Annotated in this window: 793 protein-coding genes, 7 tRNA genes, 1 other RNA gene, 5 pseudogenes and 1 riboswitch (2 of these 807 running past the window's edge); of the genes and pseudogenes, 425 read left to right on the top strand and 381 right to left on the bottom strand. The window is 68.5% G+C overall.

Annotation, left to right across the window (positions count from 1 at the left end):
* The 6 genes from RAH40_RS20550 to RAH40_RS20525 all read right to left on the bottom strand — a co-directional run.
* Positions 1-224, bottom strand: the start of a protein-coding gene (locus RAH40_RS20550) for a chemotaxis response regulator protein-glutamate methylesterase (RefSeq protein ID WP_306599502.1). Its footprint begins 871 nt before the window's first position; 224 of the gene's 1095 nt are visible here — the first part of the coding sequence; its start codon is at positions 222-224; its stop codon lies off the left edge, out of view.
* A 5-nt stretch (positions 225-229) separates the two neighbouring features.
* The gene (locus RAH40_RS20545; protein WP_306599501.1) at positions 230-1048 is read right to left on the bottom strand and encodes an HDOD domain-containing protein; all 819 of its coding nucleotides are present in this window, start codon (positions 1046-1048) and stop codon (positions 230-232) included.
* A gap of 32 nt (positions 1049-1080) precedes the next feature.
* On the bottom strand, positions 1081-1929 hold the full coding sequence (locus RAH40_RS20540; protein ID WP_306599500.1) for an HDOD domain-containing protein: 849 nt from the start codon (positions 1927-1929) through the stop codon (positions 1081-1083).
* 18 nt (positions 1930-1947) lie between these two features.
* Positions 1948-2802 (bottom strand): protein-glutamate O-methyltransferase CheR, encoded by an 855-nt coding sequence (locus RAH40_RS20535; RefSeq protein ID WP_306599499.1) that lies wholly within the window; start codon positions 2800-2802, stop codon positions 1948-1950.
* Between the two features lie 67 nt (positions 2803-2869).
* The gene (locus tag RAH40_RS20530) at positions 2870-3250 is read right to left on the bottom strand and encodes a holo-ACP synthase (RefSeq protein ID WP_306599498.1); all 381 of its coding nucleotides are present in this window, start codon (positions 3248-3250) and stop codon (positions 2870-2872) included.
* Entirely contained in the window at positions 3247-3747 is a 501-nt protein-coding gene (locus RAH40_RS20525; RefSeq protein WP_306599497.1) for a GNAT family N-acetyltransferase, read from the bottom strand. Before RAH40_RS20525 ends, RAH40_RS20530 begins: the two co-directional genes overlap by 4 nt.
* Positions 3748-3886: 139 nt before the next feature.
* On the opposite strand from RAH40_RS20525, the gene vorB reads away from it, so the two are divergent.
* From vorB to RAH40_RS20495, 6 genes are all read left to right on the top strand, one after another.
* On the top strand, positions 3887-5287 hold the full coding sequence (vorB, locus tag RAH40_RS20520; protein WP_306599496.1) for a 3-methyl-2-oxobutanoate dehydrogenase subunit VorB: 1401 nt from the start codon (positions 3887-3889) through the stop codon (positions 5285-5287).
* Positions 5287-6711, top strand: coding sequence for a 2-oxoacid:acceptor oxidoreductase family protein (locus RAH40_RS20515; RefSeq protein ID WP_306599495.1), 1425 nt, complete (start codon positions 5287-5289; stop codon positions 6709-6711). The genes vorB and RAH40_RS20515 overlap by 1 nt, the downstream gene beginning before the upstream one ends.
* 70 nt (positions 6712-6781) lie before the next feature.
* Positions 6782-7033, top strand: coding sequence for a hypothetical protein (locus RAH40_RS20510; protein WP_306599494.1), 252 nt, complete (start codon positions 6782-6784; stop codon positions 7031-7033).
* A complete protein-coding gene (locus RAH40_RS20505; RefSeq protein ID WP_306599493.1) occupies positions 7030-8130 on the top strand; it encodes a triacylglycerol lipase in 1101 nt (366 codons plus the stop codon). The genes RAH40_RS20510 and RAH40_RS20505 overlap by 4 nt, the downstream gene beginning before the upstream one ends.
* Positions 8131-8191: 61 nt before the next feature.
* Entirely contained in the window at positions 8192-9250 is a 1059-nt protein-coding gene (locus RAH40_RS20500; protein ID WP_306599492.1) for a sensor histidine kinase, read from the top strand.
* Between the two features lie 21 nt (positions 9251-9271).
* Positions 9272-10012 (top strand): LytTR family DNA-binding domain-containing protein, encoded by a 741-nt coding sequence (locus tag RAH40_RS20495; RefSeq protein ID WP_306599491.1) that lies wholly within the window; start codon positions 9272-9274, stop codon positions 10010-10012.
* A gap of 449 nt (positions 10013-10461) precedes the next feature.
* Here RAH40_RS20495 and RAH40_RS20490 read toward each other — a convergent pair whose 3' ends face one another.
* Positions 10462-11031 (bottom strand): hypothetical protein, encoded by a 570-nt coding sequence (locus RAH40_RS20490; RefSeq protein ID WP_306599490.1) that lies wholly within the window; start codon positions 11029-11031, stop codon positions 10462-10464.
* Between the two features lie 114 nt (positions 11032-11145).
* A complete protein-coding gene (gene metK / locus RAH40_RS20485; protein WP_306599489.1) occupies positions 11146-12288 on the bottom strand; it encodes a methionine adenosyltransferase in 1143 nt (380 codons plus the stop codon).
* A 129-nt stretch (positions 12289-12417) separates the two neighbouring features.
* Between metK (RAH40_RS20485) and RAH40_RS20480 the strand changes: the two genes are divergently transcribed.
* Together RAH40_RS20480 and RAH40_RS20475 are read left to right on the top strand one after the other, a co-directional pair.
* Positions 12418-13557 (top strand): hypothetical protein, encoded by a 1140-nt coding sequence (locus RAH40_RS20480; protein WP_306599488.1) that lies wholly within the window; start codon positions 12418-12420, stop codon positions 13555-13557.
* 130 nt (positions 13558-13687) lie between these two features.
* A complete protein-coding gene (locus RAH40_RS20475) occupies positions 13688-14443 on the top strand; it encodes a CsgG/HfaB family protein (protein ID WP_306599487.1) in 756 nt (251 codons plus the stop codon).
* Here the strand turns inward: RAH40_RS20475 and RAH40_RS20470 are convergent, their stop codons facing one another.
* Entirely contained in the window at positions 14444-14848 is a 405-nt protein-coding gene (locus RAH40_RS20470) for a phage holin family protein (RefSeq protein WP_306599486.1), read from the bottom strand.
* 81 nt (positions 14849-14929) lie between these two features.
* On the bottom strand, positions 14930-15541 hold the full coding sequence (locus RAH40_RS20465) for an LPP20 family lipoprotein (RefSeq protein ID WP_306599485.1): 612 nt from the start codon (positions 15539-15541) through the stop codon (positions 14930-14932).
* Positions 15542-15726: 185 nt separating this feature from the next.
* On the opposite strand from RAH40_RS20465, the gene RAH40_RS20460 reads away from it, so the two are divergent.
* Positions 15727-16830: a hypothetical protein gene (locus tag RAH40_RS20460; protein WP_306599484.1), complete on the top strand. Its 1104-nt coding sequence runs from the start codon at positions 15727-15729 to the stop codon at positions 16828-16830.
* Here the strand turns inward: RAH40_RS20460 and RAH40_RS20455 are convergent, their stop codons facing one another.
* On the bottom strand, positions 16831-18534 hold the full coding sequence (locus RAH40_RS20455; protein ID WP_306599483.1) for a serine/threonine-protein kinase: 1704 nt from the start codon (positions 18532-18534) through the stop codon (positions 16831-16833).
* Between the two features lie 110 nt (positions 18535-18644).
* On the opposite strand from RAH40_RS20455, the gene RAH40_RS20450 reads away from it, so the two are divergent.
* Positions 18645-19106, top strand: coding sequence for a hypothetical protein (locus tag RAH40_RS20450; protein ID WP_306599482.1), 462 nt, complete (start codon positions 18645-18647; stop codon positions 19104-19106).
* A gap of 6 nt (positions 19107-19112) precedes the next feature.
* Here RAH40_RS20450 and RAH40_RS20445 read toward each other — a convergent pair whose 3' ends face one another.
* The 14 genes from RAH40_RS20445 to RAH40_RS20380 form a co-directional block, all read right to left on the bottom strand.
* Positions 19113-20405 (bottom strand): NAD(P)/FAD-dependent oxidoreductase, encoded by a 1293-nt coding sequence (locus RAH40_RS20445; RefSeq protein WP_306599481.1) that lies wholly within the window; start codon positions 20403-20405, stop codon positions 19113-19115.
* A 13-nt stretch (positions 20406-20418) separates the two neighbouring features.
* Positions 20419-21366 (bottom strand): ferrochelatase, encoded by a 948-nt coding sequence (gene hemH, locus RAH40_RS20440; protein WP_306599480.1) that lies wholly within the window; start codon positions 21364-21366, stop codon positions 20419-20421.
* Entirely contained in the window at positions 21363-22733 is a 1371-nt protein-coding gene (gene hemN / locus RAH40_RS20435; RefSeq protein WP_306599479.1) for an oxygen-independent coproporphyrinogen III oxidase, read from the bottom strand. Before hemN ends, hemH begins: the two co-directional genes overlap by 4 nt.
* A gap of 53 nt (positions 22734-22786) precedes the next feature.
* A complete protein-coding gene (hemE, locus tag RAH40_RS20430) occupies positions 22787-23773 on the bottom strand; it encodes a uroporphyrinogen decarboxylase (protein ID WP_306599478.1) in 987 nt (328 codons plus the stop codon).
* A gap of 12 nt (positions 23774-23785) precedes the next feature.
* Entirely contained in the window at positions 23786-25051 is a 1266-nt protein-coding gene (locus tag RAH40_RS20425) for a glutamate-1-semialdehyde 2,1-aminomutase (RefSeq protein ID WP_306599477.1), read from the bottom strand.
* 2 nt (positions 25052-25053) lie between these two features.
* The gene (gene hemB, locus RAH40_RS20420; RefSeq protein WP_306599476.1) at positions 25054-26025 is read right to left on the bottom strand and encodes a porphobilinogen synthase; all 972 of its coding nucleotides are present in this window, start codon (positions 26023-26025) and stop codon (positions 25054-25056) included.
* 2 nt (positions 26026-26027) lie between these two features.
* Entirely contained in the window at positions 26028-26663 is a 636-nt protein-coding gene (locus tag RAH40_RS20415; RefSeq protein WP_306599475.1) for a uroporphyrinogen-III synthase, read from the bottom strand.
* On the bottom strand, positions 26660-27529 hold the full coding sequence (gene hemC, locus RAH40_RS20410) for a hydroxymethylbilane synthase (RefSeq protein WP_306599474.1): 870 nt from the start codon (positions 27527-27529) through the stop codon (positions 26660-26662). The genes RAH40_RS20415 and hemC overlap by 4 nt, the downstream gene beginning before the upstream one ends.
* A complete protein-coding gene (locus RAH40_RS20405; RefSeq protein WP_306599473.1) occupies positions 27526-28599 on the bottom strand; it encodes a hypothetical protein in 1074 nt (357 codons plus the stop codon). The genes hemC and RAH40_RS20405 overlap by 4 nt, the downstream gene beginning before the upstream one ends.
* A 270-nt stretch (positions 28600-28869) precedes the next feature.
* Positions 28870-30273 (bottom strand): M20/M25/M40 family metallo-hydrolase, encoded by a 1404-nt coding sequence (locus RAH40_RS20400; RefSeq protein ID WP_306599472.1) that lies wholly within the window; start codon positions 30271-30273, stop codon positions 28870-28872.
* A gap of 46 nt (positions 30274-30319) precedes the next feature.
* Entirely contained in the window at positions 30320-31915 is a 1596-nt protein-coding gene (locus tag RAH40_RS20395) for a DUF748 domain-containing protein (RefSeq protein ID WP_306599471.1), read from the bottom strand.
* 277 nt (positions 31916-32192) lie between these two features.
* The gene (gene ltrA / locus RAH40_RS20390; RefSeq protein ID WP_306597942.1) at positions 32193-33512 is read right to left on the bottom strand and encodes a group II intron reverse transcriptase/maturase; all 1320 of its coding nucleotides are present in this window, start codon (positions 33510-33512) and stop codon (positions 32193-32195) included.
* Positions 33513-34194: 682 nt separating this feature from the next.
* Positions 34195-34533, bottom strand: a complete 339-nt coding sequence (locus RAH40_RS20385) for a hypothetical protein (protein WP_306599470.1) — start codon at positions 34531-34533, stop codon at positions 34195-34197.
* Positions 34526-35083: an RNA polymerase sigma factor gene (locus tag RAH40_RS20380; RefSeq protein ID WP_306599469.1), complete on the bottom strand. Its 558-nt coding sequence runs from the start codon at positions 35081-35083 to the stop codon at positions 34526-34528. Before RAH40_RS20380 ends, RAH40_RS20385 begins: the two co-directional genes overlap by 8 nt.
* Positions 35084-35247: 164 nt before the next feature.
* Between RAH40_RS20380 and RAH40_RS20375 the strand changes: the two genes are divergently transcribed.
* Entirely contained in the window at positions 35248-36312 is a 1065-nt protein-coding gene (locus RAH40_RS20375; RefSeq protein WP_306599468.1) for a nitrogen regulation protein NR(II), read from the top strand.
* Here the strand turns inward: RAH40_RS20375 and RAH40_RS20370 are convergent.
* On the bottom strand, positions 36305-37771 hold the full coding sequence (locus RAH40_RS20370; RefSeq protein WP_306599467.1) for a carboxypeptidase-like regulatory domain-containing protein: 1467 nt from the start codon (positions 37769-37771) through the stop codon (positions 36305-36307). The two genes, RAH40_RS20375 and RAH40_RS20370, sit on opposite strands and share 8 nt — an antisense overlap.
* 62 nt (positions 37772-37833) lie before the next feature.
* On the opposite strand from RAH40_RS20370, the gene lepA reads away from it, so the two are divergent.
* Genes lepA through RAH40_RS20355 form a run of 3 tightly spaced genes read left to right on the top strand, consistent with a single transcriptional unit; the run spans position 37834 to position 40818 of the window.
* A complete protein-coding gene (gene lepA / locus RAH40_RS20365) occupies positions 37834-39651 on the top strand; it encodes a translation elongation factor 4 (RefSeq protein ID WP_306599466.1) in 1818 nt (605 codons plus the stop codon).
* Positions 39652-39654: 3 nt separating this feature from the next.
* The gene (locus RAH40_RS20360; RefSeq protein ID WP_306599465.1) at positions 39655-39897 is read left to right on the top strand and encodes a hypothetical protein; all 243 of its coding nucleotides are present in this window, start codon (positions 39655-39657) and stop codon (positions 39895-39897) included.
* 27 nt (positions 39898-39924) lie between these two features.
* Positions 39925-40818, top strand: coding sequence for a response regulator (locus RAH40_RS20355; RefSeq protein WP_306599464.1), 894 nt, complete (start codon positions 39925-39927; stop codon positions 40816-40818).
* Here the strand turns inward: RAH40_RS20355 and RAH40_RS20350 are convergent.
* Genes RAH40_RS20350 through RAH40_RS20320 form a run of 7 tightly spaced genes read right to left on the bottom strand, consistent with a single transcriptional unit; the run spans position 40815 to position 47080 of the window.
* Complete coding sequence (locus tag RAH40_RS20350; RefSeq protein ID WP_306599463.1) at positions 40815-41159, bottom strand: DUF86 domain-containing protein; 345 nt, start codon at positions 41157-41159, stop codon at positions 40815-40817. The genes RAH40_RS20355 and RAH40_RS20350 overlap by 4 nt on opposite strands.
* A complete protein-coding gene (locus RAH40_RS20345; RefSeq protein ID WP_306599462.1) occupies positions 41149-41442 on the bottom strand; it encodes a nucleotidyltransferase family protein in 294 nt (97 codons plus the stop codon). Before RAH40_RS20345 ends, RAH40_RS20350 begins: the two co-directional genes overlap by 11 nt.
* Before the next feature lie 56 nt (positions 41443-41498).
* Positions 41499-42371: a hypothetical protein gene (locus RAH40_RS20340; protein ID WP_306599461.1), complete on the bottom strand. Its 873-nt coding sequence runs from the start codon at positions 42369-42371 to the stop codon at positions 41499-41501.
* Positions 42361-42711 (bottom strand): VOC family protein, encoded by a 351-nt coding sequence (locus tag RAH40_RS20335; protein WP_306599460.1) that lies wholly within the window; start codon positions 42709-42711, stop codon positions 42361-42363. The genes RAH40_RS20340 and RAH40_RS20335 overlap by 11 nt, the downstream gene beginning before the upstream one ends.
* Positions 42712-42730: 19 nt before the next feature.
* Positions 42731-44410: a LytS/YhcK type 5TM receptor domain-containing protein gene (locus RAH40_RS20330; protein ID WP_306599459.1), complete on the bottom strand. Its 1680-nt coding sequence runs from the start codon at positions 44408-44410 to the stop codon at positions 42731-42733.
* Positions 44411-44426: 16 nt separating this feature from the next.
* Entirely contained in the window at positions 44427-46559 is a 2133-nt protein-coding gene (gene ldhH, locus RAH40_RS20325; protein ID WP_306599458.1) for an L-lactate dehydrogenase (quinone) large subunit LdhH, read from the bottom strand.
* Positions 46556-47080, bottom strand: coding sequence for a lactate utilization protein (locus tag RAH40_RS20320; protein WP_306599457.1), 525 nt, complete (start codon positions 47078-47080; stop codon positions 46556-46558). The genes ldhH and RAH40_RS20320 overlap by 4 nt, the downstream gene beginning before the upstream one ends.
* A 202-nt stretch (positions 47081-47282) precedes the next feature.
* Between RAH40_RS20320 and btsR the strand changes: the two genes are divergently transcribed.
* On the top strand, positions 47283-47996 hold the full coding sequence (gene btsR, locus RAH40_RS20315) for a two-component system response regulator BtsR (RefSeq protein ID WP_306599456.1): 714 nt from the start codon (positions 47283-47285) through the stop codon (positions 47994-47996).
* A 148-nt stretch (positions 47997-48144) separates the two neighbouring features.
* Here the strand turns inward: btsR and RAH40_RS20310 are convergent, their stop codons facing one another.
* Complete coding sequence (locus tag RAH40_RS20310; RefSeq protein ID WP_306599455.1) at positions 48145-49866, bottom strand: M56 family metallopeptidase; 1722 nt, start codon at positions 49864-49866, stop codon at positions 48145-48147.
* A complete protein-coding gene (locus tag RAH40_RS20305) occupies positions 49856-50248 on the bottom strand; it encodes a BlaI/MecI/CopY family transcriptional regulator (RefSeq protein WP_306599454.1) in 393 nt (130 codons plus the stop codon). The genes RAH40_RS20310 and RAH40_RS20305 overlap by 11 nt, the downstream gene beginning before the upstream one ends.
* 209 nt (positions 50249-50457) lie before the next feature.
* Here RAH40_RS20305 and RAH40_RS20300 point away from each other — a divergent pair, with 209 nt between their 5' ends.
* Positions 50458-50760: a hypothetical protein gene (locus RAH40_RS20300; protein WP_306599453.1), complete on the top strand. Its 303-nt coding sequence runs from the start codon at positions 50458-50460 to the stop codon at positions 50758-50760.
* Between the two features lie 2 nt (positions 50761-50762).
* On the opposite strand, the gene RAH40_RS20295 is transcribed toward RAH40_RS20300, so the two are convergent.
* The 3 genes from RAH40_RS20295 to RAH40_RS20285 are packed head-to-tail and all read right to left on the bottom strand — an operon-like array spanning position 50763 to position 54649.
* A complete protein-coding gene (locus tag RAH40_RS20295) occupies positions 50763-51917 on the bottom strand; it encodes a cysteine desulfurase family protein (protein WP_306599452.1) in 1155 nt (384 codons plus the stop codon).
* A gap of 9 nt (positions 51918-51926) precedes the next feature.
* Positions 51927-53600, bottom strand: coding sequence for a glycosyltransferase family 39 protein (locus RAH40_RS20290; RefSeq protein ID WP_306599451.1), 1674 nt, complete (start codon positions 53598-53600; stop codon positions 51927-51929).
* Positions 53597-54649: a bifunctional UDP-4-keto-pentose/UDP-xylose synthase gene (locus tag RAH40_RS20285; protein WP_306599450.1), complete on the bottom strand. Its 1053-nt coding sequence runs from the start codon at positions 54647-54649 to the stop codon at positions 53597-53599. The genes RAH40_RS20290 and RAH40_RS20285 overlap by 4 nt, the downstream gene beginning before the upstream one ends.
* 54 nt (positions 54650-54703) lie before the next feature.
* Between RAH40_RS20285 and RAH40_RS20280 the strand changes: the two genes are divergently transcribed.
* Together RAH40_RS20280 and uraA are read left to right on the top strand one after the other, a co-directional pair.
* Positions 54704-55408, top strand: a complete 705-nt coding sequence (locus RAH40_RS20280) for a 16S rRNA (uracil(1498)-N(3))-methyltransferase (RefSeq protein WP_306599449.1) — start codon at positions 54704-54706, stop codon at positions 55406-55408.
* 59 nt (positions 55409-55467) lie between these two features.
* Complete coding sequence (uraA, locus tag RAH40_RS20275; RefSeq protein ID WP_306599448.1) at positions 55468-56769, top strand: uracil permease; 1302 nt, start codon at positions 55468-55470, stop codon at positions 56767-56769.
* Positions 56770-56772: 3 nt separating this feature from the next.
* Here uraA and RAH40_RS20270 read toward each other — a convergent pair whose 3' ends face one another.
* Complete coding sequence (locus tag RAH40_RS20270) at positions 56773-58359, bottom strand: hypothetical protein (RefSeq protein ID WP_306599447.1); 1587 nt, start codon at positions 58357-58359, stop codon at positions 56773-56775.
* 287 nt (positions 58360-58646) lie between these two features.
* Here RAH40_RS20270 and RAH40_RS20265 point away from each other — a divergent pair, with 287 nt between their 5' ends.
* From RAH40_RS20265 to RAH40_RS20255, 3 genes are read left to right on the top strand one after another with little or no spacing between them, the layout of a single operon-like run.
* Positions 58647-59972 carry a hypothetical protein gene (locus RAH40_RS20265; protein ID WP_306599446.1) on the top strand — a complete coding sequence of 442 codons (1326 nt, stop codon included), beginning with the start codon at positions 58647-58649 and terminating at the stop codon, positions 59970-59972.
* Between the two features lie 24 nt (positions 59973-59996).
* Positions 59997-61232 (top strand): hypothetical protein, encoded by a 1236-nt coding sequence (locus RAH40_RS20260; protein ID WP_306599445.1) that lies wholly within the window; start codon positions 59997-59999, stop codon positions 61230-61232.
* Positions 61233-61243: 11 nt separating this feature from the next.
* Complete coding sequence (locus tag RAH40_RS20255; RefSeq protein ID WP_306599444.1) at positions 61244-62725, top strand: type II secretion system protein GspD; 1482 nt, start codon at positions 61244-61246, stop codon at positions 62723-62725.
* A 6-nt stretch (positions 62726-62731) separates the two neighbouring features.
* Here the strand turns inward: RAH40_RS20255 and RAH40_RS20250 are convergent, their stop codons facing one another.
* Positions 62732-63214 (bottom strand): hypothetical protein, encoded by a 483-nt coding sequence (locus tag RAH40_RS20250; protein WP_306599443.1) that lies wholly within the window; start codon positions 63212-63214, stop codon positions 62732-62734.
* 17 nt (positions 63215-63231) lie between these two features.
* Positions 63232-64059, bottom strand: a complete 828-nt coding sequence (locus tag RAH40_RS20245) for an AraC family transcriptional regulator (protein ID WP_306599442.1) — start codon at positions 64057-64059, stop codon at positions 63232-63234.
* Positions 64060-64162: 103 nt separating this feature from the next.
* Here RAH40_RS20245 and RAH40_RS20240 point away from each other — a divergent pair, with 103 nt between their 5' ends.
* The 7 genes from RAH40_RS20240 (at position 64163) to RAH40_RS20210 (ending at position 72824) form a co-directional block, all read left to right on the top strand.
* Positions 64163-65191 (top strand): PTS fructose transporter subunit IIC, encoded by a 1029-nt coding sequence (locus RAH40_RS20240; protein ID WP_306599441.1) that lies wholly within the window; start codon positions 64163-64165, stop codon positions 65189-65191.
* A complete protein-coding gene (locus RAH40_RS20235) occupies positions 65188-65487 on the top strand; it encodes a PTS fructose transporter subunit IIB (protein ID WP_306599440.1) in 300 nt (99 codons plus the stop codon). The genes RAH40_RS20240 and RAH40_RS20235 overlap by 4 nt, the downstream gene beginning before the upstream one ends.
* On the top strand, positions 65484-67931 hold the full coding sequence (ptsP, locus tag RAH40_RS20230; RefSeq protein ID WP_306599439.1) for a phosphoenolpyruvate--protein phosphotransferase: 2448 nt from the start codon (positions 65484-65486) through the stop codon (positions 67929-67931). Before RAH40_RS20235 ends, ptsP begins: the two co-directional genes overlap by 4 nt.
* Before the next feature lie 12 nt (positions 67932-67943).
* Positions 67944-71168 carry a glycoside hydrolase family 38 C-terminal domain-containing protein gene (locus RAH40_RS20225; RefSeq protein ID WP_306599438.1) on the top strand — a complete coding sequence of 1075 codons (3225 nt, stop codon included), beginning with the start codon at positions 67944-67946 and terminating at the stop codon, positions 71166-71168.
* A 30-nt stretch (positions 71169-71198) separates the two neighbouring features.
* Positions 71199-71567: a cupin domain-containing protein gene (locus RAH40_RS20220; RefSeq protein WP_306599437.1), complete on the top strand. Its 369-nt coding sequence runs from the start codon at positions 71199-71201 to the stop codon at positions 71565-71567.
* A 218-nt stretch (positions 71568-71785) separates the two neighbouring features.
* On the top strand, positions 71786-72340 hold the full coding sequence (locus tag RAH40_RS20215; protein ID WP_306599436.1) for a hypothetical protein: 555 nt from the start codon (positions 71786-71788) through the stop codon (positions 72338-72340).
* A 139-nt stretch (positions 72341-72479) separates the two neighbouring features.
* Complete coding sequence (locus tag RAH40_RS20210; RefSeq protein ID WP_306599435.1) at positions 72480-72824, top strand: hypothetical protein; 345 nt, start codon at positions 72480-72482, stop codon at positions 72822-72824.
* Positions 72825-72834: 10 nt separating this feature from the next.
* Here the strand turns inward: RAH40_RS20210 and RAH40_RS20205 are convergent, their stop codons facing one another.
* The 4 genes from RAH40_RS20205 to RAH40_RS20190 all read right to left on the bottom strand — a co-directional run bounded on the left by RAH40_RS20205 (position 72835) and on the right by RAH40_RS20190 (position 79525).
* Positions 72835-74874, bottom strand: coding sequence for a 3-hydroxyacyl-CoA dehydrogenase NAD-binding domain-containing protein (locus tag RAH40_RS20205; RefSeq protein ID WP_306599434.1), 2040 nt, complete (start codon positions 74872-74874; stop codon positions 72835-72837).
* A complete protein-coding gene (locus tag RAH40_RS20200; protein ID WP_306599433.1) occupies positions 74874-76172 on the bottom strand; it encodes an acetyl-CoA C-acetyltransferase in 1299 nt (432 codons plus the stop codon). Before RAH40_RS20200 ends, RAH40_RS20205 begins: the two co-directional genes overlap by 1 nt.
* A gap of 2 nt (positions 76173-76174) precedes the next feature.
* Positions 76175-78580 (bottom strand): acyl-CoA dehydrogenase, encoded by a 2406-nt coding sequence (locus RAH40_RS20195; protein WP_306599432.1) that lies wholly within the window; start codon positions 78578-78580, stop codon positions 76175-76177.
* 177 nt (positions 78581-78757) lie between these two features.
* Positions 78758-79525: a dienelactone hydrolase family protein gene (locus tag RAH40_RS20190; protein WP_306599431.1), complete on the bottom strand. Its 768-nt coding sequence runs from the start codon at positions 79523-79525 to the stop codon at positions 78758-78760.
* 223 nt (positions 79526-79748) lie between these two features.
* Here RAH40_RS20190 and RAH40_RS20185 point away from each other — a divergent pair, with 223 nt between their 5' ends.
* Positions 79749-81137 (top strand): lipase family protein, encoded by a 1389-nt coding sequence (locus RAH40_RS20185; protein WP_306599430.1) that lies wholly within the window; start codon positions 79749-79751, stop codon positions 81135-81137.
* 86 nt (positions 81138-81223) lie between these two features.
* Positions 81224-82831 carry a cache domain-containing protein gene (locus RAH40_RS20180; protein WP_306599429.1) on the top strand — a complete coding sequence of 536 codons (1608 nt, stop codon included), beginning with the start codon at positions 81224-81226 and terminating at the stop codon, positions 82829-82831.
* On the opposite strand, the gene RAH40_RS20175 is transcribed toward RAH40_RS20180, so the two are convergent.
* Positions 82800-83951: a sugar MFS transporter gene (locus tag RAH40_RS20175; RefSeq protein WP_306599428.1), complete on the bottom strand. Its 1152-nt coding sequence runs from the start codon at positions 83949-83951 to the stop codon at positions 82800-82802. The two genes, RAH40_RS20180 and RAH40_RS20175, sit on opposite strands and share 32 nt — an antisense overlap.
* 70 nt (positions 83952-84021) lie before the next feature.
* Here RAH40_RS20175 and RAH40_RS20170 point away from each other — a divergent pair, with 70 nt between their 5' ends.
* The gene (locus RAH40_RS20170; protein ID WP_306599427.1) at positions 84022-85431 is read left to right on the top strand and encodes an aminotransferase class I/II-fold pyridoxal phosphate-dependent enzyme; all 1410 of its coding nucleotides are present in this window, start codon (positions 84022-84024) and stop codon (positions 85429-85431) included.
* Here RAH40_RS20170 and RAH40_RS20165 read toward each other — a convergent pair.
* On the bottom strand, positions 85388-88477 hold the full coding sequence (locus RAH40_RS20165; protein WP_306599426.1) for a sensor histidine kinase: 3090 nt from the start codon (positions 88475-88477) through the stop codon (positions 85388-85390). The genes RAH40_RS20170 and RAH40_RS20165 overlap by 44 nt on opposite strands.
* Positions 88478-88512: 35 nt before the next feature.
* Positions 88513-90642, bottom strand: coding sequence for a serine/threonine-protein kinase (locus RAH40_RS20160; protein ID WP_306599425.1), 2130 nt, complete (start codon positions 90640-90642; stop codon positions 88513-88515).
* Between the two features lie 71 nt (positions 90643-90713).
* Here RAH40_RS20160 and RAH40_RS20155 point away from each other — a divergent pair, with 71 nt between their 5' ends.
* Positions 90714-91385, top strand: coding sequence for a hypothetical protein (locus RAH40_RS20155; protein WP_306599424.1), 672 nt, complete (start codon positions 90714-90716; stop codon positions 91383-91385).
* Here the strand turns inward: RAH40_RS20155 and RAH40_RS20150 are convergent.
* Positions 91382-92443 carry a hypothetical protein gene (locus RAH40_RS20150; RefSeq protein WP_306599423.1) on the bottom strand — a complete coding sequence of 354 codons (1062 nt, stop codon included), beginning with the start codon at positions 92441-92443 and terminating at the stop codon, positions 91382-91384. The genes RAH40_RS20155 and RAH40_RS20150 overlap by 4 nt on opposite strands.
* 175 nt (positions 92444-92618) lie before the next feature.
* On the opposite strand from RAH40_RS20150, the gene RAH40_RS20145 reads away from it, so the two are divergent.
* Positions 92619-94088 (top strand): PLP-dependent aminotransferase family protein, encoded by a 1470-nt coding sequence (locus RAH40_RS20145; RefSeq protein ID WP_306599422.1) that lies wholly within the window; start codon positions 92619-92621, stop codon positions 94086-94088.
* A 4-nt stretch (positions 94089-94092) separates the two neighbouring features.
* Here the strand turns inward: RAH40_RS20145 and RAH40_RS20140 are convergent, their stop codons facing one another.
* From RAH40_RS20140 to RAH40_RS20110, 7 genes are all read right to left on the bottom strand, one after another.
* Positions 94093-94968 (bottom strand): xanthine dehydrogenase family protein subunit M, encoded by an 876-nt coding sequence (locus RAH40_RS20140; protein WP_306599421.1) that lies wholly within the window; start codon positions 94966-94968, stop codon positions 94093-94095.
* Positions 94965-95444, bottom strand: coding sequence for a (2Fe-2S)-binding protein (locus RAH40_RS20135; RefSeq protein WP_306599420.1), 480 nt, complete (start codon positions 95442-95444; stop codon positions 94965-94967). Before RAH40_RS20135 ends, RAH40_RS20140 begins: the two co-directional genes overlap by 4 nt.
* Positions 95437-97677 (bottom strand): xanthine dehydrogenase family protein molybdopterin-binding subunit, encoded by a 2241-nt coding sequence (locus RAH40_RS20130; protein ID WP_306599419.1) that lies wholly within the window; start codon positions 97675-97677, stop codon positions 95437-95439. The genes RAH40_RS20135 and RAH40_RS20130 overlap by 8 nt, the downstream gene beginning before the upstream one ends.
* 113 nt (positions 97678-97790) lie before the next feature.
* Positions 97791-98891: a BMP family ABC transporter substrate-binding protein gene (locus RAH40_RS20125; RefSeq protein ID WP_306599418.1), complete on the bottom strand. Its 1101-nt coding sequence runs from the start codon at positions 98889-98891 to the stop codon at positions 97791-97793.
* 41 nt (positions 98892-98932) lie between these two features.
* Positions 98933-99865, bottom strand: coding sequence for an ABC transporter permease (locus RAH40_RS20120; protein WP_306599417.1), 933 nt, complete (start codon positions 99863-99865; stop codon positions 98933-98935).
* 9 nt (positions 99866-99874) lie between these two features.
* Positions 99875-100933, bottom strand: a complete 1059-nt coding sequence (locus RAH40_RS20115; protein ID WP_306599416.1) for an ABC transporter permease — start codon at positions 100931-100933, stop codon at positions 99875-99877.
* Positions 100923-102479: an ABC transporter ATP-binding protein gene (locus RAH40_RS20110; protein ID WP_306599415.1), complete on the bottom strand. Its 1557-nt coding sequence runs from the start codon at positions 102477-102479 to the stop codon at positions 100923-100925. The genes RAH40_RS20115 and RAH40_RS20110 overlap by 11 nt, the downstream gene beginning before the upstream one ends.
* A gap of 351 nt (positions 102480-102830) precedes the next feature.
* Between RAH40_RS20110 and RAH40_RS20105 the strand changes: the two genes are divergently transcribed.
* The 6 genes from RAH40_RS20105 (at position 102831) to RAH40_RS20080 (ending at position 112259) form a co-directional block, all read left to right on the top strand.
* A complete protein-coding gene (locus RAH40_RS20105; protein ID WP_306599414.1) occupies positions 102831-104321 on the top strand; it encodes an amidohydrolase family protein in 1491 nt (496 codons plus the stop codon).
* Between the two features lie 265 nt (positions 104322-104586).
* Entirely contained in the window at positions 104587-107337 is a 2751-nt protein-coding gene (locus RAH40_RS20100) for a TonB-dependent receptor (protein WP_306599413.1), read from the top strand.
* A 72-nt stretch (positions 107338-107409) separates the two neighbouring features.
* Complete coding sequence (locus RAH40_RS20095; protein ID WP_306599412.1) at positions 107410-108231, top strand: cyanophycinase; 822 nt, start codon at positions 107410-107412, stop codon at positions 108229-108231.
* Position 108232: 1 nt separating this feature from the next.
* Positions 108233-109696, top strand: coding sequence for a M14 family zinc carboxypeptidase (locus RAH40_RS20090; RefSeq protein WP_306599411.1), 1464 nt, complete (start codon positions 108233-108235; stop codon positions 109694-109696).
* 20 nt (positions 109697-109716) lie between these two features.
* The gene (gene iadA, locus RAH40_RS20085; protein WP_306599410.1) at positions 109717-110880 is read left to right on the top strand and encodes a beta-aspartyl-peptidase; all 1164 of its coding nucleotides are present in this window, start codon (positions 109717-109719) and stop codon (positions 110878-110880) included.
* Positions 110877-112259: a hypothetical protein gene (locus RAH40_RS20080; RefSeq protein WP_306599409.1), complete on the top strand. Its 1383-nt coding sequence runs from the start codon at positions 110877-110879 to the stop codon at positions 112257-112259. Before iadA ends, RAH40_RS20080 begins: the two co-directional genes overlap by 4 nt.
* 20 nt (positions 112260-112279) lie before the next feature.
* On the opposite strand, the gene RAH40_RS20075 is transcribed toward RAH40_RS20080, so the two are convergent.
* From RAH40_RS20075 to RAH40_RS20065, 3 genes and pseudogenes are all read right to left on the bottom strand, one after another.
* A complete protein-coding gene (locus RAH40_RS20075) occupies positions 112280-112915 on the bottom strand; it encodes a DUF4143 domain-containing protein (RefSeq protein WP_306599408.1) in 636 nt (211 codons plus the stop codon).
* Positions 112916-113101: 186 nt separating this feature from the next.
* A pseudogene (locus RAH40_RS23100) lies at positions 113102-113347 on the bottom strand (AAA family ATPase); the annotation flags it as partial.
* Between the two features lie 185 nt (positions 113348-113532).
* Positions 113533-114147 carry a flavodoxin family protein gene (locus tag RAH40_RS20065; RefSeq protein ID WP_306599406.1) on the bottom strand — a complete coding sequence of 205 codons (615 nt, stop codon included), beginning with the start codon at positions 114145-114147 and terminating at the stop codon, positions 113533-113535.
* Between the two features lie 98 nt (positions 114148-114245).
* On the opposite strand from RAH40_RS20065, the gene RAH40_RS20060 reads away from it, so the two are divergent.
* Genes RAH40_RS20060 through RAH40_RS20045 form a run of 4 tightly spaced genes read left to right on the top strand, consistent with a single transcriptional unit; the run spans position 114246 to position 118766 of the window.
* Complete coding sequence (locus tag RAH40_RS20060) at positions 114246-114866, top strand: TetR/AcrR family transcriptional regulator (protein WP_306599405.1); 621 nt, start codon at positions 114246-114248, stop codon at positions 114864-114866.
* On the top strand, positions 114863-116215 hold the full coding sequence (locus RAH40_RS20055) for a TolC family protein (RefSeq protein ID WP_306599404.1): 1353 nt from the start codon (positions 114863-114865) through the stop codon (positions 116213-116215). Before RAH40_RS20060 ends, RAH40_RS20055 begins: the two co-directional genes overlap by 4 nt.
* 2 nt (positions 116216-116217) lie before the next feature.
* Entirely contained in the window at positions 116218-117213 is a 996-nt protein-coding gene (locus RAH40_RS20050; RefSeq protein ID WP_306599403.1) for an HlyD family secretion protein, read from the top strand.
* Positions 117210-118766, top strand: coding sequence for a DHA2 family efflux MFS transporter permease subunit (locus RAH40_RS20045; RefSeq protein ID WP_306599402.1), 1557 nt, complete (start codon positions 117210-117212; stop codon positions 118764-118766). The genes RAH40_RS20050 and RAH40_RS20045 overlap by 4 nt, the downstream gene beginning before the upstream one ends.
* On the opposite strand, the gene RAH40_RS20040 is transcribed toward RAH40_RS20045, so the two are convergent.
* The 3 genes from RAH40_RS20040 to RAH40_RS20030 are packed head-to-tail and all read right to left on the bottom strand — an operon-like array spanning position 118767 to position 122982.
* Positions 118767-120665, bottom strand: a complete 1899-nt coding sequence (locus RAH40_RS20040) for a response regulator (RefSeq protein WP_306599401.1) — start codon at positions 120663-120665, stop codon at positions 118767-118769.
* A 2-nt stretch (positions 120666-120667) separates the two neighbouring features.
* Positions 120668-121114: a response regulator gene (locus tag RAH40_RS20035; protein WP_306599400.1), complete on the bottom strand. Its 447-nt coding sequence runs from the start codon at positions 121112-121114 to the stop codon at positions 120668-120670.
* Positions 121111-122982, bottom strand: coding sequence for a PAS domain-containing sensor histidine kinase (locus RAH40_RS20030; RefSeq protein WP_306599399.1), 1872 nt, complete (start codon positions 122980-122982; stop codon positions 121111-121113). Before RAH40_RS20030 ends, RAH40_RS20035 begins: the two co-directional genes overlap by 4 nt.
* Positions 122983-123166: 184 nt before the next feature.
* Here RAH40_RS20030 and RAH40_RS20025 point away from each other — a divergent pair, with 184 nt between their 5' ends.
* The 4 genes from RAH40_RS20025 (at position 123167) to RAH40_RS20010 (ending at position 129553) form a co-directional block, all read left to right on the top strand.
* Positions 123167-123562, top strand: a complete 396-nt coding sequence (locus RAH40_RS20025; RefSeq protein ID WP_306599398.1) for a hypothetical protein — start codon at positions 123167-123169, stop codon at positions 123560-123562.
* Between the two features lie 61 nt (positions 123563-123623).
* Complete coding sequence (locus RAH40_RS20020) at positions 123624-124997, top strand: TolC family protein (protein ID WP_306599397.1); 1374 nt, start codon at positions 123624-123626, stop codon at positions 124995-124997.
* A 10-nt stretch (positions 124998-125007) separates the two neighbouring features.
* The gene (locus RAH40_RS20015) at positions 125008-126276 is read left to right on the top strand and encodes an efflux RND transporter periplasmic adaptor subunit (protein ID WP_306599396.1); all 1269 of its coding nucleotides are present in this window, start codon (positions 125008-125010) and stop codon (positions 126274-126276) included.
* A gap of 7 nt (positions 126277-126283) precedes the next feature.
* Positions 126284-129553, top strand: coding sequence for an efflux RND transporter permease subunit (locus RAH40_RS20010; RefSeq protein ID WP_306599395.1), 3270 nt, complete (start codon positions 126284-126286; stop codon positions 129551-129553).
* A 120-nt stretch (positions 129554-129673) separates the two neighbouring features.
* On the opposite strand, the gene ltrA (RAH40_RS20005) is transcribed toward RAH40_RS20010, so the two are convergent.
* The 5 genes from ltrA (RAH40_RS20005) to RAH40_RS19985 all read right to left on the bottom strand — a co-directional run bounded on the left by ltrA (RAH40_RS20005) (position 129674) and on the right by RAH40_RS19985 (position 135490).
* A complete protein-coding gene (ltrA, locus tag RAH40_RS20005) occupies positions 129674-130993 on the bottom strand; it encodes a group II intron reverse transcriptase/maturase (protein ID WP_306597942.1) in 1320 nt (439 codons plus the stop codon).
* Between the two features lie 706 nt (positions 130994-131699).
* Positions 131700-132851, bottom strand: coding sequence for an HD domain-containing phosphohydrolase (locus RAH40_RS20000; protein WP_306599394.1), 1152 nt, complete (start codon positions 132849-132851; stop codon positions 131700-131702).
* Positions 132841-133200, bottom strand: coding sequence for a hypothetical protein (locus tag RAH40_RS19995; RefSeq protein WP_306599393.1), 360 nt, complete (start codon positions 133198-133200; stop codon positions 132841-132843). Before RAH40_RS19995 ends, RAH40_RS20000 begins: the two co-directional genes overlap by 11 nt.
* An 85-nt stretch (positions 133201-133285) precedes the next feature.
* On the bottom strand, positions 133286-133900 hold the full coding sequence (locus tag RAH40_RS19990) for a response regulator transcription factor (protein ID WP_306599392.1): 615 nt from the start codon (positions 133898-133900) through the stop codon (positions 133286-133288).
* Between the two features lie 63 nt (positions 133901-133963).
* Positions 133964-135490 carry an aldehyde dehydrogenase family protein gene (locus tag RAH40_RS19985; RefSeq protein WP_306599391.1) on the bottom strand — a complete coding sequence of 509 codons (1527 nt, stop codon included), beginning with the start codon at positions 135488-135490 and terminating at the stop codon, positions 133964-133966.
* 91 nt (positions 135491-135581) lie between these two features.
* Between RAH40_RS19985 and RAH40_RS19980 the strand changes: the two genes are divergently transcribed.
* Positions 135582-136475: a LysR family transcriptional regulator gene (locus tag RAH40_RS19980; RefSeq protein ID WP_306599390.1), complete on the top strand. Its 894-nt coding sequence runs from the start codon at positions 135582-135584 to the stop codon at positions 136473-136475.
* Between the two features lie 52 nt (positions 136476-136527).
* Positions 136528-137532, top strand: a complete 1005-nt coding sequence (locus RAH40_RS19975; protein ID WP_306599389.1) for a GAF domain-containing protein — start codon at positions 136528-136530, stop codon at positions 137530-137532.
* Between the two features lie 147 nt (positions 137533-137679).
* On the opposite strand, the gene RAH40_RS19970 is transcribed toward RAH40_RS19975, so the two are convergent.
* The 4 genes from RAH40_RS19970 to RAH40_RS19955 are packed head-to-tail and all read right to left on the bottom strand — an operon-like array spanning position 137680 to position 141092.
* The gene (locus RAH40_RS19970) at positions 137680-138897 is read right to left on the bottom strand and encodes an aminotransferase class V-fold PLP-dependent enzyme (RefSeq protein ID WP_306599388.1); all 1218 of its coding nucleotides are present in this window, start codon (positions 138895-138897) and stop codon (positions 137680-137682) included.
* Entirely contained in the window at positions 138894-140192 is a 1299-nt protein-coding gene (locus RAH40_RS19965; RefSeq protein ID WP_306599387.1) for a (Fe-S)-binding protein, read from the bottom strand. The genes RAH40_RS19970 and RAH40_RS19965 overlap by 4 nt, the downstream gene beginning before the upstream one ends.
* Positions 140185-140769 (bottom strand): hypothetical protein, encoded by a 585-nt coding sequence (locus RAH40_RS19960; RefSeq protein WP_306599386.1) that lies wholly within the window; start codon positions 140767-140769, stop codon positions 140185-140187. Before RAH40_RS19960 ends, RAH40_RS19965 begins: the two co-directional genes overlap by 8 nt.
* A 2-nt stretch (positions 140770-140771) precedes the next feature.
* Entirely contained in the window at positions 140772-141092 is a 321-nt protein-coding gene (locus tag RAH40_RS19955) for a TusE/DsrC/DsvC family sulfur relay protein (protein WP_306599385.1), read from the bottom strand.
* A gap of 51 nt (positions 141093-141143) precedes the next feature.
* On the opposite strand from RAH40_RS19955, the gene RAH40_RS19950 reads away from it, so the two are divergent.
* The 6 genes from RAH40_RS19950 to RAH40_RS19925 all read left to right on the top strand — a co-directional run bounded on the left by RAH40_RS19950 (position 141144) and on the right by RAH40_RS19925 (position 145379).
* Complete coding sequence (locus tag RAH40_RS19950) at positions 141144-142493, top strand: PLP-dependent aminotransferase family protein (protein WP_306599384.1); 1350 nt, start codon at positions 141144-141146, stop codon at positions 142491-142493.
* Positions 142494-142625: 132 nt separating this feature from the next.
* Positions 142626-142958, top strand: a complete 333-nt coding sequence (locus RAH40_RS19945; protein WP_306599383.1) for a hypothetical protein — start codon at positions 142626-142628, stop codon at positions 142956-142958.
* Between the two features lie 7 nt (positions 142959-142965).
* Entirely contained in the window at positions 142966-143808 is an 843-nt protein-coding gene (locus RAH40_RS19940; protein WP_306599382.1) for a DUF692 domain-containing protein, read from the top strand.
* Positions 143801-144532 carry a putative DNA-binding domain-containing protein gene (locus RAH40_RS19935; protein WP_306599381.1) on the top strand — a complete coding sequence of 244 codons (732 nt, stop codon included), beginning with the start codon at positions 143801-143803 and terminating at the stop codon, positions 144530-144532. The genes RAH40_RS19940 and RAH40_RS19935 overlap by 8 nt, the downstream gene beginning before the upstream one ends.
* Positions 144529-145137 carry an RNA polymerase sigma factor gene (locus RAH40_RS19930; RefSeq protein ID WP_306599380.1) on the top strand — a complete coding sequence of 203 codons (609 nt, stop codon included), beginning with the start codon at positions 144529-144531 and terminating at the stop codon, positions 145135-145137. The genes RAH40_RS19935 and RAH40_RS19930 overlap by 4 nt, the downstream gene beginning before the upstream one ends.
* A complete protein-coding gene (locus RAH40_RS19925; RefSeq protein WP_306599379.1) occupies positions 145134-145379 on the top strand; it encodes a hypothetical protein in 246 nt (81 codons plus the stop codon). The genes RAH40_RS19930 and RAH40_RS19925 overlap by 4 nt, the downstream gene beginning before the upstream one ends.
* Here the strand turns inward: RAH40_RS19925 and RAH40_RS19920 are convergent, their stop codons facing one another.
* The 7 genes from RAH40_RS19920 to RAH40_RS19890 form a co-directional block, all read right to left on the bottom strand.
* Positions 145380-146606, bottom strand: coding sequence for an ABC transporter permease (locus RAH40_RS19920; protein ID WP_306599378.1), 1227 nt, complete (start codon positions 146604-146606; stop codon positions 145380-145382).
* 7 nt (positions 146607-146613) lie between these two features.
* Positions 146614-147822, bottom strand: a complete 1209-nt coding sequence (locus RAH40_RS19915) for an efflux RND transporter periplasmic adaptor subunit (protein ID WP_306599377.1) — start codon at positions 147820-147822, stop codon at positions 146614-146616.
* A 162-nt stretch (positions 147823-147984) separates the two neighbouring features.
* Positions 147985-149649, bottom strand: a complete 1665-nt coding sequence (locus RAH40_RS19910; protein ID WP_306599376.1) for a methyl-accepting chemotaxis protein — start codon at positions 149647-149649, stop codon at positions 147985-147987.
* Between the two features lie 132 nt (positions 149650-149781).
* Positions 149782-151470, bottom strand: a complete 1689-nt coding sequence (asnB, locus tag RAH40_RS19905; RefSeq protein ID WP_306599375.1) for an asparagine synthase B — start codon at positions 151468-151470, stop codon at positions 149782-149784.
* Positions 151471-151636: 166 nt separating this feature from the next.
* Complete coding sequence (gene ilvA / locus RAH40_RS19900; RefSeq protein ID WP_306599374.1) at positions 151637-153160, bottom strand: threonine ammonia-lyase, biosynthetic; 1524 nt, start codon at positions 153158-153160, stop codon at positions 151637-151639.
* Positions 153145-154041, bottom strand: a complete 897-nt coding sequence (locus RAH40_RS19895; RefSeq protein WP_306599373.1) for a LysR family transcriptional regulator — start codon at positions 154039-154041, stop codon at positions 153145-153147. Before RAH40_RS19895 ends, ilvA begins: the two co-directional genes overlap by 16 nt.
* Before the next feature lie 72 nt (positions 154042-154113).
* A complete protein-coding gene (locus RAH40_RS19890) occupies positions 154114-154248 on the bottom strand; it encodes a hypothetical protein (RefSeq protein ID WP_306599372.1) in 135 nt (44 codons plus the stop codon).
* A 107-nt stretch (positions 154249-154355) separates the two neighbouring features.
* Between RAH40_RS19890 and RAH40_RS19885 the strand changes: the two genes are divergently transcribed.
* The 4 genes from RAH40_RS19885 to hypD are packed head-to-tail and all read left to right on the top strand — an operon-like array spanning position 154356 to position 159557.
* Positions 154356-155726: an aminopeptidase P family protein gene (locus tag RAH40_RS19885; RefSeq protein WP_306599371.1), complete on the top strand. Its 1371-nt coding sequence runs from the start codon at positions 154356-154358 to the stop codon at positions 155724-155726.
* A gap of 2 nt (positions 155727-155728) precedes the next feature.
* Positions 155729-156394, top strand: coding sequence for a GntR family transcriptional regulator (locus RAH40_RS19880; RefSeq protein ID WP_306599370.1), 666 nt, complete (start codon positions 155729-155731; stop codon positions 156392-156394).
* A complete protein-coding gene (locus RAH40_RS19875; protein ID WP_306599369.1) occupies positions 156391-157224 on the top strand; it encodes a glycyl-radical enzyme activating protein in 834 nt (277 codons plus the stop codon). The genes RAH40_RS19880 and RAH40_RS19875 overlap by 4 nt, the downstream gene beginning before the upstream one ends.
* Positions 157221-159557: a trans-4-hydroxy-L-proline dehydratase gene (gene hypD / locus RAH40_RS19870; protein ID WP_306599368.1), complete on the top strand. Its 2337-nt coding sequence runs from the start codon at positions 157221-157223 to the stop codon at positions 159555-159557. Before RAH40_RS19875 ends, hypD begins: the two co-directional genes overlap by 4 nt.
* On the opposite strand, the gene RAH40_RS19865 is transcribed toward hypD, so the two are convergent.
* Positions 159554-160771, bottom strand: coding sequence for a glycosyltransferase family 4 protein (locus RAH40_RS19865; RefSeq protein ID WP_306599367.1), 1218 nt, complete (start codon positions 160769-160771; stop codon positions 159554-159556). The genes hypD and RAH40_RS19865 overlap by 4 nt on opposite strands.
* A gap of 220 nt (positions 160772-160991) precedes the next feature.
* Positions 160992-162671, bottom strand: coding sequence for a dihydroxy-acid dehydratase (ilvD, locus tag RAH40_RS19860; protein ID WP_306599366.1), 1680 nt, complete (start codon positions 162669-162671; stop codon positions 160992-160994).
* A 180-nt stretch (positions 162672-162851) separates the two neighbouring features.
* Here ilvD and RAH40_RS19855 point away from each other — a divergent pair, with 180 nt between their 5' ends.
* Together RAH40_RS19855 and RAH40_RS19850 are read left to right on the top strand one after the other, a co-directional pair.
* A complete protein-coding gene (locus RAH40_RS19855) occupies positions 162852-163286 on the top strand; it encodes a nucleotidyltransferase domain-containing protein (protein WP_306599365.1) in 435 nt (144 codons plus the stop codon).
* 28 nt (positions 163287-163314) lie between these two features.
* A complete protein-coding gene (locus RAH40_RS19850; RefSeq protein ID WP_306599364.1) occupies positions 163315-163725 on the top strand; it encodes a HEPN domain-containing protein in 411 nt (136 codons plus the stop codon).
* Here the strand turns inward: RAH40_RS19850 and argC are convergent.
* From argC to RAH40_RS19810, 8 genes are read right to left on the bottom strand one after another with little or no spacing between them, the layout of a single operon-like run.
* Complete coding sequence (gene argC, locus RAH40_RS19845) at positions 163713-164714, bottom strand: N-acetyl-gamma-glutamyl-phosphate reductase (protein WP_306599363.1); 1002 nt, start codon at positions 164712-164714, stop codon at positions 163713-163715. The genes RAH40_RS19850 and argC overlap by 13 nt on opposite strands.
* A complete protein-coding gene (locus RAH40_RS19840) occupies positions 164711-165763 on the bottom strand; it encodes a hypothetical protein (protein WP_306599362.1) in 1053 nt (350 codons plus the stop codon). Before RAH40_RS19840 ends, argC begins: the two co-directional genes overlap by 4 nt.
* 11 nt (positions 165764-165774) lie before the next feature.
* Positions 165775-166962 carry an argininosuccinate synthase gene (gene argG / locus RAH40_RS19835; RefSeq protein ID WP_306599361.1) on the bottom strand — a complete coding sequence of 396 codons (1188 nt, stop codon included), beginning with the start codon at positions 166960-166962 and terminating at the stop codon, positions 165775-165777.
* On the bottom strand, positions 166959-168293 hold the full coding sequence (locus RAH40_RS19830) for a lyase family protein (RefSeq protein WP_306599360.1): 1335 nt from the start codon (positions 168291-168293) through the stop codon (positions 166959-166961). The genes argG and RAH40_RS19830 overlap by 4 nt, the downstream gene beginning before the upstream one ends.
* Positions 168286-169335: a M20/M25/M40 family metallo-hydrolase gene (locus RAH40_RS19825; protein ID WP_373432586.1), complete on the bottom strand. Its 1050-nt coding sequence runs from the start codon at positions 169333-169335 to the stop codon at positions 168286-168288. Before RAH40_RS19825 ends, RAH40_RS19830 begins: the two co-directional genes overlap by 8 nt.
* Positions 169335-170210 (bottom strand): acetylglutamate kinase, encoded by an 876-nt coding sequence (argB, locus tag RAH40_RS19820; protein WP_306599358.1) that lies wholly within the window; start codon positions 170208-170210, stop codon positions 169335-169337. Before argB ends, RAH40_RS19825 begins: the two co-directional genes overlap by 1 nt.
* A 3-nt stretch (positions 170211-170213) precedes the next feature.
* A complete protein-coding gene (locus RAH40_RS19815; RefSeq protein WP_306599357.1) occupies positions 170214-171206 on the bottom strand; it encodes an N-acetylornithine carbamoyltransferase in 993 nt (330 codons plus the stop codon).
* A complete protein-coding gene (locus RAH40_RS19810; protein ID WP_306599356.1) occupies positions 171203-172363 on the bottom strand; it encodes an aspartate aminotransferase family protein in 1161 nt (386 codons plus the stop codon). Before RAH40_RS19810 ends, RAH40_RS19815 begins: the two co-directional genes overlap by 4 nt.
* 170 nt (positions 172364-172533) lie before the next feature.
* On the opposite strand from RAH40_RS19810, the gene RAH40_RS19805 reads away from it, so the two are divergent.
* From RAH40_RS19805 to RAH40_RS19770, 8 genes are all read left to right on the top strand, one after another.
* Positions 172534-172944, top strand: coding sequence for a hypothetical protein (locus tag RAH40_RS19805; RefSeq protein WP_306599355.1), 411 nt, complete (start codon positions 172534-172536; stop codon positions 172942-172944).
* 39 nt (positions 172945-172983) lie between these two features.
* Positions 172984-173376: a large conductance mechanosensitive channel protein MscL gene (gene mscL, locus RAH40_RS19800; RefSeq protein ID WP_306599354.1), complete on the top strand. Its 393-nt coding sequence runs from the start codon at positions 172984-172986 to the stop codon at positions 173374-173376.
* Between the two features lie 93 nt (positions 173377-173469).
* Positions 173470-174453, top strand: a complete 984-nt coding sequence (locus tag RAH40_RS19795) for a [citrate (pro-3S)-lyase] ligase (protein ID WP_306599353.1) — start codon at positions 173470-173472, stop codon at positions 174451-174453.
* 3 nt (positions 174454-174456) lie between these two features.
* Positions 174457-174720: a citrate lyase acyl carrier protein gene (gene citD, locus RAH40_RS19790; RefSeq protein WP_306599352.1), complete on the top strand. Its 264-nt coding sequence runs from the start codon at positions 174457-174459 to the stop codon at positions 174718-174720.
* Between the two features lie 2 nt (positions 174721-174722).
* Entirely contained in the window at positions 174723-175193 is a 471-nt protein-coding gene (locus RAH40_RS19785) for a PPC domain-containing DNA-binding protein (RefSeq protein ID WP_306599351.1), read from the top strand.
* 7 nt (positions 175194-175200) lie between these two features.
* Positions 175201-176112, top strand: a complete 912-nt coding sequence (locus RAH40_RS19780) for a CoA ester lyase (RefSeq protein WP_306599350.1) — start codon at positions 175201-175203, stop codon at positions 176110-176112.
* Entirely contained in the window at positions 176099-177637 is a 1539-nt protein-coding gene (gene citF / locus RAH40_RS19775) for a citrate lyase subunit alpha (RefSeq protein WP_306599349.1), read from the top strand. Before RAH40_RS19780 ends, citF begins: the two co-directional genes overlap by 14 nt.
* Positions 177630-178904, top strand: a complete 1275-nt coding sequence (locus tag RAH40_RS19770) for a triphosphoribosyl-dephospho-CoA synthase (RefSeq protein WP_306599348.1) — start codon at positions 177630-177632, stop codon at positions 178902-178904. Before citF ends, RAH40_RS19770 begins: the two co-directional genes overlap by 8 nt.
* Before the next feature lie 7 nt (positions 178905-178911).
* Here the strand turns inward: RAH40_RS19770 and RAH40_RS23095 are convergent, their stop codons facing one another.
* Positions 178912-179046: a family 20 glycosylhydrolase gene (locus RAH40_RS23095; protein WP_373432535.1), complete on the bottom strand. Its 135-nt coding sequence runs from the start codon at positions 179044-179046 to the stop codon at positions 178912-178914.
* Between the two features lie 561 nt (positions 179047-179607).
* Here RAH40_RS23095 and RAH40_RS19765 point away from each other — a divergent pair.
* Positions 179608-180111: a protease complex subunit PrcB family protein gene (locus RAH40_RS19765; RefSeq protein ID WP_306599347.1), complete on the top strand. Its 504-nt coding sequence runs from the start codon at positions 179608-179610 to the stop codon at positions 180109-180111.
* A 327-nt stretch (positions 180112-180438) separates the two neighbouring features.
* On the opposite strand, the gene RAH40_RS19760 is transcribed toward RAH40_RS19765, so the two are convergent.
* Together RAH40_RS19760 and RAH40_RS19755 are read right to left on the bottom strand one after the other, a co-directional pair.
* Positions 180439-182730 carry an ankyrin repeat domain-containing protein gene (locus RAH40_RS19760; RefSeq protein ID WP_306599346.1) on the bottom strand — a complete coding sequence of 764 codons (2292 nt, stop codon included), beginning with the start codon at positions 182728-182730 and terminating at the stop codon, positions 180439-180441.
* 158 nt (positions 182731-182888) lie between these two features.
* Positions 182889-183758 carry a 1,4-dihydroxy-2-naphthoate polyprenyltransferase gene (locus tag RAH40_RS19755; RefSeq protein ID WP_306599345.1) on the bottom strand — a complete coding sequence of 290 codons (870 nt, stop codon included), beginning with the start codon at positions 183756-183758 and terminating at the stop codon, positions 182889-182891.
* Positions 183759-183837: 79 nt separating this feature from the next.
* Here RAH40_RS19755 and RAH40_RS19750 point away from each other — a divergent pair, with 79 nt between their 5' ends.
* From RAH40_RS19750 to RAH40_RS19740, 3 genes are all read left to right on the top strand, one after another.
* On the top strand, positions 183838-185208 hold the full coding sequence (locus RAH40_RS19750; protein ID WP_306599344.1) for an aminopeptidase C: 1371 nt from the start codon (positions 183838-183840) through the stop codon (positions 185206-185208).
* A gap of 125 nt (positions 185209-185333) precedes the next feature.
* Positions 185334-186500 carry a cytochrome-c peroxidase gene (locus RAH40_RS19745; RefSeq protein WP_306599343.1) on the top strand — a complete coding sequence of 389 codons (1167 nt, stop codon included), beginning with the start codon at positions 185334-185336 and terminating at the stop codon, positions 186498-186500.
* Between the two features lie 9 nt (positions 186501-186509).
* Positions 186510-187709: a hypothetical protein gene (locus RAH40_RS19740; RefSeq protein ID WP_306599342.1), complete on the top strand. Its 1200-nt coding sequence runs from the start codon at positions 186510-186512 to the stop codon at positions 187707-187709.
* On the opposite strand, the gene RAH40_RS19735 is transcribed toward RAH40_RS19740, so the two are convergent.
* Together RAH40_RS19735 and RAH40_RS19730 are read right to left on the bottom strand one after the other, a co-directional pair.
* Positions 187706-188176 (bottom strand): thioredoxin family protein, encoded by a 471-nt coding sequence (locus RAH40_RS19735; RefSeq protein WP_306599341.1) that lies wholly within the window; start codon positions 188174-188176, stop codon positions 187706-187708. The two genes, RAH40_RS19740 and RAH40_RS19735, sit on opposite strands and share 4 nt — an antisense overlap.
* Positions 188177-188262: 86 nt before the next feature.
* Positions 188263-188715 (bottom strand): cupin domain-containing protein, encoded by a 453-nt coding sequence (locus RAH40_RS19730; RefSeq protein ID WP_306599340.1) that lies wholly within the window; start codon positions 188713-188715, stop codon positions 188263-188265.
* A gap of 156 nt (positions 188716-188871) precedes the next feature.
* Here RAH40_RS19730 and RAH40_RS19725 point away from each other — a divergent pair, with 156 nt between their 5' ends.
* Positions 188872-189453 (top strand): TetR/AcrR family transcriptional regulator, encoded by a 582-nt coding sequence (locus RAH40_RS19725; protein WP_306599339.1) that lies wholly within the window; start codon positions 188872-188874, stop codon positions 189451-189453.
* Between the two features lie 3 nt (positions 189454-189456).
* On the opposite strand, the gene RAH40_RS19720 is transcribed toward RAH40_RS19725, so the two are convergent.
* From RAH40_RS19720 to RAH40_RS19710, 3 genes are all read right to left on the bottom strand, one after another.
* Positions 189457-189921, bottom strand: a complete 465-nt coding sequence (locus tag RAH40_RS19720) for a biopolymer transporter ExbD (protein WP_306599338.1) — start codon at positions 189919-189921, stop codon at positions 189457-189459.
* 107 nt (positions 189922-190028) lie between these two features.
* On the bottom strand, positions 190029-190343 hold the full coding sequence (locus RAH40_RS19715) for an MTH1187 family thiamine-binding protein (RefSeq protein ID WP_306599337.1): 315 nt from the start codon (positions 190341-190343) through the stop codon (positions 190029-190031).
* A gap of 97 nt (positions 190344-190440) precedes the next feature.
* Positions 190441-192471, bottom strand: coding sequence for a M13 family metallopeptidase (locus RAH40_RS19710; RefSeq protein ID WP_306599336.1), 2031 nt, complete (start codon positions 192469-192471; stop codon positions 190441-190443).
* A 162-nt stretch (positions 192472-192633) separates the two neighbouring features.
* Between RAH40_RS19710 and RAH40_RS19705 the strand changes: the two genes are divergently transcribed.
* Entirely contained in the window at positions 192634-193716 is a 1083-nt protein-coding gene (locus tag RAH40_RS19705; protein ID WP_306599335.1) for a 3-oxoacyl-ACP synthase III family protein, read from the top strand.
* Here the strand turns inward: RAH40_RS19705 and RAH40_RS19700 are convergent.
* The 6 genes from RAH40_RS19700 to RAH40_RS19675 are packed head-to-tail and all read right to left on the bottom strand — an operon-like array spanning position 193706 to position 200208.
* Entirely contained in the window at positions 193706-194542 is an 837-nt protein-coding gene (locus tag RAH40_RS19700; RefSeq protein WP_306599334.1) for a class I SAM-dependent methyltransferase, read from the bottom strand. The two genes, RAH40_RS19705 and RAH40_RS19700, sit on opposite strands and share 11 nt — an antisense overlap.
* A gap of 9 nt (positions 194543-194551) precedes the next feature.
* On the bottom strand, positions 194552-195427 hold the full coding sequence (locus tag RAH40_RS19695) for a hypothetical protein (protein WP_306599333.1): 876 nt from the start codon (positions 195425-195427) through the stop codon (positions 194552-194554).
* A gap of 8 nt (positions 195428-195435) precedes the next feature.
* Positions 195436-196434, bottom strand: coding sequence for an NAD(+) synthase (gene nadE / locus RAH40_RS19690; protein ID WP_306599332.1), 999 nt, complete (start codon positions 196432-196434; stop codon positions 195436-195438).
* A 2-nt stretch (positions 196435-196436) separates the two neighbouring features.
* Positions 196437-198410, bottom strand: a complete 1974-nt coding sequence (gene asnB / locus RAH40_RS19685) for an asparagine synthase (glutamine-hydrolyzing) (protein ID WP_306599331.1) — start codon at positions 198408-198410, stop codon at positions 196437-196439.
* Positions 198411-199925, bottom strand: a complete 1515-nt coding sequence (locus tag RAH40_RS19680) for a class I adenylate-forming enzyme family protein (RefSeq protein ID WP_306599330.1) — start codon at positions 199923-199925, stop codon at positions 198411-198413.
* A gap of 13 nt (positions 199926-199938) precedes the next feature.
* Complete coding sequence (locus RAH40_RS19675; protein ID WP_306599329.1) at positions 199939-200208, bottom strand: acyl carrier protein; 270 nt, start codon at positions 200206-200208, stop codon at positions 199939-199941.
* 209 nt (positions 200209-200417) lie between these two features.
* On the opposite strand from RAH40_RS19675, the gene rlmF reads away from it, so the two are divergent.
* The gene (gene rlmF, locus RAH40_RS19670; protein ID WP_306599328.1) at positions 200418-201326 is read left to right on the top strand and encodes a 23S rRNA (adenine(1618)-N(6))-methyltransferase RlmF; all 909 of its coding nucleotides are present in this window, start codon (positions 200418-200420) and stop codon (positions 201324-201326) included.
* Positions 201327-201329: 3 nt separating this feature from the next.
* Here the strand turns inward: rlmF and RAH40_RS19665 are convergent, their stop codons facing one another.
* Positions 201330-201542, bottom strand: coding sequence for a hypothetical protein (locus RAH40_RS19665; RefSeq protein WP_306599327.1), 213 nt, complete (start codon positions 201540-201542; stop codon positions 201330-201332).
* 250 nt (positions 201543-201792) lie between these two features.
* Here RAH40_RS19665 and RAH40_RS19660 point away from each other — a divergent pair, with 250 nt between their 5' ends.
* From RAH40_RS19660 to RAH40_RS19650, 3 genes are all read left to right on the top strand, one after another.
* Positions 201793-201996, top strand: a complete 204-nt coding sequence (locus tag RAH40_RS19660) for a cold-shock protein (protein WP_306599326.1) — start codon at positions 201793-201795, stop codon at positions 201994-201996.
* A 67-nt stretch (positions 201997-202063) separates the two neighbouring features.
* Positions 202064-202228: a hypothetical protein gene (locus tag RAH40_RS19655; RefSeq protein WP_306599325.1), complete on the top strand. Its 165-nt coding sequence runs from the start codon at positions 202064-202066 to the stop codon at positions 202226-202228.
* A 92-nt stretch (positions 202229-202320) separates the two neighbouring features.
* Positions 202321-202764: an isoprenylcysteine carboxylmethyltransferase family protein gene (locus RAH40_RS19650; protein ID WP_306599324.1), complete on the top strand. Its 444-nt coding sequence runs from the start codon at positions 202321-202323 to the stop codon at positions 202762-202764.
* 76 nt (positions 202765-202840) lie between these two features.
* Here the strand turns inward: RAH40_RS19650 and RAH40_RS19645 are convergent, their stop codons facing one another.
* Positions 202841-203767: an aldo/keto reductase gene (locus RAH40_RS19645; RefSeq protein WP_306599323.1), complete on the bottom strand. Its 927-nt coding sequence runs from the start codon at positions 203765-203767 to the stop codon at positions 202841-202843.
* 101 nt (positions 203768-203868) lie between these two features.
* On the opposite strand from RAH40_RS19645, the gene RAH40_RS19640 reads away from it, so the two are divergent.
* The 3 genes and pseudogenes from RAH40_RS19640 to RAH40_RS19635 all read left to right on the top strand — a co-directional run bounded on the left by RAH40_RS19640 (position 203869) and on the right by RAH40_RS19635 (position 206326).
* Positions 203869-204765, top strand: a complete 897-nt coding sequence (locus RAH40_RS19640) for a DUF362 domain-containing protein (RefSeq protein WP_306599322.1) — start codon at positions 203869-203871, stop codon at positions 204763-204765.
* Positions 204766-204928: 163 nt separating this feature from the next.
* A pseudogene (locus RAH40_RS23090) lies at positions 204929-205126 on the top strand (4Fe-4S binding protein); the annotation flags it as partial.
* Between the two features lie 108 nt (positions 205127-205234).
* On the top strand, positions 205235-206326 hold the full coding sequence (locus RAH40_RS19635; RefSeq protein WP_373432585.1) for a 4Fe-4S binding protein: 1092 nt from the start codon (positions 205235-205237) through the stop codon (positions 206324-206326).
* Positions 206327-206449: 123 nt separating this feature from the next.
* On the opposite strand, the gene RAH40_RS19630 is transcribed toward RAH40_RS19635, so the two are convergent.
* Positions 206450-207751 carry an IS701 family transposase gene (locus tag RAH40_RS19630; RefSeq protein WP_306598195.1) on the bottom strand — a complete coding sequence of 434 codons (1302 nt, stop codon included), beginning with the start codon at positions 207749-207751 and terminating at the stop codon, positions 206450-206452.
* A gap of 336 nt (positions 207752-208087) precedes the next feature.
* Positions 208088-209791: a serine hydrolase domain-containing protein gene (locus tag RAH40_RS19625; protein ID WP_306599320.1), complete on the bottom strand. Its 1704-nt coding sequence runs from the start codon at positions 209789-209791 to the stop codon at positions 208088-208090.
* 109 nt (positions 209792-209900) lie between these two features.
* On the opposite strand from RAH40_RS19625, the gene RAH40_RS19620 reads away from it, so the two are divergent.
* The gene (locus tag RAH40_RS19620; RefSeq protein ID WP_306599319.1) at positions 209901-211226 is read left to right on the top strand and encodes an OmpP1/FadL family transporter; all 1326 of its coding nucleotides are present in this window, start codon (positions 209901-209903) and stop codon (positions 211224-211226) included.
* A 4-nt stretch (positions 211227-211230) separates the two neighbouring features.
* Here the strand turns inward: RAH40_RS19620 and RAH40_RS19615 are convergent, their stop codons facing one another.
* Both RAH40_RS19615 and panE read right to left on the bottom strand, forming a co-directional pair.
* Positions 211231-211863 carry a PAS domain S-box protein gene (locus RAH40_RS19615; protein WP_306599318.1) on the bottom strand — a complete coding sequence of 211 codons (633 nt, stop codon included), beginning with the start codon at positions 211861-211863 and terminating at the stop codon, positions 211231-211233.
* Positions 211864-211913: 50 nt separating this feature from the next.
* The gene (panE, locus tag RAH40_RS19610; protein WP_306599317.1) at positions 211914-212831 is read right to left on the bottom strand and encodes a 2-dehydropantoate 2-reductase; all 918 of its coding nucleotides are present in this window, start codon (positions 212829-212831) and stop codon (positions 211914-211916) included.
* A gap of 75 nt (positions 212832-212906) precedes the next feature.
* On the opposite strand from panE, the gene RAH40_RS19605 reads away from it, so the two are divergent.
* The 3 genes from RAH40_RS19605 to RAH40_RS19595 all read left to right on the top strand — a co-directional run bounded on the left by RAH40_RS19605 (position 212907) and on the right by RAH40_RS19595 (position 216964).
* A complete protein-coding gene (locus RAH40_RS19605; protein WP_306599316.1) occupies positions 212907-214685 on the top strand; it encodes a M14 family metallopeptidase in 1779 nt (592 codons plus the stop codon).
* A gap of 112 nt (positions 214686-214797) precedes the next feature.
* Positions 214798-216237, top strand: a complete 1440-nt coding sequence (locus RAH40_RS19600) for a PLP-dependent aminotransferase family protein (RefSeq protein ID WP_306599315.1) — start codon at positions 214798-214800, stop codon at positions 216235-216237.
* The gene (locus RAH40_RS19595) at positions 216230-216964 is read left to right on the top strand and encodes a class I SAM-dependent methyltransferase (RefSeq protein ID WP_306599314.1); all 735 of its coding nucleotides are present in this window, start codon (positions 216230-216232) and stop codon (positions 216962-216964) included. Before RAH40_RS19600 ends, RAH40_RS19595 begins: the two co-directional genes overlap by 8 nt.
* 63 nt (positions 216965-217027) lie before the next feature.
* Here RAH40_RS19595 and RAH40_RS19590 read toward each other — a convergent pair whose 3' ends face one another.
* From RAH40_RS19590 to RAH40_RS19560, 7 genes are all read right to left on the bottom strand, one after another.
* Positions 217028-220198: an immunoglobulin domain-containing protein gene (locus tag RAH40_RS19590; protein WP_306599313.1), complete on the bottom strand. Its 3171-nt coding sequence runs from the start codon at positions 220196-220198 to the stop codon at positions 217028-217030.
* 147 nt (positions 220199-220345) lie between these two features.
* Positions 220346-221488 carry a PP2C family protein-serine/threonine phosphatase gene (locus tag RAH40_RS19585; RefSeq protein WP_306599312.1) on the bottom strand — a complete coding sequence of 381 codons (1143 nt, stop codon included), beginning with the start codon at positions 221486-221488 and terminating at the stop codon, positions 220346-220348.
* Positions 221485-222348, bottom strand: a complete 864-nt coding sequence (locus RAH40_RS19580; RefSeq protein WP_306599311.1) for a patatin-like phospholipase family protein — start codon at positions 222346-222348, stop codon at positions 221485-221487. The genes RAH40_RS19585 and RAH40_RS19580 overlap by 4 nt, the downstream gene beginning before the upstream one ends.
* A gap of 4 nt (positions 222349-222352) precedes the next feature.
* A complete protein-coding gene (locus RAH40_RS19575; protein WP_306599310.1) occupies positions 222353-222691 on the bottom strand; it encodes an STAS domain-containing protein in 339 nt (112 codons plus the stop codon).
* Positions 222691-223128, bottom strand: a complete 438-nt coding sequence (locus RAH40_RS19570; protein ID WP_306599309.1) for an ATP-binding protein — start codon at positions 223126-223128, stop codon at positions 222691-222693. The genes RAH40_RS19575 and RAH40_RS19570 overlap by 1 nt, the downstream gene beginning before the upstream one ends.
* Positions 223129-223253: 125 nt before the next feature.
* Positions 223254-223628 carry a response regulator gene (locus RAH40_RS19565; protein ID WP_306599308.1) on the bottom strand — a complete coding sequence of 125 codons (375 nt, stop codon included), beginning with the start codon at positions 223626-223628 and terminating at the stop codon, positions 223254-223256.
* Positions 223625-225247 carry an ATP-binding protein gene (locus tag RAH40_RS19560; protein ID WP_306599307.1) on the bottom strand — a complete coding sequence of 541 codons (1623 nt, stop codon included), beginning with the start codon at positions 225245-225247 and terminating at the stop codon, positions 223625-223627. Before RAH40_RS19560 ends, RAH40_RS19565 begins: the two co-directional genes overlap by 4 nt.
* 129 nt (positions 225248-225376) lie before the next feature.
* Between RAH40_RS19560 and RAH40_RS19555 the strand changes: the two genes are divergently transcribed.
* Positions 225377-227587, top strand: a complete 2211-nt coding sequence (locus tag RAH40_RS19555; protein ID WP_306599306.1) for a CHAT domain-containing protein — start codon at positions 225377-225379, stop codon at positions 227585-227587.
* A 3-nt stretch (positions 227588-227590) separates the two neighbouring features.
* Here the strand turns inward: RAH40_RS19555 and RAH40_RS19550 are convergent, their stop codons facing one another.
* The 3 genes from RAH40_RS19550 to RAH40_RS19540 all read right to left on the bottom strand — a co-directional run bounded on the left by RAH40_RS19550 (position 227591) and on the right by RAH40_RS19540 (position 231660).
* Complete coding sequence (locus RAH40_RS19550) at positions 227591-229357, bottom strand: hypothetical protein (protein WP_306599305.1); 1767 nt, start codon at positions 229355-229357, stop codon at positions 227591-227593.
* A 95-nt stretch (positions 229358-229452) separates the two neighbouring features.
* A complete protein-coding gene (locus tag RAH40_RS19545; RefSeq protein ID WP_306599304.1) occupies positions 229453-230373 on the bottom strand; it encodes a matrixin family metalloprotease in 921 nt (306 codons plus the stop codon).
* Positions 230374-230391: 18 nt separating this feature from the next.
* On the bottom strand, positions 230392-231660 hold the full coding sequence (locus RAH40_RS19540; RefSeq protein WP_306599303.1) for a CHRD domain-containing protein: 1269 nt from the start codon (positions 231658-231660) through the stop codon (positions 230392-230394).
* Between the two features lie 204 nt (positions 231661-231864).
* On the opposite strand from RAH40_RS19540, the gene RAH40_RS19535 reads away from it, so the two are divergent.
* Entirely contained in the window at positions 231865-233361 is a 1497-nt protein-coding gene (locus tag RAH40_RS19535) for a M64 family metallopeptidase (RefSeq protein WP_306599302.1), read from the top strand.
* Here the strand turns inward: RAH40_RS19535 and RAH40_RS19530 are convergent.
* A complete protein-coding gene (locus RAH40_RS19530; protein ID WP_306599301.1) occupies positions 233348-233887 on the bottom strand; it encodes a carboxymuconolactone decarboxylase family protein in 540 nt (179 codons plus the stop codon). The two genes, RAH40_RS19535 and RAH40_RS19530, sit on opposite strands and share 14 nt — an antisense overlap.
* A 2-nt stretch (positions 233888-233889) precedes the next feature.
* Positions 233890-234417 carry a peroxiredoxin gene (locus tag RAH40_RS19525; RefSeq protein ID WP_306599300.1) on the bottom strand — a complete coding sequence of 176 codons (528 nt, stop codon included), beginning with the start codon at positions 234415-234417 and terminating at the stop codon, positions 233890-233892.
* Between the two features lie 108 nt (positions 234418-234525).
* On the opposite strand from RAH40_RS19525, the gene RAH40_RS19520 reads away from it, so the two are divergent.
* Together RAH40_RS19520 and RAH40_RS19515 are read left to right on the top strand one after the other, a co-directional pair.
* Positions 234526-235452, top strand: coding sequence for a hydrogen peroxide-inducible genes activator (locus RAH40_RS19520; RefSeq protein ID WP_306599298.1), 927 nt, complete (start codon positions 234526-234528; stop codon positions 235450-235452).
* A gap of 124 nt (positions 235453-235576) precedes the next feature.
* Complete coding sequence (locus RAH40_RS19515; RefSeq protein WP_306599297.1) at positions 235577-236845, top strand: Nramp family divalent metal transporter; 1269 nt, start codon at positions 235577-235579, stop codon at positions 236843-236845.
* Positions 236846-236854: 9 nt separating this feature from the next.
* Here the strand turns inward: RAH40_RS19515 and RAH40_RS19510 are convergent, their stop codons facing one another.
* Positions 236855-238564 (bottom strand): beta-propeller fold lactonase family protein, encoded by a 1710-nt coding sequence (locus RAH40_RS19510; protein ID WP_306599296.1) that lies wholly within the window; start codon positions 238562-238564, stop codon positions 236855-236857.
* Positions 238565-238652: 88 nt separating this feature from the next.
* On the opposite strand from RAH40_RS19510, the gene RAH40_RS19505 reads away from it, so the two are divergent.
* On the top strand, positions 238653-239948 hold the full coding sequence (locus tag RAH40_RS19505) for a hypothetical protein (RefSeq protein ID WP_306599295.1): 1296 nt from the start codon (positions 238653-238655) through the stop codon (positions 239946-239948).
* Positions 239949-240013: 65 nt separating this feature from the next.
* On the opposite strand, the gene RAH40_RS19500 is transcribed toward RAH40_RS19505, so the two are convergent.
* The 3 genes from RAH40_RS19500 to RAH40_RS19490 all read right to left on the bottom strand — a co-directional run bounded on the left by RAH40_RS19500 (position 240014) and on the right by RAH40_RS19490 (position 243257).
* Positions 240014-241168, bottom strand: coding sequence for an outer membrane beta-barrel protein (locus RAH40_RS19500; RefSeq protein WP_306599294.1), 1155 nt, complete (start codon positions 241166-241168; stop codon positions 240014-240016).
* Positions 241169-241236: 68 nt separating this feature from the next.
* Entirely contained in the window at positions 241237-241590 is a 354-nt protein-coding gene (locus RAH40_RS19495) for a P-II family nitrogen regulator (RefSeq protein ID WP_306599293.1), read from the bottom strand.
* A gap of 41 nt (positions 241591-241631) precedes the next feature.
* Positions 241632-243257: an ammonium transporter gene (locus RAH40_RS19490; protein ID WP_306599292.1), complete on the bottom strand. Its 1626-nt coding sequence runs from the start codon at positions 243255-243257 to the stop codon at positions 241632-241634.
* Positions 243258-243826: 569 nt separating this feature from the next.
* Between RAH40_RS19490 and RAH40_RS23085 the strand changes: the two genes are divergently transcribed.
* Positions 243827-244309: a caspase family protein gene (locus RAH40_RS23085; RefSeq protein WP_373432534.1), complete on the top strand. Its 483-nt coding sequence runs from the start codon at positions 243827-243829 to the stop codon at positions 244307-244309.
* Positions 244310-244658: 349 nt separating this feature from the next.
* Here RAH40_RS23085 and RAH40_RS19485 read toward each other — a convergent pair.
* Positions 244659-244748, bottom strand: a tRNA-Ser gene (locus tag RAH40_RS19485).
* A gap of 104 nt (positions 244749-244852) precedes the next feature.
* On the opposite strand from RAH40_RS19485, the gene RAH40_RS19480 reads away from it, so the two are divergent.
* Positions 244853-245923: a DUF2891 domain-containing protein gene (locus tag RAH40_RS19480; RefSeq protein ID WP_306599291.1), complete on the top strand. Its 1071-nt coding sequence runs from the start codon at positions 244853-244855 to the stop codon at positions 245921-245923.
* Between the two features lie 15 nt (positions 245924-245938).
* Here RAH40_RS19480 and RAH40_RS19475 read toward each other — a convergent pair whose 3' ends face one another.
* The 6 genes from RAH40_RS19475 to RAH40_RS19450 form a co-directional block, all read right to left on the bottom strand.
* Positions 245939-247885, bottom strand: a complete 1947-nt coding sequence (locus tag RAH40_RS19475) for a peptidase domain-containing ABC transporter (protein WP_306599290.1) — start codon at positions 247883-247885, stop codon at positions 245939-245941.
* Positions 247878-250037 (bottom strand): peptidase domain-containing ABC transporter, encoded by a 2160-nt coding sequence (locus RAH40_RS19470; protein WP_306599289.1) that lies wholly within the window; start codon positions 250035-250037, stop codon positions 247878-247880. The genes RAH40_RS19475 and RAH40_RS19470 overlap by 8 nt, the downstream gene beginning before the upstream one ends.
* On the bottom strand, positions 250025-251236 hold the full coding sequence (locus RAH40_RS19465) for an HlyD family secretion protein (protein WP_306599288.1): 1212 nt from the start codon (positions 251234-251236) through the stop codon (positions 250025-250027). Before RAH40_RS19465 ends, RAH40_RS19470 begins: the two co-directional genes overlap by 13 nt.
* Before the next feature lie 100 nt (positions 251237-251336).
* Positions 251337-251789 carry a tRNA adenosine(34) deaminase TadA gene (tadA, locus tag RAH40_RS19460; RefSeq protein WP_306599287.1) on the bottom strand — a complete coding sequence of 151 codons (453 nt, stop codon included), beginning with the start codon at positions 251787-251789 and terminating at the stop codon, positions 251337-251339.
* Positions 251790-253967: a hypothetical protein gene (locus tag RAH40_RS19455; RefSeq protein WP_306599286.1), complete on the bottom strand. Its 2178-nt coding sequence runs from the start codon at positions 253965-253967 to the stop codon at positions 251790-251792.
* Positions 253968-253973: 6 nt separating this feature from the next.
* On the bottom strand, positions 253974-255044 hold the full coding sequence (locus tag RAH40_RS19450) for an FAD-binding oxidoreductase (protein ID WP_306599285.1): 1071 nt from the start codon (positions 255042-255044) through the stop codon (positions 253974-253976).
* A gap of 99 nt (positions 255045-255143) precedes the next feature.
* On the opposite strand from RAH40_RS19450, the gene RAH40_RS19445 reads away from it, so the two are divergent.
* The 4 genes from RAH40_RS19445 to RAH40_RS19430 are packed head-to-tail and all read left to right on the top strand — an operon-like array spanning position 255144 to position 257989.
* Positions 255144-255347, top strand: a complete 204-nt coding sequence (locus RAH40_RS19445; protein ID WP_306599284.1) for a heavy-metal-associated domain-containing protein — start codon at positions 255144-255146, stop codon at positions 255345-255347.
* A gap of 7 nt (positions 255348-255354) precedes the next feature.
* The gene (locus RAH40_RS19440; protein WP_306599283.1) at positions 255355-255651 is read left to right on the top strand and encodes a metal-sensitive transcriptional regulator; all 297 of its coding nucleotides are present in this window, start codon (positions 255355-255357) and stop codon (positions 255649-255651) included.
* An 8-nt stretch (positions 255652-255659) separates the two neighbouring features.
* Positions 255660-257729 carry a cation-translocating P-type ATPase gene (locus RAH40_RS19435; RefSeq protein ID WP_306599281.1) on the top strand — a complete coding sequence of 690 codons (2070 nt, stop codon included), beginning with the start codon at positions 255660-255662 and terminating at the stop codon, positions 257727-257729.
* A 26-nt stretch (positions 257730-257755) separates the two neighbouring features.
* Positions 257756-257989, top strand: a complete 234-nt coding sequence (locus RAH40_RS19430; protein WP_306599279.1) for a hypothetical protein — start codon at positions 257756-257758, stop codon at positions 257987-257989.
* Here the strand turns inward: RAH40_RS19430 and RAH40_RS19425 are convergent, their stop codons facing one another.
* Entirely contained in the window at positions 257990-260056 is a 2067-nt protein-coding gene (locus RAH40_RS19425; RefSeq protein WP_306599278.1) for a PAS domain-containing sensor histidine kinase, read from the bottom strand.
* A gap of 44 nt (positions 260057-260100) precedes the next feature.
* On the opposite strand from RAH40_RS19425, the gene RAH40_RS19420 reads away from it, so the two are divergent.
* Both RAH40_RS19420 and RAH40_RS19415 read left to right on the top strand, forming a co-directional pair.
* Positions 260101-261294, top strand: coding sequence for a DNA methyltransferase (locus RAH40_RS19420; RefSeq protein WP_306599276.1), 1194 nt, complete (start codon positions 260101-260103; stop codon positions 261292-261294).
* Positions 261295-261346: 52 nt separating this feature from the next.
* Positions 261347-261817 carry a hypothetical protein gene (locus RAH40_RS19415; protein WP_306599274.1) on the top strand — a complete coding sequence of 157 codons (471 nt, stop codon included), beginning with the start codon at positions 261347-261349 and terminating at the stop codon, positions 261815-261817.
* Between the two features lie 132 nt (positions 261818-261949).
* On the opposite strand, the gene RAH40_RS19410 is transcribed toward RAH40_RS19415, so the two are convergent.
* Positions 261950-263320 carry a PQQ-binding-like beta-propeller repeat protein gene (locus tag RAH40_RS19410; protein ID WP_306599271.1) on the bottom strand — a complete coding sequence of 457 codons (1371 nt, stop codon included), beginning with the start codon at positions 263318-263320 and terminating at the stop codon, positions 261950-261952.
* 141 nt (positions 263321-263461) lie between these two features.
* Here RAH40_RS19410 and RAH40_RS19405 point away from each other — a divergent pair, with 141 nt between their 5' ends.
* Genes RAH40_RS19405 through RAH40_RS19395 form a run of 3 tightly spaced genes read left to right on the top strand, consistent with a single transcriptional unit; the run spans position 263462 to position 266227 of the window.
* Complete coding sequence (locus RAH40_RS19405) at positions 263462-263962, top strand: MarR family winged helix-turn-helix transcriptional regulator (protein WP_306599269.1); 501 nt, start codon at positions 263462-263464, stop codon at positions 263960-263962.
* Entirely contained in the window at positions 263959-265722 is a 1764-nt protein-coding gene (locus RAH40_RS19400) for a chloride channel protein (RefSeq protein WP_306599267.1), read from the top strand. Before RAH40_RS19405 ends, RAH40_RS19400 begins: the two co-directional genes overlap by 4 nt.
* Before the next feature lie 31 nt (positions 265723-265753).
* On the top strand, positions 265754-266227 hold the full coding sequence (locus tag RAH40_RS19395) for an N-acetyltransferase (RefSeq protein WP_306599266.1): 474 nt from the start codon (positions 265754-265756) through the stop codon (positions 266225-266227).
* Positions 266228-266261: 34 nt separating this feature from the next.
* On the opposite strand, the gene RAH40_RS19390 is transcribed toward RAH40_RS19395, so the two are convergent.
* The 3 genes from RAH40_RS19390 to rpmB all read right to left on the bottom strand — a co-directional run bounded on the left by RAH40_RS19390 (position 266262) and on the right by rpmB (position 267631).
* Positions 266262-266681: a GNAT family N-acetyltransferase gene (locus tag RAH40_RS19390; RefSeq protein WP_306599264.1), complete on the bottom strand. Its 420-nt coding sequence runs from the start codon at positions 266679-266681 to the stop codon at positions 266262-266264.
* Entirely contained in the window at positions 266678-267373 is a 696-nt protein-coding gene (gene tsaB / locus RAH40_RS19385; protein WP_306599262.1) for a tRNA (adenosine(37)-N6)-threonylcarbamoyltransferase complex dimerization subunit type 1 TsaB, read from the bottom strand. Before tsaB ends, RAH40_RS19390 begins: the two co-directional genes overlap by 4 nt.
* A gap of 66 nt (positions 267374-267439) precedes the next feature.
* The gene (gene rpmB, locus RAH40_RS19380) at positions 267440-267631 is read right to left on the bottom strand and encodes a 50S ribosomal protein L28 (RefSeq protein ID WP_306599260.1); all 192 of its coding nucleotides are present in this window, start codon (positions 267629-267631) and stop codon (positions 267440-267442) included.
* 140 nt (positions 267632-267771) lie between these two features.
* Here rpmB and RAH40_RS19375 point away from each other — a divergent pair, with 140 nt between their 5' ends.
* The 11 genes from RAH40_RS19375 to RAH40_RS19325 all read left to right on the top strand — a co-directional run bounded on the left by RAH40_RS19375 (position 267772) and on the right by RAH40_RS19325 (position 289916).
* Entirely contained in the window at positions 267772-268611 is an 840-nt protein-coding gene (locus tag RAH40_RS19375; protein ID WP_306599259.1) for a DNA-processing protein DprA, read from the top strand.
* Positions 268612-268642: 31 nt separating this feature from the next.
* On the top strand, positions 268643-271081 hold the full coding sequence (gene topA / locus RAH40_RS19370) for a type I DNA topoisomerase (RefSeq protein WP_306599258.1): 2439 nt from the start codon (positions 268643-268645) through the stop codon (positions 271079-271081).
* A gap of 38 nt (positions 271082-271119) precedes the next feature.
* Positions 271120-271518, top strand: a complete 399-nt coding sequence (locus RAH40_RS19365; RefSeq protein WP_306599256.1) for a bacteriohemerythrin — start codon at positions 271120-271122, stop codon at positions 271516-271518.
* Between the two features lie 174 nt (positions 271519-271692).
* Positions 271693-272235: a hypothetical protein gene (locus RAH40_RS19360; protein WP_306599254.1), complete on the top strand. Its 543-nt coding sequence runs from the start codon at positions 271693-271695 to the stop codon at positions 272233-272235.
* A gap of 70 nt (positions 272236-272305) precedes the next feature.
* Positions 272306-274354, top strand: a complete 2049-nt coding sequence (locus tag RAH40_RS19355; RefSeq protein WP_306599253.1) for a hypothetical protein — start codon at positions 272306-272308, stop codon at positions 274352-274354.
* Between the two features lie 103 nt (positions 274355-274457).
* Positions 274458-276269: a hypothetical protein gene (locus RAH40_RS19350; RefSeq protein ID WP_306599252.1), complete on the top strand. Its 1812-nt coding sequence runs from the start codon at positions 274458-274460 to the stop codon at positions 276267-276269.
* Between the two features lies 1 nt (position 276270).
* Positions 276271-278595 carry a VIT domain-containing protein gene (locus RAH40_RS19345; RefSeq protein WP_306599250.1) on the top strand — a complete coding sequence of 775 codons (2325 nt, stop codon included), beginning with the start codon at positions 276271-276273 and terminating at the stop codon, positions 278593-278595.
* Positions 278592-286178 carry a hypothetical protein gene (locus RAH40_RS19340; RefSeq protein WP_306599249.1) on the top strand — a complete coding sequence of 2529 codons (7587 nt, stop codon included), beginning with the start codon at positions 278592-278594 and terminating at the stop codon, positions 286176-286178. Before RAH40_RS19345 ends, RAH40_RS19340 begins: the two co-directional genes overlap by 4 nt.
* Positions 286175-287692: a hypothetical protein gene (locus tag RAH40_RS19335; protein WP_306599248.1), complete on the top strand. Its 1518-nt coding sequence runs from the start codon at positions 286175-286177 to the stop codon at positions 287690-287692. The genes RAH40_RS19340 and RAH40_RS19335 overlap by 4 nt, the downstream gene beginning before the upstream one ends.
* Positions 287689-289362 carry a hypothetical protein gene (locus RAH40_RS19330; RefSeq protein ID WP_306599247.1) on the top strand — a complete coding sequence of 558 codons (1674 nt, stop codon included), beginning with the start codon at positions 287689-287691 and terminating at the stop codon, positions 289360-289362. Before RAH40_RS19335 ends, RAH40_RS19330 begins: the two co-directional genes overlap by 4 nt.
* Before the next feature lie 98 nt (positions 289363-289460).
* Complete coding sequence (locus RAH40_RS19325) at positions 289461-289916, top strand: hypothetical protein (protein ID WP_306599246.1); 456 nt, start codon at positions 289461-289463, stop codon at positions 289914-289916.
* On the opposite strand, the gene RAH40_RS19320 is transcribed toward RAH40_RS19325, so the two are convergent.
* Entirely contained in the window at positions 289799-291118 is a 1320-nt protein-coding gene (locus RAH40_RS19320; RefSeq protein WP_306599245.1) for a DmsC/YnfH family molybdoenzyme membrane anchor subunit, read from the bottom strand. The two genes, RAH40_RS19325 and RAH40_RS19320, sit on opposite strands and share 118 nt — an antisense overlap.
* Positions 291115-293127, bottom strand: a complete 2013-nt coding sequence (locus RAH40_RS19315) for a molybdopterin-dependent oxidoreductase (RefSeq protein ID WP_306599244.1) — start codon at positions 293125-293127, stop codon at positions 291115-291117. The genes RAH40_RS19320 and RAH40_RS19315 overlap by 4 nt, the downstream gene beginning before the upstream one ends.
* A gap of 124 nt (positions 293128-293251) precedes the next feature.
* On the opposite strand from RAH40_RS19315, the gene RAH40_RS19310 reads away from it, so the two are divergent.
* From RAH40_RS19310 to RAH40_RS19300, 3 genes are read left to right on the top strand one after another with little or no spacing between them, the layout of a single operon-like run.
* Entirely contained in the window at positions 293252-293602 is a 351-nt protein-coding gene (locus RAH40_RS19310) for a hypothetical protein (RefSeq protein ID WP_306599243.1), read from the top strand.
* Between the two features lie 38 nt (positions 293603-293640).
* The gene (locus tag RAH40_RS19305; protein WP_306599242.1) at positions 293641-293919 is read left to right on the top strand and encodes a BrnT family toxin; all 279 of its coding nucleotides are present in this window, start codon (positions 293641-293643) and stop codon (positions 293917-293919) included.
* Positions 293894-294220, top strand: coding sequence for a BrnA antitoxin family protein (locus RAH40_RS19300; RefSeq protein WP_373432533.1), 327 nt, complete (start codon positions 293894-293896; stop codon positions 294218-294220). The genes RAH40_RS19305 and RAH40_RS19300 overlap by 26 nt, the downstream gene beginning before the upstream one ends.
* A gap of 53 nt (positions 294221-294273) precedes the next feature.
* Here RAH40_RS19300 and RAH40_RS19295 read toward each other — a convergent pair whose 3' ends face one another.
* The 3 genes from RAH40_RS19295 to surE are packed head-to-tail and all read right to left on the bottom strand — an operon-like array spanning position 294274 to position 295824.
* Positions 294274-294786: an adenine phosphoribosyltransferase gene (locus tag RAH40_RS19295; RefSeq protein WP_306599240.1), complete on the bottom strand. Its 513-nt coding sequence runs from the start codon at positions 294784-294786 to the stop codon at positions 294274-294276.
* Positions 294787-294796: 10 nt separating this feature from the next.
* Complete coding sequence (locus tag RAH40_RS19290; RefSeq protein ID WP_306599239.1) at positions 294797-295069, bottom strand: acylphosphatase; 273 nt, start codon at positions 295067-295069, stop codon at positions 294797-294799.
* Positions 295066-295824, bottom strand: coding sequence for a 5'/3'-nucleotidase SurE (gene surE / locus RAH40_RS19285; RefSeq protein WP_306599238.1), 759 nt, complete (start codon positions 295822-295824; stop codon positions 295066-295068). Before surE ends, RAH40_RS19290 begins: the two co-directional genes overlap by 4 nt.
* Before the next feature lie 68 nt (positions 295825-295892).
* Between surE and RAH40_RS19280 the strand changes: the two genes are divergently transcribed.
* Positions 295893-295969: transfer RNA gene (locus RAH40_RS19280), tRNA-Pro, on the top strand.
* A gap of 276 nt (positions 295970-296245) precedes the next feature.
* Here the strand turns inward: RAH40_RS19280 and RAH40_RS19275 are convergent.
* The 3 genes from RAH40_RS19275 to RAH40_RS19265 form a co-directional block, all read right to left on the bottom strand.
* Complete coding sequence (locus RAH40_RS19275) at positions 296246-297388, bottom strand: hypothetical protein (protein ID WP_306599237.1); 1143 nt, start codon at positions 297386-297388, stop codon at positions 296246-296248.
* A 546-nt stretch (positions 297389-297934) separates the two neighbouring features.
* The gene (locus tag RAH40_RS19270; RefSeq protein ID WP_306599236.1) at positions 297935-298345 is read right to left on the bottom strand and encodes a MerR family transcriptional regulator; all 411 of its coding nucleotides are present in this window, start codon (positions 298343-298345) and stop codon (positions 297935-297937) included.
* Positions 298345-299724: a sigma-54 dependent transcriptional regulator gene (locus tag RAH40_RS19265; protein ID WP_306599235.1), complete on the bottom strand. Its 1380-nt coding sequence runs from the start codon at positions 299722-299724 to the stop codon at positions 298345-298347. Before RAH40_RS19265 ends, RAH40_RS19270 begins: the two co-directional genes overlap by 1 nt.
* A gap of 63 nt (positions 299725-299787) precedes the next feature.
* Between RAH40_RS19265 and RAH40_RS19260 the strand changes: the two genes are divergently transcribed.
* The 3 genes from RAH40_RS19260 to RAH40_RS19250 all read left to right on the top strand — a co-directional run bounded on the left by RAH40_RS19260 (position 299788) and on the right by RAH40_RS19250 (position 303267).
* The gene (locus RAH40_RS19260) at positions 299788-300561 is read left to right on the top strand and encodes a TatD family hydrolase (protein ID WP_306599234.1); all 774 of its coding nucleotides are present in this window, start codon (positions 299788-299790) and stop codon (positions 300559-300561) included.
* Complete coding sequence (locus tag RAH40_RS19255; RefSeq protein ID WP_306599233.1) at positions 300537-301193, top strand: hypothetical protein; 657 nt, start codon at positions 300537-300539, stop codon at positions 301191-301193. Before RAH40_RS19260 ends, RAH40_RS19255 begins: the two co-directional genes overlap by 25 nt.
* A 100-nt stretch (positions 301194-301293) precedes the next feature.
* Positions 301294-303267, top strand: coding sequence for a DUF6600 domain-containing protein (locus RAH40_RS19250; RefSeq protein ID WP_306599232.1), 1974 nt, complete (start codon positions 301294-301296; stop codon positions 303265-303267).
* A 203-nt stretch (positions 303268-303470) separates the two neighbouring features.
* Here RAH40_RS19250 and RAH40_RS19245 read toward each other — a convergent pair whose 3' ends face one another.
* Positions 303471-303896 carry a hypothetical protein gene (locus tag RAH40_RS19245; RefSeq protein ID WP_306599231.1) on the bottom strand — a complete coding sequence of 142 codons (426 nt, stop codon included), beginning with the start codon at positions 303894-303896 and terminating at the stop codon, positions 303471-303473.
* 32 nt (positions 303897-303928) lie between these two features.
* Positions 303929-305011: an OmpA family protein gene (locus RAH40_RS19240; protein WP_306599230.1), complete on the bottom strand. Its 1083-nt coding sequence runs from the start codon at positions 305009-305011 to the stop codon at positions 303929-303931.
* Between the two features lie 105 nt (positions 305012-305116).
* On the opposite strand from RAH40_RS19240, the gene RAH40_RS19235 reads away from it, so the two are divergent.
* Positions 305117-305821, top strand: a complete 705-nt coding sequence (locus RAH40_RS19235) for a response regulator transcription factor (protein ID WP_306599228.1) — start codon at positions 305117-305119, stop codon at positions 305819-305821.
* On the opposite strand, the gene RAH40_RS19230 is transcribed toward RAH40_RS19235, so the two are convergent.
* Together RAH40_RS19230 and RAH40_RS19225 are read right to left on the bottom strand one after the other, a co-directional pair.
* Positions 305815-306486, bottom strand: coding sequence for an OmpA family protein (locus tag RAH40_RS19230; RefSeq protein ID WP_306599226.1), 672 nt, complete (start codon positions 306484-306486; stop codon positions 305815-305817). The two genes, RAH40_RS19235 and RAH40_RS19230, sit on opposite strands and share 7 nt — an antisense overlap.
* Complete coding sequence (locus tag RAH40_RS19225) at positions 306483-307880, bottom strand: protein kinase (RefSeq protein WP_306599225.1); 1398 nt, start codon at positions 307878-307880, stop codon at positions 306483-306485. Before RAH40_RS19225 ends, RAH40_RS19230 begins: the two co-directional genes overlap by 4 nt.
* A gap of 41 nt (positions 307881-307921) precedes the next feature.
* Between RAH40_RS19225 and RAH40_RS19220 the strand changes: the two genes are divergently transcribed.
* Both RAH40_RS19220 and RAH40_RS19215 read left to right on the top strand, forming a co-directional pair.
* Entirely contained in the window at positions 307922-310213 is a 2292-nt protein-coding gene (locus RAH40_RS19220; RefSeq protein ID WP_306599224.1) for an ATP-binding protein, read from the top strand.
* Complete coding sequence (locus RAH40_RS19215) at positions 310210-310554, top strand: DMT family protein (protein ID WP_306599223.1); 345 nt, start codon at positions 310210-310212, stop codon at positions 310552-310554. The genes RAH40_RS19220 and RAH40_RS19215 overlap by 4 nt, the downstream gene beginning before the upstream one ends.
* Here the strand turns inward: RAH40_RS19215 and RAH40_RS19210 are convergent.
* Positions 310538-311017, bottom strand: a complete 480-nt coding sequence (locus RAH40_RS19210; RefSeq protein ID WP_306599222.1) for a carbohydrate-binding protein — start codon at positions 311015-311017, stop codon at positions 310538-310540. The two genes, RAH40_RS19215 and RAH40_RS19210, sit on opposite strands and share 17 nt — an antisense overlap.
* Positions 311018-311498: 481 nt before the next feature.
* Here RAH40_RS19210 and RAH40_RS19205 point away from each other — a divergent pair, with 481 nt between their 5' ends.
* Complete coding sequence (locus RAH40_RS19205; protein WP_306602314.1) at positions 311499-313397, top strand: erythromycin esterase family protein; 1899 nt, start codon at positions 311499-311501, stop codon at positions 313395-313397.
* Here the strand turns inward: RAH40_RS19205 and RAH40_RS19200 are convergent.
* A complete protein-coding gene (locus tag RAH40_RS19200; protein WP_306599221.1) occupies positions 313376-315133 on the bottom strand; it encodes an acyl-CoA dehydrogenase family protein in 1758 nt (585 codons plus the stop codon). The two genes, RAH40_RS19205 and RAH40_RS19200, sit on opposite strands and share 22 nt — an antisense overlap.
* A 112-nt stretch (positions 315134-315245) precedes the next feature.
* On the opposite strand from RAH40_RS19200, the gene ubiE reads away from it, so the two are divergent.
* The 3 genes from ubiE to RAH40_RS19185 all read left to right on the top strand — a co-directional run bounded on the left by ubiE (position 315246) and on the right by RAH40_RS19185 (position 316920).
* The gene (gene ubiE, locus RAH40_RS19195) at positions 315246-315938 is read left to right on the top strand and encodes a bifunctional demethylmenaquinone methyltransferase/2-methoxy-6-polyprenyl-1,4-benzoquinol methylase UbiE (RefSeq protein WP_306599220.1); all 693 of its coding nucleotides are present in this window, start codon (positions 315246-315248) and stop codon (positions 315936-315938) included.
* A gap of 75 nt (positions 315939-316013) precedes the next feature.
* Positions 316014-316214, top strand: a complete 201-nt coding sequence (locus RAH40_RS19190; protein ID WP_306599219.1) for a hypothetical protein — start codon at positions 316014-316016, stop codon at positions 316212-316214.
* Between the two features lie 64 nt (positions 316215-316278).
* Entirely contained in the window at positions 316279-316920 is a 642-nt protein-coding gene (locus RAH40_RS19185; protein WP_306599218.1) for a MarC family protein, read from the top strand.
* 4 nt (positions 316921-316924) lie between these two features.
* Here RAH40_RS19185 and RAH40_RS19180 read toward each other — a convergent pair whose 3' ends face one another.
* The 6 genes from RAH40_RS19180 to RAH40_RS19155 all read right to left on the bottom strand — a co-directional run bounded on the left by RAH40_RS19180 (position 316925) and on the right by RAH40_RS19155 (position 327603).
* The gene (locus tag RAH40_RS19180) at positions 316925-320542 is read right to left on the bottom strand and encodes a PAS domain S-box protein (RefSeq protein WP_306599217.1); all 3618 of its coding nucleotides are present in this window, start codon (positions 320540-320542) and stop codon (positions 316925-316927) included.
* A gap of 66 nt (positions 320543-320608) precedes the next feature.
* Positions 320609-321877 (bottom strand): threonine synthase, encoded by a 1269-nt coding sequence (gene thrC, locus RAH40_RS19175; RefSeq protein WP_306599216.1) that lies wholly within the window; start codon positions 321875-321877, stop codon positions 320609-320611.
* A gap of 1 nt (position 321878) precedes the next feature.
* Positions 321879-322820 (bottom strand): homoserine kinase, encoded by a 942-nt coding sequence (locus tag RAH40_RS19170; protein WP_306599215.1) that lies wholly within the window; start codon positions 322818-322820, stop codon positions 321879-321881.
* Positions 322817-325213 carry a bifunctional aspartate kinase/homoserine dehydrogenase I gene (gene thrA / locus RAH40_RS19165; protein ID WP_306599214.1) on the bottom strand — a complete coding sequence of 799 codons (2397 nt, stop codon included), beginning with the start codon at positions 325211-325213 and terminating at the stop codon, positions 322817-322819. The genes RAH40_RS19170 and thrA overlap by 4 nt, the downstream gene beginning before the upstream one ends.
* A gap of 279 nt (positions 325214-325492) precedes the next feature.
* Positions 325493-327220 (bottom strand): NAD(P)-binding domain-containing protein, encoded by a 1728-nt coding sequence (locus RAH40_RS19160; protein ID WP_306599213.1) that lies wholly within the window; start codon positions 327218-327220, stop codon positions 325493-325495.
* A gap of 26 nt (positions 327221-327246) precedes the next feature.
* Positions 327247-327603 (bottom strand): cytochrome c3 family protein, encoded by a 357-nt coding sequence (locus tag RAH40_RS19155; protein ID WP_306599211.1) that lies wholly within the window; start codon positions 327601-327603, stop codon positions 327247-327249.
* Between the two features lie 148 nt (positions 327604-327751).
* Here RAH40_RS19155 and RAH40_RS19150 point away from each other — a divergent pair, with 148 nt between their 5' ends.
* Positions 327752-328741, top strand: a complete 990-nt coding sequence (locus tag RAH40_RS19150) for a PstS family phosphate ABC transporter substrate-binding protein (RefSeq protein WP_306599210.1) — start codon at positions 327752-327754, stop codon at positions 328739-328741.
* 64 nt (positions 328742-328805) lie between these two features.
* A complete protein-coding gene (locus tag RAH40_RS19145) occupies positions 328806-330950 on the top strand; it encodes a PAS domain-containing hybrid sensor histidine kinase/response regulator (RefSeq protein ID WP_306599209.1) in 2145 nt (714 codons plus the stop codon).
* Here the strand turns inward: RAH40_RS19145 and RAH40_RS19140 are convergent.
* Positions 330947-331795, bottom strand: coding sequence for a GGDEF domain-containing protein (locus RAH40_RS19140; RefSeq protein WP_306599208.1), 849 nt, complete (start codon positions 331793-331795; stop codon positions 330947-330949). The two genes, RAH40_RS19145 and RAH40_RS19140, sit on opposite strands and share 4 nt — an antisense overlap.
* A gap of 266 nt (positions 331796-332061) precedes the next feature.
* On the opposite strand from RAH40_RS19140, the gene RAH40_RS19135 reads away from it, so the two are divergent.
* On the top strand, positions 332062-334443 hold the full coding sequence (locus tag RAH40_RS19135; RefSeq protein WP_306599207.1) for a caspase family protein: 2382 nt from the start codon (positions 332062-332064) through the stop codon (positions 334441-334443).
* A gap of 27 nt (positions 334444-334470) precedes the next feature.
* Positions 334471-335262 carry an SHOCT domain-containing protein gene (locus tag RAH40_RS19130; RefSeq protein ID WP_306599206.1) on the top strand — a complete coding sequence of 264 codons (792 nt, stop codon included), beginning with the start codon at positions 334471-334473 and terminating at the stop codon, positions 335260-335262.
* A 153-nt stretch (positions 335263-335415) separates the two neighbouring features.
* Here RAH40_RS19130 and RAH40_RS19125 read toward each other — a convergent pair whose 3' ends face one another.
* Complete coding sequence (locus tag RAH40_RS19125) at positions 335416-336210, bottom strand: M23 family metallopeptidase (RefSeq protein WP_306599205.1); 795 nt, start codon at positions 336208-336210, stop codon at positions 335416-335418.
* A gap of 35 nt (positions 336211-336245) precedes the next feature.
* Here RAH40_RS19125 and RAH40_RS19120 point away from each other — a divergent pair, with 35 nt between their 5' ends.
* From RAH40_RS19120 to RAH40_RS19100, 5 genes are read left to right on the top strand one after another with little or no spacing between them, the layout of a single operon-like run.
* Positions 336246-337934: an ABC transporter substrate-binding protein gene (locus RAH40_RS19120; RefSeq protein WP_306599204.1), complete on the top strand. Its 1689-nt coding sequence runs from the start codon at positions 336246-336248 to the stop codon at positions 337932-337934.
* Complete coding sequence (locus RAH40_RS19115; protein WP_306599203.1) at positions 337931-338800, top strand: ABC transporter permease subunit; 870 nt, start codon at positions 337931-337933, stop codon at positions 338798-338800. The genes RAH40_RS19120 and RAH40_RS19115 overlap by 4 nt, the downstream gene beginning before the upstream one ends.
* Positions 338797-339579, top strand: coding sequence for an ABC transporter permease subunit (locus RAH40_RS19110; RefSeq protein ID WP_306599202.1), 783 nt, complete (start codon positions 338797-338799; stop codon positions 339577-339579). Before RAH40_RS19115 ends, RAH40_RS19110 begins: the two co-directional genes overlap by 4 nt.
* Positions 339576-340511 (top strand): ABC transporter ATP-binding protein, encoded by a 936-nt coding sequence (locus RAH40_RS19105; RefSeq protein ID WP_306599201.1) that lies wholly within the window; start codon positions 339576-339578, stop codon positions 340509-340511. Before RAH40_RS19110 ends, RAH40_RS19105 begins: the two co-directional genes overlap by 4 nt.
* Entirely contained in the window at positions 340508-341257 is a 750-nt protein-coding gene (locus RAH40_RS19100) for an ABC transporter ATP-binding protein (protein WP_306599200.1), read from the top strand. Before RAH40_RS19105 ends, RAH40_RS19100 begins: the two co-directional genes overlap by 4 nt.
* 74 nt (positions 341258-341331) lie before the next feature.
* On the opposite strand, the gene RAH40_RS19095 is transcribed toward RAH40_RS19100, so the two are convergent.
* From RAH40_RS19095 to RAH40_RS19080, 4 genes are all read right to left on the bottom strand, one after another.
* A complete protein-coding gene (locus RAH40_RS19095; RefSeq protein ID WP_306599199.1) occupies positions 341332-341700 on the bottom strand; it encodes a response regulator in 369 nt (122 codons plus the stop codon).
* A 120-nt stretch (positions 341701-341820) separates the two neighbouring features.
* Positions 341821-342090: a hypothetical protein gene (locus tag RAH40_RS19090; protein WP_306599197.1), complete on the bottom strand. Its 270-nt coding sequence runs from the start codon at positions 342088-342090 to the stop codon at positions 341821-341823.
* A 416-nt stretch (positions 342091-342506) separates the two neighbouring features.
* Positions 342507-343256 carry an SDR family oxidoreductase gene (locus RAH40_RS19085; protein WP_306599196.1) on the bottom strand — a complete coding sequence of 250 codons (750 nt, stop codon included), beginning with the start codon at positions 343254-343256 and terminating at the stop codon, positions 342507-342509.
* A 49-nt stretch (positions 343257-343305) separates the two neighbouring features.
* The gene (locus RAH40_RS19080; protein ID WP_306599195.1) at positions 343306-343884 is read right to left on the bottom strand and encodes a TetR/AcrR family transcriptional regulator; all 579 of its coding nucleotides are present in this window, start codon (positions 343882-343884) and stop codon (positions 343306-343308) included.
* Between the two features lie 204 nt (positions 343885-344088).
* Between RAH40_RS19080 and RAH40_RS19075 the strand changes: the two genes are divergently transcribed.
* Together RAH40_RS19075 and RAH40_RS19070 are read left to right on the top strand one after the other, a co-directional pair.
* The gene (locus RAH40_RS19075; protein WP_306599194.1) at positions 344089-344364 is read left to right on the top strand and encodes a hypothetical protein; all 276 of its coding nucleotides are present in this window, start codon (positions 344089-344091) and stop codon (positions 344362-344364) included.
* Positions 344361-344639: a hypothetical protein gene (locus RAH40_RS19070; RefSeq protein WP_306599192.1), complete on the top strand. Its 279-nt coding sequence runs from the start codon at positions 344361-344363 to the stop codon at positions 344637-344639. The genes RAH40_RS19075 and RAH40_RS19070 overlap by 4 nt, the downstream gene beginning before the upstream one ends.
* Before the next feature lie 105 nt (positions 344640-344744).
* Here the strand turns inward: RAH40_RS19070 and RAH40_RS19065 are convergent.
* Positions 344745-344820: transfer RNA gene (locus tag RAH40_RS19065), tRNA-Arg, on the bottom strand.
* Positions 344821-344920: 100 nt separating this feature from the next.
* On the opposite strand from RAH40_RS19065, the gene RAH40_RS19060 reads away from it, so the two are divergent.
* From RAH40_RS19060 to RAH40_RS19045, 4 genes are all read left to right on the top strand, one after another.
* Positions 344921-345961 carry a tyrosine-type recombinase/integrase gene (locus RAH40_RS19060; protein ID WP_306599191.1) on the top strand — a complete coding sequence of 347 codons (1041 nt, stop codon included), beginning with the start codon at positions 344921-344923 and terminating at the stop codon, positions 345959-345961.
* Positions 345962-346088: 127 nt separating this feature from the next.
* Complete coding sequence (locus tag RAH40_RS19055; protein ID WP_306599190.1) at positions 346089-346631, top strand: hypothetical protein; 543 nt, start codon at positions 346089-346091, stop codon at positions 346629-346631.
* A 215-nt stretch (positions 346632-346846) separates the two neighbouring features.
* Complete coding sequence (locus RAH40_RS19050) at positions 346847-347389, top strand: hypothetical protein (RefSeq protein ID WP_306599189.1); 543 nt, start codon at positions 346847-346849, stop codon at positions 347387-347389.
* A gap of 351 nt (positions 347390-347740) precedes the next feature.
* Positions 347741-347983: a hypothetical protein gene (locus tag RAH40_RS19045; protein ID WP_306599188.1), complete on the top strand. Its 243-nt coding sequence runs from the start codon at positions 347741-347743 to the stop codon at positions 347981-347983.
* A gap of 205 nt (positions 347984-348188) precedes the next feature.
* Here the strand turns inward: RAH40_RS19045 and drt2 are convergent, their stop codons facing one another.
* The 5 genes and pseudogenes from drt2 to RAH40_RS23075 all read right to left on the bottom strand — a co-directional run.
* The gene (gene drt2 / locus RAH40_RS19040) at positions 348189-349520 is read right to left on the bottom strand and encodes an antiviral reverse transcriptase Drt2 (RefSeq protein ID WP_306599187.1); all 1332 of its coding nucleotides are present in this window, start codon (positions 349518-349520) and stop codon (positions 348189-348191) included.
* A gap of 342 nt (positions 349521-349862) precedes the next feature.
* The gene (locus RAH40_RS19035) at positions 349863-350645 is read right to left on the bottom strand and encodes a hypothetical protein (protein WP_306599186.1); all 783 of its coding nucleotides are present in this window, start codon (positions 350643-350645) and stop codon (positions 349863-349865) included.
* Between the two features lie 12 nt (positions 350646-350657).
* Entirely contained in the window at positions 350658-351263 is a 606-nt protein-coding gene (locus tag RAH40_RS19030) for a type I restriction enzyme endonuclease domain-containing protein (protein ID WP_306599185.1), read from the bottom strand.
* Positions 351251-352195 (bottom strand): CBS domain-containing protein, encoded by a 945-nt coding sequence (locus RAH40_RS23080; RefSeq protein WP_373432584.1) that lies wholly within the window; start codon positions 352193-352195, stop codon positions 351251-351253. The genes RAH40_RS19030 and RAH40_RS23080 overlap by 13 nt, the downstream gene beginning before the upstream one ends.
* A 164-nt stretch (positions 352196-352359) precedes the next feature.
* Positions 352360-353782 (bottom strand): annotated as a pseudogene (locus RAH40_RS23075) (N-6 DNA methylase); the annotation flags it as partial.
* 465 nt (positions 353783-354247) lie between these two features.
* Between RAH40_RS23075 and RAH40_RS19020 the strand changes: the two are divergent.
* Entirely contained in the window at positions 354248-354991 is a 744-nt protein-coding gene (locus RAH40_RS19020; protein ID WP_306599183.1) for a hypothetical protein, read from the top strand.
* Between the two features lie 110 nt (positions 354992-355101).
* Here the strand turns inward: RAH40_RS19020 and tnpA are convergent.
* A pseudogene (gene tnpA / locus RAH40_RS19015) lies at positions 355102-355533 on the bottom strand (IS200/IS605 family transposase).
* A gap of 226 nt (positions 355534-355759) precedes the next feature.
* On the opposite strand from tnpA, the gene RAH40_RS19010 reads away from it, so the two are divergent.
* The 4 genes from RAH40_RS19010 to RAH40_RS18995 all read left to right on the top strand — a co-directional run bounded on the left by RAH40_RS19010 (position 355760) and on the right by RAH40_RS18995 (position 359924).
* Positions 355760-356953 carry an ImmA/IrrE family metallo-endopeptidase gene (locus tag RAH40_RS19010; protein WP_306599182.1) on the top strand — a complete coding sequence of 398 codons (1194 nt, stop codon included), beginning with the start codon at positions 355760-355762 and terminating at the stop codon, positions 356951-356953.
* Positions 356954-356968: 15 nt separating this feature from the next.
* The gene (locus RAH40_RS19005; RefSeq protein WP_306599181.1) at positions 356969-357430 is read left to right on the top strand and encodes a hypothetical protein; all 462 of its coding nucleotides are present in this window, start codon (positions 356969-356971) and stop codon (positions 357428-357430) included.
* Positions 357427-358236 carry an FRG domain-containing protein gene (locus RAH40_RS19000; RefSeq protein WP_306599180.1) on the top strand — a complete coding sequence of 270 codons (810 nt, stop codon included), beginning with the start codon at positions 357427-357429 and terminating at the stop codon, positions 358234-358236. Before RAH40_RS19005 ends, RAH40_RS19000 begins: the two co-directional genes overlap by 4 nt.
* A gap of 1103 nt (positions 358237-359339) precedes the next feature.
* Positions 359340-359924 (top strand): hypothetical protein, encoded by a 585-nt coding sequence (locus tag RAH40_RS18995; RefSeq protein ID WP_306599179.1) that lies wholly within the window; start codon positions 359340-359342, stop codon positions 359922-359924.
* A gap of 424 nt (positions 359925-360348) precedes the next feature.
* On the opposite strand, the gene RAH40_RS18990 is transcribed toward RAH40_RS18995, so the two are convergent.
* The 10 genes from RAH40_RS18990 to RAH40_RS18945 all read right to left on the bottom strand — a co-directional run bounded on the left by RAH40_RS18990 (position 360349) and on the right by RAH40_RS18945 (position 369329).
* Entirely contained in the window at positions 360349-360759 is a 411-nt protein-coding gene (locus tag RAH40_RS18990) for a hypothetical protein (protein WP_306599178.1), read from the bottom strand.
* Between the two features lie 217 nt (positions 360760-360976).
* The gene (locus tag RAH40_RS18985) at positions 360977-362230 is read right to left on the bottom strand and encodes a bifunctional DNA primase/polymerase (protein WP_306599177.1); all 1254 of its coding nucleotides are present in this window, start codon (positions 362228-362230) and stop codon (positions 360977-360979) included.
* Positions 362231-362315: 85 nt separating this feature from the next.
* Complete coding sequence (locus tag RAH40_RS18980) at positions 362316-362675, bottom strand: hypothetical protein (RefSeq protein WP_306599176.1); 360 nt, start codon at positions 362673-362675, stop codon at positions 362316-362318.
* Positions 362672-362899, bottom strand: coding sequence for a hypothetical protein (locus RAH40_RS18975; protein ID WP_306599175.1), 228 nt, complete (start codon positions 362897-362899; stop codon positions 362672-362674). Before RAH40_RS18975 ends, RAH40_RS18980 begins: the two co-directional genes overlap by 4 nt.
* Positions 362900-363930: 1031 nt before the next feature.
* Positions 363931-364395, bottom strand: a complete 465-nt coding sequence (locus RAH40_RS18970) for a hypothetical protein (protein WP_306599174.1) — start codon at positions 364393-364395, stop codon at positions 363931-363933.
* Positions 364396-365535: 1140 nt separating this feature from the next.
* Positions 365536-365808, bottom strand: coding sequence for a hypothetical protein (locus tag RAH40_RS18965; RefSeq protein WP_306599173.1), 273 nt, complete (start codon positions 365806-365808; stop codon positions 365536-365538).
* Positions 365809-366434: 626 nt separating this feature from the next.
* A tRNA-Arg gene (locus RAH40_RS18960) sits at positions 366435-366510 on the bottom strand.
* A 55-nt stretch (positions 366511-366565) separates the two neighbouring features.
* The gene (gene nagB / locus RAH40_RS18955) at positions 366566-367360 is read right to left on the bottom strand and encodes a glucosamine-6-phosphate deaminase (protein ID WP_306599172.1); all 795 of its coding nucleotides are present in this window, start codon (positions 367358-367360) and stop codon (positions 366566-366568) included.
* Between the two features lie 7 nt (positions 367361-367367).
* Entirely contained in the window at positions 367368-368771 is a 1404-nt protein-coding gene (locus RAH40_RS18950; protein ID WP_306599171.1) for a hypothetical protein, read from the bottom strand.
* A 72-nt stretch (positions 368772-368843) separates the two neighbouring features.
* Positions 368844-369329, bottom strand: a complete 486-nt coding sequence (locus tag RAH40_RS18945) for a ferritin (RefSeq protein ID WP_306599170.1) — start codon at positions 369327-369329, stop codon at positions 368844-368846.
* Here RAH40_RS18945 and RAH40_RS18940 point away from each other — a divergent pair.
* Positions 369328-369939: pseudogene (locus tag RAH40_RS18940) on the top strand (pyridoxamine 5'-phosphate oxidase family protein); the annotation flags it as partial. The gene RAH40_RS18945 and the pseudogene RAH40_RS18940 overlap by 2 nt on opposite strands.
* 31 nt (positions 369940-369970) lie before the next feature.
* Here the strand turns inward: RAH40_RS18940 and RAH40_RS18935 are convergent.
* Positions 369971-372169: a PAS domain S-box protein gene (locus RAH40_RS18935; RefSeq protein WP_306599169.1), complete on the bottom strand. Its 2199-nt coding sequence runs from the start codon at positions 372167-372169 to the stop codon at positions 369971-369973.
* A gap of 76 nt (positions 372170-372245) precedes the next feature.
* Here RAH40_RS18935 and RAH40_RS18930 point away from each other — a divergent pair, with 76 nt between their 5' ends.
* The 6 genes from RAH40_RS18930 (at position 372246) to RAH40_RS18905 (ending at position 380128) form a co-directional block, all read left to right on the top strand.
* Positions 372246-374252, top strand: coding sequence for a molybdopterin oxidoreductase family protein (locus RAH40_RS18930; RefSeq protein ID WP_373432583.1), 2007 nt, complete (start codon positions 372246-372248; stop codon positions 374250-374252).
* A 146-nt stretch (positions 374253-374398) separates the two neighbouring features.
* Positions 374399-376321: a PrkA family serine protein kinase gene (locus tag RAH40_RS18925; protein WP_306599167.1), complete on the top strand. Its 1923-nt coding sequence runs from the start codon at positions 374399-374401 to the stop codon at positions 376319-376321.
* On the top strand, positions 376318-377556 hold the full coding sequence (locus RAH40_RS18920; RefSeq protein ID WP_306599166.1) for a YeaH/YhbH family protein: 1239 nt from the start codon (positions 376318-376320) through the stop codon (positions 377554-377556). Before RAH40_RS18925 ends, RAH40_RS18920 begins: the two co-directional genes overlap by 4 nt.
* Entirely contained in the window at positions 377553-379058 is a 1506-nt protein-coding gene (locus tag RAH40_RS18915; protein WP_306599165.1) for a SpoVR family protein, read from the top strand. Before RAH40_RS18920 ends, RAH40_RS18915 begins: the two co-directional genes overlap by 4 nt.
* 30 nt (positions 379059-379088) lie before the next feature.
* Positions 379089-379619 (top strand): hypothetical protein, encoded by a 531-nt coding sequence (locus tag RAH40_RS18910; RefSeq protein WP_306599164.1) that lies wholly within the window; start codon positions 379089-379091, stop codon positions 379617-379619.
* An 11-nt stretch (positions 379620-379630) separates the two neighbouring features.
* Complete coding sequence (locus tag RAH40_RS18905; RefSeq protein WP_306599163.1) at positions 379631-380128, top strand: hypothetical protein; 498 nt, start codon at positions 379631-379633, stop codon at positions 380126-380128.
* A gap of 20 nt (positions 380129-380148) precedes the next feature.
* Here RAH40_RS18905 and RAH40_RS18900 read toward each other — a convergent pair whose 3' ends face one another.
* From RAH40_RS18900 to RAH40_RS18855, 10 genes are all read right to left on the bottom strand, one after another.
* Positions 380149-380742 (bottom strand): hypothetical protein, encoded by a 594-nt coding sequence (locus tag RAH40_RS18900; protein ID WP_306599162.1) that lies wholly within the window; start codon positions 380740-380742, stop codon positions 380149-380151.
* Positions 380743-380848: 106 nt separating this feature from the next.
* Entirely contained in the window at positions 380849-382174 is a 1326-nt protein-coding gene (locus tag RAH40_RS18895) for a PAS domain-containing sensor histidine kinase (protein ID WP_306599161.1), read from the bottom strand.
* Positions 382171-383532, bottom strand: coding sequence for a sigma-54 dependent transcriptional regulator (locus RAH40_RS18890; protein ID WP_306599160.1), 1362 nt, complete (start codon positions 383530-383532; stop codon positions 382171-382173). Before RAH40_RS18890 ends, RAH40_RS18895 begins: the two co-directional genes overlap by 4 nt.
* 26 nt (positions 383533-383558) lie before the next feature.
* A complete protein-coding gene (locus RAH40_RS18885) occupies positions 383559-385952 on the bottom strand; it encodes an ABC transporter permease (protein ID WP_306599159.1) in 2394 nt (797 codons plus the stop codon).
* A gap of 2 nt (positions 385953-385954) precedes the next feature.
* The gene (locus RAH40_RS18880; protein ID WP_306599158.1) at positions 385955-388363 is read right to left on the bottom strand and encodes an ABC transporter permease; all 2409 of its coding nucleotides are present in this window, start codon (positions 388361-388363) and stop codon (positions 385955-385957) included.
* Positions 388364-388374: 11 nt separating this feature from the next.
* The gene (locus RAH40_RS18875; RefSeq protein WP_306599157.1) at positions 388375-389070 is read right to left on the bottom strand and encodes an ABC transporter ATP-binding protein; all 696 of its coding nucleotides are present in this window, start codon (positions 389068-389070) and stop codon (positions 388375-388377) included.
* Between the two features lie 18 nt (positions 389071-389088).
* Positions 389089-390333, bottom strand: coding sequence for an efflux RND transporter periplasmic adaptor subunit (locus tag RAH40_RS18870; protein ID WP_306599156.1), 1245 nt, complete (start codon positions 390331-390333; stop codon positions 389089-389091).
* Between the two features lie 155 nt (positions 390334-390488).
* A complete protein-coding gene (locus tag RAH40_RS18865) occupies positions 390489-391613 on the bottom strand; it encodes a fatty acid desaturase (RefSeq protein WP_306599155.1) in 1125 nt (374 codons plus the stop codon).
* 197 nt (positions 391614-391810) lie between these two features.
* Positions 391811-394312 carry a zinc-dependent metalloprotease gene (locus RAH40_RS18860; RefSeq protein ID WP_306599154.1) on the bottom strand — a complete coding sequence of 834 codons (2502 nt, stop codon included), beginning with the start codon at positions 394310-394312 and terminating at the stop codon, positions 391811-391813.
* Between the two features lie 141 nt (positions 394313-394453).
* A complete protein-coding gene (locus RAH40_RS18855; RefSeq protein ID WP_306599153.1) occupies positions 394454-395917 on the bottom strand; it encodes a PLP-dependent aminotransferase family protein in 1464 nt (487 codons plus the stop codon).
* Between the two features lie 402 nt (positions 395918-396319).
* Here RAH40_RS18855 and RAH40_RS18850 point away from each other — a divergent pair, with 402 nt between their 5' ends.
* Complete coding sequence (locus RAH40_RS18850; protein ID WP_306599152.1) at positions 396320-399283, top strand: serine/threonine-protein kinase; 2964 nt, start codon at positions 396320-396322, stop codon at positions 399281-399283.
* Positions 399284-399373: 90 nt separating this feature from the next.
* Here RAH40_RS18850 and RAH40_RS18845 read toward each other — a convergent pair whose 3' ends face one another.
* From RAH40_RS18845 to RAH40_RS18795, 11 genes are all read right to left on the bottom strand, one after another.
* Positions 399374-400429: a TlpA disulfide reductase family protein gene (locus RAH40_RS18845; RefSeq protein ID WP_306599150.1), complete on the bottom strand. Its 1056-nt coding sequence runs from the start codon at positions 400427-400429 to the stop codon at positions 399374-399376.
* A gap of 8 nt (positions 400430-400437) precedes the next feature.
* Complete coding sequence (locus tag RAH40_RS18840; protein ID WP_306599149.1) at positions 400438-401553, bottom strand: TlpA disulfide reductase family protein; 1116 nt, start codon at positions 401551-401553, stop codon at positions 400438-400440.
* A gap of 82 nt (positions 401554-401635) precedes the next feature.
* Positions 401636-402727: a TlpA disulfide reductase family protein gene (locus RAH40_RS18835; RefSeq protein WP_306599148.1), complete on the bottom strand. Its 1092-nt coding sequence runs from the start codon at positions 402725-402727 to the stop codon at positions 401636-401638.
* Positions 402728-402888: 161 nt separating this feature from the next.
* Positions 402889-403362 (bottom strand): hypothetical protein, encoded by a 474-nt coding sequence (locus RAH40_RS18830; protein WP_306599146.1) that lies wholly within the window; start codon positions 403360-403362, stop codon positions 402889-402891.
* An 89-nt stretch (positions 403363-403451) separates the two neighbouring features.
* Positions 403452-404120, bottom strand: coding sequence for a hypothetical protein (locus RAH40_RS18825; RefSeq protein WP_306599145.1), 669 nt, complete (start codon positions 404118-404120; stop codon positions 403452-403454).
* A gap of 15 nt (positions 404121-404135) precedes the next feature.
* Positions 404136-407378 carry a carboxypeptidase-like regulatory domain-containing protein gene (locus RAH40_RS18820; RefSeq protein WP_306599144.1) on the bottom strand — a complete coding sequence of 1081 codons (3243 nt, stop codon included), beginning with the start codon at positions 407376-407378 and terminating at the stop codon, positions 404136-404138.
* A 16-nt stretch (positions 407379-407394) separates the two neighbouring features.
* Positions 407395-408198: a hypothetical protein gene (locus tag RAH40_RS18815; RefSeq protein WP_306599142.1), complete on the bottom strand. Its 804-nt coding sequence runs from the start codon at positions 408196-408198 to the stop codon at positions 407395-407397.
* A 296-nt stretch (positions 408199-408494) separates the two neighbouring features.
* On the bottom strand, positions 408495-410075 hold the full coding sequence (locus RAH40_RS18810) for a diguanylate cyclase (RefSeq protein WP_306599141.1): 1581 nt from the start codon (positions 410073-410075) through the stop codon (positions 408495-408497).
* A 96-nt stretch (positions 410076-410171) separates the two neighbouring features.
* Positions 410172-413282, bottom strand: coding sequence for a multidrug efflux RND transporter permease subunit (locus tag RAH40_RS18805; protein WP_306599140.1), 3111 nt, complete (start codon positions 413280-413282; stop codon positions 410172-410174).
* Positions 413279-416380, bottom strand: a complete 3102-nt coding sequence (locus RAH40_RS18800) for a multidrug efflux RND transporter permease subunit (RefSeq protein WP_306599139.1) — start codon at positions 416378-416380, stop codon at positions 413279-413281. The genes RAH40_RS18805 and RAH40_RS18800 overlap by 4 nt, the downstream gene beginning before the upstream one ends.
* Positions 416377-417564 (bottom strand): MdtA/MuxA family multidrug efflux RND transporter periplasmic adaptor subunit, encoded by a 1188-nt coding sequence (locus RAH40_RS18795; protein WP_306599138.1) that lies wholly within the window; start codon positions 417562-417564, stop codon positions 416377-416379. The genes RAH40_RS18800 and RAH40_RS18795 overlap by 4 nt, the downstream gene beginning before the upstream one ends.
* A gap of 258 nt (positions 417565-417822) precedes the next feature.
* On the opposite strand from RAH40_RS18795, the gene RAH40_RS18790 reads away from it, so the two are divergent.
* Positions 417823-418290: a nuclear transport factor 2 family protein gene (locus tag RAH40_RS18790; RefSeq protein ID WP_306599137.1), complete on the top strand. Its 468-nt coding sequence runs from the start codon at positions 417823-417825 to the stop codon at positions 418288-418290.
* Between the two features lie 200 nt (positions 418291-418490).
* The gene (locus RAH40_RS18785) at positions 418491-419930 is read left to right on the top strand and encodes an SDR family oxidoreductase (RefSeq protein WP_306599136.1); all 1440 of its coding nucleotides are present in this window, start codon (positions 418491-418493) and stop codon (positions 419928-419930) included.
* Between the two features lie 39 nt (positions 419931-419969).
* On the opposite strand, the gene RAH40_RS18780 is transcribed toward RAH40_RS18785, so the two are convergent.
* Complete coding sequence (locus RAH40_RS18780; protein ID WP_306599135.1) at positions 419970-421079, bottom strand: 6-phosphofructokinase; 1110 nt, start codon at positions 421077-421079, stop codon at positions 419970-419972.
* 77 nt (positions 421080-421156) lie between these two features.
* Here RAH40_RS18780 and RAH40_RS18775 point away from each other — a divergent pair, with 77 nt between their 5' ends.
* Positions 421157-422347, top strand: a complete 1191-nt coding sequence (locus tag RAH40_RS18775; protein WP_306599134.1) for an acyl-CoA dehydrogenase family protein — start codon at positions 421157-421159, stop codon at positions 422345-422347.
* Here the strand turns inward: RAH40_RS18775 and RAH40_RS18770 are convergent, their stop codons facing one another.
* Together RAH40_RS18770 and RAH40_RS18765 are read right to left on the bottom strand one after the other, a co-directional pair.
* Complete coding sequence (locus RAH40_RS18770) at positions 422348-423328, bottom strand: hypothetical protein (protein ID WP_306599133.1); 981 nt, start codon at positions 423326-423328, stop codon at positions 422348-422350. It lies immediately after the preceding gene.
* A 34-nt stretch (positions 423329-423362) separates the two neighbouring features.
* Entirely contained in the window at positions 423363-423854 is a 492-nt protein-coding gene (locus tag RAH40_RS18765) for a DUF4442 domain-containing protein (protein ID WP_306599132.1), read from the bottom strand.
* Positions 423855-423911: 57 nt separating this feature from the next.
* Here RAH40_RS18765 and RAH40_RS18760 point away from each other — a divergent pair, with 57 nt between their 5' ends.
* The 3 genes from RAH40_RS18760 (at position 423912) to RAH40_RS18750 (ending at position 429453) form a co-directional block, all read left to right on the top strand.
* A complete protein-coding gene (locus RAH40_RS18760; protein ID WP_306599131.1) occupies positions 423912-426032 on the top strand; it encodes a TIM-barrel domain-containing protein in 2121 nt (706 codons plus the stop codon).
* A 245-nt stretch (positions 426033-426277) separates the two neighbouring features.
* The gene (aroF, locus tag RAH40_RS18755; protein ID WP_306599130.1) at positions 426278-428305 is read left to right on the top strand and encodes a 3-deoxy-7-phosphoheptulonate synthase; all 2028 of its coding nucleotides are present in this window, start codon (positions 426278-426280) and stop codon (positions 428303-428305) included.
* Positions 428299-429453, top strand: a complete 1155-nt coding sequence (locus tag RAH40_RS18750) for an aminotransferase class I/II-fold pyridoxal phosphate-dependent enzyme (RefSeq protein WP_306599129.1) — start codon at positions 428299-428301, stop codon at positions 429451-429453. Before aroF ends, RAH40_RS18750 begins: the two co-directional genes overlap by 7 nt.
* A gap of 374 nt (positions 429454-429827) precedes the next feature.
* Here the strand turns inward: RAH40_RS18750 and metK (RAH40_RS18745) are convergent, their stop codons facing one another.
* The 4 genes from metK (RAH40_RS18745) to RAH40_RS18730 all read right to left on the bottom strand — a co-directional run bounded on the left by metK (RAH40_RS18745) (position 429828) and on the right by RAH40_RS18730 (position 436039).
* The gene (metK, locus tag RAH40_RS18745) at positions 429828-431000 is read right to left on the bottom strand and encodes a methionine adenosyltransferase (protein WP_306599128.1); all 1173 of its coding nucleotides are present in this window, start codon (positions 430998-431000) and stop codon (positions 429828-429830) included.
* Between the two features lies 1 nt (position 431001).
* A riboswitch (SAM-I-IV-variant riboswitch) is annotated at positions 431002-431113 on the bottom strand.
* Positions 431114-431169: 56 nt separating this feature from the next.
* Entirely contained in the window at positions 431170-431730 is a 561-nt protein-coding gene (locus tag RAH40_RS18740) for a DinB family protein (protein WP_306599127.1), read from the bottom strand.
* Positions 431731-431748: 18 nt separating this feature from the next.
* On the bottom strand, positions 431749-433464 hold the full coding sequence (locus RAH40_RS18735; RefSeq protein WP_306599125.1) for a sodium:solute symporter: 1716 nt from the start codon (positions 433462-433464) through the stop codon (positions 431749-431751).
* A 106-nt stretch (positions 433465-433570) separates the two neighbouring features.
* Positions 433571-436039, bottom strand: coding sequence for a PIG-L family deacetylase (locus RAH40_RS18730; protein ID WP_306599124.1), 2469 nt, complete (start codon positions 436037-436039; stop codon positions 433571-433573).
* A gap of 255 nt (positions 436040-436294) precedes the next feature.
* Between RAH40_RS18730 and RAH40_RS18725 the strand changes: the two genes are divergently transcribed.
* Entirely contained in the window at positions 436295-437299 is a 1005-nt protein-coding gene (locus tag RAH40_RS18725; protein WP_306599123.1) for a manganese-dependent inorganic pyrophosphatase, read from the top strand.
* A 9-nt stretch (positions 437300-437308) separates the two neighbouring features.
* On the opposite strand, the gene RAH40_RS18720 is transcribed toward RAH40_RS18725, so the two are convergent.
* Positions 437309-438265 carry an MBL fold metallo-hydrolase gene (locus RAH40_RS18720; protein ID WP_306599122.1) on the bottom strand — a complete coding sequence of 319 codons (957 nt, stop codon included), beginning with the start codon at positions 438263-438265 and terminating at the stop codon, positions 437309-437311.
* A gap of 27 nt (positions 438266-438292) precedes the next feature.
* Here RAH40_RS18720 and RAH40_RS18715 point away from each other — a divergent pair, with 27 nt between their 5' ends.
* From RAH40_RS18715 to RAH40_RS18705, 3 genes are read left to right on the top strand one after another with little or no spacing between them, the layout of a single operon-like run.
* Positions 438293-439897: a VRR-NUC domain-containing protein gene (locus RAH40_RS18715; protein ID WP_306599121.1), complete on the top strand. Its 1605-nt coding sequence runs from the start codon at positions 438293-438295 to the stop codon at positions 439895-439897.
* Positions 439894-440541, top strand: coding sequence for an HD domain-containing protein (locus tag RAH40_RS18710; RefSeq protein WP_306599120.1), 648 nt, complete (start codon positions 439894-439896; stop codon positions 440539-440541). Before RAH40_RS18715 ends, RAH40_RS18710 begins: the two co-directional genes overlap by 4 nt.
* Before the next feature lie 38 nt (positions 440542-440579).
* Positions 440580-440966: a hypothetical protein gene (locus tag RAH40_RS18705; protein ID WP_306599119.1), complete on the top strand. Its 387-nt coding sequence runs from the start codon at positions 440580-440582 to the stop codon at positions 440964-440966.
* Here RAH40_RS18705 and RAH40_RS18700 read toward each other — a convergent pair.
* Entirely contained in the window at positions 440953-442086 is a 1134-nt protein-coding gene (locus RAH40_RS18700; RefSeq protein ID WP_306599118.1) for an aminotransferase class V-fold PLP-dependent enzyme, read from the bottom strand. The genes RAH40_RS18705 and RAH40_RS18700 overlap by 14 nt on opposite strands.
* Positions 442087-442148: 62 nt before the next feature.
* Here RAH40_RS18700 and RAH40_RS18695 point away from each other — a divergent pair, with 62 nt between their 5' ends.
* Positions 442149-442742, top strand: coding sequence for an exopolysaccharide biosynthesis protein (locus RAH40_RS18695; protein ID WP_306599117.1), 594 nt, complete (start codon positions 442149-442151; stop codon positions 442740-442742).
* Here RAH40_RS18695 and RAH40_RS18690 read toward each other — a convergent pair.
* Both RAH40_RS18690 and RAH40_RS18685 read right to left on the bottom strand, forming a co-directional pair.
* Entirely contained in the window at positions 442714-443148 is a 435-nt protein-coding gene (locus RAH40_RS18690; protein WP_306599116.1) for a nucleoside 2-deoxyribosyltransferase, read from the bottom strand. The two genes, RAH40_RS18695 and RAH40_RS18690, sit on opposite strands and share 29 nt — an antisense overlap.
* A 10-nt stretch (positions 443149-443158) precedes the next feature.
* Positions 443159-443518: a helix-turn-helix domain-containing protein gene (locus tag RAH40_RS18685; RefSeq protein WP_306599115.1), complete on the bottom strand. Its 360-nt coding sequence runs from the start codon at positions 443516-443518 to the stop codon at positions 443159-443161.
* A 151-nt stretch (positions 443519-443669) separates the two neighbouring features.
* Between RAH40_RS18685 and RAH40_RS18680 the strand changes: the two genes are divergently transcribed.
* From RAH40_RS18680 to RAH40_RS18655, 6 genes are all read left to right on the top strand, one after another.
* Positions 443670-444329, top strand: a complete 660-nt coding sequence (locus RAH40_RS18680) for an NAD(P)H-dependent oxidoreductase (protein WP_306599114.1) — start codon at positions 443670-443672, stop codon at positions 444327-444329.
* A 150-nt stretch (positions 444330-444479) separates the two neighbouring features.
* The gene (locus RAH40_RS18675; RefSeq protein WP_306599113.1) at positions 444480-446402 is read left to right on the top strand and encodes a PrkA family serine protein kinase; all 1923 of its coding nucleotides are present in this window, start codon (positions 444480-444482) and stop codon (positions 446400-446402) included.
* A complete protein-coding gene (locus tag RAH40_RS18670; RefSeq protein ID WP_306599112.1) occupies positions 446399-447661 on the top strand; it encodes a YeaH/YhbH family protein in 1263 nt (420 codons plus the stop codon). Before RAH40_RS18675 ends, RAH40_RS18670 begins: the two co-directional genes overlap by 4 nt.
* 2 nt (positions 447662-447663) lie before the next feature.
* Complete coding sequence (locus tag RAH40_RS18665; RefSeq protein WP_306599111.1) at positions 447664-449163, top strand: SpoVR family protein; 1500 nt, start codon at positions 447664-447666, stop codon at positions 449161-449163.
* Positions 449164-449262: 99 nt separating this feature from the next.
* The gene (locus RAH40_RS18660) at positions 449263-449718 is read left to right on the top strand and encodes a cache domain-containing protein (protein ID WP_306599110.1); all 456 of its coding nucleotides are present in this window, start codon (positions 449263-449265) and stop codon (positions 449716-449718) included.
* Between the two features lie 171 nt (positions 449719-449889).
* Positions 449890-450792, top strand: a complete 903-nt coding sequence (locus tag RAH40_RS18655; RefSeq protein WP_306599109.1) for a hypothetical protein — start codon at positions 449890-449892, stop codon at positions 450790-450792.
* On the opposite strand, the gene RAH40_RS18650 is transcribed toward RAH40_RS18655, so the two are convergent.
* The 4 genes from RAH40_RS18650 to RAH40_RS18635 form a co-directional block, all read right to left on the bottom strand.
* Positions 450793-452049, bottom strand: coding sequence for a Fic family protein (locus RAH40_RS18650; RefSeq protein WP_306599108.1), 1257 nt, complete (start codon positions 452047-452049; stop codon positions 450793-450795).
* 119 nt (positions 452050-452168) lie between these two features.
* On the bottom strand, positions 452169-453320 hold the full coding sequence (locus tag RAH40_RS18645) for an aminotransferase class V-fold PLP-dependent enzyme (protein ID WP_306599107.1): 1152 nt from the start codon (positions 453318-453320) through the stop codon (positions 452169-452171).
* 17 nt (positions 453321-453337) lie between these two features.
* A complete protein-coding gene (locus tag RAH40_RS18640) occupies positions 453338-453751 on the bottom strand; it encodes a cupin domain-containing protein (protein WP_306599106.1) in 414 nt (137 codons plus the stop codon).
* A 39-nt stretch (positions 453752-453790) separates the two neighbouring features.
* Positions 453791-455455, bottom strand: a complete 1665-nt coding sequence (locus tag RAH40_RS18635) for an L-lactate permease (protein WP_306599105.1) — start codon at positions 455453-455455, stop codon at positions 453791-453793.
* Positions 455456-455753: 298 nt separating this feature from the next.
* Here RAH40_RS18635 and RAH40_RS18630 point away from each other — a divergent pair, with 298 nt between their 5' ends.
* From RAH40_RS18630 to RAH40_RS18610, 5 genes are all read left to right on the top strand, one after another.
* Positions 455754-457193 (top strand): MFS transporter, encoded by a 1440-nt coding sequence (locus RAH40_RS18630; protein ID WP_306599104.1) that lies wholly within the window; start codon positions 455754-455756, stop codon positions 457191-457193.
* Between the two features lie 90 nt (positions 457194-457283).
* The gene (locus RAH40_RS18625; protein ID WP_306599103.1) at positions 457284-458480 is read left to right on the top strand and encodes a CaiB/BaiF CoA-transferase family protein; all 1197 of its coding nucleotides are present in this window, start codon (positions 457284-457286) and stop codon (positions 458478-458480) included.
* A complete protein-coding gene (locus tag RAH40_RS18620) occupies positions 458477-459448 on the top strand; it encodes a hydroxymethylglutaryl-CoA lyase (RefSeq protein WP_306599102.1) in 972 nt (323 codons plus the stop codon). Before RAH40_RS18625 ends, RAH40_RS18620 begins: the two co-directional genes overlap by 4 nt.
* Positions 459449-459470: 22 nt before the next feature.
* Positions 459471-460439, top strand: coding sequence for a D-glycerate dehydrogenase (locus tag RAH40_RS18615; RefSeq protein ID WP_306599101.1), 969 nt, complete (start codon positions 459471-459473; stop codon positions 460437-460439).
* A 13-nt stretch (positions 460440-460452) separates the two neighbouring features.
* Positions 460453-461346, top strand: a complete 894-nt coding sequence (locus RAH40_RS18610; RefSeq protein WP_306599100.1) for a LysR family transcriptional regulator — start codon at positions 460453-460455, stop codon at positions 461344-461346.
* On the opposite strand, the gene RAH40_RS18605 is transcribed toward RAH40_RS18610, so the two are convergent.
* Entirely contained in the window at positions 461333-461662 is a 330-nt protein-coding gene (locus RAH40_RS18605; RefSeq protein ID WP_306599099.1) for a DHCW motif cupin fold protein, read from the bottom strand. The two genes, RAH40_RS18610 and RAH40_RS18605, sit on opposite strands and share 14 nt — an antisense overlap.
* 43 nt (positions 461663-461705) lie before the next feature.
* Between RAH40_RS18605 and RAH40_RS18600 the strand changes: the two genes are divergently transcribed.
* Genes RAH40_RS18600 through RAH40_RS18590 form a run of 3 tightly spaced genes read left to right on the top strand, consistent with a single transcriptional unit; the run spans position 461706 to position 463829 of the window.
* Positions 461706-462299 (top strand): NAD(P)H-dependent oxidoreductase, encoded by a 594-nt coding sequence (locus tag RAH40_RS18600; protein ID WP_306599097.1) that lies wholly within the window; start codon positions 461706-461708, stop codon positions 462297-462299.
* 40 nt (positions 462300-462339) lie between these two features.
* Complete coding sequence (locus RAH40_RS18595; RefSeq protein WP_306599096.1) at positions 462340-462768, top strand: radical SAM-associated putative lipoprotein; 429 nt, start codon at positions 462340-462342, stop codon at positions 462766-462768.
* Positions 462765-463829, top strand: a complete 1065-nt coding sequence (locus RAH40_RS18590) for a radical SAM protein (protein ID WP_306599095.1) — start codon at positions 462765-462767, stop codon at positions 463827-463829. The genes RAH40_RS18595 and RAH40_RS18590 overlap by 4 nt, the downstream gene beginning before the upstream one ends.
* Here RAH40_RS18590 and RAH40_RS18585 read toward each other — a convergent pair whose 3' ends face one another.
* Entirely contained in the window at positions 463830-464720 is an 891-nt protein-coding gene (locus RAH40_RS18585; protein WP_306599094.1) for a response regulator, read from the bottom strand.
* 147 nt (positions 464721-464867) lie between these two features.
* On the opposite strand from RAH40_RS18585, the gene RAH40_RS18580 reads away from it, so the two are divergent.
* Both RAH40_RS18580 and RAH40_RS18575 read left to right on the top strand, forming a co-directional pair.
* Complete coding sequence (locus RAH40_RS18580) at positions 464868-466184, top strand: DNA repair exonuclease (RefSeq protein ID WP_306599093.1); 1317 nt, start codon at positions 464868-464870, stop codon at positions 466182-466184.
* Positions 466177-469695, top strand: coding sequence for an AAA family ATPase (locus tag RAH40_RS18575; RefSeq protein ID WP_306599092.1), 3519 nt, complete (start codon positions 466177-466179; stop codon positions 469693-469695). Before RAH40_RS18580 ends, RAH40_RS18575 begins: the two co-directional genes overlap by 8 nt.
* 108 nt (positions 469696-469803) lie before the next feature.
* On the opposite strand, the gene RAH40_RS18570 is transcribed toward RAH40_RS18575, so the two are convergent.
* Positions 469804-471087, bottom strand: coding sequence for a carbohydrate porin (locus tag RAH40_RS18570; protein ID WP_306599091.1), 1284 nt, complete (start codon positions 471085-471087; stop codon positions 469804-469806).
* Positions 471088-471357: 270 nt separating this feature from the next.
* Here RAH40_RS18570 and RAH40_RS18565 point away from each other — a divergent pair, with 270 nt between their 5' ends.
* Positions 471358-472146, top strand: coding sequence for a hypothetical protein (locus tag RAH40_RS18565; RefSeq protein WP_306599090.1), 789 nt, complete (start codon positions 471358-471360; stop codon positions 472144-472146).
* A gap of 217 nt (positions 472147-472363) precedes the next feature.
* Here the strand turns inward: RAH40_RS18565 and RAH40_RS18560 are convergent.
* Positions 472364-472454 (bottom strand) — tRNA-Ser (locus RAH40_RS18560).
* A gap of 212 nt (positions 472455-472666) precedes the next feature.
* Here RAH40_RS18560 and RAH40_RS18555 point away from each other — a divergent pair.
* From RAH40_RS18555 to RAH40_RS18525, 7 genes are all read left to right on the top strand, one after another.
* Positions 472667-473164, top strand: coding sequence for a roadblock/LC7 domain-containing protein (locus RAH40_RS18555; protein ID WP_306599089.1), 498 nt, complete (start codon positions 472667-472669; stop codon positions 473162-473164).
* A gap of 24 nt (positions 473165-473188) precedes the next feature.
* On the top strand, positions 473189-473773 hold the full coding sequence (locus RAH40_RS18550; protein WP_306599088.1) for an ATP/GTP-binding protein: 585 nt from the start codon (positions 473189-473191) through the stop codon (positions 473771-473773).
* A 38-nt stretch (positions 473774-473811) separates the two neighbouring features.
* Positions 473812-473886 (top strand) — tRNA-Asn (locus RAH40_RS18545).
* Positions 473887-474546: 660 nt separating this feature from the next.
* A complete protein-coding gene (locus RAH40_RS18540; protein WP_306599087.1) occupies positions 474547-475968 on the top strand; it encodes a hypothetical protein in 1422 nt (473 codons plus the stop codon).
* Positions 475965-476741: an IS21-like element helper ATPase IstB gene (istB, locus tag RAH40_RS18535; RefSeq protein ID WP_306599086.1), complete on the top strand. Its 777-nt coding sequence runs from the start codon at positions 475965-475967 to the stop codon at positions 476739-476741. Before RAH40_RS18540 ends, istB begins: the two co-directional genes overlap by 4 nt.
* Positions 476742-477453: 712 nt before the next feature.
* A complete protein-coding gene (locus RAH40_RS18530) occupies positions 477454-477864 on the top strand; it encodes a hypothetical protein (protein WP_306599085.1) in 411 nt (136 codons plus the stop codon).
* Between the two features lie 100 nt (positions 477865-477964).
* On the top strand, positions 477965-479374 hold the full coding sequence (locus RAH40_RS18525) for a hypothetical protein (protein ID WP_306599084.1): 1410 nt from the start codon (positions 477965-477967) through the stop codon (positions 479372-479374).
* Here RAH40_RS18525 and RAH40_RS18520 read toward each other — a convergent pair.
* Both RAH40_RS18520 and RAH40_RS18515 read right to left on the bottom strand, forming a co-directional pair.
* Positions 479371-481032, bottom strand: a complete 1662-nt coding sequence (locus tag RAH40_RS18520) for a methyl-accepting chemotaxis protein (RefSeq protein WP_306599083.1) — start codon at positions 481030-481032, stop codon at positions 479371-479373. The two genes, RAH40_RS18525 and RAH40_RS18520, sit on opposite strands and share 4 nt — an antisense overlap.
* A 171-nt stretch (positions 481033-481203) precedes the next feature.
* On the bottom strand, positions 481204-482460 hold the full coding sequence (locus tag RAH40_RS18515) for a class II D-tagatose-bisphosphate aldolase non-catalytic subunit (RefSeq protein ID WP_306599082.1): 1257 nt from the start codon (positions 482458-482460) through the stop codon (positions 481204-481206).
* 137 nt (positions 482461-482597) lie between these two features.
* On the opposite strand from RAH40_RS18515, the gene RAH40_RS18510 reads away from it, so the two are divergent.
* Positions 482598-483173, top strand: a complete 576-nt coding sequence (locus tag RAH40_RS18510) for a hypothetical protein (RefSeq protein WP_306599080.1) — start codon at positions 482598-482600, stop codon at positions 483171-483173.
* Positions 483174-483328: 155 nt separating this feature from the next.
* The gene (locus tag RAH40_RS18505) at positions 483329-484768 is read left to right on the top strand and encodes a bifunctional diguanylate cyclase/phosphodiesterase (protein ID WP_306599079.1); all 1440 of its coding nucleotides are present in this window, start codon (positions 483329-483331) and stop codon (positions 484766-484768) included.
* Here the strand turns inward: RAH40_RS18505 and RAH40_RS18500 are convergent.
* Complete coding sequence (locus tag RAH40_RS18500) at positions 484765-485289, bottom strand: DUF4337 domain-containing protein (protein ID WP_306599078.1); 525 nt, start codon at positions 485287-485289, stop codon at positions 484765-484767. The genes RAH40_RS18505 and RAH40_RS18500 overlap by 4 nt on opposite strands.
* A gap of 40 nt (positions 485290-485329) precedes the next feature.
* Complete coding sequence (locus RAH40_RS18495) at positions 485330-487012, bottom strand: mucoidy inhibitor MuiA family protein (RefSeq protein WP_306599077.1); 1683 nt, start codon at positions 487010-487012, stop codon at positions 485330-485332.
* Between the two features lie 78 nt (positions 487013-487090).
* On the opposite strand from RAH40_RS18495, the gene RAH40_RS18490 reads away from it, so the two are divergent.
* A complete protein-coding gene (locus RAH40_RS18490) occupies positions 487091-487837 on the top strand; it encodes a hypothetical protein (RefSeq protein WP_306599076.1) in 747 nt (248 codons plus the stop codon).
* Here RAH40_RS18490 and RAH40_RS18485 read toward each other — a convergent pair.
* Together RAH40_RS18485 and RAH40_RS18480 are read right to left on the bottom strand one after the other, a co-directional pair.
* Positions 487824-489419 (bottom strand): M28 family peptidase, encoded by a 1596-nt coding sequence (locus tag RAH40_RS18485; protein ID WP_306599075.1) that lies wholly within the window; start codon positions 489417-489419, stop codon positions 487824-487826. The two genes, RAH40_RS18490 and RAH40_RS18485, sit on opposite strands and share 14 nt — an antisense overlap.
* Positions 489416-490192, bottom strand: a complete 777-nt coding sequence (locus RAH40_RS18480) for a DNA/RNA non-specific endonuclease (RefSeq protein WP_306599074.1) — start codon at positions 490190-490192, stop codon at positions 489416-489418. The genes RAH40_RS18485 and RAH40_RS18480 overlap by 4 nt, the downstream gene beginning before the upstream one ends.
* A gap of 78 nt (positions 490193-490270) precedes the next feature.
* Here RAH40_RS18480 and RAH40_RS18475 point away from each other — a divergent pair, with 78 nt between their 5' ends.
* Positions 490271-491437, top strand: coding sequence for an MFS transporter (locus RAH40_RS18475; protein WP_306599073.1), 1167 nt, complete (start codon positions 490271-490273; stop codon positions 491435-491437).
* A 441-nt stretch (positions 491438-491878) separates the two neighbouring features.
* Here the strand turns inward: RAH40_RS18475 and RAH40_RS18470 are convergent, their stop codons facing one another.
* A complete protein-coding gene (locus tag RAH40_RS18470) occupies positions 491879-492505 on the bottom strand; it encodes a cyclase family protein (protein ID WP_306599072.1) in 627 nt (208 codons plus the stop codon).
* A 215-nt stretch (positions 492506-492720) separates the two neighbouring features.
* Here RAH40_RS18470 and RAH40_RS18465 point away from each other — a divergent pair, with 215 nt between their 5' ends.
* Positions 492721-493365, top strand: coding sequence for a DUF4339 domain-containing protein (locus RAH40_RS18465; RefSeq protein ID WP_306599071.1), 645 nt, complete (start codon positions 492721-492723; stop codon positions 493363-493365).
* A gap of 140 nt (positions 493366-493505) precedes the next feature.
* Here the strand turns inward: RAH40_RS18465 and RAH40_RS18460 are convergent, their stop codons facing one another.
* Positions 493506-493919: a bacteriohemerythrin gene (locus tag RAH40_RS18460; protein ID WP_306599070.1), complete on the bottom strand. Its 414-nt coding sequence runs from the start codon at positions 493917-493919 to the stop codon at positions 493506-493508.
* A gap of 146 nt (positions 493920-494065) precedes the next feature.
* Here RAH40_RS18460 and RAH40_RS18455 point away from each other — a divergent pair, with 146 nt between their 5' ends.
* The gene (locus tag RAH40_RS18455) at positions 494066-495505 is read left to right on the top strand and encodes a glyceraldehyde-3-phosphate dehydrogenase (protein ID WP_306599069.1); all 1440 of its coding nucleotides are present in this window, start codon (positions 494066-494068) and stop codon (positions 495503-495505) included.
* 55 nt (positions 495506-495560) lie between these two features.
* Positions 495561-496688, top strand: a complete 1128-nt coding sequence (locus RAH40_RS18450; RefSeq protein WP_306599068.1) for a sugar-transfer associated ATP-grasp domain-containing protein — start codon at positions 495561-495563, stop codon at positions 496686-496688.
* On the opposite strand, the gene RAH40_RS18445 is transcribed toward RAH40_RS18450, so the two are convergent.
* Positions 496621-497502 (bottom strand): YihY/virulence factor BrkB family protein, encoded by an 882-nt coding sequence (locus RAH40_RS18445; protein ID WP_306602313.1) that lies wholly within the window; start codon positions 497500-497502, stop codon positions 496621-496623. The genes RAH40_RS18450 and RAH40_RS18445 overlap by 68 nt on opposite strands.
* A gap of 73 nt (positions 497503-497575) precedes the next feature.
* Positions 497576-498007 carry a hypothetical protein gene (locus RAH40_RS18440; RefSeq protein ID WP_306599067.1) on the bottom strand — a complete coding sequence of 144 codons (432 nt, stop codon included), beginning with the start codon at positions 498005-498007 and terminating at the stop codon, positions 497576-497578.
* Between the two features lie 377 nt (positions 498008-498384).
* Here RAH40_RS18440 and RAH40_RS18435 point away from each other — a divergent pair, with 377 nt between their 5' ends.
* The 4 genes from RAH40_RS18435 (at position 498385) to RAH40_RS18420 (ending at position 501740) form a co-directional block, all read left to right on the top strand.
* On the top strand, positions 498385-498972 hold the full coding sequence (locus RAH40_RS18435) for a hypothetical protein (protein ID WP_306599066.1): 588 nt from the start codon (positions 498385-498387) through the stop codon (positions 498970-498972).
* A gap of 315 nt (positions 498973-499287) precedes the next feature.
* The gene (locus tag RAH40_RS18430; protein ID WP_306599065.1) at positions 499288-499455 is read left to right on the top strand and encodes a hypothetical protein; all 168 of its coding nucleotides are present in this window, start codon (positions 499288-499290) and stop codon (positions 499453-499455) included.
* 98 nt (positions 499456-499553) lie between these two features.
* The gene (locus tag RAH40_RS18425) at positions 499554-500159 is read left to right on the top strand and encodes a response regulator transcription factor (RefSeq protein ID WP_306599064.1); all 606 of its coding nucleotides are present in this window, start codon (positions 499554-499556) and stop codon (positions 500157-500159) included.
* 141 nt (positions 500160-500300) lie between these two features.
* On the top strand, positions 500301-501740 hold the full coding sequence (locus RAH40_RS18420; protein WP_306599063.1) for a hypothetical protein: 1440 nt from the start codon (positions 500301-500303) through the stop codon (positions 501738-501740).
* Positions 501741-501757: 17 nt separating this feature from the next.
* Here RAH40_RS18420 and RAH40_RS18415 read toward each other — a convergent pair whose 3' ends face one another.
* Together RAH40_RS18415 and RAH40_RS18410 are read right to left on the bottom strand one after the other, a co-directional pair.
* Positions 501758-502366: a redoxin domain-containing protein gene (locus RAH40_RS18415; RefSeq protein WP_306599062.1), complete on the bottom strand. Its 609-nt coding sequence runs from the start codon at positions 502364-502366 to the stop codon at positions 501758-501760.
* 72 nt (positions 502367-502438) lie between these two features.
* The gene (locus RAH40_RS18410; RefSeq protein WP_306599061.1) at positions 502439-503248 is read right to left on the bottom strand and encodes a protein-disulfide reductase DsbD domain-containing protein; all 810 of its coding nucleotides are present in this window, start codon (positions 503246-503248) and stop codon (positions 502439-502441) included.
* 156 nt (positions 503249-503404) lie between these two features.
* Between RAH40_RS18410 and RAH40_RS18405 the strand changes: the two genes are divergently transcribed.
* The 4 genes from RAH40_RS18405 to RAH40_RS18390 all read left to right on the top strand — a co-directional run bounded on the left by RAH40_RS18405 (position 503405) and on the right by RAH40_RS18390 (position 507004).
* Positions 503405-504097: a YafY family protein gene (locus RAH40_RS18405; RefSeq protein ID WP_306599060.1), complete on the top strand. Its 693-nt coding sequence runs from the start codon at positions 503405-503407 to the stop codon at positions 504095-504097.
* Positions 504098-504219: 122 nt separating this feature from the next.
* A complete protein-coding gene (locus tag RAH40_RS18400) occupies positions 504220-504735 on the top strand; it encodes a DinB family protein (protein ID WP_306599059.1) in 516 nt (171 codons plus the stop codon).
* A gap of 86 nt (positions 504736-504821) precedes the next feature.
* Positions 504822-506825 (top strand): M13 family metallopeptidase, encoded by a 2004-nt coding sequence (locus RAH40_RS18395; RefSeq protein WP_306599058.1) that lies wholly within the window; start codon positions 504822-504824, stop codon positions 506823-506825.
* Between the two features lie 20 nt (positions 506826-506845).
* Positions 506846-507004: a hypothetical protein gene (locus RAH40_RS18390; RefSeq protein ID WP_306599057.1), complete on the top strand. Its 159-nt coding sequence runs from the start codon at positions 506846-506848 to the stop codon at positions 507002-507004.
* 53 nt (positions 507005-507057) lie between these two features.
* Here the strand turns inward: RAH40_RS18390 and RAH40_RS18385 are convergent, their stop codons facing one another.
* On the bottom strand, positions 507058-508209 hold the full coding sequence (locus RAH40_RS18385) for an HD domain-containing phosphohydrolase (protein ID WP_306599056.1): 1152 nt from the start codon (positions 508207-508209) through the stop codon (positions 507058-507060).
* A 3-nt stretch (positions 508210-508212) separates the two neighbouring features.
* Entirely contained in the window at positions 508213-509316 is a 1104-nt protein-coding gene (locus RAH40_RS18380) for a response regulator (RefSeq protein ID WP_306599055.1), read from the bottom strand.
* 162 nt (positions 509317-509478) lie between these two features.
* On the opposite strand from RAH40_RS18380, the gene RAH40_RS18375 reads away from it, so the two are divergent.
* From RAH40_RS18375 to RAH40_RS18360, 4 genes are all read left to right on the top strand, one after another.
* Positions 509479-510693: an HDOD domain-containing protein gene (locus RAH40_RS18375; protein ID WP_306599054.1), complete on the top strand. Its 1215-nt coding sequence runs from the start codon at positions 509479-509481 to the stop codon at positions 510691-510693.
* A complete protein-coding gene (locus RAH40_RS18370; RefSeq protein WP_306599053.1) occupies positions 510686-511636 on the top strand; it encodes an HD domain-containing phosphohydrolase in 951 nt (316 codons plus the stop codon). Before RAH40_RS18375 ends, RAH40_RS18370 begins: the two co-directional genes overlap by 8 nt.
* Before the next feature lie 84 nt (positions 511637-511720).
* Positions 511721-512842: an FIST N-terminal domain-containing protein gene (locus tag RAH40_RS18365; protein ID WP_306599052.1), complete on the top strand. Its 1122-nt coding sequence runs from the start codon at positions 511721-511723 to the stop codon at positions 512840-512842.
* Positions 512839-513903 carry a sensor histidine kinase gene (locus RAH40_RS18360; RefSeq protein WP_306599051.1) on the top strand — a complete coding sequence of 355 codons (1065 nt, stop codon included), beginning with the start codon at positions 512839-512841 and terminating at the stop codon, positions 513901-513903. Before RAH40_RS18365 ends, RAH40_RS18360 begins: the two co-directional genes overlap by 4 nt.
* A 137-nt stretch (positions 513904-514040) precedes the next feature.
* On the opposite strand, the gene RAH40_RS18355 is transcribed toward RAH40_RS18360, so the two are convergent.
* From RAH40_RS18355 to RAH40_RS18345, 3 genes are all read right to left on the bottom strand, one after another.
* A complete protein-coding gene (locus RAH40_RS18355) occupies positions 514041-514436 on the bottom strand; it encodes an L-serine ammonia-lyase, iron-sulfur-dependent, subunit alpha (RefSeq protein ID WP_306599050.1) in 396 nt (131 codons plus the stop codon).
* A 3-nt stretch (positions 514437-514439) separates the two neighbouring features.
* Positions 514440-515132: a hypothetical protein gene (locus RAH40_RS18350; protein WP_306599049.1), complete on the bottom strand. Its 693-nt coding sequence runs from the start codon at positions 515130-515132 to the stop codon at positions 514440-514442.
* Positions 515133-515399: 267 nt separating this feature from the next.
* On the bottom strand, positions 515400-516080 hold the full coding sequence (locus RAH40_RS18345; RefSeq protein ID WP_306599048.1) for a TetR/AcrR family transcriptional regulator: 681 nt from the start codon (positions 516078-516080) through the stop codon (positions 515400-515402).
* 481 nt (positions 516081-516561) lie between these two features.
* Between RAH40_RS18345 and RAH40_RS18340 the strand changes: the two genes are divergently transcribed.
* The 3 genes from RAH40_RS18340 to RAH40_RS18330 all read left to right on the top strand — a co-directional run bounded on the left by RAH40_RS18340 (position 516562) and on the right by RAH40_RS18330 (position 520213).
* Positions 516562-517149, top strand: coding sequence for a hypothetical protein (locus tag RAH40_RS18340; protein ID WP_306599047.1), 588 nt, complete (start codon positions 516562-516564; stop codon positions 517147-517149).
* A 131-nt stretch (positions 517150-517280) separates the two neighbouring features.
* Positions 517281-518294, top strand: a complete 1014-nt coding sequence (locus tag RAH40_RS18335) for a hypothetical protein (protein ID WP_306599046.1) — start codon at positions 517281-517283, stop codon at positions 518292-518294.
* 794 nt (positions 518295-519088) lie between these two features.
* The gene (locus RAH40_RS18330; protein WP_306599045.1) at positions 519089-520213 is read left to right on the top strand and encodes a Fic family protein; all 1125 of its coding nucleotides are present in this window, start codon (positions 519089-519091) and stop codon (positions 520211-520213) included.
* A 131-nt stretch (positions 520214-520344) separates the two neighbouring features.
* Here the strand turns inward: RAH40_RS18330 and ssrA are convergent.
* Positions 520345-520730, bottom strand: a transfer-messenger RNA (tmRNA) gene (gene ssrA, locus RAH40_RS18325).
* Positions 520731-520823: 93 nt separating this feature from the next.
* Between ssrA and gmk the strand changes: the two genes are divergently transcribed.
* From gmk to RAH40_RS18290, 7 genes are all read left to right on the top strand, one after another.
* Positions 520824-521459, top strand: coding sequence for a guanylate kinase (gene gmk, locus RAH40_RS18320; RefSeq protein ID WP_306599044.1), 636 nt, complete (start codon positions 520824-520826; stop codon positions 521457-521459).
* 12 nt (positions 521460-521471) lie between these two features.
* Positions 521472-523064, top strand: coding sequence for a S41 family peptidase (locus RAH40_RS18315; protein ID WP_306599043.1), 1593 nt, complete (start codon positions 521472-521474; stop codon positions 523062-523064).
* Positions 523064-523363, top strand: a complete 300-nt coding sequence (locus RAH40_RS18310; RefSeq protein ID WP_306599042.1) for a hypothetical protein — start codon at positions 523064-523066, stop codon at positions 523361-523363. The genes RAH40_RS18315 and RAH40_RS18310 overlap by 1 nt, the downstream gene beginning before the upstream one ends.
* Positions 523360-524595, top strand: a complete 1236-nt coding sequence (locus tag RAH40_RS18305; protein WP_306599041.1) for an ABC transporter permease — start codon at positions 523360-523362, stop codon at positions 524593-524595. Before RAH40_RS18310 ends, RAH40_RS18305 begins: the two co-directional genes overlap by 4 nt.
* 6 nt (positions 524596-524601) lie before the next feature.
* The gene (locus tag RAH40_RS18300) at positions 524602-525168 is read left to right on the top strand and encodes a 3'-5' exonuclease (protein ID WP_306599040.1); all 567 of its coding nucleotides are present in this window, start codon (positions 524602-524604) and stop codon (positions 525166-525168) included.
* Complete coding sequence (locus RAH40_RS18295; protein ID WP_306599039.1) at positions 525165-525842, top strand: ABC transporter ATP-binding protein; 678 nt, start codon at positions 525165-525167, stop codon at positions 525840-525842. The genes RAH40_RS18300 and RAH40_RS18295 overlap by 4 nt, the downstream gene beginning before the upstream one ends.
* Before the next feature lie 78 nt (positions 525843-525920).
* Positions 525921-526802 carry a hypothetical protein gene (locus RAH40_RS18290; protein WP_306599038.1) on the top strand — a complete coding sequence of 294 codons (882 nt, stop codon included), beginning with the start codon at positions 525921-525923 and terminating at the stop codon, positions 526800-526802.
* A gap of 76 nt (positions 526803-526878) precedes the next feature.
* On the opposite strand, the gene ruvX is transcribed toward RAH40_RS18290, so the two are convergent.
* Positions 526879-527319: a Holliday junction resolvase RuvX gene (gene ruvX, locus RAH40_RS18285; protein WP_306599037.1), complete on the bottom strand. Its 441-nt coding sequence runs from the start codon at positions 527317-527319 to the stop codon at positions 526879-526881.
* Between the two features lie 18 nt (positions 527320-527337).
* Here ruvX and RAH40_RS18280 point away from each other — a divergent pair, with 18 nt between their 5' ends.
* The 6 genes from RAH40_RS18280 (at position 527338) to RAH40_RS18255 (ending at position 532716) form a co-directional block, all read left to right on the top strand.
* Positions 527338-527814: a methylated-DNA--[protein]-cysteine S-methyltransferase gene (locus tag RAH40_RS18280; protein WP_306599036.1), complete on the top strand. Its 477-nt coding sequence runs from the start codon at positions 527338-527340 to the stop codon at positions 527812-527814.
* A 3-nt stretch (positions 527815-527817) separates the two neighbouring features.
* Positions 527818-528702: a UDP-N-acetylmuramate dehydrogenase gene (gene murB, locus RAH40_RS18275; protein WP_306599035.1), complete on the top strand. Its 885-nt coding sequence runs from the start codon at positions 527818-527820 to the stop codon at positions 528700-528702.
* A gap of 5 nt (positions 528703-528707) precedes the next feature.
* Positions 528708-529502 carry a cell division protein FtsQ/DivIB gene (locus tag RAH40_RS18270; RefSeq protein WP_306599034.1) on the top strand — a complete coding sequence of 265 codons (795 nt, stop codon included), beginning with the start codon at positions 528708-528710 and terminating at the stop codon, positions 529500-529502.
* 65 nt (positions 529503-529567) lie between these two features.
* Positions 529568-530782: a cell division protein FtsA gene (gene ftsA, locus RAH40_RS18265; protein ID WP_306599033.1), complete on the top strand. Its 1215-nt coding sequence runs from the start codon at positions 529568-529570 to the stop codon at positions 530780-530782.
* Positions 530773-532017, top strand: coding sequence for a cell division protein FtsZ (gene ftsZ / locus RAH40_RS18260; protein WP_306599032.1), 1245 nt, complete (start codon positions 530773-530775; stop codon positions 532015-532017). Before ftsA ends, ftsZ begins: the two co-directional genes overlap by 10 nt.
* A gap of 156 nt (positions 532018-532173) precedes the next feature.
* Positions 532174-532716: an outer membrane beta-barrel protein gene (locus RAH40_RS18255; RefSeq protein ID WP_306599031.1), complete on the top strand. Its 543-nt coding sequence runs from the start codon at positions 532174-532176 to the stop codon at positions 532714-532716.
* Here the strand turns inward: RAH40_RS18255 and RAH40_RS18250 are convergent.
* The 6 genes from RAH40_RS18250 to RAH40_RS18225 form a co-directional block, all read right to left on the bottom strand.
* Positions 532713-533474, bottom strand: coding sequence for a diguanylate cyclase (locus RAH40_RS18250; protein ID WP_306599030.1), 762 nt, complete (start codon positions 533472-533474; stop codon positions 532713-532715). The genes RAH40_RS18255 and RAH40_RS18250 overlap by 4 nt on opposite strands.
* Before the next feature lie 5 nt (positions 533475-533479).
* Positions 533480-533872 (bottom strand): biofilm regulation phosphoprotein SiaC, encoded by a 393-nt coding sequence (gene siaC / locus RAH40_RS18245; RefSeq protein ID WP_306599029.1) that lies wholly within the window; start codon positions 533870-533872, stop codon positions 533480-533482.
* Positions 533869-534411, bottom strand: a complete 543-nt coding sequence (locus tag RAH40_RS18240; protein WP_306599028.1) for a SiaB family protein kinase — start codon at positions 534409-534411, stop codon at positions 533869-533871. Before RAH40_RS18240 ends, siaC begins: the two co-directional genes overlap by 4 nt.
* 3 nt (positions 534412-534414) lie before the next feature.
* Positions 534415-536409 (bottom strand): SpoIIE family protein phosphatase, encoded by a 1995-nt coding sequence (locus RAH40_RS18235; protein WP_306599027.1) that lies wholly within the window; start codon positions 536407-536409, stop codon positions 534415-534417.
* 7 nt (positions 536410-536416) lie between these two features.
* A complete protein-coding gene (locus RAH40_RS18230) occupies positions 536417-536743 on the bottom strand; it encodes a PqqD family protein (RefSeq protein WP_306599026.1) in 327 nt (108 codons plus the stop codon).
* A 72-nt stretch (positions 536744-536815) separates the two neighbouring features.
* Positions 536816-538936: an OPT family oligopeptide transporter gene (locus RAH40_RS18225; protein ID WP_306599025.1), complete on the bottom strand. Its 2121-nt coding sequence runs from the start codon at positions 538934-538936 to the stop codon at positions 536816-536818.
* Positions 538937-539063: 127 nt separating this feature from the next.
* Between RAH40_RS18225 and RAH40_RS18220 the strand changes: the two genes are divergently transcribed.
* The 4 genes from RAH40_RS18220 to RAH40_RS18205 all read left to right on the top strand — a co-directional run bounded on the left by RAH40_RS18220 (position 539064) and on the right by RAH40_RS18205 (position 542477).
* The gene (locus tag RAH40_RS18220; protein WP_306599024.1) at positions 539064-539834 is read left to right on the top strand and encodes an RNA methyltransferase; all 771 of its coding nucleotides are present in this window, start codon (positions 539064-539066) and stop codon (positions 539832-539834) included.
* Positions 539831-541318: a nitrilase-related carbon-nitrogen hydrolase gene (locus RAH40_RS18215; RefSeq protein ID WP_306599023.1), complete on the top strand. Its 1488-nt coding sequence runs from the start codon at positions 539831-539833 to the stop codon at positions 541316-541318. Before RAH40_RS18220 ends, RAH40_RS18215 begins: the two co-directional genes overlap by 4 nt.
* Before the next feature lie 22 nt (positions 541319-541340).
* The gene (locus RAH40_RS18210; RefSeq protein ID WP_306599021.1) at positions 541341-541967 is read left to right on the top strand and encodes a Crp/Fnr family transcriptional regulator; all 627 of its coding nucleotides are present in this window, start codon (positions 541341-541343) and stop codon (positions 541965-541967) included.
* Between the two features lie 72 nt (positions 541968-542039).
* The gene (locus RAH40_RS18205) at positions 542040-542477 is read left to right on the top strand and encodes an Rrf2 family transcriptional regulator (RefSeq protein WP_306599020.1); all 438 of its coding nucleotides are present in this window, start codon (positions 542040-542042) and stop codon (positions 542475-542477) included.
* Between the two features lie 36 nt (positions 542478-542513).
* On the opposite strand, the gene RAH40_RS18200 is transcribed toward RAH40_RS18205, so the two are convergent.
* From RAH40_RS18200 to RAH40_RS18175, 6 genes are all read right to left on the bottom strand, one after another.
* Positions 542514-542879, bottom strand: a complete 366-nt coding sequence (locus RAH40_RS18200) for a helix-hairpin-helix domain-containing protein (RefSeq protein WP_306599019.1) — start codon at positions 542877-542879, stop codon at positions 542514-542516.
* 109 nt (positions 542880-542988) lie between these two features.
* On the bottom strand, positions 542989-545850 hold the full coding sequence (locus RAH40_RS18195; RefSeq protein WP_306599018.1) for an OmcA/MtrC family decaheme c-type cytochrome: 2862 nt from the start codon (positions 545848-545850) through the stop codon (positions 542989-542991).
* Between the two features lie 152 nt (positions 545851-546002).
* Complete coding sequence (locus RAH40_RS18190) at positions 546003-546650, bottom strand: hypothetical protein (RefSeq protein WP_306599017.1); 648 nt, start codon at positions 546648-546650, stop codon at positions 546003-546005.
* A gap of 10 nt (positions 546651-546660) precedes the next feature.
* Positions 546661-547128 carry a hypothetical protein gene (locus RAH40_RS18185; protein WP_306599016.1) on the bottom strand — a complete coding sequence of 156 codons (468 nt, stop codon included), beginning with the start codon at positions 547126-547128 and terminating at the stop codon, positions 546661-546663.
* Positions 547128-548510 (bottom strand): hypothetical protein, encoded by a 1383-nt coding sequence (locus RAH40_RS18180; protein ID WP_306599015.1) that lies wholly within the window; start codon positions 548508-548510, stop codon positions 547128-547130. The genes RAH40_RS18185 and RAH40_RS18180 overlap by 1 nt, the downstream gene beginning before the upstream one ends.
* Positions 548511-549056: 546 nt before the next feature.
* Positions 549057-549581 (bottom strand): 23S rRNA (pseudouridine(1915)-N(3))-methyltransferase RlmH, encoded by a 525-nt coding sequence (locus RAH40_RS18175; RefSeq protein ID WP_306602312.1) that lies wholly within the window; start codon positions 549579-549581, stop codon positions 549057-549059.
* Between RAH40_RS18175 and RAH40_RS18170 the strand changes: the two genes are divergently transcribed.
* The 17 genes from RAH40_RS18170 to serS all read left to right on the top strand — a co-directional run bounded on the left by RAH40_RS18170 (position 549580) and on the right by serS (position 570440).
* Positions 549580-550323, top strand: coding sequence for a hypothetical protein (locus RAH40_RS18170; RefSeq protein WP_306602325.1), 744 nt, complete (start codon positions 549580-549582; stop codon positions 550321-550323). The genes RAH40_RS18175 and RAH40_RS18170 overlap by 2 nt on opposite strands.
* Before the next feature lie 220 nt (positions 550324-550543).
* A complete protein-coding gene (locus RAH40_RS18165; RefSeq protein ID WP_306599014.1) occupies positions 550544-551830 on the top strand; it encodes a Glu/Leu/Phe/Val dehydrogenase in 1287 nt (428 codons plus the stop codon).
* Between the two features lie 112 nt (positions 551831-551942).
* Positions 551943-554684, top strand: a complete 2742-nt coding sequence (locus RAH40_RS18160; protein ID WP_306599013.1) for a PEP/pyruvate-binding domain-containing protein — start codon at positions 551943-551945, stop codon at positions 554682-554684.
* Positions 554685-554797: 113 nt separating this feature from the next.
* Entirely contained in the window at positions 554798-556168 is a 1371-nt protein-coding gene (gene guaD / locus RAH40_RS18155; RefSeq protein WP_306599012.1) for a guanine deaminase, read from the top strand.
* The gene (locus RAH40_RS18150) at positions 556147-556746 is read left to right on the top strand and encodes a DNA-3-methyladenine glycosylase (protein WP_306599011.1); all 600 of its coding nucleotides are present in this window, start codon (positions 556147-556149) and stop codon (positions 556744-556746) included. The genes guaD and RAH40_RS18150 overlap by 22 nt, the downstream gene beginning before the upstream one ends.
* Positions 556747-556859: 113 nt before the next feature.
* A complete protein-coding gene (locus tag RAH40_RS18145) occupies positions 556860-557948 on the top strand; it encodes an efflux RND transporter periplasmic adaptor subunit (RefSeq protein ID WP_306599009.1) in 1089 nt (362 codons plus the stop codon).
* A 1-nt stretch (position 557949) separates the two neighbouring features.
* Positions 557950-558672: an ABC transporter ATP-binding protein gene (locus tag RAH40_RS18140; RefSeq protein WP_306599008.1), complete on the top strand. Its 723-nt coding sequence runs from the start codon at positions 557950-557952 to the stop codon at positions 558670-558672.
* Complete coding sequence (locus RAH40_RS18135; RefSeq protein ID WP_306599007.1) at positions 558669-559832, top strand: FtsX-like permease family protein; 1164 nt, start codon at positions 558669-558671, stop codon at positions 559830-559832. Before RAH40_RS18140 ends, RAH40_RS18135 begins: the two co-directional genes overlap by 4 nt.
* Positions 559829-561055: an ABC transporter permease gene (locus RAH40_RS18130; RefSeq protein ID WP_306599006.1), complete on the top strand. Its 1227-nt coding sequence runs from the start codon at positions 559829-559831 to the stop codon at positions 561053-561055. The genes RAH40_RS18135 and RAH40_RS18130 overlap by 4 nt, the downstream gene beginning before the upstream one ends.
* Before the next feature lie 89 nt (positions 561056-561144).
* The gene (locus RAH40_RS18125) at positions 561145-561471 is read left to right on the top strand and encodes a PadR family transcriptional regulator (protein ID WP_306599005.1); all 327 of its coding nucleotides are present in this window, start codon (positions 561145-561147) and stop codon (positions 561469-561471) included.
* The gene (locus tag RAH40_RS18120) at positions 561468-562214 is read left to right on the top strand and encodes a hypothetical protein (RefSeq protein ID WP_306599004.1); all 747 of its coding nucleotides are present in this window, start codon (positions 561468-561470) and stop codon (positions 562212-562214) included. Before RAH40_RS18125 ends, RAH40_RS18120 begins: the two co-directional genes overlap by 4 nt.
* A 100-nt stretch (positions 562215-562314) precedes the next feature.
* Positions 562315-562578, top strand: a complete 264-nt coding sequence (rpmE, locus tag RAH40_RS18115) for a 50S ribosomal protein L31 (RefSeq protein ID WP_373432532.1) — start codon at positions 562315-562317, stop codon at positions 562576-562578.
* A gap of 64 nt (positions 562579-562642) precedes the next feature.
* Positions 562643-563716 (top strand): peptide chain release factor 1, encoded by a 1074-nt coding sequence (prfA, locus tag RAH40_RS18110; protein ID WP_306599003.1) that lies wholly within the window; start codon positions 562643-562645, stop codon positions 563714-563716.
* Between the two features lie 223 nt (positions 563717-563939).
* The gene (locus tag RAH40_RS18105) at positions 563940-564896 is read left to right on the top strand and encodes a MoxR family ATPase (protein ID WP_306599002.1); all 957 of its coding nucleotides are present in this window, start codon (positions 563940-563942) and stop codon (positions 564894-564896) included.
* A gap of 275 nt (positions 564897-565171) precedes the next feature.
* Positions 565172-568084: a TonB-dependent receptor gene (locus RAH40_RS18100; protein ID WP_306599000.1), complete on the top strand. Its 2913-nt coding sequence runs from the start codon at positions 565172-565174 to the stop codon at positions 568082-568084.
* A gap of 71 nt (positions 568085-568155) precedes the next feature.
* Positions 568156-569142 (top strand): asparaginase, encoded by a 987-nt coding sequence (locus tag RAH40_RS18095; protein ID WP_306598999.1) that lies wholly within the window; start codon positions 568156-568158, stop codon positions 569140-569142.
* A 32-nt stretch (positions 569143-569174) separates the two neighbouring features.
* Positions 569175-570440: a serine--tRNA ligase gene (gene serS, locus RAH40_RS18090; RefSeq protein ID WP_306598998.1), complete on the top strand. Its 1266-nt coding sequence runs from the start codon at positions 569175-569177 to the stop codon at positions 570438-570440.
* 124 nt (positions 570441-570564) lie between these two features.
* On the opposite strand, the gene RAH40_RS18085 is transcribed toward serS, so the two are convergent.
* Together RAH40_RS18085 and RAH40_RS18080 are read right to left on the bottom strand one after the other, a co-directional pair.
* A complete protein-coding gene (locus RAH40_RS18085) occupies positions 570565-571431 on the bottom strand; it encodes an NAD(P)-dependent oxidoreductase (RefSeq protein WP_306598997.1) in 867 nt (288 codons plus the stop codon).
* A gap of 52 nt (positions 571432-571483) precedes the next feature.
* Complete coding sequence (locus RAH40_RS18080) at positions 571484-573409, bottom strand: peptidylprolyl isomerase (protein WP_306598996.1); 1926 nt, start codon at positions 573407-573409, stop codon at positions 571484-571486.
* 87 nt (positions 573410-573496) lie between these two features.
* Here RAH40_RS18080 and def point away from each other — a divergent pair, with 87 nt between their 5' ends.
* Positions 573497-573997 (top strand): peptide deformylase, encoded by a 501-nt coding sequence (def, locus tag RAH40_RS18075; protein WP_306598995.1) that lies wholly within the window; start codon positions 573497-573499, stop codon positions 573995-573997.
* A 3-nt stretch (positions 573998-574000) separates the two neighbouring features.
* Positions 574001-574933 (top strand): methionyl-tRNA formyltransferase, encoded by a 933-nt coding sequence (locus RAH40_RS18070; protein ID WP_306598994.1) that lies wholly within the window; start codon positions 574001-574003, stop codon positions 574931-574933.
* Here RAH40_RS18070 and RAH40_RS18065 read toward each other — a convergent pair.
* From RAH40_RS18065 to RAH40_RS18045, 5 genes are read right to left on the bottom strand one after another with little or no spacing between them, the layout of a single operon-like run.
* Positions 574914-575159, bottom strand: a complete 246-nt coding sequence (locus RAH40_RS18065; RefSeq protein WP_306598993.1) for a 4a-hydroxytetrahydrobiopterin dehydratase — start codon at positions 575157-575159, stop codon at positions 574914-574916. The genes RAH40_RS18070 and RAH40_RS18065 overlap by 20 nt on opposite strands.
* A complete protein-coding gene (locus RAH40_RS18060; RefSeq protein ID WP_306598992.1) occupies positions 575156-576706 on the bottom strand; it encodes an aromatic amino acid hydroxylase in 1551 nt (516 codons plus the stop codon). The genes RAH40_RS18065 and RAH40_RS18060 overlap by 4 nt, the downstream gene beginning before the upstream one ends.
* Before the next feature lie 56 nt (positions 576707-576762).
* Positions 576763-579426, bottom strand: a complete 2664-nt coding sequence (locus RAH40_RS18055; protein WP_306598991.1) for a tetratricopeptide repeat protein — start codon at positions 579424-579426, stop codon at positions 576763-576765.
* Positions 579427-579479: 53 nt separating this feature from the next.
* Entirely contained in the window at positions 579480-579926 is a 447-nt protein-coding gene (locus RAH40_RS18050; RefSeq protein WP_306598990.1) for a cytidine deaminase, read from the bottom strand.
* 6 nt (positions 579927-579932) lie between these two features.
* Positions 579933-580859 carry a DUF58 domain-containing protein gene (locus RAH40_RS18045; RefSeq protein WP_306598989.1) on the bottom strand — a complete coding sequence of 309 codons (927 nt, stop codon included), beginning with the start codon at positions 580857-580859 and terminating at the stop codon, positions 579933-579935.
* Positions 580860-580944: 85 nt separating this feature from the next.
* Here RAH40_RS18045 and RAH40_RS18040 point away from each other — a divergent pair, with 85 nt between their 5' ends.
* Genes RAH40_RS18040 through RAH40_RS18025 form a run of 4 tightly spaced genes read left to right on the top strand, consistent with a single transcriptional unit; the run spans position 580945 to position 586079 of the window.
* Positions 580945-582522, top strand: a complete 1578-nt coding sequence (locus tag RAH40_RS18040; RefSeq protein ID WP_306598988.1) for an amino acid permease — start codon at positions 580945-580947, stop codon at positions 582520-582522.
* 2 nt (positions 582523-582524) lie between these two features.
* Positions 582525-583157 (top strand): riboflavin synthase, encoded by a 633-nt coding sequence (locus tag RAH40_RS18035; RefSeq protein ID WP_306598987.1) that lies wholly within the window; start codon positions 582525-582527, stop codon positions 583155-583157.
* 7 nt (positions 583158-583164) lie between these two features.
* Entirely contained in the window at positions 583165-584169 is a 1005-nt protein-coding gene (locus tag RAH40_RS18030; protein WP_306598986.1) for a TrkA family potassium uptake protein, read from the top strand.
* A 32-nt stretch (positions 584170-584201) separates the two neighbouring features.
* Entirely contained in the window at positions 584202-586079 is a 1878-nt protein-coding gene (locus tag RAH40_RS18025; protein WP_306598985.1) for a cation:proton antiporter, read from the top strand.
* A 45-nt stretch (positions 586080-586124) separates the two neighbouring features.
* On the opposite strand, the gene RAH40_RS18020 is transcribed toward RAH40_RS18025, so the two are convergent.
* From RAH40_RS18020 to RAH40_RS18010, 3 genes are read right to left on the bottom strand one after another with little or no spacing between them, the layout of a single operon-like run.
* Positions 586125-587054, bottom strand: a complete 930-nt coding sequence (locus RAH40_RS18020; protein WP_306598983.1) for an ABC transporter permease — start codon at positions 587052-587054, stop codon at positions 586125-586127.
* A 1-nt stretch (position 587055) separates the two neighbouring features.
* Positions 587056-588198 carry a hypothetical protein gene (locus RAH40_RS18015; RefSeq protein WP_306598982.1) on the bottom strand — a complete coding sequence of 381 codons (1143 nt, stop codon included), beginning with the start codon at positions 588196-588198 and terminating at the stop codon, positions 587056-587058.
* A gap of 16 nt (positions 588199-588214) precedes the next feature.
* Entirely contained in the window at positions 588215-589219 is a 1005-nt protein-coding gene (locus RAH40_RS18010; protein WP_306598981.1) for a DUF4388 domain-containing protein, read from the bottom strand.
* A gap of 180 nt (positions 589220-589399) precedes the next feature.
* Between RAH40_RS18010 and ribB the strand changes: the two genes are divergently transcribed.
* The 3 genes from ribB to trxA are packed head-to-tail and all read left to right on the top strand — an operon-like array spanning position 589400 to position 591330.
* A complete protein-coding gene (gene ribB, locus RAH40_RS18005; protein ID WP_306598979.1) occupies positions 589400-590473 on the top strand; it encodes a 3,4-dihydroxy-2-butanone-4-phosphate synthase in 1074 nt (357 codons plus the stop codon).
* 29 nt (positions 590474-590502) lie between these two features.
* Complete coding sequence (locus tag RAH40_RS18000) at positions 590503-590967, top strand: Crp/Fnr family transcriptional regulator (RefSeq protein ID WP_306598978.1); 465 nt, start codon at positions 590503-590505, stop codon at positions 590965-590967.
* Positions 590968-591009: 42 nt separating this feature from the next.
* On the top strand, positions 591010-591330 hold the full coding sequence (trxA, locus tag RAH40_RS17995) for a thioredoxin (protein WP_306598977.1): 321 nt from the start codon (positions 591010-591012) through the stop codon (positions 591328-591330).
* A gap of 29 nt (positions 591331-591359) precedes the next feature.
* Here trxA and RAH40_RS17990 read toward each other — a convergent pair whose 3' ends face one another.
* Both RAH40_RS17990 and RAH40_RS17985 read right to left on the bottom strand, forming a co-directional pair.
* Positions 591360-592277, bottom strand: coding sequence for a response regulator (locus RAH40_RS17990; RefSeq protein WP_306598976.1), 918 nt, complete (start codon positions 592275-592277; stop codon positions 591360-591362).
* A gap of 30 nt (positions 592278-592307) precedes the next feature.
* Positions 592308-593564, bottom strand: a complete 1257-nt coding sequence (locus RAH40_RS17985; RefSeq protein ID WP_306598975.1) for a 3-deoxy-D-manno-octulosonic acid transferase — start codon at positions 593562-593564, stop codon at positions 592308-592310.
* Positions 593565-593609: 45 nt separating this feature from the next.
* On the opposite strand from RAH40_RS17985, the gene RAH40_RS17980 reads away from it, so the two are divergent.
* The 5 genes from RAH40_RS17980 (at position 593610) to RAH40_RS17960 (ending at position 599854) form a co-directional block, all read left to right on the top strand.
* Positions 593610-594593, top strand: coding sequence for a GTP-binding protein (locus tag RAH40_RS17980; protein WP_306598974.1), 984 nt, complete (start codon positions 593610-593612; stop codon positions 594591-594593).
* Positions 594594-594712: 119 nt separating this feature from the next.
* The gene (locus RAH40_RS17975; RefSeq protein ID WP_306598973.1) at positions 594713-595306 is read left to right on the top strand and encodes a rhodanese-like domain-containing protein; all 594 of its coding nucleotides are present in this window, start codon (positions 594713-594715) and stop codon (positions 595304-595306) included.
* Positions 595303-595761, top strand: coding sequence for a MauE/DoxX family redox-associated membrane protein (locus RAH40_RS17970; protein ID WP_306598972.1), 459 nt, complete (start codon positions 595303-595305; stop codon positions 595759-595761). The genes RAH40_RS17975 and RAH40_RS17970 overlap by 4 nt, the downstream gene beginning before the upstream one ends.
* Before the next feature lie 42 nt (positions 595762-595803).
* Positions 595804-597414: an ABC-F family ATP-binding cassette domain-containing protein gene (locus RAH40_RS17965; RefSeq protein WP_306598971.1), complete on the top strand. Its 1611-nt coding sequence runs from the start codon at positions 595804-595806 to the stop codon at positions 597412-597414.
* Positions 597415-597433: 19 nt separating this feature from the next.
* Complete coding sequence (locus RAH40_RS17960; protein WP_306598970.1) at positions 597434-599854, top strand: SIS domain-containing protein; 2421 nt, start codon at positions 597434-597436, stop codon at positions 599852-599854.
* Between the two features lie 173 nt (positions 599855-600027).
* On the opposite strand, the gene RAH40_RS17955 is transcribed toward RAH40_RS17960, so the two are convergent.
* Entirely contained in the window at positions 600028-600231 is a 204-nt protein-coding gene (locus RAH40_RS17955; protein WP_306598969.1) for a hypothetical protein, read from the bottom strand.
* 210 nt (positions 600232-600441) lie between these two features.
* Between RAH40_RS17955 and gatE the strand changes: the two genes are divergently transcribed.
* Entirely contained in the window at positions 600442-602364 is a 1923-nt protein-coding gene (gatE, locus tag RAH40_RS17950; protein ID WP_306598968.1) for a Glu-tRNA(Gln) amidotransferase subunit GatE, read from the top strand.
* Positions 602361-603779 (top strand): Glu-tRNA(Gln) amidotransferase subunit GatD, encoded by a 1419-nt coding sequence (gene gatD / locus RAH40_RS17945; protein WP_306598967.1) that lies wholly within the window; start codon positions 602361-602363, stop codon positions 603777-603779. The genes gatE and gatD overlap by 4 nt, the downstream gene beginning before the upstream one ends.
* 3 nt (positions 603780-603782) lie before the next feature.
* Here the strand turns inward: gatD and RAH40_RS17940 are convergent, their stop codons facing one another.
* Both RAH40_RS17940 and RAH40_RS17935 read right to left on the bottom strand, forming a co-directional pair.
* Positions 603783-604196: a hypothetical protein gene (locus RAH40_RS17940; protein WP_306598966.1), complete on the bottom strand. Its 414-nt coding sequence runs from the start codon at positions 604194-604196 to the stop codon at positions 603783-603785.
* Positions 604197-604329: 133 nt separating this feature from the next.
* Positions 604330-604932, bottom strand: coding sequence for a hypothetical protein (locus tag RAH40_RS17935; RefSeq protein ID WP_306598965.1), 603 nt, complete (start codon positions 604930-604932; stop codon positions 604330-604332).
* Between the two features lie 95 nt (positions 604933-605027).
* On the opposite strand from RAH40_RS17935, the gene RAH40_RS17930 reads away from it, so the two are divergent.
* From RAH40_RS17930 to RAH40_RS17895, 8 genes are read left to right on the top strand one after another with little or no spacing between them, the layout of a single operon-like run.
* The gene (locus tag RAH40_RS17930) at positions 605028-605297 is read left to right on the top strand and encodes a glutaredoxin family protein (protein ID WP_306598964.1); all 270 of its coding nucleotides are present in this window, start codon (positions 605028-605030) and stop codon (positions 605295-605297) included.
* Positions 605298-605335: 38 nt separating this feature from the next.
* Complete coding sequence (locus RAH40_RS17925) at positions 605336-606379, top strand: rod shape-determining protein (protein WP_306598963.1); 1044 nt, start codon at positions 605336-605338, stop codon at positions 606377-606379.
* 1 nt (position 606380) lies between these two features.
* Entirely contained in the window at positions 606381-607268 is an 888-nt protein-coding gene (mreC, locus tag RAH40_RS17920; protein WP_306598962.1) for a rod shape-determining protein MreC, read from the top strand.
* Positions 607265-607744 carry a hypothetical protein gene (locus RAH40_RS17915; protein ID WP_306598961.1) on the top strand — a complete coding sequence of 160 codons (480 nt, stop codon included), beginning with the start codon at positions 607265-607267 and terminating at the stop codon, positions 607742-607744. The genes mreC and RAH40_RS17915 overlap by 4 nt, the downstream gene beginning before the upstream one ends.
* Positions 607745-607747: 3 nt before the next feature.
* Positions 607748-609619: a penicillin-binding protein 2 gene (gene mrdA / locus RAH40_RS17910; protein ID WP_306598960.1), complete on the top strand. Its 1872-nt coding sequence runs from the start codon at positions 607748-607750 to the stop codon at positions 609617-609619.
* A complete protein-coding gene (rodA, locus tag RAH40_RS17905; protein ID WP_306598959.1) occupies positions 609616-610701 on the top strand; it encodes a rod shape-determining protein RodA in 1086 nt (361 codons plus the stop codon). The genes mrdA and rodA overlap by 4 nt, the downstream gene beginning before the upstream one ends.
* Positions 610702-610715: 14 nt before the next feature.
* Positions 610716-612713 (top strand): NAD-dependent DNA ligase LigA, encoded by a 1998-nt coding sequence (gene ligA / locus RAH40_RS17900; RefSeq protein ID WP_306598958.1) that lies wholly within the window; start codon positions 610716-610718, stop codon positions 612711-612713.
* 9 nt (positions 612714-612722) lie between these two features.
* On the top strand, positions 612723-614234 hold the full coding sequence (locus RAH40_RS17895) for a serine/threonine-protein kinase (protein WP_306598957.1): 1512 nt from the start codon (positions 612723-612725) through the stop codon (positions 614232-614234).
* On the opposite strand, the gene RAH40_RS17890 is transcribed toward RAH40_RS17895, so the two are convergent.
* The gene (locus tag RAH40_RS17890; RefSeq protein ID WP_306598956.1) at positions 614228-614641 is read right to left on the bottom strand and encodes a hypothetical protein; all 414 of its coding nucleotides are present in this window, start codon (positions 614639-614641) and stop codon (positions 614228-614230) included. The genes RAH40_RS17895 and RAH40_RS17890 overlap by 7 nt on opposite strands.
* Positions 614638-615156 (bottom strand): class IV adenylate cyclase, encoded by a 519-nt coding sequence (locus RAH40_RS17885; RefSeq protein ID WP_306598955.1) that lies wholly within the window; start codon positions 615154-615156, stop codon positions 614638-614640. The genes RAH40_RS17890 and RAH40_RS17885 overlap by 4 nt, the downstream gene beginning before the upstream one ends.
* Positions 615157-615208: 52 nt before the next feature.
* Between RAH40_RS17885 and RAH40_RS17880 the strand changes: the two genes are divergently transcribed.
* From RAH40_RS17880 to RAH40_RS17870, 3 genes are all read left to right on the top strand, one after another.
* Positions 615209-616519, top strand: a complete 1311-nt coding sequence (locus tag RAH40_RS17880) for a hypothetical protein (protein ID WP_306598954.1) — start codon at positions 615209-615211, stop codon at positions 616517-616519.
* 72 nt (positions 616520-616591) lie between these two features.
* Complete coding sequence (locus RAH40_RS17875; RefSeq protein WP_306598953.1) at positions 616592-618076, top strand: response regulator; 1485 nt, start codon at positions 616592-616594, stop codon at positions 618074-618076.
* Between the two features lie 4 nt (positions 618077-618080).
* Positions 618081-618728 (top strand): hypothetical protein, encoded by a 648-nt coding sequence (locus tag RAH40_RS17870; RefSeq protein ID WP_306598952.1) that lies wholly within the window; start codon positions 618081-618083, stop codon positions 618726-618728.
* 45 nt (positions 618729-618773) lie between these two features.
* On the opposite strand, the gene RAH40_RS17865 is transcribed toward RAH40_RS17870, so the two are convergent.
* On the bottom strand, positions 618774-620252 hold the full coding sequence (locus RAH40_RS17865; protein ID WP_306598951.1) for an aminoacyl-histidine dipeptidase: 1479 nt from the start codon (positions 620250-620252) through the stop codon (positions 618774-618776).
* 183 nt (positions 620253-620435) lie between these two features.
* On the opposite strand from RAH40_RS17865, the gene pyrR reads away from it, so the two are divergent.
* Genes pyrR through gpmI form a run of 3 tightly spaced genes read left to right on the top strand, consistent with a single transcriptional unit; the run spans position 620436 to position 623476 of the window.
* A complete protein-coding gene (pyrR, locus tag RAH40_RS17860) occupies positions 620436-620981 on the top strand; it encodes a bifunctional pyr operon transcriptional regulator/uracil phosphoribosyltransferase PyrR (protein WP_306598950.1) in 546 nt (181 codons plus the stop codon).
* A 2-nt stretch (positions 620982-620983) separates the two neighbouring features.
* The gene (locus RAH40_RS17855; protein WP_306598949.1) at positions 620984-621940 is read left to right on the top strand and encodes an aspartate carbamoyltransferase catalytic subunit; all 957 of its coding nucleotides are present in this window, start codon (positions 620984-620986) and stop codon (positions 621938-621940) included.
* Between the two features lie 12 nt (positions 621941-621952).
* On the top strand, positions 621953-623476 hold the full coding sequence (gpmI, locus tag RAH40_RS17850; RefSeq protein WP_306598948.1) for a 2,3-bisphosphoglycerate-independent phosphoglycerate mutase: 1524 nt from the start codon (positions 621953-621955) through the stop codon (positions 623474-623476).
* On the opposite strand, the gene RAH40_RS17845 is transcribed toward gpmI, so the two are convergent.
* Entirely contained in the window at positions 623473-624456 is a 984-nt protein-coding gene (locus RAH40_RS17845; protein ID WP_306598947.1) for an integron integrase, read from the bottom strand. The two genes, gpmI and RAH40_RS17845, sit on opposite strands and share 4 nt — an antisense overlap.
* A 337-nt stretch (positions 624457-624793) precedes the next feature.
* Here RAH40_RS17845 and RAH40_RS17840 point away from each other — a divergent pair, with 337 nt between their 5' ends.
* Positions 624794-625390 carry a hypothetical protein gene (locus tag RAH40_RS17840; protein ID WP_306598946.1) on the top strand — a complete coding sequence of 199 codons (597 nt, stop codon included), beginning with the start codon at positions 624794-624796 and terminating at the stop codon, positions 625388-625390.
* Between the two features lie 902 nt (positions 625391-626292).
* On the top strand, positions 626293-626610 hold the full coding sequence (locus tag RAH40_RS17835; RefSeq protein ID WP_306598945.1) for a hypothetical protein: 318 nt from the start codon (positions 626293-626295) through the stop codon (positions 626608-626610).
* Between the two features lie 2015 nt (positions 626611-628625).
* On the opposite strand, the gene RAH40_RS17830 is transcribed toward RAH40_RS17835, so the two are convergent.
* The 3 genes from RAH40_RS17830 to RAH40_RS17820 form a co-directional block, all read right to left on the bottom strand.
* Positions 628626-629615, bottom strand: a complete 990-nt coding sequence (locus RAH40_RS17830; RefSeq protein ID WP_306598848.1) for an IS3 family transposase — start codon at positions 629613-629615, stop codon at positions 628626-628628.
* Positions 629609-629878, bottom strand: a complete 270-nt coding sequence (locus RAH40_RS17825; protein ID WP_306598849.1) for a transposase — start codon at positions 629876-629878, stop codon at positions 629609-629611. Before RAH40_RS17825 ends, RAH40_RS17830 begins: the two co-directional genes overlap by 7 nt.
* A 424-nt stretch (positions 629879-630302) precedes the next feature.
* Positions 630303-630704 (bottom strand): hypothetical protein, encoded by a 402-nt coding sequence (locus RAH40_RS17820; RefSeq protein ID WP_306598944.1) that lies wholly within the window; start codon positions 630702-630704, stop codon positions 630303-630305.
* A gap of 297 nt (positions 630705-631001) precedes the next feature.
* Here RAH40_RS17820 and RAH40_RS17815 point away from each other — a divergent pair, with 297 nt between their 5' ends.
* The 4 genes from RAH40_RS17815 (at position 631002) to RAH40_RS17800 (ending at position 634216) form a co-directional block, all read left to right on the top strand.
* Positions 631002-632162 carry a hypothetical protein gene (locus RAH40_RS17815; RefSeq protein ID WP_306598943.1) on the top strand — a complete coding sequence of 387 codons (1161 nt, stop codon included), beginning with the start codon at positions 631002-631004 and terminating at the stop codon, positions 632160-632162.
* A 66-nt stretch (positions 632163-632228) separates the two neighbouring features.
* The gene (locus RAH40_RS17810; protein ID WP_306598942.1) at positions 632229-632615 is read left to right on the top strand and encodes an SgcJ/EcaC family oxidoreductase; all 387 of its coding nucleotides are present in this window, start codon (positions 632229-632231) and stop codon (positions 632613-632615) included.
* A gap of 694 nt (positions 632616-633309) precedes the next feature.
* Positions 633310-633774: a RidA family protein gene (locus RAH40_RS17805; RefSeq protein WP_306598941.1), complete on the top strand. Its 465-nt coding sequence runs from the start codon at positions 633310-633312 to the stop codon at positions 633772-633774.
* Between the two features lie 52 nt (positions 633775-633826).
* Positions 633827-634216: a hypothetical protein gene (locus tag RAH40_RS17800; RefSeq protein WP_306598940.1), complete on the top strand. Its 390-nt coding sequence runs from the start codon at positions 633827-633829 to the stop codon at positions 634214-634216.
* 8 nt (positions 634217-634224) lie between these two features.
* On the opposite strand, the gene RAH40_RS17795 is transcribed toward RAH40_RS17800, so the two are convergent.
* Positions 634225-634737, bottom strand: a complete 513-nt coding sequence (locus RAH40_RS17795) for a VOC family protein (RefSeq protein WP_306598939.1) — start codon at positions 634735-634737, stop codon at positions 634225-634227.
* 190 nt (positions 634738-634927) lie between these two features.
* On the opposite strand from RAH40_RS17795, the gene RAH40_RS17790 reads away from it, so the two are divergent.
* From RAH40_RS17790 to RAH40_RS17780, 3 genes are read left to right on the top strand one after another with little or no spacing between them, the layout of a single operon-like run.
* A complete protein-coding gene (locus RAH40_RS17790; protein ID WP_306598938.1) occupies positions 634928-635314 on the top strand; it encodes a VOC family protein in 387 nt (128 codons plus the stop codon).
* 26 nt (positions 635315-635340) lie between these two features.
* Complete coding sequence (locus tag RAH40_RS17785; protein WP_306598937.1) at positions 635341-635925, top strand: TOPRIM nucleotidyl transferase/hydrolase domain-containing protein; 585 nt, start codon at positions 635341-635343, stop codon at positions 635923-635925.
* Positions 635926-635953: 28 nt separating this feature from the next.
* Positions 635954-636844, top strand: coding sequence for an S-methyl-5'-thioadenosine phosphorylase (locus RAH40_RS17780; RefSeq protein WP_306598935.1), 891 nt, complete (start codon positions 635954-635956; stop codon positions 636842-636844).
* 7 nt (positions 636845-636851) lie between these two features.
* Here the strand turns inward: RAH40_RS17780 and RAH40_RS17775 are convergent, their stop codons facing one another.
* From RAH40_RS17775 to RAH40_RS17765, 3 genes are all read right to left on the bottom strand, one after another.
* Complete coding sequence (locus RAH40_RS17775; RefSeq protein ID WP_306598934.1) at positions 636852-637595, bottom strand: hypothetical protein; 744 nt, start codon at positions 637593-637595, stop codon at positions 636852-636854.
* A 66-nt stretch (positions 637596-637661) separates the two neighbouring features.
* Positions 637662-638240 (bottom strand): hypothetical protein, encoded by a 579-nt coding sequence (locus RAH40_RS17770; protein ID WP_306598933.1) that lies wholly within the window; start codon positions 638238-638240, stop codon positions 637662-637664.
* Positions 638241-638256: 16 nt separating this feature from the next.
* Positions 638257-638985 carry a phosphatase PAP2-related protein gene (locus tag RAH40_RS17765; RefSeq protein WP_306598932.1) on the bottom strand — a complete coding sequence of 243 codons (729 nt, stop codon included), beginning with the start codon at positions 638983-638985 and terminating at the stop codon, positions 638257-638259.
* A gap of 202 nt (positions 638986-639187) precedes the next feature.
* Here RAH40_RS17765 and RAH40_RS17760 point away from each other — a divergent pair, with 202 nt between their 5' ends.
* Positions 639188-639643, top strand: a complete 456-nt coding sequence (locus RAH40_RS17760; RefSeq protein ID WP_306598931.1) for a hypothetical protein — start codon at positions 639188-639190, stop codon at positions 639641-639643.
* Between the two features lie 23 nt (positions 639644-639666).
* On the opposite strand, the gene RAH40_RS17755 is transcribed toward RAH40_RS17760, so the two are convergent.
* On the bottom strand, positions 639667-640704 hold the full coding sequence (locus tag RAH40_RS17755; protein WP_306598930.1) for a WD40 repeat domain-containing protein: 1038 nt from the start codon (positions 640702-640704) through the stop codon (positions 639667-639669).
* A gap of 199 nt (positions 640705-640903) precedes the next feature.
* Here RAH40_RS17755 and RAH40_RS17750 point away from each other — a divergent pair, with 199 nt between their 5' ends.
* Together RAH40_RS17750 and RAH40_RS17745 are read left to right on the top strand one after the other, a co-directional pair.
* A complete protein-coding gene (locus tag RAH40_RS17750) occupies positions 640904-641437 on the top strand; it encodes a hypothetical protein (protein ID WP_373432531.1) in 534 nt (177 codons plus the stop codon).
* The gene (locus tag RAH40_RS17745) at positions 641434-642246 is read left to right on the top strand and encodes an arylamine N-acetyltransferase (protein ID WP_306598929.1); all 813 of its coding nucleotides are present in this window, start codon (positions 641434-641436) and stop codon (positions 642244-642246) included. Before RAH40_RS17750 ends, RAH40_RS17745 begins: the two co-directional genes overlap by 4 nt.
* Here RAH40_RS17745 and RAH40_RS17740 read toward each other — a convergent pair.
* Positions 642193-642381 carry a hypothetical protein gene (locus tag RAH40_RS17740; RefSeq protein ID WP_306598928.1) on the bottom strand — a complete coding sequence of 63 codons (189 nt, stop codon included), beginning with the start codon at positions 642379-642381 and terminating at the stop codon, positions 642193-642195. The genes RAH40_RS17745 and RAH40_RS17740 overlap by 54 nt on opposite strands.
* An 83-nt stretch (positions 642382-642464) precedes the next feature.
* Positions 642465-643631, bottom strand: coding sequence for a PLP-dependent aspartate aminotransferase family protein (locus RAH40_RS17735; RefSeq protein WP_306602310.1), 1167 nt, complete (start codon positions 643629-643631; stop codon positions 642465-642467).
* 280 nt (positions 643632-643911) lie between these two features.
* On the opposite strand from RAH40_RS17735, the gene RAH40_RS17730 reads away from it, so the two are divergent.
* Together RAH40_RS17730 and RAH40_RS17725 are read left to right on the top strand one after the other, a co-directional pair.
* A complete protein-coding gene (locus RAH40_RS17730) occupies positions 643912-645654 on the top strand; it encodes an ABC transporter permease subunit (protein WP_306598927.1) in 1743 nt (580 codons plus the stop codon).
* 8 nt (positions 645655-645662) lie between these two features.
* Positions 645663-646958 carry a nitrate/sulfonate/bicarbonate ABC transporter ATP-binding protein gene (locus RAH40_RS17725; RefSeq protein WP_306598924.1) on the top strand — a complete coding sequence of 432 codons (1296 nt, stop codon included), beginning with the start codon at positions 645663-645665 and terminating at the stop codon, positions 646956-646958.
* Here the strand turns inward: RAH40_RS17725 and RAH40_RS17720 are convergent.
* Positions 646945-647322 (bottom strand): response regulator, encoded by a 378-nt coding sequence (locus tag RAH40_RS17720; RefSeq protein WP_306598923.1) that lies wholly within the window; start codon positions 647320-647322, stop codon positions 646945-646947. The genes RAH40_RS17725 and RAH40_RS17720 overlap by 14 nt on opposite strands.
* A 64-nt stretch (positions 647323-647386) precedes the next feature.
* Here RAH40_RS17720 and RAH40_RS17715 point away from each other — a divergent pair, with 64 nt between their 5' ends.
* Complete coding sequence (locus RAH40_RS17715; protein ID WP_306598922.1) at positions 647387-648493, top strand: NADH:flavin oxidoreductase/NADH oxidase; 1107 nt, start codon at positions 647387-647389, stop codon at positions 648491-648493.
* Here the strand turns inward: RAH40_RS17715 and RAH40_RS17710 are convergent.
* The 3 genes from RAH40_RS17710 to RAH40_RS17700 are packed head-to-tail and all read right to left on the bottom strand — an operon-like array spanning position 648453 to position 650861.
* Positions 648453-649004, bottom strand: a complete 552-nt coding sequence (locus tag RAH40_RS17710) for a DUF3501 family protein (protein ID WP_306598921.1) — start codon at positions 649002-649004, stop codon at positions 648453-648455. The genes RAH40_RS17715 and RAH40_RS17710 overlap by 41 nt on opposite strands.
* Positions 649001-650386 carry a heterodisulfide reductase-related iron-sulfur binding cluster gene (locus RAH40_RS17705; RefSeq protein WP_306598920.1) on the bottom strand — a complete coding sequence of 462 codons (1386 nt, stop codon included), beginning with the start codon at positions 650384-650386 and terminating at the stop codon, positions 649001-649003. Before RAH40_RS17705 ends, RAH40_RS17710 begins: the two co-directional genes overlap by 4 nt.
* 55 nt (positions 650387-650441) lie before the next feature.
* Positions 650442-650861, bottom strand: a complete 420-nt coding sequence (locus tag RAH40_RS17700; protein ID WP_306598919.1) for a rubrerythrin family protein — start codon at positions 650859-650861, stop codon at positions 650442-650444.
* A gap of 195 nt (positions 650862-651056) precedes the next feature.
* On the opposite strand from RAH40_RS17700, the gene RAH40_RS17695 reads away from it, so the two are divergent.
* On the top strand, positions 651057-652583 hold the full coding sequence (locus RAH40_RS17695) for a sigma 54-interacting transcriptional regulator (protein ID WP_306598918.1): 1527 nt from the start codon (positions 651057-651059) through the stop codon (positions 652581-652583).
* On the opposite strand, the gene RAH40_RS17690 is transcribed toward RAH40_RS17695, so the two are convergent.
* Positions 652573-654681, bottom strand: a complete 2109-nt coding sequence (locus RAH40_RS17690; protein WP_306598917.1) for a S9 family peptidase — start codon at positions 654679-654681, stop codon at positions 652573-652575. The two genes, RAH40_RS17695 and RAH40_RS17690, sit on opposite strands and share 11 nt — an antisense overlap.
* 208 nt (positions 654682-654889) lie before the next feature.
* Between RAH40_RS17690 and RAH40_RS17685 the strand changes: the two genes are divergently transcribed.
* Positions 654890-656941 carry a hypothetical protein gene (locus tag RAH40_RS17685; protein ID WP_306598916.1) on the top strand — a complete coding sequence of 684 codons (2052 nt, stop codon included), beginning with the start codon at positions 654890-654892 and terminating at the stop codon, positions 656939-656941.
* Between the two features lie 30 nt (positions 656942-656971).
* Here RAH40_RS17685 and RAH40_RS17680 read toward each other — a convergent pair whose 3' ends face one another.
* Positions 656972-657439, bottom strand: a complete 468-nt coding sequence (locus tag RAH40_RS17680; protein ID WP_306598915.1) for a hypothetical protein — start codon at positions 657437-657439, stop codon at positions 656972-656974.
* A gap of 93 nt (positions 657440-657532) precedes the next feature.
* Here RAH40_RS17680 and acs (RAH40_RS17675) point away from each other — a divergent pair, with 93 nt between their 5' ends.
* Positions 657533-659503 (top strand): acetate--CoA ligase, encoded by a 1971-nt coding sequence (gene acs / locus RAH40_RS17675; protein ID WP_306598914.1) that lies wholly within the window; start codon positions 657533-657535, stop codon positions 659501-659503.
* Positions 659504-659506: 3 nt separating this feature from the next.
* Positions 659507-660976, top strand: a complete 1470-nt coding sequence (glpK, locus tag RAH40_RS17670) for a glycerol kinase GlpK (protein WP_306598913.1) — start codon at positions 659507-659509, stop codon at positions 660974-660976.
* 136 nt (positions 660977-661112) lie between these two features.
* On the opposite strand, the gene ltrA (RAH40_RS17665) is transcribed toward glpK, so the two are convergent.
* Positions 661113-662432 carry a group II intron reverse transcriptase/maturase gene (gene ltrA / locus RAH40_RS17665; protein WP_306597942.1) on the bottom strand — a complete coding sequence of 440 codons (1320 nt, stop codon included), beginning with the start codon at positions 662430-662432 and terminating at the stop codon, positions 661113-661115.
* A gap of 900 nt (positions 662433-663332) precedes the next feature.
* Here ltrA (RAH40_RS17665) and RAH40_RS17660 point away from each other — a divergent pair.
* Positions 663333-663551: a hypothetical protein gene (locus RAH40_RS17660; RefSeq protein ID WP_306598912.1), complete on the top strand. Its 219-nt coding sequence runs from the start codon at positions 663333-663335 to the stop codon at positions 663549-663551.
* Positions 663552-663643: 92 nt separating this feature from the next.
* Positions 663644-664405 carry a dioxygenase gene (locus RAH40_RS17655; protein ID WP_306598910.1) on the top strand — a complete coding sequence of 254 codons (762 nt, stop codon included), beginning with the start codon at positions 663644-663646 and terminating at the stop codon, positions 664403-664405.
* On the opposite strand, the gene cobB is transcribed toward RAH40_RS17655, so the two are convergent.
* Complete coding sequence (cobB, locus tag RAH40_RS17650) at positions 664402-665106, bottom strand: Sir2 family NAD+-dependent deacetylase (RefSeq protein WP_306598909.1); 705 nt, start codon at positions 665104-665106, stop codon at positions 664402-664404. The two genes, RAH40_RS17655 and cobB, sit on opposite strands and share 4 nt — an antisense overlap.
* A gap of 75 nt (positions 665107-665181) precedes the next feature.
* On the opposite strand from cobB, the gene RAH40_RS17645 reads away from it, so the two are divergent.
* A complete protein-coding gene (locus RAH40_RS17645; protein ID WP_306598908.1) occupies positions 665182-665619 on the top strand; it encodes a thioredoxin family protein in 438 nt (145 codons plus the stop codon).
* 1 nt (position 665620) lies between these two features.
* Here RAH40_RS17645 and RAH40_RS17640 read toward each other — a convergent pair whose 3' ends face one another.
* The gene (locus tag RAH40_RS17640; RefSeq protein ID WP_306598907.1) at positions 665621-666733 is read right to left on the bottom strand and encodes an NADH:flavin oxidoreductase; all 1113 of its coding nucleotides are present in this window, start codon (positions 666731-666733) and stop codon (positions 665621-665623) included.
* Positions 666734-666861: 128 nt separating this feature from the next.
* On the opposite strand from RAH40_RS17640, the gene acs (RAH40_RS17635) reads away from it, so the two are divergent.
* On the top strand, positions 666862-668826 hold the full coding sequence (acs, locus tag RAH40_RS17635) for an acetate--CoA ligase (protein WP_306598906.1): 1965 nt from the start codon (positions 666862-666864) through the stop codon (positions 668824-668826).
* A gap of 61 nt (positions 668827-668887) precedes the next feature.
* Positions 668888-672154: a S41 family peptidase gene (locus tag RAH40_RS17630; RefSeq protein ID WP_306598905.1), complete on the top strand. Its 3267-nt coding sequence runs from the start codon at positions 668888-668890 to the stop codon at positions 672152-672154.
* A gap of 62 nt (positions 672155-672216) precedes the next feature.
* On the opposite strand, the gene RAH40_RS17625 is transcribed toward RAH40_RS17630, so the two are convergent.
* The 5 genes from RAH40_RS17625 to RAH40_RS17605 all read right to left on the bottom strand — a co-directional run bounded on the left by RAH40_RS17625 (position 672217) and on the right by RAH40_RS17605 (position 677650).
* The gene (locus tag RAH40_RS17625) at positions 672217-672954 is read right to left on the bottom strand and encodes a transporter substrate-binding domain-containing protein (RefSeq protein ID WP_306598904.1); all 738 of its coding nucleotides are present in this window, start codon (positions 672952-672954) and stop codon (positions 672217-672219) included.
* Between the two features lie 128 nt (positions 672955-673082).
* Positions 673083-674183, bottom strand: coding sequence for a response regulator (locus RAH40_RS17620; RefSeq protein WP_306598903.1), 1101 nt, complete (start codon positions 674181-674183; stop codon positions 673083-673085).
* A gap of 14 nt (positions 674184-674197) precedes the next feature.
* Positions 674198-675709, bottom strand: a complete 1512-nt coding sequence (locus tag RAH40_RS17615) for a sensor histidine kinase (RefSeq protein ID WP_306598902.1) — start codon at positions 675707-675709, stop codon at positions 674198-674200.
* Between the two features lies 1 nt (position 675710).
* Complete coding sequence (gene nrfD / locus RAH40_RS17610) at positions 675711-676883, bottom strand: NrfD/PsrC family molybdoenzyme membrane anchor subunit (RefSeq protein ID WP_306598901.1); 1173 nt, start codon at positions 676881-676883, stop codon at positions 675711-675713.
* A 2-nt stretch (positions 676884-676885) separates the two neighbouring features.
* Complete coding sequence (locus tag RAH40_RS17605) at positions 676886-677650, bottom strand: 4Fe-4S dicluster domain-containing protein (protein ID WP_306598900.1); 765 nt, start codon at positions 677648-677650, stop codon at positions 676886-676888.
* 235 nt (positions 677651-677885) lie between these two features.
* Between RAH40_RS17605 and RAH40_RS17600 the strand changes: the two genes are divergently transcribed.
* On the top strand, positions 677886-679598 hold the full coding sequence (locus tag RAH40_RS17600; RefSeq protein WP_306598899.1) for an NAD-dependent malic enzyme: 1713 nt from the start codon (positions 677886-677888) through the stop codon (positions 679596-679598).
* A 166-nt stretch (positions 679599-679764) separates the two neighbouring features.
* Here the strand turns inward: RAH40_RS17600 and RAH40_RS17595 are convergent, their stop codons facing one another.
* The 4 genes from RAH40_RS17595 to RAH40_RS17580 are packed head-to-tail and all read right to left on the bottom strand — an operon-like array spanning position 679765 to position 685875.
* Positions 679765-680643, bottom strand: coding sequence for a hypothetical protein (locus RAH40_RS17595; protein ID WP_306598898.1), 879 nt, complete (start codon positions 680641-680643; stop codon positions 679765-679767).
* Positions 680643-681641, bottom strand: coding sequence for a UDP-3-O-(3-hydroxymyristoyl)glucosamine N-acyltransferase (gene lpxD, locus RAH40_RS17590; RefSeq protein WP_306598897.1), 999 nt, complete (start codon positions 681639-681641; stop codon positions 680643-680645). Before lpxD ends, RAH40_RS17595 begins: the two co-directional genes overlap by 1 nt.
* A gap of 51 nt (positions 681642-681692) precedes the next feature.
* A complete protein-coding gene (locus RAH40_RS17585) occupies positions 681693-684716 on the bottom strand; it encodes an efflux RND transporter permease subunit (protein ID WP_306598896.1) in 3024 nt (1007 codons plus the stop codon).
* Between the two features lie 10 nt (positions 684717-684726).
* The gene (locus RAH40_RS17580) at positions 684727-685875 is read right to left on the bottom strand and encodes an efflux RND transporter periplasmic adaptor subunit (protein WP_306598895.1); all 1149 of its coding nucleotides are present in this window, start codon (positions 685873-685875) and stop codon (positions 684727-684729) included.
* 254 nt (positions 685876-686129) lie between these two features.
* On the opposite strand from RAH40_RS17580, the gene ilvB reads away from it, so the two are divergent.
* The 5 genes from ilvB to RAH40_RS17555 are packed head-to-tail and all read left to right on the top strand — an operon-like array spanning position 686130 to position 692592.
* Complete coding sequence (ilvB, locus tag RAH40_RS17575) at positions 686130-687863, top strand: biosynthetic-type acetolactate synthase large subunit (protein ID WP_306598894.1); 1734 nt, start codon at positions 686130-686132, stop codon at positions 687861-687863.
* Positions 687864-687871: 8 nt separating this feature from the next.
* The gene (gene ilvN, locus RAH40_RS17570; protein ID WP_306598893.1) at positions 687872-688387 is read left to right on the top strand and encodes an acetolactate synthase small subunit; all 516 of its coding nucleotides are present in this window, start codon (positions 687872-687874) and stop codon (positions 688385-688387) included.
* Between the two features lie 12 nt (positions 688388-688399).
* A complete protein-coding gene (gene ilvC, locus RAH40_RS17565; protein ID WP_306598892.1) occupies positions 688400-689425 on the top strand; it encodes a ketol-acid reductoisomerase in 1026 nt (341 codons plus the stop codon).
* A 31-nt stretch (positions 689426-689456) separates the two neighbouring features.
* A complete protein-coding gene (locus RAH40_RS17560; protein WP_306598891.1) occupies positions 689457-690353 on the top strand; it encodes a LysR family transcriptional regulator in 897 nt (298 codons plus the stop codon).
* A gap of 52 nt (positions 690354-690405) precedes the next feature.
* Positions 690406-692592 (top strand): carbohydrate binding family 9 domain-containing protein, encoded by a 2187-nt coding sequence (locus RAH40_RS17555; protein ID WP_306598890.1) that lies wholly within the window; start codon positions 690406-690408, stop codon positions 692590-692592.
* Here the strand turns inward: RAH40_RS17555 and RAH40_RS17550 are convergent.
* The 6 genes from RAH40_RS17550 to RAH40_RS17525 all read right to left on the bottom strand — a co-directional run bounded on the left by RAH40_RS17550 (position 692570) and on the right by RAH40_RS17525 (position 698952).
* Positions 692570-693301: a bifunctional 2-polyprenyl-6-hydroxyphenol methylase/3-demethylubiquinol 3-O-methyltransferase UbiG gene (locus RAH40_RS17550; protein WP_306598889.1), complete on the bottom strand. Its 732-nt coding sequence runs from the start codon at positions 693299-693301 to the stop codon at positions 692570-692572. The two genes, RAH40_RS17555 and RAH40_RS17550, sit on opposite strands and share 23 nt — an antisense overlap.
* Before the next feature lie 15 nt (positions 693302-693316).
* On the bottom strand, positions 693317-693904 hold the full coding sequence (gene leuD / locus RAH40_RS17545; protein WP_306598888.1) for a 3-isopropylmalate dehydratase small subunit: 588 nt from the start codon (positions 693902-693904) through the stop codon (positions 693317-693319).
* A 7-nt stretch (positions 693905-693911) separates the two neighbouring features.
* Positions 693912-695318 carry a 3-isopropylmalate dehydratase large subunit gene (gene leuC, locus RAH40_RS17540; RefSeq protein WP_306598887.1) on the bottom strand — a complete coding sequence of 469 codons (1407 nt, stop codon included), beginning with the start codon at positions 695316-695318 and terminating at the stop codon, positions 693912-693914.
* Positions 695315-696394: a 3-isopropylmalate dehydrogenase gene (gene leuB / locus RAH40_RS17535; RefSeq protein ID WP_306598886.1), complete on the bottom strand. Its 1080-nt coding sequence runs from the start codon at positions 696392-696394 to the stop codon at positions 695315-695317. The genes leuC and leuB overlap by 4 nt, the downstream gene beginning before the upstream one ends.
* Before the next feature lie 12 nt (positions 696395-696406).
* Positions 696407-697951: a 2-isopropylmalate synthase gene (locus RAH40_RS17530; protein ID WP_306598884.1), complete on the bottom strand. Its 1545-nt coding sequence runs from the start codon at positions 697949-697951 to the stop codon at positions 696407-696409.
* Between the two features lie 92 nt (positions 697952-698043).
* A complete protein-coding gene (locus RAH40_RS17525; RefSeq protein WP_306598883.1) occupies positions 698044-698952 on the bottom strand; it encodes a hypothetical protein in 909 nt (302 codons plus the stop codon).
* Positions 698953-699050: 98 nt separating this feature from the next.
* Here RAH40_RS17525 and RAH40_RS17520 point away from each other — a divergent pair, with 98 nt between their 5' ends.
* The 5 genes from RAH40_RS17520 to RAH40_RS17500 all read left to right on the top strand — a co-directional run bounded on the left by RAH40_RS17520 (position 699051) and on the right by RAH40_RS17500 (position 703105).
* Positions 699051-699605, top strand: coding sequence for a plasmid pRiA4b ORF-3 family protein (locus tag RAH40_RS17520; RefSeq protein ID WP_306598882.1), 555 nt, complete (start codon positions 699051-699053; stop codon positions 699603-699605).
* Between the two features lie 53 nt (positions 699606-699658).
* A complete protein-coding gene (locus RAH40_RS17515) occupies positions 699659-700252 on the top strand; it encodes an RNA polymerase sigma factor (RefSeq protein ID WP_306598881.1) in 594 nt (197 codons plus the stop codon).
* Positions 700249-701049: an anti-sigma factor gene (locus tag RAH40_RS17510; protein WP_306598880.1), complete on the top strand. Its 801-nt coding sequence runs from the start codon at positions 700249-700251 to the stop codon at positions 701047-701049. The genes RAH40_RS17515 and RAH40_RS17510 overlap by 4 nt, the downstream gene beginning before the upstream one ends.
* Before the next feature lie 59 nt (positions 701050-701108).
* On the top strand, positions 701109-701840 hold the full coding sequence (locus RAH40_RS17505) for a hypothetical protein (RefSeq protein ID WP_306598879.1): 732 nt from the start codon (positions 701109-701111) through the stop codon (positions 701838-701840).
* A 95-nt stretch (positions 701841-701935) separates the two neighbouring features.
* Positions 701936-703105, top strand: a complete 1170-nt coding sequence (locus RAH40_RS17500) for a phospholipase D-like domain-containing protein (RefSeq protein WP_306598878.1) — start codon at positions 701936-701938, stop codon at positions 703103-703105.
* Here the strand turns inward: RAH40_RS17500 and RAH40_RS17495 are convergent, their stop codons facing one another.
* Together RAH40_RS17495 and RAH40_RS17490 are read right to left on the bottom strand one after the other, a co-directional pair.
* Complete coding sequence (locus RAH40_RS17495) at positions 703106-703585, bottom strand: DinB family protein (protein ID WP_306598877.1); 480 nt, start codon at positions 703583-703585, stop codon at positions 703106-703108. It abuts the gene before it with no gap.
* Positions 703586-703609: 24 nt separating this feature from the next.
* Positions 703610-705205, bottom strand: a complete 1596-nt coding sequence (locus RAH40_RS17490; protein ID WP_306598876.1) for a methyl-accepting chemotaxis protein — start codon at positions 705203-705205, stop codon at positions 703610-703612.
* A gap of 87 nt (positions 705206-705292) precedes the next feature.
* Here RAH40_RS17490 and RAH40_RS17485 point away from each other — a divergent pair, with 87 nt between their 5' ends.
* Positions 705293-707026: a protein kinase gene (locus RAH40_RS17485; RefSeq protein WP_306598875.1), complete on the top strand. Its 1734-nt coding sequence runs from the start codon at positions 705293-705295 to the stop codon at positions 707024-707026.
* On the opposite strand, the gene RAH40_RS17480 is transcribed toward RAH40_RS17485, so the two are convergent.
* The 8 genes from RAH40_RS17480 to RAH40_RS17445 all read right to left on the bottom strand — a co-directional run bounded on the left by RAH40_RS17480 (position 707018) and on the right by RAH40_RS17445 (position 715859).
* Entirely contained in the window at positions 707018-708220 is a 1203-nt protein-coding gene (locus RAH40_RS17480; RefSeq protein ID WP_306598874.1) for a PilZ domain-containing protein, read from the bottom strand. The genes RAH40_RS17485 and RAH40_RS17480 overlap by 9 nt on opposite strands.
* 90 nt (positions 708221-708310) lie before the next feature.
* Positions 708311-708901, bottom strand: coding sequence for a 1-acyl-sn-glycerol-3-phosphate acyltransferase (locus tag RAH40_RS17475; protein WP_306598873.1), 591 nt, complete (start codon positions 708899-708901; stop codon positions 708311-708313).
* Between the two features lie 13 nt (positions 708902-708914).
* On the bottom strand, positions 708915-709670 hold the full coding sequence (locus RAH40_RS17470; protein WP_306598872.1) for a hypothetical protein: 756 nt from the start codon (positions 709668-709670) through the stop codon (positions 708915-708917).
* Between the two features lie 37 nt (positions 709671-709707).
* Positions 709708-710919, bottom strand: coding sequence for a (Fe-S)-binding protein (locus tag RAH40_RS17465; RefSeq protein WP_306598871.1), 1212 nt, complete (start codon positions 710917-710919; stop codon positions 709708-709710).
* On the bottom strand, positions 710916-712304 hold the full coding sequence (locus RAH40_RS17460) for an FAD-binding oxidoreductase (RefSeq protein WP_306598870.1): 1389 nt from the start codon (positions 712302-712304) through the stop codon (positions 710916-710918). Before RAH40_RS17460 ends, RAH40_RS17465 begins: the two co-directional genes overlap by 4 nt.
* Positions 712305-712313: 9 nt before the next feature.
* Positions 712314-713717: a DASS family sodium-coupled anion symporter gene (locus tag RAH40_RS17455; RefSeq protein WP_306598869.1), complete on the bottom strand. Its 1404-nt coding sequence runs from the start codon at positions 713715-713717 to the stop codon at positions 712314-712316.
* Positions 713718-713835: 118 nt separating this feature from the next.
* Positions 713836-714573, bottom strand: coding sequence for a LytTR family DNA-binding domain-containing protein (locus RAH40_RS17450; RefSeq protein ID WP_306598868.1), 738 nt, complete (start codon positions 714571-714573; stop codon positions 713836-713838).
* A complete protein-coding gene (locus RAH40_RS17445) occupies positions 714570-715859 on the bottom strand; it encodes a LytS/YhcK type 5TM receptor domain-containing protein (protein ID WP_306598867.1) in 1290 nt (429 codons plus the stop codon). The genes RAH40_RS17450 and RAH40_RS17445 overlap by 4 nt, the downstream gene beginning before the upstream one ends.
* 188 nt (positions 715860-716047) lie before the next feature.
* On the opposite strand from RAH40_RS17445, the gene RAH40_RS17440 reads away from it, so the two are divergent.
* Positions 716048-717217: a Fic family protein gene (locus RAH40_RS17440; protein WP_306598866.1), complete on the top strand. Its 1170-nt coding sequence runs from the start codon at positions 716048-716050 to the stop codon at positions 717215-717217.
* On the opposite strand, the gene RAH40_RS17435 is transcribed toward RAH40_RS17440, so the two are convergent.
* Both RAH40_RS17435 and RAH40_RS17430 read right to left on the bottom strand, forming a co-directional pair.
* A complete protein-coding gene (locus tag RAH40_RS17435; RefSeq protein WP_306598865.1) occupies positions 717218-717400 on the bottom strand; it encodes a hypothetical protein in 183 nt (60 codons plus the stop codon).
* Between the two features lie 318 nt (positions 717401-717718).
* Positions 717719-718675 (bottom strand): DUF3187 family protein, encoded by a 957-nt coding sequence (locus RAH40_RS17430; RefSeq protein WP_306598864.1) that lies wholly within the window; start codon positions 718673-718675, stop codon positions 717719-717721.
* A gap of 232 nt (positions 718676-718907) precedes the next feature.
* Between RAH40_RS17430 and RAH40_RS17425 the strand changes: the two genes are divergently transcribed.
* The 8 genes from RAH40_RS17425 (at position 718908) to RAH40_RS17390 (ending at position 728105) form a co-directional block, all read left to right on the top strand.
* Complete coding sequence (locus RAH40_RS17425) at positions 718908-719687, top strand: transporter (RefSeq protein ID WP_306598863.1); 780 nt, start codon at positions 718908-718910, stop codon at positions 719685-719687.
* Positions 719688-719715: 28 nt separating this feature from the next.
* A complete protein-coding gene (locus RAH40_RS17420) occupies positions 719716-719943 on the top strand; it encodes a FeoA family protein (RefSeq protein WP_306598862.1) in 228 nt (75 codons plus the stop codon).
* 4 nt (positions 719944-719947) lie between these two features.
* Positions 719948-722131, top strand: coding sequence for a ferrous iron transport protein B (gene feoB, locus RAH40_RS17415; RefSeq protein ID WP_306598861.1), 2184 nt, complete (start codon positions 719948-719950; stop codon positions 722129-722131).
* Complete coding sequence (locus RAH40_RS17410) at positions 722128-722262, top strand: hypothetical protein (protein ID WP_306598860.1); 135 nt, start codon at positions 722128-722130, stop codon at positions 722260-722262. Before feoB ends, RAH40_RS17410 begins: the two co-directional genes overlap by 4 nt.
* A 106-nt stretch (positions 722263-722368) precedes the next feature.
* Positions 722369-722638, top strand: a complete 270-nt coding sequence (locus RAH40_RS17405) for a hypothetical protein (RefSeq protein ID WP_306598859.1) — start codon at positions 722369-722371, stop codon at positions 722636-722638.
* A gap of 73 nt (positions 722639-722711) precedes the next feature.
* Positions 722712-723887 (top strand): TolC family protein, encoded by a 1176-nt coding sequence (locus tag RAH40_RS17400; protein ID WP_306598858.1) that lies wholly within the window; start codon positions 722712-722714, stop codon positions 723885-723887.
* Positions 723884-725008, top strand: coding sequence for an efflux RND transporter periplasmic adaptor subunit (locus RAH40_RS17395; protein ID WP_306598857.1), 1125 nt, complete (start codon positions 723884-723886; stop codon positions 725006-725008). The genes RAH40_RS17400 and RAH40_RS17395 overlap by 4 nt, the downstream gene beginning before the upstream one ends.
* Positions 724998-728105: an efflux RND transporter permease subunit gene (locus tag RAH40_RS17390; protein ID WP_306598856.1), complete on the top strand. Its 3108-nt coding sequence runs from the start codon at positions 724998-725000 to the stop codon at positions 728103-728105. Before RAH40_RS17395 ends, RAH40_RS17390 begins: the two co-directional genes overlap by 11 nt.
* 187 nt (positions 728106-728292) lie before the next feature.
* Here RAH40_RS17390 and RAH40_RS17385 read toward each other — a convergent pair whose 3' ends face one another.
* Entirely contained in the window at positions 728293-729249 is a 957-nt protein-coding gene (locus RAH40_RS17385) for an alpha/beta hydrolase (RefSeq protein WP_306598855.1), read from the bottom strand.
* Positions 729250-729489: 240 nt separating this feature from the next.
* Here RAH40_RS17385 and RAH40_RS17380 point away from each other — a divergent pair, with 240 nt between their 5' ends.
* Positions 729490-731355, top strand: a complete 1866-nt coding sequence (locus RAH40_RS17380) for a biosynthetic peptidoglycan transglycosylase (RefSeq protein WP_306598854.1) — start codon at positions 729490-729492, stop codon at positions 731353-731355.
* Between the two features lie 11 nt (positions 731356-731366).
* On the opposite strand, the gene RAH40_RS17375 is transcribed toward RAH40_RS17380, so the two are convergent.
* The 4 genes from RAH40_RS17375 to RAH40_RS17360 all read right to left on the bottom strand — a co-directional run bounded on the left by RAH40_RS17375 (position 731367) and on the right by RAH40_RS17360 (position 735536).
* The gene (locus RAH40_RS17375; protein ID WP_306598853.1) at positions 731367-732656 is read right to left on the bottom strand and encodes an ABC transporter permease; all 1290 of its coding nucleotides are present in this window, start codon (positions 732654-732656) and stop codon (positions 731367-731369) included.
* The gene (locus RAH40_RS17370; protein WP_306598852.1) at positions 732653-733588 is read right to left on the bottom strand and encodes an ABC transporter ATP-binding protein; all 936 of its coding nucleotides are present in this window, start codon (positions 733586-733588) and stop codon (positions 732653-732655) included. The genes RAH40_RS17375 and RAH40_RS17370 overlap by 4 nt, the downstream gene beginning before the upstream one ends.
* 174 nt (positions 733589-733762) lie before the next feature.
* Positions 733763-734356 (bottom strand): hypothetical protein, encoded by a 594-nt coding sequence (locus tag RAH40_RS17365; protein ID WP_306598851.1) that lies wholly within the window; start codon positions 734354-734356, stop codon positions 733763-733765.
* Positions 734357-734366: 10 nt separating this feature from the next.
* A complete protein-coding gene (locus RAH40_RS17360; protein WP_306598850.1) occupies positions 734367-735536 on the bottom strand; it encodes an immunoglobulin domain-containing protein in 1170 nt (389 codons plus the stop codon).
* A 40-nt stretch (positions 735537-735576) separates the two neighbouring features.
* On the opposite strand from RAH40_RS17360, the gene RAH40_RS17355 reads away from it, so the two are divergent.
* The 5 genes from RAH40_RS17355 (at position 735577) to RAH40_RS17335 (ending at position 740167) form a co-directional block, all read left to right on the top strand.
* Positions 735577-735846 (top strand): transposase, encoded by a 270-nt coding sequence (locus RAH40_RS17355; RefSeq protein ID WP_306598849.1) that lies wholly within the window; start codon positions 735577-735579, stop codon positions 735844-735846.
* Positions 735840-736829, top strand: coding sequence for an IS3 family transposase (locus tag RAH40_RS17350; RefSeq protein ID WP_306598848.1), 990 nt, complete (start codon positions 735840-735842; stop codon positions 736827-736829). Before RAH40_RS17355 ends, RAH40_RS17350 begins: the two co-directional genes overlap by 7 nt.
* Positions 736830-737401: 572 nt before the next feature.
* Positions 737402-738943 carry a hypothetical protein gene (locus RAH40_RS17345; RefSeq protein WP_306598847.1) on the top strand — a complete coding sequence of 514 codons (1542 nt, stop codon included), beginning with the start codon at positions 737402-737404 and terminating at the stop codon, positions 738941-738943.
* A gap of 75 nt (positions 738944-739018) precedes the next feature.
* Entirely contained in the window at positions 739019-739627 is a 609-nt protein-coding gene (locus tag RAH40_RS17340; RefSeq protein WP_306598846.1) for a DNA-binding protein, read from the top strand.
* An 81-nt stretch (positions 739628-739708) separates the two neighbouring features.
* Positions 739709-740167 (top strand): transposase, encoded by a 459-nt coding sequence (locus RAH40_RS17335; RefSeq protein ID WP_306598845.1) that lies wholly within the window; start codon positions 739709-739711, stop codon positions 740165-740167.
* A gap of 376 nt (positions 740168-740543) precedes the next feature.
* Here the strand turns inward: RAH40_RS17335 and RAH40_RS17330 are convergent, their stop codons facing one another.
* The 3 genes from RAH40_RS17330 to RAH40_RS17320 form a co-directional block, all read right to left on the bottom strand.
* Positions 740544-742082, bottom strand: a complete 1539-nt coding sequence (locus tag RAH40_RS17330) for a hypothetical protein (protein WP_306598844.1) — start codon at positions 742080-742082, stop codon at positions 740544-740546.
* A 477-nt stretch (positions 742083-742559) separates the two neighbouring features.
* Positions 742560-743288: a hypothetical protein gene (locus tag RAH40_RS17325; RefSeq protein WP_306598843.1), complete on the bottom strand. Its 729-nt coding sequence runs from the start codon at positions 743286-743288 to the stop codon at positions 742560-742562.
* Positions 743281-744471, bottom strand: a complete 1191-nt coding sequence (locus RAH40_RS17320; RefSeq protein WP_306598842.1) for an AAA family ATPase — start codon at positions 744469-744471, stop codon at positions 743281-743283. The genes RAH40_RS17325 and RAH40_RS17320 overlap by 8 nt, the downstream gene beginning before the upstream one ends.
* 429 nt (positions 744472-744900) lie before the next feature.
* Between RAH40_RS17320 and RAH40_RS17315 the strand changes: the two genes are divergently transcribed.
* Both RAH40_RS17315 and RAH40_RS17310 read left to right on the top strand, forming a co-directional pair.
* Positions 744901-745128, top strand: a complete 228-nt coding sequence (locus RAH40_RS17315; RefSeq protein ID WP_306598841.1) for a hypothetical protein — start codon at positions 744901-744903, stop codon at positions 745126-745128.
* A 14-nt stretch (positions 745129-745142) separates the two neighbouring features.
* On the top strand, positions 745143-745697 hold the full coding sequence (locus tag RAH40_RS17310; RefSeq protein WP_306598840.1) for a recombinase family protein: 555 nt from the start codon (positions 745143-745145) through the stop codon (positions 745695-745697).
* Between the two features lie 661 nt (positions 745698-746358).
* On the opposite strand, the gene RAH40_RS17305 is transcribed toward RAH40_RS17310, so the two are convergent.
* On the bottom strand, positions 746359-746691 hold the full coding sequence (locus tag RAH40_RS17305) for a hypothetical protein (RefSeq protein ID WP_306598839.1): 333 nt from the start codon (positions 746689-746691) through the stop codon (positions 746359-746361).
* 858 nt (positions 746692-747549) lie between these two features.
* Between RAH40_RS17305 and RAH40_RS17300 the strand changes: the two genes are divergently transcribed.
* The 3 genes from RAH40_RS17300 to RAH40_RS17290 all read left to right on the top strand — a co-directional run bounded on the left by RAH40_RS17300 (position 747550) and on the right by RAH40_RS17290 (position 749976).
* A complete protein-coding gene (locus RAH40_RS17300; RefSeq protein ID WP_306598838.1) occupies positions 747550-747912 on the top strand; it encodes a hypothetical protein in 363 nt (120 codons plus the stop codon).
* Complete coding sequence (locus tag RAH40_RS17295) at positions 747909-748985, top strand: relaxase/mobilization nuclease domain-containing protein (RefSeq protein ID WP_306598837.1); 1077 nt, start codon at positions 747909-747911, stop codon at positions 748983-748985. Before RAH40_RS17300 ends, RAH40_RS17295 begins: the two co-directional genes overlap by 4 nt.
* A 319-nt stretch (positions 748986-749304) precedes the next feature.
* Positions 749305-749976, top strand: coding sequence for a hypothetical protein (locus RAH40_RS17290; protein WP_306598836.1), 672 nt, complete (start codon positions 749305-749307; stop codon positions 749974-749976).
* 27 nt (positions 749977-750003) lie between these two features.
* Here the strand turns inward: RAH40_RS17290 and RAH40_RS23070 are convergent, their stop codons facing one another.
* Positions 750004-750714 (bottom strand): helix-turn-helix domain-containing protein, encoded by a 711-nt coding sequence (locus RAH40_RS23070; RefSeq protein WP_373432582.1) that lies wholly within the window; start codon positions 750712-750714, stop codon positions 750004-750006.
* A 155-nt stretch (positions 750715-750869) separates the two neighbouring features.
* Between RAH40_RS23070 and RAH40_RS17280 the strand changes: the two genes are divergently transcribed.
* The 3 genes from RAH40_RS17280 (at position 750870) to RAH40_RS17270 (ending at position 753830) form a co-directional block, all read left to right on the top strand.
* Entirely contained in the window at positions 750870-751613 is a 744-nt protein-coding gene (locus tag RAH40_RS17280) for a hypothetical protein (RefSeq protein ID WP_306598834.1), read from the top strand.
* Between the two features lie 207 nt (positions 751614-751820).
* Positions 751821-752258 carry a hypothetical protein gene (locus RAH40_RS17275; RefSeq protein WP_306598833.1) on the top strand — a complete coding sequence of 146 codons (438 nt, stop codon included), beginning with the start codon at positions 751821-751823 and terminating at the stop codon, positions 752256-752258.
* Positions 752259-752660: 402 nt separating this feature from the next.
* Positions 752661-753830 carry a DNA cytosine methyltransferase gene (locus RAH40_RS17270; protein ID WP_306598832.1) on the top strand — a complete coding sequence of 390 codons (1170 nt, stop codon included), beginning with the start codon at positions 752661-752663 and terminating at the stop codon, positions 753828-753830.
* Between the two features lie 10 nt (positions 753831-753840).
* Here RAH40_RS17270 and RAH40_RS17265 read toward each other — a convergent pair whose 3' ends face one another.
* Positions 753841-754674 carry an Eco29kI family restriction endonuclease gene (locus RAH40_RS17265; protein WP_306598831.1) on the bottom strand — a complete coding sequence of 278 codons (834 nt, stop codon included), beginning with the start codon at positions 754672-754674 and terminating at the stop codon, positions 753841-753843.
* Positions 754675-754755: 81 nt separating this feature from the next.
* Between RAH40_RS17265 and RAH40_RS23065 the strand changes: the two genes are divergently transcribed.
* The 8 genes from RAH40_RS23065 to RAH40_RS17235 all read left to right on the top strand — a co-directional run bounded on the left by RAH40_RS23065 (position 754756) and on the right by RAH40_RS17235 (position 761564).
* Complete coding sequence (locus tag RAH40_RS23065) at positions 754756-755214, top strand: very short patch repair endonuclease (protein WP_373432581.1); 459 nt, start codon at positions 754756-754758, stop codon at positions 755212-755214.
* A gap of 68 nt (positions 755215-755282) precedes the next feature.
* Positions 755283-757145 (top strand): DUF262 domain-containing protein, encoded by a 1863-nt coding sequence (locus RAH40_RS17260; protein ID WP_306598830.1) that lies wholly within the window; start codon positions 755283-755285, stop codon positions 757143-757145.
* Between the two features lie 78 nt (positions 757146-757223).
* Entirely contained in the window at positions 757224-757583 is a 360-nt protein-coding gene (locus RAH40_RS17255) for a helix-turn-helix domain-containing protein (RefSeq protein ID WP_306598829.1), read from the top strand.
* Positions 757580-758269, top strand: a complete 690-nt coding sequence (locus tag RAH40_RS17250; RefSeq protein ID WP_306598828.1) for an ImmA/IrrE family metallo-endopeptidase — start codon at positions 757580-757582, stop codon at positions 758267-758269. The genes RAH40_RS17255 and RAH40_RS17250 overlap by 4 nt, the downstream gene beginning before the upstream one ends.
* A gap of 137 nt (positions 758270-758406) precedes the next feature.
* On the top strand, positions 758407-758886 hold the full coding sequence (locus RAH40_RS17245) for a multiubiquitin domain-containing protein (RefSeq protein WP_306598827.1): 480 nt from the start codon (positions 758407-758409) through the stop codon (positions 758884-758886).
* Entirely contained in the window at positions 758861-760045 is a 1185-nt protein-coding gene (locus RAH40_RS17240) for a ThiF family adenylyltransferase (RefSeq protein WP_306598826.1), read from the top strand. Before RAH40_RS17245 ends, RAH40_RS17240 begins: the two co-directional genes overlap by 26 nt.
* A 77-nt stretch (positions 760046-760122) precedes the next feature.
* On the top strand, positions 760123-760479 hold the full coding sequence (locus tag RAH40_RS23060; RefSeq protein ID WP_373432580.1) for a DUF6527 family protein: 357 nt from the start codon (positions 760123-760125) through the stop codon (positions 760477-760479).
* A gap of 305 nt (positions 760480-760784) precedes the next feature.
* Positions 760785-761564, top strand: coding sequence for a GIY-YIG nuclease family protein (locus tag RAH40_RS17235; RefSeq protein ID WP_306598825.1), 780 nt, complete (start codon positions 760785-760787; stop codon positions 761562-761564).
* Between the two features lie 79 nt (positions 761565-761643).
* Here RAH40_RS17235 and RAH40_RS17230 read toward each other — a convergent pair whose 3' ends face one another.
* Positions 761644-762111 (bottom strand): hypothetical protein, encoded by a 468-nt coding sequence (locus tag RAH40_RS17230; protein ID WP_306598824.1) that lies wholly within the window; start codon positions 762109-762111, stop codon positions 761644-761646.
* 277 nt (positions 762112-762388) lie between these two features.
* On the opposite strand from RAH40_RS17230, the gene RAH40_RS17225 reads away from it, so the two are divergent.
* Complete coding sequence (locus RAH40_RS17225; protein WP_306598823.1) at positions 762389-763858, top strand: HEAT repeat domain-containing protein; 1470 nt, start codon at positions 762389-762391, stop codon at positions 763856-763858.
* Positions 763859-764372: 514 nt separating this feature from the next.
* Here RAH40_RS17225 and RAH40_RS17220 read toward each other — a convergent pair.
* Positions 764373-764449, bottom strand: a tRNA-Met gene (locus tag RAH40_RS17220).
* A gap of 81 nt (positions 764450-764530) precedes the next feature.
* On the opposite strand from RAH40_RS17220, the gene RAH40_RS17215 reads away from it, so the two are divergent.
* The 6 genes from RAH40_RS17215 to RAH40_RS17190 are packed head-to-tail and all read left to right on the top strand — an operon-like array spanning position 764531 to position 770313.
* The gene (locus RAH40_RS17215; RefSeq protein WP_306598822.1) at positions 764531-766477 is read left to right on the top strand and encodes a M1 family metallopeptidase; all 1947 of its coding nucleotides are present in this window, start codon (positions 764531-764533) and stop codon (positions 766475-766477) included.
* Positions 766478-766525: 48 nt separating this feature from the next.
* Positions 766526-767245, top strand: coding sequence for an orotidine-5'-phosphate decarboxylase (pyrF, locus tag RAH40_RS17210; RefSeq protein ID WP_306598821.1), 720 nt, complete (start codon positions 766526-766528; stop codon positions 767243-767245).
* A 3-nt stretch (positions 767246-767248) separates the two neighbouring features.
* Complete coding sequence (locus RAH40_RS17205; protein WP_306598820.1) at positions 767249-767809, top strand: hypothetical protein; 561 nt, start codon at positions 767249-767251, stop codon at positions 767807-767809.
* Between the two features lie 3 nt (positions 767810-767812).
* Positions 767813-768322: a hypothetical protein gene (locus RAH40_RS17200; protein WP_306598819.1), complete on the top strand. Its 510-nt coding sequence runs from the start codon at positions 767813-767815 to the stop codon at positions 768320-768322.
* Between the two features lie 24 nt (positions 768323-768346).
* Positions 768347-769441: a hypothetical protein gene (locus tag RAH40_RS17195; protein ID WP_306598818.1), complete on the top strand. Its 1095-nt coding sequence runs from the start codon at positions 768347-768349 to the stop codon at positions 769439-769441.
* Positions 769441-770313: a hypothetical protein gene (locus RAH40_RS17190; RefSeq protein WP_306598817.1), complete on the top strand. Its 873-nt coding sequence runs from the start codon at positions 769441-769443 to the stop codon at positions 770311-770313. The genes RAH40_RS17195 and RAH40_RS17190 overlap by 1 nt, the downstream gene beginning before the upstream one ends.
* Positions 770314-770315: 2 nt before the next feature.
* Here RAH40_RS17190 and RAH40_RS17185 read toward each other — a convergent pair whose 3' ends face one another.
* Positions 770316-770936, bottom strand: a complete 621-nt coding sequence (locus tag RAH40_RS17185; protein WP_306598816.1) for an outer membrane beta-barrel protein — start codon at positions 770934-770936, stop codon at positions 770316-770318.
* 162 nt (positions 770937-771098) lie between these two features.
* Here RAH40_RS17185 and RAH40_RS17180 point away from each other — a divergent pair, with 162 nt between their 5' ends.
* Both RAH40_RS17180 and RAH40_RS17175 read left to right on the top strand, forming a co-directional pair.
* Complete coding sequence (locus RAH40_RS17180; protein WP_306598815.1) at positions 771099-771821, top strand: Smr/MutS family protein; 723 nt, start codon at positions 771099-771101, stop codon at positions 771819-771821.
* A gap of 110 nt (positions 771822-771931) precedes the next feature.
* Positions 771932-773110, top strand: coding sequence for a LysM peptidoglycan-binding domain-containing protein (locus tag RAH40_RS17175; protein ID WP_306598814.1), 1179 nt, complete (start codon positions 771932-771934; stop codon positions 773108-773110).
* Here RAH40_RS17175 and RAH40_RS17170 read toward each other — a convergent pair.
* Positions 773100-773654 (bottom strand): 16S rRNA (guanine(527)-N(7))-methyltransferase RsmG, encoded by a 555-nt coding sequence (locus tag RAH40_RS17170; protein WP_306602309.1) that lies wholly within the window; start codon positions 773652-773654, stop codon positions 773100-773102. The two genes, RAH40_RS17175 and RAH40_RS17170, sit on opposite strands and share 11 nt — an antisense overlap.
* A 350-nt stretch (positions 773655-774004) precedes the next feature.
* Here RAH40_RS17170 and ybeY point away from each other — a divergent pair, with 350 nt between their 5' ends.
* The 3 genes from ybeY to RAH40_RS17155 all read left to right on the top strand — a co-directional run bounded on the left by ybeY (position 774005) and on the right by RAH40_RS17155 (position 776203).
* A complete protein-coding gene (gene ybeY / locus RAH40_RS17165; protein WP_306598813.1) occupies positions 774005-774649 on the top strand; it encodes an rRNA maturation RNase YbeY in 645 nt (214 codons plus the stop codon).
* Between the two features lie 78 nt (positions 774650-774727).
* Complete coding sequence (locus tag RAH40_RS17160; protein ID WP_306598812.1) at positions 774728-775447, top strand: hypothetical protein; 720 nt, start codon at positions 774728-774730, stop codon at positions 775445-775447.
* 24 nt (positions 775448-775471) lie between these two features.
* Positions 775472-776203 carry a YebC/PmpR family DNA-binding transcriptional regulator gene (locus tag RAH40_RS17155; RefSeq protein ID WP_306598811.1) on the top strand — a complete coding sequence of 244 codons (732 nt, stop codon included), beginning with the start codon at positions 775472-775474 and terminating at the stop codon, positions 776201-776203.
* 67 nt (positions 776204-776270) lie between these two features.
* Here RAH40_RS17155 and RAH40_RS17150 read toward each other — a convergent pair whose 3' ends face one another.
* Genes RAH40_RS17150 through asd form a run of 5 tightly spaced genes read right to left on the bottom strand, consistent with a single transcriptional unit; the run spans position 776271 to position 780115 of the window.
* On the bottom strand, positions 776271-776936 hold the full coding sequence (locus RAH40_RS17150) for a flagellar motor protein MotB (protein WP_306598810.1): 666 nt from the start codon (positions 776934-776936) through the stop codon (positions 776271-776273).
* On the bottom strand, positions 776929-777699 hold the full coding sequence (locus RAH40_RS17145; protein WP_306598809.1) for a motility protein A: 771 nt from the start codon (positions 777697-777699) through the stop codon (positions 776929-776931). The genes RAH40_RS17150 and RAH40_RS17145 overlap by 8 nt, the downstream gene beginning before the upstream one ends.
* Positions 777700-777757: 58 nt before the next feature.
* A complete protein-coding gene (locus RAH40_RS17140; protein WP_306598808.1) occupies positions 777758-778606 on the bottom strand; it encodes a tRNA1(Val) (adenine(37)-N6)-methyltransferase in 849 nt (282 codons plus the stop codon).
* Positions 778599-779261 (bottom strand): SMC-Scp complex subunit ScpB, encoded by a 663-nt coding sequence (gene scpB, locus RAH40_RS17135; RefSeq protein ID WP_306598807.1) that lies wholly within the window; start codon positions 779259-779261, stop codon positions 778599-778601. Before scpB ends, RAH40_RS17140 begins: the two co-directional genes overlap by 8 nt.
* The gene (asd, locus tag RAH40_RS17130) at positions 779258-780115 is read right to left on the bottom strand and encodes an archaetidylserine decarboxylase (RefSeq protein ID WP_306598806.1); all 858 of its coding nucleotides are present in this window, start codon (positions 780113-780115) and stop codon (positions 779258-779260) included. Before asd ends, scpB begins: the two co-directional genes overlap by 4 nt.
* Before the next feature lie 286 nt (positions 780116-780401).
* Here asd and RAH40_RS17125 point away from each other — a divergent pair, with 286 nt between their 5' ends.
* The 8 genes from RAH40_RS17125 (at position 780402) to RAH40_RS17090 (ending at position 787518) form a co-directional block, all read left to right on the top strand.
* Positions 780402-780974 (top strand): 4Fe-4S dicluster domain-containing protein, encoded by a 573-nt coding sequence (locus tag RAH40_RS17125; protein ID WP_306598805.1) that lies wholly within the window; start codon positions 780402-780404, stop codon positions 780972-780974.
* A gap of 4 nt (positions 780975-780978) precedes the next feature.
* Positions 780979-781833, top strand: a complete 855-nt coding sequence (locus RAH40_RS17120) for a CoB--CoM heterodisulfide reductase iron-sulfur subunit B family protein (protein WP_306598804.1) — start codon at positions 780979-780981, stop codon at positions 781831-781833.
* Between the two features lie 10 nt (positions 781834-781843).
* Complete coding sequence (locus RAH40_RS17115) at positions 781844-783835, top strand: CoB--CoM heterodisulfide reductase iron-sulfur subunit A family protein (protein ID WP_306598803.1); 1992 nt, start codon at positions 781844-781846, stop codon at positions 783833-783835.
* A 10-nt stretch (positions 783836-783845) separates the two neighbouring features.
* Positions 783846-784283 (top strand): hydrogenase iron-sulfur subunit, encoded by a 438-nt coding sequence (locus RAH40_RS17110; protein WP_306598802.1) that lies wholly within the window; start codon positions 783846-783848, stop codon positions 784281-784283.
* Positions 784284-784285: 2 nt separating this feature from the next.
* Positions 784286-785077 (top strand): 4Fe-4S dicluster domain-containing protein, encoded by a 792-nt coding sequence (locus tag RAH40_RS17105; protein WP_306598801.1) that lies wholly within the window; start codon positions 784286-784288, stop codon positions 785075-785077.
* 6 nt (positions 785078-785083) lie between these two features.
* A complete protein-coding gene (locus tag RAH40_RS17100; protein ID WP_306598800.1) occupies positions 785084-786085 on the top strand; it encodes a 4Fe-4S dicluster domain-containing protein in 1002 nt (333 codons plus the stop codon).
* Positions 786086-786098: 13 nt separating this feature from the next.
* The gene (locus RAH40_RS17095) at positions 786099-786938 is read left to right on the top strand and encodes an FAD/NAD(P)-binding protein (RefSeq protein WP_306598799.1); all 840 of its coding nucleotides are present in this window, start codon (positions 786099-786101) and stop codon (positions 786936-786938) included.
* 76 nt (positions 786939-787014) lie between these two features.
* Complete coding sequence (locus tag RAH40_RS17090) at positions 787015-787518, top strand: GNAT family N-acetyltransferase (protein ID WP_306598798.1); 504 nt, start codon at positions 787015-787017, stop codon at positions 787516-787518.
* 190 nt (positions 787519-787708) lie between these two features.
* Here RAH40_RS17090 and RAH40_RS17085 read toward each other — a convergent pair whose 3' ends face one another.
* Positions 787709-789817, bottom strand: coding sequence for a prolyl oligopeptidase family protein (locus RAH40_RS17085; protein WP_306598797.1), 2109 nt, complete (start codon positions 789815-789817; stop codon positions 787709-787711).
* Between the two features lie 102 nt (positions 789818-789919).
* On the opposite strand from RAH40_RS17085, the gene RAH40_RS17080 reads away from it, so the two are divergent.
* The 4 genes from RAH40_RS17080 to RAH40_RS17065 all read left to right on the top strand — a co-directional run bounded on the left by RAH40_RS17080 (position 789920) and on the right by RAH40_RS17065 (position 795873).
* Complete coding sequence (locus RAH40_RS17080; RefSeq protein ID WP_306598796.1) at positions 789920-791968, top strand: S9 family peptidase; 2049 nt, start codon at positions 789920-789922, stop codon at positions 791966-791968.
* 176 nt (positions 791969-792144) lie between these two features.
* Complete coding sequence (locus tag RAH40_RS17075) at positions 792145-792534, top strand: PilZ domain-containing protein (protein WP_306598794.1); 390 nt, start codon at positions 792145-792147, stop codon at positions 792532-792534.
* Positions 792535-792665: 131 nt separating this feature from the next.
* Positions 792666-794534, top strand: a complete 1869-nt coding sequence (gene htpG, locus RAH40_RS17070; RefSeq protein ID WP_306598793.1) for a molecular chaperone HtpG — start codon at positions 792666-792668, stop codon at positions 794532-794534.
* A 1-nt stretch (position 794535) separates the two neighbouring features.
* Complete coding sequence (locus RAH40_RS17065; RefSeq protein WP_306598792.1) at positions 794536-795873, top strand: alpha-amylase family glycosyl hydrolase; 1338 nt, start codon at positions 794536-794538, stop codon at positions 795871-795873.
* A gap of 3 nt (positions 795874-795876) precedes the next feature.
* Here RAH40_RS17065 and RAH40_RS17060 read toward each other — a convergent pair whose 3' ends face one another.
* From RAH40_RS17060 to RAH40_RS17040, 5 genes are read right to left on the bottom strand one after another with little or no spacing between them, the layout of a single operon-like run.
* On the bottom strand, positions 795877-797412 hold the full coding sequence (locus RAH40_RS17060) for a response regulator (protein WP_306598791.1): 1536 nt from the start codon (positions 797410-797412) through the stop codon (positions 795877-795879).
* Positions 797409-797840, bottom strand: a complete 432-nt coding sequence (locus RAH40_RS17055) for a response regulator (protein WP_306598790.1) — start codon at positions 797838-797840, stop codon at positions 797409-797411. The genes RAH40_RS17060 and RAH40_RS17055 overlap by 4 nt, the downstream gene beginning before the upstream one ends.
* Before the next feature lie 4 nt (positions 797841-797844).
* Positions 797845-799806: a PAS domain-containing sensor histidine kinase gene (locus tag RAH40_RS17050; protein WP_306598789.1), complete on the bottom strand. Its 1962-nt coding sequence runs from the start codon at positions 799804-799806 to the stop codon at positions 797845-797847.
* A 30-nt stretch (positions 799807-799836) separates the two neighbouring features.
* The gene (locus tag RAH40_RS17045) at positions 799837-800469 is read right to left on the bottom strand and encodes a CAP domain-containing protein (RefSeq protein ID WP_306598788.1); all 633 of its coding nucleotides are present in this window, start codon (positions 800467-800469) and stop codon (positions 799837-799839) included.
* A gap of 21 nt (positions 800470-800490) precedes the next feature.
* Complete coding sequence (locus RAH40_RS17040) at positions 800491-801210, bottom strand: response regulator transcription factor (protein WP_306598787.1); 720 nt, start codon at positions 801208-801210, stop codon at positions 800491-800493.
* 59 nt (positions 801211-801269) lie between these two features.
* Between RAH40_RS17040 and RAH40_RS17035 the strand changes: the two genes are divergently transcribed.
* The 4 genes from RAH40_RS17035 to RAH40_RS17020 all read left to right on the top strand — a co-directional run bounded on the left by RAH40_RS17035 (position 801270) and on the right by RAH40_RS17020 (position 805532).
* On the top strand, positions 801270-802232 hold the full coding sequence (locus tag RAH40_RS17035) for a glycosyltransferase (protein WP_306598786.1): 963 nt from the start codon (positions 801270-801272) through the stop codon (positions 802230-802232).
* Positions 802233-802273: 41 nt separating this feature from the next.
* Positions 802274-803497 carry a response regulator gene (locus RAH40_RS17030; protein ID WP_306598785.1) on the top strand — a complete coding sequence of 408 codons (1224 nt, stop codon included), beginning with the start codon at positions 802274-802276 and terminating at the stop codon, positions 803495-803497.
* A 145-nt stretch (positions 803498-803642) separates the two neighbouring features.
* Positions 803643-804692, top strand: a complete 1050-nt coding sequence (locus tag RAH40_RS17025; RefSeq protein WP_306602308.1) for a hypothetical protein — start codon at positions 803643-803645, stop codon at positions 804690-804692.
* A gap of 63 nt (positions 804693-804755) precedes the next feature.
* Positions 804756-805532, top strand: a complete 777-nt coding sequence (locus RAH40_RS17020; protein WP_306598784.1) for a BON domain-containing protein — start codon at positions 804756-804758, stop codon at positions 805530-805532.
* Between the two features lie 42 nt (positions 805533-805574).
* On the opposite strand, the gene RAH40_RS17015 is transcribed toward RAH40_RS17020, so the two are convergent.
* Together RAH40_RS17015 and ppk1 are read right to left on the bottom strand one after the other, a co-directional pair.
* Positions 805575-806603 carry an Mrp/NBP35 family ATP-binding protein gene (locus RAH40_RS17015; protein ID WP_306598783.1) on the bottom strand — a complete coding sequence of 343 codons (1029 nt, stop codon included), beginning with the start codon at positions 806601-806603 and terminating at the stop codon, positions 805575-805577.
* A gap of 51 nt (positions 806604-806654) precedes the next feature.
* A complete protein-coding gene (ppk1, locus tag RAH40_RS17010) occupies positions 806655-808790 on the bottom strand; it encodes a polyphosphate kinase 1 (RefSeq protein WP_306598782.1) in 2136 nt (711 codons plus the stop codon).
* A 188-nt stretch (positions 808791-808978) separates the two neighbouring features.
* Here ppk1 and RAH40_RS17005 point away from each other — a divergent pair, with 188 nt between their 5' ends.
* The 10 genes from RAH40_RS17005 (at position 808979) to RAH40_RS16960 (ending at position 817459) form a co-directional block, all read left to right on the top strand.
* Positions 808979-809614 carry a 50S ribosomal protein L25 gene (locus tag RAH40_RS17005; RefSeq protein WP_306598781.1) on the top strand — a complete coding sequence of 212 codons (636 nt, stop codon included), beginning with the start codon at positions 808979-808981 and terminating at the stop codon, positions 809612-809614.
* Between the two features lies 1 nt (position 809615).
* The gene (gene pth, locus RAH40_RS17000; RefSeq protein ID WP_306598780.1) at positions 809616-810179 is read left to right on the top strand and encodes an aminoacyl-tRNA hydrolase; all 564 of its coding nucleotides are present in this window, start codon (positions 809616-809618) and stop codon (positions 810177-810179) included.
* Positions 810180-810279: 100 nt separating this feature from the next.
* Entirely contained in the window at positions 810280-810669 is a 390-nt protein-coding gene (gene rpsF, locus RAH40_RS16995; RefSeq protein WP_306598779.1) for a 30S ribosomal protein S6, read from the top strand.
* Positions 810666-810929: a 30S ribosomal protein S18 gene (gene rpsR, locus RAH40_RS16990; protein ID WP_243329043.1), complete on the top strand. Its 264-nt coding sequence runs from the start codon at positions 810666-810668 to the stop codon at positions 810927-810929. Before rpsF ends, rpsR begins: the two co-directional genes overlap by 4 nt.
* An 83-nt stretch (positions 810930-811012) precedes the next feature.
* Positions 811013-811534: a DUF6677 family protein gene (locus RAH40_RS16985; protein WP_306598778.1), complete on the top strand. Its 522-nt coding sequence runs from the start codon at positions 811013-811015 to the stop codon at positions 811532-811534.
* Positions 811531-812721: an MFS transporter gene (locus RAH40_RS16980; protein ID WP_306598777.1), complete on the top strand. Its 1191-nt coding sequence runs from the start codon at positions 811531-811533 to the stop codon at positions 812719-812721. Before RAH40_RS16985 ends, RAH40_RS16980 begins: the two co-directional genes overlap by 4 nt.
* A 30-nt stretch (positions 812722-812751) precedes the next feature.
* On the top strand, positions 812752-814923 hold the full coding sequence (locus tag RAH40_RS16975; RefSeq protein WP_306598776.1) for an LTA synthase family protein: 2172 nt from the start codon (positions 812752-812754) through the stop codon (positions 814921-814923).
* Positions 814920-816284, top strand: coding sequence for a metallophosphoesterase (locus tag RAH40_RS16970; protein WP_306598774.1), 1365 nt, complete (start codon positions 814920-814922; stop codon positions 816282-816284). The genes RAH40_RS16975 and RAH40_RS16970 overlap by 4 nt, the downstream gene beginning before the upstream one ends.
* The gene (locus tag RAH40_RS16965; RefSeq protein WP_306598773.1) at positions 816281-817162 is read left to right on the top strand and encodes a hypothetical protein; all 882 of its coding nucleotides are present in this window, start codon (positions 816281-816283) and stop codon (positions 817160-817162) included. Before RAH40_RS16970 ends, RAH40_RS16965 begins: the two co-directional genes overlap by 4 nt.
* 75 nt (positions 817163-817237) lie before the next feature.
* A complete protein-coding gene (locus tag RAH40_RS16960; protein WP_306598772.1) occupies positions 817238-817459 on the top strand; it encodes a hypothetical protein in 222 nt (73 codons plus the stop codon).
* Between the two features lie 22 nt (positions 817460-817481).
* On the opposite strand, the gene RAH40_RS16955 is transcribed toward RAH40_RS16960, so the two are convergent.
* Positions 817482-818018 (bottom strand): hypothetical protein, encoded by a 537-nt coding sequence (locus tag RAH40_RS16955; protein ID WP_306598771.1) that lies wholly within the window; start codon positions 818016-818018, stop codon positions 817482-817484.
* A 138-nt stretch (positions 818019-818156) separates the two neighbouring features.
* The gene (locus RAH40_RS16950) at positions 818157-818930 is read right to left on the bottom strand and encodes an SDR family NAD(P)-dependent oxidoreductase (RefSeq protein WP_306598770.1); all 774 of its coding nucleotides are present in this window, start codon (positions 818928-818930) and stop codon (positions 818157-818159) included.
* A 289-nt stretch (positions 818931-819219) separates the two neighbouring features.
* On the opposite strand from RAH40_RS16950, the gene RAH40_RS16945 reads away from it, so the two are divergent.
* The 6 genes from RAH40_RS16945 (at position 819220) to RAH40_RS16920 (ending at position 823607) form a co-directional block, all read left to right on the top strand.
* Positions 819220-819423, top strand: a complete 204-nt coding sequence (locus RAH40_RS16945) for a cold-shock protein (protein ID WP_306598769.1) — start codon at positions 819220-819222, stop codon at positions 819421-819423.
* Positions 819424-819648: 225 nt separating this feature from the next.
* On the top strand, positions 819649-819852 hold the full coding sequence (locus tag RAH40_RS16940; RefSeq protein WP_306598768.1) for a cold-shock protein: 204 nt from the start codon (positions 819649-819651) through the stop codon (positions 819850-819852).
* Positions 819853-819981: 129 nt separating this feature from the next.
* Positions 819982-820185, top strand: a complete 204-nt coding sequence (locus RAH40_RS16935) for a cold-shock protein (protein ID WP_306598767.1) — start codon at positions 819982-819984, stop codon at positions 820183-820185.
* Between the two features lie 85 nt (positions 820186-820270).
* Positions 820271-821869, top strand: coding sequence for an HD domain-containing phosphohydrolase (locus RAH40_RS16930; protein WP_306598766.1), 1599 nt, complete (start codon positions 820271-820273; stop codon positions 821867-821869).
* Between the two features lie 47 nt (positions 821870-821916).
* Entirely contained in the window at positions 821917-822474 is a 558-nt protein-coding gene (locus RAH40_RS16925; protein WP_306598765.1) for a type II secretion system protein, read from the top strand.
* Between the two features lie 5 nt (positions 822475-822479).
* On the top strand, positions 822480-823607 hold the full coding sequence (locus tag RAH40_RS16920) for a D-alanyl-D-alanine carboxypeptidase/D-alanyl-D-alanine-endopeptidase (RefSeq protein WP_306598764.1): 1128 nt from the start codon (positions 822480-822482) through the stop codon (positions 823605-823607).
* A gap of 4 nt (positions 823608-823611) precedes the next feature.
* On the opposite strand, the gene RAH40_RS16915 is transcribed toward RAH40_RS16920, so the two are convergent.
* Positions 823612-825969, bottom strand: a complete 2358-nt coding sequence (locus RAH40_RS16915) for a PAS domain S-box protein (protein WP_306598763.1) — start codon at positions 825967-825969, stop codon at positions 823612-823614.
* Positions 825970-826298: 329 nt separating this feature from the next.
* On the opposite strand from RAH40_RS16915, the gene uppS reads away from it, so the two are divergent.
* Genes uppS through RAH40_RS16895 form a run of 4 tightly spaced genes read left to right on the top strand, consistent with a single transcriptional unit; the run spans position 826299 to position 830196 of the window.
* Entirely contained in the window at positions 826299-826985 is a 687-nt protein-coding gene (gene uppS / locus RAH40_RS16910; protein WP_306598762.1) for a polyprenyl diphosphate synthase, read from the top strand.
* A gap of 11 nt (positions 826986-826996) precedes the next feature.
* Positions 826997-827902, top strand: coding sequence for a phosphatidate cytidylyltransferase (locus RAH40_RS16905; protein WP_306598761.1), 906 nt, complete (start codon positions 826997-826999; stop codon positions 827900-827902).
* A gap of 3 nt (positions 827903-827905) precedes the next feature.
* Positions 827906-829075: a 1-deoxy-D-xylulose-5-phosphate reductoisomerase gene (dxr, locus tag RAH40_RS16900; RefSeq protein ID WP_306598760.1), complete on the top strand. Its 1170-nt coding sequence runs from the start codon at positions 827906-827908 to the stop codon at positions 829073-829075.
* On the top strand, positions 829072-830196 hold the full coding sequence (locus RAH40_RS16895; RefSeq protein WP_306598759.1) for an RIP metalloprotease: 1125 nt from the start codon (positions 829072-829074) through the stop codon (positions 830194-830196). Before dxr ends, RAH40_RS16895 begins: the two co-directional genes overlap by 4 nt.
* On the opposite strand, the gene RAH40_RS16890 is transcribed toward RAH40_RS16895, so the two are convergent.
* Positions 830193-830513, bottom strand: a complete 321-nt coding sequence (locus tag RAH40_RS16890; RefSeq protein ID WP_306598758.1) for a putative signal transducing protein — start codon at positions 830511-830513, stop codon at positions 830193-830195. The two genes, RAH40_RS16895 and RAH40_RS16890, sit on opposite strands and share 4 nt — an antisense overlap.
* Positions 830510-830965, bottom strand: a complete 456-nt coding sequence (gene smpB, locus RAH40_RS16885) for an SsrA-binding protein SmpB (protein WP_306598756.1) — start codon at positions 830963-830965, stop codon at positions 830510-830512. The genes RAH40_RS16890 and smpB overlap by 4 nt, the downstream gene beginning before the upstream one ends.
* 45 nt (positions 830966-831010) lie before the next feature.
* Here smpB and RAH40_RS16880 point away from each other — a divergent pair, with 45 nt between their 5' ends.
* Genes RAH40_RS16880 through rlmN form a run of 4 tightly spaced genes read left to right on the top strand, consistent with a single transcriptional unit; the run spans position 831011 to position 834494 of the window.
* Complete coding sequence (locus RAH40_RS16880; RefSeq protein ID WP_306598754.1) at positions 831011-831658, top strand: DedA family protein; 648 nt, start codon at positions 831011-831013, stop codon at positions 831656-831658.
* A 10-nt stretch (positions 831659-831668) separates the two neighbouring features.
* Positions 831669-833084: a mechanosensitive ion channel family protein gene (locus RAH40_RS16875; RefSeq protein ID WP_306598753.1), complete on the top strand. Its 1416-nt coding sequence runs from the start codon at positions 831669-831671 to the stop codon at positions 833082-833084.
* 43 nt (positions 833085-833127) lie between these two features.
* Positions 833128-833409 (top strand): hypothetical protein, encoded by a 282-nt coding sequence (locus tag RAH40_RS16870; RefSeq protein ID WP_306598751.1) that lies wholly within the window; start codon positions 833128-833130, stop codon positions 833407-833409.
* Positions 833406-834494: a 23S rRNA (adenine(2503)-C(2))-methyltransferase RlmN gene (gene rlmN / locus RAH40_RS16865; RefSeq protein WP_306598749.1), complete on the top strand. Its 1089-nt coding sequence runs from the start codon at positions 833406-833408 to the stop codon at positions 834492-834494. The genes RAH40_RS16870 and rlmN overlap by 4 nt, the downstream gene beginning before the upstream one ends.
* Before the next feature lie 94 nt (positions 834495-834588).
* Here the strand turns inward: rlmN and RAH40_RS16860 are convergent, their stop codons facing one another.
* Both RAH40_RS16860 and RAH40_RS16855 read right to left on the bottom strand, forming a co-directional pair.
* Positions 834589-835155, bottom strand: coding sequence for a reverse transcriptase domain-containing protein (locus tag RAH40_RS16860; RefSeq protein ID WP_306598748.1), 567 nt, complete (start codon positions 835153-835155; stop codon positions 834589-834591).
* Positions 835131-835910, bottom strand: a complete 780-nt coding sequence (locus RAH40_RS16855) for a reverse transcriptase domain-containing protein (protein WP_306598747.1) — start codon at positions 835908-835910, stop codon at positions 835131-835133. The genes RAH40_RS16860 and RAH40_RS16855 overlap by 25 nt, the downstream gene beginning before the upstream one ends.
* A gap of 778 nt (positions 835911-836688) precedes the next feature.
* Here RAH40_RS16855 and RAH40_RS16850 point away from each other — a divergent pair.
* The 5 genes from RAH40_RS16850 to RAH40_RS16830 all read left to right on the top strand — a co-directional run bounded on the left by RAH40_RS16850 (position 836689) and on the right by RAH40_RS16830 (position 842531).
* Positions 836689-837447, top strand: a complete 759-nt coding sequence (locus RAH40_RS16850) for a hypothetical protein (protein ID WP_306598746.1) — start codon at positions 836689-836691, stop codon at positions 837445-837447.
* Positions 837448-838045: 598 nt separating this feature from the next.
* Positions 838046-840469: a leucine--tRNA ligase gene (leuS, locus tag RAH40_RS16845; RefSeq protein ID WP_306598745.1), complete on the top strand. Its 2424-nt coding sequence runs from the start codon at positions 838046-838048 to the stop codon at positions 840467-840469.
* Positions 840470-840478: 9 nt separating this feature from the next.
* Entirely contained in the window at positions 840479-841102 is a 624-nt protein-coding gene (gene pyrE / locus RAH40_RS16840) for an orotate phosphoribosyltransferase (RefSeq protein WP_306598744.1), read from the top strand.
* 7 nt (positions 841103-841109) lie between these two features.
* Positions 841110-841667, top strand: a complete 558-nt coding sequence (locus tag RAH40_RS16835; RefSeq protein WP_306598742.1) for a cob(I)yrinic acid a,c-diamide adenosyltransferase — start codon at positions 841110-841112, stop codon at positions 841665-841667.
* A 24-nt stretch (positions 841668-841691) separates the two neighbouring features.
* A complete protein-coding gene (locus RAH40_RS16830) occupies positions 841692-842531 on the top strand; it encodes a transglycosylase SLT domain-containing protein (RefSeq protein WP_306598741.1) in 840 nt (279 codons plus the stop codon).
* A gap of 4 nt (positions 842532-842535) precedes the next feature.
* On the opposite strand, the gene RAH40_RS16825 is transcribed toward RAH40_RS16830, so the two are convergent.
* Together RAH40_RS16825 and RAH40_RS16820 are read right to left on the bottom strand one after the other, a co-directional pair.
* On the bottom strand, positions 842536-843390 hold the full coding sequence (locus RAH40_RS16825; protein ID WP_306598740.1) for a DinB family protein: 855 nt from the start codon (positions 843388-843390) through the stop codon (positions 842536-842538).
* 14 nt (positions 843391-843404) lie between these two features.
* Positions 843405-843812 (bottom strand): Hpt domain-containing protein, encoded by a 408-nt coding sequence (locus RAH40_RS16820; protein ID WP_306598739.1) that lies wholly within the window; start codon positions 843810-843812, stop codon positions 843405-843407.
* Between the two features lie 84 nt (positions 843813-843896).
* Here RAH40_RS16820 and gmhA point away from each other — a divergent pair, with 84 nt between their 5' ends.
* On the top strand, positions 843897-844463 hold the full coding sequence (gene gmhA, locus RAH40_RS16815; protein WP_306598738.1) for a D-sedoheptulose 7-phosphate isomerase: 567 nt from the start codon (positions 843897-843899) through the stop codon (positions 844461-844463).
* Complete coding sequence (locus RAH40_RS16810) at positions 844444-845610, top strand: coproporphyrinogen-III oxidase family protein (RefSeq protein ID WP_306598737.1); 1167 nt, start codon at positions 844444-844446, stop codon at positions 845608-845610. The genes gmhA and RAH40_RS16810 overlap by 20 nt, the downstream gene beginning before the upstream one ends.
* A gap of 592 nt (positions 845611-846202) precedes the next feature.
* Here the strand turns inward: RAH40_RS16810 and RAH40_RS16805 are convergent.
* From RAH40_RS16805 to RAH40_RS16770, 8 genes are all read right to left on the bottom strand, one after another.
* Positions 846203-846658, bottom strand: a complete 456-nt coding sequence (locus RAH40_RS16805) for a hypothetical protein (RefSeq protein ID WP_306598735.1) — start codon at positions 846656-846658, stop codon at positions 846203-846205.
* A 526-nt stretch (positions 846659-847184) separates the two neighbouring features.
* On the bottom strand, positions 847185-847637 hold the full coding sequence (locus RAH40_RS16800) for a hypothetical protein (RefSeq protein ID WP_306598734.1): 453 nt from the start codon (positions 847635-847637) through the stop codon (positions 847185-847187).
* Positions 847638-847809: 172 nt separating this feature from the next.
* Positions 847810-848229 carry a hypothetical protein gene (locus RAH40_RS16795; RefSeq protein WP_306598732.1) on the bottom strand — a complete coding sequence of 140 codons (420 nt, stop codon included), beginning with the start codon at positions 848227-848229 and terminating at the stop codon, positions 847810-847812.
* The gene (locus RAH40_RS16790) at positions 848230-848559 is read right to left on the bottom strand and encodes a hypothetical protein (protein ID WP_306598731.1); all 330 of its coding nucleotides are present in this window, start codon (positions 848557-848559) and stop codon (positions 848230-848232) included.
* Positions 848559-853994, bottom strand: a complete 5436-nt coding sequence (locus tag RAH40_RS16785; RefSeq protein WP_306598730.1) for an RHS repeat domain-containing protein — start codon at positions 853992-853994, stop codon at positions 848559-848561. The genes RAH40_RS16790 and RAH40_RS16785 overlap by 1 nt, the downstream gene beginning before the upstream one ends.
* Positions 853995-854046: 52 nt before the next feature.
* Positions 854047-854346, bottom strand: a complete 300-nt coding sequence (locus RAH40_RS16780) for a hypothetical protein (protein WP_306598729.1) — start codon at positions 854344-854346, stop codon at positions 854047-854049.
* A 126-nt stretch (positions 854347-854472) separates the two neighbouring features.
* Positions 854473-856353 carry a DUF3999 family protein gene (locus tag RAH40_RS16775; protein WP_306598728.1) on the bottom strand — a complete coding sequence of 627 codons (1881 nt, stop codon included), beginning with the start codon at positions 856351-856353 and terminating at the stop codon, positions 854473-854475.
* Positions 856350-859943 (bottom strand): DUF2339 domain-containing protein, encoded by a 3594-nt coding sequence (locus RAH40_RS16770; RefSeq protein ID WP_306598727.1) that lies wholly within the window; start codon positions 859941-859943, stop codon positions 856350-856352. The genes RAH40_RS16775 and RAH40_RS16770 overlap by 4 nt, the downstream gene beginning before the upstream one ends.
* 114 nt (positions 859944-860057) lie before the next feature.
* Here RAH40_RS16770 and pip point away from each other — a divergent pair, with 114 nt between their 5' ends.
* Positions 860058-861032, top strand: a complete 975-nt coding sequence (gene pip / locus RAH40_RS16765) for a prolyl aminopeptidase (RefSeq protein ID WP_306598726.1) — start codon at positions 860058-860060, stop codon at positions 861030-861032.
* Positions 861033-861173: 141 nt separating this feature from the next.
* On the opposite strand, the gene RAH40_RS16760 is transcribed toward pip, so the two are convergent.
* Genes RAH40_RS16760 through RAH40_RS16750 form a run of 3 tightly spaced genes read right to left on the bottom strand, consistent with a single transcriptional unit; the run spans position 861174 to position 864370 of the window.
* The gene (locus RAH40_RS16760; RefSeq protein WP_306598725.1) at positions 861174-861737 is read right to left on the bottom strand and encodes a thiamine phosphate synthase; all 564 of its coding nucleotides are present in this window, start codon (positions 861735-861737) and stop codon (positions 861174-861176) included.
* Between the two features lie 7 nt (positions 861738-861744).
* Positions 861745-862722: an aldo/keto reductase gene (locus tag RAH40_RS16755; protein ID WP_306598724.1), complete on the bottom strand. Its 978-nt coding sequence runs from the start codon at positions 862720-862722 to the stop codon at positions 861745-861747.
* Positions 862723-862759: 37 nt separating this feature from the next.
* Positions 862760-864370, bottom strand: coding sequence for a bifunctional UDP-sugar hydrolase/5'-nucleotidase (locus RAH40_RS16750; RefSeq protein ID WP_306598723.1), 1611 nt, complete (start codon positions 864368-864370; stop codon positions 862760-862762).
* A 113-nt stretch (positions 864371-864483) separates the two neighbouring features.
* Between RAH40_RS16750 and RAH40_RS16745 the strand changes: the two genes are divergently transcribed.
* The 5 genes from RAH40_RS16745 to yihA all read left to right on the top strand — a co-directional run bounded on the left by RAH40_RS16745 (position 864484) and on the right by yihA (position 867972).
* Positions 864484-864951 (top strand): hypothetical protein, encoded by a 468-nt coding sequence (locus RAH40_RS16745; RefSeq protein ID WP_306598721.1) that lies wholly within the window; start codon positions 864484-864486, stop codon positions 864949-864951.
* A gap of 65 nt (positions 864952-865016) precedes the next feature.
* Positions 865017-866018, top strand: a complete 1002-nt coding sequence (locus tag RAH40_RS16740) for a ThiF family adenylyltransferase (protein WP_306598720.1) — start codon at positions 865017-865019, stop codon at positions 866016-866018.
* Between the two features lie 4 nt (positions 866019-866022).
* Positions 866023-866754, top strand: a complete 732-nt coding sequence (gene ftsE, locus RAH40_RS16735; RefSeq protein WP_306598719.1) for a cell division ATP-binding protein FtsE — start codon at positions 866023-866025, stop codon at positions 866752-866754.
* 272 nt (positions 866755-867026) lie between these two features.
* Positions 867027-867323, top strand: coding sequence for a 2-amino-4-oxopentanoate thiolase subunit OrtA (gene ortA / locus RAH40_RS16730; protein ID WP_306598718.1), 297 nt, complete (start codon positions 867027-867029; stop codon positions 867321-867323).
* Between the two features lie 58 nt (positions 867324-867381).
* Positions 867382-867972, top strand: coding sequence for a ribosome biogenesis GTP-binding protein YihA/YsxC (yihA, locus tag RAH40_RS16725; RefSeq protein WP_306598717.1), 591 nt, complete (start codon positions 867382-867384; stop codon positions 867970-867972).
* Here yihA and RAH40_RS16720 read toward each other — a convergent pair whose 3' ends face one another.
* Positions 867973-870039, bottom strand: a complete 2067-nt coding sequence (locus tag RAH40_RS16720; protein WP_306598716.1) for an ATP-dependent DNA helicase — start codon at positions 870037-870039, stop codon at positions 867973-867975. It lies immediately after the preceding gene.
* Positions 870040-870195: 156 nt separating this feature from the next.
* Here RAH40_RS16720 and RAH40_RS16715 point away from each other — a divergent pair, with 156 nt between their 5' ends.
* Positions 870196-871635 carry a glutamine synthetase family protein gene (locus RAH40_RS16715; RefSeq protein WP_306598715.1) on the top strand — a complete coding sequence of 480 codons (1440 nt, stop codon included), beginning with the start codon at positions 870196-870198 and terminating at the stop codon, positions 871633-871635.
* 109 nt (positions 871636-871744) lie between these two features.
* Here RAH40_RS16715 and RAH40_RS16710 read toward each other — a convergent pair whose 3' ends face one another.
* From RAH40_RS16710 to RAH40_RS16660, 11 genes are all read right to left on the bottom strand, one after another.
* Positions 871745-872953 (bottom strand): hypothetical protein, encoded by a 1209-nt coding sequence (locus RAH40_RS16710; RefSeq protein WP_306598714.1) that lies wholly within the window; start codon positions 872951-872953, stop codon positions 871745-871747.
* Between the two features lie 46 nt (positions 872954-872999).
* Positions 873000-874133 (bottom strand): methyl-accepting chemotaxis protein, encoded by a 1134-nt coding sequence (locus RAH40_RS16705; RefSeq protein WP_306598713.1) that lies wholly within the window; start codon positions 874131-874133, stop codon positions 873000-873002.
* 216 nt (positions 874134-874349) lie between these two features.
* Positions 874350-874685 carry an SCP2 sterol-binding domain-containing protein gene (locus RAH40_RS16700; protein ID WP_306598712.1) on the bottom strand — a complete coding sequence of 112 codons (336 nt, stop codon included), beginning with the start codon at positions 874683-874685 and terminating at the stop codon, positions 874350-874352.
* Complete coding sequence (locus tag RAH40_RS16695) at positions 874682-876427, bottom strand: FAD-binding protein (RefSeq protein ID WP_306598711.1); 1746 nt, start codon at positions 876425-876427, stop codon at positions 874682-874684. Before RAH40_RS16695 ends, RAH40_RS16700 begins: the two co-directional genes overlap by 4 nt.
* Positions 876428-876440: 13 nt before the next feature.
* Positions 876441-876674, bottom strand: a complete 234-nt coding sequence (locus RAH40_RS16690; protein WP_306598710.1) for a ferredoxin family protein — start codon at positions 876672-876674, stop codon at positions 876441-876443.
* Positions 876671-877378, bottom strand: coding sequence for a Crp/Fnr family transcriptional regulator (locus RAH40_RS16685; RefSeq protein ID WP_306598709.1), 708 nt, complete (start codon positions 877376-877378; stop codon positions 876671-876673). The genes RAH40_RS16690 and RAH40_RS16685 overlap by 4 nt, the downstream gene beginning before the upstream one ends.
* A gap of 7 nt (positions 877379-877385) precedes the next feature.
* Positions 877386-878006 carry a hypothetical protein gene (locus tag RAH40_RS16680; protein WP_306598708.1) on the bottom strand — a complete coding sequence of 207 codons (621 nt, stop codon included), beginning with the start codon at positions 878004-878006 and terminating at the stop codon, positions 877386-877388.
* A gap of 68 nt (positions 878007-878074) precedes the next feature.
* On the bottom strand, positions 878075-878569 hold the full coding sequence (locus RAH40_RS16675; protein ID WP_306598707.1) for a MarR family winged helix-turn-helix transcriptional regulator: 495 nt from the start codon (positions 878567-878569) through the stop codon (positions 878075-878077).
* A 79-nt stretch (positions 878570-878648) separates the two neighbouring features.
* Positions 878649-879548 carry a phosphate acyltransferase gene (locus tag RAH40_RS16670; protein ID WP_306598706.1) on the bottom strand — a complete coding sequence of 300 codons (900 nt, stop codon included), beginning with the start codon at positions 879546-879548 and terminating at the stop codon, positions 878649-878651.
* A 10-nt stretch (positions 879549-879558) separates the two neighbouring features.
* Positions 879559-880617 carry a butyrate kinase gene (gene buk, locus RAH40_RS16665; RefSeq protein WP_306598705.1) on the bottom strand — a complete coding sequence of 353 codons (1059 nt, stop codon included), beginning with the start codon at positions 880615-880617 and terminating at the stop codon, positions 879559-879561.
* 3 nt (positions 880618-880620) lie between these two features.
* On the bottom strand, positions 880621-883128 hold the full coding sequence (locus tag RAH40_RS16660; RefSeq protein ID WP_306598704.1) for a 2-oxoacid:acceptor oxidoreductase family protein: 2508 nt from the start codon (positions 883126-883128) through the stop codon (positions 880621-880623).
* Positions 883129-883474: 346 nt separating this feature from the next.
* Between RAH40_RS16660 and RAH40_RS16655 the strand changes: the two genes are divergently transcribed.
* The 3 genes from RAH40_RS16655 to RAH40_RS16645 are packed head-to-tail and all read left to right on the top strand — an operon-like array spanning position 883475 to position 886710.
* Complete coding sequence (locus RAH40_RS16655; RefSeq protein WP_306598703.1) at positions 883475-885280, top strand: 2-oxoacid:acceptor oxidoreductase subunit alpha; 1806 nt, start codon at positions 883475-883477, stop codon at positions 885278-885280.
* Positions 885281-885288: 8 nt separating this feature from the next.
* Complete coding sequence (locus tag RAH40_RS16650) at positions 885289-886170, top strand: 2-oxoacid:ferredoxin oxidoreductase subunit beta (protein WP_306598702.1); 882 nt, start codon at positions 885289-885291, stop codon at positions 886168-886170.
* 12 nt (positions 886171-886182) lie between these two features.
* Positions 886183-886710 carry a ferritin family protein gene (locus RAH40_RS16645; RefSeq protein WP_306598701.1) on the top strand — a complete coding sequence of 176 codons (528 nt, stop codon included), beginning with the start codon at positions 886183-886185 and terminating at the stop codon, positions 886708-886710.
* On the opposite strand, the gene RAH40_RS16640 is transcribed toward RAH40_RS16645, so the two are convergent.
* Complete coding sequence (locus RAH40_RS16640; protein WP_306598700.1) at positions 886707-887321, bottom strand: MarC family protein; 615 nt, start codon at positions 887319-887321, stop codon at positions 886707-886709. The two genes, RAH40_RS16645 and RAH40_RS16640, sit on opposite strands and share 4 nt — an antisense overlap.
* An 11-nt stretch (positions 887322-887332) precedes the next feature.
* Complete coding sequence (locus RAH40_RS16635) at positions 887333-888223, bottom strand: LysR substrate-binding domain-containing protein (RefSeq protein ID WP_306598699.1); 891 nt, start codon at positions 888221-888223, stop codon at positions 887333-887335.
* Positions 888224-888317: 94 nt separating this feature from the next.
* On the opposite strand from RAH40_RS16635, the gene ttdA reads away from it, so the two are divergent.
* Both ttdA and ttdB read left to right on the top strand, forming a co-directional pair.
* Complete coding sequence (gene ttdA / locus RAH40_RS16630; RefSeq protein ID WP_306598698.1) at positions 888318-889217, top strand: L(+)-tartrate dehydratase subunit alpha; 900 nt, start codon at positions 888318-888320, stop codon at positions 889215-889217.
* Complete coding sequence (gene ttdB / locus RAH40_RS16625) at positions 889214-889819, top strand: L(+)-tartrate dehydratase subunit beta (RefSeq protein WP_306598697.1); 606 nt, start codon at positions 889214-889216, stop codon at positions 889817-889819. The genes ttdA and ttdB overlap by 4 nt, the downstream gene beginning before the upstream one ends.
* Here the strand turns inward: ttdB and RAH40_RS16620 are convergent, their stop codons facing one another.
* Together RAH40_RS16620 and RAH40_RS16615 are read right to left on the bottom strand one after the other, a co-directional pair.
* A complete protein-coding gene (locus RAH40_RS16620) occupies positions 889820-891277 on the bottom strand; it encodes a glycoside hydrolase family 130 protein (RefSeq protein ID WP_306598696.1) in 1458 nt (485 codons plus the stop codon). It abuts the gene before it with no gap.
* Positions 891274-893559 (bottom strand): glycosyltransferase family 4 protein, encoded by a 2286-nt coding sequence (locus tag RAH40_RS16615; protein ID WP_306598695.1) that lies wholly within the window; start codon positions 893557-893559, stop codon positions 891274-891276. The genes RAH40_RS16620 and RAH40_RS16615 overlap by 4 nt, the downstream gene beginning before the upstream one ends.
* Before the next feature lie 347 nt (positions 893560-893906).
* Between RAH40_RS16615 and RAH40_RS16610 the strand changes: the two genes are divergently transcribed.
* The 7 genes from RAH40_RS16610 (at position 893907) to RAH40_RS16580 (ending at position 901640) form a co-directional block, all read left to right on the top strand.
* Entirely contained in the window at positions 893907-894410 is a 504-nt protein-coding gene (locus RAH40_RS16610) for an outer membrane beta-barrel protein (protein WP_306598694.1), read from the top strand.
* Between the two features lie 156 nt (positions 894411-894566).
* Positions 894567-896669, top strand: coding sequence for a PAS domain-containing sensor histidine kinase (locus tag RAH40_RS16605; protein ID WP_306598693.1), 2103 nt, complete (start codon positions 894567-894569; stop codon positions 896667-896669).
* Positions 896666-897466: a response regulator gene (locus RAH40_RS16600; protein ID WP_306598692.1), complete on the top strand. Its 801-nt coding sequence runs from the start codon at positions 896666-896668 to the stop codon at positions 897464-897466. The genes RAH40_RS16605 and RAH40_RS16600 overlap by 4 nt, the downstream gene beginning before the upstream one ends.
* 173 nt (positions 897467-897639) lie before the next feature.
* The gene (locus RAH40_RS16595; protein WP_306598691.1) at positions 897640-898098 is read left to right on the top strand and encodes a hypothetical protein; all 459 of its coding nucleotides are present in this window, start codon (positions 897640-897642) and stop codon (positions 898096-898098) included.
* Between the two features lie 9 nt (positions 898099-898107).
* Positions 898108-900108 (top strand): PAS domain-containing sensor histidine kinase, encoded by a 2001-nt coding sequence (locus tag RAH40_RS16590; protein WP_306598690.1) that lies wholly within the window; start codon positions 898108-898110, stop codon positions 900106-900108.
* A gap of 143 nt (positions 900109-900251) precedes the next feature.
* Positions 900252-900731 carry an Rrf2 family transcriptional regulator gene (locus tag RAH40_RS16585; protein ID WP_306598689.1) on the top strand — a complete coding sequence of 160 codons (480 nt, stop codon included), beginning with the start codon at positions 900252-900254 and terminating at the stop codon, positions 900729-900731.
* Between the two features lie 3 nt (positions 900732-900734).
* Positions 900735-901640: a DMT family transporter gene (locus tag RAH40_RS16580; RefSeq protein ID WP_306598688.1), complete on the top strand. Its 906-nt coding sequence runs from the start codon at positions 900735-900737 to the stop codon at positions 901638-901640.
* Here the strand turns inward: RAH40_RS16580 and RAH40_RS16575 are convergent.
* Positions 901637-903031, bottom strand: coding sequence for a sigma-54-dependent Fis family transcriptional regulator (locus RAH40_RS16575; RefSeq protein WP_306598687.1), 1395 nt, complete (start codon positions 903029-903031; stop codon positions 901637-901639). The genes RAH40_RS16580 and RAH40_RS16575 overlap by 4 nt on opposite strands.
* Positions 903032-903321: 290 nt before the next feature.
* On the opposite strand from RAH40_RS16575, the gene RAH40_RS16570 reads away from it, so the two are divergent.
* The 4 genes in view from RAH40_RS16570 to RAH40_RS16555 are tightly spaced (at most 36 nt apart) and all read left to right on the top strand, a layout consistent with a single transcriptional unit that may run on beyond the window.
* Positions 903322-903981 carry a CoA transferase subunit A gene (locus RAH40_RS16570; RefSeq protein WP_306598686.1) on the top strand — a complete coding sequence of 220 codons (660 nt, stop codon included), beginning with the start codon at positions 903322-903324 and terminating at the stop codon, positions 903979-903981.
* The gene (locus RAH40_RS16565) at positions 903978-904625 is read left to right on the top strand and encodes a 3-oxoacid CoA-transferase subunit B (protein WP_306598685.1); all 648 of its coding nucleotides are present in this window, start codon (positions 903978-903980) and stop codon (positions 904623-904625) included. Before RAH40_RS16570 ends, RAH40_RS16565 begins: the two co-directional genes overlap by 4 nt.
* A gap of 36 nt (positions 904626-904661) precedes the next feature.
* Positions 904662-905003, top strand: coding sequence for a cupin domain-containing protein (locus RAH40_RS16560; RefSeq protein WP_306598684.1), 342 nt, complete (start codon positions 904662-904664; stop codon positions 905001-905003).
* A gap of 16 nt (positions 905004-905019) precedes the next feature.
* Positions 905020-905787: the 5' portion of an SDR family NAD(P)-dependent oxidoreductase gene (locus RAH40_RS16555; RefSeq protein ID WP_306598683.1), read on the top strand. 21 nt of this gene lie beyond the right edge of the window; only the first 768 of its 789 coding nucleotides appear in the window; it begins with the start codon at positions 905020-905022; its stop codon lies off the right edge, out of view.

Genomic DNA, 905787 nt, shown 5'->3' with positions numbered 1-905787 from the left:
GGCATCTCCGCCATGATCCGCTTGAGGCAGCCCAGGCCGTCCAGGCGGGGCATCTCCACGTCCAGGGTGACGATGTCGGGGTTGAGCTGGGGGATCTTCTCCAGGGCGTCCAGGCCGTCCCGGGCCGAGCCCACCACGGCGATGTCGGGCGCCTGGAGCATGCGCTCGAGGGCCTTCCGCATGAAGGGGCTGTCGTCCACGATCAGGACGCGGATGGGGTCCATGGCATTCAATCCTGGAAGGCTAGTTTCACGAAGGTGACGGCGTGCTCGAGCTCGTCGTCGATGCTGAAGGTGAGGCGCTCGGCGTCGAAGTCCCCGCCGCCGAAGACCACGGGGTAGGCGGGCTGCTCCTCCAGGGCGAACATCAAGGTCTCGTCGGCGGGACCGTTGGGGATGCGGGTGCGCACCAGGAGATCGGCGATCTGCACCAGCGCGGGAAGGAACTCCTTCGGGTGGTCCTGGTGGTGGTCGCGGATGGCGGTGACCATGGGCGCGGGGAAGCTCCAGTGCTCGGCGACCATGGCCCCCACCTCGGCGTGGGTGATGCCCAGGTTGCCGAACTCCGCGTCGAGGCAGGCGTCGCCGCGCTCGATGGCCAGGACCACGGGGCCGTATTCCTCAGTGAAGCAGCGGTCCAGGGCGATCTTGCCGATGTCGTGCAGGAGGCCCGCGAGGTAGGCGGACTCGTCCATGTGGTTCATCTTGATGAGCCGGCAGATGCCCTTGGACACCAGGCCCACCGCCACGGAGTGCTGCCAGAGCCGGAAGGGGTCCATGTGGTTGGAGCCCCGGAAGCTGCGGATGATGGCGGCGGTGCGGCCCAGGTTCAGCAGGGCCTCGAAGCCCAGGCGCATCACGGCGGTGCGCAGGTCCATGACCCGCTGGTCGCCGGCGTACATGACCGAGTTGGCCAGGCGCAGCATGGTGGCCGACAGGGCCGGGTCCTTGGCCAGGATGTTCAGGATCCGGTCCACGCTGCACCGGTCGTCCGCGACCGCCTGGCCCAGCGACACCACCGTGGTGGGGAGGCTGGGGAGGGTTCTCACCCTCGTGCGGACGAGCTCGGAAGTGATCATGGTCAGAAGTCCCGGATGAGGTTCTTGTCGGTCTCGAGGGCCTCCACGACCTGCAGCTGGTAGCCCTCCAGGTCCTCGGGGGCGATGCCCAGGAGTTCGACGGCCTGACGGGTGCTGCGGGCGAGGGATTCGGGGCGTCCGAGGCCGACCTTGCGGTCCAGGGCCATCTGGTTGCCCAGGGCGACGAAGGCCGTGAGGGCCTGGTCCTCGGCCGGCGCATGGCCGGGATCGTGGTGCCAGCGCACCGCGTGCACCATGCTCGCGGGCAGGTTCCAGGAGATCAGGAGGGCCTCGCCCACCATGGTGTGGTCGAAGCCGAAGAGGTCGAGCTCGGATTCCAGGCAGTCCGCCTCGCCGTTGTAGATGCTCCGCACGAGCGCGGAGTAGCGGTCGGTGAACTTGATGCCCATGACGGACTTGCCGATGTCGTGCATGAGCCCGCCCAGGAAGACCTCCTCCACCCGGGGGCTCCGGAAGGCCTTGGCGTAGGCGCGTCCCGAGAGGGCCGTGACCAGCGCGTGCTCCCACAGCACCCGCTCCTGGAGGCCCGTGCCCCCGCGGCTGTAGAGGTTCTTGGCGCTGGAGGCGATGACGACGCTCTTGATGGTGGAAAATCCCAGGGTCATGATCGCCTGGGTGAGGGTCTTGACCTCGCGCACCATGCCGAACATGGCGGAGTTGGCGATCTTCAGGATCTGCGTCGTGAGGGCCACGTCGGAGGAGATGACCCGCCGGAGCTCATCCGTGGTTGAATCCGGATCCGCGGCCAGGCGAAGAACCTGGGCCGCCACCTGCGGAAGCGGGGGCAGGTCGCCGAGGTTCGAGATCAGTTCCTGGGGTGTGATGGGCATCTGGTTGAACCCTCCTGGTCAGCGCTTCCGGTAGCCCATGGCCTTGCTGAAGTGAAGCAGCTCGAAGCCGACGTTGAAAGAGTGGATGGATTCGCTGTGCCCCACAAGGAGAAAAGACTTGGGCTGCAGGACCTCGTGGAACCCCTTGATCACCTTGCCCTTGACCGCCTCGTCGAAGTAGATGAGGACGTTCCGGCAGAAGATGATGTCGAACGAGCCCAGGCTCTTGTAGTTGGCGTAGTCCACCAGGTTGAAGTTCCGGAAGCTGATGAGCTGCTGGAGCTCGGGCTTGACGAGGAAGCTGTCCGGCCCCTGCTGGTTGAAGTGCTGCTTGATCTGGACGGGCGTGAGGTTGCGCAGGGTGTAGCTGCCGTAGTTCCCCTCCCGGGCCATGGCCAGCACCTTCTCGGAGATGTCCGTGGCGACGATCTCCACCTGCATGCCCCGCAGGAGCGTGTCCCTGGCCTCGGCGCAGATCATGGCCAGGGTGTAAGGCTCTTCCCCCGAGGAGCAGGCCGCGGACCAGAGCCGGAGCCGGTTGGCCCCGCGCGCCTTGGCCAGCGACACCGCGTCGGGCAGGACGATCTTCTGGAAGGCCTCGATCTGGGGGGGGTTCCGCCAGAAGCTGGTCTCGTTGGTGGTGATCTCGTTGAAGAGCTGCTTGAGCTCCTCCCGGCCGGCGTGCCCCTGCAGGTGCCCCAGGTAGTCCCGGTGGCTGCTCATGTTCAGTTCCTGGATCCGCCGGTTCAGCCGGTTCTCCAGGAAATACTGCTTGGATTCGTTGAAGAAGATTCCCGTCTTGGCGTAGATGAACTCCCGGATCGCCAGGAAGTCCTGGACGCTCATCTGCTGATTGGTGGGGAGAGCGGTCATCTACGCGTTCCGGGTGGGGGTTGGACGGTCTCTTATCATGCGGGATCGGCGGGATTGGCAAAAGGCATTAATCGCGGTCACCTTTCTTCTCGAGGATGACCACGGCGAACGAGATTCCCCCGTCATGGGTGACGCTGCCGTGCATGGGGCCCACCCCCCTGTCCTGGATCATCCGGGCCAATTCTCCCTCAGCCCACAGCTTCCCGTCCAGGAACCTGAGCTGCTTCCAGGACCAGCCGTCCAGGCCGATCCCCAGGGCCTTGCCGAAGGCCTCCCGCAGGGCCCACCTGCCGGCGGCCCGCTCCGGAAGCCGCTGGCGGTTCCCCCCCAGGAGGTAATCGGCCTCCTCCTGGCAGAGGACCCGCCGGAGGGCCTTCTCCCCGAAGCGGTCCAGGAGGTGGGCCCACCGGGCGGCAGGGCAGATGTCGGTGCCCATCCCCAGGATCATGGGGTCGCCTCCAGATCAAGCATAAACCACTTATCACACCCATGGTGCCCCGTGGCCCCCATGGGGGCGCAGATGGGCCGGAACCCGACGCGGGAATAGAGCCTCATGGCCGCGTCCATGCCCGTGAGGGTCTCCAGGTAGCAGGAGCGGAACCCCAGCTCCCGGGCCCTGTCCAGGCAGGTCCGCATCATGCGCTCCCCCTGGCCCCGGCCCCGTGCCGAGGGCAGGAAATACATCTTCCGGAGTTCGCAGATGTCCGGGGGACCGGCTTCCAGGGGGGCCACCCCGGCCCCGCCGACGACCGTTCCGCCCTCCTCCAGGACGAAGTAGGCCGCCCGGGGCCCGCCGTAGGCGGCGGACATGTGATCGACTTCCGGATCGTGGATGGCGAAACCGGGGCCGTCTGCGCCGAATTCGGGCATCACGGCGCGGATGATGGCCGCCACGGCCCCGTCGTCGGCCGCGCAGATGGGTCGGATCACGGAATTCGAATTCATGGCGGCTCCGGTCTACATCATGACAAAGGTGGCGTCCAAATGTGACCCCCTGCACTGGGACGCCGCTTGATACTTCAGCGTCGAGTTGGCTAGACCCCTTAATTTTCAATACGTCCACCCTGCCCTGAGGAGAGTGCAAATGGCTCAGCTGAAGGAAAGACCCAAACCGTTCCTCTTGCCGGACTACTGCAAGGGCTGCGGCAGGTGCATCAGCGCCTGCGCCAAGCACTGCATCACGTTCGACAAGGAGATCGACGCCGCCACGGGCTACGTGCCGGTCGTCATCGACCTGGACGCGTGCAACGCCTGCGGCCTCTGCATGGACGCGTGCCCCGAGCCCTACGGCCTGCGCGAGACCCCCCAGGACGTGGACTTCGAGCTGCAGGACCCCGCCAAGCTCTTCGGCAGCAAGACCCCCCGCCCCGAGCCCAAGGTCGTCCCCAACACCCTGATCCCCCTGCCGAAGACCGAGCCCCTGGTCATCAAGGGCAACTACGCCTCGGCCCTGGGCGCCCTGCTCGCGGGCTGCCGCCACGTCTTCGGCTACCCCATCACCCCCTCCACCGAAGGCGCCGAACTGATGGCCAAGCTCCTGCCCAAGCTGGACGGCACCTTCCTGCAGGCCGTGAGCGAAGTGGCCGCCGTCAACCACATGTACGGCTCCGGCGGCGCGGGCTACCCCTGCATGACCTTCACCTCGTCCCCGGGCTTCAGCCTCATGCTCGAGGGCGTCTCCTACATGATCGGCGCGGAGGTCCCCGGGGTCTTCGTGAACATCATGCGCGGCGGCCCGGGCCTGGGCAACATCGCCCCCGAGCAGTCCGACGTGAAGCTGGCCTGCCGCGGCCTCGGCCACGGCAACACCCACGCCATCACCCTCATGCCCAGCACCCCCCAGGAGATGCTCGACCTGACCATGCTGGCCTTCGAGCTCACCTTCAAGTACCGCAACCCCGTGGTCATCCTGGGCGACGGCTACCTGGGCCAGATGACCGGCAAGGTCAACCTGCCCGCCGCCATGATCAAGCCCGGCATCCCCACCTGGGCCGTGAACGGCGACGCGGACCACCGCGGCAACCTGATCAGCTCCATCTACCTCAGCGAGCACGATCTGGAGATGCACAACATCTACCTGAACGACAAGTACCGGCAGATGGAGGAGAACGAGACCCGCAGCGAGTCCTTCATGACCGCCGACGCCGAGATCCTCATCGTCGCCACCAACACCCCCGCCCGCGCCTCCAAGGGCGCCGTGCAGGACCTGCGCCGGCAGGGGATCAAGGCCGGCCTCTTCAGGCCCATCACCGTGTGGCCCTTCCCGGTCAACCAGCTCATGAAGGACCTGGCCCACGTCAAGCACATGGTCGTCGTGGAGGCCAGCAACGGCCAGCTCGAGGACGAGATCCGCCTGGCGCTCTCCAAGGCCGGCGTCACCCAGCTCCCCGTCATGTCCCACGTCCGGCACTTCGGGGGCATGCTGCCCCAGCAGACCGAGGTCCTTGCCCACGTCAAAGCCATCCTGGCGAAGGAGGTCCGCTGATGTCCGTCTTCTATGACAAGTTCGAGCGCCATTCCCAGGGCGCGGGCCTCAAGGGCAACTCCACCCACTACTGCCCCGGCTGCGGCCACGGGCTGGCCCACAAGTATCTCGCAGAAGCCATCGAGGAGCTGGGCATCCAGGAGAACACCGTGCTGGTGTCGCCCGTGGGGTGCTCGGTGTTCGCCTACTACTACTTCGACGTGGGCAACACCCAGGCCGCCCACGGGCGCGCCGCCGCGGTGGCCCTGGGCCACAAGCTCAGCAACCCCGAGGCCAACGTCATCAGCTACCAGGGCGACGGCGACCTGGCCTCCATCGGCCTGGCCGAGACGGTCTCGGCCGCGCAGCTCGGGGCCCCGATCACCGTCATCTTCATCAACAACGCCATCTACGGCATGACCGGCGGCCAGATGGCCCCCACGAGCCTCATGGGCCAGTCCACCGCCACCAGCCCCGACGGGCGGAGCATGTACAACGGCCAGCCCATGCGCATGGCCGAAGTCATCGCGGGCCTGGACGGCCCGGTGTACGTGGAGCGCGTGGCCCTGTTCGACGCCAAGAACCGGCGGCTGGCCAAGAAGGCCATCAAGAAGGCCGTTCAGTGCCAGGTCGAGGGCCGCGGCTACGCCTTCGTGGAAGTGCTGGCCGAGTGCCCCACCCACCTCAAGATGAGCCCCGAGGACACCGAGAAGTGGGTCAAGGAGTGCATGGTCCCCATCTACCCCCTGGGCGTGAAGAAGGACCTGGCCACCGAATCCTGGTGGAAGCGCCCCGCCCCGAACTTCGAGGCCGACCACTTCCTCCACGCCGTGGGCGCCTCCAGCGACACCACCGTGCGCCACTGCGACGCCTTCCCCGTCCACCTGAACCCCGCCGACATCTCCCTGAAGCTGGCCGGTTCCGGCGGCGACGGCGCCCAGACCGCGGCCATGCTCATCGCCCGCGCCGCCATCAACGAGGGCTACGACGCCACCCACATCCCCAGCTACGGCCCCGAGAGCCGAGGCGGCACGTCCTACGCCGACGTGCACGTGGCCAAGGACGAGGTGCTCAACCCCGCCAGCCCGCACCCCGACGTCCTGATCGCCTTCAACGCCCCCAGCCTGGCCAAGTTCGGCCCGACCGTCGTCAAGGGCGGCACCATCATCTACGACAGCTCGATCGTCAAGGACGTCCCCCCGGGCATCGACCCCGGCGTCAGGGTGGTGGGCGTGCCCTTCACCGAGATCGCCGTGGACCTGGGCAAGGCCGTGGTCAAGAACATCGTGGCCCTGGGCGCCCTCCAGGCGGCCACCGGCATCTTCCCCAAGGCCACCCTCACGGCCGCCATCGGGCAGATGCTCAAGGACAAGTGCGCCCTCATCCCCCTCAACGAGGAGGCCTTCGCCTGGGGCGTCAAGGCCGTGGAAGAACTGGGCAAATAGCCCTTCAGCACCTCCGGGGGGCGCGGCCGGAATCCCCGCCCGCGCCCCCCGTCCCTTTCCGGAGAGCCCCGTGTTCGAACCCATCAGCCTCACCGCCTCCGAACTCCGCATGATCACCACCCTCCGGGACATGCCCGAGAGCCCCCTGCGCACTCGGGTGGAGAAGCTCCTGGAGGACCTCCTGGCCTTCGCCCGGAACCCCAGGTGCCACGAGATGCAGTCCGACGGGGTCCCCTGCGAGGATCCCGGAGCCGACTGCGACCAGTGCAAGGTCGTACTGGATATGCTGGAAGCCATGGGGAAGAGGCTCCCAAGGGAATGATCCGCCGCGCGCCCATCGTCCTGGTGGGAGGCTTCACCGTGTGGGGCCGCGAGGAGGCCTTCGGCATCAAGTACTGGGGCGGTCCCGGCCGGGACATCCAGGACGACCTGCGCGCCAAGGGCCACCCCGCGGTCACCGCCGCGCCGGGCCCCTTCTCCAGCAACTGGGACCGGGCCGCCGAGGTCTACGCGCAGCTGCGGGGGGGCACGGTCGACTACGGCAGGGCCCACGCGGAGCGCTTCGGCCACGCCCGGTTCGGCCGCACCTACCCGGGCCTCCTTCCGGACTGGGAGCTGGGCGTCCATTTCATCGGCCACAGCATGGGGGGCCAGACCATCCGGGTCCTGGCCCACCTCCTGGCCGAGGGTTCCGAAGAGGAGCGCCAGGCCACGCCGGAGGGCGACCTGAGCCCCCTGTTCCGGGGCGGCCACCCCGGCGTGCTGAGCCTGACCACCCTCGCCACGCCCCACCTGGGCACCACCCTCACCCGCAAGCGCGAGGCCCTGGAAGGAGTCGCCCAGCGCATCCTGGCCCTGGCGGGGGGCCTCGCCAGCTCCGTGTACGACCTCAAGCTCGACCAGTGGGGCCTGCAGCGGCTCCCCCTCGAAAGCTGGAAGGCCTACCGGGACCGGATCCTGGCCACGCCGCTGTGGGCGGGCACGGCGGACTTCAGCGCCCGGGAGCTGAGCCCGGAGGGCGCCCGGGACCTCAACGCCTGGGTCCGGCTCCCCGCGGACGTCTACGCCTTCTCCTGGTCCACCGCCAAGACCGAGCCCGGCCCCGGCGGCTTCCACGTCCCCGCCCCGCACATGAACCTCCTCTGGCGCTCCGGCGCGCGGTACATCGGAAGGGCCCCGGGCGCCGGCCCCGACTGGTTCCGCAGCGACGGCGTGGTGAACACCGTCAGCATGGCCGGACCCGGCGGCGACCCCGTGGAACCCTACGGCGGCACCCCCCGCCCCGGCGTCTGGAGCCACATGGGGGTCCTGGACGGGTGGGACCACAGCGAGATCCTGGGCATGGGCCCCGAGCACGGGGACGAGGTCCTGCCCCTCTACCGGGCCTGGGCCGGATTCCTGGATGGAATCCGCCCCTGAAATCGGCTCCTTCGCCCCACGGGGGCTTGTGGGCGCGCGGGTTGGCCACCACCATGGAGGCATGTTCAAGAAGCCTGTGCACTGGATCATGTACGGCGGGATCTGGGTCCTCATGGGCCTCTACTACACCACCTGGGACATGGTGGCCTACCGCATGCCCTTCCTGTCGGTCCTGCCCATGAACCTCCTGCAGAACGCGGTGTGGGCCCTGGAAGGCCTCGTCATCCTCCGCGTCGCCCAGCGCTTCCCCATCCAGTCCTTCTCCCTGAAGGGGCTGCCGGCCTGGATCATCAACCTGGGGACCGGCTTCGTCCTGGCCTGCCTGGGGCTGGGCATCGCCTGGCTCATCTCCCTGGCCTTCCAGGAGCCGGAGATGCGCGCCAAGATCCTCCAGTGGCCCTGGAAGAACCTGCTGCGGTTCTTCTTCACCTACCTCCACTCCACCCTCATCCTCATGTGGGCCGTCCTGGGCGGCTTCCACGGGTTCCTCCTCTACAAGGGGATGAAGGCGCGGGAGCTGGAGGCGGCCCAGCTCGAGGCGTCGCTCACCCTGGCCCGGAACCAGATGCTCCTGGCCCAGTTCCAGCCCCACTTCCTCTTCAACGCCCTCAACTCCATCTCCGCCCTCATCCACACCGACCCCCAGGCCGCGGATCGCATGGTGGCCAGGCTCGGCGACCTGCTGCGCCTCAACCTGGACGCCGAGGCCTCCCAGGAGCTCCCCCTGGAAAAGGAGATGGCCCTGGTGGACGCCTTCCTGGCCATCGAGAAGGTGCGCTTCCAGGACCGGCTGGAGGTGGAGGTGGACATCCCCCCCGGGCTGGCCCGGGCCCCCGTGCCGAAGTTCCTCCTGCAGCCCCTGGTGGAGAACGCCCTGAAGCACGGCCTGGCTCCCCGGGCCCGGCCCGGCAAGCTGCTCATCCGCGCCACCCGTGAGGCTCCCTGGCTCACCCTCGAGGTCCAGGACAACGGCGCGGGCTTCGAAGGCAGCCGGGAGGGGGTCGGCCTCCGGAATACCCGGGCCAGGCTATTGATGCTTTATCACGAAAATCATCGATTGGAGATATTCTCCGTTCCGGATAAGGGGACCCGCGTCGTCGTGCGTATACCCCTTCATTGAACCCGAAGGGCGGCCCCCACGATGATCCGGTCCCTGATAGTCGATGACGAGGTGCTGGCCCGCCAGCGTCTGCGCCGGCTGCTGGGGGACCATCCGGACCTGGAGGTGGCGGGGGAATGCTCCAACGGCCTGGAGGCGGTGCGGGACATCGAGGCCCTGCGCCCGGACCTGGTCTTCCTGGACATCCAGATGCCCGAGCTGGACGGCTTCGGGGTCATCGAGGAGGTGGGCCCGGACCGGATGCCCCCCACCCTCTTCGTCACCGCCTACGACCAGTTCGCCCTGAAGGCCTTCGAGGTCCACGCCCTGGACTACCTGCTCAAGCCCTTCGACCCCGAGCGGTTCGCCGCCGCCCTGGCCCGGGTGCGCACCTGGATCCAGGGCAGCCCGCGCCCGTCCCTGGAGCCCATGCTCAAGCAGGTGCAAGCCGACCGCCCCCCTCCCGAGCGCCTCCTCATCAAGGAGGGCACCCGCTACGCCTTCGTGCGCCCCGCCGCCATCCAGTGGGTGGAGGCCGAGGACAACTACGTCCGGCTCCACGTGGAGGGCACCAGCCACCTGGTGCGCCAGACCATGAGCGGCATGCTGGACAAGCTCAGCCCCTCCCGCTTCCGGCGCATCCACCGCTCGGCCATCGTGAACCTGGACTTCATCCGCCACCTGGAGCCGTGGACCGGGGGGGACTACCTGGTGACGATGAAGGACGGGAGCCAGCTGACCATGAGCCGGACCTACCGGAATCAGCTGGGGGAGTGGCTCTGAGGCAGGGAAGGTCAGGAGTTGCCGCGGCCGGCAAGCCAGGCGCGTCCGCGGGATCCTTCCGGGCCGGATCAGGTTCAGGCGGGAGGCGGTTCGGCAAGTCGATGGGGGTCGAGTCGAAGTCCAGGAGGAAGGCGCCCTTTCTGGCGCGGGGCTTTCGGGCCTGGTTGGGTGTCGAATGACGTCCCAATGTCTTTTCGCGGCCTGGATCGCGAAGATCGGCACCACCCTTGTAAAAGCCTTTCGCCGAGGCGCCGGGGAGCCGAGGATCGCCGGGAAGGGAAACTGCATTTCTCGGCGATCCTCGGCTCCTCGGCGATAGGTTCTTCTCCTGAACCTGACGGATCGCAGGGATAAAGGGTTGGCAACAGCGGAATTCAGTAATCTTGGGTCTGCTCGTGCCCAACGGAAAAGGACCCCCGGAGGGGTCCTTTCCATCGCCTGGATTCGGTTCAGCGGGACGCCACCACCGAAACCGTGGCCATCCCCTTTCCATAGTTGGACATGCTGTTGACGAAGTTCGCCCGCTGCGGCAGGATCACGCCCACGGTCCCGATCACCTTGTCGGTGACCAGCAGGTTCATTCCCGTGGCCTCGCCGATGGCGAAGACGGCGCCCTGGGAGATGGCCTTGGGGGTCGTGGCGATCGAGGGAATGCCCTTGTAGGCCAGGCGGTTCACCACCTGGGTGGCGGCGAAGGAGCCGTCCCATACCAGGCGGTCCTTGGGCAGGAGGACCAGGTAGTCGGGGCGCACCCGGTCCGTGATGAGGCCGTAGGCCTTCTCGACGTCGATCTGGTTCCGGGTGTCCAGAACGGTGATGCGGTTGCCTTCCCCGGCGGCCATGGCGAGGTTCTGGACCTCGTCCTGGGACCGGCCGTAGTCGGCCACCACGGCGATGTGGGTCTTGGCGGGCCACGTGGAGTGGGCGACGTCCATGAGGGGGCCGAAATCGGTCGCCTGGGCGGCGGAACCCGCCAGGGCCATGGCCGCGATGCCGGATAGTTGGACCAAGGTGCGCATGCTACCTCCTCCTGGTGGGGCCGGGATCGTTCCCGTGCGAACCAAGATTCGGGCATCGGCGCCGGCGTCCCAGGGAACTGGGGCGAACCCGGCGGGCGCGGGGGCGAAACCCCCCTAGCGCGCGGCGGACCGAAGGGCGTCCGCCTTGTCGGTGCGCTCCCAGCTGAAGCCGTCCCGGCCGAAGTGGCCGTAGGCGGCGGTGGGGAGGTAGATGGGCCGGCGCAGGTCCAGGGTCTCGATCATGGCCCTGGGCGTGCAGCTGAACACCTCCCGCACGGCCCGGACGATGGCGGCGTCGCTGACGGTCCCGGTGCCGAAGGTCTCCACGGCGATGGACACCGGCTCGGCCACGCCGATGGCGTACGCCAGCTGGATCTCGCAGGTGCGCGCCAGGCCCGCGGCCACGATGTTCTTGGCGATATAGCGCCCCATGTAGGCCGCGGAGCGGTCCACCTTGGAGGGATCCTTGCCGGAGAAGGCCCCGCCGCCGTGGTGGCCGGTGCCGCCGTAGGAATCCACGATGATCTTGCGGCCCGTGAGGCCCGTGTCGCCCATGGGGCCGCCGATGACGAACCGGCCGGTGGGATTCACGTGGTAGATGGTGTCGGCGTCCAGATACTCGGGCGGGAGGGCGGCCTGGATGACCTCCTGGATGACCCGCTCCCGGATCTCCTTGTTCCCCGCGGACTCGGCGTGCTGCGTGGAGATCACCACGGTGTGGATGCGGGCCACCCGGTGGCCGTCGTATTCCACCGTCACCTGGGACTTGCCGTCGGGCTGCAGCCAGGGGATCTGCTGGCTCTTGCGCACCTCGGCGAGCTTGCGGGTCAGGGCGTGGGCGAAGTGGATGGGGGCCGGCATGAGCTCGGGCGTCTCGTCCGTGGCGTACCCGAACATGAGGCCCTGATCCCCGGCGCCCCCGGTGTCCACGCCCATGGCGATATCGGGGCTCTGCTGGTCGAGGGTGACCATCACAGCACACGTGTTGCAATCAAAGCCCTTGATACTGTGGTCGTAGCCGATGCCCTTCACGGTGTCCCGGGCCAGCTGCGCCACGGGGATGTAGCACTCGGTGGTGATCTCCCCGGCCACCAGGATCAGGCCCGTGGTGACGAGGGTTTCGCAGGCCACGCGGCTGCGCGGGTCGCCTCGCAGCGCCGCGTCCAGGACGGCGTCGGAGATCTGGTCGGCGATCTTGTCGGGATGGCCTTCCGTGACGCTTTCTGAGGTGAAAAGAGCCCTGGAATCAGCTGACATGACGCCTCCGCCGGATTGGGAGAATAATGGTAGCAGCAAATGCCGGGTCCCCTTTCTTGCCACCCGGACCAAGGATGGCTATTCTGACGGGGCAAAGCCTCCCCCAGTCAACTCAACCATGGAGTATTTATGAACGTCTCGCGAATAGCACGATACCTGTTCGGAGCCCTGGCCGTCGCGATGCTGACGATTTCGCCAGCCTGCAAGAAGACGGGCGAGGACAAGGAGATCCACGAACTCTCCCAGAAGGCCGCCGAACTGGACAAGATGAGCCAGAAGGCCAACGTCGCCGGCTCGGAACAGACCCGCAACCTGAAGGCCGCGGGCGTCAACGACATCCGCCCCAACGCCGAGACCCTCCAGCTGACGCCCGAGCAGAAGAGCGCCCTGGAAGAGCGCATCAAGGCCGAGAAGAACAGCTCCTACCAGGCCCTCCTCCAGGAGGTGCTGGACAAGGACAAGGAGATCAAGGACCTCAACGAGAAGATCGCCAAGCTCCGCGCCGTGCTGCCCAAGCCCGACATCGCCAAGGAGAACGACAGCCACTACGGCATGGCCATGCGCTTCCTGAAGCGCAAGGGCGTGAACGAGGAGAAGGCCAAGCAGCTCGTCAGCCGCGTCCTGATCATGGACAAGATGGCCGCCGGGTTCGAGGTCTACCACTTCTACAACAACGGCGTCTACGGCAGCTGGGTCTCCCAGGGCAAGGCCCACATCTCCCCCACCGAGCTCCAGGCCGAAGAGAAGGCCAAGATCGAAGGCGAGCGTGACGTGGCCCAGGCCGATTCCGCCAAGAAGACCGAGGAGCTCACGGACCTGACCGCCCAGAAGGCCAAGCTCATGGCCGACATCGAGGGCCTGCAGGCCGAGAAGACCAACATGATCAAGGAGCTGGAGAGCCTGAACGCCAGCAACGAGGCCGCCAAGGCCAAGCTCAACTCCCTCCACTACGTGGTGGGCGACCGCAAGGCCCTGGAGAAGGACGGCGTCGTGGTCGTCCCCGTCTTCGCCAAGGACCGCGCCGGCTCCAACTGGGCCGACGGCGTGTTCACCAAGGCCCTGGACCTGCGCTCCACGGACACCATCACCATCACGGCCTCCGAAGTGGGCCTGAAGAAGATCGGCAAGGTCAGCGTCATCCCCGGCTCCATCGAGAGGGACAAGCACTACACCCTCACCATCGCCGAGGACAAGGCCACCGCCGTCGTCAAGCTCATCAACAAGGAACGCTTCAAGAACGAGAAGGTCGTCTTCGCCGTCACCGACTAGGACCTCCGGGTTCCATGTAAAAAGCCCCCGGAAGGGGGCTTTTTACATGGAACATTCCCTTCGCCGAAAGGTGGGTTTTTTCCGGGCCGTGTGTATACTCGGTTTGGTAAACCCCAGAATGGAGGATTCCGTGGTGACACGCCGAATGTTCGCGCTTTGCGCACTTTGCCTGCTCGCTTTGGCGCCCGCAGTCGCGGTGGTTCCCAAGAAGGACCGTCCCCGCGTCATCGTCGCGCCCTTCCCCGTCGCCAAGGGCGCCTACGAAGGCTGGGGCGGCTGGGGCTACGGCTACGTCGGCGGGGAGACCCGCATCAGCGACGTGCTCCAGGACCTCTGCGTCACCACCCTCATCGAAGAGGGCAGCGACAAGGTCCGGGTGATGGACCGCGCCCGCCTGGACGAGGTGCTGGCCGAACAGAAGCTCAATGCCAGCGGTCTGGTGGAGGAATCCGACGATCCCGCCGAGCAGAGGAAGGTCGCCAAGATGGGCAAGCTCCTGGGCGTGCGGTGGATGGTCACCGGCAAGGTGACCCGCTTCGCCTACAAGAAGAGCGGATTCGGCACGGGCTGGGGCGCCGGCGCCCTGGTGGGCAAGCTCACCGGCAGCGGCATCGCCGGGGGCGTGGCCGGCGACATCCACGTGCAGAAGGCCACCCTCACGGGCCGCCTGGACATGAAGCTCATCGACGTGCAGACCGCCGAGATCGTGGCCGTGGCCCACGACGAGGCCACCGTCAAGGACATGGGCGTCAAGGTCGCCGGCACCGGCAGCCAGCTCCAGTTCGACCAGAGCATGGTGAACCAGATCTTCGAGCCGATCATCCAGAAGCTGGCCAAGCAGATGCTGGGCAAGATCACCCGCGCCAGCGCGGAAGCGGACGACTAGTCACTCGTTGATGATCTTGATGCGCCGGGGGGCCTCCTCCCGGCGTTTCTGTTCCTTGCCGATGAGCAGCGTCTCCAGGAACGTGGCGCACACGCTGGAGACCAGCGCCCCGAAGAACCCCGCCCAGAACCCCGACACCCGGAAGTCCAGGCCGAGCCGCACGGCCACCCAGCTCGCGGCCCAGAACACCAGCCCGTTGATGAACAGGCCCAGGCACCCCAGGCTGCAGGCCAGGGGCACGAAGGCCACGAACCGCAGCAGCATCCCCAGGGTCGCGTTGAGGGCCCCCAGGATGACGGCCACGGCCACCAGGTCGATGAAGGCGCCGTGGTGGATGCCCGGCACGAAGTATGACGCGATGAGCAGCCCCACCGCGGAAAACAGGAACCGAAGCAGCGTTCTCACAATCCGTCTCCGTTCCCCATTCTAGACCCCGGCCGCCGTCCCGCGGTAGGCGGATGCGGCGGCCGGGGTCCGGGGCGGGGCTCAGTGCCGGGTGGGATCGCTGGCGGCGATGGCGGCGTCCAGCTTGTCCAGGGCCGCGTTGAGGCTCTGCTCGCCCTGGGCGATCTCCTTGCGGATCTGGCTCTGGGCGGCGCCGGCCAGGGCGCGGTCCATGGTCTCCTTGGTCATGACCACGAAGACGTAGAGGCTGCCGTCGGAGGGGTCGTTCCAGAAGTTGCGGGTGGTGGTGCCGGCCAGTTCCTGGTCCACCAGCTGCCGGGTGACGTTCTCGATGACGCGGTTCATGACGTCGGTCTTGATGGGCTTCTTGGTGTTGTCGGCGGCGGCGGTGGTCACCTGCTGGTTGAGCTGGCTGAACATGTTCTGCACGCGGACCTTGAGCTTCCCGGCCAGCTTGGTGCGGGCGTCGGCGATGGCCACGGTGCGCATCATGGACTTGTCGCCCATGGGGTTGGGCTGGGCGATGCCCACGGCGGCGAGGCCGTCGGGGATCTCCTCGTTGTCGATCCAGCTGGGGGCGTTCTTGGTCGCGGTGGTGGTCACGGCCACCTTGTTGGGCTCCGTCTTGGGGCCGCCGCAGGCCACCAGTCCGGCCATGGCCAGACCCACGGGGAGGTAGAGGGAAAGACGCATGTCGACTCCTTGATTGGGGGTTGGGGTGGACTTCCGTTTGAAGGAGCATCCCAGGCTTTTCCGGAATGCGCGAAACATTCGTCCTTCGATCGCGTTGTGCTGCAACTCCAAAGCTGGCATATTTGCGGCATCAATCCTAGCATCAATTCCGTTCCGGATAATCCCAAGCCCGAGGAGAAATCGCCATGAAGATCGCAAGCATTCTTCTTGCAGCCCTGCTCTCCGGCGCCGCATGGGGACAGACGCCCACGATCCGGCAGGGCCTCGTCAAGCCCATGTGGATCACCGCCCTCCCCGCCCAGGCCGGCCGGGTCTACGCCATGGGCCTCGCCCCGGTGTCGCCCAGCGAAGCCCAGGCCATCACCCAGGCCTCCCAGAACGCCCGGGGCGAAGTGCTCAGCCGCCTCCGGGCCAACGTCAAGTCCGAGACCAGCGTCTCCAGCCGGGCCACCGTGACCCAGCAGACCGGAGGCAGGGCCACGGGCACCTCGGAGCAGCAGGTGGGCCAGAACACCAACATCCAGGCCTCGGCCACCGAACTCCCCGGACTTTCGGTGGAGGAGACCTGGGTCGACGTGAAGGGGGCCACGGCCTACGCCCTGGCGTACCTGGACGTGCCCATCGCCGAGCGGGAGCTGCGGGCCCGGTTCACGGCCCAGAAGAACGACCTGTTCCAGGAGTCGGACACCCCCACCGCACCCCGGGAGCGCATGCGCCAGCTCAACCGCCTCAAGAACGCCCAGGTGGAGCTGGCCAAGCTGGACGACATGGCGGCGCTGCTGGCCGCCGGCGGCGGCGACCCCCAGCTCCGCAAGGACATCCGCGCCGGGAAGCTGTCCGTGGACCGCCAGATGGACCAGCTCAGGGGCTCGCTCACCCTGTCCCTGGAAGGGGGCTCCGGCGCCAGCCAGATCGCGGCGATCCTGCGCAACGCCGCCCTCAAGACCGGCCTCGGCTGGGCCGAGCGCGACGGCGAGTTCCAGCTGGTGCTGGACTACCGCTCCGACGCGAAGACCGCCAAGGTCGACGCGAGCCAGAAGCAGTGGAACGGCTGGTGGCGGGGCGGCTGGGTCAGCCATTCCACCACCAAGGACACCGGCATCATCGTGGCGCGGGGCGTCCTCTCCATCACCCTCCGGGACCGCGCCGGCACGGAGTACGAGTCGGTGGAGATCGAGGCCAAGGGCCTGGGCGTCTCGGACTTCCAGGCCGAGAACCGCCTGAAGCAGGACTTCCGCGAGAAGGTCGAGAAGACCTTCACGAAGTGGCTGGAGAACCTGGTGAAGTAGCTACAGCCCGGCGCTGATCTTCTTCATGACGTCTCCCGGCAGGATGCCCGCGGGAGGGTTGGCCTTCTGGAGGCGGATCTCCTGCGCCAGGGCCTTCTTGAATGCGGGGGCGGCCTGGAGCATCTGCCCGACCGTGAGGCCCGAGGCCATGGCGCGGTTGAGGCCGCGCTCGAAGTCCCAGGCGTTCCGGCTCTGGTACAGCGCCGCGAGGTAGAGGCCCTGGACCTCGGCGTTGCCGGGGTCGGCCGCGGCCATGGCCTTGGCCTGGGCCGCGGCCTGGCGGGGATCGGTGTCCAGGAGGGCCAGGACGGCCTTGGTGCCGGTGGGCTCGGCCTTGGGAGGCGCCGCCTTGGGGGGTTCTGCCTTGGGAGGTTCCGGCTTCGGGGGCTCCGGCCTGGGCGGGGCGGGCTTGGCGGTCTCGGTTCTGGCAGGCTCGGCCTTGGCGGGCCCGGCCTTGACGGGCTCGGGCCTGGGCGGCTCGGCCTGGGGCGCGGGAGCCGTCCCGGGGGACCCGGCCTGCGCGGCGGGGGCGGGTTCAGGCCGCTGCGGGGCGGCGGCGGGGGCCGGAGGCTGGACGTCGGGGAGGGGCGCGGGCGGGGTCCTGGGGCGCAGGGCCAGGTAGCCGCCGCCGGCGACGGCCGCCAGGGCCACGGCGCCCACGGCCGCGAAGAGGCCGGTGCGGCTGCCGCCGGCCTTGGCCGGGGCCGGAACGGAAGGCATGAGGGCGGTGCCCTCGGCCGGCGCGACCCGGCCCATGACGGTGGGCGGGGACGGGAGCGGCTGCCGGATGACCTCGGTTTCGTCCGGATGGGCCGGCGGCGTCGCGGCCAGCGCCTCCTGGTGGCGGGTGATCATGGCGGTGGCCTCGTCCAGGGTCCCGGTCCAGCTGGGGTCCTTGCAGGCCCGCAGGGCCTTGCCGAAGTCGTCCGCGGTCTGGAAGCGGTCCCCGGGCTCCTTGGAGAGGGCCTTGTCCAGGACGTTCCGGATGCTGTGGCTGATGCCGTGGATGGTGCTCAGGTCGATGGGGGGCGCCGTCTCGGAGACGATCTTGAACAGGATGGTGGTGGTGTTGTCCCCGGCGAAGGGCTTGCGGCCCGTGAGGCACTCGTAGAGCATCACGCCCACCGCGAAGAGGTCGGACTGGGTCGTGGCGTGGCCGTTCCGGATGTACTCGGGCGCCATGTAGCTGACGGTGCCCATGACGATGCCGGTGGCCGTCATGTTGCTGTCCTCCACCCGGGCGATGCCGAAGTCCATGACCTTGGCCTGGAGGTTCTTGCCGTCCCGGATCACCCGCACGTTGGCGGGCTTGATGTCCCGGTGGATGATGCCGTTGCGGTGGGCGTGGCTGAGGCCGTCGCACACCTGGGCCAGCACCTCCAGGAACTGGGAATGGGACAGGGCCTGGTGCTTGATGACGTCCTCGAGGTCGTCGCCCTTCACGAACTCCATGACCAGGAAGAACGTGTCCCCGTCCTTGTCGAAATCGAAGATGGTGACGATGTTGGGGTGGCTCAGCTTGCCCGCGGCCTCCGCCTCGCGCCGGAACCGGCCCTCGGCCTCCTCGCCCTTGGCCACGTTGGGGAGGATGGTCTTGATGGCCACTTCCCGCCCGATGGCGGCCTGCCTGGCAAGGTACACCTCACCCATGGCGCCTGAACCAAGGGAGCGGATTATTTCATACTTGCCGATGGTCTTTGCCATGTTCAGCCCACTCGAGGATCGATCTCATCATACATGGGTCCGCGCCTTTCACCTTGGGCGTTAATGTAGGACAATCGGGTTTTCAAGCCCACCCATTCGCGAGGTCGGAAATGCCCCATTTCGATACGTTCAATCTCCTCAGGAGTCTCCATGTCATCGCCTTCGCCCTGGCTGGAGGCTCGGCCGCAGTGGTCCTGCTCCTGGTGGGTTTCGAGGAGACCCGCGAGGACCTCCAGGGCCTGACCTCCGTCCTGTGGAAGCGCACCGCCGCCTGGGGATTCCGCATCGCCCTCCTGCTGGGCATCGTGCTCCTGGTGATGAAGTTCCGGGCCGGCGCCGAGCCCTTCCAGGCCCTCTACCTCCACTGGAAGCTGGTCCTGGTGCTCCTGGTGATGATGTTCTCCGAGATGAGCCCCAAGGCCCTGGCGGCCCGCAAGCGCGGCGCGCCGATGCTCGCGTTCCTGCTGTTCCTGCTCACGGTGTTCGTGAGCGTGAACCACGACGCCTTCGGCTTCAGGACCCCCAAGGCGCACCTGGGGACCTACACCGGCAGCATGGAGAAGGGGAAGTAGGTCAGGTCAGAGCGTATCCAGCCAGGGCTCCAGCCCTTCGATGACGTCCCGCACGCCCGGGCCGAACCGTGCGTTGGAGAGCCAGTGGATGCCCTGGGGCAGGCCCTCCACGGCCCTGCGCACGCGGCCGCGGTGGCCCTTCTCGGCGCGGGGGATGGCGTTGGGGCTGATCTCCTCGCGGGTCTGGTACGCGTCGGAAAGCGCGGGCACCCAGTTCCGGAGGCGGCCCAGGGTCCAGGCCCAGTCCTTGGCCGCGCCGGGGTCGGGATCGCGCCACAGGTCCGAGTCGCCGATGAAGCTGCGCAGCTGCATGCGGTCCCCGGGGGCGCACCCGGCGTCGATCCAGCTGGGCACCAGGGAGCCCAGGTAGGGGCGGCCCTCCTTGGGGTGGATGAGGAAGCCGAAGCCGTCCTTGAAGGGGGCCAGGGGCGCGTGGCGGCTGTGCCAGAGCTTGACGGAGGTGTAGGGGATCTCGGCCAGGGCCTTGGCGGAGGCCTCGGCGTGGGGCGCCAGGAGGCGCGCGGCGTCGAAGGCGGGCAGCGCGAGCAGGACCCGGTCGGCGACGCGCTCCAGGCCGTCGCCCTTGACGAGCCACCTGCCGTCGGCGGTGCGCTCCAGGGACTCGGCCCTGAGGCCGGTCTTCACCGCGGCCAGGCGCGAGGCGACGCGCACGGGGAGGCTTCCCATGCCGCCCTCGGGCACCTGCAGGTGGCTGACTCCGGACTTCATGATGCCCTGCAGGAGGCTGCCGTACGCCTCCCACTGGCGCAGCTTGGGGATGGCGTCCACGCTGAGCAGCTCGGCGGGGGAGGCCAGGATGCCGGCCACCATGGGCGGCAGCAGCTCGGTGGCGATGCCCTGGCCGGCCCTCCGGGCCATGAACTCGGACAGGCCCTCCTCGGGCTCCGCGGGCCTCACGGGCATGAAGGGCTCGAAGCACATGCGGAACTTGGTGGACCAGGACATGAGGGCGGTGCCGAAGAGACCCACGGGATGCGCGGGCACGGGCACCAGGCGGCCCCCGGTGCCCACCCAGCGGGCGCCCTTGCCGGGGCTCTTGAGCTGGAGGTCCAGGGCCCTGAAGAGCGTGTCGGTGCGGCTGCCGGGCGTGACCAGGACGCCCTGGGGGCCCTTCTCGATGCGCCCGGGGCGGCCGTCCTCCGTGGCCCAGGGGAGGGTCTTCACCCAGCCGCCCACGGCCTCCTCGGCCTCCCAGACCTCGGTGGCCTCGCCCCGCTCCTGCAGGTAGTAGGCCGCCAGCAGTCCGGTGATGCCTCCGCCGAGAATCAAGGTGGTCATGGGAGCCTCGCTTTCAGATTGCCGACAGGGTGCGCCGCGCAAGACAGCGGATGTACGCGGGGTCGGCGGCCGGGGCGGGGAGGCGCCGGTAGCTGCGGACGCCCGCCTTGAGCGCCACGTCCCTGAAAAGGATATCAAGCTCGTGGAGGGTCTCGATGTGCTCGGTGACGAAGCTCACGGGGAGGACGATGATGTCCTTCCCGCCCAGGGTCCTCAGCACCGAACCCAGCTCGGGCTCCAGCCACTTGATGGGGCCCACCTTGCTCTGGTAGGCCAGCCGGAACCCGCCGGGGATGTCGCCCACACGGGCCTTGAGGGCCTCCACCGTGGCCTCGATCTCCCGCTGGTAGGCGTCGCCCTGCTCGATCTGCCTTGCCGGCAGGCTGTGGGCTGAGAAGACCACGGTGGCGCCGGGCACTTCGCGCAGCGCGGCCTCCAGGGGCCCCGCGAGGCTCTCCAGGTAGTCGGCGTCGGTGGCGTAGTGCAGGACGCCGGGCAGGACCTCCATGCCCAGGGCCCTGGCCTCGCGCTCCAGCTCCACGAGGCTGGAGCCCGTGGTGGCCTTGCAGTCGTGCGGATAGAGGGTGACGGGCACGATGCGCCGGATGCCCTGCCCCTTCAGCGAGCGCAGCACGCCCGCGGCCCGGGGCGAGGTGTAGCGGAAGGCGATCTTCACGGGCTCGGGGCGTCCGGCTTCGCGCAGCGCGGTGCGCAGCGCCGCGGCCTGGCGCGCGGTCTCCCGCAGGATGGGGCTGCCGCCGCCGATCTCGTCGTAGCGGCCTTCCACTTCCTTCCTGCGCCCCTTGGACAGCAGGGTGGCGAACAGCGGCTGCAGGAACGCGGGGCCCGGGAACTTGATGATGTCCCGGTCGGAGAAGAGGCGGTAGAGGAAGCCCTCCACGTCCCGGGAGCGCAGGGGGCCGCCCAGGTTCAGCAGGACGACGGCGGTGTCAGGCTTCACACCGTTCTCGAGAACGGGGTGCTGGCGGCCAGCTTCTTCAGGTAGGCGTCGAAGGGCTGCACGATGTTGCGCACGAAGCGCCGGCCCAGGGGCGTGATGAAGACGCCCTCGTCGCGCACCTCGACGGTGCCGAAGGGCACCTCGGCCCTGAGCTCCTCGATGGCGCCGGCGAAGTGGACCGGGCCGTCCACGCCGAAGCGCTGGCGGAGGTCGTCCCAGCGCAGCTCGAAGGTGCCCATGAGCTCGTGGATGAGCCAGCGGCGCATGAGGTCCTCCCCGTCGAGGCGGTGGCCCTTGTGCACGGAGAAGCGGCCTTCGGCGATGTCCCGCTCCCACTTGGTGAGGATCTTCTCGTTCTGGGAGTAGACGCCGGCCACGTTGGAGATGGCGCTGGGGCCGAAGCCCAGGAGGTCGGAACCCGCGGCCACGGCGTAGCCCATGAAGTTGCGGATGAGGCGGCCTTCCTTGACGGCCTTGGCCATCTCGTCGCCGGGGCGGGCGAAGTGGTCCATGCCGATGGCCACGTAGCCGTGCTTCTCCAGGATGTCCACGGCCAGGAGCAGGAGGTCCAGCCGCAATTCGGGGCTGGGCAGGGTCTCGGCGGGGATGCTGCGCTGGTAGGGCATGACCGAGGGCAGGTAGGCGAAGCCGTAGATGGCCATGCGGTCGGGGTTCAGCTCCAGGGTGCTCTCCAGGGTGCGCCGGAAGGTGGCCATGGTCTGGCCGGGCAGGCCGTAGACCAGGTCCAGGTTCACGCCGGGAAAGCCCAGTTCGCGGGCCTGCTTGACGGTGGTCAGCGTCTGCTCCCAGGTCTGGCCCCGGGTGATCAGCTCCTGCACGTGCTCGTCCAGGTCCTGCACGCCGAAGGACACCCGGTTGAAGCCCATCTCGCGCAGGGCGGGAAGCTGGTCGGGCTCCAGGAAGGTGGGGTCCACCTCGATGGAGACCTCGGCCCCGGGCAGCAGCGGGAAGCGGTCGGTGATGAGCTTGAAGGTGCGCTTGAGGTCGGCCACGTTCAGGTAGGTGGGCGTGCCGCCCCCCCAGTGGAGCTGGATGGCGCCGCGGCGGGTGGGCAGGTGTGAGGCCCACATCTCCACTTCGGTCTCCAGGGACTTCAGGAAGCCGTCCACGGGCGAGTAGTGGGGGCTCACCACCACGTTGCAGCCGCAGTAGGAGCAGCGGCGCTTGCAGAAGGGGAGGTGGGCGTAGAGGGAGAGCGGCTCGGGGTCGGCGTCGGCGCGCGCCAGGGCCTGGGCCACCTCCTCCTGGGGGAACCCCTCGGACCACACCGGCGGCATGGGGTAGCCGGTGTAGCGGGGTCCGGGGCGGTCGTAGTGCTTGATCAGGTCGGAGAGGGACAGGGCCATCTTCGGAACCTCCAGAGTCCATTTTCGCAGATAAAGGGGATGATTCCGGTCAACTATCCCTTGACCGCGTCGATCACCGCACCCACCACCGCCGGGTCCGTCTCGGGCAGCAGCCCGTGGCCGAGGTTGAACACGTGGGGGGCGCCCTTCATCACCTGCACGATGGCCTTGGCCTTGCGGACGGCCGTCTCTTCGCCAGCCAGCAGGGAGGTGGGGTCCAGGTTGCCCTGGAGCACCTTGCCGGGGAACTGGGCCCGGGCCTGGGCCATGGGGACCTGCCAGGACACCGCGAAGCCCTCGCACGGAAGGGTCCCGAGGCTGGCGGGGAGGATGCCCCGGGGGAAGTAGAGCCGGGGGGCGCCTTCCACCTGCGCGAGGGCCCGGTGGGCGGCGGGCAGGGCGAAGGCCTCGAAGTCCTCCCGGTCCAGTTCCCCGGCCCAGGTGTCGAAGAGCTGCACGCCCTGGGCGCCGGCGCCGATGTGGAGGTTGAGCAGGCGCGCCGAGGCGTCCGCGAGGCGGTCCAGCCACTTGCGGGCCTTCTCGGGCTCCTGGTGGAGGTAGGACTTGGCCCGCACCCAGTTCTTGCTGCCCTTGCCCTCCATGCCGTAGGCCAGGAGGGTCCAGGGGGCGCCGGCGAAGCCCAGCAGGGCCTTGTCCTCGGGCAGGGCGGCGCGCACCTTGCGCAGCGCGGCCTGCACGGACTCGAACACCTTCTCGTCCAGGAGGATGTCCGGGTCGATCTGGTCCAGGGTCTTCGTGAGGCGGGGGCCCCCCTCGGGGATCACCACGCCGCAGCCCAGGGCGTCCAGGATCACCAGGATGTCCGAGAAGATGATGGCGCCGTCGAGCTTGGGGAAGCGGCGCACCGGCTGGAGGGTGACCTCGGCGGCCAGGTCGGAGTCGTAGAGCAGGTCCTCGAAGGTGGCCTTCTCGCGGATCTTCCGGTACTCGGGCAGGAACCGCCCCGCCTGGCGCATGAACCAGATGGGGGGCGTGGGCAGAACTTCACCCCGGAGGGCGCGGACGAGCTGAGGAGTCATGGCGGTTCCGTTCTAGGCTTCGTTCTTGAGGGCGGCGGCGACCACGCCGATGGCGCGTTCGACGTGGGCCAGCTCCTCCTCGCCGTGGGCGGCGGAGAGGAAGGCCACTTCGTAGCCGGAGGGGGGGAGGTAGACGCCCTCCTTCAGCAGAAGGCCGTGCATCCTGTTGAACCGGTCGATGGCGCCGGACTCCACGCGGTCGGCGCGCTTGACGCCGGGCTGGAAGAGCGGCCACAGGAGGCTGCCCACGCGGGGCACGTGCAGGCCGGGCATCTTCTCGAAGGCGGCGGCCCACTGGGCCCCCTTCTGGTCGAGGTCGCGGTAGAGGTTGGGCGTGAGGCGCTCGAGGGTGGCCAGGCCCGCGGCCATGGCCACGGGGTTGCCGCTGAGCGTGCCGGCCTGGTAGACGGGGCCGTCGGGGGAGATGACGGCCATGATGTCCTTGCGCCCGCCGTAGAGCCCCACCGGCATGCCGCCGCCGATGATCTTGCCGTAGGTGACCAGGTCGGGGGTGATGCCCAGGAGCTCGGCGGCGCCGCCGGGGGCCACGCGGAAGCCGCTGATGACCTCGTCGAAGATCAGGACCACGCCGTAGGCGGTGCACAGCTCGCGCAGGCGCCGGAGGAAGGCCGTGTCCTGCACCAGGAGGCCGTTGTTGGCGGGGATGGGCTCGATGATGGCCGCGGCCAGCTCGTGGCCGAGCTTGTCGAAGGTGGCCTCGAGGGCCTCCAGGTCGTCCAGGCTGATGACGGTGGTCAGGTCGGCGAAGCCCCGGGGCACACCCGCGCTGCTGGGCTCGCCGAAGGTGACGAGTCCGGAGCCCGCCTTCACGAGCATCGCGTCGCTGTGGCCGTGGTAGCAGCCGTCGAACTTCAGGATGCGGTCGCGCTTCGTGAAGCCGCGGGCGGCGCGCAGGGCGCTCATCACGGCCTCCGTGCCCGAGGACACGAAGCGCATCTTCTCCACGAAGGGGACCATCGACTTGATCCGCCGGGCCAGGGCGATCTCGCGCCGGCTGGGGGCGCCGAAGGTGAGGCCCTCCTGCATGGCCTCCACGGCGGCGGAGATGATCTCGGGCACGGCGTGGCCGAGGATCAGCGGGCCCCAGGACATGCAGAGGTCCACGTAGCGGCGGCCCTCCTCGTCCTCGAAGCGGCTGCCCCAGGCCTTGCGGAAGAACTTCGGGGTCCCGCCCACGGCGCGGAAGGCGCGCACGGGACTGGAGACGCCGCCAGGAAAGTGGGTGAGGGCTTCCTGGAACAGGGTGTCGTTGCTCATGGTCAGATCCACTTCTTCTCAAGGGCCTCGCGGGCCACGTAGGTGACGATCCAGTCGGCGCCCGCGCGGCGGATGGCCAGCAGGTGCTCCCTGAAGAGGTTGGCCTCGTCCAGCCAGCCCATGCGGGCCCCGGCCTTGACGCTGCTGAATTCGGAGGAGACGTGGTAGGCGGCGATGGGGCAGAGGGTCTTCTCCCGCAGGCGCCAGATCAGGTCCAGGTTGGGCATGGCGGGCTTGACCATGAGGGCGTCGGCGCCCTCCTCCAGGTCCAGCAGGGCGTCGCGCAGGCCCTCCCTCGCGTTCCTGGGATCCATCTGGTAGCTGCGGCGGTCGCCGAACTTCGGGGAGGAGTCCGCGGCCTCGCGGAAGGGGCCGTAGTAGGCGCCGGCGTGCTTGATGGCGTAGCTGAGGATGCCGGTCTGGGTGAAGCCCTGGGCGTCCATGGCCTCGCGCATGGCGCGGATGCGGCCGTCCATCATGTCGGAGGGGGCCACCATGTCGGCGCCGGCCTCGGCGTGGGCCACGGCCATGCGGGCCAGGATCTCCACCGACTTGTCGTTGACGATCACGGGGCCGTCGTTGACGCCGCAGTGGCCGGTGTCGGTGTAGGCGCACAGGCACACGTCGGTCATGACGATGACGTCCGAGCCGAACTCCTTCTTCAGGCGGCGCACGGTCACGGGCACGATGCCCTCGTGGTCGTGGGCGGCGTGGGCGTCGGAGGCCTTGTCGGAAGGGTCGGGGACGCCGAAGAAGAGGTGGCTGCGCAGGCCCAGCTTCAGGTCGGACTCCACCTGGCGGACGGTGGCCTCCACGCTGTTGCGGGAGATGCCGGGGAGGCTGGAGATCTCGGTGGAGTCGTTGCCGGGCTGCACGAAGTGGCCCTGGATGAGGTTCCGGGCCTGGACGGTGGTCTCGGCCACGAGGTCCCTCATGGCGTTGGTGGTGCGAAGGCGGCGGGATCGGATCAGCATGGTCAACCTCGTGAAGACAGGAGTTGCTGCAGGGCGGACAGGTGGGGCTCGCACCAGCCATGGGAAGGATATCCCACTTGGGCGAAGGCCCGGTCCGTTCGTTCACCCCAGGCCAGGCGCAGGCGGTCCCCGGAGAGGGGGCCCAGCACTTCGGCCTGGAGGGGGCTGAGGGCCAGCATGGCGTCCAGATCCGGAAGCTCCGGCGGGGGGTCCAGGGGCACTTCCCGGTGGGTGATCCAGGGGAGGACGGTCCACGGGGTGCCCCTCAGGGCCTCCTCCAGGTGCTCCCGGCTGCGCTCGGCCCGGGCCAGGAGGAAGGTCCCGCCCCCGGGGAAGCGGTCCTTGAGCAGCTGCACGAGGCCCTCGGCCTGGGGGATCGCGCTGGTGACCACCTGCCGGCCCTCCAGGGCCCGCGCGGTGGCCGCGCCCTGGGCCAGGCAGGGCACGCCCGGAGGGATCTGGGCGAGCCGGGCAGCGGCCGGGCTGAGGACGATGACGCCGTCGGGGCGCGGATGCGGAGCCGGGGCGCCGGTCGCCTCGAGCGTGGTGACCCGGAAGGTGACGGGTTCCCAGCCCGCGGCCGAGACGGCCCGGCTCATCGCGTCATCCTGGGCGCGGGCGAGGCCCACGCGTTTCACAGCCCCAGCCCCCGGAGGACCTCGGTGACGAGGACATCCTCATCTTTGCTGCGGGACTGGCCCCACCGGATTCCGTCCGGCCCCGCGTAGGCGGCCTGGAGATGGAAGCCGCCGGCCTCCTCCACGCAGAGGGCGCCCAGCGGCTGCTGGCAGCCGCCGCCGATGCCCCGCAGGACTTCCCGCTCGAGCGTCACGCACTTCAGGGTCGGGGCGTGGTGGAAGCCCTTGAGGGCTTCGATGATGGCGACGTCTTCCGCCCGGCATTCCGCCAGGAGGGCGCCCTGGGCCGGGGCCGGGAGCAGCTCCCGGGGCCCGAAGGGCCGCACGTCCAGGCCGGCGAGGTCCAGGCCCAGGCGGCGCAGGCCCGCGGCCGCCAGCACGGTGCCGTGGAGGGGCTCGTCGCGCAGCAGGCCGTCCTTGACCCGCTGGAGCCGGGTGGGGACGTTGCCGCGGATCCAGGTGAAGGAGGCCTTGGGAAGGGCCTGGGAAAGGAACCGCAGGCGCCGTTCGGAGCTGGTGCCGATGACGGGGTTCTCCGGGGCGTCGGGGCGCATGACGAGCCAATCGGCCGAGTCCTCCCGCTCCGGGACGCAGGCGGTGACGATCCCGGCGGGGCGGTCCAGGGCCACGTCCTTGAAGGAGTGGATGAGGAGGTCCACGTCCTTGCACAGGAGGGCGTCCTCCAGTTCCTTGGTGAAGAAGCCCGCGCCCTCCTCCTTGCCCAGGGGGCCGGCGAGCCACTGGTCGCCGTGGGTGGTGAACCGCTTCCAGAGGACTTCATGCCCGGCCGCACGCAGGTGGGCCACCAGGTCTTCCGATTGCTGCACGGCGAGGAGGGAACCCCGCGTGCCCAGTATTATTTTCATCGTCCTTCCAGGGCTGGCTCACGGTGGAGGTTGAGGGCCCGGAAGGCGAGCGTGCGCCCCCGCTTGAGGAGGGCCTCCAGGGCTTCCATCTGGACGGGGTCGAGACCGGCGAGCACACTACCGGGCGCGACGGCTTCCGCCTCCAGGGCCTCCCAGGCTTCCGTGAGGCGATCCTGGGCGGTGCGGTTGGCGTGCTTCTGGATCCGGGCGTCCGCGCGGCGCCGAAGGCGCTCCACGGCGCCGACGATGTAGGGCTCGGCGTGCACCGCGGCTTCCCGCCGCTTCATGCGCCCGCCCTCGGTCTCCGCCAGGAAGGTGGACAGGTCCACGCGGGTGACCCAGGGGATCTCGTCCATCTCGGGTTCGGTGTCGTAGGGGAGGGCCAGGTCCACCAGCCTCACGGGGGGCCGGTCCAGGCGCTCCCAGTTGCCCTTGGTGAAGATGGGGGCCGAGCTGGCGGTGGCCGTGACCACCGCGTCGAACCCCTCGGGATCCATCTGGAGCTGGGCCAGGGGCACCAGCGGCAGGCCGAAGGCCTCGGCCTTGGACAGGGTCCGGTTGCTCATGGTGATCTGGAAGCCGCGCTCGGGCAGGCGCTGGGCCAGGTACCGGCTCATGGGGCCGACGCCCACGATGGCGACCTTGGCGCCCGGGGCCAGGGTCGTCTCCAGGTGGCGCAGGGCGGCGGTGGCCACGCTGGCGCTGCCGTCGTCCAGGCCGATGCGGGTACGCAGGCGCTGGGCCTCGCGGAGGATGTCCTCGAAGGCCGCCTGGGCCTCGTGGCCCGCGGTGCGGGTCTCCTTGGCCGTCTGCAGGGCCTGCTTCATCTGGCCCACGATCTCCCGGTCGCCCAGGTTGGCGCTGTTGAGGCCGGTGGCCACCTCCAGCAGGTGCCGCCAGGCGGCCTCCCCCTGGAAGCACTCGATGTCGGGGTCGAAGCCCAGCGTGGTGCCGTCCCCGCCCCAGAACATGAAGATGACCCGCTGGCAGGTGGCGAGGTAGACCAGCTCGCAGGCGTCGGAGATGCGCCGCCACATGAGCAGGTGATCGGCCAGATGCGCACGGACCACGTTCCTGGCCACAACCTCTGGGTCATGCCTCGGTATGTAGTAGGAGTAGAGAACAGGATCCATGGGCCGCCATTTAGTCTGTCTAAGGGATCAGGGTATCTTAAATTATTGAATCGACCGAACCGGAAAGTTCACGTTCCGGCGGGAGTCCCGGCGGGTCAAGAGCAGGGTAGGCAGGTAAATTCCCTTTCGCCATATTGTTTTCCCATCGACCGGAGGAAAGGATGAGGAAAGGCGAAAAAAAAGGGTATTGATGGCCATCACAGGGGTCTAGGGTTCCAGGAGCCGTCCGGGCATGTCCGCCAGACCGTACACCGCCACCGCGAGGATGGCCGAGTTCCGGGCCAGGTCCTCCTTGTTGATCTTGTCGAAGGTGTCGGCCTTGGAGTGGTGGACCTCCCAGTACTTGGACGTATCGTGGTTCATGCCCAGGCCGGGGACGCCCACCATGACCGAGGGCTCGATGTCCACGCCGCCGTGGCCCAGCACCAGCCGCCCCGCCTCCAGGGGCTCCAGCATGGGCCGGAGGCCCCCCAGCACCGCCAGGGCCTTCTGGGCGTCCGGGGCCCTGCCGCCCTCCGGGGCGTGCAGTTCCAGGGAGAAGCCCCGGGCCGGGCCGTTGCCCGAATCCGTCTCGATGGCCGCGACGTGGTCCTTCAGTTCGGCGCGGTGCAGGGCCAGGTAGCCCTCCCCGCCCCGGTTCCCGTTCTCCTCGTTGGCGAAGAACACCACCCGCACGGTGCGGGCGGGCTTCAGGCCCTGCTCGCGGATGAGGCTCGCGGCGGCCAGCGACAGGATGCAGCCCACCCCGTCGTCCTGGGCCCCCTGCCCCACGTCCCAGGAATCCAGGTGGCCCCCGACCAGGACGATCTCGCCCGGCCGGGTCGCTCCGGGAAGCTCGCCCACCACGTTGGCGGCCTCGGCGTCGGGAAGCGTCTCGCAGCCCATCTCCAGGTGGACCATGATGCGCTGCCCGCGGTCCCACATCCGCCTCATCATCATGGCGTCCTCCACCGAGACCGCGGCGGCGGGAATGGCCGGCGCGTCGGCGTCGTAGTGGAGGGTCCCGGTGTGGGGCGTGTCGTAGCTCAGGGAGGCCACGGACCTCAGCAGCATGCCCACCGCCCCTTTCCGGGCCGCGGCGGAGGCGCCGGAGAAGCGCATGCGCGCGCCGGGGCCGTAGCCCCTGAAGGGGGACTCGAACAGGACGATGCGGCCTCTCACCTGGTCGTCCTTGAGCCCGGCCAGCTCCTCGAGGGAGGCGACCACCACCACGTCGGCCGTGATGCCGCCCTTGGGCGTGGGGACGCTCATCCCCAGGCCCAGGATGGACACCTCCTTCAGGTTGGGAAGCACCATCCAGGCCGACTCCTGGTTCCGCACCCAGTGGGGCACCATGACCTTCTCGGCGTGCACGTTCTGGAGTCCCGCGTCCCGCATGGCCTGGAGGCCCCAAAGGACGGCCTTGTCGTAGTTGGCGGAACCGCTGAGGCGGTGGCCCACGTCGTCGCAGAGCGAGGCCAGGTTCCGGTAGGCCCTGTCCGAGGCCAGCGCCCGCGCCGCCAGGGCCGAGGCCTGGGCCCGGACCTTCGCCAGGGGGTCCTCCGGCGTCGTGCCCAGCAGGGCGGACGCACCGAAACCCAGGGCGAGAAGCAGGGAGAGGGAACCGCGCATGAAGCCTCCGTCGATGCCTCATTATGTGCGGTATCCACCCCCCTGCCTACCGTTTGGGCGGCGGCGGCTCCCCCTTGTCCTGGAACCCCGGGAGGATCGCCCGGAAAAGCCCGTTCCCGATGAGTCTCCGGATGACCTGCCACTCGCTGGTCTCCGGCGCCCGGGTGGAGCCCGAGATGTGGACGACCGTGGCCACCGAGCGGGAGGACCGGTTCTTGAAGAGCTTCCCGAGGAACTGGAGCACGTGCATCTCCACGCGCTTCCCGAAGCGCTTGTCCTTGTCCTTCGCCTTGTCGTAGACCTGGAGGTTCTTGATGAGCGGCTTCACGTAACCCTCCACCCGGCCATCCTTGACGGTGAGTTCGGTGAAGAGGGAGAAGGATCCCGCGGCCACGTCCACCCCCGCGTGGGCCATGAGCATGTCGTTGAGGCTGGGCAACGGGGCGTCGTCCAGCTTGAAGTGGACATCAAAATCCGCCGTTTTCGCGGAGCCCTGGAATTTCCCGGAGAGGGAGGTCGGGCCGCTACCCATGAATGTGCCATGCGCTTGAAAGGGCGATGGACCGTGGCCGACTTGGTTGTTCAGGTTTTCCAGTTTCAGGTTCACCTTTGTCATGAATACCCGGTAGTGCGGCTGGGTCGCCTCGTTCAGGAACCCCACCTGGCTGTTGGTGAGTTTCAGGGTGTCCAGCCGGAGCTTGAGCTGGGGGGCGTTCCGGAGCTTCCGGGCCAGCTTCACCGCCTGTTTCCCATGCTCCTTCTCGACGGCCACGGTGGCCAGGCTGTGCACGTAGTCCACCCGCAGGTCCTCGAGGTGCATCTCCGTGAGGTGGGCCGTCTGGCCTTCCGGGGTGCTCTCCACGTCCCCGTCCAGGGAGAGGAAGCCGCCCGTGGTCTTGATCTGGTAGGCCTGGGCCAGGGGATTCAGCCGGTCCAGGGGCACCCGCTCCAGGTGGATCCTCCCCTGGGCGGCCACGTAGGGCTCCCGCAGGAAATCCGCCGATCCCTGGAAGCGCAGCTTGCCGGTGTCGAACATCAGGCCTTCCAGGCTGACGGGGGAGGGGTAGGTGCCCCTGGCCGCCGCGATGTTGCGGATGTTCAGGGCCAGCAGGGAGATCCGGGTGAGCTGCAGGGGCTTGCTGGCCGTGTCCGCGGAAAGGTAGAGCAGGGAGCCGTTCCGGACTTCGACCCGGTCGAGCTTGAACGGGAAGACCGACTCCACGGCCCGCTGCCAGCCCCGTTCCTTGAGGCTCACCCGGCTCCGCACCTCCTCGGTGGCCTGCGCCAGGTCGATGTGAAGCGCGGGGCTCTCCAGGGTGAGGTTCCCGGCCACCTTGAACCGGAGCAGCTCCCTGAGGAGCAGCGAGAAGCGGAGCGAGCCGAAATCCGCCACGGGGGGGACCGGATGGGTGTTCTGGGCCACCACCACCTGGTCCAGGTCGAAGGCCAGGCGCCAGAGGTGGGGGTGGGCCCGGGCGATGTGGACCGTGTAGCCCTTGAGCTGCTGGTTCATGGTCCGCTCGGCCCAAGCCTGCATGGGCCGCGCGAGCAGCCGGTCCACGAAGCCGAGCGTCAGGACCAGGGCGAGGCCCAGGGCGCCAAGGGCCGTGCGAACGGGATGGGCCCGGCACCGGGCCTTCATCCTGGCCAGGAGAGGACCCCAGCCTGGGACTCCCGGGAGAGGATCCGATTCGGTGTCCATGGGAGGCCTGGTTTTCATGGGGCACAACAGGAGAAATCAAGAATTGTAAAAAAAAGGCATGAAAAATCAGCCCGGATCCATGATCTCACACATGCGGAATTCCCGCGGGAAATGCACGGATCTGCTTTTTATCTTTTCCAGTCGGGTAGGCCGGGGAGCTTGCGCCCCCGGCCCCCCTCAGATCCGGACGTGCGGGACTACCGCATCCGGCTCCTCGTCACGGTCGCTGAGGACGTAGTTTCGATGCGTAACTGATGGCTGGGGCCAGTGGGAACCGAGCCAGAAGCTTGTTCATGCGATCCCAGGTCATGCGGGCCCGCTGGGACCTCCGGTTGAGCCATCCACGCCACCTTCGCCCAACTTCATAGCGGAAGTGCGCCAGGGCCCTGGAGTTCCCCGTGATCCCGTAATACCTGAAGTGACCGACCAGTTTCTGGTTGATCGTCCGCCATTGCTCGCGCACCGGGAGGTGGCGGTGTTTGGCCATCCACTCCCCGATCTTCGTGAGCGCCCGACTCATCCGGCTCTTCGCGGTCTTCCGCTTCACCACCCACCGGCCGTTCTTGGCCGTGGCCCAGTAGTGGGTGAATCCCAGGAAGTCGAAGTGGCCTGGTCCCCCATTGGGGTCCCTGGGCTCCCTCGGCTTCCAGAACTCCACCAGCCGGGTCTTATCCGGGTGGATCGTCAGGCCATACCGCTCGAACCGCTTGGGCAGGACTTCCATAACCCGCTTGGCATCCTCCTCCTGGGCAAAGCCCATCACGAAGTCGTCCGCGTAGCGCACCAGGAAGGCCCGACCCCGGAGTCGGGGCTTGACCTCCCTTTCAAACCACACGTCCAGCACCTCGTGGAGGTAGATGTTGGCGAGCATCGGACTGACCACCCCGCCCTGGGGCGAGCCGGTTTCCGGGTGCGTGATGCATCCTTTCTCCAGCACGCCCGCGTTGAGCCATTTGCCGATCAGGCGCCTCAGAACGCCGTCCTTCATCCGCAGGTCAAGGATTTCCCGCAGCTTCCCGTGGTCCAAAGTATCGAAATACTTACGGATATCCACGTCAAGCACCCAGCCTCCCCCCATGTCCATCAACCCCTGCCAAATCGCCTCCAGCGCCATGTGCGCGGAGCGCCCGGGCCTGAACCCGTAGGAGCAGTCCAGGAAGTCCTGCTCATAGAGCGGTTCCATCACCATCACCACGGCCCTTTGCAGGACCTTGTCTTCGAAGGCGGGAATGCCCAGGGGGCGTTGGCTGCCATCCCCTTTCGGGATGTAGGTTCTCCGGACTGGAGGGGCCTTGTAGGTGTCGCCGTTCTTAGCCCGGTTCAGGAGGCTCTGGAGGTTGGACTCCAGGTTTTCCCCGTATTCCTTGCCCGTCACGCCGTCCACCCCGGTCGCCCCATCCTTGCGGGTGCGCCCGAAGGCTTCCTTCATCCAGTCCAGGTCCATGTGGTAGGCCAAGGAGGTGAAAGCCACCTCCGGGTGGATCCTGGCCAGTTCTGCGATCCGTTGTTGTTTCGTGGAGACGCTGTTGGATGTCATTGCACCCATTATCTTTCCCTTCAACGGTTCCGTGATCCGGCAGCTCCTTGGCTCCAGCGGGTCCCGGCGGCCCGGTTCCCCGCGATCATCGCTACTATGAGCTGCTCCGACTTCCGGCCACCCCTCCCGCGCTCCTTCGTTTCCTTCAGTTTGCGGTACCGCCCTGTGCCGGCTGTTCGCTCCCGCCGGGGGCGGCACCCCCCGGCGAGCCTGGGTTCGTTTTACGTGGCTTCCCTCACCACTGGGTTGTTGGCGGAGATGGCTGGATCTCCCAGGTTCCTGGGGAACCCCTGTGCACGTGCCCTGCTCTATGACCCCGGTGGGACCCTACGGTCAGGCCCTTGCGACCTTCGGGTGCTGTCTTCCGATCGGAGAACGGCGTCGACTCCCACGGTTGGATGCTTTCGGGGCTCCATCACACGGCCCATGCACTCCCTGTCTACGCTTCACGAGGTCGGTCGCCCTTCCCCACGCAAGACTCGGTTCCGGCTGCTGGCCAGCTTTGCCGGGCGGGGCTTGCTGCCTCCCCGCTGGGCTCCATTGCGAGGTTTCAGTCTGTCTTAGGTCATCCATCCTCCTCGCCCAGGCTTGGCCTGGCGCACTCCCCGTCCATCCCCGGCAATTTAAACGCTGAATTTGCAGGGGATGAACGGGGATGGCAACAGGATGAAAAAATCCCCGCCTACACCTGCCCCGTTTCGCCGCAGCCGCAGTGCCGGCCCCGGAGGCCCTGCCGGAACTTCTCCCGCTCCTCCGGGGTCATGCCCTCCCAGCGCCGCATCATGTGATGGCGCCGGTGCCAGCCGCCGCCGTGGGACCTGTGGAAGCCCCCGAACAGGATCCGGCTCAGCACCAGGAGGCCCACGGCCTGCCAGAAGTGGATGGCCCGCAGCCCGAAGATCGCCGGCATCAGTCCGTTCCACAGCCCCATCACGACGTACCCCAGCACCGCCACCGCCGCCACGCCCAGGACGGCGATGCCGATCCCCTTGCGGACGGTCATTCCCTTGTGCCTAAACATCGACGTACTCCTCGTAGATCGCCCGCAGGCGCTTGCGCAGATGCACTACCGCGTAGTGTTTCCTCGACAGCAGCGTGTTCACGGGGAGCCCCGTGGCCGCCGCCAGTTCCTTGAAGCTCCGCCCTTCCAGCTCGTGGGCCACGAACACCGCCCGCTGCTCCTCGGGCAGTTCCTCCAGAGCCGCGTCCAGCTCCTCCAGCAGCACCCGCCTCGCGAAGGCGGCCTCGGGCCCCGCGTCCCGGGAGGGCAGCAAGTCCTCCAGGGCCCGCTCCTCGCCCTCCGGGTCCTTTTCGAAGGGGGCCTGCCGCCGGAGCTCGTTCCCCCGGCGCCGGAAGAGGTCGGTGATGCGGTTGCGGGCCACCCGGAACATCCACGCCCCCGCTTCCTGCAGCGGCGTCATCAGGCGCTGGGCTTCCACCAGCTCGAAGAACACCTCCTGGAGGACGTCCTCCGCGTCGGCTTCCTCGGGCACCCATTTCCGGATGAAGTTCCGGAGTCTGGACGCCTCGCGCGCGACGGCTTCGGTGATCTGACGATCCTGCTCGGACATCCAGGCGGCTTCCAGGGGTTCCTCCTTCTATACCTGAAGACGGCGGAACCCGGGGAATATTGTGGGTTTCCTTCCCTTTCCCGGGAAGGGAGACCGAACACCTTTCATTCCAGAATTTCCTGCATCATGATGAGGACCCGGGATGGACCCGGCCGAGGTTTCCGATGGGCATCGAGGCGTCCCTTGATTTCGCGACGTTGGAGCTGCTGCCCCTGGGCGTGATCGTGGTGAACGACCAGGGCGAGATCCTCTACTACAACCAGCGGGAGGAGCAGATCTCCGGCCGGCGGCGGGAGGAGGTGGTCGGGAGGAACTTCTTCCGGGACGTGGCGCCCTGCACCGAGGTCCGGGAGTTCCACGGCCGGTTCAAGGACCTCATGGAGCGCGGCGAGGACCAGGTCGAATTCGACTTCACGTTCCCCTTCGCCCTGGGGGCGCGCCAGGTGCGGATCCACCTCCACCCTTTCCGGAAGGGCGAGGAGTACCTCTGCGTCATCTTCGTGGCCGACGTGACGGAACGGGAGCTGCTCAGGGAGCGCATCCTGCAGAGCCAGCGCTTCAGCGAGCTGGGCTCGGTGGCCGCCAAGGTGGCCCACAACTTCAACAACCTCCTCACCGTCGTCCAGATGAGCGCCGAGGCCGCCCGGGAGCGGGCGGATCCGGAGGTGGACCGGCACCTGGCCAGGGTCCTCCAGGCGGTGGGGGACGGCACCTCCCTGGTGACCCGCTGCCTGGAGATCGCCAAGCCCGACCTCCCCCGCAGTCCGGGGCGGCTGGACCTGAACGAGGCCCTCCGCACGGCGGTGGAGTTCGCGCGCTCCTTCGCGGACAGGGCCGCCCTGGACGAAGGGCGCGGCATCCGGTTCCGCACCGACCTCGTCCCCGGGAGCCTGCCGGTCGCGGGGGACGGCCCCGAGCTCCGCGACGCCCTGCTGAACCTGCTGCGCAACGCCGTCGACGCCATCCAGGGCCAGGGCACCGTGCGGGTCCGCTCGCTCAGGGAGACTGGAGGGGCGGTGGTGGAGATCGCCGACGACGGGGTGGGCATGACCAATGAGGTGCAGCGCCAGCTCTTCACCCCCATGTTCACCACCAAGGGCGAGCGCGGCACGGGCCTGGGGCTCGCCAGCGTCCATTCGACCCTGCGCCGCCACGGCGGCAGCATCCAGGTCACGAGCGCTCCCGGAAGGGGCAGCCGGTTCCGCATCACCCTGCCGGAAGCTACCTGACCCTCACCCGCACCCGCAGCCGGCCCGAGGCGTCCGCCTCCAGGACCTCCCAGGACAGGGGGCCGTCCCTGCCCGCGGGCGCCTCGCCGGGGCCCACGTTGAAGGCCGCGTCGTCCAGCTGCCACCGGCCCCCGGGGTAGCTGGGCGCGGGCGGCCCGGGGGTGCGGGGGTGGGCGTCGACGATCCGCACGGGGCCCCTGGGCTCGCCCCGGGTGAGAAGGCCGGGATCCACCCGGGCCACGACCAGGCCTTCGTAACCCGGGCCCCAGCGGTCCCCCACCCGGCCCCGGTCGAAGCCCAGCGGGCGGCGCACGTTCAGCTCCCAGAACCGGCCCCGGCGGCGGGGGTCGGGGATCACCAGGCGCTGGGGGAGGTCCCGGGGGGCCCGCTCCAGGGGATCCAGCCAGCCCTCCCAGGCCCGGCGCACCTGCAGGGTGCTCACGGTGTCCTTGAAGGCGCCGTGGTACCAGAGGCGGTCGCGCACCCAGCCCATGGGCTGGGAGGGGCTGTAGGCCGTGTCCTCCTGCCAGGGGCCGGCCTCGGGGTGGAAGCGGTCCCACCCCCGGAACATGCCGGCGTCCATGACGTCCCAGGCGCCGGCGGTGAGCGGGTGCCTGGAATCCAGGTAGAAGTCGTCCACGCGGTTCTCGCCCATGGCGTGGAGGGCCTCGTGGACGATGAAGCCCAGGGGGGTCTCGTCCGTGAAGAAGACCGCGGGCCACTGGACGTAGCGGTTCCACGGGAGGGGCTCCAGGAGGCAGATGGCGGTGAGTTCCTTCACGCTCCGGGTGACCGTGCCCGGGGGGCCGGGCGGGACGACCCACAGGTGGTCGGGCTTGCCGTCCGGACGCAAGGCGCCGGTGCGGTTGTCCACTTGGTCGTAGGCCTTAAGGTCCATGGACTTGATCCGCTCCAGGACCCAGGCGACCAGGGTTCCCCGCTGGGCGTCGGTGCGGGGGGCGGGATGGACGGCGTCGGCCAGGTGGAGGAAGGCCCCCTCCTCCAGCTCCAGGCTCCCCTTGGAGATCTCGTAGAAGTAGTTGGCGGCGCTGGCCTCCCCCGCGCCCCGCCCGAAGAAGAGGGCCCGCAGCTCGGCGTCGGTGCGCAACGGGGCCTGGTCCGGGAAGTCCAGGCGCACCACCAGCACCCGCTCCTTCCGGAAGCCCGGGGCCCGGCCCAGCACCACCGGGGCCGCCAGCTCCCCCACCGGGACCAGGTCCCGCTGGAACCCGGATTTCTCGACCACCACATGGGTTTCGGCCGGGTCCAGGTCCAGGGAGAAGGCCCCCTGGGCGTCGGTATAGGCCACCGGGGGCTGGACCCGCGGCCGCACCCGCACCCCGCGGTCGGGGTGGACCCGGACCCCTTCCAGGCCCCGGGCGCCGTCCGTGACCCGGCCCGTCACGGGCACGGCGAGGGCCGGAAGGCTCAGGAGGAGGGTCAATAGCAGACGTACCATGGATTCAACGATACAATGGACGGTTCTAGGAAACCCCCGGACTGATCCTCAAAAGGCCACGCGTGACCGAATCCAACCTCATCCGCAACTTCTCCATCATCGCCCACATCGACCACGGGAAGTCCACCCTGGCCGACCGGCTCCTGGAGCTCACCAACACCATCGCCCGGCGGGACATGCAGGCCCAGATACTCGACGACATGGAGCTGGAGCGGGAGCGTGGCATCACCATCAAGGCCCACGCGGTGACCCTCAAGTACCCCGCGCTGGACGGCAACATCTACACCCTCAACCTCATCGACACCCCCGGGCACGTGGACTTCACCTACGAGGTGAGCCGGAGCCTGGCCGCGTGCGAGGGGGCCATCCTGGTGGTGGACTCCACCCAGGGCGTGGAGGCCCAGACCCTGGCCAACACCTACCTGGCCCTGGAGAACGAGCTGGAGATCTTCCCGGTCCTGAACAAGACCGACCTGCCCAGCTCGGAGCCCGAGCGCGTGCTGGAGGAGATCAACACCGTCATCGGCCTCGTGGACACGGCGCACGCCATCAACGTCTCCGCCAAGACCGGCGAGAACTGCCTGGCGGTGCTGGAGCAGATCGTCAAGTGCGTCCCGCCCCCCAAGGGCGACCCCAAGGCGCCCCTCCAGGCCCTGGTGTTCGACTGCCACTACGACCAGTACCGGGGCGTGGTGTGCCTCGTGCGCATCTTCAACGGCACCCTCAAGGCCGGGGAGACCATGCACTTCATGGCCACCGGCAGCGACCACCGGGTGGACGAGGTGGGGGTCTTCAACCCCAAGATGAGCAAGGTGGACGAACTGACCGTGGGCGAGGTGGGCTACGTCACCGGCAGCATCAAGACGCTGGCCGACATCAAGGTGGGCGACACCCTCACCCACGCCCTCTCCAACACCACCCGCCCCTCCACGGAGATGCTCAAGGGCTTCAAGGAGCTCCAGCCCGTGGTGTTCGCGGGGATCTTCCCCACCAACAGCGAGGACTACGAGGACCTCCGGGACGCCATGGACAAGCTGCGGCTCAACGACAGCTCGTTCAAGTACGAGCCCGAGACCAGCCAGGCCCTGGGCTTCGGCTTCCGGTGCGGGTTCCTGGGCCTCCTGCACATGGAGATCGTCCAGGAGCGCCTGGAGCGTGAATTCGACCTGGACCTCATCACCACCGCCCCCTCCGTGCGCTACCACGTGTTCCTCACGGACGACACCGAGGTGGACGTGGACAACCCCTCCAAGCTGCCCCCCCTGCCCCGCATCAACCGCATCGAGGAGCCGCTGATCGAGGCCACCATCCTCACCCGCCCCGACTTCGTGGGCGGCCTCCTGAAGCTCTGCGAGGACCGCCGCGGCCTCCAGCAGCGCCTGGAGTACGTGGGCAAGGACCGGGTCATGCTCGTCTACGAGCTGCCCCTGAACGAGGTGGTGCTGGACTTCTACGACAAGCTCAAGTCCATTTCCAAGGGCTACGCCAGCTTCGACTACCACATGAAGGGCTACCGGGAGTCCGACCTGGTGAAGATGGACATCCTCGTCAACGGCGAGCCCGTGGACGCCCTCTCCATCCTCGTGCACCGCTCCAAGAGCCAGGCCATGGGCCACGGCCTGACGGTGCGCATGAAGGAGGTCATCCCCCAGCAGATGTTCGACGTGGCCATCCAGGCCGCCATCGGCGCCAAGATCGTGGCCCGCACCAACGTCAAGGCCCGGCGCAAGGACGTGCTGGCCAAGTGCTACGGCGGCGACATCTCCCGCAAGAAGAAGCTCCTGGCCAAGCAGAAGGAAGGCAAGAAGCGCATGAAGTCCATCGGCAGCGTCGACATCCCCCAGGAAGCCTTCCTGGCCATCCTCAAAGTGGAGAGCTGAGCCATGGCCCAGCCGTCCATGGAGGTCACCCAGCAGGCGCCGAAGGCCGGCGTGAAGAGCCTCACCGGCTTCGTCCTCACCGGACCCGAGAAGGGCGTGATCCTCTGCGTGCTGCTGGGGCTCATGTACCTCCGCCTCTACCGCCGGAAGCGGTCGCAGGACAAGATCTGCTCCCACTGCGGCACCCGGAACCCCCCGCACCAGACCAACTGCAGGCAGTGCTCGGCCCCCCTGTTCCATAAATAGCGGCTATCATCTCCCCCAGGTGGGCCCATGAGCAAGATCCGAGTCCTGGTCGCCGACGATGATTCCACGAATCTCGCGCTCCTGGTCCGGGTGCTCAGCAAGGCGGGCATGGAGACCGTGGCCGCGGAGGACGGGGCGGAGGTCCTGGCCTACCTGCGCAAGGCGCCGGAGTCCTTCGACGTCCTCCTCATGGACCTGGTGATGCCCCGCATGAACGGCTTCCAGGTCCTCAAGCGCATGAAGGCCAACGCCCACCTCAAGGACCTCCCCGTCATCCTCCAGACCGCCTCCAACTCCCCCGAGGACATCCAGCGGGGCATGGAGGCCGGCGCCTACTACTACCTCACCAAGCCCTTCACCCAGCGGGTGGTCCTGGGCATCGTCAGGACCGCCGCCCAGGACATCGCCCGCATCCGCGTGCTCCACGCCGAGGTGGAGCGCCTGGGCACGCCGCTCTCCATGATGATGAACGGCCGTTTCCGCTTCCGCACCCTTCTGGAGTGCCACGAGCTCGCCAACCTCCTGGCCAAGGCCTGCCCCGACCCCACCCGGATCGTCACCGGCCTCTCGGAGCTCCTCATCAACGCCCTGGAGCACGGCAACCTGGGCATCACCTACACGGAGAAGGGCGAACTCCTGGAGAAGAACGGCTGGAAGGCCGAGATCAACCGCCGCCAGGCCCTCCCCGAGAACCAGGACAAGTGGGTGGAGGTGGAGGTCACCCGCCACCCGGACCGCATCGCCTTCGAGGTGCGGGACCAGGGCAAGGGCTTCGACTGGAAGACCTACGTGGTGCCCAATCCGTCCAGGCTGTTCGACAACCACGGACGGGGGATCTTCATGGCGAAGATGGACAGCTTCGACCGCCTGGAATACCTGGGGGCGGGGAACCATGTGCGGGCGGAGGTCCGCCTGGCCTAGGCGTCCAGCTGATCCAGGATTCTTCGGACGGTCTCCTGGAGAGGTCCAATATGGTTGGCGACAACGTCCCAGACGATAGCGTCATCCAGTGAGAAATAGGCATGGGCAAGCACGTCCCTGAAGCCGGCGATACGCTTCCACGGGATTTCGGGACAGGCAGCAATGATTTCTGCCGGTAATCGTTTTACGGCCTCGCCCGCCACCTCCAGGTTGTGGAGAACGGCGTCCCGAGTTCGCCAATCATCTGAAAATCCCTCGAGGTCCAGACCTTCGGCAAGGATCAGAATCTTTGAACAGGCAGCCAGGATGTCCTGGAGATACAACCCCGGATCACGCGACACGGTGCATTTCCGCCAGGACGGCTTCCCGGATCCTGGGCCTCAAGCCGGTCGAAGTGACAAGGTCGACATCCCGCAGCAACAAAGCTTCCAGATCCTCCTTCAGGCCCATGAACCGACTAAAAGTAGGGTCGCCTACGAACGTCACGATGAAGTCCACATCGCTATCCGGTTTCGCATCGCCCCGGGCGAAGCTGCCGAAGAGATCCAGATGGAGAACACCATACCGCTCCATGAGTTCAGGGATCGCGGGCTGGAGCGTGGCTATGATTTCCTGCCGGTCCATGGGTAGGTTCCTTCCGCTACAGGATAATGCCGTCAGGCACTTTCCGGTTGTCGTCATCACATCTGTTGAATTGACAACACCTTCTTCGACGCCATGTGCGCCCATACCACCTGGCAGAACCACAGCGTCGACCGGAACCGCTCCATGTAGTTCACCCTCGCCATCAGCCTGAGGGCCTTCAGGCCGGGGTCGTCCGTGGGCGGCGCCGTCCGGTCCAGGTCCAGGAGCGCGGCGGCGTCGTTCTTCAGGTGGAGGGTCAGGGGCTTCCAGGCCTCGGCCAGGAGCGCGGCCTGGGCGTCGGCGTAGTCCGTGGCCAGCTTCCCGAAGTCGGTGTTCGCGCCGTACTCCATGCGGTCCACGGCCATGACCTCCACCCACCTGACGTTGGGGGGGAGGCGCAGCACCGTCCGGCCCTGGCCGGCGGGGTCCTCGCAGAGGACCTCCAGGGTGCTGCCGGCGGGCGGGACCCGGCCCGTGACCTCCGCCTTGCTCGAGGACAGCAGCCGCATGCCGTCGGCCATGCGCTGGGCCTCGGCGGGACGGTCCAGGCCCTGGCGGAGCAGGGTGGTCTGCCACGCGTTCCAGCGCTGGAGGAGCGGATCCTCCAGGGCCAGGAACGCTCCGTCGAACAGGAACCCGGAAAGGGTCCTGGCCTCCCCGGCCAGGGTGGCGGGAAGGGTGAACTGGGCGCCGGCCTGGCCCAGGGCGGCCAGTTCCCGGGTGCACGCCGCCAGGTAGCGCTCGGCCTCCCGGTAGGAGGCGTCCAGGTCCTTGCGGGTCCGGGCGTAGCCCTTCCGGGCCTCCGCGACGCTGGCGGGCAGGGGCGGGATCCCGGTGGTTGCGGCCTCCAGGACCACCACCTTCCCCGGGGCCTGCCCGTACAGGGCCCCGGCGAGAAGTGCCGTCAGCGCGGCGGGCCTATTCCACATCGGTGCATACGGCGAGCACGTTCCCGCTGGGGTCGGCGAAGTGGAAGCGCCTGCCGCCCGGGAAGCCGAAGATCTCCTTCACGATCCGCCCCCCTCCCTTGGCCACCCGCTCCCTTGCGGCCTCCAGGTCCTTGTTGAAGATCACCGCGAGGGGGGCGCCGCCCGGGCCCGGTTCGTCCCGGGTGAAGCCCCCGGACATGTGGCCGTCCTCGAAGGATGCGTAGTCGGGGCCGTAGTCCGTGAAGGTCCACCCGAACACGGAGCTGTAGAAGGCCTTGGTCGCGGCCAGGTCCGTGGCGGGGAATTCGAGGTAGAAGATGGCGTTCTCGGGGTTGCCCATGGTCGAGCCTCCGCCTCCATCATTCCACCATGGCGCCCTCCAGGGGCACCCGGATGGTCATGCGGGTGAGGCTGCCGGGTTCGCAGTGGATCTCGGGGCCGGCCCCGGGGCCGAAGAGGCTCGCCAGACGCTTCTGGACGATGCGCAGGCCCAGGCCCTCCCTGGAGCGCCGGCCCTCGTCGAAGGCGCCGGCGTCGTCCTCCACGTCGATCCTCAGGGCTCCCCCCTCGGCGAAGGCGAGGATACGCACCGTGCCCTGCCCCGGCACGCGGGAGACGCCGTGGCGGATGGCGTTCTCCAGGAGGGGCTGCAGGGTGAAGGTCGGGACCTTCACGGCCCGGAAGGCCGGGGCCACGTCGATCTCCACCCGGAGCCCCTCGAAGCGGGCCTTCTCGATCTCCAGGTAGGCCCGGATGTGCTCCAATTCCTCCTCCAGGGTGCTGAGCTCCCCGTGGCGCTGGAGGTTCTTGCGGAAGTAGCCCGAGAGGTGGCCCACCAGCTCCCGGCCGCGGACCGCGTCGTTGCGGAGGATGGCCATGATGGTGTTCAGGGAGTTGAAGAGGAAGTGGGGGTTCACCTGGGCCCGCAGGAGCCTGAGTTCGCTGAGAACCAGGAGGTTCTTCTGCTCCTCGTACTTGGCGATGAGCAGCTGACTGGAGAGGAGGGCCCCGATGCCCTCCCCGAGGCGGCGGTTCATGTGGAGGAACCGGCGGTTCTTGGGCTCGAAGAGCTGCACGGTGCCCAGCACCGTCCCGTCCACTTCCAGGGGCACCACCAGGGCGGAGTGGAGGGGGCAGTCGCCCGAGACCCCGCACTCGAAGACCTGGTGGATGCCGTCGGCGAAGACCACGGCCCGGTCCTGGATGGCCTGCCGCGTGATGGCCGAGGAGATCGCGCTCCCGGGACGGTGGTGGTCCGAACCCAGCCCCACGAAGCCCAGCACCTTCTCGTTGTCGGTCACCGCCACGGCCCCGACGCCCGTTTCCTCCTTGACGATGGCTGCCATCTCCCCAGCCGTGTCCGGACCGAAGCCGCGACCCAGGAGGCCCAGCGCGCGCTCCGCCACCCTCAGGGCGGCGGCGGAGGAGGCCGCGGCCACCCGGTCGAGGTCCCGCTGCCGGTGCATCAGCACCGCCATGAGCAGGGCGGCCCCCACGGGATTCAGGAAGACCATGGGCGGGGCGATGACCTTGACGATCTCCACCGCCGCCGGGAAGGGCCGGGTCAGGAGCAGCACGATGCCCATGTGCAGCACCTCCCCGGCGAAGGTGGCCAGGAGCGCGGTCCGCATGGTGATGAGCACTTCGGGCCGGTCCCGCAGCCTGCGGTTCAGGAATCCGGCCAGCACGCCCTCCAGGGTGGTGGCCACGGCGCCGGACAGGGCGGCGATGCCCCCCAGGCTCATGCGGTGGACGCCCGCGGTGGCGCCCACGAGGCCCCCCAGGACGGGTCCCCCGAGGAGGCCCGCAAGGACCGAGCCCACCGCCCGGGCGTTGATGATCGCCCCGCCTTTCAGCACCGGCGTGCCCAGGTAGTTCCCCAGGATGGTGATGCCGGTGAACACCAGGAACAGGCGCACCCTCCCCCGCGGCCGGGCCCAGTCCGAGGACAGGGGCTGGAACGCGGGGGATTCGCAGTAGAGGTAGAACAGAACCAGGAAGGCCGAGATGGTCTGGAAGAGCGTCACCAGAGATCGCACGGGCCCCCTGCTCAGGTCACTTCAGACGTTTCGCGAGCCTCACGGCGGTGTGCTCGACCTTGATGCCGGACCCCAGCTTATCCAGTCCGCCCCGGATCTGCATCACGCACCCCGGACAGTCCATGGCCACGGAGGTGGCCCCGGTGTCCTTGATGTTCTCGAGCTTGCGCTCGAGGATGGGGGCGCTCAGCTCGGGCAGCTTGAGGGAGTAGGACCCCGCCATGCCGCAGCAGATGTCGCACTCCTTCATCTCGGTGACCGTGAAGCCGGCCTTCTTCAGGAGGTCCCGGGGGGCCTGCTGGGCGTGGAGGGTCCGCTTCAGGTGGCAGGAGTCGTGGTAGGTGACGGTCTCGGCCTGCTGGCCGTCCTTGAACTCCAGCCGGCCTTCGTCCACAAGCTTCTTCACCAGGGTGGCGAAGTCCAGGGTCTTGGCGGCGAGCTTGCGCGCGTCCCCGATGGCGTCCTCCATCCCCAGGCTCTCGAAGGTGGCGATGAAGTCGTCCTTGAGGGCCACCGTGCAGGTGGGGCAGGCGGAGACCACGTAGGTCACGTCCTCCTCCAGCAGGGCCTTGATGTTGTCCTTGGCGTTGCCCGCGGCGGTCTCGTAGGCGCCGTTGTAGCGCGCGGGGGCCCCGCAGCACGTCTGGCCCTCGGGGAAGACGACCTGGATGCCGGCCTTGTTCAGCACGCGCACCACGGACTCGCCCATCTCCGGGTAGGAGAAGTCGATGAGGCAGCCCGCGTAGATGGCGGCCTTCTCCTTGCACTCCGGCTGCACGATCTCCTTGAAGGTGTCCCGGAAGGGCCGGGGCGCGATGGCCGGCAGGCTCCGGAAGTCCGTGAGGTCCGACAGGAACAGCGGAAGGTGGCGGATGAACCCGCCCTTGGCGAAGGGCTTCTGGGCCACGGAGGCCGCCCTCAGCAGGGAGTGGAAGAGCCGCCGGTTGTTGACCACCGCGAAGATGGCCTTCTGGACCAGGGGCATGCCCTTCTCCACCGCCAGGCGCCTGCGCAGCTCGAGGATGAGCTCGGGGATGTCGATGCGGCCGGGGCACACGTCCTTGCAGGCCCCGCACTGGATGCACAGGCCCTGGATGTCGTCGGACTGCTTGAGCTCGTCGAACCAGGCGGTGAGGATCGTCCCGATGCCGCCCGTGTACACCTTTCCGAAGACGTGCCCGCCCACGAGCCGGAACACGGGGCACACGTTGAGGCAGGAGGCGCAGCGGATGCACTGGAGGGCCTGGCGGAACTTGGGGTCCGCCGCCATCTCCGAGCGCTTGTTGTCCATGAGGATGATGTGCAGCTGCTTGGGGCTGCCGTCGGTGTTGGGCACCTGGCCGGTGATGACCGACACGTAGCTGGTGAGCAGCTGGCTGGTGGCGTTGCGCGGCAGGGCCTGGAGGATGGGCTGGACGTCCTGGAAGGTGGCCACCAGCTTCTCGATGCCGACGACCGCCACGTGGATTCGCGGCAGCGTGGTCACGAGCCGGGCGTTGCCCTCGTTGGTGATCAGCACGAGACTGCCGGTCTCGGCCACCGCGATGTTGGCGCCGGAGATGCCCATGTCCGCGCCCAGGAACCGGTTCCGCAGCTTGCCGCGGGCGAACTTCACGAGCTTGGGGATGTCGGGCTGCTGGCCCTCCTCCACCTTGGTGGAGAAGACCTCGGCCACCTCCTCCTTGGTCATGTGGATGGCGGGCATCACCATGTGGGAGGGAGTCTGGTGGCACAGCTGGATGATCCACTCGCCCAGGTCGGTCTCATAGACCTCGATGCCCTCGGCCTCCAGGTGCTTGTTGAGGTGGATCTCCTCCGTGGCCATGGACTTGGATTTGACGATGGACCGCACGCCGTTCTCCTTGGCCAGGGCCAGGATGTAGGCCTTCACCTCGGCGGGGTCGGAGGCGCGGTAGACCTTGGCGCCCGCGGCCTCGGCCTTGGCCTTGAAGGCCTCGGCCAGCTCCTCGAGATGCGAGGCGCCGTACGCCTTCACGTCGCGCACGGCGTCCCGCACGGCCTCGAAGTCCATGCCCGCGTACGCCTTTTCCCGGCTGATCTTGTAGGCTTCGGAGAAGCGCCCCAGGGCGCCCCTCAGATTGGGGTTGGCCAGGGCGTCCTGGATGGATTCCTTGAACGTGGTGGTCATGCCGCGCTCCCTTCGACGAAGACGATCACGAGGCGCTCAGGCCCGTGGACGCCGATGGTCAGTACCCGCTCGATGTCCGCGGTGCGGCTGGGGCCCGTGATCATGGACAGGTAGCCGGCCTTGGACGGCTTGATGCGCCCCAGGACGGAAGCCATGTCGGGCAGGAGCCGGTCCGCCCCGATGAGGGCCACGTGGATCTGAGGCAGGGTCGACACCAGGCGCCCCTCCACCCCCGTGGCGTCCACGACCAGCGTGCCGGTGTCGGCCAGGGCCCAGTCCATCTGGCTGATGCCCACCTTGGCCTCGGCCGCGCGTTCCCGGGTCACGTCGTAGGAGAGGCCCGGGAAGGCCGGCCGGCCCTCGGCCTCCAGGAAGGCGCAAGGGGCCCAGAGGGCGGTGCCGCCCACCTCCTTGAGGAGGCCCTGGACGAAGTCCCGGGCCTCGGCGGCCGTGCCGCAGCGGTGCACTTCGGCGCTCACGGCCTCGGCGCGTTCCTTGAAAGAAGCGAACAGGTTGTCCATGGTTCACCCTGCCTTATGGCTGGAGGTTGAATGAAATGCGGTAGGACGATGATAGGGAAGGCCGGGGCGGGGTCCGCGGTGGAATTTTGCCTATCGGTTTCAATTCGGACCCAAGCGGTCCAAAACCCGCCCCGACCGGAGGCGGGAAACCCGGGAAATGCTATAGTCAACTGCAATTGTCATGTTTGTCGGAGGTCGCGGAATGCTGCGGGCGGTGCTGGTGGACGACGAGCTCCACGCCAGGGAGGAACTGGAGGCCCTGCTGGCCGAGACCGGCGAGGTCACCGTGGTGGGCACGTGTCCCGGCGCCATGCAGGGGCTGCGAACCCTGCGGGAAACGCGCCCGGACGTGCTCTTCCTGGACATTTCCATGCCCGGCGTCGACGGCATGCAGATGCTCAGCATGATCGAGCCCGAGCTGATGCCCTGCGTGATCTTCGTGACCGCGTACGACGAATACGCCCTGAAGGCCTTCGACCGCAACGCCATCGACTACCTCCTCAAGCCCGTGGAGCCCGCCCGCCTCGCCCAGGCCCTGGAACGCGCCAAGCGCTTCCTGGGAGAAGGCCGCCGCCCCGCACCCGCCGGCCCCCCCATCGACCGCATCCCCTGCATCGCCGGCCCCAACATCAAGCTCGTGGACACCGCCGAGGTGGAGAGCGTGCGTTCCTCCGAAGCCGGCGTCTACGTGGTCACGCCCCGGGGCGAGTTCCTGACGGAACTCACCCTCACGGTCCTCGAGGCCAAGGGCGCCAACCTGGTGCGCTGCCACAAGCAGTACCTGGTGAACCTGGCCTGCATCGACGAGATCGACCGCCGGGACCCCGCCGCGGCCTTCATCCGCACGCGCACGGGGAGGACCGTGCCGGTGAGCCGGCGGTTCCTTGCGCCGCTGAAGGAGCGGCTGGGAATTTAGTCGTGGTATCAAAACCTGACGATCGGGCCTGCCGATGGGGGAGCCGGGGGCTCCCATGGCGGCGTGAATGGAACTGGAGGTCAAGGACGTCGAGTAATCATCATCCGGCACGCGGCAAGGAATGCTCGCCGGGGATGGACGGGGTCGCCTATATTGCCCGACGCAGAACGTAGTATTGGGGCCGCTGGGCGCGGAACGTGTAGTCGCCGCTCTTCCATTCGAAGAAGAGATAGGTTGCTCCGTCCATTCGCCGGATCTGGTAGGCGGAGGCGGTCTTGTCGGCGGCGCTCAGAACGAGGCCCCGGGTCCACGTGGACTTCTCGCTGATCCGGTTCTCCCGGAAGCCGAAACGGGTCTTCCCCCCGTCCAGGAACTCGATCCGGCTCAGGAAGAAGTCCCCCGCCGGCCCGATCCGGGCGGGATCGAACGCCTCCGGCGTCCTCACGAAGTCCACGGCGACCCATGCTCCGTGCACCTCGGGATCGTCCACGAAGGGGTAGTCGACCCTGTCCTCCACGCGCGTCTCGGGGGTCACGAGGCGCTCGTCCCGGACCAGGACGTACCACCTGGGCTTGCGGTGCAGGTGGACGTAGTCGCCGCTCTTCCACTGGAAAAACAGATAGTCCTTTCCGGCCAGGTTGCGCACTTCGTAGGCGGACGCGGTGTGCTCCCCCGGATGGAGGAACAGGCCCTTGGTCCACGACCAGGCCCAGTTGGTTTTCCCGCCGGGGCGAACGAAAAGCTCCTTGAGGAAGAGATCCTGCTTCCACTGGCGGGCCGCGGGGTCGAAATCCGCGGGCTCCGCCACGAAATCCACCGAGCGCCAGCCTCCCAGCACCTGGGGATCCGTCACGAAGGGGTAGTCGATCCGGTCGACGATGGGCTTGCCGGGGGCGTCCTCCGCGTGCATCCGCACGCCCAGGGCGCACAGGGCGACGGCGGCGAAGGCAAGGGACGGGGCCAGGGTCCAGTGGCGGCGGGGGGCGGCTGCGATCATCTGGATTCTCCTCTTGAAGTGGGCGGCGTTCTCGGAGACGCCGGCGAGACTGGGCAGAAGGGTGGGCGGGACGGGTTCCAGGAGCTTGATGAGGGTGCGGCCGTACCGCGGGCTTTCCGGCGAGGAGAGCCGCGCGAGCACCTCCTCGTCGCAGGCCAGTTCCCGGTCCCCGCGCATCTGGTGGAAGGCGATCCACACCAGCGGGTTGAACCAGTGGAGGAGCTGCAGCGCTGCGCATAGCCAGCCGACGTGGATGTCCAGGCGCTTGAGATGGGCCAGTTCGTGAAGGAGGACGAACCGCAGCTCCTCGTCGGAAAGGCCCTCCACCAGTGCGGGCGGCAGCAGCAGGCGCGGGCGGATGAACCCGAACAGCGCCGGCCCCGGCACCCGGTCCGTGAGCACGATGCCCACCAGGGTCCGCACGCCCATGGCCTCCTTGCAGACCTCCAGCAGGTCCAGCACCCGCTGGGAGGTGAGGACCCGCCCGCGGCGCACGGCCATCCAGAGCCGGAGGTTCACCTGGGCCAGGCGCAGCGCCAGGATCAGCATTCCCGCCAGCCACACGGTCCGCGGCGACGGAAGGGGCATCCTGGGCCTGGCGGCCTTGGGCTCCCCGGCGGCGTCCACGGCGGCGCGGGGAACCTCCCCGGCGACCGGGTGCCGGCTGAGCGCCGCGGGCACCGCCACGACGAGGGTGCGGCTCGCTGGAGGCCGCCACGGCACAATCATGGACGCGAGCAGCACCACCCAGAGGGAGGCCTGCCACCGCGCCGACCAGCGGTTGCGCACCAGGGCCCGCACGCCGAGGATCAGGAGGATGAGGGCGCTGGCCTGAAGGGACTGGGACAGGATCCCTGGGAGCTCAACGGCCATCATGGGAACCTCCCTTCCTGTCCAGCAGCTCCTTCAGCCGGGCGATCTCCTCCGGACCCAGGTCCTCCCGCTCCAGGAAGGCCGCCAGCATGGGGGTTAGCGCGCCGTCGAAGACCCGGCGCAGGAAGGAGGAGCTCTCCGCCCGCACGCAATCCGCCTCCGAGGCGATGGGGCTGTAGAGGTATTCCCTCCCCTGCTTGACGAAGGCCAGGGCCTTCTTGGTGACGAGGCGGTTGATGAGGGTCTTGATGGTGGCCGGTCCCCAGGACGTCTTCCCGGTCAGGCTTTCGACCACCTGGCCCGCGGTCTGGGGGTGGGAACGCCAGAGTTCCTTCATCACCACCCATTCGGAATCGGAGATTTTCGGTACGTTCGGTTTCATGGGGTCTCCCGCATGATTACAAACGTAATCTGATTACAAATGTAGTCAAGCCCCTTTTCCGCGCACCGCGCCCCGGGGGGTCTTGAGATATTGACTCGATTTCACGCCGCACCATACTTTGACGTCCGCACCGGGGGCCAGGGCGAACCCCCTCCCCGGCCAGGACCACAGCCAAGGCGCCCCCGGGGCGCCGTTCAGCAGGAGGTCCCATGTACACGGTCATGCGTCACTACCAGGGCCAGAAGGAACTCGCCGCCGAGCTCACGAAGCACGGCAAGGAGGTGGAGAAGATCATCAGCGCGGTGCCGGGCTTCCTCGCCTACTTTCTTGTCAACGGTTCGGACGGCGTCACGACCATCACCATCTGCGAGAACCGCAAGGGGTGTGAGGAATCGACGAAGATCGCGGCGGACTGGCTCAAGAAGAACCTCCCGAACCTGAGGATAACGGCTCCGCACGTGGCCTCGGGCGAGGTGCCGCTGGCCTTCGACCGGATCCACGCCCACGCGTAGGTTCAGCGCCTTCCGAGGGGCCCCTGGCTCCTGAGTTCCGACAGGATCCCCGGCAGGACGGCCTCCACCCGGGCCACCTCGTCCTCCGTGGTGTACCGGCTCAGGGAGAACCGCACGGCGCCCATCGCGTCCGGGGCTCCCATGGCCCGCAGCACGTGGCTGGGCTCCTTCTGGCCGGTGGTGCAGGCGCTGCCGGTGGACACGCAGACCCCGGCCTCGTCCAGGCGCAGGAGCACGGCCTCGCCCTCCACCTCCCCGAAGCTGATCATCGAGGTGTTGGGCACCCGGGGCGCCTGGGCGCCGTTCACGGCCGAGCCCGGGATGCGGTCCAGGATGAAGGCCTCCAGGCGGTCCCGCAGGGTCCGCACCCGGGAGTCCCCGGCCAGGTGGGTGCGGGCGAGGTCCGCGGCCACGCCAAGGCCCACGATTCCCGGCACGTTCTCGGTGCCGCCGCGCCTGCCGCGCTCCTGGCCGCCGCCGATCATGAAGGGGCGCAGGCGCAGGCCGCGCCTCAGGAAGAGGCCGCCGGCGCCCTTGGGGCCGTGGAACTTGTGGCCGCTGAAATTGAAGAGGTCCACAGGGATCCGGGCGAGGTCCACGGGCACCTTGCCCAGGGCCTGGGTGCCGTCCACGTGGAGGAGGACGCCCCGGGCCTTCACGATGCGGGCGATGTCCTCCAGGGGGAAGAGGACGCCGGTCTCGTTGTTGGCGGCCATGACCGACACCAGGGCGGTGGCGGGGGTTAGGGCGGCCTCCAGCTCCGCCAGGTCCAGGCGGCCCTGGGCGTCCACGCCCAGGACGGTCACCTCGGCGCCCTGCTTGCGCAGCCAGTCGGCGCAGGCCAGGACGGCGCTGTGTTCCACGGCGGTGGTGATGAAGTGGCGCCTGGCGGGCAGGGCCTCGAAGACCCCCCGGAAGGCGTGGTTGATGCCCTCGGTGCCGCCGCTGTTGAAGACCAGTTCGGCAGGAGCGCAGCCCAGGAGCGCGGCCACGCGTTCCCGGGCCACGACCACGGCGCCTTCGGAGAGCCTTCCCAGCCCGTGGGCGCTCCCGGCGTTGCCGAACTGGTCCCCCAGGAAGGGCAGCATGGCCTCCAGGGCCTCGGGGGCGAGGCGGGTGGTGGCGTTGTTGTCAAGGTAGACTGGGGCTTCCGGCATCCGCCTATGCTACCTCAGAACCGCCAGGAGGTTCTTGTCGGTGCGGACGGTGACCTGGAAGGCCGCCTTCTGGTCCTCGGGCAGGTCGCGCCAGGCCCAGCGGTCGATGAGGGCGGCCACGGGGCGGGAGGGATCCTCGGCGCGCAGGCGCTGCGCCATGGGGAGGAGCTGGTCCAGATCCTCCTGGAACCAGCGCGCGCGGGTGCCGGGATCCAGGTGGTCCCGGCCGTAGGCGAGCTCGCCGGTGCCCGCCACCACCACCACCCGCTCCCCGGTGAGGAAGGGCAGCACCTGGTAGTAGTCGCCGCAGCTGATCCACTGGGCCCCCGCCGGGGCCTTGCGGATCAGGGAGCTGGCGTCCTTGGTGGGCGGGGCCACCCGGCTGGCGGCGAAGGTGAGCAGCAGCAGGGCCGCGCCCAGGCCCGCCATGAACCTGGGTCCGGTGAGCGCCCTGGGCCGCAGGCCCCAGCAGCCCATGGCCAGGAAGGCCACGCCGAGGGCCAGGATCCAGGCGGGTCCCGTGAGGTCCTTGACGATGAAGGGCGCCGCCAGGAACAGCACGCCGAGCACCAGGAGCTCCCTTCCGGCGCGGGCCAGGGCGGTCCATTCCTCCCCCTCCTTCTCCAGCGCGCAGGCCAGGGCCAGGAGCGGGACGATGGCGGGATGGATGTAGGGGGGCAGCTTGGAGCCCGAGAGGCTATAGAAGAGCAGCGGGACGGCGGCGCCCAGGATGACGGTGGCCACGGTCCACCGGATGAGGGGCGCGCCTTCGGAGACGGGGCCCGACGTCCGGCGCAGGAAGGCCACGCCCCGGCGCAGGCCCGTCACGCAGGCGCCGAGCCAGGGCAGGACGCCCACCGCCAGGAAGGCCGTGAAGTAGAACTTGTCGAGGACGGGGTTCTTGGAACCGGCGCGGTCGTGGACGTGGCTGGTGTACCTGGCGAAGTGCTCGTGGATGAAGAAGAAATTCGCGTGGCCCGGATTGGCCCGCTCCACCAGGACGAACCACGGCGCCGCGACGGCGGCGAAGAGGAGCCAGCCCAGGGGGTCCAGGAGGGTCCTCAGCAGGGCCGAGCGCATGCGGGGCGCGGACCAGGCGAAGGGCAGCGAGCAGATGAGGATCCCCCCCACCAGCACCGGCGCCGCCAGCCCCTTGGTGAGCATGGCCAGGGCCATGGACCCGAAGGCCAGGAGGCTCCAGCCGGTGGCGGGGCGCTCCTCGAAACGCGCGGCCACCGCCTCGATGCCGGCCACCAGGGCCAGCACCTGGAAGGCGGAGAAGAGCGCGTCCAGGGTGAGCACCTGGGCGCAGACGTAGGCCAGCACGGCCGTGGCGGCCATGAAGGCCGCCCAGGTGGCCTGGCGCGCCCCCAGGCGCGTGGCCAGCTTCCACGCGCACCACAGGGTGATGAGCGTGGCCAGGGCCAGGGGCAGGCGCGCCGCGAAGGCGTGCAGGCCGAAGGCCTTCATGGAAAGGGCGGAAAGCCAGTACTGGAGGGGCGGCTTCTCGAAGTAGAGGACCTGGTTGAGCCGGGGCGTGAGCCAGTCCGCGCTCGCGAGCATCTCCCGGGGGATCTCGGCGTAGCGGGCCTCGTCAGGTTCCCACAGGGGGCGCATGAAGAGCGGGACCAGGCCGAGGAAGAGCCAGATCCAGAGGAGGGTGCCCCGTTCCTTTTTCGTCAACCCTCGGTCTCCACGATCTTCTCCATGGCCTTGTGCTCTTCCACGAAGAAGTCGATGGCCTTGCGCAGGGCCTCCTTGATGCCGATCTTCGGATCGAAGCCGAAGGTCTCGCGCATGCGCCGGATGCTGGGGGTGCGCACCAGGACGTCCTGGTAGCCCTTGCCGTAGAAGGCGCCGCTGGTCTCCTGCACGATGTGCGACAGGGGGATGTTGCGCTCCAGGCGGAAGGGGTGGTCCTTCCAGATCTCCAGCATGCGCTCGGCGATGTCCTGCACGCTATGGTCGTTGGCGGGGTTGCCGATGTTGAAGATCTTGCCGTCGGCCTTGCCGCCCTCGTTGCGCAGCACGCTCATGAGGCCGTCCATGGCGTCCTCGACGTCGCAGAAGCAGCGGCGCTGGGCGCCGCCGTCCACCAGCTTGAGGGGCTCGCCGTTGAACAGGTTCCAGGCGAACTGGGTCACCAGGCGGCTGGAGCCCTCCTTGGCGGTGTTGAGGCTGTCGAGCTTGGGTCCCATCCAGTTGAAGGGGCGGAACAGGGTGAACTGGAGGTTGTCCCGGAACCCGTAGCCCCAGATGACGCGGTCGAGAAGCTGCTTGGAGGTGGAGTAGATCCACCGCTGCATGGGGATGGGGCCGGTGACCAGGGCCGAGGTCTCCTCGTCGAACTCCGCGTCCGGGCACATGCCGTAGACCTCGGAGGTGCTGGGGAAGACGACCCGCTTCTTGTACTTGACGCACTGGCGGACGATGCGGAGGTTCTCCTCGAAGTCCAGCTCGAACACCCGCAGGGGGTCGGTGACGTAGACCTTGGGGGTGGCGATGGCCACCAGGGGCAGCACCACGTCGCAGTTCTTCACGTGGTACTCGATCCACTCCTTGCTGATGCTGATGTCGCCCTCGCGGAAGTGGAAGCGGGGGTTGTCCAGGTACTCGGCGACCTTGTGGTTGCCGAGATCCATGCCATAGACTTCCCAGGTGGTGTCGCGCAGGATGCGGCCAACGAGATGCGACCCGATGAATCCGTTCACGCCAAGGATGAGGATTTTCACAATGAGCTCCGTTCACAAAAACAGTCCAGTCTATCAGGTCGCCATGGGACGGTCATGAACCTCGTGCTCCTCCGGGAGGAGGACTTCACGGCTCCGGGCCGGGTCCGGCTCCATGGGCGCAGGGAGCGGCACGTCCTGGAGGTGCACCGGGCGGCCGTGGGAGACGAGCTGGTGGTGGGCCTCCTGGGCGGATCCGTGGGCCGGGGCCGGGTGGCCTCGCTGGAGGACGGCCTCCACCTGGAGGTGGTCCTGGACCGGCCGCCGCCCCAGAAGCTGCCCCTGACCCTGGTGCTGGCCCTGCCCCGGCCCAAGGTGCTCAACCGCACCCTGGCGGCCGCCACGAGCCTGGGGGCGGCCCGCATCTTCCTGGTCAACGCCTGGAAGGTGGAAAAAAGCTACTGGAAGAGCCCGCGCCTTTCGGAGGAGAACCTTCTCGAGCAGCGGATCCTGGGCCTGGAGCAGGCCCGGGACACCATCCTCCCGGAGCTGCACCTCCGCCGCCTCCTGAGGCCCTTCGCCGAGGGCGAGCTCCCCGGAATTCTCCAGGGCACCCTCCCGCTCCTGGCGCATCCGGGCGTGCCCGGGCCCTGCCCCCGCGACGCCGGGGGCCCCGTGACCCTGGTGATCGGCCCCGAGGGCGGGTTCATCCCCGCCGAGGTGGAGATGCTCACCCGGAGCGGGTGCAGGCCGGTGAACCTCGGGGAGCGGATCCTCAGGGTGGAGACCGCGGTCGCCGCCCTCACGGGCCGCCTTTTCTGAGGGACCGGGCAGGGATCCGATGAGAAGATGAAGGTTAATCAACATTCATAGGAGACCTCATGGCCACAGGCACGGGACCGCGCATCATCCAGGTCGAGGAGAAGCTCCCCTTCCTCGAAACGATCCCCCTCAGCCTCCAGCATCTCTTCGCGATGTTCGGCGCGACGGTGCTGGTGCCCTTCCTCCTCCACGTGGATCCCGCCACCTCGCTGCTCATGAACGGCGTGGGCACCCTGGTCTACCTGATCGTGACCCGCGGGAGGATCCCGGCCTACCTGGGCTCCAGCTTCGCCTTCATCGCGCCGGTGCTGGCCGTGCTGGCCGTGCCGGCCCTGGGGGGCTACGCCGCCGCGCAGGGCGGCTTCATCGTCTTCGGCCTCTTCTTCATCCTGATATCTTTCATCGTGCAGCAGGTGGGCACGCGCTGGCTGGAGGTGGTGTTCCCGCCCGCCGCCATGGGCGCCGTGGTGGCCATCATCGGCCTCGAGCTGGCCCCCACCGCCGCGCAGATGGCCGGCCTCGTGCAGGGTCCCGCCACCTCGCCCCTGCCCCACGGCCTGAGCCTCGTGGTGTCCCTGTCCACCCTGGCCATCGTCATCCTGGTCTCGCTCTTCGCACGGGGATTCTTCACCATCATCCCGATCCTCATCGGCGTGGTGGCCGGCTACTGCATCTCCCTCTACCTGGGCCTGGTGGACCTCGCCGCCATCCACAACGCCCCGTGGTTCGCCGTGCCCCACCTCTACAAGCCCGTCTACAACCTCCAGGCCATCATGATGATCTTCCCGGCCTGCTTCGTGGTGCTGGCCGAGCACATCGGCCACCTGGTGGTCACCGGCAACATCGTCGACCGCGACCTCATGAAGGACCCCGGACTCCACCGCTCCCTCCTGGGCGACGGCCTCTCCAACGTCCTCTCCGGCCTCACGGGCGCCACCCCCAACACCACCTACGGCGAGAACATCGGCGTCATGGCCATCACCCGCGTGTTCAGCGTCTGGGTCATCGGCGGCGCGGCCTGCATCGCCATCGTCATCTCCTTCGTGGGCAAGATCGGCGCCGTCATCCGCAGCATCCCCGGCCCCGTCATGGGCGGCGTGTGCCTCCTGCTCTTCGGCGTCATCGCCGCCGCGGGCATCCGCATGATCATCGAGAAGAAGGTGGACTACACCAGGCCCGCCAACCTGATCCTGACCGCCGTCACCTTCGTGGTGGGCATCAGCGGCGCGAAGATCACCCTGGGCCACGTGGCGCTGCAGGGCATGGCCCTGGCCACCGTGGTGGCCATCCTGCTCGGGCTGGTGGTGTGGGTGGGCGAGATGTGCGCCCCCGCCCCGGCGGCGGCCCCCGAGCCCGAATAGCCGTCAGGGGGCCGTGGCGCGCACCTTCAGGCCCATCTTCAGGTCCAGCTTGTAGACCCGGTACTTCAGGTCCATGGCCGAACCCAGCTTCCTGAAGGCCAGGAGGGTCTGGGCCACATAGAAGTCATTGTTGTCGAAGGAGGGGTCCTCCACCAGGTCGGAGGCCAGGTTTCCCGCGTAGGCCTGGGCCCGCAGCCGTTCCTCGTAGAAGGAGGACTTGGGGGCCGCGTAGTCGTACCCGTAGATGAACACCGCCCCGCCCTTGCCCATTCCGGCGTCCCCCCCTTCGCCGCCCAGGGCGCGGTTGTCCTTGAAGGTGCAGCCGCGGAGGTCGAGGTCGCCCCACCGGAGGAAGACCGCGCCGCCCATGGCGCCGCCCGCGCCGCCCCGGCCCCCGGTGACCCCGTCGCCAGGCACGCCGTCGCCGCCGAAGACGCCCCCGGCGCCGCCCGCGGCCCCGGGCAGGAACAGCCCCGAGGCGCTGCCTCCGCTGCTGCCGCCGCCCCCGCCGAAGCCGCCGTCGCCGCCCCCGCCCAGGGGCCCCACGCTGAACCCGCCGCCTCCGCCGAACGTGGCGGGGCCTCCGGGCAGGTTGTCCGCCCAGAGGGACACCGGATCCGTCAGCAGGCCGCCCCGGGCCGCGCCGCCTCCGGCGCCATCGCCGTCCACGGCCGGGCCGCCGCCGCTGTCCGTGGTGGCCACGCCGTCCAGGCAGCCTTCGCCCCCGACGCCCAGGAGCCACCCGCCGTCGGCACCCTTGCCGCCCAGGGGCGGACTGTCGCCGCCGAAGCCGGCTCCGCCGCCGTTCTCGCCGTCACTGCCGGGGCCGCTGTTCCCGCCCACGGCGCGGTTGCCGGAGAAGGTCATGCGGCGCAGGAGCACGTTGCCGTCGTTGATGAACAGGCCTCCCCCCATGCCCGCGGCCCCGCCTCCTCCGCCCGGGGCGTCCCCGCCCTTGGCCAGGCCGTTGGCCACCGTGAACCCGTCGAGCACCACGTCGCCCCCGTCCACGGCGAAGGGACGGTGGGCCCCGCCCCCGTCCACCGTCAAGGTCCGGCGGGCGGGGCCCAGGATGCGGACCTTGGCCGCGATGGGGGGAAGGCCGCTCTGGAGGTGGATGGTCCACGGCTCGTCCTGCGGCAGGCCGAACTGGATGCCGACGACGCCGTCGAACCCTTCGGCCGCCTGCAGGACCTCCCGGAGGGTGCCGGGCCCGTCGTCCGCGGCGCTGGTGACGATCCAGGCGTGATCGGCCGGGAGGAGGTCGTAGGGCTCGGACACGAGATCCTCGCCCCCCCCGTCCACGCGCACCTGGTAGGACCCGGCGTCCTCCAGGGCCACGGGGTCCAGCAGGAGGACCTGACCCGTGGCCCCTGCAAGCACCTCGCCGTCCTTCAGCCATTCGAAGGTGTGCTCCCCGGACGCAGCGCCGTGGCCGTCCAGCTTCGCTTCCAGGCGCACAGCCGCGCCCGGGCTGGGCATCGGGTCCACGGGACCCCGGAGCGTGACCGCAAGGGTCGCGGGGTCCCCGCCGCAGGCCAGCAGGGCAAGGAGGGCAAGGCCAGACAGCCAGCGGAGGAGGGAATGCATGGTCGTAACCCGGATCAGGGCCCCGGGGGGGGCGGCATGGATCGAAAGTCAATTTATAATTTATCCGATGTAGAACGCCGGGCAAGATACTAATTCAATCACAGCGGGCATTAAGTAATAAAAACACCCGATTGGCGATTTCAAATTATCAATGATTCATTGACAAACCGCGCCGCTTTCCTACCTTGGGTATCAACTTGCCAACCTTCAACGGGCAACCGCACCTCCCACCCCAGGCCCCTCGCTTCCAGGTCCAGGGCCGCAAACCCCCATCAATGGAGTTCTCCGTGATCCGAAAGGTCCTGACCCCCCTTGTCATCTGCCTGCTCGCCGCAGGCTCCCAGGCCGATGCGCAGTCCAAGCCAGCCTCCAGGAAGGCCGAAGACGGGATGACCAAGCTCTACATGCAGATGAACAACCTGCTGTTCGGCGCCAACAATTCCAAGAGCATGCTCATCCTGCAGCGCCCCGGGACCATGCTGCCCGACGACTTCTCGGAGATGAGCCGGGACCAGAAGGTGATGCTCAACGACATCGTGGACGTGGTGCCCATGGCCAACCCCAACTACGTGGCCAATGGCAACATGCGGTACTCCACGATCTTCAGGGCCATCGCCCAGAACGCCCAGCCCACCGAAAAGGTCAGCCTCACCGCGGCGGAAGAGGCCCAGCTGAAGGCCGCGAAGGCCTACGTCAACGACAAGGCCAAGGTCGGCAAGTACGAGGCCTTGCGGGACGCCTACTGGGAGGCCCTCGCGAATGAGGAGGCCGCGGCCCAGAACGGCAAGGAGGCCCCCTTCATCTACAAGCAGAAGAAGGCCGCCGCCATGACGAAATGGGAGAACGAAGGCGGCAAGATCGAGTACGACAGGCAGACCCAGATCCTCCGGAGCCTGGGGGCCAAGAGCGGCGACGCCTACTGGCAGGCGCTGAACGAGCGGTTGCAGATGGCCACCGTGGATCACAACTTCAACACCTTTTTCTACCCCCAGCCCAAGGACTGGAAGACGAACGACGGCTGGACCGAAATCAGCTTCGACTACGCCAAGAAGGTCGACGAGAACAAGATGAGCCGTGAGGCCATCAATGCCAGCGTCAAGGGCTCCCATTCCTGGTTCAGCCTCGACGGCGCCTTCTCCAAGACGGACTACAGCGCTTCGGCCCTGATGGACCACGAGGACCTCAAGATCACCTTCAAGGTCAAGCGCGTGAACATCTACCGGAGCTGGTTCGACGACCTGGTCCTGAAGAACGACCGCTGGAAGCTCCCGGCGACGGTGAATTTCAAGGAGATCTCCTTCGGCAATCTGGTGACCAACCGGGACAGGACCTGCGCCATGCCCGTGCTCACGACCGCGCTGCTTCTCGTGAAGGACCTCAGGCTGGACACCACCCTGAGCGCGGCCGAGATGAGCGAATACCAGAACAAGATGTCCGTGAAGGCCAGGATCGGCCTCGGCCCCTTCACCCTCGCGGGCGGCTACGACAAGACCCAGGCAGGCAGGAAGTCCTCGACCACCTTCACGGCCACCGGCGTGAGCGCTCCGGACGTGCAGATCCTGGGCCTCATCGGCACCGCTCCCGACCGCTCTCCCGCATCCTGGGTCAAGTAGCCTCTCGCGCCCCGGACCCAACCCATGAAGCGCCTCGCCGCCACCTTCCTCGCCGCCGCGCCGGTCCTGCTGGCCGGCCCTGACACCGCCCTCGTGGAGAAGGTCTACGCCAAGCTGGCGGAATCCTTTTCCGCGGGCGAGGCCCTGGGCCAGAAGGGGGACTTCCTCCTCCTGGCCCACCCCGGCGTGGCCGTCACCGACGACTTCCTCTCCGATCCCTTCCACGTGGCCAGCCTGGCCGACAGGATCCCCCTTCCCGCCCGCTACTACACCACCGGAAGCCGGACGCTCTCCTCCACCTACCGGACCATCCTGGCTTCGGCTGAAATCACCAACTTCGTGGACCAGGCCAGGAAGCAGAAAGCACTGGAGGCCCGCCGCCTCATCTACGACAGGAGGGCCCCCGGCAAGCCCACCCCGGCCTTTGCGGCCTACCTGGCCTGCAAGGCCGCCTGGGCCTCCGCCATGGACGCCCTCACCCTGGCCCGGACCGAACAGAAGGCCACCGGCAAGGCCGTGCCCGCCGACCTCCAGCGAGCGGTTGACAAGGCCGCCCGGGACCTGGAGGAAAAGGGCCACCGCAAGCTCATCGAGGACGCCCAGAAGGACCTGGAGACCCACTACAACGCCAACGTCAAGGCCCTGTTCAGCAACCTCACCTCCGAACTGGCCGCCTGGTCGAACCATGGCCATGGTGAGGAGTGGTTCTCCGTCACCTGCTCCCCGCCCGCGGAATCCTGGCTGAAGGCGGAAGGCTGGAATCCCTTCAGCCTGACCCAGACGGAAAAGAGCCTGGCCCCCGCGAACCTGGCCGTACCGCTCGAGAAGACGGCGGGCGCGGCCCCGGCCCTGCCTCCCGACTTCCTCGGTTCCGTCACGCTGACCATGGACACCAAGCGGGTGAACTTCGCCCGCCCCTGGCTGGACGCGGGCATCTTCAAGAGCTCCGGCTGGCGCCTCTGGAAGAGCAGCGGGTTCACCATGGTCTCCACCGGCAACCCCGCCGACCGGGATCCCGGCATCATGCCCCTTCTGGTCACCGGCATCCTGCTGTCGCGAAACCTCGCCCTGACGGGCGCCTGGTCCGGCGGAAGCCCCGCTCCCATCAAGGCCCTGGGACCGTTCTCGGTGGAAAAGGCGGTCGTGCGGAACGGCAGGCTCTCCCTCACCGCCAGCGGCGCCCAGATCCTCGGCTTCTTCTGCACGACCGTTCCGAAATCTCCGAACCCCGATCCCGCCAAGGATTTCAGGGCTCCCTGAGGCGTTTCGCCATGCCGCTGCGCACCCCCCTGCCCCGCGCGATCCTGCTGACCGGGCTCGCCTTCGGACGCCTCGCGTCCCAGGATCCCCAGGCCGCGCCCCTCGCCAGGTCCATCTTCGACCCGGGACAGAACCCGCCCTTCGCGGTGGTGAACCCCAGCGGGCCTTCCCCTGCCGCCGGCCCGGGCCCGCGGTACTCGCTGGACGCCAACCGCCAGGAGGTGACGGTCCTGCTCAAGGCCCTCGCGCTCAAGAGCGGAAGGCCCATGGTCATCCTGGAGATGCCCGGGCAGCTGGTGAACGTGAGCTTCAGGGATCTGCCCTTCGAGAAGGCCCTGGCCCAGATCCTGGCCGCGGGGGGCCTGGATTTCCGCAAAGTGGACGACGGCTTTGCCGTGGGCATGTCCATGGACCTGCGCCTGAGGTATCCCCAGGCCGGGGAGGCCGAGCTGGACGCCACCTACCGCTGCCGGCGGGTGAAGGCCAGCGACATGGCCGGAACCCTCGCCGGCCTCCTGCCCGGGATCAAGGCCGTCGCCGGCCCCGTGTTCCTGTCGCCGGAGCTCAAGGAGGGCTCCAGCGGCGAATCCCAGGCGGGGCAGGTCAAGGCCCTGGGCGCCACGGACAAGGACTACCGCACCCACGACGTGGTCATCACCGGCCCCGCGGACCTGGTGCGCCGGGCCCTGACCCTGGCCCAGAAGCTCGACCGGCCCAGGAAGATGGTGCGCCTCAGCGTGAAGGTCATCACCCTCTCGGAAAGCGCCTCCCTCAACCTCGGCGTGGACTGGATGAACTCCGTCGACCTCAAGGCCACGGAGCGGGTCAACGTCGACGCCGCCGGCGCGGCGCCTTCCACCAGCACCGCAACGCTGGTGGACGGGCTCCGGATGGGGAAATTCGCCCACTCGCCGCTGGTGGTCAACGCAACGCTCAACGCCCTGGAGCAGAAGGGCATCGCCAGGACCATCTCCAACCCCACCCTCACGATCCTGGACGGCGAGCGCAGCTTCCTCCTCGACGGCAGGAAGTACGCCTACCCGGAGTTCAAGGGCAGGGAAGGCAGCAACGGTACCGCCATCTATGGGGTCCAGGAGGCCAAGGTCGGCGTGTATCTCCAGGTGGGCGTGCAGGTGGGCCTGGACAACGACATGGTCCTGAGCCTCTACCCGCAGGTCACCGCCGTCGCCGGTTTCACCACCGTCAACGGCGCCCAGGTCCCCAACGTCATCACCTCGGAGGCGCAGACCACGGTGAAGGCCGTCAGCGGCGAAGTCCTCGTGCTGGGAGGACTGACCCGCGAGAACACGGATTCAGGCCGCAACGGGGTGCCCTTCCTTTCCCGGATCCCCCTTCTGGGGCACCTGTTCGCAAGCACCCTGAAGGAGTCCTCCAAATCGGAACTGATGATCATCCTCACGCCCGAACTGGTGGAGGACGCGCCGCCCAGGACCGATGTGAACCTCACCGTCACCGAGGCCCCCGGGGCGTAGATCCGGCTACTGGTAGTAGCCGTACAGGTTCACGTCCATCACCACCGGGGTCCCCCCGGCTTCGAGCTCCGACAGCTCCCCCTGCACCTCGGCGCCCGCGGGCACCAGGAGGCCCGGCGAGAAGCGCTTGCCCACGATGTTGGCGGTGAGGCGGGACTCCAGGCGGGTGGTGATCCCGGCCAGGTCGTAGCTGGTGTTGCCCTGCTTCAGGATGATGCCCAGCCGCAGGGCCCGGGCGGACCTGTTCACCTTCCCGCGCAGGGTGAAGGCGACCTCGGTGATCACGAGGGTCCGGCCCTGAGGCACCCGGAAGAACTCCCCTTCCCTGGGCAGGGAGAAGAGTCCGTTCTCGCTCAAGGACCAGGCCTTGACCCGGGCGGAATTCCGAACGGCCTTGCCCTGCACGAGCACCAGCGTCCGCTCCGCGCCGAACGCCGCAGCCGCGGCGAGGGCAGCCACCGCTGCGATCCTCAACACCTTCGAACCCATGGGGAACTCCTTGCCATTCAGATGCCGGAATCCCCTCCCAGGTTCACGCGTTTCGAGCGCCAGACCGTCGGGGAGAGCCCCGTCTCCCGGCGGAACATGCGAGCGAAGTACGCCTGCGAACTGAAGCCCAGCGCCTCGGCCACGGCGCCCACGGTGAGGCTGGAATCCGCCAGCATCCGGCAGGCCCGGTCCAGGCGCAGGAGGAGGCGGTAGCGCTGGGGAGCCAGGCCCGTCTGGGCGCGGAAGCTGCGCCGGAACCACGAGTAGCTCACCCCCAGCTCGGCGGCGGCGGCCTCCAGGTTGAGGCGGTCCCCGGCGGGGTCGGCCAGGATGCGCCGGGCGTCGCGCACCAGGCGCCCCCGGCGGCCCTCGGCCCCCCCCTGGCGCCCGGCGATCTCCAGCCTCGCCAGGAGGTCCCCCAGGACTCCCGCCATGAGGAGCCCCGCCCCGGGGGGCGGGTTGCGGGCCAGCTCCCTCAGCTTGACGATGGCCCCCAGGAGGCCCTCGTCGAACCCGGCCCGCACCACCCGGGGAGGGGTTCCGAAAAGGTCAAGTCCCGCCCACCGCTCCATCCATGCGCCGCCGAAATCCACGTGGTGGAAGGTGCAGCCCCGCACGGGATCGGGGACCAGGTCGCAGGCCTCCCGGCCGTCCAGGAGCACCACCTCCCCCGCCTCCACCCGAAGGCGGTGCCGTCCCAGCAGCGCCTCCCCGCGCACGAGGTAGAGCAGCCGCCAGCCTCCGGAGGGCGCTCCCATGACCCCCTCCATGGAACCCACGGCCGTGGCGTAGAGGCCCCAGGCTTCCTCGAGGGCGGTGGGCGCGAAGGTGGTGAGTTCGGGCATGAGTCCGGTCCAGTGTCAGAAAGTGCTAACAGTCTGCCAGAAGTGCGGCTATCCGGAGTGTCCGGGGACCCCCTATGCTCTCCATGTCCCCCCTGGAGCGGTCATGCGCGAAGTCCTGAAGCACCTCAAGCAGTACCTGCTGTGCGGGGTCTCCCACGTCATCCCCTTCGTGGCCTGCGGGGGCATCCTCATCGCCTTCTCCATCGCCTTCGCGCCCATGCGGCCCGGTCTGGGGCCCGACTTCAGCCACGCCCCCCTCCTCAAGCTGCTCCTGGACATCGGCTCGGCGGCCTTCACCCTGGTGGTGCCGGTGCTGGCGGGCTACATCGCCTTCGGAATGGCGGACCGGCCCGGCCTCGTCCCGGGCTTCGTGGGGGGCTTCGTGGCCAACACCGTGGGCGCCGGGTTCCTGGGCGGCATCATCGCGGGGCTCCTGGCCGGGGGCGCCGTGATGCTCCTGAAGCGGATTCCCGTGAACCGCCTGCTGCGGCCCATCATGCCCATCCTCGTGATCCCGGTGCTCTCCTCGGTGGCGGTGGGCCTGCTGATGTACGGCCTCCTGGGCGCGCCCATCCGGGATCTCATGGTCTTCATGGGCCACGCGCTGCGGAGCCTGGGCAGCGGCAACCAGGTCCTCCTGGGCCTGGTGCTGGGCGCCATGATCGCCTTCGACATGGGCGGCCCCGTGAACAAGACCGCCTTCTTCTTCGGGGTGGCCATGATCAAGGAGGGCAACGTGGCCGTCATGGGCGCCTGCGCCGCGGCCATCTGCATCCCGCCGCTGGGCCTGGGCCTGGCCACGCTGCTGGCCCCCTCCCGCTGGAGCGCCCAGGAGCGGGAGTCGGGACTGGCCGCCCTGGCCATGGGCACCATCGGCATCACCGAGGGCGCCATCCCCTTCGCGGCCGCCGACCCCCTGCGGGTCATCCCCGTCATCATGGGCGGCTCCGCCCTGGGCGCGGTCCTGGCCATGCTGGGCGGGGTGGGCGACCACGCCCCCCACGGCGGCCTCATCGTCATGCCGGTGGTGGACCACCGCCTGTGGTACCTCGCGTCCATCCTGGCGGGCACCCTCGCCGTTGCCGTCGCCATGAATCTCGTCCGGGCCGGAAAGCCCAAGGAGGCCATGTGAAGATCATCGCCATCACGGCCTGCCCCACGGGCATCGCCCACACCTACATGGCCGCCGAGTGCCTGGAGCGCGCCGGAACCGCGCTGGGGCACCAGGTCAAGGTGGAGACCCAGGGCGCCATGGGCGTGGAGAACCGCCTCACGGAAAGTGACATCGAGGGCGCCGAGGTCCTCATCCTGGCCGCGGACATCCCCGTGACCGGCCGGGAGCGTTTCGCAGCCGTCCCGCGGATCCTGGAAGTGCCGGTGCAGCAGGCCATCCGGAACCCCGCCGAGATCTTCAGCCGCCTCCAATGACCCGGGAAGCCGCGTTCCCCTTCCCCCTCCCCGGAGGGCTCCACGCGCGGCCCGCGGCCGTGCTGCGGGACCGGGCCCTGGCCTTCGAGGCCCACTGCATGTTCATCAACGACCGCACCGGGGCCCGCGCGCCCCTGGGCAACCTCCTGGGCCTGCTGGCCACCGACACCCGCCACCAGGACCCCTGCCGCATCCTGGCCGAGGGCCCCGAGGGGGAGAAGGCGCTGGCGGACCTGGCCGAATTCATCCACGGCGCCTTCCTGGCCTGCGACACGCCGGGCGAGGCCGCCCAGCCCGGAGCCCGGGCCGGCATCGCCATCCACCGCATCCTCGCCCGGGCCGGCTGCGCCTTCCGGGAGGGCGTCCCGGTGGCCCCCGGCGTGGGTTCGGGCCCGGCCGTGCTGGCCCACGCCCCCAAGGCCGAGATCGCCCAGGGGCCCTGCCTGGACCCCGTGGGGGCCTCCCTGGCCCTGCACGCCGCCCTGGCCAAGGTGCTCGGGGCCCTGCGGGCCGCCGCGGCCCAGCCCGGCGATCCCGCCCGCACCGCGGTGCTGGAGGCCCAGGCCGCCATGCTCCAGGACGAGGAGTGGATCGGCGTGATGGAGGAGGGCCTCGCCCACGGGGCCCCCGCGGCCGTGGACTGGGGCGTGCGGTGGGCCCGGGCCCGGCTCCTGGCCTCCAGCAGCGCCTACCTGCAGGAGCGGGCCCTGGACGTCCAGGACCTGGGCGAACGGCTCCTGGCCGAACTCACCGGCGCCGCGCCGGACGTCCTGGACCTGCCCGGCCCCTGCGTGGTCGTGGCCCACGACCTGACCCCCTCCCGGCTCCTGGCGCTGGACCGCAGCCTCGTCCGCGGCCTGGTGCTCGCCGAGGGCGCCGCCACCTCCCACACGGCGATCCTGGCCCGCAATTTCGGCATCCCCTGCGTGGCCGGGGCCGAAGGACCCGCCTTCCCGCCTGGGCAGCGGATCACGGTCGACGGGGACCGGGGCCTCCTGATCCCGGATCCCCCCCCGGCCCTGGACGCCTACTACGCCATCGAGGCCCGCGAACGGTCCCGCCGGCCGGCCCCCCAGTCCGGCCTCACCTCCGACGGCGTGCGCATCGAACTCCAGGCCAACATCCTGGGCGCCCCGGAGGCCGGCCCGGCCTTCGCGTGCGGCGCCGAGGGCATCGGGCTCTTCCGCTCCGAGATGCTCTTCCTGGACCGGGAGTCCGCCCCCGGCGAGGAGGAGCAGTACCAGGCCTACCGCCAGGTCCTGGAGGCCGCCGAAGGCAGGCCCGTGGTGCTCCGGCTCCTGGACGTGGGCGGCGACAAGCCCCTGCCCTACCTGCCCCTGCCCCCGGAGGTCAACCCCTACCTGGGGCGCCGCGGCGTGCGCTGGTACGCGGTCCACCCGGAGCTGGTGCGGACGCAGCTGCGCGCGGCTTCGCGGGCGGCGGCCCACGGGGACCTGCGCCTCATGATCCCCATGGTCGCCGAGGCCGTGGAGATCCGCGCGGTGCGCGCGCTGATGGCCGAGGTGATGCGGGCGCCCCTGCCCCTGGGCATCATGGTGGAAGTGCCCGCCGCGGCCCTGAACCTGGCCTCCCTGGCCCGGGAGGCCGACTTCCTTTGCGTCGGGACCAACGACCTGGTGCAGTACCTCTTCGCGGCGGACCGCGGGGACGCGCGGGTCGCCAAGGCCTCCCACGACTGGCACCCGGCGACGCTCCGGGTGCTGGATCGCATCGTGGCGGAGGCCTCCGGGCGCCCCGTCAGCCTCTGCGGCGAGATGGCGGGCCGGCCCTGGCTTCTGCCCCTCCTGGTCGGACTCGGCTTCCGCACGCTGAGCATGGCCCCGGCCCTCCTGCCGGAGGCGCGGAGGACCCTGGCGCACCTGGATTCCGGGCAGTGCCGGGCCCTGGCCGTGCGCGCCCTCGACTCGGACGACGCGGACGGAGTGGAGACCCTCTTGCGCGAGCGCGCCGGGAACCCGCAGGCCGCCGAGCTGGTCACCCTGGACCTCATCGAGGCCCGCGCATCCTGCGCCACCAAGGAGGAGGCCATCAAGCTCCTGGCGGAGCGCATGGCGGCCCTGGGCCGGGCCCGGGACCCGCTGGCCCTGGAGGAGGCCGCCTGGGAGCGCGAGCTCACCTACGCCACGGGCGTCGGCTTCGGCTTCGCGGTGCCCCACTGCAAGTCCTTCGCCGTGGAGACCCCGTCCCTGGCCGTCCTGCGCCTGGCGGAACCCGTCGAGTGGGGCTCCCTGGACGGGCTCCCCGTGGACTGCCTCCTGTTCCTGGCCACCCCGGCCGACGACGGCGGCCAGGAGCACCTCCGCATCTTCGCGCGCCTCGCCCGCAAGCTCATGGACGAGGCCTTCCGCGACGCCCTTCGCAGCGCGCCCACATCCCAGGCCATCCTCTCCCACCTCTTGAGCCAGGTCATCACCCCCGTCTGACAGGAAAAACCCATGCGCAGAACCCTCCTCGCCGCCTCCCTCACCACGTCCCTGGCTTCGCTGATCGCCGCGGCGCCGGACCTCGAAAAGGGCCGGACCCTCTTCGTCGCCAACTACTCCCACCTGGACACCCAGTGGCGGTGGGCCTACCCCCTGGTGGTCCGGGAGATGCTCCGGAACACACTCTACGACAACTTCCGCATCATGGAGGAGCATCCGGAATACGTCTTCAACTGGTCCGGCGCCGGGCGCTACCAGCTGATCAAGGAGTACTACCCGGCCGAGTACGCGCGCCTCAAGGGCTACGTGGCCAAGGGCCAGTGGTGGCCCTCCTCCAACGCCTGGGAGGAATCGGACGTGAACGTGCCCGCCTCGGAGTCCGTCATCCGCCAGCTGCTGGTGGGCCACACCTTCTTCAAGCGGGAATTCGGCACCGAGAGCTCGGACTTCATGCTGCCGGACTGCTTCGGGTTCCCCGCCTCCCTGCCCTCCATCCTCGCCCACTGCGGCCTCAAGGGCTTCTCCACCCAGAAGCTCACGTGGCACTCCGCCGCGGGCATCCCCTTCAACGTGGGGCGGTGGGAAGGTCCCGACGGGAACTCCGTGGTCGCCGCCCTCAACGCGGGAACCTACGACGCCCACCTCACCGCGCCCCTTGACGGGGAGGCCTGGGTGAAGCGCCTGGACGCCAACGGCGCCGCCTCGGGCCTGAAGGTGGACTACCTCTACAACGGCAACGGGGACGAGGGCGGATCGCCCTTCCCGGATTCCCTGGCCACCCTCTGGGCCGGGCTCAAGGCCAAGGGCCCCGTGAACATCGTCGCGGGCCGGGCGGACCTCATGTTCAACGCCATCACGGACGCCCAGAAGGCGAAGCTCCCGTCCTACCGCGGGGACCTCCTCCTCATCGAGCACTCCGCAGGTTCGCTCTCCTCGCAGGCCTTCATGAAGCACCTGAACCGGCGCAACGAACTCTTGGCGGACGCGGCGGAAAAGGCCAGCACCGCGGCCCACCTCCTGGGCGCCGCCCCCTATCCCGCCGCCACGCTGGAGAAGGCCTGGGGCCTGATGCTCCGCAACGAGTTCCACGACATCCTGCCCGGCACCTGCCTGCCCAAGAGCTACGAATACGCCTGGAACGACGAGCTCCTGGCGGCCAAGGCCTTCCAGGGGAGCCTGGAGGACGGAGTCGCCGCCGTCACGCGCGGACTGGACACGCGGGTGGCGGGCGTGCCCCTGGTGGTCTTCAATCCCCTGGGCATCGCCCGGGAGGACGTGGTGGACGCCCTGGTCCCCGCGGCCCTGGCCGGGGCCGGGAACCTCGTCGCAACCGACGGGGCCGGCCGCAAGCTGCCCACCCAGCTCACGGTGGGCGCCGACGGAAAGCGCCACGTGATCTTCCGGGCCAAGGTGCCTTCCGTGGGCTTCGCGGTCTTCGGCCTCCAGGCCGGTCCGGCCGCCGAAGGCAGGGAACTCTCCGTCACGGCCCGGGTGCTGGAGAACGCCCGCTACCGCGTCACGGTCCTGGACTCCGGCGATCTCGGCGGCATCTACGACAAGGTGAACCGCCGCGAGCTCCTGTCGGGGCCGGGGCGCCTGGCCTTCCAGCACGAGAAGCCCTCCCGGTGGCCGGCCTGGAACATGGACTGGACCGACCGCCAGAAACCCGCCCGGGCCTTCGTTTCGGGCCCCGCGCGCATCACGGTCCTGGAGAACGGCCCCGTGCGCGTCTCGCTGCAGGTGGAGCGGGAGTCGGAGGACTCGCGCTTCCAGCAGACCTTCAGCCTCACCCAGGGCGGCGACCGCGTGGAAGTGGCCAACCTCGTGGACTGGAAGTCCTCCCAGAGCTCCCTCAAGGCCGACCTGCCCCTGGCCGTGTCCAACCCCCAGGCCACCTACAACTGGGACCTGGGCACCATCCAGCGGGGCAACAACGACCCGAAGAAGTACGAGGTGCCCACCCACGGCTGGATGGACCTCACCGACGCCAAGGGCGACTACGGCGTCACCGTCCTCACGGGCGCCAAGTACGGCTCCGACAAGCCCGATGACCACACCCTGCGCCTGACCCTCCTCTACACGCCCGGCGTGGACAAGGACTACCGGGAGCAGCGCTGGCAGGACTGGGGCCGGCACGCCTTCACCTACGGCATCGCCGGGCACAAGGGCGACTGGCGCAAGGCCGGCAGCCCCTGGCTGGCCCAGCGCCAGGACCGGCCCCTGGAGGCCTTCCAGGCCACCCCGCACGCGGGGCCCCTGGGCCGGGCCTTCAGCCTCCTGCAGGTCTCGGGGGCCCAGGTGGCCATCCAGGCCGTGAAGCGCGCCGAGGACGGCGAGGGCATCGTGGTGCGGCTCCAGGAACTGGACGGCGCCGCCGCGTCCGTGGCCCTGAAGGCCGCCGGCCCCGTCCTTGCGGCCCGCGAACTGGACGGCCTGGAGCGCCCCCTGGGCTCCGTGGCCGTGAAGGACGGCTCCCTCCAGCTGGCCTTCAAGCCCTACCAGCTGCGCACCCTCGGGCTGCGCCTGGACGCGCCGGCGGCCCTGGCGGCCCCGGCCTCCACGCCCCTGGACCTGCCCTTCAACCTGCAGGCCTTCACCACCGACGGCCACCGCGAGGACGGCGCCATGGACGGGGCCTTCACGGGCTACCCCGCCGAGATGATCGAGGATTCGGTCCAGGCCGCGGGCGTCACCTTCCGGATGGGCCCCCGCGCCCCCCGCAGCCCCAATGCCGTCGCCTGCGACGGCCAGACCCTGGCCCTGCCCGCGGGCGCGCGCCGGGTGCACCTGCTGATGGCCGCCTCCGCGGGCAACACCACCGCCGTGTTCACCGCGGGCCCCTCCGCCGTGACGGTGCCCGTGCCGGCCTGGACCGGCTACGTGGGGTCCTGGGACAACCGGGTCTTCGACGGCGAGGTCTCCGACAAGACCTACAGCGTGGACAACGCCCTGGTGCGCCTGGATCCCGCGTTCCTGGCTCCCGGCAGGCCGGCATGGTGGGCCTCGCACCTCCACGCCAAGGGCGAGGACCGGGTGTACGAGTACAGCTACATGTTCTCCGTTCCCGTGGAGATCCCGGAAGGCGTGGCCACCCTGACCCTGCCCCGGGACCGCAACGTGAAGGTCTTCGCCGCCACCGCCGCCACGGTGGACAACGCCGGCGGCGCCTCCCTCCGTCCCTTCCTCCCGGAGCTCCTGCGGGACGCGGCCTTCCAGGCGAGGTTCTCCAGGCCCTGACGGCCGTATACTTGTGGATCTGGAGAACGCATGATCCGCAGATGTTCCGACCTGCCCATGGAACCCAAGCTGGCCATCCGGGGCGGGACGGGACCCGCGCTGAGCGGCGACTACTTCGGCCAGGGCGCCATGGACGGCGTCCTGGCCGCGGGGCGCACCGTGCTGGAGCCCGGCTCCAGCATCGGCGAGCATCCCCATCCCAACACGGACGAACTCTACCTGATCATGGAGGGCCGCGGCACGGGGATCCTGGACGGGGAACGGTTCCCCGTGGGCCCGGGCGATCTCTTCATCCTGAAGGCGGGGCACTCCCACGGGCTGGTGAACGACTCCGGGGAGCGGCTCGTGCTGTTCGGCCTCCTCACCCGGCAGGACGCCAAATCCCCCTTGTGCAAATAAATTAATAATACATATTGTGGGGTATGCCAGGCAGCGGGGCGCTCCCGGGCGACGCCGTGCTGGATCCCTGCCCCACGGCCGGTCATGGAGCCCTGGCGACCTCGCCCACCCATCCGGAGCCGTGCCGAAACAGCATGAACGCCTCGCCCTCACACCTTCGGCTTCTCATGCCATTGCGGGACAAGCATTCCAGGTCATCCGCGCGCACGGGTCCACGCATGCCGCCTTCGATCCGCATTTTTCCGCTCGTTATCGGCCTGGCAACCGGGCTTTGGGGGCAGGATCGCACGGAGCTCGTGAACCGGTCGGGCCAGCCCTGGACCCTCGCCCTCGCGGAGGGGGCGAAGCCCGGCAGGGGGTCCCTGACCCTCCTGGACAAGTTCACGGGAAAGGTCCAGGCCGAACTGGCGAAGGTCGGGGAGAGCGTCACCCTGCCTCCCCAGGGGCGGTTCCTGGTGATCTTCAACCGCAGCGGGGGCTACCTCTTCCGGGATTTCCTGCTCAAGGACGCGTTCGGCTTCTATGCGGAATATGTGGCAAGCGTCGAGTTCCTGTCGGCGCCGAACATCTCGATCCAGCTTGTGGACCACCACGTGGGGCCCCCCATGGACCGATCGGATGATGGAGCCATCAAACAATACGTCATGGATGCCATCACGCTTGGAAGTGGGAACATCATTATTCATCACGCATCTCTCAAAGGAATAAAAGCGTTCGGGCAGTCGTATTCCTTTTTACCTTCATTTGAACCTGTTGAATTACCAACGAACTAATTTATAGATCTATTGACAAGATCAATGAAGTCCCCCAAACTTGAAGTGCGGATTGAGTCGCAGGCTCGATTCGCGTTGGAAATAAATTAAATATTCCTGATCGCCGCAACGACGGCCCCGCCTTTCTTGGAGCACCCCCGTGAACCCATCCGTTCTCGCAGCCATCCTATGCCCCGTCCTCTCCCTTTCCGCCCAGTCCCCGGCCCGGCCTGCCGATGGGCCCGGCGACGTCCTCCGGGTGGGGGACTACCGGCCCACCCCCGTCGACCAACCCCAGGTCCTGGAAGCCAAAGGTTTTCTCCAGCGAAAGCTCCCCAACCTGACCCTTCTGGACGTGACCCGGGCCTACACCCAGGTGGTGGCCGGAATCAACGTCAAGCTGGTGGCCAAGGTGCTGGACGAGGAGGGGACCATGGACTGGGAGTTCGTGGCGTACCAGAGCCTGGACGGGAAATGGCATCTTACTTCGGCGAACCGCATCTGATCGGCGCGCCTCAATCCGGGAGGCTCCGCCAGCCGGGGTCCGGAGCGAAGCGGCTGCCGAGGCGATGCTCCAGGCCCTCGAGGCGGGCCCGCTGGACCTCGGCCCCTTCGTTCCGGTTGTGGTTCATGGGGCCCCCCGTGAAGGGGGCGAAGCCGGTGCCGAAGATCATGCCGGCATCCAGGAGGTCCGCGTCCAGGGTGACCCGTTCCCGGTGGCAGGCCACCGCCTCGTTCAGGAGGCGCAGGACCAGCCGCTGCTCCACGGGGCCCCCCGGCGTGGGCAGGGAGGCCTTGGGAATCCGGGGCCGGTCGCCGCGGTAGTCATAGAAGCCCCGTCCGGTCTTGCGGCCCAGGCGGCCTGCGGCCACCAGCTCCTCCAGGCGCCGGGGAACCGCGCACCCGAAGCTGGCCCCCAGGATCCGGGCCACGGAAAGGCACACGTCCAGCCCCACGGTGTCGGCCAGGAGCACCGGGCCCATGGGCATGCCGAAGGCCAGGGCCGCGCGGTCGATCTCGTGGGCCGGCACGCCCTCCCCCTCCAGGGCCACCGCCTCCAGGAGGTAGGACATGAGGATGCGGTTCACCAGGAAGCCCGGGGTGCTCCGTACGGGCAGGGGCAGGCGGCGGATGGCGCCCACGAAGGCCATGGCCCGCTCCGAGACGCCCGCGGGCGTGGAGGCCATGGACACCACCTCCACCAGCTGCATGCGGGCCACGGGGTTGAAGAAATGGAGGCCCACGAACCGCTCCGGATGCTCCAGGGCTCCGGCCAGTTCCTCCAGGGGGATGCTGGAGGTGTTGGTGGCCAGGAGGGCCTCCGGCCTCATGCGCGGTTCCAGGGTCCGGTACAGGGCCCGCTTGGCGTCGGCGTCCTCGAAGATGGCCTCGATGACAACATCCGCCCGGGCGGCGCCCTCGCCGGCGAGGTCCCCGCCGATGCGGTCCAGGGCCGCGGCCACCAGGCGGGGGTCCTTGAGTTTCCGGCGGAAGAGTTCGGCGGCGCGCTTCATGACCTGGGCCAGACGCGGGCCGTCCACGTCCTGGATGGTCACCTGGAGGCCCTGGAGGGCGCACCAGGCGGCGATGTCGCCGCCCATCGCCCCGGCGCCCGCCACGTGCACGAACCGCGCCGGGGGATGGCCGCCACGGGCGAGGTCCTTGAGCCGCTCCTGCAGCTGGAAGACCCGCACCAGGTTCCTTGAGGCGGGACCGGTGACGAGCTGGGCGACGGACCGCGCCTCGGCCGGATAGGCCGCCTCCGGGGCCCTCGCCTGGGCCTCCCAGAGGGCGATGAGGGCGGAAGGCGCCGGGTAGTGGGCCGGGGGGGCCAGCCGTGCCGCGCGGCCCCGGAGGAAGCGGGCCAGGAGTGGCCTCAGCGGCCAGATCCCGGGAAGCCGCCGGGCCCAGGAAGCCCGCCGGGGCGGCGCGGCCCGCAGCAGGGCGGCCCGCCCGGCCCTGGGGAGCTGGCGCTCCGGAACCACCTCGTCCACGAGCCCCAGTTCGTGCGCCTTGCGGGCGGAAACCGACCGCCCCGTGAGCATCAGATCCAGGGCCGCCACGGGTCCGAGAAGGCGCACCAGGCGGACGGTCCCTCCGAAGCCCGGGTGGATGCCCAGAAGGACCTCCGGCAGGCCCAGCCGCGTCCCGGGGTCGTCGCTGGCGACCCGGTACCGGCAGGCCAGGGCCAGTTCCAGGCCTCCCCCCAGGCAGTAGCCGTGGACCAGGGCCACCGTCGGCAGGGGAAGGGCCTCCAGTTTGGCGAAGACGCCCTGGCCGCGGCCGATCCGCGCGGAGGCCTCCCCCGCCTCCGCCAGGCCCCCGAATTCGGACACGTCGGCGCCCGCGATGAACCCGCCGGCCTTGCCCGAGCGCAGTACCAGACCCTTCCACGCGCCCGCGGCCACCCGGTCCAGCACCCGGTCCAGCTCCTCCAGGACCTCGGCGGAGAGGGTGTTGGCGCTGGCGTGCGCCCGGTCCAGGACCAGGTCCAGGATCCCGTCCTCCCCCGCCTCCCCCCGCCAGTGGCGGAACCCGTCGAAGGCCGTGGACATCAGGCGCCCTCCCGTTCCAGGAGCATGGCCCCGCCCTGCCCGCCTCCGATGCACTGGCTGGCCAGGCCCCGCCGGGCGCCGTTCCGCCGGAGCACGTGGAGGAGGTGCAGGACGATGCGGGCTCCGCTGCAGCCCACGGGGTGGCCCAGGGCGATGCCGCCCCCGTCCACGTTCAGGCGCTCGGGGTCGATGGCGTCGAAGGCGGGGGCGTCCAGTTCGTCCCGGCAGTAGGCGCGGTCCGCCCAGGCTTCCTGGCAGGCCAGGACCTGGGCGGCGAAGGCCTCGTTGATCTCCCAGTAGTCGACGTCCCCGGTGCGCAGGCCGTTCCGCAGGAGGATGGGGCCCATGGCATGCACGGGGCCCAGGCCCATCTGGCTGGGCTCCAGGCCCGCCCACTGGCAGTCCGCCACCCGGCCCAGGCTGGTGAGCCCGTGCCGGCGCATGGCCTCCTCGCTGGCCAGGAGGAGGCAGGCGGCGCCGTCCGTGATCTGGGCGCTGTTGCCGGCGGTGACCCGGCCGTGGGGGGGATCGAAGGCGGGCCTGAGGCGCCCCAGTCCCGCAAGGTCCGCCTCCCGGCGCAGGCCCTCGTCCCGGTCGTAGAAGGTCCCGTCGTCGCCGTAGAGGGGGGCCAGCTCCTCCAGGCGGCCTTCGTCCTGGGCCCGGGCGAGGCGCTGATGGCTGGCCAGGGCGTAGGCGTCCATGCGCTCCCGCGTGAGCCCGAAGCGGTTGGCCAGCAGCTCAGCGGTCTGGCCCATGTTCAGACCGGTGAGGGGATCGGTGAGGCCCCTGGCCAGGCTGATGACGGGCCTGAGGTGCGCCGGCCGGAACCGGGCTGCCGCCCTCACCTTCGCCCACAGGGTCCGGGCGCGGCCCAGGTCCGCCAGCACCCGCACCATCCCGTCGCTGAACAGCACCGGGGAGTGGCTCATGGCCTCCGTGCCCCCTGCGAGCACCAGCTCGGCCCTGCCGCAGGCGATGTCCAGGGCGGCGGCATCGATGGCCTGCATGCCCGATCCGCAGTTCCGCTGCACGGTCCAGGCGGGCACCGCCTTCCCGCACCCCAGGCGCAGGGCGAGCAGGCGCGCGATGTTGGCCTCGTCGGGGCCGGGGACGATGCAACCCAGGATGACCTCGTCCAGGGCCTCCGGCCGGAAGGGCTGCCGTGCGAGAAGGGCCTTGCCCGCCGCCACGGCCAGGTCCGAAGCGCGGAAGGGGCCCGGGGCGCCCCGTGCCTTGAGGAAGGGCGTGCGGGCCCCGTCGACGATGTGGACGGGCCTCCCTCCGGCATAGGCGCCCATGGTCACTCCTTGGGTTGGCCGATCCTGGGGAAGTCATCCACGCGGATGGCCTCGCGGCGGGCTTCCAGGGCCCTGCGAAGGGTCTCCCCCTCGGGTCCCGTGAGGATGCCGGCCTTGATCCCGTCCGCCAGCATGGCGTCATCGGGACCCGCGGCCAGCGCGCCCTTGGCGGCGGCGGACCAGAGCTTCTTCTCCACCGGTTCCGCGGCGATGACCTTGCGCAGGGCGTCCTCGAGGCGGCCCACCGGCTCCCGGGGGTCCATGGGCACGAAGGCGCCGGCGGTGAGGCGGTCCCGCACGGCCGACGGCTCCAGCAGGATCTCCGCCAGTTGATGGCCAAGCTGGTCGCTGGGCCCCGCGCAGTGGCGCCCGGTGGGGAAGGTGAGCCAGCGGAGCATCCAGGCCGCGGGGCGGTTGGGCAGGTTCCTGAACAGCCCGTCGAAGGCCTCCTCGATCTTCTGGAATCCGTCCTCGCAGGCCCAGCGCAGGAGCGGCCATTCCCCCGCCGGCCGGCCCCGGTCCTCGAACTGCTTGAGGCAGGCGGAGATCAGGTACAGGTTGCTGAGGATGTCGGCGCACCGGCCCGAGAGCTTCTCCTTGCGCTTCAGCCCGCCGCCCAGGGAGAGGAGGGCGATGTCGGACGCGAAGGCGAAGGCGGCGGAATAGCGGGTCGCCCGCTGGTAGTAGCGCCGGGCGGGGCCTCCGGGGGCATCGGCCAGCAGGCCGCCCGTGAGCCCGTGGACCAGGGACCGCGTCGCGACGGAGAGGGTGAAGGCCACGTGGGCCCCCATGTGCCGGTCGAATTCGCCCAGGGCGTCCGGGTGGCGCAGGGACCGCATCTCGTTCAGCACATGCGGGTGGCACCGGATGACCCCCTGTCCGAAGATGATGAGGGTTCGCGTGAGGATGTTCGCCCCCTCCACCGTGATGCTGATGGGGATGGCCTGGTGGGCCCGCCCCAGGAGGTTGCGGGGCCCGAGGCAGATGCCGCTGCCTCCCAGCACGTCCATGCCGTCGCAGATGAGCCGGCGGCTCCGCTCCGTGCACTGGTACTTCACGATGGCCGAGATGACCGAGGGGCGCTCGCCCTGGTCCAGGGCGCCGCAGGTCATGGTGCGGGCCGCGTCCATGACGTAGGTGTTGGCGGCGATGCGGGCCAGGGGCTCCTCGATGCCCTCGAACTTCCCGATGGGCAGGCGGAACTGCTTGCGCACCCGCGCGTAGGCGCCCACCACCAGGGCGACGATCTTGCCGCCGCCGGTGGACAGGGCGGGCAGCGAAAGGGAGCGGCCCGCGGCCAGGCACTCCATGAGCATCTTCCAGCCCCGGCCGGCCTGGGCGGCGCCCCCGATGATCCAGTCGGTGGGGATGAAGACGTCCCTGCCCCAGTTGGGCCCCACCTGGAAGGGGATCCCCATGGCGTCGTGGCGGGTGCCGATGACCACGCCCGGGGTGGAGGTGGGGATGAGGGCCAGGGTGATGCCCTCGCTGCCCTCGGCCAGGAGATGGCCGGGGTCGGTGAGCCGGAAGGCCAGCCCCAGGAGCGTGGCCACGGGGCCCAGCGTGATGTAGCGCTTGTCCCAGTTCAGGCGGATGCCCACGACCTCCCGGCCCTCGAAGACGCCCCGGCAGACCACGCCGGTGTCGGGGATGGAGGCGGCGTCGCTGCCCGCCTCGGGGGAGGTGAGGGCGAAGCACGGGAGGTCGATCCCCCGGGCCAGGCGGGGCAGGAAATGGTTCTTCTGCTCCTCGGTGCCGTAGTGGTTCAGGAGCTCCGCGGGCCCCAGGGAATTGGGCACCATGACCGTCACCACCGCCGCGGCGCTGCGTCCGGCCAGCTTGATGATCACCTGGGAATGGGCCAGGGCCGAGAAGCCCAGGCCGCCGTACTGGCGCGGGATGATCATCCCGAAGAAGCCCTTCTCCTTCAGGAAGGCCCACACTTCGGGGGGCAGGTCCTTCAGGTCCTCCACGATCCGCCAGTCGTCCAGCATCCCGCAGAGCTCCTCCACCGGCCCGTCCAGGAAGGCCTGCTCCTCGGCGGTGAGGACGGGGGCGGGCTGGGCCAGCAGCTTCCTCCAGGCTGGCCGGCCGCTGAACAGCTCGCCGTCCCACCAGACGGTCCCGGCCTCCAGGGCCTCCTGCTCCGTGCGGGACAGGGGGGGCAGCTTGCCCTTGAAGACGGCCAGGAGGGGCCGCATGACCAGGGCCCGGCGCAAGGGGGGCAGGTTCAGGACGAGGGCCGCCGCGCCGAAGGCGGCCCATGCTGCCGGCGGGACGCCGGCGCGGATCTGGAACGCCGCGAGCGCCAGGCCCGCCAGGGCTGTCCAGAAGGCCAGCCCGGCCCGGAAATAGGCCAGGGTGAAGGCGATCACGATTAATGTTGCCGCCGAGTAGAACTGGATCATCGCAATTCCCTTGAAGGTGGGTGGGGATCGGGTGAAGCCAGTCTACTCAGAAAGGGCTCTCCGGCAAGCCGCATATTCCATCGACTTTGATTCATTTTTTTTAATGAATGGCAAGGCCTTTTGATGGATTTTGTAGCTTATTAACGATATGCATATCCAGATAGTATTTTCAATTTTTCAAGGACGAGCGAACAACTCGCCAAAAAAGTCCTTCATATGTTGCCAGCTCCGGCGGGCCGCAGCCTCCTGGTAGGCCGCGCCCTTGGACGGGTCGTCCCCGGCCTCCTTCTGGGTGAAGGAATGGACGGCTCCCCCGTAGGCGACGAAGGTATAGTCCGCCTTCGCCTTGCGCATCTCGTCGTGGAAGGCCGCCACGTCCTTGGCCGGCACGAAGGGGTCGTCGGCGCCATGGCAGACGAGGACCTTGGCCGCGATGGGCCCCACGGGACGGTCGGCGGGGACGTCCAGGCCCCCGTGGAACGAGACGACGCCCCTCACGGGCATTCCGGCGCGGGCGGCCTCCAGGGCGCCGGTTCCCCCGAAGCAGAAGCCGATGACCGCGAGGCGTCCCGGGTCCACCGAACCCTGCGCCTTCAGCGTGTCGAGCGCCGCCCGGATCCGCCGCTGGTACAGGGGGCGGTCCCCCTTGAACTTGCCGGCCAGGGCCCCGGCCTCCTTGGTGTCCCTGGGCGTGACCCCCTCCCCGTAGATGTCGGCCGCCAGGGCCACGTAGCCCAGCTTCGCCAGCTCGTCGGCGGTGCGGCGCTCGTGGTCCGTAGGACCCATCCACTGGTGGACGATGACGATGCCGGGCGCCTTCCCCTTCCCGGCGGCGGGCGTGGCCAGGTAGCCGGCGAGACGGGTGGTCCCGTCCTGGTAGACGAGAGGCTGGCCGGCCAGCATGGGGAGGGCGGCCAGGGCGAGGGAGAGATGGGCGCGGCGCATGGGCACCTCCGGAAGTTTGAGGAAGCCTACTCCTGTTTGGGTTGACCCTCACGCGTATTTTTCCGGCAAGGGCCCTCCCGGACGAAATGAATGATAAGTGCAATTATTCGCAACTTGGGGATCGACAGCCCGGGATCCGGGTGGTAACAATCGTGGCCGGGCCCCCATGGGTCCGGTCCCCGCAGCGCCCATTCAAAACCCTATCCAACGGAGCCTTCCGCAGATGAAACGCCTCTTCCGGGCCATGGGCGCAGCCCTGGCCATCCTTGCCAGTCCCCTGGGCGCCCAGCCGTCCCCGACCCTCCTTCCCACCCGCCCGGGCGACCCGGCCTGCTGGGGCACCTTCATCGCCTGCGCCCAGTTCGTCGAACAATGGGCGGGCCCCAGGATGCCGGACTGGGTCGTCCACTCCTCCCTGCTCAGCTACTCGGCCCGCAAACCCCTCTACGGCGACCTGGGCCGCCCCCTCCTGGACGACCGGGGCGTGCAGCGCACCGCGTCCATCCACCAGAGCGGCCGGGTCTTCTTCCCACCGGCCTGGCGGCTGGGCGGGCACCGTCGCATGCCCATCGTCATCTACACCCACGGCACGTCCCTCCTCAAGGAGGGGGTGGCCTCGCAGTTCGGGGGCCACGAATGGATCCTGGGCGCCGCGGCGGCCGCCTACTACGGCTTCGCCGTGGCCATGCCCGACCAGCCGGGGATGGGAGGGGACGGGACCTCCTTCCACCCCTACTGCCACGGGAAGTCCCTGGCCTACGCCATCGTGGACGGGATCCAGGCCATACGGGACCGGTTCACCGAGGACCCGTACGTGGCGGGGAACGACTACGCGTGGGACGGGAGGATCTTCCTCATGGGCTATTCGGAGGGCGGCTACGCCTCCCTGGCGGCGGCGCGGGAGATGGAGACCCACCGGGCCCTGTACGGAGGGGAGGCGGCCTTCCAGCTTGCGGGTTCGGCCTGCATGGCGGGGCCCTTCGACATCTCGGGCACCACGCGCCGGCAGATCCTGGCCCGGAACCAGCCTTTCAGGCATCCGTTCTTCATCCCCTACGTGCTCCTGGGGTACAACGCAATTTATGGGAGAATCATGGACCCCCTGGAAACCCTGACCCCGCGGCTGCTCGCCACCGGGGAGGACGGGAACATCCTTCAGTGGATCAACGGTTTCACGGACGGGACCCTGGTGGACGGCCGGATCGCCGCCCGCATGGGACGCGCCCCGGGGACCGTCGTCCTCCGGGATCTGCTCAACCCGGACTGGGTGGCCCGGGACCTGGAGGATCCGGCCTTCGCCACGAGTCCGATGAAGGGGATCCTGGAGGAGAACGACGTGGCGGAGGGCTGGACCCCCACCCGTCCCATCCTCTTCTGCCAGAGCCCCGACGACCGGGACGTGCCGCTCGCGAACACCCTCACCGCCCGGTGGCTCCTGGAGGGCGCCGTGCGCAAGGAGGGCGCGGACCCCACGGGGCTGTTCACCTTCCTGCCCCTGGGCAGGCCCGGGGGCGGGATCACCCACGTGGAGGGCGCCCTCCTGGCCATCCCCACGGCCTTCGACTGGATCTACCGGATGGGCGGGGCCTCGCCGGACCGGCCGGCAGAATGAATTTCAAATATTGATCCTCATGGGGTTTCCATCGAAATTAATCAAAAGGCGGGTTTCTGCCGTTGTTCCTGGGGACCGGAGCCCCCATGGCCACGAAATCCAAACGAAGGCTCAACCTGTTCGGCCAGACCGTGATGGTGGTGACCTTGTCCCTCCTGCCACTCGTCCTGGTGACCGTCCTGCTGGTCCTCCCCACCGTGGAGAAGCAGGTGACCGAGGACCGGGAGAACGCCACCCGGGTGGCGGTGGAGAGCGTCTTCGGGATCCTCCAGGATTTCGACGCCCGGGCCGGCCGGGGGGAACTCACCCAGGCCCAGGCCAGGACCCAGGCCATGTCCATCATCAAGTCCCTGCGCTACAACAAGAACGAGTATTTCTGGATCAACGACCTGACCCCCCGGATGATCATGCACCCCTACAAGCCGGAGCTGGACGGGACGGACCTGAGCCAGAGCAAGGATCCGTCGGGCCGGTTCCTCTTCAACGAGATGGTGGCGGTTTGCCGGGCCAAGGGGGGCGGGTTCGTCCCCTACCTGTGGCCCCGGCAGGGGGAGAACCTCCCCGTTCCCAAGATCTCCTACGTGAAGGCCTTCCTGCCCTGGGGCTGGATGGTGGGGAACGGGGTCTACATCGACGACGTGCAGCGCGAGTACGCGGGGATCCGCAACCGCATCGCCCTGTTCACGGCCATCGCCACCCTCGTCGCCCTGGCCAACGGGGTGATTTTCGCCAAGCGTGTGCTCAGCCCCGTGACCTCCCTGGCCGGGAACCTGACGGAGCAGATGGAGGGGCTTTCCAGGGGGGACCTGCGGGTCAGCGCCGCCGAGACGTCCACGGGCGACCTGAGCCGCGTGGCCACGGCCTTCAACCAGGCCGTGGGCGCCTTCGGCGGGCTGGTCAGGGACCTGGGCGCCGTGGCGGCCCGGCTGGACGAGGAGGCGGCCACGCTCCAGGCCAGCGCGGGGTCCATGGCCCGGGAGACCCAGCAACTCTCCCTGGAGATGAACGCGGGGCGCCGGGATGCCGAGGAGGTCTCGGCGGCCATCGGAGGCCTCTCCACCGCCCTGGAGGGCATGGCCGCCAGCCTCGAGGAGGCCCGCGGCCAGGCCCGGGCCACGCTGGAGGCCGCTGCCCAGGGGTCCCGGCACGGCCACGACACCTCCGGGGCCATGGCGGGCATCCGGAGCAGCTTCGGCAAGATGGCCTCGGCGGTCCGCATCATCCAGGACATCGCCCGGCAGACCAACCTCCTGAGCCTCAACGCGGCCATCGAGGCGGCGAAGGCGGGGGCCCAGGGCAAGGGCTTCGCCGTGGTGGCCGAGGAGGTGCGCAAGCTGGCCGAGCGCTCCAGCACCGCGGCCAAGGAGATCTCCGCCCTCATCCAGGAGAGCGACACCACCGTGACCGAGGGCGAGTCCACCGTGGCCGGGATCGTCGAGGCCCTGGGGCGCATCGGGGACCAGACGGAGACCATGGCCGGACGGATCCAGGACCTGGACGCGGCCCTCAAGACCCAGGCCGAGGCCAGCCGGCAGGTGGCGGGCCGGACCCTGGGGGTCGTCGAGCGTCTGGCCCGGGACACCCGGGCCGCCGAGGCCCTCAGCGGGACCGTGGCCGTGGTGGCGCAGACCGCGCAGAACCAGTCCGAATCCGCCGACGGCCTCATGGAGCGCATCCGGAAGTTCCGCACCTGACCCGGGCCAGGCCCGCCACGTAGGCCAAGGCCGCCAGGGGGACCAGGAAGGCAAAGCGCACCGAGCTGAGGTCCGTCACCCAGCCCATGAGGAGCGGCAGGACGGCCCCCCCCACATTGGCCATGACGGCCAGGCCCCCGATCTCCGAGGACCGCTCGGGCCGGGCCTCCAGGGAAAGGGCGAACAGGCAGGGCCAGATGTTCGAGAAGCCCATGCCGCAAAGCGCCACGGAGGCGATGGCCACCCCCCGGGTACCCAGGATCAGGCCGCATAGGCCGACCAGGCACGCGACCGCGCAAGTCAGCATGAACCTCCGGGTCGGCACGCGGGCCAGGACCAGCGCCCCGACGAGCCGGCCCGCCCCCTGGCTCACCCAGAAGAGGCCCTGCCCCAGGGTGATGGCCTCCTTCTGGATATCCATGCCGAAGGTGAGCCCCATGTGGCTGGCCAGGAAATTGTTCATACCCATTTCGGAACCCGAGAGGAGGAAGATGCCCAGGACCTTCCAGCGCAGCGGCGGCGCCCCCAGCAGGCCGAGCATGCCCTTCAGGGTGGCGGGGCGCTCCGCGGGGGTCACGGGGAAGGGCACCCAGGTGATGACCGCCCACACGGCAAGCGAGGCCAGGGCGAAGACCGGAAAGACGCCCTTCCAGGTGAGCCCGAGGGCCACGACCGGGGGCAGCAGGCAGGGTCCCGCGATGGAGCCCAGGCTCTTGAAGAACTGGGCGAAGGTGAGGTTCCGGGAATAGCGGGCGGGTTCGGTCACATCCCGCAGCAGCGGATTGCCCGCCACCAGCAGGAACGTCATCCCCACGCCGATGAGGAAGATGGCGGCCAGAAGGTGCTCATAGCGGGACAGCACGACCCAGGGAAGGGCATGGGCGGCGGCGGTAAGCAGCAGGCCGGCCTGGAGGACGAAGCGCTTGCCCTTCCGGGTGGCAAGGAGCCCCACGGGCAGCGCACACAGGGCGAAGGCCGAGGCGCCGGCCAGGGGGATCAGGGCCCCCTGGGCCGCGGAGATGCCGAAGACCTCCCGGGCGATTCCCAGGAAGCTGCCCCTCAGGTCCCCGAAGCCCATCACCAGGAAGGCCATGAGCAGCGCCGCCATCCGCAGGTTCAAGCGCACCCCCTCCGCCCTGAGTGGCCCGAGGGGCCTGTCGGTTCGATCCTGGAGGTGGCAGGATGGACCCATGCCCGACAACGCCTACGATCCGGAAACCTTTCGCGCGCTCGGCCACCGCGCCGTGGATGCCCTGGCCGACCACCTCGCCCAGGTCCAGGGAGGGACGCCGCCGGTGCTGCCCTGGCGGGAGCCCCCGGAGTCCCTCCGGGCCTGGCCCGCGGACTTCACCCGCGGAGGCGGGGCCGATCCCATGCACCTCATCGCCCGGGTGCTGGAGGGCTCCCACCATCTGCAGCATCCTCGCTACGTGGGCCATCAGTGCTCGGCCCCCCTGCCCCTCACCGCCCTCCTGGGCATGGTCGCGGACCTCCTGAACAACGGCACCGCGGTGTACGAAATGGGACCGGTCTCGACCGCCATGGAGCGGAGCCTCGTCCAGTGGTTCTCGGGCCTCGCGGGCTACGATCCGGCCCGGGCCGGGGGCGTCCTCACCCACGGCGGCAGCGCGGGCAACCTCACGGCGCTGCTCGCGGCGCGCCAGGCCTCCACGCCCTACGACGTGTGGGAGGAGGGCTACCGGGCCCCCATGGACCTGTGCCTGCTGGCCTCGGACCAGACCCACTATTCCGTGCGCCGCTCGGCCCAGGTGCTGGGCCTGGGCGGGAGGAACGTCATCGCGGTGCCCACCGACGAACGCTTCCGCATGCGCCCCGAAGCCCTGGAGGCGGCCCTGGACGAGGCCGAAGCCCGGGGCCGGAGGGTGCTGGCGGTCGTGGGCAGCGCGGGATCCACCGCCACCGGGGCCATCGACCCGCTGGAGGACATCGCGGCCATCTGCGAGGCGCGGGGCGTCTGGTTCCATGTGGACGGCGCCCACAGCGGCGCCTTCCTGGTATCGGACCGCCTTCGTCCGCGGCTCGCGGGCATCGGGCGCGCCCACAGCCTGGTCATCGACGCCCACAAGATGCTGATGATGCCTTCCCTGGCCACGGCCGTGCTGTTCCGGGACGAGGGCCACTCGTTCGAGACCTTCAGCCAGCAGGCCTCGTACCTCTTCGACCGCAGCGCCCGCCAGGAGTGGTACAACCTCGCCCACCGCACCCTCGAGTGCACCAAGCGCTTCCTGAGCCTGGACCTCTACGTGGCCCTGCAGGTGCTCGGCACCGACTACTTCGCCCGGTACCTCGAATCCCGGGTGGACCTGGCCTCCTGGTTCGCCGATGCCATCGAGGCGCGGCCCGGCTGGGAACTTGCGGTGCGCCCCGAGGGCAACATCGTCTGCTTCCGGGCCGGGGGCGGAGGCGACGCCTTCCAGTCCGCCGCACGGGAGGCCATCGTCCGCGAGGGCTCCTTCCATCTGGTGAAGACCCAGCTGCGGGGCCGCACCTGGCTGCGCACGACCCTCATCAACCCGCTCACCACGCGGGACGACCTCACGGCCCTGATGGACCGGCTGGACCGGCCAGGTACACCCTGAAGGTCGCCCCCTGGCCCGGGGCGGTCTCGAGCTCCAGCCGGGCCCCCATGGCGTCGGCCATGTGCTTGACGATGGAGAGCCCCAGGCCCGAGGAGTGCTCCCCTCCGGTGGGGCGCGCGCTGAGCCGGGTGAAGCGGTGGAAGGCCTTCTCCAGGTCCTCCGGGGTGAATCCAGGGCCCTGGTCGCCCACGGTCAGCAGCGCGCCCTCGCCGTCGGCCTCGGCCCGCATGGTCACGGTGGTGCCGGGCCGGGAGAACTTGATGGCATTGGACAGGAGGTTGTCCAGGATCCCCTTGGTGAACCGCAGGTCCGCATGGGCTTCATGGTCGGCGGGCGGATCCACCCGGAGGACGATGCCCTTGCGGCCCGCCACCGGACCGAACCGCGCGGCCACGTGCGCCGAGAGCAGGGCCAGGGGGAACCTCTCGGGCTCGGGCCTCACGGTGCCGGCCTCGATGGCCGCGTAGTCCAGGAACCGGCCCAGGAGTTCGCTCATGCGCATGCCCTCGGCCCGGATCCGGCGCGAGATCTCCCTCACCTGGCCCGGGTCCATCTCCTCCTCCAGGAGCTCCGAGGAGAGCACGATGGAATTGAGCGGATTGCGCAGGTCGTGGGAGGCGATGCCGAAGAGCTGGTTCTTCTGCTCGTTCAGATCGCTCAGCTGGGCGTTCAGGCCGTGGAGCTCCTGGTTGCGCAGCACCAGCTCCGCCGTGGCGGCGTCCACGCGCAGGGACAGGGCCTGGTTCTGCCGGAGCAGGAAACGGGTGCGTGCGCGCAACGCCAGGTACAACGCCAGGGACGCGGAGCCCAGGAAGCCGGCGTAGGCCCACCAGGTCCGGAACCACGGGGGCAGCACCTGGAACCGGAAGGTCTCCTCGGGGCCCACCATCCCGTAGACGTCCCGGGCCCGCACCCGGAACCGGTAGCCGCCCTCGGCGAGATTCGTGTACTCCTTGAACGGGGCCGCGCTCCAGGGGGACCAGTCCCGGTCGTAGCCCTCCAGGCGCACCTGGTAGCGGTTGGCGGACTCCCGGTCGAAGCTGGGCAGGGCGAAGGTGAAGCGAAGGGACCGGTTCCGGTAGGGGACCCGGGGGGCGGTTCCGGCCAGGGTCCCGCCGTCGCCCCCCTGCACCTGGCGCAGGCGCACCCGCAGGCCCTCACGGGAACCGGTGGCCACGCCGGGGTCGTACCGGAGGAGGCCGTCGGGCCCCGAGAACCACACCACGCCGTCGGCGCCGGGGTGGATCTCGGCCAGGTCGGTCCCCGCGAAGCGCCGGAAGGGGGCCGCCTCCCAGGAGTAGCCGCCGCGGCCGTCCGGAACGGCGGCGCCGGCCTCCTTGACGTTGCGCTCCCGGTCCGTGGTCTGCATCCAGATGCGGCCGCCGGGTCCGGGGCGCAGGAATTCGACGGAACGGGGCCCTTCGGGGAAGAGGGCGCCCAGGGCGGGTTCCGGCACGAACCGCGCCTGGGCCCCGTCGAGGGCGAAGACGCCCGCGGAGGTGCCCACCAGGAGCCGTCCCCCCACGTCCGAAAGCCAGAGGAACCGGTCCACCGGAAGCCCCTGGGCGGTGCCGAACCGGGCCAGTGCCGGGGGGCCCCCGCCGGGCGGGAACGTCATCCGGAGCAGCCCCCGGGACCGGCTCGAGGCCCAGACGACGCCCGGCTCGGGCTCCGCCATGGCGAAGATGTCCTCCTGCGTGCCCGGGACCAGGCCCTCCTCCGTCCAGGCGCCGCCGGCCTTCCTCCGGATGGAGGCGACGCCCGCCGGGCCGCCTATGAAGACCCGCGAGGGATCGGCCCTGGACGCCAGGAGGCACGCCGGGAACGGGATCCCCCGGGCGATGACCTTCGCGCGGCCCTCCCGCACCTCCAGGACCCCCTGCTGGCTGCAGACCGCCAGGAGGTCGTCGCCCGCCGCGGCCAACGCGAGGCACTGGCCCTCCACGCCCGCGACGTCCCTGAACCGCGGCGCCAGCCCGCGGGGGTCGAGGTACGAGATCCCCTGCCCCGTGGCGGCGTAGAGGACGCCCTTGTGGCGCACCATGGACCACGGGAAGCTCCGGAGACCGGCGCGCTCGTCGAAGCGGGTCAGGACCGGCCACTCCATGCGGGCCAGGCCGTTGTTAAGCCCCAGCCAGATCCCCCACTGGGTGTCCTGGAAGGCCTGGTAGACCGTATCGTCCCGCAGGCCCGAGGCCTGGTCCAGATGGAAGCGCAGCCTGCCCGAGGGGTCCAGGATGAAGGCCCCGGCCTTCACGGTGGCCACGGCGAGACCGCCGTCGGCCAGGCGCGTGCCGCTGTAGACCTGCCCGGGCCTCAGCAGGGCGTCGACCTCGGTCATGAAGGGCCTCGGGACCCGGCCGTCGAACCGGAAGAGCCCGTGGTCCCGGGTGCCCACGAGAAGGTCCGGGCCTTCGAGGGGCAGCATGAAGGCGATGCGGAAGGCCTTCAGGGCGCCGGCGCCGGGCACGGGCCGGAGCCCCTCTCCGCTCCACAGGAACAGGTCCCCGGCCAGGTCCTGGAGGTAGAGCCGCCCCGCGACGGAAAAGGTCTTCCAGACGCCGCCGGGCACCACGAGGCTCGAGGTCCGGCCTCCCTCGCGGCGCAGGAGCCCCTCCCGGGTGGCGAAGAACAGGCCCTGGGGGAGCAGGTGGATGCCGCGGACCGCGGAGAACGCCCCCTCGGGCTTGCCGAAGGAGACGTAGCGGCTTCCGGTGACGCCGGGCTCCATGCACCCGGTCTCGCCGCCTTCCCCGCCCACGTAGAGTTTCCCGTCCGGGCCCCAGGCCAGGGCGCGTACCGTGCCGCCCGCCTCCAGGAGCCGCCACTTCACGCCGTCGTACTCCAGCACCCCCAGGCCGTTCCCCACGTAGATGAGCCCTCCGGGGCCCTGCGCGAAGGCCCAGTTCTGGGGATGGGAACCCCCGGCCTCGCCGGGGGAGAAGGAACGCAGGAAGGGCGTGCCCGCCTCCCTGGGAACGTCCGCGCCGAGCCCGCCCAGGGCGAGCGCGAAGGTCATGCAGGCTGCCAGGAGGGATCGCGTCATGGGGGAGGGGTCCGGTCCCTCAAGCCTACCAGGGCTCAGCGGCCGCTGCGCTGGAGGCTGGCGTTGGCCCCCGCGGAGATGAGCTTCAGGATCTCCACCACCTCCGCGGCGGTCTGGGGGCGGTCCTCGCTGCGCTTGGCCATGAGCCTCGCCGCCAGGGCGGACAGCTCCTCCGGGGCCTCGGGGCAGACGGCGGACAGCAGGGGCACCGGGGCCTCCAGGTGCTGGTTCAGGAGGTCCGGAACCCGGGTTTCGCCGTAGGGCGGGAAGCCCGCGCACAGCTCGAACAGCATGACGCCCAGGGAATACAGGTCGCAGCGGGCATCGACCCGCTCGCCCCGGATCTGTTCGGGCGACATGTAGCGCGGCGTGCCCACGGTCTGGCCCCCCTGGGCGGCGCCGCCCCGGGCCGGCGCGGCCAGTCCGAAATCCATGATCTTGGCGTCGCCCCGCACGTCGAAGAGCACGTTCATGGGCTTGATGTCCCGGTGGACGACCTGGGCGGCGTGGGCGGCCTCGAGGCCCTCCGCCACCTGGCGCGCGATGCGCAGCACCAGGGGCATCGGGAGGCGCCCCCGGCCGTCCATGAGGCCCTGGAGGGTCACGCCCTTCAGGTATTCCATGGTGACGTAGGGCACCCCGCCGCTCTCCCCGAAGTCGTGGGTCCGCATCACGAACCGGTGGGTGATCCGCCGGGCCAGGCGGATCTCCTGCTTGAGCTGGTCCAGGAACCCCGGGTCCGCGGCCAGCGTCCCGCGCACCACCTTGAGGGCCACGTCCTCCTCCAGGTGCAGGTCCCACACCTTCAGGACCACGCCCATGCTGCCCCGGCCGAGCACGCCGTCCACCCGGTAGCGGCCGGCGAAGATCCCTCCCACCCGGAGCGCGGGCGGCAGGGGCTCGTCGTCGTCCCGGGGAGGGATCACCAGGGCCCGGGTCTCCTCCGCCGCCGGCGCCCCCGGAAAGGCGGTGTCCGCGGCCTGGCCCGCCGAGGCCAGGAGCCCCAGCAGGTCGTCCTTGGCCCTCAGCTCGGCGAGCATGGACCGGAACGTGCGGGTCAGGACGCCCACTTCGTCCGGGGACGGCACCAGGGGCAGCATGTCGGGCATGTGGCCCTCCGCCAGCGCCCCCGCGGCCGAGGCCAGGGCCTGGAGCGGCGCGGTGACGCTGCGGGCGGAGCGCAGGCCCAGCCACAGGGCCAGGAGGATGCCGGCCACCCCCCCGACCAGGATGGCCCGCTGCAGGGTCCGGAAGGGCGCCAGCAGCGGCTCCGTGGGCAGGAGCAGGGCCGAGGCCATCTCCAGGTCCAGGGCGTTGACGCCCCGGATGGGGGAGATCATCCCCAGGTAGCTGCGCCCGTCCAGGACCAGCGGCAGCACCGGGGACCGCCGGGCGTCGAGGATGCCCGCGCGCGCCGAGAGGAAGGAGGGTTCCCGCGCCAGGAGGCGGTCCAGGGGATCGGCCTGCGCCAGCGTGGAACCGAGGGTCCGGAAATGGCTGAGCAGGGCCACCTGGGCCGCGGGCACGCCCTTCCGGGGCGCCGCGATCGTCTCGGCGCGGATCTCGGTGGCGGCCTGGGCGTCCAGGGGGTTGCCCACCAGCATGGCCCCCAGCAGGGCGCCCCCCGGGGACCGCAGGGTGCGGGCCACGACGTGGTAGACGCCGGGCCGGGGCCCCCAGGGCACGTCCAGGAAGCCGCGGTAGGAGGGGCCGGGGTGCCCGGCATTGCGCGCCTCGTCCGGGTTCAGGGCCATCTGGAGGACGCCCACGTCCTGGAATTCCGTGGGGGCCCCGGTTGCGGTGGAGACCAGCAGGGTGCCGCCGGGCCTCACCACGATCGCGAGGCTGGCGCCCAGGCGCGGCAGGTTGTCCACCAGCGTGTCCCCGAGGCTCCCCGTCTCGCCGGTCTTGAGCACCGTCTCGATGATGGAGACGTTGCCCGAGTACTGGGTGAACACTTCCAGCCCCGCGTCCAGGACCCTGCCCTGCTGGGCCAGGAACCGCTCCAGGACCTGGCTGTAGGCCACGAGGCTGGCGCTGGCGGAATCCCGCGCGGAACGTCCCGCCTGGTAGTAGGCGACCCAGAGCATCGCCGAGACCAGCACGAGGATCGTCGCGGCCTGGCGCAGGAAGAACTTCCAGGCCAGCGTCTGATACCATCGCATCGTCGAACGCATCGTGGGGGTTCCTCGGACCTCAAGATATACTTGGATCCATGGACGGAAGGAACCGATAAATGAAGCCGTTCCTCATCAAGGCGGTGCTGGCGGCGGCGGGTCCGGTCCTCGCGGCGGGGAGCCTGCAGGGCCCGGTGCGGATCCTGGACAGGGACGGCAGGCCCCGGCCCACGCTGAAGGACTGCGTGGCCATCCTGGAGCCCCTGGACGCCGCGGTGCGCGCTCCCGGACCCTCGCGGCCCCTGGTGATCCGCACGGCCAACAAGGAGTTCTCCCCCCGCGTCTCCATCGCCACGCCGGGAACGGAGGTGAGCTTCCCCAACATGGACTCCATCCTGCACAACGTCTTCAGCCTGACCCCCGGCAACCGGTTCGACACGGGCCACTACCTGCCCGGGGACTCCCCCAGGGTGCGGCTCTCCGGCCCCGGCCTGGTGCGGCTCTACTGCAACGTGCACCACCAGATGAACGCCTTCGTCTGGGTGGTGGAGACCCCCTTCGCCCAGGTGCTGGAGCACCGGAAGGACCTCCGCTTCGACAACGTCCCCCCCGGGTCGTACCGCCTCCGCCTCTGGCATCCGGAGGCCGGGGAGCGCACCTGGGCCCTCAGGATCGACGGCGCGGCCACCCGCGGCTCGTGGGACCTGGAGGCCACGCTTCCCGCCACGCCCCCCCACAAGAACAAGTTCGGCAAGGACTATCCTCCGCCCCCGGACGAGACGGGATACTAGAAGCGCTTGAGGACGGTGAAGATCGTCTTTTCGGCCACCTTGGGCGACCTGCGGATGCTCTGCCGGAGGTGCACGAGCGAGACGCTCCAGAGCCCCCGCAGGGGCAGGACCAGTTCCGCCCGGGGCCCCCTGGCGCCGCGGTAGTACCACCACTGGTCGCTGTTGAGGACGTAGAGCTCGCCCGTGGAGGATAGGCGCTGCCAGGTGTAGGAGACCTGGGGCCTGAAGGGCCGCGAGCGGCTGCCGGCGAGCACCTGGAATTCCTCGCTGGTGTCCCGGGTGGAACGCTCCCGGTTGCCGTTCCACCGCACCTCCAGCGGCACGGGGCCCTCCCACTTCGCTGCCGCGCCCACCCCGTCGAGCGACAAGCGCTGCCGCCCCCTGCCGCGGAAGTCGGGGGCGTTGAAGCGGCCCTCGTCCTCGTCCCAGGCGAGGTTCCAGCGATCGGCGTGGAAGGTCCCGGAGAATGCCCCCAGGCCGAGCTTGAGCACCGCCTGGAAGGCGGCGAGGTCCACGTCGTTGCGGGGGTAGACCGTCCGCACCCGGCCCAGGGCGGTGCGCATCGAGGCCTCCTGCACAAGCCCCCCGCGGATCCCGCCGGAGGCCCCCGCGCCCAGGAAGCGCAGGTCCGGGTCCCACATGGCCTGGGAGGCGATGAGGCCCAGCTCCTGGAAGCCGAGGGCCGCCTTCCCGAAAAGGCGCTCGGTGACTCCGGCCAGCTCCACCCTCGCCACGTCCAGCTGGGTGCCGTTGGAGGGCTGCTGGTCCCACCGGGGCCGGTTGTTGCTGTTGCCGTCGGACCCCACCGCCGAACGCAGCCCGGCCGTCCAGTCCAGGCCGCCCCATTCCGCGTACCACCGCAGGCGCACCTGTACGCCCTCCCTGCGGATGTCCCCCAGGGGGACCAGCCCGTCGCCGAAGATCCCCCGGATGCTCTCGGTCCGGGCCGTGAGTTCCCAGGCCGGCACCCAGGGCGCGCGCGCCTCCTCGGCGAACGGGACGTCCTGGGCGAGGGCCAGGGTGCACGCCAGGATGGGGATCCAGCGGAGGATGGGCATTCGGGTTCCGGAGTTACGCGGACCATCATGCCATCAACCCTCCGGATGGGTTCGCATTTTCAAACCGGATCTGCCGCCGGGCGCCCCTTCCGCGGACACTGGTGGCGGGACGGCGGGTAGTTGTTGACGGACGCCGGGACCCATACGAACCTTGAGTCCCTTCCGGAGCCCGCCCTTGGTCGACTGGGATCTAGCCATAACACTTGACCGCAGCAAGGACGAGCCCCTCTACCTCCAGGTGGTGGGGTCCGTCGTGGAAGGCATCCGCAAGGGCCGGTTCCGGCCGGGCCAGGCCCTGCCCGGCACCCGGGCCCTGGCGGACCAGCTCGGGGTGAACCGCAACACGGCGCTGGCCGCATACCGCGAGCTGGAAGCCGAGGGGTGGATCGAGGTCTCCCCCGACAAGGGGACCTTCGTGGCCATGGAGTTCCCCGTGGACCTGGAGGGGGAGCCCGGCATCTCGGCGGTGGATTCGGCCTCCTGGAAGCGGCGCTCCACCCCCGGGGACGCGTTCTTCCAGCCCGGCGCCCCCGAGCGGGACACCTTCCGCCTCATCCCCGACCAGCCCGACCTGCGCAACGCGCCCACCGCGGCCATCCACCGCGCCTATGGAAGGGTGCTCAAGCTCCACCCGGGCCGGCTCCTGCAGCCCGCCTGGGACCCCCGGGGCCTCCTGGATCTTCGGCTCTCGCTCTGCAAGATGCTCCGGGACATGCGCGGGCTTTCCGTGGACCCCGGCAACCTCGTGCTCACCCGCGGCCTCATGGCCACCCTGAACCTGGTGGCCCGCACCCTCTTCGGCCCCGGCGATGCGGTGGCCGTCGAGGACCCCGGGTTCTTCCGCGTGGCCGAGGCCCTGCGGGCCGCGGGGGCCCGGCTCCATCCCGTGCCCGTGGGGCCCCGGGGACTGGACCTGGACGCCCTGGAGGAGCTCCTGGGCCGGGAGCCCATCCGGCTCCTGTGCCTGTCCTCCAACCCGCAGCACCCCACCCAGGCGTGCCTGGACGCCGCGGGGCGCGCGCGGCTCCTGGAGCTTTCCAGGACCCGGGGCTTCCGCATCCTGGAGGCCGACCCCTGGCTGGGCTTCCACCGGGAGAAGAACCCCAGCCTGCCCCTGGCCAGCGAGGACCGCGAGGGTCGCGTCGTCTACTACAGCGGCCTGGAGCAGATCCTGGCACCGGGGCTCCAGGTGGGCTTCCTGGCGGGCTCGGCCGACCTCATCAAGGAGATGGCCCGGCAGCGCCAGCTGGTGGACTGGCCCGGGAACCAGGTGCAGGAGGCCACCATCGAGGAGATCCTGCGGGACGGCGAGGTCCTCCGCCACCTGCGCCGCACCCGCAAGCTCGCCGACGAGCGCCGCGAGACCATGGTGGACCGCCTCCTCCTGCATCTCCACCCCGCCCTGCAGGTGCGGGACCCCAAGGAGGGCCTGGCCCTCTGGGCCCGGGTGGACGACAGCGTCCCCCTGGCGAAGTGGACCGAGCGCTGCGTGGCCCGGGGCGTGGTCTTCTACCCCGGCTCCCTCTACGACTTCCACCGCCGGGAGATCCCCTGGATCTGCCTGGGCTTCGCCGCCCACGACGTGGACGAGCAGAACGAGGCCTGCGCGCGCATGGCGCTCGCCCTGAAGGACGTGCGGGGTTGAGGGATCAGACCGTCCTGGCCCGGCCCAGCTCCGTCAGCATCTGCGCCAGCACGTTGCCCGTGACCACCTGCCGGTAGTGGGCGGAGGCGCGGATGTCGTCGATGGGGGAGATGTCCTCCAGCACCGCGCGGCGGGCCTCCTCGATGGGCAGCGCGTCCAGCGCGCGGCCCGCCACGACCGCCTCGGCGTGCCGCGCCCGCAGGGGCACGGGGGCCACGGAGCCCAGCCCCACCCGCAGCTCGGTCACCACGCGGCCCTCGATGCGGGCGTAGGCGGCGAGGCAGACCTTCGAGATGGCCTGGGCCTGGCGCGTGCCCACCTTGCGGTAGAAGTGGAAGCCCCGGCCCTGGGGCTTGGGAAGGCGGATGCGCGCCACCAGCTCGTCGGGGGCCAGGTCCATCTTCTTGTAGTCCAGGTGGAAGGCGTCGTAGGCCACCCAGCGCGAGCCCCGCACCGAGACCAGCTGCACCTCGGCGCCGTAGGCCAGGAGGCTCGGGGGGGTGTCGGCGGCGGGGCTGGCGTTGACGATGTTGCCCCCCAGGGTGCCGCGGTTCTGGATGGCCAGGGCGCCCGTGGCACGGGCGCTCTTCACCAGGTTGGGGAAGAACTGGTGAACGGCGCGCTGCTCGAGCAGCTCGGTGTAGGTGATCAGGGACCCGAGGGAGAGCCGAGCGGGGTCGTCCTCGATGCCGCGCAGCTCGTAGATCCGGGAAAGGTCCAGGAGCCTGCGGCCCTGGAGCCGGCCCGCGTTGAACAGCACCATGAGGTCGGTGCCGCCGGCGATGGGGGTCCACGCGCCGGGCTCGGCGGCCATCAGGCGCAGGGCCTCGGCCAGGGTTCCGGGCGCCTGGATGGCGTAGTCGGGAAGGAAGGATCTCATCGGCCCTCCCCCTGCCGGGCCACGGACCGCACCGCGTCCACGATCTTGGAGTAGCCGGTGCACCGGCAGAGGTTCCCGGCCAGGCCCTCCTGGACCTGCTCCTTGTCCGGGTTCGGGCAGCGGCGCAGCAGGTCGTCGGCGGCCATCAGCATCCCCGGCGTGCAGAAGCCGCACTGGGCGGCGTTGTGGGTGAGGAAGGCGTCCTGGATGGGCGAGAGGTCGTCCCCCTCGGCCAGGCCCTCGACGGTCACCACCACCCCGTCCTGGGCCTGCAGGGCCGGAATGAGGCAGCTGTTCACGACGCGGCCGTTGAGCAGGACCGTGCAGGCCCCGCACTCGCCCTCGCCGCAGCCCTCCTTGGTGCCGGTGAGGCGCAGGCCGTCGCGGAGCACGTCCAGGAGCCGCGCCATGGGATGGGTGTCGACCGTGCGGCGCACGCCGTTGACCTGGAGGGTGAGCAGGATGGTGTCAGGCATGGCGGGCCTCCTCCAGGCGGTTCAGGATCCGTTCCGGGGTCATGGGAACCTCGTCCAGGCGCAGGTCGCCCAGGGCGTCCCGCAGGGCGTTGAGGAGGGCTGGGCCCGGGCCGTCCATGGGCAGTTCCCCGATGCCCTTGGCCCCGCCCGGGCCGAAGGGGCTCCCCCCCTCCACGAAGGCCACCCGGATGTGGGGCAGGTCGGCGGACGTGGGGATGATGTAGTTGGTGAGCTGGTTGTTGGCCATGCGGCCTTCCCGGAAGGTGACCTCCTCCCAGAGCCCCCAGCCGATGCCCTGGGCCACGCCGCCCTGGATCTGCCCGGTGGCCAGCGTCGGGTTCACCACGCGGCCCACCTCCTGGACCGTGGCGAAGTCCTCCACCTTGACCTCGAAGGTGACCAGGTCGACGGCCACCGCGGCCGCATAGCAGGCCCAGGAGAAGTTGGGGTAGGCGTCGCCCTGGTAGGTCTTGTCGTCCCAGGCGAAGCCGGGGTTGGCGCGGTACTGGCCGTAGGTCTTCAGGGACCCGAGCCTGCCGTGGGCGGTCCGCATGGCCTCGCGGAACCCAGCCGGCGTGTAGGGCTCGGCGAGGAACCCGCCCTGCACCAGCGCCAGGCGCAGGCCCCGGGCCGCGTCCTCCAGGATGCGCCCGACCACCATGGTGCTGCGGGAGGCGACGGTGGGGCCGCTGTTGGGCACGAACTTCGTGTCCACCTCGGCCATGTCCACCATGTCCACCGGCAGGCCCAGGGTCTCGGCCACGATCTGGCAGAACACGGTGTTCTTGCCCTGGCCCATCTCGGTGGAGGCCGCCAGGATGGCGACGGTGCCGTCCTTCTTCCCCTCGACCCCGGCCACGGAGGCCATGGTGGCCTCGCCGCTGCCGGTGAAGCCGCAGCCGTGCATGAACACGGAGAGCCCCACGCCCCGCTTGACGGGGTCGTCCCAGGCGTTGCGGACGGCGTAGGCCTTCTGCAGCTCCCGGTAGTGGATCTCCTCCATGGCGCGGTCCATGAGGCCGTCCAGGCCCGGCTCGTCCCGCATGAGCTGGCCCGTGGCCATGGTGTCGCCCTGGTGCAGGAAGTTCAGGCGCCGGAGGTCCACGGGATCCATCCCCATGCGGAGCGCGCAGACGTCCATGTGGCGTTCGATGGCGAACAGGCTCTGGGGGGCGCCGAAGCCCCGGAAGGCGCCGCAGGGCGGCGTGTTGGTGGCCACGGCGCGGGCCAGGATCCGCACGTGGGGGCAGCGGTAGACGCCCGCGGCGTGCAGGGCGCCCCGGCTCAGCACCACGGGGGACAGGGTGGTGAAGGCGCCGCCGTCCAGGGCGAAGTCGATGTCCAGCGCCAGGAGGCGGCCCTGGGCGTCGAAGGCCGAACGGATGCGGGTGCGCGAGGGATGGCGCTTGGTGGTGGCGGCCATGTCCTCCTCGCGGTCGTAGGCGATCTTCACGGGGCGGCCGCTCTTGAGGGCCAGCAGCGCGGCGTGGCCGGCGATGACGGAGGGGTAGTCCTCCTTGCCCCCGAAGGCGCCGCCCATCTCCAGGGCCACCACCCGCACCTGCTCGCCGGGGATCCCGAAGAGCTGCTTCATGGCGTCGTGCACGTAGTAGGGGCACTGCAGCGAACCCGACACGGTGACCTCGAGGCCCCCGGGTCCCCGCTCCACGGTGCCGATCATGACGTTGGGCTCCAGGTAGAGCTGCTCCTGGGCCCCGGTGCGGTAGACCCCCTCGATGACGTGGGCGGCCCCCGCCCAGACCGGCTCCGGGTCGCCCTTGGCGATGCGGATCTCCTTGAGGACGTTGCGCTCGCCGTGGATGACCCGGGCGCAGGCCAGGGCCTCCTCGATGTCGAGCAGCGGGGGGAGCTCCTCGACCTCCAGCTTCACCAGCCGCCGGGCCTTCTCGGCCACGGACCGGTCCGCGTGGGCCAGGAGGAGCACGGGCTGCTCGGCGTGGGCGATCACGCCGCCCACCGGCACCAGGAAGGGCTGGTCGTCCACATGGCCCGCGACGAAGTTCTTCCCGGGGATGTCCGCGGCGGTCACCACCGTGATCTCGTCCCAGTGGACCCCTTCGAGGAAGGTGATGCCCTTGAGCACGCCCCGGGCGCAGCGGGAGCGGACGGTCATGCCTAGCAAGCAGCCGGGCAGCTCCACGTCATCCGTGTATCTGGCGGAGCCCATGACCTTGCCCCGGCCCTCCTTGCGAATGGTAGAAGCCCCGATCACGTCCACCTCCCAGGAACCTGCGCCTGAAACTCATCTTCAGGGTCCAGTATGACTCAGCGGGCGCCGAGAGGCCAATCCCCTCGGCGCCCGCCGGGCCATTCAGCTTGTTGCGGCTACTTCTTGGGGAGGGTGGAAGCCACGCCCTGGACGTAGTAGTCCATGGCGCCCAGCTCCGCGTCGGTCATGTTCTTGCCCTTGGCGACCTTCTCCTTGCCGTCCTGCGCGACCACGGGGCCGGCGAAGGGATGCAGCTTGCCGGCGGCGATGGCCTTCTCCTCCTTCTCGACCAGGGCCTTCACGTCGGCCGGGATGGCCTTGTTGAGGGGGGCCAGCTTGATCATGCCCTCCTTGAAGCCGCCCCAGACGTTGGTGCCCTTCCAGGTGCCGGCCAGGACCTCCTTGACGGTCTTGGTGTAGAAGGCGCCCCAGTGGTGCGTGGTGCCGGAGAGCTGGGCGGTGGGGCCGTACTTGCTCATGTCGGAGTGGTAGGAGAAGGCGTAGAGGTTCTTGTTCTCCTTGTGCTTCTCCTCGGCGGCCTGGACGATGGCGGTGGAGTCGGTGTGGTGCGTGATCATGTCGGCGCCCTGGGAGATCAGGGTGAGGGCGGCTTCGCGCTCCTTGCCGGGATCGAACCAGGAGTTGACCCAGATGACGCGGACTTCGGCCTTGGGGTTGACGCTGCGCATGCCCTGGGTGAAGGCGTTGATGCCCTGCATGACCTCGGGGATGGGGAACGCCGCGACGTAGCCCGCGATGTTCGACTTGGTCATCTTGCCGGCGATGACGCCGTTCAGGTAGCGGCCTTCATAGAAGCGGGCGTTGTAGATGCCCATGTTGGGGCCGGTCTTGTAGCCGGTGGCGTGGAAGAAGAACTTGTCGGGGAAGGCCTTGGCGACCTTCTCGGTGGGGTTCATGTAGCCGAAGGAGGTCGTGAAGACGATCTTGGCGCCGCCGGTGATGAGGCCGCGGACCACGCGCTCGGCATCGGCGCCTTCGGGGACGTTCTCGACGAACTTGGTGGTGACCTGGCCGGCCAGGGCCTTCTCCATCTCCTTGCGGCCGATGTCGTGCTGGTAGGTCCAGCCCGCGTCCCCGACCGGGCTGACGTAGACGAAGCCTACCTGGGTGGGCGCGGCGGCGGGGGGCGCGGCGGCGAGGACGGAGGCTGCGATCAGGCCGCCCAGGGTGGTCACGACGGTTTTCCGGGAATTCATGTGATTCCTCCAGAAGGATTGAGGTGGGGGGGGGAAATAATTCAGGCTTCGGGACTGAAGGGCTGGCCCAGCGAAGCGGGGGAATTGAGCCGGATGGTGTTCTTGTTGTGGGAGATGATGACCAGGACAATGATAGTGGCCGCGTAGGGCAGGGCCGAAAGGAATTGGGACGGGATGTTCAGCTGGATCCCGGAGCCCTGCACGAACATCTGGGTGATCATGCAGCCACCGAACAGGTAGGCGCCCACCATCACCCGCGCGGGCCGCCAGGTGGCGAAAACCACCAGGGCCAATGCGATCCAGCCGCGGCCGGCCACCATTCCCTCCACCCACAGCGGGGTGTAGAAGACGGACAGGAAGGCGCCGCCGATGCCGGCCATGGCGCCGCCGAAGATGACAGCCACGTATCGGATCCGCACCACGTTGTAGCCGACCGAATGAGCGGCCACGGGGGCCTCGCCCACCGCCCTCAGCACGAGGCCAAGGCGGCTGCGGTACAGGAACCACGCCACCGCGCCCAGGAGGGCCCAGGAGAAGTACACCAGCCCCTGGTGCTCGAAGAACGCGTGGCCCAGCAGGGGGATCTTGTGCAGGCCCGGGACGTTCCAGGCGGCGACGCTGGGCAGGGTCTGGGACTCGTAGGGCTTGCCGATGAAGGCGGAAAGGCCCACCCCGAAGATGGACAGCGCCAGGCCGGAGGCGACCTGGTTGGCCATGAAGGTCAGCGCCGCGACGGCGAAGATGAGGCCCATGCCCATGCCCGCGACCATGCCGGCCAGGATGCCCAGGATGGGATTGCCCGTATGGACGGTGACGGCGAAGGCGGCCACGGCCCCCATGGACATGATGCCCTCGGCGCCCAGGTTCAGGACGCCGGACTTCTCCGTGACGAGCTCGCCCACGGCGGTGATGATCAGCGGGGTGCCGGCCACGATGGTGGCGAACAGGATGGAGGAAAGGAGACTTGGCTGCATCACGATCTCCTATTTCTTCCAGCGGATGCGATGGGTGATGAAGACGTCCGAACAGAGCAGGAAGAACAGCAGCAGGCCCTGGAACACCTTCGAGATGGAGTAGGGGAGGGCCAGGTACTGCTGGGCCTGCTCCCCGCCCAGGTAGAGGAGGGCCATCAGGAGCCCGGAGAAGAAGATGCCGATGGGGTCCAGGCGGCCCACGAAGGCCACGATCATGGCCGCGAAGCCGTACCCCGGCGAGATGTGCTCGGTGATCTGCCCCACGGGACCGGCGATCTCGGCCACGCCCGCGATGCCGGCCATGGCCCCGCCCACCAGCATGCCGATCCACACGGTGCGCCGCGCCGAGAAGCCCGCGTAGCGCCCGGCGTTCTCCGCCTGGCCCGCGACCTTCATCTGGTAGCCCATGAAGCTGCGGTTCATGAAGATCCAGCCCGCGATGAGCGCGCCGATGGCGATGAGGAGTCCGGCGTTCACGCGGGTGCCCGCCACCAGGATGGGCATGGTGGCCTTGGCCTGGAACAGCCGGGTCTGGGGGAAGTTGAACCCGTCGGGGTCCATCCAGGGGCCGTGCACCAGCCAGGACACGATCAGCTCGGCGATGTAGACCAGCATCAGGCTCGTGAGGATCTCGTTGGCGTTGAACCGCGTCTTCAGCCAGGCCGGGATGGCGGCCCAGAACATGCCGCCCAGGGCCCCGGCGATGATCATGGCCGGCAGCAGGAGAAGGCTGCTGGTGTCGTGGAAGTGGAGGGCCAGGCCTCCCCCGGCCAGGGCGCCGATGAGCAGCTGGCCCTCGGCGCCGATGTTCCAGATGTTGCCCCGGAAGCCCACCGCCAGGCCCACCGCGCAGAGGATGAGGGGCGTGGCCTTCAGGAACAGCTCGGCGATGCCGTACTTGTCCTGGATGGGGTTCAGGAAGAAGACCTTGAACCCCTCGACCGGGCTCTTGCCCAGGAGGTGGAAGAGGAGCATGCCCGAGGCCACCATCAGGCCCACCGCGAGGAGCGGGGACAGGTAGCGCATGAGCCGGGAGGGTTCGGGACGCTGTTCGAACTTAAGCCACATGAGGCGCCTCATCCTTGGCGGGTTCCGCGTCCGGCCACATTCCGCTCATCCAGACGCCCACTTCCTCCACGCCCGTGTCCGAGGTGGCCTTGGAAGGCGAAAGGCGGCCCTTGGCGATCACCACGAGGCGGTCGCAGATCTCGAACAGTTCGTCCAGCTCCTCGGAGATCACCAGGACGGCGGTGCCGGTCTCCCGGAGGCCGAGCAGCTGCTGCCGGATGAAGGAGGCCGCGCCCACGTCCACGCCCCAGGTGGGCTGGGCCAGCACCAGGACCTTGGGCTCCTGGAGGATCTCCCGGCCCACGATGAACTTCTGGAGGTTGCCGCCGGACAGGGACTTGGCCTCGCTCCCCGCCCCGCCGCACTTGACGTCGAACAGCCGGATGCAGTCGTCGGCGAAGCTCTTGGCCGCCTTGCGGCGGATCATGCCGAAGCGCACCATCTTCCGGCGGAAGGCGGTGAGCAGCACGTTGTCCGTCAGGGAGAGGCGCGGCACCGCGCCCCGGCCCAGGCGCTCCTCGGGCACGAAGCACATGCCCAGGGCCCGGCGCCTGGAGGCGTTCATGCGGCCCGCGGGCACGCCGCAGACGTGGATCCAGCGCTTGTCCAGCACCGGCTCCTCGCCGGAGATGGCCCGGAGCAGCTCCTGCTGGCCGTTGCCCGAGACGCCGGCGATGCCCACGATTTCGCCGCTGTGGACTTCCAGGCGGATGTCCTTGAGGTCCACGCCGAAGGGGTCGTCGGACTTGACGGTGAGGCCGTCGATGCGCAGGCGCACCTCCCGGCCCTCCTCGGGCTCCCCGTGCCGGAAGGTGGGCAGGTCCTCGCCGATCATCAGGCGGGCCATGGTCTTCGGGGTCTCCTGGGAGGGGGTGCAGTGGCCCGTCACCCGGCCGTTGCGCAGCACCGTGGCGGTGTGGCACAGCTCCTGGATCTCGTCCAGCTTGTGGCTGATGTAGAGGATGCTGACCCCTTCCGAGGCCAGCTGGCGCAGCGTCTCGAAGAGCTTGCGCACCGCCTGGGGCGTCAGCACGGAAGTGGGCTCGTCCAGGATGAGCAGGCGGGGGTTCTGCAGCAGGCAGCGGATGATCTCCACCCGCTGGCGCTCGCCGACGCTAAGGGCGTGCACCAGCCTGCGCGGGTCCACCGGCAGCCCGTACTTCTCCGAGATCTCCTCGATCCGCCTGGAGAGCCCGGCCAGGTCGAGCCTGCCGGGGACGGCCAGGGCCACGTTCTGGGCCACCGTGAGGGTCTCGAAGAGGGAGAAGTGCTGGAACACCATCCCGATGCCCAGTTCCCGGGCATGGGCGGGGTTCTGCACCGACACCGGCCTGCCCTCCCAGAGGATCTCGCCCTTGTCCGGGCGGGTGACGCCATAGATGATCTTCATCAGGGTCGACTTGCCCGCCCCGTTCTCGCCCAGGACGGCCCGGATCTCCCCGGGCATGATCGTCAGGTCGACGTTGTCGTTGGCGATGACCGAGGGGTAGATCTTGCTGACCCCCTTGATGACTAGCCGCGGTGTCTCGGATTGCGCGTTCGGCATTGGTGATCCCACACAGGCTGACGTTCGGTCCGGCAACTTCCGGGCGAGTCCCGAGCTGCGGGAGGATCGCCGTATTAATTGATTATTTCACCAACCCAATGGCGTTGCCTTAAATTATGACCGAGAGGTCGTTTCAAGGCAGGGCAGGAAGAGAAAGAGTCACTGGACGCGGTATGGAAGTGAGGATAAACAAAAAAGAGACCATCGTGTCAAAATATTTTCAGTCATGAACCGCCCAGGTTTCCCCAGCCGTCGCACCGTGTCTATAACCTTATCATTACCAATATTAAAATCAACACGCCCACCCGGAAAATGACAGCAGTCACACCCCTTCCGCCGCCAGGAGCCCCCATGAACGAGCCCAACCTCCTCGTCTGCCGCTGCCGCTTCATGCTCCCCCTGGCCGCACCGGACCGGTCCCTCCGGATCCACGACGGCTACGTCCTCGCCCGGAACGGGGAGATCCTCGAGGCCGGCCCCTACGACCCGGCCGTGGGCAGGCGCCTGGCCGATACCTGGGGCACCCGCCTGCGCGTCCTGCACACCCGGCGGGAGGTGCCCTCCGGCGACCCGGTGCCCATGCAGGACATGGTCCTGCTCCCCGCCTTCGTGAAGGCCCACGGCCACGACCACGAGCAGCCCCTCATCGGGATCGCCCGGGACGAGCCCCTCACCGCCTGGCTTGACCACGCCGTGAACCCCTTCACGGGCTTCCTCAACGCCCGGAGGGAGGAGCTCCGCGAGCGCCTGGGCTGCACCCCCCAGGCGGCCACCTACCGCATGGCGCGCCTGTGCGACATCCACTACGGCATCACCGCCTCCATGGTCCACCACTGCAACTGGAACAAGTACCACCTGGAGGACATCGCCCAGGCCAACGAGGCCGCGGGCACCACCATGATCGTGGCGGTGGGCGGCCAGGACCGGTTCTACGCCAGGGAGCTCCTGGACCGGCCCGGCGACGCCGTCGCGCGCCTGGAGAAGGCCCTGGAGATCCAGGCCGGGTGCGAGCGCACCCGCTTCGTGCCCGGGCCCGACCAGTGCTTCTCCAACAGCCGGGCCGTGCTCGTGCCCCAGAAGGCCTGGGCCCGGGACCACGGGACCCTCTTCCACATCCACAGTTCCGAGGAGCCGCGCACCACGAAGTGGTTCACGGAATCCATCGAGCCCGGCCTCACGCCGGTGGAGTACTTCCAGGAGATCGGCATCCTGGACGAAGGCACCGTCCTGGCCCATCAGGTGAACTGCGGCCCGCGGGACATCGAGCTCATCGCCCGCAGCGGCGCCGCGGTGGTGCACAACCCGCTGGCCAACACCATCCTCGGCTCGGGCATGCCCCCCCTCATCGACATGCTCAAGGCCGGCGTGCGCGTCGCCATCTCCACGGACGGTTCCGGCTCCGCCGACAACCAGAACATCCTCGCCGCGGCGCGCCTGGCCTCCCAGTACCAGAAGGCCCTGCACCAGGACGCCACCCTCCTGCCCTCCCAGCAGCTGATGGAGATGATCACGGTCGCCCCCAACCAGATCCTGCGCCTCAACCAGGGCGAGCTGGCCCCGGGGCGGCAGGCGGACTGGGTGCTCGTCGATCTGGCCCGGCCCAACATGGTCCCCACCCGCCTGGACAACGTCACGGAGAACCTCATCTGGGCCGCGGACGGCTCGGAGGTGGATACGGTGGTGGCCCACGGCGCGGTGCTGAAGCTGGACGGGCAGCTCCTCCCGTGGCGGGACGGCACCCGTCCGGAGGCCATCCTCGCCCAGGTCCAGGCCCTCTCGGAGTGGTTCGCGGACTACCGGGACGGGGCGCCGGAAGTGACGGGAACCGGCGCCCACGGCTGACGGGGCGCCGGAAATGAAGTTTTTTTTACATGTCTGTCGCTTGTTGAAAACCGTGACCCGAAAGCAACAAAATACAGAGTCTCAATCTCATTGCTAAAAGCTGAAAATAGATGACTTGAAAAATAGTTTCTCGATTTTGAAATCATGTAACTTTTTTTCTTGATTTCACGTGAATGGAAATTATTCTTTCAGTCACCAATCAACAGCCAAAGGAGGCTCTGTGCCGAGATCTCGTGGGTCCCTTACCCTTTTTGCATTCGCACTCGTGGCTGTCCCCACCGCCCTGGTGGCGCAGACCAGCTCCACGTCGGCCCTCAGCGGCGTGATCAAGGACGCCTCCGGCAAGCCCGTGGCCGGCGCCCTGGTCCGCATCAATTCCGCCACCATGATCGGCGGCGAGAGGTCCACGGTCAGCGCCGAGAACGGCCTCTACCGCTTCGCGGCCCTTCCTCCCGGCACCTTCAGGATCGCCGTGTCGGCCAAGGGCCTGATGACCCAGACCCAGACCGCCCTCCTGGAGCTGGGCCGCACCGCCACGGTGAACTGGCGGCTGCCGGCCGCCAACGCCGGCGCCACGGTGGAGGTGGTGGCCACCTCCGCCCGCGTCGACGACGCCGCGGTGGGCCAGACCCAGAACTTCGACACCGCGGCCCTGGCCACCCTGCCCGTGGACCGCACGATCACCGCCATCATGGACCTGACCCCCGGCGTCAACGGGAACAGGGCCTGGGGCGGCTACTCGGGCGAGAACGCCTACATGATGGACGGCGTGAACATCAGCGATCCCTCCGGCGGCACGGTGTGGATCTACCCCAACATCGACTGGTTCTCCGAAGTGCAGGTGGCCGGCCTGGGCGCCAACGCCGAATTCGGCGGCTACATGGGCGGCTTCGTCAACGGCCTGGTCAAGCGCGGCGGCAACACCTTCGAAGGCACGGTAAGCGCCTACTACGCAGATTCCAAATGGCAGGCCCGAATCAACGCCAACCACCCCGACCTGCCGCCCGAGGACAAGAACATCCTCCCCTCCAAGAACTGGGACGTGGCCGCCAGCGTGGGCGGCCCCATCATCAAGGACAAGCTGTGGTTCTTCGTCTCCGCCGAGCGGTCCGAGATCCAGAGCACCCCCACGGGCGCCGAGCTTCCCGAACGCGACCAGAAGGTCATGGCCCTGGCCAAGCTCACCTGGGCCCCCACGACCAGCACCACCATCGAGTTCCTGGCCGAGCACGACTACGTGGGCCGGGACCGGCGCTACATCGACAAGTACACCATGCCCATCGCCACCCAGAAGGAATCCGCCCCGAACCGCTCCTTCAGCCTCACCTGGACCCAGACCATGGGCTCGGACAAGGTCCTGACCGTCAAGGCCTTCGGCTACTCCGGCCGCTACGACATGCCCGGCTACGGCGGCAACGCGCTCAGCCTGGACACCGCCGACCTCTGGAAGTACGACCCCAACAAGCCGGCCCGGGAGTTCTTCAACAACTCCACCTACGAGGACTTCAACTACCGGTCCAGGGCCACGGTGCAGGCCACCTTCGACTGGTTCAAGACCGGCCTGTTCACCCCCGGCGACAGCCACGCCTTCCGCTTCGGCATCGAGCGCGAACAGGCGTCGGACGAGGAGCTGGAGCGCTTCCCCGGCAACTTGAACCTCAACGCGACGATCTACGAGTATAACGACGGCACCCTGGAACTGGACGGCGACTATCTCATCCAGGGCGGGGGCTGGAACGTGCGCCAGCGCGTGGACCGCCTCGCCGCCTTCGCCCAGGACACCTGGCACGTCAACGACCGCCTCACCATCAGCCCCGGCGTGCGCTTCGAGCAGTTCAAAGCCCGCTTCTACGGCGGCGAGACCCTCTGGAACAAGAACACCTACGCTCCGCGCCTGGGCCTGGCCTACGCCGTCACGGCGGACCAGAAGACCATGCTGAAGGCCCACTGGGGCAAGTACTACGCGGGCTACTCCACCTACTTCATCGACCGCGCCATCCAGTCCGCCATCCCCATGAAGCGGTACTACAGCTGGGGCAACTACCCGGTCATCGACAGCGTCCTCGACCCCAAGAACTGGCCCGACTACACCCCAGGCACCGCGGACAACTACGAGTACCGGCGCGTGAACGACATCACCGCGGTGGACCCCAACGCCCGCCAGCCCTACACGATCGAGACCACGGTCTCCCTCGACCAGAAGCTCGGCACCCTCTGGAGCGCCAGCGCCTCCTATGTGTCGCGCGACTTCAAGGACAGCCTGGTCCGCACCGACCAGGGCGTCGACCCCAAGGGCGCCTACAACGTCTTCGTGAACCCCCTGAACCACCAGAACATCAACATCTGGAAGCCCGGCACCTACTACGACGCCGCCCTGGACTTCAGCCTCGAGAGCCACAACTACGTCACCAAGAACGACGACAGTGCCAAGCGCAAGTACGAGGCCGTCACCGTCACCCTGGACCGGATCCTGGCGAATGCCTGGAGCGTGAACATGAGCTACACCCACGCTTCCCTCAAGGGCAACATCCAGCGCGCGGACAGCTACGACAAGGTCTACTACAACCCCAACCTCCAGACCAACTCCTACGGGAACCTGCCGGGCGTCAACGACAACGAGTTCAAGGCCCGGGGGATGTACGAGCTTCCGTGGAACATGCGCGTTTCCGGCACGTTCACCTACCTGAGCGGCACCCACTGGACGCCCACCTACCGCACCGACTCCTACAACGGCACCCGCTACGCCGTGAACCTCGAGCCCCTGGGCAGCCAGACCTATCCCAGCCGCACCCTCCTGGACCTGCGCGTCACCCAGATGTTCAACTTCACCAAGAAGGCCCGCATGGAGGTCTTCGTCGAGGTCCTCAACGTGCTGAACCGCCAGTCCGCCACCAGCTACATCACCCGGGCGAACTCCAGCACCAGCGACACCTCCGGAGTCTACGTCGACTACAAGTATCCCTCCACCCTCGATGCGGGCCGACGCCTCCAGCTGGGTGCCCGCTATAATTTCTAGTCCGATCCGAAGAACGGGCGCGGCGCGGCGGGTCTCCGGACCCCCCGCCCGCGGCCTCGCCGAAAGGAAGTCATGCTCCGCAGTCTCTGCCTCCTCCTCCTGACGTGCCTCCTGGGCGCGGCCGCTCCCAAGGGAACCCTGGTCATCGTGGGCGGCCACGGCACCACGCCCGACATCATGGACGCCTTCCTGAAGGGCGCCGGCGGGCGGGGAGGAATCATCGGAATCATCCCCACCGCCACCTCGGACCCCGAGGGGGAACTCAAGGACTGGAAGGAGACCCTTCCCCCCCACGGCATCACCCTGGTGCCCCTGGACGTGCGCAAGCGCGAGGATTCCTCCACCCCGGCCATGCTCGAGGCCGCCGCGCGCTGCACGGGGTTCTGGTTCTCCGGCGGGGACCAGGCCCTGGTGGGCGACAAGATCGTTGGGACGCCGCTCCACAAGCTCATCAAGGACAAGTACCAGGACGGCGCCGTCGTGGGCGGCACCAGCGCGGGCGCCGCCATCATGTCGAAGATCATGCTCGTGGGCGAGGACATCTTCGGAAAACTGGAACTTCGCGAGATGGGGCCCAAGGCCTACATCACCCGCGAAGGCATGGGTTTCCTGCCCCCCGACGTGGTCATCGACCAGCACTTCATCAAGCGGGGCCGCGAGAACCGCCTGCTCAGCATCGGCATGACCTTCCCCGGCGTCCTGGCCATCGGCGTGGACGAGACCACCGCGCTGGTGGTGCGCAAGGGCGTGGGCACGGTGCACGGCGCCAGCGGCGTCCTGGTCTTCGACTCCAGGGGCATGCAGCTGAAGAACGGCGGCTTCACCGGCCTGACGCTCCACTTCCTCCGCAAGGGCGGCACGATCGATCTGGCCACCCGGAAGGTGAAGCCCTGACATGCGCCTCCTCCCCTTCCTCCTCGCCTCGACCCTGATGGCCGCCCCCGGGGAGCAGCGCGTCCCCGCCGATCCCCTCCGCCTGAAGGCCTCCATCTCCTACGCGGACATGGAGGCCTTCCTGGCGGAGGTGGCGAAGCCGGGCCTCATCACGGTCACCGAGGAGGGCCGCAGCGTCGAAGGCCGCGCCATCCGCCTGGTGCGCCTGAACCGGGGCGGCGCCAAGGCCCGCTTCAAGGTCCTCTTCTACGCCCAGCAGCACGGCAACGAGATCTCCGGCAAGGATGCCCAGCTCTGCCTGATCCGGGCCATCGCGGAAAAGCCCGCCCTCCTGCCGGAGGACGTGGACCTCTACCTCATGCCCATGATGAACCCCGACGGGGCCGAGGCCGGGCGGCGCACCAACGGCGCCGGGGCCGACCTGAACCGGGACCACATCCGCCTCCTGCAGCCGGAGACCCGCGCCCTCCACGCCGTGGCCCGGCGCATCCTCCCCCACCTGGCCGTGGACAGCCACGAGTTCACCCGGGACGGCAAGGACTGGGACGCCAAGGGCTGGGACTGCTGGCCGCTGATCACCATGGACGGCCTGAACGTCCCCTGGATCCCCGCGGCGCTGCGCAGGGAGGCCCTGGCCCGGGTGGAATCCGCCCGGCCCGTCATGGCGAAGGCCGGCTACGCCTACACGCGCTACACCGTGGGCGGCCTGCCCCCCCTGGACGAGATCCGCCCTTCCACCACCGAGGTGGACGACGGCCGCAACAGCCTGGGCTGCATGGGCACCCTCTCCTTCATCATCGAGGCCGGCACCCGGCGCCAGCCCGGCGCGCCCCAGGACCTCCCGGCCCGCGCCGACGCCTACACCCGGCTCTACCGGCACCTGCTGGGCACCGCCGCCTCCCGGCGGAAGGTGGAGGCCCTGTGCGAAGCCGCCCGCAGGGAGCCCCTCCCGGCCTACCTGCCCACGAACTTCTTCTGGGCCAGCCTGGATGGACGGGCTCCCGTCGTGAAGGTGACGGAGCGCGCCACGGGCAAGGTGCTGGACATCCCCTCCCCCGGCCTCATGACCGACCTGGTGGTGAAGGGAAGCGTCCCCACCCCCAGGGCCTACGTCATCGACGCCGCGGCCGCAGAAACCTTCAAGGCCCTCCTGGACCGCCACGGGATCCGCTACGCCAGGACCGGCGCCGCCCCCATCCAGGCCGAGCGGTGCCGCCTCCTCCGGGTGGAGGCCGGCTACGACGATCTCTACGGCCGCTATGAGAACCGCCAGATCGTGGCCCGGGACCCCGTCTCCGGCCACGCCTTCCCGGAGGGCTCCCTCGTGGTGCCCCTCGACCAGCCCCTGGCGCGCTGCGCCATCGGCATCCTCGAACCCTGCCTCCTGTACGGGCTCTACAGCTACCGGGATTTCAGCACCCTGGCCCTGCCCGATGGTACCCTTCCGGTCTGGCGAGCCTTCTAGCCGGACCCTGGAGTCGCACGATGCTCCTCATCAAGAACGCCGAAATCCATTCCCCTTCCCCCGAAGGCCGGTGCGACCTGCTCGCCGGCGGGGGAAAGATCCTGCGCATGCATCCGGACATCCGGATCCCCCGCCGCTACTGCGACGTCATCGACGCCCGGAACCTCATCGCCGTGCCCGGCTTCATCGACGGCCACGTCCACATCATGGGCGGCGGCGGCGAGGGAGGTCCGGCCACGCGAACGCCGGAACTGGTCCTGTCCGACGCCGTCATGGGCGGCGTGACCACCATCGTGGGCTGCCTGGGCACCGACGGGGTCACCCGCACGATGGCGGGCCTGCTGGCCAAGGCCCAGGGACTCGAAGCCGAAGGCATCACCACCTTCGCCCTCACCGGCCACTATGCGGTGCCGGTGCGCACCCTCACGGGCACCATCGAGGGGGACCTCCTGTGCATCGAGAAGATCCTGGGCGTGGGCGAGGTCGCCCTGAGCGACCACCGCTCCTCCCAGCCCACCTTCGAGGCCTTCGCCCAGCTCGCCGGGGAGACCCGCCGCGGCGGCATCCTCTCCGGCAAGGCCGGGGTGGTGAACATCCACCTGGGCGACGGCCGGCGCGGCCTGGAGTACCTGAGGCGGCTGCTCCTGGAGACCGAGATCCCGGCCCGCCAGTTCCTGCCCACCCACATCAACCGCAACCCCTCCCTCTTCGAGGAGGGCACCGCCTACGCCCTCTCGGGGGGCTTCGTGGACTTCACCACCTCCACCGTCCCCGCCTTCGTCGAGGCCGGCGAGATCAAGCCCTCGGAGGGCCTCCGGCGCATGCTGGACGCCGGCGTGGACCCCGGCCACATCACCTTCACCTCCGACGGCCAGGGCAGCCTGCCCGACTTCGACGCCAACGGGCGCATCCAGGGCGTGGGCGTGGGCCGGGTCACGAGCCTGTTCCCGGAGGTGCGCGACGCGGTCCTGAAGGAGGACATCCCCCTGGCCACCGCGCTGCGGGTCATAACCTCCAACCCCGCGCGCATCTTCAAGCTCCAGGGCAAGGGCCAGCTGGCCCCGGGCATGGACGCCGACATCGTGCTCCTGGACCCCCGGGACCTCACCATCCACACCATGATCGCCAAGGGCCGCGTCCTCATGAAGGCGCGCAAGGTCCTGGTCAAGGGAACCTTCGAGTGACCGAACTGCTGGGCCGGCCCGCCGGCGACTGGATCGCCGAATACGGCCTGCCCCTCCACTTGACCTGGCTGCCCCGGGTCCGCGAGAACGTGCGGGCCTTCGCCCGGGTCTTCCGGGACCTCTATCCCCGGGGCGCCCTGCGGTACGCCGTGAAGGCCTCCGCCCACCCCGTCCTGCTCGCCGCCATCCGCGCCGAGGGGGCCGGGGCGGACGTGGCCTCCCCCTTCGAGACCCGCATGGCCCTGCAGGCCGGCATGGACCCGCGCACCCTGGACCTCAACGGCAACTGCAAGGAGGACGAACTCATCCGGGAGGCCATCGGCTCGAGGATGCTCATCGTGGCCGACTCCGCAGAGGAACTGGCCCTGGTGGAGGCCACGGCCCGGGGCATGGACCGGCGCGCGAGGGTCCTCCTACGACTCTCCGGCTTCGACCTGGGCCGGGTGACGGGGGACGACATCTTCACGGCCGGCCTCTGGTCCAAGTTCGGCATCCCCCTGGGGGAGGTCCCGCTCGTCCTGGAGAGCCTGGGCAGCTTCCCATCGGTGCGCTTCCTGGGCTTCCACACCCACATCGGCTCCCAGATCACCCGGCCCGAGCCCTACCTGGCCGTCCTGGGACGCATGGTGGAACTGGGCCGGGTGCTCAAGGACCGCACCGGCGCCTGCCCCATCCTGAACCTGGGCGGTGGCTTTCCCGTCAACTACCTGGAGGAGGCGGCCTGGGACGAGCTGCGCCGGCGCACCGCCGCCCGGGACGGGTTCAGCTGGAACCTGGGCACGGCCGGCATGGACGCTGGCGGCGCCTGGCACGGCGAGGCCTATTTCTCCCCCTGGCCCAAGGAGCGGATGCTCGAAGCCGTCCTGAAGGGCGAGGTCACCGTGGACGGCGAGACCCTGGGCACCCTGAAGGCCCTGGAGTCCCTGGACGCCCCCGAACTCCTGGTGGAACCGGGCCGCGCCATCGCCGAGGACGCCGGGGTCACCCTCTGCCGCGTCGCCCACGTGCGCAGGGCCGCGGGCGCCCACAACCTGGTCACCGTGGAGATGGGCGTCCTGAACCACGCCGACGCGATGCTGGAGGGCCTCCCAAACCGCTGGGACGTGCTGGAGGGCGCCGACGACCCGGAGCCCTTCGAGACGTTCGTGGCCGGCAACCTCTGCTTCTCGGGCGACCTGCTGGCGAGGTTCCAGACCCGCCTGAGGCGGCGCCCCCGGCGCGGCGACACGCTGCTGATCCGCGACACCGGCGCCTACACGGCCCACTTCTTGGCGAGCAACGCGAACGCCTATCCGCGGCCGCCTCGGGTGTTGGTGCATGGGGACGGGGACGTGACGGTGATGACGCGGCGGGACCGGTACGAGGATCTGTTCGCCTGACCGCGAGCCGAAAGGCCGGCTCAGGCTCCTGTCCCCTTCTCCCGCAGGAGACGCATCATGGCGCGAAGCCCCAAGGCATGGATGTTCCCCCGCATGGGAAAGGGATCCTCTCCGGGGTAGACGACGAGGGCCTGTTCCGGCCGGAGGTCGTCGATCGCTTCATGGAATCCCCGTTCCACCTTGGGGGCGAGGCCCCGCTTGATCTCGATGACCCAGACGTTCCCTCCTGGCCATTCCAGCACCAGATCCACCTCCGCGCCTCGGGCAGTCCGGTAGAAATAAGGCCTGACGGTATCGGGCGCCGCGGAGATCAGGTTTTCCACCACGAACCCCTCCCAGCTCGCCCCCAGGACCGGATGGGACAGAAGCGTCTCGAGGTCCTGGATCCCCAGCAGGGCGTGGACCAGACCGCTGTCCCGGATATAGACCTTTGGCGCCTTCACCAGACGCTTGCCCACGTTCGCATGCCATGGAGCCAGCCTGCGCACCAGGAGCAGGTCCTCCAGGAGATCCAGGTACCGGGCCGCAGTCCGCTGGTCGATCCCGAGATTGCGGGCAAACAGGGCTGCGTTGTGGAGCCCTCCCTGGCTGTGGGCGAGCATGGTCCAGTAGCGCCGCAGGGGGTCCCCGCCCATCCTGGGATGGAAGAGGGGCACGTCGCGTTCCAGGTAGGTGCGAATGAAATCCTGTCGCCAGCGGAGGCTCCATCGGGCGTCCTCCGCCAGCAGACTGTCCGGAAAACCGCCCCTGAGCCAAAGGGTCTCCAGGGGATGTTGCGAAGCCTCGAGGGCGCTGAGGGGTCCGAGTTCCTGATAGGAGATCCGCCCGGCCAGGGATTCTCCGGACTGATGGAGGATGTCCAGGGAAGCGGAACCAAGGAGGAGATACAAACCTGATCGTTGCCCCGCGTGCCGGGCCTGGTCGATGAGGCCCCGCAGGATGGGGAACAGCGCCGGAGTTCGATGAACCTCATCAAGGATCACCAAGCGGCCGGACAAACTCGGCAGAAACGATTCCGCGTCCGCAAGCTTGATCCGGTCCGCCTCGGATTCCAGATCAAGGTAGACGGCGCCCCGCATAGCCTGGATTTCCCGGGCGAGGGTGGTTTTCCCGGATTGCCGGGGCCCGAGCAGAGCCACTGCCGGCATGTGGTCCAACGCCGCGAGGAGGGTTGGCTTGAGGTCCCGGTCAATCATTGTCGCAATCGTGACATCGTGATGCCACAGATGCAACATTGATATTTAAGTAACTTTATTGCAACCAGAAACGCACGCTAGGCTTCCCCGGAACGCCGCACGGGATAGGGCGCAGGGCTCGCCGCCAAGGCCTTCCCCAGCCAGTCCACGGCCTCGCCAAGGTGCCCCATGTTCCGCAGGGCCTCGGCGTCCGCGGCCACGTCGCCGGGTTCCAGGCCGTAGCCCATGTTCCAGTAGGTGGACCCGGGGACCACCATCTGGGAGATGAAGAAGAGGTGGTTGATGGTGTCGAACACGTGGATGGCCCCGCCCCGGCGCGCGACGACCACCGCGGCGCCGATCTTGCCGGCCAGGCCGCAGCCGTTGGCCATGGCCACGAACCCGGCCCGGTCGATGAGGGCCTTCAGGTCGCTGGTGACGCCCGCGAAGTAGGTGGGCGAACCCAGGAGGATGGCGTCGGCCGCCAGCATCCTCTCGAAGATCCCGTTGAACTCGTCCTTCCCGTAGGAGCAGTGGTTGTCCCGCTTCTCCCAGCACTGGCCGCAGGCGAGGCAGCCGTGGAGGTTCCTGCCGCCCACCTGGACGACCTCGGTCTCCCAGCCGGCCTTGGCGAGGGGCGCCAGGGCGGCCTCCAGCATCTGCCGCGTGTTGCCGTTCTTCCTGGGACTGCCGTTGAGGGCGAGGACTTTCATGGCGGATCTCCTTATTCAAACCTAGCAGACCGAAGGCTTGTAAATTCCTCCTTGAGAATTCAGAATCCATATTCTAAATTTAGATTTGAGGTTCCATCATGAACGCACGCCGCGAAAAGGAACGCCACCAGCGCCGGGGATTGCTCCTCGAGGCCGCCGGCCGGGTCTTCGGGCGCAAGCCCTTCGACGAGGCCACCATGCAGGAGGTCGCCGCGGAAGCGGAGATCGGCATGCAGGGCCTCTACGAGCATTTCGCCTCCAAGCAGGAGCTGTACGAGCAGGTGGTGCAGGAACGGGCCGAGAGCTTCCACCGGAGGGCGAACGCGGCCCTGGCGGAACGCGGGGGCTCGCCCATGGACCGCATCGAGGCGCTGGCCCAGGTGTACGCGGAGACCTTCCAGGACCGTCCCTTCTCCCTGCCCACCTTTGTGCGGGACCGGGTGCAGTTCGACTGGGGCTTCGACTCGCGGTTCATGCCCAGCCTGGGGGAGATCTACCGGGTGGAGCGGGCCCGCCTGAAGGGCCTGGTGCAGGAGGCGCTGGACCAGGGGCTCCTGCGGCCCCTGGATCCTGAGTTCCTCACCCAGCTGGCCATGGAGGTGATCCAGGCCTCCCTGCACTTCGCGCACAGCCGCGTGCCCAGGGAGGAGGCCGGGGCCACCGTGGCCCGGGCCATGGAGTGCCTGCTGCGGGGCGTGGCCCGGGAGGTGCGGTCATGATCCGGCCCGCCCTCCTCCTGCTCCTGGCCTCCGGCGCCCTGGCGGCGCAGGCGCCCCTCACCCTGGCCGCGGCCCTGCGGCAGGCCGGGGCCACCTCCGTGCAGGCCGACCTGGCCGCGCTGTCCCTTCGGGGCGCCCAGGGCGACCGGGACGAGGTGAAGGCCGCCTTCCTCCCCGAGATCGAGCTCAAGGGCGGGCACCTGAACCTGGACCGCGACGCGGCCCTGCGCACGGAGTCCTTCACCGTGGGGCCCATCCCGGTCCTGGGCTCCATCACGGTCCCCTCCCTGGAGCAGCCGGTGGCCCAGAAATCCTCGTGGCGCTACCACCTCACCGCCAGCTACCTGGTCTACGACTTCGGCCGGCGCAGCAGCGCCCTCGCCGCCACGCGGGCCAAGGAACGGGCCGTGGACCTGGGCGGGAGGGACGCCATCAATCGCGCCCAGGCCGACGTGGCGGCCCGGTACATGACGACCGTCAACATCCGGGCCCGGCGCCTCGTGGTGGAGCAGCGGCGCCAGGCGCTGGGGGACCACCTCCGCGACGCGCGGTCCCTGTTCGAGCAGGGCGTGGTGGCGCGCAACGACCTCCTGCGCACGGAAGTGGCCCTGCGGGCCGTGGACGACGCGGGACGGACCCTGGACAACGCCCTGGTCTCCGCCCGGGAGAGCCTGAACATCGCCATGGGCCAGGCCCCGGGCGCCCCCCTTGCCCTGCCGGAGACCCTGCCCCCCCCGCCCGCCATGCCCTGGAACGAGGCGGCGGTGCGGGCCCGGGCCCCCCAGGCCAATGCGGGAGTCAAGGCCCTGGAGGCCAAGGTCCAGGCCGCGGAGGGCCAGGTGGCCTTCCGCAGCCGCGACTTCGCCCCCAGCGTGGTGGCCCAGGTGGGCCACTCCTACGAGGAGAACCGGTTCCTGGCCCATCCCCAGCAGACCACCCTCTACCTCGGGCTCACCTGGAAGCTCTGGGAGGGCGGCGCGCGCTCCGCCCGCGTGAGCCGGTCCAGGGCCGAGGAAGGCTCGGCGCGCCGCGAGCTGATGGAGGCCCGGCGCCAGGTGGAGAACGCCGCGGCCGCGGCCCTGCGGGACTACGGCCAGGCCCTCAACGAGATGGAGACGGCCCGCGCGAACGTCGAGGCCGCCCTCGAGAACCTGCGCATCGTGAGCGAGCAGTACCAGCAGGCCTACGCCAAGAGCGCCGACGTGCTCGACGCCGAGACGGTGCTGGCCGAGAGCCGCTTCAGCCTGTCGGACCGGCTCTGCCGCGCCTACGCCATCCAGGCAGGACTCCTGTCCCTCCTGGGCGAGGACCTGGAAACCTTCTACGCGACCCGTTCGCTGGAGCATTGAACATGGAAAAGCGCACCCGAATGTGGGTCTCCCTGGCCGTGATCCTGGCGCTGGCGGCCGCCGCCGGCGTCTGGGGCTTCCTCAGCTGGCGGCACAACGAGGTCTTCGTGGCCACCGACGACGCGTACGTGAAGGGCCCCGTGGTCGCCGTGGCCTCCCGGGTGCCGGGGGCCATCCTCACCCTCGGGGTGAAGGAGAACGACCCCGTGAAGGCCGGGCAGGTGCTCGCCACCCTGGATCCCAAGGACTTCGAGGCCGCCGAGGCCAAGGCCCAGGGCTCCCTGGCCGAAGCCCGGGCCTCCATGGCCCTCAACCGGTCCCAGATCGCCCAGGCCCAGGCCCAGGTGCGCGCCGCGGAAAGCCAGGAGGGCCTGGCCGCCCTGGAGCGCCAGCGCCTGGAGATCCTGGTGGAGCGGCAGTCCATTCCGCGCCAGAAGCTGGACCAGGCCCGCACGGCCCACCAGGTCGCCACCGCCCAGCTCGACGCGGCCCGCAAGCAGGTCGCCGCCATCCAGGGCGGACTTCAGGTGAGCGGGAGCAAGGAGGCACAGGCCCTGGCCTCCATCGAGCAGGTGCGGCTCCAGAAGGGCTACTGCACCATCGCCGCCCCCTGCGACGGCTACGTCACCCGCAAGCTGGCCGAGGCCGGCATGGTGGTGGCCGCGGGCCAGCCGCTCCTGGCGGTGGTCCCCCTGGGCCGCGACGACCTCTGGGTGGAGGCCAACTTCAAGGAGACCCAGCTCCGGCGCGTGCGCCCGGGCCAGAAGGTCACCCTGCGCGCCGACATCGACGACCGGGACTTCCCGGGCGTCGTGGAGAGCCTCGCGGCGGGCACCGGATCCGCCTTCAGCCTGCTGCCGGCCGAGAACGCCACGGGGAACTGGGTGAAGGTCGTCCAGCGGGTCCCGGTGCGCATCCGCCTGGCTCCCGGCGGCGACCCCGCCCACAAGCTGCGCCTGGGCCTCAGCGTCTCCGCCGTCATCGATACCCGCGAATGAGCGGGACGGACCGGGGCGCGCCCTTCAAGTGGGTCATCGCCCTCGCCCTGATGCTGGGCACGTTCATGGAGGTGCTGGACACCTCGGTGGCCAACGTGGCCCTGCCCCACATGAAGGGCACCTACGCCGCGGGCACGGACGAGATCACCTGGGTGCTCACCAGCTACCTGGTGGCCAACGCCATCGTCCTGCCCATCACGGGGTGGCTGGGCAACCGGTTCGGCCGCAAGCGGCTCTACCTGTTCTGCCTCACGGGCTTCACCCTGGCCTCCCTGGCGGCGGGGGCCGCGCCCACGCTGGGCCTGCTCATCGCGGCCCGGGTGATCCAGGGCCTCACGGGCGGCGCCATGGTGCCCATGTCCCAGGCCATCACCATGGAGGCCTTCCCCCGCTCCGAGCAGGGCATCGCCACGGCGGTCTTCGGCATCGGCGTCATCTGCGGCCCCATCGTGGGGCCGCTGGTGGGCGGCTGGGTCACGGACAACTGGAGCTGGCCCTGGATCTTCTGGATCAACATCCCCGTGGGGATCCTCTCCTACGCCCTGGCTTCGGCCTTCGTGGACGAGGCGCCGGACCGCAAGCCCGAGGGCGCCATGGACTACTGGAGCCTGATCTTCATCGCCGTGGGGCTGGGGTGCCTGGAGCTCTTCCTGAACCGGGGCGAGCGCCTGGACTGGTTCGAGAGCCGGACCGTCACGCTCTACGCGGCCTGCTCGGCCCTGGGCATCATCCTTTTCCTGTGGCGGTCCTTCACCGCCGAACGGCCCCTGGTCGACCTGCGGATGTTCAAGCTGCCGGAGTACGCGTCGGGGATGTTCCTGATCTTCGGGGCGAGCTTCGGGATGTACGCGGCCTTCGTCATGCTGCCGCTGTTCGTGCAGACCTTCCTGGGCTGGACCCCCACCTGGGCGGGGATCATGCTGAGCCCGGGCGGCGTCGCCAGCGTGGTGGCCATGATGGTGGCCGGGCTGATCATGGGCAAGGTCGACGTGAGGTACACCGTGGCGGCGGGCTTCCTCGCCCAGATCTATTCCAGCTGGCTGCTCACGTCGATCAACCTGCATTCCGGCATGGGCTACCTGGTCTACGCCTGGTGCTTCCGGGGCCTGGGACTGGGGTTCGTCTTCGTGCCCATCGCCACGGTGGCCATGCGCCGGATCCCGCGGGAGGCCATGGGCGTGGCCGCGGGATTCTTCAACCTCATGCGCAACGAGGGGGGCAGCGTGGGCATCGCCGTGGCCGCCACCCTCCTGCAGACCCGCAGCCAGTTCCACCACGCCCGCCTCGCCGAGCACATGACGCCCTACAGCGGCGCTCTCCAGCAGGGCGCCCACCGGCTCCACCTGGCCCTGGGCGCCTCCTCCGGCCTGGACCCGCAGAGCAGCGGGAGGCTGGCCCAGGGCATGCTGGGCTTCGAGGTGCTCCGCCAGTCGTACGTCATGGCCTTCGTGGACGTCTTCGCCTTCCTGGTGCTGGTGTACATCGTGTGTCTGCCGTTCGTGATGCTCCTCAAGGACCCCGGCAGCGGGTCGGGCGGGATGCAGATCCACTGATCAGCCTGGAGGGACCAGCGCCTCCAGCTTCCGGTGCAGCTCTTCCAGGGAGAAGGGCTTGGACAGGCTCGCGGCCCTGTCGTCCCCCTGGAGCAGGAGGACCGTGGAAGGGTCCATGAAGCCCGTGGCCACCAGCACCGGAAGCTTCGGCCGCAGCCTGCGCAGGCGCAGGTAGGCGGCCTCGCCGCCCATGCCGGGCATGTTCAGGTCCAGGATCACCGCGTCGGCCTCCAGGCCCTTCTCCAGCAGGTCCAGGGCCTCCTCTCCGCTCATGGCGGCCACGGGCGTGTGGCCGAGGTGGTGGAGCAGGAGCGGGACGGTCGCCTGGATCAGCTCGTCGTCGTCGACCACCAGGATCCTCAGCGCCCGGCGCCGGGCGCCTGCGACCCCGTGGCCGTGCTCTTCCAGGGCGGCCCCGGCCACGGCGGGAAGGCGGACGTGGATCCGGGTGCCCCGGCCCACCGCGCTGCGGATCTCCACGGTGCCGCCGTGCGCCTTTATGGTGCCGTGGACCATGGCCAGGCCGAGCCCCGTGCCCTTCCCGGCCTCCTTGGTGGTGAAGAAGGGCTCCAGGGCGCGCTTGACGACCTCGGGAGGCATGCCGGTGCCCGAGTCCTCCACGATCAGCTCCATCCACCCCGGCTCGGCGTCCCGGGTGCGCAGGGCCAGGACGCCGCCATCGGGCATGGCGTCCACCGCGTTCACACAGAGGTTCATGAGGGCGCTCCCGAAGTTGCCGGCCTCGCCCAGGAAGGGCGGCAGGGGCTCGTGCAGGTCCACCTCCAGGCGGATCTTATGGCGGAGGGTGCGTTCCAGGAGGGCCGCCTCGTCCTTGACGAGGCGGTTGAGGTCCAGGGGTTCGGCCGCACGCAGGTCCTTGCGGGCGAAGTTGGTGAGGCCCCGCACCAGGTCCCGGCCCCGGTTGGCGGCCTTGATGATGGTGTCCAGGGCCGAGGCCATCCCCGGGTCCTCCTCGGATTTGAGCTGCAGGACCTGGCCGACGGCGAGGATCGCGGCCAGGACGTTGTTCATGTCGTGGGCCACGCCGGTGGCGAGGCTGCCCAGGCTCTCCAGCTTCTCGGTGTGCCGGATCTGCTCTTCCAGGACCCGGCGCGCGGTCTCCTCCGTCTTGCGCTGGGTGATGTTGTCGAAGACCACCACGAATTCGTCCCGGGCCGGGCTGTAGATGGAGTTGGAATACCAGGTGTCCGTCGTCTGAACGAACAGCTCGAGCCGCTCGGGAACGCCCGTCGCGGCGACCCTGGCGAAGGCCTCCATGAAGTTCGGCTCGGCCTCGAGGATTCCGGGAATGACGTCGGTCAGCCTCTTCCCCACCACGTCCCTGAACCCCGTGAGCCGCTCGAAGGCGGGGTTCACGTCCACGTAGACCCAGTCCACGGCCTCGCCGCGCTCCCGGATGATCCGGGCGTGGGCGTAGCCGTCCAGCATGTTCTCGAACAGCGACCGGTAGCGGCTTTCGCTGGCCCGCAGGGCCCGCTCGGCCTCGAGGCGGATGGAGCGGCCGCGCGCCTCCTCCAGGCAGTGGACGAGGGCCTGGCTGAGCCGGGCCGGGCGGTCCTTCCAAACGAAATCCCAGACCCCCTGCCGGAGGAGCTCCACCGCGGCCTCCTCGCCGATGCTGCCGGAGACCAGGATGAAGGGGACGTCGGGCAGCTTCCTGCGGACCAGGGCCAGGACCTGGGTGAACTCCAGCTGGGGCAGGCTGTAGTCGGAGATGACGGCGTCCCACGCATGGTCCTGCAGGGCCGTCTCCAGGGCGGCCAGGGTGTCCACCCTGTGGAAGTCGGCCACCGTGCCGTGCTTCGTGAGGTTGCGGACGTGGAGGGAGAAGTCCGCCTCGGAGTCCTCCACCACCAGGAGCTTCAGCCGGGGCCGCACCGTCAGCTCCATGAGCGCGGCGCCTCGTTCACCGCCACCCAGTAGACCCCCAGCCTGCCCACCTTCTCGGCGAATTCGGCGAAGTCCACGGGCTTGCGGACGAAGCTGTTGGCGCCTCCGAGCAGGCTCGCGAGGCGGTCCTCCTCCTCGCTGGAGGAGGTGAAGATCACCACCGGCAGGGCCCGGGTGCGCTCGTCCTTGCGGATCCGGGCCAGCACCTCCAGGCCCCCCAGGCGGGGGAGCCCCAGGTCCAGGAGCACCAGGGCCGGGAGGTCCGGCCCGGGCCTGCCGGCGAACTCCCCCTCCCGGAACAGGAAGTCCACGGCCTGCTGGCCGTCCCGGACCACCTCCACCAGGTTCCCCAGGTTCACCTTGCGCAGGGAGCGCAGCGTGAGCATCTCGTCCTGGGGGTTGTCCTCGACCATGAGGATCACGGGCACGTTGTTCATGGCGACTCCTGGGGTGCGGCGGAAGGAAGGGAGACCAGGAAGGCGGCCCCCTGGCCGGGGGCGGACTCGGCGCGCAGGCGCCCTCCGTGGCGGCTCACGATGCGCTGGGTCGTGGCGAGCCCGATGCCCAGGCCCGGGTACTCGTCCTGGCGGTGCAGGCGCTGGAACGGCTTCCAGAGCTTGTCCGCGAAGGCCATGTCGAAGCCGCAGCCGTTGTCCCGGATGCGGATCCAGGCCGACCCGCCCTCCTGGACGCGGTCCACTTCGATGAGGGGATCGGGCGACCTTCCGGTGTACTTCCAGGCGTTGCCCAGGAGGTTGGTGAAGGCCGCCCTCAGCATCCGGGGATCCCCCTCGGCCAGGATCCCGGGTTCCACCCGCCAGCGGGGGGGGCGCTCCCCGTCGGCCTTCCGGAGTCCCTCGAGCACGCCTTCGGCCAGGGCGGAGATGTCCACCGGCACCCGCTCCAGGTCCCCCCGGGTGGCCCTGGAGAGGAGCAGGATCCCGTCGATGAGGCCGCTCATGGCGTGGCTGGCCTTGATGATCTGGTCCAGGTAGCCCCGGCCTTCGGCGTCGAGGGACGGGGCGCAGTCCTCCAGGAGGGCGTTGCTGAAGCCGTCCATGGCCCGGAGCGGGGCCCGCAGGTCGTGGGACACGGCGTAGGCGAAGCTCTCCAGCTCCTGGTTGGCGGCCTGGAGCTCCAGGGTGCGCTCGGCCACGCGCCGCTCCAGGGTCGCGTTCAGGGTCCGCACCTCGGCCTCGGCCCGCTTGCGGGCGGAGATGTCCTCGATGATGCTCACGAAGTGCATGGCCTCCTGCCCGGGCCCGGTCAGGGGTCTCACGGTGAGCGCGGCCCACACGGTGGCTCCGTCCTTGCGCAGGTAGCGCTTTTCGGAGGCGAAGCCCTGGATCTCACCCCTGGCCAGGCGTTGGGTCTCGGTCACGTTCCGGTCCAGGTCGCCGGGGTGGGTCACCTCCTGGAACCGCATCCCCAGGAGTTCCGCCTCGCCGTAGCCGAGGATCTCGCAGAACCGGCCGTTGACCCGCACGAACCTGCCGCTGGCCGCGTCCACCTCCACGACCCCCACCCCGGCCTGCTCGAACAGGGCCCGGAACCGCGCCTCGCTGTCGCGCAGGGCCAGCTCCATGGCCTTGCGGTCGGAGATGTCCTGCATGGCGCCCTGCACCTTCACCACCCGGCCGCCCTCCACCACGGGCTGGCCCGTGGTGCGCACCCATTTGCGGTTGCCCGCGGCGCTCACGAGCTCCAGCTCGAGCGCGTAGGGGATCCCCTCCTCCACGGCGCGGCGCACGGCCTCGGCGATGGCCGGGCGGTCCCGCTCCAGATAGTAGGCCAGGCCCATCTCCACGTTCGGCTGGGTGGAGGGGTCCAGGTCGTGGATCCGGGCGACCTCCGCCGTCCAGGAACCCGCATGGGTGGCCGCGTCGAACTCCCACCCGCCCACCTTGGCCGTGCGGCTCGTGCGCTCCAGCAGCCCGTCCCGTTCCCGGAGCCGGGCCTCGGCGGCCTCGAGCTTGGCCTTGCGCAGGCGTTCGTGGAACGAGGAGAAGAGCAGGCCCATGCCGATGAAGGCGACCGAATTGACGTAGGCGCCCGGCCGCGCCTTGAGGAGCGTGTGGACGGGCTCCATGAAGAACCACCACACGAGCCCGGTGGAAAGGAAGGTGGCCGCCAGGCCCGAAGCGAAGCCCCCGAGCCAGGAGCTGAGGAAGACCGTCGGATAGAACAGGAACCACACGAAGGGGACGATCACCGGCCAGCACAGCCATTGCATGAAGCAGGCCGCCACGGGGAGGAGTGCGGCAGCGATGCGGCGCGGGGCGGAGAGGGATGCGGGAACGCTCATGGGTGGGTGCAACCTAGCATTTGTGGGGGGTTGCGATGAATGATAGACCCTTTGAATTTTTCAAGTGAACTGAATTTCCAAATCCCCAATGACCGGTTTATGCATATTCCTCATTCATGCAATTCGATGAAAAATCCACGATTGCGTTCCTTTCGGATGGCCCTATCCTGAATCTCTGGTGCCCATGGTCCGCCATCTCCTCAACCTCATCGCCCTGCTCGCCCTCGTCCTTTCGGGGCCGGCCCAGGGCCTGCTGGTTGCCGGCGCGCCGCCCGCCGCCTGTTGCTGCTGCGGCGGAGAAGCCCAGGACCCGAGTCCCTGCGGCATGCCCAAGGTCCCCTGCGCCCCCCGCTGCCCCACCGGGGCCTCCCAGTCCACCGTGGCGCCCGCCGCCCTGGTGTCCCGGGTCCGCACCGCGCAGATCCGGAAGGCCGCGCCCCGCAAGGAACCCGCGCCCTGGCCCGCCGTCGCCGCCCGCCCCGAAGGCCGGACCGCCTTCCTGGAGGCGGCGCCCGCCCACGCCCCGCCCCTTCCCACCCGCCGGGATCCCCAGGCACAACTCAGCCAATTCCGTATCTGAGACGCGTTCGCTTGTCGTAGGCTTCATCACGAGCACGCAGTCCCAGCATACGGAGTTCTCCATGCGCATGGCGCCCATTCTGGCCCTAGGCCTCCTCCCCGCGGCGTGCCTGGCCCAGGCACCCGAAGACCCCCAGCTCTCGGCCCTCGTCCAGGAGGCCCTCGCCCGCAACCCTGACGCGGCCCGCTCCCGGGCCATGGCCCAGGCCGAAGCGGAACGCATCCCCCAGGCGGGGGCCCTTCCCGACCCGGTCCTCTCCCTCGGCATCCAGAACGACGGGTTCAAGAAGATCCAGGTCGGCCAGATGGAGAGCAGCTACTACTCGATCATGGTCACCCAGCCCCTGCTCTGGCCCGGCAAGCGGGGCCTGCGCGGGGACATCGCCCGCATGGGCTCCCAGGCGGCCATGGAGTCCTCGAGCCGCGTGCGGCTCACCCTGGAGGCCGACGTGCGCCGGGGCTACGTGGCCCTGCTCCTCGCCCGGAGCCAGCTCCGGCTCCTGGACGAACAGGCCCTCTTCCTCCGCCAGGCCGAGGCCACGGCCCGGTCGCGCTACGAGGTGGGCCAGGGGTCCCAGGCGGACCTGCTGCGGGCCCAGCTGGAGCGCACGCGGCTGGAACAGTCCCGGCTCGACCTCCAGTCCGAGGAGCGCGGCACCCTGGCCTCCCTGAACCGGCTGCGCGCCCTGCCCCCCGACGCTCCGCTGCCCACGGAGCGCACCCTGGAGCAGCTGCCCGAGCCCCCCGCGATCGACGTACCGGAGGCCGCGGCCAGCGCCCGGAACCTCAGCCCCGAGCTGAAGGCGGCGCGCATCGGCGTGACCCAGGCCGGGAAGTCCCTGGAGCTGGCCCACCTGGACCGGCGCCCGGACTTCGCCTTGAGCGCGGGCTACATGCCCAGGGGCGGCCTCGATCCCATGTGGACCGCCAGCGTCTCCATCTCCCTCCCCGTGTGGCAGAAGCGCAAGCAGTCCCAGGCCATCGCCGAGCAGGAGCACCGCCGGAAGGCTTCGGGCTCCGAGGTGGAGAGCCTCGAGGCCCTGCTGGGCCAGCGCGTCCAGGAGCGGGCCGCCCAGATGGACGCGGCCCTGGGCGTCATCCGGCTCTACCGGAGCGGACTCCTGGTGCAGAGCGAGACCAGCTTTCGCGCGACCCTCTCCCAGTACGAGGTGGGCAAGGTGCCCTTCCTGTCGGTGCTGGAGGCCCTCAACGGCTGGATCGCCGACCAGAGCGGGCTCCTCCAGGCCCAGGCCCGGGCCCAGGCCATCCACATCGCCCACCGCGAACTGAACCTGGGCTCCGCTCCCCCCATCGGCGCCACGTCCCTGGGCGGCACGGCCCTGGGCGGCGGCGGGGGGGCTTCCGCGTCCGCAGGCGCCCGGAAGGGCGCTGCGGCGGGGACCCCGAGCGAATCGTCATCCATGAAATCCATGTAGAGAGAACGCCATGAGCCCCACCACCTCCTCCCTTCCCCGCACCGCAGCCCTCATGCTCCTGGCCCTGGCCGCGGGCGTGGGCGGCACGCTCCTCCTCCGGCCCCACCCCAAGGAGGCCGCCCGCCAGGAACCCAAGAAGGTCATGTACCAGTGCCCCATGCATCCCCAGATCATCCAGGACCACCCGGGGGACTGCCCCCTGTGCGGCATGGCCCTGGTGGCCATGGACGGTTCCGGCGCCTCCGGCCATGACGGCCCCGAAGGCCATTCCACCGTCACCATCGACCTGGAGCGCCAGCAGCTCATCGGACTCACGACCACCCCCGTGACGGAAGGCGCGGTGGGCGGCGAGATCCGCACCACCGCGCGCATCGCCCCGGACGAGACGCGGATCCGCCACATGCACGTCAAGGTGGACGGCTACGTGGAAAAGCTGTTCGTGGACTTCGTGGGCATGCCGGTGGCCAAGGGCCAGCCGCTGTTCACCTTCTACAGCCCCGACTTCGTCTCGGCCCAGAAGGAGTATCTCCTGGCCCTGCGCACGCGCAAGGCCCTCAAGGGCGGTGAGCGCGAGGACAGCGGCCAGGATCTCCTGGATTCCGCCCGGCGCCGCATGGCCCTTTGGGACGTGGCCCCGGCCGAGCTGGACGAGCTGGAGCGCTCCGGCGAGGCCAGGAAGTCCCTCACCCTGCGCTCCCCCATCGCCGGCGTGGTCACCGCCAAGACGGCGGTGGAGGGCAATCGCCTGACCCCCGCGGACATCCCGTTCGAGATCACCGACCTGGGCCACCTGTGGGCCATCGCCGACGTCTACGAGCCCGAGCTGCCGCGCCTCAAGGTGGGCATGGCCGCCGCGCTCACCCTCGGAGCCTTCCCCGGGAAGACCTTCACGGGCCGCGTCGCCTTCATCGATCCCCAGGTGGACCCGAAGACGCGCACCACCAAGGCCCGCGTGGAGATCGCCAACCCCTCCGGCCTCCTGAAGCCCGAGATGTACGGCGAGATGGTGATCCGCAGCCAGGCCCGCAAGGGCCTGGTGGTGCCCGTGGACGCGGTGCTGGACGCCGGCACCCGCAAGATCGTCTTCGTGGCCATGGGCGACGGCCGGTTCGAGCCCCGGGAGGTGCAGACGGGGGCGAACCTGGGCGAGTCGGTGGAGGTGCTCTCGGGCGTCAAGGCCGGCGAGAGCGTGGTCAACCGCGCGAACTTCCTCGTGGATTCCGAGTCCCGCCTGAAGGCGGCCCTCTCTCACATGGCGCACGGCGCCGGAAAGAGCTGAGGCGGCCATGATCCAGCGAATCATCCGGTTCTCCGCGGAGAACAAGTTCCTGGTGCTGGCGGCGGGCCTCGTCGCCCTCGTCCTGTCCTTCTGGGCCATGCGCACCATCCCCCTGGACGCCCTGCCGGACCTCTCCGACACCCAGGTGATCGTGTACTCCAAGTGGGACCGCAGTCCCGACCAGGTGGAGGACCAGGTCACCTACCCCATCGTCACCAGCCTTCTGGGGGCCCCCAAGGTCAAGGCCGTGCGCGGGCTCTCGGATTTCGGCTTCAGCTACGTGTACGTCATCTTCGAGGACGGCACCGACATCTACTGGGCGCGCTCGCGCGTCCTGGAATACCTCAGCAAGATCACCGCCAGCCTGCCCCAGGGCGTCAAGACCGAGCTGGGCCCGGACGCCACGGCCGTGGGGTGGGTGTACCAGTACGCCCTCGTGGACAAGAGCGGCCGGCACAGCACCGACGAACTGCGGTCCACGCAGGACTGGTTCATCCGGTACGCCCTGCAGGCCGTCCCCGGCGTGGCCGAAGTGGCCACCGTGGGCGGCCAGGCCCGCCAGTTCCAGGTGAGCCTCAATCCCAACAAGATGGCCACCTACCGCATCACCATCGACAAGGTCATCGCGGCGGTGAAGGCCGCCAACAACGAGGGCGGCGGGCGCCTGGTGGAGTTCAGCGGCCGGGAGTACATGGTGCGCGGACGGGGCTACGCCCGCACCACCAGGGACCTGGAGAGCGCCGTGCTCAAGGTCGAGGGGGGCACACCCGTGCGCCTCTCGGACGTGGCCACCGTCAGCCTGGGTCCCGAGATGCGCCGCGGCCTGGCGGACCTGGACGGCCAGGGCGACGTGGTGGGCGGCATCGTCGTCATGCGCCAGGGCGAGAACGCCCTGGCCGTCATCGGCAGGGTGAAGGACAAGCTCAAGGAGCTCAAGTCCTCGCTGCCCGCGGGCGTGGAGGTCCTGCCCGTGTACGACCGCTCCACCCTCATCGAGAAGGCCATCGCCACGGTGAAGGACAAGCTGGTGGAGGAGATGATCGTCGTCTCCATCATCATCCTCATCTTCCTCTGGCACATCCCCTCGGCCATCGTGCCCATCGTCACCATCCCCCTGAGCGTGGCCCTGGCCTTCATCCCCATGCTGTTCATGGGCCAGAACGCCAACCTCATGTCCCTGGCCGGCATCGCCATCTCCATCGGCGTGCTGGTGGACGGGGCCATCGTGGAGGTGGAGAACGCCTACAAGAAGCTGGAGCACTGGGTGAGCGGCGGCCGCGTGGGCGACTTCCACAAGGTGCGCCTGGAGGCCCTGCTGGAGGTGGGACCCAGCGTCTTCTTTTCGCTGCTGGTCATCGCCATCGCCTTCATGCCCGTGTTCACCCTGGTGGACCAGGAGGGGCGCCTCTTCCGGCCCCTGGCGTACTCCAAGAACCTGGCCATGGCCATCGCGGCCATCCTGGCCCTGACGGTGGACCCCGCCCTGCGCATGCTCTTCGCCCGCATGGACCCCTTCACCTTCAAGCCGAAGTGGCTGGCCTGGACCGCCACCCAGGCCCTCGTGGGCACCTACTACCCCGAGGAGAAGCACCCCGTCAGCCGCTTCCTCCACCGCATCTACGAGCGGCCCTGCCGCTTCGTGCTGCGCCACGCCAAGGCCACCATCGCCGTGGCCGTGCTCATGGTGGTGGCCACGATCCCCGTGTTCATGCGCCTGGGATCCGAGTTCATGCCCCGCCTGGGGGAGGGCACCCTCCTCTACATGCCCTCCACCCTGCCGGGACTCAGCCAGACCGAGGCCCAGCGCATCCTCCAGGTGCAGGACCGCCTCATCCGCACCGTGCCCGAGGTGGAGCGCGTCTTCGGGAAGGCGGGCAGGGCCGACACCGCCACGGACCCCGCGCCCTTCTCCATGATGGAGACGGTGATCCAGCTCAAGCCCGAGGAGCAGTGGCGGGAGACGAAGCGCTGGTACTCCTCCTGGGCGCCCAACTGGGCCAAGTCCGTCCTGCGGTCCTTCTGGCGCGACCGCATCACCGAGGAGGACATCGTGGCCGACCTGGACCGCGCCGTGCGGCTCCCGGCCATCCCCAACGCCTGGACCATGCCCATCAAGGCCCGCATCGACATGCTCTCCACGGGCATCCGCACCCCGGTGGGCCTGAAGGTCAACGGCGCCGACCTGAAGGTGATCCAGCAGATCGCCGTGGAGGCCGAGGGCATCCTGCGCAACGTGCCGGGCACCCGCAGCGCCCTGGCCGAGCGCACCGCGGAAGGCTACTTCCTGGACTTCGAGCTCAAGCGGGAGGAGCTGGCCCGCTACGGCCTGAGCGTCGAGGAGGCCAACATGATGGTCATGACCGCCATCGGCGGCGACAACCAGACCACCATCTTCGACGGCCGCGCCCGCTACCCCGTGAACGTGCGGTACGCCCGGGACTACCGGGAGAATCCCGCCGCCCTGGGCCGCGTCCTGGTGCCCCTGCCCAACGGTTCCGCGGTGCCCATGGAAGCCATCGCCGACCTCAAGCTGGTGCTGGGCCCCGGCATGATCCGGGACGAGAACGCCATGCTCAACGGCTACGTGCTGGTGGACTTCGACACCTCGAAGACCGACGTGGGCACCTACGTGAAGAACGCCAAGGCCGCCATCGAGAAGGAGCTCAAGCTCCCGGCCGGCTACAGCCTGGACTGGAGCGGCCAGTTCGAGAACATGATCCGGGTGAAGGAGCGCCTGAAGCTCATCGTCCCCATCACGCTCGTCCTCATCTTCGGCCTGCTCTACGCCAACACCAGGAGCGCCTTCAAGGCCTCCCTGGTGATGATGGCCGTGCCGTTCTCCGCCATCGGGGCCTTCTGGCTCATGTGGATCCTGGGCTACAACACGTCGATCGCCGTGTGGGTGGGCCTCATCGCCCTCCTGGGCCTGGACGCCGAGACCGGGGTCTTCATGCTGCTCTTCCTCGACCTCTCCCATGAGGAAGCGAGGAAGGCCGGGCGCCTGAACACCACCGGCGACCTGGTGGAGGCCATCATCCACGGCGCCGTCAAGCGCGTGCGCCCCAAGGCCATGACCGTCTTCGCCGCCTTCATCGGCCTCTTGCCCATCATGTGGTCCACGGGCACCGGCGCCGACGTGATGAAGCGGATCGCGGCGCCGATGGTGGGAGGCCTGGCGACGAGCTTCCTTCTCGAACTGCTGGTATACCCCGCCGTCTACTACCTGTGGAAGAAGAAGGAAGTGTCCGAAGGCCCCGAATCTCCACTGGCAGTCTAGAGCGGGGATTACCTGTTCTTCATCCTTCCTTCATCCCCGTCCAGTCGGGTAGGCCGGGGAGCTTGCGCCCCCGGCCCCCCTCAGATCCGGACGTGCGGGACTACCGCATCCGGCTCCTCGTCACGGTCGCTGAGGACGTAGTTTCGATGCGTAACTGATGGCTGGGGCCAGTGGGAACCGAGCCAGAAGCTTGTTCATGCGATCCCAGGTCATGCGGGCCCGCTGGGACCTCCGGTTGAGCCATCCACGCCACCTTCGCCCAACTTCATAGCGGAAGTGCGCCAGGGCCCTGGAGTTCCCCGTGATCCCGTAATACCTGAAGTGACCGACCAGTTTCTGGTTGATCGTCCGCCATTGCTCGCGCACCGGGAGGTGGCGGTGTTTGGCCATCCACTCCCCGATCTTCGTGAGCGCCCGACTCATCCGGCTCTTCGCGGTCTTCCGCTTCACCACCCACCGGCCGTTCTTGGCCGTGGCCCAGTAGTGGGTGAATCCCAGGAAGTCGAAGTGGCCTGGTCCCCCATTGGGGTCCCTGGGCTCCCTCGGCTTCCAGAACTCCACCAGCCGGGTCTTATCCGGGTGGATCGTCAGGCCATACCGCTCGAACCGCTTGGGCAGGACTTCCATAACCCGCTTGGCATCCTCCTCCTGGGCAAAGCCCATCACGAAGTCGTCCGCGTAGCGCACCAGGAAGGCCCGACCCCGGAGTCGGGGCTTGACCTCCCTTTCAAACCACACGTCCAGCACCTCGTGGAGGTAGATGTTGGCGAGCATCGGACTGACCACCCCGCCCTGGGGCGAGCCGGTTTCCGGGTGCGTGATGCATCCTTTCTCCAGCACGCCCGCGTTGAGCCATTTGCCGATCAGGCGCCTCAGAACGCCGTCCTTCATCCGCAGGTCAAGGATTTCCCGCAGCTTCCCGTGGTCCAAAGTATCGAAATACTTACGGATATCCACGTCAAGCACCCAGCCTCCCCCCATGTCCATCAACCCCTGCCAAATCGCCTCCAGCGCCATGTGCGCGGAGCGCCCGGGCCTGAACCCGTAGGAGCAGTCCAGGAAGTCCTGCTCATAGAGCGGTTCCATCACCATCACCACGGCCCTTTGCAGGACCTTGTCTTCGAAGGCGGGAATGCCCAGGGGGCGTTGGCTGCCATCCCCTTTCGGGATGTAGGTTCTCCGGACTGGAGGGGCCTTGTAGGTGTCGCCGTTCTTAGCCCGGTTCAGGAGGCTCTGGAGGTTGGACTCCAGGTTTTCCCCGTATTCCTTGCCCGTCACGCCGTCCACCCCGGTCGCCCCATCCTTGCGGGTGCGCCCGAAGGCTTCCTTCATCCAGTCCAGGTCCATGTGGTAGGCCAAGGAGGTGAAAGCCACCTCCGGGTGGATCCTGGCCAGTTCTGCGATCCGTTGTTGTTTCGTGGAGACGCTGTTGGATGTCATTGCACCCATTATCTTTCCCTTCAACGGTTCCGTGATCCGGCAGCTCCTTGGCTCCAGCGGGTCCCGGCGGCCCGGTTCCCCGCGATCATCGCTACTATGAGCTGCTCCGACTTCCGGCCACCCCTCCCGCGCTCCTTCGTTTCCTTCAGTTTGCGGTACCGCCCTGTGCCGGCTGTTCGCTCCCGCCGGGGGCGGCACCCCCCGGCGAGCCTGGGTTCGTTTTACGTGGCTTCCCTCACCACTGGGTTGTTGGCGGAGATGGCTGGATCTCCCAGGTTCCTGGGGAACCCCTGTGCACGTGCCCTGCTCTATGACCCCGGTGGGACCCTACGGTCAGGCCCTTGCGACCTTCGGGTGCTGTCTTCCGATCGGAGAACGGCGTCGACTCCCACGGTTGGATGCTTTCGGGGCTCCATCACACGGCCCATGCACTCCCTGTCTACGCTTCACGAGGTCGGTCGCCCTTCCCCACGCAAGACTCGGTTCCGGCTGCTGGCCAGCTTTGCCGGGCGGGGCTTGCTGCCTCCCCGCTGGGCTCCATTGCGAGGTTTCAGTCTGTCTTAGGTCATCCATCCTCCTCGCCCAGGCTTGGCCTGGCGCACTCCCCGTTCATCCCCGGCAAATCAAGCGCTTGTTTCGCCGGGGATGAACGGGGATGGACGGGGATGAAAGCAGGATGAAAAGCAGTCATCCTCGACTTCTCCGGCTACTGCTCCACCAGGATCGCCTCCACCAGCCTCGCGATGGAGGCCACGCTGCGCAGGCGCTCCAGGTGGATCTGGGCCAGCCGCGTGCCCGCGGCCAGGACCAGGGCCCCCTCGGGGGTGCAGAGGTCCTCGACCAGGCACATGCCGGGCGTCAGCTCCCGGATGGCCACGAGCCTGCGGCCGGGGTCCGCGCCCTCGGCGGCCGGCGGCTGAACCTGCAGGAGCTCCTCCAGCACGCCCAGGACCCGCGGGTCGTAGGCGCCCTTGGCCAGCTTGAGCTGCTCCAGCACGACCGTCTTCGACCGGCGCAGGCGGAGGCCCTCCAGGAAGTCCGTCAGCACGCGCAGGATCCGCGACTCCAGCGGGATCTCCTCGCCGCGGACCCCGTCCTCGGGGTAGCCGGCGCCGTCGAAGTTCTTGGTCGCGTACCGGATGATCCGGGCCACGGGCTGCAGGCGGGGGATGTTCCCCACGATGCGGGCCCCGCTCTCGGGTATCCGCACGAATACGGCCTGTTCGGCCGGGGTGAGGGGCTCCGACCAGTTCAGCTTGGACTGGATCGGCAGGGGCAGGGCCATGCGCCCCACCGGCGCGAGCAGGGCCGCCAGGCCCAGGTCCCAGGGGGACGGGATGCCCAGCTTCCCGGCGATCCTCAGGGCGTACTCGCGGGTCTCCTGGGCCTGGCCGAAGGCCTTGGGATCGAACACCGACAGCAGGTCCACCAGCACCTGCACGCTGCCGGCGAGGGTCTCCTCGAGGAGGACCCGGCTGGAGCAGAGCAGGTCGTACTGGCGCACGCCGGCCTCCAGCACCGCGGCCACGGCCCGGTTGTCGCAGGGCTTGGTGAGGAAGCGGAAGACGTTGCCGCTGTTCAGGGCCTCCACGGCGGTCAGCTGGTCCTCCTGGCCCGTGAGCATGATCCGGGTGGAGTCGGGGGACAGGGACTGGACCTCCTGCAGAAGCTCGACGCCGTCCATCCCGGGCATCCGCATGTCGCAGACGATGGCCGCGAAGGGGGGGGAATCCATGATGAGGTCCAGGGCCTCGTGGCCGGACCCGGCCACGGTCACCTCGTACAGGTCCCGGAAGGTCCTTTCCATGGCCTTCAGGTGGAGAAGGTTGTCGTCCACGAACAGGACCCTAGCTGGCATGGGATTCCCCTTTTTCGGCATTCGCGTGGTGCATGGCCGCAAGGATGCGGGAGACCGTGGCCAGGCCCTCCATGGACTCGGCCAGGACCTTCGGGAGCTCGTCATGCAGGAAGGGCAGGTCCAGTTCGCCCTCCACCCGGAGCAGGTGCTCGGCGACCTCCCGGGGATAGGCCCCCATGGCCGCATGGTGGGCCTCCAGGATCCGGGAGAGCCGGCGGCACCCGTGTTGAAGGAAGCTCAGATTGAGGGCCAGGTACTGGATGGGCGTGTTCATCTCGTGGAGGAACTCCCCCAGCTGGGAGTCGGCCTCGCTGGTGTCCGGGGGGGTCGTTCGTTCCTGCTCGGCCATGTGCCTCCGGGTTCCGGACCCTTCGGGTCCCGTCCCTGGAGAAAACCTACGCCCACGGCCGAATGATGACCATAGGGTAGATTACCTACACCAGCTGGGCCTTGATCGCGAGCCGCGCCAGGGCGGTGGCGTTGTGCAGGTCCAGCTTGCGCATCAGGTTGGTGCGGTGGACATCCACGGTGCGGGGGCTGATGCCCAGCTCGGCGGCGATCTCCTTGGTGACCAGGCCGCGGCCGATGTTGACGAGCACCTCGGTCTCGCGCTCGGTCAGGAGCCCCGCCAGCTGCTCCCGGGAAACCTGGGCCTCCCGCGTCAGGAGGGGAACCATCTCCTTCCGGCGGAGCCGCCCGCCGATGGCCGCCAAAAGCTCGGACGGCGTGAAGGGCTTGGTGAGGTAGTCATCGGCCCCGGCAATCATTCCTGCCCGCATGCTCTCCCGGTCGTCCAGGGAGGTCATGAAGATCACCGTCGTGTCCGTCAGGAGGGGGTCGGCCCGCACCTCGCCCAGCAGGGCCATCCCGTCCATGCCCGGCATGCGGATATCCGTGACCAGCACGTCGAAGGCCTGGAGCCTCAGCTGCTCGAGGGCCTCCGAAGCCGACCGGGCCATGACCACTTCCCACTCCGGCTGCTCCAGCCTGAAGGAGCGCTGGAGGGCCAGGAGGAGGATGGGCTCATCATCGACAATCAGGATTCGCATGGGGCTCAGGGGAGAATTGAATAACCCAATGATACGCCCGAACCTTCGTCACTCACCAGGGATTCAGAGTTCGAGGGTGATGCCCTGGGCCAACTCGACCTTCCCGCTGAAGTTGATCGCGCTCGTCTGCCTGCGCATGTAGGCCTTCCACGCGTCGGAGCCGCTTTCGCGCCCACCGCCGGTCTCCTTCTCCCCGCCGAAGGCGCCCCCGATCTCGGCGCCGCTGGTGCCGGTGTTCACGTTGGCGATGCCGCAGTCGCTGCCGGCGGCGGACAGGAAGAGCTCGGACTCCCGCATGTCGTTGGTGATGATGGCGCTGGACAGGCCCTGGGGGACGTCGTTCTGGATGGCGATGGCCTCCTCGATGGTCGAGTACCGGGTGAGGTAGAGCACCGGGGCGAAGGTCTCCTCCCGGGTCATGGGCAGTTCCGCGGGCACCTCGGCGAGGCAGGGGGTGATGTAGCACCCGCCGGGGAGGGGCAGGCGCTCGCCGCCGGCCAGGATGGTGCCGCCCTGGGCCTTGATGGTCCCGATGGCCTCCAGCATGGTGGCCACCGCGCCGCCGTCCACCAGGGGGCCCATGAGGTTGTTGGCGTCCCTCGGGTCGCCGATGCGGGTCTTGGCGTACATGTCCTTGAGCCTGGCCACGAACCCGTCGTAGATGGACTCGTGGACGATCACGCGCCGGGTGGAGGTGCAGCGCTGGCCCGAGGTGCCGATGGCGCCGAAGTAGACCGAGGTCAGGGCCGTCTCCAGATCCCCCTTCTCGCTGACGATCACGGCGCCGTTGCCGCCCAGTTCGAGGATGTGGCGGCCGAAGCGCTCCTGCACCAGCCTGCCCACGTGGCGCCCGCCGGGAACCGAGCCCGTGTAGGACACCAGGGCCACCCGGGGGTCGGTGTTGATGAGGTCGCCGATGTCGCTGCCCCTGCCGATGGCCAGGCTGCAGATGGCGGGATCGTAGCCGAACTTGCGCAGGACGCGCTCGGCGATGCGGGTGCAGGCGATGGCGGTCAGGGGCGTCTTGCTGGAGGGCTTCCACAGCACCGTGTCGCCGCACACCAGGGCGATGGCGGTGTTCCAGCTCCACACGGCCACGGGGAAGTTGAAGGCGGTGATCACGCCCACGACGCCCAGGGGGAGCCACTGCTCCTGCAGGCGGTGCATGCGGCGCTCGCTGGGCATGGTCAGGCCGTAGAGCTGCCGGGACAGGCCCACCGCCAGGTCGCAGATGTCGATCATCTCCTGGACCTCGCCCAGGCCCTCCCGCAGCGTCTTGCCCATCTCCAGGGTGACCAGCTCGGCCAGGGCCTCCTTGTTGCGGCGCAGCTCGTCGCCCAGCTCCTTGACCACCTCGCCCCGCTTGGGGGCGGGCACCAGGCGCCAGGACTTCCAGGCCTCGTGGGTCCGGGCCAGCACGGCGTCGAACTCCTCCTTGGTGATGTTGGCCACGGTGGCCAGCGTGGCGCCGTCCACCGGGGAGACGACGTCCTGGTTGCGGCCGCTGCCGATCCATTCCCCGTTGAACCCGCCCAGGTTGTGCTCCGCGATTCCGAGTTTCGCCAGGACCTTCTCCATGACTGCCTGCATGTCGTTCACCTCTGGCCTAGATATATACGCCCATTGAAACTGACACTCAAAATCGTTCTTTTCACGCCAACTATGAGTACAATTCATGGATATGGCCAACCAACTAGACCTGTACCAATTGCGAGCCTTCCACGCCCTGGGCACCACCGGGAGCTTCACCCGGGCCGCCCGGAAGCTGAACCTCACGCAGTCCGCCATCAGCCACGCGGTGGCCAAGCTGGAGGCCGGCGCCGGCACCCTCCTGGTGGACCGCCGGAACCGGGAGCCGCGCCTGACCGAGGATGGGCGGCACCTCTTCCAGGCCTGCGAGGAGGTCTTCGCGACCCTGGAGGCCGCCGCCGAGGGCCTGGGGCTGGCCACGGCGGGGGGGCGCCTGCGCCTGGGGGCCACGGTCGAATTCGGCAGCAGCATCCTCATGCGCCACATGGGCCCCTTCCTTGCGGAGCACCCGGACCTGGAGATCGACTTCACCCTCGCCCACGACCTGCTCACGCCCCTCCTGCGGGACGACCTGGACATCATCATCGACTGCCGGGAGCACCTCCTGCCCGACCTGCAGAAGCTCCCCTGGTTCATCGAGACCTACGTGGTGGCCGCCGCGCCGTCCTTCCTGGCCACCGGCGGGATCGCCTCCCCCGGGGACCTGGGCTCCCGGCCGGTGCTCTCCCTGGACAAGGCGGGCGCCTGGTGGCATCGATTCCTCCTGGCCCTTCCCGAGGAGGGCCGGCCCGACTTCCACCGGATCATCGAGGTCAACCACATCCGGGCCATGATCAACGCCGCCGTGGAGGGCCTCGGGGTCCTGCTGGCCCCCACCTACAGCGTGCTGGGCGAACTGGAGCGGGGGGCGCTCACCGCGGTTCTGCCGGGTGTCCGGCCCCGGGAGGACCGGTTCTTCATCTACCAGAAGAAGCGCCGGGCGGCTCTGGGCCGTCACCGGCTGCTCACCGACTACCTGCGGACCCTCACGCCGCCGGAGTTCTAGTCTTTTTTGCGCAGGAAGGTGGACCCGACCCCCGGTTGGATATAATCACGGCATGAACAAGTCGAGGAAGAACGCCTCCGCCGCCAAAGCAGGAGCCAAATCCCGGCGTCCCATGCACCTGGATGCCCTCCGGGAGCTGGTGGAGCCCGGCTTCCCGGACGCCACGGAGCTCTTCGAGAAGGGCCTCAAGCTGCTGGTGTCCCAGCTGATGGTGGACCGGGCCGTCATCGTCCGGATCACCGACCTGGGCTACGAGACCCTCTGGTGGGCGACCCTGGACGGCTCCGACCTGGACCTCTCCACCTTCGACCCCAACAAGAACTTCTGCCCCCAGGTGCTGGAGCACTCGCCGCGGACGCTGGTGATCCGGGACGCCAAGGAGGACACGGACCTCAAGGGCCACAGCGCCTTCCAGGACATGGCCGTGCGCTCCTACATCGGGGTGCCCCTGCGAAAGGGCGACAAGGTCATCGGCGTGCTGAGCGTCCAGAGCTCCACCCCCCAGAAATACTCCCGCGCCGACATCGTCTTCGTGAGCATGGTGGCCAACCTCCTGGGCAGCGCCATGGAGATCGAGCTCCTCAAGCAGGAGCTCCACATGACGCGGGAGGCCCTGGACCTCACCATGTCCGTGGTGGAGGACAGCGCCCTGGAGGCCCAGGCCACGCGCCTCCCCAGCCGGCGCTACCTCGATATCTGGCTCAAGGCCTACCTCTTCATGGCCCGCAGGCGCTCCGAGCCCATGGCCCTGGTGGCCTGGAAGACCTCGCTGAACCGGGACACACGCAAGGCCCTGCGCGAGATCTCCGACCAGGCCCGCGGCGAGGACCTGCTGGTGGACATGGGCAAGGAGACCTTCCTGCTCCTCCTGCCCCGCACCTCGCTGGACGGCGCGGAATTCCTGGTGCAGCGGGTGCGCGCGAAGTTCGGTCCCATCGCCGTGGGCATCGCCCTGTGGGACCCCGCGGACCCCGCGGACCGCGACGACTTCACGATCCGCGAGGCCCTGCGAAGGGCCATGGATGGCCTCAACCCGGCCCCGGGAGCGCTTGCCTAGATTTTTTTCTCGGCGAACCTCGGCCGCCTCGGCGATGCATTCATTTTCCATGCTCTTGCGGCGCAAAGAATCAATGCGCCGGAGCGTCTTGAAACGGAATGCATCGCCGAGGCGGCCGAGGTTCGCCGAGAAAGGAATGAAAAACGTTCAGTGCTTGCGCTTGCGCTGCATCTCCGCGATCTCGCCCACGGCCGAAACCGCCGCAGCGATGTGCGCGGACGTGTTGAAGGGGCCGATGCCGAAGCGCGCGGCGCCGTGGAGCCTGTCCGTGCCCAGGTGCTCGTGGACCATGGGGGTGCAGTGCAGGCCGGTGCGGCAGGCGATGTTGTAGTCCACGTCCAGCATGGTGCCGGTGTCGGCGGCCTCCAGGCCGTCCACGTTGAAGGTCAGGACGCTGATGCGCTCCTTGCCGGCGTCCTCCTGGCAGTAGAGCGTGACGCCCTCGATGGCCTTCAGGCCGTCCCGCAGCTGGCGCCACAGCTCCATCTCGTGGTGGTGGATGGCCCCGAGGCCGTGGCGGTTCACCCAGTTGACGCCGGCGTTGAGGCCCGCGATGCCGGGGAGGTTGGGGGTGCCGTACTCCATGCGGTAGGGATACTCGTCCAGGTGGTTGCGCTGGGCGCTGCGCACGCCGGTGCCGCCGGCGCGGGTGTGCCGGATCTCCACGCCCTCCCGCACGTACATCCCGCCGATGCCCATGGGGCCCATGAGGCTCTTGTGGCCGGTGAAGCAGACGATGTCCGCCCCCAGCTCGTCCATCTTCACGGGCACCATGCCCGCGGTCTGGCTCACGTCCAGGATGAAGAGGATTCCGCGTTCCCTGCATGCGCGTCCCACCGCCGCGGCGTCCTGCACCGTGCCCAGCACGTTGCTTCCGTGGTTCATGACCACGGCGCGGGTGCCCTTCATCATGCGGGCGATGATCTTCGCGGGATCCACGTAGCCGTCGTCCTCGAAGTCCACCCAGTCCACCTGGGTGCCGGCCTCCTGGAGGTGCCAGAGGGGGCGCAGCGTGGCGTTGTGCTCCAGGTGGGTGGTGATGACGTGGTCCCCTTCGGCGAGGGTGCCGAAGATGGCCAGGTTCAGGGCGTCGGTGGAGTTGTAGCCGAAGACGAGGCGGTTGGGGTCCGTGCCTCCGAAGAAGGCGGTGAGCAGCTTGCGGGTGGTGTCGAGCAGCGTGCCCGCCTCGATGCAGAGGTCGAAACCGCTGCGGCCCGGGTTCACGCCGTAGGTGCGGTAGAAGGTGTCCATGAACTCGTAGACTTCCGGCGGCTTGGGGAAGGACGTCGCCCCGTTGTCGAGGTACGTCAGCCCCCCCGCGGGGGAATGGGCCTGGAAGGGGGAAAGGGTTCCGGTCTGGGTCATGGCTCACCTGTGGGGGGTTCGGTCACCAGTGCGTCGGCCACCATCTCGGCGACCGTCTTGATCTGGACGTTCAGCTTGTATTCCTTGTTCAGTTCCGAGAGCTGGTCGATGCAGTTGTGGCAGGGCGCCACCACGACCTTGGCGCCCGAGTCGCGTATCTGCTGCGCCTTCATGCCGCCCGAGCGCATGCGGCGCTCCTTGTAGGCGCCCATGGCCAGCTGGCCCCCGCCGCCGCCGCAGCAGAAGTTCTCCGCGCGGTTGGGGGTCATTTCGCGGAAACAGGAGACCGTCTTCGCCAGGATGCGCCGCTGCGGCTCGGTGACGCCGCCGTGGCGCACCAGGTTGCAGGGGTCGTGGAGCGTGACGGCCTTGGTGTTCATGCCCGGGTCCACCCGGATGCGGCCCTGCTCCAGGTACTCGTCCATGACCTCTAGGAAGCTGCGCACCTTGAAGGGATAGGCCGCCTGGAGCCACTCGGGCCCCTCCCAGCGGGCGCTGGCGAAGCCGTGGCCGCACTCCCCGATCACCAGGGTCTCGCAGCCCAGGCGCTCCATGGCGTCGACCAGGCTCTGCGTGATCGTCCCGGCTTCCTTGTCGTTGCAGTTGAAGAGGCCGTAATTGGTGAGGTCCCACCCCTCCGAGGCCAGGGTCCAGTCCTCCCCGGCGGCCCAGAACACCTTGGCGCTGGCCTGGAGGGAGAGGGGGAAGAACTTGGGCTCGCGGGGGTTGACGGTGAACAGGATCTTCGCGCCGTGGCGGTCCATGGGCATCTCGGCCAGGGGGTCTCCGGTCTCCGCCCGGAGCTCGTCCTGCAGCCAGTCCACGGTCTCCACCCAGTCCTCCCGGGTGATGGCCATGTTGTTGCCGTGGCGCAGCGAGTTGTCCACGGTGGCCTGCAGGTCCGCGGGCGCCAGGCCCATGGCCGTCAGGGCGGCCCGGGCGGCCTTGAAGACCCGCGGCAGGTTGATGCCCACGGTGCAGTTCAGGGAGCATCGCCCGCACAGGGAGCATCGCCCGTACACCGCGTCCAGCCAGGCCTTGGCCATGGCGTCGTCCAGGGCCGCACCCTGGAGGCCCAGCCTGCCCAGGACCGTGAAGTGCCGGCGGAAGACCTGCGCGACGAGGTCCAGCTTGCGGGCGGGGACGTTCTCCAGCTGCGGGTCCATGCGGTAGTAGTGGCAGCTCTGGGCGCAGAGGCCGCAGTGCACGCAGGCGTTGAGGTGGGCGGCGTCCGCCTCCCCGAGCCGGGCCCGGAAGGCCTGGAGGCCCTTCTCGAGATCGATGGTTTCAACCATGGAGGCGCTCCTGGGCCGCGGGGGGGAAGGTGCCCCGGCGCCCGAAGAAGGCCCCGAGGTGGTAGCGGCTGAGGAAGAAGAAGGCGCAGTGGCGGATCTTGCCCAGGGGGATGTACACCAGCAGGGCCGCGCAGGCCCAGGGCAGGATGCGCGACGTGGCCGGGCCGGCCGCGGCGATGCCGGCGAAGGCCGTCGCCAGGGCATTGGACACGAAGTCGTCGGCGTTGGAGAGCCCGCGCAGGTGGGGCATCACGATCCGCTTCGCCAGCAGCGAGCAGCCCGCAAGCGCCCCCAGGAGGGCCAGGGCCGCCAGGGCCCGGGAGGGGACGAACACCAGGGCGAAGGCCGCCGCGATGCCCAGGTGGTAGGCGATGCCGGCGGCGTACGAACCTGGATTCAGGCGCACGCTCTCCTTCGCCCAGGGCAGCATGGCCCCGGTGAAGGCGTAGCGCACGCCGGCTGCGGGATCGCCCGCGGCAGGGGCGAAGAGCGGCCTGCGTCCGAGGGCCCGGGCCCGCAGCAGCTGGGCCCCCAGCAGGAGGCCGCACCACAGTCCGGCGGGGAGCGCGGGATTCACGGCTACACGCAGCCGTCGGGCTTGGGCAGGCCCGCGAGCTTGCAGGCCCCCCGGGCCGGGCCGCCGGGGAAGAGATCGTAGATCTGCTTGAGGGGCACGCCGGAGCCCTTGCACACCTGGCGCACCATGGGGGCGGCCTCGTGCTCCAGGAAGTGGCCCCGGATGAACCGGATCACGGACCAGTGCTGCTCGTTGAGCGCCTCGAGGCCCTCCTCCTGCCTTGCGAGGGCCAGGGCCAGCTCCTCGTCCCAGACCCCGGGATCCACCAGGAAGCCCTCTTCATTCAGTTCCACCGCGGTTCCCCTGCACGTCACACTGGGCATGGCCTGTCCTCCGGGTTCCATTTTGTGTGCACGTGTCGCATGATTGTATGCATGACAATGTGGGTACCTCATCTCCCGGCCTCGGACCAGCCCGCCTACCTCGCCATCGCCGACGCCATCGGCGACGCGATCCGGCTGGGCCGCCTCAGGCCCGGGGACCAGCTCCCCACCCACCGGCTCCTGGCCGATCTCCTGGGCGTGAACGTGAGCACCGTGAGCCGCGCCTACCGCGAGGCCGCCCGCAGGCGCTACCTGGGGGGCGAGGTGGGCCGGGGCACCTACGTGCTGGGAGTGGCCTCCGAGGCCGCGCTGTTCGCCCTGCAGCAGAAGCCCCTGGGCGGGGTCATCGACCTTTCCGCCAACATCCCCCCCGTGGCCGCGAGCGACCCGGACCTGGCCGCGGCCCTGCGCCGCCTGGACGCGGGGGCCGCGGCGCGGCTCCTGCACTACCCCGGGGCCGGGGACACCCTGGCGCACCTGGACGCCGTCTGCCGGTGGCTGAAACGCCGGTCCGTGGAGACCGCGCCGGGGGACCTCCTGGTGTGCGCCGGCGCCCAGCACGCCATGGACACCGCCATCTCCCTCTTCCCCGACGCCGAGGAGATCGCCTGCGAGAGCCTGGTCTACCCCGGCCTCAAGGCCGCGGCCCGGCACTGGAAGCGGCGCCTGCACGCCCTGGCCATGGACGCCGAGGGCATCCTCCCCAGCGCCTTCGAGGGCGCGTGCCGGGCCGGGATCCGGCTCGCGGTGTTCTCCCCCACGCTCCAGAACCCCACCACCGCCACCCTGGGCCTGGACCGGCGGCGCACCCTGGTGGCCATAGCCAGGAAGTGGGACGTCCTGATCATCGAGGAGGACGTCTACGGGCTGCTCAGCGAGGACGCCCCCCCGGCCCTGGCGGCCCTGGCCCCGGAGCGGGTGGTCTACCTCACGGGGCTCTCCAAGACCGTCGCCCCGGGCCTGCGCCTGGGCTACCTCGCCTTCCCCCGGGACCAGAGGGCCCGCGCCCGGGACGCCGAGCACCACACCAGCTGGTACGTCTCGCCCCTGGCCATGGCCCTGGCCACCCGGTGGATGGAGGACGGCACCGCCTGGCGGCGCCTCGTGGCCCAGCGCAAGGAGCTGGCGGCCCGCCACCGCATCGCCCGGGACCAGCTGGAAGGCCTGGCCTGGCGGGGGGAGCCGCACTGCCCCCACCTCTGGCTCACGGCCCCTCCCGGCGGGTCCGCGGCCTTCGCCCAGGCCGCCGCCGCGGCCGGGGTGGTGGTCGTGCCCGCGGGCGTCTTCGCCTCGGGGCGCCAGAACCCCGACGGGGTGCGCATCTCCCTGGGGGCGGCCACGGACCGGGCGGCGCTGGCCGATGCCCTCGGAAGGCTGGCGGCCCTGGGCGGTCGCCCCTGATCCGGCGGGCTCCGAAGTTCCTTGTCACAGGGCGGCCCCTGGGCGCACCCTAATCCCTAGCGACTGAATCCGCGTATCAAAATAGCCGCATCCCGCGGTTCCGGATACCGGATCCACCTGCAAGGAGACAACATGATCACCAAGCTCATCGGGGCAGCCACCCTCTTCAGCGCAGGCGCCGTCCTCCTCACGGGCACCCCCACCATCGCCGCCACCCGGGTCGCCACCCAGGGGCAGGGCGCCGCGCTCACCGCCGCCGGGTCCTGCGGCGCCGACGCCAAGAAGGACGATGCCGCCAAGGGGAAGAAGGAGGAAGGCGCCAAGGCCAAGAAGGACGGCTCCTGCGGCAAGGACAAGAAGGCCAAGAAGGACGGCTCCTGCGGCAAGGACGGCTCCTGCGGCAAGGACGGTTCCTGCGGCAAGGACAAGAAGGAGAAGAAGGACCCCGCCCCGGCGAAGCCCTAGGCCCGCCATGGAGCCGACCCCCTTCACCGGCATCGGCCTGGGCCTGCGGCGTCCCCACATGGAGGCCGTGGCCCGGGATCCGGGGCTGGGGGTCCCGTTCTGGGAGACCTGCCCCGAGAACCTCATCGGGGAAGGGGGCCGCCACCACCGGTGGGCCATGGCGGTGCTGGAACGGGACGCGGTCCTCACCCACGGCCTCGCGATCTCCCTGGGGGGCTTCGATACCTGGGACAAGGACTACCTGTTGGAACTGGGCAAGTTCCTGACGCGGACCGGCACCCCCTGGCATTCCGAGCACCTGTGTTTCACCAGCGTTGACGGCAGCTGCCTTCACGACCTGCTCCCCCTGCCCTTCACCCGGGAGGCGGCGCGGCACACCATCCGCCGGGCCCGGGACCTGCAGGCGCGCCTGCCGGTGCCCCTGATCCTCGAGAACATCACCTACTACGCCCCCCTGGGCCGGGGGGAGATGGACGAGGCCCAGTTCATCGCCGAGGTGCTGGAAGGCGCTGACGCGGGCTGGCTCCTGGACATCAACAACGTCTACGTCAACGCCCTGAACTTCGGGTTCGACCCCCGGGAATGGCTGGCCTCCATGCCCCTGCACCGGGTGGTCCAGATGCACATCGCCGGGCACCGGAAGATCGGGGACCTGACGGTGGACACCCACGGCGCCCCGGTCATCGGGCCGGTGGCCGAGCTCATGCGCTGGACCCTCCAGCGCATCGGCAGGCGGGTCCCCGTGCTGCTGGAACGGGACAGCCACATCCCGGAGCTGGCCGAGCTCCTGGCGGAGCGCGAGGCGCTCCAGGCCGTCTACGACGAGGCCCTGGGGCCGGTCCATGCCTGAGTCCCGGACCCTGCACCTCCAGCGTTCCCTGGCGGCCCTCGTGCTGGACGCCGTCCCCCCCTCCGGCGAGCCCTTCGACGGCCTGCGGGAGGGGCTCCTGGCCTACCGGGACCTGGCCCGGCCGAGCCTGGTGGACCCCCTGGAGACCATGTTCCCCGTCACCCTGGCCCTGCTCGAGGAGGAGCACGCATGGACACCCTGCGTGGACGCCTTCCTCGAGGCCCGCTGCGTCCCCAGCCAGCACCACCGGGACATCGCGCCGGCCTTCCTGGGCTGGCTGGCGCGCACCGGCTGGGGCCTGGACCGCTGGCCCTTCCTGCAGGAGCTCGTCCACTGGGAGCTCCTGGAGACCCTCGTGTACCGCTTCGAGGACCTGCCCGCCCCGGAGGGCCTCGCCCCCTCGCCCGGACCCGGGTCCCGGGTGGTGCTGGATGCAGCCACGCGGCTGGTGTCGTACGCCCACGCCGTGCACCTCGCCTCGGAGGCGGCTCCCCGCCCGGAGCCGGGAACCGTCCACCTCCTCGCCTATCGCGACCGCGAGGGCCTCTTCGAGACCCTGGAACTGACCCCGGCCACGGCCTACCTGCTCACGGAGGGCGCCTCCCGGCCCCTGGGGGAGGTGCTCGAGGAGCTGGGCATCGCGGACACCGGGCCTTCCGTGGCGTTCCTGGAGGATTTGCGCGAGACGGGCGCCATCGCGGGGTTTACCCTAGCGGGACGATGACAGGGACTCCCCCGACCGAAGCGCAGCTCATCCGACTGGCCTCCCAGGGCGATTCGGACGCCTTCGGCGACCTCGTGCGGCCCCACCTGAGCCTCTTCCACAACGGCATCAACCGCATCCTGGGCAACGTCTCGGACACCCAGGACGCCCTGCAGGACGCGCTCATCGGCATCTTCCGGGACCTGCCCGGCTTCGAGGGCCGCAGCCGATTCTCCAGCTGGGCCTACAAGGTGTGCATCAATTCCGCCCTCATGCACCGCCGCACCCGGAGCCGGAACCCCGAACCCGCCGACTTCCCCGGCCTGGGTCCTTTCGACCGGGACGGCCACCACCAGGAGCGGCACGGCCCGGAGTGGCACGTGGAGGCCGAGGCCCACGGCCTGGTGGAGAAGCGGGAGCTCCGCGAATGCCTCCTGGCCGCCCTGGACGACCTCCCCGACGGCCACCGGGACGTCTTCGTCCTCAAGGACCTCGAGGACTGGGAGACCTCCGACATCGCCCGCCACCTCGGGCTGGAACCCGCCGCGGTGCGCCAGCGCCTGCACCGCGCCCGCGTCCTGGTCCAGTCCCGCCTTCGAACCTTCGTCCAGGGAGGCCGCCCGTGAAGCTCATGCCCACCTGCCGCGAGGTCCAGACCCTGGCCACCGAGTACCGGGAAGGATCCCTTCCCTTCACCCAGCGCCTGGGCATCGCCGTCCATCTGGCCCTGTGCTGGGCCTGCAGGGCTTTCCTGAGAGGCTTGGAGGCCTTGCCGGGCATCGCGAGGAAGGCCCTGAAGCCGGAGCCCGACGCGCCGCCGGAGGCCCTGGACGCGCTGGCGGGGGCGCTGAAGGAGATCAGGCGTTAGCTATTCGTACCTCAGCGCATCGATCACATCCAGCCGTGAGGCCTTCAGCGCCGGGAGAAATCCCGCCAGCACCCCCACCGTCCCGCTGAAGCCCAGGCCCAGCGCCACGGCCCAGGTCTCCATCACCGCGGGGGTCGTGGTCGCGCTGCGCAGGATCCAGAGGGTCGCGCCGGCCAGGGCGATGCCGATGGCCCCGCCCAGGATGGACATCACCACGGCCTCCGTGAGGAACTGCAGCAGGATCGTGCGCCGCAGGGCCCCGATGGCGCGCCGGACGCCGATCTCCCGGGTGCGCTCGGTGACCGACACCAGCATGATGTTGGAGATGCCGATGCCGCCCACCACCAGGGAGATGGCGGCCGCCAGGGCCAGGAAGAGGGTCAGCACATCGGCCTGCTGGCTCATCATCTTCACCAGGTCGTCCTGCTTGCGGATCGTGAAGGGGGACTCGTCCTTCTCGGCCACGCGCAGGCGCTGCCGGAGCAGGGCCCTGATCTCGTTCTCGGCGAGCTGGGCCCGGCCCTCCTGCGCGCTCACCAGGAGGTTGGAGATCCGGTCCCGGCCCATGAGTTTGTGCATCACGGTGGAATAGGGTGCGACGATGACGTCGTCCTGGTCCCCCATCATGCCGGCGCCCTTGGACTCCAGGAGGCCGACGATCTCGAAGGGGAGCTTGCCGATGCGGATGACCTGGCCGATGGGATCCTCCCCGCCGGGGAAGAGGTTCTTGACGACGGTGGTGCCCACCACGCACACCTTGGCCTGGCTCTTCACCTCGCCCTTCGTGAAGACCCGGCCGTCCCGGACCGTCCAGCCCTGGATGCGCGCGAAGCCTTCCCCTGCGCCCTGGATGCTGGTGAGGTAGTTGAAGCTCTGGAAGACCGCGGCCTGGGAGGTCCTCACCTGCGGGGTGGCGGCCACCACGCTGGTGGCGCAGAGCTCCTGCTCGATGAGGGCGGCGTCCTCCTCCCGGAGCACCTCCACGCCCCCCGCGGCCATGGGCCCCATGCGGCTGTTGGCGGAACTCCCGCCGTTGAAGATGATGAGCGTGTTGGATCCCATGTTCTGGATGACGGCCAGGGTGGCCTCCTTGGAGCCCGTGCCGATGCCGATCATCACGATGACGGACCCCACGCCGATGATGATCCCCAGCATGGTGAGGATGGCCCGGGAAAGGTTGCGGGTGAGGGATGCCAGGGCCAGGCGGAAGAGCTCGCGGATGTCCATGACGGCCTCAGCGGGGAGGAGGGCCGCCCGGGCCGCCCAGGGGCGAGGCCTTGGCGGGCGTGGCGGCGGCGGTCTCGGTGCCGGCGAGGATCGTCAGCCCCTCCCGGACGCCCTCCCCGGACACTTCGGAGAACTGGCTGCCGCTGGTGCCGACCTTCACGGGGATCGCCCTGGGGGCGCCGTTCTCCAGCACCCAGACCTTGTCTCCCCTGGGCGCGGGCTGCCCTCCCGGATTGAAGCGCAGGGCCGCGTTGGGCACCCGCAGCACGTTCCTGCGGTCCGCGGTGAGGATGGACACGTTGGCCGTCATGCCCGGGAATAGCGCCATCTCGCCGCGGTAGACGGGGCTTCCGGCGGGGGCGTAGCGCGCCGTGGCGGAGGCCTTCGAGGTCTGTCCCGCGGCGGCGGGGCGGGGCACGTTGGCCACCTCCATCACCACGGAGTAGGTGACCACGTTGCTCGATACCGTGGGGTTGAGCTGCACTTCGCTCACGGAGCCCCGGAAGGCCATGCCCGGGTAGCTGTCCACGGTGAAGGTCGCCTCCTGCCCCGTCCGGATCGACCCGATGTCGGCCTCGTCGATGGCCGCGGTCACCTTCATGCGGGAGAGGTCGTTGGCGATGGAGAAGAGGCTGGGCGTGCTGAAGCTGGCCGCCACCGTCTGCCCCACGTCCACCACGCGGGACACCACCACCCCGTCCACCGGCGCCGTGATGGTGCAGTAGGCGAGGTTGATGCGCGCCTTGCGCACCGAGGCCTGGGCGGACTCCAGGTTGCCCAGGGCGGTCTCATAGGCGTTGACCTTGGCGTCCAGGTCGGCGGTGGACAGGAGCTTCTCCGCGGCCAGGCGCCTGTTCCGCTCCAGGTCGTCCTTCGCCAGGACGCAGGCGGACTTCGCCTTGCGCAGGCTCGCCAGGGCGTCGGCCACCAGGGTCTCGTTCACGGTGGCGTCGATGCGGGCCACGACCTGGCCCTTCTTCACGATGCTGTTGAAGTCCGCGTAGAGGCTGGTCACCACGCCCGACACCTGGGTGCCCACGGACACCTGGGTCAGGGCGTTCACGGTACCCGTGGCCGTCACCTTCCGGCTCACGTCCCCCACTTCCACCTTGGCGAACCGCCACTGCGCCTGGGGCTTGGGCCTGATGGCCACCCAGGCGGCGCAGCCCGCCAGGGCGAAGGCGACGGGGATTCCCAGAAGGACGGCAGGTCTCATGGCGGATTCCAAGGAGCAGGCGGGTCAAGATCCAGCTTCCTGAGGATAGACGGGCCAGGCCCGCCGCCGTTCAGACCTGCCGCCGGATCGAAGGCATTCGCCGCCGGGCGTCGATCCTGCGCCGGTGAATGCCCGCCCTTCCGGAATGCGGGGACCGTCCGCTCAGAACTTGGCGAATTCCGGATCCTCCTTGAGGGGGAGGCGAGGCGCTACGTGGGCGTTCCTGGGCGGAGGCGGGGTGCGCACCGGGGCCTTCCGGGGCCGCGGGGCGTCCTCGAGATGGAAGAAGGCGATGGTCGACTGCATTTCCAGGGCCTGGGCGTTCACCTCCTCGGAGGTGGACGCCAGCTCCTCGGAGGCCGCGGCATTCTGCGCCACGGCCGTACTGATCTGACCGATGGCCTGGCTGATCTGGGTTATGGCGCCGTTGATCTGGACGACCCCCGTGTTCTGTTCCGACGAGGCGGCGGCGATCTCCAGCACCAGGTCGGAGGTCTTCTGGATGGACGGCACGATGGTCGCCAGGAGGGCTCCGGCCCGCTCCGCCAGGACCACGCTCCCGGAGGCCAGTTCGCCGATCTCCGCGGCGGCCTCCTGGCTGCGCTCCGCCAGCTTGCGCACCTCCGCCGCCACCACCGCGAAGCCCTTGCCGTGCTCACCCGCGCGGCCCGCCTCGATGGCCGCGTTCAAGGCCAGCAGGTTCGTCTGGTAGGCGATGTCGTCGATGATGGCGATCTTCTTGGCGATGAGTTTCATGGCCCCAACGGTCTCCTGGACGGCCTGGCCCCCTTCGACCGTTTCCCGGGAGGTCCGGATGGCGATATCCCCGGTCACCTTGGCGTTTTCATTGTTCTGGGAAATGGAGGCGCTCATTTCCTCCATGGAGGCGCTGGTCTGCTCCAAGGACGAGCTGGTTTCCTCCACGCTGGAGGCCTGTTCGCTGGCTCCCTGGCTCAGCGACTGCGCGGTGGCGCTCAGCTGGTCCGAGGCCCCCACCATGGACGCGGAGGCTTCCTGGATCCGGGCCACGACCTCCGAAAGCTTCTTCACCATGTCCCGGATGGAGGCCATCATGCTGTCCCCATCCCCGGGTACGGTCGCCACCTCCATGGTCAGATCCCCGATGGCGACCCGCCGGGCAATGGCCGCGGCGTCTGCCGGTTCCCCGCCCACTTGCTTCTTGATGTGCCGGGCCACGAGGAACCCGATGCCCAACGCGGCCGCGAAACCCGCCAGGACGATCAGGCCGGTCTGGATCCGGAGGCTGGAGACCACCGCGGCGCTCTGCTGGTGGGTGCTTTCCGCATCCCGGATGTTGAGGTCCTGGATCCGGGTCAGGGCGGCGTCCAGGGCATGGGTCTTGGGCCGGACCTCCGCGAAAAGGTACTGCCGCGCGTCCTCGAGCCTGCCGGAATCGACCATGGCGAGGTAGCGCCCCACCCCGTCCTCGTACGCCGGCCAGGCCGCGTCAAAGGCGCTCCAGAGGGCCACCTCCTCGGGCACCATCCGGGTGGCCCTTTCCTTGGCCACCATGTCGAACAGCTCCTTCCGGGCCTTCTCCATGGAGGCCCTCGCCTCCCGCCGCCGTTCCGCGTCCGGCGCGACGAAATAGATGTTCGCCACCCGGGCGAACATGATGAAGGAGCTTCGCGCTTCGCCCACGTATTTCAGGGACATGAGGTTGTTGTCGAACATGTCCTTCATCATCCCGTCCACCTTGCCGGTGTTGGACATGCCCAGGAGGCCCACCGTGACGGAAACCAGAGCGACCAACGAAAAGGCGAGCATCAGCTGTGTAGCCAGTTTCAATGATTTATACCATTCCATGGCTCAGCCCTCCCGAGGCGCCTTCAGGTACAGACCCACGCCACGCCCGCACGCAAAAAGCGTGCAGGCAGTCCTTGGCACCGGGCTCTGATTAGATGCCCAGGGCGGCTCCTTGTGCCATCGCCTCCCTCCTTAATAGGCCTTGTCGTGCACCCCCGCCACGGCCCGCCCCGACGGGTCGGCCCGGTCCTTGAACGAGGGGTCCCACGCCAGGGCCGCCGCTGTGGAGCAGGCCACGCTGGCCTCGAAGGGCACGCAGTTCACGGCGGTGGCCATGGGGAAGTGGGACTCGAAGAGCTGGCGGTAGAGGTAGGCCTCCTTGGTGAGCGGTGTCTTCACGGGGAAGCGCTCCCCGGCCCCGCGCATCATGCCGTCGGTGATCTCGGCCTCGGCATGGGCCTTGAGGGCGTTGATCCAGCCGTAGCCCACCCCGTCGGAGAACTGCTCCTTCTGGCGCCACAGCACCTCGTCGGGGAGCCAGCCGTCGAAGGCCTCGCGCAGGAGGTGCTTCTCGATGTTGCGGGGGGTGTTGCGGGGGATCTTGAGGGAGGGGTCGAGGTTCATGGCCACGTCCAGGAACTCCCGGTCCAGGAAGGGGACCCGGGCCTCCACGCTCCAGGCGGCGGCGGACTTGTTGGCCCGGAGGCAGTCGTAGAGGTGGAGCTTCGAGAGCTTGTTCACCGTCTCCTCGTGCAGGGCGGGCCCCGAGGGGGCCTTGTGGAAGTAGAGGTAGCCCCCGAAGATCTCGTCGGCGCCCTCCCCGCTCAGGACCATCTTGATGCCCATGGCGCGGATCTTCCGCATCATGAGGAACATGGGGGTGGAGGCCCGGATGGTGGTGATGTCGAAGGTCTCCAGGTGGTAGACGACGTCCGACAGCGCGTCGATGCCCTCCTGGATGGTGAAGTGGATCTCGTGGTGGATGGCGCCGATGTGCTCGGCGACCTTGCGCGCGGGCGCCAGGTCCGGGGCGTCCTTGAGGCCCACCGCGAAGGAGTGGATGCGGGGCCACCAGGCCGGGCCGCGGTCGTCCTCCTCGACCCGGTTCTCCCGGTAGCGCGCGGCGATGGCCGCGATGATGGAGGAGTCCACGCCGCCCGAGATGAGGAGGCCGTAGGGCACGTCGCACATGAGCTGCCGGTGCACGGCGTCGGTGAGGGCCTTGCGCAGCGCCAGGGCGTCGTAGGGCCTGGACGGGACGAAGCCGGGCTCCGCCCACTTCGGCTCGTAGTACCGCTGGAACCCCTTCTCCTTCTCGTGCCCCTGGTAGAAGCACCCCGCCGGGAACTCCTGGATGCGCTCGCAGTGGCCCGTCAGGGCCTTGAGTTCGGAGGCCACGTAGAGGTTCTCCTGGCGGTCCCAGCCCAGGTAGAGGGGCACGACGCCGATGGGGTCCCGGGCGATGAGGTAGCTGCCGTTGCGGGGATCGTAGAGCACGAACGCGAAGATCCCGTTCATGGCGTTGAGGAACTTCTTCGGGGATTCCTCGTCGTAGAGGTAGAGGATCACCTCGCAGTCGGACTTCGTCTGGAAGTCGTGGCGCTCCCGGAGCCCCCTCTGGAGGTCCTTGTGGTTGTAGATCTCCCCGTTGACCGTGAGGAGGTTGCCGGTGAGCGTGTCCACCAGGGGCTGGGCGCCGTGCTCCACGTCCACGATGGAGAGCCGCTCATGGGCGAGGATGGCGTGGTCGTCGCTGTAGATGCCGCTCCAGTCGGGCCCCCGGTGTCTGAGCTTCCGGGCCATGGAGAGGGCCTGCCTGCGGAGCTCGCCGGAATTGGAACGGGTCGGGTCGATGTCGAGAATGGCCAGGATGCCGCACATGGGAGGTCCTTTCGGGGAGATAAAAAAAAGCCCCACGCGTGAACGTGGGGCGGAAGCGAGGACGATCCGGTCAGATCACCAACTCCACCCCGGGGGCGGATTGATATTGGCGAAGTTGACGGACGCGAAAGTCATGGTGGAAGTATTGGGCATGGGGCATCCCGGGTCAAGCCAGGAAGAAGCGGTAGGCCGGATTGTCCTTCTCGTCCGTCCATTCGTACCCCAGCTCCCCCAGGAAGGTCCAGAAGGCGCCCTCGTCCTCCCGCGGCACCTCCATGCCCGCGAGCACCCGGCCCACGTCGGCGCCGTGGTTGCGGTAGTGGAAGAGCGTGATGTTCCAGCCCTGGCTCATGCGCGTCAGGAAGCGCAGCAGAGCGCCGGGGCGCTCGGGGAACTCGAACCGGTACACCCGCTCCAGCTCCGGGTTGGGCGTGAAGCCCCAGGCCAGGTGGCGCAGGTGGAGCTTGGCCAGCTCGTTGTCGGTGAGGTCCACCGCCACGAGTCCGTTGGCGTGGAAGAGCGCCATGAGCGCGTCCACCTCCCCGCGGCCCGACACCTGGATCCCCACGAAGATCCGCGCGCTGGACGCGTCCGAGTAGCGGTAGTTGAACTCCGTGATGGAGCGGTTCCCGATGAGCTCGCAGAAGGCCCGGAAGCTGCCGGGGCGCTCGGGGATGACCACCGCGAACAGGGCCTCCCGCTGTTCCCCGGACCCCGCCCGTTCCGCCACGAAGCGGAGCCGGTCGAAGTTGAGGTTCGCCCCGCTGAGGATGGCCGCCAGGTCCAGGCCCTTCCTGCCCTCCGACCACTTCCGCAGGCCCGCCACCGACAGGGCGCCGCTGGGTTCCAGCACGGTGCGGTTCTCGGAGAAGACGTCCTTGATGGCCGCGCAGATCTCGTCCGTGCCCACCCGCACCACCTCGTCGACGGTGTTGCGGCACAGGCGGAAGGGGAGCTCCCCCACCTGGCGCACCGCCACGCCGTCCGCGAAGATCCCGGCGTGGTCGAGCTTCACGGGCCGGCCCGCGGCCAGGGCCCGGGCCAGGCAGTCGGAGTCCGCGGGCTCGACGCCGATGACGCGGATGGCGGGCATGAGCCGCTTGATGCAGGTGGCCACGCCGGCGATGAGCCCGCCCCCGCCCACCGGGACGAACACCGCGTCCAGGCCCCGGGGCCGCTGGCGGAGCAGTTCCAGACCGACCGTGCCCTGCCCGGCGATGACGTCCGGGTCGTCGTAGGGGTGGATGGGCGTCAGCCCCTCCTCCGCCAGGCGCCGGGCCTCGGCGGCGGCCTCGTCGAAGGAGTCGCCGTGGAGCCGCACCTCCCCGCCCAGGCGCCGCACCGCGTCCACCTTGATGGCAGGGGTCGTCAGGGGCATGACGATGACCGCCCTGCAGCCCAGCCTCTTCGCCGCCAGGGCCACGCCCTGGGCGTGGTTCCCCGCCGAGGCCGCCACCACGCCCCGGGCGAGCTCGTCCGTCCCGAGCTTCGCCATCTTGGCGTAGGCTCCCCGCAGCTTGAAGGAGAAGACGGGCTGCAGGTCCTCGCGCTTGAACCAGACCCGGTTGCCCAGGGCGGCGGAAAGGAGCGGGGCGGCCTCCAGGGGGGACTCCACGGCCACGTCGTACACGGGCGCGGTGAGCATGCCGTTGAAGACCGCCAGACCCTCCGGATCTAGGCTGCCCTGCATTTGAACCTCCGGGCCGTCTGGTCGAGGAAGTCGCCGGCCAGGGGCGAGGCGCCCCGGGTGCGGCGCCAGGCCACCCGGATGTCACGGCCGATGGACTGGGACTTCATGCGCGGCGCGACGAGGCTGCCGTCCTTCAGCTCCCGCTCAAGACAGAGCCGGGGCAGGATGGCGATGCCGGCGCCGGCGGCGACGAAGCGCTTGATGGACTCGAGGCTGGGCAGCTCCATGGCGACCCGGAGCGCGACCCCTTCCTGTCCGAACTGGTAGTCCAGGCGCTTGCGGCTGGGCGAGGCGGCCGAGTGGGCCAGGAAGGCCTCCCCCGCCATCTGCTGGAAGCTCACCTGGCTGAAGCGCGCGAAGGGGTGCTGCGGGGGCACCGCCAGCACCAGGTCGTCCCGGAAGAGGGCCTGGGTCTCCAGGTCCCGGTGGCTGGGCGCATAGGAGAGGAAGCCGAAATCCAGGTCCTGGTCCAGGAGGGCCGTGGGGATCCCGGAGGCCGGACACTGCACCAGCTCGATCTTGGCGTGCGGGTGGTCCAGACGGAAGCCCTCGATGAGGGACGGCAGGAGGTAGTCGCACAGGAGCCCGTTGGCCGCAAGGCGGAGCACCCCGCGCTTGCCGTTGCGGCGCTCCGCCATGGTCTTGACCGCCCCGTCCCACAGGTGGAGCATGCGCCCGGCGTAGGACACCAGCGCCGAGCCGGCCCCCGTGAGCACCGCGCGCCGGGAGGTGCGGTCCAGGAGCTGCACCTCGAAGGTCTCCTCCAGGCGCCGGATGGCCTGGCTCACGGCGGGCTGGGAGCGGTTGAGCTTCTCGGCGACGCGGGAGAAGCTCCCCTCCTCGGCGAGGCACACCAGGATCTCGAGATCGGACAGGTTCATGGAGGACTCCAGAACGAAAAAGCCCCGCGACCTTTGGGGTGCGGGGCGGAAGGGGTGAACTGGTTCTGCTGGCTAGATGGCCCCCGCCCCGTGGTCAATAATTACGACCACCGACAGGTTGCTAAGGGCGAGGACGGTCCCGAGCGCGCGGACGCCGGCCAAACCGGCGTGGCCGGCGGCGGGGGCGAAGGTGCGGGACATGGTCATCATTGATTTCAACTAGAAACAGGGTGCAATGGCGATGTCAAGGGTTCCGTGCAGGGAGCGATTTGAAATCTGATATATTAGATATCAGCTTTCCTCTGGAGTCCCCCATGCCCGGTTCCCTTCCCTGCGCGGAGCGCCGCAACCGCCTCAAGGCGCAGATTCCCTCGGGCATCCTGCTCCTCCTCGGCAACGAGGAGAGCCCCATGAACTACGCCGACAACGCCTTCCCGTTCCGGCAGGACAGCACCTTCCTCTATTTCACGGGCGTGGACCGCCCGGGCTTCGCGGCCATCCTGGACCTGGACGAGGACCGCGCCACCCTGTTCGGGGACGACTGCACCCTGGACGACATCGTGTGGATGGGGCCCCAACCCCTGGTGCGGGACCTCGCCGACGCCGCCGGCATCGCCTTCACCGCCCCCGCAGCGGCCCTGAAGGAGCACCTCTGCCGGGCCCAGGCCTCCGGGCGTCCCGTGCACATCCTGCCTCCCTACCGGGCCGAACACCACCTGCGCCTCCTCGAGGGCCTGGGCCCCCGCGCCCCCCAGCCCTCGGCGGCCTTCATCCGCGCCGTGGCGGAACTGCGCATCCGGAAGTCCCCCGCCGAGGTCGAGGAGATCGAACGCGCCGTGGACACCTCGGTGCGCATGCACCTGGAGGCCATGGCCATGGCCCGCCCCGGCATGCGGGAGGCCGAGATCATGGGCCGCGTCACCGACATCGCCCTGGCCGCCGGCGGCGGGCTCTCCTTCCCCGTCATCGCCACCGTCCGGGGCGGCGTGCTGCACAACCACCACTACGGCAACACCCTGGAGAGCGGCCAGCTCTTCCTCCTGGACGCGGGCGCGGAGACGGCGGGCCACTACGCCGGGGACCTGTCCAGCACCTTCCCCGTGGACCGCGCGTTCACCGCGCGCCAGCGGGACATCCACGACCTGGTCCTCGGGGCCTTCCTGGCCGCGGAGGGGGCGCTGCGCCCGGGCATCGACTTCAGGGAGGTCCATCTCCTGGCCTGCCGGACCCTCGCGGCCGGCCTCAAGGACCTGGGACTGATGAAGGGAGACGTCGAGGACGCCGTGGACCAGGGGGCCCACGCCCTCTTCTTCCCCTGCGGGCTGGGGCACCTCATGGGCCTGGACGTGCACGACATGGAGAATCTGGGCGAAACCCTGGTGGGCTACGAGGGCCGGCCCCGCAGCACCCAGTTCGGCCTGAAGTCCCTGCGCCTGGCCCGGGAGCTCCAGGAGGGCTTCGTCCTCACGGTGGAGCCCGGCATCTACTTCATGCCCGAGCTGACGGAGCGCTGGCGCGCCGAGGGCCGCTTCAGGGACTTCATCGACTACGGCGCCCTGGAGGCCTACGCGGGCTTCGGCGGCCTGCGCATCGAGGAGGACTTCCTGGTGACCGCCACCGGAGCCCGCCGCCTGGGCCCGCCCAAGCCCCGCACCGCCCTCGAGATCGAAGCGGCCCGGGGGTGACCATGGCCATCGTCGCGAAGTCCCTGCGGGAACAGGTCTACGACCACCTGAAGGCCGAGCTCAAGTCGGGCGCGCTGACCAGCTCGGCCTTCCTGGACCTCAACCGCCTCGCCGCGGAACTGGGGGTGAGCCGGACCCCGCTGCGGGACGCCCTTATCCAGCTCGAGGCCGAGGAGTTCGTCACCATCTCCCCCCGCCGGGGGGTATCGGTGCGGGCCCTGGACGCCACGGACATCAAGGAGATCTACCAGCTGGTGGGGGCCCTGGAAGCCAGCGCCGTGCTGGCCTCGGCGCCCCTGGGCCCCGGGGACCTCGCCCGGCTCCGGGAGCTGGACCGGCTGGCCACCGCGGCCGTGGAAGCCGGGGACTGGCACGCCTACTACGCCCACAACTACGCGTTCCACGACTTCTTCCTGGAGCGCCAGGGGAACCGGCGCATCACCGCCCTGGTCCACCTGAAGAAGCAGCAGCTCTACGACTGGAGCCGGAAGTTCGAGCGGATCCACACCAGCTGGGAGAACAGCGGCCTGCGGGAGCACGAGGAGATGGTCGACCTCCTGGAAAAGGGCCGGTTCGAGGACGCGGCGGCCTACCTCCGGGACGTGCACTGGGGCTTCAAGGTGCAGGAGGCCTTCGTCAACCAGGTCTACTTCCAGGAGCGCGCGTGAAGGGACGGGTCTTCAACATCCAGCGTTTCTCCCTCCACGACGGCCCGGGCCTGCGCACCACCGTGTTCATGAAAGGCTGCCCCCTGGACTGCGCCTGGTGCCACAACCCCGAGAGCCAGTCCCCCTGCCGGGAGGCGGTGCTCCAGGAGGGCCTGTGCATCCGGTGCGGCACCTGCGGCCCCTTCCCGGAGGACGCCAAGGCCGAAGCCTGCCCCACCGGCGCGCGCCGCATGCTGGGCCGGGACGTGGAGGTGGAGGAGCTGGTGGAGGAGGTGCTGCGGGACCGCATCTTCTTCGACGAGTCCGGCGGGGGCGTCACATTCTCGGGCGGCGAGCCCCTGCTCCAGGCCGCGTTCGTGGGGGCGGCCCTGGCCGCGCTGCGGGCCCGGGGCGTGCATACGGCCCTGGACACCTGCGGCCTGCCCGCAGGGCGCCTGCAGGAGACCGCCGCGCTGGCCGACCTCGTCCTCTTCGACCTCAAGCACATGGACGGCCCGCGCCACCTGCACTGGACGGGCGTGGACAACGCGGAGATCCTCACGGCGCTCGAGGCCCTGGGCAGGACCCACCCGAACCTCCGGGTCCGCGTGCCGGTGGTCCCGGGGGTCAACGACGACGACGCGAACATGGACGCCACGGCCCGCTTCGTGGCCACCCTTCCCGGCGCGCAGGTGGACCTCCTGCCCTACCACGCCACCGGTTCGGCGAAGTTCGCGCGCCTGGGCAGGCACTACGCCCTGGACGGCCTCCGGCCCCCCGCGCCGGAGCGCATGGAGGAGCTGGCGCAGCGCTTCAGGAACCATGGAATCAAGGTCGGAGGTCAGTCATGAACGAACGCACCGCCCGTCTCCGCCAGGAAAGCCTGGAGGCCGTCCCCTCCCTGAGCCCCGAACGGGCGCAGCTGGTCACCGCCTTCTACCGTGAGCACCTGGGCAAGCACGCCGTCCCGGTCATGCGGGCCCTGGCCTTCCAGCACCTCTGCCGGCACAAGACGGTGTGGATCGGCGACGGGGAACTGATCGTGGGCGAGCGCGGACCGCGCCCCAAGGCCGTGCCCACCTTCCCCGAACTCACCTGCCATTCCGTGGAGGACCTGCGAATCCTGGACTCCCGGCCCATGACCCGCTACCGCGTGGACGCGGCCATGGTCGAGGCCTACGAGCGGGACGTCATCCCCTACTGGCGGGACCGGAGCCTGCGGGACCAGATCTGGGCCCTGCTGCCGCCGGAGTGGCTCGAGGCCTACGACGCGGGGGTCTTCACGGAGTTCATGGAGCAGCGGGCGCCGGGGCACACCGTCCTGGACGGCAAGATCTACACCCGGGGCCTGCGGGATTTCCAGGAGGACATCCGGCGCAGCGACGCGGCCCTGGATTTCGAAAGGGACCCCGAGGCCGGCGACAAGCGCGCCGAGCTGGAGGCCATGCGCATCTCCTGCGACGCCCTGATCCTCCTTGCGGAGCGTCACGCGCAGGAAGCGGAACGCCAGGCCCTGGCGTGCGGCCCGGCTCGACGGGAGGAGCTGCTGCGCATCGCCGCGGTGTGCCGGCGGGTGCCGGCCCAGGCGCCGCGGGATTTCCAGGAGGCGCTGCAGTACTACTGGTTCTGCCACCAGGGCGTCATCACCGAGCTCAACGGCTGGGACGCCTTCAGCCCCGGGCACCTGGACCAGCACCTCCTGCCCTTCTACCGGGCCGGACTGAAGGACGCCACCCTCACCCGGGAGGCGGCGCGGGAGCTGCTGGAGTGCTTCTTCGTGAAGTTCAACAACCACACCGCGCCCCCCAAGGTGGGCGTCACGGCGGCCGAGAGCGGCACCTACACCGATTTCGCCAACCTGAACCTTGCCGGGCTCCTGCCGGACGGCAGCGACGGCAGCAACGAGCTCACGGAGCTCCTGCTGGAGATCGTCGAGGAGATGCACCTCCTCCAGCCCAGCAGCAACGTGCAGGTCTCCCGCAAGACCCCCGACGCCGTGCTCAGGCGCGCGCTGCGGGTGATCCGCAACGGCTACGGATTCCCTTCGCTGTTCAACGCGGACGCGGTGGTGGAGGAGCAGCTGCGCCAGGGCAAGTCCCTGGAGGACGCCCGGGAGGGCGGGTGCTCCGGGTGCGTGGAGGTGGGCGCCTTCGGCAAGGAGGCCTACATCCTCACCGGCTACTTCAACCTGCCCAAGATGCTCGAGCTGGCCCTCCACGACGGCGTGGACGCCCGCACCGGAAAGCCCCTGGGGCCGCGCACGGGAACGCCCGCCACCTTCGAGGAGGCCATGGCCGCCTTCGAGGCCCAGACCCGCCATTTCCTGGACATCAAGATCCGCGGCAACCAGCTCATCGAGCGCCTCTACGCCACGCGCATGCCCGCGCCCTTCCTGTCCGTGCTCACCGACGACTGCATCAAGCGGGGCCAGGACTACAACGCGGGCGGCGCCCGGTACAACAACACCTTCATCCAGGCCGTGGGCATCGGCACCGTCACCGACAGCCTTGCCGCCATCAAGGCCCTGGGCCCGTCCGCGCTGCCGGAACTCGTCGCGGCCCTGGACGCGGATTTCGCCGGCAGCGAGGTCCTGCGCCAGCGCCTCCTCCACAAGGCCCCGAAGTACGGCAACGACGACCCGGCGGCGGACGACGTCATGGTGCGGGTCTTCCGGTTCCTCTTCCACGCCGTGGACGGCCGCCCCAACGGCAAGGGCGGCGCCTACCGCCTGGAGATGCTGCCCACCACCTGCCACGTGTACTTCGGCCAGGTGTGCCAGGCGTCGGCCGACGGCAGGAAGGCCGGGAAGCCCGTCTCCGAGGGCATCTCCCCCGTGCAGGGCGCGGACCGGTCCGGCCCCACCGCCGTCCTGCGCTCCGCCGGGAAGATGGACCACGTGAAGACCGGCGGCACCCTCCTCAACATGAAGTTCACGCCGGGCCTCCTGGCCGGGGAGGACGGCATCGACCGCCTCCTCCATCTGGTGCGCGGCTACTTCAAGATGGACGGCCACCACGTCCAGTTCAACGTGGTCACCGCCGCCACCCTGAAGGAGGCCCAGGCCGACCCGGGCGGCCACCGGGACCTCATCGTGCGGGTGGCGGGATACTCGGACTACTTCTGCGACCTGTCACGGGAACTGCAGAACGAGATCATCCACCGGACTGAGCACCAGGAATTCTAGCCCGTCACCCATTTCCGGAACCTTGGCAGCACCACGTCCGGCGCGAACCGGGCCTGGCAGGCGTTCAGCGCCCTAAGGCGCATCTGGTCGGCCTCGGCGTCGCTGCTGCGGAACACGGTGCACAGGGTCTCGGCCAGCGCCACCGGGGCGTGGGGCGGGACGCACCAGCCGTAGCGGCCGCCTCCCAGGATCTCCTCGGGACCGCCGTGGTCGGGGCCGATGAGGAGGAGGCCCGCCGCGGCGGCCTCAGGGTAGACCATGCCGAACGGCTCGTCCCAGGGCACCAGGGCGAAGACGTCGCAGGACTGGCGGAGCGCCCTCAGTTCGGCGTCGGAGAGGAAGCCGTGGAAGGTCACCGCGTCGTCCAGTTCCAGCTCCTTCACCAGGGCCTGGAGGCTCTCCAGGGCCTCGCCCTTGCCCACCACGTGGAGCCTGGCCTGGGAGCCCAGGTGGGGCCTGGCCAGCCGGAAGCCGCGGATCACGGTGTCGACGTTCTTCATGAGCTCGAGGCGGGTCTGGACCAGCACCTGGAGCCCGTCCCGGTTGATCCCGGACCGGTGCGGCAGGGGGTCCATGGGCACCACGGGGTAGTGCACCTCCGCCGGGCGTCCTCCGTAGGCCGCGGCCACGCTGGCGCGGGTGTACGAGCTGTTGGCGGCGATGCCGTCCAGCTTGGCGATCCCGGCCTGGTCGAATTCAACGCCGCGCCGCCAGTCCCACTTGTTCTCCCGTTCCCGGGACAGGTGGCGGTCCATGCCCCGGGCCAGCTCCGGGTGGCCGGAAAGGAGGCCCTTGGCGTTGGCCTCGGTGAGGAACCGGTTGGTCTGGCGGGGGTAGAGTCCCCGGGGGGGTTCGTGGCAGAACCAGAGCTTCCGGGCGTCCACGGCGCAGGCGCCGAGCATGGCGGGGGAGGGATGGTTGTGGGCCAGCACCACGTCGGGGGCCAGCGTCCGGAGCAGGGCCGCCACCCGCTTGGTCCGGTGCCGGAGCATGGCGTTCCGGTCCAGGGCGAAGGGCAGGTCGGTCCAATGGTGCCTGGGCACCAGGTGCACCGGGATCTCCTCCAGGGGGCCCTTCCAGTGGACCGGGTCGTAGGCGAAGGTGACCACCTGCACGTCGACCCCCGCCCTGACGAGATCCTGGGCCTGCACCAGGGCCAGGATCTCCGCCCCGCCCCGCGCCAGGAACCCTCTGTGCAGAATCACAAGCCGCATGCACCATCTCCAGTCGATTTCCAATGTGGCACGGCCGCGTGCTGCCCTTTGACGCCACCGCCGAACGTCGAATCCGCAGGGGCGAACGGGGCCCGGCGAGGGCCGGGGGTTCGCTCCGGGAATGCGCGGATTCGCATCCAGGATAACTTCCCGGCCCTTCGCGTCCAACGATCTTCGGAAGGATCTTCCGGAAGACCTGGAAAAAACAGCGGGATCCGCGTCAGGTGCGCGGCAGCTCCATCACGGCGCCGCGGCTGGCGCTGGTCACCAGGTGGGCGTACCGGCCCAGCCAGCCCCGGGTGATCTTGGGCGCGGGGCGGACCCACTGCGCGCGCCGGCGCTCCATTTCGTCCGCGTCCACCACGATGTCCAGGGTGCGGGCCGGGATGTCGATGCGGACCCGGTCCCCGGTGCGCACCAGGGCGATGGGGCCGCCCTCCATGGCCTCGGGGCTCACGTGGCCGATGCAGAGGCCCGCCGTGCCGCCCGAGAAGCGCCCGTCGGTGATCAGCGCCACCGACGTTCCCAGCCCCTGCCCCTTGATCATGGCCGTGGGCGAGAGCATCTCCGGCATGCCCGGGCCCCCGCGGGGCCCCTCGTAGCGGATGATCACAGCGTGGCCGGGCTTCACCTGGCGCAGCATCAGGGCCGCCAGGCACTCGTCCTGGCTCTCGAAGACCAGGGCCTCCCCCTCGAACACGAGGCACGCGGGATCAACGCCGGCGCTCTTCACGATGCTGCCCTGGGGCGCGATGTTGCCGAAGAGCACCGCCAGCCCCCCGTCCACGGAGTAGGGATCCTCCAGCGTCCGGATCACCGCCGGGTCCTTGATGGAGGCGGAGGCGATGGTCTGGCCCAGGGTCCGGCCCGTCACCGTGGGCGCCTCCAGGTTCAGGAGCCCCGGGCGGCGGGACAGCTCCTTGAGGATGGCGCTGATCCCCCCGGCCCGGTCCACGTCCTGGATGTGCACGTGGGACACCGAGGGCGAGACCTTGCAGATGCAGGGGGTCACCGCCGAGATCTCGTTGAGCCTGGCGAGGGGGAAGTCCACGCCCGCCTCGTGGGCGATGGCCAGGCCGTGAAGCACGGTGTTGGTGGAGCCGCCCATGGCCATGTCCAGGGCGAAGGCGTTGTGGAGCGAGGCCGCCGTCACCAGGTCCCTGGGCTTCAGGTCCCGGTCCAGCAGGTCGAAGATCTGCAGGGCCGCCGCCTTGGCCAGGAAGGGGCGGCGCGGGTCCACCGCGGGGATGGTGCCGTTGCCCGGCAGCGCCAGCCCGATGGCCTCCAGGAGGCAGTTCATGGAATTGGCCGTGAACATCCCCGAGCAGGAGCCGCAGGTGGGGCAGGCGCTGGCCTCGATGGCGTCCAGCTCCTTCTCCGTCATCTCGCCGCTCTGCACCTTGCCCACGCCCTCGAACACCGTGATCAGGTCGGACCGCGAACCGTCCGGCTTCTGGCCGGCCATCATGGGCCCGCCCGTGACGAAGATGGTGGGCACGTTCACCCGCAGCGCCCCCAGGACCATGCCCGGCGTGATCTTGTCGCAGTTCGAGATGCAGATGAGCGCGTCGAAGCAGTGGGCCATGGCCATGGTCTCCACCGCGTCCGCGATGAGCTCCCGGCTGGGCAGGGAGTACCGCATGCCCAGGTGTCCCATGGCGATGCCGTCGTCCACGGCGATGGTGTTGAACTCGAAGGGCACGCCCCCCGCCTCCCGCACGGCCTCCTTCACCACCTTGGCGAACTCGTGCAGGTGGGTGTGCCCCGGCACGATGTCGGTGTAGGAGTTCGAGATCCCGATGAACGGCTTGGCGAAGTCCTCGTCCTTGAGCCCCGCGGCCCGCAGGAGGCTGCGGTGCCCGGCGCGTTCGATGCCCTTTTTCACGGTGTCGGATCGCATGGAAGGCTCCCTGGCTTCATCCTATCGCCTTATGGGGGGAGGATCGGATCACCCGTGGATACCCTAATGGACCTAATTGTTTTCCGAATGCAGGATCAAACTGGAATTCTCAATTAATCCACGCCAGGATTGACAATAACCCATGCCCGCCGGAGCATACTGGAACCGAAAGGTGGTGAAATGGCCTTGCCTGGAAACCCGGACGTTCCCGATGCCCACCGGACTGCGTCGCGGCCGGGGATCGATCGCCATCGCCCGAGCAGGTTGGCACGGTCCCTTTCCAAGGAGGAAATCCTCGGAGAAATCGTTCCCGACCTTACGAGGAGGATCATCGATGCCGTCCATCCTTCACGGGTGATCCTTTTCGGCTCCGCGGCCCGTGGGAAGATGGGTCCCCATAGCGATCTGGATGTGCTGGTGGTGGTCGCAAACGACGTCGACCAGAACCGGGCCTCCAAGGACATCTACCGGAGCCTGCGCGGGCTCGGAATGGCCTCTGATGTCCTGGTCATCAGCGAATGCGACCTTGAGATCCATGGCCAGGACCCTTGGCTGGTCTATCATTTCGCGCTTTCCGAAGGCAAGGAATTGTACCGTGCCGAAGTCCAGGCCTAGGCCGAGCCACGGCACCGCAGAAGAATGGATGGCCAGGGCCTTCAGTTCCTTCGCCATGGCTGCACGGAGGCCGGAATTTCCGATTGCCATCGAGGATCTCTTTTACCAGGCACAACAGTCCGCTGAGAAGGCCCTAAAGGCAGTCTGCAGGCATCGGCAACTGGATTCCGGGTTCACCCATGACCTCGGTGAACTGACCGACTTTCTTGATGAAAACGGAGTCACGATTCCTCCAGAAGTCGACAACGCCGCCATTCTGACCCGGTATGCCGTACAGACTCGCTACCCGGGCTTATACCCTGCCCTCACCCACGACGACTGGGTGGAAGCCATCGACCTTGCCAAGGACGTGGTTCGCTGGGCCTCGGGCCTCACCGGGTTCACTCCAGGGGTGGACCTGGATGACCTGGTGACAGGTTCCCCTCCTCAGCCCGGATAGCACCCCGGCACCATGAGCCCGGCCGTCTCCGGCAGGCCCAGGGCCAGGTTCATGCACTGCACGGCCTGGGAGGCCATGCCTTTGCCCAGGTTGTCGATGGCGGTCATCACCACGCCGTTCCGGCCGTCCGACGCCGTCGCGACGTCGCAGAAGGCGCCGCCGGCCACGGCGCCCACCCGGGGGGAGCCGGTGACGATGCGCACGAAGGGGGCGTCCTGGAAGGCCTCGGCGGTCCGGGCGGCCAGGCCCTCCCCGGTGAGGCCCTGGGGAAGGCGGAACTGCAGGGACATGAAGATGCCCCGCACCATGGGCGCGCTCTGGGGCACGAAGGCCAGGTCGCCCTGGATGCCCAGCTCGGCCATGGCGGCGTTGACCTCGGCCATGTGCTGGTGGGCCAAGGGCTTGTAGGCGCGGAAATCCTGGGCGCGCAGGGGGTGGTGGGTGCCCTCCACGGGGGTGGCGCCGCTGCCGCTGGAGCCGGTGGCGCCGGTGGCGGCCAGGAAGCCCACGTCCAGGCCGCGCAGGGGCAGGAGGGCCAGCTCCAGGGCGGTGGCGAAGCAGCCCGCGCAGGCCACGCGCCGGGCGCCCTTTAGCGCGGCGCGGTTCCATTCGGGCTGGCCGTAGACGAAGCGGGGGCGGTGCTCCACGCCCCGGAAGTCGGTGCTCAGGTCCAGGAGGAGGACCTTGTCCGCGATGCCGGCCTTGTCCCAGGCGCGCTCCAGGCCGGGCAGCAGGGCCGCCAGCTCCCCGTGGGGCAGGGCCGAGAAGACCACGGGCTGTTCGCTGCCCGTGAACGAGGACCAGTCGATGGCCTCCTCCAGGACGCCGGGCACGATGCCGCGCAGGTTGGGATGCACGTCGCCGAAGGCCCGTCCCGCGTGGCGTGAGGTGCCGCGCAGGCTTGCGCATGCGGGGTGGCCCGAGAGCCACCGCAGCAGTTCCCCGCCCCCGTAGCCGGAGGCGCCCAGGATGGCGGCGTCGAGCTTCACGGCTTCACCTCCAGGGCGGCCCGCACCTTTTCCAGGACGAGCGCTCCCAGTTCCCTGGCCTGGGACCGGGCGTTGTGGGCCGGCAGGCCCAGGGTGGCCACGAAGCGGCCCCCCACGCGGTTGTCCGTGGCCGGGCCGGCCACCACGTCCACCTGGATGCCGTAGGCCTCCTTCAGGTTCCTGACGCCGCCCTCGACGCCGACGGGGTCGTTGGCGCACAGGACGTAGGCCACGCCCCACTTGCGCAGGGCCTCGTCCTCCAGGATGGCCTGGACGCCGTACTCGCCCATGATGCCGTCGCCGGTCTCGGCGATGATCAGGTCCACGCCCCGGTCCGCCAGTTCCGTGAAGATGGCGCGGGCCGCGCCGGGCGCGGTGGCGGGGCCGGTGCAGGTGACGCCGGCGTCCGTGAAGTCCAGGATGGCCTCGGCGCCGTAGTCCTGCATGGCCAGGATGTCCCGCTGGAGGCTGACGCCGGTGAGCTTGGCGCCGCCGACCTTGTAGCCCGCCTGGGTGAAGGCGCGCACCAGGACGCAGGCGGCGAGGGTCTTGCCGGCGTTCATGCAGGTGCCGGCCACGTACACCACGGGCACGGGCGTGGCCAGGGGCTTGCCCTGCACCGCCTTCTCCTGGATGAACGCGGGCTGGCCCAGGCGGCTCCCGAACTGGGGGAAGCTGAGCACCTGGCCCAGCACCTCCACTTCGAAGGGGGCGCCCACTCCCGGGTTGCTGGAGACGCAGTGGCCCAGCACCCCGCCCAGGTTCAGGAGGTGGAGCCGGTCGCCGGGGGCGACCTTGGTGGGCAGCACGCCCTCGTAGCCCTGCAGCGCGTTGCGGTGGCCCAGGGCGCCCACGATGATGTCGCCGTCGTGGAGCACGCTCATGCGGCCGTGGACGTCCTCCAGCTCGTTGTAGACGGTCTTCTCGCCGCAGATGCGGCCGGCGATGACCGAGCCCTCCCGGGCCTCGACGGCCTCGCCCAGGGTGACCCAGCGGCCCAGGCCCAGGTTCCTCGTCACCGAGGCGATCTTGTCCAGGTGGATGCGCATCGAAGCTCCCTTCATCCCTTGGCCTTGAGGGCGATCATCTGGGGCACGCCGAAGATGTGCGCGAAGCCCGCGGCCTCGGCGCCCGTCCAGAGGCGGGTGCTCTCGCCGTAGCTGGCCATGTCCGGGCGCACGAGGCTGCGCGGGGACTTGACGCCCTGGACGGCGAAGGCCCGGGGGCGCAGCTCCAGGCGCACGTCGCCGGTGACCGCGTCCTGGGTGGAGGCCAGGAAGGCCTCCAGGTCCCGGCAGATGGGGTCGAAGAAGTGCCCCTCGTGCAGGAGGCTGCCGTAGAGGTTGCCCAGGGACTCCTTCCAGAAGAGCTGCTTGCCGGTGAGGACGAGCTTCTCCAGCTCCCGGTGGGCGGTGATGACCAGGTGGGCGCCGGGGGCCTCGAAGGCCACGCGGCCCTTGATGCCCAGGATGGTGTCGCCCAGGTGGATGCCGCGGCCGATGCCGTAGGTGCTCCCCACCTCGTTGAGGGCCTGGATCACGCCGACGGGGCCCCGTTCCGCGCCGTCCAGCGAAACGGGGACGCCGTTGGAGAACCCCAGGACCAGGGTGCGGGCCGGGGTGAGCGGGTCCACCTCGCCGCCGGGATAGGCGGCCTCGGGCAGGTTCTGCCAGGGGTCCAGGGTCTCCTTGCCGCCGATGCTCGTGCCCCACATGCCTTCGTTGACGCTGTAGGACTCCACCTTCTCGGGGAAGGGGAAGCCGCGCTCGGCCAGGTACGTCCTCTCCTCGGCGCGGCTGGGGGCCAGTTCACGGATGGGGGCCATGAGGGCCAGGTCCGGCGCCAGGGCCCGGAAGGCCACGTCGAAGCGCACCTGGTCGTTGCCGGCGCCGGTGGAGCCGTGGGCCAGGGCCGTGGCCCGGATGTCCCGGGCGTGGGTGACCACGCGCCGGGCCTGGCAGACCCGCTCGGCGCTCACGGACAGCGGATAGAGCCCGCCCCGCAGGACGTTGCCGGCCACCAGGTGACGCAGGTAGTCCTGGAACAGCTCCTCCCGGGCGTCGATGGTGGCGTGGGAGGCCGAACCCAGCTTCGCGGCCATGCCCTCGATGCGCTCCAGTTCGGCCGGGGAGAAGCCGCCGGTGTCCACGGTGACGGTGTGGACCTCGTGGCCGAGCGACTTCAGGTAGAGGACGCAGTACGAGGTGTCGAGGCCCCCGGAGAAGGCGAGAAGGACGCGGTGGCTCATTTGGCACCCCAGGCGAAGAGTTGTTCGTAGGTCGTTTTCAGGAAGGCCCGGCGGCCCTTGATCCAGGCGGAGGACGAAGCCAGGGCCTCGGCGGTGCGCTCCAGGCCCAGGCGCACGGGGACGGCGGACTCGGGGCGGAAGGTGCCGTCCTGGATCTCGCGGGCCACCTGGACGTAGGCGTCGCGGAAGGGCTGGCCCTCGGCGGCGAGGCGGCAGGCCCGGGCGGCGGCGTGGAGCTCCTGGGTGATGGCGGCGGCGCAGGCCTCCCGGTCCACCTTGAGGCCGGGCAGGAGCCGGGAGGTGATGCGGAAGAGCTCCTCGCCCTTGCCCAGGAGCTCCACGAAGGGCGCCTTCAGGAGCTGATGGTCCCGGTGGTAGCTGGAGGGGAGGCCCCCCGCGAGGTGCCCCAGGAGGCCCGCCAGGCCCCGCAGTTCCCGGCAGCGGGCCCGGGCCAGTTCGAGGGCGTCGGGGTTGCGCTTCTGGGGCATGAGGCTGCTGCCCGTGGTGAAGGCGTCGGGCAGGGTCACGAAACCGAAGGACTCGGTGCTGTAGAGGTTCAGGTCCCAGAGGGCCTTCTCGAGGGTACCGGCGGCGGAGACGATCCAGGCGGCCAGGGCCTGCTCGTACCGGCCCCGGCTGTTCATCACGTCCATGGGGCTGTTCTGCACGCGGCTGAAGCCCAGGAGCGCGGCGCTGAGGCCCCGGTCCACGGCGACGGGGGCGCCGAAGCCGGCGGCGGCGCCCAGGGGGCACCGGTCCAGGCGGCCCCAAAGGGCCGGCAGGGCCTCCAGCTCCTCCAGCAGGCCCTCGGCGAAGGCCGAGGCCCACATGCCCCAGGTGGCGGGCATGGCCTTGCGCAGGTGGGTGAAGCCCGGCAGGGGCGTGGTCTCCTCGCGCACGGCCAGGTCCAGGAAGGCCCGGGCGACGGCGTGCATGGCCGAGCCCAGGTCCAGGGCCCGGTCCCGCATGTGGAGGCGCAGGGCCGTGGCCACCTGGTCGTTGCGGGACCGGGCCAGGTGGATGCGGCGGCCGGTCTCCCCGAGGCGGCGCTCCAGGGCGTGCTCCAGGGCGGTGTGGCCGTCCTCCTCCTCGGGCAGGATCACCAGTTCGCCCCGCAGGGCCTCCTGGCGCAGGCCGTCCAGGGCGCCCACCAGGGCCCGGGCCTCGGCTTCGGCCAGGAAGCCCGTCTCGCCCAGCATCCGCGCATGGGCGGCGCTGCCGGCGGCGTCGCTGGCGAGGAGGTGGAGGTCGGTCTCGGGATCGTCCCCGACGGTGAAGCGGTGGAGTTCCTCGTCCAGGGGGAGGTCCTTGGCCCAGAGCGGCTTAGACACGGCAGGCCTCCTTGGCGTATTCCCGGGCCAAAGCCGCGTAGAACGCGATGCCGCCTTCCAGCTCGGACAGGGAGATCCATTCGTCGGGGCGGTGGCTTCGGTGCGTGTCGCCGGGGCCCGCCTTCACGGCGGGGAGGTGGGCCAGGAAGGCCCAGTCGGAAGCCGTGGCGGAGCCTCGGGGCGCCTTGCGGCCCGAGGCGGCCAGGGCCGCCTTCACCACCGGCTCGTCCAGGCCGGTGGCCACGGCCTCGTAGCGCATGGAGTGCACGGCCACTTCGCTCTCCAGCACCAGCGCGATGCGCTCGGCGGTGAGGGCGTGGTCCAGGTTGGGGGTGGTGCGCAGGTCCACGAAGAACTCGCAGCTGTCGGGAACCTGGTTGCGGGCCCTGCCCCCCTGCACCTGGGTCACCTGGGCGCGGGTCTCGCCCAGGAGGGGGTGGGGCTCGAAGGTCATGGCGGCGAGCTTCTGGATGTCGCGGGCCGCCTTGTGGATGGCGTTCTCGCCCAGGGGGCTGTGGGCCACGTGGGCGGCCTCGCCCCGGGCGGTGCAGCGCAGGATGAGCATGCCCCGCTGGGCGGCGCAGATCTCCAGGCCGGTGGGCTCCCCCACCACGGCGGCGTCCAGCCTGCCCAGGTCCGGCAGCACCTCCCGGATGCCCTTGCCGCCCACCTCCTCGCCCTCGGTGAAGGCGAACACGGCGCGGGCGCCCTTGAGGCCGCGCAGCTCCACGGCCGCCAGGATCATGGCCGCCACGCAGCCCTTGGCGTCGTTGGCGCCCAGCCCGGTGAGGCGGTCGCCGTTCCAGGACGGGGTGAAGGGATCGCTGCTCCAGCCGTCACAGGGGGGCACGGTGTCCAGGTGGCTGGCGAAGAGGATGCGGGGACCTTCGGTGCCCACCTCGAACCAGAGGCTGTTGCCCGTGCGGCGCACCTCGAAGCCCTCGGCGCCCAGCAGGGCCGCGACGTGGTCCGCCACGGCCTGTTCGGCGTGGGACACGCTGGGAATGGCCACCAGGGATTCCAGGAGGGCCGCGGGCGCCATCATGCGCCCACCTCGTTCCGGTCGGCGACCAGCATGGTGCCGCTGCCCTCGTTGGTGAACACCTCGGCCAGGATGGCGTCGGGCCTGCTGCCCGAAACCAGGTGGACGCTCTTCACGCCGCCCTCCAGGGCCCGCCGGGCCGCGGTGATCTTGGGCTTCATGCCGTCCTTGATGGCGCCTTCCAGCTCCTTGAGGGTCTGCAGGTCGGCCAGGGGCACCAGGCTGCTGGGCACGGCCACGTCCCGCAGGAGCCCGGGGACCTTCAGGATGAAGAACAGCTTCTCCACCCCCAGGGCCGCGGCGATCTCGGCGGCGATGGTGTCGGCGTTGGTGTTGAGCACCTGGCCCTCGGCCGTGGCTGAGAAGGGCGCCACCACGGGGACGTAGCCGCCGTCCAGGAGGTGCCGGAGGACCGAGGGGTCCACGGTGTCCACGTCGCCCACGAGCCCGTAGTCCACCTCGCCCACGGGCCGCTTGTGGGACTTCACGAGGCCCGCGTCCTGGCCGGAGAGGCCCACCGCGGGAAGCCCGGCGACCTCCAGCGAAGCGAGGAGGTCCATCTGGATGCGGCCCTTGAAGGCCATCTTGGCGGCGTCCAGCACGGGGGCCGAGGTCACGCGCCGGCCGGCGACCTTGGTGGTCTCCAGGCCCAGCTCGTTGCAGAGCGCGTCCAGGCCGGCGCCGCCGCCGTGGACGATCACCAGGGGGATGGAGAAGCTCCACAGCAGGGCCAGCTGGGTGCAGACGGCCTTGCGCAGGGCGGGATCCTCCAGGATCTCGCCGCCGAGCTTGACCACGAAGGGCTTGCCGCGGAACTTCCGCACGTACTTGGCGGCGTTGTGCAGGGCGTCGAAGGGATTCGAGGAACGTACCATTGTCTAGGCCTCCAGAAGCCACTGGACCAGGGACCGCTGCACGTGGAAGCGGTTCTCCGCCTCGTCCACGACCCGGCTCCAGGGGCCGTCCAGGACGCCGTCGGCCACTTCGACGTTGCGGCGCACGGGAAGGCAGTGCATGAAGATCGCGTCCTGGGCGGCCTTGCGCATCAGGTCGGGGGAGCAGATCCAGTCGGGGTGGTCCTTGACGGCCTCCGCCTTCAGGCCGCCCTCCGTGGACGGGCCCCAGGCCTTGGCGTAGACCACTCGGCTGCCGGCTGCGGCCTCGCCCTGGTCCTTCGTGAAGGAGACGCTGCCGCCCGCGCCCTTGGCCAGGGCCTGGGCCTGGGCAAGGACCTCGCCCTGGAGCTCGAAGCCCTCGGGGTGGGCCACGCGCACCTCGCAGCCGGCCGCCGCTGCGGTGAGCAGGAAGCTGTTGGGCACGGCCTTGGGCAGCGGCTTGATGTGGGGGGCCCAGGTGAGGGTCACGGGCAGGCCCCTGGTGGAGCCGAAGGTCTCCCGGGCCGTCATGAGGTCGGCGAGGCCCTGGCAGGGGTGCTCCCGGGCGCTCTCCATGCTGAGGGTGGGCACGGTGGAGTGGTTGCGGAAGCCGTTCATGACGGGATCCGCGTGGTCCTCCGCGTCGCTGACGCCCGCGGCGAAGGTGCGCACGGCGAGCAGGTCCACGTAGCGCGCCAGGACGGGCGCGGCCTCCTTGATGTGCTCGGCCCGGTCCCCGTCCATGATGGCGCCGATGCGGTCCTCCAGCTTCCATACGCCGTTGCCCACTTCCAGGACGATGGACGAGCCGCCGCCCCGGGCCATGACGGCCTCGAAGGAGGCGCGGGTGCGCAGGCTGGGGTTGAAGAACACCATGCCGAGGATCCGGTCCACGAGGTGCTTCGGATGCGTTCCCGCCTTCCACTGGATGGCGCGGGCGAGGATCTCCTCCAGGCCCTCGATGCCGAAATCGCTGATGCCGGTGGCGTGTCTCATTTGGAATCTCCAGCGGGGAAGGTGCGGACGGCTTCGGCCAGGGCGTCGACCGCGGCCCGGGTCACGTTGAGGGGGGGCATGAGGCGCAGGGCGTCGGGATCGCCGCTGCCGCCCACGAGGATGTGCCGGTCCTGGAGGTGGGCCTTGAGCTGCTTGGCCCGGCCCGGCACCACCAGGCCCAGGAGCAGGCCCGAACCGCGGATCTCCGTGACGCAGGTGCCCGCGAGCGCCTCGCGGATCTCCTGCTCGCGCACGAAGACGTTCTGCAGGAGGCCCTCCTGGCGGATCACCGTGAGGGTGGCCAGGAGCGCGGCGCAGGCCAGGGGCCCGCCGCCGAAGGTGCTGCCCAGGTCCCCGGGCCTGACGGAGGCGGCGGCCTCGGCCGACAGGAGCAGCGCCCCCATGGGCACGCCCGAGGCGAGGCCCTTGGCGGAGGTGATCATGTCGGGGCGGACGCCGTGGAGGCCCGCGGCGAAGGGGTGCCCCAGGCGGCCCATGCCGGTCTGGACCTCGTCGTAGATGAGCATGGCGCCGGCGGCCTTCGTCTTCTCCCGCACCTTGATCATGAAGGGGGCGGTGGCGGGCCGGATGCCCGACATGCTCTGGATGGGCTCCATGATCACGCCGGCCACGTCCGAGAAGTCGGCGGCCTCCAGGGCCTCCACGTCGTTCCAGGGCAGGCGCAGGCAGGGCGCCAGGAGGGGCGCGTAGGGATCCGTGATGGCGGGGTCGTCGGTGACGGACAGGGCCAGGGTGGAGCGCCCGTGCCAGCCGCCCTGGAAGGCCGCGAACTTGTGCCTCCCGGTGAGCCGGCAGGCCATCTTCAGGGCATTCTCGTTGGCCTCGGCGCCGCTGTTGCAGAAGAAGATGGAGGCCATGCCCGCGTCCCGGCCGGACTCCGCGAAGTCCAGAAGGGCCTTGGCCGCCCGGGACCGCACGGGCAGTTCCGCGGCGGTGCTGTAGAAGATCAGCTCCCGGGCCTGGACCGCGATGGCCTCGGCCACCAGGGGGTGGGAGTGGCCGGTGCTGGCCACGCAGTGCCCGCCGTAGAAGTCCCAGTAGCTCCTTCCCAGGGGATCGAAGACCCGGTCGCGTTCGCCGCGGAGCAGGGGGAAGGGGAAGGGGGTGTAGGTGGGGAGGAGGGCGGGGGGCTGCAAATTTGCGGTCATTGGATGCAAAAACACGGAAATACCGGTCATGTAATGCAAATTGTGCGCGTCCCCGTATGGGGGGTCAAGCGAAAAAGCTACGACAGGACTGTAAATTTATGATTATGAGTTAAACAAGACTGCTTGCAAATTTGTGCAAATCGATGCAAATTAGCCCCATGAACTTGGACGAAGCCATTCTCCGCCATCTCTCCCGCCTGGAAATCACCGAACAGGGGGATCTCCTGGAGCTGCTCCGCAGGGAGGGCTTCGACCTGACGCTCTCCACCCTCTCCCGGCACATGAAGAAGCTGAACATCCGCAAGGAGGAGGGCCGCTACCGCCGCGCCCTGCCCGCCCTGCCCCCCTCCCACCCCTACACGCTCCAGAAGGTTCCCCCCACCCTGCTCATCCTCAAGACCACCCCTGGGTACGCCCAGGCCATGGCCCTGGCCCTGGACCAGGCCGGCCTGCCCTCCCTGGCCGGCACCCTGGCCGGGGACGATACGATCTTCGCGGCGCCCGTGAACAGCAGCTTGCTTGATAGACTGGAACTCGAAATCCGGGAACGTCTGATTCGAGGCATCTGAAGCCGGCCTGCCGAGCGGGCCCCAACCAAGGAGCTGAGCATGTCCCTCATCCAGGAGTTCAAGGCCTTCGTGGCCAAGGGAAACGTGGTGGACCTGGCCGTGGCCGTGGTGGTCGGCGGCGCCTTCGGGGAGATCGTCAAGGCCTTCGTGAGCGGCATCGTCATGCCGCTGGTGAGCTACGTGCTGCCGGCCAACATGGTCTGGGAGCAGTGGGCCGTGGGCAAGCTGCGCATCGGGGTGGTGCTGGGCGCGACCCTGAACTTCCTCATCATCGCCGGGGTCGTCTTCCTCTTCCTGGTGAAGCTGGTGGGCACCCTCATGAAGAAGAAGGAGGAGCCCGCGGCGCCCTCCACCAAGACCTGCCCCGAGTGCCTGGAGACGATTCCCCTCGCAGCCAAACGTTGCAAATTCTGCACTAGCCAGGTCGATTGACCGCTCCGTGACGGTCCTCACTAATAGAAGACTGTAAGGTAGTTGAAAGGCCCCCGGTCCTATACTGCGGGCGGACCCTTCACGGAGCACGTCTTGTTCGACCAGCCCACGGAACGCGAGGCCCGGGAACTCATCGAGTCCCAGGGCCTTCGTTTTGAACCCGGGGTGGATGACCTGGTGGGCTGGTACGACGGCGGGCGCCTCGCGGCATGCGGCGCCAGGAAGGGCTATGTCCTCAAGATGCTGGCCATAGCTCCCGAGTTCCAGGGCACGGACACCCTGGGCGCCCTGGTGACCCGGCTCGTCCTCTCGGGCATGGAGGCGGGCCACGGGACCCTCTTCCTCTTCACCCGGCCCCAGAACACCGGGACCTTCGAGGCCCTGAACTTCCGGCTCCTGGCCACCCACGGCACGGCGGCGCTCCTGGAGCACGGGCCGGGCCTGGAGGCCTACCTGGCCTCCCATCCCGCCGCGCCGGGCCGCAACGGCGCCATCGTCCTCAACGGCAACCCCTTCACCCTGGGCCACCTCCACCTGGCGGAACGGGCCGCGAAGGAGGTGGACCGGCTCCTCCTCTTCGTGGTGAGCGAGGACTGCTCCGTCTTCCCCTTCGCGGCGCGCCTGCGCCTGGCCCGGGAGGCCACGGCCCACCTGCCCAACGTCACCGTCCTGGAGACCTCCCGCTACGCGGTGTCCGCCGGGACCTTCCCCGCCTACTTCCTCAAGCGCGAGGACGAGGCCGCCCAGGCCCAGATGCGCCTGGACCTGGATCTCTTCGCCCGGCGCATCGCCCCGGCTTTCCACGTCGTCCGCCGCTTCGCCGGGACCGAGCCCCTCTGCCCCGCGACCCGGGCCTACAACGCCGCCATGGCCGAGATCCTGCCCCCCGCCGGCGTCGCCGTCACGGAAGTGGCCCGCCTCGAGGCCGCCGGCGCCCCGGTCAGCGCGACCCGGGTGCGCGCCGCCTTCGCCGCCGGGGACTTCGGGACCCTGGCGTCCCTGGTGCCCCCTTCCACCCTCCAGTTCCTCCGATCCGACGAAGCCCGGCCCATCGCCGGGCGCCTCCAGGGAGCCTAGTCCATGCAGATCCGACGCAAGTCCACCGCGGGCACCATGCAGTCCAGCGACCTCATGGTCGTGGTCGAGCCCGCCGAAACCCTCCAGATCGACATCGAATCCACCGTGAAGAAGCAGTTCGAGCACCTGATCCGGGCCCGCATCGAGGCGACCCTGCAGGAGCTGGGCGTGGCCGCCGGCCACGTCCGCGTCTCGGACCGCGGCGCCCTGGACTACGCCATCGCCGCCCGGGTGGAAACCGCCATTCACAGAGCTTCCCAGGAGTAGTCATGGACAAGGTATGGTCCCGCGAGTGCGTCACAGGCCGGCGCTTCATCATCAAGATCCAGCCGGGTGCGCGCATCGTCCCCACCCTCCTGGAGTTCTGCAGTTCCCAGAACATCACCTTCGCGTCCATGGTCTCGGCCATCGGTTCGGTGCGTGACGTGGAGTTCAGGGACATCCAGACCGGGGCCCACCTGCCCCTGACCGAACCCCGCACCCGCAAGCACCGGGTGGAAGGCCCCCTGGAGATGCTGGGGCTCTCGGGCAACATCGCCCCGGGCGCCGGCAAGAAGCTGGGCGCCCAGTTCTACATCCTGGCCTCCAAGGCCGGCGGCGAGGTGGTGGGGGGCCAGCTGGTGGACGCCGAGGTGTTCGCCACCTGCGAAATCGTCCTGGCCGAGTACCTGGTGACGGGCATCGAGCGCTACCACTCCACCTCGAGCGGCGTCGACACCCTCTTCTTCGAAGAAAGGTAGGGGATCCATGAAGCTCCGCCGTTCCCTGCTGTACGTCCCCGGCAACATGCCCGGGATGCTGCAGAACATCCCGGTCTTCGAGGCCGACGTCGTCATGATCGACCTGGAGGACGCCGTCCCCCTCCAGGAGAAGGACGCCGCGAGGCTCCTGGCCCGCAACTTCCTGCGGTCCTACACCGACCGCAACAAGGAGATGTTCGTCCGGATCAACGGGCTGGACACGCCCTACGCGCTGGACGACCTGCGGGAGATCCTCCCTGCCCTGCCGGACGGGATCCGCCTGCCCAAGGCCGACAACCCCGAGGTGGTGGAGAAGCTCGACACCCTGCTCACCGAGCAGGAGGAGCACCTGGGCCTGGAGATCGGCCACTTCAAGATCATCCCCTCCATCGAGAGCGCCCAGGGGGTGCTCAACAGCGTGCTGACCGCGGTCAGCTCTCCGCGCCTGGTGGCCCTGGCCTTCGGCGCCGAGGACTTCACGGCCTCCATGGAGATCGACCGCACCAAGACCGGCGAGGAGCTCTTCTCCGCCCGCACCCAGATCGTGTGGGCCGCCAAGGCCGCCGGCCTCCAGGTCATCGACACCATCTTCCCCGACGTCAACGACATGGAGGCGCTGCGCGCCGAGACGGCCCTCATCAAGCGCCTGGGCTTCACGGGCAAGTCCCTGGTGAACCCCAGGCAGATCGAGATCATCCACGAGGTGTTCCGCCCCGCGGCCAAGGAGATCGAGCACGCCCTGGAAGTGATGGACGCCATCAAGCGCGCCCGGGAGATGGGCACCGGCGTGATCTCGCTCAAGGGCAGGATGGTCGACGCGCCCGTCGTCACCCGCGCCGCCCGCGTCCTGAAGACGGCCATCGCCTTCGGGATGATCGACTTTGACCTGACCGACGAGGTGATCCATGGCGAAAAATAGCCTCGGACGGGAGATCCCGGCCCTGTGGAGGGGCCGCACCCTCGACCCCTACGTCGATCCCTGGAACAAGAAGCCCGAGGTCCTGCGGGCCACGCGGCCCCTGGTGCGCCGCCACCCCTCCGACTCCAAGCTCCTGCCCAGCCTGCGGGCCGCGCTGGAGAAGTGCGAGCTCCGGGACGGCATGAACATCTCCACCCACCACCACCTGCGCAACGGCGACCTGCTGCTGAACCTGCTGGTGAAGGAACTGGACGCCATGGGTCTCATGGACATGGGCATCGCCTCCAGCTCCGTGCACGACGTGCACGCGGAGATCATCCCCTACATCCGCAAGGGCGTCATCACCCGCATCGAGACCGGCGTCAACGGCCTCATCGCCCAGATGGTGAGCAAGGGCGAGCTGAAGTGCGACATCATCGTGCGGAGCCACGGCGGCCGGGCCCGGTCCCTGGTCACGGGCGAGGTGGAAGTGGACGCCGCCTTCATCGCGGCCCCCTGCTGCGACGTCACCGGCAACATGAACGGCGTGCACGGGCCGTCGGCCTGCGGCTCCCTGGGCTACGCCTACACCGACGCCCGCTACGCCAAGAAGGTGGTGGCCGTCACCGACAACCTGGTGCGCTACCCCGCGGCCCCCATCAGCATCTCCCAGTCCGACGTGGACTACGTGGTGCAGATCGAGTCCCTGGGCGACCCCAAGAAGATCGTCTCCACCACCACCCGCGTCACCCGCGACCCCGCGGGCCTGCTCATCGCCAAGTACGCCTCCGAGGTCATCCACGCCTCGGGCCTGCTCAAGGACGGCTTCTCCTTCCAGACCGGCGCCGGCGGCACGTCCCTGGCCGTGGCCGACAACGTGCGCCGCCTCATGGCCGAGAACAAGGTCAAGGGCAGCTTCGGCTGCGGCGGCATCACGGGCTACTTCGTCGACATGCTGGAGGAGGGCTACTTCGAGACGCTCTTCGACGTGCAGTGCTTCGACAACCGGGCCGTGGACTCCATGCGGCGCAACCCCTGCCACCGTGAGATCTCCGCCGACCTCTACGCCAGCCCCTTCAACCGAGGGTGCGTGGCCAACATGCTCGACTGCGTCATCCTGGGCGCCACCGAGGTGGACGTGGACTTCAACGTCAACGTCAACACCGAGTCCAGCGGCTACCTCCTGCACAACACCGGCGGCCACTGCGACGTGGCCGCGGGCGCCAAGCTCGCCATCGTGGTGGCCCCCTCCATCCGCGGCCGGCTCCCGGTGGTGCGGGACGCCGTCACCACCGTCACCACCCCCGGGGAGACCGTGGACGTCATCGTCACCGAGCGCGGCATCTGCGTCTCCAGCAAGCACCCCGACCTGGTGGCCGAACTCAAGCGCCGCAACCTCCCGGTGAAGGACATCCGCCAGTTCCACGAGGAGATCACCCGGGTCACCGGCAAGCCGAGGCCCATCGAGTTCGAGGACGAGGTCGTGGCGCTCATCGAGTACCGGGACGGCTCCATCATCGACGTGGTCAGGAAGGTCCATGAATAGCGTCTTCCTCGCCGCCCGCGACGAACGGGAGCGCGAGCTCCGCCGGGCCCTGGCCCAGTGCGGGGACGCCGCCTCCATCCTGTTCGTCAGCTGCAACGTCCCCGGCCCCGCCAAGCACCGCCCGGGCCTCTCCCGGCTGGCGCAGGGGGCCCTGGACGGTCTGGAGGCCGTGGCCGCCCATTCGGGTTTCGATGCCCTGGGTCCCTTCCACATCGCGTTTTCCGCGGGCGACCCCGCCCAGGTCAAGGCCGCCGCCGTGGCCCTGGAGGGCCTTACCCCCTCCGGCCGGATCCTGGACATCGACGTCTACCGCCCCGACGGCACGCAGGTGGACCGGGCCTCCCTGGGCCTGCCCCAGCGCCCCTGCCTCCTCTGCGCGGAACCCGCCCGGGAGTGCATCCGGGCCGGGCGCCACTCCGCCGCCGAGCTCCTGGCCAAGGTGGACGCCCTGCTCCACGAGCACAGCACCCCCCAGCGGCTCCTGCCGGAGACACTCGCCGCCACCCTCCACCGGGGCGCCCTGCGCGAGCTGGAGCTGACCCCCAAGCCCGGCCTCGTGGACCGCCGCGACTGCGGCTCGCACCCGGACCTCACCTTCGAGGCCATGCGGGCATCGGCGGACCTCCTGCCCCTCTACTACGGGGAGCTGCTGGAGCGCTTCGGCGAGCAGCGGCCCCTGAACGAACTCAACCAGGCCGGCCGCGACGCCGAGGACCGCATGCTGCGGGAGATCGGCACCAACGGCCACAAGGGCTATATCTTCCTGTCCGGCCTTACGCTGCTGGCGGCCTGCCAGTGCAAGGGCCGCATCTCCCAGCTCCGCGGCGCCATCGCGGACCTGGCCGCGAAGTTCTTCTCGGCCTGCCCGCCCCAGGGCACCATCGGCGCCGAACTGCGCGCCCGCCACGGCCTGGGCGGCATCCAGGCCGAGGCCCTGCAGGGCCTGCCCGCAGTGTTCGAGCACGGCTGGCCCGCCTACCGCGACGCCCTGGAGGCCGGCCTGGAGCCGCGCCTGGCGGGCTTCCGCCTCATGGCCACGCTGATGCGCACGGTGGAGGACACCACCGCCGTCCGCCGCTGCGGGCTGGAGGGCCTCGAGCGTCTCCGCCGGGACGGGGCGGCCCTCCAGGGCCTCCTGGACATGGGGCGGGATCCCGAGCCCTTCCTGCTGGCCCTGAACGAGGACTACCGCCGGGACAACCTGACCATGGGCGGCGTGGCGGACTGCATGGCGCTCACCTGGGCCCTCCACGCGGCCTCGGCCTGAACGGGCCTCAATCGTCCAGGGGACGGAAGTTCACATCCAGTGCCGCAAGCCGCGGCCAGAGCATGTACTCCATGTGGCGGGAGGTCGCCACGTACTCCGTCCAAAGCAGCCCTTCCGAGCCCAGGAACTGCCTGGCCTCCACGATGGCGTGGCTGGGGTGACCCTCCTTACCGCCCCGAGCCGGACGGCGTGCTCCGCGCCTTCTGCCGCAGGATCCGCCCCCGCGCGCTTATGTGGGGATCGGTGGCGCGCGCCTGCGCCGAGGTCGCGCCCCGGAACGATCTGGCCACCGCCTTCCTCAACGGGCTCGCGGGGTCCACCATGATCTCCATGGCCCTGTTCGGGGTGGAGAAGTGCCTGTTAGGGGCCAGGGGCTTGGGGTTGGGGTTCCTGGGTATCGCGGGCGTGTGTGGAGGCGTCCTCTCCTGGCACCTTCGGCGCCAGGGATGGCCGGCGGGATCGAACAAGGCTTTTTGCGAAATGCGAAAGCATAACGAGCTATAACAAGCCTTTAGTCACCTGAAAATAATTAAATATTTCCTATTTAGAAAATGCCAAATTTATAAAGAAAATCGACTATTTACTTATCGTTAAATCCCATTTTGTTTTGGTCGGCCTTAGGATAACATCGTCACCATGCCAGCTTGATTCAAGCCGAATGGCTGAATCTAAAGCTTTTATAAAATCATATTAAGGAGAAAACATGTCCAGAGTGACACCTTTGTTCCTGGCCGGAAGATTGGCGATCGCGGCCCTTCCGGGGTTCAGCCTGATCTGCAGCCTCGCCGCCGCGGCTACCCCGGGCCCGAATGAACCGAAGCAGGCCATCCCAGTGAGGGCGTGGCGCGATGTCCATGGCGGGGACCGGGTTCCGGGCTCGGAAGTAGTCCTGGATGCCGGGCACTGGAACAACGTGTGGCGAAAGCTCAGGAGGGACACGCCCCCCTTGGATTTCACCACCTGCATCGCAGTGGTGGCGTACGCGGGAGAGAAGGGCACGGGCGGCTACTCCATTAGGTTCATGGAGCCGGTGGCCGAGGGGAACGATTTGCTTATCCGCTGGCAGGTCCTGACGCCCGAACCAGGAAGCCTGCAGATGCAGGTCCTCACCCAGCCCTGGGAAGCGCAAGCCTTCGAGCGGCCCAAGGGAGTCGTGCGGGTGCAGCAACTCCCCGATTCCACCGACCTGGCGGGAACAGCCAGGTAGGACTCACGGGCGAGTAACCTACCGCGATCGGCCGACCCTGAGCTGAAGAAGGCATGCTATGCCTGGCTGAAGAACCCCTCGAACCTCACCGCCCACCAGGCAGAGATGCTGGAGGCCCTGCGCAACCCCAACCTGAAGACCGCGGAAGCCTCCCCGGATGCGAGCCTCCCTCCAGGACTCCCACGAGCAGGCCAACCCCAGCTCCTCCAAGTTGTTCCTGCAGGAGTGGATCGCCATGGTCATGGGCTCGGAAATCGAGCTCGTGGCCATGGTGGCCCAGCCCCTTCGATCGCACGTGGAGGGTGTTCTCCGCCGGGCCCGGAGTAATCAGAAGGCCCCTTTCCTCTCGGCCTTTTCCATCAAGTTCCGCTCGAATTGTCCGGCGAATTCGGCCAGCCCCAACTTCTGGGCCAGGCCCAGCGGAGCGTATCCCCCTCCATCGGCCAGCAGGGGATCCGCTCCCGCGTCGAGCAGCACCTGCACGAGGGCGTGCCCGTCGGTGGAGAAGACAGGGTTTTCCTTCCAGGCCATGACCACACCCAGGAGGGGCGTCAGCCCCCTCTCGTCCATATCGTTCGCCCGCGCACCCGCCCGAAGGGCCTCCTGGACCAGGGGGAGCGAACCGCTCCCGGCGCACCAGGCCAGGATGGAGACGCCGCCAAGGAACCGCGTGGACGGGTCGAGACCGTGCTGGATCCAGAAGGGGACCCAGAGGGCCATCTGCGGACTCTGGCCGGGTATGTCGGCCGCCAGGAAAAGGGCCGCCTTCTGTTCCTGCGGCAGGGCGCGGACAAAGGGGATGGGGTACCAGGGGGGGCCCAGCCTCTCCGCCCCGGCGTTGTGCAGGACACCGGCCAGGGCTTCGTAGGCATCCGCGTCGATGGGGATGACCTTCTCCACCAGGAGCAGCATCGTGGGCAGCAGGGTTCCGGAATGGGCGTCCAGGATGGACTGGATGGCATTGAGGGCCACGTCCGGGGAATCGAGATTCGTGGCGAAGAGGTGCCATGCCTCCCGGGGCGGCCCGATCCCCACGAAATGGTCGCGCCAGGCCCCCAGCAGGGGGGCATCCGCGGGAACCTCCATCTGCCGGAGCCCCCAGGCGGGGCTCCGGTTCACCAGGGAATGCATGGCGAAGTGTCCCGGCCGGAAGGTCCATGCGAAGCCCGGTTCCCGGTTGAGGGTGAAGTCCAGGGTCCCGAAATCCATGCCTTCCCACCCGCCTTTGACGGCTTGCCAAGCGAAGGTCCGGCCTTCCGTCGACACCAGCTCGCACAGGCGATCGAGCTTGCCGGTGGCCTGGGCGAGGCCTGGGCCCCCCTGCCAGGGGCCGTTGAGGAGCGGATCGGGCAGCAGGTGGGCGATGAGGTTCAGCATGTTCCTGAGGCCTGCGCCCTTCAGGTTGTGCGTGCCGTTGCGGTAGACGATGGGCAGGGGATCCCCGGGGTGGTTGAGGCCCGATACGATGGCGCTCCACGCGTCCCGGGCCGCCTGGGTGGTCTGGTGGGCGATGCGGGGGAACCGCCGGTAGAACGCCTGGAGCTCCATCAGCTTTGCCGTGGGGGGAGCCGGGAAGCGGTGCAGGAAGGCGGCGAAGCGGCCCTCGGAAAACACCCCCTCATGGGTGAAGGCGATGTTGAAGAAATTGCGCAGGGAGGTTTCCCCGCAGTCCGGATAGCGGGCTTCGCCGTGGCGGGCCATGCCGTAGTTGACGAGTTCGGGAAGGGGTCCCTGGGTGCGCTGGTCGTTCAGGAACACCGCGAGCTCATCGGGAAGAACCGGCTCGCCTCCGCCCGCCCGGTGCACCTCCATGCGTTCCAGAACTCCAGGCAACCGGGCGTCGGGGTAGGCCTGGCCTGCGGGCGGCTGGGGCCTTCTCTCGGGCGGCCCGAGGAGCAGCCCCGGGCTGAAGGCCCGGTACAGTTCATCCACGTGGTCGGCCACCGTCCAGGCATAGCCCAGAAGGGCCATCTCCACCACCCGGGGAGGGTAGGCGCGGCCGCCATCGGCCACCTCCTGGCGCACCCCCCGGGCGAGCATCGTCGCGAAGGAGCCCAGGATCCGGTGGTACCCGGAATCGGGATCGGGGGAACCGCCCCCCAGGATCCGTATCACGTCGGCGCGAAGGTCCCGCTCCGCCTCATCGGGGGAGCCGGTGGCCCGGGAGGAGGAGGCGCCGCGGGCGTCCGCCATGGAGCCCTTGCGGAACGTGATGGCGTCCAGGAGCGCCAGGATCCTGGGCAGTCCCTTCTCGCGCTCCCTGGACAGCGCCCCGATGGGATCCTTCGTGCGCTGGTTGGGCACGAAATTGACGCCGTCCGGGGAAGGGAAAAGGTACTGGATCACCCCTGCCACCGCATCCTGGGGATGGTCATTGGCCCCATGGAGGCCGGGGTGCCGGGGAAGTTCCGCCAGGGGCGCCGGGCCGTAGGCCCCGTACAGGCGCAGGTTCCGGAGCAGGCCTGACTTGAGGGAAACCATGCCCCAGAGGGGGGAGAGTTCCCGGTGGGCGGGAGCCGTCTGGCCGTAGATGCCCAGGGCCTGCTCCGCGGGGATCTCGGCGGACACGGCCAGGCCCAGGGTGGCGGCGAGGATGGGAACAAGGCGGGGACTGGGCATGGGCTGCCTCTAATTAATATTTAATATTGCCTGGAGGTGCCCAAAGGTTCCCCGGAACCCAGGGCCGGCCCGGGAGCAGGGCGGAGCCATACTTTCGGGAAGGGAGCCGGGATGACCGCATCCGCCAGGGTCGAGGTCGAACGCGGATCCGGCGGGCCCTAGAGGGACAGCGACAACCCCAGGAGCAACCCGTACGCCAGCTCCAGGCGCCCCGTGTGGCGCAGAACCGGCAGCAGGTCCTTCCCCATCGCCCCGCCCAGGACGGCCTTCAGGGGCCCGAACGCCAGGGGCGCCACCAGGAACGTGAGCGCGGCCCAGGGGCGCTCCAGGACCGCGGGCACCAGGGCCAGGGCCGCTGCGCCCACCAGAGCGGCGTAGAGCCGGCGCGTTCCCGCGTCGCCCAGCTTCACGGCCAGCGTCAGCTTCCCGGAAGCCGCGTCCGTGGGGATGTCCCGGAGGTTGTTCGCCACCAGGATGGCGCAGGCCAGGGCGCCCACCCCCACCGCGGCGCACACCGCGGGCAGGGAGAGCCGCCCCGCCTGGGACCAGGTGGTGCCCAGCACCGCCACCAGGCCGAAGAAGATGAACACGAAAACCTCGCCCAGGCCGCGGTAGCCGTAGGGCCTGCGCCCCCCGGTGTAGAACCATGCGGCGGGAAGGCACGCGGCGCCCACGGCCAGGAGCCACCAGGCCCCGCACAGGGCCACCAGCGCCAGCCCCGCGGCGGCGGCGAAGCCGAAGGAGGCCAGGGCCGCCCCCAGCACGGCGCGGGGACGCGCGGCCCCGGAGCCGGTGAGGCGGAAGGGGCCCACGCGGTTGGCGTCCGTGCCGCGGATGCCGTCGGAATAGTCGTTGGCGAAGTTCACCCCCACCTGAAGGGCCAGGGCCACCGCAAGCGCCAGGGCGGCCCGCAGTGCGCCGGCGCCGTGCAGCGCCGCCGCGGCCCCGGTGCCGGCGGCGACGGGGGCCAGGGCGGCGGGGAGGGTGAAGGGACGGGCGCCCGCCACCCACTGTGCCGCTGTCGCCATGCCCGCCTCCTGGATGGCTCCATTGTGACGCAGGGCCAGCGCCCGGAACCGTCATAATGGAGCATCCCCAGGAGTGTACATGTTCGCCCGGCTCTGCCTCCCCCTCCTCATCGCCGCCTCGCCCCTGCTGGCGCAGGCCCTCACGCCCGAGCGCCTCGACCAGCTCGCGGCCGCCTGTCCCCAGGACGGCGGCTTCCGCGCCCTGAAGAACGCCCTGGCCCAGAACGACGGCCGCAAGCTGGCCGAGGACTGGTCCCGCATCACCGCCGTGGACGCGCACTTCACCAAGCGCATCGCCGACGAGCCCGTGGCCAACCAGATGGCCAGCGGCCGCTGCTGGATGTTCTCCGCCCTGAACATGTTCCGGCGCACGGGCGCCTCAAGGCTGGGCTGCGACAACCTCGAGCTGAGCCAGAACTACCTCTTCTTCTACGACAAGCTGGAGAAGGCCAACCTCTTCCTGGACGCCATCGCCCGCACCCGGGGGGCGGCCCACACGGACCGGCGCGTGGAGTTCCTCCTGGGCAGCCCCGTGCAGGAGGGCGGCAACTGGCAGGGCTTCGTGGACCTGGTGAAGAAGTACGGGGTCGTGCCCAAGGACGTGATGCCCGAGACCTTCAGCTCGTCCAATTCCGCGGCCATGAACCAGGTGCTGTTCCTGCGCCTGAAGGTGGCGGGCGTGCGGATCCGCGCGGCCAAGGACGCCGCCGCCGTGGAGGCCCTCAAGCTGCAGGCCATGAAGGACGTGTACCGCATCCTGGCCATGCACCTGGGCGTCCCTCCGTCGAAGTTCACCTGGCGCCACGTCGCCAAGGACAAGCAGGTGACCCCCCTCAAGGCCTGGACTCCCAAGGACTTCTACAAGACGGCCATCGGCGCCGACCTGGACGACTTCGTGGCCCTCTATTCCATCCCCACCCTGGCCTACCAGAAGAAGTACGAGATCGACCTGGACCGCGCCCTCCTGGACGCCCCCAACATGTTCTTCGTGAACTGCCCCCTGGAGGTCCTGAAGGAGGCGGCCAAGACCTGCGTCCTCTCCGACCGCCTGGTGTGGTTCGGCGCCGACGTGAGCCAGGACATGCAGCGCGAGGAAGGCCTGCTCATGCCCGGCGTGCGCGACTTCACCTCCCTCTACGGCATGGACTTCGCCATGGACCGGCGGGAGTGCTTCGAGAGCCGGCGCAGCGTGCCCAACCACAACATGGTCTTCACGGGCGTGGACATGGCGGACGGCAAGCCGGTGAAGTGGCTGGTGGAGAACTCCTGGGGCGACAAGGGCGGCAAGAAGGGCTACTACACCATGATGGACGGCTGGTTCGACCACTTCGTGCAGGTGGTGGTGGTGCCCCGCTCCGTGGTGCCCAAGGCCGTGCTGGACGTCTTCGGCACCCAGGCGGAGCTGCTGCCGCCCTGGGATCCCATGATGTCCGCCCTCAACGTCGAGTAGCGAACGGACATCCAAAAAGGGTGTTGACAATTCATGGTTCTTAATTGAGAATTAGTCTCGTTCTCATTACCATGACGTTCTGACACCTGAACGTCCAACCCGCAACCGGAAGACCGGGAGGTAGCATGTCTGCCCGAACACGAAACCTCTGCCTCCTGCCGGGGGCCGGGCTCGCCTTGGCCCTGGCCCTGGCCTGCGGCAGCGCCGTGAAGCCGGCGGACGCCGGCGGTCTCTCCCCGGCCGCCAGCCTGGGCGAGCAGATCTTCAAGGACACCTCGCTTTCCGCCTCGGGGCTGCAGTCCTGCGCCACCTGCCACGTGGCCGAAGCGGCCCATGGGGCGGACAACGACCTGCCCGCCCAGCTGGGCGGCCCGGCCATGAACCTGCAGGGCACGCGGCAGTCCCCCTCCATCCGCTACCTGGCCGGGAACACGGCCTTCCACTACGACTCCGAGGGCACGCCCACGGGCGGGTTCTTCTGGGACGGCCGCGCGGAATCCCTGGCGGCCCAGGCGGGCGGCCCCTTCCTCAATCCGGTGGAGATGGCCATGCCCAGCAAGGCGGCGGTGGTGGCCAAGCTGGCGGCCGCGCCCTACGCCGCGTCCTTCCGGGCGGTCTACGGAGACGCCATCTTCTCGGACCCCGAACAGGCCTACCGCTGCATGACCCTGGCCCTCCAGCAGTACCAGCGGGAGGACGCGGAATTCCAGCCGTTCTCCAGCAAGTACGACGCCTTCCTGCGGGGCAGTGTCCGCCTGTCCGATGCGGAGGCCCGGGGGCTGGCCCTCTTCAACGACCCCCGGAAGGGCAACTGCGCCGCCTGCCACCCCTCGTCGGGCGACCAGCCCCTGTTCACGGACTTCACCTACGACGTGCTGGGCGTCCCCCGCAACCCGGCGCTGTCGGCCAACGCCGATCCCGAGTTCTTCGACCTGGGCCTGGGCGCCCGCGCGGACATCGACCGGCCGGACCTCTACGGGGCCTTCAAGGTGCCCAGCCTGCGCAACGTGGCCCTGCGCCGGGTCCTCTTCCACAACGGGCGCTTCACCTCGCTCAAGGACGCGGTGACGTTCTACGTGCAGCGGGACACCAACCCGGAGAAATACTACCCGGTGGCGCCCGACGGCACGGTGATGAAGTTCGACGATCTGCCATCGAAGTACCACGGGAACGTCAACGTCACCGAAGTCCCCTATAACCGCCTGCCCGGCCAGGCGCCGGCCCTCACCGACGCCGAGGTCGACGACGTCGTCGCCTTCCTGAAGACCCTCACCGACGGCTACACCCGCTAAGGAGCCCCCTTGAAATCCCTGCGCCTTTCCCTGCTCACCGCCTGCCTCGCCCTTTCGGCCCTGCGCGCCCAGGCCCCCCCCGAGGACCTCGCCAAGCGCGTGGACGCCCTGTCCCGCGAGCTCGAGCGCATGAAGGGCGAACTCTCCGCCCGCCCCGCCTCGGACACCGTCCTGGGGGGCTACGGCGAGATCCAGTTCTCCCACTTCTCCAAGGACGGCTCCAGGGACACCGCCGACCTGCGCCGCTTCGTGCTCGCCCTCACCCACCGCTTCGACGACCGCACCGAGCTGGTCACGGAGCTGGAAGTGGAGCACGCCGTGAGCTCCTCCGACGACAAGGGCGAGGTGGAGATCGAACAGGCCTACATCCAGCACCGCCTCTCCCCCACGTGGTCCCTGCGGGGCGGACTCTTCCTGGTGCCCGCGGGCCTGCTCAACGAGCGCCACGAGCCCACCGCCTTCTACGGCGTGGAGCGCAACGCGGTGGAGACCGCCATCATCCCCAGCACCTGGCGCGAGGGGGGCCTCCAGGTGGTGGGCTCCTTCGAGAACGGCATCGTGCTCCAGGCCGGCGTCTCCACCGGGTTCGACTTCTCCAAGTGGGACGCCGCCAGCACGGAGGGCGCCGAGTCGCCCCTGGGCGCGGTGCACCAGGAGCTGAGCGGGGCGCGCTCCCACGACCTCGCGGCCTTCGCGGCGGTGAACTGGCGGGGCGTGCCGGGCCTCCTCCTGGGGGGTTCCTGGTTCCACGCCAAGGGCGCCCAGGGCCAGCCCGACATGCCGGCCATGGCCGCCACCCTCTGGGACGTCCACGCCCGCTGGACCCCGGGGCCCTTCGACCTGAGCGCCGTCTACGCCCGGGGCACCGTGGCCGACACCGCTGCGTTCAACCAGACCCGCGTGGGCAACCCCACCCTGGTGCCCAGCCGCTTCGAGGGCTGGTTCGGCCAGGCCGCGTGGCATGCGTGGTCCTCGGGCTCCTACGCCCTGGCCCCCTTCGTGCGCTACGAGTCCGTGAACACCGCCGCGGCCTTCGAGGCCCTGGCCCCCGCCTCCCTCACGCCGGCGCCCGCCCCGTCCGAGAGGATCTGGACCGCGGGCTTCAACTTCAACCTGAACCCCCACGTGGTGCTCAAGGCCGACCTGCGGCGCTTCAGGAACGACACCGCGCAGAACCGGGTGAACCTGGGCCTGGGGTGGGCCTTCTAGGGCTTCCAGGCCTTGAGGAAGGCCGTCACCTTCTCCCGGCTGTACCCCTTGCCTTCCTCGAACACGCCGGTGTCCTGGGAGTGCAGCACCTTCCCGTCGGCATCCAGCACGAAGAGGTGGGGGTAGGCCGGCACCTTGGGGAACTGGGCCAGGAACGCCTCGTTCTTCGCCTCCTTGCTGTAGTTGACGAGCACGAAGACGAAGTTCTTGTCCCGCAGCTCCTTCACGTCCTTCTGGGCCTCCCAGAAGCCGTGGAGCAGATGGCACCAGGGGCACCAGTTGCCGCCCACGTCCAGGATGATGCGGCGGCCGGTCTTCCGGGCCTCGGCCTTGGCGAGGTCCAGGTCCTTGAAGCTGTCCCGGGCGGGATCGAAGGGGCCGGTCTTCAGCACGGCCTTCTCGGGGGCCCGGGCCGCGAGGGGCGCGAGGGTGGCGCAGAGAAGCAGGGAAAGGGTGAAGGCTCGCATCGTGGCACTCCTGGATACCCAGTATAACGAAGTATCATTCCCGAACCGTTCTGGATCGTGCCCGTTCCCGATCGCCCGCCGCTGGCTTACCAGACCGGAGGCTGCTCCGCGATCACCCCATCCGAGGCCGTGGCCTGCTCCAGGCTGCCGGCCTTGGCCTGGATCACCAGGAACGTGAGGGGTTCGGTTCCCGTCGCCCTCCAGGCCCGGACGCCCGCAGGTTCGATGCGGATGGCGGAACCGGCCTTGAGCGGAAACCGCTCCCCATCCACCTGCATTTCCCCCTGCCCCGTCAGGAACACGTACAGTTCCTCGTTCTGCTTGTGGGAATGGGAAAAAGGCGAGGCCTCCCCAGGGGCCATGGAACCGAAGGACACCTCCATGCCGGTGAGGCCCAGCACCTGCCCCAGGAAGGTCTTGCCGGTGATCCGGCCACGCCGGGGATGATCCATTTCAAAGGCCCTCCACCGGTCCAGCGCGCCGAAATCCGCGGCGGTGAAGTGGGTGGACCGGGCGAGGGACTGCGCGGCTTGGGTCATGGCGTTCGCTCCTGGGAAGGGGGTGGAAAAGGGCGGTTGCGTTATTTTAGCACGACCGTTCGTGTTAATTTAACCAATCCGACAATCCGGCGCAAGGGCCGGGTACGCTTTTGAATCAGGGGCCGCTTGGGCTCGGGACCCTCCAGGAGGTCAGGTTTGGCGGAAAAAGGCGACAGCACCCGGGCGCGCATCCTGGACGAGGCGATGCGCATCGCCAGCCGCGACGGCCTGGAGGGCCTGAGCATCGGCGCCCTGGCCGCGGCCCTGCCCATGTCCAAGAGCGGCCTCTTCGCCCACTTCGGTTCCAAGTCGGCCCTGCAGGTGGCCACCCTGGAGCACGCGGCCCGGACCGTCCGGGAGCGCGCCGCCCCCGGCGCGCGGCTGGCCCCGGGCCCCGAACGCCTCACCTTCATCCTCCAGACGGTCATGGCCTGGATCGACGACCCGGGCCTGCCCGGGGGCTGCCCCATCACCGGCGCCTGCGTGGAATTCGACGACCGGGAAGGCCCCGTGCGGGAGACCCTCCTGCGCCTCCAGCGCGACTCCCACAGAAAGGCGGCCGAGAGCTTCGCGGAGTTCGCCCACCCCTCCCAGGATCCGGATCAATTGGCCTTCGAGTTCCGGGCGATCACCCTTGCCTACCACCACGCCTCAAGGTTGTTGCGGGAGGAACGGGCCGGGGACTGGGCCCGCAAGGCGCTGGAAGCCCTCCTCGCAAGGGCCCAGCGCCCGGCCTGATGACTAGGTTGCCTTGAGCCGGGTGAGGGCCACCTTGACGGGTCCGCCGTCCTCCTCCTGGAAGCCGGGCCTGGCGCGGGTCTCCCGGCGGGCCTGGTCGGAGGCCACGCGGATCTGGTCCAGCACCTGCACGGCCCGCTCGTGGGCGAGTTCCCCGTCCACCTTCAGGAAGACCTTGCGCAGGCCCAGGGGCTGGAGCATCACGACGGGCACCAGCCGCTCCCGCAGGCTCGCCAGCGTCACCTCCTCGCGCTGCAGGAAGAGCCGGCCCTCGCCGTCCAGGGTGACGACCACCGGCGGCTCCACGGGCTTCTCCTTGCGGCCGTCGACGATGCGGGGAACGGCCACCTCCAGGGCCCTGGAGAGGCCCGGCACCATCACGATGAAGACGATGAGGAGCACCAGGACGATATCGATCAGGGGCGTGATGTTGATGTCCGACTTCGCGCTCTGGCGGCGCACGTCCATGGGGGCCTCCTGGGATTTGCTCCAGGGTCGGTCCCCCGGCCGGCCCGTCAAGGCGCGGCCACAGAAGTTACAACTTCCTGATTAATGGAAGGTTATTGGCCCCTTTGTCACCCGTTCGTCACGGGCCCCAGAACCCGTTTCACGGAGGCGACCTTGTCGGCCATGCGCTGGGGCCGGTCGGAGCGCGTGCCCAGCTTGATGTCCGTGTGGATGCGGGGCACGCCCATGGCGTGGAGCCGCTCGTGGCAGGCGCGGACGGCGCCCATGACCGCGTCCCACTCCCCCTCGACGTTCGTGCCGTTGGCGTGCAGCTCGTACGTAAGCCCGGAATCCGCCAGCACCCGCTCCACTTCGGCGATGTACCGGGAGAGGGAGACCCCGGTGCCCACCGGCACCACCGTGAAATCCACGATCACATGCATGACGCACCTCGTCCCCAGCATCCCACCGGGGCCCCCGGATACGCAACGCGGCGGCCCCCCCGTCGCCGGGAAAGGGCCGCCGCGGCGGGAACCGGGCCTACCAGACCTTGATGCGGTCGGCAGGGGCCAGGTAGAGCTTCTCTCCGGCCTTGACGCCGAAGGCCTCGTACCAGGCATCCAGGTTGCGCACGACCGTGGGCCGCACGAAACCGGGGGTGTGGGGGTCGGTGGTGATGCGGTTGAGCAGGTTGGCGTCGCGGTAGCGCGAGCGCCAGATCTGGCCGAAGCCCAGGAAGAAGCGCTGGTCGCCGGTGTAGCCGCCCACGACCTTGGCGGGCTTGCCGGCCAGGGACTTGTGGTAGGCGTCCAGGGCGACGGTGACGCCGGCCAGGTCCGCCATGTTCTCGCCCAGGGTCAGCTCGCCGTTGACGTGGGAGCCCTTGAGGGGCTCGTACTCGGCGTACTGCTTGACGACCTTGTCGGTGAGGGCGGTGAAGCGCTTGACGTCCTCCGAGGTCCACCAGTCGGAGAGTTTGCCGTCCATGTCGAACTTGCGGCCCTGGTCGTCGAAGTGGTGGCTGATCTCGTGGCCGATGACGGCGCCGATGCCGCCGTAGTTCACGGCCGGGTCGGCCTTGGGATCGAAGAAGGGGGGCTGCAGGATGGCGGCGGGGAACACGATCTCGTTCCACAGGGGGTTGGCGTAGGCGTTGACCGTCATGGGCGTCATGCCCCACTCGGAGCGGTCGATGGGCTTGCCGATCTTGTCCAGCTGGCGCTGGAACCGGAACTCGGCGGCCCGGACGGCGTTGCCCAGGGCGTCGCCGCGCACGATCTCGAGCTTGGAGTAGTCACGCCACTTCTCGGGGTAGCCGATCTTGGGGGTGAACTTGGCGAGCTTGGCCCGGGCCGCGGCCTTGGTCTTGGGGTCCATCCAGGTGAGGTTGGACAGGCGCTGGTCCATGGCCGCGATGATGTTCCTGACCAGGGCGTCCATCTGGGCCTTGGCCTCGGGGGGGAAGTACTTCTTCACGTAAAGCTTGCCCACGGCCTCGCCCAGGGCGCCGGTGGTGAAGTCCGCGCCGCGCTTCCAGCGGGGCTGCATCTCGGGCTGGCCGGAGAGCACCGTGCCGTTGAAGGCGAAATTCTCGGCCACGATGGCCTTGGGCAGGAAGGGGGCGGCGTCCTTGATCGTGTGGAAGGCCAGGTAGTCCTTCCAGGTGTCCAGGGGCTCGCTGGCCAGGAGCCTGGCCGCGCCGGCGATGGCGCTGGGATTGGCGATGATCAGCTGCTTCTGGTCGTTGACGCCGACGGCGGTGAGCAGCGCCGTCCAGTCCAGTCCGGGGTAGGCGGCATCGAGGCCCGTGCGCGGGATGGGGTTGTAGAGCTTCTCGATCTGCCGGTTCTCCACCTGGGTCCAGTGGGCGGTGGCGATCTTCACTTCCAGGTCGTAGATGGCCTTGGCCTTGGCCTCGGGATTGGCGATGCCCGCCAGGCGCAGCATGGCCGCGATGTGGGTCTGGTACTTGGCGCGGATCTCGGCGAACTTGGGGTTCTTGGTGTCGAGGTAGTAGTCCCGGTCCGGCAGGCCCAGGCCGCCCTGGCCCACGTAGACGGAATAGATGGAGGGATCCTTCAGGTCCTGCTCGGGGCCCGCGGCCACGGGCGTGTTGATGCCGATGCGGGAGGCCGCGCCCATGACCTTGGCCAGCTGGGTGCGGTCCGCGATGGCGGCGATGGCGTCCAGCTGGGGCTTGAGGGGGGCGAGCCCCTTGGCCTCGATGGCGGCCTCGTCCAGGAAGCTTGCGTAGAAGTCCCCGACCTTCTGCTCCTCGCTGCCCTTCCTGGCGCCCTTGGCCTTGGCGGCGGCCTCGACGATGCCGCGGGTGCGCTCCTGGCTCAGGTCGCGGAGCTTGTCGAACATCCCGAAGCTGGCGCGGTCCGCGGGGATCTCGAGGTTCTTGAGGTAGACGCCGTTGACGAACTGGCCGAAGTCGTCGCCGGGCTTGACCGCCTTGTCCATGCCGGGGGTGTCGACGCCGAACGCGCCGTAGGTGGGACCGGCCTTCGCCGCGGCGGCGGGGGCCTTCTCCGGCGCTGCGGCCAGGACGGGGGTGGCCAGGATCATGGATCCAGCCACGAGTTTCGCCAACAATCCGCTTTTCTGCATAGGGTCTCCTGACCGATGAGGGTTAAAAAGTGTAACGCATTACGAGGTGTCACCGTTTAGGGCAGGGATCACACCTTTCTCGCCCCCCTGCCGCGAGGCTACTCTGTAAAAGGGGTTTGCATGGCGATCCAGACCATCATCGTGGGCACCGGCAGGCACATTCCGGCCGTCATCGTTCCGAATTCGGCCTTCATGCACCATCAGTTCCACGGTCCCGACCACCAACCGATCGACAAGCCCAACGAGGAGATCCTCGAACAGTTCGAGGCCATCACCGGCATCCATGAGCGGCGCTACGCGCCCGACGACCTCCTGACTTCGGACATGGCCTTCCTGGCCGCCGAGGACGCCCTGGCTTCCTCGGGCATCGACCGGGAGTCCCTGGACGGGCTCATCGTGGCCCACAATTTCGGCAACGTCCGCCCCAACGCCCACCGGTCGGATCTCGTGCCGTCCCTGGCCGCGCGGGTCAAGGCGCGCCTGGGCATCCGGAACCCCGGCGCCGTGGCCTTCGATCTGGTCTTCGGGTGCCCGGGCTGGCTCCAGGGCGTGATCCAGACCGACTGCATGATCCGCGCGGGCGCGGCCCGGCGGGTGCTGGTCATGGGCGCCGACACCCTCTCGAGGGTCTCGGACCCCCACGACCGGGACAGCCTGATCTACGCCGACGGCGCCGGCGCCGTGATCCTCGAGGGCCGCGAGGGGGAGCCCGGCGAGGGCATCCTGGCCCACGCGGCCCGCTCCGACACCTTCGAGCACTCCACCATGCTGCTCATGGGCCCTTCCTACCGGGACTCGGCCTTCCTCGAGGCCTTCTTCCTGAAGATGGAGGGCCGCAAGCTCTACCGCTACGCCCTCCACCACGTGGCCGGCGCCGTGAAGGACTGCCTGGACAAGGCCGGCGTGGACCTGCGGACGGTCGCCAAGGTCCTCATCCACCAGGCCAACCTCAAGATGGACGAGGCGATCCTGGAGGCGCTGTGCCGGCTCGCGGGCCTGGAGGGCGCCCCTCCCGGGCTCATGCCCATGACCATCTCCTGGCTGGGCAACAGCTCCGTGGCGACGATCCCCACGATGCTGGACCTGATCCTCAAGGGCGACCTGGAGGGCCACGCGATCAGGCCCGGCGACACGGTGGTGTTCGCCTCGGTGGGGGCGGGGATGAACATCAACGCCGTGGTGTACCGCTTCCCTAGGTCGTGAGGACCGCCACCCGGGCTTCCCCCGCCGCGTCCGTGGCGAAGCGGCAGCCGGCGTAGGCCGGGTTCTTGGCCACCAGCGCCTGGATCAGCCGGGCCTGGCCCAGTCCGAACTCGAACAGCACGCGCCCCCCGGGCTTCAGGAAGGCGGGGGCCTCCTGGAGGAAGCGGGAGACGATGGAGATGCCGTAGGGGCCGCCGTCGAAGGCCTCCCGGGGCTCGTGGCGCAGGAGGCCGGCGTGCGTCTTCTCCAGGGACGTGGAAGGGATGTAGGGCGGGTTCATGGCTACCACGTCCATGGTGCCCTCCAGGCCCCGGCCCTTGAGAGGCTCGAAGAGGTCCCCCCGCGACACCTGGACGCGGTCCTCCAGGCCGTGCAGGCCGACGTTCTCGCGGGTGAGGGCCGCGCAGCTCTCGGTGAGGTCGGAGGCCCAGACCCGCACCCGGGGCTGGAGCACGGCCACCGCGCAGCCCAGGTTTCCCGAGCCGCAGCCCATGTCGATCATGCGGAGCCCGCCCTCCCCGGCCGCCTCGAGCGCGGCCAGGACCTCGCGCCCCAGGATCTCCGTCTCCTCCCGGGCGGCCAGGACGTCGCTGCCCGTGAGCAGTTCGACCCCGAGGAAGGGCTGCCTGCCGAGCACCAGGCCCAGGGGCGCGCCTTCCGCGCGCTTCCCGGACCAGGCCAGCACCTGGGCCTCGGCGTCCGCCGGAGCCATGCCGCGGGCGGCGGCGATGATCCGCGCGGCCTCCGCGCCGGCCTCGCTCCCCGCGACCGGGACCAGGAGCGCTTCCACCTTCGCCTTGAGCCCGTCCAGATCCACGTCAGACATGTTTCCTCCTCAGAGGCCCGTGAGGCTCGAGTCGTCGCCCCGGCCCTCGATGACGTCCACGATTCGTTTGCCCAGGAGGGGCGCGGCCCTTCTGGCGAATTCGGCCGACGGATGCGAATCCCCCGCCGTGACGGAACGGCCGGGCTTCAGGTACAGGCCGCCGTCGGTCTCCAGGTCCCGGAAGTCCCACACGAAGATGTTGTCGCCCTTCTCGTCCCAGGTGTCCTTCACCCAGGCGGCGAACTGGCGCGCGCGCTCGGCGTCCTCCGGGCGGGTGGCGGCCTCGGTGAGGGCCGCGCCGGTCCAGACGATGAAGGTCTTGCCCGGGTACTCGCGCATTCGGGCCTTGAGCGCCTCGTACTGGAGCTTGTAGTTGGCCAGGGTCTTCTTCCGGGACGAGGCCGAGGGGGCGCCGTCGTCCTCCCGGATGGAGCTCACGGGGAAGCAGTGCTTGAACACGATCACGTCGTAGGCCCCGGCCAGGTCGTCCAGGTTGGCCTCGGACCGGTCCCGGGCCGCGCCGCGGTGGGCCACCCAGAGGTTCCAGTAGTCGTAGGGGTAGTTCTCCCACGGGTAGTGGTCCCGGAAGAACAGGTTGAAGACCCGCGAGGGCAGCAGCCGGCCCAGGCGGGGGTGGTTCCCCTTGGCGAGGGGGTAGTTCTGCTCGGTGATGCTGTAGGCGGTGCCGTGCTCGGCATTCCAGGCCTCCACGAAGGCGGCCACGCCGCCCTTCCAGATCTCCTCCCCCGTGCTGTGGTGGAGGAGCACGATGCGGACCGGAGGGTGGGCCATGGTGGTCTCCTTGGGTCGGGTACCGGGGCAGGAAACGCAGAGGCCCGCCACCAGCCCGATGGCGGCAATGCGCAGGTTCCGCGGGAAGGCCATGGGAAGCCTCAGCTCCTGGCCGGGGCGGGCCGCTCCATGCCCGCCATGTCCAGAGGGGGCGTGCGCAGGTAGTGGGTGGCCCGGGTCTTCCGGTTGAAGTCGTCGAAGGCGTTGCGCACCTGCGCGGGGGAGAGGTCCAGGGCCTGGGCGGTCTCCTCCAGGCTGATGCCGTTCTCCTGGGCGTACCAGAGCAGGTCCATGGTGGCGAAGGGCATGCGGAAGAAGAACTCCTCCTGGGTGGCGGGGGCGCTGTAGGTGTCCGAGGTGGGGGTGCGCTCCTGGATGATGCGCGGCACGTCCAGGTGGGCCGCCAGCTGGTACACCTGGGTCTTGTAGAGGTGCACGATGGGCTTGAGGTCCACGCCCCCGTCGCCGAACTTCACGAAGAACCCCTGGTCGTGCTCGTTCTTGTTGGGCGTGCCCACCACCGCGTGGTTCCGCAGTTCGGCGTGGTAGTAGAGCATGGCGGTGCGGGTGCGCTGCTTGAAGTTGGATGCGGCCACGATCTGGGCGAACTCCGCCGGGCCAAGGCGCGCCGTCTTCTCGATGCCGTCCGGGGTGATGATGGTGAGGGAATAGACGTTCAGGGTGCCGTTGTCCAGCAGGCCCGGCGGAAGCACGATCTTGGCCAGGTAGCCCTTGCGGGCGTCGAACTCTGGGAACACCCGCGCGATCGCCTCGTCGCGGCGCCCGTAGCAGTCGAAGCCGTCCAGGGCGGGGGTGATGACCTCCTTGATGGGGGTGAGGCCGTAGTGGGCCGCCAGCATGCGGGCCAGGTCCTCCGACGCCGGCTCCGAGTCCTTCTCGGGAAGGATGAGGGGCACCACGCGCTCGGGGCCGAAGGCCTTGACGCAGAGCGCAAGGCAAACGGAGGAGTCGATGCCGCCGCTGATCCCCATGACGGCGCCGGTCTTGTGGAGGCCCCGCATGTTCTCCCTGAGCCACGTCACGATGCGGTCCGTCTCCGCGGCGGGATCGATGTCGAGGATGTGCCTGTTCATTGCCATGGTCAGTCCTGCTGCGATGCCCCGGGCCCGGCGACGAGCTTGACGTCGTCGGAGGCGTCCAGGGGGGGGGAGGGCTTGAAGCCCGAAAGGAACTGGCGGTGAAGAAGCTGGGTGGAGATGATGCCGGCCAGGGCCATGTCGTCGGTCTCGCTGTGGGCGTGGCCCTGCTTGAGCTTGGTGACCAGGTGCTCCACGGCCCGCGGGTTGAAGTACCCCGTATCGGCGACGGCGGCGGGGGAGAGGAGCTCCTCCATGTAGTCCGGCGCCGAATCGCCGAAAAAGGCCCGCTGGATGGGGGCCCGGAAGGGCTGCTTGGGCCGGTCCGTGATCTCCGGGGGCAGCCACTCGCGGCTCACCTCCTTGAGCAGGAACTTCTCGGTCAGCCCCTGGAGCTTGAGGGCGGGGGGGAGGCGGTTGCAGAACTCCACCATGCGGTAGTCGAGGAACGGGAACCGCCCCTCGACGGAATGGCCCATGGCCATGCGGTCGCTCTGGGACGACAGGAGGTACTGGGACAGGAAGATGGATATCTCCAGGTACTGGGCCTGGTGGAGCGGGTCCCACCCGTCGAAGCCGTCCGGGTAGGCGGGGCCGCGTGTCCCTCCCGCACGCTCCAGGAAGCCGGCGCTGAAGAAGCGCTTGGCCCGGGAAGTGGTGCGCCAGCGGATGGCGTGGGAATAGTCCCGGGCGTCCGTCTCGGAAAGGCCCATGCCGAAGAAGGCCGAGGCGTAGTTCGCGTTGCCCTTGGTGAGGCCCGCGATCCAGGGGTAGATGCGGCTGAACAGGTCCTGGCGCATCTTCGAATCGGGCCGGGCCGCCCAGAAGCGGCGGATCTTGGCCTCCTTGAAGAGGTCGTAGCCTGCCATGAACTCGTCGGCGCCCTCGCCGGTGAGCACGACCTTGAAGTTCTTCCGCCGCACGAGCCCCGAAAGCAGGAACATGGGCGCCGGGGACGTCCGCATGAGGGGCGTCTCGGCGTGCCAGACGACCTCCGGGAAGATCCGCCCGATGTCGGCGTGGCTCGCGCGGACCACGTGGTGGTTCGTCCCCAGGGACTTCGCCATGCTGGCCTGGAAGCCGCTCTCGTCGAAGGCCGGGTCGTCGAAGGCGATGGAGAAGGTCTCCAGCGGGTTGGTGGTGAAGGTGCGGATGATGGCCGTGATGGTGGAGGAATCGAGCCCCCCGCTGAGGTAGGCCCCCACGGGCACGTCCGCCCGGAGGCGCAGCCGGGTGGCGTCGATGAGGAGCTCCCGCAGCTCGGCGGCGCAGTCCTCCACGGACCGGACCGGGCCCGGCTCGGGGAAGGTGAGTTCCCACCAGGGCTCGATGGCCACGCGGCCGTCCCTGACCAGCATGAAGTTGCCCGGCGGCAGCTCCCGCACGCCCTTGAAGAAGGTGCGGGGCGACAGGGTGCTCCAGTAGGTGAAGATCTCGTCCAGGGCGGCGGGATCCGCCTCCGCCGCCACCGCCGGGTGGGCGAGGACGGCCTTGATCTCCGAGCCGAAGACCAGGCTTCCCCCGGCCTCGGCGTAGAAGAGGGGCCGCACCCCGAGGCGGTCCCGGGCCAGGAACAGGGTCCGCTTCACGGTGTCCCAGATGGCGATGGCGAACTGGCCGTTGAACTTCGACAGGCACCGGGGGCCGTACTCCTCATAGGCGTGGAGGACCGTCTCGGTGTCGCAGGAGGTGGCGTAGCGGTGGCCCAGGGCCTCCAGCTCCTCGCGGAGCTCGGGGTGGTTGAAGATCTCGCCGTTGAAGACGATCCAGAGGGTCCCGTCCTCGTTGGAGATGGGCTGCTGGCCGGTGCTCAGGTCGATGATGCTGAGCCGGGCGTTGCCCAGGCCGGTCCGGCCGTCCAGATAGATGCCGAACTGGTCGGGGCCGCGGTGGCGGATGGTCCCCAGCATGGCGCGCAGCACCGAAGCCTCGGCCGGGGCCGATGCCCCCAGGCCGCAGAAGCCGACCACGCCGCACATCTAGACCAACCCGAGCTTGCTGATCTTCCCGGAGGAGGTCATGGGAAGTTCCGCCATGAACTCGACGTACCTCGGCACCATGAAGTCCTCCAGATGCCGGCGGCAATGGGCGATGACCTCGGCCTCCGTCAGCTTGGCGCCCGTGCAGACGACGCACGCCTTGATCACCTGCCCGGCCATGGGATCGGGAACGCCCACCACGGCGGCCAGCACCCCGGGCAGCATGTGGAGCACGTTCTCCACCTCCTTGGGCGGGACCTTCTCGCCCCGGCTCTTGATGATGTCGTCCTGGCGGCCCACGAAATAGAAGAAGCCGTCCGCGTCCGTCCGGAAGAGGTCGCCGGAGTAGCAGAGGCGCTCGCCGGGGATCGGGCCGGGCCGGTAGCGGCGGGCGGTGGCCTCGGGGGCCTCCCAGTAGCCCCGCATCACGTGGCGGCCCCGCACCACCAGTTCGCCGGTCTCGCCCGGACCCAGCCTCCGGCCCGTGCCGTCCTCGAGCCACGCCTCGGTGCCGGGGATGGGGATGCCCACCGAGCCGGGCCTGGCATCCAGTTCCGAAGGCGGGAGGTAGAGGGTGCGCTTGGTCTCGGTGAGGCCGTACATCGAATAGAGGGTGGTGCCCGGGAACGCGGCCCGCAGGTCCTGGATGTGGCTGGGCGGCAGCGCCGCGGCGGTGTTGGTGAGGTAGCGCAGGCTGGAGAGGTCGAAGGAGCTGCGGTCCAGGGCCAGGATCATCGCGAAGATGGTGGGCACGCCGGGGAGGCCCGTGACGCGCTCCTCCTGGATCCGCTGGAGGATCAGGGCAGGATAGGTGAAGCTGCGCTCCAGCACCAGCGTCCCGCCGAACTTGACGGTCATCAGGAGCTGGTAGAGGCCGTAGTCGAAGGAGAGCGGCAGCACGCCCAGGACGACGTCCTCCTCGCGGTTCTCCAGGTAGGTGATGATCGAGGTCGAGGCGAAGTCCACGTTGCTGTGGTCGCACATGACGCCCTTGGGCTCGCCGGTGCTGCCGGAGGTGTACACCAGGCAGGCCAGGTCCAGGTCGATGTTGACGATGGGCAGGGGCGCCCCGGAGGCCTCCGACTGGATCTCCTCGAAGGTCCGGACGCGGCCCTCCGCCGGGCGGGTGGAGAAACAGGACACGCCCAGGATCAGGGAAGGGACGTCGGACCAGAGGTCCTGGAAGCCCACCACCCGCTCGTCCATGAGCAGCGCCGAGGCACGGCAGTTGTTGAGGATGAACTTCAACTTGTCCAGCTTGGTGGAGGCGTTGATGAAGACGAAGGTTCCGCCGGCCTTCAGGGTCCCGAAGATCCCCGCCACCGCTTCCACCGAGTTGTGCAGGTGGATGGCCACCCGGTCCCCCCGGCCGACGCCGCCTTCCGTCAGGGCACGGCCCAGGCGGTTGGACATCTCCTCCAGCTCCGCGTAGGTGACCCGCTGCTTGCCGCACACCAGCGCGACCTTGTCAGGTAGGCGGGCTGCCGCAGCCGAGAGGAATTGATGGACCAGCATGGGCGCGCCCCCCTCAGGAGGCCTTTAGCGACTTGCCCGCCACGTACGCGCTCAGCTTCGCCACCGAATCGAAATTGTCGGGCAGCAGCTCGCTGTCGCTCACGGAGATGCCGAACTCCTTCTCGACGAAGGAGACCAGTTCGATGATCCCCAGGGAATCGATGATCCCCTCCTCGAGGAAGGAGGACTCGTCGCCGTAGCCGTAGCCCTGGTCGCTGAAGAGGAAGTTTCTCGCGATGTACTCGCGGATCTTCGGAGCAACAGAGGTCGTGTCCAAAGCCATTCGTGATCCCCTCAGCAGGGCGGGTGATTGACGGGCCAACTTGCATATGAACTGCTGGTATTATCTCGTTCACAGTTTATCCGAACTTCGGTCCCTTGCAACATGCCCGATGCAGGGAATTCCCAACCAGCCCATTTATCTGGTTAAGGTTGGGCGGAGGTGATCCCCCACCAGGGTCCCTCCGGACCGCCCACCTCGAGACCCCGCCCATGATTCGAAAGACCGTCCCTGGAACCGGTGCCAAACCGGGGCTCCATCCCCGAAACCGCCACCGTGAACGCTACGACATCCCGGCCCTGGTGGAGGCCTGCCCGGAGCTGTCCCCCTTCCTCCGGCCCAATCCCCTGGGGGAACCCACCATCGACTTCGCGGACCCCGCGGCCGTGCGCACCCTGAACCGGGCCCTCCTGGCTTCGGCCTACGGGATCCGGGGCTGGGATCTACCCGGAGGCTTCCTGTGCCCCCCCGTCCCGGGGCGGGCCGACTACCTGCACCACCTGGCCGACCTCCTGGCCACGGGCGGGTCCCCCCCCCGGGGTCCCGGGGTCCGGATCCTGGACGTGGGGGTTGGGGCCAACGCCATCTATCCCCTGGTGGGCCACCGGGAGTACGGCTGGACCTTCCTGGGCACGGACATCGACCCCGCGGCCCTGGCCAGCGCCCGCGCCATCCTCGCGGCCAACCCGGGCCTGGAGGACGCGATCGAGCTCCGCCTCCAGAAGGACCCGCGGCGGATCCTGGCCGGGGTCGTGCTGCCGGGCGAGACGTTCGAGGCCTGCATGTGCAATCCGCCCTTCCACGGCTCCCCGGCCGAGGCAAGGGAGGGGACCCAGCGCAAGTGGCGCAACCTGGGACGGTCCTCCGCGCCGGTGCTGAACTTCGGGGGCCAGGGCGCCGAGCTCTGGTGCGAGGGCGGGGAGGTGGCCTTCGTGGGCCGGATGGTGGAGGAGAGCGCCGAGCGGCCGGACTGCTGCCGCTGGTTCACCAGCCTCCTGTCCAAGTCCGCCAGCCTCCCCCCGGTGCAGGCCGCCCTGCGCCGGGCCGGGGCGGGCCGGGTGCGGGTCGTGGAGATGAGCCAGGGGCAGAAGCGCAGCCGGATCGTCGCCTGGGGCTTCTGAAGCCTATTCGTGTTCCTGGATGTGTCCGCGTTCGGCAAGCTTGCGGGCCAGGCGCTCGGCCACGTCGATGGCGAAGTCGATGTCGCCGTCGCTGAGGCCCGAGCTGCCGCCGGCCGCCATGCTGTTCAGCATGATCAGCGCGTAGTGCTCCACGCGCTTGAGGTTCCAGGCGGGCACGGTGGGCCTTGGAAGGGAGATTTCCCGGAGATCGGTCATGGGGGCTTCCTTTGCTGGAAGGATAGTCCCCCGCATCCGGATATCCCCGCAAAAAACCAGGGACATCTAACCTTCTTCAGATGTAGTGGTTAAAAATAATTGCAAAATCCGGTACGAATTTCTGGTTTCGCGGTGGAAGTACGTCATGATGATCCTAGAGAATCCATACGTCGTGGGTAATCTACGCTGGGCCGGCCACTGTCTCGACTCGCACACAGCGCTTAAATTCGAGACAACTTCAGGATCTCCAATGGCTCAAGGTACTGTTAAGTGGTTCAACGCTGAAAAGGGTTTCGGCTTCATCACCCCCGATGGTGGTGGCGCTGACCTGTTCGTCCATCACACCGCCATCCAGGGTTCGGGCTTCAAGACGCTGGACGAGAACCAGCGCGTGAGCTTCGAGAGCGGACAGGGCCAGAAGGGCCCCCAGGCGATCAACGTCACCAAGCTCTAGTCCGGCGTAATCCGGTTCCGGCCCGCCCCTGCTACAGGTGGCGGGCCTGTTTTTTTCAGGAGTCCCCATGGCCAGAGTGAACTACCAGCGCGACAAGCGGCTCAAGGACCTGGACAGGCAGCGCAAGCAGGAAGAGAAGCGTGCCAAGAAGCTGCAAAAGGATCTGGCCCCCGCCGAAGGCGAGGCCCAGGTTCCGGAAGAGGGGCAGGACACCGCCCCGGTCCAGGAATAAGCCAGCGAACATCGCGGGAAGGGCCGCCGCCGGGAAGTTCCCGGTGGTGGCCCTTCCTCCGTTAGACTGTCGAACCTTCAAGGGGGACCGCCATGAGACCGCCGCTGCCGCCGATCCTCTTCTCCACATGCCTGTTGGCTGGCTGGGCTGCCGGGAGGTTCCACCCCCTGAACCTGGGCCCCTTCCCTTTCCGGACTCCGCTCACGATCCTGCTCCTGGTCCTGCCCCTGGTCCTGGCCGCCTGGGCCCTGCTCACCTTCCGCCGCCACCGCACGACGCCCGAACCCCACGGGACCCCCACCGCCATGGTGGAGGACGGTCCCTACCGCTTCACCCGCAACCCGATGTATTTGAGCCTGGTGATCCTGCTCACGGGCTTCGCCCTCCTGCTGGATTCCCTGTGGGTGCTTGTCCTGGTGCCGGTGCTGGCGGGGCTCCTGGACCGGCTGATCATTCCCGGCGAGGAGGCGCGGCTCCAGAGGATCTTCGGGGAGGTCTACACCGGCTACACCCGGCGCGTGAGGCGCTGGATCTAGGGGTTCTGGGGGGCGTGGCCATGGCATGCAGCTGCCGGAGGTCCACGTGGTCGGTCTCCGTTCCAGGGCGGCCTTATCAGGTCAGGCCCGGCCAGGGCGTGGAGGCGCGGCCCCGGGCCTTCCGGAACGCGGCGCGGATGCGCTCCGCCGCGGCCGGGTCCAGCGGGCCCTTCTCCAGGAGGCGGAGATTGGCCTCGGCGTTGGCCGGGCGGGTGGTGCCGATGGAGACGACGTCGACCCCGGGCTGGGCCAGGGTGAAGCGCAGGGCGATCTCCATCCAGGGGTCCTCCCCCTCGAAGCCCAGCTCCCGCGGGTCCAGCGCCATGGCTGCGAACCGCTCCGCGTAGGGCTTCACGTAGTCCCGGTAGATGCCCTGCTGGGCCTCGGCGGGCTTCCAGGCCCCGTTGGCCACGGGGCGCTTGGCGATGACGCCCGTGCCGGCCCTGGCGGCGGCGGGAACCGCCCCTTCCAGGTTGACCTGGTCGCAGAGGTTCACCGAGCACATGAGCACGTCCACCCCCGGGAGGCCCACGGCGAAGGCGGCCGCGTCGTTGTCCCCCGAATAGCCCGCGAAGCGGATCTTCCCGGCCTCCCGGGCCCGGAGGAGGGCCCCCAGGGCCTCCCCCTTCTCCAGCACCTCCCGGGTGCAGGAATGGAGCAGCATCACGTCCAGGTGATCCGTGCCCAGGCGGCGCAGGGACCGGTCCACGGTCGCCGCGACGACCTTCGCCGACCAGTCCTCCCCCTCGATCCCCTCCACCTTCCGGCCGCACTTGGAGAGCAGGACGAAGTCCCCGCGGCGGTGGCCCACGGCCCTGCCGATGAGCTCCTCCGAGCCCAGATAGGCCGCCGCCGTGTCGATGAGGTTCACCCCGCGGTCCAGGAGCAGGTTGAGCACCTGTCCCGCCTGTTCCCCGCTCGCGCCCAGGTACCCGATGGGACCCGCGCCGAAGGCGATGCGCGACACCTTCAGCCCCGTCCTGCCCAGCGTCCCGTAGTCCATGGCCTGCCTCCAGACCCAGGATTCTACCCGGCCCCTCCGGTCCCCGCGATATCATGGCTCATCCCCACCCAAATCAGGTTCCAACCCCTCCGGAGGGATCCATGGACCGCCGCGCCTTCCTCAGAGACTCCGCCGCAACCCTGGGCGGCCTGGCCGCCCTGGACGCCCTCCCCCTTCGCGCGGCGCCCGCCCCGAGGCCCGACCTCGCGGTGGCCCACGGCGCCTCCCCGGAGCGCATCGTGCGCGCCGCCGTGGACGCCCTCGGCGGCATCCGGCGCTTCATCGCCAAGGGGGACGTGGTGGTGGTCAAGCCCAACATCGGCTGGGACCGGACCCCGGAACAGGCCGCCTGCACCAACCCCGAGGTGGTCGCCACCCTGGTGCGCCTCTGCCTGGAGGCCGGCGCGAAGACCGTGAAGGTCTTCGACCGCACCTGCAACGACGCCCGGCGGTGCTACGTGCAGAGCGGCATCGAGGCCGCGGCCAGGGCCGCCGGCGCCGAGGTGAGCCACATCGACGAGCGGCGCTTCCGCGAGGTGAAGATCCCCAGGGGCGTGGCGATCCAGGCCTGGCCCATCTACATCGACGTCCTCGAGGCGGACAAGCTCATCAACGTCCCCATCGCCAAGCACCACAGCCTGGGCAGGCTCACCCTCTCCCTGAAGAACTGGATGGGCGTGATGGGCGAGAACCGGGGCCGCATCCACCAGCGCCTGGACGAGACCCTGGTGGACATCGCCACCGTCGTCCGGCCCTGCCTGACGGTGCTGGACGCGGTGCGCATCCTAACCGCCCACGGCCCGGTGGGCGGGAACCTCGCCGACGTCAAGCGCCTCGACACGGTCGTGGCCGGCACGGACCAGATCGCCGTCGACGCCTACGGCGCCACCCTCTTCGGCCTGACCGGCGCGGACCTGGGCTACGTGCGGGAAGGCGCCCGCCGGGGCCTCGGGGTCATGGACCTCGGCAGGCTCGTCGTGAAGAAGCTCGAGGCCTAGGGTGATCTGGGCCCGGCGCGTCTCCCAGGGGGCCTTCCTCCTCCTCTTCATCGTCCTCTTCCTCCAGACGGAGCAGAAGGGCGCGGACCACCTGGGGTACCCCGCGAAGCTCTTCCTGGACTTCGATCCCCTGCTGGCCCTGGCCACCCTCCTCTCCGCCCGGGCCGTGGCCGCGGGCTTCGCCCTCTGCCTGGTCCTGGTGGCGGCCACCGCGCTGCTGGGACGGGTCTTCTGCGGCTGGGCGTGCCCCCTGGGGACGCTCCACAACCTGGTGGGCGCCCTCAAGCGCTGGAAGGGCCCCCAGCGCGTGCGGGGCTGGTTCCGGACCAAGTACCTCCTGCTGGTCTTCCTGCTGGCGGGGAGCGCGGTGGGCATCCAGCTCACCGGGATCTTCGACCCCCTCTCGCTCCTGGTGCGCCATCTGTCGCTGGGTCCCTACCCGGCCCTCAACGCCGCCGCCAACGGCCTCATGGACGCCGCGTACCGGACCGGCTCCCGACCGCTCACCGCGGTGGCCGACGCCGCCTTCGGCTTCCTGAAGAGGACCCTCCTGGCCTACCAGCAGCCGCACTTCGCCCAGGGGGCGCTCCTCACCGTCCTGCTCCTGGCCATCCTGCTCCTGAACCTCTCCGAACGGCGCTTCTGGTGCCGCTACCTCTGCCCTCTGGGCGCGCTGCTGGGGCTCCTGGGCCGCTGGTCCCTCCTGAAGCGCGAGACGGCCGAAGGCTGCAACGCCTGCGGGGTCTGCGACCGGGACTGCCAGGCCGGGCTCGCCGCCTCCAGAGCCGGTGCCTGGAACGCCGGCGAGTGCCTCTACTGCATGGCCTGCGACGACGCCTGCCCGAAGAACGCCGTGACCTTCGGCTTCTCCCGCAGGCCCGCCCCGGCCGCCCTGGACCTGGGCCGGCGCAACGTCCTCCTCGCCGGGGGCGCGGGCCTGGCCTCCGTGGCCGTCTCCCGCGCGACGCCCCCCTTCGATCCCGGCCGGGCCAATCCCGCCCTGCTGCGCCCCCCCGGGGCCTGCCCCGAACCCGAATTCCTGGCCCGCTGCGTGAAGTGCGGCGAATGCATGAAGGTCTGCACCACCAACGGCCTCCAGCCCACCTTCCTGGAGGCCGGGGCCGAGGGCATCTGGTCCCCCATCCTGGTGCCGGCCCGCGGCTACTGCGAGTTCCGGTGCACCCTCTGCGGCCAGGTGTGCCCCACGGGGGCCATCCGCACCCTCACCCAGGCCCGGAAGGCCGAGTGGCGCATCGGCACGGCCATGTTCGACCGGGGCCGCTGCCTGCCCCACGCCCACGCCACCCCCTGCATCGTCTGCGAGGAGGTCTGCCCCACCCCCACCAAGGCCATCTGGTTCGAGGAGGTGACGGTGAAGGACCGGGACGGCCGGGACGTGCGCGTCAAGCAGCCCCACGTGGACCTGAAGCTCTGCATCGGCTGCGGCATCTGCGAGGCGAAGTGCCCCGTCTCCGACAGGCCGGCGGTGTACGTCACGTCCATCGGCGAGACCCGCTCCAGGCGCAACCAGCTGCTGCTGGACGCCGGCTCCCCGTACTAGCACTACTGTGTCATAATATTGGCGCCTTGGTTTTTCCCACATGTCGGACAGTAGGCGAGAGAACCCACGAGAATCCGCTCCAGCCTTCGACGTAGCGTCGTTATGGAATAGGGCGAATGCCGCTCAGGGCGGAAGGGCGCGGTGTCCTCTGGGAAGGGGGGCGGGCTGGGGTGGTGCGTGAATGAAGCCAAAGATGGATTGGATCGTAGGGGGGGAAAGGCGGCTTCGTTCCGCCACAATGAAGGCATACGTGGCGGCGCATAGACTCAAGTGATGGTGGAATCCCCGCCATCCACGGCCCTCATAGTGGTCCAGGCCGAGTTCGTCTTTCATCTCCTGGTAGTCCCGCTCGATCCGCCAGCGCAGTTTCGTGACCCGGACCAATTGCCGGAGTGGCGTGGCCTCTGGCAGGGTCGAAAACCAATACTTGGTGGGCTCCTGCTCGGATTCGGGCCACTCAATCAACAACCACTCCTCCGGGTGCATTTCCGCTCGAGTGTTGTCTCGATGAGCGGGACGAACGCGCAGCGCCGCGAACCGGGATTCCATGATGCCCCGGGTTCCCTCTCCCCACGGCACCTTCGCCCAGGCGGCCTTGGGCAGGGCCTCCGCCAGGGCTTTGACCGTCTCGGGCTGATGCTCATCATCCCTCCTCAGTCTCTTGGCCGGATGTCCCTTTCCGCCGGGTTTTCTGGGGGGCAGCGGCCCATTGCCGTTCGCCCAGACGGTCGTGGTTTTGCTGACCCCCACTGCGTAGACGAGGTGCCGTTCCGTCAACCCTTCCCTGAAACCGAAAATGTCGCCGTAGCCCGCATCAGCCAGCACGGGCAGGTCAGGTTCCTTGTCCGTGCGCTGACCATCAATGAGGGCGAGCGCAATTTGCCATTTGGGCTGAAAGACAACCGCCTCGGGAACACCGGCCTCGGCACGGCGTTCCATGTCCTTGGCCCAGGCCTCCGGAAGATACAACCGGAACGCCACGGGCACACTGCTCCAGCGGGAGGCCATGGACAAGCTCACGGCGCATTGGCAATTGGAGGTCTTTCCGAATGGCCCGCAATACTGATGGGCCACGCCAACCGAGTGCGTCCCCTTTTTGGGGAAACCTGTGTCATCGACAATCCAGGCTTCAATCGGCCCCTGGATCTCCATGGCTTCGCGAGCATAGTCCCGGGCCACCCGGAGAACCGCGTCATCACTCCAACCCGCTTGAGCCACCAGGTGGTGCAAGGATTGGTGCCGGGCCTGGACGTGCACCGGGTCCAACCGCGCTGCCATCGGCTCAACGCTTTTTCGATCCCCGGGCAGGATCAAACCCTGGCAATAGAGCGCCATTGGCTCACGGCGATCGGCATGGCCGGCCGCCTTCGCCAGTAATCCGGCGTAGGCATCGAAACGCGCACGGCTTTCGGCAGTCTCAACCATAGGTAGCCCTAGCCTATAGGATAGGCAGGGCGGGGAGGCTGTCAATACTTATGACACAGTAGTGCTAGGAGCCTGTCTACGTAATAGGAGGCCCCGCGATGATGGCACCGGGGCTAGCAAATCAAGGAAGGCGAGGAAAGCCGCAGCGGGACTGCGGTTGACGAGCCTGACGCAGAGTTGCTGGCCCCGCTGCCATCACCCGAAGGGCGGCGCCCAGAAGCGCGCTTATCGTGTGCAAGTCCCTTGAAGGATTGACCTAATCCTCCTGCGGGCCTTGCGCTCGATAATCACGCTTCTGGGCGCCGTCGCGGGGCCTCCTATAACGTAGACAGGCTCCTAGAGGTCCCCCACCCGGCTGACCAGCCTGACCCAGAGGCTGCCGCCGCTCAAGCCGTTCGTCAGGATCACCAGCCCCGTGCCCCGGGCGGGATCGAACTGGCTGAAGCACCGGAAGCCGGTCTGGTTCGAGCCGGAGTGGTGGAAGATGTCCCCCCTCCGGGTGGCGTTCACGGACCAGCCCAGGCACCAGCCCACCCCCAGCCCCCGGGCCGCGCCGGGACGCTCCATGGGCTCCCGGGCGTCCAGCTTCACCTGGGCGGTGAGCGCGGCCTTGAGCCCGGCCGCCGACAGGCCCCCCTTGGCCGGGTCCAGGAAGGCCAGCAGGAACCGGGCGTAGTCGTCCGCGGTGGTGTAGAGGGTGTAGGCCGCGTTGGCGTGGAGGTAGCGGGAGCGGACGTTGAAGCTCCCGTCCGCCTTGTGGCCGGCGGCGAGCGAGGCCTCGACGGCCGGGGTCCACACGAAGCTGGACCGGCCCATGCCCAGCGGCCTGAAGACCATGCGCTCCGCCAGCAGCTCCAGGGGTTCGTCGGCGATGCGCTCCACCACCCGCTGGAGGAGGAACATCCCCTCCCCCGAGTAGAGGAACCGCGACCCGGGCTTGAACGCCACCGGCACCGGCCCCTCCCGCTCCTCGCCGTCCTTGCGCCAGTTGGGCAGGCCCGACGTGTGGGAGAGGACCATGCGCGCCGTGATGAGCCGGTACTCGGCCTGGGCGGGGAGCCCGTCCCCGGGAAGGTAGGCGCAGAGGGGCCGGTCCAGGTCCAGCTGGCCCCGGTCCGCCAGGAGGAGCGCGAGGTACGCGAACACCGGCTTGGACATGGAGCAGGCCTCGAACACGGTTTCCCGCGCCGCGGGGGTGCCCGCCTGGGCGTCCGCGACGCCGAAGGCTCCGCTCCACACGATCTCCCGGTCCCGGATCACGGCGATGGACACGCCCGGCACCTTCAGTTCCTTCATCAGCCGCGGCGCCAGCGCCCGGATCGTCTCGACGGTGCCGCCGGGCGCCGCCCCCATGCGGTCCAGGGCCCAGGACGCCGCCCACCGCACGTCCTCGTCGGGGTCGGCCAGGGCCTCCCGCAGCGCGGGCGCGCCCGCCCCGGCCGCGCCCAGCGCGAAGGCCGCGTCCTGGCGTTCGGCACCGTCCTTCGCCGCCAGGGCCTTGACGAGGCCCGGCTCCGCCGGCGCCGCCGCGGAGCCCAGGCGTCCCAGGGCGGTGGCGGCGCCCTTGCGCACCGCGGCCTCCGGCGAGTCCAGGGCCCCGGCCAGGACCGGCACGGCCCCGGGCCCGAGCCGGCCCAGGGCCAGGGCGGCCTGGCCCTGGACGTAGATGTCCGCATCGGCCAGGGCCTCCGCCAGCGCCCGCGCCGAAGGCGCCGCGCAGGTTCCCAGGGCCCCCAGGGCCTGAGCGGCGCGCTCCCGGACCAGCGCCTCGGGGTCCTTCAGGGCCCGGCCCAGGGACGGCGCCGCCGCGCAGGCCGCGGGGCCCAGCCGCGCCAGCACCCGGGCCGCGGCCTCCCGGCCCGCGGCGTCGCCGGTCTCCAGGACCCGGACGGCCTCGGGCACCGCCCCGGCACCCTGGGCGGCCAGAGCCACCACCGCCTTCCAGCGCACCGCCGGGTCCGGGTCGGAAAGGCCTGCGGCCAGGCCCGGGAAGGCGAGGCAGAGGATGAGGCCGGCCACGGACGGGGATGGGATCGGCATGATTTGCTCCTGGGAGTAGGGCCAGTGTACCGGGCTCGCCGGGAATTCAAGTCGTGACCTGATTGGTTCCTTTGGTATTCTGGTGGCTTGCCAAAAAAATGAGGATCTAATGCAAAAACCCATGTGCCGCACCCTGACCTGCACCGCCCTGACCCTTGCCCTGGCGCCCGCGGCCCTCGCCTCGGGCTTCCAGCTGCGGGAGCAGAGCCCCAGCGCCCAGGGGAACTCCTTCGCGGGCATTTCCGCCGGGGGCACCGATATCGGCTCCATGTTCTTCAATCCGGCCACCCTGACCCGTTTCCAGGGCAATGAATTCGTGGGCGGCGCCAGCCAGATCCAGCCCTCCGCGAAGCTGGAGGGCGGCAGCGCCTCCCGTGCCGCGGCCCTGGGCGGGAGCGCCATCACCGGCACCTCCGGCGGCGATGCCGGCCGGAGCGCGGCCCTGCCGGTCCTCTACGCGCTGTGGAGCCTCAGCCCCGACCTCAAGCTGGGGTTCTCCCTGAACAGCCCCTTCGGGCTCACCAGCGAGTACGGCTCCGACTGGATCGGGCGCTACCACGCCATGAAGTCCACCATGACCATCGTCGAGGTCGCTCCCAACGTGGCCTGGCGCATCAGCCCGAAGTGGTCGGTGGGCGCGGCCGTGGTGGCCCGCCACGTGGACGCCACCCTCAGCAATGCCGTCGACTTCGGCGCCGTGGGCGCCGCCTACCGCATCCCAGGCTTCGCGCCCGGGGCCCAGGACGGCATCGCCACCGTGAAGGGCAAGCAGTGGCGCCCCGGCTACAAGCTGGGAATCCTCTTCGAGCCCCGGGCCGACGTGCGGATCGGCGCGGCCTACCAGTCCGCCATCGACTTCAAGCTCAAGGGGGAGGTGACCTACCAGGGCGTCCCGGCCGCCCTGGCCGCCAACTTCCGCAACGGCGGCGCCACGCCCATGGCCAACCAGCCTGGCACCGCCTCCCTGGGCGCGGCCTGGGACGCCACCCCGGCCCTCACCCTGCAGGCCGAAGCGGCCCGCACCTTCTGGTCGCACTTCAAGGAGATCCGCATCGCCTTCGCCACCGGCCAGGCCGATTCGGTCACGCCCGAGCATTGGAAGGACTCCTGGTTCCTGGCCCTGGGCCTCACCTGGCGCCCCGGCGGGGCCTGGACGCTGCGCACCGGCGTGGCCCTGGACCAGACGCCCACCACCGACACCTACCGCACCCCCCGCATCCCCGACTCCGAAAGAACCTGGGCCTCCGCCGGCGCCGGCTACGCGGTCACCCGGGCCTTCTCCGTGGACGTGAGCTACAGCCGCCTCTTCGTGAAGAACTCCAACCTCGACCTCACGGCGACTGCGGGCGGTCCGGACTTCTTCCGGGGCACCATCCATGGAACCTTCCACAACCGGGTGGACATCATCGCCCTGCAGGGGCGCCTGAAGTTCTGACCGTTCAGGGGGCTTCCGGGAAGAACTGCCGGGTGCACTCGGGGCAGATCCCGTGGGTGAAGTCGGCCTGGGAGTGGTCGCGGATGTAGCTCTCGATCTGCGTCCAGTAGCCCTTGTCGTCGCGGATCTTCTTGCAGTGGGAGCAGATGGGCAGCAGCCCCGAGAGGGTCCGCACCTCCTGCAGCGCGGCCCTCAGGTTCCGTATGAGCTCCTCCCGCTCCAGCTCCACCCGCTTGCGTTCGGTGATGTCCTTGGAGATGCACACCACCGAGGTGACGCTGCCTTCGGACCCGCGGATGGGTTTCACGGACGTGATGTAGAAGGTGTCCCCCTGGGCCGTGGGCACCCGCACCTCGAAGACGATGGGCTGGCCCGTCGCGAAGGCCTTGCGCACCACGGTCATGCGCTTCTCGGCCTCGTCCGGGGAGAAGAGGTCGTAGATCCGGCCCCCGATGACCTGACCCGGCTCCCGGCCGAAGGGGGTGGAGAAGGCCCGGTTCACGTAACGGTAGGTCCCGTCCTCCAGGATGTTGAAGATGGGGTCCGTGGACTCGTCCAGGACCGCCTCGAGAATGTCCATGCGCCGCCTGGGGGCGGCCGGGCCCGCGTGGTCCTCCTGGACCAAAGAATCATCCAAGGGTTTCTCCTGATTGGAATTTTCAGGGTACCCCGGCGTCCTTTCCCGGTCTAGGCCTCCCTGGCGCGCCGGGCCTGGTAGGTGCGCAGGCTCGCGTCCACCAGGGCCAGCATGGGAAGGGGGCCCGCCCCGCGGCGGAGCAGGTCGCCGATGATGTGGCCGCCCTCGATGCGCCCGCCGGCCTCGAGGTCCCGGAACATCGAGGACGTCATGGCCGACCCCGGCTCCGTGAGGATGGCCCGGGCCTTCTCCAGGCTTTGCGCCCGGGGCGCGTGGCCGTGGGCGGCCGCCACGGAAGCGCACTCCTCAAGCAGGGCCACCCCCAGGCCGGCGTTGCCCGCGGCCACGATGTCGCCCACCGAGCCCCGCAGGAGGCAGGTGATCCCGGCGGCGGAGGCGATGAACACCCACTTCTCCCAGAGCTCCTGGACGATGTCCCCGCTCAGGCGGCCGTCGAACCCGGCCCCGCAGAGCTGGGCCTCCAGGGCCTCCGCCCGGGGCGTGCGCTCCCCGTTCCGCTCGCCGAAGACCAGGCCGTGCAGGCGGTTGAAATGCACCACGGCGCCCTCGGCGTCCAGGGCCGATGAGATGAAGCAGGACCCGCCCAGGACCCGCCCGGCGCCGAAGCGCCTGTCCAGCAGGTCGAAGTGCCCCATGCCGTTGAGCAGGGGCAGGACGGCCGTCCCGGGCCCCACCGCCGGCGCGAAGGCCTCCACGGCCTCATCCAGGTCGTAGGCCTTGCAGCTGAGCAGCACCAGATCGAAGGGCTCCCCCAGGTCCCCGGCCAGGACCGTGGGCGGCGCGCTGCGGTGGACGTCCCCGAAGGGGCTGCGGATGGACAGCCCCGCCGCGGCCAGCTTCCGGGCCCGCTCCGGGCGCACCAGGAACGTGACGTCCCGCCCCGCCTCCAGGAGCCTCCCCCCGTAGTAACCCCCGATGCCGCCGGCGCCAACGATCAGAATCCGCATGACAGATGCTCCTCCGACCCAGGATACGACGCGCTTGAGCTACGCTGGAACCATCGGTTTGCGATGGAGGCACCCATGCGGTTCGTCACTCTGGCCTCGGCCCTGCTCGTCACGGCCCTGTCCGCCGGGAGTCCGCCTCCCACCCGGTTCGAGCGCTCCGGGGGCCTCGAGACGCCCCGGCTGGCCGAGACGGTGGAGGAATGCAGGGCCCTGGCCAAGGCCTCGCCCTGGGTGCGGGTGGGCACCTTCGGCCGCAGCCCCCAGGGCCGCGCCCTGCCCCTGGTGATCGTGGACCGGGACCGCGCCTTCGACCCGGCCCGCGCCCGGGCCAAGGGCAAGCTGGTGGTCATGATCCAGGCCTGCATCCACGCCGGCGAATCCGACGGCAAGGACGCGGGGCTGCGCTTCCTCAAGGAGCTGTGCGTCGACCGGAAGCACGGGGCCCTCCTGGACCGGCTCGTTTTCCTGTTCCTGCCCGTCTTCAACGTGGACGGCCACGAGCGCTTCGGCCCGCACAACCGCATCAACCAGAACGGCCCCAAGGAGATGGGCTGGCGCAGCAACGCGGCCGGGCTGAACCTGAACCGGGACTACCTCAAGGCGGACGCCCCCGAGATGCGGGCCTGGCTGAAGCTGCACCAGGCCTGGCTCCCGGACGTCTTCCTCGACTGCCACGCCACCGACGGAGCCGACTACCAGTATCCCCTCACCATCGCCCGCGAGGCGGGCCCCGGGGACACCTGGTTCCTGGAAGCGGGTCTGGGCGCCTGGATCCGGGACAGCTTCCTGCCAGGGCTCCGGTCCGGACTGGAGGCCGACGGCGTGCCCACCACCGAGTACATCGTCTTCCGCACCTGGCACGACCCCCGCAGCGGCCTCGTCATCGGTCCTTCCGGCCCCCGCTACTCCCAGGGGTACCAGTCGGCGCAGAACCGCATGGGACTCCTCCTGGAGACCCACATGCTCAAGCCCTACGCCGTGCGGGTGGAGGCCACCCGGCTGGCGCTGCTGCGCACGTCCGAACTCGTGGCCCGGGAGCGGGACACCGTGGTCCGCCTCAACCGCGCCGCCGACGCCTTCACCGCCAGCGCCGCCTTCCGCGCGGTCCCCATGCCCCTGGGCTTCAGGGACGACGGCACCTCCGAGCCCATGGCCTTCAAGGGTTTCGCCTACGACCGCACCACCAGCGACCTCACGGGCGGGGACTGGTTCACCTACGACCCCTCGCGCCCCCAGACCTTCCAGATCCCCCGCTTCGGCCACCTGAAGGTCACCGCCTCGGCCCGGGTGCCCGAGGCCTACCTCGTCCCCCCCGAGTGGACCGAGGTCATCGCCCGCATCGAGGCCCAGGGCATCCCCCACCGCCGCCTGGCGAAGCCCGTGACGCTGCCGGTCTCCGGCTGGCGCTTCCGGGACGTGGTCTTCCGCCGGACCCCCACCGAGGGCCGCCAGCGGGTGGAGAGCCTGGTGCAGGAGGCGTTCGACGGCACCCGGGAGTTCCCCGCGGGCACGGTGGTGGTGCCCACCGGCAACCGCCTGGCGCGGATCATCGTCCACCTGCTGGAGCCCGCCTCCGAGGAGAGCCTGCTGCGGTGGGGCTTCTTCAACACCATCTTCGAGCAGAAGGAGTACGGCGAGAGCTACGTGCTCGAGCCCCTGGCCCGGAAGATGCTCGCGGCCGACCCCGCCCTCAAGGCCGCCTACGAGCGCCGCAAGGCCGAGGACAAGGCCTTCGCCGCCGACCCGGACGCCCAGCTCAACTGGTTCTACCAGCGCTCCCCCTGGGGGGATCCGAACCTGGGGATCTACCCGGTAGGCCGGATCTTCGACGCCGCGGCGGCCGCGAGCCTCTAGGGGGCCTCCTATTACGTAGACAGGCTCCTAGAACTGGCCGGATCGGAATTGATTCCAACTGACGGTTCCGATGCGGCCAGACGGACGTACCCTGGAGGTCCGGGGGAGCGCCATGCTGCTGAAACTGGAGGAGGGACCGAGTCCCAAGGGCCGCCAGATCGTCGACCAGGTCCAGCGTCTGATCCGGGATGGACACCTGAATCCGGGCGAGGCCCTGCCTTCCACCCGCCATCTGGCGGAGCGCCTCGCCCTGCACCGGTCCACGGTGGCCACGGCCTACCAGGAGCTGTGGGCCCTGGGCTGGCTGGAACTGCGTCCCGGGGCCGTCCCCAGGGTCCGGCGGCGGGGAGCGCTCGCGGCACCCGCCCTCCCGGAGCGGGGGGCCTTCCCGTGGCGGGAACGGCTCACCCTGCCCCTGGAGCCGCCGCCCCGGCCCCGGCCCGAAGGTCTCATTTCCTTCAACAGCCTCGGGATGGACCCCCGCCTGATCCCCGTGGAACCCCTGGCGCGGTCCCTGAAGGCAGCCCTGCACCGCGAGGGCGCCCGGCTCCTGGACTACGGCGATCCCCGGGGCCTCCCCTCCCTGCGGGCCGTGCTGGCCCAGCGCATGGGCCGCCACGGCGTCCAGGCCGCCCCGGAGGAGATCCTCGTCACCCAGGGGGCCCAGCAGGCCCTGGACCTGGCCCTCAGGGCCCTCACCCGCCCCGGGGACGCGGTCCTGGTCGAAGCCCCCACCTACGATCACATGCTCCGCCTCCTGGCCCTCCACCGGCTGCGGCCCCTGGCCATCCCCGAGGGCCCGGAAGGCCCGGACCTGGCCGCCCTGGAGCGCCTCGCGCAACGGGAGAGCCCGGTTCTCCTGTACACCATGCCCAGCTTCCAGAACCCCACGGGCCGCTGCCTTCCCCAGTCCCAGCGGGAGGGCCTGCTGGCCCTCTGCGAGCGCCTGGCCCTGCCCATCCTGGAGGACGGCTTCGAGGAGGAGATGAAGTACTTCGGCCGCGCCATGCTGCCCCTCAAGTCCATGGACCGCGCGGGCCTCGTGCTCTACGCCGGCACCTTCTCCAAGGTCCTGGCCCCCGGACTGCGCCTGGGCTGGCTCGCGGGCTCCGCCACCTGCCTGGGGGCCCTGGCCGGCCTCCGGCGCTCCACGGACCTGGGCCCCTCCCCCATCCTCCAGGCCGCCCTGGAGGACTTCCTGCTCAAGGGCCACTTCGACCAGCACCTCGCGCGGCTCCACCGCACCTTCCGGCGCCGCATGGAGACAGCGCTCGCCGCGCTGCGCCGGGAGCTCGACCCCGCCCTCGCCACCTGGACGGCCCCTTCGGGAGGCTACCTCATCTGGCTCGCCCTGCACGGGACCCCTCCGGCCGGCCTGGAGGCGGCCCTGCACGCCCACGGGGTGGACGCCCGCAGCGGCTCGTCCTACTTCAACGACCCGGAATCCGGGAAACCCTTCCTCCGCCTTTCCATCTCCGGCCTGGACGAGGCGGAGATCACCGAAGGCATCGCCCGACTGGGCCGCGCCCTGGGAGCCCTCCGCCATGAATGAATCCGCGACGACCTTCGCCAACGCGTACGACGACGAGCTCCGCGCCGCCTCCTACGCGGCCCTGGAGTTTCCCGGCACCTACCACCTGGCCTTCCGGGACCTGCCGGACCTCCTCGGGCGGCCCGTCCCCGGGGCCCGGGCCCTGGACTTCGGCTGCGGCGCGGGCCGCTCCACCCGGTTCCTCGCGGACCTGGGCTTCCGGGCCGAGGGCGCGGACCTCTCGGAGGCCATGCTGGCCGAGGCCCGGGCCCGGGACCCCCGGGGCAGCTACCGCAGGGTGCCCGACGGGGACCTGTCGGCCCTGGCCGGGAACCGCTACCACCGGATCCTGTCGGCCTTCACCTTCGACAACGTGAGGACCGGCTCCAAGCCGGGCCTGTTCCGCCAGCTGGCGGGACTCCTGGAACCGGAAGGGACCCTGCTGAACCTGGTGAGCTCCGAGGAGCTCTACCGCCTGGAGTGGGCGTCCTTCAGCACCGCGGCCTTCCCCGGCAACGCGGCCCCGGAGCCGGGCGCTGCCGTGTTCACGGTGATGAAGGACGTGCCGGACGCCAGGCCCGTGGAGGACATTTTCTGCCCGGAGGCCGAGTACCTGGAGCTGTACCGCCGGGCCGGCCTCGTGCGCGTCCTCGCCCACCGCCCCCTGGGGCGCCCCGGCGAGCCCTTCGGCTGGGTCAACGAGCTCCGGGTCGCACCCTGGCGCATCGACGTGCTGCGCAGGGCCTGACCAGGGCTCCGCCCCGGAACCCTCCGTCGCTGCGGGAGGATGCCGGGGCGGAATGCGGCCGGACTACTTGTTGTAGATGTGGTATCCGAGGCGGGCGGAATCCGTCTCGACGGCGGCATTGACTTCGGCCATGGTCTTCTGGACCCACTCGGTGGCGGTGTAGGTGGGGTTCCCGGCGAGGATGGACGGAAGCCGGTAGTAGCTCTTGTCGGCGGCGGGATTGGCTGCGCCCCAGGAGAGGTCGCCGATGGTGTCGATGCGGGCGTCCCAGGCCGCGGAAGTGGCCGTGCCCACCGGGCTAAGGAAGACCGCGTCGTTGCCGTTGAAGTTGGCCACGTTGCTGTTGCCGACGGCGGAGGCGCCGTTGGTCACATGGGCGGCGTCGGGAAGGGCCGCGGAACTGTGCTTCAGGAGGAAGCTGGCGCCAGGGGCAAGGGTGCCAGAGACCAGCGCGGTCTTGAAGGTATTGGAGGTGTTCGGGTTGGTCCACAGGCCGAGGTAGATCGGGGTGACGGCGGCGTCGTAGATGCCGGAGCCGACGTTGGTGACCTCGATCCACTTGTCGAAGCTGGCGCCTTCGTAGTACTGGCTGATGATCAGGGAGGGCGCGCCCGGGACGCCGCCGGGGGTGACGGTGAGCGTGAACGTCGCCGTCGTGCTGGCGCCGTCGCCGTCGGTGACGGTCAGGGTGACGATGGCCGAACCGGTGGCGCCGGCGGCCGGGATCAGGGCCAGGGTGCAGGTGCCGGCGGCGTTGTCCACGACCAGGGCGGAAGGCAGCAGGACGGTGTTGTCGGCGGTGGCGTTGACGGTGAGGGCGCCGGGAGCGGTGGAGTCGTCGGCCACCTTGAAGGAGGCGGTGACGGTGGAGCCCGCGGTGGTGGACTGGTTGGACACGCCCGTGAAGGTGGGGGCCTCGTTGCCGCCCTTCACCTTGATGACGCGGGTGATGGTGTTGCTGGCGCCCAGGCTGTCCTGGACCGTGAAGGAGGCGGAGAAGGAACCGCCCAGGGAATACGTGTGGCTGGCGGTCATGCCGGTGGAAACCGGCGTCCCGTCGCCGAAGTTCCAGGTGGCCGAGGCGATGGCGGTGCCCGCGGCGGAGGCGGAATTCGGGGTGGCGGCGCCCGCGAAGGTCACGGTGTCGTTGATGTTCACGGTGGTGTCCCAGCTGGGCTCGACCATGTGGACGTTGGGGCCCGAGGTCTGCTCGAAGGGGGCGCGCCAGCCGCGCACTTCAACGTTGGCCTTCCAGGCGGGGATGTCGAGGCCGGGGGCCACGGCCTGGAGGTTGGGGAAGAAGTCCAGCCCGGTGAGGGCCTCGATGCGGGCGACGGAGGTGACGTAGGTCGTGAGGGTTTCCGGGGCGTTGACCAGGCCCCAGGCGTTGGGAAGGATCAGGGCCAGGGCCTTGGGCTGGCCGGGCGTGGCCTCGGAAACCACGATCTTGTAGCAGGCCGTGGGGATGGCGATGTTCAGGCCGGGCTGGGCCTTGGAGGCCCACCATGCGGGGCTGGGGGGGAAGTAGGAACCGGTGTAGACCCACACCCGGCCCAGGTACGAGGTGATGCCGTCGGTGTCGCCGCCCTTGCTGCCGCCGATGGTCTCCTCCAGCCGCTGCCAGAGCTGCTGGTTGAACTGGGAGATCTGGGGCACGAGGTTGCTCATGATGGTGGCGTCGTCGCCGGCCACCGGGGTGTAGCGGTAGGAGACGTCGGCCCGGGGCACCTGGTGGCCGCGGTCGTAGCTGTCCGGCGAGCCCGCGCCGCCCGTGTAGATGCCGGTGTAGTCGTCCTTGCCCACCTGGGGCGCCGCCAGGCGCGTGTCGGCGACGTAGTCCTTGGTGGAATTGGCGTAGGGCTGGTGGACGGGGAAGACCAGGTACGAGGTCCAGACCGGGTTCTTCAGGGACTCGTCATAGCCCAGGCGGAAGGCGCCGTTGGGATAGTTCACGGGGTCCACGTGGAGGGAAGGCAGCACCGTGAGGGGCCGGCTGGGAACGGGGACCGGATCGCCCGCGTAGACGGGGCTGGGCACGGAGGCCGTGGCGTAGACGGTGGCGCTCTCCACCTGGAAGGTGCCGTCGCTCACCAGGACGGAGTAGGCGTCCGCGTTGGTGGGGAACTCGGTCGAGGCCACGGTGTAGGAGGCGGTGGTGGCGCCGTCGATGGCGGTGCCGTTCTTCCTCCAGGAATACGTGAGGGCGCCGCCGTGGTTCGCGGTGGCCGAGACGGTGAACGTCACGGCGTCCGGAGGCAGGACGGTGCGGCTCTGGGGCTGGGCCAGGATGGTCGGCGGCGCGTGGACGGCGACGGCGGCGGCCAGGGATGCGGTGGAGGTCACCGTTCCGTCGAGGGTGCAGGTCGCCACGGCGTCATAGCTCCCCGCGTCGGAGACGGCGATGGCCGCGATGCCGAACTCGGTCGAGGTCGCCCCGGCAATGGGCTGGCCGTCCTTGCGCCACTGGTAGGCGAGGGAGCCCTGGTTCGCGGAGGCCGCGACGCTGAGGGCCAGGGGCGCGCCCAGGTCCACGGTCTGGGAAACCGGCTGGAGGGTGAAGACCGGGGGCACGTTGACCTGGAGGGCGGCCGCCGTGGACGTGGCGGACGTGACCGTGCCGTTCACGGTGTTGGTGACCACCGCGTCGTAGGTGCCGGCGCTGGCGGCCGTCACGGCGGCCAGGTTCAGGGTGGCGGAGGTGGCCCCGGCCAGGGCCGAGCCCCCCTTGCGCCACTGGTAGCCCAGGGTGCCATTGCCCTTGGCCGCGACGGAGAAGGAGGCGTTCGCGCCCTGCACCACGGTGAGGCCGGCGGGCTGGGCGGTGATGACCGGAGGGACATTGATGGCCAGGGTGGCAGGGTGGCTGTGGACCCAGCCCGTCGGATTGCTCACGATCACCGTGTAGACGCCGGCGCTGGCGGCGGTGGTGGCGGGGATCGTGTAGCTGGCGGAATCGCCGCCCACCCGGTGGTGCCCCTTCAGCCATTGGTAATGGAACCTGCTGGGCTTGCCGGTCACTTCCACCTTGAAGGTCACGGCCTGGCCGCTGACGATGGTCTGGCTCAGGGGCTGGGTGACGATCTTCAGGTGATCGGGCTTGTGGACCCAGCCGAGGTGCCGGCCCTGGTCGTGGTCACGTCCCGGACCTTCAGCCCGGGCGGGGGAGGTGGTGGTGCCAAGGCCGAGCACGGCCAGGCACAGGCTCCAATGAGCCAAGTTTCGTAGGACCTTCATGACGGTCTCCTGGGAATTCGCTTGGTGATGATGAAGAAATTATCCAGGCCCCGTCATTCCTAATCAAGTTAAAACTTGTGAATTCCCGGCAACAATACGGATTGGCAACGCAGGGCGGAAACGCTCGCTCGCCCTCATCCCCCGTGGTCACCTCCGGCGCAGGGCGACGAGGGTGATGTCGTCCGAAGGCTCGAAGCCGGCCGCGTGTTCCCGCACGGCGTCTACGACCGCGCCGAGCCATTCGCCGGCCGAATGGCCATGGGGCACCTCCAGCAGGCGCCCCTCCCCGAAGAACCCCCCGGCGCCCCGCGCTTCCGTCACCCCGTCGGTGAAGACCAGCAGCCCCTCGCCGGGCGCGATCGCCTCCCTCGCCACGCGGAAGGCGGACCCCGGCATGAGCCCGAGCGCCGGGCCCGTGGGGGCGAGCCGGGCCCGCACCGCGCCCCCTGCCGCGAGAACCGGCTCGTCGTGGCCGCAGTTCACGTAGGCGAACTCCCCCGATCCGGGGTCGACGATGCCCAGGAAGGCGGTGGCGAACATGCTGGAGCGCTCGTGGACGGTGGCGATGTAGTCGTTGGTGGTGCGGGCGGCGCACGCCAGGATCCGGTCCGGATCCCCTTCGGCGCCGGTGGCCGCGGCGCGGATGAGGCTCCGGAAGAGGGCCATGTAGAGCGCCGCCCCCACGCCCTTCCCGCACACGTCGGCGACGACCAGCATCGTGAGGCCCCCGGCCACGGCGAAGGCGTCGTAGAAGTCGCCGGCCACCTGCCGCGCCGGAGCGAACCGCGCGGCGAGGTCCCACCCGTCCAGGGCCGGCAGCGCCTCGGGCAGGAAGCCCTTCTGGATCTCATGCCCGATCTCCAGTTCCCGCTCGAGGCTCGCGGCGTAGAGGCGTTCCCGGTCCCGCAGGCGCTTCTTGTCCAGGGAGGCCGAGACCCGGGCCTTCAGGATCACGGGGTTGAAGGGCTTGGGGAGGTAGTCCTCCGCCCCCAGCTCGATGCAGCGCACCACGCTCCCGAGTTCCTCCACCGCCGAGATCATGATGACCGGCAGATGGCGCAGGGCCTCGTCGGCCTTGAGGCGGGAGAGCACCTCGTAGCCGTCCATGCCCGGCATCATGATGTCCAGCAGCACGACGTCGAAGCCCCCGCCCGCCACCATCGCGAGCGCCTCGGCCCCGCCGGCCGCGGCTTCGGCCTCGAGGCCCAGCTTCTGGAGCCTGCGGATGAGCAGGTCCCGGTTCGCCTCGACGTCGTCGACGACGAGGATCCGGCCCGGGGACCCGGTCACGCCCCGACCGGGGCGTCCGCCAGGAGCCTGCGCAGGTAGGGGACCTGCTCCTCCGCGGCCTGCTCCCCGACCTCCATGACGTAGGGGATCTTCTCCGTGTCGAAGAGCCCCACCCGCTTCTCGAACTTCGGCACGATGAGGATGACCTCGGAGTGGTGGGTGAGGTTGTGGAAGGCGAAGCGGGACTTCAGCAGGTTGTTGGTCATGATGCTGCTCAGCTGGAAGGAGAAGCGGCCGAGGGTGTTGAACTTCCGCTGGAAGGGGCTCTCGAAGCCGATGGCGATGATCACGTCCGCGCCCTCGCGCATGGCCACGTTCACAGGCAGCGGGTCCGACATGAAGCCGTCGATGAGGAGCCGGTCCCCGATGCGGTGCGGGTTGAAGATGTAGGGGATGGAGATGCTCGCGCGGATGGCGTCCACCACGCTTCCCCGGGAGAGGATGACCTGGTCGCCGTTGGCAAGGTCGGTGGCGGTGATGAACAGAGGCACCTTCGCGTCCTCGATGGCCAGGGTCCCGAACGTCTCCCGCAGGCGGCGCATGACCAGCACGTCCTTGCGCATTCCGAACGTGGCGTCCCGTCCGAAGATGCGCCCGAAGAGGATGCGCAGCATGGCCATGCGGTCCCGCTGGCTGGTGAGCTCCCGGGTCCACAGCCGCGTGGTCATCTCCCGGGTGGTCTCGATGTCGTGGCCCGCGGCGATCATGGCCGCGTAGATGCTCCCGGCGCTGCACCCGACCACCAGGTCGATCCCGATGCCCTCCCGCCTCAGGACGTGCTGCACGCCCAGGGCCGCGGCGCACTTCACGCTGCCCGCCCCGATGACCAGCGCCACCTTTTTCGAGTGCCTCGAGTCCATGGGTCTACCTTCCATAGCTGGCCACCGCGTCGTCGATCCCCGGGAACAGCTTCAGGATGCCGGTGAACCCGCTGATCTCCAGCACCCGGTTCACGTCCGGCCTGACCGCCCCCAGGCGGAAGTCCCCGCCGGCGCGCCGCGCCTCCTTCACCACCGCCAGGAGCGTGCGCAGGCCCGCGCTGCTGGTGTAGTCCACCGCGCTGAAGTCCACCGCCAGGCGGACCCTCCCGCCCCGCACCTGCTCCTCCAGGGCGTCCTGCAGGGCCCCCGCGGTCAGGCCGTCGATGCTGCCGACCACCGTGGCCACGGTCACGTCCCCCACGTCCTTCACCGACAGTTCCATCACGGCCTCCCTGGCTTCGATTTGACGAGCGTCACCCGGTTCCCCCGGGGCGGAACCGGCTGGTAGAGCACCTGGTCCACCATGGCCCGCACGAGGCTCCAGCCGTGCCCGCCGGGCCTGCGTTCCCGCCACCCCGAGGTCAGGTCGGGCCCGGGGGCCGAGGCGGGATCGAAGGCCGGCGCGCGGTCCTCCACGACGACCTCGTACGAGCCCCGGCCCTCCCGGAAGGCGAGGCGGATGGGCCCCGGGGCGCCGGGCGCGTAGCCGTGCCGGATGATGTTGGTGCAGACCTCCTCCACCGCCAGCCGGAGGTCGTGGCGCACGGGGTCGGCCAGGCCGGCGCGGTCGCAGGCGAGCCCGATGAAGGCCAGGATGCACCCCAACCCGGCCTCGTCCGCGGCCACCTCCAGGGTGCCCGTGTCCCCATCCCCGATCATCGAAGGATCTCCGCGAGCAATGAATCATTCAATCCGGTCACCCCCGAAGGCGGTCCTCTGCTAGGTCGATTGAGTTCGAAATGCGACTCATTCTCGCACGATCAAGTGTACGAACACCTGAAATTTCAGGGAGATTCCGGAGGAACCAGGGCCGCGATCTTGGCGAGCAGCCCATCGAAGTCCACGGGCTTGGTGCCGTAGTCGTCGCACCCGGCCCCGAGGGCCTTCTCCCGGTCCCCGCTCATGGCGTGGGCCGTGAGGGCGATGATGGGGATGGGGCGGGTGGCCGCCTCCGACTTCAGCAGCCGCGCCGCGTCCCAGCCGTCCAGGCCCGGCAGGCTCATGTCCAGGAGGATCAGCTCCGGGGCGCCGGTGCGGGCCAGGGCCACCCCCTCCAGGCCGTCGGCGGCGGTGAGCACCTCGTGGCCCCGGCGCCGCAGGCGGCGGCTCAGCATGTCCCGGTTGTTCTCGTTGTCCTCCACGAGCAGGATCCGCGTCACGGTTCCCCTCCCGGCTCCGGGGCCCGGGCCGGGAGGCGCAGGGTGAACGTGGAGCCCTGGCCGGACACGCTCTCCACCTGGATGTCCCCGCCCATCATCCGCGCCAGGAGCCGCCCCACGGCGAGTCCGAGGCCGGTGCCGCCGAAGCGCCGGGTCGTGGAGCTGTCGGCCTGGGAGAAGTTCTGGAAGAGCCTGCCGATCTGCTCGGGCGTGAGGCCGATGCCGGTGTCCCGCACGGCGAAGGCGAGCCAGCCGCCTTCCCGGTCCACGTCCAGGGCCACGGTGCCGTTGGACGTGAACTTGCAGGCGTTGCCCAGCAGGTTGAGAAGCACCTGGCGCACCTTGGTGATGTCGCTGAGCATGGCGCCGGCGCCGGGGGCGCAGCGGAGCTCCAGGGCGTTGCCGTTCCTCCCGGCCAGGGGCAGGGTCATGGACACGAGTTCCTGGACCAGGGGCTCCACCTCGAAGGCTTCCAGGTGGAGTTCCATCTTCCCGGCCTCGATCTTGGAGAGGTCGAGGATGTCGTTGACCAGCAGGAGCAGGTGCTTCCCGGCTCCCGTGATGCGCCGCAGGTCCTCCACCATGGAGGTCTGGCCCGCGTCCCCGGCGTCCTCCTGGAGCATCTCCCCGTAGCCGATGATGGCGTTGAGGGGGGTGCGCAGCTCGTGGCTCATGCGCGAGAGGAACTCGCTCTTGGCGCGGGTGGCCTCCTCGGCGGCCGCGTAGAGGACCTCCAGGTGCCGCTTCTCCTCCAGCTCCGCCAGGAGCCGGGTGGTGCGGATCTTGGCGGCGGCCATGTGGCCGGCGACCGCCAGGAGGCGCAGGTCCTCCCCGGTGAACGCGCCCCGCAGGAGGCCGGCGTCCAGGTAGATGACCCCCAGGACCTCGCCGTCGTGCTCCAGGGGCACCATCATGACCGAGGTGGCCCCGCTGGCCACGATCGACTGGGCCTGGGCGAACTGGGCGTCCAGGATGGGGTTGTTGATGAGCAGGGCCTTGCGGCCCTCCACCACCTTCTCCAGCAGGGTCCGGGAGGGCTGGACCTGGAAACCGGCGCCCTGCCTGCGGGTTCGCGCCGCCACCTGGACCATGGCGCCCCCCGCGTCCAGCAGCAGCGCCGCGCCGCGGTCGGGCCGGAGGAAGGGGAAGACCCGCTCGAGCAGGTTCCCCAGCATCACCTCGGCCGGGACGTCCCCGAGCATGTCCAGGCTCAGCCCGTGGATGAGGTCCAGGGCCTCCTTCCAGCCCAGGACGCCCTCGGGGGCCTGGATCCCGGGCGACGAGGCCCGCAGCTGCTCCACCTCCATGATGAAGGAGATCGAGGGATCCTCGGCCCGTTCCAGGGCGAGGCTGATCCGGCCCAGGACGATCAGGTCCCCCGGGGCCACGGCCCGGGGCTCCAGGAGGAGCTCCCCGTTGACCTGGGTGCCGTTGCGGGACCCCAGGTCCTCCAGCATGGCGCGGCCGTCCTCCAGGAACAGCCGCGCGTGGTTGCGGGAGAGGCTGGGGTCGTACACCACCAGGTCGCTGGAGGGATCCCGGCCGATGACGAGGGAGGGCCGTTCCTTCCCCAGCTTTGCGGGGGGACCGTCGGGAGGGCGGAGCCAGAGTTCGTCCATGGGTATGACCTGTTGATGGGCCATCTTGAATGGTTTCCCAGGCCTGTCAACTATAAATAATTTAATAATTCCGTGCATCCCTCCGGCGAGGGCTACACTTGGAGCCATACCCAGATGCCGGGAGGATTCGTGCTTCGAACGGTGTGCTCGGCCTTCCTCCTGCTCTGCCTCGCCCGCCCCGTCCCGGCGCAGGACATCAAGCTCGCGCGGATGGCACAGAAGCAGCAGCACTTCGAAATCATCCGGACGCTCCAGCCCCGCATCGACCGGCAGGAGGCCGTGCCTTCCGCGCAGCTGATGTTCCTGGCCGGGGCCTATTCCGAGACGCGCAACTACAGCCGCCTGTTTCCCACCTGCGACCGCCTTCAGCGCCAGATCGAAGGGGGGGACGCCCGCATGTTCGGGGGCGACCTCTCCGCCCTGCCCCACTTCATGCGGGCCAACGCCTTCCTGGACCTGGGCGATCCCGAACGGGCCCTGATGGAGGCCCAGGCGGCCGACGCCATCCTCGCCGGGCAGACCTCCAGCGCCAACGCCTTCCTGGACGCCTTCCACTTCGAGACCTGGGGCGCCCTGGGCGTGGCCCAGGCCCTCCTCGGGCATTCCGGCCAGGCCCGGGCCTGCGTCGCGCGTCTGGAGGGCGTGGACCTGGGCGCGACCCTCAACGGCCCCCAGAAGTTCACCGCCATCGCCAAGATCCACATGGCCCTGGGCGACTACGCCAAGGCCCTGGAGGCCGTGCGGAACCCCAGGGCCGAGTACCACGGCCTGGCCTCCCTGCTCTACGACAACACGTTCCAGGTCATCCCCCTGGCCTACATCCAGGCCAGGTGCCAGCTGGAGACGGGCCGGGTGGAGGAGGCCCGGGCCGGCTACGACCGCCTCCTCAGGCACCCCCGCCTGGCGGAGGTCGGCGGCCTCCACTGGCCGGTGCTCCTCGACCGGGCGCGCATCGCCCTCCGGGACGGCCAGGACCCGCTGGCGGAGGACCTCCTTCGCAGGTCGGTGGAAGTCGTCGAGCGGCAGCGGGCCTCCATCGGCACCGAGGCCGGCCGCATCGGCTTCGTGGGCGACAAGCAGGCCTGCTACGAGGAACTCGTCGCGCTGCTGGCGAGGCTCGGCCGCGCACGGGAGGCCTTCGAGTTCGTGGAACGCGCCAAGGGCCGGGCCCTCGTCGATCTCCTGGCCTCCCAGAAGCAGCTGGGCCGCCCCGGGGACCAGGCCGTGCTGGCCCGGCTCGACTCGCCCGGGCTCGACCTCCGCGCGATCCCCGACCCCGCGGCCCCGGACAGCCGCGGCATCCTCGTCGCCGCGCGCAGGGAGCTCCAGGCCCGGGCGCCGGAGCTGGCCTCGCTGGTCAGCGTCCAGGACGTGCGGGCCGGGGCGATCCAGGCGCGGCTGGGCACGGACGAGACCCTGGTGGAATACTACGCCGCCGGCCCCCGCTGGATGGCCTTCGTGGTGACCCGCACGGCCCTCACGGCGCACGCCCTCGAGGCCCCGGACCTGGAGGCCAGGGTTCGGGAGCTGCGCCGGACCCTCGCCGATCCCGGCCGGGAGCCCGCCCAGACCCGGGAACTCCAGCGGATGCTCCTCGACCGCCTGGACCTGGCGACTCCGCGCCTCACCATCGTCCCCCACGGGGTCCTGCACTACGTGCCCTTCTGCGCCCTGGGCACCCGGGACGCCGCGCTCCTGGACCGGTTCAGCCTGCGCATCCTGCCCAGCGCCACGCTGCTCACCTTCCTGAAGCCCCGCAAGGCCGGAGGCGGTTCGCTGATCCTCGGGAATCCCGACCTGGGGCAGGCCGCCCTGGACCTCCCCTTCGCCCAGGAGGAGGCCGAGGCCCTGGCCCGCATCCTCCCGGAGCCCTCCCTGCGCCTGCGCGAGGCGGCCACGGCCGGGGAGGTGGCCAAGGGCGCGGGGCGCTTCCGGATCATCCACCTGGCCGCCCACGGGTTCTTCGACGACGCCCACCCGCTGGAATCGGCCCTCTTCCTGGCCCGGGGCGCGCTGAAGGTGGCCGACCTCTACCGCCTGGACCTGGACGCCGACCTGGTCACCCTGAGCGCATGCGAGACGGCCCTGTCCACGGTGTCCCGGGGCGACGAGGTGGTGGGGTTCACCCGGGGCCTCCTGTACGCGGGCTCCCGGTCGGTGCTCTCCAGCCTCTGGAAGGTGGACGACCGCTGCACCCGGGACCTCATGGTGGCGTTCTACCGGAACCTCCCCGGCAGCACCAAGACGGAGGCCCTGCGGGACGCCCAGCGCGCGGTGCGCGCCGGGCATCCCCATCCCTACTACTGGGCCGCGTTCAGGGTGACGGGCAACCTCGAGTAGCGGTCACTGGACGTCGCTGACCCTTCCGTTCAGGAAGGTGATCTTGAGGTCGGGGTAGACGTAGATCTTCTTGGCCCCCAGGTCGACGGTGTTCTTCGGCCGGCCCAGGGCGCCCTCCACCTGGGAGGTCGTCATGCCCAGGGAGATGGTCGTCCCGGTGGGGGCGGCGTCGCCGCCGGCGTTGATGAGGGTGCGCTCGGAGCTGTTGGCCTCGCCCACGGCCCGGGAGAGCTCGGCCTGGGCGTCCGCGTCAGGCTGGAGGTCCTGGGCGTAGGAGGCGTTCTCGGCGCCGATGGCCGAAGCCGGCAGGGCCGGGATGCCGTTGCGGCCCTGGTCGGTCTGGAGCTTGGCCAGGCCGCGCTCCATCGACGCCTGCAGGGTGTTCTGCATCTCCTGCAGGTCCGTGGTCCGCACGGAGACGTAGCTGCCCCGGGGGCAGCTGGCGCCGCGGGTGGACAGCACCCGCACCTCGGCCCATTCGGCGCCCTGGGAGGGCGTCTGGGAGAGCTGGAGCACGTCGCCTTCCACCAGGGAGCACTCCCGGTCGCCGGCATAGGCCATCACGCCGGCCGCCACCACGAAGATCCGGGGCCCCCGGGCCGTGAAGATCGGCGGCGGGGCCGAGGCGGTCCCGGCGTCCTGGTCGGCCCTGGCCTGGTCCATCTGCCGGCGGACCTCCTCGGCGATGGCGTCCTTCACCTCGGGCGACATGCCCGTGGAGTTGTCGTAGATGACGGGGGGCGCCGAGACCGTGACGTTCTGGGCCATGTAGGCGGATTCCAGCGAGGCGGCGATGATGAAGTCCGCCAGCCAGAAGGCGGGGCTCCGGTAGACCGGGTAGGGCGCGAAGTAGCCGCCGTAGTAGCCGTACCAGGGCCGGGACGACCAGCCCCAGCTGTAGGACACCGGGCGGGCCCAGGGGGAGTAGCACCAGGAGTAGAAGGCCGGGCGGTAGTGGTGGTGGGGCATGTAGACGTGGTACTCCCGTCCTCCGTAGGACCAGGGCCGGTACATCGAGGCGTGCGGCACGCCGTTGACGATGTAGGTCCGCTGCACGTAGGCGTGGCCGCGCACCTCCAGCGGCCGCTGGATGTAGCCCACGCGCCCCGTGGCGTTGGCCACGATCACGCGGCCCCCGGGGCGGACGACCTCCACCTGCCGCACCCCGCTGGGCGAGTGCCGGATCACGGCGCCCCCGGGGGTGCGCACCTCCCGGATGGCCCCGGTGGGCGTCCGGCGGATCTCGCCGCCTTCCCGGGTGCGCACGACCTCGTGGACCGGACCGCGCCCGGCGGGCCCGGGACGGAACTCGGCGGGACGGCCCTCGTTCCGGTGCTCGGGCCTCGTCTCGATCCTCCGGTCGATGCGGGGTTCCGGCCTCGCCTCGATCTTCCGGTCGATGTGGGGTTCCGGCCTCGTCTCGATCTTCCGGTCGATGTGCGGTTCAGGCCTCGTCTCGATCTTCCGGTCGATCCGGGGTTCCGGCCTCGTCTCGATCTTCCGGTCGATGTGGGGTTCCGGCCTCGTCTCGATCTTCCGTTCGATACGGGGTTCGGGCCTGGCCTCGATCTTCCGCTCGACCCTGGGTTCGGGCCTGGCCTCGGGCTTCCGCTCCACGCGGGGCTCGGGCCTGGGCTCGGCCTTGGGCGCGGGCCGCGCCTGCTCCTGCTTCTTCTCCCGGCCCTCCTCCTTCCTCTTGTCCTCGGCGTGGAGGACGAGCGTGGCCGCCACGAGGGTGAGAAGGACCCTCCCGCCAGCCGTCATAGCCATTCGGAACCCGCCGGTGCCCAAGGACATGGGATCTCCTGGTGATAGGTGACCACTCTACACCCTGGCCCGGGAATCGGAGCCTCCCCCTATGAAAATCAAGGCCCCTTGGGAACCCCGCAGAGCGCCCTGATGGCGGTGACGTCCTCCGGGGCCGGTTCCCATGCGTCCGACAGCATCATGGGGTACATGATCGCCTGCGGATCCGCGCCGTGCGGGAGCCCCAGCGCGTGGCCCAGCTCGTGGGCCAGGACGCGCACCAGGGTCCCCTTGCCGGAGAAGCAGTAGATGGTGATGGTCTGGCGCCCGCGCTCCCGGGCGTAGACCCCCTCGTCGAAGGCCTCCTGCATGAGGGATCCCGCCTCCCGGTAGTCGGCGACCTGGGCCCGCTGACCCGCCACCAGCCGGTTCAGATCCTCCACCGCGGCCATCAGGGCCTCCCTGACGCCTTCCAGCTCCCCCTCCCGACGGCGGAGCGAATCCAGGACGGCCTTGAGGTCGCCCTGCTCCGAGGCGAGGCGCCGGACCTCGTTCTCCGTGGCGTCCCCGCGCCTCCGGAGGGCCTCGCTGCCGGCGTTGAATGCGGCCACCTTCCCGTTGAAGGCGGCCTGGTCGGCCCGGAGGGCGTCCCGTCTCCGCTCGTACTCGGCCCGGAGCCCCTCGCACCGGGCCTTCTGCTCCTCGATGGGACCCCGGGCCCGGGAGATCCCGTGGTCCAGGTTCCGGAGGCGGTCCAGGACCTCCTGCCGCTGGTCGAAGACCAGGCTGATCTCGATGTCCCCCTTCGGGTCCTCCCGGAAGAGCGCCCGGTCCACGGGGGCCCTCCAGATGCCGACGGCGGTGCGCACGGCCTCCGACACCTCGTCCCGGGTCAGCCCGAAACGCGGATCGACGGCCCCGATCCGGTAGGTCAGCACGGACCTTCCGGGGCGGGGCCGCTGCAGGTAGATCCCCGCGCACGCCAGGAGGATGGCGAGGAGGGCGGGGATCCGCCAGGTCAGGTCGTGTCGGCTGGCCATGGCAGGCCAGTATAGACCTCAGTAGCCGCCACCGCCGCCGCCCGTGGAGCCGCCGCCCCCACCGCCGGTGGTGGTGCCGGAATCGCCGGGGATCTGCCCGCGGATCTCGCCGGCGGAGAAGGCGACGCTGTGCACGTTCACGTAGAGGCTGCCGGCCCTCAGGCTCGCGAACTGGTCCGGAGTGAGCACCGTCCCCGCGGGCACGGTCCAGGACCCGTCCGCGTGGGCGTCCAGGGGGATCGTGACAGGGCCGGCGACGCCCACGGCGCCGGTGTGGATGTGGGCGGCCACGCCGGTGATGCCGGTGGTGACGACGCCGCCCCGAAGCTCGAGGGTCACGGGATCGAGGGAGAAGGTGCCGGCGCCCGAGGCCGTGGAGGCGTTGGCGGGCACCTCGCTGGCGCCGGAAAGGGTGGTGGTCCGGATCGTGGGGCTGGCCAGGGTGAGCTGGCCCCGGATCTCGCCGCCGGCGAAGGCGGCGGTGTGGACGTTGGCGTAGAGGCCCCCGGCCAGGAAGGTGGTCACCTGGGCCGCGGTCAGGTTCGACCCGGCCGGCAGGGTCCAGCCCGAGGCGCCCGAGGCCTGGAACGGCAGGATCACGGGGCCGGCGACGCCCATGGCGCCGTCATGCACGTGGGCGTCCGTCCCCGTGATGCCCGCGGTCTGGATGGCGCCGAAGGCCGCGCCCGAGGACGGATTCACGCTCACCACGGCCCATCCCGAGGCCGTGCTGGCGTTGGCGGGGGTCTCCTGGGTGCCGTCCAGGGACGCGAACCGGGTCGTCAGTTCGATCTGGCCGCGGATCTCGCCGGCGGGATTGGCCGCGGAGTGGATGTTGAAGTAGTAGTTCCCGGCCTGGAGGCTGGCGTACTGGGCGGCGGTGAGCACCGTGCCCGGGGCGGTGGTCCAGACGCCGCCGGCGCCCCCGGTGAGCGGGATCACCACCGAGCCGGCCACGCCCTTGGCGCCGTCATGGATGTGGGCCTGGGTGCCGTCGATCCCGGAGGAGACAACCGTGGCCTGGATGGCCAGGGTGGAAGGGTTCACGGTCACGGCGCCGCTGGCCCGGGCGGTGGAGGCGTTGGCCGGCACCTCGTCGGCCCCGCTGAGGGAGGCGGTGCGCACGAAGGGGGGGGGCGGGGGCGGGGGAGGAGGCGCGGCAGGGGTGGAATCCCCGCCCCCTCCGCCGCCGCACGCCAGGGCCGCCACCAGGGACAGCCCGCCCAGGACCCGCGCCCAGGGCTTCCAGGTTCCGGCAAAAGGAAGTGCAGATTTCGTCTCGAACATAGGTCCTCCTGGATGGAACGTGACTGCCGGTTTTTTCACCCACGGCCGTTGCTGTGGACGTTGAACAATGCATCCGGAAGGACCGGGGAGACAGATCCGGTCCACCGATGGCGACCCATCCGGTCGATCGGTTGTGACGGAGGTCCGGAGGGGCCTGCCGATCCCTTAGGGGTAAAGGTTTGGAATTCCCCCATCCGAGGCCCCATGAACCGGACCCCCAAGGCCGCCCTGGCCGCCGTCGCGCTCCTCTGCCTCACGGCGTGCGGGGGAGGATCCTCCGCGCCGGGCCCGGTGCCCCTGACGGAAGCCAGCCTTTCCGCCCCGGTCGAGGCCCTGCAGGTCTCCGGCGACCCCGCGAACCGCATCAACCTGGTTCTCCTGGGCGACGGCTACCGCGAAGCGGACCAGGCCAAGCTCACCCAGGATGCCCGGGCCTGGCTCGCCGCCTTCCGCCAGACCGCTCCCTTCTCCAACTACGCAAACTATTTCAACATCAAGCTGGTCCACCTGGTCTCCGCGGAGGACGGCGCGGCCAACGGGATGCATGGCCTGGGCACCCCCCGGGCCACGGTCCTCGGGGCCACCTTCCAGAACGCCAACCCCGCCGGGCAGGCTCCGGACTACCGCCTCCTGGTGGTGGACAATGCCCGGGCCCTGGCCGTGGCCCTGGCCCGGGCGCCCGAGTGCACCCGGGTGCTGGTCCTGGTGAACGACACGAACTACGGCGGTTCCGGTGGAACCATCCCCGTCTTCTCCGCCAATCCCGCCTCCTGCGCCATTGCGCTGCACGAGTTCGGCCATGCCTTCGGCGGCCTGGCCGACGAGTACGCCTGCGGCGACACCAGCCCCCTGCCCGCTTCCCTGGAGGCCTTCCCCAATGTCACCGCCCAGCCGGGCTCCATCAAGTGGGCCGCCTGGATCAACCCCGGCACGCCCCTGCCGACGCCCGCCTTCTGTCCGGACCTGGGGCTCTTCGAGGGCGCCTACTATCACGACACCGGCGTCTTCCGCCCCCGCCCGTCCTGCCGCATGCGATGCCTCACGGACACCTTCTGCGAGGTGTGCAGCGAGGCCATCGTCCGAAGCATCTACAACCAGGTGCGCCCCGTGGACACCCTCACCGCGGACGGCGGAACCCTCACCCTCACCCGCCCGGTCCCCCTGCCCGACACGTTCCGGATCGCATGGACCGTGGATGGAGAGGCCGCCGGTACGGGCGACCGGCTCACCCTTCCGGCGGGCACCCATCAGGTGAGCGCCCGGGTGGTGGACGCCACGCCCCTGGTGCGCACCGGCGCGGACCGCCTAGCCGACGTCCGCACCTGGACCAGCGGCGGAGCTTCCGTCCAGGCGGACGTCCTGCCGGCCCGGCACCGGGTCGTCCAGGTGATCCGGACCCCCGCGGGCTTCCAGGTGGCGGGCGAGACGATCGTCGACCTGCCGCTGCCCGCCGAACCGGACACTCCCGCCTGGACGGTCTCCGCCGTGGACCCGGAGGGCCGGATGCTGTTCCGCGCGGGAATCGAAGACCCCACCCTCCTGCGCGGGGAGTTCCAGCATGCCGAGGCGACCGACCGGATCCAGGGCAGCCGCCTGGATGGCAGCCGCCCCGTCTCCTTCCTGGTCCGTCTGCCGGTCATCGAGGCCGACCACCTCGAGGTCGCAGCGAACCCCGGGCCGCGCCACCCTACGCCGGACTGATCTCCCCCGCGGGGTCCAGGCCGGGCTGGAAGGCCACCGCCAGCCCGTGAACCGTGGCCGCGATGCGCACGGCTTCGAAGACCTGGGCCTCGGAGAGGCCCCCCTCCACGAGGGCCCGCTCATGGGCCCGCACGCAGGTCTCGCAGCCGTTCACGGCGCTCACCGCCAGGCAGAACAGTTCGAAGTCCAGCCTGGGACCGGCGGTGCGGGCGATGCGGTTCATGCGCAGGCGCACCGGAAGCTGCGCGTAGCTCTCCTTGCCCACCAGGTGGCGGAAGCGGTAGACGATGTTCGTCATGCCCATGAGGGCCGCCGCGGCCAGCGCGTCCTCCACCACCGCTTCGCCGGCGGCCTCGAGGGTCCGGGCCCGGAGTTCCCGCACCAGGTCCGCATTGCGCGAGGCGGCGGCGGAAGCGAGGGCGGTGCCCAGGCGCTGGGCCATGTCCAGGGGGGAGTCGCCGAGCACGGCCTGGAGGTTGAGCTTGAGGTCCCGGGCGTAGCCGGGGAGGGTTTCGAGGGTCGCCATGGTCACGCCTTCAGGGTCGCTTCGCCCTTGCGCCAGTTGCAGGGGCAGAGCTCATCGGTCTGGAGGGCGTCCAGCACGCGCAGCACCTCCTCCACGCTGCGCCCGACGCTCAGGTCGTTGACGCTGACGTGGCGGATGACGCCCTGGGGGTCCACGACGAACGTGGCCCGCAGGGGCACGCCCTCGGTGCGGTGCAGCACGCCCAGGGCCGCGCTCAGCTCGCGCTTCGTGTCGGCCAGCATGGGGAAGGGGAGGTCCTGGAGATCGGGGTGCTGGTTCCTCCAGGCCAGGTGCACGAAGTGGGTGTCGGTGCTGGCGCCCAGCAGCTGGGCATCCCGGTCCAGGAAGTCGCCGTTGCGTTTCCCGAAGGCGGCGATCTCGGTGGGGCAGACGAAGGTGAAGTCCATGGGCCAGAGGAAGAGGACCTTCCACTGCCCGGCGAAGCTCTCGTGGGTGAGGGTCTGGAACTCCTTGCCGGCGGTCACGGCCTGGAGGGAGAAGGAGGGGAGGTGGTCGCCGACGGTCAGCATGGGGTTTCCTCTGGGGATGGGGAGCAGGATCGCTCCGCCTGACCAGCTTCGCTCCGGCGGCAACCCAGGTCCAAGATATCGATTCTATGTAAGTGATAGGATATGCCTATGGACACCGCCCCCCTTCCCTTCACCCTCCGCCAGATGCAGTACGCCCTCGCCGTGGCGGAGAACCTCAGCTTCAGGAAGGCCGCGGACCTCTGCGCCGTGGCCCAGCCTTCCCTCAGCGCCCAGGTTGCCGCCCTGGAGGAGGCGCTAGGCGTGACCCTCTTCGAGCGGGGGCGGGGGGGCGTGCGGGTCACGCCCCCGGGCCGGGCCCTGCTCGTCCGCATGGGCCGCATGCTCAGGGAGGGGTCGGACCTGGCGCAGGAGGCCCGGTCCTTCGTGGATCCGCTGGCGGGGCCCCTGCGCCTGGGCATCCTCCCCACGCTCGCGCCCTATGTGCTTTCCTTTCTCACGCCGGCCCTGCAGGCGGCGTTCCCCCGCCTGCAGCCCATCTGGATCGAGGGCACCACCGCCACCCTGACCGCGGGACTGCGGGACGGCGGCCTGGAGGGCGCGCTGCTGGCCCTGGAAGCGGACCTCGGCGACCTCGAGACCTTCCCCCTGGGACAGGACCCCTTCCAGGTGTGCCTGCCCGCGGGCCACCGGCTGGCCCGGGGCACGCGCCCCCTGGACCTGGAGGCCCTGGAGGGCGAGCGCATCCTCCTGCTGGATGACGGCCACTGCCTCCGCCACCAGGCCCTGGCCGCCTGCGGCCGCACCCGGGTGGAGGAGCTCGGGTTCCGCGCCACCAGCCTGTCCACCCTGGTCCACATGGTGGCCGGCGGCCTGGGGATCACGCTGCTGCCGCGCCTGGCCGTCGGGACCGAGGCCGCCAGGGCCACGGTGATCCTCCGGCCCCTGGCCCCGCCGGTGCCCTTCCGCACCCTGGCCCTGGCCTGGCGCCCGGGGTCCTACGCCGGCCCTTCCCTCCGGCAGGTGGGGGCGGAGGTGGCGGCCGCCTTCCGGAAGCATCCGGACGGCGGTCGATAATTTTGTGAATTGAACATAATTTAATTGATATCGAGACTCAATCTCGATATTCTTTCTCCAGCGCCGCCAAGGCAACCCGGCGTCCAGCTTCTGCCAGGATGACCTCAGCCCCAGGACAACCCGCATGAAAATTTTAACTGATCTCCAGAACCGGTTCCGCCTGAAGGCGGAGGGCCCCGGCGCCTGGAACCCCCTGCGGTACCTGGGCCCGGGCCTGCTGGTGACCGTGGGCTTCATCGACCCCGGCAACTGGGCCTCCAACGTGGCGGCGGGGGCCTCCCACGGCTACACCCTCCTGTGGATCGTCACCCTGTCCACGGTGATGCTCATCCTGCTCCAGCACAACGCGGCGCACCTGGGCATCGTCACGGGCCTGTGCCTGTCCGAGTCCGCCACCCGGCACACGCCCGCCTGGGTCTCCCGCCCGGTCCTGGGCACGGCGGTGCTGGCGGCCATCGCCACGGCCTTCGCCGAGATCCTGGGCGGGGCCATCGCCCTGGGCATGCTCTTCCATCTCCCCCTCAAGGTGGGCGCCTGCCTCACCACCGCCGTGGTGGCGGGCCTGCTGCTGTGGAACTCCTACCGCGTCCTGGAGAAGGTCGTGGTGGGCTTCGTCTCGCTCATCGGCCTGGCCTTCCTGGCCGAGCTGGCCATGGTCCACACCCACTGGTCCGCGGCCGCGGTGGGCTGGGTGCGGCCCACCGCCGGCCAGGGTTCCATGGTCCTGATCATGAGCATCCTGGGGGCGGTGGTGATGCCCCACAACCTGTTCCTCCACTCGGAGTTCATCCAGAGCCGCCAGTGGAACCTGCAGGGGGAGGAGGCCATCCGCGGGCACCTGCGGTTCGAGCTCTTCGACACCCTCTTCTCCATGGGCGCCGGCTGGGCCATCAACAGCGCCATGATCCTCCTGGCCGCCGCCACCTTCCACCGGCACAACCTCGCCGTCACCACCCTGGAGCAGGCCGCCTCCATGCTGCGCCCCATGGTGGGCCCGGCCTCGGGGACGATCTTCGCGGTGGCGCTCCTCTGCGCCGGCCTGGCCTCCACCCTCACGGCGGCCATGGCCGGGGGCTCCATCTTCGCGGGCATCTTCGGCCAGCCCTTCGACGTGCGGGGCACCTCCAGCCGCGCGGGGGTCCTCGTGACGCTGGTCCCCGCGCTCCTGGCCGTGTTCTTCGTGACGGACACCTTCCGGATGCTCATCCTTTCGCAGATGGTCCTGAGCATCCAGCTGCCGATCACCATCCTGCTGCAGGTGTACCTGACGTCCTCCCGGAAGGTCATGGGCAGCCATGCCAACGACCTTCTGGGAGGGAGCATGCTGTGGGCGGTGGCCACGGTGGTGATCGTGCTCAACCTGATGCTGTTCAGGAGCGCGCTGGCGGCGTGACCGTGCCCGTCACTTCCCGATGGTGACGACGCCCGAGGGCGCGAAACCCGTCTGGACCGTCGGGTTGGCCATGAGCGTGAGCGCGCCCGTGGCCTGGTCGATGGTGTACTGCGCCACGGAGGAGCTGCCCCACCCCGTGTCGCCGCTGGTGGCGTAGGCGAACCGGCCCGAGGACTCCACCGTGATGACGGCGGCGCCCGCCCCGCCCGCCGAGACCGTGGGGGTGGCCATGGCGGTGAGCGCCCCCGTGGCCGGGTCGATGGCGTACTGGGCGACGACCGCGGCGCTGGAGGCGGTCAGGATCGCCACGTAGGCGAACTTGCCCGTGGGGTGGATCGCCAGGGTGAAGGCGTAGGTCCCCGCCTTCACCAGGGCCGGGCTCAGGGGCGTCAGCTGCCCGGTGGACGCGTTGACGCTGAACTGGGCGACGGTGCCGTCGAAATAGTTCGTGACGTAGACGTACGTGCCCGAGGCGAGGGTGGCGGTCTTCACGTCGAAGGCCGAGCCGGACCCGTTGACGCCGCCGGAGGGCACCAGGAACGGGCTGAGCGCCGCCAGCGTCCCGTCGGCATTGATTTTGTACTGGGATACCGTGTTGGCGCCGCCGTTGGCCGCATAGGCGTACGTGCCCGCGGCGACGATGGCGACGGCGTTGGGGCCGTTGCGCCCGTTCGCGGGGTCCCCGCAGGTGACGGTGGCCGGCGCCAGGGCCGCGAGGGCCCCGGTGGAACCCACCGCGTACTGGTTGACGGCGCTGGCCTGCTGGAGGGGGACATAGACGTCGGAGCCCGCGGGATGGACCGCGAGGGCCGAAGGATAGTAGAGCTTGCCGCCGGCAAGGGTCCCCATCAGGACCGTCGGCGTGGCCATGGGCGCAAGGGAGCCGTCCGCGCCCACCGCGAACTGGGCGACGGTGTTGCTGCTCACGTTGGACGCGTAGACGTACCTGCCCAGCGGATCGGCCGCGAGGTACCGGGGATTGTTCCCGGCCGTCGACACCGTCGCCGGGGACAGGGGCGTGAGCGCGCCGTTGGGGCCGATGGAATACTGGGAGATGCTGCCTCCCGAGCCGCCCAGGGTGTTGGCCACGTACGCGTAGCCCCCCGCCCACAGGGCGTAGAGGGTGACGCTGCCGGAGCCCTTCGTGAAGGTCTGGCCCTGCTTGTAGGCCGTGCCGGAGCCGTCCGCCTTGGTCTGCCAGCCCAGGAAGGTGTAGCCGGCATAGGCGAGGCTCCCGGCGTTCCCGAGCACCGTGACGGTCTGCCCCGTCGCGTAGGTGGTGGCATCCACCGGGACGCTTCCGGCCGTCGCGCCGTTGGCGTCATAGGTCACGTTGCCGCTCACCGGGTTGACGGTCCAGTGGGCGTGGAAGGTGAGGTTGGCCGAGCCCATGGCGCAGGTCTGCCCCTGGAGGTAGGTGCTCCCGGTGCCGTCCGCCAGCGTGTTCCAGCCTGCGAAGGCGCTGCCGCTCTTCACGAGGTTCCCGGTGTTCCCGAGGACCGTGACCGCGGCCCCCGGCAGGTAGGCGCCGGTGTCCACCGGAACCGCGCCTCCGGTGTTTCCGTTGCCGGAATACGTCACGGTGTAGGTGGTGGCCGGAGGGGTGACGGGCGTGCCCCCGCCGCCGCCCCCCGAGCACCCCGCCGCCAGCAGGACCACCGCGGCGAGCCCAAGGCCTCGCGCGCCGGTCCGGAAATGCCTCCCAGCTCTGGTTTCCATAACGCCTCCCGCGTTGAGATCCACCTCAGACAGCGGAGGGGAGGGACGGCGTGACTCAGGTTTTTCGCAGGCGGGCTACCTTGGAGGAATGGATTCAACGTCGCGCCTTCGGAACATCCTGGCCTTCTGGCTGCCCCTCGCGGCCGCCTGGCTGATGATGGGCGCGGAGGGACCGTACCTGTCGGCCATCGTGGCCCGGCTGGACCGGCCGGTGGAGAACCTGGCGGCCTTCGGGCTGTCCTTTTCCCTGGCCTGGCTGGTTGAATCCCCCATCATCATGCTGCTCTCCGCCACCACGGCCCTGGCCCGGGACCGGGCCAGCTTCCTGGCCCTGCGGCGTTTCGCCTACCTGCTCAACGGCGCCCTCACCGCCCTGCTGGTCCTCCTGGCCCTGCCGCCGGTGTTCCGCTTTCTGGCGGAACAGGTGCTGGGGCTGCCGGCCGAGGTTGCCCGCATGGCCAATCTGGCCACAGCCCTGCTGGCCCCCTGGCCCGCGGCGATCGGCTACCGGCGCTTCCACCAGGGCCTGCTGGTGCGGAACGGCCTGACCCGCCGGGTGGCCTACGGAACGGTGCTCCGGCTCGCCACCATGTCCCTGGCCGCGGCCGGCCTGGCCCTGGGCACCCGGTTGCCGGGGGCCTGCATCGGCGCCCTGGCGCTCAGTTCCGGGGTGGTGGCGGAGGCCGCCGCGAGTCGCTGGATGGCACGCCACGTGGTCCGGGACCTCCTGGACCCCGGGCGGGAAAGCGGCCCGGCCCCGAGTCTCGGGGAGCTGGCCCGGTACTACTACCCCCTCGCCCTGACCTCGATCATCGCCATGAGCAACGCGCCCCTGCTCACCTTCTTCCTGGGCCGGGGCCGGGACCCGCTGCAATGCCTGGCCGCATGGCCGGTCGTCCATTCCTTCGTGTTCTTCTTCCGGAGCGGCGGCAGCGCCTTCCAGGAGGTGGGGGTCGCGCTCACCGGCACGGAGGGGCGGAACGAGGCCCAGGTCCGCCGGGCGGCGGCCCTGCTGGCGGCCTGCGCCACCGGCCTCATGCTGGCGGTGGTCCTCACGCCGCTTGGGGCGCTGTGGTTCCGCCGGGTGGTGGGCCTGGGCCCCGGGCTGCTGCCCTTCGCCCTGCTCCCCGCGCGGCTCCTGATCCTGCTTCCGGCCATGGAGTACCTGCTGAGCTTCCAGCGGTCCCGCTGGATCCTGGCCGGCCGGACGTCGGTGATCTCCACCGCCACCGCCCTGGAAACCGCGGTCCTGGTCCTGGGCATGACGCTGTTCGCCCTGGTCCTGGACTGGCGCGGCACCCTGGCGGCCGCCCTGGCCCTCACGGTGGGCCGGGCCGCGGCCTGCGGTTACCTGCTCCGGAAGGCGGCGGACCGGCCGGAGTGAGCGCCGGGAACTCGCAGAGGCTCGCGGAGGAATGGAATGAATGGTGTTGCCTGGATCAACCCCCTCTAGAAGCTCGTCCCCACGCTCCAGGTCAGGCTCGCCGCGCTCTTGAACGGCTTGCCGGACCCGTCGGCGACCTCCTTGCCCAGGCTGTCCTCCCGGATTTCGAGCCGGGTGAAGGTGGCGTGCCACCGGCGTTCCGCGCCCAGGGCGAAGGACGTGGCCCGCAGGCCGGCGTCCCGGGCGGGGGGCAGGGCCGCGGCCACGGAGGGATCGGCCCCCAGGCGGACCCCGGTGTCGTCCTTGAACACCTCAGCCCGGGCGAAGCCCGACCACGCGTCCGTGAACTGGTACTTGCCGATGAGGCCGGCCCCGGACCAGGCGGCCCTGACCGGCCCGGTGGCGCCCTGGAAGGCGCTGGCGGGCAGGGTCTCCCGGGCGGACTCCCCTTCCCACAGGAGGGTGGCCTTGCCCCAGGCCCAGCCGCCCGACAGGCAGAGCCGCTCCCGCTTGCGGCCTTCGGCGCCGGCGGCGCCCCCCGTCGCGTTCTGTTCGGCGCCGCTGAAGGCCATGAGGGTGACGAACCGGTCCGAGGCGCCCCCGTGGTTGTAGGTGAGGCCGAGTCCGGCGGTCTTGCCCTTGTTGTTGTCCTGGACGCGGTCCTCGCCGTTGTAGACCCACAGGTCGGCGCTCCAGGCCGTGGAGAAGGCGTGGTGCCAGTTGAGCCCCACCTGGGCGACGGGGATGGCGTAGGTGAAGAGGAGCCCCCGGCTGGCGGTGATGTCCTGGGTGGGGTCCAGGACTTCCATGCCCATGGGCGTATACATCCGGCCGAACTTCAGGGTGTCCGCGCCGCCGGTCCAGACGAGCTGGGCTTCGGGCCAGGCGAAGGAGCCGGTATCGGCGGGACTGCCGTTGGGGGCCAGGGTGCCGGCGTTCAGGAACCTGGCGGCCTGGCCCGCCAGGAGGGTGAACTTCAGGGACCAGCCGTCCGCCAGGGTCACGTCGGCGCCCAGCTGGAGGCCGTCCACGGCCAGGTGGCCCTCACCCGAGTCCGCGGAGCGCAGGAAGAGACTCCCGTCGGAGGTGGACTGGTTGGAGGCGGCGCCCGAGGCCCAGAGGGCGCCTCGCCACTTGACGGCCGGTCCCGGCGCGGGCGGGGGTGTCTGGGCGGCGAGGCCCAGGCCGAGAAGGGCGGGCAGGAAAAGGGGTATGCGCATGCATGCTCCGGAAGGAACAGGGTCGACGCCCAGGGTGTGGCCGCAGTGGAACGCTGCAGGGGGACGGGTCACGGCCCGATGGCCAGGGGCCCCTGTTCCGAGGTGCGGACCCGGTAGCAGTCCAGCAGCTCCAGGATGAAGATCTTGCCGTCCCCCACGTGGCCCTCCGCGGACTTGCCCGCGCTCAGGATGGCCTCCACCGCGGGCTGGACGTAGTCCTCGTTCACGGCGATCTCGATCTTCACCTTGGGGAGAAGGCGGACCAGGTCGATCTTGTTGCCCCGGAACTGGTCCGAGAAGCCCTTCTGGGTGCCGCAGCCCCGGACGTCGGAGACCGTCATCAGGTGGATGTCCCTGAGGTGCAGGGCGGCCTGGACATCCTCGAACCGGTCGGGGCGGATGATGGCGATGATCATCTTCATGGTTGACTCCTTTTGCTGGGGTTGGGTCAGGATCGCTTCGCTCACTTCCGGCCGAGGCCGCGGATCTCGATGGGCGCGCCGGCGGGGGCCGCGAGGGCCGAGATCACGTATTCGGGGTAGGCCGAGATGCCGTGCTCGTGGACATCCATGCCGTCCAGCTCGCCCTCCTTGGAGAGCCGCAGGAGGCCCGCGGCGTTGATGGCATGCATGACCGCGAGGGCGACGGCCACGGTGGCTCCCGTGACGATGAGGCTTCCGATGGCCTGGGCCTCCAGGACCTTGAAGCCCCCGCCGTAGAACAGCCCGGTCAGCCTGCTGGACAGGTCGGGCGAAACCGGGTCGCTGCCGATGGCGGAGAATTCGCCGCTGGCGAAGAGGCCTAGGGAGAGCGTGCCCCAGATGCCGTTCATCATGTGCACCGGCACGGCGCCGATGGGATCGTCGATGCGCAGGTATTCGAGCAGGTCCACGCCGAGGATGACGATGACGCCGGCCAGCGCGCCGATCACGACCGAGCCGAAGGGACTCACCCAGTAGCAGGGGCAGGTGATGGCCACCAGGCCCGCCAGGAACCCGTTGGTGATCGAGCCCGCGTCCCACTTGTCCGTGCGGCGGTAGACGAAGAAAACGGCCGTCAGACCCGCGGCGCAGGCGGCGAGGGTCGTGTTGGCGGCCACCCGGCCCACCCCTTCGAAGTCCATGGCGGAGAGGGTGCTGCCGGGGTTGAAGCCGTACCAGCCGAACCAGAGCAGCAGGCCGCCGCACACGGCGATGGTCAGATCGTGGGGCGTCATGGGGCCGCCGCCGTCCCGCTTGAACTTGCGCCCGAGCCGCGGGCCCAGGACGATGGCGCCGGCCAGGGCCACGGCGCCGCCGATGGTGTGCACCACCGTGGACCCCGCGAAGTCATGGAAGTTCATGCCCAGCGAAGCGAGGAAGTGCCCGTCGCTGCCCATGGTGGCGAGGAACCCGTCCGGCCCCCAGGCCCAGTGGCCGATGATGGGGTAGATGAAGCCGGAAACCGCGAAGCTGTACAGGATGTCGCCGATGAAGTCGGTGCGCCCGATCATGGCGCCGGAGGTGATGGTCGAGCAGGTGTCCGCGAAGGCGAACTGGAAGAGCCAGTGGGCCAGGAAGGCCACGCCGGTGGCCCCGTAGGTGGCCGGGGCGCCCTTGAGGAAGAACCAGTGGTAGCCGATGAAGCCGTTGCCGGTGCTGAACATGAACGCGTAGCCGAAGGCCCAGAAGAGGATGCCGCACAGGCAGGTGTCGAACACGCACTCCACCAGCACGTTCACGGTCTCCCGGGAGCGGCAGAAGCCCGCTTCCAGCATGACGAAGCCCACCTGCATCGCGAAGACCAGGAAGGCTGCGAGCAGCACCCAGAGGGTGTTGAGGGGATTGATGATGTCCTTGGCGGCCACGGCCGGGGGCGCGGGCGCCGCAGGGGGGGCCGGAGCCGCCGCGGCCTGCACCGGGGGAGCAGCCGCAACGGCGGGAGGCGTGCCGGCCGGCGCCTGCGCCCGGGCGGCGTTGCCGTTGAGCAGCACCGGGATGAGGATCATCATGCCGAGCACCAGGGCGAGTCCCAGCAGCTTGCCCGAAGCCAGCGTCACGCCGTAGCGGCGCCACTCCGGATCCCGCAGCCGCAGGATCAGCCGAGCCATTTTCCCTTGGGTCGAGAGCTTTTCGCCCCCGCGTGCAATGCGCGTCATCGCAGGCTCCTTGGAATTGGGGTAGAGAAGGGCTCCGGCTCGCCATTGCGAGCCAGGGCGGGTGGGGTTGTGGGCGAAAAGCAAGCACCCCCGATCGGCTGTCGCGAATCGGGGGTGATGGTGACCGGTGGGAATGAACTAGCCTCTTCCCTCCCGGGTCCCTTCGCGATTCGCGGGGGGCCGGGGATTCTGCTGCTGCTGTCGGGAGGAGGAACGCATGACGGTCACCTGATGCAGAGAACCTTGTCACGGCATCATGGATCATTCAAGGATTATTTCTTTAAAATTTACTATAATTCTTGACAATTTTATATTTGTTTGCCTTTTATTTAATTTAATTCAAACGTTTTTAGTGATTACGTTCTCGGATCTCCGGCCATCGGCTCCGGGTCGGAGGGTGCCCGCGAACCGGATCCGGCGGCGAAGTTCCATCCCGAGGCAACCGATCCTGGAAGAATGAGCCATCCAGGCCAGGGGCACCCCATGTCGCATTCCGTCATGATTCCCATGTTCCTCCTAGCGTGCGGGTGCTTGTCGGCGCAGTCCGGGCAGGCCATCCCCCCCGGGCCATCGCCATCAAGGCGGCCGAGGAGGCCCCGGGGGAGCGGAAGGCGGCGCTGGTGATCGGCAATGCGGCCTACCGGGTCACGCCCCTGAAGAACGCCGTCCACGACGCCCAGGATATGGCCTCGGCCCTTCGGGACTGCGGTTTCAAGGTCCGGCTCGTCCTGGACGCGGACCGGGAGGGCATGTTCAAGGCGGTGCGCGAGTTCGGGCACCTGGAAGGCGGAGAAGGTGAGTTTCAAGCTGAACCAGGTGGAGACGATCAGGTAGCCGGGTCACCGGGACGTGCGTCCCGCAGGAGATTCATCCTCAATTGGGGCTGCCCTCATTCCAAGGCGCCTTGCGGGTTTGCCACCCCCGGCGAACGAACCGGCCTCTTGGCAAGATGGGGCAGACCGTCCCGAAGCTGGATGACGCCGCACTCATCGCAGATCCCATGAGAATAGATCTCATGGTTCTCTTTACGGCGTTCAAACACCCACCCCTTGCCCGTCCAGATTCGATTGCACCAGGCGCATCGATAGGACAGCAGAGCACCACGATTCGTATCCATGGCGTCCACCCGTCAGTGTGCGTAGGGGAAGATAAGCAAGAACCATGAGTTTGCAATGGGCAATCACGGGGTCCAGGTTCAGATCCCAGGCTGGCCACCGAACCCGATCCCAGGAGGGACATCGTGACCCTTGCGCTCAAAGACGCCACCGCCTGGGCCGGCTCCGGCCCGCAGCGCGTCTGTGGCATGGACAGAAATCAGCCCTTCCTTCCGAAGGGCTGATTTGGTGCCAGGTCTGGCGGAGAGAATAGGATTCGAACCTACGGTGCGATCACTCGCACACCTGATTTCGAGTCAGGCGCATTCGACCACTCTGCCATCTCTCCAGGACGGCCAGTCTACCAGAACCTCCCCCGCGTTGTCGCGGGGGACCGATTCACCCATGATGAATGGTCAGGCCCCCCTTCCGGGGCCCCATCCGGAGGTGCCCATGCGCTTGCACTGGATCGTCGCGGGGATCCTCGCCGCCGCGCCCCTGGGGGCGCAGGGGCTGACCCGGGAGGCGGCCTCGCGGTTCGCGGGGCATGTGCTCAAGTCCGTGGAACGGGAGTATCCCAACAAGCTGGACCACACCCTGGCCGGGCCGAAGGACGTGTTGGGGCCCCGGGACCTGCACCCCGCCTTCTACGGGTGCTTCGACTGGCATTCCTGCGTGCACGGGCACTGGATGCTGGTGCGGCTCCTGCGGGAGTTCCCGGACCTGCCGGAGGCGGGGGGGATCCGGCTGGCCCTGGACCAGGATCTGGCGCCGGAGCGCATCAAGGCGGAGGTGGCCTACTTCGTGGACCCGGCCCACAAGGGCTTCGAGCGCACCTACGGCTGGGCCTGGCTCCTGAAGCTGGCGGCGGAGCTGCGGGCCTGGGATTCGCCCGAGGCGCGTGGCTGGGCGGACCAGCTCCAGCCCCTCGCCGACGCGGTGGCGGCCCAGTTCGAGGCGTTCCTGCCCAAGCTCACCTACCCGAACCGCGTGGGGGTGCACCCCAACACGGCCTTCAGCCTGGACCTGGCCCTGGACTACGCCCGGGCCGCCAAGGACGCCCGCCTCGAGGCCCTCCTTGCGGAAAGGGCCCGCACCTACTTCGGCAAGGACCGCAACGGCCCCATGGCCTGGGAGCCCGGCGGCGAGGACTTCCTGTCGCCCTGCCTGGAGGAGGCGGCGCTGATGGTGAAGGTGCTCCCGGCCCGGGAGTTCAGGCCCTGGGTCGAAGGCTTCCTGCCCGGGCTTCTCAAGCACGGCGTCCTGGCGCCGGCGGTGGTGTCGGACCGCAGCGATCCCAGGATCGTCCACCTGGACGGCCTGAACCTCAGCCGCGCCCGGTGCCTCCACGCCCTGGCCGCGGGCCTGGGGCCGAAGGACCCCCGGGCCAAGGCCCTGGAGAAGGCCGCGATGGAGCATGCGGCGGCGGCCCTGCCCCACGTGGTGTCCGGGAACTACGAAGGGGACCACTGGCTGGCCACCTTCGCGGTGCACCTGCTGGGGGAGATGAAGCCGCAGCGCTAAGTGAACCGTATTGCTCTAAGGCCCGTGACTGGCCGCGACCAACGTCCACGGTCCCGCGGCCAGGATCGCCTGCAGGGAGGCCGCGTGCCGGGCGTCCAGGTTCGCCAGGGCCTCGTCCAGCAGCAGCAGCGGGCGTCCCGAAGCCAGGGCGCCCGTGAGGGCGATCAGCTGGCGCTGGCCGCCGGACAGGTTCCTCCCGCCGGGCGGGAGCAGGGTCCGGTAGCCCATGGGCAGCGTGTCCACCAGGGCCTGGAGTCCCGTCATGCCGGCGGTTTCCAGGAGTCTTTCCATGGGCGCCCCGTTGGAGAAGATCCGCAGGTTGTCCTGGATCGAGCCCCCGAAGATCCGCACGAACTGGGGCAGGTACAGCAGGTCGCGGCGGACCGTCCTGGGGTCCCGCCCGGCCACCAGGACCCTGCCCTTTTCGGGCACATGGAGGCCCGCCAGCAGGCGGAGCACCGTGGTCTTCCCGAACCCGGAAGGCCCCCCCAGCGTCACCTTCTGGCCGGGCTCCACCCGCAGGGCGTACCCCTGGAGCACCCACGGGTCCGAGGGGCCGTAGCGGAACCAGACGTCTTCCAGCACCACCGGAATCGGCGCGGGGGAGGGCTTTCCATCCCGAGGCGGCGCTTCGGGTTCCTGGGAGAGGATTTCCTGGGCCCTGGCCAGCTGCGGCTTCAGGACCATCAAGGTCAAGGCGGTGTGCGCCACCGCCATGAAGGAAGCGGTGAACCCGGTGCCGAGCTGGAGGAAGGCGAACAGCTTGCCCGCGGTCAGGGCGCCGTCCAGCAGGCACCGCCCTCCGTGGAGGAACAGCCCGATGGCCAGGCCTTGGCTGACCAGGCCCATGACCAGGTCGGACGCGAGGTTGATCCGGCCCCGGGCCAGCTCCAGGCTCAGCACGGCCCGACAGCGGCCCCGCCAGCGGCCCAGGGCCTGGCCCTCCGCTCCGGCCGCCTTGAGGGTGCCGATGCCGGCCACCAGCTCGATCAGGAGGCTGTGCTCCCGGGCGGCCGCTTCCACCTGCCTGGCCTGCAAACGCGCGCTGATCCGGCCCACCGCGAACGTCATCAGGGCCAGGAGCGCGGTCGCCAGGAGGACCACCAGCGCGGGGCCCGGCAGCATGGCGAACATCACCGCCAGGTGAAGGAGGCTCAGGGCCCCGCCGAGGAATGCCCCCACCGTCTTGGCGGGCAGCAGGTCCCGGGCCGCCGCGAAGCCTCCGAAGGCCTGCATGAGTTCGCCCAGGGTCCGGGACTGGAGAAAGGGGAACGGGCACCGCAGGACATGCTCCAGGAAGCCCCGTTCCGCTGCGACGCTGACCCGGGTGGACAAATGGAGAAGCACCCGCTCCTGGATCCAGCCGATCCAGACCTGGTGGACCGTGGCCAGGAGCATCCCGGCCACGACCAGGCCCAGGAGCGAGCTCGCCCCATCCGGCAGGGCCCGGTCCATGACGAGCGCCGTGATGGCCGGGGTGATCAGGGCCATGCCCTCCAGCATCAGGACCGCCGCGCCGATCTGCGCCAGGCAGGCCGGGTTGCCCAGGAACAGCGGTTTCAGCCGGGCCCAGGGGGTCGCGCCCGGGGGAAGTCCGGGCGAGAGATCGAGGACCTGGCCTGAGACCCGCTCCGACAGGGCCTCCGGGCGCAGGGAGAGGATGCCCCCCGGCGTTTCCACCTGGAACCGCCCCTTCCGGAAACGGAGCAGGAGCAGCCAGGTGCCATCCTGGAGTTCGGCCAGGGTGGGGCTGGCCAGGTAGCGGAGCTCCCGGCCCTGGATCCGGGCCGCCCGGCCCTGGATGCCGTGCGCTTCCAGGGCCCCGGCCATCTGTTCGGGTTCGGGCCCGGTCCAGGGGCCATCCTGGAAGGCCTGGAAGCCGCCTTCGTGGCCAAGCCTGCCCAGGAGGCGCCAGAGCGCCTCGATCGCCGGGAAGCCGGACAACGGCGGGGATTCAGGCATGGTCCGACGCCGCGAGCAGCTCCCGGAACAGCCCGGGACGTCCCTGGAGGTCCCGGAACGTGCCTTCCTGGACGACCCGCCCGTCCTGGAGCACCAGGATCCGGTCGGCGTCCCGCACCGTGGCCATGCGGTGGGCGATGATGATCCGGGTGCAGCCGAGCCGCGCGAGGTTGGCATGGACCCGGGCCTCGGTGGCCAGGTCCAGGGAGCTGGTGGCCTCGTCCAGGACCAGGATGGCGGGGTCGCGGGCCAGGGCCCTGGCGAGGCTCAGGCGCTGGCGCTGGCCTCCCGAGAGCAGGCTGCCGTTCTCGCCCACGCGGCTGTCGAACCCCCGGGGCAGGTTGCCGATGACGTCGTCCACGCAGGCCATCCGCGCCGACCACTGGAGCCGGTCCCGGGACAGCCCGTCGTCGTGGAGGGTGAGGTTGGCGCGGACCGTGTCGTCGAACAGGAAGGTTTCCTGCATCACCATCCCCACCTGCCTGCGCACCGCGGTCAGGTCCAGGTGCCGGAGGTCGCGGCCGTCGAAGCGGACGGTGCCCTGGTCCGGGAGGTGGAGCCCGAGGCAAAGCCGCGCCAGGGTCGATTTGCCGGCCCCGGTCGGCCCGACCAGGGCCACCTTCTCCCCGGGCGCGATGCGGACGCTGACGCCGTCCAGGGCCGGCCTGCCCCCCGGCGCGTAGCGGCAGGTCACCTCCCGGAGCTCGACGGCGCCCTTGAGCCGGCCTGGATCCCCGGTCCCGGCGGGTTCAGCGGGCGTTTCAAGCACGTCGTCCAGGCGCCTCAGGTGGGTGCCCAGGGACTGGAGCCGGAGGACGGCGCCCAGGAGGGAGCCCATGGGCCCCAGGAACAGGCCCTGGAGCGTCAGGAAGGCCACGAAGGTGCCGAGGGTCATGCGCTGGGCCAGGACCTCCTGGCCCCCCACCGCGAACACCAGCAGGCCGGCGACGCCCTGGAACAGGCCCAGGAACAGGCCCGAAATCCGGGCCAGGCGCTGGGCTTCCAGCCCCTGGTTGACGCGTTCGGTCATTCGGTGGGCCCAGCGGTTCACCATGCGCCCTTCCGCCCCGCCGGCCTTGGTGGCCTCCAGGCCGGACAGGGCCTCGAGCATGGCCGCGCCCTCGCGCCCCTCCGCCGCCAGCCCGGAAGCCAGCAGCTGGCGATTGCGGTCCCAGAGCACCCCCATCACGGCGGCGTCCAGCAGGCTGATGGCGATGACCAGCCCCGCCAGCCTGGGGTGGTAGGCGATCATCAACGCCGCGAACCCCACCAGCAGGACCCCGTCCAGCAGGGCATTGACGGCCCGGGTGCTCAACAGGTCCTGCAGATCGGCATTGCTCCTGGCCCGCTGGACCAGATCGCCCGGATCGCGCTGCAGGAAGAAGCCCAGCGGCAGCTTCAGCAGGTGGCCGAGAAACCGGCTCATGAGCGCCAGGTTCAATTCCGTCTGGAGGTTCAGGACCACCCAGCTGCGCACCAGCCCCAGGACGACCGTGGTGACCGCCGCCGAGCCCAGGCCGAGGCCCAGGCCCCACAGCCAGGGTTCCTGCCTGGGCCCGACGACGCGGTCCAGCAGCAGCTGATTGGCCACGGGAAAGGCCAGGCCGACGACCTGCAGCGCCAGGGTGGCGAGAAGGATCTGGACCAGACCGGGCAGGTTGCGGCGGAAGACGTCCCGGTACTTGGCCAGGCTGGGCCTGACCCGGGGCCTCGGGACCAGGGCCTGCGTGGGCGCGAACGCCAGCGCGGCGCCGGTGAAGCTGCGCCCCAGCTCGCGCAGGTCCGCCCGCCGCCGCCCGGAAGCCGGATCCACCAGGGTGGCGCCGGTCCTGTCCACCCGTTCCACCACCACGAAGTGGTCGAAGTCCCAGTGGAGGATGGCGGGCAGCGCCAGGTCGGGCAGCTGCTCCAGTTCCAGGGCCACGCCCTGCGCCTGCAGCCCATAGGTCCGGGCCGCCTTGACGATCGCCAGCGCGCTGGCCCCGTCCCGGGAAATGCCGCAGGCCTGGCGGACCTCGGCCAGCGGCGCGTGGTGGCCATGGTAGGCCAGGATCATGGCCAGGGCGGCGGCTCCGCATTCGGTGGACTCCATCTGGGCGATCTGGTCCACCCGCCTCCGGCGCCACCCGTTCCACGCCATCAGCGCAGCCACTTGCGAAGCGGATCCAGCACCAGGGTGATCAGGCGCTGGCGCCTCAAGGTGAACCGGACGTTCAACAGCATGCCGGAGCGCAGGGGGATCCCGGCCTTCTGCACGGCCCGGGTGTCGGTGAGGCCCAGCTCCACCCGGAAGGCCGGGACATGGGGAAACGGGTTGTCGCCCAGGGCCTCGCGGATCTCGAAGGCCGAGGCCAGATCATCGCTGATGCGCTCGACCCGGGCCGCGACGGTCCCGTATTCGGCGTAGGGCAGCTGATCCAGTTCCAGCCGGACGGCATCGCCCGGGCGCACGAAGGCGCGGTCCTTCTCTTCCAGAAAGGCGACCACCTCCAGGGAGGCGTTCCGGGGAATGAGCTTGCACAACGCCTGGCCCGCCCTGACCGCTTCGCCGGGTTTGACCAGCATCGCCTCCACCCTTCCGCCTTCGGGCGCCTGGATGAGGGTCTGGCCGGCCAGGAAGGCCAGCGCCTCGGCCCGGACCTCCGCGCCCTGGATGGTCTGGCGGCGCTGCCAGAGGCTGTCCTGGCGACCGTTCTCCAGCGCGGCCCATTCCTGCGACGCCATCTCCAGGGCCTGGCCGGACTGGCTGAGCTGGCGCTGGGACTGGGCCAGGGCCTCCCGGGCCTCGTCCACCTTGGCGGGGCTCAGGACGCCTTCCCGTTCCAGGTTCAGGCTGCGCTGGAGGTTCAGTTCCATGATGGCGAGGGACTGGCGCTGGCTCCGGCTCTGCTCCTTCAGCATGGCCATGCGCCCCTCGAGCCTCCGGAGCTGTTCGGCGTGGCTCCGGTCCTGCAGCGCCGTCGTGACCTTGTAATGGCTCCTCACCGATTCCACCTGGCGCCTCGCCTCCAGCAGCCGGGCCTGGACCGGGGGCGCCTCGATCCGCACCAGCACGGCGCCCGGCTCCACCTGCTGGCCGGAACGCGCTTCCACCTGGCCAACGGTGCCATCCAGCTGGGCGATGACAACCCGGATGCCGGAGCGGGGCCGGAGGATCCCCCGGGCCCGGCCGTTCACCTCCGCCCGGCCGAAGAGGGAAGCCAGAAGCGCGGTCCCGACGCCCGAGAGGAACACCATCAACAGGGCCCAGGTCCACGGCGGGGAAACCCTCACCAGCCCCCGCCCCTCCTCACCCTCGAGGCGGTGGTCCAGGGCCTCCTGGCGGAACAGGCTGGGCGGATTCTCGTTCATGGGCCTCCGGCCAGCCATCCTGGACGGACAGGCCCGCGCAACCTTCGAGTGACGGGGGAATGAGGTTTGTTCCCTGATCCGGGCCGGAACCGGCCCTGGTTCACCTTCGTCGCCGGAAGAAATCCTGCAGCTGCCCCCTGCACTCCGCCTCCAGAAGCCCCCCCTCGAAGGCCGGCCGGTGGTTCAGGTTCACCCGGGCCAGCTCCTCCTGCAGGCGGCTGACGCCCACCTTGGGGTCCGCCGCCCCGAAGACCACCCGCTCCACCCGGGCCAGGGTGAGCGCGCCGAAGCACATGAGGCAGGGCTCCAGGGTCACGTAGAGCGTCGCTCCGGGCATGCGGTAGTTGCGCAGCCAGTCGCCGGCGCTGCGCAGGGCGGTGATCTCGGCGTGGGCGGAGGGGTCGTGGGACGAGATGGGGCAGTTGTGGCCGCGGGCCACGAGCTTGCCGTCCACCACCAGGACGGCGCCGATGGGCACTTCGTCCTTGCGGTCGGCCTTCTCGGCCTCCTCCATGGCCAGCTTCATGAAATAGATGTCATCGCCCGAAAACATTCACCGGCTCCTGGAAACGTCCCTCCCCATCATCGCTCCAAAGGCCTTCTCGAGTTCAACCTGCTGTTCGTGGAGCCCCAGGGCGCGCAGGGCGTCGCGCAGGGGCTGGAAGACCGCCGTCTCCTCCTGGACGCGGCGCTCCAGGAACCAGGAGCGCTCCCAGGGACGCAGGTCCTTGAGGGGGCGCGGGTCCAGCACCTCCCAGCAGGCCTGGAACCAATCCCGCATCTGGAAGAAATCACCCTGGCGGCGCAGCTCCGCGGCCACGGCGCGCTGGACGTCGTAGGGGAGGGCCGTCCTCCAGTCCCCGCCCGGGAACCAGTAGGGCAGGCTCCGGGCCAGGTCCAGGATGGAGGGGTGGCCCGGATGGAAACGCGCCCAGGAGATCCAGGTCCGCCACAGCTCCGTGTCGCTGGGCCAGCTGCGCAGGAGGGCCTCCAGGTCCGGCAGCACCGCTTCGGCCGCCCCGCCCCACAGAGCCTCGCCGGGCTTCCAGCCCTCCTTCGGCTGGAAGGGCAGCACGAGCTGGGCCCGGGCGGCGTCCTCGACCATGAGGGGCTCCAGGCGGCGGTCCGGCATGCGCGCCAGGAGGGCCTGGAACCGGGCCCTTCGGGCCGCCGTGTGGCGCGGGTCCTGGGCGATCACCCGCCCCAGCCGCTCCAGGAGGGGCGTGCCCTGCCCCGCCAGGACCGCGGCCAGGCCCCTGGGCTCGGGGCACGTCTCGCCGGTGGCGCGGAGCTCCTCCCCCTGGAAGAGGGCCCACCGCGCCGCGGAGGTCCAGCCGTACCGCGCCCGCAGCCTCCGGTGCTCCCCGGGGGAGGCGATCTCCCACCGGAGCTCCCCCGGGGACCACGGGGCGAGGTCGGGGGCGTCCCGCAGGGCGGTCCAGGCCAGGAGCCAGGAGGGGCGGCCCAGGAGCGTGACGCGCAGGGACGGCGCCACCCGGGGCATGGGGGGCCGCCGGAGGGGGCGCACCGTGGCCTGCACCAGGAGGCGGCGCCAGGCCGCGGCGTCCGCGGTGGACTCCAGGCCGCCGCGCCGGATGATGTTCATCTGGACGGCCCGGGCGCCGCCCCACTCCCCGGCGGCGTCCAGGGCGGCCCGGGCCTGGTCCCAGGCTCCGGTGGCCGCCAGGGCCGAGGCCTTGTGGGCCAGGAGGCCGGCCTGCAGCTCGCAGTGGTCCTCCCAGCCCTTCGGGGTCAGGGGCTCGGGAGGCCCCTGGGGCGCCAGGTCGGCCAGGAGCCGCAGCTCGCCGTCGAAGTCCCGGCGGCGGCGGTAGGGCTCCAGGAGGCTGTTGAGGATGTGCGGCGAGGGCCAGACCTCGCCGGGAACCGCCAGGACGCTGCCCGAGAGCGTCTCCGGCAGGTTCCGCGCCCCGTCCAGGGTCTCCATCCAGAGCTGGGCCAGCCCCGGGTCCTCCGGGTCGGCCATGGCCCGTTCCCCGGCCTCCGAAGCCAGCCCCCGGAACATCCCGCGAAGGGCCGTGGACTGGCCGAGGTCGAACAGGGCCAGGCGCGACGCGAGCCCATGGCCGCCGCGGAGCCATCCGTCCACCCTGGAGAGGTTCTCCAGGGCCTCGCCCACGCCCTGGTAGAGCTCTCCGGCCCGGGCGTCGCCGTCCGCCCCGGCCAGGGAGACCCGGTCCCCCTCGGGCGCCGCGCCGGGCTCGGGATGCCACGCCGGCACCCGCACCTTGCCCTGGCTGTCCAGGCTGGCGAGCCGGGCCCTCAGCAGGCGCATCTCGAAGGCCAGCGCCTCGTTGCGGGCCTCTCCCTGGCCGGGGTTCTCCTTCAGGAAGGCGTCCCGCGCCTCCCAGCGGGCCAGGGCGCCCGACGCGTGGACGGCGTCCAGGAGCGCGGCCCCCCCGGGGCGCTCCCGGCCCGTCCCGGCCACGTCCCCGGAGGGCGCCAGGAGGGCCCACTGGGCCCCCAGGGACGCCTGCAGGTCCTGGGCCGGGGCGGTTCCCAGCACCTCGATCCCCCAGTCGCCCCCCGCGGCCAGTTTCTGGTAGTCCAGGTCGGCCAGGAGCTCCGCCGGGGCGACGAGGTTGGGCCGGACGCAGAGGGTCCAGCGGTTGCGGGCCGCCTCCGCCTTCCGGTGGGCCTGGACGAAGTCCTCCCACGGTCCCGCCAGGGCGATCGAACATGAAAAGATGAAGACGAGGAATTTCCGGACCACGAGGAGTTAGTGCGGGAATAGCCTTCCGGGATCCAGGGAGCCGGCGGGTTCCTGGTCCAGGATCCCCCGGGCGGCGGCGGCGCCCACGGCCAGGCCCGAGGTCATGCCGTGGCCGCCCAGGCCCGCCACCCAGTAGAGGCGCGGGTTCACGGGGTCGGGCCCCAGGACGAAGCGGCGGTCGGGGGCGAAGGTGCGGATGCCGCACCAGAGGCGCGCGACGGGCGCCTCCTCGAAGGCGGGGGCCAGGTCCCGGAGGGAGCCGGCGAGACCCTCCAGCACGGAGTCGTCGTTGGGCGGCTGGAGCCCCCGGGGCGGAAGCGCCACGGGCTGCTCCTCGCAGGCGCACAGGAGCACGCCCCCGGACTCCGGGCGCAGGTAGAGGGGCCGGTCCGCCCACCACGTGTAGGGCCGGTCCGGGGCCACCGGGGCCGGGCTCCACACCAGGTGGCGGCGCAGGGGCGCGAAGTCGATGGCGAGGCCGCCCGCCATGCGCCCGATCGCCCCGGCCCAGCCCCCCGCGGCGTTCACCAGGGTGCGGGCGCGCAGCTCCCCCCGGTCCGTGGTCACGCGAAACCCGCCGTCCTCGGCGCGGATGCCCTGCACCTGGCACCCGAACCGCACCTCGGCGCCGCCGGCCCGGGCCCCGTCGGCGCAATGCCGGAGTAGCGCCGCGGTGTCGATGAGCCCGTCGGAGGGGATGTGGAGGTGCTCGTGGGCCCGCAGCCCCGGGAAGGGCGCTCCCGCGCCCCGCCGCGCCGGAAGCCCGAAGGCCTCCGCCTCCCGGGCCAGGGCCTCGGCGCCCCCCGGGTCGGCGCCCAGCAGGAAGCCGCCGGTGGGGGTCAGCAGCCCCGCCGCCGCCAGCCGGTCCCGGCCCTGGATGGCCAGGGCGGTGTGCTCGGCCCGCCCCGTGAGCTGGCGCGCGATGCCCGCGTTGTGCCCGCTGGCGTAGAACCCGGGAAGGTCCTCCCGCTCCACCACCACGACCCCCTTCCGCCCCGCCCGGGCCAGGTGGCAGGCCGTGGAAAGGCCGGCGACGCCGCCGCCGATGATGAGGATCTCCGCATTGTCCAGGACCATGGCCACTCCAGGGTCCAGTGTGCCATCTTGACGGGGACCGGTCCCCACCCTATGCTTGCCTTACCCCACCCCAGGGGGGGTGGGTATAAGGGAGAAGTCATGATCCAGTTGAAGATCGAAGGGATGACCTGTGGCCATTGCGTCATGGGCGTGAAGCAGGCGCTCGCCGCCGTGCCGGGCGTGCAGGGGACGGTCGAAGTCGATCTGGCGTCCGGCCAGGCCAAGGTGGACGGTTCCGCGGACGCCGCGGCCCTCATCGCCGCGGTGGAGGAGGAAGGTTTCTCCGCCACCCTGGCCCAGTGAGCCGGCCATGGCGGATCCCTGCTGCGGCCACGGGCTGCGACTGGACACGCCGGTGCGGGAGGACGCCCGCAGGCGCCTCCTGTCGGTGAAGGGGCACGTGGAGGGCATCCTCCGCATGCTGGAGGACGAGACGGTCTACTGCGTGGACATCCTCAAGCAGGTCAAGGCGGTGGACGGGGCCCTCGCCAAGGTGGGCAACCTGGTCCTCCAGAGCCACCTCAAGCATCACGTGGTCACGGCCCACGAGCGCGGCGACGAGGACCGCATCGTGGACGAGCTCATGGAACTTCTCAAATACCGCTAGGAGCCGACGTGGAAAGGCTGTTCAAGGTCGAGGGCATGACCTGCGCGAGCTGCGTGCGCAGGGTGGAGAAGGCGCTGTCCGCCGTGGGGGACGTCGCCCAGGTGCAGGTGAACCTCGCCACGGAGGAAGTGCGCATGGTGTTCCCCGGCGCCCCGGCCGGGGACCCGGAGATCGCCAAGGCCCTGGAGGCGAGGGGCTACCGCATGGCCGCGGAGGAGGCCGTCGAGGCCGACCCCTCCCGCGAGGCCCTTGCGCGGGTCGCGGTGGCCTGGGCCGGCACCCTGCCCCTCATGGCCGGCATGTTCCACCTCTTCCACCTGCCCTGGCCCGTCCAGGCGCTCCTGGCGGGCGTTTCCGCCTTCGGCGCGGGCAGCGGCTTCTTCCGCCGCGCCTTCCGCCAGGCCCTGCGGCTCGAGACGAGCATGGACACCCTCATCGCCCTGGGTGCCTCGGTGACCTGGGTCTTCGCGGTGTGGGAGAGCCTGCAGGGCGCGCCCCACCCGCCCTTCGAGAGCGCCGCGGCCCTTTCCGCCTTCCTCCTCACGGGCAAGTTCCTGGAGGTCAAGGCCCGCCACCGCGCCACCGGCAGCCTGGAGGCGCTGGTGAAGCTGGCGCCGGCCGTGGCCTTCCGCCTGCGGGAGGACGGCTCGGAGGAGGAGGTCCCCAGCCGCCTCGTGCAGCCCGGGGACCGCCTGCGGGTGCGCCCGGGCTCGGCAAGCCCCGTGGACGGCACCGTCCTCGAAGGCGTGGCCGAAGTGGAGGAGGCGCTCCTCACCGGCGAGCCCCTGCCCGTCACCAAGGGCCCCGGGGACGCCGTCATCGCCGGCGCCATGGTCCACGGCGGCGCCCTGGAGATCGAGGCCTCCTCCACGGGCCGCGATACGTGGCTGGCGCGCCTGGCCCGCCAGGTGGCCCAGGCCCAGGGCTCCCGCGCCCCGGCCCAGGAACTGGCGGACCGGGTGTCCGCGGTCTTCGTGCCGGCGGTGCTCATCCTCTCCGCCCTGACCCTGGCCGGGTGGTGGTGGCACACCGGCGCCCTGGCCCTGGCCTGGCGCCCCGCCGTGACCCTCCTGGTCATCGCCTGCCCCTGCGCCCTGGGCCTGGCCACGCCCGTGGCCTCGGCCGCGGCGCTGGGCACCGCGGCCCGCAACGGCCTCCTGGTGCGCGACGCCTCGGCCATGGAGGCCCTGGCCCGCGCCACCGACCTCGCCTTCGACAAGACCGGCACCCTCACCCAGGGCAGGCCCGTCCTCCAGCGCGCGGAGGGCGACCCGGACACCCTGCGCCTCGCCGCGTCCCTGGAGCGGAACTCCGAGCACCCCGTGGCCCGCGGCATCCTGGAAGCCGCCGCCGGCCTCGACCTGGCCGAGGTGCGCGGCTTCCGCTCCCACCCCGGCCAGGGGGTGGAGGGCGCCGTGGAAGGCCGCGCCCTGCGCCTGGGCAACCCCGCCTTCGTGGGCCACCCCTTCGACGCCGACCCCACCGGGGTCACCGTGGGCCTGGCCGAGGGGGACCGCCTCCTGGGCGTCCTGGTGCTGGCCGACGCCCTGCGGGACGACGCCCATGCCACCGTCGCCGAGCTGTCCCGCCAGGGCCTGACCCTCCACCTCCTCAGCGGCGACCGTCCCGAACCCGCCCAGGCCCTGGGCAACGCGCTGGGCATCCCCGACGCCCGCGGCGGCTGCCGCCCTGGCGACAAGGCCCAGGCCATCCAGGACCTCCAGGCCAAGGGCGCCGTCGTCGCCTTCGTGGGCGACGGCGTGAACGACGGCCCCGCCCTGGCCCAGGCCGACGCCGGCATCAGCCTCCCCGGCCTCGAGGCGGCCCAGGCCGCCGCGCCCCTGAACCTCCTGCGCGAAGGCCTCGTCCCCCTCCTCCAGGCCCGCCGCCTCAGCCTGCGCACCCGCACCGTCATCCGCCAGAACCTGGCCTGGGCCTTCGGCTACAACCTCGTCCTGGTCCCCCTGGCCGCCTTCAACCTGCTGGACCGCTTCGGCGGCCCCATGCTGGCCGGCGCCGCCATGGGCCTGAGTTCGCTCACAGTGGTCCTCAACGCCTTGCGCCTGCGCAGGCCCTGACTAGAATCGATTGGAAGGAGTACCGAATGCTGCCCATCCTTTTCGCCGTCGCCGCCGTGGTGGCCCCCGCCCCCGCCGCCAAGCCCGCCACCAACACCAAGTGCCCGGTCATGGGCGACAAGGTCGATCCCAAGAAGAGCCCGAAGGTCGTGGTGAGGGGACAGGAGTATTTCATCTGCTGCGGCGGGTGTAAGGGCAAGCTCGAGAAGGATCCCGACAAGTACCTCAACAAGGACGGCACGCCCAAGAACGCGAAATAGCTATACCGCCCTCACCGGGAGCAGGAGGCTGAAGAGGCTGCCCTGCTCGAGGGGCTCGTAGCGCGCCTCGCCGTGGTGGTCCTCGGCGATGCGGCGAACGATGGCCAGGCCCAGGCCGGTGCCCTTCTGCTTGGTGGAGAAGTAGGGCTGGAACAGGTTGGGGCGGTCGGCCTCGGGGACGCCGGGGCCGTCGTCGGCCACGTCCAGGCGGAGCACGGGGCCCTGGTGCGCGAGGGCCACGCGGATGCGGCCCCGGCCCTCCAGGGCGCCGATGGCGTTGTCCACCATGTTGATGAGGGCGCGCTTGACCATGTCGCCGTCCCACAGTACCTCCAGGGGGCCGGGGAGGTCCAGGTCGAAGGTGATGCCGGGGTAGGTGGGCTCGTAGAGGCGGATGGCCTGGCGCACCAGGTCGGGGGCGTCCAGCGGCGCCGGGTGGGGCGCGGGGAGCTTGGCGAACTGGCTGAAGCTGTCCACGAGGCGCGTGAGGCTGGCCACCTCGGCCAGGATGGTCTCGGCGCCCTCGGCCACGGTCTGGGGGTCCAGGCGGCCCTCGCGGCTGCGGCGCTGCAGGCGCTGGGTGGTGAGCTTGATGGGGGTGAGGGGGTTCTTCACCTCGTGGGCCATGCGCCGGGCCACCTCCTGCCACGCGGCGCGCTTTTCGGCCTGGGCCAGGGCGGAGAGGTCCTCCAGCACGGCCAGGACGCCGCCTCCGGTGAGCGGGATGACGATGGCGCGCACGGGGTGGCCGTCCCCTTCCCCGCCGATGCGGATCTCCTCCACGTGGGGCCGGCGGGAGGCCTGGACCGTGGCCAGGAGCTCCGGCAGGCGGCCCAGGCTGGGCTGGCGGGCCAGTTCGGCCCAGCCCCGCTCCAGGAGATCCCAGTTCTCCACCCCCAGCCAGCGCCGGGCCACGGAGTTGAAGGTGCGCAGCTCCAGGTCCCTCTGCCAGCTGAGGATGCCCACGGGCAGGGCCTCCATGAGCTGGCCCAGGTAGGCGCGCTGGCCCTCGATGCGCTCGGCCTGGGCCTCGATGGCGGTGCGGGACTGGCGCAGGTCGCGGGTCATGGCGTTGAAGCTCTGGCTCAGGAAGGCCAGCTCGTCCTCGCCCTGCTCGGGCAGGGACACGTCCAGGTCGCCCGTGCCGATGCGCTGGGCGGCCTTGGCCAGGGCGCGCACGGGCTCGGAGATGGTGCGGGCGATGGCCAGCCCCGTCCACACCGCCACGAAGAGCGTGAGCATGGTGAGGAAGAGCAGCGTCCGCTGGGGCAGGGTCTCCAGCACCTCCCGGCCCGCGTGCATCTGGAAGGACTCCCGGTAGCGCTTGTCCAGGCGGATCATGCCCTCCAACGCCGCGCGGGAGAGGAAGACGCCGGCCACCACCCGGTCGCCGGAGGGGCTCCGGGGGCCGGTGCCCACCTGCCATTCGCCCTCGGGCACGGGCACCGCCTGGATGCCCTCGCGCAGGTCGGAGAGCGCGGGCGGGACGAGGCCGTGGGCCAGGGCCACCGTCGCCACCCCCTGGGCGGGGACCCGGGCCAGGAGGTCGAAGCCGGTGCCCTCGCGCTCGCGCGCGGGGTCGCGCAGGGCCTCGGGCGCGATGCGGGCCGTGGCGGTGCGCAGCCGCAGGCGCACCTGCTCGCGGTAGGCCTCGTTCACGTGGTGGCCGTCCTGGATGACCTCCATGGTGTCGGGCATGAACCAGCGGTCCACGTTCTTGCGGATGAAGGTGCGGCCGATGGCGAAGAGCATGAGGCTGGGGGCGATGCCCACGGCGAGGAAGGCCAGCACCAGCCGCGTGCGGATGCGGGCCCCCAGGATGCCGCTGCGGCGCTCGAAGTACAGCTTGGCGATGCTGCGGATGACGATGAACAGGAGGGTCCCGATGGCCAGGACGTTGGCCATGCCCACGGCCAGCAGGGACCAGCGGCTGGGGGCGTCCAGGCCCATCTCCACCTGCTTGGACAGGAGGCGGTAGGCCATAAAGATGACCCAGATGAGCACCGAGAGCCCCGACGCGACGTAGAGGCGGGTCAGTTCGGGGTGGCGCTTGGGCTTCTTCACCATGCAAACAGGCTAACCTGGATGCTGGCATCAGGGGGCGAAGGAGCATGGCGGAGACGGGGCGGAATTTCCTGGACAGGTTCCCGGACGGGGCACGGAGCGTGGTGGACTGCCTGGGATCCACCTGCCCGGTGCTCACCCGCGAGTTCTGGACCTCCCGCCAGCGCCAGGCCCACGCCCTCCACGAGGTGTCCTACCGGGCCTGCTACAAGCCCCAGCTGCCCCGGCTCTTCATCGAAGGGCTCACGGAGCCGGGGGACCGGGTCTACGACCCCTTCAGCGGGCGCGGCACCACGGCCCTGGAGGCCGCGCTCCTGGGGCGGCGGGTGGCCGCCAACGACATCAATCCCCTCTCCCGGATCCTCCTGGAGCCGCGCCTGGCCCCGCCGGAGCCCGGGGACGTGGAGGCCCGGCTGGCGGAGATCCCGCTGGACTGCCAGGAGCCGCCGGACCTCGGGATGTTCTTCCACCCCGACACCGAGCGGGAGGTGCGCAGCCTCCGGGCCTGGTTCCTGGAGCGGGAGGCGAAGGGCACCTTCGACGCCCTGGACGGCTGGATCCGCATGGTGGCCACCAACCGCCTCACGGGGCACAGCCCGGGGTTCTTCTCGGTGTACACGCTCCCCCCCAACCAGGCCGTGGGCGCCGCCCAGCAGGTGGAGATCAACCGCAAGCGCGGGCAGGTGCCCACCTACCGGGACACCCGGGCCCTGGTGCTGCGCAAGACCCGGCAGCTGGTGGCCGGCCTCACCGTGGAGGAGCAACGGCGCCTGCGGGCCAGCGATCCCCGCCTCCTCACGGGCCCCGCGGCGGCGCCGGGGCTGGAGCCCGGCTCGGTGCGGCTCACCGTCACGTCGCCGCCCTTCCTGGACGTGGTGCAGTACCAGGCCGACAACTGGCTCCGGTGCTGGTTCTGCGGGCTGGACGCAGCGGAGGTGGGACGGGGCATCACCATGGCCCGCACGGTCGAGGCGTGGGCCCGGGCCATGGGCGAGGTCTTCCGGGAGCTGCACCGGGTCACCGCGCCCGGGGGCCACGTGGCCTTCGAAGTGGGGGAGGTGCGCAAGGGCACCGTGCGCCTGGAGGAGGTGGTGCTGCCCCTGGGCGTGGCCGCGGGGTTCCGGGTGGAGGGCGTGCTCATCAACCAGCAGGCCTTCACCAAGACCGCCAACATCTGGGGCGTCTCGAACAATACCCACGGCACCAACAGCAACCGCATCGCGCTGTTCCGGAAAAGCTGAGGCCCCGAACGGCCCTTGTGCTAGCTTGGTTGGTTAATTCAAGGGGGGGCCGATGCGCCGGTTGCTTGCTTGTTTTTTCGTGCTGTCCCTCACCGGGGCCCCTCCCAAGCCGGAAGCGTGCGTCCAGTGTCACGAACAGATCGACCTGGCGCGGTTCCATTCGCGCTCCCACGGAGGTGTGAGCTGTGTCCAGTGCCATATCGCCATCAAGGCCCTCCCCCATGACGAGAAGCTCCCTCCGGTCCGGTGCGAGCGCTGCCACGGCCACCAGGGCCAGGAGGTCGCCATGAGCGTCCACAGTGCGGCCAGGATGAAGGACAAGACCCACGCCCCCACCTGTTCCACCTGCCACGGCAAGGCCCATGACATCGTCCCCCGGAGCAACCCGGAATCCCGGGTGGCGCGCCGGAACATGGAAGCCACCTGCGGCACGTGCCATCCCGCGGGTTTCCTGGCCAAGCTGAGCACACGGCTGCCCCACAGGGCCTCGCGCATGGCCATCAATCCCGAGGATCTCAAATAGGGCCGCCCTTGCGCAGGGCCGGAGATCGATATCTGGGGCGTCTCGAACAATACCTGCGGCACCAACAGCTACCGCTTTGCGCTTTTCCGGCAGGCCGGGCGGCGAACCCGGCCTGCCCGTTCCGGAGCCATCCTACCGGGACATGACCTTGAGGCTGTACTTCGCGTCGGCGCCCTTCACCAGCACCAGGCAGTGGGTGGGGTTGAGCTGCAGGGTCTCCAGCTCGCCCTTGAAGCGCAGCTCGCCGGCGGGAGCGCCCTTGTCCAGGTCCAGGGCCTGCAGGACGGTCTCGCCCCTGGCCTTGTCCCAGGAGCCCACCACGGCCTGGCCCTCGAGGACGCCGGGGTCCATGAAGCGGCCCCAGGGGCCCTTGAAGAAGCCCATGCCGAAGTCGCCCGCGGCCTTGAAGCTGCCGGCGACCTTGCCCGTGGCGGCGTCCACCACGAAGACCTGGTTGTCCTTGTTGATGTGCACGGCCCTGCCCGCCAGGAGCACGGGGTTGGCCGAGCTCTTCTCCTTGAGCTCCCAGGCCTTCTCGCCCGTGGCAAGCTTGACGCAGGACAGCCGGCTCCCGCCCATCATGCCCCACTCCAGGGCCACCAGCAGCCCGTTCTCCTCCCGCACGACGCTGGGGCCGCCGATGTCGAACTTCCAGCGCACGGCGCCGTTCCCCGCGTCAAGGGCGTAGAGGGTGCCGCCGAAGCTGGAGCCCTTGCTGCCGTAGTGGCCGGACGACACCAGCACCGAGCCGTCCACGACCTTGAAGCTCCACTGGTTGTCGTTGCGGGTGGAGGCCTTCCAGAGCTGTTCGCCGGTGGCCAGGTCCACCTTGTAGCAGGCCGCCTTGCCCCCGAAGTAGACCTTGTCCCCGGCCACCACCGGCAGGTTTTCCACCCCGTCCTCGGCCGCGACCGTCCACAGCGTCTTGCCCGTGGCCAGGTCCAGGGCGTACAGGGATCCGGTGGTGCCCTTGAACAGGGAGCCGCCGAAGGTGCCCACCAGGACGCGGTCCCCGGCGAGGACGGGGCCCTTGAAGGCGCTCTGGAGGATCGACAGGTTGCCCTTGTGGAATTCGGCGCCGCCTTCCTTGCCCAGCTGCGCCTCCCAGCGCTGCGCGCCGGTGGCCGGGTCCAGGCACAGGATCCGGAAGTCCTGGGTGACCAGGAACAGGGCCCCGGGGACTTCGCGCAGGAAGGCGCCCTTTTGGGTCACGGACCAGGCCTTCCGGGCGGTGTCCAGGTCCATGCGGATGATGTCGTCGCCGTCCCGAAGGTACAGGGCCGAGGCGCCGAGGAGGAAGGACGGGTTCCAGTCCAGGCCCTCCAGGGACCAGCGGGAGGCCAGGGGCGCCGCCGCGGAACGGGGCGCGTCCGGGAGGCGCACGCTTCCCATGACCAGCTTCCAGGAGGTTTCCGCGCCGGGCGCTGGGGCGGGGGGACGGGTGTCCGCACCCGGAGCGAGGAGAAGGGAGGCCGCGAGAAGCGCAGGCAGGGGGAGAGCCATGGGGAATCCTTCGTAATGTGGGGGTTTGGGTGATCTTATCAAACCAGGATCAGTTAAGTCCAAACATATGTGTTCCATCCTGGGCGGTGTGCCCGGTGGGGAGGCTTGCGGGGGTGCCCGTAACGGCCTATCGTTGAATCCATGGGATCCCCAGCAATTCCTCCCCTCCAGCCGGACGCCCGCCGGGTCTTCGATTCCCTGCGTTGGATCTTCCGGGAACTGCGCATGGCCCACGACCCGAAGGGCAGGACGAGCGGGCTGAGCCCGGCCCAGGTCTTCGTGCTGCACGTTCTCAAGGACCAGGGATCCCTGGGCATCGGCGCCCTGGCCCAGGCCACGGCCACCGATCCCAGTTCGGTGTCGGTGGTGGTGCGCAAGCTGCACCAGAAGGGGCTGGTGGGCAAGGCCCCGGGCACCGGGGACCGCCGGCGCAGGGAGGTGGAGCTCACGGCTGCCGGCGCCAAGGCCGCCCTGGCCACCCCGAGCCCGGTGCAGCAGGGCCTCCTGGAGCGCATGGGGCGGCTGGAGGCCGTGGACCTGCGGGCCCTGGCGGACCTCCTGGAGAAGGTGGCGCCGCCGGCGGAGGACGGCCATCCGGCGCCCATGTTCTTCCAGGACGGGGCCTCCGGAGGGCGCCGGTGACCGACGGGATTCCCGTCGCGCCCGGCATGGAGGACGCGCGGGTTCCCCGGGTCACGGCCGTCATCGACGCGCGGGTGGCCCTGATGAGCGCGGCCGCGGCGGTCCTGGGGCTGGCCGCGGGCATCCTCGCCGAGGGGCTGGTGCGGCTCATCGGACTGGTGACGAACCTGGCCTTCTACCACCGGGTCTCCATGGACTTCGTCTCGCCGGCGGGGAACCGCCTGGGCTGGGCCCTCCTGCCGGTGCCCGTGGCCGGGGGGCTCCTCGTGGGACTCCTGGCGCGCTACGGCTCCAAGGCCATCCGGGGCCACGGCATCCCCGAGGCCATGGAGCAGGTCCTGGTGAACGGCAGCCGCATCCCGGCGCGCCTGACCTTCTTGAAGCCGCTGTCGGCGGCCATCGCCATCGGGACGGGGGGCCCCTTCGGGGCGGAGGGGCCCATCATCGCCACGGGCGGGGCGCTGGGGTCCCTGGTGGGCCAGCGCCTCCCCATGACGGCCCTGGAGCGCAAGACCCTGCTGGCCGCGGGGGCGGCGGCGGGCATGGCGGCGACCTTCGGGGCCCCGGTGGCGGCGGTGCTGCTGGCGGTGGAGCTGCTGCTGTTCGAGCTTCGGCCCCGGTCGGTGATCCCGGTGGCGCTGGCGGCGGTGGCGGCCACGGGGGTGCGCTTCGCCCTCCACGGCATCCGGCCCATCTTCCCCATGGCCCCCCTGGCCCCGCCCAGCGGGCTGCAGCTCTGCGTCTACATCGCCGTGGGCGCCCTGGCTGGGCTGGCCTCGGTGGGGGCGACCCGGGCGCTGCACTGGATCGAGGACGGCTTCGAGAGGCTGCCGGTGCACTGGATGTGGTGGCCGGCCCTGGGGGGCCTGGCGGTGGGGATCGTCGGCGTGCTGGCGCCCCGGACGCTGGGGGTGGGCTACGACAACATCGAGGCGATCCTGGGGGGGACGCTGGCCACGAAGGCGCTCCTGCTGCTGTGCCTGGCGAAGTTCGTCTCCTGGGCCGTGGCCCTGGGCAGCGGGACCTCGGGCGGCACCCTGGCGCCCCTGTTCACCATCGGCGGGGCCCTGGGGGCCCTGCTGGGGGTCCTGGCGGCGGCGGTCCTGCCCGGGGCCGGCGTGGACCCCCGCATGTGCGCGCTGGTGGGCATGGCGGCCATCTTCGCGGGAGCGGCGCGGTGCCTGCTCACGTCGGCCGTGTTCGCCTTCGAGATCACGCAGCAGCCCATGGGCCTGATGCCGCTCCTGGGCGGGTGCGCGGCGGCCTACCTGATCTCGGCCCTGGTGATGCGCCACGGCATCATGACGGGGAAGCTGGCGCGGCGGGGCGTCAGGGTCCCCGCCGACTACCACGCGGACCACCTGGACCAGCTGCTGGTGAGGGACCACGCCACCCGGGAGGTGGCGGCCTTCGGCGCCGACGAGACGGTGGGCGCGGCCCGGCGGTGGCTCGGGCAGGGCGGCCCCGGCGCCTCCCACCAGGGCTTCCCGCTCCTGGACGCCGAGGGCCGTCCCGTGGGCCTGGTCATGGGGCGCGACCTCCTGGACCCGGCCCTGGACCCCGGCCTGGCCCTGGGCGGACTGATCACGCGTCCCGTGGCCGTGGCGCTGGAGGGGAGCTCCCTCCGGGAGGCCGCGGACCACATGGTGCGGGAGGGGGTGGGGCGCCTGCCGGTGGTGGGCTCCGACGGCCGCCTCGCGGGCATCCTCACCCGCAGCGACCTCCTGGACGCCCACGCCCTGAGGCTCGGCGACGGATGACCTTCCGCCGGGGGCCGGGCATACTCGTCCCATGCGAAAAGCCGTCGCCTCCGACATCCCCGAGATCGTGCGGATCACCAACCTCGCCTACGCCGTGGAGGCCTTCTGCATCCGGGGCGAGCGCACAAGCCCGGAGGAGGTGGCGGACCTCCTGGAGGCGGGAATGTTCCTGGTGGAGCCTGGCGGTTCCGGCTTGAAGGGATCCGTCTTCCTGCGGAGGGAGGGATCCCGCTGGTATCTGGGCCTGCTGTCCGTGGCCCCGGACTGCCAGGGGCGTGGCCTGGGGCGCAGGCTGGTGGACGCCGCCGAAGAGGCCTGCCGGGCCGAGGAGGGGAAGTTCATGGATCTCACGGTGGTGAGCGAGCGGAAGGAGCTTTTCGCGTTCTACGAAGGACTGGGGTTCCATGCCAACGATGTGCTGCCGTTCCGGGAGCCGGGCAAGCTCATTCTGCCTTGCCATCTGGTCAGGTACACCAAAGCGCTGGTCCCGGCCGCGGAGCTGTGACCGGACCCTCCGGAAAATCCCGCCGGGGTGGATGTCACCCCGGACCCGGCAGCTCCCTCATGTACAGCGCCGCGTCTTCACCGTCCCGGTAGTAGGCCTTCCGCGACCCCCGCGCCACCCAGCCCTCCCGCTCGTAGAGGGCTCGGGCCGCGGCATTGGACACGCGGACTTCCAGGTGCAGGGTGATGATCCCCATCCTCGCCAACTCGGCCTCGCAGTGGCGCAGGAGGGCCCCGCCCTCGCCTCCGCGGCGCCGGGCGGGGTCCACCGCGATGCGCAGGAGTTCGGCCTCCTGGGCGGCCTCCACGACCCGCCACCGCGCGAAGGCCAGCCGCGGGGCGGACCACAGGTGCTCGGTGTCGTCCAGGGGGCCCCAGGGCTCCCCGAAGGCGAGCCGGTCCAGGTCCTCGATCCAGTCGGGCGCCTGGGAACCGGGGCCCAGGTGGGTGATCACCGGGCGTGGCCCCGGCGCAGGGCCTCGGAGAGGTGGGCGGAGGCCTGGGGGAAGTTCACCTCCGCGTCGGTCTCGCGCAGGTAGAAGGGCACCAGGGGCGACTCCGCGGGGGTCCGGGGAAGGTCGCGGCACAGGGCGGAGAGGCCCGCAAGGGTGGCGGCCTCCTCGTCCTGGAGGGCCAGGGGGGGGTGGGGAAGGTGGGCCCGGACCCGTTCCAGGAAGCCGGAAGGGGTCCACCAGGGTGCGCCCTGGACGAGCCCGGCGAGGCCGGCGAGGGGCACCTTCTGGGCGGGGGTCACGGCGTCGGTGTCCCAGAGCTGGGCGAAGGCCTCCTGGCGCTGGCCGTCCAGGAGGATCCACGCGGCGCCCCGGACGCCGCCTTCCCGCAGGGCGCGGCCCCGCAGCTCGAAGGCGGAAAAGCCCCAGGTGGGCAGCCCCGTGAGGGCCAGGCCCTCGGCGGTGGCCACGCCGATGCGCAGCGACGTGAAGCCGCCCGGGCCCACGCAGGCCACGACCCCGGAGAGGTCCGCAGGGGCCGCCCCGGCCTCCCCGAGAAGCTCCTGCAGGGTGGGCAGCAGCGTGCCGCTGTGGCTGCGGCCGATGCCCACGTCCAGGCCCCGGGTCCAGGTCCGGTCCCCCCGCACGAGGGCGAGGTGGAGGCGTTCGGTGGTGGTGTCGATTCCCAGGATCAAGGCCGGACTCCCCTGGAAACGAAAAGACCCCCGTCACGGGGGGCCGATTCGCAGGATGGCGGAAAGCTAGACGTTCTTGATGACGCGGCCGGCCTGGATGCAGGAGGTGCACACGCGCAGCCGCTTGGGGGCGCCGGCCACCAGGGCGCGAACGTTCTGGATGTTGGGGTTCCAGCGCCGCTTCGTGATGTTGTGGGCATGGGAAACATTGTTCCCGAACTGGGGCTTCTTACCGCAAATTTCGCACTGACGGGACATGGGAACCTCGTGAACACAGAACGGCCAAGACCAGAGAACATCCAGTCTAGCAAAAGGGACCCCGAAGGCAAGCTCAAATATCCGGACCTTGCGCGCCCGCGGCTCCGCACCCAACGTGGGACCACCTTCGGGAGGACGCCGTGGACGCAGCCGCCTGGGCCCTCGCCTTCACCCTCCTGCCCTGGCCGGAGAGCCGCAAGGCCGCGGCCTGGGCGCGGGCGCAGGCCGGAGAGGAACGCCCGGAGGAACGGGACGAGGCCGGGGCCCTGGCGGCGTCCATCCCCGTGCTGCGTGCGGAGGCGGCCGCCCGGGAGGCGCGCCTGGTGCTGCCGGGGGACCCGGAGGCGGACCGGCTCGAGGCCCCCCTGCCCTATCCGCTGGCCCTGTGGGTGCGGGGCACCCTGCCGCCGCCCGGGCCGGCCGTGGCCCTGGTGGGCAGCCGCCAGGGCAGCTGGGCCGGGCGGGAACGCACCCGCCGCTGGGCCCGGGAGCTGACCACGGCGGGGGTGGCCGTGATCTCCGGCCTGGCCCGGGGCATCGACGGCGCCGCCCACCAGGGGGCCCTGGAGGCGGGGCCCACCTGGGGGATCATGGGCTCCGGGCTGGACCATCCCTATCCGCCGGAACACCAGAGGCTCATGGACCGCATCGCCGCCACCGGGGGCGGCATCGTCACGCCCTTCCCCCCCCAGGCCCGGCCGCTGAAGTGGCACTTCCCCCGGCGGAACGTTCTCTTGGCCGCCTGGACCCTGGGGGTGGTTGTGATGGAAGCCCGGTACGCCTCCGGATCCCTGGTCACCGCCAAGCTGGCCCTGGACCACGGAAAGGAGCTGTGGGCCTGCCCGGGGAGCCCCGAGGATCCCCTCCACGAGGGGCCCAACCGGCTCATCCGGGAAGGGGCCGCCCGGGCCTGCCTGGGCTCCGCGGATCTAATAGAAGATTTATCATTTTTGTCGCAGGGCTTGACAAATCACCCATGAAGGGTTCCAAATCGGCAACTTGGAGATTGCCTTGACCAAGCTCGTGATCGTGGAAAGCCCTTCCAAAGCGAAAACCATCACCAAATACCTCGGAAAGGGGTACACGGTGAAGGCCAGCGTCGGCCATATCCGGGACCTGCCCAAGAAGCTGGGGGTCGATATCGAGAACGGCTTCCAGGAGGAATACGAGATCCCCGCCAGCAAGGCCAAGGTGGTGGCCGAACTCAAGGCCGCCGCCAAGGGCGCCACCGAACTGTACCTCGCGACCGACCCTGACCGCGAGGGGGAGGCCATCTCCTGGCACCTCCTGGAATCCATCAAGCCCCCCAAGGGCATGCCGGTGCACCGGGTGCTCTTCAACGAGATCACGCCTTCGGGAATCCAGAAGGCCATGGCGGCCCCCACCGTCATCAATAAGAAGCTTGTCGACGCCCAGCGGGCCCGGCGCGTGCTGGACCGGCTCGTGGGCTACAAGGTCTCCCAGGTGCTCTGGGACAAGGTGCGCCGGGGCCTCAGCGCCGGCCGCGTGCAGAGCGTGGCGGTGCGTCTCATCGTGGACCGCGAGCGGGAGATCGAGGCCTTCAACCCGGTCGAGTACTGGGTCCTCAAGGGCCGTTTCGCCGCCAAGACTCCGCCCGCCTTCTGGATGAAGCTGACCCGCCTGTCGGGTTCACCCGTCCAGATGGGCAACAAGGAGACCAGGACCCGCATCTCCAACGAGAAGCAGGCCCACGCCCTGCGGGACATGATCGTCGCCGCCGCCTGGAAGGTGACGTCCCTGGAGACCAAGGAGAAGAAGCGCAACCCCGCGGCCCCCTTCAACACGGCCAAGCTGCAGCAGGAAGCCGCCCAGAAGCTCCGCATGAGCGTCACCCGCACCATGCAGAACGCCCAGCGCCTCTACGAGGGCGTGGACTTCGGCGAGGGCCCGGTGGGCCTGATCACCTACATGAGGACCGACTCCCCGCGCCTGGCCCCCGAGGCCGTCACGGCCATCCGGGAGCTCGTCGCGGACCGCTACGGCAAGGACTACGTGCCGGCCAAGGCCCGGATCTACAAGGGGAAGGCCGCCGCCCAGGACGCCCACGAGGCCATCCGCCCCACCGACATCACCCGCACCCCCGAAAGCATGAAGAACCGCCTGGAGCCCGACCAGTTCAGGCTCTACGCCCTCATCTGGCGCCGCACCGTGGCCAGCCAGATGGAATCGGCGGTCTTCGACGAGACGGTGGTGGAAGCCGAGACGAAGCTCCCCAGCGGGGAGGCCGCGGCCTTCGAGGCCAAGGGCGAGATCGAGCGCTTCCCTGGTTGGCTGGTGGTCTACCGGGCCGCCCAGGAGGAGCAGAAGGCCGAGGAGATCAACGAAGCGACCGTCGCCGAGGAAGGCGAGGAGGAGGCCGTGGGCCTGCCGGTCCTGAAGGTGGGCATGCCGCTCAAGCTCGAGCACCTGGACACCGACCAGCAGTTCACCAAGCCCCCGGCGCGGTTCTCGGAAGCCACCCTGGTCAAGGAGCTGGAAGAGGACGGCATCGGCCGGCCCTCCACCTACGCCAGCATCATCGCCACCATCCAGGACCGCGACTACGTCAAGAAGCACGAGGGCCGCTTCAAGCCCACGGAACTGGGCTGCGTGGTGACCGACCTCCTGGTGCAGGGCTTCCGGGAGCTCATGGAGCCCACCTACACCTCCGGGCTGGAAGGCCAGCTGGACCGGGTCGAGGAAGGGGACCTGACCTTCCTGAAGGCAATGAAGGATTTCTACGGCCCCTTCGAGAAGCTGCTGGCGCGGGCCGGCAAGGACATGCTGAACCTCAAGGCGGGCATCCCCGCCGGGGTGGAATGCAAGAAGTGCAAGGCGCCGATGCTCAAGCGCATCGGCAAGAACGGCCTCTTCCTGGGCTGCTCCCGCTACCCCGAGTGCGACCACACCGAGGAGCTGGAGAAGATGGAGGAGCCCGAGGACGCGCCGGAATGCCCGCTGTGCGGCTCGACCCCCATGAACCTGCGCAAGGGCCAGTTCGGCCCCTTCTGGGCCTGCACGAACTACCCCGCCTGCAAGGGCATCCGCAAGGCCGACCCCAAGGGGATCCCGGTCCCCCCCGACCAGCCCCTGGACGAGAAGTGCCCCACCTGCGGCAAGAACTTCGTCAAGCGCCACGGCCGCTACGGCGAGTTCGTCTGCTGCGTGGACTACCCCACCTGCAAGACCGTCAAGAAGGAGATCCTGGGCGTCCCCTGCCCCAAGTGCGGCGGGGACCTGAGCCCCCGGAAGACCCGCTTCGGCAAGATCTTCTACGGGTGCACCCGGTATCCCAAGTGCGACTTCACGGCCTGGGACAAGCCCGTGCCGCGGGCCTGCCCGTCGTGCAAGAACCCCTACATGACCGAGAAGACCCGGAAGCCCCGGGGCAAGGACCCCATCACCGTCATGCTCTGCCCGGCCTGCGCCTATGAGGAGCCCCTCGGCTAGAAATCAGGTAAGCTGGTGGACGTCTCGAGGGAAGCCGCATGGAATTCGTGGAATGGACTGAAAAATACACCGTCGGCAATCCCCTCGTCGACGCGTACCACCATATCTTCTTCCAGATGGTGACGGAGTTCCGCAAGGCCATGGCCGAGGAGCAGCCGCCCCCCATGGACGACCGCATCGAGTTCCTGGTGGACTACACGCTGATGCACTTCGACTCCGAGGAGCGCTGGATGGCCAAGGTGGGCTACCCGGACCTGGAGGCCCACAAGGAGGTCCACCAGAACTTCCGGGAGCGCATGAAGGAGCTGCAGCGCCGCTACAAGCACGAGCCCGGCTCGGTGACGGCCGAGGAGGTGCTCTACCTCGTCCAGGACTGGTTCGGCCACCACATCCTGGGAACGGACATGGAGTTCAAGGGTTACGGCAACCCGGGTTGAATTCCGCAAAGCCCCCCTTGCCGCCTGCCCCCCGAGGACGGATATTGTGACTCGTTCTCACCGCGTCCCCAAGGACGCGGTGAGCCGTTCAAGGGAGGGTAACCGGGCGCAGTCCGCGCCGGGCCGCGGGGCTGCGCCCATTCTCATGCCCGGCATCAGCAATGGGAGCTTCCGATGTTCAGACGAGCAGGGATCCTCGTGGCCTTCGGCTTGGCCACCACCGCCTCCGCGGGCGGCTTCGGGCCGCTGATGGAAACGGCCCGGGGCACCTGGCCTGAAAAGACGCGCATCTCGGTCGTGGCGAACTACCGGCGCAGCGCGGCCGAGATCCAGTCCCTGGCGGAGGCCGCCGGCGAAGGCTGCACCATCGTGGTGCTGGACGTCCGCGACGGGCGGGCCGACTACGGGCGGGTGCTCTACCAGGAGACCCGGAAGATCATGCCGGACTACCTGGTCCTCCTTCGGGACGACCCCTGCTACCCCGAGGGCGTCCTGGACTCCACGGTGCTCGTGAGGCAGATGGTCAAGGCGGGCATCCCCTGCCTGGGCACGACCCCCGCGGCCATCCGCCAGGGGGCCACCTTCGCCGTGGGCCCCGAGACGGGGAACCAGGTCCTGGTGAACCCCGAGGCCAGGGGCACCATCAACGTCACGCTGCCCGGCGGGAAGGTCTCCTCCCTGGGCAGGGCGCGGATCGTGCTGATGGCCATGAAGTAAGTGCCCTTGGGCACATCCGGCGCGAGGGATCCCCAGTAGAATTCCAGGTGCATTCCACTTGGGGTCCCCCATGAAGATCATCGGCATCGCCGCCATCCTCGCCGCGTCCTGCGGCCTGCCCTCCCTCCGCGCCGCGGCTCCCGCCGTGGCCCAGGCCTCCCTGGAGGCCGAGCTCACGGCCCGCTACGGGCCCTCGCAGGCCGGGCGCGTCAAGCGCGGCCTCGCCCAGGCCGCGCGCCTCTGGCGGGCCGAGGACGGGGACCCGGCGGCCTTCGCCGACTTCGCCCGCGCGCAGTTCGCCGGGGACGCCAAGGCCCTGGACGCGCTCTTCGGGCGCCTGGAGATGGTCGTCGAGAGCCTGGAAGGCCACATGCTGGAGATCGGGCGCGACTTCAAGTGGCACGCCGAGCTGGACCTGGGGCCCATGCTGCCGGTGGACGACATCCTGGCGGGCTACGACCCCGGGGCCCACTTCCAGGCCGACGCCTTCGCCAACAAGCTGGCCTTCGTCGCGCTCCTCAACTTCCCCATGACCACCCTGGACGAGCGGCTCAGGGAAGGCGCCTCCTGGAGCAACCGCCAGTGGGCCGAGGCCAGGCTCGTGGACCGGTTCTCCGCGCGGATCCCTTCGGAGGTGAACCTGGCCGTGGCCGAGGCCTCCGGGGCCGCCGAGCGCTACATCGCGGGCTACAACATCTGGATGCACCACGTGGTGGACGCCAAGGGCCAGCGGGCCTTCCCCGCCGGCAAGCGCCTCCTCTCCCACTGGAACCTGCGCGACGAGATCAAGAGCCAGTACGCCCAGGGTGCCGAGGGCCTCCAGCGCCAGCGGCAGATCCAGAAGGTCATGGAGCGCATCGTCACCCAGACCATCCCCGCCGTGGTGGTGGACAACCCCAACGTCGACTGGGACCCCTTCGCCAACACCGTCAAGCCCGCGGCCGTGAAGGACTCCGACCGCCCCGCCCCGGCCCTGAAGGTCACCAGCGACCCCGAGCCCGACACCCGCTACGCGGTCCTCCTCCAGACCTTCCAGGCCGCGCGCAAGGCCGACCCCTACTGCCCGGCCGCGCCCACCCACATCGCCCGCAGCTACGAGGAGGGCCGCCAGCTCCCCGAGGCCCGCGCCATCGCGATGCTCAAGGAGGTGTGCACCTCGCCCATGGTAGCCAGGGTGGCCCGCCTCATCGAGCAGCGCCTGGGCCGCAAGCTGGAGCCCTTCGACGTCTGGTACAACGGTTTCCGTCCGAGCATGGACGAGGCCAAGCTGGACGCCATCACCCGCAAGCGCTTCCCCACCGCCGAGGCCTACAAGAAGGAGATGCCCGCCCTCCTCCGGGGCCTGGGCTTCACGCCCGAAAAGGCCGACTACCTCGCCGGCAACATCGAGGTGGATCCCGCCCGGGGCTCCGGGCACGCCATGGGCGCCGCGCGCCGCGCCGACCACCCCCACCTGCGCACCCGCGTGGGCAAGGACGGCATGGACTACAAGGGCTTCAACATCGCCATCCACGAGAACGGCCACAACGTCGAGCAGACCTTCTCCCTGAACGGCGTCGAGCACCCGCTCATGGCCGGCGTCCCCGCCACCAGCTTCACCGAGGCCCTGGCCTTCGTGTTCCAGGCCCGCGACCTGGAGCTGCTGGGCCAGCCTGCCCCCACCGCCGGGGCCAAGGCCCTGGCTGTGCTCAACGATTTCTGGGGCACCTTCGAGATCGCGGGCGTGGGCATGGTGGACACCGCCGTGTGGCACTGGATGTACGACCACCCCCAGGCCACCCCCGCCCAGCTTCGCGAAGCCACGCTGGCCATCAGCCGCGACGTGTGGAACACGTACTACGCCCCCGTCTTCGGCCAGAAGGACTGCGTGCTCCTGGGCGTCTACAGCCACATGGTCAGCAGCTTCCTGTACCTGCCCGACTACCCCATCGGCCACATGATCGCCTTCCAGATCCAGCGCCAGGTGGACAAGACCGGCGACCTGGGCGCCGAGTTCGAGCGCATGGCCCGCCAGGGCCGGCTCACGCCCGACCTGTGGATGGTCCGCGCCACCGGCAGCCCGGTGGGCCCCGGAGCCCTCCTGGAGGCCACCGCGAAGGCCCTGGAAAACTTGAAATAGGCAAACCCGGGCACCAGGGCACAGGAATCCGGCATTTTCGGGTATGGTTGATCCACGTTCTCCGGATTCCCATTCCTCGATTCCTTCCAACCCGGCCGGCCCCATGTCCCTCTCCCCCAACCGACGCCGCGCGGTCCTGGCTGCCCTGGCCGCAGCCGCGGCCCTGGGGACCCTGGCCTACCTGAAGATCTCCCGCGACCTGGCCCGGGCCCTGTCCCAGCCGGGGCGGGGCGAGGCGCCCCTCCAGCTCCTGCCGGTGAAGGCGGAGGGCCTCGCCGCGGAGCGCTGGGGCGGAGGCGAGGTGGAGGGCGTGGCGGCCTCGGAGACGTCGCTCGCCACCGCCGGGGCCTCCGGCATCCGTGACGAGGACGGGGACGCCTCCGGGGCCCTCCCCACGCTGCGGGCGGCCTGCGTGGCCCTGTGGCGGGGACGGACCGTGGCGGCCCTGGAGGCGGGGGGGCTCTACCTCCGGGAGGGCGGCGCCTGGCAGGAGCTGGCCGCGGGGTTCGGGACCCTGCACGTGCGGGCCCTGGCGGAGACGCCCGGCGGCGAGCTGCTCATCGGGGCCCGGGAGGGGCTCTTCCGGGCCGCCTGGGGGGCCCGGACCCTGCAGAAGCTGGACGGCCATTCCGTGCGCGCCGTGGCCCTGGGCCCGGGCGGCCTGCTCCTGGCCGGGGGCGAGGAGGGCCTGCGCCGCATCGAGGCGGCCCGCGCCACCCTTCTGCCCACGCCGGATCCCTGGATCGAGTGGGTGGGCTGCCCGGGGCCCGACGTGGCCGTGGTGACCCCCCTGGGCCTGGCGCGGGGGCCCCTGGGCGGGAACCTCGCGGCGGTGCCCGGCGGCGAGGACGCGACCTCGGCCGCGGTGGAGGGTGCCGAGGTGCTGGCCGCGGGCGGGGGGCGCCTGCTGCGCTTCGGCCCCGGGGGCCGGGCCCGGGAGGACTTCCTGCCCGCCCCACCCCGCAAGGTCATGGCCGCGAGCGGCCTCGCGTTCGCGGACACGGACGCGGGGCTCTACCGCCGCGGCAAGGAGGGATGGGTGCTTGCCCGCCCCCGGCCCGCGGCCCTGCCGCCGGGATCCGTCCACGTGGGCGCCCTGGCGTGGCTCGGTCAGCGGCTGGTGGCGGGGATCTTCAACGGGGGGCTGGCGGTGGCCGAACCCCGCGGAGCGGCCCTGGCGTGGTCCGCCGTGCCCGGTTCGGGCACCTGGGGCGTCAACGCCCTCCTGCCGGTGGGCGGCGCCCTCCAGGTGGCGAGCCTGCGCGGCTCGGCCCGCTTCGACGGAAGGACCCTCAAGGGCGCCGGCGAAGGCGGCGCCGCCTTCTCCCTGGCGGCCACCCGCGACGGCGTGGCGGTGGGCTGCGGGCAGGGCGTGCTCATGCCCGGCTCCCGGATGCTGTCGGCCTTCCACGGGCTCCCAGGCAACCAGGCCCTGGCCCTGGCCTCGGGCGAGGCCCTCTTCGTGGGCACGCCCTCGGGCCTGGGCGCGGTGGCCGGCAACCGCGTCCTCTGGCGGGTGACCGCCGGCGAGGGCCGGCTGCCCCACCCCTGGATCACCGCCCTGGCCCTGCACCGGGGCGACCTCTTCCTCGGCACCTACGGGGGCGGGGTGGCCCGGCGCACCGCGCCCGCGGACCAGCCCCGGGCCGTGGGCGCCTTCCAGGCCTTCCCCGAGACCTCCGCACTGAAGGTGAACACCGGCTGCCTCGTGGAGGCCGGGGGCCGCCTGTACCTGGGCACCGACGGCCGGGGCCTCTGGCGCCTGTCGGCGGACGGCGCCCGCTTCGAACCCATCCGGGCCCGGCTGCCCTCCCCCCGCGTCACCGCGCTCCTCGAAGGCCCCGGAGTCCTCTACGTCGGCACCGACGAAGGGCTCGCCCGCATCCCCCTGCCCCTCCCGGACGAAGGATCCTGACATGTTCAGAAGACTCCTGGCCCTCCTCCCCGCCCTCGCCGTCCTGCCCCTGCAGGCCCAGGCCGGCCTGCTCATCCCCTCGAGCTCGGGCCGGCCCGACCCCAAGGTCCTCTCCCTTCGCGAGATGACCGTGGACCTCGCCATCGCCAGGGGCTACGCGCGGGTCAACGTGCGCCAGGTCTTCGAGAACCACACCGCCTCCGTGCAGGAGGGCACCTACCGCTTCGCCCTGCCGGCCTCGGCGGCGGTGGGCGACTTCGCCGTGTGGGACGGCCTGCAGCGCATCCCGGGCGTCATCCTCGAGAAGAAGCGGGCGCGATCCATCTACCAGGAGCTCACCCGCCAGCGCATCGATCCGGGCCTCCTGCAGCAGGGGGAGGAGGAGGACCAGGAGCCCGGGGAGGGCGCCCCGGCCGCGCGGCCCTCCGGGGGATCCCTCTTCTCGGTGACGGTGGCCCCCATCCCCCCCATGGCCACCAAGCGCCTGGAGATCCAGTTCCAGCAGGAGGTCCCCCTCATCGGCGGCAGGGGTGAATTCCGCCTCGTACTGCGCCCCCCCGACGCGGAGCCCACCGTCGCCGAGAACTTCACCGTCCGCGTCAGGCTCGAGGACGGCGCCTTCGAGGCCATGGCCTCCGGGCTGCCGCTCACGGCCACGGCGGAGGGCGCCGGGTTCACGGGCAGGCACGTGCGCCTGGACAAGGACCTCGCCCTGCGGTTCCGGCCCCGGGACGCGGGGCCCCTGCGGCTCACCGCCTTCCGAAACCCCGAGGGCGCCCTGCCCGAGGGCCTGGCCCTGGCCCCCTGGGAGCGGCCGTCGGAGATCCCGCCGGAGAAGGACGGGTTCTTCCTCCTGGAGGCCCTGCCCCAGGGCTCGGCCCGCCCGGAAAAGCCCGCCCCCGTGCCCGGGGGGCAGTCCCTGGCCATCCTCTTCGACACCTCGCTGGGCCACCGCTGGGGCGGCCTGGAGCTGGCCTACGGCCACCTGGTGCGCGTGCTCCAGTCCCTGGGCCGGGAGGACCGCTTCGTCGTCATCCCCTACGACCGCACCCCGGGCGCCGGCGCGCTCCAGCCCGTGAACGCCCAGACCATCGAGGCCCAGCTCACCCAGCTGCGCAACCGCCCCCTGGGCCCCGGGGCCGACCTGGCCCAGGCCCTCGCCGCGGCCCGCAAGGCCCTGGGCGACCGCGGCCGGATCCTGCTGCTCACCAGCGGCCAGGGCCTGCTGCGCTCCAAGGCCCTCAAGGCCGCCGCCGGGCCCGTTCCGCTCTTCACCGCCGTGACCGTGGGCGAGGCGGGCGAGGCCCTGGCCGCGGCCTCCGTCCAGATGCTCTCCCCCACCGCCACCGAGATCGAGGGGGACCTCTTCTTCCGCCACGTCCTGGGCGCGGCGCCTGCAGAGAAGGCCCGGCGCGCCGCGGGCGAGGTGCCCTTCGCGGCCTCCGGCGGAGACCCGAGGCTGCGCGACATCTACCCCGTCCTGGTCCAGCCCCTGGAACCCGGCAGCCTCTCCGGGTGGATCGGGCGCTACGCCGCCCCCGCCGAGAAGGTGCGCTTCGAGTGGGCCTCGCCCCTCTTCCCCGGCGGCAGGGCCGCCCTGGACGGGGCCCTGCCCGCCAGGGCCCTGGACGCCCGGGACCTGCCCCGGCGCTGGGCCCGGGCGCGGGTGGACGACCTCCTGCGGCGCATCGAGGCCGAAGGGGAGCGCCGCGAGTGGGTGGACGAGATCATCGCCCTGAGCAAGCGCTACAAGTTCATCACCCCCTACACGGCCTTCCTGGCCGCGCCCCGGTCCCTCCTGCGGCCCCGGCGCATCCAGCCCGGGGACCCCGTGCTGCGGGTGGAATGCGACCCCGGCACGGTCTCGGCCACGGCCCTCTTCCCCTTCGGCCTGCGCCTGGACCTGGTGCGCAGGCCCGCCAGCAACGTGTGGGAGGGCCGCTTCCTCGTGCCCGAGGGGCTCCGGGACGGCCGCCACGAGGTGCGCATCCTCATGCGCGACGCGGGCGGGGCGCGGGTGTCGGAGACCAAGCACTTCGTCCTGGACGGCAGGGCCCCGGAGATCCGCCCGGCCCTGCCGGCCTCGGCCCGGTCCGGCGAGGCCCTGCGCATCGCGGCGGCCGCCGACGAGGACGTGGTGTTCCTCAGCGCCCGGGTGGGGGACGCCCCGCCCGTCCCGCTGCGGTGGGATCCCGCCGAACGCCGCTGCGTGGGCCTGACGACCGTTCCCTACGGCGTCACGGGCCAGGTCGAAGTGGTGTTCGAGGCCGTGGACGCAGCCAAGAACCGGGGCTTTGCCCGCGCCATCCTGGAGGTGAAGCCGTGAGAAGCAAGCGCGCGTTCGCCTGGATTCTTCCCCTCGCTGCGGCCGGGTTCGCCGCCTCCGTGATCCCCTGGGAGAACATGACGGAGGGCGACTGGATCTACGCCCTGGCCACCCGGTTCGCCTCGGTGGACGGCCACAAGGTCCACTACCCGACCCCCACCGCGGAGCTGGCCAGGCTCCTGGAGGGCCGGAGCGACCCCGCGGCCCTGCGCCACCTGGCCGAGGCCCGCCTGTCCCTGGGCGACCGCAAGGGCGCCCTGGAGGCCATGGAGCGCTGGGCCCAGACCGCCGGGCCCGAGGCCTGGGCGGAGACCGCCCGGTGGGAGATGGCCCACTCCGAGCCCGCCGCGGCCTTCAAGGCCGCCGAGCGCGCCCTGGCGGGCCTGGCCCCCGACGCGAAGGCGTCGCTCTGCGACGAGCGCATCGCCTGGGCCCAGGCCCATCCCGACCTGGCCGACGGCATCGCCCTGCGCAAGGCCAAGGCCGACCTCTTCCCGGAGGACGCGGCGGCCCTGGAGGCCTGGCTGCGGGCCCTGGAGAAGGCCGGGCGCCTGGACGAGGCCGACCAGGGCCTGGCGGCCTCCCACGCCCTGCCCCCCGAGCGGCGCCTCCTGGTGCGCTCGGACCTCAAGGCCGACCACGGCGACGCCCGCGGCGCCTTCCTGATCCTGGACGGCGCGGCGACCCAGCCCTGGAGTTCCACCTTCGACCGCGCCTACGCCCGGCGCGTGGACAAGGCCTCGGCCACCTCCCCCGGCGCCTGGCGCGCAACCCTGGAGACCCGCTTCGACGCGGGCGCCCTGACCCGGCTCTTCGTGTACCTCAACGGCAAGCGCCAGGCCGGCCTCGCCACCGAGCTCCTGCGCCAGGTGGAACGGCGCTACGAGAAGGCCCTGGACCGCGACGGGGAGCTGCTCCTGTCCCGCCTGTACGCGGGCGTGGAAGCCGTGCCGGAGGCCTTCCGGGCCGCCCTGGCCGCGGCCCACCTGGGCACCCCGGCGCAGCAGACCGGGGACCTGGCCCTCCTGGCGCGGCTGGCGCTGCGCGCCGGGGGCCGGCCCCTGGCCTGGGGTGGCTACAACGACGAGGCCTACCGCTGGGTGGCCGGGGTGGACCGCACCCCGGGCCTCTGGACGGGGGGCGTGTCCTTCCTCCTCACCGGGGTGCCCTGGAAGGAGACCCTGGACAACCTCGAGTTCCAGGCCCTGCCCGAGCGCACCTTCGCCACCGCCCGCGCCCTTACCGACGCCCTGGCCCAGCGCGCCCCCGGGGACCCGGCGCTGCCGTCGCTGCGGGTCGCCATCATGGCCCGCCACGTGGAGCGGGGCGAAGGGGCCAAGGCCCTGGCCCTCCTGCCGCTCGTGGAGGGCGGCCCCGAGCCCCAGGCCGACGAGGCCCGGCGCCAGGCGCTCCTCGCCGCGCGCCAGACCGACGTGGCCCTGGCCGAGGAGCTGCGCCTCATGAAGGCCCGGCTGCGTTCCGCCGCCCCGGACCGCTCCAGGCCCCGCCTCCACGGCGGAGGGGACGACGACTACCAGCCCGAGGAGGCCGACGACACCCGCGCCTGGGCCCGGCTCCAGACCGGCAGGCCCCGCGTCCGCGGCTACGGGCGCCTCCTGGACGACTGCGTGGCCCGCCTGGACCAGCGGGACGGCTCCCACCGCGCCTCGGTGGACCTGATCCTCACCGAACTGGACCGCCTCCCGGACGCCGAGGAGCTGTGGCTCAGCCTCGCCTCGCGCCTGGAGGGGTGGAACCTGGACGACGGCCTGGGGCCCCGCTACCAGGAGGCCCTCAAGCGCTTCCAGGACCCGGGCATCTGGGACAAGGCGGCGCGGTGGTACGCGCGGCGCAACTACCACGCCGAACTGCGCGCCCTGGCCGCCGACGTCACGGCCCGGTTCCGGGGCTCGGACCTGTTCCGCAGGGCCGGGACCCCGGTGACGGTGCAGGTGCCCGAACAGCCCCCCGTGAACGCGGGCCTGCGCATGGTCCTCTGGGCCGACTGGGTCCGCCTCAAGGCCCTGGAGCGCTTCCCCCACAGCCCCCAGGTGTTCAGGGAGGCCGGGCGGCTCGTGACGCCGGGGCAGTGGCAGCGGGACTTCGATCCCGCCGCCGAGGCCCGGAAGGCCTCCACCAAGGTCATCGTCCCCGAGGCGCTCCTGGAGGAGCGCCGCTGGGCCATCCTCTTCGCGGACCCCGCCCAGCGCGAGGCCTGGTTCGCCTCGGCCATGAAGCAGGGAACGCTGGAAGCCAGGCTCGCGGCCCTGGAGGGCCGCAAGGACCGGACGCCCGTGGAGGACCTGCTGCTCTTCGAGGGCTGGGCCCGCCTCTCCCGCTTCGAGCGGGCCGTGGCGCCCGGCGAGAGCCTGTGCCGCAGCTACCCCGGCGACGGGGCCCACGCCCAGCGCCTCCTTTCCCTCCACCGGTCCCTAAACGGCCTCGAGGCCTCCCACGGCGCCCCGGCCCGGGCGCTGGTGGAGCGCGCCGCGCCCGCCCTGGAGGATCCCAATCCCCTGTGGACGGAACTGGGCGAGATGGAGGAGGACCGCGGCCGCGGCGCCGAGGCCATGGCGATCTGGCGCAACATGCTGGCCCGGTCCCCCCGGGACCCGGCCCGCATCGCCGAACTGGCCACCCTGCTCTGGGACTACAACCACGACAAGGAGGCCCTGGAGGTGGTGGAGGCCGGGCGCAAGGCCCTGGGCCGGCCCCGCTTCTACGCCTTCGAGACCGGCGTGCTCCGCGAGAACCTCAAGGACCTGGAAGGCGCGGTGCGGGAGTACCTCGACGCCACCCGGCCCGAGGAGGAGGACGGCTTCTACTCGTCGTTCGAGAACGACCAGCGCTCCCTGCGGCGCCTCGCGCAGCTCCTGGCCCGGCCCAGGGTCTACTCGCTCGTGGAGAAGCGCATCCGCTCCCTGGCCCCCGGCAGCGCGGCTGACGAGCGCACCCTGGCGGCCTTCTTCCCCCTGGGGACCATCACGCCCCCCGACCCCGGCCTCACCTGGGACGCCGACACCTGGATCGACGCCATGGACCAGCCCAACGACCCCGTGGGCCGCGCCCAGCGCCAGGCCCGGAAGGAGGCCCGGCGCCCCGGGGAGAACGACGCCATCGCCCGCATCGAGGCGCTGATGCTGGACAAGCTCGGCGAGATGGCCCCCCGGGCCACTTCCGCGGGCTTCCTGGACTTCGCCGGCCAGTCCGGCGTCTGGCGCATCGGGGAACGCTGGCCCAAGGCCCGGGCGAAGACCTTCGAGGCCGCGCTCATGGCGCGGCGGGCGGAGCTCGCCCCCGCCGAGGAGGAGCGCATCCGCCTGGAGATGGAGCGGGCCCGGTTCCTGGCCGACAACGGCCAGGTGCAGGAGGCTGACGCCGTGTGGGCGGCCCTGGAGCCGCGCATCGGCAAGCTGCCCGAGGGCAGCGTCAAGCTGCGCGCCGAAAGCCAGCGCGCCGGCTACCTGGAGCGCTCGAAGGGCGTTGCGGCCGCCGCCGGGGACTGGCGGCGCATCACCGCCCGCTACCCGTGGAGTCTGGGCCTCCTGGACGACCGCCTGGCCTTCCTGGACCGGGCGAAGCTGGGCACGGAGGCCCTGGACCTCCTGGAGCAGACCGTCCCCCGCGCCGCCTCGGGCCACCGGGAGAACCTCCTGGAGCGCCTCACCCAGGCTTCCCTGGCCGCCTCCGACCTCAAGCGCGCCCGCAGGGCCGTGGAACTCATCCTCGCCTCCTCCGACCTGGAGGACCGGCGCCGCCTGGGCGCGGTCCACCTCCTGGCCCGGCTCTCCTTCCGGGAGGATCCCGCGTGGGATCCCTTCCCCGTGGCCAAGGCCCAGGCCGCCCTGCTCAAGCCGGAGGTCCAGGCGGACCTCTACCGCGAACTGGCCCGGGCCGCGGACCTGGAGAACGCCTCCGCCCGGGGCGTGGCCCTCTGGATCGAGGCCCTGAACCGCCGCACCGAGCGGGAGTGGCTCGTGGCCGCGTCCCGCTCCACCCGGCGGGGCGGGAAGGGCGCCGAGTTCCTGGCGTTCTTCGAGAAGCAGCACGAACGCAGTCCCAGGGACATGCGCTGGGCCGTGGCCGTGCGCGACATCAAGCGGTTCTTCCACGACGTGGACGGCGCGGTGGCCGCGGCCAAGGCCGCCGTGACCGTGCGTCCCGAGCAGGAGATCCTCTGGCGGGACGCCGCCGAGATCCTCGTGCGCGCCGACCGCGCGCGCGAGGCCGCCGACTACCTGGAAGGGTGGCACCGGCCCCGGCAGGCCAGCGAGGACGTGGCCCGCTGGCGCAGCGAGCTCTACGCCAGGGCTGGGGACGGCGCGAAGGCCCTCGCCGTGGAGCAGGAGACCCTCAAGGCCCTGGCCAGGGAGGGCTCCGCCGATCCCCAGGAGCTGCGCCTGCGCAAGACCCGCGCGGCCCAGCGGCTCTTCGAGCTGGGCCTGCCCGCCATGGCGGTGAAGCTGTACTCGCCCAAGGGCGACGTGGGCCCCCTGGCCGCCGCAGGCGACCTGCCCCTGGACACCCGCGTGAAGATCGGGCTCCTCACCGGCCAGGTCATCCGGGTCCTGGGGATCGTCAAGGAGCATCCCCACCTCCTCGCCCAGGCGGGCTCCGTGTTCGCGGGCCAGGCCCGGCCCGAGCAGAAGGAGGAGGTCCAGGCCTGGCTCCTGCGGACCCTCCAGCCCAAGGACAGCCCGCAGCCGGATTCCCGGGCCCTGGACGCGTGGTGGCCCTTCATCGCCAACTCCGGCCTGGAGACGGGCCTGCGCGAGGCCCTCGCCCAGAGGTTCGTGGCCTCCAGGGGAGGCCCCTGGTACGTGGATCCGCCCTACCCCTTCGTGCACCAGGTGGGCGAGAACCTCGTGGGCGAGGTGCCCGCGGCCTTCGGCCGCCCCGCCATGAAGGTCTTCCGGGAACCCGACCTCCAGGCCCTGTGGGTGAGGGACCTGGCCCGCAGGGACCGGGCCGAGGAGCTCCTCGCCTTCGTGGAGCCCCGCTGGCAGGAACTCCTGGGCCAGGTGCGGGGCGCGGCGAACGTCGGTTCCGGCACGCCCCGGCAGCCCTGGACCTCCTGGCTCGACGACCGCGGCGTGCTGGAGGCCTGGGCCCGGGCGGCCGCGGCCCAGCCCGGGAAGGTGAAGGAACTGTCGGACGTGATGGGCGACCGGCGCCTCTGGGACCGCTTCTGGGTCCTGGGGGCCCGGGGCTGGTCCGCCGACGCCCTGGTGGCGATCCTCCCCGAGGCGCCGCGCACGGCGTGGTTCCGGTTCTGGGAGCCGGCCTGGCCCGCCGATCCCGTCCTCGTGGCCCGCAGGGCCGCGGTGGAGCGCGTCGACGCCGCCATGGCGCGCCTGGTCCAGGGCGCCGCCGGCGCCGCGGACGATCCGCTGGTGGACAGGCTGAGGGGTCCCCGCACCGTGGGCGACGTGCTCGGCAAGGATCCCCGCTGGATCTGGCCGGAGTTCATCCCGCGCCGGGACGGGCGGGGCGACATCACCGAGAAGGGCGATGACCGCGTGGCCGGCCAGGGCGTGGACCAGGGCCGGGTTCCCGGCGCCTTCTGGGGCGAACGCCCCGGGGAGGCCTGGTACGTGCTGGAGGCCCTGGCCCGCTACCGCAAGGGCGACGCCACCGCCCCCTACCTGCCCCTGGAATCGCCCCAGCGCGGCTCCGAGACGCAGCGGGTGCTTCTGGCCATGCGCCTGGCCCGGGCCCTGGGGGACCTCCCCCTGGCCCTGCGCGTCGCCGAGGCCCGCCCCGGCCCCGCCAAGGACCGCGCGTGGCTGGAGGGCAGGCTCTCCCTCCTGGCCGCCGCCGACCGGAAACAGGAGGCCGCGGACGCCTTCCGGGCCTACGTGAAGGCCATCCAGGCCGGCCTCACCGAAGCCGACTTCAAGGACCTGTCGGTGCTCTCCGCCCGCCATGGCCTGCCCTCGCCCCTGGACTGCCTCGACGCCTCCCGCCCCGTGGGGCCGGTCCTCCTGGCCTACCTCCAGGACCAGCGCACCGAGGCCGCCCGCGCCTTCCACACCGCCAACCCGGTGGATTTCCGCACCGCCCTGCTGCGGCGCTGGGAGGGCCGCGAGGCCCGGCTCACCCGCGCCCAGGCCCAGTACTGGCTCCGCGAGCTGTGGGCCACCGGTTCGGCGCGCCTGCCGATTCCGGTGCTGGCCAAGGTGGGCCCCGTGTGGCCCGCGGCCCGCCCCCACCTGGACCGCATCCCGGTCCCCGAACGCATGGGCGCCATCGCCGCCCTCGAGAAGGCCCTGGACCCCGCCAACCCCGCGCCGCCGCTCCTGACGGAGCTGACGCGGCCCGGCGCGGACGATCCCGGCCGCCTCCTGGCGGTGCGCATCCGGCTGGCCCGGAACGAACTTGAACCCGCCCTCGCCCTGGTGGACGCCATGCTGGCCGAAGTGGGGAAGGGCCAGTCCCTGGCCTTCGACTACGCCCCGAACCCGGAGAGCGCCTCCACGGAGGCCGAGGACGGGTCCGAAGAGGCGCCCGCCCCGGCTCCCGACCCCCTGGGCCGGCTCGAGGCCTGGCTCGCGCCCTTCAAGGCCGCGGGCCGCCAGAAACCGGTGGAGGAGCGCTACCTGAAGCTCCTGGCCGCGCAGCGGCGCGACGGGGAGGTCCCGGGCTCCTCCTGGAAGCTGGCCTTCCGGCTGACTCCGGCCGCCGAGGCGCCCGCCCTGGCCGCGGAGTTCGAGGAGGCCTGGTTCCGGGGCGAGGTCGTGCCCTGGTCCCTGGGCGACATCCTGGAGACGGCCGCCACGGCCATGCCCCTGGAGGCCCGGCGCTGGCTTCCGCGCTGGCCGGAGACGCAGACCTACGCCCAGGCCCGCCAGCGGGCCGGGATCCTGGAGAAGCTCAAGCTCAAGGCCGAGGCCGCCGGCGCCCTGCTGGCCTCCCGGGGGCGCCATCCCTGGACCGCCCGGGAGGAGGCCATGGCCTTCGACGTGTGGCGCAGGCTCGCCCCGCAGGGGGTGAAGGCGCCGGAGTACTGGACGGGCGCCGCCGCCGTGTGGGCGGGCCCGGTGTCCCTGGGCGACCGCCTCAAGGCCCACGGCCACGACGTCCTCGCGGCCCGGGCGGCGCTCCGCAACCTGGCCCCCGGCGACGAGGGCGCCCTGGCCCGGGCGGAGCGGGTGCTGGAAACGGACCGCCCCTGGGCCCGGGACCTGGAAGGGGACCGCGCCGTGCTGCGCCTGCGCGCGGCCAGGGGCCTCCTGCCCCGGTCCGCCGCCGCCGCGCGGAACGCCCTGGGCCAGCCGGATCCCGAGGCCCTGGCCCGGATCCTGGCGGCCCGCCGCTTCAAGGCCGCCGACATCAACGCGGCCCTGGGCGACCTGGCGCGGATTTCCGCGCGGACGGGCCGCGAGGTCCAGACCCGGAAGACCCTGGCCGTCCTCGCGGACCGCAACGCCGCCGGCCTCAAGGCCCTCCAGGCCGAACTGGCCCCCGCGGCCGGCAAGGCCGAGGCCTTCCGCATGGAAGGGGGCAGGCCCGCCCCCATCCGCCCCCGGGACCTCACCTGGGCGATGCTCACGAACGTGCTGAACAAGGAGGGCCGCCCATGATCCCGCGCCCGCTGGTGATGCTCATGGCCGCTAGCCTGCTCGCGGCCGAGGCCCCCCTGCCCCTCCCGGACGCGCCGCTGCGCATGGTCATCCCCGATGCCCAGGCCTTCGACGCCGCGCTCAAGGGCGACTTCCGCCGCTTCCTGTCGGGGGACCCCCGCGACGGCGACCCGGTGACCGCCGCCTGGCGCCGGAGCCGCGTGGGCTCCAAGCTCGAGGACCAGTGGACCCGGCTCTCCCCGGACCTGCCCTGGACCTGGAAGCAGATCCTCCAGCTCAAGCCGAAGTCCCTGGGCCTGGCCCTGCTGGAGGTGGGCCACCTGGAGGCGGTGCTGGTGGTGGACACCCCGCTGGCCCAACTGCCCCTGGCCCTGCCCAAGGGCACCCCGAAGACCCACGCCGGCGCCGCCTACGCCCTGGTGACCCGGGGCGCCGCGGACGGCTCCGGGGACAAGGACCGGCGCATGGGCCTGGCCTGGGCCCGCCTGGGCACGCGCCTGGTGCTCGCCACCAGCGAGCGCGCCCTGAAGCTCGCCCTCACCGAGGCCCAGGCCGGCCGCGGCCTCCAGCCGCCCCTGCCGGGGCTGGTCTCCATGGAGCTGGACCTGGACGCCCTGCGCAAGGACCGCTACTTCCGCCGGGAGTTCCTCTGGCCCGACGGCCCGGAGCGGGGCCGCGTGAAGGTCGCTCTGCGCAGCGAGAACGGACGCCTGGTCGAGGTGCGCCGCGGCGGCGGGGATGCGCGGCCCGGCGTCTACACCTTCCAGGCTACGGGGGGCGCCCAGGGCTGGGAGCCCGACGGCGCGGGCTTCTGGACCGCCTTCCGCCGGGGCCTCCTGGAGCCCGTGCCCCAGCCCCCGGACCGGCCCGTGCCGGTCCTGGGCCCGCTGCCCGAGGCCGTGGGCGCGGAGGACGCCTACGCCGTGGATCTCACGAAGCCGGCCCCGGTCCCGGGCGGCGCCAAGGGGGAGGAGGGCGACCTGCTCCCCTGGAAGGCGCTCCTGGCCAAGACCCCCGTGGCCGGCTGGGGCTTCTGGGTCACCCCCGACGGCGCGCGGCGCCTGGCCTTCCCGTGGCCGGAGGCCCGGGACGCCGAGTTCGTGGAGCTGTGCCGCGCCACCCTTGAACGCCGCGCCGGCCGCGCCACGGTGGCCCGGGTGGGCGGTACCTTCGAGATCCGCGTGGGGCCGGGGCTGCCGGCCCTGGCGCTGCGCCGCGCAGGCGCCGTGCTGTGGGCCGCCCCCAGCGCCCGGGACCTGCAGGACGTCCCCGCCCCCCGCATCGACCCCGCCGTGCTGCGGTGGGCCCGGGTGGACCTGGACGTGGTGCGGGCCGAGAAGACCCGCTGGGCCAAGGCCGAGGGCCCCGCACGGCCCGAACAGGTGCGCCCCCTCTCGGACCAGGTGCTGGGCCTGCTGGGGTGGATCCCGGGCACCCGGTCCCTGGCGGTGGAACGCCGCCGCACCTCCGAAGGCTGGGAGGAGCGGGTCGTCTTCGGCGGCGGGGCCCCTTGAGGGGGCTGTTCCTGGGGCTGGCGCTCACCCTGGGCGCCGCGCCTCCGGAACTGGCCACCTGGCGCCTGGAGGGCGGGCAGGTGGAGGCCGCGCCCCCTTCCGGGGACGCGCCCCTTCCCGTGGGTTCCCTGCAGAAGCCCTTCGTGGCGCGGGCCTGGGCCCGGACCCACGAGGGACCCTCCCCCAGGTTCACGTGCAGGGGGTGCTGGCTCAAGGCCGGCCACGGGGAACTCGGCCTGGTCCGGGCCGTGGCCGTCTCCTGCAACGCCTACTTCCTGGCCCTGGCGGCCCAGACGCCCCTGGCGGACCTGAAGGCCTCCCTGGCGGCCGAGGGGTTCGCCCCCGCGCCCCTGTCCCCCGAGGACGCCGTCGGCCTCGCGGGCAGCCTCGCCATCCGGCCCTCGGCGCTGCTGCAGGCCTACCGGCGCCTGGCGCTCACCCCCTGGCCGGAGGGCGAGGCCATCCGCCGGGAGGTCCTGGAGGGCCTGCGGGAGGCCGCCCTCACCGGCACCGCCGCGGGCCTCGGCCACCGGGGCTTCTGGGCCAAGACGGGCACGGTGCCCTCGCCCGACGGCAATCCGCTGGCCACCTGCGGCCTGGCGGTGGCCGTGGACGACACGGGCTGGGCGGTCCTGGGCCGCCTGCGCCCCGGCACCGGCAGGGAGGCCGCCGCGGCCCTGGCTTCGCCCCTGGACCGGTGGCGGCCCTGGGCCCCGCGGCGCGGGACGCGCCGGGCCGAAGCCCTTCCCGCGGGCCTGGCGGCGTCGGTGCGCGTCCGGCTCTTCGAGCTGCTGGGCCGCAGGCGCTGTCGCGTCCGCAACCTGGGCCCGGATCCCGTCCCCCTGGGCACGGGCTTCCTGGGCCCCGGCGCCGAGGCGGAGCTGGCCCCGGGGATCCCCGCGGGCCCGGGGCTTCTCGAACTCTCCGCCCCCGGCATCCGCCGGCGCATCCAGGGCGAAGTGGCCCTGGCCTCCGGGGTGCCAGTGGCCACGATGGCGCCCCGGGACTACGTCGCGGGCGTCGTGGACGCCGAGCTTCCGCACGGGAGCCCGGCCCTTCGCATCGAGCTGGGCGCGGCGGTGCTGCGTTTCCTCGCGCGCGGCCCCCGCCACGCCGGCGCGGACGTGTGCGACTCCACCCACTGCGCGTTCTTCGTGGGGCGCGGCCCGCGCCTGGACTGGACGGACCCCCGGCACGGGAACCCGCTCCCCGGGGACCTGCCGGGCCTGACGGAGGCCGCCTGGGCCGCCATCCGGGAGGCGGCGCGCAACCCCGGCCCCGACCAGTGGACGGCCCACTGCGGCGGCCTCCCCCTCTCGCCCCGGGCCGTGTGGGGCTCGGGCGCCACGGAGGCGCCCCCCTGCCCCCGGCACCCCGTGCCCGCCGCGCCCTGGACCCGAACCTGGACGGCCGCGAAGGCGCGGGCGGCCTTCGGAGGCCCCGTGGAGCGCCTGGAAGTGGGCGAGGACGACGGCGTCTGGGTGCTGCGGGTCTGGCGGGACGGGACGGCGCGGAGCCTGAATTACGACCAGGCCCACCGCCTCGTGGCGGACGTCCTGGGCTGGGACGCCCTGCCCAGCCCCGCCGAGGCCGTGGAGGCGTCGGCGGGGGGCTTCAGGGTCCGGGGCCGCGGACAGGGGCACCGGGTGGGTCTGTGCCTGGGGGACTGATCGAGGATCATTCTATTTAATGCACATATTGAACTTTATAGGTTTCACCGAACCCAGGTGGGCAGAATTTCCTGGCCCGGAAAATGCAAAACCGGGCCATGTTTACCCAGCCCCTCCAAGCCTTCGCCAACCCCGCCTTTCCCGCCCCGGCGGCCCCCCAGCCAAGCCCCGGATTCGCGGAAGTCCTGGCCGCGGCCACGACCGCGCCCGACCCCGCCGACGAGGAGAAGGCCCTCCAGGAACTCTTCCACATCCTCGCGTGCCTTTCCTGCGGTGTCGTGGACTATCCCGCGGAGACCGCGCCCAGCACCGGCACGCCGGGCCCCCACCGCCGGGAGGTGGAGGCCCTCAAGGAGGTCCTGCGCAGGATCATGACCGGCGACACCGGCAGGCACGGGAAAAAGGGCGGGGAGGACGATCCGTCCAGCCTGACCCTTCAGGAGCTCTTCGCCTCGCTGCCCCCGGAGATCCGCAACCTGCTCCTGCGGGCGTTCCCGAAGCTCCAGGACCTGCTGAGGGCGGCTCCGGGCGAGGGGATCTCCAGTTCGTCGTAGTACTCGCAACGGTCCACCAGGTCGCCCAGGACGACGGCCAGGGCCGCCCAGGGCGCCGGGACGAGCCCAGGCAGCACGAAGCCCGCCGCCACCCGCGCCAGGCTCACGAGGGGCCTCAGGCCCCGTCCCCGCCGGGCGAAGTGGGCCTTGCGCCATCCGTAGAGAAGGGCCTTGAGGGCGCCGGCGGCCACGGCCAGGGGCGCGTTCCCCGCGAGCACCGCCGCCAGGTAGACGCCGTTGAGCAGCGCGTGGCCGCTGTGGAGGTTGAAGGGCGGCACCTTCAAGGCCACGCGGTAGACCCGGTCCACCGCGCAAAGCGCCGCGAAGCCCGCCGCGGCCGCGGCCCACGCCGGGGCGAGGCCCAGGAAGACGGCGGCGCACAGGGCCAGGAACAGCGAGGCCAGCGTGATTTCCCGGCTCAGCCAGGAGCTCCGCAGGTTGAGGGCTGCCCGCCAGGCGCGCTCCGGCCGGCCCAGGTGGAGCGCGCTGAGGGCCATGGATGCGCCGCCCGCGGCCAGGTAGGGCCAGGGATGGGGGAAGGGCACGCCCGCGGCCATGCGGGCCGTGAGCACGGCCAGGATCGTCGTGAAGGCCACGAGGGTCCATTCCCCGCGCAGGGTGATCTTCGGTTCCGGCACGCGCAGGAGGCCCTCCAGGACCCCGGCCGCGGGGGGCGGGGCCGCGAAGCGCGGCGCGGCGGGTTCCCCCGTGATGCGGACGCCGGGCCCCAGGTCCCAGCCCGGGAGGCCGAAGGGCGCGGGCCCGGCCTGCGCCCGGGGCTCCATCTCCAGGGCCTCCACGGGGCACCTCGCCACGCAGGCGGGTTCCTCGCGGTCCGGGCAGAAGGTGCACTTCTCCACGGTGCCGGCGGCCGGGCTGAACTTCGGCGCGTCATGCGGGCAGGCCCAGGTGCAGTAGCGGCAGCCCATGCAGGCCTCCTGGCGCAGGGTCACGGCGCCCGTGGCGGGGTCCTTGGCGTAGGCGTCCGCGGGGCAGTTCTCCAGGCAGGCGGGGTCGTCGCAGTGGTGGCAGGCCAGGGACAGGTGGAAGACGGGCAGGTCCGGGCGCCGGTGGGGATTGGAGGTGTGCACGGTGCGCCAGGGCAGCGTCTGGGCGGCGCGGTTCTCCATCCAGCAGCCCAGGACGCAGGCCTCGCACCCCGTGCAGCGTTCGGCGTGGAAGAGGAAGCGCCGGGCGCTCATGGCGCCTTCTCCACGTCCACGAGGTTGTCGTGGAAGGCCGCGCCGTGGGCCATGTCGGTCTCCCGCCCCAGGGACAGGAGGTTCACCGATCCCCCGTGCTCGGCTCCGTAGCCGTTGAAGGCCACGACGCAGCCCGGCAGGAGGCTCAGGTCGAGGTTCGCGGGCAGGAACAGCTCGCCCCTGGCGTTGAAGACCCGCACGCGGTCGCCCTGGCGGATGCCCCGGGCCGCGGCGTCCCCGGGTCCCAGGTGGAGGCGCGGACCCGGATCCCGCAGGCAGGAGAGGGTCACGAACTGGCTGTGGATGCTGTTCTTGTGATTGGGGGTGAGGAGCGTGAGGGGGTAGGCGCCGGGGCTGGATTCCAGAGGCGCGGAGTGGCCCGGCAGGGGGTCCACGCTCCAGCGGCGCGCGGCCTCCTCCGACAGCAGCTCGATGCGCCCGGAGGGCGTGGGGAAGGCCAGGTCCGCGAAGGCCACCTCCTCGCAGCCCGGGGCCAGGACGGGGCCCTCCCTGAGGGCCTCGAGGGTCAGGCCGGGAAAGCGGCCCAGTTTCGCCTCCAGCCAGGCCTCCTCGCCCCCGGGGGCGACGAGGCCGTCGGTGGCCAGCCCCATGCGGAGGGCCAGGTGCCAGAGGATCTCGGACTCGGGCTTCACCTCCCCGGGGGGCTCCAGCAGCTTCGGGCGGATCTGGAGGTAGGGATGCCAGTAGGCGCCGATGACGTCGGTCTGCTCGAAGAGGCTCTTGGCGGGCAGCACCAGGTCCGCCTCCCGGGCGGTGTCCGTGAGGCGCTCGTCCACCACCACCCGGAACTCCAGGGCGCGGAAGGCCTCGCGCACCCGCGCGGTGTCGGGGTTCTGGCTCACGGGATTGCCCCGCTCCACCCACGCGGCCTTGAGGGGCGGGCCGGCCTGCGCGGCCATGTCCCGGCCCAGGCGGGCCGTGGAGAGCGACACCCGGGCCACGCCGTCGGGCCTTTCGGGCGGGAAGAAGTCCAGGGGGTCCTTCACGGCGCTGAACACGTCCGACTGCAGGTTCGCGTAGACCCAGCCGGCGCCGGGCCTGCCCAGGTTGCCGGTGATGGCCAGCAGGGCGAGGATGGCCCGCATGGTCTGGCCCGAGTTGGTGTAGCGCTGCATGCCGAAGCCCGCGCAGATGGTCAGCGGCCTCGTGGTGCCCAGCTCCCGGGCCAGGGCCTCCACCTCCCCCGCGGGCACGCCGGTGACGCCTTCGCAGCGCTGCGGGGTCCAGGCTTCGACGGCGCGCGCGTAGGCCTCGAAGCCCAGCACGTGGGCGTCGATGAAGGCGCGGTCCGCCAGGCCGTCCCGGATGAGCACGTGGGCCAGGGCCAGGGCCAGGGCCGCGTCGGTGCCGGGGCGGGGCTGCACCAGGAGCGCGGCGCGCTCCGCCGTCGGGGTGCGCCGGGGATCGATGACCACGAGCCTGCCGCCCGCGGCCAGGGCCTGGTCCACGAACCGCATCTGGTGGACGTTGGTCTCCGCGGCGTTCTTGCCCCACATGACGATGAGGGCCGCGTTGGCCAGGTCCCAGGGGGCGTTGTGGCGGTTGTCCCCCAGCGTGAGGCGGGTGGCCTCGAGGCCCGCGGGCCAGCACAGGTCGCCGTAGGTGGTGGTGCACCCCCCGAAGCGCCGCCAGAAGGCCATGGAGTTGCCGTTGAGCAGTCCCTTGGTGCCGCTGCCGGCGTAGTACATCACCGCCTGGGGGCCGAAGCGCTCCCGGATGTCCAGGAACCGCTCCGCCATGAGGTCCAGGGCCGCGTCCCAGGAGACGGGAGCGAAGCCGCCGTCCGTTCCGCGAAGCATGGGAGCGAGCAAGCGAGAGGCGGGTTCGACCCGCTCCAGGTAGCTCAGCCCCTTGAGGCAGGGCCCCTCCGGGGTGGCCCGGTTGCCCGGGTGGGCATCGATGGCCGTGACCTTCCCTTTTTCCACAGTGACCCTAAGACTGCACGTGCTGTAACAGTTTCTGGGGCATGCTGACGTGAAGACGGGCATCCGAGCTCGCTTGAGGTTTCCCTTGGCCGGACAATTCCGGCAAACTGGGGGGATGATGAAATCGTACTACGCCGGCCAGGAAGTTGATGCCCCTTGTGGGAGATGCAAAGGGGAAACCCGGCACATGATCATGTCCATAACGGATGGCGTGCCGGAGAAGCTCATCTGCTCGACCTGCAAGTCCGTGCACAAGTTCCGCGCCGAACGCCCCGCTCCCGCGGCGCGCCCCCCCCGGGCCACGGTCGCCACCCGCACCGCCTCCCCCCGCAGCGCCACCTCCCCCTCGCGCTTCCACGAGCTGATGCTCGAGGAGCACGCCGGCACGACCTCCATCCCCTACGCCGTCTCCCACCGCTGGGAGGAGGGCATGTGGATGGACCACCCCAGCTTCGGCCTGGGCCGCGTGCAGAAGCGAACCGGGCGCAAGGTGGACGTGCTGTTCAGGGACGGACTGAAGACGCTGGTGAGCGCCTAGGAGTCTTGACTCGTTCCAATTTGTAGCTACATTATATTTTGTGGTACGAATGGGACGATGCCACGAACCAGGCGACCATTGAAAAGCACCGGGTGGATTTCGAAGAGGTCTTCGGGTTCCGCTGGGAAACAGCCCTGCAGGCGGAGGATTGCCGCAACGACTACGGTGAGCCGCGCTGGATCGCCATCGGATTCATCGGCGACCGGCTTCACACGCTGATCTACACGCGGCGAGATGAATCCTGCAGGGTCATCAGCCTCCGGAAATCCAATCCCGGGGAAAGGAGGGCGCATGAGGAAACCAAGGGCACGACCTGACCACATCTCTCAGGAAGACTGGGATTCCGTGGACAGCCCGCCGCTTTCGGAAGAAATGCTCGCCAGGCTGAGGCCCGTTTCCGAAACGCATCCGGAGATCCTCAAGGCCCGCCGGGAAGGCGGTTTGAAAGGGAGGGGTCCCCAGAAGGCGCCCACGAAGACGCTCCTGTCCATGCGCTACAGCCCCGAAGTTCTGGACTATTTCCGCGCCAGCGGCCCTGGCTGGCAGACCCGCATGGACGAGGCCCTGAAACAGTGGATCCAGGACCACCCGGCACGTACCTCATCCGCGAAGTCCTGAGATTCAAATCGACACGGGCTTTTCTCCGCGAGATCGCCACGCGTCCAGGCGGGTCAGTACCTCAGCACGCTGAACACCGGCATTCCCTTCAGCCTCTCCCGTCCCGCCATCGCCACCATCTCGATGAAGAGCGTGAGCGCCACGGGGTGCGCCCCGGTGCGCTCCACGATGTGCCGGGCCGCCAGGGCCGTGGCTCCCGTCGCCAGGACGTCGTCCACGATCAGCACGCGGTCCCCGGGGTGGAAGGCGTCCTGGTGGATCTCCAGGCCGTCGTGACCGCAGGAGGACGCGTAGGCCTCGGAATAGGTGGGCCGGGGCAGCTTCCCGGGCCGGCGGGCGGGCACGAAGCCCAGGCCGAGCTTGTGGGCCAGGGCGGAACCGAAGATGAATCCGCGGGATTCCAGGCCCAGCACATGGGTGGGCAGCAGGGACAGGACCGGCTCGGCCATGGCGTCGATGGCGCGGGCGAAAGCTGCGGCGTCGTTGAACAGGGGGGTGATGTCCTTGTACAGGACCCCGGCCATGGGGAAATCGGGAACATCCAGAACTGACAATTTGAAATTCATGGTACCTCGCTTAGCGCCGGACCTCGAATGGGTGGGGAAGTGATTGTCCACCCTCCACCACCCACCAGTCCAGCCGGGAAACGCGTGCCGAGGGGGGACCCGCCTCCAGGCGATCCTTCAGGGCCTCCAGGCGGGACAGGTCCCCCCCCGCCTCCCCGGAGACCGTGCCGTCGGGTTCGTTGCGCACCCAGCCGGCGAGGCCCAGCTCCTGCGCGGCCTGGATCACGAACCACCGGTAGCCCACCCCCTGGACGCGTCCATGGGCGTGGAAGCCGGCCTTCACGGGAGCCCGCCGTTGAAGGTGAGGTCGAAGTCGGTCCTCCGCCCCATGACCTCGGGGCAGGCCAGGTCCAGGCGCAGGGGCGTCACGCTGACGTAGCCCGCCAGGGCCGCCTCGGCGTCGCTGCCGGGGCCCTGGGAGTAGGTGGGGCCCAGCTCCCCGCCGATCCAGAAATAGGGCGTCCTGCGGGGGTCGAGGCGCTCCTCCACGAGGTCGTGGTACTTGCGCGTGTCCTGGCCGCAGAGGCGGAACCCCAGGGGCTCCCCCTTGGGCAGGTTCACGTTCCAGATGCGGTTGGCGGGAAGCTCCATGGCCTCCCAGCGCTCCAGGAAGCGCCCCGCCCAGGTCTCGGCCTGGGCCAGGTCGCCCTGGGGGTCGATGGAGAAGGCCACGGACCGGGCCCCCTGCTGGCAGCCCTCGAAGGCGGCGCCCACCGTTCCCGAGTAGAAGACGTCCTCGCCCAGGTTGAAGCCGTGGTTGATGCCCGAGAGCACCCAGTCCGGCTCGCGCTTGAGCACGGCCCGGATGCCCACCAGAACGCAGTCCACGGGCGTCCCGGTGCAGGCGTACCGGTCCCCGCCCAGGTCGTGCAGGCGCAGGATGTCGTTCAGGCTCATGGCGCTGGAGACGGCGGAGCGGTTCCGGTCCGGGGCCACCGCCACGACGCGCCCGAAGCGCGAGGCCACCCGCCCCAGGGCCGCGAGGCCCGGCGCCCAGCATCCGTCGTCGTTTGTTATGAGAATCAGGCGCTCTTTCATGCCACCAGTGTATCCGGGGAGAACGATGCTTGACCTCGGCGGACAAACGTACTAGACTCGTTAGTTCACGGCGCGTGGCGCAGCCTGGTAGCGCACTACCTTGGGGTGGTAGGGGTCGGAAGTTCGAATCTTCTCGCGCCGACCAAAAACAGTAAAAGAGGGCGGACTACCCCAGTCCGCCCTCGCTTTTTGTCCCGGGTGGATGCCGGCGCCGGCCGTTGCGTAGTCCAGGGACGGGCTGAGCGTGCGGCCGTAGATCACGGACACCCGGTCCACGGGAGTGCCGGGCCTCTCTGAGGACCCGTTGAGCTGAACGGCGAAATCGCGGTTGCCGTTGATGTCGATGAGGACGGACCGCAGGGCCGATTTCCAGGGGTCCATGGTTTTACCTAGCGCCAGGGAAGCCCATGATATACAAGAATTATAACTCAGCCCATCCCCGGAACCGGGCCGAGCCGTCCCAGGCGAACGTGAACCAGGGCGCGGACGTTTCAGGAAGTTCACGGATCGTGGTCGGAGCGCCGAACGGCGGGGCGATACCGCGGATCCTTCTCTTGCCTGGATCCAATTCGAACCATTCCAGATTTGGGTTCAGGTCGTTGCCTCGGCCCTCGTTCAACGCTCGCACCTCTGGCGGCACAGGGTCCCCTTCCACGCTGGTGGGCATGGAGGGGAAAAAGTGCTGATTGAACCAAACGGCCTCCTTGGTTCGGGCCGCGACGAGAATGGTCTGGTCGGGGGTCAATTGGCAATTCACAATCGCGCGCTCGAAGGTGAAAATCCTCGCAAAGTCGTCGTCGACCATGAGGCCGAACAGCTGCAGTCGGCTCTTCAAGCGTCCCGTGCGGTCAAAGCACCAGGCAACGCCCATTTGCTTCGACAGGAAAAGGAATCCATCATCGAACTGAAAAAGCGTGGAAGGCAGCTCGAACAGCATGTTCTTGCAAATTTGGTATCTTGGGTTGCATATCAAGTTGTCGAAATCGGTTCCATCCTTCGTGGTCCATGCTTTTTTCGAATACATGGGCCCGATATCCAGATCGACATTCGCGGAAGCATGCAGACTACCGTCATCAGATGATTTTACGATGTAAAACGGAGAATATCCCTCCTGCAAAAAATGCATTCCGAATCGCTTGGCCAGGAAAATGGAATTATCGCTTAATGGGACCAGTATGCTTGCCCCGGAATCGTTGGCTCCGAGCAGGCTTCCGTACGCCTCCCATCGGGAAAGGTCGTTTGATACCCATATTTTTTGGGAAGGCATTTCCTTCGACCGCAATCCTCCATCGCCAGGCAAATTATTGGACTCTGAATACTTAAGGGTGGACTCGAGAGCCCACCACCTGCCTTCACCATAGGTTGTCCAAATCGTACCTGGAGGTGTTTTCAGAACCGTTTCCCTGCCAGAGACCCGATCAATCCGGATGATCCTGTCGACGTTGGCCTGGATCTGAAAATCCTGGGTCCAACGGGTCGTTTGGTCGATGCGGGGTTCCTGCGAATGAGCAAAATGCAGTTGTGTCCCCAAAAAGAGAAATGCAACAATGCTTAATCTCTTCATAATTAACCCAATTCCTTCTATAATCAACCGGGTGGATTACAGCCCATTTTGCAGTTGCCTTTTCCAAGCGCTTGCATCGTATAGCCTGTGGCCTTATCGCATTCATAAAAGAAGCAATTCCCGCTCCTGTCCGCGGGGCCACAGCCAATAGCAGTCCTACGCCCCGTGGGATCCGAATAGGTGCAGACCGAGACCCCTCCAGGGCATTTGCAGTTCGACGAACCAGCCCCTCCGGAAGAGCTGCTTCCTTCCATGATCCGCTGGCAACAACGCTCGTAGGCATCACCCGTCAATCCCGCGCACGGGTCGGAATCAATCGGATGGGCAATCCCGCCAGGAGTCGGAATGACCATACGCGCGACACCGGCCTGACACGTCAAAGCCAGGGCCAGACCTAGCGCCATATTGAAGGATCTCAGCATCCCACCGCCTCCATGAACGTGAGAAGCACCTTAATGCCGAAAAATAATGATTACCATGAAACATCTCATTGAAAATCATGAACGTCGTTTTCAGGACGCAATGGCTGTAAACAATTAAATAACTTTATTTATCCGAGATGAAATCCCCGCCCGACAGCTGGGTCAGGAGGCGTTTGAGCGCCGCACGCACTTTGGCGAGCTCGGGCGCCCGCGGGGCGGTTTGGACATGGGGCTTCCGGGCGGGTTTCGCCGCTGCGGCAGGCGCCGGCGCCTCGCCCTCCAGCCCCAGGTCCAGCCCGCGGGCCAGGTGCCCCGTGAGCAGCAGCTCCCGGCAGTCGCTGACGGTGAGGCCTTCCTGCAGCCACCCGTGGATGCGCTGGAGGCGGTCCAGCTCGTCCACGTGGTAGTAGCGCAGGTTGCCGCGGCTGCGCCGGGGCTGGATCTCGGGAATGATCATCTCCCAGTACCGGAGGTCCTTGGGACTCACTCCGATGCGCCTGGCGGCCTCGCCGATCTTCATCCAGACCCGTTCCATCAGGAGTCTCTCGCCTCGATGCCCAGGGCCTTCAGGCGCTTGTACAGGTTGGAGCGGTCCAGGCCGAGCCGTTCGGCCACGCGCGTCATGTTGCCGTTCTGGAGCTTGAGTTCCCGCTGGATGTAGGCGCCCTCGAACCAGTCGCGGGCGTCCTTGAGGCTCTGGAACTCGGGGAAGGAGAAGGGGTCGGGCTCGGTGAGGTGGCGCACCGCCAGGGCGCCCAGGTCGCGGGTGGTGATCTCGGCGCCCCGGCAGAGGATCACGGCGCGCTCCATGAGGTTCTTCAGCTCGCGCACGTTGCCGGGCCAGTCGTGGCGCAGCAGGGTGTCCCTGGCGTCCGCGGAGAGGCGCCTGGGGGGGCGCCCGTACTTGCGGGCGATGTGCTGGATGAAGGCCTCGGCCAGCTGGATGAGCTCCTCGGCGCGCTCCCGCAAGGGCGGGACCCGCAGCGGCACCACGGCGAGGCGGAAGTACAGGTCCTCGCGGAAGCGCCCGGCCTTGATCTCCTCGGGCAGGTCCTTGTTGGTGGCGGCGATGATGCGCACGTCCACGCTCACGGCCCCGCCGCCGCCCACGGGCTCGATGCGGCCCTCCTGCAGGGCGCGGAGCACCTTGGCCTGGGTCTTGAGGGACATGTCGCCCACCTCGTCCAGGAAGAGCGTGCCCAGGTGGGCCTCCTTGAACTTGCCCTTCTGGTCCCGCACGGCGCCCGTGAAGGCGCCCTTCACGTGGCCGAAGAGCTCGGACTCGATCAGCTCCTCGGGGATGGCCGCGCAGTTGACCTCCACGAAGGGGGCGTTGGCCCTGGGGCTGCGGTCGTGCAGGAGCCGGGCCACCTCCTCCTTGCCGCTGCCGTTCTCGCCCATGAGCAGCACGCGCCCCTCGGTGGGGGCCACCAGCTCCACGTCGGACAGGAGCCTGCGCATGGCCGGGCTCTCTGCCATGAAGAACCGGTCCTGGTCCACCTCCTGGTGGAGCCGCAGGTTCTCGGCCTCCAGGCTGCGCTGCTTGAGGGCGTTGGCCACCACCAGCAGGAGCCGGTCCAGGTCGATGGGCTTCTCCAGGAAGTCGAAGGCGCCCAGCTTCGTGGCCTGCATGGCGGTGTCGATGTTGCCGTGGCCGGAGATCATGATCACGGGCAGGTCGGACCGGGCGGCCTTGGCCTGCTTGAGGGTCTCCAGGCCGTCCATGCCCGGGAGCCACACGTCGAGCAGCATCAGATGGATGCCTTCCCCGTCGGCCTGGGCAAGCAGATCCAGGGCCTGTTCCCCGCGCTCGGCCTTGAGGACCCCGTAGCCCTCCTCGGCCAGGGACTCTCCCAGCGAACGGCGGATCCCGGGCTCGTCGTCCACGATGAGGATGGTGGTGAGGGGGCGCATGAATAGAGCGTATCCGGTCTTTCGCCCCCCGGGCATGGCAACATGGAGTCCGGAGAGGTCATTATGCTCGTGGATTCCCACTGCCACCTCACCGGCAGCTACCTGGGAGAGGATCAACTGGAGGCCGTGCTGGACCGGGCGCGGGCCGCCGGCGTGGACGGCCTGGTCGCCGTGGGCTGCAACCTGGACGACTCCCGGCTGGTGCTGGCCCTGACGCGCAGGGCCCCCCAGGTGCGGGCCTCCCTGGGCGTCCACCCCCACGACGCCCGCACCTGGGACGCCCTCACCGGGGACGCCCTGGAAGGCCTGCTGGCCGGCCCCGAGGCCCTCTTCGTGGGGGAGACGGGCCTGGACTGGCACTACGACCTGAGCCCCCGCGACACCCAGGAGGCGGTCTTCCGGGCCCAGATCCGGATCGCGAAGCGCCTGGGCAAGCCCCTCATGATCCACACCCGCGAGGCGCCGGAGGCCACGATCCGCATCCTGCGCGAGGAGGGCGCCGCGCGCGGCATCATCCACTGCTTCAGCGAGGACCTGGCCTTCGCCCGGGACGCCCTGGACCTGGGCTTCCACCTCAGTTTCTCGGGCATCGTCACCTTCAAGAACGCCCAGGCCATCCGCGAGGTGGCGGGCTGGGCGCCCCTGGACCGCATCCTGGTGGAGACCGACGCCCCCTACCTGGCGCCGGCGCCCTTCCGGGGCAAGGCCAACGAACCGGCCTACGTCACCTATGTCGCCGCCCAGGTGGCGGCCCTGCGGGGCCTGGCGCCGGAACGCCTGGCCGAGATCACCACCGGCAACCTGGAGGCCCTGTGCGGCTGGTCCCCTTCTTCCTGAGCGCCACCCTCCTGGGCGCCCAGGCCCCCGGCAAGCTCCCCTGGGACGCCGCGGCGGCGCTGCCCTGGAAGGCCGGGGACCGCGGGCCCCTGCCCGTCCCGCCCCGCCTGGAGCCCATCCCCGCCGGCGCGCCCATCCAGGCCCGCATCACGCCCGACGGCACCATCCGGGTCATCGACGGCCGGGGCATGATCCTCCTGCGGACCGGCCTGCCGGGGCGTCCCCTCCAGGTCTGGCGCGACGGAGGGGTGCGCGTCGAGTCCTTCGGCCTGATCCGATTTTCCGGCCGCTCCCTGCTCACCCAGGGCATCGGGGCCCTGCCCGTGAAGGACCTGGACTTCCGCCCGGCCCTGGAGGGGCTGCTCTGGATCCTGTCCGACGACCAGCGGGTGATCACCCTCATCCACCCCGCCACGGCGAACATCAGCTACCTGCCCCTGCCCGGCGGCCGGAACTTCCAGCTGGTCTTCCATCCCGACCGCCTGGAGGCGCGGGAGGACCTCGAGCCCGGATCCTCGGAATGCTGGTCGGTGCCCTGGATGGCCCTCCTCCCCCAGCTCCTCCAGCTGGGCCGGGAGAACCCCGCCAACCGCCCCTCCGGCACCGCCCTCCAGCCCTTCCCGAAGAGCTGATTTTCCCCAGCCTCGCCGCCCCCTTAAACCTTTTCCGGACCCCTGGGTCAACCTTGGCAGGGAATTCGCATCCAATCCGGCATCCTCCTGGAGGCGCATCATGAACCGCAACCGTTTCGCCGCCGCACTCGTCCCGGCGCTGCTCCTGTCCGGCGTGGCGCTCCTCCCCAGGACGGCCCCCCAGGATCCCGGCGACCTGGTCGACGAGCTGGACCAGCAGGACTACGAAGTGGGCGAGAGCCCCGAGCGCTATGCCCAGGTCAAGTTCGTGGAAGGCGCGGTCACCGTCCGCAAGGGCGAGGAGGACGAGCCCCTCACCCGGGGCGTGCCCGTGGCCGAGGGGGATGTGGTGGAAAGCCGCGGGCGTGGCGTCCTGCAACTGGGCGACGGCAGCGCGGTGGCCTTCGGTCCCGGGACCCGGTTCCGGGTGGCGGCCCTGTTCTCCGAGCAGGACCAGGAGCGCCGGGTCCTGCTGGTGCTGGAGCGGGGCGAGCTGCGCGTGTGCCGCGGCGCCCAGAGCGAGGCCGTCATCCGCGTGGACACCCCCTCGGGCAGCGGGTCCCTGGGGAGCCGGGGCGCCTCCCGCCCCGAGGCGACCTTCCAGGTCTCCAAGGACCCCCGGGGCGACAAGGTGGCCTTCCTGGTCCACGGGGGCCAGGCCACCTGGGTCAACGCCGAGGGCCAGGCCCGCATCTATGCCGGCCAGCGCCTGACGGTCTACGGCAACGACGACGTGCTGGACCGGGTGTCGGACTTCAACGCCTACGCCCTGGGCGAGTTCGACCAGTGGGCCGAGGCGCTCGTGAGGCCCCGCCCCAGCGAGAGCGCCGCGCGCGTGCCCCCCGAGATCCGCTACTACGCCGACGACCTGGACGCCAACGGGAAGTGGGTCTACGTGGAGGACACGGAATCCTGGTGCTGGACCCCCACCGCCGTGGACGCGGACTGGAGCCCCTACAGCAACGGCTACTGGGGCGCCTTCGGCGGCGGCATGACCTGGGTGAGCAGCGAGCCCTGGGGCTACGTGACCTGCCACCACGGCCGCTGGGGCTGGCGCCTGGGCCTGGGCTGGTACTGGATCCCCGGCGTCTACTACAGCCCGGCCTGGGTGGCCTGGCACAGCACCGGCACCTGGTTCGGGTGGGCCCCCCTGGGCTTCCACAACCGCCCCGTCCAGTGGCGGGACCGCCAGCGCTGCTGGAACGTGGTGGACGTCCACCACGTCGGCGACCGCAACCTGCGTCCCTGGTTCCACCGCGACCCCGCCGTCGTGGGCGTGTTCAACCGGCCCCCCGCCCAGGGCGCCCGCCCCTGGTTCCAGGGCCGGATCATCGTGAATCGCCAGGAGCTCCGGGACCCCGCCCGGTTCCAGCGCGTGGCGGGCCAGCCCAACGTGGCCCGGGAACGCGTCACCGTCTACACCCGCGAGACCGGCCGCACCATCCTCAGGCCCCCCGCGCCCGCGGACCGGGGCGGCTTCAACCGCATGGAACGGCCCCGGCCCGAGGCCCCCAGGCCCGTGGTGCGCCCCGGAACCGGCGACCGGGTCCGGGTGGAGCGCGAGGATCAGCCCAGGACCGAGATCAACAGGCGGGAGCCCATCCGCCAGGAGACTCCCCGCACGGAGATCAACCGGCGCGAGCCCGTCAGGGAACAGCCCCGCGTCGAGACCCCCCGCCCGGAGATCAACAGGCGGGAACCCGTCAGGGAGCAGCCCCGCCCGGAAGTTCCCCGCGCGGAGATCAACAAGCGCGAGCCCATCAGGGAACAGCCCAGGCCGGAGGCCCCCAGCCCGGAGCGGCGCGAAGCCCCCAGGCCGGAGGCTCCCCGCATGGAGCGGCGCGAAACCCCCAGGCCGGAGGCTCCCAGCCCGGAGCGGCGCGAAGCCCCCAGGCAGGAGGCTCCCCGCCTGGAGCGGCGCGAAGCCCCCAGGCCGGAGGCTCCCCGGATGGAGCGGCGTGAAGCCCCCAGGCAGGAGTCGCACCCCGCTCCGGCCCCCCGGCAGGAGTCCCGCCCCGCCCCGGCCCCCGCCCCCCGGGCCGAGCCCAAGCCCGCGCCCCAGGAGAAGAAATAGGAGCGCCGGACCCGACGCCAAAGGCCATCATCCCTTCCATCCCGCTCATCCAGTTCATCCCGGTTCCAGCAGGGCCAGCCTCGGAAGGACCGGCGCGCACCTTTCCGGATGCGCCGGTCCAACCCCGGCTGGCCCTGCTGGAACTGGGATGGACTGAATGAAGGGGATGAAAACCCCGGCCCCAAGGACTGGGGAATCAAACCTTATTTCGTGACCTTCTCGGCGGCCTCCTTGGCCTTGGCCTCGCCCTTGACCGCGCCCTTCTTCGTGCCGGCGTGGCTCTTGGCGGCGGTGTCCTTGGCCTTGGCTTCGCCCTTGGCGGTGGCGCCCTTGGCCTTGGCCTCGCCCTTGGCGGCGGCGGCCTTGGCATAGTCGCCGCCCACCGGGGCGCCTTCGGCCTTCTTGTCCACCTTGGCCTTGGTCGCGTCGACCTTGGCCTCGGCCTTGGCCTTGCCGGCGTCGACCTTGGCTTCGGCCTTGGCCTTGCCCTCATCGGCCTTCTTGTCGGCCTTGGCCTTGGTCTCCTCCACCTTCTGGTCGGCCTTGGCCTTGGCGGCGGCCTTCAGGTCGTCCAGGGACTGGGCGGAAAGGGTGAGTGCGGCGGCGGCGAAAAGGATCATCAAGCGCATGGTTCCTCCTTGGGTTCGGGGAATGGTAGGGCCTATTCGCCCGAAACGGAAGTCTCGGTCTTGCGGGTCTCCACGTTCGGGCCGTCGGCCTTCACGTCGATCTCCACCCGGCGGTTCCGGGCCTGGCCGGCCTTGGTCTTGTTGTCGGCGATGGGCCGGTCGGGGCCCGCGCCCTCGGTGCGGATGGAGGCCGCGGGAACGCCCCCCTCCGTGAGGACCTTGGCCACCGCGTCGGCCCGGCGCAGGCTCAGGGCCTTGTTGAAGGCCGGCTTGCCCACGGAGCTGGTGTGGCCGCTGACCACGAGGGTGTACGTGCCCTTGAAGGACTTGAGGCTCTCGGCGACCATGCGCACCGCCTGGACGCCCTCGGGGGGCAGGTCGTTCCTGCCGTTGGCGAAGTGCAGGACGGCCTCGTCCAGGACGATCTTGGCCGGCGGGGGCGGCGGCGGGGGAGGCGCCACGGGCTCGGGGGCCGGGGCGACGACGGGCGCAGGCGGCGGCGGGGGGGGCGGCTCCACCTTGGGCGCCGGCGGGGGCTCGGGTGCGGGAGCCGGGGCGGGAGCGGGGGCGGCGGCGGGCGCGGGCTTGGCGGCCTGGCCCCAGCGGAAGCCCAGGGTCACCAGGCCGAGCACTTCGGTGTAGGACTTCTGCGTCTCGATGCGGACGCCCCGGGCTTCCAGCCCCAGCAGGAGGTTCTCGCCCAGGTGGCCCTGGACGCCCACGCCGGCGTGGTAGCTGAGCCGGGTGGTGTAGCCGTCGCTGAAGGAGAAGGGCTTGTCCACCGTGGTCGAGCCGGCGCCGGCCCGCAGGTAGGGGACCCAGGCCGCGCCCGGGTTGAGGTTGAACAGGCCGGAGAGGTGGGCGTGGTACTCGTCGGCGCTCAGGCCCCCGGTCTTGGTCTTCAGGGTCGTCCCCAGCACGGAGAGCTCCCCGCCCCAGCGGGAGGAGAACCACTGGCCGAAGGAGAGGCCGAAGGCCGGGTTGTCCTTGGCGCCGCGTTCGCTGTTGGCCTGCCAGTCGTAGCCGGCCTGCATGCCCAGCCACTTCTGGCCCTCCTGGGCGGACAAGGGGCCGGCGACCAGGGCAAGGGCGGTTGCAAGAGAAAGGAATTTCATGTTTCGCCTCCAGGCAGTGTGTTGCTTCCCACATTCTCCCCGGCGGATGACGGAATTTTCCTCACACTTTCATACATTTGCCCTTCTGGTAGTCTGGAATCTCCCATGCCCGCACCCCCTCCCGAGCCCCCCGCACCCGCCGCCGGCGTCCGGGTCCTGGTCTGCGAGGACGCCCGGCCCATGCGGGACTTCCTCGCCGGGGGCCTGGAGCCCTTCGGGATCCTGGCCTCGGGGGTGGAGCACGGCGGCGCCCTGGACGCGGCCCTGGAGGAGCAGGATCCGCAGATCGTCATCCTGGACGTGGGCCTGCCCGGGGAGGACGGCTTCTCCATCGCCCAGCGCCTGCGCCGCGACCGGCCCCGCCTCGGCATCATCATGCTCACCGCCCGGCATGGCCTGGAGGACCGCATCCGGGGCCTGGACGGAGGCGCGGACCTCTATTTCGCCAAGCCCGTGGACCTGCGGGAGCTGGCCGCGGCCATCTTCAGCCTCCAGCGGCGCCTGGGCGGGGCCCGGGCCTGGCGCCTGGAGCCCCACGCGTCGCGCCTCCATACCCCCGGCGGCGCGGCGGTGGACCTCACGGACCTGGAGCTGCGCTTCCTGGCGCCGCTCCTGGACCGCCCCGGCGAGGTGGTGGAACGGGAGGACCTCTTCCTGGCCCTGGACCAGCACCCCGACATCTACGCCGCGAGGCGCCTGGAGACCATGGTCAGCCGCCTTCGGACCAAGGTGGCGCGCCTCTGCCCCGGGGAGCCCCTCCCCGTGAAGGCGCGCCACGGCCGGGGCTACGCCTTCCTGGTGGACTACTGAGGAAGGACCAGTTCGGTGCGGCGGTTGCGGGCGCGGCCCGGGTCGGTCTCGTTGGAGGCCACGGGGTAGGCGCTGCCGAAGCCCTGGGATTTCATGTGCTCCCGGGCCACGCCCCGGGCCTCCAGGTCCTGGGCCACGGAGCGGGCCCGGGCCAGGGAGAGGGCCAGGTTGAAGTCCGGGGTGCCCAGGGTGTCGGTGTGGCCGCAGATGAGCACGTCCACCCCGGCGAAGTGCGCCTTCAGGAGCGAGGCCTGCCGCTCGAGAAGGGGAAGGAACTCCGGCCGGAGGTCGGACTTGTTCAGGTCGAACGTGACCCCCGCCCCGTAGTCGAAGACGAGGATGCGCGCCAGGCCCAGGGCCTTGGCCATGGCCGAGTTGCCCGTGCCGAAGACGAACATCACCTCGGCCCGGTCCAGGGCCAGGAACCGGATGCGCTTCTCCACCACCGGCTCCGTGCCGGAGGTGGCGGTGAGCTCCAGCAGGGCGTCCAGGGAGTCCACGGTCAGGGTGCGGGGGGTGGTGCCCATGGGCCTGCCCGCGAGGAACAGGGCGGTTCCGCCGGGGTAGGACTCCACCTGCACCTGGATGGCGGATGCGGGCACCGTGCGGGGCTTGCCGCAGGCCGTGGCCAGAAGGATCAGGGCAGCTGCATAGAGGATTCTCATCGTGCCTCCTGGAAATCGACGGCGACGGCGACGGCCGCCTCGACGGGCCTGCCCTGGTCGTCCAGGGCCGGGCTGAACCGGTACTTCATGGCCACCGCCCGCGCCGCCTCGGCGCACCCGGGCTTCACGGCCGACAGGATCCTGCAGCTCTTGACCCGGCCGTCCTCGCCCACCACCAGGGAGGCGCCGACGCTGAGCCCCGCGCATTCCCCCACGGGCGCCGGCGCGAGGCCGTCGTCCAGGAGCCGCGGATAGGTCACCGGCCGCCTCGGCAGGACCTCGGCCTGGGCGGGCCTGGGCCTGGGCTTCGGGGCGGGCGCGGCCGCGGCGGGCGCGGCGGCCGGGGCCGGCGGGGGCGGCTCCACCCGCGCGGCCAGCCTGGGACCGCGGAGCACGAACAGGAGCGCGCCGGCACCCAGGGCCGCCAGGCCCAGGATCCACCAGGGGCGGCCCTTGGGCCCGGGCATGTCGGCGGTGGGCGCCACCTCCTCGAGGGTGCGGCGCCGCAGGGAAAACTCCCCCGCCACCGCCAGGGGCCGGTCCCAGGCCATGCCCGCCTCGGCGCAGGCGGCCAGGAACGCCTCCCGCATCTCCGCGGCGCCCTCCCACCGCCGGTCCCGGTCCCGGGCCAGGCTGCGCATGATCACCGCGGCCAGGGCGGGATGGAGGCCCGGGCAGAGCGCCTCCAGGGGCGGCGCCTCCTCCTGCAGACGCAGCAGGAGGGTCTGCAGCACCTGGTCGGAGCGGAAGGGGAGCTGGCCCGCCAGGGCCCGGTACAGGGTGACGCCCAGGGAGTACAGGTCCGCCCTGGCGTCGACCGCCTCGCCCAGGGCCTGTTCGGGGGCGACGAAGGCCGGGGTGCCCAGCATGTGGCCCGTGCGGGTGTCCATGGGGTTCTCCACCGCCTTGGCGATGCCGAAGTCCGCGAGGAAGGGCGTGCCGGCGGCGTCGAAGAGGATGTTGGCCGGCTTGATGTCCCGGTGGATCACGCCGTGGGCGTGGCTGAAGGCCAGGGCCTCCAGCACGGGCACCGCGAGCTGGGCCGCCATGGGCCCGTCCAGCGTGCGGCCCCCGTCCAGGATGCCGGCGAGGGAGGGCCCGTCGATCAGCTGCATGGAGTACCACGGGACACCGCCGTCCTGCCCGAAGGCGTGGATCCCGACGATGTGGGGATGCTCCAGGGAGGCCGCGATGCGGGCCTCCACCGCGAAGCGCTCCTGGACGTCGAAGCCGGTGAAGGGGTTCGTGAGGATCTTCAGGGCCTCGAGCCGCCCCAGGGAAAGGTTCTCCACCTCGTAGACCGTGCCGGCGCCGCCTTCCCCCAGCAGCGTCCGGAACGCGTAGCGGTCCGCGAGGCGCTCCATGAGAAGGGCGGTCCTGCCGTCGGTAGCCACGCGATCGTCTCCCTCCTGCCGGGTGCACGTATCATATTCGCATGAACCGCTTCACCCTCCACGCTCCCGGCCACCCGCCCTTCCTGCTGGGCAGGGAACGCGCGGAGCTGGTGCTGGGGCGGGCCCCGGGCGTGGACATCCTGCTCCAGGACGCCGCCATCAGCCGGCGCCACGCGCGGTTCGCGTGGAAGGAGGACGGGGTGTGGCTGGAGGACCTCGGGTCCCGCCACGGCAGCTTCCGCAACGGCGCGCGCGTCAACGCCCCCGTGCGCGTCGCGCCCGGGGACCGGATCACCCTGGGACCCCTCGAGCTCCGCCTCGAGCCCGCGGCCCCGGCGGCCCTCGAGGAGACCTCCCTGGCCCTGGAGGACGTCCGGCTCTGGGCCGGCGCCCAGGAAGGCCTGCTCAACTGGCGGGAGGCCCTGGAGCTCCTCCACGAGCTGAGCCTCATGATGCTCAAGGATCTGGAGCCCGGGAGGCTCCTGGGGGACCTGCTGGATCGCCTCTTCACCTTCCTCGGCGCCTCCCGGGGGGCGGTGCTCCTCAAGGACGCGCACGGCGCCCTGGTGCCGGTGGCGGTGCGCGCCCAGGACCCGGACAGCCCGCTGGGGCTGCCCACCTCCACCCTGGAGGCCACGATCTCCCGGCGCGCCGCCAGGCTCTTCCGCGAGCCCGCGGTCCCGGACGGGCTCCTGGCCGAGTCCCGCACGGCCTCGGCCATGGCCGTGCCCCTGGAATTCGACGGCCGGACCCTGGGCCTCTTCTACTTCGACTCCAACCGGGGCCGCGGCCCCTTCACGGAGCTGGACCTGCGGTTCGTGGCCTCCCTGTGCAACCTGGCCGCGGCCAAGCTCCTGCAGCAGACCCTGGCGGCCGAACTGCGCGACCGGGAGGAGCGGGAACGGGAACTGCGGGCGCGGGAGGCCCAGGCCCAGGCCCGGAGCGAATTCCTGGCCCGCATGAGCCACGAGATCCGCACGCCCATGAACGCGGTGCTGGGCTTCACCCGCCTGGCCCGGGCCGAGGCCCTGCCGCCCCGCGCCGAGGACTGCCTGCGGAAGATCGACCTCTCGGGCCGCTCCCTCATGGCCGTGGTGGACGAGATCCTCGACTTCTCGAAGATGGAGGCCGGGAAGGTCTCCCTGGAGGCCCTGCCCTTCCGCGTCCAGGACGTGCTGGCGGACATCCGCGACCTCTTCTCCCAGGCCGCCCTGGAAAAGGGCCTCGCCCTGGAGGTGGCGTCCGTGGAGCTCCCCCCGGTCGTGGGCGACGCGCACCGCCTCACCCAGGTCCTGGCCAACCTGGTGGGCAACGCCGTCAAGTTCACGACCGCGGGAAGCGTCGCGGTGCGGGTGGAGGCCGGCCAGGGGCCGCTGCTCTTTTCCGTGGCCGACACGGGGATCGGCATCGCCCCGGACCAGGCGGAACGGCTCTTCTCCCCCTACGCCCAGGCCGACGAGAGCATCGCCCGGCGCTACGGGGGCACCGGCCTCGGCCTTTCCATCGCCAGCCGCCTCGTGGAGCTCATGGGCGGGACCCTCGCCGTGGCCTCGGAACCCGGCGCCGGCAGCACCTTCTCCTTCTCCCTGGAGCTCGCGCCCGCGGAGTCCGCGGACCTGCGCGGCCGGCGGGTGCTGCTGGTGGAGGACAACGCCCTGAACCGCGAGCTGGCCGAGGCCCTCCTGCGGGAGGCCGGCGCGGAGGTGGACACCGCCGGCACCGGGGAGGCGGCCCTGGACCGGGCCCGGGAGGCTCCGTACGACGCCGTGCTCATGGATCTCCACCTGCCGGGCATGGACGGCTTCGAGGCCGCGCGGCGCCTGGGGGCCCTGGGCCTGGGCCTGCCCATCCTGGCCATGACCGCGGAGGCCGGCGCCCGGCAACGGTGCCTGGAGGCGGGCATGGCCGCGTGCCTCCCCAAGCCCCTCGAGGCCCGGAACCTGCTCGAGGCCCTGGCGCTGCGGGCGCGCCCCGACCCCCTGGAGGCCCTGTCCGGCGTCCTGGACCTGCCCCGGGCCCTGGCCCGCGCGGGCGGGAGACGGGATCTCCTGGCGAACTTCATGAAGGGCTTCCTGGACGAGCCCATCCTGCCCGCCCACCTCCGGGAGGCCGCGGCCCGGGGGGACCTCGCCGGCGCCCGACGCCTCGCCCACGACCTCCGGGGGCTCGCCGGCAACCTCGGCCTGGACGCGGCCGGCGCCGCCGCCGCGTACCTGGAGGACCTTCCGGATTCCGCCGGGCCGGAATGGCAGGAGGCCTGCGCCCGTCTCGAGGAGGCCCTGGCCCCGTTCCTGGCCCGGGGTCCCCAGGCCTTCCGCAGAGGAGCTCCATGACCGTCCGCACCTGGCTCCCCATCACGCTGCTGGTGGTCTCCAACGTCTTCATGACCTTCGCCTGGTACGGGCACCTGAAGTCCCAGCGGGACGCCCCGCTCCTGGTGGCCATCCTCACCAGCTGGGGCATCGCCTTCTTCGAGTACTCGCTCATGGTCCCGGCCAACCGCATCGGCTACGGGCGCTACTCCCTGCCCCAGCTGAAGGTGATCCAGGAGGTGGTCACCCTCTGCGTCTTCGCGGTGTTCGCGGTGTTCTACATGCGCGAGCGGCTCACCCTCAACCACGTCTGGGCCGCGCTGTGCCTGGTGGGGGCGGTGTTCTTCACTTTCCGGAGGTAGCCCGCTCCGTCGAGCAGGTGACGGCCTCGCTCCAGGCACTGCTGACGCCCTCGTTCACCGCCCGCACCCGGTAGGCGTGGGCCGAGCCGGGGGTCAGCCCCTTGTGCTGGTAGGGGCTCGCCGCCCCGCCCACCACGGTTCCATCCACCAGGAGGTCGTAGCCGGTGGCGCCCGGGACCAGGCTCCAGGTGACGACGATCCGGGCGGGTCCCACCGCCACGGCCGCCAGCCCCAGGGGCACCGCAGGGACGGCCGTCTCCCGCCCGGAGAACACCCGCCACAGGGAGGGCGCCGCCGGGGGCTCCAGCCCCGCGCGGGAAGTGTGCGCCTGCCAGCACACGTACTCCACCCCCAGGTAGCTCACCAGATCCCGGACGTTGTAGGCCACGCCCGGGGCCCAGGGGGGATGGACGCTCTGGGCGGGGGCGACGAGGACGGCCAGCAGCAGGGTGTGGGACAGCATGGGAACCTCCACGGCCGGAACCACTATGCGCCTCCGGCCGGGTGGAACGCAACGGCCAGGAGGGAGGACCCGCGGCAGCAACGTTCGCACGGCCCCCTTCGGTACGGCCCTGGCACCTTGATCGGAAATGGGACACATCAAAGGTGGGCCTGGAGGGTCCGGGCCTGGAATTTCAGACCGTCCGGTAGCACCGGCTCCTAGCAGGAGGAGACCTACATGAAAAACCTACCTGATTCAATTCAGAGGGTGGATGAGCATGCCCTATCGACCATCCATGGAGGGATGTTCAGAACCGTCAGATTGGTCATCAAGGGGACCCCGCTCAATCCGGGACCTGATCCCCATGACCTATACCTGGCGGCTCGACAGGCTGAGGCCAGGGAGCGGTTCGAGACGCTGACCAGAGCCAACCCAGCGATCCTTGCCCCCCCTGACCCGAATTGGAACGTTGAATTACTGAAGCATCGCCTTGCCACGGGTTATGGTCAGCCACAGCTGCGACGCCCCTGACCGGTCACAGGACCTCAGGGAACCTGCCCCGGCAGGATTCCGGCTGATCCTCCTTTGCACCTTGGCCCTGGTCCTCCACTGCGGCACCGTAAAGGGAACGCTGGAGGGCCGGGTGCAGGGGCCGGATGGCGCATTCTTGAAGGGCGTGGAGGTGGCGGTTTTCCCCGCCGACATGCGCAGCCCGGTCGAAGCTGCGTCCATCGCCTGGGTCCGCACGGACAGCATGGGCGCCTTCCGGATTCATCGCCCCGCCGGGGCCTACGGCATTTCCGCTAGTCACCCAACCCTGGCGGGGGCCAACGTCGGCCGGGTCACGCTGACCCCGGGGGAAACCTTTGTCCTGCCCTTTCCACTGCGCCTGAGGTCGGGAGGAACCGTCCTGCGGGGACGCCTGGGCGGAGGGAAGGGAAGGCCTGGGGTGGAGGGCGTGATCGCTCTGGTTCCATCGGATGGGACGGCGGTGTTGCGGTTCGATCAGGTGCGGTGGGTACGGACCCGGTCCGGGGCCTTCCAGGTGGCCCTTGACGAGGGGCGGTACGGCCTTTCGGCCGTCGGGAAAAGAGGCCGGGCGCCAGCGGCGTGGCTCGAGGTCGGGAAATCCCCCCTTGAATGGAATCCGGAGCTGCTTCCGGAGCCCAGCCCGGCCCCGGCGGACGTGGGAACCTGGATCAGAAGGGAGGCGGTCTCCCTGGCGGATCCGGAACGGGACGAGGCCCTCGATCCTGCCCTGCTGGCCCTGGCCCGATCCGGCCAGGTCTTCGGCATGGGCGAAGCCACCCACGGAACCCGCGAATTCGCCCAGCTGGTCCACCTCACCTTGATGTCGCTGGCCCAAGCGGGATCGGTGCGCGCCCTCGCATTGGAGATGGGCCTGGTCGAGGCGTTCGGGGTGGACGCCTATGTCCAGGGCGACGGTCCGGACCCCCTTCCCGCGCTCCCGCCCCCCTTCCGGGTGCTGGAATTCCGGAACCTGCTTGTCGCCCTGAGGACCCACAACCTGGAGCGGGACCGCGGCTCGAGGATCAGGGTCCATGGCATCGACATGATGGATCCGGGCCCTCCCTTCCACCATGCCCTGGCTTTCTTCCGGAGGACGGATCCAGAATCCGCAAGGGTGCTGGAACGCCGCGTGAAGGGACTCTTGCTGGCACAGCCCATCGCCAAGGTGACCGCACCGCCGAACCGGATCGCCTGGAGGGCGGCGCTGGACGGGCTGCTGGCGCGGATGGACGCCCGGAAGAAGGCCTTCATCCGGGCCGCGGGGGAGACCGGTTTCGCCCGCCAGCGCCAGGCCCTGGTGGTCCTGGGGCAGTTCATCCCCGTGGCCGGGGATGTCCCGAGAGGGCTTGAGGCGAGGGAAAATGCCATGGCTGAAAACGTGTACTGGGTCCTCCGCCAGGAGGGGGTCGGCGCCCGTGTCCTCCTGTGGGCCCACAACGGGCACATCACCAAGGCTGCCCAGGGCCCCTGCGGATTCCCGACCCTGGGCTGGCGGCTCAGCCAGGGCCTCGGCCCGGGCTACGTGGCGCTGGGAACCGCCTTCGGCCGGGGGGGGTTCCTGGCCTTCAGGACGTTGGGAGGAATTCTCGAACCGGTGCCCCGCACCGTGGAACCGATGGCTCGGGGGACGCTGGATGCCGCCCTGGCCTCGACCGGGGAGCCCAGGTTCTTCCTGGACCTCCGGAAGGTCCCTTCGGCGGGACCGGTCCGGCGCTGGCTGAGCGAACCGCAGGGAACCTGGTTCGTCAACCTGGAATACGATCCGGCCCACCCTGCGGAATCCATGGTGATGGATCCCGTGGTGGACCGGTACGATGCCCTGGCGTTCTTCGCGGAAACGGCGCCCTGTCAGTACTGGACGATGGGGTAGGACCCCTTCTCGATGAGCTGGGCGGCGATGGCGGCGCGCAGCTTCGAGCTGGAGGCGGGAACGAAGCCGGCGAAGGCCTCCAGGTCGCCCAGGCCCTTGTCCAGGTCCCCGCCTTCGAGCACCTCGGCCAGCAGCATGCGGGCGTTGACCTGCACCTTGTGCCAGGCCTCGTTCACGTAGACGTCGGCGAACTGCCGGGCCAGCCCGGCCCAGCGGTGGCCGCCCTCGGTCATCTTCGCGGCGCGCACCACGGCGCTCTCCATGGCGTAGATCTCGGTGAGCATGTCGGCGACGCGGGCGGCGGCCTCCTGGTTCTCGATGAGCTTCTGGCCGCACACGTCCAGGGCCGCGGCCGAGGCGTAGATGCAGAGGCGCTTGGCCAGCTCCACGGCGTGCATGGAACGGCCCATGGGACCCTCGGGGGCCTCGGGGACGTTGGCGGTGGAGCGGTCCAGGGGCAGGGAGCCGTTGCTGGCGCGCTTGAACAGGGCGCCGGCGATGATGAGCCGGTTGATCTCGTTGGTGCCCTCGAAGATGCGGTTGATGCGGTTGTCGCGGTAGATCTTCTCGGGGGGGTACTCGCTGGAGAAGCCGTAGCCGCCGAAGGCCTGCACCGCGTCGTCCGCGGACAGGAAGAGGGCTTCCGAGCCCCACACCTTGGCGATGGAGGCCTCCATGGCGTACTCGTCCATGATGTCGAGCTTGGCCTTGGCGGCGCCCTCCTGGTCCCAGCTGATGGCGTGCATGCGCTCGTCGACGTAGCCGATGGTGCGGAAATTCATGGCCTCGCCCACGAAGATGCGGGTGCCGATGTCGGCCAGCTTGGACTGGATGAGGCCGAAGGCGTGCAGGGGCTTGCCGAACTGCTGGCGCTCGCCGGTGTACTTGATCGTGTATTCGAGGACCACCTTGGCGGTGCCGGTGCAGCCGGCGCCCAGCTTGAAGCGGCCGATGTTCAGGATGCCGAAGGCGATGCGGTGCCCGCGTCCCACCTCGCCCAGGAGGCGGTCCTTGGGGATGCGGCAGTTCTCCATGATGAGGGCGCGGGTGGAGGAGCCCTTGATGCCCAGCTTGTGCTCCTCGAGGCCGGTGGAGAACCCGGGGTCCTCCTTCTCGACGATGAACGCGCTGAACTTGCGGCCGTCGACCTTGGCGAAGACCACGAAGACGTCGGCGAAACCGGCGTTGGTGATCCACATCTTGCCGCCGTTGAGCACCCAGTGGTCGCCGTCCAGGACGGCGGTGGTCTTGGCGTTCATGGCGTCCGAGCCCGAGCCGGCCTCGGTGAGGGCGTAGGCGGCCAGCTTCTCGCCGGAGGCCAGGAGCGGGAGGTACTTGGCCTTCTGCTCAGGGGACCCGAAGTAGACGATGGGCAGGGTGCCGATGCCGGTGTGGGCGCCGTAGCTCACGGAGAAGGAAGCCTGCTTGCCGACCTCCTCCAGGAGCACCAGGCCGGTCTTCTTGTCCAGGTCCATGCCGTCGTAGGCTTCGGGGATCTCCAGGCTCAGCAGGCCCAGCTCGCCGGCCTTGCGGAGCAGGTCCCGGCTCAGCTCCAGGTCCACCTGGTCCAGGGCCGCGTCCTGGGGCAGGACCTCCCCTTCCATGAAGTCCCGGGCGGCTTCCCCGATGGCCTTGGTCTCGTCGCTCAGCTCCTCGGGGGTGAACTGGGGCTGGGAACCGATGGCCGAAAGGAGGAAACTGCCTCCGAAGAGCTTCTCGCTGGCACTGACTTCCATGAATCCTCCAAGGGGGGGATGGGCATAACCCGGACTTGTGAAGTTCACAGTTTAACCGGATGGGCTGACACAAGGGTCCCGGACCGTGGATCATGTGATGGAGGTGACACGCATGCCAGAGGGAAGTAAAGTCCAGGCCATGTTCTCCGGCATAGCCGGCAAATATGACCTGCTCAATCATGTTCTCTCCCTCGGCACGGATTTCTACTGGTGGCGCCGCATGGCCAGGGCCTCCGGGGCCGCCCCGGGCCGGCGCTACCTGGACGTGGCCGCGGGCACGGGGGACTCCTCCCTGGCCCTGGCCCGGCGCGGAGCGGAGGTGATCTCCACGGATTTCACCCAGGAGATGCTGCGCCTGGGCCCGGGCAAGTTCCGCAGGAAGGGGCGGGAACGCCTCATCTGGGCCTCCGTGGGCGCCGACGCCCAGCACCTGCCCTTCCGGGCGGAGACCTTCGACGGCATCACCATCTGCTACGGCATCCGCAACGTCGAGGACCGCGCCCTGGCCTACGGGGAGTTCCGGCGGGTCCTGCGGCCCGGGGGCCGGCTCACCATCCTGGAGTTCAGCCGGCCCCGCTTCGCGTGGCTTCGGGCCTTCTACGACCTCTACAGCCGCAGGATCCTCCCGAAGGTGGGAGGCTGGATCAGCGGAGACCCCGGAGCCTACACCTACCTGCCCGAGAGCATCCGCTCCTTCCCCGACCAGCCCAGCCTGGCCCGGGAGCTCGCGGAGGCCGGGTTCCGGGAGGTGGGGTGGACCGACCTCACGGGCGGCATCGTGGCCCTGCACCTGGGCGTGAAATAGGGGCGGGACAGGGGTGTTACACTGGAATCCGGGCTCCAGCCCCCCAACCCGATCCTTCAAAAGCGAGGTTCCGCCGTGTCCAAACCCGATCCTTCCATCACCGCCGACCTCCTGAGCAAGCTCCCCGCCAAAAAGGCCGAGACCCACACCGAATCCCATGTGCCGGCCCTGAAGAAGGCCACCGGCATGGGCCCCAAGGGCACCAAGCCCAACGCCCGTTCCGCCGAGAAGGGCACCGTCCAGGGCCACACCCGCTCCTCCAACCGCGGCAAGTAGCGCCCGCCTGAACTTCCGGACCCCCCCGGCCGCGCCGGTGGGGGTTCCGCGCACCGGACGACCCATGCCTGGAACGCTGTACCTCACGTTCTTCACCTTCCTCGCCCTGTTCCCCATCCTGAACCCGCCGGCCATGGCGCCGGTGTTCCTGCAGCTCACGGGTCACGTGCAGGAACCGGAGCGGAACCGGCTGGCCCGCCTCATCGGCATCTACACCTTCGCCCTCCTCACCTCCCTGCTCTTCATCGGGGGCTGGATGCTCAAGCTCCTGGGCATCTCCATCCCCGTCATCAGCGTGGCCGGGGGCCTGCTGCTCTTCCACTCCGCCTGGCACATGCTCAACCGGGATCCCCGGATGACGGAGTCGGAGAAGGCCGAGATCCAGGTCAGCATGAAGGACAAGGCCTTCTTCCCCCTGACCCTGCCGGTCACCGCCGGGCCGGGCACCATGGCCGTCACCCTCAGCCTCGTGCCCGCCGGCAACCTCCTGGACCCGCCGGTGCTGCTCCGCTACGCCGCCGTGGCCGGCGGCATCGCCCTGGCCGCGCTGGCCGTCTACATCTTCTACCGCTTCTCCGGCGCGGTGATCCGGAAGATGGGACCCACCGGGGCGGCCACGGTGAGCCAGATCTCGGCCTTCGTGCTGCTGGCCATCGGGGTTCAGATCGTGTGGAACGGACTCAGGGAACTGATCCGTACCCTCTGAAATCCTAGGCGTCCAGGGCCGTCCGCACGCGCTCGGCCAGGACCTCCAGGGTGAAGGGCTTGCCCATGACCTTCAGGTCGCCTTCCACCACGCCGTGGTGCTCCATGACGTCGGCGGTGTAGCCGGACATGAGCAGGCACTTCAGTTCCGGACGCAGCCTCCGCGCGCGCTCCGCCAGCTCCCGGCCGTTCATCTCCGGCATGATCACGTCGGTGAGCAGGAGGCCGATGTCGAGGCTGGGATTTCGAAGGAAGGCCAGGGCCTCGCTGGGCGAGGCCGCGGCCAGGGTCCGGTACCCCAGGCTGCCCAGGAGCATGACGGTGACATCCAGATGCATGGGCTCGTCCTCCACCACCAGGACGCACTCGCGGCCGCCAGCGGACAGGCGGTCCGCCCCCGGGGCGGCGGCCTTCTCCGCGGCGCCCGCGTGGCGCGGCAGGTGCACCCGGAAGGTGGTCCCCTGGCCGGGGGCGCTGCGCACCTCGATGAAGCCGTCGTTCTGCTTCACGATCCCGTACACCGTCGCCAGTCCGAGGCCCGTGCCCTTCCCGATGGCCTTGGTGGTGAAGAAGGGCTCGAAGATGTGGCCCAGGACCTCCGCGTCCATGCCGCAGCCGGTGTCGCTCACCTCCAGGACCACGTACTCGCCGGGGCGGGCGTTGTGGCCGGGCATTGGATCGCCCTCCCGCAGCACGCGGTTTTCCGTGCGGATGGCCATGCAGCCCACCCCCGCGATGGCGTCCCGGGCGTTCACGGCCAGGTTCGCAAGGATCTGGTCCACCTGGGTGGGGTCCATGCGGATCGCCCAGAGGCCGTCGCGCTGGGTGTAGTCCAGGGTGATGTTCTCCCCGATCAGGCGCGAGAGCATCTGGAGCATGCCGGGGATGGCCTCGTTGAGGTCGATGACCGACGGCGACACGGCCTGCTTGCGGGCGAAGGCCAGGAGCTGGCGGGTGAGGTCCGCCGACCTCATGGCTGCCTTCTTGATCTCCTCGAAGCGGTCCTGGCTCTTGCCGGGCGGCGTGTGCAGGAGGCCCACCTCCGCGTTCGCCACGATCACGCCGAGCATGTTGTTGAAGTCGTGGGCCACACCCCCGGCGAGGCGCCCGATGGATTCCATCTTTTGGGAATGCTGCATCTCGGCCTGAAGCGCCTGGCGGTCCCGCTCCGCCTTCACCCGCTCCGTGATGTCGGACAGCGTGAGGAGGAACTCCCCGCCGATGGCGGTGGCCGAAAGGAGCACCGTCCGCTCCTGCCCGTCCAGGCAGGCCAGGGTGGTCTCCACGGGCGGCGCCCCGCCGCCCGGGGCGGACCGGATCTCCCACCAGGCCCGGGCCTCCTCCCGGCGCACCGGGTCGGGGTAGGCGCGCTCCAGCCACCGGGACAGGGATCCGATCTCGTCCAGGCTGTACCCGAAGGTCCGGTTGAACTGCCCGTTGAGGGCCACCATGAGGCCGCCCTCCCCCAGGATGCACATGGGCACGGGCGCGGCCTCGAAGAGCTGGCGGAAGCGGAGCCAGCTCTCCTGGAGGGCCCGCTCCTCGAGGTGGCCCTCCAGCGCGATGGCGGCCACGTGGGTGGCCATGGCCATGATGCTCTGATCGAAGGGCCCGGGCGCGCCGGGCTCGCGGTGGTAGAGCCCCAGGGAACCCAGCACGTTGCCGGAGGAGTCCAGGATGGGCGTGGACCACACGGAGCGCAGGCCCGCCTCCTCCATCCAGGAGCGGAAGTGTCCCTGGAAGCGGTCATCGGTCCGGATGTCCTCCACGATGACGGGTTCCCTGCGGAAGGCCGCCGTGGGACACGGCCCGAGCCCCTCGGCCACGGGAACGCCCTCCAGGACCTTGCAGAAGGCCTCCGGCAGGCCGGCGTGGGACCCGAACCGGAGCCGGCCGTCGGCGCCGCCCGTGAGGAGGATCGAGGCCATGGCGCCCGGGGCCAGCTGCTCCAGGGTGCCGGTGATGGCGTCCAGCAGCTCCTGGATGGGCTCGCCCGAGGCGACCCGCTCCAGGAGGCGGTTCTGGGCGGCCAGGCTCTGCTCGGCCAGCTTGCGCTCGGTGATGTCCTTGGCGATGCCGTAGTGGCCCATGATGCCGCCCTGCGTGTCCCGCAGCGGCCCCTTGGTGACCAGGAAGGTCCGGGGCCCCTGGGGCGTGTCCAGCACCTCCTCCAGGGTGCGGGCGCTGCCCCGCTGCAGGATCGCGGAATCCTCGTCCGAAGCCCCGGGCCGGTAGGGTTCCTTCCCCAGGACGTCGGCGGCCTTCATCCCGAAGGCCCGCTCGGCCTCGGGGTTGAAGAGCAGGTAGCGCCCCCCCCGGTCCTTGGCGTAGATGGCGTCGCTGGACGCGGTGGCGATGCCGTCCAGGAGCCGCAGGGCCCGGAGGCGCTCCGCCTGGAGGCTCCGGTCCCGCTCGGCCTGCGCCAGGATCCGGTGCTGGCGGAACATGCGGTCCACCAGCACCGCCAGGAACATCGCCAGGAGCCCCGCGAGGCCGATGACCGCCACCTGATTGCGGGCCGCGGCATAGAGCTCGGACTGGTCGATCTTGGCGACGAGGAACCAGTCCGTTCCCTTCACCGCGTGGATCACGCCCGCCACCGGCTCCCCGTTGTAGTCCTTGCCCTTGACGAAGGCCCCCTGGGGCGCGGCGCCCCGGAGGACCTGGGCGGTGACCAGCTCGCTGGCGGCCATCGGCCGGGTCATCTGGATCTGGCGGTCGGGGTTCTGCGGGGAGCCGCTGAGATACTCCACCTGGTCGCCCTTGCGCCGGAACAGCACCGCCTCGCCCGTGGTGGTCGGCACCGGCCACGCATGGAGCCTCGGGAAGAGCTGGACGACGGGGTCCACCGTGAGGACCAGCAGCGGCCCCGGCCGGTCCCCGGCGGGCGCCATGGGCGCCAGGAAGTCCAGGTGCAGGGCGCCGGCGGCGTCCCGGTACGGGCCGACCACCCGGCTGGCCCGGTCGGCCAATGTGGCCTTCACGGCCTCCATCAGGTCCGGTGAAGGGGCCCGCACCGCCGGGAAGGAATGCACGGTGAGCTGGTCGTCGATGACCATGAGGCCCTGGAAGCCCTTGAGGTCCCGGTAGGCCTCCAGGTTCCCGAAGAGGCGCTCCCGTTCATCGGGATCGCCGCTTTTCCGCCACGCGTAGTAGGCCCTGGACCAGAACCGGGAGGAGGAGGCGAAGGTGACGTCCCCGCGCCGTTCCTGGACCCATTCCGACACCTGCAGGGCCTTGTTGTCGGCGATGGCCTGGAGCCGGGCGGCCTCGGTCGCCTCCAGCTGGCGGTACGCCTGGTGGATGCCGCCCCACACCAGGGCCAGGATCACCACGCCCAGGATCGCGACCGGCGGCACGATGAGCCGGGCCCGGGCCCGCCGTTCGCCGGTCAGCGCGGGAATCAGGTGCCGCTTCATCGCCCGGTAGAGCAGCAGGGAGGTCACCCCCACGTAGAACCATCCCTTCAGGGTGCTCAGCATGGCGATCTGGTCGGCCCCCCGGGCCACCAGCATCACCAGCCGGTCCGAGAGGAGGATCCACAGGGCCGAGAAGCCGGCATAGTAGAGCACCACCCGGAGGATGGCTGTGGAACCTCTGGAAGGGCTTGATTCGGGATTCATCTCGTAAGGGGCTTTCTGACCTAAAGCATAACCAATTGAATCATGAAGCTTGAAATTTTCATGTACTCAACCGAGCTCCTCCCGCAGCGCCGCGATTTCCGCCGGCAGGCTCCGGGACAGCACGGGCCGGTCCTGCACCTCGGCCAGGGCCGGCGGCAGGGGCACCCGCAGCCCCAGGCCGGTCTCCAGGGTCTCCCGGAACTTGGCCGGGTGGGCCGTGGCCAGGAACACGCCCGTCTCGCCCGGTCCCAGGTTGCGGGCCAGGACGCCGTGGGCCACGGCCGCGTGGGGTTCCGGGAGGTAGCCGCCGGCGTGGAGCCCGCGCATGGAGGCCAGGGTCTCCCCGTCCGTGAGGCTGCCCCGGCGCAGGGCGCCCCGCATGGCCTCCACGTCGCCCTGGAACAGCGCGTGGATGCGCTCCCAGTTGCTGGGCGCGCCCACGTCCATGGCGTTGGAGAGGGTGGCCACCGAGGGCCGGGGGCGGTACACGCCGGTCTCCAGGAAGTCGGGGACGGTGGTGTTGGCGTTGGTGGCCACCACGAAGGCCTTCACGGGCAGGCCCGTGCGCCTCGCCAGGAGGCCCGCGTAGAGGTTCCCGAAGTTGCCCGAAGGCACGGCGATGACGGGGGCCTCCCCCACCCGGGCCACGGCCTCGAAGTAGTACGTCAGCTGGGCCAGGAGCCGCGCGATGTTGATGCTGTTGGCGGAGGTGAGGCCGAGGCGCGCAACCAGCCCGGCGTCCTCGAAGCTGGCCTTGACCAGGGCCTGGCAGTCGTCGAAGGAGCCCTCCACCGCGAAGGTGCGGACGTTGTCCCCCAGGGTGGCGAACTGCCGCTCCTGGAGGGGCGAGACGCGCCCGGCGGGGTAGAGGACCACCGCCTGGAAGCCCGGCAGGCCCAGGAAGGCGCTGGCAACCGCGGCGCCCGTGTCCCCGGAGGTGGCGGTGAGCACGGTGTGCCGGCGCCCGTCCCTTCGGGCCACGAGGGCCAGCATGCGCGCCAGGAACCGCGCGCCGAAGTCCTTGAAGGCCAGCGTCGGCCCGTGGAACAACTCCAGGGCGAACATCCGCTCCCGCACCCGCACCACCGGCACGGGGAAGTCCAGGGCGGAGAAGACCGCCTCCTCCACTTCGGCCCGGCTGAACTCGTCCCCCAGGAAGCGGTGGAGGAGCTCCGCGGAGCGGGCCCGGAAATCCATGCCCAGGAGCGCCTCCATGTCCCGGAAGCAGGGCACGGGCTCGGGAACCCAGAGGCCGCCGCCCGGAGCCATGCCGGACTGGATGGCCCCGGCGAAGGTGGTGCGGCCTTTCGGGTCGCGGGTGTTGACGAGCCGCATGCTAGACCTCCCTCGCGCCGCGCAGGTCCAGCCCGCAAAGCCAGGACGTGCTGGGCAGCGTCGCTTCGTCGAACGCGTTGCGGATGGCCGCGGCCACGACCGGGGCGCACCCTTCGGGGGCCACGCCGAAGACGGAGGGGCCCGAGCCCGACAGGCTGAAGCCCAGGGCCCCGGCGGCCAGCGCCGCGGCCTTGGCCGCGGGGAACCCCGGCACCAGGGGCGCCCGGTAGGGCTCGGCCAGGGGGTCCCGGAGGCAGCGGGCCAGGAGGCCCCGGTCCCCGGTGTGCAGGGCGTGCACGAAGCCCGCGAGGTTGCCGGCGAAGCCCACCGCACCGGCCAGGGACACCTCCCCGGGGAGCGCGGCGCGGCTGGCGGCGGTGGGCAGCTGCCATTCCGGGTGCACCACCACGAAGACCAGGTCCCGGGGCCAGGGCAGCTCGCGGGCCGTGGGGCGCCCGTCCCGGCCGGGCACCACCATGCGCAGCCCGCCCAGGAGGGAGGGCGCCACGTTGTCCAGGTGGCCGGCGCCGCTGTAGGCGCCCTCGGCCCGGCCCGCCAGGGCCAGGAGCTCGGGCCCTTCCAGGGGCGAGCCCGCGGCCTCCTGGAAGGCGGCCAGGGCCGCCACCACGGAGCTGGCGCTGGAGCCCAGCCCGCTGTTGACGGGCAGGCGCTTGTCCAGGGTCACGGCCCAGGGGGTGGAGATCCCGGTGCGCTCCCGGAACAGGCCCAGGGCGCGGGTCACCAGGTTGGGCCGGGAATCCCCGCTGAGCATGCCCGCGAAGGCCCCCTCCAGGACGAACCGGTCGGTCCCGGCCGGCTCCACCGTGACGAAGTCCCCCAGCAGCGTCCCGTCCAGGGGGGCCAGGGCGGCCCCCAGCAGGTCGAAGCCCGCGGCGACGTTGCCGATGCTGGCCGGCGCGAAGAACCTGACCGCCGGGCTCAATGGACCAGCCTCAGCACGTCCGAGAGCACCCCAGCGGCCGTGACCTGGGCGCCGGCCCCGTAGCCGCGCACGACCATGGGATAGGGGCTGTAGCGCTCCGTGAAGAAGGCGAAGGCGTTCTCCCCGCCCTTGACCTGGGCCAGCGGGTGGTAGGCGTCCACCACCCGCAGGCCGACGCTGCAGCCCTCCCGGGTGAAGCCCCCGATGTAGCGCAGGAAGCCGCCCTGGGCCGCGCGCCGGGCGAAGGCCTCGTCCAGGAGGGGCAGGCGCGCCATGAAGGAATCCACGTCGCCCGAGGCGTCGAAGTCCGGGGGCAGCAGGCCCTCGACGGCCACGTCCTCCAGTTCCAGTTCCATGCCGATCTCCCGGGCCAGGATGATGAGCTTGCGGGCCACGTCCATGCCGCTCAGGTCGTCCCTGGGGTCGGGCTCCGTGAAGCCCTGGGCCTTGGCCTGGGCCACCGCCCGGGACAGGGGCACCCCCTCGCCCACCGCGCCCAGGATGTAGGACAGGGAGCCCGAGAGAATGCCCTCGAACCGCTGCACCACGTCCCCGGTCTTCACCAGGTTCTGCAGGGTGTCGACCACGGGGAGCCCGGCGCCCACGTTGGTTTCGTAGAGGAACTGCCGGTGCAGGCGCCGGCAGCGCTCCCGCAGGCCCTTGTGGAAGGCGGTGGAGGAGCTGTTGGCCTTCTTGTTGGCGGCCACCAGGTGGAAGCCCGCCTCCAGGATCTCGGGGTAGCGCGCGGCGAGCTCGGCGGAGCTGGTGCAGTCCACGAAGACGGGCATCGCCGGCCGGTCCAGGCGCACCGAGGCCAGCACCTGGTCCAGGTCGGTGGGGATGGCGCCGGCCTTGAACTCCTCCCTCCACCTGGCGAGATCCTTGATGCCGTTGACCATGGACCGGCTGGTGGCCAGGGTGCGGATCCTGATGTCGAGGCCCTGCTCGCGGAACCTGGGCTCCTGGCCCAGGATCTGTTCCAGCAGGCACCCTCCGACGTTGCCCGCGCCGAACAGCACCAGGTCCAGGGTCCCCGCGGTGCGGAAGAAGCGCCGGTGCACGTGGGGCATGGCCCGGCGCCCGTCCTCCTCGCGCACCACCGCGGAGATGATCCGCTCGGAGGAGCCCTGGGCGATGGCGACGACGTTGCAGTCCACGTCCGCCAGCGCGTCGAAGAAGGTGCCCGCGATGCCCGGCCGCAGGTGCATGCCGTCGCCCACGATGCTGAGGATGGACACGCCCTCCTGGGCCTCCACCGCGTCCACGAGCCCCGCGGCCCGTTCCATCCGGAAGGCCTCGTCCAGGACCGCCACGCCCCGCTCGCCGTCCTCCCGGCGCAGGCAGAGGCAGATGGCCAGCTCGGAGGAGCACTGGCTGATGAACACCACGGACAGGTCGCGCCTGGCCAGGGCGCTGAAGGCCCGGGCCGCCATGCCGGGCACGCCGGCCATGCCCGGGCCCGAGATGTTCAGCATCACCAGGGCCGGCAGGAAGGAGATGCCCCGCACGCCCAGGGGCGGCGCCGCCACCCCGTCCCGGACCAGGGTGCCGGGGTGCTCCGGCTTGAAGGTGCTGGCCACCCGGATGGGGATGGCTCGCGAGCGCACCGGGGCGATGGTCTTGGGGTGCAGGACCTTCGAGCCGAAAAAGGCCAGTTCCATGGCCTCCTCGAAGCTCACCTCGGGCAGGGAGAAGGCCTCCGGCACGATGCGGGGGTCCGCGCTGAACACGCCCTCCACGTCGGTCCAGATCTCGACCAGGTCCGCGTCCAGCGCCGCCGCGGCCAGGGCCGCGGTGTAGTCGGAGCCGCCCCGGCCAAGGGAGAGGATCTTGCCCTGGACGTCGCCCCCGAAGAACCCCGGCAGCACCCAGAGCGCTGCGTCTCCGTCCCGCTCGGGCCGGAAGCGGGCGCGGATCTCGTCGGGAAGGGGCCGGCCCTCCATGGGCTCGCCCTCGAGGACGAGGTACTGGCGGGGGTCCAGATACCGGGGCTCGAGGCCCTTGCCCTTCAGGAGGGCGGTGAGGATGGCGCAGGAGGCGCGCTCGCCCAGGCTGGAGAGGGCCGCCAGCACGGAAGGGGAGCACTCGCCCACCAGGCCCACGCCCTGGAGGATGCGCGCGCACTCGGCGGCCAGGAGTTCCAGTTCCGCCCCGAGGGCGTCCGCGCCGTGGCCCAGGTCCGGTCGGAGGTCGGCCACCACCTGCCGGTGGCGGGCCAGGAAGGCCTCGGGCACGCCGGTCGCGGCGCCGGGGGCCGACACCAGGAGGTCCGTCACGCCGGCCAGGGCCGAGGCCACCAGGCAGACCCGGTCCGTCTCCAGGGCCGCGGTCACCAGGGCGGCCACGTCGCGCATGCGGGCGGCGTCCTTGACGCTGGTGCCGCCGAATTTCATGACTCTGAGGGGAACGGATGGGGGCCGGCTGTGCATGGGGACCTCGGCAAATGCAGAAAGCCCCGCGTCCTGGTGGCGCGGGGCGGAAAGTGGAAGTGATGATCCGACTAAGCCGTCCCCGCGCCGGGATGGGTACCGGTCGTGGTGGTGGTCATAATGGAGGAGCCCGCGTTCAGGGCGCCGCTGCCGGCGTTGCGGCCGGGAGAGGGGCGTGAGCCTTTGAGCGGGGACATCATCTGCCTACGATCCATGAAAAACCCTTCCCGGTCAAGGAGAGGATCACTCCCCCAGCAGGAACCGGAGTCGTTTCGCGGCCTCGCGGGTCGCCGGCAGTTCGATCCCGCCCGCCACCCGGACCTTGGCCCGGCCTCCGAAGAGGGACCGGATATCGAGCACGGCCTGGGGGTTCAGGAGGATCGTGCGCTGGATCCTCACGAAGAGCACCTGGTTGAAGGCCAGCTCCACCTCCTCGAAGGATCGCCAGGGCGTGGCGTGGCGCCTGCCTTCCACCCAGGCGTGCACGGCGCCGTCGATCGCCTCGAAGTGGGTGGTGGAATCCAGGTCCACCAGCAGGGCCCCTTCGGGACCGATCGCAGCGAAGCTGGGCTCGTCCACCAGGGCCTTCACGGCGCCCGGTTCCGGGACCGGTCCGGGGACGGGTTCCGGAACGGTCCCTGGGGAAGGGGCCGGGACGGGTTCCGGCGCGGGGATCGGTTTCGGTTCAGGCGCGGGGATCGGTTCCGGTTCCGGCGCGGGGATCGGTTTCGGTTCCGGCGCCGGAACGGGTTCAGGCGCGGCCAGGGCGGCGGGTTCCGGCTCCAGGTGGGGCCTTTCCTCCACATGCGGCCTGGGCGGCGGTGGCTTGGGCGGCACGGTCAGGTGGGCCTTGTGCTCGGCCGGCGCGTGGGGCCTGGGCGGCGCGGCCAGGTGGGGCCTGGGCTCAGCCGGCACGTGGGGCCTGGGCACCGCGGCCGCGTGGACTTCAGGCGGCGCTTCCTTGGCGGGCCTGCGGGATTCGGTCCCCACGCGCCGTTCGGGCTCCCCGGCCTTGCGGGCGGCCGCGTTCTTCCGGCGCTCGGACTTGGTCAGGGGCCTGGCGGGCTCGGCCGGGGGCACCGGGGCGGGCTCGTCCAGCTTGGCGTCCTGGCGGTGGACGAGGGCCAGGGCCGTGAGGTCCCTGCCTCCCAGGCCGCGTCCCGCGGCGTTCTCCACCTGCAGGAGGAGCGGGGCGGCCATGGGCATGGCCACCCCCAGGTCCCGGGAGGAGCGTATGACCAGTTCCAGGTCCTTGGCGGCCAGGTCCAGGGTCTGGTCCGAAGGTTCGTAGTCCTGGCGCACCATCAGGCCCCCGAAGGCATCCATGGGGGGCGACTTGAGCAGGCCGAGGTTGAGCAGGCGCAGGTAGTCGGCGGGCGCGAAGCCCGCCTTCTCCCCGAAGGCCAGCACCTCGCCCAGCGTCTCGACCATGGCCACGGTGAGGAGATTGGCTCCCAGCTTGAGGGCGTGGGCCACCTCGGCCCGGGTCCCCACCCGGGTGATGCCCCGGCCGAGGGCCTCCAGGGCCACAAGGCAGCGGTTGACCTGGGTCTCCGGTCCCGCGGCCAGCACCCACAGGCGGCGGGAGGCGGCGTCGCTGGGCTTGCCCAGGACGGGCGCGGCCACGTAGCCCTGGCCCGCCTTCGCGTGGGCCTCGGCCAGGCGCCGGGACGTGTCCACGCCGATGGTGCTCATGCAGAGGTGGATGGCGCCGTGGCCCAGCTCTTCGAGAAGCCCGCCGGGACCGTAGGTCAGGGCCTCCTCCGCGGCGTCGTCGGAGACCATCGTCAAGGCCACCTGGGCCTTGGCCACGGCATCGGACACCGTGGGGCTGATGTGCACCCCGGGGGCGGCCATGACGTCGGCCCGTTCGGGAGTGCGATTCCAGAGGGTGACCTCGTGGCCGAGCTCGATGAGGTTCCGGGCCATGGGGGCGCCCATCCGGCCGAGTCCGAGGATGGTGATTCGCATGCAGACCCCCTTTGTGGAACCTTCCCCTACTTCGGGGTCAGCTTGAACTTGGGATGGCATTCCAGGCACTTCACCACCGGCGGCTTGTGCTGGCAGTGGCACTGGGTGCACAGGAAGGGCCCGGGGTGGTCCCCCTTGGGGGTGGCATGGGGGTTCACGGGCAGGGCCTTGGTGTACGCGGCCATGGCGGGCAGGTCCCCGTGGCAGGCCATGCAGGAATCATCGGCCACCGCCGCCTTGGAGGGCTTTTCCTCCTTGTGGCAGTCGAAGCAGGTCACACCCGCCTTGGCATGCCTGGGGGTGGTCTTCTCGTCCGCGGCCCGCGCGGGGAGGCCAAGGAAAAAACAGGCCAGCACGGGAGCCAGGAAACGGCGCAGGGTCATCGAGAGTCCTCCGGGCATCGCACGATCTCTTCCAACAGTGAGCGGCAAGGCGTTAGTCTACTAAACAACGACCCACAGGTCGCCTGGTACTTCCGGGCGGCCCGGCCGGGAAGGCCATTCCTCGTCCATTCACGTTCGGGAGAACTTCATGGGCATGTCCTGTTTCCACGCCGCCCTCGCCCTATGCCTGGCAGCGGGAGCCCCCGCCCTCAGGGCCCAGACCACCCAGGTCCGGGCCAAGGTTTCGACCTCCCTGCCCACCTATGCCCCCACGCGGCAGGTGGCCACCCGCCTGGAGATCCCCGGCACCGACGCCCTGTCGGACCTGGGGGACGAATGGAACCGCCTTTTCAGGCAGTACCACCAGCAGGGCGGCATCACCTACCTGCCCAAGGTCACGAAGGACGCGGTCAAGGACCTGGCCGAAGGCGCCAGGCCGCTCATCATCACCGCCCGGGAACTCACCACCGAGGAGAACAAGACCTTCCAGACCAAGTTCGGGTACATGCCCATGCGCATCCCGGTATGCATGGACGCCCTCATCGTCTTCGTGCACAAGAACAACTCCCTCTCCAGCATCACCATGGAGCAGCTGGACGCCATCTTCTCCAAGGACCGCCTGGGCGGCGCCAAGGAGGCCCTCAAGGAATGGGGCGATCTCCGCGTGCGGGGCGACCTCGGAAAGCGCGAGATCCGCGCCTACGCCCGCGGCGAAGGCACGGCGATCCGCGACGCCTTCCAGGCCGCCGTGCTCCTCAAGGGCGCCTTCCGCGCAGGCCTGATCCAGAAGGACGATTCCGCCTCCCTGGCCGAGGCCGTGGTCACCGACGAGGCCGGCATCGCCTTCGGCTCCCTCTCCTCCTGGTACGCGGGCGTGAAGGTCCTGTCCATCGTCCCCTACAAGGCCACCGACGCGCGGTTCCCGAACCAGGAGAACGTCACCACGAGCCGCTATCCCATGCCGCGCATGTACTACGCCTACGTGAACCGGGCCCCGGGCAAGCCCCTGGATCCGGCCGTGGACGAGTTCCTGCGCTTCATGCTGAGCCAGGAGGGCCAGGGCGCCGTGGCCGACGTGGGGATCCTGCCCGCGCCGCCCGAATTCCTGACCATCGCGCTCAAGCGCCTGGACCGCTGATCCGGCTTCCGCCCGGAGAAATCGGGGGCATACTGCAGGGATCATCCCAGCCAGGAGCCGGTCCATGTTCCCCTTCAGCGGGTCCAGCCGATTCAACGCCAGGGTCCTCCCCGAGGACCCGCGCGACCTGGAGCACCGCCTCCTGACGATCCTCTGCCTCGTGGCGGCCCTGGTGTCGTTCCTGGTGGTCATTCCCATGAACCTGGTGCACCACTTCCCGCTCCGGGTGCACCTGGTCATGGGCGGGTTCGGCGCGGCCTCCTTCGCCCTCTACCTGGCCTGCCGCGGCGGGCGCTATCCCGGCGTGCTCTCCCTGGCCGTCATGCTGGCCACCCTGGACTTCGTCTGGTTCTTCAAGGGGGCCAGCAGCGGGGCCATCCCCCTCTTCTTCGTGCTGCCCACCACGTTCGCCGTGATCTTCTTCCGGGGCCGCAAGCTGGGAATCCTGCTTGGACTCCTGCTCCTGAACGGCGTGCTGATCTTCGCGGCGGACCTGCTCTGGCCGGGCCTCGCGGCGCCCTACCGGTCCCAGGCGCAGCGGATCCAGAACGTCTTCTCCAGCTTCGTCATCTCCAACTGCCTGGCGGCCCTCATGATCTGGGTGGTCATGTCCGGCTACCGCCGGGAGCGGGGCCGCCTCCAGGCCGCCGCGGACGCGCTGGCCAAGTCCGAGGAGCTGCGCCGGGCCCTCCTGGCCAACTCCTGGGACATCCTCTCCATCCTGGACGCCCAGGGGAACCTCACCTACAACTCCCCGGCGGCCCAGCGCATCCATGGCTTCAGCCCCGAGGAGATGGTGGGCCGCAACACCCTGGAATTCATCCACCCCGATGACCGCGAGGCCGTGCAGAAGACGTTCCAGGCGATCCTGGCCGCCCCCGGGGCCCGGGGCGTGGTGCGTTACCGCTACGCCTGCAAGGACGGGCACTGGGTGGACATGGAGGCCGTGGGGGTCAACTACCTGGACGACCCCACCGTGCGGGGCATCGTCACCAATTCCCGGGAGATCACCGAGCGCGTCCAGGCCGAGGCCGAGCTGCGCCGTTCCGAGGAGGAGCGCCGGAAGGTGGAGGCCCAGCTCTGGCAGTCCCAGAAGATGGAAAGCCTGGGCAGCCTCGCGGGCGGCGTGGCCCACGACTTCAACAACATGCTCGGCGGGATCATCGGCTTCGCGGACCTGCTCCTGGCCCGGGAGGAGGACCCGGAGCGCAGGAAGCACCTCCAGGCGATCCTCAAGGCCGCGGAGCATTCCAGCGGCATGACCGCCAAGCTCCTGGCCTTCGGCCGCCGGGGCAAGAACATCCTGGAGTCGGTGGACCTGGACGCCCTGGCGCAGGAGGCCTGCGGGTTCGCGGCGGCCTCCCTGCCGCAGGGGGTGACCGTGGACCTGCGCCCGGGCGCCCCGCCCCGGGTGGACGCGGATCCGTCCCTGGTGAACCAGGTGCTCCTGAACCTCCTGGTGAACGCCGCCGAAGCCATGCGGGGCCCCGGCGCCATCGTCGTGCGCACCTGGGACGAGCGGCTGGAGGGGAGCGCCGCGGCCGCGCTGGGCCTCGCCCCGGGCCGCTATGCCGCCCTGAGCGTCAAGGACGCCGGCGTGGGCATGGACGAACCCACCCGGGCCCGGCTCTTCGAGCCCTTCTTCACCACCAAGGCCGACGGGAACGTCCTGGGCAGCGGCCTGGGGCTCTCCACCGTGTACGGGATCCTCCAGTCCCACCAGGGCGGCGTCCAGGTGGAATCCGCCCCGGGCCGGGGCTCCACCTTCACGGTGCGCTTCCCCGAGGGCGCCCTGCCCGCCCCGGAGGGCTCCGCCCCGCAGGCCCCCCTTCCCCGCGGCAAGGGCACCATCCTTATCGTGGACGACGAGCCGGTGATCATGACCCTCATGGTCGAGGCCCTGCAGCGCCTGGGCTACACGACCCTGTCGGCCTGGGACGGGGAGGAGGGCGCCGACCTCTTCGCGCGGACCCACGCCGACCTCAGCGCCGTGATCCTGGACCTCAAGATGCCCAGGCTGGGCGGCACCGGCTGCTTCCGCCGGATGCAGGCCGTGGACCCCGGCGTGCCCGTGCTCATCTGCACCGGCTACGGCGACAACGAGGAAGTCCAGGACCTCCTGCGCCTGGGGGCGAAGGGCCTGCTGAAAAAACCTTTCCGGGTGGCGGAGCTGGCCGGGTGGATCCGGACGCTGGTACCCGAGGCCTAGGGCCAGACGAATCCGGGCTCCGAACAGACCACGTCCACGAGCCCATGGGCCCGGGCCCAGGCCAGATCCCAGGTCTCCATGTCCCGCACCGGCTCCGGGGTGGCGTCGGCCTTGAAGATGGCCCCCACGTAGCGGTCCCGGCCGCTTCGCTTGGCCGCCGCAAGGCACTGTTCCGCGATCGCCACCCCCTGCTCCCAGGTGCCCAGCTCCGGCCCCAGGGGCAGCAGGGGAAGCGCCGTGAACCCGATGGAGATGCGCTTGCGGATCTGGTCCCCGCCGGGCAGCTGGAAGGTCAGGTCCCGCACGGCCGCCAGGAGGTTCCGGGCCACGGTGGGGGCGCCGGAGCGTCGCGCCCGGCGGGCCACCACCAGGAAGGTCCCCCCGCCCCACCGCACCCGGAAATCGGTCTTGCGGGTGATCCCCTTGAGGGCCTGGCCCAGCTGGCAGAGCACCGCGTCCCCCGCCGCCTGGCCCCAGGTGTCGTTGACCTGTTTGAAGTAATCCAGATCCATCAGGTACAGGAGGATGTCCTCCTTGCCCTCGGCGGGGTCCCGGCCTGCGGCCCGCATTTCCTGGTAGGCGCGCCGGGCCTGCTGGGCGTCCGTGGCAAGGGAATGGTCCAGGAACCGCCGGTTGTGGAGACCCGTGAGGGGATCCACGAGGCTGGCCTCCTGGAGGGCCCGGTTGGTCGCCTCCAGGGCCTTGGCGTTCTCATCGATCTGGCGCTCCAGGTCGTTGTTCCGGTCGAACAGGCGTCGGATCCGCCACTGCAGCCAGAAGACCGAGAGCCCCAGGGCGGCTAGGCCCGCCAGGAGCAGGAACCAGGTGAACCACCACGCAGACAAACCATGGCCTTCGCCCGCGGCGGCCGCCGCGATGGGGGCGAGAGCGTAGGGAAGGAAAGGCAGGTTCAGAAGGGCACCCCCGAAGGAAGGGGACGGTTGGGGTCGAGGCGTTGGGTACCGCCTGACCCCATTAGATGGCATTTGACGGCGAAGGATCCAGCCTTTCTCGCCCCCGCTTGACAGGAGTCCTCCGCCGGGGGGATAGTTGGCCCATCAAATCAAACAATTCAAGCGAAAGCGTACCTGCGCCCAGCGAGGGGGTCCCCATGCTCCTTTCCCGTTCCTTTCTCAACCCCCTGGCCCTGGCCCTGCTCCTGGGCGCGGCGCTGGGTTGCCACATCCAGCCCAAGCTCCAGGTGGAGGCCCGGGACACGGCCATGGAGGTCAAGAAGAAGGTGCCGCTGGTCGGGGCGGTGAGCTATTCGCCGGACGGCCGCCTGGTGGCATCCGGCGGCTCGGACCAGGTGGTGCACGTGTGGGACATGACGGCGATGAAGGAGATCCGCCGGTTCAAAGGCCACACGGGGTTCATCAAGGGCGTGGGCTTCCTGGCCGACGGCCGCACCGTCACCTCCACCAGCAACGACGGCACCCTGAAGTTCTGGGACCTGGCCACCGGCTCCGAGACCCGCAGCGTCCCGAAATTCCTGGACGGCCTCCTCGGCATGTCCGTGGGCGTGCCGGTGACCCCCGACGGGCGGTTCGCCCTGGGCATCACCTCCTCCATGTTCTCCGAGTCCTGGACGCGCAACCTGCACGACCTCCGGTCCGGGACCATCACGCAGCGGTTCCCGGGGAAGTTCGGCGCGCTTTCGCCGGACGCGAAGACCGTCCTGATCCTGGACCGGCAGGTGTCCCTCGTGGACCGGGGCTCGGGCAGGGTCCTCTGGCAGACGGCCCTGGGCGGCCGCAAGTCCCTCTCCTGGGCCCTGGCCGCCTTCTCCCCGGACGGCACCCGCATCGTGGCCATGGACCAGTCCACCGGAGGTCCGATGTCGGCCGTGGACACCACCTTCTTCCTCCTGGACGCCAGGACCGGCCAGCAGCTTAAGGCCTTCGGCCACCACCAGATGCCCGGCGGCCTCATCTCCATGAACAAGATCCTCGCCCAGATCAGCGCGCTGGCCGTTTCGCCCGACGGCAGGTTCCTGCTCAGCGGAGACCTGAAGGCCAGCTACAAGCTCTGGGACATCGAGGCCGACCGCATGGTGTGCCAGATGAAGGCCGCCGACGAGCTCACCGGCAACATGCTCAACAACGTCCCCTCCATGGCCTTCGCGCCTGACGGCCGGACCCTCGTGGCCTCCACCCTGGGCGCGGCCCGGTACTTCGACGCGGCCACCGGGGCGGAGCTGGCCTCCATGATCGCCTTCGAGGACGGGGAGTGGCTCTTCATGACGCCCAGCGGCTACTACAACGCTTCCGAGAAGGGCGACCAGAACCTCGGCGTGGCGGTGAAGGGGCAGCCCTATACCATCGCCCAGCTGCGGGAGTCCTTCTTCCGCCCCGACCTGGTCAAGCTCGCCCTCTCGGGAGGCTCGCTCGCGGGGTACCGCAAGGTGGCCGACGTGCGCCCCCCGCCCGTGGTGTCCATCGTCGACACCCCTTCCGCGGTGGCGGCGGGGGAGGCCACGGTGACCCTGCGCATCGCCGACTCCGGCGGCGGCATCGGGGACGTGCGGCTCTACCTGAACGGGTCCGCCGTCGTGCTCGACCGCGGCCGGGGGCTGGCCGTGGTGGGGACCGGGGACACGGTGCGGAAGTATCCCGTGAGGCTCACCGCCGGGCTCAACACCATCCGCGCCATCGCCTTCAACGACGACAACTCCATGCAGAGCGCCGACGCCGTGCAGACCGTCACCGCGTCCTTCCTGCCCGCCGCCAGGCCCTCCCTGCACGCCCTGGTGATCGGCATCAACGAATACAGGAACCCCAAGCTCAAGCTCGATTTCGCGGTGGCCGACGCGGACCTGTTCGCCGAGACCCTCGCCGCCACCGCGGGCCCCCTGTTCGGGGAGGTCCATGTCAAGCGGCTCACCACGCCCGGCGATACCACCCGCGAGAGCATCATCCGCGAGCTCCGGGCCATGCAGAACCTGAACCCGGACGACCTTTTCGTCTTCTACGTGGCCAGCCACGGCACCGTGGACGACGGCGAGTACTTCCTCATCACCTCGGAGGTGGGCTCCACGTCCACCGCGAAGCTGAAGACCGACGCCCTCAGCCAGAACCTGGTCAAGGAGCTCATCGCCAACATCCCCGCCACGAAGAAGCTGGTCGTCATCGACACCTGCGGCGCCGGCAAGCTGGGCGACGCCATCCAGGTGGCCATGATGACCCGGGGCATGAGCGAGGACACCGCGATCAAGGTGCTGAGCCGCGCCGTGGGTTCGACGGTCCTGGCCGCCTCCACCTCGGTCCAGGAGGCCCTGGAAGGCTACCAGGGCCACGGCCTGTTCACCCACGTCCTCACCGAGGGCATGAAGGGAAGGGCCGACAGCGACGGGGACGGCTTCGTCAAGACCACCGAGCTGGCCAACTACGTGGACGACGAGGTGCCCCGGCTCGCCGAGAAGATCTTCAAGCGCGCCCAGTTCCCCACGGTTTCCCCCAGCGGCATGGGGTTCCCCATCGGCAAAGTGCGGTAGGATCGAAAAATCCCGAGGTAGCTCGCCATGAGACTTCTCCCCGCCGCCCTGGCCCTGATGATGATTCCCGCCGCCCACGCCGCGCCCCGCCGCACCTGGGACTTCGGAAACCTCAGCTACGTGAGGCGGACCCCGGCCGAGAAGGGGGCCCAGGCCAACACCCATCCCCTGGCGGTCGAACCCGCGGTGCTCGCCCAGGCCCTGGCCTCCGTGCGCTTCGCCAACGGCCCCAAGGACGCCCCCCTGTTCACCCCCGCCGAGGCCGACGCCATGTCCAAGGCCATGGCGGAAGCCTTCGCCGCCGCCGGCCCCGGGGAGGACCTGGTGGTCCTGAGCACCTTCAAGCGCGAGAGCGGCTTCTTCGCCGAGTCCCTCGGGGTGACGGCGCGGGTCTTCGCCACCGGCGGCCGACTCAACCTCATCGTCCACGACACGCGCCTGGACTTCGTCTACGCCTACAACCTGGACAACAAGCTGCCCCCCTTCGACTACGGTTACCGGGACAAGGCGGGCGCCGCCGTCCTGAAGGCCCCCGGGGCCGAGGCGCGCAGGGCGGACTGGCTCGTGCTTCCCCTGGCCGCCCCGGCGGAAAAGCCGGTTCCCGTGGCCGCGACCCCCGCGGCCGCCCCCGCTCCGGCCCCCAGGGCCGCCGAGCCCGTGGCCAAGGCGCCCGCCGCGGTCCCCGCCAGCATCGAGGAGCGCCTGCGCGGCCTGAAGCGCTTCCGGGAGCAGGACCTGATCACGGAAGCCGAATACGCGAAGCAGAAGCAGGAGCTCCTGAAGGAATACGCCAAGGGGACCGAGGGCAAGGCGGACTAGAGGATCCTCGGCCTCGTGAGGACCTGGTTCAACGCGATGTTGATGTCGTATTCAGACTGGAGAGGGGGCGAATGAAGGGCATTTCACGGGGCCTCGGTAATGACGTGTATAGATCTTGCGAGCGATACCCATAAGTCATCAATTTTATTAGGCTTACTTTGAACCCTCCGCCCCCCGGGTCCCCTGCAGGAAGATCCTCGGATCCACCCGCGCGTTGTTCAGGCTCAGCGACCAGTGCAGGTGCGGCCCCGTGGCCCGCCCCGTCATGCCCACCCGCCCCAGCGGCTCCCCGGCCTTGAGCACCTGCCCGTCCTTCACCAGCACCTTCGACAGGTGCGCGAACAGGCTCACCACGCCCTCCCCGTGGGCGAGGAACACGGCGTTGCCGCTGAAGAAGAAGTCCCCCGTGAGCACCACCACGCCCGCCGCCGGGGCCCGCACCACCTGGCCCGCGCCGGCCTTGATGTCCAGGCCCGAGTGGGGCGACCTCGGCTCGCCGTTGAAGACCCGGCGCATGCCGAAGGAGGCCGTGAGGGCGCCGGAGGTGGGGTGGAGGAACTTCAGGGTGGGCTCGAAGCCCTCGGGCCAGACCACCCACGCCGGCTTCGTCAGGGCGCCCTCCTGGGCGATGCGGGCCTCGTCCTCGGGCGAGGGGTTCACCTGGCGCCTGTTCTTGAGGGTGACGTGCTGCTCGGGGTAGTGCTTGGCCCGGATGGTGAAGGGCACGGCGGCGCCTCCGGCGTCCAGGCTGTCGGGGCCGGGCTTTGCGGAGAGCGGGATGCCCACCACCGCCTCCCACCCCCGGGCGCCCTTGCGCACCAGCACGCGCTCCCCGTGGTAGGCGGCGCGGGGCCCCGGCACCGGAACCACCGCCACGCCCCCGGGCACGGGCGACGCCTTGAAGGGCAGCGCGGCGAGAAGGGCGGGGAGGAGCAGGGCCGGGAACATCCCAGAACCGTAGCATAGGTTAGTCTGTACCCAGAATGATCCGTCCTCCGCGCACACCCTGGTTCACGCTGGGCCTCTGCGGCCTCCTCGCCCTGGGCGTGGCCGCGGCCCGGCACATCGCGCGGCCCCGCTACGCGCCGCCCACCCGGGTGGAGGACGCCGTCCTGCGCATCGCCATCAACCTCACCCCCAACACCCTCGACTGGAACCTCAGCAGCGACTTCAGCCCGCCCAACTACACCGTCGCCCGGGCCACCATGCGCGGGCTCTACACCTGGACCGCCACCCAGGACCTGGTGCTGGACGTGGCCGGCGCCTGCGCCGTGGACGACCCGTCGCACCCTGTGGAGTACACCTTCCGCCTGCGGGACGACGTCTTCTGGTCCGACGGCGCCCCCCTTTGCGCCGCGGACTTCGTCCTGGGCTGGCGCCGGGCCCTGGACGGCAAGGAGAGCAAGTACTTCAGCGACATCGTGGGCGTGCGGGACTACCTGGCCCTCCCGCCGGGGCCGGGGCGCGCCGCGGCCCTGGCCCGCGTGGGCTTCCGGGCCCTGGACGCCCGCACCTTCCAGGTGCGCCTCGCGGCGCCCAGGAGCTATTTCCCCGGGTACCTGGCCGGCGTCTACGCCTTCTACCCCGCCCCCTCCCACCGGCTGCGGGGCCTGTCCGAGGACCAGATCCGCGCCTACTACCGGCGCACCGGAGGCGGCGACCCGCTGGCCCTGGGGCCCTACCGCATCCGGGAATGGAACCGCCTGGACGAGAGCATCGACCTGGTGGCCAACCCCCACTACCCCGCCCTGCCCGGGCGGGTGCCCCGGGTGGTCCTGTTCCCCTCGGACCTGGCCACCATGCTCTACGACCAGGGCCGCGTGGACTTCAACTTCCTGGACGACGGCCCCTCCACCTTCCGCCACCCCGCGGACCGCCGCCAGGCCGCGCTCTGGAGCACCTTCTGGATGGGCCTGAGCACCCGGCTCCTGCCGCTGGACGTGCGCCGGGCCATCGCCATGGCCCTGGACCGGCGGGCCCTGGGCGAGCACGTGCTGCCCCGCTTCCGCGCGGCCTCCCAGCTCCTGCCGGAGGGCTTTCCCGGGCGCCTGGGGGACGGGGACCCCCGTCTCAGGGCCCTGCCCCCCTTCGACCGCGCCGAGGCCCGGCGCCTCGTGGAGCGCGCCGGCTGGACGGGCCGCGAGCTCACCCTGGTCTACCACGAGAACGGCACCTTCCTGCCCGAGGCGGCCCTGGCCGAGGGCGTGCGCGTCCAGCTCGCGGAGGTGGGCCTGCGGGTGCGGCTCCTGGGAACCCGGACCATGACCGAGGAGATGCTCACCCAGGACCGCCGCGCCCGGCACGAGCTGCACTTCCGGCGCACCGGCGCCGACTTCCCCCACCCCCAGGAGTTCCTCCTGCCCTTCACCTACAGCGGCGACCCCGCCCAGGACAACGGCAGCTACACCGGCTTCGAGGCCGGAGGCGCGGGCCCGGCCTACCGGCGCTTCGAGCGCGAGGCCCAGGCCACCGCGGAAGTGGCACCCGCGGCCATGGCGGACCGCGCCTGGGAGGCCCAGCGGATCCTCCTGGCCGAGGAGGTGGTCGTGGTGCCCCTCTTCTACCCGGACCGCTACTTCCGCACCCGGCCCTGGCTGCGGGAGCTGACCATCGACCCCTTCAACTTCATCGACTTCACCCGGCTCACCTGCAGCCTGCCGGTGAAGCCGTGAGGCTCCGGTTCCTGCGGGACCTGGCGATCATCCCCATCGTCGCGTTCCTGGTGCAGGCCCTGGTGGTGCGCCTTCCCGTGCCCGTCAACGAGGACGCCAAGCGCCCCCAGGTGGTCTCCCTCCAGGCGCAGATGGAGCGCGACCTGGGCAAGGGGCAGGCCCTGGGGTTCCTGCGGCCCTGGGTCAAGCTCGCGAAGGGGGAGCCCCTGGGCAACGACCAGCAGGGCTTCGACATCGGCGACCTGGCCGCGGCGCTGGGCAGCAGCCTGCGCATCGGGCTCATGGGGCTGGTCCTCTCCCTGGGCTGGGCCTACCTGTACGCGTGGTTCCGGGTGCGCACCCGCAACCGCCTCGACCGGCGCACCCTGGAGGTCCTGCCCGACCTCATCTACGCCACCCCGCCCTTCTTCTTCGCGCTGGCGCTGGCCATCCCCCTGGGCACGCACCTGGCCGGCTCGCGCCTGCCCTTCGAGGCCGCCGCCGCCCTCGCCACGGCGCTGCCGGCGGCGGCCTTCTTCGGGCAGGTGCTCTATGGCGCCCTGGCCCGGGAGATGGGGCGGCCCTACGTCCTCACCGCACGCGCCAAGGGCCTCTCCGACGACCGCGTCATCTGGCGCCACGCCATGCCCAACGCCACCCTGGTCCTCCTGGACGGCGCCGTGCCCAAGGTGACCCTGCTCCTCACCGGCAGCTTCATCGCCGAGCGGGTCTTCAACATCCACGGCTTCGGCTACCTCTACGTCTACGCCGCCGAGCAGCGCCAGGCGGCCCTGGTGGTGGTGGGCACCACGGTGTTCGCGGCCCTCCTGGTGCTGGTGTCCATGGCCGCCCAATGCGTGCGCTCCTGGCTGGAGCCCGCGCCATGACACCGCGTGCCAAGGGCCTCGCGGGCCTCTCCCTCCTCCTGCTCCTGCTGGCGCTGTCGGTCCTGCCGCGCTGGATCCACGCCTGCCCCTTCGGCATGGACCTGGAGTTCCCCACGCAGACCGTCTGCGAGCGCGCCCTGGGCGGCCTGGGACGGTCCATGGCCCTGGCCGCGGGCGTCGCGGGCCTCACCACCGCCCTTGGCATCCTGCTGGCGCTGGCCGCCGCCCAGGCCAAGGGCGCCGTGGACTTCTCCATCACCAAGGTCTCGGAATTCTTCTTCGCCCTGCCCGACATCCTGGTGCTCATCACCATGGCCTTCCTCCTGAAGACCGCCCGGGACCTGGGCTTCCTGGACCTGGACCCCACCCTGGCCGTGGGCGCCTCCCTGTCGGTGATCGGCTGGGCCGTGCCCGCCCTGATGTTCCGGGCCCGGCTCAAGGCCCTGGGCGAGGCTGAGTTCGTGTCCGCCAGCCGCGCCCTGGGCGCCGGCGAGGCCTGGATCCTGGCGCGCCACCTGCTGCCCCAGATGAAGGGCTTCATGCTGGCGGTCTTCCTGCTGCGGGTGCCGGCGGTGATCTTCATGGAATCCACCATCAGCTTCCTGGGCTTCGGCCTGCCCCCCACCACGCCCAGCCTGGGCACCTACGTGGGCGGCAACTACCGGAACCTCATCCTGGGCGAGTGGCGCATCGTCCTGCCCGTGTGGGCCCTGCTCCTGCTCATCTCCATCGGGTTCTCCCTGGTGGGCAAGGCCCTGCTGGCCGGGGAGGACGCGTGAGCGCGCACCTGGAGGCCCGGAACCTGGGCATCGCGCTGCGGGGCGGGAACCTGCTGGTGGAGCGCCTCTCCTTCGACCTGGCCGCGGGGCGCACCCTGGGCCTGGTGGGCGAGAGCGGCTCGGGCAAGAGCCTCACGGCCCAGGCACTGCTGGGCCTGCTGCCCGAGGAGCGCTTCGAGGTGACCGGGAGCCTGCGGATCCTGGGGGAGGAACCCGGGGACTGGAAGCGCCTGCGCGGCAAGGTCATCGCCATGGTCTTCCAGGAGCCGCGCCTGGCCCTGAACCCGCGCATGGAGGTGGGCCGCCAGATCGCCGAGGTCCTCGAGCTCCACCAGGGCCTCTCCCGGGCCGGGGCCGGCCGCGAGGCGGCGCGCTGGCTGGACCGGGTCGGCATCGCCCCCGCCCGCGCCCGGGATGTCCCCGCGACCTTCTCCGGCGGCATGCTCCAGCGCATCTGCATCGCCATGGCCCTGGCCGCGGGCCCCCGGATCCTCGTGGCCGACGAGCCCACCACGGCCCTGGACACCACCGTCCAGGCCCAGGTGCTGGACCTGGTGGGCGACCTGCAGCGGGAATTGGGCCTGGCGGTGCTCCTCATCACCCACGACCTGCCCCTGGCCGCCCAGCGCTGCGACGACCTTCTGGTGCTTTACGCCGGCCGCCCCATGGAGAGCGGCCCCACCGAGCGCGTCCTGCGCCGCCCCCTGCACCGCTACACCGAGGCACTCCTCGCCTGCGCCCGGTTCCCGGCCGAAGCCGGCACGCCCCTGGCCGCCATCCCCGGGCAGGTCCCCCTGGTCACGCCGCAGTCGATCCCCCCCTGCGTCTTCGCCGACCGCTGCCGCGCCGCGCGGGAGGACTGCCTGAACCGCTCCTACACCTGGTACCCCGAAGGCCACGCCTGCTTCCACCCCTGCGGGGAGGACCCATGATCCTCCTGGAAGCCCGGGCCGTCCGCAAGGCCTACCAGGGCCGCCCGGTCCTGGCCGGCGTCGCCCTGGCCCTGGAGGAGGGCCGCACCCTGGGCCTGGTGGGTGAGAGCGGCTCGGGCAAGACCACCTTCGGCCGCATCCTCATGGGCTTGGAGCGCCCCGACGCGGGCGAGGTCCTCTACCGCGGCGAGCCCATGCCCCCGCAGCGATCCCCGGCCTGGCGCGCCCTGCGCCGGAAGATCCAGGCCGTCCACCAGGACCCCTCCGCCGTGCTCAACCCCTGGTGGACCATCCAGGAGGTCCTGGAGGAGCCCTTCCGCGTCCACGGCATGCCCCGCGCCGAGCGCCGCGCCAGGATCCCCGCCCTCCTGGACCAGGTGGGCCTCCCCGCCGCCGTGGCCCCGCGCCTTCCCGCGGAGCTGAGCGGCGGCCAGAAGCAGCGGGTGGTCATCGCCCGGGCCCTTTCCCTGGAACCCGACCTCCTCTTCGCCGACGAGCCGGTGTCGGCCCTGGACACCTCGGTGCAGGCCCAGATCCTCAACCTGCTTCTGGAGATCCGGCGGGAGCGCCGCATGGCCATGGTGATCGTCTCCCACAACATCGACGTGGTCCGCCACATGGCCGAGCGCACCCTGGTGCTGCGGGACGGCCTGATCGTCGAGGAGGGCCCGTCCCAGGTCCTGTTCGAACACCCCGAGCATTCCTTCACGAGGGCTCTTGTGGCGGCGCTGCCGAGGCTGGAGTAGGGGTCCCCGGGCTCCAGCCCCCTCCCTGGCGACCGAACCACCGGCAGCCGGGAACCGGCCTGAACCGGGTCGCCTCACGGAGGCAGCAGCCTGGCCACGAGGCTCAGCACCTGGTCCGGATGGAAAGGCTTGACGACCCATGCCTGCGCGCCCAGGGCCCTTCCCAGGCGCTTCATGTCCGCACCGGATTCGGAGGTGAGCATGACGACCGGCGTGCGCGCGTGGCGGGCGTTCCCGCGGAGCGCCTTGAGCAAGGAGAAGCCGTCCATGTTCGGCATGTTGATGTCGCACAGCAGGAGATCGACTTGGCGATCGTGGAGGCAATCCAGGGCCTCCCTGCCGTCCCGGGCCTCCACCACGTCGAACCCGGCCCGGGTCAGGACCAGGCGCAGGAGAGCCCTCAAGGTCGAGGCGTCATCGACGATCATGATGGTCTTGGGCATGGATCGGCTCCCGCCTTTCTCCGGCAAGCCCAGGGGTGCCGAGGCGCCCCGGGCCGCTGAAGGCCACTTGGTCAATCCGTCTCTCCGCCACGCTAGCTCGCAGGACCGATTGAGTGGATTCTAGGAAGCCTTTTCAAAATGACAAACCAATATTTGTGACTTTCCTGCGAATTCTGGGAATTCCGCGGCCCTGGGGACCAAGGCGCAGCAGGACCGCATCCAGCCCGCCGAGGATGCCGCTGAACGAAGCGGTACTGTCTTTTCCAGATCGGAGCTGCGAAATTTCCAGATCCCGGCTGAAACATTCAATAAGCAAGCCATTGTTTTCCAACAGTTATCGAGCGTATATTCCAGATCGGAATTTTTACCCTTGGGGATCGCCTCACCCATGGCTCGATTCGTTCACCACGAACTTCGCCTGCTGAACCCGGCCTTTTCTTCGCCGCTTCCGGATGTGCTCACGGATCTGGAATACCTGCGCCGCCTGGAACTGCGAAGTACGACCCCATGGCCCGTTTTTCTTCAGCTCAAGCAGGTCTCCAGGCGCGGGTGCTCCTGCCCGCCCTGGTCCATGCCCGCCAGCGCCAGTTGGTGACCTCCGCGGAGGAAGCCGTACTGTCGGCAACCATCAGGGCAGGAACGGTGAAGGCGGGCGAGGTGATCGAGCAATGCGATGTGAAGACCCGCCGAGGCCGACCCAGCTTCACGACCCGGCTCACCAGGCCAAGGCGGCATCCGGCGGCGGCGCCAGGTGGCCCTGGAGCCGCCCGCCGGAATCTGCCGTTGGCCTTGGAACCAGGGATCCCTCAGGCCACCGCTGCCCCCCCGTCCACGACGAGTTCCTCGCCAGTCATGAAGGAACTGTCCCCGGATGCCAGGAACAGGGCGGCCCCGGCCACCTCCCCGTCGGTTCCCATGCGCTTCATGGGGACCATTTGGGAAACACTGTCCTGGAATCCGCGCAGCGCCTCCTCGTTCAGGCCCAGCTTGGCGTGGATGGGCGTTTCGATGGGACCTGGCGCCAGGCTGTTGACCCGGATGCCCCGGGGCGCCAGTTCCACGGCCAGGGACCGCGCCAGGCCGGCCAGTCCCGCCTTGGACGCGGAATAGGCGCCGGCACCGGGAAAACCCTTGCGGTCCACCACGCTGGTGGTGAACACCACGGACGCCCCCTTGCCCATCAGGGGAAGCGCCTTCTGCACGAGGAAGAAGGGGCCCTTGAGGTTCACGTCCAGGATCCGGTCCCAGTGGGCCTCGCTGGCCTCCTCCAGCGACCGGAACTCGCCGATGCCCGCGTTGACGAAAAGGACGTCCAGCCGTCCGGCTTCGGCCTGGAGCCGCCCGGCAATGCGGTCCAGGTCCCCGAGGCTGGCGCTGTCCGCCTCGAGGACGACGACCTCCGGGGGCAGCAGCTTCCGGGCCTGGGCCAGGGTTTCGGGATTGCGTCCAGTCACGTAGACCCGGGCGCCTTCCTGGTGGAACAGCCGGGCGGAGGCCAGGCCGATGCCCGTGGTGCCCCCGGTGATGAGTGCGATCTTGCCGTCGAGCTTGCCCATGATGGGATTTCCTTTCTGGAACGAACGTTCCATGAATTGTCAAAAAAAATCATCCGAGGACCGAGAGGGTCACGCGGACGATGCCCTCCAGGTCATCCCGGCTGGCGCCGGAACGGGCGGTGACCTGGAGACCGTGGATGCTGCTCTGGAGGTAGTGGGCCAGGGCGGCCGGGTCGTGCGCCGGACCCAGTTCGCCTTCGGCCTGGGCCCTGCGCAGACGCGCTTCGAAGAGACCGAACACATGCCTGAGGTTGTCGCGCACGCAGGCGCGGGTTTCGGGATCCTCGGCGGCCCGCTCCAGCGCGGCATGGGCCATGAGGCAGACCTGCCCTTCCGGCGAGAGCAGCCGGTCCACCGTCATGCCGAAGAGGGCGGCCAGGGCCTTGCGGAGGGGCAAGGGCCCTTCCAGGAGCTCGGCGAAGGGCCGGCTCACGGCCCGGCGGTAGCGTTCCAGACTGGCCATGTAGAGGGCCTGCTTGTCGCCGAAGGTGTCGTAGAGGCTCTGGCGGCTGATGCCCAGGTGGTCCACCAGATCCTGGATGGAGGTGGCTTCGAACCCCTTGGCCTGGAAGAGGTCCATGGCCCTTTGCAGGGTCGCGTCCTCGTCGAATGCCTTGCAGCGTGCCATGGGGAGAGTTTAGGGTTTTGGACCGATCAGTCAAGATGGGATTTTGAGGGAGGGGTCGCCCTGTCCCTGGAAGGCTTCCGGTCCTGGGCTTCATTTAACCGCCAGCCCATCGAGCATGAAGCGACCGTTCCCACCAGAACTTGACGGACCCTTGAACCGATGTACCTTTGTTACATGGGTCCAACGATCCAATGGGAGGGTGCCATGCTGCAGATGGCCGACAGCCGAAGGCGGTTCGTGATGCCCAAGGAAGCACTCATCGGCCCCAATGACCCTGCCGAGGTGGAACTTCTGCCTGATGGGAGAGTCATCATCTCTCCAGTCAGGGTGATTCCTGTTCACGAATTGTGGGCCCTGACCCCTGAAAGCACCGCCCAGACGGAAGCTGCCATGAAGGACTACAAGGCTGGGCGCACCCTTTCAGTCAAGGCCCTTGATGCCAAGATCGCAGCGGGGAGCTCAAACCGAGGGCGCAAGTGAAGCCGTCCTTCCCGGATGCCTTTGTGCTGAAACTGCTCAGACAGGAAAGCAGCTTGATCAATGCGTTCCGCCGCCTGATAGAAAAGGTCGAAATCAGGACGGAACAACAATTACGTGAAACCAAGGGCATCCACCTCGAACCCATCAAGGCAAACCCGCCCTACCATTCCATCCGGCTGGACCAGGGCCCCAGGGCAAAGGTCCTGCTGGACGGGGAGACCATGGTCTTTCTTGACCTTGACCAGGATCACGACAAGACCTATGGCAGGAAATAAGGTTCAAGAATGACCCTCCGGCACCTTCGCAGGTGCGTCACGGGTCAACGGGATCCGGTGTCGGGGACGAAACCCGCTGGCTGCACGGGCTGGCACTCACGCGGCTGGTGGTCCCGGGCAGAATTGAACTGCCGACCTACCGCTTAGGAGGCGGTCGCTCTATCCCCTGAGCTACGGGACCTGCGCGGGTTTGCTGGGATTGCCCCTCCCCGTTGCACCTCTATTGCACTTTCCCCTCCCATTCCTTAGCCCTGATCCCCCCGCTCCTTTCCGGAGCGGAAATGACAACCAAATTCAAAAACGGACTCGCCAAGCATCCAAGTGGACACTACCACTACTGCGTCCGGATCAATGGCAGGCAGTTCAAAGGAAGCACCCGGGCGACAGATCTCGCTACGGCACGGAAGGTGCTCGAAGAGCTTCGTCGCCAGGTCCTCAACGAGGAATGCGGGACCAGGCAAATTCCCACCTTGAAATCGGTTCGGGACAATTGGCTTCAGGTCCATAAGCCCGTGCACAGTGCCAAGCATTGGTATGACGTCGAGATGGTCTCGCGCATCTGGCTCCTTCCGAACCTTGAAAATCGCCGTGTGGACCGCATCACCAACGCGGACGTCTATCAGGTTCGCTCCAAGATGTTGGAAGCAGGTCGATCCCCAGTCACGGTGAACGACATGCTGAAAATACTCAAACTCTTGATTAATTTTGCGATCAGACAGGGTTACCTAAAATCACTACCCTTCAAAGTGGCGTTCCTGAAAACCCAGAAGAAGCCCCGACCAGTGATCAATGCCGCGAAGGTTTCGGAATTTCTCTTTGCAATCGACCATGAAGCCCGGAACCCGCATGTCCCCGTAATGCTGCGAGTCATGATCGGGCTCGGTTTGAGGGAGAGCGAAGTATTAGGCATGCGATGGGAATGGTTCGATCAGATCAATCAAACCTACATTGTCGGCAAGGCAAAGGGCAAGGAAGCGCGGGTCCTCCCGGTCCCTTCGTGGCTCTGGTCCTCCATCCATGCGATGCCGAAAATCATAAGTCCGTGGGTATTCCCAGCCGAGGACGGCAAACCGCATCGCCAACAGTTCTGCAAAAAAGCGCTTCACCGAGTCTGCCAGAAGCTTGAACTCGGAAATGTAACCCAGCACCGCCTGCGCGCCACCTTCGCCACCCTCCACACGGAGGCGGGAACGCCCATATCCGAGGTTCAAGGAATGCTTGGGCACAAAAATGTAACGACCACGATGATCTATGTGGAAACTAGCCTTGGTGCTAAGCGAAAGGCTCAGGACGAGCTTGGCAAGAAGCTGGGGTTGGCATGAGCGCGCTTCCTCCCCGTCAAATGAGCGCTCGCATGCATCAGTTTCAGATAGTGCCTCTGCCTGTGTATCGGTCTATGCCATTTATTGTGCATCGGTTTTGCGTCATGCAATGTCGATTGAGTGTCTCGTGATGCTGAAAGATGATCCGACATGGACCACCCAACGCATTTCGGGAACAGCTCAGATGCCCTCCTCGACCCCCAGGCGCCGCCCAGCGAAGAAGGATACAGAACTGACCATTTCTGATCAGAAGGGCGAACCCTGCCTTTTCGGCGATCTGTCTGAAGTGAAGAATCTATTCAAGTCACGCCCCAGAAAGTCAGTGACCCTTGGAATGGCGCGGTCAATCAAGGCAAAGGTCGCCCTGGAACAGCGGGGACTCAGCGGTTTCCTCGAAGGCGCCATCCTCTCCTTCGATGGCAACCTGCCTGCCCTTTGGACCGCTGCCGTGCACTTCTGCGAATGTCGCCGATTGCATGCACCGGAAGATTCCATCGAGAATGCCACCGCCCGTATTTCCTGGACCGCCTTTGAGCGTTTGGAGGCGATTGTTGGTGCCCTCGTCAACAGAGAGGTCGCAGGGGTCACCCGGTCCAGGGTCCTTTGTGGATTGGTGGAATTGAGGCTACGATCAGAGCAAACTCAACCCAGGAAGGATGAAAAGCATTGAGCACATGCATCTATCCGCCAACTCCCAGCGCCGAAGCCCGGCTCATGGAAACCCTTGGGCAGGCACGAAGCATGCTTGTGGGCTTGCGGCACTTCGTGGTGAACCCGGACACACCGCTCCAGGGCAACCCTCGGGCATACCTTCAGTGGCTCAAGTCGCTGGGAACGAGCCGGACCATGGCGACTACGATCGCTCCGATATGGGGACCAGCAGGGATGACAGTGCTCGCAGACAGCATGTTCCCCCCGGTGGCGCCCGTGCCGGATACATCCGCCGCCACCACCACGCAGCCGCCTGCCTTCACTGGGGAGAAGGAAGACCCTTGCTTCCAGGGGCTTCCTGGGCACGAGGAGTGGGATCATAACGACCCGGCGATTTTGGCGAGCATCCGCGCCGCCCTAGAATCTCAGACCCCTCTTCGTGTTCAGGTCGCCACCAGCGTCGATGAGGACCTCTTCATTCAAATCCGGCGGCAGCGCGGAGGCATTAGCACCTTCATCGCCGATGCCTTGGAGAAGTTCCTAATAGACCCCGAGGCAGTATTCGCCGCAGCGGCACGCCTCGCAGAACGACGTAGTGATTCGGCATGCAAGCCGACGATTACCGGCAGGGTTACCCCGGATGCTGCAGATCGAGTTGATGCCCTGGTGGAGTCCTTCAGGGGAAAGGTCGCAAGAATCACCACCAGCAAGGTTGTCGGCGGTTGCGTGATGCTGCTCGCCGAAGAAAGAAAACTTATTGGACCTGAGTTCAGATGAGCCTAAAAGGCGAGGCAGCAGACCCCTATGCCAAGCCCTGCCCCGCTCCTTTGTTACCTGAGCCCATTTCATTCCCCTTTGCAGCGAGGTTTCCCTGCCAGAGGGAGTTTATAGGTAAAAGGAAGCAACCATGAAATATAAGTGCCTACTCACCCCAGCGATCGGTCTGTTTGCGTGTGCGTCAATTTCAGTGCAATCGCTTGAGGACACGAAAGCCTACATCCTGAGGGAAACGCCACAAGCGATGAACCCTCAAGAGCAGGTTGTTGTCGTGGGTTTCCGGGAAAGTGCGCCGGGACGAATCCACTTCGTTACGCGCCAAACCTCCCCGCTAGACGGCAAGGTCAGAACATGGCTTTCCCAATCTCGGACATCGACGTCTTCATTGTTGAGGACTCCTACGGAACCCACCTTCGCGCCAAAGCCAGAGAGGGGGCGCTTCCGCTGAAGTGCTACACCCCAGACCGAACCACCACAAAGCTCCCCTATGTGAACATCTTCGGCGCAGGGGCGAGCCCCGTTAAGATGCGGAAGCTAGAGAAGGCGTTTAATCACCTTATAATGCTCACAACAGGAAGATCCGAGTTATTTTAGCCCAAGAGAAGTGCTAGGGAGTCGCGGAGATTGTCCGCAAAAAAGGGGGAGAAGGGACTGTTCCCCTTTCCGTGACTGAGGAATGGCTTCAGCAATCCTCAAACCCTGCGTTCAGGATGTTGGTCGGGAAAGGACTAGAAAGCCGTGCAACCCGAGAATCAACCTGATCCTCTTCCGTGCAGAGGTCATGCACAGGGAGAACAAGCTAAGGCACCAACTCAATCTTCGCAATTTCCTTCTGAAGTTTTTTCCAGTGACCTTTGATCTGTCTCTTAATGGCGACGCTTTGGGTAAGCCTAGACGCTTTTAGTGCGTAGGCAATAAAATTGTGGCGACCCAGATATGAATATTTCAAATTAATTCGCTTTCTCCGGATGAGTGTTTCTGTCCCATTAAGCCTATCGTGTTTCAGTCTCGTTTGATGGGCAAGTGAAACGGCAGCACGAAGTTTGGAATAGTAACGACTCATACTGCCAGCTCTTAATGCGATACGCTTACCGTCGAATGTAAATCCAAGATACTGGACAAACGGAGGGGAATCCTTATCAATTAGTCCTTGAGAAAAGGAAAATGTAGATGATTTATCCGGATGAATTTCAAGATGAAGGATGCCTATTTCTCGCTGAATTGAGGCTGCTACTACTTCATTTTTCCCTTTTGGAATTATGCATATAATGTCATCACAATATCTCCGATACAATCCGTTCAGGCTAATAACTTCAGCAGCAATCTTCGTATCAAATTGCAGCATATAGATATTCGAGAGAACAGCACTTATAGGGCTACCTTGGGGAATTCCCTTAAATCCTCCCGGATTAGGCTTGACTAGTCCTTGCCCTCTGATTTTAGACTTAAACTCCGGGATTGTGCAGATTCGCCTTCTCCCATTTGCTTTTGGCGCATGTTTGCTAATCCCAAAAGTATTATATAAATCTTGAAGATCAACGAATGAAAATTTGGTTATGGACTTGAATACGGCATAATGGTTCGACGGTAAACGAGTTACCCCAAGGATTCTTGCCCATTGCGATTTCAAAATCCGGTGGTCAAGGTTGTCAAAAAACGAAGAGACATCATAGGTATAAACCATACAATCCGGGTTGTTTTTGATGAATTCAAAGGCTTCAGCCGCGAAATGGATGTTGCACTTATGCAGATTACTTCTAAAAGCAGTGACCACATCATCCAGCCCAAGAGATGGAATTAACCGGTTGTATGCTTCATTAAGAATGTATGCATAGTAGGAGTAGATAGCCGCATCCCGGTGGGCGGCGTAATAAATATCACGGGTTTTAACTTTAGGAGTAAGTGCCCCGTTCTTCTTCTTTACCTTACGTGCCTCAATGGTTGTATGGATAAACGGCATGAATGACCAGGTTGTCACCCTGCCATCATTGGAAGCCAGGCGCAGTGCACCTGGTCCAAAAAACGGCTCGTCAAAATGGAGATAACCCCTTGGCTTAATGCAAAAAGCACTAGCCACCCCCTGCCGCTCTGGCAAGGGCTGAACTGGGGGAAGATGGTAGCGGCACTCCACTTGCCTCCCCCCAGTTTGCCGACTCCCCGAAGGAAGCCGTTACCGCATTGCTGCGGCGCCGCGTGTTTAAGCCTGATGCAGTATTCTTTCATCGTGGAGGAGAACAACATGAACCGTGAAGTCCAAGCGCTCAGCGTCCTGATGGTCGCGGTCAGCCTCCTGGTGCAGGGCACCTTGAGGGTTGACTTTGCAACTGTTTCCCTTGTCTCCAACTAGCAAGGCAGACAGATCGTAGACCAAGCTTTCAATTTCCGCAAGGCAATTTACCAAATTCCACCAGCCTTAGACGGAGCAAATCTCATTTCCGCCAGCGCATGCTTCTTCGGACCCCCTCGGGTCACGTCATCCCATCTGATTCAAGGTTGGTTGAGTCGATTGCAGGACGGACAGAGTTGACCCCGATCTTGTGTAGAGAATATCCGGAACGATAGATATAACGCTTGTTTCTAACTCGTGATAGGACTTGGTCATTACAATAGAAACTTCATCCTGGATTTCTTCGAACGTTTTTTCAAGAGCAGTCACGAGAGGTCCTAAAACGGGAATCGAACGGAGCTCTTCAATAACAAAATTCTTAAGAACTCCAATGATAAATTTCAACCATGTTGGAAGCGCCGAGAAAGATCCATTTCGGTTCTTTTGTATCAAAAGGATCAAGCGCCTTAAAACAGCCTCAATAACTCTGCTATCCATCCCTTGGGCTTCAATGATTCGGGTCATAATGTTAACGACCTCATCAAAAAGTTCTCCAAGTTTACTTTCTTTCCGATGGCGCTCAAATACTTCATCAAAATCAATGGAGTCCTCAACTCCTTCAGAGAAGACCCACTGGTGATTCATTGCGGTTTCCCGCAATGGCATGATTGCATCGATAAGATTCCCATACGGAAAAGCACTACGCGGTCGAGAGAGAAGATCCATCAGCGATTTCAGCCATTGAGGGCGATCCCGGTCAGCCAATAATGACCATATCAGGGCAACGGATTCTCTAGTCTGGAGAATCCGTTGTTCCTTATTCTGTTCTGAGGACGAGACTAGGTCATGAAATAACTCGACAAAAACCTGCCGGAAGGCGGCGTGTTTTTCAATTAAGGATCGTCGGAGTTGCTCGACACTTTCCTGCATGGTGATTGACTCCTATGCCACCCAAGCCCCAGACTGCACTTCCGCCTGCTTCAGCACATGCCCCACCGCTCGAAGCTCCATTTCCGGTAGATACCGATGCCGCTTCAAAATCCGCTTAATACGCACCTTCATTGTGGCACGAACTGATTCTCGAACGGACGAATCAGTCTTCGGGTTATTCCTCCGGTCGTCAGGGAGTTCCCGTCCAATCGCCTTCAGCTCAGAGCCTCCTAGTTCCCGAACCAAGGCTTCGTTATCCTCCAGAGCGTCATATAACGCCATCTCCTCCGGTGCCAGCCCTAGATCGATGCCGCGCTGGAAAGCATCGTTGAACGCCTTTGCCATTTGGATCAATTCTTCGACGACTTGTGCGGTCTCAATGGCACGGTTGCGATAGCGCGTGAGACTGGCTTTCAAGATGTCCGAGAACCTAGCGCTCTGCACCACATTTGTGGAGAACCGCGCCTTGATGTCGTCTTTCAACAATCGCTCAAGAAGTTCTACGGTGAGATTCCGGTGCTTCATGTTCTGCACTTTATCCAAGATCTCAGCAGAAGGGAAGCCGAAAGGAATTTCTAAAGCTCTGTCCCCAAAACCAAATGCCCTTACCCAACACATGATAAATAGATATTATACAGAAGTGCACGGGCAGACCTTAAAGTTGAAAGATCTTCATCGTCCAAACGTTCTGGGTCGAAATGCATAACGCTATTGCGAATTTCTCTAACTTTTTCAAGCAATTCGCAAATAATCGTCCTACTAATACGGATCCCTGTCCGAATCCAATTGTTTGGATCCTGCAGTAGTCTTGCGTATTCGCCAAAAGTCAGATCAGCCACTGAAGTCACTATTCTACCAACATCCGATGCATCTTTGGCAGAAACAATATCAGCAAGGTTAAACTTCGAGTCAATTATGTGCCTGAGATAGTTTTCTATTTCACCTATCAGCAAAAAAGGCTCAGCCAGCCCCTTAAACTGCTCCATCATATCACTTGAGGTCACTATGCCACTAATGCAATTGGTTGCATCCCGAACAAGAACATATTGGTGCTGAGAAATTCGAGGAATTGCATCATAAATGGAAGCGTTAATACTAATTTCTTCGGCTGGGACTAAAAAGTCGGAACAGGGACCTTGCATTTTTGACCCCATTGCTATTTTTTTTACAATTGAGTCCCAAGTCACAATACCCTTAAGATTTCTTTGCGTTTGCATCACTGGCACTTGTGAAAAATCATAAGCCATCATGATCGTGACTGCATCAATTATATCATCCTGGGGATTGACAGTTTTGGGAGGTTTTTTTGATGCGTCCAGCTTACTCAAACGATGACTTGGATCAACATAGGTATTAGCCAACGATAGTCCAGTGACATGGGCATCACTTGGTGCGTCTTCTTTTTCTTCCCCTGCAAGAATATTTCCGACCGAAGATGAGGCAACCTTCACTGCATCAGTTATTATTCCATCCTGAAGAAAAAATTCTATAAAATCATCAACATATGCTGACTCAAAATCTGGAACTGTAGTTATTTTGAACTGGTTCATCAATTGTCGTATTTCCCAAACGACAGCGGCTCTACGACGCTTAGCTCCAAACCACCCAATTAGCTCACGCACTGAAATGCTGTTGGGTTTCTCTCCCGCATCAAGTTGATCTCGAACCTGAGACAACCTCCTAGCAAAATCCCCATTAATTTCACAGGTCCTCCCCTCGCCACCTACATACCGCCCCGGCGTAAGCACGTAGGCTTGCTCCACTATCTTTTCCAGATCCACAGCGCAGCAAAAGCCGGGGACATCGATGTAGGGATCTTTAATCTCACCATCCTGCCGCCAGGAATGGACGGTGTTTGTGATCTTTGCAATTTCTACATCGTCGAGGACCCGGTTTACGCGGGTCTCCTGCCGTCCCATCTTGCTGGCATCTATGAAAAGAAACTCCCCCTTGCGCCTTCGCCCATTCCTAGTCTTATCCTTTGCAAGGAACCACAGGCAGGCGGGGATCTGCGTGTTGAAGAACAACTGGGGCGGCAGAGCCACCATCACCTCAACCACATCACCCTCGACCATGGCGCGACGGATGTTGCTCTCATTGCTCTGGTTCGAGGACATGGACCCATTGGCAAGCACCACGCCAGCGCTGCCAGAGGGATTCAGGTGCCACAGAATGTGCTGAAGCCATGCGAAGTTGGCATTGCCTGCTGGTGGGATGCCATAGACCCATCGGGGATCGAATTCAAGTTTCTCCCCGCCCCAGTCGGAGACATTGAAGGGTGGATTCGCAAGCACGTAGTCGGCACGAAGGTCCGGATGGGCATCCCGACCGAGAGTATCCCCGGGCTCTTTACCGAGGTTTGCGACTATGCCTCTGATGGCTAGATTCATGGCGACCAGGCGCCATGTGGTGGGGTTGACCTCCTGTCCGAAGATTGAGATGTCATCCCGGTTGCCGCCATGGGTCTCGACGAATTTCTCGCTCTGCACGAACATGCCGCCAGAACCACAGCAGGGATCATAGATGCTCCCCTTATTCGGCGAGAGAACCTCAACGAGCAGCCGCACAACCGACGCCGGTGTATAGAACTGTCCGCCATTCTTACCCTCAGCGTTAGCGAACTGCCCGAGAAAGTATTCGTAGACCTCGCCCAGCGTGTCTTCCGCCTTGTCCTTCACGCCGAAGCCGATGGAGGAAATCAGATCGATGAGTTCGCCCAACTTGCCGGGATCAAGCTGAGTTCTGGCGAAACGCTTATCCAGGATGCCTTTGAGGGGTGGGTTGTCCAATTCAATTGCAATGAGGGCATCATCGATCCGTTTGCCAATGTCTGGTTGCTTTGCCTGGTTCCGGATGTTCTCCCACCGCGCAACAGGCGGGACCCAGAATACGTGAACCATTGCGTATGAGTCCCGGTCTTCACAGAGGAAGTCACTGTCCGATGCGGCGGGAAGGTAGAAGTCGCTTTTGGGATCGGAAACGGCTTTCTTGAGGTCGTTCCGGCGCTCATCGAAGGCGTCGGAGATATATTTCAGGAACACCAACCCAAGGACCAAGTGCTTGTATTCGGCGGCATCCATATTGGACCGCAGTTTGTCAGCGGCAGCCCAGAGAGTCCTCTTGATGTCCTGATCCATGCAAATCCCTCTGGTGTGATGGAATAATTATCGGTGATTTGCTCCGCATCGTGGGCGGCTTCTCGCGATTTTCTCAAGATTCGCAGATTGAGCAATTTCCACCTCAAGTTTAAGCGTGGCTCGTCAGCAAATGTCCTTTAGGGCGCCGCCCGGCTTGAATCCACCGATTGAGGTCCATAAATGCAGCCCCATGAAGCCCCGGGAGGCGCCCCCCCCTCTGCTCGATGCCTATTTATCCCTCGCCCCCGCTGGGACCTGTCCTGAGGCATCCTAACCTGCACCCCGGCACCAAGTAGCCCCCGGCGCCCTTTCACAAGTTCTACACCCCGAACCCAAGGGAAATCATGTATGACCAATAAGGAATACAACGAGTGCCAATTTCACGCCACCGACCACGAATTGGAGCCTTAGATTTGCAAGAAATCGCCTTTGGCTTTGAGGCTCTTCGGTTTGTGGGAACCAGTGTTGGAACAGCCACCGGTCATTTCAACCTGTTGCATGCAACAGCACGGGATGACAGGATTTAGCTCAATGACCGTTTGGTCTTTGGCTGTCGAAATGCTCATGCATCACTTTGCGATTGCACCCGTTAGAACTGTTCCAGCACCGCAACAAATGGCAATTATTATGGAGAATAAATTGGAACTCATACAATTTATTGGCAGCATGGGTCAGGATGGTTACCCATATTTTTCAAGCATTACCGAATTTGCACAACCATGCATTCCTGCAAAATGTCGAGAAAACGCCTTCCTTCAAAAGCGTATTGTAGAGCTACAAGCCAAGCGACATCCAATCCGGATCGGGCATTGTTATGACAATTGTTTTCGCCTATCTCAGGGGTCTGCCACGAGCGATCCTGGAGGAAAAATACTAAAGGACCGAACTACAAAGGAAGACATTGAGTATGTTGAAGGCATTGTATATTCGGAGAACACCAAACGCATTTTCTTGCATGCTTGGGTAAAGATAAATGGAATTTCTTATGACCCGACCCTGGAGCTATCGGATGCCATGTATGGCGACAGTAACGAGCGGCAGTATGTAGGAATTTATAGTTGTTTCTTCGGTCCAGAGTCCAACCCTGAATTGCCTGCCCATTTTGACCAACTTGGGATCAAGCGTGAGTTTGAATTTCCAATGATTCGCCCAGAAGACCTGAAAATGATCTGGGGCTACCTTAGGGAAAAGCGACCCGAACAGGACTAAGACATCCCCCGGCAGAGCCGGGGGGTTTAAAACGTGAGCCGCTCAAAGCGGCTGGTCGGGGTCGCTAACGCGGCCCCGAATCATAGGATGGGCACCTTGGAGGTGCCTGGTCAGCGAAACAGGGACAGTTGCTCAAATCGCTCGTCCTCCTTTTCCTGTTTTCGGATGTATTCGCGCACGACCGTCTCATCTCGGCCCACTGTCGATACGAAGTAGCCGCGCGCCCAGAAGTTCTGGCCTACAAAGTTGCGCTTCCTCTCCCCATACACGCGGGCGAGGTGAATCGCGCTCTTACCCTTGATGAACCCGATCACCTGCGCCACGGCATACTTTGGCGGAATCTAAATCAGAATATGGACGTGATCGGCCATGAGGTGCCCCTCCTCGATCCGGCATTCCTTCTGCGCGGCCAGTTGCCGGAACACCTCACCCAGATGTGGTCGTAACTTCTCGTAGAGCGTCTTTCTTCGACATTTTGGGATAAACACCACGTGGTACTTACACTCCCACCGGGAGTGGCTTAGACTTTCCGACGAGTCCATCTTGGACCTCCTTTCGTGTGCTTGGCGGCTCACAATCGGAGATTCCAGGATGGACTCCCTGAAATGTCAAACTTCTACTGCCACCCCGGCAGAGCCGGGGGGTCTCCTGGTTTTGCTAGCCCATTCCCGTCTGGCGGAATGACTACGATATTTTCAAACTCCAGCTCTTTGCTTAATGTAAAATCATGCGCATACGTCCTCAAGCATGTCCAGGAGTGAGCGAAGCATGGCGGCACGAGCGATTCTTGCAAAATGTAACCCAGCCTTGATCAAATGGTCCCGGTGTTCTGCCCACTTGACCATGGAAGAAGTCTCTCGGCGGACAAAAATCCCGATAGAAAGACTGGAGGGATACGAATCAGGGAGCATCATCCCCTCGTTCCCGCAACTTCAGCTACTTGCAAAAACCCTTAAGCGAGCATTGCCCCTTTTTTTCCTTCCGCTGCCACCAGACCATGAAGACGTTGAAATTGAGTTCAGATCACTGAGTGCATTTGAGCAGGAAGTCGCTGATCAAATTAGTGCCCTTAGGAGAAGAGTCGAAAGTCAAAAGAAGAAGGTATTGCGGTCATGCTTTGAAAATTTAGACACGGTTATTAACAAAATTGATAAATGCGCCATTGTCTTTGACGACAACCATCGCCGAATAGCCAAAGAACTCAGAGCCCTGGTCGGAATCTCTTTGTCGGAACAATTTTCCTGGAAAAAGCCAGACAAGGCACTTCGACATTGGAAGGAAGCAATTGAGGCTCTGGGGATTTTTGTAATTCAAAATGAACCGAACTCAGAGAAGGTTCCAGTTGATATTTTTCGAGGTTTCGTTCTTCCTGCCCTGCCGTTTCCTGTAATAGTGCTGAACTGTTCAGATGCTCAAAATGGCAAGATTTTCACCCTGATACACGAATTGTGTCACCTTGCTCACATTATTTCTATCGGGAAGGGCGCGACAGCAAAACGATACCGGACAAGAGAATTCCTTGAGACCATCTGCAATCGTGTTGCTGCCGAATTTTTATGCCCAGAAGATGATTTGGGTAACTGTTGGGATGATATTGCAACTCCTAGCCAGGGAAAGACTGTTACGACAGCCCAATTGAAAGAAATGACCGCACATTTTTCGGTTAGCGCTGAAATGCTCTTAATCAGATTACAATCCCTGGGTTACATCACCGAATCATGCCAAAAGCAGCATCTTGCGAGAATCAAAGTTCTTTCAGAAGAAGCAAATAAAGAACGCGGACCCGTAATTATTCCATATCACATTCTTGCCGTAAACCGTAATGGGAAAGCGTTGAGCACTCTTGTAATCAAAGCCCTCGGGCGAGGCTCCATTGACTTTGTTGACGCATCCAATTGCCTTGGGATTAGATCCAAGCACATTGCAAAAATCGGGACCTATTTACTGGCTCAAAACAGTTAAGCACGGGGCTGAATCATGACAAGAACACCAAAACACTTAACCCTCTCCGCTTCAGCGCTCGTTCAGGTTTGGCATGAGGCTGATGGCAATTCCACTAAAGCCATAGCACGCCTTGGGACTCTTAACCATGGGGCATGGACTGCAGTCCGCCCAGTCCTAGACGAGCTAGAGAAAATAGACGACGAAGCCGCCAAAGCCATCAAGGATAGTTTCCCTGATGGTTTCGGAATTCCATCCGAATCAGTTCAGGCAAAACTAGTTGAAATCTTATCTGCCTTTCCTGAACTTGTAGACCCAGACGACTCCAGCCCTCAATCAGACCTTTTCGTGATCGCCGATGCCGCTGACTCTGGGCACTCCCCCTTATTCAGCAGGCGGCACTTGCGCTCCAAGTTGCTCCCAAGAGCATTTCAGGACTGCATCAATCAATTTCATATCCAGCCGAAGACGCTTGAAGATCTAAAAGAGCACCCATGAGAATCAAGAGCATTCCTACAATTAATCACTATATTAAATCGGTATTTTCGGTTTCAAAACCCGACAAAACCCTTTTCCGAGGGCAAGGCAGAAATTGGAGCCTCGCTCCCAAATTGGCAAGGAAAGAGTTCCAATTTGGAAGCATTCTTGACAAAGAATCAAGGATGTTCAACGAGTTCAAAAGGCGCGCCCCCCTCTTGCTAAACGGATCGCAAGTGCAAGGAGAAATTGACTGGGAATGGCTCGCCCTAGCCCAACATCACTGGATGGCAACAAGACTACTCGACTGGTCTCTAAATCCTCTGATTGCACTTTTTTTCGCCGTTGAGAACCCATATCAACCCCTCCCGGAGGAACCCGAAAGCGAACAGCATGGGGTTGTTTGGATTTTAGAATATTCAGACCGCCAGAGCGTCAGCCCCGTGCCTGAGACGAGTCCTTTTGTTATCAAGTCAACAAAGATATATTTCCCGCGATGTGTCACCAGCCGTATCGTCAATCAAGCCGGGTGTTTTACCGTGCATTATCTAAATGAAGAGCAAGGGTGTTTTGTTCCGCTCGAAGAAGATCCCGAATATTCATCCAAATTGACAAAACTCATTATTCCCGCTGCATCATTCCCCAAAATTCGGAAACAGTTAGAAATTATTGGCATCCATCCCGCCAATATCTATCCAGACGTGGATGGTTTGGCAAAGCACTTAACAAGAATGGAGTCGCTTTTGCCGGACGAACAGCGAGAGGTTGTTTCAAATGTAAGGAAGAATGTTGTCGAGAATCTTCGCGGAATATCAATGATTAGGTGATGCTTCACAGTTCGGGACAGAAACGGATTGCGAACAGCATTTGGTTTACTTGGCTGGGTATTGCATTTGCAAGGCTCCCACTACTGATCGCTTGTTTGCCCCACTCCCGCACCTCGGCGATGGCGCTTCCAATGGTCCAAATCCGAAGACCATCCCCTTGAAGCTCCACCATCACAGAGTCCCCATCCGCCCAATTCAGCGACTTCATAATGGTCGCCGGAATCACTGAGGTCCCGTCCTCTTCGGTTTTGCCCTAATAGACGGCATTGGTCACCTCCGATGAGAAAGCGTGCTCCGTCCAGAAATCTCGCGCAAGGCGTCAAACATTGTCCCCATGAGGAATCGCCTTCACCCTTCTTGGACCAAAGGTGGGCATAGGACAGCATGTCGCGAACATCCCCATCACAGAACCAAGCAAGGTCGTGATGCGCTCCGTTGGCGGTTTCACCGTCTTCGCCGATAGGCGTGTAGCCCACGTCCCAGAGGGCGTCTTCAACCATCGAGAGGAGCCAGGATGCGCGTGCCTCTTGGCAGGCGGCAGGAAAGAGTCCTCGCACAATGGCAGGAGTTTCTCTGTAATTCTCACGGAGCCAGCGGGCATTCAGCATGACCATGAGGTTGATGACCCTTCAGATTTCGGGCGGTCTATTCGCCGTTAACACGTTTTCAAATTGTGCATGGTGATCGAGCAGTTCCATGAACCCGGGCGTTCGGTGCAGGTCTCCGGCACATAACAAGGCAGTCTCCGACACCCTTTCAACAGTTCTGCGCCCCGAGCCCAAAGACTATTCTTTATAACCATTCTGGAATATATAGAGTGCCGACTTCACGTCGTCGATCACGAATTGGAGTCTTGAATTTGCATGAGATCGCCTTTGGTTTTTGAGCTTTTCGGTTCGTGGGGACCAATGGTGGCTGGAACGAGGGTTGTTCGGATATATGCCCTATCATACGGCTAGACAAGCATCAGACGACCCCAAGGGCTTTGGATCGAAATCAAGCTCCAAATTCAAACTATAAAATGGTAGAATTCTGATTGGCTTTGGTGCCGGGATGGATAAATAATTCGTTATTACCATGCACTTCCATGGAAGGGCTTACCGTTGGATAGCTTAGTCGCAGACTTGAAACGAATTGCCGAGACTGGGGACCCTTACTTCAAGCGAGTTGCGGATCTTGCCGAGCCGGTTAAAATATTTACAATTCGCCAAAACCCGATGCTTAAAAGCCATTTTGAGTTCACCTTGAATGAGTTTATAGCCCTCCCCAACAAGTGTTATGATAATGCTTCACTTCTCGCCTTGTTTCTAGAGCGGTATGGGGTCACCTATGTTGAGGGATTCGTCCGCACTGATACGGGTATTCAATCCCATGCTTGGATTGGATGGCAAGGTCGCTACTATGACCCTACCTATGAGCAGAATGCACGCGATCTAAAGACGCCAGGCAACTGGAGAGCGAATTACCAATATGCCAAGGTCATTGAACTGAGTGCCACCGAAGCCTGGGCAAACTGTATCCCTGGCGGCAGAGACAAAGAACAAGCTCTTCCTGCTCCCCTAAGTATCGCGATGTGGGGATTCAACGATTTTTCCATGATGATATACGCATTGAAGCATCAGGACCCTGATCAGCTCATAACTTTGCTGAAGGATCCCAAGATAAAATCTAAACTTGCAATCGGTTAGGCGAGTTTGACGAGGTGAGTATTGAGGTTTCTGACCATTCGGTCTAGCGAACAGGCGCTGTGCTTTCGCACCCAGAGCACCGCCATCTTCGCCGTGAATCAGTAATCGTTTCGGCAGAACCAAGTCTTATCGAGGCTTCCCCCATGAGAATCAAACCCCATGGAATACATTGCTTCATTGACGGCTCTCATGGATGCCCGTCCTCGGAAGGCATCACGCTTGTGTATTCCGAAAAGGTCTTTGCGAATTTCTCGTGTTGAACGCTGCCGCGCATGGAGCCACTCATGGTTCTTGGCAATAACGTCGGGTAAGCAGTCCTTCATGAATTCGACCAAGTCCCCTTCGCAGGCATCAGCGGGGACAGGAAAGGTCCTCCACCCCAGGACATGGCAGCAATCCATTTGGTATGCGGGACGAGGAGGCTTCATCTCGCACCTCCAGGCATTTCCGGGCGCTCTGGAAGGTCAACAAGGAGTTCGGCAGGGTTCAATTCTGGGTCGTCCATACTCTCGGGGAGAGCCACCTCCAGAGCCTCGATAGGCTCCTCCCACATTTGCATCCATTCCCCGTAGGCGATTCCCGGGTTACCGGAATGCCACCCTTCAGGTTGCTCGACTGAGAATTCCTCCTGCCCAAGAAGGACCTCCTCCCGGAGAGCGTTCCCTTCGGCGATGAGGTCGTTTACTCGCTCCAAGGCGCCATCTACGGCTTCACGGATCTGTTCGAGCTGGGCGTTCCCAATGGCGACTTCTGCTTTGAGGGCTTCAAACGCTACCTGGAGGCTTTGTGCGAGTTCTCGTTTCTGGAGGAGTTGATCGGGAGAGAGGTGTTTCACGTCTGTGTCCTTTTGAAGTTGATCGTGGAGGCTTCCGCCGAAGGAATCGGCGTAGGGTTGGTGAGGCAATGTCGGTTCAATGCCGCCCACATCCCTTGGGGTTGCCGGGAGGCGGCAATTCACCACCCCGTTCTTCAGAGGAGACCAAAGTCGTCTGCTGGTATGGGAGTGGACGGCGCCCCGGCGGTGCGCCTAATGAAGCAAGAAGCTGTTCTACCTATGCGACGCGATCGAAGTAGAGGCGAAGCTCTTCCCGGTCATGGAGCGCCCGAAGAATCATGGACTCGCTGACGCCCCTGTATGCCCTCGTTCTGGACTTGAGCATCTGGCACGAAGTCACGGAGGTTACGCCTTGGCGTATGGCGGTCCCCACAGCCTTGCCAAAGCGGTCACTGCTGCACTCATCCTCCTCCAGGTCCGCCAATTCAAGGAAGATACGGTAGAGGTCCAGGGAAAACATCCTCTCGTCCGAAAACGGCAAGTAGTTGAGAAGATCGGTGAAATCGTCCAAACGAGCCTGCACGATCCCCCTCGCTTGGAGTTCCTTGTATTCCTTAATCCCAAATGGCGGGGCATCATCGACGGCGTCCGAGCATGCCGCATAGAGTTCCCTTACAGACCACGGCGCACGCCTGCCTTCCATGTCCACCGAGCGGTCATTCCAACTCTGCCCTTCGGGGTGAGTCAGGAGATTAACTGCAAGCCCAGGATCTAGCCGCAGGTATGCAACCAGGTGAACGGCGACCTGCCATAGTGCATAGTGTCCACCTCCTCCTGAGTGACGCACTGATCGCTGTGCGCGTTTACGAAGAAAGGCGACTGCTCTGACGATGCGATCCTCCAGGCTCCGCTGAGAGAAAGTGAACGGCTCTGGTGGCGAATTCAAAATCGGCAAACCAGGCACGATCCACCTGGGGTCGCAGACTGGTGGTTCAATCCAAAGCGTCGCCGGGCGGTATGAGGTCGTCGAGCCATCCGACAATGTCCGCGAGGTGCCTGGCGCGACCATGAGCGTCCTTGGACCCAGCTTGAAGTCCCACTCCTGCGGAATGTCATATTCGTCCTTTGGGTGGCATACATGGTTCTTGAGCAAGCCCATGTCGATTTCCTCGGGAAGACGAAAGTAAACATGCTGCCCGCCCGAGGGCGTCGTGACACGCGGTCCAAAGCGCATCGTTTCCACTTGGAAGTCCTCCAGGCGCTCTAACATTGGCAGCCCTGGCGCTGTTATGGACCGGTCAAGATCGACCGCCCACAGCCTGTTGCGGGGCAGGAAACCCAGACCGAAGCCCTTGTCGAGCCACTGGAGAGCATGATCCAGTCGGGACGCACCATGCTGTTCATGGGCGTTGATGTATGGTTCCCAACCACCGATGGTGTGTTTTTGACCTGGAGCCAATTTGACGAAGACGACCTTGAACCTTGCGAGCCCTTCAAGGAATTCAAAGACATTGGGCTTGTTTGAACCCATATATTCACCGAAAGAATTACCTACCCCCGGGGGCGACGCCAATTCAGCATCCAGACCGGCGTTAGGTTGAGAGTGTTCCAATTCGTTACTGCCGAGAGAGGGATGGCACCGGGGAAGTCCAAAAGGCTTCCACGTCCTGACCGTATGGCTCAAACCCTGCATCGAAGAGGACATTGCAGAGGACCGAAAGGATTTCGTCGGTGTTCATAGTTCCCTCCTCATAGGTCGGGAAGAGCACCTCTCGGATTTCGTTGGCATTCCTAGGACGATCCGAAATCCATAGAAGGTTCCCATCGATCACCCTGGTGACCACAGCGGTCGTGAAGAGGTTGTAGTCAAGCCAGGGCGCCTCACCAGCGGGGAAATCATCATGCTCGAACTGCTCGTATGGGTCGTAGGGGATTGGACGAACAGGCACATGGAATGGATTCTCGCGGCGGCTCACAGGGCACCACCGTTCAAGTTCGTAACGAAGGCTTCGAGATCGCTGTGAAGAACGTAGCCCCATTTCCTGGGACCCGTCTTCACCCCTTTCAACTTGCCGTTCTTGATCAGGTTCTTGACTGCCTGGAGGCGGGCATCCAGGAGATACGCAACCTCTTCCAGTGGGTAGCGCGGCTTCGGCGCAACCGCCATGGCGTCCAGTAGGGTTTGAAGGGTGGTGTTCATACATTTCTCCATGTAAGGCATAGGTCGGGGAGCCCTGCGCTCGTCCGTTTCCCCATTGCCGTTGTTTGGAGCTACCACCGCCCAAATCCCACCACATCGCCTAGAGTGGCGCGTTCCTCTGTAATCGCAAATTCAGAGGAATTTCAGCCAGAAGTGGTCGTGGGTGGCAGAAATGGGCGAATTTCTTATATGGAAGGACGAAATTCGCGGCGATGCGCTTCCGGGGTCGCAAGCAGATGCCTATGAAGCCGACCCTCTGAGAAAAGCTTCAGAGGCGTCCAGGTGCGAGTCCCACAATAAAGGTTGCGGCGGCGAGCATCCCTCTCGCCGGACACATGATGATGGTCTTCACACAGGTTTGCGGCACCGCCACCGCCGGTGCCTAATGAAGCATGAAGGTGTTCTACCTAGGAAGCCCCTGAGACCTCACGCCCAGGGCTTGGAAGTGCTCACAAGCCTGGGAAGCCCTAGTGGGTCCTGTAGCACCCGCAAAGGCGCCCCACAGCGGCGGTCGAGCCTGGAGGGGGAACGTCGAGCAGCAACAACGCCTCCTGCGTGGGCGCCGAGCAGTTTGCGGAGCACAGGAGCATAGTGTTCTCAGTCAGGTCCCTCTGGCTCGCCCTGCGCTATCCTAAGCACCCGCGTGGAGCGTGCCATGGTCATGATCCCCGAAGACTTCGTTTTCCACCTGATCCACCAGCTCAGTTGCGCTTCGAGGATGCCAGGTTGGGAATCCCTGGAGGATGATGCGGACCGGCTACGGTCGTTCCTGGGGGTCAACCCTCATCCGGCGGCACCGCCACCGTCTTGAGCAGCCACAAGATTTGGTCTCTCATCATGGCAAGTTGATCAATCTGCACGTCCGCGAGGTTTGTCTTCAAGAGCGGCTCCGGTCCCGGTGCCTAATGAAGCAAGGACGTGTTCTACCTGGAAGGTCGCCGGGGTATGGATCAAGGCGTGGGGCGCAGACACCGCTCTTCGTGCGTTGGCGGGCGCCTGTCCTTCCTGACGAATGCCAGTTTCACCAGCATTCAACCATCGCTGTCAGGGTAGGCGATGAGCGAGTTCACTTCTAAAAGGAGCCACTCCCACCTGCGGGTAAGAATCATAAATACGGCGTGAAGGTCGGTTTCAGTCCACCCTTCAGCCGATTCCCAATCCGTCCGTGACCATCCGTCCGAGGTTTCAACGCTGTCCCCATAGGAATCCTGGATGAAGCTCATAAGGTCCAACTCGCCCGTATGCGTTCCTGCAAGAAATTCTGCCGCCACACCGGCAAGACCCACTCGGCGTTTCCGCAAGGGCGAGATATTTGTGTCATTCAGCCTGGTCGTCCCGAGCCAGGTCTTGAACTCTAGCGGATCGGATACCTCGGCGTTTCGGAAGATGAGTGGCTCAGCGGGGATGCCGTAATGCCTCGCAACGAGGGCGTGTCCGGACTCATGGATTGCGGATTTACGCATGTCATGGGTCTCAAGTTCGGCAAGTGTTTGCATAGTGGGGTCTCCAAGGTTGAGGACTACCACCCTTCCCACACCCCTCCACCAGTTCGATGCTGCCGTGGATTTCTGGAGGATGCGCGCCCTGGTGGGTTACCGCATCCAGTGGTCACCAACTTTGCCGAAATTCCGAGCTACTCGAAGGTCACGGAAATTGGGAAATTCAGTTGACATAGGAATATGTAAACCTCCGGCACACCAGTCAAGCCAGCGATTCAGACTCTGTCCACGGGTGGTCAACTTTCCTTTCACGCCCCACCGCCTCGGCTACTCTCGCCCCTCCACACTAGGAAGGTCGGTTGCTCACCGTTGCTCCTGGTCGATACTCAGCTAGTTCCTCGTCCGAGGGGTTCCCGCCTGTGCCGTTGCCTCTCTGCGAAGAGGGACCAACTCCGGGTAGGTGGGCATCATCAGCGTCACCTGGACCGCCCCGCGCCGTCTCAGACGTGGCTGCCGAAAATCCAGCATGCTGCTGGTCGGTCAGGACCCCGCACCGCAGCGCTGGGGCTTGTTTCGCAAATTTGTGCCCTAGGTGGCGCCAACTAGCGCCCGCCTAGGTGCGTGCTTCAACCCGTTTGCTAATGGCAGTTCAATCGGTTGAAGGCAATGTGCCGCGCACGGAGGAATCCCTCGTTGCGGTGCGAATAGATAATTGTAGGGATTTAGCGACAAATCGGCAAGACCACCCCACCACTCCTTGCACCTTTCCTTGATGGAGTTCCAACTTCATGGGTCCAGTCCGTTCCTGGATTTAAGACCATCCCCGTTGCGGCATAATTCTTCGGAAATTTCCGTGCCAGATTTCGTGCACGAAGAATTGCAAGATTTTGTGCACGCGAAATTGCATGATTCTGTGCAAGATTCCTTGCTTTCGTTCATTCAAACGCACAGGCGCGAATGGCTCTGTCCAGCAAGGCATTCCGGTTGGTGCTCTCGTTCCCAACCTGGGAAGCGGAATGCTGTGCAGGCTTCTCCCTGAACAGCCAGGACCGGCATGCATAGTTGAACCGAGGTCGAGCCATCGGCTTTGGTGGTGCTGCCCAGAACCAGGGCGCGGCGCAGCCTTGCGGCTCCGCCTAATGAAGCACGGACGTGTTCTACCTGAAAGCTCCGGGGCGCCCTTTCGGGGAGGGGCTGCTAGCGTCGGTCCTCCAGGATCATGTCGGATGCGGAGGGACCCTCGCCGGACATCTTGATGAGAGTGGGCAGGGGCGGCTTACCCTTGCCAAGGCGGTCATCTGGGATTGTGGCAAGCCGTTCACGATGGTCTTCGACCGAAGGAGCCTTCTCAATGGGCTCCAGTCGTGCCACCGCCTCACCGTCCACAACCAGGATGACCTCTTCCCCCTTCAGGGCGGCAGGAAGAAACTTGAGCGGGTTGCGAGAAAAGTCATCGAGGGTCAAGTGCATGAGTTTCTCCGGCTCCTCCCCATTCTACGCATCTTGCCCGGGGGTGCTGCCAAACCAGGGGAGTCGCTCCTGCAAAAAACCACTCCGTAAACGGACCACCCCGCGATATTCAGGCGACCAACCCTGGAGTCACGTAAACCTCTCCCATGTCGCCTTGGCAGGACGGCTAGGGACCGGCAGGTGCAATAGAGGTGCAAGCCAGAATCCCAGCAGAACCAAATTGCGCGCCGACTACCCGGGCATTGGACCACTATCAACAGGGTCCGCCACGAGTGAAACGCCGTCCACATAAACTGAGAAATTGAGAGAAAGCGGCGGATTCTCTGAATTTGACCTCGACCGGGCGCCTCCATTCCCAGATCTCCATATGAGGAATCAAAGGAGAATACTCTGCTCTACACGAGGCAAAGTTTTTTGACACCGAAGACGAATGAAAGCTAATGCTGGCGGTGGTTTTATCCGATAATACTGTTGCACCTCTATTGCACCTCTATTGCACCTCGCACTACGATTTCGGCGAGGAATCTCACCAACAACCCTGCGGGGTGGTCCGATCTTAGAGAATGGGAATAGCAACGGAAACGCCCGCCATCATTGAGCTTTAGGGCGCTTCTCGGTTGCGTGGCTGGTGGTCCCGGGCAGAATTGAACTGCCGACCTACCGCTTAGGAGGCGGTCGCTCTATCCCCTGAGCTACGGGACCTTTTCACAGCCGATGGCCATTGTAGCCTGATTCCCGCCCCCGGGCGACCCTGGGGCTACACGTCCCGGAACTCCGCCCACTCGGGCTCGTTCTCGAAGATCCAGCGGTAGTATTCGATGCCCTTGAGCTCGGCGGCGGCCTCCTCGTCCACCACCACCTGGCAGCGGGGGTGGAGCTGCAGGGCGGATGCGGTGACCATGGAGGTGATGGGGCCCTCCACGGCCTGGGCGAGGATGGCGGCCTTGGATTCGCCCGTCACCAGCATCAGGCAGCGGCGGGAGTCCAGGATGGTGCCCACGCCCATGGTGATGGCGCGGCGGGGGACGGCGGCGGGGTCGCCGCCGAACATGGGGGCGTTCTGCTCCAGGGTGGAGGGGGTGAGGGCCTTCTCGCGGGTGCGGCTGAGGAGGGCGGAGAGGGGCTCGTTGAAGCCGATGTGGCCGTCGCTGCCGATGCCCAGGAGCTGGAGGGCGATGCCGCCGGCGGCCTTGATCCGCGCCTCGTAGTTCCGGCACTCGGCGCCCAGGTCGGGGGCCATGCCGTCGGGGAGGTGGGTGCGGTCCGGGGCGATGTTCACCTGGTTGAAGAGGTGCTCGTCCATGTAGCGGCGGTAGGAGCAGGGATGGTCCGCGGGGATGCCGATGTACTCGTCGAGGTTGAAGGTGGAGCAGGCGGAGAAGTCCAGGCCTTCCTTGCGGTGGAGGTCCACGAGGCAGGCGTAGGCCCGCTCCATGGTGCGGCCCGTGGCCAGGCCCAGGACGAGGCGGGGGTCGGCCCGGAGTTCCTTGGCGACGATGCGGGCCACGAGGAGCGCGGCCTTCTGGCGGTCGGGGGCGATGATGACTTCCATGGGTACCTCAGGAAAGGGCGGGAAGGCTTGCGGCGGCCACGGCCTGGCCCACGCGCCGGCTCTTCTCGTCGGGAAGGAAAACCTGGACCCGGGCGGCGAAGTCCGGGAACTCGGCCTCCAGCACCTCCCGCGCCCGGGCCAGGATCAGCTCCCCGCCCTCGCCGGAGGTGACGCGGCCCAGGATCATGGCGTGCTCCAGGTCGTAGAACTCCGCGTACCAGGGCAGCGTGTAGCCCAGGTAGGCGCCGATGGTCAGGAAGAACTCCCGGGCCGCGGAATCGCCCCGGGCCAGGCGCTCCTGCACGTCCCGGAGCCGCTCGGGCAGGGCCATCCCCGGCGGAAACGCGAAGCCCGCGGGGCCCGCGAGGCGGTCCAGGGCCTGCTGGGAGAAGTAGGCCGCGCCCACTCCGGGTTCGCCGGACCAGTCGTCGGTGCCGGCCCTGGGATTGGCGTCGACGCAGCCGAAGGCCAGCTCGTTGAGCCAGCCGGTGATCCTGCCGGCCCTGTCCAGGAAGCCCACGGCCTCGCTGGAGCCCAGGGCGATGCCCAGGATGCCGTTGCGCTCCAGGGACAGCCCCCCGGCCAGGGCCGTGACGTCGCCGTCGTTGATGACCTCCAGGGGCACGCCCCATTCCTCGCGCAGGCGCAGGAAGAGGGGCCGCACCTGGGCCTCGAAGGGGCCCGGGGGCACGGCGCGGAAGAGGGAGGCCACCTTCACCTGGTTGTCAACCAGGATCCCCGCGCTGGAGCCCCCGATGGCGTCCAGGCGCGGCAGGTGGCTCGCGGCGAGGCGGAAGCCCTCGTTGATGCGGGCGTAGTGGTAGGCGGGGTCGGCCTCGGCCTTGGGGTTCCAGGGGAGCTCGGCGCTGAAGACCACCTCGCCGTCCCGCACCGCGGCCACCTTGTAGTCACTGGCGCCCAGGTCGAAGCCGATGCGGCAGCCCTCCAGGTTTCCGCCCAGCGCCAGGGGCCTGGGGGCGGGGACGGGCACCTCGTCCATCACCTCCACGGAAAAGGGCTGGCTGTAGGCCAGCCCCATGATCTCGCGCTCGAAGGCCCAGGGGCCCCGGGGCCCGTATTCCTCCGCGATGGCCTCGCACAGCGCCCGGGGCCCGGACACGGCCGCCCGGGAGCCCCCGCAGGCCCACAGGAGGCCATTGAGCATCCAGGACACGTAGCGCAGGCTGTCCTCGTCCGCGCCCCCGGGGAAGACGTCCAGTTCCAGCCGCGCCGCCCATCCCGCGTTCTGCTCCAGGCCCAGCACCACCCGTTCCCGGGAGCCGTGGGCCGCCAGGGCCCTCCGGTAGGCGCGAACCCCCAGGGCCAGGGGCCGGAAGCCGGGATCCAGGGCCAGGGGCCGGGCCGGGGCGGCGTTGAAAAGGCTCCTGTCAAAGGATTCGTGGCGGAACATCGGAACCTCGCGGGGACGTGGTTCCTTTGTACCAGATCCGGGGCCCGGGCACGCGCCCGGGCCCCAGGATTCCTACCGCTTGGCGAGGTTGTGGTCCAGGTACCAGATGGCCCCGCCCTGCTCCCCGATGGCGCGGAGCTGGTCCACCAGCTCGCTGACGGCCAGCTCCTCCTTGACCTGCTCGGTGACGAACCACTGCAGGGCGATCTCGGTGGCGTGGTCGCCCTCGGCCTTGGCCAGCTCGTAGCACTTGCTGATGCTGGCGGTGTTGTCCTTCTCGTGGGCGAGCACCATCTCGAAGATGGAGGTGGGACCGTTGAAGCCGGTGGGCGGCGGGTTGATGGTGCGCAGTTCCAGTCGGCCGTACCGGTCCAGGATGAAATCCACCAGCTTCAGCGCGTGCGTGGCCTCTTCGGCCGACTGGACCCGGAGCCAGTGGGCGAAGCCCTTGAAGCTCTTCTCGGAGAGATGGGCGCTCATGGCGAGGTAGAGTTGCGAGGTGTACTGCTCGGCGTTGATCTGGGCGTTCAACGCGGTCTGGGTGGCGGTGCTGATCATGGGGATCTCCGGTGTTGGAGGGGCGGCGCCGGTGCGGCGTCGCGCTCCAAACCGATATATGAACCATTCAGAGAAAAGGTGCCGTGATCTGGGTCCGTGGAAATTCAATTATTCTCGCAGGAAGGGAGGTGCCCGCTTGCGCCGTCAGGAGAAGGAACTCAAGGATCCGGAAGCCGTCGCCCAGGTGCTGGACGCGGCGGAGTGGGGCGTGCTGGGCCTGGTTTCGGCCGAGGGCGCGCCTCTCCTGGTGCCCCTGAACTTCGTGCGCCTGGGGGACAACGTCTATTTCCACGGCGCCCGCGCCGGCGAGAAGATGGAGGCCCTGCGCCACCAGGGCAGGGCCACCTTCCTGGTGGTGGACGCGTATTCCCAGATCCCCTCCTACGCCTTCGATCCCGAGCGGGCCTGCCCCGCCAGCCAGTACTTCACGTCCGTCCTCCTCCACGGAACCCTCAAGGAGGTGGAGGCTCCCGCCCGCAAGGCCGCGGTGCTGGACGCCCTCATGCGGAAACTCCAGCCCGAGGGCGGCTACCGCCCCATCACCGCGGAGGACCCGATGTACGCGGGCAGCGTGGGCGCCGTGGCCGTCCTGGAGCTGGCCGTGGAGCGCAGCTCGGCCAAGTGCGAGGTGGGCCAGCGGCTCAGCCCCGCGAAGCGGGAGTCGGTGCGGGCGCTGCTGGAGAAGCGGGGAGGTCCCGCGGATCTGCGCACGCTGGAGGCGATGGGGGCCGGTCCAGGATCTCCCGGATCCTCCGCAGCAGAGCCAGGGGCTGCACCGGCTTCATGATCAGCTCCATGCCCGGCTCGAGCTCGCCGCGGCCCTGGATGAAGTCGGCGGTGTAGCCGCTTATGAAGAGGACCTTCACGCCGGGGCGCTCCCGGCGGATCTCCTCGAAGGCCTGGCGGCCGCTCTTGCGGGGCATGATGATGTCCATGAGGATGAAGTCGACGGCGTCGGGGTTCGCGCGGAAGACGTCCACCGCCTCCTGGCCATCGCAGGCCAGCAGGACCTCGTAGCCGTACTTCCTCAGCACGAGCTCGGCCATGGCGCGCACCGGGGGCTCGTCCTCGACGACGAGGATCGTCTCCGTGCCGCGGACGCCGGTTTCGCCGGCCTCCGGATCCTCCCGTTCCGCCGGGGCCGCGGGGGCCAGGGGCACCAGGACCCGGAAGGCCGAGCCCTTCCCCGCGCCGCTTTCCACGAGGATGTACCCCTTGTGCTGCTTGACGATGCCGAACACCGTGGCCAGCCCCAGGCCGGTGCCGCGGCCCAGCTCCCGGGTCGTGAAGAAGGGGTCGAAGATCCGCTTCAGGGTGTCCTCGTCCATGCCCTCCCCGGAGTCCCTCACTTCCAGCTCCGCGTAGTCGCCCACGCGGCCGAAGCCGCGGCCGGCGCGGAAGGCCTCGTCCAGGTGGAAGGGCCGGGTGGCCAGGGTCAGGGTGCCGCCGGCGGGCATGGCGTCCCGGGCGTTGGTGGCCAGGTTCAGGAGCACCTGCTCGAGCTGGCCCAGGTCCACGTGGACCGGGAGGGCCTCCGGGTGCCTGGCGACCTCCAGGCGCACGTCGGCGCCGATGATCCGGCGCAGGAGCTTCTCCACGTTGGCCACGATGGTGTTGAGGTCCAGGGTCTTCGGGTTCATCACCTGCTTGCGGCTGAAGGCCAGCAGGCTGTGGGTGAGCTGCGCGGCCCGCTCAGCGGCCTTGAGGATCTCGGAGAGGGCGGCCCGGTTGGGATCGTCGGGGGCCTGCCCGAGCTGCATGAGGGTGCCGTACCCGTTGATCACCTGCAGCACGTTGTTGAAGTCGTGGGCCACGCCCCCCGCCAGGAGCCCCACGGCCTCCAGCTTCTGGGAATGGCGCAGCTGCTGCTCGAGGGTCTTCTGCCGGGAGATGTCCTGCTTCATGCCCAGGAAGTGGGTGATCACCCCGTCGGCGTCCCGCATGGGGGAGATGGTGGCCCGCTCCCAGAAGAGCTCGCCGTCCTTCTTGCGGTTCTGGAACTCGCCCGCCCACACCTCGCCCCGGGTGATGGCGCTCCACAGCTCCTGGTAGGTCTGGGCGCCAGTCAGGCCGGACTTGAGGATCCGCGGCGTCTTCCCCAGGACCTCGTCCAGGGCGAAGCCGGTGAGCGCGGTGAACTCCGTGTTCACGAACTCGATGCTCCCGGCGGTGTCGGTGATGATGATGGAGACCGGGCTCTGCTCCACGGCCTGGGAGAGCCGGTGGACGAACCGGTCGGCGTTGGCGCGGGACGTGATGTCCCGGTACTGCCAGACCCGGAGCTCCTCGCCGCCGGGGGTGCGGTAGGGCCGCGAGCGGCGCTCCAGCACGCGCCCGTCCCAGAGGTCCAGGACGTCCAGGCTGACCCGTTCCGCCTCGCGGGCCAGGTAGCCGTCGGGGTCCCGGAGCTGGGCCAGGATGATGTCCTCCTCGTTGCCATCCGCCCCGTCGAGGCCCCAGATCCGGGCGTAGGAGGGATTGCGCTCCCGCTCGGAGCCGGCTCCGTCCACGATGCGGATGCCGTCCTCCCCGCCGTCCAGCGCGAAGCGCAGGAGGGCGGCCTGGTCCCGGCTGGCGTCACGCTCCTTGGCCAGCTCGGCACACCGGGCGGCCAGGAGGCCCATGGCCTTCCACAGGAACGCCGCCACCGCCCCGTTGAGGAGGAGCCCGAGCACCAGGAAGGGCGTCCACCGCCACAGGTGGAAGGCCGCGGCCAGCCCGCCGCCGAGGGTCAACAGGGCCGAAGCCGCCAGGGCGGCCACCAGGGCCAGGGATTTCGTCCCGAAGGGCATGCAGATGACTCCGTCCATGGCCCCGCGGACCGTTCGTTCGGAAGACACGGGAGGGGATGCGCTCCCTTCCCCCTTAACCCCATACTATCCATCCCCCCGGGGCCCGGGGGCACATCCTGCGGGGATCCCCATGCTCGTGCGAAGGTCGGTTTGTCCCTACGATTGCCCTGACGCCTGCGGGCTCCTTGTGGAGGTTGAGGGAGGCTTGGCGGTTTCCGTGAAGGGCGACCCGGAGCACCCCCACAGCCGGGGCAGCCTCTGCCCGAAAATGACCCGCTACCAGGACACGGTCCACAGCCCAAGACGCCTGACCGTTCCCTTGCTACGCACCGGTCCCAAGGGAAGCGGCCAGTTCGCGCCCGTCTCCTGGCCCGAGGCCATCGACCGCATCGCGGCCTCGTGGAAGGGGATCATCGCCGCCCACGGCGCCCAGGCCATCCTGCCCTACTCCTACGCGGGCACCATGGGCCTGGTCCAGCGCAACGCCGGGCACCCCTTCTTCCACCGGCTGGGGGCGAGCCGCCTGGACCGGACCATCTGCACGCCGGCCAAGGCCGCGGGCCTGGAGGCCGTGCTGGGCCAGACCCCCTGCCCCCATCCCTTTGCGCTGCGGGGCTGCGATCTGGTGGTCCTCTGGGGCATCAACGCGGTGGCCACCAGCGTCCACGGGCTCAAGGACGTGCGCGAGGCGCGGCGGCGCGGAGGCAAGGTGTGGCTGGTGGAGACCTACCGCACGCCCACGGCGGCGGAGGCGGACATGACCTGTCTGGTCCGCCCGGGCAGCGACGGGGCCCTGGCCCTGGGACTCATGCACGTGCTTGTGCGGGAGGGGCTCCTGGACCGGGCCTTTCTCGGAGAGCACACCCAGGGCTTCCCGGAACTGGCCCGGGACATCCTGCCGGACTACCCCCCGGAGCGGGTGGAGGCCCTGACAGGGGTGCCCGCGGCCGAGGTGGAGGCCCTGGCCCGCGCCTACGGCGCGGCCCAGGACCCCTGCATCGTCATCGGCGGCGGCCTCTCCCGGTACGGCAACGGGGCCATGACCGTGCGCACCATCGCGTGCCTTCCGGCCCTGGTCGGCGCCTACGGCCGCCCCGGGGGCGGCTGCTTCGGCTCCACCTCCACCGGCGGGGCCTTCGCCATGGCCGAGGTGACCCGGGAGGACCTGCTGCAGGGTCCCGTCCGCACCGTGAACATGAACCGCCTGGGCCACGCCCTGCTCGAGCTGGACGGGCCCCGGGTGATGTCCCTCTACGTCTACCACTCCAACCCGGCCGTGGTGGCGCCGGACCAGAACGCGGTGCTGGCGGGGCTGGCCCGGGAGGACCTCTTCACCGTGGTGCACGAGCGGTTCCTCACGGACACCGCGCGCTACGCCGACATCGTCCTGCCCGCCACCTCCTCCCTGGAGCACAGCGACCTGTACAAGGCCTACGGCAGCTACTGCATCCAGCGGGCCCGGCCCGCGCTGCCGCCCGTGGGGGAGAGCCGCAGCAACTGGGAGGTCTTCGGGCTCCTGGCCGGGGCCATGGGCTTTCCCGAGCCCTTCTTCCGGCAGGGCGCCGACGACCTCATCGACCACCTGCTGGCGCTGCCCAGCCCCTGGCGGGAGGGCGTCGACGAAGCCGCGCTGGCCGCGGGGAGGGCGGTGGAGGTGACGCCGCCCCCGGGGCCGCGCTTCCGCACGCCCTCGGGCAAGGTGGAACTGCTCAACCCCCGCGAACCCCACCCCCTGCCCCGCTTCCTGCCTCCCCACGGGGAGGGCGACGCGCCGCCCTTCTCCCTCATGACGGCGCCTTCGCTGTTCGGCCTGAACTCCTCCTTCTGCGAACGGGACGAGCTCCGGGCCCGGCGCAAGGGGATGCGCATCCTGATGAATCCCGGGGACGCCGCCGCCCGCGGCCTGCGGGACGGCGAGGCCGTGGCCGCCTTCAACACCCTGGGCGAGGTGGCCTTCGCCCTGGAGCTCTCGGCCGCGGTGCCTTCCGGGGTGCTGGTGGCCGAGGGGGTCTGGTGGCTGGAGTTCGCGCCGGGGACCCGCTCCGTGAACGCCCTCACGTCCCAGCGGCTCACGGACCGCGGAGGCGGCAGCACCTTCTATGACAACAAGGTGGATATCCGCAGATTGTAATTATCTATTCATAAATTTCCCCACACCCGCTTGACGGCTGGGGGCCGCGGGTTATCCTGAAAACTGGAATATTATTAATTCATCCGGACCCGCAGGGATGGCCCCCTTTCGCCAGGGTACCGGAGGTGCGCCCCGAAGGAGGCCCCATGTCCATTTTCGACCGCTTCCAGGACCGCTACGAATCCGCCAGGGAAGAGGAGATGTCCTTGCAGGAGTACCTGGAGCTCTGCCGGCGCGACCCCTCCGCCTACGCCAACGTGGCCGAGCGCATGCTCAAGGCCATCGGCGAGCCGGAGATCGTCGACACGCGGCTCCAGGAACGCCATTCCCGGATCTTCGCCAACAAGGTCATCCGGGTCTACCCGGCCTTCCGGGACTTCTATGGAATGGAGGAGGTCATCGAATCCATCGTGGCCTACTTCCGACACGCGGCCCAGGGCCTGGAGGAGCGCAAGCAGATCCTCTACCTCCTGGGTCCCGTGGGGGGCGGCAAGTCCTCCCTGGCCGAGGAGCTCAAGGCCCTCATCGAGAAGGTGCCCTTCTACGCGGTGAAGGGCTCGCCCGTGAACGAGTCGCCCCTGGGCCTGTTCAACCCCGCGGAGGACGGCCGGATCCTGGAGGAGGACTTCGGCATCCCGCGGCGCTGCCTCACGTCCATCATGAGTCCCTGGGCCGTCAAGCGACTCCACGAGCATGGCGGCGACATCACCCGCTTCCGCGTGGTCAAGCGCTTCCCCTCCCAGCTCGGCCAGGTGGCCGTGGCCAAGACCGAGCCCGGGGACGAGAACAACCAGGACATCTCCGCCCTGGTGGGCAAGATCGACATCCGCAAGCTGGAGACCTGCAGCCAGAACGACCCGGACGCCTATTCCTACTCCGGCGGCCTGTGCCTGGCCAACCGGGGGATGCTGGAGTTCGTGGAGATGTTCAAGGCGCCCATCAAGGTCCTGCATCCGCTGCTCACCGCCACCCAGGAGGGCAACTACAAGGGCACCGAGGGCTTCGGGGCCATCCCCTTCGACGGGCTGATACTGGCCCACTCCAACGAGGCCGAGTGGCAGACCTTCAGGAACAACCGCAACAACGAGGCCTTCCTGGACCGCATCTACATCGTGAAGGTGCCCTACTGCCTGCGGGTCACCGACGAGGTCCACATCTACCGCAAGCTCCTGGACAATTCCTCGCTGTCCGCGGCGCCCTGCGCCCCGGACACCCTGCGCATGCTGGGCCAGTTCTCGGTGCTCAGCCGCATCAAGGACCCCGAGCACTCCAACGTCTATTCCAAGATGCGGGTCTACGACGGGGAGAACCTCAAGGACACCGACCCCAAGGCCAAGAGCCACCAGGAATACCGGGACATGGCCGGCGTGGACGAGGGCATGACGGGCCTCTCGACGCGCTTCGCCTTCAAGATCCTCTCCAAGGTCTTCAACTTCGACCACCGGGAGGTGGCGGCCAACCCGGTCCACCTCATGTACGTGCTGGAGCAGCAGATCGAGCAGGAGCAGTTCCCGGCGGTGGTGGAGGAGCAGTACCTGCGCTACATCAAGGAGTTCCTGTCCCCCCGCTACGCGGACTTCATCGGCAAGGAGATCCAGACCGCCTACCTGGAGAGCTACTCGGAATACGGCCAGAACATCTTCGACCGCTACATCACCTACGCCGACTTCTGGATCCAGGACCAGGAGTTCCGGGACCCCAACACCGGCGAGATGCTGGACCGCTCCGCCCTCAACGAGGAGCTGGAGAAGATCGAGAAGCCCGCGGGCATCGCCAACCCCAAGGACTTCCGCAACGAGGTGGTGAACTTCGTGCTGCGCGCGCGTGCCCGCAACGAGGGCAGGAACCCCTCCTGGACCTCGTACGAGAAGCTGCGGGCCGTCATCGAGAAGAAGATGTTCTCCAGCTCCGAGGAGCTGCTGCCGGTGATCTCCTTCAACGCCAAGGGCAGCGCCGACGAGCAGAAGAAGCACCAGGACTTCGTGGATCGCATGACCAGCAAGGGCTATACGGAAAAGCAGGTTCGCCTGCTGTGCGACTGGTACCTGCGAGTCCGGAAGGCCTCATGAACCGCATCGTCGACCGGCGCTCCGACAGCCGGAACAAGAGCTCGGTGAACCGCAGCCGCTTCCTCCGGCGGTTCCGCCAGGAGATCCGCAAGGCCGTATCGGACGTCATCGACAAGGGCGGCATCCGCGACCTGGACGGGGGCCGGAGGATCGGCATCCCCGCCAGGGACCTCACGGAGCCGCAGTTCGGCCTGGGCGGGGGCGGCCTCAAGGAGCGCGTCCACCCGGGCAACGACGCCTTCACCACCGGGGACCGGGTGGACCGCCCTTCCTCCGGGGCCGGCGGCAGGGGTTCCCAGTCCAGCCCCGACGGGGAGGGCCAGGACGCCTTCACCTTCACCCTCACCCGGGAGGAGTTCCTGGAGCTCTTCTTCGAGGAGCTGGCCCTTCCCAACCTCGTCAAGCGCCACCTGGCGGCGGTGGAGACCCGGAAGTGGGTCCGGGCCGGCTACACCCAGACCGGGGTTCCCGCCAACATCAACTTCATCCGCACCATGCGCGGCGCCGCCGGCAGGCGCATCGCCGCGGCGGGCCCGGCCCGCTCCCGCATCCGCGAGCTGGAGGAGCTGCTGGAGACAAGCGACGACGAGGACATGCGCCTGGAGCTGGCCGGGCTCCGCCAGCGCATGGCCGGCGTCCCCTTCATCGACACCTTCGACCTGCGCTACAACAACCGCACCCTCGTCACCCAGCCCTCGACCCAGGCGGTGATGTTCTGCCTGATGGACGTCTCCGGCTCCATGGACGAGCCCAAGAAGAACATGGCCAAGCGGTTCTTCACGCTGCTGTACCTCTTCCTCAAGCGCAACTACGAGCGCATCGAGGTGGTCTTCATCCGCCACCACACCGTGGCCGAGGAGGTGGACGAGGACGTGTTCTTCCACTCCCGGGAATCCGGCGGCACCGTGGTGTCCACGGCCCTGCGCATGATGCACAAGGTCATCGAGGAGCGCTACGCCAGCGGCCTGTGGAACATCTACGGGGCCCAGGCCTCGGACGGCGACAACTGGCAGGAGGACTCCCTCATCTGCCTGGATCTCATGGGCAGCCGGATCATCCCAAAGGTGCAGCACTTCGCCTACCTCGAGATCTCCGAGGGGCGGCCCCAGAACCTCTGGGAGGAATACGCCCAGGTGCAGAAGGCCCACCCCGGAACCTTCGCCATGCGCCGGGTGGCCTCGGCCGGCGAGATCTACCCGGTCTTCCACGAACTCTTCAAGAAGAGGGTGTCATGAGCCTGCTCCCCACCGGATCGGACTGGACCTTCGAGGCCATCGAGGCCTACGACGCCGCCATCGGCCGGGCCGCGGCCGGCTTCGGCCTGGAGTGCTACCCCCACCAGCTGGAGATCATCACCACCGAGCAGATGATGGACGCCTACGCCTCAATCGGAATGCCCGTCTACTACCACCACTGGTCCTTCGGCAAGCACTTCCTCGCCACGGAGAGCCGCTACAAGCGCGGCCAGATGGGCCTGGCCTACGAGATCGTCATCAACTCCGACCCCTGCATCGCCTACCTCATGGAGGAGAACAGCCTGCCCATGCAGGCCCTGGTCATCGCCCACGCGGCCTACGGCCACAACTCCTTCTTCAAGGGCAATCACCTGTTCCGGCAGTGGACCTGCGCCCATTCCATCATCGACTACCTGGTATTCGCCCGGCGCTTCATCGCCGAGTGCGAGGAGAAGCACGGCCAGGACGCGGTGGAGCAGCTCCTGGACGCGTGCCACGCGCTGATGAACGTGGGCGTTGACCGCTTCAAGCGCGCCCCGAAGCTCTCACTCGTCAAGGAGCAGCAGCGGCAGAAGGAGCGCCAGGACTACCAGCAGGCCCAGCTCAACGAGCTCTGGCGCACCCTGGTGGCCCCGAAGGAGAAGGAGGAACCCGCCCGGGCGCGCTTTCCCGCCGAACCGGAGGAGAACATCCTCTACTTCATCGAGAAGAACGCCCCCCTCTTGGAGCCCTGGGAGCGCGAGGTCGTGCGCATCGTGCGCAAGATCGCCCAGTACTTCCATCCCCAGCGCCAGACCCAGGTGATGAACGAGGGGTGGGCCTCCTACTGGCACTACACCCTCCTCAACAGCCTCTACGACCGGGGCCAGGTGGGCGAGGGCTTCATGCTGGAGTGCCTCCAGTCCCATGCCAACGTCCTCCACCAGCCCCCCTACAACAGCGACTGGTACTCGGGCATCAACCCCTACGCCCTGGGCTTCGCCCTGTGGAAGGACATCCGCCGCATGTGCGAGAGCCCCACGGAGGAGGACCGGGCCTGGTTCCCCGGGGTGGCCGGCCGGAACTGGCTCGAGACCTTCCATTTCGCCATGCAGAACTTCAAGGACGAGAGTTTCATCGCCCAGTACCTCTCCCCGAAGGTCATGCGGGACTTCCGCTTCTTCACCGTGAGGGACGACGACGCCGATGCCAGACTCGCCATCGGACCCATCCACGACGACCCCGGCTTCCGCCACCTGCGGCAGGCCCTGGCCGAACAGTACAACCTCGGCAGCCGCGAGCCCGACATCCAGGTGTGGAACGTGGACCTGCGGGGGGACCGCAGCCTCACCCTGCGCTACTTCAGCCGCAACCGCCGGGACCTGGCGCCGGACTGGGCCAAGGTGCTGGGCCACGTGGCCGCGCTGTGGGGCTTCATTGTGCGGCTGGAGGAGGAACTGCCCGCGGGCGGGACGCGGGCGCTGGGCGAGTGCGAACCTCCCAGGCGCGGCCGGGCCGCATGAGCTACAATCGGGTTCCCCGCCGAGGAACCCATGCGCGCATTCCTGCTTCCCTTCGCCTTCGCCCTGTGCGCCCAGGCCCAGACGCTCACCCCGGATCCCTGGGCGCCGGTGCGGTTCCTGTCGGGGGAGTGGACCGGGGTCTCCTCGGGCGAACCCGGCACGGGCACCGCCCAGAGGACCTACCGTTTCGTCATGGGGGCGAAGTTCCTCCACGAGCGCAACGTCTCCACCTACCTGCCCACCGCCGCAGGCAAGCCGGGCGAGGTGCATGAGCACTGGAGCATGTTCAGCTACGACAAGAAGAGGAAGCGCCTCGTGGTGCGCCAGTTCCACCAGGAGAGCTTCGTCAACCAGTACGCCTTCGACGAGGACCTGAGCTCCCCGAAGCGCCTGGTCTTCGTGTCGGAAGCCTTCGAGAACCTGGACAGCCGCTGGCGGGCCCGGGAAGCCTACGACCTGGTCTCGCCGGACGAATTCCGGGAGACCTTCGAGATCGCCCCGCCGGGCAAGGATTACGCCGTCTACGCCACGACCGTGTTCAAGCGTGTGCCCGCCAGGTGAAAGGACGTCCCATGCTCCGCACTGCCCTTTTCTCGCTCGCCTGCGCGGCCCTGGTTGCCCAGGCGCCGGACCCCTTCGCGCCCGTGCGGTTTCTCGCCGGCGACTGGGAGGGAGAGGGTTCAGGCGAACCCGGCAAGGCGTCCGGCGCGTTCTCCTTCCGGTTCGAATTGGACGGCAAGGCGCTGGTGCGCCGGAGCTTCGCGGACTATCCCGCCCGGAACGGACGCCCGGCCGCACGCCATGAGGACCTGATGACCGTCTACGCCGAGGGCGGGAAGCTCAAGGCCTTCTACCTGGACAACGAGGGCCACGTGATCCGCTACGACGCCGCGGTGCTGGCCAAGGGCGAAGGGGTGGCGTTCCAGAGCGAGGCGGGACCGGGGCCGGGTTTCAGGCTGACCTACCGGAGCAGGGGGGACGGGGTGGTCTCCGTGGCCTTCGCCATCGCGCCTCCGGGGAAGCCGGACGCGTTCACCACCTACGTCGAAGGTACCAGCCGGCGGAAATAGCCTTCCGGCGCTCCGGGGGGTCAGTGGAACCTGGGGAAACGGTACTCGAGGCTGACCGCGAAGTAGCTCATCGGGCGCTCCTCGTTCCCCACCTGGTAGCTCAGGTTGTAGTCGTGCCGGCCCGTATTGATCGCGGCGGCGTAGCGGGCCTCCAGGGCGAGCTGCCGGGTGAGCCTGACCTGGACCCCCGCGGCCGGCACGATGGAGGCTCCGGACCGCTTCCCCCCGTAGGTCCGGAACGAGGCGCCTCCATTGGGCCCGATGGCCTGCTGGCCCAGGGTCTGGGACCACGCCATGGCGCCGATCCCCAGGATCGCACGCACCTTCCCGTTGCCGGGCATCCAGTCGCAGCCGAGCGTGACGGCGCTGCCCTTGCTCTCCATGGTCGTCCAGGTGTCCCAGGTCCGGTTCGGACCGAAGGTGACGCCTTCCAGCCGCAGGCGCCCCTGGGACCGGAAATACACGTTGAGCCCCGCGACGAGGGCATTGGCCGCGTGGAGCTCCGTCGGGATGGCGTACCCGGCGGCGATGCCCACGCGCGAGGCGGCGCCCTGGCCGTGCAGGAGGGGGGCGCACATCGCCGCGAGGAGGAAGGCTTTCATTCTGTCGTTCATCGATCGCTCCGATCCTGGGAAGGCCCTGGGATCGCGCGGCATGACCCGGCCGGGGCCGGCCGATGGATCCGGGCGAAGACAGGAAGGCTGGGATCCTTCAACCCTATCAGGTTCCCGGGGCGGGAGAAGCGTCGGCATCCGGGTCCAGCGGCAGCCGCAGGACGGCCCGGGCCCCGGGTCCGTCCTCGCGGTTGGCCAGCACCAGGCTCCCGCCGTGGGCCTCGGCGATCTGGCGGCTCAGCACCAGGCCGATGCCGCTGCCGCCGGACTTGGTGGTGAAGAAGGGCACGAAGAGGTTCCCTCCGGTGGGCAGGCCCTGGCCGCGGTCCTCCACGAGGATCTCCACGGCGCCGGGGTGCAGGGACCAGCGCAGGTCCACGGGCCCTTCCCCGGCGTCCACGGCGTTGCGCACGAGGTTGATGAGGGCCTGGGCGATCTGGTCGCCGTCGGCCTGCAGGGTCACGGGGGGGCCCGGGAGGACCCGCACCTGCCGGCGCTGCTCCAGCCCGGCCACGCGCCGGGCCAGGGACTCCAGGTCGGCGGGGGCCCTGCGGGGCTCCGGCAGGCGCGCCAGCTGGGTGTAGCCCTCCATGAACCGCCCCAGGCCCTGGGCCCTCGAGGCGATGATGCCCAGGCCCTGGCGCGCGTCGTCCATCCAGTCCTCGCCCTGGCGCTCCAGGATGCGGATGAGGCTTTCGCCCAGGGACTGGATGGGGGCCAGGGAGTTGTTGATCTCGTGGCCCAGGACGCGGATGACCCGGTGCCACACCTTGCGCTCCTCCTCCCGCAGGGGCCGGGTGAGGTCGGAGAGCACCAGGAGCCGGTGGGCGCGCCCCCCCTGCCTGAAGGTGCCCCGGCGCAGCTCGAAGCGCCCGGCGCGCCCCGGGAAGGCCATGTCGGCCAGCACCGAGGCCTCGCCCTCCAGGGCCCCGGCCAGCCCCAGCTCGGAGGCGGGCCGGCCCAGGAGCCGCTCCTGGGGGCTGCCCAGCAGCAGCGCCCCGGCCCGGTTCACCAGCCGCAGCAGGCCGTCCCCGTCGAAGGCGAAAACGGCCACGTCGATCTCGGCCATCACCGCCCGCAGGAGCGCCGTGGCCTCCATGGCCTTCATGCGCTGCTGCTGCAGGAGCTCGCTGAGGGTGTTGAGCTCGTGGTACACCGAGCCCAGGGCGTCGGCCAGGGCCGGCTCCCGTGCGCGGAAGGAGTAGTCGCCCTCGCGGATGGCGGCCAGGAGGTTGGAGAGGGTCTGCAGGGGACGCTGCACCCGTGCGCGGATGGAGCGGGCGGCGATCCACGCCGCCCCGGCCGCCGCCAGCAGGAGCAGGGCCCGGGCCGGCCAGGGCCACGGGCTGCGCGCCAGGAGGAGCCCCGAGAGCGCCACGGCGGGCAGCGCGCCCAGGAGGGCCTGGAGCTGCATCCGCCGGTCGTGGGTCATGCGGAGATGCCGAGCTTGGCCATGCGGCGGTACATCGCGCTGCGGGAAAGGCCCAGGGCCTCCGCGGCCGCGGTGGCCCCGCCGTGGCGGGCCAGGGCCTTGCGGATGAGCAGAGCCTCCATGTCCTCCAGGCTCAGGTCGTCCAGGGCGGGCGCCGCGGCGCCCTTCGCGCCCAGCAGCAGGTCGGGGGCCGTGATCCACGGGCCGGGGGCCATGAGCAGGCTGCGCTCCACGGCGTGGGCCAGCTCGCGCACGTTGCCGCGCCAGGGGTGGGCCAGCAGGGCCTTTTGGGCGCCGGCGTCGAAGCCCGCGACGGCCTTGCGGTAGCGCCCGGCCTTCTCCTCCAGGAAGCGCGTGGCCAGGGGCAGGATGTCCTCGGGGCGCTCGCGCAGGGGGGGCACGCGCAGCTCGATGGTGTCCAGCCGGAAGCGCAGGTCCTGGCGGAAGCGCCCCGCGGCCACCTCGGCGTCCAGGTCGGCGTTGGTGGCGCTGAGGATCCTCACGTCGGCGCGCAGGGTGCGGCTCGACCCCACCCGCTCGAACTCCCCGGTCTCCAGCACCCGCAGGAGCTTGGCCTGCAGGGCCAGCGGGGCGTTGGCGATCTCGTCCAGGAAGAGGGTGCCGCCGTCGGCCAGCTCGAAGCGCCCGGCGCGCTCCGTCCTGGCGTCGGTGAAGGCGCCCTTGACGTGGCCGAACAGCTCGGACTCCAGCACGCCTTCGGAGAGCCCGCCCGCGTTGAGGGTGAGCAGGGGCTTGTCCGACCGGGAGCTGGCGGCGTGGAGGGCCTGGGCCAGGAGGCTCTTGCCCGTTCCGTTCTCGCCCGTGATGAGCACCGAGGCGTCCGAGGGCCCGATGCGGCGCACCATCTCCATCACGTGGACCATGGCCTCCGAGGCGGCCACGATGGCCGGCGCGCCCTCGCGCAGGATGCGGTTCTCGGCCTCCAGGCGCCGGCTCTTCCGCAGGGCCGCGGCCAGTTCCAGGTGGGTGCGCAGGGTCGCCAGGAGCCGGGCGTTCTCCCAGGGCTTCTGCACGAAGTCCTTGGCGCCGCGCCGCATGGCCTCCACGGCCAGGTCGATGCTGCCCCAGGCCGTCATGACGATCACCGGAAGCCCGGGCTCCCGGGCCTGGATGCCCTCCAGCAGGGCCAGGCCCTCCACGCCGGAAGTCGTGTCCTGGCTGTAGTTCATGTCCATGAGCACCAGGTCGGGCCGGCCCGCGTCCAGGGCCGCGAGCGCGGCCTCCGGGGAGGCCGCGGTGTCGGTCCTGAAGCCCTCGGACTTCAGGAGGAGCCTCAGGCTCTCGCGAACATCGGGCTGGTCGTCGGTGATCAGGATGCGGGGGGCGTTCGAGGGCATGGTGGGGTTCCGGGGTCCGTACTATCCTACTCCGCGCGCAGGGCCACGGCGGGGTCCACGCGCGCGGCGCGCAGGGCCGGGGCCAGGCAGGCCAGGACGCCCCCCAGGCCCACGAGTCCCGCGGCCAGCCCGTAGGCCACCGGGTCCAGGGGACCCACCCCGTGGAGCTGGGACTGGAGGCCCCGGGCCAGGGCGAAGGCCAGGACGAGGCCCGCGGCGCCTCCCGCTGCCACCATGCGCAGGCCCTGGCCCACCACCAGGCCCAGGAGGTCGAAGCGGTCCGCGCCGAGCGCCGCGCGGATGCCCATCTCCCGCCGGCGCATGCCGGTGAGGTAGCTCACCACCCCGAAGATCCCCGCGCCGGCCAGCACCAGGGCCAGCACGGCGAACCCGCCGAAGAGGATGCCCCGGGCGCGGGCATCCTTGCGGTTCAGGTCCATGAGGTCGGCCATGGTGCGGACCGGGCCCAGGGGCAGGTCGGGATCCACCTCCCGCAGGGCCTGCCGGAAGGAGGGCAGGAGCGCGGCGGGGGGCGCCGCGGCACGGACGACCAGCACCAGGCCGGGCGCCGTGATGTAGGCGGGGCCCGGGTCCAGCAGGGGCATGTAGAAGCCCGGCCGCGCGGGAACGGCCAGCGACTCGTGCCGCACGTCGCCCGCGACGCCCAGGACGGTCATGCCGTGGCGGTCCTCGGCGTCGATGAAGACCCTCCGCCCCAGCGGATCCTGGGCGCCCCAGTGCCTCCGGGCGAAGGACTCGGTGACGATGGTGGCGTCCTTGTCGGTGGGCTCGAAGTCGCGGCCCCGCACCAGCGGAACGCCCAGGGCCTTGAAGAGGCCCGGGGCGGCCCGGTAGCAGAACGCCAGCTGGTCGGCCTGGGAGGGCACCCCCGGCTCCAGGTCGTAGCCGGCCTGGCGCATGGAGCCCGAAAGGGGGAGGTTGTCCATGACCGAGGCGCCCAGCACCCCGGGGACGGCCTCCAGCCGGGCCTGGATGCGCCGGGCGAAGTCCCCCTGGGCGGCGTTGCCGGGGTACCTGGAGGCCGGGAGGGACACCTGGATGATGATGGCCGAGGGTTCGAAGCCGGGGGCCACGGTCTGCAGGTGGACCAGGGTGCGCAGGAGGAGGCCGGCGCCGATGAGCAGCGCCGTGGCCAGGGCGGTCTCGGATGCCACCAGCAGGCCCGCGAGACGGTGCTGGCCGGGCGTGCCCGAGGCGCGCACGCCGCCCCTCAGGGCCGGACCGGGATCCACGGCGGAAAAGCGCGAGGCCGGCAGGAGCCCCGAAAGCAGGGCCGAGGCCAGGGACAGCACAAGGGCGAAGAGGGCCTCCGGGAGGCCGCCTGCGGCCGGGGGCAGCCCCAGGAGGGCCGCGAGGCTCGACAGGACCATCCGCGCCGCGAACCACCCCAGCGCGGCCCCCAGGAGGCCCAGGAGGAAGCTCTCCGCCAGGAGGAGGCGGAACATCCGCGCGCGGCCCGCCCCCATGGCGGAGCGCACCGCCAGCTCGAGGCTGCGGCGGGAGCCCCGGGCCAGGAGCAGGTTGGCCACGTTGGAGCAGGCGATGAGCAGCACGAAGCCCACGGCCCCCAGGAGGGCCCACAGGGTGCCCCGGGCGTCCTTGACCACCTCGTCCCGCAGCGGCGCCACGCGCACCGTCTGGCCGTGGGCCAGGCCCGGCGATGCGGCCAGGATGCGGGCGGCGACGGGCCTGAGTTCCTCCTCGGCCTCCCGCGCCGTGACGCCGTCCCGCAGCCGGGCCACGGCGGTGAGCCAGTGGCGGCCGCGGTTGGCGCGCTCGGCCCCGGTCAGGGCCAGGGGCATGAAGATCTCCGAGCGTCCCACGCGGTGGGCCAGGTCGAAGCCCGGGGGCAGCACGCCCACGACCAGGACGTCGTTGCCGTCCAGGCGCAGGCTCCGGCCCACGAGGCCCGGATCGCCGCCGTGGCGCCGCCAGAACTCGTGGGTGAGGAGCGCCACCCTGGCCGCGCCCGGGGCGTCCTCCTCCGGCAGGAAGCCCCGGCCCAGGGCGGGCTTCACTTCGAGCACGTCCAGGAAGTTCCAGGAGACCCGGCCCAGGCGCACGCGCTCGGGCTCATGGTCCCCGGAGAGGTTCATCGCCCCGGTGCTCAGCGCGCACATGCCCCGGATCCGGGTGGATTCCCGCTGCCAGTCCAGGAAGTCGGCGGCGGAGAAGTAGTCGCGCAGGATGGCCCGGGAGGGGACCTGCTCCCAGAGGGCCACCAGCCCCGAAGGCCTGCCGTAGGGGAGGGGCTTGAGGAGGGTGCCGTCCACCAGGGTGAAGATGGCGAGGTTCACCCCGATGCCCAGCGCCAGCAGGACCGCGGCCAGGACCGTGAACCCGGGGGTCCGCGCCAGGGACCGGAGGGCCCATTTCAGGTCGTCGGCGAGTCCGGTCATCGTCACTCGTTCCGCAGGGCCACCATGGGGTCCACCTTCGTGGCCTTCAGGGCGGGCAGGAGGCAGGCGACGGCGCCCACCAGGGCGAGCAGGCCCGCCACCGTGGCGAAGGTCGCGGGGTCCCAGGACCTCACGCCGGCGATCTGCGCGTCCAGGGCCCGGCCCATGGCCAGGGAGATGGCGACCCCCGCGGCCACGCCGGCAAAGGCCATGCGAAGGCCCTGCCCCACCACCAGCTTCAGCACGTCCCGCACCTGGGCGCCCATGGCCATGCGGACCCCGATCTCCCGGGTGCGCTGGGCGGTGAGGAAGGTCACCACCGCGTAGATGCCGACCGCCGCCAGGAGCAGCGCCAGCCCCGCGAAGGAGCCCAGGAGGATGCTCCGGGCCTGCGCGTCCTGGCGGTCCCGGGTCAGGACCGTCTGCATGGTCCGCGGAAGGCCCAGGGGCAGGTCGGGGTCCACTTCACGCACCACGCGCTTGAGCACCGGGATCATGCCCACCGGATCCGGAACCGTGCGCAGGACCACCAGGAAGCTGGGGATGGGGAACCCCTCCGTGGAGAGGCCGGCCATGGGGAAGTACATCTCCGGAACCGCGCCCTTGGCCAGGCTGGCGTGGCGCACGTCGCCCACGACGCCCACGATGGGCAGGAAGGGCTCCTCCTTGCGGTCCATGGAGACCCTGCCCTCCAGGGGGTTCGAGCGGGGGAAGTGCTTGCGGGCGAAGGCCTCGTTCACGAGCATGGCCCCGGCTTCCTGGGGGGCGAGGTCCCTGCCCCGGAGGACCGGGATGCCCATGGCCTTGAAATAGCCCGGAGTTATGTGGTGGTTGAGGGCCTCCTGGCCATCCACCGACTCCTGGTCCCCCACGTCGTAGGAACTCGAACTGGTCGAGCCCACCAGGGGCGGCGTGTCGTTGAAGCCCACGGCGGTGATGCCCTGGGTGGCCTCCAGCCGGCGCTGGAGTTCGACCATGAAGGCGTTGCGCGAGGCGGCGTCCTTGTACTTGTAGCGGGGGAGGGTGATCCGCGCCACGAGCACATGGTCGGAGCGGAAGCCCGGGTCCACGTTCTGGAGGTGCACGAGGCTCCGGAGCATCAGCCCCGCCCCGATGAGCAGCGCGGTGGCCAGCGCCGTCTCGGAGGCCACCAGGAGGCCCCGCAGGCGCGGGTGGGACGCCGTGCCGGAGCCCTTGCCCTCCTTGAGGGAATCCGCGAGGTGCAGCCGTTCGGCGTTGAGCGCGGGCACCAGCCCGAAGAGGACCGCGGCGCCCAGGGAAAGCAGGAGGGTGAACAGGACCACCCGCGCGTCCAGGGGCACGGGTTCGATTCCCGCGCGATTGCTGCCCAGGACGGCCACCAGGCCGTTCAGGGTCCAGTGGCCCAGGAACAGGCCGGCGGCGCCTCCCATGAGGCCGAGCACGAGGCTCTCGGCCAGGGCGCTCCACACCAGGGCGCGAGGGCCGGCCCCCAGGGCTGCGCGGATGGCCATCTCCCGCTGCCGGCGCGAGCTCCGGACCAGCATGAGGTTCATGAGATTGGCGCAGGCGATGAGGAGCACGAAGGCCACGGCGCCCCACAGCACCAGGAGGGTCCCCCGGGCGTTGACCACCACCTGGTCCTGGAGCCGCACGACCTTCGCGGTGAAGTGGCGGTTGGAGTCCGGGTAGGCCGTGGCGAGGGCGGCGGCGATGCGCTTGAAGTCGGCCTCGCAGGAGGCGACCGTCGCCCCGGGCTTCAGCCGGGCCACGGCCCCCAGGAAGTGGCTGCCCCGCTGGTCCAGCTGGTCCTTCGTGAAGGCCATGGGCACCAGGATGCTGGTGCCGCCGATGCGGTGGTTGAAGCGGAAGCCCTTGGGCATGACTCCCACCACCGTCGTGTCCATTCCGCTCAGGCGGATGGAGCGGCCCACGATGCCGGGGTCGGCGCCGAAGCGCCGGGCCCAGAAGTCATGCATGAGGACGACGGCCCGGGGCCCCTCGGTGTGGTCCTCCTCGGGCAGGAAGTCCCGGCCCAGGACCGGGTGCACCCCCACGACCCGGAAGAAGTTCCAGGAGACCCGGGCGGTGGGGACATCCTGGGGTTCCTGCTCGCCGGTGAGGTTCAGGGAATCGTTGGTGAGGGCGGCCATGCCCTCCACCTGGCCCGCGTCCCGCTGCCAGTCCAGGAAGTCGGGGGCCGAGAGCGGGTTGTCGGAGCGGTCCCGCACGGGCACGGCGCCCCACACGGCGACGAGCCGGTCCGAGTCCGGGTAGGGCAGCGGCTGCAGGAGCACCCGGTCCACGAGGCTGAAGATGGCGGCGTTGGCCCCGATGCCGAGCGCCAGGATCAGCACCGCCAGGGCGGTGAAGCCGGGGCTCTTGAGGAGGGAGCGCAGGGCGCGGCGGAGGTCGTCGAGGATGGGGTGCATGGGATTCTCCGTCAGGCCCTGGCCAGGGATTCCTCCACCACCCGCCCGTCGAACAGGTGGATGGTGCGGTCGGCGTGCTGGGCGAAGCGCTGGTCGTGGGTGACCATGCAGATGGTGGAGCCGCGGCGGTGGAGCTCCTTCAGGAGGTCCATGACGGCGTCGCCGTTGGTGGAGTCGAGGTTCCCGGTGGGCTCGTCGGCCAGGAGGATGGAGGGCCGGCCCCCCACCGCGCGGGCCACGGCCACGCGCTGCTGCTGGCCGCCGGAGAGCTGGCTGGGGAGGTGCTTGGAGCGGTGGGACATGCCCACCTCCTCCAGGGCCTCCATGACGCGGGTGCGGCGCTCGCCCAGGGGCAGGCCGCGGTACACCAGGGGCAGCTCGACGTTCTCGTAGACCGTGAGGTCGCCGATGAGATTGAAGCTCTGGAAGATGAAGCCGATCTCGTGGTTGCGGATGCGGGCCCGCTCAGAGAGGTTCAGGCCCGCCACGGGCTTGCCGTTGAGCGTGTACCGGCCGTGGGTGGGCGTGTCCAGCAGGCCGAGGATGGAAAGGAGGGTGGACTTCCCGCAGCCGCTGGGGCCGGCGATGGAGATGAACTCCCCTTCCTGGACCTCCAGGTGGATGTCGGAGAGGGCGTGGGTCTCCACCTCGTCGGTGGTGAAGACCTTCCGGATGGCGTCGAGCTGGATGATGGAACGGGGGGACATGGGGACTCCTGGAGGGGGTTATTTGATCCGGATGCGGTCGGAGGCGTCCCAGGCGCTGGTGTCCGAGAGGATCACCTGGTCCCCGGGCTTGAGGCCGTCGAGCACTTCGATGGTCGAGACCGAGCCGCGCCCGAGCCTCACTTGCACGCGCTGGGCCTCGGAGCCGTCGGGGCTGAGGCGGTAGAGGCCGAGGGTGCCGTGGGCCTGGGCCTGCACGGGCCTGCCGACGAAGACGCCGTCGGCGGCGCGGTCCAGCTCGACGATCCCCTCGACGCTAAGGTCGGGCCGGGCGCCCTTGGGCAGCGCGCCCTCGAGGCTGGCGTCCACCAGGACGGTGCCGTTGACCACGGCGGGGTCGATGCGCGCCACCCGCCCCTGCACCAGCCCGTTGCGCGTGTCCACGGAGACGGCCTGGCCGATGACGAGGTCCTTGGCCTGCGTCTCGCTGATGCGCAGCTCGGCCTTGAGGCGCGAGGGTTCGGCCACCTTGGCCAGGGTGCTGCCCGGGGCGAGGCGCTGGCCCACCTGCACGGGCAGAAGCTGCAGGACGCCCTTGAGGCCCGCGCGAACCTTGAGCGCCTCCACCTGGCTGGCCTTCAGGAGCCACAGGGCCCTGGCCTGCTCCACCTTGGCGCTGTTGGCGGCGAGCTGGGCTCCCAGGGAGGCCTCGCCGATCTTCAGGCGGTCCTGCTCGATCTGGTAGCGGGTGGTGAGCTCCTCGGCCCTGCCCCGGGCCTGCAGGAGCACCTGGCGCGCCACGAGCCCCTCCTTCTCGAGCCGCTCGTTGGCGTCCAGGTCCATGCGGGCGGAGGCGTAGCTGGCCTTCACGGTGGCCAGGGAGGAGCGCTTGTCGAGGAGAGCCTCCTGGACCCGGGCCTTGGCGCTGATCAGCTCCCCCTCGGCGGCCTTGAACTGCCACTGGGCGTCCAGGGCGGCCTGCTGCAGTTCGGGGTTGGAGAGCTCGAGGATGACGGTGTCGGCCTTCACCGGGGTCCCCGGGAACACGAGGATCTTCTCCACCCGGCTGTCGAACCCGGTGGTGATCCAGCGCACGTCCACCGGCTGGAGGGTCCCGGTGCCCCGCACCTGGAAGACCATGGGCCCGCGCTTGACGGTGTCCACGAGGATGCCCTGGCGCTCCACGGAGGGCACCGCCGGCTTCAGCCGCCCCAACCCGATGGTGAGCGCCAGGATGCCAAGGCCCGCGCCGCCCCAGGCGTAGTACTTCTTGCGGCTGGGCGGGGTGGTGATGGCGATATCCATGAACGGCTCCGGAAGGTCTGGCCCCCCCAGGAAGCCAGACCCGTGCCTGAATGCCAAGTCCCATTAAATCAATATATCGCCTTCCAGGGTTCCGCCAGGGCGCCCCGGAGCCGTCCCACTTCCGGGACGCGGCGTCCCACAATCACCGGGCCTTTCTAGGCGTAGGCGAGCCGCCGCACTTCCAGGCGCGCGGTCTTCCATTCCCAGTACGCCACCCGCACCTCCGCCCGGCACTGGATCATGGCGGCCTTCCATTCGGCCTTCCTCAGCACCCAGGCTTCGCGCTTCTGCGCCTTGCGCTCGGCCTTGCGGACCTCCCAGCCTTCCACCTGCTCCTGCATCCGGGCCAGGGCGTGATCCAGGCGGGCCCGGGCGGCCACGAGGCGGTCGGCGGCGGGGGAGCGCGCGGCAAGGCTCGCCAGGAGGGTCTTCTCCTCCATGGCCAGGCGGGCCCGGCGGATGGCGGCGTCCGGCACCCGGCGCAGGCCCCGGGCCAGGCCCACCAGGGCCAGGCTCCAGATGAGCCACTTGGTGGGGTCGAACTGGTACCACTTCACGCCGTTGCGGTAGTCCCACTGGAACATGTGGTGGTAGTTGTGGTACCCCTCGCCGTAGGTGAAGGGCGCCAGGAAGGCGTTGTCCCGGGCGGTGTTCGTGTCGGTGTAGGGCCGCGTGCCGAAGAAGTGGGCGGCGCTGTTGATGAAGAACGTGGTGTGGTGGGTCACCACGATGCGCAGGAGCACGCCGATGATGAGGTAGCCGGCGAGGTTGCCCCGCAGGAGGCCCACCCCCGCGGGGATCAGGGCGACGATTCCGCCGATGAGGAAGTGGTACTTGTGCTGCCAGCGCACGAGGGGGTCCTTCTCCAGGTCCGCCACGCCCTCGATGGGCGTGCCCTCGGCCAGCATGACCCACAGCCAGTGGGCGTACCAGAAGCCCTTGGTGCTGTTGTAGGGGTCCCGCTCCTGGTCCACGTGGCGGTGGTGGATGCGGTGGCTGCTGCACCACTGCAGGGCGGAGTTCTGGAAGCTGGCCGCGGCCAGGCACAGGAGGACGAACCGCACGGGCCAGGAGGCCTGGTAGGTGCGGTGGCTGTAGAGGCGGTGGTAGCCGGCCGTCACGCCCAGGCCGATGGCGAAGAACATGATCCCGAAGGCCACCCATTCGCCCCAGTGGGTCAGGGAGTGCCGGAACTCCAGGGGCACCAGGACCGCGGCGAGGCCGAGGGTTCCCAGGAGGAACGAGGTATTAAGAAGATCCCAATGTCGTTTATTAGGCACTTGAACTCCCGACCCCCGGCCTCGAAGGTCATCCATCATCGTTCATATGGGGCATATCTACAATATCCGGCTCATTAGTCCACGGAAAAATCGAGTTGGACGAACGACCGAGTCGGACGGGCGCCGATCAGGGGCGCCGCCAGGAGCGGCATGCTGGAGGAGGCTGGACCGCCCTGGGGCCGGCCCAGGCGGAATGGCTAGCGGGTGCTCCCGCCCGCGGGGCCGGCAGCCGGCCTGGGGTCCAGGTAGCGCGTGATCTGGTCCTTCAGGTCGGCCAGGTGGATCCTTGTCGTGCGGTCCGTCCCCTTTCCGCAAAGGCCCTGGATGGCCTTGAGTTCGGACCGGATGGCACCCCGGGTGTCGTCATTGGCGTTGAAGCGCAGGCGCACCGGGCCCAGGCCTCCCATGGCCGTGGTGGGTGCGGATGAGGTCGTGAGGCGGCTGCCGAGAATGTCCACGTAGACCCGCTGGAGGTTGCGGCGGTACCCGTCGACCCTTGCCCCGGTGGCGAGTTCGGTGAGGATTCCGCCCCGGAGGTCCGCCAGCAGCTTCTCCACCGTGTAGGCCCTGTTCCCCAGGATCGCCTCGTGTTCCTGCAGCCGGGCCGTGCGGGGGGCGCTCAGCAGATTGACCAGGACATTGCGCTGGAAGCCGAGGAGTTCCGTCTGGCCACTGCCGGGCTGAAGCGTCCGCAGGATCGCGTCCGGGAGGATCCAGGCCGGGGTCCTGAACAGGTTGGCGATGAGGAACTGCACGGCCTTTCGTTGCCGTTCCTGGGCGACAGGCGTGAACCGGGACCTGTTCCCAGGCCCGGGAACGGGAGCCGGGTCCCATCCCCCCACCAGGGGAACCACGTGGGCCAGTTCCTGGCCCCACTGCCCCAGAACGGCCTGATAGGAATGCTCCAGCTTGTCGAGGCTGCCGGGGGCGTTGGCGGAGGGCACCAGATCCAGGACACGCTTGAGGTTCTTCAGTCCAAGAGTGGTCGCCTGAACGGCATCCTGATCGCCAACGGCCTCGCTCTGGTCGCCGGGATCCGTGCCCTCCGAACGCGGATCGCTGAAGCGGAGCCAGGGGGTGGTCTTCTGGACCTCGAGCAGGGAATCCAGGAACGGTTTCTCCTCGTCCGGCGTCCGGGCCCCCGCCACCGGCGTATAGCCCCACTGCACGGCCAGCAGGTCATAGGGGCCGATCCGGGGGATCAGGTCCTGGACATCGATGCCATCCTCCGGCTGGGCCACGTAGTTGAACCGGCAGTAGTCCATGAGGGTGGAGACGTGGCCGTTGCGCCGGACCCAGTCCTTGTCCCGGATCTGGGCCAGGCTGTACTGGGAGCTGGCCTTGAAGTTGTGAGGCAGGCCCAGGGTGTGGCCCACTTCGTGGGAGACCACGTAGGCAATGAGTTCACCCATCAGGTCATCCGGCAAGGGCAGGCGCCGGGCGCGGGCGTCCAGCGGGGCGGCCTGCGTGAAGTACCAGTCCGTCACCCTCTGAATGACGTTGTGGTAGACCTCGATCTTGGATTCGAGGATCTCCCCGCTGCGCGGATCCGTGACGTGGGGCCCCCGGGCGTTGCCGATCGCCGAAGGGATCCACCGGATGCACGAATGGCGGGCGTCATCCATGGACCAGTCGGGATCATCCTTCGGGGCCTCCCGCGCCTGGATGGCATGGATGAAACCGGCGGCCTCGAAGGCAGGCTGCCAGGCCTCCACGGCGCGCTTGAGGAAGGGAACCCATTTGGCGGGCGTGGCAGGATCGATGTAGAAGATGATGGGCTTGACCGGTTCGCTCCTGGGGGCCTGCGGATCCTTCTTCTCCAGGCGCCAGCGCGAGATGAAGCGGCGCTTCAGGGCCTCCTGGTCCTCTCTGCCGAAATCCAGGACTTCATAGCCGAAGAAGCCGATGCGATCATCGGCCAGGCGCGGCATCATGGGCACCTCGGGGAGCCGGACCATGGAGTAGGTCACCTGGGCGGTGCGGGCGCGGGGTGGGCCCGCGGGGCCGCCGGCGGGCAAGGGCGAGGGGCTGGCGTTGTAGGTGAGCAGGCTTTCGACGTTGAGGTTGTCGGGGAAGGCCTTCACCTTCTCGATGAAGGAGCGGCCGGCGTCCAGGGCGCTTCCCTGCACGGCCCCCTTGACGCCGAGTTCGCTGATGTCGCCGCCGAAGTACCGGGTCACGTCGATGACCGGCGCCCCGTCCTTGGCGAAGGCCTCCACGGCAAAGGCGCTCATGATGGTCGCGGTTTCCATGGCCTGCACGCTGCGGGCCAGCCCGGTGGAGGGATCGGCCAGGGCGGCGTGGCTGCAGAGCCGCAGGAGCACCTTGTTCTCGCGTAGCTCCCACCGGACCGTCAAGTCGCCCGCGCTTTGGCCTGGGAAGCCCACGGAGGAAGGACTGCCCTTGATGCTGGCGATCAGGAGCATCTCCTTGCCCAGCTCGGTCCTGGGGATCTCCAGGAGGTACTTGCCCTTGCTGGAATGCACGCGGAAAAGGCCATCCTGGGTCCTGAACTCGGAGGTGATGACCTTGTCGTAGGCCTTCACCTCCCCTTCCGCCGCACGGGGACCGGCCTGCGCCTGGCCCAGCGGGACGGGCGGCCTGGGTTCCTGGGAATGGCCCGCGGGCCGCGGGGACTGGGCCGCGAGTCCGAAGGCCACCATGGCCGCTGCGAAGGGTTTGAGGGGCAGGCTCGACATTTGATTCTCCTGGGTTCGGCCGGTCAGGCAACGCTCCGCCCGGCCTTGATGCACGGATCAAGGGATACGCCATGGTGCGCCGGGGTTGACGTGCGCGGCTGGTCCAGTGGGGCTTCCCGGAAACCGTCCAGTTGGGAAACGTCAGCCCTGGCGCGGTTCCGGCATCGCGGCCAGCGCCTGGACCAGCCGTTCAACACCCTCCCTGAGGTCCGCTTCCGGAACCTGGGCGAAGCCCATGCGGAAGCCCGGCTCGGGGTCGCCCAGGAAGTAGTGGGAGGGTGGATTCAGGACGAGCTCCCGGTTGCGCACGCTCCGGATCCAGGCCTCAGCATCCACCCCCTCCCTGGCCTTGATCCACAGCCCCATGCCTCCGGCCGGAGGCTCCACGGACACGGCGTGCCCCAGCCGTTCCCTCAGCGCTTCCACCAGGGTGTCCCGCCGGACCCGGTAGATCTCGGTGGCGCGGCGAAGATGCCGGGTCAGATCGCCGTCCCGGATGAGGTCGCCCATGGCCCACTCCAGGGCCGGATCGCCCTGCCCCTCGCGGAACCGCTTGAGCCGCCGGATCAGGGCCACGAGGGGCGCAGGCAGGACCACGTAGCCCAGGCGCAGCCCGGGGGCCAGGAGCCGCGAAAAGGAGCCGATGTGGATCACGAGGCCGTGGGTGTCCTCGGCGAGCATGGGCCTTGGGGCGATGCCGCCGTAGACGAAAGCGCTGTCGTAGTCGTCCTCGATCACGATCGTGCGGTACCTTGCGGCCAGTTCCAGGACCCGCTCCACCCGATGCGGCGGGAGGGACGCCCCGGTGGGAAACTGCCGGCCCGGCGTGAGGTACAGTGCGCGGATGCGCCGGGCGGCCAGCTGGCGCTCAAGGTCCTCCGGATCCACGCCCTGCGAGTCCACGCGCAAGGGCACGAGGGGGTGCCTCCCGCCCTGGGCGAGGATCTCCCACGCATTCCGGTTGCCCGGATTCTCCACGGCGATGACGTCGCCCGGCTTGAGCAGGGACGTGACGATCAGGTTCAGCGCCCTGCTGCTCCCGCGCACCAGCACCACGCGGTCCGCGCTCACGCGCGTGCTCCGGCCCATGCCCAGCCATTCGGCGGTCATGTCGCGCAGGAGCGGCGTGCCCAGGGGGTCGTGGTCCCCAAGGAGCTGGGCCCCGTGGCGGCCCAGGGCCCTGCGGTAGGCCTTTGCCAGCTCCTCCGTGGGCGCCAGCGTGGCGTCGGGGGCCCCGTCGGCGAGCAGCAGCGCATCCTGGCGGATGCTGGATTCAAGCCCCAGAGCGCTGGGAACGTCGAAACCGAGCGCGGCGCCTGCCGCGGCGGGCGCGGCCTCGGGCCGGGCCTTGCCGGTCTCGGCCACGAAGGTGCCGATGCCCTGGCGGGATTCGAGCAGCCCCTCGGCTTCGAGTTTTTCGATGACGGTGACGACGGTCTGGCGATTCGCCTGGTAGGCGGAGGCCATCGCCCGGGTGCCCGGCAGGGGTGATCCGGGCGCCAGGGTGCCGTCCACGATGGCCTGGCGCAGGGTCAGGAGGATCCGTCGCCCGACCGAGGAATCCGGCGGGCCAACCAGGGCCAGGAAGACCTTCCGAGCACGCATCCTTGGGCTACCTCCGGCTGAGTCATCCGTCCATCGCGACCAACGTGAGCACCGCGGAAGACGATTTCCCCCAGGGTCCATAGTGCCCTATCGGCCCTTCAGCTCAACATCCACTTCGGCCATGCCCCGGTAGACCAGTTATACTGTTCCCCTGCTTCGGCACCATGGCGTCACCTGTGGCCCCTTCTCCGGGCCGCCTACCGTTCCGAACTTCCGCGTCGTTCCTGAGAATCTGCGCCAGGGATCAAGGTGCCCCCACCCTCCAGCGTTCCCCAGAATCCAGCGGCTCCCTCCCAGCCGGAGGGGGAGCCCGGACCTGCCCCGGCCCACTCCATTCAGGAACTCGGCTTTTCCCTCCCCGGTTCCATGGTCGGTCCGGGCAGTTCCCACCTGGAACCCGCCATGGAGTCCTGGCTGGACCCCCTGTTCCGGGAAATCCTTCCCGCGGCCAGCCTCGCCGGCCGCGGAGAGCGCTACCAGGACCTCCAGTTCCTGGGGGAGGGGGCCACGGCCAAGGTCTACAAGGCCATGGACACCCTCCTCTTGCGCTCAGTCGCCCTCAAGCTCCTGAAGAACCCCGCGGGGGCCGTCCTGGAGGAGGGCCGCGCCCAGGCCAAGATCGAGCACCCCAACGTCTGCCGGATCTACGAAGTGGGGCACGGCTACCTGATCATGGAGCTGGTCGAGGGCGCCACCCTCCACAAGGTGCAGGGCGGGCTGGACCTGGCGCAGAAGGTGGCCCTGGTGCGCGACGTGGCCCTGGGCGTCCACGCCGCCCACCAGTGCGCCCTGGTCCACCTGGACCTCAAGCCCGGCAATATCCTGGTGCGCCGGAACGAGGCGGGCGACCTGCACCCCATGATCGGGGATTTCGGAATGGTGCTGACCTCGAAGCGGCGCCAGGAGATCCGCTGTCCCCTGGGAACGCCGCCCTACTCGAGTCCGGAGCAGCTCCGCGGGGACCTGGAGCAGGTGGACCGCAGGTCGGATGTCTATTCGCTGGGCATGGTGCTGTACGTCATCCTGGGCGGCCACCCGCCCTTCGGCGCCATTCCGCCGGCCGACCTGCCCGCCGCCACCGCCGGGACTCCGCCGGTCCCGTTGCGGGAGTCGAATCCCAAGGTGCCGGTGGACCTGGCGCGGATCGTCCACAGGTGTCTGGAGAAGCGCCCGGACGCGCGCTACGCCGACGCCCAGCAGTTGGCCCAGGATCTGGACCGCTTCCTGCAGGGCCAGGCGGTGCACGCCATGGGCACCGCGCGGCTTTACCGATCGGCCAAGTGGGTGCGGCGCAACCGAAGGCTGGCGGTTGCCCTGGCCATGGGCCTGGCGGTCACCCTCGGGGTCTCCGGCCACTTCCTGCGGCTCAACTGGCAGATCCTGCAGCAGGGCAACTGGGATCACCACTTCCAGGCCCTGGTGGAGGAGGCCCGGACGCAGCTGGACCGGACCTACCGCAAACCCCCGCACGACGTGGAGCCCGAACTGGCCGCCGTGCGGAGCTTGATCCAACGGATCGAAGGGGAGATGGCCGGGGACCCGGCGGCCCAGGGTCCTGGCCACCTGGCCATCGGCCAGGTCACCCTCCTGCTTGGCAGTGGCGACAACGTGGCGTGCCAACACTTCCAGAACGCCTGGGCGCTGGGCTTCCGCACCCAGAGCGCCCGGGCCTGGCTGGCCTATGCCCTGGTCCGGCGCATCCACAGCACCCAGGGCGAGAGCAAGGCCAGCCTGCTGGACCAGGCCCGGCAGCTGGTGGCGGGACGCCGCAACACGGAGCAGGTGCGGATCAGCCATCTGCTGGATCTCGCCGACCTGGCCTCGCGCCGGAGCAAAGAGCCGGACGAGCACATCGCCGTGGCCCGGGCCTACCGCCAGCACATGCCGGACGACCTGGATGCCGTGCTGGAGGAGGCCCAGGCCCTCTTCGACAGGGCCCAGAAGGTCCACGAGAAGGCCGACGAAGACGCCGGGGAGGACGGGCGTTCCGCGCAGGAGACGATCGGGCCGCTGCTGGACGAGGCCGAGGAGGTGCTGGCCAAGGCTTACGCCGCCGCCCCCAGCCATCCGGAAATCTGCAGGAACCTGGCCGTGGTGTGGATTGCCCGGGACCGGTACCTCTCCGGCGACCTGCCCGAGCGCAGGCGACGGCAAAGGCATGTGTTCTCATGGCTGGACCGCGGCAGGGCCTGCGCGCCCCGCCATCGCGGCCTCCGGTCGAACCGCATCGGCTACCTGTGCACCAAGGGGCTGGAACTGGACCTGCTGGAGGGGACCGCGGGCCGGACCACCTGGACGCGGCTACGGGAGGAACTGGACGCTTCCATCCGGGATCCGAAAGCCTTCGATCCGGGTCCTGTCCTCGAAGGGATCGCCCAGGCCCTGGAAGCGCTTCCCCGCTATGGCCATTCCTGCCGCGGCCTGATCCAGGAAGTGCTGGGAATCCTGGCGCAGGACGCCTCGAAGGGCCTCCGGGACACCTTCGCCCAGGACCTTCCCCCGCCCTCCTTCAGCCGCGTCCTTCTTGCAAACGGGTGGAATCCGGAGTGGATCCCCTCCATGGGCCCGGCCCTGGACGTCCTGGCTTCGCGGACGCCCGGTTCCATGCGCGTCCAGCAGCACCTGGCGTTGAAGCTCGAATACCACCGCCTCCTGGGGAAGGATACGTCCCAGCTGCTGGCCCAGTACAAGGTCCTGGCGACTCCCAGGAACCAGAAGCCCAGCCCTTCGGTTCTCCTGCAGTGGGTCGAGGCCCGGTGCACGGATGCGCCGGAGGCGTGGAAGGCCCTGGCGGATGGGCTGGAAACGTCCACGGAGGGCCGGCTCGGCGACGGGAAGGGGCTCCTCCTGCCCCTGTTCGCGGAAATCAACCTTTCGGCGGCTCGCCATGCGGCCGAGATTCACGTCGATCCGGCCAGGTGCATCGACCGGGCCCGGGCGATCCTGGATGCGATCCGGGAGAGTCCCGCCAGGCCCAACCACAAGCGAAGCGAGGCGCTGGCCGAGCTCCGGCTCCTGGAAGCCATGGGCGAGACGGACAACTCCAAGGCCGAATCTGGGATTGCCGAGGGGCTGCGCCAAGGCTTCCTGGCCCTGGCCCCTGCGGATCCCGCCCGGGAACCCATTGCCCCGGCCATGGCGCGACGGCCGAATGATCTCACCGTGGACCGGGCCCGCCTCCTGGCCATCCAGGGAGAGCTGCACTTGAGACGGGCGCAGCTCGCGGCCCGGCCGGACCTCCGGGCCCGATCCGCCCGCCACGCCCTGGCGGCCTTCAGGGCCGCCCTGGCCGTCAACCCCCTGACGGCGCGCGAACTCAAGCCCCTCCAGGACAGGAGTCAGGCTCTGCTCCTGGGAGGCGCCTAGGAGGCAGCCGGTATCGGATGGGCCCGGGTCCCTGCATCACGCCCCGCGGAACATCCGCGGGGCGCCGGTCCGGCCTTCGAAGGCGAGGCCTCACTTGGCCTGCTGGTACTCCATCCGTTTCGCCTCGACGACCTGCAAATAGGGTTCATAGGCCTTGGCCTTGCCCGGATTCCTGGCCTGCAATTCCTTGAGGTGGGCCGAGTACGCCTTCAGGGTCTCCAGTGCATCCGCTTTCCGGCCCGTCTTGAACTGGACCTCGGCCAGGTGGAGCGATTCGGAATCCTGCCGGGAGGCCGCCTTGACCAGCTCCACGGCGCGGGCGTACCAGACGTCCGGAATGCCCTTCTGGGCCACGAGGGTATCCGCCAGGTAGGCGTCCGTTTCGCCATGGCGCTCCATCTCCCTGTAGACCTTCTCGGCCCGCGCCGGGTCCAGGTGCAGGAGAGGCAGGAGCTGCATGTACCGCTTCGCGGAGCCGGCGACCGGGTCGTCCGCGGGCAAGGCCTCGGCCATGGCCAGGGCCCCCGCGTAATCCGCGGCCTTGAATCGGCCGGTGAACTCGCCCTGGACCTTCTTCAGGGCCTCCAGCTTCCCGTCGAAGGCCCTGGCGTCGAAGGCGCCCCGGAGCACGGCGGGAAGGACCCCTTCCAGGTAGGCCGGGTGGCCGATCCAGGCGATGCGGCCCTTGCCGTCCACCACGAAGGTGCAGGGAATGCTCGAACGGCCAGCGGCCCGGGCCCAGGTGCGCTCGATGAGCTTGTCCGCCGTGTCCTGGCCGACGTTGTAGTCCATCTGGTCGCCCATTCCGGCCACGAATCCATCCAGGCGCTCAGCCAAGACCTTCAGGTCCTTGTCCGGTTCCATGATGGAGATGCCGAGGAACGTGACCTTGCCCTTGTATTCCCGGGCCAGCTTCGAAAGATGGGGCATCACGAGGCGGCAGGGGTGGCACCAGGTGGCCCAGAACTCCACCACGTAGGCCTGGCCGGGCTTGAAACCTTCCCCGGGGGCGCCCTTGATCCACCGGACGCCGCCGAGGGCGGGTGCGGGATCGCCGGTCCTGAGCTGGCTTGCGGGTTTTGGGGCCGCCTGGACCGAAGGGGCGGCCATGGACGCCAGCATCAGGCCGGCTCCAAGGAGAATCATCTTCGCTTTCATTTACCAGCTCCCGGAGCGGCCAGGGGGCCCCCCTCGTAGGTCCTGAGCGCCTCTTCGGCCTTCCGGATGTAATTGGCGAGGGCCGCGGCCTTCCCGGGTTCCTTGGCCGATTTATCCTTGAGGTAGGCCAGGAACGCCTTGATGGATTCCACCGCTTCGGCTTTCAGGCCGGCCTTGAACTGGACCTCGGCCAGGTTGTAGAGATCCTGCTTCCGCTTCGCGGCCTGCTTGACCAGTCCGGCGGCACGGACGCGCCAGATGTTCGGAATTCCCTCCTGGGCCATGAGGATGCCTGCGAGAAGCTCGTTCGCATGCCCAGCGCGCTCCATTTCGGCGTAGACCCTCTCGGCCCCTTCCTGGTCCAGATGCACCAGGGCGATGAGGCGCATGACCGACCGGGAGGACGCAAAGGCGGGTTCCCCTTCCGGAAGCCCCTCCGCCGCCTTCAGTGCCGCCTTGTAGTCCTCCTGCTTGATGGCCGTGCCAAAGGTTCCCTGCGTCTTTTCCAGCACCGCGAGCTTGTCCTCGAACTGCCTGGCGTCGAAGTCGCCCTTGAGCACGGCGGGCAGGACCACGTCCAGGTGCATGGGGTGCCCCAGCCAGGCGATGTGCCCCTGGCCGTCCACCACGAAGGTGGCGGGGATTCCCGGGAGCTTGGCCGCCCGGAACCACGTGCGGGCGACGAGGGTGTCCTCGGTGTCCTGGGAGACGCTGTAGTCCATCTGGTCGCCCATTTCCGCCACGAACGCGTCCACCCGGGCGCTGGTCGCCTTGAAATCCTTGCCGTCCTCCAGGACGTCCACGCCGAGGAAGGTGGCCTTGCCCTTGTAGGCTCGAGCCAGCTGGGAGAGGTGGGGCATCATGAGCCTGCAGGGCCCGCACCAGGTGGCCCAGCACTCCACGACGTAGACCTGGCCGGGCTTGAAACCATCCACCCGGGTGCCCTTGATCCAGCGGACGCCGCCCAGGGGGGGGGCGGGATCGCCGACGCGGAGGGTCTTGGCGGCCTCCTCCTTCCCGGCGGGGGAAGGAGGCGCCCCGGCGCGCGCCGGGGCGAAGACCATGGAAGCCAGCATCAGGCCCGCTCCCATGAAGATACTGCGACGTGTCATTTCTGGACTCCTGTACCGGATGGACGGGCCGCCGTGAGTACCGGGTTCTTCGCGGCGATGGGTATTGAGGCGTGCCGGGAGGTCACTTCTCCCGCCGGCACGTTTCGATCAGGGCTTCGGTCTTCCGGATGTAGAGGCCGTAGGCCTCCGCCCGGGCGGGGTCCTTGGCCTGCCTCGCCTTGACGAAGGCCAGGAACTGCTTCAGGTTCTCCACCGCCTCGGCCTTCTGGCCGGCCTTGGCCTGGACCTCCGCCAGGTGGTAGAGATCGGATGGCCGTTTCGCAGCCTCCTTGACCAGGCCGGCGGCACGGACGTACCAGTGATTCGGGATCCCCTCCTGGGACACCAGCGCGTTGGCCAGGATTTCGTTCGCCAGGCCCATCCGCTCCAGGGCGGCGTAGGCCTTTTCGGCCCGTTCCTGGTCCAGGTGCACCAGGGCCATGAGCTGCATGTGCGCCTTGGATCCCGCCACGGCGGGATCGCCATCGGGCAGGCCATCCGCCAGCGCCAGCGCCGCCTTGTGGTCCCCTTTCTGGTAGGCCTTGGTGTACTCCACCTGCACCTTCTTCAGGGCCTCCAGCCTGTCGTCAAAGGACCGGGCCTGGAAGGTGCCCTTGAGGATGCCCGGAAGGACCACGTCCAGGTGCGAGGGGTGGCCGATCCAGGCGATGCGCCCCTTGCCGTCCACCACGAAGGTGGCGGGGATGCCATTACGGTTCGCGGCGCGGTACCAGGTCCGGGTGACGAGCTCGTCCTCCGTGTCCCGGCAGACGTTGTAGTCCATCTGGTCGCCCATCTCCGCCACGAACGCGTCCACGCTCGCGTTCGTCGCCTTGGGGTCCTTGCCTTGCTCCAGGACATCGACGCCGATGACGGTGACCCGTCCAGCGTATTCCCGGGCCAGGCGGGAGAGCCGGGGCATCATGAGCCTGCAGGGCCCGCACCAGGTGGCCCAGAATTCCACCACGTAGACCTGGCCGGCCTTGAACCCCTCCACCGGCGTACCCTTGATCCATCGGACCCCGCCGAGGGCGGGGGCGGGATCGCCCACGCCGAGCTTCCCGGCGGGCACTGGGGCCTGGGCGGCCGCCGGCGGTTCCACGGCGGGAGCCGGCGCGGCGACCATGAAGGCCAGCCAAAGACCGGGTCCCAGGAATCTGCTGAAAATCGTCATGTCATGGGTCCTTTTCCGGAGGAATCGATCGGGAGGCTTGTCAAACGGACCTGGCGGCCTTCGGGAACCCGGGGTCGCCTCACGGGGGGCCAATGGCAGGCAGAACCCGCCGTGCCTCCTCGGTCACGTGAAAGGTGCAATGGAACGATGGGGGCCCTGAGCTACTTGTCCCGCTTGATTTCCAGATCGTACGAGGTGTTGCAGGGGCCGGTGATCCGCAGGATCAGGGTGTAGGGCTCGCTGGAGAGGTTGCGGATCTGCAGGCCGCGGGCCCGGAAGCCGGCTGGGATCTTGTTCACCTTGAGGACCTCGTCGACCATGGGTCCGGTCTGGACGCTCTGGGCCAGACTCAGTTGGATGAGGTCCAGGTGAAGCTTCTGCCGGGCCGCGAGCCGCTCGCCCGGGGCCAGGAGGAACGACAGGACACGCATGCCGGGGTGGTAGGTGTCGTCGGTCGCCTGGGTTCCCATCTTGATGGCCGTATCCTCGGGCAGGGTCTTTTCCGTGATCTGGGTGATCCCTGGGGGCACCGGCAGGATATCCCGAGCCCCGGCCTTCACGAGGGCCTGGGTGAAATCGGCGGGCGCCGGCGCGGGCTGCTGGGCGAGAGCGAGGAGGACGGCGGGAAGGAGCATGGCACCTCCTGGAGGTTGGAAAGGGGGGAATGACCCGGGTCTTCCGGTCCCATGATAAGGGCGGAAGGATCGGAAGCCCGGCCCAAGGTCTAGAAGGTGTAGCGCGCACCCACCTGGATCCACGAGGGGGTGACCGGATAGGTCTCCCCATACCTGCCGCCGACGACCGGCGTGGTGGAGGGGAACTTCGCCAGGGGGCGCTGGGTCAGCTCCGTCTGCTGGAATACGGCTTCCGCGGACAGGTGCCGGTTCACCTCCAGGGAGAAGCCGACCCGCAGGCCCCCTCGGTAGCCCTTGGCTTCTTCCGGACGGACCATGAAGCAATCAAGGGGTTTGGCGTACGAGGAGGAGGTGGGGTGGACGATCCAGGTCTCCGAGCCGGAGTTGGTCGCCGACCAGCGGTTCAGGCTTGCGCCCAGGAGCCAGGAGAGCTTGGGCACCCAGGTGTCGAAGTAGATGTCGCCGGTGAGCTGGTAGTTGCGCAGGGACGTCTTGGCCGTCTTCCCCATCGACCCCGGGAACGTGTTGGCGTTGAGCGCGATCCGGGCCCCGCGGACGCCGTCCTTGCCCCAGGGGGTCGGGAGCATCACGCCCACGCCCAGGCCGCCGCCGAGCCGCTGGTGCGTCACCTTGGTGAGGGAGGAGAGGGCGAAGGTGGCGTGCCCCTCCACGTCGAACGTCAGGGCCTTTTCCGGGGCCTGGGCGAGGAGGCCCACCGAGGCGGCCAGCATGGAGGTCAGGATCTTGGATTTGGACATCATGGGCTCCATGGGCTAGAAACGGACGCCGACAGTGACATTGGTGACGGGCCGGGTGGTTCCCCCATTGAGGGGATTGTTGCCCCAGCCCGCCCCGGCCACGCCGTTGTAGGTGAAATTGCCGATGAGACGGCCGTTGGGGGCATTGGCGCCGGTCATGGTCGGGGCGGAGTAGCCATAGGTGGCGGTGATGACGTGGTGGAACAGATCGGTCACGCCGGCGGTGCCGATGAGCATCGCCCTGCCCAGGCCAAGGGGGACGTTCCAGGAAATGGAGAAGTCGAAGCTGTAGGAGTCCAGCCCCGTCTTCCACTGGCCCGGCTTGGCCCAGTAGACGGGAAGGGTGCTGTAGCCGGACGCGCTCGTGACCGGGTAGTTCTGGGGGTTATGGGCGGAGTCCACCGGGTTCAGGAGGGTGGAGGCCGAGAGGCCGTAGAGGGTGTAGTAGCCGCTCAGGGAGCTGGGATTGAGGGCCAGGTAGTTGGCGGCCAGGGTGTAGGTGATGCTGCCCTTGCCCAGGGGCTGCATGTAGGCCAGGAGGCTGGTGATGCGATGGTTCTTCTGGGTCAGGCCGTCGCCGAGGTAGACATCGGCGGGCAGCGGGTTGTAGGTGGGGTTATTCTTGACGGAGGCGTAGTTGAGCCGCGCGGCCTCGTCGTACTTGTATTCGTAGAAGTAGGTCCAGCCCAGGTCCCAGCTCAGGCGGCTGGTCAGCTTGTGCTTGATGCTGAGTTCCAGATCCCGGTAGATGCGCGGCTTGTGGGTGCTGCCGTACTTGGTGACCTGCAGCCACTGGGGCCTGCCGCCGCCGCTGCCGCTGGGGTCGGTGGCCAGGGCAAGGTAGTCCCAGGTGTAGTCCGTCCAGCTCATGAGTTCCTGGCGGTAGCGCTTGTCCACCACACCGATGCGGACACTGGTGGCGTCCGAGAGGTTGCGCGTGTAGTTGAACTCCCACGTGTCGGCGTAGGGGGCGCGCAGGTCCTCTAGCCTCGTCTGCACCGACCTGTTCACGAAGTTGAAGGGCGTGGTGGCGTAGTTGGCCGGGTTCACGAGGTCGGCGTAGGAGACATAGCGCACGCCGTAGTTTCCGCCATCCGTGCCCGAGCCCAGGCCGCTGAGCGAGGGCTGCCCGTTGATGCCCGCCCAGCCCCGGAGGGTGTAGGCATTGGCGGGGTTGACGGCCAGGGCGTAGCTGACGACGCTGCTGTAGCCCTGGGTGTTCCGGGTGAAGGAAAGGGAGAACAGGTGCTTGCCGTTCCCCTTGGGATCCCAGCGGATCATGACCCGGGGATCCAGGGCGACGGTGGTCGCCAGGCTCTTGCCCCCTTCATTGACCACCTGGTAGCGGCTCCAGCGCATGCCCAGGTTCACGTTCAGCCGTTCGTTGACGACCCACTGGTCGTTGAGCCAGAAGGCCAGGCTTTTGGTCTTCTGCTCCGTGGCGCCTGCCCAGGCCTCCATCAGCACCGGGGCGGGTCCGAGGACGGAAAGCTGGTTGTTGACGCCAATGCCCTCGAAGTTCACCGTCGGATACTTGATGTCCGTGCCGTTCGTGTATGAGCCGCCGGCGAAGACCACTTTGTTCTGCGGTCCGAACTGCGCCCCGGCGTTGTAGCCCATCAGGTAGTCCTCACCGCCCAGGTCGATCTCATGCTGGCCCCCGAGATCCAGGTAGTACTTGAGATTGGCATTGATGGTGCGGGTGCGGTGCTTCTCCTTGACGGGGGAGACGGGGGAGCACTGCTGGATCAGGTAGTTGTTCCCGCTGCCCGTGATGAAGCTGCTGCTGGCGTAGCCGAGCGGATCCAGGTAGGCGGCGTTCGGGTAGTACTGATAGGTCGAAGACAGCGGCGTATTGGCCTCGAGGGCCGACAGGACCGGGATCTGGGCCCCGTTGACGGACTTGTTGTCGGCGCCGACCACGACCTTGGCCTGGCTGAAAGACGCCTCGAGGAGGAGGTTGGGCGTGAGCGTGCCGAGGTAGGTCAAGGACTGGCTGTCATTCGTGGTGGTGTAGTTGCCGATGAGGCGCTCGTCCTCGGTGCCCTGGTCGTAATTGGTTACGGAGGTGAAGGAGTTGGTGAGGGCCCGTTTGCGATAACTGAACTTCAGGTCCAGGGTCTGGTCGGCGGTGAGGGAGGCCGTGATCCGGCCATCCCACTGCTGGTCCTGGTTGACCGAAGGCAGGAACTGGCCCACCGTGTCGGGGCTGACCGCATAGCCCCCGCCGGGACCGTTCTTCAGGACCGCGTCGGTGCCGGTCAGCCTGGTCTTCATGGGGACCATCTGCCCTGGGTAGTTCACCGTGTTCATGGCGGCGGTGGGGGCGAGCTGGTCGATGTCGGGGGTGCGGATTCCGGCCAGGAAGAAGGAGACCCGGTCCTTGATGATGGGGCCTGAGAGGGTCCAGCTCCACTGGGCCTGGGTCATCTTGTCGCCGCTGCTGGAGGCGCTGGCGGAGGCGCCGGAATTCTGGGAGAGCCAGTACCCCCGGGCGTAGGTGGCCCGGAGGGAGCCAGAGAACTCGTTGCCCCCGCGCTTGGTGACGGCCGTGTACTGGCTGCCCAGGCTGTTGCCGTTGCGCGCGTTGACGTTGTTCTGGATCAGCTGGACGTCCTGGATGGAATCCAGGATCGGGTTGACCATGGAGACGGAGAAGATGGTATTCCTCGACGCCACGTCGTCGCGGACGTCCACGCCGTCCACCTTATAGGTCATGCCCGCCTTGGGGTCCGCCCCGCGGACCCAGCCGGTGCTGTTCACCCCGGGCGCATAGGCCATGATATCGGTGTAGGTCTTCATCGTAGGCAGGGCCAACAGCTGCTCGCCCTGGAAGTTCGTGGAAGTCTTCACCTCGGTCTTGGCCTCCAGCACCGTGGCGGCGTCGATGACTTCGACCGTCACCCCGGAAACCTGCAGAGGCTTCAGGACGAACTGCACGGCCTCCGTCTTGCCGACGCCGAGGTAGAGGGCGGTACCGCTCGCGTAGTACCCCTCGGCGCTGACCGTGAGCTTGTAGTCGCCCGGGGGCAGCAGCCCCAGGCGCCATTCGCCCCTGGCGCTGGTGCGCATCTCCCGGGGAAGGCTGAGGGCGGGCGAATTGACCCGCACCCGGGCATTCTCGATGGGCTTGCCCTTGGGATCCGTGATCCGGCCCGAGAATCCGCCGGTGACGTTCTGGGAATACAGGGCCCCGCCCGCCGCGAGCGCGAGACCCAGGCGTGTCAGTTTCTTGATCGCATCGGTATACATGTCCATTCCGGCTCCAGCGGTTCTAGAAGTGATAGACGTAGGCGATTTCGAAGTGGGGCACGTAGCGCTTCCGGGTCACGAAGGTGTCCAGCGGGAAGTCGTTCTGCTCCGATACGTTGTATACGTTGACGTTGGAAGAGTTCTTGAACGTCTTGTAGCCCCCGCCGGCGGTGCCGGCATAGTGGACGTAGTTCTTGGTCTGGTAGTTGAGGACGACGAGGTTGAACTCCAGGGCGCCGTTGTGCCCGATCTCGGTCTTGACGCCGGCGTAGGGGCTGAGGCCCTTGTAGCTCCCCTTCAGGTTGCCGTTGTAGAGATCGCGCCAGTCCCACCGGGCGGGGTTCGAGGCCACGTAGTTGCCCGTGGTGTCGCCGAAGTACTGCTGGTTCCACTGGGTGCCGCCGATCTGGAGGCCGGCCTGCCACGTCCATCCCCCCAGAAAGGGCCGGGAAAGGGAGAGGCGGAGCAGAAGGCCATTGAGATCGTTGCGGCGGGCATCGCCCGAGAATCCCCGGGAGATGGGCGCCTTGCCGTTGGTGGGATTTGCCGGCAGGGGCGCGACGAACCCGTCGCCGGTCTTGTAGAGCCAGCCCACCTCCGCGCCGACCCGCCCCAGCCCGGTCTGCAGGCCGAAATCCACTCCGATGATCTGGTAGTCGTAGTGGAGCTGGTCCCTGTTCTGCGGGGTATAGGCGTAGTGCAGCTTGAGGTCGGCGGAGAACCCGGATTCCTCGGCTGCGGGGGCTGGAACGCCCTGGGCCGCCAACGGCCCTCCCAGACTGGCGGCCAGCGCCATCACGATGCCATAGGCCTGAAGATTTTTCATGGAGCGGTCCCTTAAAAAAAAGTAGAGGGGGTCACGGCAGGAAAGGCGGCAATCATGCACACCTGCCTGCCTGCGAAGGAGATCCAGGAAAAGGTCACTGAGGTGAAGAAGGTCTTTGCTCTTCCATGGATCTTGACATTCCCGCCCCGGAAGCGGCTCCGCCAGTTCCCGAATGAAACATTCGACCAGTGATGCATCGACCGGGCGGATGCTGAGGATCCCACAATTCGATGGACCGGCCCAGGCTTGCCGCCAGGGTTGCATGGCGACTGCCGCCTAGAATTCACGAACCCGGTCTAGTCCGCCAGGCTGACCCGGTTCCGGCCGTTGGCCTTGCTGATGTAGAGCCCCTCGTCCGCCCTGGAGATGAACCAGGCGGGGCTCGACTCGGCGCTCACCTGGGCCACGGCGTAGCCCACGCTGATCGTCACCACCTCGGCCACGGAGGAGTCGGCGTGGGGGATGCGCAGGGACTCCACCGCCTTGCGGAACATCTGGGCGGAGAACGCGGCCTGTTCGGGGGTCGAGCCCGAGATGATCACGGCGAACTCCTCCCCTCCATACCGGGCCGGGAGGTCGTCGGCGCGCCGGAACACCTCGCGCATGACCTTCGCCACGGCCTTGAGGCATTCGTCCCCGGCCATGTGCCCATAGTGGTCGTTGTATTTCTTGAAGAAGTCCACGTCCCCCAGGAGGAGCGCGACCCAGCCCCCGGTGCGCCGGGCGCGGCGGACCTCGCTCTCCAGGACCGCGTCGAAGCGCCTGCGGTTGGCGAGCCCCGTGAGGCCGTCCTGCATGGCCATCTCCTGGAGCCGCGCGTTGGCGTCCTCCAGCTCCGCGGTGCGCTCCTCCACGCGCCGCTCCAGTTCCTGGTTGGCCCTGCGCAGCGCCTCGGCCTGCTCCAGGTTCCTGGCGTAGAGGCGGGCGTTGGTGATGGTGAGGGCGGCCCGGTCCGCCAGGCTCTGGAGGGTGGCCTCGTCCTCCATGGAGTAGGCCCGCGAGGAGCCCCCCTTGGCCAGGGTGATGGTGCCGATGGTGCTGCCCTCGGTGCGCATGGGCGCCACCAGGAGGCTGTGGACGCGGAAGTGGTCGAGGTACGGGTGGTAGGCGGGGGGCAGGTGCTCGCGGATGCCCTCGGGCGTGGCGCGCTCCAGGCGCAGGCTCTGGCCCGTTCCAGCCACCTGGCCCGCCCCCAGCAGCGCGCCGGGGCCCAGCACCCCCGTGGCCGTGGGGGCCAGGTTGCGCAGAAGGGGGAGGTAGGCGTCCCCGCCGATGTAGGGCTGGCTGACCACTTCCGTGTGCAGGAGGCCGTCCTCCCCCACCAGGTCGAGGATGCACAGGTCTCCCACGGAGGAGGACATGTGCTGGGCGATGAGCTTGAGGGCGGTCCCGTAGTCCGGGCCCACGCCGGCCAGGGCGAGGGACACCGCGTTCTGGGCCTCGGCCCGCTTGAGCCGGGCGGTGGCCTCCATCTCCAGGCGCTTGCGGGCGGTGATGTTGCCGGCGGTCACCAGGAGGCGGTCCACGCCGCCGATGTTCGTGCGGCGCATGTTCAGCTCGAGCCACACCAGCTGCCCGGAGGGATGCGGGCAGAGCCAGTCGAAGGTCTGGGGCTCGCCTTCGATGGCCTTCATGGCCCAGTCGATGGCCACCTCCCGGGTGTAGGGCCAGATGCCCAGGCCGGTGTCGGCCAGCTCCATGCCCAGCAGCCGCTGCTGGCTGAGCCCCAGGAACTCGCCGAAGCGGCGGTTCACGTCCAGGGTGGCGCCGCTTTCCAGGTCCTGGATGAGGATCCCGTCGTTCACGGAATCATAGATGGCCTGGAAGCGCTGCTCGCTCAGGTAGAGCTCGTTGGGCTCGGGGGACGGCCCGGTCATCCCGCATCCTGGGGAACGTCGTTCGCCACCGTCCGCTTTCGGCCCATCAGGAGATCCCGGGAATGAACCCCATCATGCCCCGATCCCCTGATGTTTTCAACTTTCCAGGACGGGAGCCCCCCGGAGGCGCCCCAGGAACCGGTCCTTGGCCGCCACGAACCACCGGCTGAACCGCGCCATGTAGATGTAGATCACGGGCGTCGTGTAGATGGTCAGCACCTGGCTGACGATGAGGCCCCCCACGATGGCGATGCCCAGGGGGCGGCGCAGCTCCGCGCCCGCGCCGCGGCCCAGGGCCAGGGGCAGGCCTCCCAGAAGGGCGGCCATGGTGGTCATGGTGATGGGCCGGAACCGCAGGAGGCAGGCCTGGAAGATGGCCTCCTCGGTGGTCAGGCCTTCCCGGCGCTCGGCCTCGATGGCGAAGTCGATCATCAGGATGGCGTTCTTCTTCACGATGCCGATGAGCAGGATGATGCCGATGAAGGCGATGAAGCTCAGTTCCGTGCCGCAGATGAGCAGGGCCACCAGGGCGCCCAGGCCCGCCGACGGCAGCGTGGAGAGGATGGTCAGGGGGTGGATCAGGCTCTCGTAGAGGATGCCCAGCACGAGGTACACCGCCAGGAAGGCCGCCAGCACCAGGATGGGCTCGTTGGCCAGGGAGGCCTTGAAGGCCTGGGCCGTGCCCATGAAATTGCCCCGGATGGTGGCCGGGAGCCGGATCTGCTCCTGGGCCTTCTCGATGGCCGTCACCGCGTCGCCGATGGCGACCCCGGGGGCCAGGTTGAAGGTGATGGTCACCGAGGGCAGCTGGCCCTGGTGGGCCACCGCCAGCAGGGTGGTCTCCCGGCTGAACTTCGCGAAGGCCGAAAGGGGCACCATGGCCCCGGTGGTGGAGTGCACGTAGATCTTGTCCAGGGATTCGGGGTTCTGCCAGTAGGCGGGGGCCACCTCCAGCACCACGTGGTACTGGATGAGGTCGGTGTACATGGTCGAGACCGGCCGCTGCCCGAAGGCGTCGTAGAGCGTGTTGTCGATCATCTGGGGCGTCACGCCCAGGCGCGCCGCGGTGGGGCGGTCCACCACCACGCTGGCCTGGAGGCCCTGGTTCTGCTGGTCGGTGTTCACGTCGGCCAGTTCCTTGATGCCCCGCATCTTCTCGAAGACGCGGGGGGCCCACTGGAACAGCTCCCGGGACTCGTCCCCCTGCAGGGTGTACTGGAACTGGGCGTTGCCGCCCCGGCCCCCGATGCGGATGTCCTGCACCGGCTGGAGGTAGAGGGTGGCTCCGGCGACCTTGGAGAGCTTGCCACGCAGGCGGTTGATGATCTGGTCGGCGTTGACGTCCCGCTCGTTCATGGGCTTGAGGGCCACGAAGACCCGGCCGGTGTTGGTGGTGCCGCCGCCGCCCACGGAGCCCGAGACCGCGCTCACCGCCGGGTCGGCCTTGACGATGGTGACGAACTCCCGCAGCCGGCCCTTCATGGCCTGGAAGGAGATGGACTGGTCGGCCTGGATGGCGCCCATGATCCGGCCCGTGTCCTGCTGGGGGAAGAAGCCCTTGGGCACGAAGATGTAGAGCAGGACCGTGGCGGCCGCGGTGCCCAGGGCCGTCATGAAGGTCAGCCGCTTGTGCCGCAGGACCCAGGAGAGGCTGCGCTCGTAGCCGCCCAGGACCGCCTTGAACCACCGCTCGGAGGCCAGGAAGAGCCTGCCGTGGTGGGCCTCGGAGGCCGGCCGCAGGAGCCGGGCGCACATCATGGGCGTGGTGGTGAGCGAAACGACCATGGACATGAGGATGGCCACCGACAGGGTGACGGCGAACTCCCGGAAGAGCCGGCCCACGATGCCGCCCATGAGGAGGATGGGGATGAACACGGCGCAAAGCGAGATGCTGATGGAGAGCACGGTGAACCCGATCTCCCGCGCCCCCTCCATGGCCGCCTCGTAGGGGGCCAGGCCCCCCTCCAGGTGCCGGGTGATGTTCTCCACGACCACGATGGCGTCGTCCACCACGAAGCCGGTGGCGACCGTCAGCGCCATGAGGGAGAGGTTGTCCACGCTGTAGCCCAGCAGGTACATCACGCCGAAGGTGCCCACCAGGGACACCGGCACGGCGACACTGGGAATCAGCGTCGAGCGCCAGTCCCGCAGGAAGATGAAGACCACCAGGATCACCAGCCCGATGGAAATCAGCAGGGTCCGTTCCACGTCCTTGACCGAGGCCCGGATGGTCTGGGTGGCGTCGAGCACCTCTTCGAAGGTCACGGAGGGCGGGAGGGAGGCCTTGAGCTGGGGCTCCAGGGCCCGCACCGCGTCCACGGTGTCGATGATGTTGGCCCCGGGCTGCCGGAAGACGGCCATGCTCACCGAGGGCTTGCCGTTGGTGAGGCCGTCGTTGCGCAGGTCCTCCACGGAGTCGGTGACCTTGGCCACGTCCGCCACCCTCAGGGCGGTGCCGCCCTTGAAGGCGATGACCAGGTCCCCGTAGTCCTTGGCCTTGAGCAGCTGGTCGGTGGTGTTGATGATGCTGGTGGTGCCTTCGGTGGTCAGCGAGCCCTTGGGCTGGTTGACGTTGGCCGCCACCAGGACCCGGCGCACGTCCTCGAGGCCGAGGCCCCGGGCGTGGAGGGCGTCGGGATCCACCTCCACCCGCACCGCGGGCAGGGCGCCGCCCCACACGAAGACCTGGCCGACCCCGGGCACCTGGGAAAGGCGCTGCTGCAGGACCTTGGAGGCGATGTCGTACATGTTCTGCCGCGGAACGATGTCCGAGGTGAGCGCGAAGAGCATCACCGGGGCGTCCGCGGGGTTGACCTTGCGGTAGCGGGGGTTGTTGGGGAGGTTGGCGGGCAGCTGGCCCCGGGCGGCGTTGATGGCGGCCTGCACGTCGCGCGCGGCCGCGTCGATGTTGCGGTTCAGGTCGAACTGCAGGGTGATGCTGGTGGATCCCAGGGAGCTGTTGGAGGTCATCTCCGTGATGCCCGCGATGCGCCCGAACTGCCGCTCCAGGGGCGTGGCCACCGAGGAGGCCATGGTCTCGGGGCTGGCGCCGGGCAGGCCCGCCGACACCTGGATGGTGGGGAACTCCACCTGGGGCAGCGGGGACACCGGCAGGAACTTGAACGCCAGGCTCCCGGCCAGGGCGATGGCGATGGTCAGGAGGGAGGTGGCGATGGGCCGCCGGATGAACGGGGCGGAAATGCTCATCGGGCCTCGGCCGGGACGCCGGCCTTGCGCAGGCCCCTGAGCCGGCGCGCGATGCGGTCGAAGGCGAGGTAGATGACCGGGGTGGTGTAGAGGGTCAGCACCTGGCTGAAGATGAGGCCGCCGATGATGGAGATGCCCAGGGGCCGGCGGAGCTCGGCGCCCACGCCCGTGCCCATGGCCAGGGGGACCGCGCCCAGGAGCGCGGCCATGGTGGTCATCATGATGGGCCGGAAGCGAAGCAGGCAGGCCTGGTAGATGGCCTCCTCCGGGGGCAGGCCCTCCTTGCGCTCGGCGTCGATGGCGAAGTCGATCATCAGGATGGCGTTCTTCTTCACGATGCCGATGAGCAGGATGATGCCGATGAGCGCGATGACGCTGAAGTCGGTGCGGCAGATCATGAGGGACAGCAGGGCCCCCACGCCCGCCGACGGCAGGGTGGAGAGGATGGTCACGGGATGGATGTAGCTCTCGTACAGGACGCCCAGCAGGATGTACATGGTCACCAGGGCGGCCAGGATGAGGAACGGCGTGTTGACCAGCGATGCCCGGAAGGCCTGGGCCGTGCCCTTGAACTCGGACTGGAGGCTGCCGGGCATGTCCATGCGGGCCCGGACCTTCTCGATCTCCTTGACCGCGTCGCCGATGGAGGCGCCCCGGGCCAGGTTGAAGGAGATGGTGGCCGCGGGGAACTGCCCCTGGTGGTTGATGGCCAGTGGCGCGAAATTGTTCTCCACCCGGGTGATGGCCGTGATGGGCACGGCCCCGCCCGTGGAGGACTTGAGGAAGACGTTGTCCAGGGCGCGGGGCCCCTCCCGGAATCCCTCCATGGTCTCCAGGACCACGCGGGTCTGGTTCAGCTCCGTGAAGATGGTGGAGATCTGGCGCTGGCCGAAGGCGTCGTACAGGGCGTCGTCCAGCATCTTGGGCGTGATGCCCAGGCGCGCGGCGCTGGAGCGGTCGATGACCAGGCGCGTCTGGAGGCCGTTGTCCTGGAGGTCGCTGGCCACGTCGCGCAGGATGGGGATCTTCGAGATCTCGGCCACGAACCGGGGCACCCAGGTGCCCAGGACCTTGGAGTCGGGGTCCTCCATGGAGTACTGGTACTGGGTGCGGCTGACCCGGTCCTCGACCGTGAGATCCTGCACGGGCTGCATGTAGAGCTTGATGCCGTCGATGCGCTCCAGCTCGGGCTTGATGCGCCGGATGATGTCGCTTGCGCTGAGCTTGCGTTCGTCCAGGGGCTTGAGGTTGATCTGGATGCGGCCGGAGTTGAGCGTGGAGTTGGTGCCGTCGACGCCGATGAAGGAGGACAGGCTCTCCACCGCCGGATCCAGGAGGATCACCTCGGCCAGTTCCTGCTGCTTGCGGGCCATGGCCTTGAACGATACCGTCTGGGGGGCCTCGGAGATGCCCAGGATCACCCCGGTGTCCTGCACGGGGAAGAATCCCTTGGGGATCCAGACGTACAGCAGCACCGTGACGCCCAGGGTGCCCACGGCCACCCACAGGGTGGCGGTCTGGCGCTTGAGGACCCAGGTGAGGGTGCGGCCGTAGAAGGCGATGACGGCCTTGAAGACCCGCTCGGAAGACTGGTAGAACCGGCCCTTCTCGTGCTCGGCCTGGTTGCGCAGGAGCCGCGCGCACATCATGGGGGTGAGCGTCAGGGACACCACGGCCGACACGATGATCGTCACGGCCAGGGTCACGGCGAACTCCCGGAATAGCCTGCCCACGATGTCGCCCATGAACAGCAGGGGGATGAGCACCGCGATGAGCGAGACCGTCAGGCTCACGATGGTGAAGCCGATCTGCTCCGAGCCGCGCAGCGCCGCCTCCATGGGCGGCACGCCCTCCTCGATGTACCGCATGATGTTCTCGATCATGACGATGGCGTCGTCCACCACGAAGCCGGTGGAGATGGTCAGGGCCATGAGGGTGAGGTTGTTCAGGCTGTAGCCCAGGACGTACATCACCGCGAAGGTGCCCACCAGGGACAGCGGGACGGCGAAGCTGGGAATGATCGTGGCCGCGAAGGTCCGCAGGAACAGGAAGATCACCAGGATCACCAGGGCGATGGTGAGCATCAGCTCGAACTCCACGTCCTCCACCGAGGCGCGGATGGTGGTGGTGCGGTCCGTGAGGATCTGCATCTTCACCGCGGCGGGGATGGACGCCTGGAGCTGCGGGAGCAGGGTCTTGATGCGGTCCACCACCGCGATGATGTTGGCCCCGGGCTGGCGCTGGATGTTGAGGATCACGGCCGGGGTCCTGTTCATCCAGGCCGCGAGCTTGGCGTTCTCGGTGCCGTCCACGACCGTGGCGACGTCCTGGAGGGTGATGGGGTTGCCGTTCTTGTAGGCGATGACCAGGGGCTTGTACTGGGCGGAGGAGAGGAGCTGGTCGTTGGCGCCGATGGCGTACGACTGCATCTTCCCGTCGAAGGCGCCCTTGGCCTGGTTGACGTTGGCCGCGCCCACGGCGGTGCGGATGTCGGCCAGGGAGAGGCCGTAGGAGGCCAGGGCCGCTGGGTTGGCCTGCACGCGCACGGCGGGCTTCTGGCCGCCGCTGATGCTCACCAGGCCCACGCCGGGCAGCTGGCTGATCTTCTGGGCGAGCCGCGTGTCGGCGAACTCCTCCACCTTGGGCAGGGCCAGGGTGTCCGAGGAGAGGGCCAGGGTGAGGATGGGGGCGTCGGCCGGGTTCGTCTTGGAGTAGATGGGCGGGTTGGGAAGGTCGGCGGGCAGGTAGGTGCCCGCGGCGTTCACCGCGGCCTGCACCTGCTGCTCGGCCACGTCGATGTTGAGGTCCAGGACGAACTGGAGGGTGACCAGGGAGCTACCCTCCGACGAGCTGGAGGTCATCTGGTTCAGGCCGGGAAGCTGGCCGAACTGCCTCTCCAGGGGGGCCGTGATGGCCGTGGCCACCACGTCGGGGCTGGCGCCGGGGTAGAAGGTCTGCACCTGGATGGTGGGGTAGTCCACCTGGGGCAGGGCCGACACCGGCAGCTGCTTGAAGCCCAGGATGCCCACCAGCATGATCCCGGCCATGAGCAGGGACGTGGCGATGGGCCGGAGGATGAACGGCCTGGATGGATTCATTTGGCGGCCTTGGGGGCGCCCTGCCCTTCCTCGAGGACCTTGCTGCCGGGCCGCAGCTTGTCGAGGCCGCTGACCACGACCTTCTCGCCGGGCTTGAGGCCCTTGCGCAGGGCAGTGACGTCGCCCTCCGTGGCCTGGGGCTCCACGGGCCGCAGCTCGACGGTGGCGTCGGGCTTGATGACGTAGACGAAGGTGCCGGTGGGGCTGCGCTGAACGGCGGCCGCGGGGATCATGAGGACCCCGCGCAGGGTGTCCACCAGGAGCCGGGCGTTGACGAACTGGTTGGGGAAGAGGGCGCCGTCCCTGTTGGCGAACTGGGCCTTGATGCGCACGGTGCCGGTGGTGGCGTCCACCTGGTTGTCCACGGCGAGCAGGGTTCCGGAGGCCAGCCGGCTCGTCATGTCGCGGTCATAGACTTCCACCACGGGCGCCTTGCCGCCCTTGCTGCTGTCCAGCACGCTCTGGATGTTGTCGGCCGGAACGGAGAAGAGCACGTTGATGGGAGAGATGGGCGTGAGGGTGACCAGGCCCGTGGCGTCCGAGGCCTTGACGGTGTTGCCCGTGTCCACCAGGCGCAGGCCCACCTTGCCCGAGACCGGCGCGGTGATGCGGCTGTAGGTGAGGTTGAGCTTGGCGCTCTCCACCGACCCGGTGTCGGCCTTGACGGCGGCCTCGCACTGGTCGACCAGGGCGCTCTGGGTGTCCAGCTGCTGCCGGGAGACGATCTTCTGGTCGAACAGGGACTGGATGCGCGCCAGGTCCATGCGGGCGTTGCGCAGGACGGACTGGTCCTTGGCCATCTGCCCTTCGGCCTGGAGCAGCTGCACCTGGTAGGGCCGGGGGTCGATGGTGATCAGCAGGTCGCCCGCGGCCACCAGCTGCCCTTCCCGGAAGTGGATCTTCATGATCTGGCCATCCACCCGGGTCTTCACCGTCACCGCGTCCGTGGGCACCACGGTGCCCAGCCCGGAGAGGTTCACGGGCATGTCCCCGGTGCGGGCCACCCCCGAGGCCACCGGGACGGCCCTCTGGGGGGGCGCCGCCTTGGCGCCGCCTGAGAGGCTCTTCACCGTCACGATCCCCGCCACGGCGACCACCACGGCGAGGCCCAGCCAGATCTTCCACCCCTTGCGGGAGGTGCCGGCTTCGAGAGGATTATTGAGAACCGATTCGTTTGCGTCCATGGGGAGCCTAGACCTGTAGGAAATGCCGAGGGGTCAACCCACCGGACGGGTGTTCGGGATACACATCGTTACCAGAGGTATTCTAGCAAAGTCGTGACGGATGGGACGTTTATTCCGGATCCGCCGGGCGCCCTCTAACCTTGGACCGCGGGTGAAGCCAAGCGTTTACGGTGAAATGACCCCCCTGAAAGAAGGTCCCTGCGTCATTCTAACCCCCGCCCGGCCCCTTACCCCCGACAACTGCGCTTCGAGGTCACCATGGTCCCCCACGCCCTCCTCCTGGTCCCCGCCCTCGTGGCCGCCCCCACCCCGGAGGCGGCGGTGGCCGCCGTGCTGGACGACTGGCATCTGGCCGCCGCCCAGGCCGATGAGGCCCGCTACTTCGGCCACCTGGCGGAGGAGGCCGTGTTCCTGGGCACGGACCCCGCCGAGCGCTGGCCCAAGCCCGCCTTCCGGGCCTTCGCCCACCCCTTCTTCGCCCGGGGCAGGGCCTGGTCCTTCCGGGCGGCGCGCCGCACCGTCGCCTTCGCCGGGCGGGGCGCCGTGGCCTATTTCGAGGAGGACCTGGAGACCCCCAACCTGGGCCCCTGCCGCGGGAGCGGCGTTCTGGAGCTGCGGGACGGCGCCTGGAAGCTGCTCCAGTACAATCTGTCCGTGCCCATCCCCAACCCCCTGATGGACGAGGTCAGGGACCGCATCCGGAACCACAGGGCCACGGGCAAATAGATCAAACAATTCAACGAACCTGGACCTGAGAGGGTGTCTGCTCCATCTCCGGCGGGGGATCCGGGCCTGGCGGCGGAAACACTCAATTCGCCCACCACCAGCTTCAGGATCCGCGAAACAGGCGTAGTCTGGCTGCGTCCCCTCCGGCGGAACGGCCCGATGCCCTTTCTCCCCAGGTTCCACCCGGGAGTGGTGCACCCATGAACAACCTCATTCTCCTGACCGGCGCCACAGGCTACGTTGGCGGGCGGCTCCTGCGGGCCCTGGAGCGCGAAGGCCATGCCCTGCGCTGCCTTGTGCGCCAACCCGGGCGGCTCCAGGGGCGGGTGGGCCCCGCCACCCAGGTCGTGGCCGGGGATGTCCTGGAAAACACCGGGTTGGGGGAGGCCCTGGAGGGGGTCGAGGTGGCCTATTACCTGGTGCATTCCATGGGTTCGGCAGGGGAATTCGAGGCGGACGACCGCCTCGCTGCCCAAAACTTCGGAGCCGCGGCACGGGATGCGGGCGTCCGGCGGATCATCTACCTGGGAGGGCTGGGCCACACGGACGCGGGGACGTTGTCCCCCCACCTCCGGAGCCGCCAGGAAGTGGGGGCCATCCTCCGCGAGAGCGGGGTTCCGGTGCTGGAGTTCCGGGCATCCATCGTCCTGGGTTCCGGGAGCCTGTCCTTCGAACTGATCCGGGCTCTGGTGGAAAGGCTGCCCCTGATGATCACCCCGCGGTGGGTCTCGGTCCTGGCCCAACCCATCGCCATCGAGGACCTGGTGGCCTACCTCCTGGCCGCGATCCCGGTTCCCATGGAGGGGAGTCGGGTTTTCGAGATCGGCGGGGCGGACCGGGTGACCTACGGCGACATCATGCGTGCCTATGCCCGCCAGCGGGGCATCCGCCTGCTCATGATCCCGGTGCCGTTCCTGACCCCCTACCTCTCCAGTCTCTGGCTGGGCCTGGTCACCCCGGTGTACGCCCGCATCGGCCGGAAGCTCATCAACAGCATCCGCCATCCTTCCCTGGTGGTGGACGACCGGGCCCTGAGGCATTTCGCGGTGCGTCCCATGAGCGCGGAGGAGGCCATCCGCCGGGCCCTGGTGCACGAGGATGCCGCCTACGCCGGCACGCGCTGGTCGGATGCCCTGTCCTCCTCGGGACGGACCCGGACCTGGGGCGGCGTCCGTTTCGGCACCCGCCTGGTGGATACCCGCACCCTGAGTGTGGCTGCACGGCCCGCCCAGGCCTTCGCCGCCGTCCAGCGCATCGGCGGCGCGACGGGCTGGTACGCCTGCAATGCCCTCTGGCGGTTGCGGGGGGCCCTGGATCTGCTGGCCGGGGGGGTGGGCATGAGGCGCGGCCGGGCCCACCCCGAGGACCTGCGGGTGGGGGATGCGGTGGATTTCTGGCGGGTGGAGGCCCTGGAGCCGGGCCGGCTGGTGCGTCTGAGCGCCGAGATGAAACTGCCCGGAAGGGCCTGGCTGGAATTCGAGGTGACCCCGGATGGCGAGGGCTGCACGCTGCGCCAGACGGCCATCTTCGACCCCGTGGGGTTCTGGGGGCAGGCCTACTGGTATGCCCTGTTCCCGGTGCACCAGGTGGTGTTCGCCAGGATGCTGCGCGGCATCGGGCGGCATTCCGTCGGGGCCTGACCGCCGGGGGAGCGTCTCCCTCGCGGCCCTTTCCCGGTTTCAGTCCCCCATGCAGATTCCCAGGTCCCGCGCCGTCTGGAGCGTATCCCCGTCCAGGGGCACGCCCTTCATGCGGCCGGCCACCTCGGCGAGCGGCACATAGTTCACGCCGTTCACGGCCAGGGCCACCATGACCCCGCTGTACCCCTCGTCCAGGGCGCGCACGGCGGCGGCGCCGAAGCGCAGGGCCGCCAGACGGTCGAAGGAGGTGGGGCTGCCGCCGCGCAGGAGGTGGCCCAGCACCACGCACCGGGAATCCTTGCCGGTGCGCTCCTGCAGGGCCTTGCACACCTGGTCGCCCATGCCGCCCAGGCGCTCGGCGTGGCCGGTCTCGGCGGCGGCGGCGACGAGCCGGGCGCCATCCTTGGGCGCGGCGCCTTCGGCGACCATGACCAGGGAATACATGCGGTTGTGGAAGTCGCGGGTGCGGATGGCCTCCACCACCTTGTCCAGGTCGAAGGGGATCTCGGGGATGAGGATGGCGTGGGCGCTGCCGGAGATCCCGGCGTGCAGGGCGATCCACCCGGCGTAGCGGCCCATGACCTCCACGACCATCACCCGCTGGTGGCTCTCGGCGGTGCTGTGCAGGCGGTCCAGGCACTCGGTGGCGAAGGCCACGGCGGAATCGAACCCGAAGGTGGTGAAGGTCTTGTCCAGGTCGTTGTCGATGGTCTTGGGGACGCCCACCACGCGCAGGCCCTTCTCCGCCAGGGCGTTGGCGATGGTCAGGGAGCCGTCGCCGCCCACGGAGATCAGGGCGTCGAGTTCGCGCTTGGCGAAGAACTCCAGGATCTCGTCGGTGCGGTCCACCTCGCGGATGGTGCCGTCGGGCATCTTCAGGGGGAAGTGGCAGGGGTTGCCCTTGTTGGTGGTGCCCAGGAGGGTGCCGCCCAGGTGGGTGATGCCCCGCACCCGGTCCCGGGTGAGGCGGAAGACGCCCCCGTCGGCGTAGCGCTCGGGGAAGAAGATCCCGTTGAAGCCCTCGCGGATGCCGTAGACCTCCCAGCCGCGGCGCTGGGCGGCGATGGTGGCGGCGCGGATGACGGCGTTGAGGCCCGGGGCGTCGCCGCCTCCGGTGCAGATGGCCACGCGTCGGATGGAGCTGTTCATGGGATTCTCACGGCTGGGAAAGGGTTGGGAGGAGATCCCCCCATTGTGGCACTATCAGGCGTTGACGGAGGGGATCCATGTCCGGCGCCTACGCGAAATTCACCCACATGACCGACTACATGGCCCTGGAGGGCCTGCTGACGGACGAGGAGCGCATGGTGCGGGAGACCGCCCGGGAATTCGTGAACCGGGAGGTGCTGCCCATCATCGAACACCACGCCCAGGAGCGGACCTTCCCGGCCCACCTGGTGCCGATGATGGGGGAGCTGGGCTTCTTCGGGGCCACGCTGCCCGAGAAGTACGGGTGCGCGGGCCTGTCCCAGACCGCCTACGGGCTCCTCATGTACGAGCTCGAGCGGGGCGACTCGGGCCTGCGCTCGTTCGCCTCGGTGCAGGGCTCCCTGGTGATGTGGCCCATCCACGCCTACGGCAGCGAGGCCCAGAAGGACCACTGGCTCCCCCTCCTGGCCTCGGGGGCGAAGATCGGCTGCTTCGGCCTCACGGAGCCCGATTTCGGCTCCAACCCCGGCGGCATGCTCACCCGGGCCGAGCGCCTTCCCGGCGGCCGGTGGCGGCTCAACGGCACCAAGATGTGGATCACCAACGGCACCGTGGCGGACGTGGCCCTGGTGTGGGCCCGCACCGACGAGGGCATCCGCGGCTTCCTGGTGGAAAAGGGCACCAAGGGCTTCTCGGCCCCCGAGACCCACGGCAAGTGGAGCCTGCGCGCCTCGGTCACGTCCGAACTGGTGCTGGAGGACGTGGAGGTGGACGGCGAGGCCGGCCTCCTGCCCCTGGCCCGGGGCCTCAAGGCGCCGTTGTCCTGCCTCACCCAGGCCCGCTACGGCATCGCCTGGGGGGCGCTGGGCGCCGCCGACGCCTGCTACCAGTGCGCCCTGGACTATGCCAAGAGCCGCGTGCAGTTCGACAAGCCCATCGCCGGCACCCAGCTCCAGCAGGAGAAGCTGGCCTGGATGGTCACCGAGCTCACCAAGGGCCAGCTCCTGGTGCTGCAGCTGGCCCGGCTGAAGGAGCAGGGCAACTACACCCCCGCCCAGGTGTCGATGGCCAAGATGAACAACGTGAACGCCGCGCTGGAGATCTGCCGCAAGGCCCGCACGATCCTGGGCGCCAACGGCATCCTGGACGAGTTCCCCGTGATGCGCCACATGGCCAACCTGGAGAGCGTCTACACCTACGAAGGCACCCACGACATGCACACCCTCATCATCGGCGAGGAGGTGACGGGGATCGCCGCCTACCGGTGATCACGGCACGCATACCGAACCGCTCTTGAGACCGGCCACGGCGATGTCCGTGCCGTCGTCCAGGATCAGCAGGGCCCGGCCGCCCTCCATGCGCACGTCCACGATCATGTGGTTGAGGTACCGGGCGAAGGGGTCCCGGTGCCACACGACGCCCGTGGGCCAGGCGCGGCGGTAGGCCTCCACCACCGGGTCCACCACGCCCAGCACCGACTTCAGCGCCTCCTGGAAGGCGGGCCCGAAGCCCGGCGGCACCTCGCGTCCCAGGCCCGCGGCCCACAGGAAGGCCTCGGGGCGCAGGGTGCCGCGGTAGTCCCGGCCGTCCTCCGTCCACTCGCCGCCCATCGCCCAGGGGCTCATCTTCAGGCCGCCGGTGGCCACCACGGTGGCCTTGGACAGGGTCACCCGGCGGCTGCGCGAGGCGCCCAGGTGCAGGTAGACGCCCAGGAGGGGCTCGTCCACCCCGGTGCCCACGAAATCCTCCCGGCGGGAGGGGTCGTCATGGAAGACCACCGCCCGCAGGGGCAGGCCCTCGAAGCAGGCGGCCACCTGCCGGGCCGGGGCGTCCCTCTTCCCGAACAGGCCGGTAACTGCCGTCTCCCAGGCCGCCTGCACCGAGGCCAGGCAGACCACCCCCTCGGGCAGGCCCAGGTCCGTGAACGGCAGGGGGTTCTCGCGCCAGTCCCGGGCGAGGGCGGGAACCACCTGCCGGAACAGGATCAGGGCCGGATCCAGGTCCCAGTGGACTTCGGGCTCATACCCCAGCTCCCGGCACAGCTTGAACCAGGCTCCGGCCGGCGAGGCCTGTCCCAGCTCGAAGACGGCGTTGCCGTCCAGGAAGACCCGCAGGTCCGGGGTGGCGGGGGCGAATTGCAGGAGGATCTCATGGTCGCCCAGGGTGGCCAGGGCCGTCTCCAGGTACGGCTCGTCCACGGAATCCAGGACCGAGAGGGGTTCGCGAAGGACCCAGGCGCCTTTGTGCATGGCGGAACCTCCAGGAAGCCACCCCAATATAGGCCTACAGCACCGCCCTTCCCGTTTTTTTCAGGCTGAGCTCCAGGGTGAATTCCGCCACGGTTTCCAGGCCCGAAGGCGTCCGCACGGCGCCGCGCACCCTCACCGGCGCGGTCTGCCGCTCCTCCGATGCCAGGGCCCGCTCCACCAGCTCGCCGATCAGGGCGCCGTCCTCGCAGATGAAGCGCACGTCCGCCTCCGGGCGCTTCAGGAACCGGGCCTCGAAGGACTTGAAGACGAGGGTGAGCCCCGCCTTCCGGGCCCGGATCCGCTCCACCGCCAGCAGCCCCCCGGCGCAGTCGGCGCCGATGGCGAGGGCACCGAAATACATGGAGCCCAGGTGGTTGCGCGTCCATCGCCGGAGGGGGACCCGGACGACGCAGTGGTCCGCGTCCAGCTCCTCGAGGGTGGGGCGCACCGAGGCCAGGAGCGGGATGCGGGCCCAGCCCAGCAGGCGCAGGGCGAAGGTGCGGCGGAGGAGCTCGAAGGTGTCCATGGCCCAGCATAGGGTTTGCGGAACCTCCGTCCAGTTCCGGCCATCCCTGGCAGCACGATGAAAGCCAGCCGCCGCTTCCCCATCCTCATCGACCTGCTCCTCGCACACTTCCGGACCCACGGCAACCTCACGGTGGGCGCCTGCGGGGAGATGGCCCCGGGGGTGGCCCTCTTCCTGCCCGAGGGCCTGGAGCCGGAGTCCCTTCCGCCCTCCCCCAGCCTCGCGCGCCCCCTGGCCATCACCGGCCCCCTGCCCCCGGACTGGGGGCCCTGGCCCCATTTCGGCATCTCCAGGGGCCGGTTCCGCGCGGCCATCCCCCTGGATCCGGGCACGGACCTCTACGGCACCGGGGAGGTGGCGGGGCCCCTGCGGCGCAACGGCAGGACCGTCATCCTGTGGAACAGCGGCTACCCCGGCTACGCCAAGGACGAGGGCCGCCGCCTGTACCAGAGCCATCCCTGGGTGCTGGCGGTGAGGCCCGACGGCTCGGCCTTCGGCGTCATCTTCGACACCAGCTGGAAGGCGGAACTGGAGTGCGGCGTCGAGATCGTCTGCACCAGCCAGGGCCCGGGCCTGCCGGTGATCATCCTCCGGGGCCCGACGCCCGCGGACGTGCTCCGGTCCCTGGGCGACCTCACCGGGCGCATGGAGCTGCCGCCCCGGTGGGCCCTGGGCTACCACCAGTGCCGCTACTCCTACGTGCCCGAGACGCGGGTGCGGGACGTCGCCCGGGAGTTCCGGGAGCGGGGCATCCCCTGCGACGCCCTGTGGCTCGACATCGACTACATGGACGGGTTCCGCGTCTTCACCTTCAACCCCCAGGGCTTCCCGGATCCCGCGGGACTCGCGGCCGACCTGGGCGCCATGGGGTTCCGGCTGGTGGTGACCATCAACCCGGGGGTGCGCGCCGAGCCCGGCTACCCCGTCTTCGACTCCGGCACCCGGGCCCGGGCCTGGATCACCACCCAGGCCGGGCGCGTCTTCAAGGGCAAGGTGTGGGCCAGTTCCTGCGTGTTCCCGGACTTCACCTCCCCGCGGGTGCGGGCGTGGTGGGCGGGCCTGCATCCCCCGCTGCTGGAAGCCGGGGTGGCCGGGCTCTGGAACGACATGAACGAGCCCTCGATCTTCGACGGGCCCGACCTGACCCTGCCGGAGACCGCGCGCCACGCCGGCGGGGGCGGGCTCCGGCCGGGCTCCCATCTGCAGTACCACAACCTCTACGGCATGCTCATGGTGCGCGCCACCCGGGACGGCCTGCTGGGGGCGCGCCCCGACCGGCGCCCCTTCATCCTCACCCGCTCCAACTTCCTGGGCGGCCAGCGCTACGCCGCCACGTGGACCGGGGACAACTACTCGACCGAAGGCGACTTCAAGCTGGCCACGCCCATGAGCCTGACCCTGGGCCTCTCGGGCCAGCCCTTCAACGGCCCGGACCTGGGGGGCTTCGTGGGGGACCCCTCCCCGTCCCTCTGGGCGAGATGGGTGGGCACCGGAGCCTTCTTCCCCTTCTGCCGGGGCCACTCGGACAAGGGCACCCGCAAGAAGGAGCCCTGGGCGTTCGGACCCGGGGTGGAGCGGACCGCGCGCATCGCCCTGCTGCGCCGCTACCGCCTCCTGCCCTACCTCTACACCTGCTTCCAGGAAGCCGCCGCCACGGGCCTGCCCGTGATGCGGCCCCTGTTCCTGGCCGACCCCGCCAACCCCGCCCTGCGCAGCGAGGAGCGCTGCTTCCTGGTGGGGGGCGACCTCCTGGTGGTTCCGCCCGGCACGAGGAGCGCCCCCCGGCCCAGGGGTCCCTGGCATCCCCTGTCCCTGGTGGAGGGCGACCTGGAGGACCGCCACCAGGCGCGCCTCTTCGCAAGGGGCGGGAGCATCCTCCCGCTGGGACCGGGGGCCATGTGCACCGCCGAGGCGCCCGAAGGGGCCACCGCCCTCCTGGTGGTGCCCGGCGAGGACGGCCGCGCCCAGGGCCGGCTCTACCACGACGCGGGCGACGGCTTCGCCTACCGCAACGGCGACTTCCGCCTGGTCACCTACCAGGCCGAACTGCGCGGGGACATTGTCGACCTCAAGATCCTGAGCACCCAGGGCCGCCGGCCCAGGCCCGCCGCAAACATAACGATCGAAAGGCTGTTACCAACAGGCGACCGGGCGTTCTGCTGGGAGGGCCCGTTCTGAAGGCTTGGCAGCGCGCCCGATCCATGATCCAATCCATCCCTTAGAGCAGGAACATGACCGCCCATTCCGCGACCTTCACCTTTACCCCCGCCGCCCGCCGTAATTATTACGGCGGCGGCGGAGGACTGGTCGAGGCATGGAGCCCTAGAAGCTAGCAGCTCCCGCACCCCTTCGAACCCGTCCCCCATGACCTGGCGGACGGGTTTTTTCGTTGCCGGGAAGGGCGGACACCCCAGGAGAACCCCATGGACCCCAAGCTTGAAACCCTCGGCGCCGCCCGCAGGGAGATCGACGAGACCGACCGCGAACTCATCCGCCTCCTGGCGCGCCGCTTCGACGCGGTGCGCCTGGTGGCCGGCGCCAAGGCGGCCGACGGCGAGAAGCCCGTCATGGACAACGACCGCGAACGGGACGTGCTCTCCGCCTGGATCAGGGACGCCGAGGACCTGGGCCTCTCGGCCCCCTTCGCCCGCAGGATCCTCAAGGAGATCCTCAGCCACTCCCGCCGGCTCCAGGAGCCCGTGGTCGAGGGCAGCGTCTCCCGCGCCCGCAAGGTGAAGGTGGGCTACCAGGGCGTGCTGGGCTCGTACAGCTCGGCGGCCGCGGCCCACCTCATGGCCACCCGCAGCACCCAGGGCAGCGAGCTCGTGGGCCACCCCATGTTCCTGGACGTGGTGGAGGCCCTGCAGTGCGGGGCCATCGACTACGGCTTCCTGCCCATCGAGAACAGCATCGGCGGGGCCATCGCGGACGTGAACCGGCTCCTCATCGACAACCTCCTCCACATCGTGGACGAGGAGGTGTGGGACGTGGACCACGTGCTGGCCGCCAAGCCCGGCGTCACCCTGGAGGAGATCCGCGTGGTGCGCAGCCATCCCGCCGCCCTCACCCAGTGCGAGGGCTTCCTGCGGGCCATGGACGACGTCACCCGCCAGCCCTGGTTCGACACCGCCGGAGCCGCCGAGTCGCTCCTGGAGGAGAGCGCCCGGGACGTGGGGGCCATCTGCTCGGAGGAGGCGGCGCGGGCCCGGGGCCTGGACGTCCTGGCCACCGGCATCGCCGACCAGGAGCACAACGAGACCCGGTTCCTGCTCCTTTCCCGGGCCCCCGAGCCGCCCGACCCGCGCGTGCCCAGCAAGACGTCCCTCGTCTTCCGCCTGAACCACCACGAGGGCACCCTCTCCAAGGCGCTGGGCATCTTCGCCGAGGCCGGGGCCAACCTCACCCGCATCGAGAGCCGGCCCCTGCCGGACACCCCCTGGGAATACCTCTTCTTCGTGGACGTGGAAGGGCACCAGGACGCCCCGGCGCTGGGCAGGGCCCTGAAGGAGCTGCGGGGCTCCTGCAACCACCTGCGGGTCCTGGGCACCTACCCCCGGCGCACCCGCGGCCAGGAGGCCCACCTGGCCCCCGAGGCCGCCACGGCCGCGCCCGAGCCGGTGCTCTCCTGCGAGGCGCGCCCCGTCCCCGGGCCCGCCCCCGCCGCCGGCCCCGTGCGCACCACCTTCAAGATCGGCAACGTCACCATCGGCGAGGGCCACTTCGTGCTCATGTCCGGCCCCTGCGCCGTGGAGAGCCGCCAGCAGATCATGGACGGCGCCCGCATGGTGCGCGCCGCGGGCGCGACCATCCTCCGGGGCGGCGCCTTCAAGCCCCGCACGTCGCCCTACGCGTTCCAGGGCCTGGGCCTCGAGGGCCTGCGCTACCTGGAGGAGGCCGGCCGCGAGTGCGAGATGCCCATCGTCACCGAGATCCTCACCATCGAGGACATCTTCGCGGTCTCGAGCAAGGCCGACATGCTCCAGGTGGGCGCCCGCAACATGCACAACTTCGCCCTGCTCAAGGAGCTGGGCAAGCTGGACAAGCCCATCCTCCTCAAGCGCGGCATGAGCGCCACGGTGAAGGAGCTGCTGCTGGCCGCCGAGTACATCCTCCACGGCGGCAACCAGCGGGTGGTGCTCTGCGAGCGGGGCATCCGCACCTTCGAGACCGCCACCCGGGCCACCCTGGACATCGCCGCGGTGCCCGTCCTGAAGCGTCTCACCCACCTGCCCGTCATCGTGGACCCGTCCCACGCCGCGGGCGTGCGCGAGCTGGTGGTGCCCCTGGCCCTGGCGGCCGCGGCCGCCGGCGCCGACGGCCTCATCGTCGAGGCCCACCCAAACCCCTCCGAGGCCCTGTGCGACAAGGACCAGGCCCTCACCCGCGAGGACATGGCGGCGCTGTATGCTGGTCTGCGACCCATCGTGGATTCCCAGGGGAAGAAATGGTGACCCTCAACACCCGCGCCGGCAGCGCCGGCCTCTCGCCCACCATGGCCGGGGCCTCGGCGCCCTGCCTCCACCCGGACCCCGTGGACCTCACGGTGGGCGAGCCCGAGGGCCTGCCCCCCGTGGCCGTGCGCGAAGCCGCGGCCCGGGCCGCCCTGGAGGGCCGAACCCGCTACGGCCCCGCCCAGGGCCTGCCCGCCCTGCGCGAGCTCCTGGCCGCCGACCTGACCCGGCGGGACGGGGTCCCCCGCACCGCCGACAACCTCCTCGTCACCGCCGGCGGCAAGCCCGCCATCCTCGACGCCCTCCGGTGCGTCCTGGAGCCCGGGGACGAGGTGCTGATCTTCGCCCCCTACTGGCCCACCTTCAAGGACCAGGTGGCCTGGGCCGGAGGCACTCCGGTCATCGTGCCGCCGGGCCCGGACCTCCTGCCCGCGGAGGGCGCCCTGGACCGGGCGCTGGGCCCGCGCACCCGCGCCGTCATCCTCAACCAGCCCTCCAACCCCACCGGGAGGGTGTGGGACCTCCCGCGCCTCCACGACCTGGCCGACGTCATCCTGGAGCGCGACCTCTGGCTGGTGCTGGACCAGGTGTACGGCACCCTCACCCTGGACGGCCCCGAGCTCCCCTTCCTGCGCACCTGCCCCGACCTGGCCGACCGCACCCTCCTGGTGGAGAGCTTCTCCAAGCGCTTCGCCATGACCGGCTACCGCCTGGGCGCCGCCGCCGGCCCCCTGGGCCTCATCCGCGCCATGACCAGCCTGGGCTCCACCAGCGTCACCCACCCCAGCATGATCAGCCAGCACGCCGGCATCGCCGCGCTGGGCCTGGACGGCGCCTTCGAGCGGGAGATGGCCGAGGGCCTCCGGGTCCGCCGGGACCGGCTCCAGGAGGGCCTGAACGCCATCCGGGGCATCCGCTGCGGCCGCCCCGAGGGGGCGATCTACCTCTTCCCCCACGTGGCCGGATGGATGGAGGCCCACGGCGTCGCCTCGGACCCGGAACTCACGGCGCGCCTCCGGGACGAGGCCGGGGTTAAGGTGCTGCCCGGCACCGCCTTCGGCGCGCCCGGGTACCTTCGCATCTCCATCGCCGCGTCCCTGGAGGCGCTGGACAAGGCGCTGGAGCGCATGCGGACCTTCTTCGGGTAGCGGACGTTTGGGAATCGACCCGGCTGAAAACCCTTCTCTGCGAGTGTGATCGCTTTCCCGGCCCATCCGCGGCATCCGATAAGCGGGCGGCTTGCACCTCGAAAAGACTGAACCCACAGGCGCAGAGGATTAAATCCCTTTCATCCCATCAATCCAATTTATCCCCGTTCCAGCAGGGCAAGTGCCGGGATGGGTCCGTGATGGCGGGTGGCCTGCGCGCCGTTTCCCTGCAGGCTTGCCCTGCCAGGACAGGGATGAATTGAGGGGAAAAGGCAGGATGAAGCCCATTTACGCCTTTGCCGGGGTTTGCCGACAGGCCCTGGCCCACGAAAAAGCCGGGCCCCGACGGGGCCCGGCTTGACTGGGGAATGCCGTCAGACCCGGACTTCCAGCCCCTTGACCGCCGCGGCGAGGGCCTCGGCCTTGTCCGTGCGCTCCCAGGGGAACCCGTCCCGGCCGAAGTGGCCGTAGCTGGCGGTGTCCCGGTAGATGGGGCGCAGGAGGTCGAGGGTGGTGATGATGCCCTTGGGGCTCAGGTCGAAGTGCTCGGCCACGAGCTTCTCCAGCTGGGCGTCGGAAATGACGCCCGTGCCGAAGGTGGTGACCATCACGCTCACGGGCTTGGCCACGCCGATGGCGTAGGCCACCTGCAGCTGGCAGCGGGAGGCCAGGCCCGCGGCGACGATGTTCTTGGCCACGTACCGCGCGGCGTAGGCCGCGGAGCGGTCCACCTTCGAGGGGTCCTTGCCGGAGAAGGCGCCGCCGCCGTGGGGGGCGGAGCCGCCGTAGGTGTCCACGATGATCTTGCGGCCCGTGAGGCCGCAGTCGCCCTGGGGGCCGCCCACGACGAACTTGCCGGTGGGGTTGACGAGGTACTCGGTGCCCTTGAGCCAGGCCGCGGGCATGACGGGCTTGATGATCTCCTCGATCACCGCGTCCCGGAGCACCTCGTAGGGGACGTCCTCGGCATGCTGGGTGGAGACCACGATGCTCTCGGCCCCCACGGGGCGGCCGTCGACGTAGCGCAGGGTGACCTGCGACTTGGCGTCGGGGCGGAGCCACGCGAAGCGGCCCTCCTTGCGGAGCTTCGCCTGGCGCTCCATGATGCGGTGCGCGTAGTGGATGGGAGCGGGCATGAGCGCGTCGGTCTCGTCGCAGGCGTAGCCGAACATGAGGCCCTGGTCGCCGGCGCCCTGCTCCTTGTGGAGCCCTTCGCCCTCGGTGACGCCCTGGCTGATGTTCTGGGACTGCTTGTCGTAGCAGACCATGACGGCGCAGCCGCGGTAGTCGATGCCGTAGTCGGTGCTGTCGTAGCCGATGTCCTTCAGGACGCCGCGGGCGATCTGGATGTAGTCCACCACCGCGTTGGTGGTGATCTCGCCGGCCATGACGACCAGGCCCGTGTTGCACAGGGTCTCCGCCGCGACCCGGGACTTGGGGTCCTGGGCGAGGCAGGCATCCAGGACCGCGTCCGAGATCTGGTCGGAGACCTTGTCGGGATGGCCTTCGGAGACGGACTCCGAGGTGAAAAGGTAGTTGCTCGACATCATGCGCTCCAGGGGTTTCAGGTTGGTCTCCTGCGCATGGAACCCGTAGGTCCAGGGCACCGCAGCTTCCTGCTCGGTTGCCGACCCCTTTCAGGGCACTCTACATGCACTGCCATTCTTGGGCTGGCCCCCGGTTTTGTCAACCCGCCGGTGGCAAGCGGGCGGCCCCTCAACGGCTGGCCGGCGGCACGATTCCGTTCATGCGGAGGTACACCACGATCTGCCCGTAGTGGTCCATCGTGTGGGCCAGCAGGATGTTCGCGAGGGCCACGCGGGACGTGTCGCCCTCGCCGAAGGGGGACTTGATGGCCACCAGCGCGTTCCGGTCGTTGATGGACTTGAGCGCCTTGTGGACGTACTCATACGAGCCTTTCAAGTAGGCCAGGACTTCCGCCTTCTCCTTCAGGGCGGCGGGACCGTCCCCCTTGCCCACGTCCACCGGGGGCTTCTCCCCGAGGATGACCGAGCCCACCCAGTAGTTGACCGCGCCCACGTGCTTGGCCTGGGCGGCGACGTCGCGGACGCCCTTGAACTCGCCCGCGGTGGGCACGAAGGCGAACTTCGACTCGGGCATGGCTTCCAGGGCGGGGACGAACTCCTTCTCCGCGTAGCCGAGGGATCCGTCCAGGGTCACGCCCAGAGGCTTGTCGAGCTTGGGGGGTTCGGCGTACTGGGCGGTGAGGTTGGAGGCGGCGAGAAGAGCCGCGAGGACCGTGGCGTTCCTGATCATGACTTCCTCCTCTGGGTGCTAGTCCGGGGACAGGGTGGCGCCGGGCAGGTCCGTCCCCACGGGAACGCCGCCCAGCTTCTGGAACAGCATCGACAGGCCGACCACCAGCACGCAGCCGACGACGTTGTACCAAAGGAATGAGATGCCGCTGAAGAGGAAACATGCCAGGACGGCGGCCTCCGCCGCCAGGGCCGCCCAGAACGCGCTGCCCCCCCGCACCCCCTTGAGGTAGAAGGCCACCAGGAAGATCCCGAGGATGGTCCCGTAGAAGAGGGACCCCAGGATGTTGACGGCCTCCACCAGGGAGCCCAGGCGGCTCGCGTACTCCGCGAAGGCGATGGCGAAGCACCCCCACCCGAAGGTGGCCAGCCTCGACACCCACATCTCGCCCCGGGTGTCGGCCCCCCCCGCGTAGCGGCGCCACAGGTCCACCACCGTGGTGGCACCCAGGGCGTTGATCTCCGCGGACATGGAGGACATGGAGGCCGAGAACACCGCGGCCAGCACCAGGCCCACGAGGCCGGCCGGAAGGCTGTGGAGGACGTACCAGAGGAAGACGTAGTTGGTGTCGCTGGGGTTCACGGAGGGGTCCGCCCGGCGCATGATGCCCACGGCCTCGCTGCGCTTCTGCGCGGCCCTGGCGTCGGCCCGGAGCAGCTCCTCCCGGGCCTCGGGCAGGGACCCCTCCCCGTGGCGGGCCCGGATGAAGCCCTCCGCCCGGGCCGCGCGGTCCGCCAGCGCCGCGCCGTAGGCCTCCTGGGCCCTCCGGAATTCGGGCGCCGCCTCGCTGGCGAGCACCCGCTTCACCGGACCCGGGTTGAAGAAGACCGGGGGCGCGGTGAACTGGTAGGCCACGAACACCATGGCCCCCACCAGCAGGATCAGGAACTGCATGGGCACCTTGAACAGGCCGTTGGCCAGGAGCCCCATGCGGCTCTGGGCCACGGAGCTGCCCGAGAGGTAGCGCTGCACCTGGGACTGGTCGGTGCCGAAGTAGGAGAGGGCCAGGAAGAACCCGCCCACGAGGCCCGACCACAGGTTGTAGCGGTTCTTCAGGTCGAAGGAGAAGTCGATGGCGTTGAGCCGCCCCAGGCTCCCGGCCACGTGCAGGGCGTCGCCGAACGACACCCCCTGCGGCAGCCGGTGCACCACCATCACGCCCGCGCCCACCATGCCGCAGGTGATGATGAGCATCTGCCAGCTCTGGGCCCAGGACACCGCGCGGGTTCCGCCGGTGACGGTGTAGATCATCACCAGGGTCCCCACCAGCACGAGGTTCACGTGGATGTTCCAGCCCAGCAGCACCGACAGCACCAGGGCCGGGGCGTAGATGGTCAGGCCCACCGCCAGCCCGCGCTGCACCAGGAAGAGCATGGCCGCCAGGGTGCGGGTCTTGCCGTCGAAGCGCTCCTCCAGGAACTGGTACGCCGTGAAGACCTTCAGGCGGTGGAAGAGGGGCACCGCGGTGATGGAGAGCACCACCATGGCCAGGGGCAGCCCCAGGTAGAACTGCACGAAGCGCATGCCGTCGACGTACGCCTGGCCGGGCGTGGAGAGGAAGGTGATGGCGCTGGCCTGGGTGGCCATGATGGACAGGCAGATGGTGAACCACCGCGCGTCCCGGTCGGCCAGCAGGTAGCCGGTGGAGTCCTTGTGGCCCCGGCCCTTCCACAGGCCGAAGAGCACCACGAAGGCGAGGCACCCGCCCAGGACCGCCCAGTCCAGCCCGCTCACGAGAAGGCCTTCCCGAACCAGCGGAACAGCAGGATGCACAGGGCCAGGTTCAACAGCACCAGGCCGTAGAGCCGGGACCAGCGTCCCAGGACGGGGGGCGGGCCGTTCACGGCGCCGTCTTCAGGGCCAGGAGGTTGGCGAAGAGCCGGTAGGCCCCGGGCACGCCGTCCGGGAGCTGCCGGAAGAAGGCCAGGCCCGTGTAGACGAAGTGGCCCTTGCCGTGGTTCGCCACGATCAGCCCCCCCGCCAGCGGCTTCTCGCCCGCGTCGCCCGACGCCAGGACGGCCTGGTAGCGCGGGTCCCAGTCCCGGGCGTAGTAGAGCCCCCGCTCCTGCACCCAGCCCTCGAAGTCCGCGGCGGTGATCCGGTTGGGCCAGTTCAGCACGGGACTGGCCGGCGCCAGGAACGTCACGGGCGCCGTCTCCTCCGTGACCCGGTCCCGGGAGACCTTGAAGGGATAGGGGCCGAAGTCCGGGGTCACCAGGCCCTGGTCCACGGCGTAGAGCACCACCTCCGTGCCGCCCCGGGCCACGTAGTCCAGGAGCCGGCCCTTGAGCTGGGCCAGGCGGGGACGGGTGTTGAACGCGCGGATGCCCACGACGATGGCGTCGTAGGCGTCCAGGGCGCCCCCCGCGAGGTCCTCGTCGGAGAGGAGGTCCACCTGGTAGCCCAGGGGCCTGAGGGTCCGGGGGATCTCGTCGCCCGAACCCATGACGTACCCGATGCGGGAACCGCCCCGCTTGAGATCAAGGCGTACCAGCCGCGCGCGGGCGGCGGGGAAGTAGGTCTGGATGGGGATGTGGGGGTAGTCGATGCGCACCCGGGAGAGGGCGGGCTGGGCGGGGCCCTCCACGGCCACCGCCACCTCCAGGCTCCCCGAGCCCGGGCTGGAGGGCGGGGTGAGGGTCGTGACCACCTTGCGCTCGTCCCCGGCCCGGTCCAGGGCGAAGGGGATCTCGGCGGGGTCGGCCTTCCAGCCCGCGGGCGGCAGGAGCCGGACCACGCCGGACACCGGACCCCTGCCCGCGGCCACGTCGAGGGTGACGGAGCGGGGGGCGGCGTCGGGCAGGATCTGGACCGGGTCGGCGAGGTTCACCAGGACCGGCGGCGCGACGGTGAAGGCCTGGTAGCGCTCGCCCAGGACGGGGTCCCGGAACCGGTACTGCACCGGCACCCGGAGGTCGAAGGGGACGCCGCCGGCCTCCAGGCGGAAGGTGGCCTGGAAGGCGGCGGGACCTTCGGGAAGGCCCGCCAGGGGGGAGGGCGGCGCGGCCCCGGCCCCCAGCCACGCGGGCCGGGACGGGGGCATTCCCGCCGGGATCCGGAGGGACCGGGTCTCGGCCAGGGGCTCGTTGGGAGCCAGCTTCCGGTCCAGGGCCACCGAGGTCCCGTCCAGCTGCAGGCCCTTGACGGTGACGTCGCCGCTGCCCCGGGCGACGAGGGTGGCCGTCACGGGCACCTCCTCGCCGGGGGAGGCCCCGGGGCGCCCGGCGATGGCCTCGGCCCAGAGCCCGGCGGCGCAGCGGATCGCCTCCACGAGCTCGCCCCGCTTCACCTCCACCCAGGGGTCGGCGGGCACCTTCTCGAGAGCGGCCTTGGCCTTGAGGAGCAGGCCCAGGGTCTCCGAAGGCCGCTCGGGCCGGTAGGCCGCGCGGGCCCGGGCCAGGAGCCCGCGCACCTCCTCCCCGCCCACCACGCGTCCCCACGTGAGGTCCACGCCCTCGAAGAAGCCGGCCTTCGCGGGCTCGCCGGCCAGGGGCTCGAAGTATTCCAGGCGCGAGCCCCGGCTGGGCACGGCACCGAAGCCCTGGCTGCGGTGCATGCTCCGGCTCTCCGCGGCCAGCTCGGTGAAGGACTTGCCGAGGACGGGATCGTACGCGCCGACGTCCAGCGTCAGGAAGGAGCCCGGCTTCATGGCGTCCCGCTCCGCCTGGGGGCGGAAGCTGTTCCAGAGGATGCGCCGGGCCTGCCAGGGGCGGACCCGGTCCAGCTGCTCCGGGAAGGCCTTCGGGTCGGCGGCGGCCCGGAAGGCCTCCAGGGCCAGCATGGCCGAGGCCGTGTGGTGGCCGTGCGTAGTGCCGATGGTGGGGGAGAACCGGGTGAGGATGACGTCGGGGCGGAGCTTGCGGACGATCCACACCACGTCGGCCAGGGCCGCGTCGTGGCCCCAGACGGAGAGGGTCTCCTCGGGGGTCTTCGAGAAGCCGAAGTCGTTGCAGCGGGTGAAGTACTGCTCGGCCCCGTCCAGGTGGCGCGCGGCCAGGAGCTCCTGGGTGCGGATGAGGGCGAGGCCGTCGCCCAGTTCGGGCCCGATGAGGTTCTGGCCGCCCCCGCCCCGCGTCATGGAGAGGTAGGCCGCGCGGACCTTGGCGCCCTGGGAGAAGGCCGCCAGGGCCGCCGTGTTCTCGTCGTCGGGGTGGGCCGCGACGTACAGCACCGTGCCCAGCACCTGGAGCTTGTCCAGGAGCACCTGGAGCGCGGCCGCGTCCCGCACGGGCTCGGGCTGGGCGCAGGCCGGGGAGGCCGTCAGCGTGGCCATGAGGAAGGCATTCAGGGGAAGGGATGTCCGGATCATTCGGCCGTCCTGGCGTAGGTGGTGCGGTGCCCGACAAGAATAGTCAGAATTCGGGCCACTTCAAATGGGGCATCCTGCGGGCCCCCGCGCAGGGTGTGCGGAATTCCGCAACGCGGGGCGCCCCGGAACCCCCACCCCGCGCCGGGAGGCCCCGGCCCCGCTGGATCCGGCCTTTCCGCAACCCTGGCACAGGCCTTGCACAACCGACCCACTGCCCTTTCCGAAGGCCCCCCCAACCCCTCCCGAGGAGTCCCAATGAAGTTCTTCGCATCCCTCCTGCTCTCCGGCGCCCTCGCGCTGGGCGGCGGCCTCCCTTCCTGGGGCCTCGAACCCAAGGCCCCCCAGGACGTCCTCGTCGTGGGCCACAGGAACCCCGACACCGACAGCATCATCGGCGCCATCGCCGTGGCCCGCCTCAAGAGCCGGCAGGGCATCCCCGCCGCCCCCATCGCCCAGGGCCCCGTCAACCCCGAGACCCAGTACGTCCTGGACACCTTCCATCTCGCCGCCCCGCCCGTGGAGACCAGCGTCGCCGGGCGCAAGGTGATCCTCGTCGACCACTCGGACTATCCGCAGGCCCCCGCCGACCTGGCCAAGGCCGACGTGGTCGGCCTGGTCGACCACCACAAGCTGGGCGGCCTCGCCACTGAAAAGCCCCTGGAGGCCTGGGTGTTCCCCGTGGGCTCCACCTCCACCATCATCGCCCGCATGTACGCCGCGGCCCAGGTCCCCATCCCCAGGGATCTCGCGGGCGGCATGCTCTGCGCGATCCTGTCGGACACGGTGATCTTCAAGTCGCCCACCACCACCCCCGAGGACAGGGCCACGGCCAGCCGGCTGGCGAAGCTCGCCGGCGTGAAGGACATGGCGGCCCTGGGCCTGAAGCTCTTCGAGGTGAAGTCCCAGGTCAAGGGCGTGCCGGCCATGGATCTCCTCAAGCGCGACTTCAAGAGCTTCGTCATGAACGGCCGCAAGGTCGGCGTGGCCCAGCTCGAGGTGGTCGACCTGGCCATCCTCCTGCCCCTGAAGCAGGACCTGCTCAAGGCCATGGCCGCGCTCAAGGCCGAGGGCTACCACAGCCTCATGCTGATGCTCACGGACGTCATGAAGGAAGGCACCGACCTCCTCCTGGTCTCCGACGACCCGGCCCTGGTGGACGCGGCCCTGGGCGCCAAGGCCCAGGCCGGCGTCCGGTGGCTCCCCGGCGTCATGAGCCGCAAGAAGCAGGTGATTCCCAACCTGGAAAAGGCCTTCAAGTAGGAAGGCCGGTCACAGCGCCAGGACCTCCCCCACGTCCAGCGCCCTCACGTTCCCCGTGGAGGGACCCGCCGCGGCCAGAAGGCGCCGCAGGGGTTCCCCGCGGGGTTCGTCCGAAAGGTCGAAGGTGCCGAAATGCATGGGGACGAGGGTGCGCGCTTCCAGGTCGCCGAAGGCGCGCCAGGCCTCCTCGGGATTCATGTGGCTGGGCCGCATCAGGAAGGGCGGGTCGTAGGCCCCGATGGGAAGCAGGGCGTAGTCCACGGGACCCACCTGCTCCCGGATCTCCTTGAAGTGCCCGTTGTAGCCGGTGTCCCCGGCGAAGTAGAGGGACCGGTCCCCCCACTCCACCAGGAAGCTCCCCCACAGCGCCGCGTTGAGGTCGTTGAGGCCCCGGCGGTGCCAGTGCTGGGCGGGGAGGAGGGTCACCCGCAGGTCCGGCCCGGTTTCGAAGCGCTGGTACCAGCCCGCCTCCTGCACCGCCATGGCCGGGTTGCCCTCCCGGGCCAGGGCCCCCAGGCGCAGGGGGACCAGGGCCGTGAGGCGGGGGCCGGAGAGGCTCCGGAGGGTGGGCAGGTCCAGGTGGTCGTAGTGCCCGTGGGAGACCAGGACGTAGTCCACGTCCACCCCGGCCATGTCCAGGGGCACCTCCGCCAGGCGCTTCAGGAAGCGCGGACCCTTGAGGACGGGGTCCAGCAGCAGGGTCCGGCCCGCGGCCCGCAGCAGGAAGGAGGCGTGGCCCAGCCACACCAGGCAGTCCCCGCCGGGAACGGCCTCCAGGGGCCTGACCGCGAGGCGGAAATCGTCCTCGCGCTTCGCCCGCGCCTTGGGGTTCCGGGAGAGCTTCCACCTGAGCACGGGCCAGAAGGAGCGGCCCACGGTGGACATGTAGCGCTCCTGGAACCGGCCCTGGCGGAAGGTGTTGCCGGAGTACCCGTGGCGGATGGTGTGGAGATCGGGGTTCATCATGACGGCGCTTTCCGGGAGAATCGCTCCATGGAGGACCCCTACTATCTCGTGAATTTCCAGAGCGTGCTGGAGGATGTGCGCGCCCGGTGCGGCGACCTGCTCCTGCCGGAGGAGGCGGCGCGCCTGGAAGCCTTCCTGCGCCTGCCCGGGGACGCCCGGCGCCTCTACGTGCGCATGCTCACGCGCAAGGGCCCCTGGTTCCGCCCGGGCGCCCTGGTCTATCCCGAGATCGGCCCGGGCGCCCTGGGGGCCCTGGCCGCCGGCGGCTTCCTGGCGGGCCCGGAGGAGGCCTCCCCGGCCGACCTGGCCGCCCTGCTCCGCAAGGCCGACCTCGAGACCCTCCTGGCGGGCGCGGGCATCCCCTTCCGCCGCGCCGAGGCCCGGGCGGCCCTGGCGGAGCGGGTGCCCGAGGCCGTCCTGCGCGCTTCGGCCGACGCCGTGGCGCCCCGCGGCCGGGAATGGGCGCGGCTGCTGTTCCTGCTCTTCTTCGGCAACCTGGAGCAGGACCTCACCGACTTCGTCCTGGCCGAGCTGGGCCACGTGCGCTACGAGGCCTACGAGGTGGATCCCGCCTGCAGGCCCTTCCGGGACCGGGAGGAGGTCGACCTCCTGCTCTCCCTGGACGGCCTGCGGACCTCCCTGGAGGCCGGGGAGGACCTGGAGGGGGTCACCGCGGCGCTCCTGGCCATGGAGCGCCGCGAAGGCATCCGTCCCCAGCGGCGCTACCACCGCCTCCTGGCCGACGTGGGGCGGGAGTGGGAGCGCCGGGGGTCCCCGGAGGCCGCCCTGGCCTGCTTCGGACGCTGCGCCCTGCCCCCGGCCCGGGAGCGCACCGCCCGCATCCACCTGGCCCGGGGCCGCCCGGAGCTGGCGGCGGAGACGGCCCTGGCCATGGCGGAGGCCCCGCTGGACGTGGGGGAGGAGCGCTTCGCGCGCCGGTTCCTGGGGCGCCTGGCCCGGCACGACCTGCGCGCCGCGCTCTGGGCCGAGGCCCACCCCCCGGACCCGCCCCTGCCCGAGGTGCGCCTCCGTGTGGCCCGGCACCCGTCGGGCTCCGTGGAGCAGGCCGCCCTGGAGGCCTCGGGCTGGGAGGGTTTCTGGACCGAGAACACCCTGTGGACGGCCCTCTACGGCCTGGCCTTCTGGGACGTGCTCTTCGCGCCGGTGCCGGGCGCATTCCAGCACCGGTTCCAGCTGGGCCCCGCGGACCTGCGCACGCCGCAGTTCGCCCTGCGCCGCCGGGAGGCCATCGAGGCCCGGCTGCGCGAACTGGAGGAGCCCGGCGCCCCCCGGCGCCTGATCCGGGCCCGGGCGGAGGAAAAGCGCGGGGTCGCCAACGCCTTCGTGAACTGGAGGGCCCTGGCCCCGGACCACCTGGAGGCGGCCCTGGACACCCTGCCCCAGGCCGCCCTCCTGGCGGTGCTGCGCGCCATGGCGCCCAACCCCGCCGCCTTCCGCAGCGGGTTCCCGGACCTCTTCCTGCACCGGGAGGGCCGGTGCATGCTCTGGGAGGTGAAGGGCCCCGGCGACGCCCTGCGGCCCGAGCAGGAGCGCTGGCTCACCCTCTTCAACCGCGCGGGGCTGGACGCCCGGGTCGCGTGGGTGCGTTACTTGGAGGGGGAGGAACCATGACCCTTGAACTCGATTCCTGGCAGGAGCGCTTCGAGGCCTTCTGGGCCGCCGCCCCCGGCGGGGACGGGGCCCACGACGTGCACCACCTGCGCCGGGTGTGGCGCTCGGCCCGGAAGATCGCCGCGGCGGAGCCCGGGGCCGACCTCCTGGTGCTCCTTGCCGCGGCCTACCTCCACGACCTGGTTAACCCGCCCAAGGACTCGCCCCTGCGCTCCCGGGCCTCCCGCCTGTCGGCGGAGAAGGCCGTGCCGCTCCTGGAGGGCATGGGCCTCGACCCCGGCCGGGCCCGGGCGGCGGCCCACGCCATCGAGGCCCACAGCTATTCCGCAGGCATCCCCCCCGCCACCCTGGAGGCGCGCATCCTGCAGGACGCCGACCGCCTCGAGGCCCTGGGGGCCATCGGCCTGGCCCGGTGCTTCTACACCGGCGGGAAGATGGGCACCGCGCTCTGGGAGGCCGGGGACCCCCTGGGCCGCTCCGGGCGCGCCCTGGACGACCGGCTCTACTCCGTGGACCACTTCCCCCTCAAGCTCCTGCGCCTGCCGGACCTCATGACCACCGCCGAGGGGCGGCGCCTGGCCCGGCGCCGGACCCGGGTCCTGGCCCTGTTCCTGTCGCAGCTGGAACGAGAACTCCTTGACTGATATGGGAAACGTTGTCCAATGCTAGGCACGGAGGTCCCATGAACAAGGTGGTCGCCCACTTCCAGGACGGCACGGTGGCCAAGGGACTCACCGTGGACTTCGTCGCGACCAAGGACCGCTTCCATCTGGTGACGGAGGGAGCCCCGCCCCGGGAGATCCTCCTCTCGGATCTCAAGGGCCTCTTCTTCGTGAAGGACCTGGACGGGGACCTGGGCCACGCCAAGTCCAACATCTTCCATCCCGGCGACGTGAGCCCCGGGCGCAGGATCCGCGTGGACTTCAGGGACGGGGAGACCCTGCTCGGCACCACCCAGGCCTACACCCCGGGCCGCTTCGGCTTCTTCGTGGTGCCTGCGGACAAGAAGTCCAACACGGAGCGGGCGTACGTCATCTCGTCGGCGACCAGCAGCGTCACCTTCCTGTGAGGGCCGCCACCAGGGCGTCGGCGTCCCGGGGCGTGTTGTAGGCCTGCGCGGACATCCGCACGAAGAGCGAGCCCTTGTGGCAGGTCACCGGCACCTCGATGCGGTGGTCGCGCAGGAGCCCCGCCTGGAGGGCGGCGGCGTCGCCCGCGGGCACCGGGATGATGGCCATCTGCCCGAAGTCGGCGTCCTCGGCGGGCAGGGGCAGGCCCGTGGCCGCGCAGACCCGGTGGAGCGTCTCCACCGCCAGCGCATGGCAGCGGACCCGCTCCGCCGCCCAGCCGTTGCGCTCCTGGAAGGCGATGGCCGCGGGGACCGAGAGGAAGGCCGACAGGTCCCGCGTGCCCTGCCACTGCAGCTTGCGCTCCAGGGGGGTGGTGCCCGTGTAGGCGTCGTTGGCCGGCAGGGCCAGGTAGCCCCAGCTCACCGCGGGGGCGTCCAGGACCGCCTGGTGTTCCGGGCGCACGTGCAGGAACGCCGATCCCTTGGGCGCGCACAGCCACTTGTGGCAGTTGCCCGTGTAGAAGTCGGCGCCCAGGGCCGCGAGGTCGAGCTCCAGCTGCCCCGGAGCGTGGGCGCCGTCGATGACCGTGAGGATTCCCGCGGCCCGGGCGCGCCGGCACAGCTCCCCGACCGGGAAGACCAGGGCGGTGGTGGAGGCGATGTGGCTGAGGAAAAGCACCCGGGTGCGGTCGGTGACCTTCTCCCACACCCGGTCCGCGAACTCCCCCCTCCTGAAGGGCAGCGGGATCTCCGCCCTGACGTACCGCGCCCCCCGCCGGGCCGTGGCGAACTCCCACGCTCCGTCGCAGGCGCCGTACTCGTGGTCCGTGGCCAGCACCTCGTCCCCGGCCTCCAGGGGCAGGGACCGCGCCACGATGTTCACGCCGTGGGTGGCGTTGGCCACGAAGGCCAGGTCCTCGGCCCGGGCGCCCAGGTACCGGCCCAGCTCCGCCCGGGCAGCGGCCAGGAGCGCCGCGGAACGCCTGCCCAGGAACTCCACCGGGTTGGCCTCCATCTCCGCCTGCCAGGCGTGGCACACCTGGAGCACCTCCCGGGGGCAGGCCCCGAAGGAGCCGTGGTTCAGGAAGATGAGGGAGGGGTCGAGCAGGAATCGGTGCATGGGGGGTCCTGGGCTTCCCTGCCATTGTAGTGCGCCCCCCGGGCACAGTAGCCTGGAGGGCGATGTCCCCCCGCCCCTTCTTCTCGGTCCTGCATGATCTCCTGGATCACGAGCGGGACGTGCGCCTCGGGGAGCTCCTGGACGCCGCCGGGGAGCAGTCCTACGGCCTCCTGATCCTGCTGCTGGCCCTGCCCAGCCTCGTTCCTGCGCTCAACACGGGCCTGGCCCCCGTGGGCGGCGCGGCGGTGATGGCCATCGGCTACCAGCTGGGCCGGGGCGTCCCCCATCCCTGGGTGCCCCAGAGGGTCCTCGCGCTGCCCATCCACAAGGGCGCCATCAAGAACGCCCTGGCGCGCCTGGAGCGGCTGCTGCTGCGCTGGTCCAGCCGGACCGCGGAGAAGCATCCGCTGAGCCACAAGTGGATGGGCGCCGCCCTGATCTGGACGGGCTTCCTGCTGGCCGTGCCGGTGCCCCTGCCCTTCGCCAACATCATCCCGGCCGCCATCCTCTGCCTCCTGGGCGCGGCCCTCCTGGAGCAGCGCCAGGACTGGGCCTGGGCCGCCACCCTCGCCAGCCTCGGGACCACCGTCTACTTCGCCCTGTCGGCGAACCTCGCCTTCAGGATCTTCAGGACGCTCCGGTCCCTGGCCGACTGAGGGCGCCCAGGAACCCCTGGGCGCCCGCCAGCAGCTCCGGGAGCCCCTCGTAGGGGGCCAGGGCGATCTCCCGGTTCCCGGTGAGCATGCGGCTCACGGTGGCGTCCCTCCGGAAGCAGCAGAGCACGGGCTTGGCGCGCTCCAGGGCATAGGCGATCTCGTAGCCCACGCCATGGCTGGGCGTGCTCACCTCGGCGATGACCGCGTCGCATGCCCGCACCCAGGCGGTGTCCCGCAGGTACACCGCCTCCGGCTCCATGCCCCCCTCCTGCCCCTGCAGGTCGGCGCTGGCCAGGTGCGCGGTGAGCACGTCGTGGCCCGCGTCCAGGAGGTGGCGGACCAGGGCGGCGTAGGCGGGCTGGTCCCCGCGGCCCCCGGTGATGGAGCAGGAGAAGTAGATGCGCATGGGCTTCCTTCTAGGCCGAACGGGTTGCGAGCAGCTTGGCGCGGTTGCGCTGGGAGGCCTTGCGGGCCTTCTCCACGTCGGGAAGGTGCACCATGGCCCACTGGCACAGGGCCCCCAGGGGCTCCTTGAGCGTCGCGCCCAGCTCGGTGAGGGAATACTCCGTGCGCGGGGGCACCTCGGGGTAGACGACGCGGCGCACCAGGCCGTCCTCCTCGAGCTTGCGCAGCGTCTGGGTGAGCATCTTCTGGCTGATGCCGCCCACCTCGCGCTGGAGCTCGCCGTACCGCCGGGTGCCCTGGGACAGCAGGTAGATCACGAGCGTCGTCCATTTGTCCGCGATGAGATCCAGCACGAGGCGGGTGGGACACATGGGGCTGAGGACGTTGGGGGCCGAGGAACATGCATTACGTACCATTTGGTTCCTACCTTCCGAATTAGTGCCTACTTTCCAATGGAGAGTGACATGCTTAAGTTTGTATTACGGCCGATCTGACCGCAACCCCCGAATCCCTGGAGCCGCCATGACCACCGCCACCGTCCTCTCCCCCGAAGAACTCCTCAAGGTGCAGGAGTGGCGCTACGCCACCAAGCAGTTCGACCGCGACCGCAAGGTCCCCGCCGACCTCTGGTCCGCCCTCGAGAAGTCCCTCGTCCTCAGCCCCAGCTCCTTCGGCCTCCAGCCCTGGAAGTTCCTGGTCATCCAGGACCCCGCCCTGCGCGCGAAGCTCAAGGCCGCGTCCTGGGGCCAGGGCCAGATCGAGGACGCCTCCCACCTGGTGGTCTTCCTGGCCAAGGAGACCCTCACCGAGGCCGACGTGGACCACTACGTGGCCCGGGTCGCCGAAGTGCGCCACCAGGCCCCCGAATCCCTGGCCGCCTACCGGGGCATGATGGTGGGCACCCTGGTGACCGGCCCCCGGGCCGCCACCGTCGACGCCTGGGCCGCTCGTCAGGCCTACATCGCCCTGGGCAACTTCATGACCAGCGCCGCCCTCCTGGGCGTGGACACCTGCCCCATGGAAGGCCTCGACGCCGCCCAGTACGACCAGATCCTGGGCCTGGCGGGCACCGGCTACCACACCATCGTCGCCTGTCCGGCCGGCTACCGGTCCACCGGGGACAAGTATGCGGAACTGGCCAAGGTCCGGTTCCCGGAAGCCGAGCTGGTCGACCACAGGTAACGGGATTCCCGGCGGCCAAGGATTATTAATTTTTGATTCGGATGGCCCGATAAGCGGATTTCGACATCCATTATACCTTCATACGCATTTTCCAAAGAAGCCCTAATGGTGTAGCGTGACTGGTCCGAAACCTTCATTGGAGGTGGACACATGTCGATCTTCCACCAGTATCAAAGCCGCTACGAATCCGCAGGCGCCGAGGAGATGAGCCTCCAGGACTACCTGGAACTCTGCAGGAAGGACCCCTCCGCCTATGCCAGCGTCGCGGAGCGCCTGCTGAGCGCCATCGGGGAGCCGGAGCTGGTCGACACCCGCTCCGTGGAGCGGCTCAGCCGCATCTTCGCCAACAAGGTGGTGCGCATCTACCCGGCCTTCAAGGAGTTCTACGGAATGGAGGAGGTGATCGAGGGGATCGTCTCCTACTTCCGCCACGCCGCCCAGGGGCTGGAGGAGAAGAAGCAGATCCTCTACCTGCTGGGCCCCGTGGGGGGCGGCAAGTCCTCCCTCGCCGAGGAGCTCAAGGCCCTCATGGAGAAGGTCCCCTTCTACGCCATCAAGGGGTCCCCGGTCCACGAGTCCCCCCTGGGCCTGTTCAACCCCATCGAGGACGGACCCATCCTGGAGGGCGACTACGGGATCCCCCGGCGCTACCTCACGTCCATCATGAGCCCCTGGGCCGTCAAGCGCCTGCAGGAATTCGGCGGCGACATCACCCGGTTCCGGGTGGTCAAGCTGCGGCCCTCGGTGCTCAGCCAGATCGCGGTCTCCAAGACCGAGCCCGGCGACGAGAACAACCAGGACATCTCGTCCCTGGTGGGCAAGATCGATATCCGCAAGCTGGAGACCTACTCCCAGAACGATCCCGACGCCTACTCCTACTCCGGCGGCCTGTGCCTGGCCAACCGGGGGATGCTGGAGTTCGTGGAGATGTTCAAGGCGCCCATCAAGGTCCTGCACCCGCTGCTCACCGCCACCCAGGAGGGCAACTACAAGGGCACCGAGGGCTTCGGCGCCATCCCCTTCGACGGGCTGATCCTGGCCCACTCCAACGAGGCCGAGTGGCTGACCTTCAAGAACAACCGCAACAACGAGGCCTTCCTGGACCGCATCTACATCGTGAAGGTGCCCTACACCCTGCGGGTCACGGACGAGATGCGCATCTACCAGAAGCTCCTGGACAACTCCTCCCTGGCCCAGGCCCCCTGCGCCCCCGACACGCTGCGCATGCTGGCCCAGTTCTCCGTGCTCAGCCGGCTCAAGGAGCCGGAGAACTCCAGCATCTACTCCAAGATGCGGGTCTACGACGGGGAGAACCTCAAGGACACCGATCCCAAGGCCAAGAGCTACCAGGAATACCGGGACTTCGCGGGCGTGGACGAGGGCATGACGGGCCTCTCGACCCGCTTCGCCTTCAAGATCCTCTCCAAGGTCTTCAACTTCGACCACCGGGAGGTGGCGGCCAATCCCGTCCACCTCATGTACGTGCTGGAGCAGCAGATCGAGCAGGAGCAGTACCCCGGGGCGATCGAGGAACAGTATCTGCGCACCATCAAGGAATTCATCTCACCGCGGTATGCAGAATTCATCGGGAAGGAGATCCAGACCGCCTACCTCGAGAGCTATTCGGAGTACGGCCAGAACATCTTCGACCGCTACGTCAACTATGCGGACTTCTGGATCCAGGATCAGGAATTCCGGGATCCGAACACCGGGGAAATGCTTGACCGGGCGGCGCTCAACAACGAGCTGGAGAAGATCGAGAAGCCCGCGGGCATCTCCAACCCCAAGGACTTCCGCAACGAGGTGGTGAACTTCGTCCTGCGCGCCCGGGCCAAGCATGACGGGAAGAACCCCTCCTGGACCTCGTACGAGAAGCTGCGGGCCGTCATCGAGAAGAAGATGTTCTCCAACACCGAGGAGCTGCTCCCGGTCATCTCCTTCAACACCAAGGCCAACACCGACGACCAGAAGAAGCACCGGGACTTCGTGGACCGCATGGTGGCCAAGGGCTACACGGAGAAGCAGGTGCGGCTCCTGTGCGACTGGTACCTGCGGGTCCGGAAGTCGTCATGATCCAGATCATCGACCGGCGCTTCGACAGCAAGAACCGCAGTTCCGTGAACCGGACGCGGTTCCTGCGGCGCTTCCGGGGGCAGATCAAGCAGGCCGTCTCGGACGTCATCGACCGGGGCGGGATCAAGGACATGGATTCCGGCAAGAAGGTCCGCATCCCCGGCAAGGACATCGCCGAGCCCCAGTTCGGCCACGGTCCGGGAGGCAGGCGCGAGCGGGTGCACGCGGGCAACGACCGGTACGGCACCGGCGACCAGGTGGACCGCCCCCCCTCCGGGGGCCAGGGCGGCCAGGGGGGGCGCGCCAGCCCCGACGGCGAGGGCGAGGACGCCTTCGAGTTCGCCATCTCCCGGGACGAGTTCCTGGACTTCTTCTTCGACGAGCTGGCCCTGCCCAACCTCGTCAAGCGCCACCTGGCCAGCCTCACCGAGTTCAGGAACGTGCGCGCCGGCCACACCCACACGGGGGTGCCCACCAACCTCAACCTCGTGCGCACCATGCGGGGCGCCACGGGCCGGCGCATCGCCACCCGGGGCCCCTTCACGGACCGGCGCAGGGAGCTGGAGGCGGCCCTGGCCGAGGCCCGGCGCCTCCACGGGGAGGACAGCGCCGAGGCCCGGGACCTCCTGCTGGAACTGGAGCGCCTGGGCCGCCGGCTCTCCGCGGTGCCCTTCATCGACACCTACGACCTGCGCTACAACAACCGGGTGCGCGTGGCCCAGCCCACCACCCAGGCCGTGATGTTCTGCCTCATGGACGTCTCGGGCTCCATGGACGAGCCCAAGAAGAACATCTCCAAGCGGTTCTTCACCCTGCTCTACCTGTTCCTGAAGCGGAACTACGAGCGCATCGAGGTGGTCTTCATCCGGCACCACACCTCCGCCGAGGAGGTGGACGAGGAGCGCTTCTTCCACTCCCGGGAGACCGGAGGGACCATCGTCTCCAGCGCCCTCAGGCTCATGCGCGACATCGCCGCCGAGCGCTATCCGCCGGGCCTCTGGAACATCTACGGGGCCCAGGCCTCGGACGGCGACAACTGGTCCGACGACTCGGAGCCCAGCCGCGACCTGCTGGCCGATTCGATCCTGCCCCAGGTCCAGCACTTCGCCTACATCGAGATCGCCGACACCCCCCAGGTGCTCTGGCGGGAATACGAGACCCTGCTGCCCGGGCACCCCGACTCCTTCGCCATGCGGCGCATCCGTGAGGTGACCGACATCTACCCGGTCTTCCACGACCTGTTCCGGAAGCGGGTGTAGCCATGCTGCCGGGGGGATCGGAGTGGACCTTCGAGTCCATCACGGCCTACGACGAGGCCATCGGCAGGATCGCCCGGGACTTCGGCCTGGACACCTACCCCCACCAGCTGGAGATCATCAGCTCCCAGCAGATGATGGACGCGTACGCCTCGGCGGGCATGCCGGTCAACTACCACCACTGGTCCTTCGGCAAGCACTTCCTGGCCACGGAGAACCGCTACCGCCGCGGTCAGATGGGCCTGGCCTACGAGATCGTCATCAACTCCGACCCCTGCATCGCCTACCTCATGGAGGAGAACACCCTGACCATGCAGGCCCTGGTGATCGCCCACGCGGCCTACGGCCACAATTCCTTCTTCAAGGGCAACCACCTGTTCCGCCAGTGGACCAGCGCCGGCACCATCATCGACTACCTGGTGTTCGCCCGGGACTACATCGCCCAGTGCGAGGAGCGCCACGGCCAGGAGGCCGTGGAGCGCCTCCTGGACGCGTGCCACGCCCTCATGAACCTGGGCGTGGACCGGTACCGCCGCTCCCCGCGGCTCTCCCTCACCAAGGAGCGCCTGCGCCAGAAGGAGCGCGAGGCCTACCTCCAGGCCCAGGTGAACGAGCTCTGGCGCACCCTCCCGGCGCGCCCCGAGAAGGAGAAGCCCGCCGAGGAGCCCCGCTTTCCGAAGGAGCCCGAGGAGAACCTCCTCTACTTCATCGAGAAGAACGCCCCCCTCCTGGAGCCCTGGCAGCGGGAGGTGGTGCGCATCGTGCGCAAGGTGGCCCAGTACTTCCACCCCCAGCGCCAGACCCAGCTCATGAACGAGGGCTGGGCCTCCTTCTGGCACTTCACCCTGCTCAACGCGCTGTACGACGAGGGCAGCGTGGGCGACGGGTTCATGTTCGAGTTCCTCCACTCCCACACCAGCGTCATCCACCAGCCCCCCTACAACAGCTCCTGGTATTCCGGCGTCAACCCCTACGCCCTGGGCTTCGCCATGTGGCGGGACCTCCGGCGCATCTGCGAGGCCCCCACGGAGGAGGACCGCCACTGGTTCCCCGACGCGGCGGGCTCGGACTGGCGGGAGACCCTGCCCTTCGCCATGCAAAACTTCAAGGACGAGAGCTTCATCGCGCAGTTCCTCTCCCCCCGCCTCATGCGGGAGTTCCGGTTCTTCACGGTGGTGGACGACGACAAGGCCCCGCGCCTGCGCATCGGCTCCATCCACGACGAACCCGGGTACGAGGACTTGCGGAGATCCCTGGCGGACCAGTACAACCTCGGCAGCCGCGAGCCCAACATCCAGGTGTGGAGCGTGGACCTGCGCGGCGACCGCACCCTCACCCTGTGCTACACCAACCCCCGGGGCCTGCCCCTGGCCACGGATTTCGAGGCCGTGCTGGAGCACATGGCCTACCTGTGGGGGTTCACGGTGCGCCTGGAGGAGCGGGACGCGACGGGCGAGATGCGGGTGCTGGGGGTCAAGCTCGGGGAGCGGAGGCGGCGGGACTGAGACCCGGTCCGGGGCCCTCGAGGATGGAATTTGCTTTCCCCCGGAAGGCGTGTAGAGTCTTCCTTGTCCCCAGCCCATCGCACTTTTTTGGAGGTTCCCATGAGGAAGTTCCCGCTCATCGCCGCCGTCCTCCCCTGCATCATGGCTTCCGCCCAGTCGCCCACCCCGGCCCAGGCGGAATCCCTGGTGAAGCGCGCGGTGACCTACGCGAAGGCCAACGGCATCGAGAAGCTCATCCAGCAGACCAACCAGTCCAACGGGGTCTTCCACGTGGGCTCGGGCGGGGAGATGTACCTCTTCGTCTACGACCAGGCCGGCCTGTGCAAGGCCATCGGCTTCAACTCGGTGGAACTGGTCGGCAAGGACCGGAGCGGCCTGAAGGACCCGGACGGCAAGATGATCGTCAAGGAGATGCTCGCCCTGGGCAAGGCCAAGGGCAAGGGCTGGGTGGACTACAAGTATCCCGACCCGGTCAGCGGCAAGGTGCTGGCGAAGACTTCCTATATCGAGATGCACGACGGGCTCCTCTTCGGCTGCGGCATCTACAAGCGGTAGGGCACCTACGCCGCGCCAGGCCATGCCGAGCGGCTCCCCATCCCATGGGATTCCAGCGGGGAACCTATTTAATAACAGGTTCATTTAATACCGGGGCTGCACCCCGGTCGACCACCCGGCGCCGGGGCGCAGTGCCTCTGTCCTCTACCCCCCGCGCCAGGAGTCGCCACCATGCCCTTCCACTGCCCCAAAGCCCTCGTCGCCCCCGCCCTGGCCATCCTCGCCAGCCCCCTTTTCGCGGGCACCGTGGAGATCCTCAACCCGACGGCAGGCACCTATACCGTTCAGCGGAACGCGTCCCTGCTGCCGGACAGCCCCGCCGCGTTCCGCACCGCCTGGGACAACCTGCAGCTCCCGACCCACGCCAAGGGCCAGGCCGCGAGCCTCGAAGTGACCACGCCCGGCATTCTCAAATTCGTGCTGAAGGACGGCAGAGGGGATTTCTGCCTGATCAAGGTCCGCACGAAACTCGCCTCGGGAACCCTGGTCAGCACCCTGGAGACCCTGGACCACCGGGCGGCGACGGATGGCGCGCTCAGGCTCGAGCAGGGGAACCGGATCGTCATCACCAAGGCGTTCTTCGAGGAGAAGGGCGAAACCAAGGACGCCCCCGTCGACGGAACGGAAAGGGGCCTTGGCGACTGCAAGGTCTCCGACCCCGAACCCAAGGAAGCCCCCGGCACCTCCTCGACCCCCGATGCCCAGGCGGCCACCGGGCGGTTCCAGCGGGGCCTGCAGGAGGCCCTCACGCGCTGCCGCACGGTCCTCGGCCAGATCAGCCGGCTGGAGACCTCTGTGGAGAAAAGGCTGGCCCTCAAGGGCGCGCCCTCGAACCGGGATGAGCGGGCCGTGGCGAGGGAGACCCGGGTGGATCTCGCGAACGCCCTCCGGGATCTCGACACCGCGGGCGCCCAGTGCCAGTTCGCCCTGGAGCTGGCGGCCGGGATCCCCGGCGACCGGACCCCCGAGGTGGCGGCCCAGTGCGTCACCCTGGAGCAGCTGGAACTGATGCTCCACGCCCAGGAAACCTCGCTCCTCACCCTCGCCGGCGCCCTCGAGGTGGCCAGCCGGTAGTCAGCGGCGCTCCTTCCAGGCCGCGAATTCGGCGGACGTGAGGAACCGCGCGAAGTTCCCGTCGTGAAGGGCGGACAGCTCCGCGTCCACCTCCGCCCGGAACCTGGGGCCGTCGGCCGCCGGGAGCCGGGCGGCGATGGCGCGGATGCGCGCCCCGGCTCCGGTCTCCCCCGCCAGGACCGCCTCGCGCACCGCGGCGCGGATCCCGGCCCGGTAGCGCAGGCGGAAGGGATCGGGCCCGGTCGACCCGCAGGAATGCTCCACCGCGAAGGCGAAGACATCCCGCAGCAGGGCCGGGTCGTTCTCCTCCCACACCGCCCGCATGGCCTGGGCGTAGGCCTGGGCCGGCACGGCGGCGAAGGTGACGGGGACGACCTGCCGTCGCAGGAGGGGCAGGTTCGCCGCCAGGCGCGCGACGCTTCCGCTGGCCTGGGCGAAGGGCTGCAGGTAGGGAAGGTGCACCAGCAGGAAGAAGGACTGCTCGTACGGATCCAGGATCCGGGACGCCGTCCGCAGGATCTGGCGGAAGCACCACTCCACCAGCCTGGGGGCCTCGGGGGGCGCGTAGCGGGTCCCCGGCAGCGCCAGGGGGCCCGTCCTAAGCCGGCCCCCGGCCCCGGGAGCCTCCAGCAGGCCGTCCGTGAGCAGGGCATGGAGGTTCTGCACGGTCACCGGGTCGGCCCCCTCCGCCCCGGCCATCCAGTCGGTGGCGGCCTTGTGGTTGAGGAGCGGAAGGTCCTCCGGGGCCGCCTCCGCCCCGGAGAAGAGGGCCTCAGCCTCAGTCCGGGGGGTGGCGGCCCCATCCAGGCGGGCGGAGTTCCAGGCCAGGTCCGCCAGGAGCGCCGGCCGGCGGGACCGGTCCCCGGCCCGGCCCAGGCCCGCCAGGTGATGGCGGAGTTCCATGGGCAGGTACCAGACCTCGTTGGGCTGGTAGGTGTCCAGGAAGGGCCGGTGGTAGACGGCGGGAGTGCGGTCCGGCCGGAGGACGCGCGCCAGGGCCGCCCGGCCCTCCGGGCTCAGCGGCAGGGACTCCGTCCCCCCGTCCCCCGGGAAATACCGCCGGGCCTGGGTGGCTCCTTCCACCCGGATCCGCCCGTCCTTCACCAGCGGCGCCAGCAGGCGCCGCAGGCGCTGGGGGTCGAGGCCCGCGGCCTCCGGAAGGCCCTCCAGCTCGTGGCGGGCCACTCCCCCCGGCCGCAGGCGCAGGAAGGCCAGGATCCCCTCCTGGCGGGCGGAAGCGGTGGTGGGCGGCTGCATGGGACCCCCGGATTTGATTCAATCTTGATTGAATCGAACGATTCCCTCAAGCCCAAAAAACCACCCTTGATTGAATCAACGATTCAATCAAGGGTGGCGGGTGAATCCATCCGGAGCCCTTAGCGGGCCGGGACGCCTTCGCGGAGGCCGACTTCCTTCAGCGCCGCGGCGAGGAAGCCCACGGTGCGGTCGACGTTGTGCAGCTTCTCAAGGCCGAAGAGGCCGAGGCGGAAGGTCATGAAGTCCGGGCCCTCGTCGCACTGGAGGGGCACGCCGGAGGCGATCTGGTAGCCGGCGGCCACGAACTTCTTCCCGGACTGGATGTCGGGGTCGGTGGTGAAGCTGACCACGACGCCCGGGGCCTTGAAGCCCTCGGCGGCGACGCTGGGGAGGCCGCAGCTTTCCAGCAGGTGGCGGGCCTTGGCGCCCAGCTCGGCCTGCTCGGCGCGCAGCTTCTCGAAGCCGTAGGCTTCCATCTCCTGCATGACGGCGCAGTCCTTGGCCAGGGCGTCGGTGGGCATGGTGGCGTGGTAGGCGTGGCCGCCCTTGAGGAACGCGTCCATGATGGACGACCACTTCTTGAGGTCGCAGGCGAAGCTGGAGCTGGTGGTCTCGGCCATGACGGCCTTGGCCTTCTCGCTCAGCATGACCATGGCGGCGCAGGGGCTGCCGCTCCAGCCCTTCTGGGGGGCGCTCACGATCACGTCCACGCCCAGGGCCTCCATGTCGACCCACATGCAGCCGGAGGCGATGCAGTCCAGGACGAACAGGCCGCCCGCGGCGTGGGTGGCCTCGGTGACGGCCTTGATGTAGCCGTCGGGGAGGATGATGCCGGCGGCCGTCTCCACGTGGGGGGCGATGACGACGGCGGGCTTCTCGGCGGCGATGGCGGCGACCACCTCGGCGATGGGCGTGGGCGCCCAGGGGGACTGCTTGTCGGTCCCCATCCGGTGGGCCTTGAGCACCACGTGGGAGGAGGGGATCGCGCCCATGTCGAAGATCTGGGACCAGCGGAAGCTGAAGAAGCCGTCGCGGATCACCAGCGCCTTCTTGCCGGCGCAGAACTGGCGGGCCACGGCCTCCATGCCGAAGGTGCCGCTGCCGGGGACCAGGGCGACGCCCTTGGCGTTGTAGACGAGCTTGAGGATGCGGTCCATCTCGCGCATGACGAGCTGGAACTTCTTGGACATGTGGTTCAGGGCGCGGTCCGTGTAGACCACCGAGAACTCCATGAGTCCATCGGGATCGATGTTGGGAAGCAGTGCGGGCATGGGAGTCCTCCTTGGAACTAGAGCCAGTTGATGTCGGTGCCGGCAGGGAGATGGGGGGTGAAGATCGAGAGGTACTGGAGGTTCTCCTCCAGGGCGCGGGTGTCGTGGACGATCCCCCGGGGACAGACGTGGACGTCGCCCATCTTCACGGGCTTCCACTCGCCGTTGACGAGGATCTCGCCCTTGCCGCCCACCACGATCACGTACTCGTCGCAGACGGTGTGGAAGTGGGTCCCCACCTGGGTGCCCTTGACGGCCGTGCGCACCATCAGCTGGGTGCGGGGGCAGTCGTACGCCACCACGCTGTCCACGCCCTTCTCGGGCAGGGTGCGCTTGGCGTATTCGTCGCGGAGGTGGAGGAGGATGGACTCGGCCGGGGTCGAATCGATCAGGCCCTTGAGCGTACCGGGTTCATAGGCGGTGAGGGTCATGGCGGTCTCTCCTTTGCGGGGAAGGTTCGATTCTACCGCTTAAATGGCGGCGGGAGCGGTGGGGAGGATGGCGGGGATGACGAAGGCCTGGAGCAGCACCAGGACGATCACCATGCACAGCAGGATCATCGAATACTTGAGCGTCTTGCGGAAGATGTCGGTCTCGTGCCCGACCAGGCCCACCGCGGCGCAGGCCACGGCGATCGACTGCGGGGAGATGAGCTTGCCCATGACGCCGCCGAAGAGGTTGGCGCTGGTGGTGAGGACGGGATTCAGTCCCAGGTGCACCGCGGTGACCTGCTGGAGCTTGCCGAACAGGGCCGCCGAGGAGGTCACGGAGCCGGTGAGGAACACGCCCACGAGGCCGATGACGGGCGAGAAGATGGGGAACGCCATGCCGGTCAGCTGGGCGAAGGCCAGGCCCAGGGTGAAGGACATGCCCGAGTAGTTGGCCAGGAAGCCCAGGCCGATGACCGAGGCCAGGGTGATGAGCGCGAAGCGGAGCTGCTTGAAGGTCTTGAAGAAGACCCGGGTGCCCGTGGCGGGGCTGATGCCCAGGACAACCATGGAGATCAGGGAGGAGATGAACATGGCGGTGCCGGGGGCGATGAGCCAGTCCCAGCGGTAGTTGGCGCCGTACATGGCGGGCTTGGCGACGATGGGGGCGGACTTGAAGACCACGCCGTTCAGCCAGGGCCAGCTCGGGACCATCACGAACCAGTGGTGGGCCTTGGTGCAGTACGCCTTGAAGGCGGGGGTGCCCCAGAGGCCCATGACCACCATGAGGATGAGGAAGGGGGACCAGGCCTTGAAGATCTGGCCGGCGGAATAGGTGCCGGAGGCCGCGGCGTGCGAGGCGGCGGTGTCCTCCTCGAAGGTCCAGGTGGTCGCGGGCTGCCAGAAGCGCAGGAAGATCACGAGGCAGAGCAGCGACACGACGGAGGCCACGATGGCGGGCAGCTCGGGCCCGAACCAGGTGGAGATCGCGAAGGAGGCCGCGGCGTAGCTGACGCCGGCCACGAGGCAGGCGGGGATGACTTCCTTGGCGCGCTTGAAGCCCACCATGACCACCACCATGAAGAAGGGGATGATCAGGGCCATGAAGGCCATGTCGATGCCGACGGCGCGGGCCATGGTGGTGGCGGGGATGCCGGTCACCGTGGACATCATCATGGTCGGCACGCCCACGGGCCCGAAGGGCACGGGCGGGGTGTTGGCCACGAGGCAGATGACGGCCGCCGGCAGGGCCGGGAAGCCCAGGCCGATGAGCATGGCCGCGGCGACCGCGACGGGAGCGCCCTGGCCCGCCACGCCCTCCATGAAGGCGGAGAAGGAGAAGGCGATGAGCAGCGCCTGGATCCGCCGGTCAGGGGACAGGGAGGAGATGGAGCTCTTGATGATCTCGAACTGGCCGCTCTCCACGGTCAGGTTGAAGAGGAACACGGCGGTGAGGATGATCCAGCCGATGGGGAACAGTCCGGTGACCATGCCGAGCGCCGAGGCCGACAGGGCCGCGCTCACGGGCATCCGGTACACGAGGACGCTGATGACGACCGTGATCAGCAGGGTGATCGGCCCCGCCACATGGCCCTTCATGCGCTTGACCGCCAGGGCCCAGAACAGGAAGAAGATGGGGATGGCCACCACCAGGGCCGTCAGGAGCAGGCTCCCGTTCAGGGCGGAGTAGTTCTGGTTCCACTGCATGGTTCAGTCCTTTCACTCACAGGGTTTGGACAGTCCGGTGGAAGGCCCCGCGAGCGGGGACGGAGCCGGAGGTTCGACGAAGGGTCACGAGGCCTCGCAGGAGTGGGTATCACTAATTGATGCACTAGCAGGGATGCGGAAATTAGAGACCCGTAGGTCTTTTGCGTCAAGTCGTTATATTTATAAATTTATAAATGCCGCAGCGAACGCATGGCCCGTCTTGAGAGCCTATTAAAATACCGACCACCTGGTTGGTGCCTGCCCGGAGGCGGAGCCCGGGTCCGGTATTCTCTGGGGGATGTCCCCTTCCACCCCCCGCCCGCACAGTTTCCGCACCACGGCCATCATCATCGCCTGCGCCCTCTTCATGGAGCAGCTGGATTCCACCGTGCTGGCCACCGCCCTGCCCACCATGGCCCGGAGCTTCGCCGTCTCCCCCCTGCACATGAGCGCGGCCCTCACCGCCTACCTCCTGGGGCTCGCCATCTTCATCCCGGCCAGCGGCTACTTCGCGGACCGCTACGGGGCCCGGCGCATCTTCCGGCTGGCGATCCTGGTGTTCACGGCCGGCTCCATCCTGTGCGGACAGGCCGGCAGCCTCCTCTTCCTGGTCTGCGCCCGGTTCCTGCAGGGCATGGGCGGGGCCATGATGGTCCCCGTGGGCCGCCTGGTGCTGCTGCGCACCGTGGCCCGCAAGGACATGGTCTCGGCCATGTCCTGGTTCATGGTGCCCGCCCTCATCGGCCCGGTGGTGGGGCCGCCCCTGGGGGGCTTCCTCGTCACCTACCTCTCCTGGCGCTGGATCTTCTACATCAACGTGCCCATCGGGATCCTGGGCATCTGGCTGGCCACGGTCTACATCGAGGACATCAGGGAGCTGGACCCCGGGCGGTTCGACGTGACGGGCTTCCTCCTCTCCTGCATCTCGCTGTCCTGCCTGATGTACGGCCTGGAGATGGGCAGCCGCGGCGGCGGCATCTCCCTGGGCATGACCCTCCTGATCATCGGCGTCGGCCTGGTGGCGGGGGCGGCCTACGTCCTCCACGCCCGGCGCGCCGCCAACCCCATCCTGGACTTCGGGATGATGCGCATCTCCACGTTCGGAATCTCGGTCATCGGCGGTTCCCTCACCCGCATCACCGCGGGCGCCCTGCCCTTCCTGCTGCCCATGATGATGCAGCTGGGCTTCGGCATGTCGGCGGCCCGGAGCGGCCTCATCACCTTCAGCACCGCCGCCGGCTCCTTCCTCATGAAGATCGCCGCGCCGCCCATCCTGCGCCGCTTCGGCTTCCGCAACACGCTGATGTGGAACAGCCTGATCTCCTCGGCCTTCCTGGCCGCGTGCGCCCTGTTCCGCCCCGGGTGGCCGGTCCTCCTCATCCACGGCGTGCTGCTTCTGGGGGGGTTCTTCCAGTCCCTGCAGTTCACCGCCCTCAACACCGTCGCCTACGCCGACATCTCCCAGCCCCGCATGAGCTCGGCCACCAGCTTCTACTCCACCTTCCAGCAGCTGATGCTCTCCATGGGCATCTGCATCTCCTCGGCCATCCTGGCCCTGGCCATGGCGGTCTCCGGCCACGCCAGCCCCCAGCTGTCCGACTTCTCCGCCGCGTTCCTTGTGGTGACGGCCATCTCCTTCATGGCCTCCCCGGTGAGCGCCCGCCTGCCCCGCAACGCCGGGCACGCCATGAGCGGGCATTCGGACGGGGACGAGGCTCCGCTGGGGATGGAGACTTAGCTTTCTCTAAACGAGAAGGCTGGGTTTCCCCATTTGTTCTTCTTTCGCAGAAGGGAGGCCCCCATACTTCTCCGCATCCAGGAGAACCCCATGACCGCAACCCCCAGCGCCCTTTCCGGCCTGCGCGTGATCGAGCTGGGCCAGCTCATCGCCGGCCCCTTCGCCGCCAAGATGCTGGCCGAGTTCGGGGCCGACGTGATCAAGGTGGAGCCCCCCGAGGGGGGCGACCCGCTGCGCGCCTGGCGCATGATCAAGGACGGCACCTCCCTCTGGTGGCAGGTGCAGTCCCGCAACAAGCGCTCCGTTGCGCTGGACCTGCGCAAGGCCGAGGCGCAGCGGATCGTGCGCGACCTGGTGAAGGAGGCCGACGTCGTCATCGAGAACTTCCGGCCCGGCACCCTCGAGGGCTGGGGGCTGGGGTGGGAGGAGCTGCACGCCCTCAATCCCAGGCTCGTCATGCTGCGCCTGTCGGGCTACGGCCAGACCGGGCCCTACCGGGACCGGCCGGGCTTCGGCGTCATCGGCGAGGCCATGGGCGGCCTGAGGTACCTCACCGGCGAGCCGGGACGGGTGCCGGTGCGCTGCGGCGTCTCCATCGGGGACACCCTGGCGGCCCTGCACGGGGTCATCGGCGTGCTGCTGGCCCTGCGCCACCGGGACGCCGCCGGCGAGGGCCAGGTGATCGACGTGGCGCTCTACGAGGCCGTGTTCAACGTCATGGAGAGCCTGGTGCCGGAGTACAGCGCCTTCGGCGCCGTGCGGGAGGCCACGGGCAGCGCCCTGCCCGGCATCGCGCCCACCAACGCCTACGCCTGCGCCGACGGCTACGCCCTCATCGCCGGCAACGGGGACGGGATCTTCAAGCGCCTGATGGAGAAGATCGGGCGCCGGGACCTGGGCGAGGATCCGGGCCTGGCGGGCAACGCCGGCCGCGCCGCCCGCGCCGCGGAGCTGGACGCCGCCATCGGCGCGTGGAGCCGGGAGCGCAGCCTGGACGAGGTGCTCCAGGCCCTGGACGACGCCCGGGTGCCCTCGGGCCGGATCTACACCGCCAAGGACATCTGCGCCGACCCGCACTACCGCAGCCGCGACATGATCCTCACCACCGCGCTGCCCGACGGCACCCCCCTGGAGGTGCCCGGCGTGGTGCCCAAGCTCTCCCTGACCCCGGGCACCCTGCGCACCCCGGCGCCGGCCCTGGGCGAGCACACCGAGTCCGTGCTGCGCGAGGCGGGCGTCTCCGAGGCGGCCCTGGCCGAGCTGCGCGCCAAGGGGGTGATCGCATGAGCGCCTGGGAAGGCGCCGGAAGGCGCGTCCACCTGCAGGAAGTGGGCACCCGCGACGGCCTCCAGGCCGAGAAGGCCTTCGTCCCCACCGAAGCCAAGATCGCCCTCATCGACGAGCTGTCCCTGACCGGCCTCACCAAGATCGAGGTCTCCTCCTTCACCTCGCCCAAGGCCATCCCCGCCCTGGCCGACGCCGACGCCGTGATGCAGGGCATCCGGCGAGAGCCAGGGGTCGTGTACAGCGCCCTGGTGCCCAACGTGCGCGGCGCCGAGAGGGCCATCCTGGCCCGCACGGACGAACTGAACCTGGTCATGTCCGCCAGCGGGACCCACAACCTCACCAACCTGCGCATGACCCGGGACCAGTCCTTCGCCGCCTTGGCCGAGGTGGCGGCCCTGGCCCGCCCGTCCGGGACCGCGGTGAACATCTCGCTGTCCTGCGCCTTCGGCTGCCCCATGGAGGGGGAGGTGCCCCCGTCCTCCGTGCTGGACTGGTGCGCCCGCTACATCGGGGAGCTGGGCGTGGACCACATCACCCTCTGCGACACCACCGGCATGGCCTTCCCCGGGCAGGTGGCCGGCCTCGCCGGCGCCTTCCGCCAGAGGTGGCCCCAGGCCGAGCTGACCCTGCACCTGCACAACACCCGGGGCCTGGGCCTGGCCAACACCCTGGCCGGGCTGGACGCCGGGGCGGACCGCTTCGACGCCTCCCTGGGCGGCATCGGCGGCTGCCCCTACGCCCCCGGCGCCACCGGCAACGTCTGCACGGAGGAACTGGCCCACGCCCTGGAACTCATGGGCTTCCAGACCGGCCTCGATCTCCCCCGGCTCATCGCCGCGGCCCGCCGGCTTCCGGGTATGCTGGGCCACGAGGTCCCCAGCCAGATCGTCAAGGCCGGCCGCAGGCTGGACCTGCACCCGGTCCCCGCCGATTTCGAAACCATCCGCCAGCGGGCCCTCGCCCGCTAGGTCCGAAGCGAGGAGCGCCACGATGGCCAACGTCTACGTCACCCGCATGCTCCCCCAGGAACCCCTCGACGCCCTGCGCCGCTGCCATGACGTGGACATCAACCCCCACGACCGGCCGCTGACCCGGGAGGAGCTGCTGCGGGAGGTGCGCGGCCGGGACGCCGTCATCACCCTGCTCACCGACACCATCGACGGCGAGGTGCTGGACGCCGCGGGGCCCCGGTGCCGGATCTTCGCGAACTACGCGGTCGGCTACAACAACTTCGACGTGGACGCCGCCACGGCGCGCGGGGTGATCCTCACCAACACGCCCAAGGTGCTGGACGAGGCCACCGCCACCCACGCCTGGGCCCTGCTGCTGGCCGCCGCCCGCCGCATCCCCGAGACCGAGCGCTTCCTGCGCTCGGGCCAGTGGGCCGGCTGGGGGCCCCTGCAGTTCCTGGGCCGGGACGTGGACCACATGACCCTGGGCGTGGCCGGCGCGGGCCGCATCGGCTCGAAGTTCGCGGCCAAGGCGGCCGCCTTCGACATGCGGGTGATCTACCACGACCTCCAGCCGTCGCCCGAACTGGAGCGGACGTGCGGGGCCATCTTCGTGGACAAGGCCACCCTGCTGCGCGAATCGGACTTCCTCTCCCTCCACCTGCCCCTGCTGCCCGCCACCCGCCACTTCATCGGCGCCGCCGAACTGGCCGCCATGAAGCCCACCGCCGTCCTCGTCAACACCGGACGCGGCCCGCTGGTGGACGAGGAGGCGCTCGTCGCCGCCCTGAGGGACAAGGTCATCTGGGGCGCGGGCCTGGACGTCTTCGAGAACGAGCCCCGCCTGACGCCCGGTCTGGCCGGCCTGGAGAACGTGGTCATCGTGCCCCACACGGCCTCGGCCACCTTCCGGACCCGGCTGGCCATGGGCATGACCGCGGTGGACAACGTCCTGAGCGTGCTGGCGGGCAAGCCCCCCCAGACCTGCGTCAACCCGGCCGTGCTCTAGGAGGGTGCCCGCCATGAACGTCCCCCGCGTTGACCTGGCCTCCCTGTCGCTGTTCACCCTGGTGGCGCGCACGGGCAGCATCAGCAAGGGGGCCGGGCTGGCCAACCTGGCGGTGGGGGCCGCCAGCAAGCGGCTGTCCGACCTGGAAGCGACCCTGGGCGCCGAGCTGCTGAAACGGTCCTCCCGGGGCGTGGCCCTCACGCCCGCCGGCCAGTCCCTGCTCCAGCACGCCCACCGCGTCCTCAGCGACGTGGACCTGCTGGTGGCCGACCTTTCCGACTACGCCTCGGGCAGCCTGGGCGTGGTGCGGCTCTGGGCCAACATCTCCGCGGTCACGCAGTTCCTCCCGGGCGACCTGGCTTCCTTCGCCGCCGCCAACCCCGGCATCCGCATCGAGCTGGAGGAGCAGAACAGCTCCGAGATCGTCCTGGCCCTGCTGGACGGCCGGGCCGACCTGGGCATCTTCGCCGACCGCACCCCCGCCCTGGGGCTGCAGGTGCTGCCCTACCGGGAGGACCGCCTGGCCGTGGTGGTGCCCCGCGGCCACCCCCTCGCCCGCAGGCGCTCCGTGCGCCTCGAGGACCTGGTGGACTACGATTTCGTCAGCCTGCCCCGGGCCACGTCCCTGGCCAAGCGCATGAAGACCGAGTCCGAGGCCATGGGCCGCACCCTGAAGCTGCGCATCCAGGTGCGCAGCTTCGACGCGGTGTGCCTGATGGTGGCCGCCGGCATGGGCGTGGCCGTGCTGCCCCGCAACGCCGTCAAGGCCATGGTGGCGTCCCTGGACCTGCGCCTCGTCACCCTGGCCGAGCCCTGGGCTGAGCGCCACCTCCTCCTGGGCCTGAGGGATGTGCGCGCCGCCGCCAAGCCCGTTCGGATGCTCCTGGAGCACCTCAATCCACGATGAAGAGCCTCGCCCCGGAAGGCGCCGCGGACCGGTGGGCCTCGGCCTGGTCCGCCACCTGGTAGCTCATCCCGGGCCGCAGGACGAACCTCCGTCCGTCCTCCAGTTCCGTGTGCAGCTCCCCCTCCAGGCAGAGCAGCACGTGGCCCTTGGAGCACCAGTGGTCCGCCAGGTAGCCGGGGGAATACTCCACCATGCGCACCCGGATGGCGCCGAACTGGCGGGTGCGCCAGAGGGCCCGGCCGGTAACGCCGGGATGCTCGGTGGGTTCCACCTGGGACCAGTCGGTGGCGGCGAAGGGGATATCGGTCATTTGCATCGTCGGTCTCCTTGTTCCATTCTCTGCCTGGAGGAGCTTTTTCATGCATGTCCTGCTCATTTTCGCCCATCCGCGCCGGGCTTCCTTCACCGGGGAGGTGGCCGCGGCCTTCGCCGAGGGCCTGCGGGAGGCCGGGCACACTCTGGAATTCGCCGACCTCTACCAGGAGGGCTTCGACCCCCTCCTGGCCGAGGCCCAGTTCGGGCTGGAGACGGCCCTGGACCCGGCGGCGCTTCGCCCGGCGGACGTGGTGGCGGAGCAGGCGCGGCTGGACCGGGCCGAGGGTCTGGTGTTCTGCTACCCCTTCTGGTGGTCCGACGTGCCCGCCATCCTCAAGGGCTGGTTCGACCGGGTGTGGACCTACGGCTATGCCTACGCCTACGAGGCCGACCGCAGCCGCACCACCCGCCTGCCCGTGCGCAAGGCCCTGGCCCTCTGCCCGGCGGGCCACACCGACGAGAAGCTCGACGCCCTGGGCCTCCGGGAGGCCCACCACCGCGTGATGGTGGAGGACCGCCTGCTGGGCGTGGGCATCCCGGAGGCCCGGCTGGAGCTGCTGGGCGGCCTGTCGGGGAACGCGCCCGAGGTGCGGGCGGAGCTCCTGCTCCGGGCCCGGGAGACAGGCCGGACGTTCTGACCGGAACGGTGGCACAATCGTCCTATCCCCGGAGGCGACCATGAATCGGTTTGAGCAGTGGCTCATGCGGTGCCTGGGTTCCGCCCTGGGCATCGCCGTGGTGAGCTGCGTGGGCGGCACGCCCGCCTACGGGGCCCCCGTGCCCACCTATGGCACGCCGTCGGCCACCTACAGGGTGGGCGGCACCGTCACCGACGCCGCCACGGGCCTGCCCGTCCCGGGCATCCGGGTGGACTTCCAGGGCGCCACGGCCAGGTCGGGCGCGGACGGCGTCTTCTCCTTCACCTGGACCGGCTGGTACTGCCCGTCCTGCCCCCTGACGGCCACCGATGTGGACGGCGCCGCCAATGGCGCCTACAGCCAGGCGACGGTCACCCTGAACCTCGTCCAGACCGCCCCCGGGGACGGCAGGTTCTTCTATGGCGCCTGGGAGCAGGAGGGCCTGGCCATCAAGCTGGCCAGGCCGTGAGGCCCTGGCTCCGGCGCGCCCTGCTGCCGTCCTTCCGGCGCCTGGAGGCGCGGCACCATCGCCTCTCCTACCTCTTCGTGGAGCTCACCCGGGCCTGCAACCTGGCCTGCCGGCACTGCGGCAGCGACTGCACCCGCGACGCCACCGCGCCGCCCCTGCCCCGGGAGGCGGTGCTCCGCGCCCTGGAGGGCATCGCCGCGGCCCAGGACCCCCACGGGGTCATGGTGGTCCTCTCCGGGGGCGAACCCCTCTGCTACCCCGGCGTCTTCGACCTGGGCGCCGCCATCCACCGGCTGGGCTTCCCCTGGGGGATGGTCACCAACGGTCTGGCCTGGGGCCCGCAGGCCTTCGCCTCCGCCAAGGCCGCGTCCATGGCCAGCGTCACCGTGAGCCTGGACGGCTTCGAGGAGGACCACGACTGGCTCCGGGGCCGGGAGGGCTCCTTCCGCGGGGCCCTGGCGACCCTCAAGGGCCTGCTGGCGGACCCCTTCTGGCAGGCCCTGGACGTGGTGACCTGCGTGAACCCCCGCAACCTGCCCCGGCTGGAGGCCTTCCGGACCTTACTCATGGAGGCCGGCCTGAAGCACTGGCGCATCTTCACCATCGACCCCATCGGCCGCGCCGCGGAGGATCCCGCCCTGCTGCTGGCGGCGGAGGAATTCCGGACCCTCATGGAGCGCATCGAGGGCTTCCGCGCGCGCGGAGGCCTGGACGTGGTCTACGCGGAATCCGGCTTCCTGGGCCGCTTCGAGTGCCGGGTGCGGGACCAGCCCTACTTCTGCCGCGCGGGCATCAACATCGGCGGGATCATGGTGGACGGGGCGGTCCTGGCCTGTCCCAACATCGACCGCCGGTTCGCGCAGGGCAACATCCACCGGGACGCCTTCATGGACGTGTGGAACACCCGCTTCCAGGCCTTCCGCGACCGGAGCTGGATGCGCCAGGGGGACTGCTCCGCGTGCGGAGAGTGGGGCCTGTGCCAGGGCAACGCCTTCCACCTGTGGGAACCCGGGGGGCGGGCGCCGAAGGTCTGCCACCACCGGAGGTTCGGGCTCAACTAGCTAGGTGTGGGCGATTTCCGCCACGACGCAGTTGCCGTTCCCGAGGTACTCCACCCGGTCGAAGGCCTCCCACTTGGCCAGGAGGATGCCCCGCCCGTGGCTGTCGAACATCCGGCCCGGGTTGACGCCCTCGAAGTCCTGCCAGTGAAACCCTTCGCCCATGTCCTGGATCCGGATCCGGGTGGCTGCGGCCAGGCGCGTCAGGGTGACCTCCACCCGCCGCTTGCGGTTCCGGGGAAGCTCCTGGCGGCGCTCGATCTCGCCCGCCCATTCGTGGGAGGCGATGAGCTCGGTCTTCTCCTCGTAGGTGATCCCCAGGTTGCCGTGCTCCACGGCATTGACCAGCAGCTCCAGGATCCCGGTCACGGAGCGCCTGGGATCCGGGCAGGCCTTGGCCAGCAGCGCGGCCAGGTCCCCGCACTGCTCGAGGGTGTGCACGTGGAAGACGCCCCGGCGCACCAGGCCCATGGCGGCGCGGATGCTGTCGAGTTCGGCGTAGAGCTTCTTCCTCGTCTCGAATTCCCGCACCGCCGAGTCCACCACCTGGACCACCATCCGGGGGTCGAGCGGCTTGACCAGGTAGTGCAGCGCGCCGGCCTTCAGCCCCTCCCGGATGTCCCCTTCGCCGTCCAGCGCCGTCTCGAGCACCACGGGGATGTCCTTGAACCCCGGGGTGGCCTTCATCCGCTTGAGGACCTCGAGCCCGTCCATGCGGGGCATGAGGCGGTCCAGGAGCACGGCGGCGAACCCGGAATCGTCGCCCAGGATGTCCAGGGCCGCGAGCCCGTCGCCGGCCAGGGTGATGTCGTAGCCCTCCCGCGCCAGCGTGCCTTTGAGCAGGGACGAGGTGAGGTCGTCGTCTTCCACGATCAGGATCTTCGGACGGGGCATGGAACTCCTCCGGGGAGCGGAGTGGGCGGCCTTGGATGTGGAAGGACCGGGTCGACGCCCATCATCGCAGAGGCTGGCCCCTCCAGCGGGAAATCCGGCCCGGGGGCGGTTGGCCATCCGCGCTGATACACTTCCCGGAACCCACCTATGGCCGAACCCCGGACCCCCATGAAGATCCTTTGCGCCTCCGACATCCACCTGGGCCGCCAGCCCAGCATGAAGGCCTTCCCCGGCCGCGCCCTGACCGCCCGGTCCGCCTGGGACTTCGTGGTCGACAGCGCCATCCGGGAGCGAGCGGACCTCCTCGTGCTCGCGGGCGACGTCGTGGAGCGGGACAACCGCTACTTCGAGGCCTGGGCCCCCCTCAAGGCCGGCGTCCTCCGCCTCCTCCAGCACGGCCTCACCATCGCCGCCGTGGCGGGCAACCACGATTCCGAGATCCTCCCCAGGCTCCTCGACGACCTCCGGCGGGACCTGGACCCCGCCCAGGCCGCGCGTTTCCTGCTCCTGGGCCGGAAGGACGGGGTCATGGGCGTCTGGACCGAGGCGGCCGTCACCCTCGGCGGGGAATCCCTGCGCCTCGTGGGCTGGTCCTTCCCGGCGCCCCTCCATTCCGCGGACCCCTTCTACGCCTTCCCCGCCGTCCCCGACGACCTCCCGACCCTGGGCATCCTCCACGGCGACCTGGACAGCCCCCGGAGCCCCTACGCCCCCTTCACGTCCGCCGCCCTGCGTTCCCGGCGCATCGACCGGTGGGTCCTGGGCCACATCCACGCCCCCAGCGCCCGGGACAAGGCCCCCTTCTACTGCGGCTCCCCGATCCCCCTCCGGGCCAGCGAGACCGGCGCCCACGGCTGCTGGACCCTGACACTTGCCGGCGGCGCCTTCTCCAGTCCCGTCCTCGTGCCGGCCCCCATCCGCATCGAGGCGCTGGAGGTCGCCCTCACCCGGGACGACGCCAGCGAGACCGCGGTGCAGTCCGCCATCCTGCAGGGCATGCGCGAACGCATCGGGCGCTGCCGGGAAGCCGATCCGCGCCTGGAAGGAGTGCTCTTCCGGGTGCGCCTGACGGGGGAATCCGACGCCCCCGCCCCGCGCGCGCCCGAGGAGTTCACCACCACCCTCGACGGTGTCCAGGCCGCCATCCATGGCGACGTGGAGAACCTCGTGCGGCGCCCGGCGAGCCTCGAGGCCTGGCTCACGGACAAGGGCGCCCGGGGCATCCTGGCGCGCCTGATCCAGGACCTGGACAAGGGAAGCGTCCCTCCCGGCGAATGGGGCGGCCTCCTCGACGAGGTCCTCCAGCTCGAACGGGAAAGCCGGTCCTCCGGGGCCTACCACGGCCTGGACGCCCGCTGGATGGACGAGACAACCGCCGCCCCGGACTGGCACCTCGCCCTGCTCCAGCGCGTCTGCCTGCGCCTGTTCAACGGGATGATCCCCGCGGAGACCCCCCATGCCTAGCTTCCGCTTCGAACGGGTGGACCTGGACGCCTTCCGGGGATTCGCGGGGATGGGCTTCACGGTGGAGCGCCTCGCCCCGGGCATCGTGGTCGTCCACGGCCCCAATGGCGCCGGGAAGAGCTCCCTGGTCCAGGCCATGGAGCTCCTCCTGTGGGACCAGGCCAAGGCCCCGGAAGGCACCATCCTGCATGCCCAGGTGCGCCTGGGGGACCTGTCGCAGGAGCGGAGCCGCCTCCAGGACCGCCTGGTCGCCAAGGCCGGCGCCCTGCCCGCGCAGCCCTCCCCCTGGTCCGGGGCCTCCACCCGCGAGCGCTACCGCCTGTCCCTGTCCGACCTCCTCCAGAGCAGGGAGGCCAACCAGGCCTTCGGCGAGCAGCTGCGCCAGGAGATGCAGGGCGGCGTGGACTTCCAGAAGCACCGCGCCGACCTCAAGCCCCTGGCCGCCTTCTCCCGCAGGGCCGGCGCCACCGAGGCCTTCGAGCAGGCCAGGGCGGCCCTCCAGGAGAAATCCAGGGAACAGGGGGCCCAGGAATCGCTGGAAGAGGAGATCCGGGCCCTGGAGGCGGAAGCCGCCACCCTGGACGCGCACGCGGACCGGGAGCGCGCCCTGGCCGCCCTCGACCAGGCCCTGGAGTCCCTGGAGACCCTCCTGGCCCAGGATGCCGCCCTCGAGCCGTTCCAGGCCCGCGAAACCCTCCTCGCCGGCCTCCGGGAGCCGGACGAGACCGCCTTCCGGGACCTGCGCGCCTCCCGCGACGCGGCCGCCACCCAGGTCGCCAGCCTCCAGGACCAGCTGGAGAAGGTGGACGGCGGCCTCGCCCCTCTCGACCTGCCCCCCGGCCTCCGGAAGGACCACGCCGAGGCCGCCCGGAACCTCGCCGGCGCCCTCAAGGATGCGCAGACGGAAGCCAGGGACCGCGGCCGGGCCCACCGCGAGGCCGCAGCCGCCCTGGACGACTGGCGGCAGGCCAACCCCTGGCTGGGCGCCCCGGTGGACCAGCTCCCGTCCCTCTCCCCGGACGTCCTGGAGCGCACCCGGGCGTTGGCCCGGAAGTTCGAGCGGAGCCAGAGCCTGCTCCATGCCCTGGACCAGGTCGCCTCCACCCTCGGCCCGGAGGAGACGGCCCTGTCCGCCGGAACCCTCGCCTCCGCCACCCTGATCCTGGAGCAGTGGCAGGACAAGCGCGCCACCCTGGAGGCCCTGGCCAGGCTCCCGGACGGCAAGGGACGCTGGGGCGCCTTCGCCTGGGCCCTCATGGCGGCCGGGCTGCTGGCCGGCGCCGCGGCCCTCGTCCTCGCCCGGGGCGCCCCGCCCCGGGTCCTTTCGATCGCCGCGGCCCTGCTCCTTCTCGCCCTCGCTGCCATCGGCCTCCGGACCCCGGCCTCCCAGGCCGAGAACCCGGACGCCCTCCGGCAGGGCCTGGCGACCCTGCAGGACCAGTACCTCGCCCTCGGCCTGCCCGGCCTGACCCCCGCGGCCTGGGCCCCGGCGGACATCGCCGTGCTCGCCCGGAAGGTCCGGGACGAGGCGGCCAAGGGGACGGGACTCGCGAAGCTGAACCTGACCCGCAACCAGGTCCGCGCGAACGCCGAAACGGAGCGGGGAACCTGGAAGGCCCTCCTCGCCGAGGCGGGTGACCTGGCCCGCCAGCTCAACCTGCACCCCGAACCGACCGACGCCTTCGGGGGCTACCTGGAGATCCTCGCCCGGCGACTCGAGCAGGGCCTGGCCCTCCGCGGAACGGTGGCGACGGCCGGAGAGCTGGAAGCCGAGGCTTCCCGGCAGCTCGCGTCCCTCCTGGCCAAGGCCGCCACCCTGCTCGAGGCCTTCCGCCGCACCCCCGGCCCGGATCCCGCGGCCGCGCTGGCGGTCCTCGCGGACGACCTGGACACCGCCCTGCGTCTGCACGGCGAACGCCTCACCCTCGTGAAGACGCTGGACGCCTTGGGGCGTAGCTCCCCCCAGGCGGACCTGGACGCCTTCCTCGCCGCCCGAGGCCTGGCCGAGCACACCTTCCAGGAGGCCTGGGACACCCGCCGGCTCTGGCACCCCCTCATGACCGCCCGCCTGGGCCAGCTCAGCCTCGTGGAGACCCTCTTCAAGCGCGATGGACACTGGACGCCGGAATTCCAGGCCATCGCCGACCGGCGGGAAGCCCCCCTCGCCGACCGCCGGGACCGCCTCGCCCGGGCCCGCGCCCAGGTCCGGACCGACCTTGCGGCCGCCCGCGAAACCCTCCGGAAGATCGCCGCGGCCCGCGAAGCCGCCCTCCTCAAACAGGCCACCCTGACGCGCCTCACGGGCGAAACCACCCTGGCCGCCCTCATCCTCGCCCGGGACCAGGCCGCCCAGAGACTCGAGGATCAGCGGATCAGGGACCTCGAAGGACGGACCCTGGCCAGGCTCATCGACCGCCTGGAAGAGCGCGGAGCCGACGAGGACCTCAAACCCCAGCTGCGCCGGGCCTCGGACCTCTTCCAGGCCTTCACCGGGCACCGCTATGTGCTGCGGTTCGAGAACGCCGCGTTCGTGGCGCGGGAGGGCGATCGCACCCGCCCCCTCGACCAGCTCTCCGAAGGCACCCGCCTCCAGCTGCTGATGGCCGTGCGCCTGGCCTACGTCGAACACCAGGAGGGTCCGGACGGCATCCAGCTGCCCCTCTTCCTGGACGAGGTCCTGGCCAATTCCGACGACACCCGCGCCCAGGCCATCCTCGAAGCCATCCAGGTGATGGCCGGCACCGGCCGGCAGATCTTCTACTTCACCGCCCAGCAGGACGAGGTCGCCAAGTGGCGGCGCCTCGGGCCCCGAGGCATCCAGATCCTCGATCTGGCCGAGGTGCGCAACCTCGGGGCGCGCCGTCTGGCCCCCCTGCCCGCCGTGGACCTCACCCGGCCGCCCATTCCCGACCCCGGGGAGGACAGCCTGCTGGGCTACGCCAGGCGCCTGGGCGCCGCGGGCCCATCCCTGTGGACGCCACTCAGCCAGCAGCACGCCTGGCTGGCCTTCGCGGAGGGCCAGCAGCGGTCCCTGCATCTTCTGCTCCAGGGCGGGTTCGAGACCGTCGGGCAGGTCAGGAACTTCCTGGGCACCCCAATCACGCCGGAGAAGGTCGCCCTCCTGACGACGATCGAGATCCTGGAACAGGCCCAGGCTGCCCTCCAGGCGGCCCGCCCCAGGCCACTGTCCCCTGCGATCATCGAAGCCGCGGAGATCCCGAGGTTCGGCGACATGGCCGGCGTGGCCGCCGTCTTCAGGGAATGCGGCAACGACCCCCGGGCCCTTCTGGACAGCGTCATTCCGGGGGTCGGCCCGGCCCGGAAGGAAAGCCTCAGGGACTGGCTGCAGAAGGGCGGCTACCTAGTCGACGCCGAGGAACCTGCGGAGGAGATCCTGGCCCGGTTGAAGGGTCGGTACGCCTCCCGCCTGGGCCTGGAGGAGAGGGGCTGGAGCGCCGTGGAACGGTTTCTTCTTGCGCAATCCCCGCACCGGGAGGCCGGGGCTCCTTGACCCGATCCTCATCTTCCCTGTCTGGAAGGCGATTGGGGCTCCGGACCTTCTGCCGTCGCAGTCCCGCCGAAGCTGTCCGCCGGGTGCCCTGGGCGGAATCCGGGGCGATCAGAATGCGAGGTGGACGCGGAGGGCAGAAAGCGTCACGGGCCCCCGGTCGGCGTTGTAGCCCGGGTTCCAGCACCGCTGAAGGTCCAGGCTGGCGGTGCAGTGCGTGCCCATGGCAAGGGCGTAGGTCGCCTCGGCGATGCGCTCCGGGTTGTAGGTGAGCCGGCCATCGCCCAGCAGGAACCCGAGTCCGCCCGCAGCAAGGTAGGCGCGGTGGTCCGGACTCAGCCCATTCTGGACAAAGGCCAACCCGAAGCGGTCCCGGGGGCGGCCCCAGCGGGTGCCCCTCTGGGAAAGCCCGGCGGAGAGGGATCGGTCCGCCTCCGTGAAGGCCCAGGACTCGGTGCGGCCATCCGACCAGCTCCAGCGGGCGAAGCAGCCTACGTCGGGAGTGACGGCCTGTTCGGCGTTGAGACCCCAGCCCCGTTTCCTCCGGCCATTTGCCCGGGTTGCGGTGATGTCCGGGGGGTTGGCCTCGGCCAGGCTCATCCGGTAGTCCCCCATGTGGGCGGTGTTCCGGAAGACCATCCCCCGAAGTGCTCCGGGAAGGCCGCCGAGGGTGTGGTCGTGCTCCACCTCCATGGCATCGCCGTGGGCACGCGCAAGGGCGTGGTCCATCTCCAATTGATTGGCCTCCAGGGGTTCGGCGAAGCGGCCATAGCGGACCGCCCACGCGTCCCAGAACAGTTCCACCGCACCGCCCCAGGTGTAGCCACGGGTGTCGGCGGGGTAGTCCCAGGCCCCATGGCCCATGAGGGTCCAGTTCAGGAACTGGGTGCGGGGGTCATGGGCGTAGGTGTTGTTGTCGAAAAGATCCATGACGCTTACCTTGCCGGCGTGCAGCACCAGACGGCGGGAAGAGCGGGAGCCGGGAAGCTGGTGGGCGTCGTCCTCCACCTCCTGAGGCTCCCCACCCAGGTCGAGGGTCTGGCGCACCAGGAAGCGGGCCACGGAAGCCCGGAACTGGGGGTTGCCGACCCGGTAGGTTTCGCCGTTGGGGGCCCCGGCCATGCCCAGGACACTGCTGACCCCCTTTCCGGCGGCACCTTCCACGTCCAGATAGAGCTCGGTGCCCTTGAGAGGCCGCCAGCCGGTCATGAGGGTGGTGGTGAAGGACGTGGCCCATTCCCGCCCCGGGCGGAGGGAATTGGGGCCCCGGTAGGGGGAAGGGAAGTCCCCATGGGTCTGGGTGACGGCGGTGGCCTGGGCATGAACCTGCCAGGCACCGGGGTCCCCGGCGATCAATCCGGGCAGCGAACAGCAGAGGGCGAACAGGAACTTCATGGGCGCTTCCGTGATCTGGGATCAGCTCCCGCGTGGAGCCGATGGAATGGGCGGTGCTGCAACCGGGCCCAGGGCCGCGGGGGTTCCGCGATCGAAGGGCAGCTCAGAATCGCAATTTCCCTTCCGGAGTCCAACACGTCAGCCTAGCCCGCGTCTCCTCGGGCCGGCCAGTTAAGATTCCGTCAAGGATCCAGGTCAAACCCCTGCGCTTGGCGAACTCGATGCGGTACGAGATCGTGGGAACTTCATTTTCGATTCTGAAAGCGCGCGATGCCCCGAACCGCCATCCTCTGCTTCTGCCTGCTCGCCTTGGCGTGCAGGTCCCCGCTTGCCACCTTGAAGGCCGTGGAGGGCGGTCCATCCATCCGCCTGGCAAGGGTCTCGGTGGAAGATCACAGCCGCCAGCTCAAGCGCCTGAAGCGGCAGGGGCCCGAGGAGGCCAACACTCCGGAGGCACGGCGCAAGGCGCTGGACGACCACGGCCTGTGGCTGGAATCGACCTTCCGGGAGGAAGCTGCGGCGTGCGGCATCGCGGTCCGGCCGGACGCGCCCTATCGCCTGGAACTCGTCGTGACCGACCTGGGCGAGATCCGCACCACGTACATCCTCTACGGCATCGCCTCCGGAGTGGCCTGGGGAGTCGGCACGGGCCTGCTGGTGCACAACACCCGCCTGGCCGTGGGGCTCGGCGGTTACGAGCTGCTGGAGGAAAGCGCCTTCTGGATCGGAGGGAGCGCCCTGTTCGGTTCCTTCTCCGCGCCGGCCGTGCTCGAAGCCAGGCTCTTTGCCCCGGGTGACGTGAAGCCCTTCTGGACGGAAACCTACTACGTGCTATCCGGACGATCCCTGATCCGGGAACTGCCCGAGCCGGCAAGGGCCGACCGCGCCATCCAGCTCAGGGCTTCCCTCCAGAAGGCGATCCTGAAGCTGCTGGAGGATCTCGAAGCCATCCCGGGATTTCCCGCCCGCACCCGGGACCACCTGACCGGCGGACCCGCTTCATTCATCAGGCAGGCCCTGGTTCCGGAAAAGCCCCCGGCGCAACCACCCGCACCTTGACCGGCCGGACGTGGCAGGGCCAGGGCCCGCCCTGGACCGCCATCAGCAGGGGAGGCAAAGGATGCGACCGGGAGGTTCCGGAGCTTGTACTGGAGGGTCGCCGGGTCCCCATGATCCGCGAGGGTCGGGAACCCCTGCCGGACCGGGTCCCATCCACGGTGGCCGCGCAGGAACAGGAAGGCCCCCGGAACCGGCGGGGGCCTTTTCCTCCTGGAACTGGCGGAGAGTGGGGGATTCGAACCCCCGATAGGCTTTGGACCTATACACGATTTCCAGTCGTGCTCCTTAAACCACTCGGACAACTCTCCTGCGGTGTTTCCCTACTTGCGCGGGACTTGACAGGCTAACACGGGGACCGCCCTGGGCCAACCCTGGAATGTGGAGGGGAGGCCTCCGGACGGGCGCAATAATTATTTTATCCATACTTTTCCCAGTCCCCGGCCTCCCCTGGCCTCCATGTTCCCTGGCCGCAGGGGGAAGTGCGGTATGCTCTCGTGAACGCAATACGCCGGGAGGTAGTGTGGCCAAGCTCGATCTGGTCATGTTCGAGGAAGAGTACAAGCAGCTCCAGGAGATCATCGGCCGCCTCCAGGTGGACTCCAGCAGCAAGGTCGTCTTCCTCGTCGACAAGAATGGACAGCAGATCGCCGCCAGCGGCGATGTGCGGAGCATCGACGCCACCAGCCTCGCCTCCCTCACCGCCGGCAACGTCGCCGCCACGGACGGCCTCGCCAAGTTGATCGGGGAAAAGGAGTTCAGCCTGCTCTTCCACGAGGGGGAGAAGGACAACCTGCACATCTCCATCGTGGGCAAGCGCGGCATCCTGGTCGTCATCTTCGACCAGTCCTCGAGCCTCGCCCTGGTCCGCCTGCGGGTCAAGAAGTCCAGCCGGGAGCTGGCCGAGATCTTCGAGAAGGTCGAACAGCGTGCCCAGGCCACAGCCGATGAATCCTCCAATTTCGAAAGCCCCTTCTCCGAGATCACGGATGAGGACATTGATAAACTGTTCGGCGACTGAGCCAGGCCCCCTCGGACACCCACGATGACATTCATCAATTACGCATCCAGAGAGATCAACTGCAAGATCGTGTACTACGGTCCCGGTCTCTGTGGCAAGACGACGAACATCCAGTGGATCCACGAGCAGGCCAACCCCGAGAAGCGGGGCAAGCTCGTCAGCCTGGCCACGGAGACCGACCGGACCCTCTTCTTCGACTTCCTGCCCCTGGACATGGGGATGGTCAAGGGCTTCAAGGTCCGCTTCCACCTCTACACCGTGCCCGGCCAGGTCTTCTACGACGCGTCCCGCAAGCTCATCCTGCGGGGCTGCGACGGCGTGATCTTCGTCGCCGACAGCCAGAGGCCGCGCCTGGAGGCCAACATCGAGTCCATTGCCAACCTCGCCACCAACCTCAAGGACAACGGCTTCGACATCCGCACCATCCCCTACGTCCTCCAGCTCAACAAGCGGGACATGCCCACCGCCGCCCCCCTGGGGGAGATGGAGGACCTCCTTCGCTTCCGCAACGAGCCCATGATCGAGGCCGTGGCCAGCAGGGGCCAGGGCGTGATCGAGACCCTGAAGGCCTGCGCGAGGCAGATCCTCATGGAGCTACAGAGGAGTTGATTCCTGGCTGGGATTCTGTAAAATATAATTTCACGCTTTCCGGCGTAGCTCAGTGGTAGAGCAATCGGCTGTTAACCGATGGGTCGGGGGTTCAAATCCCTCCGCCGGAGCCAAAAAAATGGGCCCAATGGGCCCTATTTTTTTGGCTCCGGCGGAGGGATTTGAATCACTGAATTGCTGGCAGGTATGCGCCGGGAATGCCAGCCCGGGGGGCTGGCATTCCCGATCAGCGCCGTGCCAGCAATTCGTGCGGGAGGCTGCCCCAGCCCGATGGAACCTTCCCGGGGGCCAACCAATGGGCCCTATTTTTTTGGCTCCGGCGGAGGGATTTGAATCACTGAATTGCTGGCAGGTAGGCGCCGGGAATGCCAGCCCGGGGGGCTGTCCTTCCCGATCAGCGCCGCGCCAGCCATTCGTGCGGGAGGCCGCCCCAACCCGATGATACCTTCCCGGGGGCCACCCTTGGGTGCAGGGGGGCGGTGAATCCCGGATGATGCCCGACGACACTGAGTAGTCCCCACTGCGGACAATTACACTTCCCCATCGGCTTGCCCATTCCGGGATAGCCAAGGGGACTCAGATGTCGGCACGGTACCCCATGGCCACCTGGCCTTGGGGAAGGCGGTGCCATGGGTCGGGTCACGGATCAGCAGGTGAGGCGTTTGAACGAGGAAATGGCGAAGCATGGCCAGGTCGGCAGGGCGGCGATGATGGCCAATATGGACCGTAAGACGGCGCGGAGTTACATACGGGCCAAGCAGTTTCCTTCGGAGATGCCGACGGAACGGGCCTGGCAGACCCGGGCGGATCCGTTCGCGGCGGACTGGCCGGAGGTTGCTGGCCGCCTAGCCGAGGCCCCGGAATTGGAGGCCAAGGGCCTGTTCGAGCACCTGATGCGCCAGCGGCCAGGGGTCTACCAGGAGGGCCAACTCCGGACCTTCCAGCGGCGGATCCAGGTCTGGCAGGCCCAGTTCGGCCCCGACAAGGAGGTGTTCTTTCCCCAGGACCACGTGCCGGGCGAAGCCATGCAGACGGATTTCACCTGGGCAACGGAGCTGAACGTGACGATCCATGGCGAGCCGTTCCCCCACATGCTCTGCCATGTAGTGCTGCCCTACTCCAACTGGGGCTGGATCACCGTGTGCCAGTCGGAGTCCATGCTGGCCCTGCGGCGGGGGATCCCGGCGGCCCTGGCCCAGCTGGGCCGGATCCCACTGTTCAGCCAGACCGACAACTCCACTTCCGCGACCCATAAGATCGCCGCCAGCGCTGCGGTCGAGGTGGAGATCACGGGGTCGGGAGAGGAGAAGTCCACGATTCACAGGACCCGCAGCCGGAAACCCCGGGCCTATAACGACGACTACTGGGACATGATGACCGGGCACTACGATGTCCAGGTGCGGACCATCAGCGTGGGCAAGTCTGAGCAGAACGGCGACGTGGAAGCCTCGAACAATGCCCTCAAGCGGCGCCTGCACCAGCACCTGCTGCTGCGCGGCCACCGGGATTTCCCTTCGGTGGAGGCGTGGGAAGCCTGGGCCCAGGGGGCCTGCGTAATGGCGAACGCCCGCCGCAAGCGGGTTCCCGAAGAACTGGCCGCCATGCGGCCCCTGCGGGTGGAGGCGTTCGCCGAGTTCGACGAATGGCGGATCAAGGTAAGCGAGGAAAGCACCCTGCTGGTGAAGCGGAACACCTACTCGGTGCCTCCGAAGTTGCTGGGCAAGTGGGTGCGGGTGCGGCTCTACGAGATGACGCTGGAGGTCTGGTTCGCAGACCGGCGGTTGCTGGTGATCCCCAGGCTGCTGGGGGAGTACCGGACCCGCATCGACTACCGCCACGTGGTCAAGGCGATGCTCAAGAAACCGGGCGCCTTTGCCCAATACCGGCACCGGGCGGACCTGTTCCCGGGGCCGGTCTGGCACCAAGCCCTGGAAGCTCTACAGAAGGGACTGGGCGAGCGCCGGGGCGAAGTGGCCTACCTGCGCAACCTCAACCTGGCCGCCGAGGAAATGGAGTGCGATGTCGAGGCGGCCCTGGTGCTGCTGATGGCGGAGGGCATCATCCCGGAGCCGGCGCGCGTGCAGGACCTGATGGGGCTGGGTAGACCCACCGAGATTCCGGACATGCCGGCCCTGGTGGTGGACCTGGGCGGGTTTGACGCGTTGCTGACGGAGCGGCTGGAGGAGGCGGTATGAGCAAGGAAGCGCGTCGGCAACTGGGGGACATGCTGCGGGAGCTCAACCTGACCGGGGTGGCGGCGACTTACGGGGAAGCCGGGAAACGGGCTGAGAAGGAGGGCTGGGCTTTCGATCGGTTCCTGCACCACCTGATGGAACTGGAACTGGAGCAGCGGCGCCAGAAGCGCCTGGAACGGGTACTCAAGGCCGCCAAGCTCCCGGTCGGCAAGACCCTGGCCACCCTCAAGCAGGACCTCCTGCCCGTGAAGGTCCGCCGGCAGATGGCGACCCTGATCGAAGGCGGGTTCGTCGACCGGGGCGAGAACCTGCTGGCCTTTGGCCTCCCGGGCCGGGGCAAGACGCACCTCGTCTGCGCTCTGGGGGCGGAATTGATCCAGCGGGGCTACAAGGTGTATTTCACGCCAGCCTACGCCCTGGTCCAGCGCCTGCTGATCGCCAAGCAGGGCCTGGGCCTGGAGCGCGAGATGCGCCGACTGGACGCATTCGACGCGATCATCATCGACGACATCGGCTATATCCAGCAGACCCGAGACGAGACCGAGGTTCTGTTCACCCTCCTGGCTGAGCGCTATGAGCGGCGTACCGTGATCATCACCTCGAACCTGGTGTTTTCCCAGTGGGACCGGATATTCAAGGACCCCATGACGACGGCGGCGGCCATCGACCGAATCATCCACCACTGCGTGATCCTGGAACTGAACGGCACCAGCTACCGGGCCGATGCGGCCAAGGCACGGATGCCCCAGCCTGAGGAATCCGCATCAGCCTGACCCCCCCCCAGACCCCCCCGGCGCCGGTCCCTGCTCGGGCGCGGATTTCCCATGGAAGGCGGGGCCCCTCCCATGGAAAACCGCAAAGGGCGCGGTTTCCCACGGGCCCCGCCCCCCGTTCCACGGGAAACCCGCCTCCCTCGGCCTGCGGCTGAAAACCGCATGCGCGGTTCCCACAGGGTCCGGCGCCAAGGGCGCAGCAGCAGCAGGTGTCCATTTGTAATTGTCGTCGGGTCTGCTTTTACCACCCGTGCCCATGGCGATGCCAGGGAAGAACAGGTAAGCCAGCGGCTCCGCCGCGGCCCTGGCGATGGGGAATTGTAATTGTCGTTGGGCCGGAATTTACCTCATCTGAAATTCGACCGAGGGCACACGATTGCCTCACGTAATGACCCGACCGAAATTCCAAGTCCAAGCGCCCAAGAACTTGGTAAGCCGGCTGCTACGCAGCGGCCCCTCGATGGGGAATTGTAATTGTCGTCGATGGGGAATTGGCGTTGACGTCGGGCAGGATGATGGAATTCCGAGCCCGAATGAACGGGATCATGGTTTGCCGTCCAAACCGGCCCGGCAGCGCCTCCGGAGGCCGGGGTCCGTCGTCATCCGGCATGCCGCACGTGGACGTGCTGCACGGTTGCTGTCATTTTCTAGGTTCAAGGTCCTGATGTATTATTCAGGGAACTGTCTCAACCTAAAGGGAAGGGGTGGCGACATGGGCTTCGCTTCCAGGTTCATGCTTTGCACTTGCGTGCTTGCATCACTATCCTGCCAACCTGTTCACGTTGAAACCCGGAGCAGGCAGGACACCCATCCGGAGGCGCGGACATTCATGGTTGGAGACGACACCTGGGTGGAAATCAAGATCAACTCGTCCGGCGAGGCATCCCTGGTCTCCTTCGACGCGGGGACACCGGATTCGCTCCAGCATTCCGTTGAAGATCCCTATGACGTCCTCAGATGGAAAATCAAGGCCGGCAGGAAGGGCGCCCTTGCGACCCCGAACTACGTTGCGACCCTGACCTACAAGCAGTCCTCCAAGAAAATCGAGATCCAGCTCCGGTCCCAACTGGCAAATGCCTTGTCCGAAACCATGAGGGTCATCGTCCACCTTGTTCCCTTGTGATTTCCGGGGGACGCCTCCGGATCCTTCCAGGCCCGCGCGGAGGGATCAGGGCCTAAGGAGTCAGGCATACTGGAGTGAATTCCCGTTTCCCAGGTGGCCCATGCTGCGTCGATTCCTCCTCCATTCCCTGTCCGCGGCCCTGGTGGCGGCGGTCCCGGGCCAGCGCTGGCTGGACCACTTCAACCAGGACCTGCTCCCCTTCTGGAACGTGCCCGCGGCCTGGGGGACGCCCCGGGGGGACTTCCCGACGTTCCGGTGCAACGACGGCAACCTCTTCAATGCGGCCAGCCCCTGCCCCGAGATCGGCGACGCCCCGGGGTGGATCAAGGCCAGCGCCGGCATGGAGTTCACCCGCATGAAGTCCCGGCAGACCTACTTCTACGGGGCCGCCTATCACCTCACGGGGGACCCGGCCATGCTGGCGCTGGCCCGGGACGGGGTGCGGTTCCTGCGGACGAAGGCCCTGGACAGGGCCACGGGCAGCGCGGTGACGTACTGGGAGAAGGGCGTTCCGGGCCCCGCGACGCTGGAGCGCACCACCCAGGACCTGGCCTATGCGGAGCTGGGCATGGCGATGTACTACTACCTCACCCGCGACCCCGAGGTGCTGGCCGACATCGTGCGCCTCAAGGACCACATCTTCGGCCAGTACTGGGACAAGGACTGGGGGATGCTCCGCTGGGCCGCCAAGGGCCCCAGGGAGGAGACGGACCGCCAGGAGCTGGTGGCGCAGCTGGACCAGGTGAACGCCTACATGCTGCTCCTGACCCCCATCCTGCCCGAACCCCTGCGCACCCAGTGGAAGGGCGACCTGGTCAAGCTGGCCCGGGTGATGGTGGACAAGTACCACGCCCCCGGGCGGCACCTCTTCTGGGGCACGCTCCACGAACCCAAGGCCCTGGGCACCCGCCACACCGACTTCGGGCACACCGCCAAGGCCCTGTGGATGATCGGCCGCATCGGCCGGCTCGCCGGGGACGAGGCCCTGGTGCGCTTCGCCGACACCGAGGGCGCCGCCGTCCTGGGCATGGCCCTCCTCCCGGACGGCACCTGGGGCTCCAAGCTCCGGCGGGACGGCACCGTCGAGGCCTCCAAGGAGTGGTGGATCTACGCGGAGCTGGACCAGCTGGCCGGGACCCTGGCCCTGACGGACCGGACCTGGGCCAAGAGCCTGGACTCGACCGCCGCGTTCTGGCTCACCTCGATGGTCGACCACAAGCGCCACGAGGTGTGGGGCTGGGCGGGGCCCAAGGGCGAGACCTACGAGGATTCCCCGAAGATCCACCAATGGAAGAACGGCTACCACTCCGCCGAGCACGCCCTGGTGGGCTACGTCACCTGCCGCGCCCTGGAGGACAAGCCCGCGACCCTGTACTTCGCCCTCCCGGACCCCAAGGCCCAGGTGGACCCCTACTTCTTCACCGGGAAGGCCGGGGAGAGGCGGATCTCGCCCCTGCCGGGCTTCCCGGGCCTTTGCAAGGTCGAGGTGGGCTTCACGGGAATCCGCTAGGTCCTGAACTGCCGCGCCAGCGCCGCGAGGCCTTCGGCGGTGTGGGCCAGCTCGTCCGAATGGGTGCTGATCGTCTCCACCGTGCTGGACAGCTGGACGCTGGCGCTGGCGTTCTCGGTGGCCTTGGCGGCGCTGCGCTCCACCTGGGCGGCCACCTCGGCGCTGGCGGTGGACTGCTCCTCGGCGGAGGCGCTGATCTCCATGGCCATGGAGGTCACCTGGCCGATGTGCTCCCGGATGTCCCCCAGGGCGTCCACCGCGCCCTGCACGGTGGTGCGGCCCTGCGTCACGGCCTCGTTGCTCACCTCGATGAGGCTGGCGATTTCCCGGGCGGACTGGGCGCTGCGCTCGGCGAGCTTGCGCACCTCCTCGGCCACCACCGCGAAGCCCTTGCCCAGGGACCCGGCCTTGGCGGCCTCGATGGCGGCGTTGAGGGACAGGAGGTTGGTCTGGCGGGCGATCTCCTGGATCACGCGCACGGCGTGGACGACCTTGGTGGTGGCGTCCTCCACCTGGGCCATGGCGGCCATGGCCGCTTCGCCGGACCGGTCCCCGGCCTCGGTGGCCGTGACGGCCTCCACGGCCTGGCGCTGGCTGGCCTTGACGTTGGAGGCCACTTCCTGGATGGAGGCGGACAGCTCGGTCATGGCCGAGGCCATGCGCTCCACGGAGATGCGCTCCTCCTCGGCGTTGCGGGCCAGTTCGCGGCTGGTGGCGGCGATCTGATGGGTGGCGGCCGAGAAGTTCTCGGCCGTCTCGGTGACCCGCGTGCCGTCGAAGCGGATGCGGTTGACCATGCCCTTGAGGTTGGACTGCATGGTGCGCAGGCGGGCCAGGAGGCTGGTGGTGTCCCCGGGGGGCGTGTCGATCTCCACGCGCAGGTCCCCGAGGGCGATCTGCTGGACGACCCCGATGGCCGTCTCGGGCTCGCCGCCCAGCTGGAGGCGCTGGGCCCGCAGGAGGAGGGCCAGGATGGCCACCCCCGCCAGGATTGCCGCGAGGCCGCCCAGCCCCAGGAGCCAGACGCCGCTGTCGGCCAGGGCGCCGATCTCCGCGAGGCCCTTCACCGCCGCGTTGCTCTCCTGGATCCCCTTGACCCCGGCGCCGACCTTCAGGAAGGTGGCGATGTCCAGGGCCGTGACCACGGCCACGATCCCGAGGAGGGCCGCGAACCCCGCTCGCATGCGCGAGCGCGAGGTCCAGGAGCGCAGGGGCATCCAGGGCTGGACCGTGGCCTCGGCCAGGGACTTGCCCGCGTTGAGGAGCTCGTACATCCGCTCCGCCTCGCGGATCTGGGCCTTGGACGGCCGGCTCCGGATGGAGACGTAGCCCGCCACCTGCCCGCGGTCCATCACCGGGGTCACATTGGCGTCCACCCAGTAGAAGTCTCCGTTCTTGCAGCGGTTCTTCACGATGCCGAACCAGGGCTTGCCGGCCTTGGCCGTGGCCCACAGATCGGCGAAGGCCGCCGCCGGCATGAAGGGATGGCGCACGAGGTTGTGGGGCTGGCCCATCAGCTCCTCGACGGTGAACCCGCTCATGCGGACGAACTCGTCGTTCACGAAGGTGATCCGGCCCTGCGGGTCCGTCATGGAGACGATGAACGCGCCTTCCTTGAGGTGGTGTTCGACCGCGGTGACCGGTTGGTTGTTGCGCATGGGCGGACCTTCAGGAGGGCGGGTTGGAATGATTCACTGATTAAATTATTGCAAAAATTAAAGTAAGGTGGTTGCAAAAATTCGGTAAAGGCGCCGCGGAAGCAGAATGGAGGGTTTCCCAGTCACAATTAAATAATTAATACACATGGGCTTCGACCCTTCGGCCGCCAGCTATGCATTCTCCCGGCAGGCCGCGACGTAATGCCCCAGCACCCGCCGAACGGCATGCAGGACAATGGCTCGTCCGTTGGGCTCCAGCTCGCCGTCCAGGACCGAGTCCAGGGCCATGGGCAGGTGCCGGCTCAGGAGCTGGCTCGGGAGCGGGCCCGCGGTGGCGGCCAGGAGGCGCTCGACCTCCTCCTCCACCTCCGGGTCGGTCCAGTAGTAGCGGGACCGGTCCCGGTAGCTGAAAAGCCGGGTATAGGACCGGTCCGGACCGTGGTGGTGGTCCTTCCAGTGCGCGGGATCCTTGCGCATGGCGCGGTCCAGGACCACCCGGAGCTCGATCGCGGGCCCCGACCCGCGCAGTTCCCGGGCCACGTCCTCCAGGGAGAAGAGGGCCTCCCGGAAGGCGAAGGTCAGCCAGGGACCGACCTTGAGGATCCCCGCCCCGTCCTGCACCAGGTCCCTAAGGACGCCGGGGTGCTGGAAGTCGGTGGCGTGGGCCTCGAACATCCCGGGCCTGCGGCCCGCGATGGCCTTGGCCAGGGGCCGGGCCTTCTTGCGGTCATAGGGGTGCACCGCGGTCTCGCTGAACGCGACGCCGGGCTGGACCACCAGGGCGACGACCCGCTCCCAGGCGGAAGCCGCCCCCTCCCTGGCCAGGGCTTCCTGGAAGAGGTCCAGGGAACGGTGGACGTCCTGGGCCGGGGTGACCCGCGGCCCGGACTCCGGGGAGGCGTCCAGCCCCAGCACGTACACCGGCGGGTGGCCTTCGGGGCGCACCTGCCAGGTCTGCTCGGCCAGCAGGCAGAGCGACGCGGCCCGCCGGGCGGCGGTCTCGGGGGAAACCACCGGCCCGTCCCCGGCGCAGGCCACCGCGGTGTCCAGGTGGAGCTTGCGGAACCCCGCCGCCACGCAGGCCTGCGCCAGGGCCCCGGCCTTGGCCATGGCCTGGGCGGCCGGCTGGAGGCGCCAGGGGCCCGGCCCCAGCCGGTCGCCGCCGAGGATGAGGCGGGAGGCTTCGAGGCCGGCTTCGGCGGCCAGGCCGAGGACCAGGGCCCGGAAGTCCTCCGGGGTCATCCCCGAGTAGCCTCCCAGCTGGTTCACCTGGTTGCCGGAAGCCTCCACAAGGAGCGGCCCCCCGGCGGCCAGGGCTTCATCCATGGCAGCCCGCAGCACCAGAGGGTGGGCGGAGCACACGGCCGTGATGGCCCGGGATCGGCCCTTCCGCCGGCTGTCGCAAAGTTCCAGAAGCCGCTCAGGCATGCAACCCTCGAGCCCGGACCGGCATGTCCAAAGGGAATTCCATCAGGTGATTCCTCAACTACAAGATTACCTTTGGTTATCGGCGGCGTCCCCGGGAAAGTTGCCTGCCCCGGCCCATCCGTGGCTAGAATTCCAGCATGACGCCGAACCCAGCCGAGCCAACGAACGAAGCGGCTGTCATCCGCCGGATCCGGGGGTCCAGCTTCCCCATGAGCGTCGCGGCGGCGCGGACCACCCTGGGCGAGGACGCCTGGCGGGCCCTGCTCGCGGACCTCTCCCCCGGAGCCCGGGATCTGGCGGCCGCCCCACCCGCCTTCGAGACCTGGATCGACGCCGGTCTGGTGACCGAATGCTGGACCGCGTTCCGGCGGGCCGGCAACCTGGGCCCGGTGCCCGGCGCACTGGGAGCGGAGACGCTGCGCGCCCGGCACCCCGGGGCTTTCCAGGGGCCTGCGGGGCTGGTGGAGGCCCTGCCGGGCTTCTGGCGCGGATCCGTGGAAGGGGGCGTGATAACGGTCGAGCTGACGAGCTCCCAGTCCGCGGTGGTGCGCATCTGGGCCGTTTGGCCGGTGCCCTGGTTTTTCGATCGCCACGTGCCGGCCTGGTTCACCCACGGCCTCCAGATCGCCGGCGCGCATGGCGCCGCCGTGCGGCACATCCCCCCAGCGGACCCCGGCGGCACCCTCCATGCGTACCACCTTCTCTGGAGTTGATTGGTGCACAATAATATGTTCAATTGTTTTTGATTAGCATTCATTCCCAGGCGTGGAGACACTAGAGCAGGCAACCGCTATCTTGCACAACCCGAGCAGGTCCCCAAGGAGCCTCTTTCGTGGCCTCTGTTCATCCAGATCCGGAACCGAATGAAATGCTCTTGAAAGATATGGAAGCCTCGGAACTCGTGGAGCACCTGGCGAAGGCCCGGACGGAAGTGGCCCAGCTCAAGGCGCAGCTGGAGGGGCTCCGGGACCAGGACCCGCTCACCGGACTGCCCAACCGTTTCCGCCTGGCGGACCGCACGGGCCAGGCCATCCTCATGGCCCACCGGCAGGGGAACATGGTGGCCGTGCTCTTCATCGAACTGGACCGCTTCAAGTCCATCAACCAGACGCTGGGCTTCGCGGATTCCGACGACCTCTGCCTGCAGCTCACCCGGCGCATCTCCGTCCTGCTCCGCCCCGGGGACACCCTGGCCCGGGTGGGCAGCGACCAGTTCGCCGTGCTGCTGCCCGAGGTGCGGGATCCCCTGGAGCCGCTGCGCATCGCCCAGGGCATCCTGGACGCCCTGTGCATCCCCTACCGCGTCTCCAAGCGGGAGGTGCGGCTCACCGCCAGCATCGGCATCAGCCTCTCGCCCCAGGACGGGGACAACGCCTCCACCCTCCAGAAGGAGGCGGAGAACGCCTGCAACCGCGCCAAGGGCAGCGGCGGCAACGCCATCCAGTGCACCACCCTCACCCTCAGCGAGGCCGCCTTCGAGCGCCAGCAGATGGACGCCTTCCTGGGCGAGAGCCTCGCCAAGAACGAGATGCGGATCTTCTACCAGCCGCAGTTCAACATGGAAGGCCACATCATCGGCATGGAGGCCCTCCTGCGCTGGCAGCACCCGGTGCTGGGCGCCGTGCCGCCCTCCAAGTTCATCCCCCTGGCCGAGGAGAACCTCTTCATCCACACCCTGGGCGAGTGGGCCCTGAACAACGCCTGCCGCCAGGCCGCGATCTGGCAGGCCCTGAGCCCCCGCCCCATCAAGCTGGCCGTGAACGTCTCGCCGGTGCAGCTGGCCTCGCCGCGCCTGGTCGACTACGTGGCCCGCACCCTGCGGGAGTCCAGGCTCAGCCATTCCTGCCTGGAGCTGGAGATCACCGAGAGCAGCCTGCTGAAGAACTCGGACCCCCGCCACACGCCGCTGCACGACCTCAAGGCCCTGGGCGTGCGCATCGGCCTGGACGACTTCGGCACCGGGTATTCGAGCCTCTCCTACCTGCAGCAGCTGCCCATCGACACCCTGAAGATCGACCAGGCCTTCGTGCGCAACATGCACCCCGACCGCCCCGGCGTCATCTCCTCCAACCCCATCGTGCAGACCATCGTGAACCTGGGCAACAACCTGGGGCTGAGCCTGGTGGCCGAGGGCGTGGAGACCCAGGCCCAGAAGGAGACCCTCCACGGCATGGGCTGCCACGCCTTCCAGGGCTACCTCATGGGCCGTCCCATGGAGGCCGCGGCCATGGGCATCCACCTGGAGACCCAGATCAACACGGCCTTCAATGCCCTGCTGGGCCCCCCGATGCAGGACCGGGCAGTCTAGAGGAAGAGCAGGAATCCGTTGATGAAGTAGAGGATTCCCACCGCGCCCACCGCCAGCCCCAGCCACCACACGGGCTGCTTCTTCAGCAGGGCCGCGATGGACGAGAGCAGGATGGAGATCTGCAGGTAGATGACGGCGATGCCGAAGGCCGCGGAATGCTTCTGGGCCTCCTCCCGCACCTTCTCGAGGCGCCGGGCCTCGGCCTGGATCGCGGCCTTCTCCTGGTCGTAGGCGGCCACCTTCTTCGCCCATTCCGACGCCTTCGACTTCAGGTCCGCGGCCCGCTCCCCGGAGGCGCCCGCGGCCTGCAGCTCCAGCTGCTGGACGCTGATCTCGTAGAGGTTCGACTTCATGCTCTTGGCCTGGTAGAAGGCCCACTGGTCCGAGGCCTGGGCCTGGCTCATGACCGAGCGCGTGGAGTAGCCCCCGCCCTTGAAGGTGGCCATGGTGGCGCACACCGCCAGGATGACCGTGGTCAGGGCGAGGAAGTTCAGCCAGGGTTCCTTCTTTTCGTCAGCCATGAGGGAGATTTCAACGGATGACGGGGGGCCCCGTCAAGGCCTACCTGGGCAGGTGGAGGTCGTCGGCGCCGGTGAGCACGCACCCGGCGGGGATCCGGATCTGGGCGCCCAGGGTCACGGTGCCCTTGCCGCGAGGCTCCACCGGCAGGGTCCAGGCGCGAACCCCGGGCACGGAGGCTTCCCGGCTGGGGGTGGCCTCGGGCAGGGGCGTGATGCGGACCTTGTCGCTGGAGGCCCTGACCTCCCGGTCTTGGAGCTCCACCTGGACCGCCTCGGCGGTGTCGTTGGACACCTCCATGCGCTCCCGGAGCGTCCACTGGATGTCCTTGGTGAAGGTGCCCACGGCCTCCTTCAGGGCCTCCACCTGGCGCAGCTCAACCCGCACGCCCCGGTATGGGCCGAACCCGAACTGGAAGGGCGCGCCGGGCAGCGGCATCTCCAGGGCGGTCTGGCCCACCCGTTGGGTCCCCGCGTAGTGCACCACCGCCGCGCCCGGGAAGAGCGGGATCCCCGCGGGTACCGGGAAGCGCGCCACCCGGTGGACCGTGGGGTCCAGGCGCGGCGTGGCCACCAGGGCCAGGGACGGTTCCTGCTCCCGGCCGAGGATGCGGAAGCGGTGGGCCTCGTTGTCCGCGGGGATGTCCTTGAGGCCCTCCAGGGCCCAGGTGGCCGCGATCCCCCGGGCCTCCTCCAGGGGCTGGGCCTCGGCGGCGTCCATGGTGAGATTGGCCGCGGCGACCTCCACCACCCCACGGGCAGGCGGGAGGTACAGGTTCTGGGCGATGCCGGGCGTGAGGCCGCCTTTGCTCTTCATCTGCCGCTCCGCCACCTGGAGGGCCGGGAGCACGGAATCGATGAGCCGGGGCCCGCCGTACTGGGCCAGGGCCAGGCTGCGCCCGCTGCGGGCATTGGTGATCTCCACCTGCACGCCCTTCCAGTCCTCCCCCGTCCCCTGGCGGATGGTGGCGAAGATCGCCAGCTCGAGCTTCCTGCCGTCGCCCGCGAGGCGGGCCTCGTACGTGGGCACCCAGCCCGCGCCGCGGATGCGGTAGGTGAACTCCACCTCCACCTCCCCGCCCCGGTCGGTGGCCACTTCCACGGTGGCCTGGGCGGGGCTGGAGGTGCGCTCCGCGGCGCGCTTTTGCAAGTCCTCGTCCAGGCGCCGGAATTCCTCCTTCACCTTCTCCAGTTCCCTCCGGCGCCGGCGCTCGCGGGTGAGGACCTCGCCGAAGCGGCCCTGGAGGCCCTTGCTCAGCTCCACCACCGCGGCCGCGCCCGGAAGGGCGCCGGTCATGCGGGCTGAGATCTCCTTGTCGTAGCCCGCCTGAAGCCCGGACAGGAAGGCCAGCTCCTTGGCGATGGATTCCCCTTCGGCCTCCAGGGCATCCTGCCGGTCGCGAACGCCTTCCCACTCGGCCTTCAGGGCCTTGTACTCGGCCGTCTCGGTGACCTTGCGGGGTTCGGCGCCGACGCTCAGGTCCCCCAGGCGCGAGCCCTGGGGCCCCCTGGCCGCGACCCGCACGTCGTCCAGCTCCAGGCCCTGGGGCAGGTCCTTGAGCAGGAGGCGGTGCACGCCGGCCCCCGCGAACTTCGCCTGGCCCACCCGGGTGACCCAGGCCTCGTCGGGGTGGAGCCGCACCTTCCGGATGGGCGCGTTCAAGCCCACGGGGGACTCGGCGGCCAGGGTGAGGGCAAGGCAGGGCAGCAGCCATTCGATTCGCATGGGCACCTCGGAATTTGACCAGTCTATCCCACCCCGGGGCCGGAATCGGGCAAAGTAGTTACAAGAACCGGGAGTCCCATGCGCCTGCCCATCCTGATCCTCTGCGCCCTGACGCTGCCCCTTGCCGCCGACGGCCTCGACGCCCTCAGGGCCCGCCTCCAGAAGCCCGCCGGCGCCGAGGCGCTCAAGGCCTCTGTGCAGCTCGAGAGCTGGAACCGCAGGGGCGACGAGAAGAAGCCCGTCATCAGCCAGGGCAGGGCCACCGCCTGGGCCGAGTGCGGCCCCCAGGGCATCCGGCTCTCCTGGGGCCGGGACCTCCTGGCCCAGGCCCTCCAGGAGGCCCGCCTCCGCACCGAGGACCCCGAGAAGACCACGCCCACCCGGGAGGCCATGGCCGGCCTGGACGCCCTCAGCCTCCAGAACTACTTCGATCCCGGCCCCCAGCTCCTCCAGGACCTGGACAAGGCCACCCTGCTCGAGGAGCGCCCCGACACCCTGGACGGGCGCGCCCTGAAGCTCCTCTCCCTGAAGCTGGAGCCCCGCATGGGCGCCCGGGACCGGAAGTACGTCAAGGAGCTGGACGCCACCGCGAAGGTCTGGGTGGACGCCGAGGGCCTCCCCGTGGCCGCCGAGACCCGGGTGAAGCTCCGCGGCAAGGCCCTCCTGGTGATCAGCTTCAGCTCCGAGCAGCACGACGCCTACCGCTTCGCGCGGGTCGGCGGCAGGCTGGTCACCGTCCACCACCTCCACGAGAGCAGCGGCTCCGGGGGCGGGGAGTCCGGCCAGTCGCGGCGGGTGACGACGCTGGCGTTCAGCGGGTCCTAGCTCCCCTGCGCAACGCCGGATCCGCCGCGAGGGCCGCCGCCATCCCCAGGGGCAGCGCCGCCATCAGGAGCAGCGCCGCCAGGGCGCCCAGGGTCAGGGCCAGGGACACCAGGTGCAGCACCGGCACGAAGAGCGCCACCGGGACCACCGCGCCGGCCAGGGCCAGCCAGGGCCGCCCGGTCAGGTCCGCCAGGACCAGGGACCCGAAGGCCGCCAGCAGCGGCACGGAGAACAGGAAAGCCGCCCCGGGCATCACCCGCGCCAGCGCGGCCAGGACCAGCAGGTTGAGGCCCATGGCGCCGATGAGGGCCGAGCGCCCCGCGCTCCTGCGGGCCAGCGCGTAGGCCGCCAGGGCCACCAGGAACAGGAGGACCCAGGTGATGGGCCGCTCCAGCGGCACGTTCGGCATGTAGGTGAACCGCCAGGGTATCCCGGTGACCCGCGAGGCCAGGAAGCTGGTGCCCGCCCCGGCGGCCAGGGCGGCCGCGGCCAGGCCCGTCCAGGCCAGGAACCATCCCGCGATGGACAGGATCCGCGCGCGGCCCCGGGCCAGGTTCCAGACCATCACCCCGTGGAAGCACAGGACCAGGAATACGCACAGGGCCCGGTCCCACCCCATGGGCCAGGACACCAGCACCCCGGGCAGGCACGGGAAGTAGACCATGTCCTCCCTGGAAGCGAAGGCGTCCTTACCGGCCAGGGCGGGGTCCGCCGCGTAGGCCCTTACCATGGGCAGGATCTGTTCCCCGTAGTGCTGCAGGGAGGCCATGGAGACGTTGCCCGGGTTGTCCCGGGGGGTGTGGTAGAAGGAGAGGTCGTCGAGCACCGCGAAGTTCATCCCGGGCAGCCCCGCCCGGCTGAAGACCGTGAAGTCGGTGCCGTTGGGCATGCGCCGGTACACCTCGGGCGCGAAGGAGTACCCGAAGGGCCAGCGGGCCTTGCGGAAGAGGCGGATGGTCGCGAGGTTCCTCCGGCCCGTCTCGAACATCACGGCCGGCCCCCGCACGCCCCGGGCCTCGAGGTTGATGACCAGGTTCACGTCCCGGTAGAGACCGGGGTTGCGCTCCATCTCGGCGCGCGCGCCCAGGAGGCCGGATTCCTCGGCGTCGGTGAAGAGGAAGCGCACGCCGTTCTCCAGGGGCTCCGGGCTCCGGGCCAGGAGGCCCGCGATCTCCAGCATGGCCGCCACGCCCAGGCCGTCGTCGGCGGCGCCCAGGGACGCGGGCGCCGCGTCGTAGTGGGAGACCAGCAGCACCGAGGAGCCGCTGCGTCCCGGAATGCCGGCGGCGATGTTCTCGAGCGGATAGCGGTGCCCGGAGCGGTCGGTGACCTCGGGGTGGCGCAGGGTCCCGGGCTTGAGCCCCAGGCCCTCCAGGCGCCCGCGGATGTAGTCCCGCACCGGGGCGAGGGAGGCCTGGTCCCGCACGGAGTGGGGCGCCCGGGCGAGGACGTCGAGGTGCGCCCGGGCCCGCAGGGCCGAAAAGCCCGGACCGGGCGGCGCGGGCGCGGGCAGGACCAGGACGGCCAGGCCCAGCAGGACGCCGGCGGCCAGCGCCCCCAGGGCGACGAGGTGGCGCCTCACGGGAGCACCTCGACGGCGTCGCACCGCGCGTCCAGGTCGCCGGGATTCCCGGGCACCAGGTCCACGCCGCTGCGCTCGCGCACCTTGGCCAGCGTCGTGGCGTAGGCCATCCAGGCCGCGGCCTCCAGGCCCTCCTCGTGGGGGATGATCCAGGCGCAGGCCCGGGTGGCGCCCGCGGGGGTGATCCAGATGACGGCCTTCCACAGGGCTTCGGGCACCGCGATCTCCCTGGCGCCGATGGTGGCGCCGCCGCCGAGCACCGGCCCGGTGTAGACCCAGATCTGCGCGGACCTCCCGGTCAGCCCCGGCCGGAACCCGCCGCCCGTGCGGGAGCCGCTCACGGCCTCCTCCAGGCGGGACCAGATGCCCCCGTTGTGCTTCTGGAGCTGGGGGACCATGTTGGCCATGGAGAACGTCTCCCGGGCGGCGTCCCGGCCGAAGGCGTAGGCGATGGCCGCGAAGGGGGTCATGTGGCCCCGGCTGTAGCCCGACCCGGCGTAGTCGCGGGTGGTCACCCGCGCCTGGGTGGCCTCCTCCGTGAAGAACGGCATGCCCTTGCGCGCGACCGCCTCCGGCTCACCCTGGGGCCCGGTCACGGTGTACACGCTCCAGAGGGGCACCTTGCCCTTTTCCGAATAGCCGAGGGTGTAGGCCGTGTAGGCCACCACCGTCACGGGTTCCGGGCTCCGGGGCTGGACCCCCCCGAAGAAGACGTCCGCGGCGAAGGCGCCCAGGGCGGCCAGCATCAGAAGCGCGATGCGCAGAACTTTCACGGGTACTCCATCCGCCGGACGCCGGCGGTCGCAGGGCTGTAGAATTGGTTCCATGAAGGTTATCACGCAGTGGAACGCATGAGCCGGCCCCGCGAACTGGGTCCCGGCCCGATCTTCGCCATGGCCTGCGCGTGCGGGATCGCGGTGGCGAACATCTACTACAACCAGCCCATGCTCGGCCTCCTCCGCCGGACCTTCCCCGGGGGAATGGCGGTGAGCCTCATCCCCACCGTCACCCAGCTGGGCTACGCCGCGGGCCTCTTCTTCCTGGTGCCCCTGGGCGACCTCCTGGAAAGGCGGCGGCTGATCACGGTGCAGTTCATGGGACTGGTGCTCGCGACCCTCATGGCCGCCGCGGCCCCCAACGGCTGGGCCCTGGTGGGCGCCTCGCTCCTCATCGGGGTCGGTTCCACCGTCGCCCAGCAGATCCTCCCGGTGGCCGCGTCCCTGGCCTCCGACCACCGCCGGGGCGCGGTGGTGGGCGGCGTGATGAGCGGCCTGCTCACCGGCATCCTCCTGAGCCGGACCCTGTCGGGCTTCGTGGGGGCCCACTGGGGCTGGAGGTCGGTGTTCTGGCTCGCCGCCCCCATGGCCCTCGCCGGCGCCGCCATCATGCGGTTCCTGCCCCCGAGCCTTCCGGCGGCCTCCATGGGGTACGGCCGGCTCATGGGTTCGCTCCTCCACCTCTGGCGCGGGGAGCCGCGGCTGCGCCGCGCGGCGTCGACCCAGGCCCTGCTCTTCGCGGCCTTCAGCGCCTTCTGGACGACCCTGGCGCTGCACCTGGAGCAGCCCCCCTTCCTCCGGGGCGCGGGCCTGGCCGGGCTCTTCGGGGTGATCGGGGCGATCGGGATCCTCGCGGCCCCCCTCGCCGGGCGCATGGCGGACCGCCGGGGCCCGGGCCCCGTGGTGATGGCCGGCACCTGCGTGGTGCTGGCCGGGTGGCTGGTGCTGGTGGCCTGGAATTCCCTGGCGGGCATGGCGGTGGGGGTCGTGCTTTTGGATTTCGGCGTGCAGAGTGCCCTCATCGCCCACCAGCAGCTGGTCTTCGGGCTCCGGGCCGAGGCCCGCAACCGCCTGAACACCCTGTTCATGACCGGCATGTTCCTGGGCGGCAGCGTGGGCTCCAGCGGCGCGATGCTGGCGTGGAGGACCCTGGGCTGGACAGGCGTCGGCGCCTTCGGCGTCGCCCTGGGGCTGGCGGCGGCCTGCCTCCAGGTCCGCCCCATTCGTATGAATTCAAAATGAAAGCTTAGCCTTTTCATTTTGATCGCCGAACCCCTCGAGGCAGGGGGATTGTTTTTGTAAATATTATATTTACAACAATTCAGATAGGCATGCGGGTTGCTCTGCTTTCCAGCGTTCATCAGGCTGGGCGGCAGGACCACCCCATCCGGCCGCGTCTCATCGGCTCCAATGCCCATGCGGGGCTCCCCTTCCTCCCTCCCACAGGTCCAGCCGCAATGAAGTCCATCCAAGGCACGCCCACGAACCCAACCCAAGGAGCCAGGATGCTTGATAGACGCAATTTCTACTCCATCGTTCCCCAGTATGGCAACCAGCCGGCCTTCCAGATCCGGAACCGCCGCGATGAGGAACGCCGCCGGCACCATGGCTTCGGCCGCATCCTGTTCATCGACCTGGCCGCGGCCTGGGGGCGGTTCATGGCCCGGCGCCAGAGATGCCGGTTCAGAATTCAGCCACCAGCACCGCCCGCACGGGAGAACCGTCCCCGCCCTCGATCCTGAGCGGCAGCGCAACCAGGGTGTAGAGCCCCGGCGCCACGCCCTCCAGGCGCAGGCCCTCCAGGCACCGCATGCCGCATCCGAAGAGGGCGTGGTGGCTCTCCAGGGCGATGGAATCGAAGGGGTCCACCGAAGGCGTGTCGAGGCCCGCGAGCACGCAGCCCTGGTCCCGGAGGTTGTGGATCAGCTCCGGGGACAGGGCGTTGAAGGTCCCGGCGAACCGCTCGGGATCCGCGTAGGAATTCGTCCTGAACAGCACGCGCGGGGCCCGGACGGGGCCGGCCAGGTGCCGTGGGTGGATGCGCTCCCCGGGCGGCAGGGTCACCTCGATGACTTCGCAGGGCCCCAGGTAGGGGGCAAGATCCACGGCGTCCATGGCCTGGCCCCCCGGGAGGATGTGGCCGGGGGCGTCGGCGTGGGTGCCGGCGTGGAGGGTCGTGGTCATGGCGCTGCAATCGGCGGCGCCCCCGTCCTCCAGGCGCGCGAGGATCTCCCGGCTGAAGCCGACGTCCCCGGGCCAGACCGCGAGGCGCGGGGAGAGGACGGCGGTGATGTCGATGATCCGGGTCACGGGCGGGCTCCTGAGCTCCAGCCATTAGACCACCTCGGGCCAGGGGCGTGGAATCCTGGCATCCCCTGAGCGCGCCCATGGTCCTGGAAAGCAGGCCTGCGCCGATGGTGGCGATGCACGTGGGGGGACCGGGTGGAGGCCCTGCGGGAGGCCTTCCGGGAGGCCCTCGGCGCGGGGGGAGCCTGATATCATCCAGGGAATACCCCGGAGAGACCATGAGCGAAGCCTGGAGCTACATCCAGAATGGAGCCACGCAGGGCCCCGTGCCCCAGGAGGCCCTCCAGGACCTTCTGGCTTCGGGCAAGGTGGGCTGGGACGCCCTGGTCTGGCGCCAGGGACTCGCCGACTGGACCCAGGCGGGGGCCCTCCCCGAGCTGCGCGTGGTCCCGCCGCCGCCCCCCGCCCCTCCGGGAGCCCTGGCCCCTCCCCGGGAGGGCGGCGCCGTCCAGGCCGCCGTGGTGGACGCCCTGCGCGCCACCCGCCCCTGGGTGCGCTTCATGGGCGTCCTGGGCATCCTCGGCACGATCCTCCTCGTCGTGGTGGCCCTGGTTTTCCTGGGCATGACCCAGGGGCCCCTGCGCGGCATGCCCGCGGGGATGCGCGTGGTGCTGCCCGGCATCTACCTCGTCATGGCCGCGTTCCAGGTCCCGCCCGTGCTCTTCCTGAACCGCTACGCGAGCCGCATCACCGACCTGCTCCGGGACGGAAGCCCCGAGGCGCTGGCCGAGGCCCTGCGCGCCCAGAAATCCTTCTGGCGCTACGTGGGCATCATGACGCTGGTGGTCCTTTGCCTCTATGCCCTGGTGGCCGTGGTGGGCATCGGCGCGGCGGTCTTCATGGGCGGCATGCGCAGGTTCTGAGGCCGGAGGCCCCCGGGGCCAGGATCTCCTGCCGCTCGGCGCTCCTCGGTTTCCTCGGCGTTGAAATTTACCCGAATTATGCCGGCGCAAAGACGGCTCCCGCCGGGGGGATGCAAAGCTGGCACCCCAGTTAGCGCCGATCAGACCGAAAGGCCCCCTTCCTTCAGGAACCTGGCGTACTGGAAATCCATCTGCTGGATGTGGTGCGTCAGCCAGTCCCCCAGGAACCGGGCCACCTCCATGGGCCTCACGGCGGCGGCGTTCCTCGACCATTGCTCCTTGAAGGCCGCCACCTCCTCGAGCAGGAGCTGGTGCTCCGAGCGGTGCGCCTTGAGGCCATCGAACCTGTGCAGCTCCATGAAGTCCTCTTCGGTCTTAAAGTGCCTGACCGTGTAGGTGACGAGGAAATCCAGGGTCCGGGCCAGCTCCTCCCGGCCGCGTCCCGTCACGAGCCCCTCGTGGAAATCGTTGACGGTCTGGAAGAGCGTCTTGTGCTGGTCGTCCACGGAAGGGATGCCGGTTGCGAAACGGTCGTGCCAGGCGATGAGGGCCATCGGGAAACTCCAGAAAAGGTGTCTGTTACATATTCCATCATAATCGGCCCGGACCTTCCTTGTGGCCCTCCCCTCGCCGGGACAGAATGGGGAGCCGATTCCAATCCAGGTCCAGCCTGGCAGGCCCTCCAGGAGACGCACCCACCATGAGCGGATCGAAGCAGGACACGTACCTCAAGGAGTGGCAGGCCCAGGAGGCCACGGCCGAACGGATGCTGCCGGTCATCGGGAGCCTCTACCGCGACAAGAACGTCGTCACCACCGTCTACGGCCGCTCCCTGGTCCACAGCACGGCCATCGACATCCTCAAGGCCCACCGCTTCGCCCGGCACACCCTCGACAACGAGCTGTCGGTCACCGATTCCTGGCCCCTGCTGGAGGCCATGAGCGCCCTGGACCTGGCGCCGGCGCGCATCGACCTGGGCAAGCTGACCTACCGCTTCCGCGCCGAAGGCGGCCGAAGCGCCGGGGCCTTCGTGCGCGCGGAACTGGCCGGCGTCGCCACGGGCGGAGGCCCCATCCTGGAGGAACCCCAGGACATCGTCCTCTACGGCTTCGGCCGAATTGGTCGACTGCTTGCTAGGCTCCTCATCGAAAAGGCCGGCAGCGGCGAGAAATTCCGCCTCAAGGCCGCCGTCGTGCGCAGGGGCTCCGCGGACGACCTCCTCAAGCGCGCCAGCCTGCTGCGCCGGGATTCGGTGCACGGCCCCTTCAACGGCATCATCACCATCGACGAGGAGGAGAACGCCATCATCGCCAACGGGAACATGATCCGCATCATCTACGCGGACAGCCCCGAGAGCGTGGACTACACCCAGTACGGCATCCGCAACGCCATCCTCGTGGACAACACCGGAAAGTGGCGGGACCGCGCCGGCCTGGGCAAGCACCTCCTGGCCCCGGGCATCGCCAAGGTCCTCCTGACCGCCCCCGGCAAGGGGGACATCCCCAACGTGGTGGCCGGGGTCAACGAGGACCTGATCACCGGGGGGGAGCGGATCTTCTCCGCCGCCAGCTGCACCACCAACGCCATCGTCCCCGTCCTGAAGTCCCTCAACGACCGGTACGGCATCACCCACGGCCACATCGAGACCTGCCACTCCTACACCAACGACCAGAACCTCATCGACAACTACCACAAGGCCGCCCGGCGGGGCCGCAGCGCGCCCCTGAACATGGTCATCACCGAGACCGGCGCCGCCAAGGCCGTGGCCAAGGTCATTCCCGACCTGGCCGGCAGGCTCACCGGCAACGCCATCCGGGTGCCCACCCCCAACGTCTCCCTGGCCATCCTCACCCTGGAGCTGGGCAAGCCCGTGACCGTGCCCGAGCTCAACGGCTACCTCCGCGCCATGTCCCTGGAGTCCCCCCTGCAGAACCAGATCGACTACACCAATTCGCCGGAAGTGGTCTCCAGCGATTTCGTGGGCTCCCGGCACGCCGGCGTGGTGGATTCCCTGGCGACCATCGCGGATGGGAACCGGTGCGTGCTGTACGTGTGGTATGACAACGAGTTCGGCTACAGCTGCCAGGTGGTCCGGATGGTGCAGAAGATGGCCGGCCTGGAGCTGCCGTCGGTGCCCTAGTTTTTTCGCTTCCTCCGGGAAGGTTCCGGTAATCTGGATCGAACCTGGAACATTCATGCATACTCCCCCCTGGAAGCCGCTGCTTTCCATCCCTGCCCGGGGCCTGAACCTCCTTGCGGACCTGGGCGCCGCCGTGCGCTTCTACGGGACGGACTGGATCACCCTGCTGCGCAGGGTCGTCCGGCTCCGCTCCCGCGGCGGCTTCCGGCCCCGGGAGGCCCTGCAGGGCGGCCTGCTCGATCCGCGCCTGCCCGAGTCCGCCCTGGCAGCGACGATCTCGAAAGCCGCGCTGGTCCGGCTCCAGGCGCGCGTGAACCCGGACAGGTTCGATTGCCTGACGGAGGACAAGGCCATCTTCTACGCCTACTGCCAAGGCCTGGGACTGCCCGTCCCCCGGCTTCTGGGGGTTGCCTCCCGCCCGGCGGGTTTCACGGCCGAGGGCGGGCCCCTTCTGGGCCCGGAGGACTGGCGGGCCTTCCTGGCGGGCCTCCCTGCCGAGTTCGTGGTCAAGCCCAGCCGGGGCGCCTATGGAAGGGGCGTCGAGATCTTCCGGCGCGAAGGTGGGGACTTCATCGGGTCCCTGAGCGGCCGGCACCCGGAGGAGACCGCGGGCGCCGCCTTCTTCACCGACCCGGGGTACGCGTCCTTCGTCATCCAGGAGCGCCTGCGCGCCCACCCGGTCATGGAGGGCCTGAGCGGCACGCCGTACCTCCAGACCGTGCGGATGGTGACCGACGTGGACGACCAGGGGACGGCGCGCATCGTCTTCGCCATGCTCAGGGTCATTGCCGGCGAAGCCACGGTCGACAACTACGCCGAAGGCGCCAACGGGAACCTGCTCAGTTTCATCGACGTGGCCGAAGGAACCCTCGTCCTCGCCGTCGGCATGCGCCCGGGCGGGATCGGCACCGTGGACGTGCCCGAGCACCCCAGGACGGCCGTGGCTTTCCGTGGGTTCAGGTTGCCGGACTGGGAGGCGGCGTGCGCCCTGGCGCAACGGGCCGCCCTCCTCTTCCAGCCCATGCGGACGCTCGGCTGGGACATCGCCCTGACGCCCGGCGGACCCCGGATCGTGGAAGTGAACAAGCGCTGGGATCCCTGCAACGAGATCGCCTTCACGGCCCAGAGGCCCGGGATGACGGACGCCCTGGTCGCGCTGCTCGCGGATCTCCGGAAGGGTTGAGCTCGCGGTCCTCATCCTTGTTCCGGAGGCTGCCGAGGGTGATCGCGTACTCCCGGGTGAACTCCGCGCCCAGGAAGAAGATCTGGGCGGAGTAGTAGACCCAGATGAGGAGCACGGCCAGGGACCCCGCGGCCCCGAACGTGGTGCTGATCCCGCCGCTCCTCAGGTAGGCGGCGATGGCGTACTCGCCCAGGCTGAACAGGGTGGCCGTGCAGAGCGCGCCGACGGCCACGTCGCGCCACGGCAGGGACACCTCCGGCAGCATCCGGTAGATCACCGCGAACAGGCAGGCGATGACCGCGAAGGTGAGCAGGGTGGAGAGGCTGCTGAAGATCCAGAACGAGCCCGCCCAGACCCGGGCCCAGAAGCCGGCCAGGAGGGCCAGGGTGGCATTGACCACCAGGGAGGTGAGCAGGAGGAAGGACAGGGTCATCACCAGGCCGAAGGAGAGCAGCCGTGCGCGCAGCACGGCCAGGATCCCCGTGGGCACCGGCACCTGGTGGTTCCAGATCTCGTCCAGGCTGTCCTTCAGTTCGGCGAAGACGCTGGTGGCGCCCACCCCCAGGAGGGCCACGGCGAGGGCGGTGGCGGCGCGGCCCGAGCCGGGCACCTGGGCGCCCGCCAGGAGGTTCCTGAGCGCGGCGGCGCCCAGGGGGCCGACCCATTCCCTCAGCTGCTCCAGAACCGCGCCCTGGGCGGCCTGGGTCCCCAGCAGGAGCCCGGCCCCCGCGATGACCAGCACCAGGATCGGCGCGATGGAGAACAGCGTGTAGAAGGCCAGGGCCGCGGCCTTGCTGGCGGCCCGATGGGTCAGGCACGCCTTGAGCGCGGCCAGGAAAACCTTGGCCAGCGCCCAGGCGAACCGGGCGATGCGGGGGGCTCCCGTTCTAGTCGGAATTGTAGTCGATCCACAGAAGCCGCGTGCCCATGGGGGCCTGGACCTCCCCGTTGGCTTCCGCGGTCACGAACAACTGGAAGGCTTTGAACGGAGTGACGGTCTTGATCTTGCCCTCACGGTCCTTTTCGGTCTTCAGGGCGCCGACGTTCTGGGCGGGCGAATCCTTGTCCCTGCTGACCCAGACCACGTAGGTGGCCGCGGGCGGCCGCAGCTTCTGGGGATCGGCCAGGTACCTCACCGACAGGTGGATGGAGATGTTCCCGTCATCCGTCCTGCCGAACTTGACCTCGCCCTTGGCCGCGGGGATCTCCGGGGATACGTTCATGGCGGTGGCATGCTTGAACATATCGGGCATGGCGAAGGCCGTGATGGGCGAAAGCGCGAAGGCCAAGGCCACCAGGGTGTTTCGAGTGTTTCTCATTTATCGGCTCCGTTGGGTATCGCCTCCGGGACTCCAACAGCCCAGGAATGCGACCCGGCACTTGTGCAATTCCCGGACCATCGAGTAACACGAACATTTTTTACAGTTACATTGGCGCCTGCCCACGCCGGGACATACATCAATCAAATTGGATGGGCTTCTCGATCATTTTCCACTGCGCCGTTACCGGCGGAGATCCTCCGCGAGCCGATTGGATACCGGGCCCCTTGGACAGTTCCTTTCAACCGTAGCCATTTCACTGCAACCGGGCCTGTTCGATGCATTCAACCGGCCTGGCGTTTCGCCCTGCGTCATTGGCCCGATACATGCCTAGTCCTCCTGCCCCCCTTCATGGTGAAGGGGCCCCGGAGGTTCCCATGAACAAGATCGCCCTGCTCATCGTTGCCGCATCCCTTCTCACCCCCGCCCTGGCGGACGAACCCAAGAAGGAGACGGTCACCAAGAGTGAAACCGTTACCAAAACTCCCAACAAGATCAAATCCGTCAAGACCGTGGTGAAGGAGGAGAAGACGGCGGCCAAAGGCGAGGTCCCGGCAGAGACCAAGACGACCAAGACCGAGAAGAAGGTCGTGAAGACCGGCGCCAAGGACGCGGTCCCTGCCAGGACCACCACGACCGAATCCAAGGAAGTGAAGTCCGAAACCAAGGGCAAGACCAAGGTCGTCAAGAAGGAAGTGAAGGAGGAGACCAAGAAGGCCCTCGTGGCCGACGACAGGAAGGCCGACGCCATCGAGAAGAAGGCCAAGGCCGAGAAGAAGGCCGACGCCGCCAAGGCCGCGGCCGAGGAGAAGGCAACCGCCGCCGCGGTCGCCGCGGACAAGAAGGCTGCCAAGGTCCAGGCCGAGGCCGACAAGAAGGCCGCCAAGGCTGACGTCAAGGCCAAGGCGACCGCGAAGACGACCAAGGCGAAGGCCGACGAAAAGGCCGCGGACGAGAAGAAGTAGCCCCCACATTCCTTCCACCCCGGGGCGGGTCACCCCCCGGCAGCCCAGAGCGCCTGGAACGGCAGGGTCCAGAACCCGGGCCCGGCGCTCCGGCGTCCGGGCCGGGTTCCAGCCGTTCGGCCGAATTCCCGACCTAACCTATCACGGTTATGGTTCCGATCATGATTCCGGGCGATGCTTGCACTTGAACACACCTTCGCCCATCCCGCCAGGCGGAGGACCCGGACCCGGCGGTTCACCCGGCATCATCCAGGCGCCCGCCAGGGTTACCCCTGGACGCACGGATCGAAGCTCCCTTCCCCCCCTGGAGGTCTCATGGAAAAGCGTGACGTCACCGCCCTGTCGGCCCTCCAGAACCTGGCCGAATCCTTGAAGGCCTGGAACGCGCTGCAGACGGAGAAGGCCCGGCTGACCAGCCAGATCTCGGCCGTCCTGCGCCGCCACTTCCCTGCCCCGAAGGGCACCCTCGCTCAGGCGGGCTGACTGGGGTTCGCCCCGGCACGAACGGAAGGAATCAAGCGCGGCCGTTCCGCCCGGCGCCTGCGTATAATCGGGTCCAACAACACGATTGTCTGGGGCCCATGCGGATTCTCCTGGTGGACGACGATGCCAGCTTGGCCGGAATCCTTGCCGATTCCCTGACCCTCCAGCGCCCGGACTGGGAGGTCCGGGTGGCCCTGGACGGAGCCGCCGCCCTGGAGATCCTGCGGGCGGAGGCCATCGACCTGCTGGTGTCCGACATCCAGATGCCCTCCATGGACGGCATCGCCCTGCTGCAGAACCTGCGGGCGGATCCGCGCCTCGCCGGCCTTCCGGTCATCCTGGCCTCGGGCCGCAACGAATGGGGCCAGGTCCGGGAGGGCATGTGCTCCGGAGCCGACGACTACCTCGTCAAGCCCTTCTCGGGCAGGGAACTCATCCAGGCCATCGAGATCCGGCTCCAGCGCCTGAGGCCGCCCCAGGCCGCCCAGGAAGTCCCCCCGGGGCCTTCCCTGGCCCCGCTCACCGAGCGGGAACGCGACGTGCTCGCCCTGATCGGCAAGGGCCTGGTGACCAAGGAGATCGCGGAACGGCTGGACCTCAGTCCGCACACGGTCGGCGTCCACCGCTCCAACATCATGCGCAAGCTCGACCTCCACACGTCCGCGGCCCTGGCGGCCCTGGCGGTGCGGGCCCGGCTCTCCTGACCGCGGGGGCGCCCGCGCGGCAGGCTCCTCCCCGATCCGGTGAGGCACCCGGCCCCGGTCCTCCGCAGGCTTCGGTGGGAGCGGCCCTGCTCCCGGAAAGGGAGGGTTCCCATGGCGGATATTGGATTCAGGCGGTCTTCCGTGATCCTCGCGCTATCCCTGGCCTGCTTTCCGGCTTGCCGGGCGGTGGGGCAAGGGCCCACCCCCCAGACCACCCTCGACGGCCCCCAGGGGGGCCGGATCGTCTTCGGCGCCGTGGCGGGGGCCACCACCCAGCCGGCGGCCATGGCCAAGGTGCTGGGCGGCGTCCAGGCCCAGTGCGGCGAAAAGCCGCAGATCGGCCGCGTCTTCCGGTTCCGAGGCACCAACTCGGTGGGGGTGTTCTTTTCCGTCACCAACCACCCCCAGGGCGGCAGGCAGGTGGCGGGCCTGGTCATCGCCAGCGCGACCGGTCCCGGGCAGGTGGAGGCGGCGCTGCTCACCGACGAGGCCGCGAGCTTCGGCAGGACGGTGAACCCCATGCTCAGGCACCTGTTCGGCGTCTGGAACCCGGATGCCAGGGCGGCGTCCGCCGGCCCAGGCCCGGCCAGCGCCCCGGTCCCCGCGCTGCACAAGGTCACCCTGCCCGACCGCACCGCCTGCGTCGGCCTTCCCTCCGGCTGGCAGGTGGATCCCAAGAGCGGCGGCGGAACGATGCTCATCCACGGCCCCCAGGGCGAGGTGGTCATCCTCAACAGCATGTTCCTGGCCCAGGATCCCCGCGGGCCGGCCTACCGCAACGCCCAGCGCATGGGCATGCGTCCGTTGCGGGGGACGGTCATCTTCCCGGCCGATGCCGATCTGGTGAAGAACTTCGGGCCGATCATCGAGCAGCTGAGCCGGGCGAAGGGCTTCGTCCCCGCCAGCCTTGGGATCGATTTCGCCGAGCCCCTGCCCTCGCCGCCCCCGGGCTGGGCCCTCGACGGCGCGCGCTACGCGCTGGCCACGGGACAGATCGATCCCGACGGCAAGGGCATGCAGCGCATGTTCAGGGTGATCGGCGCGGCCGCTCCCGATCGCTACGGCGACTTCAGCTTTCACGACTTCGTGGCCTATTTCCCCCGCGCCGGCGCCGCCGAAGCCAACGCCATCGCCGGCGCGGTCTTCTCCAGCTTCCAGGTGGATTTCGCGCTGGTGGCCCAGCGGGCGAGTGCGGAGGCGGCTCCCCACATCGCGCGCCTGAAACAGGTGGACGCCGCCCAGCGCCAGGCCGTCCAGGCCAACGCCGCCCGGATCATCGGCAACATCAACCAGATCGGCGCCAACGCCACGGCCCGGATGAACGCCGTGGGAGCCGCCAACGACGCCCAGCATGCCCAGTGGCGGGCGGGCCAGGACGCCAATGCCCGCAACGGCCAGGGATTCAGCAACTACCTCCTGGACCAAACGGTCGTGCAAGACAACAACCTGCGTGGCACGGGAACGGTCGGCCACGGCACGGTCTGGAACGCCACGGCCGATGCGCTGGTGAAGGCCGATCCCAGGCGCTTTGAATATGTCGATATGCCCAATTACTGGCGGGGGACGGATTATCGGCCCTGAGGGGCAGTCCCCCCGCCTCAGTCGGCGTACTTCACGGAGCAGCCATACGGACGGGACGTCGGAACGCTCACGGGCTTCCCGTCCATCGCCTCGGTGAGCGCCTGCGCCACATAGTTCTTCGCTACCGCGAGGCTGGCGGGGTCCGGGGTCGGCTGGTCATCGATGGCGCCGTTGTAGATGAGCGTCCCCTTGGGATCGATGATGAACATGTGCGGGGAGGTCTTGGCGTCGTACAGATGGCCCAGCTGGCCGGTCGGATCGAGCAGCACGGCCGCCGGTGCCGCGTCCATCTTCTTGAGGTACGCATTTTCCTCGCTTCCCGTCACGTGGCCCTGCTTGCCCGGCGCGGAGGAGATGACGGTCAGCCATGCCACGCCGCGGCCGGCCCACGCCTTCTGGAGCTTCTGCATGCTGCCGCTGTCGTAGAACTTCTTGACGAAGGGGCAACCCTGGTTGTGCCATTCGAGGACCGTGATCCTGCCCGCGTACTCGGAGAGCGAATGCTTCACGCCGTTGCTGTCGACCGCCGTGAAATCCGGGGCCTTCTCCCCCACCCGCGCGGCCCGTGCGGGCGCGGCCAGGGACGTCGAAATCAGGATCGCCGAAAAGAGAGCCAGCTTTCTCATGGGACCGACCTCCTTGAGGATGACGCCTGCCCATCCCGGCCGGCAGGCCCGGGCATTATACAACCGCCCTGTTCATGGGCTGATCGCCCGGACGGGAACCGACACGGCATAGGCCTCGCCCGACCCCAGCTTCAGGACGCCCTCAAGCCTGGCGGGCGTCCTCGCCAGCTGCACGGACTTCCTGAGGGTCAGCCGCAGGCCGTCCGGGAGCGCCGTGGCGGTCTGGGGCGCGGCATGGTCGATCTGGTCGCCTTCGAACGGAAAGAACCACGCCTTCGCCTCCCCGGCGCCCCGGATCGTCATCACGAAGACCTCCCCCTCCGGGACCGCCTCGGCCTTCCAGCCCGCCGGCATGGGCCTGGGCAGGCGCCGTTCCGCCTCCTGGAACAGCGCGTGGGACCCCGGCGCCGGCCCCGGGGTCAGGCGCACGGGCAGGGAAAGCGTCAGGTCCGCCCGGCCCGGCACACAGAGGTCCCTGCAGGCGAGCCAGCTGACTTCGGCGGAAAGCGTGACGGTGGAGCCGGCCTCAAGCGTGGCCGCCGGCGTCTGGATCTCGACCGGCAGCAGGACCGATTCCGGGTAGCCGAAATCGATCACCGAGCCCGAACCCAGCCGCTCCGGCGCGGGCCATTGGACGTCTCCGGCCCGGAAGCCCGCAGGCAGCTTCCACCGCACCTGGGGAGGCATGCCGGAATCGCCGGGATTGCTCCAGTAGATGTGCCAGTGGTCCTGCAGCTCGAACCGCAGGCCGACCCGAAGGGGCCTTCCCGGCTGAACGGAATCCGTGTCGGAGATCAGCCGGACCTTCACCGCGGGGCCGGCCCAGGAGGACAGGGCCGCCAGGGCAAGGAGGATGGAAAGGAGCCCGGTTCGGATGGGCATGAAGCACCTCCAGCAGCGTCTCGCCCCGGGGCGCGGCCATGGGAAAGGGGCCGGCCGGTTCGCCCAAGGCGAGATGATAGCGCCGGCCGGCCGCGGCGGCCAGATTCCTCCGGGATCGAGGATGGCCGTCGCCTGGGCCGCTGGCTATCATTGGTCGTGCGCCGTGCCGACCGCCTGTTCCAGATCGTCCAGCTCCTGCGCCGCGACCGCCTTTCCACGGCGAAACGGCTCGCGGAAGAGCTGGCGGTGTCGGTTCGAACGGTCTACCGGGATGTGGCCGACCTCCAGAAGTCCGGCGTGGCCATCGAGGGCGAGGCCGGAGCCGGCTACCGCCTGGGCCGCCACGCGGAGCTGCCGGCCCTCGGCTTCACCGAGGATGAGCTGGAGGCCCTGATCGCCGGGGCCCGCATGATCCAGGCCTGGTCGGACCCCGCCCTGAGGGAGGCGGCCTGCTCCGCCCTCCTCAAGGTCGAAGCGGCGGCCTCCCCGGAGGTGCGGCGGAGGCTGGCCCACTCGGAGATGCACGCGCCGGGTTTCCTGGCGGCAGGGGGCGGTGCCCGCTTCATGGGCGAACTGCGGACAGCCATGCGCGGCCGCCGCAAGGTGCTCATGGGCTATCGGCGGGCGGACGGAACCTGTTCGGAGCGGACCGTCTATCCCCTCGGACTCTTTTTCTGGGGACACACCTGGTGCCTGGCGGGATGGTGCGAGCTCCGGGACGAGTTCCGCACCTTCCGCCTGGACCGCATCCAGTCTGTGGACGTGCTCCAGGGCACCTTCCAACCGATCGAGGGCCACACCCTGGCGGACTACATCCGGAAGGCGGAGGATGACCACCGGGACTCCTGACAGATCCCTGGCAGGAGCCCCTGCCAGTCTTCCATCCAGGAGGTCGCCACGGATGGCGGCAATTCCACTCACACGGGTCCTGGCCCCTCCAAGGCTGGGCCATTCCATTCAAAGGAGTTCCAATGTTCCGACGCCTCGACGACTTCCGCGCCTCCTTCGCCCACGCCCGGGAGAGCTACCTGAAGATCCTGGACGCCATCCCCGAGACCGCCGCGGGAACGGCGGTGGCGGAAGGCCACCGCGATCTTCGCCGCCTGGCCTTCCATCTGGTGGAGACCCTCATTGAAATGCCCGCCCGCACCGGCCTCAAGGTGCCCCACGGCGATGCCTTCCTGGCCGACCAGCCCCTCCCCCTGCCCGCGACGATGGCTGAAATCCGGCAGGCCTACGTGGATGCGGCCGATGCCCTCGGGACCGCCCTGGAGGCCTGGAACGACGCCACGCTGGAGGTCTCGGACAACATGTATGGCCAGCAGTGGAAGCGGGGGGAGACCCTGGGCATCCTGCTCACCCACCAGGTCCACCACGTCGGCCAGATGACGGTCCTGATGCGCCAGGCCGGCCTGCGCGTGCCGGGAATCTACGGACCGGCCAAGGAGGAGTGGGAGGCCTACCACATGCCCGCTCCGGCCATCTGAGCAGGCCATGCCCGGCGGTGCGGTGCGGCACGTTGCTCCAATCCGCCAGGCGCGTTCGTACCGGGAAGGTGTAGGATGAGCCCCAAATGGGCCTTGCTCACCACGCACTCCTCCTAGCCATCCCGGCCTTTGCCGTCCTGGCGGCAGCCCAGCCTCCCAGCGTGGCGGGGTTCGAGGGCATGGACTGGACGGTTGCCCCCGGCGACGACTTCTACCGTTTCGCCAACGGAACGTGGCTTGCCAACGCCGCCATCCTCGAGGACGTCGAGTCTGCCGGCGTGACCGGCAAACTCCGCACCCTCACCACCCGCCGGATCGCATCCATCATCGATGACACGGCGAAGGCCGCCCCCGGCACCGAGGCCCGCAAGATCTGGGACTACTACAGCAGCTTCCTTGACGAGGCCACCATCGAGAAGAGGGGCATCCAACCCCTCCAGCCCTTCCTGGAAGAGATCAGGCTCGTCGGTGATCGCCGTTCGCTTTCGCGGCTTCTGGGCGCCGCCGAGACCGGTCCCGGGGGTCTGCTGAGGCTATTTGTGGGCCCTGATCCAGACGTTCCGTCCCGGAGCGTTCCCTTTCTGGAGCAGGGGGGCCTGGGCTTGCCGGACCGTCGGTACTACCTGGATGAATCCGAAGGCATGCGGACCATCCGGGCCAAGTATTTGGCCTACATCACCACCTTGTTGAACCTGGTCCAGGAGAAGGAAGCCGAGTCCAGGGCGGCGAAGATCCTGGCCCTGGAGACCAGGATCGCCCAGGTCCATTGGGACCAGGTCGATGCCAGGGATGCCGTAAAGGGCAACAACCACTGGAACAGGAAGGAGCTTGAATCGAGGGCGCCCGGCCTGGACTGGGAGGCGTTCTTCCAGGCCGCTCTGCTCCCCACTCAGGAGACGTTCGTGGTGTCGCAGCCCAGCGCCGTCATCGGAATCGCCGCCCTCGTGGGCGGCGAAGCCCTGGACGGCCTGAAGGATTGGCTCCTCTTCCACGCGATCAGGAAAAGGACCGCCTTCCTGCCCAGGGCCTTCGTAAAGGCCTCCCATCAGTTCCACAGCAAGGCCCTGAATGGCTACACCGGTTTCCCGTCCCGCTGGGAACGCGGGGTGGCGGTCACCAACGCGGCCCTGGGCGAAGCGGTAGGCAGGCTCTATGTGAAGGACTATTGCCCCCCCGGCGAAAAAGCGAGGGCCCGGGCCATGGTTGACACCATCCTTGCCGCCTTTGCCATGCGAATCGAATCCCTGGCCTGGATGACCCCTGCGACGAAGGCCCGGGCCAGGGCCAAGCTCGCCTCCCTCAAGATCGGGGTCGGTTATCCCGACACATGGCAGGACTACTCGGACCTTCAGGTCATCCTGGGCGATGCCTTCGGAAATGCCGTGCGCGCCGAAAGGTTCCACCATCAAGGCAACCTGAAGAAACTCGGGCATCCTCCGGACCGAAGCGAGTGGGGCATGACGCCCCAGACCGTCAACGCCGCGAACATGGGGCCCCTGAACGCCTTCATCCTCCCGGCCGCCCACCTTCAGCCGCCCTTCTTCGATCAAAGGCACACGGCCGCGCAGGACTATGGCGCCATGGGCGCCATCATCGGCCACGAGATAAGTCACAGCTTCGACAACCGTGGGGCCCGCTACGACGCCGAAGGCCGCCTGGGCAACGGGTGGAGCGCGGAGGATTCCGATCAGTTCAGGGTGCTGGGCGATGCCCTTGTCCGCCAGTACGACGCCTATCGTCCCTTCCCCGACCTCGCGGTCAACGGCCATCTGACCCTCGGCGAGAACATCGCCGATCTCGCCGGGCTCGCCGTTGCCTACGATGCCTATCGCCTGTTCCTCAACGGAACGAACGCCCCCATGGTCCAGGGATTGACGGGAGACCAGCAGTTCTTCTTGAGCTGGGCCCAGACCTGGCGCAGCTGCCAGTCCGCAACCACCCGGCGCTATCTCCTTGTCAACGATCCTCATTCGCCCGATGAGTACCGGGCCGACATCGTGCGGAACCTGGATGCGTGGTACCTCGCCTTCGGGGTGAAACCGGGGCAGAAGCTGTACCTGGCGCCCAAGGACCGGATCAAGGTCTGGTAGGAGGCCTGGCGGCACATGCCATGGAAGGCCTGTTGTTCGGCATCGGCCCCCTGGATCCCGCCGCCTTCGCCGCCGCGACCCTGGTCATGGGTTCCGCAAGTTTCATCGCGAGCCTGATCCCGGCCCTGAGAGCCGCCGCCCTGGACCCGGCCCAGATTCTTCGCATGAACCAGGGGTGAACCCCCGCGGCGGCCTCACCCGCCTGCCACGGACTCGAGCCTTCCATGTCCCTTCAGGCCTGAACGAGGAACGGCTCCTTGAGGCCCACCAGCGCGGCATAATTCTTCAGGCGTTCCCGGTGGCTCTGGCCGACAACCGTTTTCGGAGGATAGAGCAGCTGCCCTTCCCGGGTATAGACACCCTCCACCAGGATTTCGCCCACTTGGACCGTCTTGTGGGTGGCGTGGTAGGAGGAGGGGGCCCCATCATTGATCACTTCATCCGGAACGGCCAGGGCCAGGCCGAGGGCGTTGATCACCCTTGGGTCATAGAAGACCTGGTTCTGACGCATTTCTTCGAGGACATGGCGAGCATTGGAACGCTTCTCCATGGCGCCCAGGAAATCCGAAACCACCCTGAGGATCCGTGCCCCCAGGGGGATCTCCTCCCGGTGCGCGGGAATGGCCGGGAAACCGGAGCCGTTGAAATTCTTGTTCTTGAAGAGGATGACCTGGGCGACCTCCGCCATCCGTGGAATGTGGTTGAGGAGGTTGGAACTGATTTCGGGCAGGCGAACAACCGCATCCTGCTCCCGCGGCGTGATCTGATCACCCTTCCGCACCTTTATCATGACGGACCCGGGTAGGGTAAGGACGCCGATCGGCGCGAGGAGTGACGCGACCACCACCACCCAATCGGCTTCCATTTCCATGACCCGCGCCACCTTCTGGGCCAGCAGGCCCAGCCGCTGGGATTGCTGGAAGGCAACGGGATCGGCGATGGAAAGCAGTTCCACCAGGAGGTCGATACAGCCCTTGACGGTTCCTTCAACCAGTTCCCTCTCTGCGATGATGAGCTGGTTCTGCTTGATTCCTGCTTCGATGGAGCTGACGAGCAGTCCCCGTTCACAAGGCTTCGTCAGGAAGCGGAAAATGTTCCCCCGGTTGACGGCCTCGATCGCCGTGGTTTGGTCGGCGTTCCCGGTGAGCATGATCCGGACCGAATCCGGTGTCCGGATCCTCGCTTCGGCCAGGAACTGAATGCCATCCATGGCGGGCATTCGCATGTCGGAAAGAATGACTGCGTACGGGCCCGCGGCCTTGATTCGCGTCAGGGCCTCCTCGCCCCCCTGTGCGGTTTCCAATTCGAACCGCCCCCGAAGCAGGCGGGTGTACGCGGACAGGATATTGGAGTCGTCGTCAACCAGCAGGACCTTGGGGCTCATGAATCATCCTTGGGCAGGAACGTGGAGGCGTTGCCATGTGGGAACCCGGCCGAGGAACGGCGTACCAGAAAGAAACGATTCATCAGGTTTTCCAGAGGCGACATGGACGGCCGCCAAGGCAAGAGAGGGTGGCTGGCGGTACCTCCCCGGTTCCCGAGGGTTGCCCACGATTTCCAGAAGGGGGGCGGGAAGGCCCCTGAGTCTGAAATAGTGGTAGGCAAGCTGTTGGAGGTCGACCCCCAAAGCCTGCGGCTGAGCCATCGCCTCCTCGAACCGTTCAGGGAACGAGATGGCGAGGATCATGGGGCCGGCAACGGCCAGGAGCCCGCCGATGTAGGCCAGGTTCTGGACTTCGACCGGTGCGCCCTCGGACCGGGTGATGGAGAGCGCGTGCCGGGCCTGGGCCAGGTGCTTTTCCCGGAGGGGCTGGAGCCGGGATTCCAGTTCGGACGGCACCGGATCAACCCTGATCGCCGGCCAGCTATCCCGATCAAGAAGCTGGAACGCCTCCCAGGGATTGAGGATCGGCCTCGGGACGCCAAAAAAGGCTGAATTGACAAAGTGAAGCACCATCGAAGCCAGGCCGGCATCTTCCAGAAAATGGTCCTGGAGACAAGGAACCGTCCCGGAGGGGTCCTGGAGCTGCTCCGCAACGCCCCTGGCGGCACCAGGGCCCACCGGGAGGCTGCCCATCCCCACCACCGCCTGGCGGACACCTCCCTTTCCGGCGGGGAGCAGGCAAGCCTCCAAGGTTTCGGAGAGGGTCGCCACGAGAACATCCGGCTCGCACGGTTTGGTCAGGAAACGGTGGGCGGTGCGCGTCGAAGCCAGGATCATGGGCTTGTTCTGATGACCCGAAAGCACGATCCGGATGGTGCCGGGATGCCTTTCCCGGCTCCATTCCAGCAATTCGGCTCCGCCGAAACCCGGCATGTTCAGGTCACTGAGGAGGACATCGAAGGCCTGATCCTCCATGCACCCCTGGGCCTCCCTTCCCGACCCCGCGAGGACCACATCCCAAGCATTGCGCATCCGCCGAAGCATGCGTTCCAGGCCGAGCAGGATCATTTTCTGGTCATCGACGAGGAGAATTCTGGGCCGCGACACTCGGATCCTCCCTCAAGTCAGACACTGGCCACAAATGGGAACATGAACAGTAGTGGCGGCGCCTGCCCATGACCTGCTTACCGTATCGACCAGATCAAGTATTGGATGAGATTCAGCTTCACTTGAATTTGATCGATACATAAGGAAGAGCCTGGAAGGACCATGGACGAAAAAATTCGAGTCTTGTTTGTAGACGATGAGCCATTTGTGCTCCAGGGGCTCAGGCGACTCCTGCGCGACATGCGCGGGGAATGGGAGATGAGCTTCGAGGCCAGCGGCGCGGAAGGCCTGGTTACCCTTGCGGCAACCCCTTTCGATGTGGTCGTGACCGATCTCCGGATGCCCGGTATGAATGGAGCGGAATTCCTTAACCGAGTTCGAGACCTCTACCCGGAAACCATCCGGCTCGTATTGTCCGGACATGCTGAAATGGATCTCATCCTGCAGGCGGAGGGCGCGGCCCACCAGTTCCTCACGAAACCCTGCGATCCGGACCTGCTGCGGTCGGTGATCCGCGGGGCGAGCCTGGTGGGAAGGAACCTGAAAGGCCATGCCATACGCAAGATCCTCGGAGGCATTTCCCATCTCCCCGTGATTCCCGGCACCTATCTCGAAATCCAGAAGCTGCTCACGTCCGAGACGACGACCGTTGCGGACCTCGGAGCTGTCGTTCAACGGGATCCGGGGCTTACCGCCAACATCCTCAAGTTGGTCAACTCTTCCTATTTCGGTCTCCGTCAACGGGTTTCAAGCCCGACGGAGGCCGTTTCCTTCCTGGGCGTGGAGACCCTGAAGGCGATTTCCCTGCTCCACGGTGTGTTCCAGCAAATGAAGGGAAGTCCTCCCGAATTCCGCTGCCTCCACCTTTGGAGCCACAGCCTCGGCATGGCCAGGGCTTCCCAGGCGATCGCGGCCCTGGAAGGCCTGGACAGGACCGGGAGGTCCGACAGCTTCACGAGTGGCCTTCTCCATGATGTGGGCCTGCTGCTGCTGATCTCTGCCTTGCCCGAACACTACAACCAAATTTACCGGATGGTCGCCGAGGGGCCCCTGGAGATTGCCGAAGCGGAAACACAGGTCATGGGAATCCACCACGGAGAGGTCGGAGGCTACCTCCTGGGACTTTGGGGGCTCCCCAACGCCGTGGTCGAGGCCGTTAGCCGCCACCATGACCGGTTTGACCCGGAAAAAACGATAAATCCCACGAGTATCATCCAGGGCGCGGAATTCCTTTCCATGGCCCAGGGTGATCGGATGGTATTCGATATTCATCGCAAGCTTGGGCCGCTGGAACCTGCGTCCCTTGCCGGCGACCGGTTGCAGGCATGGAAAGCCGTGGCCGACCCCTTTTTCAATCCGGAGGCGATCCTTGAATGAAAAGGTGCTTTTCGTGGACGACGATGAAAGCCTGCTTGAATCGGTCCATCGCAATTTCAAGAAACGCTACGATCTGGAGCTCGCCGCCAGCGGCGCGCAGGCCCTGAAGGCGATGGAAACGAGCGGACCGTATGCGGTGGTCGTCGCGGACATGGCGATGCCCGGCATGAACGGGATCGAGTTCCTGAAAAAGGCCCAGGTCCTGGCCCCTGACACGATCCGCATCATGTTCACGGGACACCCCGGTCCCGTCACACTGCTGGAGTCCATCAACAGTGGCCAGGTCTTCAGGTTCCTTTCAAAACCCTGTGACACGGAGGAAATCAGCCGGGTCGTGGATGCCGGCATCCGGCAATACCACCTGATCGCCGGGGAGAGGGACCTCCTCGAGGTCACGCTCACCCGCAGCATCGAAGCGATGACCGGAATCCTCGAAGTCCTTGACCCTGCCGTCTACCTGGCCGCGCAGACCCTGGCCCACCGTGCTGCCCTCGTGGCCAGGGCGATGGGGGTGGCAGATGATTGGTCGATCACCCTCGCAGCACTGTATTCGCCCCTCTGGCTGGTGTCCCTGACATCCGAGGTGCGGCTGCAATGGGCCCGGAGAAAGCTTGAGGACCCAGCCGGGAAGGCCCAGCTCAGCGCTGCCATCGAGCGCGCCGCCAACCTGCTCCAGCCCATCCCGAAGCTGGAAGGCGTCGCCCAGATCGTCAGGTACCAGGGGAAGAACCTCGATGGGACGGGCATACCCGAGGATTCGATCCGCGGCGAGGCGATTCCCCTGGGGGCCCGCGTCCTGCGAGCACTCCAGGACTTCAACGCGATCGAGCAAAGCGTTAAGTCCAAATATGTTGCATTGGAGGAATTACGAATGCAGCGCGGCCGATATGATCCCGTCGTCCTGGCCACCCTCTCAGTGACCATGGAGTCCTTCGTGAAATAGGGGTCCCAGGGGTGATTCGCCGATGGAATTCCCTTAATGCCTTGGTCGTTGAGTTCGATAGATATGTCATAGGGTGGAGCCTCGATGGACGATTCGGTGCGGCACGGCATGACCCAGGATCCCGACCCCCGGGTGGCGGTTGCGGACCTGAAGTCCCAGGTTGGAGACGCGGGTCTGGATGCCCTCTTCTTCTTCTGTTCCTCGAGTTATGACCTGGACCAGGTCGCGGCGGAACTGCAGCGGTCCTTTGCATGTCCGATCATCGGCTGCACCTCCGCGGGGCAGGTCGGGCCCCACGGCTTCCAGAAAGGCGGAATGGCAGCCACGGGCTTTCGCGGCGGGAACCTGTCCATGGTGCCCCACCTGATCCATCCTCTGGCCGGGTTCCAGGATCAGGTCGTCGGCATCGCCGCTGCCATCCGGGAGGAGGCCCCCTCGGGGCGGCTGCATCCCTTCGGCTTCCTGGTGATCGACGGGTTGTCGATGATGGAGGAACGTGTGACTTCGGCCATCTATCTGGCCCTGGGGAATACGCCGATAATCGGTGGTTCCGCGGGCGACGATCTGGGTTTTACCCGGACCTTCGTCTATTTCGATGGCCGGTTCTTGAGTGATGCGGCCGTCCTGGCCAGCTTCCGGGCCCGTGGCCCGGTCGTGCCCTTCATGCTGAAGCATTTCATTCCTGGCAGGCAGAACCTTGTCATTACGGAGGCGGATGCTGACCGCCGCCTCATCCTCGAGGTCAATGGCGAGCCGGCCGCCGCCGTCTACGCCCGGGCCTTGGGCCTCCCTTTGGAGGAGTTGAATGCGAAGGTTTTCTCACAACATCCGTTCCTGATGTCCATCGGGACGGAACACCACGTGCGCTCCATTGCCAGAGCGCTCCCGGACCAGTCCCTGGCCCTGTACTGCGCCATCGATGAAGGCCTGGTGGTCAGTATCGGGGAATCCGTCGATCCCTTCGCCCTGCTCGACCGGACCCTCGCAGAGGTGCGGCAGAAGGCTGGCGACCCTCTCGCGGTTCTGGCCTGCGACTGCATCCTCCGGCGACTGGAATTCGAGAACCTCGGAAACGACGGTGCCGTGGGAGCGTTGATGGCCAGCCGGCAGGTCTTCGGCTTCTCCACCTATGGAGAGCAGTTCAACGGCATCCATGTGAACCAGACGCTTACGGGCATCGTCCTGGGAAGGCCCGGTGCGGCATGAGTTGCGGAGACCAGGACACCCTGGCGGAGCTGAGGCGCCAACTGGCCGCCCGGGACAAGACCATCGAGGTCCTCATACGCCGGCAACTCGACATTCGAGCCCGTGAAAGCTCAACCCTCCACTTTCTGGAACAGAACCTCACCCTCGAGAAGGTCGTCGAGCGGAAAACCCAGGAGCTGGCCGCGGAGCGTGCGGAACTGCAAAAGACGCTCGCGGAACTGAAGCAGACCCAGGTTCGAATGCTCCAGATGCAGAAGATGGAATCCATCGGCCAGCTCGCCGCGGGGATTGCCCATGAAATCAACACCCCCACCCAGTTCGTCGCCGACAACATCACCTTCCTCCGGTCGACGCTGGAGCCCCTCCTGGCTCTCATCGATGCATCCTTGATCCTCGTCGGAAAGATGCGTGAGACATCCAGCAACGCAGAACAGCTTTCCGACTTCGATTCCTTGCGGGATGCAGCGGATCTCGAATTCGTCCGGGAGCAGGCGCCCCTGGCCTTGGCCCAATGCTCCGAGGGACTTTCCCGCATCGCCGGCATCGTCAAGGCGATGAAAACCTTCTCCCACGCTTCAAGCGGCGTCATGGAACTGGAGGATCTCGGGGCAATCGCCCGTTCCGCCGTCACGGTTTCCCAAAGTGAATGGAAGCACGTCGCGGATCTGGAGCTGGAAATCGACCCGGACCTGCCGCCCGTGGCCTGCCTGCGCGACGAGATCGGGCAGGTCGTCATGAACCTGGTGATCAACGCCGCCCATGCCATCGGCGAGCAGATCGAGCGGGGCAAGCTCGCCAGGGGGCGGATCGAACTTTCCCTCCGCCTCACGGGGGACCAGGTGGAACTCCGCGTGGCGGACAATGGAACGGGGATTCCAGAGGAAATCCGGGAGCGGGTCTTCGAGCCCTTCTTCACCACCAAGCCCGTGGGCCGCGGTTCCGGACAAGGGCTCGCCCTCGCCTTTTCCACCATCGTGGAAAAGCATAAGGGGCAGATCCTCCTTGCGCCCCGCGATGGGGGAGGGACCTGCCTCCTGGCCAGGTGGCCCCTCCGTCAATGAATGGCTGGGCTGGATCAACCTGGCAGCCAGGAGTGGCTGGACCTTGGCTTTCCGCTCCTTTACGGGAACAACGAGGTCGGGACCGGCTGTCGCCGATCCGTTTCCTGGCCTTCCTTGAAAGGTTCAGGGCATCGGCATTACGGTCGCAATTTGTCCTGCATGATCCGCAGGATCTCCGTGTCCACGCCGGCCATACCCCGTTGGGCCAGCCGTCCCAGATTGGAGAGCGAAGCCCTTCCGTCCTTCCCGACGATGCCGTCCGTCGCAGGAATGCCCATGCCCGCCAGGGCCATGCTGGCCGCCCGGAAGGCGGCTTCCACCCCGGTCAGGGTCTTCATGGCGCAACCGATCTTGGCCCCATCGCAAATCATCCCCGCCAGGTTGCCGACCATGGTGTTGACGGCAAGGCTCACCTGCTCGTGGCTGCCACCCTCCAGGAAGACGAAGGCTGACGCGATTCCTATGCCCGCGGCGTTCGCCGCCCCGCAGATGGCGGAGAGGGACCCGAGGTGCCAGGTGGCCGCGGAGGCCATGAGTCAGCCGAAAGCCAGGGCTTCCTCGACCCGCTCTTCCGCATGGCCAGCCCGCCTGCCGCCTTCGAAAACCGGGATCGACAAGGTGATCCCATTGTTGCCGGATCCGGCCAGGGTCATCACCGGGTTGGATTCCCCGGACATGCGCGCGAACACCCCGGCACTGACCAGGTGGGACAGGGCCACCGGAGCTTCCGGACGGCCGGGCCCAGCGAATCCACCCGGAAGAATCCCCAAGCCGTGCTTGGCGATCTTCATGTTCATGGCAAAGCCACGCTGGAGCTTTGCCCGGTCTTCCCGGGAGAGGGTCCTCGCCAGATCCATGAGGCTCTCGATGGGTAGCTCGGCCAACAGCTGCCGGATGGGAACACCCTTCGCCCCTTCCGGCAGGGCGTCCTCCCCGCGCACCAGGACGCCATCCTTTTCCAGCCGCGCAAGATTGCCGTGGTCATGGAGGAGCAGCGCACGGCCGGTGCCCTGTTCCCGGACGACCGTCACCTCGATCATCAGGCCGGTCCGGGAGGAATCAATGTCCACACTGACGCTTCCGCTCCCCAGGAGGACGCCGGAGGCCTCGATGGCCGCGTCGGTGATGCCTTCGAAACTGCTCAACCCGAGGCTGCCATCCGGCAGGTTGGCGCCGAGCGCCTCCGCCCACAGAATCCCGGTAGCCCGGTTTGAGTTGGGAATCCCCACCGCGTAGCAATTCTTGTAGGTTCGCGCATCACACCTGAGGCGGACACTGCGGATCGCTCAGGAACCCTGGGAGGCGGCCAGAGAAGCAGCCCAGGCAACGGCGAAGGGCTCAGTGCACCCCAAAGCCGGTTTCCATTCCGAATCCAGTTACCGAGTGATATTCATGGCGATCCCTTGACGGAATTTTGTACGCATTCAACCGTCAATTGTATGCAGCACAAGGCCTATGAAAGGGGAACAAGGCCATCCTGCCCTGGCTGGAATGGCTCAGGAGCCTGCGTTCAGGTTCAGGTAGCATTCGATTCCGTCCAGCACCCGTTCAAGGCCGAAGTCGAAGCCCTCCTCCATCGTGCGCGGCCTTCCCGCGCGCACCGGCATCGGCGACGAATCCGTGATCCCTCCCGATTGCGAGGTGAGGATGGCGGACAGATTCGGGTAGCGCGGGTCGTTGATCGCCCGGCGGAGGTCCGCGCCCACGGCCTTCGCCCACGCTTCGGCTGGAATGCCGCGGGACAGGGCCCTGGCGAGCGAGATGGCCGTGTCCGAGGCTCCGCTCACATATCCATGGACCACGCTGAGCATGTCCATCCGGTCCTCGGGGCTCAGGGGCGTGTCGGCGATGGCCTGAAGGAACGCTTCGTGCCAGCTCAGCCAGTTGGGGCCATGGGGAGCCGCCACGAACGGCAATTCCGCCAGCCAGGGCCGCGAACACAGCATCGCCCGCTTCGCATGGGCCCAGTGTTTCACCTCCTGACGCCAGCCCCCCCGCGGACCGCACCTTTCCGGCGGCCTTCCCATGGCGGCGTCGACGGCCGCGTCCATCAACGCCTCCTTGTTCGGGAAGTAGCGGTAAAGCGCCATCGTCGTGAACCCGAGCCTTTCGGCGACCGCGTGCATCGTAAGCGCTGCAAGGCCATCTCCATCGGCCAGGGCGATCGCGGCCTGCATGATGTCCTCGCGGCTCTTCGTGGGCTTGAAGCCCCGGCCTGGCCGGGGCTGCGCCTCCCAGAGCCGTTCGCTCCGCTTTTCTAGCTCCCGGCCCGCGCCCTCGGGATCGCCGGAGGCCTTGGGGGTGTCCCCGGGGCTCGGCCGGTGCCCTTGGCCAGTCCTACCTGCCATGTCGCTCCCTTTCCATGGGCCATTGACTAAACCCCTACAGTGTATACCGTATACAGAACAGTGTATGCCGTATACACTTCCGATCGTCCCGGCGCCGAAGTCAGCCCAATTATTAATAGATGGTCTCAGTCTCATTTTCGGTCACAGTTGCCGCACGGCGGCATGGACACGGAGAACGCCCGCAAGACGCCCACCGGTGCGCCCACTGGCTCCATCCACCTGAAGGGAATCCCGAATGCCCGCCCGTCGTGCAAACCCCACCACTCACCCCCGAACAGCCCCTTCCCGCCCTCCGGGTTTCACGCGCACCGTGTTCGCGGCCCTTGGGGCGGCCGTTCTGGGCCTCGCCTCCATGCGCCCGGCCGAAGCCCACACACCCCCCCGACAGGCGGACGCATGGGAACTCTACCTCACCGGCGGCTGGCTCATTCCCACCGGCGCCCAGCGGGCCGGCATCAAGGGCGCCGATCTGACGGCGTTGGTCGTGTCCTATGTCCCCCGCCCGTCGTTCGCCGTCACGGGCACCTTCCAATGGGCGCGGAGCCACGCCCTCGCCATCGCCGGCGAGCCCAAGCTCGACATCTTCACCTGGGATGTCGGGGCCGAAACGCGCGGCACCCCCAGGTCCCTGGGCGGCGCCTGGACAGTCGCGCCTTTCGCCGGCATCGGCGGCGGCGCCCGGACCTACAACATCCCCGAGCTCCCCGCCGATCCAACCTGGAACCTCGCCGCCTATGGCAGCGCGGGAGGCGAGTTCGCCATCCGCCGCGTTCACCTGCGCCTCGAGGTCCGGGACTATGTCTCCAGGTTCAAGCCGCTCACGGGAGGCGGCAAGGCTGCCACCCGCAACGATGTCGCCGTCATTCTTGGCCTGCGCTTCGTCAAGAAGACTGCCTGATGACCTCTTTAACCCAGACAAAGCAGACGAGGAGGCATACCATGGCCCCGCACGACGACATGGCGGCACCGAGCCGCCGCGAAGGAACGATTTCGATCAACAGCAGCGCCATCCATCCCTGGAGGATTGTCATGAAAGCAGCTGCGCGTTTCTGCCTGGTCTCCCTTTCGTTCCTGATTTTCGCGGCCCTTCCCCTGGCCGCCCAGGTGGGCTGGTCCAGCTACGAGGTTCCCGCCAAGGACGAAGGCGCACCGGCCATCACGGTGGCGCTCACCTACCCCAGCCCATCGCCAGCCCGGGACATCCCCATGGGTCCCTTCAAGGTCCACGCCGCCATCAAGGGTGAGCCGGAACCCACGGTCAAGGGCCTGATCGTGGTGAGCCATGGACTGGCCGGGTCGGAACTCGCCCATGGCCGATTGGCCGAGGCCCTGGCCGCCCGTGGCTACCTGGTGGCCGCCCTCCGCCATCCGGGCGACAACTGGATGGACAGTTCCTTGTTGAACAAGACCCCGGAGCGGTACTTCTCCGAACGGCCGCGCCAGGTCGGCCGGGTCATCGACGCCTTGATGGCCGACCCCGCCTGGAAGGACCGCATCGCCCGCGACGCCAAGGGCCCGCGGATCGGCGCCCTGGGTCATTCGGCCGGCGGCTATACGGTCCTTGCCCTGGCCGGAGGTATCGCCGACCCTGCCCAGTCGAAGCGGCACTGCCGGGAGGAAGGCAAGGACGACCCCCTGTACTGCCGCACCGTCGGGTCCGAGCGGCCCACCGTCCCGCCCCAGGCCGGCCCGTCCCTCAAGGACGACCGGATCCGCGCCGTGGTGGCCCTGGCCCCCTTGGGCGTCCTGTTCACGGCCGAGTCCCTGGCCACGGTCCAGATCCCGGTGGCGATCCATGCCGGAGCGAAGGACCGCTGGCTGGTCCCGCGCTTCCACGCCATGTGGATCGCAAAGAACCTGCCCGGCGCGGAACTGCACCTGGTGCCCAACGCCTGGCACTTCGCCTTCATGGATACCCCCAGCATCCCCATCCAGACCCCGGACGGCGACATCGCCGCCGATCCACCCGGGTTCGACCGGGCCGCCTATCTGAAAAAGCTGGGCCCGGAACTTGCGGACTTCTTCGACAAGGCGCTCAAATAGCACAGAGGGCCCGCCTTTCGCCGGGCCCTCTGAAGTCTGAACACTTCATCGCGTTATTGGAGTCTGGGGCCCCATCCCTTTTCATCCCAAATAGTCGGGTAGGCCGGGGAGCTTGCGCCCCCGGCCCCCCTCAGATCCGGACGTGCGGGACTACCGCATCCGGCTCCTCGTATCACGGTCGCTGAGGGCGTAGTTTCGAGGCATAACTGATGACAGGTGCCAGCGGAAAACGAGCCAGCAGCTTGTTCATCCGCTCCCAGGTCATGCGCGCCCGTTGGGACCTACGATTGAGCCATCCGCGCCACCTTCGCCCAACTTCGTAGCGGAAGTGCGCCAGGGCCCTAGCTTGCCGGCGTCGCGGCGATCAGGATCTTTTCGAGCGTGCATTTTGCCGGCTAGGATGCCCAGTGAGCGCGGGGACTCATCCCTCCCCCAGGTGATTCTCCAACGCATTCCCAGGGAGGTTGCGCAGGATGTGAACGGCCTCATCCAACATGACACCTCCTGTCCGGGACAACGCCACGGTCATGGTTCTCACCTATCTTTCACAGGGCTGTTAAAAGCCAATCAAGAACTAGGGATCACAAGCCCTGTGCCGTGAAGGAAATGATGTCAGGGCTGGAGTATGGCCGTTCGTTGGATGCCAATCAGACGGCTGGAATGCCCTTCCCCGACCTCCACTAACCGGGAAGCCAACTTGACGGGCTGAATGTGCGGCGAACGCCGCCTGTATTCACCGCAATAATTGCATCGATAATCTTGTCAAAGCGGTGAAAGCACCCCATATTTACCGCATGAAGAGCGGAGATTATCCCTTCCTTTGGCAATCAAACGATTGGCCAGAATGGCGTTTCGACCTGGCGGCCCTAGCCGACCCAATGGCGAAAGCCAGCCATGCCCAGGGACTGCTGCTCGGGCGCCTCGCCGATGTGGGCCTGGACACACGAGCCCGGGCCAACCTCGCGGCCCTCACCGAGGATGCCCTCAAGACCAGCGAAATCGAGGGAGAGATCCTGGATGCGCATTCGGTCCGCTCATCCGTCGCCCGCCGCCTGGGCATCGACATCGGAACCCTTGCCCCTGTGGACCGACATGCCGACGGTGTCGTGGACATCACGATCGACGCCACCATCAACAGCCAGGCTCGAATGACCCGGGATCGGCTGTTCGGTTGGCATGCCGCCCTGTTTCCCACGGGGTACTCCGGCCTGTCCAGGCTACGGGTCGGCGCCTGGCGTGACGATGCCAAGGGTCCCATGCAGGTCGTGTCCGGCCCCACGGGCCGTGAACACGTGCACTTCGAGGCACCGCCCGCGGCCCGCCTGGAAGCCGAGATGGACCGGTTTCTCCGTTGGACCGACGATAAGCCCGTCGAACCGCCACTGATCAGGGCCGGGCTGGGCCACCTGTGGTTCGTCACCTTGCATCCCTTTGACGACGGCAATGGCCGCCTCGGACGCGCCATCGGCGACCTGCTCCTTGCGCGCGCGGACGGAAGTTCCCAGAGGTTCTACAGCCTGTCGGCCCAGATCCAGAGGGAAAGAAAGGCCTACTACGCGATCCTGGAGCAGACCCAAAGGGGGTCTCTGGATGTCACGCTTTGGCTCGCCTGGTTCCTGGATGTCCTGCACCGGGCGGTCCTTCGGGCCCAGATCGCGCTTGACGAAGTCCTGGCCAAGGGCCGTTTTTGGCAGCGCTGGGCTGGACTCGCGTTGAACGAACGCCAAGTCAAGCTGCTCATCAAGCTGCTGGACGGATTCAAAGGCAACCTGACCACCAGCAAATGGGCAGCCATCGCCAAATGTTCCCAGGACACGGCCTTGCGGGACATCAACGACCTGGTGATGCACGGCGTACTCAGGAAAAGAGACGCCGGAGGCCGCAGCACCAGCTACGAATTGAATCGAACCCAACCCTGATTTCGACAAAACGCCTGCTGGCCCGGAAATTCACCCCGACGCGTCGCTGCGAACCTTGAACCCCATCCTGTCGTTCTCGACAGGTTTGGGTTCCGCGACACAACAGCCCGGCTTTCGCCGGGCCCTTTGATTGGTGGAGGTGGCGGGAGTTGAACCCGCGTCCAAGAAGCGAGACATGGAGGGTCGTTACAGGCTTGGTCCGGATCGCGTGACCTCTGCGGGGAACCGGACAACCCCGATCGAGGACGTGCCCCCCAATCTCGGCTGCCGTCAGGGGGCGTCGCGGCAACCTATCCTGTCCTGTCGTCCGGCAGACCGAAGTCACCCTTTCAACAGTTTAACGAGCCCGCTACCAGGAGATCACGGGGACTCGCTCGTCCGCCGGTTAGGCGGCGAGGGCCAATTCAAAGTTGTCGTTGGCGTTTTTGTTTTTTATCGGCTTGATAAGGGGGCCAACCGATAAACCCCCGCCTGCGCCTCTCACACCTGCGGCAACCTGTCGAAACCAGTCACCCCCGGGTGGTGCGTCCCCTGTCGCCTCGCCCCGCGAGGTGCGGCTGACCGGGGTCCTGAGTATGAGACCTCCGCCGGGGGACCACAAGCGGCTAAGATGTTCCTTTGGAGCCACCCATTGATCGGTCATTCCGGGAACGTATTCGTCCTTTCCGCCCCGTCGGGCACCGGGAAATCCACCTTGGCCAAGCGGCTGGTAAAGGACCTTCCTGATCTTGATTTTTCCATATCCTTCACCACCCGGGCCCCCAGGGCCGGGGAGACGGACGGCAAGGACTACTTCTTCGTGTCCCCAGCCACCTTCGACGAGATGATCCGCACGGGCGGCCTCGTGGAATGGGTGGAGGTCTACGGGCATAAGTATGGCACTGGCAAGGAATGGATCACGACCCACCTGGCGGCCGGCAAGGACATCCTCCTGGACATCGAGACCCAGGGGGCCCGCAACGTCCACGAGGCCATTCCCGACGCGGTGATGATCTTCCTCATCCCCCCTTCGGCAGCGGAACTGTCCAACCGGCTGAGGAGCCGGGGGCGGGATCCCGAAGCGGAGATCCAGGTGCGCCTGGATTATGCCAAGCACGAACTGTGCGAGTACCCCGCATATGACTATCTTGTAGTGAACGACACGCTGGACCGGGCCTACCGGGACCTCGAATCCATCGTGCTCGCCACCCGCCTCCGGCGGGAGCGGATGGGTGACACGGCGCAACGGATACTCGAAGGATTCTGAAGGGGCGCGAACATGGCGCGTTGGTTCAAGAGCAGCTGGATCTGGATGGTCATCGCGATCACGGTGGCGGTCTACGCCCCGCTCGCGGGGCGCACCGGGGACGAGAAGGCCCGGCAGAGGTCCCTCGACACCCTCACGGAGATCATGGGCCTGGTGCAGAAGCAGGCCGTGGACCCCCCTGCCCCCAAGCAGGTCTCGCACGCCTCCATCTCGGGCATGCTCCACACCCTGGACCCCCACTCCTACTACATGGACGAGTCCGAGTTCCGCACCATGCGCGAGGACCAGCGCGGCTCCTTCTTCGGCATCGGCTCCATCATCCAGCAGCAGCCCGACGGCGTGGTGGTGGTGAGCACGGTGCGCGGCGGCCCCTCCGAGAAGGTGGGCATCCGCGCCGGGGACTTCATCCGCGAGGTGGACGGCAAGAGCACCGAGGGCTTCACCAGCACCGCCGTGGTCCAGAAGCTCCGCGGCGACAAGGGCACCGTGGTGGAGGTGGCCGTGCAGAGGGCGGGCTTCCCCGGCCTCATCCGCTTCTCCATCACCCGCAGCGAGATCCCCTCCAACAGCGTCCAGTACGCCTTCATGCTCACGCCCACCACGGGCCTCATCGCCATCAAGGACTTCGGGGAGACCACCTCCGAGGAGTTCGAGAAGGCCGTGCGGAACCTCAAGGCCCAGGGCATGACCGACCTCCTCCTGGACCTGCGCAACAACGGCGGCGGCATGCTGGACGCGGCCACGGGCATCTGCCGGCAGCTCCTGGGCGCGGGCGAGCTCATCGTCACCCAGAAGGGCCGCGACGGCCGGGACATGCAGGAGACCCGCACCCCCAAGGGTTCGGTCCTCGACACCTTCCCCATGGTCATCCTCATCAACCGCGGCACCGCCTCGGCCTCGGAGATCGTCACCGGCGCCGTGCAGGACCACGACCGCGGCGTGGTGGTGGGCCAGACCAGCTGGGGCAAGGGGCTCGTGCAGGCCGTCATGGCCATCAACCGCACCCGGGGCCTGGCGCTGACCACGGCCCGCTACTACACCCCCTCGGGCCGGTGCATCCAGCGCGACTACCAGCACGGCATCGACGACTACCTGCTGCCCGAGGACACCAAGGAGCCCCTGGGCGACAAGGGCCCCGTATACAAGACCGACCTGGGCCGCACGGTCTACGGCGGCGGGGGCATCACCCCCGACTACACCGTCGAACAGGCCAAGCTCACCACCTTCGTGGGCAACCTCCGGTTCCGCACCAGCGCCTTCTTCAAGTTCGCGGTGATCGAGAAGGAGAAGCACGGCATCAAGCCCCAGCAGGTGCCCGACGAGGCCCTCATGAAGGCCTTCCACGCCTGGATGAAGGAGCAGAAGATCGAGTGCACCGACGCCGAGTGGAACGACCCCGCCAACCAGGCCGAGATGCGCGACCAGCTGGCCATGGAGATGCAGAACGTGGCCTACGGGATGGAAGCCGGGTTCAAGTACATCTCCGGCCGGGACCCCCAGGTCAAGAAGGCCCTGGAGGTCATGCCCGAGGCGGCGGCCATGCTCAAGAAGAAGGTGCTTTCCATGAAGGACGGCAAGGACTCCCCGCTGGTCGCCCGCAACTGATGCCCAAGCCCCGGGCCTACTCCCCGCTGCTGGACTCCCTCGGCCGGAGCCTGCGCTTCTTCTACCTGCTCTGGGGCGGCATGCTCCTGGGGACCCTGGCGGCCTACAACCGGGTGCGCCTGCCGGCCTTCATCTGGGGGTGGCCGCGGGTGGCCAAGTTCTGGTTCACGCCCCTGGGCCGGGGGCTGATGCTGGGCATCGGCCTGGCCATGGCCATCGCAGCCCTCGTCGAGGTGTGGGAACTGGTGGACCGGATCCTGGTGCGCTTCCTGCACGACCATGAGAGGGAACGCCCGTGACCTCCTTCGAGGCCTTCGTCGCCAACCGCTACCTCCATACCCGCAAGAAGGGCGCCTTCGTGCGCGTCATGGTGCGGTTCGCGCGCTGGGGCATCGCCCTGGGGGTGTTCGCCATGGTGGTGGCCCTGGCCATCGCCAACGGGCTCCTGGAGGAGATCCAGGCCAACCTCTTCTCGGCCACCGGGCACTTCACCGTGGCCCACCTGGAGGGGGAGATCCCGGACACCCAGGCCGCCCTGGCCCGCATCCGCCGGACCCCCGGCGTCGTGGCGGCCAGTCCCATGCGCATGGACCACGGCCTCATCCGGCCCACCAACTCCACCGCCCCCCCTTCCCCGCTGCTGCTCAAGGGCGTGGACCCGGCCTCGGCCCACGGCACCTCGCGGATCTTCGACTCCCTGGAGCCCACGCCGGTGGAGAGCCTCAAGGAAGGGGAGATCCTCCTGGGCGCCACCCTCGCCAAGGACCTGGGCATCCACGTGGGCGACCCGGTGGCTGTCGTCTTCATGCGGCTGGACCTGGGCCTCTCGGGCCTCCAGCCCAAGCTGGCCGCCTACAAGGTGGCGGGCATCTTCACCAGCCACATCGGCGAGTACGACAAGGCCTGGGGCTTCATCCACATCAACGACTCCATGCGCCTTGCCGGGAGCGAACAGGCCGAGTTCATCGAGGTGCGCGCCCCCAGCATCGACGCCATCGAGCGCACCAAGCCCGCGGTCATGGGGGCCCTCAACGGCGGCGGCAAGGGCCCCTGGCTCGCCCAGGACCTGCGCGACACCAACCGGGCCCTCTTCGCCGCGCTGAAGGTGGAGAAGTGGATGATGGCGGCGATCTTCTCGCTCATCGTGCTCATCGCCGTCTTCAACATCGTGGCCAGCCTGGTGCTGCTGGTGACGGAAAAGCGCCGGGACCTGGGCGTGCTGCTGGCCCTGGGGGCGACGCCCCGCCAGGTGCAGCGGCTCTTCGAGCTGCAGGGCATCCGCATCGGGGCCGTGGGCACCTTCTGGGGCCTGGCGGTGTCGGTGCCCCTGTGCCTGGTGGCGGACCGCTGGAAGCTGATCCCGCTGCCCTCGGCGGTGTACGACTTCATCACCTACGTCCCCCTGCGCTTAAGCTTCCTGGACATCGCGGTGGTGGCGGTCTTCCCGCTGCTGGTGGCCTGGATCGCCTCGAGGTTCCCCGCGCGGCGGGCCTCGGGCGTGGACCCCGTGGACGCCCTGCGGGCCGAGTGAGGAACCATGAGCCAATCGCTGCTTTTCATCGACACCGAGACCGGCGGCCTGGATCCCCGGAAGCACAGCCTGCTGAGCGTGGCGCTGGTGGTGGGTGACGCCGGCGGGGTCGCCAACAGCCTGGAGATCCTCATCCGCCACGAACCCTACGTGGTCTCCGCGGGAGGGATGAAGGTAAACCGCATCGACCTGGTGCAGCACACCGCGGGGGCCCTGGAGCCGGACATCGCCCTGGGGGTGATGAACGTCTTCCTGGACCAGCACTTCCCCCACATCTGCAAGCCCATCATCCTGGCAGGGCACAACGTCGGCTTCGACCAGGCCTTCCTGGGCGCCTTCCTGGACAGCCTGGGGCACAGCCTGGAGCCCCGCTTCAGCCACCGCGTGGTGGACACCCACAGCCTGGCCGCGGCCCTGCGGGACGCCGGCAGGCTGCCCCTGGACAACCTCAGCTCCACGGCGCTCTTCGCCCACTTCGGCATCGAGGTTCCCGAGGAGAAGCGCCACACCGCCCTGGGCGACGCCCTGGCCACCTTCGAACTCTACTGGAAGCTCGTGGGGCTCATGCGATGACGGGAATGGCCCTCTCCATCCGGGACCTGCACAAGACCTACCTGGGCGCCGAGCACCCCGTGTTCGACGGCTTCTCCCTGGAGGTCGAACCCGGCGAGCTCTGCGCCGTGGTGGGCGTCTCGGGCGTGGGCAAGACCACCCTGCTCAACTGCGTGGCCGGACTCGACCACTGGGAGGGCGGCACCATCGAGGCCGGCGGCCACCAGGTCCCCACGGGCCGGCCCGAGGCCTCGGCCCTCTTCCGGCGCGCCCACGTGGGCCTGGCCTTCCAGCAGCCCCACCTCCTGCCCGAGTTCACGGTGGAGGAGAACCTCCTCATGCCCATCCGCATCGCCGGGGACGTCACCCCCGCCCACGAAGCCTGGGTGCGCGAACTCCTGGCCACCGTGGGCCTGGCGGACCTGGGCGGGCGCCTGCCCAGCACCCTCTCCGGGGGCCAGGCCGCGCGAGTGGGACTGGCGCGGGCCCTGGCGCGGCGCCCCGGCCTGTGGCTCCTGGACGAGCCCACCGGGAACCTGGATCCGGCCACGGCGCTGGAGGTGTTCGAATTCCTGATGAGGCTCCACCAGGAGCTCAGGCCCACGACGCTGCTGGTCACCCACAACATGGCGCTGGCCGAAAGGTGTGGGCGGATCGTGCGGCTGGGGCCGAAGGTGGTGGAGGAAGTGCGGTAGCCTGAACGGCCGGAATAAGCCGTTCCGTGGTCCGCCGACGCGCGGGGTCGCTACACTTCGCCCGGGAGGATCCGGACCATGCACATCGCCAACCCCATCTATGATGTCGTCTTCAAGTACATGCTCGATGACGAGAAAGTGGCCCGCCTGCTGCTTTCCGCCCTGCTGGGCAAGGAAGTGCTCGAGTTGCAGTTCCGCCCCACGGAAGTGCATTTCGAGGCGCCCAAGCCGGACGGCACCCAGCTCCTGGTCCTGCGGATGGATTTCGCCGCCAAGGTGCGCCAGGAGGACGGCGGGCACAAGCTGGTCCTGATCGAGATCCAGAAGGCCCGCACTGCCGGGGACGTGCAGCGTTTCCGGCGTTACCTGGGCGCCAATTACATGAGCCCGGAGAACGCCTACCTGGACCCGGACGGGGAGCAGCAGGCGCTGCCGATCGTGACCATCTACTTCCTGGGAGAAGGCCTGGAGTCCGTCGATGTGCCGGTGCTCAAGGTCAACAGGCATTATCTGGACGTAGCCACCGGGGACGAGGTGCGGATCACCGACCCATTCGTGGAAGCGCTCACCCATGATGCCATCGTGGTTCAGATCAACCGCCTGAAGAATCGCAGGCGAACCGATCTGGAACGCCTGCTGGAAGTGTTCGACCAGGGTCTGGCATCCCGTTCGGATCCGCATTTGCTTGATATCCTGGAGGAGAACTTCCCGGAGCGGCACCGGGAGGTGCTGCGCCGGCTGATGCGGGCCGGGGCGGAACAGGATGTCCGCGGAAAAATGGACGTGGAGGACGACCTGCTTGCCACCTTCCAGAGCCATGCACGGGAGTCCTCGGACTATCGTCAAGTCATCAAGGACCAGGGCCAAGTCATCGAGCAGAAGGACCAGGTGATCGAGGAGAAGGACCGCCTGATCACCGACCTGCAGAAGCGTTTATCAGCACTTGAGCGGGACCGGTAGGGATGTCGGCCCAGAGGTTCTGAACCGTGGCACGCAGATGCGAAGAAAAGAAGCCTGACCCGCGCTCCCAGGGAACTCAGATCTCAGGGCTCCCCACAGCCCGCCCCCTGGATCTCCTCGTCTCGATGAGATCCGCCAGCATCACCGCCGCCGCCGCCGCGTCGAGCCGGGCCTTGCGGTCCCTGGCCTTCACGCCCCGCGCCGCCAGGAGCCGGTCGGCCTCGACGCTGGTGAGGCGCTCGTCCCAGAACACCAGGGGCAGGCCGGTGCGATCCCGCAGGGCCTCCCCGAAGGACCGGGCCAGGGGGGCGGTGGCGCTCTCGGAGCCGTCCTTGTGCAGGGGCAGGCCCACAAGAAGGGCGTGGACGCCCTCCTCCTTCGCGAGCCTGGCGAGCCGCGCCAGGGAGGCTTCGCCCTGGTTGGGCCACACCTCGAAGGGCGAGGCGAGGATCTCCAGGTCGTCCGTGAAGGCGATCCCGATGTTCTTCGTTCCGTGGTCGAGGCCCATCCAGCGCATATGTGCCATCCTACATGCATGGAGCGGTTCCTGGACTTCCCGACGGCCCTGGGTGTCTGCCGGCTGCGGTGGACGGACCGGGGCGTGCGCTCCCTGACCTTCGGCGTGGAGCCGGAACCGGGGGATCCGCCTCCCGCCTGGGTGGCCGACGCGGTGCGGGCCCTCACGGCGCACCTGGCCGGGGAGGGGGGCTCCCTGGACGGGATCCGGCTCGACCTGGAGGGGCTGCCACCCTTCCGGCGCCGGGTGATGGAGGTGCTCCTGGCCACGCGGCCGGGGCAGACCCTCACGTACGGGGACGTGGCCCTCCTGGCGGGGTCGCCGGGGGCCTCCCGGGCCGTGGGGCAGGCCGTGGCGCGCAACCCGCTGCCCATCCTCGTGCCCTGCCACCGGGTGCTGGCCGCCGACGGCCCCGGCGGGTTCTCCCTCTTCGGGAGCCTGGAGGCCAAGGCTCGGCTTCTGGCGCTCGAAGGGGTGCGGCTCCGGCATAATTGACCCATGAAGCCCTGGCCCGACGACCTCCTGGCGATCCCCCACAAGCGGGACGTGCCCTTCTCCAAGCTGACGACCCTGGGCGTGGGAGGGATCTGCCGGTGGCTCTTCGAGCCGGTGGACGAGCCCCAGGCCCAGGCCTTCGTGCGGGCCTGCCGCCGGGAGGGCCTCCCCTGGCGGGTCCTGGGCGGCGGCAGCAACCTGGTCGTCCTGGGGGACATCGAGACCCCGGTGGTGCGCCTCCGGTTCCCCGGCGAGGTGCGCCGCGAAGGCCTGGAGGTGCACGCCCCGGCGTCCTACGGCCACATCCGCCTCAGCGGCGACACGGCGGCCATGGGGCTCACGGGGATGGAATACGCCTCGGGCATCCCGGGGTCCGTGGGGGGCGCCCTGCACATGAACGCCGGGGCCTACGGCCGGGAGACGGTGGACGTCCTGGCCCGGTTCCGGTTCCTCACGCCCGACGGCGACCTGGTGGAGAAGGCCCCGGAACCGGGGGAGTTCCGCTACCGGTGGAGCTTCCTGGAGGGGGGCCACCTGGCCCTGGGCCTGGTGGTGCGGCTCGCCGAGGGGGATCCCGCCGCCATCCGCGCCCGGGTGGAGGAATGCAGGGCCAGGCGCGGCACCAGCCAGCCCCTGCACAAGCGCAACGCCGGGTGCGTGTTCAAGAACCCCCCGGGCCAGAGCGCGGGACGGCTCATCGACCTGGCCGGGCTCAAGGGCTTCCGGGTGGGCGACGCGGAGGTGAGCCCGGAGCACGGGAACTTCCTGGTGAACCTGGGGGGGGCCACGGCGGCGGAATTCGGCGAGCTCATGGCGAGGGTCCGGGAGAAAGTCCTGGACGTCCACGGCATTGAACTCGAACCTGAGGTCGAGATCTGGTACACCTGACACCCATGCCCATGATTCCCCGCACCCGCCCGAAGCGACCCTGGATGCCCTGGGCCCGGGTGGGCCTCGTGGGGCTGCTGGTGGCGGGGGCGGGCTACGCGGCCCTGGAACTGGGGCACAAGTATCTGGGCCTGCAGAAGCTCACCATCGAGCAGATCACCATTTCCGGCTGCCGGGGGGAGCGCCTGGAGCAGGCCCAGGCCATCGCCGACAAGGTCTGCCTGGGCAAGCCGCTGTTCTGGTTCGACGCGGAAAAACTGCGGGAATCCCTGGAATCCAAGCGCTGGGTGAAGGGGCTCCTCATCCGCCGGGACCCGCCGGACCGGCTCAGCCTGGTGCTGGAGGAGCGCAAGCCGATCCTCTGGCTCGTCCGCCCGGAAGGCGTCTTCCTGGTGTCCGACGACGGCATTGTGCTGGATCGGCTCAATCAAGTTGATTTATCACCCATTCCCGTGGTGGCGGATCCCAAAAGCCAGCAGGACGGGCCGATGGTCCAGCTGATCCGCACCGCCACGAGCCTCCGCAACAAACAGAAGGAGTTTTACGACCGCCTCACGGAGCTTCGGTGGAGCGACCGGGGCCCGGTGGCCTTCCTGGAGGGCCTGGACGCCCCCATCTATCTTTCGCGCCTGGAACCCACGAAAAACATCCCCAATTTCCAGATGCTGTTCCTGAACGAGCTGTCCAAGAGGGCGGATGCGGGCTCCCTGCGGTACATCGATCTGAGGTGGGACGACGAGATCGCGGTGGGCGAACCTGCCGATTCCGCACCGCCCAAGGCCGTGGCCCAGCCCCGCTGAATTTTCAACCCTGTAAATCCAGTTCCCGTGCGGTTATGCTTGGGGTCAAGGAAACAGGAATACTCATGGTGCAACCTGCCGTTCTGCTAGGACTGGATCTCGGAGCCAGCAAAGTTGTCGCAGTTGTTGCAGTTCAGGAGGAGAACGGGCTCCTGAACGTCACCGGCGCGAGCCAGGCGAACCCCGAGGGGGGCATCCGCCAGGGCGAGATCACCGACATCAACCTCACGGTCACGGCCATCACCCGCGCCGTGGAGGAGGCCATGCGCACCTCGGGCCAGACGCGGCTCGACGGCATCCGCGTCACCGTGGACGGCATCCAGTTCAAGGGCGAGAACCTGCGGGACTCCATCACCATCGCGTCCGCGGACCGGGTCATCACGCCCAGCGACAAGGACCGCGTCATGGAGCAGGCCACCAACGGCTGCAAGCTCGCCAAGGAGGAGACGGTCCTGCACCGCATCCCCCAGATGTTCCACATCAAGGGCCAGCGCGACATCAAGAACCCCGTGAACATGATCGGCGACACCCTGGAAGCCGAGGTGCGCATCATCGTGGCGCCGGGCTCCGTGCTGGAGAACATCAACCGCGCCCTGCACCTCTCGGGCCTCCAGGACGCCGCCCTGATGTACTCCCCCCTGGCCTCGGCCGAGGCCGTGCTGAGCCGCGAGGACGCGGAGAACGGCGCGGTCGTCGTGGACGTCGGCGAGCAGCTCACGCACATGGGCGTCTTCCTGCGCGGCACGCTCTTCCATTCCGCGGTGATCCCCATCGGGGGCATGCACTTCACCAAGGACCTGGAGATCACCAAGCACCTGGGCGGCATCGGCATGGCCGAGCGCATCAAGCGCATCTACGGCACCGCCCTGCCCAGCACGGTCCCCGCCGAGGAGCACATCGAGCTCGAGGAGGAGGGACGCCAGGTGTCGCGCCGCGAGCTGGCCGACGTGCTCCACGCCCGGGCCATCGAGCTCCTGAACATGGTGCTGGCGGAGATCGGGCGCTCGGGGCTCATCCACGAGATCCACGGCGGCGTGCACCTGGTGGGCGGGGGTTCGCTCCTGCCGGGCATGCCCATCCTCGCGCAGAACATCCTGGGCCGCCCGCGGGTCGTCCTGGGCCGCGTGATCGGCGTCCAGGGGCTCTCCCACGCCATCGCCAACCCGCTCTACACCAACGCCCTGGGGGCCGTGAAGGCCCTTCACCGCAGCATGAACGAATCCACCGGACGCCCCCGCGGGGGCAGCGGTCTGTTCGAGAGGATCAAGCGATGGATTTGACCGGCGACCCCATGAGCGGCATCCCCTTCCTCCCCAACCCCGTCCACCTTCCCGGCGCCAACATCAAGGTGGTGGGCGTGGGAGGCGCGGGCTGCAACGCCATCGACCGCATGATCCAGAGCGGCGTCGGCGGCGTGCAGTTCATCGCCATGAACACCGACCAGCAGAGCCTCGCCCAGAGCAAGGCCCACGTGAAGATCCCCCTGGGCCCGCAGAGCATGCGCGGGCTCGGCGCCGGCGGCAACGCCGAGCGCGGCGCCGTGGCCGCCGAGGAGAGCCGCGAGGAGATCCTCGCCCAGCTCCAGGGCGCGGACATGGTCTTCATCACGGGCGGCATGGGCGGCGGCACGGGCACCGGCGCGGCGCCCATCGTGGCCAGCTGCGCCCGGGAGTTCGGCGCGCTCACCGTGGCCGTGGTGCTCACGCCCTTCCGCTGGGAAGGCGTGAACAAGTCCGACAAGGCCAGCCAGGGCCTGGAGAACCTGCGCAACACCGCCGACACGGTCATCGTGGTGTCCAACGAGAAGCTGCTGACGCTGTGCGAGAAGGGCGTGAAGATCAAGGAGGCCTACCGGGTCGCCGACGGCGTGCTCATCCAGGGCGTTCGCGGCATCACCGACCTCATCCTGCGCCCCGGCACCCTCAACGGCGACTTCGCCGACGTGGAGGCCGTGCTGCGCAACGGCCGCGAGGCCCTCATCGGCACCGGCATCGGCCGCGGCGAGGAGGCCCTGCTGGACGCCCTGCAGCGCGCCCTGGACTGCCCCCTGCTGGAGCGCGACACCCGGGGCTCGGCCTCCCAGGTCATCGTCTCCGTCATGGCCGACTGGGACCGCGTGGAACTCTCCGCGGTGGAGACGGCCATGGGCTTCCTGAGCCGCCACTACCACGGCCTCGCCGACATCAAGCTATGCCAGGTGGAGGCCCCCGAGCTGGAGGACCGCGCCCTGGTCACCGTGCTGGCCTCGGGCTTCGTGGAGTCGAGCCAGGACCTGGACCAGGAGGCCGCCCCTCAGGAACTGCGCACCTTCGCCGAGGCTCCGCGCACCGCCAACGGCGACTCCGGCCGCGTCTACGGCGAGGTGCCCCAGAGCCCCCTGGATCCGCCGGTGCTGACCCCCACGCGGCTGCTGCCCCAGGCGCCCACGCCCAGCGGCGAGATGGCCAACCTCACCGAGGACCTGCACGTGCCGGCCATCATCCGCATGACCCAGGGTCGCCTCGGAATCGAATAAATTTTACATCAGCCCTTGGATCGCGATTCGGCGGGCCAGGGGCCGAACTTTGCGTGTAACCAAGCTGGAATTTGCGTCACATGAGCGGAAGGGTCCCACGGGGATCCTGGATGAATAAAGAAATCATCCATTTCCCACCCACCTTCCGGAGTGACCATGACCACCTCGACTTCCCGCCTGGCGCGCCTGGGCCTGCTCTGCGCGGCCGCCACCGTCCTGGGCGCCGAGGCGCCCCGCCTGGGCCTCACGGCCGGCGCCGCCTGGCCCACCGGCGGCACCCGGGACCACATCACCGAGAGCGCGGGCTGCACCGTGGGCGCCTTCGCCGACTGGGAGCAGCGTCCCGGCCACGCCATCCGCCTCGCCCTGGACGGGAACTTCCACCCCCGGTCCTCCAGCCGCCTCGCGCCGGGTTACGGCGGCCGGGGCGAGGCCCAGAGCCAGTCGCTCACCCTCAACTACGTATTCAAGCCCCGGGCCGACTTCCAGGGCTTCTTCATCGTGCTGGGCGCCGGCGGCATGAACGTCCAGCGCCGCCAGGGGAACTTCCTCTACGAGACCGGCGTGAAGCTGTCCTGGAACGCGGGCTTCGGCGTCGACATGAACGAGAGGTGGGGCCTGCTGGCCCGGTACCACTCCATCTCGACCGAGGGCCGGAACCTGGGTACCGTCACCGCGGGCCTGACCTATCGGTTCTAGCCCTCCACCCGGTTCCCGCCCAGGCGCTTGGCGAGGTACATCGCGCCGTCCGCCCTCCGGATGAGGGAATCCATGGACTCCCCCTGCTCCAGCACCGCCAGGCCGACGCTGAGGCCCACGGAGACGAGGGCTTCGGCGGTGGAGACCGACAGCGCGGCGGCGGCCCTGCGCAGCTTCTCGCCCACCTCCAGGGCGCCTTCGCGGCCGGTGGCGGGCAGGAGCACCAGGAACTCCTCGCCGCCCCACCGGGCGCAGACGTCGTAGGCCCGCAGGGCGTCGCGCAGCGCGTGGGCCAGGGCTACCAGCACCCGGTCGCCGGTCTCGTGCCCGTGGGTGTCGTTCACGCTCTTGAACCGGTCCACGTCGGCCATGAGCACGGCCATGGTGCCGCCTTCGCGCACGGAGCGCGCCAGTTCGGAGCGGAGATCCTCCATCATGGCCCGGCGGTTGGGGATGCCCGTGAGGGAATCGGTGCGGGAGGCCTGCTGGAGCACCTCGTTCAGGGCCTTGAGCTGGCTCTGGAAGCCGTCGGAGATGCGGGTGATCTTCCCCAGGCGCCGCAGAAGGCGGAGGTGGGCGTCGCCCAGCCTCTCCAGTTCCGCCAGGAGCGGGTGGTCCCGGTTGGCCGGGTCCGACCGCAGGGCCTCCAGGCGGCTGCGCACGTCGGCGGCGGCGGGGTCCCGGTACAGGAGGGATCTAACCGCGGCGTCCCCGGCCCGGGTGAAGCGGAATCTGGGGTTCCCTTCCGTGGTGGCCATGGCGATCATCCTTCCGAAGGCGAGGGGACGATGTGGAACGGCAGGCCCAGATCCTCCCGGAATTCCTCGGCGAGGTCCAGGGCCCTGTCGTTCTCGGGATCGTAGAACCAGGTGAGGGAGACGGCCCGGCCGGAAAGGTGGGCCTCCTCCATGGCGTCCAGCAGGTCCATCATGCACTTGATGCTGCTGGTGTTGAGGTAGGTGAGGCGGAGTTCCACGTGCAGGGGGCGGTCGTCCCGGGCCAGGAAGTCCGCGACCCATCCGAGGATCGGCTGGAAGAACTCGAAGGAGTTCTCGGGGTAGGATTCCCCGGTGAGCTCGAGGAGCCCGGCCTCGGCGTCGCTCCGCACCCGGGGGCTGGAGGCGGTGGCTGCGAACGACAGGTTCTCGAGGGTCATAGCGTCACCGTGAGGGAGAAGAAGTCCAGGCCGGCATCCGCTGGCACCACCGAGTAGGACAGGGGCGCCGAGGCGGTGCGGGCCATGCGGATGAGGCCCAGGCCCGCGCCCGCGGCGCCGGGCGGGAGCTCGGCGCGCAGGCGCGCCTTGTAGAGGGCCTTGAGGTCCGCCGGGGCCAGGCTTCCCAGGGCGTCCAGCCTCGCAAGGAGCGCAGGCGCGTCCTGGCGCCGGATGAAGTTGCCGCACCGCACCAGGTACCGGTCGCCGCTGCGGCCGATCACCAGCACCCCGGCCTCGGCCTGGGCCCGTTCCGGGCCGGTCCAGGGACCCAGGGAGGCATAGCCGGCCACGTTCTGGGCGGCCTCGATGAAGACGGTGAAGACGTCGGCCATGGCAGCCTTCCGCACGGCCTCGGCCTCCAGGTGCCTGCGCACCGCCCTGCCCAGCTCCTCGATGATGCTGTGCCGGAAGGGGCCGTTGAAGCACATGAGGATGCCCTCGGAGGCCAGGAAATGCCGTATCTGGTCCAGGTCGCCCATGGTCTACTCCTCGGCGGGGCCGCTGCGGAACCCCAGGATGGTGATGTCGTCCCGCTGGGGGTTGCCCCCCTGGTAGTCGGCCAAGGCCTGGGCCAGGGCCTCGCCCTGGGCGGCCATGGGAAGCCCGCGCAGGTCCTGGAGGAGCCTGCCCAGCCGGCGCCGGCCGAAGCCGAAGCTGAACTTGCCCCCGTGCTGGTCGAGGATGCCGTCCGTGAAGAGGTAGAGCACCGTGCCCGGCGCCAGGGGCAGCTCCTGGTTCCGGAAGGGGAAGTCCTCCCGGGAGCGGCGGTACCCGAGGCTGTGCGAGTCCCCGGCGTGCACGGTCAGCTCCTCCTCCCCGGGCCCCAGCGTCCACAGCGGCAGGCGGGCCCCGGCGAACACCACCCGGTCCGGCAGCACCTTCAGGAGCGCCAGGTCCAGGCCGTTGTCCATGATCCCGCCGCGGGGCGCGGGTTCACCGTTGCCCTGGTGCAGCAGGCGCTTGAGGGCCCCGTTCATCTCCCTGAGGATGAGGGCGGGGTCCGCCGAGCCGAGCTTGGCCACAAGCTGGCTGAGGATGGCGCCCGCGCTCATGCTCATGAAGGCCCCGGGCACCCCGTGGCCCGTGCAGTCCCCCACGGCCAGCAGGAAGCCGCGCTCGTCGGGGAGGCACGCGTAGAAGTCCCCGCCCACGATGTCCCGGGGGCGGAACAGCACGAAGTGGTCCGGGATGTGGCGGGAGAGGTCCGCGGGCTTGGGCAGCATGCTCTCCTGGATCAGGTGGGCGTAGGCCAGGCTGTCCAGGATCTTCCTGTTGGACTGGGTCAGGGCCAGGGTGCGCTCCTCCACGAGGCCTTCCAGGTTGGAGGTGTAGTCCAGGATCGTGGCGGCCATGTGGTTGAAGGTCCGGGTGAGCCGGCCGATCTCGTCGTCCCGGTCCACGGGCAGGGTGATCCCGTAGTTGCCCGCGGCGATCTCCCGGCTGGACCGGGTCAGGCGCGCCAGGGGCTCGAGCACCATGCGGTTCAGGAGCCAGGACACCAGGGCGATGGTCACCAGGAGGCTCAGGGCCAGGAGGGCCAGGATGGGGAGGAAGCTGCGCAGGCCCATCACCTGGGAGGGGTCCACGAGGGTGATCGTCACCCAGTCGATCTCCCTGATGAACAGGGCCGCGGCCAGGTAGCGACGGCCCTCGACGCTGATCTGGAAGGACTCCAGGGCGGAGTCCCCCTTCACCAGGCGATCCAGGCGCTCCCGCAGCAGGCTCCTGCCGGCCTCGGAGTCCACCAGCTGGTAGAGCGTCATGCGGCGCGACTCGTCCTTCATGCGGGCGTTGAAGTCCATGTACCGGATGCTCGGGTGGGCCTGGAGGACGCCTTTCGGGTCGACCATGATCGTCTGGGCGCTGCGGTCCGAGCCCTGGACCAGGGCCTTGAGGAAGGCCGAGAGGTCCACGCCCGTGCCGGCCAGGCCCACCTTCCGGCCGCCGTCCTTCACCGCGACGTTGACCCAGACCTTGAGGACGCCCAGGGGCACGCTGGAATCCACGTGGAGGGCGAAATCGTCCACCTTGTCCAGGGCCTCGAAGTACCACCGGTCGTTCACCGCCCCCGCCTCGAGCGTGTACCGGGGGGCCCTGGCCGGAGCGGCGGGATCGCCGAAGTAGTAGTGCCGGCTCCGGGCCACCACGAAGAAGCAGCTCTGGTCGGCGAAGGCCCGGCGGAAGCTCTCCAGCTCCGCCAGCCCCGCGGCCCGGGCCCCGGGATCCCCCTCGGCCCGGCAGAAGCCGCGCAGGGCCGCCGAGTCCGCCAGCTTGCGGGCCAGGGCCACCTCCCGGCGCACCGGGCCCATGAGGCGCTCCTTCTCCAGCTGCGCGTTCTTCTCCGCGAACCGCTGGCCGAAGGCCCCGGAAATTCCCTGGGCGGCCCAAAGGAAGGCGAGAACGGTGACGACCCCTACCGCCAGGTAGATCGAGAGGATCGTCAGGATGGAGCGGACCTTGAGGCTGCCGAGGTTCATGAAGACACTATAGCAACCTGATGAACCCCCCCGAGGCCATCTGGAAGACCAGGGCCACCGTCCGCTCCTCCACCGGCTCGGCCCCGGCTCCAAAGCGCTCCCGCACCGCCTCGCACACGTCCCGCACCGTGCGGGTGCCATCCAGGGTCTCCCAGATGAAGGACCCCGTGGCGTCCAGCTTCACCCGGAAGACGGGCCGGGGCAGGAGCTTCTGGAACCAGCCCAGGCGGGGGCTGAGGAACTTGGGACGGAGGAGGACCACGCGGCCCTCCTCGTTCGTTTCATGCTCCACGGCCCGTTCCGGAACCCTGGTCATCATCTCGGCGGTGCTCATGCCTCCCAATGGAGACCTCCTCAACGGCCGCGGGTCCCGGAAACCGGGACCCGCGGGGGAAGAACGGAACGGCTAGAAGTTCGCGCTGGGGGGCGCGGGCTCGTCCGCGGCGCCGGCGTTGTTCATGGGCAGCTTCACCAGGTAGACGGCGATGCCGGCCAGGATGGCCAGGCTCACCAGGAAGGTGATCGCCGGGGGATTGGCGAAGATGATGTACTTCACCTCGAAGAACGTCATGCCCGCGAAGAGCAGGCCCACCAGGGCCTCGCCGGCGATGAGGCCCGCGGCGACCAGCACGCCGGAGTTCTCCACGCGCACCTTCTGGGCCGCGTTGAGGCCCTTGCGCTCGGCCACCATGTCCACGACGCCCTTCACGCACCCGCCCAGGAAGATGGCGAAGGTGGTGCCCAGGGGCAGATACATGCCGACGCTGACCAGCATGGGGCTGCGCACCTGCATGAGGATGAAGGCGAAGCCCATGAGCATGCCCACGATGATCAGCGGCCACGCCATCTTGCCCTCCACGATGCCCCGGCTGAGCATGGCCATCAGGCCGGCCTGGGGGGCCGGGATGTTGGGGCTGCCGAAGCCGGCGTCGAGCTGCATGACGACCTTCTTCTGGTCGGCGGGGAGCTGGCGGAGCTCATTGATGCTGTAGGTCTTGTCCAGGTAGGTCACGGAGGAGACGTGGTTGGCCTCCAGCTGGATGATCTGGGTCTCGGCGGCCTTCTTGATGTCGCCTTCGTGCAGGATCATCAGGGGGAGGAAGAGGACGGCGGCGGCCAGGCCCACGCCCAGGATGTCGCCCATCTGCATGCGCCAGGGGGTCCCGCCCAGGATGTAGCCGACCTTGAGGTCCTGCAGCATCTCGCCGGCCACGGCCGTGGCCACGCAGGCGATGGCGGCCACGCCGAGCACCGCGGCGACGCCGGCGTTGCCCTTGACGCCCAGGGCCACCATCACCAGCGCCGTCACCACCAGGGCCGACAGCGTCAGCCCGGAGATGGGGTTGTTGCTCGAACCCATGATGCCCACCAGGTAGCCGCTGATGGCCGAGAAGAAGAAGCCCACGATGATCATCACCAGGGCGGCGACGATCGAGACCATGAAGCCGACGTGGAAGATCTGCCAGGTGATCAGGAAGGTGGCCACGGCGGCGAAGAGGATGCCCATCATGACCCAGAAGAAGGGCAGGTCCTGGTTGACGCGGTCGACGGTGTGGCCACCCGCGGCGGCCTTCTTGACGTCCGAGACCGAGCGCGCCAGGCCGGTGGTGAGGCTCTTGCGCATCTTGAAGAGGGTGAAGCTGGCGCCCATGAGCATGCCGCCGATGGCGATGGGCCGCACGATGAACTTCCAGACGGCAGCCGACAGCGCGAACCAGTCCGCCATGGTCGCGTCGGCGGGCATGGAGTAGGGGGCGATGAAATAGATGATCAGGGGGACCATGAGGCCCCAGGCCATCACGCCGCCCGCGAAGTTCAGGGCGCCCAGCTTGGGCCCGATGATGTAGCCCACGCCCATGTAGGCCGGGCTGATGCCGGGGGCCGTGAGGTAGAGGCCGCCCTGGGCCAGCGCCGCCTTGCCCTTGGCGATCAGCGCGAAGCTGTTCTGCTTGAAGTACACGAACCACTGCCAGGTGCTGGCGAACAGCTGCACCTGGACCAGGGCCTGGATGACCGCGCCCACGCCCATGGCGGTGAACAGGATCTTCGTGCCGCCCCCGCCCTGCGCGCCGGCCTTGTGGATCTCGGCGGCGGCCACGCTCTCGGGGTAGGGCAGCTCGGCGTCCTCGACCATGACCCGCCGGAGCAGGGCCACGAACATGATGCCCAGCGTGCCGCCCACGAACATGATGGCGCTGGAGGTGAAGTAGTTGGTCAGCGAGAAGAACTTCGGCCAGATGCCGGAGATCACGAAGGCCGGGATGGTGAAGATGGCGCCCGCGGCCACGGATTCCCCGATGCTGCCCACGGTGCGGCCCATGTTCTCTTCGAGGATGGTGCCCTTCATGAGCTTGATCAGGGCCATGGAGATGACGGCGGCCGGATAGGTGGCCGCGATGGTCATGCCCGCCTTCAGGCCCAGGTACGCGTTGGCCGCGCCCAGGACGACGGCCAGGACCAGCCCGATGAGCACCGCCCGGAGGGAGAATTCCCTCAAGTTCTGCTCGGATGAGACATAGGGTTGCATTAGTTCCCCCTCCACTAAGGCTTGCGACAGGCCGCTGGTACTCGGCGCGACAAATTGGACGATGGGTAAGATTCTGCCTTGTTCCTTTGAAGTGTCCTATGGAATCCTTCCGGCTAGGCTTGAAGGCATGGAAAAAGAGAACCTGATCACAAGCCGGGCCAACCCCAGGTTCAAGACGCTCCGGACCCTCCCCGCGGCGGGAGGGGCGAAGCGCACCCACACCCTCCTGCTGGGCGCCAAGCTCATCGAGGCCTGGGCCGCCGGGCCCGAATCCGGGCGGCTCCGGCCGGTCACCTGGCTCCGCCTGGAGGGCGCCCGGCCGCACCCCCTGGAGCGGGCCCTGAAGGTGGAGGTCTGCGTCCTGGGCGAGCAGCTCATGCGGGACCTGGCCGACGCCGGCAGCCCCCCCGAGCACGCCCTCCTGGCCGCCCTGGAACCCGCCCCGGAAGGCCCCCTGCCCGCCCGGGTCATCGTGCCCTGGGGCATCCAGGATCCCGGCAACCTGGGCGCCATCCTCCGCAGCGCCGCGGCCTTCGGCTTCCAGGAGGCCATCCTCGGCCCCGGCTGCGCCGATCCCTTCGCCCCCCGGGCCCTGCGGGGCGGCATGGGCGCCGCCTTCCTGATGCCCCTGCGCCGGCGCGAGACCCTGGACCTGGACGAGGGCGCCTGGCTCGCCCTGGACGGCGCCCCCGGGGCCCTGCCCCTGGACCGGGCCCCCCTGGCGGGGCGGGTGCGCATCCTCGTGGGCAACGAGGGCCACGGGTTCACCGGAGCGGAGCTGCCCGACGGCATCACCCGCGTGGCCATCCCCATCCTCGGGGTGGAAAGCCTGAACGCCGCCGTGGCCGCCGGCATCGCCTGCTTTGAAACCGCCCGCCGGGCGGGCCTGGGCCGATGAAGGACGCCCTCCTCATCGCCCTGGCCTACCTGGCCGCCAACCGCTTCCCCATGGCCTCGGGCCGGGGCTACCTGGAGGCCTGCGCCGCCTTCCTCCTGCCCGCGCTCGTATTTGCCGCCGTGGGCCGCGGGCGGCGCCTGGGCTGGGTGTACCTGGGCCTCCTGGCCGGCACCATCGGCGGCTTCCACTGGGTGCCCGAGGTCATGCACTCCAAGGCCCCCATGCCCATGGCCGCGGCCCTGGGCGTGGCGGGCCTCTTCTACGCCTACGAAGCCGCGGGCCTCCTGGCCGTGGCCGCCCTGGCCCGCTGGGCCCGGCGGCGCAGCCCCCTGGCGGGGGCCCTGGCCGCGGGCCTGGGCATCGCCGTGTGGCAGACCTACGCCTTCCACATCTATGACCTGAGCTTCGCCTCCCCCCTGGGCGCCGTGCCCTGGATGGCCCGCAGCGCCGCCTTCCTGGGCGCCCAGGGCCTGGTGGCCCTCCTGTGGGGACTGGGGGCCTGGACGGGGTTCCAGTCCGCCAAGGGCGCCGGTCCCCGCAGGGTCCTTGCGGCCCCCGCCGCCCTGCTGCTCCTCCTGGGCGCCTTGAACGCCGCCTGGCACTACCTGCCCCGGGGCCCCCAGCTGGCCCTGGACGTGGTGATGATCCAGCCCAACTACCCCCCCGGCGAACGCATGCCGGGCATGGAAGCGGACATGTGGCGGCGCACCGACGCCGAGCTGCGCCGGGCCGGCCTGCCCCGCCCCGCCTTCGCCACCCTGGTCCTCTGGCCCGAGAGTTCCGTCCTGGGCCGCGACGACCGGGCCCCCGGAGGCCGCCTCCCCCAGGAGGCCCGGAGCCGCGGCGTGGCCTGGCTCTACGGCACCGAGGGCGGGCGCTTCAACCTGGTGCGCGGCGAGGCCGCGGGCCAGCCCAGCTTCATCCAGGCCAAGGTGCTGCCCATGCCCTTCGGGGAGCGCATGCCCGGGCCCCCCGCGGTGCGGGACTTCCTGGACCGCCAGCTGGGCTTCTACTCCGCCGAGGCCGGCACCCTGGGACCCGACTCCAGCTTCCGCTTCCCCACCCCCCAGGGCCCCCTGGCGGTCCATCCCCTCATCTGCAGCGAGGCCCTGCTGGAGCAGCGCGTGGCCAAGGGCGTCGCGCTGGCCGGGGGCCAGCTGCTCACCAACCACACCAACGACGGCTGGTTCGACCGCAGCGTCGCCACCGACCTCCACGCCGTGCAGATCCGGCTGCGGGCCGTGGAGGCGGGCCTGCCGCTCCTGCGCGCCACCCTCACGGGCAAGTCCGGCCTCTTCCGGGCGGACGGCTCCTGGGAGCTCTGGGGCCAGCCCATGACCGAGGCCTCCCGGAGCCTCCACCTCGCCTGGCGGCCCATCGCCACCCCCGCCCGCAGCCCCTGGCTGGCCCCCGGCATCCTCGGCGTGCTGACCGTGGCCTTCGCCCTGGCCGCCCGGAATAAAAGAGAAACGAGACTGAATTGATCCCACTGACTATCCTGGTCCCATGATCCCGCCCTGGTCCGCCGCCCCCCTCTTCCGCACTCTGCAACCCGCCCAGCGCGAACGGGTAGGACGCCTCGCCACCTCCCGCATCCTGGACCCCGAGACCATGCTCTTCCTGGAGAACGAACCCTGCACGGGCTTCTACGTCCTGGTGGAGGGCGCCATCCAGCTCACCCGCAGCGGCGACACCCCCGGCTCCCACCCCACCCTGGCGGTGGTGACCCCGGTGAACAGCTTCGCCGAGGCCGCGATGTTCGGAGGCGAGGTCTTCCCCGCCACCGCCACGGCCGTCAAGCCCTCCCGGGTCTACCACTTTCCCAAGGCTCCGTTCATGGCGGCCATGCGCGAGGACCCGGACCTGGCCCTGGCCATCATCCACGCCCAGTCCGTCTGGCTGCGCAAGCTCACCCGCAAGGTGGAGCAGCTCACGGGCTCGGACAGCTCGGACCGCCTGCGCACGTGGATCCGGGAGCACGTGCCCGCCGGCGGCTCCATGGTGCTTCCGGTCACAAAAAAGACCCTGGCGGCTCAATTGGGCATGACCCCGGAAACCCTGTCCAGGAGCCTCAGAACCTTGCAGGACCAGGGTGTTCTCCAGGTGAAGGGAACGACCCTGTCCAGGAAATAAGATGTGTAACGTTCATTAATTCATTTGTTTTTTAAGAAGACAAGCCTATCCTTAATTAAACAGGGATTCGCCATGCTCTTCTCGACGGCAACCGGCTATGCACTCAGGGCTCTGGCAGCGATGCCCGAGGATGGAACGTACAGCTTGGCCAAGGACCTGGCCTCGCTCCTGGACCTTCCCGGCCCCTACCTGGCCAAGATCCTCCAGTCCCTGGCCCAGGAGGGCATCCTGCACTCCGTGCGGGGTCCCCGCGGCGGGTTCCGGCTGGCCCGTCCCGCCCACCACATCACCGTGGGCGAGGTGGTGGCTGCCCTGGAGGGCATCGAGACCATGTCGGGCTGCGTCATGGGCTTCGCCCACTGCGACAACGTGGACAACCCCTGCCCCCTCCACAAGGCCTGGAACGAGGTCAAGGCCCACATGGACGCGTCGATGACCAACGTGACCATCCGCGACCTGCAGATCCTCGACATGCAGCAGCACCGGGAACTCACGGCCGCGAAGAAGTAGAGGGCCCCGCGCCTCGCGGTGCGGAGCCCTATCCTGCTACTTGCCCTTGGGCGCAACCTTCATGTTCTGCTTCACAAAGACCCGGTCCTTGATGGCGAGGTAGACCCCCATGGGCACGGCATTCTTCTCGACCAGATGGGACTTCGTGACGTAGGGCCTTCCGGCGATGATCCTGGAGGCCAGGTCGGGCGTGATGCCGGGGACCTTCTGCAGTTCGTCCTTGCTGGCGCTGTTGATGTCCACCTGCTTGCCGATGGGCTTCGCGGGCTTCTTCCTGGGATGGGGTTTGGCGGCCCGGGGTTTGGGCGCCCGCGGCTGGTCATCGTCCTGGGCCAGCACGGCGGTGCCGGACCCGAGGATCAGAAGGGCGGCGAGGGCGGTCTTCAGGGTGCTGCGGTTCATTCGGTTCCTCCGGATGAGCAAGATGACCCGGGAGCCTTGGGGCGCCCGGGCCATCTTAGCATTCAGATCGAAGCACCGGGGAAGGGTGGGCCCTGCCCCGGCATGGACGTTACTTGAAGTTCATGTGGACGGCCCTGACGTCGGCGGTCTTGCCGGCGGCGTGGCAGAGCGTGCACTGCTCGGACTTCAGCATGGCCGTCGCGCGGGGTTCGTTGATCGAACCACCGTTGGCGAGCATGTGAGCCGTGGCGGTCTTGCTGTCGTGGCAGGACCAGCAGGCGGCAGTGACGGGCGAGTGGACCAGGTTCCGAGTATCCGCGGGGGTGGAGTAGGTATTCGCGGTAACGTCGGCGGCCTTGAAGCTCGTCTGGAACACGAGGCCGTAGCTGGTGTTGGGGGCGATGCCGGGGGCCCAGTAGTTGTTCTGCCAGGACAGGGGCTCGGCGACGCCGTCACCCACAACGATGGTGGGGGTGGCGGCAGGCGTGGTGGGCGCGGTGGTGGTGCCCGCCATGGCCGTGGAGTAGAGCAGGTTGGGAATGGCGGCGGCGTTGGCCGTGCCACCGAAGTCGTACGAGCCGGGCACGTGGCAGGCTTCGCAGTTGTTCAGGATCGCGGGGTACGTCACGTTCCAGTAGTAGTCACCGGAGGCGACTTCCCAGCTGAACTTGTTGACCCGCTTGTCGGCGGCGTGGATGGCGTGGACGGCGTCCTTGATGTTCACGGCCCAACCATAGGCATTGGCCTTGTTCGGGTTGTGGCAGAAGTTGCAGGTCGGGGCGTCGTTGCGCTGGCCGGCGTGGTACACCTTCTCGGTGAAGATGCCGAGGGCGGCGTGACAGGCGTTGCACTTGGCATTGGTGACGATCGCGCGCCGGGGCTGAACCTGGGCGTAGAGCGCGGTGCTGCCGTTGGCCGGAGTCACGGCCTTGCCGGAGGCATCAAAGCCGTTGGCTACCATCTTCCAGACGTTGGGAGCGGGAACGGACAGGCCGCCCTGCTTGGTGGCGGGGTCGTAGGCGTAGCCGGTGACGCCGGTCTGGGTCAGGGGCTGGGTGTCCTTGGTGACGTCCGTGTTCACGCCGTAGGTGTAGCCGATGCCGCCGGTGAGCATGGTGGCGGTGGAAGGCACCTTCACGGCGGTGAGGGCGAGGGTGTAGTAGCCGTTGGCGTCGGGGGTGGCGGAGAGGGTGCCCACGGCGTTGCCGGTGGCGGTGCCGTTCCAGACGCGCTTCAGGTAGGTGCTGATCGTGGCGTTGTAGTCCGCGGGGGCGGCGATGCCGTCCTGGGGAATCGCGAAGGCCAGGTAGATGCTGGGGCTGCCGACATAGCCGGCGAACATCTCCGTGACAGTGCCCGCCGCATAGGTCTGCATGGTCTGGGCCTTGGGACCCTGGCCGTCCTGCTTGTCAACCATGAAGCGGAAGGTGAACACGGGCTGGCTGGAGGCGTTCAGAATGACCGACTTGAGTTCCCAGGTGGGGATCCAGGCACCGGCGGGCAGGTTGCCCGTGTAGCCGGCCACGTAGGAGGCGTTGGTGTTGTTGTTGCGGGGCTGGGAGCCGGCAGGAGGCGCGGCCAGATAGCCGTTGTTGGCGTTGGGAGCCACGACCGGGGTGTGGTTGATCTTGATGCCGCCGGGGGTGTGGCACTGGGTGCACTGGGAATCGTCGGCGAGCGCGGCGTGGTTGACGCCGTTGGCGAAGTCGACTGCGTCATGGCAGGCACCGCAGGCGGTGCGGCTGGGGACGGTGTTCCAGTTGTCGCCCTGGGCCGCGCCGGTGGACGCGCTGTGGCACTGCACACAGTTCCGCTGGTCCATGGGGTAGGCGACTTCGTTGAACAGGACGTTGGCGTAGTTGTAGCCCTCGTTGACAAGGCCCTCGCCCATGTGGAGGCGGTGGATGAACGCGGGGAAGTCGGCCACGGCCAGGCCGCGGACCTTCATCGTGCTGCCCGTGAACTTGAGGTGGGCGGGCACGGTCGCGGTGGCGCCCACGACGGTGGAGGAGGCCTCACCGTAGGTGTACTTGCGCTGGTCCGTGTGGCAGATCACGCAGTAGTTGGGGTCGAAGCGGTTGCCGCCGTGCACCGTGAGGCGCGTGTGGCAGGCGTTGCAGGCGCCGAGGGAGGTCACGACCCGCTGCTGGTCCGTGGCCGCGACGGCCTTGCCGGTGGCGGGAACGAAATCGTAGACCATGTTCGCGGCCACCTGGATGGGGGCTGCGGGAACGCCGCTGTCGGCGCCGGTGGCAGTGTTGGTGCTGGTGCCGCGGGCGTTGCCGCCGATCTGGATGGCGACGCGGTGGGTCAGGGTGGGAACGTAGGTCACGTCGCCCAGGTCGGCGCGGCTGTTGTTGCCGGTGTACGTGAAGGCGTCCAAGGCAGCCTGCACCTTGGTGATGTCGCGGTAGAAGGTGTAGACGTAGCTGCCGTCGCCGTTGTCAACGAGGGTGCCGGTGCTGTCGGTGGAAGGCTTGCCGGGGACCGAAGCCGTGGTGGTGGTGGGCATCGTGGTGACGACGTAGTTCACCCAGGTGCTGGGGGAACCGGCGGTGCCGGGCACCAGCTTGGCGATGGTGAAGCCGAAGTTGGGATAGCTGGCGGCGAGGGCGTTGGAGGCCTTCGAGGTGAAGCCGAGGCCGACCACGGGGGTACCGTTGTTGTCGGTCACCTTGAAGTTGATGACGGGCTTGCCGTTGGTGACGGTCGCGCTGGTGATGGTGCCCTGGAGGGCCAGGTCGCTCCATTCAGTGGGCGTCAGGTTGGCGGCGAGCACCTGGGGGCCGGTGCCGTTGGTGCCGTTGGTGCCGTTGGAGCCGTTGGTGCCGTTGGTGCCATTGGTACCATTGGTGCCGTTGACGCCATTGGCGCCGGCGGCGCCTGTCGCACCGCGACAGCCGATGAGGGCGAGGGCGATGGCCGCAGTGGCGACCAGGGTGCCCAACCTCTTGAGAGGTTTCATTTCCATGCTACTTCCTCCTTTTATTAGCATTTGCGCAAAATTGCCTTGCTTGGAGCTGGCAGTGATTGGGTTGACGTCGCTTATGTGTCAAGTCGTGCACCTCCCGTGGTGGTCTGACAGATCAGTTGCTTCAAAACGACGCGGTGGCCGTCTGGAAATTAAAACTTGGTGGTGTGGCAGAGCGTTCCGTTGAAGCAGCCGGGTGTCGTTCCCGCGGGTGCGGGGGGCTGGGGCGTGATATCGGAATTGGCGCCGAGGGCATGGCATTTCACGCACTCGGAAGCGTTCGCGTAATCGGTCTTGTCGTGGTTGGGGTTCAACGGGGAAAGGCCGCTCTGCCAGGGTTTGCTGGGGTGCGGCGCCTTGGTGTGGCAGGCCTTGCAGGAAGGAGCGATGCCGACAGGGTTGGTGTAGTCCGAGCCGTGGCAAGGCGTGCAGGAGGCGAAACCCTTGCCTTGGAGGAACGTGGCGCCGTTGGGGGCGCCCTGGGCGCCCAGCCGCCCATGCTGGGAGGGGTTCGCCCAACCGGCGGGGTGGTGGGGGCCGTTGGGGTGGTGGCAGCCGAAGCAGCTGACGCCGGAGGTGCCGCCCGCCGCCGCGGTGTCCGTGGTGGAGCCATGGCAGGGCTTGCAGCCGTCGGGATTCTTCAGGTACTCGGACCAGTGGGTGGCCTGCCAGGTGGCCGGATGGGCGCCCGTGGCCGGGTTCAGCGTCGCCGCCTTGTCGGCCGCGGTGCTGGAGCAACCGATGATGGCCAACGCCGCCATTGCCGCGAAGAAGGTCTTTGCAATCAAGGTTTTGTTCATGATCAGACCCCTACTTGTGGCAAGCGGTGCACTTTTCGTTGTTGGCGCGGCCATGGCACTTGAAGCAGCCCGTGGGATCAACCTTCCCGTCGATGCGGTGCATGGTCAGGTAGCCGGTCCGGTGCGGCGACAGGCGGTCGGGCCGGTTGCCCAGCTTGGCCGAAGGCAGCATGGCGGTCTTGCCGCCGTGGCAGTCGGAGCAGAAGGACTGGGCGTGGCAGGAGGCGCAGGTGGCGCCGTCCTGGGTGGCCTGGACCTTGTGGTCCTTCACGAACGTGGTGGTGTGGTCCAGCGAGGCGAAGGTCTTCTGGGTGCTCTTGACCCGCTCGGTGCCGTGGCACTCGGTGCAGCTGGGGCGGCCGGCGCTCAGCTCCTGGGGGTGGGTGCGCGCGAAGCTGGCTTCAGGCGAGACCAGGGCGCAGGCGGTGAGGAGGCCGAGACCCAGGCCCGCCGCGATGAGGGCGAATTTCTTGAACATCACTTGCCTCCTTTACCGGCGAAGCCGAAGCGGAAGTCGGCCCGGAGGAGCCCCATCACCTGCTTCTTGTAGAGGGGGGTGTCCGCGAAGCTCATGTCGCCGGAGATCTTGAAGTTCTTCGTGGCCTGGTAGCCCAGGGAGCCCACGATCTCGGATTCGATGGCCTTGTGGTTGAGGTTCGGGTTCACCTCGGCGCCGCTGTAGTGGAGGCGGATGGCGTCCAGGCTGGCCGAGAAGTTGCCCTTCTCATACATCGCCCAGCCGCGCATCTCGCTGTGGGAGACGCTGTAGGCGGGGGTCAGGGAATCCACGAGCTTGACCTTGAAGGCGTTCACCTTGTGGTAGCCGCCGCCCAGGACGAGGTGCTGGGCCGCGAAGGTGAGGCGCCCATCCAGACCGGCCCGGGTGGTGTTGCCGTAGGTCTCGCGCTTGGTGGTGCGCAGGTCGGCGACCAGGTTCAGGAAGGCCAGGGGGCTCCAGCTGGCCGAGATGCCGTTGGAGCTGAACTTGCCCTTCTCGTTCTGGTTGAAGAGGCTGGGCAGGTTGGTGCCGGCGTAGTAGGCGTAGAAGTTGCGCTGGACGAAGTTGCCGGTGACGGAGAGGTTGTCCAGGATCTTGCCGGTGGCCTTGTAGTCGTGCTCGGCGATAGAGGAGCGGTCCTGGCCTGGCAGCGCGTCGGGGTGCTTGGCCACGTCGAAGACCGTGCGGCCGCTGAAGTCCAGGAAGGCCGCGGGGGCCAGGGTGATGTCGGCGCCCACCTGGCGGCGGGTGTAGTCGATGGGGTTGGGGACCGGGAGATCCTTGGCCGCGGTGGTGCCGTCCTGCAGGTAGGAGACGCCGATCTCGCCGAGCTTGGCCATGCGCCAGCCCAGGCGGGTCCCGACGATGAAATCGCGCTGGAAGGACTGGTCCAGTTGGGGCAGCCCGCTGTGGTTCTTGAAGATGACCGGCTGGCCGCCAAAGGCGGAGAAGGTGAACCCGTTGCGCAGGTCGGTGCGCATCGAGACGCCGTCGACCATCTCGTTGCCGATCCCCTGGTTCACCACGATCCGGCCCGCCTTGATCTCGGCGTTGGCGCGGTCGAAGCTGTACTGGAGGTAGCCGTAGGTGAGGTCGCCGGCGTTCTTGCCGCCGATGGCCGACTGGTCCTTCAGGTCCGTCCGGCCCCAGCCGTAGAGGTGCAGGGACAGGGCGTCCGTGCCGAGGTGGTTGGCGTCGATGCCCAGGAATTCCGTGACCGGCATGAGGGTGGTCTTGTCGAAGCCGGGAGTGTCCTGCTTCCAGCTCTGGGCCATGGTTGTGCTGTAGACGTTGATGTCCTGCGCGAAGGCCGTGGCCGTCATCAGGGTGGCGAGCAGGGCCATGTGGGTGCGGTGTCTCATGACCGACCTCCATCCACAATCCCGCGCAACGGTGCGGTCGCTTTGACCATGGATCGCGTGCGCATTGAGGACCTCCTCCACTGAAGATGGAATGACATGTTTCGAAGCATCTGATTGGGAATCGGAAAACCAGATGGCTGGGTCCGAAGATCTGTTTTGAGAAATGCTACGGAGTCCCCAGGGGGCCCGCAAGGAAAGAAAAACCTGACAAAGTCACTCTGTTATTTGAAATAGAGGCGATTTTTCCTCGATATTATTGGGGTTCAATTCCCCATGTTCCCTGATTTGAAAACAGATTTTATGGTCTTTAATAGTAAAAAACAGGCGTCGATCTGGTCGGATTTGGCCGGAAACCTAGATCTGGAAAAGTTCCCTTGCTCACAAAATTTTTTTTTCCGATTGTTTGGCTTGCATTTTGATTTGCAAGCTAGATGCAGTGGTGGCCTGCATATGACGGCTTATAGCGGTCTATTTATTAAAGGGTCGTGGAATCCTAATTCCAATAAATACTACATGCATCAACAGGCATACCGTCCGGTCCGTGACCTACTTGTGGTAGCTGGTGCCCTTGAGGATGGAGAAGGCGCGATACACCTGTTCCAGGAACAGCACCCGGCTCAGGTCGTGGGGGAACGTCATGGGGCTCAGGCTCAGGTGCTCCCTGATCTCGGCCTTGAGGGCCGGGTCGAACCCGTGGCTGGAGCCGATGGCGAAGGCCAGGCTCTCGCCCCGGTCCATGCGGGCCCCCAGCCACCGGGCGAAGTCCTCCGAGGTGCGGGGGGGGCCCTCGGCGCTCAGGAGGACCGGGCACCGGACCGTCGCGAGCTGGGCCCGCAGGCGCTCCCCCTCATCCTTCAGCTGGCGCGCGGGGTCTCCGCGGCCCTCCGCCAGTTCCTCTACATCCAGGCGGGCATAGGCTTTCAGCAGGGTGCGGTAGTGCTGCTCCAAGTCCCTGAGGGGCCCACCCTTGGGCCGCCCAATTGCTATGAGTCGGATCGGATACAAAGGAATCCCGCTGGAAAAGAAGATCGATACCTCCCATAATCTACCAGTTCCATTTGGAGGTTTCATGTTTCTGAAAAACGTCTGGATTCCCGCAATCGCAGGCATGGCGCTCATCGTGGGATGCGACTCCAAGCCCGCCGACACCATCCCCAAGACCGCTCCCATGGCCGCGAAAGAGCCCCACGAGCTGCTGGCCCACTTCAAGTACATCGCGGTCCGGAAGGACTTCGCCGACATCCCCGTGATCGCCCCCCAGGATCTCGCCGGCCTCTACGGCAACGCCTGGTGGTTCCACAATCATGCCGGCCAGATGGACCTGACCCTCACCGACGAGGAGATCAAGGGCCTGGGCGCCGAGGAGGCCAAGAACCTGGGCTACCTCGCCCCCGGCGTCAGCATGGCCGGGATGCAGGCGGCCATGGACAAGCTCTCCGCCAAGGCCATCCCCGCCCTGCCCGCCGAAATGCAGGGCGTCGACCTGCTCAAGGTGGACAAGCTTCCCGGCGAAAAGGAGAACCCCAAGGCCTTCGCGGCCATGAACGGCCCCCTGCTCCGCCCCATGTACAACGCCGGCATCTACCGCCTCCTCAAGGGCGTGCCCGCCGAGCTGTGGAGCGAAGTGGCCCTCATGAAGGCCACGCCCAATCCCAAGAACAACCTCGAGACCGCGCTGGTCCTCGGCTTCCAGGGCAAGCCCATCATCGAGATGACCGCCCGCCAGAAGGCCGACAAGACTTACGGCATCATCTACATCCACTACCTCGTGCAGCCCAGGGCCCTGGCCAAGGCCGTTCCGCCCGCCAAGTAGTCCGTCTCAGGGGGCCCGTTTGTCACAGGACCGTGACGGTCCTGGAACAGCGGGCCCTCCGTGTGTACGCCGTTCCAGTGCCGAAAGTCACGTACTTCCCCCCACCCTCTATCAACCCGGAATAAGGGAGCTATAGTCACTGCGTTAGGCTGTCACGCCTAGGAACCATGGGCCTGCGGGGCAGGCACGGAAACCCACACACTCTCCGAGGAGTCGTCTTATGGCTGAGAAAGCCTTCAACCCGTTCGAAATGGCCCAGAAGCAGTTCGATGCCGTGGCCGAGAAGCTTGGTCTGGACCAGGGCACCCGCGACTTCCTGCGCAGCCCCGCCCGCGAGTTCCACTTCAACATCCCCGTCCGCATGGACGACGGCGCCGTCAAGGTGTTCAAGGGCTTCCGCGTGCAGCACAGCGACGCCCGCGGTCCCGCGAAGGGCGGCATCCGCTTCCACCCCCACGAGACCATCGACACCGTGCGCGCGCTGGCCACCTGGATGACCTGGAAGACCGCCGTGGTGGACATCCCCCTGGGCGGCGGCAAGGGCGGCGTGATCTGCGATCCCCGCGAGCTGAGCGACCGTGAGCAGGAACTCATCTGCCGCGGCTGGGTCCGCCAGGTGTCCCGCAACGTCGGCCCCCTGCAGGACGTCCCCGCTCCCGACGTCATGACCCACGGCCAGCACATGCTGTGGATGATGGACGAGTACGAAGTGCTCAACGGCGGCCGGTTCCCCGGCATGATCACCGGCAAGCCCGTGGGCATGGGCGGCTCCCTGGGCCGCACCGAGGCCACCGGCTACGGCGTGATCTACACCGTCCGCGAAGCCATGAAGGAGATGGGCCTGGACATCAAGGGCGCCACCGCCTCCATCCAGGGCGCCGGCAACGTGGCCCAGTACTCCCTCGACCTCTTCACCAAGTACGGCGGCAAGGTCATCGCCATCTCCTGCTGGGACAACACCGACAAGGTGCCCTACACCTACCGCTGCAAGGACGGCATCGCCTTCGACAAGCTCATGGCCTCCATCGACAAGTTCGGCACCATCGACCCCGCCAAGGCCAAGGCCAACGGCTGGGAGCAGCTGGCCGCCGACGCCTGGATCGAGCAGGACGTCACCGTCCTCATCCCCGCGGCCCAGGAGAACATGATCAACGCCGAGAACGTGGCCAAGATCCGTCCCTCCGTCAAGATCATCGCCGAGGGCGCCAACGGCCCCACCACCCCCGAAGCCGACGTCGTCATCCAGCAGAAGGGCATCTTCATGATCCCCGACTTCCTCTGCAACGCCGGCGGCGTGACCTGCTCCTACTTCGAGCAGGTGCAGTGCAACATGAACTACTTCTGGGAGAAGGAAGAAGTCCTCAGCAAGCTCGACCAGAAGATGACCAACGGCTTCAAGGCCGTCTCCGCCCTGGCCCGCGAGAAGAAGGTCTACATGCGCGACGCCGCCTACATGATCAGCATCAAGCGCGTGGCCGAAGCCAGCCACCTGCGCGGCTGGGTGTAGTCCCGGTCAAGACGTTCCGGCAGACCGGCCCGCTTTCGGCGGGCCGGTTTTTTTCTGTGCGGGCGGGCATCCCGGAGATAATGGCCGGATCACGCCCATCCGTAGGGGAACCATGAACGAAAAGAACTTCGGCCAGTCCCGGGAACTCCAGGCCATCTTCGCCATCGCGGCGCTCCTGACCCGCGAGGACCTCTCCCTCACGCAGATCCTCCAGGTGGTGGCCGAGGCCCTGCCCAAGGGGTTCAAGCACGAGGAGGTCTGCCAGGCGCGCATCCACTTCTGGGGCGAGTGCTTCGAGACCAAGGGGTTCACGCCGAGCCCCTGGACCCTCCGGGCGCCCATCGTGGTGCGGGGGGAGACCCTGGGCGAGGTGGAGGTGGTCTACCTGGAGAACCGCTCGTCCCGGGCGCCGGGAAACCCCTTCCACCTGGACCAGAAGAAGCTGGTGGACCTTACGGCCCAGAAGCTGGGGCAGCTTGCGGAGGTGCGCATCGCCCAGCACGGCGGCGAGCACGTGCCGCCGCCGGCTCCGCCCGCGCCCGCCCAGAAACCCGAGTGGCGCTACATCCTGGACCTGCTCACGGAGATCGACCCGGCCCTGCACCACAGGCTGATCCGTAGGCTCATGAACCACGCCACCAAGGTGGGCGTGCCCGGCGTGCAGAAGATGATCGCGCTGTTCGACCCGGCCATCTACGCCCAGGGGGAGGCCTCCTCCCACGGCTCCAACGCCCCGCTGCCCAAGCGGGACATGGCCACCATGGTCAAGACGTTCAGGGAGATCGAGGACATCGCCTCCATCGTGTTCCAGGACGCGGACCTCACGGCCCTGCTCAAGCAGTGGATGCGCCAGGACAAGCTGGGCTTCCTCGCCATCGCCACGGAGAAGCGGGACATCCCGCTGGTGGAGATCACCGAGATCGTGGACCGCTTCTGCCGCGAGACCGACGAGGCGGTCCCGGCCCTGGCCAGCCAGGACGACCAGAACGTGCGGGTGGCCCTCATCCGCCGCTTCCTCACGGAGAACCTGAAGTTCATCGGCATCGCCAAGCGCCACCTCTCCGTCTACGACTTCGGCAAGATCCTCAACCACGTGGTGGGCCCCGCCCAGGGCAACGGCAAGCTGGGCGGCAAGGCCGCGGGCCTCATCCTGGGCGCGCGCATCCTCAAGCGCCTGGGCAGCGGCAACGCCATGGTCGAGAACGTGAAGACGCCGAAGACCTGGTACATAACCTCCGACGGCATCTACAACTTCCTGCGCCACAACAGCCTCGAGGACCTGTGGAGCCTCAAGTTCAGCCCCGTGGAGGAGGTGCGCCAGACCTTCCCCTACCTGGAGCAGGCCTTCAAGAACTCCTTCTTCTCGCCCGAGATGTACCAGCAGATCCAGTTCGCCATGGACGACCTGGGCGAGGGGCCCGTGATCGTGCGCTCCTCGAGCCTCCTGGAGGACAGCGAGGGCATGGCCTTCTCCGGGAAGTACCGCAGCCTCTTCCTGGCCAACGTGGGCAGCCGCGAGGACCGCCTGGAGGCGCTCATGGACGCGGTGTGCGAGGTGTACGCCTCGGTCTTCGGGCCCGACCCCATCCAGTACCGCGCCGAGCGCGGCCTCCTGGACTTCGTGGAGGAGATGGGCATCATCATCCAGAAGGTGGTGGGGCGCCAGGTGGGCACGTACTTCTTCCCGGCCTTTGCCGGCGTGGCCTTCAGCCACAACGAGTACCGCTGGTCCCCGCGCCTGAAGCGCGAGGACGGCATCGTGCGCATGGTCGCGGGCCTGGGCACGCGCGCCGTGGACCGCCTGGGCAACGACTTCCCCTTCATGCTGAGCCCCGGCCAGCCCAAGATCCGCGTGAACGTCACCCCCGAGCAGGTCACCCACTACGCCCAGAGCCACATGGACGTCATCAACCTCGAGACGGGCCGCTTCGAGACCCATGCGGTGGAGGACCTGCTGAAGGAGGCCGGGGACGACTACCCGCTCCTGGAGCAGATCGTCTCCGTGCTGGAGGACGGATTCCTGAAGAAACCCATGAAGGGCATGGTCAGCGCCGCCAAGGACGACCTGGTCGTGACCTTCGCGGGCCTGGTGGAGCGCACGGACTTCGTGCCCCAGATCCGGGCCATCCTCGCCATCCTCCAGGAGGCCCTGGGCACGGCCGTGGACATGGAGTTCGCCCACGACGGCGCCAACCTCTACCTCCTGCAGTGCCGCCCCCAGAGCCGCATGGAGGAGGAGGGCCTCATGCAGATGCCCACCAAGGTGCCCTTCGACCACAAGATCTTCTCCGCGTCCAAGTTCATCACCAACGGCTACGTGCCCGACATCCGCTACATCGTCTACGTGGACCCCGAGGAGTACCGCAAGATCCCCGACCTGGCCGACCTCCTCTCCATCGCCGACGCCGTGAACCGCCTCAACGGGATCCTGCCCCGCCGGAAGTTCATCCTCATGGGCCCCGGCCGCTGGGGCAGCCGGGGCGACGTCACCCTGGGCGTGGGCATCACCTACTCCGGCATCAACAACACGTCGCTCCTGGTGGAGATCGCCCGCAAGAAGGGCAACTACGTCCCCGACCTCTCCTTCGGCACCCACTTCTTCCAGGACCTGGTGGAGGCGAAGATCCACTACCTGGCCCTCTACCCCGACGACGAGGGCAACCTCTTCAACGAGGACTTCCTGGCCAACAGCCCCAGTGTCCTGACCCAGTTCCTGCCGGAGCACGTGCGGCTGGAGAAGGCCGTGCGCGTCATCGACGTGGAGCAGGCCTTCCCGGGCTGCCGCCTGGAGGTGGTGATGGACGGCAACACCGACCGGGCGCTCGGCTACATCCGGAGCGCAAGCGAACACTAACCCTCGGCGAACCTCGGCTCCTCGGCAGGATTTGATCAACCCCGATGATCCGTGATATCTTCCTGCTGTTTTGCGTCGACCCGACCGTCGGCCATTCTTCCGGAGATACCCACGTGCTGTACCGCGCTCACCTGCTGAGCCCCGACGCCCCTGCGCGCCTGAAGGAGTTTGTCGACGGCGGGCTGCTCGTGGACGAGGCGGGGCGCATCGTCGACCTGGGGGCCTTCGAGGCCCTGGAGGCGGCCCATCCGGGCGCCGAGGTGATGGACCTGCGGCCCCACTGGATCCTGCCGGGACTCATCGACCTGCATTCCCACCTGCCCCAGTTCGAGTGCGTGGCCCTGGACGGGCTGGAGCTGCTGCCCTGGCTGGAGACCCACATCTTCCCGGCCGAGTCCCGGTTCCGGGACCCGGAGGTGGCGGGCCGGGCCGCGCGGGACTACTTCCGCAGCCAGCTGGCCCTGGGCACCACCACCTCGGTGGTCTACCTCACGGTGCACCAGGAGGCCGCCGACCGCGCCTTCCGGGAGGCCGAGCGCTGCGGCATCCGCGGCGTGCTGGGCAAGGTGATGATGGACCGGCACACGCCCGAGTCGCTGCTGGAGGACACGGAGACCTCCCTGCGCCAGAGCGAGGAGCTGTGCCAGACCTGGCACGGCCGGGACGGCGGGCGCCTGGGCTACGCCTTCACGCCCCGCTTCGCGCCGGTGTGCTCCCGGGAGCTCATGACGGGCCTGGCGAAGGCCGCGGACCGCCACGGCGCCTACATCCAGACCCACATCAGCGAGAGCGTCGGGGAGATCGAGCGGGTGCGGGAGCTGTTCCCGGAGGCGGCGGACTACACCGGCGTCTACGCGGCCGCGGGCATGCTGGGGCCCCGGACCCTCCTGGGCCACGGCATCCACCTCTCCCGCTCCGAGCGGGACGCGATCCGGGAGGCCGGCGCCACCGTCGTGCACTGCCCCCGCTCCAACGAGTTCATCAAGAGCGGCATCATGCCCCTGCGCCGCTGGCTCTCCGAGGGCCTCTCCGTGGGCCTGGCCACGGACGTGGGCGGCGGCCCCAGGCTCGACATGTGGGGCGAGATGGCGGCGGCCTGCAACGCCTCCAAGACCCGGTGGGCCGTGGCGCGGCTCCAGGGCCTGCGCCTGGACGCGGTGGAGGGGCTCGACCCCGCCCTGCGAGCGCGCCTCGCCGAGGCCCTGGACCTGGAGCCCGACGAACCGGTCACGCCCGTGGAGGCCTTCCACCTGGCCACCCTCCACGGCGCCAGGGCCCTGGGCCTGGAGGCCCGGACCGGCAGCCTGGACCCCGGCAAGGACGCGGACTTCATCGTTGTGGACCCCCGGCGGGTCGACCCGGCCCCGGTCCGCGCCTCGGAACCCGCCGCCGAGGTGCTCTCCCGGCTCCTGTACCGCTCCGACCCCACCATGATCCGCGCCACCTACGTGCGGGGCCGCCGATGCCACGCCCTGGGAGCCTGATCCCCGCCTCCTTCTATCTGCGCGCCGTGGACGTCGTGGCCCGGGACCTCCTGGGCCGGCACCTGCGCCTGGGCCCGGTGACCCTGCGCGTCACCGAGGTGGAGGCCTACGGCGGGCCGGGGGACTCGGCCAGCCACGCCCGCTCCGGCCGGACCCCCCGCAACGCCCCCATGTGGGAGGCCGGGGGGCGGGCGTATGTCTACTTCTGCTATGGCATGCACCACATGCTCAACGTCGTCACCGGCCCCCCGGACCGGGCCGAGGCCGTGCTCATCCGCAGCTGCGAGCCGGTGGAGGGGCTGGAGACGGTCCTGGAGCGGAGGCGGCACCTGAAGGGCCCCGCCCTCCTCACGGGCCCCGGCAAGGTGGCCCAGGCCCTGGGCGTGGATCTGGCCTTCACGGGCCGGCTCTTCTACGAGCCGGGGGGCCTGGAGCTGCTGGCGGGGACGCCGCCCGCGGCCATCCTCGCAGGCCCCCGGGTGGGGGTGGACTTCGCCGCCCCGGAGGACCGGGACCGGCCCTGGCGGTTCGCGGCCGCGGGCACCCCTTGGGTGAGCCGGCGGAGGAGCCTCGGGTGACCGTCGCCCGGATCCACGCGTTGGGAGGCCATTCGGGGTCCCTGGTCCGATAGTCGCTTGTCCGGTTCCTGAATTCGTTGTTACCTGGATCATTCGATCTCTCGGAGTGGCCCATGTCCAAACCGGTGTTCAAGAAACGCTTCCCCTGGGGCTGGCTGCTCCTGGGCGGCCTGGCGGCGGTGGTGGTGTTCGGCATCATCTCCGCCCGGAACGCCCCGCTGAAGCTGGCGGTGACGGCACCCACGGTGTACCAGGCCGGCGAACGAAATCCGGTGCTCACGGCAAGCGGCTACCTGGTGGCCCGGCACCGGGCCACCCTCTCGGCCAAGGTTCCCGGGCGCATCGAATGGCTGGGGGTGGAAGAGGGCAGCCGGGTGAGCAAGGGACAGGTCATCGCCCGGCTGGAGGCGCCGGACCTGCAGGCCTCCCGCGACCAGATCGACGCCCAGCTCAAGCAGGCCGTCCTGGACCGGGACCGGGGCGAGGCCCTGGCCAGGGACGGGGTGCTGGACCGGGCCTCGCTGGACAAGCTGCGCACCGCCTGCCTCACCCTCAAGGCCCAGCTGGCCTACCAGGACGCCCTGCTGGAGAACATGGTGCTGCGCGCCCCCTTCACGGGCACCGTCACCCAGAAGCTCTCCGAAGTGGGCGAGACCGTGAGCCCGGGCAGCGCGGGCGGCGCCAACGCCATCAACGCCGTGGCCGTCCTGGCCGACTTCGACAGCCTGGAGCTGGAGGTGGAGGTGAACGAGACCGGCCTGCCCAGGCTCCGCAAGGGCATGCCCGCCGAGATCCGCGTGGACGCCCTGGACGCCGAGCCCGGGGCGAAGCCCCTGCGGGGCACCCTGCGGGAGATCTACCCCTCCTCCAACCGCCAGAAGGCCACCGTCCTGGTGCGCGTGGCCCTGGTGGACCGGCACCCCATCCTGGTGCCCGACATGGGCGCCAAGATCACCTTCATGGGCGATCCCTTCCCCGCCCAGACCCTCTTCCTGGGCCGGGAGCAGATCGTGCGCCGGCAGGGGAGGACGTTCGTGTGGACCGTGGACGGAGGCCGCGCCGCGCTCCGCCCCGTGGAACTGGGGGCGGAGAATCCCGTGGGCTTCGTGGCCAGGGGCATCCCCGCCGACCTCCCGCTCCTGGTGGTGCCCCAGGAGGTCAAGCTGGAGGAGGGCAAGCGCGTCATCCCCCGGGAGCGCTGAGATGGACGACGTCAGCGTCAGGCTGCGCAACCTGGCCAAGAGCTACTGGCGGGGGACCCTCGAGATCCCCGTTCTCACGGGCATCGACCTGGACATCCCCAAGGGGGGCTACTACGCCCTCATGGGCCCCAGCGGCTCGGGCAAGACCACGCTCCTCAACCTCATCGCCGGCATCGACCGGCCCTCGGGCGGGGAGCTGGAGGTGTGCGGCCACGCCCTCAACGGGCTGAACGACGACGAACTGGCCGGGTGGCGCAGCCGGAACGTGGGCTTCATCTTCCAGAACTACAACCTGGTGCCGGTGCTCAACGCCTACGAGAACGTCGAGCTGCCCCTGCTCCTGCAGGACCTGGGCCGGGCCGAGCGGCGCGAGCGGGTGCTCCACGCCCTGTCCCTGGTCAACCTCACGGACCGCATGCACAACTACCCCCGCCAGCTCTCCGGCGGCCAGGAGCAGCGGGTGGCCATCGCCCGCGCCATCGTGCACGACCCCGAGCTGATCGTCGCCGACGAGCCCACCGGGGCCCTGGACGCGAAGAACGCCGAGGAGGCCCTCATCCTCCTGGAGCACCTGAACCAGGAACTGGGCAAGACCATCGTGCTGGTCACCCACGACCCCAAGGCCGCCAGCCACGCGCGCTTCCAGATCCACCTGGAGAAGGGCGTCCTGGACCGCACGGTGGAGGTGCACGACCGCCCCGCCCTTCCCCGCCTCCTGACATGAAGTTCCTCACCCTGGTGCTGCGCTCCCTGTTCCGCTCCAAGCGGAGGACCTTCCTGACGGTGCTGAGCCTGTCGGTGTCGGTGTTTCTCATCGCGCTGCTGCAGAGCCTGCTGGGCACCATGGACTCCCTCTCCACGTCCACCGCCAGCGGCACGCGCTTCGTGGTGCAGGACAAGGCCTCCTTCACCAACGTGATCCCCCAGGCCTACGCCAACTTCCTGCGCCAGCAGCCCGAGGTGGAGCGGTTCACCTCCTTCCAGTGGTTCGGAGGCGAGTACAAGGACCCCAAGAACTTCTTCGCCAACTTCGGCGTGGACCCCGAGCCCTACCTCCAGGTGTACCGCGAGGAGGCCAACCTCCCCAGCATCCCCCTGGACCAGGTGCGGGACTTCCTGCGGGACGGCAACGGGTGCATCGTGGGCAGGACCCTGGCCGACAAGTTCGGCTGGAAGCTGGGCGACGTGGTGCCCCTGAAGAGCCCCATCTTCAACCTCACCCTGCGCCTGAACATCCGCATCATCTTCACGGGGCTGCGCAAGTCCGACGAGATGTTCCTGGCCTTCAACATCAAGCAGCTGCAGGAGGCGGTGCCGTGGATGAAGGGCCGGGTGGGCGCCTTCACCGTGCGCGCCAAGAACCCCGCCGACATCCCGAAGCTCTGCGAGCGCATCGACCGCCACTTCGCCAACAGCGCCCAGGAGACCCTCTCCATCACCGAGAACGCGTTCAACCTGAACATGATGAAGATGCTCGGGGACTACTCCACCATGGTCCACTCCATCTCCGCGGCGGTGCTGGTGGCCATCCTCATCGTCACCGCCAACACCATGGCCATGGCCATCCGGGAGCGCACCACCCAGATCTCGACCATGCGGGCCCTGGGCTTCCGGTCCGGGCAGATCCTTTCGCTGCTCATGGCCGAAGGCCTCCTCCTCTCCCTCCTGGGCAGCGCCCTGGGCATCGCCATGGCCATGGGGGTGGCTTCGGCCGCGGCGAAGGTGGCGGGCCAGATACTCCCGTGGATGGCCGACTTCATCATCACGCCCGAGACGCTTCTCCTTTGCGTGCTGATCACGCTCGCCCTGGGGCTGCTCTCCACCTTCATCCCCGCCTACCGCGCCAGCCGCAGGCCCATCACCGAAGGGCTGAGGGCCCTGTGATCTGGTACCTCTTCGTCCCCCTCGCCCCGTACCTGCTGTGGCTGCTGTGGGCCGCGGCCTTCCACCCGCTGCCCTTGACCTACAACTGGCGCTCCATCTGGCAGCGGTGGGCGGGCACGCTCTCCACGGTCGGGGCCATCGCCATCGTCGTGATGGTCTTCGTGGTGGTGCTGTCCATGGCCCAGGGCGTCTCGAAGGCCTACGTGCGCAGCGGCCGCGAGGACCAGGTGATCATCATGCGCCAGAACGCGCGGGTGGAGATGATGAGCTCGGTGAGCCTGGCCCAGGCCCGGCTCATCCTCACCCACCCCCTCATCGCCCATGACGAGGTGGGGCCCCTGGCCACCGAGGACATCATCGTCAGCAAGCAGGTGGCCCTGGCCGACGGGTCCGGGGCCATGAGCGTGACGGTGCGGGGCACCACCCCGGCCGGGATCCGCATGCGCAGCCAGGTGCGGATGCTCAGGGGCCGCTGGTTCAACCCCGGCCTTTCCGAGGCCGTGGTCCCCCAGAAGATGCTGAACCGGTACACCGGGGTGGAATGGGGCCGGAGCATCGACATGGCCGGGAGGAGCTGGAAGGTCGTGGGGGTCTTCGACGGGGACGGCAGCGTCTTCGACTCGGAGATCTGGACCGAGGTGGGCGACCTGCGCCAGGCCTTCCGCCGCTACGGCAATGACTCATCCATGGCCGTGCGCCTGCGCAGCGCGGCGGACGTGCCCGCCTTCGTCCGGGACATGGAGCAGGACGTGCGCCTCAAGCTGGAGGCCAAGCCCGAGCCCGCCTATTTCGCGGACCTGGGCGACGCGGGCCGGCCCATGCAGGTGCTCGGCCAGATCATCACCCTGATCCTCACCGTGGGCGCGGTGTTCGCGGCCATGAACACGATGTACGCCACCGTGGCCGGACGCACGCCCGAGATCGGCACCCTCCGGGCCCTGGGCTTCCGCCGCCGGGAGATCCTGGCCAGCTTCCAGTGGGAGGCGATCCTCCTCACGGCCCTGGGGGGCCTGCTGGGCGCCGGGCTCTCCCTGCTCTTCAACGGCATCCGCACCGGCACCGTGAACATGAACACCTGGTCCGACGTGAGCTACGCCTTCGCCGTGACCCCGGACCTCATGGCCCAGGGCGTGGGCTTCAGCATCCTGATGGGGGTGGCGGGAGGCTTCCTGCCGGCCTGGCGGGCCAGCCGCATCCCCGTGACCGAGGCCATGAGGGCTTGAACGATTAATAAATTTCTTTTACACTCCTTTCTACCGCGCATTGACGGCATCAGCTTGCGAGGTAAACTGGTCACTAAACGGGAGGCACTATGGACCGTGAACTGCTAAAGGGGAGCACTCCGCTTCTTCTGCTGTCTCTGCTCACGGACGGCCCTATGTACGGGTACCAGATCATCGAGACGGTCAAACAAAGGACCGACGGCAGCTACACCCTCAAGGAGGGCGCGCTCTACCCTGCCCTGCACAAGCTCGAGGCGGCCGAGTTCATCACGTCCTACTGGCAGACCCAGCCCAACGGCCGGGACCGCCGCTACTACGCCATCCAGCCTGCCGGCGCGTCCTTCCTGGCCGCCAAGAAGCAGGAATGGGGGCAGTTCGTGGCCATGGTGGACGGCTTCGTGGGACCCCGGCCGTGAGCCAGGCGCTCGCCGCCTACCTCTCCGAAGTGGAGCGGGGACTCGGGGGGCTTTCCTCAAGCAGGCGGCGGCTGATCATCCGGGAACTCGCGGCCCATCTCCAGGATGAGGCGGAGGCCCGGGGCATCCAGACGGAGGCCCAGATGGCGGACCTCCTGGCGGAAAAGGAGCGCCCCCGGGAGCTGGCACAGGAGCTCTCCAGCGGCGAAGGCACCGACGCCACCCACCGCAGCGAGACCTCGCTGCTGGCCGGCAGCCTCCTGGGCCTGGCCACCGGCGGCTACCTCTACCTCCAGGGCGGCTGGCCCTGGCACCTGAGCCTGGCCTTCTGCATGGCCCACGGCCTGGCGGTGGGCGCGGGCATCTTCCTGGTGCGCCGCCGCTGGCAGCGCCTGGGGAGGCAGGGCCGGATCCTCACCTCCCTGGTATTTGGCACCCTCATGGCCATCCCCCTGGGGTTCACCAGCCTGCGGGGCTTCAATTCCAGCCGGCTCCTTTACGGAGCCTTCACGGGCTACATGCTGGAGCGCCACTCGGAACCCCGGCCGGCCTGGCAGGCGGTCCTGGAGACGGTGGGCTTCACCGTGCTGGACTACCTGGCCTACACCTTCATCTTCACCCACCGGCGCCCGTACAGCTGGCTCCTGGAGCTCAGCTTCAACTTCACCCTGGCCCTGGCGGTCCTGGTGGCCCTCCACCTCAAGCGGCTCCTGTCGGGACGGTGGCTGCTGGCCCCCCAGTGATTTCGGGTTGAGTTCCAAGGCTATCCGGGCTACACTTTCTCCCTTGTGCGTGAACAAGCCGCGTGCCGTCATGGCATCCGGTCGGTTCCAGGAGGCCCCAATGAAGGACAAGATCCATCCCCAGCTTTTCGACGTGAACGTCCACTGCGCGTGCGGCAGCGAGTTCGTCACCCGTTCCACCAAGAAGGAGCTCCGGGTCGAAGTCTGCTCGGCCTGCCACCCCTTCTTCACCGGCAAGCAGAAGCTCATGGACACCGCCGGCCGGGTGGAAAAGTTCAACCGCAAGTATGCCAAGAAGGAAGTGGCGGCCCCCGTGGCCGAGGCCGCTCCCGAGGCGGAAGCTCCGGCCGAAGCCAACCAGTAGCTACAGCATTCCCAGGAACGGGCCGATCCTCGGCCCGTTCTTTTTTTGTATGTGTGGGTGACCCATGCTCGACCAGCTTGAATCCCTCGATGCCAAGTACCAGGAGATCGAAGCCCAGCTCCAGGACCCCGCCGTCGTCAGCGACATGAAGCGGCTGCGGGAGCTCACCAAGCTGCGCTCGGAACTGGAGCCCGTGGTGGAGGCCTGGCACCTCCAGCGCACCCGGCTCCGCCAGCTGGAGGAGGCCGAGCAGATACTCGCCGACAGGACCCAGGACGCGGACCTGCGCGAAATGGCGGGCATGGAGATCCCCGAGCTCAAGGAGGCCATCCAGGCCGGGGAGGCCGCCCTGCGGAGCCTGCTGGTGCCCAAGGACCCCAAGGACGAGCGCAACGTCATCCTGGAGGTGCGGGCCGGCACCGGGGGGGAGGAGGCCGCCCTGTTCGCCGCGGAGATCTTCCGGATGTACGTGCGCTTCGCGGAGCGCCGGGGGTACCGGGTGTCGGTGCTCAGCGAGAGCGAGGCCGACCAGGGCGGGCTGCGGGAGGTCGTCGCCGAGGTCGAAGGGGCCGGGGCCTACTCCCTGTTCCGGTTCGAGAGCGGCGTCCACCGGGTGCAGCGGGTGCCCAAGACCGAGACCCAGGGCCGCATCCACACCTCAGCCTGCACCGTGGCGGTCATGCCCGAGGCCGACGAGGTCGACATCGACGTCAGGAAGGAGGACCTGCGCATCGACACCTTCTGCTCGGGCGGCAAGGGCGGCCAGAGCGTGAACACCACCTACTCCGCCGTGCGCCTCACCCACCTGCCCACCAACACCGTGGTGCAGTGCCAGGACGAGCGCAGCCAGCTCAAGAACATGGCCAAGGCCATGACCGTGCTGCGAAGCCGCCTCCTGGAGAAGGCCCAGGCCGAGGTGGACCAGGCCGAGGCCAGCCTGCGCAAGACGCAGGTGGGTTCCGGGGACCGGAGCGAGAAGATCCGCACCTACAACTTCCCCCAGGGCCGGGTCACCGACCACCGGGTGAACGTCACCATCCACCAGCTGGACGCGTTCATGCAGGGCATGATCGAGCCCATCCTCGAACCCCTGCGCGCGGCCCACGAGGCGGAACGGCTCCAGCAACTGGAGGCCTGAGGAAAAACTCACTTATATATAAGGATGGCTGAAAGGACGAGGTGCCCTGTCTTTCTCGGCGAACCTCGGCTCCTCGGCCACCTCGGCGATGAAGGATGAAATCCGGTCGCATACATCTTATTTATTATCTACAATTAGCCTAAGCGATTCCTGCCGGACCCAACCCCTGGTTGCAGTTTTCCCCACCTCACCCCACGATAACTGGACCCCCCCGGACGATCCCATGGCCCCCGCACACCCCTCCCGCCCCCTGGATACCCTCCTGCACGAGTGCCGGAAGGTCATCGTGGGCCAGCCCCAGCTGCTGAACCGGCTCCTGGTGGCCCTGCTGGTGCCCGGGCACGTGCTGCTGGAGGGGCTTCCCGGGCTGGCCAAGACCCGGACCGTCAAGACCCTGGCGGCGGCGAGCCGCATGCACTTCCGGCGCATCCAGTTCACCCCGGACCTGCTGCCCTCGGACGTGGTGGGCACCCTGGTCTTCGACCCGAGGAACCTCACCTTCACCCCCAAGAAGGGCCCCATCTTCGCCAACCTGCTCCTTGCCGACGAGATCAACCGGGCCCCCAGCAAGGTGCAGTCGGCCCTCCTGGAGGCCATGGAGGAGCGCCAGGTCACCCTCGGGGAGGAGAGCTTCCCCCTGCCGGACCCCTTCCTGGTCCTGGCCACCCAGAACCCCCTGGAGCAGGAGGGCACCTTCCCGCTGCCCGAGGCCCAGATGGACCGGTTCCTCTTCAAGCTCCGCATCGACTACCCCAGCCTCCAGGAGGAGGGGGAGGTGCTCCGCCGCGCCGATGGGCGCGAGGAGCCCGTGCTGCCCATGATGAGCGGCGAGGAGATCCTTGAAGGGGGGGTCCAGGCCCGCAGGGTCCGGCTGGACGAGGCCATCCGGAACTACATCGTGCGCCTGGTCCAGGCCACCCGCCCCGGCCACGGCAAGGCCTGGAAGGACCGGGAGCTGCTCCGCTGCGGCGCCTCCCCCCGGGCTTCCCTGGCCCTCCAGGCCTCCTCCAAGGCCCTGGCCTACCTTTCCGGGCGGGACCACGTGCTCCCCGAGGACGTGGCGGCCCTCGCCCCGGACGTCCTGAGGCACCGGCTCCTGCTCACCTACGAGAGCGAGGCCGACGGGGTGACCACGGACGATGTCATCAAGGCCCTGTTGACGGCCACTCCGAGACCCTGAAAAAAGGCTGTGACCTTCTTCACATACAAGTTGACAAATGCTTTATTGCCCTGTTTTCAATCCTTAACAAAAATTAACATGACCCCAAAAAAAGAAAACACGATTGGGGAACTTTCTCCACCGTGCTAGCATGGGTCACCCTACTTAGGTCACCTGATATTTTCCAATAATGGGCCGGGGAAAGGCCTTGATGTCTTTGAACCCCCGGAATTAACCCCTAAGCGAAGTGATATAACCAATTATCGCTAACGCTAACCCCAAACAGGAGGATGCACATGCATCGTAGACTCGAAAACTTCGGCCGGATCGCCGCGCTGATCGTCGTGGGTTCCGTGACCCTCGCCGCCCAGGGCACGCAGACGTCCAGCATCAGCGGCAGCCTCGTCGACCAGAACGGCGCTGCGGTCGCCGGCGCCACCGTCAACCTGGTTTCCACCAGCCTCCAGGGCCCCCGCGTCCTGCAGACGGACGACAAGGGCCGGTTCATCACCCGCCTGCTGCCTCCCGGCAACTACACCATCACCATCTCGAAGACCGGCTTCCAGACCATCAAGACCACTGAGAAGATCGGCATCGACCAGACCTACCAGCCCCGTTTCACCATGGCCAAGACCGCCTACGCGGTCGTGGAAGTGGTCGGAACCGCCGCCGCCGTTGACCGCACCGACGTCAAGACCGCCTCCAACTACTCCCTGGACGCCGTCGACGCCCTGCCCAACGCCCGCACGATGGAAGGCGTCGCCCTGCTGACCCCCGGCGTCACCACCGGCGTCGGCAACCGCGTCCAGATCCGCGGCGCCATGACCTCCGGCAACCTCTACCTGCTGGACGGCCAGAACATCTCCGACAACGCCTACAACAACCGCGGCGTCCGCCTGATCGACGACTCGATCGAAGAGATCCAGGTCATCACCGGCGCCATCTCCGCCGAATACGGCGACGTGGACGGCGGCGTGCTGAACGCCATCACCCGTTCCGGCGGCAACGAGTTCGCCGGCCAGCTGCGCTGGGAGCTGAAGGACGCCGCCTGGAACGCCTACAATCCGAAGGACACCCGCGGCTCCTTCCCCAACACGATGAACGAGGAGAAGACGATCTCCCTCTCCGGCTTCATCATCAAGGACAAGCTCTGGTTCTCTGGCAGCTTCTTCTCCACCAACCAGACCGGCGCCGGCACCATCACCTTTGACCTCGGCAACCGCGTCGGCTCCAACCCGGTCATCTCCAACAACGACCAGACGGGCCTCGTGGGCTTCAACGCCCCCTATATCACCCAGACCAAGGAAATCCGCCGCCAGATCAAGTTGACCTGGGCCGTCAACCAGAACCACACCCTGGTCACCTCCTTCAACAACGCCCGCATCGACGACGTCAACCGCAACTACAGCGCGGCCATGACCACGGCGCTGGTTCCGCAGGTGAGCACCTCCGAGTTCCTGAACCTCCAGTGGCGCGCCATCTGGTCCAACACCATCACGTCGGAGATGAAGGTCGGCCGCAAGAAGCAGAAGCTCTCCGCCGGCGCCAACGTGGCCGGTGGCAGCCCGATGTACAACTACAGCTCCGCCACGGGCGGCTATCTGAACAACGGCATCTTCAACCAGAACGACGGCGGCGACAACCGCAACAACCAGACCTTCAACGCGAAGGTCAGCATGTTCTGGGACGGCGCCGGCAGCCACACCACCGACGTCGGCGTCGACTACTACAAGGGCATCTCCAAGGCCCGCAACGAGCAGTCCCCCACCGGCTTCACCTTCGGCGTCACCCGGCCCTCCCTCAACGGCCAGGTCGCCGGAATCTGGGAAGCCCGCCCCCGCGACGTCTGGGAATGGATCAGCGGCGACGGCGAGGCCCACAACTTCTCCGAGGCCCTCTATGTCAACGACAAGTGGACCGTCAACAAGCACCTGAGCTTCAACATCGGCCTGCGCTTCGACAAATTCAAGGCCGAGAACGAGACCGGCAAGTCCACGGCTTCCGCCAGCGGCTTCTCCCCCCGTTTCGGCACGAAGTACGACATCCTCGGCGACGGCAACTGGCTCGTCAGCGCCGCCTGGGCCCGCTACAACTCCAAGGTCCTCGAGGGCATCACCAACTCCGTGACCAAGCAGGGCAACCCCACCGAGATCGACCACCCCTACGTTGGCCCCGGCGGCCTCACCACCTACCAGACCTTCGCCTACATCACCAACCTGGCGACGGTCCGCACCAACTATGACTTCACCAAGTTCGCCTACTACAACGACCCCACCCTGAACGTCTCCCTTTCCACGGACCTGAAGAACCCCACCGTGGATGAGACCCAGGTCGCCGGCCAGTACTTCTTCAACACGCCCGCCATTGGCGCCGGTTCCGTGAAGGTCACCTTCGTCAACAAGAAGTGGAAGAACCTGTTCGACTACAAGATCGGCAACCAGGGTCACGTGCTCGCTCCCGACGGCAGCGATCTCTACATGCGCGTCTGGGAAAACAGCGACGCCGCCCGCCGCGAGTACAAGGGCATGGAACTGGAGACCACCCTGCAGCGCGATGAGTGGCAGCTCGTCGGCACCGCCACCTGGAGCAGCCTGAAGGGCAACTACGAGGGCGAGGCCACCAACAGCCCCGCCGCCGGCGGCGGCCTCAAGAACTTCACGGTTCAGGACGGGGTGCAGATGTATGACCCCTCCATCACCACCCCCTACGGCTACCTCCAGGGCCACGTGCCCCTCCGCATCCGCGCCACCGCGTCCCGCGCCATGGCCAACAAGTACGGCAAGACCACCATCGGTCTCGTCTACCGCCAGGATTCGGGCCTGCACTACAGCAAGAGCCGCACCATCGACAACATCGCGGCCCTGAACCCCAACCTCAGCGACCAGTTCGGCAGCAGCTTCACCCAGTACGAGGGCGGCCGCCGCATGGAAGGCGTCTTCCCCACCGCCGTCTACCTCGATCTGGCCCTGACCCACGAGTTCACCATCTTCAAGGTGGCCTCCAAGGCCGTCACCGGCTTCTTCAAGGCCAACATCGGCAACGTCCTGAACCACCAGCAGATCATCAGCTGGGACACCAACTACAACACCGCCTCTTCCATGACGGACGCCTGGGTCAAGGCCAATCCCTCGACCTTCGGCAAGCCCCGTCAGTCCGCCGACTACGGCACCGGCCGCACCCTGGCCGTTTCCACCGGCTTCCGCTTCTAGTTCAGACGGAACCGCGTAGTACCTGAAGGGCGCCCGGGAAACCGGGCGCCCTTTTCAATTAGACTGATGGCATGACGATGCGCACCGTTACCCTCATCCACACGGGCGGCACCCTGGGCATGGGGCCCGGGGAGGACGCCAGCCTCGCCCCGGGCCCCTCCCTGGACCGCATCCTGGACCAGGTGCCCGAATTGCGCGAATTGGCGGATCTGCGCATGGTCGTGGCCTTCAACCAGGACTCGGCCACCACGGAGCCCGGGGACATCCTCGTCCTGGCCCGGCTCATCGTCGAGGCGGCTGCGCAAAGCGACGGCATCGTCCTCATCCACGGCACCGACACCATGGCCTACACGGCCTCGGTGCTGGGCTTCCTCCTGGCCGGCCTGGACAAGCCGGTGGTGATCACCGGCAGCCAGCGGCCCCTGGCCTACGTGCGCAGCGACGCCCGGGGCAACCTGGTGGACGCCGTGACCCTCGCGGCGAGGGGCGTCCCGGAAGTGGGCATCTGCTTCGGGGACCACTGGCTGCGCGGGGTCGCCGCGGACAAGGTGAGCGTGCACCGCTACGAGGCCTTCGAGTCCCCCAACCTGCCTCCCCTGGCGGAGCTGGGCCTCCACGTCCAGATCCACCCCCATGCGGGCGCCTTCCCCCGCCAGGTGCCGCCCCGCATCGGCCTGGCGCTGGAGCCTGCCATCGAGGTGTACGCCCCCTTCCCGGGCATGCCCTGGCGCCTTCCGGACCCGGGCTGCCGCGGCGTGCTCATCCGGGCCTACGGGGCCGGCAACCTCCCCATGGACCGCGGCGACCTGCGGGCGCTCCTGCAGCACTGCCGGGCGCAGGACCTGCCGGTGGTCATCATCAGCCAGTGCATCTCGGGGGGCGTGGACCTCGCCACCTACGACCTGGGCCGCCAGGCCCGGGCCCAGGGGGCCATCTCCGGGGGCCGGCACACGCCCTGGGCCGCGCTGGCCAAGCTCTCGCTGGCGCTGGGCGCGGGTTTCGGGACGGACGAGATCCGGCGCGCCTTCGAGGTCTCCTGGGCCGGAGAGCCCGTCTGATACACTGGTCCTCTACCCATTGAGGAACCGCCATGCTCGACGCCGCCCTTCTCCGCAACGACCTGGATCAAGTGGTGCAGGGCCTGGCCAAGCGCAGCGTGGTCTTCGACCAGGAGACCTACCAGGAGCTGGACGCGGCGCGCCGCCGGATCATCCAGGAGGCCGAGGCCCTCAAGGCCGAGCGCAACAAGGTGTCCGAGGAGGTGGCCCGCCTGAAGCGCGCCAAGGAGGACGCCAGCCACCTCATCGCCGCCCAGGGGGAGGTGGGCAACCGCCTCAAGGCCCTGGAGGCCGCCGAGAAGGAGGCCGAGGCCGCGTTCAGGGCCTTCATGGCCACGCTGCCCAACCTGCCCCACGAGAGCGTCCCCGTGGGCAGGGACGAGCACGCCAACGTCGAGATCAAGCGCTGGGGCACCCCCGCCGTCATCGAGAAGCCCCTGGACCACGTGGACCTGGGCACGAAGCTCGGCATCCTGGACCTGGACCGGGCCGCCAAGCTCAGCGGGGCGCGCTTCTCCATCCTCAAGGGCCTGGGCGCCAAGCTGGACCGCGCCCTCATCACCTTCATGGCCGACCAGCACGGTGATCGCGGCTGGACCGAGGTGCTCCCGCCCTACCTGGTGCTGCCGGAGTGCATGTACGGCACCGGCCAGCTGCCCAAGTTCGAGCAGGACCTCTTCAAGACGTTCCGGGGCGAGGATCCGCTGTACCTCATCCCCACCGCCGAGGTGCCCGTCACCAACATGTACCGGGAGGAGATCCTCCCCGCCGAGCAGCTCCCCCTGCGCCACTTCGCCTTCACCCCCTGCTTCCGCAGCGAGGCCGGCAGCTACGGCAAGGACACCAAGGGCATCATCCGCCAGCACCAGTTCCACAAGGTGGAGCTGGTGGCCTTCGCGACGCCGGAGCAGGCCCTGGAGGAGCTGGAGAACCTCACCTCGCAGGCCGAGCGCATCCTGGAGGCGCTGGAGCTCCCCTACCGCCGCGTACTGCTCTGCAGCGGCGACATGGGCTTCTCCAGCCGCAAGACCTTCGATCTGGAGGTGTGGCTGCCCAGCCAGAACACCTACCGGGAGATCAGCTCCTGCAGCTGGTTCGGGGACTTCCAGGCAAGGCGCGCCAACATCCGCTACCGCGGGGCCAACGGCAAGCCGCAGCCCCTGCACACGCTCAACGGCAGCGGCCTGGCCGTGGGCCGCACCTGGGTCGCCATCCTGGAGAACTACCAGCAGCCCGACGGCAGCGTGAAGATCCCCAAGGTGCTGCAGGCCTTCATGGGCTGCGACGTCATCAGGTAGTCCTTCCTCGGCGCTGGATTGTTCAAGGTTGTTTCGGCGCTTCTATCAAATGCGCCGGCCCATCCCAGAAAAAAACCAACGCCGAGGCGCCGAGGAGGCCGAGGATCGCCGAGAGAAGATGGCCTCAGCCTATGACGATGAGCGCCGTGTCTGTGGCTTCCCTGACTGCATCCGGAAGGAAGAAGTCCGCCACCAGCGGCGCTCCGGGCACTACGGCGTACTCGGAGAAGTCGGTCTTCCCTTCCGCCCTCAGGACCTCCTCATCGATGAAGAAGTTTCCCGTGCAGGCGCGCGAGGGGCGCTGGAAGATCACGGCCGCGGCGTCCCCCATGATCTCGGGTTTGCGGCTCGCGTTGGCCAGGCTCTCCCCGCCCAGGAGGTTGCGGACGGCGGCGGTATCGATGGTGGTGAGCGGCCACAGGGAGTTCACGGCGATGCCGTCCTTGGCCAGTTCCCCGGCCATGCCCAGGGTGCACAGGCTCATGCCGTACTTGGCCATGGTGTAGGCCACGTGCGGGGCGAACCACTTGGCCCGCATGTCCAGCGGCGGCGAGAGGTTCAGGATGTGGGGGTTTCCGGCCTTCTCCAGGTGGGGCAGGCAGGCCTTGGAGCACAGGAAGGTGCCCCGGGCGTTCACCTGGTGCATGAGGTCCCAGCGCTTCATCTCCGTGGCCGCCGTGCCCGTCAGGGAGATGGCGCTGGCGTTGTTCACCAGGATGTCGAGCGTCCCGAAGGCCTCCACGGTGCGGGCCACGGCGGCCAGCACCTGCTCCTCGCTGCGCACGTCGCCCACCAGGGGCAGCGCCTCGCCGCCGGCGGCCCGCACCGCGTCGGCGGCGGAATACACCGTGCCGGGGAGCCTGGGATGGGCCTCGGCGGTCTTGCCGAAGATCGCCACCCGGGCGCCCTCCCGGGCCGCCCGCAGGGCGATGGCGAGGCCGATGCCCCGGGTGGCGCCGGTGATGAAGAGGGTCTTTCCGGACAGGCTCATGGGGGGCTCCGGTGGGTGGAGCCCCGAGTATGCCCCGCGCGGGCCGGAATTTCTATTCGAAGTCGGGGGCGTCCGGAACGTCGCTGCCCATGCGCTTGAGGGCTTCCTCGTTCCTCCAGATGCCGCCGAAGCGGCCGTAGAGGGAGCTGAAGCCGGGGCGCTTGCGGCCCTGCTCGGCCAGGGTCACCAGCTCGGCGGTGAGCAGCTTCTCGGCCACGCCGGTCTGGAGGGCCTCCACCAGGGTGCGGCGGGTCTCGAAGGTGAGGGATGCCGCGGGGGTGCGCTCCTTGATGCGGGCGACCCAGAGCTTGCCGTCGGGGGTCCAGCAGGCGGGCGTGGCCTTGCCGGCGGGGGTCTCCAGGAGGGCCTTGCGGATGGCGGGGTGCTGGCCCAGTTCGGCCAGGCTCTGGATGGTGACGCCGTCCTTGCTTTCGGGGGTGCCCAGGGCCTTCAGGTCGCCAGCGGCCTGGGCGGCCTTGGCCTTGAGGGCGGTGCGGGCCTCCTCGAGCTTCCAGGCCTCCAGGACCTTGGCCTTGATGTCGGCGAGGGGGGGAACGGCGACGGGGAGCTCCTCCTGCACGCGGAAGACCACGTAGGAGCCGCCGGCCATGCGCACCTTGGAGACCTGGCCCACCTCGAGGCGGAAGGCCTCCCCGGCCAGGCCCTGGCTGCCGGGCAGCCCTTCCAGGCCCGCGGCGTCGTTGGCGGTGAGGGGCTTGCTGGTGGCGATCTTGAGGCCCAGGTTCCGGGCGGGGGCGGCGAGGTCGCCGCGTTCGCCGGCGCGCTTACGGAGCTGCTCCAGCTTGTCCTTGGCCTTGGCGGCGAAGGTGTCGCGGGTGATCTGGGCGCGCAGCTCCTCCTTGACGGACTCGAAGGGCTTCTCGCGCCGGCCTTCCAGGCGGATGAGGTGGACGCCGAACTGGGTCTTCACGGGCTGGCTGATCTCGCCGGTCTTCAGGGCCGCCGCGGCGTCGGTGAAGGGCTTGACCATCTGGCCGGGGGCGAACCACCCCAGGTCGCCGCCCTTGCCCTTGGCGCTGGGATCCTCGCTGAAGGCCTCGGCGGCCTTGGCGAAGTCCTGGCCGGCCAGGAGCTTGACGCGCAGCTCGGCGGCCTTCTTGAAGGCCTCACCGACCTGGGATTCATTCTCGGCCTTGAAGAGGATGTGGCTGGCCTTGAGCTCGGTGTACTGCGCCTTGCGGCCGTCGTACAGGGCCTTGACCTTGGCGTCGTCCACGGGCGCGAGGCCCAGGGAGGCCTGGTCCACGGCCACGTAGGCGAGGATCCTGCGGGGGCCCTCCTGGAAGCGGGCGCCGGAGTCCTTGAGGAAGGCCTGCAGCTTGGCCTCCCCGGGATCCGCGATCCCGGAGGGATCGGGAGCGGCGGTGACGAACTCGTAGCTGATCTTCTCGTTGCGGACGCGGTTCTCGAGGTCCACCCACGCCTGGTCGACGGGCACGCGGGAGGCGGCCTGGCCCACCAGCTTGCGCAGGCTGAGCTCACTCGACAGTTCGATCTCCCACTGCTTGAGGGAGGTGCCGTTCTCGCGCAGGACGGAGTTGATGTCCGCGGAGTCCTTGAGCTGGCCGTTGTCGTTCAGGAAGAGGGGGATGCTGCGGAGCCGGGCCTCCAGGGCCGCGCGCACCTCGGCGTCGGTGACGACGATGTCGTGGCGCTCGGCCAGCTCCAGCCGGAGCTGGTTGCTGATGAGGCTGTCCAGGGCCTGGTTCTGCAGCATGGGCATGAGGGTCTCGATGTTGGCCTGCTTGCCCATGCGCTTGAGGTACTGCCCGATCATGGAGTCCACGTCCCGCTTCAGCACGTCCCGTCCATAGACCCGCGCCAGGACGTTGTCCGGAGCGGCCGAGCTGGCCCCGCTCGGCGCGAGGTAGGCCACAAGGCCTAGCAGCACCACCATCATGACCACGGCCATGGGGGTCTGGTTGCCTTTGAACACTTGGCGGAAATTGCGAAGCATGGGTTCTCCACGGGCAGGCCATTGGCCAGGATCTTCTAGGTTATCAAAGGAATGCCGTTTGTCCTAAACTGATTGACCGAGGGTGTCATGGCCGTACGACCAGTGCTCACCTGGGGCGATCCCAGGTTGAAGATAAATTCAAGTGATGTGGGGGATTGGACGCCCGAGCTGGATCAGCTGGTGGCCGATCTCTTCGAGACGACGTACGCCGAGGAGGGGCTGGGCATCGCCGCTCCCCAGGTCGGCGTGAATCTCAATATCGCCGTCATCGACACGTCCTGCGGCGCGGACCCCTCCGCCCGGATCGTCCTGATCAATCCGGAAGTGGTGAAGGAGGAGGGCTCCCAGGTCGGGCCCGAGGGCTGCCTGTCCATCCCCGGCATCCACGAGGTCCTGGAACGGCCCATGAAGGTGTGGGTGAAGACCCGCACCGCCCAGGGCGACTGGGTGGAGCTGCAGGGCGAGGAGCTGCTGGCCCGGGCCTTCTGCCACGAGATCGACCACCTGCGGGGCCGGCTCTTCGTGGAGTACTTCGGACCCGTCAAGCGCCAGATCATCCAGCGGAAGTACGCGAAGTCGAGGGCCTGACCCGTGCGCGCGGCCTTCCTGGGAACCCCGGCGGCGGCCGTCCCGGTCCTGCGGGCCCTGGCGGGCGCCAGGGACGTGGCGGCGGTCTTCTGCAACCCGGACAGGCCCCAGGGGCGCGGCCGCCACCTGGAGGCCCCGCCCGTCAAGCGCGCGGCGCTGGAGCTGGGCCTTCCGGTCCACCAGCCCCTCTCCTGGAAGGATCCCGCCACCCGGGAGGCCTGGGAGGCGCTGGGCGTCGACCTGGCGGTGGTGGTGGCCTACGGGCACATCCTGCCCCGGTGGATGCTGGACGGCTGCCGGCTGGGGGCGTGGAACCTCCACTTCTCCCTCCTGCCCCGCTGGCGGGGGGCCGCCCCGGTGAACCACGCCATCCTCGCCGGCGATCCGGAGACGGGCGTGGGCCTCATGCGCATCACCCCCGGCCTGGACGAGGGTCCCGTGCTGGCCCAGACCCGGCGCCCCATCGGCCTGGGCGACACCGCCGACACCCTCCTGGAGGCCCTGGCCGCGGACGCGGCGGACCTCCTCCTGGAGCACCTCCCCGCCCTGGAGGCGGGCACCGCCGCCCCCGTCCCCCAGGACGGCGCCGGCGCCACGGTGGCCTCCAAGCTGAACAAGGCCATGGCCCTCCTGGATCCGCGGCTGCCCGCCCTGACCCTGCACCGGCAGGTGCGCGGCCTCCATCCCTGGCCCGGGGCGGAACTGCCCTTCCGGGACACGACCCTCAAGGTCTGCGCCGTGGGGGGCCTGCGGCCGGACGGGGCCCCGGCGGGCACCCTGGCCTGGAACCGGGAGGGCGCCTGGCTCACGGCCGGGGACGGCACCGCCCTGGAGCTGACCCTCCTGCAGCGCCCCGGCAAGCCGGTGCAGCCCGCGGCCCAGGCCCTGCAGCCCTGGGGCGCCTCGGGATCGGGCTCTACACTCCGAACGGCTTGACCGCCTCGTCGAAGCGGGCCGCCAGGGTGCGGTCCTTGTCCGTCACGTGCCCGGCGTCGTGGGTGGTGAGGGTGATGCGCACGTAGCCCCACCCAAAGGCGACGTCCGGATGGTGGTTCATGGCCTCGGCGGGCGCCACCAGACGGCTCACGATGTTGAACGACGTCATGAAATCGGGTGTGCGGATCTCCCGCACGAGCCTGTTGTCCTTCTCGGTCCAGGTCATGGATCCTCCGGGTCGTCGAGTTCATGTGAGGCGGCGGGGGTGAGAAGTTCCTCGATCTCCTGGGCCAGGAGCCAGTCCCCGGGGAAGGCCGCCAGCGCGGCCCGGATCTCCCGCAGGCGCTCCGGGGCGGCCTCCCCGCGCCTGCGCAGGGTTGCCACCTCCTCGTAGAGGGCCGCCAGGTCCGGCGGCAGGGACCCGGCCTTGCGCTGGCGCGCCAGACGCTCGGCGTCGCCCGGGGGTCCGCCCCCGAAGTGGCGGTCCCAGGCCTCGGCATCGGCCGGACCGCCTGCCACGCTGGGCAGCTTTCCCGCCAGGAAGAGCAGCGCCCGGGAGGGCAGGTCCAGGGGCCCGGTCCCGGAGGCGCCCTTGAGGTCGATGACCTCGCCCCCGCCCAGCCGGAACCCGGACACCCGCACCCCGCCGGGCAGCTCCAGGGCGAAGGCCCCCGTCTCCGGCAGCGCGCCCGAGCCGAAGGCCACCAGGGCCTGCCCCAGCCACGGCGGACCCAGGGCCCGCCCGCCCCTCGATACCTGGACCGGCCCGTCCAGGGCCACGATGCCCGCCACCCGGCGCGCCACCCGTCCCGTGACCTCCAGGCCCGTGTCCAGCACGAGGTGGTTGACGGTACCCGAGCGCAGGGCCTCCCGGAGCCCGTGGAGGCCGCCCCGCTTCCAGCTGAGGGTGGCCTCGAACGCGTCCAGCACCTCGAAGAGATGCCCGAAGTCCCGGGCGACGTAGAGCCGGGGCTGCATGGTGGTGATGTCGAAGTCCCGGTCCACGCAGTCCAAGGAGAGGGGGACCCTCTCCACCTCCGGCGTGAGGCAGTGCGCGGCCTCGCCCAGGGAGCTGAGGATGCCGGCGCCGTAGATGCGCGGGTCGTCCAGGCTCCCCACGAGGCCGTACTCCGCGGTCCACCAGTAGAGGCGGCTGGCCCGGGTGCTCTCGCTCACGTAGGTCCGGCTGGCCTGGGCCGCCGCGAGCCGCGCCTGGGCGAGGGCCGCGTCCTCCGGGGAGCTGGCGGGGTCCTCCTTCACGACGCTCAGGTGACGCACCGCCTCGTACACCGCCTGGTCCTCCCGGCTGGCGATGGCCTTGAAGCCCGCGACCCCGCAGCGTTTCACGTATTGGGCGTAGTGCGGGTCCGCGAGGATGGGCGCGTGGCCCGCGCTCTCGTGGACGATGTCGGGCGCCGGCGTGTAGCCGATGTGGTCGGCGGAGCGGATGTCGGCGGCGATGGCCAGCACGCCCAGGCTCTGCATCTCCGTGAAGACCGCCGGGGGGATGAAGCCCCGCACCCCCACCGCCCGCCATCCGATCGTCGCCAGGCGCGCATCCATCTCCTCCAGGCTGGGGATCGCCTCCACCCCGATGCCCGCGGCCGCCAGGCCCTCCAGGTAGCTGGGATGGGCGCGGTCCTTCAGGTGGGCCGTGAGCCGGGTGAGGATGTGCCGCCACACGGCCTGATCCCGGGGGGTGTAGTCCCCGTAGTCCTGGGGCACGACGTAGCGCGCCAGGTGGGGGGGCAGGATGGTTTCGGGGGTGGGCATGGCAGCCTCGGACCCACTAAAGATAGAGTCTCAGGCTCAGAAAGGCGCCGGATTTTTTACTGCATCATCCTCGCCACGTCCCGGTAGTCGGGATCCTGTCCGGCCACGATGCGGAACTCTTCCAGCGCCTCGTCCCGGCGCCCCTGCTCCAGCAGGATCAGGCCCAGGTCGTAGTGGAGCCCCATGGCGTCCTCGGGCGGGAAGCCCGGGGCCTCGATGCCCTGGCGCAGCCAGGCCACGGCGGCTTCGGGGTTGTTCTGGGCCTGCTCGCAGATGGAGAGCATCGAGCAGCACTCCAGGGTGCGCTCGGGGTCGCGCATGGCCTTCTTGAACTCCTCGATGGCGGGGTCCAGGAGGAGCATCTCCTTGTAGGCGATGCCCAGGTTGTAGTGGGTGTCGTAGTCGTCGCCCTTGACCTGCTGCTCCACGCCTTCCCGGAAGGCGTTGAACAGTTCGTCCACGCTCTGGATCTTCTCCACCACGTTGGTGGCGTCGTGCATCTCCTCGCCTTCGCCGGATTCCAGGAGGGCGTCGCCCAGCACGTCGGAGAGGTCGAAGAAGGAGTGCTCGAAATCGGCCTCGGACAGCTTTCCCGCGCCGGGCTTCTTGCCCAGGCGCTGCAGGGCGGTCTCGGCCTGGTCCAGGCGGGACAGCAGTTCGGGGTGCCTGGGGTAGATCTGGAGGGCGCACTCGACCTCGATCTTGGCTTCCTCCGGGCTGCCGTAGTCCAGCTGGAAGTCGATGTCGGAGAGGGTCGAGGCCAGGTCCGCGCTCACCTCCACGGGACCCGCGGCGGGCTGGTCCGTGGGGAACGGCAGGGGTTCCAGCTCCAGCGGCGGAAGCTCCTCGGCGCCGGCGGCGGTGATCTCGGACCACTCGTACTCGGGCTGGCTGGGGTAGGCCCCGGTGGTGGCGGCGACAGCCTGGGGCGGCGGTTCCAGGACCTCCCAGGCGGGAATGTCGAAGCCCTCCATGAAAGGCTCGGGGGCTGGCGGCAGTTCCAGGGCCTCGATGGACTGCAGGGGCTCGGGGACCATGGGCACGCCGGGGCGGCTCCGGTCCAGGTCCAGGGAGATGGCGGGGAGCTCCTGGATCGGCTCCAGCTCCATCGGCAGCACCGGCAGCTCCTCCACGGGGGCCGGCAGGGCGATGGGCGGGGGCGCCGCGGCCTGGCGGGGCTGGGCCTCCATGAGGCCGAGGTTGCGCCTGTAGAGCCGCGTGGAGCCGGGGAAGATGGCCTCGGCCAGGTCCAGCAGCTCCACGGCCAGGGCCTTGTGGCCCAGCTCCGCGAGCTTCTCGGCCTGCTTGACGTAGTGCATCTGGACCTTGCTCAGGACGCCGGTGCCCCGGTGGATCTCGGCGATGCGCACGATGGCGTTGTAGTTGGCGGGGTCCAGATCGAGGATCCGGTTGTAGGTCTCCTGGGCCCGGTCCATGAAGCGGTTCTTCAGGGCGTGCTCGGCATCCCGCTCCAGCTGCTGGATCTGCATGCGCCGGGCCACGTCCACGTCCGAGTGCTCCGCGGGCGCTTCGGAGCCGGGGCCGTAGGTGGCCGAGGGCGGGGCGGTGGAGGCCATCACCGCCGGCGTCTCGTCCAGGTCCTTGATGCCCATTCCGTTGAGCTGGGCGCGGAGCTGGCCCGCCACCTCCTCGTCCTCCTTGGACAGGGCGAAGGCGTAGGCCCGGCGCAGGTGCTCCACCTGCTCGACGCGGTTCCCGGACTGGTGGGCGATGTCGGCGAGCTGGATCCAGGCCTCGGCGTTGAATGCGCCGTGCAGGCCCCCCCGCAGCGCCTTGGCGGCGGCCTCGCCCAGGCCGCGGCGGCCGAATTCGCGCCCGATGGGCTTGAAGAGCTTCAGGGCCTCGACCACGTTCCCGCCGCGCACCATCTCCCGGAGGGCGCGCTCGGCCAGGGCCAGGGACTTCTCGGGCAGCTGGGGCACCTCGCACAGGGCCTCCAGGGCCCGGTCCGGGGCCTTGGACTGCAGCTCCACCTCGGCCAGCGCATCCAGGAGTTCCGCGGAACGGGGGTTGGCGGCGAGGCCCTCCCGCAGGTGGGCGGCGGCGGCGGGCAGGTCCTTCTGGATGACGGCGAGGCGGGACTGGGTGAGGAACACCTGGGGGGTGGAGACCATGGTCTTGGCCCGCTCCAGGATCTGGCTGGCCTCCACGTGCATCTGCTCCAGGGCCAGGGCCTCGGCCACCTCCAGGTAGATGGCCGCGGCCTTCTCCCGCATGCCCTCCTTGTTGTAGAGATCGGCCAGCTTGACCTTGTTCTTCAGGTTCTTGGGATCCAGGTCCACGACCTTGGCGAATTCCTCCAGGGCGCGCTTGAGCAGGCCCTTCTTGGTAAAGGACTCCGCCACCTCGATGTGGATCTGGATGGCGTCCTTGATCATGTTGGTCTGGCGGTAGAGCTCGGCCAGGCGCTCGCAGATGTCCAGGTCGTCGGGCTGCGTGCGGTGGGCCTTCTTGAACACGGCGCTGGCCTTGGCGTTGAAGCCGCCCCGCTCGAAGCCCATGCCGGCCCGCTTGAACATCTCGATGGCTTCGGGGAGCTTGCCGGCCTGCAGGTAGGCGTCCCCCACCCGGTTCATGAGGTTGAAGTCGTCGGGCTTGTCATCAATGAGCTTGAGGAACTCATCAATGGCGCGATCGAGCCGGCCCTGGCCCATGAAGGTCTCGGCCTGCTTCTGGATCTTGGCTCGGTCAATGGCCATTGCGCGCCTCTGGATTTCGAACCGGAAGGGACTCCCGGTGGCTCAAGGATGGATCAAGCGTTGAGGTTCCGCACCGTGAAAGCGTGGGGAAGGAGGTCGGCCAGGCTGTGGAGGGTCCGGTGATGCCGGTTCACCAGCAGGATGGGCAGGTCGTCCGCGAACTCGGCCAGCACCTGGCGGCAGGCGCCGCAGGGCGGCGTGAGGGTGGAGGCCTCGGTGACCACCACCAGGGCCGACATCTCCCCGGGCTTCATCCCCTGGGAGACCGCGGCGCAGATGGCGGTGCGCTCGGCGCAGAGCGAGGACGGGTAGGCCGCGTTCTCCACGTTGCAGCCGGCGACGATGCCGCCCCCGGCGCGGAGGAGCGCGGCGCCCACGTGGAAGCTGGAATAGGGGGCGTGGGCATGTTCCCAGGCCTTCCATGCCGCCTCCACCAGGGCGTCCCACGCGTGGGACTGGGGGTCGTTGAAGTACATGTCCACCTCGAAGCGAATAGTCAATTCATCCTAGTCAGATTCCGGCCCCCTGCACAGGCCTCCGGCCTGGGCCCGGGCCAGGGCCCGCCAGCAGCGGGTGTAGCCCTCCAGCTCCACCCGCCCGTCCAGGCCCGAGAGGTCCAGCAGGACCTGGCGCCGCTGCAGGCGGGCCTGGAGGATGCTGCCCGAGAGCACTTCCAGCTCCCTTTCGAAGGCGCCGCCGGGCTCCCAGGCCCCCAGGTCCAGCCGGAGCCGCACCCCGGCGGACTCCTCGTCCTCGAAGGTGCGCACCCAGGGCGACCCGCGCTGGGCGGTTCGCTTCCAGTGCACCCGGCTCAGGGGATCCCGGTCCCGGAAGGGCCTGGCCCCGTCGGGGCTCGCCGAGCCCGGCCGGGTCCGGGGCCGCGACCGGTCCCCTTCCGCGTCCTGGCGCGGGGGCAGGGAGCGGGGGTGGGGGAGGATGAGGATCCGCTGCTCCAGGGGGAAGCGCCAGGCCTTCTCCAGGAACCCGAAGGGAAAGCCCGTGCGGAACTCCACGGAGCGCAGCCCGGCCCAGCCCCGGCGGGCGGGCTTGACGTGGAGGGTGGCCACGGCATCTCCCTGCCCTTCGCCCCCGGCCAGGAACCCCGGTTCCACCCGGGCGTCCTCCATGTCCAGGTGGATCTCGACGCCCCGCATGCGGGCGGGCGCGTCGTTCCGGAACCGCACCCGGATCCCGCCCCGCACGCGGGCGAAGATGTTGCCCTCCTCCACGGACCGCAGGTGGAGCCCCTGGATGGCGCGGCGGCTCACCCAGCCCGAGGCCAGGAACAGTCCCAGCATCAGCGAGAAGACCAGGTACAGGAGGTTGTTGCCGGTGTTCACCGCCGCCGCGCCCATGGCCAGCATGGCGACGAGGTACTGGATGCCCAGCCGGGTCACGGTGAGCCGCAGACGCCTGTCCCGCCAGAGGTCCATTCAGGTATGTCCCCAAGTGCAGCGCTTTCCCATTACCATGAACACAGCCCACCCCAATCCAAGAATGACGTCAGGATATCCCCCCATGCTGAAAAAACTTTTCCGCTCGAAGTCCCTCGAATCCCTCCGGGCCCAGGCGGATGAACCGGAACACCAGCTCAAGAAGAACCTCGGCACCTTCGACCTGACCATGTTCGGCATCGGCGCCATCATCGGCGCCGGCATCTTCTCCAGCATCGGCACCGCCGCCGCCGGGAACCTGGCCGACGGGCGCTGGCCCGCGGGCCCCGCCCTGGTCATCAGCATCCTCCTGGTGGCCGTGGGCTGCGGTTTCACGGCCCTGGCCTACGCGGAGCTGGCGTCCATGATCCCGGTGTCGGGCTCGGCCTACACCTACGCCTTCGCCACCATGGGCGAGCTCATGGCCTGGATCATCGGCTGGGACCTCCTGCTCGAATACGCCGTCAGCAACGTGGCCGTGGCCATCTCCTGGGGCGACTACGCGCGCAGCTTCCTGGCCAACGTCCTGCACATCCGCATCCCGGGCTGGCTCGCCATGGACCCCCGGAGCGCCCTGGCGCTGGTCCAGGGGACGCCGCCGGCTTCGCTGTCCCGGAAACTCGAGGTCCTGGCCCAGGCCCGGGCGGGGCACCTGGACGGGGCCTCCTTCTTCGCCAACTGGGACGTCCTCCGGGAGGCGCCCCTGGTCCACGGCTTCCCCTTCACCATGAACCTGCTGGCGGTGGTCATCACGGTGCTCGTCACCTACCTGGTCTACCTGGGCATCAAGGAGAGCGCCCGCGCCAACGCCGTCATGGTGGTGGTGAAGGTGGCCATCCTCATGGCGGTGGTGGCCATCGGCTTCCGCTTCGTGCACCCGGAGAACTGGCACCCCTTCGCACCCCACGGATTCAAGGGGATCCAGGCGGGAGCCGCGATCATCTTCTTCGCCTTCATCGGCTTCGACGCCGTGAGCACCACGGCGGAGGAATGCAGGGATCCCGGCCGCAACCTGCCCCGGGGCATCCTTTTCTCCCTGGGCATCTGCACGGTCATCTACGCCCTGGTGGCCCTGGTGGTCACGGGCATGCTGAAGTACACCCAGCTGGCCGGCAAGGCCGACCCGCTGGCCTACATCTTCACCCAGAACCACATGGCCGGCGTGGCCGGGGTGATCTCCTTCGGGGCGGTCATCGCCACCACCGCGGCGCTCCTGGTGTACCAGGTGGGCCAGCCCCGCATCTTCATGGCCATGAGCCGGGACGGGCTCCTGGGCCCCTGGTTCGGCAAGCTCAGTCCCAGGCACCGCACCCCCTCCAACGCCACCTTCCTCACCGGGGTCCTGGTGGCCGTTCCCGCGGCCCTGCTCAACATCGACGAGGTGGTCGAGCTCACCAACATCGGCACGCTGTTCGCGTTCTCCATCGTGTGCGGGGCGGTCATGATCCTGCGCCTGCGCCGGCCCGAGGCCCCGCGGCGCTTCCGCATGCCCTGGATCTTCGTTCTGGCCCCGGCGGGCATCCTGGCCTGCGTGTGGGTCGCCTGGGGCCTGCCCTGGGTGACCTGGGTCCGGTTCGTGGTCTGGCTCGCCATCGGCCTCGTGATCTATTTTGCCTATGGCCAGCGCAACAGCGTGCTGCACACTGGAGCCGAGGAAGCCTAGTCATGTTCACCGGTCTCGTACGCCATCTCGGAACCCTTCAAGCCCGCCAGCCCCGCGCCGGGGGGGCCCGCCTCGTCATCGCCGCGCCCCCCGAGCTCCTGGAGAGGGCCGAGGAGGGCGCCAGCATCTGCACCAACGGCGCCTGCCTCACGGCCGTGAGCCGGGACCTGCGCACCTGGCAGGCCGACCTCTCCGACGAGACCCTCCTCAAGACCACCCTGGGGCGTCTGGCGCCGGGGGACCTGCTGCACCTGGAGCCCAGCCTGCGCGTGGGGGACCCCCTGGACGGGCACCTGGTCGCGGGCCACGTGGACGGCGTGGGGCGGCTCCTGGAGCGCACCCGGGGGGAGGGGCTGTGGCGCTTCTCCATGCCCGCGGACCTGGCCCCCATGACCGCGCCCAAGGGCTCGATCGCCGTGGACGGGCTGTCGCTGACCGTGGTGGACTGCGGCTCGGACTGGTTCACCGTGGCCCTGATTCCCGAGACCGTGCGCCGCACGCGCCTGGAGGGGATGGCCGCGGGCGCCGAGGTCAACCTCGAGGCCGACCCCGTGGGCCGGTTCGTGGCGAGGGCCCTGGCCGTGCGGGACGCCGACGGGAAGCTCCAGCGCTTCGCCCAGGGCGGATGGGGCTAGGGCTCCGATGAAGGAGCTCCCGCCCATCCGGCGCCTGGCGCAGTCCCTGTGGCTCCTCACCATCGTGGCCGTGGCCGGGGCCGTGGGCTTCCGGGTCCTGGACCATGCGAGGTGGCTGGACGGGTTCTACTACGCCGTCACCACCCTGGTGGGCTTCCGGGACTCGCACCCGGCCAGCCCGGGCCTCAAGATCTTCACGATGGCCTACATCATCACCGGCATCGTGGTGGTGGGCATGGCCTTTTCCAATCTCCTGGCCCTCCTGCTGGAGGGGGACCTCAAGGGCTACTTCCTGGAGCGACGCATGCAGAAACGCCTCAACGCCCTCAAGGACCACATCATCGTGTGCGGGTTCGGCAAGACGGGGTTCCAGGCCGCCTGGGAGCTCAAGCAGGTGGGCGTGCCCTTCGTCCTCATCGAGAAGGACGAGAGCAAGAGCCACAACGCCCGGTTCGAGGGCGAGCTGTTCCTGGTGGGCAACGCCATGGACGAGGCGATGCTGGAGCGGGCCGGCATCGCCCGGGCCAAGGGCCTGATCACCACCCTCCAGACCGACGCCGACAACGTGCTGGTGACCCTCACGGCCCGGCAGATGAATCCGGCGCTCTCCATCGTGGCCCGCTCCACCAAGCTGGGCACCGAGAACAAGCTCAAGGCCGCCGGCGCCGACCACATCGTCAGCCCCTACGAGATCGGCGGCCGGCGCATGGCCTCGCTCCTGCTGACGCCGGACCTCCTGAACTACGTGGACGTCATCCTCGACAAGAAGCAGATGGAGATGGCCATCGAGCACATCCTCGTGCGGCCCGAGTCCTTCCTGGTGGGAAAGAGCATGCGCGAAGTCCGGCTGCGGGACCGCACCGGGGCCCTGATCGTGGGCATCAACCGGCCCATGGAGGGCCTGCGCTTCAACCCCACCGGCGCCGAGGTGTTCGAGGCCGGGGACGTGCTGCTGGCCATGGGCAGCCATGAGGCCCTGGACGCCCTGGTGAAGGTTTCCCGGGGGGCCTGAAACGTACCCGGCCCTGGACGCATCTCAAGGCCATGGAGTCCAATTCGCACCTGCTGATCGTTGATCTCGCCACCGTCCTGGGCGTGGCGGCGCTGACCACCCTGCTGTTCCGCCGGCTGCGCCAGCCCGCGGTGCTGGGCTACCTCCTCGCGGGCCTCATCGTGGGGCCCCACGTGCCGGTGCCCCTGGTGGCCCATCTCCAGAACGTCCAGACCCTGGCCGAGCTGGGCGTGATCCTGCTGATGTTCTCCGTGGGGCTGGAATTCGATTTCCGCAAGCTGGCCCGGGAGGGGGTCCCCGCGGTGTTCCTGGGGGTGGTCCAGGTGGGCCTCACCACCTGGCTGGGCTACCTGGCCGGGCGCGGACTGGGCTGGGGCCCGCGGGAGAGCACCCTCATGGCCGCGGCCCTGGCGGTGTCGAGCACCATGATCATCGCCAAGCTCTTCGAGGAGCACGGCGCCAAGGGCCCCTTCCGGGACCTGGTGTTCTCGGTGCTGGTGGTGCAGGACCTGTTCGCCATCCTCCTCCTGGCCGGACTGGACACCTCGTCGGCCGCGGCCGGCGGCGTGGGCTGGGCCCTGGCCCGGGTGGGACTCTTCCTGGCAGGCCTCCTGGGGCTGGGCGGGCTGCTCCTGCCCCGCCTGCTGCGCTGGGCCGCCGACCACGGCCGGGACGAGACCCTGCTGGTGGCCTCAGTGGGGGCCTGCTTCACCTGCGCCGTGCTGGCCGCCAAGTTCGGGTGTTCCCCCGCCTTGGGGGCCTTCGCCGCCGGGATGCTGGCCGCCGGGAGCCGGCGAGTGCGCCCCATCGAGCGCCTGGTGCTCCCCGTGCGGGACCTTTTCGGCGCCATCTTCTTCGTGGCCGTGGGCATGCTCATGGACCCGCGGGTCCTGGCGGGCCAGGCCGGCCCCATCCTGCTCCTCTCGGCCGTGGTGCTCCTGGGCAGCGCCGCCGGCGGCGCCCTCGGGGCGGCCGCGGCGGGCATCCCGGCGCCCTCCGGCCTGCGGGTGGGGCTGACCCTGGCCCAACCCGGCGAACTCTCCTTCGTCCTGGTGGGCGTGGGCGCCGCCGCGGGCATGCGGTTTCCCCAGGCCCTGCCCGTGGTGGTGGGGGTCGCCCTCGTGACGGCCGTGGCGGGGCCCTTCTTCTTCCGCCGGGGGGAAGCCATCGCCCGCTTCTTCGACCGTGCCATTCCGGCCCCGGTCCACCGCTCACTCGCCCGTATCCACGGCTGGACCACCGGCCTGCGCGGGAGGGGTTCCGGCGGGGCCGCCGGCACCCCCATCGGCTACCTCTTCGTGGACGCCCTTCTCTTCAACCTCCTCGCCATCGGCGCCATCCAGACCCGGCACCACCCCCTGGCAATCGCCCATCCGCTCGCCGCAGGGGTGCTGGTGGCGGCGGGCCTGGTCTTCCTGGGCTGGGCGCTGTACCGCAGGACGGGCCAGCTCGCCGGCACCCCCGGGCTGCAGGCCGCCCTGCTCCTGGCCCTGGCCGCCCCGAGCCTCGCGGTGGTCCAGCCCCTGCTGCCCCGGGGACCCGCCCTGGCGCTGGCGGCGGGCATCCTGGTGTGCGTGGGGATCCTCAGGCGGATCCCCCGGCGCAGCTCCACCCTCGGCTCCCAGTGGCTGCTGGAGAGCGTGCGGCGTCCCTGGCGGGAGGGCGCCCCCGAAGCGGAACACGTCCTGGCCGCGCTGCCCCTCGCCCCGGAGTCCCCCTTCGCGGGCCGTCCCCTGGGCGACCTGGAGCTGGCCCTGGAGGAGGCCCAAAGCCCCGCGATCGTGGCCGTCGAGCGCGCCGGGCAGTGGCTCCCGGCCTCTCCGGGGCTGCGGCTCCAGGCGGGGGACAGGGTCGCCCTGAACGGCACGCCCTCGGCCCTGGGCGCCGCGGAAGGTCTCTTGCGGGGCTAGCTTGACTGGGTGGGCCGACCCTGCGGATGAGCCCACCCAGTCAAACTAAGCGCCGCGCTGCTCCATCAGGGCTTCGGACTTCCGCAGCGCCCTCTGGGTGCTCCAGAAGCCCCACAGGGCGCCGAGGGCGCCGGTGGCGGTGCCGATGAAGGCGATCAGGGCGAGGTTGCCCGCGGAGAAGAAGCCGAGCCTGGCCAGCTCCACCAGGAGCGGCGACAGGCGGCCCATGCCGTGGGCCACGGGCCACCAGAGGCCCAGAAGGCCCAGGACGGCCACCATGCTGGCCAGGAGGCCCAGCACGCCGCCCTCCACCAGGAGGGGGGTGCGGATGAAACCCTCGGTGGCCCCCACCAGCCGCATGATGGTGATCTCCTCCTCGCGGGTCATGACGCACATGCGGATGACGTTGCCGGTGGCGAAGCCCGCGGCCACCAGCAGCAGGACGCCGAAGGAGCTCAGGGCCGAGCGCATGAGGCGGGCCGTCTTCTGGAGGCCCTCCAGGCGCTCCTGGTCCACCACCACGTCGCCCACGCCGGGCAGGGAACGCAGGCTCTCGCCCACCTCGATGGCCTTGCGCGCGGCCAGCAGGTCGGGGCGCAGGCTCAGCTCCAGGGTCTCGGGGATGGGCTCGCCCAGGCTCTTGAGCATGAGGCCGGCGTCGCGGGTCGTCTCCATGAATCGCCGGGTCGTCTCCTGGGAGGAGATGCGCCGCACGGCCGCGAAGCGCGGGTCCCGGCGAAGCTGGCCCTCGGCCTGGTCCAGCCCGCCGCCCTCGTTGGCGAAGACCGTGATGCGGGCCAGGCCCTCCATGCGCGAGACCCACCGGTCCAGTCCCTGCACCACCAGCAGGCCCCCGCCGGCCAGGAGCAGGCCCGAGGCCAGGGTGAGCACGGCCAGGAAGTGCTGGCCCCGGTGCCGGAACAGATCGTTGACCACATCGCGGACCAGCAGCCCGAGGAGCCGGAAGAAGACCATGCTACTTGCTCCCGTCCAGGGCCAGGCCCCGGATCTCCACGCCGGCGGCCAGGTAGTAGCGCACGGAGGCCGCCTTCGACGAGGGGCCCTTCCAGACGCGCAGGAGGTTGGCGCCGGTGCCCGTGGTGGTGGCGGAGGAGGTGAAGTCGGCCCCCACCATCCAGTCCTTGACCCTGGCATGCGCGATGAGGCGCAGGCCGGCCAGGGCGGCGGCGGTGTCCGGCATCACGGCGAAGGGGGCCTGGTTCATGTTGCCGACGGAGAACTGGCCCTGGTTGACGGCCAGCACCGCGCTGCCGGAGGCGATGGGGCGGGCCACGTAGAGCCGGTTGAAGGTCGTGTCGTAGGCCAGGGAGGCGTAGGCCGGCGTGGTGGAACCGTCCCACAGGAGGGTGCTGCCGCCCACGAGCACCTGGGTGTTGTACTGGAACGAGGACCCCGAGGAGAGCCGGAGACGCGGCCCGGAGTTGAGCACGCCCAGGGTGTCGGGCACCGTCGCCCCGCTGCGGAAGAACCCGATCAGGTTGCCCGAGCCCGCCGCGGCGATGGCCGCGCCCCCGGTGTCCTGGGAGACGGTGCTGTCCAGGTAGCTGCCCGCGCCGGCCACGCCGCCCGAGCCGATGGCGCCGGGGCTGTTGACGATCCAGATGCGCCAGGCGTTGCTCGAGCCGGTCTCCAGCACGTAGAGGGTGCCGGTGGAGGTGTCGACGGCGGCCTGGGAGAACACGCTCGACGAGAGCCGGTCGGAGCTGGTGTTGCCCAGGGTGAAGGTGACGATGTCCGTGGTGGAGCTGAGGGTGCCGTTCTGGGTGCTGGCGTTGTTGACCCGCACGACGCTGCCGGTCTCGGAGACGAGGTACAGGCTGTTGGTGCTGGGGTTCAGGACCATCCCGCCCCAGGCCAGGGTGCCCAGGTTGGTGATGACGTCGGCCTTGATGACCCGGGCCGCGGCGGGGGCGGTGCTGTCCGCCGCCAGGTTGGCGATGGTGTTGACGTCGTCCCACGCCAGCACCTGGTGGCTGGCGTTGTCGTAGACGTAGAGAGGCGTGGTTCCGGTGTCGCCGGGCTTGGGATCCACGCACGCCAGGGTGCCCAGGAGCGCGAGGATGGCGAGGAGGGCTGAGGTCAGGCGGGATCGTGTCATGCGGGCTTCCGGGGCGCTACTTGGCGAACAGGGCCTTCAGGTGGGCGTTGAGGTTCTTGACGGTATCACCGTCGCACCCGGCGTCCACGGCTCCCCGCGAAACGGCCAGGGCCAGGTTCTTGACCGCCTCCGGGCCTTCGCCGGCGACGAGCTGCTGGTTGGCCTTGGCCTGGAGGCGGTGCACCATCTCGTGGTGCTCCGGCGGCAGGGCGCCCTTGGCGGTCTGGACGATGCGCTGGGTGAAGTTGGTGAGCTTGGCCAGCCGGACCGGATCCTGGGCGGGGACCATGGGCTTGGGCGCGGCCGGGGGCGGCCGCAGCTCGACCCGCACGGGCATCTCGGGCTCCGCCGGCAGCTGCGGGGGCTCCGGGGCGAGGCCCATGGGCTCGGTGACCGGGTGGACCTCCGGCTCCGGGGGGGGCGGCGGGGGCGGGAGGGGGGCCGGGAGGGGCTTTTCCGCCACGGGCGCGGGCTTGCCGGGCACCTCGGGGCGCTTGCCGCTGCGCACGCCCCTGAGCACCACGTGGCCGCCCATGACGAGCCCGTAGAGGTCCTTGGCGATGTTGAGGACGGGCTTCTCCAGCACCTCGGCCAGCTCGGCGACGGTGTAGTAGCCCGTGGCCAGGGTCAGGAGCCGGGCCTCCCGGGGGTTCACGCCCGAGGGCGTCTCGCCGGGGAGCAGCGTGGTGTGGGGGTGCAGGTCCAGGGAGGGGATCTTCTGGCTGATGACCCGCCATTCGTCCATGCGGCGGTGCATCTCCATGAGGATGGAAGGGTTCGGCTTGGTGATGGTCACCTCGACGCCGCCGTCGTTCTCCTCGAAGTGGTAGTGCCCGTCCAGCCAGAGCGCCACCTCGTAGATGGCGTCCAGACCCTCGCAGTCGTTGGAGACGGCGTGGACGATGCGACCGTCCTTCAGGTAGATGCGCGCCTTGTGGAACTCCTCGGAGACATGGAAGCAGCCGGTCTTCCCACCCTGGCTCACCAGCTGGATGATATCCGGCAGGGGCGCCTCGCGCATTGAACCTTGGATAAGACCCTGGGACATGGAGATCCCCTCTCTCATAAGTGTATGCTTGGACAAAATCCTAGCATGATCCCCCGCTGGGTGCTCCCGGTGCTTGGATGCCGCGAGCCTTCCGCAGGTTCCCCGGGGGCGGGGGGACACTTCTGAAATACAATCATCTTTTCGGGATCTGCCGTGACCACACCTTTTTCATCGATCGAAACGGCCATCGAGGCCATACGCCAGGGCCGGATGGTGGTTGTCGTGGACGACGAGGACCGGGAGAACGAGGGCGACCTCACCCTCGCGGCCGAGCACGTCACCCCCGAGATCATCGCGTTCATGGCCACCCACGGCAGGGGGCTCATCTGCGCCACCCTGGAGGGCCCGCTCCTGGACCACCTCCACATCCCCCAGATGGTCCAGGACAACACCAGCCCCTTCGAGACCGCCTTCTGCGTGAGCGTGGAGGCCCGGGAGGGCACCTCCACCGGGATCTCCGCCCACGACCGCTCGCGCACCATCAAGGCGCTGGTCGCCCCGGGCGCCAAGCCCTCGGACTTCGTCAAGCCCGGCCACGTGTTCCCCCTCCGGGCCAAGCCGGGGGGCGTCCTCGCCCGCACCGGCCAGACCGAGGCCTCCGTGGACCTGGCGCGCCTGGCGGGCCTGCACCCCTCCGGCGTCATCTGCGAGATCATGAAGGACGACGGCACCATGGCCCGGGTGCCCGACCTGGTGCCCTTCTGCGAGAAGTTCAACCTGCCCCTGGTGACCGTGGCCGCCCTGGTGGCCCACCGGCTGCGCGTGGACCCCATCATCCGGCGCGTGGGCACCACGGTGCGCGAGACCGCCTGGGGCACCCTGAAGGTGCACCGGTTCGAGAGCCTCCTGGACGGCAGCCAGCACTTCGCCTACGTGCTGGGCGAGGTCGAGGGCGGTCCGGCGCCCCTGGTGCGGGTGCACCAGGAGACCCTCCCGGACGACCTGGACGGCTTCGGCAAGCTCACGCCCACGCCTTTCCACGAGGCCATGGACGCCATCCGCTCCGAAGGCCGGGGCGTGCTGGTCTACCTCCGCCGCCCCGGCACCGACCCCGAGATCCCGCCCCAGGCCCCCCTGAGCGACCGGGATGTGGGAGTAGGCGCTCATATCCTTGTATCCCTTGGAGTTAAAGAAATGCGGCTCCTGAGCAGGGCGGAAAAGAAGTATATTGGTCTCCGGGGCTTCGGCCTCGACATCGTCGGACACGTTCATCTGGACGCCCATTGATTAGTACACAATTCCTCCGAGACTCTCCGTTGTTCAGGGACCTGGACGAGACGGAGCGCGCCCAGGTGCTCATCATCGGCCAGGTGCGAAGCTACCGGGCGGAGGAGGTCATCTTCCGGGAAGGCGACGCGGGGGACGGACTGTACATCGTGATCGACGGCACCGTGCGCATCTCCAAGCACACGGCCACCGGCGAGGAGGCCCTGGCCATCCTCGAGCCCAACGCCTTCTTCGGCGAGATGGCCCTGGTGGACTTCTCCACCCGCGCCGCCGACGCCGTGGCCAACGTCCCCAGCGAGGCCTTCTTCATCCCGCTCCGGGAGTTGCGCACCCTCATCGAAGCCAACCACGGCATCGCCCTGAAGGTGCTCTACGCCCTCTGCGAGGTGCTCACCCAGCGCCTGCGCGACACCAACGAGCGGTACATGACCGTGTTCACGCTTGCCCAATGGGGGGGAGGCATGACCCAGGACAACCTGTTCCCCATTCCCTGAGCCGGACCCAGCCGGCCGCTTCACGAACCATGAAGGAGATCCATGTCAGATCTAGTCAAGCACATCACCGACGCCGACTTCCAGCAGACCGTCGCCACGGGCGTCACCCTCGTGGACTTCTGGGCCCCCTGGTGCGGCCCCTGCCGCATGATCGCTCCCATCCTGGATGAGCTGGCGGGCGAACTCCAGTCCCAGGCCCAGATCGTCAAGATCAACGTCGACGAGAACCCCGTCGTCGCCGGCCAGTTCGGGGTCATGTCCATCCCCACCCTCCTGCTCTTCAAGGACGGCAAGAAGGTCGACCAGAAGGTCGGCGGCCAGGCCAAGCCCGCCCTGAAGGCCTTCATCCAGCAGGCCCTGTAGGACGCCTCCGCGCTGGCGGGGAAACCCCGTCAGCGCGGGTCCTTCTTGTTGAGGACGAGCCTGATCTCGTTGCCCCTGGCGTTGTGCACCACCTGGTCCATGACCAGGAGGATCAGCGGAAGGCCCCGGCCGCACTGCTTGTTCAGGTCCACGTCGGAGAGGGTGGAGACGGTCGTCGTGTCGAAGCCCGGGCCGCCGTCGCGCACGGTCACCGTGAAGCTCTCGGGGGAGAGGACGCTCTCCACCTCGATGAGGCGGTGGGCGTAGCGGGGGTCGGCGAGGCGCTGCTGGAGCTGGGTCGCGTAGGCGTCGGTCTCCGCGAAGATGTCGCCCTTCAGGCTGGAGTCCAGCTCGAGGCAGCCGTGCTCCAGGGCGTTCACCAGCGCCTCATGGAAGGCCATGGCGATGACGTCCACGTTGGAGGCCTTGGCGAAGCCCATGGGCACGAGGCGGTCCGTGAGGTGGGAGACGAGGCTGGGAATGTCCAGTTCCCCGGCCAGGGTCTGGAAGGAGCGGCGCTCCTCGGTCATGCCCCGGAGGCCCGTCTCGGCCAGGCGGATCTCCCGGTGGAGGTCCACCAGATGGAAGACGCTGTTGACCAGCTCGCGGATCGTCAGGGGCTTCTGGAACAGGTTGGAGGCGCCCATGCGCATGGCCCGGATGGCGTAGTCCAGGCTGGCCTGGCCCGTCATGAGCACCACCGGCAGGCCGGGCCGGGTGGCCTTCACGCGGTTGATGACGTCGAAGCCGTCCATCCCCTCCATGTTGATGTCGGAGATGACCAGGTCGAACAGGGGCGAGGCCGGGTCCTCCAGCAGGTGCAGCGCGCGGTCCCCCTCGGAGAAGGCGTGGACCTTCATCCCGAAGTGCGTCAGGGCGTCGCCCACCATCCCCAGAACGGCCACATCGTCGTCGATCAGGAGCACATTGGGGGGAAGCGTGGTCATGGGCGGGACTCCGGGATGGCCGACGATACCTTATCGGGGAGGGGGTAGGCAGTTCTTGAGAATCGTTACGGTTTTTTCTAAAGAACCGGCGAGACCCTCCGGATAGGGTACCGGCTTCCCGGCCTGGGCGGGACGCAAAGAAGCGCCATCCAACAGTTCGGTTGTCCGTTCGCTCAGCCGCTCAAGCGGGACGACCTCCACGAGCCCGGCCTCCAGCAGGGGGACCACCAGGTCCTCGAAGTTGGTGAAGCCCGGCCCCACCAGCGTCGGCAGGCCCCACCGGACCGGTTCCAGGGGATTGTGGCCGCCGTGCCAGGCCCAGCCCCCGGCCACCAGGGCCAGCGTGCCTTCCCGGTAGGCCGAGGCCAGGTCGCCCAGGGTGTCCAGCAGGAGGATGTCGCAGGCCTCCCAGGCCTCGGCCTTCTGGGGCCAGACCTCGGAAGCCCGGCGGAAGGCCCGGCCCGCCAGCAGGGCCGCGGCCTCCGGGAAGCGCCTGGGCTGGCGCGGGGCCAGGATGAGGCGCAGGTCCGGATGCCGCGCCCTCGCGGCCTCCCAGGCACCCAGGACCACCTCCTCCTCGCCTTCCACGGTGTTGCCGGCCACCAGGACGGGGCTGGCCGCCCAGGCCCGGCGCAGGTGCGCCCAGCCCGCGTGCAGGGAGCGCGGCGGCGGAAGGTCGGCCTTGAGGTTGCCGCCCAGTTCCACCCGCGGCGCCCCCAGTTCACGGAACAGCGCGGCGCTCGCCGCATCCCGGGCTGCCACCAGGGTCAGGCGCGAGGCGGCCCGGGCCATCCAGGGCCCGCCCCGGCCGAGGCTGCGCCGGGTCAGCCTGCCGTTGACCACGCACCGCGGCACGCCCAGCGCCTCCAGCTCCCGCAGCAGGTTGGGCCAGATCTCAGTCTCCAGGCTCACGAAGGCCCCGGGCGGCACCTTCAGGAAGGACGCCAGCCCTTCCGGGTCGTCCAGGGGGAAGGCGCCCCCGGTGACCCGGCCCGTGCCCCCGTCCCACCCCGGCAGCCGCCGGGCCAGGAGTGCCATGCCGTTGGCGGTGCCGGTGGTCACGTGCACGTGATGCCCGCGGTCCCGCAGCACCGCGAGGATCCCCTCGGCCAGCACCAGCTCGCCCACGCTCACGGCGTGGAGCCACAGCCAGCCTTCCGGAAGGTCCGCCGGGGCCGCGGCCTCCAGGCGCAGGCGCCAGTCCGGGGGCAGCCCCCGGGAGAGGGCCCGGGCCACGGCGCCCGCGAGGGCGACGGCCCCCAGATAGCTGCTGTCCACCAGGTCCATGGCTCCAGTCTGCCATGATTGAGGTCGCCAACGAAAAGGTCGCAGATGCTCGAAGTCCTACTGGTCACAGGCCCCCTCGGTTCGGGAAAGACCACCGTCGTGAACCGGCTCCTCAAGGCCGAGCTCGCGCGCGGCGGCAGGGTCGCGGTGCTCATCAACGAATTCGGCTCGGTGAGCGTGGACGGCATCCTGGTGGATGCGGAGCGCCCCGAGCTGGCCGGCATCGCCAACCTGGTGGACGGCTGCGCCTGCTGCAGCCTGAAGGCCGACGTGGTCAAGGTGCTGGCGGACTGGGCGGCCCTGCCCGACGGGCGCCGCCCCGGGCGGGTGGTGCTGGAGACCACGGGCCTGGCCGACCCCACGGACCTGGTGGACCTGGAGGAGGACCCGGCCCTGGGGGACATCCGCCTCGCGGGCTGCCTCACGGTCGTCTCGGCCCTGGCCCCGCTCGGGCATCTGGAGCAGAAGGCCCTCCTCCGCCGCCAGGCGGCGCTGGCGAGCCTGGTGTACGTGAGCAAGGCCGACGCGGACCCCAGCATGGCCCTGGCCTGGGAGAGCCAGCTGCGCGCCGCCTTCCCCCGCCACGCCATCTGGCGGACCCGCATGGGCGCGGCCCCGGAGGGCTGCCCCGATCCCTGGGAGGGCGTGATCCCGCCGGCCCCGGCCCCGGCGGGCGCCCCGAGCTTCGCCCAGGCCCGGGCCCTCACCCTGCGGTGGGACCACCCGGTGGACCCCGAAGGCCTGGAGGCCCTCCTCCTGCGCCGTCCGGACCGGGGGGAGGTGCTGCGGGCGAAGGGGGTGTGCGCCTTCCAGGGGTGGCCGGCGCGCAACGACGGCAGCGACCGCTGGGCCTTTCAGCTGGCGGACGGCCGGCTCGAGATCACGCCCCTGCCCGCCCTGGCCGGCGGCGCCCTGGCCCCCATGGCCGCCGTGGTGATCGGCCTGGAGCTGGACCGTTCGGCTTGGAACCGGCAATTGCGGGTCCTGGAACGCCCGCCGGCGGGGGCACGGAGGAAGGTCGCCCTGTGATGCGTAGTAGACTGGCCCCGCCGCCCGGAGCGTGCCAGGGCGGAGAAATCCAACCCGGCCATCGAGGAGAAGATGTCCTTGATTCGGAAAACCAGGCTCCCCGAGAATTGACGCTGCCCATGTCCCGCCTCGCCCACCACCTCGCCCGCGCCCTGGCCTTCCTGGCCGCGGCGGTGCTCCTCGGGGTGGCCGCCAACCACTTCGCCGCCCCCAGCCGGAAGCTGGCCTGGCTGGGCCGGACGCCCACCGAGCCCGCGGCTCCGCCCGCGGACCCGCCCGCGGACCCGCCCGCCCCTGAACCGGCCCCCGGGCCCGTGCGGACCGCACCCCGGGCCGCGGATCCCTTCCATCCCTCCTCCACCCAGGCGGTGCGCGAAATCAGCTCCGAGGTCGCATGGTCCGCCTTCGGCCGCCGCATTCCCTTCCTGGACGCGCGGCGCACCTCCGATTTCGAAGAGGGCCACGTGGCCGGGGCCTGGAGCGCCCCGGTATGGGAGTCCGACTGCGACCGGCGCATCACCGAGTTCGAAGCCCGGGCCAACCCCGGCATGAAGGACCCCGTCGTGATCTACTGCACCGGCGGCTGCGAGGACTCCAAGCTCCTGGCGGCCAAGCTCCAGGGCCTGGGCTACCGGAACCTGCTGGTGTACACCGACGGCTTCCCGGACTGGACCGCCAAGGCCCGCCCCGTGGCGAAGGGGCCCCGCCCATGATGCGAAGGCTCACGCACCCCTGGATCACGGTGAGGGCCCAGATCGCCCTGGGGGCGGTCTTCATCGTGGCGGCCCTGCCCAAGATCGCCGACGCGCCCGGCTTCGCCAAGGCCATCTGGAACTACCAGCTCTTCCCCGCCTGGAGCGTGCACCCCACGGCCCTGGTGCTTCCCTGGCTGGAGCTCCTGTGCGGCCTGGCCCTGTGCCTGGGGCTGTGGACCCGGGCCGCGGCGGCCTGGCTCGGGGCCCTGCTCCTGGCCTTCCTGGTGGCCCTGTCCATCAACCTGGCCCGGCGCCACCCGGTGGACTGCGGGTGCTTCTCCACCCAGGCCACGGCCCGGTCCGTGGACGAGCGCGTGGCCGACATGCGGTGGGCGATCCTGCGGGACCTCGGACTCCTGCTGCTGGCCGCGCAGGTGCTGGTCGCGGCGGGCCGCCGCAACCAAAGCTCGTGAATATGGGAAAACCCTGATAGAATATAGGGTTCTGGGGGAAACATGCTCGGTGCCCAAAACGTGACCATGCGCTTCGGCGCGAGGATCCTGTTCGAAGACGTGACCACGACGTTCCAGCCGGGGCGCCGCTACGGCCTCACGGGACCCAACGGAAGCGGCAAGTCCACCTTCATCAAGCTGTTCACCGGGGAGATGGAGCCCACCACCGGCACCATCCACCGCCCCCGCAAGATGGGCGTGCTGGCCCAGGACCAGTTCGCCTTCGATGCCTTCCGCGTCGTCGACACCGTCATCATGGGCAACAAGCCCCTTTGGGACGCCCTGCAGGAGCGCGACCGCATCTACGAGAAGGCCGAGATGACCGACGCCGACGGCATGCGCCTGGGCGAACTCGAGGGAATCGTGGCCGACGAGGACGGCTACACCGCCGAGGCCGACGCCGCCATCCTCCTGGACGGCCTGGGCGTCCCCGAGGAATTCCACGAACGCACCATGGGCGAGATCCAGGGCGGCCAGAAGGTGCGGGTGCTGCTGGCCCAGAGCCTGTTCGGGAACCCCGAGGCCCTGCTCCTGGACGAGCCCACCAACCACCTGGACCTGGACTCCATCCACTGGCTGGAGAACTTCCTGGCGCGCTACAAGGGATCGCTCGTGGTCATCTCCCACGACCGCCACTTCCTCAACGCCATCTGCACCCACATCGCCGACATCGACTACCAGACCATCATCCAGTACACCGGCGGCTACGACGACATGGTCATGCAGAAGATGCAGATCCGCTCCCGCCTGGAGTCCGAGAACAGCGTGCGGGAGAAGAAGATCGCCCAGCTGCAGGACTTCATCCAGCGCTTCGCCGCGGGCACCCGCAGCAGCCAGGTGAACTCCCGGCGCAAGGAGGTGGAGCGGCTCACCCCCAACGACCTGGCCCGCAGCAACATCCAGCGCCCCTACATCATGTTCGGCCAGAACAAGCCCGGCGGGAGGCACGCCCTGGAATTCGAGGACGTGTGCAAGGGCTACGACCAGGAGGATGGACGGCAGGAGGTGATCCGCAACTTCACCGCCAACGTCGCCCGGGGCGAGAAGATCGCCCTGGTGGGCCGCAACGGCGCCGGCAAATCCACGCTCCTCAAGGCGCTCCTCGCCAACGCCCCCCAGGTCACCGAGCTGGACCGCGCCATCGACTCGGGCACCGTGAAGTGGGGCCACGAGGTGAACGTGGGCTACTTCGCCCAGGACTTCCGCGAGTCCATCCCCGGGGGCTACGCCCTGGTGGACTGGCTCCGGCAGTTCGACCCCGATGCCCTCGTGGAGCAGATCCGGGGCGTCCTGGGCCAGATGCTCTTCCGGGGCGAGGAGGGGATGAAGCGCACCGAGGTCCTCTCCGGCGGCGAAGGCTGCCGCCTCATGTTCTGCAAGCTCATGCTCCAGAAGCCCAACTTCCTGGTGCTGGACGAGCCCACCAACCACCTGGACCTGGAAGCCGTCATCGCCCTGAACACCGCCCTGCAGCGCTACGAGGGCACCGTCATCCTGGTCACGCACGACGAGGACCTCATCGACGAGGTGGCCACCCGCATCTGGAACGTCACCGACGACGGCATCGAGGACTTCCAGGGCACCTACGCAGAGTTCCAGGCCAAGCACAGCTGAAGACTTAGGGAGACCCGCCATGTGTGGAATCGTTTCCATCTGTTATGGCGCGGAGAGCCCGTGCCTGGGCTTCGAGGGCGGAGAGCTCCTCAAGCGCCTGGAATACCGCGGCTACGACTCCACCGGAGGCGCCTTCGTGGGCGCGGACGGCCACATCCGCCTCCTCAAGAAGGTCGGCGCCCCCAGCCGGGTCGTGGTGGACCTGGCCATGGACCAGGAGAAGGGGCAGCGTTTCATCGGCCAGGTGCGCTGGGCCACCTACGGCGCGGTCACCGACGTCAACAGCCAGCCCCACCACGTGCGGTGCAAGGTGGAGATGGTGGGCGCCCACAACGGGAACATCTCCAATACGGACGCCCTGAAGACCTGGCTCGCCGAGCGCGGCCACCGGGTGGTCTCGGACAACGACGGCGAGATGATCACCCACGTGGTGGAGGAGTTCTACGCGGCCGGCCTGGCCGGGCCCGCGCAGGCGCCCGAAGGTCCCCGCGGCGGCGGAGTCCCGGACGCCGCGGTCCTCTTCATCGACGCCGTGCGCAAGGCCGACGCCACGTGCGAGGGTTCCTACGCCGCGGCCTTCTGCGATCCCCGGGTTCCCGGCGTGGTCGCCGTGAAGTCCGGGTCGTCCCTCTACGCGGGCCTGGGCACGGACGCCTTCGGGGAATTCGTGGTGGTCTCCAGCGACCTCACCTCCGTCCTCAGCAAGACCCGCATGCTCATTCCCCTTTCCGAAGGGGAGGGCCTCTGGTTCACGGAGCGGGAGTACGCGGTCTTCCCCCTGGCGGGGGCGCTGGCCTTCTCCACCCCGCGGCCCAAGCGGTCCAAGCTCAACGTGCGGGACACGGGCCTGCGCGCCCCCTTCCGCTACTTCATGGACCAGGAGATCGCCTCCTCCCCGGAGAACCTGGAGGGGATCCTCCGGTACTACTTCACCGACCCCGCCACCGAGGGCCTCTTCCACGCCTTCGAGGAGCGCCTGGACCTGGGCAAGGCCCTGCTGGCCAAGGTGGCCGCCCTGCACGAGGCCGCGGACGAGCCCGCCCTCGTGGAGGCATTCCGGCGCCTGCGCGCCGACCCCGTGCACCTGGAGCTCGCGGCCTGGGTCCGGCCCCACATGGCCACCCTCGCCCCGGCCGACCCGGTTTCCGACGAGCGCGCCCTTCTGGCGGACCTCCTGCGCCTGGAGCCCGGAGCGGGCATGGACCTGACCCTCTACGACCACCTCGTGGTGTGGAAGAAGCAGCGCCGGGTGACCCGCCACCTGCAGGACCTGGTCCACGCCATCCGCACCGCCCCCGGCCGCGTCTTCCTGGTGGCTTCGGGCACCTCCCACCACGCCTCGCTGGTGGCGGCCTACTTCTTCAACAACCTCTCCGGCATCGGCGTGTTCCCCGTGAACCCCGGCACCTTCCGGTCGATGTACCTGAACACCCTGGCCCCCGGGGACCTGCTCATCGGCATCACCCAGTCCGGCGAGACCAAGGACCTGGTGGACATCTTCCAGGACGTGCAGGCCCGCATCCCCTCCCTGCGCCGCATCGCCCTGGTGAACAACGAGAACAGCCGGATCCCCCAGGAGCTGGTGGAGTTCTACCTGCCCATCCTCTGCGGCCCCGAGATCGCCGTGGCCGCCACCAAGAGCTTCCTCAACCAGATCGCCGTCCTCTACGTGATCGCCGCCTCCTTCTCCCTCACGGACCGCAAGATCGCCGCCAAGCTCAAGGCCGCGGCCGACCTGGTGACCCGCACCCTGGAGACCTGCGGCCCCGACGTGGAGGAGGCCGCCCGGCGCCTGCACCTGGAGCCCTCCCTGCACATCCTGGGCACCGGCCTCATCGGGCTGGCCCGGGAGGGCGCCCTCAAGATCCGCGAAGTGGTCCTCAACCACGCCGAGGGCTACGACGCCGCCGAGTTCAAGCACGGCCCCAACACGATCCTGGGCAAGAACACCCTCTTCTCCATCGGCGACCTGGCCGGCCTCCTGGAAGGCTACGAGGCCAAGCGGGACGGCCGCCCCTTCGCCGGCGGCATGGCGGCCCTGCGCACCTGGCCCGAACTGGTGGAGGCCCACTTCTCCAACTACCCCCTGCTGTTCGTGTGTCCCTCGGACGAGCGGGACGTTCGCATCACCATCAGCCAGATCCACACCCACAAGATCCGGGGCGCCGACATCCTGCTGATCGCCGAGAAGAACCCTGAAGTTGCCATGGCCGTGGCCGGCAAGCCTTCGGGACAGGACCGCTACTGGTCCAAGTACCTGGAAGTGCCCGCGTCCTCGGACTCGAACCTCTTCGTGTTCGCCGCGTCGATCATCCTGCAGCGGCTCGCTTTCCGCATGTCGGTGCTGAAGATGGAATACCTGGACGAACTGAAGGTGGTCGACCACGGCGTCCATCCCGACAGCCCGAAGAACGTATCCAAATCAATTACTGTTGATTGATCTATTCTCAGCGGTCCTCTGCGAGTCCTCAGCGCGTTTGGTCCCTTTCTTAACGACATAACGAACGTTTGGTCAATGGGCCAGCCTCGAGAACCCGTCGAGGAAAAAACCAAACGCGGAGGCGCTGAGGGCTCGCAGAGGGTCGCTGAGAAACGAATTTGGGAATCAGGTTCTCAATGCTCGTCCCGCTCCGCCTTCGGCTTGTCGCAGCAGGTCCTGCAGCCGGCCTTTTCGCAGGCCTTGTCGCAGTGGCGGTCGCAGGCCTTGTCGGCCTTGCAGCAGGTGGCCGGACAACAGGCCTTCTTCGGGGTGTCGGAAACGCCGGCGGCCGCCAGGGTTAAGGAACCCAGAACCAGGGATATGAGTAGTTTTGTCATCGTTGCTCCTAAGGGCCTTCAGGCCATGCGAGTTAGATGGGCACGGCCCCGTTTTATTCCCGCTTTCCAAGGGATGAATGCGCGGCACTTCGCATTCATCGGGATGTGACGGGGATCATCAATCCCGCGCTCCACGCGGTCCCAGCCTTGACGGAGCGCTCGCCCAAGGGCGACCATCCCTCAAGAAGCCCTTACCCTTATAGGTGCGGAATGATCGAGAAGCTGGACTATCAATCGGCAGGATTGATTTCGGGCCTGGAGGTGCATCAGCAGCTCCTGACGGCCCACAAGCTGTTCTGCCGCTGCCCCGCCGGCCTCTACACCGACTCCCACGACGGCGAGGTGCTGCGGCACATGCGCCCCACCCTGAGCGAGCTGGGCGAGTACGACGGCACGGCCCTCATGGAGTTCAAGACGAAGAAGGAGATCATCTACCTCCTGAACCACCTCAACGTCTGCACCTACGAGATGGACGACACGCCGCCTTTCCTGGTGAACCAGGAGGCCATCGACGTGGCCATCGAGCTCTGCCTGGCCATGGGCATGGACATCATCGACGAGGTGCACATCGCGCGTAAGCAGTACCTGGACGGCTCCATCCCCACGGGCTTCCAGCGCACGGCCATCGTGGGCATGAACGGCGGGCTCCCCTTCAAGGGCCGGAACCTCACGGTGACCCACCTCTCCATCGAGGAGGACTCCTGCCGCGAAGTGAGCGACAAGGGGCACCGCATCGTGTGGCGCACGGACCGGCTGGGCATGCCGCTCACCGAGACCGTCACGGGCCCGGACCTGCGCACGCCCGAGGAGGTGCGCGACGCCATCACCCTCTGCGGCCTGGTGGCGCGCAGCACGGGCCGGGTGCGCACGGGGCTGGGCGCGAGCCGGCAGGACGTGAACGTCAGCGTCAGGGGCGGCAGCCGCGTGGAGATCAAGGGCGTGCCCAAGGCGGGCTACGCCGTCAAGCTCGTGCACAACGAGGGGGTCCGCCAGGTGAACCTCCTGCGCTTCAGGGAGGAGCTGAACCGCCGCGGCATGCGCGAGCCCTCGGACATCCGCACCACCGCCTTCGACGTCACCGACATCTTCCAGGGCGTGGACCTGGGGTTCATGCAGCGCGCCATCCGGGGCGGGGGCAGGATCTTCGCCGTCAAGCTCGAGGGCGGCATGGGCCTGGCCCAGTTCCCCACCCAGCCCGACACCACCTTCCTGGACGAACTGAGCGGGCGCATCCGGGTCATCGCGTGCCTGGACGAGGCTCCCGTGGTCCTCAGCGGCCAGCACCTGCCCGAGTTCCCGGCCAAGCACCGGGTCCTGGACCGCCTCCGCCGCAAGCTGCGGGTGGCGGAGAACGACGACTACTACATCGTCTGCGGCCCGGAGGCCGACTGCCGCACCGCCGCCGAGGAGATCCGGCTGCGCTACGTCGACGCCCTCAAGGGGGTCCCCCAGGAGACCCGCCAGGCCATGGTGGGCGGCTTCACCACCTTCGAGCGGATCCTGCCCGGACCCGACCGCATGTATCCCGACACGGACTCCCCGCCCACCCGCATCACCGCCGAACGCGTCGAGGCCGCCCGCGCCCGCATGAAGCCCACCCCCTGGGAGCGCTTCCACCAGTTCGGCGCCTGGGGCGTGCCCCCGGAGACCACCGAGTTCCTCATCCGCAGGGGCGGCGTGGCCATCGTCGACGCCGTGGTGCAGCTCACCGGCGTGGACGGCCTGGTGGCCGCCGTGGAGATCGGGCAGCGGGCCAAGGCCCTCAAGCGCCGCGGCATCCCCATGGAGCGCCTGGGCGTGAACGAGTGGGTGCAGATCTTCGACCTCCTCACCGGGGGCCAGATCGCGCGGGAGGCCATCCCGGCCCTGGCCACCCACATGGCCGAGCACCCCGGCACGGGCGCCGAGACCGCCATGTCCGCCCTGGGCTTCGGCATCCAGCCCCGGGACGTGTGGAGCCGGCAGCTCTCCTTCCTGTCCATGGAGGACTACCGGATCGATCTGGGCGACTCGGACGCCAAGCGCCTGCGATTCCTTGCCGGGCGAGCCATGAAGGACCTGCTGGGCAAGGCCCCGGCCCGGGACGTGGCCGACTACCTGAGGACCCGACTCACCCAGGAGGCCTCCCGATGAGCGAAATCGAACGGGACGACCGCTACCAGGGCTACCGCGGCACCGCCCGCGCCGCCCTCGAACAGTACGGCATCGGCGTGTGGAGCGAAGTGGAGGTCGTCAACGACCGGGGCTCGGTGTTCAAGGGCGTGATCCTGCCCCGCAGCGAGACCTTCGACGATCTCCACATCGTCATCAAGCTGGTCAACGGCTACAACGTGGGCGTGGTGGCCTCCCGCATCGCCTCCGCCCGGGAACTGGGGTACAAGAAGGCCGTCTACAGGATCCCCGAGAAAGCCTTCCCGGTGGATTCCCGCAAGAAGAACGTCACGCTCCTGGGCACCGGCGGCACCATCGCCTCCCGCCTGGACTACCGCACCGGCGCCGTGATCCCCGCCTTCACCCCCGGCGAGCTGTACGGCGCCGTGCCCGAGCTGGCCGACATCGCCAACATGGACACCAAGAAGCTCTTCGGGGTCTTCAGCGAGAACATGGGTCCCGAGCAGTACATCGCCCTGGCCAAGGCCATCGGCGAGGAGATCGCGCGCGGGGTCGACGGCATCGTCATCGGCCACGGCACCGACACCATGAGCCACACCGGCGCCATCCTGAGCTTCATGGTCCAGAACTCCCCCGTTCCCATCGTCCTGGTGGGAAGCCAGCGCAGCTCGGACCGGCCCTCGTCGGACGCCGCGCTCAACCTCATGAACGCCGTGCGCACCGCCGCCGAGTGCGACATCGCGGAAGTGATGCTCTGCATGTTCGGCCCCACCTCGGACAACTACGACCTCCTGCACCGCGGCACCCGCTGCCGCAAGATGCACTCCAGCTACCGCAGCACCTTCCGCACCATCGGCGCCACCCCCCTGGCCACCGTGGCCCGGGAGCGCGGCGGGAACGGGCAGTACTTCACCTACCTCACCGACGACTTCCTCAAGCGCGACAAGAAGCGGGTCCCCGTCATCAACCCGAGCTTCGAGGAGAAGGTCACCATCCAGTACTACTACCCCAACTTCAACCCCGACATCATCGACGGCCTGTCCAGCATGGGCTACCGCGGCATGGTCATCGCCGGCACCGGCCTGGGCCACATCAACAAGCCCCTCTACCCCGCCGTCAGGCGCGCCATCGAGAAGGGCATGACCGTGGTCATGACCGTGCAGACCATCTGGGGCTACGCCCAGATGTACGTCTACGACACCGGCCGGGACCTCCTGAACCTGGGCATCATCCCCATGGACAACATGCTTCCGGAGACCGCCTACATGAAGCTGGCCTGGGTGCTGGGCCAGACCGACGACCCCGCGGAGATCCGGCGCATGCTGCTGGCCCCCGTGAACCACGAGATCACGCCGCGGGAGCCCCACAACGGCTACCTGGTCCTCCAGGGCGGCCTCCCCGAGGTGGAGGCCTTCATCGGCCAGCACTGGAAGTAGGGATCAGAGCCGCTTGGCGATCTTCAGCACGGCGTCGGAAAGGGTGACTCCGGTGTTGGAGAGGTTGAGCATGGAAAGATAGATCGAGGGCTTCCCCGATTCGTCCACGATGGCGGCGGAGCCTCCGGCCATGAGTAGTTCAAGCTTCCCGCAGATGATGAGGCGGCCGGCGGCCTTCAGGGTGCGCACCTCGTTCTCGTTGGCCGCCCAGGCCACCTTCGCGGCAGGGTCGTGGGTGAAGCCCATCTTCGTGAGCTGCGCCATCACGGCGGGATCATGGCAGGCGATCCGGCTGGGGGAGCCCGCGCTGATGGCCAGGATCTTGATGAACTTGGCCTGGGCCTCCACCGGGAGTTCGCCGCCGGCGAGGGGCAGGACCGAGAGAAGGCACGGGAGGGCGAATCGGGTGAAACGCATGGGGACCACTCCTGGAAAAGGGCTCAAGTTAAGACCGAACGTCCGGTATGTTATTGGATGCCCCAGGATAGCCTGAAAAACAAAGGCCCGCATAGGCGGGCCTTCGGAAATATCTATTTTTTAGCTGGTCGGACTACTGCGGGCCTTCGGCGGCGCGCCAGGCGGGGTCGATGGTGGTGGGGACCTGGGCCTTGGCGTCCTTCAGGAGGTTCTGGCTGGCGTCCTTGAGCTGCTCCCGCTTCCAGGCGTTGGGCAGCTGGGGCTTGGCCTGCTCGAAGGTGGGGAAGCCCTTGTCCTGGCCGGCGGCCTTGGCGCTGGCGGCCACCTTGTCGTAGAAGGCCTTGAGCTGGGCCTCGGTGGGCTCGATCTTGGAGATGGCCTTCTCCATGAGGACCTGGCCGTAGGCGTTGGACCTGGCGGCCTCCAGGAGGAGCCTGGCCTTGGCATCCTTGTCCAGGCCCTGCTTGTCGCCGAACTTGACCATGACCTTCTGGTCCACGAACTCGGCCAGGAAGCGGTTCCGCTGTTCCCTCAGCGCGGGGCTGGTGAGGAGCTCGTTGGCCTTGGCATCGTCGCCCACGAGGGTGCGCACGGCGTCGGAAAAGGCCTTCTCGGTGACCTTCTCGCCGCCGACGTTGGCCAGGACCTTGGAGGTGTCCTTGGAGACCTTGGAGCAGCCCAGGGCCACGACCACCAGGCCGCACATTCCGATCAATCGCGCGCAGCGCATATCCATGCTTTTCTCCTAAACATTTCAGTCCCAGAATGACATCGAAGGCATACCCTGCCTAGCGAGGATGCTCCATGTCTCCGAAGGAATTACTCAAAGATTTGAATCTCGAGGTATATACCGCCACATGGTGTCCGGACTGCCGCCGCCTGGACCGGTGGCTGGAGGAGGCCGGGGTGGCCCACACCACCGTGGACATCGAAGCCGTGCCCGGGGCCGCCGAACTGCTTGAGCGGGAAACCGGCAAGCGGGCCATCCCCTACATCCGGGTGGGGGGCACGGCCTGGGTCCGCGGCTACCACCGGGAACTTCCCCAGCGCCTGGACCCCGATCTTCTGGTCCGGGAGCTATTGGGGGCGGCGGAAGGCTGAAAATCATGGCAACCTAGGGGATTATGTTGGAGTGATCAGTGCCTACCCCCTTCTCGAGTCAATTCTGGTCCAATTTGTTCACGTCGGATCTGGCCATCGACCTGGGCACCGCCTCCGTGCTCATCTACACCCGCCAGGCCGGCCGGATCGTCGTTTACGAGCCATCCATTGTGGCCCTCAACACCCAGACCCACGAGGTCGAGGCCGTGGGTGACGAGGCCAAGCAGCTCCTGGGCCGCACCCCCCAGGGCGTGCAGACCATCCGTCCCATGAAGGACGGGATGATCTACGAGGTGGACGCCGCCGAGAAGATGCTGGCGGCCTTCATCAAGAAGGCCCGGCCCAACCGGGGCATCGCCCGCACCCGCATCGTCGTGAGCGTCCCCCCCCGGGCGCACCAGGTGGCCCGCAGGGCCGTCAAGCAGGTGTGCTACGACGCCAAGGCCGGCGAGGTCTTCCTCGTGGACCAGACCATGGTGGCCGCCATCGGGGCCGGCCTGGCCATCAACGAGAAGCGGGGCTGCATGATCGTCGATATCGGCGGCGGCACCACCGACGTGGCGGTCATCTCCTACAACGGCAAGGTCTTCTCCGACTCCATCCTGGTCGCCGGCGACGAGATGGATGAAGCGATCATCAAATACATCCGCGAGAAGTACAACGTCCTCATCTCCGAGGCCGCCGCCGAGGAAGTGAAGTGGAGCCTGGGCTCCGCCTACACCTCTGACAAGACCCGCACCATGAGCATCTCCGGCCGGGACCAGTTCGAGGGCCTGCCCAAGACCCTCACCCTCAACGACACCGAGATCCGGGAAGCCCTCGCCGAGCCCATAAGCGCCATCATCGACCTGGTGCGCAAGGCCCTGAACGAGACCCCGCCCCAGCTGGCCGCGGACCTCATCGACCGGGGAATCTGCCTCACCGGGGGCGGTTCCAAGATCCAGGGCCTCGACGTGCGCCTGAGCAAGGAGACCCACCTGCCCTGCTACCGCGCCGAGAACCCCGAGACCGCCGTGGTGCGCGGGACCGCCATGCTCCTGGAGGACATCCCCTTCCTGAGGCGGATCCAGATCCTCGACTAGCATGCGTCGCAGCGCCTGGGGCTGGAACCCGACCGGACGCAGGCGCTGGGCCATCGTGGTCCTCCTGCTGGGGCACCTCCTCTGGATCCTCCTGGGCCGGGGGACCTCCAACCGCTGGCGCCATCTGCTGGATCTGGTGTCCACACCCTCCCGGGCGGTGTCCGCGCGCCTGGAAATATGGAAGGACAACCGCCGGCAGAAGGTGTCCACGTACCGCGAGGCCGTGGCCGAGGTGGAGCGCCTGCGGGCCCAGGTGGCCGCCTTCCAGGCCGCGCGGGACGCCGCCGCCCCGCGCCTGGCCGAAGCGGAGGAGGCGACCCGCCTGCTGGGCCTCAAGAAGCTGCTGCCCCTGACCTTCCGGACCGCCCGCATCATCTCCAACGTCCGCCGGGCCCCCTTCGGGGGCATGATCCTGGACCTGGGGGAGGACGGCGGGCTCCAGCCCGACCAGGGCGTGATCTGCCCGGAAGGGGTGGTGGGCCGCGTATGGGACGTGGGCCCCACCCAGGCCAGCCTCCTGCCCCTGGACGCCTACAACGCCTCCACGGGGGTCATGCTGGCCCGCAGCCGAGCCACTGGCGTCCTGCAGGGCCTGGGGCCCGGCAAGGCGGCCCTGCGCTACATTGGTAGCCAGGAGGTCGTCCAGGTGGGTGAGCCCGTGTACACGTCGGGTCTCGACCGCAATTTCCCCCGGGGGCTCCTGGTGGGCTACGTGACCTCCGTGCGGCCCCGGGACACGGAACTGCAGGTGGAAGTGGCCCTTTCGGCCCCCCTGGACCGGGTCTCGCTCGTGCTGGTCCTGCCCCCGCGCCCGCAGCTGGAGCTCCAGGCGCCCGCGCCCCAGCCCCAGGCCGCCAAGCCCGGCCGGAAGGCGAAGGGGGCGAAATGACCGGCCAGGCCGCCCCCATGCTGCGCAGGCACGCCATCGCCCTGGCCGCCCTGGCCGGAATCCACTTCACCGCGCCCTGGCCCGGCATCCAGACGGTCTTCCACGTGTTCCTCGTGCTGGGCCTGGCGCCCGGGTTCACCACCCCCATCCAGGGCCTCCTCTGGGCCCTCGCGGGCGGGTGGGTCCTCGAGGGAACGCAGCGCCTCTACCCGCACCTGGGCGGCACCCCCCTGGCCAACTTGCTGATGTGCCTCCTGGCCTACTGGCTCGTCCTGCAGTGGCCGCCGCATTCGCGCAACCCCTTCTGGGGCCGCTGCGCGGCCCTGGCCGTGCTCCACTGGTTCCTGGCGAACCTCCTCGTGCGCTTCGCCGCGGGCCCCCACGCGTGGGGCTACGGTTGGATCTGGGCCGTCGTGGCCATCCCCCTTTGGGCGACCCTGGCCCTGAGGCTCCATCCCCCGATCCACCGGAGGTGACCGGTGGAGATCCTGAACCGCAGCCTCATCCACCGCCGCATCTCCGTGATGCGCACCGTCACCCTTTCCATGATCCTGGGCCTGGTGCTGGCCTACGGCTGGGTGCAGCTGGGCATGCGCCGGGAGATGCAGCGCCTGGCCTTCTCCCAGGCCGTGAAGACCCGCACCACCCCGGCCCCCCGCGGCATCATCTTCGACCGCAACGGCAACAAGATCGTGGACAACCGCCGGGCCCTGCACCTGGTCATCCAGAACGAGGACCTGCCCTCGGACCCCGCCCAGATCGACGCCCTGGCCCAGAGCCTCCAGCTGGAGCCCGAGCAGCTGCGGCGCCGGATCCAGGCCATCCGGCAGGCCGCGGGCAACCGCATGCTCACGCTCCTGGACAACCTGGACGATTCGGCGCTGGCCCGGGCCGAGGTGCTGCGCGCGCGGTTCCCCTTCCTCAGCATCGAAGTCGCCCCCCGGCGCGTGTACCTGGGCCAGGACCTGGCCGGCCACGCCCTGGGCTACGTGGGGGAGGTCACCCCCGCGGAGCTGGAGAAGAACCCGGACCGCTACCAGCTGGGCGAGATCATCGGCCGCACCGGGTTCGAGAGCTCGCGCAACGACCGCCTGCGGGGCGTGGACGGCCAGCGGAAGATCCTGGTGGACTACCTGGGCCGGGAAGTGGCCGTGTTCGGCCAGAACGAAGCCAAGCCCGGCCGCAGCGTCTTCCTCACCATCGACGCGGGCCTCCAGCAGACCCTCAAGGAGGCCCTGGGCACGGAGAACGGCGCGGGCGTGGTGCTGGACCTGCGTGACGGCGGCATCCTGGCGATGTATTCCAGCCCCTCGTACGACCCCAACATCTTCCTCAACCGGCTCACCCAGGAGCAGGTCGACAAGTACTGGAACAACCCCGAGCGCCCCATGCTGGACCGGGTCACCCAGGGGCGCTACGCCCCCGGCTCAACCTTCAAGCTCCTGGTGGCCCTTGCCGCCCTGGAGAAGGGCATCATCACCCCCGAGACGGCCTTCCACTGCGCCGGGCACAAGGTCTTCTACAACCGCGACTTCCGCTGCGACGCCACCCACGGGACCGTGAACCTCATCGCCGCCATCGCCCGCAGCTGCGACATCTACTTCTACGAGCTGGGCATGCGCCTGGACATCGACGACATCTACAACACCGCGGCCAAGTACGGCCTCACCGTGCCCACCGGCGTGGACCTGCCCCACGAGGCCACCTCGCGCGTGCCCAGCCGGGAGTGGAAGAAGCGGGTGAAGAAGGAGAAGTGGTGGCCCGGCGAGACCGTCAGCGTGGCCATCGGCCAGGGCGCCAACAGCCTCACCCCCATCGGCCTGGCGCGGTTCTACGCCATGCTGGCCACCCGGGGCAAGCTGCTGACCCCCCACCTCCTCTACGGCATCCGCCCCGAGGACAACCGGCCCATGGAGCTCTTCACTCCGCCCCCGCCCAAGGACACCGGCCTGGACCCTAAGATTCAGGCCGTGCTGGAGGAGGGGCTCTACGAAGTGGTCCACTCGGGCACCGCCGCGGCCTCAGCCCTGCAGGGCGTCACGATGGTGGGCAAGACCGGCACCAGCCAGGTCACCACCTTCGTGGACAAGAGCCACTACGCCAAGCTCGCCAAGAAGCTCAAGGACAACGCGCTCTTCGCGGGCTACGCGCCCCGGGAGAACCCCCAGATCGCCTTCGTGGTGGTGGCCGAGAACGCGGGCTTCGGCGCCTCCAGCGCGGCCCCCGTGGCCAAGAAGCTCGTGCAGTACTGGTTCATCGACCGCCTCAAGAAGCCCCTGCCGCCCCCCAGCGCGAAGATCCCGGACGAGTTCGCCCCGCCCCCGGCCCAGGAAGGCGGCGAGGAGCCGTGAAGGAGCGTCTGCGCGCCCTGGACACGGCCCTCCTGTGGCCCATGGTCCTGCTCGTGGTCATGGGCACGCTCACGGTCTACTCCGCGGGCCGCGGCACGGGCCAGGCCGGCCTCTGGGCCAAGCAGAGCCTCTGGAACCTCATGGGCTTCGGGGTCATGGCCTTCCTGGCCGGCGCCAATCCCAAGCGCATCTTCCGCAGCGGGTTCGCGCTCTACGTCCTGGGCATCCTGTCCCTGGCCCTGGTGCTCGTCGCCGGCCACCGCATCGGCGGCTCCCAGCGGTGGATCGTGCTGGCCGGCCTCACCTTCCAGCCCAGCGAGCTCATGAAGTGGCTGACCCTGCTCTTCGTGGCGCACCGCCTCGGCACCCGCCAGCCCCAGGACCTCACAGCCTGGGACCTGGCCGGGACCTCGGCCCTGGTGTTCTTCCCCATGCTCCTGGTGCTCAAGCAGCCCGACCTGGGCATGGCCGTGAGCTTCCTGCCCATCCTGGTGCTGATCCCGGTCCTCAAGGGGGTCAGGGCCAAGTGGGTCCTCCTGACGGTGCTGCTGGTCTCCCTGGGCGGCGTCGGGGCCTGGCAGAAGGTGCTCAAGCCCTACCAGAAGCAGCGGGTCCTGACCTTCCTGGACCCGGGGGCCGACCTCAAGGGCAAGGGCTACCAGATCAACCAGAGCCGCATCGCCATCGGCGCCGGCGGCCTCACCGGGCAGGGCTTCACCTCCGGCAGCCAGACCCAGCTCAACTTCCTGCCGGTGAAGACCACCGATTTCGTCTTCTCGGTGTGGGCCGAGGAGCGCGGCTTCCTGGGGGTCCTGCTGGCCCTGGGCCTTTTCGGCGTCGTCCTGAGCCGCATCCTCGACACCGCCGTGGCGGCGAAGAGCGCCTCCGAGACCTACTTCTGCGTGGGCGCCGCGGGCATCATCGCCCTGCACCTCCTGGTGAACGTGGGCATGGTCATCGGGGTGCTGCCCAACAAGGGCATCGTGCTGCCGTTCTTCAGCGCCGGGGGGAGCAGCACGCTCAGCTATTTCCTGGGGCTGGGCGTGGTGATGGCGGTCCGGCACCGGGCCCAGGTGAAATAGCCTAGAATTCCCCCATGACCACCGATCCCCAGACCCGCATGAAGGAACTCGCCGCCCAGGTGCTGGAGCACCGGCGCCGCTACTTCGTCCTCGACCAGCCCGTCCTCTCCGACGCGGAGTACGACGCCCTGGAACGGGAGCTGCGCGACCTGGAGGCGCGGCATCCCCATTTCGCCGACCCCAACAGCCCCACCCAGCGCGTGGGCGCCGCCCCCCTGGAATCCTTCCGCAAGGCCCGGCACCGCACCCCCATGCTCAGCCTGGACAACACCTATTCCGAGGACGAGCTCGAGGACTGGGAGACCCGCGTGCTCAAGGGGCTCCCCGGCGCGGAGCCGCGCTATTCGGCCGAGCTGAAGGTGGACGGGCTCTCGCTCTCGCTCCTCTACGAGGACCGCGCCCTGGTCCGCGCCGTCACCCGTGGCAACGGGGACGAGGGCGAGGACGTCACGGAGAACGCCCGCACCATCGCCGACATCCCGCTCACGCTGCCGCCCGGGGCGCCCGGCACCCTCGAGGTGCGGGGCGAGGTGTTCCTGTCCCGCCGCCGGTGGGAGGAGCTGAACCGGGAGCGGGACGCACGGGGCGAGGCCCGCTTCGCCAACCCCCGCAACGCGGCCGCCGGCACCATGAAGCAGCTCGACAGCCGCATCACGGCCGAGAGGCGGCTCTCCTTCCTCCCCTGGCAGCTGCCGGGCTCGGCCCGCCACAGCCAGGGCATGGACCAGCTCGCGGACTGGGGCTTCAACCGCATGCCCGCGCACGCCGAAGGGAGCTTCGCGGAGATGCTGGAATTCATCAGGGACCAGGCCCAGGCGCGGCTCCTGCTGCCCTTCGACACCGACGGCGTGGTCCTGAAGGTGGACGCGCTGGAGCTGCAGGAGCGCCTGGGCTCCACGGACCGCGTGCCCCGGTGGGCCATCGCGTTCAAGTATCCGGGGCTCCAGGCCACCACCACGCTCCTGGGCATCACCTGGCAGGTGAGCCGGGCCGGCAAGCTCACCCCGGTGGCGGAGCTGGAGGCCGTGGAGGTGGCGGGCTCCACGGTCCGCCGGGCCACCCTCCACAACGCCGACGAGCTGGCGCGGCTGGGTGTGCGGGTGGGCTGCAAGGTCTTCGTGGAGAAGGGCGGCGAAGTCATCCCCAAGGTGGTGGCCGTGGTGCCCGGTTCCCTTCCCGAAGGCGCCGTGGAGCCCCAGGTGCCCGCGGCCTGCCCCGTCTGCGGGGGCGCCGTGGGCAAGGACTCCGACGAGGAGGTGGCCTGGCGCTGCCAGAACCCCGAGTGCCCCGCCAAGATCACCGCCCGGCTCCAGCACCTGGGCAGCCGCGCGGCCCTGGACATCGAGGGCCTGGGCGACGCGCTGGTGGAGCAGATGGCCTCGCGCTTCGCGCAGCCCTGGGACGTTTTCACGCTGCTGGAGGACCCCAAGCAGGGGCTGGCGTACCTGGCCGGGCTGGACCGCATGGGCGAGAAGAGCGCCCGCAACGTCATGGAGGCCCTGGAAGCCGCCCGCACCAAGCCCCTCTCCCGCTGGATCCACGCCCTGGGCATCCCCATGGTGGGGGCCCGCACCGCCGAACTGCTGGCGGAGGCCTTCCCCACCCTCGGGGACCTGTGGGACGCCGAGGAGCAGCGGCTCCTGGCCGTCGAGGAGGTGGGGCCCAAGGTCGCCGCGGGGCTCAAGGCCTTCGCCGCCCTCCACCCCGCCCTGCCCGCGCAGCTGGCGGCGCTCGGCATCACCCCCGCGCCAAGCGCCCCCCGGGACCTCTCCGGCCTGCCCCTGGCCGGCGAGGTGGCCGTGGTCACCGGGACCCTTCCCACCCTGAGCCGGGAGGAGGCCGAAGCCCTGCTCAAGCGCCTGGGAGCCAAGGTCACCGGCGCCGTCTCCGCCAAGACCACCCTCCTCGTCGCCGGGGAGAAGGCCGGCTCCAAGCTCGCCAAGGCCGAGGCGCTGGGCATCCCCGTGCGGGACGAGGCCTGGCTCCTGAGTCATGGCACTATGGAACCCTGAGGCAGCGCCATGACGAACACCCCCCGCCGGATCGGCAAATTCGAAATCCTGGAACGCCTGGGCGAGGGGGCCATGGGCGAGGTCTTCCTGGCCCGGGACAGCCTCCTCGGGCGGGAAGTGGCCATCAAGACCATCCGCGCCGCCCTCACCTCGCCCGACGCGCGGGACCGGTTCTTCCGGGAGGCCCAGGCCGCAGGCCGGCTCAACCACCCCAACCTCGTCACCATCCACGAGTTCGGCGAGGAGCAGGGCACGCTCTTCATGGTCATGGAGTACGTCCCCGGCGACGACCTGGGCAAGCTGCTGGCCTCGCGCGAACTGCCCCACCGGGAGATGCTCGAGCTCCTGGCCCAGGTGTGCGACGGCCTGGCCTTCGCCCACCAGCGGGGCGTGCTGCACCGGGACATCAAGCCCACCAACATCCGGGTGACCCGGGTCTCCGGGCGCCTCGCCGCCAAGATCCTGGATTTCGGCATCGCGCGCCTGGCGGGGAGCGACCTCACCGCCACCGGCGCCCTGCTGGGCACGTTCGGCTACATGGCCCCCGAGTACATCCAGTCCGGCAAGCCCGACGCCAGGGCGGACCTCTTCGCCGTGGGCGTGATCCTCTACGAGGCCCTGGCGGGCTTCCCCCCCTTCGGCGGCGAGTCCACGGCCACCGTGCTCCACCGCATCGTCAACGAGGACCCGGCCCCCCTGGACCTGGCCCAGCTCACCGGCATCAGCCCCGCCATCCAGGGCGTGACGGCCCGGGCCCTGGCCAAGGACCCCGCCGCGCGCTTCCCCAGCGCCGAGGCCCTGGCCGAGGCCCTGCGCGCCGCCCGGGACCCCTGGTGGGACCCCGCGTCCGACAAGGCCGCCACCGTGAGCAGCTCCCGCCTCTTCGAAATGCCCGAACGGGGCCGGAAGCCCGCCCCGCACGCCGACGCCCCCGCCTCCCGCGCCTGGCTCTACCTCGGCACGGCCGTGGTCATGGCGGCCCTCGCCGCCGGGGGAGGCTGGCTCTGGCTCCGCCGCCACCGCCACCGCCCCGCCCCCGCGGCGGTCCAGCCCGTGGTGCAGCAGCCCGTGGTGCAGCAGCCCGTGGCGCCCCCGCCCGTGGTCCAGGCCCCGCCCCCGGCCGAGGAACCCAAGCCTGAACCTCCCAGGACCGAACCCGCGAAGCCGGCGCCCCCGCCCGTGAAGGCCGAGACCCGGCCCGAACCCACCCCCCCCGCCAAGGCCGGCGCCTACGCCACCCTCGACCAGGCCGCCCGGGCCCTGGACACCGACCCCAGGGGCGCGCTGGCCTTCCTGGACAACCTGGTCAAGCAGGAGCCGGAAAACGAGCGCGCCATCGCCCTTCGCATCGCGGCGCTCTACGAGGCCGCCGACTACCGGGGCTGCGCCATCGCCATCCGGGATTCCCGGCAGGCCGGGCACCTCCTGTGGCCCATGGCGCTGAAGTATCCCCGCCTGCGCAAGGTGCTCGAGCAGGAGAAGGCGGACCCGCGCCTACCCCGGCGCAAGGCCGTTCAGTAGTCCCACTGGGCTTCCCGGATCAGCCACGCCCCGTCCCTGAGCTCCCAGCGCAGGGTGAGGCTCTTGCGGGCGCGGTCCCCGGGCAGCAGCTCCCCCCCCGCCCGGCCCGTGAGGACCAGTTCCAGGGTCTGCACGGCGCGAACGCCGTCCACGTCCACCTTCTGGGACAGGACGGTCACCCCGACCTTCTCCCGGCCCAGCACGCTTCCCAGGAGGAGCCGCGCCCCGGCGCGGTCCAGGCCCTCGGGCCCCGTGAACTTCGGCGAGAGGACCGCGGCCGCGCCGGCGGCGTCCCCGGCCTCCACGGCTCCCCGGGCGCCCTCGAAAGCCTTGCGGATCCTCCCCTCGGGCCCCTCCCGGGAACAGCCCGCGAGGACCGCGAGGAGGACGGCGGCCAGGGGCTTCACGCCAGCTCCTGGAAGAGCGTCACGTAGCTTCGGGGCTCCACCTGGGCCTCGTCCAGGCCCAGCTGGCCCATGGCCTCGCGGATCTCCTCCGGCGTCCCCTCCAGCTCCAGGTAGCACCCGAAGGGCGCCTCGTCGAGGCAGGCCTCCAGCGGCCCCCGGCGCCACACCGAGCGGCTCTTGCGCATCTCGAAGGCCGGGCTGAACCCCAGCTGCCCGAGGATCCCCTCCACCGCCAGGGGGTCGCCCACCGACGTCTCCAGCTCGGGCCGGATCTTCAGGAGCGGGTCCGGCACCCGGGCCCCCTTCCAGGTGAGCGTGGCCTGCCCGTCGTAGCGCCGCAGGCGCAGCGCGCAGCCCTGCGAGCGCAGCTCCCCGTCCCGGTCCCACAGGACGCTCACTTCCCCGCACGGGCCGTGGGCCAGGGCGAAGCCGCAGGCCTCCAGCCGGAGCCGCGCGGGCCCGAGGGCGGGGATGCGGAACTTCATCTCGATTTCAACGTGGTCGGCATGTTTCATGGCGGGCCATCCTCAAATGATTGCATCATGTGCAAGGAGGTTTGACCTAGCTTTGATCCCGAAACGGTACCTTTTCGCCAGCATGTTCATCGCTGCGATGCTCATGCTGCTGGCCATTGTGCAGGCTCCGCGCTCGACGCGCGAGGGCGGCGCCGTGGTGGCGACCGGGGCGGTGGAGCAGACCCTGGACACCTTCGAGACGCTGGCCGAGTGCCGCCTCCGGGACGGCTGGACGCCGCGCTTCCAGGGTGCCCAGGACCCCGACCAGGAGCAGCCCTGGCCCTACGGCGGCGGGTTCGGGACGCCCTGGGAGCCCGCCTCGGCCTACCTGGCCGACCAGGGCCTCGCCCTCAACGGGCCCGGCGGCCACAGCGAGGTGATGCTGTGGCGAGGCCTGGAATGGCGCCACTACCGGTTCGACGCCCCCATCGCCAGCGCGCGCCTGGATCCCGCCAAGGGGACCCGGCTCCTGGTGACCCTCACCCTGGGCCAGGGCCGCTTCGAAACGCGGCTGATGGAGATCCCCGAGGGGCGGGTGCTCTGGGCCACCGACAGCGGCCCCTGGAGCCGGTTCAGCTGGGACGGCCGCGCCGTGCTCCTGGGCCTGCGCCCTCCCCAGCCCGAGGCCGCGCTGCTGCTGACCACCCTGCCCGTGGAGGCCGAGCGCCCCGTGGGCACCCTGGCGCCCTGGGACGAGAAGGCCCTGCCTGCGCCGCCCCGGGGGTGGGCCACCCGCCAGGAGCAGCTCTGGGACGACGGCCAGGATCTGCCCGGGGCGCGGCTCCTCATCCCCTGGCAGCCCGGCTCCCGCATGTGGTTCCCCGCCTGGGACCGGCTCTGGATCTCCAGCGGCGGCCAATGGACCTTCTGGACCCTGGCGGAAGGAACCTGGCGACGGGAGGCCACCGGCGCGGGACAGCTCCAGGCCCAGCCCCCCCTGCGCATGGCCCTGGAAGTCCCCGGGCGCAAAGGCGAGCCCGCCACCCGGTCGACGTCCCGCCTCGACCGGGCCGAGTGGACCGAGGTGCCCGCGGCCGCGGAGGCCTGGCCGGCCTACGACCCCGCCTGGGCCTGGTGGCGGGAGGACCTGGCCGCCACCACCTGGGACCAGCGCTGGGGAAAGGGTGCTCCGACCCTGCCCCCGGAGCGCCAGAGGCAGGCCCTCCTGCGCACCTTCCGCCCCGAGTGGAGGACGGCCCGGGGCCTGCGCGCCTCGGTGAAGGGCTGGATCCCCGACGGCCCGGAGATCGCCCTGCGCGAGGCCACCGAATCCGCCTGGGTCTGGGTCGGCGAACGGGCCATCCTCGTGCGGCTGCAGCCCACGTTGAGGCTGAAGTCCGTGAAGACGGCATTGAAACGTTAGATACCATGTTCCATGGTCTCTGTTAGTGTTAGCGCAGCCACTTCCCCGTAATCCGGCATCCCGAGGTTCCCTATGCCCCGTCTTCTCCTCGTGGACGACAATCAGCGAATCCACCAGATCGTCGAGACGCTCCTGACCGCCACGGACATCGAGCTGACCTGCGCCTCCTCAGGCGCCGAGGCCCTGGACCTGGTGGCCACCGTCGGACCCTTCGACGTGGCCCTCCTGGACACCACCATGCAGGGCATGGACGGCTGGGAGCTCCTGGACCGCATGCGCAGGAACGGCGCCACCGCCATGATGCCCATCGCCATGATGGCCGGGGTCCTGGACGTCGTGGACCCCGAGACCGTCCGCAAGGCCCCCATCCAGGGCTTCCTCAAGAAGCCCGTGGAGCTCCGCGACCTGGCCGACCGGGTCCGGACCCTCCTGGCCACCCCCGTCGAGCCCCCCGCGCCCGAGCCCGAGCCGGCCCCCTCGGCGGCCACCGGGAACTTCGAGACCCTTCCCTACCTCAAGCTCTCGGACCACCCCCTGCCCGACGCCGACCTGCTCCTGCTGGAACCCTCCGACCTCTTCGTGGAGGAGGCCCCTGCCCCCGACGCCCCCCTGGAGTCCCTGGAACTGGAGGAGCTGGACCTTGAGAGCCTCAAGGGCCTGAGCGCCCCTCCGGCCGTCCAGGAGACCGCGGAAGCCGCCTCCGCGGACGCCGCCGAGGTCCCCGAACTCGCCCCGGAGGACGCCTACCAGAGCGGCATCCTCGAGCTGGGCGTGATCACCGACGAGCTGCCCGACCTGGGCCCCTCGCAGGAACTCGAAGAACCCGCCCCCCTGCCGGACCATCTCCTGTCGCCCACCCCGTCCCTGCCCGTGGACTGGTCCGACGAGAGCGAGACCCTCCTGGAGTTCACACGCCAGCCGGCCCGCCCCGACGAGACCACCACCGCCATCCACTCCATGGCCGCCGCGGCCATGGAGGAGCACAGCGATTTCGATCCCGACAGCTTCCTGGAGCAGGACGCCGGCCCCGCGCCGACCCCCGCCTTCCTCCCCGAGGCCCCCGAAAACGTCACCCCCGTGCGCCTCACCCAGGTCTCCGAGGCCGACGTGCTGGGCGACATCGGCGACATCCCCGAACTGGAGGACCTCTCCGCCCTGGACGACACCGTCCAGTCCGCGGGCAGGGCCACCGTGCCCCCCTGGGCCTCCACCGTCAGCCTCCTGGACCGGGTTCAGGCGACCCCGGCGTCCCTGCCCGAACCCATCCCCGAGCCCGAACCCATCTCCGAGCCCGCGCCCATCCCCGAGCCCGAGCCCATCTCCGAGCCCATGCCTGAGCCCGCGCCCGAACCCATCCCTCCCGCGGTGATGGCGGCCCCCGAGCCGGCGGCAGCGGGCGTGCCCGGAGCCGCCGATCCCCTCGCGGCCCTCCTCGCCGACCCCGTGCTGATGGACCGCCTCGCCAAGGCCGTCGTCGCCAGGCTGGGCGACCAGGCCCTCCGGGAGATCGCCTGGGAGGTCATGCCCGAACTGGCCGACCGGCTCCACCGGAACTGACCCGATGATCACCGGCTACAACACCGACGTCCGCCACGGCAACCGGATCTTCCACGTGCAGACCGAGGACAAGGGCCTGGCCAACCCCAAGATCGAAACCCTCATCTACGTGGGCGGCGAGATCCTGGACAGCTACCGGGGCACCTACGAGGACCTGCTGGCCGAGTTCCCCCTGCAGGAGAGCAGCATCCAGGCCCGCATGGACGACCAGCACAAGTCCGTGATCCGGGACATCAAGAACGGCAAGTACGACGCCACGCCCAACGACCCCCTCCTCGCCGAGCGCAGCGTCTTCAACGACAAGCCCCTGGACCAGGCCATCCTGGAGTACCTCCAGCAGGAGGGCGACACCGACACCCTCGAGATGGTGCTGGACGAGCCCATGCTCCCGAAGTTCGGGGAGCTGTTCCAGATCCGCATCCGGGCCCGTCTCTGCGTGAGCCAGAACCCCGTGCCCGGCGCCGACGTGACGATCCGCCTCATCTCCAGCCTCAAGAAGGCCACCACCCTCACCACCGGCCGCACCGACTCCGAAGGCCAGTTCCTCACCAAGGTGGAGCTCCCCCCGAGCCAGCCCGGCCACTGCGCCGTGCTGATCGCGTGCACGTCGGAGTTCGGCAACGACGAGATCCGGGCGCTGATCACCGCCTAGGAAAAGGGCCGCCCGGAGGCGGCCCTTTCTCCAGGTCCGACGGTCCTAGACGTTTTCCAGCACGGCCACGAGCAGGGTCCAGAAGTTGCCCACGGAGGCGATGCTCACGTTCTCGTCGGGGGTGTGCACGTCCCACATGCTGGGGCCGAAGGAGACCATCTGCATGCCGGGGTACTTCTCGCCGATGAGGCCGCACTCCAGGCCCGCGTGGATGGCCTTGATGGCCATGGGCCTGCCGAAGGTCTTCTCGTGCACGGCGTTGACCACCTTGACCAGGGCGGCCTTGGGATCGGGCTTCCAGCCCGGGTAGCCGTCGCCGCGCTTGGCGGTGAAGCCCGCGAGCTCGCAGGAGGCCGAGATGCGGTTGGCCATGTCGATCTTGGCGCTGGCGATCGAGCTGCGCTGGCTGGTGGAGATCTCGATGGTGTCGCCCGTGGTGGAGATGATGGCGAGGTTCGTGGAGGTCTGCACCAGGCCCTCGATGTCGGGGCTGTTGGACTCGACGCCGTGGGCGACGGTGTAGAGGAAGTTCACGACAGCGCGGGCGTCGCGGTCCTCCATGACCTGGGCCGGGGCGTCGGCCCTGGGCTCCACCGCCATGGCGAGGCCCGGATCGAAGGCGCCCAGGGCCGAGCGGTAGTCCTGCTCCAGCCCCTTGACCGCCACCTGGAACTCCTCGAGGCGGGCCGGGTCCAGGAAGAAGACGGCGGAAGCCTCGCGGGGGATGGCGTTGCGCTTGTTGCCGCCGGCCAGCGACGCCAGCTCCAGGCCGAAGCGGGGCGCCAGGCTCCACAGGACGCCGGCCAGGATGCGCAGCGCGTTGCCGCGGCCCTGGTGGATCTCCACGCCGGAGTGGCCGCCCTTGAGGCCGAGGACCTTCAGGCGGAAGGGGGCCTTGCCCGCTGTGGCGGGGCGCAGCGCGACCTTCTTCGTGGCCATGGTGTCGATGCCGCCGGCGCAGCCGATGGTGAGGTCCCCCTCCTCCTCGCTGTCGAGGTTCAGGAGGTACTGGGCCTTGAGGATCCCCTCCGCGAGGCCGCCGGCGCCGGTGAGGCCGGTCTCCTCGTCGATGGTCACGAGCACTTCCAGGGGGCCGTGCTTGATGGTGGTCGATTCCAGCACCGCCAGGGCGGCGGCCACGCCGATGCCGTTGTCCGCGCCCAGGGTGGTGCCCGTGGCCAGGAGGCGGTCGCCGTCCCGCCGCAGGGCGATGGGGTCCTTGAGGAAGTCGTGCTTCGTGGCCTCGTTCTTCTCGCAGACCATGTCCACGTGGGCCTGGAGGGCCGTCATGGGCGCGCCCTCGCGTCCGGGGGCGGCCTTCTTGCTGATGATGACGTTGCCCACGGCGTCGCGGACCACGGTGCAGCCCAGGGCCTGGGCCTGGTCGGCCACCCACTGGGCGGCGGCGGCCTCGTTCTTGGAGCCGCGGGGGATCTTCGACAGGGCCAGGAAGTACTTCCAGAGGCCGGCGGGTTCGAGGGTGCCAAGGTCCGTCTGGGCCTTGGATTCCATGACATTTTCCATGACTTGCCTCCGTGGGTTGCGTCCGTTGGGGACCTTCGGTCCGCCGCTGATTCGATTTCCCCCAAAGGGTAGCAAACAAAGGCGGTGACCAAGCTCATTTCGTCGCCTTTTCGCCTCCCCGGGACCGGAGCCCCCCCGCAGTTCCGATACACTGGAACCCGAGCTACCACCCAGGAGCCCCCGATGCCCCAAGCGAACGCCCCATGCCTGCTGGACGCCAAGCAGATGGAGGTCCATCTCCAGCGCCTGTGCCGCGAGATCTCCGCCGTGTTCGGCAGCGACGCCTCCATCGCCCTCCTGGGCATCCGCACCCGGGGCCTGTACCTGGCCGAGCGCCTCAAGACCATGCTGGAGTCCAACCTCCAGAAGGAGATCCCCCTGGGCGTCCTGGACATCGCCCTGTACCGGGACGACCTCTCGGAGCTGGCGGGAAGCCCCATCGTCCGCCCCACCGAGATCCCCTTCAGCCTCAAGGACCGCTCCGTGATCCTGGTGGACGACGTGCTCTTCACCGGGCGCACCATCCGGGCCGCGCTGGACGCCCTGCTGGACCACGGCCGCCCCAAGCGGGTGTGGCTGGCGGTGCTGGTGGACCGCGGCGGCCGCGAACTGCCCATCCAGGCCGAGTTCGTGGGCATCAAGATGGACGTGGCCATGACCAACCGGGTATCGGTCCACATGAAGGACGTGGACGGCGAGGACGCCGTCCTCCTCGAGAGCCGGAACTAGCCATGCCCCAGACCTACCGCTTCCCCCACCGCCACCTGCTGGGCATCGAGCCCCTGAGCCCCCAGGACATCTCGGCCATCCTCGACCAGGCCCGCGCCTTCGAGGAGGTCTGCGAGCGCCCCGAGATCAAGATCGTCCCCGCCCTGCGCAAGCGCCTGATCGTGAACCTCTTCTTCGAGAACTCGACGCGCACCCGCAACAGCTTCGAGATCGCCGAGAAGCGCCTGTCCGCGGAGATCATCAACTTCGACGCCGACACCAGCTCCCTCAGCAAGGGCGAGACCCTGGTGGACACCGCGCTCAACCTGCAGGCCATGCACCCCGACCTCATCGTCATGCGCCACTCCGCCCCCGGGGCCCACGCCCTGCTGGCGCGGCACATGAAGGCCAGCATCGTGAACGCCGGCGACGGCGCCCACGAGCACCCCACCCAGGCCCTGCTGGACGCCTACACCCTGCGCAAGCGCTTCGGCCGGCTCGACGGCCTGCGGGTGGCCATCGTGGGCGACATCCGCAACAGCCGCGTGGTTCGCTCCAACCTCTGGCTCCTCACCAAGATGGGCGCCCACGTGACCCTGGTGGGCCCCCCCACCCTGGTGCCCGCCGAGCTGAAGGAGACCTGGCCCGGCATCGACATCGTCCACGAACTGGAACCGGCCCTGCCCAGCCAGGACGCCGTCATGATGCTGCGCTGCCAGTTCGAGCGCGGCACCGGCGCCTTCATCCCCGGCCAGGGCGAGTACATCCGCTTCTACCAGCTCAACGCCCAGCGCCTCAAGCTCTGCCGGCCCGACGTGGCCGTGCTGCACCCCGGGCCCATCAACCGCGGGGTGGAGATCACCTCCGAGGTCGCCGACGGCCCCAACAACCTCATCCTCGACCAGGTCACCAACGGCGTGCCGGTGCGCATGGCCGTCCTGTTCCTCCTCTGCAACCCCCACGGGGAGCAGGTTCCTTAGCAAGGACGCCGAATGATCCAAGGTCCCGTCACGCTCCTAATCCTCGACGGGTTCGGGGATGGTCCCCGCAACGCCTTCGATGCCACCTTCGTGGCCGGCATGGCCCACATGTCCGACCTGCGCCGCCGCTTCGCCTCCACCCAGCTCAACGCCGGCGGCGAGGCCGTGGGCCTTCCCGAGGGCCAGTTCGGGAACTCCGAGGTGGGCCACATGAACCTGGGCGCCGGCCGCGTGGTGTGGCAGGAGCTCACCCGCATCGACGCCGCCATCCGCAAGGGGACCTTCCGCGAGAACCCCGCCATGGGCAACCTCCTGAAGGCCCTCAAGGCCTCCGGCAGGCGGCTCCACCTCCTGGGCCTGGTGTCCGACGGCGGCGTGCACAGCCACCAGAACCACCTGGTGGCCCTGGCCCAGTGGGCCCAGGCCGAGGGCGTCCCCACCGTCATCCACGCGTTCCTGGACGGCCGCGACACGGAGCAGAAGAGCGCCGACGGCTACCTCCAGTGGCTGGCCTTCCAGCTGCGCAACTGCCCCCTGGTCCAGCTCGGCTCCATCATGGGCCGCTACGTCGTCATGGACCGCGACAGGCGCTGGGAGCGCGTCGTGCGCGCATGGAGGCTCCTGGCCGAGGGCGTGGGCGAGTTCACGTGCGGGGATGCCCAGGAGGCCATCAGGGCCGCCTACGACCGCGGCGAGACCGACGAGTTCGTCAGCCCCACGCGCCTGGCCGGCTTCCACCCCCTGCAGGACGGCGACGGCGCCATCTTCTTCAACTTCCGCGCCGACCGCGCCCGGGAGCTCAGCCACGCCCTCGTGGACCCCGCCTTCGACGGCTTCCCCCGCCCCACCTGGCCGAAGATCAGCCTCGTCACCTTCACCGCCTACGAGACCGACCTCGAGCCCCATGTCGCCGTCGCCTACCCCCCCCAGAACCTCACCCGCATCCTCGGGGAACTGGTCTCCGAGCGCGGCTGGAAGCAGCTGCGCACCGCCGAGACCGAGAAGTACGCCCACGTGACCTACTTCTTCAACGGCGGCCGCGAGGAGCCCTTCCCCGGCGAGGAGCGGGTCCTGGTCCCCTCCCCGAAGGTGGCCACCTACGAGCTGCAGCCCGAGATGAGCGCCCACGAGGTGGTGCGCGGCCTCGTGCAGGCCATCGGGGCCGGCCAGCACCGCCTCCTGGTGTGCAACCTGGCCAACCCCGACATGGTGGGCCACACCGGCGACCTCAACGCCACCAGCGCCGCCTGCGCCGTGGTGGACGACGCCATCCGCCAGATCGCGGCCGCCACCCTCGCCCAGGACGGCGCCCTCCTCATCACCGCCGACCACGGCAACTGCGAGTGCATGCGCGACGAGAAGGGCAATCCCCACACCGCCCACACCACCAACCCCGTTCCCGCCGTCCTCGTGGCGAAGGGCTTCGAGGCCAGGCAGCTCCGCGCCGGCGGCGCCCTGTCCGACGTGGCCCCCACCCTGCTCAAGCTCCTGGGCATGGAGCAGCCCGCGGAGATGGACGGCGTCAGCCTCTTCTAGATTCCGTCCAGCGGACTCGTCACGCCCCGCCCCCCGCGGTTCAGGACGTGGGTGTAGATCATCGTCGTCTCCACGTCCTTGTGCCCCAGGAGCTCCTGGATGGTGCGGATGTCCTGCCCCGCGTGGAGCAGGTGGGTGGCGAAGGAATGCCGCAGCGTATGGGGCGTCACCGGCTTGGCGATCCCCGCCCGCTGCCCCGCGATGCGGAAGGCCTTCTGGACGCTCTCGGGGTGGATGTGGTGCCGCCGGAGGGCCTCCCCCCGCGGATCCCGGGAGCGCACCGGCGAAGGGAACACCCACTGCCACCCCCAGGAGTTCCCCGCCATGGGGCATTTCTCCGCCAGCGCATCCGGAAGCCAGACCCCAGCGATCCCCTCCTCCAGGTCCAGGGCATGGAGCCCCTCCGCGACCATCAGCTGCCGCCGGAGGGCTCCCTTGAGGGATTCCGGCAGCATGGTTACGCGATCCTTGCCCCCCTTCCCCTCCCGCACGACGATCTCCCCACGCTCGAACTCCAGATCCTTCACCCGCAACCGGAGCCCCTCCATCAGCCGCATCCCGGTCCCGTACAGGAGGCGCCCCACCAGCCCCGCGATCCCGTCCAGGTTCCCCAGGAGCACCCTGACCTCCCCCGGCGTCAGCACGACGGGAAGCCGCCGCGGCACCTTCGCCTGCACCACCCCCGCAAGCCAGGGCAGGTCCACGCCCAGAACATGCTTGTAGAGGAACAGCAGGGAGGCCTTCGCCTGGTTCTGCGTGGCCGCCGCCACCCCCCTTCCGCTCGCGAGGTAGGAAAGGAACGCCTCCACCTCCACCGCCCCCATCTCCGCCGGGTGCCGCTTCCCATGAAAGAGGATGAACCTCCGCGCCCATGCGACGTAGGTTTCCTCCGTCCGCACGCTGTAGCGCCGCACCCGGATCTCCGCCCGCATCCGGTCCAGCAGTTTGGGTGGCTTGCCTGGGGCCTGGGAATTATCCATCCCGGGATTCTATGGGATGAACCCCCGAAACAGAATATTTAAGTCTTTATATTGAATTAGATATATAGCAACTTTGATTTCATTACCCGCATCCCCGGCGCGCCCGTTTCGACCTTCCCCGGGGCGCCCCATACCCCCCCGGAAGACCGCCCGGAGATAATCCCGATCCGGCCGTGATTGGTACGCCAAAGCCGCCACCCCGGAGTAGAATCCAAGGCATATCAGCGCCTACTCAACTCCCATCATGGTTAGCCCAACCCGGGCCGCCTTTTCTGGGTTGGCCCAATTCACGTTAGGAATCACCCACACCAGCATAGATATTGCGCTAGGTCTCCCGATGCTCGACCCCCAAATCCAAGATTCTACTTCTCCGATTTTCTCCAAAGCCTGGTACGACCAGAGATTAAGGAGAAGGACCATTTTCACCTTCTCCTTGCCAATCTATCTTTTCGGCACGCTCTACATCACACTCACCCTCATCTCAGCTTCTGGTGATTGCTTAGAGGCTTTAACAAAGCCGGTTGATATCTTTCGGTTAATGTTCCTGGCCCTGGCCATTGAAGTTCCTTGCCTACTCGCAGCGTTCATCGCGCTCAGCAAAAAGGATGATTGGTTCACAAGGGCATGGGTTCTTCCTTCGATACTTTTCGGAACTGGCTGGGCTACGACCATGGCCACAACGGTTTATCTAACCCTAGTTTTTATCGAGCGATACCTATTCAACCATTTCTCCAAACCAATAATTCAGGCCGAAGGTTTTTATCCCCCTTCCTATGAGTCTCTCCCGAATTCTTTAACCGCCCTTTCCGCTCAGGATTTCATGGTTGCCCTCGCAGTCTCCACTGCCATCTGCCTACCCATTTCTATATTAGCGGTCCACAATCTACACCGCGCCGTTGCACCGAGTCACACCGTTGATCCCTCGCCTGCATAACCTTGCACTCGACCCCTTACCTCAACATCGCTCACACCACCGCGCCGTCCCAACGAGGAAATATTTACGCGCCGGTCCTAACCCAGCGTTCGAGGTCGGACCCCAACCTGACCTTCTCCCTTTGAGGTAGCATCTATCCAATCCTCCTTCTCCTCCGTTCGCGCCGCCAGGTTGGGGCCGACTCAACTTCGGCGTTAGGCATCCCATGCAGCGGCATCTTAAAATTCTTCGATATCTCCTCAACTGTTTAATCCTGGCATGGGGCGGATTAGTTCTTTACTCAGCCATAAAGGAATGGAGAAACGGGCCAAAGGCCTCACTAAAGGAGGTGCTGTACTCCCTTGGAAGGGGGTTGATTCCGGTTGCTGTCCTAATGATCGTGGTCTACGCCGGGCTCCTCATCTTCTTCAAACACGATAAAGCCACCGACCCGTTGTGGCTTAGAACAATCAGGGTCATTGGGTTCATGGTACTTTTTGTTCTTGTTTGGGTTCCTTTCTACATTTTCCGACAATGATGTTGACCACGATTCTGCACCAGCTTATAGATCGATATCAATTCAAACAAACAATTGTGTGCTAACGCTGAGTTCAAGAATTAACTACGCCATATAGCGCCACTGAACCTTCATCATCACCCATTTGTCCAAGCGACTGACGGTAGGAGAGCAGCGTATCTTTCTTAATGAAACTCAAACGTCCGGCCCGATCCAAAGGCGCCGCCCCAGTGCGGCTTGATTGGCGCGCCGGTCCTAACCCAGCGTTCGAGGTCGGACCCCAACCTAACCTTCTCCCTTTGAGGTAACATCTTTCCAATCTCCCTTCTCCTCCGTTCGCGCCGCCAGGTTGGGGCCGACTCAACTTGTGCGTTAGGGATCCCAGGGAGCAATCACGAAGGCTACGATGTTCTGCCGAAAGAAACCCATTCCAGAAATTCGAATTGCCCCGGAGGGGTTTGCGGTGGGCGATTTGTCCATTGAATGGGCCTCAATCCGCTCGATCACAGCGTACAAACGCGATCTGATCACCACCGATCTTGTCTGTCTGCAGATCGAATTCGGAAGCGAGCCGCGCTACTTCCAAATCAGCGAAGAATGGCTTGGGTTCGCCAATCTCACCGAGTCCTTGGCATCGCGATTTGCATTCCCCGCGGACTGGCAAGAGACTGTCGTCCAGCCACCGTTCGCCACAAATGATAAGATTCTCTTTACCCGGCAATAGCAGAACCTCGGTCTCGAATACTCGCCCTGCTCATCCTTTCGCACCACTTGAACCAGGCCCCACCGCGCCGTCCCAACGAGGTAATATTCACGCTCCGGTCCTAACCCAGCGTTCGAGGTCGGACCCCAACCTGCACTTCTCCCCTTGGTGGTATCGTCTTTCCAATCCTCCTTCTCCTTCGTTCGCGCCGCCAGGTTGGGGCCGACTCAACTTGTGCGTTAGGGCATGGGGCGCGAAGAACCCCGGGGCCCAGCATCGCGCCGCGTCCTACTGCGGCTCCCCCGAAAGCTCCGGTAGGCGGGTTTCTCCGCGCCGGCCTCAGTGGCCGAAAAGCCCAAAGCTACATCACCAGGGCAAGCCGCAGCCCGATGGGCAATCAGCGCCCTTCCCCCTCGGGCGTTTCAACTGAACGCCCATCCCACCACGCCGTCCCAACGAGGTAATATTCGCGCGCCGGTCCTAACCCAGCGTTCGAGGTCGGACCCCAACCTGTCCTTCTCCCCTTGGTGGTATCGTCTTTCCAATCCCCCTTCTCCCCCGTTCGCGCCGCCAGGTTGGGGCCGACTCAACTTCGGCGTTAGGGCATGGGGCGCGCAGAACCCCAGGGCCCAGCATCGCGCCGCGCCCTGCTGCGGCTCCCTCGAAGGTCACGGTAGGCGTGCTTCTCTGCGCCGGCCTCAGTGAGCGAAAAGCCCAGAGCTACATCACCAGGGCAAGCCGCAGCCCGATGGGCAATCAGCGCCCTTCCCCTCCCAGCGCTTCAACTGAACGCCAATCCCGTCGCGCCGTCCCAACGAGGTAATATTCACGCGCCGGTCCTAACCCAGCGTTCGAGGTCGGACCCCAACCTGCACTTCTCCCCTTGGTGGTATCGTCTTTCCAATCCCTCAACCTGCACTTCTAGGCGTGCTTCTCCCCGGCCTCAGTGAGGAAAAGCCCAGAGCTATCGGGCAAGCCGCAGCCCGATCTTCCCCTCCCAGCGCTTCAACTGAACGCCAATCCTCGCTTAATCCCCCCAGTTCGAGGTCGGACCCCAACCTGCACTTCTCCCCTTGGTGGTATCGTCTTTCCAATCCTCCTTCTCCCCCGTTCGCGCCGCCAGGTTGGGGCCGACTCAACTTCGGCGTTAGGCCGCATCGATATGCTCCATCCTGAAACAGACAATTCGGATATCCACTTCAAATCGGTGCTGTGGGCGCTGGGTTACACCCTGCTTTCTACCCTGATCACAAGCAATGAATCCATTAAGGATTGGTACCTTGTCCCAATAATTGCATTTGTAACAAGCTACGTTTGGACCTTAGGCCGCTATTTGATTGCGGAAAGGATCTCTAAGATCCCTAAAGAGAACTCGAAGGCTGAATACTACTACTCCAGGCTCCGGAACACTTCCGGATGCTCCATCATTTGGAAGGGCCCTATTATTGTTGTCGGAATTTTTGCTTTCGTAACTCTCCAGCGGCTTCTTTACGCAGTTCCAATTGTCATCGTTTGGCTAGTAGTGGCTATTCTACCAAAATCTCCTTTACCTCATTCGCGAGGATCCTGCGGTCCAACCCAATGGCCAAATCGGACCCCGCCAGCATTATCTTCCGCTCTCTCTAATCTCACAGGCTCGGCTTCGTCCTTCGTCTCAGCGAAGGCGCGGCCGGGTAGCGCCACTCGTTAGGGCAGCACCGAGATCGGCAGTAACACACGCGCCGGACCTAACCCAGCGTTCGAGGTCGGACCCCAACCTGACCTTCTCCCTTTGAGGTCACATCTTTCCAACCTCCCTTCTCCCCCGTTCGTGCCGCCAGGTTGGGGCCGACTCAACTTCGGCGTTAGGCCCATCGAGGCGCCGTAGTTGCAAGAATTCCAAGCGGTGGCACCTTGGTGCATGCTGCATTGCCATTGCCGCAACTGGTCACCAAAGCCGCCCTGTTGGCCTTTCCCCAAATTGAGAACCAAGTGGAAGGTTAGTCCTCGGTTAAATTGGGGGCAAAAAGACCGCCAAGCCGCAGGCTTGGTCGGGTTCATGATACCTTCTCCGCTGCCTGGGTGGAGGATAGAGCGCCGGAGGGATCCGACTCGAGCGCCATCCCAGGGGCCTGCACTGCAGGAGCAAGGGGGCCGCGTGCGGTCCTCTTGCTGACCGCGGGTAGGCCCCAAGGCGGTAAATCCCGGGGGTCCGGGGGCAGAGCCCCCGACTTGGAAAGCCGGGCAAACTCCCTGGGCGTATAGAATCCGAGGCTGGAATGCGGGTGGCACTCGTTGTATCGCTTGCTGAAGGCCTTGATGATGACGGCGGCCTCCCGCACGCCGTGGAAGGTTTCCTGGTTAAGGCATTCGTCCCGGAACCTGGCGTTGAAGCTCTCGGCGTAGCCGTTCTGCCAGGGCTTGCCGGGGTCGATGAGGTGAGTGTCGATGCCCAGGTCCCCGATCCATAATTTCAGGTCGATGGCGATGAACTCTGAGCCGTTGTCGCTGCGCAAGAACTTGGGTACGCCGCGCTCCTGGAAGACCCGGGCCAGCACGCCACGGACCTGAAGGGAATTGAAGGTGTGCCCAACCTCGATGGCCAGCGACTCCCGAGTGAACTCGTCTTCCAAGGTCAGGAACTTCAAGGAGACGCCATTGAACGACCAGTCGAAGACGAAGTCGTAGGTCCAGACATGGTTGATGAACTCGGCCTTCCGAGGAACGCTGTCCCCGGTCCTGATTTTCTTCCGCCTTGGCCGCCGAGAAACCTGAAGGCCGTACTTCTGCCAGATGCGGTTCACGGCTTTGATGTTGATGACGACGCCGCTGCGCCGGAGCAGGGCCCAGACGCGGTTCTGCCCGTAGCGAGGGTGTTCGGCGCTCAGGGCCTTGATCAGGTCAGCCTGGTGGTCCTGGGGCTTGGGCCGGGCTTGGTAGCGCTGCCCAGTCCTTGTGATGCCCAGAAGCACAGCGATCCTGCGCTCCGAAATCCCTTCAGCCTTCAAGAGCCTTACCCCCTCGCGTTTCTGAGGAGCGCTCACCATTTTTTTGCGAGCAGTTCCTTCATGGCGTCGATCTCGACGTCCCGCTGCCCAAGGAGCCGCAGGAGGCGAGCGTTGTCCTTCTCCAACTGCTTGAGCTTCCGGACGTCCTGCACGGTGTTCCCGGAGAACTTGTTCCGCCACCGGTAGAAGGTCACCTCGGAGACGCCGGCCTTTTTGCAAAGCTCGGTGATGGTGTTTTCGCCTCGTTCTGCCTCACGCAGAAGGGCGACGATCTGCTCGTCGGTGAGCTTGGGCTTGCGCATTCAGGGTTCTCCTCGTTCAGGATGAGCCCTAACGTTTCATTTGGTACTCAGATTTGGGGAAAGGCCACAACCTGCACGGCTCCCCTTGGTGGTACCGTCTTTCCGATCCTCCTCCCCCGTTCGCGACGCCCTACGGGGGCCGAACCAACTTCGGTGCCATGCCATGGGGCGCAAAACCCCAGGGCCACAGGTCTGCGCCGCGTCATGAGGCAGTTTCCCTGGAGGCCAAGGCAAGGCGGGTTTCTCCACGCCGACTTCATCAGGCGAAAATCCCGGAGCTACATTACCAGGGCAGGCCGATGGGCAATTAGCGCCCGTCTCCCTGGAGCGCTTCAACTGAATGCCTGGAATCGGTCGATTATTTTTAAACTTTATCAATTGTTGATCCGAAAATTCAAAGTGGCGATATAATGGTTTATTCCAATCAATTTACAATCAAATCCCAACCCAGCAATAGAGACAATGGTCCATCAACGCCCTGATCAGGGACATGTTGAGACAGGAGTCCTTCAATGCTAGACGAACCTTCACGCACAATCGGATCCACGCGAGGCATTTCCACTGCCTGGAAAATGGGAATCCTCCTGATTGGCATCCTGGTATGCTGCATTGCTGCGCTGGCGACAGCCAAGATTGTCAATAAATTCAATTCCTCGATGGGTATATCTGGAAGCCCTTCCAGATAAGACGGGTCGGGCCATATATTTTTTGCGCGCGTCCAGCTGTGGGCCCCCAGAAGGCCTCGGTTGGCGGGCTTCTCTGCACCGGCCTCGGTGAGCGAAAAGTCCAGCTCCATCACCAGGGCAGGCCGCCGTCCGATGGGCAATCAGCGCCCTTCCCCCCCGGCGTTTCAATTGGACGCCAATCCCACCGCGCCTTCCCAACGAGGTGATTTTCACATGCCGGCCCATGGAGGGTGTCGGCTGGATGGAAGGCCCCGCGACGGCGTCCAGGTTCGGGCCGACTCGCCTTCGGCGTTGGGCGCGCACGGACCACCTGAAGGAATGGTTAAAACCGATTATGGATTTGGGATCTTCCCTCCTCGTTGTGGGTGCATAGGCTGGACAGCTATCCTGTCTTCCAATCCCCGTTGCATTAACGGAACATCCTGCGGAGGCGGCAAATGGCTTTTCGATCGCGTTGGCCCATCCTGATCGCAACGGCCTGCGCCTTGGGCGCAGAACCGGCCCCGCCGGAGGTGCGCCCATCGACCTACGTGGCCATCGATCGGCTACCCAACGGCGATACGGTGACCTTTGCGGCCACGGGCCAGGCGCCGGCCCCTCTCTTCCGCACGGGGTATTTCGGGATGCCCGTCGTCCTGGCGCCCTACGACCCCAGCGGGACCGACCAGGCCTTGATCTTCGAGTCGAGCATCTACCGCTTCGAGAAGCGGGAGAGCGGTTTTGCCCTCCGGTCCAGGGAAGCCTTGCCGGAGGCGCCGGTGGAAGAGACGTTAAGCCGGTTCGACGCTGACCCGGGACTGAGTGATGCGATGCGAGAGGGCTTTGTGCGGTCTGACCGCTCGCTCAATTCCAGCATCGGTTTCCAGCTGGACGAGACCGGGGCCCTGTATTGGGTGGGTTCCACCGCCCTCTTCAAGCACGTGGACCAGGCGTGGGTGCAGGTCTACAAGCTGCGGCCGTCCTTCGCCAAACGCAATGGGCGCCAGTCCCCGAGAGCGGGACTGGTGGTGCTTCCGGGGCACCGGATCGCCCTGTTCGGGGGGGAGGTGAACTTCATCGAGGTCCTGGAACCGGGCTCGGGGCCCGGTGAGGCCACGATCGTGAAAACAATCGACTACGATGTCCTCGGGTGCGACGCGGAGTCCTACCCGAACCGGGCCACGCCGGTCTTCTGCGTCTCGAACGGATCGCTCTTCGTATATCTGCGGGGCACGGGGCGGTTCTATAGGATGAACCTGGATTCCTACAACCTCAAGGAGATCACCGTCCCCTGGATGAAGGTCGCCTTCGCCCGGAAGGGCCAATCTCCCCGATGGACAGGGGTCGACTCCAGCGCCACCTGCTCGACGCCCCTGGTACCGGAGGCCATCGATTTCGCCCTGGAGGCTGACGGCAGCGTCCACGCCACAGCCCTGATGTTCAACATGGACCGGGCCGCCGCCCACACCTTCACCCTGGACGGCGAGAAGGGTTCGATTGTCTCGGAATTCAAGCTCGGCGACGAGATCCCAGGTCCTGGCGCCTACCAGGACGTGAAGGGCGACTTCGTGCCCCTGCGCGGGGCGAAGCGAACGCCTGAACCCGAAAGGGCCCCCTGAAGGCCAGGAAAGGGATTCGCAAACCATCCTTCGATGCGGCTTATCATTCAGGGTCGGAGGTGACGGATGGGATCCGATGAACAAGAAATCCGTGAGGTTCATTCGACCTGGCTGGGCGCCGTCAATGACGGCAATCTGGCCCGCCTACTCACCTTGATGGCGGACGATGCCGTATTCCTCGGTCCCGGCCAGGCGCCATTCGGCCGGGATGGATTCTCAGCCAACTTCTCGGCAGCTCGCCAACGGATACGGTTCCTGTGCACCAGCGAACTGGAGGAGGTCGTGGTCGTCGGCGCAGTCGCGTATACGCGGAGCCGGGACACGTTGTCGGTCACCCGGCCCGGAAGTGGGGAAAGGACCCGGTTGGCCGGCCATCGGATAACGATCTACCGCAAACAGGCGGATGGCCGGTGGCTCCTGGCCCGCGATGCCCATACGTTGTCCCCCGGTTGACGGAGGGGGATCATGAGATTCCCTTTATCCAGGGCTTCAAGCCACCCTGCCTGACCCTCTGCTCCTGACGGACCCCTGCCGGCCTCTCGCCCAAGGTGGTATCGTCTTTCCCATCCCCCTTCGTCCCCGATCGCGCCGCCAAGCTGGGGCCGACCCGACTTCCGCTCCAGGAATCCTCCAAGGAGGGCCCCATGCCATCCGGGTTGATCATCTTCCTCGCCATGATGGGAATAGCCCTGATCTTCTGGTTATTGTTTCGATCCCGAATGTACCGGGAGGCCCTCGGCGATCTCCAAGGCATGCGGGACGCTCCGGAGAACAGGATGGGTCCGACAGGCCTGCATAATGCAAATTCCCTCTATCAGATGTCCGACGATGACCGCCCAAGGAAGCCCAAGCAATAGCCCTTCCAGCCGCCATTCCGCTCAACCCCGGCCGGGACGTTCCAGGAGATGAAAGCCATGAAGGACCGGACTCGATTCGCAGTCGCCTTTCTCCTCAGCCTTCTCCCGGCCTTCTGGGTTGCGAGCCGGATCAACAACCGCTCCTTCCCGGTCTGCTGCATGGGCGCCTGTATCCTGGCACTGGGTTGCGGGTGGCTTTTCATGCGCTTCTCCGGCAAGGGAGGTGGTACGCTTTCGGCCAGCTGATTTCGTGAGGTGTGATTCCACGTCAAATGGAACCGGGGTTCTTCATGCGTGCTGAACAACGAATCAAGGAGCTTGGAATCGATCTCCCCGCCGGCGGCGCACCTGCGGGCAATTACGTGTCGGTCGTGCAGTCCGGGAATCTCCTGTTCACCTCGGGCCGGGCGCCTCTGCCCATCGACGGGAAAAAGCCAAAGGGCCGCCTGGGGAGTGAATACTCCACCGCCCAGGGCTACGCCTTCGCCCGTTCCGCCTGCATAGATCTGATTTCGGCATTGAAGGATCACCTCGGTTCGCTTGACAGGGTCGTCCGATTCGTCGAGCTCCACGGTTCGATCAACGCGACCGCCGAATTCGAAGAGCATGCAAAGGTCCTGGATGGTGCCTCCGACCTGCTGGTGGAGGTTTTCGGCCCGGCAGGTGTTCATGTCCGCTCCGTCATCGGGGTGAATTCGCTTCGCAACGGCGTGCCACTGACCGTCAAGGCCACGGTTGAAATCAAGGAAGGGTGACGTCCGCGCCGCCAGGCTGGGGCCGGCTCCCTTGTCAGCGTCAGGAGCCCACATGCGAATGAACCGTCATCTCGTGATCCCCATCGTGACGCTGGCCATCGGCGCCGCTCTCGGCGGTGGCGCGGCCACGATCTATTGGCTGGACGCAAACACGCGATCAGCTGAGCTTCGGCTCAGGGTTTCGACGTTCGAGCGAACGCGGCTCCTTCAGCACCTCAGGGCCCAGGAAAATCCGACGGCCATCGCCGAGCATGAAATCCTGCTTGACGGAGATGTCGCGGGCCTGAGGTTCTACGTGGATCACTTCAAGCGCAAGGATCCAGGATCGGCCGAGGCCTTGCTGCGGGCAGCCCGCTACCGGGCTCAGCACCCCACGCCATCCGCGGCTTCCGAAACGGCAGCAACCTTCCAGCCGGCTCCATCCCAGCCCCTGCCCAGGTAGCCCGGAACTCAACCGGATGGCCTGCCGGCAGGCCAGGACCGCGCGGTTCCGGAACGTGCGGCCTCGATCACGGCGATATCGATCCTCGTCATTCCCATCATCGCCTCAAACGCGCGCTTCGCTGCCGCAGGATCGGGACCGGTCGTCGCCTCCAGCAGGACGCGGGGCGTGATCTGCCAGGACAGGCCCCATCTGTCCTTGCACCACCCGCAGGCGCTCTCGGTGCCGCCATTCCCGACGATGGCATCCCAGTAGCGGTCCGTCTCCTCCTGGTCCTCGGTGACGATCTGGAAGGAAAAGGCTTCGCTGTGCCTGAAATGCGGACCGCCATTCAGGCCAAGGCAGGGCAGGCCCAGCACCGTGAACTCGACCGTGAGGACCTGCCCCTCCTTGCCCCCCGGAAAATCGCCAGGAGCGCGGTGAACGGCTTTCAGGGCGCTGTCCGGAAACGTGCGCGCGTAGAACCTGGCCGCTTCTTCAGCCGCGTCGTCATACCAGAGGCAGATCACGTTCCTGGCCATCGGCGTCCCCCTTGGCGCTGCAAGCTGGGGGAGTCTACCATGGGGTCCGTCCGGCGTCGGCACCCGACCCCCAGCCGGGCGGTTCAAAACACCTCCCAGGAATGTCATAGTTCGTTCAAGCGGCAGGGCCCAGCCGCCCGCCCAACCCGGGGCCTTCGATTTTCCCTTCTTCGATGTCCAGGAGTCACCCATGAACAGAGTCACGGGTATCGGTGGAATCTTCTTCAAGGCAAAGGACCCGGTCGCACTTCGGGCCTGGTACCAGAAGCACCTGGGGATCGATGTCCAGGCCTGGGGCGGGGCGGCATTCAGCTGGGCCGACAGCCAGGGGACCCCCACGGGGGGAACGACGATCTGGAGCATCGGGGGCGAAGAGGGGGAGGGCTTCGCCCCGAGCAAGGCCTCCTTCATGATCAATTACCGGGTCGAGAACCTTCAGGCCCTCGTAGCGGTCCTGCGGACGGAGGGCTGCAACGTCCTCGAGAAGGTCGAAGCGTCGGAATACGGCATCTTCGCCTGGGTCATCGACCCCGAGGGGAACAAGGTGGAACTCTGGGAACCCCCGGCCGGCCAGTGAACCGGCACGGTGCTTGACGCTCCCGAATGGCACCCGCGACCATGATCCGGACCCTGGTGCTCGTCGAAGGCGACAGCGATGCGGCCGCGGTCCGCGCGCTGGCCGATCTCGTCGGTTGCGACCTGGGCTCACGTCGCATCCAGATCTGGCCGGCGGGCGGCGTCACCAACTTCCCGAAGGTGCTGGCGGAGCTTGTGCGCGGAAACCCCCGTGCGGGTTTCTGCGGCCTGTACGACGTCGCCGACGAGCGGCACGTCCGCCGTGCGCTCGAGAACGCCTCCCTTGGGGCCGCCCCCCACGAATCCCTGGATGCGTCCGGCTTCTTCGCGTGCGTCGACGACCTCGAGGACGAACTCATCCGGGCCCTGGGAACCGGGGCCGTGGAGCGGGTCCTCGAGGCCCAGGCCGAGCTCAACTCGTTCCGGCGGTTCCAGGCCATGCCCCAGCACCGCCATTCCCCGGTGCATCGCCAGCTGCGCCGCTTCCTGGGAACCCGGGCGACGCGGAAGATCCGTTGCGCGCAGAGCCTCGTGGAAGCCATGGATCCTGGCCAGCTGCCGTCCCCCCTGGTTCAGCTCGCGGCCAGGCTGCTGGGGCCGACCTCCCGGTGATCTGCGATAATCCCTGGTGGAGAAGACCATGAGCGAAAAGGGCGGCCGGACGGTCATCGGGTTCATCGGGGGCAGCGGGGTCTATGACCTGGAGGGCCTTTCCCATCAGCGCTGGGAGAAGGTGAAGTCTCCCTTTGGCGAACCCTCGGATGAACTGCTGTTCGGGGACCTGGACGGGCAGCCCCTGGTGTTCCTTCCCCGCCATGGCCGGGGGCACCGGATCTCGCCGTCGATGATCAACTACCGGGCCAACATCGACGCCCTGAAACGGGCCGGCGTCACCGACCTGGTCTCGGTGAGCGCGGTGGGTTCCCTGCGGGAGGACCTCAAGCCGGGCACCTTCGTCATCGCCGACCAGTTCATCGACCGGACCTTCGCCCGGGAGAAGAGCTTCTTCGGCAGCGGCCTGGTGGCCCACATCTCCATGGCCCACCCGGTGTGCAGCCGCCTGGGCGATCACCTGGAGGCCGCGGCCGCCGAGGCGGGCATCGAGGCGGTGCGGGGCGGCACCTACCTGGTGATGGAGGGACCCCAGTTCTCCACCCTGGCCGAATCCAGGCTCTACCGGTCCTGGGGCTGCGACGTGATCGGGATGACCAACATGCCGGAGGCCAAGCTGGCCCGGGAGGCGGAGCTCTGCTACGCCACGGTCGCCATGGTGACGGACTACGACTGCTGGCACCCGGACCACGACCACGTGACGGTGGACGCCATCGTCAAGGTGCTGCTGGCCAACGCCGACCGGGCCCGCAGTCTGGCCGGGCACGCGGTGCCCCGGATCCAGGCCGATGCCAAGGCGCCCGCATGCTCCTGCCGCACCGCCCTGGAGCATGCCCTCATCACCGCTCCGGGCCACCGGGATCCGGAACTTCTGCGCAACCTCGACGCGGTCGCCGGGCGCGTGCTGGGTCCGCGCTGAACGGCCGTCAGGGCTGGCGGGAATCCGCGATGTAGGTGGTGCCCAGGGAAAGGGGCTGGGCCGGGCCGAGGACGACGATCGGCCGGATCCTCAGGGCCTTCATGGCGGGGGCCAGGCCCTGGAGGTGCAGCCGCGCGGCCTGGACGGAGGGGAACGGCCCGCTGCGGACCAGCTGGTAGGGGCGCCCGGCCCGGCGATGGCGCACCACCAGGGAGGATTCGGTGGCGGCGGTGCGCAGGAGGGTCCGCTGCAACCGCGCGGCCCCCCGGGGGCTGACGGTGGCGGCGAACTGGATCCAGACGGCGCGGGGCGCGTGGTGCGGCAGGGGCAGCGCCACCCGCAGAACGGGCGCCGGGGAGGAGGGAACGGCCGGAAGCGCCGCCAGTCGGGGCCGTTCCAGGGGCATCATGGGCGGAAGGACGGAGGGAGCCGGGGTGGGGGGAGGGGCCGGAACCGGTTCCTCCGGCAGGAGGTCCACGACCAGGGGCGCGCTTTGGCCGCCGGCCCCGTTGGTGACATGGAGCCAGTAGACGGTGCGGCCGGTGACCAGGTGGGTGATCTCACCCTTGGCGGGCAGGATCAGGCCCAGGGGATCCAGGCGGACCTGGTCGACGCCGGTGGCGGACCACCTCAGGGTCACGGTGCCGCCCCTGCGCACGGCCTTGGCCGTGGTCTGGAAGGCCTCGATGTGGGCCGGGACGGTCTGGGCCGCCAGGAGGCAGGGCAGGAGCGAGAGGAGGATGCGTTTCATGGGTGGGCCCGTCGAAGACCCCTAATTCTGTGCGCGCGACCGCCAAAATCCAATCAATTTAAGCGCCTAGAAAGGGCAGTCGACGGCCTGGGCCGTCTCCTGGCGCAGGGCCTCCAGGTCATCCTGGGTCTGGAAGTCCAGGATCAGCGCCAGGAGGTCCGCCTCCCGGTTGTCGATCCACCAGCCGGCGTCGGTCCTCGCCAGGACGGGGGGCAGGACCAGGGCGAGGTAGCGCTCCGCCGCCAGCGCCAGGCCCTTGCGCTTGCGTTCCTGGTCCAGGCGCCAGGCCTCCAGCTTGACCTGGGCGATCACCGCCGCGCGCAGGGAGCGGGCCCAGGACACCTGGCGGGGGGCGCCCTCCAGCTCGGGCAGCCCCGGAAGGTCGCAGAGGGCTTCCTGCTCCTCGGCCTTCCCCATCGACCAGCAGGCGGTGCAGGCCTGGCCCTTCTGCCACAGGGCGTCCTTCTCCTTCTTCCACTTGGGACCGCTTAAGGCGTGCTTTTCCTTGTGGCCGCAGGCATGGAGGACGGTGGTCCCGCGCGCCCGGCCCAGGCCGGAAGCGCGGCGCAGGGGCTTCGCCCTGGGCTTGGCGCGGTTTAGGCCGGTCTTCGCGGGGCGGGGGGATTTCCGTTTGGGGAAGGGCATCGTGAACCAGTGTGCCTCAATCCTGGGACGGACACTCCGCTTCCGGGTCGTCCTTCAGTTCCCAGGAGGGATTCCAGACCCAGGCGAAGGAGAACCCGCAAAGCTCGCTCGCTCGGTATACGCCGTAGGTGATGGAATACCCGGCGATGATATCGATCGTGTAGTGGAGGTGCGCCAGCAGGACCACGGCCAGCGTGAAGAGGTTCAGGGCCAGGAAGACGCGGCTGGCCTTGCCGAACCGGCGGGAGAAGAGGTAGAGGAGGAACGTCGTGGCGATGTGCCCGCTGAAGAAGAGGTCCTTGGTCAGGTAGACGCCCGCTGAATTCTCCCCGATGGCCTTCAGGGGGTTGAGGATGGACAGCAGGGCCGGCCACACCGCGAAGGGGTGGAGGGCGTTGATGTCGGCGCCGAGGACCGGGCCGATGCCGGTGAGCGGGATCATGAGGCCGCGCAGCAGCGAGAGGAGACCGTCCGTCACCACCAGCCGAATGAACAGCTCGCGGTCCTGCCGCCCGATCCAGAGGGCCGAGGGGATGTAGCAGAGGAGCCACAGCACGTAGTTCCACCGGGCCAGGACCGCCACGTAGGGCACATGGCGCAGGAGCAGGTCGGGCAGCGCGCTTCCGGGCTGCATCTCGTTGGGCAGGATCAGGAGCAGGGCGGCGGCATGGCAGAGGTAGCGGAAGGCCAGCACGGCGAGGAGGATCAGCCACAGGGGCCGAGGTTTGGGTTCATTCGGGTTCATGGTCCATCCTGGGGTCCGCCTCCGATGCGGCGGACCGCTGGAAGGCCGGGGGCTGTCGGGGGCCCGCGAAGGCGGGCGTCCCTTCCATGTTATCTCAAATATTTGTACTAATGGGGTTGGGAATTCCCGCGAGGGACGGGGGGGGCGAGGTTGTAAGCTGGGGGAAAATCCAGCCCCCCTTCCAAACTGGGAGATCCGACCCATGGGTTTCATGTCCGTTCGACAAGCAGGTTTGTTCCTGGCCGGGATCGCGCTGGGTGGCACGGTTGTTCTCCTGGTCGCCCACCGTGGCGCCCGGGACTTCCAGGCCCGGGCCGCGGCCAGGGCTCCGCGAGGATTCCTGGTGGCCGCGGCCAGGCTTCCGGGGCAGGCGGCCATCACCATCGACCTGGCGAAATCGTACGGGACGAATCCCGGGGATCCGGTCCGGTACTATGCGGGGAGCGCCTCCACGGCGGACGGGTCCGTGTCCTTCTCCTACCCGCCGGCGGCCGCTCCCATCCTGGGCGACGTCATCCTGGTCCAGGTTGCCCCCAGGGATGGGGCGGGCCGGAATTTCGTGGTGCGCAACGGGGACTTCGGAACCCTGTTCCAGAACCGGGAATTCCAGGTGACCTACGCTTCGCAGGGACCGGGCGGCTCTCCGGAGGTCCCTTGACCCGCCAGCGAAGGCTCGTCAGCCTAGGCGCTGAGGGCCCCCTCGGCGGCATGGAAGACCAGGACGGCTTCGCCGTCCAGCTCCCAGGCGGCGTAGATGGGGTCGTCGAAGGGGCAGACGAGCGCTAGGTGCTCCTGCTGGCTGGGGCCCACCGGATCGATGAGGTAGACGGACCGCGGGCCGAGCACGCACAGATGACCGCTGGCGGGCAGGATCTGGAGGCCGGTGATGGGCCCCACGTTGGGCGAGAAGAGGCCCACCTCCCCGGTGGCGGTGTCCAGCACGTAGACCTGGTCGTCGCGCCCGGCCAGGTAGATGGAGTAGCCGCGGCGGCCCGTGGTGACCCGGTGCACGAGGACGCCGGGGGCCGAGTGCCGCAGGGCCTGGACGGCGTCGACGGCGGGGCTCGGCGCCAGCTCCAGCTGAACCAGGGCGCCGGTGGCCAGGGTGGCGTAGACGGTGGGATGTTCGGCGTGGAAGGCCAGGCTCTCCACCTGGGCCTCGAAGCCGGCCGACAGGACGGGTGTGGGGTGGCCGGGGCCCAGGAGCCACACCTGGACCTTGCCGTCGCGGTTGCCGGCGGCCGCGAAGCGGCCATCGCAGCTGTAGGCCAGGGCGGTGACCGCCTGGAGGGGAAGGCCGGCCAGGGGCTGCCCGGCCTGGACGTCGAACCGGGTGATCTCAGGCTGGTCCGGGGGCCCGACGATGGCCAGTTCGATGGAGGTCCCGGTGCCCTGCCGGGGGCGAAAGGCGATCATCCTGGCGAACGTCAGGCCGCCCAATTCGAGGCGGCTGAGCGTGAGGCGGTTGGACACCTCCAGCTTCGAGCCGTCCCGGATGGTGGCCAGGTGGACCCGTTCCGGGCACAGGTGGATGGCGGTGACCTCCCGGGCGCCGCCCTTCAGGAACGGCACCCCGAAGAACCGGGCGACCGGCTGCGTGGGAGGGAAGGAACGCACCTCGGGCGGCGCGGAGGGGGCGGCGGGGGCCGGGGATTCCCAGGACGCCCGGGGAGCGGGGAGCGTTGCCAGTTTCAAGGGGATTCGCTTGGGCTTGGGCATCGGCCTTTCCTCAACCTGCAAGGATAGGCCGGGATTTCAGAAAGCCCGGTCTTAAATAGAAATTATTTATACGTATGGTTCCTCCACCTGCCCCCTGTCGGAGCCATAGACTCTATCCAAAGGACTTGTCCAATAAGCCGCCGGAGCGGGGCAGGACCCGCTTTTTTTGCGGCGGCCGGGACCCGGGGTAACATCCAGCATGGTCCCCGTGCTGATGCTCTTTCTGCTCCCGGTCGGCGGCGGGATTCCCGCCGGGGTGCTGCTGGCCCGGTCCCAGGGGCTGGCCTGGCCGCTGACGGCGGGGATCTACTTCGTGTCGGACCTGATCCTGGCCCTGGCCTTCGAACCGGTCCTGCGGCTGCTGGTGGAGCTGGGGGCCCGGGTCCCCTTCCTGTTCCGGCTGGGCTTCGCCATGAAGCTGGCCATGGCCCGGGGCGCTAGGCACTTCACCGGCACGGGCGCCGGGCCCTTCGGGCTCCTGATGATCGCCTTCGGGGTGGACCCCATGACGGGACGCGCCGCGGCCCTGGCGGCGGGGCACGGGTTCGTGGCGGGCTGGGCCTTCGCCATCGCGGGGGACATGCTCTACTACGCCGTCATCGCGGTGACGACCCTCCGGCTGAACGCGTATTTCAGGAACCCCACCCTGACCATGGGGATCGTCCTGGGGGGGATGCTCCTGGTGCCGGTGCTGGTACGCTATGGCCGTTCCGCCCTGCGGGGAGCCCCATGACCGACGTCTTCGACCTGGAAGCCTACCTCGGGCGCATCGCCTTCCAGGGCGCGCCCGCGCCGTCCCTTGCCGCCCTGGAGGCGCTGCACGCGGCCCACACCCGCGCCATCCCCTTCGAGAACCTGGATATCCACCTGGGGCGGCCCATCCGGCTGGACCTGGCCTCCCTGCAGGCCAAGCTGGTGGCTGGGCGCCGGGGGGGCTACTGCTTCGAGCAGAACTCGCTGTTCGCGGCGGCCCTGGAGGCGCTGGGGTTCGCGGTGCGGCTGCGGGAGGCCCGGGTGCGCCGGGGCGCCACCGGCCCCATGGCCCGCTCGCACCTGGCCCTGGAGGTGGCGCTGGAGGACGGGCCCTGGCTGGCGGACGTGGGGTTCGGGGGGGACGGCGTCCTGGGCCCGGTGCCCCTGGACGGCCGCGAAGCGGCGCGCCACGGCGACCGCAACCGCGTGGTCCCGGAGGGCTCCCGGCAGGTGCTCCAGGCCTGGGAGGACGGGGCCTGGAAGGACCTCTACGCCCTGGAGCCCGGCGAGGTCCTCCCGGTGGACCTGAAGGTGGCCAACCACTACACCAGCACCCACCCGGACTCGAAGTTCACCCAGGTGCTCACGGCCCAGCGGTGCGCCCCGGGGGACCGGGCCTGGCTGCGGGGGCTCTCCCTGACCCGGGGGGGCGTCACCCGGGAACTGGATCCGGACGAACTCCTGGCCGTCCTGGAGTCGGTCTTCGGCCTGCGCTTCCCGCCCGGCACCCGGTTCTCACCCCCCCAGGATCCGGCCGGGCAGAAGGAAGACGCCCCGCACCAGGGATAGCGCCCCCTCCACCGCGAAGCCCAGGATCCGCAGGGGCAGGAGAAGCAGCCAGATCAGGGGGCAGAGGACCAGCAGGAGCAGGGCCAGGGGCCAGCAGATGACCAGCAGGATGAACCACAGCAGGACCTTGATCATGGAAACGCCTCCGGGACGAGGATAGGTCCGTCCGGGAGGCGTTCCAGGGGCAGATCGGCCGGTGGCGGCCGGGAGTCGGCGAACTACACGTTCTGGAGGGCCTGTTCCAGGTCGGCGATGAGATCCTCCACGTCCTCGATGCCCACGGCGTAGCGCACGAGGCCGTCGGTGACGCCGCCTTCCAGGCGGGCCTCCCGGCCCATGCTGGCGTGGGTCATGGAGGCGGGGTGGCAGATGAGGGTCTCCACGCCGCCCAGGGACACGGCGAGGGCGGCCAGCTTGACGCTGTCCATGAGCCGCGCGCCGGCCTCGACGCCGCCCTTGACCTCGAAGCTGATCATGGCGCCGGGACCGGCCATCTGGCGCTTGGCCAGGGCATGCTGGGGATGGCTGGGCAGGCCCAGGAAGCTCACCCACTCGACCTTGGGGTGCTTCTCCAGCCAGAGGGCGATCTGCATGGCGTTGGCCTGGGCGCGCTCCATGCGGATGGCGAGGGTCTTGAGGCCGCGGCTGACCAGGGAGGCCTGGTGGGGGTCCATGCAGGGGCCCATGATCACCACCATGGCCCGCAGCTTCTTGTGGAGCTCCTCGGTTTTGGCGATGATGACGCCGCCCACCACGTCGGCGTGGCCGTTGATGAACTTGGTGATGGAGTGGAGGACCACGTCGGCGCCCAGGTCCAGGGGCTTCTGGAGGCACGGGCTGGCGAAGGTGTTGTCCACCACCAGCAGGGCGCCGGCCTCGTGGGCGATGGCGGCCGCGGCGGCGATGTCCGTGACGATCATGGACGGGTTGGAGGGGGACTCGATGTAGACGATCTTGGTGTTGGGGCGGATGGCGGCCTTGAGGGCGGCCAGGTCGTTGGTGTCCAGGTAGGTGGACTCCACCCCGAAGCGGCTCATGTGCTTGTCCATGAGCACCCGGGAGGGGCCGTACACGCCGGCGGTGGACACCATGTGGTCGCCCTGGTTCAGGAGGGCCATGTAGACGGTGGAGACGGCGCCCATGCCCGAGGAGGTGGCGGTGCAGCCGAAGCCGTTCTCCAACTGGGCCACGTTCTCTTCCAGGGCGCAGACGGTGGGGTTGCCGATGCGGCTGTAGATGAAGCCGGACGCCTTGCCCGCGAAGCGGTCGGCGCCCTGCTGGGCGTTGCGGAACGCGAAGGTGGAGGTCTGGTAGACCGGCGTGGTGACGCTGCCCATCGGATCGTCCGGAATGCCCGCATGGACCAACTTGGTATTGAAACCCATTTTCCTGGTGTCCAAGGTGAAGCTCCTTTGGGTTGATTTTGACCCACCTGAAGCCGGAGGTCCAATTTCCCGCATCGGGGTTGACCCTTTCATCAGGGGGGGGCATGCTGCCTAATGAGGATTTGCCCGGAAAGGAGGTATCGATGCTGAACATGAACCCCGTCGAAGAACCTCCTTTGTGCCGCCCCTGACGCGCTAGGCGTAACACGCTGGTGACACACGCATGCAAGGATGCGGGAGCGGCTGGAGCCGCCCTGCCCCCCTCCGTTCCGGATTTCCCATGCTCAACCGCATCATCGACACTGTCTGGGGCCAGGCCAACGCCCTCTTCTTCCCCTTCCGGCGGCGCCGGTGGGCGGACCTGGTCGTCATCCTGACGGGGTGCGCCCTGCTGTTCGGCCTGGTGCAGCTCGGGCAGCAGTGGACCGGCGCCAAGCGCCCGGTCGTGGAGATCGACCTGTCCCCGTGGTCCCTGCCCCTCTACACCTTCTTCTCCATGATGCGGGGGCTGGTGGCCTACGTGATCTCCCTGGCCTTCACCCTGGTGTACGCCTACTGGGCGGCCAAGGACAGCCGGGCCGAGAAGCTCCTGGTGCCGCTCCTGGACATCCTGCAGAGCATCCCGGTGCTGGGCTTCATGCCGGGCCTGGTCCTGGCCCTGGTGGCCATCTTCCCCCGCAGCAACCTGGGGCTGGAGCTCGCGGCGATCCTCATGATCTTCACCGGCCAGGCCTGGAACATGACGTTCAGCCTCTACCACTCCCTGAAGTCCGTGCCCCAGGACCTCCAGGAGGCCGCCACGGTCTACGGGTTCACCTGGTGGGAGCGCCTGAAGTGGGTGGAGCTGCCCTACGGGACCTCGGGCCTGGTGTGGAACAGCATGATGAGCATGGCCGGGGGCTGGTTCTTCCTGATGATCACCGAGGCCTTCACCCTGGGCGACCAGGATTTCCGCCTGCCGGGGCTGGGCTCGTACATGAGCGTGGCCGTGGACAAGGGCGACACCAGGGCCATGGTCTGCGCCATCTTCGCCATGGTGTGCATGATCGTCTTCCTGGACCAGGTGCTTTGGCGCCCCGTGGTGGTGTGGGCCCAGCGGTTCCGGGTGGAGGAGACGTCCCAGGGCGAGCAGCCCCGCAGTTGGCTCCTGAGGCTGCTGCGAAGGTCCCGGCTGGTGCGGTGGCTGGAGGCGCGCCGCGTCCACCGGCGCCACCAGGGGCTGGGCAAGGCGCGGCCCGCGCCCAGGCCGCGCGCCGCCAAACGCGCCAACACCATCCAGAGGGCCGTGGCCAACGCCGCGCTCCTGGCGCTGCTGGCGGTCATCGTGTGGGCGGCCGTCAGCCTCGTGCACTACCTTTCCGCCATTCCCGGCCGCCAGTGGTCCTACCTCTCCAAGGCCGGCGGGCTCACCCTGGTGCGGGTGCTGGTGTCCACGGCCCTGGGCACGCTCTGGGCGGTGCCCGCGGGCCTGGCCATCGGCCTCTCGCCGCGCCTCAGCCGGATCCTGCAGCCGGTGGTCCAGGTGGCGGCGAGCTTCCCGGCCCCCATGCTCTTCCCCGTGGTGATCGCCACCCTGGCGCGCTTCCACATCGGCCTCAACTACGGCTGCGTCCTCCTGATGCTGCTGGGCACCCAGTGGTACATCCTGTTCAACGTCATCGCGGGCTCCATGGCCATCCCCGGGGACCTCAAGGAGGCGGCCATCAGCTTCCGCCTCTCCCGGTGGCAGCGCTTCAAGGCCCTCTACCTGCCGGCGACCTTCCCCTACCTGGTCACGGGCTGGGTCACCGCCGCCGGCGGCGCCTGGAACGCCAGCATCGTGGCCGAGTACTATTCCTTCCACGGCGAGACCCTCAAGACCTTCGGCCTGGGGGCCACCGTGAGCCAGGCCGCCTACGAGCGCAACCTGACGCTGCTTGCCGCGGGCGTGCTGCTCATGTCCGCCATCGTCGTGATCTTCAACCGCCTGGTGTGGAAGCCCACCTACCAGCTGGCCCACACCCGCTATTCCCTGACGAAGTGAGGACGACCATGGCCCTCGACCCGAACGCCCAGCCCATCCTCGAACTCCGCGGCATCCAGAAGTCCTTCGACCGCGGCACCGGCGTGCCCCTGCGCGTGCTGGAGGACATCAACCTGGACATCCGCCCCAACGAGGTGCTCTGCCTCATCGGGCCCTCGGGGTGCGGGAAGTCCACCATCATGCGGATCTTCGCGGGGCTGATCGAGCCCACGCAGGGGCAGGTGCGCTACCGCGGCCAGAAGCAGGCCGGGCTGAACTCCAACGTCGCCATCGTGTTCCAGGGCTTCGCCCTCTATCCCTGGATGACGGTGGAGGCCAACGTGGAGAACGTCCTCATCGCCAAGGGCCTGGACCGCGCGGAGATCCGCGAGCGCACCAACAAGGCCATCCGCATGGTGGGCCTGGAGGGCTTCGAGGAGGCCTACCCGAGGGAGCTCTCCGGCGGCATGAAGCAGCGCGTGGGCATGGCCCGGGCCCTGTCGGTGAACCCCGAGATCCTCTTCATGGACGAGCCCTTCAGCCAGGTGGACGCGCTGACCGCCGAGGGCCTCCGGGCCGAGATCCTGGACATCTGGGACGACGTGGACCGCAACCCCTCCTCCATCCTCATGGTGAGCCACGACATCAAGGAAGTGGCCTACATGGCCGACCGCATCGTGGTCCTCTCCGCCAATCCCGGACGCATCCGGACCATCGTGGAGAACACCCTGCCCCGCCCCCGGGACACGCGCAGCGCGGACTTCATCCGGCTGGTGGACCAGCTCCACGACATCATCACCAGCGCCGAGCTGCCCGACATCCAGGTGAGCACCGTGGAGCCCTCCGTGGAGGCCGACATCGTCGAGCCGCTGCCCGGGGCCCAGAACGCCGACATGCTGGGCCTCCTGGAGCTGCTGGACACGCTGGGCGGCACCTGCGACCTGTTCCAGGTGGTCTCCCACACCCACGTGCCCTTCGAGAAGGTGCTCACGACCGTCAAGGGGCTCGAGATGCTCGAGCTGGTGGACACGCCCAAGCGGCAGGTGGTGCTGACCCCGCTGGGCCGGCGCTTCGTGCAGGGCGGCATGGACGAGCGCAAGCTCATCTGGCGGGACCAGCTCATGGAGCTCAAGCTCTTCCGGGTGGTGCAGGACATGCTGGAGCTGCGGGAGGGGTCCCTCGCCCGGGAGGAGCTGATCCGGGAGATCGCCAGCCGGCTGCCCATGGAGGATCCCGAAGTCACCTTCGAGACCATCGTGGCCTGGGGGCGGTTCGGGGAGCTCTTCGCCTACCGCAAGGAGCCGGGCGTCCTCACGTTCGAGTAGCCAGCGCGTCGGCGACGGCCCGGCCCAGGGCCTCGGGGTCCGCGGGCTTGAAGAGCACCACGGCCACGCCCAGGTTCTTCAGCCGCGCCACGACCTCCTCGTCGTGGTGGGCGGTGAGGACGATGGTGCGCATGCCCTTGAGGTCGGAGTCCTCGCCCACGACCTTCGCCAGGCTCGTGCCGGGGCAGTTGGGCATGAGGAAGTCCATGATGAGGAGGTCGGGCCGGAGTTCCTTGAGCACCTTGACCACGTCGAAGATGCTGGTGGGCTCGGCGACCTCGACCTCGTGGTCGAGCTTCTTCAGGCAGCTGGCGGTGAAGGTCCGCGCCAGCCGGCTGTCGTCCACGATCACGATCTTGGCCATGTCGACCCCTCATTACCTCCACCAATGTAGCGCACTTCCTATAATCGGATGAAAGGCGGCCCCCATGACCCGGTTGTTCTCCCCCCTTCCCCTGCGCGGCGTCACCCTCCCCAACCGCATCGCCGTTTCGCCCATGTGCCAGTACAGCGCCGTGGACGGCCTCGCCAACGACTGGCACCTGGTGCACCTGGGGGGCCTGGCCCAGGGCGGGGCCGGACTCGTCCTCACCGAGGCCGCCTCCGTGGCGCCGGAGGGGCGCATCAGCGCCGAGGACCTGGGCATCTGGGAGGACGGCCAGATCGGGCCCCTGGCCCGCATCGCGGCGTTCATCAAGAGCCAGGGCGCCGTGCCCGGGATCCAGCTGGCCCACGCGGGGCGCAAGGCGGGCTCGGGCGCGCCCTGGAAGGGGAACAACGTGCCCCCGGCCTCCTGGCCCGGGCTGGCGCCCAGCGCCCTGCCCTTCGACGAGGGCTGGCCGGCGCCCCGCGCCCTGGAGGAGGCCGGGCTCCGGCGGGTGGTCGCCGAATTCAGGGCCGCGGCCGCGCGGGCCCTCCAGGCCGGGTTCCAGGTGGCCGAGATCCACGGCGCCCACGGGTACCTGCTCCACCAGTTCCTGTCCCCCCTGGCCAACCGGCGCGAGGACGCCTACGGCGGGTCGCTGGAGAACCGCTCCCGGCTCCTGCGGGAGGTGGTGGCCGCGGTGCGGGAGGTGTGGCCCGGCAACCTCCCCCTGCTGGTGCGCCTCTCCTGCACCGACTGGGTCCCGGGCGGCTGGGACATCGGCGAGAGCGTGGACCTGGCCCGCATGCTGGGGCCCCTGGGCGTGGACCTGGTGGACTGCTCCTCGGGGGGCATGGCGCCCCGGGCGGCCATCCCCGTGGGCCCGGGCTACCAGGTGGATTTCGCCGCCCGCATCCGCCGGGAGGCGGGGATCGCCACCGGGGCGGTGGGGCTCATCACCGGGCCGGCCCAGGCCGAGGAGATCCTGGCCAAGGGCGAGGCGGACCTGGTGCTCCTGGGGCGCGAGCTGCTGCGGGACCCCCGCTGGCCGCTGCGCGCCGCCCACAAGCTGGGCGCGTCCACGCCGTGGCCGGCGCCCTACGCCCGCGGGTCCCGGGAGGCCGTGCCCCTCAGAGATCCGCAGCCAGAGCCCGGCGCGTGGCCTCGGTGAAGTCGGCCCGGACCGCCAGGTCCGGGTGCTCCACCACCACCGCCTTCGGGCGGGCCCCGTCGCCCACGGCGAACAGGAGGAACTGGACCGAGCTGAGCTTCCCGTCGCTGATCTGGGAGGCGTCCCAGCGCGCGGGGACCTTCCGGCCGTCCTCCAGCAGGAGGGAGATGCGCTCGGGCAGGTCCACCCAGCGCCGCAGCAGCTCGGCGCGCTCCCGCTCGTCCTCGATCTCGATGAGGAGCGTGGCGCCCAGGTCGCCGGGGCCGCCCAGGAGGCCGTTGTAGGTCTCGAGCTCGTGGGCGATGTCGGACTCGCGCACCATGTGCTCGGCCCGCACCATCTCCTGGATCTGGTAGCGCACCGTCTCCCGGTTCTCGAACAGGAAGGTGAGGTCGCGGCCGGCGTGGACGCGGCGGAGGTCCTTGGCGGCCATGGCCGAGGCGCGGATGGCGTCCCGCCCCTCGGTGTAGGTGACGTAGTCGAGGATCTCGTCGCGGGTGACGCGCTTCATTGGGGCTCCACGGGATTGGGGAAGCCGTCCTTGCGGTAGGCCCTCGCCAGGATGGTCATGGGGTGCAGGGCCTTGCGGCCCGCGTGCTGCTCGAACTGGATGCCGGCCAGGGGGCACTCCGTGGCCCACACCTCCGCCGCGGCGTCGGCCTTCATGCCGGCGAAGGCCTTGGCCCCGATGCGCCGGCTGTCCTCGAAGGTCTCGGACTTCATGGCGTAGGTGCCGTCGTGGCCGCAGCACTCCATGACGGTGTTGATGGAGACGCCGGGGATCTTCTTGAGGAGGTCGCGGCCCTTGAAGCCCACGGACTGGGCGCGCAGGTGGCACGGGGCATGGTAGGAGACGGGGCCCGGGCTGGAGAGGAACTCCCACCGGGCGCGCTCCTCGTTGCGGATGCTCCAGAGGAATTCGCCGGTGTCGCGCACGGCGGACGCGAGCTTTTTCGCGCGCTCGCGGTCCTCGCCCTCAAGGAGCTCGGGGTACTCCCGGCGCAGCATCATGGCGCAGGTGGGGTTGATCACCACCACCTTGGAGCCGGCCTCCACGTGGGGCATGAGGACGTCCAGGTTCTGCCTGGCCTGCCTGCGCAGGCTCGCGAGGTCCCCGTGCTCCCAGGCCGGCATGCCGCAGCACACCAGGCCGCCCACGCACTTGGCCTGGCAGCCGTTCTTCTCGAGCACCTCGAGGGTGTCCTTGCCGATCTGGGGATCGTTGTTCTGGATGTAGCAGGTCTGGAAGAGCACCACCTCCGCGCCGGGTCCGGCGGCCATCTTCCCGCTCTTTTCCGCCCAGGCCTCGAAGGTGGCCGACGCGAACTCCGGGAGATGGGCCTGGGGGTGCACGCCCAGGGCCTTGTCCATGAACCAGCGGTGGATGGCCACCCGGTTCATGGTGTTGGCCAGGCCGAAGCTCTTGCGGGCCAGGGAGGCCGCCAGGTCGGGATCCCCCAGCACGCGGTCCCGGAGGGTGAAGCCTTCCTTCTTCTTGCGCACGGCCTGGTAGCGGTGCACCAGCCTGGGGAAGTCCAGGGCGAATTCGTGGCCCTCCCGGGGGGTGTAGGGGCACTGCACCTCGCAGAGCTTGCACTGGAAGCAGTCGTCCATGACGCCGTCCCGGTCCTCGGCCGTCAGGGCGCGCACGTCGCCCTGGCGCTTTTCGTCCAGGAGGCTGAAGAGCCCGGGGAAGGAGTCGCAGTACTTGAAGCAGAGGCGGCATCCGTGGCAGATCTCGAAGGCGCGCTCCACCTCCTCCTTGAGCAGCCCCTCGTCCCAGTAGCGGGGGTCGGAGGGGTCGTAGACGGTGGACGGCCCGGCCACGTAGCTGATGCGGTGGCCCGGGGTGGTCTCCGGCTTCTCGTGGTCGAGGGGGGCGTGCTCGGACATGGATTCTCCAGGGGTTCCCGCCGCGGGCTAGGCCCGCGGCGGGGGACGTCGGGGTCTAGCTGATGCTTTCGAGCATCTTCTGGAAGCGGCCCGCGTGGCTCTTCTCGGCCTTGGCGAGGGTCTCGAACCAGTCGGCGATCTCCTTGAAACCCTCTTCCCGGGCGGCCTTGGCCATGCCGGGGTACATGTCGGTGTATTCGTGCGTCTCGCCGGCGATGGCGGCCTTCAGGTTCAGGGCGGTGTCGCCGATGGGGAGGTCCGTGGCGGGGTCGCCGACGGCCTTGAGGTAGTCCAGGTGGCCGTGGGCGTGGCCGGTCTCGCCGTCCGCGGTCTCCTTGAAGTTGCCCGCCACTTCGGGGTAGCCCTCGATGTCGGCGACCTTGGCGAAGTAGAGGTAGCGGCGGTTGGCCTGGGACTCGCCCGCGAAGGCGGCCTTCAGGTTGGCGTGGGTCTTGGAGCCCTTGAGCGTTGTCATCGATCTCTCCTCAGGAACGGGGGCCACGGGCCCTCGACGTTCAAACCAAGGCAAGGCGGGTGCCACAAGTTTAAGTCCCCGGTAAACCTGGGGTAAGGGAATCGGGTGACCCGCGAGTGCACCGATATGTCGTTGATTTCACCGAAAATTTGGGTTTACACCGAAATGGCGGTAGACTTGCGCCGCGGAGGCGCCATGCCCAAAGGGACCCTCGATCTGGCCCAGGCCCTGAAGGAGCTGGCCCTGGTGGCGGGGCGGCTGCCCCAGGGGGAGACCTTCCTGGGCGCGGCCCTGGACGCGCTGGCGGCCATCGTGCCCTACGACCTGGCCGCGGTGCTGCGCCTGGAGAAGGGGCGCCTGCGGGTGGTCTGCGCCCGGGGACCCCTGGCGGGGGAGCCGGTGCGCGGCCACACCCTGGACCTGGCGCGCTTCCCCAGCATCGGCGAGGCCATGCGCTCGGGGCGCACCCGGGTCATGGACGCCCACGACCACGCCGAGGGGGACGGCGACCCCTACGACGGCGTGCTGGACCTGCCCCACGGCCACGCCTGCATGGTGGTGCCGCTTCTCGGCGGGGGCCGCATGCTGGGGGCCCTCACGTTCGACCGGGCCACGTGCGGCACCTTCGAGCCCTTCACCGTGAGCCTGGCCACCATCTACGGCCAGCTCATCGCGCTGACCTGGATGGCGCAGGAGCAGAGCGCGGATCAGCGGGTGCTCCTGGAGGCCGAGAACCGCCTCCTGCGCAGCGAGGTGGTGGGGGCCGACGACGCCGGGGCGCTCATGGAGCGCAGCCTGAACCCGGCGTTCCGCCAGCTGGCGGGCCTGGCCCGGCAGGTGGCGGCCTCCGAGACCGCCGTGCTCATCACGGGGGAGACGGGCACCGGCAAGGAAGTGATGGCCCGGGCCATCCACGGGTGGAGCCGGCGCTCTGAGCGCCCCTTCCTGCGCCTGAACTGCGCGGCGCTGCCTGAGCACCTGGTGGAGAGCGAGCTCTTCGGCCACACGCGCGGGGCCTTCAGCGGGGCCAGCCAGGCCCGGCCGGGGCGCTTCCAGGTGGCCGACGGCGGCACGCTGCTCCTGGACGAGATCGGCGACCTGCCGCTGCCCATGCAGTCCAAGCTCCTGCGGGTGCTCCAGGAGGGCACCTTCGAGCCGCTGGGCTCGGACCGCAGCGTGACGGTGGACGTGCGGATCCTGGCCGCCACCAACGTGGACCTGGAGCGGGCCGTGGCCGAGGGCCGCTTCCGGGCCGACCTCTACTACCGCCTCAACGTCTTCCCCCTGCGCCTGCCGCCCCTGCGGGAGCGCCGGGAGGACATCCTCCTGCTGGCCGAGGACTGGCTGTACCGCCAGGCCCGGCGCACCGGCCAGGGCCCCTGGCGCATCCCGCCCGGGGACGCCGCCCGCCTGGAGGCCCATGCCTGGACGGGCAACGTGCGCGAGCTGATCAACGTCCTGGAGCGGGCCACGATCCTCGCTCCCCAGGGGGACCTGGACCTGGGGGCCGCCCTGCGGTCCCCTGCGGCCGCGCCCCTTCCGGAACCCCAGGGGGAGGACCTGCAGAGCGTCGAGCGCAGCGCGATCCTCAAGGCCCTGCGCCAGTGCTCGGGCCGGGTCTACGGGGCCGGGGGCGCGGCCCTGCGGCTGGGGCTCAAGCCCACCACGCTGCAGAGCCGCATGAAGAAGCTGGGGATCGCGCGGACCACCCTTATTTCGTGATCCCCATCTGGCCCAGCATCCAGGCGTACTCGAAGGCCTTGTCCCGGAGCCGGTCGTAGCGGCCCGAGGCGCCGCCGTGGCCGCCGGGCTCCAGCTTCATCCTGAGCAGCAGCTCGTTGCCGTCGGTCTTCAGGGTGCGCAGCTTCGCCACGTACTTGGCCGGCTCCCAGAAGCCCACCTGGCTGTCGTTGAGGCTGCTGGTGACGAGGATGGCGGGGTAGGCCCCCTTCCGGAGGTTGTCGTAGGGGCTGTAGGACCGCATGTAGTCGTAGGCGGCCTTCTCGTTGGGGTTGCCCCACTCCAGGTACTCGCCCACGGTGAGGGGGAGGGTGGGGTCGAGCATGGTGTTCATGACGTCCACGAAGGGCACGGCGGAGTGCACGGCCTTGAAGAGGCCCGGGGCCAGGTTGGTGACGGCGCCCATGAGGAGCCCGCCGGCGCTGCCGCCCTCGATGACGAGGCGGTCGCTGGAGGTCCACTTCCCGGCCACCAGGCTCTGGGCGCAGTCGATGAAGTCCGTGAAGGTGTTCATCTTCTTCATGAGCATGCCGTCCCGGTGCCAGGCCTCGCCCAGCTCGTCGCCGCCGCGGATGTGGGCCAGGGCGAACACCACCCCGCGGTCCAGGAGGCTGACGCGGTTGGAGTCGAAGGTCGCGGGTGATCCGTAGCCGTAGGAGCCGTAGGCATACAGGTACATGGGCGCCTTGCCGTCGCGCTTGAGACCCTTGCGGTAGACGAGGCTCATGGGGACCTTCACGCCGTCCCTCGCGGTGGCCCAGACCCGCTCGGACTGGTAGAGGGAGGGATCGTAGCCGAGCACCTCCTGGCGCTTGAGCAGGGTCTTCTCCCGCTTCGCCATGTGGTAGTCGAACGTGGTGGCCGGGGTCACCTGGGACTGGTAGTGGAACCGGAACTGCACGGAGTCGTACTCGGGGGTGGAACCGCCGGAGGCGAAGTAGACCGCCTCGGGCTGCGTGATCTCGTGCCACTGCCCGGTGGCGAAGTCCAGCACGCGGAAGACCACCAGGCCCTCCCGCTTCTCGCGCACCACGGCGAAGCCCTTGAAGAGCTCCAGGCCCTCCACGTGCACGCCGTCGCGGGGGGCCACGAAGGTCTTCCAGTCCCTGGTGCCGGGATCCGTCACGGGGACGGTGACGATCCTGAAGTCCAGCGCGCCCTTGTTGGTGCGCAGGTAGAAGAGGCCCTCCCGGTGGTCCACGGCGTACTTGTGGCCCTTCTCCCGGGGCAGCAGGACCCGGAAGGCGGCCTTGGGATCGGCGGCGTCCAGGTAGCTGCACTCCCAGGTGTCGGTGCTGTCCACGCTCATGATCACGAACTTGCCGTCCTTGGTGCGGTACAGGCCCACGCGGTACAGCTCGTCCTTCTCCTCGTAGAGCCGGGTGGCCTTGCCGTCCAGACCCATGCGCCAGACCGTGTCGCTGCGCTTGGTGACGGGGTCCTCGGTGGTGAAGTAGAAGGTGCGGTTGTCGGCGGCCCACTCCACGGAGGTGACCCGCTGGGCGGTGGGGGCCAGCACCTTGCCTTCCCGGAGGTCCTTGACGTGGAGGTCGTACTGGCGGTAGCCGGTGGTGTCGGTGCAGTAGATGAGCAGGTTCCCGTCGTCGCTCACGGAGACGTCGGCCACGCCCAGGAAGGCCAGCCCCTTGGCCATCTCGTTGAGGTCCAGGAGCACCTCCTCGGGGGCGGCGGCGTCGAAGGCCATGCCGGGGCCCGCGGCCTTGCGGCAGTGCACCTGGTACTGCTTGCCCTCCTCGGTGCGGGTGTAGTAGTAGAACCGGCCCCGGCGCACCGGCACCGACAGGTCGGTCTGCTTGATGCGGCCCAGCATCTCCTTGTAGAGGGTCTCCCGCAGCGGCTTCAGGCCTGCGGTGAGGGTTTCCGTGTAGGCGTTCTCCGCCTCCAGGTACCTGATCACCTCGGGGTTCGCCTTGTTCCGCAGCCAGGCGTAGGGATCGGAAACGGATTCGCCGAAGCGCACGTCCACATGGGGGATGGTGGGGGCGACCGGCGCGGCGGCCCTCACCTGGGCAGCGGTCACGAGCGCCAGCGCGATCAAGGGGAACCGGAACAACTTCATGATGGCCTCCAGGTGGCAGGATGCCTCACTTCGTGAGGCAACGTCAAACCAAGAATTAACAAACTATTCATACTTTTGCTTTGACAGGCTCAGCCGGCAGCCCCATAGTTTGGCACCTTCCTTCTGCCCGGACATGCCCCCTCCCCTCCTGCTTCGCCTTCTGACCCCCCGCCGGATCTTCACGGCGGCTTGCGGGTTGGCGGGCCTGATGGGGTTGCTGCTGGGCCTCGCCATCCGGCGGGTCCAGCAGGAGACCCGGGCCCTCCAGGCCCTGGCCGTGGCCGCAGGCCAGGCGGGGGCAAGGCGCACCGCCCAGGCCATCGACGAGGAGCTCGCCAGTCTGGCGCAGGTGGCCCACGGCCTGGTGACGGATCTGCAAGACGGCCGGCTCGCCCCGGAGGCGATCGGGGCGAGGCTTGGCCCGGCCCTGGACCAGGCGCCGCCCAGCATCGCCCGGATGGGCGTGCTGTTCCAGCCCGGCGCACGGGGCGGGGAACCGGCCCGGTTCGCCCCCTATGCTGCCCGCGACCATGGCCCGCTGCGGGTCTACGACTACGGGCGCCAGGGGGACTACACCCTCAAACCATGGTTCAAGCCGGACCAGGGCGGGCCCGCCTGGACGGAACCCCACCGGTCCACCGACGGCAAGGCCTTTCTGGTGGATTACCTCGAACCGTTCCGCCTGCCCGGGGCCGCCGCCCCCTCGGGCCTGGTGCGCCTGGAGGTGTCCCTGGCCCACCTGCAGAAACGGCTCCAGGACCTGGGCATGGGTCACGAGGGGTACGCCTTCCTCCTGTCGGCCCGCACGGCCTTCATCGCCTTCCCATTGCCCGAACGGGTGAGGGAGGGCAGGACCTTGGCGGCCTTGGCCAAGGAGAGGGGGGACCCGGCCCAGGCCTACCTGGCGGAGTGCGCGCTCAAGGGGCGCGCCGGCCATGCCGAAACCCTCGCCCTGGCCACGGGGCAGGACGGGATCACGTTCCTGGAACCGGTCCCATCCGCCGGGTGGTCGGCCTGCGTGCTTCTCTTCAAGGACGACCTGAAGCTCGCGCCCTCCGACCTGAACAGGCAGGTGCTGCGCATCGTGACCCTGGCCGTCGCCCTGGCGTGGGTGCTCCTGTTCCTGGCCTTCAAGGGTCCATGGCTGGCGCCGTGGAGCCTCTGGTGGACGGTGGCCCTGGGCTCCCTGGCGGTGGCCGCCGGCATCGGGGTGCTGTTCCGGTTCGCCTACGCGACGCCCCCGCCCCCCCCGGACAACGAGATCCAGATGATGGATCCCTTGAGCCTGGAACGGTTCAAGGCGAGCCACGGCTCGCTGATGGCGGGCCTCGACGCGGTGAAGGCCGAGTTCGTCCCGACGGGGGTCCTCCTGCAGACCCTGGAGATCACCGGTCCCAGCCAGGTGAAGATCACGGGCATGGTCTGGCAGCGCCTGCCCAAGGGCACGCCCAGGGAGCAGCGCGGGGTCACCCTGCCGGAGGCCCTGGCCGGGGACATCAGCGTGGGCGCCGAGAAGGAGGAGAAGGACTGGGTCGTCCAGTTCTATCCGTTCCGGGTCACGGTGGAGCCGGACCTGGACAGCACCCGGATCTACCCCTTCGACCGCATCCGGGCCAGGCTGCGCATCTGGCCCAAGGCCATCCACGGCAACCAGATCCTGGTGCCGGACCTGGCCAGCTATCCGGTCCTGGCCTTCGGGAACGGCCCGGGCATGGACCCGGAATTGAGCCTGCCGGGCTGGGACGTGGAGGGCAACGAATTCGTCTACCTCCTGGAAAACTACAACACCCGCCTGGGGGCCGAAGGCTTCCTGAGGGAACGGCAGTCGCCCGAACTGGTGATGTCCGTCCGGATGCGCCGGCAGTGGCTGGGGCCTTGCATCATGGTGTTCCTGCCCCTGCTTGCGGTGGCGGGACTCCTGTTCACGATGACCCTCACGGTCGGCCGGGACGGGCCCTGGACCAGGGCCACCGGCTACAGCTACCTGAACTTCCTGCGCACCACCATCGCCCTGTTCTTCTCCCTGGTGGTGTCCCAGTTCAACATCCGCAACCGCATCGTGGCCAGCGGGGTGCTGAACCTCGAATGGTACTATTTCATCCTGTACGCCTTCATCCTCCTGGTCTCCGCGGATGCCCTGGCCTACGCCCGCGGCAGCGGCCACGGGCTCCGGGCCGGCGACAACGCCTGGGTCAAGCGGGCGTTCTGGCCGGTCCTGATGGCCTCCTATTTCGCGGTCACCACGCTGTTCGTCCTATAGGAGCCTGTCTACGTAATAGGAGGCAGGCTCCTATAGATCCCCGGCCAGGGCCTCGTCGCCGAGGTCAGGGTCCACGGCAGCCCACCGGGCCCGGGCCTGGAAGGCGGGATCCTCCAGGCGGGCCAGGAAGGCCACCATGCGCTTGCCCCACCCCGTGGCCGCTGCGCTGCCGGGCGGCGTGAAGGGCAGGAGGTCGGCAGGCGCCTCCTCGAGACACAACTGAACCAAAATAAGGAGTTGCTGGAAGCTTCCGCCCACCGGGAGCAGGTTGGCGGAGAGGGTGTCCAGGGTCTCGGCAAGGGGGCCTTCGGTCTGGGCGGCCAGGCCGTCCAGGACCTCCGAGGCCTGGTGGCAGGCGAGGGTGAGCTTCTGGTGGAGCCGCTCCAGGTCCCTGGGACCGGCCCCGGTGGCCAGGGCGTGGGCCACGTCCTCCAGGTGGGGGTGCAGTTTCTTGAAGAGCAGTTGAAGGGCCTGTTCGGCGGGGGCGGGATTCTCCATGGCCGAAGTTTGAATGACTTCAACATGTCTTGGGTGGAAAAAGTGATATACGATGTTCCACCACCCAGCCTCCCCCCCCATCCAGGAGACATCATGGCTCAGCTCCCCGAAGGCGAGTCCCATCCCTCCCATGAGATGTATCCCCCGTCCGAGGCCATGAAGGGGCGCGCCCACCTCGGATCGATGGCCGAGTACCAGAAGATGTACGACCGCAGCATCCAGGATCCCGAAGGCTTCTGGGAGGAGCAGGCCCGCAAGGAGATCGACTGGTTCCATCCCTTCGGCAAGGTCCGGGAGTTCGACTGGGAGTGGGGCCAGGCCCAGTGGTTCCTCAACGGCCGGCTCAACGTGTGCCACAACTGCGTGGACCGCCACGCCTCCACCCGCGGGTCCCAGACGGCCATCATCTGGGAGTCCGACACCCCGGGCGAGGGCCGCAGCATCGACTACCGCGAACTGCAGCGCGAGGTGTGCCGGCTGGCCAACGTCCTTCGCCACCACGGCATCAAGAAGGGCGACCGGGTCGCGATCTACATGCCCATGATCCCCGAGGCGGCCTACGCCATGCTGGCCTGCGCCCGCATCGGGGCCGTGCACAACGTGGTATTCGCCGGGTTCTCCGCGGAGAGCCTGCGCGACCGCATCAACGACGCCCGCTGCAAGGCCGTCATCACCGCCGACGAGGGCCTGCGGGGCGGCAAGATCATCCCCCTCAAGCGCACGGTGGACGAGGCCGTCATGGCCTGCCCCACGGTGAAGTTCGTCTTCATCGCCCAGCGCACCGGCAACAAGATCCCCTTCTACCCCCAGCGCGACGTGTGGCTCCGGCCCGCCATGGACAACGAGCGGCCCTTCTGCCCCATCGAGCACATGGACAGCGAGGACACGCTCTTCCTCCTCTACACCTCCGGCAGCACCGGCAAGCCCAAGGGGGTGGCCCACACCACGGGCGGCTACCTCCTGCACGCCGCGCTCTCCCACCGGTACGTCTTCGACTACCACCCCGGCGACGTCTACGCCTGCGTGGCCGACATCGGCTGGATCACGGGGCACACCTACGTGCTCTACGGCCCCCTGTGCAACGGGGCCACGACGGTGCTCTTCGAGTCCATCCCCAACTTCCCCGACGCGGGCCGGTACTGGGACATGGTGGAGCGCCTGGGCATCACCCAGTTCTACACGTCCCCCACCGCCATCCGCGCCGTGGCGCGCGAGGGCAGGACCTTCGTGGACAAGTACGACCGGTCCAGCCTGCGCATCCTGGGCAGCGTGGGCGAGCCCATCAACCCCGAGGCCTGGCGCTGGTACTACGAGGTGGTCGGCGAGAGCCGCTGCCCGGTGGTGGACACCTGGTGGCAGACGGAGACCGGCGGGATCATGATCAGCCCGATGCCGGGGTGCACGCCCCTGAAGCCGGGCTCGGCCACCCTGCCCTTCTTCGGGGTGGACCCGGTGGTCCTCGACGAGACGGGCAAGGAGATCCTGGGCAACGGCGTCTCGGGGCTCCTGGCCATCCGCAGCCCCTGGCCCGGCATGGCCCGCACCATCCAGAGCGATCACCAGCGTTTCGTGCAGACGTACCTGAGGCCCTTCCTGGGCTACTACATCACCGGCGACGGCTGCCGCCGGGACGAGGACGGCTACTACTGGATCACCGGCCGCGTGGACGACGTCATCAACGTCTCCGGCCACCGCATGGGCACCGCCGAGGTGGAGAGCGCCCTGGTGACCCACCCCGCCTGCGCCGAGGCCGCCGTGGTGGGCTACCCCCACGACATCAAGGGCCAGGGCATCTTCGCCTACGTCATCCTCACCGCGGGCTGGGAGGAATCCCAGGAACTCATCGGCGAGCTCAAGAACGAGGTGCGCCACCACATCGGCCCCTTCGCGACCCCCGACATCATCTGCATCACGCCCGGGCTCCCCAAGACCCGGTCCGGCAAGATCATGCGCCGCATCCTGCGCAAGATCGCGTCGGAGGAGTACGCCGAGCTGGGCGACATCACCACCCTGGCCGACCCCACCGTGGTGGAGGACCTCATCGTCAAGCGGAAGTCGCTCTGATCCATGGCCTGCATCCTCGCCCTGGACCAGGGCACCACCAGCAGCCGCGCGCTCCTCTTCGACGAGGGGGGCGCGGTGCTGGGGGTGGCCCAGAAGGAATTCACGCAGTTCTTCCCCGAACCCGGCCGGGTCGAGCACGACGCCCTGGAGATCTGGGCCTCGCAGCTTGACGTGGCCCGGGAGGTCCTGGCCCGGGCCGGGAATCCGGACGTCGCCGCCATCGGCATCACCAACCAGCGGGAGACCACGGTCCTGTGGGACCGGGCCACGGGGGTGCCCCTGGCGAAGGCCATCGTCTGGCAGGACCGGCGCACCGCCGGCATCTGCGAGGAGCTGAAGGCCCAGGGCCTCGCCCACTTCTTCCAGGAGCGCACGGGCCTCGTGCTGGACGCCTATTTCTCCGGCACGAAGCTCCAGTGGCTGCTGGACACGGTCCCCGGCGCCCGGGAGCGGGCCGGACGGGGTGAGCTGGCCTTCGGCACCGTCGACACCTGGCTCACCTGGAAGCTCACCGGCGCCCACGTCACCGATCCCAGCAACGCGTCCCGCACCCTCCTCTTCAACATCCACACCGGCGCCTGGGACGAGGAGCTCCTGGCGGTCCTGCGGATCCCCCGGGAGGTGCTGCCCCGGGTCGTGGACTCCAGCGGCGTCGTGGGCACCACCAGCCTCCTGGGAGGCTCCATCCCCGTGGCCGGCATCGCCGGGGACCAGCAGGCCGCCACCTTCGGCCAGGCCTGCCTGGCGCCCGGCATGGCCAAGAACACCTACGGCACCGGCTGCTTCCTCCTCCTCAACACCGGCGACCGCCCCACCACCAGCCGGAACCGCCTGCTCACCACCACCCTCTGGAAGCTGGGGGACCGCACGTCCTACGCCCTGGAAGGCAGCGTCTTCATGGCCGGGGCCGCCGTGCAGTGGCTGCGGGACGGCCTGGGGATCATCGCCTCGTCGGCCGAGGTGGAGCCCCTGGCGCGCAGCGTGCCCGGCAACGGCGGCGTCTACCACGTGCCCGCCTTCGTCGGTCTGGGCGCGCCCTGGTGGGACGCCGGCGCCCGGGGGGCCTTCTTCGGGCTGACCCGCGGCAGCGGCCGGGGACACATCGCCCGGGCCGTGCTCGAGTCCATCGCCTACCAGACCGCCGACGTCATCGGCGCCATGGAGGCGGATTCCGGCATCCGGCTCACGGAGCTGAGGGTGGACGGCGGAGCTTCGCGCAACGACCTGCTCATGCAGTTCCAGGCCGACATCCTCGACGTGGCCGTGGTGCGGCCCCAGGTCACCGAGACCACCGCCCTGGGCGCGGCCTACCTGGCCGGCCTCGCCGTGGGCTTCTGGAAGGACTCCGGCCAGATCTCGGAGAACTGGCGTCCAGGGGCCCGTTTCGAACCGGCCATGGCCGCCGCGGAGCGCTCGGCCCTCCTGGGCGAGTGGCGCAAGGCCGTGGAGCGCACCCGGGGCTGGGAGTCCTAGGGTGTGCTTCCCGTCCGAGGAATAGGCCGCAACGGCAGGGATCTGCCTGACCGATCTCAGTCGGGTAGGCCGGGGAGCTTGCGCCCCCGGCCCCCCTCAGATCCGGACGTGCGGGACTACCGCATCCGGCTCCTCGTCACGGTCGCTGAGGACGTAGTTTCGATGCGTAACTGATGGCTGGGGCCAGTGGGAACCGAGCCAGAAGCTTGTTCATGCGATCCCAGGTCATGCGGGCCCGCTGGGACCTCCGGTTGAGCCATCCACGCCACCTTCGCCCAACTTCATAGCGGAAGTGCGCCAGGGCCCTGGAGTTCCCCGTGATCCCGTAATACCTGAAGTGACCGACCAGTTTCTGGTTGATCGTCCGCCATTGCTCGCGCACCGGGAGGTGGCGGTGTTTGGCCATCCACTCCCCGATCTTCGTGAGCGCCCGACTCATCCGGCTCTTCGCGGTCTTCCGCTTCACCACCCACCGGCCGTTCTTGGCCGTGGCCCAGTAGTGGGTGAATCCCAGGAAGTCGAAGTGGCCTGGTCCCCCATTGGGGTCCCTGGGCTCCCTCGGCTTCCAGAACTCCACCAGCCGGGTCTTATCCGGGTGGATCGTCAGGCCATACCGCTCGAACCGCTTGGGCAGGACTTCCATAACCCGCTTGGCATCCTCCTCCTGGGCAAAGCCCATCACGAAGTCGTCCGCGTAGCGCACCAGGAAGGCCCGACCCCGGAGTCGGGGCTTGACCTCCCTTTCAAACCACACGTCCAGCACCTCGTGGAGGTAGATGTTGGCGAGCATCGGACTGACCACCCCGCCCTGGGGCGAGCCGGTTTCCGGGTGCGTGATGCATCCTTTCTCCAGCACGCCCGCGTTGAGCCATTTGCCGATCAGGCGCCTCAGAACGCCGTCCTTCATCCGCAGGTCAAGGATTTCCCGCAGCTTCCCGTGGTCCAAAGTATCGAAATACTTACGGATATCCACGTCAAGCACCCAGCCTCCCCCCATGTCCATCAACCCCTGCCAAATCGCCTCCAGCGCCATGTGCGCGGAGCGCCCGGGCCTGAACCCGTAGGAGCAGTCCAGGAAGTCCTGCTCATAGAGCGGTTCCATCACCATCACCACGGCCCTTTGCAGGACCTTGTCTTCGAAGGCGGGAATGCCCAGGGGGCGTTGGCTGCCATCCCCTTTCGGGATGTAGGTTCTCCGGACTGGAGGGGCCTTGTAGGTGTCGCCGTTCTTAGCCCGGTTCAGGAGGCTCTGGAGGTTGGACTCCAGGTTTTCCCCGTATTCCTTGCCCGTCACGCCGTCCACCCCGGTCGCCCCATCCTTGCGGGTGCGCCCGAAGGCTTCCTTCATCCAGTCCAGGTCCATGTGGTAGGCCAAGGAGGTGAAAGCCACCTCCGGGTGGATCCTGGCCAGTTCTGCGATCCGTTGTTGTTTCGTGGAGACGCTGTTGGATGTCATTGCACCCATTATCTTTCCCTTCAACGGTTCCGTGATCCGGCAGCTCCTTGGCTCCAGCGGGTCCCGGCGGCCCGGTTCCCCGCGATCATCGCTACTATGAGCTGCTCCGACTTCCGGCCACCCCTCCCGCGCTCCTTCGTTTCCTTCAGTTTGCGGTACCGCCCTGTGCCGGCTGTTCGCTCCCGCCGGGGGCGGCACCCCCCGGCGAGCCTGGGTTCGTTTTACGTGGCTTCCCTCACCACTGGGTTGTTGGCGGAGATGGCTGGATCTCCCAGGTTCCTGGGGAACCCCTGTGCACGTGCCCTGCTCTATGACCCCGGTGGGACCCTACGGTCAGGCCCTTGCGACCTTCGGGTGCTGTCTTCCGATCGGAGAACGGCGTCGACTCCCACGGTTGGATGCTTTCGGGGCTCCATCACACGGCCCATGCACTCCCTGTCTACGCTTCACGAGGTCGGTCGCCCTTCCCCACGCAAGACTCGGTTCCGGCTGCTGGCCAGCTTTGCCGGGCGGGGCTTGCTGCCTCCCCGCTGGGCTCCATTGCGAGGTTTCAGTCTGTCTTAGGTCATCCATCCTCCTCGCCCAGGCTTGGCCTGGCGCACTCCCCGTCTATCCCTGTGCATCCCCGGCTGATTCCTGCCGGAGTGGGTCCAGGCGAGTGGCCCATTCGCCCTACCCCGGCTGCAATAAGCGATTGAATTTGCCAGGGATGGAGGGTGATGTGAAAGGGATGACGGCCTCTTTGGCTCGATGGCGGCGGCGTCCGGGCCGGACGTGAGGGTGGGCGCCGGGTTGGGCCGCTTCCCGGAAAGGGGCGGGTTCGCCCCGTGGGCAAAGCCCTTGCGCGAATGAATTAATAATATATATTTCCTTCCATCCATCGTGAAGGATTCATAACCGATGCCCCCCACCCCCGGCCCCAACCTCCCCAAGTCCAAGATTCCCCCCTGGGAGCGCCGTCGCGGGCCGCAGACATGGAAGTGGAACGGCGAACGCCGGGGCGACCCCCGCCTGCCGCGCCTGGAGAGGTCCCTGGAGGCGAGCCCCGGACGCATCCTCGTCTATGCCGTGGCGGGGGCCCTCATCGGGGTCGGGATCCTGTTCCTGGCGTTGCACTGATTTTCATTGCGCCGGAGGAGGCCGGAGCGTAGATTGGTGTTTGAACATCTAATTCGGGCGGAGCGGTCTCCGTCCCCCGAGGTTCAAACGCCATGCGCACCCAGCCTGTCCTCTTCGTCTCCCACGGCTCCCCCATGCTCGCCCTGGGGGACTCCGCCTATGCCCGGGCCCTGGGCGCGTTCGCGGCAGGCCTGCCGGAGCGGCCCCGGGCGGTCCTGGTGGTCTCGGCGCACTGGCAGACCCCGGACCTGCGGGTGACCTCCAGCCGAAGGCCCGGGGTGCTCCACGACTTCGGCGGATTCCCACGGGAGCTCTACGCCCTGGACTACCCCGCCCCGGGCGACCTGGACCTCGCGGCCCGGGCGGCCGCGGCCCTGGGCGCGGAGGCCGACCCCCTGCGCCCCCTGGACCACGGGGCCTGGGCGGTGCTGCGCCACCTGTTCCCCGGGGCCGACGTCCCGGTGGTCCAGGTGAGCCTGCCGCGCGCCGCCCCGCCGGACCTCGTGGCCCTGGGCGAGGCCCTGCGCGCCTTCCGGGAGGAGGGGATCCTGATCCTGGCCAGCGGCGGGCTGGTGCACAACCTGAGCCTGGTGGACTGGGCCGCTCCCGATGGGCAGGCGGAAACCTGGGCCCTGGATGCCGAGCGCTGGTTCCTGGAGCGGCTCGGGGACGGCCGCCGGGAGGAGCTGCTGGACCACCGCCGGGCCTGGCCCCAGAGCCGGAGGGCCGCCGCCACGACGGAGCACCTGGATCCGCTCTTCGTGGCCATGGGCGCCGCGGACGGGCCCGTGCGCACCGTCTTCGACGGGTGGCAGCTGGCGACGATGAGCCTGAGGTGCCTGGCCTGGGGCTAGCCCAGCAGCTCCTCCACCAGGGCCGGCACCAGCACGGTGGCCGCCCCCTGGCGCTGCTCGAGGAACCTCGAGCTGACGCTGGAGGCCTCCAGGTTCAGTTCCAGGGTGTGGGTCCAGGCCGGAACCTGCTCCACGAAGCCCGCGGCCGGGTATACGTTGCCGGAGGTGCCCACGGCCACGAACAGGCCGCAGCGCGCCAGGGCCTCCCCGATCCGCTCCATCTCGAGGGGCATCTCGCCGAACCAGACGATGTGGGGGCGCATCGCGCCGCTGCGCCCGCAGGCGGGGCACGGGGTCTCCACGGTGGTCTCCCCTTCCCAGGGGTGGACCCTGGCGCAGCGCGCGCAGCGCACCTTCAGAAGCTCCCCGTGCATGTGGATGAGGTTCCGGCTGCCGGCGCGGTCATGGAGGTCGTCCACGTTCTGGGTGACCACGAGCACCTCGGAGGGCCACTCCCTTTCCAGGCGCGCCAGGGCGGCGTGGGCGGCGTTGGGCTGCGCCTCCTTCAGCTGGGCGCGGCGCTGGTTGTAGAACGCGTGCACCAGCGCCGGGTCCCGTTGGAAGGCCTCGGGCGTCGCCACGTCCTCCACCCGGTGGTTCTCCCAGAGCCCGCCGGCGTCCCGGAAGGTCTTCAGGCCGCTCTCGGCGGAGATGCCGGCACCGGTGAGGATGACGATGGACGACCGCGGCGATGGGCGCATGGGGACTCCGGAGGATGCCCCATTGTCCACCGGACGGGGGATGGGGGATAATCCCGGGATCCCCTGGAGCCGTCCATGCGCATCCTCACGCTCTGCCTCGCCCTCCTGCTCCCCGCCGCCGCCCAGGAGCCGGCCTGGCTCACCGACCTGGCCCAGGCCAAGGCCGCGGCCGTGGCCCAGAACAAGAAGATCCTGGCGGATTTCACGGGCTCGGGCTGGTGCCCCTACTGCGTCCTGCTCGACAAGGAGGTGTTCTCCACCCCGGCCTTCCCGGGCCTGGCCAGGGACTACGTCCTGCTCAAGCTGGACTACCCGCGCATGAGCGGGCGCACCCCGGAGCGGATCGCCGCCGATCCCGCCCTCAAGGCCCTCATGGCGCTCAAGGAGCAGTACCGGATCTCGGGCTTCCCCACGGTCCTCGTGCTGTCGGGGACGGGAGAGGAGCTGGCGAGGCACCAGGGCTACGCCACGGGACAGGGACCCGCGGCCTACATGGCCAGCCTGCGCAAGTAGGTCAGAGGGCCTTGTTCACGGCGCAGTGGATGGAGCCCTTGCGGATGGAGGCGAAGCAGGACAGGCATTCCAGGCACGGCTCGATCTCCGCGTCCCGGCCCGCCAGGAGCTTCTCCGCCACGCGGAAGTCGGCGATGAGGGGCCGGGCCAGGGCCACCAGGTCGGCCTGGCCCGCGTCCAGGACGCGCTGGGCGAGACCGGGGCCGGAGAGCTTGCCCACGGTGATGACGGGAATCCCCACCGCCTGGCGGATGCGCCTGGCGGAGGCGGCGTAGGAGCCCCCGGGGGAGCCCTTGGGGGGCACGGAGCTGGTGTTGAGGAAGGGCTGGCCCTCCCAGTCGCCCAGGCTGGACTGGCCGATGCCGGAGGCGTCGATGACGTCCACGCCCGCGGCCTCCAGGGCCTGGGCGAAACGGACGGCCTCGTCCGTGCCGAGCCCGCCCTCCACGTTCTCCACGCTGTGCATGCGGCAGAAGACGAGGCAGTCGGGGCCCACGGCGAGGCGCACGGCCCTGGCCACCTCGATGCCCAGGCGGAAGCGGTTCTCCTCGCTCCCCCCCCACCGGTCGGTGCGGTGGTTGGTGCGGGGCGACAGGAACTGGGAGAGGAGGTAGTAGTGGGCGGCGTGGATCTCCACGCCGTCGAACCCGGCGCGCCGGGCCCGGGCGGCGCCCTCGGCGAAGGCGCGGATGACGTCCTGGATCTCGGCCTCGGTCATCTCCCGGGGCGCGGGTCCGGGCAGGAGGGCCACGGGGGAGGGCGCGATGCGCTCCGCGGCCGGGTCGGCCCGCACGGAGCGGCCTCCGCCGTGGACGAGCTGGAGGACCGCGGCGGCCCCTCCGGCCTGGATGGCCCCGGCGATGGCGGCGAGGCCGGGGATCTGGGCATCCTCCCAGACGCCCAGGTTCCGGGGCAGGATGATGGCGTCGGGCAGGATGGCGGTCGCTTCGACGATGACCAGGCCCACGCTCGAACGTGCGTGCTGCCGGTACCACTCGACCTGGGCCTCGGTGGCCCGGTGGCCCTCGGCCATGCCGGTGGCCATGGGGGCCATTACCAGCCGGTTGCCCAGGCGGAGGCCTTTGTATTGGAATGGATCGGTTAGCACGGGCATGGACGACCTCGACAAGGGGGAACCTCCATTTCACCATGGCCCACGGGGAAACTTTCAGGAGTTTCCCATCGACTATTATGAGATTGCGTCTAGCATCGGGGTCACTTCCCAACAAAGGAGCTGATCGCATGGCCACCGGACCCCGTGACGACCTTCATGTTGCAGCGCAGTTGAGCGAATCCCAGCAGGCCGCGATCCAGCGCCTGCAGCGGGACGAGAACGTCATTCCCGCGCCGATCTGGCTCTCCCGCCAAGCCCACCTCGCCAACGACGCGGTGGAGCGGGCCCACGCGGAATCCGATCCCGACGGCTTCTGGGCGGACCGGGCCAAGCTCGTGGACTGGATGGAGCCCTACACCGCCGTCAGCCACTTCGACCCCCCCGCGCACCAGTGGTTCGTCGGCGGAAAGCTCAATGTGACGGTGAACTGCATCGACCGCCACGTGTACTCGGAGCGCCGCAACAAGGCCGCCCTCATCTGGGTGGGCGAGGACGGCGAGGAGCACGCCTACACCTACGGCCGGCTCTACCGGGAGGTGAACCGCTTCGCCAACACCCTCAAGAACATGGGGGTCAAGAAGGGCGACCGGGTCATCATCTACATGCCGCTGTGCCCCGAGGGGATCATCACCATGCTGGCCTGCGCCCGCATCGGCGCCATCCATTCGGTCGTCTACGCCGGCATGGGCACCCAGGCACTGCGCGCGCGCATCGAGGACTGCCAGGCCAAGCTGGTCGTGTGCTCCGACTTCACGTTCCGCCGGGGCAAGAAGGTACCCCTCAAGCCCACCGTGGACGAGGCGGTGCGCGACCTGTTCAGCGTCGACCACGTCATCGTGCACCGCCGGGGCTCCCGGCCCGGGGACGAGCCCTTCACCTTCGAGTCCGAGCGCGAGCACGACTTCTACGACTGCCAGGAGGCCCACAGCATCCATTGCACGCCCGAGCCCATGGACGCGGAGGATCCGCTGTTCATCCTCTACACCTCCGGCACCACCGGCAAGCCCAAGGGCGTCGTGCACGCCACCGGCGGCTACCTGGTGGGCGTGACCTACCTGGCCCGCGCCTTCTTCCAGATCACCGACCGGGACATCTACTGGAGCACGTCGGACATCGGCTGGATCGTGGGGCACTCCTTCATCGTCTACGGCCCCCTCTCCTGCGGCGCCACGGTGTTCTGCCGGGAGGGCGTGCCCGACTACCCCAGCGCCGAGGTCACCTGGGAGCTCTGCGAGCGGTACGGCGTGAACCTGATGTTCACGGCCCCCACGGCCATCCGCATGTGGATGAGCCACGGGCCCTCGGCCCCCGCCAAGTACGACCTCTCCCGCCTGCGCCTCATCGCCTGCGCCGGAGAGCCCCTCAACCCCGAGGCCCACCACTGGGCCCAGAAGCACCTGGCGGGCCAGAGCAACGGCATGGTCGTGGACAACTGGTGGCAGACGGAGATCGCCGCGCCGGTGCTGGGCACCCTGCCGACGTTCGAGGCCCGCCCGGGCAAGGTGGGCAAGGCCATGCCCGGCGTGGCCGCCGAGGTGGTGGACGCCGAAGGCAACCCCGTTCCCGCCGGGTCCGGCGGCCTCCTCATCCTCCGCAGGCCCCTGCCCTACATGATGCGCACCGTGTGGGGCGACCACCCCCGCTACGAGCGCTACTGGAACCAGGTGCCGGGCGGCGTCTACACGGCCGGCGACATCGCCGTGAAGGACGCCGACGGCTACTTCGCCGTGCTGGGGCGGTCCGACGACGTGATGAACGTGGCCGGCCACCGCATCGGCACCGCGGACGTCGAGGGCGCCCTGGTGCGCCACCCCGCCGTGGCGGAAGCCGCCGTCATCGGCCTCCCCGACCCCGTCAAGGGTGAGCGCATCAAGGCCTTCGTCGTGCTGCGCGTGGGCGTCGAGCAGGGACCCGGCCTCCTGGCCTCGCTGAAGGACCACGTGCGCCAGGACCTGGGCCCCATCGCGACGCCTTCGGAAATCGAGGTGCGCACGTCGCTGCCCAAGACCCGCTCCGGGAAGATCGTCCGCCGCTACCTCAAGGCGATCGAGATGGGCGAGGACCCGGGGGACCTCTCCACCCTGGCCGACTAGCTAAACCCCGGGCCCCCTTCCGGCGTTACCCTTGCAGGAATCCATCCTGCAGGAGATAGCTATGCGTTCGTTGACCTGGTTGACGGTGCCCATGGTGCTGGCGGCGGGGGCCTCCGCCCACGCCCAGATCGATGCGAGATTAATGCGGTATCCCGATGTCTCGGCCACCCGCATCGCCTTCACCTACGCGTCCGACATCTGGGTCGTGGCCAAGACCGGTGGCCTTGCCCAGAGGGTTTCCACCCCCAAGGGGGAGGAGATGTTCGCCCGGTTCTCGCCCGACGGCAAGGAGATCGCCTTCTCCGCAAATTATGACGGGAACATGGATGTCTACGTCATGCCCGTGGGCGGGGGCGTGCCGGTGCGCGTCACCCACAACCCCGCCCCGGACCGGGTCGTGGGCTGGACCCCCGACGGGAAGTCCATCCTCTTCGCCTCGGGCATGGAATCGGGCCGGGACCGGTTCAGCAAGCTCTTCACCGTGCCCAAGGCAGGCGGCCTCCCCCAGGCGCTGCCCGTGCCCTACGGGGAGTTCGGCGCGCTCTCCCCCGACGGGAAGACCCTGGCCTACATGCCCATCTCCACCGATTTCCGCACCTGGAAGCGGTACCGGGGCGGCATGGCCTCGGAGATCTGGTTCTACGACCTGGAGAAGAAGACGTCCCTGCGCCTCCCCAGCGAAGGCGGGTCCAACGACTCCATGCCCATGTGGCACGGCGACACCCTCTATTTCCTGTCGGACCGCGACGCGGTCAAGCGCGGCAACGTCTGGTCCTACAACATGAAGACCAAGGCCTTCAAGCAGATCACCTTCTTCAAGGAGTTCGACGCCCACTTCCCGGCCATCGGCCCGAGCGACATCGTCCTGGAGGCCGGGGGCCGGCTCCACCGCATCGACCTGGCCACGGAAAGCATCTCCGAGGTGAAGGTGGAGGCGGTGACCGATCGCGCCGCCCTCAAGCCGCGCACGGACAACGCTTCCAAGCTCATCCGCAACGCCTCGCCCTCCCCCCAGGGCAAACGCGCCGTGTTCGAGGCCCGGGGCGAGGTGTTCTCGGTGCCCGCGGAGCGGGGCTACGTGATGAACCTCACCCACACGCCCGGCGTCGCCGAGCGCTTCCCCTCCCTTTCCCCCGACGGCAGGCAGGTCGCCTATTTCAGCGACCGCAGCGGCGAGTACGAACTCTGCCTGAAGGCCGCGGACGGCTCCGGGGAGGAGCGCCAGGTGACCCACCTGGGGCCCGGATTCCGCTACAACATCCAGTGGTCCCCCGACGGCAAGCGGGTGGTCTTCGGCGACCAGGCCATGCGCATCCACGTCTGCGAGCTTGAGACGGGCAAGGTCACGGCCATCGACAAGGGCTTCTTCATGATGGATGGCGGCATGGAGCAGTTCCGGGGCAGCTGGTCCTCCGACAGCCGCTGGTTCGGGTACGTCATCGACTCCCCCCGGCGCAACGGCGTGGTCAAGCTCTACGACACCCGGGACGGCAAGGTCACCCAGGCGACCTCCCCCTACTACAGCGCCGGCGACGTGGCCTTCGACCCGGAAGGGAAGTACCTGTTCCTCACCACGGGCCAGAATTTCAGCCCCACCTACAGCGACCTGGACCCCACCTGGGTCTACGCCAACACCACGCGCCTGGCGGCCATCCCCCTCCGCAAGGACGTGGCCTCGCCGGTGGCGGCGCGCAACGACGCCGACGCCGACAAGAAGGATGAGAAGAAGGACGACAAGAAGGACGAGAAGAAAGCCGAGAAGAAGGCCGACAAGCCCGCCCCCAAGCCCGTGGACATCGACCTGGACGGCCTCGAGGGCCGCATGGTCCTGCTGCCCCCGCCCGCCGGGAACATCGCCGACCTGGCCGCCGTGAAGGGCAAGCTGGTCTACCGGCGCATCCCCCAGCAGAACCCCGACGGGGAATCCAAGGGCAACCTCCACTTCTACGACCTGGAGGAGCGGGAGGAGAAGACGATCCTGGCCGACGTGGACGGCGCGGCCGTGGCCGCCGAAGGCGGCAAGGTCCTGGTGAAGCGCAAGGACACCTATGCCTTCCTGGACATCAAGGCCGACCAGAAGCTGGACAAGAAGATGCCCACCGCCGACCTTCCCATGGAGGTCGACCCCGCCGCGGAGTGGCGGCAGATCTTCAACGACACCTGGCGCCTGGAGCGGGACCTGTTCTACGATCCGGCCATGCACGGGGTGGACTGGAAGGTCATGAAGGCCCGCTACGGCAAGCTCCTGGACGAATGCGCCACCCGCGAGGACGTGAACTTCGTCATCGGCGAGCTCATCTCCGAACTGAACGCCTCCCACGCCTACCGCGGCGGCGGGGACGTGGAGACGCCGCAGAGGCGCGCCGTCGGCCTCCTGGGGGCGGACTTCGCCCTGGAGAACGGCCAGTTCCGCATCAAGAAGATCCTGCGCGGCGCCTCCTGGGACGCCGCCGCCAAGGCGCCGCTGGCCCAGCCCGGCCTCAACGTCAAGGAAGGCGACTACCTCCTGGCGGTGGACCACGTGGCCCTGGACACGAAATCGGACCCCTGGGCCGCCTTCCAGGGCCTGGCGGGCAAGACCGTGCTCCTGACCGTGAACGACAAGCCCGGCAGGGAAGGCGCCCGGGACATCCTGGTCGACACCATCGGCAACGAAGGCCCGCTGCGCTACCAGGCCTGGGTGGAGGCCATGCGCGCCTACGTCGACAAGGCCTCGGGGGGCCGCATCGGCTACATCTACGTCCCCGACACCGGCATCGGCGGCCAGACCGACCTGGTGCGCCAGTTCCAGGGCCAGTGGGACAAGGAAGGCCTCGTCATCGACGAGCGCTTCAACAGCGGAGGCCAGATCCCCGACCGCTTCACCGAGCTGCTGGGACGGAAGGTCCTCAACTACTGGGGCGTCCGGGACGGCAAGGACTGGCAGTGGCCCGTCACCGCCCACAACGGCCCCATGGCCATGCTCATCAACGGCTGGAGCGGATCGGGCGGCGACTGCTTCCCCTTCTACTTCCGCCAGGCGGGCCTGGGCCCCCTCATCGGGCGGCGCACCTGGGGCGGCCTCATCGGCATCAGCGGCGCCCCCGCCCTCATCGACGGCGGGAACATCACCGTGCCCACCTTCGGCATCTACTCCACCGACGGGAAGTGGATGATCGAGGGCCACGGCGTCGACCCCGACATCGAGGTGATCGACGACCCGGCCCTCACGGCCCAGGGCAAGGATCCGCAGCTGGACAGGGCGATCAGGGAAGTGGAGGACGCCCTGAGGAAGAATCCGCCCAAACACCCCGCGAAGCCCGCGTATCCCAACAAGGCCGGCTTCTAGGATCAGCGTGCGGATCCGGCGCCGGGGCCCCTGGGCCCCGGCGTTTCCGCGTCAGGCCCGGCTCAGAGCGAGGTCGCCTCCTGCCAGCCGGCGTTCTTCCGCACGTCGGTGAGCAGCTTCACCAGGTGCTCGTAGAGCTCCTTCTGGGCGGGCGGCACGAGGATGACCCGCTCGAATTCCAGGAAGGGCTTGTTGGACTGGTAGAAGTTGCCCGGGATGTCCAGGCGGAGCTGGGCGTACATCAGCGTCCACTCGCTCACGATGGTCACGTCGGCCTTGCCTCCGGCCACCGCCTGGAGGGCCAGGATCTCGGATCCGCAGTCCAGACGCTGGATGCGGCCCTCCTTCACGGCCTCGGTCAGGGCGGGGTAGGCGTAGCCGCCGACGCCGGCGAGCTTCAGGCCCGCCAGGGACGCGGGTCCGGCGTACTCGACCTTCTTCGCGTCGAGGGACACCACCAGGTTGCGGTCCCACAGGATCGCGGGGGTCCACAGGCTGGCGGCCCGCACCGGTTCCGGGAACCAGACCTTGTTGACGCCCAGGAGGACGCCCTTGAGTTCGCCCTTGTCCACCATGGCCTTGGCCTCGGGGGCCGTGACCACCTTGAGGGTGAAGCGGTAGGTCCGGCTCTCCTTCGTCAGCCACTGGCAGAGGCGGTACTCGAGGCCGTCCTGCTTCGCCTTGTCCACCACGAAGGGGGGCCGGTCGTTGTACGTGTAGACGGTGACGTCGGTCTGGGCCTGTGCGAACGCGCAGGCGGCGAGAACGAGGACGGTCCTGAGCGCATCGAGGAACTTCATGGCTACCCCCTGGCGGTTGGAAGGACTAGCTTACCTTCAATAATTCAAGAGCTCTGTCATAAGTGTTACATGCAGCCGGAAACGCGAACGGCCCCCTGGAAGGGGGCCGTTTCTCCGTTCCGGGTCTTCTACTTGAGGAACCGGGTCTCCAGGGTGCCCCAGGCGAGGTCCTGGCCGTTGTTCTCGACCTTGAGCTCGCGCAGGCGCTTGATCTCCTCGCCGTACCACTCGACCACGGGGCGGCCGATGCGCAGCGCGCCGAGTTCGGAAGCCAGGTCGGCGGGCTTGATGCGGCAGACCCAGCCGTCCTTGTAGGGGCTGCTGGCCACCAGGAAGGGCTCGGCCTTGAGCCGGGCGTTGTCCTCGACCACCTTCCCGGTGATGGGGGCGAAGAACCGGATCTCCTCGGCGCCGCGCTTGAAGGAGAAGAGGGGGTCGCCCACCTGGAAGGTCTTGCCGGGATCGGGCAGGACAACCTCGCTCACTTCGCCCAGGGCCTTGTGCGCGAAGTCGTCAACGCCGACCCGCACCTGTCCGTCGGGCTCGATGCGGACCCAGGCGTGGCCGGGGGAGATGAAGGAGCCGCCGGGGACGCAGTACTCGCCGGCGGGGGCGTTCTCGGCCTGGGTGGGGGAGACGATGCGGACGGTGGGCTCCTTCTGGCCTTCCAGGCGGGACTGGCGCTTGACCAGGAGGCGGTTGACGAATTCGGAGAGCTCCTCGGCGGTGAAGGGCTTCTGCACGTATTCGGAGGCGCCGTGCTTCATGGTCTCCACCGCGGTCTCGATGGTGGCGTAGCCGGTGATGACGACCACGTCCACGTCGGGACGGAGGTGCTTGACGGCCTTGACGACCTCGACGCCGTCCATGATGGGCATCTTCAGGTCGGTGAAGACGAAGTCGTAGTCGTGGCGCTGGACGAGGTTCAGGGCCTCGGGGCCGTTCTCGACGGTGTCGACGTTGTAGCCCTCCAGCACGAGGATGCGGCGGAAGGAATCCAGCACGATGCCTTCGTCGTCCACGGCGAGGATGCGGGCGCGGGGCTCGGGGACCTCGATGCGCTTGAGGGTCTTGACCTCGCCGGCGATGTCCAGGCGGATGGCGACCTTGAGGATCTCCTCGCGGGCGGCCCGCTGGCGTTTCTCGCGCATCCGGCGGGTGGTCTCGCGCACCAGGTAGTCGATGCCCACGAAGGCGAGCAGCATGATTATTACGAGCAGCACGGTCATGGCAATGACTCCTATCAGGATGGGGAGATTCCGGCTTCAGGGTTGAGAATGGGGATGCGGATCGAGAAGGTGGTGCCCTTGCCCAGTTCGGTCTGGACGTCGATCGAGCCGCCGTGACTCTCCACGATACCCCAGGTCACGGCCAGGCCAAGGCCCGTGCCGCGGTTCCCCTTGGTGGAGAAGAAGGGTTCGAAGAGGTGGGGCAGGTCCTCGGGGGCGATGCCCGAGCCGTTGTCCGTGACCTGGAGCTCCACGAACGCGTCGTCGAAGACCCGCGTGGCCAGACGGATCTGGCCGGTTCCGGGCTGCACGACGTCCGCGGCGTTGAGGAGGAGGTTCACGGCGATCTGCTGCACCTGGTTGCCGTCGGCGTAGGCTTCCGGCAGGTCCTGGGCGAGGTCCAGGGCCAGGTTGATGTGATTGAGACTCAGCTGGTTCATCACCACGGCCAGGGAGTGGCGCACCACCTCGTTGAGGTCCGTCGGCCTGCGGGAGGGGGGGGCGGGCCGCGCGAAGTCGAGGAGCTCCTTGATGATGGCCCGGCAGCGCTTGGTCTCGCGGACGATGACCTCCACGTCCTCGGCGTTGGGGTCCCCTTCCGGAAGACGCTTGGCCATGAGGGAGGCGTACGTCAGGACCCCGGTGAGGGGATTGTTGATCTCGTGGGCGATGCCCGCGGCGAGCCGGCCCACGGAGGCGAGCTTGTCGGCCTGGGTGAGCTGGAGCCGGGTTTCGGAAATCTGGCTCGTCATCGCATTGAAGGCCTCGGCCAGATGGCTGAGCTCGTGGTGGCCCTCCACCTTGATGACCGTGGCCAGGTCGCCCTGGGCCACCCGGAGGGTGCCCTCCATGAGGGCCTCCACGGGCCGGACCACCAGCTTGCGGTTGAGCCACCAGATGATGAGGCTGCTGCAGAGGATGGCCAGGGCCGCGAAGCCGGCCATGACCTGGCGGCCTCTGGCCATCTCCTTGTCGGCCTCGGCCATGGAGACGTTCACGTCCAGGACGCCCAGCACGCGCTGGGAGGCGGCGTGGGCGTGGCAGTCGGCGGTGTAGCAGGAGGGCTCGTTGGGAATGGGATTGATGATCCCCAGCACCCGGGTGCCGTCGGCATCCCTGTAGACGCGGGCCCGGGCGTTCACGTCCAGCTTCTCCAGGGGGCGGCCCTCGGCGTGGCAGGCGTAGCAGGCCTCGCCGCGCTTGTCCACGGCGGTGCCGATCTCCGCGCTGTCCGAGGAGAACATGATCCGGCCCTCCTTGTTGAAGAGCCGGACCTTGCGGATGCCCTCCCCGCGCAGGGTGCCCATCGTCCGGATCTGCCTGTGGAGGCCGTCCCGGCGGTTCTCGAGCATGTCGTAGTGGGTGCTGCTCTTGATGGTCTCGCCCAGCTGGTTGGCGTTGCGGGTGAGCTGGGAGACCAGGCCTTCGTTGTGCGAGCGCATGATCAGCCCCGCCATGAGCCCGATGGCCAGGGCCGAAACCAGGCCGGCCCCCAGGATCAGGCGCGTGCCGATGCGCGTGCCCATGTCATTCCCCTTCCATCGCGGGGGTGAGGCTGGAGAACGGGTGTTCGTCGGGCTCGGGAGGGGCCACGTCCGGGAAGATGGGGAGGTAGCGGGCGATGAGGGTGAACGCCGTGAACCCGATGGCCGCGATGCCCGTCATGACGAGCACTTCCAGAAGGGACGGGAAGTAGGTGCGGGTGGGATAGCTCTCCAGGCCGGTGATGGCCACGTTCATGCGGTTGGCGGCGAAGCCCGCCAGCACCATGACGGTGGTGACGTAGAGGCCGCGCCGGGAGTGGCGGATGCGGTTGGACATCAGCAGGATGAAGGGGATGACGAAGCCCACGAGGATCTCGAACCAGAACGCGGTGCTGTGGTAGGTCAGGTGCTTGAGCTCGCCCAGGGCGCCGCGGGTGAACATGTCCTGGAAGCGCACCACGAGGTACACGGCCAGCGCGATGGCGGTGATCTTGGCCAGGTTGGCCCGGAGTTCCGGGGGCAGCAGGGTGCGGCCGCTCCGGGACAGGACGAGGGTCTCCAGGATCACCATCGAGACGCCCGAGGCGATGCAGGAGATGAAGAAGAGGATGGGCAGCAGGGGCGTGTACCAGAGCGGATGGAGCCGGTTGGGCACGATCAGGTAGAGCGAGCCGAAGGAGGACTGGTGGAGGGTGGACAGCAGCACGCCGAGGATCATCAGCGGCAGGGACACGCTGTGGATCCACTTGATGGGGGCGTGGAGGTTGAACTTCTCCAGCACGATCGGCGCGAATTCGGCCGACAGGACCGTGGTGTAGAGGATGACGCACCAGGTGATCTCGAACATCACCGAATGGTGGTTCCACATCACCAGGGGGTGCCAGAAGTGGTCGGGGCGGCCCAGGTCGATGACGAGCACCAGCACCACGAGGAGGTAGCCGATGAAGGCGGTCAGGATCGCAGGGCGCACGATGGGCTCGTAGGCCTTGGCGTGGAAGAGGTGCACCGCCGCGACGATGGTGAAGCCGGCCGCCGCCAGCCCGATGCCCAGGAAGTCGAAGCCGATCCAGAGGCCCCAGGGGAACTCGTCGGTGAGGTTCGTGGTGGCGCCCAGGCCCAGGGTGAACCGGGCGATGGCGGCGCCTACGCCGAGGACGATCAGGGTGGTGGCGACCAGGCCCCAGAAGGTGATGCGGGGGAATTTGAAGGTTTTCATGCTTAACCCCGGTTCTTGTGGTTGGAGTCGTGCTTCGGGTCTTCCTTGCGGGCGACGTCCTCACGGCGGTTGGTGATCCACCAGATGCCGGCGAGCATGACGCTCCCGACGCCGACGACGTTGGGTACCTTGGACAGGGCGTTCATGGTCAGGACGGGCATGGGTTCCTGGCCCAGGTGGGTGTCGAAGCCCAGCTTCTCGAAGGGGACCGGGCTGATGTAGAGGACGGAGGTGCCGCCCACATCGGACTTGCCGTAGATCTTGGGCACGAACTTGCCGGGATCGGCGGTGATCCGGTTCGTGGCTTCGATGAGCAGATCGTTCCGGTCGCCGAACTTCGTGGCCCCGGTCGGGCAGGCCTCGGCGCAGGCGGTGGGCAGGCCCTTGTCCAGGCGGGGGGCGCACAGGATGCACTTCTTGATCCCCGGCCGGGTGCTCTTCCATTCGTAGCGGGGGATGTGGAAGGGGCACGCCTGCATGCAATACCTGCAGCCGATGCACTTCTCGCCGTCGTAGAGGACCGGGCCGTCGGCCTGCTTCTTCAGGGCTGCGACCGGGCAAGCGGACACGCAGGTAGGAATATCGCAGTGCTGGCACATGTGCCTCACGAAGAGGCCGTCATGCTCGCTCAGGGCGGTGAAGGCACTCAGGGAGAGGGCCTTTTCGTCCCCTTCCGGCAGCTTGTTCTCGGTCTTGCAAGCGGCCTGGCATGCGTTGCAGCCGATGCAGAGCGTGATATCGATCAGCAGTGCTTTTTTCTGACCCATGGATGTCTCCAAATGAAGATTACTGAACCTTTGCGGGGTCTTTCGTCGGGCGGCAGGGGTTAGATCTCAAGCCTATGTCGCTGGATTCCCTGATATTACTCCTTTCACGACAAAGAGGTCGTTTTATGTGATGGCGATCACCCAATTCGGGCTGGCCGGGCGATAAGGCGGCCCGGAATCGGTGGACAAAAGGGATAAGATGGTCCGGAACCTTTTTCAGGCAGGAGACCGGACCATGAAGACTTTCGCCTTCAAGATCGACCCCATGACGGGCGAGGAGTACTACGAGGTTTACGCCCGTGGCCGCCAGCTCCTCAACGACCCCCATCTCAACAAGGCCGCCAGCTTCACCAAGGAGGAGCGCCTGACCCTCGGGCTGGAGGGCCTGGTGCGCTCCGCGATCCTGCCCCTGGAGCACCAGGTCAGCCGAGCCTACGAGGCGTTCAATCACAAGCCGGATGATCTTGAAAAATACATCTTTCTGGTGGCCCTGCAGGACCGCAGCGAGGTGATCTTCTACAAGCTGGTCACCGACCACCTCAAGGAGATGGTGCCCATCGTCTACACCCCCACCGTCGGCACGGCCTGCCTGCAGATGAGCAGCATCCAGCGGCGCTTCCGGGGCGTCTACATCACGCCCGAGAACATCGACCACATCGACACCCTGCTCAAGAACATCACCCTGCCCATGGTCAACCTCATCGTGGTCACCGACGGCGAGCGCATCCTGGGCCTGGGGGACCTGGGCTCGGACGGCATGGGCATCCCCGTGGGCAAGGTGAGCCTCTACGTGGCCGCCGGCGGCCTGCATCCCCACGTATGCCTCCCGGTGTGCCTGGACGTCGGCACCAACAACCAGCGGCTCCTGGACGACCCCTACTACCTGGGCTACCGTCAGCCCCGCCTGCGCGGCGAAGAATACGAGAAGATCGTCGAGACCTTCGTGATGGCCGTGAAGCGCCACTTCCCCGACGCGCTCCTGCAGTGGGAGGACTTCGGCAAGTCCACCGCCTTCAAGAACCTCGAGCGCTACAAGGACCGGATCCTCTCCTTCAACGACGACATCCAGGGCACCGGCTCCACGTCCCTGGCCGCCCTCATGACCGCCATGCGCATCAAGAAGAGCCGCTTCAGCGACGAGCGGTACATGATCGTGGGCATGGGCCAGGCGGGCACCGGCATCTCCATGAACATCCAGGCCGCCCTCAAGGCGGAGGGACTTTCGGACGAGGAAGCCCGCGCCCGGGTCTTCTGCATCGACATGCAGGGCCTCCTGGTGGAGGACGACCCGCTTCTCGAGGAACCCCAGCGCCCCATGGCCCAGCGCCGCGCGGCGGTGGCCGGCTGGAAGCTGGACGCCCCCGGGAAGATCGGCATGCTCGACGTGGTGCGCAACGGCCGGCCCACGGTGCTCGTCGGCGTCACCGCCCAGACCGGCCTGTTCAGCGAAGCCATCCTCCAGGAGGTGGCCAAGGTGACGGACCGCCCCATCGTCTTCGCCCTGAGCAACCCCACCTCCAAGTGCGAGGCCACTCCCGAGCAGGTGTGGAAGGCCACGGACGGCAAGGGCCTCGTGGCCTGCGGCAGTCCCTTCCCGCCCATGGAGTGGAAGGGCCAGGTGCTGCGGTCCTCCCAGTGCAACAACATGTACATCTTCCCCGGCGTGGGCCTGGGCGCCCTGGTGGCCAAGGCCTCCAAGATCACCGACGGCATGCTCCTGGCCGCGAGCCGCGCCATCAGCGAGATGGTCACGCCCGAGCAGGAGGCCCAGGGCATGATGCTCCCGGAGATGGAGGACATTCGCAAGGTCTCCACCGCCGTGGCCGTCGCCGTGGCCCGCCAGGCCCGCGAGGAGGGCCTGGGCCGGATCATGGACGACGCCACCATCGAGAAGACCGTGCTCCGCGCGCAGTGGGATCCCCACTTCACCCCCTACCGCGCCGGCTAACGTCCCTTCCCCATCTTTTCACGGCGAACCTCGGCCCCTCGTCCACCTCGGCGATGCCTTTCTCTTCCCCACTCCAGCGGCGCATCGATTTGATGCGCCGCTTGGTTTTGGGAACAGAATGCATCGCCGAGGTGGACGAGGGGCCGAGGTTCGCCGGGAGGGATGCCTAGTCGCTCCAGGCATGCCCGATGAACTCGGGCCTGCAGGGGCTCAGCACGTGTCTGAGCACGCTCCCCGTGTGCGATTCGAGGAACAGCGGCTTCATCACCTCCTCGAACCTCGTGAGCGTCGTGCCCTTGGCCACGTCCTCGTCGAAGAGGAGCGCGGGGCCCTGCCGGAACGCGGCGAGGTGGGCCAGGTCGCTCCCTGCCAGGATGGGGTCCTGGTCGTTGCGCTTGAACATGGAGAAGCGCACGAAATACAAGGGGGCATCCACCAGGGTGGCGAACACCAGGCCCGACATGATGGACCCGTGGGCCGCGCCCACCACCACCGCGGGCCGGAAGGACGCCGTCACGGAGTCGGCCAGGCTCCTGATCCACTTGGGATTGGAGGCCCGCCAGGTGTACTTGTCCTTGGCGTTGGCGTAGACGAACCCGCGCAGGACTTCGGGCAGGGCCTTCCGGAAGCGCCTGAGCGCGGCGGGGGCCTCGTCCGTCAGGGCGTAGAGGGCCCGGGCCGTGGCGATGGAATCCAGGAAGATCCGGTTGGCGTGCTCGACCATGAGGGGCGGATAGTGGGCCTGGAACCGGCTCCTTTCCGACACCTCGAAGTAGTACGTGGGATGCAGGGGCAGACCCTGTTCCACGCAGATCTTGTAGTTGAGGGCCACGTTCACCAGGGCCGGGGTGAGCAGGTACAGCTTCATGCAGGCGTCCCAGAACGGGGCCGGGGCCGCCGCGGGGTCGGCCAGGGCGGCGTCCCGGCCCGCCAGGACCCCGGGCAGGAGGGCGCGGATCTCGGCCAGCACGTCCTCGTACGGGGCCTCGAAGTCCATGGCGTCGGGGGGATTCTCCCAGTCCGCGTAGACGAGCCGGTGGAGCATCAGGCCTTGGCCTTGAGGGCCTTGAGGATCGCCGGGAGGCGGTTCAGGGCGGCCTGGCACTCCAGCCACTGCCGGTGGGGCCGCGCCAGGTAGCCGGACATGAAGCTGTTGTCGGGCACGTCCTTGCCCACCATCGTGTTGCCGGTGAGCGTGCTGCCGCGGCCGATGTGGATGTGGCCCGCGGTTCCCACCTTGCCGGCCAGGGTCACGTGGTCGCCCAGGGTGGTGCTGCCTGAGATGCCGGTCATGGAGGCGAGGACGCAGTGCTCGCCCACCTGGACGTTGTGGGCGACCTGGCAGAGGTTGTCGATCTTGGTGCCGGCGCCGATGCGGGTGGGTCCGAGCGCCCCGCGGTCCACGGTGCTCGCGGCGCCGATCTCCACGTCGTCGCCCACCTCCACCCAGCCCACCTGGGGGATCTTCATGTGGACGCCCTGCACCGGCACGTAGCCGAAGCCGTCCGAGCCCAGCACGGCGTTGGCGTGGATGCGCACGCGGTCGCCCAGCACGGTCCTGCGGTAGAGCACGACGCCGGGAAAGAGCTCGCAGCCGGCGCCGAGCACGCAGTCCTCGGCGATGTGGACGCCGGGATGGATGCGGGCCCCGTCGCCCACCACGGTCCGGGCGCCGATGGTGGAGCCGTGGCCCACCTTGCAGTCCAGGCCGAGCTTCGCGGAGGGGTGCACGGGACGGTCGCACCACTCGGTCTCGGGCTCGGGGTTCAGCCACCCCAGGGCCTGGGCGAAGCCCCAGTAGGCGTTCTTCATGACCAGCTGGGGACGGTCCCCCAGGTCGGTGCCGGGGTCCACCAGGATGAGCCCGGCCGCGCTCTGCAGGGCCCGGGCGTGGTACTTGGGGTTGGCCAGGAAGCTCACGGACCCCGGGCCGGCCTGGTCCAGGGGCAGCACTTCGCCCAGGACCCGGTCCCCGGGGCAGTTCCGGAGGTCGCCCCCCAGGCGTTCGGCGAGTTCCGCTGCGGAGATGGGAGTCGTGGGCATCGGTTCGTCCTTTGGGATCCACCGACATTATCCGGCGGAACCTCGGGAAATCTAGTCTCCAGAACGCCGCTGGGAGGCGAAGAGGTTGTAGAAGGCCGGCACCACGAAGAGGGTGAAGACCGTCCCGATGGAAAGCCCCGTGAAGATCACCAGGCCCATGGCCCGCCTCCCGGCGGCCCCGGCGCCCCCGGCGATCACCAAGGGGAACACGCCGAGCACCATGGCCGCGGTGGTCATGAGGATGGGGCGGAGCCGGATGGCGGAGGCCTCGGCGATGGCCTCCAGGCGGGTTCGCCCCGCGGCCTGCAGCTCGTTGGCGAACTGCACGATGAGGATGCCGTGCTTGCTGATCAGGCCCATGAGGGTCACCAGGCCCACCTGGGTGTAGATGTTGAGGGAGGCCAGGCCCAGGTTGATGAAGATCAGGGCCCCGAAGAGCGCCATGGGCACGGAGACCAGGATGATCAGCGGGTCCCGCAGGCTGTTGAACTGCGCGGCCAGGGCCAGGAAGACGATGATGACCGCGAAGCCCAGGGTGATGACGAAGCCCCCGGCCTCCTGCATGTACTGCCTGGAGACGCCGGAGTAGTCGGCCTGGTAGCCCGGGGGGGCGCTGTCGCGCAGCGCCTTGCGGAAGAAGTCCAGCACCTGCTCCTGGGAGAAGTTCGGGCCGTAGACGCCCGAGATCGTGGCGGAATTCAGCTGCTGGAAGCGCCGGATCGCCTGGGGCGCCACGGAGTCCTTCAGGGTGGCCACGGTGCCCGCGGGGAAGAGGGTCCCGTCCCCGTTGCGCAGGTGGAAGTCCAACACCTGATCGGAGTTGAGGCGGTCCACCTGCAGCACCTGGGGGATGACGCGGTAGGACCGGCCGCCGATGGCGAAATAGTTGACGTAGTTTCCGCCCAGGGCGTCGGTGAGGGCCCCGCCCACGTCCTGCTGGGTCAGGCCCAGGGTCGCCACCATGTCCCGGTCCACCACGAGGGTGCTCTGGGGCTTGTCGATCTTCAGGTCGGTGTCCACGAAGTAGAACATCCCGCTGGCGCGGGCCTTGTCCAGGACGGCCCTGGAGACCTCGTCCAGGCGCTCGAAGGGCTCGGTGGTCTTGATGACGAACTGCACCGGCAGGCCCGAGGCCCCGGGCAGGGAGGGCGGCTGGAAGGTGGCCACCTGGGCCCCGGCGATGCCCGAGGTGTCCCCCTGGAAGGCCTGCTGCACCGTCTCCCCGGACCGGGTCCGCTGGTCCCAGGGCTTCAGGATCAGGCCCGCGAAGGCGCTGCCGGCGTTGGTGAACTGGAACATGGCCTGGTATTCGGGGTAGGACTTGGCGATGCCGTACACCTGGTCGGCGTAGGTCTGCATCTGCTGCACGGTGGAGTTGGGGGGGCCGGTGATGGAGGCCAGGATGAAGCCCTGGTCCTCCTGGGGCGCCAGCTCGGACTTGGAGGTGGCGAAGAGGAAGCCCGTGGCGACGAGGATCAGCAGGCCCATGACCGCCGGCACCGCCGAGGTGGCCAGGACGCTCCTCAGGAGGCGCAGGTAGTGCCCGTGGAACCACTCGAACTGGCCGTCGATGAATCTCACGAACCGGTTGGAGTCCTGTTCGGCCTTGAAGAACTTCGCGCACATCATGGGCGAAAGCGTCAGGGCCACCACGGCCGAGACGGCCACGGCCCCGGCCAGGGTGAAGGCGAACTCGGTGAACAGGCTCCCCGTGAGGCCCCCCTGGAAGCCGATGGGCACGTACACCGCCACCAGCACCACGGTCATGGCCAGGATGGGCCCGCCCAGCTCCCGCGCGGCGAGGATGGCGGCCTCCAGGGGGCTCTTGCCCTCCCGCATGTGGCGGTCGGCGTTCTCCACCACGATGATGGCGTCGTCCACCACCAGGCCGATGCCCAGCACCAGGGCCAGGAGGGTCAGGAGGTTGATGGTGTAGCCCAGGGCCAGCATGACCGCGAAGGTGCCCACCAGGGACAGCGGCATGGCGATGACCGGCACGGCCACGGCCCGCAGGGTGCCCAGGAAGAGGAAGATGACCACCGTGACGATGAGCAGGGCCTCCACCAGGGTCTTGATGACCTCCTCGATCGAGGTGTTGATGAAGTGGGTGCCGTCGTAGACGATCTGCCCGGTGAGCCCGGTGGGCAGCTGGGACTGGATCTCGGGGAAGGCGTTGCGCACCCGCTTGGCCACCTCCAGGATGTTGGCCTCGGGGGCCACCTTGATGCCGATGAAGACCGACTGGCGCCCGTCGAAGGAGACGTTGAAGGAGTAGTCGTCGGCCCCGAGGCTGACGGTGGCCACGTCCTCCAGGCGCACGATGGCGCCCCCGGCCTGGCGCACCGAGAGCTTGCGGAACTCCTCCACGGTGTGGAGGTCCGTGGCCGCCAGCAGGTCCACGGTGACCATCTGACCCTTGGTGCTGCCCAGGGCCGAGAGGACGTTGTTGTTCTGGATGGCCTTGCTCACGTCCGTGGCGGTCACGCCGTGGGCGGCCATGCGCACCGGGTCCAGCCAGGCCCGCAGGGCGAAGTTGCGGGCGCCCAGGATCTCGGCGGTCTGCACGCCGGGGATGGAGTCGAGCCGGGGCTTGACCACCCGGGAGAGGTAGTCGGTGATGTTGTTGGTGGGCAGGACCTCGCTGTAGAAGCCCATGTACATGGCGTCGGTGTTGTCGCTCATCTGCACCGTGATCACCGGCTGCTGCGCGGCGGGGGGCAGCTGGTTCTTCACGGCGTTCACCTGGGTGGTGATCTCGGTGAGGGCCTTGTTGGCGCTGTAGTTCAGGCGCAGCGTGGCGACGATGGTGGAGAGGCCGTTGACGCTGGTGGAGGAGAGGTAGTCGATGCCCTGGGCCTGGGCGATGCTGGACTCCAGGGGCTGGGTGATGAAGCCGCCCACCGTGCCGGAGTCGGCGCCGTAGTAGGAGGTGTTCACCGTCACCACGGCGTGCTCGGTCTTGGGGTACTGGTTGACGGGCAGGTTGAAGATGGAGCGCAGCCCCAGCACGAGGATGAGCGCGCTCACCACCGTGGCCACGACGGGCTTGCGGATGAAGAGATCGGTGAAGTTCATGCGCGCGGCCTCACTTTTCCTGGGGGGCCGGGCTGGGATCGTTGGCGGGCGTGACGCGGTTGTCCACCTTGATCGGGGTGCCGTTGCGCAGCTTCATGCCGCCGCTGGTCACCACCTGGGCCCCCGGTTCCAGCCCCTTCAGGATGGCCACCTGGTCGCCGCGGGTGGGGCCGGTGGTCACGAAGGCCTGCTGGGCGTGGAGCCCGCCCTGGCCCTGCACGGCGAGGAAGACGATCGAGCCGTAGGGGTTGTAGGTCACCGCGGTCTGGGGGAGGGTCAGGTAGGAGGCCGGGGCGCCTTCCTCCAGGGTGACGGTGGCGAACATCCCCGGCACCAGGGCCTGGCCCGGGTTGGCGAAGGTGGCCTCCACCTGGACGTTGCGGGTGCCGCCGTCCACCTTGGGGTTCACGGTGGTCACGCGCCCGGCGAAGGTGCGGCCCGGGTAGGCGTCCAGGGCCAGGGCCACCTTCTGGCCGGGCTTGACGCGGCCCATCTCCCGCTGGGGCAGGGCGAAGTCCACGAAGACCTGGTCCAGCTGCTGCAGGGTCACCACGGCGGTGCCCGGCGTCACGTAGGCGCCGGGGCTGGTGGCGATGATGCCCACGCGCCCCGCGAAGGGCGCGGCGAGCCGCTTCTTGGCGGCGGCGGCCTTCAGGGCCTGGGCGGAGGCGTCCTTGGCCTTGAGGTCGGCCTCGATGGAATCGTAGTCGGCCTGGCTGATGATGCGGGACTGCATCTGCTCCTTGGCGCGCCGGAAGGTGACCCTGGCCAGGTCGGCCGCGGCCTGGAGGGCGCGGTACTGGGCCTGCTCGGCCTCGTCGTTGAGCGAGACCAGCAGCTGCCCCTCGCGGGCGGTGGCGCCCGCGGCGGCCTCCACCTTCACCACGACCCCGGGCACCTCGAAGGCGAGGTCGGCGCCGCGGATGGCCCGCACCGTCCCCACCGCGCTGAGGGCCGGCTGCCACCTTTCCAGGCGGGCCTCGCCGGTGGTCACGCTCTGCGGGGGCTCGTGGCCGCCCTGCAGGCTGCGTCCGATCATGACGTTCCTGAACAGGTTGAAGCCCGCCAGGAGCCCGAGCAGGAGTCCCAGGGCCAGGAGCATGATCACCATCCTCCTGCGGGTGCTGGGGGGGGCATCCATCGTGGTATCGGTAGCCATGGAAGGTCTCCTGGGGTGGGAAAGAGCATGCCGGACGGGTCGTTCATCCGGCGGTTGATCATTGTAGGTGATTCAATCGGTCGGATAAATGGTTATAACTACCCTTTCTGCAGGGAATGATTCTCAACTTATGAAGACGTCCACCTCCGTAAACGGCGGCGGCCCACCCCAGCCCCGCCAATAGGTCTATTCCAATTCTGAAAGTACCCAGTAATTCATTGGGGGTCGGAGCGGGTCTCGTCTATTCCTGGAAGATGGAACGCCCTCCCCAGCCCCCCACCTCCGCCTCCGCCTCCGCCAAGGTGGAGCTCTCCGGCGCGAAGATCATCTGGGAGTGCCTTGAACGGGAAGGCGTGGACGTGGTCTTCGGCTACCCGGGGGGCACCATCCTCCCCACCTACGACGCCATGGTGGACGCCAACGTCCGCCACGTCCTGGCCCGCCACGAGCAGGGCGCGACCCACATGGCCGACGGCTACTCCCGGGCTTCGGGCCGCACCGGCGTGGTCATCGCCACGTCCGGCCCGGGCGCCACGAACCTCGTGACGGGGCTGGCCACGGCCATGATGGACTCGGTCCCCCTGGTGGCCATCACGGGCCAGGTGTCCGGGCCCCTGCTGGGCACGGACGCCTTCCAGGAGGTGGACGTCACCGGCGTGACCATCCCCATCACCAAGCACAACTACCTGGTGCGCGACCCCCGGGACATCGCCCCGGCCCTGCGCGAGGCCTTCGCCCTGGCCCGGTCGGGCCGGCCCGGCCCCGTCCTGGTGGACATCACCAAGGACGCCCAGACCCGCACCGCCCTGTTCGACTGGGAGGCCGCGGCGCCCCGCCGCCACCTGCGCCACGTGCCCCCGCCCGTGCCCGAGGAGCTGCTGGCCAGGGCCGTGGCCATGATCCAGAGCAGCCGGAGGCCGCTGATCCTGGCCGGCCACGGCATCACCCTCAGCGGCGCCAACCGCGCCCTCGTGGAGTTCGCGGAGAGGGCCGGGATCCCCGTGGCCGCCACCCTCCTGGGCCTGGACGCGTTCCCCCCGGGGCACCCGCTGTTCCTGGGCTTCATGGGCATGCACGGCTCCCCCTGGACCAACCTCGCCATCCAGGAGGCGGACCTGCTCATCGCCCTGGGCATGCGCTTCGACGACCGGGTCACCGGGGACCCCGCCACCTTCGCGCCCCACGCCCGCAAGATCCACGTGGAGATCGACGCCACCGAGGTGGGCAAGAACATCCCCGTGGACCTGGCCCTGCTGGGCGACCTCAAGGCCGTCCTGGACCGCCTCGTGCCGCGGACCCCCGTCCTGGAGACCGGCCCCTGGCTGGAGACCCTGGACGGCATGAAGGCCCTGTTCGATTCCCCCCAGTGGCCCCGGGTGCGCAAGGGCGAGGGCATGAGCCCCGTGGACGTGCTCCGGGAGCTGCAGACCCAGGCGCCGGGCTCCGTGATGGTCTCGGACGTGGGCCAGCACCAGATGTGGGAGGCCCAGGTCATGCGCCACCAGCGGCCCCGCACGCTGATCACCTCGGGCGGGCTGGGCACCATGGGCTTCGCCCTCCCCGCGGCCATCGGCGCCAAGATCGCCTGCCCCGACGCGGAAGTCTGGGTGGTGGCCGGCGACGGCGGCATCCAGATGAACTCCCAGGAGCTCATGACCCTCACCCAGGAGGGCCTGAAGATCGACATCGCGGTGCTCAACAACTTCAACCTGGGCATGGTGCGGCAGTGGCAGACGCACTTCTACCAGGACCGCCGCTCGGCCTCGACCCTCACGATCAGCCCCGACTTCCCCATGCTGGCGCGGGCCTACGGCCTGCGCGGCGCCCTGGCGCGCACCCCGGAGGAGGCCGCCGAGGCCATCCGGGAGGCCCGGGCGAGCGCCACCTCCACGCTCATCGAGTTCCAGGTGGACCCGGAGGCCAGCGTCTACCCCCTCATCCCCCCTGGCGCGCGCATCCAGGACATGATCCACGAACCCCCGAGCTAGGAGGAGCCATGCTGAGGATCTTCATCGCCATCACCGACAACGAGCCCGGGGTCCTGGACCGCCTGGCCTCCACCTTCCGGCGCCGCGGCTTCAACATCCACAGCCTCACCGTCAGCCCCACCCTGGACCCGGCCGTGAGCCGGTTCACCCTCGTCACCGACCTGGACGACAAGGCCGCCCGGGCCGCCAAGAACTTCCTGGAGCGCCTGGTGAACATCCACAGCGTCGTGGACGTCACCGGCGCCACGCCCCTGCTGCGCGACACCGTCCTCCTGCGGGTCGCGGCCACCGGGGCCACCCAGGCCGGGCTCTTCCAGATCGCCAACCTCTTCCAGGCCGAGATCCTCGACGTGGGCGCCGACAGCATGGTCATGGCCAGCTCCGGCAGCCCCGAGCGCATCGAAGCCTTCATGACCTCCCTGCGCCCCTACGGCCTGCTGGAAATGGGCCGCACCGGCGCCGTGGCCATGCAGCGGTGCGCGGTGCAGGCCGCCACCTCCCTCGAGACCGCCGTCTCCTTCTGAAAGGTTCCCGCCATGGCCAAGCTCTACTACGACGACGACGCCGATCTCGGCCTCATCCGGGGGAAGCGGATCGCTGTCCTCGGCTACGGATCCCAGGGCCACGCCCACGCCCAGAACCTCCGCGACAGCGGCGCCCTGGTGCGCATCGGCCTGCCCGCGGGGTCCAAAAGCCGCGCCAAGGCCCAGCAGGACGGCTTCGAGGTGCCCGAGCCCGCCGAGGCCTGCGCCTGGGCCGAGGTCATCATGGTGCTCACCCCCGACACCGGCCAGGCCGCGCTCTACGATTCGGCCATCAAGCCCGCCCTGACCGCCGGCAAGACGCTCATGTTCGCCCACGGCTTCAACATCCGCTACGGCCTCATCGTGCCTCCGGAAGGCGTGGACGTGAGCATGATCGCCCCCAAGGGCCCCGGGCACCGCGTGCGCGAGGTGTTCGTGGAGGGGGGCGGCGTTCCGGCCCTGGTGGCCGTGCACCAGGACGCCTCGGGCACGGCCAAGGCCTTCGCCCTGGCCTACGCCAAGGCCCTGGGCGCCACCCGCGCCGGGGTGCTGGACACCACCTTCACCGAGGAGACCGAGACGGACCTCTTCGGGGAGAAGGCCGTGCTCTGCGGCGGGGTGTCGGCCCTGGTGAAGGCCGGCTTCAAGACCCTGGTGGACGCGGGCTACCAGCCCGAGATCGCCTACTTCGAATGCTTCCACGAGCTCAAGCTCATCGTGGACCTTATGTACCGGGGGGGCCTCACCTACATGCGCCACTCCATCAGCGACACCGCGGAATACGGCGACTACACCGGCGGCCCCCGGATCATCAACGACGAATCCCGCGAGGAGATGAAGAAGATCCTCAAGGAGATCCAGGACGGCTCCTACGCCGAGGGCTGGATCAAGGAGAACCGCACCGGCCGGAACTGGTTCGAGGCCCAGCGGGCCTCGGAAAAGCAGGAGCCCATCGAGAAGGTGGGCCGCGACCTCCGCAAGGCCATGCCCTTCCTCGATCCGGTGGATATGCTCGCTCCCTCGGAGGCAAAGGTATAACCTAACCCCTTGGGGGAGGGTTTGGGGACCGATGGACTTTCCGGAACTGGAAGTGCTGATCAGCCTGGCGCAGGAAGGGAGTTTCTCCCGGGCGGCGGAGAAGCTGAACCGTTCCCAGCCGGCGGTCAGTCAGGCCCTGCGCCGTCTTGAGGACGAGCTCGACACCCCCCTCCTGGACCGGTCGAGCCGGAAGGTGACCCTCACGGCCTCGGGTTCGGCGCTGCTGGACTATGCCCTGCGCATGGCCCAGCTGCGCCAGGACGCCTTCCACACCCTGGAGAACCTGCGCCACTTCAAGCGCGGAGTGCTGCGCCTGGCGGCCAACGAGAGCGTCAGCGGCTATGTGCTGCCCCCCCTGGTGCGGGCCTTCCGGAGGGCCTACCAGTCCATCAAGATCGAGGTGGCCCACTGCCCCTCCTCCGGGATCCCCGCCCTGCTCATGGACCAGGACGTGGACTTCGGGTTCCTGTCCTACGCCCCGGTGCACAAGGACCTCACCACCCGGCTCCTCTTCCGGGACGAGCTGGCCCTGGTGCTGTTCCCCGGGCACCCCTTGGCCTCCCACAAGGTGGTCGACCTGGAGCAGCTGGGCCGGGAAAGCTTCATCGCCCACCACGCCCAGACCCCCACCCGCACCCACCTGCTGGACTTCTTCGCCCGGGAGCGGGTGCCCCTGCGCATCGTCATGGAGCTCTCCAACCTGGAGACCATCAAGGACTTCGTCAAGGCCGGGGAGGGCATCGCCCTCATCCCCCGCATGTGCGTCAAGCAGGAGCTGGAATCCGGCGAGCTGGTCTCCCCCCCGGTGAAGGGGATGGCCATCGGACGCGACGTTCGCATCGTGTACCGCACCTCCAGGTCGCACTCCATCGCGGGCAAGGCCTTCCTGGAGATGGTGGGCAGGGAGTTCCCCGGGCCGCAGGCGTAAACCGCCGGGAGGGGTCGGGCGTAACCCGCCTGATTGCCCACGGATGTGATCTTTGCGAAGCCTTGTCCCCAGCCTTCTGTTCCTGGTGGTCCTCGCCCTGCCCGGCCTTGCGGCCGCCCCAGAGCTGCGTCCGGTGCGCCTGGACCACGGCCCCGTCCTCACCGGCGATCTGAGCGACCCCGCCTGGGCGGGGGCCAGGCTCCCCACGGGGGCCTTCGGCACCTACAACCCCATGCGCGGCAACCCCATGCCCCAGGAGACGGAGGTCTACCTCGCGTACGACGCCGAGGCGCTGTATGTCGGATTCAGGTGTCATGACACGGAACCGGACCGCATCAAGGCCAGCCTGAGCAAGCGGGACGACCTGTGGAACGACGACTGGGTGGGCTTCTCCCTGGACACCTTCGGCACGGGCCACAACGCCCTCCATTTCTTCGTGAACCCCCTGGGCATCCAGGCCGACGCCCTGGATTCCGTGAACGGGGGCGAGGACCCGGCCCCGGACTGGGTGTGGGAGTCCAGGGCGAAGCGGCAACCCGACGGCTACACCGTGGAGGTCCGCCTGCCGCTCAAGAGCATCCGCTACCAGAGCGGCAGGGACGTGCGCATGGGCGTGCTCTTCTGGCGGCGCATCAGCCGTTTGGGCATGAGCGGGTCCTGGCCGGCCATGGCCCCGGGGCAGTGGGTGTACCAGACCCACGCCGCCCTGCGCTTCCCCTCCCTGGACGCGCCGCTGCGCCTGGAGGTCCTGCCCTCGTTCACCCACAGCCGCTCGGAACAGCAGACCCGGCCCGGCCAGTGGACCCGCACGGACACCACCAACCTGGGCATCGGGGTGAAGGCGGGCCTCACCTCGTCCGTGACGGCCGACCTCACCTGGAAGCCCGACTTCAGCCAGGTGGAATCCGACGCCTTCCAGTCCGAGGTGAACCTGCGCTACCCCGTCTTCTACGCGGAGAAGCGGCCCTTCTTCATGGAATCCATGGGGATCTTCAGCCTGGCCGGCGCGGGCAACAACGACGCCAACATGCAGGTGCCCGTGCACACCCGGCGCATCGCGGACCCCCTGTGGGGCGCCAAGGTCACCGGCGACACGGGTCCGGTATCGTTCGGCGTGCTGGCCGCGGGGGACCGCGCCCCGGGGGCGGCCTGGGACGGCGAGGTGAACCCGGACCTGGGACGCCGAGCCGTGTTCTCCATCGGACGCGCCCTCTACGGCTTCGGACGCGGCTCCTACGTGGGAGGCATCTACAGCGGCCGGGAGTTCGCCGGCACCTACAACCGGGTCGGCGGCATGGACTTCTCCTGGCAGGTGGCGGGCCGCCACACCTTCGCGGGCAACCTGCTCCAGACCTGGTCCACGGCGCCCGGCACCCGGGTCCCGGCACAGGGGGAGGGGCACCTCCTCTCCTACAACTACAGCACCCGGCCCCTGGACTTCTCGGTGACCTCGGAGCACTACGGGGCCGACTTCCGCATGGACACCGCCTTCTACAACCGGGTGGGCATCGACCAGGAGACCGCGTACCTGGGCCCCAACTTCCACCCGAAGTGGGCCTGGGCCCCCTGGATCATCAAGGTCAATCCCTTCCTCTACACGATCATCACCCGGGACAACGCCACGGGCCTCACCGACCAGCTCTACCTGGCGGCGCTGCGGCTTAACACGACCCGGTCCGGCAGCCTCCGCCTGGATGTGCAGCGGTGGCGGGAAGGCTGGATGGGCCGCTACTTCCACAAGACCGTCTACCGGATCCAGGGCTCCGCCCAGGCCACCTCCTGGCTCAACCTGGGCGGCAGCCTCCGCGCCGCCGACGACATCTGGTACGCCTCGCCCACGCCCTACCAGGGCCACGTGGCCACCGCCAGCCTCGACACCGTCCTGCAGCCCACCGACGAGCTGCGGCTGACCGTGAACCTCTACCGCACCCGGATGACGGACCCGGACACCGGCGCGCAGGTCTTCGACGTGCGCACCACCAACACCCAGCTCACCTACCAGTTCAACAGGTTCTTCTTCCTGCGCGCCATCGCCCGCACCGACACCTTCCGGCGCCGCATGCTCACCGACTACCTGGCCTCCTTCACCCTGGTGCCGGGGACCGTGCTCTTCCTGGGGTACGGGGAGGTGCGGGACAAGGCCGAGTGGCGGGAGGAGCGCTGGCAGCCGGGAGGGGCGCGCTACGAGACCATGAACCGCGGCCTCTTCTTCAAGCTCAGCTACCTCTGGCAGAGCTGAGCACCCACCCGGCCGATGACTCCAGGAATGGCGACCCCGCCTCGTCCACGAGGGGCGCGTCCGGCAGGAAACCGGCCTCGCGCAGGAGGCGGGCCGCGGCTTCCGGGCGGATGCGGCGGTGCCGCACGAGGCTGGTGACCGGTTCCCCGGCGGTGGGGGTGAACCGGGTCTCGAAGGTGGCCAGGGTGTCGGAGACCACGGTGCGCCGCCGCTCCAGGACGCCGGCGGCGGTGCGCAGCACGGGCAGTTCGCGGACCCCGGCCGCCGCATCGTGGACCGCCTGGATGACGAAGCGCCCCCCGGGCTCCAGGATCGTTCGCACCTGGCGGAAGAAATCCAGCCACTCCGCCTCCTCCAGGAGGTGGGGCAGCGTCTGGCCCAGGCAGGTGACGAGCCGGAAGCGCGCGGAGCCCACGGCGCGGGCGACGTCCAGCATGCCGGCCTCATGCCAGACGGCGTCCAGGCCCGACTCCCGGGCCCTGAGGCGGGCCACCTCCAGGAAGGCGGGTTCCAGGTCGAGCCCGTGGGCGACGCGGCCCCGGGCGGCCAGGGCCCGCACGAGGCTTCCCGTGGCGCACCCCACGTCCAGCGTCCGGGTCCCTTCCGGGGCCAGGGCGAGGGCGAGGTCCACCCGCGGCTGGCGCAGGGGGAAGAGGTCCTCCCAGATGGAGGCAAGCAGGGCCCAAGGGGGAAGATCAGCGGCGCTCATGGCCACCACTCTACCCTAGAGCCAGGCGGACTCCGCCTTTCTCCGGGCCTCGAAGGCCTCGATAGCGGGCAGGCGGTGGAGCGTCGTCTCGATCTCGTCCAGGCCCTCCAGGAGGGCGGTGCGGCCCCAGGGCTCGCAGGTGAAGGCCCAGGAGGCCCCTCCCTGGGCGAGCGTGAGCGTCTCCAGGTCCACGGTGACGGGCCCGGGGTTGGCGGCCAGGGCCTCCAGGGCGGCGGGCTCCACCACGGCGGGAAGCAGGCCGTTCTTGAAGGCGTTGGTGCGGAAGATGTCCGCGAAGGAGGGGGCCAGGATCGCCCGGAAGCCGAAGTCCATGAGCGCCCAGGGGGCGTGCTCGCGGCTGGAGCCGCAGCCGAAGTTCGGGCCGCCCAGGAGGATCGTGGCGCTCCGTCCCGGTTCCCGGTTCAGCACGAAGGCCGGGTCCTCGGACCCGTCCTCGCGGTAGCGCAGGTCGTTGAAGAGGTGCTTCCCGAGGCCGCTCCTGAGGATGGTCGTCAGGAACTGCTTGGGGATGATCAGGTCCGTGTCGATGTTCTCGCGGATGAAGGCGGCGGCGGTCCCGGTGTGGCGGATGAAGGGATTCATGGCTGCCTCACAGGAATTCGCGCACGTCGGAAAGGCGCCCCCGCACCGCGGCGGCGGCGGCCATGGCGGGGGAGACGAGGTGGGTGCGCCCCAGCCTTCCCTGCCGGCCCTCGAAGTTGCGGTTGCTGGTGCTCGCGCACCGCTGGCCGGGTTGGAGCCGGTCGTCGTTCATGGCCAGGCACATGGAGCAGCCGGGTTCGCGCCACTCGCAGCCCGCCTCCCGGAAGACCCGGTCCAGGCCCTCCGCCTCGGCCTGGGCCTTGACGAGCCCGCTGCCGGGCACCACCAGCACCTGCACGCCGGGGGCGGCCCTGCGGCCCCGGAGGACCCCGGCGGCCTCCCGCAGGTCGGACAGGCGGCCGTTGGTGCAGGAGCCGATGAACACCACGTCCACGGCCAGGTCCCGCAGGGCCTGCCCCGGCCGGATGCCCATGTACTCCAGGGAGCGCTCCACGCGCCGTTCCTTCTCCTCCGTCGCGGCCTCCCCCGGCAGCGGGGCGCGGCCGGTGATGCCCGCCACCTGCTCGGGGTTGGTGCCCCAGGTGACCTGGGGCTCCAGGTCCGCCACGTCCAGGACGTGCTCGCGGTCGAAGGGGGCGCCGGGATCGGAGGGGAGGGCGCGCCACTGGCGCAGGGCCTCCTCCCACAGGGCGCCGGCGGGGGCCATGGGGCGACCCGCGAGGTAGGCGAAGGTGGTCTCGTCGGGGGCCACCAGCCCGGTGCGGGCGCCGGCCTCGATGGCCATGTTGCAAAGTGTCATGCGCCCGTCCATGCCGAGCCCGCGCACGGCCTCCCCGGCGAACTCCAGGGCGGAGCCGGTGCCGCCGGCCATGCCGATGTCGCCGATGATCCGGAGTATCAGGTCCTTGGCCCCGGTGCCCCTGGGCAGGGCGCCCCGCACGAGGATGCGGAAGTTGCGGGCCCGCTTCTGCACCAGGGTCTGGGTGGCCAGGACGTGCTCCACCTCGCTGGTGCCGATGCCGAAGGCCAGGGCCCCGAAGGCCCCGTGGGTGCTGGTGTGGCTGTCCCCGCAGACCACGGTGCTGCCGGGCAGGGTGAAGCCCTGCTCGGGGCCGATGATGTGGACGATGCCCTGGCGGGGGTCCAGGAGGGGGATGTAGGGGATGGGGCAGGCGGCCATGTTGGCCTCCAGCGTCTCCACCTGGAGGCGGCTGGTGGGGTCCTGGATGCCGGCGATCCCCGAGGCCCGCTCCCGGGTGGGAACGTTGTGGTCGGCCACGGCCAGCGCGGCCTGGGGACGGCGCACGGCGCGGCCCGCCATGCGCAGGCCCTCGAAGGCCTGGGGGCTGGTCACCTCGTGGACCAGGTGGCGGTCGATGTAGAGCAGGGCCGTGCCGTCGCCCAGCTCCTCCACCACATGGCTTTCCCAGAGCTTGTCGTAGAGCGTCTTCATGCGGGGGTCCCCAGCAGCAGGTTGCCGACGTTCAGGCGCACCATCTCGGCCAGGCCGCGGGTGCTCATGGTGTTGCGCTCGCACTTGAGGTCCGGCGTGCCGTAGCCCCCGTCCAGGGTGCGGCCCACGGCGGCCTCCAGGGCGGCGGCCTCCGCCTCCAGGCCCAGGCTGTGGCGCAGGAGCATGGCGGCGCTGAGGATGGAGCCCAGGGGGTTGGCGACGCCCCTGCCCTTGATGTCGGGGGCGGAGCCGTGGACGGGTTCATAGAGCCCGACCTTCCCGCCCAGGCTGGCGCTGGGGAGCATGCCCAGGCTGCCGGTGAGCACGGAGGCCTCGTCGCTGAGGATGTCCCCGAAGAGGTTGTCCGTGACCACCACGTCGAAGGAGGTCGGCCGGGTGACGATGGCCATGGCGCACGAATCCACGTACTGGTGCTCGAGCGCGACCTCGGGGTAGGCCTGGGCCACCTCCTTCACCACCGCCCGCCACAGCAGGCTGGATTCCAGGACGTTGGCCTTGTCCACGCTGGTGACCTTGCGCCGCCGGCCCATGGCCAGCTCGAAGGCGACCCTGGCGATGCGCTCCACCTCGTACCGGGAATAGGCCAGGGTGTTGGTGCCGGTGTCGGCCGTGAGGCTCCGGGGCTCGCCGAAGTAGAGGCCCCCGGCCAGTTCGCGCACGATGACCAGGTCGGTGCCGCGCACGACCTCGGGCCGCAGGGGCGAGGCGTTCACCAGGGCCGGGTGCAGGAAGGCGGGACGGATGTTGGCGAAGGCGCCCAGGCCCTTGCGCAGGGCCAGGAGGCCCTTCTCGGGCTTCTCGGCCGCGGGCAGGGCGTCGTGCTTCGGATCGCCCACGGCGCCCAGGAACACGGCGTCCGAGGCGAGGCAGCCCTCCAGGGTCGGGGCCGGAAGCGGCGTTCCGCAGGCGTCGATGGCCGCGCTGCCGATGGGCAGTTCGAGGAACTGGAAGGTGTGCCCGGCGAGCCTGGCCACCTGTTCCAGGCAGGCCACGGCCTCCCGGGCGACTTCGGGACCGATCCCGTCCCCGGGCAGTACAGCGATGCGGGCGCGCATGGAAACTCCTGGTCAGGCGTGGGTGCTGGTCATGGACTCCCGGCACGACCGGGCCAGGAGGACCTTGTTGATGGCGTCGAGGTAGGCCTGGGCGCTTCCGTGCACGATGTCGGTGCTGGCCGCCCTGCCCGTGAAGATCCCCTCGGGGAACTTCACCCGCACGTGCACCTCGCCCTGGGCGTCGGCGCCGCCGGTGACGGAGTGCAGGCGGAAGTCCCGGATCTCGCCCTGGAGCCCGGTGATGCGGTTGATGGCCTCGCACACGGCGTTCACGGGGCCGTCGCCCGAGGCCGTCTCGGTGGTCTCGCCGCCTGCGCAGGCCAGCGTGACCAGGGCCGTGGCGATGGAGTTGGTGCCGGAGTTGGCCTGCACCGCCACCAGGCGGCAGGTCTGGGGATCCTCGGTGATGCCGTCGTAGAGGAGGGCGATGAGGTCCTCGTCGAAGATCTCCCGCTTGTGGTCCGCCAGGTCCGTGAAGAGCTTGTAGACCCCTTCCAGGGTGCCCTTCTCCAGGGGGTAGCCCAGCTCCTCGTAGCGCTGCTTGAGGGCGTGGCGGCCGCTGTGCTTGCCCAGCACCAGGCTGCTGGTCTTCACGCCCACGCTCTCGGGGGTCATGATCTCGTAGGTCATGGGGTTGGCCAGCATGCCGTGCTGGTGGATGCCGGACTCGTGGGCGAAGGCGTTCTTGCCGACGATGGCCTTGTTGGGCTGCACCTGCACGCCGGTGATGTTGGAAAGGATCTGGCTGGTGCGGTACAGCTCCTGGGTGACGATGCCGGTCTCGAAGGGGAAGTGCTCCCCGCGCACGCGCAGGGCCATCACGACCTCCTCCAGGGAGGCGTTCCCGGCGCGCTCGCCGATGCCGTTGACGGTGCACTCCACCTGCCGGGCCCCGGCCTCAAGGGCGGCCAGGGTGTTGGCCACGGCCAGGCCCAGGTCGTTGTGGCAGTGGACGCTGATGACGGCCTTCTCCAGGGCCGGGACCCGCTCGCGCAGGGAAAGGATCAGGTTCCGGTACTCCTCGGGGAAGGTGTAGCCCACGGTGTCGGGGATGTTGATGACGGTGGCGCCCTCCTCCAGGGCGACGGCCACCACGTCGGCGAGGAAGGCCAGGTCGCTGCGGCTGGCGTCCTCGGCGCTGAACTCCACGTCCCTGCATAGGGAGGCCGCGCGGCGGACGCCCTCACGGGTCATGGCCAGCACCTCGGCCCGGGTCTTCTGGAGCTTGTGGGCCATGTGCAGGTCGGAGGTGGAGACGAAGGTGTGGATGCGGGGGCGCGAGGCCTCCTTGAGGGCGGCCCAGGCGCGGTCGATGTCCAGGGGCAGGGCGCGGCAGAGGGCGGCGATGACCGGGCCCTTGACCCGCCTGGCCACGAGGCTGACGGCAGCGAAGTCCTCCTCGCTGGCGACGGGGAACCCGGCTTCGATGACGTCCACCTTGAGCGCCGCGAGCTGGAGGGCCATGCGCAGCTTTTCCTGGGGCTGCATGCTGCAGCCGGGGCTCTGCTCCCCGTCCCTCAGTGTGGTGTCGAAGATGGCGATGTGCTGGCGCGTCATGGGACCTTCCGGTCTAGGAAAATTCCATTACGCGTCCCGGCCCCCCCCTGCGTCCATCAGTATTCGGATTCCTTGGGTTCCAATAAATCTATTCAATGCTGGGAACCCGGCCTCAGGAGCACCCAGGGCTCCCCGCACTGCCCCAGGAAGGCCAGGGAGTAGGCCCGGAAGAAGACCGCCACCGGCAGGAACACCACGGAGCTGACATAGGGCAGGCCCGCCAGGCAGCAGGTGAGGCAGGTCCCCACCAAGACCGCGACGCCCGCGGCGATGGAGAGGACCAGCTTCAGGAGATAGAAGAGCACGAAGCTGCCGCCGTTGCCCGGAACCAGCTCGCGCCACCAGACCCCGAAGCCCTCGGCCACGGTGGTTCCCCGCAGGTACATCACCGGCACCACGAAGTCCCGGAGGACCTGGCCCACCAGCATGGCCGCGAGGCCCAGGGGGAGGATGATGGCGGCGGCGGCGAGAATGCCCTTGACGGCCTGGAGCCCGAACTCGAAGTCGGCCGCGCCGGCCCCCGCGATCCGCCAGCCCGCGTAGCTCCCGAAGGCCACCAGGGCGAGCCCTGCGGCCTGGAGGACCAGCAGGAACACGAAGACCCGGTTGCCGTGCTCCCGGTACCGGTTCCAGGGCTCGGCCACCCGCCCGCGATCGTTCACCACGTTGTCCAGGAACAGGAACTGGCCGCGGGCCCCCAGCCAGGTCAGGAGCACCAGGAAGGCCAGGACCAGCACCCCCAGGGCCGCGACCAGCCCGAGGTGGGCCAGGAGCCACAGGCGGACCTCGTCCAGGCCCTCCAGGGGCGAGGCGGCCTTCGCCGCGGAGCCGAAGCCCCGGAAGGGCCTGCCCGAGGGGGCGTTGAGGCCTCCGCCGCCGAGGAGCGCGGCGAGGAAGGAGGTGAAGCCCATGACGCACCACTTCCCCAGGGAGAAGGGGTCGAACAGGAGTTTGCGGGTCCATTCGAAGGACCGCTGGATGGCATCGGTGGCCGAAAGCATCGTGAGCCTCGTCTTTCTCGGATTTCGCTGAGCCGATTGTGACAGAACCCGGGGTTGGATCTAGAATCGGGGGCCGTCACTCATCACCGGGGGTCGCCATGCCTGCGAAGGATCCAAGGGACGCGTTCCAGCTCAAGATCCTCCTGGCCGACACGAAGCCGCCGGTGTGGCGACGGCTCCGGGTCCCGGCCTCGATCAGCCTGGCCCGGCTCCACCGGGCCATCCAGGCCGCCTTCGGGTGGGAGGACGACCACGGCCACGTCTTCCGCATCCGGGGGGGCGAGTACGGGCGCAGCGGCTCCGAGGCCGCCTTCGACCTCCGGGGCGAGCGCGCCTCCCTGGCGGGCCTGGGGGTCGAGCCGGGCGAGACCTTCCACTACGAGTACGACTTCGAGGACGCCTGGACCCACGTGGTGACCGTGGAGGACCGCCTCCTCCTGGAAGCCCCCCTGCGGGGCCCCTCCTGCCTGGGAGGCCGCCGGGCCTGCCCCCCCGAGGGCTCCGGGGGCCCCTTCGCCTTCCGGGACAGCCTGGCCGCCGCCCAGGATCCCAGCCACCCGGAGCACGGCCAGGCCCTGGCCTGCTTCCCCCGGGGCTGGAAGGCCGAGTCCTTCGACCTCAAGGCCGTTCAGGCCGCCCTGAAAGAAGTCTAGTACGCGGGAACATCCCGGCCCATTAGACTGTCCAACATATGAGCCGGCGTTCGGTGGATGAGGGGAGCGGGGATGCGGAGCTGGTCGAGGCCTGCCGGGCGGGGGATCCCGACGCGTTCGGGATCCTCGTGCGGCGCCACCAGAAGGCCATGCTGAACCTGGCGTACCGCATGGTGGGCAACTACGAGGAGGCCTGCGAGGTGGCCCAGGACGCCTTCGTGGCGGCCCACCGGGGCCTGCCGCTGTTCCGCTCCGAGGCGCGCTTCACCACCTGGCTCACCGCCATCACCCTGAACCTGGCCCGGAACCGCATCGCCCAGCTGGCCTCGCGGCGGCGCAGGGAGGCCTGCTCGCTGGACGCCCCCATCCCCACGGCCCGGGGCGACGTGTTCCCGGACCCGCCGTCCGGGGCCCCGAGCGCCCTGGACAACCTGGAGGCCCGCGCCCTGAAGGCCCAGGTGGAGGCCTGCGTGGGCGAGCTCCCGGTGGACTTCCGGGAGGTCCTGATCCTCCGTGACCTGCAGGACCGCTCCTACCAGGAGATCGGCACCGCCCTGGAGCTGAAGGAGGGCACCGTGAAGTCCCGCCTGGCCCGGGCCCGGGAAGCCGTGAAAGCGTGCCTGCAGCGCGCCCTGGGGGCCCCATGAGCGCCTGCCGGGACTTCCGCGACCTCCTCTCCGCCCATCTCGACGGGGCCCTCGCCCCCGCGGAGGCGGCGGCCCTGGAGGCCCACCTGGCCTCCTGCGGGGACTGCGCCCGGGCCCTCGCGGAACTGCGGGAGACGGTGGCGCGCGTCCGGTCCATCGAGGCCGTGGAGCCTCCTCCCGGGTTCGCGGAGGGGGTCCTCGCCCGGGTGGCGCCCAGGCGCCGGCCCCTGGCCACGCGGCCCTGGGTCCAGGCTGCCGCCCTGGTCCTGATCTGCTTTTCCGGGTACGTGGTGATGCGGGTGGCCGCGCCGGCCCGGGGCATCGTCCCGCCCGCCGTGCCGGAGGCTCCCGCTCCGCGGGAGGCGGCCCCGGAGCCCGCGGCGAAGGAACGCGCCGCCCCGGCCCCCAGGCGGGAGCCGGCGAAGAGGAAGGAGGCGCCGCCCGCGCCGCCTCCGGCGCCCGCCCCGCCCCCGCCGGCCGTGGCCTCCGGGGCCGCCGCCCAGGACCGCATGGAGAACCGGGCCCTGAAGGCCTCGGCGCGGTCCGCCGTCGCGGAGGCCTTCGCCCCGGCGCAGGTCGCCCTCCGCCTGGAGGCCCCCGGGGCCCGCACCGCGGCCCTGGAGGCCCTGCGCACGTGCGGGGGCGCACTCCTGGCCTCGGGAGCGCGCTCGGTGTCGGCGCGCATGGACAGCCGCCGCCTTCCGGAGCTGAGGGCCCTGCTGGAGAAGGCCGGCAAGGTGGGCGGGGAGCTCCCCGCCCAGCCGCCCCCGGAGGTGGTGGTGACGATTTCCTGGTAGGCGGGGGAACTTTCCCCGGGGCGCCCTTGTCCAACAGAGCGGCATCCGAGGAGGACCCCATGAGAACCGCCATCCCATTCGCCCTCGCCGCAGGCATCCTGGCCTGCCCTTCCCAGGCCCGCTCCGTGGGGCAGGCCGTCACCGTCGAACTCCGCATGGACGACGGGCGCACCGTGAACCTCTACCCCGCCCCCGGCCGGAACCGCGCCTACGCGGAAGCCGTGAAGGGCGCCGGCTACCGCATCGTGGTGCGCAACACCACCTCGCGCCGGGTGGGCCTGGTCATCGCCGTGGACGGCCGCAACATCGTCTCCGGCGCCAAGTCCTGGCTGCGCAACGACGAACGGATGTACATCCTGGAGCCCCACGCCACCCAGGAGCACGCCGGGTGGCGCACCGGCCAGGACCGCATCAACCGGTTCTTCTTCACCACGGCCGACGATTCCTACGCGGGCCGCTTCGACGACACGTCGGCCATGGGCGTGGTGGCGGTGGCGGTGTATCCCGAGGTCCAGCCTCCCCCCTGCCCCCTTCCGGCCACCGCCGGCGCCGCGCGGAACCTCGCCCGCAAGGAGAGCCGGGACATGGCCTCCGAGGCGGCCGCGGGCACCGGCTACGGGCGGGAGGAATACTCCCCCTCGCGCGTCGTGGCCTTCGAGCCGGAGGCGGCGGCCCTGGAGAAGACCTGCATCAAGTACGAGTGGCGGGACACCCTCCGGCGCCTGGGCGTGGTCCGGGACGGGAACCGGCTCTGGGACGGCGGATACGCGCCTCCGCCCCCCCGGGGCTGATCCCGGCGGATCCGGGAATCCCGCCCGGAATTCTCCTCATTCAACCTTTTTCGCGGAGATTCCGTCCAAACTGGGTGATCCCCCTGTGAGGCCCCATGCCCCGACGATTCCCCTTCCCTTCCGCCCTGCTCGCCCTCGCCCTGCTCCCGGCCTGGGCCCAGGGGCCCACCCGGCTCATCCAGTCCATCCCCCGGGAGACCCCCCTGGCCCACCCGGACCTGGCCTTCGCCAAGGACGCCTGGATCGAGGTCATCCGAGGCGCGAAGAGCCGCCTGGACTTCGCCGAGTTCTACATCGCCCAGGAGCCCGGCGGGGCGCTGGAGGAGGTCCTCCAGGAACTGGAGCGCGCCGGGGCGCGGGGCGTGAGGATCCGCTTCATCCTTTCCGGCGGGCGCATGCTGGAGCAGGACCCCGCCTCCCTGGCCCGCCTGCGCAAGGTGCGGAACCTCGAGCTTCGGGTCTTCGACCTCAAGGGCGTCTCCACCGGCATCCTCCACGCCAAGTACTTCCTCGCCGACGGTCGGGAGGGGGTGCTGGGCAGCCAGAACTTCGACTGGCGCGCCCTGGAGCACATCCACGAGCTGGGCATCCGCACCACCGACCCCGCCCTGGTGGACCGCCTCCAGGAGGTCTTCGAGGTGGACTGGCGCTTCGCCGGGGACAAGAGCCTGCCGCCGGCCTCCAGGCCCGCCGCCGCAACCCAGGGCTCCGCCGAGCTGGTGGCGAGCCCCCCCTTCCTCTCCCCCGGCACCGTCCGCCCCGCCCTGGGCGCCCTGGTCCAGCTCCTGGGCGAAGCCCGCTCCAGCATCCGCATCCAGCTCCTCACCTACTCCCCCGTCGCCCGCGGCCACTACTGGCCTGCGCTGGACGGCGCCCTGCGGGCCGCGGCCGTGCGGGGCGTGAAGGTCGACCTGCTGGTCTCGGACTGGGTCTTCAAGAGCCGGGGCCTCGACCACCTCAAGTCCCTGGCCCTGATCCCCAACATCGACGTGCGCATCGCCTCCATCCCCGAGGCGTCCACCGGCCACATCCCCTTCGCCCGCACCGTCCACAGCAAGTACGTCGTCCTGGACGGCGCCACCCTGTGGGTGGGCACCAGCAACTGGGAGGAGGACTACTTCGAGGCCTCCCGCAACGTGGAGGCCATCCTGCGCCAGCCGGCCCTGGCGAAGCAGGGCGGGGAGATCTTCGAGAAGCTCTGGACCAGCGGATACGTGAGGAAGCTGGAGCCGATGAAGGCCTACACGCCCCGGAAGGTCGACTGACTACACCGCCCCGGCCTTCCCCGCCAGGCGCCTGAGGAGCCCCAGCTGCCCCAGGTGGTAGGCCTCGTGCCACGCCAGGAAACCCACGAGTCCGGCCACGTCGTTCGTGCCGTCGGGCAGGGTGCGGCCGACGGGTTTGGCCAGCATCTCCTCCGTCACCCCCTCCCAGGCCCCGGCCATGGCGGCGTTGGCGGCGTGGAAGGCGGCGACCATGGCCGCGGCATCCAGGTCGGCGGGCAGATCCGCGGGCGAGGTGCCCCGGGCGAAGAGGGCCTCCCAGGGGGCCGTCTCCACGGGCAGGCCCAGCGCGGCGGCCACCCGGTTCCGGTACGTGGCGAGGTGCCCGACCAGCCAGCGGGGATCGTGGCCGGCGGCGTCGCGCACGGCCCATTCGGCGTCGGTGAAGTCCCCGACGAGACGGTCCAGCATCGCGTTCCCGGCCTTGTAGCTCCGGGCGGCGGTCGCAATCACGGGCAGCATGGGCACCTCCTTGGCTGTACGGAATCAGGCTAACCGGAATTTGCCGGTGAGGCGGTGGAGATCCCCGGCCTGGCGGGCCAGGTCGTCGATGGTGCGGGAGGTCTCGTGGAGGCTCGAGGCCAGCTGGACCGTGGCCGAGGCGTTCTGCTCGGTGAGCTGGGCCGTGGTGCTCACCGCCTCCACCACCTCGTTGCAGGAGAGGGTCTGCTCCTCCACCGAGGTGGTCACGCGCGCGGCGCCCGTGGACAGGTTGCGGATGTTGGCCTCCATGGCCACCAGGATCTCCCTCACCGCGGCGGTGGAGACGGCGCCGTCCTTGACCCGCCCGGTGCTCTCCTGGATGAGCTGGCTGATCTCCTTGGCCGCGCCGGCGCTGCGCTCGGCCAGCTTGCGGATCTCCTCGGCCACCACGGCGAAGCCCTTGCCCTGGGCCCCGGCCTTGGCCGCCTCGATGGCGGCGTTCAGGCTGAGCAGGTTGGTCTGGCGGGCGATGTCGGCGATGACCGAGGTGATGCGGCCGACCTTGGCCGAGCTCTCCTCGATGGCCTCCATGGCCTGGGAGGAGCCCCTGGCGCAGTCCAGGCCCCGGGCGCTCATGGCAAGGGACTCCTGGGAGAACCGGTCCGTCTCGTGCGCAGTTCCGCGCACGTCCGTGATGGAGCTGGCCACGTCGTTCAGGGCCGAGGTGGACCGGTCCATGGCGGCGCGCTGGTGCTCGGCGCCCCTGCTGATCTCCTCGGTCGCGCCGTTGAGCTGGTCGGTGGTGGCGGCCAGTTCCGTGGCGCCGCTGGCCACGCGCTCGGCGATGCCGGCGAGGGTGGAGATGTCCTGGCGCAGGCCGCGGGTCAGGTCGTCGAGGCTCCCGGCGATCTCGGCGAACTCGTCCCGGGTGTCCACCTTCGGGGAACGGGTGAGGTCGCCCCCGCCCACCGCCACCAGGGCCGTGCGGATCTCCGCCACCGCCGCGCCCACCTGCCGCCCCACGACCACGGTCATGACGATGCCGGCGAGGATGGCCACCAGGCTTCCCGCCAGGAGGTAGAGCTGCATCCTGCCGGCGAAGCCCGACGTGAGGCGGACGTCCTCCCGGGTGCGGGCGTCGATGGCCGCCAGGGTCTTCTCGAAGCCCTCCCGCCCCAGGCGCTGGTCCTGGACGTTGGCCTCCATGAGGCCCGGATCGAACCTGGCCGCCGCCTTGGCCTTGGCCAGGGCCTCGGGGAACCCGGCGTCGTATTTCCGGATGGAGGCCAGGCCCTGGGTCACCAGGGCCTTCTCCTCCGGACCCCAGGCCACGGTCTCCAGTTTGGCCAGCTTGACCGCGGCCTTGTCCTGCAGCTCCTTGAGGCGCTGGCCGCGCTTGGCCTGGTAGGCCTCGTCCTTGGCCGCGGCGATGAGGGAGACGTGCACGGTACGGATCGTGTTCACGTCGTTGAGGGCGCTGGAGAGCATCCGGGCCTTGTCCAGGTCCGCCCCGGAGACCTCCAGGCGGCTCACGACCCGGTCGATGGTGAAGGCGCCGGTCAGGGCCACCACCGCCAGGAGGAGGACCTGGCCCGCGAAGAGGAACGCGAACTTCCCGCGTATCCTCAGACGCCCGAAAATCCTGACGAAAATGCCCATGGTCGGCTCCTGGTAAAGAACAGTTCAAGGTGGAAGAGGATACCTTTAACCGATAAATCGTGCATTCCCGTTTATCATTGAAACCGCATGATCAAGACCATCGGCAAATACGAAATCCTCCGGCTCCTGGGCAGGGGCAACATGGGCGAGGTGTACCTGGGCCGGGACCCGGTCCTGGAGCGGCCGGTGGCCGTCAAGACCATACGGCCCGGCGCGGCCTTCGAGGGGGAGGGCCAGGCCCGCTTCGAGCGGGAGGCCCGCGCCATGGCGGCCCTGAACCACCCCAACATCATCACCGTCTATGATTTCGGCATGGTGGAGGAGGTCTGCTACCTGGCCATGGAATTCCACGAGGGGGAGGACCTCGCCACCCTCATCCAGCGCGGCTCCCCGGGCCGGGCCGACCTGCTGGAGGCCCTGGCCCAGGCCTGCGACGGCCTGGGCTTCGCCCACGCCCGGGGCATCGTCCACCGGGACGTCAAGCCGGCCAACATCCTCGTGGGCGGCAAGGGCAGGCACCCCGTGGCCAAGCTGCTGGACTTCGGCGTGGCCAGCGTGGACCGCTCGAGCCTCACGGAGCAGGGCACCTGGATGGGCACGGTCAGCTACATGGCCCCGGAGTACCTGGAGAGCGGCAAGGCCGGCCCCGCCGCGGACATCTTCGCCGCCGGGGTCATCATCTTCGAGATCCTCTCCGGGGGGGACCGGCCCTTCACGGGCGAAGGCCCCACGGCCATCCTCAACGCCATCCTGCACAAGCCCCCCAGGGAGCTCGCCCCGGACCACCTGCATGGCGTGCCCCGGGCGGTGGTGGACGTGATGGACAAGGCCCTGGCCAAGGATCCCTCGCGCCGCTACGCCACCGCCGAGGAGCTGGCGGCGGCCCTGCGGGAGGCCCTCGCGGCCCCGGCCCAGGCTCCGGAGCCCCCCCAGCGCATCGTCGTGGGCAGGGGCGGCGGGGCCACCTGCCTCAGCCTCCGGGTGGCCCTGCGCCTGGCCCGGAGCGGGGCGGTCATCGAGGTCCTGCCCGGCGTCTACCGGGAGGCGGTCCTCGTGGACAAGGAACTCACCCTCCAGGGCTCGGGCGACCCGGCCCTCATCGTGGTGGAGTCCCCCGCGGGCCCCTGCGTCACCGTGGACGCGCCCCGGTGCGACGTGCGGGGCCTCACCCTCCGGGGCGCCGGCCCGGGACCGGCCGCGGACCTGCGCTCCGGCCACACCACCCTGGAGGCCGCGCTCGTCACCAGTCCCGCGGGCCTGGGCCTGCGGCTCCACGCCGGGGCGCAGGCCACGGCCCTGGACTGCGTCTTCGAGGACCACGCGGGCGGGTCCGTGGAGCTGGGGCCCCGCAGCTCCTCCCGGTTCGTGCGCTGCGAATTCAGGCGGAGCGCCTGTGCCGGGGTGCTGGCCCTGGAGGGCGCGCAGACCGCCCTGGAGGGCTGCCTGGTCACGGGCCACGCGGGGGCCGGCGTGCACGCCACGGAGGGCGCCCGGGTCCAGCTCGCCGGGTGCCGGGTGGCGGGGAACCCCGGGCTGGGCCTTTGCGCCGTTGACGGGGGCCGGATCGTCCTGGCCGCCTGCGAAGTCACCGGCAATGGGCAGCCCGGGCTCCTGCTGCACCGGGGCGGTTCAGCGCAGGTGTCGGGAACCCGGGTGGTCGACGGCGCCTCCCTGGGCATCGCGTGCCACCTGGAGGCCTCACTGGCCATGGACCACAGCCTCGTGCGGGGCAACGCCCCCGGGGGGCTGCTGCTGGCCGCCGGGTCCCTGGCCCCGGAGCTGGGCGAGGGCAACACGATCGAGGACGCGATCCTAAGGTAGGAGCTCTCCCCAGCCCGTCCCCTCCAGGGACAGGCCCCGGTAGGCGGGGTTCCCCAGGAGGTCCAGCATGGGATCCGCCTTCCGGGTGACGAAGGCGATGGGCAGCTCCCCGAAGGACCGGAGCAGCGGCTCCAGGTGCCGCACGGCGCCGACGGCCTCCAGGCCCCCGGCGAGGCTGGGCTCCAGGTCCACCAGGAGGAGCCGCACCGGCGCGGACCCCGCCTCCTTCCAGAGGCCGTGGGCCCCGAAGAGGTCCGGCGCGGCCTCGAAGCGCCAGTAGCCCGCGGCCCTCAGGTTCGCCTCCAGCCGCTCCCGGTCCTCGCCTGGGGGCCCCACCAGGAGGAGCCTGGCGCACCTGCGGTCCAGGGCGCCCAGGGCCTCCAGGCCAGGCGCCGCGGGGGCCGGAGGAGGGGCCTGGGCCCGGGCCGGGGCGCTGACCTCCAGGGGGCCGGCCTCCGGCCGGTAGCCGCCCGAGGACAGGCCGCTCTGGCGGTCCCGCAGTTCCAGGAACCGGGAAAGGAGCAGCTTGTCGGCCTCGCCCATGCCCATGAACTGGACGCCCAGCTGCAGCTCGGAGTCGGCCTGCTGCACCCGCACCACCTGGCCCCGGAGCTCCAGGTGCTCGCCCTTGGGGAAGCCGCTGACGCGCAGGAGGCTGAAGATCATCCCCCGGTCGAAGAGCACGGCGTGGGGCGGCAGGGGCATCCCGTCGTCGAGCCTCAGCATGCGGTCCACCCGGAAGGCCAGGCCCCCCATGGACAGGCTCAGCAGGGGTCCGGTGAGGCCGTGCCCCGGGACCTCGGAGTCCTGCCCGGCCACGTAGAAGTTCTCCCGGGGGCGGAAGGGGTAGCGCTTCCAGAGCCGCCGGTCCGACGCCGTCAGGGTCGCCGGGCCCTGGAAGCGGTACTGCAGATAGCCCTCCCGTCCCACGAACCGGATGCGCCCCTCCAGGCGCTTGCCCTGGGTGGCGAACACGAGCTCGAACGGCGCCCCCTCCGCCAGGGCCGGCGGCAGGGGCCGCAGCAGCTTGAGGACCAGGTCCCCGGAGCCGGCCTCCACCTTCAGCAGGACGGCGGTGTACGGCAGGGTCCGCGTGCCCTCCACCTTGATGGGGAACTCCGCTTCGGTGGCCATGAGGTCCCGGAGGGCCTCGGCGACGAGGGCGGGTTCCCGGATCTGGGCGCCGGTGGACATTCAGCCCTCCGCCGCCCGGGGCGTGGCATGGATCGGGGATTCCTGGATTCGCACGGTCTTACGATACCCCGCCGCGTCGCCTCGCGCCACTCACCGGGCCGAGTGGCCCTTGACGTCCTCGAAGGGCGCCCGGAGCAGGGGAAGGTCCCGCTCCAGGTCCCCGCTGGGGTGGAAGGGGGGCAGGAAGCGCACCACGTGCTCCGGGTAGTCCAGGGCCACCGGCAGGATGGGGACGCCGGCCCTGGAGGCGATGTGGTAGAACCCGGACTTCCACTGGCCCACCTGCTTGCGGGTGCCCTCGGGGGACAGCGCGATGTAGAGGGCGGGGGCCGCCTCGAAGGCCGACACGCAGGCCCCCACCACGCCGCTGGCGGCCCTGCGGTCCACGGGGATGCCGCCCAGCCAGCGCAGGAGCCCGCGGAAGGGGGGCTTGAAGATCGTGTGCTTGCCCAGCCAGGAGGAGCGCAGTTCCAGGGCCAGCACCACCGCCAGGCCCAGGGTGAAGTCCCAGTTGGAGGTGTGGGGCGCCACGATGACCACGGCCCGGGGGTCCTCGGGGAACCCGCCCTCCACCCGCCAGCCTCCCCAGGCCAGGTAGAGCTTTCCGAGCCACCGCCAGAGGCCGCCGCGGGCATGGCGGAGGGCGGCGGGCGGCGCGGGGAGGTCGGTCTGGAATCGCACGGTGGCCTCTCGTCTACAGCGTCTGGAGGGAGAAGGTCACGTCCAGGCGGATGGGGGCCTGGACCCTCATGCGCTCGGGCACGTGGAAGCGCCAGAGGAGCACGGTCTCCACGATCCTCGGCCAGGTCTCCGGGGGGCCCCCCAGGGGCGTGGCGGACAGCGGCACGCCGTCGGCGCCGATGGAGAGGCGCACGAGGACCGAGCCCTTGAGGCCCCGGACCGTCCCCTTCACCACCGGGATGGGCTGCAGGACGATGCGGAACTCGTCGTCGTCCACGGGCGCGGCCAGGATGCGCCGCACCGGGGCCGCCGCGGCGGGCCTGGAACCGCCGTCCCCCCGCGCCATGCCGTTGCCGCCCCGGGCCACGGGCAGGCCCTGGGGCACCTCCGGGGCGGCGGCTTCCGCCGGCAGGCCGCGAGGCTCCAGGTCCAGATCCGGCGTGAAGCTGGCTGCCCTGGGGAGGCTCGCCTGCAGCTTCTGGTATTTCAGCAGGTCCGGGTCCACCGTCCCCGTCCCGGCGGGATCCCCGGGGTGGGCGGAGGGCGGGGCCTCCCGGGGGGCGGGGTCCAGGACCTGATCCACCGCGAGCCGGACGCCCAGGACCCGGGTCCGTTCCACGCCGGCGGCGCGCAGGCGCGCCGCGCCGAGCGCCCACACCAGGGCCAGGGTCAGGCCTGCCGCGAGGGCCAGGCTCAGCCCCCTCCGGCTCTCCCCGACGCCGGAGAGGGCCAGCTCCAGATCGAGATCCGGCTCGAAAAGCTTTTCCATGGGTACATTAGGCCAGCAATCCGGGAATAATTCCTGTTCAGATCACCTGGCTGATATGCATGGCCTTGAACCTGCCGCCGCTGGCCTCCGCGGCCCGGGTGAGCTGGATGAGGCAGCCGGGGCAGGCCGTGACCACCACGTCGGCCCCGGTGGCCTCGATGTTCGAGGTCTTGCGGGCCAGCACCTGGGCGGCGGCTTCGGGGTGGTCCATGTGGAAGGTGCCGGCGCCGCCGCAGCAGGCGTCGGACTCGCGCATGTCCACGAAGGTGCCCGCGGCCTCCAGGAGCTGGCGCGGCTGGCGGCGGATCCCCTGGCCCCGCACCAGGTGGCAGGGGTCGTGGAACGTGTACGTGCGGTCCCGGCGTTCCGGGGACTGGTAGCCCATGCGCACGAGGTACTCGGTGAGGTCCAGCACCTTGGCGCTGAAGGCCGCGGCCCGGTCCCGCCAGAGCGGATCCTCCCGGAAGTGGGAGGCCAGGTGCTTGAGGGCCCCGCCGCAGCTGGCGCAGTCGGTCACCACCAGGTCGGCGTCCTCGAAGAGGGCGATGTTCTCCTTGGCCAGGTCCAGGAAGGTGGCGCCCATGCCGTGGGCCAGGTGGGGAAGGCCGCAGCAGGGGTTGTCCGGGGAGGTCACCTCGCCCAGGCCGCCCAGGAGCTTCAGGGTGGCCTCGGCGGCGTCCGGGAACATGAGCTTCATGCCGCAGCCCTGGAAATAGGCCACCCGGGCGTGGGTGCCCAGCTGCGCCGGGGACACCGGAGCCTCCCCGCCCAGGGCCGCGGGACCGGCGAAGGCGGCCAGGAAGGCCTTGCGGGGGAATTCCTTCGGGACCAGGGCCGAGGGGAGGAAGCGCAGGAGCCCGAGGCGCCGCAGCGCCCCCAGGGACAGGGCGCCCAGGCCCACCAGGGCGCGGCTGCGCAGCACGGCGCCCACCAGGCGGTACTTCGCGGTGGGACCGCCCGCGCGGTCCGTGAGGACCTGGCGTACCCGGATCATGGCCTCGTCGGTGGCCACCTTGTTGGGGCAGCTGTCGGCGCAGGCCCGGCAGAGCAGGCAGAACTCCACCGCCCCGCGCACGCCCGCGCCGGGCTCGAGGCCGCCCTCGGCCAGGCCCCGGGCGATGGCGTTCTTGCCGCGGGCGCTGGAGCGCTCCACGTCGCGCACCTTGAACAGGGGGCACACGGTGAGGCAGGTGCCGCACCGGTCGCAGCCCGCCACCAGGTCCTTGGCTTCCTTGAGGAGGTCGTTCACCAGATCTTCCCCGGGTTGAGGATCCCCTTGGGATCGAGGCCGGCCTTGATGGCCTTGAGGGTGCGCACGCCCGTTTCGCCCAGGGCCTGGGCCAGGTAGGGGCGCTTGGTGATGCCGATGCCGTGCTCCCCGGTCAGGGTTCCCCCCACGGCCAGGGCCGCCTCGAAGATGGCGTCGACCGCATGGTGGACCCTTTCGGCCTGCCCGGCGTCGGCCATGTCGCAGAGCACGGACGGGTGCAGGTTCCCGTCCCCGGCGTGGCCGAAGACCGGGATGAGGAGGTCGAACTTCTTCGCGATGGCGCCGATGCGGCGGACCACCTCGGGGAAGGCGTCCCGGGGCACGGAGATGTCCTCGCCCAGGCGGTTGGGGGCCAGGGAGGCCACGGCCGAACTGAGGCCGCGCCGCACCGCCCAGAGCTCGTCGCTCTCGGCCTTGTCCTTGGCCACCTTGAATTCGAGGCAGCCGCAGGCGGCGGCCACGTGGCGGATGCGCTCGTACTGGCCGTCCAGCGAGGCGGCATCCTCGCCGTCCACTTCGATGATCACGCAGCAGCCGGCGCCCGCCGGCAGGGTCATCTTGCGGTGCCTGGCCACGGCCTCGAGGCTGACGTCGTCCATGATCTCCGCGGCCGAGGGGACGATGTCCTCCTTCAGCATCCGGTGGACCGTGGCGCAGCCGTCCTCCATGTCGGCGAACATGAGCCGCAGCACCCCCCGCTGCTTGGGCAGGGGGATGAGCCGCAGCAGCACCTTCGTGATCACCCCGAGGGTCCCCTCCGAGCCCGTGAAGAGGCTCGTGAGGTCGTAGCCGGTGACGTTCTTGATGGCCTTCCCGCCGGTCTCGAGGATGGCGCCGTCGGCCAGGACCACCTGGAGGCCCATGACGTAGTCCCGGGTGACGCCGTACTTCACGGCCCGCATGCCCCCGGCGTTCTCGGCCACGTTGCCGCCGATGGTGCTGAACTTCCAGCTGGCGGGGTCCGGGGGATAGAAGAGCCCCCGGGCGGCGCAGGCGTCGTGCAGGTCCATGGTGCGCACGCCCGGCTCCACCGTGACCATCATGTTGGCCTCGTCCACTTCGAGGATGTCGGTCATGCGGTCCAGGGCGAGGGAGATGCCGCCCTCCAGGGGCACGGAGCCCCCGGTGCGCCCGCTGGCGGCGCCCCGGGGGGTGACCGGGATGCCGGCGGCGTGCGCCAGGGCCATGACCCTGGAGACCTCCTGCACGGTGCGGGGCCGCACCACCAGGTCCGGCTTGCGGGCCGGGACCAGGGGCAGGAAGGAGGAGTCGTAGGAGTAGCCGAACCGGTCCACCTCGCCGTCCAGGACGTGGTCCTGGCCCACGATCAGCCGCAGTTCGTCGAGAAGCGTGGTCACCGGCATGTCATTCTCCTACTTCGTGAGCCCGAGCCAGGTCCAGTACGTCAGGGCCATGACCGTCATGAAGACGGCCGCCAGCAGGCTCATCACGGCGCCGGTCTTCAGCATCTCCTTCGAGGTGATGTGGCCGCTGCCCATGGCCACGGCGTTGGGCATGTTGGTCACGGGGAGCAGGTACTGGTGGGGCATGTTGATGCCGATGATCAGGGCGAAGGCCATGGGGTCGGCGCCGATGGCCACGGCGTGGGCGATGATGATGGGTGTCAGGGCCGTGGTCTTGGGGCCGCCGCCGGTGAAGAACACCTGCAGGGCGGTGATGAGCCAGATGATGATGATCAGCTGGGCCACGTGGGGCAGGTGGATGAGGGGGCCGAGCATGGTCCCGGCCATCCACTTGGCCGCGCCCGAGGAGGCCAGGGCTGCGCCCATGGAGAGGCCCGCGCCGTACAGCACGAACACGTTCCAGGGCACCTTGGACTGCGCCTCCTTCCAGCCCATGATCCCCTTGGCGGGCCAGAGCAGGACGATGACGGAGGCCATGCCGACGATCACCACGTTGACCTTGTGGAAGGAGTCCGTGGCCCAGAGCACCAGGGTCAGCAGGAAGACCACCAGGGTGTACTTCTCGGCCTTGGAGAAGGGGCCCAGGGCCTCCAGCTCGCTCTTGATGTAGTCGTGGCCGCTGCCCAGGGTCTTGATCTCGGGGGGCCACATGAGGCGGAGGATGTAGACGGAGAGGAAGGCCAGCGCGAAGGCCGGCACGCCGCCCACCTTGAACCACATGGACCAGGAGATGGTCTTCTTGGTGGCGGCCTCGATGAGCCCGACGGTGATGGGGTTGCCCACGTGGGCGGTGAGCACGCCCATGCTCATCATGGTGCCGCTCATGGCGACGATGAACATGAGGGCCTTCATGATGTTGCTCTTGCCGTGCTCGGCGTTGAAGGCCTGCCCGATGCCCAGGATGATGGGCAGCATGAGCAGCGTCCGGGCCGTGATGGACGGCACCAGGAAGGTCATGACGGCCATGACCGCGGCGACGGCCCAGTAGATCTTCACGGCGCCGCCGCCGGCCATGTTCACCAGCGTCAGGGCGACCCGCTTGGAGAAGCCCGACTTCTCCATGCACCCGGCCATGATGAAGCCGATGACGATGAGCCAGAGCGCCGTGTTGGCGTAGCCCCCGAAGGCGTTGGGCAGGGTGGTGGCCTTGAGGGCCGCCAGGAGGAAGACGATGAGGAGGCCGCTGATGGCGTCCTCCAGGGCCTGGGTGACCCAGACGATGATGGCGAAGACCGCCACCCCCAGGGCCGCCTTGCTGGTGGGGGTCAGTCCCTTCACTTCGGGAGTGAGCCACATGATTCCGGCCAGGGCCGCGAAGGCCACGACGAGCGCGACGAGTTTCTTGCGTTCCACGTCAGATCCTCCTATGGGGCATGCCAGGGTGTACCTTCCATATCGGGCCACGGGAAGGTTCACGTCCAGCCTGGAGCCACCGGCGACCCTCCCTGGCGTACCAGCGGCCCGGATGCCGCTACAGGCCGAAGACGCTCTTCAGCCGGGGCAGGTACATCCGCCCCACGGGGATCTCGGCCGGGGCGCCGTCCCGCAGGGGCTTGAGGTGGATCAGGTAGGCGTGGTTGAACCAGGGGGTGAGGTTCGCGACCTGGTCGACGTTGACGATGTAGTTCCGGTGGCACCGCAGGAAAAAGGCGGGATCGAGCCGGGCCTCGAACTCCGTGAGGCGGGTGCGGGTGGGCCGGCTCCGGCCGTCCAGGGTCTCCAGGAAGACCTCGCGCTCCCGGGCCACGATCATCCGGATCCGGTCCACCGGCACCACGTCGAACCCGGTGGCGCCCTCCACGAGGATGGTGCGCGGGAACCGGGGCGCTTCGGCGGCGATGCGCCCCGCTCCGGCCATGCGGTCCCGGATGCGCAGGAGGTCCGCGGCGTCGAAGGGCTTCAGGAGGTAGTCCATGGCCCGGACCTTGAAGGCCTCCAGGGCGTACTGCGCGTACGCCGTCACGAAGACCACCCGGGGCGGCCGGGGCAGCTCCGCCAGGCGCGCCGCCAGCTCCAGGCCGCCCATCTCGGGCATCTGGATGTCCAGGAAGACCAGGTCGGCCCCCTCTTCTTCCAGGAAGGCCAGGGCCCGGGCCCCGTCGTGATAGACCCCCACCACCCAGGCCCACTCCTGGGCCTCCAGGAGGGTCTTGAGCTCGCCGCAGATCAGCGGCTCGTCGTCCACGATGACGGCCCGGAAGCGGCTCATGGCATGGCCTGGGCGGGGAGGGAGAGGCGGGCCACGGTGCCCCGGTCGGGTCCGGCACTGGAGAGCACCAGCCCCGAGGCGGGCCCGAAGATGAGGCGCAGGCGCCGGTGGACGTGCTGCAGGCCCAGGCCCAGGCCGGTCTCCGAAGGGGTGCCGCCCCGGAGGTTGAGGCGCTCCAGGTCCCTTTCCTCGATGCCCAGGCCGTCGTCCCGCACCTCGATCCAGGCGCCCTGGGCCTCCCGGCCCGCGCGAAGGGTGACGGTGCCCCCCTCGCGGCGGGGGCCGATGCCGTGCTTGATGGCGTTCTCCACCAGCGGCTGGAGGATGAACACCGGCAGGATCAGGCCCAGGAGCTCGGGCGGCACCTGGATGTCCCCCTGCACCCGGGTGCCGAAGCGGGCCTTCTGGAGGCTCAGGTAGAGCTCCACGGTCTGAAGCTCGTCGGCGAGGGTGGTCATCTCCTCCCCGCGGTCCAGGGACCGGCGCAGGAAGACGGACAGGTCCTTGATCACCGTGCGGGCCGCCTCGGGATCCGTGCGGGTGAGGGCGCCCACGGTGGTCAGCGTGTTGTAGAGGAAGTGGGGGTTCACCTGGGCCTTGAGCATCTGGAGCTCGGCCTGGGCCAGCAGGGCCTGCTGGGTGGCCTGGGCCTTCATCTTCTCCTGCTCCCGGTACACGTCGCGCACCACCAGGAGGAAGATCCCCACCGCCGCCGCGTTGGCGAGGATGGTGGGGATGGCGATGGTCCGCTCCAGCTGCCAGGCCTGGGCGAAGGGCTTGGACATGAGCAGGATGCACGCCTTGAGGTTGAGCTCGGCCAGCACGGCCGTTCCCAGCGCCACGGGCACGGTGATCCGCCGCGCCCCCAGGCGCCGGTAGACGAGGCCGCTGATGAGGCCCGCGAGGACGTTGGAGACCAGGGCGGCCAGGGCCGTGTAGCCCCCCATGGAATAGCGCACCGCCCCGCCCAGGAAGCCCGCCCCGATGCCCACGAGGGGCCCGCCGATGAGTCCCCCGGCGATGGGCCCCACGATGCGGGTGTTGGCCAGGGCGCCGTGCACCGGGATCCCGATGAAGTTGCCCGCCGCCGAGAAGGCCCCGAAGACCAGGGCCAGCACCAGCTGGTCCTTGGCCCGGTAATGGGAGTCGGTGATGGCCCGGCGCACGGAACTCAGCCGGGTCACCAGGTAGGCCCCGAGCCCGTTGAGGGCCAGGTTCCGGGTGATGTCCCACACCAGGGCCCCGTCCAGGAAGCCCAGCACCTTGCCGGTGGCCATGGACATCATGGCCGGCCCGGGAAAGCAAGGGGTCCGCGTGGAGGCATGTTGGATTATCCATTAAATGCGCTGGAAAATCTCCCATTGGGTTGGGCCGGGTGATTCGATTAGGGGCCAGAAACGACTCAGCATTTTACTTAAAATAAGATCGATCGCGATTCAATTAAGGGCCAGAATTGAATCAAGGCGGTTCAACCATGGCCAGGGCCAGGACCGGACACACGTTCATATGGGAGCTCCCGGGTTGGCCTGCGCTCGCGTGGGATTCCTTACGCTTGTCCGGCCCGCTGGATTCGGCCCGCCGCGCCCAGGCCGAGCTGCTGGGCGTCGTGAGGGCCATCGGGGGCTTCGCCGCGGGTGAAACGGCGGTGGAGGCCATGGCGCGGGAGGTGGTGAACAGCAGCGCCATCGAAGGTGTCAGCCTCGACCTGGAATCCGTCCGGGCCTCCATGATGCTCCGCCTGGGCGTCGCGACGAACCTCGCACAGGCCACCGGCAGCCTGCGGCGGGTCGACCCGGTCGTCAACATCCTGGCCGAGGCGGCGGAAGGCTGGCGATCGCCCCTCACCCTCGAACGGATCTTCGGGTGGCACCGGGCCCTCTTTCCCAGGGGCGTCCCGGACGGCCTCCGGACCCTCCCCGCCGGCGAGCTGCGAGGAGACTACCCCATGGTCGTGGCCACCCTCGGGCGCCGCCCGGGAGAACCGGAGACGGTCCACTTCGAGGCCCCCGGCCGCGCGGGGCTGGAATCCGGCCTCGAGACCTTCCTGGACTGGTTCAACCATCCTCCCGAGGGCCTGAACGGCCTTCTCCGCGCGGGCCTCACGCACCTCTGGTTCGTCACCCTGCATCCCCTGGCCGACGGCAACGGCCGGCTCGCCCGGACCCTGACCGACCTCGCCCTCTCCCAGGACGAGCGGCTCCCGCGGCGCTTCTATTCCCTGTCCGCCCACATCATGAGGAACCGGCAGGCCTACTATGACGCGCTGGAGCATGCCCAGCGCGGGAGCCTGGACATCACCGACTGGCTGGCCTGGTTCCTCGGGCAGGTGGAAGCCGCCACGGGCCAGGGCGTCCAGGAGGTGGGCCGGGTCCTGGCCCGGGGCCGGTTCTGGGCCGAGGTCCGCCGCCTCCCGCTCAACGAACGCCAGGAAAAGGTGCTCAGGAGCGTCCTTTCCCCCATGAGCGCCGACCTCGCCGTGAGCAACCGCCGCTACCGCGCCATCACGACGACCAGCCGCGCCACCGCCGTGCGCGACCTCGCCGCCCTGGCGGAGATGGGCCTGGTCGTGCCCTTCGGGGAAGCGCGGAGCGCCTCCTACCGGGTGGACCTGGACCGCTTCCTGCCGGAGGCGTTCAGAAGCTGATCAGACCAGCAGGCGGAAATTCCAGGCGTCCATCATCTCGGGCGCCTCGGTCTGCCGGGTGGCCGGGGACGGGGTGCGGGGGCCGGCTTCCGCCCCATCGCTTCCCGGCGTGCGGCCCTGGGAGCCCTGGCTGGCCTTCCGGGCGTCCATGGGGGCTGAGGTGCTGCGGAGGACTGGGGACATGTGAAACCTCGCTGGTGGGAATGGGATGAAAAAAAGCCCCGCGACCTTTCGGGTGCGGGGCGGTTGGGTTTCTTTCCTGTGCGTTCTAGAAAGCCCCCGCCCCGGGTCCGATAATTACGACCGTAATGAACAGGCTGGCAAGGGCGAGGACGGCCTCCGGCACGCGCGCTCCCCGGAGGCCGGCGTGAGCGGCGACGGGAGCGGAGGTGGAAGGGAGCTGCATCATGTGATTCAAGAAATAGGCCCTGCCTGGCCGCGTGTCAACGCGCGCGGGACATCCTGCGCGGAATGAATAGGTCCATAAGCAAAGCCAATGATTCAGGGCCGGAAGATGGCGAACACCGTGATATCGGGGTTGGTGAACGTGCCCGCGTCCTCGGAGAACCCGAAGCGCCACCTGGGCAGGGACCGGTGGCCGAGCACCCAGTGCTGCTGGACCCCGGGCCGGTCGATCCAGTCGACGCCCACCTTGTAGGGGCTCTGGTGGTACTGCAGGGTCACGTCCAGCGCGAAGCCCCGCCAGAAGCCCGGCCCGTCGTCCCGGAACCCGAGTCCCACCCAGGCCCGGCCCAGGGTGCGCCGGGGCATGGCCTGCCGGAAGGGGCTCCCCGCGGGCAGGCCCAGGTGCACGCCTTCGAGCTGGCCGTGCAGGGTCCAGCGGCCCCAGGCCCGCCAGCCGGCCACCCCGGCCATCTCGTTGATGCCCCCGTCCGTGGACCAGTCCCGGTCGCTGCCGGTGGGCAGCTGGACGCTGACCCCCACCCGCCCGCCGGCCTCGCGGTCCCCGAAGCCGATGGCGTAGGCCACGTCCGTGCCCAGGAGCCGGGTGGCCGGCCGCCGCAGCTCCGCCACGGTGCGCCCGTTCACCACCAGCTGGTAGTCGATGCGGTTCCGGGGCACCTGGTCCCGGCCCCCGTCGGGCAGCGCGAGGGCCTTGTGGAAGGTGGCCACGGCCTGGTCGCCGATCCCCCCGGAGCTGTTGACGCCCCTGAAGCGCACATTGACCCGTCCGGGTCCCAGGCGCCAGGCGAGGTCGGCGGTGAGCTGCCAGTCCTCGCCGTCCAGGGCCGCCCGGGACCGCCCGTCCAGGCTGGTCTCGTTTCCCGTGGCCAGGAACTGGCTGCTGGCCTCCACGGCGAACGCGTTCACGCCCTCGGGCAACGGCTCTGGGAAGATGCGGAACCACACCGCCCGGTTGTTCATGGGCGTCTCCTGTCCCGCCGCGGCCAGGCCCGCCAGGGTCAGGGCCGCAGCACGCACACAGGTCCATGTCATGGGCCACCTCCGCATCCGCCGACACCGGCCCGCGCCGGGCGTCTCGACTAGCAGGTTAACGGCCCGGGGCCGCGGATACGAACCCTCGGCGCGCCCCTTCGGGTGGCCGGGCGTGTGATTGGGAGCACAAGGCGACCTTTGGGTCTTGTATTGGAAACGGAAAGATGGTGAAGTTGAGATTCAGTCGCTTTGGCTTTCAAACACCAACCACTTTCATTCCAGGAGATGCGCCATGAAGCGCCTCGGCATCGCTCTGTCCGCGTTCCTCGCCGGAACCGCCCTGGGGGCCCAGGTCCCCGATCCCGCCCCCAAGGCCTGCCGCCCCCTCTTCAGCACGTCCGCGGGGCTCACGGACCCGGGCATCGTGGAACTGGAGCTGGGGGCCCAGCGGATCTCCAACCGGGACGGATCGGAGGACCGGTTCGTGCCGACCCAGCTGAACGTCGGGATCAACTCCTGGTTCGACCTCCGCCTCGGCTGGAGCGGACCGGCGCTGCGGAAGGACTCCCAGGGCGAACAGAAGGCGGGCGGCAGCGACCCGGTGTTCGGCGGCCAGGCCCTGTTCCTCAGCCAGGCCAGGTCCGGCGTGGACCTGGGCCTCGCCCACTGGCACAAGCTGCCCCGGGCCAGCGTGGCCAAGGGGATCGGCACCGGCAGGCACGACGACACCCTGCTCGTCACGGCCTCCCGCACCCAGGGCCGCTGGGCCCTGGACCTGAACGCGGGCGCCAACTGGATCGGGCGCAGGTCGGGCGAAGGGCGGGTCCGGCAGGCGGTCGTCTCCCTCGCCGTCACCTACGCCGCGACCTCCGAATGGAACCTCACCCTGGACACCTACGCCCTGGCGGGGACGGAGCTGGGGCCCCAGGCGCTCAGCAGCGTACTGGCGGTCAGGCGCGACCTGACGCCCAGCCTCTGCGTGGACTGCGGGGTGGAAGTGGGCCACACCCAGGGCGCGCCACGCCTGTCGCTGAACGCGGGCCTGGTCTGGCGCATGGGCAGGATTTTCTGAAGAGGATGACGTGATGGAGGTTGCAGCGATGGAACGCTTGAGCGGGTACCGGGTCGGCCAGCGGGGCCGGGTGGGCAGGGTGGAAGGGGAGGAGGCCGTCCAGAGGCGGCTGCTCGAGATGGGCTTCATCCGGGGCGAGGAGGTGCGCGTGGAAAAGCTCGCCCCCCTGGGCGACCCCATGGAACTGGTGATCAAGGGCTACCACCTCTCCCTCCGCCGGGACGAGTGCGCCTGCATCCTCATGGAAAAGGAGTAGCGGCATGGCGATCGTGGCCCTCGCGGGCAACCCCAACTGCGGCAAGACGTCGCTCTTCAATGCGCTCACGGGCGCCCGTCACCACGTGGGCAACTGGCCCGGGGTCACGGTGGAAAAGCGCAGCGGCACCTTCGACGAGGCCGGGCTGGCCATCGAGGCGGTGGACCTGCCCGGCACCTACTCCCTGTCCGCCCGCAGCGAGGACGAGCGCATCGCCTCCAGCTTCCTGGCCGACCCGGCGGTGGACGTCATCCTCAATGTGCTGGACGCCTCCAACCTGGAGCGCAACCTCTACCTGACCACCCAGCTCCTGGAACTGAAGAAGCCCATGGTGTTCGCCCTGAACATGATGGACGAGCTCACGGGCAGGGGCACGCAGGTCGACCTGGAGGTCCTGGCCGCGCTGCTGGGCGGGCCCGTGATCGCCACCGTGGGCAACCGGGGCGAGGGCATCGCGGAGCTGAAGGCCGCCCTCCACAAGGTGGCCACGGGCCAGGACCCCTCCCTGGATCCCAGCCTCTGGCCCCCCCGGGTCACCTACGGGGAGGACATCGAATGCGAAGTGCGCCGCCTGGCCGAGGAGGTGCGCCGGGATGAGAAGCTCACCGGCGACCTGCCCGCGCGTTGGCTGGCCCTCCGGCTCCTGGAGGGAACCCGGGACGGCCTCGAGCAGGCCCGGGCCAGCCATGCCAGCCAGGCCATCCAGCAGCAGCTGGACGCCAGCCGGCGCTTCCTGGAAGGCCACCTGGGCGCCGACTGCGCCACCCTCCTGGCCGAGCGGCGCTTCGGCTTCGCACGGGGGCTGATGAAGGAGGTCCTCACCACGACGGACGGCGGGAGCCGCACCCCCACGGACCGCATCGACGCCGTGCTCACCAACCGGTTCCTGGGCATCCCCATCTTCCTCGGGCTGATGGTGGCGATGTACACCCTCACCTTCGTGGTGGGCAAGATCCCCCAGGACTGGATCGCGGGCGGTTTCGCCTGGCTCCACGACGCCGCCGCCGCGCGGCTCCCGGCCGGCGAGCTCACCAGCCTCCTGGTGGACGGGGTCATCCCCGGCGTCGGTTCGGTGGTGGTCTTCCTCCCGGTGATCATGATCCTCATGGGCTGCGTGTCCTTCCTGGAGGACACCGGCTACATGGCCCGGGCGGCCTTCGTCATGGACCGGCTCATGCACCTCATGGGCCTGCACGGCAAGAGCTTCATCCCCTTGATCATGGGCATGGGCTGCAACGCCCCGGCCATCCAGGCCACCCGGACCATCGAGGCCCGCAGCGACCGCTTCATCACCATCCTGGTCTCCCCGCTCATCTCCTGTTCGGCCCGGCTTCCGGTCTACATCCTCCTGGCCGGGGCCTTCTTCAGTCCCTTCCACGGAGCCCTGGCCGTGGTGGCCATGCACCTGCTGGGCTTCGTGCTGGCGATCGTGGCGGGCAAGGCCCTGCGCATGAGCCTGTTCCGCAACGAGAACACGCCCTTCGTCATGGAGCTGCCCCCCTACCGCCTGCCGGTGCTGCGCACGACCCTCCTGCACATGTGGGAGAAGGGCTCGGTGTTCCTCAAGAAGGCCGGCACCTTGATCTTCGCCGGAGCCACCCTGGTGTGGTTCCTCAGCAACTACCCCGGCATCACCAACCGGACCTGGGCCGCCGAGCTGCGCGCCCAGGAGCAGGCCGTCCAGGCCCTGCACCTGCCCGAAGCCCAGGAGAAGGAACAGCTCGAGGACCTGGCCTTCGCCCACCATGGCCGGATCATGAACTCCAGCCTCGCCGCCCGCTTCGGCCACGCCCTGCAGCCCGTGTTCCGCCCCATCCTCGACCCCGACCGCAGGCGCCCCGAAGCCTGGAAGGACGGCGTGGCCCTCACCGCCGGGTTCGTGGCCAAGGAGATCGTCGTGGGCACCATGGCCGTCGTCCACCAGGCCAAGGCCGAGGCCCCCGAGGGCCAGGAGGGCAGCCCCCTGCAGCAGACCCTGCGGGAGCGCTCCGGCCTGACCCCCCTGACCGCCCTGGCCTTCATGATCTTCACCCTCGTCTACACGCCCTGCCTGGGAACCGTGGGCATGATCCTCAAGGAGACCCGCAGCTGGCGCTGGACCGGGTTCAGCGTCGGCTACGGGCTGGTCCTGGCCTGGCTGCTGAGCTGGGGCACCGTGGTGGCGGGCCGGGCCCTGGGGTTCGCATGAGCGCGCAGGCCCTGGGGGTGCTCCTCGTCACCGCGCTGGCTGTCCTGCTGCTCGCCAGGAAGGCCAGGCGCAGGGGATGCTGCGGGGAAGCCTGCGCCTGCGGGAAGAAGCAGGGCCGCCGGAGCCTGTGATGGGAACCTCCCCGCCCGGAAGGGACGCCGGCCGGCCTCCGTGTATCCTGGTGGGGATGGTCACGCCCTTTGGAACGCCCCGGCACCCTGCGCAGGTGAACGCGCCATGAGACGCTGGGCGGCGATCCTCCTCCTGTGCCTGGCGTCCTTCTACCTGGGCGCCACGAGCCTGGACCCCTGCGCCGGGGGGAGCGGCGACGACTGCGCCCCGGTGTGCCACATCTCCTGTCCCGACGGCTGCGCCTCCGTCCCGGGGCCGGAAATCCCCGCTCCGCAGGTCCCCGATCCCCTGCCCCGTCCCAGCTACGAGGCCGAGCGGGCCCTGGACCTGGTGAGCCAGGTCGTCGAACCCGAGAAGACGCCGCCCCGGTCCTGAACGATCCGACGCCTGAACCTGCGGCAGGGCTTCGCCCTGGCCGCGCCGTCCCATCGAACCGACCGAGGTCTCCATGCGAAAGCTGATCTTCGGGGTGATGCCCTGCCTGCTCCTGGCGCAGGCGCCGCCCCTCTCCTACCACGACATCCTCCCGCGGGCCCGGACCAGTCCCGGCCAGCTCCGGACCGAAGCCCTCCTCGCCGAGCGGGGCCGGGCCCTGGCCGGCACCCGCGGCTTCCTGCGCGAAGGGCCGGTCCTCGGCCTCTCCGCCGGGCCCCGCACGGGTCCCGGGGTCCCGTCCACCACCGACCGGACCGTGGACCTGGACCTGCCGCTCTTCCTTTCGCCCGGCCTCCGGAGCCGCCTGGAGGCGTCCCTCGGGCAGGCCGATCCCGCCCTCCGCGGCGCCGCCCGCGCCGAGGCGCGGTTCCAGCTGCGCCAGGCCTACCTGGACGCGTGGCTGGCCCAGGAGGTCCAGCGGCTCCGGGAAGCGGACCTCGCCACCGTGCGGGCGTGGTCCAAGGCCGCCCGGGCCCGCCTGGAGGCCGGCGCGGACCCGGCGTTCCAGGTGAACCTGGTCGAAGGCGAGGCGCTCCGCGCCCAGGCCGAGCTGGACGAGGCCGGACGCCAGCGGCTGAACGCGTGGGCCGTGCTCCGGTCCCTGGCCGAGGTGCCCCCCGTGCCCGCCGTGCTCGCGGCTCCCGGGGAGGTGCTCGCGCCCTCCGCGGACGGCCTGCAGGCCCGGTTCGAGGCCAGCGCCCTGCGCCGGGCCCTCCAGGCCCGCCTGGACCTGGAGGAGCAGGCCCTGAGGCTCCAGGAGGCCATCGCCACCAGCCGGTGGAGCCTCCGCGGCAGCTACGGCAGGGAGGGCGAGGAACGCGTCGGCAAGGTGGGCTTCGCCTACCGGTTCCCCCGCCCCGGCGAAACCCGCGCCGTGCGGCGGGAGACGGAGGCCGCCTTCCAGGCAACCCGGCAGGAGCTGACCCTGGCCCTCCTGGAGCTGGATGCGCGTTTCCAGTCCGCCCTGGCCCGGCTCCAGACCGCCGCGCCGCCCCTGCCCTTCACGGCCTTCGAGGCCTCCCTCGACGCCGTCAGCCTCCGGCTCAGCGAAGGCAGGGAACGGCCTTCCGAGGCCCTTCCCATCCGCCGGCAGCTGCTGGAGGCGAAGGCCGCCTCCTTCCGCCGGCTCCATGCCGCCCACCTGCTGACTGCCGAAGTCCAGGCCCTCACCGACGGGGTGAACCCATGAACCAGGTTTTTCGCTTTTCCATGCTGTCCCTCGCCCTGGTGGCCGCAGCCGCCTGCGGCCGAAAGGCCGCGGGGCCGGCGGAGGCCCACGGCCCGGAGGCCGCCCCGGGCGAAGAGCACCGGCACCTCCCGCTGAAGGACGTCCGGGGCCTGCGCTTCCTCGTCGTTCCCGAACCCAAGGCCGAGGGGGCGTGGTATCCCGCGGAGGCCATCGGCGACGAGTCCGCCCAGGCCATCCTCAGCAGCCCGGTGAAGGGCATCGTCGCGGCCATCCAGGTCCCCCCCGGCCAGCGCGTGGCCGCGGGCGCCGGGCTGTTCACCCTCCAGAGCCCGGAACTGGCCCGCCTGAAAGCGGACTGGCTGTCCGCCCGGGCCAGGCGCGACCGGGCCGAAAGCGAACGGGCCCGGGAACAGCGCCTCTACGATGCCCAGGCCGGCTCCCGGCGCGAGCTGGAAGCCGCCGGTAGCGAGGCGGCCACCGCCAGGGCCGACGAGGAAGCCGCCCGCCTGGCCCTGGAGGCCAGGGGCTTGAGCCCGGAAAGCGCCGGCGCCGTGATGCTCGTGAAGGCGCCGCAGGCGGGCGCGGTCACCGCCTACAAGATCCAGCCCGGCCAGGGCGTGGAGGCCGGCCAGGAACTGGGCAGCTTCCAGGCCGCCGCGGCGGCCATCGTCCGCCTGGAGCTGCCCCTCCCGGCTCCCGAGAACTGGCGGACCGGCGCCGTGACCGAGGCCCGCAAGGGCGACGGCCAGCGCTGGAAGGCGCGCCTGGAGGGCATGCCCATGACCCTCACGGCCGACACCCGCCGCCTCAGCTACCGCCTGCGCCTGCAGGGCGGCCCGCTCCCGATCCCCGGCACGCCGCTGGAGGTCCACGTGCCCCTGGCCAGGACGGTCGTTCTGCCCCAGAGCGCATTGCAGCAGGTGGAAGGCACCTGGGGCGTCTTCGTCAAGGTGGGGGAGGAGGCGGAGTTCCGCCCCGTGCGCCGGGGCGCCGAACTGGGCACCGACGTGATGGTGCTCGACGGGGTGAAACCCGGCGAGACCGTGGTGGGCGAAGGCGCCTACCTTCTGAAGTCCCTCCAGATCAAGCGCAAGAGCGGAGGGGAGGACCATGACCACTGAGCCCGGCGATTCCGCAAACGTCTATACCCCCCAGCACCGGACCCTGATCCGGCGCTGGTTCGATTGGATGCTTCCCCGCAAGGGGTGGGTCTTCGCGCTGGCCCTGGTGTGGGGGGTCGCGGGGCTGGCCACCTTCGCGACGCTCAAGCGCGATCTCTTCCCCGATCTCACCCTCCCCAGCCTCAACCTGCTCATCCAGAGCCCGGGGCGGGCCGCCACGGAGCTGGAGCTGACCGTCGCCCAGCCCGTGGAGCAGGCCCTGGGCGGGCTCCCGGGCGTCAAGCGCGTGGTGAGCACGGTGCAGGCCGAGGTCGTCCAGACCGTGGTGGCCTTCGAGGGCGGCACCGACCCCTGGCGGGCCCGCCAGCTCGTGGCCGAGCGCCTCGCGGGCGTCACCGGCGAATTCCCCGAAGGCACCCGGGCCCCCATCGTATCCAGCGCCGCCGGACGCCTGCAGGAGATCATGGAGCTCGTGCTGGAAGGTCCCTCGACCGATCCCATGAAGCTGCGGGACCACACGGAGAAGGTCCTCATCCCCAGGCTCCAGGCGGTTCCCGGCGTGGCCCGGGTGGAACGCCTGGGCGGCGAGGAGCGCCAGCTCCAGGTCGTCGTCCAGCCCGAGCGCATGCGCCTCCAGGGCGTGAGCCTCGCCCAGATCCTGGAAGCCCTGGACGGCACGGCCCAGGACAGCGCCGCCGGGGTGATGGAGATCCAGGACAAGGGGTGGTTCATCACCGTGGGCAGCCTCGCGGCCCAGCCCGAGGCCGTGAAGAAGCTCCGCCTGAAGACCTCCCGGGGGACGATCCTCCTGGGCGATGTGGCCGAAGTGCGGGAGGGCGCCGGCTTCCGGCGCGGCCTCGCCCGGCACCAGGGCCACGAGGACGTGAGCCTGCGGGTCGTGCGCCAGCCCACGGCGGAGACCCTGGACGTGTCCCGGGAGACGCGCAAGGCCCTGGACGAGCTCCGCCAGAGCCTCCCCGAGGGCATGGAACTGACCCTCATGTACGACCAGGGGGGACTCGTCACCCACGCCCTGAACGGCGTGACCCTGGCCCTCCTGCTGGGGGGGCTCTTCGTGGCGCTGGTGCTCGTGCTCCTCCTGGGGAACCTGAGGGCCGCCCTGATCGTCATCGCCGTGCTCCCCCTGGCGACCCTCGGCGCGGCGATCCCCCTGCGCGCGGCGGGCATGGGCCTCAACGCCATGACCCTGGGCGGGCTGGCCATCGCCGTGGGGCTCCTGGTCGACGCCGCCGTGATCATGGTGGAGAACCTCGCCCACCGGCTGCACGAGCACCGGGAGCACCTGGAGCCCCGGAGGGTGGCCCTGACCCGGGCCGCCGCCGAAGTGGGCGTCCCCATCCTCACCGCGGTGCTCGTCATCCTGGCGGTCTTCATCCCGCTGCTGGCCATCGGGGGCCTCGCGGGCAGGCTCTACGCGCCCCTGGCCGTGGCCATCGCCACCGCGATGACCCTCAGCCTGGTGCTGAGCTTCACCCTCGTCCCGGCGCTCGTGGAGCGGTTCCTGCCGCCGGGTTCCATGCTCGAGGAGCCCCGGCCCGTCAGGGCCGTCAAGGCCCTCTACCGGCCGTGCCTGGACTGGGCCATGAAGCACGGGGTGCTGGTGCAGGCCGCGTTCCTGGGACTGACCCTCCCGAGCCTGTGGCTGGCCTTCAGCCTGGGGAGCAACTTCCTGCCCACCCTGGACGAAGGCGCCCTCCTCCTGAACAGCATCCTGCCCGCGGAAACGAGCCTGGCCGCCGTGGACGAGGCCAACTTCCAGCTGGAGCGGAAACTGGTCAAGCTCCCCGGCGTGGCCTCCGTCTATCGCCGCACCGGGCGGTCGGAACTCACCGAGGACCCCATGCCCCACACGATCTCCGACGTGCTGGTGGTGCTCGACGGGTCCCGGCGGACCCCGGAGGTGCAGAAGGAGGTCGCGGAACTGGCCGAGGACCTGCCCTACCCGGTGGAGCTCACCACGCCCATGCAGATGCGCATCGCCGAAGGCATCGGGGGCACGCCCGCGGATATCCAGGTCAAGCTCTTCCATCCGGACCTGGGCGCCCTCCAGGCGCGGCTCGCCTCCCTCCAGGAGGCCCTGGCCAAGGTGCCGGGGGTGGCCTCGGTCACGCCCGAGGGCGCCGGCTCCCTGCCCAAGTGGACCGTGGTGCCGGACGAGGATGCCCTGCGCCGCCTGGACGTGCCCCGGCCCCTGATCGCGAAGACCCTGAAGGCCGCCCTGCAAGGGCTCGACACCGCGCCCCGCTTCGACGGCCCCCAGCGCATCGAGCGCATCGTCCGCTTCCCGGACGACGGCCGCACCAGCCCCGAGACCCTCAAGCGCCTGCCCCTGGTGCTCGAGGACGGCCGCGTGGTGGAGCTGGGCCAGGTCGCCCGTTTCGAGGAGGCCAGCACGCCCAGCCTGATCCGCCGGGAGGCGGCGCAGCGGCGCCTCGCCTTGAACGTCCGCACCACGGGCGACCTGGGCGGCACCGCGGACCGCCTCGAGAAGGCCATCCGGGCCGTCGACCTGCCCAAGGGCACCGTCGTCAAGCTCGGCGGCAAGATCGAGGACGCCCGCGAGACCCAGAAGCGCCTCCTGACCGCCATCGGGGCCGCCCTGGCGCTGGTGGTCGGCCTCCTCTACCTCGCCCTCGGGCGGTGGCGGGAAGTCCTCGTGGTCGTGGTCACCCTGCCCAACGCCTTCGCCGGCGGCCTCCTCGCGCTCTGGCTCGCGGGAGAGACCTGGAACATCAGTTCCATCGTGGGCGTGATCGGGCTCTTCGGCGTCGCCGTGCAGAACAGCCTCGTGCTGATCTCGCAGGCCAGGCACCTGGTGGACGCCGGGATGCCCTTCCAGGAGGCCCTCAGGGAAGCCAGCGTCGGCCGCGTGCGCCCCAAGCTCATGACGGCCGGGAGCGCCATCCTCGGCCTCATGCCCATGTTGCTCGGCATCGGCGGCAGCGAACTGGAGCGTCCCCTGGCCATCGTCATGGTGGGCGGGCTCGTCACGAGCACGCTGTTCACGCTGCTGGCGCTGCCCAGCTTCTATGCCTGGGTGGGCGGGCCGAAGGAGAAGGGGGAAGCCGCGTCCTAGGCGGCGCCGGCCTTCAGCGCCCGGAAAAGACGAACGCCCCGAAATCCACCATCCGGTTCGCCCCGTCCAGGCGGACCGTGGTGGGGCGGGGTTGCCCTCAAGACAGGCCCGCAACCCGGTCCCATGTCATGGTTCTGTCGCGATCCTGTGAAGATCGGGTCATGGCTGCCCCGGAGGCCCCGGGGCTTCACCTGCCCCCGGGCCGCGGCTCATCCATGCGCGACGGGAGCGCCAGGACGCCCCACGTCTCCAGGCGGGACCGGGCCCAGGCGCTCCACCCGCCCGGAACCCCCGCCCCGGCCTCCGTGTGCCGTGCGCCATGGACGACCGTGAGGTCCGGGATGCTGGAGGCGATGGCCCGCACGCCCTCCAGGGGCGTGATGTCATCCGCGTCTCCGGCCAGCAGCGCGATGGGGGTCCTGAGGTGCCGGGAGGCGTTCAGGGGCGAAACGTCGGCGGGGCGGAAATGCGCCAGCCTCCCCGCCTTCGCGAGGGCAAGGCCCTCCCCGGGCCGCATGAGCCATTCGGCCGCCCCCAGGGTGCCCCGCAGATGGTTCCGGCCGGCCTCCTGGAGGGACTCGAACGGGGATTCCAGCAGGGCGCCTCCCAGGGGGCCTTCCGCTTCCAGCCGTTCCAGGGCCATGAGCCCCACCCCCGCGCCCTGGCTGGTTCCGACCAGGACGATCCGGTTCCGCTGCATCCCCTGGGACGCGAGGTGGCGAACCACCGCCGCGGCGTCCTCCCGTTCCCACCCCCCCAGCGTGGAGGGCGTGCCCGGCTCCAGGTCCCGGTTGCGAAACGTGAAGGTCACCGCGTCCAGCTCCGGCAGGTCCCGGAGCCGGGAGGCCCCGCCCCAGGCGTCGTCCCCGAACCCGTGCAGGAGGACGGCGACACCCGTGGCTCCAGGGCGGTGCAGGCGCCAGACGACGAGGGCCCGGCCTTCGCCCCCGGACACGACTTCCGAGGTCCAGGCGCAACCCGGCGGGCACAGCCCAGCCCGGATCGTGCTCCGCTCGGCTTCGGTCCGGGCCGGCATCGGGGCATCCAGGAGCATCGGCGGCAGGAGGGCCCAACCCACCACCAGGTTCAGGAGGATGACCCCCGCGGGGACCGAGATGCCGAACGCAAGGAGGAGGCGTTTCATGTACAGGGTTACGCGTGGGCCCGGAGGCCGCCTTAGTTCGATTCGGCCCGCCGGTTTGCGTGCTATGGTCGTCAGCATTGGAAGCGACCCCGCCCCCGTGCCGGCCTCTCCCCGCTTCGGGTCCCTCATCCGCAGAATCCCGTGCCTCACACCCCTTCCATCCAGTCGCCGCGACCTCGACCTGAACGCAGGTGGAAGCTGCGATCGGCAGGCGCCCCGAGGCCGAGGATCCAGCTCGCCGTGGCGCTGGTCCTCGGAGCCTTCCTCTACCTCTCCGTCCTGACGCTGCTCCGCTCGGCACCCGTCCGGCTTGCCCTCCGCGAACGGGTCGTCGCAGCACTCGCCGCCCGGCTCCCAGGCGCCCGCCTGGAGGGAAGGGTCTACGTCGATGCAGCGTTCCGGCTCGTGATGGGACCGGTCGTGGTCGGTCCACCCGGCGAAGGGACAGCGCTCCTCGTGGTCGACCGAATCACCGTCCGGCCCCGGCTGTGGCGCCTCGTCATCGGTCACCTGGAAGCCGGGTCGGTCACCCTGCACGGCATGCATGTCCACGCGGGCCGCCATGGGGAGCGACTCGCCGACCTCACGCGCGCCCTCCACCCGGGCAGGGCGCGAGCGGCCGGCTCCGGGCCGGGACACGATGCGCCAGCCCTGCCCGAGATCGCCTTCTCCGGGCTGGAGGTGGGTTTCGAGGGTTCGCCGTCCGGGCAGCGGCCCGTGGTCCTGGGCCCGCTGGGCGGACGCATCCGGCTGGATCGTCTCGGGGAGCGCACCCAGGCCTCCCTTGCGGCCGAGGGGCCAGGGCGATCCAGGGGCGCCATGGAGGCCGCATGGGGCGGCGGACCCGGCGCGCTGCACCTCCGCCTCCAGGGGCTGGGCGCCGAGGCGCTCCCGGAAGGCCTGCGCGCCGAGCTTCCGTTCGGGATCCGGGCCGGGGCGGTCGACCTCTCCTTCGAGGCGCCGCACCTCGAGACGCTGACCCTTGGCGAGGGCAGGCTCACGATTTCCACGCGCAACCTCGCGGTGTTCGCGGAACGCCTCGCCCCCGAGCCCGTGGGCCCGGTTTCGGTCCGCCTTGAGGGACGCCTGCGCTGGGACGCCGCCGCGGGGACCGGGGCCCTGGTGGACGCGACCCTGGCCCTGGACGACGCGGGACGGGCCGCCCTGAAGGTCGCGCTTTCGGTCGCCGCGCGCCCCGAGCCCCGCTTCGAGCTCGCGCTTCGCGCGACCTCGGTGGACTGGACGGCCCTCGCCGCGTCCCTGCCCCCGGCGCTCGCACCCCCGCGCGGGGCTCCAGGTCTCACGGGAGCGCTCGCCGGCGCGCTCACGATCGCAGGACCGCTTCACCAACCGTCCGAATGGCGGATCGACGGCGAGGTGGATCCGAGCCGCCTCGCCCCGGCACCGGCCAACGGCGGGCCCGACCTGACGCGCCCCTTCGTCTACGATGCGATCCTCGCGCGGGGCGGCAGGCGTCAGGTGACCATCGGCCCCGAGAACCCCGCGTTCGTGCCGCTGGGCGAGCTTCCCAGCCTCCTCGTGCGCGCCGTGCTTGAGAGCGAGGACGCCGGCTTCTACGGGCACAAGGGGTTCGACCTTTCCGAAATCCAGGAGGCCCTGTCCAATGGAGGCCGGCTGCGCGGCGCATCCACCCTCACCCAGCAGCTCGCCAAGAACCTCTTCCTGTCGCGGGACCGCACCTTCTCGCGCAAGGTCCGCGAGGCGCTCGCCACCGTCGCCCTTGAGGTGGCGGTGGGAAAGCGCCGGATCCTCGAGATCTATCTCAACCTTGCGGAGTGGGGCGAGGGCGTGAACGGCATCGGCGAGGCGGCCCGGCACTGGTTCGGCAAGGATGCCCGCGCCCTGAGCCCCAAGGAGGCCGCCATGCTCGCGACCGTGATCCCGAACCCCGTGCGTTATGAGATGTACCGAAGGCGGGGCGCGCTCACGCCCGCCTGGGAGGCGCGGGTGGCCGACCTCCTCGCCAAGCTCCACACCACCGGAGCGCTCGACGACGAAGGCCTGCGCGCGGCGGAGGCGGAGACGCTCACCTTCGCGTCCAGTCCGCGGGGGGCGTGGTCCAGGAGCGCGCCTGCCGGCCCCTGACCCCGGGACCTTCAGCCCTCCTCAAAGGGGAAGCGCCAGAGGGCGAGGAGGCCGAACAGGGCCGCAAAACCCAGCAGAACGGCCATGGGGCCCACCGCCGCGCCGAACCCGAGGCCGCGCCAGGTCATGGCGTCGAGGCCATCCACGGCCCAGCGGGTCGGCACCAGCAGCGTCGCCCTCTGCAGCCAGGCTGGAAAGACGAAGGAGGGGACCCAGGCGCCCCCCAGCATCACCATGATCAGCGTCCCGAAGATGGCCAGGCCCCGGGCGGCCTCCGGTGTGCGGCCCAGGGCCGCGATGAGCAGGCCGAAGGTGGCGGTCATGAGCGCGAAGGCGACGGTGACGCCCAGGAACCCCGCGAAGCTGCCCTGGATCCGCACCCCGAAGAGCAGCCGGGCCGCGGCGAAGATCACCAGCATGATGCCTGTGGCCAGAATGGCCGCGCTGAGGGCCCGGGCCAGGAGGATGCCCTGCCGCCCCAGGGGCGCGGCCCGGAGTCGCTGCCAGGTGCCGCTGCGGCGCAGGACCAGCAGGGCCACGCCCGCGTCGATGCCCATGAACAGGATGAACTGCACCCCCATGCCGCCGAAGCTGTGGGCGTAGCCGTTGTAGGCGATGCCCCTGCCGGCGGTGACCGGTTCCTCCTTCAGGGTGTAGGGCAGGCTGAGACCTCCACTGCGCTGGTTTCCGGGCGCCTCGGACTGCTTGGCGTTCCAGCGGTCCACGCTGCGAAGCAGATCCTGGAGGGGCGCCTTGTCCGCGGCGCTGACGCCGGACGTGTCCAGACCGGCAAGGGACCGCTTCACGGCGGCCCGGCCCGTATCCCCGGTGAACATCTCCCGGCTCACCACTTCCATGGCCGCCTGGGTCAGGAGCCCTCGCACGAGGCCCATCTCCATGCCGTGGGAAGGGTCGTAGAACACCGTCACCTCGGGTTTCCCGAGGCTGCTGAAGAAGGCGTTGGCGGCCGAGTCCCCGAAGCCCCTGGGCAGCAGCACCGCTGCCGTGGCCTTTCCCTTCCTGACCGATTCACGGGCCTGGGCTTCGGTTTCAGGGCGGACCGAGAGCAGCTTGTCCTCCGCCAGCCTGGCACCCACGGCGCGGCTGAGGGCGCTGCCGTCGAGGTCCACGAGGGCGACGGGGATCTTGGCGGTATCGTTCCTGCCGTCCCCGCTGAACAGGAAGCCGAAGAAGGCCCCGATGGCGATGGGCGCCGCCAGGCTGAGGATCAGCGCGCGGCGGTCTCCCAGGAACAACTTCAGATCCTTGCGGACGAGGGCCGTGAGTGCGGTGAGGTTCATGCGTCCCTCATGGTGCGGCCCGTGAGGGCGAGGAAGACGGTTTCCAGATCAGGCCGCTCCGTGTGGGCATGGGCGATGGCGATCCCGCGTGCCGTCAGCCATCCCAGGGCCGCAGCGGACCCGGGCCCCAGTTCCGCCAGTCCGAGGGTGAGCACCTCCGCCTCCAGCCGGGCCGAGACGATGCCCGGGAGCGTCGCCAGTTCATCCGCCCAGGCCCCTGGGGGCGGATCCTCCACTTCAAGCCTGAGGACGTTGCGCAGGGGAAGCCGCCGGGTGAGGCCCGCCACCGTGTCGTCGGCGATGACTTCGCCATGATCCACGATCACGATGCGGTCGCAGAGGCGTTCGGCCTCCTCCATGTAGTGGGTGGTGTACAGGAGGGTCTTGCCGCGGGCCTTGAGGGTCTCCAGGCCCTCGAAGATCGCGTTCCGGCTCTGGGGATCCACGCCCACGGTGGGCTCGTCCAGGATGATCAGATCCGGATCGTGCAGGAGCGCCGCGGCGAGGTTCAGCCGCCGCTTCATGCCGCCGCTGAAGGTCTTCACCTTGTCCTTCGCCCGGTCAGCCAGCCCCGTGAAGGCCAGGGTTTCCGCGGCGGCGCCCTCCAGCGCCGCCCCCTGGAGCCCGTACAGCGCACCGAACAGGAACAGGTTCTCCCGGGCGCTGAGATCCTCGAACAGCGCGAGATCCTGGGGCACCAGCCCGATGCGGGCCTTGAGCGGGTCCGTATCGCCGGCGAGGCTCCGGCCATCCAGTTTCACCTCGCCCGAATCGGGGGTGATCAGGCCCGCGATCATGGAGACCGTGGTGGTCTTGCCGGCGCCATTGGGGCCCAGCAGTCCGAGGGTTTCCCCCGCGCGTATGGCAAAGGAGATGCCCTTCACCGCCTGGCGGGCGCCATAGCTTTTCCGGACACCGTGAAGTTCGAGCATGGACGCCTCCCAACCCCGGGCTCGGCCCCAGGGCCGCGAGATGCCGCAGTTTACCCAATCCCTTGTCCAAGTCGACCTTTCGGATGAAGAACGGCCCGGGACAGGGGGTGCTCAGGGATCGGCTCCTTCAAGCTCTCCTCCCGTGGAGGTGCAGGGTGAAGCGTCCAATGGGGATCAATTTGCGATGAGGGTGCCGGTGGTAATGGAGATGGGCGTGGTGGCGATGGCGTTGGCGGGTGCGTTGAGGATGATGGCCTTGCCCGAGGTCAGGGTGACATTGGGGGGGTTGAGAAGCGGCACCTTGCTCTTGAGGTCGAGGGCCACGCTTGCCAGTACGGTGCTGGCGAGGACACTGGCAGCGGGCGTGGTCCCCTTTTGATAGACCCCAGCCTGGAGGGTACCGCCGCTGACCAGGCTCTTGACGATGGTGTTGCTGAAGATGCCGCTCTTGACCCTTTCAGGATCTTCAGGATCGACCAGGGTCCAGGTCACCTTGGTCTCGTCGGCAGTGAGGTAGAAACCCACACCGCTGACCTCTCCGGAGGGACCGAGGAGATCCAGGACGAGATGGCTGGGAGTGGATTTGGACCCGTTTCTCACCAGCATGTAGGCGCCGGAGGCGGGATTGGTGTAGGTGAGGGTGTCAGCGATGGTCTTGGCGGGTGGCGCGGGCGCGCTGCTGCCCCCGCCACCGCCGCCGCAGGCGAGAATGACGCCGAGGCCGAGGGCCGAGAGAAGGGGCAAGGTGATCTTGAATGGACGCGTCATGGGTCTACCCTCAAAGGCCGGCCAGGAACAGGGCAAGCTCGGTTTCGTCCACGTTGCCATCGCCATTGAGGTCCGCGGCAGCGTTCCAGTTCGGACTGGCAGGCGTCGAACCCCAGGCGCGCGCGAAGATGGCCAAGTCCAGGACATCGATAAGGCCATCTCCGGTGAGATCACGGGTCCTGACGGTTACCGTTGCGCTGTCGCTCTTGGTGCCGTCGGCCTGGCTAACGGCCGTGATCGTGGTCGTGCCAGGCGAGCCGGTTGCCGCATAGGTGATGGAACCGGGAGCGCCCGCAGACAGGGTGCCTTCGCCGGAGGTGATGGACCAGGTGACGCCTGTGTTGGCCGTGCCGGTCACACCTGCCCTGAGGATGACCTGGCCGTTTGTAACCACGGTCGCGGTCTTGGGTTCTACGGTCACGGTTATCACCGGGGCGGCAAGCACGGTCAGGGTGGCGCTGCTGCTGCTGGTGGCGGCCGAGGTCCCACTCAGGCTATTCGTCACCCGGCAGGCGTAGTCGCCTGCGTCCGTGGGCTGGACACTGGAGATGGTGAAGGTCGCGGAAAAGGCTCCACCGATGCTGCTCCCGTCCTTCGTCCATTGGTAGGAAAGGGTGCCCGACCCGGTAGCCGCCACCGTGAACGTCACTGCTCCGCCCACCGCAAGGGTCTGGCTGACGGGCTGGGTCGTGAGGGTCGGTCCGGCATTGACGGTGAGGGTGGCGCTGCCGCTGGTGGCGCTGGTCGTGGTCCCGTTCAGGGAGTTCGTCACTACGCATGTGTAGATGCCTGCATCCGGGACCTGGACACTGGGGATGGAGAAGGTGGCCGAGGTGCCTCCACGGATATCCGTTCCATTCTTCAGCCACTGGAAGGAGAGGGTGCCTGAACCGGTTGCTTCCACCGTGAAGGTTGCGGCGCCACCCACCGCCAAGGTACGGCTGGCGGGCTGAGACGTGAGGGCCGGTCCGGCATTGACGGAGAGAACAGCGCTGACGCTGTTGGTGCTGGCCGCGGTCCCCCCCAGGGTGTTCGTCACCACGCAGGCGTAGATGCCTGCATCGGAAACCTGGCCACTGGCGATTGAATAGGTGGTTGAGGTGGCTCCAACGATAGTCGAACCGTCCTTCGTCCACTGATAGGTAAGGGTGCCTGGCCTTTCCCCAAATCTGAGTACCAAATGAAACGTTAGGGCTCATCCTGAACGAGGAGAACCCTGAATGCGCAAGCCCAAGCTCACCGACGAGCAGATCGTCGCCCTTCTGCGTGAGGCAGAACGAGGCGAAAACACCATCACCGAGCTTTGCAAAAAGGCCGGCGTCTCCGAGGTGACCTTCTACCGGTGGCGGAACAAGTTCTCCGGGAACACCGTGCAGGACGTCCGGAAGCTCAAGCAGTTGGAGAAGGACAACGCTCGCCTCCTGCGGCTCCTTGGGCAGCGGGACGTCGAGATCGACGCCATGAAGGAACTGCTCGCAAAAAAATGGTGAGCGCTCCTCAGAAACGCGAGGGGGTAAGGCTCTTGAAGGCTGAAGGGATTTCGGAGCGCAGGATCGCTGTGCTTCTGGGCATCACAAGGACTGGGCAGCGCTACCAAGCCCGGCCCAAGCCCCAGGACCACCAGGCTGACCTGATCAAGGCCCTGAGCGCCGAACACCCTCGCTACGGGCAGAACCGCGTCTGGGCCCTGCTCCGGCGCAGCGGCGTCGTCATCAACATCAAAGCCGTGAACCGCATCTGGCAGAAGTACGGCCTTCAGGTTTCTCGGCGGCCAAGGCGGAAGAAAATCAGGACCGGGGACAGCGTTCCTCGGAAGGCCGAGTTCATCAACCATGTCTGGACCTACGACTTCGTCTTCGACTGGTCGTTCAATGGCGTCTCCTTGAAGTTCCTGACCTTGGAAGACGAGTTCACTCGGGAGTCGCTGGCCATCGAGGTTGGGCACACCTTCAATTCCCTTCAGGTCCGTGGCGTGCTGGCCCGGGTCTTCCAGGAGCGCGGCGTACCCAAGTTCTTGCGCAGCGACAACGGCTCAGAGTTCATCGCCATCGACCTGAAATTATGGATCGGGGACCTGGGCATCGACACTCACCTCATCGACCCCGGCAAGCCCTGGCAGAACGGCTACGCCGAGAGCTTCAACGCCAGGTTCCGGGACGAATGCCTTAACCAGGAAACCTTCCACGGCGTGCGGGAGGCCGCCGTCATCATCAAGGCCTTCAGCAAGCGATACAACGAGTGCCACCCGCATTCCAGCCTCGGATTCTATACGCCCAGGGAGTTTGCCCGGCTTTCCAAGTCGGGGGCTCTGCCCCCGGACCCCCGGGATTTACCGCCTTGGGGCCTACCCGCGGTCAGCAAGAGGACCGCACGCGGCCCCCTTGCTCCTGCAGTGCAGGCCCCTGGGATGGCGCTCGAGTCGGATCCCTCCGGCGCTCTATCCTCCACCCAGGCAGCGGAGAAGGTATCATGAACCCGACCAAGCCTGCGGCTTGGCGGTCTTTTTGCCCCCAATTTAACCGAGGACTAACCTTCCACTTGGTTCTCAATTTGGGGAAAGGCCAAGCCAAGGGCTCCCGATCGGCCTGATTGGCGGGACACCTTTCGTGGACACGGATGAGGTCGAACGCTGGCTCAAGGAGCGCGTTGCGTCCTCCATTCAGGCTCCTCCCCCTCCGCGGCGTCCCCGTGGCCGGCCCCGGAAATACCCCCAGTCCATGGCTCTCCAGCCCGCTTAGAGCATGATGGCCCTTCGATGTGATTCGGAGGGCCATTCCCATTCCGGTCCTAGCGTGCGGGAAGAGGTTGCCGCCTCCCCCCGCTGGTGACTTGCCCCGTAACCCACTCTCTCGATAGGTAAAGGAAGTGATGCCACCAACGACCCCTGGTCGCGAGACCAGTGTGGGGCAGCCTGCGCCTGAACGCAAGGCCCACAAGCCCTGTTCCACCAAGGATTCAAGGCGTTCCAGCTACCCGCAGCGTGTGCCCGGGGAACTGCAGTCGAACCTTCATCAGCAGCTTAAACAGGAGATGTTCGTCGAGTCCATGAGGGCCTACGTCGAGGGGAAGGGACTGTCGTTCACCTATTCGAATGAGATCTATACCAAACGAATGATCGATCTTATGCTCGACACCCCCAAGCGCGGGTACAAGATCGATATTTTTGATTTGCGTCCGGAATCGATGCCGGAAGAGAAGAGGCACCTCAGGAAGAATGTAGAGATTTTCTTCCGGAAGATTCAAGGTTTCCCACTCTTGATTCACGAGCCTGGAACCAACGGTGGCAACCGGGAGAAGTATTCTTTGCGTCCTGATGCCGAGGACAAGCTCCGTTTTAATGCGGTCGCCTCGAAGGTTCGTCGGGTCCGTTCCCGTCGCAATGAGGCGCACCAGGCTGTGCTTGGCCATCTTCCAACTCATCCCAAGAAGCGAAAAAAAGGGTGCTGTACGGGAGACCCTCTGCACTTCGTTGGAGGGTCTCGGGAGCATCGGCGCCCGGGTTCCCAGGGTTCTCCCCAAAACACCCAGGATGCGAACGTCAGTCAGCAGTACAGCAAGCACCCCCGGAAGGCCTCGGTTGCCTTGCCACCTGTGACTGACGCGTTCCAGGATTCTTTCAAGGAGATCGAACAGACCCTCCAAGGGGTCCCAGGCGAAACCGCCTTGGAGGTTCGGGTTCTCATCGATACCGTCAACAAAACCGCGTTCAGCGTTGAAGAGTTCCGGAAGATCCTCGACTCAGCGGTGGTGAAGGCTCTGGGAGATCCTGAGGTTAAAAGGAAGCGTGAGTGGGTCCTCAAGTGCCTTCGCAATCCGACCTGGGCCAGGAAATTTCTTCAGGGGGAACCTGCTCCGGTGGCACTCGTCGAACCTAGCACCCCTTCTCTTGTCGAGGCTCCCAGCACTTCCGCCGGTTCGCAGGCCTCACTCGAAGCCGAGATCGACCGGAACCTCCAGACGAAATACCCTGAAATGCCCCAATCCATGAGGCAGAATGCTGCTTCGCGCATGGCAGTCATGATTCCCAAGGCACACGGGATGCCGTGGCTCGCGCATTTCGTGGCTAAGGTCGAGGAATGCGTCCTGAGAAAGCGGGATCAGGGGGCGATCAGGAACAACAAATACAGCCTGTACGCCTACTTCTGCGCCATCATCGCGGATCCCAATCCGTGGATCACCCAGGCGGCGTTCGACAGCTTGGAACGCCACCCAAACGCCTACAGGGATTTCTGGAAGCCCAAGGGGACGAGCGAAAAGGATCTTAATTCCTACCCCGAACGATTCCGTGAGCTCGTTCGGTTGGAGCCCCGTGTCTTGACCATTTACGAGGAATGGAAGGCCCTCAAGGCCAAGGCTCCGGCTCCAGACTCACCCGGATTTCTGGACCACTTTGACGCTGAGCGCAAGAAGTTCAATGAGCTTGTTGTCCTGGCAGAAGGACAACTCGGAGACCGGAAAAAACATCTCCAGGACGAACTCCGCGCTCGCTTAGTGGCAAGCAAGCTCCAGGAAGAATCGCTTGTTTGGAGGCGCGCCTGGAATCACCACTGGAACCGTATCATCTGTGAAATGTGGGACATAGAGTAGCCAGAAACCTCTCGGTTTGTAATGTAGTTACGTAATGTAACTAATTACATTCCAATACATTTTAAGGAGAAAGCCATGAGTAGTTCCCGCATCACCAAAGAGCAGGTCGTAGCCGCCGCTGAAGCCCTTGTTGCCGAGGGCAAAAACCCCACCAGCAAAGCAGTGCGGGGTAAGCTGGAGGGTGGCTCCTACTCGGACATCTGCCCTGCCCTCAAGGAATGGCGGACGGAGAGCGCCGAGGCCAACCAGACCAGCAGGATTCCCTTGCCAGAAGCGGTGCTGGGGCAATTAACCAATCTGGGCACGAACGTCTGGACCGCTGCCCTGGCCACAGCGGAAGCCAACCTCGCTCCCCAACGCGAGGCCCTGGCGAAGGAGAAGACCGAGGCCGAAACTAACTTGGCGGACTTCAGGGTCGCCATCGAGGAACTGGAGGCAAGCGTCGAGGCCCTGGAGACTCGGGCCGCAGATGCTCTGTTTGCCCAAGCGAAGGCCGAGGCCGCACGCGAGGATTCCCTTGCGAAGCTCCGTGAAGCCGACAAGCAGATTGGCATTCTCCAGGGCCAGAGCGATGCCTACCTCAAAGAGATCGTAAAGTTGGAGGCCGTTCACCGGGAGCAGGCCGCCAAGATCGAAGCCCTCAAGGGCGAAGTGGTGGCCGTCAAGGCCGCCGGGAAGCCCTGACCGTTGTGAAAGCACCACAGGCAGATCGAGGTGCATTGCGGTCCAGCACCAAAGAACTGCAGGGCTCTCTATAGTCGGCATATGTCTGCTCTTCAGAACCGGGCCACCGAGTCCGGGGTCCGAGCCTTCGGGCGTTCAGGGAGTGCCCACCATGCTCATTCTGAGACGGCCCACGACTTCTCCCTTCGGTCCGATACCCAGCGCAAGTACCCGAACTCCACGGCCTTGCAAGGCGAGGCTGCGGAGGACGTCCTGTTCTACATGGGTTTCCCGAAGGCACACGGCCGGAAGATTTATTCGACCAACCTACTGGAGCGAGAGAACCGGGAGCTGCGGCGCCTCTCCGATGTGGTGGGTATCTTTCCGAATCGGGCCGCTGTCCTTCGGCTCTTGGACACCCTCGCTCGCGGATCAGCATGCGTAGCGGATCTCCGCACCGCTCCCTTCGTTGAAAGCGAGACCCTGATGCCTTTGGGGCGAGGTCGCGACCCACCAGGCCAGGGCGGTGCGCAGGCATGGAAAGGCTGCTGGATTGCCTGACGGATTTCGCTCCGCGAAACGGGCTTTCAGCCCGCCCTTCGGGTCCACAATCAACGCCCCTGCGGGGCGCCCTTCGGGTCCACAACCTTCCCACACCTGCGGGCTTCGCCTGGAAAACGCTGGCGCGTTTTCCACACCGCCCCGGCCAAAGGTCTATCATCAGCAACATTTCCTTGAAATATGATCATGCGGGATCGGCTGCACTTCGCTGGCCGCTCTTGCTACACCACTTGACGGTACTTGGGCATTCTTGGGCTGCAAACGGGCTCGCAATCCATTATGGGGTATAAACGGCGTATAGACCACTGTGGCGTTTGCGATCAAACTGGGGGTCTCGCCGCCAGGATTCGCGTGTGCAGGTGCTCTCAAGGGTTGGCTAGCAATTCTTAAACCAATTAAAAATATTCCATGCTGGAGTTGGAGATATGGCTGCCTCAACCTGAGGTTCGCTTGCAAGTGTCTTCAAATTTTCTGAAAATTCTTTATTATGCGGAATAGCCAGCAAGAACGCTACACCCTGGTCAATTCCCGTTAGATCAAAATAGAACTCGGCCACAGTGCTTCCCGAACAGCACGCCACAGCTTTCCCCAAAAATCTGGGGAGAGAAGTGGTTAAAACCTTGACCTTAATCTCCGGGCTTATTGCCGAAGAGGATACAATCGCTGCCTTTACATCATTACCGGTGGAAAGCCTTATGTCCCAGTTAAGCCTTGCTGCCAATGACGGCAATAATCCTATGCCCCTAAAGCCTTCAATCCAACGATCGAGCTGAGTAATTTCGTTGTGAACTTTACGCATTGGAATTCTAATTTTATGATAAACGGGAACAAGCATAATTTGTGGAACAGCACGAATAAAACCTTTTGAATTATTTGGATTTTTCCAAGTAGTAGCGAGAGAGTATTCCTCTGGGTCGTTCGCATTCCTCTTCGTTACAACATTCTTACCGTCTAGCTCCATTCTCGCAAATGGGCCCAAACCATCGTCATGGGCATAGATTCGATTAATCCGATTAGATTCATCCAGCATCCCGGTAGGTCCCATCGGCACAGCCGGTGAAGTACGCACCCCGAACCCAGTAATAGCTACCGCATGCCCGCCCAAGGACACGGGCGCTGGAGGTTCGGTATCCCACAGCTCCACAGCAAGCAGGATTGGTATCCCCGCAGACAGATACGAATAGATTGCACTTCTTATCGTAATCTCATCAGATGAAGCAAACACATGGGGCTCAAGCCCAACACTCCTGATTGCTTGACCCATCTCCGGCACTGTGAGCCCAGAAGACGGAAAGGTTCTTGCTGCAGTTTGCCTGATTGAGGCCGCAGCCTTAGTTATTTCAAATGGAGATGGGAGTGAGTGCTGGAATTTACGACTGGTTGCATGGAAAGCCGACCAAAGAGCAGTTGTTGCGCAAGCTCCAGCAACTGAATCTTGTTCCTGAAATGCCAAACTTTCGACTTTAAGCTCAATCCCACAAAGGTGAGCGACATAGGTCCTGTTTATTGGATAAAAGCGTTCTCCATTCCCATCGAATGTTTTCAGACAGGTGCGCCCGACCACAGAGAGAGGTAGCGGCTTAACAACTATGAAACCCAAAAAGGAGTCTTGAAGGTCTTGGATAGTTATCTCAGAGGCCTCTGCACGAAGGATATTAAAAAAATCTTCTTCAGTAAATGGTTTCGAAAAGAAATGTATCCTCTTGCAGAATCTTGGATAGGACGAAAAACATCTTACATAATAAGAAGAATAATCTTCCAAATAATCTCTATCGACATATTCCTGTTCTACGACCATGGTTGCAGGTTGAATTGTGGAAAAATAGCTGTCCAAATATTCGACCTGCTGCTTGGTCTCAATCGCACTGCTTGCCGAGCCACTTGATTCCCTCAACACCTTCTTGAAGGCGGTCATATCGAAGGCGAGAACGTCCGTTCCGGAAGTCATCGAACTTGAGAAGTTCAGTATGTGACTAGCTGGAGCATGGCCTTTGGATCAATGCGCTGGACCTTCTCCAGGCGAGCCGCCTCATCGGTGACCTCCCGCAGGGTCGCGCTCAGGACTTCTTTCCCTTTCTCAGAGGACGCCCACTCGCGAATTCGAACCGCGAGAGCTACTCCTTGCGAGGTCTTCGACTTGGCCTGGTGCCTTGTTGAAGTCATTGACTTCTCCGTTGGGGAAGAACCATCAGTACCAACATGATGGCTTCTCATGGAAATTTTTGCTGTGAATTCTTAGGGATGATGCCCCATTTCGAATTCGACTGCAAAGGGAAAGCCTACCACCCAATTCAATTTTGGCCACCTTCCTGTTCTCCAGGGAAATCCAACCCGGATTGCCGAAGCTATCAATAACCACCGTTTTTGAGAATAGCCCAATTTGCCCTTATCGTTAAACGGATACACTGCCAATGGCGGCCAGGAATTCATCTTGAAACCGACTCGCCTCGGAAAGGCGGGCTACTACGGATTGCCACCCGGCTTGTATCCCTGGATTTCGAGCTTCATAATCTGAAAAATTTTTGGAAAAGCGCACCTTGATAGGTTGTTGACCGAGCCGATTCTCTGGCTTTGGGTGACATTCCCAACCTTTTCTTGTCATCTCTCGATCAGTCGGGAAGAAAATAGCCATTACCCAAGCCTCAGTGCTTTTTGATGGTGTACAAAGGATGGTTCGAGGAGGAGGTGAAGTCTCTCCTAGCCAAGATAACAATACTCTGCGCAATTCATTCGTCGTTGCGCTTGGCGGTGGGCACGGCTGCTCGCAAGGCAGCAAGTCGGCCAATTCCACAATGGGTGCTTTAGGGGAGTTCGCAGGATCCTCGCCAGCGACATCAGCATCTAGATGAATAAGGAGTAAATCGTAACCGATAAAAAGAGGATCGCTTTTGAAATCTCCCTCGCTACGTTGAACTGCTTGAAGGCACCACTTATAAACGCCCTTCCATCCTCCACCCAGTTGACCAGCATCCCCTCCACCGGTAAATGCGACGCTTTCTTCTGGCTGGAGCAATTTTAGATCGAATGATTGGTTGCCAAGCATTGCCCTAATTGCCGCATCCAGGAAAACATAGTCCGTAATTCCTTCGGCAACTAAAGCGATTCGGATAGTTCTAGACATTCGGCATACCGCCAATTAATTTATTCATCCAAAGGCGAGATAATGTCCAGCCTTTAGACGCCATCGATAATATCTTGTCATTGATGATTACGCGATTTATAATGGTTTTACCTTTATTGTCACGATCAACTGTAAATAATCGAATGCGGTCATCTTGTAACGGTAAACCATCTAAAACAGCCGGGTTGTGGCTCGTCATTAATAGTTGACGATCATCTGCGCTATTCAAAATCCAGCTGGAAAAATGTTTCATGAGGCTCGCGGCCAAGCCTGGGTTCAGACCATGATCTGCATTATCAATTGCAAAGAATGAAGGCGCTTTTGAGTGCGTGGCAAGTATAGCGAGAAATAGAATATAAAGTGCACCTTCACTTGCGTCATACCCTGATAGCACGTTTCTATTTAATTGCATGTATTTGTCTGCAAATCGAATCACTGTTGGTGAAGAACTTGCTGCCGAAGATAGAGAAAGATGGGATGCTGGCGACCAACCAAAGCTCTTCGCCCAGCCAATAAGCTTAAGTGCTTCTTGGCACACGTTTTTAGCCTGATTACCGTCTGTCCGAGCAGCGAGGAGTTCTCGAACGGCTTCGGGCAACCGTCCACCAGATAATCCCAGTGGAAGTCTGGGTTGGGTTTCCGGCGCAACTCCTCTAAGAACTGGCGTCGTCGGTGAATAAATGACATAATTTTGGAGAAGGCGCAATAATGCTAAGGCAGGATCATCCTCCTTAAGCTCAACCGCTTTCAACGCAACAAGACCGTTTTCTGTATTGGGATTGTTTCGCATGTTGGGCCCCCGGCTTGCGAGCCGTTCAGAGCCTTGTTCTAATAACTCTGTTTTGAATTTCCACGCGGGTTTTGGATCTGTGAGTGGGTTATTTAATGAAACGTCATAATGTGCCAAATCCGACCAAGCACTAAAGTAAATATGTGAGGGCTGGCGTCGATCAGTTGTTGGAAAAGAGCTTTTGTAGAGTTGTGGAACTCCAGGGCGCACGCCACGCTGTAGCAATGTCTGATCTGTCACCTTACCATCGGCTGCTGCCGATAAAACGCCTATGGCTTCCAGTAGATTGCTCTTCCCGGAACCATTGGCACCGACAAAGACATTGAGTGCGCCAAGTTCAACCTTGACATTTTCGAGCGATTTGAACGATTCGACTATTATTGTTTTTATCATAGGCTTGGTATCGAGATCTTTCGGGAGTTAGGAAAATCAGGCCCTGGAGGACGACAAGGAGGAATGGAGTGATCACCAAGCAAATAATGACCTGAAGGTACCTCATGAATTGGTATGAGTTGCAGCGAATGGACAGACACAATCAGAATTGTACTCTTTTTTGGACTGTCAAGCCGGGACATTTATGCCGCTTGGCATGAGCATCGTACACCTACCGACCATCGATCCTCGCTGAACTCCTCTTCCGAAATGTGGGTGATCAGGTAACTGTCAAGAGGACCGTTTTTGAGAATGCATCGCATCGCTTTGGCTCCCACCATAAAATCTAGCCGGTTGCTTTCTCGAAAACCTATCTTGAAATTAAATTCTCAGAACCTATCCTGATAATGGGTTTTGAGAACGGCCAAAGCCCCCAGGAGGGAGAAGTCCATGCGCGACACAATCCGCTATATCGTCGAGTCGAATAGGGACGAATTCGATAGTTCCTCCGTCGAGGAGCGCCGGGAACTTCTGGATGTTGCGTTCCATGCCTGCGGGGCCACCGTGGAGCATGATATCCCTGGGCCGCTCTGTGCCAGGATTACGATGCCCAAGGAGGGGGAGCGCCAAGCCATCGTCGAGTATGGTGGCGATATGGTGCGGGTCCTGACTGTGTAACACGAGGTGGCTAAATGTTCATCGGCTACGCTCGGGTCTCCACCGAGGAACAAAACCTCGACCTCCAGGTCTCCGCGCTGAAGCTGGCAGGGGCCGAAAGGATCTTCACCGACAAACTATCCGGCACCCGCACGGATAGGCCTGGTCTCCAGGAGGCCCTGTCCCATTTGCGGGCCGGGGATTCGCTCCTGGTATGGAAGCTTGACAGGCTTGGCCGCGGAGTGAAGGGCCTGGTTGACCTAGTTGGGGACCTCGAAAAGCGCAGGGTGGGCTTCAGGAGCCTTACGGATGCCATAGACACGTCCACCCCGGCGGGGCGGTTCTTCTTCCACGTCATGGCCTCGCTGGCACAGATGGAACGGGAACTCATCCGGGAACGCACGAGTGCGGGGCTTGCCGCAGCCAAGGCTCAGGGCAGGATAGGGGGGCGCCCGCGTCGGTTGACCAACGGCAAGTTGGAGGCCGCCAAGCGGCTCCTGGCGGGTGGGACGCCACGCAAAGATGTGGCCACATCCCTGGGTGTCTCGGTTCCGACCCTGTACCGCTGGATTCCTGCTTCAGAGCGCTGAACGAACAACAATTCGTGTTCGCAGCTTGAGGCGAATTGCGCAATCGCCACCCGATCCGATTGCTGGAAGAGCTCCTTCAGGAAAGCCGCGAGGCTTGCGACTTTCAGCCTAGGCAATCAAGTGCGATTGGAAGCAGGAAACACTGGGTACACCGGCTCCCCGGTCCGGGGGTCCGAGCCTACAGGCACACCCACCCGGCTTCTCCCTGCGCCTGAGTTGGCGGCCAACCGCGTGCGGCGGGCCCCAACGGCCATCCCAGACACCCCCCGCTACGCTCGCCGACCGGGGTGCCCCAGGCCGGGAGGCAAGCGTGAGGCTCGCGGCCGGCACTGCCCTTCGGTTCTCCCCCCTACCCGGCCCGCCTTCGTTCGCCCCTGATGAGTCGGGCACGGATCGTGGTTTCGAGGGTTTGGCATGCGAGCCCTCAAATGCAGTTGTCCAGGGCCTCAGTTGCCGCCTGGAAACGAACAACGTCCTCCGGTGTACGAAGGTTCAGGTCTGGGTCATCGACATCCATGGGGTTGTGGGTCAAGTAGCCCTTATCGCACCTCCAGGGAGCGATAAAGGCCGGTGCAAACTTGTGCCGCCCCGGCCCTGGATAAGAGGAAATTATTCTACCCCAAACAAAGAACCGGAATCGATCCAGATCATCCCGTAAATTTCACACAATCGACTCGGCAAGGATCGGCGCAAGAGGAAATAGATAACCCCGCCAAGCGATGAAATTCAAAACGGCAATACTATGCCAATCGATAGCTTTCGCGAAGGCCTGGCTCGGATTGCCACGGAAGCCATTCATAACGCTGAATGCCAAGCCTCTTGGAGGTGGCAATACGGCTTCTTCATGACCGACTAGCACAGCACTGGGAAGGCACTCCAAATAGCACAGAATAATGCCGAGGTGCAGGCCCACCACGCCGCCATGAACCACCGGATTGCAGAGCGTGCAAATAACCACAAGTTGGTGCGGATACGGAGACAAGAACAGGTCCACCAGATTGTTGGCTTCGAACGCAAATGGAGCAGTCCCGTGAAGGCAATGCCTCGAAGGGTATCTGGATGAGGAAATGGCAGAACGGCCGGAGGCCAAGTGGCCCTTCGTTAATTGTGATGACGAACCGCAACTTGCCCATCCTTGGCGTCGGACCTGGAGGGAACAAGGAACCACTTCTGTGGCCATACCCCATTTCTGCCACCTCGAAGGAGGAGAGTTGTTTGGTCGGGTCTCCGCCCGAGTTCTGGTCAAGCGCCGCCCAGTGTTGGAGGACGCCTGCAGGGTCATTTAGGCAACCGCATGGAGGCCCGGAAGGGGTGTTTACCTCCGACCAGAGGAACTTGTCTGGACGGATAGAACGGGAAGACCGATCCTAATTAGGCAGGCCGGAAGGACCGTAACAGGTGGTGCTGGCGGAAGCGCCTACGTCTGCAGCCGAAGCAAGCAAGAGGGCCACTCCGAACCGGGTGGCCCTCCCTGTCTTTGCACGCCTGCTTTGGCTTGCAATGCTCACCCCAGGGGTCCGGGGGGCGGGCCCCCCGGGCTGTGCTTTCTACAACTTTCCGAGTGACATAATTAACCACATGAGATAGCACCAATTCGAGCTAGTTTAACGCTGCAGCCACCCACAAATGACAGGTCGCGTATGAAGAGCTGCCCTTGACAGCGCATACAGCCGAACTCAAAGTGACTTTGGCGGGATCAAATAAACTGACCGCAAGGTATCGCCGCCGCCTACACCACCGCCTACGGCGTTGTCGTAGGTCGTCGTCTGCCGCCCGGGATCGCGTTGCTCTCCCGCTGGCGGCCCCTTGCCAGGACTCCCGTCCTGGACCTGTTTGTCACGCCGGAGGTACCTTGCCCACCCAGTCTGTTGTTCCCGTGTTAACACGCGTTGCCAGCGTGCGTTTTTCCGAGGACGAGTATGTCCGGTTGCAGGCGGCAGCCGATGACCGTGGCGTTTCCGTTTCGCAGATCATCCGCGCCGCCGCTGTAGACCGCGACCTTCCAGCGCCTTTGCCTCCGGCCATGGACTTGGCGATGGTCACGGAATTGCGCAGAGCTGGTGTGTTGCTGAATCAATCGGTGCGAATCCTCGCCGCCTGGAAACGGTCCGCGCCGGAGGACAAGAAAGACGCGTGGGAACGGTGGCGCTTAGCAACGATTGACCTTCGCGCCCAATTGGATAAATGGGTGGCGAATTTGGTGCAGCAGAAATGATCATCGAAATCATCCACCGCCGCGACGCGAATGATGCGCTCGAATACGGAGCGCACGTTGGCAAACACGCGACACCGGATGGACCCGCCGAAGAAATCGATGGATCTCTGCTACCGGGAGCACGGCTCGAGGACTATTACTCCGAGTTCGAGCGGGTTCATGCGTTGCGTCCCGAGATCAAGCGGAACGTGATTCACATCATCGTCAGTTTCGCACCGGAGGATGGCAGACGAGACCAAGTGGAGCTATCTGAAATAACGCGGAAGGTGCTTGGCAAGCTCGGGTACGGCGATTGCCCGTTCCGGGAAACGGAGCACACGGATAAACAATTTCAACACCTGCATTGTGTCACCAGCATCGTGAACTATTCGGGCGAGCGCATTGACCGGACCGGGGACAGAAACAAGGCTCAGCGCATCGCCCGGGCGATTGAGCGCGAACATGGACTTTGGAGGGCACCATCCGTGAAGGGTGGCCCGGTGCTGCCGCCGCTACCAATCCCAGGCACGATTTCAGTGCTGCAAAAACCTGCCGCGCCGATGCTGCTCTGGGAAAGCCGGGTGAAGCACATGGCGGACCAAGTAATCCGTCCGGGGATCACCCTCCCCCAGTTCCACGACGAGCTGCTGGCACTAGGAGTGTCCTTGGAGCCCAAATGGACCCAGGACCGCACCAAAATCACTGGCCTGGGCTACCGCTTCGAGGGAAGGCAAAAAAACGCTTCCCAGATCGACCGTGGTCTTTCCTTGAACGGCCTGAAAAATGCGGGGGTTTCTTACGATCCGGTCCGGGACGTCCCGATCCTGACCAAGCCAGGAACGGCCACCCCGAAATATCTTCCTTTGCCCCTAACGTTACCGCTCCTGGCCGCTCCCACAATTCGAACCGCCGCTGCTCTGCCCAAACTCCCGCCGCCGCCGCGGCTCAATCCCGAGGTTCATCATGTCCGGCCCCAAGTCGTTTCCACCCGCAAGCCCTTCCTCCAAACCGCCTGGGAATTTGCCACCCGCCTCTGGGACGCCATCCGCCGCCCAGGTCCCATCCAACCCAAGCCTCGCCTCTCCAATCGCTAGTACGGCACAGGGCGAAACGAAGAAAAGGCCCTATGGGCATGCCCAGGCGGCTCCAGGAGCCTTGGAAGCCCCCACTTCCATGCTGGTGCCCCCGGAGGGAACTGCGGCCTTCTCCCTTGCGTCTGGCTGGGCTGGAATCGGCGCCGGAGTGAGCACGCAGCCTCTCCCCCTGGGCCTCCCCGGAGCGCTCGATGCGAGCCGGTGGCCGGGGCTGGGGGATGCCTTCGATTGGTGTAAACAGGTAGTTGCTGCCCGTCCGCCCCGGCCCGCCCTTGGGGAGCGGTACCTTTTCTTGCGGGATCTCGGTGAGCTTCCGTCCATGCCGTCCGAGCTTCAATTCCGGGTGGTGGACGCTCAGAAGATTGAGGCGCTGCTGGCCCGCTACTACCCAGGCGGGGTGCTTGGTGAGGGCGGCAGCATGGCCCCCCGGATTACCCCGGACGGCACCGTAATTTGGGCGGGAACCCGGCTGGATCCGCGTGATGATAATCCGAATGGCCCGGCTAACGCCAGCCAACGCCGACTCCACGACCGGGAACGGTTCACCTCGGCTGTCAGGGCGCACCGCCCCATCATCGCGGCGGTGGCGCGATACCTGGGCCGGGATGAGGAGAACCCCAATCCCACCGTGCGTGGCAGGACGTGGCTCTGCGCTTGGCCAGTTGTCCGAGCAACGCCAGGTGAAGGCACCGCGATGCGCCAGGAGTATGGGCTGGTCGTCGCGCCGCCCGGCGTGCTGTTGTATTCCGGGGCGGAACTGCTCCTGACCACAGCCCGAGACCTGGGAGCGGAAGACCGAGACCTTTTCGGATGCCGGCTGGAAACCTCTGCCCTGCTGTTGAACGAGAAACAGCGGGAGGCGTGGGGACCATCCCTGCACTCAATCGGCCGGGTGTATTGGATGACCGTACCGGAGCCACCCGCAAAACCCAAGAAGCCCCGGAAACCTCGGCCTGAGCCTCCTGAACCCGGCGCGCTGACCGATGCATAGCCGTTATTGATCGAAAAACGGGCATCCTTAAGGACGCCGAAGGATCCAAATAACACGACCCAGCACTGTTTCACGCCATTCCCGCCCAGCGCGCCCCAGACGCATCGGCACCTTGTCTTTTCCATCGCAGGCTACAACCAAATCTCCAGTCGTAGGCTCCACGGCAAGGCGTCGCACCGATGGTGGCTGATCTTGGTTGGTCCGCACCAAGTAGAGGGCGTGGTCGCTAACAATTTCACGCTGCCCCAAGGAAGTGTCTACAAGCGCGTGTGCTTCTTCGCCTAGCGTGTCTCGCATCAAAGGATCTGAAATCCGAATCCAAACCCGGTTTCCCTCAATAGATGAATCGCTCGAGGGTGCGATAGGAGTTACCAAGCTTGGCGGAAGACCTATAGCCTCCGTACCGGGAGCTGGAGGTACCCATGCACCAGATGGCTCAAGAGATGTTTCCAAGGGGGCGATTGGTATGACGACCAGTCCCGGGAAGGTGTCTCTGATCGACCTCAAATCCTTTTCCAGCCACATGGACCCAGTTCCGTCCATCAGCCATTTCGCCGAGACGCCGAAAGCAGCTTCCATTCCCAAGCAAGCAGAGAGGGGTAAGGCGGTCCTTCCCGTATCCCAGTTGGTGACGGTTCCCTTCGACCGCCCCAAGGCCTTTGCCAAGGCAACCCCGGTCAACCCAAGAGCAAGGCGAAAGGTCTTCAGACGTTCACTTGCTGAACCGACAGCAGCCATGTTCAAAAATTAAACCAAACCCCTTGCCAAGTCCATTCCCAGGAGTTATCTTTTTCGTGGTTCAATTTTTGAACCATACAAAATCAAGGTTCAATAATTGAACCAATCAGATAAGGGGTTTGGATATGGGACTTTCAGGAACTGAACTGGCCGCGATGATCGACCTGAATCCACGGGCGGCTTTGCTGACGGGGCAATTGGAGGAGCAGTCCAAGATGAGTGGCTCCCTGTCCGGGTTCACTCCCCACTTTGCCTCGCAGGGCTGCCCGATCCTTCAATTTGACGCGAATGGGAATCCCCAGCGGCTTGCCGGGGGCGGCGTGGAGATCGAGGTGAGGGTCAGGGAGGTTGATTCGCCCTTTTACCAGATCGCTGGCCGGTTCAACTCAGGCTTTTCCTTCATGCAACTCATGTTTGGGAGCAAGTTCTCCTCCCCTTCGACCGTCCAGTGCAAGTTCCTGAAGGAGGCTGGAGCCACGTGGGCTGCTCTTGCCCGTGCCCACCAGGTTGTACACGTGGTGGCCGTGCCCATCCTGACTCCCGCTGGGGGGTACTCGACCGGGAGGTTCTACCCCTTGGCAATCTTCGACAAGGAGGGCTTTACGCTCTGGCTCAACCCTGAAGCGCTTGATGGGTGGATGGAAGGCGTGCCCTTTCCCGAAACCCAGAAGATCCGGTCACTCAATGAAAAGCCCGGCCCCAATGCTGTGGACGGCAAGGAAACCGCCTGGTACTACGCCCTCAAGGGAGCCTTGGAGGATGAGTTCCACGGTGAAGAACTCCAGGAGAAGATCCTGACCATCAGGGCCAAGACCTTGCTCAGGGAAGGACGGGCCGCCACTCTCCATGAAGGTCGCCTCATGGCGCTGGAATCCATGGAGGTGTTCGAACTGGGTTGACAATGCGAGCCCCCCAAAGGAGGCTTGCCTCGAAATATCTTTGCTACCACGAGTGAACAGCGCGGCCAAAAATACTCCGGTGGCCCAAGGCTGGGCCGCCGGAGCCGAAGTGGAGTCACCTAAATGACCTGTCCCATGCCACCTCCCCCTGGAAGCCCTGAGGCCCGGGCACTCGGTTGTAAATGCCCCATCCTGGACAACGCTGACATGACCGGCACGGACCACCAGACGATCTCCAGCACCTGCCGTATCCACTGGCCCCTGGTGAGGCATCTCTCCGTGCATTCGTCCTCACATGGAACCGAACGTGATCCAGAGGACGACGGAAGTTATGGGCTTCTGATGGCAGAGCTTGCGCTGGCCGCCTTTGCCGCCCAGGAACCCAAGGGACCACGACAAGCCCTCGGCTGGCAGGTGGAGGTCGTGGATCTACTGCCCTCATGGATGTGGGGAGGAGGATGGGCCGACGGCCCGTTCACCCACCATTCCGGAGCCCGCCTGTATTTGGACTACATTCTCGGCGAGCGGGTCTACTACCAAGGCGACCAGCGCAAAGGGATTCTCGGCTGGTTCCGGCAAGAGCATTTGGACAAAATACGACGCCTTGCAGGGCCGCAGCAACCTGAGGAGGACTTGAAACACTGACTACATAACTTCATACTGGTCATTGACCAAATGGAGGTCAGTGGGATGGCAAGGATTCCCGATGGGCGTGAAATGCTGCAATGCACAATCGATTCGGAGACGATGTCGATCTTGCGGGTAAAGGCTGCGATGGAACGGATCACGGTCGGGAACCTCGTCGACCGCCTTGTCAAACAGGCATTCAGCCGGTGCAAGATCATGGAAGAGTGGACCAAGGAAACAGGGAACCCTTCGGCAACTGAACCGCCTGAGCCCAAAGCCAAGCATCGGAGTGGTTCGGACGTTCCAGCGCACCAGACGGACGGGGGCGGGCATGGGAGAAGGTGAATCGCCTAAGGGCAGGCGTTGGTCCGGCACCTTCTTGGGGAGTAGAATGAATCAACCGCGACGATGGGGAGTGCTGTGAGAGCGATCGAACTTTTCGCCGGTGCCGGTGGCTTGGCCATCGGAACCGCTAAGGCCGGATTTCACCACGAAGCGGTGCTGGAATGGAACCCGGATGCCTGTGAGACCATCCGTGAGAACAAGCGCCGCAAGGTAGAACTGGTGCGTGATTGGGAGGTCGTTGAATGCGATGTCCGCAAATACGACTACTCGCTCCTTGGTGAAGGCATCGACCTCGTAGCCGGGGGCCCCCCGTGCCAGCCGTTCTCCCTTGGCGGTAAGCATCGCGGGCACGAGGATGAGCGGGACATGTTTCCAGAGGCGGTCCGGGCGGTCCGAGAACTGAAGCCGAAGGGCTTCATGGTGGAGAACGTGAAAGGATTGCTGCGTCAGTCGTTCGCCAGCTACTTCGGGTACATCATCCTCCAACTCACTCACCCGGAGATAGTCAAGCGGGAGGGCGAGGAATGGCCCGACCACCTGAAGAGACTGGAGCGCCATCACACCGGGAAGGGCCGGAGGTCGGGGTTGAACTACCAAGTGGTGTTCCGCCTCTTGAACGCCGCGGATTACGGCGTTCCGCAACGTCGTGAACGGGTTGTTATCGTCGGGTTTCGCGAGGATCAGTTCCCGGCCTGGTCATTCCCGAGCCCGACCCATAACGAGGAGAGGCTCATCTGGGACCAGTGGGTCACGGGCGAGTATTGGGAACGACACGAGGTCGCCAAAAGGCGCCGTCCCAAGTGTCCCGAGGCCATCAAAGCGCGATTGGACCGTTTGAGGGGCGAGGGCTGTCCATCAGGGGAGGCCTGGAAGACTGTCCGCGACGCAATTGCCGACCTTCCAGACCCCACTCGCGGGAACGGCGGGGAGACCTTCCACAACCACCTGTTCAACCCCGGGGCACGCTCTTATCCAGGGCACACGGGCAGCCCTTGGGACGCTCCGGCGAAAACCTTGAAGGCCGGAGGGCACGGCGTCCCCGGCGGCGAGAACATGCTCCTCGGAGCGGACGGGGGGGTGCGCTACTTTACTGTCCGGGAGAGCGCCAGGCTTCAGACCTTCCCGGACGAGTATGTCTTCCGCGGGGCGTGGGGCGAAGTGATGCGGCAACTCGGGAACGCAGTCCCGGTTAACCTCGCCCTCGCGGTGGCCTCAAGCGTGAAGGCGCACTTGATGTCGGCCTGAGGGGCCCTGCTCAAGCCCGGAGAGCGGCGAAAAAACGTTCGACTCCTTCCTCGATGGTCCAGAGGGGCGGGTGTTCCTGCAGGTGTTTCGCGATCCGGGCCCGGATCGACACCTCCGAGTGTTGGTCCCCCTGGTCCCCATTGGCCGCCCAAGTCCGGCCTGGATGAAGGGTATCCCATGGAGAACGTTTGTTGGCGCGGGTCGTGCTAGCGTCCCCGTGCTTGCCCAGGCCATAGCAGATCCCAGTCTCACTGTTCCAAACCGGCTCGTATAGCCGGATGAGGAAGGTTTCAGCGGATCCCTGCCAGCCGCTGACGACGACCAGGTGGCGGCATTCGAAGTCCTCCAAGTTCAGATTGGAGGCCCTGCCGATGTTCCTGGCGTGCTCCCCAAGGCGGTCGGCGAGCTTGGTGCCCTGGAGGATCGGCGAGTCCGCTTTGGGGTCCTTCGGGTCGGCCTTGCCGACGTAGATCGGGTGCTCTGCCCCTTTGAGCGGATTGTAGGCGTCAAAATCCCCGCGATAATAGATGGCATAGACGCCGGACCCATAGAACCTACCGACCTTTCCGAGGGGAACCCTTGGTTGAGCCAGCAGGGCAAGCCCGATCATCGGCCCCATGATCGCCGGATCGGAAGGATTGAAAATCGTCGATGGTAGGCGGACCGGGTCCCATGCGCGGGCAAGTTCGGACAGCCGCTCAATCGTCCGCGACACGTTTCGGCGGACCTTCGACAACTGATCCGCAGTGAGTTCGCTTTCCGAGGTCGGAATTGGGAGTAGGAGGGCCTCAAGGCCCTCGGCCCAGTCAACCAGAGGAATAGAACCCGTTTTTAATTTGTTCATGTTTTAAACATACCACCAGCCCGCGCCCCAGCGACCGATATCCTCTTGCGCGCCACAAGAGGGGGATCGATCCTCAATCCTATGGTTAGGACGGGAGGAAGACCCAAGCCGGGGGAGGACGGGTTCCGGAGTTGGGTGATGTCACGGGTCCGTTCGCAGGACACCCGCCCCGAACTTACCGTCCGACGGTTGCTCCACGCGATGGGGTACCGCTATCGTTTGCGCCTGCGGACCTTGCCAGGCTCGCCCGACTTAGCGTTCACGGGGCGGAGGAAGGTTGTCTGGGTCCACGGGTGTTTCTGGCACGGGCACACGTGTCCCAATGGGACCAGGCTACCCAGGACAAACGTCGCATTCTGGGAGGAGAAGCGACGTCGGAACCAGGAAAGGGATCTCCTGGCCGAGCGAAACCTCGTGGCCTTGGGGTGGGAGTTCATGGTCGTCTGGGAGTGCGAACTTAAACAACCGGAGGCTGTTGGCCACCGACTGGTAGAATTCCTCGGCCCCCCTTCAGCCAGGCTCCCGGGGGGGCCTGTGTAGCTGTGGGCTTTCCCGACCGGTGGTATCTTCGGTGTACCCAGTTCCTCGACGAGTCGGAGGTCAAGCCAATGGCCAAATTTGCCGCCAAGGGTCCGCGCGTTCATCTCGACCACTTCATCCGCCGGCAGAGCCTGCGGTATCAGGCGTTGGTTGCGGAGGACTCTCCCATCGACCCATTCGACGGCCGACCAGATCCGAGCATCCGGTTCGACGACATAAAGGAAGGTTGGTTCACGAGCTTGCGCAAACCGGACTTCCAGCGTGCGACCTGCGCTTGGGATACCGAGGATTGCGTGAAGTTCCTCGATTCGGTCGTCCATAGACGGATCATCCCGTCGATCATCCTCTGGAGAAGCAAAGAAACCGGGCAGGTGTACGTCCTCGATGGGGCACACCGGTTGTCTGTTCTGCGGGCCTGGATGGTCGACGACTGGGGGGACAGGGCGGCTAACGACTTCTACGCACACTGTGAGAACTACGAGGAGATCATCACGACGGCCCAGACGACCCGGCGCTGCGTCGGCGAGAGGATCGGCCATTTCCAGGAATTCTGCGCGGCGTTGAAGGAATGGGACGAGGTCGCCGACCGCGGAGGCGCGCCCAAAGTGGATCTGCCAGAAACCCTAGCGGCAAGAGCCCAATTTCTGCGGGCGATGACCAGGGCTAACCGTACCCTTCACGCCCAATGGGAGGAAGGGGATTACGCGGCTGCGGAGGCCTCATTCCTGGACATCAACCGGCAGGGGGCTCCTCTCGATCCCACCGAACAGTTGTTGATTGAATACCGCAAGGGGGGCATTTGCCGCACGATCATGTCGATCGCCAACGACGGTGCGGCAGGGCACTACTGGCCGATGCCGGCGCCTTCGTTGAACCTGGCCGGCGAGGCGTCGTCAAAACTTAGCAAATTCTCCAAACGGTGCGGAGACATCAGCAAGGCGCTTTTCATCCCACCCTTCGATGCCAAGATCGTCGACATCAACGTTCCGTTGGTCGTGACCTCCGCCGATTCACGCAGACATCAGAATCTCATCGAGATCGTGCCATTGCTTTCAGAGCGGCATCCCGTCGACGAGGAAAAGTACGTCCAAATGATGGAAAGGAGCATTACCGACGACGTTGGTGAGCTCATCGCAGAGACGGATTCCCTGTTGACACGAATCGAAACGTCGATCTCGCATTTTACCGATCGTAGCCACGGATCGACGACACTCTCCGTGGCTCCATTGATTTATTGGTATAACAAGAAGGGCGGCTATGTCCGTGGCCTTTTCTATGGCTGGTGTTACTGGTTGTTGCGCGGTGACGAGGACCAGATCAGGGAGCGAAAGATTGCCTTCTCATCCGTGCGGGGGCGGCTTGAAAGGATCCTAATCGATTACAAAGACCCGTTCGCCCAGATCCAGCACAATGCCGGGGCCGGGTTCAAATCGGCCATTCCCATCTCAGACACGATCGAGAAACTGGTGGAGATGCTGCTGGCGAAGGCGGCCGATTCTGACGACCAAGTGGACGCCGAGGCCATCCGGATTCTCGGTGGCCCTGGTAAAGGCGCCGAGAACGGATCCGGGAAGAGCCGCGCCTTCAGCCGGGGAATTAGGTCGGAAATCAACGTCCGGGCGCTGCTGGGATCCGCTATCCGTTGCGAAATTTGTGATGGGGTGGTCGACCTGAAACAGGGCGTCCAGTACGACCACAAGCATGAATACGCATCAGGCGGATTGAGTTTGCCTTCGAACGGACGGCCGACGCATCCGTTCTGTAACCTCTTCCGCGCACGCATCGAGAAGATCCGGCGTGGCGAATCCAACATCGCGCTTCCGACGATCGCGGTCCCTGCGGAACCGGTCCACCCTAAGCCGCCCGCACAAGACCGATTGGTCAGCCTGTTCGACGCCTTCCCGGAGGAGATGGCGAAGATTACCACCTGATTTGAGCAGACATGGACCCCAGGCTCCAACGTTCCCGCTTGGCCTTGACAATACTTGTACGCAACGTAAGCTTACATCATGGTAAAAACCCTTGGCGATCGAATCCGGGAACTGAGGGAAGGCAAGGATCTCTCCCTCCGCGAGCTTTCCAAAAAAGTAGGCGAGGCGTCTGCGGCGTTCCTTTCCGATGTGGAACTCGGGCGGCGGTTTCCATCCGAGAAGACCTTGGTCAACCTCGCGGACGCGCTCGAGACCACCATCAAGGATCTCCAACAATACGACAGCCGACCTCCAGTGGAGGAGATGCGACGTATCGCCAACGCCCACCCGGCCCTTGGGGTCGCCTTCCGGAAACTCATCGAGCTTCCCGTCGAAGAGCAATTGAAGATCCTAAAGAATCAACTTCCCCCCTCCGACCCCGGGGAGAGGAAAAAATGAGGACGTTCCACGGACGAGGGAGCCCCTTCCTGGAGCGTCCGCACTTCAGCGACTGGGAGATCGACCAAATGTGTGAGGAGGCGCTCCTGGCCGTAGGCTTGCTTCCATCCAATCCGGAACCGATACGGGTTGAACGTTTTATTGAGAAACGTTTCGGGGTGTCCCCTGTCTACGAGGACCTTCCGGCCGGGGTGCTCGGCTACACCCTATTCACCGACACAGGGGTTCGGAGCGTCCATGTTGGGAATCACCTGGTGGGCAACGGAGAAAAACCGTTGGAGCGCCGACTCAACTCGACGCTCGCCCACGAGGCGGGGCACTGCCTCATGCATGCCCATCTGTTCGCATTCAAGGACGTCGGTCTCTCCTTGTTCGGGCGGGATCCCGACGTCTCGGCGACCAAGGTGCTCTGTCGAGACGCGGAGCGACAAATTCGCCAGACCTATGACGGCCGTTGGTGGGAACTCCAGGCCAACAAGTCGATCGGCGCCCTCCTGCTGCCGCGCCGGACCCTCCGAACCGCGTTGGAGCCTTTCCTCATCCGCCCTGGTGAGCTTACAGAGGTGACCGTCCCGGAGTCACTGCGGGAAGACGCGGTCAGGTCCCTCGCCGAGATCTTCGACGTGAATCCCGCCGTTTCCCGAATCAGGCTGAACACCCTTTACCCCCTCGGGGACGGCGGATAGGATAAATTTTTTTGTACCCCTTGTAAGCTTCGTAAGCTGACGTATGCTTTGTTTGGAGATCGGAATGCCAGCCCCTTAGCCACCACCACCCCGCCAAGCTCACGCGCCCCTCGACCGCCACCTAACGGAGAACCGCCATGCATGAAACCGGCTCAGAATCGGTACAACCCCATCAGGTCAGGATCCACATCGACCAATCCCCATACCATGCCTCCAGTCCCACCACCGGTGAGGCCCTTTACCGGCTCGGCCAGGTGGCGGAGGGGCTCGTCCTTTTCCGCGAGGTCAGGGGGGACGAGGAGGACCAGCCCATCGCCAACGGCCCTGAACCCTTCCACCTCCAGGAGGACGATCATTTCCACACCGGGCCAAAACGGGTCAAGGAGGTCCAAATCTTCGTGAACGGGACTGCGAAGATGACGACCGGGCCGATGATTTCGTTCGACCAACTTGTCGCCCTCGCCTTCAACCCCATCCCGTCTGGGCCGAACATCTTATTCACCATCTCCTATGAGGACGGCCCGCGCGAAAACCGCGAAGGATCCTTGAAGGAGGGCCAATCCGTCCACATCAAGAAGGAGATGATCTTCAATGTCACGACAACTGATAAATCGTAGCCAAGACCTCAAAAACCTGTGGGAGGAAGGGTACAGCCTTCGAATCAAGTCAGGCCACCTGTTGGTGAAGAACGTCCCTTACGTCAACTCGCGCAGGGAGATCCTCCGCGGCACGCTGGTGATGAAGCTCAACCTGGCCGGGGATGAAACCGCTAGGCCGGAGGACCACGTGGCCTACTTCGCCGGCGAGCAGCCTTGTTTCGAAGACGGAACCGAGATAGAAAAAATCAAAAACCCAGCCGGGCCCCAGACCCTCGCGGAAGGGGTCGTTGTGGACCGTTGTTTCTCAGCCAAGCCGCAGCCATCGGGGTTCTACCCGGACTTCCACGCCAAAGTATCAGCCTATGTGGACATCCTATCGGGGCCGGCGTGGCGGCTCGATCACACGGTCTCGGCGAAAACCTCCGCCCTCGTCGAGCCCGAAGTGGATGAGTCGGTGTTCAATTACATTGACACCGCCTCCAGCCGCGCCGGAATCGCCCTGATAACCAAGAAGCTGGAGCTAGGGAAGGTCGCAATTGTCGGGTTAGGCGGTACAGGGTCCTATGTCCTCGACCTGGTGGCCAAGACCCCGGTCAGGGAGGTCCACCTCTTCGATGGGGACACGTTCTTCTCCCACAACGCCTTCCGGGCCCCAGGCGCCCCCACCCTCGAGCAACTCCGTCAACGGCCCCGGAAGACGGCCTATCTCACGGAGATCTATTCACGGATGCACCGTGGGCTGATAGATCACCAGGCCTACCTGGAGAACGAGAATATCGATTGCCTCCAGGGAATGGACTTTGTCTTCCTCTGCCTGGATAGCGGCCCCATCAAAAAAGCGCTCGTCGAGAAGCTGGAGGCCCTCGAAATTCCGTTCATCGACGTGGGCATGGGGGTGGTTGAGGCGGAAGGTGCACTGGGAGGGATCCTACGAGTGACCACCAGCACCCCGGCCCGGCGGGACCATCTGCGTGGGCGGGTCTCCTTCTCTGATGCGGATGGGGGGAACGAGTATGACCGGAACATCCAGATCGCCGACCTCAACGCCCTCAATGCCGCGCTGGCGGTAATCAAGTGGAAAAAAATGTTTGGCTTCTACCGGGACCTCAAGCAGGAGCACCATTGCCAATACACCATTGACGGCAATTTGCTTCTCAACGAGGACCGCCCAGAGTGACGCGAGCAACCGCCCTCAGCCACAAGTTCGTTGAATTCATCCCAGAGGCCCTGCTGGACGGGGAGATATACATATCCATGCGCTTCGCGACAGCCTCTCACAAATGCTGCTGCGGCTGCGGGAACGTGGTGGTCACACCCATCAGGCCCACGGACTGGACACTGATCTTCGACGGCAGGGGCGTCTCACTATATCCGTCTATCGGCAATTGGGGATTCAAATGCCAATCCCACTACTGGATCCGGTGCAACCAGGTGGTCTGGGCCCAAAGGATGTCACCATCTGCGATCGTGGAAGGCAGGGAGCATGACCGCCAGGCGAAGGAGGCATTCTTCATGGATCTCAGTGCCGAAGCGGCTGCGGGCCGGCCTGGAGCAAGGAAGCAGAAGCGCGGGCTATGGCAGAAATTAAAGGAATGGGCCAATGGCTCGTGAGAGGAAGGCGAAGCCGTGTCATCCGGGAGCCGCACCCGGAGTTACCCCCCGCTTGATGGCCTTCAAATCGACGTAATGGGTAAAGGAATTGTTGTCCACATGGCATCACCGCGCCGACCCCATTAACCCGGGCCCGAGCCCCTCCAGGCACTCCAATTGAATTGGAAAGAGGATGCTTCCCATTCGTCTCGCCACGGGCAACCTTGAGTGGCAACGCGTCCAGGTCCACATGACTCAGGAGACCAACGGCTATATTTGCCTTGGCCCCAAGTGTATGCGCGAACCATTTTGGGCATACTTGGTGCATGCACAAGCACTTCTCCTTCGATTTCCTCAAGACGATCTCAGAGCAGCTCTACGCAGAGCTGGAGACGAACCTTGGAGTCACAGTGCTCAATCCGGATTCCCTGACGGCACTTAGGGATTTTCAAACGAGCAATCAAAGTCTTCAGGGAGTTTACGTAGTGTATTACAAAAAGTTGCCAATGTATGTCGGTAAAGCCAATGATATCTATGATCGTCTTAGCCAGCATCACGAAAAATTAAGTGGACGCCTTAACATAGATTTGAATCAGATTGGATATAAAGCTATCTATCTAGACAAATCTATGAGCACGGCGGCGAACGAAGGTCTCATGTTAATGATATATAATGAAACTTATAATCATCAGATGTGGAATGGCGGTGGATTCGGTCCGAAAGATCCTGGAAAGAACAGGGACAACACAGAACCCGGTTATTTCGATAGAAACTTTCCAATTATTGCCAATTTCACATTGACATCAGTTTCCGACCTGGAAACCGTACAATCACTTTTTACTAAGATGAAATCGGAACTGCCGTTCGTATTTAGACATCAGAGATTGGAATCGGCGATAGGCCGAATCCCGGTCGACCTCTCGAGGGTGCCAAAAACTGCCCTAGAGTTGTTCCGCACAGCGATCAAGCTCTTCCCGCGTGGCTGGCAGGGCGCCGTCATAAGTTATGGAATGGTAGCCTACAGGAACGCCGGTAGGGTTTATTACGAATTCGCCGATGAGGTCGTCTTACCGAAGCGAACAGTGGCCAGGAAACGGTCCCTCTGATGCATCTACCGGGAGCGCCCGTTCTCCGTGGACTGGCTCGCCAGCGCAACCGCAAGATTGTCCTCGAAGCCGGGTTTAATTACTTGGGTTTGGGCCAACGCTGAGTGCCTATCGATTTGAATTTGGCCACGCCGAGCGAATGCCTTTCATTCCTGGCGACGGAACCTGGCGCTTCCAATGCGGAGATGACGTTCGCGCGGAGCGCCTCATGAATCTCGGTCGCCTCGAAGTCCTCGTTCAGCAGCACCAAAAGGACGGCATCCCAATCCTTGGAGATATCGATCGCCCCAAGCCGCTGTCCAGGCTTGGCCCCCGGCAGAATGCAGCGACCTTTGATCTGAACTCGGAACGGGCGTCCCCGCCGGGTTTCGGTGGCGTCATAGCCCGCTTGTCTGGCCTCGGTTAGTTGGAGGTCGAGGATTCGCGCGGCCTCGAATTCCGCCACCTCGCCCGTGATCCCGAGTGGTTTCCCCGTCAACGCCCGGTATTGCTGGGCCAACGCCTTGGCCTCTCGTAGGATCTTCATCACTGCGGCTTGGTTTTTCATGTGTGAATTATGGCACTCCAGAGGACAAAGAAGGCGATCAGCATCCGTCCTCGTGGTCGAGGTTAAAGGGGGATTGTGGCACCGTAACCAAGAATGGTGACAAGTGGGACGCAAAGGACACCGTGCCTGTCCCCGGGCACTTGAACTGACCCTGCGGCTCCGTCATTCTTCCACCGGAAGGAGCGGCATCCTGGGATTCGGGTGGCGAAGGACGAGATGGCAAGGAACCTACGCGGGTGAACCGGTGGGCCAGGATGAGACCCGCGAACCCACGCCCATGGAGATCTATTTCGAACTCCTGAGCAAGCCGCCTAGCTACGAGTACCACCAGCACCGGGGCTACAGCATCGGTTCCCACGCGAACCACGTTGAGGCCCTGCAGGTGGCCAACCGGCTTGCGAACGACCCTGATCCCGGCTACCGGGCCTTCGGAGTCAAGGCCCTGGTTCCGCTGCTCAGCCGCGGGTTCATGGAGGCCCAGCGGAAGCTCCAGGAAATGGTGGGGGATCCTTCCCCCGAGGTCCGGCAGGCCCTTGCTTGGGGGCTGGTGGACGAACGGAAGGATTGTTCTGCGCTGCTGCTTTCGCTGTCCCGGGACCCAGTGCCCGCAGTGCGGGCTGACGCCGCGCCCGGGCTGGCTGCTCAGGAACTCCCCGAAACCCGGGAGCGGTTCCTGGAACTGCTGCGGGATCCGGATGATTCGGTCCGGGAAGCTGCCTCTGATTGCTTGTACTACCCGGAGAAGGACCCCATCCGGCCCGAGGAGGCGATGGACCTGAGGTTCGACCCGGTCCCGGCTGTCCGGGCCCACGTGGCCCGGTGGTGTTCCTGGCTGCCGGCCCCGGCGGCCGTGGAACCGCTCCTTGAAATCAGCCAAGACGTTTCCGGGAAGGTGCGCACGGCGGCCCTGGACGCTCTGGGCAAATTCCTCGAACAGGACGCGCGAGCCCTTCCCCGGATCCTCACCGGGCTGGAGGACCCGGACCCTTTTGTCCGGACCATTGCGGCGAGCCTGCTCCACCGACATCCCGCGCCGGAAGTGCTGGCCAGGCTGCTGGCGCACGCGAACGACAGCGATACTGACGTGCGTAACTATGTGGCCCGCGCCATGGAAGGACGGGCAACCTTTGAGATGCTGCCGATTCTGGAACGCCTGGCCGACGATGAGGCCCATGCCCTGACCCGGTGGGCCACGGCCAAGGCCCTCATAGACGTGCCGGGCGCCGAAGCAGAGGCGCTGCTGGTGCACCTGATGCGGGATCCCAGCAAGAAGGTGGCGACCGCAGCCAGGAAGGCCCTTGAATTCCGGGCCAAGGCCAGCCTGGCCTCGCCTCCGGCCACCTTCGAATTGCGCTACGGGCGCGAGGAATCGGTGGCCACACGCCTGGCGTTCCATGGCCGAGACAAGAAGCATCCCCTGCGGGCCTGGGAGGCGTTCCTGGACCAGGTGGAACGCATAGACGGCATCAAGGCTGCATCAACCGGGGATTCGCCAGCGGTGGTCAGGTTAACCCAGGGTGGTGCTTGGGCTGTCTTGCCTTTCGGCCCGGCCCATTGGATGTGCCTGGAATGGAAAGCCGGCCCTGGACCGAATGAGAGCCCGGTGCTCAGCTATGCAGTGCGCAACACGGAGGAAGTTCGGGCATGGTTCCAAGGTCTGGGTCCAGGGAAGGTATGCCAGGGCCGGAAGCTGGCGAAGGCCTTAGGCTGGCAATACAAAAATTCTGACGATGAAAGTAGTTCGTGAAGGGCTGAGGATAGTGTTCTTCCATCCAATATGAGGATGTCACTTACGGTGGAGTCACAATCCTCGCCGAGGGGCTTATCGCGCTGTCCTTCGACACAACGTTCAACCGAAGGCCGAGGGATTGAAGCTAAAGGACGGCCTGCTGGTCAGAAGATCTGATCCACCTTGGGGATTGACACGCTCCAAAAGGCAGGCTAGGCATGGGTTTCAAGGCGTCTTGGCCATCCCATCATCCATGGCCCTTTGGACTTCGCCCACCTGCCCCAAACGTCTCCATTTGGAGGAGAGTGGGACCAGGGCCAGTTCCCTTTTGGGTACCCCCCCGGAGAGGCGTTGGTCCGTTACAGGTATGTTTTAAGTACGTTTTAAGTCAAATTAATTAATTATGTAAAAATTAAAAACTTCATGGACCCACTCCCAGTGCCATTCTTCGCGAATGAGCACCTGGGAACCCAGTATTTTCGGGCACCCGCAAAACACTGAAGCCCGAAACCTAATGGTTTCGGGCCTCTATTGGTAGCGGGGGCAGGATTTGAACCTGCGACCTTTGGGTTATGAGCCCAACGAGCTACCGGACTGCTCCACCCCGCGCCGGAATAGTTAGCATATCACCGGCGGGGCACCAATGCAAAGACGGATTGCGCTAATCTCAAGGCCGATCCGAGGGAACACATGCAGCGACTGGTGAAAATGGCGGTGGTGGCGTTGGGGTGCTGGAGCCTGGGGGCCTTCGATCCGGGGCACTGGTTCGATAAGCCCAAGTCGTCCAGAATCGCAAATTATCGCATCGAGGCTGCGCTGGACTGGCCTGGGAAGGCGCTGGAGGGGCGGGAGACCATATCCTGGCGCAACACCGGCACGGCGCCCACGGCGGAGTTCCCGCTGCACCTGTACCTCAACGCCTTCAAGGGGCCGCAGACGATCTTCGCCAAGGAGGCCCTGGGCGATCCGGAATTCCGGGGGTTCGACGCCCGGGACCCCAGGAACTACGGATACTGCCGGCTGCGGTCGGTGGCCATGGACGGCAGGGCCCTGGACGGGCACTTCGGGGAGGACGAGACCGTCTACTGGGTGCGCCTGGGCCGCCCCGTGGCGCCGGGGGAGACGATCCGCCTGGAGGTGGCCTGGGAGAGCCGGTTCCCCAGGGCCCTGGCGCGCACGGGGTGGAGCGGGGACGGCACGGGGAACTTCCTCATGGGGGCCCAGTGGTTCCCCAAGGCCGGCGTCTACGAGGGCGACCGGTGGACCTGCTCGGCCTATCACGCCCGTACCGAGTTCTACGCCGACTTCGGCACCTACGACGTGGAGCTGTCCCTGCCCAACGCGCTCCTGCTGGCGCACGTGGGCGCCCAGACGAACTTCAGGACCCAGGACGACGTCACCCCGGACCCCAAGCGCAAGCTCAACGTCATCTGGAAGCTCCACGCGGAGGACGTGCACGACTTCGCCTGGGCGGTGATGCCCTCGCGCAGCTGGAGCTTCAAGAGCTTCGAGTACCGGGGCGTCCAGGTCTTCTGCTACTACCAGCCCGAGAACAAGACCAACCTCGAGCGGCAGATGTTCGCCGCGCGGGTCGCCCTGCGCCACGGCGCCGAGTGGTTCTTCCCCTACCCCTACCCCGTGCTCACGGTGGTGGACGTGCCGAAGGAGGCCAGGGGCGCCAACGGCATGGAATACCCCACCCTGGTGACGGCCTCCTCGAAGCGTTTCGACCCCCTCTCGGTCCGGTTCGACCCGGAGATGACCACCGTCCACGAGATCGGCCACCAGTGGTTCTACGGCATGGTGGCCTCCAACGAGGTGGAGGAGGCCTGGCTGGACGAGGGGTTCACCACCTGGTTCACCCAGCGGGCCATGGAGCGCGGCTACCAGAGCATCCACAGCAGCCGCAGATTCCAGGTGGGCACCGACGCCGTCGAGCATCTCGAATACTGGCTGGAGCCGTCCATGGACCCCGTCACCCGGCCGAGCTTCCTGACCCGGAGCTTCATGTCCTACGCGGTGGCCTCCTATGCCAAGCCCGCCATGGTGCTGGCCCAGCTCGAGGCCATGATCGGCCGGCCCCAGATGGAGCAGGTGATGCAGACCTACGCGCGGGAGTTCGCCTTCCGCCACCCCACGGGCCGGGATTTCCGGCGCGTGGCCGAACGCGTCACGGGGCGGGATCTCACCTCCTTCTGGAGGGACTGGCTGGACGGCACGGAGGTGCTGGACATCGCCATCGCCAAGGTCGACGTGCGCGAGGTCCTGGAGGGCGGCTGGATGGATTCCCCCAAGGGGGCGGTGTTCGCCGCGCCCCAGCCCGCGGCGCCCGGAAGGCGCGGCGTGATCACGCTTGAGCGCCGGGGCGGGATCCGCGTCCCCGTCACCCTCTGGGTGCGGCTGGAGGACCGCTCCGAGCGGCGCCTCACCTGGGACGGCCAGGACCGCTGGGCGACCTTCGAGTTCGAAAGCCCCGTGACCGCCGCCGTCCTGGACCCGGACGGGAACTACCCCATGCTCAAGGACCGGCTCCATGCCAGCTATTCGGCCAAACCGCTGCGCCGGGGCTTCCACTACTGGGCCCAGATGGTGGTGGGCGCCATCACCGGGCTGCTGCAGGGGGCGGGGATCGGTTGATGCGGGCGCCGCGGGATCTGACAGAATGCTCCTAGCGGGGGTGAGTGCATGAACGTGGCCCAATCCATCATCGACCGGCTCGTCGTGGCCCTGGACGTCCCCACGGGCGCGGAGGCGCTGGCCCTGGCCCGGGCCCTCTCGGGCAGGGCCGGAATGTTCAAGGTGGGGCTCGAGCTGTTCTGCGCCGAGGGCCCGGGCTTCGTGCGGGAGGTGCAGAAGGCCGGCCCGGTGTTCCTGGACCTGAAGCTCCACGACATCCCCAACACCGTCCACCGGGCCATGGAGGCCCTGCTGCCCCTGGATCCGTCCCTGGTGACCATCCACACCCAGGGCGGCCCGGCCATGATCGAGGCGGCGGCCCAGGCCGTGAAGGCCCACCGCCAGCGCGGAGGGCGTACGAGGCTCCTGGGCGTGACCGTGCTGACGAGCCTGGACCGGGAGGCCCTGGCCCGCCTGGGCTCCACCGCCGAGCCCGGCGACCTCGCCCTGCACCTGGCCCGGCTGGCCAAGGAGTGCGGCTGCGACGGCGTGGTGTGCTCGGCCCACGAGGCCGCCCAGGTGCGCGACGCCTGCGGCGCCGACTTCCATCGCCTGACCCCGGGCATCCGCCCCGGGGGGGTCGCCACCCAGGACCAGGCCCGCGTGGTCACGCCCGCCCAGGCCCTTCGCGCGGGCGCCACGTGGCTGGTGGTGGGCCGGCCCATCACCCAGGCCCCGGACCCGGCCGCCGCGGCCCAGGGGATCCTGCTCGACATGGCCGGCGCCTAGTCCATGTCCACCACCTCCCCCCTGGTCTTCCGTCCCAGCGTCGCCCAGCGCGCCCTGGCCGTGCTCCTTTGCGCGGGGTCCTGGCTCGTGGGGCTGCGGGCCATGAACATGCTGGTGGACGCGGTGCAGGGGCTGACCACCATCCTCCACCAGGCCCTGGCCCTGGGCGAGCCCACCACGCGCATCTGGCTGGTGCTGATCATCTCGGTGCTGCTCTGCCTCCTGGGAGGGCTCCTGCTGCTCTTCTCCACCCTGGGACTCGTGCTCATCGAGGGCACCCACGTCCTGGTGGACGAAATGGGGGTCACGGTGGAGCACCAGGGGCTCCCGCGGCAACTGGCGCGCCGTCTGGGGGCAGGGCACCTGCCCTGGAAGTACGTCGCCCGCATGGAGAAGGGGCGGATCTTCTTCCTCCTCAAGGGGGGCCTGCCGCCCCTGGAGCCCCCCTCCGACCTGGCGGCGGCCAATGCCCGGACCACCCTGAAGCTGCTCATGGTCGACGAGCTGGAGCGGCTGGTCCTGGTCATCCTGGAAAAGAGCCCCAACCTGACCTTCAAGGACTAGTCCATGGACCCGATCCACCACCGCCGCCGATGGTACTACGCCCTCTGGTCGGCCCTCCTGGTCCTTAGCGCCGGGGCCCTGGCGCTGTGGGAGAACCCCTCGCGCACCGACCTGGCCTCCTTGCAGGTGGTGCTGACCGTCCCGGGCGCCCCCGGGGGGTCCCGGCTGCAGGCCTGGGCGGGCCCCCGGAAGGCGTGGCCGGGAGCGGCCTGGTCGGGCCAGGGGGCCTTCGCGGACCTTGCCCTTCCGGCCTCCGGAACGGCCACCCTGCCCCTGCTGCGCGTCCCCATCGCCCGCCGCCGGTGGGTCCGCGACTACATTCCCAGGGGCACCTGGGACCTGGTGATGCTGAAGGTGGTCCCGCCCTCCGGAGCCCCCAGGTACTATGCCCTGCCCGTCGCCGAGGACATCCGGGTGGGCCTGCTGAGGCCCCGGTACCGGCTCACCGCTTCTATAGATGTTTCATGGAACAACCTCAAGGTCGATGCCGGACCGCCAAATCGGGTACCCTGATTTCTTCCCTTGATTGGAGCCCTCATGCGAATCAATCCGTTCCTGACCATGGCCCTGGTCCCCGCCGCCCTCGTGGCGCAGACCCCCGCCGCCATCGACTATGCCGCGGTCCTCAAGGCCCAGACGCCCGCCGTGGAGGAGCTCCTCAAGGACTTCCATCCCGTCGAGGCGCTCCAGAAGGCCGAACCCCTCCTGCCCGCGACCCTGCCCGCCTTCGACAAGAGCGGTCCCGGCGCGGCGATGCAGGCCTCCCTCTCCTTCAGCGGCCTCACCCGCCTCTACCTCCTGAACGTCAAGGCCGCGGCCATGGCCGGGGAGTGGGAGAAGACCCTGGACTACCTCCTCAAGGCCCAGGCCTGCGCCAAGGTCAACTACGAAAGCACCAAGGAGGCCCTGACCCCGCTCCAGGCCAGCTGGACCCAGGCCATCGAGCAGGCCCAGAAGGGCGTGGCCGACGGCGCCGCCCGCATCGCCGCCATCAACGCCAAGGCCGGCCGGAACGCCGCCGAGGAGGCCGAGTACCAGGCCTTCCTGGCCAAGGACAAGGTCTACAACAACCCCAAGACCCCCGCCGAGAAGAACGAGGCCGCCAAGTACCTGAAGGCCAACCTCCCCCGGTTCCAGGAGCTGGAGGCCAAGTCCGTCACGCCCCAGGAGCAGCAGGATCTCGCGGCGTACAAGCAGTGGCAGGCCAACATCGCCAACGGCCCCAAGGCCATCAAGGCCATCCAGGAGAACATCGACGCCACCAAGGCCGAGTACGACGCCTGCGCCCCCAAGATCGCGTCCTTCCAGAAGAGCCTCAAGGACGAGTCCGAGGAGATCGCCAAGGGCGTCGCCGACGTCAAGGTCAAGGGCAAGGTCGTCAAGGAGACCAGCGGTCCCAAGTACGACGAGAAGCGCCTGACCTACTTCGAGAACGTCATGAAGACCAAGGCCAACTACGAGTCGCGGGCGTCCAAGCAGGACAAGCTGAACTTCCTCTTCCGCCTCCGCCACAACGTGATGGGCACGGCCACCGAGAGCAAGGTGAACGAGATCATCGACCGCGTCCGCGCGGACCAGGATCCCTTCCCCGCGGAGAAGAAGGCCGCCGCCAAGGGCAAGAAGGCCAAGTGATGGCGAAGGCCCAGGCCCTCCTCCCTTCCCTGCTTGCCCTGTCCCTCCCGCTGCTCGGCCAGAACCTGCCGGAGAAGTTCAAGGACAACCGCGCGGCCTGGGAGGAGAACCTGGCCAAGGGGGTTTCGGCCCCCGTGCGCAAGGCCACGGAAGCCGTCCTCGCCCAGGACGGCCCCGCCGTGAACCCCTCGGACTACAACGCCATGCACGCCATGGTGGCCGTCATGAGCCTCGCGGCCCGGTCCTGCGTCCTGGAAGGGGCCTGGGAGGACGCCGTGGGCCACCTGCAGAAGGCCTCCCGCGCCGCCGCGGACAACGTGGCGGCCGCGGAGGGGACCTTCGGCCGCATCCGCAAGCAGCACGAGGAGAACCTCAAGACCTGGCGCGCCGAGGTGGCCAAGCTCGACCAGCGCCTCGCGGACATGGACACCCTGGGCGGGCTCACCTCCGACCAGATCAAGACCCGCACCCAGATCCGGGCCCAGCTGGACGAGTACCGCAACGCCATCGCCTCGAGCGAGCGCTCCCTCAAGGAGATCGACACCCTGACCGAGCAGCTGCGCAAGGAGCAGGAGGTGTACGCCGCCTCCCTCGCCGAATGGCAGGGCTTCCTGGCCAAGGAGAAGGCGGACCTCACCCGCAAGGGCTCGGCCGAGGCCTACGTCGCCGACAAGCTGGAGCAGGTGAAGGGTGACGACGCCAAGCCGCTGCCCGAACGCCTGGCCTATGCCCGCAGGCTCCTGCGCCTGGATCCTGAGAGCAACGACTGCAAGCGGCTCGTGAACGGCCTCATGGGCAAGGACGAGGGTCCCCCCACCCCCAAGGCCAAGGCCGCGCCCCGCAAGAAGCGCAGGCCCAAGGCCAAGGCATAAAGCTAGAAGACGACCCCCGCGCCCAGTCGGATGAAGTCGGCCGCCGGCGGGTCGCCCGCGCCGGTGTCGTGGCTGGTCAGGGTCTTGTGGTAGGTGGCCTCGAAGTTCCACCGCCACCGGCCCACGTAGCGCATGCTGTGCCCGATGCCCACGTTCAGGCCCAGGCGGCTCTTGTTGGTGACGGTGTCGGCGTAGAAGCTGGGATCGTCGAGGCTGGCGGTGAAGCGCTCCAGGTCCAGCGCGAGGCCGCCGATGAGGTAGGTGCCGAGGTGCCGCTGGGCATTGCCTCCGCCCACGAAGATCTGCGCGTCACCGCCGATGCTGAACATGGCGTCCTGGGTGTTGACGCGGAACTGGCCCGGCTCGTCCACGTGGCCCGAGAAGGTCTGGCCCGAGAGGTTCAGTCGCCACGCCAGGGAGCGGTCCACGGGGAAGCTGGCGGTGAACTGCAGGCCCAGGGCCGAGTCGTAGGACTCCCGGATGCCCGAGCCGTAGGTCGTGCTGTTGAAGGCGCCGGTGGGAACGCCCACCGTCACGCCGATCCCGAAATGGGGTTCCTGGGCGGCGAGGGGGCCGCCCATGGCCAGGGCGAGGGTCGTTGCTGCAGGGATCCAGAATTTCATGTGAGCCTCCAGGTGCTTAGAGCATCCAATTCCATGCCAGGTTGAATTTCCCACCAGCATTCAGGTTATCCGGTCCTCCTCCCCCGAATCCGTGGGGCATTTTGCTTCAGGTGTGGCAACTCTGCGACGGAGGGAGCTAACCTAGAAAAAATGGAGTCGGTCATGGTCTGGAAGAAGGATCTCGAAAAGCTGAAGAAATCCCTGGCGGAGGACCCGGCGCCCCCAAAGGCGCCGCCTCCCAAGCCCAAGCCGACGGAATTCAAGCCCATGGAGGAGGAGGATGCCGTCTTCCTGAGCGCCATGGGCAAGCGGCCCAAGGCCGCCCCCTCCATCACCGCCCCCGCCGCCCCGGCCCCCGCGGCCCCGCCGGCCCCGGCCGAGCCGGGCCTGGATTTCGCCTCCGCCATGGGCGAGCTGAAGGGCATGGTCGCCCTTCCGGCCACCCAGCTCGCGCCCAAACCGGCGCCCAGGCCCGAGCCGAAACCCGAGCCGCCGCCGGTGAAACTGCCCGCGCCTCCGCCGGCCCTGAAGGTGCCCGAGCCCCTGGAGACCCCGCTCCCCGAGCCCCCGCCCGCCCAGCCCGTGCAGATCAACCTGGCCGCTGGCATGGCCATCGACGTGGACGGCACCCTGGATCTCAAGGGCCACGGACGCAACGACGCCGAGGAGCGCCTCAAGGAGCGGATCCTCGACGGCCATGCCCTGGGCTGGCGCACCCTCCACGTCGTCCTGGGCCCCGCCGAGGACCTCCGGAGCATGTTCCTGGAACTGGTCGGACGCTCGGGGCGCATCGCCCGCTACGCCCAGGCGCCCATCCCCATGGGCGGGAGCCAGGCCTGGATCATCTATTTCCGCGGCCCCGGAGCCGCCCCCGAGGCCAATTGACGGTTTTTTCATTCGCCATTTTCCCAGGGGCCTGAAGGCAGTGCATAATATTAAAGGCACCAACCCATACCATGTCCTATAATCCCAACCAACCTTCCCGGGAGAACCTGATGCATAAGCGGACAAGGCTCCATGCGTTTGCGGTCATCTCTTGCCTGGCCATGGGGCTGTCGGCCCAGGAGCCCGCTGCCAAGCAGCCCGGCAAGACCACCGCGGAACCCATCAAGGTCGCCGCCCACTCCTCCCGCTGGGACTATCCCAAGGAGATCACCCCTCCCGAAGGCTTCAAGGTGCACATCGTCGAGAAGGGCGACACCCTGTGGGACCTGGGCAACAAGTATCTGGGCAACCCCTTCTCCTGGCCGCAGATCTGGGAGCTCAACAAGTGGGTCAAGGACCCGCACTGGATCTACCCCGGCGACCCCCTCATCGTCGACGCCTCCCGCTCCGCCGTGGCCCCGGGCAAGGAAAGCGACGCCGCCCCCTACGAGGTCTCCACCCTCAAGCCCGACCTGCGCAGCCGGCCCAAGCCGACGCTGGACGAGTACGCGTACTCCTTCCAGGACTTCATCCAGCTGCCCTTCATCTCCGCCAAGGGCGCCGACGCCTACTTCAAGAACGCCGGCGGCTTCCTCATCCACGGCCACCAGGACCGCACCCGCGGCATCCTCTCGGACGGCGACACGATCTACTTCAACGGCGGCTCCAACCAGGGCATCAAGGCCGGGGACAGGCTCGTGGTGACCAAGGTGCTCGCGAAGGGCTTCTACCACCCCGACGACATCACCCACCGCACGAAGATGGGCGACGTGCTTCAGCAGCAGGGGGTCATCCGCGTGACCACGCTCTACCCGGATTCCTCCGTGGCCATCATCGAGCACGCCCTCGACGGCATCTATGAAGGCGCCTACGCGGTGCCCTTCTCCGAGCCGGCCAACATCGTGGCCAACCTGCGCAAGGACGTGGCCAGTCCCGTGCCCCTCAAGGAACCCCTGGCCAAGATCATCTTCCTGCGCGAGGACCGCCCGGTCGCCGCGGCCGGGGACATGGTCATCATCGACCAGGGCGCCAACCAGGGCTTCAAGGTGGGCGACATCCTCATCACCGCCCGTCGCCGTCCCCTCGACAGCTCGACCATCACGGGCGACCCCGTCAAGGACGCGGCCCAGCCCTCCACCAACTACTTCCTGGGCCAGCTGATGGTGGTGCGCACCGAGGAGGGCACGGCCACCTGCCGCATCCTCCGCAGCAAGGAAGAGGTCTTCGTGGGCGACATCGTCACCCGCTGACGGCCCTGCGCAGCTCCAGCACCGCCCGCCGGCCCCGCGTCGGCAGGCGGTAGCCGTGCGCCGCCAGGGCGTACCCGGCCGGGGCCTCCTCGGGGGCGCCCTTGAGGGCCAGGAAGGGGGCTCCAGGGACACCGTGGCGCTCCCACCAGCCCAGGAGGAGGTCCAGGGTGCCCACGGCCTTGGCCACGCCCAGGTGGGCGCCCAGGGGCGGGAGCTCCTCCGCCCGGCCCGCCAGGGGCCGCAGGTTCGTCAGGCCCAGCTCCAGGGCCGCCTGCTTCACGAAGGCGATCTTCTTCCTGGACTTGTCCAGGGCGAAGACCGTCAGGTCGGGCCGCCCCAAGGCCAGGACGATCGCGGGGATGCCCATCCCCGTGCCGAAATCCGCGACCTTGCTCCCCGGCCCCAGGGTGTCCAGGAAGGGCAGGAGGACGGCCGAATCCAGGATCAATTCTTCAAACCGTTCTTCCATCTCCAGGGATGTCAGCGCGTGGGTACGGCTCCATCGATCCAGAAGATCCAGGTACTGTGTGACGGGTTCCTTCATCCAATCGGGGAGTAGCGGTTCCATTCCTACAAAATACACTTCTGCCTCGACACATGACCAGGATTTTGCCGTATTCACATTACTTACAGCATGGATCGCCTGGAAAATCCCTGGATAGCCCTTGGCTCATTGCGTGCGCAATTAGAGGTTTAGGTTCCCAAGATATTCAGGGGAAATTGTCAATTTCAGTGACGGTATTGACAATGGTATTAAGGGCACAAATACTGGACAGATCTTGAAGACTCTCTTTGAGCGAGGACCATATGAGCGCCGCACAAAAACCTTTTAAGATTGATTGGTCCAGCCGCAGCAAGCTCAGGGGCCCCGGTGACCGCTCCCTCGGGGATCTATTGCTCAAGCTCCGCGACCGCCTGGCACCGAAAGCCGAAGGCATATCCATCTCGTACCTCGACGACCGCGCGATGCGGAAGCTGAACAGGGAACACCGCGACATCAATCAGACGACAGATGTCCTCAGCTTCCCGGCAAACCCGGAAAAAGGCGCCTTCCAGCACCTAGGAGATCTGGTCGTCAGCCTGCCCATGGCCGAGAAGATGGCCAAGAAGCTGGGCGTCAGCCGGCGGCGGGAGGTCGAGACCCTGATCATCCACGGCTTCCTGCACCTCTGCGGCCACGACCACGAGCAGGACGGCGGCGAGATGCTGGCCCTGCAGGCCGAACTGGAGCGGGAGTTCCTGGAGGCCGAGCCCCTGCCCATGGCCGTCAAGCGCGGCCGCAAACCCGGCAGCAAGGTCAAGCGCCTCAAGGACGGCAGCCGGGTGGTGGTGACCGGCCGAGCGGCCCACGCCCTGGTCCGCAAGGAGGCCGCCAAGAAGGTCAAGCCCGCCAAGAAGGCGGAGAAGGCCCCCCGCAAGGCCGCCGAGAAGCCCAAGCGGGCCCCGGGCCGCCCCCGCAAGGCGGTCGAGGCGGCCGCGGCCCCCAAGCGGGTCGTGCGCCGCAAGCGTCCTCCCCTCCGGTCCGGCGTGCTGGGCTGAAAACCGAGCCTGGAAGAGGGCGCGGATCCCTTGTAAGATAGACGTTCGGCCGTTTTGCGGCCTTGGACTGGAGCCCCTGTGCTGAATCTTCTAATGGGCCTTGGCGCCGCCATCGGCGTGGTCCTGATCCTCCTCCCGCTCAGAGTGACGCTGTGGATCGGGGTCCCCCTGGGACTGGCGTGCGGGATCGCGCTCTTCATCTGGCGTTCGCGCCAGGTGCAGAACCAACTGGAGGCGATCTTCAACCGCGCCGGCGAACTCATGAAGAAACAGCAGTTCGACCCCGCCATCGAGGTGATGAAGGAGGGCTACGCCCTCTCCCGCTGGCAGTTCATGGTCAAGGGCTCCATCGACGGCCAGATCGGGGTCGTGCAGTACGTCCGCAAGAAGAACGACGAGGCCGAGCCCCTCCTGCGCACCGCCAGCTACCAGCACTACATCGCCAAGGCCATGCTGGGGATCCTCCAGTGGAAGCGCGGCGAGAAGAAGCTGGCCAGGGAGACCTTCACCCTGGCCCTCAAGGCCGGCAAGAAGGAGAGCCTCCTCTACGCGGTCTATGCCTACGTCCTGAACGAGATGAAGGACCGGGACAAGGCCATCGAGGTGGTCAACAAGGGCCTGGCGATCTGCCAAGGAGACGAGCGTCTCGCGGCCCAGCGCACCTGCCTTCAGAACAACAAACCCATGAAAATGAAACTCTACGGCGAACAGTGGTACCAATTCATGCTCGAGCGGCCCATCATCCGGCAGGAACCACCCCCCTTCGCCCGGATCTCCAAGCGCTCGATGAGAGGCTGACCTTTCCCTTTTTCGGAGTATTCCATGTCAGGCCACAGCAAATGGTCCACGATCAAGCACAAGAAGGGCGCCGCTGACGCCAAGCGGGGCAAGGTCTTCACCCGGATCCTCAAGGAGATCACGGTCGCGGCCCGCCTGGGAGGCGGGGATGTGGCCGCCAACCCCCGGCTGCGCCTGGCGGTGGATACCGCCAAGGGCAGCAACATGCCCAAGGACAACTGGGAGCGCGCCATCAAGAAGGGCACCGGCGAGCTTGAGGGCGTGACCTACGAGGAAGTGCTCTACGAGGGTTACGGCCCCGGCGGCGCGGCCATCATCGTGGAGGCCCTCACCGACAACAAGAACCGCACCACCCCCGAGATCCGCAGCTACTTCTCCAAGTTCGGCAACGAGCTGGGCGCGGCCAACTCCGTGTCCTACATGTTCACCAAGCAGGGCCAGATCGTCGTGGACGGCGAAGTGGCCGAGGACACCGTCATGGAGGTGGCCCTGGAGGCCGGCGCCGACGACGTGCAGGGCGAGGAGGGGGCCTGGATCATCAGCACCGACCCCGCCGCCTACCAGGCCGTGAAGGACGCCGTGGACGCCGCCAAGCTCCCCGTGCTGGAAGCCAAGATCATCCGCACCTCGGCGGTGCGGGTGGACATGAACAACGACAAGCTGAAATCCTTCCTGAAGCTCATCGACCTGCTCGAGGACAACGACGACGTCCAGAACGTCTGGACCAACGCCGACTACGACGAACCCGAGGAGTAGCGCCTACCCGCTCCCGCGCCAGGGTTCCCACGGCCGTTCCGCTTTCGCGGAACGGCCGTGGGACGTTTCAGCGTTCGGATACGCGCTGGAAGCGGAATTTCACCCGCCTTTGCAGGGCCCTGCCCTCGGGGGTGTCGGGGTTGCCTTCCAGCTGGGAGTCGCCGTGCGCTTCGGCAGCCAGGAGGGCGGGGTCCATGCCCAGGGCGACCAGGTGGCGCACCGCGGCCTGGGCCCGCTGGGAGCTGAGGTCCAGGGCGTCCTGGCCCTTGGCCCGGCCCTGCTCGTCCTGGGCGGTGTGGCCCTCGCACACAAGGGTGTAGCCGGGGTACTGGAGGGCGATCTCGGAGATGCGCTTCATCATGGGCTCGAAGCTGGGGTCGAAGGCCGATCCGCCCTCGCTGAAGAGGAGGCCTCCCCGGAAGCGCACCACCTGCATCTTCACGCCGTGGTCCTGGCCCTCGACGGGCTTGAGGTCGTTGAGGAGCTTCTCCAGGTCCGCGGCGCGCTCGGGGGCGATGCCGGTGTGGCCGGGGAGGACGCCCTCCCCCTTGGCGCCCAGCTCGTGCTGGAGGGCCAGGAGCACCTCCTGCACCTTGCGCTGGTCCTGGGAGGTGAAGGAATAGATCACGGCGAAGAAGGCCATGAGCTGCACCATGAGGTCCGCGAAGGTGATGAACCACAGGCCCTCGTAGTCGTCCTTCCGGCGCTGGGACCGGCTCAGGATCTTAGCCACGGGGGGCTCCGGCCCTGCGGGTCTTGAACCGGGGCGCCAGGGAGGCGTTGAGCTGCTCCTCCAGCTGGCCGGGGTTCATCTCGTCGGCGATGCCCAGGACGCCCTCGAGGATGAGGCGCTTGCGCTGGGCCTCCTCCCGGCTGCGGAGCTCCAGCTTGCCCGAGATGGGCAGGGCGAAGAGGTAGGCGATGACCGCGCCGTAGAGGGTGGACAGGAGGGAAAGCGCCATTCCCAGGCCGATGCCGCTGGGGTCCTTCAGGCTCGCGAAGAGGTGCACCATGCCGATGAGGGTGCCCACCATGCCGAAGCTGGGGGCGGCGGTGGCGATGAAGCGGAAGATCTCCTGGCCCAGGCCGTGGCGCTCCTGGGTGGCGAAGATCTCCTGGCTCAGCACGTCGCTGATGTGGTCCCGGTCCACCCGGTCCACCACCATGCGGATGCCGGCCTGCATGAAGGGGTCCGCGGGCATGTGCCGCTCCAGGCCCAGGACGCCCTCCCGACGGGCCCGCTGGGACAGGCCCACCAGCTCGTTGACGATCTCCTGGTGGGCGGCGGGGTGGGTGAAGAAGGCCTGGGTGGCCACGCCGAAGGCGCCGCGCACGGCTCCCAGGGGGAACCGGATGAGGGTGGAGGCGATGACCCCCCCGACCACCACGATCATGCTCTCCGGGTGGATGAAGTACCGGGGATTGGGCCCCAGGGAGATGGCCAGCACCAGCAGGCCAAGGCCCAGGAGCAGGCCGATCAGGGTTCCACGATCCATGGGGCGCCTCGGAGGGATTGATGACAGCTAGAGGTTACCAAGGAATTCCCGTGCCGTTTCACCCCAGGGCGAGGCCGGGGGGGAAGCCCATGGCCAGGCGGACCATGGCGATGGACGGATCCACGCTGCCGTCGCACCTGCGGATGGTCACGGGGGGCGCCACCACCGGGAACCCCGCGGCCTCCCCGAACCCCTCCGGCAGGTCACCTTTCCGGCACCCGGCGAACAGCGCGATGCCGTACGGCTCCCCCTCCTTGAACACCACGTCCTGCCGGCGCATGAGGAGGAGCTCCGCTTCCCGGTAGGCCTTCTCGGCGCGGTCGATCTGGTCGGAGGGGAACACGCACGCGAAGAGCCCCCCCGGCGCCAGGATGCGCGCGGCGGCCTTGGCGTAGTCCCCGATGTCCCCCCGCACCTCCAGCCGGGCCGGAATGGCCTGGGGATGCGCGGCCTCGGCCTTGGAGCCCACGGGCCAGTAGGGCGGCGAACCCAGCACCAGGTCGAAGGGTTCCTCCCCCGCGAACAGGTCCGGGTCCCGCAGGTCCCCTTCGTGGATGGTGTAGCGGTCCTGGAGGCCGTTGTAGGCCACGCTCTTGCGGGCCAGGCGCGCGGAGATGGCCTGGGCCTCCACGGTGTGGATCCGGGCGCCGGGGCAGCGCCAGGCCACGGAGGTGGCCACGCTGCCGATGCCCGAGCCCAGATCCGCCACCCGGGCCGGCCTCGGGCACCAGGTGGTGCCGTACCAGGCGGTGAGGATGTCGTCCGTGGAGAAGCGGTGGCCGCGCCGGTACTGGAAGAGCCGGTAGTGGCCGGTGATGAAGTCCAGGGTCTCGCCCTCCTCGGGCTCGACGCCCCCGGGGGGCCTGGGGCCGGGCCGGGTCCAGCCCTTGTAGACGTCGTCAGTCATCGGTCTCCCCGGGTTCTTCCTCGACGCCGTCGAACAGCCCGCCCTCGGGCAGGGGCGGCTCCAGGCGCGCCAGGGCCAGGGCCTCCAGGTTCGCCTCGCCGAAGTCCCCCAGCCGGGGCAGGTCGTTGAGGCTCCGCAGGCCGAAGTGGACCAGGAACTTCATGGTGGTGGCCCACATCATGGGCCGGCCCACCACCGCCTTGCGGCCGGCGGGGGTGATGAGCTCGCGCTCGGCCAGGCTCTTGACCTGGGTGGAGCAGCTGGTGACGCCGCGCAGCTCGTTGATCTCGGGGATGGTCACCGGCTGGCGGTAGGCGATGATGGCCAGGGTCTCGATCTGGGCGGGGGTGAGCTTGCCGCTGCGGGTGATGGTCACCAGGCGGCTGATCATCGCCTGGTACTCCGGCGCCGCCGCCAGGCGCCAACCTCCCCCCACCTCCAGCAGCCGCAGGCCCCGGGGCGGCACCAGCCGCTCCGCGAGCTTCTCCAGGCCCAGCCGGATGGTGCCTTCGCCCAGTCCCGTCAGCTCCTTCAGCCGCGCCATGTCCAGCACCTCGCCGCTGGCCACCAGCACCGCCTCCAGGGCGCCGGGCAGGTCCCCGCCGGCCTCCCACAGGGGCTCGGAATCCTGGAAGATCTCGTTGCCGTCCGTCACCGGAACAGCCCCAGGCGCTGGCCCACCCGCACCGGTCCCGCCGTCAGGGCAGGCTCCCACCGGGCCGCGCCGGGCCCGCCGATGAGCAGCACCACGGTGCTCCCGAACTGGAACGTGCCCAGGTCGTCCCCGGGGGCGCAGGGCAGGAGGTCCACGGGCAGCGACCCGTCCCGGGGGAGGGTCCGGCCGCTGAGCCACCGCCCGTCGATGATCACGCCCCCCACGTGGGTGGCGCCCACCGCCACCGCGGCCACCTCCAGCCCCTCGTCGGGGCCCGCGCCCAGGGCCACCCAGGTGGCCCGGCGGTTGCGCTCGTAGAGGCGGGGGACATGGGTGGTGCTGGCGTCGTTCACGGGCCAGAGCTCCCCCTCCACCCGGCCCACGGCGGTCACCAGCCCGCGGATGGGAACGTGGATGCGGTGGTAGTCCCTGGGGGACAGGTAGAGGGTCAGGTAGTGGCCCCCCTCGAAGCGGGCCGCGCCGGGGTCGTGCTTGAGGAGCTCGCCGATGCCGTAGGGGAGGCCCTTGGCCTGGATGGCCCGGCCGGCCTGGATGCGGCCGGAGGCGATGAGGAGGCCGTCCACGGGGCTGTTGACGCAGCCCGGGGCCTCCGGGGCCTGGGGCCTCAGGCCGGGCTTCAGGCGCCTCGTGAAGAGGGCCTGGAGGCTGGGGTAGTCGGCCAGGGGACGCTCGGCTTCGGCCATGTCCAGGCCGTAGGCCCGCACGAAGCGGCCCAGGACGGCCTCCCGGAGGCCTCCCGGGAGGGTGCGGCCGGCGGCCCACCCCGCCGCGGCGGAGCCGAGCTTCTTGGGGTAGACGCGCAGGAGGGAAAGGGAAAGGGGCCAGGAAGTCATTGCCAACCAAGTTATCACGCCCAGGGCGCAGCCCAGGATCAGGACGGCGGTCCGGCGGGACCTGGGGCGGAGCTTCATTTTCCACATAGTGACAAATTAACCTACCTGATTAGTCATGTTATATTCGATCTTTTTTTATTGATAGGGGTCACATTCCGGACTCCCGTGCCCGAATATCAGCGATAATCAAGGGTCCCCCCACCCCTTGATCCCTCATTCCCCAGGACGGATCCAAGCAGGTACTTGGGGAAAACGAAGTCATCTTCTCACGACGAAGGAGACGCCCATGTCCAGTGCTCACCATGCACCCGCCCCAGGGGATTCCCTCGCCTCCCGCCTGCGCCATGAATTGGGCATCAACCTCAACCACTGCTACCAGTGCGGCAAGTGCGCCGCGGGCTGCCCGGTGGCCGAGGACATGGACAACACCTCCTGCCAGACCCTGCGCCTCCTCCAGCTGGAACGGCCCGAACTGGACCGCCGGGTCCTGGAGAGCGAGGCCATCTGGCTGTGCCTGGCCTGCGAGACCTGCTCCACCCGCTGCCCCCAGGAGGTGGAGGTGGCCAAGGTCATGGACTACGTCCGCGAGGCCTCCCTCGCCCTGGACCTGGCCCATCCCAGGAGCAGGGACATCCTGGCCTTCCACCGCGCCTTCCTGGACTCCATCCGCGTCACCGGCCGCCTCTATGAAATCGGCCTGGTGGCCGACTACAAGCTGCGCAGCCGCCACCTCATGAAGGACGTGGGGCTGGCCCCGAAGATGTACGTGCGCGGCAAGCTCCCCCTCCTGCCCCACTTCATCAAGGGCCGCAGCGGCATGAAACGGATCTTCCAGCTCACGCTGGGAAAGAAGAGGTGACCCCATGAAGATCGGCTACTACCCCGGGTGCTCCCTCCTCGGCTCCTCAAGGGAGTTCGACGAATCCGTCAGGGCCCTGGCCCCCGCCCTGGGCCTCGAGCTGGTGCACGTCCCCGACTGGAACTGCTGCGGGGCGTCGAGCGCCCACGTGCTGGACCACAGGCTCGCCCTGGCCCTGCCCGCGCGCATCCTGGCCCAGGCCGAGGCCGCGGGCCTCACCGAGATCCTGGCCCCCTGCGCGGCCTGCTACAACCGCCTGTCCACGGCCCGGGACACCCTCGAGAAGGACCCCGCCCTGGCCCGGGAGATCGAGGCCATCATCGAGCAGCCCGTCACCGGCAAGGTGCGCATCGTGAACATCCTCGAGGTGCTGGACCGGTTCAGCGACGTCATCCCCGGGAAGATCACGAAGCCCTTCGCCCACAAGGTGGCGTGCTACTACGGGTGCCTCCTGGTCCGGCCCCCCAAGGTGCTGAAGTTCGACCGCGCCGAGGACCCCCGGTCCATGGACCGCCTCATGGCCGCCGCGGGCGCGGCGCCCCAGGAGTGGAACTTCAAGACCGAGTGCTGCGGGGCGGCCTTCTCCGTCACCCGCACCGACCTGGTGGCGAAGATGAGCGGGAAGATCGTCGACAACGCCGTCAAGCACGGCGCCGAGGCGATCGTCGTGGCCTGCCCCATGTGCCAGTCCAACCTGGACATGCGCCGGCCCGAAATCAACGCCCACCTGGGCGCCGACCACACGATCCCCGTCCTGTTCATCACCCAGGCCCTCGGCCTGGCGATGGGCATCGACGCCAACCAGCTGGGGCTGCAGCGGCACATGGTGCCCGCCGTCATGACCCCAGCGGCCGTCTGAGGAGCCTGCGATGTCACGTATCGGCGTATTCACCTGCCACTGCGGAGAGAACATCGGCGCCACCGTCGACTGCGCCAAGGTGGCGGAGTGCACGAGGAACGTCCCGGGCGTCGTCCACAGCGTGGACTACAAGTACATGTGCTCGGACCCCGGCCAGACCATGATCAAGGAGGCCATCAAGGAGCACAACCTCACCGGCGTGGTGGTGGCGGCCTGCTCCCCGCGCATGCACGAGCCCACCTTCCGCAACGCCGTGGAGGAGGCCGGGCTGAACCCCTACCTCTGCGAGATGGCCAACCTCCGCGAGCACTGCTCCTGGGTGCACGAGAAGGTTGATGCCACCACCGACAAGGCCGCCGACCTCATCCGGGTCATGGTGGAGAAGGTCAAGCACAACACGCCCCTCCTGCCCATCCGCGTGCCGGTCACCAAGCGCGCCCTTGTGCTGGGCGGCGGCATCGCCGGGATCCAGGCGGCGCTCGACATCGCCAACGCCGGCCACAAGGTCGTGCTGGTGGAGAAGTCCCCCTCCATCGGCGGCCACATGAGCCAGCTCTCGGAGACCTTCCCCACCCTGGACTGCTCCCAGTGCATCCTCACGCCGAGGATGGTGGAGGCCGCGCGCCACCCCAACATCACCCTCATGACCTACGCGGAGCTGGAGAAGCTGGAGGGCTTCATCGGCAACTTCAAGGCCACCATCCGCAAGAAGGCCCGCCAGCTGGACGAGAAGCTCTGCACCGGCTGCGGCATGTGCATCACCAAGTGCCCCCAGAAGAAGATCCCCGACGAGTTCAACGAGGGCCTGGGCAAGCGCAGCGCCATCTACGTCCCCTTCCCCCAGGCCGTGCCCAACAAGCCCGTCATCGACAAGGACAACTGCACCTTCTACAAGTCCGGCAAGTGCAAGGTGTGCGAGAAGATGTGCCCCACCGGCGCCATCCGCTTCGACCAGCAGGACGAGCTGGTCACCCTGGACGTGGGCGCCATCGTGCTGGCCACGGGCTTCAAGGTCATGCGCACCGACAAGTTCCCGGAGTACGGCTACGGGAAGTACGCGGACGTCATCGACGGCCTGCAGTTCGAGCGCCTCGCCTCCGCCTCGGGCCCCACCCTGGGCGCCATGAAGCGCCCCAGCGACGGCAAGGCGCCCGAGACCATCGTCTTCGTGGCCTGCTCGGGCAGCCGGGACCGGGCCAAGGGCGTGCCCTACTGCTCGAAGATCTGCTGCATGTATACCGCCAAGCACGCCATGCTCTACAAGCACAAGATGCACCACGGGAAGGCCTACGTCTTCTACATGGACATCCGCAGCGGCGGCAAGGACTACGACGAGTTCGTGCGCCGGGCCATCGAAGAGGACGACGTGAAGTACATCCGCGGCCGGGTCTCGCGCATCTACGAGGAGGACGGCCAGCTCATCGTCAAGGGCGCCGACACCCTCCTGGGCGGCGAGCCGGTGGAGATCAAGGCCGACATGGTGGTGCTGGCCACCGCCGTGCAGGCCCAGGACGGCTCCGAGGAGCTGGCCCAGAAGCTCCACGTGAGCTACGACCCCTACCACTTCTTCGCGGAGAGCCACCCCAAGCTCAAGCCCGTGGAGACCAACACCGCCGGCATCTACCTGGCCGGGGCCTGCCAGGCCCCGCGGGACATCCCCGAGACCGTGGCCCAGGCCTCGGGCGCCGCCGCCAAGGTGGCCTGCCTCTTCAGCCGGGACGAGCTCACCCGCGAACCCGTGGTGGCCGTGGTGAACCGCCTTCCGGCGCCCACGTTCTCCTACTGCGTGGGCTGCTTCCTGTGCCAGAGCGCCTGCCCCTACCAGGCCATCGAGGCCGAGGAGATCCGCGGCCGGGACGGCACGCTGATCAAGACCCTCGCCAAGGTGAACGCCGGCCTCTGCCAGGGCTGCGGCACCTGCGTGTCGACCTGCCGCACCAAGGCCATCGACATCCAGGGCTTCAGCAACGAACAGATATTCGCCGAACTCATGACCCTCTGAGGGGATGAAAATGACCGAACCCTTCGAACCCAAGATCACCGCCTTCGTCTGCAACTGGTGCACGTACGCCGGCGCCGACCTCACCGGCACCAGCCGCATCAAGTACCAGTCCAACGTCCGGGTGCTGCGCCTGCCCTGCACGGGCCGCATCGACTTCATGCTGCTGGCCAAGGCCTTCTCCCGGGGCTCGGACGGCGTGATCGTCTCCGGCTGCCACCCCAACGACTGCCACTACACCTCCGGCAACTACCACGCCCGGAGGCGCTGGATGATCTACCGCAACCTCATGGACTTCATGGGCATCGATACGCGCAGGGTGACCTTCTCCTGGGTGTCGGCCGCCGAGGGGGCCCGCTGGGCGGAACTGGTGAACGAAGTCACCACCACCGTCCGGGAGCTGGGCCCCTACACCGAATACAAGGAACTCGCCCTGACCGGCGTGGAGTGACCATGGACCTGAGAGAAAAATCCCGGCAGCTCCTGGAAAGCGGCGACGTCAAGGCCGTCATCGGCTACGAGCAGGGCACCATGGGCGCCCGGCGCCCGGCCTTCGTCAAGAAGGCCGAAAAGGCCGATCGCCTCGTCTTCGACGAGGCCTGCGCGCAGAACCTCGCCACCTACCTCACCCGCCCCGAGATCAGGAAGCTCGGGCGCGTGGCCATCACCGCCCGGCCCGACACCCTGCGCGCCATCCTCCAGCTCATGGCCGAGCGCCAGGTCAAGGAGGAGAACGTCCTCGCCCTGGCCGGGGACGGCACCGTGGAGCTCGCCTCGGCCCAGGCCATCGAGGAGCACCTGGCCACCTCGGCCAAGGAGCTCCCCGCCAGGGACCGCGAGATCCTGGAGCGCCTCTCGAAGATGGACCGGGCCCAGCGCTGGGCCTTCTGGCAGGGCGAGCTGAGCCGCTGCGTGAAGTGCTACGCCTGCCGCAACAGCTGCCCCATGTGCTACTGCGGCCACTGCACCATGGACTGCAACCGCCCCCAGTGGGTGCCGGTGGCCAGCCACGCGCTGGGCAACCTGGAGTACCACATGGTGCGCGCCATGCACCTGGCGGGGCGCTGCGTGGAGTGCGGAGACTGCGGCCGGGCCTGCCCCGTGGGCATCCCCATCCACCTCCTCACCTTCAACTGCGAAGAGAGCGTGCACCACCAGTTCGGCCAGAGGGCCGGGGCCAGCTCGAAGCTGGACTACGCCCTGTCCACCTTCCGTCCCGACGACAAAGAGACCTTCATCCGGTAGGGTGCCATGGCAGACAACTTCTTCCTCCCCCAAGCATCCCTCGACACGCTGTTCGCGGCCCTGGCCAAGGACGGCCGCCGGATCCTGGCCCCCACGGACCGGGACGGGCGCACCGAACTCAATCCCGTGGACAAGCCCGCCGACGTGGCCAAGGACTACCTCCAGACCATCCTCTCCGCCAAGGAGGCCGCCTTTCCCAAGGTGGAGCGGCTCATGAGCTTCACCACCGGCTCCAAGTCGGTGGACCTGGTGGACGCCGAGCCCCATGCCCTGCCCACCGTCCTCTTCGGCGTCCGCCCCTGCGAGGCCTCCGGCTTCAGGGCCCTGGACGCGGTGTTCAACTGGGACACCCGCGACCGCTTCTTCAACGCCCGCATGGAGGCCCTGGCCGTCATCGGCGTGGCCTGCACGAGGAAGGACGACGCCTGCTTCTGCACCAGCGTCGGCGGCGGACCCGGCTCCACCGCGGGCAGCGACATCCTGCTGACGCCCGTGGACGGCGGCTTCCTGGCCGAGGTCCTGACGGAGAAGGGCAAGGCCATGGCGGCCCTGGCCCCAGAGGCCTTCAAGGCCGACCCCGGCCTCGAGAAGAAGGTCGTGGACGTGCCGGTCGCCTTCGACCAGCCCGGCCTCACGAGGCGGCTCAAGGACCGGTTCGAGGACGGCATCTGGGTCGAGCAGAGCCTGCGCTGCGTGGGCTGCGGCGCCTGCGCCTACGTCTGCCCCACCTGCGTGTGCTTCGACATCGTCGAGGAGTCCGACGCCAAGGGCGGCCACCGCCTGCGCACCTGGGACTCCTGCGGCGGCCACATGTTCACCCTCCACGCCTCCGGCCACAACCCCCGCGAGACCCAGGCCCAGCGCTGGCGCCAGCGGGTCTACCACAAGTTCTCGTACTACCCCGAGCGCTACGACATGCTCGGCTGCGTCGGGTGCGGCAAGTGCACCCGGGCATGCCCCGTGGACATGAACCTCCAGGAACACCTGGCGGAAGCGGCCCAGGCCTGAGGGAGACACGACCATGACCGACACCAACATCTACCTCCCCCACCTCATGCGCATCGCGAAGATCACGGAGGAAGCCCCCGCCGTGAAGACCTTCCGGCTGGAGTTCATGGATGCGGCCGCCGCCGCGGCCTTCAGCTTCGAGACCGGCCAGTTCGGCCTCTACAGCGCCTTCGGCGAAGGCGAGTCCACCTTCTGCATCGCCTCCTCCCCCACCCGCAAGGGCTACATCGAATGCACCTTCCGCGAGGCGGGCCGGGTCACCGCGGCCCTGGCCGACAAGGAGGAGGGCGACGTGGTGGGCTTCCGGGGCCCCTACGGCAACCGCTTTCCCATCGAGCAGTGGAAGGGGAAGAACCTGGTCTTCATCGCCGGCGGCATCGCCCTGCCCCCGCTGCGCAGCGTCATCTGGAACTGCCTGGACCTGCGGGACTGGTTCAAGGACATCACCATCGTCTACGGCGCCCGCAGCGTCGCCGACCTGGTGTACAAGGACGAGCTCAAGGAATGGGAGGCCCGTCCCGACGTGAACCTGGTGGTCACCGTGGACCCCGGGGGCGACGTCCCCGGCTGGACCGGCAAGGTGGGCTTCGTCCCCCCCGTGGTGGAGGCCCTCAACCCCAGCCCCGACAACACCATCGCCCTGGTGTGCGGCCCGCCCATCATGATCAAGCTCACGCTGCCCGTGCTGGCCAAGCTGGGTTTCCCCCCGGAGGCCATCTTCACGACCCTGGAGAACCGCATGAAGTGCGGGCTGGGCAAGTGCGGCCGGTGCAACACGGGCAGCAGCTATGTCTGCAAGGACGGGCCGGTGTATACGCTTGAGCAGTTGAACAGCCTGCCGGCCGAGTACTAGCCGCAAGAACCGGGTTGTGGACAGGTGCCACCCGCCCCTACCTTGGGAGGGCCGCCACCGGCCCGATCGGACTCCCATGACCCGCACCATCCGCCCCGCCCTCGCCACCGACGCCGAAGCCATCGCCGCCATCGGCCGCCGCAGCTTCGTGTGGGCCTTCGGCCACCTCTACCCCCGCAAGGAGGTCCTGGACCGCTATCTGGACGCGACCTACTCGGTGGCGAAGATCGCCGCCAGCCTCGCCAAGCCCGCCAACGTCTACTTCGTCGCGGAGGGCGACCGGATCGAAGGCTTCCTGAAGCTGAAGGCGGAAAGCCCGGATCGCTGGCAGACCCAGAAGCTCTACATCGATCCGGACCTCATCCAGGGCGGCGCCGGCAAACAGCTCATGGCCGCCGGGGAGGAGGCCATGCTCCGCCGGGGGGTGGCGTCGTCCTGGCTCGTGGTCTATGAGGGGAACGGGCGCGCGCTTCGCTTCTATGCCGGCCTGGGCTATGCCCCGGCAGGGACCCGGACCCTGGACTTCGAGGGGACCCTCATCCGGTTCCTGGAAATGGAAAAGACGTTCCTGGCCCCGTAGGGAAACCCAAGGAAAGGACCGGCCAGCCAGGAAGGAGAAGGCGCGCAGGCTACCTGCATTCGCCGACCCATTCCTGCACTCGCCCTGCTGAAACAGGATGAATCGGATTTAGGGGATGGATGGGGATCTTCTCGCCTTGAGCTGCCCCGTTCATCCCTTGTCCAGGAAGCCCCGGGCTTTCCAAATGGTCCTAGTTTTCCTTCACGTCCACGCCCAGCGCCTTGAGGAGCCATGCGTCCACGTCCACCGCGATGGCGATCCGGGCGGAAAGGGGGGACCCGATGCCGTGGCCGGTGTCGGCGCTGGTGCGCAACAGCACCTCCCCGCCTGGATTGGCCTCCTGCAGCCTGGCGGCCATCTTGCGCGACTGCATGGGGTCCACCCGGGGGTCGTTGGCGCCGGTGAGGAAGAGCACGGAGGGGTAGGCGACGCCGTCCTTCACGCGGTGGTAGGGGGAGTAGGCGTACATGGCCTTGAACTGCTCAGGGTCCTTCACCGTGCCGAACTCCGTCGTGTTGAACTGCCCGTTGGGCGAGTCCTCCACGTGGATCATGTCGTAGATGCCCACGTGGGAGACCACGGCGCGGAAGAGGTCGGGCCGCTGGGTCAGGGCCGCGCCCATGAGCAGGCCGCCGTTGGAGCCGCCTTCGATGGCCAGGCGCGACGGGGTCGTGTAGCCCAGCTGGACCATCCGCTCCGCGCAGGCGATGAAGTCGTCGAAGACGTTCTGCTTCCGGGTCAGGCGGCCGGCGTCGTGCCAGGCCTCCCCGAACTCCCCGCCGCCCCGCAGGGCGGTGTGCACCTGGACGACGCCCTGTTCGAGGAGCACATGGGCCAGGTCGCTGTAGTAGGGCTGGGTGCTGACGCCGAAGCCCCCGTAGCCGGTGACCAGGGTGGGAGCCTTGCCGTCCCTTCGGGTGCCCTTGGGCTGGAGGATGAACATGGGGATGCGCGTGCCGTCCTTGGACGTCGCCTCCTCCCGGATGACCTCCGCGTCGCCGAAGTCGGCCAGGGGCGTGGTCCGCACCAGGGTGGGCTCGAGGCGGCCGGCCGCGGCCCGGTAAACGAGTCCTTCCATGGGGCGGGTGAAGCCCGTCGAGAAGAAGAAGACGTCATCGCCTTCCAGGGACTGGAGCCCGGCGTTCGTCGAGACCGGGGGCGCGGGGATCGTCCCGGGGAGCTCCCGGCCCTTGAGGTCGAACTGGCGCACCCGGGAGGGGCCGCCCAGCAGTTCCGCCACGTAGACCCGGGTCCTGCCGGGGGCCAGTTCGGTGAGGATGCCCTCCTGCTGCGGGATCACGACCCTGGCCTTGGCCAGGACCGGGTTCGCCAGGGGCATGCGCAGCACCTTGTGGCGGGGCGCGTCCTTCTTGCTGAGGAGCCAGAGGGCGCCGTCGCGGCCGAACTGCGCGTCGATGATGCCGTCCTCCTCGCGGGCCACCTGGGACCAGCGCCCGGCGTGGCGCAGCCAGAGGGCGTAGTCCCCGCCGTCGCCCTTCTCCACCAGGGCGAACTGGGCCCTGCCGTCCTCGGAGGAGGCCAGGCGGGTCTCGGCGATGCGCGGGAAGGCCCTGCCCACCTCGTGGGCGTCCGCGGAATCAGCGGTGCCCAGGCGGTGGAAGTGGACCTGCTGGAAGAAGTCCAGGTCCGCGGCCGGCCTTTCCCCCTTGCGCGGATACCGGGTGTACCAGAACCCCAGGCCGTCCCTGGCCCAGGCCAGGCTCCCGCCTCCGGTCCCGACCTGGACCCGCGGGATGACGTCCCCGGTCTCCTTGCCGGTGGCGGTGTCGTACACGTGGAGCGTCCCCTCCTCGCTGCCGCCCCGGGACAGGGACACGGCCACCTTGGCGCCGTCCAGGGACGGCACGAACCAGTCGATGGCGGTGCCGCCGGTGGGGTCGAGGGCCATCAGGTCCAGGAGCACCCGGGGCTGGGCGCCCGGAGCGATGGAGCCCAGCACCACCAGGTCGGGCTGCTGGCGGTGGGCGGGGTCGTGGCGCAGGGCGAAGATGCGCCCCGGCCGCCACACCAGGCCGCCCAGGCTGGGCGGGCGGTTCATCATCAGGGCGGTGATGCGCCTGCGCAGGATCTGCACCCCCGGCAGCCCGTCCAGGACCGCCCGGGCCCGCGCGTTCCGCTCCGCGCTCCAGGCCACGACCGCGGGGTCCTGGCCGTTCTCCAGCCAGCGGTGGCCGTCCCGGATCGTCACCCCGTGAAGCGTCTCCGTGACGGGCGGAGGCGCCGAGCCCCCCCATCCGGAACCGGCAAGGAGGAGCAGGGCAAAGGCGATCGGCCGCATGGTGGACTCCGGGGAGACGGGTCCGCCCCTGGACACTGGAGCGGGAGGCCGTTCGCAGTATCATATAACGATGCCATCCCGAGGGAATGGCCAGGAGGAAGCATGCTTCGGTCGCTGACACTGTCCCTGCTCTGCGGGACCATGGCCCTACCCGCCCTCGCGGCGGGGCCCCACCCCATCACCATCCACGACCTGCTGGCCATGGAGCGGCTGGGGGACCCGCGGGTCTCCCCGGACGGGGCGTCGTTCACCTTCGCCGTGGGCACGCCGGACCTGGCCGCCAACAAGACCGCCCATGACCTGTACCTGGGCGACGTGGCCGGCACCTGGACGCGGCGCATCACCGCGCCGGGCACCTCCAACTTCCAGGCCCGCTGGGCCCGGGACGGCAAGGCGGTGTTCTTCGTGTCGGGCCGGTCCGGCTCGTCCCAGGTGTGGCGCCTCTCCCTGGACGGGGGCGAGGCCGAGCAGGTCACGAAGCTGCCCCTGGACGTGGACGCGCTCGAGGTGGCCCCGGACGGGAAGTCGCTGCTGCTGGGCATGGCCGTCTTCCCGGGGAAGACCCCCGCGGAGACGAAGAAGCTGATGGAGGCCAAGGAGGCCGGCAAGGCCTCCGGCATGGTCTTCGACGGCCTCATGGCGCGCCACTGGGACACCTGGACCGACGGCACCCGCAACCACGTGTTCACCTTCGACCTCGCCACCGGCAAGGCCCGGGACCTGATGCCCGCCCTGGACGCCGACTGCCCCACCAAGCCCTTCGGCGGCAGCGAGGACTTCGCCGTCAGCCCCGACGGCAAGGCCCTGGTGTTCTCCGCCAAGGACATGGGCAGGGCGGAAGCCTGGTCCACCAACTTCGACCTCTTCGTGGTGCCCATGGACGGCTCCGCCGCCCCGAAGCGCATCACCACCAACCCCGCCTGGGACGCCCAGCCCCGGTTCTCCCCCGACGGCAGGACCCTGGCCTACCTGGCCATGAGCCGCCCCGGCTTCGAGGCGGACCGCTTCGACATCGTGCTGCGCGACTGGGCCACGTCCAGGGAGCGCAAATTCACCCTGCGCGTGGACGCCACGGCCCAGGGCGACCGTTCCGCGGGCACCATCGCCTGGTCCCCGGACGGCAGGACCCTCTACTGCCTGTCGGAGAACCTGGGCCAGCGCGCCCTGTTCGCGCTCGACCCCGCAACGGGCAAGGCCACGATGATCGTGGGCCAGGGCACCCTGGACGCCATCGAGTTCGCCAAGGGCGGACGCATCCTCTACGGCATGAATTCCCTCAAGGGCCCCACGGAGTTCTACACCGTGGACCCCGCGGGCAGGGACATCCGCCAGGTCACCCACTTCAACGACGCGCGCATGGCCGCGGCGAAGACCGGCAGGGCCGAGCAGTTCACCTTCAAGGGCGCCAAGGGCGACACGGTCTACGGCTACCTGGTCTACCCCGTCGACTTCGACCCCGCGAAGAAGTACCCCGTGGCCTACCTGGTGCACGGCGGCCCCCAGGGCACCTTCGGCAACGACTTCCACTACCGCTGGAACCCTCAGGTGTACGCGGGCGCCGGCTACGCCGCGGTCTGCGTGGACTTCCACGGCTCCACCAGCTACGGCCAGGCCTTCACCGACGCCATCCGAAACGACTGGGGCGGCGCGCCCTTCGAGGACCTCATGAAGGGCTTGGACCACGTCCTGGCCAAGCACCCCTTCCTGGACAAGGACCGCGTCGGCGCCCTGGGCGCGTCCTACGGCGGCTACATGATCAACTGGATGGCCGGCCACACCGACCGCTTCAAGACCCTGGTGTGCCACGACGGCAACCTGGACGAGCGCATGGCCTACTACGACACCGAGGAGCTGTGGTTCCCCGAGTGGGAGCACGACGGCCTGCCCTGGGAGAACCCCGGGGGCTACGCCAAGGTCAATCCCATCGAGTTCGTGAAGAACTGGAAGACTCCCATGTTCGTCATCCACGGCATGAAGGACTACCGGATCCCCTACTCCCAGGGGCTGGCCACCTTCACCGCCCTGCAGCGCAAGGGGATTCCCTCCAAGCTGCTCGTCTTCCCCGACGAGAACCACTGGGTGCTCAAGCCGGCCAACTCCCTGCAGTGGCATGAGAACGTGCTGGGATGGCTGGACCGCTGGCTCAAGTAGCTGGACGGGGGCGGAACGGGAAGGAGGGGGCGGCCGCCCCCTCTTTTCCGTTGTGGCCATTTGCCATTGATGGCCGATTTCTTCCCATTGCCTATATTGGTAACGCGAGGTTCCACCCCCGGCGCGCACGGAAAACCGGCGGGGGCCAGGGAGCCTTGCGGGACACGGAGGCCACCATGGAGAAGAGGCTGCATCCCCGCATATCGACGGAAAACATCTGCACGGCGCAGTTCAGCCTGGGCGACCGGGGCTGGGCGGACGAGGACGTTCCCGATCTGGGGTCCCGCGGCTGCGGCGTCCGGATCCCCCTGGCCGAACTGGGGCCCCTTAAGCCGGGCACCGTGGTGGAGGCCCTGCGCCTGAGCCATCCCGGCGTGCCCCGGCAGCCCGTCAAGGGCAAGGTGGTGTGGAGCCACCGGGCCCGGCACCACGGGAAGGAGTTCATGGACGTCGGCCTGGAGTTCACGGACCTCCCGGGCACGTTTGTCGTGGAACTGGAGACATACTTGAAGTTCGCAGCGATGAACAGCACGCCGTTCATCGACATGTTCGGCATGCCCACCTGACCTGCCCTCCCTGCGGATGGACACCCGGCTCCGGAGCGGAGGGGCTTTGCCCGGACGCGCATTGATCCAACCCCTATCGAAGATTCTGCGCGATTCTGGTACAAAGAAATTTTCCCCCCGGAGCCCCCCGCATGTCCGAAAAGCACGCCTTCAAGAGCGAACTGCAGCAGATCCTCAACCTCATCACCCACAGCCTCTACTCCCACAAGGAGATCTTCCTCCGCGAGCTGATCAGCAACGCCAGCGACGCCATCGACAAGATCCGCTTCAATTCCCTGCAGAACGATCCCCTCCTGGAGGGCGACCGGGAATGGAAGATCCGCCTTTCCGTGGACAAGGAGGCCCGCACCCTCACCGTCTCGGACAACGGCATCGGCATGGACCACGACGCCCTGGTGGAGAACCTGGGCACCATCGCCAAGTCCGGCACCAAGGCCTTCCTGGACAGCCTCAAGCAGGCCGACGCCGCCGCCAAGCCCGGGCTCATCGGGCAGTTCGGCGTGGGGTTCTACTCCGCCTTCATGGTGGCCGACAAGGTGACCGTCGTCTCCCGCGCCGCCGGCGCGGCGGGGGCGATGCGGTGGGAATCCGACGGGCTGGGCGAATTCACGGTGGACCCCGCGGAGCGCGCGGGGCGCGGCACCGACGTCGTGCTCCACCTCAAGGAGGACGAGGGGGAGTTCCTGACCGAGTACCGCCTCCGCGCCATCGTCAAGCAGTTCTCCGACTTCATCGAGCACCCGGTGGTCATGGACGTGGAGAAGGGCGAAGGGAAGACGGAGGAGGAGACCCTCAACTCCCGCAAGGCGCTCTGGCTGCGCAGCAAGGTGGACGTGACCCCCGAGGAGCACGAGGCCTTCTACAAGCAGATCTCCGGCGACTTCGACGCCCCGGCGAAGGTGATCCACTACGCCGCGGAAGGCACGCTGGAATTCAAGGCCCTGCTCTACATCCCCAAGCGCAAGTCCTGGGACCTCCAGTTCGCCGAGCCCAAGGTGGGGCCCCGGCTCTACATCAACCGCGTGCAGATCATGGACCACTGCGAGGCCCTGCTGCCGCCCTACCTGCGGTTCGTGAAGGGCGTGGTGGACTGCTCCGACCTGCCCCTGAACGTGAGCCGCGAGCTCCTCCAGCACAACCCCCTGCTTGAGAAGATCCAGAAGAGCCTGGTGAAGAACGTCTTCCAGGCCCTCAACGACCTCAAGGCAAACGACCCCGAGGCCTACGAGGGCGTCTTCAAGGAGCTGGGCCCCTTCCTCAAGGAGGGCCTGGCCCGGGACTTCGCCAACCGCGAGCAGCTCTGCGACCTGCTCCTGGTGGGCACCCTGAAGACCCCGGCCGGCAAGACCACCACCCTGGCCCAGTACGTGGAAGCCAAGCCCGAGGACCAGAAGGACATCTTCTTCCTCGCCGGCGAGGACCGCGCGGTGCTCGAGCACGCGCCGGCCCTGGAGGCCTACCGCCACCGCGGCTGGGACGTGCTGCTGCTCACCGATCCCATCGACGCCTTCGTGTTCCCCACGCTTCCCGACTACAAGGGCCTGGCCTTCAAGGCCGCGGACCGCCACCAGCCGGAGCTGGAGCCCGAGGAGAAGAAGAAGGAGGAGGCTGCCACGGAGGCCTTCAAGCCCCTCCTGGGCCTGCTCAAGGGCCTCATCGGGGGCCTGCGCGACGTGCGCCTCACCCGCCGGCTCAAGGAGAGCGCCTCCTGCCTCACCGCGGACGAGGACGCTATGGACCCCCACATGGAGCGCCTGCTCCAGAAGCTGGGCCAGGGCGCCGCGCCCCAGGAGCGGGTCCTGGAGCTGAACCCGGAGCACCCCGTGGTCAAGGGCCTCCTGGAGATCTACACGAAGGACATGACCGATCCCCGCATCGAGGCCTACGGCCGCCTCCTGCACGACCAGGCCCTCCTGGCCGAGGGCTCCCGCCTGGCGGACCCCACCGCCTTCGTGAAGCGCCTCAACGACCTGATGATGAAGGACGCCCTCAGGGCCTAGCATGGACGCTCTGGCACGCCAGGTGGTCTACCAGGTCTTCCCCGAAGCCTTCGGGGGCCTGGAGGGTGTCACGGAACACCTGGACCACCTGGCCGGCCTGGGCGTGACCACGGTCTACCTGACGCCCATCGTCCCGGCACCGACCGACCACCGGTACGACGCCACGGACCTTTCCGCCGTGGACCCCGCCTTGGGCGGCGAGCCCGCCCTGGAGCGCCTCCTGGCCGGGCTGCACGGGCGGGGCATGCACCTGGTGCTGGACCTGGTGCTCAACCACGTCTCGGACCGGCACCCCTGGTTCCGTGCGGCCCTCGCCGGGGACCCGGCGTACCGGGGCTTCTTCACGTTCCTTCCGGACGGGCGGTACCAGTGCTGGAAGGGGTTCCGGGGAATGCCCGAACTGGACCTCGCCGAAGGCGCCGTGCTGGACCGCCTGTACCGGGGACCCGGCAGCGTCGTCGAGCGCTGGCTGGACCTGGGCGTGGACGGCCTGCGCTTCGACGTGGCCCAGGACGTGGGCCTGGCGGTGGCGGAGGACCTGGCCGCGCGGGTGCGGGAGCGGTGGCCCCGGTGCCTGCTGATCGGGGAGGTGTTCGGCTACGGCGGCGGCTGGTGCCGGGGTTTCCACGGCACGATGAACTACTACCACCAGAACGCCCTGCTCTCCTGGCTGAACGGGGAGATCGGCGCGGTCCAGGCCAACCGGGCGGTTGCGGACGTGCGGGAAGGGTGGGGCCTGGACGGTGCGCTCCGCTCCTGGAACATGCTCTCCAGCCACGACACGCCCCGCCTTCGCAGCGCCCTGGCCGACGCCGGCGGCATCGACCTCGCCCAGCTGGCCCAGATGACCCTCCCGGGCGTGCCCCTGGTCTACTACGGCGAGGAGGTCGGCATGGAGGGGGGCGCCGACCCCGACAACCGCCGGCCCATGGTGTGGGACCCGGCCCGCTGGGACCGCGGCAGGCTGGCCTGGACCCGGAAGCTCATCGCCCTGCGGCGGGGCAGCCCCGAGCTGATGTCCGGCGACGTGAAGGTGCTCGGCGACCGCCTGCCCGGCAACGCCCTGGTATTCCTGCGGTATACCGAACAACCGGGCGAGGCCGCCCTGGTGGTCGTCAACGCCGCCTCCGACCCCCTGCGGGCGAAACTGCTGATCCCCTATCCCCACTGGCCCGATGGGGTTCCCTTGCGGGACGCGCTGGGCCAGGCGGGCGAGGTGACCGTGCGCACGTCCAGCGTGGCCCTGGATCTCGCCCCCCGGTCAGGCGCGGTGTACCGGGCCGTCGAACCTCTGGAGACGTACCGCTATTTCAAGCCCCGCAACCGGGCCGATGCATGATGTCTAGCCCACCACCCGCGCGATGTGCTCCTGCAGCACCTGCAGCGGGAAGGGCTTCTTGAGGAACTCCAGGAACCCGTACTCCCGCGCCACCTTGGTGCCGGCCTCCTCGGAGAAGCCGCTGCACAGGATGGCCCGGGCCCCGGGGTCCTCCTCCCGGATGGCGCGGAAGGCGTCGGGGCCGCTCATGCGGGGCATGGTGGCGTCCATGAGGATGAGGCCCAGGCTGGCCCGCTCCCGGCGGTGGACCTCCACCGCCTCGAGGCCGTCGCGGGCCTGGAAGACGGTGTAGCCGAGGTTCTCCCGCAGGTATTCGGCCAGGGTCTCCTGCAGGTCCTCGTCGTCGTCCACGAGGAGGATGGCCCGCTTCCCGCTGGGGGCGGGGACGGCCGCGGCTTCCTGGGCCGGGGCGGCGGCGGGAGGGAAGAGGAGGCGGATCGTGGTGCCCCTTCCGGGGGAGGAACGCACCCAGAGGCCGGCGCCGTGGCCCTTGAGGATGCCCAGGGCGGTGGAGAGGCCCAGGCCCCGGCCGGGGCGGTAGGTGGAGAAGAAGGGGTCGAAGGCCCGGTCCAGGACCTCCCGGGTCATGCCGGAACCGGCGTCCTCGATGGCCAGGCACACCAGGGGGCCCGCGCTGGCGGGAAGGTGGATCCAGTGCCCGGAGGCGGGGTCGCCCTCCCCCATGTCCTGGAGCCGGGTGGAGATGCGGATGGTCCCCTCCGCCCCGCCCTGCGCCTCCCGCGCGTTGGCCACGAGGCCGTCGAGCACTTCGCACAGCTGCCCGGAATCCCCTTCGACCAGGGGGAGCCCGGGACCCGCCTCGAAGCGGATGCCCGCGCCGCCGCGGCCCGCGAGGCAGTCCTGGACCATGCGGTTGAGGTCCAGCGTGTCGGACCGGCGGAAGCCCTTGCCCGAGACGTCCAGCATGCGGTGGGCGAGCACCGAGGCCTTCGCCAGGACCTTGAGGGCCCGGGCCACGGCGGCGCGGGCCGCCCCGGGGGCCGTGGTCTCCATGGAGGCCACTTCCAGGTTGCCCTGGATGGCCTGGAACAGGTTGTTGAAGTCGTGGGCGATGCCCCCGGCCATTCGGCCCAGGCTCTCCATCTTCTGGGCGTTGCGCAGGACGGCGTCGGCGGCCTTGAGCTGCTCCTGCGCCTCGCGCAGCTGGCGCTCCACCTCCACCGCGTGCAGGGCCCGCTCCACGGCGCCGGGCAGGGCCCCGAGGAAATGGGCGTCCTTGACCAGGTAGTCCAGGGCGCCCTTCCTCATCATCTCCACGGCGATGCGCTCGTCGCCGCTGCCGGTGGTGACGATGAAGGGGGGCATGTCGGCCCGCTCCAGGATCTCCACGGCCGTCATGTCGGGGAGGGAGAAGTCCAGGAGCACCAGGCCGGGTCGCCGGGCGGCCAGGATCTCCAGGGCGGCCCGGCCCGTGGCGGCGTGAAGGAAGTCCCACCCGCGCTGGAGGATCTCCTCCCTCACCAGTTCGGTGAGGCCCTGGTCGTCCTCCACCAGCAGGATGAGGGTTGGCTCGGTCATGGGTCGGCCACCTGGATTACCTGAAGGAACCGTCCCAGGTTGGTGAGGGCCGCGGAGAAGTCCTCGAAATTCCTGGGCTTGGTGACGTAGAAGTTGCACCCGGCATCATAGCAGACCGCCACTTCCCGGGGATCGTCGGTGGTGGTGAGCATGATGACCGGGGTCCGGCGGGTGCCCGGATCCGCCTTGAGACGGCGCAGGACCTCCACGCCCCCCACCCGCGGCATGTTGATGTCCAGGAGCAGGAGGTTCCGGCCCCCGCGTCCGGGGCCCTGGAAGTAGTCCAGCACCTCCTGCCCGTCCCGGAAGCGCAGGATGGGGCCGGTCACCCCCGCCTCCTGGAGGTGCTCCCGGATCAGGACGGCATGGCCCTCGTCGTCCTCGGCGATGAGGATGGTCACGTTCTCGAAGGGCTGGACGGTAGGCATGGGGTCACCCGCGGGGAAGTTCGAGGAAGAACCGGGAGCCCTCGCCGGGCGTGGATTCCACCCGCACCCGGCCCCCGTTGCGCTCCGCCATCCGCCGCACCAGGGTGAGGCCCAGCCCCTCCCCCGGGACGGGACCCTGGGGGTCCAGCCGCTGGAAGATCTCCCAGATGCGCTCCTGGTGTTCGCCGGAGATGCCCACGCCGTTGTCCTCCACGCAGTACTCGCACGATTCCCCCGCCACCCGGCCGGAGACGCGCACCCGCAGCGGACGGTCGCCGTGGCGGTACTTCACGGCGTTGTCCAGGAGGTTGGAGACGATCTGGGTGGCCTGGGCCGAGTCGGCCCTGCAGGGGGGAAGGTCCTCCACCTGCAGGGCGCCCTCCGCGCTCTCGAACTGGTAGGCCAGCGTCTTCGAGCAGGAGGCCAGCACCGCGTTCATGTCCAGGGGCCCGGTGCGGAGCACCATGCGGCCCGCCCGCGAGAGGGTGAGCAGGCCGTTGATGATGGCGTCCATGCGGATGCCGGAGGCGCGGATGAACTCGAGCGAGGAGGGCATCCGCTCCTGCAGGTGGGGCCTGGCGGCCTCGGCGAAGGCCTCCAGGGACCCGGCCCCTTCCTGGGCCTTGCGCAGTTCCTCCAGGGACCGGGCCAGGCGCTGGCTGAAGCCCTGGATGTTCACCAGCGGGCTCCGCAGGTCGTGGGAAGCCACGTAGAGCAGGGTCTCCAGCTCCTTGTTCTTCTGCTCCAGCTCGGCCATGAGGCGCTCCCGCTCCCGCTCCACCCGCTTGCGGATGGAGATGTCCGTGACCAGGATGGCCAGCGCCGAGATCGCTCCCTGGGCGTCGTGCACCGAGGCCAGCGACACCCGGGCGTCCAGGTCGGATCCGTCCCGGCGCCGCAGGCCCACCTCGAAGGTCTCCGAAGCCGCCGGCTGCTGCAGGATGGCCTTCGCCGTCAGGAAGGGGAGGTGCGCCTCGGGAACGAAGGCCGAGTAGTGCCTGCCCAGCATCTCCCCGGGCGCGTAGCCCCCCATCTCCGCCAGGCGCTGGTTGCAGAAGGTGAGGGCGCCCGAGGAATCCACCAGGGCCAGGCCCTCGTTGAGGGTCTCCACCACCACCCGGTACTTCTCCTCGCTGGCGCGCAGGGCCCGGGTGGCCTCGATCTTCTCGGACACGTCGTCGCCCAGCAGCAGGAGGAGGCGCTCCCCGCGGCTCGTGAAGGGGACGAGGTGGGCGACGATCCATACCTCCTTGCCGAAGCTGGAGGTGAAATGGGCTTCCACGGTCTGGTCGGCGCCTGTGGCCAGGGCACGGTCCGCGGCCTCCCGGAGGCCGGACTCCTTCCAGGACTTCAGGCGCCTGAAGTTCTGCTTGAGGATCTCGCCGGGACTGCCGTTGAGGATCCGGGCGGCGGCCTCGTTGGTCAGCACGCAGGCCCCGTCGGCGTCCCGGTAGAGCATGATGCCCATGGGCGAGGCGGCGATGAGCTTCTGGTTCAGGGAGAGGACCTCCGAGAGGTCCATCTGGGCCTCCACCCGGTCCGACACGTCCTCCAGGAACCAGAGGACCCCCTGCTCCGGGCGCCCCGGCGCCACCGGTCCCCCCACCAGGTAGGCCCAGAAGGGGCTTCCGTCCACGCGGCGCAGGCGCACTTCGCCCCGGAAGGCCGAACCCGGCTCCGCGAAGCCCTCGATGACCCGGCCGAACTGCTCGAAGGCCGCGTCGTCCTGGTGCCAGCCCCGGGTGTCCACCCCGGCAAGGGACTCGGCGTCCGCGCCCAGGAGCCCGGCGCACCGGGCGTTGGCCCAGACCACCTTGCGGTCCCGGATGAGCACGGCGCCCATGGCGCACCTCTCCAGCACCGCCGGGATTCCCGCGGGCTCCGCCGGGGCCCTCCTGCGGGCCAGGGCCAGCCCCGCCAGGGCCGCGCCCAGCAGGAGACCGATGACGAGGGCCAGGAAGGGCATGGACGATCCGCAGAGACTTCTACCCTACCATCAGGGCTTTTGTTTGGGCGTCAAGGCGTCGGCCAGGTCCACCACCACCATGGTGCCGTAGCCCTTGTGCTCCCCGATGGCCGCCCCGGCCACCCGGAACTTCGGGTTGAAAAGGCTGCGGCGGTGGCCGCGGTCCTTCACGCCGTCGTCGATGACCAGCTGGATCACGGTCATGCGGGGCGTCTCCAGGCCGTAGTTGATCACCTCCCCGGTGAGGGACTCGGGGTCGCCGTACCGCCTCATGCGCTGGCCGGGCCGGGACCCGTCGGTGCCGGCGTGGCCGGTCTCGCCCGTGGGCCCCTGGTCGAGCACGTGGTCCCGGGCGGCCAGGTGGAGCTCCTCGCTGTAGGCGATGAGCTCCATCACCGGCTCCACCTGCTCCAGGAATTCGGCGGCCTCGATCACCGCCGCCCGTCCCTCGCTGGTGCGGATGGGCACGTGCTCCGCGAGCCGCCAGAGGGTGCCTTCGAAGCGCAGACCCAGGGCCCTCAGATACTTGGCGTACTCCCTGGGGAACCTGCGGATCTTGTTGATCTCCCGCACCACGGCGATCTCGTCGGGAGTGGAGCGCGGGACGGGCTGGCCCCAGAGGCAGAGAGACGACAGTGTCGCGGCCGCCAGGAAACGGAACATGGTCACCCCCGTGGGGGGATTCTACTCCTCTCCGCGCCTGGGCGTGCCTTCGGGGTCGAAGAGGTAGCCCACGCTGCGCACGGTGTGGACCCACCGGGGGGCGTGGGCGTCCTTCTCCATGGCGCGGCGGATGCGGACGATGAAGTTGTCCACGGTGCGCGTGGTGGGGTAGGTCTCCTCGCCCCAGACCTTGTCCAGGATGTCGGTGCGGCTCACCACCTGGCCGGACTGCTCCATGAGGAGCTTGAGGATCATGCACTCCTTGACGCCCAGCACGAAGGAGCCGTGGGGGCCCTCCCCGCAGAAGTTCTCGAAGTCCACCCAGTACTCCCCGAACCGCTGGCGGCCGCTGAGGCTCCGGTTCCGGTACCAGTCCTCCCGGCGCAGGATCGCCCGGATCCTCAGGAGCAGCTCGGTCACCTGGAAGGGCTTGCCCAGGTAGTCGTCGCCCCCGGTCTCGAAGCCCCGGACCCGGTCGTCCTCGGTGTTCTTGGCGGTGAGGAAGAGGATGGGCGTGTAGTTCTTGGCCTCGCGGACCTTCTGGCAGACGGTGAAGCCGTCCATGCCCGGCAGCATCACGTCCAGGATCACCAGCTCGTACTGCCCGGCCAGGATGCGCTTGAGGGCGTCGTCGCCGCGGGTGACCCAGGTGCACGGAAGGCCTTCGAGCTCGAGGTTGAGCTTGATCCCTTCGGCGAGACTGAGCTCGTCTTCTACCAGGAGGATCTTGGGTTCATTCATTTCGGGCTCCTGCAGGTCCCCGGGTGTTGAGGTTAGAATGGTGCCAATCGGAGTCCCGGATGGTTTCCTATCTCAGTATCGTAATTCCCATCTATAACGAAGAAGCAAATATTACCAACCTTTGGGCGAGACTGTCCAAGGTGCTGAACGAGAACTGGCCCGGCCCCGGGAAAACCTGGGAGGTCGTGTTCACCGACGACGGGAGCCGGGACCGGTCCCTGGACATGCTCCTGGACATCGCCGCCGGGGAGCCCCGGGTGACGGTGGTGGAGTTCAACCGGAATTACGGCCAGCATTCGGCCATCTTCGGGGCCTTCGCCGTGGCCTCCGGGGAGGTGGTGGTGACCATGGACGCCGACCTCCAGAACCCGCCCGAGGAGATCCCCAAGCTGGTGGCCAAGATCGAGGAGGGCTTCGACGTGGTGGGCGGCTGGCGCCAGGGCCGCACCGACAACGACAGCTTCTTCCGCACCATGCCCAGCAAGATCGTCAACGCCGTCACCCGCAGGACCACCGGCGTGCGGCTCCACGACTACGGCTGCATGCTCCGGGCCTACCGGCGCGAGATCGTGGACGCCATGCTCCTGTGCAAGGAGCGCTCCAGCTTCATCCCGGCCCTGGCCAACAGCTTCGCCAAGCGCATCGCCGAGGTGCCCGTGGGGCATGCCGAAAGGGCCGCCGGGGACTCCAAGTACGGCTTCTGGAAGCTCATCAACCTCCAGTTCGACCTGCTCACCAGCTTCTCCCTGCTGCCCCTCCAGATGCTCAGCGTCCTGGGGGTGGCCATCTCCCTCCTGGGCATCGGCTTCGGCATCGCGCTCATGGTCTACCGGATCCTGCACCCGGAGGGGTCCGTGGGCGGGGTCTTCACCCTGTTCGCGGTGCTTTTCTTCTTCGTGGGCGCCCAGTTCCTGGCCTTCGGGCTCCTGGGCGAGTACATTGGGCGGATCTACCAGGAAGTGCGGGACCGTCCCCGCTACGTCGTAAAGAAGCAGCACCACAGGGAACCCGGCCAGGATTGACCCGCCGGGACGTCCATCAGGCTTCACCGGGAGAGGAGGGCATGGGCGAACGCAAGCGGATCCTCTTCGTCGAGGACGACCCCGTCCTCCGGGACCTCCTTCGGGAGTCCCTGAAGGACATGGCGCCCGTGTGGGCCATGTCCTTCGTGGGCAGCGGCGAGGCCGCCCTGGAGGCCTTCGAGCAGTCCCCGTTCCACGTCGTGGTCTCCGATCTCTGGATGCCGGGCATGAACGGCGCCCAGCTCCTGCAGAAGGTCATGGTGCGCTACCCCGCCACCCTGCGCTTCGTCCTTTCCTCCTGCGAGGACCGCAAGCTGACCACGGACGTCGTGGACCGGGCCCACCAGTTCCTGGGCAAGCCCTGCGACCCGGCCTTCCTGAAGTCCGTCCTGCGCCGCACCTTCCACCTGGGCTCCCAGGTGCACAACGACCACGCCAAGGAGCTGGTGGCGCGCATCGGGCGGCTGCCCAGCGTGCCCGCGCTGTACCAGGAGATCACCCGCCTCATGGGCTCGGAGCGGGCCACCCTGGAGGACCTGGGCGCGGCCATCGGCAGGGACATGGCCATGACCGCCATGATCCTCAAGCTGTCGAATTCCGCCTTCTTCAGCCTCCGCCAGACGGTGTCCACCCCCGCCGAGGCCGTCTCCATCCTGGGCATCGACCTCCTGCGCTCCCTGGTGCTGGCCCACGGGCTCTTCAGCCAGGCCGGGGCCTTCCGCTTCCCCAGCTTCGGGCTGGCCCACCTCTGGCGCCACAGCGTCGCCGTCGCCTCGGCCACCAAGCAGATCGCGGAGGCGCAGGGGCTGGGGCGGTCCGCCTCCGCCGAGTACTTCACCGCCGGGCTCCTCCACGACGTGGGGATCCTGGTGCTGGCCTCCCGGTTCCCGGACGAGTATGCCCGGGTCCTGGATCTCGGCCGCAGCGGCGGCTCGGACCTGGAGACCGCCGAGTACCACGTGCTGGGCGCCACCCACGGCGAGGTGGGCGGCTACCTGCTGGGCCTCTGGGGGCTCCCCCACGCCGTGGTCCAGGCCGCGGCCTGGCACCACCAGCCCACCCTCCAGGACACCGCCGCCTTCACGCCCGCCCTGGGCGTCCACATCGCCGACAGCCTCCTGAGCTCCGACCCCGAGCACGAGATCTTCTCCACCGCCAAGCTGGACGAGGCCTACCTGACCAGCCTGGGGCTCCGGGAGCGCGTGCCCGATTGGACGGCCGCGATCGAGCCGGACCCGGCCGGGTTGAGCGACCTCATCACCTGATCGAATTGAGAGGCGGGATCCTTCATTTCGATTGACCAGATGCGGACCAGGGCGCGCCGCCTAAACATATCAGTTGATATGGTGGGGGATCGAATCCTGGAACGGATGATGCAGCCTGGGAGGACCAAGGAGTTCTCCCGTGAGAATGCTCATCCCCGCTTCGCTCGCCTTCGCCCTCACAGCCCCCTTTGTCCTTTCGGCCCAGATCACCCTCCGGGTCCAGGTCAGCCCCCCGCCCCTTCCCTACTATGATCAGCCCTCCGTCCCCCTGGACGATTCCGTATGGACGCCCGGCTACTGGGCCTATGAGGGTGACGACTACTACTGGGTTCCCGGCACCTGGGTCATGGCGCCCGCCCCGGGCCTCCTCTGGACCCCCGGCTATTGGGGTTGGGAGGGCGGCTGGTTCCTGTTCCATTCCGGCTACTGGGCCACCCACGTGGGCTTCTACGGCGGCATCAACTACGGCCATGGCTACAGTGGATCCGGCTACCAGGGCGGTCGCTGGGAGGGCGGGCACGTCCGGTACAACCGGTCCGTGACCACCGTGGACGCCCGGCGGACCTCCCGTGTGTACAGCCAGCCGGTGCGGACGCGTACCGTGAAGACCGCCTTCAATGGCGGTCCCGGCGGCCTCCGGGCCGCACCCACCCGCCAGGAGCGCGCCGCCGGCGCCGAGCGCCACGAACCCCCCACGCCCGACCAGGACCGCCATGACAGGGGCGCCAGCCAGAACAGGGACCTCCGCAATTCCGCCAACCATGGCAGGCCCCCCGTGGCCGCCACCGGCAGACCGGCCGATTTCACGCCCGGGTCCTCCGTTCCCGCCAAGGCGCCCCCCGAAAGGCGGCCTGAGCCCAAGCGGCCCAACGCAGAACCGGCCCACGGCCCATCCCATGCCCAACGTCCCGCCCAGCCCCGCCAGCCGCCTGCCGCCCAGGCTGCGCCCCGGGAGCGCCCCGCCCTGGACCCGCCCCGGCCCCGCCCCGACCCCCCCCGCCGGGAAGCGCCCGCCCCGCCCCACCCTGAGCGCCCGGTCCTCCCCCGCCCGAATGGCCAGCCTCAGCGGGATCCCGGGCCTGCCCGGGAGCGCCCCAACCTCGACCCGCCCCACCGGGAGGCGCCCCACGCCCAGCCCGCACCTCACCCGGATCCCGGCCACGGCCGGGAACGGGAAGATCATCCCAAGCCCTGACGCCCGCGTCCCGAGCTCCGAGGGAACCCCGCCACCTCCATGCAAGCCATAAGGAACCGAACCATGAGAATGTCCAGACTGAACCCCGCCGCCGCCATCATGGGCACCGCCGCCATCCTGCTCGTCACGGGAGGCGCCCCGCTCCTGGCCTCCGACATGGACAACAAGATCGAGGCCTCCGCCAAGAACAGCTACAACTTCAAGACCTACCTGAAGGCCGACACCATCAAGGTGGACAGCGACAAGGGCGTCGTCACCCTCACGGGCACCGTGACCCAGGACTTCGACAAGTCCCTGGCCGAGGAGACCGTGGCGTCCCTGCCGGGCGTCAAGAGCGTGGTCAACAAGCTCACGATCGCCGGTGAACAGCCCGCCGCCCGCTCCGACGCCTGGATCAGCATGAAGGTGATGACGGCCCTGGCCTTCCACACCCACGTGAGCGCCTCCGCGACCACCGTCAAGACCGAGAAGGGCGTCGTCACCCTGACCGGCAATGCCGACAACGAGGCCCAGAAGCGGCTCACCGGGGAATATGCCAAGGACGTGGACGGGGTCACCGAAGTGCGCAACGACCTGGTCGTCCTCAACACCCCCAAGGCCGCCAAGGCGACCGTCGGCGAGAAGATCGACGACACCTCCATCACGGCCCAGGTGAAGACCACCCTCCTCTTCCACAAGGCCACCCATGTCCTGGCCACCAAGGTCGTCACCAAGGACGGCGTGGTGACCCTCCACGGCGAGGCCGCCAACGACGCCGAGAAGGCCCTCGTGAGCAAGCTCGCCGAGGACATCAACGGCGTCAAGTCGGTGCACAACAAGATGACCGTCAAGAAATCCTAGCCTGGCGGCATGGGCCGGCCCCGGAACGGGGCCGGCCCTTTTTCATGCCTTCGCCAGGGTCCGCGCCATCGCCATGAACGCCTTGGTCTGGGGGCTGTCCGGATGCGCCGCCACCAGCGGCACCCCGGAGTCCCCGCCGATGCGGATCTCCAGGTCGATGGGGACCTCGCCCAGGAAGGGCAGGCCCAGGCGCTGGGCGGCGGACTTCACGCCACCGTGGCCGAAGATCTGGGTCTCCACGTGGCAGCTGGGACAGTGGAAGCTGGACATGTTCTCGACGATGCCGGTGATGGGCACCTTGACGGTCTGGAAGAGGCCGATGGCCTTGCGCGCGTCCAGGAAGGCCACGTCCTGCGGGGTGCTCACGATGACCGCGCCGTCCACCTTGGCGTTCTGGATCAGCGATATCTGGGTGTCGCCGGTGCCGGGGGGCAGGTCGATGAAGAGGAAGTCCAGGTCGCCCCACAGCACGTCGCCCAGGAACTGGGTGAGGGCCTTGTTGAGCATGGGCCCGCGCCAGATGACCGGGCGGTCCTCGTCGATGAGGAAGGCGATGGACATGAGCTTGAGGCCGAACTTCTCCACGGGGATGATCTTGCCCTCGGGGGTGGCCTCGGGTCCCTCCTTGATGCCGAACATCATGCCCATGCTGGGGCCGTGGATGTCGGCGTCCAGGAGCCCCACCTTGTGGCCGAGCGCGGCCATGGCCACGGCCAGGTTGGAGGCGACGGTGCTCTTGCCCACGCCGCCCTTGCCCGAGGCGATCACGTAGCACTTCTTGACGGTGGGCAGCAGGTTCTTGAATTCGGCCTGGGGGGTGCGCTCCCACTCGATGGAGATGGTCACCTTCTCCACCCCCTCGATGGCGCCCACGGCGCCGCCCAGCGCCTGGCGCACCACCTGCTCCCGGTCCTGGTAGGCGTCCAGGAGCTGCAGGCGCAGGATGACCTCCGCTTCCTCCACGTCGATGGCCTTGACCGCCTTCAGGGCCACCAGGTTGGCGTTGGCCCCGGGGATCTGGTAGGCGTTCAGGACATCATAGATGGCGGCGCGACTGATTCTCGTTCCCATGGCGGTCTCCAGCCTATTAGACTGCCATGAAGGCCGCCCCGCGCCCAGCATTCAGATGTCGGTGTCCCTCAGGTCCGGCAGCTTCTGGGTGAGCGCCTTGATGCCGCTGGACAGCAGGCCGTGCTCGTAGCTGCGGTACTGGCTCCGGAGCGGCGGCCAGGAGGGGTCCAGCCCCCGGCGGGCCACGCTGCCGTCCTGGGCCAGCACCCGGCCCTTGATGGTGTCGTGGATCTGGAGCTCGAGCATCTCGACCACCTGGGCGGCCACCAGGGGGTCGACCAGGGGGAACGCCACCTCCACCCGGTTGTCCAGGTTGCGCTGCATCAGGTCGCCCGAGGCCAGGAGGGTCTCGGAGTCCCCGTTGTTGTGGAAGTGGTAGACCCGGGCGTGCTCCAGGAACCGGTCGATGATGGAGACCGCCCGGATGTTGTCGGAGAGCCCGGGCACCCCGGGCCGCAGGCAGCAGGTGCCCCGCACCAGGAGGTCGATCTGCACGCCGTCCTGGCTGGCCTCGTAGAGCCGCTGGATCATGGGGGGGTCCACCAGGGCGTTCATCTTGAGGACCATCCGCGCGGGGCGTCCGGCGCGGGAATGGTCCCGCTCCCGGTCGATGCGGGCGTAGAGCGCGTTGCGGAAGTACTGGGGGGCCATGATGAGCTTGTGCAGCGCGGGCGGGCGCGTGTAGCCCGTGAGCACGTTGAAGAGGTTGGAGAGGTCCTCGCCGAACTCCTTGCGCGCGGTGAAGATCCCGATGTCGCTGTAGAGGCGCGAGGTGCGCTCGTTGTAGTTCCCGGTGGACAGGTGGCAGTAGCGGCGGATGCCGTCGGGCTCCTGCCGGATGACGAGGCAGGCCTTGCCGTGGGTCTTGTAGGCGATCATCCCGTAGACCACGTGGACGCCGGCCTTCTCCAGGCGCCTCGCCCAGGCGATGTTGCCCTCCTCGTCGAAGCGGGCCCGCAGCTCCACGATGGCCGCCACCTGCTTGCCCCGCTCCGCGGCGCGCTCCAGGGCCGCGGCGATGGGACTGGTGGTGCTGATGCGGTAGAGGGTCATCTTGATGGCCAGCACCTTGGGGTCGTCCGCGGCCTCCCGCACGAAGCGCACCACGCTGTCGTCGAAGCTCTGGTAGGGGTGCATGAGGAGGATGTCGTGCCGGCCGATGGCCTCGAATACGTTGGGCGCCGTCTCCAGCTGCGGCACCGGCAGGGGCGGCATGGGCGCGTCCTTGAGGTGGGGCAGGTCCAGCTGCGCGTAGAGCTGCAGCAGGTCGGAGAAGGCCGCGAAGCCCTCGCTCGGGTAGAGGTCCTCGGGGCTGAGCTCCAGCTCCTCGATGAGCATGTCCAGCAGGGTGGAGCTCAGGGCCTCCTCGTACTGGAGGCGGACCACGGCCCCGCGCCGGCGGCTGCGCAGGTGCTCCTCCACAGTCTTCATCAGGTCCTCGTTGGGGTCCTCCTCCACCGGCAGGTCCGAGTCCCGGGTCACCCGCAGGGCGTGGCAGTTGCGGATGGCGTAGCCGTGGAAGATCTGCGCGATGTGCATGCGCACCACGTCCTCGAGCATAAGGAAGGCGTGGGTCCCCGGGGCCGAGGGCACCCGCAGGAACCGGGCCGAGACCGGGGTGGGGATGGGGATGACGGCCAGTTCGGAGACCGGGAAGGCCTCCTCCTCCAGGTATTCCTCCGCCTCCAGCTCGGCCATGAGCACCAGGGCGCGGTTGCCCAGGCGCGGGAAGGGGTGGCCCGTGTCCACGGCCAGGGGCGTGATGAGGGGCAGGAGGTTGTTCTCGAAGTAGTCCTGCACGAAGCGGAGCTGCTCCGGATCCAGCTCGTCGGCCTGGAGGATGAAGATGCCCTCCCGGACCATCTGGGGCTTGATGACGTACTGGAAGAGCTCGTGCTGGCGGTGGGCCAGGTCGTGGATGCGGCGGGAGACCTCCTCCAGCATCTGCCGGGGGGTGCGCCCGTCGGCGCCGGGCTGCGTGATGCCCGCGTCGATCTGCCGCCAGATGCCCGCCACCCGCACCATGAAGAATTCGTCCCAGTTGCTGGAGGTGATGGCCAGGAATTTCACTCTTTCAAGGAGAGGAACCGTCGGGTCCTCCGCCTCTTCCAGGACTCTTTCATTGAACGCCAACCAGCTCAACTCCCGGTTGAGGATGTTTTCCGGTCGGGGCGCATGTCGGCTCATGGGTCAAATTATGCCCGGTCTCGCTCCCGGCGGCTTGTAAATTCCATGGAACGGACGGGGCCTTCCGGCACTTACCGATGGCTCCGGGAGCCGATCCAGGGTAATCTGGCCCTTCGTCCCAATCCGGGGTCCCGTCGGACCCCACCTTCCCAACGAGAGGGCCGTCGACCGGCCAGGTAGGAGGAACCATGACTCAGGAAATCATTCAAGTCGCGCTCCGCGAGAGCATCGGCAAGGCCGCCAGCAAGGGCCTGCGCAAGCAGGGCATGATCCCCGCGGTCATCTACGGCCTCAACGAGCCCCCCGTGGCCATCGCGATCAGCCCCAAGACCGTGGCCCGCATCATCGCCAGCGACACCGGCATGAACTCCCTCATCCACCTCCAGCGCGAGGGCACGGAGATCAAGCGCCACGTCATCATCAAGGACGTGCAGCGCGACCCCGTCACCCGCCGCCTGGTCCACGTGGACCTCATGCGCGTCGACCCCGACCACAAGGTCAAGGTCAAGGTCCGCATCGTCCTCAAGGGCACCCCCATCGGCGTCAAGGAAGGCGGCCTGCTGGACTTCACCCACCGCGAGATCGAGGTGGAGTGCCTGCCCAGCTTCATCCCCGCGCACATCGACGTCAACGTCGACCACCTCAAGGTGGGCGAGTCCCTGCGCCTGGACCAGCTGAACCTGGATTCCCACCTGACCGTGCATGGCGACGCGCACAACGTGATCTGCTGCGTGGTCGGCAAGAAGGCCGAGGAGGAGGTCGCCCCCGAGGCCGCCGCCGCAGCCCCCGCCGCCGCCGCGCCTGCCGCCAAGGCCAAGAAGTAGGGTGTTCGTCCTCGTCCCGCTGGGCAACCCCGGTGCGGCCTACACGGCCACCCGGCACAACCTGGGACGGCTCATGCTCCAGCGCTGGATGGAAGCGCACTGCCCGCACCCCGCGGTCGTGCACACCTTCGGCACTGGAGCATTGTATCGTCTGGGCCACCCCTTCCTGGCCCTGGTGCCCGGCACCTACATGAACCTCAGCGGCCAGGCCTGCGCCGAGGCCGTGAAGGCCGGCTTCGAGCCCGCGCGCATGGTCCTCCTGCACGACGACAAGGACCTCCCCCTGGGCGAGGGCCGGTTCCGCCTCGCCGGCAGCGACGGCGGCCACAACGGCCTGAAATCGGTGTTCAGCCACCTGGGCACCCAGGACGTCGCGCGCCTGCGCCTGGGCATCGGCCCCTTTCCCCGGCCCCTGGTGGACTTCGTCCTGGGGGAGTGGACGGACGAGGAGTGGGCGCTCATCGACCGGATGGACGAACCCTTCGCCGAATTCATGGCGATGCTGGCGGCGGCCGGGGACACCGGGGCCCTGGCCGGGCGCGCCGGCTTCAAGGTTTCAGCTTGATAAACATGCCCTTTCCTGAGATGCTGATCTTTCGCGTCCCCACCTGGGGACCTCCTTGCTCCGGTACCATGTCGGGGCTTCACATCCACGAGGAGGAATGATGCGTCGCTATGAGACCATCTTCATCGCCTCCCCTACGTTGACTGACGAACAGGCTGAAGAGCTTGTGAAGCACTTCGAGGGGATCATTGCCGAGCAGAATGGCGAGCTGCTCAAGACCGAAAAGTGGGGCCGCAAGAAGCTGGCCTACGAAGTGCAGAAGTTCAGCGAGGGCTACTACACCCTGTTCGACATGAACGCGGGTCCCACCCTGATCGCCGAACTCGAGCGGCGCTTCCGCAACCACGACTCCGTTATCAAGTACCTGTCCGTCCGCATGGACGAGCAGACCAAGGCCGCGGAGCGCCAGAAGGTGCGCTACGAGCGCGAAGGCCGCCGCAAGGCCCAGGCCGGTATCAAGGAACGTTCCCTTGAAGAGGTGATGGGATGAAGCGTCGCACGGACGGAAAAGGCAAGCCCAAGAAGAAGAAGGTATTTGGCGGTCGGCGCAGCAAGTTCTGCAAGTTCTGCGTCGAGAAGTCCACCTTCATCGACTACAAGGACGTGAAGACCCTCGGCGGCTTCACCCCCGAGCGCGGCAAGGTCCTGCCCCGCCGCACCAGCGGCGTGTGCGCCCTCCACCAGCGCATGCTGGTCGAGGCCATCAAGCGGGCCCGCAACATCGCCCTGCTGCCCTTCGCCACGGACTAGAAGATCCCAACGAAGCCTCCGGGAGCCCCCGGGCGGATCCTTCCGCCCTGGGGCTCCTGGCCGTTTTCCGCTAGAATGGCCGGATGAGCGAAGCCAAACCCCTGCCCAAGCTGCCGGCCCCCCTGCGGGGCGCCAAGGCGTTCAACGCCTGCTGGAAGCCGGTGCTCCTCAACTGGCTCGTGCCGGGCCTAGGCTACTGGCTCATCGGCGAGAAGGGGCGGGCCAAGGCGCTCTTCTCCGTCACCGTCGTCTTCCTCGTCCTGGGCTTCCTGCAGCTGCAGTACGGCGCGGTGGACGGCATCAAGGGCGGCGTCTACGTGCCCCAGCTGGTGCCCCTCCAGTGGATGCCCACCCTGGGCGCGGCGGCCACGGCCGGGGCGGGCCCGGTGTACGCCGTCTTCGGCTTCCTCTTCGGCGGCGTGGGCACGGAGCCCGTGCGCAACCTGGTGCAGGAGTACGGCGCCTCGTACGTCATGGTCACCGGCCTGCTGAACTGGCTGGCCTGCTTCGACATCTTCGACCGCACCACGGGGCGCTGGGTGTGGCGCCTCCCCCAGGACGAGCAGGACGCCCTGGCCGGGAAGGACGCGCCGGACGCCAAGTGACGTCCGGGCTCTTCACCCGCCATTTCGTCCTGGTCTTCGCGATCACGTTCATCACGTTCTTCGCCGCCTTCCAGCTCTTCCCCACCGTGCCCCTGCGGCTCCTCGAGCTGGGGGCGACCATCGCGGAGTCCGGGCGCTTCATGACGGCCTTCACGGCCGGTTCCGCCCTGGGGGCGCTGTTCACGGGACCCTTCGGGGACCGGGTGGGGCAGCGGCGCATGGTCGTGGGCTGCGCCGTGGGCTTCGGGCTGTTCCTGGGCGCCTACGGGCTGCTCCACGCGCGCTGGGCCTTCTACGCCCTGGCGTTCCCCCACGGGGTGGTGTGGTCCGGGCTGCTCACGGCCACCATGGCCACGCTGGGGCACGTGCTGCCCGCGGATCGCAGGGCGGACGGCATGTCGCTCTACGGGCTGGCCAGCCCCGGAGGCGTGATCTTCGGCCCCGTGGTGGGCCTGGCGGTCTACGGGCGGCTGGGCTTCCCCGCCATGACGGCGGTCCTTGCGGCGCTCTTCGTGGTGCTGGGCGTGCTGTCCCTCAGCCTGCCCCCGGACCAGGTGCGCCTCGAGCGCCGGCCGGCCTTCCAGTGGCCGGACCGGACCCTGCTGGCTCCCTGCATGGTGTTCTTCGCCACGGCCCTGGGCTACGGCGCCCTGGGCACCTATACGGCCCAGGAGGCCATCAAGCAGGGGTTCCCGCCCCTGTTCGGCGTGCTGCCCACGGATGCCGCCTTCCTCTCCTGCATGGCCGTTGGCATGGTGGTCATGCGCATCTTCATGACCCGCGTCGGATTCGGGAACCACCCCACGCGCCTCCTGCCCGGCATGCTCCTGGCCGCGGGGGCGGGCCTCGCCCTGCTCGCGCTGATGCCCGGAGGCGCCAGCCGGCACGCCCTGTCGGCCCTCCTCTACGGTGGCGGCTACAGCATGGTCCACACGCTCCTCAACGCGCACGTGCTGGAGATCACCCACCCCGACCGCCGGGGCGCGGCGTTCGGCACGACGCTGTTCTCCTTCGATTCGGGCATCGGCATCGGCTCCCTGCTCATCGGCGGCGTCATCGGCTGGGGCTGCCAGCACCTGGGACTCCAGGGCTACCGCCTCGGCTGGGCCGTGGCCGCCCTCTTCGCCCTGGCGGCCCTGCCTCTTTCCCGGCGCCTTTTGCGCGAATCCGCAGCCCTGGCGGGTTAGAATTTCCACAGCTCCAGAGGAAGGCCGTCCATGCCCCGAACCAAGCTCCGGCTCCTGGCCGTCCTCCTCGTGCTGCTCGCGGCCCTGTTCGGGCTCCTGCGCCTGGCCTTCCTGCTGCGCTTCGGGGGAGCGGAAGGCTTCGCCCCGCACGCCCTCTACATCGGCCTGAAGTTCGACGCGCGCCTGGCGGCGATCCTCCTGCTGCCCGCGCTGCTCCTCCTCAAGGGCGGCGACCCCGGGCGCCCGGCCCGCCCCGCCCTGGGGGCCCTGACCCTGGCCGCGGCGCTGTGCGTCTACGCCGGCCTCATCCTGGTGGCCATGGTCGACACCGTGGAGGCCCGGGCCTGGCTCTACGGGTTCCTGGTCCTGGCGGGCCTCCACCACGGCTTCTGCCGCGGCTACGGCTTCGGCATGAGGTCCGCCCGGCGCATCTGGGCCGCTTACGCCCTGGCCGCCCTGGTCGCCGTGCTCCTGGCCTACGTGGTCGATTTCGTGGCGTACGCCTACATCCACACCCGCCTCAACGGCACGCTGGTGATGTTCCTGGAGAACGCCGGCACCAGCCTGCAGATGGTCTGGCAGAGCTACCCCGTGGTCCGCATCGCCCTGGCCCTTGGCGCCTTCATGGCCCTGGCCGCCTGGGGCCTCCGGGCCGTGGCGCGCAGGCTGGAGCTGACGGCCCCCGTCCCCCGCGGACGGAAGGCTCTCCACGCCCTGGCAGCCTTGGGCCTCCTGGCGCTCATGTGGGGCCGCTGGTCGGCGTATCCGCTGCGCTGGGCGGAGGCCTTCGAGCTCCCGGGCGCCTTCCAGGCCCACCTGGCCCTCAACCCCGTGCTGTTCTTCCTGGAGACGCGGCGGGACATGGACGGGGGCTACGACCTGGCGAAGGTTCGGGAGACGGCGCCCGCGATGGCGGCCTACTTCGGCATCCCCGCGGCCGTGGACGCCGAGGGCCTGCCCACCCTGCGCCGGGAAGGCGTCCCGCGGCCCCTCATCGACCCGGCCCTCCGGCCCAACGTGGTCTTCATCCAGCTGGAGAGCTTCGCCTCCTTCAAGACCGGCATCCAGGGCAACCCCCTGGATCCCACGCCGTACTTCGACAAGCTCTGCCGCGAGGGCATCTTCTTCGACCGGTACTACGTCGCCATGGAGAACACCAGCCGCAGCATGTTCGCCACGCTCTTCGGCGTGCCCGACGTGAGCGCGGTGGAGAACGCCACCCGCAACCCGCTCCTCCTCGACCAGGGCACCGTCCTCTCCGGGCTGGACGCGTATTCCAAGACCTTCTTCCTGGGCGGCAGCGCCAACTGGGCGCAGATCCGCGGCGTGCTCAAGAAGAACTTCCCGGGGCTGAAGATCCACGAGGAAGGCTCGTTCCGGAGCCCCGTGGTGGACGTGTGGGGCATCAGCGACGCCGACCTCCTGCGGGAGGCCGGCGAGCACCTCCGGGCCCAGCCCGCGCCCTTCTGGAGCTACATCCAGACCTCGGGCAACCATCCGCCCTTCACGATACCCAAGCATCTCAAGGACTTCCGCAAGGCCGAACGGGACGCGGCGAGCCTGGCCAGGGGCGGGTTCACCGGCAACGACGAGTTCAACGCGGTCCGCCTCATGGACTACAGCCTGGAGGCGTTCTTCGAGGGGGCGCGCCGGGAGCCCTGGTTCGCCAACACCGTCTTCGTCCTGTGGGGCGACCACGGCCTGCCCCGGGGCACCGAGGACCCGCGCTTCGACGACGCCTTCCGCAACGACGTCGACAAGCGCTTCGGCGACCTCAAGCTGGCCATCCACAACGTGCCCCTCCTCATCTACGCCCCCGGCCTCCTCAAGCCGCGGCGCGTGCACGCCGTGGCCACCCAGATGGACCTCCTGCCCACCCTGTCGAGCCTGCTGGGCGTGCCGTGGCGCACCGCCACGCTGGGCAAGGACGCCCTGGACCCGGCCTTCCAGGAGCGCTCCGCCGCGTTCGCCTTCACCACGTTCCGCAGGCCCCCCCGCATCGGGCTCCTGCAGGGCGACTGGTACCTCACCGTGGATCCCGGGGGCCGCGCGCAGCTTTTCCGCACCGACCGCAGGGACCCGGAGGACCTTGCGGCCTCCGAGCCGGGGCGCGTCGCGCGCATGCGGGGGCTGGCCGAGGGGTTCCACCAGTGGTCGAAGTTCCTGCTGTCCCACAACAAGCCCCTGAAGGAGCGGCCATGAGGGCCTGGGGACTCCTGCTGGCGCTGGGCGCGACGATCATCGTCGCCACGGGGCTGCCCCTCCGGGTGCGCCTGGACCGGCCGCGCCTGGGCACCCCCCAGGTGCAGGAGCCCGGCACGAAACTGGAGGTGTACCTGCGCACGAGCCTGCCCTGGGCCGCGCCGGCCGCCCAGCTGAGCCTGGAGGACGACGCGGGCGCGGACTTCCCCCTGGCCGCGCCCACCCGGTGGTGGCGGGGCAACATCCTCTGCCTGACGACGCGGATCCCCGACCTGAAGGACGGGCGCTACGCCCTGCGCGTGCGCACCTCCAGCCAGGACCTGCGCCAGCCCGGGGCCGTGTTCGTGCGCAGGACCTGGCCGGCGTCCTTCTTCATCGTCCAGGCCGGGGACTTCCCGCCGCCGGGCAAGGAGGACCTCCTGCCCCAGTTCATCGAGGAGATGAACCTGCTGCAGCCCGCGGCGGTGCTGGGCACCGGGGACATCTCGTACGACGTGCGGGCCGAGTGGTACGCCTTCCTCCTGGAGAACCTCGGCCGCCTCGAGATGCCCTTCCTGGCGGCGCCTGGAAACCACGAGCGCAAGGGCTGGGCCGCCTATCTGAGGGCCTTCGGGCCCGGCCCGCAGCGGGCCGACCTGGGCCCCCTGCGGGTCCTGAGCCTGGATTCCGCCCACGGACGGGACCAGTTCACGCCTTCCGAATTCCACTGGATCAGGAATGAGCTGGAGCACCTCGAAGGGCGCACCCCCGTCATCCAGGTGCACCACCCGGTGATGCCCGCGGGACCCGCCATCCACGGCGAGGCCGGCGGCAGCGGCGGGTTCCTCAACGGCTACCGCCTGCCCTTCATGGAGCTCTGCCGCGTCCACCGCGTGCCCCTGGTGCTCAGCGGGCACTGGCACTCCGACGCCATCTTCGACGAGAAGGGCGCCCTGCGCGACGACCGCGCCGACTTCCCGGGCACCCACTACGCGGTGGTGACCGCCCTGGGCAACGAGCTGAGACAGGTCACCCGCTGGCCGCATCAATACCACGGCTACCGCATCATCCGCTTCACGGAGGGCCGCCTGGTGAGCGAGACCTACGACCTCGCGGGCACGGGCCGTCCCAACCCCGTCGCCAGCGTGCCCCTGGGCGGGCTCCACGCGCGCGCCCTGCCCGGCGGCGCCGTGGAGGCCCGCAACGACCTCAACGAGTCCTTCGAGAGCGTGCAGGTGACGCTCGAGGGCGCGACCCCCGGCCTGCGGCCCGACCAGGGCGTCCTGGTGGGCGTCCTCCCCGCCGGAAAGGCCTTCCGATACCGGGTCCGCCTCCCGCTTCCGGCGCACAGCGTACGGACCGTCCGCCTGGAGCGTCCATGATCGCAGCATGGCTGTTCCTCTACCTTGGCGGGCTGGTGCACGGCCTGGCCGTCTATGGCCTGGAATTCCAGGGACCGCGCTTCTGGATCCTGATGATCCCCGTGGTCCTCCTGCCGCTGCCGGTCGTGCTCAAGCGCCACCGGCCCCGCACCTTCGACGCCGTGCCCACCCGGCCCCTGGCGTCCGTTGGCCTCCTGGCAGCCCTCCTGTTCATGCGGGGCCTCAACCTGGAGCACTGGAGCACGCCCGACCTGGTGCCCAGCGGCCTGGTGGCCGTCATGGGGGTCGCCTCCCTGTGGGTGGCCCTGAAGGATCCCCTCCGCGAGGACGGGGCCCTCATCTGGCTGCGCATCGGCGCCTGGCAGCTCATGGGCTTCCTCCACCCCGTCATGCCCCTGGCCGGAGCCAGCCTCTTCGCCTTCCTGGGCGCCTTCGGCTACCTCAAGCCGGTGCCCTTCAAGACCTGCGAGGCCCCGCCCCCCCGGGCCTTCCTGGCGGCCCTGGCCCTGGGCCTGGTGCTGGCCAAGCCCTGGTGGGACTACTCGGCCAACCCCGGCTGGGCCCCGGATCTGGCCGCCTGGGGCCTGGGCGCGGCCCTCGCCTACCTCCGGCCCCTGCTGCGCCTGGGGTGCCGGATCCCCATGAAGGCCCTCTACGCGGCCCTGGCGCTGCTCTTCGTGGCCTACCAGCCCCAGTGGGGCTGGGCGTGGGGTCTCCTCCTGGGCCTGGCCTGGGGCTGGGTCTGGCAGCGCCTGGAAAGGCCCCTGCCCTTCAGGCGCCTTTCCTATGGCCTCCTGGTGGGCTTCGTGCTCTCCTTCGCCCTCCACGCCAACCTGCAGATCCCCCTTCTGCGCCATTTCATTTGGCTAGGCAATTGATTGCATTCCGAGCCATTTGGCGCGAAAATAAACAGAAAGAGGTTTGACATGGATGGAATCCGCCCTGGCGTGTGCATGATCTGGAAACCCGCGGGGGGAGGCATCTCGGCGCTGGTGACCGTCATTGGCCTCGACCTGGACCACGACAAGGCGCAGGTGCACGTGAAGAGGGCCTCCACCGGAACCTGCAAGGCGCACTGGGTGGACATGGCCGCCCTTTCGGAAGCGGCCGCGGACGCGCGTCCTTGCGGCTGCGCGGAAAAGCCCCACGAGCCCAACGAGAACCACGCGGCCTAGCTGTCCACGTGCCAGGGGCCCCCTACTTGCTCACCTGGAACGCGTCCCAGCTGGCGTAGATCCAGTCCACGATCCGAGGCATCCACGCGTCGAAGTCGTGGGTGCCCGTGGGGTCGAGGGTTACGGGAATCGCGTCGGGGAGCAGCTGCAGGTGCTGGGTGGGGGGCACCAGGGTGTCCTCCTGGCCGTGCAGCACGCGCCACTCCGGGCGGGAGGCGGCGCGCTGGATGGCGTCGGGGGTCAGCTGGGACCAGGGGCTGCAGACCGAGAGGCGCAGGGGGGACGGGGCGAAGGCCGCCAGCAGGCCTCCGAAGCTGAAGCCCACGGTCAGGTGGGGCACCCGCGTGCCCAGGAAGGCATTCATCTCATCCCAGGCCTGCACGAAGACGCGGTCCATGGGCTTGCCCTCGGGGGGCAGGTGGACGGCCTGGAGGGTGGGGCGGAGGAAGACGGCGTTCTCCCAGCCTCCGGCTTGGAGGCGTTCTTCCAGGAGTCTGACGGTTCCGAGACCGCTTCCTCCCAGGCCATGGAGAAGGAGTATGGAGGAAGGTGCCGGCATAGATCTCCATGATGGCACAAAACCGGGGCAGGTGGCCAGCTTTGCCGCGCCAGGCCTCGCCGGGCATGGCCGCGCGTTGGTTAAAAGGAGCGGAAGGGAACCCGGAGGTCCCCTTTTGCCCAGACGACCTTCCGGCGCTTATGCGCGGCGGTGGATCTTCGTGCCGTTGTGGCTGGCCTGGTCGCGGCACTTGACGATGATCTGGTCGATGTTCACGTGGTCCGGGAGCGTCAGGGACCAGCGGATGCACTCGGCCACATCGTTGGCATCCAGGGGCTCCACGCCCTTGTAGACCGAGTCGGCCTTCTCGGTGTCCCGCAGGCGCACCAGGGAGAACTCGGTCACGGCCATGCCGGGGTCCACCTCCGTGATGCGGATGGGTTCTCCGCAGAGCTCCAGGCGGAGGGTGCGGGTGAGGGCCTTGAGGGCGTGCTTGGAGGCGCAGTAGGCGCCGCCGCCTTCATAGACCCAGTGGCCGGCGGTGGACCCGACGGTGAAGTAGTGTCCCCAGCCGCTCTTGCGGACATGGGGGAGGGTCGCCTTGAGGGTGCGGATGACGCCTTCCACGTTGGTGTGGAGCATGGCCTGCCAGTCCTCCTCGAGGACGGAGTCCATGCGGTCGGTTCCCCGGGCGAGGCCGGCGTTGGCCACCACCACGTGGAGCCCGCCCAGGGCCTCGGCCGCCTCGGCCACGAAGCGGTCGACGCTGGCGGTGACCCGGGTGTCCAGGGCGCCGGCGAAGGTCCGGACCCCATGCCTGGCGGCCAGTTCCTCGGCCAGGGCGCGCACCTTCTCCACGCGCCGCGCGCCCAGCGCCAGGTGGCAGCCCTGGGCTGCGAGCAGGCGCGCAGTTGCTTCCCCGAACCCGGAGGAGGCGCCGGTGATGAGGGCGATGGGATGGTCAGGACGCATGGCGGTCTCTCCGTGTCTGCAGGGGTAGAACCTAAGGATATCCCCGGGGGCCAGATATTTGGGAACCGGAGGCGAAGGTGGCGCACGGGCCCCGAAAAAAAACTCAAAATTCCTGTGGATTCTTGGGGAACTTTTCAGATTCCTGGTTTATTCTCATGGCCTAATCTATTTCTCATCTCCCAACCCGGACCCCGCCGTTCTCGAACGGCTCTGTCCTGGTGCCACGGATCCTCACCTGGGAGGCGCCTGGCGATACCCCTACCCAGGATCATTTTTCTAGGAAGTTGCAATGGCTCAGGGCACCGTCAAGTGGTTCAACGCTGAAAAGGGCTTCGGTTTCATCACCCCCGATGAGGGTGGCGCCGATCTGTTCGTTCACCACACCGCCATCCAGGACCGGGGCTTCCGCACCCTCCAGGAGAACCAGCGTGTGAGCTTCGATGTCGCGCAGGGCCAGAAGGGGCCCCAGGCCACCAACGTCGTCAAGCTGTAGCCCGGACGGCCCCCCAGCGCGGGGGCCGTTTCATGTACGTTCCCTCCCCCGCCGCCGTTGAAAGGGAGCTCCCGCTGGGTTATGATCCCAGGGGTGATCCGCTCTCTGGGCGGGCCATGTTCATGTATCCCCGGGAGTTCCGCTCCCCCCGGCGCCTTGGCCTGGCAAGGACCCTGAATGGAAAACCCCAGGCGAAAAGGGGCAGGCCCCCGCAGGAAAGACACCATGTCCGAAGGCACCGTCAAGTGGTTCAACGCTGAAAAGGGATTCGGCTTCATCACCCCCGATGGGGGTGGCGCCGATCTGTTCGTCCATCATTCCGCGATCCAGGATCGCGGCTTCCGCACCCTCACCGAGAACCAGCGGGTGAGTTTCGAGGTCGCGCAGGGCCAGAAGGGCCCCCAGGCCACCAACGTCGTCAAGCTGTAGGACCGGCCGGAACATCGGGGGGGCGGCTGTGATGGCCGCCCTCTTTTTTTGGCATGAAAGTGACATTATTGAATCCGGCAGTTCGCGCCGATAGTCTTGCCGTGCGGTAGGCCCGCCGAGGAAGGCGATATGTCGTCTGGTTTCGTCAAGAGCTTCAGCGCCCAGAAGGGTTTCGGATTCATCACGCCCGACGAGGGGGGGCCGGACATCTTCGTCCACCACACCTCGGTGCAGGCGGGCGGCTTCAGGACCCTCGACATCAATGCGCGGGTCCAGTTCGAAATCACCCAGGGAGCCCGGGGGCCCCAGGCGATCATGGTGAGCCGGGCCTGAACATTGGACGCCGCCAGCCCCAGCGCGTAGGATACCGGATAACGCTTCCAGTGGCCTCCGGGCCCAAAACTCACGGTCCGCATCCATGCTGCCAAGCCTACGCAGTCTCAGCGATCCCCTCATCCAGCGGCTCGCCCAACTGATCTACCGTTGCCTGGAGGATCTGGGCAGCACGAAGGCCGCGCTCTACCTGAAGGACCCGGCCACCGGCTCCTTCGACCTGGTCAGCCACTACGGCTGGCCCCGCACCCTGCCGCCCCCGGATCGCATCGCGCCCCAGGACCCCATGCTGGTCCTGGTGGCCCGGGAACGCCGCAGCCTGGCGGTGAACGATCCCCGGAACTACCCGGAGCTCAAGCCCTTCGGCCACGGCGCCGCCCATGTGCCGCGGTTCTACCTTTCGCCCATCTACGACCGCGGCGAATGGAAGGCCCTGCTCCTCCAGCGGGACCCCTCCAAGGGCGGAGCCTACGACCCCGAGCGGCAGGACGCCGTGGTGCAGACCATCTGCACCGAGATCGCCCTGGCGCTCAATGCCTTTCCCGTCCCCTCCCCCCGGCCCGAACCCGCGCAGGAGGCCCCCGCGGTGGACGAGGTGCCGGCCCTTCGCGTCGCGGCGCCCCCATCCGGCGCCATGGTGCAGGTGGAGAAACCGGAGGCCTCGGCCCTTCCCCTGGAGGAGATGGAGGCCGTCATCCCGGAGCAGCAGACCTTCTTCTGGGAAGCCGCCAGCCTGCTCTGCCAGATGGTCCCCTCCGCCGCGGTGGCCCTGTGGCTCAATGACGCCCTGGACGCCCGGCCCCTGCTCATCTATAGCCGCCTGCCCCTTTCCGCGGACCTGAAGCAGCAGGTCGTTCGCCAGGTCCTGACCCAGGCGCCCCATGTGAAGGAAACGGAACTCCGGCTCCTGACCCGCTCGGAGTGGATGGAGCGGGAGCCCGTCTCCGGGCACTTCGCCACCCTCCTGCCCGTGCTGCTGGAGGAGGAGGCGGGCGGGGAAAACCTCCTCATGCTCTTCCGTCTGGAGGACCGCCCCTTCTCCATGCATGAGCAGGATCTCGTGCGCCAGGTCTCCCGGATGCTGGGCTTCTACCTCCAGGAAGCGGGCCTCCACGAGCGGTACCATCAGGCCTTCCTTTCCGTGAGCCACCGCATCCTGGCCTCCGCCGAGGGCCGGATCCCGTCGTTGAAGACCCATAGCATCAATACCGCCGAGCTCTCGCGGGACCTGGCCAGGAAGGTGGACCTGCCCACGTCCGCCGTGGAGGCCGTGAGCATCTCCGCCATCCTCCACGACGTGGGCACCCTCCTCCTGGACTACCGGGTGCTGGACAAGCCCCGGCTCACCGCCGAGGAGCTGGAGAAGGTGCGCCAGCACCCCCTCCTGGCCTCCACCTTCCTGAAGGACCTCTATTTCCCCTTTGACGTTCTACACATCATCCGCCACCACCACGAGCACTGGGACGGCGGCGGCTATCCGGACGGCCTGAAGGGCGAGGCCATCCCCATGGGCAGCCGCATCATCCATCTGGTGGAGGCCTACGAAATGATGATTTCCGAAACCCCCTACCGGCCGGCCAAGACCCCGGTCCAGGCGGAGGCGGAGCTGGAACGGCTGGCCGGCGTGCAATTCGACCCCCAGCTCGTGACCCGGCTCATCCAGATTCTCAAATCGCGGCACTAAAGATCGGCTGGCTGCATCCTGAGGTAAGCTGGGGGCCGGAGGTCCGGATGGCACGCGACACCACGAGGGAACGGGGCTTCATCCTGGCCATGCTGCTGGCGATCATCGTGGCCATGGGGATCCTCCTCACCGCCGCCCTGCCCTCCCTCAAGGCCGAGGTCCAGCGGGACCAGGAGGCCGAGCTCATCTTCCGGGGCGAGGCCATGGCCGCGGGCATCCGCGCCTACCGGGCCAAGACCGGCGGCTACCCCCTCAGCCTCGAGGACCTGGGCAAGATGCGGCCCCCGGTGGTGCGCAGGGTCTACAAGGACCCCATGAGCCGGGAAGGGGACTGGGACCTCATCACCGCCGTCCAGGCCGGGGCCTCCGGGGACACCACGGGGCTGCCCATCGTGGGGGTGAAGACGAAGGTCCAGGAGAACAGCTACCGGATCTACAACGGCAAGACCCTCACGAGCGACTGGGCCTTCTCCGCGGCCGGGAACCTGCTCGGGGTGCCGGGGGCCCCCACGGCCGCCGGCGTCCTGGGGGCCGCCAACGATGCCGCCAAGAAGCCCGACGCGCCCAAGACCGCGGGGTCGGCGAACACCGGCACCAACCCGTAACGCGCATGATCCGGCCCATCCTCGCCTGTCTCCTCCTGGCCCTGCCCGCGGCGGCCGACCTCCCGGCCTGGGGCCGCCGCATGGAGGCCCGGTCCGTGCGGGCCTCCGCCGGCCTCTGGGACCTGCAGACCGGCAAGCTCCTGGAGGGCTACGAGACGGACCGCGCCCTGGTGCCGGCCTCCACCACGAAAGTGCTCTCCACCTATGCCCTGCTCAAGACCTGGAAGCCGGACTACGAGATCGAGACGGAGGTGTGGGGGGATCTGCGGGGCTCGACGGTGGCGGGGGACCTCGTCTTCAAGGGGGGCGGGGATCCCCTCCTCACGTCCGAGCGGATCTGGCTGCTGGCCGAGGAACTGAAGGCCCGGGGGGTCACCGCCGTGAAGGGCCGGGTGCGCCTGGACCAGTCCGCCTTCGACGACCAGCACTTCGGCAACGGGTGGGAGAACACCTCGGCCAACACCACCCCGCCGGTCCTGCCCCTCTCGGTGAACTTCAACCGGGACCGGGGGCGCATGGTGTCCGAGCCGGAGCGGTACGCCGCCGACACCCTCACGCGGATCCTCAGGCAGGACGGCATCGTCATCGAGGGCGCCGCGGCGGAGGCCGGGGAACCCCGCAAGCTCCTGGGCTTCCGCTCCCCGCCCCTGCGGGACATCGTGGGCGGCATCAACAAGTTCTCCAACAACTTCATGATCGAGATGCTGGTCAAGCGCTTCGGCGGGGGCACCTGGCCCCAGGGCGTGAGGCAGATCCAGGGCTTCTATTCGACCATGCTGGGCCTGGGCCCGGACAAGGTGGCCATCACCGACGGCTCGGGCCTGAGCAAGGAGAACCGCCTTTCGGCGCGCACCCTGGCCATCGTCCTGCGGGCCGCGTGGCACGACTTCGAGGTGGGCCCCGAGATGGTCGGCTCCCTCAAGATCATCGGCGGCGAGCCCTTCCGCCTCCACATCAAGGACGCCGCGCTGGCCCGGAGGATCCGGGTCAAGACCGGGCACCTCAACGGGGTCTGGAGCGCGTGCGGCTACCTGCAGACGCGGGACGGCAAGGGGCACGTGTTCGCCATCATCCTCAACGGCGACTGCGCGGAATCCGACGTGTGGGACCAGATACGCGCGTGGGCGGACTAGGCTCCTAGCCGTTCGAGGCCTTCAGGTCCGAGATGGCCTGCCTGAGCTTCTTCAGGTCGAAGGGCTTGCCCAGGTGGGGGAGCTTGGCCTGCTCCAGGAAGCTCCGGGTCTCGGGGTCGAAGGAGTCGCCGGTGGTGAACAGGATCCGGCTGGCCATGCCGGCCTGGTGCTCCTGGATCCACTCGAAGAGCTGGATCCCGCTGAGGCCCGGCATGCGGATGTCGGAGACGATGAGGTCGTAGGTGCCGCCCTGGAGCTTCTGGATGGCTTCGGCCGCCAGGGAGCAGGGAGTGACCTGGCAGCCCCAGGACTCGATGGCGTCCACGAGGCATTCCAGGAGGAACTGCTCGTCGTCCACCACGAGGATGCGGGCACCCTCCAGGTTCGCGGGGGCTGACGGGGACGGGGCTTGGACCATGGACAACTCCACCAGATATGCGTTCCCGAGTCCTTCCTGGCTGCGGACGGTGACCTTTCCGCCGTGGGCCTTCGCCACCGAGGCGACGACGCACATGCCCAGGGAGTCCACATCGGTGGCCTGGGCCAGATCGAAGATCCTGCGCGAATCGGCTTCGGAAAGGGCCGGTCCGGTGTCCTGCGCCACCAGCTGCTGGCCCGTGGCCGTCTGCCGGGTGCCCACCCGGAGGCGCCGGGCGGCGGACCGGGCCGAGGCCCGGATCCCCGTGCGGAGAAGGCAGAGGACGGCTTCCCGCACCATCCCGGCGTCAAGCGAGGTGCGCTGGAGGGCGGGGTCGAGGGACAGCTCCATCGAGACGCCGGCCGCGGCGGCTTCTCCCTCCACGCGCCGGGCGCAGTCCTGCACCACCTCGTTGAGGCTGGCGTCGTCCATCCGGGGCGAGGAGGGGGAGAAGAGCATGAACAGCGGCTTCAGGAGCAGCTGCGCGTGGTCCACTCCGGACAGGACCTTGGACAGGCGCGGCGCCATGGCGGCATCGGACTCCTCCAGGAGCAGGTCCCGCTGGAGCACCATCGGGCTGAGCCGGTTGGCGACCTCGTTGAGCATGGGTGGCAGGATGCGGGCCAGGGCGGCCATGCCCTGCGCGTCGTTGAGCCGGGCCTCCAGGGCCTGGCGCTCCCCTTCGTCCCGGATCAGGGCGGAGTAGGCCAGCACCCGGTCGTCGCTGCCGCGGATCGGGGCATAGGTGACCCGGGCGGGGAACTCCGTGCCGTCCTTGCGCAGGCGCACCGTGGCCACGTCGCGGATGAGCTGGCCCTTCCCGACCTGGGCGATGGCCTGTTCCAGCTCGCCGGCGCGGGAGGCCGGGGCCAGCTGCTGCATGGTGCGTCCGACGATCTCCGCCCGGGCGTACCCGAAGATCTGCTCGGCGGCGGAATTCCACGTGAGGATCCTGCCGTCGGCGCTGAAGGAGACGATGGCCTCGCCCACGCTCTGGATCAGGCCCTCCAGGTAGCGGCGGGTCTTGAGGTTGTCCTGGTTGGCGCGCTCGAGCTGCCCGTAGATCTGGCGCAGCTCCTCGTTCTTCTTCTCCAGGGCGTCCTTCACGGTGCGCAATTCGGAGTAGAGCCGGGCGGTCTCCATGTTGGAGGTGAGGGCGTCCTCCAGGAGGTCCTGGGCATCGGCCACCTTGCCGGGGGCCAGGTCCGTGATGGAGACGCCGCTGTGCCGGAGCACGGTGGATTCCTGCGGGGGCGCCACCGGCTCGGAAGCCCTGGGCAGCTCGTGCATGCTGGACTTGATGTTGGAATCGATGAGATTGAGCATCTCCTCGAAGTCCTTGATCTTCTTGTCCAGGTGGTATTTCTTGAAGGTCGTGCCCACGGTCTCCCGGGCGATGGAGAGGAAGGTGTCCAGCACCCCGTCCCCGCGGTTGGCCACGGACTCGAAGTAGGGCACCGACCGGAAGTTGAGCCGGCGGTTCATGACCCCCACGGGCATGGCGTCGTCCAGGTCCCGCTTGTTGTACTGGAGGACGAAGGGGATCTGCTTGATGTTGAGCCGGTTCGCGTTGAGGTTGTGGTAGAGGTTGGAGAGCGAATCGACGTTCTCCTGCATCTTGGCTTCGCTGGAATCGGCCACGAAGACCACGCCGTCCGACCCGCCGAGCACCACCCGGCGGCTGGCGTCGTACTGCACCTGCCCCGGCACCGTGTAGATCTGGAGGTGGATGGCGTTCCCGTAGATGTAGCCCAGGTTGATGGGCAGCAGGTCGAAGAACAGCGTCCGGTCCTCCTGGGTGTTCACGGAGAACATCTCGCCCCGGTTGGATTCGGAGCACATGGCGTGGAGCGCCTGGAGGTTGGTCGTCTTGCCTGAAAGCCCCGGCCCGTAGTAGACCAGCTTCAGCAGGATCTCGTTCGCGCGCGTGTTGAATTGAACCATCAGGGGTTTCCCATTTCCAAGGAATGCTCTAGATTACCGTATCCCTGTAATTCCAACGCAACAAGCGAAGCGAATTTGTCGCCGGCTCAATCTTGGGGCGGGACGGCCCATGTTAGAATTCGCCTTACCCGTCTGCCGCGTGCCCTCCCGGGCCGCCCTTCGTGTCAATCGCCTGGAGATGCCCGGTTTGAACATCCACGTTTCCGCTCCCCGGATGACCCTGTGAGCATCCCCCGCCACGTCGCTCTAATCTTCTCGGTATCCGCTGCGCGGATACGCGAGACTTCCCACCCGGGCCCGCTCGGCCGCGGCCTTGAGGGGGAGGTCCAGTGAGCATCCCCCGCCACGTCGCTCTCATAATGGACGGCAACGGCCGCTGGGCTGCCCAGCGGGGCTGGCCCCGCATCAAGGGCCACAAGGAGGGCGTGCGCGCGGTCCAGGACATCCTGGACGCCGCCTCCGACGCCGGCATCGGGCACCTCACCCTGTACGCCTTCTCCACCGAGAACTGGAAGCGCCCCGCCCAGGAGGTGGCCGTCCTCATGGCCCTCCTGCGGATGTATCTCAGGATGTTCCTGCCCAAGTTGAAGAAGCGGGGCATCCGGTTCCACCACCTGGGGGCCCCGGAAGGGCTTCCCGAGGGGATCCTCAAGGACCTGCGCACCCTGGAGCTCCAGACCGCCGGCCACACCGGGATGGTCTTCCACCTGGCCGTGAACTACGGCTCCCGGCTGGAGCTGGCCACCGCGGCCCGGAAGTGCATCGAGGACGGGGTCCCGCCCGCGGAGATGGACGAGGCGGCCCTGGCCAGCCGCCTGTGGACCGCCGGCGCGCCGGACGTGGACCTGCTCATCCGCACCTCCGGGGAGCTGCGCATCTCCAACTTCCTGCTCTGGCAGGCCGCCTACGCCGAGTTCTACATGACCGAGTGCCTCTGGCCCGATTTCAGGGGCCCCCAGCTCCGGGAAGCCCTCGAAGCCTATTCCCAGCGCGAGCGCCGCTTCGGCGGAATCTGAGCGGAGTCCCCATGACCCCTGCCCCACCCCCCAAGCGCGCCGGCATCGACAAGGGCAACCTTGCCGTCCGGGTGGGCACCGCCCTGGTGTTCGCGATCTTCTTCTTCACCCTGCTCTACCTGGGTGCCCAGTACTGGGCCAAGGCCGTGTTCCTGGGCCTCCTGGCCGGGGCCCTGCTCATGGCCATGCACGAGTTCACCCTCATGGGCCGGAAGATGGGCTTCAACCCCTCCTTCCTCGCCGGCACCCTGGCGGGCTGGGCCTTCCTCCTGCACTTCTACCTCCTGGGCCGGGACCCCACGGACCCCCTGCCCCTGTGGCTGGTGTTGACGGGTTCCGCCCTGGTCATCCATTTCGGCGCCCTCCTTTTCGACCGGGACCTGGAAAAGGCCCTCCCCAGCCAGGCCATCACCTGGATGGGAGCCGTCTACCTGGGCCTGGGCACCGGGTTCATGATGAAGCTCTTCATGTTCAGCGAGACGACCCTGTCCAACACCGGCGGGCGCCTCGTTCTGGCCCTGTTCCTCATCACCTGGATCGGCGACACCTGCGCCTACTTCGTGGGCAGCCTCCTGGGCCGGCACAAGCTGGCGCCCCGGGTGAGCCCCAAGAAGACCTGGGAAGGGGTGGGCGGCAACCTCGCGGGCAACGTCCTGGCGGCCTTCCTCATCCGGGCCTTCGTCTACACCGAGTGGACGCCCCTGGACGCGCTGGCCATCGGCCTCCTCCTAGGCGTGGCCGGCCTCATGGGCGACCTGGTCGAGAGCATGTGGAAGCGCAGCGCGGGCGCCAAGGACTCCAACATGGGCGGGATCTCCATCCCCGGCCACGGCGGCATGCTGGACCGGCTGGACAGCCTGGCCTTCGCCGCGCCGGTGTTCTACGCCTACATCCACTTCGTCCACGGACTGAACTGACCCATGCGCAAGGTCGCCCTCCTGGGATCCACCGGCTCCATCGGAACCTCCACCCTGGACGTGGTGGCGGCCCATCCGGACCGCCTGGAGGTCGCCGCCCTGGCCGCGGGCCGCAACCGGGACCTCCTCCTGGCCCAGTGCGAGCGGTTCCGGCCCCGGCTGGTCTCCCTCTCCCGGCCTGAGGACGCCCAGTGGCTGGCCGGCCAGCTCTCCTACCGGCCCGACATCCTCCACGGCATGGACGGCCTCCAGGCCTGCGCCCTGGAATCCGGGGCCGACACCCTGCTGGCCGCCGTGGTGGGGGCCGCGGGCCTGGCCAGCGCCGAGGCCGCCCTGCGGGCCGGCCTGCGCGTGTGCGTGGCCAACAAGGAGAGCCTGGTGGTGGGCGGCGCCCTCATGCGCCAGGCGCTGGAAGCCGGCGGCGGCGAGCTGCTGCCCGTGGATTCCGAACATGCGGCCCTGCACCAGCTCCTGGCCGGCCACGCCCCCGGGGCCGTGCGGGAGGTGCGCATCACCGCCAGCGGCGGCCCCTTCCGGGACTGGGACCTGCAGCGGGTGCACGACGCCACCATCGAGCAGGCCCTCAACCATCCCACCTGGAAGATGGGGCCCAAGATCACCATCGATTCCGCCACCCTGATGAACAAGGGCCTGGAGGTGATCGAAGCCGCCTACCTCTTCGGCCTGTCTGCGGACCAGATCGCGGTGACCATCCACCCCCAGAGCCAGGTGCACGCCATGGTGGGGTTCCATGACGGCACCTACCAGCTTCAGGTGTGCGCCAACGACATGAAGCTGCCCATCCAGTACGCCCTGCTGCATCCCGATCGCCTGCCCGGTCCGGTGCCGCCCTACGACTGGGACGCCGCCCGCGCCTGGACCTTCGAGCCCCCCGACCTCACCAGATTCCCCTGCCTCGCCCTGGCCTACCAGGCCCTCGCGGCCGACGGCACCGCCCCCGCTATCCTCAATGCCGCCAATGAGGAAGCGGTGGCCGCCTTCCTGGACGGCCGGATCGGCTTCTGGCGGATCCAGGCCTGCTGCGGGGCCATCCTGGCCGCCATCCCGGCCGAACCGGCCCATACTTTGGATCAGGTGATGGATATTGACCGGCAGGCCCGGGTCCAAGCCAGAACCTGGATTTCTCACCACACCCGCCAAGGAAACCCATGAAGCGATTGCTCTATACGGCACCGGCCCTCCTCCTGGTCTCCTTCATTCCCGGCGCCGGCTTCTGGGGACCGGTGGTGCTCCTGGTGGGCCTCATCTTCTTCCACGAACTGGGCCACTTCCTGGTCGCCAAGTGGATGGGCTTGCCCGTGGAGGTCTTCTCCCTGGGCTTCGGCCCCCGGGTGGCCGGGTTCGCCTGGAACGAGACGGACGTCCGTTTGTCCCTCCTTCCGCTAGGCGGCTACGTTCGCCTGGCCGGCTACAACCCCGAGGAACCCGACGCCGAGGACCCCCACGGCTTCCTGGCCCAGCCCGCCTGGAAGCGCCTGGCCTTCTACTCCGGCGGCATCCTGGCCAACATCCTCATCACGGTGGTGGTCTTCTTCTTCCTGGGCGTCAACAACGCCCGCACCACGGCCGCGCGCCCGCTTCCCTCCCCCCTCCTGGTGGTGGACGTGAGCTCGGACATGCCCGGCGCCCAGGGCGGCCTGAAGGCCGGCGACCAGATCACCCGCTTCGGGGAGCTGAAATTCCCGGGCAGCAGCAACGAGGAGGCCATCACGTACATCCGGGCCCGGGTCGGCCAGCCCATCGAGGTGGCCGTGGAGCGGGAGGGCATCAACCGCACCCTCACCGTGACCCCCAAGGACGTCGGCGGAGCCGGCAAGATCGGCGTGGCCTTCGAGCCCTCCAGCTGGGTCTATGACAAGCGCCCCCTGCAGGCCAGGGACCTGGGTTCCGGCGCCTATTTCGCGGTGGTGGGCAGCGCCCGCCTCGGCTGGGAGATCCTGGGGAACTTCGGCAAGCTCGTCACCCACAAGGTCAGCTTCAAGGAGGTGGGCGGCCCCATCACCATCGTCCGGGCCGGCAGCAGGGCGGCGAAGGCCGGCCTCATGCAGTTCATGGGCCTCATCGCCCTGATCTCCATGAACCTCGCCGTGCTCAACGCCCTGCCCATCCCCTTCCTGGACGGCGGCCACGCGGCGCTGCTGATCTTCGAGAAGATCCGCGGGAAGGACCTGTCGAACCTGGTGAAGGAACGGATCCTCACGGGCGGGTTCCTGTTCTTCGTGTGCCTGTTCGCCCTGATCATCTTCCAGGACATCTGGAAGCTCAGACACTAGACCGGCTTGGGTGCCTGGCATTTCCAGCAGGACTGGAACTGGGGTTCGAGCGTCTCCCCGCAGGCGCAGACCCACGGTTCGCCTTCGGGCGTGGCGCGCAGGGAGGCCACGAAGGTGGCCACCAGCCGGGCCGCACGTTCCGCGTCGCCGTCCTCCAGGACCCAGACCCTGGGCAGCGTGCCGCGGATGTTGCTGAGCTCGCCCACCACGGCCTGGTAGGCGCCCCCGCGCACATCGGCGAGGATGCCCTGGTCCTCCAGGTAGGTGGCCACCATGTTGGCCTCCCTGAGATTCAACGCTTCATGAACGTCCTTCATTCCCTGTCCCCTTTCCGCACCCGGTCCATTTCCCGCTTCTGCTCCCGCTCCTTCAGGGCCTCGCGCTTGTCGCCCAGGGTCTTGCCTTCGGCCAGGGCGATGCGGACCTTGATCTTGCCCCTGGGCGTGAGGTAGATGGCCAGCGGGATCACGGTGTAGCCCTTGCGGGTGGCCCTGGAGACGATCTTGTCGATCTCGGCGCGGTTCAGCAGCAGCTTGCGGGGCCGCAGGGGGTCGTGGTTGGCGTAGGTCCCGAATTCATAAGGGCTTATGTTGGCCTGCTTCAGCCAGAGCTCGCCCCCGGTGATGTCCACGAAGGCGTCCTGCAGCTGGCCGTGGCCGCCGCGCAGCGATTTCACTTCCGTTCCCAGGAGGGCCACGCCGGCCTCCCAGGTGTCGACGATGTGGAAAGCGTGCAGGGCCTTCCGGTTGCGGACCAGGTCTTCAGTCATGATTCCAGTCTATCCAGGTTAGGCTAGAGGGTTCAGGAGACCCCTTTGCTTCATAAAATCCTTGCACCGATCATCGTCTGGATGACCGCCATGATGGCGGCCATGGGCCCCATGGGGGTCTCCCTGCTCATGGGCATCGAGAGCGCCTGCATCCCCCTCCCCAGTGAAGTGATCATGCCCTTCGCCGGGTTCCTGGCCTTCAAGGGGCAGATGACCTTCCTGGGCCTGGGGGCGGGCAGCCCGATGACCCAGGTCTGGATCGCGGGCGTCTTCGGCGCCCTGGGCTGCAACCTGGGCTCCATCCCCGCCTACGAACTGGGGGCCTGGGGCGGACGCAAGGCGGTGGAACGGTACGGGAAGTACATCTTCCTCAACCTCGACCACCTGGACCAGGCCCACCGGTTCTTCGAGAAGTTCGGCCGCTGGGCCATCCTCATCGGGCGCATGCTCCCGGTGATCCGCACCTTCATCGCCCTGCCCGCCGGCATCGCCAGGATGGACCGCAGGACGTTCCACCTCTACACCTTCGCCGGCAGCCTCCCCTGGTGCCTGGGCCTGGCCTGGGTGGGCTTCAAGCTGGGGGAGAAGTGGGACACCCTGGGCGTCTGGTTCCACCGGTTCGACCTGGTCATCGGGGCCGTGATCCTCGCGGGGATCGTGTGGTTCCTTTGGAGTCACCTCCGGAAGCGTTAATATCCTAGGCATGTTCCGAGACCTCCGCACGGCCGTGAGTTCCACCCGCAGGATCGCGGCCTTCGGCCTGCTGCTCCTGGCCCTGGGCCTGGGCGCCTACGTGCTGGGCACCCAGCACGCGCATCCCCGGTTCATCCAGGCGGCGGGGAGCCTCTTCTGGATCGTGGGCGCCTACCTGGGGATCCGCATCTTCACCTACATCCTGCTGGACCCCCTGCTTAGCAACCGGGAGACCGCGGTGCCCGGGTTCGCCCGGGACCTGGTGGTCTTCGCGCTGTACGTGGGGGCGGCGGTGCTCCTGCTGCACAAGGCCGGCGGCGTGAACCTGGGGGCCATCCTGGGCACCGGCGCCATCGCGGCGGCCGTCGTGGGCCTCTCGCTCCAGGAGACCCTGGGCAACCTCTTCGCGGGCATCTCCCTCCACCTGGACGAGGCCTTCCGGCCCGGGGACTGGATCGAAGTCACCGGCAACCTGCGCAACGCCTCGGGGCAGGAGACGTTCATCGGCCAGGTGGAGACCATGACCTGGCGGTCCGTGCAGATCGTCACGGAGAACGGCGACACCACCGTGTTTCCCAACCGCGTCCTGGCCCAGGCCGTGGTCACGAACCTCTACGCCCCCTCCGGTCTCCACCGCCGCACCCTGAAGGTGACCGTGGAGCCCCACGGCCCCATGGTCGACACCGTGGCCGCCCTGGAACAGGCCCTGGGCGGCATTCCCCACTACCCCCACCGCAAGCCCGAGGTGGTCACCCACAGCTTCGACATGGGCGGCGTGGTGCTGGAGCTGCGCTGGTGGGCCCTGGGCTGGCGCCACGGGCGGGCCGCCAACTTCCTGGCCGTGCGCCTGGCCCAGACCATCCTGAACCGCCGGGGCGTGCCCCTCCTCGGGCCGCACGGGGCCACCACCCCCCGCTCCGTCCCCATCGTCCTTCCGGAGGGGGCCGTCCCCGAGATCCTGGACCGGATCGGACTGCCCGGGGAATGGGCCGGCGAACTCCGGGAAAGCATGATCCTGCGCCGGGCCGCCCCCGGCGAGGGCGTCATCCGGGCAGGGGACCTGGGCGAATCGCTCTTCATGGTCATGCAGGGTTCGCTCCAGGTGGTGCGCGTGGACGAACGCACCGACCCCTACACGGGCCTCTACTGGGACGTGCTGGCCGAGCTGAGGCCCGGCGACTGGTTCGGGGAAGGCTCCCTGCTCACCGGCGCCGTGCGCAGCGCCACGGTGGTGGCCACGTCCCCCTGCGAACTGGTGGAGCTGCCCAAGGCCGCCTTCGAGAAGTGCGTCCAGCGCAATCCCCAGGTGGTGGAACGGCTGGTGGATCTCATGGAGTCCAGGTCCAGGCGCATGAACGAGGCCCCCAAGGCCGATTCCAGGCGCGAGGAGTGGCTCGCCCAGATCAAGAACTGGTTCCGTCTGTGACATTGCCCTTCCAGCAGGCATTACTATGGAAGCGGAGGCGGCCATGAAGATCCCAGAGAACCTTCGAGAGATCGTGGACCGCCTGGGCACCGCCATGGTCCAGGCCCTGGCCAAGGACGAGGAGACCCGGGCCCTGGCCCGGGCGATCCAGGACAAGGGCTTCGACATCGCCCTGGTGCTGGAGGCCACGGTGGCCCTGCACCGCCGGGAGGAGGAGGACGAGGACACCGCCCCCGGCTTCACCCTGCCCGCCCCCGAAGGCGACGAAGGCGCGTGGAGCGAAGCGGACAAGGCCTTCCTGCGCACCTTCCGGATCTCGATGTGACCTTCCACGAGCCCGCCCCCGAACTTGCCGCGGGTCCCCGCCCCAACGCCGCCGGCATGGACCTCCCGCGCCTGAAGGCCCTGGTGGCCTCCATGGGCGAGAGCTCCTTCCGGGCCGCCCAGCTGCACCACGGCCTCTACCGCATGCGGTGGACCGCCTGGGAGCAGTTCACGAACCTCTCCAAGGCCCTGCGCATCCGCCTGGAGCGCGAGGTGCTTCTCTCCTGGCCCGCCGTCAGCGAGAGCGTGCCGTCGGCGGACGGCTCCACCAAGCACGCCTTCCTGCTGGAGGACGGCGCCCAGGTGGAGGGCGTCCACATGCCCTACGGCAAGCGCACCACCCTGTGCCTCTCCAGCCAGGTGGGCTGCGCCATGGGCTGCACCTTCTGCGCCACGGGCCTCATGGGCATCAGGCGCAACCTCACCCCCGGCGAGATTGCCGGCCAGGTGGTGGCGATGCTCAACGCCCACGGCCACGGCCCGGACGAGGCGGTGAACCTGGTCTTCATGGGCATGGGCGAGCCGCTGCACAACCTGGACAACCTCATGGCGGCCTTCGCCCTCCTCACGGATCCCGCCGGCCTGGGCATCTCCCCCAAGCGCATCACCCTGTCCACCTCCGGGCTGGTCACCGGCATCCAGCGCCTGGCCGGGTTCAAGCCCAGGCCCCGCCTGGCGCTGAGCCTCAACGCCACCACCGACGCCTACCGCTCCAGCATCATGCCCGTGAACCGGGCATGGAACCTGGAGGCCCTGGCCGCCGTCCTGGGCGCCTTCCCCCTGGAGCACGGGGAGAAGATCACGCTGGAATACGTCCTGCTGAAGGGCGTCACCGACGCGCTGGAGGACGGGGCGCGGCTGGCGGCCTTCGCCGCGCGGTTCCCGTCCAAGGTGAACCTCATCCCGTTCAACCCCCACGAGGGCTCGGGCTTCGAGCCGCCCACGGAGGAACGGATCGTGGAGCTGTGCGGGATCCTGGCGGGCCGGGGCATCACGGTCAGCGTCCGGCGGAGCCGGGGCCAGGACGTGGCCGGGGCCTGCGGGCAACTGGTGAGGCAGGCGGCCAAGGATGACGAAGATATTTGATTTATTTATCTTTTTTAGTCGGGTAGGCCGGGGAGCTTGCGCCCCCGGCCCCCCTCAGATCCGGACGTGCGGGACTACCGCATCCGGCTCCTCGTCACGGTCGCTGAGGACGTAGTTTCGATGCGTAACTGATGGCTGGGGCCAGTGGGAACCGAGCCAGAAGCTTGTTCATGCGATCCCAGGTCATGCGGGCCCGCTGGGACCTCCGGTTGAGCCATCCACGCCACCTTCGCCCAACTTCATAGCGGAAGTGCGCCAGGGCCCTGGAGTTCCCCGTGATCCCGTAATACCTGAAGTGACCGACCAGTTTCTGGTTGATCGTCCGCCATTGCTCGCGCACCGGGAGGTGGCGGTGTTTGGCCATCCACTCCCCGATCTTCGTGAGCGCCCGACTCATCCGGCTCTTCGCGGTCTTCCGCTTCACCACCCACCGGCCGTTCTTGGCCGTGGCCCAGTAGTGGGTGAATCCCAGGAAGTCGAAGTGGCCTGGTCCCCCATTGGGGTCCCTGGGCTCCCTCGGCTTCCAGAACTCCACCAGCCGGGTCTTATCCGGGTGGATCGTCAGGCCATACCGCTCGAACCGCTTGGGCAGGACTTCCATAACCCGCTTGGCATCCTCCTCCTGGGCAAAGCCCATCACGAAGTCGTCCGCGTAGCGCACCAGGAAGGCCCGACCCCGGAGTCGGGGCTTGACCTCCCTTTCAAACCACACGTCCAGCACCACCTCGTGAGGTAGATGTTGGCGAGCATCGGACTGACCACCCCGCCCTGGGGCGAGCCGGTTTCCGGGTGCGTGATGCATCCTTTCTCCAGCACGCCCGCGTTGAGCCATTTGCCGATCAGGCGCCTCAGAACGCCGTCCTTCATCCGCAGGTCAAGGATTTCCCGCAGCTTCCCGTGGTCCAAAGTATCGAAATACTTACGGATATCCACGTCAAGCACCCAGCCTCCCCCCATGTCCATCAACCCCTGCCAAATCGCCTCCAGCGCCATGTGCGCGGAGCGCCCGGGCCTGAACCCGTAGGAGCAGTCCAGGAAGTCCTGCTCATAGAGCGGTTCCATCACCATCACCACGGCCCTTTGCAGGACCTTGTCTTCGAAGGCGGGAATGCCCAGGGGGCGTTGGCTGCCATCCCCTTTCGGGATGTAGGTTCTCCGGACTGGAGGGGCCTTGTAGGTGTCGCCGTTCTTAGCCCGGTTCAGGAGGCTCTGGAGGTTGGACTCCAGGTTTTCCCCGTATTCCTTGCCCGTCACGCCGTCCACCCCGGTCGCCCCATCCTTGCGGGTGCGCCCGAAGGCTTCCTTCATCCAGTCCAGGTCCATGTGGTAGGCCAAGGAGGTGAAAGCCACCTCCGGGTGGATCCTGGCCAGTTCTGCGATCCGTTGTTGTTTCGTGGAGACGCTGTTGGATGTCATTGCACCCATTATCTTTCCCTTCAACGGTTCCGTGATCCGGCAGCTCCTTGGCTCCAGCGGGTCCCGGCGGCCCGGTTCCCCGCGATCATCGCTACTATGAGCTGCTCCGACTTCCGGCCACCCCTCCCGCGCTCCTTCGTTTCCTTCAGTTTGCGGTACCGCCCTGTGCCGGCTGTTCGCTCCCGCCGGGGGCGGCACCCCCCGGCGAGCCTGGGTTCGTTTTACGTGGCTTCCCTCACCACTGGGTTGTTGGCGGAGATGGCTGGATCTCCCAGGTTCCTGGGGAACCCCTGTGCACGTGCCCTGCTCTATGACCCCGGTGGGACCCTACGGTCAGGCCCTTGCGACCTTCGGGTGCTGTCTTCCGATCGGAGAACGGCGTCGACTCCCACGGTTGGATGCTTTCGGGGCTCCATCACACGGCCCATGCACTCCCTGTCTACGCTTCACGAGGTCGGTCGCCCTTCCCCACGCAAGACTCGGTTCCGGCTGCTGGCCAGCTTTGCCGGGCGGGGCTTGCTGCCTCCCCGCTGGGCTCCATTGCGAGGTTTCAGTCTGTCTTAGGTCATCCATCCTCCTCGCCCAGGCTTGGCCTGGCGCACTCCCCGTCCATCCCCGTTCATCCCCGGCGAATTAAGCATTTAATTTCCCGGGGATGAACGGGTATGTAAAAGGATAAAAGACAGAAATTCATCCCTTTCATGAAGAGGCGGGGTTGACAAAGGGGTTGGGGAGGCCATTTTAATTCAATGATTATTTTATTGGGTCGAATTCCATGATGATCAAGCGCCCCTTCCTCCTGGCTCTGTTCCTGGTGCTTGCCGTGTCCGGCTGCAGGGCGCCCCAGGTCGCCACCCCGGCCCCCGTGATGTCATGGCGGGTGGCCACGGCCCACCTGGACGACATCTTCGAGCAGATTCCCAACAGTTCCATCGACGATTTCCGCAGGGAGACCCCGGACGAGGAACGCAAAAGGGTGAACGCCTCCCACGGAGAGGCCGGCCTCAAGGAGGACAAGGCCCACATCTACGGCGAGCCCGCGCCCGCCACCACCGACCTCATGCTCAAGCGGCTGGGAGTCGGCAAGGACGACGTGCTCTACGACCTGGGCAGCGGCAGGGGCTACTTCCTCATGCAGGCCCTCCTCACCACGCCGCTGCGCAGGGCCGTGGGCGTGGAGCTGGCGGCCTCCCGCGTCGCGGTCGGGAAGGCCGCCCGGAAGCGGATGGAGGAGCAGGGCCTCCTTCAGGGCAGGACCCTGGACCTCCGGGAGCAGGACATGGCCCAGGCCGACTATGCGGACGCCACCGTGGTCTACATGGACTCGGTGTTCTACTCGGACGAGCTCCTGAAGACCGTGGCCGAGCGCCTTTCCCGCGCGAAGAACCTGCGCGGGATCGTGATGATCATGAAGGGCCTGCCGCCAAACCCCTGGTTCGAGGTGGAAGGCCGGGAGCGCTGGAAGATGAGCTGGAGCCCGAGGTTCGGGTCTGAGGTGATCTTCTACCGGCGGACGGCGGAACCGGCGCAACCCTGAGCGGACGTTCGGGAGACGGAATGGGCAGGAAATCACCAGGCGGCACGCAACTACTGGAAAGTGTTGAAGAACCGTCGGTCCAGGGGGGGCAGCGAGGTGGTTGCAAAATGTTACCGACTGAAGCTACCGGCTTCCGATGGCAAGAATGACTTGTCGGACGTCGCGACGGCCGAGATCCTCCTCCGCCTCGTCCAGTCAGTCCCCAGCCCCAAGGCTGAGCCCTCGTTCGACGGGGTGGGCCGGCCCTTCGGTTGAATGCGCCGACCCACCACGCAATGGCAAGAACGTGTGGTCAGGCAAGAAAATGCCCATCGCCGAGGACGCCGGGGTGCCGAGGTTCGCCGAGGAAAATAGAGCTTATTCTCGGCGTTCCTCGGCTTCCCGGCGTCCTCGGCGTTGGGGTTGTTCTATGGGACTTCACACCGTCGGTTCAATGCGGAGTGGGTAGGCGCAATCATCCGAAGGGCGGGCCCACCCAGTCAAACGAGGAGTCTGCACGCCTATCGGGTGCAAGTCCCTTGAAGGGTTGAGCAAGAGCCCGTCCCTTGGCCATACCCCCCCCCTCCGGTAAACTAATCGTTTACCGCGAGGCTGCCCCATGCCGTTCGATCCCCTGCACCAGGAATCCCTGATCCAGCAGCGCTGGATGGAGGCGCAGGCCTTCCGCGCGCCCCGCGCGTCCGAGCTCAAGCCCAGTGACCGTACTTTCTACATGCTCGTCATGCTCCCCTACCCCAGCGGGCGCATCCACATGGGGCACGTGCGCAACTACACGCTGGGCGACGTGGTGGCGCGGTTCCGGCGCATGCGGGGGGACAAGGTCATGAATCCGCTGGGCTGGGACTCCTTCGGGATGCCGGCGGAGAACGCGGCCATCAAGAACGGCATCCACCCCGCCATCTGGACCCGGGCCAACATCCAGGAGATGAAGGGCCAGATCCAGAAGATGGGCATCAGCTACGACTGGGACCGGGAGATCGCCACCTTCCTGCCCGAGTACTACAAGTGGAACCAGTGGTTCTTCCTGAAGATGTGGGAACGCGGCGACGTGTTCCGGGCGCTGCGCAACGTGAACTGGTGCGAGGCCCTGGGCACGGTGCTGGCCAACGAGCAGGTGGTGGACGGCAAGGACGAGCGCACCGGGCACCCGGTGGTGCAGAAGGCGCTGGAGCAGTACTTCTTCGCCATCACCAAGTACGCCGACGAGCTCCTCAGCGGCCACGGCCAGCTGGACTGGCCCGAGAACGTCAAGGCCATGCAGCGGCACTGGATCGGCAAGTCCGAAGGGGCCCGCCTCACCTTCGACCTCGCCGACGGCAGCGAGGTGTCGGTCTTCACCACCCGCCTGGACACCCTGTGCGGCGTGACCTTCATGGCCCTGTCCACGGAGCACCCCTTCATCCTCAAGGCGGCCCAGTCCGATCCCGCCCTCAAGGCCTTCTGCGACCAGGTGGCCGCCATGAGCCGGGAGGACCGGCTCATGAGCGACATCAAGCTGGGCTGCCGCTCGAGGCTGGAGGCCATCCACCCCTTCACCGGGGAGAGGATCCCCATCTTCGCCGCCAACTACGTCCTCATGGACTACGGCACCGGGGCGGTCATGGGCGTGCCCGCCCACGACGAGCGGGACCATGAATTCGCCGAGAAGTACGGCCTGCCCATCCCCAAGGTCATCGAGAGCGCCAACCCCTGGGAGCCCGGGATCCTCGTGAACTCCGGCGAGTTCGACGGCCTGACCTCGGACGAGGCCGTGGACGCGATGGTCCGGAAGCTCGGAGGCCGCGCCGAGAAGGCCATCACCTTCAAGCTCAAGGACTGGGGCCTCTCCCGCCAGCGCTACTGGGGCACGCCCATCCCCACGGTGCACTGCCCGGACTGCGGCGTGGTGCCCGAGAAGGCGGAGAACCTGCCCATCCGCCTCCCCGAGGACGTGGCCTTCGCGGGCGCCGGGGCCTCCCCCCTGCTCACCTCCCGCACCTTCCTGGACTGCCCCTGCCCCGCGTGCGGCAAGCCCGCGCGGCGCGAGACGGACACCATGGACACCTTCGTGGACTCCAGCTGGTACTGGATGCGCTACCTGGACCCGAAGAACGAGACCCTCCCCTTCGCCAAGGCCGAGGCCGACGCCTGGAGCCCGGTGGACCTCTACATCGGCGGCATCGAGCACGCCACCATGCACCTCATCTACGCCCGGTACTTCCACAAGATCATGCGCGACCTGGGCCTGGCCTCGGGCGACGAGCCCTTCAGGAAGCTCATCTGCCAGGGCATGGTGCTCAAGGACGGCTTCAAGATGTCCAAGTCCAAGGGCAACATCGTGGATCCCGACGAGGTGATCGCCAAGTACGGCACGGACGCCCTGCGTCTCTTCATGATCTTCGCGGCGCCCATCGAGAAGGAGATCGACTGGACCGGCTTCGAGGGCATCGAGGGGGCCACCCGCTTCCTGCGCCGCTCCACGCGCATGGTGGAGGAGCACGTGCCCACGAAGGAGGCCATCCCCGCCAAGGACCAGCTCACCGCCGAGGAGAAGACCCTCCTGGTCAAGCTGAACCAGACCCTCCACAAGGTCACCGACGACCTGGACCACCGCTACCAGTTCAACACCCTGGTATCCAGCCTCATGGAGACCTCCAACGCCCTGGCCGACCTGCCCGCGGACGCCCCGCACCGCGGCGCCGTCATGCAGCACGCGCTCGAGGTCTTCACCCTCATGCTGAGCCCGGCCGCGCCCCACCTGGCCGAGCAGCTGTGGGCGACCCTGGGCCACGAGGGCTTCTGCATGCACGCCGCCTGGCCCGTGGCGGACCCCGCGTGGCTGTCGGCCGACGAGGTGACGGTGGTGGTGCAGGTGAACGGCAAGGTCCGCGGCCGCATCCTGGTGCCGGCCTCGGCCACCGAGGAGGAACGCCGCGCCGCGGCCCTGGCCTGCCCCGAGGCGCTCCACCACATGGAGGGCAGGGAAATCGTCAAGGTGGTGGTGCCCCCCGGCGGCAAGCTGGTCAGCATCGTCGTCAAATAAGGAGCCCCCATGCTCGATCTCGCCGCAGGTCTCCTGGACGCGGGCGCCGTGCGCCTCTCCCCCAGGAGCCCCTTCACCTGGGCCTCGGGCCTGCGCTCCCCCATCTACTGCGACAACCGCCAGCTCCTGGGCTTCCCGGAGCTGCGCGGGCGGATCCGCCGGGCCCTGGCCGAGGCCGCGGCCCTGGCCGATCCCACGCTCATCGCCGGCACCAGCACCGCCGGCATCGCCTGGGCCGCCCTGGTGGCCGACGAGCTGGACCTGCCCATGGCCTACGTGCGCCCCGAACCCAAGAAGCACGGCATGGGCCGCCAGGTGGAGGGGCCCCACACCGACGGCCACCGGGTGGTGCTCATCGAGGACCTCATCTCCACCGGCGGTTCCAGCATCAAGTGCGTGGAGGCCCTGCGCCACGAGGACGCCCAGGTGGTGGAGGTGCTGGCGCTGTTCAGCTACGACCTGCCCCAGGCCGCGGCCGCCTTCCGGGAGGCCGGCGTGGACCTGAAGGTGCTGGCCACCTTCCCGGAGCTGGCCGCCAGGGCCCGGGAGAAGGGGATCCTGGAGGAGCGCGATATGGAGTCGCTGAAGGAGTGGCGGGCTGATACCGTGGCGTGGAGCAAACGGCACGAGTGAGGTGGGGATGAAGATCTATACGCGCACCGGCGACGAAGGGATCTCGGGGCTCTTCGGGGGGGAGCGGGTGCCCAAGGACCACCTCCGCCTGGCGGCCTACGGCACCGTGGACGAGCTGAACAGCCTCCTGGGCGTCCTGGGCCTCCACCTGCCCCCGGACCTGTCCGGGCACATCCAGGCGGTGCAGCACGACCTCTTCTCCCTGGGGGCCATGCTCGCCACCCCGCCCCAGTGCGCGGGGCTCCTGGACCAGCGCATGACCCGGCGCACCTGGTCCATCGCGGAGATGGAAGCGGACATCGACCGGCTCACCTCCCTGGCGCCGCCCATGACGGCCTTCGTGCTTCCGGGGGGCTGCCAAGGTTCCGCCTACGCCCACTGGGCCCGAACGGTCTGTCGGAGGGCCGAACGTGACGTGGTTTCCCTCAGCGCCGCGGAGACCGTTCCCGCCGACGTCCTCATCTACCTGAACCGGCTCAGCGACTGGCTCTTCTCCCTGGCCCGGGCCGCCAACGCGGTCGCGGGGGTGGAGGATGTGAAGTGGATCCCTAGGCAGCAGGGTTAAACTGGGTATTGGGATTAATTGCCAATGAAACGCGCCGCCCTCGCCATCCTCTCGCTCGCCGGTCCCGCCCTGACGGGCGCGGCCCATGCGGACGGCCCTGCCAAGCGAGGCCAGACCTACCTCTACACGTACTTCGACAAGAACGGCAACACCGTCATCAACAACCTGCCCCCCTCCTACATGAAGGGCCAGGGGCTCACCCTCAAGCACGTGGGCGTGGGCCATATCCGGCTGGCCATCAGCTCGTCCGAGATGGCCAAGGTCCTCAAGAGTCCCGAGCTGCTGGCCATGGTGGACGCCATCGCCGCCACCGAGGGCGTGGACCCCTACCTGGCCCGGGCCATCATCCAGGCCGAGAGCGCCTTCTACACCAAGGCCCGCAGCCGCGCGGGGGCCCTGGGCCTCATGCAGCTCATGCCCCAGACCGCCGAGCGCTTCGGCGTCCTGGACCCCTTCGACCCCCGGCAGAACATCACCGGTGGCGTGAAGTACCTGCGCTGGCTCATGAACGCCTTCCAGGGCGACCTGCCCCGGGTGGTGGCCGCCTACAACTCGGGCGAGAACAACGTCATCAAGTACAAGGGCATCCCCCCCTTCGCGGAGACCCGTGCCTACGTGCCCCGGGTGATGAACCTCTATGCCAAGCGCCTGGTCCAGCCGGATCCCGGCGCCGCCGGCTCCATGGCCCTTCTGAAGAAGGGCCGGGGCGGCTTCGAGGTGAGCGAGAAGGCCGTGGCCCCGGACGCCGCGCCCGAGCCCCAGCCCCGCACCAGCAAGCTCTTCCAGTGGGTGGACGCCACCGGGCGCACCCAGATCAGCGACATGCCGCCACCCAAGGGCACCGCCGGAGTGAAGGTGTTCTGACCGGTCAGATCAGGCGGGCACCCGGCACGTTCTCGTCGAGCCAGCCCTGGGCCAGCTTCCGCAGGCCGGCCTCGCTGAAGGCGTGCCACCGCTGCTCCAGGTCCGGGAAGTCCCTCAGGGTGTCCCGGAAGGCCCGGAAGGGCTTGGGCAGCCGCAGGGCCCGCCCCAGGGCCCGGGCGGCCTCGCCTTCCGGCAGGGCCTCCACGAAGTCCTCCAGGATGGCGAACCGGTCGCGGGGCGCCAGGGGCTCGACGGGGAGCAGGTCCTCGCCGTTGCGGCCCTTGCCGGCCTCCGGCAGCACCTCGCCGGTCTCGAGATCCAGGAACCAGGCCAGGTCGGACCCGTTGGCCTCCAGGGCCTCCACCAGATCCGCGGCCGCCACCTCCAGGTAGGCGTACCGGCCCGGATCCTCCTCCTCCCGGGCGAAGGTGATGAACCCCACGTCCACCGGCTCCCGACCCGACTGCCGCAGCAGCAGGGAGATCTGGCCCCGGTGGTGGACGCCGTGGGTGGCCACGTGGAGGAGGATGTCCCGCAGGGGGGTCCAGAACTCCACGCCCTTGAGGTTCTCGTAGTGCACCGGCGCGGCAAGGCCGCTGGCGGTGGAGGTTCTCAGCACCTCCCGGTAGCCCGCGGCGTTGGCCTGGGCCAGGGACCTGCACTCCGCGAGGGTCAGGCCCGGCCAGGGGGCCGCCTTGGCCTGGGTCCCGCACCGGATGCGGCCCAGCCAGGTCGCCTCGGCGCCCAGGACGTGGCAGAGGAGCCGCAACGCGTCCCCCGGCGCCTCCTCCAGGGCCTCGATCAGTCTCCCGTCCGCCCATTCCAGATGGTTGAAGAGCCGGTCCAGGTGCGCGTCCACGGTTTCCTCCCGGGTCAGCCCGCCTTGCGCCGGGCCACGAACGTCTCCAGCGCCGTCACGGAATCCGCGTAGGCCGCCTTCAGCTGCTCCAGCAGGCCGGCCGCGGGCGTGTCCCACCTGCCCATGCGCCCGCCGCTCTCCAGGAGGGCGGCCACGGCCCGCACCTTGGGGGCGCCCATGGTGCCCGCGGAGCCCTTCACCGCGTGGGCCACGTCCGCCATGTCCGCCATGTCCCCGGCGGCCAGCGCGACGCCGATGGCCTCGATGCGCCCGGGGGTGTCCTCCTTGTAGAGGCCCAGCATCTCCTCCAGGAGCCCCAGCTCGCCGTCGTCCAGGCCCAGCAGCTGGTCCATGACCTCCATGTCGAGGCTGGAAAGAACAGGATCGTCGCCGTGGAAGCCGGGATCGGTGTCGGGAACCATGGGATCCTCCTGGGGGCCATTATTACATGGTGATTTGAAACGGGGCCCCCGACCCGTCAAACTTGGGCCAGCGAAAGGAAACCCATGAAGAACCTGCTCCTCCAGCATGTGGAAGAATCCATCACCCTCAAGAAGGCCTTCTTCGCCCAGGAGGCCGACCACATCGTCGCGCAGGCCGCCGACATGGCCGAGCGCCTCAAGCGGGGCTGCCGGATCCTCGTGTGCGGCAACGGCGGCAGCGCCGCCGACGCCCAGCACTTCGCCGCGGAGCTGAGCGGGCGCTACGTGAAGGAGCGCCGGGCCCTCGCTGGCATCGCCCTCACCGTGGACACCTCCGCGCTCACGGCCATCGGCAACGACTACGGCTTCGACCAGGTCTTCAGCCGGCAGGTGGAGGCCCTGGGCCGGCCCGGGGACCTCCTGGTGGGCATCTCCACCAGCGGGAACAGCCCCAACATCATCCTGGCCGTCGAGGCCGCGAAGAAGCTGGGCATGCGCACCCTGGTCCTCACGGGCCGGGACGGCGGCAAGCTCAAGGCCCTCGCCGACGACGTCCTCGTGGTGCCCAGCCCGGTGACGGCCCGGATCCAGGAGATCCACCTCATGACCTACCACTTCTGGTGCGAGGCCCTTGATACCCATTTCGACTAGCCGCCTGAGGGAGGCCGCCGCGCGCGAGCCCCTGGGGCTCTACCTCCACGTTCCCTTCTGCCGGGACCGCTGCACCTACTGCTCCTTCGTCACCACCCGGGACGAGTCCCTGAAGGAGGCCGTGCTCGGGCGCCTCGAGCGGGACGTGCGGGACTGGGGCGGGCGCCTGGGCCGGCCCCGGGTGGACACCCTGTACCTGGGCGGCGGCACCCCTTCCCTCCTGACGGCCCCCGAGCTCGCGCGGCTCACCGGCGCGGCGCGGGAGGCCTTCGATCTGCGGCTCGCCGAAGCCACCCTGGAGGCCAACCCCGGAACCCTCGACCTGCCCTGGCTGGAAGCCGCCCGGGCCCTGGGCTGGGACCGCGTCAGCTTCGGCGTGCAGGCCCTGGACGACGTCCTCCTGGAGCGCCTGGGGCGCATCCACGATTCCGCCGCCGCCCTGGAGGCCCTGGACTGGGCGCGGCGCGCCGGGTTCTCCCGGGTGAGCGCCGATCTCATGGTGGGCATTCCCGGCCAGCGCCTGGACCGGGTGCTGCGGGACGCCCGCACCCTGGTGGAGGCCGGCGCGTCCCACCTCTCCATCTACCTCCTGGACCTGGACAAGGCCTGCCCGCTGCGGGGCCAGGTGGATTCCGGAAAGCTCGCCCTCCCCACGGAGGACGAGACGGCGGACGTGTTCGAGGCCCTGCAGGCCGAGGTGCCCCGCCTGGGCCTGGCCCCCTACGAGGTGAGCAACTACGCCCGCCCCGGCCAGGAATCCATCCACAACAGCCGCTACTGGGAGCGCCGGCCCTACCTGGGCCTGGGACCCAACGCCGCCTCCCAGCTGGGCGACTGGCGGTGGACCGAGAGCGGCGTCATCACCGCCTGGGCCGAGGACCGGGGCCGCGCCGAGGTCCAGGAGCTGGACGCCGCCGAGGCCCTGGCCGAGCTGCCCCTCCTTGGCCTGCGCATGCACCGCGGCGTGCACTGGGGCGAGCTCCGGGCCCGGGCCGCAGCCCTGAACCTGACGCCTCTGGCGGAGGCCTGGGAGGCGCAGCTGGAGCCCTTCGTGAAGGCGGGGATCCTGCTGAGGGACGGGGAGGTCCTGCGGTTCAGCGCCCGGGGGATGCTGGTTTCCAATGGGGTGTTGGAGATCTTCGTCTAGGCCTTTGGGATGAGTGCCCCGCATTCAGGGGGTCAATTGGCCGTTGACACTCCTGCCGAGGGCGAGCCGGACGATGCGCTGGAGTCGCAGGCAAGGCCGCTATTGCCCAACCCCTTCGATGGGGACGAACCTGCCTCGAAGCCAAAGAGCCCTTCGCGGCGGGAGATATAGGCTTGCTTATGTCTAGGCAGGCGGCGGGAGTTTTTGATGAAACGCTCGGGGCCGCAGGCCACGAGGGGTTCAGCAAAAACCATTTTGGATAAGGCTGCCTTATCGAAATTGCGACGACTGCCGACCCCCGCGGATGGCGAGGATGGATGCTGGACGGACGAAATGGAGGGACCCGTTGGGCTTGCAGCGTTGACGCCGTCCGAGGCCGCCGCTTACCCTCTGCACGACCGCGTGGGACGGGGGGCCTCACGGGCGCCCCGACGCAAAGGGCGTGCTGGAGTGCAGCGCAGCGGAACGGAGGCGCGGGCTTTGCACGGGGCGAGCCGGCCGGCGCCCTCGATCGGGTGGGTCGGCGCGCAAATCAGTCTCTTTGAGGCATGGCAGATATGCCCAGCCTAGAAACCGTGGCCTGAGCGCAGGTCTACCCTTGTGGGTTGATGGAGGCCAAAGGAACTTTTAAGCAGATACAGAGCCGAATGAGGTCGGAAATCGAAAGGGACTTCCAGGCAAAAGGGGACACATCGAGTTCATTTAGAAACTCGGATTTGAACCCGAGATAATCGTTCAGTTCTTCGAGGCTCCATCCAAGTTCCATACGCCTTTGATGAAACCAGTTTTCTCCAGCTTCACCCTCATACTCTGTGTCCAGTAGAAATGGAAGGAGCGGGTTGCTCTCACGAATGAGGCCTAAGACATCTAACTCAATCTTCCTGCAGAGGATTGCCGCTTCCTCGAACGACACTGAAAGGTATATTTCCTCATCGTGATTTTCTATGTCCCAGTACGAATCCAGGGAAATCCCTGCAGCCTTGGCCACCTCTGACTCTGAGAAGCCCAGTTCCAGTCTCTTATCTCTTATCGCCTGCGAGATCTTCATGCATTCCTCCAATTCCATCGCATAGATCACGCCGGGACAAATGCAGGTAAAGGCGTGAACGACGGACTCGGCGTCAACGTGGGTGCCGGCCCAAACAGCGGGAAAATGTACATGTCATGCACGCTTGGGAGTCTTCTCTGTGAGGGGGGATAGGTCTTGTTTGGATCCCAGGGCGCAGCATTGCCGCTCGGATCCTCAGAGCTTTGGCCCTTCTTTGGATCGACTTTCTTTTGATTTGGCCTCGGCTTTCTTGCATTCGGCGGTGAGGACCCTTTATCGTTTCCATCCTTATCCTGCACATCCCAATGGCGCCAATGCCCACTGTCTTCTGGATGAATCGTGTACCGGTCCCCAGTTTCGGGATCACGAGGACGGTCTTCCCGTTGTCCCAGAACCCAGTTCGCCAATTGACCGAGTCGTAACCAGGTGGCGGCGGTGGATTGTCGCCGATGGCCGCAATCATGGTAGGTGGAGAGGGTGGGATTGGGTCTCCGGGGGCTCCAGAGGCATCTGTTTGCGACAATGGTTATTGAACCGAGCGGAATACAGCCTCCTGGGCATTTGGAAATTCGGAAAGACCTCGAATTTTCTTGACCTTCAGAATCGTCTTATCTCCCTTGGTAATTTTTGATCCCCAAACAACGAGGTCATCACCCTTTAGCACATTTACAACCATATCCTTAGGGTGAAATTCAATTCGGTGCCCCGACATACTAAAGCATTTTCCGAATTCATTTTCCATGGTCGGGTCCTCTGCTATCTCCCACACATAGACATTTTGTATAACTGACGCAGGTTTTGGCTCCACCTTGAAAACCAAGTCATCCAGGGGTAGAGCATCGCCACGAAGCTCTCGCTTTTTACCATCAAACCAAATGACTACTTTTTTGGAATCAATACCGACCTTGCATTCAGCAACCTGCGCAACGCACGCCAGAGATGAAAGTATTCCCATTAACACGATTTGAACAATTCTCATTGATACCCCTCCTGGAAGAAAACATGACCACCGATCACAATCCCACCTGACTCCGATTTTCCAGCGCCATGGAATCTTGTTCGCCCTCCAAGGTCATATTTCATTGAAGTTGGACTCGACCATATTTGCCTAAAGGATTGTATGCCAGTTGTTCCAAAGCTGTTTATTTTGTTTATTGCATATGAGTATCCTGAATCTGAGTCCCCCCAAGCAATAGGTCAGAGATAAATCCACGGTTGCTCTTATTGCCTGGACCCGTTAAGGAATCAAACTGATGCTTCGCAGTAAGTGCCTGAAGAAGAGTATTACTTGAAGCGCTTAGCCCTTCTTGGGAAACAGCAGCCCTTGCTTCGCCATCGTTGAAATTTTTCCAGCCCTCCGAAATAGTTCGGTTCATCAACGCAATGATTCCAGCTTGAACACCAGATGCGTCACCGCCAGCCCGATCGGTCTCACCACGGTGCTCATGCGTTATAACTGCCGCACCTAATTGTTGAGCAGTGATATGAGCCGCCGCCAAGTCGGTGGCTTGGGAATTTGTAAATCCGATCTTAAGCAGTGTCGCCTTAGTTAGAAATTCTGATTGCGCCAACTATTTTTTAGGTTCGCCAACATCAACAACAATAACCCCACCAAACCTCCTTGTATAATACTCGCTGCTTACAACATATTTTTCATTTTCTTTAACACACTCAAATCGGGCAACCCCATCAAATTTTGGAATAAAATGAAAACTCGATGAATCATGTGGTTTTATAATTCCACCCCATAATTGCCTATCATCGCGTTCAATCGCATTAACAACCACTGGCTCAGTTGAATTATTTTGCATCACTATTCGAACCCAAACTGCTTTATAGGTGACTAAAGCTATAAACAAATATACGATAAAAAAGTTAATTTTCTTCAAGATTGATTTCATCATTGCACCTCTGGAATGCTTGTCATGAGTCTTCCTCCACTAATGGCATTCATTACAGCTACTTCAGGTTTCACGTTGATGCTCCTATCAAGAGCCATTTCGCGACCAACCTTATTGTTATATAAATCTTGCAGACGTTCTCCAGCAGGCGAGTCATCCCTTTCATGAGCGTCTGTAATTAATTTTGCACCATCTGCACCGATCATCTTAGTCAAGTGGAAACTCCACAGGGCGTGTCTAGCTGCATCTCTCTCATCCCCAAGACCTAGTTGCGAAGGAAACAGCTTCTTAGAATCTTCAAGTGCAATTCGTGCAGCTATTGCTGCTGCGGCAGCCTTCGCGGGGTTCAGCGCGGCTGTCAATCCTTCGCCCTTCCCATTAGGGTCGAACCCTAGTTTTTTGTAATTTTCAGCAACTTCCGCCTTAGTAAGTTTTTGAGGCGGACGCGATGGATCTGGTTTTGTTTGCGCCGCAACCCTATTCTCCTTATTTCTCATGGACATATCGCCGAAACCGGAATCTTCTCTCTTTGCCGGTTTCACCGGGGCTTTTTCTTCGACTTGGCTCGTATCTTTGGGGACCTCTTGAAGGCCTGTCGGATCCGTCGCCATCACAGGGTTGTTCCGAACATAGCTGTTGATGTCCCAACTCTGCGTGAACTCAAAATGCTGGTCCCTCGCCGGGTCCGGGCTGGCAAAGCGCCCGTATTGCGGCAGATAGAACCGCGCCTGCATGTAGATCAACCCCGACGCATCCGTCTGCTCGTGTCCGGTATAGCCCTTGGCCGTCTTGAAGGCCCCGGCCTGCTCGAGCAGCTCGCCGAACGGCAGGAATTTCTGCCGCGATTCGAGCGCCCCCGTCGGGCCTGTCACTACCCGTGGACTTCCCAGGTGGTCCACCTGGGTGACGTGGAGGCCCGCGGAATCCAGTTCCGCCGCACCCTGGGTGCCCACATAGAGGACATCCCGCTTCCATGTCAAAGAACCGCTGGTGCTGACCTCCCACTGGCTCACCAGCTGACGAGCATCATTGTAGATCTGGATCTGGGATTTCTGGTAGGTCCCCCAGAGGTAATCCTGGATGACGGTCCGAAGGCCGTCGGCCCGGTATTGGTAGAGCTCCTGGATCCCCTTGGAGGAGTGGGCCACGCTCATGACGCGGCCCAGCGCATCGTAGGTCAGGGTGATGACCTTGCTGGAATCGCCAGGCTTCTCGAAGACTTGGGTGAGGTTGCCCTGGGCGTCATACAGGGCCCCCGTATACGCCCCGTTGGCCATCTGGACGGGCAGCCGGTTGTGGGCCCACAACGCCGCATCGTTGGGATCGAAGTTCACATAGGCGGTGTTCGGGCAAACCGTACCCGGACTGGTGGTCGTCCCACTGATCCGGTTCCCGAAGGCATCGTAGGTGAAGAGCTGGTCCTGCTCGCCATAGGACGGACTCTGGACGGCGGCGGAGATGAGGCGGTTGAGGACGTCATAGCCGAAGAGGTCCGTGCCCAGGGTCCGGAGATCCAACACCTGGGACAGATTCCCGGCGCCGTCATAGGAATAGCCCCAGCGCTCGAGGGCCACTTTGCCCGCACCGAAATGCTCCAGGGTGCCGAGCCGCATCTGGTCCGGGCCGTAGGAGAAATTGCTGGATGCCCCGTTCCCGAAGGACACGGCCTTGGGCAGCCAACTCACGGAATCGAAGCTGGAGGACCAGTCACTGGTATCCGCAATGGTCTGTCCCCCGGCTGAAAGGAGCCGCGGATGGCCTGTGGCGTCGAAATAGCTCTGGGTCCACCCCGCGTGTCCCGTGGAACCCGATGAGCGATTGCCGTAGGCGTCATACCCGAAGCTCTGGGTGATGGTCTGCCCCGCGGCCACCGTGGTCAGCGAATTGAGCCGGCCTGTGGCACCTTCGTACCCATACGAGGTCTGGACCTGACCGTCCTGGCTCCAGGCTGGCTTGCCCAGGCCGCCCGCAGCCGTGTCATAGGTGAAGCTCTGGTTCACGGTTCCGTCGCTGGAGGTGACGGCAAGCACCCGGCCCATCCAATCGGGAACCGCGGTCACGGTCCTGCCGTTGTAGTTCGTGGTCTGGGGCTTGCCCCCGACGGTCCACCCGGAATAGGTGGTTGTCCCGCTTTCAGGCTGGTCAAGGGCCGCGAGCCAGCCCAGGGAATTATAAGTCCAGGTCCGGCTCTGGGTATGGGAACCGCTGGCCTGGGTCACACCGGTGAGGCGGTTGGATGCGTCGTAGCTGTAGTTGGCGACCTGGCCCAGGGCATCCGTGACGGCCTTCAAGCGGCCGGCGGCATCGTGGAGGAACTGGGTGACCCGGTTGCCGGCAACAGTCACCACCTTCTTGAAACCCGCCGACGCCGGGTAGGTCGTCACACTGGTGACCCCAGCGGGATCGACGGCGGTATCGGCCCGGCCCCGGGCGTCATATGTCAGCGAGGAACCTTTGTAAAGGGCAGCGTACTCAGTGGTGGTGGTGGTCGGGGGGGAGGTCTGCCACTGGACGCAGGCCCTTTCGCCCGTGTCGGGATTGATGGCCCCCCACTTCTTACATACGGACTCCCCGGGGATCGTCACCGTTACGCTCACCAGCCGGGTCAGGTTCGGGAGCGTCCACTGGGTCTCGTGATCGGCCCCGTCCCCCAGGAGCCATACGGTCTCCCCGGTGGGGCGGCCGGCACCGTCGTAGCCGTGGATCTTATGGGACCAGGTGCCATTGGGGTCCCTCCGCCGTTCCACGACGAGTTCCCCGAAGCCGTTGTAGCGCAGTACCTGGACCTGGGCGCCGCGGGTCACGGTGATGCCGCGGTGGGAGCTGTCGTCATAGGCGATGTCCGTGGCCTGGGTTCCGGGAGGTGCGATGTGCGTAAGGCGTCCCGCCCCGTCCCAGGAAAGCCCGGTGGCTCGGTTGTCAGCGTCATACTGGGCCGTTGGCCGGCCGATCTCGTCCTGGTCCTGGCGGGACGTGAGAATCAGGCCGGCGTTGGGACGGATCCCGATGCTCGAAAGGAAGCCATTGATGTCGTAGCCGTAGCTGGCAACACCCATGCTGCCGCTGAAGGCAAGACCGTTCGGGCTCGTGAGGGTCGCCTTCTGGAGTTCTGCGGCGGTAAGGCCGGAGGTGCCTTGGTAGTCCAGGGTGGTGGTCACGGCGAGGACGGCGGGGTCCCCGATGGTCACGGACCGGAGGGTGTTCAGGACGCCGTCCTGGTCCCGGGTGATCTTGGGTGGAGGGTTTCCGGTCGAGCCGTTCAGCGTCCCGTCGGTCCCCCGGGACGTGGTTTCCGTAGCCACCCGGTTCAGTAGCCATTGGGGGATTCTCGAGTCCAGGGTCCGGGTCACCAGGTCCTCGGTGCCTGAGGAGGCTCCCGGGGAGCTCCAGCCTGAACCTTGGCTGGCGAGATTCAGGGGATCGAAGGCCAGGGAGGGGCTGGCATTAAGGGCCGTGGTCCGGTGGGTCACCGTCCACCCCAGGTTCGCCGCATCCCAGTTCGTCGTCTCCTCCGCGGTGAAGGTCTGGGAATCCTTGTCCCAGGTTCGGGTTCGCGTGGGATAGGGCACGGGGTAGTCCGTCAGCGCGCCGCTGGCGTTGCCGGAGGCGTGGGCGCTGAAGCGGTCCTTCACGACCCATTTGTAGGCGGAGCTGTAGCTCGGGTCGGTAATGGCCAGATCCGCCTCCCAGGCCACGCCGGCCGCGTAGTACCGTGCCTCGCGTTCCACATGTTTCAAATAGGCGAGGAAGCGCATCCCATTGGTGGGGTCGGGCTCCGCGAAGCGGTGCAGGACGACCTGGCCATCCGGGGTCGCGACGGCGGTGTAGAAGGCCGTGGAGACCCAGGCTTCTGTCAGGTCGGTCCCGATGGGAGGGACCTCCGTTAGCCAGTTGAGTTGCGGGACGACCCGTGTATAACTCGTGCTTCGCTCGGTGCCGGAAACCAGGTCGGTATCGGTCAGCGCATACACGCCGAACGTCCAGGACGGGCGGCGCTGGCTGGAAGGGGCGATGCCCCAGGCATTGGGCGCGCTGTTTGCCTGGTAGGTGTAGGCCTTCCAGTTCAGGGTGATGATGCGGTTTGGCAGGGTGATGTTGCGCAGGACCGTCGGGGAGAGGCTGACGCCGTCCCAGGTCGCCGTGGCGCCGGCCGAGGCATAGGTGAACTGGACCGTTTCGGTTGTGTCCTCCTGGAGGATCTTCACGGGCTGGAGGCAGAGGGCGGCTTCACCCCACAACACATTCATCTTCCGCTGACCATGAAGTTGTTGGGTTATGGCGCTTCCCGGTTGTCCCCCAGATTCCAGCGTCAGCGCCTCCAGGCCCTTGGGGCAACCCAGGTCCAGGAGGAAGCTGGAGACGGGGTGACTGATGCCCAGGTAGGAGACCCGCACCTGGGTGAGGGACCCCATGGAATAGCCGCTGGACACCAGGCTCGGCATGGAGGGTGCCGCGGCGGATCCCACGACGGCGACCTGGATGCCTACGGAGGGATTTGTGCTCCAGGTGGCCGTGTACCCGATCCCGTCGGAGGCATAGGCGAAATCGATGCGCTCCCCGAACCGGTTGCGAATGTGGGTGAGGGCATAGTGGGCGCTGAAGAGGGAAGTCCTGGATGTGTTCACGAGGTACGGGCGGATCTGACTCCGGAAGCGATGGCTCACGTAGGCCATTTCGTATGCCACTTCCCCCTGCACCACCAGGATCCGCCGGGGCCAGCGGTGCTGGATGGCAAGCGTGTCGATGCTTTCATGATAGAGCCAGTCCTGCACGTCCCCGGCAGCATCCTGGATCCCAAGGATGAGAGCGCCCGAGGACCCCATCTGGATGAACGGTCCGGTCGGAGAGCCCACGTCGCCAGAAAGCAGCCCCAGGCTTCCAGGAACGCCAAACTGCGTGAGGAGCTGTTGGGCAGCGGTGGTGGTCATTCCCGGCGGCACCGTGCCGATGACGGATCCACCCCCGCCAGGGAGACTGTATGCGCTCTGACTCTCGTCCGTGCTTCCAAGGGCAAGATCGAAGGTGCCCGGAAAGAACGTCGAGGTTCCGTGGCCCCGCTGGTACATCGTGTCCACCGTGTTGGTGTTGTAATACAAGGTTCCCGCGCTGCTGACTTGGGCCACATACGTTTCGAAGGTGGAACTGACGCCCACCTGGGGTGCGACCCGCAGGCTCAGGGTTGGACGGAAATTCAGCCCGCGCTGGCCGATGCCTGGGCCGAACGGGATCTCCATGCTCGCGGCACCGGATGCGACGTCCACGTTGACGCCGGCACTTACGGTCACAGGTCCTTTGGCCCGGTCAAACTTGACATCCGAAAAACTGCTCTGGTAGGACTGTGCGCTTAAGGGTAGGGCGCAGACGAGAAGGAAGGCTATGAACGCCTGCCGGATTGAAGGAGCAAGCCCAGGACAATTGATGGCAAAGTTGAACATAAGCCATCCCTGATCAAGGGGGTTTGTGGGTGTGAGTTGGAAACGGCCAGGATCAAACCGGCGCGAAGGCATGCTCGAGAGCGTTGATGGATTCAGGCAATTTTAGCGATTTCGATTGGGGAAAATGCTCGATTTCCGTGAACGGTGTAAATTCTCCGCCGAACCGTTCTACGCGATTCTTCCCAGGGACCTTGGCCAACGGGCTTGGCATCAATTCTCTCTTTGCAGTCCCCGGCAAGACCCCAGCGCCGCAGCGTTTGTTCTCTTCTACTGAAGAATCCAGGCGAATTGGGAATGGACGCTCTGCCTGAATTCCGGCAGAAAAATCCAAACGCTGGGGCCATGAAGCCATGAAGGATGGAAGGTTCCGTCCTGGATGCTATTACAAGGTATTTCCCGGATGCGTTACGAGTGAGGGCGGAAATGAGCCACATGAAGAGCGCACATCAGGAAGCACCGGCCAGGCAGTGATCCGGCCCTAGAGAGGATCCTTTGCATCCTTGCCCAGGACCCGGGCCAGCATAAAGAGAAGCCCCGCGACGGCGAGCACCAGGGCGCCCCAGAACACCGCCTTCATGCCCGTGCCCGTCCCCGCCGGGGCGGGTTCGGTCCCTGCGGCCAGCGCGATCTCCTGGGCCGGGGAATCCCGCAGGCGCCCGGCCAGGAGGGCCAGGTCGTAGTCCGGTGCTTCCAGCGAGCGGCCGTAGCACAGCAGGAACGCGTCCGCGGGCCGGAAGAAGCGCAGCCGCCAGGACGGCAGCAGGAGGCGGGCCGAGTCGATGGCCAGGGGCTGGTTGTCGCCCTCCTCCACCTCCACGGCGAGGTCGCGCCCCGCCTGGGGCAGCGGGATCACCAGGGCCTGGGCCGGCGCCCCGGGATCCCCGTGGCTCCAGTCGGCCACGGCGCGCACCTGGGGAGGTTCACCGTCCAGGACCCGCACCCGGCGCCGGAAGACGCGGGCCCCGGTCTCCAGCACCAGCCGCGAGGCGGGGATCCCCGCCTGGGGCAGCTGGATGCGGTAGGTGGTGACGCGGTCCTTCGCGGCGCCCCTGGGCCAGACCAGCGGGAGGGAGAGGGGCTCGTCGCGGGATTCCAGCAGGTAGGGGATCTGCCGTCCCCCGCTGTCCAGGAGGCGCAGGTCCTGGAGCCGGGGGCTGGTGGCCAGCACGTGGGCGTCCAGCGCGAGAGCGGAGAGCCCGGGGGCCCCGGCGGGCACATGGCGCCGGAAGCGGAAGCCGGCGGCGTCCAGGCTCGCGCCCACGCCCCCGTCCAGCGCCGCGGCGGGCGCGGGGGGCGCGGCCACCTCCGGCCCCCAGGAGGCCCGGGCCGCGGGGGCGCGGGAGAGCAGGTCCCTGCGCGCCTCCAGGTCGTAGCTGGGCGCCCGAAGGCGGGGGTCGCCGCACCGGGCGGTGAGGGTCCCGTTGTCCGGGGCCTCGAAGTAGATCCAGGGCTGGGGTTCCAGCTCGGCGCGCACGCCGGTGAGCTCCAGGCCGGGGTTGTCGCCGTCCTGCACGCGCAGGTCGATCTCGGAGCCTTCCGGGGCCTCCACGGGGATCCGCAGGTCGTAAGCCGCGCCGCCCTGGGCGCGCCGCAGGCGCGCTGCGCCCAGGGTCCGGGGGGCCAGGCTGGACGCGGAGAGGCGGGGCTCGGTGACCTGGGCCTCCCGCAGGATGGGTCCGTCCCCGGCCACGGTGAGCACCAGGGCCCGCAGGGGGATGCGCGGCCCCGGGAGCCGCAGGGTGAAGCGGCTCACGCCGGGCTCGGAGGGGCGCCGCAGGAAGGGCAGCTCGGCCACCGGCAGGACCGGGGCGGAGCGGGACTTGAGCAGGAAGGCCGCCCCGGGGGCCGGGGCCGGCGCACTGGAGCGGTCATCCCACACGATGCGCAGGTAGCGGTAGTCCCCTTCCGGGAACGCCACCTCCAGCAGCCGCAGGCCTTCGCCGGGCAGGTCGAAGACGCTGCCGGCCTTCACCAGCTCCGTCCACCGCTGCCGGTCCCCGCTGCCCTCCAGGCGGAACCGCTTCAGGAAGGGCGGGCGCAGGCCCTCCAGGCGCAGGCGGGAGGTGGCCAGGGGCGCGCCCAGGTCCAGTTCCACGCCGCTACTGGTCTTGGTCGCGGGCAGCGGGAGCATGCGCGCGGGGACCCACACCGCGGCCCGGGGGTCCGGGGGCACCAGGACGTAGGGGATCTCCCGACCCGCGGCGTCCCGGATGCGCAGGTCGGCGAGGGCGTTGCGCGTGGCGCCCAGCAGGGCCAGGTCCACGTCCAGGCGCTGGGGCCCGGCGCCGGCGGGCCGGATCTGGCGGGTCTGGGCCGCCAGGGTCAGGCAGAGGATCCCGGAGAGGAGGAGGCGCATCATTCGGAGGCCTCCCCGCGGCGCAGCACGAACTTCTGCAGGATGACCGCCACCCCGGCAAGGCACATGGCGAGCCCCACGAAGGAGGCCACCCGGTAGAGCCCGCTGAGGCTGGAGAGGTCGTGCAGGAAGGCCTTGAGGACCGTCGCCGTCAGAAGCAGGATGGCCGCCACCCGCGACACCCGGCTGCGGGACGTGACCCCCGCCACCAGCATGAGGATGGCGAACACGGCCCAGCCGATGGTGTAGCTCAGGTCCTGGGCGAGGCTCCCGTGGGCCAGGTTGAAGGTGAGCACGGGCCCGGTGCTGAAGGCGTCGGCGATCTCGATGTTGAGCAGCAGGAACAGCAGCACCGCGCCCCCGGCGGGCAGGATGCGGGAGAGCCCGGGCATGGCGGGCAGGAAGCGGTCGTCCCGGTCCTTCAGCAGGCGCGCGGCAGCGAAGAAGCACACCGCGGGCACGAGGTACGCATAGAGGTACCAGTTGAGCACCACCATCCCGCCCCGGGGGTGGTAGGAGAACACGGCCGGGTTGAGCACCAGCCGCGCGAAGACCGCGGCGAAGAGCCCCCCGCACCACGCGAGCAGCCCCTTGTGGGGAACCCGCGTGTAGAGCCAGGCCAGGGCCGCGGCCAGGAGCGCCCAGCCCAGGGTGATCCACTCGTTGTCCAGCTGGAGGGGGATGGCCACGGTGATGAACGCCAGCGCCGCCCCCGCCACCAGGGCCAGGTTGGCCAGGGCCCGGGGCCCCTGGAGCCCGCGCATGCGCAGGACGTGGGGGGCCAGGAGGAGGGCCTGGGCCACGGGCAGGGCGCCGATGAAGCTCGCGTACCCCAGCACGCCCAGCGCGGGCCGCGCCGCCAGGAAGAACACGGCGCTGGCCAACACCGCGGCGATCCAGGGCAGACGCGTCTCTCCGCCCTCGTCGCCCAGCAGGAGCGGGTAGACGAGTTGCATGGCGTAGAGGGGCGCGGCCACCGCCAGCAGGGCCGCGGCGTGGGACGGAAGGCGCAGGGGGTCGGCCAGGGCCAGGAGCACCAGGCCGGTGGAGCCTGCCAGGACCACGGTCCAGGCCTGCGCCCTGCCGCGCCGGGCCAGGGCCAGGAGCCCCAGTCCCAGGGCGGCGTGCACGATCACCTGGACCGCCAGGGAGGGATGGGCCGCGTGGTCCTTGTACGCCGCCATCACCAGCTGCGCGGCGACCAGGCCCAGCCCCGCGGCCAGCGTGAACAGGGCGTCCCCGCGGCCGCGGGACAGCTCGAACCAGACGTAGCCCAGGGCCGCGAAGGCCAGGGCAGTCCAGGGGGCCAGGAGCGTGGCGGGACCCGTGCGGGCGCCGCTCAGGATCCACACCCCCAGCACCCCCTGGGTGATCACGGCGCAGCCCGCGAGCAGGGCGCCCCGCCTCAGGCGCAGGGCCGCCACGCCCATGGCCAGCCCGAGGACGCCGAGCACCGCCAGGAAGGGCCAGGGGGGCTCGGCCAGGCGGTGGTCGCCTGCCACGGGCAGCAGGAAGAGGAGGCCCGTGAGGCCCATGAGGGTCTCGGGGCTGCCCTTGGCGCCCAGGGGGGAGGCTTCGAGGCGCTCCCGCAGGAACACGGTCCCGCCCAGCACCAGCAGGCTGAAGCCCAGGACCACCGCCAGGGCCGGCATCAGTTGGCCGCTCACCGGAGCGCTGGCCCACCAGGCCACCAGGGCCAGGAAGCTGAAGGCCAGTCCCAGGACGCAGAGCACGGGGCGCCGCCCCTGGCCGGCTTCGTACAGCAGCCCCAGGTTCAGCACGCCCAGGAGCGCGGCGAGCACGCCCAGGCTGTGGGGGGCCACGCCGGGCCCGGCCAGGAAGAACAGGAGCCCGACGCTGAGGAAGACCAGGATGGCCCCGCTGCCCTCGGGCTCCAGGGGCCGGCCCCGCCGCGCCGCCAGGAGGGGCACCCCCAGGAAGACGAGGCTGAAGCCGCCGTAGACGAGCAGCGCCGGCAGGAGGCTCCCCGCGTCCAGGTGGCGCATGGACCACGCCGTCTCCGCGGCCAGCGCGAAGAGGGCGGCCAGGAACCACACCGTCCCCTCCCCGAACCGGATGGCGAAAGCCGCGGCCATGGCCAGCACCAGCAGGACCGCACCGAACAGCGCCAGGGGCGCCGCGGTGGCGGGCTCCAGGAAGACCAGGGCGGTGAAGGCGCCCATGAGAAGCGGAGCGGCGTGGACGGCCAGGAGGCCCGCGCCCAGGAAGGGGCGCTTGACCTTGAGCCGCGCCTGGATCCATGGGACCGCCAGGTACAGCGCCGCGAAGAGCGCCGTGAACCCGAGGATGCCGGGCCAGGCGTCCGAGGTGTAGCTGAAGGCCAGCCAGGTGGCGAAGATGAGGAGCACGGCCGCCGCGCCCAGAGCGTGGAGCCACTCCGGCCCCCGCAGGAGGGCCACGGCCGCCAGGCCCGCGGCCACCAGGAACAGGAACCCGAACATGAGGCCGAAGTGCTGCCCGTACACCGGGTTCATGGCCATGTGCACGGCGAAGAGAACCGGCGGGAGCGCGGAGAGGGACGCCGTGTGCCGGAAGAGCGCCGGGGCCTCCCGGTCCCGGGACAGGAACAGGGCGCCCAGCCCCAGCAGCGGGAACAGGAGGAAGACCCCCAGGCCGATGCCCAGCTTGGACTCGTCCAGGAACCTCAGCACCCAGCCCAGCTGGTACAGCGCCGTGAAGGCCAGCGTGAGGGCCGTGAGCAGGGGCCAGCGCTTGCGGTAGGCCACCCACCCCAGCCCCACGTTCAGGAGCGCGAGGTAGCCGAACAGGCCGATGGGATGGTCCTCCCCCGTGGACAGCAGGAGCGGGGTTGCGAAGCCCCCCAGGAGGCCCAGGAGGGCGATGAACACCGAGTCCCTGCGGATGGAGAGGCCCACGGCCACCGCCGTCACCAGGGCCATGAGCGCGAAGGAGGCCGCCGCGGGCAGCAGGTGCCACAGGGCCGAGGCCGCGTAGAAGGTGGAGAAGAGCGTGGCGATGCCCGCGGCCGTCAGGGCCTGGGCCGTGACGGCGTACGCCCGCGCGCGCCCCGTCTCGCACCCCGCCAGCAGCCCCACGCCCACCAGGAGGCCGATGGCCATGCGCACCGGGGCCCCGAGCCAGCCGTGCTCCACGCCGTACTTCAGGAAGGCCACCGCCGCCACCAGCAGGGCGACGCCGGCGACATAGGAGAAGAGCTTGACCCCCACCAGGGACTCCCAGTCGAAGGGCTTGCGGGGCTCGGCGGGAGGAGGCGGCGGGGGGGGAGGCTGGGGCGGTGGGGGAGGCGGCAGGGGACGGGCCACGGGCGGGAGCGGCGGGGGCTCGGGCCCGGCGGGGGCCGGGACCGGCGGGGGTTCGGGCCGGGGCGGCGCGGGCAGCTCCCTGATCCACTGGGGCACCACCACCGGGGCGGTGTCCCCCATGCGGGCGGGACGTTCCACGGGTTTGGCCGGAGGCCGGGCGCCGCGAAGCGCTTCCAGCTCGGACCTCAGGAAGTCCAGGTCGGATTCCAGCCGGGAGACGCGGGACCTCCTCTGGAGGGTCTCCAGGAGGAGCCATACGAATGCCGCGAAGATGAACAAGGCTTCCAAGCTGCACCTCTCGCTGATCGACGGAAAATCCACTATAACCCGGCATCCCGCGCAGCCGGAAATTGCCTATAGTTGTTCAACCCGGCCCCCGGGTTCCCGACCCCTGGAGAATCCATGAACCCCCATCCCGTCAAGGACCCCCTCACCTGGCTGTATCCGCCCATCGAGCCGTACGCCACCGGCCGGCTCAAGGTCTCCGCCACCCACGACCTGTACTACGAGGAGAGCGGCAACCCCAAGGGCAAGCCCGTGGTGTTCCTCCACGGCGGCCCCGGCGGCGGCAGCGACCCCAAGCAGCGGCGCTTCTTCCACCCGGAGAAGTACCGCATCATCCTCTTCGACCAGCGCGGCTGCGGCAAGAGCACGCCCTACGCGAGCCTCGAGGACAACACCACCTGGGACCTGGTGGCCGACACCGAGAAGCTGCGCGTCCACCTGGGCATCGCGAAGTGGCAGGTGTTCGGCGGCTCCTGGGGCTCCACCCTGGCCCTGGCCTACGCCGAGAAGCACCCCGAGGCCTGCACCGAGCTGGTGCTCAGGGGCATCTTCCTGCTGCGCAAGCAGGAGATCGACTGGTTCTACCAGCGCGGCGCCTCCATCCTCTACCCCGACGCCTGGGAGCCCTACCTGGCCCACATCCCCGAGGCCGAGCGCGGCGACCTGCTCAGCGCCTACCACAAGCGCCTCACGAGCCCCGACGCCGCCGTGCGCCTTGCGGCCGCCAAGACCTGGAGCGGCTGGGAGGGCGGCACCAGCAAGCTCGTCCCCGACGCCGACTTCACCGGCCACTACGAGGAGGACGAGTTCGCCCTGGCCTTCGCGCGCATCGAGTGCCACTACTTCGTGAACAAGGGCTGGTTCGACCCCGAGGACCAGCTCCTGCGCGACGCCTCGAAGATCCGCCACATCCCCGGCGTCATCGTCCAGGGCCGCTACGACGTGGTGTGCCCCATGGAGAGCGCCTGGGCCCTGCACCGCGCCTGGCCCGAGGCCGACCTGGTGATCACCCCCGACTGCGGCCACAGCGCCTTCGACGCCCCCAACTGCAGGGCGCTGGTGGCTGCGACGGACCGGTTCGCCGGACTTTAAAAAGGCATTGGAAATCTGTTCTCAGCGATCCTCTGCGCCTCTGCGTTTGATTTTTTCCATGCCTTGCCGGCGCTTGATTTCCATGCGCGGAAGCACCCAGGAAAGGGATCAAACACAGCGGCGCTGAGAAATGAAGGGGATTCAAGTCCATGCATTCCGCAGGTCCTGGATGGCCCCTTTCGGGTCCCTGGCCATCCACAGTCCCCGGATCAGGGCCACTCCCGCCAGCCTGGGATGCCGGAGGGCCGCCGCGTTCCCGGGTGTGATCCCCCCCAGGGCCAGGGCCCGGAACGCGCCTGCGGGCATCCCGTCCAGCACGTCCTTGAGCTGACCGGCGCCCCACGCGGGCCCCTTCCCCGGCACCGCGAAGATGGGCGAGAGGATCAGCTGGGCCGCCCCGGCCCTGCCGGGGATCTGGGCGGGTTCGTGGATGGGCCGCGACAGGGGCAGGAGGCCCTCCGGCACCTCCGGATGGGCCTCGCCGGCGTGGAGGCCGCAGCCCGCGGCCAGGGCCACGTCCAGGCGCCCGTTGACCCACAGCTCGACGCCGGGGGCGCGGTCCCGCACCCAGCGCGCGGCGCGCAGGAGCGGCGCGGCCTCCAGTCCGGGCTCCCGGATCATGAAGGCGTCCACCCCCGAGGCCAGCACCCGTTCCCAGCGGGGCGGGTCGAAGCCTTCACCGGGGGAGATGGCGAGCACGAACATGGGGACATCATCCCACGAGGGCGCGCAGTTCCTCTTCCCTCGCCCTGGGCAGGGCCAGGACGGGGAGGTTCTCGGCCACGTGGGCGGGCCGGCTCATGCCGCAGAGCGCCGAGGTCACGCCGGGGCAGGAGCTGGCGAACTGCAGGGCCCCCTGGGACGGGGTGGCGCAGCCGGGGAAGAGGGCCGCGGGCAGCCGGGACAGGATCCGGGCCTGCATGAGGCTGCCCGACACCTGCACCTTGAGGCCCGCGGCCCGGGCGGCCTCCAGGGGGGTCAGGAGCCGGCCCCCGAAGGGCTGGGTGGCGGCGGTGAAGGCCTCGGGCATGGCCAGGTTGAGGGGCAGCTGGATCCAGCGGAACCGGTGGGCGGGGCCGCCCACGGCCTCGGCGTCCTCCAGGAGCTCCTCCAGGCTCAGGTGGTCCGGGGCCCCGGGGGCGGCGCGGAAGCCGTTCCAGGTGGCGCAGCCGTATTCCGCCAGGAGCCCGCGGGCCGCCAGGTCCTCGCAGGCTCCGAAGGCCTTCCGGATGGCCTCCCGGAAGGCGGGGCGGCCGATGGCGGGAAGCTGCTGCTCGGGGTTGTGCAGGTGGAACAGGTCCACCCGGGCCACGCCCAGGGCCTCCAGGGAGACCCCCAGCTGGTGCGCGAGGTACCGGGGCGTCATGGCGTGGCAGCCGTCGACCACGTCGGCGGCTGCGAGGATCCCCGGGCCCGCCAGCACCCGCTGGAACCAGTCCCGGGGCGACTCCCCGCCGTCCCCCATGGGGAGGTACCCGGCCTTGGTGCTCACGAAGAAGCCCTCCCGGGGCCGGCCCGCGAAGGCCCTGCCCAGGGCCCGCTCCGAGCGGCCCCCCCGGTAGTTGGCGGCGGTGTCGAAGACGTTGCCTCCGCCTTCGGCGAAGGCGCGCGCCGAGGCTTCGTAGCCCGCGTCCGTGGCCGCGTCGGGCGCGCCCAGATAGGTGCCGAGGCCGATCCTGGTCAGTTCCACGTTTCCCCCCAATGGGGATTGGATGCCGCGAATCCCGTCAGGGTTGCTGGGCGAGCACCCGCTCCCGGTCCAGGGCGGGGATGATCCGCCAGTTGTCCGAGGTGCCCGGGGCCAGGGAGGGCCGGGAGAGCACGTGGGCCAGGAGGAGGTTGCGCAGGGAGGAGGGCGTGACGAGGTCGGGCGCGCCCTTCCAGCCCATGGCCTCCAGGTAGCCGCCCTCCCCCGCCAGGCGCCGCGCGGGCAGGCCCAGGGTGAAGACCTGGTCGTCCTTCACCGGCTGGCCCTGGTAGGTGAGCTTGACCACCCGGGACCCCGGGGCCCGGGAGAGGTCCAGGGCGTAGGCGCAGCCGTCCAGGGTGTCGAAGGCGTCCGGGGAGGCGCCGCGCCGGAAGAGGTCGGGCTGGTGGCTGAAGTTGAAGGTCCGCGCCGCCTGTTCCAGGTAGGCCTTGAGCTGGCGCCCGTCCACGCGGATCCGGACCACGGGCTCCTCGGTGGGGGCCAGGGCGTAGAACTGGCGCACGGAGGTGGGGCCCTTGGGGATGAAGACCTTCGAGGGCGGCGCGGGCACGGCGGTGATCTGGGCGCCGGTGGCCTGGCGCACCACGGTGTGCAGGAGGTGGGCCAGGGGGGTGTCCTCCATGCGGCACCAGCGGCCGTCCAGGTCCGTGGCCAGGTTGGTGGCCAGGGTGTTCAGGTAGGTGTCGGTGAAGGCCCGCAGGTCCGCGGTGGCCTGCAGGACGGCGGGATCCGGCTCCAGGTCGGCGGCGGGCGCGGCGAGGCGGGCCTCGCAGGCGGCCACCTCCCAGCGGGACCGGGCGCGCCGCAGGACCACCTCCGCCACGCCCAGGGCCTGCCCTCCGGTGCCGGCCTGGAGGATGGGGACCCCGTTGCGCCGGACGGCGACCTGCTGGCCGGTGTGGCCGGCGAGGATCAGGTCGATGCCCTTGACCTGGTCGGCCAGGCACGTGGCCTGGTTCTCCAGGTCCGTGCCGCAGGGCGCGTCGCCCACGCCGCCGTGGAGGGCCACCACCACCAGGTCCACCTTCTCGTGCTCGCGCAGCCGGGGGATGAGGTCCCGGGCCGCCTGGACCGGGTCCTGGAAGCTCAGGCCCTCCGTCGTCTCGCGTCCGACCAGCCTGGGAAGGGCCTGGGTCACCAGGCCCAGGATGGCCACCTGCACGCCGCCCACCTCCACCTTGAGGTAGGGCGTGAAGGCGCGCTTGTCCGTGCCGGCGAAGAAGACGTTCGCGGCCAGCCACGGGAACTGGGCCTGCTCCTCCATGGTCCGGAGGAGCTTGAACCCGTTGTCGAACTCCTGGTGCCCCACCACCATGGCGTTGTAGCCCAGGGCGTTCATGACGGCCATGGTGGGCTCCGGGGAGCCCGGCTTCAGGTGGCTCCACACGTAGTTGATGGGCTCCCCCTGGGTGCCGTCGCCGCAGTCCACCAGGATCGTGTTGGGGTTGGCGGCCCTCAGGGTGCGGACCAGGCTCCCCAGCCGGGCCCACCCGCCGGGGGCCGGCTGGAGGGTGAAGGTGTCCTGGGGCAAAACGTGCCCACGGACGTCGGTGGTGCCGAGTATCTGCAGCCGCACCTCCTGGGCATGCAGGAAGGCGGCGCACAGCAGGATTCCGACGGCACGAAGCACCATTCCCCCCAGGATTCTTGGTCTCCCTAAGATAACCGGAGGAGGCTTCCGGCGCACTTTGCTTGGAGTGGAAGCACACTGGAGGTAGACTTGCAGTTCAACCAGGAGATCCCATGCAAGAAGTTCAGATCAAGGCGCCCAAGCACGAATTCACCCTTCTTTGCGACGACATCCGGCAGGAAATGGGCGGCAAGACCTCCCTGATGGGTCTCTACGACCACCACATCGTGGTGCCCCAGATCCCCTTCGTCCTCCCCAAGGTGTGTTTCTACACCCGCTTCTCCCGCATGGACGGGATCTTCAAGTTCAGCTTCTCCATCGTCGCCCCCGGCGGCGAGCGCAAGGACATCATCCGCGACAGCGACGTCCAGATCCCCGACGGCGCCAAGGAAGGCACCTTCAACGTCATCGCCTCCCCCTTCGAAGTGGGCGGCGAGGGCGTCTACGAAGTGATCATCGGCCTCACCAAGGGCGCCGACCGCTTCGAGTACATCTACAAGTTCGCCATCTCGGACGGCCAGCGCCTCCAGAGCGACTATGAAAAGGCCATGGCTGAAGCCCAGAACGGCGCCGGCAACTAACCGAAACAGGCTCATCGCCCCAAGGGACGGATACGCATCCGTCCCTTGTTGTTTATGATGGTGGAATGTCAGAGCGGTACGCCAAGCAGCGGATCTTCCTGGGGGGCCCCGCCGATGCCCGGCTGCGGACCCGCCGCGTCGCGGTGGTGGGCGTGGGCGCCACCGGCTCGGTCATCGCGGGCTGGCTGGCCCGGGCCGGCGTGGGGCTCCTGACCCTCATCGACCGGGACATCGTCGAGACCTCCAACCTCCAGCGCCAGATCCTCTTCCAGGAAGGCGACCTGTTCCGGCCCAAGGCCGAGGTGGCGGCCCAGAGGCTCCGGGAGGCCAATTCGGAGATCCAGGTGGAGGCGGCCGTCACGGACCTCACCAGCGGCAACGCCCGGGAGCTCCTGGCCGGCTACGACCTCATCATGGACGGCACGGACAACTTCGAGGCCCGGTACCTCATCAACGACTACGCCATCCTCACGGGCACCCCCTGGATCTACTGCGGGGCCATCGGCGGGGAGGGCCTGGTCTGGCCCATCGACCCGCCCCGGACCCCGTGCCTGCGCTGCCTCATGGAGGAGCCGCCCCCCAGCGGGGACATCGACACCTGCGACACGGCCGGCGTCCTGGGTCCCACGGTGGGGATCGTGGGCAGCTGGGCGGCCCTGGAGGCCATCAAGCTCCTCACCGGGACCGAGCCCCACAAAGAGCTGGCCCGGTTCGACTTCTGGCAGAACGAGCGCCAGTTCCTGAGCCTGCCGGCCACCCGCTGCCGCTACTGCACGGACAAGGTCACCGAGTTCCTCAACGCCCGCTGGACCGTGAAGGCCTCCCGCCTCTGCGGCCTGGACGGCGTGCAGATCCGGGTGAACCCCCCGGGCGCCCTGGACCTGGAGGCCCTCCGGGCCCGCATCGAGAAGCGCACGGGCAATGCCTGGAAGATCAACCCCCTGTCCCTCTCGGGCAAGGAGGGGGACCTGAACATCATCCTCTTCCGGGACGGCCGGGCCCTCCTCCACGGGGACATCAGCCCCGAACGGGCCCGTGGCTGGTACACCGAGGTTGTGGGATGCTAGGGGCATGATCACCCTCACCCACGTGGGCAAGCAGTACGGACGCATCCATACGGCCCTGGCGGACGTGAGCTTCCACATCGACGCCGGGGAGTTCATCTTCCTCACCGGGCCCAGCGGCGCGGGGAAGTCCACCCTGCTCAAGCTGCTGTTCCGGGAGCAGGTGCCCTCCACCGGGGAGATCCGCGTGGCCGGGCACCGCCTGGCCTCCATGCCCCACAAGGAGATCGCGATCCTGCGGCGGAAGATGGGCGTGGTCTTCCAGGACTTCAAGCTCATCCGGACCATGACGGTGTTCGAGAACGTCTCCTTCGTGCTCAAGATCCTGGGCGTGAGCCACGCCGAGCAGAAGCAGCGCACCTTCCGCGCCCTGAAGATGGTGGGGCTCCAGCACAAGCTGGCCAGCTACCCCATGCAGCTCTCCGGCGGCGAACAGCAGCGCGTGGCCATCGCCCGGGCCCTGGTGAACGACCCCCTGGTGCTGGTGGCCGACGAACCCACCGGGAACCTGGACCCCGACCTGGCCCAGGAGATCATGACCCTCTTCGAGCGCATCAACGGCCAGGGCACCACGGTGCTGGTGGCCACCCACGACCGGAACCTCATCCAGCGCATGCGCAAGCGCCTCATCGGCCTGGACCACGGCCGGGTGGCCTTCGACTACCCCGCCCCGGCCAGCACGGTGGTGCTCGGCCCGCCGCCTGAGGCGCCCCGGCCGGTGGACGGACCACTGGTTTGACATAGCGTCAATTTCCGTTGGGAATTTTCAGGGGGGCCCGGGCCCGGGGACCGGTGCGTCCGGAGGCGATCTGGACACTTGGTAAAACCGTGTTTGCACATACGGAGGCCATCGACTGGAATCCCTTTGGATCCGCAAAACTTTGGGGGTTTTGGTTATCAATTTGTGCCATGATTTTCGGTGAAACCAGCTTTCCCGCAGCCGGCAGATGCCGGACGGTCTGAACGGTTGAATGCATTTGAATCAGGACAAACCTTCGTAGAGGTGATCTTGTGTGCATCGTAGCCAAAGGAACCTGGGTTGAAGTCGAGCGGGTCCTCTCCCGCCCCGGGGAGCGCCTGCCCGCCCTCCCCAGGGACGGCGCGCGGACCCCGCAGGTGGTGAGGGTTTCCGGCTTCCTGCTGGAGGACGCCGAACTGGGCCAGCACGTGCGCATCCGCACCATCATCGGCAACGAGCACGCCGGCAAGCTCCGCATCGAGAATCCCGGCTACGGGCACAGCTTCGTGAACACCTTCCCCGAGCTGCTGCGGTCCACCGCGGGCGCCAACGCGGGCGGCGCGGCCTGATCGGTTCGAGAAAAACCGCCGGATCTGCCAAGCTGGACATGGAAACGAGAGAGAAACCATGGCCCAGCCCCTCCGAGATGCGCGCTTCGTGACTTCCGCCGCCACCGTGCGGACCCTGGGGGTCTGCCACGCGGAAGTGGCCTTCGTGGGCCGGTCCAACGTGGGCAAGAGCTCCCTGCTCAACGCCCTCTGCATGCAGAAGGGCCTGGCCAAGACGTCCAAGACCCCCGGCCGCACCCGCCTGATCAACGTCTTCCTCACCGGCCCCGACCGGTGGATCGTGGATCTCCCCGGCTACGGCTTCGCCACCGGCCCCGCCAAGGAGCGCGCCACATGGCAGGAGATGATCGAGTCCTACCTCACGGGCCGCAAGAGCCTGCGCATGGTCTACGTCCTGGTGGACGCCGAGGTGGGCCCCACGAAGCTGGACCACCAGATGGTGGAGTGGCTGCATTCCGTGGACCTGCCCTACCGCATCGTGGCCACCAAGTGCGACCAGGTGAAGCCGTCGCGCAGCCTGGCCCAGCGCCGGGACGTGGCCGCGGACCTGCACCTGGAGACCGGCGACATCGCCTGGGTGAGCGCCGAGAAGGGCACCGGCATCCCGGAGCTGCGCATGGAAGTGGCCGGCCTGCTGGACCTGCTCTAGCTAGAGGGCCCTCAGGAACGCCTCGACCTGCTCCCAGCTCCGGCTGAGGGGAAAGGGCGGCAGCGCCGCCCGCACCTGGGCGGCGTAGCGCTTGCCGCTGGGGTCCTCGTGGGGGAGCATCATGCGGGGGTCCAGGATGCACACGGCCCCCTTGTCCGTGCGGGTGCGGATGAGGCGGCCGATGCCCTGCTTGAGCTTGAGGGTCATCTGGGGCACCTGGATGCCGATGAAGCCCAGGCCCTGCTTGAGGTTGTCCGCCTCCCGCACCCGGGCCTGGAGGACGGGGTCGTCGGGGGGGGTGAAGGGCAGCGCGGTGACGATCACCAGGCTGAGGGCCTCCCCGGGCATGTCCACCCCCTGCCAGAAGCTCGCCAGGCCCAGCAGGGCGGCGTGGGGGGTCTTCTTGAAGCGCTCCATCATGGCGGAACGGGTCATGCCCTCGCCCTGCACGAAGAAGGTGATGCCCGGCAGGGCGGCCTCCAGGCGGGGGCGGAAGGCGGCCAGCATCTTGCGGCTGGTGAAGAGCACCAGGGCCCGGCCGCGGCTGGCGGTCATGAGGCGGCCCATGGCGTCCAGGCTGGCTTCCACCCAGGCGGGGTCGCCCACGGCGTCCCGGCCGGGGCGCCGGGCGGGGAGGTCCGGGGGGATGAAGAGGAGACCCTGGTTGGGGAAGTCGAAGGGGCTCTCCACGTGGCGGCTCTGGTCGGCCTCCTCCTCCGTGAATCCCAGGCGCAGCTTCAGGCCCTTGAAGCCCTTGCCGTCCCGCAGGGTGGCCGAGGTCAGGATCACCGTCTCGAAGCCCCGGCGCAGGTGCTGGTGGAAGAAGGGCCGCACGTCCACGGGGTTGGCCTTGAAGAGCACCATCTGGGGGCCCTCCCTGGAGATGGTGGAGACCCAGCCGGCGGGCTGGGCGAAGATCTGCTCCATGCGGTCGAAGGCCACGCCGATGCGTTCGGCCACCTTCCGCCAGCCGATGTCCTCGGCGTTGCCGTCCACCCGGCGGGCGGCGAGGCGCTTGGCCTCCTTCCAGGCCGCCTGTCCGGCCTCCACCCAGGCCCCCACGGCGTCCGCCAGGGGCTTCAGGTTGAGCCGGTCGTCCTCGAAGCCGAAGGTGCCGCTGTCCAGGGGCACCGCGGCCAGGAGGGCCGACCACGCGTCCTCCCAGGGGCCCAGGTGGGCGTCCATCATCGCGCCCTCGGGCTCCTTGGCGGCCTCGGCGGCGATGTCCCGGAAGAGCATCGTCATGGCGCGGTTGCTCCACTGCTCCGAGCAGCTGTCGGTGAGCTGCTCCTCGATCTCGTGGGCCTCGTCCAGGATGAGCACCGGCGCGTCGGGCAGCACCTGCCCGAAGGCCGACTCCCGCAGGACCCGGTCCGCCAGCAGCAGGGCGTGGTTGGCCACCACCAGGTCGGCCTCCAGGATCTCCTGGCGCAGGGCCGTGAGGTGGCAGTCCTCGTAGTGGGGGCACTGCCGCCCCGTGCACCGCTCGGCCCGGGCGTTGACGCGGTCCCAGAGCTCGGACTCCCCCTCCCCGTACCGGCCCAGCTCCTCCCGGTCGCCCTGGACGGTCTCCTTGGCCCAGCGGGCCATGGCCAGCCAGAGGCCGTGGTCGGCCAAGGTGAACTCCGCCTGGGGATTGGCCTCCAGGGCCTCCCAGGCGCTCTTGCACAGGTAGTTGCTGCGCCCCTTGGCCAGAACCGCCTTCACCTCCCGGCCCAGGATGCCCCGGGCCCGGGGCAGGTCCTCGTCCAGGAGCTGGCGCTGGAGCTGCTTGGTGCGGGTGGCCACCACCACCGGGCGCCGCCCGGAGGCCAGGGCCGGAACCAGGTAGCCCAGGGACTTGCCGGTGCCCGTGCCGGCCTCGATGGCCTGCACCAGGGCGTCGGGACGCGTTTCCTTGTTGCCGCCCCCGTTGCGCCAGGCGTCGAACTTCGCCGCCCCCTCCTTGATGGCGTCGGCCACGAGCTCCGCCATCTCCTTCTGCCCCTCGCGGGCCTCTGCCCCGGGAAAACAACTGAAGATGCGGCCTTCCGGAGGTGCGAAGTAGGGATCCATGGGGTGCTGCATGGCTCCAGAATGGCGGAAATTGGGCGAAACAGGAAGCCCTCCCCGCCAGGACCTCTTGTCAAAGATTGTCAAATAATTTTCTTGATTTTTATTCTTAATACCCATAATTTTATTCTACAGAAGCCAAATTTTAGGCTTCGCACCGGAGAAAGCGCCATGGCCAACGACAGCCTCAGGACCTTCCTGGAGATTCCCTACGACACCCTCGAGGAGATGAACCTCCATGCCAAGCAGCAGCGCCTGGACCGGGTGCCCCTGGACCAGATCCGCGAGGAGCGCATGGCGTACCTGGCCGGCGAGAAGCGCATCAAGGCCGTGACCGTGGCCTTCACCGACATCGAAGGCCGGCTCCACATGCTGGACTACGACAAGAAGTACCTCCTCAAGTCGTACGACAACCTCACCTTCGACGGCTCCTCCATCCGCGGCTTCTCGGCCCAGGCCGAGTCCGACCTGCGCCTGGCCATCGACTGGCCCGCGTTCTACTGGCTGCCCTCGGACATCTTCGGGGCCGGCAAGGTCCTGGTGTTCGGCTTCGTCATGGAGAAGGACGGCACGCCCTACGCCTCCGACTTCCGGGCCCGGCTGCGCGACGTCACCGAGGCGCTCTACGCCAAGGAAGGCATCGTCATGAACGCCGCCAACGAGATCGAGGGCTTCCTCTTCAAGGGCCGCGACGCCGAGCGCCACTACCACGAGACCAACGCCTTCGAGTTCATCTCCACCGGCGGCTACTACCACTCCCTGCCCGGGGACAGCCTGCGCGCCTTCATCGACACCTCGGCCGAGGCCCAGCGGGCCATGGGCTTCTCCAACGAGAAGGACCACCCCGAGGTGGCGCCCTCCCAGTTCGAGATGAACTACAAGTACGCAGAGCTGAACGTCGCCGCCGACCAGGTGCAGCTCTACAAGCTCCTGGCGCGCCAGGTGGCCGCCCAGATGGGCCTCACCGCCTCCTTCCTGCCCAAGCCCGTGGCCGGCGTGAACGGCAACGGCATGCACACCAACATCTCGGCCAACAAGGACGGCAAGAACCTCTACTTCGACGCCGCGGGCCGGGACGGCCTCTCCGCCAAGGCCTGGGACTTCCTCAACCGCATCCTCGCCAACGCCGCCGACCTCTGCCTGATCCTGAACCCCAGCGTCAACGCCTACCGCCGCCTGGACCCGCACTTCGAGGCCCCCAACCAGATCAAGGTCTCCCCCACGGACCGCGGCTCCATGATCCGCATCCCCCTGGGCAACGAGCAGTCCGCGCGCATCGAGGTGCGCTCGGTGGGCCCCGACGCGAACCCCTACATGCTCTACTACGCGCTCCTGAAGACCGGCCTGGAAGGTCCCGCCGGCGAGCCCGAGGACACCACCAAGCGCCCCCGCACCCGCTTCCTGCCCGACAACATCTTCGACGCCATCCGCCTCTTCAAGGCCTCCCGGTTCCTGGCCGAGGCGCTGGGCGAGGACATCCACGCCAAGTTCGCCGAGGTCAAGCTCCTCCAGGCCGAACGCTGCCCCAAGGCCCTGGGCGCCATCGTGAAGGCCTGCGAGATCCAGTTCCACCACGAGGTGACCAACCAGCTCCTCTGGAACCAGTTCTAGCCATCTGGGCGGGGCGGCGGGGGCAACGCCCGGGGGGGAAAAGCCGCCCCGTCCCGCCCAGGCATTTGGAATCAGGAGGGGCGCCCCCGCGGGGGCGCCCCTTCCCCGTTCAGGCCCGCACGCAGAGGGCGTGGTAGTCCCGCAGCCGGGCCTCCCAGTGCCCCGGCACCAGGACGTGGTGGTTGCCCATGGGGTTCTCCAGCAGGGACGCCACGGACCCTTGCAGGCGCACCTGCACCTGGGTGCGGCAGCGCTGGGGGGAGTCGCCGTTGGCCAGGAGCTCCCCGTCGGAGACGAAGAGGCCCTCCAGGCCGGGGCCGCCGATGCGGGCCAGGGTCACGGGGCCTTCGGGCAGGGTCCCCTGGATGCCCACGCCCAGGCCGGACTCGAAGTGGGACCGCAGGCTGTAGCGGCTCACCAGGCCCCGGGGGACGGTGCAGTGGGCCAGCCACAGGGTGGAGTCCCCGGGGTCCAGGTCCTGGGGGTTGGCCATGAAGCTGGGACCGCCGCTCACGGCCTGCATCCAGAGCATGGTGAGGGCCGCGGGCACGTCGCCCTCGCAGCCCGCCACGATGCCCTGGTCCAGCAGGGCCGACAGGGCCAGGCACCCGGTGGTGGCCAGCTCGGTGACCAGGTCGAAGCACCGCACGCTGCAGGCGTCCAGGTCGTAGGCCCGCACCACGGCCCGCAGGCCCGCGCCCACCCGGGCCGCCCGTTCCAGGTCCCGGGCCGTGGGCTCCAGGATGCCGGCGGCGCCCCCGCAGAAGTCCAGGCGCAACGCCTCGGCCTCCTCCGGGTCCGCGTCCCGGATGGCGTCGCGCACCGCCTCCATGGGCACGTCCACCACCTGCGGACCCCACACGGCGGCCACCCGGGCCGGGTCGGGCATGCTCCCCACGAGCCAGTCGGAGGGGGCCCCGATGCGCCCCAGGCGGGTGGCCCTCATCTGGGCCCGCACCGCGAGATGGTCCGCCACCCGTGACAGCGCAGCGTAGCCCTCTTCCCCGTCGTTCAGCAGGAGGATCCGCCCGGCGCGCCCGTCCTGGCGCAGCCGGCAGAGCACCTCCATGGCCGCCGGCAGGGAGTTCTGCCTCGGGTGGGCCAGGAGGAGCACCGGCCCCTCCTGGCCTTCCAGGGCCTCCAGCGCCAGGTGCTCGGTGCCCCCGGTGACGATCAGCAGCGCGCTGGCCTCCCCCGGCGCCTCCAGCATGCGGTGGACGATGCCCCTCGCCTCCAGGGCGGCCCCGATGCCGGCCACGGCCTCCCGCACCTGGGCGGCGGAATGGAAGGAGGATGCGAGCGGGAGGATGGTGAGCATGGGCGGCCCCGGCATGGCGTCCGGACGTCGGGTCGCCTTGGCCAGATTATGCCACCTGGAATCGCCGGGTGAGCTCCCTCAGCTCGCTGGCGGTGGCCGCAAGGTCCTCCACGGTCCGGGCGGTCTCGGACATGGAGGCGCTGAGCTGGTGGGTGGCGGAGGCGCTCTCCTCGGTGATGCGGAGGGTCCTCGCCATGCGGTCCCGGGCCACGGCGCTCTCCGCCACCTGGCGCTCCACCGCCACCAGCGCGCCCCGGGCCCCCTCGGCCTGCCGCCGGATGTCCTGCATGAGCTCCTCCAGGCCGGCCTGGACCGTGGCCACGGAGCGCGCGCCCTCCTCCACCCGCGCCCCGCTCTCCTGGATCAGGTGCGCGATCTCCCGGGCGGCGCCCGCCGAGCGCTCCGCGAGCTTGCGCACCTCTTCCGCCACCACCGAGAAGCCCCGGCCGTACTGCTGGGCCTTGGCGGCCTCGATGGCGGCGTTGAGGCTCAGGAGGTTCGTCTGGTTGGCGATGTCGGAGATCACGGAGGTGATGGCCGAGACCCGGGCGGAGCTTTCGCCCATGGCGGCCATGGCCCGGGTCGACGCGTCCACGTTGCGGCAGCTGCCCTCGCCCACCTTCAGCATCCCCGTGATCTGGACGACGTCGGCCTTGATGCCTTCGCCGATGGCATGGAGGGTGTCGGCGATCTGCAGGACGGACCCCCTGGCCTGTTCGACCTCCACCCGCTGGGAGTCGGCCCCGGCGCTGATCTCCCGGGTGGCGGCCTCCACCTGGGCCGCGGTGGCCGAAAGCTGCGTGGCCCCGGAGGCGGCCCGCTCCCCCATGTGGGAGATGGCGCCCACCTCCTCCCTGAGCTTGGCCACGGCCAGGCTCAGGTCCCGGCCCACGGCGCCCAGCTCGTCCCGGGCGTCCAGGGCGCAGGCCACGCGCAGATCGCCCGCGGCGAGGCCCCGGGCGACCTGGGCCAGGGCGCCCACGGCCTCCTCCATGTTCCGCGCCGCGAACGACGTGAGAACCCAGGCCGCCCCCGCCGAGCACAGGAAGGCCGCGCACAGGACAGGCGCACCGCACCGCGCCAGGGCGGCCGCCAGGAGCGCCAGGGCCATGAGCGCCTGCGCGCCGAACAGCGCGGCGAATTTGGTACGGATCTTCAGGTGGGCCAGCTTGTCGAACATTGGGGGCTCCGGAGGAGGCATGGGTTTCCGCGCGGACTTCTGCAGCATCCATGCCAGACTTCCGGTTGGCCTGAAACGCCCTGCCTGTGGGCCTTCCGGACCCGCCACGGGGTCCCGCGGTCCGGATAACTGTTCACCTGCCGTGAACACCTGCCCACCTTCCCTTACGCGAAAAGGGGGCGCCTGCCGCACCCCCTTCCCACGCTTGTCGGGGACCTATTCCATCATCTTGGCGAACTGCTGGCCCGCCTTGTTGTCGCCCTTGGACTTCAGCTTGCCGGTCATGAAGGCCACGGCCACGTTGCTCTTGCCGGTCATCACGTCGAAGAACACCGCGTACGTCCCGGAGACGGTGACGGTGGGGGCCTCATGGACGCCGGCCACCACGGGCTGGGCCACGCCGTCGACGATCCGGAAGTACCAGGTGCCGTTGTCGTCGGCGGTGAAATCGTAGGCCATGGTCCAGTTGATGCCCGCGAATTTGTCGGCGCGTGCGTTCACGCGATCGACGGTCGAGGAGAGGAAGGCCTGGGGGGAGGGATTCTCGCTCATGCTTGCTCCTGCTGGGGAAGGTACCTGTAGTTGGCGACGGGCAGGGGCTCCAGGGTCAGGTCCATCTCCCCGTTCTTGTCCTGCATGACGATCCACTTCATGAAGTCCTTGTCGTTCCTCGCCTCGAAGTCCTCCCGGATGTGCCAGCCGCGGGTTTCCTTGCGCTCCAGCGAGGAGCGGAAGTACATCTCGGCGCAGAGCACGGTGCTGCGGCACTCGTTGGCGGCGATGACCTGGTGGGGATCCCTGGCCGCGATTCGGCCGAACTGGGCCTTGAGCTCCAGCACCCGGTCCAGGGCCCTCCGGAGGCGGTCCTCGCGCTTGAGGCCGGTGTATTCCACGGGCTGCATGAGGCTCTTGAGCTCCCACATGTAGGCCTGGGGGCTCAGGTCGCCGCCGCTGGCCAGGGGGGCCGCGACGGTCTTCGCGAAGGTCTCGACCTGGCCGGGGTCCACCTCGCCCTGCTCGTGGGTGCTGGCGTAGGCGCCGGCGGACCCTGCGGCGATGATGCCGGTCATGACGGCGTGCATGAGCCCCGACCCGCGGTTGCGGCCCGGAGGGGTGGGCACCGCGCCGGCCCAGGCGCTGCCGTTGGCGCAGATGTCGCCGGCGGCGAAGAGGCCCTCGAGGGTGGTGGCCATGCCGTGGTCCACGTAGAGGGGGCTGCACTCGCCCACCACGCCGGGCACCACTTCGCGCCGCGTGGCGCCTTCGCCCACGGGGGCGCCCATGCGGTTCTTGTTGAAGATGACGTTCCAGAACTTCTGGGCCAGGGGGCGGTAGTACGCCTCGTCGGCGTCGCCGCCGTAGCAGCACAGGTTGCGCCCGATCCAGGAGCCGATGAAGTCGTTCTTCTCCAGGTCCTCGTAGATGGGGCCGTTGCCGTCGCGCACCTCGAGATACATGAGCACGGACTGGCCGCCGCCCAGGTCGATGCCGCCCACCACGCTCTTCATGCTGGGGGGCAGGTCCGCGCGGCTCTCCATGGTGCAGGCCCTGCCCTTGGCGTTCACCAGGGCGTCCTCGGCGCCGTAGGCCACCGTCTTGGAGGCCCGGTCCATGAGGTTCACGAACGTGCCGAACTCGGCGTTGCGCACCTTGGCGCCGGCGCGGTAGGCCGCGGCGATGCCGTCGCCCTTGCCGTTCCACATGTTCATGATCGACCAGTTCTGGTCGCCGCAGGCCAGGACCACGGCCTTGGCCTTGAACACGCAGGGCTCGCCCGTGAGCAGGCTGATGCCGAAGGCGCCCACCACGCGGCCGCCCTCCGTGAGCAGGTCCGTCATGGCCACCTTGGCGTGGCTCTTGATGCCCAGCTTGGCGGCGCGCCTGGCCATGGGGATCATGACGTCGATGTCCACCAGCGTGACCTTCCACGGGATGATCGCGTGGGCGTTGAGGGAGTCCTCGCGGCTGAGCTTGAACTTCACGCCCCAGGTCTCCCAGCGGTCCATGGTCTTCCGGGTCGAGTTGGCGTAGATGCGCAGCATGTCCTGGTCGTTGAGGTAGTCGCCCAGGTTCTCCGTGTGGTACTGGACGTAGGTCTCCTCGTCGCCCTCGGGGATGAAGGCCACGTGGCCCCCGCCCTTGTTGGCCTTGCCTCCGTAGCCCGGGAAGCACTTGTCCACGGTGACGACGCGAAGGCCGGGGTTGTCCTCCTTGACGGTGAGGGCGGCTGCGAGCCCGGCCAGGCCGTGGCCCACCACCAGGACGTCGGACGTGATGATGTTGGCTTCGTTCATGGTCTGCCCTTTCCTAGCTCTGGCCGGCGATGTAGGAGCACGGGAAGGGGATGCTGTAGTCCACCACCACCTTGACCGCGTCCTCCGTGCAGGAGATCTCGCAGAAGTTGCACACCACGCAGTCCTCCGGGTAGGCGATGACCGGCTTCCCGCGGGCCTCGTCCCAACGGATGACGTCCGCCCAGCATGCCTTGTAGCATGTCTTGCAGCCGACGCAGAGATCCTCGTCGATCAGGATCGCGTTCATGGATTTCCTCCGGGTGGATGGGTGGGTACCTGGCCCAGGAGGCAGAGCCCCTGGAAGTCGGCGATGTCGAGTTCGTTCTTGGTGAAGCGGCGGATGATCCCCTGGTCCCGGAGCCGGCCCACCGCCTTGCTGACGCTGACGCGATGGAGGCCCAGGAGCTTGGCGAGGTCGTTCTGGGTGAGGTCGGCGTTGATGGTGACCTCCTTGCCGATGGGCGAGGCCCCCTTCTTCCAGCGGACGTAGTAGACCAGGATCCTGCAGACCCGCTCGAAGAAGTCCTGGCTGAGGCTGTCCTGCAGCCAGACGCCGTACATGCGCACGATGTGGCCCAGCAGCCCGGCCATCTCCAGGAGCAGTTCGGGGTGCTCGCGGGCGATGGGGCCCTCGATGGTCTCCCTGCGGAAGAAGTAGACCGTGCAGGCGGTGTGGGCCCACACCGTGGCCTCCCCGGTGGTGCCGGTGGAAAAACAGCAGGCCTGCCCGAACAGGCAACCCTCGCCCACGCTGTAGAGCACCTTCTCGGGGCCGTGGAGCGTGTAGAGGGCCGTGTCCACGGTGCCCTCCGCGACGTAGTAGACGCCGTCGGCGGGCTGGTCCATGTCCAGGATGAGCGCGCCCTTCGCGTAGGCCTGGCGCGTGCCCAGGTGCGTCACCTTGCCCCAGGAGGGGCACAGGTGCTCGAAGATCGGGAACTCGAATTGCATCGGGGCCTCAGGGGATGAACTTGTAGCGGGCTTCGCGGCCGCGTCCCTCCACGGAGAGGTCCGCGTAGGGGTTGTAGTCGGTGTTCTTGACGACCTTGTAGAGGGTGTAGAGCTGGGGGAGGAAGTCGCCCCAGCAGCCCACCTCCTCGGTGCAGTGCTCGGCCCAGACCAGGCCTTCGGCGCGGGTCTCCTTCCTGCGGGTCCCGATGGCGGAGGACCGTCCCACGACGCCGTAGTCGGTCTTCTCCCACTGGTGGATGCGGTAGCCCATGGGCTCGGCCTTCCGGAGGGCCTCCTCCCCCAGGCCCAGGCCCGCCACGATCACCACGTGCTCGTAGATGATGTAGTCCCGCACCTCGGGCGGCACGTCCTCGAGCTTCTCGAAGCGGATGTAGAGGTTCTGGCGGGAACCGTCGTTCCAGGTCTGGGGGGCGATATGGATCGAGCCCACGGGGTTGCCGTGCCTGACGGGGACGGCCCACTTCAGGGGCTCGTGCTGGGCGGGGTGCCAGAGCAGGAAGCCCTTCTCCATGTTGGACCAGAACCAGTCGATCATTCGCGCCGTGACTTCCTCGTGCTTCCAGTCGAGGTGGGTGCCCATGGCATCCTGGACCATCGAGACTTCCATCGCTTTCACTCCTCGGGGCAGGACCTCCCCGCCCCGCGGTGCGGGTTCGCGGCCGGGTCCGGGTGGGTCTATTCGGGCTTCAGAAGGGGGTGGGTGGGGAGGTGGGGGCGGATCTCCGCGAGGACCGAGGCGAGGTGCCGCCGGGACTCCGCGGGCACCCGCGCCAGGAGGTCGGCGTAGGTCCTGACCGTGAACGCCTGCAGGTCCTGCAGGCGCTCGATGCCGGCCTCGGTGAGTTCCACGACCTTGGAGCGGCGGTCGGTGGGGAGTTCATTGCGCTCCACCAGGCCGTGGCGCACCAGGCGCTCCACCATGCGGCTTGCGGCCGTCTGGCTCAGGGCCAGGCCCTTGGCGAGCTCGGCGATGGTCTGGGGGCCGTTGCGGTAGATGCGGTGCAGGGCGTGCAGCTGGCTGAAGGTGAATTCCCCGCCCTGGAGGGCGTAGGCCATGCGCTGGAGCACGTGGAAGTCGACCAGGCCGTGGATCAGGTCGAAGGCCCGGCCCAGCTGGGTCAGCTCGTCCTGGGCTTCATCGGGCTGGGCGATACTAATGCCTCTGTGCACTACATGCCTCCATGCATGTAATTTTGGGCGCACCCCGCTGGATGTCAAGACCCTTTGATCTTCTATTAAGGGGAAATTCTCAGGCGCGGGCCATGAGGGCGGCCATGGCCAGGGCGTTGAACTTGGCCTCGGCCGGATCGGCCCGGGAACCCAGGACGATGGGATGGGTGGCCCCCAGGACCACCCCGGCGAACTTGGCCTTGGCGTAGTGGATCAGGGCCTTGGTCACCATGTTGCCCGCCTCGATGCCGGGCATCAGGAAGATGTCCACGTCACCCGAGACCGCGCTGGGGAGGCCCTTGTGGTGGGCCGCCTCGGGGCTCAGGGCCACGTCCATGGCGATGGGGCCCTCCACGACGCAACCGGGGAAGGCGCCGGCCTCCCAGGCCTCCACCAGGGCCCTGGCGTCCAGGGTCGCCGGCATCCTGGGGCTCACCTGCTCGTTGGCCGTGAGGACGGCCACCCTGGGGGTGGCCACGCCCATGCGGGCCAGGGCGTCCAGGGCGTTGGCCAGGATCAGCTTCTTGGCCTCCAGGTCCGGCGCGATGTTCATGCCGCCGTCCGTGTAGAAGCCCAGCTTCCTCTCGCCCGGGACTTCCAGGGCGGCCAGGTGGCTCAGGAGACGGCCGGTGCGCAGGCCCCGGACCGGGTCCAGGGCCGCCTTCAGGAAGACGGCGCTGTTCACCAGGCCCTTCATGAGCACCTGGGCCTCGCCGTCCCGCACGAGGCCGGCGGCCACGAGGGAGGCCTTGTCCATGTCGGCTTCATGCACGATCCGGCTCTGGGCGCCGATCTCCAGCTTGTCCACCAGGGGCGAGATGAGGGCCTTGTCCCCCACCAGCACCGCGGTGATGAGACCGGCGCGGATGCCGGCCTGGATCCCCTCCAGCAGCTCCGCGTCCTGGGCCGCCGCCACCGCCACCCGGATGGGTCCGCGGGTGCGGGCCGCCGCGGCCAGTTCTTCCATGTTCCTCAGCATGACCAGCTCCTCAGCTATAGACCTTGGCCGCTTCCTGGCCCCGGAGCACACGCAGGGCGCCCTCCGCCAGGGCTTCCAGTTCCTCTTCCCCGGGCATGACCCGCACCGGGGCGATGAAGGCCACCCGGGCGGTGACGTCGGCCACCATGCGTTCCGAGTACGCGATGCCGCCCGTGATGACGATGCGGTCCACCTGGCCTTCCAGGACGGTCGCCATGGCGCCGATCTCCCGGCCGATGCGGTAGGCCATGGCCTTCAGCACCAGGTCCGCGTGCGCGTCGCCGCCGGCGGCGCGCTTTTCCGCCTCGCGCACGTCCCGGGTGCCCAGGTGGGCGTAGAGCCCGCCGGACCCGGACATCAGGCTCATCATCTCCTTCTCGGTGTACTTCCCGGAATAGCAGAGCTTGGCCAGCAGCATGGAGGGCAGGCCGGCGGATCTGCCCGGAGAGAAGGGGCCCTCCTCGTCCGCGCCGCTGACATCCACCATGCGGCCCTTGCGGTGGGCGGTGATGGAGACGCCGGTGCCCAGGTGGGCCACCACGAAATTGAAGTCGGCGTAGGTGCCGCCCAGTTCCTGGGCCGTTCGTCTGGCCACCGCCTTGCTGTTGAGGGCATGGGAGAAGCTGATGCGGGGCAGCTCGGGCAGCCCGGACAGGCGGGCCTCGGGTTCCATCTCGTCCACGGACACCGGGTCCACGATGAAGGCCGGAATGCCCCTGGGGGTGGCCAACCGGTCGGCAAGGATGCCCCCCAGGTTGGAGGCGTGCTCCCGGCCAACCGCCAGGTCAGCCAACAGCTTGGCGTTCACGGCGTAGGTGCCGCCTTCGATGGGCTTGAGCAGGCCGCCGCGGCCCACCACCGCATCCAGGCCGGCCAGGTCGATGCCGGCCCCGGCCAGGGCCTTCAGGATGAGGTCCAGCCGGTAGTCCAGCTGGTCGATGACCCGGGGGTAGGCCTCCAGGGAAGCGCCCTGGTGCTCCACGGCGAGGCGGAAGCAGGCGGTCTCATCCTCGAAGACGGCGAGCTTGGTCGAGGTGGCGCCGGGGTTCAGGGCGAGGACGCGGGCCACGGGCTACCTCGCTGCCGCGGGCTGGGCCGAGGAGGCCCGGCCGGCGTTGAAGGCGGCGAAGTTGGCGGCCCACACGGCGGCCTTGGGGTTCACCTTCTGCAGGGCCTTCCACCACAGCTCCACCGGGAAGCGGTCGAAGGGCTCAAGGGTGCTGAGGATGCCCATGAGTAGGACGTTGGCGATCTTGCCGGTGGGGTCGCCCAGCGCGATGGCCTTCTCCAGCAGGTCCACCTCGATGAGGTGGCAGGGCTTCAGGATCGCCTTGAGCTGCGCGTCGGTGGGGTAGGCCTCCTCCGCCATGCCCTCGGGGAGGATGCGGGTGTTGGCCAAAAGGACGGTGCCCCCGGGCCGCAGCAGGTCCAGGAACCCGGGCCGCAGGACTTCGCTCTTCTCCATGACGATCAGGCAGTCCACGGTGCCCGGCAGCAGCACGGGACTCACCACGTCGCCGCAGCCGAAGGTGCTGATGACGGGGCCGCCCATCTGGGCCATGCCGTGGGTGTCGCCCTTGACGATGTTGCGCTCGCCGTAGCCCGCGGCCATGGCCAGCTGGGTGAGGACGCGCCCGAAGAACAGGTTGCCCTGCCCGCCCACGCCGCGGATGGCCAGGGAAAGGCGCTGGGGGAGGCCCGGTGCGGGGGCGTCGGCGATCTCCGCGGGGGCCGCGGGGAAGCTGCCGCCGGCGGCCATGCCCAGGTCGTCCAGGGTCACCGCCTTCAGGACCTTGGTGGGGCACATCTGGCTGCAGGCGGGCTCGTGGCCGCCGCACCCGGAGCAGAGGTTGGTCACCTCGGGCACGCCGCTGGCGCCCTTGGCGAGGCCGGGGCAGATCAGGCACAGGTCGCACTGCTTGCAGGCGTCAGGGTCCACCTGGACCCGCTGCTTGCTGGGCTTGATCTTCTTGAGGCAGGCGCCGTCGCGCACCACGATGGTGGTGAAGGTGCCGGCGGCCGCGTCGGCCAGGGCCTTGCGCAGCGTGGCGCGGATGGTCTTGCGCTCGTAGGCGCCGATCACCTCGACCTTGGCGCCGTGGGCGGCCAGGGACGCGGGAAGGTCGAAACGGTTGGGTTGGCCTTCGAGGTTGTTGGGGGAGGTGGGGGAGGGCTGGCCGCCGGTCATGGCGGTCCACTCGTTGTCCAGGATGATCTTCACGCCCGGGACGTTCCGGTAGATGGCGTTGCGGGTGGCGTCCATGCCGGAGTGGCACTCGGTGCTGTCGCCGATGAGGCTGACGCACTTCGAGGCCTGCCCGGGCCGGGAGAGGACGTAGCCGGTGCGCTTGCCCTCGCTGGCGCCCATGGCCAGGCCGGTGTCCATGGCGTTCATGAAGTAGAGGAGCGCGTTGCAGCCGATGTCGCCGAAGATGGCGTCCACCGTGCCCTTGCTCTTGGCGTAGGCCAGCTCCTGGGCCATGAGGCGGTAGGGGCAGCCGGGGCAGATGAGGGGAGGCCGCACGACGCCGGCCACGGGCAGGTCCGCCTTGGGAACCTCGAGGCCCAGCAGTTCGGCGATCAGGGCCGGGGTCCATTCGGTCACGGGGCTGTAGGGCAGCTTGCCCCGCACCTTCAGGCCCGCGGCCTCCATGGACTCCTGCAGGTGGCGGTAGCCGTCCTCGATGACCACGACGTCTTCGACGGTGGCGGCGAAGCGCTTGATGAGCTCCAGGGGCAGCGGGTTGGAGAAGGCCAGGCTCAGGACGTCCAGGTCCAGGCCCCTGGCCTCGATGACTTCGCGCAGGTAGAGGTCGCAGACGCCGTAGGTGACCACGCCGGTCCTTCCGGCGCCCTTGTCCCAGCGGTTGAGGGGGCTGTTCTCCACCATCGCCACCAGGCCGGGCATGCGGTTGGCCATGACGTCGAGGTACGACTTGCTGCAGATGCTGGGCAGGACATTGAAGCCGTGGAGGTCGGCGGGCATCTTCACGGGCTCGCGGGTGGTGACCGGGTTCAGGCGCACCAGGCCCTCGCTGTGGCACAGGCCGCCGCTGGGCATGACGACCACCTGGGTGTTGAAGGCCCGCGCAACGTCCACGGCCAGGCGGGGCGCCTCCAGCATCTCCTGGTGGTTGCGGGGCTCGAGCACCGGCACGAAGCAGCTCTTGAAGAGCGGGCGCGGGTCCACCAGGTGCTGGGTGGAGCTGGGGGTGAAGTCGCTGGCGATGAAGTAGACCAGGGCCCCCCGCTCCTTGATGATGCCCGAGCCGCTGGTGAAGATGTCGCCGGCCTGGAAGAGGCCCGGGATCTTCATGGTCACCACGCAGTCCCGGCCCGCCAGGGTGTGGCCGAAGCCCACCGCCGCGGCGGCGGCCTCGTTCACGGACCAGCCCACGGTGATCAGGTCCTGTACCTGGGAGAGCCCGCGGTCGATGACCTCGGAGCTGGGGGTGCCGGGGTAGCCGTCGGCGCTGTGGACGCCGCTGCGCACGCAGCCGACGGCGAAGGCGATGTTGCCCTGAAGCACCTCGGCGCGGCCTTCGGGTGCCTGGCAGAGCTGGCGGATGGAATCGGACATGGGGTTCTCCTGGCGATAAGTGATTCTTGGCCAGGACGCCCGGGCAAAACGTAGCTGGGGCTACTAAACGCTGAAAAACAACGGAAAATGGCCATCTCGTGACGTAGGTCACTCATAGATGACCGGACGATCCTTTGATTTCTGCGCCAGGCCCTCGGCTTCAGGCACAAACGCCTTTCAATCTGCTTTCTCCATGCCGAATTCCGCCCCTCCGGCCCGGCTTCCCCGGATTTGCCCGTCCCTGCCCAGATGGCCATTTCCCCGGCCGCCTCCGCTGGATACCATGGGTCGGACGCATGGAAAATCCGCAACCGATCCGACACCCCCTTTCTGAAGGGCATTAGCCATGAGCGACCAGAGTCCGGCGCACAATCTCGTATTCGGCATGGCCGGCTCCGGCGGCGACGGCATCGTCTCCGCGGGGGACTCCCTCCTGCAGGCAGCGGCCGCCGAGGGCTACCACGGCGTCATGACCAAGAGCTTCGGCTCCCAGATCCGGGGCGGCGAATCCAGCTGCCGCGTGCGCATCAGCACCGAGCCCATCCTCAACCCCGGCGGCAACCTGGACGTGGCCGTGGCCCTGAACTGGGAGGACTTCCTCAAGTTCGGCGCCGAGCTGCCCGTGAGCGGCAACACGGTGGTGATCTACGAGGCCGCCACCCTGATCCCCCCCGACCGCATCCCCCTGGTGGGCGTGGTGCCCCGCCAGGTGATCCCCGTGCCCATGACCCAGATGGCCAAGGACACCGCGGGCACCGAGCGCGCCAAGAACACCGTGGTGCTCGGACTCATCGCGGGCTGGTTCGGAATCGGCGCCGTGGCGGTGATGAAGGGCATCCGGAAGAAGCTGGCCAAGAAGGGCGAGGAGCTGGTGGAAGCCAACCAGCGCGCCTTCGACGCGGGCCGGGCCTTCGCCATGGCGAACCCGCTCCGGGTCAACATGAACATCGTTCCCTCCGAGACCAAGGGCGCCCTCAAGCTCATCACCGACGGCAACGACATGTGCGCGGCGGCGGCGATCTTCGCGGGCTGCCGGTTCTTCGGCGGCTACCCCATCACGCCCTCCACCGAGATCATGCAGTTCTTCACGGACCACGTCTGGAAGTACGGCGGCTCGGTCCTCCAGGCCGAGGACGAGATCGCCGGCATCGGCGCGGCCGTGGGGGCCTCCTTCGCGGGGGTCAAGGCCATGACCGCCACCAGCGGCCCCGGCCTCTCGCTGAAGACCGAGATGATGGGCCTGGCCACCATCGCCGAGCTGCCCCTGGTGATCGTGGACGTGCAGCGCGGCGGCCCCTCCACGGGCCTGCCCACCAAGAACGAGCAGTCCGACCTCTTCGCGGCGTGCTTCTCGGCCCACGGCGACGTGATCCGCCCGGTGCTGGCCCCCACCTGCGTGGCCGACACCTTCCGGATCACGGTCGAGGCGTTCAACATCGCCGAGTACTACCAGACCCCGGTGATCATCCTGTCCGACCAGGAGATCAGCCAGCGCAAGGAGACCCTGGACCCCATCGACGTCAGCCAGTTCGAGATCATCGAGCGCCTGCAGCCCAACGCCCACGACCTGAAGGACTACAAGCGCTTCGCCCAGACCGAGAACTTCATCAGCCCCATCAGCCACCCCGGCATGCTGGGCGGCACGTACCTGGCCTCGGGCATCGAGCACACCGAGGGCGGGGCCCCCACCAACAGCGGCACCGTCCACGCCCGCATGAACGACAAGCGCACCCGGAAGTTCGATCCCCTCAAGGACCGCAAGGACCTCTTCGAGGTGCTGGGCAACCCCAGCGCCCCCCTGGCCATGGTGGCCTGGGGCAGCGTCGCCGGCGTCTGCCGCGAGGCCCTCCAGATGGCCCTGGACGAGGGCCTGAACGTCAAGCTGATGGTGCCCTACCTGCTCTACCCCGTGGCCGAGGGCGCCTACCGGGAGTTCTTCGCCTCCGTGCGCAAGGGCCTGATCATCGAGCAGACCCACCTGGCCCAGTTCCACAAGCTCCTTCGGATGCACCTGGACCTGCCCGCGGGCGTGCGCCCCCTGGCGCGCAGCGGCGCCAACCCCTTCCTGCCCGGCGAGATCGTCGCGGCCCTCCACAATCTCCTCTCGGAACTGCAGCGCAGGCACGAGGGCAAACTTCAGCCCCAGGAGTGAGGTCGACCATGAACGGTACCGCCACCTGCGATTTCCAGCCCAAGGACTACAAGAGCGACCTCAAGCCCATCTGGTGCCCCGGCTGCGGCGACTTCGGCGTGCTGCAGGGCATCTACCGGGCCCTGGCGGCCATCGGCAGGCCCCCCCACGAGATCGCCTTCGTGTCCGGCATCGGCTGCTCCAGCCGCATCCCCGGCTACACCACGGCGTACGGCTTCAACAGCGTGCACGGCCGCAGCCTGCCCATCGCCCAGGGCATCAAGATGGCCAACCCCGACCTGCTGGTGCTGGCCGCCGGCGGCGACGGCGACGGCTTCTCCATCGGCGGCGGCCACCTGGCCCACATGGTGCGGCGCAACATGGACATCGCCTACATCGTGATGGACAACCAGATCTACGGCCTCACCAAGGGCCAGCTCTCGCCCACCTCCCACAAGGGCCTGACCACCTGCACCTCCCGGCACGGCAGCCTCGAGGAGCCGGTGAACCCGCTCCTGTACATGCTGGCCTACGGCGCGGGCTTCGTCGCCCAGGCCGCCCCCACGGACCTGCCGGGCATGGCCGCGATCATCGAGGCGGCCATCCGCTACCCCGGCTTCGCCTTCGTGAACATCCAGTCCCCCTGCGTGACGTACGGCATGGAGGAGCAGCAGCTCAAGGGCCTCAAGGCCATGCAGGAGAGCCTGGAGGGCCTGGGCCACGACTCCACCGACCGCCTCGCGGCCATGGACCTGGCCCAGCACTACGGCAGGAAGCTCCACCTGGGCGTCTTCTACCGCAACCCCGAGCCGCCGCCCACCTACGGCGACCTGGTCAAGGCGCGGCAGGAGGAACTGTCGAAGAATGCCCTCCCGGTGGAGCGCATCCTGGACCTCTTCATCAAGAAGTGAACGGGAGCCCCCATGACGATCCGAGGCATTGACCTGGCCGCGCTGTCCCTGAAGGACGCCCTCGACCTCGCCATCCTGGTGGAGGACGAGGCCATGGAGCGCTACGAGGAGTTCGCGTTCCAGATGGAGCAGCACCGCACCCCCGAGGCCGCGAAGTTCTTCCGGTACATGATCGAGAACGAGGCCAAGCACGGCCGCGACCTGAGGGCCCGCAGGGCCCTGGACTTCCGGGACGAGCCCTCCCGGGTCACCTCGGCCATGATCTGGGACGTGGAAGCCCCCGACTACGACGCGGCCCGCGCCTTCATGACCCCGCGCCGCGCCATGGAGGCCGCCCTCGCCTCCGAGATCAAGGCCCATGCCTTCTTCGAGGGGGCCCTGGCCTCCATCCAGGACCCCACGGTGGCCGCCCTGTTCCTGGAGCTGCGGGACGAGGAGCTCCAGCACCAGGCCCTGGTCAGGGCCGAACTGGCCAAGCTGCCCCCCGACAGCGGCCTGGACGACGAGGACTTCGTGGATCCCCCCGCGGGAGTGGACTAGCCCGCCATCACCTGGCGCGCGAATTTCTGGATGCCCGACAGCAGCATCTCCACGGCCATCGCCGTGAGCACCAGCCCCATGAGCCGCTCGAAGGCCATCGTCACCTGCTCGCCCAGGAAGGCGGCGATGCGTTCGGCGAACACCAGCACCACGGCCGAGATGGCCATGGCCACCCCGATGGCGGCGAGCCACTCCCAGAGGCGGGCCGGGTCGCCCGACACCAGCAGCAGGACCGTGGCGATGGCGCTGGGGCCCGCGATGAGGGGGATGGCCAGGGGCACCAGGAACGGTTCGCCCTTGCGGGCGGACTCGGCGTGGCCCTCGGGGTGGGGGAACACCATCTTCAGGGCGATGAGGAAGAGGATCACGCCGCCGGCGATGCCCAGGGAGGTGTCCGACAGGTGCATGAGCCGCAGGACGCCCTGGCCGAACAGGGCGAAGAACACCAGGATGGCCGTGGCCAGGAGCACTTCCCGGATGATCACCCGCCGGCGGCGCGCCGGGTCCACCTGGCGCAGGATGCCGATGAAGGGCGGGATGTTGCCCAGGGGATCGGTGACCAGGACCAGCAGGATGAGGGCGGAGGCGAAGGTGTTCGGGGAGGGGACCATGAGGCTCCAGTCTACCGGAACTTCGACTGCAGGAATTCCACGCACACCCGCACCTTGGCGGACTCCGTGAGGCGCATGGGGTACACCGCGCAGATGGGCGCGTCCTGGCGGTACTCCGGCAGCACCCGCACCAGGCTGCCCTCCCGCAGCCCGGCCTCCACGTCCCAGTCGGACCGGAGGATGATCCCGTGGCCGTCCAGGGCCCACTGGTGGGCCACCTCGCCGTTGTTGCAGGACAGGGGGCCCGCGGCGCGGACGGCCTCCGTCCCCTTCGGACCGGCCAGCTTCCAGATGCCGAAGCTCTGGTCCCTTTCGCGCACCACGATGCAGTCGTGCCTGCCAAGGTCCCGGAGGGTGGCCGGCGCGCCGCGGCGCGCGAGGTAGGCGGGGGCGGCGCAGAGGACCCGGGCGTTGGCGGCGATGCGCTTGACGATCAGGCTGGGATCCGATTCGCCGCCGATGCGGATGTCGATGTCGAAGCCCTCGCCGATGAGGTCCACGGGGCGGCTGAGCAGCTCCAGCTGGATGCGCAGCTGGGGATGCAGCCGGGCCAGCTCCGACAGGGCCGGCCCGATGCGCTTGCGGCCGAAGCCTGAACTGGTGCTGATCTTGAGCACGCCGCGCGGGGCGGTCTTGAGGCTGGTGACCGCCTCCGTCATCTGCTCGGCATCCTCGATGATGCGCTGGGCCCACCGGTGGACGGTCTCGCCGTCCTCGCTGAGGGTCACCCGGCGCGTGGTCCGGTGCAGCAGGCGCACGTTCAGGAGCCCCTCCAGCAGGGCGATGCGCTTGCTCACGTAGGCCGGGGAGACCCCCAGCTCCGTGGCGGTGGCCAGGAAGCTGCTGTTGCGCACCACGAAGCAGAACAGGCGGAGGTCGTCGAGGGGGGGCAGATTGTTCACGATTCGTGTTCCAAGTCTTCATGAATTATCCAATAGTTTTCGTTTCGCAAGGGATTATCTTTTGACTACCCCGACATCAGGAATGGAGTTGCCCATGAACCACGAGCAGGCAGTGAAGTCCATGACGGACACCATGTCCGCCTTCACGGACTACGTCGGCAAGCACCTTCCCGATGATGTCCTCGCCAAGCTGAAGGAGCTCCGCGCCCAGGAGGACAGCCCCCTCGCGACGGTGGTCTACGACTCCATGTTCGACAACCTGGCCAAGGCCGGGGAGCTGAACCGCCCGGCCTGCCAGGACACGGGCGTCATCCAGTACTTCGTGAAGGCCGGGGCGCAGTTCCCCCTGCTGGGCGAGGTGCGCGCGATCCTGCGCGAGGCCACCCTGAACGCCACCCGGTCGGCCCCCCTGCGCCACAACGCGGTGCAGATCTTCCAGGAGAAGAACACAGGCGACAACACCGGCGACAAGATCCCCTGGATCGACTGGGACATCGTTCCCGCCGACAGCGGCATCACCATCGAGGTCTACATGGCCGGCGGCGGCTGCAGCCTGCCCGGGCAGGGCCGGACCCTCATGCCCGCGGCCGGCTACGAAGGGGTGGTGGAGTTCGTGTTCGACGTGATGACCTCGTACGGCATCAACGCCTGCCCTCCGATCCTCGTGGGCGTGGGCATCGCCGGTTCCATCGAGGTGGCGGCGAACCTCTCCAAGAAGGCCCTGTTCCGCCCCATCGGCTCCCGCAACCCGGATGCCCGGGGCGCGGAGATGGAGCGGCTCATGGAAAAGGGGCTCAACGGCATCGGCCTCGGCCCCCAGGGGGTCTCCGGCCGGAATTCCGTCATGGGCGTCCACATCGAGAGCGCGGCCCGCCATCCGTCCACCATCAGCGCGGCCATCTCCACCGGATGCTGGGCGCACCGGCGGGGCACGATCCGCATCAACGGCGACCTCTCCTTCGAAATCATTTCCCACAAAGGGGCCCAGCTGTGAAAAAGATCCTCACCACCCCCATCAGCAACGAGGACCTCGCGTCCCTCACCGCCGGCGACATCGTCTACCTCACCGGCCAGATGGTCACCTGCCGGGACATGGGCCACCGCCGGCTCATCGAGCTGGGCATCCCGCTGCCCGTGGACCTCCAGGGCGGCGCGATCCTGCACGCGGGGCCCATCGTCCGCAGGGCGGGCGAAGGCTGGGAGATGGTCTCCATCGGCCCCACCACCAGCATGCGCATGGAAGGCTACGAGCGCGAATTCATCCGGCAGACCGGGGTCAAGCTCGTCATCGGCAAGGGCGGCATGGGCCCCCAGACCCTGGAGGGCTGCCGCGAATCCAAGGCCGTCCACGCCATCTTCCCCGGCGGCTGCGCCGTGCTCGCGGCCACCCAGGTGGAGGAGATCGAGCGCGTGGAGTGGCTCGACCTGGGGATGCCCGAGGCCCTCTGGGTGTCCCGGGTGAAGGAATTCGGCCCGCTCATCATCACCATCGACACCAAGGGCAACAACCTCATCGACACCAACAAGGCCACGTTCAATGAGCGCAAGATCCCCATCGTCAAGGAGATCTCGGCCCAGGTCCGGTTCATCAAATAGTCAGTCCCCCAAGGCCCCCAGCAGCTCGTCGAGGTTCACCGTCACGATGGTCGAGGCCCGGTCGCTCATGGCGTAGGGCAGGATCAGGTCCCGCCCGTGGCGCAGCGAGCCGCAGCTGTAGACCACGTTGGGCACGTACCCCTCCCGTCCGCTGCCCTCGGGCGCCAGCAGCGGTTCCCGAAGGCGCCCGATCACCTTCGAGGGGTCCTGCAGGTCGAGCAGGATGGCGCCGATGCAGTACTTCCGCATGGGCCCCACCCCGTGGGTGAGGACGATCCAGCCGGCCTCGGTCTCGATGGGAGAGCCGCAGTTGCCCACCTTCACCCCCTCCCACATCTCCGCGGGCCGCATGATCACCCGGGGGTCGCTCCAGTAGTGCGGGTTGTCCGAGAACATGAGAAGGAGGTTCTCGTCGTCCTGGCGGCTCAGCATCGCGTAGTTCCCGTCGATGCGCCTGGGGAAGAGGGCCATGCCCTTGTTCTGCACGGCGGACCCGTTGAGGGTGAGGACGCGGAAATGGAGGAAGTCCTGGGTCTCGATCAGCTGGGGCAGGATGGCGTGCCCGTTGTAGGCGGTGTAGGTCGCGTAGTACGTCACCGTCCCGTCGTCGTCGGTGAACCGCACGAACCGGGCGTCCTCGATGCCGTTGCTCTCGTTGGCCGATACGGGGAAGATGACCCGCTCCCCGAGGGTGTGCCGGCCGGAGAAGTTCATCTCGTAGTTGGAGTCCGCCAGCCACTGGATGCAACGCAGGGTGGCGTCCAGGTCCTTGCCGTGGGGCCGGGTCTCCCGCCGGACCCGCTGCAGGCTCGTGGCCAGGAGACCGCGGGTGAGGCCCTCGGGAAGGACCTCCATCACGGCGTGGGCGTGTTCGTTGTCGAAGCCCATCTCGTGGAGCTTGATCAGGAAGGGGCCCTTCCGGTAGCTGGGGTCGGGGTCGATGTCGGGCTCGGTCACCATCCGGGAGACGGGATCCAGGGCGATGCCGCCGCCCGGGGCGATGCCCCCGGTGCGGAATTCGATGGACGAGATGTGCCCTTCCCCCGTTGCCCGGAGGCTCATGATGAACCGCAGGCCGCCTTCGGGAACCCCGAACTGGTCCGGGTGGGCGACGATGGAGGGGTTGAAGAGGGCCGCCGATTCCAGGGCGTATTCACCCGAGAACAGGGAACCGATGAGGAGCTTGCGGTCCCGGGAGAGGGGCTGGTCCGTGAACAGGTGCGGGGCCACCCGCCGGAAGTTGGCAAGCAGGGCCGCCTCCATGTCGAAGTGGCGGCTCTCGAACTCCTTCAGCACGGCCTCCAGGTCCCGGCCCACCTCCTCCTCGCGCAGCGCCAGGGCCCGGCCGAGGATGGCGAGGACGCGGTTGACGTTGGAGGGGATGAAGGGACGGATGATGACGCGGGCGCTCTGGGGGACCAGCGTGATGTCGTGGGCGCGGACCTTGACCCGGCTCATAGCCCGCCGCCCACCGTGTGCCGGACCACGAACTCGGATTCGCTCATCTCCGCCAGGGCCAGGTGGAAGGCCAGGGTGGATTCGGCCCCCTGGTTCTCGCTGATGCGGTCCACGTGCAGGCCGTCCCCGCAGCCTCCGGTGCTGGCGTCGTACACCGGGAGCCGGAGATCGTTGCGGCCCAGGAACCATTCGAAGGCCCGCTTGGCCTCCCGGAGCCAGGCCGGGTCCTGGGTGGCCCGGAAGGCGTCAAGACAGGCCGAGACCATGGCCTGGGCCTCCACCGGCTGCTGGTCGAAATCGGCGTGGGCGCCGTCCCGGGCATAGAAGCCGTTGCTTCCGATGGGCCGGAAGTGGCCGGCCGGGGCCTTCTGCACCGAGGCGAGCCAGCTCAGGGACTTGAGGCCCACCTCCATGGCCCCGGAAGCGGCCTCGCCCTGGGCGCTGAGGATGAGCGCCTGGCAGATCCGCGCGTTGTCGTAGGTGGCGCAGGGCTCGAACCAGGGCCAGTTGTCGGTGGCGCACTCCCGCCAGAGGGTCAGGAGCCTTTCCGTAAGGAGGGTGCGCATCTCCCTGGCCTGGGCCTTGTGGGGATTGCCCAGCAGGTATTCGTGGATGCCCAGCAGCGTGAACGCCCAGGCCCGGGGCGAGATGAAGCCGCCCACCGCGCCCAGGCCCCGGTCGAAGAGGAGCGACGCCAGCTTGCGGTGGCCCGGGTTCCGGGACCGGCCCGCTCCGGTGCCCAGGGCCCACAGGGCCCGGCCATGGCTGTCCTCGCTGCCGTGGGCCTCCAGCCAGACCCGGCCGTGGCTCATGAAGTTCCGGAACCGGCCCGTCTCCCGGTTCAGCGCCGCGGAGAGGAACGCCAGGTAGCTGGTGGCCAGGTGGTCCAGCTTGTCGGAGGGGGACCCGCCGCCGCTCTCGTCCAGCAGGTCGCAGAGGATGTAGGCCCGGGCGTTGTCGTCCGTGCAGTAGCCCTCGTCGTAGTTGGGGACGTTGAAGGTGGCGTGCTGGAGCATGCCGGTGCCGTCGCTCATGCGCACCAGGTGGTCCAGGCGGACCGGGGGCAGGTCGTAGGGGCGGGTGGCCAGGGTCCATTGGGCGAAGGCCGAGCGGGGCTTGGTCCGCCGCTCCCTGCGGGCGCGCATGAAGGAATCCAGGTACTTCCGCCCCACGACGGGCCAGAGCATCTCCCGTCCCAGCGCGTAGGCCCGCTCCCGGGTGGCCAGCAGGCGCTCCGGGTCGTCCAGGTAGGCGCAGACGGCCTTGGCGATGGCCGGGGGATCGCGGAAGGGCACCAGGGTGCCCCGGTCGTCGGCGAGCAGTTCCTGGGCGTGCCAGTAGGGGGTGGAGACCACCGCCTTGCCCGCGCCGAAGACGTAGGCCAGGGTGCCCGAGGTGATCTGCGCCTCGTTGACGTAGGTGGTCAGGTAGATGTCCGTGGCGCCGATGAACTCCTTCAGGTCCTCCAGCGAGACGAACCGGTTGTAGAAGATCACGTTCTCCTTGACCCCCAGGTCCTCGGCGAGCCGCTCGAGGCCCAGCCGGTAGGTCTCCCCCTCCCGGGCCACCAGGTGCGGGTGCGTTGCGCCCAGCACGAGGTAGACCACGTCGGGGTGCTCCTTCACGATCTCCGGCAGCGCCTCGATGACGTACTCGATGCCCTTGCCCGGGCCCAGGAGCCCGAAGGTGAGCAGCACCTGGCGTCCCTCCACGCCGAACTGCTCCTTGTAGAACCCCGAGTCGACGAAGGGCATGTCCGGGATGCCGTGGGCGATGATGTCGATCTTGGCGTCGGGCGCGCGGTACGTCTCCAGCAGGATCTCCCGGCCCTTGCCCGACATCACCACGAGCCGGTCGCTGCGCTGGATGAGCTCGTCCATCACCTTGCGCTGGGCCTCGTTGGGGTCCCGCAGGATGGTGTGGAGCGTGGTCACCACCGGCATGCGCACTTCCTTGAGGAGGGCCAGGAGATGGCTTCCCGCTGGGCCCCCGTAGATGCCGAACTCGTGCTGCACGCAGAGGACGCCGGCGTTGCTGAAGTTCAGGAAGTCCGCTGCCCGCCGGTAGGAGTTCAGGTCCTTCTGGGCCAGCTCGAATCGCACGCGCGGAGGATACTCGTACCCTTCGATCCGGTCGTTCACGGCCCCCGTGAAGCAGTCCGCATCGGGCGCCGCGCCGGCGACCGCCTCGCAGACGTCGGTGGTGAAGGTGGCGATCCCGCACAGGCGCGGCAGGTAGCCGCCCAGGAATGCGATCCGCTCCAGCGGGGTGGAGTCTGACATCACGTGCCTTCCTTTCGCTCCGGCCCGCCCTTGCGGACGCAGCCGATCATCCGGTGGGCCTTCAAGGTGCGGCACCGGTTCGCCGGCCCGGCCAACCTGATGACCCCGTGCCCCGGATCCCGTTCCAACAGTTCCTCAAGGTCCAGATCGGTGGCGCGCACAGCGGATACCCAGCTTTCATTTTGAAGCATAGGCCCATTCAAATTGGATGAGGCAGGAAAGCCCATATCTCAACGAATTAATTTATCTTCAACGATTCGTTTACTAACGGAATGGCACGCCCTGTGCACTCTTAGCCTCCCAGGCCCAAAGCCCTGGGCTCATCTTCCACACGCCAAGGAGACCTCGTGCGTTCCAACCTGTTCACGCTTCCCATCCTCCTCACCTGCCTCGCGGGCGGTTCCCTCGCGGCCCAGGACTTCCGCCTGGGAGTCCAGGGCGGGCTTGTCCTGCCCTCGGGCGACCTGTCCGATTCCGCGTCCCTCGGCCTCCAGGTCGGCGGGCACGCCCGGTGGGATTTCGGCCGCGGCCACGGCCTCATGGCCCGGGCCGACCTGACCTCCTTCGGCCGCAAGGACGGCTACGGGTCCTCCAGCCTGGGCATTGGGGCCGACTACACCTACCACTTCGACCGCGCCCGGCGCGGCGTGTACGTCCTCGCCGGGCTCTCCGCCCAGAACTACAGCCGGGACTTCCCCGACGGCACCTCGCGCGACAGCGGCCTGGGCATCGACCTGGGCGCCGGCTACGACCTGGACCGGAACCTCGGCCTGCAGGCCCGGTTCACGTCGGTCAACGCCGGGCACGACACCCTGACGGCGCTCTGCCTCGGCGTCACCTACACCTTCTGACCCGGGCGCCGGGCCTTGTGCCTGAATGCATGAAATGCAGCATTTTTACAAATAAAGGGAGCGCCCATGCGGAAGGGACCTATACTTGGGCGGGACGATCTCAGCCCCTCGGCCTCGCGATCCGCAAGCATACCCGCGACTTCAACGAGGTGGCCGATGTCCGGAATCGCAGAAGACCGTCCCAGGCCCGCAGGGGCAGGCAAGAACCCGGTGGGCGCGCGCCCCCGGGGCAGCCTGCTCAAGACGGGGGCCCTCCAGAAAGCGATCTTCAACAGCGCCAACTTCTCGAGCATCGCTACGGACGCCAGGGGCGTCATCCAGATCTTCAACGTGGGCGCGGAGCGCATGCTCGGCTATGCCGCCGCGGAAGTGATGAACAAGATCACCCCCGCCGACATCTCCGATCCCCGGGAAGTCATCCTGCGGGCCCGGGCCCTGAGCCTGGAGCTGGACACGGACATCACCCCGGGCTTCGAGGCCCTGGTGTTCAAGGCGTCCCGGGGCATCGAGGACATCTACGAGCTGACCTACATCCGCAAGGACGGGACCCGTTTCCCGGCCGTGGTGTCGGTCACCGCGCTGCGTGACGCCCAGGGCGGCATCATCGGCTACCTGCTCATCGGCACCGACAACACCGCCCGCAAGCAGATCGAGGCCGACCAGGAAAAGCTCGCCCAGCGCCTTCGGGACCACCAGTTCTACACGCGCTCCCTCTTCGAATCCAACATCGACGCGCTGATCACCACGGACCCGTCCGGCATCATCACGGACGTCAACAAGCAGATGGAGGCCCTCACCAACTGCACCCGCGACGAGCTGATAGGCGCACCCTTCCGGAAGTTCTTCACGGATCCGGACCGGGCCGACGCCAGCATCAAGCGCGTCCTCAGCGAGAAGAACATCACCAACTACGAGCTCACGGCGCGTGCCCTGGACGGCAGGGAGACCGTGGTCTCCTTCAACGCGACCACGCTCTACGACCGGGACCGCACCCTGCAGGGCGTCTTCGCGGCGGCGCGGGACATCACGGAAAGCAAGCGCATGGATGAGCTCCTCCAGGCCAAGAACACGGAACTGGAGATCGCCCGGTCCGTGGCCGAGAAGGCGAACCTCGCCAAATCCGAGTTCCTCTCCGGCATGAGCCACGAGCTGCGCTCGCCCCTGAACGCCATCCTCGGGTTCGCCCAGCTGATGGACACCGCCACGCCCCATCCGAGCGCCTCCCAGAAGGCCAGCCTCAAGCAGATCCTGAACGCCGGCTGGTACCTCCTGAAGCTGGTCAACGAGATCCTCGACCTGGCGGTGATCGAGTCGGGAACCCTCTGCATCTCGGTGGAACCTGTCTCCCTCGAGGAAGTGCTCCTCGAGTGCAGGGCCATGATGGAACCCGAGGCCATGAAGCGCTCCCTGGCCATGGCCTTCCCCGTGCTGGACCGGCCCTGCTTCGTGCAGGCCGACCGGGTGCGGCTGAAGCAGGTCCTGCTCAACCTCCTGTCCAACGCCATCAAGTACAACCGCAAGGGGGGCAGCGTCACCGTGGCCTCCACCCTGATCGGAAGCCATCTGCGCCTCAGCGTCCGGGACACCGGCTCGGGCCTGTCGCCCGAACTCGTGGAACAGCTCTTCCAGCCCTTCAACCGCCTGGGCAGGGAAGGCAGCGCCGAGGAGGGCACAGGCATCGGCCTGGTGATGTGCAAGGTCCTGGTGGAACTCATGGGCGGGCGGATCGGCGTGGAATCCATGCCCGGCGCCGGCTGCGAATTCTGGTTCGAACTGGGTTCAGCCCAGCCCCCGCGCCTGGCCGAGGAGGGAGCCGACCCCATCCCGGGCGCCACCCAGGCGGTTTCCGCGGACGCGGCCCCGCGCACCCTCCTCTATGTGGAGGACAACTCGGCCAACCTCGCCCTGGTGGAACAGCTCATCGAGCGCCGCCCGGACCTGCGCCTCATCAGCGCGGGCACCGGGGCCCGGGGCATCGAGATGGCCCGGATCCACCACCCCGAGGTGATCCTCATGGACATCAACCTGCCGGGGATGTCCGGCATCCAGGCGCTGCTGCGGCTGCGCGAGGACCCGGCCACCGCGGGCATTCCCGTCATGGCCGTCAGCGCCAACGCCATGCTCAGCGATGTGCAGAAGGGGCTGGCCCTGGGGTTCTTCCGCTACCTCACCAAGCCCATCAACGTCACTGAATTCATGGAAGCATTGGACCTCGCTCTGGCCATCGAACCGGACCGGGGCCTCGGGACGGTCGGATGAAACCTTCGGACATCCTCCTCGGCAGGATCCTCATCGTTGACGACCTGGAAGCCAACGTCATCCTGCTGGAGGAGATGCTCAAGGGCGCGGGCTACACGTCGGTAAGCTCCACAAGGGATCCCTCCCGGGTCTGCGAACTCCACCTCCTGAACCGCTACGACCTGATCCTCCTGGATCTCCTGATGCCGGGCATGGACGGTTTCCAGGTCATGGAGAACCTCGCGACCATCGAGACGGAGGGCTACCTTCCCGTCCTGGTGGTCACCGCCCAGTCCGGCCACAAGCTCCGGGCCCTTCAGGCCGGCGCCAGGGACTTCGTCAGCAAGCCCTTCGACCTGGCCGAGGTCCTGATCCGGGTCCACAACCTGCTGGAGGTGCGCCTCCTGCAGAGGGAGGCGAGGGAGCTCTGCGAGCGCATCCAGACCCAGAAGGACGTGTCCGGGCACCTCCTGGCGGCCCTGCTGCCCCCAGGCGTCCCGGCCGCCCCTGCCGGCGGTCCCGAAGCCGCCATCCGCGAGCGGATCGCGGAAGTGACGATGCTCTTCGCCAACCTCCAGGCATTCACCGCCTTCGCCGAAGGGGCCGGCGGGAAGGTGCTGAAGGCGGTCCTGGACGGCGTGTCCAGCGACTTCGACCAGGCCTGCCCCCCTGCCCCCGGCCTCCCCGGGCCCCGCGCGGACCGTGCCATGGCCGCGACGGGCGACGCCCGGGAACTGGTGGAGGCCGTGGGCCGGTTCAATGGGCACAATCCCTACCGGCTCGCCCTGCGCATGGGGCTGGACGCCGCCCCGACCTGAGCTCCCCCGAAGTGAATGAAGCGCCCTTTCATTTTGAATGGGCCGACCGGGACCGCGGCGGAGCCGGGTGGCGCCAAGGGGCACTGTCCCTGCATCCGGCGAATGGCCCGGGAAATGCTCCTTCCCGTTGGAGGCTGCCCGGATCCCCCCGCAGCCGTTCCCGGAGATCGACCATGAAATTGCACCTCCTCCCCTTCACCGCACTGCTCCTTCTGAGTCCGTCCCCGGCTCGGGCCCAGGTCCGCCTCGGCATCTCCATCGGCCTGCCCGTGGCCCCGCGAATGGAGATCATCTCCCCCGGCATCCAGGTGGTCACGGGGTTCGAGGAGGAAGTGTTCCTCCAGGGAGGCTGGTACTGGGCCCGCAGGTCCGACGGCTGGTACCGCTCGCGCAACGGGCGGGGCAGCTACGACTACGTGGAAGGCCGCCGCGTGCCCCGTGGCCTCGTGCGGATGCCCCAGGGGCACTATCGCAACTGGCACCATGAGGGCTGGGATCGCGGCGAGAGCCGCGACCAGCGCGGGCAGGAGGAGCGTCACGACGCGCGCGGCGAGAACCGGGGCCAGCGCAGGCAGGAGGAGCGCCACGACGAGCGCGGCAGGAAGAACGAGGGCGGCCACGGCCATCACTAGAGGTTTTCGATGACGCATGCGGAGGAACCCACCCTCAAGGCGACCCTGGAACTCGTTCAGGAGCTTCGGCTCCGCCAGGCGACCCTCGAGGCGCAGAACGAGGTCTTCCGCAGGGCCGAGGCCGACCTCAACACGGCCCGCGCCCGCTACATCGAGTGCTACGACCTGGCCCCCGTGTGCTACCTGATCCTCGACGCGAAGGGGCGGGTCCTGGAGGCCAACCTGACCTCGGCGGCCCTTCTGGGCGTCCTGCGCAGCACCCTGATCCTCCAGCCCATAACCCGTTTCATTCTCGAACCGGACCAGGACCTCTATGAAAGACAGAGGATCCAGGCGCTGAGGGACGGGCAGTCCGGACCCTTCGAGATCCGGATGAGGCGCCCCGACGGCTCGAACTTCTGGGCCCACATGACCACCATCGGGGCCCTGGACGAGGAAGGTGCCCAGGTGTGGCGCGTGGTGGTCCTGGACATCTCCGACCAGAAGCGCAGCGAGACCCTCCTTCTGAGGAGCGAGACCGACCTGAAGGAATCCCAGGGCCTCGCGCACATCGCGGGGTGGGAGTGGGACGCCGCCAGGGACGAGATGAACTGGTCCGAGGAGTTCGCCCACATTCTCGGCCTCCCCCCGGGGCGGACGTCCATGACCCGGGAGGAGAGCCTCCTGCTCTACGTCCCCTCGGCGGGTGAAGCCCTCGACGCCCTCTCGACCCGTTCGATGCTGACCGGGGAGCCCTACGAGATCATCCTCGAGGTCGCCGCCCCCGCCACCGGGACCCGCTGGGTCCTGGGCCGAGGCGAGGTCCACCGGGATGCGTCCGGCGCCATCCAGGGCCTGCGCGGCACGCTCCAGGACATCACCGAACGCAAGCGGGCCGAAACCGAAGGGGCCCGCCTTCAGGACCAGCTGCTGCAGGCCAACCGCATGGAGAGCCTGGGCAGCCTCGCCGGGGGCGTCGCCCACGACATGAACAACGTCCTTGCCGCCATCCTCAGCCTGGCCACCGTGCACCTGGAGATCCAGGCCCCCGGCAGCCCCGTGCACCAGGCCTTCGAGATCATCTCCCAGGCCGCCACGAGGGGTGGAGCCATGATGAAGCGCCTCCTGGGCTTCGCGCGCACCAGCCCGGTCGAGGTGCTGGACCTGGACATGAACGCCCTGGTGCGCGGAGAGATCGCCCTCCTGGAGCGCACGACCCTGTACAGGGTCACCCTCGCGATGGACCTCGCGGAGGGACTCCGGCCCATCCGCGGGGATCCCGCCGCCCTGAGCAACGCCCTGATGAACCTCTGCGTCAACGCCGTGGACGCCATGCCCGGCAGCGGCACCCTCACGCTGCGCACCCGCAACCTCGGTCTGGACTGGATCGAGGTCCGGGTCTCGGATACGGGCACCGGCATGCCCAAGGAGATCCTCGCCAAGGCCCTCGACCCCTACTTCACCACCAAGGACGTGGGCAAGGGCACCGGGCTGGGCCTGCCCCTGGCCTACAGCACCGTCCGCGCCCACGGAGGCGAACTGGAGATCCTCAGCAGGCCCGGCGTCGGGACGCGGGTGAAGATGCGGTTCCCCGCCAGCAACCTGGCCGCCCCGATCCCCGTTCCCGGGGCTTCGCCGGCGCCCGGGCCGGACGCGCCGTCCATGGCCATCCTTCTCGTGGACGACGACGAGCTCGTGCGCGCCTCCGCGGGCACCATCCTGGAATTCCTGGGCCACACCGCGAGGGTCGCCCCCAGCGGCGAGAAGGCCCTGGCCGAGATCGGGGCCGGCTTCCGGCCCGACCTCGTGATCCTGGACATGAACATGCCCGGACTGGGCGGCTCCGGCACCCTGCCCCGCCTGCGGGCGCTGCTGCCGCAGGTTCCGGTGCTGCTGGCCACCGGAAGGGCTGACCAGGCCGCCCTGGAGCTCATCCTCGCCCATCCGCAGGTGACGCTCCTCTCAAAGCCCTACAGCTTCGACGACCTCAGGACGCGGCTGAAGGCGGCTTCGAATCACCTCGAATCCTGAACACATGTGCGACGCATGTGTTCATTAATGTGGCCGGGCGAAGCACCGTCCCGGGCCACGAAGATTCAAATCAACAATATAAATGGGTTAGCGAAATTCGCAAATTGGCACACTCGCTGCTTGGTGAGGGGCGGAGGCATGACATGGTTTTCTCCAAGCCCACCGGATATGCGCTTCGGGCCCTTGCGGTCCTGCCCGTGGAGGGCCCCTACGTGAGGGCCCGCGACATCGCGCGCGAAGTGGGCGTTCCGGCGCCGTACCTGGCCAAGATCCTCTACACGCTGGCCACCCGGGGCCTGATCGACTCCGCCCGCGGTCCCGGGGGCGGCGTGCGCCTGGCCCGGCCGGCCCGCCTCATCACGCTGGGAGAGGTCGCCGAGGCGTTCTTCGAGGAGACCCCGGCCGAACCGTGCTGCCTCCTGGGCCTGGACGCGTGCGGCCACCGCGACAACCCGTGCGCCCTGCGCAGGGCCTGGAACGCCCTCCAGGCGGAGAAGGCCCACGCCCTGGCCCGGGTGACCATCGAGGATCTCCAGGCCCGGAACGGGACCCGCATCGCCCGGCCGGGTTCTCCGGCCCGCCGGCGATTCGGGCGCATCCTTCCGGTGGAGACGGTAGCCTGAGGGATGACCGGAGCCGCCGCACCTTCCCGATCCACCCTATGGGCCGTGCTGCTCCTTGCCGTTCTGCCGCTCGTGTTCGGCTACAACTGGGTGGTGATGAAGCGGGTGCTGGACCATGTGGGCCCCTTCGAATTCGCCGCCCTGCGCTTCATCCTGGGCGCGGCGGTCCTCTTCGCCGTGCTGGCCGCGCGCAGGCAGCCCCTGGCCCTGCCCCACCCGGGCCCGGTGATCCTCGTGGGGCTCTTCCAGTACACCGCCAACATCGGCCTGGTGCTCTGGGCCCTGCGGGGCGGTCCCATCGGGCGCGCCGCCCTCCTGAACTACGCCATGCCCCTCTGGGTCGTCCTCATGGCCTGGCCCCTGCTGAAGGAGAGGCCCACCCGGCCCCAGTGGATGGCCCTGGGCGCGGCATCCATGGGCATCACCCTCCTGTTCGTGTCCCGGGGCATCCAGGGGCGCACCCACGCGGCCCTGCTGGCCCTGCTCTCGGGCATCTGCTGGGCCTGCGCCACGGTGCTCTCCAAGCACCTCCTTTCCCGGCTCAAGATGGATCCCCTGCTGCTCACGGCCTGGCAGATGCTGGCCGGCGGCCTCGTCCTGGCCGCGGTGGCCCTGCTCTTCCCCGGCAGGCCCACCCAGTGGGCCGCCCCCTACTTCATCTTCGCCCTGGCCTGGGAGGTGCTCCCGGCCACGGCCATGGCCTGGTTCCTCTGGAACGTCCTGCTCAAGCGCGTGGACGCGAGCGTCGCCGGCATCGTGGTCCTGTCGGCGCCGCTGGTGGGCATCCTGAGCGCGGCCATCGAGCTGCGGGAGATCCCCCGGGGACTCGAGGCCCTGGGCATGGTGCTGATCGTGCTGTCCCTGGTGTTCGTGGGGCCCCTGGCGGTAAGGCAGGTGCGTTCGAGCTAGACCGGGCTCTTCCGGATCTGGATGCCGTGCTTGCGGATCTTGCTGTAGAGCGTCGTCCGGCTCACGCCCAGGCGCTTGGCGGCCATGGAGAGGTTGAACTGGTTGCTCTCCAGGGCCTCCAGCAGGGCGGCGCGCTCGGCGCCCCCCAGGGAGGGGACGCGCAACGCGTCGCCCTGGATGTGGATGCCGGTGTCCATGGGGTCGGCCAGCACCTGGATGACGTCCTCGGGCGAGATGTCCCGCTCGGAGTCCAGGAAGCTGAGCCACCGGAGGACGTTGCGCAGCTCGCGCACGTTGCCGGGCCAGTGGTAGCCCATGAGGACCTCCATGGCCCCCGACGTGAAGGACATGGAGAGGTGGGCCCTGTCGATCAGGTGGCGCACCAGGAGGGGGATGTCCTCCCGTCGGGCCCGAAGGGGCGGAACGCGGATCTCGGCGGTGCTGAGGCGGTAGTAGAGGTCGGGCCGGAATTTGCCGGTGCGGCAGCTCTCCTTGAGCTCGTGGTTGGTGGAGGCGATGATGCGGGCGTTCAGCGGCAGGATCCTGGTGCCGCCGATGTGCTCGTACTCCCCCTCCTCCAGGACGCGCAGCAGCTTGGACTGGAGGCGCAGGTCCATGTCGCCGATCTCGTCCAGCAGGATGGAGCCGCCCGAGGCCAGTTCGAACTTGCCCTTCTTGGTGCTCACCGCGCCCGTGAAGGCCCCCTTCTCGTGGCCGAACAGCTCGGACTCCAGCAGGTCGTTGGGGATGGCGGTGCAGTTGATCTTCACGAAGGGGCTGAAGGTGGAGTCCAGGTGCTCGGAGTGGAAGCCGCTGGCCAGGATCTCCTTTCCCGTGCCGGTCTCGCCCAGGATCAGGATGGGGTTCACCTTCTTGCGGGCCACGTTGCGGCAGTGGGTGATGAGCTTCTGGGTGGCCGCGCTCTCCCCGATGAAGTCGCTGAAGGTGTAGTTGGCGTCGATGCGGGCCACGGCGTTGTAGATGCGGGCGCTGTCGGCGTCCTGGTTGTCGTTGAGGCTGGCGATGATCTTCTTCAGGCGGTTCATGCTGTGGAACAGCAGCGCCCCCACGGCGCCGATGATCTCGCCCTTCCAGATGACCGGGTGCACGTCGGTCATGCACTTGCGTCCGTTGAGCACCACCAGGATGCCCAGCTGCGCCTTGCCCGTGGCCAGCACCTCCGCGAAGGGGGAGACGGCGTCCACGTGGCTGACGTGCCTTCCGATGGAGTCCGCCTGGGTCGTCCCGCCCACGTGGGCGGACTTCTTGGTGTTGTGGAGGACGATGCCGTTGGCGTCCAGGACGATGGCCCCGTCGAAGGCCTTCTCCAGGATCTCGTCGAACAGGCCGCCTCGCGTGTGCAGGTCCTTCGGGCTCATTTCAAGTGGCATGGGTGGGTCTCCGGGGGGCGGAAGGCGTGGCTGTCCATTTGGCAAGGGTAAGGATGCACACATGCGTTGGACACGTGTCCATATTTTTCTCCCGGTTGGCGTGAAGGCGCGGCGGCGATCGGATAATTAATTGAAATTATTGATCTTGGTGTTCCTGATCGCATTGGCATAGTTGCTGCAACGTCAAGGGGAAAGCTGAATCGCAGGGGGAACCCGGTTCCCCCGAATCCCTCGGAAGGCAGCCGCCTCCGGGTTCGACTCGTCCTGCACGCATGTAAAGGAAGGCCCCCGTGAACAAAGTCATACCCCTAGAGCAGGCGGTGGCCCTGGTGAAGGAAGGCGCCACCGTGATGATCAACGGCTTCATGGCCGTCAAGACGCCCGAGACCCTCATCGACGGCCTGGTGGCCCAGGGCACCGGCTCCCTCACGGTCATCTCCAACGACGCCTCGGTCCAGGGCAAGGGCGTCGGCAAGCTGCTTTCCGCGGGCCTGATCCGCAAGCTGGTGGCCTCCCACATCGGGCTGAACCCCGAAGCCGCCACCCGCATGCACGCCGGCAATCTGGAAGTCGAACTGATCCCCCAGGGCACCCTGGCCGAGCGCATCCGCTGCGGCGGCTCCGGGCTGGGCGGCGTCCTGACGCCCACCGGGGTCGGCACCTCCGTGGAGGAGGGCAAGGAGAAGCTCGTGGTGGACGGCCGGGAGTACCTCCTGGAGAAGCCCCTGCGCGCGGACGTCACCCTCCTGCGGGGCTCGGTGGTGGACACCCTGGGCAACGTGTACTACCGGGGCACCACCAAGAACTTCAGCATCGTGATGGCCATGGCGGCCGACCTGGTCATCGCCGAGGCCGAGAAGCTCGTGGAGCCCGGCGACCTGGACCCGGACCTTGTGATGACCCCCAGCCTCTTCGTGGACCACATCGTCGTCGCCGGAGGTGCCCTGTGAGCGAGCTCAACGAGAAGGACCTCATCGCCAGCCGCGTGGCCCGGGAACTGGAGGACGGCTTCGTCGTCAACCTGGGCATCGGCCTGCCAACCCTGGTGGCCAACTTCGTGCCCGAGGGGATCCACATCACCCTCCAGGCCGAGAACGGGCTGCTGGGCATGGGCGCCCTCTGCGCCCCCGGCGAGGAGGACCCGGACGTCATCAACGCCGGCAACCAGTTCGTGACCTACGGCAAGGGCGCGGCCTTCTTCGACAGCGCCATGTCCTTCGCCATGATCCGTGGCGGGCACGTGAACATGACGGTCCTGGGCGCGCTCCAGGTGGACGAGCAGGGCAACATCGCCAGCCACATGGTGCCCGGCAGGATGGTGCCCGGCATGGGCGGCGCCATGGACCTGGTGGCCGGGGCCCGCAAGGTGATCGTGGCCATGCTGCACACCTCCAAGGGCGCCCACAAGATCCTCAAGAGCTGCACCCTGCCGCTCACCGCCAAGGCCAAGGTCAACCTCATCGTCACGGAGAAGGCGGTGCTCGAGGTCACACCCGCGGGCCTGCTCCTCAAGGAAATCATGCCGGGCTCCTCCCTCGAGGACGTCGTGGCCAGCACGGGCGCGGACCTCATCCTCGCCGATCACCTCACGTAGTCCGCCGGCGACCTGCCAGCCTCTGGAGAATCCACCATGAAAAAGCGCGAACTCAAGGACTGCACGTCCTACGATCCCCCCAGGCACTTCAAGATGGCCGCCCTGCGCCTGCAGGGCAAGGAGGAGTCCGGCTGCGAGAAGTTCTGGATGGGCCTGTCCCACTTCCTCCCCGGCGGAGGCGCCGAGTTCGAGGCCACCCCGGCCGAGAAGATCTACTTCGTGGTCGAGGGCGAGGTCGTCGTCACCACCGGCAACGGCGAGAAGATCGTCCTGCGCAGGACCGACTCCATCCGCATCGGACCCGACGAGGGCCGGTCGATCCTGAACGAGTCCAACCTGCCGGCTTCCATGCTGGTCGTCATCAACTACCCCGCCTGATCGAGGACCGAGCGCCATGAGCGAAATGACCGAGGATTTCATCAAGAACCTGTTCAACCTCGAGGGCAAGGTCGCCATCGTCACCGGCGGCGCCGGGGCCCTGGGCGAGAGCATCTGCGAAGGCCTGGCCGCCTACGGCGCCGACATCGTCGTCACGGGACGCACCCTCAAGACCCTCGACGAGGCCGTGGCCAGGATCGAGAAGTACGGCCGCAAGGCCGTGGCCATCCCCTGCGACGTTTCGAGGGAGGAGGACGTCGTCCGGATGGTCGCCACCGTCATGGAGAAGTTCGGGAAGATCGACATCCTGTTCACCGTCGCCGGCATCGCCAAGCGCTACGCGGCCGAGGACTTCCCGGTCGAGGAGTTCGACCAGGTCATGAACATCAATGTCCGCGGCACCTTCCTGGCCTGCAAGCATGTGGGCCGGGTCATGAAGGAACAGAAGTCCGGCAAGATCGTCACCATCTCCTCCGTGCGCGGGTTCGCGGGCCACCCCGGCGGCTACGTCGCCTACGGCCCCTCCAAGGCGGCGGTGGACGGCATGACCAAGCAATTGAGCACCGAATGGGCGAAGTACGGCATCACCGTCAACGCCATCGCCCCCACCATCTTCTGGACCCCCCTCACCCAGCAGGTCCTGCAGGACGAGAAGCTCAAGAAGATCTTCCTGGACCGCATCCCCCTCGGCCGCGCCGCCATGCCCGCGGACATGGTGGGCATCTCCGTCTACTTCGCCTCGGCGGCCTCGGACTTCATCAGCGGCCAGATCCTCTACGTGGAC

This window comes from Geothrix sp. 21YS21S-2, assembly GCF_030846775.1.
Lineage (GTDB): Bacteria > Acidobacteriota > Holophagae > Holophagales > Holophagaceae > Mesoterricola.
The sequence above is the reverse complement of the archived record's forward strand: the minus strand, read 5'-3'. Positions and strand labels throughout refer to the sequence as shown.

Coding starts and splice junctions, on each gene's coding strand:
- RAH40_RS19635 (WP_373432585.1), top strand. CDS start 205,235: ATGGACGCCGCGTACCGGACCGGCTCCCGACCGCTCACCGCGGTGGCC.
- RAH40_RS18580 (WP_306599093.1), top strand. CDS start 464,868: ATGGCCGAACCCCGGACCCCCATGAAGATCCTTTGCGCCTCCGACATC.
- RAH40_RS17355 (WP_306598849.1), top strand. CDS start 735,577: ATGCGCAAGCCCAAGCTCACCGACGAGCAGATCGTCGCCCTTCTGCGT.
- RAH40_RS19855 (WP_306599365.1), top strand. CDS start 162,852: ATGGCCTTGCCTGGAAACCCGGACGTTCCCGATGCCCACCGGACTGCG.
- RAH40_RS20065 (WP_306599406.1), bottom strand. CDS start 114,147: ATGAAAGTCCTCGCCCTCAACGGCAGTCCCAGGAAGAACGGCAACACG.
- RAH40_RS18525 (WP_306599084.1), top strand. CDS start 477,965: ATGCTGCGTCGATTCCTCCTCCATTCCCTGTCCGCGGCCCTGGTGGCG.
- RAH40_RS19480 (WP_306599291.1), top strand. CDS start 244,853: ATGCGCTTGCACTGGATCGTCGCGGGGATCCTCGCCGCCGCGCCCCTG.
- RAH40_RS16970 (WP_306598774.1), top strand. CDS start 814,920: ATGAGGGCCTGGGGACTCCTGCTGGCGCTGGGCGCGACGATCATCGTC.
- RAH40_RS17005 (WP_306598781.1), top strand. CDS start 808,979: ATGACTCAGGAAATCATTCAAGTCGCGCTCCGCGAGAGCATCGGCAAG.
- gpmI (WP_306598948.1), top strand. CDS start 621,953: ATGATCCAAGGTCCCGTCACGCTCCTAATCCTCGACGGGTTCGGGGAT.
- aroF (WP_306599130.1), top strand. CDS start 426,278: ATGGACCCCAAGCTTGAAACCCTCGGCGCCGCCCGCAGGGAGATCGAC.
- RAH40_RS16975 (WP_306598776.1), top strand. CDS start 812,752: ATGCCCCGAACCAAGCTCCGGCTCCTGGCCGTCCTCCTCGTGCTGCTC.
- RAH40_RS20010 (WP_306599395.1), top strand. CDS start 126,284: ATGATCCAGCGAATCATCCGGTTCTCCGCGGAGAACAAGTTCCTGGTG.
- RAH40_RS18750 (WP_306599129.1), top strand. CDS start 428,299: ATGGTGACCCTCAACACCCGCGCCGGCAGCGCCGGCCTCTCGCCCACC.
- RAH40_RS20035 (WP_306599400.1), bottom strand. CDS start 121,114: ATGAACAACGTGCCCGTGATCCTCATGGTCGAGGACAACCCCCAGGAC.
- RAH40_RS18360 (WP_306599051.1), top strand. CDS start 512,839: ATGAGTTGCGGAGACCAGGACACCCTGGCGGAGCTGAGGCGCCAACTG.
- RAH40_RS20310 (WP_306599455.1), bottom strand. CDS start 49,866: ATGGCCGTTGAGCTCCCAGGGATCCTGTCCCAGTCCCTTCAGGCCAGC.
- istB (WP_306599086.1), top strand. CDS start 475,965: ATGAGCAAGGAAGCGCGTCGGCAACTGGGGGACATGCTGCGGGAGCTC.
- RAH40_RS19525 (WP_306599300.1), bottom strand. CDS start 234,417: ATGCTGACCGTCGGCGACCACCTCCCCTCCTTCTCCCTCCAGGCCGTG.
- RAH40_RS17055 (WP_306598790.1), bottom strand. CDS start 797,840: ATGCCTACCGTCCAGCCCTTCGAGAACGTGACCATCCTCATCGCCGAG.
- RAH40_RS18825 (WP_306599145.1), bottom strand. CDS start 404,120: ATGTCCAAATCCAAGATCCTGACCTCCATGCTGGCCGCCTCGGTGGGC.
- RAH40_RS20385 (WP_306599470.1), bottom strand. CDS start 34,533: ATGTTTAGGCACAAGGGAATGACCGTCCGCAAGGGGATCGGCATCGCC.
- gatD (WP_306598967.1), top strand. CDS start 602,361: ATGAGCGAAATCGAACGGGACGACCGCTACCAGGGCTACCGCGGCACC.
- RAH40_RS19630 (WP_306598195.1), bottom strand. CDS start 207,751: ATGGTTGAGACTGCCGAAAGCCGTGCGCGTTTCGATGCCTACGCCGGA.
- RAH40_RS18785 (WP_306599136.1), top strand. CDS start 418,491: ATGAACAACCTCATTCTCCTGACCGGCGCCACAGGCTACGTTGGCGGG.
- RAH40_RS19970 (WP_306599388.1), bottom strand. CDS start 138,897: ATGACCCAGACCGGAACCCTTTCCCCCTTCCAGGCCCATTCCCCCGCG.
- RAH40_RS18060 (WP_306598992.1), bottom strand. CDS start 576,706: ATGCCCACCCCCGAAACCATCCTGCCCCCCCACCTGGCGCGCTACGTC.
- RAH40_RS17895 (WP_306598957.1), top strand. CDS start 612,723: ATGACGAACACCCCCCGCCGGATCGGCAAATTCGAAATCCTGGAACGC.
- RAH40_RS20505 (WP_306599493.1), top strand. CDS start 7,030: ATGATCCGCCGCGCGCCCATCGTCCTGGTGGGAGGCTTCACCGTGTGG.
- RAH40_RS20490 (WP_306599490.1), bottom strand. CDS start 11,031: ATGCGCACCTTGGTCCAACTATCCGGCATCGCGGCCATGGCCCTGGCG.
- RAH40_RS19785 (WP_306599351.1), top strand. CDS start 174,723: ATGGACAAGGTATGGTCCCGCGAGTGCGTCACAGGCCGGCGCTTCATC.
- leuB (WP_306598886.1), bottom strand. CDS start 696,394: ATGCGCGCCCGCATCGCTGTACTGCCCGGGGACGGGATCGGTCCCGAA.
- pip (WP_306598726.1), top strand. CDS start 860,058: ATGAACCCCCATCCCGTCAAGGACCCCCTCACCTGGCTGTATCCGCCC.
- RAH40_RS20320 (WP_306599457.1), bottom strand. CDS start 47,080: ATGGACAACCTGTTCGCTTCTTTCAAGGAACGCGCCGAGGCCGTGAGC.
- RAH40_RS18270 (WP_306599034.1), top strand. CDS start 528,708: ATGCCCATGATTCCCCGCACCCGCCCGAAGCGACCCTGGATGCCCTGG.
- RAH40_RS18550 (WP_306599088.1), top strand. CDS start 473,189: ATGACATTCATCAATTACGCATCCAGAGAGATCAACTGCAAGATCGTG.
- RAH40_RS18160 (WP_306599013.1), top strand. CDS start 551,943: ATGAACGAAAAGAACTTCGGCCAGTCCCGGGAACTCCAGGCCATCTTC.
- RAH40_RS17720 (WP_306598923.1), bottom strand. CDS start 647,322: ATGGCCAAGATCGTGATCGTGGACGACAGCCGGCTGGCGCGGACCTTC.
- RAH40_RS18010 (WP_306598981.1), bottom strand. CDS start 589,219: ATGCGCGAGGCGCCCCTGCCGGATATCATCCAGCTGGTGAGCCAGGGT.
- RAH40_RS19215 (WP_306599223.1), top strand. CDS start 310,210: ATGACCGTCCGCACCTGGCTCCCCATCACGCTGCTGGTGGTCTCCAAC.
- RAH40_RS20500 (WP_306599492.1), top strand. CDS start 8,192: ATGTTCAAGAAGCCTGTGCACTGGATCATGTACGGCGGGATCTGGGTC.
- RAH40_RS17660 (WP_306598912.1), top strand. CDS start 663,333: ATGCCCCCCACCCCCGGCCCCAACCTCCCCAAGTCCAAGATTCCCCCC.
- RAH40_RS19035 (WP_306599186.1), bottom strand. CDS start 350,645: ATGCAGGAAAGTGTCGAGCAACTCCGACGATCCTTAATTGAAAAACAC.
- RAH40_RS20165 (WP_306599426.1), bottom strand. CDS start 88,477: ATGACGCGATCCCTCCTGGCAGCCTGCATGACCTTCGCGCTCGCCCTG.
- RAH40_RS19210 (WP_306599222.1), bottom strand. CDS start 311,017: ATGCTGTCCCACACCCTGCTGCTGGCCGTCCTCGTCGCCCCCGCCCAG.
- RAH40_RS18915 (WP_306599165.1), top strand. CDS start 377,553: ATGAGCCTGCTCCCCACCGGATCGGACTGGACCTTCGAGGCCATCGAG.
- RAH40_RS17075 (WP_306598794.1), top strand. CDS start 792,145: ATGGAGAAGAGGCTGCATCCCCGCATATCGACGGAAAACATCTGCACG.
- RAH40_RS18875 (WP_306599157.1), bottom strand. CDS start 389,070: ATGTCCCCCCGTTCCATCATCCAGCTCGACGCCATCCGGAAGGTCTTC.
- RAH40_RS18880 (WP_306599158.1), bottom strand. CDS start 388,363: ATGCACCCCATCCTCGACGACCTCCGCCGCGCCCTGCGCTCCCTCCTC.
- RAH40_RS16940 (WP_306598768.1), top strand. CDS start 819,649: ATGTCCGAAGGCACCGTCAAGTGGTTCAACGCTGAAAAGGGATTCGGC.
- RAH40_RS19995 (WP_306599393.1), bottom strand. CDS start 133,200: ATGGCCGAGCAGGAACGAACGACCCCCCCGGACACCAGCGAGGCCGAC.
- RAH40_RS17980 (WP_306598974.1), top strand. CDS start 593,610: ATGCTCGAAGTCCTACTGGTCACAGGCCCCCTCGGTTCGGGAAAGACC.
- RAH40_RS17260 (WP_306598830.1), top strand. CDS start 755,283: ATGGCCAAATTTGCCGCCAAGGGTCCGCGCGTTCATCTCGACCACTTC.
- RAH40_RS18605 (WP_306599099.1), bottom strand. CDS start 461,662: ATGCAAATGACCGATATCCCCTTCGCCGCCACCGACTGGTCCCAGGTG.
- RAH40_RS20135 (WP_306599420.1), bottom strand. CDS start 95,444: ATGCCTGACACCATCCTGCTCACCCTCCAGGTCAACGGCGTGCGCCGC.
- RAH40_RS18400 (WP_306599059.1), top strand. CDS start 504,220: ATGTTCCGACGCCTCGACGACTTCCGCGCCTCCTTCGCCCACGCCCGG.
- RAH40_RS18185 (WP_306599016.1), bottom strand. CDS start 547,128: ATGTTCAAGAAATTCGCCCTCATCGCGGCGGGCCTGGGTCTCGGCCTC.
- RAH40_RS18250 (WP_306599030.1), bottom strand. CDS start 533,474: ATGGCCACCACGGAAGGGAACCCCAGATTCCGCTTCACCCGGGCCGGG.
- dxr (WP_306598760.1), top strand. CDS start 827,906: ATGCGCAAGGTCGCCCTCCTGGGATCCACCGGCTCCATCGGAACCTCC.
- RAH40_RS18770 (WP_306599133.1), bottom strand. CDS start 423,328: ATGCACAAAGGCGCCTGGGTCCTTCGCGAACCCCTCTCGGTCCTGGAT.
- RAH40_RS17430 (WP_306598864.1), bottom strand. CDS start 718,675: ATGACATGGACCTGTGTGCGTGCTGCGGCCCTGACCCTGGCGGGCCTG.
- RAH40_RS17680 (WP_306598915.1), bottom strand. CDS start 657,439: ATGGAGAATCCCGCCCCCGCCGAACAGGCCCTTCAACTGCTCTTCAAG.
- RAH40_RS19965 (WP_306599387.1), bottom strand. CDS start 140,192: ATGGTTGAAACCATCGATCTCGAGAAGGGCCTCCAGGCCTTCCGGGCC.
- RAH40_RS19265 (WP_306599235.1), bottom strand. CDS start 299,724: ATGCGCCCCCTCACCACCATCCTCATCGTGGACGACGAGCCCGGGATC.
- RAH40_RS17525 (WP_306598883.1), bottom strand. CDS start 698,952: ATGCTTTCGGCCACCGATGCCATCCAGCGGTCCTTCGAATGGACCCGC.
- RAH40_RS18135 (WP_306599007.1), top strand. CDS start 558,669: ATGAAGTTCCTCACCCTGGTGCTGCGCTCCCTGTTCCGCTCCAAGCGG.
- RAH40_RS18195 (WP_306599018.1), bottom strand. CDS start 545,850: ATGGAAATGAAACCTCTCAAGAGGTTGGGCACCCTGGTCGCCACTGCG.
- murB (WP_306599035.1), top strand. CDS start 527,818: ATGAAGCCCTGGCCCGACGACCTCCTGGCGATCCCCCACAAGCGGGAC.
- RAH40_RS18100 (WP_306599000.1), top strand. CDS start 565,172: ATGCATCGTAGACTCGAAAACTTCGGCCGGATCGCCGCGCTGATCGTC.
- RAH40_RS17690 (WP_306598917.1), bottom strand. CDS start 654,681: ATGAAGTTGTTCCGGTTCCCCTTGATCGCGCTGGCGCTCGTGACCGCT.
- RAH40_RS20200 (WP_306599433.1), bottom strand. CDS start 76,172: ATGGGCGCCTATGCCGGAGGGAGGCCCGTCCACATCGTCGACGGGGCC.
- RAH40_RS17295 (WP_306598837.1), top strand. CDS start 747,909: ATGATCATCGAAATCATCCACCGCCGCGACGCGAATGATGCGCTCGAA.
- RAH40_RS20300 (WP_306599453.1), top strand. CDS start 50,458: ATGTACACGGTCATGCGTCACTACCAGGGCCAGAAGGAACTCGCCGCC.
- hemE (WP_306599478.1), bottom strand. CDS start 23,773: ATGACTCCTCAGCTCGTCCGCGCCCTCCGGGGTGAAGTTCTGCCCACG.
- RAH40_RS19985 (WP_306599391.1), bottom strand. CDS start 135,490: ATGCAGGCAGTCATGGAGAAGGTCCTGGCGAAACTCGGAATCGCGGAG.
- rlmF (WP_306599328.1), top strand. CDS start 200,418: ATGATTCGAAAGACCGTCCCTGGAACCGGTGCCAAACCGGGGCTCCAT.
- argG (WP_306599361.1), bottom strand. CDS start 166,962: ATGAGCCACCGCGTCCTTCTCGCCTTCTCCGGGGGCCTCGACACCTCG.
- RAH40_RS18475 (WP_306599073.1), top strand. CDS start 490,271: ATGAGCCGGCCCCGCGAACTGGGTCCCGGCCCGATCTTCGCCATGGCC.
- RAH40_RS19245 (WP_306599231.1), bottom strand. CDS start 303,896: ATGCGCTTGATGATCCTTTTCGCCGCCGCCGCACTCACCCTTTCCGCC.
- RAH40_RS16820 (WP_306598739.1), bottom strand. CDS start 843,812: ATGGTTCCCGACACCGATCCCGGCTTCCACGGCGACGATCCTGTTCTT.
- RAH40_RS18295 (WP_306599039.1), top strand. CDS start 525,165: ATGACGGGAATGGCCCTCTCCATCCGGGACCTGCACAAGACCTACCTG.
- RAH40_RS18685 (WP_306599115.1), bottom strand. CDS start 443,518: ATGTGTCCCACCCGCCTCGTGCTGGATCTCATCGCGGACAAATGGACG.
- RAH40_RS19515 (WP_306599297.1), top strand. CDS start 235,577: ATGAAAATTTTAACTGATCTCCAGAACCGGTTCCGCCTGAAGGCGGAG.
- metK (WP_306599128.1), bottom strand. CDS start 431,000: ATGTCGAGCAACTACCTTTTCACCTCGGAGTCCGTCTCCGAAGGCCAT.
- RAH40_RS17025 (WP_306602308.1), top strand. CDS start 803,643: ATGCTCATCCCCGCTTCGCTCGCCTTCGCCCTCACAGCCCCCTTTGTC.
- RAH40_RS17510 (WP_306598880.1), top strand. CDS start 700,249: ATGAGCGCCTGCCGGGACTTCCGCGACCTCCTCTCCGCCCATCTCGAC.
- RAH40_RS17975 (WP_306598973.1), top strand. CDS start 594,713: ATGTCCCGCCTCGCCCACCACCTCGCCCGCGCCCTGGCCTTCCTGGCC.
- RAH40_RS16925 (WP_306598765.1), top strand. CDS start 821,917: ATGGCACGCGACACCACGAGGGAACGGGGCTTCATCCTGGCCATGCTG.
- RAH40_RS19150 (WP_306599210.1), top strand. CDS start 327,752: ATGGGCATGTCCTGTTTCCACGCCGCCCTCGCCCTATGCCTGGCAGCG.
- RAH40_RS17275 (WP_306598833.1), top strand. CDS start 751,821: ATGACCGGCACGGACCACCAGACGATCTCCAGCACCTGCCGTATCCAC.
- RAH40_RS17815 (WP_306598943.1), top strand. CDS start 631,002: ATGGCTTTTCGATCGCGTTGGCCCATCCTGATCGCAACGGCCTGCGCC.
- hemN (WP_306599479.1), bottom strand. CDS start 22,733: ATGGCCCTGTCCCTCTCCGACCTGATCAAGCACTACGACCGCCCCGGA.
- RAH40_RS19660 (WP_306599326.1), top strand. CDS start 201,793: ATGGCTCAAGGTACTGTTAAGTGGTTCAACGCTGAAAAGGGTTTCGGC.
- RAH40_RS17155 (WP_306598811.1), top strand. CDS start 775,472: ATGTCAGGCCACAGCAAATGGTCCACGATCAAGCACAAGAAGGGCGCC.
- RAH40_RS17115 (WP_306598803.1), top strand. CDS start 781,844: ATGTCACGTATCGGCGTATTCACCTGCCACTGCGGAGAGAACATCGGC.
- RAH40_RS16590 (WP_306598690.1), top strand. CDS start 898,108: ATGACGCATGCGGAGGAACCCACCCTCAAGGCGACCCTGGAACTCGTT.
- citD (WP_306599352.1), top strand. CDS start 174,457: ATGCAGATCCGACGCAAGTCCACCGCGGGCACCATGCAGTCCAGCGAC.
- RAH40_RS18870 (WP_306599156.1), bottom strand. CDS start 390,333: ATGGATATCGCCATCACCACCCCGCCCAGCCGCAAGAAGTACTACGCC.
- RAH40_RS18425 (WP_306599064.1), top strand. CDS start 499,554: ATGCGGATTCTCCTGGTGGACGACGATGCCAGCTTGGCCGGAATCCTT.
- RAH40_RS20445 (WP_306599481.1), bottom strand. CDS start 20,405: ATGACCACCTTGATTCTCGGCGGAGGCATCACCGGACTGCTGGCGGCC.
- RAH40_RS19130 (WP_306599206.1), top strand. CDS start 334,471: ATGAGACTTCTCCCCGCCGCCCTGGCCCTGATGATGATTCCCGCCGCC.
- RAH40_RS17520 (WP_306598882.1), top strand. CDS start 699,051: ATGCCTGCGAAGGATCCAAGGGACGCGTTCCAGCTCAAGATCCTCCTG.
- pyrF (WP_306598821.1), top strand. CDS start 766,526: ATGAACGTGGCCCAATCCATCATCGACCGGCTCGTCGTGGCCCTGGAC.
- RAH40_RS19465 (WP_306599288.1), bottom strand. CDS start 251,236: ATGAACGAGAATCCGCCCAGCCTGTTCCGCCAGGAGGCCCTGGACCAC.
- RAH40_RS16560 (WP_306598684.1), top strand. CDS start 904,662: ATGAAAAAGCGCGAACTCAAGGACTGCACGTCCTACGATCCCCCCAGG.
- RAH40_RS17440 (WP_306598866.1), top strand. CDS start 716,048: ATGGCCAGGGCCAGGACCGGACACACGTTCATATGGGAGCTCCCGGGT.
- RAH40_RS18705 (WP_306599119.1), top strand. CDS start 440,580: ATGAACAAGGTGGTCGCCCACTTCCAGGACGGCACGGTGGCCAAGGGA.
- RAH40_RS17640 (WP_306598907.1), bottom strand. CDS start 666,733: ATGCCCGTGCTAACCGATCCATTCCAATACAAAGGCCTCCGCCTGGGC.
- RAH40_RS19120 (WP_306599204.1), top strand. CDS start 336,246: ATGATCCGTCCTCCGCGCACACCCTGGTTCACGCTGGGCCTCTGCGGC.
- RAH40_RS20105 (WP_306599414.1), top strand. CDS start 102,831: ATGAACGAGCCCAACCTCCTCGTCTGCCGCTGCCGCTTCATGCTCCCC.
- RAH40_RS18740 (WP_306599127.1), bottom strand. CDS start 431,730: ATGATCAGGAACGCCACGGTCCTCGCGGCTCTTCTCGCCGCCTCCAAC.
- asd (WP_306598806.1), bottom strand. CDS start 780,115: ATGACTTCCTGGCCCCTTTCCCTTTCCCTCCTGCGCGTCTACCCCAAG.
- RAH40_RS18040 (WP_306598988.1), top strand. CDS start 580,945: ATGCTGAAAAAACTTTTCCGCTCGAAGTCCCTCGAATCCCTCCGGGCC.
- RAH40_RS19405 (WP_306599269.1), top strand. CDS start 263,462: ATGGGATCCCCAGCAATTCCTCCCCTCCAGCCGGACGCCCGCCGGGTC.
- RAH40_RS17120 (WP_306598804.1), top strand. CDS start 780,979: ATGAAGATCGGCTACTACCCCGGGTGCTCCCTCCTCGGCTCCTCAAGG.
- RAH40_RS18585 (WP_306599094.1), bottom strand. CDS start 464,720: ATGCCCCGTCCGAAGATCCTGATCGTGGAAGACGACGACCTCACCTCG.
- pyrR (WP_306598950.1), top strand. CDS start 620,436: ATGCCCCAAGCGAACGCCCCATGCCTGCTGGACGCCAAGCAGATGGAG.
- RAH40_RS17955 (WP_306598969.1), bottom strand. CDS start 600,231: ATGACAAAACTACTCATATCCCTGGTTCTGGGTTCCTTAACCCTGGCG.
- RAH40_RS19575 (WP_306599310.1), bottom strand. CDS start 222,691: ATGGAACTGTCGGTGAAGGACGTGGGGGACGTGACCGTGGCCACGGTG.
- RAH40_RS17485 (WP_306598875.1), top strand. CDS start 705,293: ATGATCAAGACCATCGGCAAATACGAAATCCTCCGGCTCCTGGGCAGG.
- RAH40_RS17125 (WP_306598805.1), top strand. CDS start 780,402: ATGTCCAGTGCTCACCATGCACCCGCCCCAGGGGATTCCCTCGCCTCC.
- RAH40_RS17940 (WP_306598966.1), bottom strand. CDS start 604,196: ATGCGTTTCACCCGATTCGCCCTCCCGTGCCTTCTCTCGGTCCTGCCC.
- RAH40_RS19990 (WP_306599392.1), bottom strand. CDS start 133,900: ATGCGAATCCTGATTGTCGATGATGAGCCCATCCTCCTCCTGGCCCTC.
- leuD (WP_306598888.1), bottom strand. CDS start 693,904: ATGAATCCCTTCATCCGCCACACCGGGACCGCCGCCGCCTTCATCCGC.
- RAH40_RS17770 (WP_306598933.1), bottom strand. CDS start 638,240: ATGCCCTTCCCCAAACGGAAATCCCCCCGCCCCGCGAAGACCGGCCTA.
- rpmB (WP_306599260.1), bottom strand. CDS start 267,631: ATGTCCCGTCAGTGCGAAATTTGCGGTAAGAAGCCCCAGTTCGGGAAC.
- RAH40_RS20480 (WP_306599488.1), top strand. CDS start 12,418: ATGAACGTCTCGCGAATAGCACGATACCTGTTCGGAGCCCTGGCCGTC.
- RAH40_RS17530 (WP_306598884.1), bottom strand. CDS start 697,951: ATGACGCGCCAGCACATCGCCATCTTCGACACCACACTGAGGGACGGG.
- RAH40_RS18680 (WP_306599114.1), top strand. CDS start 443,670: ATGACCACCGCCACCGTCCTCTCCCCCGAAGAACTCCTCAAGGTGCAG.
- RAH40_RS19500 (WP_306599294.1), bottom strand. CDS start 241,168: ATGCGCATACCCCTTTTCCTGCCCGCCCTTCTCGGCCTGGGCCTCGCC.
- RAH40_RS18015 (WP_306598982.1), bottom strand. CDS start 588,198: ATGACACGATCCCGCCTGACCTCAGCCCTCCTCGCCATCCTCGCGCTC.
- RAH40_RS19090 (WP_306599197.1), bottom strand. CDS start 342,090: ATGGGTGAGGCGATCCCCAAGGGTAAAAATTCCGATCTGGAATATACG.
- RAH40_RS17105 (WP_306598801.1), top strand. CDS start 784,286: ATGGACCTGAGAGAAAAATCCCGGCAGCTCCTGGAAAGCGGCGACGTC.
- RAH40_RS18280 (WP_306599036.1), top strand. CDS start 527,338: ATGGAGCGGTTCCTGGACTTCCCGACGGCCCTGGGTGTCTGCCGGCTG.
- RAH40_RS17855 (WP_306598949.1), top strand. CDS start 620,984: ATGCCCCAGACCTACCGCTTCCCCCACCGCCACCTGCTGGGCATCGAG.
- RAH40_RS18645 (WP_306599107.1), bottom strand. CDS start 453,320: ATGCCCGCACTGCTTCCCAACATCGATCCCGATGGACTCATGGAGTTC.
- RAH40_RS20050 (WP_306599403.1), top strand. CDS start 116,218: ATGGAAAAGCGCACCCGAATGTGGGTCTCCCTGGCCGTGATCCTGGCG.
- RAH40_RS19185 (WP_306599218.1), top strand. CDS start 316,279: ATGCCTGGAACGCTGTACCTCACGTTCTTCACCTTCCTCGCCCTGTTC.
- RAH40_RS18970 (WP_306599174.1), bottom strand. CDS start 364,395: ATGCAAACACTTGCCGAACTTGAGACCCATGACATGCGTAAATCCGCA.
- RAH40_RS18775 (WP_306599134.1), top strand. CDS start 421,157: ATGTCCGGCGCCTACGCGAAATTCACCCACATGACCGACTACATGGCC.
- RAH40_RS19235 (WP_306599228.1), top strand. CDS start 305,117: ATGCCCGCACCCCCTCCCGAGCCCCCCGCACCCGCCGCCGGCGTCCGG.
- RAH40_RS20190 (WP_306599431.1), bottom strand. CDS start 79,525: ATGCGCCGCGCCCATCTCTCCCTCGCCCTGGCCGCCCTCCCCATGCTG.
- RAH40_RS17280 (WP_306598834.1), top strand. CDS start 750,870: ATGATCGACCTGAATCCACGGGCGGCTTTGCTGACGGGGCAATTGGAG.
- RAH40_RS19320 (WP_306599245.1), bottom strand. CDS start 291,118: ATGAGCGCCCGGCGCTTCCTCTTCCACGCCGAACGCTGCACGGGGTGC.
- RAH40_RS19605 (WP_306599316.1), top strand. CDS start 212,907: ATGCGGTTCGTCACTCTGGCCTCGGCCCTGCTCGTCACGGCCCTGTCC.
- RAH40_RS20535 (WP_306599499.1), bottom strand. CDS start 2,802: ATGACCGCTCTCCCCACCAATCAGCAGATGAGCGTCCAGGACTTCCTG.
- RAH40_RS19865 (WP_306599367.1), bottom strand. CDS start 160,771: ATGCGGCTTGTGATTCTGCACAGAGGGTTCCTGGCGCGGGGCGGGGCG.
- RAH40_RS19735 (WP_306599341.1), bottom strand. CDS start 188,176: ATGCGAGCCTTCACCCTTTCCCTGCTTCTCTGCGCCACCCTCGCGCCC.
- RAH40_RS17140 (WP_306598808.1), bottom strand. CDS start 778,606: ATGACTGACGACGTCTACAAGGGCTGGACCCGGCCCGGCCCCAGGCCC.
- RAH40_RS20370 (WP_306599467.1), bottom strand. CDS start 37,771: ATGGTACGTCTGCTATTGACCCTCCTCCTGAGCCTTCCGGCCCTCGCC.
- surE (WP_306599238.1), bottom strand. CDS start 295,824: ATGAAAGAGCGCCTGATTCTCATAACAAACGACGACGGATGCTGGGCG.
- RAH40_RS17205 (WP_306598820.1), top strand. CDS start 767,249: ATGTCCACCACCTCCCCCCTGGTCTTCCGTCCCAGCGTCGCCCAGCGC.
- RAH40_RS16950 (WP_306598770.1), bottom strand. CDS start 818,930: ATGCGTCCTGACCATCCCATCGCCCTCATCACCGGCGCCTCCTCCGGG.
- RAH40_RS18205 (WP_306599020.1), top strand. CDS start 542,040: ATGCTCTTCTCGACGGCAACCGGCTATGCACTCAGGGCTCTGGCAGCG.
- RAH40_RS18720 (WP_306599122.1), bottom strand. CDS start 438,265: ATGATGAACCCCGATCTCCACACCATCCGCCACGGGTACTCCGGCAAC.
- RAH40_RS19355 (WP_306599253.1), top strand. CDS start 272,306: ATGAAGATCATCGGCATCGCCGCCATCCTCGCCGCGTCCTGCGGCCTG.
- RAH40_RS19345 (WP_306599250.1), top strand. CDS start 276,271: ATGTTCAGAAGACTCCTGGCCCTCCTCCCCGCCCTCGCCGTCCTGCCC.
- RAH40_RS18650 (WP_306599108.1), bottom strand. CDS start 452,049: ATGCAGCCGCCCACCACCGCTTCCGCCCGCCAGGAGGGGATCCTGGCC.
- RAH40_RS19325 (WP_306599246.1), top strand. CDS start 289,461: ATGTTTACCCAGCCCCTCCAAGCCTTCGCCAACCCCGCCTTTCCCGCC.
- ligA (WP_306598958.1), top strand. CDS start 610,716: ATGACCACCGATCCCCAGACCCGCATGAAGGAACTCGCCGCCCAGGTG.
- RAH40_RS16700 (WP_306598712.1), bottom strand. CDS start 874,685: ATGAGCGAGAATCCCTCCCCCCAGGCCTTCCTCTCCTCGACCGTCGAT.
- tadA (WP_306599287.1), bottom strand. CDS start 251,789: ATGTTTTCGGGCGATGACATCTATTTCATGAAGCTGGCCATGGAGGAG.
- RAH40_RS17805 (WP_306598941.1), top strand. CDS start 633,310: ATGCGTGCTGAACAACGAATCAAGGAGCTTGGAATCGATCTCCCCGCC.
- RAH40_RS17195 (WP_306598818.1), top strand. CDS start 768,347: ATGCGAATCAATCCGTTCCTGACCATGGCCCTGGTCCCCGCCGCCCTC.
- RAH40_RS17835 (WP_306598945.1), top strand. CDS start 626,293: ATGTTCTGCCGAAAGAAACCCATTCCAGAAATTCGAATTGCCCCGGAG.
- RAH40_RS19205 (WP_306602314.1), top strand. CDS start 311,499: ATGGTCAGCCACAGCTGCGACGCCCCTGACCGGTCACAGGACCTCAGG.
- RAH40_RS19505 (WP_306599295.1), top strand. CDS start 238,653: ATGGATTCAACGTCGCGCCTTCGGAACATCCTGGCCTTCTGGCTGCCC.
- RAH40_RS20255 (WP_306599444.1), top strand. CDS start 61,244: ATGCCGCTGCGCACCCCCCTGCCCCGCGCGATCCTGCTGACCGGGCTC.
- RAH40_RS20055 (WP_306599404.1), top strand. CDS start 114,863: ATGATCCGGCCCGCCCTCCTCCTGCTCCTGGCCTCCGGCGCCCTGGCG.
- btsR (WP_306599456.1), top strand. CDS start 47,283: ATGCTGCGGGCGGTGCTGGTGGACGACGAGCTCCACGCCAGGGAGGAA.
- RAH40_RS18515 (WP_306599082.1), bottom strand. CDS start 482,460: ATGCCTGAGCGGCTTCTGGAACTTTGCGACAGCCGGCGGAAGGGCCGA.
- RAH40_RS19420 (WP_306599276.1), top strand. CDS start 260,101: ATGGCGGAGACGGGGCGGAATTTCCTGGACAGGTTCCCGGACGGGGCA.
- RAH40_RS17225 (WP_306598823.1), top strand. CDS start 762,389: ATGGAGATCTATTTCGAACTCCTGAGCAAGCCGCCTAGCTACGAGTAC.
- RAH40_RS18025 (WP_306598985.1), top strand. CDS start 584,202: ATGGAGTCCAATTCGCACCTGCTGATCGTTGATCTCGCCACCGTCCTG.
- RAH40_RS17250 (WP_306598828.1), top strand. CDS start 757,580: ATGAGGACGTTCCACGGACGAGGGAGCCCCTTCCTGGAGCGTCCGCAC.
- RAH40_RS18465 (WP_306599071.1), top strand. CDS start 492,721: ATGAGCGAAGCCTGGAGCTACATCCAGAATGGAGCCACGCAGGGCCCC.
- RAH40_RS18345 (WP_306599048.1), bottom strand. CDS start 516,080: ATGCAGGCCGCGATCGCCCTGGCCGATGGAGATGGCCTTGCAGCGCTT.
- RAH40_RS17600 (WP_306598899.1), top strand. CDS start 677,886: ATGAAGACTTTCGCCTTCAAGATCGACCCCATGACGGGCGAGGAGTAC.
- RAH40_RS20060 (WP_306599405.1), top strand. CDS start 114,246: ATGAACGCACGCCGCGAAAAGGAACGCCACCAGCGCCGGGGATTGCTC.
- RAH40_RS17735 (WP_306602310.1), bottom strand. CDS start 643,631: ATGGGTTTCAATACCAAGTTGGTCCATGCGGGCATTCCGGACGATCCG.
- RAH40_RS18175 (WP_306602312.1), bottom strand. CDS start 549,581: ATGAAACCTCCAAATGGAACTGGTAGATTATGGGAGGTATCGATCTTC.
- RAH40_RS16685 (WP_306598709.1), bottom strand. CDS start 877,378: ATGCAATTCGAGTTCCCGATCTTCGAGCACCTGTGCCCCTCCTGGGGC.
- RAH40_RS18965 (WP_306599173.1), bottom strand. CDS start 365,808: ATGCACTTGACCCTCGATGACTTTTCTCGCAACCCGCTCAAGTTTCTT.
- RAH40_RS18065 (WP_306598993.1), bottom strand. CDS start 575,159: ATGACCTGGACCGAGAAGGACAACAGGCTCGTGCGGGAGATCCGCACA.
- RAH40_RS20515 (WP_306599495.1), top strand. CDS start 5,287: ATGTCCGTCTTCTATGACAAGTTCGAGCGCCATTCCCAGGGCGCGGGC.
- RAH40_RS20020 (WP_306599397.1), top strand. CDS start 123,624: ATGCGCATGGCGCCCATTCTGGCCCTAGGCCTCCTCCCCGCGGCGTGC.
- RAH40_RS17730 (WP_306598927.1), top strand. CDS start 643,912: ATGCTCAACCGCATCATCGACACTGTCTGGGGCCAGGCCAACGCCCTC.
- RAH40_RS18085 (WP_306598997.1), bottom strand. CDS start 571,431: ATGAGCCTGTCCGGAAAGACCCTCTTCATCACCGGCGCCACCCGGGGC.
- lpxD (WP_306598897.1), bottom strand. CDS start 681,641: ATGCCCACGACTCCCATCTCCGCAGCGGAACTCGCCGAACGCCTGGGG.
- RAH40_RS19520 (WP_306599298.1), top strand. CDS start 234,526: ATGGACACCGCCCCCCTTCCCTTCACCCTCCGCCAGATGCAGTACGCC.
- RAH40_RS16785 (WP_306598730.1), bottom strand. CDS start 853,994: ATGTTCAACTTTGCCATCAATTGTCCTGGGCTTGCTCCTTCAATCCGG.
- RAH40_RS20045 (WP_306599402.1), top strand. CDS start 117,210: ATGAGCGGGACGGACCGGGGCGCGCCCTTCAAGTGGGTCATCGCCCTC.
- RAH40_RS18510 (WP_306599080.1), top strand. CDS start 482,598: ATGACGCCGAACCCAGCCGAGCCAACGAACGAAGCGGCTGTCATCCGC.
- RAH40_RS19030 (WP_306599185.1), bottom strand. CDS start 351,263: ATGTGTTGGGTAAGGGCATTTGGTTTTGGGGACAGAGCTTTAGAAATT.
- RAH40_RS19350 (WP_306599252.1), top strand. CDS start 274,458: ATGTCCCTCTCCCCCAACCGACGCCGCGCGGTCCTGGCTGCCCTGGCC.
- RAH40_RS17035 (WP_306598786.1), top strand. CDS start 801,270: ATGGTTTCCTATCTCAGTATCGTAATTCCCATCTATAACGAAGAAGCA.
- RAH40_RS16695 (WP_306598711.1), bottom strand. CDS start 876,427: ATGAACGAAGCCAACATCATCACGTCCGACGTCCTGGTGGTGGGCCAC.
- RAH40_RS18625 (WP_306599103.1), top strand. CDS start 457,284: ATGACCGCAACCCCCAGCGCCCTTTCCGGCCTGCGCGTGATCGAGCTG.
- RAH40_RS18170 (WP_306602325.1), top strand. CDS start 549,580: ATGTTTCTGAAAAACGTCTGGATTCCCGCAATCGCAGGCATGGCGCTC.
- RAH40_RS19750 (WP_306599344.1), top strand. CDS start 183,838: ATGTTCGCCCGGCTCTGCCTCCCCCTCCTCATCGCCGCCTCGCCCCTG.
- RAH40_RS16760 (WP_306598725.1), bottom strand. CDS start 861,737: ATGTTCGTGCTCGCCATCTCCCCCGGTGAAGGCTTCGACCCGCCCCGC.
- smpB (WP_306598756.1), bottom strand. CDS start 830,965: ATGACTGAAGACCTGGTCCGCAACCGGAAGGCCCTGCACGCTTTCCAC.
- RAH40_RS18565 (WP_306599090.1), top strand. CDS start 471,358: ATGCCCCGAACCGCCATCCTCTGCTTCTGCCTGCTCGCCTTGGCGTGC.
- RAH40_RS19250 (WP_306599232.1), top strand. CDS start 301,294: ATGAACCGCAACCGTTTCGCCGCCGCACTCGTCCCGGCGCTGCTCCTG.
- RAH40_RS17595 (WP_306598898.1), bottom strand. CDS start 680,643: ATGCTCCACCGGCTCGTCTACGCGGACTGGGAGAATCCCCCCGACGCC.
- RAH40_RS19095 (WP_306599199.1), bottom strand. CDS start 341,700: ATGCCCAAGACCATCATGATCGTCGATGACGCCTCGACCTTGAGGGCT.
- RAH40_RS18395 (WP_306599058.1), top strand. CDS start 504,822: ATGGGCCTTGCTCACCACGCACTCCTCCTAGCCATCCCGGCCTTTGCC.
- RAH40_RS18765 (WP_306599132.1), bottom strand. CDS start 423,854: ATGGACACCTTCGAGCTCCTCCGCCGCACCTTCGCCCTGCGCCTGCTG.
- RAH40_RS17315 (WP_306598841.1), top strand. CDS start 744,901: ATGCGCGACACAATCCGCTATATCGTCGAGTCGAATAGGGACGAATTC.
- RAH40_RS18890 (WP_306599160.1), bottom strand. CDS start 383,532: ATGCCCTCGAACGCCCCCCGCATCCTGATCACCGACGACCAGCCCGAT.
- RAH40_RS17100 (WP_306598800.1), top strand. CDS start 785,084: ATGGCAGACAACTTCTTCCTCCCCCAAGCATCCCTCGACACGCTGTTC.
- RAH40_RS19045 (WP_306599188.1), top strand. CDS start 347,741: ATGGCTTTCCCAATCTCGGACATCGACGTCTTCATTGTTGAGGACTCC.
- RAH40_RS17425 (WP_306598863.1), top strand. CDS start 718,908: ATGAAGCGCCTCGGCATCGCTCTGTCCGCGTTCCTCGCCGGAACCGCC.
- RAH40_RS19715 (WP_306599337.1), bottom strand. CDS start 190,343: ATGCATGTGATCGTGGATTTCACGGTGGTGCCGGTGGGCACCGGGGTC.
- RAH40_RS17915 (WP_306598961.1), top strand. CDS start 607,265: ATGACCGGCCAGGCCGCCCCCATGCTGCGCAGGCACGCCATCGCCCTG.
- RAH40_RS19675 (WP_306599329.1), bottom strand. CDS start 200,208: ATGGCTTTGGACACGACCTCTGTTGCTCCGAAGATCCGCGAGTACATC.
- RAH40_RS19640 (WP_306599322.1), top strand. CDS start 203,869: ATGGACCGCCGCGCCTTCCTCAGAGACTCCGCCGCAACCCTGGGCGGC.
- RAH40_RS18140 (WP_306599008.1), top strand. CDS start 557,950: ATGGACGACGTCAGCGTCAGGCTGCGCAACCTGGCCAAGAGCTACTGG.
- RAH40_RS18390 (WP_306599057.1), top strand. CDS start 506,846: ATGGAAGGCCTGTTGTTCGGCATCGGCCCCCTGGATCCCGCCGCCTTC.
- RAH40_RS18200 (WP_306599019.1), bottom strand. CDS start 542,879: ATGAACCGCAGCACCCTGAAGACCGCCCTCGCCGCCCTTCTGATCCTC.
- ilvB (WP_306598894.1), top strand. CDS start 686,130: ATGGAACGCCCTCCCCAGCCCCCCACCTCCGCCTCCGCCTCCGCCAAG.
- RAH40_RS16660 (WP_306598704.1), bottom strand. CDS start 883,128: ATGTCCGATTCCATCCGCCAGCTCTGCCAGGCACCCGAAGGCCGCGCC.
- RAH40_RS20240 (WP_306599441.1), top strand. CDS start 64,163: ATGCGCGAAGTCCTGAAGCACCTCAAGCAGTACCTGCTGTGCGGGGTC.
- RAH40_RS17585 (WP_306598896.1), bottom strand. CDS start 684,716: ATGAACTTCACCGATCTCTTCATCCGCAAGCCCGTCGTGGCCACGGTG.
- RAH40_RS18290 (WP_306599038.1), top strand. CDS start 525,921: ATGCACATCGCCAACCCCATCTATGATGTCGTCTTCAAGTACATGCTC.
- acs (WP_306598906.1), top strand. CDS start 666,862: ATGGCCACCGGACCCCGTGACGACCTTCATGTTGCAGCGCAGTTGAGC.
- ilvD (WP_306599366.1), bottom strand. CDS start 162,671: ATGCGATCCGACACCGTGAAAAAGGGCATCGAACGCGCCGGGCACCGC.
- RAH40_RS20340 (WP_306599461.1), bottom strand. CDS start 42,371: ATGTGGAATAGGCCCGCCGCGCTGACGGCACTTCTCGCCGGGGCCCTG.
- RAH40_RS19075 (WP_306599194.1), top strand. CDS start 344,089: ATGCTGCAGATGGCCGACAGCCGAAGGCGGTTCGTGATGCCCAAGGAA.
- RAH40_RS18145 (WP_306599009.1), top strand. CDS start 556,860: ATGTCCAAACCGGTGTTCAAGAAACGCTTCCCCTGGGGCTGGCTGCTC.
- RAH40_RS17445 (WP_306598867.1), bottom strand. CDS start 715,859: ATGATGTCCATGGCCACCGGCAAGGTGCTGGGCTTCCTGGACGGGGCC.
- ruvX (WP_306599037.1), bottom strand. CDS start 527,319: ATGCGCTGGATGGGCCTCGACCACGGAACGAAGAACATCGGGATCGCC.
- RAH40_RS18790 (WP_306599137.1), top strand. CDS start 417,823: ATGGTCCCCCACGCCCTCCTCCTGGTCCCCGCCCTCGTGGCCGCCCCC.
- RAH40_RS18635 (WP_306599105.1), bottom strand. CDS start 455,455: ATGCAGTGGAACCAGAACTACTCCGCCCTGAACGGGAGCCTGCTCCTG.
- RAH40_RS17685 (WP_306598916.1), top strand. CDS start 654,890: ATGGGGTTGCTGCTGGGCCTCGCCATCCGGCGGGTCCAGCAGGAGACC.
- RAH40_RS18795 (WP_306599138.1), bottom strand. CDS start 417,564: ATGGACGCAAACGAATCGGTTCTCAATAATCCTCTCGAAGCCGGCACC.
- RAH40_RS17760 (WP_306598931.1), top strand. CDS start 639,188: ATGGGTTTCATGTCCGTTCGACAAGCAGGTTTGTTCCTGGCCGGGATC.
- RAH40_RS19700 (WP_306599334.1), bottom strand. CDS start 194,542: ATGTCTGACGTGGATCTGGACGGGCTCAAGGCGAAGGTGGAAGCGCTC.
- RAH40_RS18885 (WP_306599159.1), bottom strand. CDS start 385,952: ATGACCGGACTCGCCGACGACCTGAAATGGGCCCTCCGGTCCCTGGCG.
- RAH40_RS17240 (WP_306598826.1), top strand. CDS start 758,861: ATGTCACGACAACTGATAAATCGTAGCCAAGACCTCAAAAACCTGTGG.
- RAH40_RS20025 (WP_306599398.1), top strand. CDS start 123,167: ATGGTCCGCCATCTCCTCAACCTCATCGCCCTGCTCGCCCTCGTCCTT.
- RAH40_RS16830 (WP_306598741.1), top strand. CDS start 841,692: ATGAAACGCGCCGCCCTCGCCATCCTCTCGCTCGCCGGTCCCGCCCTG.
- RAH40_RS18725 (WP_306599123.1), top strand. CDS start 436,295: ATGAAGTTCTTCGCATCCCTCCTGCTCTCCGGCGCCCTCGCGCTGGGC.
- RAH40_RS17375 (WP_306598853.1), bottom strand. CDS start 732,656: ATGAACCTCACCGCACTCACGGCCCTCGTCCGCAAGGATCTGAAGTTG.
- RAH40_RS17170 (WP_306602309.1), bottom strand. CDS start 773,654: ATGAAGGAACCCGTCACACAGTACCTGGATCTTCTGGATCGATGGAGC.
- cobB (WP_306598909.1), bottom strand. CDS start 665,106: ATGCGCCCATCGCCGCGGTCGTCCATCGTCATCCTCACCGGTGCCGGC.
- RAH40_RS18985 (WP_306599177.1), bottom strand. CDS start 362,230: ATGGGTTCAAACAAGCCCAATGTCTTTGAATTCCTTGAAGGGCTCGCA.
- RAH40_RS17365 (WP_306598851.1), bottom strand. CDS start 734,356: ATGACGCGTCCATTCAAGATCACCTTGCCCCTTCTCTCGGCCCTCGGC.
- RAH40_RS19620 (WP_306599319.1), top strand. CDS start 209,901: ATGCAAAAACCCATGTGCCGCACCCTGACCTGCACCGCCCTGACCCTT.
- RAH40_RS19450 (WP_306599285.1), bottom strand. CDS start 255,044: ATGGTCCTGGACAATGCGGAGATCCTCATCATCGGCGGCGGCGTCGCC.
- rpmE (WP_373432532.1), top strand. CDS start 562,315: ATGAAGGACAAGATCCATCCCCAGCTTTTCGACGTGAACGTCCACTGC.
- RAH40_RS18095 (WP_306598999.1), top strand. CDS start 568,156: ATGACGATGCGCACCGTTACCCTCATCCACACGGGCGGCACCCTGGGC.
- gatE (WP_306598968.1), top strand. CDS start 600,442: ATGATCGAGAAGCTGGACTATCAATCGGCAGGATTGATTTCGGGCCTG.
- RAH40_RS19930 (WP_306599380.1), top strand. CDS start 144,529: ATGACAGGGACTCCCCCGACCGAAGCGCAGCTCATCCGACTGGCCTCC.
- RAH40_RS16595 (WP_306598691.1), top strand. CDS start 897,640: ATGAAATTGCACCTCCTCCCCTTCACCGCACTGCTCCTTCTGAGTCCG.
- RAH40_RS19060 (WP_306599191.1), top strand. CDS start 344,921: ATGACAACCAAATTCAAAAACGGACTCGCCAAGCATCCAAGTGGACAC.
- RAH40_RS18460 (WP_306599070.1), bottom strand. CDS start 493,919: ATGGCCCTCATCGCCTGGCACGACCGTTTCGCAACCGGCATCCCTTCC.
- RAH40_RS16905 (WP_306598761.1), top strand. CDS start 826,997: ATGACCCCTGCCCCACCCCCCAAGCGCGCCGGCATCGACAAGGGCAAC.
- RAH40_RS17350 (WP_306598848.1), top strand. CDS start 735,840: ATGGTGAGCGCTCCTCAGAAACGCGAGGGGGTAAGGCTCTTGAAGGCT.
- RAH40_RS19100 (WP_306599200.1), top strand. CDS start 340,508: ATGATCCTCCTGGAAGCCCGGGCCGTCCGCAAGGCCTACCAGGGCCGC.
- RAH40_RS17615 (WP_306598902.1), bottom strand. CDS start 675,709: ATGGGCACGCGCATCGGCACGCGCCTGATCCTGGGGGCCGGCCTGGTT.
- RAH40_RS17310 (WP_306598840.1), top strand. CDS start 745,143: ATGTTCATCGGCTACGCTCGGGTCTCCACCGAGGAACAAAACCTCGAC.
- RAH40_RS17830 (WP_306598848.1), bottom strand. CDS start 629,615: ATGGTGAGCGCTCCTCAGAAACGCGAGGGGGTAAGGCTCTTGAAGGCT.
- RAH40_RS18600 (WP_306599097.1), top strand. CDS start 461,706: ATGCATGTCCTGCTCATTTTCGCCCATCCGCGCCGGGCTTCCTTCACC.
- RAH40_RS20120 (WP_306599417.1), bottom strand. CDS start 99,865: ATGCAGCCAAGTCTCCTTTCCTCCATCCTGTTCGCCACCATCGTGGCC.
- RAH40_RS19600 (WP_306599315.1), top strand. CDS start 214,798: ATGCTGCTGAAACTGGAGGAGGGACCGAGTCCCAAGGGCCGCCAGATC.
- RAH40_RS19910 (WP_306599376.1), bottom strand. CDS start 149,649: ATGGAATGGTATAAATCATTGAAACTGGCTACACAGCTGATGCTCGCC.
- RAH40_RS17655 (WP_306598910.1), top strand. CDS start 663,644: ATGCGCACCCAGCCTGTCCTCTTCGTCTCCCACGGCTCCCCCATGCTC.
- RAH40_RS17550 (WP_306598889.1), bottom strand. CDS start 693,301: ATGAGCGCCGCTGATCTTCCCCCTTGGGCCCTGCTTGCCTCCATCTGG.
- RAH40_RS20375 (WP_306599468.1), top strand. CDS start 35,248: ATGGGCATCGAGGCGTCCCTTGATTTCGCGACGTTGGAGCTGCTGCCC.
- RAH40_RS18760 (WP_306599131.1), top strand. CDS start 423,912: ATGAAAGCCAGCCGCCGCTTCCCCATCCTCATCGACCTGCTCCTCGCA.
- RAH40_RS18610 (WP_306599100.1), top strand. CDS start 460,453: ATGAACGTCCCCCGCGTTGACCTGGCCTCCCTGTCGCTGTTCACCCTG.
- RAH40_RS17710 (WP_306598921.1), bottom strand. CDS start 649,004: ATGAAGCGCGTCACCCGCGACGAGATCCTCGACTACGTCACCTACACC.
- RAH40_RS19625 (WP_306599320.1), bottom strand. CDS start 209,791: ATGCCGATCCCATCCCCGTCCGTGGCCGGCCTCATCCTCTGCCTCGCC.
- hypD (WP_306599368.1), top strand. CDS start 157,221: ATGAACGAACGCACCGCCCGTCTCCGCCAGGAAAGCCTGGAGGCCGTC.
- RAH40_RS20160 (WP_306599425.1), bottom strand. CDS start 90,642: ATGCGATGGTATCAGACGCTGGCCTGGAAGTTCTTCCTGCGCCAGGCC.
- ilvA (WP_306599374.1), bottom strand. CDS start 153,160: ATGCAGGGCAGCCTAGATCCGGAGGGTCTGGCGGTCTTCAACGGCATG.
- RAH40_RS18850 (WP_306599152.1), top strand. CDS start 396,320: ATGGAGTCCTGGCTGGACCCCCTGTTCCGGGAAATCCTTCCCGCGGCC.
- RAH40_RS17065 (WP_306598792.1), top strand. CDS start 794,536: ATGGACGCTCTGGCACGCCAGGTGGTCTACCAGGTCTTCCCCGAAGCC.
- RAH40_RS19560 (WP_306599307.1), bottom strand. CDS start 225,247: ATGGACGAACTCTGGCTCCGCCCTCCCGACGGTCCCCCCGCAAAGCTG.
- ltrA (WP_306597942.1), bottom strand. CDS start 130,993: ATGACATCCAACAGCGTCTCCACGAAACAACAACGGATCGCAGAACTG.
- prfA (WP_306599003.1), top strand. CDS start 562,643: ATGCTCGACCAGCTTGAATCCCTCGATGCCAAGTACCAGGAGATCGAA.
- RAH40_RS17885 (WP_306598955.1), bottom strand. CDS start 615,156: ATGAAACATGCCGACCACGTTGAAATCGAGATGAAGTTCCGCATCCCC.
- RAH40_RS19760 (WP_306599346.1), bottom strand. CDS start 182,730: ATGCCCAGTCCCCGCCTTGTTCCCATCCTCGCCGCCACCCTGGGCCTG.
- RAH40_RS18540 (WP_306599087.1), top strand. CDS start 474,547: ATGCCGACGGAACGGGCCTGGCAGACCCGGGCGGATCCGTTCGCGGCG.
- RAH40_RS17235 (WP_306598825.1), top strand. CDS start 760,785: ATGCACAAGCACTTCTCCTTCGATTTCCTCAAGACGATCTCAGAGCAG.
- RAH40_RS19365 (WP_306599256.1), top strand. CDS start 271,120: ATGGAATTCGTGGAATGGACTGAAAAATACACCGTCGGCAATCCCCTC.
- RAH40_RS16875 (WP_306598753.1), top strand. CDS start 831,669: ATGTTCCGAGACCTCCGCACGGCCGTGAGTTCCACCCGCAGGATCGCG.
- RAH40_RS20115 (WP_306599416.1), bottom strand. CDS start 100,933: ATGTGGCTTAAGTTCGAACAGCGTCCCGAACCCTCCCGGCTCATGCGC.
- RAH40_RS19315 (WP_306599244.1), bottom strand. CDS start 293,127: ATGCCCGTCTTCACGTCAGCATGCCCCAGAAACTGTTACAGCACGTGC.
- RAH40_RS17015 (WP_306598783.1), bottom strand. CDS start 806,603: ATGGGAACGAGAATCAGTCGCGCCGCCATCTATGATGTCCTGAACGCC.
- RAH40_RS20305 (WP_306599454.1), bottom strand. CDS start 50,248: ATGAAACCGAACGTACCGAAAATCTCCGATTCCGAATGGGTGGTGATG.
- RAH40_RS19705 (WP_306599335.1), top strand. CDS start 192,634: ATGGCGATCCAGACCATCATCGTGGGCACCGGCAGGCACATTCCGGCC.
- RAH40_RS16955 (WP_306598771.1), bottom strand. CDS start 818,018: ATGCCGGCACCTTCCTCCATACTCCTTCTCCATGGCCTGGGAGGAAGC.
- ppk1 (WP_306598782.1), bottom strand. CDS start 808,790: ATGAGCCGACATGCGCCCCGACCGGAAAACATCCTCAACCGGGAGTTG.
- RAH40_RS18430 (WP_306599065.1), top strand. CDS start 499,288: ATGGAAAAGCGTGACGTCACCGCCCTGTCGGCCCTCCAGAACCTGGCC.
- RAH40_RS18020 (WP_306598983.1), bottom strand. CDS start 587,054: ATGGTCTTCTTCCGGCTCCTCGGGCTGCTGGTCCGCGATGTGGTCAAC.
- trxA (WP_306598977.1), top strand. CDS start 591,010: ATGTCAGATCTAGTCAAGCACATCACCGACGCCGACTTCCAGCAGACC.
- RAH40_RS18150 (WP_306599011.1), top strand. CDS start 556,147: ATGCCACGCCCTGGGAGCCTGATCCCCGCCTCCTTCTATCTGCGCGCC.
- glpK (WP_306598913.1), top strand. CDS start 659,507: ATGGCCTGCATCCTCGCCCTGGACCAGGGCACCACCAGCAGCCGCGCG.
- RAH40_RS19940 (WP_306599382.1), top strand. CDS start 142,966: ATGGAGCCGACCCCCTTCACCGGCATCGGCCTGGGCCTGCGGCGTCCC.
- RAH40_RS17190 (WP_306598817.1), top strand. CDS start 769,441: ATGGCGAAGGCCCAGGCCCTCCTCCCTTCCCTGCTTGCCCTGTCCCTC.
- RAH40_RS17335 (WP_306598845.1), top strand. CDS start 739,709: ATGTCTGCTCTTCAGAACCGGGCCACCGAGTCCGGGGTCCGAGCCTTC.
- RAH40_RS17370 (WP_306598852.1), bottom strand. CDS start 733,588: ATGCTCGAACTTCACGGTGTCCGGAAAAGCTATGGCGCCCGCCAGGCG.
- RAH40_RS23070 (WP_373432582.1), bottom strand. CDS start 750,714: ATGGCTGCTGTCGGTTCAGCAAGTGAACGTCTGAAGACCTTTCGCCTT.
- RAH40_RS18500 (WP_306599078.1), bottom strand. CDS start 485,289: ATGGCTGACGAAAAGAAGGAACCCTGGCTGAACTTCCTCGCCCTGACC.
- RAH40_RS18375 (WP_306599054.1), top strand. CDS start 509,479: ATGGACGAAAAAATTCGAGTCTTGTTTGTAGACGATGAGCCATTTGTG.
- RAH40_RS18495 (WP_306599077.1), bottom strand. CDS start 487,012: ATGCGAATCGAATGGCTGCTGCCCTGCCTTGCCCTCACCCTGGCCGCC.
- RAH40_RS17405 (WP_306598859.1), top strand. CDS start 722,369: ATGAGACGCTGGGCGGCGATCCTCCTCCTGTGCCTGGCGTCCTTCTAC.
- ltrA (WP_306597942.1), bottom strand. CDS start 33,512: ATGACATCCAACAGCGTCTCCACGAAACAACAACGGATCGCAGAACTG.
- RAH40_RS18855 (WP_306599153.1), bottom strand. CDS start 395,917: ATGCGTGCTCGGAAGGTCTTCCTGGCCCTGGTTGGCCCGCCGGATTCC.
- RAH40_RS18335 (WP_306599046.1), top strand. CDS start 517,281: ATGAAAGCAGCTGCGCGTTTCTGCCTGGTCTCCCTTTCGTTCCTGATT.
- RAH40_RS18595 (WP_306599096.1), top strand. CDS start 462,340: ATGAATCGGTTTGAGCAGTGGCTCATGCGGTGCCTGGGTTCCGCCCTG.
- RAH40_RS18895 (WP_306599161.1), bottom strand. CDS start 382,174: ATGACCCACGACCGGCGGATGCAGCTCCAGGCCCTCCTGGGCGCGCTG.
- nrfD (WP_306598901.1), bottom strand. CDS start 676,883: ATGAAAACCTTCAAATTCCCCCGCATCACCTTCTGGGGCCTGGTCGCC.
- RAH40_RS18520 (WP_306599083.1), bottom strand. CDS start 481,032: ATGCGCAACAACCAACCGGTCACCGCGGTCGAACACCACCTCAAGGAA.
- RAH40_RS17200 (WP_306598819.1), top strand. CDS start 767,813: ATGGACCCGATCCACCACCGCCGCCGATGGTACTACGCCCTCTGGTCG.
- RAH40_RS19260 (WP_306599234.1), top strand. CDS start 299,788: ATGCTCGTGGATTCCCACTGCCACCTCACCGGCAGCTACCTGGGAGAG.
- RAH40_RS18830 (WP_306599146.1), bottom strand. CDS start 403,362: ATGCTCCTTCCCGCCGTCCTCCTCGCTCTCGCCCAGCAGCCCGCGCCG.
- RAH40_RS19550 (WP_306599305.1), bottom strand. CDS start 229,357: ATGGCTATGACGGCTGGCGGGAGGGTCCTTCTCACCCTCGTGGCGGCC.
- RAH40_RS17460 (WP_306598870.1), bottom strand. CDS start 712,304: ATGCCGGTGACCACGCTTCTCGACGAACTGCGGCTGATCGTGGGCCAG.
- RAH40_RS20460 (WP_306599484.1), top strand. CDS start 15,727: ATGAAGATCGCAAGCATTCTTCTTGCAGCCCTGCTCTCCGGCGCCGCA.
- ftsA (WP_306599033.1), top strand. CDS start 529,568: ATGGTGCAACCTGCCGTTCTGCTAGGACTGGATCTCGGAGCCAGCAAA.
- RAH40_RS19680 (WP_306599330.1), bottom strand. CDS start 199,925: ATGCTGGTCCATCAATTCCTCTCGGCTGCGGCAGCCCGCCTACCTGAC.
- RAH40_RS19085 (WP_306599196.1), bottom strand. CDS start 343,256: ATGGGCAAGCTCGACGGCAAGATCGCACTCATCACCGGGGGCACCACG.
- gmhA (WP_306598738.1), top strand. CDS start 843,897: ATGAAGAACCTGCTCCTCCAGCATGTGGAAGAATCCATCACCCTCAAG.
- RAH40_RS17790 (WP_306598938.1), top strand. CDS start 634,928: ATGAACAGAGTCACGGGTATCGGTGGAATCTTCTTCAAGGCAAAGGAC.
- def (WP_306598995.1), top strand. CDS start 573,497: ATGGCCGTACGACCAGTGCTCACCTGGGGCGATCCCAGGTTGAAGATA.
- RAH40_RS17175 (WP_306598814.1), top strand. CDS start 771,932: ATGCATAAGCGGACAAGGCTCCATGCGTTTGCGGTCATCTCTTGCCTG.
- RAH40_RS19335 (WP_306599248.1), top strand. CDS start 286,175: ATGATCCCGCGCCCGCTGGTGATGCTCATGGCCGCTAGCCTGCTCGCG.
- RAH40_RS19425 (WP_306599278.1), bottom strand. CDS start 260,056: ATGGTGAAGAAGCCCAAGCGCCACCCCGAACTGACCCGCCTCTACGTC.
- RAH40_RS18450 (WP_306599068.1), top strand. CDS start 495,561: ATGCATACTCCCCCCTGGAAGCCGCTGCTTTCCATCCCTGCCCGGGGC.
- RAH40_RS18900 (WP_306599162.1), bottom strand. CDS start 380,742: ATGAACGACAGAATGAAAGCCTTCCTCCTCGCGGCGATGTGCGCCCCC.
- citF (WP_306599349.1), top strand. CDS start 176,099: ATGGCGAAAAATAGCCTCGGACGGGAGATCCCGGCCCTGTGGAGGGGC.
- RAH40_RS20270 (WP_306599447.1), bottom strand. CDS start 58,359: ATGCATTCCCTCCTCCGCTGGCTGTCTGGCCTTGCCCTCCTTGCCCTG.
- RAH40_RS18835 (WP_306599148.1), bottom strand. CDS start 402,727: ATGACGATTTTCAGCAGATTCCTGGGACCCGGTCTTTGGCTGGCCTTC.
- RAH40_RS20250 (WP_306599443.1), bottom strand. CDS start 63,214: ATGGGTTCGAAGGTGTTGAGGATCGCAGCGGTGGCTGCCCTCGCCGCG.
- rpsR (WP_243329043.1), top strand. CDS start 810,666: ATGAAGCGTCGCACGGACGGAAAAGGCAAGCCCAAGAAGAAGAAGGTA.
- RAH40_RS19650 (WP_306599324.1), top strand. CDS start 202,321: ATGAGACCGCCGCTGCCGCCGATCCTCTTCTCCACATGCCTGTTGGCT.
- RAH40_RS18975 (WP_306599175.1), bottom strand. CDS start 362,899: ATGAACACCACCCTTCAAACCCTACTGGACGCCATGGCGGTTGCGCCG.
- RAH40_RS16645 (WP_306598701.1), top strand. CDS start 886,183: ATGACGATCCGAGGCATTGACCTGGCCGCGCTGTCCCTGAAGGACGCC.
- ubiE (WP_306599220.1), top strand. CDS start 315,246: ATGCCAGAGGGAAGTAAAGTCCAGGCCATGTTCTCCGGCATAGCCGGC.
- hemC (WP_306599474.1), bottom strand. CDS start 27,529: ATGAAAATAATACTGGGCACGCGGGGTTCCCTCCTCGCCGTGCAGCAA.
- RAH40_RS18125 (WP_306599005.1), top strand. CDS start 561,145: ATGGACCGTGAACTGCTAAAGGGGAGCACTCCGCTTCTTCTGCTGTCT.
- RAH40_RS18575 (WP_306599092.1), top strand. CDS start 466,177: ATGCCTAGCTTCCGCTTCGAACGGGTGGACCTGGACGCCTTCCGGGGA.
- RAH40_RS19745 (WP_306599343.1), top strand. CDS start 185,334: ATGTCTGCCCGAACACGAAACCTCTGCCTCCTGCCGGGGGCCGGGCTC.
- RAH40_RS18860 (WP_306599154.1), bottom strand. CDS start 394,312: ATGTCGAGCCTGCCCCTCAAACCCTTCGCAGCGGCCATGGTGGCCTTC.
- RAH40_RS17965 (WP_306598971.1), top strand. CDS start 595,804: ATGCTCGGTGCCCAAAACGTGACCATGCGCTTCGGCGCGAGGATCCTG.
- RAH40_RS16600 (WP_306598692.1), top strand. CDS start 896,666: ATGAAACCTTCGGACATCCTCCTCGGCAGGATCCTCATCGTTGACGAC.
- RAH40_RS19475 (WP_306599290.1), bottom strand. CDS start 247,885: ATGCCTGAATCCCCGCCGTTGTCCGGCTTCCCGGCGATCGAGGCGCTC.
- RAH40_RS16690 (WP_306598710.1), bottom strand. CDS start 876,674: ATGAACGCGATCCTGATCGACGAGGATCTCTGCGTCGGCTGCAAGACA.
- RAH40_RS19415 (WP_306599274.1), top strand. CDS start 261,347: ATGCGCCGGTTGCTTGCTTGTTTTTTCGTGCTGTCCCTCACCGGGGCC.
- RAH40_RS17050 (WP_306598789.1), bottom strand. CDS start 799,806: ATGCCCTTCCTGGCCCTCGTCATCGGTCTCCTGCTGGGCGCGGCCCTG.
- RAH40_RS19310 (WP_306599243.1), top strand. CDS start 293,252: ATGATCATGTCCATAACGGATGGCGTGCCGGAGAAGCTCATCTGCTCG.
- RAH40_RS17715 (WP_306598922.1), top strand. CDS start 647,387: ATGACCCGGTTGTTCTCCCCCCTTCCCCTGCGCGGCGTCACCCTCCCC.
- RAH40_RS19125 (WP_306599205.1), bottom strand. CDS start 336,210: ATGTTCCCGGCCCTGCTCCTCCCCGCCCTTCTCGCCGCGCTGCCCTTC.
- RAH40_RS19220 (WP_306599224.1), top strand. CDS start 307,922: ATGAACCGCTTCACCCTCCACGCTCCCGGCCACCCGCCCTTCCTGCTG.
- RAH40_RS16985 (WP_306598778.1), top strand. CDS start 811,013: ATGAGCGAAGCCAAACCCCTGCCCAAGCTGCCGGCCCCCCTGCGGGGC.
- RAH40_RS18080 (WP_306598996.1), bottom strand. CDS start 573,409: ATGCTTCGCAATTTCCGCCAAGTGTTCAAAGGCAACCAGACCCCCATG.
- RAH40_RS16920 (WP_306598764.1), top strand. CDS start 822,480: ATGATCCGGCCCATCCTCGCCTGTCTCCTCCTGGCCCTGCCCGCGGCG.
- RAH40_RS18225 (WP_306599025.1), bottom strand. CDS start 538,936: ATGCAACCCTATGTCTCATCCGAGCAGAACTTGAGGGAATTCTCCCTC.
- RAH40_RS17630 (WP_306598905.1), top strand. CDS start 668,888: ATGCGTTCGTTGACCTGGTTGACGGTGCCCATGGTGCTGGCGGCGGGG.
- RAH40_RS16655 (WP_306598703.1), top strand. CDS start 883,475: ATGAGCGACCAGAGTCCGGCGCACAATCTCGTATTCGGCATGGCCGGC.
- RAH40_RS16680 (WP_306598708.1), bottom strand. CDS start 878,006: ATGGAAGTCTCGATGGTCCAGGATGCCATGGGCACCCACCTCGACTGG.
- RAH40_RS16895 (WP_306598759.1), top strand. CDS start 829,072: ATGAAGCGATTGCTCTATACGGCACCGGCCCTCCTCCTGGTCTCCTTC.
- RAH40_RS16805 (WP_306598735.1), bottom strand. CDS start 846,658: ATGAAGATCTCGCAGGCGATAAGAGATAAGAGACTGGAACTGGGCTTC.
- RAH40_RS19200 (WP_306599221.1), bottom strand. CDS start 315,133: ATGGAAGTCAGTGCCAGCGAGAAGCTCTTCGGAGGCAGTTTCCTCCTT.
- RAH40_RS19770 (WP_306599348.1), top strand. CDS start 177,630: ATGAATAGCGTCTTCCTCGCCGCCCGCGACGAACGGGAGCGCGAGCTC.
- RAH40_RS18505 (WP_306599079.1), top strand. CDS start 483,329: ATGCTCTTGAAAGATATGGAAGCCTCGGAACTCGTGGAGCACCTGGCG.
- RAH40_RS17395 (WP_306598857.1), top strand. CDS start 723,884: ATGAACCAGGTTTTTCGCTTTTCCATGCTGTCCCTCGCCCTGGTGGCC.
- RAH40_RS19850 (WP_306599364.1), top strand. CDS start 163,315: ATGGCCAGGGCCTTCAGTTCCTTCGCCATGGCTGCACGGAGGCCGGAA.
- RAH40_RS18455 (WP_306599069.1), top strand. CDS start 494,066: ATGAGCGGATCGAAGCAGGACACGTACCTCAAGGAGTGGCAGGCCCAG.
- RAH40_RS17800 (WP_306598940.1), top strand. CDS start 633,827: ATGCGAATGAACCGTCATCTCGTGATCCCCATCGTGACGCTGGCCATC.
- ltrA (WP_306597942.1), bottom strand. CDS start 662,432: ATGACATCCAACAGCGTCTCCACGAAACAACAACGGATCGCAGAACTG.
- acs (WP_306598914.1), top strand. CDS start 657,533: ATGGCTCAGCTCCCCGAAGGCGAGTCCCATCCCTCCCATGAGATGTAT.
- RAH40_RS20345 (WP_306599462.1), bottom strand. CDS start 41,442: ATGGACCGGCAGGAAATCATAGCCACGCTCCAGCCCGCGATCCCTGAA.
- ptsP (WP_306599439.1), top strand. CDS start 65,484: ATGACCCGGGAAGCCGCGTTCCCCTTCCCCCTCCCCGGAGGGCTCCAC.
- RAH40_RS16965 (WP_306598773.1), top strand. CDS start 816,281: ATGATCGCAGCATGGCTGTTCCTCTACCTTGGCGGGCTGGTGCACGGC.
- RAH40_RS19710 (WP_306599336.1), bottom strand. CDS start 192,471: ATGATCCTGGCCACCCCCGTCCTGGCCGCAGCGCCGGAGAAGGCCCCC.
- RAH40_RS18365 (WP_306599052.1), top strand. CDS start 511,721: ATGGACGATTCGGTGCGGCACGGCATGACCCAGGATCCCGACCCCCGG.
- RAH40_RS19730 (WP_306599340.1), bottom strand. CDS start 188,715: ATGACCCAAGCCGCGCAGTCCCTCGCCCGGTCCACCCACTTCACCGCC.
- RAH40_RS16945 (WP_306598769.1), top strand. CDS start 819,220: ATGGCTCAGGGCACCGTCAAGTGGTTCAACGCTGAAAAGGGCTTCGGT.
- RAH40_RS19895 (WP_306599373.1), bottom strand. CDS start 154,041: ATGAACCTGTCCGATCTCGAGATCCTGGTGTGCCTCGCCGAGGAGGGG.
- RAH40_RS16615 (WP_306598695.1), bottom strand. CDS start 893,559: ATGTCAGACTCCACCCCGCTGGAGCGGATCGCATTCCTGGGCGGCTAC.
- RAH40_RS18315 (WP_306599043.1), top strand. CDS start 521,472: ATGGCGCGTTGGTTCAAGAGCAGCTGGATCTGGATGGTCATCGCGATC.
- ftsZ (WP_306599032.1), top strand. CDS start 530,773: ATGGATTTGACCGGCGACCCCATGAGCGGCATCCCCTTCCTCCCCAAC.
- RAH40_RS17645 (WP_306598908.1), top strand. CDS start 665,182: ATGCGCATCCTCACGCTCTGCCTCGCCCTCCTGCTCCCCGCCGCCGCC.
- RAH40_RS19780 (WP_306599350.1), top strand. CDS start 175,201: ATGAAGCTCCGCCGTTCCCTGCTGTACGTCCCCGGCAACATGCCCGGG.
- RAH40_RS19535 (WP_306599302.1), top strand. CDS start 231,865: ATGAACCGGACCCCCAAGGCCGCCCTGGCCGCCGTCGCGCTCCTCTGC.
- RAH40_RS19270 (WP_306599236.1), bottom strand. CDS start 298,345: ATGGAACGGGTCTGGATGAAGATCGGCGAGGCCGCCAGGCGCATCGGA.
- RAH40_RS16745 (WP_306598721.1), top strand. CDS start 864,484: ATGCAAGAAGTTCAGATCAAGGCGCCCAAGCACGAATTCACCCTTCTT.
- RAH40_RS19155 (WP_306599211.1), bottom strand. CDS start 327,603: ATGACCCTGCGCCGTTTCCTGGCTCCCGTGCTGGCCTGTTTTTTCCTT.
- RAH40_RS18415 (WP_306599062.1), bottom strand. CDS start 502,366: ATGAGAAAGCTGGCTCTCTTTTCGGCGATCCTGATTTCGACGTCCCTG.
- RAH40_RS19010 (WP_306599182.1), top strand. CDS start 355,760: ATGGCGGCACGAGCGATTCTTGCAAAATGTAACCCAGCCTTGATCAAA.
- RAH40_RS19300 (WP_373432533.1), top strand. CDS start 293,894: ATGAGGAAACCAAGGGCACGACCTGACCACATCTCTCAGGAAGACTGG.
- RAH40_RS20155 (WP_306599424.1), top strand. CDS start 90,714: ATGAAGCCGTTCCTCATCAAGGCGGTGCTGGCGGCGGCGGGTCCGGTC.
- RAH40_RS17245 (WP_306598827.1), top strand. CDS start 758,407: ATGCATGAAACCGGCTCAGAATCGGTACAACCCCATCAGGTCAGGATC.
- RAH40_RS19885 (WP_306599371.1), top strand. CDS start 154,356: ATGCCCGGTTCCCTTCCCTGCGCGGAGCGCCGCAACCGCCTCAAGGCG.
- RAH40_RS19695 (WP_306599333.1), bottom strand. CDS start 195,427: ATGGCCTTCCCGCGGAACCTGCGCATTGCCGCCATCGGGCTGGTGGCG.
- RAH40_RS17785 (WP_306598937.1), top strand. CDS start 635,341: ATGGCACCCGCGACCATGATCCGGACCCTGGTGCTCGTCGAAGGCGAC.
- RAH40_RS20220 (WP_306599437.1), top strand. CDS start 71,199: ATGATCCGCAGATGTTCCGACCTGCCCATGGAACCCAAGCTGGCCATC.
- RAH40_RS19665 (WP_306599327.1), bottom strand. CDS start 201,542: ATGACCGATCTCCGGGAAATCTCCCTTCCAAGGCCCACCGTGCCCGCC.
- RAH40_RS19915 (WP_306599377.1), bottom strand. CDS start 147,822: ATGAGACCTGCCGTCCTTCTGGGAATCCCCGTCGCCTTCGCCCTGGCG.
- RAH40_RS19595 (WP_306599314.1), top strand. CDS start 216,230: ATGAATGAATCCGCGACGACCTTCGCCAACGCGTACGACGACGAGCTC.
- RAH40_RS18210 (WP_306599021.1), top strand. CDS start 541,341: ATGATCCCGCCCTGGTCCGCCGCCCCCCTCTTCCGCACTCTGCAACCC.
- RAH40_RS18035 (WP_306598987.1), top strand. CDS start 582,525: ATGTTCACCGGTCTCGTACGCCATCTCGGAACCCTTCAAGCCCGCCAG.
- RAH40_RS17780 (WP_306598935.1), top strand. CDS start 635,954: ATGAGCGAAAAGGGCGGCCGGACGGTCATCGGGTTCATCGGGGGCAGC.
- RAH40_RS17985 (WP_306598975.1), bottom strand. CDS start 593,564: ATGGACCTGGTGGACAGCAGCTATCTGGGGGCCGTCGCCCTCGCGGGC.
- ilvN (WP_306598893.1), top strand. CDS start 687,872: ATGCTGAGGATCTTCATCGCCATCACCGACAACGAGCCCGGGGTCCTG.
- RAH40_RS20095 (WP_306599412.1), top strand. CDS start 107,410: ATGCTCCGCAGTCTCTGCCTCCTCCTCCTGACGTGCCTCCTGGGCGCG.
- RAH40_RS18165 (WP_306599014.1), top strand. CDS start 550,544: ATGGCTGAGAAAGCCTTCAACCCGTTCGAAATGGCCCAGAAGCAGTTC.
- RAH40_RS18570 (WP_306599091.1), bottom strand. CDS start 471,087: ATGAAGTTCCTGTTCGCCCTCTGCTGTTCGCTGCCCGGATTGATCGCC.
- RAH40_RS16740 (WP_306598720.1), top strand. CDS start 865,017: ATGTCAGAGCGGTACGCCAAGCAGCGGATCTTCCTGGGGGGCCCCGCC.
- RAH40_RS20295 (WP_306599452.1), bottom strand. CDS start 51,917: ATGCCGGAAGCCCCAGTCTACCTTGACAACAACGCCACCACCCGCCTC.
- RAH40_RS19720 (WP_306599338.1), bottom strand. CDS start 189,921: ATGGACGTGCGCCGCCAGAGCGCGAAGTCGGACATCAACATCACGCCC.
- RAH40_RS19360 (WP_306599254.1), top strand. CDS start 271,693: ATGTTCAGACGAGCAGGGATCCTCGTGGCCTTCGGCTTGGCCACCACC.
- RAH40_RS19180 (WP_306599217.1), bottom strand. CDS start 320,542: ATGAATCCCGAATCAAGCCCTTCCAGAGGTTCCACAGCCATCCTCCGG.
- RAH40_RS17810 (WP_306598942.1), top strand. CDS start 632,229: ATGGGATCCGATGAACAAGAAATCCGTGAGGTTCATTCGACCTGGCTG.
- RAH40_RS17400 (WP_306598858.1), top strand. CDS start 722,712: ATGCGAAAGCTGATCTTCGGGGTGATGCCCTGCCTGCTCCTGGCGCAG.
- RAH40_RS18330 (WP_306599045.1), top strand. CDS start 519,089: ATGAAGAGCGGAGATTATCCCTTCCTTTGGCAATCAAACGATTGGCCA.
- RAH40_RS16720 (WP_306598716.1), bottom strand. CDS start 870,039: ATGCAGCACCCCATGGATCCCTACTTCGCACCTCCGGAAGGCCGCATC.
- RAH40_RS19050 (WP_306599189.1), top strand. CDS start 346,847: ATGACAGTGCTCGCAGACAGCATGTTCCCCCCGGTGGCGCCCGTGCCG.
- RAH40_RS16890 (WP_306598758.1), bottom strand. CDS start 830,513: ATGAAGGACGTTCATGAAGCGTTGAATCTCAGGGAGGCCAACATGGTG.
- metK (WP_306599489.1), bottom strand. CDS start 12,288: ATGTCAGCTGATTCCAGGGCTCTTTTCACCTCAGAAAGCGTCACGGAA.
- ftsE (WP_306598719.1), top strand. CDS start 866,023: ATGATCACCCTCACCCACGTGGGCAAGCAGTACGGACGCATCCATACG.
- RAH40_RS17080 (WP_306598796.1), top strand. CDS start 789,920: ATGCTTCGGTCGCTGACACTGTCCCTGCTCTGCGGGACCATGGCCCTA.
- RAH40_RS20425 (WP_306599477.1), bottom strand. CDS start 25,051: ATGAGCAACGACACCCTGTTCCAGGAAGCCCTCACCCACTTTCCTGGC.
- RAH40_RS17435 (WP_306598865.1), bottom strand. CDS start 717,400: ATGTCCCCAGTCCTCCGCAGCACCTCAGCCCCCATGGACGCCCGGAAG.
- RAH40_RS17750 (WP_373432531.1), top strand. CDS start 640,904: ATGGTCCCCGTGCTGATGCTCTTTCTGCTCCCGGTCGGCGGCGGGATT.
- RAH40_RS20335 (WP_306599460.1), bottom strand. CDS start 42,711: ATGGGCAACCCCGAGAACGCCATCTTCTACCTCGAATTCCCCGCCACG.
- RAH40_RS20000 (WP_306599394.1), bottom strand. CDS start 132,851: ATGCCAGCTAGGGTCCTGTTCGTGGACGACAACCTTCTCCACCTGAAG.
- RAH40_RS18105 (WP_306599002.1), top strand. CDS start 563,940: ATGGCCCCCGCACACCCCTCCCGCCCCCTGGATACCCTCCTGCACGAG.
- RAH40_RS17775 (WP_306598934.1), bottom strand. CDS start 637,595: ATGAAACGCATCCTCCTCTCGCTCCTGCCCTGCCTCCTGGCGGCCCAG.
- RAH40_RS17495 (WP_306598877.1), bottom strand. CDS start 703,585: ATGCTGCCCGTGATTGCGACCGCCGCCCGGAGCTACAAGGCCGGGAAC.
- RAH40_RS19570 (WP_306599309.1), bottom strand. CDS start 223,128: ATGATCGGGGATGGGGACACGGGCACCCTGGAGGTGGCCGCGGACGAG.
- RAH40_RS19540 (WP_306599303.1), bottom strand. CDS start 231,660: ATGTTCGAGACGAAATCTGCACTTCCTTTTGCCGGAACCTGGAAGCCC.
- RAH40_RS18845 (WP_306599150.1), bottom strand. CDS start 400,429: ATGATTCTCCTTGGAGCCGGCCTGATGCTGGCGTCCATGGCCGCCCCT.
- RAH40_RS20150 (WP_306599423.1), bottom strand. CDS start 92,443: ATGCCCATCCTCCGCTGGATCCCCATCCTGGCGTGCACCCTGGCCCTC.
- serS (WP_306598998.1), top strand. CDS start 569,175: ATGCTCGACGCCGCCCTTCTCCGCAACGACCTGGATCAAGTGGTGCAG.
- RAH40_RS17180 (WP_306598815.1), top strand. CDS start 771,099: ATGGTCTGGAAGAAGGATCTCGAAAAGCTGAAGAAATCCCTGGCGGAG.
- RAH40_RS20180 (WP_306599429.1), top strand. CDS start 81,224: ATGGCCACGAAATCCAAACGAAGGCTCAACCTGTTCGGCCAGACCGTG.
- ttdA (WP_306598698.1), top strand. CDS start 888,318: ATGAACCACGAGCAGGCAGTGAAGTCCATGACGGACACCATGTCCGCC.
- RAH40_RS20395 (WP_306599471.1), bottom strand. CDS start 31,915: ATGAAGGCCCGGTGCCGGGCCCATCCCGTTCGCACGGCCCTTGGCGCC.
- nadE (WP_306599332.1), bottom strand. CDS start 196,434: ATGGCAATGAACAGGCACATCCTCGACATCGATCCCGCCGCGGAGACG.
- mreC (WP_306598962.1), top strand. CDS start 606,381: ATGCGTCGCAGCGCCTGGGGCTGGAACCCGACCGGACGCAGGCGCTGG.
- RAH40_RS18220 (WP_306599024.1), top strand. CDS start 539,064: ATGGAAAAAGAGAACCTGATCACAAGCCGGGCCAACCCCAGGTTCAAG.
- RAH40_RS19445 (WP_306599284.1), top strand. CDS start 255,144: ATGATCCAGTTGAAGATCGAAGGGATGACCTGTGGCCATTGCGTCATG.
- RAH40_RS18640 (WP_306599106.1), bottom strand. CDS start 453,751: ATGACCCTCACCGCCTATGAACCCGGTACGCTCAAGGGCCTGATCGAT.
- RAH40_RS18435 (WP_306599066.1), top strand. CDS start 498,385: ATGAACAAGATCGCCCTGCTCATCGTTGCCGCATCCCTTCTCACCCCC.
- asnB (WP_306599331.1), bottom strand. CDS start 198,410: ATGTGCGGCGTGGTCGGCTTCTGCGGCCTGGGGGCATCGGCCCCGGCC.
- RAH40_RS19530 (WP_306599301.1), bottom strand. CDS start 233,887: ATGGCGACCCTCGAAACCCTCCCCGGCTACGCCCGGGACCTCAAGCTC.
- RAH40_RS20015 (WP_306599396.1), top strand. CDS start 125,008: ATGAGCCCCACCACCTCCTCCCTTCCCCGCACCGCAGCCCTCATGCTC.
- RAH40_RS19765 (WP_306599347.1), top strand. CDS start 179,608: ATGTCCAGAGTGACACCTTTGTTCCTGGCCGGAAGATTGGCGATCGCG.
- RAH40_RS17040 (WP_306598787.1), bottom strand. CDS start 801,210: ATGAATGAACCCAAGATCCTCCTGGTAGAAGACGAGCTCAGTCTCGCC.
- RAH40_RS16780 (WP_306598729.1), bottom strand. CDS start 854,346: ATGGCTTCATGGCCCCAGCGTTTGGATTTTTCTGCCGGAATTCAGGCA.
- RAH40_RS16835 (WP_306598742.1), top strand. CDS start 841,110: ATGAAGATCTATACGCGCACCGGCGACGAAGGGATCTCGGGGCTCTTC.
- RAH40_RS19955 (WP_306599385.1), bottom strand. CDS start 141,092: ATGCCCAGTGTGACGTGCAGGGGAACCGCGGTGGAACTGAATGAAGAG.
- RAH40_RS18690 (WP_306599116.1), bottom strand. CDS start 443,148: ATGCGCATCTACTTCTCCTGCTCCATCACCGGGGGCCGCGGGGACCAG.
- thrA (WP_306599214.1), bottom strand. CDS start 325,213: ATGAAATTCGGCGGCACCAGCGTCAAGGACGCCGCCCGCATGCGCGAC.
- RAH40_RS18730 (WP_306599124.1), bottom strand. CDS start 436,039: ATGATCCGGACATCCCTTCCCCTGAATGCCTTCCTCATGGCCACGCTG.
- RAH40_RS20185 (WP_306599430.1), top strand. CDS start 79,749: ATGAAACGCCTCTTCCGGGCCATGGGCGCAGCCCTGGCCATCCTTGCC.
- RAH40_RS18925 (WP_306599167.1), top strand. CDS start 374,399: ATGTCCATTTTCGACCGCTTCCAGGACCGCTACGAATCCGCCAGGGAA.
- RAH40_RS20355 (WP_306599464.1), top strand. CDS start 39,925: ATGAGCAAGATCCGAGTCCTGGTCGCCGACGATGATTCCACGAATCTC.
- RAH40_RS17480 (WP_306598874.1), bottom strand. CDS start 708,220: ATGTCCACCGGCGCCCAGATCCGGGAACCCGCCCTCGTCGCCGAGGCC.
- RAH40_RS19945 (WP_306599383.1), top strand. CDS start 142,626: ATGATCACCAAGCTCATCGGGGCAGCCACCCTCTTCAGCGCAGGCGCC.
- RAH40_RS18255 (WP_306599031.1), top strand. CDS start 532,174: ATGACCACCTCGACTTCCCGCCTGGCGCGCCTGGGCCTGCTCTGCGCG.
- RAH40_RS17215 (WP_306598822.1), top strand. CDS start 764,531: ATGCAGCGACTGGTGAAAATGGCGGTGGTGGCGTTGGGGTGCTGGAGC.
- RAH40_RS18180 (WP_306599015.1), bottom strand. CDS start 548,510: ATGAGACACCGCACCCACATGGCCCTGCTCGCCACCCTGATGACGGCC.
- RAH40_RS17960 (WP_306598970.1), top strand. CDS start 597,434: ATGTGTGGAATCGTTTCCATCTGTTATGGCGCGGAGAGCCCGTGCCTG.
- hemB (WP_306599476.1), bottom strand. CDS start 26,025: ATGCTGATCCGATCCCGCCGCCTTCGCACCACCAACGCCATGAGGGAC.
- htpG (WP_306598793.1), top strand. CDS start 792,666: ATGTCCGAAAAGCACGCCTTCAAGAGCGAACTGCAGCAGATCCTCAAC.
- RAH40_RS18820 (WP_306599144.1), bottom strand. CDS start 407,378: ATGGACATGTATACCGATGCGATCAAGAAACTGACACGCCTGGGTCTC.
- RAH40_RS20540 (WP_306599500.1), bottom strand. CDS start 1,929: ATGCCCATCACACCCCAGGAACTGATCTCGAACCTCGGCGACCTGCCC.
- RAH40_RS17450 (WP_306598868.1), bottom strand. CDS start 714,573: ATGAGCCGCTTCCGGGCCGTCATCGTGGACGACGAGCCGCTGATCTGC.
- RAH40_RS20465 (WP_306599485.1), bottom strand. CDS start 15,541: ATGCGTCTTTCCCTCTACCTCCCCGTGGGTCTGGCCATGGCCGGACTG.
- RAH40_RS16775 (WP_306598728.1), bottom strand. CDS start 856,353: ATGATGCGCCTCCTCCTCTCCGGGATCCTCTGCCTGACCCTGGCGGCC.
- RAH40_RS19880 (WP_306599370.1), top strand. CDS start 155,729: ATGGCCATCGTCGCGAAGTCCCTGCGGGAACAGGTCTACGACCACCTG.
- RAH40_RS16670 (WP_306598706.1), bottom strand. CDS start 879,548: ATGCTGAGGAACATGGAAGAACTGGCCGCGGCGGCCCGCACCCGCGGA.
- RAH40_RS16855 (WP_306598747.1), bottom strand. CDS start 835,910: ATGACATCCAACAGCGTCTCCACGAAACAACAACGGATCGCAGAACTG.
- RAH40_RS16935 (WP_306598767.1), top strand. CDS start 819,982: ATGTCGTCTGGTTTCGTCAAGAGCTTCAGCGCCCAGAAGGGTTTCGGA.
- RAH40_RS16915 (WP_306598763.1), bottom strand. CDS start 825,969: ATGGTTCAATTCAACACGCGCGCGAACGAGATCCTGCTGAAGCTGGTC.
- RAH40_RS18815 (WP_306599142.1), bottom strand. CDS start 408,198: ATGAAAAATCTTCAGGCCTATGGCATCGTGATGGCGCTGGCCGCCAGT.
- RAH40_RS18045 (WP_306598989.1), bottom strand. CDS start 580,859: ATGGACCTCTGGCGGGACAGGCGTCTGCGGCTCACCGTGACCCGGCTG.
- RAH40_RS20110 (WP_306599415.1), bottom strand. CDS start 102,479: ATGCCGAACGCGCAATCCGAGACACCGCGGCTAGTCATCAAGGGGGTC.
- RAH40_RS17740 (WP_306598928.1), bottom strand. CDS start 642,381: ATGATCAAGGTCCTGCTGTGGTTCATCCTGCTGGTCATCTGCTGGCCC.
- RAH40_RS19920 (WP_306599378.1), bottom strand. CDS start 146,606: ATGGACATCCGCGAGCTCTTCCGCCTGGCCCTGGCATCCCTCACCCGC.
- RAH40_RS20450 (WP_306599482.1), top strand. CDS start 18,645: ATGCCCCATTTCGATACGTTCAATCTCCTCAGGAGTCTCCATGTCATC.
- RAH40_RS17605 (WP_306598900.1), bottom strand. CDS start 677,650: ATGGGTCAGAAAAAAGCACTGCTGATCGATATCACGCTCTGCATCGGC.
- RAH40_RS18300 (WP_306599040.1), top strand. CDS start 524,602: ATGAGCCAATCGCTGCTTTTCATCGACACCGAGACCGGCGGCCTGGAT.
- RAH40_RS17580 (WP_306598895.1), bottom strand. CDS start 685,875: ATGGCTACCGATACCACGATGGATGCCCCCCCCAGCACCCGCAGGAGG.
- RAH40_RS17970 (WP_306598972.1), top strand. CDS start 595,303: ATGATGCGAAGGCTCACGCACCCCTGGATCACGGTGAGGGCCCAGATC.
- RAH40_RS19490 (WP_306599292.1), bottom strand. CDS start 243,257: ATGGCTCGGCTGATCCTGCGGCTGCGGGATCCGGAGTGGCGCCGCTAC.
- RAH40_RS18440 (WP_306599067.1), bottom strand. CDS start 498,007: ATGAGAAACACTCGAAACACCCTGGTGGCCTTGGCCTTCGCGCTTTCG.
- RAH40_RS18530 (WP_306599085.1), top strand. CDS start 477,454: ATGGGCTTCGCTTCCAGGTTCATGCTTTGCACTTGCGTGCTTGCATCA.
- RAH40_RS20195 (WP_306599432.1), bottom strand. CDS start 78,580: ATGATCCAGTTCTACTCGGCGGCAACATTAATCGTGATCGCCTTCACC.
- leuC (WP_306598887.1), bottom strand. CDS start 695,318: ATGAAGACGCTCTACGACAAGCTCTGGGAAAGCCATGTGGTGGAGGAG.
- RAH40_RS17765 (WP_306598932.1), bottom strand. CDS start 638,985: ATGAACCCGAATGAACCCAAACCTCGGCCCCTGTGGCTGATCCTCCTC.
- leuS (WP_306598745.1), top strand. CDS start 838,046: ATGCCGTTCGATCCCCTGCACCAGGAATCCCTGATCCAGCAGCGCTGG.
- RAH40_RS19980 (WP_306599390.1), top strand. CDS start 135,582: ATGGCCAACCAACTAGACCTGTACCAATTGCGAGCCTTCCACGCCCTG.
- RAH40_RS16605 (WP_306598693.1), top strand. CDS start 894,567: ATGTCCGGAATCGCAGAAGACCGTCCCAGGCCCGCAGGGGCAGGCAAG.
- RAH40_RS17390 (WP_306598856.1), top strand. CDS start 724,998: ATGACCACTGAGCCCGGCGATTCCGCAAACGTCTATACCCCCCAGCAC.
- RAH40_RS19975 (WP_306599389.1), top strand. CDS start 136,528: ATGAACAAGTCGAGGAAGAACGCCTCCGCCGCCAAAGCAGGAGCCAAA.
- RAH40_RS19935 (WP_306599381.1), top strand. CDS start 143,801: ATGCCTGAGTCCCGGACCCTGCACCTCCAGCGTTCCCTGGCGGCCCTC.
- RAH40_RS16640 (WP_306598700.1), bottom strand. CDS start 887,321: ATGGTCCCCTCCCCGAACACCTTCGCCTCCGCCCTCATCCTGCTGGTC.
- RAH40_RS16715 (WP_306598715.1), top strand. CDS start 870,196: ATGGCCAACGACAGCCTCAGGACCTTCCTGGAGATTCCCTACGACACC.
- RAH40_RS18235 (WP_306599027.1), bottom strand. CDS start 536,409: ATGAACCTCGGCAGCCTCAAGGTCCGCTCCATCCTGACGATCCTCTCG.
- vorB (WP_306599496.1), top strand. CDS start 3,887: ATGGCTCAGCTGAAGGAAAGACCCAAACCGTTCCTCTTGCCGGACTAC.
- RAH40_RS18805 (WP_306599140.1), bottom strand. CDS start 413,282: ATGAGCATTTCCGCCCCGTTCATCCGGCGGCCCATCGCCACCTCCCTC.
- RAH40_RS19160 (WP_306599213.1), bottom strand. CDS start 327,220: ATGCGAATCACCATCCTCGGACTCGGCCGGATGGGCGCCCCCATGGCC.
- thrC (WP_306599216.1), bottom strand. CDS start 321,877: ATGCGGCTCGTCAACACCCGCGACCCGAAAGGCCGCACCACCTTCGCC.
- RAH40_RS17620 (WP_306598903.1), bottom strand. CDS start 674,183: ATGACCGTGCTGCTCGTAATAATCATGCTGCTCGCCTTCGTGGGCATC.
- RAH40_RS19645 (WP_306599323.1), bottom strand. CDS start 203,767: ATGGACTACGGGACGCTGGGCAGGACGGGGCTGAAGGTGTCGCGCATC.
- RAH40_RS20400 (WP_306599472.1), bottom strand. CDS start 30,273: ATGCGCGGTTCCCTCTCCCTGCTTCTCGCCCTGGGTTTCGGTGCGTCC.
- RAH40_RS17085 (WP_306598797.1), bottom strand. CDS start 789,817: ATGCGGCCGATCGCCTTTGCCCTGCTCCTCCTTGCCGGTTCCGGATGG.
- RAH40_RS20140 (WP_306599421.1), bottom strand. CDS start 94,968: ATGAGATCCTTCCTTCCCGACTACGCCATCCAGGCGCCCGGAACCCTG.
- rpsF (WP_306598779.1), top strand. CDS start 810,280: ATGCGTCGCTATGAGACCATCTTCATCGCCTCCCCTACGTTGACTGAC.
- RAH40_RS18385 (WP_306599056.1), bottom strand. CDS start 508,209: ATGAGCCCCAAGGTCCTGCTGGTTGACGACGACTCCAATATCCTGTCC.
- RAH40_RS19495 (WP_306599293.1), bottom strand. CDS start 241,590: ATGAAGATGATCATCGCCATCATCCGCCCCGACCGGTTCGAGGATGTC.
- RAH40_RS20090 (WP_306599411.1), top strand. CDS start 108,233: ATGCGCCTCCTCCCCTTCCTCCTCGCCTCGACCCTGATGGCCGCCCCC.
- RAH40_RS19655 (WP_306599325.1), top strand. CDS start 202,064: ATGGCCAGAGTGAACTACCAGCGCGACAAGCGGCTCAAGGACCTGGAC.
- RAH40_RS18620 (WP_306599102.1), top strand. CDS start 458,477: ATGAGCGCCTGGGAAGGCGCCGGAAGGCGCGTCCACCTGCAGGAAGTG.
- RAH40_RS17090 (WP_306598798.1), top strand. CDS start 787,015: ATGACCCGCACCATCCGCCCCGCCCTCGCCACCGACGCCGAAGCCATC.
- RAH40_RS19890 (WP_306599372.1), bottom strand. CDS start 154,248: ATGACCATGTCCCGCACCTTCGCCCCCGCCGCCGGCCACGCCGGTTTG.
- iadA (WP_306599410.1), top strand. CDS start 109,717: ATGCTCCTCATCAAGAACGCCGAAATCCATTCCCCTTCCCCCGAAGGC.
- RAH40_RS19805 (WP_306599355.1), top strand. CDS start 172,534: ATGAACTTGGACGAAGCCATTCTCCGCCATCTCTCCCGCCTGGAAATC.
- mscL (WP_306599354.1), top strand. CDS start 172,984: ATGTCCCTCATCCAGGAGTTCAAGGCCTTCGTGGCCAAGGGAAACGTG.
- RAH40_RS18490 (WP_306599076.1), top strand. CDS start 487,091: ATGCGCCTGCCCATCCTGATCCTCTGCGCCCTGACGCTGCCCCTTGCC.
- RAH40_RS18910 (WP_306599164.1), top strand. CDS start 379,089: ATGCGCGCATTCCTGCTTCCCTTCGCCTTCGCCCTGTGCGCCCAGGCC.
- RAH40_RS18810 (WP_306599141.1), bottom strand. CDS start 410,075: ATGACCGGGCCGTCCCCCGAGCCCAACGAGCTCTACCTGAGCGAGCAG.
- siaC (WP_306599029.1), bottom strand. CDS start 533,872: ATGACCCTCGAGAACCTGTCGTTCGCAGCCACCGCCTCCAGCCCCCGG.
- RAH40_RS16850 (WP_306598746.1), top strand. CDS start 836,689: ATGATCAAGCGCCCCTTCCTCCTGGCTCTGTTCCTGGTGCTTGCCGTG.
- yihA (WP_306598717.1), top strand. CDS start 867,382: ATGGCCCAGCCCCTCCGAGATGCGCGCTTCGTGACTTCCGCCGCCACC.
- RAH40_RS20225 (WP_306599438.1), top strand. CDS start 67,944: ATGCGCAGAACCCTCCTCGCCGCCTCCCTCACCACGTCCCTGGCTTCG.
- RAH40_RS17935 (WP_306598965.1), bottom strand. CDS start 604,932: ATGGATATGCGCTGCGCGCGATTGATCGGAATGTGCGGCCTGGTGGTC.
- RAH40_RS16580 (WP_306598688.1), top strand. CDS start 900,735: ATGACCGGAGCCGCCGCACCTTCCCGATCCACCCTATGGGCCGTGCTG.
- ldhH (WP_306599458.1), bottom strand. CDS start 46,559: ATGACCACCACGTTCAAGGAATCCATCCAGGACGCCCTGGCCAACCCC.
- RAH40_RS16650 (WP_306598702.1), top strand. CDS start 885,289: ATGAACGGTACCGCCACCTGCGATTTCCAGCCCAAGGACTACAAGAGC.
- RAH40_RS17110 (WP_306598802.1), top strand. CDS start 783,846: ATGACCGAACCCTTCGAACCCAAGATCACCGCCTTCGTCTGCAACTGG.
- RAH40_RS17095 (WP_306598799.1), top strand. CDS start 786,099: ATGACCGACACCAACATCTACCTCCCCCACCTCATGCGCATCGCGAAG.
- pyrE (WP_306598744.1), top strand. CDS start 840,479: ATGCTCGATCTCGCCGCAGGTCTCCTGGACGCGGGCGCCGTGCGCCTC.
- RAH40_RS17990 (WP_306598976.1), bottom strand. CDS start 592,277: ATGACCACGCTTCCCCCCAATGTGCTCCTGATCGACGACGATGTGGCC.
- RAH40_RS19080 (WP_306599195.1), bottom strand. CDS start 343,884: ATGGCACGCTGCAAGGCATTCGACGAGGACGCGACCCTGCAAAGGGCC.
- RAH40_RS17330 (WP_306598844.1), bottom strand. CDS start 742,082: ATGACCGCCTTCAAGAAGGTGTTGAGGGAATCAAGTGGCTCGGCAAGC.
- RAH40_RS16870 (WP_306598751.1), top strand. CDS start 833,128: ATGAAGATCCCAGAGAACCTTCGAGAGATCGTGGACCGCCTGGGCACC.
- RAH40_RS23060 (WP_373432580.1), top strand. CDS start 760,123: ATGCGCTTCGCGACAGCCTCTCACAAATGCTGCTGCGGCTGCGGGAAC.
- RAH40_RS17875 (WP_306598953.1), top strand. CDS start 616,592: ATGCCCCGTCTTCTCCTCGTGGACGACAATCAGCGAATCCACCAGATC.
- RAH40_RS18055 (WP_306598991.1), bottom strand. CDS start 579,426: ATGGCCATTGACCGAGCCAAGATCCAGAAGCAGGCCGAGACCTTCATG.
- RAH40_RS17020 (WP_306598784.1), top strand. CDS start 804,756: ATGAGAATGTCCAGACTGAACCCCGCCGCCGCCATCATGGGCACCGCC.
- RAH40_RS19295 (WP_306599240.1), bottom strand. CDS start 294,786: ATGAATTTCAAATTGTCAGTTCTGGATGTTCCCGATTTCCCCATGGCC.
- RAH40_RS18355 (WP_306599050.1), bottom strand. CDS start 514,436: ATGGCCTCCGCGGCCACCTGGCACCTCGGGTCCCTCTCCGCCATCTGC.
- gmk (WP_306599044.1), top strand. CDS start 520,824: ATGTTCCTTTGGAGCCACCCATTGATCGGTCATTCCGGGAACGTATTC.
- RAH40_RS19145 (WP_306599209.1), top strand. CDS start 328,806: ATGTTCCCCTTCAGCGGGTCCAGCCGATTCAACGCCAGGGTCCTCCCC.
- RAH40_RS16620 (WP_306598696.1), bottom strand. CDS start 891,277: ATGAGCCGGGTCAAGGTCCGCGCCCACGACATCACGCTGGTCCCCCAG.
- RAH40_RS20495 (WP_306599491.1), top strand. CDS start 9,272: ATGATCCGGTCCCTGATAGTCGATGACGAGGTGCTGGCCCGCCAGCGT.
- RAH40_RS16705 (WP_306598713.1), bottom strand. CDS start 874,133: ATGTTCGACAAGCTGGCCCACCTGAAGATCCGTACCAAATTCGCCGCG.
- RAH40_RS19000 (WP_306599180.1), top strand. CDS start 357,427: ATGAGAATCAAGAGCATTCCTACAATTAATCACTATATTAAATCGGTA.
- RAH40_RS17700 (WP_306598919.1), bottom strand. CDS start 650,861: ATGACAACGCTCAAGGGCTCCAAGACCCACGCCAACCTGAAGGCCGCC.
- RAH40_RS17320 (WP_306598842.1), bottom strand. CDS start 744,471: ATGATAAAAACAATAATAGTCGAATCGTTCAAATCGCTCGAAAATGTC.
- RAH40_RS19275 (WP_306599237.1), bottom strand. CDS start 297,388: ATGAAGAGATTAAGCATTGTTGCATTTCTCTTTTTGGGGACACAACTG.
- RAH40_RS19395 (WP_306599266.1), top strand. CDS start 265,754: ATGCGAAAAGCCGTCGCCTCCGACATCCCCGAGATCGTGCGGATCACC.
- RAH40_RS20280 (WP_306599449.1), top strand. CDS start 54,704: ATGAACCTCGTGCTCCTCCGGGAGGAGGACTTCACGGCTCCGGGCCGG.
- RAH40_RS18950 (WP_306599171.1), bottom strand. CDS start 368,771: ATGTTCCGCCACGAATCCTTTGACAGGAGCCTTTTCAACGCCGCCCCG.
- RAH40_RS17265 (WP_306598831.1), bottom strand. CDS start 754,674: ATGAACAAATTAAAAACGGGTTCTATTCCTCTGGTTGACTGGGCCGAG.
- RAH40_RS18670 (WP_306599112.1), top strand. CDS start 446,399: ATGATCCAGATCATCGACCGGCGCTTCGACAGCAAGAACCGCAGTTCC.
- RAH40_RS17705 (WP_306598920.1), bottom strand. CDS start 650,386: ATGTCCGAGCACGCCCCCCTCGACCACGAGAAGCCGGAGACCACCCCG.
- RAH40_RS20380 (WP_306599469.1), bottom strand. CDS start 35,083: ATGTCCGAGCAGGATCGTCAGATCACCGAAGCCGTCGCGCGCGAGGCG.
- RAH40_RS18840 (WP_306599149.1), bottom strand. CDS start 401,553: ATGACACGTCGCAGTATCTTCATGGGAGCGGGCCTGATGCTGGCTTCC.
- RAH40_RS17060 (WP_306598791.1), bottom strand. CDS start 797,412: ATGACCGAGCCAACCCTCATCCTGCTGGTGGAGGACGACCAGGGCCTC.
- RAH40_RS18410 (WP_306599061.1), bottom strand. CDS start 503,248: ATGCCCATCCGAACCGGGCTCCTTTCCATCCTCCTTGCCCTGGCGGCC.
- RAH40_RS17230 (WP_306598824.1), bottom strand. CDS start 762,111: ATGAAAAACCAAGCCGCAGTGATGAAGATCCTACGAGAGGCCAAGGCG.
- RAH40_RS17345 (WP_306598847.1), top strand. CDS start 737,402: ATGAGGGCCTACGTCGAGGGGAAGGGACTGTCGTTCACCTATTCGAAT.
- RAH40_RS17725 (WP_306598924.1), top strand. CDS start 645,663: ATGGCCCTCGACCCGAACGCCCAGCCCATCCTCGAACTCCGCGGCATC.
- RAH40_RS18665 (WP_306599111.1), top strand. CDS start 447,664: ATGCTGCCGGGGGGATCGGAGTGGACCTTCGAGTCCATCACGGCCTAC.
- RAH40_RS19430 (WP_306599279.1), top strand. CDS start 257,756: ATGCTGCCCATCCTTTTCGCCGTCGCCGCCGTGGTGGCCCCCGCCCCC.
- RAH40_RS19950 (WP_306599384.1), top strand. CDS start 141,144: ATGACAATGTGGGTACCTCATCTCCCGGCCTCGGACCAGCCCGCCTAC.
- RAH40_RS17625 (WP_306598904.1), bottom strand. CDS start 672,954: ATGAAGTTCCTCGATGCGCTCAGGACCGTCCTCGTTCTCGCCGCCTGC.
- RAH40_RS17325 (WP_306598843.1), bottom strand. CDS start 743,288: ATGTCTAGAACTATCCGAATCGCTTTAGTTGCCGAAGGAATTACGGAC.
- RAH40_RS17255 (WP_306598829.1), top strand. CDS start 757,224: ATGGTAAAAACCCTTGGCGATCGAATCCGGGAACTGAGGGAAGGCAAG.
- RAH40_RS17840 (WP_306598946.1), top strand. CDS start 624,794: ATGCTCGACCCCCAAATCCAAGATTCTACTTCTCCGATTTTCTCCAAA.
- RAH40_RS20205 (WP_306599434.1), bottom strand. CDS start 74,874: ATGTCCACGGCCTTCGACGGGTTCCGCCACTGGCGGGGGGAGGCGGGG.
- RAH40_RS17745 (WP_306598929.1), top strand. CDS start 641,434: ATGACCGACGTCTTCGACCTGGAAGCCTACCTCGGGCGCATCGCCTTC.
- RAH40_RS17385 (WP_306598855.1), bottom strand. CDS start 729,249: ATGAAACGCCTCCTCCTTGCGTTCGGCATCTCGGTCCCCGCGGGGGTC.
- RAH40_RS20530 (WP_306599498.1), bottom strand. CDS start 3,250: ATGATCCTGGGGATGGGCACCGACATCTGCCCTGCCGCCCGGTGGGCC.
- RAH40_RS20360 (WP_306599465.1), top strand. CDS start 39,655: ATGGCCCAGCCGTCCATGGAGGTCACCCAGCAGGCGCCGAAGGCCGGC.
- RAH40_RS16800 (WP_306598734.1), bottom strand. CDS start 847,637: ATGAGAATTGTTCAAATCGTGTTAATGGGAATACTTTCATCTCTGGCG.
- RAH40_RS18240 (WP_306599028.1), bottom strand. CDS start 534,411: ATGGGCGACCTGGACCAGATACGGCATTTCCTGGCCTCCGAGGGCATC.
- RAH40_RS19590 (WP_306599313.1), bottom strand. CDS start 220,198: ATGAAGGTCCTACGAAACTTGGCTCATTGGAGCCTGTGCCTGGCCGTG.
- RAH40_RS19240 (WP_306599230.1), bottom strand. CDS start 305,011: ATGAAATTCCTTTCTCTTGCAACCGCCCTTGCCCTGGTCGCCGGCCCC.
- RAH40_RS17420 (WP_306598862.1), top strand. CDS start 719,716: ATGGAACGCTTGAGCGGGTACCGGGTCGGCCAGCGGGGCCGGGTGGGC.
- RAH40_RS17045 (WP_306598788.1), bottom strand. CDS start 800,469: ATGTTCCGTTTCCTGGCGGCCGCGACACTGTCGTCTCTCTGCCTCTGG.
- RAH40_RS16960 (WP_306598772.1), top strand. CDS start 817,238: ATGATCTGGAAACCCGCGGGGGGAGGCATCTCGGCGCTGGTGACCGTC.
- RAH40_RS18695 (WP_306599117.1), top strand. CDS start 442,149: ATGTCCCCCCGCCCCTTCTTCTCGGTCCTGCATGATCTCCTGGATCAC.
- RAH40_RS18310 (WP_306599042.1), top strand. CDS start 523,064: ATGCCCAAGCCCCGGGCCTACTCCCCGCTGCTGGACTCCCTCGGCCGG.
- RAH40_RS16930 (WP_306598766.1), top strand. CDS start 820,271: ATGCTGCCAAGCCTACGCAGTCTCAGCGATCCCCTCATCCAGCGGCTC.
- RAH40_RS17340 (WP_306598846.1), top strand. CDS start 739,019: ATGAGTAGTTCCCGCATCACCAAAGAGCAGGTCGTAGCCGCCGCTGAA.
- RAH40_RS23065 (WP_373432581.1), top strand. CDS start 754,756: ATGGTTAGGACGGGAGGAAGACCCAAGCCGGGGGAGGACGGGTTCCGG.
- RAH40_RS17030 (WP_306598785.1), top strand. CDS start 802,274: ATGGGCGAACGCAAGCGGATCCTCTTCGTCGAGGACGACCCCGTCCTC.
- feoB (WP_306598861.1), top strand. CDS start 719,948: ATGGCGATCGTGGCCCTCGCGGGCAACCCCAACTGCGGCAAGACGTCG.
- RAH40_RS17505 (WP_306598879.1), top strand. CDS start 701,109: ATGAGAACCGCCATCCCATTCGCCCTCGCCGCAGGCATCCTGGCCTGC.
- RAH40_RS18700 (WP_306599118.1), bottom strand. CDS start 442,086: ATGCACCGATTCCTGCTCGACCCCTCCCTCATCTTCCTGAACCACGGC.
- RAH40_RS18230 (WP_306599026.1), bottom strand. CDS start 536,743: ATGAGCACCGCCGAGATGATGACCAGGGTTCCGGAACGGGCCGTGGAG.
- RAH40_RS19440 (WP_306599283.1), top strand. CDS start 255,355: ATGGCGGATCCCTGCTGCGGCCACGGGCTGCGACTGGACACGCCGGTG.
- RAH40_RS17865 (WP_306598951.1), bottom strand. CDS start 620,252: ATGGAAAATGTCATGGAATCCAAGGCCCAGACGGACCTTGGCACCCTC.
- ilvC (WP_306598892.1), top strand. CDS start 688,400: ATGGCCAAGCTCTACTACGACGACGACGCCGATCTCGGCCTCATCCGG.
- RAH40_RS17845 (WP_306598947.1), bottom strand. CDS start 624,456: ATGGATAATTCCCAGGCCCCAGGCAAGCCACCCAAACTGCTGGACCGG.
- RAH40_RS18630 (WP_306599104.1), top strand. CDS start 455,754: ATGTCCCCTTCCACCCCCCGCCCGCACAGTTTCCGCACCACGGCCATC.
- RAH40_RS17695 (WP_306598918.1), top strand. CDS start 651,057: ATGCCCAAAGGGACCCTCGATCTGGCCCAGGCCCTGAAGGAGCTGGCC.
- RAH40_RS19230 (WP_306599226.1), bottom strand. CDS start 306,486: ATGAGAATCCTCTATGCAGCTGCCCTGATCCTTCTGGCCACGGCCTGC.
- RAH40_RS20215 (WP_306599436.1), top strand. CDS start 71,786: ATGCCGCCTTCGATCCGCATTTTTCCGCTCGTTATCGGCCTGGCAACC.
- RAH40_RS18800 (WP_306599139.1), bottom strand. CDS start 416,380: ATGAATCCATCCAGGCCGTTCATCCTCCGGCCCATCGCCACGTCCCTG.
- RAH40_RS19410 (WP_306599271.1), bottom strand. CDS start 263,320: ATGGCTCTCCCCCTGCCTGCGCTTCTCGCGGCCTCCCTTCTCCTCGCT.
- nagB (WP_306599172.1), bottom strand. CDS start 367,360: ATGGAAGTCATCATCGCCCCCGACCGCCAGAAGGCCGCGCTCCTCGTG.
- RAH40_RS17500 (WP_306598878.1), top strand. CDS start 701,936: ATGCCCCGACGATTCCCCTTCCCTTCCGCCCTGCTCGCCCTCGCCCTG.
- asnB (WP_306599375.1), bottom strand. CDS start 151,470: ATGTGCGGCATCCTGGCCATTCTCGACATCGACCCGACCCGTTCCAAT.
- RAH40_RS18715 (WP_306599121.1), top strand. CDS start 438,293: ATGGAGGACCCCTACTATCTCGTGAATTTCCAGAGCGTGCTGGAGGAT.
- argB (WP_306599358.1), bottom strand. CDS start 170,210: ATGGTACGTTCCTCGAATCCCTTCGACGCCCTGCACAACGCCGCCAAG.
- RAH40_RS18675 (WP_306599113.1), top strand. CDS start 444,480: ATGTCGATCTTCCACCAGTATCAAAGCCGCTACGAATCCGCAGGCGCC.
- RAH40_RS18030 (WP_306598986.1), top strand. CDS start 583,165: ATGAAGGAGCTCCCGCCCATCCGGCGCCTGGCGCAGTCCCTGTGGCTC.
- RAH40_RS17410 (WP_306598860.1), top strand. CDS start 722,128: ATGAGCGCGCAGGCCCTGGGGGTGCTCCTCGTCACCGCGCTGGCTGTC.
- RAH40_RS17870 (WP_306598952.1), top strand. CDS start 618,081: ATGATCACCGGCTACAACACCGACGTCCGCCACGGCAACCGGATCTTC.
- RAH40_RS18615 (WP_306599101.1), top strand. CDS start 459,471: ATGGCCAACGTCTACGTCACCCGCATGCTCCCCCAGGAACCCCTCGAC.
- RAH40_RS20455 (WP_306599483.1), bottom strand. CDS start 18,534: ATGGCAAAGACCATCGGCAAGTATGAAATAATCCGCTCCCTTGGTTCA.
- RAH40_RS17560 (WP_306598891.1), top strand. CDS start 689,457: ATGGACTTTCCGGAACTGGAAGTGCTGATCAGCCTGGCGCAGGAAGGG.
- RAH40_RS19815 (WP_306599357.1), bottom strand. CDS start 171,206: ATGAGACACGCCACCGGCATCAGCGATTTCGGCATCGAGGGCCTGGAG.
- RAH40_RS18920 (WP_306599166.1), top strand. CDS start 376,318: ATGAACCGCATCGTCGACCGGCGCTCCGACAGCCGGAACAAGAGCTCG.
- RAH40_RS17490 (WP_306598876.1), bottom strand. CDS start 705,205: ATGGGCATTTTCGTCAGGATTTTCGGGCGTCTGAGGATACGCGGGAAG.
- RAH40_RS17185 (WP_306598816.1), bottom strand. CDS start 770,936: ATGAAATTCTGGATCCCTGCAGCAACGACCCTCGCCCTGGCCATGGGC.
- RAH40_RS17825 (WP_306598849.1), bottom strand. CDS start 629,878: ATGCGCAAGCCCAAGCTCACCGACGAGCAGATCGTCGCCCTTCTGCGT.
- RAH40_RS18905 (WP_306599163.1), top strand. CDS start 379,631: ATGCTCCGCACTGCCCTTTTCTCGCTCGCCTGCGCGGCCCTGGTTGCC.
- RAH40_RS19005 (WP_306599181.1), top strand. CDS start 356,969: ATGACAAGAACACCAAAACACTTAACCCTCTCCGCTTCAGCGCTCGTT.
- RAH40_RS16575 (WP_306598687.1), bottom strand. CDS start 903,031: ATGCCACTTGAAATGAGCCCGAAGGACCTGCACACGCGAGGCGGCCTG.
- RAH40_RS20260 (WP_306599445.1), top strand. CDS start 59,997: ATGAAGCGCCTCGCCGCCACCTTCCTCGCCGCCGCGCCGGTCCTGCTG.
- RAH40_RS18190 (WP_306599017.1), bottom strand. CDS start 546,650: ATGAACAAAACCTTGATTGCAAAGACCTTCTTCGCGGCAATGGCGGCG.
- panE (WP_306599317.1), bottom strand. CDS start 212,831: ATGCGGATTCTGATCGTTGGCGCCGGCGGCATCGGGGGTTACTACGGG.
- RAH40_RS16790 (WP_306598731.1), bottom strand. CDS start 848,559: ATGAAATCAATCTTGAAGAAAATTAACTTTTTTATCGTATATTTGTTT.
- RAH40_RS20030 (WP_306599399.1), bottom strand. CDS start 122,982: ATGAGCGTTCCCGCATCCCTCTCCGCCCCGCGCCGCATCGCTGCCGCA.
- RAH40_RS18710 (WP_306599120.1), top strand. CDS start 439,894: ATGACCCTTGAACTCGATTCCTGGCAGGAGCGCTTCGAGGCCTTCTGG.
- RAH40_RS19510 (WP_306599296.1), bottom strand. CDS start 238,564: ATGGAAACCAGAGCTGGGAGGCATTTCCGGACCGGCGCGCGAGGCCTT.
- RAH40_RS23080 (WP_373432584.1), bottom strand. CDS start 352,195: ATGAACCAGTTCAAAATAACTACAGTTCCAGATTTTGAGTCAGCATAT.
- RAH40_RS20525 (WP_306599497.1), bottom strand. CDS start 3,747: ATGAATTCGAATTCCGTGATCCGACCCATCTGCGCGGCCGACGACGGG.
- RAH40_RS16710 (WP_306598714.1), bottom strand. CDS start 872,953: ATGCTCACCATCCTCCCGCTCGCATCCTCCTTCCATTCCGCCGCCCAG.
- RAH40_RS17145 (WP_306598809.1), bottom strand. CDS start 777,699: ATGGATCGTGGAACCCTGATCGGCCTGCTCCTGGGCCTTGGCCTGCTG.
- RAH40_RS17290 (WP_306598836.1), top strand. CDS start 749,305: ATGCCGTCCGAGCTTCAATTCCGGGTGGTGGACGCTCAGAAGATTGAG.
- RAH40_RS17470 (WP_306598872.1), bottom strand. CDS start 709,670: ATGGAAAAGCTTTTCGAGCCGGATCTCGATCTGGAGCTGGCCCTCTCC.
- RAH40_RS18655 (WP_306599109.1), top strand. CDS start 449,890: ATGCCCTTCCACTGCCCCAAAGCCCTCGTCGCCCCCGCCCTGGCCATC.
- RAH40_RS16585 (WP_306598689.1), top strand. CDS start 900,252: ATGGTTTTCTCCAAGCCCACCGGATATGCGCTTCGGGCCCTTGCGGTC.
- RAH40_RS17795 (WP_306598939.1), bottom strand. CDS start 634,737: ATGGCCAGGAACGTGATCTGCCTCTGGTATGACGACGCGGCTGAAGAA.
- RAH40_RS18780 (WP_306599135.1), bottom strand. CDS start 421,079: ATGAACAGCTCCATCCGACGCGTGGCCATCTGCACCGGAGGCGGCGAC.
- RAH40_RS20125 (WP_306599418.1), bottom strand. CDS start 98,891: ATGAATTCCCGGAAAACCGTCGTGACCACCCTGGGCGGCCTGATCGCA.
- RAH40_RS18660 (WP_306599110.1), top strand. CDS start 449,263: ATGAGGAAGTTCCCGCTCATCGCCGCCGTCCTCCCCTGCATCATGGCT.
- uraA (WP_306599448.1), top strand. CDS start 55,468: ATGGCCACAGGCACGGGACCGCGCATCATCCAGGTCGAGGAGAAGCTC.
- RAH40_RS19755 (WP_306599345.1), bottom strand. CDS start 183,758: ATGGCGACAGCGGCACAGTGGGTGGCGGGCGCCCGTCCCTTCACCCTC.
- RAH40_RS19840 (WP_306599362.1), bottom strand. CDS start 165,763: ATGCGCATCCACCTGGACAAGATCGCCTCGGTGACGAGGAACCTGGGC.
- RAH40_RS19545 (WP_306599304.1), bottom strand. CDS start 230,373: ATGGCCAGCCGACACGACCTGACCTGGCGGATCCCCGCCCTCCTCGCC.
- RAH40_RS19110 (WP_306599202.1), top strand. CDS start 338,797: ATGACACCGCGTGCCAAGGGCCTCGCGGGCCTCTCCCTCCTCCTGCTC.
- RAH40_RS20170 (WP_306599427.1), top strand. CDS start 84,022: ATGCCCGACAACGCCTACGATCCGGAAACCTTTCGCGCGCTCGGCCAC.
- RAH40_RS20245 (WP_306599442.1), bottom strand. CDS start 64,059: ATGCCCGAACTCACCACCTTCGCGCCCACCGCCCTCGAGGAAGCCTGG.
- RAH40_RS18945 (WP_306599170.1), bottom strand. CDS start 369,329: ATGATCAGCACCGCCACCCAGACCGCGTTGAACGCCCAGATCAACGCC.
- RAH40_RS19825 (WP_373432586.1), bottom strand. CDS start 169,335: ATGGCGCCCGCGGCCCTCCTGGAATCCCTGGTGGCCATTCCCAGCGTG.
- RAH40_RS19135 (WP_306599207.1), top strand. CDS start 332,062: ATGCTCCTTTCCCGTTCCTTTCTCAACCCCCTGGCCCTGGCCCTGCTC.
- RAH40_RS19580 (WP_306599311.1), bottom strand. CDS start 222,348: ATGGACTCGAGGCACTCGAAAAAGGTGGCGCTGGTCATCGGGGCGGGC.
- RAH40_RS17755 (WP_306598930.1), bottom strand. CDS start 640,704: ATGCCCAAGCCCAAGCGAATCCCCTTGAAACTGGCAACGCTCCCCGCT.
- RAH40_RS18215 (WP_306599023.1), top strand. CDS start 539,831: ATGAAGGACGCCCTCCTCATCGCCCTGGCCTACCTGGCCGCCAACCGC.